The organism is Chitinophaga pendula (assembly GCF_020386615.1).
Classification (GTDB): Bacteria; Bacteroidota; Bacteroidia; order Chitinophagales; family Chitinophagaceae; genus Chitinophaga; species Chitinophaga pendula.
The window spans coordinates 3344945-4267690 of sequence record NZ_CP077769.1 but is presented as its reverse complement, the minus strand read 5'-3'; the positions used below and the strand labels follow the sequence as shown (position 1 = coordinate 4267690).

General features: G+C 46.9%; 675 protein-coding genes, 7 tRNA genes, 2 pseudogenes and 1 riboswitch (2 of these 685 only partly in view). Of the genes and pseudogenes, 391 read left to right on the top strand and 293 right to left on the bottom strand.

All coding sequences use genetic code 11. From position 1 onward, the window contains the following. The 6 genes from KTO58_RS14985 to KTO58_RS14960 all read left to right on the top strand — a co-directional run. Nucleotides 1-302 carry the 3' portion of an RNA polymerase sigma factor gene (locus tag KTO58_RS14985; protein WP_095838590.1) on the top strand. It extends 307 nt beyond the left edge of the window, so 302 of the gene's 609 nt are visible here — the last part of the coding sequence; the start codon falls outside the window, past its left edge; its stop codon occupies nucleotides 300-302. Between the two features lie 71 nt (nucleotides 303-373). Beyond that, nucleotides 374-1570: a FecR family protein gene (locus KTO58_RS14980; protein ID WP_095838591.1), complete on the top strand. Its 1197-nt coding sequence runs from the start codon at nucleotides 374-376 to the stop codon at nucleotides 1568-1570. A gap of 131 nt (nucleotides 1571-1701) precedes the next feature. After that, the gene (locus KTO58_RS14975) at nucleotides 1702-5283 is read left to right on the top strand and encodes a SusC/RagA family TonB-linked outer membrane protein (RefSeq protein ID WP_225859762.1); all 3582 of its coding nucleotides are present in this window, start codon (nucleotides 1702-1704) and stop codon (nucleotides 5281-5283) included. An 11-nt stretch (nucleotides 5284-5294) separates the two neighbouring features. Further along, entirely contained in the window at nucleotides 5295-6761 is a 1467-nt protein-coding gene (locus KTO58_RS14970) for a RagB/SusD family nutrient uptake outer membrane protein (RefSeq protein WP_095838593.1), read from the top strand. A gap of 24 nt (nucleotides 6762-6785) precedes the next feature. Beyond that, nucleotides 6786-7949: a TlpA disulfide reductase family protein gene (locus KTO58_RS14965; protein WP_095838594.1), complete on the top strand. Its 1164-nt coding sequence runs from the start codon at nucleotides 6786-6788 to the stop codon at nucleotides 7947-7949. A 518-nt stretch (nucleotides 7950-8467) separates the two neighbouring features. Further along, nucleotides 8468-10003, top strand: a complete 1536-nt coding sequence (locus KTO58_RS14960; RefSeq protein WP_095838596.1) for a sulfatase — start codon at nucleotides 8468-8470, stop codon at nucleotides 10001-10003. Nucleotides 10004-10027: 24 nt separating this feature from the next. On the opposite strand, the gene KTO58_RS14955 is transcribed toward KTO58_RS14960, so the two are convergent. From KTO58_RS14955 to KTO58_RS14945, 3 genes are all read right to left on the bottom strand, one after another. Continuing rightward, nucleotides 10028-10633, bottom strand: a complete 606-nt coding sequence (locus KTO58_RS14955; protein ID WP_198315237.1) for a hypothetical protein — start codon at nucleotides 10631-10633, stop codon at nucleotides 10028-10030. Continuing rightward, a complete protein-coding gene (locus tag KTO58_RS14950; RefSeq protein ID WP_225860257.1) occupies nucleotides 10633-11142 on the bottom strand; it encodes an RNA polymerase sigma factor in 510 nt (169 codons plus the stop codon). Before KTO58_RS14950 ends, KTO58_RS14955 begins: the two co-directional genes overlap by 1 nt. An 86-nt stretch (nucleotides 11143-11228) precedes the next feature. Continuing rightward, complete coding sequence (locus tag KTO58_RS14945; protein ID WP_157752933.1) at nucleotides 11229-11918, bottom strand: hypothetical protein; 690 nt, start codon at nucleotides 11916-11918, stop codon at nucleotides 11229-11231. A 334-nt stretch (nucleotides 11919-12252) separates the two neighbouring features. On the opposite strand from KTO58_RS14945, the gene KTO58_RS14940 reads away from it, so the two are divergent. After that, the gene (locus KTO58_RS14940; RefSeq protein WP_157752934.1) at nucleotides 12253-12687 is read left to right on the top strand and encodes a lipocalin family protein; all 435 of its coding nucleotides are present in this window, start codon (nucleotides 12253-12255) and stop codon (nucleotides 12685-12687) included. Between the two features lie 398 nt (nucleotides 12688-13085). Here the strand turns inward: KTO58_RS14940 and KTO58_RS14935 are convergent. Further along, nucleotides 13086-13169 (bottom strand) — tRNA-Leu (locus tag KTO58_RS14935). A 110-nt stretch (nucleotides 13170-13279) separates the two neighbouring features. Beyond that, nucleotides 13280-14092 (bottom strand): 2,3,4,5-tetrahydropyridine-2,6-dicarboxylate N-succinyltransferase, encoded by an 813-nt coding sequence (locus KTO58_RS14930; protein ID WP_225859761.1) that lies wholly within the window; start codon nucleotides 14090-14092, stop codon nucleotides 13280-13282. 162 nt (nucleotides 14093-14254) lie between these two features. Here KTO58_RS14930 and KTO58_RS14925 point away from each other — a divergent pair, with 162 nt between their 5' ends. From KTO58_RS14925 to miaA, 5 genes are all read left to right on the top strand, one after another. Then, nucleotides 14255-15394, top strand: coding sequence for a glycosyltransferase family 4 protein (locus tag KTO58_RS14925; RefSeq protein ID WP_095838601.1), 1140 nt, complete (start codon nucleotides 14255-14257; stop codon nucleotides 15392-15394). A 4-nt stretch (nucleotides 15395-15398) separates the two neighbouring features. Then, nucleotides 15399-15983: an L-threonylcarbamoyladenylate synthase gene (locus tag KTO58_RS14920; protein ID WP_225859760.1), complete on the top strand. Its 585-nt coding sequence runs from the start codon at nucleotides 15399-15401 to the stop codon at nucleotides 15981-15983. A 110-nt stretch (nucleotides 15984-16093) separates the two neighbouring features. Continuing rightward, entirely contained in the window at nucleotides 16094-17530 is a 1437-nt protein-coding gene (locus tag KTO58_RS14915) for a CCA tRNA nucleotidyltransferase (RefSeq protein WP_095838602.1), read from the top strand. A 115-nt stretch (nucleotides 17531-17645) separates the two neighbouring features. Then, a complete protein-coding gene (locus KTO58_RS14910) occupies nucleotides 17646-18221 on the top strand; it encodes an IS1096 element passenger TnpR family protein (protein WP_095838603.1) in 576 nt (191 codons plus the stop codon). A gap of 82 nt (nucleotides 18222-18303) precedes the next feature. Then, nucleotides 18304-19212: a tRNA (adenosine(37)-N6)-dimethylallyltransferase MiaA gene (gene miaA, locus KTO58_RS14905; protein WP_095838604.1), complete on the top strand. Its 909-nt coding sequence runs from the start codon at nucleotides 18304-18306 to the stop codon at nucleotides 19210-19212. 192 nt (nucleotides 19213-19404) lie between these two features. Here the strand turns inward: miaA and KTO58_RS14900 are convergent, their stop codons facing one another. The 3 genes from KTO58_RS14900 to KTO58_RS14890 all read right to left on the bottom strand — a co-directional run bounded on the left by KTO58_RS14900 (nucleotide 19405) and on the right by KTO58_RS14890 (nucleotide 23097). Continuing rightward, a complete protein-coding gene (locus KTO58_RS14900) occupies nucleotides 19405-20289 on the bottom strand; it encodes an aldo/keto reductase (RefSeq protein WP_095838605.1) in 885 nt (294 codons plus the stop codon). 113 nt (nucleotides 20290-20402) lie between these two features. Next, nucleotides 20403-21947, bottom strand: coding sequence for an OmpP1/FadL family transporter (locus tag KTO58_RS14895; protein WP_157752935.1), 1545 nt, complete (start codon nucleotides 21945-21947; stop codon nucleotides 20403-20405). A gap of 112 nt (nucleotides 21948-22059) precedes the next feature. Further along, nucleotides 22060-23097 carry a hypothetical protein gene (locus KTO58_RS14890; protein ID WP_095838607.1) on the bottom strand — a complete coding sequence of 346 codons (1038 nt, stop codon included), beginning with the start codon at nucleotides 23095-23097 and terminating at the stop codon, nucleotides 22060-22062. A gap of 365 nt (nucleotides 23098-23462) precedes the next feature. Here KTO58_RS14890 and proS point away from each other — a divergent pair, with 365 nt between their 5' ends. The 3 genes from proS to KTO58_RS14875 all read left to right on the top strand — a co-directional run bounded on the left by proS (nucleotide 23463) and on the right by KTO58_RS14875 (nucleotide 28873). Then, the gene (gene proS / locus KTO58_RS14885) at nucleotides 23463-24938 is read left to right on the top strand and encodes a proline--tRNA ligase (protein ID WP_095841554.1); all 1476 of its coding nucleotides are present in this window, start codon (nucleotides 23463-23465) and stop codon (nucleotides 24936-24938) included. A gap of 237 nt (nucleotides 24939-25175) precedes the next feature. Further along, nucleotides 25176-28115 carry a sensor histidine kinase gene (locus tag KTO58_RS14880; RefSeq protein WP_095838608.1) on the top strand — a complete coding sequence of 980 codons (2940 nt, stop codon included), beginning with the start codon at nucleotides 25176-25178 and terminating at the stop codon, nucleotides 28113-28115. After that, nucleotides 28112-28873, top strand: coding sequence for a LytR/AlgR family response regulator transcription factor (locus KTO58_RS14875; protein ID WP_095838609.1), 762 nt, complete (start codon nucleotides 28112-28114; stop codon nucleotides 28871-28873). Before KTO58_RS14880 ends, KTO58_RS14875 begins: the two co-directional genes overlap by 4 nt. A 401-nt stretch (nucleotides 28874-29274) precedes the next feature. On the opposite strand, the gene KTO58_RS14870 is transcribed toward KTO58_RS14875, so the two are convergent. Together KTO58_RS14870 and KTO58_RS14865 are read right to left on the bottom strand one after the other, a co-directional pair. Further along, the gene (locus KTO58_RS14870; RefSeq protein WP_095838610.1) at nucleotides 29275-30825 is read right to left on the bottom strand and encodes a trypsin-like peptidase domain-containing protein; all 1551 of its coding nucleotides are present in this window, start codon (nucleotides 30823-30825) and stop codon (nucleotides 29275-29277) included. 320 nt (nucleotides 30826-31145) lie between these two features. Next, nucleotides 31146-32141, bottom strand: a complete 996-nt coding sequence (locus tag KTO58_RS14865) for an aldehyde dehydrogenase family protein (protein ID WP_095838611.1) — start codon at nucleotides 32139-32141, stop codon at nucleotides 31146-31148. Nucleotides 32142-32236: 95 nt separating this feature from the next. On the opposite strand from KTO58_RS14865, the gene KTO58_RS14860 reads away from it, so the two are divergent. Beyond that, on the top strand, nucleotides 32237-32584 hold the full coding sequence (locus KTO58_RS14860; RefSeq protein WP_095838612.1) for a 4Fe-4S dicluster domain-containing protein: 348 nt from the start codon (nucleotides 32237-32239) through the stop codon (nucleotides 32582-32584). 173 nt (nucleotides 32585-32757) lie between these two features. Here the strand turns inward: KTO58_RS14860 and KTO58_RS14855 are convergent, their stop codons facing one another. The 5 genes from KTO58_RS14855 to KTO58_RS14835 form a co-directional block, all read right to left on the bottom strand. Further along, nucleotides 32758-33894, bottom strand: a complete 1137-nt coding sequence (locus KTO58_RS14855) for a FecR family protein (protein WP_095838613.1) — start codon at nucleotides 33892-33894, stop codon at nucleotides 32758-32760. A gap of 41 nt (nucleotides 33895-33935) precedes the next feature. Next, nucleotides 33936-34475 (bottom strand): RNA polymerase sigma factor, encoded by a 540-nt coding sequence (locus KTO58_RS14850; RefSeq protein ID WP_095838614.1) that lies wholly within the window; start codon nucleotides 34473-34475, stop codon nucleotides 33936-33938. Between the two features lie 481 nt (nucleotides 34476-34956). Further along, nucleotides 34957-35976 (bottom strand): helix-turn-helix domain-containing protein, encoded by a 1020-nt coding sequence (locus tag KTO58_RS14845; RefSeq protein ID WP_225859759.1) that lies wholly within the window; start codon nucleotides 35974-35976, stop codon nucleotides 34957-34959. Between the two features lie 478 nt (nucleotides 35977-36454). Beyond that, nucleotides 36455-36889, bottom strand: coding sequence for a MauE/DoxX family redox-associated membrane protein (locus KTO58_RS14840; RefSeq protein ID WP_157752936.1), 435 nt, complete (start codon nucleotides 36887-36889; stop codon nucleotides 36455-36457). 95 nt (nucleotides 36890-36984) lie between these two features. After that, nucleotides 36985-37959 (bottom strand): helix-turn-helix domain-containing protein, encoded by a 975-nt coding sequence (locus KTO58_RS14835; protein WP_095838617.1) that lies wholly within the window; start codon nucleotides 37957-37959, stop codon nucleotides 36985-36987. A 668-nt stretch (nucleotides 37960-38627) separates the two neighbouring features. Here KTO58_RS14835 and KTO58_RS14830 point away from each other — a divergent pair. From KTO58_RS14830 to KTO58_RS14820, 3 genes are read left to right on the top strand one after another with little or no spacing between them, the layout of a single operon-like run. Further along, nucleotides 38628-39614 (top strand): D-alanine--D-alanine ligase, encoded by a 987-nt coding sequence (locus tag KTO58_RS14830; RefSeq protein ID WP_095838618.1) that lies wholly within the window; start codon nucleotides 38628-38630, stop codon nucleotides 39612-39614. 60 nt (nucleotides 39615-39674) lie between these two features. After that, a complete protein-coding gene (locus KTO58_RS14825) occupies nucleotides 39675-40493 on the top strand; it encodes a PASTA domain-containing protein (RefSeq protein ID WP_157752937.1) in 819 nt (272 codons plus the stop codon). A 29-nt stretch (nucleotides 40494-40522) separates the two neighbouring features. Further along, nucleotides 40523-40831: a rhodanese-like domain-containing protein gene (locus KTO58_RS14820; protein WP_095838620.1), complete on the top strand. Its 309-nt coding sequence runs from the start codon at nucleotides 40523-40525 to the stop codon at nucleotides 40829-40831. 63 nt (nucleotides 40832-40894) lie between these two features. Here the strand turns inward: KTO58_RS14820 and KTO58_RS14815 are convergent, their stop codons facing one another. The 6 genes from KTO58_RS14815 to KTO58_RS14790 form a co-directional block, all read right to left on the bottom strand. After that, complete coding sequence (locus KTO58_RS14815; RefSeq protein ID WP_095838621.1) at nucleotides 40895-41290, bottom strand: RidA family protein; 396 nt, start codon at nucleotides 41288-41290, stop codon at nucleotides 40895-40897. A gap of 3 nt (nucleotides 41291-41293) precedes the next feature. Continuing rightward, nucleotides 41294-42496, bottom strand: a complete 1203-nt coding sequence (locus KTO58_RS14810) for a hypothetical protein (protein WP_095838622.1) — start codon at nucleotides 42494-42496, stop codon at nucleotides 41294-41296. Nucleotides 42497-42529: 33 nt separating this feature from the next. Beyond that, nucleotides 42530-43372 carry a type 1 glutamine amidotransferase gene (locus KTO58_RS14805; RefSeq protein ID WP_095838623.1) on the bottom strand — a complete coding sequence of 281 codons (843 nt, stop codon included), beginning with the start codon at nucleotides 43370-43372 and terminating at the stop codon, nucleotides 42530-42532. 71 nt (nucleotides 43373-43443) lie between these two features. Next, nucleotides 43444-44544, bottom strand: a complete 1101-nt coding sequence (locus KTO58_RS14800; RefSeq protein ID WP_095841555.1) for a carboxylate-amine ligase — start codon at nucleotides 44542-44544, stop codon at nucleotides 43444-43446. 100 nt (nucleotides 44545-44644) lie between these two features. Continuing rightward, on the bottom strand, nucleotides 44645-45724 hold the full coding sequence (locus tag KTO58_RS14795) for an ATP-grasp domain-containing protein (protein WP_095838624.1): 1080 nt from the start codon (nucleotides 45722-45724) through the stop codon (nucleotides 44645-44647). A gap of 61 nt (nucleotides 45725-45785) precedes the next feature. Further along, nucleotides 45786-46397 (bottom strand): alpha/beta fold hydrolase, encoded by a 612-nt coding sequence (locus KTO58_RS14790; protein WP_225859758.1) that lies wholly within the window; start codon nucleotides 46395-46397, stop codon nucleotides 45786-45788. A 165-nt stretch (nucleotides 46398-46562) separates the two neighbouring features. On the opposite strand from KTO58_RS14790, the gene KTO58_RS14785 reads away from it, so the two are divergent. Continuing rightward, nucleotides 46563-47351 carry an alpha/beta hydrolase gene (locus tag KTO58_RS14785; RefSeq protein ID WP_095838626.1) on the top strand — a complete coding sequence of 263 codons (789 nt, stop codon included), beginning with the start codon at nucleotides 46563-46565 and terminating at the stop codon, nucleotides 47349-47351. 77 nt (nucleotides 47352-47428) lie between these two features. On the opposite strand, the gene KTO58_RS14780 is transcribed toward KTO58_RS14785, so the two are convergent. Further along, nucleotides 47429-50749, bottom strand: a complete 3321-nt coding sequence (locus tag KTO58_RS14780; RefSeq protein ID WP_095838627.1) for a TonB-dependent receptor — start codon at nucleotides 50747-50749, stop codon at nucleotides 47429-47431. Between the two features lie 356 nt (nucleotides 50750-51105). Here KTO58_RS14780 and KTO58_RS14775 point away from each other — a divergent pair, with 356 nt between their 5' ends. The 13 genes from KTO58_RS14775 (at nucleotide 51106) to KTO58_RS14715 (ending at nucleotide 60043) form a co-directional block, all read left to right on the top strand. Beyond that, complete coding sequence (locus tag KTO58_RS14775) at nucleotides 51106-52308, top strand: bifunctional 3,4-dihydroxy-2-butanone-4-phosphate synthase/GTP cyclohydrolase II (RefSeq protein WP_095838628.1); 1203 nt, start codon at nucleotides 51106-51108, stop codon at nucleotides 52306-52308. 784 nt (nucleotides 52309-53092) lie between these two features. Then, nucleotides 53093-54739: a cysteine peptidase family C39 domain-containing protein gene (locus tag KTO58_RS14770; protein WP_095838630.1), complete on the top strand. Its 1647-nt coding sequence runs from the start codon at nucleotides 53093-53095 to the stop codon at nucleotides 54737-54739. A gap of 81 nt (nucleotides 54740-54820) precedes the next feature. Further along, nucleotides 54821-55045 (top strand): hypothetical protein, encoded by a 225-nt coding sequence (locus KTO58_RS14765; RefSeq protein ID WP_157752938.1) that lies wholly within the window; start codon nucleotides 54821-54823, stop codon nucleotides 55043-55045. Between the two features lie 42 nt (nucleotides 55046-55087). Next, nucleotides 55088-55303 (top strand): hypothetical protein, encoded by a 216-nt coding sequence (locus KTO58_RS14760; protein ID WP_095838631.1) that lies wholly within the window; start codon nucleotides 55088-55090, stop codon nucleotides 55301-55303. A 34-nt stretch (nucleotides 55304-55337) separates the two neighbouring features. Beyond that, the gene (locus KTO58_RS14755) at nucleotides 55338-55535 is read left to right on the top strand and encodes a hypothetical protein (RefSeq protein WP_157752939.1); all 198 of its coding nucleotides are present in this window, start codon (nucleotides 55338-55340) and stop codon (nucleotides 55533-55535) included. Between the two features lie 63 nt (nucleotides 55536-55598). Next, a complete protein-coding gene (locus tag KTO58_RS14750) occupies nucleotides 55599-55787 on the top strand; it encodes a hypothetical protein (RefSeq protein WP_095838632.1) in 189 nt (62 codons plus the stop codon). Nucleotides 55788-55865: 78 nt separating this feature from the next. Beyond that, nucleotides 55866-56045: a ComC/BlpC family leader-containing pheromone/bacteriocin gene (locus KTO58_RS28925; protein ID WP_095838633.1), complete on the top strand. Its 180-nt coding sequence runs from the start codon at nucleotides 55866-55868 to the stop codon at nucleotides 56043-56045. 181 nt (nucleotides 56046-56226) lie between these two features. After that, the gene (locus KTO58_RS14740) at nucleotides 56227-56406 is read left to right on the top strand and encodes a hypothetical protein (RefSeq protein WP_157752940.1); all 180 of its coding nucleotides are present in this window, start codon (nucleotides 56227-56229) and stop codon (nucleotides 56404-56406) included. Between the two features lie 148 nt (nucleotides 56407-56554). After that, nucleotides 56555-56758, top strand: a complete 204-nt coding sequence (locus KTO58_RS14735) for a hypothetical protein (protein WP_157752941.1) — start codon at nucleotides 56555-56557, stop codon at nucleotides 56756-56758. A 26-nt stretch (nucleotides 56759-56784) separates the two neighbouring features. After that, nucleotides 56785-56988 carry a hypothetical protein gene (locus tag KTO58_RS14730; protein ID WP_157752942.1) on the top strand — a complete coding sequence of 68 codons (204 nt, stop codon included), beginning with the start codon at nucleotides 56785-56787 and terminating at the stop codon, nucleotides 56986-56988. Between the two features lie 28 nt (nucleotides 56989-57016). Further along, nucleotides 57017-57229, top strand: a complete 213-nt coding sequence (locus KTO58_RS14725; protein ID WP_157752943.1) for a hypothetical protein — start codon at nucleotides 57017-57019, stop codon at nucleotides 57227-57229. A gap of 83 nt (nucleotides 57230-57312) precedes the next feature. Beyond that, entirely contained in the window at nucleotides 57313-59514 is a 2202-nt protein-coding gene (locus KTO58_RS14720; RefSeq protein ID WP_095838635.1) for a peptidase domain-containing ABC transporter, read from the top strand. Nucleotides 59515-59527: 13 nt separating this feature from the next. After that, complete coding sequence (locus KTO58_RS14715) at nucleotides 59528-60043, top strand: beta-barrel domain-containing protein (RefSeq protein ID WP_095838636.1); 516 nt, start codon at nucleotides 59528-59530, stop codon at nucleotides 60041-60043. A gap of 60 nt (nucleotides 60044-60103) precedes the next feature. On the opposite strand, the gene KTO58_RS14710 is transcribed toward KTO58_RS14715, so the two are convergent. Both KTO58_RS14710 and KTO58_RS14705 read right to left on the bottom strand, forming a co-directional pair. Beyond that, the gene (locus KTO58_RS14710; protein WP_095838637.1) at nucleotides 60104-61912 is read right to left on the bottom strand and encodes a DUF4153 domain-containing protein; all 1809 of its coding nucleotides are present in this window, start codon (nucleotides 61910-61912) and stop codon (nucleotides 60104-60106) included. 28 nt (nucleotides 61913-61940) lie between these two features. Next, the gene (locus KTO58_RS14705; protein ID WP_095838638.1) at nucleotides 61941-66791 is read right to left on the bottom strand and encodes a translocation/assembly module TamB domain-containing protein; all 4851 of its coding nucleotides are present in this window, start codon (nucleotides 66789-66791) and stop codon (nucleotides 61941-61943) included. 158 nt (nucleotides 66792-66949) lie between these two features. Here KTO58_RS14705 and KTO58_RS14700 point away from each other — a divergent pair, with 158 nt between their 5' ends. The 11 genes from KTO58_RS14700 (at nucleotide 66950) to KTO58_RS14650 (ending at nucleotide 83622) form a co-directional block, all read left to right on the top strand. Beyond that, nucleotides 66950-68038: an isoaspartyl peptidase/L-asparaginase family protein gene (locus tag KTO58_RS14700; RefSeq protein ID WP_225859757.1), complete on the top strand. Its 1089-nt coding sequence runs from the start codon at nucleotides 66950-66952 to the stop codon at nucleotides 68036-68038. Between the two features lie 660 nt (nucleotides 68039-68698). After that, nucleotides 68699-71848 (top strand): SusC/RagA family TonB-linked outer membrane protein, encoded by a 3150-nt coding sequence (locus KTO58_RS14695; protein WP_095838640.1) that lies wholly within the window; start codon nucleotides 68699-68701, stop codon nucleotides 71846-71848. 19 nt (nucleotides 71849-71867) lie between these two features. Beyond that, the gene (locus tag KTO58_RS14690) at nucleotides 71868-73403 is read left to right on the top strand and encodes a RagB/SusD family nutrient uptake outer membrane protein (protein WP_095838641.1); all 1536 of its coding nucleotides are present in this window, start codon (nucleotides 71868-71870) and stop codon (nucleotides 73401-73403) included. Nucleotides 73404-73421: 18 nt separating this feature from the next. After that, nucleotides 73422-74081 (top strand): fasciclin domain-containing protein, encoded by a 660-nt coding sequence (locus KTO58_RS14685; protein ID WP_095838642.1) that lies wholly within the window; start codon nucleotides 73422-73424, stop codon nucleotides 74079-74081. Nucleotides 74082-74105: 24 nt separating this feature from the next. Continuing rightward, nucleotides 74106-75095 carry a DUF5007 domain-containing protein gene (locus KTO58_RS14680; protein ID WP_095838643.1) on the top strand — a complete coding sequence of 330 codons (990 nt, stop codon included), beginning with the start codon at nucleotides 74106-74108 and terminating at the stop codon, nucleotides 75093-75095. A gap of 129 nt (nucleotides 75096-75224) precedes the next feature. Next, nucleotides 75225-75620: a nuclease A inhibitor family protein gene (locus KTO58_RS14675; RefSeq protein ID WP_095838644.1), complete on the top strand. Its 396-nt coding sequence runs from the start codon at nucleotides 75225-75227 to the stop codon at nucleotides 75618-75620. Between the two features lie 112 nt (nucleotides 75621-75732). Beyond that, complete coding sequence (locus KTO58_RS14670) at nucleotides 75733-76326, top strand: RNA polymerase sigma factor (protein WP_095838645.1); 594 nt, start codon at nucleotides 75733-75735, stop codon at nucleotides 76324-76326. A gap of 87 nt (nucleotides 76327-76413) precedes the next feature. Continuing rightward, entirely contained in the window at nucleotides 76414-77568 is a 1155-nt protein-coding gene (locus KTO58_RS14665) for a FecR family protein (RefSeq protein ID WP_095838646.1), read from the top strand. A 132-nt stretch (nucleotides 77569-77700) separates the two neighbouring features. Then, complete coding sequence (locus KTO58_RS14660) at nucleotides 77701-81111, top strand: SusC/RagA family TonB-linked outer membrane protein (RefSeq protein ID WP_095838647.1); 3411 nt, start codon at nucleotides 77701-77703, stop codon at nucleotides 81109-81111. A gap of 23 nt (nucleotides 81112-81134) precedes the next feature. Next, a complete protein-coding gene (locus KTO58_RS14655; protein ID WP_095838648.1) occupies nucleotides 81135-82517 on the top strand; it encodes a RagB/SusD family nutrient uptake outer membrane protein in 1383 nt (460 codons plus the stop codon). Beyond that, nucleotides 82510-83622: a TlpA disulfide reductase family protein gene (locus tag KTO58_RS14650; protein WP_198315238.1), complete on the top strand. Its 1113-nt coding sequence runs from the start codon at nucleotides 82510-82512 to the stop codon at nucleotides 83620-83622. The genes KTO58_RS14655 and KTO58_RS14650 overlap by 8 nt, the downstream gene beginning before the upstream one ends. A gap of 305 nt (nucleotides 83623-83927) precedes the next feature. Here KTO58_RS14650 and KTO58_RS14645 read toward each other — a convergent pair whose 3' ends face one another. The 5 genes from KTO58_RS14645 to ggt all read right to left on the bottom strand — a co-directional run bounded on the left by KTO58_RS14645 (nucleotide 83928) and on the right by ggt (nucleotide 89213). After that, nucleotides 83928-85283, bottom strand: coding sequence for a DNA/RNA non-specific endonuclease (locus KTO58_RS14645; protein ID WP_095838650.1), 1356 nt, complete (start codon nucleotides 85281-85283; stop codon nucleotides 83928-83930). A gap of 179 nt (nucleotides 85284-85462) precedes the next feature. Continuing rightward, the gene (locus tag KTO58_RS14640; protein ID WP_095838651.1) at nucleotides 85463-86518 is read right to left on the bottom strand and encodes an aminotransferase class I/II-fold pyridoxal phosphate-dependent enzyme; all 1056 of its coding nucleotides are present in this window, start codon (nucleotides 86516-86518) and stop codon (nucleotides 85463-85465) included. A 1-nt stretch (nucleotide 86519) separates the two neighbouring features. Next, nucleotides 86520-86948, bottom strand: coding sequence for a hypothetical protein (locus KTO58_RS14635; protein ID WP_095838652.1), 429 nt, complete (start codon nucleotides 86946-86948; stop codon nucleotides 86520-86522). 6 nt (nucleotides 86949-86954) lie between these two features. Continuing rightward, nucleotides 86955-87482, bottom strand: coding sequence for a DUF1572 family protein (locus KTO58_RS14630; protein ID WP_095838653.1), 528 nt, complete (start codon nucleotides 87480-87482; stop codon nucleotides 86955-86957). A gap of 30 nt (nucleotides 87483-87512) precedes the next feature. Continuing rightward, nucleotides 87513-89213 carry a gamma-glutamyltransferase gene (gene ggt, locus KTO58_RS14625; RefSeq protein ID WP_095838654.1) on the bottom strand — a complete coding sequence of 567 codons (1701 nt, stop codon included), beginning with the start codon at nucleotides 89211-89213 and terminating at the stop codon, nucleotides 87513-87515. 118 nt (nucleotides 89214-89331) lie between these two features. Between ggt and KTO58_RS14620 the strand changes: the two genes are divergently transcribed. The 3 genes from KTO58_RS14620 (at nucleotide 89332) to KTO58_RS14610 (ending at nucleotide 95559) form a co-directional block, all read left to right on the top strand. Then, nucleotides 89332-92100 carry a TonB-dependent receptor gene (locus KTO58_RS14620; RefSeq protein WP_095838655.1) on the top strand — a complete coding sequence of 923 codons (2769 nt, stop codon included), beginning with the start codon at nucleotides 89332-89334 and terminating at the stop codon, nucleotides 92098-92100. Nucleotides 92101-92363: 263 nt separating this feature from the next. Continuing rightward, the gene (locus tag KTO58_RS14615) at nucleotides 92364-92954 is read left to right on the top strand and encodes a hypothetical protein (protein WP_095838656.1); all 591 of its coding nucleotides are present in this window, start codon (nucleotides 92364-92366) and stop codon (nucleotides 92952-92954) included. A gap of 82 nt (nucleotides 92955-93036) precedes the next feature. Continuing rightward, nucleotides 93037-95559, top strand: a complete 2523-nt coding sequence (locus tag KTO58_RS14610) for a M14 metallopeptidase family protein (RefSeq protein ID WP_095838657.1) — start codon at nucleotides 93037-93039, stop codon at nucleotides 95557-95559. 78 nt (nucleotides 95560-95637) lie between these two features. Here KTO58_RS14610 and KTO58_RS14605 read toward each other — a convergent pair whose 3' ends face one another. From KTO58_RS14605 to miaB, 8 genes are all read right to left on the bottom strand, one after another. Next, nucleotides 95638-96270 (bottom strand): redoxin family protein, encoded by a 633-nt coding sequence (locus KTO58_RS14605; RefSeq protein WP_225859756.1) that lies wholly within the window; start codon nucleotides 96268-96270, stop codon nucleotides 95638-95640. A gap of 123 nt (nucleotides 96271-96393) precedes the next feature. Continuing rightward, nucleotides 96394-97362: a YihY/virulence factor BrkB family protein gene (locus KTO58_RS14600; protein ID WP_095838658.1), complete on the bottom strand. Its 969-nt coding sequence runs from the start codon at nucleotides 97360-97362 to the stop codon at nucleotides 96394-96396. A 40-nt stretch (nucleotides 97363-97402) separates the two neighbouring features. After that, on the bottom strand, nucleotides 97403-98467 hold the full coding sequence (gene mltG / locus KTO58_RS14595; protein ID WP_095838659.1) for an endolytic transglycosylase MltG: 1065 nt from the start codon (nucleotides 98465-98467) through the stop codon (nucleotides 97403-97405). 135 nt (nucleotides 98468-98602) lie between these two features. Continuing rightward, the gene (secG, locus tag KTO58_RS14590) at nucleotides 98603-98959 is read right to left on the bottom strand and encodes a preprotein translocase subunit SecG (RefSeq protein WP_095838660.1); all 357 of its coding nucleotides are present in this window, start codon (nucleotides 98957-98959) and stop codon (nucleotides 98603-98605) included. Nucleotides 98960-98970: 11 nt separating this feature from the next. Then, complete coding sequence (locus KTO58_RS14585) at nucleotides 98971-100215, bottom strand: DUF8458 domain-containing protein (protein WP_095838661.1); 1245 nt, start codon at nucleotides 100213-100215, stop codon at nucleotides 98971-98973. 104 nt (nucleotides 100216-100319) lie between these two features. Then, entirely contained in the window at nucleotides 100320-100835 is a 516-nt protein-coding gene (gene lptE / locus KTO58_RS14580) for an LPS assembly lipoprotein LptE (protein ID WP_157752944.1), read from the bottom strand. Nucleotides 100836-100857: 22 nt separating this feature from the next. After that, a complete protein-coding gene (locus KTO58_RS14575) occupies nucleotides 100858-102096 on the bottom strand; it encodes a sigma-54 interaction domain-containing protein (protein ID WP_095838663.1) in 1239 nt (412 codons plus the stop codon). 93 nt (nucleotides 102097-102189) lie between these two features. Next, nucleotides 102190-103620: a tRNA (N6-isopentenyl adenosine(37)-C2)-methylthiotransferase MiaB gene (gene miaB / locus KTO58_RS14570; protein WP_095838664.1), complete on the bottom strand. Its 1431-nt coding sequence runs from the start codon at nucleotides 103618-103620 to the stop codon at nucleotides 102190-102192. Between the two features lie 395 nt (nucleotides 103621-104015). Between miaB and KTO58_RS14565 the strand changes: the two genes are divergently transcribed. After that, nucleotides 104016-104204 carry a hypothetical protein gene (locus KTO58_RS14565; protein WP_157752945.1) on the top strand — a complete coding sequence of 63 codons (189 nt, stop codon included), beginning with the start codon at nucleotides 104016-104018 and terminating at the stop codon, nucleotides 104202-104204. 229 nt (nucleotides 104205-104433) lie between these two features. Here KTO58_RS14565 and KTO58_RS14560 read toward each other — a convergent pair whose 3' ends face one another. Continuing rightward, nucleotides 104434-105258 (bottom strand): M12 family metallopeptidase, encoded by an 825-nt coding sequence (locus KTO58_RS14560; RefSeq protein WP_095838666.1) that lies wholly within the window; start codon nucleotides 105256-105258, stop codon nucleotides 104434-104436. 187 nt (nucleotides 105259-105445) lie between these two features. Here KTO58_RS14560 and KTO58_RS14555 point away from each other — a divergent pair, with 187 nt between their 5' ends. Next, on the top strand, nucleotides 105446-105850 hold the full coding sequence (locus tag KTO58_RS14555; protein WP_095838667.1) for a hypothetical protein: 405 nt from the start codon (nucleotides 105446-105448) through the stop codon (nucleotides 105848-105850). Nucleotides 105851-106199: 349 nt separating this feature from the next. Here KTO58_RS14555 and KTO58_RS14550 read toward each other — a convergent pair whose 3' ends face one another. The 6 genes from KTO58_RS14550 to KTO58_RS14525 form a co-directional block, all read right to left on the bottom strand. After that, nucleotides 106200-106802 (bottom strand): hypothetical protein, encoded by a 603-nt coding sequence (locus KTO58_RS14550; RefSeq protein ID WP_095838668.1) that lies wholly within the window; start codon nucleotides 106800-106802, stop codon nucleotides 106200-106202. 327 nt (nucleotides 106803-107129) lie between these two features. Next, entirely contained in the window at nucleotides 107130-108086 is a 957-nt protein-coding gene (locus tag KTO58_RS14545) for a terpene synthase family protein (RefSeq protein WP_095838669.1), read from the bottom strand. Nucleotides 108087-108572: 486 nt separating this feature from the next. Then, nucleotides 108573-108645 (bottom strand) — tRNA-Gly (locus tag KTO58_RS14540). A 43-nt stretch (nucleotides 108646-108688) separates the two neighbouring features. Then, nucleotides 108689-109189: a hypothetical protein gene (locus KTO58_RS14535; protein WP_095838670.1), complete on the bottom strand. Its 501-nt coding sequence runs from the start codon at nucleotides 109187-109189 to the stop codon at nucleotides 108689-108691. Between the two features lie 44 nt (nucleotides 109190-109233). Beyond that, nucleotides 109234-110022, bottom strand: coding sequence for a (Fe-S)-binding protein (locus KTO58_RS14530; protein WP_095838671.1), 789 nt, complete (start codon nucleotides 110020-110022; stop codon nucleotides 109234-109236). Between the two features lie 35 nt (nucleotides 110023-110057). Next, complete coding sequence (locus KTO58_RS14525; protein WP_095838672.1) at nucleotides 110058-111374, bottom strand: 4Fe-4S dicluster domain-containing protein; 1317 nt, start codon at nucleotides 111372-111374, stop codon at nucleotides 110058-110060. Nucleotides 111375-111508: 134 nt separating this feature from the next. On the opposite strand from KTO58_RS14525, the gene KTO58_RS14520 reads away from it, so the two are divergent. After that, a complete protein-coding gene (locus KTO58_RS14520; RefSeq protein ID WP_095838673.1) occupies nucleotides 111509-112006 on the top strand; it encodes a phosphoribosyltransferase family protein in 498 nt (165 codons plus the stop codon). On the opposite strand, the gene KTO58_RS14515 is transcribed toward KTO58_RS14520, so the two are convergent. Further along, nucleotides 112007-112942 carry a DUF2279 domain-containing protein gene (locus tag KTO58_RS14515; protein WP_095838674.1) on the bottom strand — a complete coding sequence of 312 codons (936 nt, stop codon included), beginning with the start codon at nucleotides 112940-112942 and terminating at the stop codon, nucleotides 112007-112009. It lies immediately after the preceding gene. 132 nt (nucleotides 112943-113074) lie between these two features. Beyond that, on the bottom strand, nucleotides 113075-114796 hold the full coding sequence (locus KTO58_RS14510; protein WP_095841557.1) for a phospho-sugar mutase: 1722 nt from the start codon (nucleotides 114794-114796) through the stop codon (nucleotides 113075-113077). 186 nt (nucleotides 114797-114982) lie between these two features. Between KTO58_RS14510 and KTO58_RS14505 the strand changes: the two genes are divergently transcribed. The 3 genes from KTO58_RS14505 to KTO58_RS14495 all read left to right on the top strand — a co-directional run bounded on the left by KTO58_RS14505 (nucleotide 114983) and on the right by KTO58_RS14495 (nucleotide 117175). After that, on the top strand, nucleotides 114983-115639 hold the full coding sequence (locus tag KTO58_RS14505) for a protein-L-isoaspartate(D-aspartate) O-methyltransferase (protein WP_095838675.1): 657 nt from the start codon (nucleotides 114983-114985) through the stop codon (nucleotides 115637-115639). Nucleotides 115640-115661: 22 nt separating this feature from the next. Further along, the gene (locus tag KTO58_RS14500; protein ID WP_095838676.1) at nucleotides 115662-116231 is read left to right on the top strand and encodes a Crp/Fnr family transcriptional regulator; all 570 of its coding nucleotides are present in this window, start codon (nucleotides 115662-115664) and stop codon (nucleotides 116229-116231) included. A gap of 80 nt (nucleotides 116232-116311) precedes the next feature. Then, complete coding sequence (locus KTO58_RS14495; RefSeq protein ID WP_157752946.1) at nucleotides 116312-117175, top strand: acyl-CoA thioester hydrolase/BAAT C-terminal domain-containing protein; 864 nt, start codon at nucleotides 116312-116314, stop codon at nucleotides 117173-117175. A gap of 52 nt (nucleotides 117176-117227) precedes the next feature. On the opposite strand, the gene KTO58_RS14490 is transcribed toward KTO58_RS14495, so the two are convergent. The 3 genes from KTO58_RS14490 to KTO58_RS14480 form a co-directional block, all read right to left on the bottom strand. Continuing rightward, on the bottom strand, nucleotides 117228-119759 hold the full coding sequence (locus tag KTO58_RS14490; protein ID WP_095838678.1) for an outer membrane beta-barrel protein: 2532 nt from the start codon (nucleotides 119757-119759) through the stop codon (nucleotides 117228-117230). 75 nt (nucleotides 119760-119834) lie between these two features. Next, a complete protein-coding gene (locus tag KTO58_RS14485; protein WP_095838679.1) occupies nucleotides 119835-122408 on the bottom strand; it encodes a TonB-dependent receptor in 2574 nt (857 codons plus the stop codon). Nucleotides 122409-122590: 182 nt separating this feature from the next. Next, on the bottom strand, nucleotides 122591-123181 hold the full coding sequence (locus tag KTO58_RS14480; protein WP_095838680.1) for a DUF445 domain-containing protein: 591 nt from the start codon (nucleotides 123179-123181) through the stop codon (nucleotides 122591-122593). 317 nt (nucleotides 123182-123498) lie between these two features. Here KTO58_RS14480 and KTO58_RS14475 point away from each other — a divergent pair, with 317 nt between their 5' ends. After that, nucleotides 123499-123780 carry a ubiquitin-like protein gene (locus KTO58_RS14475; RefSeq protein ID WP_198315239.1) on the top strand — a complete coding sequence of 94 codons (282 nt, stop codon included), beginning with the start codon at nucleotides 123499-123501 and terminating at the stop codon, nucleotides 123778-123780. A gap of 46 nt (nucleotides 123781-123826) precedes the next feature. On the opposite strand, the gene KTO58_RS14470 is transcribed toward KTO58_RS14475, so the two are convergent. Then, a tRNA-His gene (locus tag KTO58_RS14470) sits at nucleotides 123827-123900 on the bottom strand. A 383-nt stretch (nucleotides 123901-124283) separates the two neighbouring features. Here KTO58_RS14470 and KTO58_RS14465 point away from each other — a divergent pair. The 7 genes from KTO58_RS14465 (at nucleotide 124284) to KTO58_RS14435 (ending at nucleotide 129259) form a co-directional block, all read left to right on the top strand. Further along, complete coding sequence (locus tag KTO58_RS14465; protein WP_157752948.1) at nucleotides 124284-124463, top strand: hypothetical protein; 180 nt, start codon at nucleotides 124284-124286, stop codon at nucleotides 124461-124463. Between the two features lie 160 nt (nucleotides 124464-124623). After that, nucleotides 124624-124803, top strand: coding sequence for a ComC/BlpC family leader-containing pheromone/bacteriocin (locus tag KTO58_RS14460; protein WP_095838681.1), 180 nt, complete (start codon nucleotides 124624-124626; stop codon nucleotides 124801-124803). A gap of 88 nt (nucleotides 124804-124891) precedes the next feature. Beyond that, a complete protein-coding gene (locus KTO58_RS14455) occupies nucleotides 124892-125065 on the top strand; it encodes a hypothetical protein (RefSeq protein ID WP_157752949.1) in 174 nt (57 codons plus the stop codon). A 452-nt stretch (nucleotides 125066-125517) separates the two neighbouring features. Beyond that, nucleotides 125518-126726, top strand: a complete 1209-nt coding sequence (locus KTO58_RS14450; RefSeq protein ID WP_095838682.1) for a hypothetical protein — start codon at nucleotides 125518-125520, stop codon at nucleotides 126724-126726. Between the two features lie 142 nt (nucleotides 126727-126868). Then, a complete protein-coding gene (locus KTO58_RS14445; RefSeq protein WP_095838683.1) occupies nucleotides 126869-127204 on the top strand; it encodes a sigma factor in 336 nt (111 codons plus the stop codon). Between the two features lie 13 nt (nucleotides 127205-127217). Further along, nucleotides 127218-127535: an alkaline phosphatase family protein gene (locus KTO58_RS14440; RefSeq protein ID WP_095838684.1), complete on the top strand. Its 318-nt coding sequence runs from the start codon at nucleotides 127218-127220 to the stop codon at nucleotides 127533-127535. Nucleotides 127536-127681: 146 nt separating this feature from the next. Further along, the gene (locus tag KTO58_RS14435) at nucleotides 127682-129259 is read left to right on the top strand and encodes a DUF255 domain-containing protein (protein ID WP_095838685.1); all 1578 of its coding nucleotides are present in this window, start codon (nucleotides 127682-127684) and stop codon (nucleotides 129257-129259) included. 80 nt (nucleotides 129260-129339) lie between these two features. Here the strand turns inward: KTO58_RS14435 and KTO58_RS14430 are convergent, their stop codons facing one another. Next, nucleotides 129340-130680, bottom strand: a complete 1341-nt coding sequence (locus KTO58_RS14430) for an O-acetylhomoserine aminocarboxypropyltransferase/cysteine synthase family protein (RefSeq protein WP_225859755.1) — start codon at nucleotides 130678-130680, stop codon at nucleotides 129340-129342. A 199-nt stretch (nucleotides 130681-130879) separates the two neighbouring features. After that, the gene (locus KTO58_RS14425; RefSeq protein ID WP_095838687.1) at nucleotides 130880-131980 is read right to left on the bottom strand and encodes a lipase family protein; all 1101 of its coding nucleotides are present in this window, start codon (nucleotides 131978-131980) and stop codon (nucleotides 130880-130882) included. A 128-nt stretch (nucleotides 131981-132108) separates the two neighbouring features. On the opposite strand from KTO58_RS14425, the gene KTO58_RS14420 reads away from it, so the two are divergent. Continuing rightward, complete coding sequence (locus KTO58_RS14420) at nucleotides 132109-132609, top strand: VOC family protein (RefSeq protein WP_095838688.1); 501 nt, start codon at nucleotides 132109-132111, stop codon at nucleotides 132607-132609. Between the two features lie 61 nt (nucleotides 132610-132670). On the opposite strand, the gene KTO58_RS14415 is transcribed toward KTO58_RS14420, so the two are convergent. Together KTO58_RS14415 and KTO58_RS14410 are read right to left on the bottom strand one after the other, a co-directional pair. Then, on the bottom strand, nucleotides 132671-133207 hold the full coding sequence (locus KTO58_RS14415; protein ID WP_198315240.1) for a 5' nucleotidase, NT5C type: 537 nt from the start codon (nucleotides 133205-133207) through the stop codon (nucleotides 132671-132673). Nucleotides 133208-133224: 17 nt separating this feature from the next. Continuing rightward, nucleotides 133225-135681 (bottom strand): MG2 domain-containing protein, encoded by a 2457-nt coding sequence (locus tag KTO58_RS14410; RefSeq protein WP_095838689.1) that lies wholly within the window; start codon nucleotides 135679-135681, stop codon nucleotides 133225-133227. 214 nt (nucleotides 135682-135895) lie between these two features. On the opposite strand from KTO58_RS14410, the gene KTO58_RS14405 reads away from it, so the two are divergent. After that, nucleotides 135896-137128: a BaiN/RdsA family NAD(P)/FAD-dependent oxidoreductase gene (locus KTO58_RS14405; protein ID WP_095838690.1), complete on the top strand. Its 1233-nt coding sequence runs from the start codon at nucleotides 135896-135898 to the stop codon at nucleotides 137126-137128. A gap of 60 nt (nucleotides 137129-137188) precedes the next feature. On the opposite strand, the gene KTO58_RS14400 is transcribed toward KTO58_RS14405, so the two are convergent. The 3 genes from KTO58_RS14400 to folK form a co-directional block, all read right to left on the bottom strand. Beyond that, nucleotides 137189-138679, bottom strand: coding sequence for a catalase (locus KTO58_RS14400; RefSeq protein ID WP_304441924.1), 1491 nt, complete (start codon nucleotides 138677-138679; stop codon nucleotides 137189-137191). Between the two features lie 162 nt (nucleotides 138680-138841). Continuing rightward, on the bottom strand, nucleotides 138842-139480 hold the full coding sequence (locus tag KTO58_RS14395) for a deoxynucleoside kinase (protein ID WP_095838692.1): 639 nt from the start codon (nucleotides 139478-139480) through the stop codon (nucleotides 138842-138844). Between the two features lie 100 nt (nucleotides 139481-139580). Beyond that, nucleotides 139581-140075: a 2-amino-4-hydroxy-6-hydroxymethyldihydropteridine diphosphokinase gene (gene folK, locus KTO58_RS14390; protein ID WP_095838693.1), complete on the bottom strand. Its 495-nt coding sequence runs from the start codon at nucleotides 140073-140075 to the stop codon at nucleotides 139581-139583. Between the two features lie 134 nt (nucleotides 140076-140209). Between folK and sppA the strand changes: the two genes are divergently transcribed. From sppA to KTO58_RS14365, 5 genes are all read left to right on the top strand, one after another. Beyond that, complete coding sequence (gene sppA, locus KTO58_RS14385; RefSeq protein ID WP_095838694.1) at nucleotides 140210-141982, top strand: signal peptide peptidase SppA; 1773 nt, start codon at nucleotides 140210-140212, stop codon at nucleotides 141980-141982. A 140-nt stretch (nucleotides 141983-142122) separates the two neighbouring features. Next, on the top strand, nucleotides 142123-143229 hold the full coding sequence (locus KTO58_RS14380) for an ABC transporter permease (RefSeq protein WP_095838695.1): 1107 nt from the start codon (nucleotides 142123-142125) through the stop codon (nucleotides 143227-143229). Nucleotides 143230-143333: 104 nt separating this feature from the next. Continuing rightward, nucleotides 143334-143870 carry an SRPBCC family protein gene (locus tag KTO58_RS14375; protein ID WP_095838696.1) on the top strand — a complete coding sequence of 179 codons (537 nt, stop codon included), beginning with the start codon at nucleotides 143334-143336 and terminating at the stop codon, nucleotides 143868-143870. A gap of 62 nt (nucleotides 143871-143932) precedes the next feature. Next, nucleotides 143933-144472 (top strand): SRPBCC family protein, encoded by a 540-nt coding sequence (locus KTO58_RS14370; RefSeq protein WP_095838697.1) that lies wholly within the window; start codon nucleotides 143933-143935, stop codon nucleotides 144470-144472. A gap of 101 nt (nucleotides 144473-144573) precedes the next feature. Next, nucleotides 144574-145065: a DUF2911 domain-containing protein gene (locus KTO58_RS14365; RefSeq protein WP_095838698.1), complete on the top strand. Its 492-nt coding sequence runs from the start codon at nucleotides 144574-144576 to the stop codon at nucleotides 145063-145065. Nucleotides 145066-145165: 100 nt separating this feature from the next. On the opposite strand, the gene KTO58_RS14360 is transcribed toward KTO58_RS14365, so the two are convergent. Further along, nucleotides 145166-148066, bottom strand: coding sequence for an ATP-binding protein (locus tag KTO58_RS14360; RefSeq protein ID WP_095838699.1), 2901 nt, complete (start codon nucleotides 148064-148066; stop codon nucleotides 145166-145168). 244 nt (nucleotides 148067-148310) lie between these two features. Between KTO58_RS14360 and KTO58_RS14355 the strand changes: the two genes are divergently transcribed. From KTO58_RS14355 to KTO58_RS14340, 4 genes are all read left to right on the top strand, one after another. Continuing rightward, nucleotides 148311-148384 (top strand) — tRNA-Pro (locus tag KTO58_RS14355). Between the two features lie 287 nt (nucleotides 148385-148671). Then, entirely contained in the window at nucleotides 148672-149415 is a 744-nt protein-coding gene (locus tag KTO58_RS14350) for a phage integrase SAM-like domain and Arm DNA-binding domain-containing protein (protein WP_157752950.1), read from the top strand. 49 nt (nucleotides 149416-149464) lie between these two features. Beyond that, complete coding sequence (locus tag KTO58_RS14345) at nucleotides 149465-149800, top strand: hypothetical protein (protein WP_095838701.1); 336 nt, start codon at nucleotides 149465-149467, stop codon at nucleotides 149798-149800. Nucleotides 149801-149839: 39 nt separating this feature from the next. After that, nucleotides 149840-149998, top strand: a complete 159-nt coding sequence (locus KTO58_RS14340; RefSeq protein WP_157752951.1) for a hypothetical protein — start codon at nucleotides 149840-149842, stop codon at nucleotides 149996-149998. On the opposite strand, the gene KTO58_RS14335 is transcribed toward KTO58_RS14340, so the two are convergent. Next, entirely contained in the window at nucleotides 149995-150222 is a 228-nt protein-coding gene (locus KTO58_RS14335) for a hypothetical protein (protein WP_157752952.1), read from the bottom strand. The genes KTO58_RS14340 and KTO58_RS14335 overlap by 4 nt on opposite strands. A 578-nt stretch (nucleotides 150223-150800) precedes the next feature. On the opposite strand from KTO58_RS14335, the gene KTO58_RS14330 reads away from it, so the two are divergent. The 3 genes from KTO58_RS14330 (at nucleotide 150801) to KTO58_RS14320 (ending at nucleotide 153220) form a co-directional block, all read left to right on the top strand. Next, entirely contained in the window at nucleotides 150801-151910 is a 1110-nt protein-coding gene (locus KTO58_RS14330) for a hypothetical protein (RefSeq protein ID WP_225859754.1), read from the top strand. Between the two features lie 78 nt (nucleotides 151911-151988). Next, on the top strand, nucleotides 151989-152627 hold the full coding sequence (locus KTO58_RS14325; RefSeq protein ID WP_095838705.1) for a hypothetical protein: 639 nt from the start codon (nucleotides 151989-151991) through the stop codon (nucleotides 152625-152627). 23 nt (nucleotides 152628-152650) lie between these two features. After that, a complete protein-coding gene (locus KTO58_RS14320) occupies nucleotides 152651-153220 on the top strand; it encodes a hypothetical protein (RefSeq protein ID WP_095838706.1) in 570 nt (189 codons plus the stop codon). A gap of 1255 nt (nucleotides 153221-154475) precedes the next feature. Here KTO58_RS14320 and KTO58_RS14315 read toward each other — a convergent pair. From KTO58_RS14315 to KTO58_RS14260, 12 genes are all read right to left on the bottom strand, one after another. Next, nucleotides 154476-154928, bottom strand: coding sequence for a hypothetical protein (locus KTO58_RS14315; RefSeq protein ID WP_095838708.1), 453 nt, complete (start codon nucleotides 154926-154928; stop codon nucleotides 154476-154478). A 29-nt stretch (nucleotides 154929-154957) separates the two neighbouring features. Next, nucleotides 154958-156130 (bottom strand): hypothetical protein, encoded by a 1173-nt coding sequence (locus tag KTO58_RS14310; RefSeq protein WP_095838709.1) that lies wholly within the window; start codon nucleotides 156128-156130, stop codon nucleotides 154958-154960. Between the two features lie 1326 nt (nucleotides 156131-157456). Further along, nucleotides 157457-158170, bottom strand: a complete 714-nt coding sequence (locus KTO58_RS14305; RefSeq protein WP_095838711.1) for a hypothetical protein — start codon at nucleotides 158168-158170, stop codon at nucleotides 157457-157459. Nucleotides 158171-158720: 550 nt separating this feature from the next. Further along, nucleotides 158721-159437: a hypothetical protein gene (locus KTO58_RS14300; RefSeq protein ID WP_095838712.1), complete on the bottom strand. Its 717-nt coding sequence runs from the start codon at nucleotides 159435-159437 to the stop codon at nucleotides 158721-158723. 49 nt (nucleotides 159438-159486) lie between these two features. Beyond that, a complete protein-coding gene (locus KTO58_RS14295; RefSeq protein ID WP_095838713.1) occupies nucleotides 159487-160104 on the bottom strand; it encodes a hypothetical protein in 618 nt (205 codons plus the stop codon). A gap of 1852 nt (nucleotides 160105-161956) precedes the next feature. Further along, nucleotides 161957-162958, bottom strand: a complete 1002-nt coding sequence (locus KTO58_RS14290; RefSeq protein ID WP_095838715.1) for a helix-turn-helix domain-containing protein — start codon at nucleotides 162956-162958, stop codon at nucleotides 161957-161959. Nucleotides 162959-164045: 1087 nt separating this feature from the next. After that, nucleotides 164046-164375: a hypothetical protein gene (locus KTO58_RS14285; RefSeq protein WP_095838716.1), complete on the bottom strand. Its 330-nt coding sequence runs from the start codon at nucleotides 164373-164375 to the stop codon at nucleotides 164046-164048. 96 nt (nucleotides 164376-164471) lie between these two features. Continuing rightward, on the bottom strand, nucleotides 164472-165338 hold the full coding sequence (locus tag KTO58_RS14280) for a sugar phosphate isomerase/epimerase family protein (protein ID WP_095838717.1): 867 nt from the start codon (nucleotides 165336-165338) through the stop codon (nucleotides 164472-164474). Nucleotides 165339-165400: 62 nt separating this feature from the next. Continuing rightward, complete coding sequence (locus KTO58_RS14275) at nucleotides 165401-167113, bottom strand: IlvD/Edd family dehydratase (RefSeq protein WP_095838718.1); 1713 nt, start codon at nucleotides 167111-167113, stop codon at nucleotides 165401-165403. A 233-nt stretch (nucleotides 167114-167346) separates the two neighbouring features. Next, nucleotides 167347-169416 (bottom strand): outer membrane protein assembly factor BamB family protein, encoded by a 2070-nt coding sequence (locus KTO58_RS14270; RefSeq protein ID WP_198315241.1) that lies wholly within the window; start codon nucleotides 169414-169416, stop codon nucleotides 167347-167349. 223 nt (nucleotides 169417-169639) lie between these two features. Beyond that, nucleotides 169640-170527 carry a helix-turn-helix domain-containing protein gene (locus KTO58_RS14265; RefSeq protein WP_095838720.1) on the bottom strand — a complete coding sequence of 296 codons (888 nt, stop codon included), beginning with the start codon at nucleotides 170525-170527 and terminating at the stop codon, nucleotides 169640-169642. 232 nt (nucleotides 170528-170759) lie between these two features. Beyond that, a complete protein-coding gene (locus KTO58_RS14260) occupies nucleotides 170760-171518 on the bottom strand; it encodes an SDR family NAD(P)-dependent oxidoreductase (protein ID WP_095841560.1) in 759 nt (252 codons plus the stop codon). Nucleotides 171519-171680: 162 nt separating this feature from the next. Here KTO58_RS14260 and KTO58_RS14255 point away from each other — a divergent pair, with 162 nt between their 5' ends. Continuing rightward, a complete protein-coding gene (locus KTO58_RS14255) occupies nucleotides 171681-172646 on the top strand; it encodes an AraC family transcriptional regulator (RefSeq protein WP_095838721.1) in 966 nt (321 codons plus the stop codon). Between the two features lie 331 nt (nucleotides 172647-172977). On the opposite strand, the gene KTO58_RS14250 is transcribed toward KTO58_RS14255, so the two are convergent. The 3 genes from KTO58_RS14250 to KTO58_RS14240 form a co-directional block, all read right to left on the bottom strand. Further along, a complete protein-coding gene (locus KTO58_RS14250) occupies nucleotides 172978-173955 on the bottom strand; it encodes a quinone oxidoreductase family protein (protein ID WP_095838722.1) in 978 nt (325 codons plus the stop codon). A 106-nt stretch (nucleotides 173956-174061) separates the two neighbouring features. Then, a complete protein-coding gene (locus KTO58_RS14245; protein ID WP_225859753.1) occupies nucleotides 174062-174649 on the bottom strand; it encodes a Crp/Fnr family transcriptional regulator in 588 nt (195 codons plus the stop codon). Nucleotides 174650-174790: 141 nt separating this feature from the next. Further along, entirely contained in the window at nucleotides 174791-175444 is a 654-nt protein-coding gene (locus tag KTO58_RS14240; RefSeq protein ID WP_157752954.1) for a helix-turn-helix domain-containing protein, read from the bottom strand. 126 nt (nucleotides 175445-175570) lie between these two features. Here KTO58_RS14240 and crtID point away from each other — a divergent pair, with 126 nt between their 5' ends. The 10 genes from crtID (at nucleotide 175571) to KTO58_RS14190 (ending at nucleotide 185116) form a co-directional block, all read left to right on the top strand. Continuing rightward, on the top strand, nucleotides 175571-177073 hold the full coding sequence (gene crtID, locus KTO58_RS14235) for a bifunctional phytoene desaturase/3,4-desaturase (RefSeq protein WP_095838725.1): 1503 nt from the start codon (nucleotides 175571-175573) through the stop codon (nucleotides 177071-177073). Beyond that, nucleotides 177070-177933, top strand: a complete 864-nt coding sequence (locus KTO58_RS14230) for a phytoene/squalene synthase family protein (protein ID WP_095838726.1) — start codon at nucleotides 177070-177072, stop codon at nucleotides 177931-177933. Before crtID ends, KTO58_RS14230 begins: the two co-directional genes overlap by 4 nt. Nucleotides 177934-177942: 9 nt before the next feature. Next, nucleotides 177943-178431: a sterol desaturase family protein gene (locus KTO58_RS14225; protein ID WP_225859752.1), complete on the top strand. Its 489-nt coding sequence runs from the start codon at nucleotides 177943-177945 to the stop codon at nucleotides 178429-178431. Beyond that, on the top strand, nucleotides 178403-179578 hold the full coding sequence (locus KTO58_RS14220) for a lycopene cyclase family protein (protein WP_095838727.1): 1176 nt from the start codon (nucleotides 178403-178405) through the stop codon (nucleotides 179576-179578). The genes KTO58_RS14225 and KTO58_RS14220 overlap by 29 nt, the downstream gene beginning before the upstream one ends. Nucleotides 179579-179831: 253 nt before the next feature. Next, on the top strand, nucleotides 179832-180554 hold the full coding sequence (locus KTO58_RS14215) for a hypothetical protein (RefSeq protein ID WP_157752955.1): 723 nt from the start codon (nucleotides 179832-179834) through the stop codon (nucleotides 180552-180554). Between the two features lie 101 nt (nucleotides 180555-180655). Continuing rightward, nucleotides 180656-180988, top strand: coding sequence for a hypothetical protein (locus KTO58_RS14210; protein ID WP_198315242.1), 333 nt, complete (start codon nucleotides 180656-180658; stop codon nucleotides 180986-180988). A gap of 56 nt (nucleotides 180989-181044) precedes the next feature. Continuing rightward, on the top strand, nucleotides 181045-182346 hold the full coding sequence (locus tag KTO58_RS14205; protein ID WP_198315243.1) for an arsenic transporter: 1302 nt from the start codon (nucleotides 181045-181047) through the stop codon (nucleotides 182344-182346). A gap of 30 nt (nucleotides 182347-182376) precedes the next feature. After that, complete coding sequence (locus tag KTO58_RS14200; RefSeq protein ID WP_095838730.1) at nucleotides 182377-183099, top strand: hypothetical protein; 723 nt, start codon at nucleotides 182377-182379, stop codon at nucleotides 183097-183099. Next, the gene (locus tag KTO58_RS14195) at nucleotides 183096-183776 is read left to right on the top strand and encodes a response regulator transcription factor (protein WP_225859751.1); all 681 of its coding nucleotides are present in this window, start codon (nucleotides 183096-183098) and stop codon (nucleotides 183774-183776) included. Before KTO58_RS14200 ends, KTO58_RS14195 begins: the two co-directional genes overlap by 4 nt. Next, nucleotides 183773-185116 carry a sensor histidine kinase gene (locus KTO58_RS14190; protein WP_095838731.1) on the top strand — a complete coding sequence of 448 codons (1344 nt, stop codon included), beginning with the start codon at nucleotides 183773-183775 and terminating at the stop codon, nucleotides 185114-185116. The genes KTO58_RS14195 and KTO58_RS14190 overlap by 4 nt, the downstream gene beginning before the upstream one ends. Before the next feature lie 81 nt (nucleotides 185117-185197). On the opposite strand, the gene KTO58_RS14185 is transcribed toward KTO58_RS14190, so the two are convergent. Continuing rightward, the gene (locus KTO58_RS14185) at nucleotides 185198-185557 is read right to left on the bottom strand and encodes a response regulator transcription factor (RefSeq protein ID WP_095838732.1); all 360 of its coding nucleotides are present in this window, start codon (nucleotides 185555-185557) and stop codon (nucleotides 185198-185200) included. A gap of 977 nt (nucleotides 185558-186534) precedes the next feature. Between KTO58_RS14185 and KTO58_RS14180 the strand changes: the two genes are divergently transcribed. The 5 genes from KTO58_RS14180 to KTO58_RS14160 all read left to right on the top strand — a co-directional run bounded on the left by KTO58_RS14180 (nucleotide 186535) and on the right by KTO58_RS14160 (nucleotide 193584). Then, a complete protein-coding gene (locus KTO58_RS14180; RefSeq protein ID WP_198315246.1) occupies nucleotides 186535-187467 on the top strand; it encodes a helix-turn-helix domain-containing protein in 933 nt (310 codons plus the stop codon). Between the two features lie 39 nt (nucleotides 187468-187506). Continuing rightward, complete coding sequence (locus KTO58_RS14175; protein ID WP_198315247.1) at nucleotides 187507-188766, top strand: MFS transporter; 1260 nt, start codon at nucleotides 187507-187509, stop codon at nucleotides 188764-188766. Between the two features lie 170 nt (nucleotides 188767-188936). After that, nucleotides 188937-189299, top strand: a complete 363-nt coding sequence (locus KTO58_RS14170; protein WP_095838734.1) for a hypothetical protein — start codon at nucleotides 188937-188939, stop codon at nucleotides 189297-189299. Nucleotides 189300-189589: 290 nt separating this feature from the next. Then, entirely contained in the window at nucleotides 189590-192205 is a 2616-nt protein-coding gene (locus KTO58_RS14165) for an ROK family protein (RefSeq protein ID WP_095838735.1), read from the top strand. A gap of 17 nt (nucleotides 192206-192222) precedes the next feature. Continuing rightward, on the top strand, nucleotides 192223-193584 hold the full coding sequence (locus KTO58_RS14160; protein WP_095838736.1) for a sugar porter family MFS transporter: 1362 nt from the start codon (nucleotides 192223-192225) through the stop codon (nucleotides 193582-193584). Between the two features lie 7 nt (nucleotides 193585-193591). Here the strand turns inward: KTO58_RS14160 and KTO58_RS14155 are convergent, their stop codons facing one another. Genes KTO58_RS14155 through KTO58_RS14145 form a run of 3 tightly spaced genes read right to left on the bottom strand, consistent with a single transcriptional unit; the run spans nucleotide 193592 to nucleotide 197574 of the window. Then, the gene (locus tag KTO58_RS14155; protein ID WP_095838737.1) at nucleotides 193592-195184 is read right to left on the bottom strand and encodes an MFS transporter; all 1593 of its coding nucleotides are present in this window, start codon (nucleotides 195182-195184) and stop codon (nucleotides 193592-193594) included. A 4-nt stretch (nucleotides 195185-195188) separates the two neighbouring features. Beyond that, on the bottom strand, nucleotides 195189-196235 hold the full coding sequence (locus KTO58_RS14150) for an HlyD family secretion protein (protein ID WP_095838738.1): 1047 nt from the start codon (nucleotides 196233-196235) through the stop codon (nucleotides 195189-195191). Between the two features lie 10 nt (nucleotides 196236-196245). After that, nucleotides 196246-197574: a TolC family protein gene (locus tag KTO58_RS14145; RefSeq protein ID WP_225859750.1), complete on the bottom strand. Its 1329-nt coding sequence runs from the start codon at nucleotides 197572-197574 to the stop codon at nucleotides 196246-196248. Between the two features lie 198 nt (nucleotides 197575-197772). Between KTO58_RS14145 and KTO58_RS14140 the strand changes: the two genes are divergently transcribed. Further along, the gene (locus tag KTO58_RS14140) at nucleotides 197773-198561 is read left to right on the top strand and encodes an AraC family transcriptional regulator (protein ID WP_095838740.1); all 789 of its coding nucleotides are present in this window, start codon (nucleotides 197773-197775) and stop codon (nucleotides 198559-198561) included. 316 nt (nucleotides 198562-198877) lie between these two features. On the opposite strand, the gene KTO58_RS14135 is transcribed toward KTO58_RS14140, so the two are convergent. Continuing rightward, complete coding sequence (locus KTO58_RS14135; protein ID WP_095838741.1) at nucleotides 198878-201286, bottom strand: TonB-dependent receptor; 2409 nt, start codon at nucleotides 201284-201286, stop codon at nucleotides 198878-198880. A gap of 424 nt (nucleotides 201287-201710) precedes the next feature. Between KTO58_RS14135 and KTO58_RS14130 the strand changes: the two genes are divergently transcribed. The 4 genes from KTO58_RS14130 to KTO58_RS14115 all read left to right on the top strand — a co-directional run bounded on the left by KTO58_RS14130 (nucleotide 201711) and on the right by KTO58_RS14115 (nucleotide 205733). Continuing rightward, on the top strand, nucleotides 201711-202466 hold the full coding sequence (locus tag KTO58_RS14130) for a LytR/AlgR family response regulator transcription factor (protein WP_095838742.1): 756 nt from the start codon (nucleotides 201711-201713) through the stop codon (nucleotides 202464-202466). A gap of 594 nt (nucleotides 202467-203060) precedes the next feature. Then, complete coding sequence (locus tag KTO58_RS14125; RefSeq protein WP_095838743.1) at nucleotides 203061-203783, top strand: hypothetical protein; 723 nt, start codon at nucleotides 203061-203063, stop codon at nucleotides 203781-203783. Nucleotides 203784-203917: 134 nt separating this feature from the next. After that, entirely contained in the window at nucleotides 203918-204802 is an 885-nt protein-coding gene (locus KTO58_RS14120; protein ID WP_095838744.1) for an NmrA family NAD(P)-binding protein, read from the top strand. A 13-nt stretch (nucleotides 204803-204815) separates the two neighbouring features. Then, the gene (locus tag KTO58_RS14115) at nucleotides 204816-205733 is read left to right on the top strand and encodes a helix-turn-helix domain-containing protein (RefSeq protein ID WP_095838745.1); all 918 of its coding nucleotides are present in this window, start codon (nucleotides 204816-204818) and stop codon (nucleotides 205731-205733) included. A 14-nt stretch (nucleotides 205734-205747) separates the two neighbouring features. Here the strand turns inward: KTO58_RS14115 and KTO58_RS14110 are convergent, their stop codons facing one another. Next, nucleotides 205748-206095, bottom strand: coding sequence for a thioredoxin domain-containing protein (locus KTO58_RS14110; RefSeq protein WP_157752956.1), 348 nt, complete (start codon nucleotides 206093-206095; stop codon nucleotides 205748-205750). A 136-nt stretch (nucleotides 206096-206231) separates the two neighbouring features. Continuing rightward, on the bottom strand, nucleotides 206232-207530 hold the full coding sequence (locus KTO58_RS14105) for a spondin domain-containing protein (protein ID WP_095838747.1): 1299 nt from the start codon (nucleotides 207528-207530) through the stop codon (nucleotides 206232-206234). Nucleotides 207531-207652: 122 nt separating this feature from the next. On the opposite strand from KTO58_RS14105, the gene KTO58_RS14100 reads away from it, so the two are divergent. The 8 genes from KTO58_RS14100 (at nucleotide 207653) to KTO58_RS14065 (ending at nucleotide 218115) form a co-directional block, all read left to right on the top strand. Continuing rightward, nucleotides 207653-208366, top strand: coding sequence for a response regulator transcription factor (locus tag KTO58_RS14100; RefSeq protein WP_225859749.1), 714 nt, complete (start codon nucleotides 207653-207655; stop codon nucleotides 208364-208366). Further along, a complete protein-coding gene (locus KTO58_RS14095; protein WP_095838748.1) occupies nucleotides 208366-209835 on the top strand; it encodes a sensor histidine kinase in 1470 nt (489 codons plus the stop codon). Before KTO58_RS14100 ends, KTO58_RS14095 begins: the two co-directional genes overlap by 1 nt. 162 nt (nucleotides 209836-209997) lie before the next feature. Beyond that, nucleotides 209998-210609 (top strand): RNA polymerase sigma factor, encoded by a 612-nt coding sequence (locus KTO58_RS14090; RefSeq protein ID WP_095838749.1) that lies wholly within the window; start codon nucleotides 209998-210000, stop codon nucleotides 210607-210609. 80 nt (nucleotides 210610-210689) lie between these two features. Next, nucleotides 210690-211664, top strand: a complete 975-nt coding sequence (locus tag KTO58_RS14085) for a FecR family protein (RefSeq protein ID WP_095838750.1) — start codon at nucleotides 210690-210692, stop codon at nucleotides 211662-211664. 134 nt (nucleotides 211665-211798) lie between these two features. Next, complete coding sequence (locus tag KTO58_RS14080; RefSeq protein WP_095838751.1) at nucleotides 211799-215164, top strand: TonB-dependent receptor; 3366 nt, start codon at nucleotides 211799-211801, stop codon at nucleotides 215162-215164. 20 nt (nucleotides 215165-215184) lie between these two features. Continuing rightward, nucleotides 215185-216684: a RagB/SusD family nutrient uptake outer membrane protein gene (locus KTO58_RS14075; protein ID WP_095838752.1), complete on the top strand. Its 1500-nt coding sequence runs from the start codon at nucleotides 215185-215187 to the stop codon at nucleotides 216682-216684. A gap of 34 nt (nucleotides 216685-216718) precedes the next feature. Then, nucleotides 216719-217777 carry an alkaline phosphatase gene (locus KTO58_RS14070; RefSeq protein ID WP_095838753.1) on the top strand — a complete coding sequence of 353 codons (1059 nt, stop codon included), beginning with the start codon at nucleotides 216719-216721 and terminating at the stop codon, nucleotides 217775-217777. Between the two features lie 167 nt (nucleotides 217778-217944). Continuing rightward, complete coding sequence (locus KTO58_RS14065; protein ID WP_157752957.1) at nucleotides 217945-218115, top strand: hypothetical protein; 171 nt, start codon at nucleotides 217945-217947, stop codon at nucleotides 218113-218115. 104 nt (nucleotides 218116-218219) lie between these two features. Here KTO58_RS14065 and KTO58_RS14060 read toward each other — a convergent pair whose 3' ends face one another. Further along, nucleotides 218220-219077: a LysR substrate-binding domain-containing protein gene (locus KTO58_RS14060; protein ID WP_095838754.1), complete on the bottom strand. Its 858-nt coding sequence runs from the start codon at nucleotides 219075-219077 to the stop codon at nucleotides 218220-218222. Between the two features lie 109 nt (nucleotides 219078-219186). Between KTO58_RS14060 and KTO58_RS14055 the strand changes: the two genes are divergently transcribed. The 22 genes from KTO58_RS14055 to KTO58_RS13950 all read left to right on the top strand — a co-directional run bounded on the left by KTO58_RS14055 (nucleotide 219187) and on the right by KTO58_RS13950 (nucleotide 285924). Beyond that, entirely contained in the window at nucleotides 219187-219708 is a 522-nt protein-coding gene (locus tag KTO58_RS14055; protein WP_095838755.1) for a GNAT family N-acetyltransferase, read from the top strand. 69 nt (nucleotides 219709-219777) lie between these two features. After that, complete coding sequence (locus tag KTO58_RS14050; protein WP_095838756.1) at nucleotides 219778-220659, top strand: DMT family transporter; 882 nt, start codon at nucleotides 219778-219780, stop codon at nucleotides 220657-220659. 604 nt (nucleotides 220660-221263) lie between these two features. After that, entirely contained in the window at nucleotides 221264-222844 is a 1581-nt protein-coding gene (locus KTO58_RS14045) for a Na+/H+ antiporter (RefSeq protein WP_095841564.1), read from the top strand. Between the two features lie 126 nt (nucleotides 222845-222970). Continuing rightward, complete coding sequence (locus KTO58_RS14040; RefSeq protein ID WP_095838757.1) at nucleotides 222971-223549, top strand: RNA polymerase sigma factor; 579 nt, start codon at nucleotides 222971-222973, stop codon at nucleotides 223547-223549. Nucleotides 223550-223633: 84 nt separating this feature from the next. After that, the gene (locus KTO58_RS14035) at nucleotides 223634-224581 is read left to right on the top strand and encodes a FecR family protein (RefSeq protein WP_095838758.1); all 948 of its coding nucleotides are present in this window, start codon (nucleotides 223634-223636) and stop codon (nucleotides 224579-224581) included. Between the two features lie 106 nt (nucleotides 224582-224687). Next, nucleotides 224688-228116, top strand: a complete 3429-nt coding sequence (locus KTO58_RS14030; protein ID WP_225859748.1) for a TonB-dependent receptor — start codon at nucleotides 224688-224690, stop codon at nucleotides 228114-228116. 5 nt (nucleotides 228117-228121) lie between these two features. Next, complete coding sequence (locus KTO58_RS14025) at nucleotides 228122-229918, top strand: hypothetical protein (protein ID WP_157752960.1); 1797 nt, start codon at nucleotides 228122-228124, stop codon at nucleotides 229916-229918. Beyond that, nucleotides 229918-231150, top strand: coding sequence for a hypothetical protein (locus KTO58_RS14020; protein WP_095838762.1), 1233 nt, complete (start codon nucleotides 229918-229920; stop codon nucleotides 231148-231150). The genes KTO58_RS14025 and KTO58_RS14020 overlap by 1 nt, the downstream gene beginning before the upstream one ends. A 3-nt stretch (nucleotides 231151-231153) precedes the next feature. Continuing rightward, a complete protein-coding gene (locus tag KTO58_RS14015) occupies nucleotides 231154-232194 on the top strand; it encodes a fasciclin domain-containing protein (protein WP_095838763.1) in 1041 nt (346 codons plus the stop codon). A gap of 20 nt (nucleotides 232195-232214) precedes the next feature. Continuing rightward, nucleotides 232215-233444: a fasciclin domain-containing protein gene (locus tag KTO58_RS14010; protein WP_095838764.1), complete on the top strand. Its 1230-nt coding sequence runs from the start codon at nucleotides 232215-232217 to the stop codon at nucleotides 233442-233444. A 77-nt stretch (nucleotides 233445-233521) separates the two neighbouring features. Then, the gene (locus tag KTO58_RS14005) at nucleotides 233522-234457 is read left to right on the top strand and encodes a fasciclin domain-containing protein (protein ID WP_157752961.1); all 936 of its coding nucleotides are present in this window, start codon (nucleotides 233522-233524) and stop codon (nucleotides 234455-234457) included. A 5-nt stretch (nucleotides 234458-234462) separates the two neighbouring features. Beyond that, on the top strand, nucleotides 234463-235461 hold the full coding sequence (locus tag KTO58_RS14000; RefSeq protein ID WP_095838766.1) for a fasciclin domain-containing protein: 999 nt from the start codon (nucleotides 234463-234465) through the stop codon (nucleotides 235459-235461). An 11-nt stretch (nucleotides 235462-235472) separates the two neighbouring features. Further along, on the top strand, nucleotides 235473-238784 hold the full coding sequence (locus KTO58_RS13995; RefSeq protein ID WP_095838767.1) for a TonB-dependent receptor: 3312 nt from the start codon (nucleotides 235473-235475) through the stop codon (nucleotides 238782-238784). A gap of 19 nt (nucleotides 238785-238803) precedes the next feature. Beyond that, entirely contained in the window at nucleotides 238804-239760 is a 957-nt protein-coding gene (locus tag KTO58_RS13990) for a hypothetical protein (RefSeq protein WP_157752962.1), read from the top strand. A gap of 278 nt (nucleotides 239761-240038) precedes the next feature. Then, entirely contained in the window at nucleotides 240039-240683 is a 645-nt protein-coding gene (locus tag KTO58_RS13985) for a GNAT family N-acetyltransferase (RefSeq protein ID WP_095838769.1), read from the top strand. Nucleotides 240684-241078: 395 nt separating this feature from the next. After that, the gene (locus tag KTO58_RS13980; RefSeq protein WP_225859747.1) at nucleotides 241079-245686 is read left to right on the top strand and encodes a non-ribosomal peptide synthetase; all 4608 of its coding nucleotides are present in this window, start codon (nucleotides 241079-241081) and stop codon (nucleotides 245684-245686) included. 17 nt (nucleotides 245687-245703) lie between these two features. Beyond that, nucleotides 245704-253737 (top strand): non-ribosomal peptide synthetase, encoded by an 8034-nt coding sequence (locus KTO58_RS13975; RefSeq protein ID WP_225859746.1) that lies wholly within the window; start codon nucleotides 245704-245706, stop codon nucleotides 253735-253737. A gap of 30 nt (nucleotides 253738-253767) precedes the next feature. Further along, on the top strand, nucleotides 253768-255507 hold the full coding sequence (locus KTO58_RS13970; RefSeq protein ID WP_095838776.1) for a carbamoyltransferase N-terminal domain-containing protein: 1740 nt from the start codon (nucleotides 253768-253770) through the stop codon (nucleotides 255505-255507). Continuing rightward, nucleotides 255464-272983 (top strand): non-ribosomal peptide synthase/polyketide synthase, encoded by a 17520-nt coding sequence (locus KTO58_RS13965; protein ID WP_225859745.1) that lies wholly within the window; start codon nucleotides 255464-255466, stop codon nucleotides 272981-272983. The genes KTO58_RS13970 and KTO58_RS13965 overlap by 44 nt, the downstream gene beginning before the upstream one ends. Nucleotides 272984-273025: 42 nt before the next feature. Further along, nucleotides 273026-283339 carry a non-ribosomal peptide synthetase gene (locus KTO58_RS13960; protein ID WP_198315250.1) on the top strand — a complete coding sequence of 3438 codons (10314 nt, stop codon included), beginning with the start codon at nucleotides 273026-273028 and terminating at the stop codon, nucleotides 283337-283339. Nucleotides 283340-283365: 26 nt separating this feature from the next. Further along, on the top strand, nucleotides 283366-284988 hold the full coding sequence (locus KTO58_RS13955; protein WP_095838785.1) for an MBL fold metallo-hydrolase: 1623 nt from the start codon (nucleotides 283366-283368) through the stop codon (nucleotides 284986-284988). 3 nt (nucleotides 284989-284991) lie between these two features. Beyond that, complete coding sequence (locus KTO58_RS13950; protein ID WP_095838786.1) at nucleotides 284992-285924, top strand: aminoglycoside 6-adenylyltransferase; 933 nt, start codon at nucleotides 284992-284994, stop codon at nucleotides 285922-285924. Here the strand turns inward: KTO58_RS13950 and KTO58_RS13945 are convergent. Genes KTO58_RS13945 through KTO58_RS13930 form a run of 4 tightly spaced genes read right to left on the bottom strand, consistent with a single transcriptional unit; the run spans nucleotide 285921 to nucleotide 289429 of the window. Next, a complete protein-coding gene (locus tag KTO58_RS13945; RefSeq protein ID WP_095838787.1) occupies nucleotides 285921-286598 on the bottom strand; it encodes a 4'-phosphopantetheinyl transferase superfamily protein in 678 nt (225 codons plus the stop codon). The genes KTO58_RS13950 and KTO58_RS13945 overlap by 4 nt on opposite strands. Before the next feature lie 5 nt (nucleotides 286599-286603). After that, a complete protein-coding gene (locus KTO58_RS13940; RefSeq protein WP_095838788.1) occupies nucleotides 286604-287872 on the bottom strand; it encodes a beta-ketoacyl-[acyl-carrier-protein] synthase family protein in 1269 nt (422 codons plus the stop codon). Further along, the gene (locus KTO58_RS13935; protein WP_225859744.1) at nucleotides 287869-288129 is read right to left on the bottom strand and encodes an acyl carrier protein; all 261 of its coding nucleotides are present in this window, start codon (nucleotides 288127-288129) and stop codon (nucleotides 287869-287871) included. The genes KTO58_RS13940 and KTO58_RS13935 overlap by 4 nt, the downstream gene beginning before the upstream one ends. A gap of 13 nt (nucleotides 288130-288142) precedes the next feature. Continuing rightward, on the bottom strand, nucleotides 288143-289429 hold the full coding sequence (locus tag KTO58_RS13930; protein ID WP_095838790.1) for a beta-ketoacyl-[acyl-carrier-protein] synthase family protein: 1287 nt from the start codon (nucleotides 289427-289429) through the stop codon (nucleotides 288143-288145). 1087 nt (nucleotides 289430-290516) lie between these two features. Here KTO58_RS13930 and KTO58_RS13925 point away from each other — a divergent pair. The 15 genes from KTO58_RS13925 (at nucleotide 290517) to KTO58_RS13855 (ending at nucleotide 351176) form a co-directional block, all read left to right on the top strand. Continuing rightward, nucleotides 290517-290966 carry an SRPBCC family protein gene (locus KTO58_RS13925; RefSeq protein ID WP_095838791.1) on the top strand — a complete coding sequence of 150 codons (450 nt, stop codon included), beginning with the start codon at nucleotides 290517-290519 and terminating at the stop codon, nucleotides 290964-290966. A 545-nt stretch (nucleotides 290967-291511) separates the two neighbouring features. Beyond that, on the top strand, nucleotides 291512-292531 hold the full coding sequence (locus KTO58_RS13920) for an SDR family oxidoreductase (RefSeq protein ID WP_225859743.1): 1020 nt from the start codon (nucleotides 291512-291514) through the stop codon (nucleotides 292529-292531). A 243-nt stretch (nucleotides 292532-292774) separates the two neighbouring features. Then, on the top strand, nucleotides 292775-295336 hold the full coding sequence (locus KTO58_RS13915) for a TonB-dependent receptor (protein ID WP_095838792.1): 2562 nt from the start codon (nucleotides 292775-292777) through the stop codon (nucleotides 295334-295336). Nucleotides 295337-295709: 373 nt separating this feature from the next. After that, nucleotides 295710-296564 carry an aldo/keto reductase gene (locus tag KTO58_RS13910; RefSeq protein ID WP_198315251.1) on the top strand — a complete coding sequence of 285 codons (855 nt, stop codon included), beginning with the start codon at nucleotides 295710-295712 and terminating at the stop codon, nucleotides 296562-296564. 90 nt (nucleotides 296565-296654) lie between these two features. Then, nucleotides 296655-296933 (top strand): VOC family protein, encoded by a 279-nt coding sequence (locus KTO58_RS13905; RefSeq protein ID WP_095838793.1) that lies wholly within the window; start codon nucleotides 296655-296657, stop codon nucleotides 296931-296933. 147 nt (nucleotides 296934-297080) lie between these two features. After that, nucleotides 297081-297809: an eCIS core domain-containing protein gene (locus tag KTO58_RS13900; protein ID WP_225859742.1), complete on the top strand. Its 729-nt coding sequence runs from the start codon at nucleotides 297081-297083 to the stop codon at nucleotides 297807-297809. Nucleotides 297810-298647: 838 nt separating this feature from the next. Next, nucleotides 298648-301734, top strand: a complete 3087-nt coding sequence (locus KTO58_RS13895; RefSeq protein ID WP_198315252.1) for a non-ribosomal peptide synthetase — start codon at nucleotides 298648-298650, stop codon at nucleotides 301732-301734. A 46-nt stretch (nucleotides 301735-301780) separates the two neighbouring features. Next, nucleotides 301781-303421, top strand: a complete 1641-nt coding sequence (locus tag KTO58_RS13890; protein ID WP_157752966.1) for an ATP-binding cassette domain-containing protein — start codon at nucleotides 301781-301783, stop codon at nucleotides 303419-303421. Continuing rightward, nucleotides 303418-304140, top strand: coding sequence for a thioesterase II family protein (locus KTO58_RS13885; RefSeq protein WP_095838795.1), 723 nt, complete (start codon nucleotides 303418-303420; stop codon nucleotides 304138-304140). Before KTO58_RS13890 ends, KTO58_RS13885 begins: the two co-directional genes overlap by 4 nt. Further along, nucleotides 304137-305747 carry an MBL fold metallo-hydrolase gene (locus KTO58_RS13880; protein ID WP_095838796.1) on the top strand — a complete coding sequence of 537 codons (1611 nt, stop codon included), beginning with the start codon at nucleotides 304137-304139 and terminating at the stop codon, nucleotides 305745-305747. Before KTO58_RS13885 ends, KTO58_RS13880 begins: the two co-directional genes overlap by 4 nt. Nucleotides 305748-305816: 69 nt before the next feature. Further along, a complete protein-coding gene (locus tag KTO58_RS13875) occupies nucleotides 305817-328859 on the top strand; it encodes a non-ribosomal peptide synthetase (RefSeq protein ID WP_095838797.1) in 23043 nt (7680 codons plus the stop codon). 17 nt (nucleotides 328860-328876) lie between these two features. Next, a complete protein-coding gene (locus tag KTO58_RS13870) occupies nucleotides 328877-336856 on the top strand; it encodes a non-ribosomal peptide synthetase (protein ID WP_095838798.1) in 7980 nt (2659 codons plus the stop codon). 19 nt (nucleotides 336857-336875) lie between these two features. After that, the gene (locus KTO58_RS13865) at nucleotides 336876-338093 is read left to right on the top strand and encodes a Fe(II)-2OG oxygenase family protein (protein WP_157752967.1); all 1218 of its coding nucleotides are present in this window, start codon (nucleotides 336876-336878) and stop codon (nucleotides 338091-338093) included. 29 nt (nucleotides 338094-338122) lie between these two features. Next, nucleotides 338123-348652 carry a non-ribosomal peptide synthetase gene (locus KTO58_RS13860; protein WP_225859741.1) on the top strand — a complete coding sequence of 3510 codons (10530 nt, stop codon included), beginning with the start codon at nucleotides 338123-338125 and terminating at the stop codon, nucleotides 348650-348652. 58 nt (nucleotides 348653-348710) lie between these two features. Beyond that, nucleotides 348711-351176 (top strand): TonB-dependent receptor, encoded by a 2466-nt coding sequence (locus KTO58_RS13855; RefSeq protein WP_198315254.1) that lies wholly within the window; start codon nucleotides 348711-348713, stop codon nucleotides 351174-351176. Between the two features lie 19 nt (nucleotides 351177-351195). Here the strand turns inward: KTO58_RS13855 and KTO58_RS13850 are convergent, their stop codons facing one another. The 3 genes from KTO58_RS13850 to KTO58_RS13840 all read right to left on the bottom strand — a co-directional run bounded on the left by KTO58_RS13850 (nucleotide 351196) and on the right by KTO58_RS13840 (nucleotide 355120). Continuing rightward, nucleotides 351196-351735, bottom strand: a complete 540-nt coding sequence (locus KTO58_RS13850) for a GNAT family N-acetyltransferase (protein WP_095838805.1) — start codon at nucleotides 351733-351735, stop codon at nucleotides 351196-351198. Between the two features lie 177 nt (nucleotides 351736-351912). Next, nucleotides 351913-354408 carry a YfhO family protein gene (locus tag KTO58_RS13845; protein WP_095838806.1) on the bottom strand — a complete coding sequence of 832 codons (2496 nt, stop codon included), beginning with the start codon at nucleotides 354406-354408 and terminating at the stop codon, nucleotides 351913-351915. A 418-nt stretch (nucleotides 354409-354826) separates the two neighbouring features. Then, the gene (locus tag KTO58_RS13840) at nucleotides 354827-355120 is read right to left on the bottom strand and encodes a hypothetical protein (RefSeq protein WP_095838807.1); all 294 of its coding nucleotides are present in this window, start codon (nucleotides 355118-355120) and stop codon (nucleotides 354827-354829) included. A 414-nt stretch (nucleotides 355121-355534) separates the two neighbouring features. On the opposite strand from KTO58_RS13840, the gene KTO58_RS13835 reads away from it, so the two are divergent. Beyond that, nucleotides 355535-355912: a hypothetical protein gene (locus tag KTO58_RS13835; protein ID WP_095838808.1), complete on the top strand. Its 378-nt coding sequence runs from the start codon at nucleotides 355535-355537 to the stop codon at nucleotides 355910-355912. A 73-nt stretch (nucleotides 355913-355985) separates the two neighbouring features. On the opposite strand, the gene KTO58_RS13830 is transcribed toward KTO58_RS13835, so the two are convergent. Together KTO58_RS13830 and KTO58_RS13825 are read right to left on the bottom strand one after the other, a co-directional pair. Further along, on the bottom strand, nucleotides 355986-356669 hold the full coding sequence (locus KTO58_RS13830) for a response regulator (RefSeq protein ID WP_198315255.1): 684 nt from the start codon (nucleotides 356667-356669) through the stop codon (nucleotides 355986-355988). Between the two features lie 16 nt (nucleotides 356670-356685). Further along, nucleotides 356686-358668, bottom strand: coding sequence for a sensor histidine kinase (locus KTO58_RS13825; protein ID WP_198315256.1), 1983 nt, complete (start codon nucleotides 358666-358668; stop codon nucleotides 356686-356688). A 194-nt stretch (nucleotides 358669-358862) separates the two neighbouring features. On the opposite strand from KTO58_RS13825, the gene KTO58_RS13820 reads away from it, so the two are divergent. After that, complete coding sequence (locus KTO58_RS13820; RefSeq protein WP_157752969.1) at nucleotides 358863-359099, top strand: hypothetical protein; 237 nt, start codon at nucleotides 358863-358865, stop codon at nucleotides 359097-359099. Nucleotides 359100-359184: 85 nt separating this feature from the next. Here the strand turns inward: KTO58_RS13820 and KTO58_RS13815 are convergent, their stop codons facing one another. The 10 genes from KTO58_RS13815 to KTO58_RS13770 all read right to left on the bottom strand — a co-directional run bounded on the left by KTO58_RS13815 (nucleotide 359185) and on the right by KTO58_RS13770 (nucleotide 372015). Beyond that, the gene (locus KTO58_RS13815) at nucleotides 359185-360414 is read right to left on the bottom strand and encodes a peroxiredoxin family protein (RefSeq protein WP_095838810.1); all 1230 of its coding nucleotides are present in this window, start codon (nucleotides 360412-360414) and stop codon (nucleotides 359185-359187) included. A gap of 15 nt (nucleotides 360415-360429) precedes the next feature. Then, nucleotides 360430-362127 carry a protein-disulfide reductase DsbD family protein gene (locus KTO58_RS13810; protein WP_225859740.1) on the bottom strand — a complete coding sequence of 566 codons (1698 nt, stop codon included), beginning with the start codon at nucleotides 362125-362127 and terminating at the stop codon, nucleotides 360430-360432. A 34-nt stretch (nucleotides 362128-362161) separates the two neighbouring features. Then, complete coding sequence (locus KTO58_RS13805; RefSeq protein WP_095838811.1) at nucleotides 362162-362935, bottom strand: DUF1223 domain-containing protein; 774 nt, start codon at nucleotides 362933-362935, stop codon at nucleotides 362162-362164. 18 nt (nucleotides 362936-362953) lie between these two features. Beyond that, nucleotides 362954-363400, bottom strand: a complete 447-nt coding sequence (locus tag KTO58_RS13800; RefSeq protein WP_095838812.1) for a protein-disulfide reductase DsbD N-terminal domain-containing protein — start codon at nucleotides 363398-363400, stop codon at nucleotides 362954-362956. Between the two features lie 29 nt (nucleotides 363401-363429). Continuing rightward, nucleotides 363430-364347: a DUF2911 domain-containing protein gene (locus tag KTO58_RS13795; RefSeq protein WP_095838813.1), complete on the bottom strand. Its 918-nt coding sequence runs from the start codon at nucleotides 364345-364347 to the stop codon at nucleotides 363430-363432. Between the two features lie 218 nt (nucleotides 364348-364565). Continuing rightward, nucleotides 364566-365330 (bottom strand): LytR/AlgR family response regulator transcription factor, encoded by a 765-nt coding sequence (locus KTO58_RS13790; RefSeq protein WP_225859739.1) that lies wholly within the window; start codon nucleotides 365328-365330, stop codon nucleotides 364566-364568. Beyond that, nucleotides 365311-366333, bottom strand: coding sequence for a sensor histidine kinase (locus tag KTO58_RS13785; RefSeq protein ID WP_095838815.1), 1023 nt, complete (start codon nucleotides 366331-366333; stop codon nucleotides 365311-365313). Before KTO58_RS13785 ends, KTO58_RS13790 begins: the two co-directional genes overlap by 20 nt. A gap of 133 nt (nucleotides 366334-366466) precedes the next feature. After that, nucleotides 366467-366907, bottom strand: coding sequence for a hypothetical protein (locus tag KTO58_RS13780; RefSeq protein ID WP_157752970.1), 441 nt, complete (start codon nucleotides 366905-366907; stop codon nucleotides 366467-366469). Nucleotides 366908-366931: 24 nt separating this feature from the next. Next, complete coding sequence (locus tag KTO58_RS13775; protein WP_095838817.1) at nucleotides 366932-367900, bottom strand: heme-binding domain-containing protein; 969 nt, start codon at nucleotides 367898-367900, stop codon at nucleotides 366932-366934. A gap of 134 nt (nucleotides 367901-368034) precedes the next feature. Further along, entirely contained in the window at nucleotides 368035-372015 is a 3981-nt protein-coding gene (locus KTO58_RS13770; RefSeq protein ID WP_198315259.1) for a Pls/PosA family non-ribosomal peptide synthetase, read from the bottom strand. 308 nt (nucleotides 372016-372323) lie between these two features. Here KTO58_RS13770 and KTO58_RS13765 point away from each other — a divergent pair, with 308 nt between their 5' ends. From KTO58_RS13765 to KTO58_RS13750, 4 genes are all read left to right on the top strand, one after another. Beyond that, entirely contained in the window at nucleotides 372324-373463 is a 1140-nt protein-coding gene (locus KTO58_RS13765) for a putative sensor domain DACNV-containing protein (protein ID WP_095838819.1), read from the top strand. A 13-nt stretch (nucleotides 373464-373476) separates the two neighbouring features. Further along, complete coding sequence (locus KTO58_RS13760; RefSeq protein WP_095838820.1) at nucleotides 373477-374265, top strand: helix-turn-helix domain-containing protein; 789 nt, start codon at nucleotides 373477-373479, stop codon at nucleotides 374263-374265. Between the two features lie 92 nt (nucleotides 374266-374357). After that, nucleotides 374358-374912: a dihydrofolate reductase family protein gene (locus tag KTO58_RS13755; protein ID WP_095838821.1), complete on the top strand. Its 555-nt coding sequence runs from the start codon at nucleotides 374358-374360 to the stop codon at nucleotides 374910-374912. A gap of 147 nt (nucleotides 374913-375059) precedes the next feature. Further along, entirely contained in the window at nucleotides 375060-376880 is a 1821-nt protein-coding gene (locus tag KTO58_RS13750; RefSeq protein ID WP_095838822.1) for an AMP-dependent synthetase/ligase, read from the top strand. Here the strand turns inward: KTO58_RS13750 and KTO58_RS13745 are convergent. Continuing rightward, nucleotides 376877-377710: a siderophore-interacting protein gene (locus KTO58_RS13745; protein ID WP_095838823.1), complete on the bottom strand. Its 834-nt coding sequence runs from the start codon at nucleotides 377708-377710 to the stop codon at nucleotides 376877-376879. The two genes, KTO58_RS13750 and KTO58_RS13745, sit on opposite strands and share 4 nt — an antisense overlap. A gap of 136 nt (nucleotides 377711-377846) precedes the next feature. On the opposite strand from KTO58_RS13745, the gene KTO58_RS13740 reads away from it, so the two are divergent. Then, nucleotides 377847-378206 (top strand): DUF488 domain-containing protein, encoded by a 360-nt coding sequence (locus KTO58_RS13740; protein ID WP_095838824.1) that lies wholly within the window; start codon nucleotides 377847-377849, stop codon nucleotides 378204-378206. Between the two features lie 224 nt (nucleotides 378207-378430). Here KTO58_RS13740 and KTO58_RS13735 read toward each other — a convergent pair whose 3' ends face one another. After that, the gene (locus KTO58_RS13735) at nucleotides 378431-378787 is read right to left on the bottom strand and encodes a cupin domain-containing protein (protein WP_095838825.1); all 357 of its coding nucleotides are present in this window, start codon (nucleotides 378785-378787) and stop codon (nucleotides 378431-378433) included. A 122-nt stretch (nucleotides 378788-378909) separates the two neighbouring features. On the opposite strand from KTO58_RS13735, the gene KTO58_RS13730 reads away from it, so the two are divergent. Both KTO58_RS13730 and KTO58_RS13725 read left to right on the top strand, forming a co-directional pair. Next, entirely contained in the window at nucleotides 378910-379887 is a 978-nt protein-coding gene (locus KTO58_RS13730) for a 3-keto-disaccharide hydrolase (protein ID WP_095838826.1), read from the top strand. Nucleotides 379888-380278: 391 nt separating this feature from the next. Next, nucleotides 380279-381076: a M57 family metalloprotease gene (locus KTO58_RS13725; protein WP_157752971.1), complete on the top strand. Its 798-nt coding sequence runs from the start codon at nucleotides 380279-380281 to the stop codon at nucleotides 381074-381076. Between the two features lie 100 nt (nucleotides 381077-381176). Here KTO58_RS13725 and KTO58_RS13720 read toward each other — a convergent pair whose 3' ends face one another. The 12 genes from KTO58_RS13720 to KTO58_RS13665 form a co-directional block, all read right to left on the bottom strand. Then, complete coding sequence (locus KTO58_RS13720) at nucleotides 381177-381560, bottom strand: YybH family protein (RefSeq protein ID WP_095838828.1); 384 nt, start codon at nucleotides 381558-381560, stop codon at nucleotides 381177-381179. An 89-nt stretch (nucleotides 381561-381649) separates the two neighbouring features. After that, nucleotides 381650-382303 (bottom strand): hypothetical protein, encoded by a 654-nt coding sequence (locus tag KTO58_RS13715; protein ID WP_095838829.1) that lies wholly within the window; start codon nucleotides 382301-382303, stop codon nucleotides 381650-381652. 5 nt (nucleotides 382304-382308) lie between these two features. Continuing rightward, nucleotides 382309-382818 carry an RNA polymerase sigma factor gene (locus tag KTO58_RS13710; protein WP_095838830.1) on the bottom strand — a complete coding sequence of 170 codons (510 nt, stop codon included), beginning with the start codon at nucleotides 382816-382818 and terminating at the stop codon, nucleotides 382309-382311. Nucleotides 382819-382821: 3 nt separating this feature from the next. Continuing rightward, nucleotides 382822-383883 (bottom strand): alpha/beta hydrolase, encoded by a 1062-nt coding sequence (locus KTO58_RS13705; RefSeq protein ID WP_095838831.1) that lies wholly within the window; start codon nucleotides 383881-383883, stop codon nucleotides 382822-382824. Nucleotides 383884-383978: 95 nt separating this feature from the next. Continuing rightward, nucleotides 383979-385373 (bottom strand): serine hydrolase, encoded by a 1395-nt coding sequence (locus KTO58_RS13700; protein WP_095838832.1) that lies wholly within the window; start codon nucleotides 385371-385373, stop codon nucleotides 383979-383981. Between the two features lie 81 nt (nucleotides 385374-385454). Continuing rightward, nucleotides 385455-386213, bottom strand: a complete 759-nt coding sequence (locus KTO58_RS13695; protein WP_095838833.1) for a LytR/AlgR family response regulator transcription factor — start codon at nucleotides 386211-386213, stop codon at nucleotides 385455-385457. A 10-nt stretch (nucleotides 386214-386223) separates the two neighbouring features. Beyond that, the gene (locus KTO58_RS13690) at nucleotides 386224-387327 is read right to left on the bottom strand and encodes a sensor histidine kinase (protein WP_095838834.1); all 1104 of its coding nucleotides are present in this window, start codon (nucleotides 387325-387327) and stop codon (nucleotides 386224-386226) included. Nucleotides 387328-387393: 66 nt separating this feature from the next. Beyond that, entirely contained in the window at nucleotides 387394-388812 is a 1419-nt protein-coding gene (locus KTO58_RS13685) for an efflux transporter outer membrane subunit (RefSeq protein ID WP_095838835.1), read from the bottom strand. A gap of 27 nt (nucleotides 388813-388839) precedes the next feature. Beyond that, on the bottom strand, nucleotides 388840-392031 hold the full coding sequence (locus KTO58_RS13680; protein ID WP_095838836.1) for an efflux RND transporter permease subunit: 3192 nt from the start codon (nucleotides 392029-392031) through the stop codon (nucleotides 388840-388842). 32 nt (nucleotides 392032-392063) lie between these two features. Beyond that, nucleotides 392064-393251 carry an efflux RND transporter periplasmic adaptor subunit gene (locus KTO58_RS13675; RefSeq protein ID WP_095841569.1) on the bottom strand — a complete coding sequence of 396 codons (1188 nt, stop codon included), beginning with the start codon at nucleotides 393249-393251 and terminating at the stop codon, nucleotides 392064-392066. A 352-nt stretch (nucleotides 393252-393603) separates the two neighbouring features. After that, on the bottom strand, nucleotides 393604-393816 hold the full coding sequence (locus tag KTO58_RS13670; RefSeq protein ID WP_095838837.1) for a hypothetical protein: 213 nt from the start codon (nucleotides 393814-393816) through the stop codon (nucleotides 393604-393606). 288 nt (nucleotides 393817-394104) lie between these two features. Beyond that, nucleotides 394105-397296, bottom strand: coding sequence for a TonB-dependent receptor (locus KTO58_RS13665; RefSeq protein ID WP_225859738.1), 3192 nt, complete (start codon nucleotides 397294-397296; stop codon nucleotides 394105-394107). 217 nt (nucleotides 397297-397513) lie between these two features. On the opposite strand from KTO58_RS13665, the gene KTO58_RS13660 reads away from it, so the two are divergent. Together KTO58_RS13660 and KTO58_RS13655 are read left to right on the top strand one after the other, a co-directional pair. Next, on the top strand, nucleotides 397514-398101 hold the full coding sequence (locus tag KTO58_RS13660; protein ID WP_095838839.1) for a TetR/AcrR family transcriptional regulator: 588 nt from the start codon (nucleotides 397514-397516) through the stop codon (nucleotides 398099-398101). A 165-nt stretch (nucleotides 398102-398266) separates the two neighbouring features. Beyond that, nucleotides 398267-399820, top strand: coding sequence for a DHA2 family efflux MFS transporter permease subunit (locus KTO58_RS13655; protein ID WP_095841570.1), 1554 nt, complete (start codon nucleotides 398267-398269; stop codon nucleotides 399818-399820). Between the two features lie 554 nt (nucleotides 399821-400374). On the opposite strand, the gene KTO58_RS13650 is transcribed toward KTO58_RS13655, so the two are convergent. Both KTO58_RS13650 and KTO58_RS13645 read right to left on the bottom strand, forming a co-directional pair. Next, nucleotides 400375-400956 carry an NADPH-dependent FMN reductase gene (locus KTO58_RS13650; protein ID WP_095838840.1) on the bottom strand — a complete coding sequence of 194 codons (582 nt, stop codon included), beginning with the start codon at nucleotides 400954-400956 and terminating at the stop codon, nucleotides 400375-400377. Between the two features lie 95 nt (nucleotides 400957-401051). Next, nucleotides 401052-401828, bottom strand: coding sequence for a glycoside hydrolase family 16 protein (locus tag KTO58_RS13645; protein ID WP_095838841.1), 777 nt, complete (start codon nucleotides 401826-401828; stop codon nucleotides 401052-401054). A gap of 317 nt (nucleotides 401829-402145) precedes the next feature. Between KTO58_RS13645 and KTO58_RS13640 the strand changes: the two genes are divergently transcribed. The 6 genes from KTO58_RS13640 (at nucleotide 402146) to KTO58_RS13615 (ending at nucleotide 412427) form a co-directional block, all read left to right on the top strand. Further along, nucleotides 402146-402697, top strand: a complete 552-nt coding sequence (locus KTO58_RS13640) for an RNA polymerase sigma factor (protein ID WP_095838842.1) — start codon at nucleotides 402146-402148, stop codon at nucleotides 402695-402697. A gap of 51 nt (nucleotides 402698-402748) precedes the next feature. Then, on the top strand, nucleotides 402749-403741 hold the full coding sequence (locus tag KTO58_RS13635) for a FecR family protein (RefSeq protein WP_095838843.1): 993 nt from the start codon (nucleotides 402749-402751) through the stop codon (nucleotides 403739-403741). A gap of 39 nt (nucleotides 403742-403780) precedes the next feature. Next, nucleotides 403781-407218 (top strand): SusC/RagA family TonB-linked outer membrane protein, encoded by a 3438-nt coding sequence (locus KTO58_RS13630; RefSeq protein WP_095838844.1) that lies wholly within the window; start codon nucleotides 403781-403783, stop codon nucleotides 407216-407218. 12 nt (nucleotides 407219-407230) lie between these two features. Beyond that, complete coding sequence (locus KTO58_RS13625) at nucleotides 407231-408763, top strand: SusD/RagB family nutrient-binding outer membrane lipoprotein (protein WP_095838845.1); 1533 nt, start codon at nucleotides 407231-407233, stop codon at nucleotides 408761-408763. A gap of 73 nt (nucleotides 408764-408836) precedes the next feature. Continuing rightward, nucleotides 408837-409754: a helix-turn-helix domain-containing protein gene (locus tag KTO58_RS13620; protein WP_095838846.1), complete on the top strand. Its 918-nt coding sequence runs from the start codon at nucleotides 408837-408839 to the stop codon at nucleotides 409752-409754. A gap of 234 nt (nucleotides 409755-409988) precedes the next feature. After that, a complete protein-coding gene (locus KTO58_RS13615) occupies nucleotides 409989-412427 on the top strand; it encodes an RICIN domain-containing protein (RefSeq protein ID WP_157752972.1) in 2439 nt (812 codons plus the stop codon). A 213-nt stretch (nucleotides 412428-412640) separates the two neighbouring features. Here the strand turns inward: KTO58_RS13615 and KTO58_RS13610 are convergent, their stop codons facing one another. Continuing rightward, nucleotides 412641-413012, bottom strand: a complete 372-nt coding sequence (locus tag KTO58_RS13610) for a c-type cytochrome (protein WP_095838847.1) — start codon at nucleotides 413010-413012, stop codon at nucleotides 412641-412643. Between the two features lie 137 nt (nucleotides 413013-413149). Between KTO58_RS13610 and KTO58_RS13605 the strand changes: the two genes are divergently transcribed. From KTO58_RS13605 to KTO58_RS13555, 11 genes are all read left to right on the top strand, one after another. Further along, complete coding sequence (locus KTO58_RS13605; RefSeq protein ID WP_225859737.1) at nucleotides 413150-417322, top strand: hybrid sensor histidine kinase/response regulator transcription factor; 4173 nt, start codon at nucleotides 413150-413152, stop codon at nucleotides 417320-417322. A 53-nt stretch (nucleotides 417323-417375) separates the two neighbouring features. After that, nucleotides 417376-418074, top strand: coding sequence for a 3-keto-disaccharide hydrolase (locus KTO58_RS13600; RefSeq protein WP_095838850.1), 699 nt, complete (start codon nucleotides 417376-417378; stop codon nucleotides 418072-418074). A gap of 655 nt (nucleotides 418075-418729) precedes the next feature. After that, nucleotides 418730-421510, top strand: coding sequence for a SusC/RagA family TonB-linked outer membrane protein (locus tag KTO58_RS13595; protein WP_157752973.1), 2781 nt, complete (start codon nucleotides 418730-418732; stop codon nucleotides 421508-421510). Between the two features lie 19 nt (nucleotides 421511-421529). Next, nucleotides 421530-423176, top strand: a complete 1647-nt coding sequence (locus tag KTO58_RS13590; protein ID WP_198315260.1) for a RagB/SusD family nutrient uptake outer membrane protein — start codon at nucleotides 421530-421532, stop codon at nucleotides 423174-423176. Nucleotides 423177-423191: 15 nt separating this feature from the next. Beyond that, nucleotides 423192-426302, top strand: a complete 3111-nt coding sequence (locus KTO58_RS13585) for a SusC/RagA family TonB-linked outer membrane protein (RefSeq protein WP_225859736.1) — start codon at nucleotides 423192-423194, stop codon at nucleotides 426300-426302. Between the two features lie 7 nt (nucleotides 426303-426309). After that, nucleotides 426310-428061 (top strand): RagB/SusD family nutrient uptake outer membrane protein, encoded by a 1752-nt coding sequence (locus KTO58_RS13580; RefSeq protein ID WP_095838854.1) that lies wholly within the window; start codon nucleotides 426310-426312, stop codon nucleotides 428059-428061. A 143-nt stretch (nucleotides 428062-428204) separates the two neighbouring features. Beyond that, a complete protein-coding gene (locus KTO58_RS13575) occupies nucleotides 428205-429539 on the top strand; it encodes a M60 family metallopeptidase (RefSeq protein ID WP_095838855.1) in 1335 nt (444 codons plus the stop codon). 68 nt (nucleotides 429540-429607) lie between these two features. Then, the gene (locus KTO58_RS13570; RefSeq protein WP_095838856.1) at nucleotides 429608-431644 is read left to right on the top strand and encodes a glycoside hydrolase family 2 protein; all 2037 of its coding nucleotides are present in this window, start codon (nucleotides 429608-429610) and stop codon (nucleotides 431642-431644) included. Nucleotides 431645-431655: 11 nt separating this feature from the next. After that, nucleotides 431656-433098 carry an alpha-L-fucosidase gene (locus KTO58_RS13565; protein ID WP_095838857.1) on the top strand — a complete coding sequence of 481 codons (1443 nt, stop codon included), beginning with the start codon at nucleotides 431656-431658 and terminating at the stop codon, nucleotides 433096-433098. A gap of 215 nt (nucleotides 433099-433313) precedes the next feature. Beyond that, nucleotides 433314-434534, top strand: coding sequence for a TCR/Tet family MFS transporter (locus KTO58_RS13560; protein WP_095838858.1), 1221 nt, complete (start codon nucleotides 433314-433316; stop codon nucleotides 434532-434534). A 64-nt stretch (nucleotides 434535-434598) separates the two neighbouring features. Next, nucleotides 434599-435840, top strand: a complete 1242-nt coding sequence (locus tag KTO58_RS13555; protein WP_095838859.1) for a DEAD/DEAH box helicase — start codon at nucleotides 434599-434601, stop codon at nucleotides 435838-435840. Nucleotides 435841-435963: 123 nt separating this feature from the next. On the opposite strand, the gene KTO58_RS13550 is transcribed toward KTO58_RS13555, so the two are convergent. The 7 genes from KTO58_RS13550 to KTO58_RS13520 form a co-directional block, all read right to left on the bottom strand. Then, nucleotides 435964-437397 (bottom strand): BT_3987 domain-containing protein, encoded by a 1434-nt coding sequence (locus KTO58_RS13550; RefSeq protein WP_095838860.1) that lies wholly within the window; start codon nucleotides 437395-437397, stop codon nucleotides 435964-435966. Between the two features lie 42 nt (nucleotides 437398-437439). Continuing rightward, nucleotides 437440-438561, bottom strand: a complete 1122-nt coding sequence (locus KTO58_RS13545; protein WP_095838861.1) for a DUF1735 and LamG domain-containing protein — start codon at nucleotides 438559-438561, stop codon at nucleotides 437440-437442. A 25-nt stretch (nucleotides 438562-438586) separates the two neighbouring features. After that, nucleotides 438587-439549, bottom strand: a complete 963-nt coding sequence (locus tag KTO58_RS13540) for a glycoside hydrolase family 18 (protein ID WP_095838862.1) — start codon at nucleotides 439547-439549, stop codon at nucleotides 438587-438589. A 37-nt stretch (nucleotides 439550-439586) separates the two neighbouring features. Next, a complete protein-coding gene (locus KTO58_RS13535; RefSeq protein ID WP_095841571.1) occupies nucleotides 439587-441209 on the bottom strand; it encodes a RagB/SusD family nutrient uptake outer membrane protein in 1623 nt (540 codons plus the stop codon). A gap of 34 nt (nucleotides 441210-441243) precedes the next feature. Beyond that, nucleotides 441244-444591 (bottom strand): SusC/RagA family TonB-linked outer membrane protein, encoded by a 3348-nt coding sequence (locus KTO58_RS13530; protein ID WP_198314909.1) that lies wholly within the window; start codon nucleotides 444589-444591, stop codon nucleotides 441244-441246. Between the two features lie 204 nt (nucleotides 444592-444795). Further along, the gene (locus KTO58_RS13525; protein ID WP_198314910.1) at nucleotides 444796-445980 is read right to left on the bottom strand and encodes a FecR family protein; all 1185 of its coding nucleotides are present in this window, start codon (nucleotides 445978-445980) and stop codon (nucleotides 444796-444798) included. 63 nt (nucleotides 445981-446043) lie between these two features. Next, entirely contained in the window at nucleotides 446044-446634 is a 591-nt protein-coding gene (locus KTO58_RS13520) for an RNA polymerase sigma factor (RefSeq protein ID WP_157752974.1), read from the bottom strand. A 451-nt stretch (nucleotides 446635-447085) separates the two neighbouring features. On the opposite strand from KTO58_RS13520, the gene KTO58_RS13515 reads away from it, so the two are divergent. The 3 genes from KTO58_RS13515 to KTO58_RS13505 all read left to right on the top strand — a co-directional run bounded on the left by KTO58_RS13515 (nucleotide 447086) and on the right by KTO58_RS13505 (nucleotide 450405). Then, nucleotides 447086-447682 carry a TetR/AcrR family transcriptional regulator gene (locus tag KTO58_RS13515; protein WP_095838866.1) on the top strand — a complete coding sequence of 199 codons (597 nt, stop codon included), beginning with the start codon at nucleotides 447086-447088 and terminating at the stop codon, nucleotides 447680-447682. A gap of 405 nt (nucleotides 447683-448087) precedes the next feature. Continuing rightward, entirely contained in the window at nucleotides 448088-448492 is a 405-nt protein-coding gene (locus tag KTO58_RS13510; protein ID WP_157752975.1) for a peptidase associated/transthyretin-like domain-containing protein, read from the top strand. Nucleotides 448493-448641: 149 nt separating this feature from the next. Then, nucleotides 448642-450405 carry an ATP-binding response regulator gene (locus KTO58_RS13505; protein ID WP_198314911.1) on the top strand — a complete coding sequence of 588 codons (1764 nt, stop codon included), beginning with the start codon at nucleotides 448642-448644 and terminating at the stop codon, nucleotides 450403-450405. Here KTO58_RS13505 and KTO58_RS13500 read toward each other — a convergent pair. Then, nucleotides 450398-451303, bottom strand: coding sequence for a UbiA family prenyltransferase (locus tag KTO58_RS13500; protein ID WP_095838869.1), 906 nt, complete (start codon nucleotides 451301-451303; stop codon nucleotides 450398-450400). The genes KTO58_RS13505 and KTO58_RS13500 overlap by 8 nt on opposite strands. A 216-nt stretch (nucleotides 451304-451519) precedes the next feature. Here KTO58_RS13500 and KTO58_RS13495 point away from each other — a divergent pair, with 216 nt between their 5' ends. The 8 genes from KTO58_RS13495 to KTO58_RS13460 all read left to right on the top strand — a co-directional run bounded on the left by KTO58_RS13495 (nucleotide 451520) and on the right by KTO58_RS13460 (nucleotide 461839). Then, a complete protein-coding gene (locus KTO58_RS13495; RefSeq protein ID WP_095838870.1) occupies nucleotides 451520-452152 on the top strand; it encodes a TetR/AcrR family transcriptional regulator in 633 nt (210 codons plus the stop codon). A gap of 59 nt (nucleotides 452153-452211) precedes the next feature. Beyond that, complete coding sequence (locus KTO58_RS13490) at nucleotides 452212-454587, top strand: 3-hydroxyacyl-CoA dehydrogenase/enoyl-CoA hydratase family protein (RefSeq protein WP_095838871.1); 2376 nt, start codon at nucleotides 452212-452214, stop codon at nucleotides 454585-454587. Between the two features lie 17 nt (nucleotides 454588-454604). Further along, the gene (locus KTO58_RS13485; protein WP_095838872.1) at nucleotides 454605-455783 is read left to right on the top strand and encodes an acetyl-CoA C-acyltransferase; all 1179 of its coding nucleotides are present in this window, start codon (nucleotides 454605-454607) and stop codon (nucleotides 455781-455783) included. A gap of 21 nt (nucleotides 455784-455804) precedes the next feature. Next, nucleotides 455805-457610 carry an acyl-CoA dehydrogenase FadE gene (locus KTO58_RS13480; RefSeq protein WP_095838873.1) on the top strand — a complete coding sequence of 602 codons (1806 nt, stop codon included), beginning with the start codon at nucleotides 455805-455807 and terminating at the stop codon, nucleotides 457608-457610. A gap of 127 nt (nucleotides 457611-457737) precedes the next feature. After that, complete coding sequence (locus KTO58_RS13475; protein ID WP_095838874.1) at nucleotides 457738-459525, top strand: AMP-dependent synthetase/ligase; 1788 nt, start codon at nucleotides 457738-457740, stop codon at nucleotides 459523-459525. A gap of 52 nt (nucleotides 459526-459577) precedes the next feature. After that, a complete protein-coding gene (locus KTO58_RS13470) occupies nucleotides 459578-460321 on the top strand; it encodes an electron transfer flavoprotein subunit beta/FixA family protein (protein ID WP_095838875.1) in 744 nt (247 codons plus the stop codon). 27 nt (nucleotides 460322-460348) lie between these two features. After that, nucleotides 460349-461326, top strand: a complete 978-nt coding sequence (locus tag KTO58_RS13465; protein WP_095841572.1) for an electron transfer flavoprotein subunit alpha/FixB family protein — start codon at nucleotides 460349-460351, stop codon at nucleotides 461324-461326. A 75-nt stretch (nucleotides 461327-461401) separates the two neighbouring features. Then, nucleotides 461402-461839, top strand: a complete 438-nt coding sequence (locus KTO58_RS13460) for an acyl-CoA thioesterase (RefSeq protein ID WP_198314912.1) — start codon at nucleotides 461402-461404, stop codon at nucleotides 461837-461839. 36 nt (nucleotides 461840-461875) lie between these two features. Here KTO58_RS13460 and KTO58_RS13455 read toward each other — a convergent pair whose 3' ends face one another. The 3 genes from KTO58_RS13455 to aceB all read right to left on the bottom strand — a co-directional run bounded on the left by KTO58_RS13455 (nucleotide 461876) and on the right by aceB (nucleotide 466199). Continuing rightward, entirely contained in the window at nucleotides 461876-463111 is a 1236-nt protein-coding gene (locus KTO58_RS13455) for a DUF6051 family protein (protein WP_095838876.1), read from the bottom strand. A 165-nt stretch (nucleotides 463112-463276) separates the two neighbouring features. Next, nucleotides 463277-464548, bottom strand: a complete 1272-nt coding sequence (aceA, locus tag KTO58_RS13450; protein WP_095838877.1) for an isocitrate lyase — start codon at nucleotides 464546-464548, stop codon at nucleotides 463277-463279. A 43-nt stretch (nucleotides 464549-464591) separates the two neighbouring features. Further along, complete coding sequence (aceB, locus tag KTO58_RS13445) at nucleotides 464592-466199, bottom strand: malate synthase A (protein ID WP_095838878.1); 1608 nt, start codon at nucleotides 466197-466199, stop codon at nucleotides 464592-464594. A gap of 99 nt (nucleotides 466200-466298) precedes the next feature. Between aceB and KTO58_RS13440 the strand changes: the two genes are divergently transcribed. Next, nucleotides 466299-467786, top strand: coding sequence for a helix-turn-helix transcriptional regulator (locus tag KTO58_RS13440; protein ID WP_198314913.1), 1488 nt, complete (start codon nucleotides 466299-466301; stop codon nucleotides 467784-467786). Here KTO58_RS13440 and KTO58_RS13435 read toward each other — a convergent pair whose 3' ends face one another. The 3 genes from KTO58_RS13435 to KTO58_RS13425 form a co-directional block, all read right to left on the bottom strand. Continuing rightward, nucleotides 467787-469085 carry an RNA polymerase sigma factor gene (locus KTO58_RS13435; RefSeq protein WP_157752976.1) on the bottom strand — a complete coding sequence of 433 codons (1299 nt, stop codon included), beginning with the start codon at nucleotides 469083-469085 and terminating at the stop codon, nucleotides 467787-467789. After that, on the bottom strand, nucleotides 469082-469423 hold the full coding sequence (locus KTO58_RS13430; protein WP_095838881.1) for a YciI family protein: 342 nt from the start codon (nucleotides 469421-469423) through the stop codon (nucleotides 469082-469084). The genes KTO58_RS13435 and KTO58_RS13430 overlap by 4 nt, the downstream gene beginning before the upstream one ends. A 111-nt stretch (nucleotides 469424-469534) precedes the next feature. Further along, entirely contained in the window at nucleotides 469535-471565 is a 2031-nt protein-coding gene (locus tag KTO58_RS13425) for a glycosyl hydrolase family 18 protein (RefSeq protein WP_157752977.1), read from the bottom strand. A 224-nt stretch (nucleotides 471566-471789) separates the two neighbouring features. Here KTO58_RS13425 and KTO58_RS13420 point away from each other — a divergent pair, with 224 nt between their 5' ends. The 15 genes from KTO58_RS13420 to KTO58_RS13350 all read left to right on the top strand — a co-directional run bounded on the left by KTO58_RS13420 (nucleotide 471790) and on the right by KTO58_RS13350 (nucleotide 492387). Next, nucleotides 471790-472368, top strand: a complete 579-nt coding sequence (locus tag KTO58_RS13420) for a Pvc16 family protein (protein ID WP_095838883.1) — start codon at nucleotides 471790-471792, stop codon at nucleotides 472366-472368. Between the two features lie 144 nt (nucleotides 472369-472512). Further along, nucleotides 472513-473328 (top strand): hypothetical protein, encoded by an 816-nt coding sequence (locus KTO58_RS13415; protein WP_095838884.1) that lies wholly within the window; start codon nucleotides 472513-472515, stop codon nucleotides 473326-473328. Between the two features lie 18 nt (nucleotides 473329-473346). Beyond that, on the top strand, nucleotides 473347-474849 hold the full coding sequence (locus KTO58_RS13410) for a phage tail sheath family protein (RefSeq protein ID WP_095838885.1): 1503 nt from the start codon (nucleotides 473347-473349) through the stop codon (nucleotides 474847-474849). Nucleotides 474850-474882: 33 nt separating this feature from the next. Then, nucleotides 474883-475359 carry a phage tail protein gene (locus KTO58_RS13405; protein ID WP_095838886.1) on the top strand — a complete coding sequence of 159 codons (477 nt, stop codon included), beginning with the start codon at nucleotides 474883-474885 and terminating at the stop codon, nucleotides 475357-475359. A gap of 80 nt (nucleotides 475360-475439) precedes the next feature. Beyond that, nucleotides 475440-475898, top strand: a complete 459-nt coding sequence (locus KTO58_RS13400) for a phage tail protein (RefSeq protein WP_198314915.1) — start codon at nucleotides 475440-475442, stop codon at nucleotides 475896-475898. A gap of 3 nt (nucleotides 475899-475901) precedes the next feature. Continuing rightward, a complete protein-coding gene (locus KTO58_RS13395; RefSeq protein ID WP_157752978.1) occupies nucleotides 475902-476069 on the top strand; it encodes a DUF5908 family protein in 168 nt (55 codons plus the stop codon). Then, entirely contained in the window at nucleotides 476066-476743 is a 678-nt protein-coding gene (locus tag KTO58_RS13390) for a CIS tube protein (RefSeq protein ID WP_095838887.1), read from the top strand. The genes KTO58_RS13395 and KTO58_RS13390 overlap by 4 nt, the downstream gene beginning before the upstream one ends. 3 nt (nucleotides 476744-476746) lie before the next feature. Continuing rightward, on the top strand, nucleotides 476747-478576 hold the full coding sequence (vgrG, locus tag KTO58_RS13385) for a type VI secretion system tip protein VgrG (RefSeq protein ID WP_095838888.1): 1830 nt from the start codon (nucleotides 476747-476749) through the stop codon (nucleotides 478574-478576). Between the two features lie 19 nt (nucleotides 478577-478595). Next, complete coding sequence (locus KTO58_RS13380; RefSeq protein ID WP_095838889.1) at nucleotides 478596-478886, top strand: PAAR domain-containing protein; 291 nt, start codon at nucleotides 478596-478598, stop codon at nucleotides 478884-478886. Between the two features lie 3 nt (nucleotides 478887-478889). Then, on the top strand, nucleotides 478890-479315 hold the full coding sequence (locus KTO58_RS13375; protein ID WP_095838890.1) for a GPW/gp25 family protein: 426 nt from the start codon (nucleotides 478890-478892) through the stop codon (nucleotides 479313-479315). A 54-nt stretch (nucleotides 479316-479369) separates the two neighbouring features. Beyond that, nucleotides 479370-483194 (top strand): baseplate J/gp47 family protein, encoded by a 3825-nt coding sequence (locus KTO58_RS13370; RefSeq protein ID WP_095838891.1) that lies wholly within the window; start codon nucleotides 479370-479372, stop codon nucleotides 483192-483194. Between the two features lie 40 nt (nucleotides 483195-483234). Continuing rightward, a complete protein-coding gene (locus tag KTO58_RS13365) occupies nucleotides 483235-484023 on the top strand; it encodes a hypothetical protein (protein WP_095838892.1) in 789 nt (262 codons plus the stop codon). A gap of 28 nt (nucleotides 484024-484051) precedes the next feature. Further along, a complete protein-coding gene (locus KTO58_RS13360; protein ID WP_095838893.1) occupies nucleotides 484052-486916 on the top strand; it encodes a baseplate wedge protein in 2865 nt (954 codons plus the stop codon). Between the two features lie 3 nt (nucleotides 486917-486919). After that, a complete protein-coding gene (locus KTO58_RS13355; protein ID WP_095838894.1) occupies nucleotides 486920-491065 on the top strand; it encodes a contractile injection system tape measure protein in 4146 nt (1381 codons plus the stop codon). 2 nt (nucleotides 491066-491067) lie between these two features. Beyond that, nucleotides 491068-492387, top strand: a complete 1320-nt coding sequence (locus tag KTO58_RS13350) for an ATP-binding protein (protein WP_225860245.1) — start codon at nucleotides 491068-491070, stop codon at nucleotides 492385-492387. Between the two features lie 33 nt (nucleotides 492388-492420). On the opposite strand, the gene KTO58_RS13345 is transcribed toward KTO58_RS13350, so the two are convergent. The 10 genes from KTO58_RS13345 to KTO58_RS13300 form a co-directional block, all read right to left on the bottom strand. Then, nucleotides 492421-494109, bottom strand: coding sequence for a RagB/SusD family nutrient uptake outer membrane protein (locus tag KTO58_RS13345; RefSeq protein ID WP_095841575.1), 1689 nt, complete (start codon nucleotides 494107-494109; stop codon nucleotides 492421-492423). 23 nt (nucleotides 494110-494132) lie between these two features. Continuing rightward, nucleotides 494133-497507: a SusC/RagA family TonB-linked outer membrane protein gene (locus tag KTO58_RS13340; RefSeq protein WP_095838896.1), complete on the bottom strand. Its 3375-nt coding sequence runs from the start codon at nucleotides 497505-497507 to the stop codon at nucleotides 494133-494135. A 180-nt stretch (nucleotides 497508-497687) separates the two neighbouring features. Further along, nucleotides 497688-498758, bottom strand: coding sequence for a FecR family protein (locus tag KTO58_RS13335; RefSeq protein WP_095838897.1), 1071 nt, complete (start codon nucleotides 498756-498758; stop codon nucleotides 497688-497690). Nucleotides 498759-498830: 72 nt separating this feature from the next. Further along, complete coding sequence (locus tag KTO58_RS13330) at nucleotides 498831-499388, bottom strand: RNA polymerase sigma factor (protein ID WP_095838898.1); 558 nt, start codon at nucleotides 499386-499388, stop codon at nucleotides 498831-498833. Between the two features lie 105 nt (nucleotides 499389-499493). Then, a complete protein-coding gene (locus tag KTO58_RS13325; RefSeq protein WP_225860244.1) occupies nucleotides 499494-499967 on the bottom strand; it encodes a DUF1203 domain-containing protein in 474 nt (157 codons plus the stop codon). Between the two features lie 432 nt (nucleotides 499968-500399). Next, the gene (locus KTO58_RS13320; protein ID WP_095838900.1) at nucleotides 500400-501338 is read right to left on the bottom strand and encodes a glycerophosphodiester phosphodiesterase family protein; all 939 of its coding nucleotides are present in this window, start codon (nucleotides 501336-501338) and stop codon (nucleotides 500400-500402) included. Nucleotides 501339-501355: 17 nt separating this feature from the next. Then, the gene (locus KTO58_RS13315) at nucleotides 501356-502765 is read right to left on the bottom strand and encodes a RagB/SusD family nutrient uptake outer membrane protein (protein ID WP_095838901.1); all 1410 of its coding nucleotides are present in this window, start codon (nucleotides 502763-502765) and stop codon (nucleotides 501356-501358) included. 18 nt (nucleotides 502766-502783) lie between these two features. Then, a complete protein-coding gene (locus tag KTO58_RS13310) occupies nucleotides 502784-505969 on the bottom strand; it encodes a SusC/RagA family TonB-linked outer membrane protein (RefSeq protein ID WP_157752979.1) in 3186 nt (1061 codons plus the stop codon). A 72-nt stretch (nucleotides 505970-506041) separates the two neighbouring features. Further along, on the bottom strand, nucleotides 506042-507070 hold the full coding sequence (locus KTO58_RS13305) for a FecR family protein (protein ID WP_095838903.1): 1029 nt from the start codon (nucleotides 507068-507070) through the stop codon (nucleotides 506042-506044). 69 nt (nucleotides 507071-507139) lie between these two features. Then, complete coding sequence (locus tag KTO58_RS13300; protein WP_095838904.1) at nucleotides 507140-507745, bottom strand: RNA polymerase sigma factor; 606 nt, start codon at nucleotides 507743-507745, stop codon at nucleotides 507140-507142. 103 nt (nucleotides 507746-507848) lie between these two features. Between KTO58_RS13300 and KTO58_RS13295 the strand changes: the two genes are divergently transcribed. Beyond that, a complete protein-coding gene (locus KTO58_RS13295) occupies nucleotides 507849-508217 on the top strand; it encodes a glyoxalase superfamily protein (protein ID WP_095838905.1) in 369 nt (122 codons plus the stop codon). A 19-nt stretch (nucleotides 508218-508236) separates the two neighbouring features. Further along, the gene (locus tag KTO58_RS13290; protein ID WP_095838906.1) at nucleotides 508237-508611 is read left to right on the top strand and encodes a hypothetical protein; all 375 of its coding nucleotides are present in this window, start codon (nucleotides 508237-508239) and stop codon (nucleotides 508609-508611) included. A gap of 56 nt (nucleotides 508612-508667) precedes the next feature. Here KTO58_RS13290 and KTO58_RS13285 read toward each other — a convergent pair whose 3' ends face one another. Together KTO58_RS13285 and KTO58_RS13280 are read right to left on the bottom strand one after the other, a co-directional pair. After that, nucleotides 508668-509384 (bottom strand): 3-ketoacyl-ACP reductase, encoded by a 717-nt coding sequence (locus KTO58_RS13285; protein ID WP_095838907.1) that lies wholly within the window; start codon nucleotides 509382-509384, stop codon nucleotides 508668-508670. Nucleotides 509385-509437: 53 nt separating this feature from the next. Beyond that, entirely contained in the window at nucleotides 509438-510790 is a 1353-nt protein-coding gene (locus KTO58_RS13280; RefSeq protein WP_095838908.1) for a DUF3472 domain-containing protein, read from the bottom strand. A gap of 226 nt (nucleotides 510791-511016) precedes the next feature. Here KTO58_RS13280 and KTO58_RS13275 point away from each other — a divergent pair, with 226 nt between their 5' ends. Beyond that, nucleotides 511017-511886: an aldose 1-epimerase family protein gene (locus KTO58_RS13275; RefSeq protein WP_095838909.1), complete on the top strand. Its 870-nt coding sequence runs from the start codon at nucleotides 511017-511019 to the stop codon at nucleotides 511884-511886. A 99-nt stretch (nucleotides 511887-511985) separates the two neighbouring features. Here the strand turns inward: KTO58_RS13275 and KTO58_RS13270 are convergent, their stop codons facing one another. The 4 genes from KTO58_RS13270 to KTO58_RS13255 all read right to left on the bottom strand — a co-directional run bounded on the left by KTO58_RS13270 (nucleotide 511986) and on the right by KTO58_RS13255 (nucleotide 513709). After that, a complete protein-coding gene (locus KTO58_RS13270) occupies nucleotides 511986-512207 on the bottom strand; it encodes a helix-hairpin-helix domain-containing protein (RefSeq protein WP_095838910.1) in 222 nt (73 codons plus the stop codon). Between the two features lie 12 nt (nucleotides 512208-512219). Further along, the gene (locus KTO58_RS13265; protein ID WP_095838911.1) at nucleotides 512220-512720 is read right to left on the bottom strand and encodes a DinB family protein; all 501 of its coding nucleotides are present in this window, start codon (nucleotides 512718-512720) and stop codon (nucleotides 512220-512222) included. Between the two features lie 14 nt (nucleotides 512721-512734). Next, complete coding sequence (locus tag KTO58_RS13260) at nucleotides 512735-513247, bottom strand: DinB family protein (protein ID WP_095838912.1); 513 nt, start codon at nucleotides 513245-513247, stop codon at nucleotides 512735-512737. A 111-nt stretch (nucleotides 513248-513358) separates the two neighbouring features. After that, nucleotides 513359-513709 (bottom strand): hypothetical protein, encoded by a 351-nt coding sequence (locus KTO58_RS13255; protein ID WP_225860243.1) that lies wholly within the window; start codon nucleotides 513707-513709, stop codon nucleotides 513359-513361. A gap of 47 nt (nucleotides 513710-513756) precedes the next feature. Here KTO58_RS13255 and KTO58_RS13250 point away from each other — a divergent pair, with 47 nt between their 5' ends. Together KTO58_RS13250 and KTO58_RS13245 are read left to right on the top strand one after the other, a co-directional pair. After that, nucleotides 513757-514635: an SDR family oxidoreductase gene (locus KTO58_RS13250; RefSeq protein WP_095838913.1), complete on the top strand. Its 879-nt coding sequence runs from the start codon at nucleotides 513757-513759 to the stop codon at nucleotides 514633-514635. A 66-nt stretch (nucleotides 514636-514701) separates the two neighbouring features. Continuing rightward, nucleotides 514702-516153: an amidohydrolase family protein gene (locus tag KTO58_RS13245; protein ID WP_095838914.1), complete on the top strand. Its 1452-nt coding sequence runs from the start codon at nucleotides 514702-514704 to the stop codon at nucleotides 516151-516153. Between the two features lie 325 nt (nucleotides 516154-516478). Here KTO58_RS13245 and KTO58_RS13240 read toward each other — a convergent pair whose 3' ends face one another. The 4 genes from KTO58_RS13240 to KTO58_RS13225 all read right to left on the bottom strand — a co-directional run bounded on the left by KTO58_RS13240 (nucleotide 516479) and on the right by KTO58_RS13225 (nucleotide 520242). Further along, the gene (locus tag KTO58_RS13240) at nucleotides 516479-517330 is read right to left on the bottom strand and encodes a helix-turn-helix domain-containing protein (protein ID WP_095838915.1); all 852 of its coding nucleotides are present in this window, start codon (nucleotides 517328-517330) and stop codon (nucleotides 516479-516481) included. A 94-nt stretch (nucleotides 517331-517424) separates the two neighbouring features. After that, on the bottom strand, nucleotides 517425-518369 hold the full coding sequence (locus KTO58_RS13235) for a hypothetical protein (RefSeq protein WP_225860242.1): 945 nt from the start codon (nucleotides 518367-518369) through the stop codon (nucleotides 517425-517427). Nucleotides 518370-518533: 164 nt separating this feature from the next. After that, on the bottom strand, nucleotides 518534-519283 hold the full coding sequence (locus tag KTO58_RS13230; RefSeq protein ID WP_095838916.1) for a basic secretory protein-like protein: 750 nt from the start codon (nucleotides 519281-519283) through the stop codon (nucleotides 518534-518536). A 179-nt stretch (nucleotides 519284-519462) separates the two neighbouring features. Continuing rightward, a complete protein-coding gene (locus KTO58_RS13225; RefSeq protein WP_095838917.1) occupies nucleotides 519463-520242 on the bottom strand; it encodes a DNA-formamidopyrimidine glycosylase family protein in 780 nt (259 codons plus the stop codon). Nucleotides 520243-520441: 199 nt separating this feature from the next. Between KTO58_RS13225 and KTO58_RS13220 the strand changes: the two genes are divergently transcribed. Continuing rightward, nucleotides 520442-521413 carry a phosphatidylinositol-specific phospholipase C gene (locus KTO58_RS13220; RefSeq protein WP_095838918.1) on the top strand — a complete coding sequence of 324 codons (972 nt, stop codon included), beginning with the start codon at nucleotides 520442-520444 and terminating at the stop codon, nucleotides 521411-521413. 315 nt (nucleotides 521414-521728) lie between these two features. Here the strand turns inward: KTO58_RS13220 and KTO58_RS13215 are convergent, their stop codons facing one another. Together KTO58_RS13215 and KTO58_RS13210 are read right to left on the bottom strand one after the other, a co-directional pair. Then, nucleotides 521729-524626 (bottom strand): reprolysin-like metallopeptidase, encoded by a 2898-nt coding sequence (locus KTO58_RS13215; RefSeq protein WP_225860241.1) that lies wholly within the window; start codon nucleotides 524624-524626, stop codon nucleotides 521729-521731. A 344-nt stretch (nucleotides 524627-524970) separates the two neighbouring features. After that, nucleotides 524971-525282 carry a winged helix-turn-helix transcriptional regulator gene (locus KTO58_RS13210; protein WP_095838920.1) on the bottom strand — a complete coding sequence of 104 codons (312 nt, stop codon included), beginning with the start codon at nucleotides 525280-525282 and terminating at the stop codon, nucleotides 524971-524973. On the opposite strand from KTO58_RS13210, the gene KTO58_RS13205 reads away from it, so the two are divergent. Continuing rightward, a complete protein-coding gene (locus KTO58_RS13205; RefSeq protein ID WP_198314917.1) occupies nucleotides 525255-525542 on the top strand; it encodes an MDR/zinc-dependent alcohol dehydrogenase-like family protein in 288 nt (95 codons plus the stop codon). The two genes, KTO58_RS13210 and KTO58_RS13205, sit on opposite strands and share 28 nt — an antisense overlap. Before the next feature lie 74 nt (nucleotides 525543-525616). Here the strand turns inward: KTO58_RS13205 and KTO58_RS13200 are convergent, their stop codons facing one another. Beyond that, the gene (locus KTO58_RS13200; RefSeq protein WP_225860240.1) at nucleotides 525617-527992 is read right to left on the bottom strand and encodes an ABC transporter permease; all 2376 of its coding nucleotides are present in this window, start codon (nucleotides 527990-527992) and stop codon (nucleotides 525617-525619) included. Nucleotides 527993-528178: 186 nt separating this feature from the next. Here KTO58_RS13200 and KTO58_RS13195 point away from each other — a divergent pair, with 186 nt between their 5' ends. Then, a complete protein-coding gene (locus KTO58_RS13195) occupies nucleotides 528179-529006 on the top strand; it encodes a sigma-70 family RNA polymerase sigma factor (RefSeq protein WP_095838923.1) in 828 nt (275 codons plus the stop codon). A gap of 67 nt (nucleotides 529007-529073) precedes the next feature. Further along, nucleotides 529074-529544, top strand: coding sequence for a carboxymuconolactone decarboxylase family protein (locus KTO58_RS13190; RefSeq protein ID WP_095838924.1), 471 nt, complete (start codon nucleotides 529074-529076; stop codon nucleotides 529542-529544). A 73-nt stretch (nucleotides 529545-529617) separates the two neighbouring features. On the opposite strand, the gene KTO58_RS13185 is transcribed toward KTO58_RS13190, so the two are convergent. The 4 genes from KTO58_RS13185 to KTO58_RS13170 form a co-directional block, all read right to left on the bottom strand. Continuing rightward, the gene (locus tag KTO58_RS13185; protein ID WP_095838925.1) at nucleotides 529618-529800 is read right to left on the bottom strand and encodes a ComC/BlpC family leader-containing pheromone/bacteriocin; all 183 of its coding nucleotides are present in this window, start codon (nucleotides 529798-529800) and stop codon (nucleotides 529618-529620) included. A 44-nt stretch (nucleotides 529801-529844) separates the two neighbouring features. Further along, nucleotides 529845-530036, bottom strand: coding sequence for a hypothetical protein (locus KTO58_RS13180; protein WP_157752980.1), 192 nt, complete (start codon nucleotides 530034-530036; stop codon nucleotides 529845-529847). 62 nt (nucleotides 530037-530098) lie between these two features. Next, nucleotides 530099-530290, bottom strand: a complete 192-nt coding sequence (locus KTO58_RS13175; protein WP_157752981.1) for a ComC/BlpC family leader-containing pheromone/bacteriocin — start codon at nucleotides 530288-530290, stop codon at nucleotides 530099-530101. 236 nt (nucleotides 530291-530526) lie between these two features. Further along, on the bottom strand, nucleotides 530527-530919 hold the full coding sequence (locus KTO58_RS13170; protein ID WP_095841578.1) for a nuclear transport factor 2 family protein: 393 nt from the start codon (nucleotides 530917-530919) through the stop codon (nucleotides 530527-530529). Between the two features lie 276 nt (nucleotides 530920-531195). Here KTO58_RS13170 and KTO58_RS13165 point away from each other — a divergent pair, with 276 nt between their 5' ends. Next, on the top strand, nucleotides 531196-532548 hold the full coding sequence (locus KTO58_RS13165; protein ID WP_095838926.1) for an esterase/lipase family protein: 1353 nt from the start codon (nucleotides 531196-531198) through the stop codon (nucleotides 532546-532548). Nucleotides 532549-532608: 60 nt separating this feature from the next. On the opposite strand, the gene KTO58_RS13160 is transcribed toward KTO58_RS13165, so the two are convergent. Continuing rightward, a complete protein-coding gene (locus KTO58_RS13160) occupies nucleotides 532609-534042 on the bottom strand; it encodes a phytoene desaturase family protein (protein WP_095838927.1) in 1434 nt (477 codons plus the stop codon). 111 nt (nucleotides 534043-534153) lie between these two features. Between KTO58_RS13160 and KTO58_RS13155 the strand changes: the two genes are divergently transcribed. Both KTO58_RS13155 and KTO58_RS13150 read left to right on the top strand, forming a co-directional pair. Further along, nucleotides 534154-534993, top strand: coding sequence for an MBL fold metallo-hydrolase (locus tag KTO58_RS13155; protein WP_095838928.1), 840 nt, complete (start codon nucleotides 534154-534156; stop codon nucleotides 534991-534993). A 156-nt stretch (nucleotides 534994-535149) separates the two neighbouring features. After that, nucleotides 535150-536664, top strand: a complete 1515-nt coding sequence (locus KTO58_RS13150; RefSeq protein WP_095838929.1) for a DUF4394 domain-containing protein — start codon at nucleotides 535150-535152, stop codon at nucleotides 536662-536664. Between the two features lie 91 nt (nucleotides 536665-536755). Here KTO58_RS13150 and KTO58_RS13145 read toward each other — a convergent pair whose 3' ends face one another. Next, a complete protein-coding gene (locus KTO58_RS13145; protein WP_095838930.1) occupies nucleotides 536756-537961 on the bottom strand; it encodes a glycosyltransferase family 2 protein in 1206 nt (401 codons plus the stop codon). A gap of 507 nt (nucleotides 537962-538468) precedes the next feature. On the opposite strand from KTO58_RS13145, the gene KTO58_RS13140 reads away from it, so the two are divergent. The 10 genes from KTO58_RS13140 to KTO58_RS13095 all read left to right on the top strand — a co-directional run bounded on the left by KTO58_RS13140 (nucleotide 538469) and on the right by KTO58_RS13095 (nucleotide 552620). Continuing rightward, nucleotides 538469-539611 carry a Fe(II)-2OG oxygenase family protein gene (locus KTO58_RS13140; protein WP_225860239.1) on the top strand — a complete coding sequence of 381 codons (1143 nt, stop codon included), beginning with the start codon at nucleotides 538469-538471 and terminating at the stop codon, nucleotides 539609-539611. Between the two features lie 204 nt (nucleotides 539612-539815). After that, nucleotides 539816-540973, top strand: coding sequence for a GNAT family N-acetyltransferase (locus KTO58_RS13135; protein ID WP_198314918.1), 1158 nt, complete (start codon nucleotides 539816-539818; stop codon nucleotides 540971-540973). Nucleotides 540974-541016: 43 nt separating this feature from the next. Continuing rightward, nucleotides 541017-542558: a pyridoxal phosphate-dependent decarboxylase family protein gene (locus KTO58_RS13130; protein ID WP_095838931.1), complete on the top strand. Its 1542-nt coding sequence runs from the start codon at nucleotides 541017-541019 to the stop codon at nucleotides 542556-542558. 51 nt (nucleotides 542559-542609) lie between these two features. Further along, nucleotides 542610-544460, top strand: coding sequence for an IucA/IucC family protein (locus KTO58_RS13125; RefSeq protein WP_095838932.1), 1851 nt, complete (start codon nucleotides 542610-542612; stop codon nucleotides 544458-544460). A 30-nt stretch (nucleotides 544461-544490) separates the two neighbouring features. Further along, a complete protein-coding gene (locus KTO58_RS13120; RefSeq protein ID WP_095838933.1) occupies nucleotides 544491-546293 on the top strand; it encodes an IucA/IucC family protein in 1803 nt (600 codons plus the stop codon). Between the two features lie 11 nt (nucleotides 546294-546304). Further along, nucleotides 546305-548470 (top strand): prolyl oligopeptidase family serine peptidase, encoded by a 2166-nt coding sequence (locus tag KTO58_RS13115; protein WP_225860238.1) that lies wholly within the window; start codon nucleotides 546305-546307, stop codon nucleotides 548468-548470. Between the two features lie 73 nt (nucleotides 548471-548543). Continuing rightward, nucleotides 548544-549863 carry a lysine N(6)-hydroxylase/L-ornithine N(5)-oxygenase family protein gene (locus KTO58_RS13110; RefSeq protein WP_095838934.1) on the top strand — a complete coding sequence of 440 codons (1320 nt, stop codon included), beginning with the start codon at nucleotides 548544-548546 and terminating at the stop codon, nucleotides 549861-549863. Between the two features lie 51 nt (nucleotides 549864-549914). Then, on the top strand, nucleotides 549915-551321 hold the full coding sequence (locus KTO58_RS13105; protein ID WP_095838935.1) for an MATE family efflux transporter: 1407 nt from the start codon (nucleotides 549915-549917) through the stop codon (nucleotides 551319-551321). Between the two features lie 182 nt (nucleotides 551322-551503). After that, nucleotides 551504-551674: a hypothetical protein gene (locus KTO58_RS13100; protein ID WP_198314919.1), complete on the top strand. Its 171-nt coding sequence runs from the start codon at nucleotides 551504-551506 to the stop codon at nucleotides 551672-551674. 4 nt (nucleotides 551675-551678) lie between these two features. Then, the gene (locus tag KTO58_RS13095) at nucleotides 551679-552620 is read left to right on the top strand and encodes a sterol desaturase family protein (protein WP_095838936.1); all 942 of its coding nucleotides are present in this window, start codon (nucleotides 551679-551681) and stop codon (nucleotides 552618-552620) included. 65 nt (nucleotides 552621-552685) lie between these two features. Here KTO58_RS13095 and KTO58_RS13090 read toward each other — a convergent pair whose 3' ends face one another. Next, nucleotides 552686-555844 carry a TonB-dependent receptor gene (locus KTO58_RS13090; RefSeq protein ID WP_095838937.1) on the bottom strand — a complete coding sequence of 1053 codons (3159 nt, stop codon included), beginning with the start codon at nucleotides 555842-555844 and terminating at the stop codon, nucleotides 552686-552688. 681 nt (nucleotides 555845-556525) lie between these two features. Between KTO58_RS13090 and KTO58_RS13085 the strand changes: the two genes are divergently transcribed. Genes KTO58_RS13085 through KTO58_RS13070 form a run of 4 tightly spaced genes read left to right on the top strand, consistent with a single transcriptional unit; the run spans nucleotide 556526 to nucleotide 563358 of the window. Beyond that, on the top strand, nucleotides 556526-559309 hold the full coding sequence (locus KTO58_RS13085) for a TonB-dependent receptor (RefSeq protein WP_157752982.1): 2784 nt from the start codon (nucleotides 556526-556528) through the stop codon (nucleotides 559307-559309). 9 nt (nucleotides 559310-559318) lie between these two features. Continuing rightward, nucleotides 559319-560650, top strand: a complete 1332-nt coding sequence (locus KTO58_RS13080; protein ID WP_095838939.1) for a DUF4876 domain-containing protein — start codon at nucleotides 559319-559321, stop codon at nucleotides 560648-560650. A gap of 3 nt (nucleotides 560651-560653) precedes the next feature. Then, nucleotides 560654-562213: a DUF6850 family outer membrane beta-barrel protein gene (locus KTO58_RS13075; protein ID WP_157752983.1), complete on the top strand. Its 1560-nt coding sequence runs from the start codon at nucleotides 560654-560656 to the stop codon at nucleotides 562211-562213. Nucleotides 562214-562215: 2 nt separating this feature from the next. Continuing rightward, complete coding sequence (locus KTO58_RS13070) at nucleotides 562216-563358, top strand: cytochrome-c peroxidase (protein WP_095838941.1); 1143 nt, start codon at nucleotides 562216-562218, stop codon at nucleotides 563356-563358. 6 nt (nucleotides 563359-563364) lie between these two features. Here KTO58_RS13070 and KTO58_RS13065 read toward each other — a convergent pair whose 3' ends face one another. Continuing rightward, a complete protein-coding gene (locus tag KTO58_RS13065; RefSeq protein WP_095838942.1) occupies nucleotides 563365-564135 on the bottom strand; it encodes a hypothetical protein in 771 nt (256 codons plus the stop codon). A gap of 132 nt (nucleotides 564136-564267) precedes the next feature. Here KTO58_RS13065 and KTO58_RS13060 point away from each other — a divergent pair, with 132 nt between their 5' ends. Next, nucleotides 564268-567015, top strand: coding sequence for a hypothetical protein (locus KTO58_RS13060; RefSeq protein ID WP_095838943.1), 2748 nt, complete (start codon nucleotides 564268-564270; stop codon nucleotides 567013-567015). Between the two features lie 71 nt (nucleotides 567016-567086). Here KTO58_RS13060 and KTO58_RS13055 read toward each other — a convergent pair whose 3' ends face one another. From KTO58_RS13055 to KTO58_RS13040, 4 genes are all read right to left on the bottom strand, one after another. Next, a complete protein-coding gene (locus KTO58_RS13055; RefSeq protein ID WP_095838944.1) occupies nucleotides 567087-568115 on the bottom strand; it encodes an endo alpha-1,4 polygalactosaminidase in 1029 nt (342 codons plus the stop codon). Between the two features lie 250 nt (nucleotides 568116-568365). Further along, on the bottom strand, nucleotides 568366-569898 hold the full coding sequence (locus KTO58_RS13050) for a reverse transcriptase domain-containing protein (protein WP_095838945.1): 1533 nt from the start codon (nucleotides 569896-569898) through the stop codon (nucleotides 568366-568368). Between the two features lie 430 nt (nucleotides 569899-570328). Next, nucleotides 570329-571969, bottom strand: coding sequence for a hypothetical protein (locus KTO58_RS13045; protein WP_095838946.1), 1641 nt, complete (start codon nucleotides 571967-571969; stop codon nucleotides 570329-570331). A gap of 45 nt (nucleotides 571970-572014) precedes the next feature. After that, entirely contained in the window at nucleotides 572015-575284 is a 3270-nt protein-coding gene (locus KTO58_RS13040; RefSeq protein ID WP_095838947.1) for a HEAT repeat domain-containing protein, read from the bottom strand. Nucleotides 575285-575532: 248 nt separating this feature from the next. On the opposite strand from KTO58_RS13040, the gene KTO58_RS13035 reads away from it, so the two are divergent. Together KTO58_RS13035 and KTO58_RS13030 are read left to right on the top strand one after the other, a co-directional pair. Beyond that, complete coding sequence (locus KTO58_RS13035) at nucleotides 575533-576030, top strand: DinB family protein (RefSeq protein WP_095838948.1); 498 nt, start codon at nucleotides 575533-575535, stop codon at nucleotides 576028-576030. Nucleotides 576031-576236: 206 nt separating this feature from the next. Then, a complete protein-coding gene (locus tag KTO58_RS13030) occupies nucleotides 576237-577181 on the top strand; it encodes a helix-turn-helix domain-containing protein (RefSeq protein ID WP_095838949.1) in 945 nt (314 codons plus the stop codon). A gap of 79 nt (nucleotides 577182-577260) precedes the next feature. Here the strand turns inward: KTO58_RS13030 and KTO58_RS13025 are convergent, their stop codons facing one another. The 3 genes from KTO58_RS13025 to KTO58_RS13015 form a co-directional block, all read right to left on the bottom strand. Beyond that, nucleotides 577261-577704, bottom strand: a complete 444-nt coding sequence (locus KTO58_RS13025) for a T9SS type A sorting domain-containing protein (protein ID WP_095838950.1) — start codon at nucleotides 577702-577704, stop codon at nucleotides 577261-577263. Between the two features lie 160 nt (nucleotides 577705-577864). After that, complete coding sequence (locus KTO58_RS13020; RefSeq protein ID WP_095838951.1) at nucleotides 577865-578386, bottom strand: DinB family protein; 522 nt, start codon at nucleotides 578384-578386, stop codon at nucleotides 577865-577867. A gap of 31 nt (nucleotides 578387-578417) precedes the next feature. Further along, on the bottom strand, nucleotides 578418-579002 hold the full coding sequence (locus KTO58_RS13015) for a pentapeptide repeat-containing protein (protein ID WP_095838952.1): 585 nt from the start codon (nucleotides 579000-579002) through the stop codon (nucleotides 578418-578420). 307 nt (nucleotides 579003-579309) lie between these two features. On the opposite strand from KTO58_RS13015, the gene KTO58_RS13010 reads away from it, so the two are divergent. Next, a complete protein-coding gene (locus tag KTO58_RS13010; protein ID WP_225860237.1) occupies nucleotides 579310-580257 on the top strand; it encodes an EndoS/ChiA family endoglycosidase in 948 nt (315 codons plus the stop codon). Here KTO58_RS13010 and KTO58_RS13005 read toward each other — a convergent pair whose 3' ends face one another. From KTO58_RS13005 to dinB, 3 genes are all read right to left on the bottom strand, one after another. Further along, nucleotides 580258-580650, bottom strand: a complete 393-nt coding sequence (locus tag KTO58_RS13005; RefSeq protein ID WP_095838954.1) for a DUF3592 domain-containing protein — start codon at nucleotides 580648-580650, stop codon at nucleotides 580258-580260. 145 nt (nucleotides 580651-580795) lie between these two features. Next, a complete protein-coding gene (gene endOF3 / locus KTO58_RS13000; RefSeq protein ID WP_157752985.1) occupies nucleotides 580796-581803 on the bottom strand; it encodes an endo-beta-N-acetylglucosaminidase F3 in 1008 nt (335 codons plus the stop codon). 213 nt (nucleotides 581804-582016) lie between these two features. Then, a complete protein-coding gene (dinB, locus tag KTO58_RS12995; protein WP_095838956.1) occupies nucleotides 582017-583120 on the bottom strand; it encodes a DNA polymerase IV in 1104 nt (367 codons plus the stop codon). A gap of 153 nt (nucleotides 583121-583273) precedes the next feature. Here dinB and KTO58_RS12990 point away from each other — a divergent pair, with 153 nt between their 5' ends. Then, nucleotides 583274-585310, top strand: coding sequence for a M13 family metallopeptidase (locus KTO58_RS12990; protein WP_095838957.1), 2037 nt, complete (start codon nucleotides 583274-583276; stop codon nucleotides 585308-585310). Between the two features lie 103 nt (nucleotides 585311-585413). Here the strand turns inward: KTO58_RS12990 and KTO58_RS12985 are convergent, their stop codons facing one another. Further along, on the bottom strand, nucleotides 585414-586331 hold the full coding sequence (locus tag KTO58_RS12985; protein WP_095838958.1) for an alpha/beta fold hydrolase: 918 nt from the start codon (nucleotides 586329-586331) through the stop codon (nucleotides 585414-585416). Nucleotides 586332-586448: 117 nt separating this feature from the next. Between KTO58_RS12985 and KTO58_RS12980 the strand changes: the two genes are divergently transcribed. From KTO58_RS12980 to KTO58_RS12960, 5 genes are all read left to right on the top strand, one after another. Further along, nucleotides 586449-586829, top strand: a complete 381-nt coding sequence (locus tag KTO58_RS12980) for a serine hydrolase domain-containing protein (RefSeq protein ID WP_157752986.1) — start codon at nucleotides 586449-586451, stop codon at nucleotides 586827-586829. A gap of 70 nt (nucleotides 586830-586899) precedes the next feature. Continuing rightward, nucleotides 586900-587451, top strand: a complete 552-nt coding sequence (locus KTO58_RS12975; RefSeq protein ID WP_095838960.1) for a DUF1697 domain-containing protein — start codon at nucleotides 586900-586902, stop codon at nucleotides 587449-587451. Nucleotides 587452-587755: 304 nt separating this feature from the next. Beyond that, nucleotides 587756-589858 carry a chondroitinase-B domain-containing protein gene (locus KTO58_RS12970; protein WP_157752987.1) on the top strand — a complete coding sequence of 701 codons (2103 nt, stop codon included), beginning with the start codon at nucleotides 587756-587758 and terminating at the stop codon, nucleotides 589856-589858. Nucleotides 589859-590030: 172 nt separating this feature from the next. Continuing rightward, a complete protein-coding gene (locus KTO58_RS12965; protein WP_225860236.1) occupies nucleotides 590031-590261 on the top strand; it encodes a DUF3820 family protein in 231 nt (76 codons plus the stop codon). A 108-nt stretch (nucleotides 590262-590369) separates the two neighbouring features. Further along, nucleotides 590370-591740: a DUF418 domain-containing protein gene (locus KTO58_RS12960; protein ID WP_095838962.1), complete on the top strand. Its 1371-nt coding sequence runs from the start codon at nucleotides 590370-590372 to the stop codon at nucleotides 591738-591740. A 53-nt stretch (nucleotides 591741-591793) separates the two neighbouring features. On the opposite strand, the gene KTO58_RS12955 is transcribed toward KTO58_RS12960, so the two are convergent. The 9 genes from KTO58_RS12955 to KTO58_RS12925 all read right to left on the bottom strand — a co-directional run bounded on the left by KTO58_RS12955 (nucleotide 591794) and on the right by KTO58_RS12925 (nucleotide 595493). Continuing rightward, nucleotides 591794-592786 (bottom strand): MvdC/MvdD family ATP grasp protein, encoded by a 993-nt coding sequence (locus KTO58_RS12955; protein ID WP_095838963.1) that lies wholly within the window; start codon nucleotides 592784-592786, stop codon nucleotides 591794-591796. Further along, nucleotides 592743-593756, bottom strand: a complete 1014-nt coding sequence (locus KTO58_RS12950; protein ID WP_095838964.1) for an MvdC/MvdD family ATP grasp protein — start codon at nucleotides 593754-593756, stop codon at nucleotides 592743-592745. Before KTO58_RS12950 ends, KTO58_RS12955 begins: the two co-directional genes overlap by 44 nt. Before the next feature lie 115 nt (nucleotides 593757-593871). Further along, nucleotides 593872-594048 (bottom strand): microviridin/marinostatin family tricyclic proteinase inhibitor, encoded by a 177-nt coding sequence (locus KTO58_RS12945; protein ID WP_095838965.1) that lies wholly within the window; start codon nucleotides 594046-594048, stop codon nucleotides 593872-593874. Nucleotides 594049-594091: 43 nt separating this feature from the next. Next, a complete protein-coding gene (locus tag KTO58_RS12940) occupies nucleotides 594092-594274 on the bottom strand; it encodes a microviridin/marinostatin family tricyclic proteinase inhibitor (protein WP_095838966.1) in 183 nt (60 codons plus the stop codon). A gap of 54 nt (nucleotides 594275-594328) precedes the next feature. Continuing rightward, a complete protein-coding gene (locus tag KTO58_RS12935) occupies nucleotides 594329-594505 on the bottom strand; it encodes a microviridin/marinostatin family tricyclic proteinase inhibitor (RefSeq protein ID WP_095838967.1) in 177 nt (58 codons plus the stop codon). Nucleotides 594506-594536: 31 nt separating this feature from the next. Beyond that, nucleotides 594537-594710, bottom strand: a complete 174-nt coding sequence (locus KTO58_RS12930; RefSeq protein ID WP_095838968.1) for a microviridin/marinostatin family tricyclic proteinase inhibitor — start codon at nucleotides 594708-594710, stop codon at nucleotides 594537-594539. Nucleotides 594711-594783: 73 nt separating this feature from the next. After that, the gene (locus tag KTO58_RS28805; protein WP_255408009.1) at nucleotides 594784-594909 is read right to left on the bottom strand and encodes a hypothetical protein; all 126 of its coding nucleotides are present in this window, start codon (nucleotides 594907-594909) and stop codon (nucleotides 594784-594786) included. 60 nt (nucleotides 594910-594969) lie between these two features. Further along, on the bottom strand, nucleotides 594970-595098 hold the full coding sequence (locus tag KTO58_RS28800; RefSeq protein WP_255408010.1) for a hypothetical protein: 129 nt from the start codon (nucleotides 595096-595098) through the stop codon (nucleotides 594970-594972). 212 nt (nucleotides 595099-595310) lie between these two features. Further along, nucleotides 595311-595493, bottom strand: coding sequence for a microviridin/marinostatin family tricyclic proteinase inhibitor (locus tag KTO58_RS12925; protein ID WP_095838969.1), 183 nt, complete (start codon nucleotides 595491-595493; stop codon nucleotides 595311-595313). A gap of 701 nt (nucleotides 595494-596194) precedes the next feature. Here KTO58_RS12925 and KTO58_RS12920 point away from each other — a divergent pair. From KTO58_RS12920 to KTO58_RS12905, 4 genes are all read left to right on the top strand, one after another. Next, nucleotides 596195-597034: a bifunctional transcriptional activator/DNA repair enzyme AdaA gene (locus tag KTO58_RS12920; RefSeq protein ID WP_095838970.1), complete on the top strand. Its 840-nt coding sequence runs from the start codon at nucleotides 596195-596197 to the stop codon at nucleotides 597032-597034. Between the two features lie 29 nt (nucleotides 597035-597063). After that, nucleotides 597064-597774: a 2OG-Fe(II) oxygenase gene (locus KTO58_RS12915; RefSeq protein WP_095838971.1), complete on the top strand. Its 711-nt coding sequence runs from the start codon at nucleotides 597064-597066 to the stop codon at nucleotides 597772-597774. Next, a complete protein-coding gene (locus tag KTO58_RS12910; protein ID WP_095838972.1) occupies nucleotides 597771-598034 on the top strand; it encodes an Ada metal-binding domain-containing protein in 264 nt (87 codons plus the stop codon). The genes KTO58_RS12915 and KTO58_RS12910 overlap by 4 nt, the downstream gene beginning before the upstream one ends. Nucleotides 598035-598353: 319 nt before the next feature. Continuing rightward, nucleotides 598354-600354: a LamG-like jellyroll fold domain-containing protein gene (locus KTO58_RS12905; protein WP_095838973.1), complete on the top strand. Its 2001-nt coding sequence runs from the start codon at nucleotides 598354-598356 to the stop codon at nucleotides 600352-600354. Nucleotides 600355-600702: 348 nt separating this feature from the next. On the opposite strand, the gene KTO58_RS12900 is transcribed toward KTO58_RS12905, so the two are convergent. Further along, entirely contained in the window at nucleotides 600703-600831 is a 129-nt protein-coding gene (locus KTO58_RS12900) for a dodecin domain-containing protein (RefSeq protein ID WP_225860235.1), read from the bottom strand. 142 nt (nucleotides 600832-600973) lie between these two features. Between KTO58_RS12900 and KTO58_RS12895 the strand changes: the two genes are divergently transcribed. Both KTO58_RS12895 and KTO58_RS12890 read left to right on the top strand, forming a co-directional pair. Then, entirely contained in the window at nucleotides 600974-601687 is a 714-nt protein-coding gene (locus KTO58_RS12895; RefSeq protein ID WP_095841583.1) for a DNA alkylation repair protein, read from the top strand. Nucleotides 601688-601749: 62 nt separating this feature from the next. Then, nucleotides 601750-602058, top strand: coding sequence for a hypothetical protein (locus KTO58_RS12890; RefSeq protein ID WP_157752988.1), 309 nt, complete (start codon nucleotides 601750-601752; stop codon nucleotides 602056-602058). A 3-nt stretch (nucleotides 602059-602061) separates the two neighbouring features. Here the strand turns inward: KTO58_RS12890 and KTO58_RS12885 are convergent, their stop codons facing one another. Continuing rightward, the gene (locus tag KTO58_RS12885) at nucleotides 602062-602484 is read right to left on the bottom strand and encodes a carbohydrate-binding protein (RefSeq protein ID WP_157752989.1); all 423 of its coding nucleotides are present in this window, start codon (nucleotides 602482-602484) and stop codon (nucleotides 602062-602064) included. Nucleotides 602485-602767: 283 nt separating this feature from the next. Here KTO58_RS12885 and KTO58_RS12880 point away from each other — a divergent pair, with 283 nt between their 5' ends. The 4 genes from KTO58_RS12880 to KTO58_RS12865 all read left to right on the top strand — a co-directional run bounded on the left by KTO58_RS12880 (nucleotide 602768) and on the right by KTO58_RS12865 (nucleotide 605809). Then, complete coding sequence (locus KTO58_RS12880; protein WP_095838976.1) at nucleotides 602768-603610, top strand: endonuclease/exonuclease/phosphatase family protein; 843 nt, start codon at nucleotides 602768-602770, stop codon at nucleotides 603608-603610. Nucleotides 603611-603617: 7 nt separating this feature from the next. Next, nucleotides 603618-604085 (top strand): hypothetical protein, encoded by a 468-nt coding sequence (locus KTO58_RS12875; protein WP_095838977.1) that lies wholly within the window; start codon nucleotides 603618-603620, stop codon nucleotides 604083-604085. Nucleotides 604086-604194: 109 nt separating this feature from the next. After that, the gene (locus tag KTO58_RS12870; protein WP_157752990.1) at nucleotides 604195-604593 is read left to right on the top strand and encodes a response regulator; all 399 of its coding nucleotides are present in this window, start codon (nucleotides 604195-604197) and stop codon (nucleotides 604591-604593) included. A gap of 28 nt (nucleotides 604594-604621) precedes the next feature. Next, complete coding sequence (locus KTO58_RS12865) at nucleotides 604622-605809, top strand: aminotransferase class V-fold PLP-dependent enzyme (RefSeq protein ID WP_095838979.1); 1188 nt, start codon at nucleotides 604622-604624, stop codon at nucleotides 605807-605809. Here KTO58_RS12865 and egtD read toward each other — a convergent pair whose 3' ends face one another. From egtD to KTO58_RS12835, 6 genes are all read right to left on the bottom strand, one after another. Further along, on the bottom strand, nucleotides 605810-606796 hold the full coding sequence (gene egtD, locus KTO58_RS12860; RefSeq protein ID WP_225860234.1) for an L-histidine N(alpha)-methyltransferase: 987 nt from the start codon (nucleotides 606794-606796) through the stop codon (nucleotides 605810-605812). Nucleotides 606797-606849: 53 nt separating this feature from the next. Beyond that, the gene (egtB, locus tag KTO58_RS12855) at nucleotides 606850-607998 is read right to left on the bottom strand and encodes an ergothioneine biosynthesis protein EgtB (protein ID WP_095838980.1); all 1149 of its coding nucleotides are present in this window, start codon (nucleotides 607996-607998) and stop codon (nucleotides 606850-606852) included. Between the two features lie 13 nt (nucleotides 607999-608011). Then, nucleotides 608012-609583, bottom strand: a complete 1572-nt coding sequence (locus KTO58_RS12850; RefSeq protein ID WP_095838981.1) for an ABC transporter permease/substrate-binding protein — start codon at nucleotides 609581-609583, stop codon at nucleotides 608012-608014. A gap of 3 nt (nucleotides 609584-609586) precedes the next feature. Next, nucleotides 609587-610543: an ABC transporter ATP-binding protein gene (locus KTO58_RS12845; protein WP_095838982.1), complete on the bottom strand. Its 957-nt coding sequence runs from the start codon at nucleotides 610541-610543 to the stop codon at nucleotides 609587-609589. 74 nt (nucleotides 610544-610617) lie between these two features. Further along, nucleotides 610618-611994, bottom strand: a complete 1377-nt coding sequence (locus KTO58_RS12840; RefSeq protein WP_095838983.1) for a mercuric reductase — start codon at nucleotides 611992-611994, stop codon at nucleotides 610618-610620. Between the two features lie 145 nt (nucleotides 611995-612139). Further along, nucleotides 612140-612763 (bottom strand): hypothetical protein, encoded by a 624-nt coding sequence (locus KTO58_RS12835; protein ID WP_157752991.1) that lies wholly within the window; start codon nucleotides 612761-612763, stop codon nucleotides 612140-612142. Nucleotides 612764-613168: 405 nt separating this feature from the next. Between KTO58_RS12835 and KTO58_RS12830 the strand changes: the two genes are divergently transcribed. The 3 genes from KTO58_RS12830 (at nucleotide 613169) to KTO58_RS12820 (ending at nucleotide 620420) form a co-directional block, all read left to right on the top strand. Further along, nucleotides 613169-615769, top strand: coding sequence for a M1 family metallopeptidase (locus tag KTO58_RS12830; RefSeq protein WP_198314920.1), 2601 nt, complete (start codon nucleotides 613169-613171; stop codon nucleotides 615767-615769). A gap of 177 nt (nucleotides 615770-615946) precedes the next feature. Then, on the top strand, nucleotides 615947-619540 hold the full coding sequence (locus KTO58_RS12825; protein ID WP_095838985.1) for a response regulator: 3594 nt from the start codon (nucleotides 615947-615949) through the stop codon (nucleotides 619538-619540). Between the two features lie 76 nt (nucleotides 619541-619616). Further along, nucleotides 619617-620420, top strand: coding sequence for a lysophospholipid acyltransferase family protein (locus KTO58_RS12820; RefSeq protein WP_095838986.1), 804 nt, complete (start codon nucleotides 619617-619619; stop codon nucleotides 620418-620420). 34 nt (nucleotides 620421-620454) lie between these two features. On the opposite strand, the gene KTO58_RS12815 is transcribed toward KTO58_RS12820, so the two are convergent. The 4 genes from KTO58_RS12815 to KTO58_RS12800 all read right to left on the bottom strand — a co-directional run bounded on the left by KTO58_RS12815 (nucleotide 620455) and on the right by KTO58_RS12800 (nucleotide 625095). Then, nucleotides 620455-622947, bottom strand: a complete 2493-nt coding sequence (locus KTO58_RS12815; RefSeq protein ID WP_225860233.1) for a heavy metal translocating P-type ATPase — start codon at nucleotides 622945-622947, stop codon at nucleotides 620455-620457. 103 nt (nucleotides 622948-623050) lie between these two features. Then, nucleotides 623051-623467, bottom strand: a complete 417-nt coding sequence (locus tag KTO58_RS12810) for a Fur family transcriptional regulator (protein ID WP_095838987.1) — start codon at nucleotides 623465-623467, stop codon at nucleotides 623051-623053. 29 nt (nucleotides 623468-623496) lie between these two features. Continuing rightward, entirely contained in the window at nucleotides 623497-623988 is a 492-nt protein-coding gene (locus KTO58_RS12805) for a GNAT family N-acetyltransferase (RefSeq protein WP_198314921.1), read from the bottom strand. A gap of 78 nt (nucleotides 623989-624066) precedes the next feature. Then, complete coding sequence (locus tag KTO58_RS12800; protein WP_095838988.1) at nucleotides 624067-625095, bottom strand: helix-turn-helix transcriptional regulator; 1029 nt, start codon at nucleotides 625093-625095, stop codon at nucleotides 624067-624069. 954 nt (nucleotides 625096-626049) lie between these two features. On the opposite strand from KTO58_RS12800, the gene KTO58_RS12795 reads away from it, so the two are divergent. Further along, nucleotides 626050-626301 (top strand): GlsB/YeaQ/YmgE family stress response membrane protein, encoded by a 252-nt coding sequence (locus KTO58_RS12795; protein ID WP_095838989.1) that lies wholly within the window; start codon nucleotides 626050-626052, stop codon nucleotides 626299-626301. Between the two features lie 212 nt (nucleotides 626302-626513). On the opposite strand, the gene KTO58_RS12790 is transcribed toward KTO58_RS12795, so the two are convergent. The 4 genes from KTO58_RS12790 to KTO58_RS12775 form a co-directional block, all read right to left on the bottom strand. Next, on the bottom strand, nucleotides 626514-627323 hold the full coding sequence (locus KTO58_RS12790) for a phytanoyl-CoA dioxygenase family protein (protein ID WP_095838990.1): 810 nt from the start codon (nucleotides 627321-627323) through the stop codon (nucleotides 626514-626516). A gap of 263 nt (nucleotides 627324-627586) precedes the next feature. Then, nucleotides 627587-628366 (bottom strand): SDR family NAD(P)-dependent oxidoreductase, encoded by a 780-nt coding sequence (locus tag KTO58_RS12785; RefSeq protein WP_095838991.1) that lies wholly within the window; start codon nucleotides 628364-628366, stop codon nucleotides 627587-627589. Nucleotides 628367-628511: 145 nt separating this feature from the next. Beyond that, nucleotides 628512-629171 (bottom strand): redoxin domain-containing protein, encoded by a 660-nt coding sequence (locus KTO58_RS12780; RefSeq protein ID WP_095838992.1) that lies wholly within the window; start codon nucleotides 629169-629171, stop codon nucleotides 628512-628514. Between the two features lie 540 nt (nucleotides 629172-629711). Further along, nucleotides 629712-630758, bottom strand: a complete 1047-nt coding sequence (locus tag KTO58_RS12775; protein ID WP_095838993.1) for a helix-turn-helix transcriptional regulator — start codon at nucleotides 630756-630758, stop codon at nucleotides 629712-629714. Between the two features lie 603 nt (nucleotides 630759-631361). Here KTO58_RS12775 and KTO58_RS28795 point away from each other — a divergent pair. The 22 genes from KTO58_RS28795 (at nucleotide 631362) to KTO58_RS12655 (ending at nucleotide 657515) form a co-directional block, all read left to right on the top strand. After that, on the top strand, nucleotides 631362-633578 hold the full coding sequence (locus tag KTO58_RS28795; protein ID WP_095838994.1) for a helix-turn-helix domain-containing protein: 2217 nt from the start codon (nucleotides 631362-631364) through the stop codon (nucleotides 633576-633578). A 52-nt stretch (nucleotides 633579-633630) separates the two neighbouring features. Then, the gene (locus tag KTO58_RS12755; protein ID WP_095838995.1) at nucleotides 633631-634341 is read left to right on the top strand and encodes a pirin family protein; all 711 of its coding nucleotides are present in this window, start codon (nucleotides 633631-633633) and stop codon (nucleotides 634339-634341) included. Between the two features lie 7 nt (nucleotides 634342-634348). Beyond that, complete coding sequence (locus KTO58_RS12750) at nucleotides 634349-634984, top strand: alpha/beta hydrolase (protein ID WP_095838996.1); 636 nt, start codon at nucleotides 634349-634351, stop codon at nucleotides 634982-634984. Nucleotides 634985-635235: 251 nt separating this feature from the next. Then, entirely contained in the window at nucleotides 635236-635796 is a 561-nt protein-coding gene (locus KTO58_RS12745) for a hypothetical protein (protein ID WP_157752992.1), read from the top strand. A 124-nt stretch (nucleotides 635797-635920) separates the two neighbouring features. Beyond that, on the top strand, nucleotides 635921-636655 hold the full coding sequence (locus tag KTO58_RS12740; protein WP_095838998.1) for a (Fe-S)-binding protein: 735 nt from the start codon (nucleotides 635921-635923) through the stop codon (nucleotides 636653-636655). A gap of 11 nt (nucleotides 636656-636666) precedes the next feature. Continuing rightward, nucleotides 636667-638049: a lactate utilization protein B gene (locus KTO58_RS12735; protein WP_095838999.1), complete on the top strand. Its 1383-nt coding sequence runs from the start codon at nucleotides 636667-636669 to the stop codon at nucleotides 638047-638049. 23 nt (nucleotides 638050-638072) lie between these two features. Then, complete coding sequence (locus tag KTO58_RS12730) at nucleotides 638073-638705, top strand: LutC/YkgG family protein (protein ID WP_157752993.1); 633 nt, start codon at nucleotides 638073-638075, stop codon at nucleotides 638703-638705. A 1179-nt stretch (nucleotides 638706-639884) separates the two neighbouring features. Beyond that, the gene (locus tag KTO58_RS12725) at nucleotides 639885-641810 is read left to right on the top strand and encodes a polysaccharide biosynthesis protein (protein WP_095839001.1); all 1926 of its coding nucleotides are present in this window, start codon (nucleotides 639885-639887) and stop codon (nucleotides 641808-641810) included. 86 nt (nucleotides 641811-641896) lie between these two features. Next, on the top strand, nucleotides 641897-642727 hold the full coding sequence (locus tag KTO58_RS12720; protein ID WP_095839002.1) for a polysaccharide biosynthesis/export family protein: 831 nt from the start codon (nucleotides 641897-641899) through the stop codon (nucleotides 642725-642727). 18 nt (nucleotides 642728-642745) lie between these two features. After that, nucleotides 642746-645178: a GumC family protein gene (locus KTO58_RS12715; RefSeq protein ID WP_095839003.1), complete on the top strand. Its 2433-nt coding sequence runs from the start codon at nucleotides 642746-642748 to the stop codon at nucleotides 645176-645178. Nucleotides 645179-645223: 45 nt separating this feature from the next. Beyond that, nucleotides 645224-646513 (top strand): nucleotide sugar dehydrogenase, encoded by a 1290-nt coding sequence (locus KTO58_RS12710; RefSeq protein WP_095839004.1) that lies wholly within the window; start codon nucleotides 645224-645226, stop codon nucleotides 646511-646513. 32 nt (nucleotides 646514-646545) lie between these two features. Beyond that, entirely contained in the window at nucleotides 646546-647589 is a 1044-nt protein-coding gene (locus tag KTO58_RS12705; RefSeq protein WP_225860232.1) for an SDR family oxidoreductase, read from the top strand. Continuing rightward, on the top strand, nucleotides 647567-648838 hold the full coding sequence (locus KTO58_RS12700) for a lipopolysaccharide biosynthesis protein (protein ID WP_095839005.1): 1272 nt from the start codon (nucleotides 647567-647569) through the stop codon (nucleotides 648836-648838). Before KTO58_RS12705 ends, KTO58_RS12700 begins: the two co-directional genes overlap by 23 nt. Continuing rightward, nucleotides 648835-649407 carry an acyltransferase gene (locus tag KTO58_RS12695; RefSeq protein WP_095839006.1) on the top strand — a complete coding sequence of 191 codons (573 nt, stop codon included), beginning with the start codon at nucleotides 648835-648837 and terminating at the stop codon, nucleotides 649405-649407. Before KTO58_RS12700 ends, KTO58_RS12695 begins: the two co-directional genes overlap by 4 nt. After that, nucleotides 649397-650722, top strand: a complete 1326-nt coding sequence (locus tag KTO58_RS12690; protein WP_095839007.1) for a right-handed parallel beta-helix repeat-containing protein — start codon at nucleotides 649397-649399, stop codon at nucleotides 650720-650722. The genes KTO58_RS12695 and KTO58_RS12690 overlap by 11 nt, the downstream gene beginning before the upstream one ends. Nucleotides 650723-650761: 39 nt before the next feature. Next, on the top strand, nucleotides 650762-652198 hold the full coding sequence (locus KTO58_RS12685) for a glycosyltransferase family 39 protein (protein ID WP_095839008.1): 1437 nt from the start codon (nucleotides 650762-650764) through the stop codon (nucleotides 652196-652198). 3 nt (nucleotides 652199-652201) lie between these two features. Further along, entirely contained in the window at nucleotides 652202-653347 is a 1146-nt protein-coding gene (locus KTO58_RS12680; RefSeq protein WP_095839009.1) for a glycosyltransferase, read from the top strand. 36 nt (nucleotides 653348-653383) lie between these two features. Beyond that, nucleotides 653384-653854, top strand: a complete 471-nt coding sequence (locus KTO58_RS12675) for an acyltransferase (protein ID WP_157752994.1) — start codon at nucleotides 653384-653386, stop codon at nucleotides 653852-653854. After that, entirely contained in the window at nucleotides 653851-655080 is a 1230-nt protein-coding gene (locus KTO58_RS12670) for a glycosyltransferase family 4 protein (RefSeq protein WP_095839011.1), read from the top strand. Before KTO58_RS12675 ends, KTO58_RS12670 begins: the two co-directional genes overlap by 4 nt. Further along, entirely contained in the window at nucleotides 655070-655702 is a 633-nt protein-coding gene (locus KTO58_RS12665; protein ID WP_304441906.1) for a sugar transferase, read from the top strand. Before KTO58_RS12670 ends, KTO58_RS12665 begins: the two co-directional genes overlap by 11 nt. 28 nt (nucleotides 655703-655730) lie before the next feature. Further along, entirely contained in the window at nucleotides 655731-656336 is a 606-nt protein-coding gene (locus tag KTO58_RS12660) for an acetyltransferase (protein ID WP_095839012.1), read from the top strand. A gap of 42 nt (nucleotides 656337-656378) precedes the next feature. Beyond that, on the top strand, nucleotides 656379-657515 hold the full coding sequence (locus KTO58_RS12655) for a DegT/DnrJ/EryC1/StrS family aminotransferase (protein WP_095839013.1): 1137 nt from the start codon (nucleotides 656379-656381) through the stop codon (nucleotides 657513-657515). Nucleotides 657516-657605: 90 nt separating this feature from the next. On the opposite strand, the gene KTO58_RS12650 is transcribed toward KTO58_RS12655, so the two are convergent. Next, the gene (locus tag KTO58_RS12650; RefSeq protein WP_157752995.1) at nucleotides 657606-658385 is read right to left on the bottom strand and encodes a tyrosine-protein phosphatase; all 780 of its coding nucleotides are present in this window, start codon (nucleotides 658383-658385) and stop codon (nucleotides 657606-657608) included. 612 nt (nucleotides 658386-658997) lie between these two features. On the opposite strand from KTO58_RS12650, the gene KTO58_RS12645 reads away from it, so the two are divergent. Next, a complete protein-coding gene (locus KTO58_RS12645; RefSeq protein ID WP_198314922.1) occupies nucleotides 658998-660572 on the top strand; it encodes a T9SS type B sorting domain-containing protein in 1575 nt (524 codons plus the stop codon). On the opposite strand, the gene msrC is transcribed toward KTO58_RS12645, so the two are convergent. Continuing rightward, nucleotides 660569-661057, bottom strand: coding sequence for a free L-methionine (R)-S-oxide reductase MsrC (gene msrC, locus KTO58_RS12640; RefSeq protein WP_095839016.1), 489 nt, complete (start codon nucleotides 661055-661057; stop codon nucleotides 660569-660571). The two genes, KTO58_RS12645 and msrC, sit on opposite strands and share 4 nt — an antisense overlap. Before the next feature lie 474 nt (nucleotides 661058-661531). Here msrC and idi point away from each other — a divergent pair, with 474 nt between their 5' ends. Together idi and KTO58_RS12630 are read left to right on the top strand one after the other, a co-directional pair. Beyond that, nucleotides 661532-662074: an isopentenyl-diphosphate Delta-isomerase gene (gene idi, locus KTO58_RS12635; RefSeq protein ID WP_095839018.1), complete on the top strand. Its 543-nt coding sequence runs from the start codon at nucleotides 661532-661534 to the stop codon at nucleotides 662072-662074. Nucleotides 662075-662389: 315 nt separating this feature from the next. Further along, complete coding sequence (locus tag KTO58_RS12630; RefSeq protein WP_095839019.1) at nucleotides 662390-663373, top strand: terpene synthase family protein; 984 nt, start codon at nucleotides 662390-662392, stop codon at nucleotides 663371-663373. A gap of 59 nt (nucleotides 663374-663432) precedes the next feature. Here the strand turns inward: KTO58_RS12630 and KTO58_RS12625 are convergent, their stop codons facing one another. Together KTO58_RS12625 and KTO58_RS12620 are read right to left on the bottom strand one after the other, a co-directional pair. Beyond that, nucleotides 663433-664485, bottom strand: coding sequence for a hypothetical protein (locus KTO58_RS12625; RefSeq protein ID WP_095839020.1), 1053 nt, complete (start codon nucleotides 664483-664485; stop codon nucleotides 663433-663435). A gap of 109 nt (nucleotides 664486-664594) precedes the next feature. Beyond that, a complete protein-coding gene (locus KTO58_RS12620) occupies nucleotides 664595-665284 on the bottom strand; it encodes a TMEM175 family protein (protein ID WP_095839021.1) in 690 nt (229 codons plus the stop codon). Between the two features lie 207 nt (nucleotides 665285-665491). On the opposite strand from KTO58_RS12620, the gene KTO58_RS12615 reads away from it, so the two are divergent. From KTO58_RS12615 to KTO58_RS12600, 4 genes are all read left to right on the top strand, one after another. Continuing rightward, entirely contained in the window at nucleotides 665492-666838 is a 1347-nt protein-coding gene (locus KTO58_RS12615) for a TolC family protein (RefSeq protein ID WP_198314923.1), read from the top strand. A 14-nt stretch (nucleotides 666839-666852) separates the two neighbouring features. Then, nucleotides 666853-667956, top strand: a complete 1104-nt coding sequence (locus KTO58_RS12610) for an efflux RND transporter periplasmic adaptor subunit (RefSeq protein ID WP_095839023.1) — start codon at nucleotides 666853-666855, stop codon at nucleotides 667954-667956. A 12-nt stretch (nucleotides 667957-667968) separates the two neighbouring features. Then, nucleotides 667969-671151, top strand: coding sequence for an efflux RND transporter permease subunit (locus KTO58_RS12605; RefSeq protein ID WP_095839024.1), 3183 nt, complete (start codon nucleotides 667969-667971; stop codon nucleotides 671149-671151). Nucleotides 671152-671281: 130 nt separating this feature from the next. Beyond that, nucleotides 671282-672328: a FimB/Mfa2 family fimbrial subunit gene (locus KTO58_RS12600; protein WP_095839025.1), complete on the top strand. Its 1047-nt coding sequence runs from the start codon at nucleotides 671282-671284 to the stop codon at nucleotides 672326-672328. A 16-nt stretch (nucleotides 672329-672344) separates the two neighbouring features. Here KTO58_RS12600 and xth read toward each other — a convergent pair whose 3' ends face one another. After that, a complete protein-coding gene (gene xth, locus KTO58_RS12595; protein ID WP_095839026.1) occupies nucleotides 672345-673118 on the bottom strand; it encodes an exodeoxyribonuclease III in 774 nt (257 codons plus the stop codon). A gap of 179 nt (nucleotides 673119-673297) precedes the next feature. Between xth and KTO58_RS12590 the strand changes: the two genes are divergently transcribed. Both KTO58_RS12590 and KTO58_RS12585 read left to right on the top strand, forming a co-directional pair. Beyond that, on the top strand, nucleotides 673298-673543 hold the full coding sequence (locus tag KTO58_RS12590) for a hypothetical protein (RefSeq protein ID WP_157752996.1): 246 nt from the start codon (nucleotides 673298-673300) through the stop codon (nucleotides 673541-673543). Nucleotides 673544-673563: 20 nt separating this feature from the next. Continuing rightward, nucleotides 673564-673881: a hypothetical protein gene (locus KTO58_RS12585; protein ID WP_157752997.1), complete on the top strand. Its 318-nt coding sequence runs from the start codon at nucleotides 673564-673566 to the stop codon at nucleotides 673879-673881. A gap of 600 nt (nucleotides 673882-674481) precedes the next feature. Here the strand turns inward: KTO58_RS12585 and KTO58_RS12580 are convergent. Continuing rightward, complete coding sequence (locus tag KTO58_RS12580; protein WP_095839029.1) at nucleotides 674482-674700, bottom strand: hypothetical protein; 219 nt, start codon at nucleotides 674698-674700, stop codon at nucleotides 674482-674484. Between the two features lie 327 nt (nucleotides 674701-675027). Here KTO58_RS12580 and KTO58_RS12575 point away from each other — a divergent pair, with 327 nt between their 5' ends. The 4 genes from KTO58_RS12575 (at nucleotide 675028) to KTO58_RS12560 (ending at nucleotide 680346) form a co-directional block, all read left to right on the top strand. Next, entirely contained in the window at nucleotides 675028-675225 is a 198-nt protein-coding gene (locus KTO58_RS12575) for a helix-turn-helix domain-containing protein (protein ID WP_157752998.1), read from the top strand. A gap of 204 nt (nucleotides 675226-675429) precedes the next feature. Then, nucleotides 675430-677457, top strand: a complete 2028-nt coding sequence (locus tag KTO58_RS12570; RefSeq protein ID WP_225860230.1) for an eCIS core domain-containing protein — start codon at nucleotides 675430-675432, stop codon at nucleotides 677455-677457. A gap of 201 nt (nucleotides 677458-677658) precedes the next feature. After that, nucleotides 677659-679290, top strand: coding sequence for a sodium/sugar symporter (locus KTO58_RS12565; protein WP_095839032.1), 1632 nt, complete (start codon nucleotides 677659-677661; stop codon nucleotides 679288-679290). Between the two features lie 174 nt (nucleotides 679291-679464). Next, nucleotides 679465-680346, top strand: a complete 882-nt coding sequence (locus KTO58_RS12560; protein WP_095839033.1) for an inositol oxygenase family protein — start codon at nucleotides 679465-679467, stop codon at nucleotides 680344-680346. A gap of 73 nt (nucleotides 680347-680419) precedes the next feature. On the opposite strand, the gene KTO58_RS12555 is transcribed toward KTO58_RS12560, so the two are convergent. Together KTO58_RS12555 and KTO58_RS12550 are read right to left on the bottom strand one after the other, a co-directional pair. After that, nucleotides 680420-681205 (bottom strand): prohibitin family protein, encoded by a 786-nt coding sequence (locus tag KTO58_RS12555; protein WP_157752999.1) that lies wholly within the window; start codon nucleotides 681203-681205, stop codon nucleotides 680420-680422. Between the two features lie 40 nt (nucleotides 681206-681245). Continuing rightward, the gene (locus KTO58_RS12550) at nucleotides 681246-684185 is read right to left on the bottom strand and encodes an FAD-binding and (Fe-S)-binding domain-containing protein (protein WP_225860228.1); all 2940 of its coding nucleotides are present in this window, start codon (nucleotides 684183-684185) and stop codon (nucleotides 681246-681248) included. A gap of 157 nt (nucleotides 684186-684342) precedes the next feature. On the opposite strand from KTO58_RS12550, the gene KTO58_RS12545 reads away from it, so the two are divergent. Continuing rightward, the gene (locus tag KTO58_RS12545) at nucleotides 684343-687036 is read left to right on the top strand and encodes an alpha-L-rhamnosidase (RefSeq protein ID WP_095839035.1); all 2694 of its coding nucleotides are present in this window, start codon (nucleotides 684343-684345) and stop codon (nucleotides 687034-687036) included. Here KTO58_RS12545 and KTO58_RS12540 read toward each other — a convergent pair. Continuing rightward, the gene (locus KTO58_RS12540; RefSeq protein ID WP_095839036.1) at nucleotides 687029-687919 is read right to left on the bottom strand and encodes a DUF72 domain-containing protein; all 891 of its coding nucleotides are present in this window, start codon (nucleotides 687917-687919) and stop codon (nucleotides 687029-687031) included. The two genes, KTO58_RS12545 and KTO58_RS12540, sit on opposite strands and share 8 nt — an antisense overlap. 273 nt (nucleotides 687920-688192) lie before the next feature. On the opposite strand from KTO58_RS12540, the gene KTO58_RS12535 reads away from it, so the two are divergent. The 4 genes from KTO58_RS12535 to KTO58_RS12520 all read left to right on the top strand — a co-directional run bounded on the left by KTO58_RS12535 (nucleotide 688193) and on the right by KTO58_RS12520 (nucleotide 693490). Then, nucleotides 688193-689608, top strand: coding sequence for a glycogen synthase (locus KTO58_RS12535; protein ID WP_095839037.1), 1416 nt, complete (start codon nucleotides 688193-688195; stop codon nucleotides 689606-689608). A 170-nt stretch (nucleotides 689609-689778) separates the two neighbouring features. Then, complete coding sequence (locus KTO58_RS12530; RefSeq protein ID WP_095839038.1) at nucleotides 689779-691050, top strand: glucose-1-phosphate adenylyltransferase; 1272 nt, start codon at nucleotides 689779-689781, stop codon at nucleotides 691048-691050. 104 nt (nucleotides 691051-691154) lie between these two features. Beyond that, complete coding sequence (locus tag KTO58_RS12525; RefSeq protein WP_095839039.1) at nucleotides 691155-692621, top strand: glycoside hydrolase family 130 protein; 1467 nt, start codon at nucleotides 691155-691157, stop codon at nucleotides 692619-692621. Between the two features lie 74 nt (nucleotides 692622-692695). Next, entirely contained in the window at nucleotides 692696-693490 is a 795-nt protein-coding gene (locus KTO58_RS12520) for a helix-turn-helix domain-containing protein (protein WP_157753000.1), read from the top strand. A 1-nt stretch (nucleotide 693491) separates the two neighbouring features. Here KTO58_RS12520 and KTO58_RS12515 read toward each other — a convergent pair whose 3' ends face one another. Then, entirely contained in the window at nucleotides 693492-694499 is a 1008-nt protein-coding gene (locus KTO58_RS12515; RefSeq protein WP_095839041.1) for a glycosyltransferase family 4 protein, read from the bottom strand. Nucleotides 694500-694614: 115 nt separating this feature from the next. On the opposite strand from KTO58_RS12515, the gene bshC reads away from it, so the two are divergent. Then, nucleotides 694615-696210 (top strand): bacillithiol biosynthesis cysteine-adding enzyme BshC, encoded by a 1596-nt coding sequence (gene bshC / locus KTO58_RS12510; protein WP_157753001.1) that lies wholly within the window; start codon nucleotides 694615-694617, stop codon nucleotides 696208-696210. A gap of 39 nt (nucleotides 696211-696249) precedes the next feature. Here the strand turns inward: bshC and KTO58_RS12505 are convergent, their stop codons facing one another. Both KTO58_RS12505 and KTO58_RS12500 read right to left on the bottom strand, forming a co-directional pair. Then, the gene (locus tag KTO58_RS12505) at nucleotides 696250-698475 is read right to left on the bottom strand and encodes an FUSC family protein (RefSeq protein ID WP_095839043.1); all 2226 of its coding nucleotides are present in this window, start codon (nucleotides 698473-698475) and stop codon (nucleotides 696250-696252) included. 380 nt (nucleotides 698476-698855) lie between these two features. Beyond that, complete coding sequence (locus KTO58_RS12500) at nucleotides 698856-701312, bottom strand: TonB-dependent receptor domain-containing protein (RefSeq protein ID WP_095839044.1); 2457 nt, start codon at nucleotides 701310-701312, stop codon at nucleotides 698856-698858. A gap of 481 nt (nucleotides 701313-701793) precedes the next feature. Here KTO58_RS12500 and smc point away from each other — a divergent pair, with 481 nt between their 5' ends. The 11 genes from smc to KTO58_RS12445 all read left to right on the top strand — a co-directional run bounded on the left by smc (nucleotide 701794) and on the right by KTO58_RS12445 (nucleotide 719533). Then, nucleotides 701794-705324: a chromosome segregation protein SMC gene (smc, locus tag KTO58_RS12495; protein WP_095839045.1), complete on the top strand. Its 3531-nt coding sequence runs from the start codon at nucleotides 701794-701796 to the stop codon at nucleotides 705322-705324. A 205-nt stretch (nucleotides 705325-705529) separates the two neighbouring features. Then, a complete protein-coding gene (locus tag KTO58_RS12490) occupies nucleotides 705530-705925 on the top strand; it encodes a DUF4259 domain-containing protein (RefSeq protein WP_095839046.1) in 396 nt (131 codons plus the stop codon). A gap of 659 nt (nucleotides 705926-706584) precedes the next feature. Continuing rightward, a complete protein-coding gene (locus tag KTO58_RS12485) occupies nucleotides 706585-707325 on the top strand; it encodes a LytR/AlgR family response regulator transcription factor (protein WP_095839047.1) in 741 nt (246 codons plus the stop codon). Nucleotides 707326-707336: 11 nt separating this feature from the next. Then, complete coding sequence (locus tag KTO58_RS12480) at nucleotides 707337-709301, top strand: histidine kinase (protein ID WP_095839048.1); 1965 nt, start codon at nucleotides 707337-707339, stop codon at nucleotides 709299-709301. Nucleotides 709302-709583: 282 nt separating this feature from the next. Further along, nucleotides 709584-710723 (top strand): thiol-activated cytolysin family protein, encoded by a 1140-nt coding sequence (locus KTO58_RS12475; protein WP_095839049.1) that lies wholly within the window; start codon nucleotides 709584-709586, stop codon nucleotides 710721-710723. Nucleotides 710724-710866: 143 nt separating this feature from the next. Further along, nucleotides 710867-711985: a thiol-activated cytolysin family protein gene (locus KTO58_RS12470; RefSeq protein ID WP_157753002.1), complete on the top strand. Its 1119-nt coding sequence runs from the start codon at nucleotides 710867-710869 to the stop codon at nucleotides 711983-711985. A 22-nt stretch (nucleotides 711986-712007) separates the two neighbouring features. Beyond that, a complete protein-coding gene (locus KTO58_RS12465) occupies nucleotides 712008-713573 on the top strand; it encodes a S41 family peptidase (RefSeq protein WP_095839051.1) in 1566 nt (521 codons plus the stop codon). Nucleotides 713574-713591: 18 nt separating this feature from the next. Continuing rightward, a complete protein-coding gene (locus tag KTO58_RS12460; protein ID WP_095839052.1) occupies nucleotides 713592-715199 on the top strand; it encodes a thiol-activated cytolysin family protein in 1608 nt (535 codons plus the stop codon). 148 nt (nucleotides 715200-715347) lie between these two features. Beyond that, complete coding sequence (locus KTO58_RS12455) at nucleotides 715348-717633, top strand: DUF7133 domain-containing protein (protein WP_225860227.1); 2286 nt, start codon at nucleotides 715348-715350, stop codon at nucleotides 717631-717633. Between the two features lie 635 nt (nucleotides 717634-718268). Continuing rightward, nucleotides 718269-718649, top strand: coding sequence for a nucleoside diphosphate kinase regulator (gene rnk, locus KTO58_RS12450; protein ID WP_095839054.1), 381 nt, complete (start codon nucleotides 718269-718271; stop codon nucleotides 718647-718649). A gap of 161 nt (nucleotides 718650-718810) precedes the next feature. Next, nucleotides 718811-719533, top strand: coding sequence for a thioesterase II family protein (locus KTO58_RS12445; protein WP_095839055.1), 723 nt, complete (start codon nucleotides 718811-718813; stop codon nucleotides 719531-719533). 6 nt (nucleotides 719534-719539) lie between these two features. On the opposite strand, the gene KTO58_RS12440 is transcribed toward KTO58_RS12445, so the two are convergent. The 4 genes from KTO58_RS12440 to KTO58_RS12425 all read right to left on the bottom strand — a co-directional run bounded on the left by KTO58_RS12440 (nucleotide 719540) and on the right by KTO58_RS12425 (nucleotide 725415). Next, nucleotides 719540-720097 carry a DUF192 domain-containing protein gene (locus KTO58_RS12440; protein ID WP_225860226.1) on the bottom strand — a complete coding sequence of 186 codons (558 nt, stop codon included), beginning with the start codon at nucleotides 720095-720097 and terminating at the stop codon, nucleotides 719540-719542. Nucleotides 720098-720208: 111 nt separating this feature from the next. After that, on the bottom strand, nucleotides 720209-721390 hold the full coding sequence (mqnE, locus tag KTO58_RS12435; protein WP_225860225.1) for an aminofutalosine synthase MqnE: 1182 nt from the start codon (nucleotides 721388-721390) through the stop codon (nucleotides 720209-720211). 2 nt (nucleotides 721391-721392) lie between these two features. Continuing rightward, entirely contained in the window at nucleotides 721393-723528 is a 2136-nt protein-coding gene (locus KTO58_RS12430; RefSeq protein WP_157753003.1) for a M43 family zinc metalloprotease, read from the bottom strand. A 207-nt stretch (nucleotides 723529-723735) separates the two neighbouring features. Beyond that, nucleotides 723736-725415 carry a nucleoside transporter C-terminal domain-containing protein gene (locus tag KTO58_RS12425; protein ID WP_198314924.1) on the bottom strand — a complete coding sequence of 560 codons (1680 nt, stop codon included), beginning with the start codon at nucleotides 725413-725415 and terminating at the stop codon, nucleotides 723736-723738. Between the two features lie 279 nt (nucleotides 725416-725694). On the opposite strand from KTO58_RS12425, the gene KTO58_RS12420 reads away from it, so the two are divergent. Beyond that, nucleotides 725695-727254 (top strand): discoidin domain-containing protein, encoded by a 1560-nt coding sequence (locus tag KTO58_RS12420; protein ID WP_095839059.1) that lies wholly within the window; start codon nucleotides 725695-725697, stop codon nucleotides 727252-727254. Between the two features lie 162 nt (nucleotides 727255-727416). Next, nucleotides 727417-728580 (top strand): cytochrome P450, encoded by a 1164-nt coding sequence (locus tag KTO58_RS12415; protein ID WP_095839060.1) that lies wholly within the window; start codon nucleotides 727417-727419, stop codon nucleotides 728578-728580. Between the two features lie 73 nt (nucleotides 728581-728653). Here KTO58_RS12415 and trxA read toward each other — a convergent pair whose 3' ends face one another. Together trxA and dnaE are read right to left on the bottom strand one after the other, a co-directional pair. Next, the gene (trxA, locus tag KTO58_RS12410) at nucleotides 728654-728971 is read right to left on the bottom strand and encodes a thioredoxin (RefSeq protein WP_095839061.1); all 318 of its coding nucleotides are present in this window, start codon (nucleotides 728969-728971) and stop codon (nucleotides 728654-728656) included. A gap of 195 nt (nucleotides 728972-729166) precedes the next feature. Then, complete coding sequence (gene dnaE / locus KTO58_RS12405; RefSeq protein ID WP_095839062.1) at nucleotides 729167-732805, bottom strand: DNA polymerase III subunit alpha; 3639 nt, start codon at nucleotides 732803-732805, stop codon at nucleotides 729167-729169. Between the two features lie 317 nt (nucleotides 732806-733122). On the opposite strand from dnaE, the gene KTO58_RS12400 reads away from it, so the two are divergent. Continuing rightward, nucleotides 733123-733824 (top strand): C40 family peptidase, encoded by a 702-nt coding sequence (locus tag KTO58_RS12400; RefSeq protein WP_157753004.1) that lies wholly within the window; start codon nucleotides 733123-733125, stop codon nucleotides 733822-733824. 45 nt (nucleotides 733825-733869) lie between these two features. Here the strand turns inward: KTO58_RS12400 and KTO58_RS12395 are convergent, their stop codons facing one another. Continuing rightward, the gene (locus tag KTO58_RS12395; protein ID WP_225860224.1) at nucleotides 733870-735225 is read right to left on the bottom strand and encodes a lipopolysaccharide biosynthesis protein; all 1356 of its coding nucleotides are present in this window, start codon (nucleotides 735223-735225) and stop codon (nucleotides 733870-733872) included. Nucleotides 735226-735500: 275 nt separating this feature from the next. Between KTO58_RS12395 and KTO58_RS12390 the strand changes: the two genes are divergently transcribed. The 3 genes from KTO58_RS12390 (at nucleotide 735501) to KTO58_RS12380 (ending at nucleotide 737637) form a co-directional block, all read left to right on the top strand. Then, nucleotides 735501-736505 (top strand): glycosyltransferase family 2 protein, encoded by a 1005-nt coding sequence (locus KTO58_RS12390; protein ID WP_095839065.1) that lies wholly within the window; start codon nucleotides 735501-735503, stop codon nucleotides 736503-736505. Nucleotides 736506-736582: 77 nt separating this feature from the next. Then, nucleotides 736583-736858, top strand: coding sequence for a hypothetical protein (locus tag KTO58_RS12385; RefSeq protein WP_095839066.1), 276 nt, complete (start codon nucleotides 736583-736585; stop codon nucleotides 736856-736858). Beyond that, on the top strand, nucleotides 736855-737637 hold the full coding sequence (locus KTO58_RS12380; protein ID WP_095839067.1) for a queuosine precursor transporter: 783 nt from the start codon (nucleotides 736855-736857) through the stop codon (nucleotides 737635-737637). Before KTO58_RS12385 ends, KTO58_RS12380 begins: the two co-directional genes overlap by 4 nt. Before the next feature lie 7 nt (nucleotides 737638-737644). Here KTO58_RS12380 and KTO58_RS12375 read toward each other — a convergent pair whose 3' ends face one another. From KTO58_RS12375 to KTO58_RS12360, 4 genes are all read right to left on the bottom strand, one after another. Then, nucleotides 737645-738097 (bottom strand): NUDIX domain-containing protein, encoded by a 453-nt coding sequence (locus tag KTO58_RS12375; RefSeq protein WP_095839068.1) that lies wholly within the window; start codon nucleotides 738095-738097, stop codon nucleotides 737645-737647. A gap of 35 nt (nucleotides 738098-738132) precedes the next feature. Then, a complete protein-coding gene (locus KTO58_RS12370) occupies nucleotides 738133-739071 on the bottom strand; it encodes a magnesium transporter CorA family protein (RefSeq protein WP_095839069.1) in 939 nt (312 codons plus the stop codon). A gap of 65 nt (nucleotides 739072-739136) precedes the next feature. Further along, nucleotides 739137-739922 (bottom strand): diaminopimelate epimerase, encoded by a 786-nt coding sequence (gene dapF, locus KTO58_RS12365; protein ID WP_095839070.1) that lies wholly within the window; start codon nucleotides 739920-739922, stop codon nucleotides 739137-739139. 121 nt (nucleotides 739923-740043) lie between these two features. Beyond that, nucleotides 740044-740919, bottom strand: coding sequence for a nucleoside phosphorylase (locus KTO58_RS12360; RefSeq protein ID WP_095841589.1), 876 nt, complete (start codon nucleotides 740917-740919; stop codon nucleotides 740044-740046). A 230-nt stretch (nucleotides 740920-741149) separates the two neighbouring features. Between KTO58_RS12360 and KTO58_RS12355 the strand changes: the two genes are divergently transcribed. After that, nucleotides 741150-741220 (top strand) — tRNA-Cys (locus KTO58_RS12355). A gap of 643 nt (nucleotides 741221-741863) precedes the next feature. Beyond that, nucleotides 741864-742346: a GNAT family N-acetyltransferase gene (locus tag KTO58_RS12350; protein ID WP_095839071.1), complete on the top strand. Its 483-nt coding sequence runs from the start codon at nucleotides 741864-741866 to the stop codon at nucleotides 742344-742346. Nucleotides 742347-742575: 229 nt separating this feature from the next. Here the strand turns inward: KTO58_RS12350 and KTO58_RS12345 are convergent, their stop codons facing one another. Both KTO58_RS12345 and KTO58_RS12340 read right to left on the bottom strand, forming a co-directional pair. Further along, a complete protein-coding gene (locus KTO58_RS12345; protein ID WP_225860223.1) occupies nucleotides 742576-744084 on the bottom strand; it encodes a magnesium chelatase ATPase subunit I in 1509 nt (502 codons plus the stop codon). A gap of 116 nt (nucleotides 744085-744200) precedes the next feature. Further along, a complete protein-coding gene (locus KTO58_RS12340) occupies nucleotides 744201-745295 on the bottom strand; it encodes a vWA domain-containing protein (RefSeq protein WP_095839072.1) in 1095 nt (364 codons plus the stop codon). Between the two features lie 126 nt (nucleotides 745296-745421). Between KTO58_RS12340 and KTO58_RS12335 the strand changes: the two genes are divergently transcribed. After that, the gene (locus tag KTO58_RS12335; protein WP_198314925.1) at nucleotides 745422-746294 is read left to right on the top strand and encodes a sugar phosphate isomerase/epimerase family protein; all 873 of its coding nucleotides are present in this window, start codon (nucleotides 745422-745424) and stop codon (nucleotides 746292-746294) included. Between the two features lie 239 nt (nucleotides 746295-746533). On the opposite strand, the gene KTO58_RS12330 is transcribed toward KTO58_RS12335, so the two are convergent. From KTO58_RS12330 to KTO58_RS12315, 4 genes are all read right to left on the bottom strand, one after another. Continuing rightward, on the bottom strand, nucleotides 746534-749761 hold the full coding sequence (locus KTO58_RS12330; protein ID WP_095839073.1) for a glycosyltransferase family 117 protein: 3228 nt from the start codon (nucleotides 749759-749761) through the stop codon (nucleotides 746534-746536). A gap of 142 nt (nucleotides 749762-749903) precedes the next feature. Continuing rightward, nucleotides 749904-750200, bottom strand: a complete 297-nt coding sequence (locus KTO58_RS12325; protein ID WP_095839074.1) for a putative quinol monooxygenase — start codon at nucleotides 750198-750200, stop codon at nucleotides 749904-749906. Nucleotides 750201-750262: 62 nt separating this feature from the next. Further along, nucleotides 750263-751090 (bottom strand): SAM hydrolase/SAM-dependent halogenase family protein, encoded by an 828-nt coding sequence (locus KTO58_RS12320; protein WP_095839075.1) that lies wholly within the window; start codon nucleotides 751088-751090, stop codon nucleotides 750263-750265. A 333-nt stretch (nucleotides 751091-751423) separates the two neighbouring features. Beyond that, the gene (locus KTO58_RS12315) at nucleotides 751424-752236 is read right to left on the bottom strand and encodes an SDR family oxidoreductase (protein ID WP_095841591.1); all 813 of its coding nucleotides are present in this window, start codon (nucleotides 752234-752236) and stop codon (nucleotides 751424-751426) included. Nucleotides 752237-752448: 212 nt separating this feature from the next. On the opposite strand from KTO58_RS12315, the gene KTO58_RS12310 reads away from it, so the two are divergent. Then, nucleotides 752449-752521 (top strand) — tRNA-Lys (locus KTO58_RS12310). A gap of 976 nt (nucleotides 752522-753497) precedes the next feature. On the opposite strand, the gene KTO58_RS12305 is transcribed toward KTO58_RS12310, so the two are convergent. From KTO58_RS12305 to KTO58_RS12250, 12 genes are all read right to left on the bottom strand, one after another. Next, complete coding sequence (locus KTO58_RS12305) at nucleotides 753498-754919, bottom strand: DUF5689 domain-containing protein (RefSeq protein ID WP_157753005.1); 1422 nt, start codon at nucleotides 754917-754919, stop codon at nucleotides 753498-753500. Nucleotides 754920-754960: 41 nt separating this feature from the next. Continuing rightward, nucleotides 754961-755875 carry a DUF4397 domain-containing protein gene (locus tag KTO58_RS12300; RefSeq protein ID WP_095839078.1) on the bottom strand — a complete coding sequence of 305 codons (915 nt, stop codon included), beginning with the start codon at nucleotides 755873-755875 and terminating at the stop codon, nucleotides 754961-754963. Between the two features lie 31 nt (nucleotides 755876-755906). Next, nucleotides 755907-757424, bottom strand: a complete 1518-nt coding sequence (locus KTO58_RS12295) for a hypothetical protein (RefSeq protein ID WP_095839079.1) — start codon at nucleotides 757422-757424, stop codon at nucleotides 755907-755909. 17 nt (nucleotides 757425-757441) lie between these two features. Then, nucleotides 757442-760924: a TonB-dependent receptor gene (locus KTO58_RS12290; RefSeq protein WP_198314926.1), complete on the bottom strand. Its 3483-nt coding sequence runs from the start codon at nucleotides 760922-760924 to the stop codon at nucleotides 757442-757444. Nucleotides 760925-761083: 159 nt separating this feature from the next. Continuing rightward, a complete protein-coding gene (locus KTO58_RS12285) occupies nucleotides 761084-762097 on the bottom strand; it encodes a FecR family protein (protein ID WP_095839081.1) in 1014 nt (337 codons plus the stop codon). A gap of 118 nt (nucleotides 762098-762215) precedes the next feature. Then, nucleotides 762216-762770, bottom strand: coding sequence for an RNA polymerase sigma-70 factor (locus KTO58_RS12280; RefSeq protein ID WP_157753006.1), 555 nt, complete (start codon nucleotides 762768-762770; stop codon nucleotides 762216-762218). A 263-nt stretch (nucleotides 762771-763033) separates the two neighbouring features. Further along, complete coding sequence (locus tag KTO58_RS12275; RefSeq protein WP_095839084.1) at nucleotides 763034-763915, bottom strand: alpha/beta hydrolase; 882 nt, start codon at nucleotides 763913-763915, stop codon at nucleotides 763034-763036. A gap of 427 nt (nucleotides 763916-764342) precedes the next feature. After that, nucleotides 764343-765146 carry a helix-turn-helix domain-containing protein gene (locus tag KTO58_RS12270; RefSeq protein WP_225860222.1) on the bottom strand — a complete coding sequence of 268 codons (804 nt, stop codon included), beginning with the start codon at nucleotides 765144-765146 and terminating at the stop codon, nucleotides 764343-764345. Nucleotides 765147-765335: 189 nt separating this feature from the next. Next, nucleotides 765336-766250 carry an NAD(P)H-binding protein gene (locus tag KTO58_RS12265; protein ID WP_095841592.1) on the bottom strand — a complete coding sequence of 305 codons (915 nt, stop codon included), beginning with the start codon at nucleotides 766248-766250 and terminating at the stop codon, nucleotides 765336-765338. A 149-nt stretch (nucleotides 766251-766399) separates the two neighbouring features. Beyond that, complete coding sequence (locus tag KTO58_RS12260; RefSeq protein WP_095839086.1) at nucleotides 766400-768415, bottom strand: serine hydrolase; 2016 nt, start codon at nucleotides 768413-768415, stop codon at nucleotides 766400-766402. A gap of 128 nt (nucleotides 768416-768543) precedes the next feature. After that, complete coding sequence (locus KTO58_RS12255; protein ID WP_225860221.1) at nucleotides 768544-769026, bottom strand: GNAT family N-acetyltransferase; 483 nt, start codon at nucleotides 769024-769026, stop codon at nucleotides 768544-768546. Nucleotides 769027-769146: 120 nt separating this feature from the next. Beyond that, entirely contained in the window at nucleotides 769147-771486 is a 2340-nt protein-coding gene (locus KTO58_RS12250) for a TonB-dependent receptor (RefSeq protein WP_198314927.1), read from the bottom strand. Between the two features lie 199 nt (nucleotides 771487-771685). Here KTO58_RS12250 and KTO58_RS12245 point away from each other — a divergent pair, with 199 nt between their 5' ends. Both KTO58_RS12245 and KTO58_RS12240 read left to right on the top strand, forming a co-directional pair. After that, the gene (locus tag KTO58_RS12245) at nucleotides 771686-772762 is read left to right on the top strand and encodes a sensor histidine kinase (RefSeq protein ID WP_095839088.1); all 1077 of its coding nucleotides are present in this window, start codon (nucleotides 771686-771688) and stop codon (nucleotides 772760-772762) included. Continuing rightward, a complete protein-coding gene (locus tag KTO58_RS12240) occupies nucleotides 772759-773475 on the top strand; it encodes a LytR/AlgR family response regulator transcription factor (RefSeq protein ID WP_095839089.1) in 717 nt (238 codons plus the stop codon). Before KTO58_RS12245 ends, KTO58_RS12240 begins: the two co-directional genes overlap by 4 nt. A gap of 56 nt (nucleotides 773476-773531) precedes the next feature. Here KTO58_RS12240 and KTO58_RS12235 read toward each other — a convergent pair whose 3' ends face one another. Together KTO58_RS12235 and KTO58_RS12230 are read right to left on the bottom strand one after the other, a co-directional pair. Continuing rightward, a complete protein-coding gene (locus KTO58_RS12235) occupies nucleotides 773532-773720 on the bottom strand; it encodes a hypothetical protein (protein WP_157753007.1) in 189 nt (62 codons plus the stop codon). 360 nt (nucleotides 773721-774080) lie between these two features. Continuing rightward, nucleotides 774081-774461: a Fur family transcriptional regulator gene (locus KTO58_RS12230; protein ID WP_095839090.1), complete on the bottom strand. Its 381-nt coding sequence runs from the start codon at nucleotides 774459-774461 to the stop codon at nucleotides 774081-774083. Nucleotides 774462-774528: 67 nt separating this feature from the next. Here KTO58_RS12230 and KTO58_RS12225 point away from each other — a divergent pair, with 67 nt between their 5' ends. The 5 genes from KTO58_RS12225 (at nucleotide 774529) to KTO58_RS12205 (ending at nucleotide 777969) form a co-directional block, all read left to right on the top strand. After that, a complete protein-coding gene (locus KTO58_RS12225) occupies nucleotides 774529-775053 on the top strand; it encodes a RidA family protein (RefSeq protein WP_095839091.1) in 525 nt (174 codons plus the stop codon). A 6-nt stretch (nucleotides 775054-775059) separates the two neighbouring features. Further along, nucleotides 775060-775515, top strand: coding sequence for a DinB family protein (locus KTO58_RS12220; protein ID WP_198314928.1), 456 nt, complete (start codon nucleotides 775060-775062; stop codon nucleotides 775513-775515). Nucleotides 775516-775606: 91 nt separating this feature from the next. Further along, nucleotides 775607-776578 carry an aldo/keto reductase gene (locus KTO58_RS12215; RefSeq protein WP_095839092.1) on the top strand — a complete coding sequence of 324 codons (972 nt, stop codon included), beginning with the start codon at nucleotides 775607-775609 and terminating at the stop codon, nucleotides 776576-776578. Nucleotides 776579-776621: 43 nt separating this feature from the next. Continuing rightward, entirely contained in the window at nucleotides 776622-777434 is an 813-nt protein-coding gene (locus KTO58_RS12210; protein WP_095839093.1) for a helix-turn-helix domain-containing protein, read from the top strand. Between the two features lie 133 nt (nucleotides 777435-777567). Continuing rightward, entirely contained in the window at nucleotides 777568-777969 is a 402-nt protein-coding gene (locus KTO58_RS12205) for a GNAT family N-acetyltransferase (protein ID WP_095839094.1), read from the top strand. 4 nt (nucleotides 777970-777973) lie between these two features. Here KTO58_RS12205 and KTO58_RS12200 read toward each other — a convergent pair whose 3' ends face one another. The 3 genes from KTO58_RS12200 to KTO58_RS12190 all read right to left on the bottom strand — a co-directional run bounded on the left by KTO58_RS12200 (nucleotide 777974) and on the right by KTO58_RS12190 (nucleotide 780373). Next, entirely contained in the window at nucleotides 777974-778549 is a 576-nt protein-coding gene (locus tag KTO58_RS12200) for an SRPBCC family protein (protein WP_095839095.1), read from the bottom strand. 103 nt (nucleotides 778550-778652) lie between these two features. Next, complete coding sequence (locus KTO58_RS12195) at nucleotides 778653-779351, bottom strand: LytR/AlgR family response regulator transcription factor (RefSeq protein ID WP_095839096.1); 699 nt, start codon at nucleotides 779349-779351, stop codon at nucleotides 778653-778655. Next, nucleotides 779348-780373 carry a sensor histidine kinase gene (locus KTO58_RS12190; RefSeq protein WP_095839097.1) on the bottom strand — a complete coding sequence of 342 codons (1026 nt, stop codon included), beginning with the start codon at nucleotides 780371-780373 and terminating at the stop codon, nucleotides 779348-779350. Before KTO58_RS12190 ends, KTO58_RS12195 begins: the two co-directional genes overlap by 4 nt. A 137-nt stretch (nucleotides 780374-780510) precedes the next feature. Between KTO58_RS12190 and KTO58_RS12185 the strand changes: the two genes are divergently transcribed. Next, nucleotides 780511-782898, top strand: a complete 2388-nt coding sequence (locus tag KTO58_RS12185) for a TonB-dependent receptor (protein WP_225860220.1) — start codon at nucleotides 780511-780513, stop codon at nucleotides 782896-782898. 75 nt (nucleotides 782899-782973) lie between these two features. Further along, nucleotides 782974-783735: a hypothetical protein gene (locus KTO58_RS12180; RefSeq protein ID WP_095839099.1), complete on the top strand. Its 762-nt coding sequence runs from the start codon at nucleotides 782974-782976 to the stop codon at nucleotides 783733-783735. Nucleotides 783736-784658: 923 nt separating this feature from the next. On the opposite strand, the gene KTO58_RS29000 is transcribed toward KTO58_RS12180, so the two are convergent. Continuing rightward, nucleotides 784659-784847, bottom strand: a complete 189-nt coding sequence (locus KTO58_RS29000) for a bacteriocin-like protein (protein ID WP_443092837.1) — start codon at nucleotides 784845-784847, stop codon at nucleotides 784659-784661. A 191-nt stretch (nucleotides 784848-785038) separates the two neighbouring features. Here KTO58_RS29000 and KTO58_RS12175 point away from each other — a divergent pair, with 191 nt between their 5' ends. Continuing rightward, entirely contained in the window at nucleotides 785039-785896 is an 858-nt protein-coding gene (locus tag KTO58_RS12175) for an AraC family transcriptional regulator (protein WP_095839101.1), read from the top strand. A gap of 77 nt (nucleotides 785897-785973) precedes the next feature. Then, entirely contained in the window at nucleotides 785974-787158 is a 1185-nt protein-coding gene (locus tag KTO58_RS12170; RefSeq protein ID WP_095839102.1) for an FAD-dependent oxidoreductase, read from the top strand. Nucleotides 787159-787191: 33 nt separating this feature from the next. On the opposite strand, the gene KTO58_RS12165 is transcribed toward KTO58_RS12170, so the two are convergent. Further along, a complete protein-coding gene (locus KTO58_RS12165) occupies nucleotides 787192-788901 on the bottom strand; it encodes an amidohydrolase family protein (protein WP_225860219.1) in 1710 nt (569 codons plus the stop codon). A 143-nt stretch (nucleotides 788902-789044) separates the two neighbouring features. Here KTO58_RS12165 and KTO58_RS12160 point away from each other — a divergent pair, with 143 nt between their 5' ends. After that, nucleotides 789045-789557 carry a GNAT family N-acetyltransferase gene (locus KTO58_RS12160; protein ID WP_095839104.1) on the top strand — a complete coding sequence of 171 codons (513 nt, stop codon included), beginning with the start codon at nucleotides 789045-789047 and terminating at the stop codon, nucleotides 789555-789557. Nucleotides 789558-789586: 29 nt separating this feature from the next. Here the strand turns inward: KTO58_RS12160 and KTO58_RS12155 are convergent, their stop codons facing one another. After that, nucleotides 789587-790165 carry a hypothetical protein gene (locus KTO58_RS12155; protein WP_095839105.1) on the bottom strand — a complete coding sequence of 193 codons (579 nt, stop codon included), beginning with the start codon at nucleotides 790163-790165 and terminating at the stop codon, nucleotides 789587-789589. A 151-nt stretch (nucleotides 790166-790316) separates the two neighbouring features. On the opposite strand from KTO58_RS12155, the gene KTO58_RS12150 reads away from it, so the two are divergent. The 5 genes from KTO58_RS12150 (at nucleotide 790317) to KTO58_RS12130 (ending at nucleotide 800814) form a co-directional block, all read left to right on the top strand. Then, on the top strand, nucleotides 790317-790901 hold the full coding sequence (locus KTO58_RS12150) for an RNA polymerase sigma factor (RefSeq protein ID WP_095839106.1): 585 nt from the start codon (nucleotides 790317-790319) through the stop codon (nucleotides 790899-790901). Between the two features lie 124 nt (nucleotides 790902-791025). Further along, nucleotides 791026-792246 (top strand): FecR family protein, encoded by a 1221-nt coding sequence (locus KTO58_RS12145; protein WP_095839107.1) that lies wholly within the window; start codon nucleotides 791026-791028, stop codon nucleotides 792244-792246. 260 nt (nucleotides 792247-792506) lie between these two features. Continuing rightward, nucleotides 792507-795785 (top strand): TonB-dependent receptor, encoded by a 3279-nt coding sequence (locus KTO58_RS12140; RefSeq protein WP_198314929.1) that lies wholly within the window; start codon nucleotides 792507-792509, stop codon nucleotides 795783-795785. Nucleotides 795786-795796: 11 nt separating this feature from the next. Next, nucleotides 795797-797266 carry a RagB/SusD family nutrient uptake outer membrane protein gene (locus KTO58_RS12135; protein WP_095839109.1) on the top strand — a complete coding sequence of 490 codons (1470 nt, stop codon included), beginning with the start codon at nucleotides 795797-795799 and terminating at the stop codon, nucleotides 797264-797266. An 89-nt stretch (nucleotides 797267-797355) separates the two neighbouring features. After that, nucleotides 797356-800814: a carbohydrate-binding protein gene (locus KTO58_RS12130; RefSeq protein ID WP_095839110.1), complete on the top strand. Its 3459-nt coding sequence runs from the start codon at nucleotides 797356-797358 to the stop codon at nucleotides 800812-800814. 118 nt (nucleotides 800815-800932) lie between these two features. On the opposite strand, the gene KTO58_RS12125 is transcribed toward KTO58_RS12130, so the two are convergent. Then, entirely contained in the window at nucleotides 800933-801112 is a 180-nt protein-coding gene (locus KTO58_RS12125; protein ID WP_157753008.1) for a hypothetical protein, read from the bottom strand. A 278-nt stretch (nucleotides 801113-801390) separates the two neighbouring features. On the opposite strand from KTO58_RS12125, the gene KTO58_RS12120 reads away from it, so the two are divergent. The 3 genes from KTO58_RS12120 (at nucleotide 801391) to KTO58_RS12110 (ending at nucleotide 803838) form a co-directional block, all read left to right on the top strand. Next, a complete protein-coding gene (locus KTO58_RS12120; RefSeq protein WP_198314930.1) occupies nucleotides 801391-801927 on the top strand; it encodes a DinB family protein in 537 nt (178 codons plus the stop codon). Between the two features lie 311 nt (nucleotides 801928-802238). Next, nucleotides 802239-803303 (top strand): hypothetical protein, encoded by a 1065-nt coding sequence (locus KTO58_RS12115; RefSeq protein WP_095839111.1) that lies wholly within the window; start codon nucleotides 802239-802241, stop codon nucleotides 803301-803303. Between the two features lie 10 nt (nucleotides 803304-803313). Beyond that, entirely contained in the window at nucleotides 803314-803838 is a 525-nt protein-coding gene (locus KTO58_RS12110; RefSeq protein ID WP_157753009.1) for a DNA-deoxyinosine glycosylase, read from the top strand. A gap of 158 nt (nucleotides 803839-803996) precedes the next feature. On the opposite strand, the gene KTO58_RS12105 is transcribed toward KTO58_RS12110, so the two are convergent. Beyond that, complete coding sequence (locus KTO58_RS12105) at nucleotides 803997-804200, bottom strand: hypothetical protein (RefSeq protein WP_157753010.1); 204 nt, start codon at nucleotides 804198-804200, stop codon at nucleotides 803997-803999. 206 nt (nucleotides 804201-804406) lie between these two features. Between KTO58_RS12105 and KTO58_RS12100 the strand changes: the two genes are divergently transcribed. Beyond that, nucleotides 804407-804640, top strand: coding sequence for a hypothetical protein (locus tag KTO58_RS12100; protein ID WP_157753011.1), 234 nt, complete (start codon nucleotides 804407-804409; stop codon nucleotides 804638-804640). A 30-nt stretch (nucleotides 804641-804670) separates the two neighbouring features. Here KTO58_RS12100 and KTO58_RS12095 read toward each other — a convergent pair whose 3' ends face one another. Beyond that, the gene (locus KTO58_RS12095; protein WP_095839114.1) at nucleotides 804671-806326 is read right to left on the bottom strand and encodes an FAD-dependent oxidoreductase; all 1656 of its coding nucleotides are present in this window, start codon (nucleotides 806324-806326) and stop codon (nucleotides 804671-804673) included. A gap of 60 nt (nucleotides 806327-806386) precedes the next feature. After that, the gene (locus KTO58_RS12090; protein WP_095839115.1) at nucleotides 806387-806770 is read right to left on the bottom strand and encodes a winged helix-turn-helix transcriptional regulator; all 384 of its coding nucleotides are present in this window, start codon (nucleotides 806768-806770) and stop codon (nucleotides 806387-806389) included. 131 nt (nucleotides 806771-806901) lie between these two features. On the opposite strand from KTO58_RS12090, the gene KTO58_RS12085 reads away from it, so the two are divergent. Next, a complete protein-coding gene (locus tag KTO58_RS12085) occupies nucleotides 806902-807576 on the top strand; it encodes a DUF2306 domain-containing protein (protein WP_095839116.1) in 675 nt (224 codons plus the stop codon). 104 nt (nucleotides 807577-807680) lie between these two features. Here the strand turns inward: KTO58_RS12085 and KTO58_RS12080 are convergent, their stop codons facing one another. From KTO58_RS12080 to KTO58_RS12070, 3 genes are all read right to left on the bottom strand, one after another. Then, nucleotides 807681-807941, bottom strand: coding sequence for a hypothetical protein (locus KTO58_RS12080; protein WP_157753012.1), 261 nt, complete (start codon nucleotides 807939-807941; stop codon nucleotides 807681-807683). 79 nt (nucleotides 807942-808020) lie between these two features. Continuing rightward, nucleotides 808021-809544 carry an aminotransferase class V-fold PLP-dependent enzyme gene (locus KTO58_RS12075; RefSeq protein WP_095839117.1) on the bottom strand — a complete coding sequence of 508 codons (1524 nt, stop codon included), beginning with the start codon at nucleotides 809542-809544 and terminating at the stop codon, nucleotides 808021-808023. Nucleotides 809545-809546: 2 nt separating this feature from the next. Then, nucleotides 809547-810209, bottom strand: a complete 663-nt coding sequence (locus tag KTO58_RS12070) for a DUF4395 domain-containing protein (protein WP_095839118.1) — start codon at nucleotides 810207-810209, stop codon at nucleotides 809547-809549. Nucleotides 810210-810398: 189 nt separating this feature from the next. On the opposite strand from KTO58_RS12070, the gene KTO58_RS12065 reads away from it, so the two are divergent. The 14 genes from KTO58_RS12065 (at nucleotide 810399) to KTO58_RS12000 (ending at nucleotide 826835) form a co-directional block, all read left to right on the top strand. Then, entirely contained in the window at nucleotides 810399-811442 is a 1044-nt protein-coding gene (locus tag KTO58_RS12065) for a sensor histidine kinase (protein WP_095839119.1), read from the top strand. Next, the gene (locus tag KTO58_RS12060) at nucleotides 811429-812106 is read left to right on the top strand and encodes a LytR/AlgR family response regulator transcription factor (protein WP_095839120.1); all 678 of its coding nucleotides are present in this window, start codon (nucleotides 811429-811431) and stop codon (nucleotides 812104-812106) included. The genes KTO58_RS12065 and KTO58_RS12060 overlap by 14 nt, the downstream gene beginning before the upstream one ends. Before the next feature lie 596 nt (nucleotides 812107-812702). Then, the gene (locus tag KTO58_RS12055; protein WP_095839121.1) at nucleotides 812703-815171 is read left to right on the top strand and encodes a TonB-dependent receptor; all 2469 of its coding nucleotides are present in this window, start codon (nucleotides 812703-812705) and stop codon (nucleotides 815169-815171) included. 169 nt (nucleotides 815172-815340) lie between these two features. Beyond that, the gene (locus KTO58_RS12050) at nucleotides 815341-815565 is read left to right on the top strand and encodes a hypothetical protein (protein ID WP_095839122.1); all 225 of its coding nucleotides are present in this window, start codon (nucleotides 815341-815343) and stop codon (nucleotides 815563-815565) included. Nucleotides 815566-815643: 78 nt separating this feature from the next. Continuing rightward, nucleotides 815644-817026: a radical SAM/SPASM domain-containing protein gene (locus KTO58_RS12045; protein ID WP_198314931.1), complete on the top strand. Its 1383-nt coding sequence runs from the start codon at nucleotides 815644-815646 to the stop codon at nucleotides 817024-817026. A gap of 4 nt (nucleotides 817027-817030) precedes the next feature. Continuing rightward, nucleotides 817031-819298 (top strand): peptidase domain-containing ABC transporter, encoded by a 2268-nt coding sequence (locus tag KTO58_RS12040; RefSeq protein ID WP_225860218.1) that lies wholly within the window; start codon nucleotides 817031-817033, stop codon nucleotides 819296-819298. Between the two features lie 7 nt (nucleotides 819299-819305). Continuing rightward, nucleotides 819306-819794: a hypothetical protein gene (locus tag KTO58_RS12035; protein ID WP_095839125.1), complete on the top strand. Its 489-nt coding sequence runs from the start codon at nucleotides 819306-819308 to the stop codon at nucleotides 819792-819794. Beyond that, a complete protein-coding gene (locus KTO58_RS12030; protein WP_095839126.1) occupies nucleotides 819791-820675 on the top strand; it encodes a beta-1,6-N-acetylglucosaminyltransferase in 885 nt (294 codons plus the stop codon). Before KTO58_RS12035 ends, KTO58_RS12030 begins: the two co-directional genes overlap by 4 nt. A 2-nt stretch (nucleotides 820676-820677) precedes the next feature. Further along, on the top strand, nucleotides 820678-822402 hold the full coding sequence (locus tag KTO58_RS12025; protein ID WP_095839127.1) for a galactosyltransferase-related protein: 1725 nt from the start codon (nucleotides 820678-820680) through the stop codon (nucleotides 822400-822402). Nucleotides 822403-822436: 34 nt separating this feature from the next. After that, nucleotides 822437-823552: a glycoside hydrolase family protein gene (locus KTO58_RS12020; RefSeq protein WP_095839128.1), complete on the top strand. Its 1116-nt coding sequence runs from the start codon at nucleotides 822437-822439 to the stop codon at nucleotides 823550-823552. A gap of 135 nt (nucleotides 823553-823687) precedes the next feature. Then, nucleotides 823688-824011 (top strand): ArsR/SmtB family transcription factor, encoded by a 324-nt coding sequence (locus KTO58_RS12015; RefSeq protein WP_095839129.1) that lies wholly within the window; start codon nucleotides 823688-823690, stop codon nucleotides 824009-824011. 6 nt (nucleotides 824012-824017) lie between these two features. Further along, on the top strand, nucleotides 824018-824401 hold the full coding sequence (locus tag KTO58_RS12010; RefSeq protein WP_095839130.1) for a DoxX family protein: 384 nt from the start codon (nucleotides 824018-824020) through the stop codon (nucleotides 824399-824401). A gap of 144 nt (nucleotides 824402-824545) precedes the next feature. Then, nucleotides 824546-825838 carry an amidohydrolase family protein gene (locus KTO58_RS12005; RefSeq protein ID WP_225860216.1) on the top strand — a complete coding sequence of 431 codons (1293 nt, stop codon included), beginning with the start codon at nucleotides 824546-824548 and terminating at the stop codon, nucleotides 825836-825838. A 136-nt stretch (nucleotides 825839-825974) separates the two neighbouring features. Next, on the top strand, nucleotides 825975-826835 hold the full coding sequence (locus tag KTO58_RS12000; protein WP_095839131.1) for a helix-turn-helix domain-containing protein: 861 nt from the start codon (nucleotides 825975-825977) through the stop codon (nucleotides 826833-826835). A gap of 12 nt (nucleotides 826836-826847) precedes the next feature. Here KTO58_RS12000 and KTO58_RS11995 read toward each other — a convergent pair. Together KTO58_RS11995 and KTO58_RS11990 are read right to left on the bottom strand one after the other, a co-directional pair. Next, a pseudogene (locus KTO58_RS11995) lies at nucleotides 826848-827198 on the bottom strand (SRPBCC family protein); the annotation flags it as partial. Between the two features lie 89 nt (nucleotides 827199-827287). Beyond that, nucleotides 827288-828127, bottom strand: a complete 840-nt coding sequence (locus KTO58_RS11990; RefSeq protein WP_095839133.1) for an FkbM family methyltransferase — start codon at nucleotides 828125-828127, stop codon at nucleotides 827288-827290. 320 nt (nucleotides 828128-828447) lie between these two features. On the opposite strand from KTO58_RS11990, the gene KTO58_RS11985 reads away from it, so the two are divergent. Then, a complete protein-coding gene (locus KTO58_RS11985; RefSeq protein WP_095839134.1) occupies nucleotides 828448-829236 on the top strand; it encodes a carbon-nitrogen hydrolase family protein in 789 nt (262 codons plus the stop codon). Between the two features lie 63 nt (nucleotides 829237-829299). Here KTO58_RS11985 and KTO58_RS11980 read toward each other — a convergent pair whose 3' ends face one another. Next, on the bottom strand, nucleotides 829300-830067 hold the full coding sequence (locus KTO58_RS11980) for a methyltransferase domain-containing protein (protein WP_095841595.1): 768 nt from the start codon (nucleotides 830065-830067) through the stop codon (nucleotides 829300-829302). A 151-nt stretch (nucleotides 830068-830218) separates the two neighbouring features. Here KTO58_RS11980 and KTO58_RS11975 point away from each other — a divergent pair, with 151 nt between their 5' ends. The 4 genes from KTO58_RS11975 (at nucleotide 830219) to KTO58_RS11960 (ending at nucleotide 835186) form a co-directional block, all read left to right on the top strand. Beyond that, a complete protein-coding gene (locus KTO58_RS11975) occupies nucleotides 830219-830884 on the top strand; it encodes a FadR/GntR family transcriptional regulator (protein ID WP_198314932.1) in 666 nt (221 codons plus the stop codon). After that, nucleotides 830885-831718, top strand: coding sequence for a sulfite exporter TauE/SafE family protein (locus tag KTO58_RS11970; RefSeq protein WP_095839136.1), 834 nt, complete (start codon nucleotides 830885-830887; stop codon nucleotides 831716-831718). 21 nt (nucleotides 831719-831739) lie between these two features. Beyond that, nucleotides 831740-832120 (top strand): DUF1634 domain-containing protein, encoded by a 381-nt coding sequence (locus KTO58_RS11965; protein WP_095839137.1) that lies wholly within the window; start codon nucleotides 831740-831742, stop codon nucleotides 832118-832120. A 288-nt stretch (nucleotides 832121-832408) separates the two neighbouring features. Next, nucleotides 832409-835186, top strand: coding sequence for a TonB-dependent receptor (locus tag KTO58_RS11960; RefSeq protein ID WP_095839138.1), 2778 nt, complete (start codon nucleotides 832409-832411; stop codon nucleotides 835184-835186). Between the two features lie 56 nt (nucleotides 835187-835242). On the opposite strand, the gene KTO58_RS11955 is transcribed toward KTO58_RS11960, so the two are convergent. Further along, nucleotides 835243-836790, bottom strand: a complete 1548-nt coding sequence (locus KTO58_RS11955) for a hypothetical protein (protein ID WP_225860214.1) — start codon at nucleotides 836788-836790, stop codon at nucleotides 835243-835245. Between the two features lie 541 nt (nucleotides 836791-837331). Beyond that, complete coding sequence (locus KTO58_RS11950; RefSeq protein WP_095839140.1) at nucleotides 837332-838360, bottom strand: LacI family DNA-binding transcriptional regulator; 1029 nt, start codon at nucleotides 838358-838360, stop codon at nucleotides 837332-837334. Nucleotides 838361-838775: 415 nt separating this feature from the next. On the opposite strand from KTO58_RS11950, the gene KTO58_RS11945 reads away from it, so the two are divergent. Beyond that, a complete protein-coding gene (locus KTO58_RS11945; RefSeq protein WP_095839141.1) occupies nucleotides 838776-840668 on the top strand; it encodes an outer membrane protein assembly factor BamB family protein in 1893 nt (630 codons plus the stop codon). Nucleotides 840669-840885: 217 nt separating this feature from the next. Next, nucleotides 840886-841137, top strand: coding sequence for a hypothetical protein (locus tag KTO58_RS11940; RefSeq protein ID WP_157753013.1), 252 nt, complete (start codon nucleotides 840886-840888; stop codon nucleotides 841135-841137). A 69-nt stretch (nucleotides 841138-841206) separates the two neighbouring features. On the opposite strand, the gene KTO58_RS11935 is transcribed toward KTO58_RS11940, so the two are convergent. Beyond that, nucleotides 841207-841836, bottom strand: coding sequence for a TetR/AcrR family transcriptional regulator (locus KTO58_RS11935; protein ID WP_095839143.1), 630 nt, complete (start codon nucleotides 841834-841836; stop codon nucleotides 841207-841209). Between the two features lie 529 nt (nucleotides 841837-842365). Here KTO58_RS11935 and KTO58_RS11930 point away from each other — a divergent pair. The 6 genes from KTO58_RS11930 (at nucleotide 842366) to KTO58_RS11905 (ending at nucleotide 850456) form a co-directional block, all read left to right on the top strand. After that, entirely contained in the window at nucleotides 842366-842779 is a 414-nt protein-coding gene (locus KTO58_RS11930) for a hypothetical protein (protein ID WP_095839144.1), read from the top strand. Nucleotides 842780-842949: 170 nt separating this feature from the next. After that, complete coding sequence (locus KTO58_RS11925) at nucleotides 842950-844032, top strand: efflux RND transporter periplasmic adaptor subunit (protein ID WP_095839145.1); 1083 nt, start codon at nucleotides 842950-842952, stop codon at nucleotides 844030-844032. Between the two features lie 84 nt (nucleotides 844033-844116). Then, nucleotides 844117-847227, top strand: coding sequence for an efflux RND transporter permease subunit (locus KTO58_RS11920; RefSeq protein WP_371878182.1), 3111 nt, complete (start codon nucleotides 844117-844119; stop codon nucleotides 847225-847227). After that, a complete protein-coding gene (locus KTO58_RS11915; RefSeq protein WP_095839147.1) occupies nucleotides 847220-848650 on the top strand; it encodes a TolC family protein in 1431 nt (476 codons plus the stop codon). The genes KTO58_RS11920 and KTO58_RS11915 overlap by 8 nt, the downstream gene beginning before the upstream one ends. A gap of 149 nt (nucleotides 848651-848799) precedes the next feature. Beyond that, a complete protein-coding gene (locus KTO58_RS11910) occupies nucleotides 848800-849600 on the top strand; it encodes an alpha/beta fold hydrolase (RefSeq protein ID WP_095839148.1) in 801 nt (266 codons plus the stop codon). A 22-nt stretch (nucleotides 849601-849622) separates the two neighbouring features. After that, nucleotides 849623-850456 (top strand): hypothetical protein, encoded by an 834-nt coding sequence (locus KTO58_RS11905; protein WP_095839149.1) that lies wholly within the window; start codon nucleotides 849623-849625, stop codon nucleotides 850454-850456. Between the two features lie 7 nt (nucleotides 850457-850463). On the opposite strand, the gene KTO58_RS11900 is transcribed toward KTO58_RS11905, so the two are convergent. The 4 genes from KTO58_RS11900 to KTO58_RS11885 are packed head-to-tail and all read right to left on the bottom strand — an operon-like array spanning nucleotide 850464 to nucleotide 856377. Then, a complete protein-coding gene (locus KTO58_RS11900; protein WP_095839150.1) occupies nucleotides 850464-851564 on the bottom strand; it encodes a hybrid sensor histidine kinase/response regulator in 1101 nt (366 codons plus the stop codon). A 3-nt stretch (nucleotides 851565-851567) separates the two neighbouring features. Further along, nucleotides 851568-852125: a chemotaxis protein CheB gene (locus KTO58_RS11895; RefSeq protein ID WP_225860212.1), complete on the bottom strand. Its 558-nt coding sequence runs from the start codon at nucleotides 852123-852125 to the stop codon at nucleotides 851568-851570. Nucleotides 852126-852152: 27 nt separating this feature from the next. Continuing rightward, nucleotides 852153-852974, bottom strand: a complete 822-nt coding sequence (locus tag KTO58_RS11890) for a CheR family methyltransferase (protein WP_095839151.1) — start codon at nucleotides 852972-852974, stop codon at nucleotides 852153-852155. A 10-nt stretch (nucleotides 852975-852984) separates the two neighbouring features. Next, on the bottom strand, nucleotides 852985-856377 hold the full coding sequence (locus tag KTO58_RS11885; protein WP_095839152.1) for a response regulator: 3393 nt from the start codon (nucleotides 856375-856377) through the stop codon (nucleotides 852985-852987). A 280-nt stretch (nucleotides 856378-856657) separates the two neighbouring features. On the opposite strand from KTO58_RS11885, the gene KTO58_RS11880 reads away from it, so the two are divergent. The 6 genes from KTO58_RS11880 to KTO58_RS11855 are packed head-to-tail and all read left to right on the top strand — an operon-like array spanning nucleotide 856658 to nucleotide 866248. Further along, nucleotides 856658-857029 (top strand): response regulator transcription factor, encoded by a 372-nt coding sequence (locus tag KTO58_RS11880; RefSeq protein WP_157753014.1) that lies wholly within the window; start codon nucleotides 856658-856660, stop codon nucleotides 857027-857029. 3 nt (nucleotides 857030-857032) lie between these two features. Continuing rightward, nucleotides 857033-858187, top strand: a complete 1155-nt coding sequence (locus tag KTO58_RS11875; RefSeq protein ID WP_095839154.1) for a HEAT repeat domain-containing protein — start codon at nucleotides 857033-857035, stop codon at nucleotides 858185-858187. Continuing rightward, the gene (locus tag KTO58_RS11870; RefSeq protein ID WP_095839155.1) at nucleotides 858187-859617 is read left to right on the top strand and encodes a glycosyltransferase family 2 protein; all 1431 of its coding nucleotides are present in this window, start codon (nucleotides 858187-858189) and stop codon (nucleotides 859615-859617) included. The genes KTO58_RS11875 and KTO58_RS11870 overlap by 1 nt, the downstream gene beginning before the upstream one ends. Before the next feature lie 15 nt (nucleotides 859618-859632). Next, complete coding sequence (locus KTO58_RS11865; RefSeq protein ID WP_225860211.1) at nucleotides 859633-861111, top strand: glycosyltransferase family 2 protein; 1479 nt, start codon at nucleotides 859633-859635, stop codon at nucleotides 861109-861111. A gap of 24 nt (nucleotides 861112-861135) precedes the next feature. After that, nucleotides 861136-863997 carry a tetratricopeptide repeat protein gene (locus KTO58_RS11860; RefSeq protein WP_095839157.1) on the top strand — a complete coding sequence of 954 codons (2862 nt, stop codon included), beginning with the start codon at nucleotides 861136-861138 and terminating at the stop codon, nucleotides 863995-863997. A gap of 10 nt (nucleotides 863998-864007) precedes the next feature. Continuing rightward, nucleotides 864008-866248, top strand: a complete 2241-nt coding sequence (locus tag KTO58_RS11855; RefSeq protein WP_095839158.1) for a DUF4838 domain-containing protein — start codon at nucleotides 864008-864010, stop codon at nucleotides 866246-866248. Nucleotides 866249-866859: 611 nt separating this feature from the next. Here the strand turns inward: KTO58_RS11855 and KTO58_RS11850 are convergent. Beyond that, the gene (locus KTO58_RS11850; RefSeq protein WP_095839159.1) at nucleotides 866860-867384 is read right to left on the bottom strand and encodes a YciE/YciF ferroxidase family protein; all 525 of its coding nucleotides are present in this window, start codon (nucleotides 867382-867384) and stop codon (nucleotides 866860-866862) included. Nucleotides 867385-867431: 47 nt separating this feature from the next. Next, nucleotides 867432-867902 carry a DUF4142 domain-containing protein gene (locus KTO58_RS11845; protein ID WP_157753015.1) on the bottom strand — a complete coding sequence of 157 codons (471 nt, stop codon included), beginning with the start codon at nucleotides 867900-867902 and terminating at the stop codon, nucleotides 867432-867434. Between the two features lie 327 nt (nucleotides 867903-868229). Between KTO58_RS11845 and KTO58_RS11840 the strand changes: the two genes are divergently transcribed. From KTO58_RS11840 to KTO58_RS11830, 3 genes are all read left to right on the top strand, one after another. After that, a complete protein-coding gene (locus tag KTO58_RS11840) occupies nucleotides 868230-869189 on the top strand; it encodes a manganese catalase family protein (RefSeq protein ID WP_095839161.1) in 960 nt (319 codons plus the stop codon). Nucleotides 869190-869208: 19 nt separating this feature from the next. Then, nucleotides 869209-869901, top strand: coding sequence for a DsbA family protein (locus KTO58_RS11835; protein WP_095839162.1), 693 nt, complete (start codon nucleotides 869209-869211; stop codon nucleotides 869899-869901). Nucleotides 869902-870142: 241 nt separating this feature from the next. Then, entirely contained in the window at nucleotides 870143-870526 is a 384-nt protein-coding gene (locus KTO58_RS11830) for a hypothetical protein (RefSeq protein WP_157753016.1), read from the top strand. Between the two features lie 59 nt (nucleotides 870527-870585). On the opposite strand, the gene KTO58_RS11825 is transcribed toward KTO58_RS11830, so the two are convergent. Further along, on the bottom strand, nucleotides 870586-871710 hold the full coding sequence (locus tag KTO58_RS11825) for a glycosyltransferase (protein WP_095839164.1): 1125 nt from the start codon (nucleotides 871708-871710) through the stop codon (nucleotides 870586-870588). A 219-nt stretch (nucleotides 871711-871929) separates the two neighbouring features. On the opposite strand from KTO58_RS11825, the gene KTO58_RS11820 reads away from it, so the two are divergent. Beyond that, the gene (locus KTO58_RS11820; protein ID WP_095839165.1) at nucleotides 871930-872769 is read left to right on the top strand and encodes a glycosyltransferase; all 840 of its coding nucleotides are present in this window, start codon (nucleotides 871930-871932) and stop codon (nucleotides 872767-872769) included. Here the strand turns inward: KTO58_RS11820 and KTO58_RS11815 are convergent. Both KTO58_RS11815 and KTO58_RS11810 read right to left on the bottom strand, forming a co-directional pair. Next, nucleotides 872764-873483, bottom strand: coding sequence for a class I SAM-dependent methyltransferase (locus tag KTO58_RS11815; protein ID WP_095839166.1), 720 nt, complete (start codon nucleotides 873481-873483; stop codon nucleotides 872764-872766). The genes KTO58_RS11820 and KTO58_RS11815 overlap by 6 nt on opposite strands. Nucleotides 873484-873556: 73 nt before the next feature. Further along, nucleotides 873557-874399, bottom strand: a complete 843-nt coding sequence (locus KTO58_RS11810) for a glycosyltransferase family 2 protein (protein ID WP_095839167.1) — start codon at nucleotides 874397-874399, stop codon at nucleotides 873557-873559. Nucleotides 874400-874595: 196 nt separating this feature from the next. On the opposite strand from KTO58_RS11810, the gene KTO58_RS11805 reads away from it, so the two are divergent. Beyond that, nucleotides 874596-874668 (top strand) — tRNA-Lys (locus KTO58_RS11805). A 634-nt stretch (nucleotides 874669-875302) separates the two neighbouring features. Beyond that, nucleotides 875303-876337, top strand: coding sequence for a S66 family peptidase (locus KTO58_RS11800; RefSeq protein ID WP_095839169.1), 1035 nt, complete (start codon nucleotides 875303-875305; stop codon nucleotides 876335-876337). Between the two features lie 238 nt (nucleotides 876338-876575). Here KTO58_RS11800 and KTO58_RS11795 read toward each other — a convergent pair whose 3' ends face one another. From KTO58_RS11795 to KTO58_RS11785, 3 genes are all read right to left on the bottom strand, one after another. After that, nucleotides 876576-877634: a hypothetical protein gene (locus tag KTO58_RS11795; RefSeq protein WP_095839170.1), complete on the bottom strand. Its 1059-nt coding sequence runs from the start codon at nucleotides 877632-877634 to the stop codon at nucleotides 876576-876578. 301 nt (nucleotides 877635-877935) lie between these two features. Next, entirely contained in the window at nucleotides 877936-880437 is a 2502-nt protein-coding gene (locus KTO58_RS11790; protein WP_095839171.1) for a DUF5686 family protein, read from the bottom strand. A 268-nt stretch (nucleotides 880438-880705) separates the two neighbouring features. Continuing rightward, nucleotides 880706-882145 carry an MAC/perforin domain-containing protein gene (locus tag KTO58_RS11785; protein WP_095839172.1) on the bottom strand — a complete coding sequence of 480 codons (1440 nt, stop codon included), beginning with the start codon at nucleotides 882143-882145 and terminating at the stop codon, nucleotides 880706-880708. Nucleotides 882146-883220: 1075 nt separating this feature from the next. Between KTO58_RS11785 and KTO58_RS11780 the strand changes: the two genes are divergently transcribed. The 3 genes from KTO58_RS11780 to KTO58_RS11770 all read left to right on the top strand — a co-directional run bounded on the left by KTO58_RS11780 (nucleotide 883221) and on the right by KTO58_RS11770 (nucleotide 884771). Beyond that, complete coding sequence (locus tag KTO58_RS11780; protein ID WP_095839174.1) at nucleotides 883221-883568, top strand: nuclear transport factor 2 family protein; 348 nt, start codon at nucleotides 883221-883223, stop codon at nucleotides 883566-883568. 62 nt (nucleotides 883569-883630) lie between these two features. Further along, the gene (locus KTO58_RS11775; RefSeq protein WP_095839175.1) at nucleotides 883631-884242 is read left to right on the top strand and encodes a serine hydrolase; all 612 of its coding nucleotides are present in this window, start codon (nucleotides 883631-883633) and stop codon (nucleotides 884240-884242) included. 31 nt (nucleotides 884243-884273) lie between these two features. Continuing rightward, entirely contained in the window at nucleotides 884274-884771 is a 498-nt protein-coding gene (locus tag KTO58_RS11770) for an SRPBCC family protein (protein ID WP_095839176.1), read from the top strand. 30 nt (nucleotides 884772-884801) lie between these two features. Here KTO58_RS11770 and KTO58_RS11765 read toward each other — a convergent pair whose 3' ends face one another. From KTO58_RS11765 to KTO58_RS11755, 3 genes are all read right to left on the bottom strand, one after another. Further along, a complete protein-coding gene (locus tag KTO58_RS11765; RefSeq protein WP_157753017.1) occupies nucleotides 884802-885623 on the bottom strand; it encodes a helix-turn-helix domain-containing protein in 822 nt (273 codons plus the stop codon). A 434-nt stretch (nucleotides 885624-886057) separates the two neighbouring features. Beyond that, nucleotides 886058-886636 (bottom strand): hypothetical protein, encoded by a 579-nt coding sequence (locus KTO58_RS11760; protein ID WP_157753018.1) that lies wholly within the window; start codon nucleotides 886634-886636, stop codon nucleotides 886058-886060. Between the two features lie 8 nt (nucleotides 886637-886644). After that, the gene (locus KTO58_RS11755) at nucleotides 886645-887445 is read right to left on the bottom strand and encodes an alpha/beta hydrolase (RefSeq protein WP_095839179.1); all 801 of its coding nucleotides are present in this window, start codon (nucleotides 887443-887445) and stop codon (nucleotides 886645-886647) included. Nucleotides 887446-887721: 276 nt separating this feature from the next. Here KTO58_RS11755 and KTO58_RS11750 point away from each other — a divergent pair, with 276 nt between their 5' ends. Next, entirely contained in the window at nucleotides 887722-887910 is a 189-nt protein-coding gene (locus KTO58_RS11750) for a glycoside hydrolase family 3 C-terminal domain-containing protein (protein ID WP_225860210.1), read from the top strand. 33 nt (nucleotides 887911-887943) lie between these two features. On the opposite strand, the gene KTO58_RS11745 is transcribed toward KTO58_RS11750, so the two are convergent. After that, nucleotides 887944-888519 (bottom strand): Crp/Fnr family transcriptional regulator, encoded by a 576-nt coding sequence (locus KTO58_RS11745; protein ID WP_095839180.1) that lies wholly within the window; start codon nucleotides 888517-888519, stop codon nucleotides 887944-887946. Nucleotides 888520-888706: 187 nt separating this feature from the next. Here KTO58_RS11745 and KTO58_RS11740 point away from each other — a divergent pair, with 187 nt between their 5' ends. After that, a complete protein-coding gene (locus KTO58_RS11740; protein ID WP_095839181.1) occupies nucleotides 888707-889414 on the top strand; it encodes a nitroreductase family protein in 708 nt (235 codons plus the stop codon). A 53-nt stretch (nucleotides 889415-889467) separates the two neighbouring features. Here KTO58_RS11740 and KTO58_RS11735 read toward each other — a convergent pair whose 3' ends face one another. The 7 genes from KTO58_RS11735 to KTO58_RS11705 all read right to left on the bottom strand — a co-directional run bounded on the left by KTO58_RS11735 (nucleotide 889468) and on the right by KTO58_RS11705 (nucleotide 899158). Next, a complete protein-coding gene (locus KTO58_RS11735) occupies nucleotides 889468-891069 on the bottom strand; it encodes a RagB/SusD family nutrient uptake outer membrane protein (RefSeq protein ID WP_095841597.1) in 1602 nt (533 codons plus the stop codon). Nucleotides 891070-891125: 56 nt separating this feature from the next. After that, nucleotides 891126-894281: a SusC/RagA family TonB-linked outer membrane protein gene (locus tag KTO58_RS11730; protein WP_198314933.1), complete on the bottom strand. Its 3156-nt coding sequence runs from the start codon at nucleotides 894279-894281 to the stop codon at nucleotides 891126-891128. 124 nt (nucleotides 894282-894405) lie between these two features. Next, entirely contained in the window at nucleotides 894406-895587 is a 1182-nt protein-coding gene (locus KTO58_RS11725; RefSeq protein ID WP_095839183.1) for a FecR family protein, read from the bottom strand. Nucleotides 895588-895669: 82 nt separating this feature from the next. Continuing rightward, nucleotides 895670-896260, bottom strand: coding sequence for an RNA polymerase sigma factor (locus KTO58_RS11720; RefSeq protein ID WP_095839184.1), 591 nt, complete (start codon nucleotides 896258-896260; stop codon nucleotides 895670-895672). A gap of 139 nt (nucleotides 896261-896399) precedes the next feature. After that, nucleotides 896400-897209: an alpha/beta fold hydrolase gene (locus tag KTO58_RS11715; protein ID WP_095839185.1), complete on the bottom strand. Its 810-nt coding sequence runs from the start codon at nucleotides 897207-897209 to the stop codon at nucleotides 896400-896402. 213 nt (nucleotides 897210-897422) lie between these two features. Beyond that, entirely contained in the window at nucleotides 897423-898277 is an 855-nt protein-coding gene (locus KTO58_RS11710; RefSeq protein WP_095839186.1) for an endo alpha-1,4 polygalactosaminidase, read from the bottom strand. 419 nt (nucleotides 898278-898696) lie between these two features. Continuing rightward, nucleotides 898697-899158 (bottom strand): Lrp/AsnC family transcriptional regulator, encoded by a 462-nt coding sequence (locus tag KTO58_RS11705; protein ID WP_095839187.1) that lies wholly within the window; start codon nucleotides 899156-899158, stop codon nucleotides 898697-898699. Between the two features lie 153 nt (nucleotides 899159-899311). Continuing rightward, a riboswitch (cobalamin riboswitch) is annotated at nucleotides 899312-899503 on the top strand. 151 nt (nucleotides 899504-899654) lie between these two features. Here KTO58_RS11705 and metE point away from each other — a divergent pair. From metE to KTO58_RS11665, 8 genes are all read left to right on the top strand, one after another. After that, nucleotides 899655-901961: a 5-methyltetrahydropteroyltriglutamate--homocysteine S-methyltransferase gene (gene metE, locus KTO58_RS11700; RefSeq protein ID WP_095839188.1), complete on the top strand. Its 2307-nt coding sequence runs from the start codon at nucleotides 899655-899657 to the stop codon at nucleotides 901959-901961. Nucleotides 901962-902054: 93 nt separating this feature from the next. Then, nucleotides 902055-902474 carry a 6-pyruvoyl trahydropterin synthase family protein gene (locus tag KTO58_RS11695; RefSeq protein ID WP_225860209.1) on the top strand — a complete coding sequence of 140 codons (420 nt, stop codon included), beginning with the start codon at nucleotides 902055-902057 and terminating at the stop codon, nucleotides 902472-902474. A 69-nt stretch (nucleotides 902475-902543) separates the two neighbouring features. Then, nucleotides 902544-903497 carry a methylenetetrahydrofolate reductase gene (locus KTO58_RS11690; RefSeq protein WP_095839189.1) on the top strand — a complete coding sequence of 318 codons (954 nt, stop codon included), beginning with the start codon at nucleotides 902544-902546 and terminating at the stop codon, nucleotides 903495-903497. Nucleotides 903498-903616: 119 nt separating this feature from the next. Next, on the top strand, nucleotides 903617-903859 hold the full coding sequence (locus tag KTO58_RS11685) for an epoxyqueuosine reductase QueH (protein WP_198315299.1): 243 nt from the start codon (nucleotides 903617-903619) through the stop codon (nucleotides 903857-903859). A 74-nt stretch (nucleotides 903860-903933) separates the two neighbouring features. Beyond that, on the top strand, nucleotides 903934-904266 hold the full coding sequence (locus KTO58_RS11680) for an ArsR/SmtB family transcription factor (RefSeq protein WP_095839190.1): 333 nt from the start codon (nucleotides 903934-903936) through the stop codon (nucleotides 904264-904266). Between the two features lie 74 nt (nucleotides 904267-904340). Beyond that, nucleotides 904341-904757, top strand: a complete 417-nt coding sequence (locus tag KTO58_RS11675; protein WP_095839191.1) for an arsenate reductase ArsC — start codon at nucleotides 904341-904343, stop codon at nucleotides 904755-904757. Between the two features lies 1 nt (nucleotide 904758). Continuing rightward, complete coding sequence (gene arsB / locus KTO58_RS11670) at nucleotides 904759-905820, top strand: ACR3 family arsenite efflux transporter (protein WP_095839192.1); 1062 nt, start codon at nucleotides 904759-904761, stop codon at nucleotides 905818-905820. Nucleotides 905821-905842: 22 nt separating this feature from the next. Then, on the top strand, nucleotides 905843-906451 hold the full coding sequence (locus KTO58_RS11665; RefSeq protein ID WP_095841599.1) for a class I SAM-dependent methyltransferase: 609 nt from the start codon (nucleotides 905843-905845) through the stop codon (nucleotides 906449-906451). Here the strand turns inward: KTO58_RS11665 and KTO58_RS28920 are convergent. Beyond that, nucleotides 906391-906651, bottom strand: a pseudogene (locus KTO58_RS28920) (YnfA family protein); the annotation flags it as partial. The gene KTO58_RS11665 and the pseudogene KTO58_RS28920 overlap by 61 nt on opposite strands. Nucleotides 906652-906703: 52 nt before the next feature. On the opposite strand from KTO58_RS28920, the gene KTO58_RS11655 reads away from it, so the two are divergent. Together KTO58_RS11655 and KTO58_RS11650 are read left to right on the top strand one after the other, a co-directional pair. Continuing rightward, nucleotides 906704-907528, top strand: a complete 825-nt coding sequence (locus KTO58_RS11655; RefSeq protein ID WP_095839193.1) for a helix-turn-helix domain-containing protein — start codon at nucleotides 906704-906706, stop codon at nucleotides 907526-907528. 41 nt (nucleotides 907529-907569) lie between these two features. Then, nucleotides 907570-909135 carry an FAD-dependent monooxygenase gene (locus tag KTO58_RS11650; protein ID WP_095839194.1) on the top strand — a complete coding sequence of 522 codons (1566 nt, stop codon included), beginning with the start codon at nucleotides 907570-907572 and terminating at the stop codon, nucleotides 909133-909135. Between the two features lie 29 nt (nucleotides 909136-909164). Here the strand turns inward: KTO58_RS11650 and hmpA are convergent, their stop codons facing one another. Both hmpA and KTO58_RS11640 read right to left on the bottom strand, forming a co-directional pair. Next, a complete protein-coding gene (gene hmpA, locus KTO58_RS11645; RefSeq protein ID WP_095839195.1) occupies nucleotides 909165-910364 on the bottom strand; it encodes an NO-inducible flavohemoprotein in 1200 nt (399 codons plus the stop codon). Nucleotides 910365-910419: 55 nt separating this feature from the next. Beyond that, a complete protein-coding gene (locus KTO58_RS11640) occupies nucleotides 910420-910857 on the bottom strand; it encodes an RrF2 family transcriptional regulator (protein WP_095839196.1) in 438 nt (145 codons plus the stop codon). A gap of 170 nt (nucleotides 910858-911027) precedes the next feature. Between KTO58_RS11640 and KTO58_RS11635 the strand changes: the two genes are divergently transcribed. Beyond that, the gene (locus KTO58_RS11635; RefSeq protein ID WP_095839197.1) at nucleotides 911028-911927 is read left to right on the top strand and encodes a helix-turn-helix domain-containing protein; all 900 of its coding nucleotides are present in this window, start codon (nucleotides 911028-911030) and stop codon (nucleotides 911925-911927) included. Nucleotides 911928-912015: 88 nt separating this feature from the next. Beyond that, complete coding sequence (locus tag KTO58_RS11630; RefSeq protein ID WP_095839198.1) at nucleotides 912016-912921, top strand: aromatic alcohol reductase; 906 nt, start codon at nucleotides 912016-912018, stop codon at nucleotides 912919-912921. Nucleotides 912922-913065: 144 nt separating this feature from the next. Here the strand turns inward: KTO58_RS11630 and KTO58_RS11625 are convergent, their stop codons facing one another. The 3 genes from KTO58_RS11625 to KTO58_RS11615 form a co-directional block, all read right to left on the bottom strand. Continuing rightward, complete coding sequence (locus tag KTO58_RS11625; protein WP_095839199.1) at nucleotides 913066-913836, bottom strand: PoNe immunity protein domain-containing protein; 771 nt, start codon at nucleotides 913834-913836, stop codon at nucleotides 913066-913068. A 35-nt stretch (nucleotides 913837-913871) separates the two neighbouring features. After that, a complete protein-coding gene (locus KTO58_RS11620) occupies nucleotides 913872-914477 on the bottom strand; it encodes a hypothetical protein (protein ID WP_095839200.1) in 606 nt (201 codons plus the stop codon). A 162-nt stretch (nucleotides 914478-914639) separates the two neighbouring features. Then, on the bottom strand, nucleotides 914640-915413 hold the full coding sequence (locus KTO58_RS11615) for a hypothetical protein (RefSeq protein WP_095839201.1): 774 nt from the start codon (nucleotides 915411-915413) through the stop codon (nucleotides 914640-914642). Nucleotides 915414-915695: 282 nt separating this feature from the next. Here KTO58_RS11615 and KTO58_RS11610 point away from each other — a divergent pair, with 282 nt between their 5' ends. The 3 genes from KTO58_RS11610 to KTO58_RS11600 all read left to right on the top strand — a co-directional run bounded on the left by KTO58_RS11610 (nucleotide 915696) and on the right by KTO58_RS11600 (nucleotide 917969). After that, nucleotides 915696-916796: a sensor histidine kinase gene (locus KTO58_RS11610; protein ID WP_157753019.1), complete on the top strand. Its 1101-nt coding sequence runs from the start codon at nucleotides 915696-915698 to the stop codon at nucleotides 916794-916796. Further along, nucleotides 916793-917560 carry a LytR/AlgR family response regulator transcription factor gene (locus tag KTO58_RS11605; protein WP_095839203.1) on the top strand — a complete coding sequence of 256 codons (768 nt, stop codon included), beginning with the start codon at nucleotides 916793-916795 and terminating at the stop codon, nucleotides 917558-917560. The genes KTO58_RS11610 and KTO58_RS11605 overlap by 4 nt, the downstream gene beginning before the upstream one ends. 175 nt (nucleotides 917561-917735) lie before the next feature. Beyond that, nucleotides 917736-917969, top strand: a complete 234-nt coding sequence (locus tag KTO58_RS11600; RefSeq protein WP_225860208.1) for a hypothetical protein — start codon at nucleotides 917736-917738, stop codon at nucleotides 917967-917969. A gap of 126 nt (nucleotides 917970-918095) precedes the next feature. Here the strand turns inward: KTO58_RS11600 and KTO58_RS11595 are convergent, their stop codons facing one another. Further along, nucleotides 918096-919094 (bottom strand): GlxA family transcriptional regulator, encoded by a 999-nt coding sequence (locus tag KTO58_RS11595; protein ID WP_095839204.1) that lies wholly within the window; start codon nucleotides 919092-919094, stop codon nucleotides 918096-918098. A gap of 117 nt (nucleotides 919095-919211) precedes the next feature. Here KTO58_RS11595 and KTO58_RS11590 point away from each other — a divergent pair, with 117 nt between their 5' ends. Continuing rightward, nucleotides 919212-919625, top strand: coding sequence for a VOC family protein (locus tag KTO58_RS11590; RefSeq protein WP_095839205.1), 414 nt, complete (start codon nucleotides 919212-919214; stop codon nucleotides 919623-919625). 32 nt (nucleotides 919626-919657) lie between these two features. Next, on the top strand, nucleotides 919658-920233 hold the full coding sequence (locus KTO58_RS11585) for a dihydrofolate reductase family protein (RefSeq protein ID WP_095839206.1): 576 nt from the start codon (nucleotides 919658-919660) through the stop codon (nucleotides 920231-920233). A gap of 178 nt (nucleotides 920234-920411) precedes the next feature. Here KTO58_RS11585 and KTO58_RS11580 read toward each other — a convergent pair whose 3' ends face one another. Together KTO58_RS11580 and katG are read right to left on the bottom strand one after the other, a co-directional pair. Continuing rightward, a complete protein-coding gene (locus tag KTO58_RS11580) occupies nucleotides 920412-920543 on the bottom strand; it encodes an alanyl-tRNA synthetase (protein ID WP_095839207.1) in 132 nt (43 codons plus the stop codon). Between the two features lie 146 nt (nucleotides 920544-920689). Next, nucleotides 920690-922746: the 3' portion of a catalase/peroxidase HPI gene (katG, locus tag KTO58_RS11575; RefSeq protein WP_095839208.1), read on the bottom strand. 220 nt of this gene lie beyond the right edge of the window; 2057 of the gene's 2277 nt are visible here — the last part of the coding sequence; the start codon falls outside the window, past its right edge; the stop codon is at nucleotides 920690-920692.

Here is a 922746-nt window from a genome sequence, read left to right as displayed (position 1 = left end):
TCGCCAGGCAGATGGAAGAAAACCTATATGTGGAAGATACCGCCGATAAACTGTTGGATCACGAAGCCCGTGAACTCCTGCAGGAAGCTATCCGGCAGCTTTCTCCGCAGCGCAAACTGGTGTTTTCCCTGAGCCGGGAACATGGATTGACCCATGAACAGATCGCCCTTCAGCTAAATCTGTCAACCCAGACAGTGAAAAAAACAATGTCCAATGCCCTCCATACCATCCGGGAATTCCTCCATAAAAGAGGGATCGAAGGATCACTCATCCTGTTTTATTTCCTGGAAACCAGGAAATAATTTTTTTTCCCTCCGATACCTCCTACCCCTTTTTCCTGCGTCTATTTATTATTAAAGCCATCTAATTACTCATGTCGCAACGCTTACAGGTTCTATTTGACAAATATGCCAGCGGACAGGCAACTTCGGAAGAGTTGCAGGAATTCTGGCAACTGGTAGCTGCGACAGACGATGATGATGAGGTCTTGTCCGGGAACCTGAAAATCTGGTGGGATAACTATGAAGAAAAGTATAACCTTTCTGCCGGCGTAGACGGGGCTAAAACATTGAAGAGGATACTGGCGGCCGACAATCAGAAACAAATAGATTATAGCGGGATACATCACCGGCCCGTACGAAGACTCCGGCAAATATGGGCTGCCGCCGTCATACTATTACTGATCGGCACTGCATCCTGGTACTATATCCAACAACATAGCAATGAGCCGCCGCTAGCGAAGCGCTCCAATACGGTATACAAAAATGATATACTACCAGGTGCAACAGGCGCAGTACTTACGTTGGCAGATGGAAGCCAGGTACAACTCGACAGCGCAGGAAAGGACCTGCAACTTACACAGGGGAACGCAAAAATATCAGCAAGCAACGGTACCGTGATCTACTCCGGACAAGGTATCGATACACATACAACTTATAATACACTAACAACATACAAAGGCCAGCAATACCCGCTACGCCTCTCCGATGGCTCATTGGTAATGCTGGATGCCGGCTCTTCCATCACTTACCCGGTTATTTTTACAGGGGGCAAACGGGAGGTGCTGATTCAGGGACAGGTCTGGTTCGAAATAGCAAAAGATAGCAGCCAGCCTTTTATTGTAAAATACAATAACAAACAAGTGCAGGTATACGGTACCCATTTCAATATAAAAGCCTACGATGACGAACCCGATCTTCGGGTAACCTTGGCGGAAGGTAGTATTAAAGTGACCAGCGGTACAGTCAGCCAAATGCTGATCCCGGGACAACAGGCTATTTTATCACGAAATGACAACGGTATCAGGATCGATACCCATGCCGATATACAAGAAACCATTGCATGGAAAAACGGTCAGTTTGAATATAAAAGCAAAGACCTTACTTATGTCATGCGGGATATCGCACGATGGTATAATATAGAGGTAGTATACGACGGCCCTAAACCTGCAGATACCTTTACCGGGGGATTTAGCCGATCCGTCACATTAACCGAATTACTAACAATACTGGAAATAAGCAGGGTACACTTTAAACTGGAGGGACGAAAATTAACGGTGCTGTCACGCTGATCAAAGGCACCAGGAATATTGACCAAAATTTTATCATCGCAAGTCTAAAACCAACCAAAATTATGCAGCCATCTGCTAAGGGGATCTCTTATCCTCATAAATCGCGAAAGTCGGCAAGAAAGTTTGTCAGCATGTTATCTAACGTAAAAACAGTAACCCTGGTATCATTTCTCATACTTATGCTCGCTGCAAAAGTAACAGTGGCGCAATCAATCAGTTTGTCTGCAAAACAGATACCCTTGTCCAAGTTGCTGCCGGAACTGAAAAAACAGAGCGGGTACCAGTTCTTTTACAATGATGCCATGCTGGCAAAGGCATCGCCGGTATCACTGGACATACGGGATATGCCGCTACAGGATGTGTTAAGGATGGTTTTTCGTAATCAGCCTTTAACTTACGCCATCGTCGCTAAGACAGTAGTAGTAAAAGATACGGCGATCACCACCGAGATCGATGTGGTTGGATACTTGCGGGACGAAACCGGAAGACCGGCCCCAGGTATTAGCGTACAGGAGAAGGGCCAGTCGAAAGGAACCTTCTCCAATGCCCAGGGACTCTTTGTGATCAAAGACGTAGATGCGGCTGCTACTTTGTTGTTTTCAGGACTGAACGTGGAAACTTATGAAACCAAAGTGAACGGTCATGGCGACTTGGGAACCATTACACTGAAAACAAAGATCACGGCGCTCAATGAAATCAATGTAGCCGTCTCCACCGGTTATCAGACCATTTCCAAGGAACGCAGCGCCGGTTCCTTTTCCAAACCTGATATGGCTGTGGTAGCCGACCGCTCTTCCAGTATGAATATCCTCCAGCGTTTGGATGGCCAGATACCAGGATTAGTAATTAACAACTCGCCAAGCGCTGCCAGAGACGGAAATACTTTCCTGGTCCGTGGCCTGAATACGATCAATGCCAGCAGAAACCCACTGGTAGTGGTAGATGGAATGGCCGTCGATGTAAGCAGGATATCTACTATTAACCCACAGGATGTAGCCGACATTACAGTGTTGAAAGATGCTACCGCAGCATCCATATGGGGCGCTAAAGCATCCAATGGCGTAATTGTTATCACGACCAAGAAAGGGAAAGCAGGTAAAATGAAAGTCGCTTATGATGGCTTCGTCAACTTTCAGGGGAAACCACAATACAACTACTTCCCAATGATGAATAGTGACCAGTATATCCGGTCAATGAGAGAAACATTCGACTCCATCGCAGTATATATGCCGTATCAGCGCGCGACCACCTACGATCCGCTCAACTCCGTATACGGACTATCACCTTCCAATCAGATACTCTATGATATGAAGAATGGGACCATCTCACAGGCTACTGGTAATGCAAAATTAGATAGCCTCGCCCGGATTGATAACAGAGCACAGATAGGAGATGTCTGGTATCGCCCGGCTATGCTGGTGAATCATACCATCGCTATCAGCGGAGGCTCCGAAAAACACACCTACTACAACTCTTTCTCATACACCGATAACAGGTCGTATACTCCCGGTTCCAGCGATAAGACCTTTAAACTGAATACCAGGCAGGACTTTAACTTTAACCGTATACTGAAAGTATTTGTGAGCGCTGACCTGACCAATAATTCAACTACAGATGGCAGAGCAGTAAATATAGATAACAGGTACCTCCCATATCAATTGTTCAAAGACCCAAACGGTAACGCTATCAATATGCCCTATATGGGCTACCTGAGTGAAAGAGAACGGCCGAATATTGAAAAAATGGGTAAGATCAGTATGGATTATAACCCCATTGATAACATGAATACAGGCTATACAAAGAGCAATACATTCAGCGGAAGATTCAATACAGGCATAACGGTTGATATCTATAAGGGATTAAAATTTGAAGGCAGGTACGGTTATATAAAAGAATCCGGGAAAACAACCATATACGATGATGTAAGCAATTATCAGCAACGGGCTTATATCATGAATTTTGCAGTGGCTAACAATGATGGGACTGTAACCTACAACCTGCCGACAAAAGGAGGTCGTTATACCGTTTATAATTCTTCACTGGATAACTGGGTAGTAAGGAATCAGTTACATTTCGATAGGAACTGGAATAATGGAAGACACCAGTTGACAGCATTGGCGGGAGCAGAGGCGCAGGAACAAAGAACGGTTGTCAACAGAAGTACAGTGTACGGATATGATCAGGACCTGCAAACCTACCCGATGTTAGATTACAAATTACTTTCCACCGTTGGTATTGTAGGACCCATACTACCAACAGGTATCGATCGTAAATCATCTAAACTGCCCACTGATAACACCGAATCCGGATCTTATTTCGGCGAATCAGAATCCGTACCTCGCTCCAGGTTTACATCTTACTATGGGAATGTAGCCTATATGTTCCTGCGAAAATATAATATCAATGCCAGCTGGCGTAACGACCAGAGCAATCTGTTTGGACTGAACAGATCCGCACAGCGTAAACCAGTATGGAGCCTCGGCCTGAAATGGAACCTCACCAATGAGGCTTTCATAAACCATATTGCCTGGATCGATGCACTGGCAATAAGAGCGACCTACGGATTAACAGGCATTTCTCCTGTCGCCGGACAGGCAGCTTCGTATGATATCTTTAAGCCTGCTACCGTCAGGTATGCACCGGGGGGCCAGGCTTTAAATATCTCTACGTTGAGTAACTCCGACTTAACTTGGGAAAGCACAAAAACATACAACATCGGTATCGACTTCGGGATACTTCGCAACAGGATAAGCGGATCTATAGACATCTACCTGAAGAATACAGACAACCTCCTGGGCCAAATGCCCGTAAACCCTCTATCCGGCGCCAACTCCATCTATGGGAATGTCGGAGCACTGACGAACAGGGGATTTGATATCGCCATCAACTCACTAAACATAGACGCTGGTAAATTCTCCTGGAGTACGATCTTGAATATTTCCTATAATAAGAACAAGATTACTAAACTTGGCCTGCTTGCACAGCCCATTACCCGAGGCGACCAGCTGATCGGGAATAATTATGTGGCCAATTATCCTGCTTTCGCCGTATTCTCATATAAATATGCAGGATTGGATGCTAACGGTGATCCGCAGATCCGGCTGGCAGATGGAAAACTAACAAAGGCACTCAATGCAAGCAAAATTGAAGACATCGTATTCAAAGGGGTATACCAACCGGTATGGAGTGGCGGCCTTACCAATACATTCCGGTACAAAGCCTTTTCACTCGCCGTGAATACAATCTTTAATATGGGTAATGTAATGTACCGTAGCATGAATACCCGCTACTCCGGCATGTTCAACGTCGGCTATATGGATTTCAGATCAGGTAATATCAACGTAGAATTCCTCGACCGCTGGAAACAACCCGGTGATGAACAGAAAACAGACATACCAAGATTCATAGCCAATCCTACTACCAGCGCACTGCGTAATACCCGCTATTACACCAGCGGCGATGTCAATGTCGTCGATGCCTCTTATATAAAGATCCGGGACATCACATTGGCATACCAGCTACCACCGCAACTGTTGAACAAATTAAGGATAGAAGGGCTGTCCCTGCGTGCACAGCTGTCTAACCTGATGCTCTGGAAAGCAAACCGCTACGGCCTGGACCCGGAGTTTTCTAATAGTACCGCAGCGAATGCAACCAGCGTGATGCCTTTCAATCAAAAGACGGTGACCATCGGCGCGCATTTAACACTCTAAAAATGAAATGAATGAGAAAAGTTGCAAATCATATAATACTACTTTATACACTTGCTACCATTGGTGTTGTCCAGTCTGGTTGTAAAAAATCGTTCCTGGAAATAACACCCCAGGGAGTGTTAATCGCACAGAAGACCACCGATTATGACCTGATGCTGAATGCAGGAGCCTTGCATCAGTTCAATATATTCTCTCCGATAGCCATGGGCGACGATGTTGCCGGTAGTAGCAGCTTTAATGTACTCGGATTCGGCGCCTTTTCAATGTCAGACCAGGAAGCATTCAAATGGTCCGCCGATCTTTTTCTGCCTAACAATACGGAATCGGAGATCAACGTGTTGGTAAAACAGATCTATATCTATAATAAAGTGATCGCCGAAGTGATGAGATCGACAGGTGGCACCGATGCACAAAAAAATATGCTCAGAGCAGAAGCACTGACCGGACGCGCCTGGATCAATTTTTTATTGGTAAACTGTTATGGTAAACCATACAACGCATCCACAGCGGTAACTGATCCCGCATCACCCTTGTTCATGATTGCAGATGTAACCCAGACTACCTTCACACGAGCCACCGTAAAACAGATGTATGACCAGATCATTGCAGATCTCAAAGAAGCGATTCCACTATTGCCAGAAACGATCACCAACAGATCCAGAGCATCAAAACCGGCAGCACAGGCATTATTAGGTAAAGTATATGTATTCATGCAACAATGGGAAATGGCCCTGCCACTGCTGCAAAGTTTTATCAGCTCCATATCCCAGTCATCAATAGCAGTAGGACTATACGATTATCACAAGGAATTCGGTGCAAATGGGGCATTTCTACCCATTGACCCGGTGAATGGACCGAACCGGCTTTACGCTGATATGGACAAGGAGGTCGCCTATATGCGTACCACATCCCGTATGTATGGCGCCGGCCTGGACGGGATCATCATAAACCCAAAAACTGTTGCACTCTTCAGCAGTAGCGACGAACGGCTCAAGTTCTTTAGTGCCCAAACCTGGTTAACAGGTAAGAGCTACCCCTTGGGAATGAGAAGGGCCTGGGGACAGTCCTATACTAACCTCGGTGTAACAGTGCCGGATATCGTGCTGCTGATCGCAGAATGTAAAGCACGGACAGGACAATTGACAGCAGCTGCAGAAGATATAAAGAATTTTCGGGCGACCCGTGTAGCCTCGCAGGAGGCCCCGGTGCCACAAATAATTGTAAATGATAAGGTGGCGTTGGTCAAATACATCCTCGAAGAAAGAACACGTGAAATGGCCTTGACGGGAAACCGCTGGCTCGATATGCGCCGCATATCTCTTGAACCGGAATATGCAGGTACATTCAATACCACACACCAGGTGTATGATGAATCCGGAAACGTTACGGCCACCTACACCCTGAAACCAGAAAGGCTTACCATGCGCTTTTCTACTTACGTAATGGAAGCAAATCCGAATCTGACAAATAACCCGTAAAAGCATAAACCAACCGTTAATATTATGAAGAAGTATGCCACACTCTTATGTAGCTTCCTGATCGCCTCAGCTGGTTACGCCCAACAGGGATATACCCTGAAAATAAAACTCAGTAATTTCAAAACCTATAAACCAAGGCTGTCCTATGTCACAAATGGAACGATTAGCGTAGACTCCGTGTATACAATGGAAAAGGGCTGGATGATCATGAAGGGTAATATAAAAGATGCACAGATAGCCAGCTTTACAGTTAAAGGTAATCCTGCCCTGGAAATAGGGACCGGTAGTCAAAACTTGACAGCGCCAGCCTTGAGATTTTTCCTTACTAATGACGTGATCACCATTAAAGGAGATGCCGATAAAGTATATGCAGCGGAAGTGAAAGGAGGTACTGCCAACGCAGACTGGGAAACCGTAAGAGCGAAAGCAGGCAAAGTGGATCATGAAAACTGGCTGGCAGCCAGAAAGGTGGCCGATAGCTGTAAAACCTGCGATAACACAACACTGATGCGGGCCATTAGTAAAACCAATAATACAAGGAATAAAGAGATGCAGGATACGGAAAACAGTTTTTATAATAGCCATCCCAACTCTCCTTACAGCATGTATATGCTGTACAGAAGACAGGCGATAATGGACCTCGATTCCCTAAAAGCAGACTATAACAAAATGGGAAGCACCGCAAAGAACAACATTTACGCAAAGATGTTGGGAGAGCGGGTCGCTAGCCTGGAGGCCACCGCTATCGGCCGCCCGGCTATTCCATTACAGAAGAAAGATATGAACGGCCAGGAAGTAAGTCTCGCAATACTGAAAGGAAAATATGTATTACTCGATTTCTGGGGAAGCTGGTGTCACCCTTGCCGGGCTTCCCATCCGCACCTGAAAGAAATATATAATAAATATAAATCCCAGGGATTCGAAATAGTAGGTATAGCTGCCGAAATGGGACGCGACCCCGAAAAGAACCGTAAAACATGGCTGGATGCTATTAAAACAGATGGCATCAATTGGGTGAATGTGTTGAACAACGAAGGTGCCGAACAGTTTGATGCCGTAAATGCATATGGTGTTTCTGCATTCCCTACCAAACTATTACTGGATAAAGAAGGTAAGATCATCGGTAGATGGATAGGAGGGGAGGCTAAAGAACTGGACGCCAAATTGCTGGAGGTATTTGGGAATTAATTGTTGGGATAAAAAGGGGATTTTTCCCTACCGGTACAGGTTTTTTCACCTGAGTTCATTTAGGACCTTCGATGTGCAAAATTATTTTTTACCAAAACATACCTATTATGGCACATCGGGTTTTAAATGAAGACTGGTCCGACTATGATAACAAAAAGAAGAAAAAGGAAGATCGACTGTTCTTTTCCTGTGAAGAGTCATGGGAAGTAGATTATCTGGTTAGGAAGTTAAGGAAATACTATCCTGGAAAGACAGAGGCACAAATCACCAGTGCGATTCGGTCTTGCTGTACGGTCATAAGAGCGCCAAGACCAAGGGCACAGTTTGTAGCATGCGTAATAGAAAGGTTAGACTCCTGATAATTGTTATCCTTAAAGGATGACCTCGGAGAATTACAAGTAAGGAAATGCCGGACAGCGCTCAGGCATTTCCTTTTTATGCGCAATGATAGTTAGAAATAGGAAGAGATTTGTTTTACAGGCAGTACATCTTTATTTTGCCGGGGAAAATGCTGAACAATGAACAAACTATTTAGCAGTCTGCCTGTCGCTGCCTTGCTTTGCTATAGCCCTCAGATCCAAGCACAAAAAAATCAACCTCCTAACATCATTTTTTTCCTTGTCGACGATATGGGATGGCAGGATACCGCTGTGCCTTTCTGGGATAGCGTAACGTTGGCGAATCAAAAATTCCGCACACCTAATATGGTCCGGCTGGCCAGCACAGGTATGAAATTCACAAACGCGTACGCTACCTCGGTTTGCACTCCTTCAAGGGTGAGTCTGCTTTCTGGTATGAATGCTGCCCGGCACCGCGTTACTAATTGGACCAGCTTACGCAACAAAAGTACCGATGCAAAAGATACACTGCTGCAGGCACCTGCCTGGAACCTGAACGGTCTCTCTCCAGATGCCTCCCAGGAACGTAGCGCATACGCTACACCTTTACCGCAGGTGCTGAAAGACAATGGCTATTATACCATTATGTGTGGTAAGGCGCACTTCGGCGCAGATCAAAGTGCCGGGAAAGATCCGCTGAAGCTCGGATTTGTGAAAAATATCGCAGGCAGCGCCGCCGGACATCCTGCCTCCTATTATGGAGAAAAGAACTATGGCCATAACCCGGAAAAATATATCGTTCAGGCAGATTTACCGGGACTTGAAAAATACTGGGGCACCAAAACCTTCCTGACTGATGCCTTGACACGTGAAGCCATCCTTGCAATGGATACCGCACGTCTTAAAAAACAGCCTTTCTTTTTATACATGGCACACTATGCCGTGCACTTGCCATTCCATGAAGATGAACGGTTCCTGCAAAAATATCTCGATGCAGGTCTCTCGAGGCCGGAAGCCGCATATGCTACCCTGATAGAAGGAATGGACCATAGCCTGGGACAACTTATGGACTACCTGGACAAGAATGGCCTGGCAGAAAATACCGTGGTCATTTTTATGTCAGACAATGGCGGTTATTCCCATCCCCCTAGGGAAGGAGACCACAACACCCAGAATTATCCACTCAAAGGTGGTAAAGGCGCTTTGTATGAAGGCGGGATCCGCGAACCGATGATCGTGCGTTGGAATGGCGTAACCCGACCAGGTAGCGTGAGCGATCAATACATGATCATGGAAGATTTCTACCCTACCATCCTCGAAATGGCAGGTATCAAAAAGTATAAAACAATACAAACGATCGATGGACGTAGTATCATACCTTATCTGCGCAACAGCCACCTGAAAGAAGAGGATCGCGTCCTGATCTGGAATTACCCGCATAGCTGGGCAGGTGGCTCACTCGGTGACGACAATGCCTTCATCACCGCTATAAGGCAAGGCAGCTGGAAACTGATCTATTGGGAAAAACAAGGCCGCTTGGAACTATACAACCTGGATACCGATATCAAAGAAGAACATAATCTCGCAACTAAAGAACCAGCAAAGAAAACAGCATTGGCCAAACTATTAACCACTATGTTGAAACAATACAATGCGCAACTACCCACATACATACAGACAGGGCAATCCATCCCATATCCAGATGAATTGCCATAAATCCCGGAAAAAGAACAATTGCTACTATGGTCTTTCCACAGACGTATCCCTTTTTGTTGAAATTTTATAATCTTCATTGCTGATACCTTTCACTCCTTTGGGTTTTTTAACCGGGGTAGGAGGCGTGAAATGATATCCTGAATCAATGACAGGCGCCGGTAAGGATGGCTCCTGGTGTAAGCTGTCGGGCTGCTCAGGGGAAAGCGTAGGCGCCGCTGTTGATTCGCCGGCCGCGCTGTGCTGTGGAGGGCCTTTTAATAAAGAAGAATCCACGTTAAGCTTAAGTGGACGAGTGGGGGACAAAACTTCTTTTACACTGTCTGTAGAAACAAGTGTATCTATAGCCGTAACCGTATTTTGTACAGCAGGCACTGACTTTTCAGGAATTGCTTGTTTCGATGGATGCCTGTATACAAAATAAAATATCATTACCGATGCGGTGATACATGCACCGGCAGAAACGAAGAAACCCTTGCCCTTAAATTGGGGCATACGGGTTTTCTGAGGTGATTGGACCATTCCATCGAGCTGTGCTTCAATGCCGCCCCAGATCGCGTCGGACATATCCGGCACAGGTATCTCGTTCAGCTTTGCTGCTATCATTTTTTCATATGGAGTAGTCTTATTCACTAGGCTGATATAGCGGCTATTTTTTGTTGAAGAATTTTTCTTGCCTCACTTAAATGCCATTTGCTGGTCCCTTCACTAATACCTAACTGACTGGCAATTTCCTTATGAGAGTATCCATCAATAGCATACAATACAAAAACTGCATGCGTAGCCCTTGGCAGCTGCCTGATCAATTGAAGAATCGCAGCCGCATCGGTCTTTTCAATAATCTCATTGTTAATACTTGGTTCTTCTACGGTATCTGTTTCCAGGCTCGCAAAACGATTCCGCTTTTTTATGTGATCCAGCGATTCGTTGATAATAATCTTTTTTAACCAACCATGAAAGTTGCCTTTCGATGCATCAAAAGTATGGATGCTACGGAACATCTTGGCAAAAGCACAGCTGAGAATATCGGCAGCTTCATTTTCGTCAACAGCATAGCGCATAGCAATCGTCATGGCAAAACCATAGCAATGCCGGTACAGCTGTTCCTGTGCTTTTCTGACGCCTTGTTGGCAATCGGTGATAATATTACGTAGATCCAGTTCCAGTTTTTCGATAATTTACAATGCGCTGCCAGTGCTAATATTATTAAAGCAATTATCCTAAGCTATTACCAACCATGATCGTGAATCCTTCTCGCGAATATAGCCGTCGAAATAGCACTTACTGCCAGCCGCTCTGAAGCATCCAGTTCATTATAAAACCATAAGTCCTTACTTATTAAATCCACTACCGCAATCACCCCTCCCGAAGTACTAAGCTCGTATCCTGCCAATAATTTAAACAGCAATTTTTTAGTCTTTCCGTCATTGGATATTTTTTGCTTTACGTCGAGCGGCTTTATATAAATAGTATCTGTTCCATTAGTGGCCATTCCCTTATCTCCCGAATCAATGAAGGTAAACGGATTTTTATCTCCGCTTGCCTTTCTGTTGTAAACATTGGTCAGTATCAGCTCCCAGTCTTTTCCGACTTTAGAAGCGTCTCCGCTAATAATGGCGGAGAATATATACTTATAATGCTCCAACTGACTGAAATTGTTTAAAATGGAATTACTGTTAAGAAGCGTGTATTCCGTTTCCTCCTTAACAGACATTTCATGAGCGTACACTTCCAGGGTATTATTCCCATCAGATATACTATAATGGAACTTACCTTTCTGATTTTCTACGACACCGCTTTTACTAATACCCAACTGGTTCAACCAGAGGTTTTGCAGGAAATATGCATGTCCCCATCCGGGATAAGTAACGCCTATCCCTCGTTTTATTTTCGATGTCTTAAATTGGCTGAATGACATCTTTTTACCCTTTGCTCCCTTAACATGCTGTATAGTGGCCTGCCGCTGAAATGAATCGGGTACAGCCAATTTCAGGTTGGCACAACTGGCAGCGAGACAAATCACACTGATTAAAATTATATACTTTCTCATAGGTCTTTTGAACAGATCAGTTTTTATGGGATAAGGACTTTGCTGCTTATCTAAACAGCCTCGTTTTATCCTTCCACGCTATAATACCTCCATTTTCTCCCAAAGGTTGGGTAAAAAAAATATTTTTTTTCTACCCAACCTCCTAAGCATTGGAAAAGGTACTACTATCAAACAAAATTATCGCCGTTTCAATTTAAAATATATGAAAAAGACCAAACTGACCTTCGCATTGATGGCCGCTTGCACCCTCCTGTTTGCCTGTAAGAAAAATAAAGAAGAAAGTAAACCCGTTGACTGCCCTTTGACCGTAGAAAGTATAGCTGGTTCTTACCGCTTTGCCACTATAGAATACAAGGAAAGCCCTGATGCTGTAGCCGTAGATTGGATGGCTACGATGAATGACTGTGAAAAACAAAATACCTTTTTATTAAATAGTAATGGAACGTATGTCTATAGGGATGGGTGTGAAGCCTCTGAGTCATCCCGCGGTGGCTGGCGGGTAAAAAATAATACGATTACGATGGATGAACTGTTAAGTGCTACCATCTCCGCATATGATTGTAAGAAACTTACTTACTATGTATCCAATACCCTCCTCGATGGAGACCGGATGACTGTCACACTGGTTAAACAATAAGTAAAATGGGTACACTGAGAAAGAAGACCATAGGAGCTATGTTCCGAAGGTCTTCTTTAGTTTAACTAGGTATTGGCGAAAGCAGGAACAGATATACATATGTGGATTACTGCGTTCGTAAATTAGGAGAAATTAATCAGCGCAAAATGATGGGAGAGGATATCGGGAAAGAAATGTGAGAAAAATATATAAAGGGTGAATAAAGTGGCAAGAACGGACAAGGGGTTTGAACAAGCTTATCATTCAGTAAACTTTTTGAGGCAAAAACAAACATTTCACCATGGCAGTTCAGACAATCATTCAATTAGCAGGCCATCAATAACAATGGGTAAAAGATAAGCCTGGTGAAAATAAAAAAGGTTTTAAGTACAAAATAACTTAAAACCTTTCTTTTCAGGTGCCCAGAACTGGATTCGAACCAGCACATCCTTGCGGACGCTGCGACCTGAACACAGTGCGTCTACCAATTTCGCCATCTGGGCATCCGTGTTAAGGGATTGCAAAGGTAAATACTTTTTTGAAAATTCCAAATTCTTGTAAAGAAAATGGCAACTTTTTTTATGTCAGTATCCCTTTAGCCATCCCTTTACACTTATACAGCTACGTTGAATTCACGCAAGGTATCGTTCAGACTGGTCTTCAGGTCAGTAGATGCTTTACGCTGACCAATGATCAGAGCACAAGATACGTTATACTCGCCGGCAGGGAATTTTTTGGCATAAGTACCAGGAATTACCACGCTGCGGGCTGGCACACGGCCTTTGTACTCTACAGGCTCAGGACCACTTACATCAATGATCTTGGTAGACTGTGTCAGCACGACATTAGCACCTAATACGGCCTCTTTCTCTACAATCACACCTTCTACAACAATACAACGGGAACCGATAAAACAACCATCTTCAATGATCACCGGGCTGGCCTGCAAGGGCTCCAATACACCGCCGATACCTACACCACCACTCAGGTGCACATGTTTGCCGATCTGCGCACAGGAACCTACCGTTGCCCAGGTATCTACCATAGTACCCTCATCTACATAAGCGCCGATGTTTACATAAGAAGGCATCAGAATAGAACCCTTGGCGATATAAGCACCATAACGGGCAATCGCATGCGGCACTACGCGAACACCCAGGTCCTTATAGTTATTCTTCAGCTTCATTTTGTCATAAAACTCAAATGGAGATAGAGAGATCGTCTCCATCGGTTGTATCGTGAAGTACATCAGGATCGCCTGCTTTACCCACTCATTTACTTTCCAGCCATCGGCTGTAGGCTCAGCTACCCTTAAGTGTCCTTTATCCACCGCTTCGATCACAGCTTTTACAGCGTCGGAATATTGCGTCTCCTGCAACAGGTTGCGGTCGCTCCATGCGGTCTGTATTTGTTGTTGTAAATCCATTTTGTAGTTTTTTTGCAAACTTAATACCTATTCGTCAATTGTTATATAGTTATCTTGCGTCTTAAAAGCTGTGTAAAATGATATTGAAGGTGCCTCCTAACTGTTACACACATGCGGCCTCCGCACAGTGTTACCATACTATTCAACCATCTGCGAACTAATATGAGAATTGCCTTCGATGCAAAACGTGCCTTTCAGAACACTACCGGGCTAGGTAACTATAGCCGGTCGCTGATCAGCGCCTTGGCTAACCGCTATCCGGAACATACCTACTACCTGTTCACACCTAGGCAAACAACACGCTACAAACCGGAAGATCACTATAACATGCACGTCGTGCTTCCCCGCGAACAGCTGCACAAATGGCTGCGTAGCGCCTGGAGAAGCAAATATGCCGTGAAAGATTTGCAACGACAACAGGTCGACCTCTACCACGGCCTCAGTCATGAAATACCTTTCGGTATACAACATAGCGGCGTCAAAAGTGTCGTAACTATGCACGATCTGATCTTTGAAAGATACCCACGCCAATATAATCCTATTGACGTGCGCACTTATCGCAGTAAGGCAATATACGCTTGCCGTCATGCAGATCAGATCATCGCTATCAGCCAACAGACCAAAGAAGATTTGATCACATTTTATAAGACACCGGCCGAAAAAATAACCGTCGCCTACCAAAGCTGCGACCCGGTATTCAGCATCCATCACAGTCAGGATGAGATCGCCGGCTTCCGCACCCGCTTCCACCTGCCCGCTACCTACTTCCTGTATGTCGGCTCCGTGATAGAACGGAAGAACCTCCTGGGCATCGTCCACGCCATGCAACAGCTCAAAGGAAAGGTGGATGTCCCGCTCGTAGTACTGGGCGATGGAAAACAGTATAAAAAGAAAGTTAAGACAGCCATCACAGAAGCAGGTCTTCAACAACACGTCATATGGCTCAACGAACAAACACGGCTGCCACAGGCAGCCCTGCCATTACTGTATCAGGGCGCGCAGGCATTGTTATACCCTTCCATATTCGAGGGGTTTGGCATTCCCATTCTCGAAGCACTCTGGAGCCGTACGCCGGTTATTACCTCACAGGGCTCCTGCTTCGGAGAGACCGCTGGCGACGCTGCCATATACATAGATCCACTACGTCCAGAGACCCTGGCCGCCGCCATGCAGCAGTTACTCCAGGATCAGCAGCTGGTGACCGGCATGAAAGAAAAAGGCTGGATACATGCACATCAGTTCACACCAGAACGTTGTGCAGAAGGAGTGATGGCCGTATACCAGTCCGTAATGAACCAATAAAGTAATGATCAATTTGGAAATGGAATTTGAAGCGGATATCACCGCCAGCCTGCAGATACTACGCAACGGAGGACTAATACTCTATCCCACAGATACTATCTGGGGCATCGGATGCGATGCCACCAATCCCGCTGCAGTAGAAAAGGTCTTCGCCCTGAAAAAACGCCACGAAAGTAAAAGCCTGGTCATACTCCTCGCCGAAGCCAGAGACCTCGTGAAATATACCTCCCAGCCAGATCCGGCCATCGCTGATATTATCGATAGCTTCGACCGGCCTACTACCATCATCTACGAAGGAGCACTGGGCATGGCGCCCAATGTCATCGCCACCGATGGCAGCGTTGCCATCCGCATCGTGAAAGACACTTTCTGCCGCCATCTTATCAAAAGATTACGCGTACCATTGGTATCCACCTCCGCTAATATCAGTGGAGAACCCTCCCCGGCTAACTTTAAAGAGGTCAGCCTTGCGATAAGGACAGGGGTGGACTATATCGTACAACACCGGCAAAATGATCTGCAACCCGCCACAGCTTCCCGTATCGTCCGGATCAGAAAAGATGGTTCAATGGAAATAATTAGAGACTGACAACACCATCATGACGGCCAAAAAAGCCGCGTATGACCACTTTTCAGCAATGGAGCCTTTTGACTTTAGCGTAGAAGCCTTACTTTTGCGGTTTTACTCATTTTCGGAATATGATCAGCAGAAAGCCTATAGACATACCCTGCACCCTTCAGGAGCGTAAAATACTGGAACAGATCGCACTGTCAGCACAAGAGCTGGGAGTACCCTGTTACCTGATAGGGGGCTTCGTACGCGATAAGCTGATCAATAGACGCACCAAAGACATGGATGTAGTCTGCGTAGGAGATGGCATCGCATTGGCCCACCGGGTAGCAGCTGCCTTCGGCGAAGAGGTACCCGTCAGCTTCTTTAAAACCTACGGCACCGCCCAAGTGAAGTGGAATGGCTTGGAAATTGAATTCGTCGGTGCCCGCAAAGAAAGCTACCGTGAAAACTCCCGAAACCCGGCAGTGGAAAATGGTACCCTGGAAGATGACCAGCTACGCCGAGATTTTACCATCAACGCCATGGCTATCAGCCTCAACGATGCCGACTATGGTGCTCTCGTAGACCCCTTCGATGGCCTCGGCGATCTCGAACGTAAGCTCATCCGTACCCCCCTGCAACCGGATCAGACTTTTAGCGACGATCCCCTGCGCATGATGAGAGCCATCCGGTTCGCCTGCCAACTGCAGTTCAACATCAGCGATGCCGCATTCGAAGCCATCCGCCAGAATGCCGCTCGTATCAAGATAGTGTCCCAGGAACGTATTACCGACGAACTGAACAAAATTATGCTCTCTCCTGTACCGTCTGTAGGCCTCGACCTGCTTTATAAAGCCGGGCTCCTGAAGATCATCTTCCCACAAATGGTAGACCTGGTAGGCGTAGAAACACAGGATGGAAAAGGTCATAAAGACAATTTTTATCATACCCTGCAGGTAATAGACAATATATCAAAGAATACCCACGACCTCTGGCTGCGATGGGCTGCATTATTGCACGATATTGGTAAGCCGGCAACCAAACGGTTTGAACAAGGCCATGGGTGGACATTCCATGGACACGATGCAGTAGGAGGGAAGATGGTGCCACGCATATTCGCCCGCCTGAAACTACCGCAGCATGAAAAAATGAAATTTGTAAAAAAACTGGTAGAACTGCACCTGCGTCCTATCAGCCTTACAAAAGAAAATATCACCGACTCAGCGATCCGTCGCCTCCTGTTCGACGCAGGCGATGATATCGATAGCCTCATGTTACTTTGTGAAGCCGATATAACCTCGAAGAATAAGGCCAAAGTAAAACGTTACCTGGAAAATTTCGAACTGGTAAGACAGCGCCTCAAAGAAGTAGAAGAAAACGATCGTATACGCAACTGGCAGCCACCCGTTACCGGCGAAATCATCATGGAAACGTTCGGACTGGCGCCAGGCAGAGCCGTCGGCGACCTCAAAAATGCAATCCGGGAAGCAATCCTGGATGGTATCATCGCAAATAGCCCCGACGCCGCTTACGCCTACATGTTGGAAAAGGCTAAAGAAATGGGATTCAATCCCGTTAAATAAAAATCGGTAATTTTATAATATTGAATAGCTTAGCAGTCAGGACCAGTTAGATAGAGAGGAGGGTGCCTGGTAAGTGAAATCGTAAATTATTTAGCATTAAAATAACTTTTTTGTCATGCCAGTCTTGAAATTCAGAGTTTACTGGGAAGAGGATGAAAGTGTCTATAGGGATATCGCCATTAAACCTAACCAGACTTTTCTTCTATTTCATCAAGCCATCTTGCAATCATTTGAATTCGACAATAAACATAAAGCCACCTTTTTCCGTAGCAACGACAACTGGCAACGGGGCCGCGAGATCATACTAGAAAAAGACGGACAAGTACGCAAAGCCGAACCGCTGCTCATGGGAGAAACAGCCATCGCTGCCGCGGTGAAAGACCCCAATCAGAAATTTATCTACCTCTACGACTTTGCCAAAAACTGGACATTCCTCGTAGAACTGATCGGTGTATCTAAAGACGAGAACGCCAAATTAACCTACCCGCTCTGCGCACGCAAAGAAGGACTGGCCCCCAGCCAATATGGTACCAAAGGGCTCGTGGCCGACAAACTCGTCGAAATGGAAGAGAAATATGATCTCAATAAAGAAGGAATGGACGAGGACGGATTCGGAGAAGAAGGCGAAGAAGGAAGCAGCAGCGATGAAGGAGGAGAAGATACCGGCGCTGACGACGATAGCATGTACTAAAATTTCCAGCTTAATAATGACCCCGCAAAAGGTCTGGGAAAGAGAAAAGGAAACACTTTTCTCTTTCTTCATTTAGAAGAATATGCAGAAAACTGTGATCATCCTGGCAGGCCCTACTGCCTCCGGCAAAACCGCACTGGCCATCAAACTGGCGCAGCTGTTCAATACCGCCGTGATCTCCGCAGACTCCCGGCAATGCTACCGGGAGATCAGTATCGGCACCGCCAAACCTGCTCCGGAAGAGCTACAGGCAGCTAAACATTACTTCATCAACTCTCATTCCATTCAGGAAGAGATCAATGCAGGTATATACGAAAAACTAGCCTTGCAATACACGGCCGAAATATTCGCCAGCCACAATGTAGCTATCATGTGCGGTGGCACTGGCCTATATATCAAAGCTTTTACAGAAGGAATGGACGATATGCCCGCTGTCCCTCCGGGTATCAGAGAAGCTATCAACATACAATATAATGAACTTGGAATTGGCTGGCTGCAACAACAATTGCAACAGCGGGACCCACAGTTCTACAACATCGCAGAAACACAGAATCCTCAACGCCTCATACGGGCACTGGAAATACTCGAAGCTACCGGCCAGTCCATCACCACCTTCCGCAAAGCCAGCCCCAGAGATAGGGATTTCCGTATCATTAAGATCGGTATCACATTACCTAAAGAATTACTGCATCAAAACATCCATCATCGTGTAGACCTCATGATAAACGCCGGCCTGGTCGACGAAGTACGCAACGTATTACCATTCCGCTCCCACAACGCCCTGCAGACCGTAGGATATCAGGAGATATTCAGCTACCTCGATGGCAATTCTACGCTTGAACAGGCCGTCACAGATATAAAGACCCATACCCGTCAATATGCAAAGAGACAACTGACCTGGTTCCGCAAAGACCCCGCCATACAATGGTTTGATGCGAGAGAAACACAGCAGATACTCCATAGGGTACAAGATATGATCAATAACGGTTAAGTATATATAAAGTATAGCGACCGCTGCCGGGACAATAGCCACCGGTTTAATTTGCCAGCCAATTAACCCTTTATTTTTGAACACCAAGAGTTTTACCCTGGGCTTACTCCTACAACGAACTGACCACAGCGTCCTGGATAGGTAACTTCATCGGCGGTGGCGTAGGTGGCAGTCGCTCGCTGATCGGTCACATTAAGGAATATCCTCACCGGCAGCAGCTACCCACAGGGTAAACCATTCCTCACGTGTCAGCGTAATAGATAACGCCGCTGCTGCCGCTTGTATACGGGCCGGTTGAGCGGTGCCCAATACCGGGATAAGCCGGGATGGGTGTTTTAACAGCCAGGCCAGCAGCAGTTGATCCAGGCTCACCTGGTATTGCTCACACAACGGCTGCGCTGCTGCATGTATACGCAGCACCTGCGGATCATCCGGAGCAGTGAATATGCGCCCGCTTCCCAGTGGAGACCATACCATCGGCTGTATACGATGTGTAATGCATTGGTCGAAAGTACCATCCAGGAAAGGTTCCCGCCGTAACAGCGATGCTTCGACCTGGTTGGTAACCAGCGGTGTACGTGATTGCAACAGCGTAAACTGGGAAGGTGTAAAATTTGATACGCCAAAGTGTTTGACCTTCCCCTGCTGACGTAATGCATCAAATGCTTCAGCTATCTCATCCGGGTCCATCAAAGGATCCGGACGATGTATCAGCAAAAGATCTAGTACATCCGTATGAAGATTACGTAGCGACGTTTCCGCCGATTGAACGATATGTTCCCGGCTGGTATTGTAACTATGTACTTTATGTGACGGGCGGTTAGGCGTTACCAACTGTATGCCACACTTGGTCACCAGTTGCATTTGCTGACGTAAGGAGGGCTGTCGGGCCAACACCACACCAAAGGCTGCTTCGTCAGTGTAGTGTCCATAAATGTCAGCATGGTCAAAGCTGGTAATGCCCACACCTATACTTACTTCTATCAGTTCCTGTATCTGCGCAGTCGACAAACGGTGCCCCCATTCCCCCCATTTCCACACACCGGCCGCTATCCGCGAAAAGTTATATGATTCCATCGTTTGAATATATATAAGCTCCTCAAGGTATTTATTTATTAGACGGGATACAAGGCAAAAAAAAGCTCCGGAATTATTTCCCGGAGCTATCAATAGATATGTTTATAAGATACTTAAAACTTAAATCCGACAGTTAGTGCAGCGCTGGTGTTATTCACCTTTAGGGTAGCAGGTGCCGGTGACTGAATATTCTGCGGATTACTTTCAACTATATACGGTTGATCCAGACGGTCGTTATTGCTGAAAGTTACTGCCAGGTCCACAAAGACTCCTTTATTACGGTATCCCAGACCGCCGCTGTAGTAATTACGGCTGCTTCCCAGTGATTTCTCTTTAAAGGGATTACCATAGTTAGCGAACCCTGCACGGATAGCAAATACATTCAACTTAAGCTCAGCACCCACACGGAAGTTGGACGCAGTTGTATACGTATTTTTAATAGCCTGGTTCCTGGTGTCACTTTGAGGTTTATCATCACTACCGCCATTCCGGATGCGCATTTTCATACTGGAGTAGTTCACAAACTCATAGTCAGCAGTCAGGAAACCCGTAGGTTTTGACGGATCTCCGGTTGGATTGCCAAATATGTAAGTAGCACTTGCACCGCCTTTCCAGGGAGTCGTGATATTGTATTTGGACTCGTCTGCAACACCATTGGCAAATTCAGTAGAAGAAGCGATCTGTACACCTTTGGTCGTAGTAGAAGTGGTAATAGTAGTAGTATAGGTATCTGTAAAAGATATCCAGGAAGGCGTCTGCACATTCACCCCTAAACGTAAAGGTGCAACGGGTTTGAAAATAGCACCTATCTTGGCATTGAACCCAAATCCTTCTGTACGCAGGTTTTCCTTTGCTTCAAAGTAATTGAGCGGACTGCCAGGTTGGTTAATGTTTGTCTCCCGGAAGGAACGTACACTTTCATATTTAATGATAGGAGTATTTAAGCTACCTCCTAAATAAAACTTATCACTAAAATTCCCCCCTAAGGCAAAAGACAATTCATCACTACCTCCACGGGTAGAGATCGTATTTTCCTGGCGGATACCATTATCTACTGGTACAATACTTTCCCATAATCCGTTTGGATTACCGGCACCGTCAACCTGAGGATTGAGCAGATAGGTAAAGTAAGCCTCCTGTGGTCCATGCCTGAACTCTCCGTTTTGCTGTTGTTGTTGGCTTTCCAGGTAAGAAGGAAGTATTTTCTCTTTGGATAGCTGGATAATGTAGTTATCCGAATACGAAGATTTATTGTTCACACCCTGGTAGTAAACATTCTGGTTGTAGTTGGCAGTACGATTGATACCTAATCCATAAGACACCTTATTGCCGCCAAATATGAGTGCACCACTGTTGATAAATAAGCGACCCTTATTATCACTCCCGGAAGACCCTAGGTAGTTGCTCTTCACATCGCTGTTGCGGAAACCAAAAGTTACCGCTGCTTCACTGGTTTTGAAAAAGGCCACACCGGCCGGATTGACAAACATGCTGGAATATTCTCCTCCCAACGAACCTAAAGCGCCACCGATCGCCTGAGCGCGGGCAGAACCCCCCGGTTCCTGTTGGCTGTACCGGAGTGCGTCTCCTATGTTTTGGGCATTTGCTGCAATGCATGTTCCCGTTATTGCAATCGTAAATGCAATTTTCCTGATCATCGTAACAGTCATTTAAAATTAGATAGTGGAATCATCCGCTCGAAACAAAAAAATATAGGACTAAAAAATACCCTGGTGTGATGCCAGGGTATCTTTTGATAAAAGCATGTGTTTATCCGCGAGTTCTGCCGGCTCCTCCTCTGGAACCACCACCACCACCACCACCTGATGACGGGCTGGGAGAGTAGGAGGGTGAATAACTTCTTTGTGGTTGCTGCATTTGAGGCTGTGGTCTGCTAGTCTCCTGAAACACCCTTCTTGGCTGGAATCCGCCATTGTTACTTGGCTGATTGCCGATCACAGGGCGCTCGCTGGGCGCAGAATTGAATACTCTTCTCGGTTGGTATCCGTTGTTACCAGGCGTATAAGTACGGCCACCAGGATTGTTAACACCGCCGCCATTCTCTTCTGCAAATACTCTGCGGGGACGGTAACCACCATTATTGCCACCATTGCCGATAGGACCACTATCTCCAAAGCTCCTGCGGGGAGCGGGATAATCATTACCACTGTAAGAGCCGCGGGTACGTCTGGGCGGTGTGTTCACGATATAAACAGGACCACCATGCCAGCCACCCCATCCGGGGTAACCCCAACCGCCGCCACCCCAGGCGTGTGGATACCAGGGACTCCCCCAGCCACCACCATACCAGCCACCGCCGTACCACGGATCATACCAGGGACGGTAAAAACCACTACCCCAACCCCAGTTGAACCCTAAGCTGATAGAAGGACCCCAGCTATTATACCAAGGAGACCCCCAGCCACTGCCCCAACCGAAGCCAAGGCCTAAACCACTGCCACCGAAACCTGAACCATAATAATTGTTCATGTAAATATTCGGAGAACCAGCATAGCCATCATCATAATAGGAACCGTTATATGGATTCCTGAAACGCTCAATACGACGAGCATAGTCTCCCTTCTCTCCATCATCATAGGTCACATAATTACTGTCGTCATCTGTGCCCTGCACGACACGGCCATCCTGTTGATAGTAATTTCCGTCCCTGTTATTGTTGGAGGCATAGGTGCGCTCGGAACGCGGAGAGTAATACACATCATCCGGCGTCCTGGCGGTCTGATAGGCAGTAGTACAGCTGCTGAAAATCAGCAAAGCAGCCACTGCGGTATATAATGTTGATTTCATTTGATAGGTATTTTATGCCTGAAATTCTGTAGTAAATTTACTATTTTTTAACGTCAAATCTGCGATAATGTTACAATATCACAAGGATTAGCACTGTTAAACACTGTTAAAAAGATGAACGGTCATATACTATCCAGAACGTTCACCTGAGTCAACCTGGCAATAACTTCCATTTTTTTTGCTGATAGTACCAATTTATTTAACGGCGATAGGGACCCATATATTTTCACAAAGTATTTGTCCGTTCCTGATTTTCGTGTAGGTTTGTAGCATTTTTCCTTTTAATATTAACACAAAAATTAAGCCAATTATTATACTAAAGGTGGTGGGCAATGGCACTGCTGACCTCCAAACATCGCAGTTTTATGAGTAAAGAAATTACAGCCCGTTCAGATGACTATTCAAAATGGTATAATGACCTGATCCTCAAAGGTGGCCTGGCAGACTACTCCGCCGTTAAAGGCTGTATGGTGATCAAACCCTACGGATTCGGGCTATGGGAAGGGATGCGCGACGTACTGGACCGCAAATTCAAAGAAACCGGTCATCAGAATGCCTACTTCCCGTTATTCATCCCCAAAAGTTTCCTCAGCAAAGAAGCCGCTCACGTAGAAGGCTTCGCCAAAGAATGCGCCGTAGTCACACACTACCGCCTCAAAAATGATCCTGGTGGCGCCGGCGTCGTAGTAGACCCGGAAGCCAAACTGGAAGAAGAACTTATCGTTCGCCCTACCTCCGAAACCATTATCTGGAATACATATAAGGACTGGATACAATCTTATCGGGACCTGCCGTTGCTCATCAACCAATGGGCCAACGTAGTAAGATGGGAAATGCGTACTCGTCTCTTTCTCCGTACAGCAGAATTCCTCTGGCAGGAAGGTCATACCGCCCATGCCACCGCAGATGAAGCAATCGCAGAAACCAAACAAATGCTGGACGTATATGCCGATTTCGCCGAAAACTATATGGCCCTGCCCGTAGTTAAAGGGGTGAAATCCGCATCTGAGCGTTTTGCAGGTGCAGTAGATACTTACTGTATCGAAGCGCTCATGCAGGATGGTAAAGCTTTACAGGCAGGTACCTCCCACTTCCTCGGACAAAACTTCGCTAAAGCTTTTGATGTACAGTTCTCCAACAAAGAAAACAAACTGGAATATGTATGGGCTACCTCCTGGGGCGTATCTACCCGCCTCATCGGCGCGCTCGTAATGGCACACAGCGACGATGAAGGCCTCGTACTACCTCCCCGCATCGCCCCCCTCCAGGTGGTGATCGTGCCTATCTTTAAAGGAGAAGAACAAAAAGCAAAACTCGACGACCGTATCCACTCCATCATAAAAGAACTGAAAGCCCTCGGCATCAGCGTAAAATACGATGACAGCGATAATAACCGCCCAGGGTGGAAATTTGCAGAGTATGAAATGAAAGGGGTACCCGTTCGCATCGCCATCGGCGCCCGCGATCTGGAAAACAATGTGGCAGAAGTAGCCCGCCGCGATACCAAAGAAAAACAAAGCTTTTCACTGGATAACCTGGCCAACAGTATCAAAGACCTCCTCGAAGAAATACAACAAAATATGTTCAATAAGGCTAAAACCTTCCGCGATGAACATATTACCAAAGTAGATTCCTTCGAAGAATTTGTAAAAGTACTGGACGGAAAAAGTGGCTTCGTTTCCGCTCACTGGGATGGTACTGCCGAAACAGAAGCGGAGATCAAAGAACGTACAAAAGCCACCATCCGCTGTATCCCGCTGGACAACCCGCTGGAAGATGGTGTTTGTATCCTGACCGGAAAACATTCCAAACAAAGAGTACTGTTTGCACGCGCATACTAATACAACCATCGCCGCTCAAACATCGACCAACGAATAAATCGGCCGGCTTTTTGCCCTGGAAGCCCCAGGGTAAGGCGCCGGCCGTTACTTTTTATATCTAACGGTGCTCAATGCCGGATCAAACAACCAATGCATAGAGGAGAGACTTACAGTGATGAAAATGAAAAACGTTTATCCCGCCTGGCCCAACATGAATTATTAAATTGCTCATTCTTAATTATTAACTAAATTTAGCTGATGCACAGCGCCCGCTACATATTGTTATGTATCCTGTCTCTGCTTTGTATACACCATGCCGTATCCGGCCAGGGATTGATGATACATAACTATAATGTGAAAGACGGGCTGGCCAACGCGACCGTCTACTCGGCCGTACAAGACAAAAACGGCTTTATCTGGTTCTCAACCCCCACCGGTGTAAGCAAATTCGATGGTAAACGCTTTCGCAACTTTAGTAAACGGGATGGACTCACCGATAACGATGTTATCAAACTCGCCGCCGACTCAAAAGGCCGTATCTGGTTCTTTACGCTCAATGGTAAACCGTCTTTCTACAACAACTTCATCATCCACACAGAAGAAAACGATACCACCCTGCAATATAACAGTCGCGGCCAATACTTTCAACTGGCATTCGAAGACCTCGCAGGATCTACCTGGTTCCTCAATACAGATAGCCGCGTCATTCAGTACAATGGGAAAAAAATTTTCTACGACAAACTACGTAACATGCCGGGCGACGTATATTACTTCCTCCGGAATGAACATATCTTCCGCCGCCTCCAGGCCAGCTTTGTTGTAAATACCCTGCGGGATGGCAATAACCCCGAACAACGCATCTTCCCCGAATGCCCCTATCACCTGGATGATGAAGCCTTCGGCGCCCGCGTCAAACAAAATCCTATCCTCATACTCAAAAACAGTCTGTACTCCTACACCGTAAGCGATATGGTCTGTTTCTTTAATGGCAGGGACTTCGGCATCACCGAAGAAATAGGCACCGTCTGCATAGAAAACGATAATCTCTGGTTGGGTACACAACGCGGACTCTATTACGTAAAAGACTACTTCCGGGGAGAACGGAAAGTGATGAAACTACTCGAGAACCACTATATCACCTCCCTGCTCAAAGACAAAGATGGTAATATATGGATCACGACCTTCGGAGATGGCGTATATAACATCCCCTTCAAAAATTTTTACTTCAGCTATCTCGATAATACCAACGGACTGTATTCCCACTCCATCTTCAGTATCGCTAAAGACCTCTCAACAGGCCTCCTGCTAATAGGACAAAGCGCCGGCGTACTTAATACAATGGACTCTGAAGGCAGGATACGCCAGTATGACCTCGATACCAGCAGTGGCCGCAATAGCATACTCAGTATACTTCCCTATAAAGAGAATGAATTATTGATCGGGGCAGATAATGGCCTCTATGTCTATAATACAATACAGCAAAAAGTCCGGCTCCTGCAGGCAATGCGAACGTTAAAAGACGTATCCCTGACGCCGGGTGGTAAAATCAGAGTCGCTACCAAAGACCAGGTATGGCTGCTTGATGATAAGAACAGCTACACTATAGGCGACCTGGAGCCACTGATCACTTCCATCGCTACAGTCGACGATAGCACCTACTACGTAGGTACCAACATCGGACTATTCCATGGTACCGATGGCAATCGCCAGCTATTCCCTAAAGGTACAGATCCCAGACTCCGGCAAAGTATTAAAGATCTTAAATGGATAGATGGATACCTCTGGATCGGTACCAGCGATCAGGGTATCTACCTGGTACGCAACAACGAAGTAGTCAAACACATCGGCTCAGCCGCCAATCTGGCCAGCGATATCTGCCAACAACTTTATTACGACGGGATTGGACACCTGTACGTAGCTACAAACAAAGGTGTTTCCATCATCAACGTAAAAGACCAGACCATACAACGCAATATCACCTCCAACGATGGGCTGATGTCGGACGATATCCGTAGCATCTACTATCAGCGTGGTATGCTTTATATCGCTACCTCCAACGGACTATGTTACTTCCGGGATAATAACATTCCCGTAGATACCATACCGCCCGCAGTATATCTCAACACCATCAGGTATGGCGACAGCACCTACCTGCCACTGCGCCAGTACTCCCTGCTCTATAAACGGAAGGCTTCCTTTGAAGTAGAATTCGGCGCTATCGCTTTCGACCTGCCCGACCTGGTCGAATACCAGTATAACTTTTCCAGCGATACCACCAGCGGCTGGCAGATCACCCGCAGCAATATCATCCCCTTCCCGGATCTACAACCAGGTAGCTATAAACTCCTCATCAGAGCCCGTAAATACAAAAGCGACTGGAGTAAGCCCGTCAGCATTACCGTCAACATATTACCGCAATGGTACCAGGAATGGTGGGCCAGGGGCATATTGATCGTTATCGTATTGCTGGCTATACTAGCCATATTGCGCTATATCGTCCGCCGCATAAAACAGGGAGAAAAGAGAAAAACAGAATATAACAGACGTATCGCAGAGCTGGAAGCAAAAGCGCTGACCAACCAGATGAATCCGCACTTTATCTTCAATTCTTTGAATTCCGTGCAACACCTCATCCTGGAAAAAGAAGAAAAACAAGCACTCAACTTCCTGGCCGACTTTGCCACGCTCATGAGACAAATGCTCAATAATTCCCGGAAATCGTACATATCTTTGGAGGAAGAGATTGCATTCCTGACACGATACCTGGAATTGGAAAAGATTCGTTTTGCACATTCCTTTACTTACCACTTCGCACTGGAAGATGCGATAAAGGATTATACGATCTATATTCCCCCAATGATCATTCAACCGATCGTGGAAAATGCTATCAAACACGGCCTGGCGCCTAAAACAAGTGCCGGCCATCTGGAAATAAGACTGGAAATGGCGGGCGATTTATTATATTGTTCCGTCGATGACGATGGCATAGGCTGGGAACGTTCCAATAGCCTTAAAAGTGGCCGCCTCATCAAACATGAATCCACCGCACTGAGCGTCATTAAAGAAAGATTGCAGATTATAAAATCTTTTAATGGTAGTGTTGGAAAGTTAGAAATTATTGATAAATTTAATTCTGGTTTCGGAAACAAGGAAGGTACACTTGTCGAAATCCTGATTCCCATTGTTAAGATGTTATGAGTAATATTAAAGCTGCGATTGTAGACGATGAAGTCCGCAACATCCATATTTTGCGAAATATCCTCGAGAACTATTGTAAAGACGTTACAGTAGTTGGCGAGGCGCAGAATATCCATGAGGCGGCGGAGATGATCAAAAACAACCCCATCGACGTGCTGTTTTTGGATATCGAAATGCCTCCACACAATGGATTTCAGCTCTTGGAAATGTTTCCGGTACTGAACTTTGAAGTGATCTTCATCACCGCTTTCCAGGAATACGCCCTACAGGCAATTAAATTTGCCGCTTTAGATTACCTGCTCAAACCGATCAAGGTAAGCGAAGTAGAAGACGCACTGGAAAAAGTAAAGAAAAGTAAGAAAGGCAGGCTCAATGAACTAGCCTCCATTCTTAAAGACTATGTAAAGAACAATGATAACGCATTCTCTAAAATTGTAATACCTGTCAACGACGGCTATAATGTGATCGACCTCAAGGATATCATCTACTGCGAGGCCTTCGATAGTTATACCAAAATCCAGCTAATCAATAACGTATCCCATCTCATCTCCAAATCATTGAAGGAATACGAAGAAATGCTGTCTGACAAAGGTTTCTATAGAGTACATAAGTCATTCCTGATCAATATTCACCATATCGTCAAGATCATCAAAGGCCTCGGTACCGCCGTTGTCATGACCGATCAGAAGAATATTCCCATCTCTTCCCGCAAGAAAGATGAATTCTTCGCCCAACTTAAAGGTGTGATCAACTTATAAACAAAACCTTTCTCGCTTACACAGTGACAATTTTCCCGGCTATGAAACCCGGGCTCACCCCTGTATTGCCCATTCCCAGCACATTTGCCCAAAGCTATTAACGCCCTAATAGCTTAGATTGCATTGATATAATGCAATTTATAAGTAAAATATTGTCTAAAATTGAGAATCCGTATCATACGTATAACCGCGGAAATGATGCGTTCGCTGGGTTTTTATCAGCATTGACAAACTTTTATCCCCTCATTCAATTACTTGGTCTATTTTAATGCGGGTTTTCATAGATATGACATTACAGGCCTAGTCTCACTTAACTGTATTTGTCGCAACAAAAAAGCCCCCACCATCTGTGGGGGCTTTTTATCCTAACCTATAAAACCTATATAAAACAATGTTTTTTCTTAGAAAGCTACCTCATTACTCAGGTCAACATTATAGTAATACACATTACTATAGCCGTTATTCCTGAGATAAATACCTTCCAGCTGCACCTTCTTCTGTTTCTCTAATGTCTTTTTCAATTCATCTACAGAATTCACTGCCTGATCTCCCGCCTTCAAGATGACAAACCCTTTCTGCATGTTAGTTTGCTTTTTCAATGCACCACTACCAATGCTATTTACGTACACCCCGCCTTTTAATCCAAAACGGCCTACATCTTCACGGGTTAACGTCACCAGATCAGCACCCAACGCATCCAATACGCTGCTTTTTACAATGTCCGTATTACCATCAATATTCTTCAGCGTCGTCGTTACAGTATACTCCTTGTTATCACGGAGGTAGCTGATACTGATCTTATCACCGGGTTTGTAACGGGCGATCTGTTCTGTCATCTCAGGAATAGAAGAAGTCGTGATACCATTTACCTTGGTGATCAGGTCTCCTTTGCGGATACCTGCCGCTGCCGCTGCACCTTTAGCCGGAACATCGGCTACCGCTACACCATTCACATCCCTTCTTATACCGAGCTTGCCCAATTCTTCCTCTGAATACATACTGGGATCTACATAGTTTATACCCAGGTAAGCGCGCTGCACATTACCATATTTCATCAGATCATTGACTACTTTCTTTACCAGGTTCACCGGGATGGCATAAGAATAACCCGCATAAGCTCCTGTAGGAGAAGCGATCGCTGAATTGATACCTATCAGCTCACCAGCCGTGTTAATCAATGCTCCACCACTGTTACCCTGGTTGACTGCGGCGTCAGTTTGTATAAAAGATTCAATAGCAGAACGGCTGTTTCGTTTGTTGATACCGATAGTACGGGATTTAGCACTCACAATACCCGCCGTCACCGTAGTCTCCAGGTTAAGCGGATATCCTACTGCCAACACCCATTGGCCTACCTGTACATTATCTGAATTGCCATACAATAGATAAGGAAGGCCCCTCGCCTCGATTTTGATTACAGCCAGATCAGTATTGGGATCAACCCCAATCACCTTGGCTTTATAAGTCTTGTTATTGTTCAACGTCACACTGATCTCATCTGCCTGGTCTACTACGTGATTATTAGTTACGATATAACCGTCGTCGGAGATAACCACACCAGAACCGGAAGCCATCTGGCCGGGAACATAATATTTCCTGCCACCGCCATCGCCGTTGAACTCATCGCCGAAAAATTCATCGCCAAAGAGATCTTGTAAGATGCTACGGCGTCCCTGCAGATTATTACTTACCTGCCTTGGATTGATCTTAGTTTTAATATGCACCACTCCCGGCGTGGCAATGCTCGCCGCTTGCTGAAAATCAGTAGGAGGGGTGGCGTTACGCACTTCGGTACCAGGCATATAACTGGCATAGTTTACAGGGATATCCTTGGACCCGTTTTGATAAAAACCTGCCTGCCGGGGTTGTACATATTTGCTGTAAACAAATACGCTGGCAAAGGCAGTGGCAGCACTAATAAGTACGGTTGCCGCTATTTGTCGGAATTTCATATAAATAGTGGATTTAAGTTTTTTAAATGAATAAGTCGATACGATAAAGTCATCAATTTACATGCCTTTGATACAAATTTAATAGTGCTGTTTAATGATTGTATGACCTCTATATTCACTTTAACACATTTTTATACCATTCGTTAACAGCACCTTAAAGCCCGAAAAGGTGGCTGCCAGCTAGTCGCATCTCTCCTGACAGAATAACAAATTAAACAGACAAAATGTTAGTAGTTGACTGCTAGCCATCCCCCCAACTAAAAACATCCCGCTGCAGGTACTGCCTGCGGCGGGATGACCATAGCTGCGTACCAATCTCCTTACAAAGCCCGTAAGAACCGCATGGTATCAATACCGTCAGCATAGTCGGCCAGTGTCGGATGCTGCGCCGAACCAAACGGGATCAGGGAATCCCCTACCAGACATTGCACATCCTGGCTTTCACGCAACTCCTGCCGCAAACTGTCAGCATGCTCATAAAAAGCATAATGAAGCACACTGATAGGAGAGAAGAGGGAAGACGATTCATGGAGTAACAAACTGCTATTGGTCATATAATAGCTGTTGTTCAACAGCAACAACGCCAGGTTGTAATCATAGTTATTCTTGTACTTATGATGGTCTACCAGGTAGTCATAACGTTTGAAAGCCTCCAGTAAGGGTACGAAATCATATCCCACTGGCACATAGATCTTGGTTACGTTCCGGCAGCCTAACCCAAAATACAGCATCACATCATCTGCCAGTGCAGACAGCTGTGCCGCCGTTTCCCCCCCGGTCAATATAGCCACCGAAGTACGATTTCGGCGAATGATATGCGGATACTTGGCAAAGTAATATTCGAAATATCGTGCAGAATTATTACTGCCGGTAGCAATATAGGCATCGCAATCCTTCAGCATGTCCTGTACCACCGTTTGGCCCTCGCAGGCGGGGTACCATTCTTCCATCTTCGCCAGTACATGTTTCATTAGTACCTCGTCCTTTGATGACAGCTTCAGCTTTACCTGGTGCCCGCTGACAAAGCCGCAAAGCCAGTCATGGAACCCTACCATTGGAATATTACCGGCAGCCACAATACCCACTGATTTTGGACCCGTGCCAGCCACCTGCTGGTAACTTTCGAGCCAACTGGTTAACGATGCCTCCTGCAGGTATCCCGCTGTGAGCGATTGGATCGCCTTGTCCATAAACGCTGGCGTGAACCAGCCATTAGCCTGCTCGGCTCGCTCTTTGACAAGTTGCAATGCCGGCTCATCACTGGTTAGATACTGTCCCAAACGCACCAGGGCCGCTATTTTTTCTGTACTATTCATGAAAACGATATAAATAAATTAAACTTTTTAGACCGAGATATTCTATTTTTGTTAACAAAATTAATGGCTTACTACTTAAACAAAAAGTTTACATTATGGCAATCAAGATAACTGATGAGTGTATTAATTGTGGCGCTTGCGAGCCCGAGTGCCCTAACAATGCAATATATGAAGGGGGAGTGGAATGGGCAATGGTAGACGGAACCACTGTTACTGGCTCATTTAAACTGATGGACGGCTCTTCTATTGATGCCGAACAACGTAATGCACCTATCAGCGTAGATACTTACTATATAGTTCCAAATAAATGTACCGAATGTCAAGGCTTTCACGAAGAGCCGCAATGCGCCGCTGTTTGCCCGGTAGACTGCTGTGTACCTGATGAAATGTACCAGGAAACCGTTGAAGAACTCCTGGCCAAGAAAGAGCAATTACATATCTAAGATATTATCCCCAAGGTTAACAATTAAGGACGCTAAGCTTATAAGGAAACTACATCCGAAGCACTTTAAAGGGCTGTTTCATCGACGAAGCAGCCTTTTTTATGCCATATTCCTCAAAAAAAGGGGGATCGCACCATACGATACGATCCCCCGACACCCCAATTTTTAATTATTTATTTAAAGTGTAATACCCCTTTTTCAAAGTAATATTCCGCGCCGATACTCATTTTAACCTGTTCCAGGAATTCCTTCAGGGGCCTGTCCCGCTGCAATACCCCACTGATCCGCCGTGTAGCAGCCTTATCACTGTCTAGTACCACCTCCACACCATGCCACCTGGGAATGATCAGCGCGATTTCGGAGAGGGGAGCATTGTCAAAATAATAAATGCCCTGCCGCCAGCTCAGTACCGCATCGGCATCAAAATGCGCTGCCGTCTGCATTTTGCCATCCTTCAGTTCCACTTCATACCCCGGCTGCAGCAATACACTCTCATGCCGGGTATTCATTTTAACAGCCCCCTCCAGTAACGAGACTTTTATATGGGTGGAATCGTAAGTGTTGATATTGAAGGAAGTACCCAATACATTGACAGTACTGTGTGGAAGATGTACAATAAAGGGCTTATTCGCCTGTTTTTTGATCTGTAGGAAGGCCTCACCCCGGATGCTGATCTCCCGTGTGTCTCCTGTGAAGTTGAAAGGGAAATGTAAAGTACTGGAAGCATTCAACCATACGATGCTGCCATCTGAAAGTTCCAGCTTATAGTCTGTACCCGGTGGTACTGTCAGGGTACTCCAGTTATCCCGTGGGTTCGTATTAGCCTCGTAGGTCAGCATACGATTACTGTTAGTAAGCGCAATACCATCTACCGTTACAGAACCATCTCCACTGGATAGATCTACTAACTTGCCACTGGATACTTTCAACACCACCTTGGGCTTGCCGTCAATACCGGTGCTGACCAGCTCGCCCGGCCACCTGCCCGAGCCCCGCTTAAATACCAACCATATCCCGGCAGCAGCCAGTACGACTGCAGCTATAGCCACCAATTTACGTATCCTGGTACGACGTCGCTGCTTACCGAAAAGACGATCTTCCAGCGACAATAAGGCAACGTTGGCATCCAGCTTATCCCATTTTTCCTTTATAACGGGCCGCTGCGTGTGACTTCTCGTTTCTTCCCAAATACGTTGTGCATCTTTATCCAGGGTAATGGCCTCATGAAGAGCTATCCTGTCTTCCTCACTAATGATACCTGCCATCTCTTCCGTTGTCCAATCCCTGATCTTATTAAGTCTCTCGCTCATTGTAGATGTTGAAAATTAATGAATACGACCGGCGCCTTGGGTTAACGACTACCGGCCAGTTTTTTCCTTAACGTCTTAAGGGTCGTATGTATCTGGTTCCTGAGCGTTTGTATACTAATACCGAGTTCTTCCGCGACATCCTTCTGCTGCAATTGCTCCACATATACCATCTTGAATACGCGGGACGATTTTTCCGGAATATCATTGATCGCATTGGCAATCTGATGCCCCAGTTCACTATTTACCATATGGTCAAAGGACTCCCCCTCTGACTGCGTAATAGAATAATTTTGCAGCTTCTTCTGTTTATTACGGTGTTTAATGTTCTCATTAATACACCGGTAACGCAAAGACTGAAGCAAATATAACTTTAAAGAAATGCGAACCGTCGACAGTGCCTTGTTCTCCCACCACCGCACAAACATATCCTGCACAATGTCATCCGCAATGGTCACATCCTTTAACAGAAAAGATGCCTCCAGCCAGAGAAACTTGTAGTACTTTTTAAAAATTTCCGTAAATGCGCTATCATCACCACTCCTCAATCTCTCCAATAACAATTCATCTTCTTGTTGCAGCATGCATTGAAATTTACCTGTGATGTAAAACAGTTATACCAGGACGTACAAAAGAGGCTTTCAATATTATCCATGAAGCGGCCTCCCACCAGATTTTTGCTACAGTAGAGCACCAGGAATAGTAAAAGGATAATCATCCACCTACACCCCATCCGTGTACTCCGGCTGAAGACGACCAGTAACTTCCCGAAAAACCAGCCCCCTCGGCCAGTAATGAAAAAAAATATGTATTATTGCTAGATAGTCAACGACAATCAATGCCTGCCTTCTTGTAAAGTTCATTTGGTTGTGCTATGGGGCAACACCTTATCAACTTTATACCTACGGTAATTTAAGGCGGGTGGATTTTGGATGAACGATAAGCGCCGTCAAAAAAGCAGCCTCTTCCTGTATCAATATTTGAGAACATAAAGTAACTCACTTAACTCCGTTATCTGTAATTTATTGGATCACTAGCCCCTAATTCAGGATAGATAGCGCCCTGCTAATGACGCTTTTCCTGCAAAGGACAACAACCATAATACTGCCTGAATGCCCGCGAAAACTCCTCCACATCCCGGTAACCCACCATATTCGCAATAATAGACACATTCAGCCTCGTCGTCTTTATCAACTCCATAGACCGGATCATACGCTGCTCCTTCAGAAACATCGCCATCTTCCGGTAAAACATCCGTGGAAAACCATAACGCAACTTATCCGCCGCAATACCAAACCGGTCCGCCAACTCATCAAACGTAAACTGCAAATGCAAATGCTGCAGAATATACGCCCGGACACCATAAATGGCCGCCGTATCCTTATCTGTCAATTCATACCTCGGCTCCTCCGGAGAAGGCGTGATATCCGTAAAATCCTCCAGGAAATGCATAAACAAATCCTCACACCGCGTGTATAAGAACGACCGCCCCTCCTGTCCGGATAACTTACACTCAATGATCTCCTCTATACAACGACGTACCCCACTGTCAATCCAATAAGGCTCCTCATTAATAGTACCCCCGTTATTCGCTTCCATCATCCGCAATAAATACATCAACAAGGGCAACTCCGATTCTACCCGTTGCAATAAATGAGGCGGAAGATCAATATGAAAACAAACATACACGCCCGGATCAAAATAAGCATCATGTTGTATCGGCGGTACAAAAAACATATTATACTCCCCCTCCCCCTCCCGTAATTCCACCTGCCCATGATGCTGCAACTTCGCCATCACCCGGTTCTGCAACATATAATGCAATGTGAAGATCGCCTTCGAAGGCGTCGGATGCAGGATCGTCTGCACCTCCTTCGCCTCCATCCGCTTATTGACAGTGATCACATGCAACCAAATCACATATTCACGCACACGTATACGCTGCGTGAATACCTCTCCTTTATCTCCTTCCAACGTATACAAATACTTGAAAGAAATGGGGATATCAAACGCATGGTAAGCTTCCGGAGTAGTCGGTAGTTTCATTACGTGGTCCAGTTTTGGCTTGTCGGAAGTAAATTTCATGGATGTTTTTTTTGGGTGGAATTATAAATAAAGGAAGATCGATCAGTTGGGCAAACGTCCGGGCTTTCTAAGGGCATATAAGTGGTGTTTTATTGCATAACCTGCACTTTTAATGCCTATAAGTCCCGAGGGGAGGTAGGACATACTATGGAACAATGAAAAAAAATTATAATACCCACACACAATCGTATAAAATATCATTCCCCGCCGCAGATACACCGCAGCCAATAGAAAATGATAAACATAGTATAACAGAAAAGAATAACTGACTAGAAGATTGTCAAAATGATATTACGTTGTCGTCTATATGCCGTCCGCCAAAACGCTGCCCCCACCAGCAGCCCAATAATAACCATACCCCGGTACCAATAACAACCAGCCCAAAACACAAAAAAGGAATAATAACCCCATCAACAGCTGACCGGTAACACTTAACCCCGTCCAGGCTGTCTTCCTGCAGAGAAGACAGCCTTTTCTTTTATATCTTAACGCTCTTAACACCCGCCCCATAACACCATATCCCCACTATTCCCAATAACATAAATCCTACATTCAACCACAAATGCTGCGGCCACGTCAACCTGCTGATCACCCCCCCGCAAGTACAGGGTAATGCCACCCCCAACCACAACATCCACCCTATATAACCCGTAAAGACCCCCATCAATACCAACGAAACAACTAATCCACACAATCGCGTCCGCTTCATAACCAACAACAAGACAGTCAGTAACTCAGTTACCGGCACCGCCACCCCTATAAAAACCGCATAAGGCTGCAACGCCGGCAGAAACCCCGCCCTGATTTTAATAGCATCAAATCCCATCAGCTTACTCATAGCCGTATACACAAATAAGAAGATAAATATCGCGGCAATGATATCCGCTAATTGCTTACGTGACATAGATAACATAGGTACTGCCGTTAACAAAAAAATACATCAGACAGTCATCTATACCGTCTGATGTATTCAATGTAAACATTATTTCACGTAGCTGCAAATAACAACTACCCCGCAGGTGCCAGCTTCTTCTCCCGACGCGGAGGATGACCGTAATACTTACGGAAACTGCGCGTAAAACTGGACGCCTCCTGATAACCCACCGCCAACGCAACCTCCCCGATACTCATATTCGTCTCGTGCAGCAACTTACGGGCTTTCTCCATCCGCTGCCGGATAATATACATCCAGATAGGCGCATTGAAATAAGTCTTGAAATCATATTTCAACTTGGAAGGACTGATATGGTAAGAACTGGCCAGCGAAGGTATACTCAATTGCTTGTCCAGGTTAGTAATAATAAAAGAACGGATAGCCTCAAATAATTGCTGGTCCCGTTCAAACGCCATCGTACTGGATTGCTGACGCTCCTCCAGCACAAATACCAGCAGGTCCGTCAACTTCGCATACAAGCGCAGGTCTTTCAACGCACCGGCAATCGTACATTCCCGGATCTCCTGTATCAACTGCACCAAAGGAACCTGTAAGATCCCCGGCTTATGCGATAAGACCGGATTCCCCCGCTCTGCCCGTACCAGCATACCTCGTACCGATTCAAAGTGTGGCGCCATACGCAGCAGGATATCCTTCGAAAGATCTATATGGAAAGATTCATAAATACCTGGTCGCATACGGGCCTCATGCATCATATTCGGTACATGGAATAAATCAAATTGCCCCTGGTACAATCGCACCGGCCCGAAATTTTTTAAAGTACAATCTAACGTCCCCTGCAACATACAGTGTAAAGTAGCTATAGGCTCATCCACATGTGGATGTAATAATAACTCCTTCTCTGTAATGAACACATAATGACAAATATTACATCCCTCCACTAATAATTCCTGGCTGATGATCGTCACCCCGGGAGCTTGCGTAATAAATGCCTTGGTAAATGGATAAACATATTTTTTATACTTCTCCGGTATAAAAGTAGTTCGTTTGATGAGGTGCTGCGGTACACCACCCAATAAAAATTTCATGTTGGCTAATTTGTGGTTTCACAATAACACAATGCATGATCCCCGCCGCCCGGAAATGGTTTGCCGGCTCGATCACACGTCATACGGCATTTGCCGGTAGAATAAATACTCAGGTGCTGAGCTTAGTTGTGCTTATAGTGGCAATGATCTCCTGCATCTGTCGTCCCATACACTTCCGAAGAAATGCGCTGAATTGCTCCGCTTTGATTAGGATAGTATACACAGGATAGTTAAATAAAAAAGGCTACTGTTATAGGTGAAATAAGGTCATATTCCCGGACCCCGTAAATGTATGAAAGAGCGTAGTGGAATCCTGTTGACGGCAGTTAAACAATTACTGAACATATAAATACTATTTTGAGGGTTCATTTTTGACAAGCTGTTCTTTGCGGATTTACCTGATGGTGCAATGACTGCCTTATCATAAGGTTTGCGCTCCCAAGATACGGGCTAATACTGCAAATGAGCCACAGCCGCCGCTATACAGGAAAACCCTCCCGCCCCAACAGGTTAAATAATGTTAAACAATATACCCCGGCACCGCCCGCCACGTTATAATTACTCCCGCTACCCGCAGATCCGGTAAATAACTATCCGGACTCCGCATAGGGGAGTATGGACAATTAACAAATAACATTTAACTTTACCCGCTTATAGCAAAGTCATTTATGAAAAAGAACATCGCTTTAGTGGCCGGAGGTTATTCCGGTGAGTATGTGATCTCCGTACAGAGTGCAGCCGTAATAGAAAAACACCTGGACAACGAGCTATATAATGTCTATAAAGTATTGATTACCAAAGAAGGGTGGCACTATACCGCCCCGGATGGACACCTAACTGATATTGACAAAAATGACTTCTCTCTTCCCCTGTCTTCCGGAAAAGTGAAATTTGATGCCGTATTCATCGGTATCCACGGCACCCCGGGCGAAGATGGCCGCCTGCAAGGCTACTTCGAAATGCTGGGTATCCCGTACACCAGCTGTGGCATGGTCACCTCCGCCATCACCTTCAACAAAAGCTATTGCAATAAGATCGTAGCCGCACTCAACGTCGTAAACGTGGCTAAATCAGTACATATATTTAAAGACCGGCCCTTCAGTACTGCTGATATCCTCACCCAACTCCGGCTACCCGTATTCGTTAAACCGGCAGAAGGTGGTAGCAGCATCGGAATGTCCAAAGTATCCGATGCCGCCCAATTACCAGCCGCCATCGAAAAAGCCTTCCAGGAAGACAACCAGGTCCTCATCGAAGAATTCGTACAAGGTAGAGAGATCACCTGCGGCCTCTATCGCATCAATGGCGAAATGACCGTACTTCCCGTCACAGAGATCATCAGCAGCAAAGAATTTTTTGACTACGAAGCTAAATATACCGCCGGCGTAGCCCGCGAAGTAACACCCGCAGAAGCACCGGCAGAAATAGTCAACAGGATACAGCAAACCGCGGCAGAACTATACGATCGCCTCAACTGCAAAGGTATAGTTCGCATCGACTTTATCTGGGAAGAAGCAACAGACAAAATATTCTTCCTCGAAGCCAACACAATGCCCGGACAATCAGAGAATAGCATCGTACCGCAACAAGTCAGAGCCGCCGGCAAAACGTTACGCGAATTCTATGGCGCACTCATCGAATCCTGCTTAAGTTAATTAACTACACCGGGTGCGTCACACCACCCCGTGTTTGTCTTATTAAAAATATACAACATCGTGTTTGAATCTATTACCAAACGATCCTTCGGATTTAACTTATTAGTAGTCATCGGCCTGTTCATTGTCCTGGGAATACTGTTCTTCACCATGCTGGGAGGACTTACCCGCCACGGTCAAACCCTTACCGTCCCCGACGTAAGAGGTAAGAACATTCAGGAAGCCACCAAAGTATTGGAAGACCTGGGCTTTGAAGTAGATGTAAGAGATTCTATCTATGTCGATACCCTGAAGGCATTAGCGGTATGGGAACAAACTCCTGCAAGAGGTACCATCGTCAAAGTACACCGTACCATCTACCTCACCGTCAACAAAGTAGTACCGCCAATGGTAGCCATGCCGGATCTCGAAGGCCTCACCTTCCGCAGTGCCGAAATGACCTTGCATAGCCGCCGCCTCAACGTCGGCGATACCATCTACAAGCCGGACTTCGCCACCAACACCGTCCTGCAGCAGCTCCTCAATGGCAAACCCGTCAAACCTGGCAAAATGGTCGCCGAAGGTAGCTACATCGCTCTCGTACTTAGCAGTGGTACCGGCAGCACCGAAAACCCCGTCCCAGACCTCGTCGGCATGACCTACATCGAAGCCCGCGAAACCCTTAGCGCCAGCAACCTGAATCTGGGAACCGTACTCATTGACGCCGCCGTCACTGACACCGCCAACGCATACATACAAAAACAAATACCTGCCCGGAAAAATGACCTCCAGGAACTTAATATGGTAAGAGCTGGCGAAAGTATCGATATCTGGCTGGGACCTAACAAACCCGTCAAAGACAGTACCCCACCGGCTGCCCCTGTACAACAGAACCAATAACCAATATCACTATCACTAAACAATAAATCATGGAAAATATAACAGCAGCAGAACTGAAACAACGTATCGATAACGGAGAAAATCTCAATATCGTAGACGTACGCGAACCCCATGAGCACCAGGAATTCAATATCGGTGGTAAATTAATACCACTGGGCGAAATACGCGCCATGGCGATCGATGAAATAGAAAACCTGAAAGACGAAGAAGTAATACTTTACTGCCGTAGCGGCAACCGCAGCGGTCAGGCAGCAATGCTCCTGGAAACAATGGGCTTTTCTAATGTGAAAAATCTGGTGGGAGGAATGATGAACTGGGAAGAACAGTTCGGTCGCTAATCATCATCAAACTATTGTAAATAAATCATCAACGCTAAATGTAGGACATACACATGCCTGCATTTAGCGTTCGTCATTTTGTACCACCGCACTCGCTTCAATCTCCACCAGGTAACGCGGATCGATCAACCTACTGACCTCCACCATCGTCGTCACCGGCTTGATACTTTGAAAAAACTCTCCATGAGCCCGCCCTACCTCTTCCCAACGGGAAATATCTGTAACGAATATACGGGTGCGGATCACATCATGCAGAGATGCCCCCGCCGCTACCAATACAGCTTCTATCTTGGCAAGTATATACTTGGCCTGCTCATAAGCATTATCTTCCCCTATCACCTTATCTCCATCCGCCGCTACTGTTCCGGATACCTCCAGCACATTCCCGATTTTAACAGCCCGGGAATAACCTACCTTGTTCTCCCAGACGGCGCCTGAAGAATAATTGGTGCGTTTCATATATTAAGATTGTTTTTGCTCAAAAAATGCACAACTGCCGCCTACCCACGTATCCCGGTTGTTGAAATTTACGCCGATCATTTTACTCTTGCTGATACGTGCCAGATTATGTACCAACATCGGCCGCGCCGCCCCTTCCTGCCAGATATACATCATACGTAACTCACAATAAGCCGGCCCGCCGGGAGTTTCAATAACAGGTGCATACTGTACCTTGTGCTGCAATATCCAATGCTCCGGATCTTTGATCGCATCGATATCCGCCTGAGTAACATCGATCACCACCCCTTGTCCGGCAAAAGAGAACAAAGGCTTAAGCACATAGTTCTCCAGGTCAGCAGGAAGTACCGGCAGCGTATGCAGGAACCAGCTTTTGGGAACAAACTCACTGTGAATAAAGGGTAAAGTATATTTACTGATACGGTAAAACCAGTTGGGATGAGTGATCCATTCCACATCCAGGTGCTGGAACAGGTTCACATGCGGAGGAAGCGTCTGTTGCTGACGATGCAGATCATCAAAAATAACCCGGTTGAATATACGCCGGATACGTATCTGTTCTCCTTCATAACGATAGTACAGCTGCTTGCCTTCCTGTATCAACTCCGTTACACATACAGGTCGTATGCCTAACTTCAGCTCTGTACAGTAAAAGTCTACCCGCGTTTTCTGCGCACCAGGATTAACTTCCAGCAATACCACCTCTTCCGGGCGATAAGGCCCTATCAGTAATTCCCGTAACTGCGCATAGTAAGTCTCCGAGGTAAGCCCGGAAAAGAAATTATTCACCGTATCCGGGATCGTAAACTGCTCCCGGAAATGTCGCGCCATAACTTCCTGGAATGCCAGCAGCGAAGGAAACCCTTGCATTTCTATCAGCTGTGGCTGTAATTGACCTTCCGTATCCCGGCACACCGCAAAATCTATTACCAGGAAATGAGGATGAGGCGACTCATCCGGCACGTTCAGGGTAGGAGGGATGGCATCCCGGGTGAGCGCTTTGAAGTCCGGCTGTACGATCACATCAATGATCTCCTCACAAGCCCGGACCAGCTTCACCGTCAGATCGGCAGGTACAAATACAGGTGTTTCAGCTACCCGGAAAGCCGGTGCTTCTCCCGCTTCTACCGCCAGACTATGTAAAAAAGCCTGGTACTTCGCAGGAGTGAACTGTTGGTTATAGGATTGGCGTAACGCTGAAATCATAATAAGGTGTACATAATGTGATGATCGCTTAGCCTAGACAGTTATACGCTCCCGTACATCACTGTAGACCGCCTGATCCAAAAAAGCCGGTATAAACCGGTCATGTGTCAGCATGATCTTGTCGGGGTCGGTCAGCTGCTCAAGCATACTATAGTATTTTTCCGCACCGTGTGTATTGATAACCTGGTGCTTCTTCTCTTCCTGCATCAGGTACATCCGCATACCCGTCGCATCCGCCTCGGGATGAAACTGCGTACCGATAAACTGATGGTTGAAACGGATGGCCATCGTCGCCCGCTCCAGTGGCACATGTGGCCGCTCTTTCTCGATAGCCAGCACCTGCGCACCCATCTTATCCAGCTGCCCCTGGTTCAACTCTATCACCTGCCAGTTACGGCTATCCACAATATAAAAAGGATCAGTTAAGCCCTGTAATACCGGCTCCGACATCGCCTGATCAGTAATATGCACAGGAAACACACCAAATGCCGTCGACTTACGCTGACAGACGTTTCCCAACTCAAAATACCGGCACATCAACTGATAAGAATGACAGATAAATAAAACATGCTTTTTGGGACCTGCTCCCTGGTTCCAGTCTAGCAACTGGTGAATAAGGTCAAAGTAGGCATTTTCCCAGTCACTGCCAGCACTCGCCACCGGACTACCAGGACCACCAGTAGAAATGTAAATATCGTAGGAAAGATCAGGAACCTCCTGACGGAGACGTACTTCAAATTCGTCAAATTGTAATCTTATCCCGCGTGCTGTAGCATACTGCGCCAATATTTCCCGGATACAGCGCATGCCTTCGTTGGGCACTCCTTCATACATATCCAGCACGGCTACTCTCCAATTTTGCTTTATAGAAGACATGCCCCAAAGTTAGGAAAATTATATTTTATGCTCCCCGAGCCCGTCGCACAGGCCCGGATAACAGACGTCCATCAGGTATTATGCAAAAACTGGCCGGCAATGAAATCCGCTACTGCCCCCAGGTCCTGACTCTCCTCATACACCCGTAACTGCTTGTCCGCACCGGTTCCCTCCTCAAGTATCACCCGGGTGCGGTCCACATAATGCCGGCAGCCAATATCATCCACCACATCATCCACAAAGTCCAGCAACTCATAGATCAGCGCACGGGTATTAACCTCCATCTCCTTCCCGAAATCTATTAGGTTACCGTCCAATCCATAACGACTCGCCCGCCACTTATTCTCATTCACCAAAGCCCGGTTATATATAATGAAGTTCAGGTTCTGCATACGCAACTTATAGATCTTCGCACAGACAGACTGGAACAACGCCGCAATTGTACAGGTCTCATCCACCGTCAACGGCACATCACAGATGCGGAATTCTACCGTATCGAAAAACGGATGCACCCGTATATCCCACCATATCTTCTTAGCATTATCAATACAGTTGGTCTTCACCAACAGTTTGATATAGTTGTCATACTCCTCAATACTGGCAAAATAATCAGGTATACCCGTACGCGGAAACTTGTCAAATACTTTGGTACGGAAGGATTTAAACCCCGTATTACGCCCCTCCCAGAAAGGACTGTTCGTACTCAGGGCAAAAATATGTGGCAGGAAATAACGCGCCGAATTGGCAATATGTAAGGCCATCTCCCGGTTCTCCATCCCTACATGTACATGCAAACCAAATATCAGGTTGGAACGCGCCGCATCCTGCATCTCATTCACGATCTCAAAATACCTGGGATGATCCGTGATCAGCTGCTTTTCCCACTTGGAAAAAGGATGCGTACCCGCCGCCCCCATGGAAAAATCAAGGTCCCCCGCGATCTGCGCGATCGTCTTACGTAACAGCGTTACATCCTCCCTGGCTTCATCAATGTTGGCACATATCTGCGTGCCTACCTCTACGACCGCCTGGTGGAACTCCGCTTTTACCTTGTCCTTGATCACCTTATGGGCGTGCTCTACGATCTTCTGTTCGTGTGAGCGTAACTCCCGGGTGACAGGGTCCATCACCATGTATTCTTCTTCGATGCCGAGTGTGAAGTATTTTAGCATAAGTTCTGTTGTAGGCACAACGACCCGCATATATCAGGTACGCAGCAACGCCGTCTGCAAATGTAGTATTTGCCCGCATCTTTTTGATGCGGGCCGTCATTTATGCTTCTTTCTTTTTGCCTTTAGGCTCCTTGGGCTTGTCCGCTTTCGCTTTCTCTGTCGCCTTTTTAGCAGGAGCTGCCTTATCCGTCTTTTTGGGCGCCGCCGCCTTTTTCCTAGGCGCCGCGGCTACCACACCGCCGGTACCCACTGCCCCTTGTAAATAGCCTCCCCAGGTAAGGTTGTCCTGCCCTGGTACCTGCGCCAACGCCCGCTCGATCGCATAGTCAGCAGCCGTATTCACCACCCACTCAAAATTTTCCGCTCCCACAGAATGAATATCCGCATCCGGAGCCGGATTACAGAAATCAATCGCATAAGGGATACCATCCCGTACCGCCATCTCCACTGTGTTGAAATCATACCCCAGATACTGGTTCAGCCGGATCACCTGCTCCCGTATCGTCTCCAGCAATGCCGGATTATCAGGATAAGAGGCCTCATAACGCTGATGATGCGGCAGCCGGGGATCATAAGGCATAATATGTACATGTTTACCGCCAATACAATAACAACGGTAATAACTGTCAAAAACAATCTCCTCCTGCAATAACATCACCAACTGCCCTGTCGTCGCATGCTGCTCAAAGAACTGCTCCGAACTCTCCAGGCGATACACATGCCGCCAGCCCCCACCCGCAAATGGTTTCATATACGCAGGAAAACGAACATGATCAAATATATAAGGCCAGTCCAACGGATACAACAGGTTACGGAACGAATTGTCCGCCGTATTATCTGGCAATTCCCGCGAGGGCAATAATACCGTCCTGGGCACCGCCACGCCGATCTTCGCCGCCAGCTCGTTATTCACAAACTTCTCATCCGCACTCCACCAGAACGGATTGTTGATCACCGCCGTTCCACCAATAGCAGCATGTTTCAACCACGAACGATAAAAAGGAACATCCTGCGAAATGCGGTCAATGATCACCGAATAATCTGAGGCATTACCCTGAATAACCTTATCGATCGTTACAAACTCTGCACTGATGCCGGGGACGTTTCGCTGTCTCACCCGTTCTACAAATGCCTGTGGAAAGGTGTTCTCCTGTCCGAAAAGCAAGCCTATCTTTTTCATGGATGCTGAATTTTTTATGCGCAATGCCGGTTAGCAATAATGTGTAATGTTGATCAGTTGGTCACGAAGTGGGGAGTAAAGACAAATAGTGAGGCAGCATTTCCCGCCACACCGGCCAGTCATGTACCGCATTAGGTCGTACATCCAGCCAGTGCTGGATCTGCTTACCGTTCAGCAGCGCCGACATCTCCTCATTCTGGGTCCGCGTGATATCGTGCTCCGCTACCCCAAGAATAATGCCCATTCGCCATAGGTCCGCATGCTGGTTGTCCGGCATATAGGACACAGGATTGTTATAATAAATATTATCGTCGTCATGACGCCCATCTACCCGGTCACCTATATCGAAAGTACCGCTCAAACTAAAAAGATAAGATACCCGCTCCGGATGCCGGAAAGCAAAATTAGCCGCATGATAGCCACCAAAGCTACACCCTGCAGCCACCACCCGATCATGCCCCGTCTCCTGCAACGCCCTTTCCACCACCTCATGCAACAATACCTTGTCATAACAACTGTGATTGTAAGCACGATCAGCAGCAGGGATGCGCCGGTTATACCAGCTGCTGGCATCTATACTGTCCGGACAATAGATCTTGACCAGGCCCTGGTCCACAAACCAACGCACACTTTCTATAAGGCCAAAATCCTTACTCTCGTAATATCGTCCCATTGAGGTCGGAAAAAGAATGAGCGGAACACCTCGTTCTCCATAGACCAGCATTTCGAACTCTCGACCTAGGTGCGGCGAAAGCCATTTATAGTAGTTTTCTGTCACCAGATAGCATTTCTATAAATTTAAAAGTAAAATGGCAATTTTCCCACTTAAATTGCGGACATGAAGGGAGCTATCAAAATCACTTATTCACAACACTCGGAATGGCTGCAGCGAACCGTCACCTTCGATGGGTACCGCCCCGATACCGACTGCCGCGAAATGGACCTCCTCCTCGTAAATGATGGCCAGGATATGGACACCCTCCAACTTCCCTCCTTGCTTGATACCCTCTATCAGCAGGAATCCATCACACCACTGCTGGTTGTCTGCATACATGCCGGCCCCCAACGCAAACAGGAATATGGCACCGCCGCCGTCATCGACGCGGGCGGCAGAGGCGCTCGCGCCGAACTATACACCCGATTCGTTATCAAAGAATTGCTTCCCTTTCTTCGTCAACAATACGTAGACCTCCGGTTTACCCGCCTGGCATTTGCCGGCTACTCCCTCGGTGGCCTCTCCGCCCTCGACATCGTTTGGCGGCATCCCGACATCTTCCAGCTGGCAGGCGTATTCTCCGGCTCGCTCTGGTGGCGAAGCCGCGAACGCAACAACGGCTACAACGAAACCACCGACCGTATCATGCATCGCCTCATCCGCAATGGCACCTACATACCGGGGATGCGCTTTTTCTTCGAGTGTGGTACCGACGACGAAACCAGCGATCGCAATAATAATGGTATCATCGATAGCATCGACGATACCAAAGACCTCATCGGCGAGCTCATAGCCAAAGGTTATCAGCCCGACACCGACATACATTATATGGAAATACCCGGAGGCCGCCATGATATCCCTACCTGGACCACCGCCATGGAAGCATTCCTCCGTTGGGGATGGAGTAAATAGAAGATTATATGTATCATTATATAAAACAAAAAAGCCGGACCACCAGGTCCGGCTTTTTATAGGTAAGTGGATTACAATTAGAAGATGTATCTAACACCCAGCTGCATGCTCCACAGGTTTCTTACATCGAACCAGTTACGGAACGGCGTCTCTGGCATGATAGTTTTACCAGAAACCGGATCAACTATAGTAGCCATGTTGAAAGTAGGAACACCTTGTGCAGAAACGTTTGTTACGTTCAGCAGAGAGTATTGGTAGAAAGAACCGTTGTTCAGCTCCTTACCTACACCCCAGTTAGAGTTCAGCAGGTTACCGAAGTTCAGGATGTCCACGCTTAACTGCAGGGTATGACGACGCTTGCTGCCGAAGTTAGTGAACAGATCTTGCAGTACTCTTACATCAAAACGATGTTGCCAAGGCAGCAGACCGTTGTTACGCTCTACATAACCACCTCTCGCATCTTTCAGCTGTTTGCTGTTGTTTACGAACTTGTCGAAAGCAGCACGTTGCTCATCAGGAGTAGCGGCCAGCAGCACGTTACCGGCTTTATCTTTTACAGACAAAGCAGCAAAGTTGATCTCAGATGAGTTAGCAGGTACATACAGCAGATCCAGGCTCACACCATCGCGGTTGATATCGCCACCGTAAGTGTAAGCGAAACGCCCACGGCTGGTTCCTTGATAGAACACAGATACAGTAGTCGCAAAGTGTTTACCATACTCGATACGGTAAGAAGCACTACCAGATACACGGTGAGGAACAGCAAACTGAGAATAACCCAGCAGCAGCTCATTCGGATCATTGATAGAGTAGTTGTTAGACCAGGCAGAGTTAGCAGCAGAACCAGGGTTACCGGTAATGTCTTTCGCACGGGTGTAAGTGTAGTTCACGTTACCGGAGAAACCATGGTAAGAAGGCACAGACAGACCAAAGCTGGCAGCCAGTGAATTACCTTTATTGGTATTGCTCAGTACAGGTACTACGTCACCGGTAGCATTGTTGTACTTAGCATTGGCAGAACCATTCCAGAAATCACGGGTATCACTACCATTCTGCAGTTTCTGGGTAGCAGCCTTTCTGTTAGCATTGTACTGGTATACAGCATTGATATCCTTGCTGTAGATCACATCCAAAGTAGCGACGAGTGGAGTAGAAGGGATCTTGTAGTCAACACCCAGGTTCGTTCTCCAGATCTGAGGCATTTTGAAGTTAGGATCTACCAGAGCGACAGTTCCGGGAGCTTTGGTAGAAGGACCGGAAGGGAAGCTGTTAGGCAGCTGTTTTACCCAGTAGTAAGGATCAGGATTGAAGTTGGTGATCTGCGCCAGAGTGGCAGCATTCACAGGCTCCAAAGTATTCTGGATCACACCGGAGTTGGTCGGCATGTTGGTAAACCATACGAAGGGGATCAGACCAGTAAAGATACCGGTTCCACCACGGATCTGCAGGCTGCGGTCGCCAAACACATCGTAGTTCACACCAATACGGGGAGAGAACAGCGGTTTGGAGTTAGGCCATTTGTCAGAACGGAAGGTAGTAGGCTGACCATTTTTACCGAGCAATTGCAACGTATCCACAGTGGGGTTACGCAGCGCGTCGTTCAAGAACAACGGCAGATCCACACGCAAACCTACAGTTACATTCAGTTGATCATTCACAGTGATCTTATCTTGGATATAAGCACCCGCCATACCAAACTTCACTTTCGCCATAATATCAGCACCTGCATAAGGGTAAGTGATGGCAAAAGAAGAAGGTTTACCGTTGTTCAGGAAGTCCTGAACACTGTTGAAACGATAGTAGGATGTTCCCTCACGCATATAGCTGTTACCAAAACTCTGGGTCTCAAAGCTCAAACCGGCAGTAATAGTATGTTTACCAGTCAGGTAAGTAACGTTGTCAATGAAGGAGAAGTTGTTGTTGATCACCTCGTTGTTGAAAGAGAACAACTCAGTACCAAAACTCATATAGTTGTTGATACCGGCAGTGGTAGCGTTACCATCCCAGATATCAACAAATGGGAAAATGCTTCCGGGAGCCTCACGCTTCTTCTGGATACGGCTATAGGTAGCCAGGAACTGGTTGGAGAACTTCGGAGTGATGATGCTGTTCAACTCAGCAGTCAAAGATTTGATCTTGTGCTTGTCTGAGTAGTTGGCATTCTCAAAAGAGATGGAGTTGTTGCTGATACGACCAGTACCGGAACGTGTGTTAGGACCAGAGCTGGCATTGGTCAGCTGTGGCTCAGTACCTTCCATCTGGTTGTAACGAACAGTAAACTTGTTCTTATCGTTGATGTTCCAGTCTAAACGTACCAGGAACTTCTCGTTTTTGTTCTTGTATTCGTTAGCATAGTTCTCATATCTTCCTGGATCGTATCCGTAATCCTTGATCAACTTGGCGCGAACAGCTTCCAGGTCGTCAGCAGTAGTACGGGCCACGTTCGGACCAGTCAGACCAGGACGGGAAGCTACCCAGGTATTACCAGGGAAGATATTCTCCTCCTTCTCATAGTTAGCGAAGAAGAACAGTTTGTTCTTAATGATCGCACCACCAAGACGGGCACCGAAGATTTTGTTGGAAGATTTAGCAGCTGGAGGCAGCTTAATGCCGGCTACTTTAGAACCGTTGAAATTCTCATTACGGTACAGTCCGTATACAGATCCTGAGAAATCGTTGGTACCGCTGCGGGTTACTGCGTTGATACCTGCGCCGGTAAATCCAGTCTGGCGCACGTCATAAGGAGCTACGTTTACCTGTACCTCTTCGATCGCATCCAGAGAGATAGGCTGAGCCTTACCGCCTGGCAACAGATCCTGGTCAAGTCCGAAACCATTATTCAGCACAGCACCATCAATCTTTACACTGTTAAAACGACCATCACGACCGGCAAAGTTAGTACCGTTCGCCTGAGGCGTCAAACGCGTAAAGTCAGTGATACTACGGCTGATAGTAGGCAATGAACTCAACTGACGGGAGTTAACGTTGGTAGATGCACCCGTTCTTTCGCTGTTCAGAATCGGACTCTTGCCGCCAACGATACGTACCTCGTTCAGCGTCTGGCCGCTCTCTCCCAGCTTCTGGTTGACAACATAAGCGTCACCCAGCAACAGGCTGATGTTTTCTAATACTTTGGTTTCATAACCAATGTAACTGATCTCTACTTTGTAAGGACCGCCTACACGCATACCTTGTATCGCGAAGCTTCCTTTGTTTTGGGTGGCAGTACCATAAACAGTACCGGATGGAAGGTGGGTGGCTTTTACAGTCGCACCGATTAAGCCTTCTCCTTTTTCATCCTTAATGGTCCCGGTCATACTACTGGTGGTAACCTGGGCGAACGAGACAATGACACTCATCAAAAAGGTAAGGGTGAGGAGTAATTTTCTAAATCCCATATGTGAAAACTGGTTTGATTTACGCTGCAAAGTTGCTAAATAATCTCCTCAAAATTTTAACAGGAAGTTAACAAATTGTTAAGCCAACTTCCGTTCTATGAAATCCCTCCTTTGTTTGAAAATAATCATGTGGAATCCCAGCAGGGCATTGAAAATTTTAAAGAGAAACTTAAATAATTCGCTAACTTCAAATTAGTAATATTTATATGTACTTTTTATGTGGATAACTGCCCCATCGGCTGGAAGTTTGCCCCTGCTCACATTCCCTCCCTTAACACCTCCCCCCAATTGACCTAATCGCCACTTTCTCTTCTATTTTCCCCTAACTTTGCAACATAATTTCAAGAAAGTATACTATGTTAGATTCAATAGAAGCAGCATTAGAAGATATAAGGCAGGGAAAACTGGTAATCGTTGTAGATGACGAGGATCGTGAAAATGAAGGCGATTTCATCACGGCAGCAAGAAACGTCACGCCGGAAATCATTAACTTTATGAGCACGCATGGCCGCGGCCTCATCTGCGCCCCGCTTGTCGAAGAGCGTTGCGAAGAACTAGGCCTCGACCTCATGGTTAGAGATAACACCGCCCTCCACCAGACCCCCTTCACCGTATCAGTAGACCTCCTCGGTCATGGCTGCACCACAGGCATCTCCGCCCATGATCGCGCCAAAACCGTACAGGCACTGATCAACCCGGATACCAAACCCGAAGAACTGGGTAAACCCGGCCATATATTTCCGCTTAAAGCCAAAAGCGGTGGCGTACTGCGCCGCGCAGGCCACACAGAAGCCACCATCGACCTCGCCAGACTGGCAGGTTTCGAACCAGCCGGCGTACTGGTAGAGATCATGAACGAAGATGGAAGCATGGCACGACTCCCCGAACTACGCGAGATCGCTAAAAAATTCGATCTTAAACTCATCTCCATCAAAGATCTTATCGAGTACCGCCTCTGCCAGGAAACACTCATCCAGGAAGATGTCCGGGTACAAATGCCTACCAAATACGGCAACTTCGAACTCATCGCTTTCAAACAACTCAATACCGGAGATATGCACATGGCCCTTAAAAAAGGCGATTGGCAACAAGGAGATCCCGTTCTTCTCCGCGTACATTCCTCCTGCTTTACCGGCGATATCCTCCACTCCCTGCGCTGCGACTGTGGCGAACAGCTGCAAGCCGCCATGCAAATGGTAGAAAAAGAGGGAAAAGGGCTCATCCTCTACATGAACCAGGAGGGGAGAGGAATAGGACTGCTTAATAAACTCAAAGCCTATAAACTCCAAGAACAAGGCCTCGATACCGTACAGGCCAACCTCGAACTGGGCTTCAAAATGGATGAACGTGACTATGGCATCGGCGCCCAAATACTCCGACACCTCAACATCACCAAGATCCGCCTCATCACCAACAACCCGCGCAAAAGAGCCGGCCTCAGCGGATATGGCCTAGAAATAGTCGAAAATGTACCCATCGAAATACATCCCAACCCACACAACGAGTTTTATCTCAAAACAAAACGGGATAAACTGGGCCACGAAATACTAAAAGGCTGATCCCATCAGCCTCCTCACATACGCAAAGGGGCAGACCAGCCATGCCGTCATAAGCATAGCTGGCCCGCCCCTTCGCCTTTTACTATCCCCGCCTTCTATAGCTCACCTCCACCTTTTCTATAGCTTAGGTATAACATTCCTATAGCTCACCTCCACCTTTTCCATAGCTTAGGTATAACATTCCTATAGCTCACCTCCACCTTTTCCATAGCTTAGATATAGCATTCCTATAACGTTTCCCTGCTTTTCAACTTCCATACTGCACCCTCGCATCACACCCGCTGAAACTTTTGCCCGGAAATTTTCATTATCTTATTTTTTTTAAATAAAAAGTTTTTTCCCTATTTTTAGGATGAGAGGAAATAGTGAAAAGATAGTTACCCGATCAGTTAAACCTTGAAAAGCAGTTACGATAGCCCTGGACCCGGCAAACATCCTATGCAATTGTATGGTACTAGTCCATGCGCCAGTTACGAAGTAGATTTTTGCATTTTTTACAACGATCGCTCCGACATGTGCCGTAAAGAGTACTAGATCCGGGAACCCGTCCCATAGACCATCCCCCGATCCCGTTGGTGACACAGTTATGAGACACAGCATTGCCGTATTAGTTAACCAGCAGTACTTCGAAAACGATCATCAATAACATATTTGATGTTTGGCTATGCCCGACAGCTATGCCCCTTGAGCCTGTACCCGTTTGCCTGTAATGCACATGACCAAATGTTGCTTGACCTTTTTGACACAATCATTTTCTATTAAATAAACCTGACAATTCTCACGTATGTCTTCTTTAGCCAAATTATTAAACATCCCTGAGCAAAATTGCGTGGATGCCGTCTTCAGTTTAGTAAAACGGCTGAAAGTACCTGCCAATGAAGCCACTATTAAGGATGAACTGACCACCCACCCCGAGTACCCCACTTTGTTAAGCGTAAGCGATGTACTCAACAACCTGAAGGTCAGAAATGTGACGATCAAGGCTACCCCGGACAAACTCTCAGAACTGCCCCTGCCCTTTATCGCACAGATAGCAGTAGATAATAAAGAATTCTTCTCCACCGTACACGAGGTGACCCACAATAAAGTCTCCTGTACACACGAAGTAACCGGCAAACTCCGATCCATCTCCCTGGACGAGTTCAGTAAGATGTGGACAGGCGTCGCCATGCTCGTCGAACCCGCCGAACAGGCTGGAGAACGCGAATACGAAAAAGTACGCAAAGAACGTGGCCTCAATACTGCCGGACTCATTGGCGTCGCCGTTATCATCCTCGGCCTCTGGCTCGCCACCGGCGTCAACCACTTCCTGCAAGGCGGTACCTCCGCCTTATTCCCCTTCCTCCTCCTGAGCGCCAAACTGGGTGGCCTCGTCATCGCACTATTACTCCTCGGCCATGACATCGACGCCCACAACCCCCTCATGGAAAAAGTATGTAAAGCCTCCGCTACCGTCAACTGTAACGCCGTACTAGGCTCCAACGCAGCCAAAATAGGAGGCCTCTTCAGCTGGAGCGAAGCAGGATTCGCCTACTTCGCGGGCGGATTCCTCGTAGCACTCATGAGCGGCCTCCAGCCCAGCGTCATGAGCGTACTGGCCTGGCTCAACCTCCTCGCACTTCCCTACGTATTCTTCTCCGTTTACTACCAGTGGAGAATAGTAAAACAATGGTGCGTACTCTGCCTCGCTACCCAGGGAATATTCGTGCTCGAATTCATCGTATCCTATTTCGGCGACCTCTATAACGTAAGTGCCCTCCAATCCCTCACCGGCTTCGAAGTGGCTAAGTGGTTACTCACCGCACTACTCCCCATCGCCGGATGGTTCCTGGTAAAACGTTACCTGCTCCTGCCCAAAGAAATAGCTACTTTCAAATACACCCTCGCCCGCTTCAAAAATGATCCTTATATCTTCGAATCCATGCTGGCCAAACAAAGAACCATCACCGCCAGCACTGATGGCCTGGGCGTAACCCTCGGTAACCCCGACGCTCCCCGAAAGATCGTTAAAGTATGTAACCTCTACTGCGGACCCTGCTCCGGTACTCACCCCGATCTCGAAGATATCATGACAATGAACGACGACGTACAACTCCAAATACTCTTCGCAGTATCCGAAGCCGAAGGAGACTCTCGCGTGCCCGCCGCCCGCCACCTCCTCGCCATCGCCGAACATAAACCGTACGATGTCCTCATACAAGCCCTGCACGACTGGTACTCCATGCCCAAAAAAGATTACGAAGCCTTCGCTGCCAAATACCCCATGAACGGAGAACTGGCCAAACAACAAGATAAAATAGCCGCCCTCTATTCATGGTACCTCAAAATGGATATCCAGCATACCCCCACCTTCTTCTATAAAGGCCACGAATTGCCCGCTACATACGGCATCGGCGACCTTAAATATTTACTGTCAACCGACGCTGTCTGAGACAGCCCGGCCTTATAACGCCCGCTGACATTGCCGATAGTGCCAGGTCGTAAAGACACCGCTGTTTCAACCAAATTTTTTATGAGCAAACAATCATCTGCCAAGCACTTTCAAATGATCCACCGGGATCAACTGTCCACCATCACCGGCGGCGGCCATCATAACAGATATCCCGTATGTCCGGCAATGTTCTGCGTAATGTCGCAAACAGGAGGAGAACCCTCCCGGTGTGAAGGCTTCTCCGCTTGCCGGTGCGAACCCATCGATCCAATGGGCACATCCGGCATCTGCGTCGGAGAAGCATAAGGTAATACCGCAACCTATTGTTCACTAATCAATAATAGCCGTATGAAAAAACAGGATCGCTTCCAAAACCTGACACACCTCTCCCGTTCAGACATGAAAACAATCAACGGAGGTGGCAACTTACGCAACATACCCGGATGCCCGGTTAAAACCTGCCTGCTGGTATCCGTACAACGCAGCTCCTGCGGAACATTCACCTGCAGCTGCGTACCGACTTCACCAGGTGCCATCACCGGCCTCTGTGTAAGCCGCGCGTAACACAACACTTCTGTTGACCATTAATACCGTCTGTATGAAAAAGCAACATCTCCTACCATACGCCAACACCCTGTCAAGGTCCCATATGAAGACCATCAACGGTGGTGGCTCCGCCAACACCAAACGCCTCTGCAACAGTACCTGCATCGTCGGCATACCGCGCAGCTGCGGTAGCCCCGAATGCACCTGCCGCTCCGTCAATGGCTTCAATGGCGTATGCATAATATTGTAAAATCACTATGGGATATCTACGGATATCCCATAGCTTATTTCACATCCCATAAATCCCAAAGCTATGTCTAAAGGTTTTTTAACCATCACTATAACACCGCTCTCCCGTCAGTCCCTGGCAGATATCAAAGGGGGCGGTTCTAACGTAGCCAGAGATCGCTGCCCAGAAGTAGAATGCACCTTCTCCTGCCAACTGAACTACTGCGTATGCGATACCTTTAACTTCTTCCCGGGCATGTGCGTAAACAGGTAATGAGCGGATACATCTTATACACAATCGATATACTAACCGCCATTGGTATCAAATCTTTCTTCACCAAAAAACAATATCATGAAAAAGAAAAATTTGATTAACAAGTTTGACACACTCAAGCGTGCAGCTTTACAACAAATCAATGGTGGCGGTAACAACAGCAACCTCAGACCCCGCTGCCTAATTGCCATCTGCGACGACTCGCCCGAAAGCTGCCCAAGCCCTTGCGCTTGCATCAATGGCCTTTGTCGCGGTTGATCCATTTAACCATCAATCACCAGATATAGCTGGCTTATCGGACAATATTCCCGGCAGCACGCAACAGCTGCCGGGATAAATACCGCCAAAGCTCGTGCCGTAGCCACTCAATTCATATTCATTGTGCACTTGAATATCTATGAGCATTTTTATCACTAATCACTAATTAAACTTGTAATTCATGAAAAAGAAAATTGCAATTAAGAGCTTTGACGTCATGGCACGTACGCAACTTAAAAAAGTAAACGGCGGCGGCAGAAGCACTGCCAGACCTTTCTGTGAAGCCATCTCCTGTAATAACCAGGATGAAAAATGCCCTACCCGCTTCTGCGTTTGCGGCGGAGATACTTGCTTCGGTTGATAGCCCATCCTTGTTAGACGAAAAAAACATCTCAAAAGCAGAGGCAACGAAAGTTACCTCTGCTATATATTTTCCAGGGCAATCCTGCATCTTACAAACACCCTGAACATCATTGTGAAATCTTCGCTCATATCTAAAATAGAACCGAATGAAAAAACAATCCTGGATGAAAAACATCGAACCACTCAACCGTAGCCAACTATCCCGTCTCAAAGGTGGTGGCCAAAATACCGCTTTGCCCTTCTGCTTCCGGTATGATTGCATACATAGCGACACCTGCTCCGGCCGGTTCTGTCACTGTGATGAACTGGCTCGCTGCGCCCAGGGCCCCGGAGTACCCATCGATCTGTAATCCTTTCACCCAATAATCTTGTTTGTATGAAAAAGACTTCCTTATCAGCACACTTCGAGATCTTACATCGTGGTCAACTCAATCACATCATCGGCGGTGGTCACAATACCGCATTGCCATTTTGTAAAGGCAAAAGCTGCGACCTCAGCATCTGCCGACCCGATGCATGCCATTGCGATTTCCAGCTGGGATATTGTGTAAATGGTAGCATCATCGATCCACGTAGCTAATCACCTTGTCCGCTAAAATTTTGTATGTATGAAAAAATCATCGTTGTCAGCACGTTTCGAAACTTTAGGCCGCGATCAGCTTACCCGCATCACAGGCGGAGGCCAAAGCGCCGCCATCCCGGCATGCAGACTGGCTCCTTGCGCAGGAGCAGCATCATGCCCTCCCCGTTGGTGCCACTGCTCCAATGATACCGGCCTCTGTACACAAGGCCCCGCTATCATAGACCCCGTGCTCCAATAACAGAGAAAAGAAATACAGATGGCAGCGGTCATCCAAAGACCGCTGCCATACATTCAATAGCATAATTTATCGCCAGTAGCATAATGATAAGATTAAAGAAACGGTTTCCTGTTTATCGCCAGCTCGATGCCATGGACTGCGGCCCCACCTGCCTGCGAATGATCGCTAAGCACTATGGCAAAAATTTTACCCTCCAGACCCTCAGAGCCCAAAGCCAATACGGAAAAGAAGGCGTCAGCTTCCTGGGTATCACAGAAGCAGCTGAATATATCGGCTTCAGAGTAGTAGGCGCCCGTATATCCTACGAACAACTCAGAGACGAAGCCCCGCTACCTTGTATCATCCACTGGGACCAAAACCACTTCGTGGTCGTATATAAGATCACCAAAAAGTTCATCTATATCGCCGACCCCGAACGGGGAGAAATCAAATATACCCCCGAAGAATTCATGCCCCACTGGATCAGCACACAGTCCGAGGGCATCGGCAAAGGAATGGTCCTCCTCATGGAACCTACCCGCGACTTCTACAAACAAAAAGGAGAAGCCGGCGGCGCCATAGGATTCGGTATCCTGTTCGACTACATCAAACCGTTCAAAAAACTTATCTTCCAGGTAGTACTCGGCCTCGTTATCGGTACACTGGTGCAACTGGTATTCCCCGTACTCACTCAAAGTATCGTCGATGTCGGCATACAAGGCCGAAACATCAACTTCATATACCTCATCCTCGCCGGACAACTCATGCTCCTCATCGGTAAAACCAGCATCGAATTCGTCCGCAACTGGATACTCCTGCACATCAGCACCCGCGTCAACGTCTCTATCCTGAGCGACTTCCTCATCAAATTGATGAAACTACCCATCCCGTTCTTCGATACCAAAATGACCGGCGATATCATGCAACGCATGAACGACCAACATCGTATCGAACAATTCCTGACCGGCTCTACACTCAACATACTATTCTCATTACTCAACCTGGTAGCTTTTACCATCCTGCTGGCATGGTACAGCCTGCCCATCTGCGGTATATTCCTCGCAGGCAGCGCCATTTACTTCGTCTGGATCAAAATATTCCTCGCCAAACGCCGCCGCATTGACTACCTCAAATTTGAAATCTCCGCCAAAAACCAAAGCAAGATCATCCAGCTGATCCATGGCATGCAGGAGATCAAACTCAATAACGTAGAAAAACAAAAACGCTGGGAATGGGAAAAGATACAGGCCAAACTCTTTAAAGCAAACGTTAAAAGCCTGTCCCTCAGCCAAAACCAACAGGCTGGCGCATTCTTTATCAACGAAGGAAAAAATATACTCATCACCGTATTCGCTGCCAGCAGCGTGATCAATGGGCATATATCACTGGGCGTCATGCTCGCCATCCAATACATCATCGGACAACTCAACGGGCCCATCGAACAGCTGATACAGTTCGTTCAGACCACCCAGGATGCCCGCATCAGCATGGAACGCCTCAACGAAATCCATACCTTGCAAGACGAAGAACCCAAAGAATACAACTTCCAGTACGAACTACCCGAAGAAAAAAGCCTCTCCCTCCACCAGGTCAACTTTACCTATCCCGGAGCCGGCAACGAACCCGTACTGAAAAATATCAACCTCGAGATACCCTTCGGCAAGATCACCGCTATCGTTGGCATGAGCGGCAGCGGTAAAACAACCTTACTCAAACTACTCCTCAAATTTTATGAACCCGATGATGGCATCATCGGCGTCGGCACACTCCCCCTCAGCGATATCAGCCACACCGTATGGCGCAGCAAATGCGGAGTCGTAATGCAGGAAGGTTTCATCTTCTCCGATACTATCGCCAGCAACATCACCGTCGTAGATGATAATACAGATATAGACCGCCTCAACCACGCCATACACGTAGCCAATATACAAGACCTCGTCGATACACTACCCATGGGCATGAATACTAAGATCGGACCCGAAGGCCACGGCATCAGCCAGGGACAAAAACAAAGGGTCCTCATCGCCCGTAGCGTATACAAAGATCCCGAGTTCATCTTCTTCGATGAAGCCACCAACTCCCTCGACGCAACCAACGAAAGCGTCATCATGCACAACCTCGACAAATTCTTCAAAGGAAGAACCGTCGTGATCGTCGCACATCGCCTCAGTACCGTAAAAAACGCCGATAACATCGTCGTACTCGACAAAGGAGAGATCATCGAGCAAGGTACGCACTACGAACTGGCCGCCATGAAAGGTGCCTACTATACCCTGGTAAAAAATCAACTGGAACTGGACGCTTAAACAGAGAGATACTATGGAAGAAACAGTCGTAACAAAAAACGAACTAATGGATAAGACCGGCGAAATGCAGGAGATACTCTCCCGCGTGCCGGGTAGGATCGTCAGGTATGGCACCGTAGTCGCCGTCGCCGTTATCCTCAGCATCATATCCCTCACCTGGTTTATACAATACCCGGAATATAGTGAGAACAATATCCTGCTGGAAAAAACACCCGATGGCAACTTCATCGCCGTCATGCAGGTAGGACAATACGACATCGGCAAGCTCTCCAAAGGACAAGCCGTTATGATAGCGCTCAACAGCTTCCCCTATCAGGAATATGGATACCTCCGGGGAAATATATCCACCATCGCAGACGAAGCCAATCCTACTAACGGACAGTTCCGCGTACAGTCATCTGTCCCGCTCGACGCACACACCATGAACAACAAAGCACTAACCCTCAAAGCAGGAATGACCGGCACCGCCCGCATCATCATCCGCGAACAGAAACTGATAGAACGAATCATCAACGCCAACAAATATTAAATAACGGCCCACCATAAAAAAAACGGCCGGTCACTTCGACCGGCCGCCTTTTTTATACGCTTATCGGATACGTTTCAACCCGATCATACACCTGATATTCCCTCGCTCTGCCGTCCGCGAACTATCGTCGCCAGGCGTCTGACAACTCGTTTCCGTGATCATCAGCGTAATATCATAGCTACCGTTACTTTTATTGAATCGCATGCGCTCCTCAGGATAATAGTAAGTCTGACGGCCGATATCCTCCGCCTTTAACTGCCGGTTGCCATACGACTTAAAGATCTCCTGGTAAAAAGAATGCAGATCAAAAGACACTTCTGCTGTATTATCCACCCTCACCGTAACATGGCTCTCATCAGATCTGATCGCCACGGTCACCTCCGTATTACGGATCGTATCACTTTGCACATACTGATACCGCATATCCGGTACCACCAGATAATCATACGCTTTCGCATTAACAATACCCTTGTTGGTGCTGTGCAGGGTAATATATTCCCCGGAGGTACCGCTGTATTTCGGTACCTGGAAAATGGCAAGCGCCGTATCCATCTGATTATAATAACCGTAATACCGGTAGTGCTCCTCCTGGGAAAGACGGTCTGCAATAGGCTGTAGCCGCTGCTCTGTCAATGGCTGCAAGGACACCAATCCGTGCGTACGTAACATATACAAAATGATCGAACGTTTCTCCTCCTGGTCTTTCGCCTGCTTACTGCTCAACAATGCCTTCAACCTGCCCAGCTGCGAACGCTTAGATACCGATACCATCGACTGTGGCCCGAATGTCCCCAACAGCGTAATCACAAACAGGCTGATAGGGATCACCTTGATAGCCGCCTGCCTGTTGACCAGGAAATATATCGTAATACCACTCAGCCAAAAAGCCATCAGGATAAGGATATACCGCGATTCTGTAATGCCATACAATCCCACCCGCTTCCAGATGGCCAGTACCAGCAATACCAGCAACGGGATCATCAGGAAATAAAACAACCGCGAAAAGATCACGATCCAGCGATTACCACTTTGTTCACGGATAGGATATATAAGCAACAACGACAGGATGCCAAACACCGCATAGCCGGTAATAAGATTCGATACCGTCCCTTTAGGCAGCCGCCACTCCAACGCGATCTTTACTTCATACAACAACAGGATGCCGAGGTATATAGTGATCAGGGGGATCAGTACATACTGTGTAAATATCTTCAAACCCTTAGGGTAGGAGTGGTCTTCGTTCAAGGCAACAAAATCTTTCGGTACACCAGCCAGGAAAAAGATAGTGTTAAAGGCCGTACCGATCACGGCGAACAACCGTAAATAAATATGACTCCTGATCTCTACATTGAATAACGCATCGATGGCCGCCAACGCTATACACAGCCCGCCGATCAGTACACCGGAGTACAATGCCGACGTCAGGAACCGCAGGAACAGTGTCTTGTTATATTGCCAGAACCCATTGGTGTCGTTCTTGCCGATAAACGGCGCGAAGGCCACCAGCAGGTGAAAGGAAAATGCCAGCAGACACATACGGAATACATCCGCCTGCAATCGTATGGGGTCTAGCGCAAACTCCAGCAAAGCAGCGATTGCCAACGAACCCAGTCGCAAGGCCCATCGCCGGCCGGTACCGAATGACTGCCTTTCGGAAAAAAGGTCGCCGGCCAATGTCAGCGTCAAAGCCAGGTTACACACCGCCATCAGTTGTAACAAAGGTTCGGTGAACTTGGCTTGGTAACTGGTCTGTGCAGCTGTATAGCCCAACCCCGCTGCTACCAGCGCCAGGATACAGGCCGTAGGAAATCGCGCAAAGACACGCAGCGCACCTTCCCATAAAGAACTAAAAGAGGGGAATCGCATCATACAGGTATTTAAGAATAAAGGTATATACTTAGTTACCACCAGGACGGATGGTATCAGGTTTTACAGTACTGCTGTCCGGTATCTCCCGCCGGATAGCCTCCGGCCGCCGTAAAGAATCTGCCTGCCGCGTAGGCCGCCGGCTGCTCTGGAACAACTCGATGAACCGGTTGTACTCCCGCACATACGAAATACCCAGACCTGCCTTATTACGGTTCACCAGGTTGTACACATCGTAGTCCGTCTTACTGAACGCATTGATACGCACCCGCCCGTCCGGCGTCAGCAGGTACTCCACCCGGAAGTCGCCGGCAAACCGGTTCGCACTGGCAGACGTAGCCGTCTTACCCCAGTCATAGTCACCACCTACGTACAGCCGTATACGATTGTTGAAAAGATTACTGGTAATACCTGCACTTACCTGGTTACGGTCCATAGAGGCATTATCCTGGTTACCCACGTTATAGGCACGATAGTTCAGGTTAATACCAATACCACTGTTCTTCAGTAAAGTGCCGGTCAGGTTATTTAAGATAGCAGAAGCCTGTGCAGATAATGCCTGCCCCACACTGTTTTTACCAGTTGTCGCTACGTTAGCGCCACCACCCGTAGTAGCATCGTCAGGCAGGAACTGGTTGAACAACAGCAGCCCGTACATCTGCAACAATGCCTTGTTCTGATCATTGTTGATCTCCTTCAGCTTCGCCGCCACGCCGCTCTCATAAGAGATACTACCTACCTCCGGCAGATTGATCTCATACCCAATATCCGGTTTCATCAGCTCACCACGCAGGTTCAGCAGGATGTCCACCTTCTCCTGACGCGTAGCCAGCTGGTCATTCCGGCTGGTACCCGCCGGACCGGCCAGGTTGTACAAACTCACCTTAGGCAGGGAATACTTCGCCGTAATGTTCATCTTCGCCTCACGGGGATCACCATTCCAGCTGATCGTACTGTTCTTCGCAATGTCAAACTTCCAGCTCGTCAGCCGTTGAAACGTAAAGTTGTAAGATCCATTATTGATCTCATAGTTGCCAAACATGCTGAAGTCACCTTCCGTATTCACATTGATCTGTAGATTACCGTTACCATTCGCGGAGATCACATCCCCCGTAGAAGCATCCAGTATCACATCAATCTGCGCATCCGGGTTGGCCGCAATGTCCAGCTTCACATTCAGCTTATTGTTTTTCTTCTTCTTCACCTCCTTGATCTCCGTACCGTACGTCTTAAAGGTGATATAGTCATATTTACCAATGTCCTTACTGTCTGTTATAGGCAGGTAGAAGTGTGTACCTTTCGTAGGCCGCGCCAGCACCCGCAATTGCATATCCTCCAAAGGCCCGGAGAAATACACCCGGCCGTCGGCAATCACATCCCCGTAAAACAAATCACTGTCAGCAGAAGAGGTATTCAGGAACATGAACTTACGGGCCGAAACCTCAAAGTCAAAGTTTAGCTTGTCAAAATGATCGTGAGAAATATAACCACTCGCACTGGCCTTATTGTTGAACTTGTCTATCAGCGAGAAGTTACCAAACTCTATCAGGTTATCATCCAGGCTCACATTCAACTTAGGGATCTTATAACTCGTACCCAGATACACAATACGCATCCCCACCGTATCCATCTGCACCTTCCCACTCACCGACGGTCGGCTCGTAGTACCGCCCACAGTGATACGCCCCGTAGCAGTACCGCTAAGGTCCATGACATAGTCAGAAAGATACTTCTCCGCCAGGCCGATCGACATCCCATTCAGATCAATGGTAGCTTCCAGCTTGTTATGCTCCTGGGTAAGACCCGCTACACCGTCCACCAGAAAACTCTTCCCGGGGTTATCCGACTTTACGGTGAAGTTAACATCGTTCGTACGTTGATGATAGCCGCCTTGTATAGTCACCAGCCCCAGCGAATCATTATCGAGTCGCAGCGAACTGGCACTGATATCTGCTGCCACATCCAGGTTATGCGTCGGATCGGAAATGTTGATCGTACCGTTCACCTGACCCTCTATTCGCATATCCACCAACCGGCTCGGTATCACATCCGCCAGGTTCAGGTTACGCAAGGTCACAATAAACCGGCTCTCGTCAGGATTGAATTCATTCGTCTCTACCGTGATGCTTTGATCATTGCGGTTGATACGCAGGTTGTGTACCGTCAGGAAATCCTTACTCCAGTATATCTCATTGCCGGCCGCCACATTCCATTGCCGCTCATTCACCGTAAAAGAACTGTTCAGGAAATTTACCTTCACCCCGTCAGATACCGTCACCACCTTCGCATAGAAACCATCCAGTGAACTGGTGTCCTGTGCCTGCAGATCTACCTTGATATAAGAAGTATCCCGGCTCGAATTAGCCAGTATCAAAGGGTTCTCCAGCCAGATATTCTCGCCCGACATCAACCGGCCTATGCTGGTACTTACATCTATCTTGTCGAAGTTACCCTTACCCTTGATCTCAATATTGTGCAGCTTGAATTGCTGATACGCCGCATTCGGAATAGTCGCATACAACGACACATTACCTTGTGCCGTATTCAATGCGCCTTCCACCTCCGTATCGTTAAAGCCACCGACCTTATCCGTAAAAGCACGGATCAGCTTGTCCACCTGCCCCAGCTGGAAAGCAAATACAAAGTCCTGCTGCGTCTTGGCAGGAGGGGGGGCAGCAAAAAAACTGGGGTAATACTTATTCAGGAACAACTGGAACGCATTGGGCAACTCCATGAAACTATACGTCCCCTTTACATACCCCGTGATCTCACTACCCGCAAACCCCAGCATCTTGACATTATTCTCCATACGGGTGCCGATCGTCAGTGAGTCAAACTCCACCCGGCTCTTATTTTTGAAAAGAGATACCTCGTATATCCGCGCCGTCCCGTCAAAGTTATCGATGTTGTCACCGGCAAAGTTAAGGTCCACACGTGCCTGCAACGTAATGCTGTCCTCCGTAAGCCGCAACGCCTTTAAATCACTCTTCCTGATCTCACTGTTGAACTTGAACACCGGCAGCTGCTCGTTGAAATCAATAGTCCCCGCAAAGTCCATATCCAGGTTAGGATCATTCACCGTCAGCGAACCGTTGAAGAACTTCCGGTTCATCTCACCTTGCGTCTTTACATTGGTATAAGTATAGTTGTAAAGGGTGATCTCCTGTACATCCGCATCTACTGATGCCTTCAGCGTCCGGAAGTTAAAACCGGCCCCATTTACCCGCGCATTCAGCGATACCGTCGACAATTGCTGGTTGCCAAGCAAACTCCCCAGATTGAATCGGTTCGTAGTAATACTACCAGAATACACGGGCACATCACTGCTGGTCTTGAAGTTAATATCCGAATCCAGGTTTCCCAGGTTGGTCTGGAACTTACCATAAGCCACAAAGTCATTCACAAAGCCCGTAAAACTACCGGCAAACCGCAGGTTGGTCAGCCGGTCCAGCTGTATCGGGTCTATATTCCGGGTGTCCGGAATAAATCGCTGTATATCCGCTCCCGTAGTCACCAGCTCCTCCGCATGGAAATCAATAAAGGTCTCGTCAATCTCCGGCAACCCACGCATCTCCACACCTCCCTTCAGCCGGGTATTACCTGCCTGCAACACCACATTGCTCGCATCCAGGTTACTCACCGGCCCCTTCACCTCCCCACTCAACGTGATCTCCTTCTTCCAACTCGCCAGCGGCGGAGCAAAAAATGCTATGTCATCCGAAGACAATTGGCTGTTAGTGAAATTAGCTTTCATAAACACCAGGTCCACAAAATCACTCATATCGTCAATACTCGAATACTGCATCGTAAAGTAGTCCCGCAAATGACTCCTGTTCGTCTCCAGGTCCAGGTGCGAAAACTCCATCTCCACCGGCGACATCTTAAACCGGCTCGTCAGCCGCTTCACCTCAAATCCACTGCGCTCCTTCGTACTGAACACCAGATCCCCAAATATACTGTCCTGCCGCAACCCCGTATTACTCAACACCAGGTTGATATCCTTAAAACGGATACGGTTATTGGCAAAATAACCGGGCACCGCTTTGGTACTGTCCTCCAGGTTGTCCACCCCGAGTATACCGTTTTTGATAGCGATCTCCTTCACCAGCAATCGCCAGTCATCATTGTTCCATCGCAACTCCGGTGGCTTGCCGCCTGCCGTATCCATCACAATGGCAGACGCCGCCGCAGACGTACCCGGCGTACGCTTCTTACGCAATGGAGAAGATTTATATTCAGTAATGATAAATACCGGCTCATCCAGCGTCAGCTCCTGGATATCGATATTGTGCTGCTGCAAGTCAATGTTTTTCGCATCCAGGTATATACGTTTCGCTGATACCCGCATATCCTCACCCACCCAGGCGTCTACCTGGTTGAAATGCACATTGCGTAAATTGATCTTGTTCAGATCCAGTGAAATACCGCCTTGCTTTTTCTTCTTCGTAGGCGTTTTCGATGGAGGCGCAAATTCATCAATGATAAACTGATAGTTCCACAACGAATCATTACGGTGACGGGTAAGGTTCACATAAGCATCCTCCAGTCCTATATATTTTAAGATAGGCTTGTCCTGGAAAAAGAACCAGTCCGTTATCCGTACCTGCAGCACCCCGGCATACAACAGCGTATCCTTATGATGATCCTCTACCAACGTACCTTCCAGCCGCATACTGTTGAATAGCCGCAAACTCACATGTTTGATCTCCACCCGCGTCTTCAGCTGCGCAGACAACCGGCTGGTAACTTCACCTACCAGGAAATTCTGCACCACCGGGATGTTTACCAATATGCCAATGAGAATAATGAGGCCCAGCAAACTTAAAAGGACGATCGATAATATTTTGCGTACTTTTTTCAGTGTCTGTAGTTTATCCGGCAAAAATAACTAAATCAGGCTTCCGATACGAAATTGATCGATAATTCAGGCGTCCCGAACACAGGATGACTGCCCCATTCACACCAGGTATCCTACATAGATCGGCAATACCAGTGGGATTATTATCAGAGATCATTACTTTTATGAAAAGTTTATCATTTATGCGTAATTCCCTGATGGCGGCAGCCTTCGCCTGTATCACAGGCCTGTGCTATACTAAAGCCACCGCGACAGACCTGTCCCACCAACCAAAAGATTCCGCGATGACCAAAACAAAATATGTACTCGTCATCCACGGCGGCGCCGGTACCATCCTCCGCGAACAAATGACGCCGCAAAAAGAACAGGCCTATAAAGCCGCACTGCAACTGTCCCTCCAGCAAGGATACGATATCCTCCGCAAAGGTGGCAGCAGCCTCGATGCAGTAGAAGCTGCCGTTCGCGTCATGGAAGACTCCCCCTTGTTCAATGCCGGCAAAGGAGCCGTATTCACCAACGAAGGCAAAAACGAAATGGATGCCGCCATCATGAATGGTAAAACACTCGAAGCCGGATCCGTAGCCGGTGTCACCGTCATCCGCAACCCCATCACCGCCGCCCGCGCCGTAATGGAAAAAACACAACATGTCATGCTAATAGGACCCGGCGCCGAAAAATTCGCTAAAGAAGCCGGCCTCGAAATAGTACCGCCTTCCTACTTCTACACCGAAGAACGCTGGCAAGGCCTCCAGAAAGTCAAAGCCATGGACTCCACTAAAACACAACTCGACCACGATGCCCCTGCCTCCCCCCACCCTAAATCCGGCGCCAAACTGGGCATCGAAAATAAAGACCATAAGTTCGGCACCGTCGGCGCAGTCGCCCTCGACAAACAAGGCAACCTCGCCGCCGCCACCTCCACCGGTGGCATGACCAACAAAAAATATGGCAGGGTAGGAGATGCCCCCATCATCGGCGCCGGCACCTACGCCAACAACGCCACCTGCGCCATCTCCTGCACCGGATGGGGCGAATACTTCATACGACTCAGCGTAGCCAAGACCGTTAGCGACCTCGTCGAATACAAAGGCTGGACCCTGGAAAAAGCCGCCAACGAACTAATAGCCAAACAAGTACCCGCCCTCGGCGGCGACGGCGGCCTCATCGCCATCGACAAAAATGGCAACATCGCCATGCCATTCAATACCGCCGGTATGTACCGCGGCGCCGTCACCGAAGATGGAAAAATCACCGTCGAAATATATAAATAACCACTACCACGCTTACACTACAATCGCCGTCATTTAACCAAAATGATGGCGATTTTAATTTTTAACGTGTTGATAGCGAATGTTTTAAACACTCTCGTCCACGTCTCGTATAACATTCCTATACCTCTCCTATAACATTCCTATAAGCAAACCCTATTGAATGTTACGATTGTCATTGTAACGTCATGCATTGTCCGGCACACTAATGCTATCTTGATAAATTAACCACCCTGATCAGCACATTTACTACCATTGCTAAATATTTACACCTTCTAAATAATTGAATATTAATGCTAATTAAGGGAAATGTGATCATTCCCCCATTCGCAGCCCCTTTTGTAATCAAACTCTCACAATTCAGTACCGACACTTTTATAAAATAATTAACAATTCTACTTTTCTGCTATAGAATTATCAGCCAAAGTCATTTAACTAGAAATTTTTATCAACCAGACAACAGTAAGAACAATGAGAGCATACCCGGCAACGCCTGGCGTATACAAGTGAACAATCGAAACAATAACAAAACCATCTATCTATCAAACAACTGCCTGATTAAACATCGCATTTCCGGATAGGAACCCGGCCGTCTATGACGTCTACCCGGCTGGCCTACTGTCCTGTATCACCACGTATTTACCATTTATCAATCCAAGAGCTATGCAAAAAAGATTGCTTGCGCTTCTGCTGCTGGCGGGCCTTCCCATGTACCTATGGGCCCAGCAACGGCAGATATCAGGCGCAGTGAACGATGAAAAAGGCCAGGCCCTGCCCGGCGTATCCATCAGAGAAGCAGGTACCAGCAACGGTACCACCACTTCCAACCAGGGTAAATTCACCCTCCGTCTAAAAAATGATAAAGCAAAACTCGTCGTCTCCTTTATCGGATACCTCACACAAACCATCACCGCCGACGAAAAAGACCAGTATACTATTATCCTGAAAACCGATGCCCAAAGCCTCAAAGATGTCGTAGTCATCGGATACCAGGAAGTAAAACGCAAAACCACCACCGCCGCCGTCGCCAGCGTCAAAGGAAAAGATATCGAAAACCTGCCCTCGCCAAGTTTCGATCAGCTCCTGCAAGGCCGCGTCGCCGGCCTCAATGTACAGAACTTTACCGGTGAACCGGGCGTCAGAGGCTCCTTCGTCATCCGCGGTAATACCTCCATCTCCCGCAACATCGACCGCGCTCAGGCCCTCAGCTCACCCTTGTTCGTCATAGATGGTATCCCCGTATCACTCGACGATGCCGCCTCCTTCGACAACACCGGTACCAACTACATCGCCGGCATCAACCCTAACGATATAGAAAGCATCGACGTACTCAAAGATGCTTCCGCCGCCGCCATCTACGGCTCCCGCGGTGCCAATGGCGTCGTAATCATCAAAACAAAAAGAGGGAAACCTGGCCGCCCGCAGATCAACTTCTCCACCTACGCCGGGATCTCCGAAAAACCAAAATTCGAACACTTCATCACCGGCACAGAAGAACGTCGCATGAAACTCGAATACCTGCTGGCCCGCGCTCCCTACGACAGAGCCGCCAACCTACCTCGCATACTCACCGACAGCCTCAACCCGGCCTTCAACGCCGCCACCGACTGGCAAGACCTCTTCTATCGCACCGCAATGGTACAAAATGCGGACATCTCCGTATCCGGCGCCAGCGATAATATCAACTACCGCGTCAGTGGCAACTACTTCAACGAACAGGGCGTACTCAAAGGCACCGGCTTCAAACGATATACCGTATCCACCGCCATCGGCATGAAAATGTCCCCTAAAGTCAGCGTCGATGCTTTATTCCGCCTCAGCAGGGGAGACCGCTCCCGCGGAAGAGGACAACTCCCTTGGGAAAACGCCATCCCACTGCGCAACGGTCAATTCCTGTCCTCCCTCTTCCAGCTGTCAGAAATAGACAGGATGAACTACGTAGGCGCGTTGGAGTCCGGCCGCGATAAAAATATCAACGATGATATCACCGGCAGCATCACCTTCAACTACGACTTCAATAAACACTTGCGCTTTTCCTCCATCGGCTCCATCCAGGCGTCCGTCAACTCCCGCGATATCTTCCGCCCGGGAATACTGGCAGCCACCGGCATGTCATACGCCCAAAGCAGCAAAAGCATCTACCAGAACCTGAACCTGGATAACACCCTCAGCTATACGACAAACGTCGCGAACGACAATCACCACCTCAACGTCCTCCTCGGTCATACCATCAACAGCATCAAAAATGAATATACCGGCGTAGGTGGTGGCGCTATCAGCAATGATAATGTCAAAGTAGTACAAGGCATCGATCCTAACTTCTACGTTCTCCGCGATCCATATGGCTCCCTCATCACAGGCTCCGACTTCAAATCCAGCGGCCTCCTGTCCTTCTTCGCTAGGATCAACTATGACTATAAAGAAAGATACCTCTTCTCCGTCGCCTGGCGTGCCGACGCCTCCTCCCGGTTCGGAAAAGACAGCCGCTGGGGATACTTCCCTTCCGTATCCGCCGGATGGAACATCATGGACGAACCCTTCGCCGAAGGGCTCAAAAGATTCGCCGATGCATTTAAAATAAGAGGTAGCTACGGCATCACCGGTACCCTGCCTTCCGGATACTACCTGCCGTTTAATACCTACTCCATCAACCAGGGCGGCTATGGCGGCTCTCAGGCCATCACCTACAATGGCGTCAACGCCGTAACACCCAACTTCAGCGGCGGCGTAGCACAAAATGGACTCACCTGGGAACAATCCATCCAAAGCAACCTGGGTATCGATGCCGCATTCTTCGAAAATCGCCTCGTCATAACAGCCGATGTCTATAATCGGGGTAAATCCAAAATACTATTCGACCTTAAACTCCCCTCCACCGGTGGCTATGATAAAGTCAACACCAACGCCGTAAGCGTACGCAACACCGGCTGGGAAGTCAACATATTCGGCCGCCTCATGAATAGCAAAAATCCGTTCCAGTGGAATACACGCATCATCATGTCGGCCAACAAAAACCAGATCGTCGCATTGCCAAATGGTAACCGGGACCTCGTCGTAGAAGATCCCAACACCGGGATGATCTACCTCCTCACCAAAGGTCGCCCCATCTATGAGTTCTACCTCATGCAAAGCAAAGGCGTATACAGCAACGACAAAGACATCCCCTTCAATCCCCTCACAGGCGATAAACTCACCTACTGGGGCGGCAGCCATACCGTACAACCGGGCGACTACATCTGGGTCGATCAAAACAACGACTTCGACGTTTGGGACTGGAACGACCGCGTACGCTCCGGCAACCCCAATCCCCGCATCACCGGCGGCTTCACCAATACTTTCATGTACAAAGGGTTCTCCCTCGAAGTCTTCATGACCTTCCTCCTCGGTCGCGATATCTTCAATAAATATGTCAGCGACCGCCTCCAGGGCTTCCAGAGCAACCTCTCCACCATCGCCCTCATCGACCCAAACAGATTGCAGACCTGGCAGAAACAGGGCGACCTGGCCAAATATGCCGAGCTGAACCCCTATGGCGCCAACTATTACCAGTTCCTGCCGTTCTCCTCAGCTTATATCGAGAATGGTAACTACGCTCGCATCAAGTACATCAACTTGTCGTATACACTGCCACGACGACTCCTGGATCGACTCAAACTGCGTAACCTCCAGATCTATAGCGTGATCGACAACCTGTACACCTTCCAGAAATCATCCGTGCCCGACGCAGAAGCCGTCAACGAACTGGGCGTATACTCCGGCACAGGATACCCGATACCACGCAAGTTCACCTTAGGCATCAACGTAGGTTTCTAATCTTTAAAAGCAAGTGATCATGAATAGTGCAAAATATCTGCTGATAATGTCGCTCACCCTCTCCTGGCTGACGACACTCACTGGTTGTAAAAAATTACTCGACCAGGACCCTATCAACTCACCATACAACGACGTGTTCTGGAAAGATGAAAAAGACGCGCTCCAAAGCCTCGCCGGCGGATACGCCCTGCTACGCCGCGCCATGACCACCAACACGGACTTCGGAGGCTATATGTCCCATTTCTCCTACGGAGACCTCACCGCCAACGAATTCAGCAGCTTCGAACAATACGACCTCGACTTCCTCGTCAAAGGTGGAAAAGGATTCAGCATGGCTTCCTTCATCGGCGACTACCTGGGCAACTACCAGGACTGGACTCCCTACTACAAAGTCATCACCCAGTCCAATATCATCCTGCACAACGTACCCGCCATACCAGATAATAAGTTCAAAAACGATCCGCAGCAGACAAGGAATAAAATAATGGGAGAAGCCCTCTTCCTCCGGGCCTACAGCTATTTCTACATGGTACGCCTCTGGGGAGATGTACCACTGGTCACCGCCTACGACGAAGACCCGGCCAAAGCACAGCCCATCCCGCGCACCAGCGAAAAGATCATACTCGATAGCTGCATCCGCGACCTGCAACGGGCCATCCCTCTACTCACCTGGGACTATAAAGATGGAGCAGAGAAAAATGTAAGAGCCAACCGCGGCGCCGCTTACGCCCTCATGGCCCATGTCTATATGTGGAAAGACTTCCTCAATAAAGGCACCGTCCGCACCGACCTGACAAATGCCATCAACGCCGTCAACGAAGTGCAGAACAGCGCCAAATACCGCCTCATCGATACCTCCCGGTTCGCTACCCTCTTCCAGGGCAAATCCGATGAAGGCATCTTTGAAATCAATATGCAGGTAGCACAAAATGAACAACAAACAGAATCAGGATTCTACTACAAATGCCTCATGGAACCCTACATCAAAGGCAAAACCAGCATGAACGGCCGCCTCAACCGCGACCTCATCACCGATATCTATAAAGACAAATCCGACTTCCGCTATCGGTACTTCTTCGACTTCACATTGGAAGCCAATCCCATCCTTACCAAATACGCAGGCCGCAACAGCGAGAACATCTTCTACAAAGACCTGTCTAACTACACACAGGCCGCCGTCAACGCCAATATTATCGTCTTCCGATATGCCGACTTACTCCTGCTGCGCGCAGAAGCCAACGCCAAACTACAAGACTTCGGCATGGCTCGCAACGACCTCAACGAAGTCCGCAAACGCTCCGGCCTCTCCGCCTATGCCGGCAACGACGCCGACCTGTATACCGAAGTGTTCCGCGAACGCAGCCGCGAACTCTATTGCGAAGCTAGCCGCTGGTACGACCTCGTCAGAACCGGTTTCCTAAAAACAGAAAAAGATGGCTCCTTCGGCACAGACCGGTACAACCAGGAGGGCTGGAAATGGCCCATCGGAAGATCCCTCTTCCTGAACAACTACGTACTGAAACAAAACAAATTCTGGGAAGGAAAAGTCAACTGATCGCTAAAAACGAAGACCATGAAACATTACTTATTACATATCGTCATCACACTGGCATTCGTAAGTATAGTCGCCTGCAAAAAAGGAGACTACCTCAGCGGTGGCAACCTCGCCAACCCGAAAGTCGAAATGACCACCTACGATTATCTCAAACGAAACCCGCTGTTCGATACCCTCGTACTGCTCGTCGATCGCGCCGGCATGAAAGAACAACTCAACAGCAATATCACCTTCTTCGCTCCAACAGACTACTCCATCCGCCTGCTCATGCTCACCCGCACAGCAGAGATACAGAAGAAGTATAACAACGAAAATATCAAATACACCGTCGACAGCTTCCCCGTACCAGAACTGAGGGACTCCATTAAAGCATACATGTTCGGACAGCCCATCCGCCGCGAACAACTGTCCCTCAGCCACCAGGTATTTAAAAACCTGCTGGGACAGGAATACTCCGTCAAACTGGTAGAATCCGATGAATACGATGGTATCCTCAGCCAGCGCCCTCGCTTCGTACATATCATCCGTATCATCAAAGGACTCGATCCGGAACCGCTGCCCAAAGACTATCCCGATACCCTGAAGGATAAGAACGAACAGACACAGACATCCGGTATCATCACCCAAACAGGTACCCTGCATGTCATCAATAACCAACACACCTTCTACTGGAGATAGTGTATTCATCTAAATCAGTATATCATGTCAGCATTATATAAACTTACCCGTCAGCTGCTGCAATTCACCGCAGTCATCTGCCTCAGCGCCGCCGCATGCAAGAAGATACCCGAAGGGTTCCTCAGCGAAGGCGTATACGTACCCGATAGCCCCATCCGCCTCGAGCGGGGCAATCCATTCCTCAAGACCGCCTCCTTACAACTCGATGGTACCACCGCTCCAGCTACTGTCGAACTACTCGATATCAGAAAGGTAGGTACCAACACCAGGGCCGAAGAGTTCTATCGCGAATACCCGGTATACGTATACAAAGAAGCCGTCGATCCGGAAAAGGATACCACCATCGCACAGGTCAATAAAAAAAGAGAACTGAAGAAATTACCGCCTTTCCAATTCCTGAAAAGCGGACAGTTCATCTTCAACGCCGCCACCGACAGCCTCCCCGTAGATACCGACTACGAATACGATATCCGCGTCACCAACGTAGCAGGTACCAGGGAATACAAAAAGATCGGCCTGATACATACATTCGACGCACCGCGTTATGAGATCATCTCTAAAGCCAACTCCTGGTTCCAGGACTTCAGCGATAAAAGCGGCGCCGCCCCCGATCCGGCAATGACCATCACCGCCATAGCAGATACCGGCAATATCGTCATCCTCAAGATCACCGACGAAGTGGGAAACCCCTTCAATCCTGCCAAAGGAGAGATATTGGTAAGAGGCGATCGCCCCAGCTTCGAAAGCTTCTCCCGCTTCAACCCGCTCAAGTTCACAGACACCGCCATGGTCTGCAACTTCGAGATCGCTCCCTTCCCGATCAAACCGTCCAAACAATACAACAACTATCTCATATACTACCGCATCCCAAGCGCATTCGTCACCATGGACCCCAGCCTCGGCCTGGACCCGAAGTTCACCTACAGCACCAACCCCCGATTCGCATTCCGGCTCAAAAAATCGGGCACATACGTCGTAGAGATCCGCCTGGGAAAAGTGAGAAGAAAAACATAAGACAACAGAATACGCGGTGAAAAATAAATACAATCAGCAACCACCCCTGCCTTATAGCAGGGGTGCTCATTTTACAAATACTTAACGTCCCTGCAATGGCAGGATCACATAGGTAGGTTATCTTTAAGTATGAGCAATACAACTTTCACCGAAGAACTGTCCCACCTCATCGAGGGACTGCTGTACATCAGCGAATCGGAATATCCTGTCGAACTCCTCAACTGGCCAGACGTACACGATACCGCCTCCCTGAAAAAACAAATAGCCAGCTATGCAGGTACAGACGCATTGCAGGAGCAACCCCTGGCAACATTCTTTGATAGCGTACAGCAACAGGCCGACCCCAACGATCCACCCATGCAGGAACTCACAGCCCGCTACCAACAACTGAGAAAACACCTGGAACAACACCTCTCCAACACCTCCGTAATACGGGCCGGTGCCACCCAGGTACACATCTTCATCACCGGCTTCACCGCCGAAAAAACAGCCGTAGTACTACACACCGTCTCCATCGAAACCTGATCCCTGCCCCCTATAGGCGATCCTCAGATATCCTCCCGTAAAATGCGGACTTCTTTTTTTATTTTTATCCCCGATTACGCATTTACGTCTATCAGGACTGGGGGTCCCTATCATGCACGAAGAAAGGAATACGCAACAGCAATGGCTCCAGCAATTGGCTAGGGGAGAAGATATGGCATTCAGGCAGCTGTTTGATCTTTATCATGCCTTTATCTTTTCCTTCGCCTACAAAATGACAGCCTCCGAACAGATCGCTAAAGACATCGTACAGGAAGTCATGATCAAAGTATGGATAAACCGCCACACCTTGACAGAAATAGAAAATCTCCCCGCCTATATCAACAGGATCACCCGCAACCTCGTACTCAATGGCCTGAAACGCCGCGCCCACGAATCCCTGCTCCTCCGCGAAATTATCCCCGCCAACCCCGCCCGCAACAGCACAGAAGAAACCACCCTGCACCGCGAACTGGAACACCTGCTCCATAAAGCCCTCACCCAATTACCCCCACAACAACAACGTGTATATCGCATGAGCCGCATAGAAGGCCTCCACCATGAAGAAATCGCCTCGAAACTGAACATCTCCAAAGAAACCGTCAAAAAACATATGATGGCCGCCCTGCGTACCCTGAAAGACCACCTCCGGCAACATGGCAGCACCATCACCATACTCGCCATATGCCTGCTGGATACCTGGCAATAATTTTTTTTTCGCCGGCTACCCCTTCCTTCACCCTCGTTTGTCAATACAATAAATAGCACCTCTTAATCTGACTAACCACCACCAAGCATGCAAAGAGCAAGATGGGAATATTTACTGAACCAATTGTATGATAAAAGAATAACACCGGCCGAAGAAGAAGAACTCACGCAGGCCTTAGTGCTCGATACCTCCGGAACGCCGGTAGAAGAGATATTGGAAACACTGATCAATAAACATGTAGCCTCCGATTTCCTGGCGCCGGCCGACATAGAGGAACTATACTCACAAATAAAACAACAGCGGCCCGCCCGCATAATAAAAACAACGTCACGCCTGCAACGCTGGTGGTGGACCGCCGCCGCAATGCTGCTTTTGGTAGCAGGAAGCACCGTATGGCTCACCCGCCACCATACACCTCCCCGCATAATACAGCAGATAGATGTAGCACCGGGCACCAGCAAAGCGCAACTTACCCTGGCCGATGGTACACAGATACCACTGGATAGCAATGGCAGACAACTCATCCTCCAGGGACATACCAGCATCAGCCAGCAAAATGGAGAACTACGGTACCAAAATAACCAGGACAATGGCCCCGTTGCCTTCAACACCCTGACCACCCCCAAAGGTGGACAATTCAAATTGATCCTGCCGGACAACTCCGTCGTTTGGCTGAACGCCGCTTCATCTATCCGTTATCCCACCGCCTTCAATAGCACCGAAAGAACAGTGACCATAACAGGAGAAGCCTTCTTCGAAATAGCACAACAATCAACACAACCGTTCAGGGTCAACCTTCCCTCCGGAACCTCCCTGCTCGTACTGGGCACCAGCTTCAACGTCAATACCTACGAAGATGAATCGCAGATACAAACAACATTGGTCAGCGGAAAACTACAAGTTACGCAGGGCAACGAAAAGTCCATACTCACACCCGGACAACAGGCCCGCATAGACAATACAAATAATATTAATATCACCACATTGCCGCCAGCAGCCGTATCTCAAGCGATCGCCTGGAAAAATGGCATATTCGACTTCGAACAAATGGACCTGCCAGCCGTCATGCGCCAGATAGCACGCTGGTATAACGTAGAAGTTATTTATAAGAACAAAGTGCCGAAACGCACCTTTGGCGGAGAACTGTCAAGAAACCTCCGCCTCTCAGAAATACTCGAAGTAATGCACCTGATGAAAGTAAACGCAACAATAGAAGAGGGAAACAAACTAGTGGTACAATAACATAAAAAAAACAATTACCGTCATAACAAAAACCGCCCCGGCAGCAACCGGAGCGGTAAGTTCATGATCAACTAAATAAATAACGTCCTCGCAAGACATCACTATTTATCAACCATTAACTCGTACGAAAGTATGCAAATCTACGCGCTTTGTAAGGGCCTTTCCATGCCTGGCCCGCTCGAACAACCAAAATTCACCTGCCGGTACCACCACCTGTTCCGGTCCAAAATCATCAGAGCTATGCGATTTACCGCTTATCTGCTCCTCGCTTGCTGTCTGCACATATCCGCAAAGGTATCCTCCCAGACCATCACCTTGAACGGGAATAACCTCTCAATGAAAGAAGTATTCAAAGAGATCCGCTACCAAACCGGATTACTGGTATTCTATGACCTGGAATCCATACGCGCCGAAAAACCAGTCACCGTCACCGTAAAGAACGTATCCGTAGAAACACTGCTACAACAGGTACTGAAAGATCGTTCGCTTACCTACACCATCCGCAACAACAATATCATCATCCTGGAAAAAGTAACCGCCGCCATCACAACCGCAGAAACACCTCCGCCAACTGATATCGGTGGATTCGTACTGGCCGCCGATGGCTCCCCCCTACCAGGGGCCACCATCCGCATCAAAGGCGCCCAGACCCTCGTCAACACAGATGCCAGCGGACATTTTAATATTAAAGCCAATACCGGCGATATATTAGTGGTCTCCTTCATCGGCTTCCAGACCAGAGAAATAAATGCCTTGCCAATAACAAACATGAGAATTGTAATGGAGGTCGCCGTCAGCGCACTGGACGAAAAAGTAGTCCAAGCATATGGCATCACCTCCCGCCGCCTCAGTACCAGCAACATCACCAAAATAGAAGGCCGCGAGATCAACCGGGCCCCCGTATCAAACGTACTGGCAGCCTTGCAAGGACTGACACCGGGAGTAGTCATCAACCAGACATCCGGCGTGCCGGGCGCCGCCTTCAAAGTAGAGATCAGAGGCCGCACACAGGTCGACCAATATAAAGGGGCTAATAACGAACCGCTCTTTCTCCTCGATGGAATACCCCTCGCCGCCGGCAACGCCAATATCAACCTCCTGTCATCCGCTATATCCGGCTACAGCAGCTCCGGACTAAGCCCGCTCAATAGTATCAACATGGCAGATATAGAAAGCATTGAGATACTCAAAGATGCCGACGCCACCGCCATATACGGCAGCCGCGGCGCCAACGGCGTCATCCTCATCACCACCCGCCGGGGTAAAGCGGGTGCCACCCGCTTCAATATCGATATCAACACCGGCGGTAGCCGCGCAAAGATCCCCCAAATGCTCAGTACCAAACAGTATGTCGCCATGAGGAACGAAGCCTTCGCCAACGATAACAAAACAAAAACAAACGCCAACGCATACGACCTCCTCGTCTGGGATACCACCCGCGACAACAACCTCCCTCGCCAACTCATCGGGGGCACCGCCAGCATCACCAACGCGCAGGCTTCCATGTCCGGTGGATCACAGCTCGTACAGTTCCGTATCAATGGCGGTTACTACCGGGAAACCAGCGTATACCCCGGCACATTCCCCAACTCCAGAGCATCCGGGCAACTCAGCCTCAACACCAGCACAGCCGATCATAAATTCAATGCCAACTTCGATATCAATTATTCCGCAAACAAAAACACCTCCACCGCCGCCGACCTGGCTAGCTATATCATCCTGCCCCCAAATCAGGCACTGTATGACTCCGTCGGCGGCCTCGTATGGAATGAAAAAGGTATCAGCACAGATAACCCACTCGCATACCTGTATAACAAATACACCTCCAATGCAGCCAACTTCCTCTCCAATGCCTTGCTGTCATATAACCTGCTGCCTGGCCTCTCCATCCGCAGCAGCATCGGATACAACAGCATCACCGTCAATGAACAACGACTCACACCCAAAACAGCACAAAACCCGAATACACAAGACCTCACCGGCATGGCCCAGTTCGGCAACAACCGCTTCGCCAGCTGGATAGTCGAACCACAGATACAATACAACCGCGCTTTCAACAAATCTAAACTAGACATACTCGCAGGGGCAACCTACCAAAGCCAGGCCAATAAAGGCTACAGCTTTACCGTAAAAGGATACACCAGCGACGAATTCCTGGGTTCCTTCTCCGGTATCCCCGCCAACGCCTTCATTAGCCCCAACAGCATACAGAACGAATACAAATACCAGGCTTTCTTCGGTAGGATCAATTATAACTACGATGATAAATATATCGTCAACCTCTCCGGCCGCCGAGATGGCTCCAGCCGCTTCGGCCCCAATTACCGATTCTCTAACTTCGGCGCCATAGGAGCAGCATGGCTGTTCTCAAGCGAAAACTTTATGAAAGCATTCCCCTTCATGAGCTATGGTAAAATACGTGCCAGCTACGGTATCACCGGCAATGATAAAATAGGGGACTATAAATACCTCGATGCATACACGTCTTATCTCTTTTACCCAACCTACAACAACCAAACCGCATTTACGCCTTCCGCGTTGTTCAAACCCGATCTACACTGGGAGAAAAACCTCAAACTCGAAATAGCCGTCGAAACAGGCTTCTTCAAAGACCGCTTCCTCTTTAGCGCCGCCTGGTACAGAAACCGCTCCAGCGATCCCCTGGTAGAATACCCGCTCCCCGATATGACCGGCTTCCCCACCATCACCGCCAACCTCAAAGGCGTATTGGTAGAAAACAGAGGCATCGAATTCATATTCACCAGCAATAACATCAAACAAAAGAATTTCGACTGGACCACCCGCTTCAACCTCACCCTGCCTCGCAACCGCCTCCTGCGCTTCGATGGCCTGGACCAAACCTCCTACGCACAGCGCTACCAAATAGGACGATCCCTCAACCTCGTATATGTCGCAAAATATACTGGCATCGATCCTAACACCGGCCTGTATACCATAGAAGATGTCAATAAGAACGGCACCTTCCAGGGCTCCGCCAGCACCGCCGGCGGCGACCTGCAACCCGCATTCGATACCGATCCAAAATACTATGGCGGTATGACCAACACCATCAGGTATAAAAGACTACAACTCGATTTCCTCCTCCAGTTCACCCGCCAGCAGGGCGTCAATTGGATGGGATATCTGATAGGAGGCCTCTCCCCGCTACCCGCAGGGGCCATGCAAAACCTGCCGGTCGATGCCCTCGATACCTGGAAACACCCGGGCGATAATGCCAAATACCAGAAACTGGTCACCGCCAACACCGGCCCCTCCAACGCAATCACCGGCTGGAACGCCGCCTTCTTCTCCGACCTCAGATATAGCGACGCCTCCTTCCTGCGCCTCAAAAACATATCCATATCCTACAACCTGCCCGGACAGTGGACCAAAAAAGTCCGCTTCAGCAACGCCAGAATATACGCCCTCGCAGAAAATCTACTCACCTTCTCAAAAATGAAAGTGACAGACCCGGAAACAGGCTTCATCAACCGCCTCTCACCACTACGTACCATCACCGCCGGCCTGCAGGTAGGCTTTTGATCACCGCTTAACTATCAGCAATTATGATAAAGAAATTTCCTTACCAACAGCTACTATACGCAACACTCCTCGCTGCTGCCATGACAGCTTGCAACAAGTTTGTCGACGTACCACTGCCTAACAACCAGATCACCACCGCCGCCGCATTCGGCGATGATGGAAAGGCCAACTCCAGCATGCGGGGAATATACGCCAGCACACAAAACGTTTGGTCTCAGGGGCCCCTCAGCGGCCTCCTCTCTACCAGCTTCGGACTGGCGTCCGACGAACTCGTCCGCCTTTCCTACTCCGCAGACCAGCAGAATTTCCTCGACAACAACCTCACTGCCACCTCCGAAGGAGCAGCTTCCATCTGGAGCGGTTTCTATAACATGCTCTACCAGATCAACGTGCTGCTCGAAAACGTACAGAAATCTCCGGGTATCTCTGCCCCCGTCAAACAACAGCTGACGGGCGAAGCCTGCTTCCTCCGCGCATATTGCTACTTCTATATGGTCAATACCTTCGGCGATGTACCTCTCTCACTTACCTCCGACTATAGAGTAAACGCAATATTGGGTCGCACACCGGCAGATAAAGTGTACGAACAGATACTCACCGACCTCGCCAGCGCCCAGGCCCAGGCCGGCGACCAATACACTACTGCCGGCAACAGACTCAGAGCCAATAAATGGGCCGCCACCGCAATGCTGGCAAGGGTACAACTATACAGGAAGAACTGGACAGAGGCCGAAAAACAGGCAGGAAACGTAATCCAGTCAGGCCTGTACCAGCTCGACTCACTCAACAACGTATTCCTCATATCCTCTAAAGAAGCCATCCTCCAGATCGCCAACCCAGGCACCAACAAATACACCATGGAAATCAACCGCCTCACCGGCAACGCCACCAACCCATCCTGCCGCTTCTCCCATTACCTAAGCGCCGCATTCGAAAAAGATGACCAACGTATCACCCGCTGGACACTCAAAGCCAGCAACGGCGATACCGCCTACTACAAATACCAGGTCAACGACAATAACAACCCCAAAACAGAAGCACTCACCTTGCTCCGCCTCGCAGAACAATACCTCATCCGCGCCGAAGCAAGAGCCTGGCAAGGCAAATTACAGGAAGCCATCGCAGACCTCGACGTCGTGAGAAAACGCGCCGGAATAACACTCTTGGCAAACACCTCCCCGGGCATCTCAAAAGAAGAACTCCTCCAGGCCATCGCCAAAGAAAGAATGACAGAATTGTTCGGCGAACAGGGCCATCGCTGGTTCGATGTCAAACGCAGCGGCCTCGCCGATGCCTTATACAGTATCCGCAAACCCAACTGGAACAAAAATGCCATACTGCTGCCCATCCCTCGTAACGAAAGATTAAAAAATCCAAACCTGACACAAAATGAAGGCTATGAATAAAATAAGCTTTGGCCTGCTGCTCCTGCCAGTCCTCACCTCCGCACAGCAGGCATACCGCCTCAAAGGAACCGTACAAAACTGGAACGGACAAGACACCGTTATCATGCTGCGATTCGAAAAAAATAAGCAGATCCAGGACACCACCATCGCCGTAAATGGCCGCTTCGAATTCAAGGGGCATCTGGCAGAACCACGGCAAGTATTCGTATACCGCCTCGACAACCTCCACCACGACCGCGTTCGCGATGGCAATAGCTGTTACATAGAACCAGGTATCGTCACCATACAGGCTAAAGACTCCCTGCGGAAAGGCACCGTCACATCCCGATACGTGAATAAAGACCACCGGGAAATAACCGCCCTCGTACAACCTTTCCTGGATAAAATACTCGTGCTGCGCAACAAGGCCATGACACTACCCGAAGAGCAACGTAAAGGTGCCGAAGGACAAGCACTGGACAAAGAATATCGCATATGGATAGATAGCATCACCGCCATACGCTCCCGCTTCATCAGATCCCATCCCGCTTCCTTTATATCCCTCGAAACACTGAATAACATGGCCGGTGTCAACATGCAGTACCATATCACCGCGCCTCTGTTCAAGCTGCTCACTAAAGAAATAAAACAAACACCACTGGGTAAAGACTTCTCCGCCCGCCTGGAAACAGCCGCCCGCATAGTACCTGGCGCCCTAATGCCATTATTTGCCGCGCTGGATACCACCCGCCGGGAAGTAAAACTGAACGATGTCCTGAAGAATGCCAAAGTCGTCCTCGTAGATTTCTGGGCCAGCTGGTGCAAACCCTGCCGTGCCGAAAATCCCAACATAGTAAAAGCATTCAACGCTTTTCATGAAAAAGGATTCGATATCATCAGCATCTCCCTCGATGACAACATCGACCGCTGGAAAAATGCAATCATCAAAGATGGCATGCCATGGCACCACGTATCCGGCCTGAAGAAATGGGACGAACCTGTCGCAAAACAACTGGGCATCAGCGCCGTCCCCGACAATTTCCTGCTGGACGCTCAGGGAAAAGTAATCGCCAGAGGCATACGTGGAGAAGACTTGTACAATAAGATCAAAGAAATATTGCAATAGCGTTGTTTTCCATATCCTGTTATACCGTGAATGAAAAAGGGCTGTCTCAGTAAATGAGATAGCCCTTCGCTATAATACAATATCGCAGGTTATTTATTCGGAGAACTATAAGTATACACCAGCTTCCCGTCTTTGTAAGTATTTAATACTTTAATATGCCGCTGATCATCCGTACTATCGCTTAATCACTGGATGTTTAATTACTTCGGCCGGCCTGTTCAGCAGGTACCGTAATTGTCTCCGCTTACCCGCAAAAACAATATCCCCGTTCCTGACTAATACAGCTTCCACACAGACAATAAAGATCAGGAAGTAGGACCATTGTCTACCTGAGCTTCAATAACTGCTTGTATGTTCGCAGGTACGTTAGTCAGGAAGTTATGTCCCGTAGCTTGCTCGATAGCATCTACAGTAGTACGGTAGTAACCCCATGGTTGTGTATTCACCGTCTGTGTGTTCGGCATATCCACCGCAATCACACGGGTAGAAGTGCTCACCCGGCTGGCATCATTAGTACCGATAGGCAATACTACAATGATCTTCCATACACGGGATGGTACCGTCACCTTACCTCCGGCGATCGTGTTGGCAGTACCTTTTGTGCCCTCTCCACCAATACCATAGTTACCTGCAATGATATACAGCTCATAACCATTGTTGGTCAACGTACGGCTGTACTCCTCCAGGCGGGCCCAGGTCTGTTGGTTGTTATTAGGCGCTTGCGGCATCATGTTGGTCATCAGGAAAGTAGCAGCATTGTCCGTAGCATTCGCATTACGGTCAGCAGAAGGACACAGATGACCACGGTCAAAACCACCGCCGGTGTAGTCAGAAGTCGTCACCATGTAAAAGTTGGAGGGCAACGTGTTGTCGCCGGAAAAACAATCACAACGGGATTGACTGCCAGTCCAGGCTGTGCTCAAATGCCAGCTGGTCCAGTTGGAAGTACCACGGCTGTTGTTGTAAGACAATGCATACTGTGTCTTCACCATCAGGTAGTTGTCAGGATCGCTGGTACTTGCATTGCTGGGATTACCCATACCCATGTTGTCATCACGGGTAGCCGTACCACCAGGATTACCGCCGGGACCATTGTCACCAACAGTAAAATCATCAATGTTCAGACGTCCGCCGCCTAATTTACGGATCTCAAAGCGAACAGCACCTGTCGCTCCGATCGTAAAGGTAGCTACACTCAGGCTCGTAGAATTCGTCGTGATAGTGCTGCCGGCTTTAGTCCAGCTGCTACCACCATTGGTAGAATACCAGAGTTCCCACGTACTCGATGCGTCAGAACCAAAACTGCCGTGTGACACACTCACCTGGTCAGCTCCAGCGCTAAGATCAAATTTCATAGTGATCTTACCGGTGTTCTGCATACGTACCGCCTTAGCGCCATTCTTACGGTCAGTAGCCAGGTTGCCGATCAGGGCATTGTCCATGTTCCAGGTGCCGCTGCCAAGCGTAACATCTCCCGCTGCATAGGCCCCTTTAGTGCCAGACTCAAATCCTTCAGGAAATCCAGGGTAAGTAGTTTCCGCACTTACAGTACGGTGATCATGCGCCTCAGGACGCTGGGGGTCATTAATTGCTTCTTTTCGACAGGAAATAGCAAATAGGGCAATAAAGCCGGTTAACAACAGAAGTGCTCTTGTTTTCATGGGTTATGAGGTTTATATCCCATAATAATAAAAAGCTGCTGTTATTGCAATGTTAAAGCCATATTATTTATTCATTAAACATCGGTCCGTGCCTTAAAATAAACTACCGTATTAGTGTACAGGCACTACCGTATACCCGTCGGCCCGTAATACGTAATAATGGTATCCGGGATACATGGTTAACAGGACACCTGGTAATGCCGGATGATACGCGACAATAGCTCCAGGTCCTCCGAAGTATGTAAGGCCGACAACACAACCCGGTTGATCAGCGCTCCGCTGGGGTCCGGATACGCAAAAGAAGAAATAAGAATGTCATGCTGCTGTAGAAAATCCGCAATATCCGCATGGCCCTCCAGGATAAACATCGGCAGCCGCTGCGGTTGATGAATAAAGGAGATACCGGCGATCAGCTGCGCAAAATGATCTATCTTCAGTTGCAACGATTGCCGCTGCCTGTCAAACAATGACCTGCTCTCCAGGTAAGCATGCGCATAAGGTGGCGCTACCCCCGTACTGGCAGTATAACAGGGTAGCTTACGCAACGTGGCTATATCACTGGCATGTCCGGCGATCATACCGCCCTCCACACTATGCGCTTTAGCCAAAGAGGCCACTATCAGGTAACGCAACGACCCATGAACAGGCAACATACCGGCAATACCATTGCCCTCCCTACCAATCACCCCAAACCCGTGCGAATCGTCAATAACCACCAACACCTTACGCTCCAGCTGTTGCAGCCAGCTGAAATCATAGATCGTACCCGTCAGCGGATTCACCGCATCCGCCAGTATCACATAGTGATGATCCCCGCCGGCATTGACCTGCTCGATCGTATGTGCGATCCATTCCTCCCGTGGTACATGGGGAATACTCACCTTACTGATCTGCAAAGCAGGATGTGTCTGCGGAGCATATAACAAAGCGCCTTGCGTCTGTGCATAAGTAGCCGCCGCCTGCGAAGCCAGGTACCCGGATGAAAACGTCACCGCCGCCTGCTGGCCCGTCTTGATAGCCAGCGCATGCTCCAGCTCCTCATACAACCGTAACCGCAAGTTGGCAACCCGCGAAGAGGGAAAGATCGCGCCATAACGCAATAACCCTTCCGATAACGCTTGTATAAAAGCAGGCAACACATGCATACCCAGGTAAGAGAAACCCGAAAAGAACAAATACTCCCGCTCCTCTATAAAAGTCGTCCTGCCAGCCTGTGCCGATGTTTGTAGTATCACGTTATTCCGCTTTCGTCATCAATATAAAATGATAATCGCCGGAAAGTACCTTCATATCAAAATGAGTGTCATCCAGCCGCGTAATGGTTACCAGGTGCTCCGAACTACGCCCCCCGTTGGCCGCCGTCACAGAGATCACTTCCCCGTTACTCAGCAGCTCGTAACGCCCCGAATCCGCTTTGCCAGCTACCGTCGCAATGAACAGGTTGTTTTCCAGAAACTGATAATAAGCATCGCTGTAATAACCTCGCTTCAATTCAGTAGCCTGGTTCACCTGCGTAATGTTATAGCCGTCTTCCTTCGGCACCTGTACATCATACACCTTCCACTTTTTGTGCATCAAATGTTTATTGGCCTTCCCGGAATTACAGGCACTCATCACCGTTACCGCCAATACACACAGCAATACCACCGTCTCTTTTATACGCATATCCGTTTATTTTCCAAACTTGGTTTTGTTAAAATCTTCCGACTTCCCCTTCGGAATAGACAGGCTTTCCCAACGATCCCCGGCCAGCATCTTACCGGCATAGATGATCTGCCCCACATGATAGGGGATATGTGCCAGCTGCCGGTTAATAGCGTCCAGCGCCGAATGCTCCTCGTTGCGTATCAGCACGATCCGCTCCAGGTCCCCCGGCGACAACGCACCAATAGCATCCAGCATACATTTCCAGCCTTTCTCCCATATCGCTATCACCTCCTCCTTCGTGGCCTCCTCCTCCTCAAATTCAAGATCCCGCTGGCGATTCGGCTTCTCCCCATCACTGTACAGAAAATCCGTCCATCGCGACAACATATTCCCACTCACATGTTTGACGATTAGATAAATACTGTTGGAATTACTGTCCGGCGACCAATGTAACTGCTCCGCTGACAATAAAAACAACGTCTTGTCACCTAGCGATTTATAATATTGAAGACGCTTCAATACACTATCCAGGTAAATAGTTGCAACTGACATATCAATAGATTTGAGTTGGTGTACGTTTGATTAATAGCCCGCTGCACTGTCATCCCCCCGGTGATCACCCACCGCCTCCAGCTCCCCCTTACCATTCCGCCGGATCACCTCCGTACGGCCTATAGCTGCACGCGACTTCATCTTATATCCCATCTTCTCCAATGCCGCTACCGGCTCCGCAGGAAAAGATGGCTCTATATACACCTCATCCGGCAACCATTGATGGTGAAACTTCGGACTGTTCACCGCCTCATCCGTACTCAACCCGAAGTCCAGCAAATTCACTACCGTCTGAAACACAGAGGTAATGATAGTAGACCCACCTGGCGTCCCCGCCACGATAACAGGCTGCTTACCCTTCAACACAATAGTCGGCGTCATAGAACTCAGCATACGTTTACCGGGCGCAATAGCATTGGCTTCCGCACCCACCAGACCGTACATATTAGGTACACCTGGTTTAATACTGAAATCATCCATCTCGTTATTAAGAATAAATCCAGCCTTACCAACCACCACCCGGCTGCCATACACACCATTCAGCGTTGTCGTCACAGATACCGCATTACCTTCCGCATCCATCACCGACAGGTGAGTCGTCTCCTCACTCTCCGGCCACGTACCAGCCTTCACCTGCTCACTCGATCCCGCCTTGTCAGGCGTATAATCCTTCATCCGGTTGCTGATATACGCAGGGTTCGTCAACGCCTTAACAGGTACCTTCACAAAATCAGCATCCCCCATATACTCCGCACGGTCCGCATAAGCCCGGCGTTCCGCTTCTATCATCAGCTGCATAGCCGCCGGCGAATGAAACCCCCATTTGGCAAGCGGATACTTTTCCACCATGCCGAGTAATTGCCGCAATAAGATGCCCCCACTGGAGGGCAATGGCATCGTGACAATCGTATATCCCCTATAAGGGAAAGTCATCGCTTTTCTTTCCTTCGCCCGGTATTGCCGCAGATCTTGCGCAGTAATAATACCGTGTCCACGTTGCATCTCCGCTACAATCAGCGACGCCGTCTCCCCTTCGTAAAAACCTGCCATCCCCTTATCCGCAATACGTTGTAACGTACGCGCCAAATCCGGCTGCACCAGCGTATCCCCGGCCTTCCAGGGCCGATCCCGCACAAAAGCAGTAGGCATCGTATTCAATTTTAAAAACGATTCCCGGTACCGGTTCAGATTATCCGCTTCCAGCTGCGTGATCACAAAACCCTTCTCCGCCAGCGCAATAGCGGGCGCAATCAACTGTCCCATCTTCAGCTTACCATAACGTAAAGAGGCATACAACCCGGCTACCGTCCCCGGTATACCGGCAGCAAGATGCCCGTCCTGACTTAAAGTAGTAATAGCATTCCCACTACTGTCCAGGTACATATTACGGCTGGCCGCCGCAGGTGCCGCCTCCCGGTAGTCTATCGCCAACTGCTGACCATTCTTCAGATGACCCACCAGGAATCCACCACCCCCCAGGTTACCGGCCAAGGGAAATACCACCGCCAATGCCAACTGCGTAGAGATCGCCGCATCCACCGCATTGCCGCCGGCCCGCAACATTTGCAAACCTGCCGCACTGGCCAACGGATGGGCCGAGACCACCGCCCCGTGCCGCACATTTAACTGCTTCTGTATCGTATAATGATAAGGGTTATCGGTGGGTGTCGTCTGCGCATTGACCTGTTGTACACATAGCAACAACGCCAAAGGGAAAATCCGGGTATACATAGCCTCTTTCGTTTGCGCCTAAATTAGCATATCTCCGACAACTGTTGAAAAATAATTGACAAATCACTATATTACGCATAACCAAAATCTAAATTAGATAACCCAAATCTGCATTCCTATGTATAACCCACTCCATGCCCCCTCCAGGCAGCTATGGACCCTTTTGTTATGCCTGATATATGGCGTATCCTCCGCTCAGACAGCCGTCATCACCGGCCGGATCACCGATGGAAAAACACCATTACAGGGTGCCACCGTCCAGGTAGAAAGCACCAACAAAGGAGCGTATACGAACCACACCGGTAGCTTTACCCTCCAAATCATCCCGGGTAGCTACACCTTGTCCGCCAGCTTCGTAGGCTACGCCTCCCAGAAAAAAGAAATCACCGTCGCCGCCGGCCAACGCCTCGAAATCGACTTCGTACTGACCACCACCACCGTCATGAATGAACTCGTCGTACTGGGCTCCCGTAACCTCCCGCGTACACAAACAGAAACGCCCGTACCCGTCGATGTGATAGATGTCAAACGTATCGTCAGCGACGCTCCCCAGGTGTCCGTCAATCAGATACTCAACTATATCGCTCCCTCCTTCAGCTCAGGTACTCAAACAGTCGCCGATGGCACCGACCATATCGACCCGGCCTCCCTCAGAGGGCTCGGCCCCGATCAGGTACTCGTGCTCATCAACGGCAAACGCCGGCATAATACCGCCCTCGTAAATGTAAATGGCTCCTTCGGACGAGGCGCCGTCGGCACCGATATGAACGCCATCCCCACCTCCGCTATCGATCGCATAGAAATACTGCGCGATGGCGCCGCCGCACAATATGGCTCCGATGCCATCGCAGGCGTGATCAATATCGTCCTGAAAAATACCGTCAACCGCCTTAACGTAAACGTCACCACCGGCGCCAATGTCACCCCTCAGGCCGATAATAATATGGATGGCCAGACCGTACAAACCGCCGTGAACTACGGCATCCCACTCGGTACCAAAGGTGGATTCGTCAACCTGGGTGGCTCCTACGACTATCGTAACTATACCAACCGCTCCGGACCCTGGGTAGGCCCCATATACCGCCGGTTCCCGGGCAATGTCGATCGCACCGATTCATTCCTGCTGGCCAATAATAAAACCCGCAACGACTTCCGCATGCGCGCAGGTCAGTCCAAAATACGCAGCAGCCAGCTGTTCTTCAATGCCTCCTTACCAGTAGAAAATGCAGAAGTATACATATTCGGTGGCATGGGATATCGCAATGGCCAGGCTGGTGGCGTATTCCGCCTGCCATCAGACTCCCGCAACATCATCGACATCTATCCCTTTGGATACCTCCCCGAAATACATTCCGACATATACGACCGCTCACTGGCCTTCGGCATAAAAGGCAAAATAGGAGAGTGGAAGGTCGACTTCAGCAACACCTACGGCCGCAACCAGTTCATATTCCGTGTCGAAAACTCCCTCAACGCCTCCCTGGAAAAAGCATCCCCCACCACCTTCAACTCCGGTGGACCCGTCTTTACCCAAAATACCACCAACCTCGACTTCTCCCGCCGCCTCCACATATGGGAAGGACTCGATATCGCCTTCGGTGGCGAACATCGCTTCGAAAACTATCAACTGGTCGCCGGCGAGGAAAACGCCTATACCAACTACGGCACCGCCACCAAAATAGGCGTAGATGCCAATGGCAGAGATATCCTCGTCCCCGATCCCAAAGGGGCCATCAATACCAAATTCGGCCCCGATGGCTCCCCGCGTCCGGGTGGCGCACAGGTATTCCCAGGATTCCGCCCCGAAAATGCCGTCAACGCCAGCCGTAGCGCCATCGCCGCCTACGTCGACGCAGAAGCCAACTTCACCCACAACTTCCTCCTAGGCGCCGCCGCCCGCTTCGAAAACTATAACGACTTCGGATCTACGATCAACGGCAAACTCACAGCCCGATACAAAATCAGTAAAAAAGCCGCCTTCCGCGCCTCCGCCAGCACCGGCTTCCGAGCTCCCTCTCTACACCAGCGATACTATTCCACCACCTCCACACTATTCATCGATGGCGTCCCCTACGAAATAGGCACCTTCACCAACAACAGCCGGCCCGCCGAACTATTAGGCATCCCCAAACTCAAACCCGAAAGATCAAAAAGCGTCAGCGCCGGATTCACTGCCTCCTTCGGCAAATTCAACCTCACCGTCGATGGATATTTCACCCGCATCGACGATCGTATCGTATATACAGATCCATTCAAAGGCGCCGACAGCGCCAACGCCTCACCTGCCGATAAAGAACTGTATCGCCTGCTCGCACTGGCCAACGCCAACTCAGCAGCATTCTTCGCCAATGCCATCAACTCCGAAACCAAAGGCGTAGACCTCGTACTCACCTACAGCACCCGCATCGCAACAGGTAGCTTCCGCGCCGACCTCGCAGCTACCTACTCCGCCACACAAAGAGTAGGCCCCATCCATTCCTCCCCCAAACTCGCCGATAAAGAAAATAGCTACTTCAGCCGCGCCAGCAGAATATACCTCGAACGCAGCGTGCCAAAAGAGAAAATAAACCTGACTTTGAACTATAGCATTAAAAAATTTAATATATTCCTCCGAAATGTGTATTTTGGTAGTGTAGAAGAAGCAACGGTAGATCCCCGCTTCTATCAGGTATACGATCCACGGATAGTAACTGATATATCCCTCGGATACCGCATTGCCAAACCACTCAAAATAACCGTTGGTAGCAACAACGTATTCGATATCTATCCGGAATTGGTAGCCAACCCGGATAATACCACCAATAACCAGTTCAGATACTCCCGCAGAGCCACACAGTTCGGCTATAACGGCCGCTTCCTGTTCGCCAGACTGGAACTGAACCTCTAAAATAACCACCACCGCAACTGAAAGCCCACCGTGCATCGGGCTTTCAGTTGCACACACAGGCAGGATCATACAGGCTGAGTGATCATGAACGCCTGCCACTTAGAAAAAAAGGGCTGTTAGTGTCGAGAGCTTTTGACTGGCGGATACCCCCGCCTTAATCATCGATCTATTGAGAAAAACACGTTTGAACATACCAGGTAGGAATACCCGGGTAAGTCAGAATGCAATTGGCTGATTTGTCATATACTATTAATACAATCCCTATGCGCACGGTAGAGCTAATGCTGGCCGGTATTTTTATTATGGTGCTACAAGTAGATGTAGTACGGAAAATATATGCCAGGAGACAATCCCCCTTCCAAATAAGCGAGGCTGATAATGAACTGATCATTACCAAAAACAAAGGCCTCAAACATTTCCGATTCTGGTGGGTATTCGTCCTTATCACCTTTTATGTCGCCTACTTCCATTACGCAGTCAGTATATCCCTGCACGATAGTACCTCCCGGGAACCCTATCTGGTATCTATGCTGCTCCTGTGGTGTGCCGCCCTGTTTTTTGTAGGCCTCCACTACATCCGCTTCCGGCGTAATGTCGATATCATCATACAACGCAGCGAACATCACGAAGTATGGGTCAATGGCAAACATCAATTTATTCCCGGCTGCGGAGATGGCATATACGTCAATATCAGGGGCACCATCCGTGGCCTGCCGCTCTACAGCGTTACCCTACGCACCGGAAGAGATGAAATGCTGATAGCAGAAGGACTGTCCGAACAGGAAATGATAGAACTACGCACCAGGGTACGCAGCTTCTTAAGCGCCATCCCCATCCCATCCATCAACGCCTGATACCTTCCCCCCAAATAGCCGGAAGAAGAGCGATTTGCTGAACTAAAATGTTTATTTTTAGCAGTCTAATCTTCATACCGGCATGCTAAAAAAAATTATTGCAGCAAGCATTATCTGCTGCCTATTTCTCTCTACCCGTGCACAACAACTGCAAAGCCCGGAACAATTCCTGGGCTACCAACTGGGACAACAGTTCACACCGCACTATAAAGTAATAGAATACTTTAAGGCGGTAGCCGCAGCTACCCCCAACATGCAACTACAGACCTATGGCTCCACCTACGAAGGTCGGCCGCTTATCACCGCTACCATCACTGCTCCGGCCAACTTCAGCCGCCTCGACGAAATACGCCGCCGCAACCTCAGCCTCACCACCGCCGATGGCAACCCCGCCGACCTCCCCGTCATCGTCTGGCTAAGCTATAACGTTCATGGTAACGAAGCCGTATCCACCGAGGCTGCCATGCGTACCATCTACCTGCTCGCAGATAAAAATAATACCACCACCCAGCAATGGCTGCAAAATACCATAGTGATCATCGATCCCTGCCTCAACCCCGATGGCCGCGAAAGATATGTCAGCTTCTATAACCAGACCCGTAGCCTCCTCGCAGATCCAGCCAGATACGCTAGAGAACATTGGGAACCCTGGCCCGGCGGCAGATCCAATCACTACTACTTCGATCTCAACCGGGACTGGGCCTGGCAAACACAAACCGAATCCCGCCAACGCGTCGCCACCTATAACCAATGGATGCCTCATGTACATGTCGACTTCCACGAACAGGAAATAGAAGCTCCCTATTACTTCGCTCCGGCAGCAGAACCCATCCATGAAGTCATCACCCCCTGGCAAAGAGAACTGCAAACACTCATCGGCAAAAACAACGCGAAATACTTCGATGAAAAAGGTTGGCTTTACTTTACCAAAGAACGATTCGACCTGTTCTATCCCAGCTATGGAGATACCTACCCCACCTACAACGGCGCCGTAGGAATGACCTACGAACAGGGAGGAAGCGGCCGTGCCGGTATTGCCGTGCTCAAACGCGATGGCGATACACTCACCCTCACCGATCGTATAGCTCACCACGTTACCACCGGCCTGTCCACACTCGAAGTATCCTCCCAACAGGCCACCAGGATCATGAAAGCATTCACCGCCTACTTCACAGATGCTAAACGCAACCCCATCGGTAACTACAAAACCTACGTGGTAAAAGCAGCAGGCAATGAAGAAAAACTGGCATCCCTCGCCGACCTCTTGAAAAAGAACCAGATCCGCTTCGGATACGGCGCAACACAGGATAAAGCAAATGGATTCAGCTACGCAACAGGCCGCAGCGAATCCTTCTCCATAGCTAAAGAAGATATGGTCATCAATGCCTTTCAGACACAATCTAACATGCTGAAAGTATTGTTCGAACCCGTATCCAGGTTATCCGATTCCGTTACCTATGATATCACCGCCTGGGCATTACCTTACGCCTATGGCCTCCCCGCTTATGCCGTACCGCAATCCATACAACCTGCACAGGAAAACCTGCCGGCTATCAACAATACCACATTGGCGGCCAACCGCCCATACGCCTACCTGGCTAAATGGAATAGCGTAAAAGATGTGAAATTCCTCTCCGCCATATTGCGCAAAGGCATCAAAGTGAGATACGCCGAAACACCATTTTCAGCAACAGGTAGAAAATATCCTGCAGGTACACTTATCATCACCAGATCCGGCAACGAGACCATCCCCGCATTCGACGATACCATCACCTCCCTGGCTAATACCTTCAAAACAACACTAGATGCAGTCTCCACCGGCTTTGTCGAAAAAGGAATGGACTTCGGCTCCGATAAAGTACATTATATCCGCCCCCTGAAAGTAGCCATGATCATAGGAGAAGAAACATCCTCCCTGGCAGCAGGCGAAATATGGCATTTCTTCGAACAACAGATACAATACCCACTCACCATCATCAACGAAATAGATATAGATGATGTAGATTGGAAAAATATCGATGTACTCATCCTCCCCAATGGCGATTATTCCCTGCTGCGGGAAAAAGAAAAGGTCGAAAAACTCAAAGCATGGATCAATGCAGGCGGCCGCCTCGTCGCACTTCAACATGCAGTAAAACAACTGGCAGCAGGAGAGTGGGGCATCAAAGAAAAGAAAGAAGATGACGAAAAAGAAAAGGATAAAGAAAAATCCCGCGATAACTACGCCTTGCTGAAGCCTTACGGCAACAGAGAAAGAGACTATATCAAACAAATGATCCCCGGCGCCGTTTATAAAGTACAAATGGATAACACCCATCCGCTGGCCTTCGGCTATCCGGACTACTACTACACACTCAAACAAGACGCCAGCCTCTATGAATTCATGGAAAATGGCTGGAATGTAGGCGTCCTGAAAAAAGATAATTACATGGCTGGTTTTGTCGGTACAGACACCCGCGCCAAACTGAAAGATGGTTGGCTGTTCGGCGCCCGGGAAAATGGAAATGGCACCATCGTTATGCTGGCCGATGATCCACTGTTCCGGAGCTTCTGGGAAAACGGAAAACTCCTGTTCAGCAATGCCGTCTTCCTCGTAGGCGAATAATCATACAAGAAAACATACAAAACGAGCGGGCGACCTGTTATTACAGGTCGCCCGCTCGTTTATTAAAAAGATCAATGATCAGAATCGTTTAATATTGCAACCCATAGATGGGGCACTGCTAACCTGGGCTGCCTTGCCTGCCAGCATATCGTTGATCGCATTATGCAAATGCCGGATCTTTACCGCTTCCGCATTGCCGGGATTATCATCTATCGCCCCCTTATACACCAACATACCCGAACGGTCAAAAAGAAAACACTCCGGCGTATGACGCGCATCGAAAGCATCCGCCAACTCCGATTTCCTGTCGATCACATAATGCCACTCAAACTGCTGCGCAGCCGCATAAGATTTCATAGCTGCAGGAGAATCCTCCCCACTACGCATCGCCTCATTCGAATTCACTAACACCACACCCAACTGACGTTGCTTCGCATACTGACAGATCGTTTTGGTCCTGGCCTGATTACGGATCACATAAGGACAGCTGTTAGCCGAAAATATCACCAATAACCCATTAGGCCCCTTCGCCTTACCAAGACTGATCTGTTGCCCGGAAACATCCGTTAACAGCACATCCGCCTTTGGCAACGGAGCACCAATGTCTAGTGTACCTTCTTCAATAGGAAGAAAAGAACAAAGAGTGATAATAGAGATAATAAAGTAGCAGTAGGTATTACGCATAAAGCGGACAGTTTTATCGGCTGCCATGCAGATAACGTTATTTCAAGGTATAAAAGTGCACACAGTTTGGCAGGGCAGCCAATAAGTAAGGTAAGTAAAAAAGAGGAGAATACAAAGGTATTAACCATAGCGGAGCTAACTACCTGCATATCAGGCATTGGACGGTGCCGGCAAGCCATTGGCAACTTCTCTTGTTTTGCTGCGGGCCTTCAAAGCCTGGATACCCACATTTAATTCAAATCCAACCAACAGTATAAAGGAATTGAAAAATACCCACAACATCAGGATCAATATCGTTCCTACCGATCCGTAAATTTTATTGTAGTTGCCAAAATTGTTCACAAAGAAAGAAAAACCAAGCGTCGCCAGGATCATTAACACCGTCGCCAACGTAGATCCGGGCGTAATAAATTTCCAACGCTTAGGCGTCGCCGGTGCAAACCGGTAGATCACCGCAATAATGGAAAAGAACAATAATACGATCAACGCCCATCTCACAGCATCTATACTCGAACGAATAAACGCATTCTGAATATGAAGGGCATCAAAGATCGCTCCCAGTATTTTACCCTGCACAACAATCAACACCACCGCGATGATCAGCAAAAAACTCAACAATGCCGTCAGTTGCAATGCCAGCAACCGCCGTTGCCACCACTTCCGCTGACGGAACCCACGCTGTACCTTATTAAACGATCGCATAATCCCCATCACCGCATTGGAAGAATAAAAGTAACCAGTCAGAAAAGCAATGGACAACAACCCGTTACGATGCGTATACAGGAAATCATGGATCATATCCCGCACAATAATATAGGTGTTATAGTTAGGCGTGAGCGACTCCGCTAACTCATACAACGTAGGCTCTATATTCTTCATCGGAATAAAGGGCACTAACGTAAACAGGAAAATGAAGAAAGGAGGGATCGCCAGCAGAAAATTAAAAGAAATAGCCGCCGCACGCTCAGCTAGGCTGATATTTTTGATCTCCCGCCTGAAAAAAGTAATCACATCGTACAATACAATACCCTCAAATCCGGGCAGCACCAACCGCTTGCTGATATTTACCAGCTTACGGGCAGGACCTGATTGCAGTATACTTTTTTCGAGATTGACCATTTAGCAGCTAACACCTAAACAACAAAGGTACAACGGATTGTTAATATCCCATGTTATTCAACGCAGTTTGATACAATCTCGCATTGATCATATGTGCTGCATAAGTAGCCGCAAAAGCATGATAGCCGGAAAAATCCGCTCGCGCACAGAAATAAATATAATCCGTATCCGGTGTATTCAATACCGCATCAAGCGACTTGACAGATGGCGTACAAATCGGACCGGGAGGCATACCGGCATAACGATAAGTATTATAAGGAGAGTCAAATAACGTATGGTGCTGACGGATACGCTTCAAACCGAAATCCTGCAAAGCAAACTTTACCGTCGGATCTGCCTGTAAACGCATCCCTTTTTTTAAACGATTCAGGTACACACTCGAGATCAAAGGCTTCTCGTCATTTTTGTTAGTCTCCTCCTCCACAATAGATGCAATGATAGTCACCTGGTTCTTGCTCAGACCCAACCGCCGCGCTTTCTCCTTCCGCACATCCGTCCAAAAATCATCCCGCGCATGCTCCAGTTTCTTGAACACACTTTCTGCCGATGTATTCCAATAGTACTCGTAAGTATTAGGAACCACCGCACACATCACCGTATTGGAATCCAATCCAAACTGACGCAAATATACCTGGTCCGCCATCAATGCACGCAATGCCGTAGAATCCGCTTCCAGGTTCAGACTGATCTTTCGTACAAAATCATCCTTGGTCCGCAACCGGTTGATCACCAGCTTCACAGGTGTCTGCCTGCCAGATCGTAACAGCTTTACGATCTCGAAATTACTCATCCCGCGATCTATCTTATAACGCCCCGCCTTCACCCGCGAAGGATAATCCAACTCCCGCGCCACCCAATCAAAACTCTTGCGGTTACGTATCACCTCCTGCTCTTCCAGCCCGGCTAGCACATCATTATAAGTACTGCCCGTACGAATATAAAAGTACTTGTCATCCTTGATAGCCCTCGTATTCGGTCCAAATACCCGATACGAAAGATAAACCGCCACGCCGGCGATCAGTGCGCAAAGAACAACCAGGATACGTTTGATCCATAAGGATCGCTGAGATTGTGTTTTCTTCTTAGATCGGTTATTGGTGGCCATATAGTGAAATTCCGCCGTTTCAGATTTTCCCCCGTACCCCGGGGAAGGGCGCCGGCAAAAGCCAGCCGCAGATAGGTAAACTCAATAAAAAACCCCGCTTTATAGGCGAGGTTTCTAAATAACTGAAAGTCAATATTATTTACCAGGAGCCGCAGGCTTTTGCTGTGGCGCAGGTGTGTTAACCGGTGCAGCTGGAACAGCAGCAGGCGCACTCTGACCAGCAGCTTGCTCCATAATAGTCTTACGTTGTGCAGGTACCGCCCCCTTATCAATAAAGAAAGAAGAGGTCAGACATAATACAGCGATCAGCGTCGCCAGTATCCAGGTGCCTTTCTCCAGTACATCCGTCGTTTGACGAACACCCATCACCTGGTTACCAAAACCACCAAAAGAACCGGACAGGCCGCCTCCTTTAGGATTCTGGATCAATACAAAAAAGCCCAGTAACACACAAGCCAGGACGATAAGTACACCAAAGATTATTAATAACATAGATATTACTATTATTTTTTGTCTGTTTTTAACTGAAGTTCTTTTATCTTTTGCGCAAAATAAGCGTTTTTGTCGGGATTAAGCAAACTTAATTTTTGATATATCTGTATCGCCGTATGATACTGCTGCTGCTTTGCCCAGATCTCCGCCAGCGTCTCAGATACAATGTCTTCATTCAGCGTGATCGATGACATCGCCATCCGCTCCACCGTCTCAGAAACCTCCGGATCCTCATCCTCATAAATACGATGCAGCTGCGAATGATACCAGTCCTTGGATGCCTTCACGGCAAAACTGTCCTTCATGTCGCGCAGCCAGTCAGTAAAACTTCTCATCTCCGCCATACCTTTCTCATTTAGGTCATCGGCAATATCCGGACTTTTAAGTCGTTTGTAGGCAAAATAATCCTCCGTATATAACGGCTGAAAGGTCAATGTATCTGCTGTTGTTGCTGGTATTTCCAGGGGATATATTTTAATAGGTCCTTCTTCTTCCGTGTCGGGTGCCACCGCTGCCGCCTCCTCGGAAGATCTAATATTAGCAGCCGTAGCCACCATTTCCGCTTCATGGTCAATATCATCTGCCGGCACCAGCTCATCCTTTTCGATCAGCTTCATCTCCTGATCAGGTGCCAGGCCCAGATCGTCTGCCAACACGACGTCCTTCGCCGTCCATACCTGCCGCTCCTCCGCCGGGATCTCCTCCTCCTCTTCTTCTTCCTTAACAGCCTCCTCCGTAACAGGTACCACTACCTGCTGCTCAGAAATGGCCGTTCCAAATACTTCGTCCGCAGACGTCTCATGCCGGTTGCCATCCGCAGTAACACCCGCAGGCGCCCCCGTCGTACTACCCGCATGCTCGTCTTCCGGCAGGATCAGATCATCATCCGGCCAATCCTCCTCACTATCCGTCACCGTTTTAACAACAGGCGAAGATAATGGCGCCGCTACCGGTGGGGTAGGAGCGCCGGCCGACACCTCCTCAATTACCGTATCCGCCGTTTCCGGCCCGGCAACAGTAGGCAGGGCGCCCGCAATGAACTGGTAAAAATAATGAGGATTATTACTGTACAACTGCGCTTTTTTGATCACAGCCGCATGTAGATTGTTATAACTGTTGTAGTGCTTTTTTGCTTGCAAAAGCCGCGCTGCGGTAAAAAAAGGATAATCAGCAACCAACTGCTCCAACGCTGCCTCGTCGACCCGCGTCAGATCCGGTTGATTAAAGATATGTTGAACGATCCGGTTTGCCGTCATAAGCTGCTAAAGTATGAAAAAAAATTATATACGGGAGCATGCACTACCGTTTCATAGCCTGCCTGCATAATGCGGAAATATGCGTGCTATACCAAAACCCACGCCTACCAGTTGGCAAACGCCCGGTTAAAGATATCATCCGTGATCTGGGGAATGATCGTATTATCCAACAATCCATTCTCTACAGCGCTGGGCAACTGGCTGGCACTGAAATCTGCCGACCGCGAAAAAGATTGGGTAAACCCTTTCTTGTCACCAACACGCTTAACAAAAGTAATATTAATAGTCACCGTCAGACGCGAAGTAGCCGCCTGATCCACATTCGTTACCGCCGCATTCGAAAAGGAATACCCGGTAATCGCTCCCTTAAACTCATAATCCGCCCCATCATCATTCGTCTGCACCAGCTTGGTCTGCGCCTGTACCTTATTCCGCAATTTCTCCGATACCCGGTTACTCAACGTAGGGTTGTTAATAGGCGCCCGGTTCTCAATAAACCGCACATTCACCGTCTTCGCCTCCTGGTCAATACTAGCACCAGAAGCAGAGTACTTAACACTGCAACCGCCCGTAATAAGGATCAGCGCAGCAGCAATAACACCTTGTAATAATTTTGGCATGGCTGGAATAGACATCGCTTTATCAATCATTAATATTGTATTCTTTCAGTTTACGGTACAAAGTACGCTCAGATATACCCAGGTCCAGCGCCGCATCTTTACGTTTCCCCTTGTGTTTACGCAGCGCTTTCACAATCAGCTCCTTCTCCTTGTCCGCAATCGCAAGCGTTTCCTCTACCTCTTCATGGTGGTCAATCTTGTTATCATGGATCAATATCGGCTGATTCGCTGCCAGCGCCGGCGCCGTCACCACCTCCGCAGGTGCATGGTAATTACCACCCCCTACAATATGATGCTCCTGGAAATGATCACTGTTCACCAGATTAGGATTCTGCAATATATCGAAGAACATCTTTTTTAACTCCGTCACATCCTTTTTCATGTCAAAAAATAACTTGTAAAGAATGTCCCGCTCCGAAGCAAAATCACCCGCCGGCTGCCCCTGTGGCGCCGCTAGCATCGGCAACCGGTTCACTTCCGGTATCTCCGGCAGAAAACGCCGCAACTCCTGCGCATTCACCTGCTTATCATGCGCCAGCACAGAGATCTGCTCCGCCATATTTTTTAATTCACGCACATTACCCCTCCAAGGATAATTGATGAGCATATTACGCGCCTCATCGTCCAATTGTATAGATGGCGTCTTGTAACGCTCCGAAAAATCAACACAGAATTTCCTGAACAATAAAGGAATATCCTCCTTACGATCCCGCAAAGAAGGCACCCGTATTGGCACCGTGTTCAAACGGTAATAAAGATCCTCCCGGAATTTACCCGTCTGCGTCTGCTCCAGCAAATCACGGTTGGTCGCTGCTATCACCCGCACATCCGTCTTCTGCACCTTCGACGATCCTACTCTGATATATTCCCCCGTCTCCAGCACACGCAATAACCTCGCCTGCGTTCCCAACGGCATCTCACCTATCTCATCCAAAAAGATCGTTCCCCCATTCACCGTCTCGAAATAACCTTTACGACTATCCACCGCACCGGTAAAGGAACCCTTCTCATGCCCGAACAACTCAGAGTCTATAGTCCCCTCCGGGATCGCTCCACAGTTCACCGCAATGAAAGGATTATGTTTACGCGCACTTAACGCATGTATGATCTGTGAAAATACCTCCTTACCTACACCACTCTCCCCAACGATCAACACCGTAAGGTCCGTATTCGCCACCTGGGCGGCTACCTGCAATGCATAGTTCAATGCAGGCGAATTACCTATAATGCCAAATCTGTTTTTTATGGATTGTATCTCCATGAGCCTTTCTCCTGTTTGATGGTTAAAAAATTTTACATCCTTATATACACACCAGCCGCCACCAGGAAGTCATATCGCAACAACCCGACAGCCCTATGCCGCCGGCTCCGTTACCCGGCCCCTCAGCGTAGCTGCCGTACAATCTTCGATCGTCACCCACACATAATCCCCTTTCTGGTATTGCCCCTTCGGAAATATCACCACCTTGTTCTGGTCGTTCCTGCCGAATAACTCATCAACAGAACGTTTGGATACCCCTTCCACCAATACCTTGAACGTCTTGCCCAGATCCCGCTGCATACTGGCCAGCGCCTGGTTACGATGTACCTCTACCACTTCCGCCAACCGGCGCTTCTTTACCTCCTCCGGTACATCATCCTGGTAACGACGGGCCGCCAGCGTACCCGGCCGCTCCGAATAAAAGAACATATACGCCAGATCATACTGCGCATATTCCATCATACTCAACGTCTCCTGGTGATCCTCCTCCGTCTCTGTACAGAACCCCGTAATGATATCCGTAGATAGTCCGCAGTCCGGCAATATCTCCCGGATACGCGCCACCTTTTTCATATACCACTCCCGGGTATAAGTACGGTTCATCAATTGAAGGATACGCGTACTGCCACTCTGTACCGGCAGATGTATATAGTTACAAATGTTTTCGTACTTGGCCATCGTATACAACACCTCATCCGTAATGTCTTTCGGATGACTGGTGCTGAACCGAACCCGCAACAATGGACTGATCTGCGCTACCATCTCCAGCAACGCCGCAAACGTAACAGGCTCCGTACCTTGCTCCGCCGTAGCAGGCGTCCAGTAATAACTGTCCACATTCTGCCCCAGTAACGTCACCTCCCGGTAACCGCGTTCAAAAAGATCAAACGCCTCCCGCACCACTGAAGTAGCCTCCCGGCTGCGCTCCCGCCCACGCGTAAAGGGTACCACACAGAATGAACACATATTGTTACATCCCCGCATGATAGACACAAAACCAGTCACCCCATTACTATCCAACCGCACCGGACTAATATCCGCATACGTCTCCTCCCGGCTCAACAACACATTCACCGCCTTCTGACCCGTATGAGCCTCCTCGATCAATGCCGGCAACGTCCGGTATGCATCAGGCCCCACTACCAGGTCCACCAGCTTTTCCTCCTCCAGCAACTGTGCCTTCAAACGCTCCGCCATGCACCCCAGCACACCTACCAGCATACCCGGCGTACGCTGCTTTATCTTACGGAATTCTGTTAATCGCTTACGTACCGTCTGCTCCGCCTTCTCCCGGATAGAACAGGTATTCAGCAAGATCAACTGCGCCTCTTCAAAATTGCGCGTCGCCCCGAATCCCTCCTGCTGAAGAATAGATGCTACGATCTCACTATCATTGAAGTTCATCTGGCAACCGTAACTCTCTATATAGAATTTTTTGGTATAAGCACCACTGTCAACCGCCGTAGCAACATATGCTTCTCCCTGGCGACTTTCATCATGCACTTTGGTAACCTGTTCCAACATCCTGGTCTGTATTTTTTAGGTTGGCAAAAATAAACAATTATCTCCAATAATGACAGAATGTCAGGATAATAGTTTGCCGCCCCCAACCCCGATTCCCCACTGACGCAGCATCGCGTCAACATATGCTAAATTTTAGGTAAAATCCACCATTATGAACTACAATAACCTTTCGGTTTTTCAACCGCTCCCGCGCACCAGCCTCCGTGAGATCAAAGGAGGTGGTAATGCTTCACAGGCCCGCCTCTGCGCCGGTAACTGTATAATAACTTGCCGGCACTCAGAGATATTCTGCCAGTGTATAAGCGGCTTCTGTATCTCACGCTGACAGCCGGTTCGGTAGCAGCCACGCCATCGCATTTTTCCAATCAATCATCAACAATAAAAATTTCCCAGTTATGAAGATGAAATTCCAACCGGTCCCCCGCACATCCCTGCGGGAGATCAAAGGCGGAGGAACCGCACGACTGGCCATCGTCTGCAGAGGCACCTGCGTAAGATTCTGCCTGAGCACACCCGAAATCTTCTGCGAATGCGTAAATGGTAACTGCATGCAAAGTGAATGGCCGGGAGGTGGCCCCAATTGACCACCAAAAAAAGCCCCGGTCCTGTAAGGACCGGGGCTATAACACGCGCATCATCGCGCCGTGTATATCATGAGCATTGACAACTATTGTAATTACTCTCCCGCCAGCGCCTCACACCTACACGCGCACATTTTAACCAGGCCTCCTCCGTCGCACATGGCGTACCCACCATGTGATACAGCCGCCCACCGCCTACCGGACTGCTCTATATATCATTAGCCCACACCTCCTATGGATACATTGTGTTCAAAGCACTGATATCACCGGCTGTAAGACCACCGCGATTATAAGTGAAAGTACTGCCATTAGCCCTTACAATAGTAGGCTGCCCATTGGCAGAATAGGAGGTAGGCCAGTACATCATCACAGAATTGAAATCAAAGGTACCATAGTCCGTCCCGGAATTATAAATGTTGAAATTATAAGACTGACCCGATTGAATATTGTTCCACAATATCCGGATGTACTGATCCCGGTCACGACGGGTATGCTCGTGATAAAGCCCCGCCGCATGCCCCATCTCATGGATCACACTCCCCAATGAGATAAAAGCATCCAGACTGATATTCTGTAAACCTCCCCACATGCCGATCGCAGCCCAGCCGTCCGCACCATTGGACGCACCGGGAATAAATACCACGTAGTTGGACTCATTCGTACGGGGGATCCAGCGGATACGCGTATTTTGATTGTAATGGTTGATGGCATCCGTGATCTTCTGCCGGTTAGCCGTATACATGTTACTGGCTATCGTGTAATAAATACGGGCCTGCGGCCAGCGGTCTACCGCCAGCACCCCCGCGCCTTCCGACTGCATGCCCCCACTGCTCAACTTTAATTGTTGGTCTGATAGGGCAATATCACCCTCGAAAATGTTCAAACCTCCCTTGCGGGCATAAGTAAGCTCCTGGGTACCTATCTGCACCGTCCTGACCTCAATGGGCTCAGTCTCCGGAATAGATACAGCATCAGTGGATGGTTTGTTACAGGCAGCAAAGGATAGTAATGCAGCAATGGCTACAGCGCCAGCCGCAAAATGGGTTTTCCTGTTCATAAAGTGGTGGTTGTTTTGAAATGAGAAATTGGGTTTACTAAACTGATTACGGTCGATATCCCAAAATATAACTTTTCAACCGTATTCTATACGTTCGTGTAAGTATGACACATGTTCACTCGTGAGGCCTCACCGCATCCCGGGTATGTGCGATATACACTATCATTGCAGAATAAATGAGTATACTATGATAACGGAAATAGATATCCGGATCGGTAACCTGTTAAGCTACTATAACCTCTACATGGCAGAAGAAGCCTTCCGCGTCGAAGGCATAGCGGATGGCTGCGTCTACAACAGCGGCCTGCCACGTAGTAAACTACCCTTCAGTAAAGTCAACCCGCTGGACCTCGACGCCGGCCACCTGGCCCAATTCGGATTCGTACAGGGAGAAAAAGCCTATGGAGAAGATGAAAATATATATTCTTTCCGATATGATCACCAGCATAGCATCTATATCAGGGATGAAGGATATACCTTCCAGCTAGTCATAAGCGCCGGCACCAAATGGATCGCATACGGACGCCCCATCATACATGTCCATCAATTGCAAAACGTCTGCTACGACCTCACCGGCGAAGACCTGGCCTGAACCACAAAAAAAAGACCACCAGGAAACCCGGTGGTCCTGACGCCTAGCGTCAACAGATATTTTGATGGAGAAACCCGGTTAGGCGATACCAACCGATGGTGTCCATGTATATGCTGTAGATTCCATGAATACCTCCTTTTCTTTGGTGAGACATGAAATTACACCAAAAAACTATCTTTTACAAGACCTCGGAAAATATTTATCCTTTCCTTAAGAAATATGGCCGTCGGCTGCAGAGCCCGCTCAGACCACCTCTCCGGCAATACCCGCCCACTTAACACCATCCCGGATAAGGAGAGACATACCATGCTACTGGCAACTTTTACCAGACCCCGCACCTGGCGTACGATTAGAAAATAACAGCCAACACCTTATACCCCTTACCAAAATTGGCAGGATCATGTACTACCCGCAATCTGGCATTCAACAGGTCTTTCCAGTGCGTAGGATCAGCAGGACTAGGCCTTTTATCAAAGGCTGTCTGTAGCCCCGTCGCGACCGCCGCATCCGCTGGCGCTAACAAATACTTACCGTAATAAAATTTATCACCTTCCTTTCTCAGGGAAAAAATAGCATCCATCAAGCCCATTTCCAGCAACGGTAATTGGAACGTAGCCGGATCTGTATATTTATCCTTACGCACGGTACGCAGGTAAACAAACCAATAACCGGGTCCGTCCATCAATGGTTGGGATGGTCTAACCACCTTCGCCTTCACCACATAGGTGTATCCAGCCTCTCTTTCCTCAAAATTTTCAATATAGGACTGCGGAATATTTTCTCTCCCCGGCATATTCAAATAAACACCCGCCCGGATCCCGGTCGTATAATGATCCAGGCGTAATTCAACCTCCTGCCCGTTCCGAAGATTATCAGGGTCGATCTTATTCTTGGAGCAGGCTGTAAAAAAGATGATAGTCAGCAATAATAGGTAAGCGTACAGTTGTTTCATAATGTAAGAATTGTTAGGATAAAAATGTAATTCGTTACCACTTAAACGTAGTAAGTGCAATAAGGTTACAGTATGGTCATGTAAACTAACGGTAAAGGCAACACTTGCATCTTGCCTTTACTCATTTTCTTATTTTATCTATTATACGTTGTATGCAAACCGGATACGATCCCTTATGAAATCAACAGCCTGGTCAGTGGACCATATCTTACGCTCAATGCAATTTTTCGTATCACTCGATGCCTTGATACTCGCCGGCTATTGCTTATGCCTACTGGAGCATTTTCCCGTTTTTAAACAGATTGTTAGTTACTGCTGTAGCTGTAACTACTTCATTTCTCCAGCACCCGGTGAACCACCTAATTTATATCGCTGGGTATCTACTTCATACCAGGTAGATTGACCCTGGATCATAATACCCAAGTAATCCGCAAATAGCGCTTCCTGCGGGTCCTTCATCGACCCGCAGAGCTGAATGAATTCCCTCAGATCCTCGTCGTGGAGCGCCATTGCCTCATTACATGCTTCCTCCAATGACAGCTGCCTTTCATGCTGTAACACGAACACCAGGTTTAACGGCTCCCGCCCGAGGTCCTTTTCAAGCGAAAAGAAATCGTTGCACCATGCAAATAGCCGTGCTGATAGGCTATACAACCTTTTCATTCTTTCACTGCACATACTATCATCACTCATTACTGATCCGATTTCAATATCTATCAGATCATGAAAGGCCTGGCAACCGATGGTAAGTTCTCGGAGCTGTAAGAAATCTTTTAAAGGAGGCGGTGTAAAGTCGACCTGGTCTTTGAAGGGAACCTCCAATTGCATACTGGCACAATATGCTATCACATGAGAGGAAAAACGGGAAAACCAGGCAGCAGGCATGAATGATAGCAATTCGTCCCGGATGATGACCAGGAGGTGGAAGAAAGGATGTTCCTCCGGATCGGGTTGGTCGCCTGATAGGATGGCTTCCAGGCGCCTGGTGATCACTTTAAGCTCATCTTCACTTTTGTATTCAAAGTAATCGTCAAATAAAGTACCCCATAACATGAACCTGGCTGCTGGCCGTAAATGGGATAGCTCTCTTATATGTGGCAGGCAACGGGCCGTTATGTAACCAAAATTAGAGCGCTTGTAAACCTGTCGCAATTTTTGAGGCAAAAACTCATAGTCGACATCAAGCCAATGGTCCGTTTCCACTTTTATACGCTCAGCATGAGGACTGATCAGCGACGGGAAAGGATAATAGGGTTTGGGCAATACACAGGGTGAAGCTAACATGGGGAATTAAATTTTGAGAAATAAATTGGATTGCAGAATCAGGCTTTATAATGGTATTGGTATATATACAGTTCCTACTTAGCGGGGACATTCGAAAAAGTATATGGTACAAGAACACAATAGTTACGCTTGTTTTTAATCTCAGGGAATATATTTTCGAACCTTACGTTGGATAAGTATGATACATGTGGATGTATATTTTGTAGGGTATTAACATTTTTCGCCTTTCTTGCCGATCCTATGGTCCTTATTTATATTTAATATATCGCAGGTCTTACAAGTGCTAGCGTTAAGCTGCTCTTTATGTATTAGCCTCTGCCAACATAAGATATTGCCAAGACCTCTCCAAAGTGCCCGTCGTCGATCAGGAGCAGTTTAACGTAGTTGATACCTTGTGTGGGAAGTGTTGGCACTCGCCGGTGATGGGGTGAGTATACCGGAAGTTAACATATCAATGCCTATCAGTATTGAGTTTTACAAACAAAGAGCGGAAAACGGGACTCGAACCCGCCACCTACAGCTTGGGAAGCTGTCGCTCTACCAGATGAGCTATTTCCGCTTATATGCTCCCCGGAAGGAGCATTTCCAAATATAATAAATTATCAGGCACTTTGCAGCCGCTTCATCAGCCAGCTGTCCTTCAGCGGCACCAGCCATTGCTCATCCAGCTCCTGTTTCGTCAGTACGGTGTTGTTCAGGTACAGGGTATCTGTCGTGATGTACCCCTTTTCTAGGGCATAACTTACCTGGGATAAAGGCAACAGCTGTACTTTATCTTTCACGATAAAACCAGTCAGCAGCCGGTCAAAAAGATTGGCATTATACTGACGCTCGATACTTTTGATCACCCGCACAGAACTGTCGGTACTGCAACCGCTCACAGCCGTATTAGTCTCATCAGCGATCATAACGATCACCTGGCCGAACAGCAGCTTGCCCCAACCCTTTACAGGCGCTCCATGTGCTTGCCATTGAGCCGTAAAATGCTCCAGCTGCTCGTTGATCTCCAACTCCTCCTGCTCCGAAAACGGACGGTTGCTCTGATATATCCAAACCCTGCTTTCAGGGGCGAAATCTTGTGGTAATAATTGTTTAATATCCATGGCACAAAGTTACTCTTTTCTCCAATATCGATACCTGACCGGCATCAGTTACCCTGCGCCAGATCCCGGGCGATCATCTCGGCAATGTCCAGCACCTGCACACTGTCCTCCTTACCCTGCTCTTTCACCCCGTCTGTCAGCATCGTCATACAAAACGGACAGTTGGAAGCGATCACAGACGCACCGGTAGCCACCGCCTCCGCTCCACGGTCGAAGTTAACACGGGTAGTACCCTTCTCTTCTTCCTTGAACATTTGCGCTCCGCCGGCACCACAACACAGTCCCTTACTGCGGCAACGTTTCATCTCCACCAGCTCAGAATCCAACGCCTCCAGCACCTTCCGCGGCGCCTCATAAATGTTGTTCGCCCTGCCCAGGTAACAAGAATCATGATACGTGATCTTTTTCCCCTTAAAACTACCGCCTTCCTTCATACGCACCTTCCCCTCATCGATCAGCTGCTGCAGGTAAGTAGCATGGTGGATCACCTCATAATGTCCTCCCAGCTCAGGATATTCGTTTTTAATAGTATTAAAACAATGCGGACACGCCGTCACGATCTTTTTAATACCATAAGCATTTAACAGCTGTATATTATTCTGGGCCATCATCTGGAAGATGAACTCATTACCCGCCCGACGGGCAGGATCACCCGTACAGCTCTCCTCCTTACCCAATATAGCAAATTGTATTCCCGCCGCATCCAGGATAGTGGCAAATGCCTTCGTGATCTTCTGCGCCCGCTGATCAAAACTGCCGGCACATCCCACCCAGAAAAGTATCTCCGGTGATTCTCCGCTCGCGGCATAATCTGCCATAGTTCTTATATGCATGCTCCTTGATTTATAATATTAATAGTCCCGGTTGATTAACTTTCTGTAGCCCATCTGTCACGGTCGTCAGGGCTGAACTTCCACGGCGCCATATTGTTCTCAATATTGCTGAACATCATATTCCACTCCTGCGGCGCACTGGATTCCTCCATCACCAGGTGACGACGCAACTGCAGGATAATATGCAACGGATTAATACTTACCGGACACTCCTCCACACAAGCATTACAACTCGTACAGGCCCGCAACTCCTCCTCACTGATGTAATCACGCAACAATGCCTTCCCGTCATCCTGAAAACTACCGTTCTTTTTAATGTTCAACCCCACTTCCTCCGCCCTGTCACGCGTATCCATCATAATCTTACGGGGAGATAACAACTTACCCGTAATATTAGCCGGACATGCCGCCGTACAACGGCCACACTCCGTACAACTATATGCATCCAACAGGTTCTTCCACGTCAGATCCGTAATATCTTTCGCCCCAAACTTCGGCATCGCCGCATCCGCAGGAGCATTCGCTGCCAACTCCGGCTGCAGCATCATCGCTACCTCGTGCTGTACAGCAGGCATATTCTCCATCTTACCCTTCGGACGCAAATCACTGAAATAAGCATTCGGGAACGCCAGTACAATATGCAGGTGCTTCGAATAAGGCAAATAGTTAAGGAACGCCAGTATACCAAGTATATGCAACCACCAGCACGCCCGCTCTATCGCGATCAGCGTACCGTCAGATAAACCGCTCAATAGAAAAGTAAACTGACCCGTCACCCAGAAAGAGCCCGTCACCGTATAATGCTCCACTCCCCTCGATTGTAACACCTGGTCCGCAGTATTCATCGTCAGGAATAACAACATCAGCACAATCTCCGTGATCAGGATATAGTTCGCATCAGAACGCGGCCACCCTTCCAGATCCTTACTCACGAAGCGTTTTAACTTCAATATATTCCTGCGTATCAGAAACACCGCACAACCCAGGATCACCGTCACCGCCAGCAACTCAAAACATCCGATCAACACACCATATAAGCTGCCTATAACAGGAGCGAATAAACGATGCTTGCCGAATATCCCATCCAGTACGATTTCCAGTATCTCAATATTGATAATAAGAAAACCCGCATATACGAAAAAATGCAGCACTGCTACCAGCGGATTCCGGAACATCTTCTTCTGACCAAACGCCAGCAACAACAGATTACGAAAACGCTTACCCGGCTCATCGTTCAACGCAACATCCCTGCCCAACGAGATATTCCGCCATATCTGGCGCGCTTTCCCGGTAAACAGATAGATGCCTGCCCCTAAGGCAATTACAAATAACAGCTCCTGTACTATATTCATATTTCAGATTTGACGGCCTAATTTACGCTTATTGGCAATCTAAATAAAATTTTCATACCATCGTACCACCAAACCCCGCACCCCCATTGAGGAACGACATTAAATCCGTACTTTAGCCGCTCGTAAACCGTTATATGGAAACAAAAAATATCATACTCACAAAAGATATTATCAACAAAAAGATCACCCGTATCGCACACGAGATCTACGAACATAACACCGACGAACAGGAGATCATCCTCGCCGGAATATGGGACCGCGGAGCCATACTCGCCCAGAAGATCGCTGCAATACTCAAAGAGATCGCCCCCTTCCGTATCAGTATCATCCAACTGACTCTCGACAAACAACGTCCCGAAGACGTCTCCCTCTCCCAACAACAAGACTTCAATAATAAAGTCATCATACTCATCGATGATGTGGCCAACTCCGGCCGCACCATGCTGTACGCCCTCAAACCCTTCCTGGATTACCTGCCCAAAAAAATACAAACCGCCGTACTCGTAGATCGCCAGCACAAATCATTTCCCATGTCCGTAGACTTTGTCGGCCATTCACTGGCGACCACCTTGCAGGATATGGTAATGGTAGATGTAGCAGGAGAGGAGATCGTATGCGCTTACCTGGTATGATTAGAATTTTATGGCCTTCACCCGGAAACGCCCGTTAGAAGTAAGCTCCAGCGCAGGAGCCGGTAATTTTACCATATTCAATACGTGGAATAATACCTTCAAACCCTTACTCCGCGTAGGAATACGGGTGAAGTCAATATCAGGAGAAAGATAAAACTGCCGGTAACGGTGTATGTTCTCATAACCCGGCATAGGATGCGCCTCCGTAGGCCAACTCTCCGGCCGCGCACCATACATGTCATCCGCACCATAACCGATCGCAATATTCAACCAACGTGGCAACCGGCTCTCAGGCATAAAAGAAGAAAGATTCACCGACAGCCAGTAAGTCTGCGAATTATAATCCTTCAGCATCCGCCCCATAAAACTATCGCCGAATACCTGCCGGCTCCGCTCTTCCAACACCGGGTCAGGATAACGTCGCGGAAAATAAGAAAACTTCAACTGTATACGCTGCTGATCCCACAACAACTCCTGGCTGATCACCAACCCCGAACCAATCGCATTCGCACCCATATCCCCCCACGAAAATCCCCAGTCCCGCGAATAGCCGTCCAGGATCTCTATCACCGACTGATAAGCAAACCCACTCATCCCGCCGATCCATATCTGCTGCTTCCTCGGCAACCCCGTCCATCGCCACAACTCCCGGCTGTATTTACTCTCCAGGTAAGCACTGAACACATGACCGAACTTATCCATCTGCAACCACTCCCGGTTATCATTAATAAAATGAAAGGAAGATTTCGGATAATCCCGGTACCAAGCCCGGTTAAGCGCCAGCAACGTACCGCCATACAAAGCAGCATTGGCAACACCCATCATCCATACACGCCCCCGTATCGTAGTATCCGGTATATCGAACAACGCCCGCCGCTGACCGGCAACGGTCAGTAAATGAAAAGATAAAAGGAGTGATAATAACATCCTTTTCATAGCTCGCAGGCATGATCAATAAAAAAAGGAAAAACAATGCAGGAAGTCGACAACCGGTCACTACCAGCATCGGCTTGCTGCACCGCCTTTCCTTTTCTCGTGAATAGATAATAATATAAAATCAGTATGACCCTAATTCAGTTTTAGACCGCTGATAATACCTTGTATACGCTGATCCAGCTGTCCATTTACAATATCGAAATGAGCAGCACTATCCAATGGCTGGTGCACACTGAAGTAAAACTTGATCTTAGGCTCCGTTCCGGAAGGACGGGCAGAGATCTTACTACCGTCCGCCAGCACAAACTGTAATACATTCGACTTCGGCAACGCTATCGCTTTCGTCTCGCCGCTCTTCAGATCCTTGATCTGCTGCAACTGGTAATCATACACCGCCACCACCGCAGCTCCGTTGATCTCCGTAGGCGGATTTTCACGGTAACCACGCATCATCTCCGCAATCTCCTCTGCTCCCTTCATACCCTTGCGCGTAATAGAGATCAGGTGCTCCTTGTAGAAACCATATTTTACATAGATATCAATCAGCTGCTCATATAAAGAACGCCCCTGGCTACGCGCAAATGCAGCCATCTCACAGATCATCGCCACAGATGCCACCGCATCCTTGTCACGCACCCTATCTCCAATCATATAACCGTAAGACTCCTCACCACCACAGATGAACTGCTCCTTGCCTTCCTTCTCACGGATCAGCTCAGCAATCCATTTAAACCCAGTCAGCACATTATAACAGGCTACCCCGTTCTTTGCCGCAAATACATCGATAAGATCAGAGGTCACTACCGTCTTACATACATAATCATTCGGTTGCGCCAACCCCTTCTGCTTACGTCCTTCAATAATGTAGTTAAATAACAATACCGCCGTCTGGTTACCATTCAACAGTATCCACTCGCCCTGCAGATCCTTTACCGCAATACCCACCCGGTCAGCATCCGGGTCAGTACCCAACAGGATCGCCGCATCCAGCTCCTTCGCCTTTTTCAGACCCATACTCATCGCTTCCGCTTCCTCCGGATTCGGATATACTACCGTAGGGAAGTTACCGTCAGGAGTAGCCTGCTCCTCCACCACATGCACGTTGGTAAACCCGAAACGTTGCAGTATCTCCGGCACCAGCGTAATACCCGTACCGTGTATAGGTGTGTAGACAATTTTTAGATCATGTTGCGAAGCAATAACATCCGGATGAATGGATAATCCCTTCAAAACCTGCAGGTAAGCCTCATCTTCTGCCTTCCCGATCGACGTGATATTCGCCTCGCCACCACTCCATTTCACCTCATCCACAGAAGAGATCTGCTCTACCTCCCGGATCACATTTTTGTCGTGCGGCGGTATCAACTGCGCCCCGTCATTCCAATAGGCCTTGTAACCATTGTACTCCCGGGGATTATGAGAGGCGGTAAGCACTATACCTCCCTGGCACTGATGATGACGGATAGTAAATGAAAGCTCCGGCGTAGGACGCAAACTTTCAAACAACAACACCTTAATACCATTGGCAGCCATCACATTAGCAGCCACCTCCGCAAAATAACGGCTGTTATTACGGCTGTCATGCGCGATCGCTATCTTCACTTCCCCGTCAAATGCCTGACGCAGGTAGTTAGCAAACCCCTGGGTTGCCATACCCACCGTATACTTATTCATACGGTTAGTACCCACACCCATAATCCCCCGCAAACCTCCAGTACCAAATTCAAGATTACGGTAAAAGGCATCAGCCAGCTCTTCGGGGCGTTGTTGCAGGTCTTTTACAGCAGCGACAGTGTCAGCGTCAAATTGCCCGCTCAACCACTGCGCTACTTTGCTTTCAATATTAATATCCATAATGATTAGTATGTTTATCAGTCCCTTGAATCTAAAAGGAGCTGTAAAGTAATAACAAAATTGCAAATGTCTGAAATCCACTAAAATTATACCATATACCGCATTAGCCCCCTCCCGGCCTCCGTGTGAATAAATCAAGTATTCCACAATAGCGGTAAAATCAAGGGTATTGGTTATTTTTGCTACATGAGGCGGTATGAAGACAGCTATAAGCAAAAAGGTTTACGTAAACAACTGGTAGACACTATCCGGCAAAAAGGCATCACGGACGAACAAGTTTTGGCCGCCATCGGCAATATCCCCCGCCACTACTTCCTCGATACCGCCTTCGATGGCATCGCCTACGAAGACCGCGCCTTCCCAATAGGAGAAGGCCAAACCATCTCACAACCTTATACCGTCGCCTATCAAACACAACTGCTGGAAATCAAACCCTTCGAAAAAGTACTCGAAATAGGTACCGGCAGCGCCTACCAGGCCTGCGTACTGGCAGAACTGAAAGCCAACGTCTTCACCATCGAAAGACAAAAGAAACTCTTCGAAACAGTCCGCCAGTTCCCCTTCAAATCAAGGTACCCCACCATCCGGTTCTTCTACGGCGATGGCTACGAAGGACTGCCCACTTACGCCCCCTTCGATAAAGTACTCGTCACCGCAGCAGCCCCGCAGATACCGGAAAAACTCCTCCAACAACTCAAAATAGGAGGAAAAATGGTCATCCCCGTCGGCGGCCAGGACGTACAACGCATGCTACGCATCATCAAAGTAGGCGAAAATGAATTCGACCAGGAAATGTTCGACAACTTCTCCTTCGTCCCCATGCTCGCCGGCAAAAGCAGCTAATCACCTCATACCACCCCCGATTATGGACCAGTCCCTCATCAGGCACTTCGAATCCTATATCAAACTCAACGACAACCTACTCGATGCACTCGAGGCCCGACTGCATATCCGCACCTTCAAAAAAAAGGAGATCGTTCACCACGCCGATAACATCTGTACCAAAAGCTATTTCATCCTCCAGGGCCTCATGAGGACCTACTTCCTCAAAGATGGCAAAGAAATAACCGAATATTTCCTCGCAGAACACGAATGGGTCAACTCCCCCCGCAGCATGATCCAACGTACCACCGACATCTATTATATAGATACCATCGAACCCACCACCGTCGCCTGCCTGCAAGTCGATGACCTCGGATACCTCTTCGACAACTTCCCCGAAATGGAAAAATATGCCCGCCTATCCATGGGCAGCGTATTCGGACACCTCATGGAACGCATCACCTCCATCCGGTTCACCTCCGCCCGCGAAAGATATGACCACTTCTGCCGCATCTACCACGACGTATACCACCGCATCCCCCTCGGCATGATCGCCTCCTACCTCGGCATCAGCCAGGAAACACTCAGCCGCATCCGCGCCGGCAAAGAATAATAACCCTCCCCCCGCATTATTTGATCCAGGTCAAAAATATTCCTCCCCATTCATACCACCTTTACAGTAAATAAATGGATATGAATACCAACTATCGTCTTTACCCGTACCTGATTGCCTGCCTCCTCCTGATCTGCTGCTCCCTTACTGCCACCGCCCAGATCATACTGAATACCCCCTATACCGATACCCGCCTGTACCTCGGCGATGGCAACAAACAACCCCTGATCGTCGGCCTCGGTGGATCCGAAGGAGGCAACGCCTGGACCAGCAACCACTGGCGCACCGTCAGAGAACAATTTCTGCAGAAAGGATACGCCTTCCTGGCCATCGGCTACTTCCGGGCGAAAAATGCACCCGATACCCTCGACCAGGTATCCATAAACGCCGTACACAATGCCATCCTCACCGCCACAAAAGATCCGCATATCGATGCTTCCCGCATCGCCGTCATCGGTGGCTCCAGAGGAGGAGACCTCGCCTTACTCCTCGCTAGCTATTTTAAAGATATCCACTGCGTAGTCGCCGTCGTCGCCAGCAGCGTCGTATTCCCCGGACATACCAGCCACTTCACTACCCCGGCATGGTCATATAATAACCAGCCATTACCCTTCGTCCCCGTCAACGAAGCCGCCGTACCCTTCCTCATGAAAGGCAACCTCCGCGAAACATTCCGCACCATGCTCACCGATACCGCCGCCGCCACAAAAGCGGCCATAAAAGTCGAACAGATCAATGGCCCCGTCCTCTTCCTCTCCGCCACCAACGACGAATTCTGCCCTTCCACCCCCATGGCCGAAAGTATGATGGCCCGCCTCGACTCCCATCACTTCCCCCATCCCCACCAGCACATCCCGGTAGAAGGCCGGCATGCCGCCCCCCTACAACAGTTCGATCAAGTATTCACCTTCCTGCAACAACATTTCCCGGCCGTCTCACAGTAAACAACTCATTATCAGACAACAAAAAAGCAGGCACTCCGCCTGCTTCACTTACTTATAACCTGCCATGACCTTGCCCCTTTGGCGCCTCCTCCGGTTCCTTCTCTTTCTCCTTGTCATCCTCCTCCACCGTATGCTTTTTCCGCTTGAAAAGGTTAGGATCCATCTTCCCGAAACGATACCGCACATTGAATCGTATAAAACGTGTCGTCCGCTTACGGTCGTAATCCTGTATAAAAGTAGGCGTCACATAATGCGAATTATACTGCTGCGTATTAAACACATCCGAAATATTCAGGGAAAGCGCCAACGCATTATTTTTTAGCAGCTCCTTCCGGATGCCCATATCCACCCCGTTCATCGCCTTAAAAGTACCTTGCGGCTGCACCCGCGGCGAACGGTAATGCCCGTTCACCTGCAGACTGAAACGTGCCGGTAGCCGCACCTGGCTGTTCAACGTCAACCCATACCCGAAATTCTCATTACTGATATTGGCAGCACCAGTCAGCCGGCTATACTCCAGGTTCAGATTCGCCGTCACATTCCATCCCTTTATCACCCGCATCCGGTACATCAGGTTCGCCCCCCAGTCTTTGTCCGTACTCAGGTTCATCGGCCGGGTGGTCGTCACCCCCGTCGTCGTATCCAACACACTGATACGGTCTATATCGCCATTCGTCTGCGAATAATATACCCCCGCATTCAGGAAATTACTACGCTTCGGATAATACCGCGAATAGTTCAACTCAAACTTATGCGTCAGCGCAGGCCGCAACTCCGGATTGCCCGTACGAATATTCTGCGGGTCCGAGTTGTTGATATAAGGTAATAACTGGTCAAAGTTCGGCCGGTCTACCCGCGTTGCATAATTTAATACCAGGCTCTGGTTTTGGTTGTTAGGCAGATTGTACTTTAAGAACACACTGGGAAATACATTGAAGAACCGGTTGTTTACAGACGTATCCCGGGTAAAGGAATATCCCTTCAGATAGGCTTGCTCTACCCGCACCCCCACCTGGTATCCCAATTGGCCGATCGCATTGGCAACATTCGCATACGCCCCGTACACTCGCTCCTTGTATGAATAGGTATTGGACAGTCGCAAACTCTTTTCATACTGCCCCAGATCCCAGTTGTATAAAGAAGCATGGTAGTCATTATCATTGGTGCGCGCCGTCATCTTCATCCCGGTTTCAAACTTCCCCTTTTTACCGAAAGGCGTCGTATAGTCCGCCTGCCCATTCCAAAAACGGTTACCGCTGATACCCCGGTTCTGTTGCTGGTTCGGCCGGTCCTGCTGGCTGCCGTCCGCCCGAAAATACTGCGTATGATACTCACTGCGGTTATCGCCGCTGTTATCACTGTAGCTCACATACGCCGTCAACTCCTCGTTCGCACGGTCCGTCGTATGACGAAAATTCAAACTGGTATTATAGTTCCAGCTTCCATTATCACCGCTGTTCTCCCGGTTGCCGGATCGTAACCTGCTGTATTTAGCATCCCGGTAGTCCAGTAATATCTCATCCGTATTGTCGCTGATGTTCCGGTTAATGCCTTGCGACAAGGTGATCGTATTATAGTCATCCAGGAAATAATCAAACCCCAGCCGCCCTCCATGACTCTGGCTGCTGTTCCGGTTACGGCTATCCTGCGAAAAGAAATAAGTAGCTGCCGTATCCGCTACCAGGTTCTGCCGCTGACTATACCCGTTACCGCGTACATCCCCGTATCGCCCGTTGTAATTCCCGAAAATGTTGATCCGCTTCAATCGCAGGTTCGCATTCGCACCCCCGCTCAACTGCCCCGGAGCCGCCGCCCCGGCATTGAACATCACATTGTAACCGATCGCCTTATCCTTCTTCAGCACGATATTGATAATACCTCCGCCACCTTGCGCCTCGAACTTGGCAGATGGATTGGTGATCACCTCCACCCGGTCTATACTCTCCGCAGGTATCATCTGCAACGCCGTACGGGCGTCCCCGAAAGGAGAGGGCTTACCGTCTACATAAATGGTTACCCCCTTCCCTCGCAATGAAATATTATCATCAATGTCCACCTCCACACTGGGAATGTTTTTCATGACATCCGCCGCCGTCCCGCCGTCCGCCGTCAGCATCGCACCGGCATCAAATACCTGCCGGTCTATCTGCATAGAAAAGGCGGGCTTTTCTCCCTTCACCTCCACCGCTTCCAGCGTCTTACCACTGGCCTGCAGCCGTAAAGTACCCATATACGCCACCGCCTTACCTGCCACCACCTTCACCGCCCGGTCCAGCCGGTCATAACCCATAAAGGTCACCCGCGCCACATAAGTGCCGGGACCAATACCGTTGAAACGAAAATTACCGTCAGAAGGAGTATACATACCTTTTATAATAGCCGAATCAGCACCGAGTAATACCACCGATGCATATTCAATGGGTTTACCACTGGCATCATCGACCACCTTACCATTCACCTGCAAAGTAGTCCGCATAGCGGGGATCGTATCCGTTGAAAAAGTGCCGGCACGCACGCCGGATTGAGACATGCCTGGTATGCACAGGCATAAAATACCGCTGGTCAGCAATAGGATGGACCGCATCACGTGGAAAGATTTTGGTTGCGCATATAGTGGAAAAAAAACGGCAGCCCTGGGAAGGAGCTGCCGGCTGCTATCTTAGAAGCCTTGTCCGCCTTCCATACTGTTCTGCATCCCCTCTCGCTCCGCCTTCAGGTTCTTACGTTTGAAGATCTGCGCATCAAACTTCCCGAAACGATAACTGAAGTTCAACCGCACAATACGGGACTCACGCTTACGGATATAATCTTGTGCAAACTGCGGCGTAGTCTGATCCAGCTGTATCTGACGCGTATTAAATACGTCAGACAACGCCAGCGTCAGCGATGCCGCCTTGTTTTTCAGGAAATCCTTGCGAACAGCCATATCCACCGTACTGAATCCTTTAATAGTACCTTGCGCAGTAGTAGGTACCATATTGAATCCACCACCACGACCACCTCCCTGGCTACCTGCCGGCAAAGCGATCGCCGGCGCCTGGTAAGTGCCGTTCACCTGGATCGTAAAGTTGGCAGGCAGCTTCACCTCAGAGTTCAACTTCGCCATCCAGGAAAAACCGTTATTCTTAAAATCACCTTCATTACTCTTCACCGTCAGGTTGGTCTGGTAAAGATTCACATTGGAGGTCAGATCCCATCCCTTCACAATCGTATTTTTCAACGTCAGCTCCGCACCATAGGAATTGTTCTTGTCCGCATTCACAAACGTAGACAACAGCGTATCCTTACCAATCGGCGTACTAAGCGTAGAAATCAGGTTGTTGGTATTACGGTAGTAAATAGACGCCAGAAAATTACCGGCTTTAAAGTTCTTCGCATAAGAAAACTCCAGACTGTTCGTATACTCCGGCTTAAGATTAGGATTACCTTCCCGCTGGTTCTGCGGATCACTGTAGTCCCGGTAAGGAATCAGCTGGAAGAAGTTAGGCCGCGTTACTCGACGGGAATAGTTCAACTGCAACTCCTGGTCCTTCTTCAACTTCTGAGACAAATACACACTGGGGAAGAAACCTGGCGCTGCCTTCGTCGGCTTGAAGGTCTTACCTTCACTGGGGATCTCCCCGGAATAAATATATTGCTCCACACGCAAACCTGCCTGGTAACCAAAACTTCCCATCGTATTGGCAAAGTTGGCATAACCGGCATAGATCTGCTCCTTGTATTTATAATCGTTAGACAACAGGTTGTTAAACACAAATCCACCCGTATTGTCCTGGTCATATACATTGAAGTTACTGGTGTAATCACGGATAGTCGCCTTAGCGCCGGCTTCCAGCTTACCATTCTTACCAATTGGGTTCACATAGTCCGTCTGCGCCGTCAGAAAAGTAGTCTTACCGTCCCCATTGTTATTCTGCAGAATAGGATTGCCGATCGGCTGCTGCTGCGAATTTTTATTCTGGGTCACGTAATTCCCGTCACGGTCATTACTACTGCGGTTATAACTGAAATCTGCCGTCCACTCCTGGTTAGGTTTCGCAAAAGTATGTTTGAAGCCCACCTGCGTAGTATAGTTCCTGAATTTGAAATCCCCGTTGTTGACACGGTCATTCGCCGTCTGCAATTGCTTGCTGCTGTTTAGGAACTCACTACCCAGATCCTCGAATACACTAAACTTACCAGCCACAATGTTCTGCGACACAGAAAGCGTATTACGGTTATCCAGGTAATAGTCCAACCCAAATCGGCCAAACTGGAACTGCGCTCCGTTACGGCTCTCACTCACCTGACGCAGATAGTTCGTATCCGTAGGTACACCGTTCACCCGGTTAAAATTACTGCGGTTAGTAGTACCGTCACCCCAGAAACGGGACGCATTGAAGTTGTAATTCGCAAATACATTGAACTTACCTTGCCGTACATTAATATTACCGCCGGCATTGTACTTGTCATTATTACCAACACCTCCCATGATCATACCGTTGATACCGGCACGTTTGTTCTTCTTTAACACAATATTCAGAATACCTGCCATCCCCTCCGCATCATACTTGGCAGATGGATTCGTGATCAACTCCACACTCTCGATCGCATCCGCCGGTATCTGATCCAACGTAAGGGTAGAGGGCTTACCGTCCACAAACACAGTAGGAGAGGCGTTACGTACCTTGATATTACCGTCTATATCCACATTCACCGCCGGGATATTTTTTAATATATCCGTAGCAGTACCCCCAGCACTTACCAAATTACGCTCTACATTAAACACCTTCTTATCAATACCCATAGTAAATGCACTCTTCTGACCGGTTACTTCCACCGCAGACAGGTTAGATACATTCGCCTGTAATTTAATATTACCCAGGTCCTGGTCATAAGCCTGAGGTGTAATGGTCACCCGCTTGATGACCGTCTTATAACCCATGAAATTAATACGCATAATCATCGGACCAAATGGCAGGTGCTCAATACTGAAATCACCATTGCTCTTACTGAGCATACCGCCGATAACACTGGAATCTTTTAAACGGAGTAAGGCAACCGATGCATACTCCACCGGCTTACCAGTGCTCGCATCTATCAGTTTACCAAACACATGACCTATTTGTGGGATACTTTGGGGCTTGGCAGCTCCTGGCTTCGCTCCCCCCGGAGGTATAACAGGGACTTGCGCAAACGCGTAATTACAGCATGCCAGCAACGCGGACGCCAGCAATACATAGCATTTTCTCATCAGAAAGAATTTTGGACCATTCTATTTAGGGTACAAATCTATTACATAGATATACGCTCGGCCGCTTTTTATGATGAAAGGGCCTAAATTCCTTAGGAAACCGGCAAAATAACCGGTAAAAGGTCTTAACAGTAATTAACAATCCCTTACCAGACTTGTTTAAAAAGGGACACAACAGGGAATTAACGCGTCATCAGCAACTGTATCAAACCAATCACAAAACCTAACACACCGCCAATGATCTCCACAAAACGGAACTCCTTCGACATAATACCTTGCAGTATCTGCTCCAGCTTGTCAGAAGAAAAATTACTTACCTTTTCTGTTACAATACGCTCCAGGTCCAGCTCACTCTGCGTATTCTGCAAATACTGATCGATCATCTTAGGGAAAAGACTATCCAACTCCGCCACCAATACCGTCTTGATCTGGTTGATCGTACTGTCACCAATAAACATCGCCAACACCGGCATCGCCTGTGGCAGCTTGTTACGCAGGAAATGATCCAGGTGCTCCTCCACCATCGGAATGATGTTTTTGACCTTCTCCGGATCAGTCAGCTTAACACGGATATCTTCAAAAGACAACAACTCGTCCGCCACCAGCTTCCCCAATTTCTCCGCAAACTGCCGCTGCCGCTTCGGGAAAATACCCTGCAACACAAATGGACCGATCTTCACCGGCAACTTCGGATGAAACAACATCTTGATGGCAATCCAGTTAGTAAACCAACCAATAAAAGCAGAAATAAAAGGAATCAGATATACAGACATCGCACCTGGCTTTGTATCAACAAAAAAAGAAGCGCAAAGAAACACCAAAAAACTGAATGTCGCAACGATAACCATCCCCCAGGATTGTAGTACTCGCCAGCACAAACAACAAATGGAAGTCATAGCAAACACTTTTATTAGCGCCTATACTCTCAAAAATAAGATTTTAATTAGTTGATTATTAATAAATTAATCTTTTTTGAAAGATCGTCCTGTTGGTTTGCAAGACACCTAAGATCACATCGCTCCCGTAGCAATCTGAACAGCTATTGCAGTAAGTATACCTTATTTTGTCACTCACCAAGTAACCCCTTATTATGAAAATTAAAGCTATTGTAGCCTTGACATTCCTCTGCCTGTTAAGCCTTCAGACATTCGCTATGCAGATCTATGTGAAAATACTTAAAGGAAAAACAATTACGCTGGAAGTATCAATAAGCGATACTATTGACACCGTTAAGATGAAAATCAAAGACGTAGAAGGTATTGACCCTTCTAACCAACTATTGATCTTCGCAGGTAAGCAATTGGAGGATGGCCGCACTTTAAGCGACTACAATATCCAGGCCGGTAGCACAATACAGCTGGTAACACGATGAGGACAATGAAAAAAGGCTTCCTTGCAGAAGCCTTTTTATTTCCCTGGGTGATTGAGGGGTTTCGAACCCCCGACCCTCAGAACCACAATCTGATGCTCTAACCAACTGAGCTACAACCACCGTATTCGTTTGTTGGGAGTGCAAAGTTAACATAAATCATTTTCAATTTCCAAATGTCTTTTAATATTTTTTTAAAAAAAGTTCGGCAACCAGCTTAATGCCATCTCTTTACATCTCATCTTATATCTCATCCGGCAATTAATAATACCTCCTTTCCCATAGTTGAGGTATATCATCCCTATACTTTAAGTCACTTTTCCCCCACAGTAATACAACTGCGGCTAGATTGCACACCGCCTTACTATTTTCACAACGCAAAATCTACCTCGAAACCGGCAAATTATAAGTCCAGGTAGTACACGCTATCCCGCCAGATAACCCAAAGCCCGCCAGCTCGTATATCACCCTGCTTTTATTTTAAACCATAACCAAAACGTTCCATTATGAAAAAGATGACAGGAAATTTCCACTCGCTGGCGCGGACAGATCTTAAAGCCATCAAAGGTGGCGGTATCGCAAAAGCAGCAGAATTCTGCAACGGCCTTAGATGTACTCCTGGCAACGAACAACATTGCATTCGCCGAGGTTGCTCCTGCATAGGCACCTCCTGCAGATTCGTGTAACTGTCACCGCTGGCAAACACCGGCATCACAACCGGCAAACTGACCAGCACTTTCAGGAAACGGGAAAGAAACCGCCACTTCCCGTTATCCCCTCCCCAGACAATACATCAACAACTAGTACACATCTTGTCTCAATATTTAATAACCGCAAAACCGCTACATGAAAAAGAAAACCCAATTTGAAAAAATCACCCGTACCCAACTCAAAAAAATCAAAGGTGGAGGTACCGTCATGAAAACAATGCGCTCCTGCGGCCCCAGCTGCACAACCGCAGAAAACGTCCTGTTTTGTTTCGAACAGGGCTGCGGTTGCTACGGCACCTACTGTGCATTTAACTAAAACCAGGAAAATATACCGGCTTATCTCCCCGTATCAATTCCTGCCCCTTCTTTTATAACCCCCTTTTTAACCTCCCAAAACAATAAGTATGAAAAAAATATCCACATTCAAATCCTTGTCCCGCAAGGACCTCACTGCTATTAAAGGTGGCGGTAACATCATGAAACTGAGAAGCTCCTGCGGCCCCAACTGTAAGAATTCCAACAAATGCAGCAATATGGAAGGCTGTTTCTGCGACGGCGAATTCTGCGGATTTCTCTAACCTCATCCCTCATTGGCATACCGGCTACACCCGGTATGCCTTCTCCCATATTAAAGCCCCCCTTAGTCATAAGATCATCATAAACCCGGCTTTAACGAAATTTTTATACCCACCCCTCCAACCACGGATCACCCCTGCCTCCATGATAACCAATACGCCGGGTATAGCTACTTATGCTAATGTATCCCCGGCACGCCTAACGCTCCCCAAACGCTTGGATGGCTCAAAGAAAAGGGGTATCTTTGCACACTCTCCCATTAAATTCCCAATTTCATAAGTTATTGAAAATCAGCATGCATTTAGGCAGGCTGAGCGCCTATGCTTATACAGTTACCGGTCACCCACGCCCGCTCATTAGTAAAGCGGAAAAATACGGCAGACAGGACCATAAGAATGATCAAAAGCGCAATTAATCTTAGGTTAATATATTCTAATAATTAATAATTAAACACATGGACCGGCTAAAACTGAAACTACAGGAATATTATCAGCGGCGCCAGCAAGTGGAGCTGCGGGAAAAGACCAGCAGAGGAAATACTGCGCAGGAGGAAGTGCTGGATATGGAAAATGATATACTCTCCCAGTTTGGATTACCAGCCTCCAAGCGGTTTGTACAGATCCTCCATGATTTTGTCAACCACAGCCAGGTCAATGATCAACTGCTAGACTATGTCAGCAAAAAATTGCGCGCTGCTGCACGCAAATACCTGCTGTCACCCGTCGTATCAGATGTAGACCTGCTCAACCAGGCAGTAGAAACAAAACGTAGCCCGTACGACCTGCTCCCCGAACTGGGATACAACGTACACGAATACGCCGTCTTCCTCGTAGGTGAACTGCTCTATAAAAGAAATATGAGCGCCTCCGATATCCTCGACGAACTGAAAAAAGCACAACACTTTAACAGCTGGGACGATATCACCGTCATCAATGGCATACATAACTATACCACCCACGAACTATACGCCCAGCTCAAAAAACAGGAACTGCGTTTCGTAGACGACTTCGTCCAATTCAACCACCGCCAGCAAAACACGAAAGTCACCAACAAACGCACCATCCCGGCCATCGAAGGATATCAACCAAACTACAAGACCATCACCAAAGTACAGGTCGAAGATATCATGTTCGATGACCAAACAACACCTAGCCTCATCGGTAAAGTCAGAACCAATGGACGCCTCACCCGTATCACCATCGGCCTCGAATTCTCCGAACTCAATCAGATACTTATGAGCAGCGGCGAACTGGGAATAGAGATCAGCAACAATATCAAAAAACGACTGACCAAACAGCCCTCCGCCACCGCTCCAACAGTCATCGATATACGTAGCGAATACGGACAGGTGCTCAAACTCGACAACGTATACCTCGAAGTATACAAACCTCAACACAGAGAAGGACAGAAATGGGTGGAAGACAAAGACAACTTCTACTTCGTAGATAAAATATTGTCTAAAAAAGAATTCGACAAAAAAAGCAAAGAAGAAGAAGTAAAACAGAAAATACAGGAATGCCTCGAACTCATAGGTGGCTCCTTCGTATACTACCAACGCCTCAGACGCCTCGGTATCACCGACGAAGAAGCTAAACTTCGCGCAGGCCTCCAGGATGAACTGCTGTTCAAATTGTCCGGATTCCTCAATAAACTAAAAGACTAACATTTTTCCCGCTCTGAACATCAAGGGCGGCTTCCATCTCAAAACGGAAGCCGCCCTTTCCTTTTACATCGCCCCAATTTAATAATGGCTTAACATCACCACCCTATCTTTGCCCTCACGCTGGGGATAGCAACAATACCTGATGGAAGATTTTTCTCACCTCGATATACTGATCACTAAATGGCTGAATGAGGGCGACCTGCATTTCAAAGCCGTATTCGATCATTGTTACCCTCGCATACTCCAATATGCCACAGCATTCATCTCCGATCAACTACTACGCGAAGAACTAGCCATGAACGTCCTCCTCAAAATATGGCGCCTCAAAGAAAAGATCAATCACCTCGATGACCTCAACAACTACTTCTTCATCATGATGCGCAATGAAGTGATCAGCCACCTCCGCAAAAAGAAACATGATACCATACCCACACTCCCCGATAACGTATCAAACACTATATCCCATCAGCAGCTATAAAGAAAGTGGCGACATGAAATTATCCTTCGCAGCTTCGCTGAATGAAAAAATACAGGCACAGTTCTGTATCGCTAATGCTATCAGCACAGATCAGAAAGCACAGATATATCTGAACAGACCTGCCATCACCGCCGCAAAAGGAGAGGAGATCGCCATCGAACGTTTTATCATCCGCGAACTGCGCAACTATCCGCATATCGCCGATGCCATCAGCGTACAACAAGGCCAGCTGGCAACACTGCCTGCTCCTTTTAATAAAATGTTCATCAATGGCTGCAACGGCAAACGTAGCGGAGATATATTCATCATCACCGCACCTACCTCCCCGTAGCGATCACAGACATCGCACCCACCTTAGCCGCATTCCCGCAAATACAAATGCCCTCCGGCAGCATCGGACAACCCATCACAGAGGTATTAACGAATCATTGACAGGCATACCCAATCCATAGGGAGAAAAGCGCCGTATATGATGATATGCGAGCGTTACGTACGATCATATACTTGTTAAGTGCTGCCAGTTGGGGAATCGCTCATCACGCCGCCGCCCAGTCTATTGACTGGCAACAATTTGATGCCACCGCTTTCAACAAAGCTCGCCAGGAGAACAAACCAGTCATACTAGACCTGGGTGCCTCCTGGTGCCACTGGTGCCACGTAATGGATGAAAAAACATACGGCAACACTACCGTCATCAACTACCTCGCCGATCATTACATCACCATACGTTCCAATCAGGACAAACGTCCGGACCTCTACGCCCGCTATAAAGACTATGGCTGGCCCGCTACCATCATCTTCAACAGCAATGGAGAAGAACTGACCAAAGAAGCCGGATACATGGAGCCAGATACATTCCTCACATTGCTAAAACGCTACAACGGCAATAGCAAACCTGCCATCCGCGCAGACCATTCGCCCGTAACCGCGCAAAAAGGAGTGTGGTCACCCCAGATAGCCCAGTACATCCGCAACGACTTCTTCGAATACCTCGACAAAGAACTCGGCGGCTATGACATGGAACAAAAATTCCTCGATTACGATGGTATCGCATTCGCCCTCACACAAAGGAATACCGACCCGACACTCAAAAAATGGCTGGATCGCTCCATCAAAGCATCCTACCAGCTAAACGATCCCGTTTGGGGCGGCGTTTGCCAGTACTCCAGCAACTACGACTGGCAACATCCGCACTACGAAAAGATATTAGGCATTCAAGCACGGTATATCAAAATATATAGCCGGTATTATCTCGCCACCGGCGATACCTCCGCACGCCGGCATGCACAGCGTATCATCGCCTACCTGGACACTTTCTTTAAAAGTAAAAATGCACTCTATTACAATTCACAAGATGCCGACCTCATAGCTGGCATACACGCCGGAGAATACTTCGCATTAAATGACCAGCAAAGACGGGCACAAGGTATACCTCGTATAGACAGCGCCTGCTACACCCGCGAAAATGCACAGGTAGCCGAAGCCATGGTATACTATTGGGCAGCAACCGGCGAACAACAATACCTCGACCGCGCGCAACAGATATTGCAAACCATCGTTCAGCAATATCGCCAGGCTGATAGCAGCTATTCACACGACCTGTTCCCCGCCGGAGCTCCGGCACTAGCAGATCAACTCTACCTCTGTCAGGCACTGCTGCAACACTATAATGCCAGCGGCAACACCGCCAACCTGCAAATAGCAAAGGATATCATGCAGTATATCCTCCGCCATTTCAAACGACCCGCAGGTGGCTACAACAGCTTCGCCGGCAACGACCCGCTACTCAAAGCAATACCCGTACTGAGCGAAAATATCGATCTGTGCCGGCTGCTCAACAAGCTGTCATACTATGGAGAACCGTCATTCAAAATAGCCGCCGGCAACATATTGGCATACATCATATCACCAACCGTACTAAAAGGAATTATAGCGGAACCAGGCATTCTAATGGCACAAACTGAACTCCGTCTGCCACCAAAACAAAACAAGATGGCCATACGTACTGCGTGGGCACAGCCGGCTGACTACTTCGTAGTTACATGGGACAAATAGCCGGCTGTAATAGGGGGACAAATAAAAACCCGGAAGTAACAACTTCCGGGTTCATTTTTTATAGCAGACAACAACGGTACTTAATTAGCCAAAGCAGGATCATTCAACTCCTTCACCGGCGACAACGCCTTCTCAATAGCCTGCTGCAAATCCGCTTTGATATCGTCTATATGCTCCAGCCCCAGCGAAATACGCAACAACCCGGGCTCTACACCCGCCGCCCGCTGCTCCGCCTCCGACAACTGCTGATGGGTAGTCGTCGCAGGATGGATGATCAGCGTACGCGCATCTCCCACATTAGCCAGGTGATATAACAACTCCAGCGAAGCGATAAGACGGTCAGCCACTTCCTTACCCCCCTTCACCTTAAACGATAACACACCACCAAAACCATGCTGCAGATAACGCTTCGCCAACGCATGATAACGGTTGTCCGGCAAACCGGGATAGTTCACATACTCAATCTCCGGATGCTGCTGCAACCACTGCGCTAACGCCAACGCATTGTCCGTAGTACGCTGCACCCGCAGCGATAACGTCTCCAGCCCCTGTAAGAACAGGAACGCATTCTGCGGCCCCAGCGCCGGCCCTATACTGCGTAAACCCGTCACCCTCGCCCGGATAATATAAGCGATATTGCCAAATGGACTGGCTGCGCCGAAAGTCTCCCAGAAATTCAACCCGTGATAAGCTTCATCCGGCTCAGAGAACTGCGAAAACTTACCATTCCCCCAGTTATAATTACCACCGTCCACAATCACCCCGCCAATACTGGTGCCATGACCGCCTATCCACTTGGTAGCAGCCTCCACCACCACATTGGCACCGTGCTCAATAGGACGCGCCAAATAACCGGCAGCCCCGAATGTATTATCCACCACCAACGGCAGATCATGCTTACGCGCAATCGCCGACAACTTCTCAAAATCAGGGATTGCAAATCCCGGATTGCCGATCGTCTCCACATACAACGCCTTCGTATTGGCGTCTATCAACCGCTCAAAACTCTCCGGCTCATCCAGGTTGGCAAACCTCGCCTCTACGCCTATACGTTTAAAACTAACCTTGAACTGATTATAAGTCCCCCCATACAGATATGAGGAGGTCACAAAATTGTCGCCTGGCAGCAAAATGTTATGCAACGCAATAAACTGCGCCGCCTGCCCGCTGGCCACCGCCAACGCTCCCACACCGCCTTCCAGCGCCGCAACCCGTTTCTCAAACACATCCGTAGTAGGATTCATAATACGGGTGTAAATATTCCCGAACTGCTTAAGCTGGAACAGGTCCGCTGCATGCTCCGCACTGTCAAACGTATACGACGTAGTCTGATAAATAGGCACCGCAGCAGACTTAGTCACCGGATCCGGCTGATAACCGGCATGTACTTGCAAAGTTTCGAACTTCCATTGTTTAGACATAAATAGCAGTTTTTTATGGTTTGAGAAAACAATTTGATCCTCCCGTACCCACACTGTCACACACACACAATCCCCCTCCGCGTCAGCCGGAAATGGAATACAACAGGTGCAAATGATGGTGGGAATACTTGATAGTTAATACCCTACAAATATAGTAGGGTATTTAGTAATTCCAAAAAAAGAATGCCTGCGGATAGTATTATTTTATAGAATAGATGTGCTCCAGTAAGTATTGATAGGGGGCATACATATGATGTATAAAGATATTTTTACCGTCAAATGGATAACGCTCATGATAGCCGGCTACCGGGTAAAGGATCACCGGTGTACCAGCCGTCGCATAATGATGACTGCTCACAAATGGCGGCATCTCATATTGTGGTATCACCTTTTTCACACGCTTATACAGCATCTTACCCAGGTATTTCTGCATACGGCGGCTAGCACGCTTACTCGACCGGTCCAGGTTACCGTAAACATGCCCCAATACCAGCCGTACAAAGAATGGCTGCGCACGCAACATCCCCTTTACATTCATAAAGGCATTGATATGATTGAAATCCCGCGTCGTCTGTATCGAAAATGGCGTCTCCGGTACCCAATCCCGTGCATTCACCACCCGAAAAGCCCAGCCCTCCCTCGTCAGGTAATCAAAGTCATTGGCATAATACTGATTACCTGGCTTCGGAGCAGCACTGCAATAAGTCTTAAATACAATATCCTTCGGAAAAGATGGATCATCAATATAAGCCAGGTAAGAGCGTAATAAATAACTGATCGCCCCTCCCTGACTGTGACCGGTGATAATAAACGCCCGGCTCCCTCGCCGGTAACAGTCCTTGATATGCTGCACGATATCAGTAGCCATACTCGCCAGCCCTAACACCCACCCCGCATGCACATAAGCACTGCTATCCTGTGCCAGCCGGTAACGGAAACTGCTGCTGTCACCAAATACAAGCGTACCACTGGCAGGAATCATACCGGCATAAAAATTCTCCATCCACGAATTAGCTTGACCTACCGTACCGCGCACACTGATGATCACCACCCCGTCCTCCCGTGTCCACAGATCCCAACGGTTGAACATAGGCGTAGCCTTAGACCGGTAAAGTAATCGATAGCCCGCCGGAGGTGGCGCAATCTTAGCCGTCCAGGGCGTATCAGCATGCAAAAATGCCAACTTCAGCACATCCTGGTATTCCAAAGGATCAAATCCGGCCTTCAGCGGCTGCGACAAAACAGGAGAGGTGCTCAGCAGAAATAATGGGAGTAAAAAAGCAAATAGGATCTTATTCATAGCACCTTAAAAATAATGAAATACTCGTATGATATCCATAGCTGAACAGATTGCAAGGGATATTGTTTATTTTCGATCATACAAACGTTATGGTAAAACCCCCATTTCAAACATCAAAACAACCACCAATGTCAGCATACAGTATACCACCACAGACACGCATCGGCCATGTACACCTGAAAGTAGCAGACCTCCAGCGATCCCTCGACTTCTATTGCGGACTCCTGGGCTTTGAGATCATCCAGCATTATGGTGCCGACGCCGCATTTATCTCCGCAGGGGGCTATCACCACCACATCGGCCTGAACACCTGGCAGAGCAAAGGCGCCGCCCCCGCACCCACACATGCACCGGGCCTCTATCATACCGCCATCGTATACCCCTCCAGGAAAGACCTGGCACTCATCTATAAAAGATTACGCAACGCAGCATATCCTTTCACCGGGTTTGCAGACCATGGCGTCTCCGAAGCACTCTACCTCGACGATCCCGATGGCAATGGCGTAGAACTATATTGGGACCGCCCCCGTGAACAATGGCCGCTGGATGCTGATGGCAAAATCACCATGTACACCCGCCGACTCAATATCACCGAACTACTACAGGAACTCGACCCTGTAACAGAATAAATAAAAAAAAGCCCGGTCCTAAAGACCGGGCTTCGTGTACACAGCACTGTGATTTTCCTGATTACAATAACTTCGCTGCCGCATCCTCCCAATGCAACACCCGCTCATAGCCTTCAATATGCACGTTATGATGACCCGTGTACAATAAAGGCCGACCCTTGAAATGCGCAAAGTTACGGGTCAGATCGTCTATCATAATATCCGTCTGCACCACACTCTTATCCCCGCAAAGACAATATTGACGCCATTCCAGGAAAGGAAAAAACTCCTGCAACCAATCATACTTATCCCGCAGGGAATTTGGAAACTCCATAGCTGCAGATACAATAAATACCTTGTACTTCTGGTTCAACTCCTTGATCACCCGCTGGGCATTAGGAAAAATAGCCAGGTCCCGGAAAAATCCCGGGGTGTTGAGATAACCCCTGATCACACCCTTCTGGTCCACAGGAAGGGCATCCTCCAAAGTCCTTCCATGCAACTCATCCTCGGAAAACAGTCGCCCGTAATCCCGGTAATACCACTCCCGTGCCTTGGTGATAGGATCTGCGATAGTCTCGTCCATGTCTATGGCAATAGACAGCTTTTGATCTTTCATTGCTCGGATTATTTAGATTAATACGTTGCTTCCACATGCCCTACACTACCGCCGGCAGTCATACCCTCTGCTACCACCCGGAAGTGTTTGGAGAAATCATTGTTGTAGAACTGTATCTTGGCCGTGTTAGTAATAGTATCGATCTGCACATGCGCATTCCAATACAGCGTAAGACGCTTGTCAGGTAATGCATGTACCTCTTTCCGTACCGCATAGTCAGGAGAATAAAACTCCTTGGCCAGGGCATAACCGGCCTTCTTATAAAGCTCAAAACCACGGATCGTAGCATCGCCGCCTTCTCCGCCTCGCTTAGTATACACCGCGATCGCACCATTAGCGCCTCCACCAAAACCTCCCATAAAAGGCGGACGGAATACCTTGATCATCGCCACATCAGATACCGGAATAGTACTCAACATATCCGTCTCTACCCGCATCTCATTCAGGTACAACGTAGGCGCACCCCCCCGCCAGCTAAGATTAGGACTGCTCAGGTTACCCGTAATGTTCAGACCGGCCACCTTGGATTGCAGGTACTGGAAGATGTTGAAAGCAGTAGGATTCTCCTTCGTCAGGTCAAAAGTATAACCATCACCGCCGGAAAACAACCCGCTGGTATATTTCTTATCAATACTTTCTGCTGGCTTAGGCTTACGGTCAATAATATTCACCTCCTTCAGGAATACCGTACGGCTGTTGATCGCACGGTTCACCCGGTTACCATCTGATACCGCCGTTAGGAAAGACTTCAGCAGACTGGCATCCACCGGCGGCGGTACCCGCATAGGGTAGGGGAGCTTCACCGGCGCCCGGTTGTCGAAAAAGTGCGCATTGAACTTTACACTCACATCCTTCCAGCGCTTATCCTTGTCATTACCCTGGTAATAGATCAACGCCGTATCTACAAACGCCAGGTTGGGAATATTGAAATCCCCCGCCACATCAGTAGGTGCAGACGCAAAGGTAGTAGAGCTGTCGATCGGCTGCTTGATCAGCAGATCTACCTTACCATTCGCCAGCGGATACCGCCCGTTGTTGGTAAAAGCAGTCCCCTTCAACACAATCCCCTGCTCGTAAGAAAATGGCAACCCCGGATAGTCGTTCGCCAATATCTTCTTCCAACTGAATCGTCTCCACCCATTGGTCAGCATCACCAGGTCCAACGCATTCGAACGGGCCGCCGCCGAATCCCCGAAATACCACGCCGGATTATGCACATACCCCTTGATGTCAGAGGTCAGCAACAGGCTGGAAACAATATTGTTCTGGTTCTGTATATTCTTCGGCACCTGGTCCGCATCCGTAACGGATACGGATACACTCGCACGCATACTGTCCGGCAGCTGCAGCGTCACTATGTTTTTCGCACGTTCCTCATTGTCGATCTGCTGAGCCTCCAGCGTCATAGTAAGCAGATCATTCTGCCGCACAAATGCCAACCGCTCAGACAACGGCAACCCATTGCTGCCAAACAGCGTGATCTGTAAAATACCCGAAGGCAGCATATTCGTAGGAATAAAACCACTGATCTTCCCCTCAGATGCATTCAACCTCGCCTTATACACCAGCTGATTGGTCATCTGCGCAACGATCAGCAGGTTATTGTTGGCAGTATCTTCCGGATGAGCCATCACAGCCTGGTAGAAGATACGGCTACCCTTGTTGTATACTTTCAAGCTAGCACCCGTCGTCATAACCGCCGGCAACGGCACCGTCTTACGACCGCCATTAGCTGCCTGTACAATAGCCTGGTAGGTCTCACCAGGCGCCGGCGTAAACTCCAGGCTGCCCATACCGTCATGCAGCGTGATCAGCTTGCCAATCTGTTTACCCTTACTGCTCTCTACCACACCGGCGATATCCACCGGATAACCGTCGGGTGCCGTCGCTTTAAAGGCCACCACATTACCAGCATCAGCGATCAACTGACCCCCCTCCGGGAAAAACTGTATAGCAAAGTCTTTATGCTGCGCCGTATCCACCGGCGTTGCAGCCGCATTCTTTTTCGTCTGATCCAATATCTCGATATCCCGGTAGTAAAGATACTCCGGGTCAAAATTCAGCATCCATGATGTATAGGCACGCAAACGATATACACCTGCCTTCAGCGTTTCCGGTATCTCAAAATCACCGGCAGATGTACCGGCATACACATCCGTCATCTTTTTCTGTACAATATTGCCGCTCTTATCCAGCAACTCCACATACATCGTACGCGCCTGCAACGCCATAAGGTTATCCAGCGTCACATAGCCCTTGAACCAGATCGTCTCACCGGCAGCATAATAATCCTTGTCTAGGTGCAGATACACCTTCTCCTGGGGATACTTCTTACCAAATTGTTCCAGTGCTTTTACAATCTTATCTGTCCAGTCTTCTACAGGAGCGTAAGAGAAAGCCCCTGTCAATACAAGTAGGAGGGAAGGGATGAGCCATTGCAGGCGTTTTCTGTTGAGCAATCGTTGCTGAGGCATGCAATAATTTTTTACAATAATAAGATCAAAATCCGTGCTTTACAATTCTGAACCTGTAAGGATACGCTATGTTAGGGACTAATCCGGCGCCCCTCGCAGGTTTTAAGAAAAATTTAAGACTCCGCCAGAAAGGTTTTAATAGAAATTATGTCGCTATTTCGTGGTACAATGCAAAGGATGTCTTTCTTTTGCAGCAGCAACTAAATCAATAACATTGTCGAAAAAGCGATTAGTGATAGCAGGTGGCGGCGCAGCAGGTTTCTTCTGTGCCGTCAATGCGGCCAGGCTCAGCCCCGGCCTCGAAGTGATCATCCTGGAGAAAACAGGTAAACTGCTCTCCAAAGTAAAAGTGTCCGGCGGCGGACGGTGTAATGTCACCCACGCCGCCCCCAATATACCCTATATGCTGAAACGGTATCCCCGTGGACAAAACTTCCTCAAAAAAGCATTCGGACACTTCTTCGTACCAGATACCATCGCCTGGTTCGCAGAAAGAGGTGTGACACTCAAAGCAGAAGACGATGGCCGCATGTTCCCCGTTACCGACAACTCACAGACCATCATCGATTGCCTGCTGCGCGAAGCCGATAAATACCGCGTACGCATAGAAACCCAACAGGAAGTAGAGAGCATTACCCGCCAGGATAATCGCTGGCGTATCACCTTACAACAGGGCAAAACCCTGCATGCCGACTTCGCCTGCATCGCCGCTGGCGGATACGCCCAGGCCGCCAAATTCGACTGGCTCAAAGCCGTAGGACACAGCATCGCCTCACCAGTACCGTCCCTGTTCACCTTCAATATACCCAAACATCCCATCACCAGCCTCATGGGCGTAAGCGTCCCCGATGCACAGGTGAAGATAGCGGGCACTAAACTGATGGAACAGGGCCCCGTACTCATCACCCACTGGGGACTCAGCGGCCCGGCCGTACTACGCCTGTCCGCCTGGGGCGCCCGCCAGCTGCACGACATACAATACCGCTTTCAGGTACAGGTCAATTGGATACCTTCCTATAACGAAAACTCCCTGCGCGAAGAGATACAACAACTGCGTTTCGCCTTAGGCGGACAAAAAATCCATCACCGAAATCCCTTCTCCCTCCCACAACGCCTCTGGACATTCCTCCTCCAACAAGCCGGCATAGGAGAAGAACTACGCTGGGCAGATCTCCCGGCCAAAGAACAAAACCTCCTCATCCGCCAACTGGCAGCCATGGAACTGTCCGTCAGCGGAAAAACCACCTTCAAGGAAGAGTTTGTAACCAGCGGTGGCATCCAACTCACCGAAATAGAACCCAATACCATGGAAAGCAGGATCGCCACAGACTTATTCTTCGCGGGCGAAGTAATGGATGTCGATGGCGTCACCGGTGGCTTCAACTTCCAGCATGCCTGGACCAGCGGCTGGATCGCCGCCAACACCATCGCCGGCCGCTGCCAATAAAAATGCCGGCTCGATCAACGGCCGGCACTTAAATATACATGAACATTTACCTGGAAACAGCTATCTAGTATGCCCCTGCACACCGTGCGACGGCATATCGATCGCCACGCCCAAACCTTGCGCCACACCCATTCCGAGTTGTATGTCGGCACGGAAGAAATGACATAACTGACGCTGGATGATCTGATCCTGCTTAGGTCCCGTAATACCACGCATAGAAGCAACGATATTGTGGATCGTATGCTGCTTATCCTCCGGTGTCAACAGTCGGAACAGGTTGCCTGGCTGCGTATAGTGATCATCCTCCCCGGCAGCATTACGGTCGTACCAGTCAGCATACAGGCCGTCCAGCGCTTGCCCGGGTGCCTGGTAAGCAATATCAGGTGTAATATCACCAAAGCTGTTCGGGAAATAATTAGGCTGATCCTCACCGTTATCATCTAACCGCATAGCCCCGTCCCGCTCATAATTATTAACTGCATACGGACACCTGTTCACCGGCAGCTGCTCATAATTCACCCCCAACCGGTAACGGTGCGCATCCGGATAGGAGAGCAGACGCCCTTGCAACATCTTGTCCGGAGAATAACCAATACCGGCCACCACATGCGAGGGCGCAAAAGCAGACTGTTCCACATGCGCAAAGTAATTCCGCGGAATCTCATTCAACTCCAGTACACCTACATCGATCAATGGATAATCAGCATGCGGCCACACCTTCGTCAGGTCAAACGGATTCCAGCGATAGGTCTTCGCCTCCGCTTCCGGCATGATCTGCACACGCATCGCCCAACGTGGGAATTCACCGTTGTCAATCGCTTCCACCAAATCGCGTTGCGCATGATCCAGGTCCTGCGACTTCATCGCCGCCGCCTCCGCATCCGTGAAGTTCTTAATGCCTTGTAAAGTCTTGAAATGAAACTTTACATAGAAACGCTCATTTTTGTCGTTGATAAATGAAAATGTATGACTGCCAAATCCGTGCATATGCCGGTAACTGGCAGGTGTACCTCGATCAGTCATCAATAGCACCACCTGGTGCAGACTCTCCGGGTTCAGACTCCAGAAATCCCATACCATCGTCGGACTCTTCGTATTCGTACGTGGATCACGCTTCTGCGTGTGAATAAAATCACTGAACTTCTTCGGATCCTTGATAAAGAAAATAGGCGTATTGTTTCCCACCAGGTCCCAGTTACCGTCTTCCGTATAAAACTTAACCGCAAACCCCCGTGGGTCACGCTCACTGTCAGCAGAACCCTTCTCGCCGCCTACCGTCGAAAAACGCAGAAACACCCTCGTCTGCTTACCAATAGTATCAAATATTTTCGCTTTAGTGTAGGAACTGATATCATGCGTAACAGTAAAAGTACCATAGGCGCCAGAGCCCTTGGCGTGCACAACCCGCTCAGGAATACGCTCCCGGTTGAAGTGGGCCATCTTTTCATGAAGAATGACATCCTGTAACAGAATAGGTCCCCTTGGCCCGGCCGTCATAGAGTTTTCATGCTCAAAGTAAGGAATGCCGGATGCCGTGGTCAGTTTTTTCATTTCAGCCATAAGATCTTTTTAAAGGAGTGAAAAAAGTTGCGTATACTAAAACACCGGTGCACACAGTGTCTCGTTGGCAGCTATTTGTTACCTCAAAAGTAGCGACCTTATGGATATAGATCGAAACAATAATTTTTATAACGACATAGATAATATTTATGATCAGCTATCAAGTAGCTGCAGATAATGGATACCGGGTTCGTACTCCTCCTCCAAAGCATCCAGCAGCCGCTGAAAATGAGTAGGTTCATTGAGAAAGTCCACTTTCGTAGTGTCTACCATCAGCGTACGCACCGGGTGTTGCCGGATATACTGCATATACATCTCGTGCACAGTACCCAGGTACTTGTCCTCTATCTTCTGCTCATAACTACGGTTACGCTTACGGATATTTTCCTGCAAACGACTCACCGGTGCATTCAGGAAGATCAGCAGATCCGGCTGTAACAATTGAGGGTTGATAATGTCAAATAACTTCTGATACAGCGAGTATTCATCAGCTGCCAGGTTCATCTTGGCAAAAAGAAGACTCTTCACAAAGAGATAGTCCGAAATGACCAGCTCCCGGAACAGGTCCTGGGTCTGCAACATATCTTTGAGCTGCTTGTACCGCTCCGCCATGAAGAACAGTTCTACCGGGAATGCATATTGTTTGGGCTTGGCATAGAATTTCGCCAGGAAAGGGTTGTCCGCAAACTCTTCCAGTATCAGCCTGGCATTGAAATGACCCGCCAGCCGGTTGGCTAGGGTCGTCTTACCAGCACCTATGTTCCCTTCTATCGTAATGAACTTATACTTCATGAATGTCCTTTTAATGTACTGCAATGGCAAAAGCCCCGCCTGGTATAGTGGATGCAGCGGCAGGATGCCAGGTAGTCAACAAATTGTTTTGAGTAATGATCTAATGTGCCTGTATATCCAGTTTTTTGGCGGGCAGCTCATCAGGACACTGCGCCAGCAAAGTGGTGATATCCTCCTGTAGTACCGGGTGTACCCAATGTGGTATGATCTCCTGTAAAGGCACCAGTACAAACTGGCGTGCCGCCATCCTCGGATGAGGGACCTTCAGCTCCGGCAGATCAATCACCTCCTGGTTGAAAAATATCATATCAATGTCGATCACCCGGGCCCCCCACTTCTGACGACGGATGCGGCCGATTTCGGTTTCTATTTCCAATAACGTGCGTAACAGAGGCAAAGCATCCAGTGAGGTCTCCACCTCCAGGGCCTGGTTGAGATAGTCGGGCTGCTGTACATTGCCCCAGGGAGCCGTCTCATACAGGGCAGAAGTTTTCACTACCTTACCCGCTATGCGGTCTATCCGCGATACCGCCTCCTGTAAGTTGGCGACACGATCGCCCAGGTTGCCACCTATAAGTAATATTGCTGTGTTCATGTATATTAGCCCCGCAAAAGTAGCCATATTCCTTATTTTTGACTATAGCATTAACAGCATTATTTTTGCAGACGGTACCATCCTCAAGCCTGGCACCTATTTTGAATCGGATTTAGTAATCATCAATAATCATTATGCGCAGTTTTTTTAAGATCTTTTTTGCGTCATTACTCGCATTCATTGTTTTTATGGTCATCGGTGTACTCGTTATCGGCGGTATTATCGCAGGTATGGTCGGCAAAGCCCTGGCCCCAGAAACCGTCACCGTTTCCCCCAATAGCGTATTGGTAATAGAAACCGGACAGTATTATAACGAACAAGCTACCCAAGACCCCGTAGCTGCCCTCACCAAACGTGGACCGGTATCAACACCCGGACTGCATGATGTGGTAGAACTGATACGGCAGGCCGCCAAAGATGATAATATTAAAGGTATCTATATAAAAGGTAGCGATAACCCCAACGGCTTCGCTACCACCGAAGAAGTACGCAACGCCCTGATCAACTTCAAACGCTCCGGCAAATTCATCTACGGCTACGCCGAATACATGAGCCAGAAAGGCTACTACCTAGCCTCCGCAGCCGATAAGATATATCTGCACCCCAAAGGAGGACTGGATTTCAACGGCTTCGCCATGAACATGATGTACCTCAAAGGTGCATTGGAAAAACTGGAAATAGAACCGCAGGTCATCTTCGATGGTAAATTTAAAAGCGCCACCGAACCCCTGCGCGAAAAACAAATGACTGATGCCAACCGCGTACAAACCACCCAATTCCTCTCCGAACTCTATGGCATATTCCTCGAACAAATAGGCCGCAACCGTAAGATCGATACCGCCTCCTTGCATCGATACGCCAACGAAGGCCTCATCCAGCAACCGGAAGATGCCCTGAAATATAAACTGGTAGATGGCCTTAAATACGATGACCAGGTAATGGACGAACTACGTACCCGCCTCGGCCTCAAAAAAGAAGATAACATCAACTTCATCACCATGGGCCAGTACGGCAGCGCCGAAAGCCCCTACAAAGAAGTCGATGGTAACAATAAAATAGCCGTAGTATACGCTGCCGGCAACATAGTAGGCGGCGACAGCGAAGCAGACAACGTCATCAGCGGTGAAGCCTTCCTCAAACATATCCGTAAAGTACGCCTGGACAAATCAGTAAAAGCCATCGTCTTCCGCGTCAACTCCGGCGGCGGTAGCGCCCTCGCTTCCGAAACCATCTGGCGCGAACTCGAACTGGCTAAAAAAGATAAACCAGTAGTAGTATCCATGGGAGACTACGCCGCTTCCGGCGGATACTATATCTCCTGCATGGCAGATTCCGTATTCGCACAACCCAACACCCTGACCGGCTCCATCGGCGTATTCGCCGTACTGCCCAACTTCCAGGGTTTCCTCAATAATAAACTGGGCATCACCTTTGATGGCGTGAAAACTGCACAATACGCAGATATGGGCAACGTAACCCGGCCACTCACACCGGCCGAACGCCAGATGATTCAAGCCTCCATCGATAGCACCTACGCTACCTTCAAATCCAGAGTGGTAGCAGGGCGCAAACTGTCTCCGGATGTAGTAGACAGCATCGCACAAGGTCGCGTATGGAGCGGCGTACAGGCAAAACGCCTCGGATTGGTAGACCGCATCGGTGGCCTCGACGATGCCATCACCAGCGCCGCCAAACTCGCCGGCATCAAAGACTACCGCCTGCGCCAATACCCCGAAGCACAAAACCCGATCAACAAGCTGATGAAAACCGTTAGCGGCGACGCCAGCACCAGCCTGATCAAACGCGAACTCGGACAGAACTTCACCATCTACCAACAGCTTAAACGCCTCCGGGAGATGACAGGTTCCGTGCAAGCCGCCCTTCCTTTTGATATGCAGATTAGATAAAAGAAACGTATCTTCCATGACCGTTTGACTTTATATCTTCCACCTCTTTTTTAACAACCCGCTGACATTCAGCGGGTTTTTTTATTATGGAAATGCCCAAAACGTTAGTAGCTTTACGCCAATTTTTTTAAAGGACGAGTATGTCAGATGTGCGATACAGCCAGTGGAAGGCAATGATGTCAATCACCAAAGCCAGCCTGCAGGCAATGTTCCGTAGCCCTTCGGCAGTAGTTTTCAGCCTGGGATTTCCATTAGTATTCATTTTAGTATTCGGATTTGTAGGCGACAGAGGACTGTCCCTGCGCGTAGGCGTAGATGCCAGCGCCGACACCGCTAACTATATCTACCAGGGCCTGAGCCATATCAAAGGCGTGAAGATGATAAAAGGCCAGACCCCCGCCGAAATGGACGAAGCTCTCATGAAAGGCAACCTGACAGCCGTACTCCGTATCACACCAAGAAAAGATACCAGCTACACCCAAAGCTATGATATCTTCCTGCGCACCTCCAAAGCTGCCGTCGACAAGATCGGCGTCCTGCAATCCATGCTCAGCGAAGTAGTACATCGTGTCGACGATCAGTTTCACCCAAGAACGTCCGTCGCCACCATCCACACACCCGACGTATTGCCCGGCAGGGTATATCGTACCATCGACTTTATACTGCCCGGCCAACTGGGATTCTCCCTGCTGAGCGCAGCCGTCTTCGGTACCGCCTTCCTATTCTTCAGCCTCCGGCAGACACTGGTGCTGAAACGTTTCTTCGCCACCCCCGTAAAACGTAGCTATATCATCCTCGGTGAAGCACTCAGTCGCCTCGTATTCCAGCTGTTCGGCTCCATCGTGATCATCGGCCTCGGACACTTCGCCTTCGGCTTCACACTGATACATGGCCTCGCTACCTTCGCCGAAATGCTGGTACTATGCCTCTTCGGACTGATCGTTTTCATGGGCTTCGGATTCGTCGTAAGCGGCATCGCCAAAAATGAAAGCACCATACCTCCCATCGCCAACATCGTTACCTTGCCACAATTCCTCCTGGCAGGTACCTTCTTCTCTATAGATGTATTCCCCGAATGGCTGCAACCATTCTGCCGCATCCTCCCGCTTACCTATCTCAACGATGCCCTGCGGAAGATCGCCTTCGAAGGACTGCATATATGGAACGTAGGACTGGAACTGGGCGTACTCGCACTGTGGGGGGTAGTCATCTATGCCGTCGCCGTAAAACTTTTCCGCTGGGAATAACCCCCCCCCCCGCCAGCACGTCGCCGCACATCGGAACATAAAAACGGATATGTCATTTTAAATGCCTAAATTATATCCGTGCTTGTTCCCTTAAAATTGCCGGTATGCAAATCTTCCTGTTACTGTTAGGCGCTTTAATAGTATTGTTACTGGGATTGTTCATTTATTCCATGTATCTGCCGGCAGCAGTCAAGGTAGAACGTGTACGGCAACTGTCCGCTACGCCCGAAACCGTTTTCGCCGAATTAGATAATCTCCGCAACTGGCAGCATTGGGAACCCTGGGCCAGCCGCGATCCCCGCGTATCCATCGTCTATGGCGAAAAAGACAGCGGCGAAGGCGCCGGCTACACCTGGAGCAGCCGAAAACCCGGCATGGGAAAAGGAAGCCTCCTCATCACCAGCTCCCGCCCCTACGAATACCTCTCCGTCGACATGCACACCACCCCTCAGGGACTTTCCAAAGTCAGCTTCCGGCTCGAACCAGCCGCCGGCGGTACCCGCGTCACCTGGACCATGATACTCTTCGTCGGTAAAAATCCCGTCTCCCGCCTCATGGGCAGACGATTCGACAAATGGGTAGGCCGAGACTTCGAAAAAGGACTGCAACGCCTTGATACCGCCGTCACCCACCAAGGTTAATCACCCCTCCTCACGTCAATGCCTTATTTATTACCTTTGCCCCTATTTGGAACCATAAGCTCATGCGTATAATAAAACTGTTTTTCATTAGTGCGTTCGTATTCGGAGCACTGATCTTCGGACTATCCCTTCTATTTCCCTCTACCGCAGTAGTAGAACGGGCAGGCACTATTGAAGCCCCCGTAGACTCTGTTTTTGCTGTCATCAACAACCTGCGTACCTGGGAACGCTGGAATCCTTGGCTGGCACCCGATGCCGCCCAACAAGTACAGTATGCACCCAATCCCGCCGGTAAAGATGCCTGGTATACCTGGTCCAATCCACAATACCCCGGCTCACTGGGCAAAACAACCATCATAGAAAGCAACCCGCAAAAAGGAGTATACTACCGCCTGGATTATAAAGGCATGAAAACAACCATCGGTGGCCTGGAGATCAGAGGCACAGAAGATCGCAAAGGCACCGCCATCCGCTGGTACCTCAAAACAGAATTGGGACTCACGCCCTGGTGGAAACTCAGAGGCTTCATGGCAGATCGCATAATGGGCCCACAAATAGAACAAGGTCTCACCAAGCTGAAACAAACCTGCGAAGGACATTAGCAAACAAATAGTCCAAAATGCTAATATTGATGAACGGTAAAGTACGATAGCAAGAATCACTGTAATTTTCTGCGGGGAAAACCCTTAAAAACGAAAACTATATGAAAAAACTCCTGTTCATGCTCACCATGCTGCTGACCACCGGTAGCCTGGCATTTTCTCAGGCGGTAAAAAGCCCTGAAGTAACTGTTGAAGGTAAAAATGTAAAAGTTGTTTACGGACAACCTTCCAAAAGAGGCCGTGTTATCTTCGGCGAACTGGTACCTTATGGCCAGGTGTGGCGCACTGGTGCTAACAAAGCCACGGAGATCACCTTTGCCAAAGACGCTACCTTCGGCGGTAAACCAGTGAAAGCGGGTACCTATTCCCTGTTCACCATTCCTGAAAAAGAAGAGTGGACGATTATCCTCAACAGCGCACTGAAACAATGGGGTGCCTACGATTACGAAAAGATCAAGGATAAAAACGTGCTGGAAGTAAAAGTACCAGCTGCTGCCACTAAAGCAGAAGTAGAGAAATTCACCATCACCCTGCCAGCTAATCAACTGGTACTGGAGTGGGATAAAACCAAAGTAAGCGTACCGGTGAAATAAGTCGCATCGATACCCTTAAATGAAATGTGCTAATGGAGGATGTATCATTCCTGCATTAGCACATTTCATTTAAGGCAGGTGTTAAAATCTGCCTTACCAGCTAGTCGATCAGCCTGTAGAGCGTTTCGTACAACACGTTCGCGTTATACGGTTTGTGTATCAGTTCCGTTACCTCCAGCACCTGTAATCTCTCTTTCACCTCAGGCATCACATCTGCAGTCAGTACTACGATAAAAGCCTGTGGTTGCAGCGATTTGATATAAGGAATGGTGGCATAACCATCCATCTCCGGCATATGCAGGTCCAGGATGATGCCGTCAAAAGGTTGCTGCTCCATCAACACCACAGCCTCCCGACCATTAGCGGCAGTCATAGTATGAGCACCGGTACGTTGTAATTGCTGTACCAGCACCATCGCGTTGATCTGGTTATCTTCCACGATCAGGATACACTGGCCACGCAGCCGCTCTTCCGGCGTATCCGAACGGGTAGGTGCCTGGCTGGATAACGTCGGCTCCGGCAGCGGAAAACGGATGGTAAAGCTGAACGCCGACCCCTTGCCCGGTTCACTTTCTACCTCGATCGTACTGTTATGCAACGCGACCAGTTTTTTGGTGATAGCCAGTCCCAGCCCGGTACCATCATGACGACGGTTACGTTTACCATGTACCTGCACAAAGCTCTCAAATATTTTCTCCTGCATCTCCTTGTCAATACCATCACCGGTATCCTGCACCCGGAAATTGATCGCAGCCTCCTGGTGCAACAGCTCCTGCAAATGTACATCAATGAAAACACCACCTTTTTTGGTGAACTTAATGGCGTTGTTGATCAGGTTACTCATGATCTGGTTCAGACGTACAGGATCGCCGATGATCACCTCCGGCAGATCAGGATCCAACGAAGTATAAAGCCTGATCTGTTTGGCTTTCGCCAATGTCAGGTAATTGCTTTCTATATCTTTTACCAGGTCTTTCAATTGAAAAGGATGATGCTCCAGTTCTATCTTGCCCGCCTCTATCTTACTAAAATCCAGGATGTCGTTGATCAGGCTGAGTAAATGCCCGGCAGCAAACTGCAGGCTATGTACCAATCCCGCATGCTCCGTATCCTCCTCCAGAAGATTGGCAATACCAATGATGCCATTCAGTGGTGTACGGATCTCATGGCTCATCGTAGAAAGGAACTCGCTGCGGGAGCTGGCCGCTTTTTCGGCTGCTTCCTTGGCATGCAACAGCTCCAACTGGGCGATCTTCTGATCAGTAATGTCCATGACGATACCCCGAATATGGGTCAGCTCTTCCTCATGCAATACCGGTTCCCCTATCGTCCTTACCCAGCTTTGTTTACCCTGAAAGGAGATATGTCGCACTTCCAGGTCGAAAGAGCACCGCTCCTGTAAAGTCCTCTCCAGTGCCGCCAGCAGCCGCGGACGATCGTCCGGATGGTAAAACTCAAAGCAGGCATCCAGTGATACCCGATAATCCAAAGGCACTTCCCGTAGTTCATACACCTGTCGGGTCCAGTACATCTCCCCACTTTTTACATTGTATTCCCATCCGCCTATCTTACCGATATTCTGGCTCACCTGCAACAGCTGGTTACTTCTTTCCAGCTCTGCCTTGGTATTTAGTAGCTGCTGCTCATTAAGTTTGCGGAAACTGATATCCTTTATCAGTACCGCCAGACGACGGCTCGTCTCGCCATGTATGAGGCTGGCTTTTAAACGGTACCACCTGTCCGGCTGCCGCATATCAGGATATTCTATCTCCTGTGCAACCCCACTATCCAGTACTTTATCTAACAATTCATTAAAGGTTGGGCCCATCTTGGGTAGGAGAGACAGCACACTTTTCCCCAGTATATCCTTTTTAGGGAAGAATAATACCTCCTCATTCCTGCACCATACTCCCGTAAAGACCTTCTGTTCGTCCAGTTCAAATACGATGTCATCCAGTGACGATACCAGCGCCTCCATATGCATCGCCAGCTGCTCTTGTTGCTGCTCCATACGGGTGCGCTGTTGTTCAAGGCGGTAGGCCGTGATCAGCGAACCATAAGTGGTGAGCAGTGGCGCAAGGAAGTCGGCCAGATCCTGGTCATATCCCCCAGGCCGGTTGGCAATACCCACCATGCCGACCAACTGCTGGTTATAGCGTACCGGCAGCCCCAGAAAACATTTGATTGGTGGTTGACCGGGAGGGATATGCCGGCGGCGGCGCTGACTGGGGTGATTGTTGATGACCGGCTTGTCCTTGCGAAGTACATATCCGAAGAGAGAATCTACGCTGGACAAGATAAAGCGATGATGCTCCTGCTGGTATTGCTGCATGGTCGCATCATTCCAGGAGCGGTTGATCAGGGCATGAGTATGCAGGAAAGGCCTGCCGTTGTCATGGATCTTCACTTCGCCGATAAATCCATATTCACTATCCGTAAGCGCCAGTATCTTGGTCAGGAAGTCGAGAAACACACGATCCGTGCCTTTATAGAGGTTGAAATCTTCGTGCACCTTACACAACACTTCCAACAGGCGGTTCTGACGGATCAGCTGTTGCCGGGTATGTACATCGTCTGTCATATCATAAATGGAGCCGATGACATAGGACGGGATATTATCCGCATCCTTCACCGGTTGTATATGTAATCTTACATGGCAGATGCCCAGTGGGGCAGGCCGGTGTAAGGAAAGATCATGTTGTATGGCCGCATTGCCCTGCGCACACCGGCGTATGACTTCCAGGAAAGTAGTCACCTGATTTGCCGGTAATAGCTGCAACCATCCCTGTTCCAGAGAGTCGGCGGCAGTAAGGCCGGTAAACTGTTCCCAGGCACTATTGACGAAGAAACAATCGCCGGAAAGCTCCGTTTGGAAAACGGCAATGGAAGCCTGCTGCAGTAATACCTTCAGTATGGGGTTATTTTTCTCGTAGGGAACTACGGTGTCAGTAGGTATGATGCTCATGCGACTCTTAGTGATGGGTTGTCCATTTTTGATCATGGAAATGGATTTTAGATGAGGGGAAAAGTAAGCCAGTCCTTACCCGGGGGCCTACATCCATCTGATATCAATGGATAACCGTTGTTTTAAATTTACTGAAATATCGACTACTGTCCCGGCAATAGTGCACAAATGTGCATATCTTTTGCGATATCAGGAGTGCTGAGAATAAAAAAGTTATAAAAGTTGATAAGATTTCAAAAAGGTTCTTAAATTTGCCCACCCCGAAAACCGGCATTCCCCTCGGGATGTAGCGCAGCCCGGTAGCGCGCTTCGTTCGGGACGAAGAGGCCGCTGGTTCGAATCCAGTCATCCCGACAAATCTGCGTTCATCCGAATGCAAAAGCTCGTAAATATCACTATTTACGGGCTTTTTTTATTTTTCTCCTATCAAATTATAACATGTTGTAGCAATTATTCTGAGAACAGATCATTGAACAGTTTAGATTTTTAAGTTTGTTCTTAAAGCTGACGTAATAAATTGATTTACAATCAATGATGTTAGTGAGGCTTGATCTGATCTGGTCCTGTTTAGCATTCAAATTCTGTGCTCATTAAATCATCAGGTACCAAATCAAACTATTCACCTTTAAAATTTAATGAGTATGAGAAACACAGAAACGTACGGATTGCATTTCTTCCTTCGAACAGGAAGAGGAAAAGTCGGCCAAGCGGCCATCTATGCTAAGATCACGGTTAACGGTAAGTCGTCTGAAGTATCCTTAAAGAAACAGATTAGTCCCGCTGACTGGATTCCCAAGGCCGGTCGCGCTAAGCCCCGGACTATAGCACTGAAGCAATTAAATATGTGGTTAGACGAACAACGGGGGAATATTCATGGACATTACGATGATTTAAAAAAGCACAAAAAAGTGGTCTCTTCCGAAATGCTGAAGTTGGCTTATCTCGGGATTACAGGAAAGGAAGAAACACTGCTTAATTTATTTAAGTTTCACAATGATGAAATGAAAAGCGAATTATCTGAAGGTACGCTCAAAAATTACAGAACAACCCAAAGTTATGTTACCGCTTTCCTTAAAGAAAAGTTCAAAAGAGAGGACATTTTTTTAGTGGAACTTAACTATGCTTTTATAAAGCTGTTTCACGTATTCCTACAGAATTTTAAGCCGCCACGAGACTACAAAATGCTCCATAATAACGGAATTATGAAGCACCTGGAGCGACTCAGGAAAATAGGTAAACTAGCTCATAAAATGGAATTTGTGGAAAGGCATCCCTTTGAGCTATTCGAATTGAATCTTCATGAGTTCGACCGGGGCTTCCTGGATGATGTAGAGCTTTATCGTTTGGAAAATACATCTCTAAAAGTTCTGTTTTTTGATTTTTGATTCATGATGTAGTTTGTTTTATCCTTCTTATCTCCCTATTGTAGGTATAATGGAATTACAAGTACGCGGGGCTTTTTCAGGCCCCGCTTTTTTGAATGGCATTTTGGATAGTACTGGCTTTGATGTAAGCATGCATTTAAATTCAGCAAATTTAGGAGAACCAATTATCGATTGTATGCCTAATAAAATCACGATCGAGCAAGCTGGAAAACCACCGTTATTGCTGGTTACGGAAAGCGAAGCATTGCACCCTGCAGATATCTTGAAGAGCATTGCCCGGAAGCTCGGTATCCTAAGACAGGAGACGCTATCGCTTTCCAGCTATTCGGAGGCTTTGGCGTACCCTGCATTATCGATGATGCTCAGTTCGTGGATTATGCGCTGAAGAATAAAAAAAAATGCTGGTACTGAATTCACTCAAGACATGATGGCCGCCCTTGCCGCAGACCTTGCAGAGCTGGCGATTACCGAAGCGTTGAAGAAGGCCGGTGTAGCAACCGTAAAGCTGGGCAATGCCCTTACATTCATCGGCATATTGCTTTCCAGCTCTGATATTGCCGACGTACGCTATCTCCGGAATTAAAACCCGTTATTACACCCCAAAACAACCAGGATGACAAAGGCGGAGCAAAAGGCACTCATGGAGTGGGCGGTGATGATCCCAAGATGGGTGGCGCCAAGTATGAGGGTGGTATGCCTGGAGGGATTGTGGGCAGCGGGGCAGGCGGCGATAGCGGCGTGGATGGCGAAAAGGCTCCTGGTAGCAGTCATGGTGATGGCGGAGGCCCCATCATCTTTGGAGATCATGAGGGATTGGCAATAAATGTTCCACCTGGTGGCTGTGGAATGGGGGAGGAAGTAGCAATGGACCTAAAAAGGATAAGCAGATACCTGAAGATCCCAAGTGATATAAGGCGGTGTTACACGCTCTTTTGTAAATCTCATTTACATTTTACTGCACAACCTAATATGCTTACCGTTGAGTACGCAAGAAACATTTGCGTGTTTGACGGTATTTTTCATTCTGCCATTTTCCGGTAGCAGGATTTACTATCTTTCATTGTGTAAATCGTGTGATACACGGTTGTGTTGACGGTATTACAGGGAATGCTAACTAAACTCCATACTGAAAATTTATCCCGCTACGCCCAGGGTAAATAATCAAATTTCAGGTATCTCTTGCTAAGACGTAGTTGTAACCTATTACAGCGTTCATCTGTATCGGAAAGTGCTTTTTGGGTAAACGGTCTTCATGATCGTTAAGCCGCCCCATTTTATACCATGCACCGATCCGGTAATATCCCGGTAAGTTGCATTGTACTGTAATACTATGCTTATATATCATATCAGCAGGTATCCCTTTTATCTAAACTTAAACCACTATCATGAAAAAAAATTTCATCTTCGCTGTGCTGGCACTTTTGTTCTCCTCGTTATTGTATTTGTCCTGTAGCAAATCAGATCTAAAGACCGATACCGGCAAATCGGAATTAGTTGCTGAAGCTAAACAATGGTGGGACAAGACTAACCATGCGGACCTGCCTGTAAACTGGCAGTATGCGTATAAAACCGGGGTTGGATCAGCTGAACAACCGGTTTTGATGGTACCTATTCGCTGGGATATAAGAATTGTAGGAATTAGTGCCCGGACATACAAGGAATTATTGGTGTATCGATCTGCCAATGGCGCATTCAGTGCAAAGATCCAGGAAGTAATTCAGAAAAATATGTCCACAGATGCCTCCCAGAAATTTACGGGCTATGTACGCTTTTTTGACCTGGACAGTAAACTCTTGTCTGCTGGGTACTTTATGGATGGCCAGGCAAAGGAAAAAATCAAAGTAGAGCAGTATCCATCTGTCGAGGCTTTCAACAGAGCTCCCAGGACCGAAGGATGTACGACCTACCAGGTGGGCTATTTCGATGACCAGCACGTTTTTAACGTTGTGCTGACCACGGTTTGCACCGTAGACGGTCCTTTCCTGCCAGGTGGAGATCCCAATGCTCCCCAGGAGCCGATCGATCATAAGCCGGACCATGGCGGCGGCGGTGGGTTCGATCCGAATATCGGCAATCCAACTTTCGAGATCGCTGTGGACAAAGGGCATATTTGCGGTCACTATAATTTTGTCTCGGTTGGCAATAGCTATACTGCCACGGTAACCGGAGTAGGCGTAATGTTTAGCCATGCGACCAAGGGCGCATTCAATTTTGAGATGGGAGAATATTGTGTAGAAATTCCGGAATATGGCTTGGATGCAATCCAGGCTTCCAATGCATGGATCAAGATATGGAATCGTGCCGTTGACGAAACCAAAGAAGATCTAGATGCAATTCTCGGCCCGGTATTACCTGGTGTTATTCAGCAAATTTTTTCAAGAAAATTGCAATCAGTAATGAATACCTTACGGCCAGGAGGAAAGGTCGCCAAAGGCATATGTCTGGGTAAAGGAGCGAATATCCCTGAATCTCCAATGAAATATGATTGTAAATAATTTATTACATTGTAAGCCGGCGTTATATCAGGAAGGAATTTTCCCGGTATAACGCCCATCAAATTTGAATATACCCTTATGAATACAGAAGAAGTATCTTATTTACTAAGCCAGATCCATAAATTTTATCCCATTGGACTGCCTGGCCTCACTGGCTTTCCCGGTGAGGAAGAATATCGGGCCATTGGCAGTAATAAGATCGACAAGGTTATTAGTAAGGAATCAACTCCCTGGACTTCTTTAATAGCAAAACTTCAAATGGGATGCTCCTTCCGGATCAGGGATCTAGCGCATCGGCAATTCCCTTCCTATTCAATGGAAATTATTTTCGGCGAGCAGGAAGAAAGAGGGATCGAAATATTCCAAAAATTAATCCTTAACGTATCCTTGCTGTGTGCCCGTTTTACGCTGTTTTTTGAGGATGAGCATCGATTTAAGAATTATAATACCGGAGCAGGAACTATCCCAATTTATACGGTTCTGTCCATGGAACAAAATCCACTATTTGAAAGGCAACAGCAGTTTATTCATACTATAAAGAAAGTTGTACCGGAATATTTCCCTGACTACACTTTCCTGCCGCATCGATCGTTGTTCGCAACCGATATTCAAGGTGGACTGCCTTATCCAGCTCTTTACCAGGATAATTTCCCGTTCTACACGTATCTGTTCGATGGCGCTTTCACGCGGTCGGAAAGTATTCATATTCTTAAATAGTATAGGGCGCAATCTTCATTAAAATGAATTTGAGAAAGATATTTACAATATTGTACCTGTTGGCTAACTGCATTACCTCCCAGGTATTGGCACAGGTTAACCCTATCGATCAGCAGCTGGAAAAGGATACGACTGCCTTTGGACTAAAAATCGGTTCATTTAATCTGCGCACTTTAAAGTGGTTCCAGCCCAATGACGAAAGTGTTGATTTTCTTAATCCTAAATGCAGTTACCTGGCCGAGCAGGTTGGTGATGCTGCATTTACCTTCCTAGGAATTAAGGCACAACGGCTTTTTTGGGCATTGGATACCGATTCCACTATCATTGGATATTATGCCGTATTGCCGTACAGCACTGGCTTGGCCAATAAAATTGTTTCGATCTATGGAAACGACTATTGGGCATCATTCAATGGTAGCCAAAGCGGAACGCCCGATCTATCCTCGTCAGGCAGTATCTCCTGGCGATACAATGAATATCGCATTGGCCTTAACACACAGCGGAATCAGTTAAGCAGCGGAGATTATGATGATACAATGGTGGTTCGTTTCTTAAAGATTAAGCCAGTTGCTCGCGTTATTCAATCAATTTGATCGTGCTTCAGAATTGCCAATCTTATATGAAGAATACATTAGATCAAACATGTGTTCAAATGTAGCTAAATGGGTCTATCTTTATGGAGAAATAATGAGAACAGAGTATTGAACCGGCTATTTAGATTGCTTATAACAATATGATATTCAGGAGTTTTTTGTAGGGTGGATTCGTCCAGTCATCCCGACGTGAACAGGGCAAGCTAGAATAATGCTCGCTTGCCCTGTTTTTATCTTGGATAGGAACCTTCTTATTCGTTGACCCTGAAGAATACGTTCATTTTTTTTCATTTATTTATCTTTTGCAGCACCCTTTCCGCACAACAGCTTGCTATTATTGGACATTTAAAAGGCTAAGGGAGGGGAAGAAGATTTAGTTGAGAGTAATTTCCGTTTTGTTAATGCCATATGGATAATGGACCCTGCAAGGGTATATCAACCACTCCGGCCAGCCAAGTTCATACCAGATTTTAACTTGTGTGGTTTTAGGCTTATCTGCAGTAGGACAATGATATATACCGGGCTTGAAATGTCTGTTGCGGAGTGCCACAAAGATCACAGATACACGTCTGGCAATGACCAGCTTCTACACCATTGATTTCGCGACAGGTTATGTGTTATTCTATGTAGGGCACAAGGTGTTGGGGTATAATTATAATGCCAACGAAACAGTAGAGCTCATGGAGTTGGGAAATGAAGCTGTAAATGCAATGAAATTTCAAAACATGTTGCAGTATTCCTGTTTTCAAAGGCTTGACATTTAACGCATTGGCAGCAGGTTGTTAAGCTTTCGACAGTATAGATAGAGAAGGGTTTAATTGAATAAGCATAGTTAGGCAACGCCATTGTTGTCGATTATGATTATAGGGGAGCAGCCGGATTTTCTATTTTGGCTGCATTTTATTAAGCTTAACGGATATTTAGTGAACCGGTCATACCTGTCCTAGATTTAAGTGTCTTCAGGGTTCGTACTGTAACCCAGACTTATAGGATCAACAGCTGGGATCTATACAGACTGCTGTTTTCTTTAAAATATCGTGATCGACTAATTGGTTGTCAGCAGAATAATTGGAGTTGCAAATTTACTATTGTTACAAACAGACTGGATTGAAAATGAAAATCTATAAAGCAAAAAACCAAAGCAAAAACATTTTTGCTTTGGTTTAATTAAGTATGCTAGCCTATAATCTGTATGTGATTTTTGGGACTTATCAATAGTTTGATAAAGACACCTGATCATAGGCTCATCTTTGGCCTATTTATCATTAGGATCTTTTGCCTTGGGTTTATCATTCCATCCATCTGGTTTCTCATTCCTAGGTTTAGGTGGAGGAGTAATTGATGTATGAGAAGCAGGAGTATCATCCTTAACCTTATCAGAAGTTTCTCTGGCTTTCCCCATAGTTCCTGCAGCTGGATCGGTTACTGATGAAGGATTATTCATTGATTGCTCTACTTGATCACTGGATTGTTTGACATCAGATGTCACCGATTTTATGAACTCGAATACAATATTGGACTGTGGCGACGTTTCTCTCACAATTTTCGGATCTTGTCGAACCGGTACATCAGGTTTAAACGGATCGTGAGGAGGAATGCTGATTGATTCATTTTCTTCTTTTGGTATGAATCCAGAAATTTCCCCTTCTGCTTTGCTTCCTCCTGCAGACAGACTGCGGGCAAAATTGAATATATCTTGAAATGCCATATTATTGGTTTTAAATAAGTTAATTTCTTTTATAGATTATGAGGCCGCTCAGTTCCAAATTTTTGATTTTGATCTCTATTAAGTGGCTTGGTATCGAAAATAGTATGGTTTACATCCAGCGCTGATACTGTTTCTGCTATTCCTTTTGGCCTGTATAATTTGTTTTTCTCTACAAGCTCTAAGAAAGATATACTAGCAGGAATTACTTTAGCAGGAGGAGCGGTAGCCGGGAGCGGTCCATTCGCATCCGCAATAGGAATTACTAAATCGTCATAATTCAATGCAATGAAGCCATCAAACGTAATGGGTACTTCGTAAGTAAATTGTTTTACCTGACGTCTTTGGGTTGCTAAGGTCTCAACACGGGAATTGGCAGGAATATTTCCTGAAACATTAGAATTTGATTTCCATGATGTTGTTACTGTACCGGAAATCGTACCCGTTAAAGAAAGACCCAGTTCTGCATATAACTCTCCACGACCAATAGCAGTACCTGTCCCTGTGAAACTTAGCCTACTTGAATTGGTGAAAGTAAAACTAGTTGTTTGTGTTGTGGCTGATTGATTCGCAACAGAAGATACATTTTCGGTACCTATATCGTCTTTATGATTATGTGCATGATGGGTTTGCGTGTTGGTATTGCTATCATATTTTGCTAAACTATTAGACAAACTTTCCATTAAAATCGTCTCTATAGTTTTAGATATTTGTCCTTGCAATTCTCCTGCAATTTTACCCCCAAAATTCTCGCTGCCCGTCCCTGATAAAGTCCAATTGATGGTATTTCCTACAGTAAATTCAATAGTGTCAGAAAACTGGCGTATTTCAGCCGATCTGTTTTCATAGGTTCTGGTAGATATGATATCCGCAATTGGTTGAATGATATTTGACCTTTCTTCAAACAAGGGGGCTCCAATTTCAAAAAAAGCCATCCATCCCCGTTGTGCAGCGTTTGGGTCGGGAAAGTTCCCGAATTTTTTATCGTTTATAGATACTCCTACAGGCCATAACGGAATTTGTTGATTTTTACTATCCAGAATAGGTTTTCCTTTTTCATCGACTTTAACCCTTTTTAATTCAGGTATTTTTTTATCCAAAAAATCCTGAATTAATTCATCTGTTATTCCCAACTCTTCCATGTTTCTAATTGTGAGAATGCGACGTTTCGCAGGGTCAACTGTATAGGTTCTTATTTGTGGCATATTTTAAAATGTTTATTTGGGGTATTATATTGCTTTCTTACAACAGCAATTAATTTTTAATGGTTTATTTTTTGCCATATACGATCGGCATAGAGGTTCAAAATCAATATTTTCATATTTATTCTATACTGCGCACATACAGAATATAACATTTATCTATTGACTGATTTTTAAATAAGAATAACTACCTAGGGTTTTCTCTATTTAATTAAATATACAAAAAATACAAGCGGGTAGCGACAAACTCGTCATGGTAAAAAAATAAAAAATTGGATTTTTAAAATAGAGTTATTGCTGATCATTACTAAGAATAGGAGAATTTGAAAAAGAAAGAGCTTCTAAAGCAGACAGGATATCCAATTTTTAAACCATCTTTCTCATAATTCCACTCACCATTTTTAATTGTGATTATAATTTTTACTCACATTTCGAAACCGCCGTTTTTATGAAATTAGGAACAGGTGCCTCGCTATGCAAAGGACAGTGTGACATGGATACTCCCTGCGAATAATTAGCGCGGAAAAGCAGCGTTGGCCTGCAGAATGTAACGCCAAAGTCCTGTTTCTCTACAACTGCTACAACGAGGGATGGTCGTAATCTTTCAAAAAGTATTCCCACCATTCAAAATCCTTAAAGGTGTATTTAAGTACATTATAAACCCGGATAGCCTTGGGTTCACCGCACCAGCTAATCACGCAATCAGGGTCCTTATTACTCTTTTAGCAGAAAGGGAAGTGTCTATTTCGATAGCCAGTGCCTTCCGATTGCAATCGTCCGTAATATTAAGTGTTCTGAATTTCCTGCCATTTACAAGCGTGTCACTCCTGAAGTAAATAGACCAACTTTCATTAATTTGAAGTGGTCGATGCAACGGTTGTTTCATTCGCTGTGGCAAGCGCCTTTTCACCTTTCTACGCTTATTCATATTTAGTTGACGATAAACGCTATACACCTTTTTATGGTTCCAGGAGTCGCCTGAGCGCCTTAAATAGGCAAATAGCTTCCGCAAGCCATGGCTTGGATGATTTTCTGCTAATGCCTAAAGTGCTTCTATTAGATCAGTATCATCCTTCACGCTGTAATAGTAATATTGCGATCTGGCTATTCGCCTAAGTTTGCGGGCCCTGCTAGCGGGTAACTCATAACCCGCTACTATCTCCTCCGTCAGCGCTCTTTGCCGGCAGGACTCCAAACTTTTTTTGTGATTACATCCTTGAGTATATTATGAGTCAGGCTTATTTCAGCATACTAGTTTAAATTTTACCAATTAGAGAGGATGTTTAATAGCAAACTAATGTTTATAAGACCTGAAATTTTATATAAAAATTAGTTACTATCTGGTAACACTTTTATTTTTAGTTCATCATTGGAAAGAATGTTGAAGCCTACTTCTACTATATATTTTTTACATGAATGAGTAGTAGTTAAATAGAAATGCCTTGAAAGCACAGCCTTCTCCAGTTCGTCAGTTTTAAAGTTTTTCAATGGTTGACCTCCGATTTCTATCTCACCATTTATATCCAACGCGTAGAATGAGCTTAAATTTGAGAAGGTTTTAAAAACGTCGGCGTTGTAAAAAATGGAAGCACCTTTATAAATGAATTTTTTATTTGACGGATTTTGTATTTTGGTCTTCCCTGTGTAGTTAACCTTTACTGGGTCTATGTTTCCTATGATTATATCATCTACCGGAATAGATACATTATAAATCTTTCCTGCACTATCTTTTAAGGATATATGTAGTGAATCTGGAAGAGTCTCAAAATTCCACAGTTTTGTAGATGCTAAAAATGATCCTTTCTGGGAATTTATTTTATCCACAAGACTCTTTTTTTCTACGCTTATTTGTAAACGTTTTGCATTTGAATAGACAGTAAAGCGCCCTGCGTCAATTGAAATACTATCCTTTTTTATCTCAGCGAGCTGATTACTTTGAGCAGGATTAACTTCTTGCATTTCCTTTTTACGGCAGCCGTTACTTAATAAAGCTATTATACTGATAGCGGCTATTAATATCATTTGAACATTAATTTTTTTCATAAAACTATCTTTAAAATATTAATTTTAATCTTTCTGAATACAAAATAACATCATCCTATACTAAATGATTAGTCAGTTTGGCTAAAAAAATAACCCTATATGTTATTCGATAATGTATGAATGAATTTAAGAGTAAGCATTAGAAAATAATCAATCAATAGATACAATAGAAGGAAATAATTAATATTTCTGTCGTTAAAATGGCAAGAGGTTAAGGTTATGTGACTGTATATATAGGCCATTCTGATAAAAATTAAAGTAAGGAGGGCTAATTAGTATTTTAAATTTTTTAACGTGTAAACATTGTAAATTTAGGACCTAAATAAGCATCCGTCTCACCTTTTAACATCTTTTTCAATCCCTCTCTTCTGTATTTAGCCAGGGAGTCATTTAACTGCTTCGCAGTCTTAAATTGCTTTAAAAATCACCTTACAAGAAATTCTGCTGTGTTTGTTATACTGCGTATATTTAAAAAAAAACGGTATAGTAAACCCCGGTTCTATTTACACAGTTCTTAAGATAGTGTCATGCATTTTTTAAATACGATTATTTAAATTAGGTCATCCAATTTGATGGTTTCCGATGCTATAAGAACTCCTTCGATCTCTGTATTTGAGATGTTTTTATTTATAATATTCCATTTAATCTTTCTTTGCAAAGCAACAAAGCATTTTTCTCCTTTTAGGATAGAAATTGGAATATCTTTTATTATGTTGTCATTCGTGTTTCCTTCGAATAGCTGGATTGGAAAAGACCCTCTTGTATTATGGAACAACTTATAATAGACATCCCCCATTGCATCATTTAGTTCAATATTTAGCTTATTATCTCGTATGTACTTTCTTTTAACTGATAATTCAGGTAGCAGATGTGGTTCAACTTTATTTTCAATCGTATTGCCTTTAAAATCTGTATATGAAATGTTTATTGATTTTGTATCTAGATCAAATGTTTTCACTTTTTCTTCATAGTTTAAGTAAGGTTCGCCTACATCACTCTCACGACTATTATTGGGTTTTTCATTATTAATCTTAATATTTGTGTGCAATTTAAAGGGAGAATTTACCTTGTCTTCCGTCAATCTACAATCAACGAATCTAACGAGCACATTAATTTTTTTATTCTCTTTTTTGACTGTATAAATTTGACGGAAGTCGATTTTCTGATACCTATTTATTTTAGTATCTACCAATTCTGCTTTTTTGTTACAAGAGGTAAACACAATAGCAACAAGTATTAGGACCGAAAAAAAGATATTGGTATTCATATTGTATATTTAATTATTACTGATTATTTGATAAAACATACATACTTTTCTAAAAACGCCAGTAGGTCCCTGCTGAAATAATACCTTTATCTCCAAAGCCAACCTCTGTAAAGCCACCAATTTTTTTACCAAATTTGACCCCAATACCAGTTATATGAAACGATACTCTCACATCATTTTGCTTTCGTAAATTTTGTATTGTGGATTTTTCAGAGGTAAGTTGTGCGCCTATACCAATGCCAGAGTACAATTTTAGTGCTGTCTTACTCAGGTAACATATTCTACCATTTATAAGTGCCGTGAAATGATTAACACTAGCTATCTTCTGTTCTTTTCCTTTGCTAATCTCATTTATCCTACCGGAACTGTAAGCAAGGGTTCCACCGATATCAAATGTTCTATTTATCTCTTGCATGTAAGAAATATGGGCTACTCCAATATTTGAATAACTTTGTCCTCCAAAGCTTCCAAGCACTGTAGCAAAATTTAGCCATGTAAGATTTATATCACCATATCCATATCCAATGCTGATTTCCGATGTATATGCTGCTTTTTTTTTCTTTGGCAAATTTTGTCCAATGGATTCTCCAAAACAGAACAAAACTAAAGAAATACCAGAAAGTAAAATTCTAATGTTTTTAATGTTAGCTAATTGATTAAACGTCATTTTGGTTCTTTTTAAGATTTTGAATACTCATAAGTTTGATAAATCTGTGTTAATAACAAACATTACAAAACTAGAATCTTTCGGTTAGAAGAGCTTACCAGAAAAGGTCTAAATATGACCCTAAAAGACAAAAAAGTATCAATATCTTATAAGAACCATTAGAAGAAATACTAGGAGAAATAAAGCAGACATTTTAGACTGTCAAATGTAGGTTAACTTGAATGTACATAGTTATTGCGAAGATAAATACTAAAATTAGAAAGCGAGGGGATCCTCGCCTTCGTTATTCTAATCAAATTGAGAACCAAAATCAGAGCTGAGCCAATTGAAGATTCGTGTAATAATCATTACCTGCTTTTATTAGAAAATTTTTTGACCTTAAATTTGAGCATCATTTTCTTTTCGCAAGCTATTACTTGAAGGTATAGTTCTTGTACCGAAATTATTAGTTCTATAAGCCTAAAGAATAATTTTATAAGCTATAAAGGACCATGTCCATTAGAAATTCGGCATGATCCTGAACCTGTTTTTTAAAAGTATAGATTGAAGGCAAGTTTCGAAAAACAACTTAAGCGGTAGAAATAGAATATCCTGTGGAAATAAGATAACCAGAGCAATTACACTCAGTTGCATAAATATTGTCCAATTTAAGTTGGAAATAAGAGGGGGCAATGTTAGCATTGCCCTCGTTAGTTTAAATGGAAAAAAAGAAACCCATAATCCCGCTACAGAAATAACTTAAAAGCCCTTTAATATTGTTTATTTATTTTCAAATTTTTTATCTCATTTCACAATATAAAAGTAAATGCATTCTACCTTGATAAGTAGTCATTATAGACATAAAAACCACCTTATAAGCTATATTGTTGAATGTTATCCACATTTGCCGAGAGGATTTTGGCTTATACGGATCTTAGGAAAGATATATAAAAAAAACAATTGGCTTTACTAAAGTACTATTATCCTGACAGATTTTACATCTGCTTCGGAGACCTTGACATTGAAAACCTTATTATGTTTATCTCTGATCTTAAAATTTGGCAGCATCAGTCAATATTCATTACATATCTCAATACTACACACATACACACTACTGGTCTTGTCCACGTACATAGCTTTAACCTAATATTCGCTTTGATGCGGAATTTTGAATTCTGCAATTGAAGAGTATATTTTGTAAAATGACCTATGGGACATCGTCATTAATATACTTCGTCCAAGGCCCTCCTACATATTTTTTATGATTTTTTTCATTCAATTATATTAGAAGACCATCGGAAATAGAGAGAAGTATCATCGCATATTTTGTATTGAGCTCGTCAATCCTCCTGCTACCATACTGAATATAATTGAAAAATTACTGGACGGTAATTATGATCAATTAAAGGAAAATATCCAGCATGTTAATCTATGTATACCTCTTGTAATATTAAAAGAAAATCAATTCTTCTACATTAATAAGCTAACCACTTTTGGTGAAGCATCAATGTGGATACCGATGAAGCAGTATTGAAATCTGAATACCTGTTCGTTGGAAAATCTTCAAAAAATGGACCATGGCTTCTTACCCCTTTACCCAATATCGAACACGTTAATTATGATGTGCAAAAAAGGAAGTATTACATCAGACGCCAGGTTGTAATTAGTCCTTTAAGGTTATTTAATTACTATTTACGATGTAATTCAAGATTATTTTTAGAAGATATTTGTGAACTGTAAATGCCTTCTTGTTATTTTTTAATAATAATGCTTATCAGTCTGTAAATATTTTTTAGTGTGTGACAGCAACCATATCTTCTGATGTTTAAGTCCCCCTTTTTAGGGGGATTGTTTTATATGGAGTTTTTTTTATTTAAAAGGATATTGCTCTGTACTCTTTTGGTATAACACCAAACTGTTTTTTAAATTGCCTGGTAAAAGAACTGGGATTTACGTATCCAAGTTCTGTTACTACTTGAGCAATTGTATATCTATTTTTTACAATTAGTTGTCGTGCAAATTCCATTCTTTTTAATATAAAGTATCTTTGTGGAGATATTCCATGTATTTTAACAAACAAGCTTTTAAATTTAGATGGCGACATTAATGAAATTGAACTTAACTTGTGTATACCTGGAAACTTTTCATCAATATGTTCATGCAAAAATGCAACTGCTTTATCCATCGCAGAAATGTCCTGCTTTTCAATTTTTCGAATGAATACTTTTTTTCGAAGCCTTACTACTTGCTGAAAATTCGCTAACAAACGGTATCCAATGCTTGCCAGATGTAAGCCAAATGAAGGGTCTTCCATCGGTATGGTACCTAACTCATTAATTGCTGCGTGATTTTGGTCATCTAAATCATACTGAAGGAAAATACTATTCTTAGCAGTATCAAATAACAGTTCTTTAAACCTTGAACCCAGCAGGTCTTTGGCTAATTCTTTAGCAAAAGATTTATCCATAATTATTCTAACAAACTCAGCATGACTATCAGTTGCATAGTATTCGTCGAGTAGTGATATGTCGGCTAGTGTGACGCCCCTGTTCAGTAATCTAACCTGTTCATTAGCATGATTTTTGTAACTAAGGTAGTCGATTTTTGAAAAGTTTAGTGTGTAAAATTCACCAGGATTAGAGATTATTTTTGTGTGCCAATGGTTATTATCGCTTGCGTTAACATAAAGAATGGATAATCCTTTAGTTAACTCGATTAAATATGATCCGCCAATTCCTTCATGGGATATTCTACTCCTAAATGAACGCATTCCACAAACAATAAAACTTTCCGAATGCCAATTATATTGATTGAAATATTCCTCAAACCAGTCTAACGAATCGTTCAAATTAAGAATATATGGTTTGTGTAACATAAGCCAAAAATCTTTTAAGTAACACTTCTTAGATAAATAATTTTACTAGCCAATATTAGAAATATTATAATAATACAAAAAGCTAATTTCGGAACCTTTAAATTTGTATTTCTTATTCTAATTAATGAAAGTTGTATCAATCCACAGTTAACAATATTCATATATCTCTAACAATTAGGTTTATAATTAATAATATAAATCTATTTTGAGGCCTAATATATTAGGTTAATTGTAGGAATGATGCGTCAATAAAGATTGTGTATTAAAAGCACCGGCGAGGTTCTAAATGGTCGTACTTTAAATTAATAGTCCTCTTAGCCAATAACCTCTCCAGCTGCAAATTATATTCGTCTCAAAGCTTGTTGAAATCTTTATGGCTTACGGAAAGTATATGACATTAATTGATAATGCTGTTCCGTACGGATGTAATACATCAGTGACCTTAGTGATAATCAATTCTGGTGTTATTACTAACGCAGCATTCTGCATTTTTCGAAATTATCTTTATTGATTGTACAGCTATTATCAGCAATTTTATAATTCTCGGATCTTCCTTAAGATCCATTGCTTTCTCGATCTCATTTTTTATCTACTCGACATCCTCTACCAATTATGTATAAATGCTTACAGTAAAATTCTGATTCAGAAGTATTGCTAAATTAGAGTAATTGGAGGATTTGAATATAAAATATAATTTAGTATGGCTTTTGAGCAGCTCAAACACCTGATACAAAAAGGATAAATCGCACAGTTCTTATAACATAGCCAAAGTTTTCAAATCGTGCAAAAAGCGGTTCGACAATTGTACAGTCATTCCGAATTTACTAGATAAGAAAGATTTTTTCTCGCTTGTTAAGTTTGATTTTACCTATACATTCCTCGAGGTATGCTATGAAAGGACGGCAGGACACGCCGTTTTTGCTGTTTTATTTTTCTGTAACTATCCTATTTGCTGGATAGGGTTGCTGAGTTCTACTATGCTGCATATCAAGATCAGCAAGATGTTTTCGCTATCAACATATGTGTGCGCTTTGCCCTATATTACGTTACTTCGATTGGGCCTGACATGGACTATACCCATGAAGGACTATAGCCAGTGGTGGCTACTGGCAGCTTCTTCTATTTTATCACTGGTTTTCCTATTTATAGGACGCCGCAATTTCAAACGGTGCCGGTATACACTACTGGCCAAACTCGCATAATTTATGGAATCAAATATCACTTTTACGATATCCGCTATGGATGACCTCCTTTGTGTCCGTAAAGGGCTGTTCTTCCTGAAAGTTGTCCTTTCTTCGCTGGCTTCAGCTATTACGTTAACCTCTGTTTTGCCACCCAGCAGATCCTGGCTTATAACTACGGAGAACAGCTCACTGTTGAGTAGATCGATACAATGCTGGAGAAAGCCAAACGGCACTAATTCATTGTAATAATTTGAACGGCGCTTGGACCTGCTGGATTGGTTTTCGTTTTATTCATTCAATTATTTATAGGTTAAACCGGCCGCCGGATATCATTTATCATTGTTGCTTACGTTATTAAAGTGTTCAATGGCGGCCTTTACATCAGGTACGTTGTTTTCCCAGTTATGCTCACATTCCACATACACATAACCGGCAAACTTTTGTCTTTTCAATTCCTTGATCACCGCTGCAAAATCTATTACTCCCCTACCAGGGACGACATCGTGCGCCCTTGTACTCCCTTTTTCGTCAACATCTTTTAGATGAATACCTAATATATGTCCTTTCAGTTTGTTCAAACATTCAGCGGGATCAAGACCACTGCGAACCCAATGGCCAAGGTCTGCACAGGCGCCGAAGTTTTTATGCTCTTTTATGGCTGCCAATACAGAATCCGGATGCCAGTAGGGGCTGGCTCCTTTGGCATGCTCATGTATCGCTATTTTTATTTTATATCTTCCTGCTAGCCTGTCTAACATATCCCAGTGCTCCCTTCGGGGTTCACAAGTAATAAATTTAAGGTGTAGTGCAGCAGCAATTTCGAACATCCGCTGCCACTCTTTTTCGTCCTTTCCGTCAGCATACATAGACGTCATGATTATTCCCTGCTGCTCCATCAGCGTTTTCAAACGGCTGATCCCAGCTGCATCAAGATGAGCCATGGTATTGTTATTAAACCCCGGACCAAGCTGGTAAAAAGAAAAACCTTCTACGTACTTCACTTCGCACGCCCGGACCATCTCCACTGATTTTTCCACCGGGTGACGATTAAAGGAATACAAGGCAACACCCATTTTCCAGTCATACCGGTCGCCCTTTATTTCAGGTAGTAGAGTACAGCCGACCATCGCTCCGCTATACAAAAGCAAAAGCGTTGAAACAACCAGGGCAGTCAGTAATAAAAAGATGCGTTTCATGCTTTATACAATTTTTTAGGTGAATAGGTTATTAGGTGATAAGTATACAATAAATTGTTCTTTTAGTGTGAATCAGCAGGTATAGCACTACCGGATGAACCTTTCAGAAAGTCAAAGTCAACACCGAGGTGTGCCTGCTCCACATGTTCAACAAACAACTGCCTGTATCCTCTTTCGAAAGGGTTTATAGGTGGGATCAACGCTGTTCGCCGTTTCGAGAGTTCCTTTTCGTCCACAAGTAGGTCTAACCTTCGACCGGTCACATCCAGGCGGATCATATCACCATCTTTCACTAAACTAATAACTCCTCCGGCAGCGGCTTCAGGAGATACATGCAATACGACCGTACCGAAACCGGTACCGCTCATCCGGCCATCAGAAATGCGTATCATATCTGTAATACCTTTTTCTAGTAGTTTTTTGGGCAAGCCTATATTACCGACTTCCGGCATTCCGGGATAGCCTTTAGGCCCTACATTTTTCAGTACCAGTATACACGTTTCATCCACATCAAGTCTCGGATCATCTATCCGTAGTTTATAGTCTTCGATATTCTCAAATGCGACTGCTCTCCCGGTATGTTGTGTCAGGTGTGGGGAGGCGGCTGAAGGTTTTAATATTGCCCCTTCTTCGCAAAGATTGCCTTTTAACACCACCAAACCAGACTGTTTGGAAAATGGGCTTTCAACATTGGCGATCACCTCAGAATTATGATTGACAGCATTTTTTACATTATCCCGGATGGACTTCCCATTTACTGTCATACACGAGCCATCTAGGTAATCCAGCATTTCATTCATCAAGGCTGGCAGCCCGCCTGCATAATAAAGATCCTCCATAAAATAACTTCCTGAGGGCTGCAGGTTGGCGATGAGGGGGACTTGCGCGGATAGGTGGTCGAATTCATCTATCGTCAGCGGTACACCTATCCTTCCTGCAATTGCCAATAAGTGCAATACAAAATTGGTGGAACCACCAATAGCCGCATTTACCCGGATAGCATTTTCCAAAGCCGCTTTTACAAGGATATCTGAAGGTTTCACATCTTCATTTACCATTTGGACAACGCGGCGGCCGGTCATCTGTGCTAATACCTTCCTTGCTGTGTCTGCTGCGGGTATGGCAGCATTACCGGGAAGTGAAAGGCCCAGCGATTCCACCATACAAGCCATAGAAGAGGCAGTCCCCATCACCGCGCAGTGGCCTATGCTCCGGCACATTCCGGCTTCAGCAATGGCGAGCTCTCCCTCCGTCATAGCGCCAGACCTAAAATTCTCTGAAAAACGCCACAGATCACTAGTGCCTATATTACGTCCTTGATACTTCCCCGTCAGCATACTGCCTCCGGATAAAACAATCGCAGGAATATTTACACTGCAGGCCCCCATCACCAGTGCCGGCGTCGTCTTGTCGCATCCACACATTAATACCACTCCATCTAAAGGATTCGCTCTGATAGACTCTTCCACTTCCATACTTAGAAGATTTCTGTAAAGCATCGCGGTTGGTCTGATCAATGTTTCTCCAAGTGACATCACCGGGAACTCGAGGGGAAGCCCTCCCGCTTCGAGAATACCTTTCTTTACCGATGCTGCCAGATCGCGAAAATGTGCATTGCAAGGCGTAAGCTCCGACCATGTGTTACAGATACCGATCACTGGCTTGCCTCTGAACGCATCGTCAGGGATACCCTGGCTTTTCATCCAGGCCCTGTAGATAAATCCGTCTTTACCTTGCCGCCCAAACCATGCCTGGCTTCTTAACGTACTTTTCATATCATTGCTGGATTACTGGTCATTTATCATACATGGATACCAGTCAGTATCCTGAATGCTGTTTTAATGTCGGAACACCGTCCCTATTACGCTGAGTGATTGTATACTGAAGAATAAGGCCGGCACTCAAACCCGGGCGTCCCTTTCCTGCAATTGCACTACAACATCCGGAGAAGAAGTAGCCATGAGGTCCGGCAGTAAAAACATCCTTCACGCCAACTACAGCGTGGTGTTTAGGGTAAGGCATAAGCCACATAGGCATCACTCGATTTTCCTCCCCATTTTGAGCCGCCACAGGCAATCACTATATATTGTTTGCCATTTACGGCATATACTGCAGGTGTCGCCAATCCGGGAGCAGGCAGCTTCGTTTGCCAAAGGAGCTGCCCACTACGTTTATTATAGGCCCGGAAATAGCCATCTTCAGATGCCGCGATGAAAAGCAACCCGCCTGCCGTAACAACAGATCCACCATAATTCTCCCTGCCGGTAGTAGGAATACCTTGCGCCTTCAACTCCTCAAATTCACCAAAAGGTATTTTCCATTCGTATTCACCAGTATTCAGGTTAATAGCGCTGAGCGTCCCCCATGGTGGCTGAATAGCTGGGTATTTTTCTTTTGTCAGAAACTTGTTGTATCCTGTAAATGAATACGGCGACCCAGAATAAGGTGCATCTTCTTTCATCGGTCCCACATATTTTTGGGCCTGCTCCCCGGGCAAATTCAAAATAAAGGCTGCCAAAGCATCTTTTTCCTCTTTGCAGAGGTTATTAAATCCTGGCATCATGCGCCGGCCTGTAGACAGCAACTCCGTAAATTTGTCATGTGTATACTTCTTCTCTACGCCAATGATGGAGGGATAATCACCTCCGCCCTGGCGCTCTGGCCCATGGCATCCCATACAATAGCGGTTGTAAAGCAGCACACCCGCCTGCAATTTGGTCTTATCTTTTTTTACATCAGGTGTGGCATCTACCATTGTCAGTACCCATGCCATTTCGTTCGCATTCACGTACAGGATATTCGTCTCCGGGTCTACAGTGGGGCCTCCCCATTCACCGCCACCATCATAACCCGGGAAAACGATCGTTCCCTCTTTGGACGGTGGCGTAAACCGCTGTCCGTAATGATATCCTGACAATCGTTTTTTGATATCCTGATAAGAGGAATCTGGTACCAGATCATTTAACTCTTCGGCAGTAAATCCTTGTCTCGCAAATGGTACTGGCTTTACCGGAAATGGTTGTGTGGGCCACAGCTTTTCGCCAGTCAACGATGTATTAGTGGGTACGGGACGTTCTTCGATGGGAAACAGTGGTTTACCCGTTTCCCGATCGAACACGAAAATATAACCTGTTTTAGTGGTTTGTGCTACGGCGTCTATCTTTTTACCATCGCGTTCCACCGTCACCAGCGCTGGTGGCGTAGGTAGATCGTAGTCCCATACGTCATGATGAACGGTCTGAAAATGCCAGATACGTTTGCCCGTTGCCGCATCCAATGCGATGAGGCAATTGCCATATAATCCCGCTCCTCGCCGTTGACCGCCGTAGAAGTCCATCGTGGGATTACCGGTGGGCGCAAATACAATCCCTCTTTTCTCATCGAGGCTAAATCCCGACCAGGCATTAGTGGAGCCTTGATATTTGTAGGCATCTTTGTTTTCCCATGTTTCATAACCGGGTTCCCCCGGATAAGGGATAGTATGGAAGATCCATCGTTGTTTTCCCGTCCGCACATCAAATGCCCGGATATGCCCGGGTGTAAAATCACCTCCCATTCCACTCAGGATGAACAGATTTTTATAAATGGCAGCAGGAGATGTCGGCGAAATTGATACCTCATTCTCATCACGGTCCAGTCCCTTTCGAAGATCTACGCCACCGGCCTCACCGAAAGACGGAATTAGTTTACCGGTAACTGCATTCAACGCGAAAGCGATGGGGCCTACAGTAAATATAATTCGCTTGTCATCCTTCTGCTCATCGTCTTCCCAATAGGCCACCCCTCTGTTCATATTTACGCTTTTCCGGTACCATTTTCTGTTTGTAATGGAATCTGCAGGATCGAAGGCCCAGATCTCCCTACCTGTAGCAGCGTCCACCGCAAACAGTTTCATCCTCGGACTAACACCATAAAGTACATTGTTGACCACAATTGGGTTACACTGCATAGGACCATATTTCGTACTGTCCTTCTTTTCGGAATAATATGTCCAGGCCACTTGAAGCTGACGAACGTTTACAGTATCGATATGTCGAAGTGACGAATAACGCATGTTTTCATTGGTTCCTCCTTTCACTCTCCAATCGCTGTATTTTTTGTCTGGAAGCAGGGAACAACCTACCGTTAATGTTAATATCGCTAAAACGAGCCATTTTATATGTACTTTGATTATCATAACCTGTGGAAGAAAGTGTGCTGGGAAATATTAATCATCTTATACGAAGATAGCAGGTACTACATTATAGCAGTAGCAAATACTTACCAAAAAATCTGACTTTATTGGCATCAAGGCTCCGTATTTATTTTCCGGACATAATATCATTTTTAAACTGGCAGGGGGTAAGTCCCGTATGTTTTTTGAAAACTTTGCCGAAATGAGAACTGGAGTTGTAACCACAGTCGTCCGCAATAGCGGCAACCGGTTTATCATCCTCAATCAGCATTTTTTTTGCCCGGGAGATCCGTAGTTCTTCAATATAGCTGGAAAACCGCTTCTTTGTCCTCCTTTTAAAAAAACGGCAAAATGAATGCTCCGCCATACAGGCTATTTCTGCTACGCAGGCAAGCGTAAGGCGCCGATGCAGATTATCTTCGATATATCTCAATACGTCAATGAGTTTATCGGAGTGAACGGAAAAAAACACATCCTGCTCATTTGTTATAATGTTCCGCTTATTAGGCGAAATCGAAATAAGATACAGTATCCGAAGCAAGCCTTCTATTTTTTCGTATCCCTGCTTACCGGAAAGTGCTTGCAACCGTCCTGCGATTTCCTTCCGATCGTCCCCTAAAATACAAATGCCCCCCGACACCTTCTGTATCATCTGGTAAATATCGTTCAGTGCTTTTACCGATTGGAAGAAGGGTTGAAAGATGTCTTGATTAAAATAAGCTACAATCGCCTTCGAACGAAGCGTAGCAGTAGTATCGTAGTACACCGGATCACTTAACCATACATGAGGCGCATTCGAACCAATAAACACCATGTCACCGGGCTCAAATGGTTCTATCACATTTCCAATGATCCGTTTACCATGACCTTCGAGGATATAGACTAACTCGAGTTCAGGGTGAGCGTGAAATATCGGTTGAGCAAAAAAGGGAGAACTAAGGAACGATTGCTCACGCAGTTCAATTGAAACTGCATCTTTAATGAAAGGAGTAATTTCAGTGTGCACAAGTCTCATGGCTACGTTAATTTAAAGCGTCAAAAATCTCAGTCGGCACGCTGAGTACTTTCATTACGAGGTGTAGGAATTTAGTGTACCTGGTTATACGAAAATCTCTTCGCCGGCAGTCCCGAATAACCATGTCCTTTCCAGACAAGTACAACGCTCTTTGTAATGGTAAATGCAACGTAAGCCGTTTTTACCAGTCGTGTATCCCATCGTGCTCCCATAATAAACTGATTACGGTCGATTAAGGATTGATGCCAACACTGGTCCAGCCCCCGTCTACCACTATATGCTGCCCCGTGATATGCCTGGCGCTCTCGCTAACGAGAAATAGTACAGCGGTTGCCACATCAGCGACCTTTCCCACTTGTCCGTTGGGTGTAATGCCGCGCCAAGTGGTCTCGTATACATCATCCAACATCGTACGCTCCGTCAAAGTTGCACCAGGCGCAACCGTGTTAATATTGATGCCGTATTCAGAAAGCTCCACTACAAGATTACGCGCCAGACATTCCAGCGCTCCTTTAGTCATACCATACGCCACCAAGTCTCGGTGTGCCAAATGTGCCGTCACAGATGACATAAACAGCAGGGATCCTCCGTGCCCCTGCTGTCTCATTTGCCCAGCAGCGGCTTGTGCGAGGAAAAATGCCCCCCCAATGTTCACATCCAAAATGCTGGCAAACGCCTCGCGTGAAAAAGTAAGAAATGGTCCAAATAAAGTAATCCCAGCATTTGCAATGGCCACATCAAGTCTTCCGAACTTGCTCACCGCACCATTAACCAACGATTGGATAACGGTCATATCCCGACAATCCCCAGGAATACTCACAGAAAACATCCCAAACGTGGCATTCAGTCTCATCACTGCCTCATGTGCCAACTCCGGATCAACATCATTTAACACCACATAGGCTTCCTGTTTTACTAGCTGTCGGCAGATCTCTAATCCAATTCCCCGCGCCGCGCCGGTTACAATAACTACTTTTCCTTTAAATGACATAACACTTATACTTTTATATATCACAGAAACATAGAGATAATACCATTAAGACAATATTACTGCCTAAAAAATGGCTTACTACTGATCGGCTGTATTAGTATTGTTGTTCATATAGGCTTTCCTGGAAATAAAACCCCTAATACCGGCAAACTTAGGCCAGCCATGGATGTCAGAAAAATACAATGTTTGCGAGTTTTTTATACAATATTTACAAATAATAAGGCAAATCACTTATTTTATCATGTTATTTGTATAATAATATCTGATATGAAAACAGTGTTTCAGCGACTTCAGATCCCTGCAGATGCCAGTTTTGTAGTAAAAACTTACTACCAGCCGTCTTTCTTAGCGCCGATTCATTTTCACGCTGCATACGAGATTATCTACATTGGCCATGGCTATGGTAAACTTTACAGTGGCAGCGGCGTGACCAATTTCACAGCCGGCGATGTTTATCTTTTTGGACCCGGTTTCGAACATTGCTTCTACAATGACCCGGTGTTCCTGCAATCGGGGGAAATGGCGCATGCGATTGTTATTCAGTTTACAAGGGATTTTGCAGGCGAATCTTTTTTTGAAACACCTGAGCTGCGGCAGGTAAGATCATTGCTGGACAATTCCTCTTATGGCTGCCGGTTGCTAGCAGCAGATAGCACTAAAAAACTGTTTTTTCAGTTTGAACATAAACCATTGCCAGATTTTATACTGCTTCTTCGCTTATTGCATGAACTATCCGGGTTGAAAAGTACAAGCATTTTTCGCCTGGCCAGCGATCTCACTTCCTTTAACAATCTTAAGGATTATGAACGAATGGAGCCTGTCCTTAAATATATTCTGGAAAACTTTACCGATGAGGTTAAAAGCTCAGTGGCAGCAACACTTGCACATTTAAACGTGGCGGCATTTTGCCGGTACTTCAAACGACGAACCGGTAAAACTTTCTCGCAATTTGTGAATGACGTACGGATAACGCACGCCTGCAAAATGCTGCAGGATGGCAAAGAAAGTATTGCGCATATTTGCTTTGAATGTGGTTATGGAAATGTATCCTACTTTAACAGGCAATTCAAGCTGGCTAAAGGCATGACGCCATTGGCTTACAGAAACGCTTTCAAAAGTACTGCCTGATAGAAAAAATTAATTTATCATTACAGTACCGTTTTATTGTCATTTTTGATCTTCACAACTTAGATGGTCATCAAATCGGCTTAGTAAGGACGGAATTTCTTCAGTCATCATTTCTATTAGGTACACCCCTGAACAACCATAATAAATTAATTGTAATCCTATTCATGGGGGGGCGGAATGGCGCCAATTGTTGCACAGCAGCTCTCGAAAACATCAATCTGGAAGAAATAGCTGGTTGTAGTTTGCTTATCGTGCTGTCCGGGAAAGAAGCAGCAACAATTTGCTATAGTACATGCATTCGAATATATTATCTATCCCGTTGACCACCCTTCTATGATATCATTACGACGATTCGCTTGCCTCCGTCCACATCCATATCCCATACCGTTTCAATATCTTTCAAATCTACAGGAACGGTTGCTATTTTTAATTTCCCATCCGCAGCCAGCTGAAACATATCGGGAAGAATTTCTGCAATCAATGATTTTATTTCCGCCCGTGTCCAGCTCCCTAAACCAGAACCGTAAATCTGAATATCAGTTCCTCTTAAAATTGAAGAAGATAGCGTAATCGTATCACTCATCATACCACCGACAGTGACATACCTTGTACGGTGTGAAAAATCGCCATTCCCTTTTATGGCCGACAAAATTAATTCTGCACTATGCCCCCATAAATAATCAATTACAATATCAATGGGATGCTCTTCATGAGTAGCTTTTATTTGGGCAACAAAACGCTTGTCGTCCTGTTTTAATGAAATAATTTCGTCAGCTCCCAATAACAATAACGCTTGAAGTGAGGCTTCATTTCTGCCAGTTGCAATTACCCTTTTTGCACCGTAAAACTTGGCAACTTGCACCGCAAGTTTGCCCGTTACACCTGTCGCTCCATTTATTAGTACCGTTTCATTTTTTTCTAAACATGCCCTGAAACGAAGTGCCATAGCAGAACCCACTACAGCGTTGGGGAGAGCGGCGGCTGACGCATTGTCAATTCCTGCAGGCAGTTTTACTATCCGGTCTTTCTCAACTATCGCTTTTTCGGCAAGCATACCACTTGTCCCAATGCCATAAACCCTTGTTCCATCTGCTAATATGCCTACACCATCACCACCAGGAATTCTAGCGGTATGCGGTTCGTTTTCCATGGAATAATGTTTTCCGCTTGCACGTGTCTTGTCAAGATTTTTTACGGCAGCCGCTTTTACAGAAATTATTAATTCATTTTCATTCTGGACGATGGGTACTGCAAAATCTTCGACAAATGTTGGTATGCCAGTACTTTGATATACTACTGCAGCTCTCATTTTAAGTACGGTTTAAATGGTGATAACTAATCATTTTGTCTTAAATGCAAAACAAAATTACACCGTAGTTAAGGTAGGGGCGATAACATTTGTTATCAAATGTAGTTTAATGTGCTTGGGCCAATTTGTTTTTTATACGGCTCAGGTGAACGGTAGAGATTCCAAGGTAGGAAGCGATATAATGCTGTGGAATACGCTTGATGACTTGTGGTCGTTCTTTCATCAGATTAAGATAGCGTTGCTGTGGTGTATCTTTGATGGTCGTAATGAAGTATTTCATATAATCAAAGGTGCGCTCAAATATTTTGTTGATGAACATATCCCTCAAATGTGGGATTTCCTTGATTTCTGAAAGTATTATATCCAAATCATCCTTATGTATCCACCAAAGTATACTTGGCTCAATAGTTTCGATATTTGTGGGACTTGGGATGTTTTTCATAAAACTTTCAATAGAACCCACTGTTTCATTCTCAAAAAAGAATTGAGAGGTAATTTCTTTTCCATCGTTATTAAACCATACGCGGATGCAGCCTTTTTCAATCAGGTACATCTTTTTTGAAGTTTCATTTTCTTTTAAAAGTATGGTTTTGGTAGGAACCTGAATTTTATGAAAGCAGGCTGTATAATGGTTCCATTTTTCATCACTGAGCTCGAAGTTATTTCTGAACTGTTCAAACATTCCCTTTTGCATTTATTGCAATACAAATTTAATGTTTAAAAAATGCTGCCGGCGTCAATACAGCAGACCTAATTCCTATGCTACAATTAACCGCTGAAACGAAAGTTATAAAGCGCGCTGCTATTTTTTGCTGCATGATGCTATCTTAATTTTTTAACTCGAAAGAGGATGATTAAAATATGCCTGCAAATAATCAAGTGTAATTTTTTTACTTTCATTAAAGATTTGCCGGTGAGGAGTATCCAGCCGCTGAAGTAATTGTAGCAGTAATAATTTTTCTTCCTCATTGAGTGGAGACATCATCAGGTCCGTCACCAGGTTTATTTTTGTTAATGAAGTATGAAACGAGGCTCTTCCCGATGGGGTTACACTTAAAATTTTACTTCTCCGATCGTTTTCTCCGGCGGATTGTATTATCAATTTCTTCTTTATTAGTCGTTTTATTATTTCTACTCCGGTAGGTTTAAGTTGAATATGCTTTTCTATCAGTGCCGTTTGTGTACAAGGCCCGATGAAAACAAGGCTCAGGACAAATGCAAATTCATCATAAGTCTCAAAAGGAGATCCCTCTAGTGCTAATTTGACATAATTGTTCTTATACCTGCTAATGGCAGTTAATAAATTGGAGGCAGTAAAATGAGCTTTTCCTCCCTTTCCCTGGCCATGCCATTTTAGTGGACTTGTATAAGTAGGCTGTTTTTCACTTTGTTCTTTGTTGGCATATAACCATTGAGAAAATTTGTTCAAGTCTAATTCTTCCCCTTCATGTTCTTTCTCAAAACGATCTATTTCTGGTAAGATCTTCATTATCAATGAAGTATTAGCCATTATGTGTGTTTTAATACCAAAATAAATGTAAAATATAGAATTTTGCAAGTAGAATGTATATTTTAATACTTTTTGACTTAATTTACGTATTAAAACATACAATTTATGCATGTTTCCATTATTGGAGCAGGAATAGCAGGTATGGTGAGTGCCTGTTATTTAAGAAAGGAAGGATACAACGTTACCGTAATTGATAAGAACGATTTGCCTGGTGGGAGGGCCAGGTCTTTTTCAGCAGCGGGATTTCAGTTCGATATGGGACCAAGCTGGTATTGGATGCCAGACGTTTTTGAAAACTTTTTTGCCGATTTCGGTAGGAAGTCTTCAGATTATTACAATTTGATACGTTTGGATCCTTCTTACCAGGTCTACTTCGATAATAAATCTATTAAAGTACCTGCTGGAGCTGAAGCTGTTGCTGATCTGTTTGAACAGATGGAGGAGGGAGCTGGCAGAAGGCTTGAAAGGTTTCTTTCAGATGCAAAAACCAAATATGACATTGGAATGAATCGATTCGCAAACAGGCCTTCGCTTAATTTTAGTGAATATCTGTCAACTGACACGATGTCCGCAATAAGCAAACTGCAGCTGTTGAGGTCGATGAAAGGACATGTAAGCCGGTATTTTCGCCATCCGCTGTTAAGACAGATTATGCAGTTCCCGGTGATCTTTTTGGGTGCGATGCCTAGTCATATACCTGCCATGTATAGTTTGATGAATCATGCCGATACAGGTTTAGGCACATGGTATCCCAATGGAGGGATGTATAAGATTGTAGAAGCCGTTTTTGAGCTTGCCACACTGCTGGGTGTACAGTTTAAATTCGGAGAGGATGCAACCAGCATCAGGGTTGAGGGCAAGCTGGCTACAGGTGTGGCTACCACCAATAATTTCTACGAAACTGACCTGGTGGTAGGTGCGGGAGACTATCATTATATGGAGCAATTACTGCCAGAAGCGTCAAGGCAATATTCTCAGACGTATTGGGCAAGTCGCCAAATGGCACCCTCCTGTTTATTATACTATGTCGGTGTAAAAAAGAAACTACCATTAGCGCATCATTCCCTATTTTTTGATACTTCATTTGAGGCCCATGCAAGCGCATTGTATGATCACCCTTGTTGGCCCGAGCATCCATTATTTTATGTGTGCGCGCCCTCAGTAACAGATCATTCGGTTGCGCCGGAAGGATGCGAAAATTTGTTTATCCTGATTCCGGTTGCAGCGGGAATGCAAGGAGATAACCAGCAACTGCGTGATGATTATTTCAATCAGACAATGCGAAGGCTGGAGCAAGCAACGGGAGTATCGATAGCTGATCATATTATTTACCGGAAAAGTTACGGCATTACAGATTTTAGTCACGATTATCATGCGTACAAAGGGAATGCATATGGCCTTGCCAATACCTTGCGCCAAACGGCATTCGGAAAACCACGCCTCAAAAGCCGTAAAGTAAATAACCTCATTTTTGCAGGCCAATTGACCGTACCTGGCCCTGGTTTACCGCCTGCCTTTCTTTCCGGAAAAATGGCTGCATTGACCGCAATAAAACATATGCAGCAGGTATCCGCATCCTTCCCATCCTCAAAATTGTTGAAAGCATGAATACAGTCAATATTTACGGACAAGTAAGTTATGGTTGCAGCCGCCTCATCACGTCAACTTATAGCAGTTCGTTTTCATCTGCCATCCGCTTACTGCACGCTGACCTAAGGGCACAGATATATGGAATTTATGGATTTGTACGGGTAGCGGATGAGATCGTCGATTCTTTCCATGACTATGATAAAAGGGCATTGCTAACGCAGTTTAAAGCCGATACCTATCGTGCGATAGAAGAGGGAATCAGTACAAATCCGATCCTTCATAGCTTTCAACAGGTAGTTAATCGATACCATATAGGCCATCATTTGATCGATGCTTTTTTTGACAGTATGTTTACGGATCTTGATAAAGTAAAGTGGGAGAATGAAAAGCAATTAAGTGAGTATATCTACGGATCAGCAGAAGTGGTAGGATTGATGTGTCTGCAGGTCTTTTGCGATGGAAACTACTATTTGGTAGAAAAATTGCGGGATGCAGCTACAGCATTAGGAGCTGCATTCCAGAAAGTTAACTTTTTAAGGGACTTGCAAGATGATATAAACGGTCTCGGCAGACAGTATTTTCCGGGTATTGATTTCAATAATTTTACGACAGCCCAAAAGAAGCTTGTGGAAGCCGATATACTGGCGGATTTCGAAAGGGCTGCAAAGGGAATTCATTCGCTTCCGGAGAAGGCACGATTCGGTGTACTGATCGCATATCAGTACTACATCTGTCTTTTTCAGAAAATAACTAAAATTCACCCTCACCGGCTTTTGTCAAGGCGGGTAAGCGTGCCAAAAATTAAAAAGATAGCGCTCGTATTACAACTGCTGATGTCAAGATTATTAAAGATTAACCGTTGGCAATTAAGCCATTAAAAAATTCCTATGTTGTTATATCTAGCTTATTTATTGGTCAGTTTAGGGGTTTTTGCCTTCATGGAAGTTATTGCGTGGGCCTCACATCGGTATATTATGCATGGTTTTTTGTGGAGCCTGCATCGTGATCATCACCAGCCACACCATGGAACATTAGAAAAAAACGATTGGTTTGCTGTCATTTTTTCCATACCCTGCATACTCTTATTTTGGGCAGGAATGTATTATAATAATAATTGGCTTAATGCAGTCGCTGCGGGAATATTGCTGTATGGAATGGCGTATTTTTTTGTTCATGATATTATAGTTCATCAGCGAATTAAAATTTTTTCCAGATCACGAAACAAATACGTAAGAGCAATCAGATGGGCGCATAAAATGCATCATCGTCATATAGGTGCGACTCAAGGTGAGTCTTTTGGTTTCTTATATGTTGAGAAAAAATACAGGAATAAAATAAAGCAGGACGATGAATTACAAAGAAAAAAAACACTTTGAAATTATTATCGTAGGTGCGGGCCTCTCCGGTATAATGCTTATTTGGGAAATACTTAATCGTAAAGAACTCAGAGATAAAAAAATCCTGTTACTTGACAAATATCAAAAGGAGCAGGCGCCACGCACCTGGTGCTTTTGGGAAAAAGGGCCATCCTCATTTGATGACATCATTACTAAGCAGTGGAGAATAGCAGAGTTGTTTGCGGGGTCCTCTCATCTCACAACTGATATGTATCCCTATAGTTATCAAATGTTAAGTTCGGAGCGTTTTTTTAATCGTGCATTTTCCATAATAAATAGGTATTCAAATATCACTTTTAAGCAGGCAGCGGTAGAAGAGGTAATAGATAACGAAAGTAAGGTCACAGTTGTAACGCCGGATGACGTATTTTCTGCTGACATGGTGTTTGATAGCCGTTTGCCACAATCAACTATTGACAACTATGATGGGCCGTTATTGTATCAGCAATTTGCAGGACGGTTTGTCAAATCTCAGAAACCGGTTTTTAATGCAACAAATATCCGGTTGATGGATTTCAGAATGATGCAAGATAAAAAGGTAGCATTTTGTTATTTATTACCGTTTTCTTCCACAGAAGCACTTTTGGAATATACCATTTTTACAGATCAAATATACCCGCCGACAGTGTTAGAAAAAGGTGTGGATGATTATGTGTTGGAGCATTTTGACGATACGACAATGGTGACTACAAGTAAGGAGTATGGTGTTATCCCAATGGGTAATTTTCCGTCAGGAGAAAAAAATAAACGCATTATCCCTATCGGCACTGCCGGAGGGTGCAGTAAGGCGTCGTCGGGTTATACATTTTCTTTTGTGCGATTACACACGTTGCACATAATAGATTCACTTATAGCAAATGAACTGCCAACGTCCTACTCTTTCTTTATTCCCCGAAGGTTCTCTTTTTATGATAGTGTATTATTGCGTGTTCTGAAAAAGCATCCGGAAAAAGGACAGCAGATTTTTTTTCAACTTTTTAAAAAGAATAGCATAGAAGTGGTTATAAGATTTTTGCATAACCGGTCAACTATTCGTGAAGAGATATCGATTTTTTTAAATTTACCAGTTTTACCTTTTCTAAAGGCTGCGTTTGCAGAATTTTTTTTCCGATGTAAGCTATTTTAGTAAGGACGTAAAACAAAAGCACGAGCATAGTGAACTTGTTGGGTTTAGTGTATACATGTAGCACTATAACTCTTTTAATTCCCTTGCATCAGACTACTCCTGTATGGAGTTATACTCTCCCCCAAGATCTACACATCCGGGATGATTCGTGAAAATAATAGTATGAAGAAAAATTAATTTCTATTTCATACCATTTTCAGCTTCTGGGCTGAATTTTGGATTATTAAATAATTCAAAATAAAGAAAAGTGAGTATGAAAAATGCAACAAAAACTTCGACCCTTTTAGCGGTTGTGCTACTTTCGGGATTGTGGTGTAAGGCCCAGCAGATAAACGGTACGCCTCCGCCGCCAGCACCTGGTAATGAATTGGCAGGAACCCTGTCTCACCGCCCGCCGGGAAGACCAGCGCCCCTGGCTCAACTTACAACAGTCAGCGGTACGATTGTAGAGTATATTGCTAACGACCGTCATGAATTTGATGCTTTCCGGTTGCAAACTGGGGGTAAAAACCTGATCGTGAAATTTCCGCCTCACCTGGGAGCCCAACTGATGAAAATGGCAGGTAAAGGAAATACCGTAACTGTAGAAGGTACGTTGGATACAAAACCCGATGTGGACAGCGATGTTTTCAGCTTCTATAGTCTGAAGTCGGGCGGTAATTTGATCATTGATACGCCAGCGCCATTAATGCAGCCCCCTGGCAGCGAACAGCTGATCAACTTTTCCGGTAAGATATCGGACTTAAACCATAATCATCGGGGAATGATCAGTGGTATCGTACTTAACGGAAAAATGGTGGTTTCTTTGCCACCGCCAGCAGTAGAGCAATTAGCTCAATACCTGAAAATAAACACCGAGCTTGCCGGTACAGGTATCAAAAGACCCGTTCCAGCTGGGGTCGTGGTTGAAAATAATATGGGACTTTTAGACGCAAGGACCTTGTCCATCGGTGGCCAGACTTACCTGGTTCGATAACTGTTAAGCTTTTTTCAAACGCTATTTATGAATACCTTGGCAGTTACCGCCAAACCACCAAAAAAGTATAGTGTGTGCGCTTAAATCGCTAAATTTTTTCCATGGCCGACATGCAGGTAGGAATAGGCCCTTTTTTAGGTGTTTTTCTGCTTGCAAAAGGCTGGTATAGCGGACCTATCGGTACGGTAACGACAATTGGAAGCGTGGCGGGAATATTAATGACCGCGCCGGCCGGCGCGGTCATCGATGCAACTACTCATAAACGTAGATATGTGATCTTATCACAGATAGCTACGGCCATTGCCGGTAGCAGTGATAATAAAGCAAGCGGAATGCAAGTACTTTTTAGCTGCAGATCTTTGCTCATCCTTGCCACCGTACTGGCTTGCTTCCACTTGGATAATGGTGCCTTATGTCAATTGGGCTTTGGTTAACCTATCATAAAACACTCAAAAAAGACTATGATCCACGAACTGTTTAATGAATCGTAATGATGACTACAAAACAACAAACACTATTATATGCTCATATTGGAGATTTGCATATGCCGTCTTGTTTTTTTGTCTATGCAATTGTGATCTTGGCTACAGCTGGTGTAATTATCAGACCCTTTAAACTGCCGGAATTCGTATGGGCAGTAGGCGGTGCTATCTTATTGGTTGTTTCCGGATTGATCAACCCTTCAACTGCATGGTTAGGTGTTACAAAAGGTATCGATGTATACCTGTTTCTAACAGGAATGATGTTACTTGCCGAATCTGCAAGGGAAGAGGGGCTGTTTGACTGGCTTGCTTGCCATGCCACGAAAGTTTCCCATGGTTCAGGCATAAAACTTTTCATCCTCGTTTATATAGTTGGCTTAGTGATCACTGCTTTCATGTCTAATGACGCCACTGCAGTCGTATTGACCCCTGCAGTAGCGGCTGCAATGCAAAGGGCGAAAGTTAGAGCGCCTTTACCATATTTATACATTTGCGCATTCGTTGCAAATGCCGCATCCTTCATTTTACCCATTTCTAATCCTGCAAACCTGGTTATTTATGGTAGGCACATGCCCCCGCTATTGGCTTGGCTAAAGCTCTATGCATTACCATCATTATGCGCGGTAATATTGACGTTTGTGATACTTTTTTTAACACAAAAGAAAGCAATACGGCAACCAGTAGCTGATAATATCCGGGAATTGCCGCTGTCAAAAGGAGCTAGGATCGCATTTGCGGGTATTATTGGAACCATCGTTGTTTTGCTTTTGGCATCTTTGAAGGATTGGCAATTAGGACTACCTACTGCCTCGGCAGGTATTGTCACCGCATCTATTGTCATGATAACAGGGAAAAAAAGCCCGTTTAAACTGATCGGTAATATTTCCTGGGCTATACTACCCTTAGTTGCGGGGTTATTCGTGCTGGTAGAAGCGCTCAGTCAAATGGGATTCGTAGAAGGAATTAGTCATTTATTGCAGGCGTATGCACAGCGCAGCCCAGCTGTCACTGGATGGGTGAGTGGAACAACGATAGCTATCGGGAGTAATCTGGTCAATAATCTTCCTGCAGGATTGATAGCCGGTAGCGCAGTAGCAACTAATCATCTGCCAGCAATTGTAAAGGCGTGTGTGCTGATAGGTATTGATCTTGGCCCCAACCTTTCTGTGACGGGTTCATTGGCCACTATTCTTTGGTTAACGGAACTACGGCGGTGTGGCCTGAAAGTAAGTGCGTGGCAATTTTTGAAATTAGGAGTACTGGTCATGCTTCCGGCGCTGTTCGCGGCGCTGGCGGCATTATGGATTTAGTTGTAAATTTATTGATCAAGAGGAATAATTATGTCCCATAATGCAGATAAAGGTTTCTCCGTGCTGACCATCGCCCTGGTGATTGTAGTCGGGATTTTATTGGTAGTGATTGGGCTGTTGATCAATCGGATCGGTCCACTACCGCCAGGCCCGCCCGCCCCCTTGCCGGAAGTGGAACCTCCTGCGCACGCCGGTGATCTTAAGAAAATCCGGGGTACCGTGACCGGTTATCAACACAATCAGCATCTAGATATCAATAGTGTGCAGATCCAAAAGGATGGTGATGGCCTCCTGAGTTTCGAATTTCGTCCGCATACGGCTAGCCTTGTCTTATCCATAGCCCAAATCGGCAACGAGGTGGAAATAGGATATAATACACGCCCTAATGATGAAGCCATAGGATATCATCTGCATACCGTTAGAGATATTAGATCAGGCAAACAGGTAAACGTTGACCAGCTACCGCCACCGCCAAGAATTCCCCCGGGAAAGCTGGCCCAGACATTTACAGTAATTAAACCAGAAGTGATTAAAGACAGTTATGGAGGCATAGATGGTCTTCAATCCAATGGTAAATTGTTCCATTTCAAACCCGAACAGGTCGAAGATATTCAGGCATTGATCAAAAATGGCCATAATTTTAGTTTACTGGCAATAAATAGAGGTGATCAGGGATTTATTAATATTCATAACGATGAGGTATACCTTGTTATCAGTATCACCATTGACAATAAAACCTTCATGATACGATGAAAATACTGGTAGTTGAAGATGAACCAAAGTTATGCACTTTCGTTTGTGCAGGCTTATCACAGGCTGGCCATATTTGTGATCAGGCAGCTGATGGTGCAAAAGGATTGGAGGCTGCACTGATGAATGATTATGACCTGATATTACTCGATCTGATGCTGCCTTCGATGAATGGTTTCGAAGTTTTAAAAAACCTCCAGGATTTCGGAAAAATGGTACCAGTAATTATTTTCAGCGCCCTTTCAGACACAGAAAATGTGATCAGGGGCCTGGATTACGGAGCTATCGATTACCTACGCAAACCGTTCGAATTAGACGAACTATTAGCAAGAGTACGTACAGTAAGACGCCGAGCCTTGGGCCAATCCGCTACGAAATTGCAATTTGAGGACGTTGAAATCGATCTTTTAAGCCGCGAGGTTTCACGTGCAGGAAAAAGCATCCCTTTGAGCAATAGAGAGTTTGCCTTGTTGGAGTACCTGATCAGCAACGCTAACCGGGTAGTGACCAAAACCCAGATATTAGAGAAAGTTTGGGATATGAATTTTGATCCGGGCAGTAATGTGATAGAGGTACATCTTTCCCAATTACGCAAAAAGATTGACCGTGATTTCGACGTTCCTTTGATCCAAACAGTGGTTGGTAGAGGATATACCATCAAAGGAAAGCGATTAAAATGATGAAATTTAGCAGATATCCAGGTATCAGACTTAAAATAACACTGGCATTCGGACTGGTGTTCACTGTGTTGAGCACGATCCTTAATATCTATAGCTATCAGCGTATCCAGGCACTGATCATCGCCGACAACAATAATTATCTTTTATCACGTGCGAAATCACTGCTTGATAAGACGGAAGTCAGCCCTGTGATCATACCATTGCCAGAAAAAAATACAGAACTGAAAATTTACGCCAGAAGTTATGACGGGATCAAAACATTACTCTTTCAATCTCCGGGAATTATCAGTCAAATAGGGCTACCTCAGCGACAAGGCGTTTTTGATACGTTGGGATTAAGGATAGCATATGTGGCCAGCAGTAGCGAGGATAACCCTGCCGAACTTATGCTGGCGATCAGCAGCGCACCCTTGCAGTCAACATTGAGAGACTTGCTGTTACTATTACTGCTATCAACGCTGGCTAGCGTAATTATCGCCGGCTTAGTTTCTTATTGGTTAGCGCGTTTTTTCTTATTGCCGGTGCAGCGGATCATCAACACTAGTAAAAAAATTAATACCGGTCAGCTACTGGAACGGGTACCTGTAAAAGAAACGAATGATGAACTCCAGGAACTCTCAGAAACCATTAATGCAATGCTTGGCCGTATCGATCTTTCCTTAAAGCAACAGCGCAACTTCTTCGCCTCCGCATCACATGAACTGAAAACGCCACTTGCTATCCTGCGTGCAGAAGTGGAGGTCAATCTCCAAAAAGCAGGTTTGGGTAAAGAATTTAAAGACTTATTGAAAAGCCAGCTCGAGGAAATTAACAGGCTCCAAAATGTCGTTCAGGAATTTTTAGTGATCAGCGAGATCAAGGACAACAAACTAAAGCTACGCATTGAGGACATCGATATTTCAGAACTTATACTGAAGACATGCCGGCAATTACAGCCTTTAGCAGATGCCCGGAAAATTTCCTTGGATATTCATTTTGATGAAGAATCCGAAAATTTGAATGCTAAAGCAGATAAGGATAAACTGCGGATTGTTTTACTCAATTTACTTGAAAATGCCATTAAATACAGTTTACCTAACACTCAGATAAAATGTTCTGTCGTAACAAGGAATGATCCCGCTTATATTTCCGTTTGCCTAATAAATACAATACATGCCGAAAGGATTGATCTCGCTCAATTGACCAATGCATTTTACCGGGGTGATTTACTGCAGCCCGGTTCTGGTATGGGTCTTTGGCTGTCTAATGAAATAATAACAGCCCATCAGGGGAAATTGACGTTTACAAGCTACAACTACACGTTTAAAGCACTTCTTATTATTCCGTACATTTACAATTAGATTTACATTGTATTTTTTTAACATTATTATGAATGGATAATTGGACACTCCGTTCTAAATCCCATAAAAAATTCCCTGAGATCAACATTGCTTTAGGAAGTCCGATATTGTTTCCCGCAATTCCTTCAATGAAAAGGGTTTAGTCAATACGCCATCTGCTCCTGCATTTTTTGCTAATATCTCAATATCAGGATTGGCGGAAGACATAATAACTGGTACGCCTTTATACCGCTCGCTTTTTTTAATAAACCTGCATAGTTCAAGACCGTCTGTACCAGCGATCTGTTTATCAAGTATGAACAGATCAGGAACCTCAATCTCGCTATTCATAATGACATTTCCATTTTCAAATGCCATAATATCGTAGGTACCAGCCTTAAATGAGAGCAAATAAATGTCTCTGATGGATTCGTCGTCCTCTACCAATACAATACTCTTCATTGGATTTTTGAATTATAGGATAAAGTAAATGAGAAAATGGAGCCAGGTGGCAATCAGTAGCTTTAACTTCTACGTTTCTTAAAAACGTTGCTCCATATCCCTGATCCATATCATGAATCAGTTTTTGATATCTTCCTTCCGAATCATTCTTTAAATGTTCAGCTCGATACATAGCAGTTGTTATGTTATAAAAGCGTGAATAACGCCATGTGGAAATAATCAGCTAATTACTGATAATTGCCTCCACAACTTTTAAGCCATAGAAAACATGTATATACATTTGTTGTTTATATTTTACACAGTCCTTCTTGCAATATAGAACCAATCAGGTATGAGCATACCATCTATATAGCCAATGATGTGTTTGGTGCGCTCAAACCACTTCCAGGATAACAACAGATGACAGTTGCTTTTCTGTAATAACCCCTAAAAACATAGAAAAGGTAAAAGTAAGTTTGATATCTACTATCCGTTAAATAAGTTCTTTCTGCAAGATATCAGGTGTTTTCATGTCAAGTATATGTTGTATTTCACGGCTAATTCATTAAGTGGGATAAATAAGGAGATTCTTTCTGCATTTGGCGGACATTCCGTTAACTGTATAGTAAGGGCTTACCTTTTAAAGGATAGGTCCAGAAGTTATTTGTATTTGAATATTGAAAGCGGAAGAAGAGAATGGCGTATATTTTAGTTATTAAAGAATCAGATTTTTATCGATGTATCAAAAGCGAAGTATCTTAATACTGCTACCTGAATCTGAAAATTATGCTCCTTTTCGGTCTGATAAAGATAACAACGCCCTGATGGGCATTTGACAGTGTACTGCTGATCAAAGCGGTCATCGCTACCAATGATCAAGCTGAAAAAGTCATTAGGTATTTCAAAACTGCCATACGATGATACCGACCGGCAGAAGCAAGACCTGCCGATTAGTATCCTTTTTCGCATTCCTGTAGTAACTTTGGAATAAGGAAACTATGTTAAACGGTTATCTTAATGGCAGTATGATTAGAAAAGAGACTATACAAGACTATTATATAAATAAATGCCGGGAACAGGAAAAACAGCTTTTATTGGATCACACTGAAGTGTCTGCCCTCAAGGTGTTTCCTCGTAGTGCGTATTCAGGATATTCCCCATTTCGCAGGCGCGATTTCTACAAGATATCTCTTATAATTGGAACCGGATATTTCCGTTATGCACAGACTAGGCTGGCATTGACGAAGCCGGCATTACTTTTCTTCAACCCCAGGATCGCTTATTCCTGGGAGGCCCAATCTAAGGTACAAAGTGGATGGCATTGTTTGTTTACAGATACTTTTTTACAAGCAAACCGCATAGGCTTCTGGCAATTTTCGAGGTTATTCCAAACGGGCGATCTCCCTGTTTTTTATCTGAATAAGGAACAGCAGAAGACCCTGTCATATCTTTTTGAGAAATTGAGGGAAGAGGTTAACTCGGCATATGCCTATAAGTTTGATGTATTGACGAGCTATCTCCATTTGATCTTGCATGAGGCGTTAAAGGTCCAGCCGGCATCCGTCCAGAAAGGCAAAATAGATGCCTCGGCTGAAATAGCCCGGCTGTTTGTGGAATTGTTGGAAAAGCAATTCCCTGTTTATACGCCTGAAGAACCGGTTACTTTACGTACACCGGCTGATTTTGCAAGGGAACTGTCTATCCATACGAACCATCTTAATCGCGTATTGAAAAGTGTTACAGGCAAAACTAGTACTGCACTTATTGCGGCCCGGTTCATTAACGAGGCGATCGCATTACTGAATTATTCCAATCTAAATATTTCTGAAATTGCCTATGCACTCGGCTTTGAACATCCTTCTAATTTCAATAGCTTCTTTAAAAGACATACCGGAACCTCTCCTTTGAAGATAAGGGATAACATTGTTTGATTTGCATAAGGATTCGTTTGGACCCAATAACTCCAACAGGTGGCCCTTGAGCTATTTTTGACGTACATAATTTTACATATGGCGTCTATAATAGCAAACTTTATTTCCTCCCGCAAAAAGGTCAAAAAACAATACAGGGATATATCAAAGATACTTGCCTTTTCGCTGCTGCCGCTTTCAGGGTTTACAACAGATATATATGTCCCCTCCCTTCCAGATATGGCTGCTGCTTTACACACGGGCAATCTGCAGGTACAGCTTACCCTCACACTTTTCTTAGTTAGTTACGGAGTTGGCCAGCTGCTCATCGGTGGTATTATGGATAGTTATGGACGATATTGGATCAGTCTTGTATCGCTGATCATTTATGCACTATCAAGTCTCGCAATTGCGCTTAGTAATAATATTTACTTTATAGATGTTATGCGTGTAATACAAGGCCTGACAGTTAGTGCGATTATCATAGGAAAGAGGGCATTTTTTGTAGATTTGTATACAGGAGAAAAACTACGGCATTACTTAAGCCTGTTTTCCATTATCTGGTCGCTGGGACCCATTTTGGCTCCATTTATAGGAGGTTATCTTCAAATGGCTTTTAATTGGTCGGCTAACTTCTATGTCTTGGCTATTACCGCAACAATAATGGTCGTACTGGAATTGATCTTCAGTGGCGAAACCCTCAAGAAACCCAAGGTATTCGACCTTTCAAAAGTAACGAAAGCCTATGGCAGCATGCTTCGCTCACCACCATTTACCTTCGGAGTATTAATAGTCGGGACTGCTTATTCGATCACCATGATTTACAACATGACAGGTCCATTTATCATTGAACATCATTTCGGCCTGAGTGCAGTCACTGCCGGGTATGCCTCGCTGGTATTGGGTTTTGCATGGCTCTGCGGAGGACTGGCCGGCAGAATAACGAGGGAGATGCCCTTTCGGTCAAAACTGACCTGGAGCAATAACCTGCAGTTATTGCTGGTAACCTTTATGATCTTTACAACCGTTCTCTTGGATAACTCATATTTCCTTTTATGCTTTGCTTTCCTGATACAGGTCTGTGCAGGGTACATCTTTAACAACTTGCTGACCCATTGTATGGGAATGTTCCCGGAAAACGCAGGTATAGCCATTGGCCTTGCTGGAGGTTTAAACCTGATCACAGTTTCCATATTAAGTTATGGGGTGGTGGAACTACTACCTGCAAGAGATGGATTGAACCTTGGATTAAGTTACCTGGTATTTGCCGCCATCTCTTTGATGGCAAGGTGGTGCATCAAAGACAACCGGAACAAATAATTTTACTGTCATAAAATCACCGATGGCCCTTATCTAATTGGTAAGAACCAGTGAAAGGTAGTATGGAATGCAAAATGACAGCAGACTTCGTCCGATTTGATCAATAAGGTACGTCTGAAAAGATAAAAGACTATATATAAAGCCGGTTATTTTTCAGAAAACACTTAGTTATGAAACGTAAATATTTTTTATTCGCATTATTACTACTCAGTTTTGGTTTTCTCAGCAGTACTTTGTCCGCTCAAAATCAGCCATCGGAAAAGAAATATGTATGGTTCAGGGTGAATTGGCAGGGCGTCAACTTTTCGGGCTATTATACAGAAGCAGAAGCGCGCGCCATTTTCGCAAACGAGCCTATCGGTTTAGTGGCACAAGGTTATGACCCGGATAGGCGCGGTGGACGTTATGATCCTTTTTTTTCTATCACGCTTTTACCCAGTTTGGAGGTGATCGATGCGAAGTTATTTACTTACAATGGACAACTCACCGGTATGTCTATTTACCCCAATATATATTTACATAATTTAAACTAATACAGTTTTTAAAACCGTATTTTTCAATTGTCTTTTAAGGATAACTATTGGAAAAAATAAAAAAGGGAAATGAGATACCTCGTTTCCCTTTTCGTTTTTGAAAGCCATTTAGAGCCTTTATAACCTTTATACCCTGTTTTATGGATAACCTGTTGAGTTGTCAGGTTTCAGCTACAGGGGACAAATATTGTCTAGCGAGTGAATTGCGGCATCATTAATACTTTAAATTTTTCTTATTCGTGAAAAAGTAATATGTTCGCACATATGAACAAAATAACTTTGTGGCAATAATGAGTAAATTTAGCATCGGAATGGACGTAGGCGGGAGCCATATCAGCGCAGCATTGACAGGCATCAATGGGCATACAGTGACAAGACCCGTCGATAGCTATGCAGATGCCACTACCATCTTATCCGCCATGAAATCCTGTATTGACGACCTAATAATACCGGAATACCCGGTGTACGGTGTAGGTATTGCCTTTCCTGGCCCATTTAATTACAAAAAAGGGGTAAGTACCATCAGCGGGGTAGGGAACAAATTTGAAAAATTTTTCGGACTGCACCTGAAAGCAGCATTACAGGAAGCTTTCAATAACCGCCTCTCCATAGACTTCGCCAACGATGCACACTGCTTCGCTATAGGCTGTCATGCAGCCATGGCCCTCGGCAACGAGCACTATATATTCCTGACACTGGGAACCGGATTCGGATCTGCATTCTATAGCAATGGACAGCTGCTACACTCACATCCGGATATACCCGCACAGGCGGCATTTTATTGCGAAACGTTTAAGGAAGGCATCGCGGATGATTATTTTTCTACCCGCTGGTTCCTGCAAGCATTTGAAGGGTTGACGGGAGAAAAAGTGACCTCCGTGAAAGAACTAGTAACGGCATATCCGCAAGAAGCCGCACAATTGTTTGATACATTCGCTCTCAACCTATGCATATTCCTGCAGCCATGGATACAACGATTCCGCTGTCATGCACTGGTGATCGGTGGCAGCATCGCAAAAGCACAATATCTGTTCGCTTCACAGCTGCAACAGGGGCTGAACACACAAATAATTTTTACACACGATACAGAACAGCTGATCATAAACGGCGCAGGCATGATACCAACAGAACAGACCACGCAACAAAAGGACTTTAGAAAATCAAATCAACCCTTGCTGCCGGTTTACCAGCCGGCTGTAACAGGCTATAATATATTCCCCTCCTTTCATACACACATGACCATCTATAGCGGATTCGATGCCTTAGCAGCACAGGTCGCTCGGGAGAAATGCCTGGTGATAGATGGATATGGTGGTGTTCTATGGGAACAGTTCCGCACACAACTCGGCGCTGCCATAAAACGGCTGGGCCTTACCGCCTATTGGTATGATGTCAGTGCCTGCCTCAAACCAGCTGCCAGCATAGAGGATATGCTGCAAACCACGTTGAATGGCAATGACCCTGTCTTTGGGAAGAAATTTACCGGTACGCTCCGGGATTTTTTTGATACGGCTAAACTGGAAATGTTACAGCCGGATAAAAAAGCAGACATCAATATCGTTTATGGTACAGGTGCTGCACTGAGTGGGTGGCAAGGACTGCTGATCTATCTTGATATACCCAAAAACGAAATACAATACCGCATGCGTGCCGGTAGTATCAACAACCTGGGTGCTACTGATACCCTTGAACCGGTACAGATGTATAAGCGATTTTACTTCGCCGACTGGCCCGTACTCAATACACACAAAGCATACCTGCTGCCCCGAATAGCCATCATCGTAGATGAGCAACGGGTACATGATATCACCTGGACTACGGGCACTTCTTTTCGCGAATCGCTGGATGCCATGTTGCATCGGCCTTTCCGGGCACGGCCCTGGTTCGAAACTGGTGTATGGGGAGGACAATGGATGAAACAACATCTCGCTGGTCTCGACCCTCATTCCCCCAATTATGCCTGGTCATTCGAACTGATCACTCCTGAAAACGGTATCGTGCTGGAACACAACGGCTTACTGATGGAAGCGTCATTCGATTTCCTGTTGTACCACGACCATAAAAAGATACTGGGCAAAGCCGCGGCCCGCTTCGGTCAAGATTTCCCCATTCGTTTCGACTTCCTCGACACCTTCGATGGAGGAAACCTTTCCATACAATGCCATCCTCGTACAGCATACATCCGCGAACATTTCGGGGAGACCTTCACACAAGACGAAACTTATTACATCCTCGACTGTGAACCAGGGGCAGAAGTGTATCTCGGATTCCAGGAAAATATCGATCCGCAGCAGTTCAAGCAAGCATTGGAAAATGCACAGGAGCATAATATTCCACTACCAGTAGCGCAATATATACAGGTGCATGAAGCACATAAACATGATCTTTTCCTTATTCCAAATGGTACCGTACATGCCTCCGGAAAGAATAACCTGGTATTGGAGATCAGCAGCACGCCATATATTTTTACCTTTAAAATGTATGACTGGCTAAGACCTGGACTCGATGGTAAGCCTCGTCCCATCAATATCGCACATGCCTTCAATAACCTGTATTTCGACCGGAGAGGAGAGAAAGTAAAACAGGAACTGATATCCACCCCTCAAATAGTGACTTCCTGGGAGCACGGGCGTAAAGTCGAGTTACCAACGCACCAGGTTCACTTTTATACGGTAGACCGTTATGAATTTACCGGCAACGTAGAGATCTCTACCAATGGCCACTGCCACATCTGTATGTTGGTAGAAGGTGATGAAATATCTGTATACACGCCGACATCCAATGAAATATTCCACTATGCAGAAACATTCGTCGTGCCTGCATCGGTGCCTACATACAACGTACACTACAAGGGGGCCGGAAAAGCCTTCCTGGTAGTCGCCTACGTGAAAGACGAATGCTGCTGATATGAAAAACTGAATATATGATACCATCTCCCCACAACACCCGGTACTTATTGTTACTAACGTTCACTGCTACATTGGGAGGTTTCCTTTTTGGCTTTGATACGGCTGTTATCTCCGGTGTGATTCCCTATGTAAGAGTATTGTACCACATGGATGCCTTACTTGAAGGTTCTTTCGTAGGATCAGCCCTGGCAGGTTGTATTCTTGGCGTATCTGTGAGTGGCTGGATGGGTAACCGTTTGGGGCGGCGGCCGGTGATGCTGCTGTCCGCGTTATTATTTGCGCTGTCAGCCATCGGCTGTACCTTCGCAGGTAATGCTTACAGCCTTATCTTTTTTCGGCTGATAGGAGGCATTGGTATCGGCGCCGCCTCCGTGATATCGCCGATGTATATATCAGAACTGGCGCCGTCTAACCTGCGCGGCAGGATGGTGACTTACTATCAGCTGGCCATCACAATCGGTATACTCGCAGCCTATTTTTCCAATGCGATAATACAACCATGGCGGGATAGCACGCACAATTTCTTATTTAGAGAGGAGATATGGAGATATATGTTTGCTGTTAGTGCAATACCGGCAATACTTTTCATCGTGATGAGTGGAATGATCCCTGAAAGCCCTCGCTGGCTGGCGATGCGTGGAAAATATGCCGCAGCGCAGGCCATTACCGAAAAGATCTCGGGGCCAGAAGCTGCCGTTCGCGAGATGGCTATGATCCGCAGCGCCCTTTCGGTAACACAGGTAAAACTGAAAGATATGTTCAAGAGCCATTATCGGCAGGCATTGCTTATCGGCATATTGTTGGCCGCCCTATCACAGTTCAGCGGTATCAATGCCGTGATCTACTACGGCCCTTCATTACTGGAACAGGCGGGCTTTGGTTGGGGGCAGGCACTGGGCGGACAGGTAACCATTGGCATCGTGAATATGCTCTTCACCTTGGTGGCAACCTATAGTATCGATCGCTATGGCCGCAGACCTTTATTGCTCTGGGGAATAGGCGGCGCTGTGCTCTCACTAATGGCTACGGCCTGGTTGTTCAGTACCCACCTCACCAGCGGCTGGCTATTACTCTTGCCCATCATGCTGTTCATCGCCTGCTTCGCATTTTCATTTGGCCCCGTTACCTGGGTGATCATCAATGAAATATTCCCGGTAACAGTACGTAGCAGTGCCATCGCCCTGGCTACCATGAGCCTCTGGATCGCTAACTGGATCGTAGGACAATTCTTCCCGCTATTGCTCCTACATGCCGGCCCCGCACTTACCTTCCTGATATTTGCCGTATGCAGTGCCTCTGCCTTCTGGCTGACATGGAAAAAAATACCTGAAACCAAAGGAATGTCACTCGAAGAAATCAATGGAGTAGTATCATAAGACTAACTTACACGGGTGTACTACCCCTTCGAAAGCTGAGCACCACATTCGTCATACACGGTAATAAGAACAGTAAGAAGATCAGAATAACACACGCGATCAACATGTAATCAAAATAGTCCCTTACTGACCTGGCAAAGATTTGTTGGGCCAGTAGCTTGTTAAGATGAGCAGATGCCCCGGCACTTTCATGTAAAGCATCATTACCTGCATAGGCATAGGCTTTCTCAAGACCATTTACAGTACGGGATAACTGCGGGTTGATCACCGTTACAAACTCCCGGACCTTTTCCCTCACAGCAGACTTAGTGTACAGCTGCAGATAATTGTTGATGGATATACTCGCGCAGAACCCGATGAATCTTGAAAAGATGCCGAGCAAAGATGCGTTGAAAGCCATCGCTGGTGGTACAGAAGATAACGTAAATACCACTAGCGGAACAAACAAAATGCCTGTACTGATGCCATAGGCGAATAATGGGAATATAAAAGAAGTCGTTTCTCCGGTAGTAGAGATAGTACGCAGCATGTATAAATAAAAGAGAGCCAGTAAGAAAAAGCCCGATAGAATAAGATGAAGTAATGATTTTCCTTCCAGGATGAACCTGGAAGTAATGAACATACCCACACCTATACCCAGGATGTTCGCCCCCCAAATAGGGATAAAATGCAGGGGGGCAACGCCTAGTACATTCTCAAGATATTGGTAAAGAATCCCGGTCGTACCCTTTAAAATATAGAAAGTGGCCAATAATAACAGTCCAATTGTAAAGTGTTTGATGGTGAATAGTCGTAGATTGATAAGAGGACGCTTTAGCCGCATTTCTCGCAGGACAAATGTCACTAATAATAACGAACCGGCAATGCAACCGCAGCTGATCAATGGGTGCCCAAACCAATTGAGCTTTTGACCATACACCAGCACAAATCCTATATCCAGGCAAAGCAAAGTATATAGGACATAACCGATCCAGTCAACCTGATAGAGTGGAAGTCGCTTATGAAACCGCGCTTTGGCATTCATCGTCACTAATACCAATAATACTACCGGCAGCATAACCACATTTAGGCCATAAAAAAGCCAATTGAAATCTACAATATCCACTACGAGCGTGCAATAAATGGCACATAACGGGATGGACATTTGCAGACCAAAGTAAAATATCGTATAACCGATCACCCTTGAACGGCTCGGATGCAACCGCGGAAATATCAAATGCAGGACTATACTGCACAATAATGCGCAAGCAACGCCTTGTAGAAACCGGCATATCATAAACAAATCCCAGTTCTTAGTATAAAAACAAACCAGGTAAGTCGCTGCATTGGCTATCAGGCCTGCTAACAGGTATTTCCGAGCTGTGATATACTTAATGATCCGGAAGTCCAGCGCCAGAAAGGCGACAGCTGCGGCATACATAAGTACAATAGAATATTGGACGTCTGTAGGCTCAATTCCATAGTAACCCATTGCAGATGCAGCATTGCTGGAATATAATGCAAAGCTGAACAGAGAGGTCAGCAAAATAGCAAATATAGTGATCGCAGCCAGCCAGTGGGGAACCCAGTCTTTGAATAGGGGGATTTTATTTGCAGACATATGATCAATTTTTTTCGATGGATACATTGGCATTCATACCCGCCGACAGCTTTGATAACCTGTCCCCCGATTCCGTGAGTTTGATCCTTACCGGTATTCGCTGGATCACCTTCACAAAATTGCCGGTAGCATTATCAGGTGGTAAAAGAGAATACCTGGAACCGGTAGTTGGCGAAAAAGATTCGATCACACCGGAAAAATGCTCACCTGGAAAAGCATCCAATACTATTTTCGCTTGCTGCCCCACCTGGAATTTGGCAATTTGCGTTTCCTTGAAATTGGCCACGATCCATTTTGCTTCCTTTTCGTTGGTGAGAAAGACCAACGTTTGACCTGCCTGAACAAGCTGCCCTTCCTGGATAGTCTTTCTACCGACTTCTCCATCGAAGGGAGCACTGATCACCGTATAGGCAATATCCAGTTGCTGCCGCTGGAATAGGGCCTCCTTGATTTTAATGTCGGCGGCTATAGCAGCCTTCTCCGCATACAGGTCGTCTAATTTTGAAACCGCCACTTTAAGCGCCGCAGTGGCTTCCTGGTAGTCTGATTGGTTGACCAGCAACGCCGCCTGTACATGCTCGAACTTTTGCCGGGTAGTAGCTTCCTCTTTTAGTAAGTTTTGATAGCGCTCGTAATCCAACTCCTGATGATGTAATTTAGCCTGTACACCTGATAGGTGTGCATGGATGACCTCTATATTCCTTTTTTGCGTTTCCTCATTGGCTTGCAAAACACCGAGCTTGGCACGTACACTGAGCAACTCCGCCGCCGCCGCGTCTGCTTTCAGCTGAAACTCATCTGTTGCTATGAGTACAAGCGTATCCCCGCGGTGCACCCTTTGATTATCCTGGAAGTATATCTTTTTGATATAACCTCCCACCTTTACGTTAACAGGTGAAAGATAGGCATCCACCTGTGCATCGTTGGTCTGCTCATAACGGAATATATCTATAGCATAAAATACGCTCCATACAATGAGGCCCAGCACAAACACCATTCCTACCCACTGGGTCGAGATAACTACAATACGGTCAAATCTGTTTTTGTTCATGTCATGTTGTTTAAAGTATCCCTGTTTTTACTAAGAGCCCGATGTAATCTAATCTCACATCCACCTCAGCAGCAACTAGGTTGAAATTGGCTTCCAGCAGTGCGCTTTCTGCATCCAACAGGTCCGTCAGCAATGATTCCTGGTTTAAATAACTGCTGCGGATCACCCGCACACTTTCTGTATGCTGTTTGATCTGTGCTGTTGCTGTTTTTACGCTTTCCAAGGCCTGTTCGTAACGTAGATAGGCCTCCCGGATGTCCATGGTGATCTCATCCCTCTTTATACGCACCTTCTCCGCCTCCTGCCGGTTTATGAGCATCGCCTTTGCAGATAAATGCCTGTTCTTGTAGAAACTATCAAGGGAAAGGGCCACCTTTATCCCGGCCTGGGTAAAGCCCCAGGGATCATTGGAATAAGGATAGAAACTGGTTTGCGGATACGTAAGCAAATAGTTGGAAAAGAACGAAACCCTGGGCAGCAATTCAGCTTTGATCTGTTGGATATTCAGCTCACTGATCTTTAAATTATCCATCGAAAGCTTATAATCCGGAGACCGATTAAGGGCAATGGCTACATAGTCGCCATAATCCGCATAAAGTAGGGGCGCTGCCGATTCCAGAATTTCCGGGGGCGTGATAGTGAGCAGCTCCTCGTCTCCACGCCCCATGAGCATATTCAGGCGCTGCCGGGCCACCATAATACTCTTTTCGACGTCGGATAAGGTCAACTCCAGCTGAGATATCTTTACCTCACTTCTTAGTACATCGCTTTTTAACACGATGCCATTGCGATAAAAGCTCTCAATCGTTGCCAGCTGTTTTTTTTCAGTGGCAATCTCATTGGATAAAAAGGACCGGAATTGCAAGAACTTATACAGATTGTAATATGCCGTCGCAACAGTATAACGGAGATTGTTTCGTCTTAATGCATTTTCGTTTTCCTGGCGCAATGCTTCCTTTTTTTTAATCTCGATATAGCGCCTGTCTTTCCCCCCATTGTAAAGATTGAAATCCAGGTTGTAGCCAAATCGGTATCCTAACCTGGAAATAGGTATGATATCCGGCTTTGACAGTAACCCTTTTGTATAGATCGGCATATTTGTCCGTATAGCCAGGTCTCCAGCTACAGCAAGCTGAGGAAGGAGCTTATCCCTGGATATCCTCACATCCATGGCACTTTCCGCTTTCTCCAGGTCGGCAAGCTTCAATTGTCTGTTGGCAGTATCAGTGATCAGCCAGATCTTTTCCAATGTCATCGGCTCGTCTGCAACCCGTTGCGCATGAAGGATTGCTGGCAAAGAGAAAAAGGAGAGGGGAATTAAGTATTTATATAGTTGCATATTTTAAGTACTATAGAATTCATTGGTGATACAATTAAAATGATTAAACCAGCTGAGCAACTGGTTTAATCATTTTCTTCCTAACTATTGTATCATTCATTCTTCTGTCGTTTTTGTATGAATCAGTAACACAAAACTATTTGCGTTTTGAAGCATTGGTTTTATATAAATAGCCTAATATTTGCTAATTTTGGCCAAATGAATAATGTCGATACGCTGATAAGAATAGTGGATGAGCATCCCACGTCGATCGTTGTGATGCGACAACAAACGGAGCAACGGCTACCGTCCCATCAGCATGATAAAGGACAGCTTTTATTGGTGTTTGGAGGAATTGCTTATTTACAGACTGCAGAGCGGGATTTTTATATTCCTTCCAGCCACTACATTTGGATACCGGGGCAATATGCACACAACTTGGTATTTAATACCCAAGACTTATTTATTATCAATATCTATTTCCCCAATGAAACAAAAAAGGCTCATGCTTTTTATGATGAGCTGGGTATTTATTCTGTTAGTCGCTTACTGTCAGAAATGTTGGCCTTCTGCGAAAGCTGGCAGGGCAATTTTTTCGCTAACTCCTGGGAATATGAGTTCCTGATCACCCTCAAACACCTGCTGCCAAAAGAAAACCTGGAAAGATTTTCCATTCAGTTACCCACAACGGACGATCAGCGGCTGAACCAAATTACGGACTATTTAAGGGGCGCATTAGGAGACCCTGTTACACTGGAAAATACGGCCAGTAGATTTGGCTTCAGCGTACGTAGCTTGACGAGGCTTTTTCAAAGCAGGTTAAATACTTCCTTTACACAGTACCTGAAAATGTTACGTATCATTCGCGCCATGGAATTACTAAAGGATACGGAACTCAGCATTAGTGAGATTGCTTACGAGGTAGGATATTCCGGTATTTCTTTGTTCAGTAATAACTTTATACAACTTACAAATATGCGTCCTTCAGCTTTCAGGGCGATGCTTTAAGTATGGTAAGACGGTATAGCCGTCAGCTTATCATCATGCGTTAAACAATAGTCCGGAAGGTGAGGGCGCTATCTTTTCTTTCATGTTACCTTATTGCCATCCGTTGGGATACAACAGTCATCTTACACCTCAGCCCCCGTACAATTATCGGCTTATAGGCAGTAACTCTCACAAAAACAAAAATAATAGACAGTCTTTTTATTTATAATGTATGAATTTTTTCTATAGGAATAACCGGAATATATTAACGCAAAAAAGAAGAAGGCGCTAGCCTTCTTCTTTTTTTTTCTGGTATTGGTGTTAGTGGAATGCAGGTCTAGAATTTATAACTGTAACCCAACCGTATTACCTGCGTTTCGTAATAATCATCACTCGTATATCTGAACCCTGTACCTTGGATTGCTCTCTTTATAATCATAGTGTTGAATAGATCTGTTGCATTAACAAAGACTTCACCTTTACCTTTCTGAATAGCCTTCTTCACACCAAGATCTACTGAAAACCTGGTTAATATCTTTCCCTGTGGGAGAATGTCCGGCGCTAAATACACAGCTGTTAGTTGTGCGTCCAGGCCATTTGAAAAGTGAAAGGTATTATTCAGCTTCACATTCCCCGAGATAGCATGCTGTTGGTCCGCAGAAAAAGTATTAGGTGTTGGATACAGATTGTGTACAGTAAATGCGTTGATCTGGTTCCGGTAAAGATTTCCATTCAGGTTGAAGGAATATATCGGAGAGATCTTCTGATTCCAGACTGCTTCCAGCCCTGTATTGTAGCTTTTTCCGGCATTCTGGAATATAGCATATACGAGCGTACTGCCGGGAACGATGCTTGATATGCGGGTGATCGTACCGTCCGAAAAGCGATGGTATAACGCGGAATAAAAATAGCCGGTATGCCAGCTGGTTTTATAGGCTAGCTCCAATGAATTAGTAAATTGCGGACGCAAGGCCGGGTTACCCACTTTTATTATTTCTGCGTCATCGTATTTAGGGAAAATGCGGATATCAACCTCATTAGGACGGTCAACCCGGCGGTTATAGAAAAGGGATATCTTATTGTTATCATCGAATTTATAGGCAAGTCGCAGATTGGGAAATGGCTGGGTATAATTATAACCGTCGCTTTTGTAGGTCTTGTGGTTGGGATTTACATCATATTGTATCCTCACATACTCTATGCGTAAGCCTACTTCAGCCTCCCATTTGGCATTCTCGAAAACATAGTTCCCATATACCGCGGGAATCAGCTCTTTATAAGTAGCCCATCCACCGGCAGTTGTATCTAGTACAGAATTAGTGCCGGGCCTGAAATCCATGTTCGTAGGAATAGATCGGTTCCGGAGTTTAATCCCTGTTTCAATACGTCCATACTTCAAAGGTTTCACATAATCAATGTTCAGATCGTACACCTGTTCATCAGATAACAGCTTAAACGCGTCTGTACCCTTGGAAGATATTAAGAAGTTGTCATAGAAATACTTTTCATCCTCGCGGTGAAAGGTATAGTTTAAACCTACATTCAATAGGTGACCTGCCTCCTTGAACTTATGCTGGTAGGCAGCAGTGGCCATCGCTGTGGTCTTCAGTTCGTCCTCAAGAAACTGCCAGAGGCGACGACGCTGAGACAGGTCTCCATTGAAAAATGGCTGATCGCCGTGGTCGATGATCTTTTCACTACCATACAATCCCGAAACAGTAAGCGTATTGCTATTATCAATTGTCCAGTCTACCCCGGCCTTTGTTGTGAGGAAGTTTGTGTTCCTGTTCCTTTTCAACTGAGAACGGATCACAGTGCCGTCGTCGTACGTCCGCGTTACAAATTCATTCTTGTTTAACGTCTTGGTATACAAATTATCCGCCTGTAAAAATAGGTTGACCTTATTTTTACGATAATTTATTGCAATTGAAGGATTGATCTTCGGTGTGAACTTATATTGAGGCCGTATGGTCGGAAGGTTATCCTGCCTTACCCAAAGTGAGCCAAGTCCTGCAGAAAACCCTACTTTACCGTTCCAGCCGCTTTGTTTGTTTTTCTTCATGATAATATTGATAATACCTGCATTGCCGTTGGCATCATATTTCGAAGAAGGGTTATTGATGACTTCGATCTTGTCAATCGCTGAGGCAGGGATATTATCCAACCCATACTGGCTACCAAAACCAGTCAGCGCCGTCTGTTTCCCGTCAATCAAAACGGTTACTTTATCATTTCCGCGTAACTGTACTTTCCCATCCTGTACAGAAATGCCGGGAAGATTTTGCATGGTCTGTAACACCGACCCCCCACTTTGACTAATATTGTCTGCGACAGCATAGGTCTTTTTATCAAGTTTGTTACTGAGTTCAGGAGCCTCGGCGGTAACGGATACGGTTTTTAGCGTGGTAGAAGCTTCCGTCAATTCGATAGGGGGAATGTCCAGGAAGGCAGACAGGCTGCCAATAAATAACGGTTGAAGGATACTTTCATATCCTATATAGGAAATAACCAGGTTATAGCTGCCCGGATTAATATTGGCAATGGTGAAGCGGCCTTCCTCATTGGTAATGGTTCCAGCAACAAATGATGAATCCTTAACATGTTTTATGATCACATTTACATATGGCATCGCGGATTTATCAGACCGGCCTTTCACAATACCCGAAATCGTTACACTGGTAACCTGCGCAATTGCCGAAAATCCAAAGAGCATTGGAATAATAAACAGAAGTAACCGAGCTTTCATTATAAATAACCTTTTACGTTCGAAGATTTGTTAAACCTGCCAGGAATACAGGTAGCCGATCCGTACCCGTATCCCAGATTTGGTTAGTATACGGTAGCAAAGGTGCAACCCGATTTAGAAGAAATCCTGAACCCGTAAAATCTGTCATGTCAGATCTCCCAGATCGGGATTGGTTATTCAAAACCGGACAACCCAGTATTCAAACGTTTGCTCCGTTTTATCTCTCCCTTTGTCTCCTGTCCGGATCGGGCGAAATTGAATATATCCGCTTTCGCTTCAGTAGGTAATTTTGCCGTTTCAGCCCTCAATAAATAGGATTGATACTAAAAGTCCGTTGCTCAAATAAATAAGATGCCAACTTTGGAGCAGGACGCGTAACAATACTGCTTATTTATTGGCAGTTCCACAATTCCACTGATCAAATATGATTGAAACACTACTGATTATTGAAAACGAAAGGCTCAATGCGGATAGGTTAGTTCGGCTGATTAATATATTACGTCCGGAGATTGAAATCGTCGGAGTGATTGAAAGTATAGAAGGTAGTATGGAATGGTTTAGCAAAAATCTTCCGCCTGATGTCATACTAATGGATGTACAACTATCTGATGGTTCAACATTTGAGTTACTTGATAGGGTCAAGGTGTCATCCCAAGTAATATTTATTACGGCTTTTGATAGGCATGCCATAAAAGCATTTAAATATAACAGTGTAGACTACTTATTAAAGCCTATCGATCAAAGGGAACTACAGGTAGCGTTAAATAAGGTAGATAACATACTGGAAGAGCCGGCCAGACTGTCACATGAAATGCTGATGCACTACCTCCGGCCTAAAGACTACCGTACCCGGTTTTTATTGCCATATAAGAATGGCTATAAAACAATTTTGATAGAGCATATCATCTGTTTCTGCTCCGAACTGAAAATAACTTACGCAAAACAGTGGGATGGTTCCGTTGAAACGATACCACAGACGCTCGAAGAATTAGAACGACAATTAAATCCCAGGTTTTTCTTCCGGGCAAATCGCCAATATATTGTTCATATTGATGCCATCAGCCATGTAAGTAATGATGTGAACGGGAAATTAAAGATCTATCTGAAAGGTGGAACGGGAACAGATATTATTGTTAGTCGTGATAAATCCGCTCAATTTAAAGATTGGTTAGATTACTAAACAAAAAAGGACAAAATATCCTTTCCAATTAGCGGCTGGCGAACAAGTCAGCCGATTATAAAAATGCCTGATAGTCTTACCGGGCATTCATTTTTTAAATAGCTGTCTCCGGAATATTTCATCGTATTTAATATCAAATACAATTGGGTGATACAGATTGCTGTTTCGGCATTTGATTTTTCCGGTTTGTGCAGATAGGTGAAAAGCGCAAGGAAAACAGTGAATAATACTCCCTGTTTTGGCTAAATTCAGTTTTGGACCTGACTATCTGAATGCTGGTCCGTCAATAGGCCTTTTAGTAGGACAGCGCAATAAACTAAAGGCAGCTTATGGTGGTCTGCGAAAAATAGATATTGAGGTACAAATGGTACTCGGATTGGTAGTTCCTTATAGTTCCGGTAATGAAACGAGCTCATTTGATTAAATACCAATCCCTTTTTGTCAAGGGACCGTATATAAATGTATCGCGTGGAGACAATACAATATCCATGGAATTCCAACGTATTGCTACCATAACAACATTGAGCAGTGGAATGCGATCACTACAGGGGCGTTATCTTTTTACTTTTATCTTAATTGCTTAACCTCAATACCATGAAAAAAATTACCGGTTCTTTCATCCTGCTGTTCCTACCCTCAGCGTGCTTGCTGGCGCAGTCTAATATTGATACCACACATCACGTCACTACCACAAAAATTTCGCTGGATCTCGACGGAGCCAGAACAGCCTATCATCCGAATAATGAAGGCTGCGATTATAATGAAAATGGAGGGATTAATAAGGAGGAAGCGACACAGAATAGATTTAGTAAGAAACGTGGTTACGGTATTGCAAAAAAGCGCTCAGAAGATGGTAAATATTACATTGGCTTTATCCAGCCCAGCGGACATTTCGTTTCCCAGACAACTGTCTACAATAGGCATAAAGCAGAAAGTGATCCGGATCGATATGCAGATGCGGAGATGATACCATACATCGCACTTACACCTAACTGGCAAAAAAGAGGCATAAAGAATTGCGATATTGCTTATGTGAAAAACCTGGATAATAGCAGGGAAAGTGCAGCGATATTTGCTGATTTTAGTAAAAATACAGATGAGAGTAAGTCGGAGATATCCTTGGCGTTGGCAAATACCTTAGATATCGCCGTAAGTAAAAAAAATGTGTCATCGTATGATGGGAAAAAGAAGGTGAAGAAATATACTGGTATTGCCAATAACACACTCAAGATCTATTATTTCGTGCATAGCGGTGATGGCAACGGTAAAACACCTGAAGAGATCCGTTCAATAGCTAGGAGGCTAATGGGTAAATAAGGATGATACATTGAATCCCTTCTCCGTCCCCTCTCGCCCAACCTTGAATCTTAATTTTGGCTACACCAAAAGCGGATTTGCCTAAATAAGGGCAACTACTATTATTGAATTTTGTATCATCAAAATTTAAGAAAATGAATATAGTAGTTACAGGGTCCTTGGGCAACATAGGACAACCACTCACAGAAACGCTTATTAAGGACGGCCATAGTGTCAAAGTAATAAGTAGCCATCTCGAAAGAAAAGAAAGTATTGAGCGATTAGGGGCAACAGCCGCAATAGGTAATTTGGCTGATGTTGATTTTTTAGCCAACGCGTTCAAGGGAGCTGACAGCGCATTCTGTATGATCCCACCCGACTATACAAATCCAGATCAGCTTGGTTATTACGAAACCATAGCCAGGTCGTATGAACAGGCTGTCAAAGCCTCCGCGATCGGTCGGGTAGTATTTCTTAGTAGCTATGGCGCTGATCTGCCAGCAGGCACGGGATTTATTACCGGTTCTTATAAGTCAGAACAAATACTCAATAGTATTACTAATATAGCCCTGACACATATCCGTCCCTCCTTTTTCTATTATAACCTGCTGGCATTTATAGGCATGATAAGATCGGCAGGCTTCATAGGCAGTGTATATGGTGGAGAAGACAGGTTAACCATGGTTGCTCCAAAGGACATCGCTGTGGCCGTTGCCGAAGAGCTGACTAAAACCGATAACATCAAACACATTCGATATGTAGCCAGTGATGATCGTACTTGCAGAGAAATCGCGGCTGTATTGGGAGAGGCCATTGGGATACCAGGCCTGAAATGGCTGGTGCTACCTAAAGAGGAAGTATTGAGAGCATTGAAAAACAATGGAATGCCGGAAGAGTTCGCCAATAAATATGTAGAATTAGGCGAAGCTATTCATACCGGAAAGCTAAGAGCGGACTATGACAAACATACCCCGGCATTGGGAACGGTAACTCTGGAAGCGTACGCCGTCGAATTTGCTAAAGTGTTTGCTGATAAATAATTAATTTCAATAAATGAAGCATCAGACGCCAAGACGGATAAACAGCATCAGCGATTTTCACAAATTCAGGAACTTGCCGATGCCTGAACATCCCTTAATTAGTGTGGTGGATTATGCCTTGATCAAACCTGGCACCGAAGATGAGTCCCAGGGGTTTATATTTGATTTTTATTCGATTTCACTAAAGAGGACGACCAATGCGAAATTGATTTATGGTCAGCAGGAATACGATTTCGACTCGGGCGTCCTTTTCTTTTTGGCGCCTAACCAGGCGTTCAATGTTAAACATAGCAGAAAAACAACACCAGCACACACAGGATGGCTATTGTTGATTCATCCGGATTTTCTATGGAATACATCGCTGTCTGCCGGCATAAAGAAGTACGAATTTTTCGATTACGCGGTTAATGAAGCGCTATTCCTTTCTGAAAGAGAAGAGATATTGATCAATAATATCATCGAAAATATCGAGCAGGAATACCGGTCACACATAGACAAATTCAGCCAGAACATTATTATTGCACAGATAGAAACTTTGCTGAACTACTCGGAGCGGTTTTACCAAAGGCAATTTGTCACGCGTAAGATTACCAACCACCAGGTATTGCAACGGTTGGAAGAAATACTCGATACCCACTTTGCAGATACCGACAACGGCCTGCCAACCGTCCGGCATATCGCCCGGGAATTAAATGTCTCCCCCGGCTACCTGGGGGCCTTGTTGAAATCCCTGACGGGAATGAACACGCAGCAGCACATTCATGAAAAACTGATTGCCAGGGCTAAAGAAGAATTGTGTACTACCCATCTGTCAGTCAGCGAGATCGCTTATAAACTGGGGTTCGAACATCTACAATCCTTCAGCAAATTATTCAAGAACAAAACAGGTGTCACCCCGCAGGAATTTCGACAGTCATTTAAAAATAATTAAGGGTGATGGGCTGCTTAGTGAGCAGATACCAGTTCTTCATACAGCGCACCCGCTGCCGCTAGTAACAAGGAAGCACTGATACGCTGCTTAAAATCAGGATTTATGTATTCAAACCGGATCACACCTTTTTTATCCAGGATAAATACGGCAGGTACCGGAAGCAGGAGGTCATTATTTTTTCCACTACTGCTTTTCGGAAGTATTGTTGCATATTGCCCGGATGCCCGATAGGCAATCCCTAATTGTTTAGATACAGCGAGATCGGCATCTGAAAGTAGGACGTAGCCCAGCTTTTCTAGCGGGCTGATATCCTCCGGCATCGCCGGAGAATAATAGGTAGATAACGATTTTGTCTGGGCCATCGCACTGAATTGCATACACAATTAGACCAGTAAAAAGAGAATAAAACGAGTGTCAAATGAACGATGGGAAACTGTTTGCGGCATATCCTGAATACTTGACGGTAGAATAAATGAGTACACGGTTGGTTTTTGGTTTTTACTGCAATGTTACCTTGATGATATTGGCAACTGTAGGTAATGTGTTGAATGCATTGGGATTGGGAACCGTCTGGATGGGTTTACTTTCTGTCAGTGGTGTGCCGGCTAAGTTGGCCTGCGTAACTCCCGCACCGGGGTATTGATCCACAGCGGTACCGTTATCAAATAAACCTATCGATCCGGTCACGTCCCCTTTTTGGTTACCCGCAATATCATTTCCAGTAGTAGCGAAGAACCAGTCGTTGGAAAAGCCGTACATTGTAGCGATGGCAATCTTATCGCCTGGCTGTAGCGATAACAGCTGAGAGACCTTACCGCCCGCAGCATTATTTATAGCTGGAAGTAACACGGTATTGGTAGGATCTTTCAGTACATAAACACTTTTTACACCGGGCTTACTTTTAAGAGCAGCTGCCAGTATATCCGCATTCCCTTTCTGAGCCAGATCTTTTAATCCTTCTCCACGATCTTTTTCACCTGTCTTGTAGAAGGGGTTTTCAGTGCCATTATATACCACTACCAGTACAGGAGATAATGGGGTGAAAATGCCGGTATTTTGAGTGAGATAGCTACCAAGCATGGTCACGTCGCCCATTTCAGCAATGTTGGTAAGACCATTAGCTGTGGGTTTGCCGGCCGAATAGATTGGTTCAGGCAACAACAGTTTATTGCCCGCGACATATGAAATGGCCCATACGCCCGGACTGAAAGGAGTTGCATTAGCAGTGCCTCCCGAAGTGTTTTTTATGGTGATCGTAAATTTGGAATCACCGTCATAAGCTAACGATACATTCATCAGTTGAGAAGCAGCTACATAGCTGTTTCCATAATCATCCATTCCATTCACCTCCTTAATACTTTTCTGAGTAGCTTCCGCCGTGCCTGGATGCATTACATTGGCTCCCGGTACCTGGTTCACCCGCGTTCCGTTATCCCAGAGTTTTATCTGCGCAGATACATCACCTGTTATTGGACTGCCATCATCGTTATATAATTTAATACCGGGATTAGCGGGTGCAAAGAACAGATCATTACTCCAGCCATACATAGATGCAAACGTGAGACGCTGGTTCTTGGCAGCATAAAAGGAAAATGACACCTGCTGCCCGGGAAGTATTACCGGCGCAGTACCGGTGCCTTTGAATGTGCCGGATTCAACCAATGGTTTACTGGCAAGGACATTTTCGATCGTAATAGTGTTGGACTGCACAGGAGGCATATCATCTCCCTTACTGCAGGATGCCAGAAAACTGGCAATCGACAAAATTGTAACTGACTTCAGGATATTCTTTTGCATGGTGTTTCCTTTTTGAATACAAAAGAACGAGGTCGATATTACAAAGGCATAACAGAGTTATAACAAAAGTATCACAACCGCTTTTTGACGTGTTTTTTACTGAAATTTGCAGTATCCAGCTAATGAACACCATGCAAAAAGTACTCATCATTGAAGATGACCGGGAAATAATAGAACTGCTGGAGATCCATTTGAAGGATCTCGGGGGTGAAGTGTATGCGGTCGAAGACGGGCAGGAGGGCCTGACGGTAGCCAGAGACAATAAGTTCGATCTCATCATATTGGACCTGATGTTACCTGGCCTGAATGGTATGGAAATATGTAGGAAGATCCGGCAAACCGATCGTTATACACCTATCCTGATGCTGACGGCCCGGTCGGAAGAAATTGATAAAGTCATCGGATTGGAAACCGGTGCAGACGATTACCTGACCAAACCGTTTAGTGTAAGAGAGTTTATAGCGCGCGTAAAAGTCATTTTCAGGAGAAACGAACAAAATGTGTCTCCCGGACCTATCCGGGATAATGCCACCTTAATACAGTACGATGGGTTGACAATAGATTTGGACAAAAGGAAAGTCGCTTTACATGAACTACGGATAGATCTTTCACCCAAGGAGTTTGAATTATTAGCTTTACTCGCATCCAGACCGGGAAAAAGCTATACCCGCAAACAATTACTCAACCTGGTGTGGGGCTACGATTTTGAGGGGTATGAACATACCGTCAACAGTCATATCAATCGTTTGAGAGGAAAGATAGAAGCAGATGTCTCAACCCCGAAATATATTCTAACTACCTGGGGCGTAGGTTACAGGTTTAACGAGGAATTATAATGGAAAAACGTACAGCCTTAAAAGGCAACTTGCTTTTCTGGAAAATTGCAGCTGTATTTACGATAGTATTGGTTGTCCTGGGATTGGTATTTGGAGTAATCGCTTCGACCTTCTCCCGGTCTTATTATACGGCCGCCCACCAGCAATTGTTTGGCGATATTGCACATCACCTGGCTACCTTTACACAACCTATCCGGGATGGTAAGCCCGATACCGCAGTAACACATGATATTATACATTCCACAATGGTGGCAAATCCCAGTGTCGAAGTCTATTTACTCGATACTGACGGCAACATAATAGATTTTGTAGTGCCGGATACAACGGTACAAATACGTCGTGTCGATATTGCAGTCGTCAAAAAATGGCTGACAGCAAAGGAGCGGGAACGCCCCATGGGGGATAATCCCAAACTTCCGCATGAACCAGCTATTTTTTCTGCCGCACCCGTCTATGAAAACAGCCGGTTATCCGGTTATGTATACGCTGTCCTGGCCAGCCAAAAACAAAGAGAAGTACTTGCGACGGTAAACAATCATTTATACCTCCAGCTGGGGGTATACATTTTCTTTGTGACGTTGATAGTTGCCTTTATCGTAGGTATTGCCACTTTCCTTTTACTGACCAATAGCATCAGAAAGATAGCAAACGTTGTAAAACGCTTTAAAGAGGGAGATTATTCAGCCCGCATTGAAGGGAATACCAAAGGTGACCTGGGATTACTAACAACTACCTTTAATGGAATGGCAGATGTGATAGTAAGTAATATCGATAGGATAACCGCCACAGATAAATTCAGGCAGGAATTAATTGCCAATGTATCCCACGATCTTCGTACCCCGCTATCCATTATGCAGGGATATGTGGAGACATTAATGATCAAAAAAGATAAGCTATCGGAAAAAGAACAGGAGCGATATCTCACCATTGTTCACGCCAGCTCCCAAAGGCTATCTGGATTAGTAGAACAACTTTTTCAATATGCCAAGCTTGAAGCGAATCTGGTGATTCCGGAGAAAGAGCGCTTTTTGATAAATGAATTGGCCTCAGATATTTTGATGTCCTATCAGCTCAAAGCAGCGGCGCGGTCGATCCGGCTGGATCTTGATGCCACAACTGATCTCCCTGCCATCTTTGCCGACATTGCACTTACCGAACGCGTGCTACAGAATCTGCTGGACAATGCCTTTAAATTTACACCAGATGGTGGACATATCAGCATTATCCTTTCGAAAGAAATAAATGGTGTAAAAGTGCAGGTAGCTGATACCGGTGTAGGTATCACCACTGAAGACCAGCAGTATATTTTTGAACGCTATAAGCAGCTGGATAAAGAGTCATCCGCCAAAAAGGGAATGGGTATCGGACTGGCAATTGTCAAAAAAATACTGGAATTACACCATTCCACAATTGACGTTGTTAGTGAAAGAGGAAAAGGCACAACCTTTAAGTTTACAATGCCGGCTTAAAAATTCATTGAGTACGTTTAAATAGCATGCAAGCGGGTGAATATTGTTTCATTTTATCCCCAACAGAAGTGTTTATTTACATTAAATTATTGTGAACAGCTATTTCTTTGTGATTCAAAGCGGAGTTTTGCGTCGCATTATAAACACCTAACTGCAAGCAGGATGCTCGGATCAGATAGCAAAACAGGCAATGGCGAACCAAACAGACAGCAAAGCCGCCCTCATTTTGATGAAATCTACGAACTGTACTGGAAAGAATTATATGAAGTAGCCTATCGACGCCTACCAATGGCGGCAGATGCCGAAGACATGCTGCAAGACCTGTTCTTGTCGCTGCTTAAAAACCCTTCCGTGATAGCAAAAGAAGGGTCTATCCGCGCTTATTTACATAAAGCCCTTAAAGGGAGAGTGATCGATTTTTACAGAAAAAGCCTGTTGAAAGAAACTTTTGAAAGCTATTCCGCCCTCTCTGCTGCGGGTCATACTAATCATCCCGATACCTATCTGATGCATAAAGAGCTGGAGACACTATTGGAAAAGGAAATCGGTGGTATGCCAGAACGTATGCAAACCGTTTTCCTGATGAGCAGAAAAGGAATGCTATCCAATGAGGAAATCGCCCATGAACTCAATATCTCACATCAAACCGTACGCAATCAGATCAGCGCAGCCATCAAAAGGATACGGAAAGCACTTTATCAGTATAATCTAGCTCATGACGCTGGTACACGTATGATCCTGGCTGTCACCGCGGTACTGTTAACCCCGCGCTGACCAATGTTACCTTAATGTTAAGCTGGAGAATAGACCGGTACATTAGGTCTGGTTGTTCGAGTATGTTATAAAGACCGTAGGTGAACAAACGCGACTTACTACAATTACTGCAGAAAGAAGCCAAAGGCAACTGTACCCCCGAGGAAATGGCACAGTTGGATGCTTGGTATGTTTCCTTCGATGCTAAGTCTACGCCTGTATTCAGAGATAAAGTAGAAGAAGAACAGGTACGTACCCGGCTGCGTAATCGTATCTATAAACAGCTGACCACAGACATGCCAGATCTGCCAAGGCCGGTACAAAAACAGAAAACCTGGGTCTTCTTCCGGATGGCTGCCACAGTATTAGTGCTGATAGGTCTATCTTGTGCTACCTATTTTTTTCGGCCCGGACAGGTAGCAAGGCAACAGGAATTAGCATGGCTCCACAGCGTTACCCCTGCCGGTAAGATGTCAAAAGTAACACTGACTGATGGGAGCGAAGTCTGGCTGAATGCGGGAAGCACTCTTCGCTATCCTGCTAGTTTCAAGAGCCGATACCGCGATGTATATTTACAGGGGGAAGCTTTCTTTAACGTCGCGTCGCTACCAGAACAACCATTCGTAGTGCATACGGATACAATTGCCACAGTAGTATTGGGCACGACTTTTAACATTAAAGCATATCCCGAATTGGGCAACATCCGTATCAATGTCGCATCGGGTAAAGTAGGGGTTATCGTCGGAACAAATACACTGACTACCTTACTGCCGGATCAGCAACTGACCTATAACAAACAAGATCATACCTATAGTACAGAAACAAAAGAGGCAGGTGCTACCAATGCCTGGAGACAAGGCAATATTAACCTGGATGGCGTATCATTTGATGAACTGCGAGCTGTATTGGAGCACAATTTTAACTATCACCTGCAAACGAAGCGGACAGATATTAGAAAAGTTCGGTTTTCTATGAATATTATCATCAATAATAAAATTGAGGACGTAATGCATATCATATGCAGTATTACGCAGACACATTATCGTATTCACGGAACGATCATCAATATCTATTAAATCATATTGAAACATAAAAAACGGAAGCTGCTGGAAACAACTTCCGTCATTGATCAGCGCGGTATCAGTCCCGGGAAGGTCTGTGAATACCGCTGTATTTAAATAGTTCATCACCATTTAAACAAGTCGAAATTATGAAAAAAAACCTTTCGGGGTCCATCAAACATTTTATGAGAGTTGCTGTATTCCTTTTGAGTATGGTGTTTGCCGGAACACTCTGCTTGCAGGCTCGTACCGGTACGGCCCAGGATCTTGGCCATATCAGGCTACATATCCGGTTGAAGGGTAAGACACTCGCTGCAGCTATGTCGGAGCTATCAATGGCTAGCAAACTAGCCTTTGCATTCGACAAAGCTGCACTGAGCGAAAAAACAATCGCTGAAAATAATTTTAATAATGTGCCACTCAGCGACATCCTGCAGCGCCTGCTACAAAATAGCGGTTATCGCTATGAGATCATCAACCACACCATTGTGATCGTAAAAGATGTTAAACCGGCTAAAATTAGTCCTGGTAAAATAATAGGAAAGGTAACAGATGAAAAAGGTAATGTACTCCCAGGCGCCAGTATCCGGATCACGGAACTGAACAAAAGCACCGTAAGCGAAAGCGATGGCTCTTTTAGCCTGATAGTACCCCCGGGAGAATATACACTCGAGGTGAGATTCATCTCGTTCGCCCCTCAGCGAATTACCAAAATACAGGTAGAGGAAGGAAAGAGCCTGGAAGTATCCGTTGTAATGAAACAATCCTCCAGTGCCTTAGGCGAAGTATTGGTAATCGGTTATGGTACACAGGAGAAAAAAGATATCACCGGGGCAGTAGGCTCCGTCGCCGGTGACCAGATAAACAACAGAACAGCAGCTAGCCTGGATCAGACACTGGTAGGAAAGGTTGCAGGGCTGAGCGTGTCTAATAATTCCGGTGCTCCTGGCACGGGAATGATGATTCGTATCCGCGGAGTAGGTACCATCAATAACAGCGATCCGCTGTATGTAATAGATGGCAACCCCTTTGGTAACATTAACAACCTGGATCCCGAAGATATCCAATCCGTAGAAATACTGAAAAGTGCATCTGCTGCCGCTATTTATGGCTCCCGTGGTGCTAACGGCGTAGTCCTGGTAACTACCAAAAAAGGAAGTGCCGGTCCGATGAAGGTTGACTTCCACACATTTACCGGTATGCAACAGGTATATAAAAAACTCAAACTGACAACCGCCGCTACCTACGCCAACTACTACAATACCGCATTGGCATCTGGTGGATTACCTCCTGTATTTAACAACCCTGATAGCTATGGACAAGGCACTGACTGGCAGGACGCAATCTTCAGAACAGCACCCATCAGCAAATATGAAGTGGCCTTCTCCGGTGGAAAGGAGGGTGCTGTATATCGTATGAGCGCCAGCTACCTGTCACAGAAAGGTACCGTAATAGGAACAGACTATACTAAGACTGGCGTATCGATGAACAGTACACACCAGCTGAAACGCTGGCTGAAATTCGGAGAGAACCTGAACTTTACTTATACAACACGAAATAGTATTTCTGACTATGATAGCGATGCCAGAGGTATCATCAGTACCGCTATCCAAATGGCGCCCACCGTGCCCGTAAAGAATCCGGACGGAAGCTATGGCGTATCGCCTTTTGCTAACACCTACAATCCTGTTGCCGCTGTTGAAAATATTCAACGCCTGAATAAAGCTTGGATGCTGATGGGCTCTTTTTACGCTCAGGCCGACCTCCTGGCAGGGCTCAATTTCAAATCACAGTTTAATATCAACGTAGGAAATAGCCGACACCGTTCCTATATCCCGGTATATTTTGTCAGTAATTCACAGAAGGAAGATGTTAGCAGCCTAGAAGAGGAAGCCTCCAACGGAACTGACTGGTCATGGGAAAATACATTGAATTATAGCCGTACTTTCGGTAAGCACCGGGTCGATGGATTAGTGGGCATCACCGCTCAGCATTCCTATGATGCCTACATCCGTGCTTATGGGCGAAACCTGCCAGCAGATGCCAGCCTTACCCGCTCACTGCAATACCTGGACCTCGCTTCGTCCGGTATGGTCGTTGGTGGAGGAGGGGATGAATGGGGTATGTTATCCTATTTCGGCCGCATAAACTACAGCTATCGCAACACCTACCTGGCCACCGTAAATATACGCCGTGACGGATCTTCCAAATTTGGCGCCAACAACCGGTTCGGCACTTTCCCTTCCTTCTCCCTGGGATGGCGACTGTCCAATGAACCCTTCCTGCGTAATGTGAAATTTATTAATGATCTTAAAATACGTGGCGGCTGGGGTGCGCTGGGTAATGAAAGCTCACTGTCTACCAGCGCTACCGTTTCCACACTTAGAGTGAACATACCCTATCCCTTCGGAAGTGGCAAAGGACAAGAGGTACAATTAGGCGCAACGCCTTCCAGCATCGGTAACATGAATCTGAGATGGGAGGCTACAAGAGAAACAGATCTGGGTATCGATGCAACCTTATTAGATAATCATATTACCCTGGGGGCAGATTATTATCACCGTGCTACTTCCGGCATCCTGGTGAGACTGCCCATCCTCGCTACTGTAGGCGTATCTGAAGCTCCTTATGTAAATGGTGGCAACGTGGTAAATAAAGGTGTTGAATTTACCCTGGGTTTCCACAGCAATCGTAAAAATACTTTCGGTTATGATATCTCCTTGAACTATGCTATCAATCGCAATGAAGTGACCAGTCTGACAAACAATGGAGCCGCCTTCTACGCAGGTGAGATCACCAGTGGGGTAAGGGTAAGTAAAACAATGGCAGGACATCCTATAGGCGGTTTCTTCGGCTATGTGACAGATGGCATCTTCCAGAACCAGAAAGAAGTAGACGCCGCAGCAAAACAACCTGGCGCCGCTCCTGGTGATATCCGTTATAAAGACTTGAATGGCGACTATGTCATCGACGATAAAGACCAGACCTATATCGGCAGTCCTTGGCCTACCCGGATTTATGGACTTTCCGCTACTTTCTGGTACAAAGGTTTTGATCTCAACCTGACCATCAGCGGCCGTGGTGGAAACCAGATATATACCGGTTGGAAACACTATACTAACTCATCCGGTATTTCCAACTACTTCGCTCCGGATAAAGAGCAGGTATGGACCGGAGAAGGCTCCTCAAATAAAGAACCGCGCATAACCATGCTGGACCCGAATAATAACATGCGCCCTTCAGACCGCTGGATCCAGAATGGTAGTTTCCTCCGCCTCAATAGCCTGCAACTAGGTTATTCATTCCCGCAGTCACTGCTAAAAAGATGGGGAATCGCTAAAGTCAGAGTATATGCAGGTGGAGAGAACCTGTTTACCATCACGAAATACGATGGCTTTGATCCCGAAGTAGGTATGCGCGATGGCAATGACGGTGATCCGCTGGATGTAGGGATCGACCGCGCTTACTACCCCCGTCCCCGTACGCTCTCCCTTGGCCTGAATGTAAACTTCTAATACCGAAACTATTTGATATCATGATGAAGAATCGATTTTTCATAACAATACTGCTCCTGATCGCTGGCGTTTTTGCCGGCTGTAATAAACTACTGGAAATAGAACCACATGGCAGGCAAACTACCGCCACATTTTTTACGACACCGGCTACTGCCAGACAAGGATTAATCGCTGCCTACAAAGCACTACAATCAAATTATCGCACTAACTATCCGGGATATGTAAGATGGGTCTTCGGAGATGTCTGCTCAGATGATGCCAGGGCCAATGGTGGTGATAACCCCGATATGATACAGGTGGAATTTTTTACTGCCAACGCAACTAACCCATTCTACGAAAATGCCTGGTCTACCTTGTACCAGGGTATACACGCCGCCAATATCGTGATTGAAAAAGCACCTGGCGTAAAAGGCATGGAAGAAGGAACAAAAAAGATATACGTGGCTGAAGGGAAATTTCTCCGGGCATATTATTATTTCAACTTGGTGCAGATCTTCGGCGGAGTGCCACTGATGCTGCAGGAAATGCTGACCAATTACAATATTCCCCGGAATACAAGGGAGGAAATTTACCGGCAGATAGAAACGGATCTGCTGGATGCAGAAGCTATACTGCCTAACAAAAGCGATCAGGAAAAATCTGATTATGGCCGTGCCACCAAAGGTGCTGCACAGGCCTTACTGTCCCGCGTATATCTCATGCAGTCGAAGTTTATCGAAACGGAAATATGGACCAGGAAGATTATGGATTCACGACAGTATAGCCTGGACCCTGTATACTATCATAATTTCACAATCGATGGGGAATATGGCGTAGAACCCATCTTTGAGATCAACTTTCAATATGATGCCCGCTTCTATGATGAAGAGGGGTCCGGCGATGGAGACGGCAGAACCCGTGGGCCACTATCCTACGGCTGGTGCTATGATAACCCCACCCAGGACTTGGTAGATGCTTTTGAACCAGGTGATCCCCGTAAGAAAGCTACCGTATATAAAACTGGCGACATACTGCCTGACGGTACCATCGGCAATACGGGTACCAGTGCTACAGGATACCTATGCACGAAATATCTTATCCTGAAAAATGAAATGCCCGACCAACCTAAAAGCTCCGCCAAAGATCAGATCGTTTTCCGTTTGGGACATATTCTGTTGTGGTATGCAGAAGCCGCTAACGAAAATGGGCATACACAGGAAGCACTCCAGGCGCTAAACCAGGTAAGAGCACGCGCAAGGGAAGGCAACCAACAGATCCTGCCCGATGTAACAGCCACAAACAAAGAAACACTCCGCCAGGCTATCTGGCAGGAACAAAGGGTAGAATATGCCACCGAAGTATTTCGCTTTTTTGACCTGGTACGTACCAAAAGAGCAGCAAAAGTGCTCAACGAATTTGCAAGAAAATATAACAGCCAGAAAGGGGCATCATTTAAGGCGGGTGTGAATGAACTATTTCCTATACCCCAGTCGCAGGTTAGCCTGAGTCAGGGCGTATTGCTACAGAATCCTGGATTTTAAAGACAGACTTTACATATCAGACTAAAAAGACGATATGAAAAAATATATTATCACAACACTCATTTTTTCTACATACACCATGTCCTGCATGGAATCCAGACACCCATTGCCTAAAATAAAAAGCATCATATTTATGATAGGAGATGGAATGGGTACTACACAGATTTATGCAGGCCTAACAGCCAACAAAGGCACACTGAGTCTGGAACGCTTCAGATGTATCGGTTTTTCCAAGACTAATGCTGTCGATAACTATATCACCGAATCTGCGGCAGGCGCTACAGCGTTTGCTATCGGACAAAAAACTTACAATGGTGCTATCGGCGTGGACAGTGCCGGTAACCCGCAGCCAACAATACTGGAAATCGCAAAGCGGCATGGGTTGTCAACGGGTATCGTCGTTACCACTGATCTTACCGATGCGACACCTGCCGCATTTGCTACCCATCAGAAGACCCGCGAAATGCAACCCCAAATAGCTGCCGACTACGTCAACGCCAACATAGATGTATTAATAGGTGCCGGCCGCGAACATTTTGATCAGCGCATGGATGGACGTAATCTCCTCTCCGAGTTCACCAGTAAAGGTTACCAGGTGAAATACACAACGGATGAGGTCACACAAGTGAAACAGGGCAAACTGGTCGGGATAATAAAGGAAGAACGCGTAGCGGGAAGGGGCGAACGGCTGATGCGCACCACAAATGCTGCTCTTCGACTACTGCAGCAAAATAAGAAAGGCTTTTTCCTGGTAGTAGAAGGTGCTAAGATCGACGATGGCGGCCATACTAATGACCTGCAATATGTAACCGAAGAAGTGATCGATTTCGATAAAGCGATCAAAGCTGCATTGGATTTTGCAGACAAGAATGGCGAAACACTGGTAATCGTTACTGCTGACCATGAAACAGGTGGGCTCACGATTGCTGAAGGGGATATTAAAACAGGAAAGATCACCGGTAAATTTTCTACCGATGACCACACAGGTGTAATGGTGCCGGTATTTGCGTATGGTCCTGGAGCAGAAGCATTCATGGGCATTTATCATAATAATTCCATCTTCGGGAAATTTATGCAAGCCCTGAACTTCTAATGACCGCCTTCGCTTAAAATGTAACCCTCCGGAAAATCAACTGCATTCCGGAGGGTTTACTTTTAAATAAGGGGCATTAATTAATATTCAAATCAACAGCGTTTACGAATCGGTATGCTGAGATATTATAGCAGGTGTTGTGAATATCTTAGGTTAAAATTCCTGCTATGAAAAAAGAAAACCAATTTGATCTTATTTCCCGTTCCGGTTTAATTGAAATTAAAGGTGGTGGTGCCAACGCTGCGCCTGCACTCTATTGTGAAAGCGATAAGGATTGTCCACCCGATCAGATATGTTGGGTAGCAAGAAATCGCTGCGTTTATATCATCCCTGAGTAATAGACCACCCACATTCATGGACAGGCAAAAGGCTGTAAACATTACTGATTTACAGCCTTTTGTATGCTACAGGATGATGTCAGCCCTTACAGGTAATATACCAGCTATATTAATGGCAGGATATTCCTGATCACTGTATTGTCCTCTTCTTTTCGCCAGTGCACATACAAGGGCACTTCAAAAGGCATGGTGACAAAACGAACACCAGGATATTGAGCATATGAATACGACAAAGGCATAATAGATATGCCGAGACCTCGCTGCACAAGACTCAATAACACCGAACCAAAATCAGATTCAAAACTGACATTAGGAACAATACCATATTGTGTAAAGATCTCTCCCAGCTTCATTTGATAAGTCTCCCCATCTGTTAAGGTAGATAGGATAAAACGTTCATTTTCCAAAGTCGCCGTGCTGATGTCAGTTACCTGAACTATCGGATGAGCCTCCGGCACTACGAGCGCAAGTTTATCATGTCGTACTAATTTTGACGTCAACAGCTCATCAATGTATTGATGCCGGCTATAACAAAGGTCCACCTGAAAGGCCTTCATCAATTCAATTTCCTGTGTATGTTTCAGCTGTACCAGCTCAACTTTTATCTCCGGGAAAAGCGAGGATATGCGACCAAGTAGTGCCGGTAAAAGATCGTAGCTCACAGACCCGGGGTGATTAATAACAATACTTCCGCCTTCTCCCGCATGGATCTTTCTGGCATAGCGGGTAGCAGCGTTCAGCTGTTCTATCACTGGTTTCCACTTTTGTTGCAGGAACTTACCTGCAGGCGTCAACTCAACTTTTCGGTTGGAGCGCTTGAAAAGTTCAATCTCTAACTCGTCTTCCAAAGCCTTTATTTGCCGGCTAAGCGCAGACTGCGTAATATTCACTTTATAAGAAGTACGCCAATAATGGAGTTCCTCAGATAATTGCAGAAAGTATTCGATTTGCTGTGTGGTCATATCTGTTATTGATGCGATTTTTGCATCAATTTATTCAAATTTAGCATTTTTAATGCATCAAAGTAGTGGTAGATTTGCCTAATACAGGTAAATAAAACCACGCATATACATGGAAGATATCCACATTACCAGTGTAGGAGTGACAGAAATAGAAGAACTGCAAAGGATTAGTATACAAACCTTTGTCGATACCTTCGCTTCCCATAATGCCGAAAGGGATATGGCACAATACTTAGAAGAGAGTTTTTCGCAGGAGAAGTTAATGGCCGAGCTTGGTGATGCCGGATCTGCATTTTATTTTGCGAGATCGGGGGAGCAGGTGATCGGTTATGTGAAAATCAACACAGGAGCGGCTCAAACAGAAGTGCTGGGTGACAGGGCGCTGGAAATCGAACGTATCTACGTTCGGAAAGAATATCATGGGAAGAACATAGGGCAATTACTCTATGAACAGGCCTTCCGGATTGCCCGCGAAAAGGATATGGATTTTGTCTGGCTGGGCGTCTGGGAAAAGAATGCAAGAGCACTTCGCTTTTATGAGAAGAATGGATTTTCACCGTTCGGACAGCATATTTTCAGATTAGGTGGGGATGATCAGATCGATATCCTCGTAAAAAAGACATTGAAATAATACTTAAATCGCTGCCTCTCCAATGATCATTGGATATCGGCAGTGCTAATAAATAGATGGAAGAAAAAGATGAACAAGAAATACCTCCTTATTTTCTTACTTGTACTAGGGACTGCTTTTTGGGGAATATCATTTCCCGTTACCAAAATGGCAGTAGAGGGCGTTTCCCAATCGACATTTTTACTATACCGCTTCCTGTTAGCAACCGTCGTATTGGCACTAGTCTTACACCGGCAGCTAAATAAAATAACAAAAAAACATATTTTCGATAGCATATCTCTGGCCATACCACTATTAATCGGTATCAACTTCCAGACGCTGGGTCTCAAACATTCCACTGCTTCTCAATGCGCCTTTGTCGCCGGTACCAGTGTTGTTGTAATTCCTATCATAAAACTGCTTGTTTACAGAAGCAGGATTGACGGGAGGATCTGGCTCGCGGCTATCATCGCGCTGCTGGGGCTAGCCGTTATATCCATTAAAGATAATCTTTCGGTTAGTATAGGAGACCTATATACGATTATCGGAACTTTCGGCTTTGCAGCCTATTTGATCAGGGTGGAACAATTATCCGCGGAAGGTAATATCGTCCCGACAATTGTCCCTATGTTCCTGGCTTGCACCTTGGTGATGCTTTGTGTAGCCGGTGTTGATCCTGCTGCTACTTGGTTTCCACAGGGGCGCGGTTTCTGGACTGGTATAATCTATTGCGCGCTATTTTCAACAGCGTATATGTACACTATTTCAAATATCGCCCAACAATACATCAGCGCAGAAAAGGTAGCGATCATTTATTTGTTCGAACCTGTTTTTGCTGCTGTAGCAGCTATATTACTACTGGGAGAGGGCCTTTCCTGGCGCTTGTTAATCGGTGGTATATTGATCCTTATAGGAACGCTGGTGTCCGAGATCAAATTCAAACGTCAGCCGTCTGGCGTACTGGAAAGGTAAGATGAGCATAATTTTACATTACCTATTTACACAGGCTCCTCTGGCATTACATACACATGCACTGCTGGTCGTGCCGGGACAACGATCGGGGTCTATACACTTGACAACAGGACAAACTGCAACCACAGCAACACCGCCGCCTTTCACTTTTTTCATGTCAGATCGGGAAATGAGTGGGAATGAATGGGTAGATTTCATAATGACAGTCTTTAATGTTTAATATATAGTTTTCGAAATAGATGCCATATCAAATTAAAACAGATCGCTGAAATAGTAACGCAGCGAAGGGCGGTGCTACTCGCCCTGATCTTGCTGTATGCGGCATTTCGCCTCCATCGTGAATGCTTTCTAAGGTGTCTCATTGTACCAGTTGAAAAATGTTTAATCTTTTTCATAATGATGGATTTTTGGAGTGAAGGAAAAGCAGGTTGGGTATTAAAACTTTTTATATAAATAGGCAGGATACGGCCAGATAGGATAGTTATAAACGTAACGTACATAATAAAGTCACGGAAATTATATCTTATCCGATATCCACAATCGTTTGCCCAATAAGGCTGCCGCAGATTTGCAGTGTCATTTTTTTGATGTATTTTATTGGCATATGCATCAACATCTACCTTTTTTATTGGCACTTATCGGCATCATCGTACTTATCGAAATGTTAGCTACCAGGTTACGGGTGGCTTATCCGGTATTACTGGTCGTAGCAGGTCTCCTGATCAGTTTTGTGCCAGGTCTGCCCAGTGTACAGGTTGATCCGAATATGATCTTTTTCATCTTTTTGCCACCGCTTTTATTTGACGCCGCCTGGGGCATTTCCTTTAAAGAAATGAAAAAATGGTGGCGCATCATTGGCAGTTTTGCATTTCTTGTTGTGCTTTTTTCTGCACTGACAGTCGCCTTGCTGACTAACTACTTTATCCCGGGATTTACATTGGCATTAGGATTTTTGTTGGGTGGTATTGTATCTCCACCCGATGCCGTGAGTACCGGTGCAATTATGAAGTTCGTGAAAGTGCCCAGATCTACCGCTTCGATACTCGAAGGAGAAAGTTTACTCAATGACGCGTCCTCTCTCATCATTTTCAGATTTGCATTGGTGACTATCGGCACTGGACAATTCATCTTCCAGGACGCAGCCCTACAGTTTTCATGGATGGTCATGGGCGGCATTGGTATAGGATTAATTTTTGGGTGGCTCTTTATGCAGGCACACAAATTATTACCTACTGACGCTCCTTCGGATATAGTGTTTTCATTGATTGAACCCTACTTCCTTTATTGGATAGCAGAAGAAATGCATAGTTCCGGCGTATTGGCGGTAGTGGTCGGAGGCCTATTCCTGGCCAACAGGCGCTTTCAATATCTATCCAGCTCCAGCCGGGTTAAAGGTTCCAGCTTCTGGGAAGCCCTGATCTTTATATTAAATGGCGTCGTCTTCATGTTGATTGGCTTGGAATTGCCGGAAGTAGTGGCTGGTCTCCGTGCCGACGGCATACCATTACGTGAAGCGATTGGATATGGGGCGCTGGTAACTGCCATTTTGATTGTCGCCAGGATCATCAGTTCCTATGCTGCACTGATAGCTACACTCATATTCAGGCCGGGAGTAGCACCTAATGCAGGCAGCCCACGCAGAATGTGGCGAATGCCCATACTATTAGGCTGGACGGGAATGAGAGGCGTAGTGTCGCTGGCTGCAGCATTAGCGATCCCGGTAACTCTCCAATCAGGCGTCCCCTTCCCATACAGAAACCTGATACTGTTTATAACATTTGTCGTTATCCTGCTCACGCTGCTGATCCAGGGCCTCACACTTCCCTATATCATCAGAAGATCAAGAATTACAGAATTTTCCAGCGAACTGCCGGAGGAAGAAATGAAAATAAAGGTAAAAGACAGCCTAGTAAGAGAGACCGTACGGATTTTGAAAGAGCAACAGGAAATGGGCTTGCTCAAAGACCCACACCTTCAGCGAATGATCGAACAATGGGAACATAAAATAAAACAGCCCGATAACCTGAGAATGAGTAAAGAGTCAAAACAAAATTATCTGGAATTACTCGAAAGGCAAAGAAGTTTTCTCACAACAATGAGTCAGGATCCGGAGCTACATGATGAAATTATTCGCCGGCAGATCTTCCAGATTGACCTGGAAGAAGAACGTATTAGGTTGTTATAATAAAGGCCGATCGAAGAAAACTACTGGTTTTCCGGTAGTACCTCTCGGTACTTCTTAACGTAAAGTTAAATCCCGCTTCTGTGCTTGTTGGCTAACTTGCAGGTCAACTCTTGCCCTTAGATCCGGATGAAGTATTCGCAATTAGACAGTGATGCGCTCCTGCTCAATGTTCGTTCCGGGAACGCCGCCGCCTTCAGCGAGCTGTATGGCCGCTTTTGGGAGCCTTTTTATCTTTTCGTTTATCGCCGCCTTAGAAATGAAGACGACGCCAAAGACGTGGTGCAGAACGTATTTGTGAACATCTGGCTCCGACGGGAACAAATGATGGTAAACAACGCTGCAGAACCTTATCTCTATACCATGCTCCGCAATGAAATGCTAAAAGGGATATCCCGTAGTATTAAGGACCGTAGCCGTCAACAGGAAATGGAAACACTATTACAACCAGAACTGGAGCAATTGTTAACCCCCATGCAAAAAGAGATCATTTTTAACCATATCGATGGCCTTGTGAATGACTTGCCAGATCGTATGCAGCAAGTATACCGGCTTAGTCATGAGGAACAACTTGGCGTCAGGGAGATCGCTTCCAGGTTGGAACTGTCTGAACAAACCGTACGAAACCACCTCAACGCCGCCTTGAAAAAGTTGCGCTTCGGGCTGAAAGAAGCATTATTACTTATCCTCTTAGCCGATTTGGTCTGACTTTAAGACGCTTAACAATTTCGTAACACAGATAGACTGGTTAAACCTTCCAATAGCTACTCATATAGGCAGCAAGAAAGGACTATGAATATTCAGGACTTCAGTAACATAATCGACCGCTACCTGGAAGGAAATGCCAGTCCGGAAGAAATCGCATTCATACAGAAATGGGTGATGTTGCAGCGTAATGAAGAAATTATGCTTAACGATACCGACCGCCGCCGTATCAAAGGAGATATGTGGGCTTTCGTTGGCCATGAAACAGGTACGGTTGCTCCCCGCCGTCTTCGTATTACATACCTTTTACTGCGTTGTGCCGCTATATTGGTGGCGGTAGTAGCTGGCGTAGCGCTCTTTATGCTCGTGCAGCATTCCCGCCGTCAGGCCAATATGATCCAAATGGCCGACCGGCGTGTAGAGACACCACCCGGTGTGATGAAGAAAGTAAGGTTGATCGATGGTTCCATCGTATACCTGTTCCCGGGGTCTGCCGTACAGATACCAGCAGATTACGACGAAAAACAGCGTCTCGTAAGAGTAACCGGGCGTGCTTTCTTTGAAGTAGAGGGCAACTCCACGAAGGCATTCCGGGTGGAGACGGGACAACTGAGTACCACCGTATTAGGTACTTCTTTCGAAGTACAACAGCAAGGTCCTAATGCGGTAGTGGCAGTACGAACGGGTAAAGTACGTGTCCAATATGGTAGTCGTCACCTGTCGGATGTAGAAGCAGGGGGACGACTGATATATGATACCGTAAAAGCCGACTTGCGAAGCGAAAAAATTTCCGGTATAGAAAGTTTCAACTGGACAAGTGGTACATTATCCTTTCATCAGGTACCCTTATCCGAAGTATGTAAAATGATCAGCGATTGGTTCAATATAAAGATTGTCATCCGCCAGCAACAACTCGTAGGAAGAAAAGTAACGATCAACCTTAGCGGGCAGTCTATGGAAACAGCCATGCAGATACTAACCCAGACGGTGGGGTGCAGTTACCAGAAAGAAGGGGAATACATTATCATATACTAACCGGCGGCCCGTATGTGAACGGGTGCATACTATGATCGGCAGTATATCCGCGAAACACGGAAATACTGTTGAAGGGGAATTGCTATGCCATCGAAAATCAAAATTTATGAAGAAACGGTTACACCGTCATGTGAGAAAAAAAATATTGTACACTGTTATCCTGGCAGTATTCGTGTACCCCGTTATAGGTTACGCGCAGCAGAGTAGAACATTCAATCCTGGCCGTACACGGCTAAAGGTCGCCGATCTTATCAGCTTACTGGAAAAGGAAACTCATGTTCGCATTTCCTATAGCGATGCTATCGCCGGTAAATTGCAACAAACGGTACAGTTACCTGCTGGGAATATCAATCTGCAGACTGCGTTAGATGCTATGAAAAGCAATGCCGGACTGGATTATAGCATGAACCAGGGCTTCGTTGTACTAAAAGATAACCGGCAGGGGGAAACGATCATCCGTGGTAAAGTAACAGATGCAAAGGGGGGAACACCACTGCCCGGAGTGACCATCAAGATCAAAGGTACCGGTAATGGTGTACTTTCCGGACCAGATGGATCATTCGTTATCAAAACTCCAGCGGGTGCAGTTACCCTTACGGTGTCGTATATTGGTTACCTGTCCCGCGAAGTAAAAGTAACCGGTGGCAGCACTGGTATTAACATCAGCCTTTGGGAAAGCCAGACTCAACTCGGCGAGGTGCAGGTGACAGCTAGCCGTAAAGTAAACAACGAGGTAGCCACTCTCAACGAAAGGAGGAATGCCGGCATCGTCCAGGACGCGATATCCGCCGCACAGATGACCAAAAGCGGCAGCATCACCACCACACAGGCGTTACAGCGTGTAACAGGAGTAACCATCACAGATGATAAATACGTCGCGATCCGTGGGCTGGGGGATCGTAGTGTGATCGCCCAGCTGAACGGCGCCAGACTTTCCTCCGCAGATCCGGACAGAAGCGTTGTACCATTAGATATCATACCGGCCGGTTTACTCGATAACGTGACTATTTATAAAACGCTTTCGCCAGACAGACCGGCGGATGCCTCCGCAGGTATCGTCGAATTGAAAACACGCTCTATTCCAGATTCACTGACACTCGAATTTACCACACAGGCAGGCTTCAATTCTACTATCGGACTCAACGGTAAATACAATGGATTTTACAACAACCGCCTGGGATTCTGGGGGCAACGCGTCAAAGTACATAACCTGTCTGCCGATTTTCAGGCGCTGAAACAACAATACCCGGGCGGATTGGTACAGATACAGGAGATGTTCATACAAAGCCGCCAAAATCCTGCGTTGGCAGCAGAAGCACAACGTATTAGCAATATCATGCAACGCTTCGAACCAGTGCTTACTACTTCATATCAAAAGGCAGATCCCAATCAGGTATATAACATATCGTTCGGCAATACTTTTAAATTACGTAATGCACACAAGTTGGGAATAATACTGAATGGAAATTATTACACTCGCACAGAAGATATCCACAACGGTGTTCGTAATAACTATAGCCTCTTTCAGGGAGTAGTGACGGGGGATTACAGGATATTCAACCAGCTGACTATCCCGAACTTTATCACACCTGCCTATCCACGCCTCGGCAGCTATTTATCCTATATTGAGAATACCGGCAAAAAAACCTTGAACTATGGCGCGCTGGCCGGTATCACCTACCGGTTTAGCGAACGCCATATCATCCAGGCTCAGTTCGTTGGCAGCCGTGGTGCTGAATCTGTGGGGAGTAACCTCAAAGGTGCCTGGCAGAACACGGGGCTTACCGCACCGGTATACAATACCATCAACCAGCTGAAACTATCCTACCGTGCTTTTGATACTTACAATCTGCAGGGCGACCACAAACTCCTTACCATGTGGTGGTCACCAAGGGTAAGCTACAATATCAGTTCCTCCAGGAGCACACAAAATGATCCCGACTTCCGTTCCACTAACCTGGCTAACCTGTATAGCGTGCGATATGGCAATCCGGGTGGGGTGTCTGTGGGAAAAAACGAATATGCCTTCGTCGCCGGCCTGGTACATGGAGTCGGAAATGATTATTCCAGCATTATGGTCGCAGATCCTAATGGCCGCCAGTTCCGTTACCTTAAAGAAAAGAACTACAATGTCAAAGTAGACATCACACAGCCTTTTAAGATCACCGGAAAAGAACAGTTGTTAAAGTTCGGTGTTAACTTCCTTCGGCGTGATCGGGATTTCACAACCCATATTCTTGGATTACCAGGTACCAGTGTAGGCGGTGGTGGCCAGCTGTTGCTGAACCAGGTAAATGGAAACATCAATGAACTGGTGTCGTCAAAATATGTAGGACTAAAGGATCCGGGTACCTACGATGAAGAAGGAAAGCCAAGAGTAGGCGGATTCCTGTACCAGATCCGCAAATCTCCGAACAATTACACCGGCTCCTACGAAACGCGCGCATTTTATGGCATGGTGGATGCCAAGATTACTGACGCGTTGCGCTTTGTGGGTGGGGTGAGGTTTGAGTCCACCGATATCAAAACACATGTAGACACGAACCAGGTACATGTGCCGGGAGATCTGTCAACGCGGACCGGCGTATCTACGGGTTCCTTACGCTATAGCACCCTTCAACCTGATAACCGATACTACACAGACTATAAACCCTTCTACGCGTTTAACCTTATCTATACCTGGCGACAGGATATGAACTTTAGGATGGCCTATAGTACCTCACTCGCTCGTCCGGAGATCCGTGAGCTGATCAGTATTTATGAATATGACCCATTCCAGTTTGCCGTAATTGGTGGCAACCCCAACTTGCAGAACCAGCTTACAAAAAGTATGGACTTCCGTTGGGAGTGGTTTACCGCACCGGGAGAAGTATTGTCTGCATCCGTATTCGGAAAAACTATTGAGAAACAATTGCAACGCGTGTTCTTTTACAAGTCTCAGGGTAATCTCTCTACAGCACCCGAATTCCCGCTGATTGTTTTTCAGAATGATCCTAATGAAGGACGTGTATATGGCGTAGAACTGGAGATTCGTCATCGCCTGGGTCGCTACTGGCGACCAATAAGGGATGTTTATTTTGGGACTAATGTGATGATGGCCGCCAGTACCATCAATAAAAATCCGGAACGACTCGATGCCGCTCGCACAATAGACCGCCGTTCACCCGCCACCAGCCCAGTGTTTGAACAGGCGCCTTATTCCGTAAATGCTTACATCGATTATGAGAACAGGAAAAGCGGAAGCAGCGCTATGGTGAGCTTCAATATAGTAGGAGCGAGGCTTATACAAGTACAAATGGATGGTACCCCTGATCTCTATGACCGCCCGGCACCCTCCCTGGACCTGACATTCAGCCAGTCGCTCGGTAAACGTTGGCTCGTACGCGGATTCCTGAAAAATATCCTGGATCCCGAATATAAGCAGGTATATACTAATGCTGGTAATAACGGCAAATATCATGGCAATACATATATCTATCGCCAATACAAAAAAGGCACCGAAGTGTCTCTGGGTATCACTTATAAACTTTTCTGACCGTCATGTATCAATGTATTATCATCCGGAAACGCAACCTTTTAATGGCAGCTTGTATATTATTGCTAAGCAGTTGCCTGAAGGAAAAAAAAGATATGGATGACTTCAGACCAGATGTTTCCATCCGATCGCAATCTTCTATCCGCCTATTTAATTTTTATATAGCAAGCCCGCTGAATGTAATGGTCAATAACGTACCATTAACATCATTCGGATCTCAGGGAGGAACGCCTATAGGTCTTTCTCTGTTTCCGAAAGGCGCCTGGTCCACCTCGGAAAATGGTAGCCCATTCGTTATACCCATGTCGCTGCTTGATAAAAACGGCCGGGCGCGTGTGCAGCTGAAAACAGCTTTTAAAGACTTGTTGGATACCGTACTAGAACATAGCTATTCGAAACCAATAGACTTTTATGTAACCAGTGATGGTGCCCTGCGTATACTTCCCCGGCAGAATACACCACCGGCCAGCCCGGACCATTTCCGGTTACGTATCATTCACCTGGGGCAGGCGAACGATCCTTTCGGATTAGGAAGGCCAATGACCCTTACATATGCTGATGGTAGTTTGGTACACAATGCACTGACAGGCATCGCAGCCGGAACAAATTCCGAATACATAGAAATTCCTTACGGTGCTTATCAGTTTAAATTGTTTTCAGGAGGTGGCACTTCGCCGGATTTTGAAAAGCAACTGGCCGAATATCCCATGGTGCCGCTTTACGACGGCTGTGCGCCTGGCGTAATACAACCACAACAAGGCATCTCTCCAAAGTTACGCACGTTCAAACCCGGTGGTGTTTACTGTATCATAGTGACAGACGCCTACCAAGGATATTGGGATTGCTCTCGCTTTAATCCCGTATCATTCCGTTTAAACAGTTATCGGGTTGTCACAGAATATGATCCTGGCGTCAACTACTCCTATGCCCGTATGCACGCAGTAAACGCACTGCCTGGTAAGAGTATACATGTGAAAGTAGACGGTACTGAATTAGGAAGTGAATTACCATACGTAGGTAGCCAATTTACCGGAAAACCCATACTAGCAGATTATCGAATTTTTGTACAAGGGGAGCATCATGTGGAGGCTTCCGATGATAAGGGACGGGTATTGGCTGCTGCTACTATCAAATTATATCCTTATGATAACCATACGATCTGGGTACATGAAAAGCCAGATGGGACCACCGGTTTGTTATTTGCTGCAAACGATATGACCGGCTCCATCTATATGGATGAGTACCTGCCAAACCCGGACAACTCTCGTCCTGGACCGGATGACGGTACCAATGGTCTAGGCAGATTGGCTACCATCCCATATGTATCGCAATCGAGATTCCTGAACCTCAGCCCTGATCTGCCGTATGCAACGTTTATGGGGGATCATAACATGCTTCCAAACCATCAGCCTGAGACTTCAATCTATGGAGCAACCGTCAACCTGGCATCAGGCTTGCTACCTGAGAAAAACCCTTACATACTGTACCTGGGAGTAAAGTTTGCCAGTTTTTCTGCAACCAATTTTTTCTATCCGGTAGTGCCGGGAGCCAGATTAGTACCTGATCAGATACGCGTATATCGTTCCTCGCTATCGCCAGTTGGTGTACCCGGTGAATTATTACCCCAGGTGGTGCCTCTGCAGGTGCGACGGGCATATACTGCCAACCCCCGGATGTATTTGGAAAACACAGCGCCCATAATGGAAAATGGGGTGTATAGCGTGGCGCTGGTAGGAAGGACCTATCGTGCTGGCACACAGCAAGAAAAAGCACGTATCATCATCATCAAACACAACAACTAATGATCATGTATAGAGTTTGTTTTTTTATACTGGCGGGGTTTATCATACTGAGTGGATGCAAGAAATATGAAGAAGCACCACTATTGGGAAATCCTGCTTACATACGTGTATTCAATAGCATACCTTATGCAGCAGATGCACTACATACGGGCGGAGTTGTACCCTTTATTACATTTTTGATGGATCCCGAAACAGATGCCGATGGTTTGCCGGTAAATGCAAAAGTGGTAGGAGATTTTATGGCAACACGGCAACTTTTTAGCTTGTCATATCCTATTAATGCTGCTAATAGTAGTTTCAACAGTCTTATCCAGGATGGCAGAGGAAGCGAATCCCTACTGGGACCAGTGAATTATGAATACCCGGGAAACGCGCATGTGCTGACAGCACCCGCCATCAATGGGTTCGATCTCTCCGCATGGGCACAGGTACCTTCTGGCAGACATCGTCTTGTATTTGTATTCCGCCCGAGGAACAATGTAAATTTTAAAGACTTGTCTGCCACTATTCGTGGCAATATACTGATCGACACTACCATCGATCTTTCAGCCGGAGAGGTATACACTATTGAAGCCCTCGCCCGCGACGTGGAGAAAAAACTATTCGGACTGTACGTACGCAAAGAACAATTTATCCATCAAGCTTTTGATCCTGCAAAACTCTATGTCGGATTCGTAAACCTATCAGGAGAGAAACCATCCTTTACACAGATTGGAATGGGGGCAATGCTTCCCGAAAAGCCGATTATTACCTATTCGACCTACCTGCCAAATGACGTCACAATTCCGGTAGGGACGCCTCCTATTTATCATACCACTTTGCAGAAAAGAATGGATACGGACATCGACTACCTTGCCCTGCCTATCCCTCCAAGGTCTGATTTTTTTGTCGATGATACATTACGAAGTTATGCTTCAGATAAAGTAGTTGGCGCTGCGGGGCGGCTGGACGGATACCCCGGTGGGGGCTTACCCTGTTATGTATTCCGGTATCAGGATATCGATAACCCTGCCGTAAAATTTAGTACCTATAGCTCCGCCAATCCCCGCACCTTCAATAGCCTGAAAATTGCAGGTACATTGGCAAAGTATTATACACCTAATCTACACCTGATCGTAAACGCTAACAATGACTATCACATTTATGGAACAATCAATATAATGGAGATAGTATACGACCGGGTATATCTCATGCAGATACAGCGCGGATTTAATGAGGTACCTCAAAAATAAAAAATGAAAAAGATTATCTATATCTCAATGCTGCTGCTATGGTTGTCAGCATGTATAAAAAAGGATGCACCCTCTCCTGCAGCACAGAAAGAAGCCCGGTCAATCAGCATATTGCTTGGTAATAACTACGCCTTTAGCCTGTTCAGGAATGCAATAAAAAAAGCAGGACTGGATTCTCTCACTACCGGCGAAACACCTTATACCTGGCTGATCCCTGATAACAGCGCTTTTGAGCGCGCAGGTATTTCATCGGATAGCCTGGAGCGTATGCCAGCTGCTACCTTAAAAAACTGGGTATTGTACCATATCCTCCGTGGTAAGATCAAAGGTATAGACATACCGCAAACACTGGTATTCAGAATGAATACCTTGGAAGGAAGGGCTGTCTATACATCTACACCATTGCCGGGGCAAGCCATTTATAATGTTGAGCCAGGAAAGGTATACCTGCACATCAACGGTGTAAACGTGGATAAACCAGACCTCCCGGCAGGAAATGGGCATATGCATGTACTGAACAAACCGTTGAGCTTACCGAAACCTACCGTCAAGGATATAATAATGACCCGGCCGGAATATAGCCAGTTCACAGCCGCGTTGAAAAAATTTGGTTTGCTGGATCAACTGGCAGGCCCCGGGCCTGTCACCATACTGGCATTATCCAATACGCAAATGAATGCATTCGGATTTGATGAGGCAGCCATGGAGCATATCGGGCCGGAAACACACCAGCGCTTCTTGTTCAGCTGTTATATCCTGAAAGACAGCATGTTCTTTCTTTCTGATATACAGGATGCCTATCCTGGTAAAGATGGGACTTTTTTTCCAGGGGTTATTGTGCAGGAAGACGTATTGTTCTTTCTTGATGGCGGGGGGCTGATGGTGAGACACAAACGTTTTCAGGAAGGTTATCCGTACGACTTACAATACGGCAATGGATATGCCCAATTGTTCACCGGAGTAAGCGATTTGCTGGCACTAAACGGTGTAGTACATCGCATTGACAGACCTATGGTAGTCCCGGAAAAAGCACTTATTCGCTAATTATCATTGATTATTCTGAAATGAAACGCACATCATATAAACGAGTCCTCATCGTCTTAGCTGCTATTGTAGCGATGACCGGCGCCTGTTTGAAACCATCAGATTCAGACCTGCTTGTTAGCCATACAAAACCGGTCACAACAGAAGAAATAGTTAAAACATTGGCGGGCAGAAGTGAATTATCACTCTATAACAAAGCATTCATCAGGGTAGGAACCAACGGTAAACTACCCCCTAATAAAGGTGCGACGATCTTTGCGCCGACTAATGAAGCCATGCAGGCGGCGGGATATACGGAAGCACGTATTAATAGCATGGCGCTTGCTGAATTAGCTCGAATGGTAAACTATCATATTGTACCAGTTGCGATGACTCCGCAGGGTATTATTAGCAAGACCTTGACTGCAATTGTCGAAACCCTGCGACAAGATACCATTTACAAGCCAGGCACCGGTAACCGCATAATAGCGCCGCTGCTTTATGTCTCCGGACAAAATAAATTGTTCATCAACGATGTGGAGACGGGCGATCTTACAAAGAACATTGTCACTTCAAATGGCTATATCTATCCGATTGATAGAATATTGCAACCGGTACCCAAGAGGAACCTGATAGAGATATTGGATAACAATCCTGATTTCAGCCTTTTTAGGTCCGCGCTGAAGATTGCAGATAGCATAAGACAGGATGCAATCTTGCAATGGGATATGTATTACGAAGAAGCAAGTTCGGATAGTTGGATGCTTTCAAGGAATATTGATCGTTCCATTGGTGACTTCACAGGAGGACTTCCTACCGTAATAGCACCGACAAATAAGGCCTTCGAAGCAGCTGGCTTGCATTCAGAAAATGACCTCCGTGACCTGGCGAATAAAAATCCACTCAGAATAGATGCCGATTGGGAAGCAGGGGCTTACCTGGTGTTTCATTCTTCACTGGACTCGATAGTACGTATGCATTTGTTTCTCGGTGGCCTTTTTTCGCCCTTCTTTTACCACGATATGCAACAACCTCTGTTGAATAACAAATGGTATAATGATTATAACCGGGACGTGAATGGATGGGGCGCGCAAACCCAGCTGAAATTCCCCTTTCGCCCGGTGTTTTCCTGGCAGAATAACCAGGCATTCGCACAGTGGAAGAACGACCCGGCTGCAAAGGCCCTCGTGCAAAAATACCCTGGTGACGGTAGCATTACCGACAATGGGAACATCTACTTTACCGACCAGCTTTTTTATACACCGAGATAAGCCGTTATATGAAATCAAAATATTTCTTTTTAATTGTTCTTGCACTAACTGTTGCATTATTCAATGCATGTAGTAAAATGCCTGATACGCCAGCACAGCCAACAGGATATGGGAATAGGATATTATTCCTGCTGAAAGATAATTTTAGCCTGGGAAATATATATCAGATCGTACAGGAAGCAAGAATGGGCGATACCTTACAGGCAGAGCGACCGGTAACATTCATGGCTATTCCAAATCAAGCTATCATCAGTTGGTATTGGTTGTCCTATGCCGAAAAACGACGTTGGATGCAATACTTGATCATACCTGGTGCGCCTGCCTTCCGCCAGCTTCCTTTGACAGAGAACCGCGCTATGCTTACAACAGCCGCCTCCAATATATACATTACACGTTTTATGCGGGGAAACGATACGGTCACGACCGTGAATGGAGTAGAATTGCTGGCAGTAGATAATCCGGCCGGCAATGGATTTTTACAAGTGCTTGGCGAAAATATCAATGTAGAGAACGAACCTACCGTAATGCATGCCATACATAATGATTCTACCGTTGTACTGTTTGCTGCCGCCTTACAACGTGCAGGCCTTACAGACTCTCTGGCTGACGCCCGGAAAACTTGGACCGTACTGGCTCCTGTAAATACGGCTTTCATCTGGTCGGCCAGCCAGCTGGAAGGCCTGGATCTGTCTTCCCTGGACAAGATACTCAGCGCAGACCCGGAGAGACTGAAAGCAGTACTGCGATACCATCTGGCAGAAGGAAGGCTCTTTACCGGCAGCTTATATCGCATGGCAGCAGCCAACAATGGTACTATCACTATGCGTGATGGCTCGAGGGTGAGTATAAGTGGCAACCAGGCCATCTTTAATAATATTACGTTCCGTGGTAAGCATAATAGTAATGTCGCACAGATCGCTAAATATCCCAACTATGGCGCTGATCCTAATTACGCTAACATTCCGTGTGAAAATGGAGTATTACATAAAATCACCAGCATATTAATTCCTTGAAACACATGAAAAAGATCATATTGGGTTGTGTGATGTTGATTTGTATGATGACAGGCTGTACAAAAGAAGAAGCGGCACCTGCCAGCAGTCCTCTGCCAACTTTGGTAGCGTACATTAACAACGACAAGCAACTTACACTTTTCAAAGAGGCTTTTTATCGGTCCGGACTCGATAAAGATGCTGTCATACTCAATGGAGGCCCGTTCTCCGTATTCGCACCGATAGATTCTGCCTTCGAAGCTGCCGGTTTGGATCTGAATGCCATACGGAATACGGAACCAGCCAGACTGTCTGCCATCCTGCGATATCATATACTACCAGGTCGTATCAACGGAGAAACAATGATCGGCTTCTTTTCGATCGATCTCACCTCTCTTCACGCTACTGCAAAGCCACGGGTTTGCAGAAACTACGAAGGTCTCTTTATCGATGGCATGCCGGTAGCAGTGGCAAATGTAGCAATAGGAGATGGTGTACTGCATAAAATAAAAGGTGTTTGCCATGTACCTGATCGTACGTTACTGGAACTGATCCGCAGCCGTTCGGATTTGTCCATGTTGGCACATTGCCTGAAAAAATTTCCGGAAATGGAAACATTGCTGGCAGACCCTGACTATCAAGATACTTGGCAATTCGTGTTGGGACGTGGAATGACGCTTTTCGCACCTGACAATATAGCTTTTGCAGCCAACGGGTTTCCGGAGGAGGCAGATTTTGATGCATTGGAATCCGACATGCAAAAAAGTGTGTTATCAAGGCTGCTAATTGGGGGAAAACGATTCCTGCCAGATATGATAGGAGGCCTCGTTATCGGTATCCATATCGGACCTGAGCAGGCCGTTCCCAACCTGGTAAGACCGGGTGCAAGACCCAGCTACATTCTGGAAAAAGGTGCACGCAAATTCCGGACCACCGGCAATCTGATAGCACCACGCATAAAGCAACCTAATATTGGTGGTGTTAATGGCGTCATACATATCATCGACCAGATCATTCTTCCTTAACACTTATTACGATGCGAGCATATTTAATACCTATTGTCCTTCTTGTTTTTAACTTGCTTATCAACGCTGTAGTACCAGTAATGGCGCAGGAAACCAGCAGCAGCCTGCAAGGACGGGTGACCGATGCTTCTGGACAACCATTGCCGGGTGCTATTGTAACCGCTTTACACCAACCTTCCGGCACCAGATATGGCGTAGCCGCACTGCCAGATGGTCGATTCCTGCTCACTGGATTGCGTATAGGAGGTCCTTATATAGTAGAAGCAAAGTTCATGGGCATGAATCCTGAAGTAAGAAACATCCCTAAGGTCTCCTTGGGAGAAGCGCTTACACTGAACCTGAGCCTGACCGAGAGTAGCAAGCTACTGCAGGAGCTGGTGGTAAAGGGTACCAAAACAACTAAAATAAATACCTACGGTACCGGAAAAAGCATCAGCCAGCAGCAAATACAACAGGTGCCCACCATCTCCCGCAGCATTACAGACATCACACGCACCGTACCACAGGGCTCCCGGGACAATAGCTTTGCCGGTACCAACTTTCGCTATAATAACGTAACAATAGACGGTGCTGTCAACAACGATGCTATCGGCTTTAGTCCTTCTACCGGCGGACAAACAGGCACTTCTAATATGCCGGGTAGTTCTACCCGTACCAATCCGATCTCCCTGGATGCCATCGAAGACATGCAGGTATACCTGGCTCCATATGACGTGAAGATTGGTAATTTCACCGGAGGAAGTATCAATGCCGTGACGCGCTCCGGCACAAATGAAATACATGGATCTGTATATGCATATGGAAGGAATGCTTCCATGATAGGACCAGATCGGACCGGCACAGAAAAGCAAAAAAAGATGCCAGCTTCCTTTCATGAGATACAAACAGGTTTCCGCGTCGGTCTCCCGCTGGTCAAAAACAAATTGTTCTTCTTTACGAATGCAGAAGTAACACGGAGACAGGACCCCGCACAGCAAGTAGCCGGAAGTATCGCAGCGTCGGGTATACTCAGTAAAGCAGATGCTGATGCAATCCGCAATCATACCATCAACAGGTACAACTTCGACCCGGGTACCGATGGCCTGTACAATGCAACTGCGAAGAGTGAGAAATTCTTTAACCGCCTCGATTGGAATATAAATGACCGCAACCAGCTGGTACTTCGTAATAATACGATCCGCTCCAGTGCATTACACCTCGAACGCGATCAATTCAGTTTCCGCTTCGGCAGCATCGCTTATCGGCAAATGAACAATCAGTCATCTACGGTGGCCGAACTTAAGACGCGGTTCAGTAACCGGTTCACCAACAGCCTCATGCTGGGTTATACCCATATTCATGATTATCGTACACCACAAAGCGATCCGGCTTTCCCTCAGGTACAGATCGTGGGTAGAACACCGGGATCTACCATTTTCTTTGGTACGGACCGGGAAGCATCCATATTCAACCTTAAACAACGCACGTTCGAACTTACGGATAATATGACGCTGAGCCTAGGCAAACATACATTGAGCTTCGGTACCCACAACGAATTCTATAATATCGACTACGGCTTTGTGAATGGATGGAACGGCAGAGTTACCTATCAGCGCATAGAAGATTTTCTGGTAAACAAACCTCAACGGGTACAAGGTAATTTCAACTATACCAATAATAGCAGGGTATACCTGTTCAACCACCCTGCTGCACGTTTCCGCATCAATTTCCTGAGCGTATACGTGCAGGATGAGATCCGTATCTCAGAGCGCTTTCGCATTACACCCGGCCTGCGTATAGACTATACACACGTACCGGATAAACAGGTGTTGAGCGAAAGAGCTGCTAATGCTGTCACAGATGCAGATTTTGGGACTACTTATACCTATACACCGTTGCGAATGATCTCACAAAACTATCTCGACAGACCTCAAATATCACCCCGGTTGGGCTTTCGTGCAGACCTGACAGGTGATCAGCGATGGGTGTTGCGGGGAGGCGCTGGGCTCTTTACCGGTCGTATACCATTGGCATGGCTGGGTTACGCTTATTATAATAACGGACGCACCTTCGGCGCGATCGACCTGCGTACCGATGGCAACCCACCATCACCCTATCGGCCAGGTACCGACCCGCTAAGGCCTTCCGCTGGTAATCCTTACCCAGGTATAGCGGGCTTTGCCTGGGAACAGGGACGAGTAGTAAATGATGCAAATGCAGGCCAAACACAGATAGATGTGGTCGACAACGACTTTGTAATGCCATCAGTATTGCGTGGTAGCCTCGCGATAGAATATAATGCCAGTAATGGATTTAAATATTCGGTAGAAGCCATGTATACCAAAACAATTAAAGATGTAATGTTCCGCCAGATCAACTTGAGAGATGTTCCTTACTACTATATTTATGATACAGCAGCATCACTACGTAAACAACCCGTATTCAACGGGAGTGTAGATGCTCGTATTGCTAATGCATATGAACTGACCAATACCGGCAAGGGTTACCGTTACAGTATTACCGGGCAGGTAAGCAATAGCTTTGCGAATGGATTGTCGTTTTCAGCAGCTTACACTTACGGTATGTCCAAAGATGTATCTAATGGTATCCGTAATTCCATGGAGTCCAATTGGCAGCTGAACCAGGCATTAAACCCTAACAATCCTGGCCTGGCCTATAGCAATTTCGATACCAGGCATCGTATCGTGGCCACAGTGTCCTATCGTAAAGAATGGTCAAAAGCGCTATCCACCCAGATATCTTTACTGGTAACAGCGCAATCCGGTAGCCCTTTTACTTACGGTTTCGTGAATTTCACACCGCAGGGTACACCACAGCAGGTGGCATTGGCTTATATCCCTGCAGCAGGAGAAGCTGTCCGCTTCTTTGCACCGATAGTCGGCGACGATGGCCATACGGTGCTCGTCACACCGAGTGAACAAGCAGCAGCATTCGACCACTTCGTCGACAATAACGCCTACCTCCGTTCCCGGCGTGGTAACTTTACCGAACGTAATGCAGGCCGCACACCCTGGAATAATAATGCAGACCTGCGTATAGCACAGGATATTCATTGGGGCAAAGCAAATAAACAGCAACATACGATCACCCTTTCCCTCGATGTGATCAATCTCACTAACCTGATCTCGAAAGACTGGGGGACTGTTTATTTCGCACCTAATACTTACAACTCCACCGCGAGCGTTGGCCTTCAGCCATACATCCCGGCACGTAGTTCAGAAGGCTATCCCTTGTATAAATTCACTGACCCGGGAAAACCATATTCAATAGATCCCATCGCTTCCCGCTGGCAATTACAGGCAGGAGCACGATATTCCTTTTAAATCTTAAACATTATATCTCATGAGAATTACTGCATGCATTCTTTCAGGCATGTTGCTGGTAGCGGCATCCTGTAAAAAGAACAACCTTCCGGCAGAAAAGATTCAACCGGAAACAGAAAACGCCAGGACTGGCAAAACCGAGAGAGGTATCCCATTGCCGGATACTTACACCTCAGATAGCTATAAACTAGCAGAAATATTCATTAAAACAGAAGATTTAGTGCCGCTTTGGTACGATAGGACTAATACTTTGCAATATACTTATGATGCATCTGGTCGGTTAAGCTTGGTTACTGATCATTTCAAAGGGAAAAGGAGAAATAGCGGCGGCGCTAGCCTACCTCTGGTAGATGTTGATTTTATAAGAGAATACCGATTCACCTACGTGGCAAGTTCAACAAGGATACAATCCGTTGAACGCTGGATGAGATCGACGCCATCTGCCAATGCCTACCTGCAGGAAAGGACGGTTGCACTTTATAATAGTGATGGACTTATCCGTGGAAAGAACAAGTATAGTTATAACGAAGCGGGAGCTAACGAGAGTAGGACAGAAGAAGTTTATTCCTACAATAGTGTTTCAGCTAACTATATCTCCGGACGTACAGAGAGGACATATGAGGGAAACAATACGTACGAAAAACGCTGGCGCGTAGATGCAGAAACCGGCAACTTTCTGTTGAATCAGCAGTATTATCCTACCGATGCTTATTTACCAGATTCTATCAGCATCGCCTACCATACAGGGAAGCCGGGTCAGCCCGGTGATCCTGAATACCTGAAAGAACAAATGGAAAACGGCTTGCCTATATTTAAAGCACTGAACCTCCCGGTGGAGCGTAGAGAAGGGGCGGTAAGCATACTTGGCTATGAGTATGAATTTGATACAAAAGGCCGCGTAGCATCACACAAAACGATCAACCGTAAAATTGGTAAACTACTTAAGACCACTACTTTAAAATACGTCAATAATTAATCCGTCTTACTGAAAACTGGAACTCATAAGCCCCGGAACGTATTTGTTGCCGGGGCTTTTCGCTACAACCCCTATTTTTACTGTCACTTTTTCTGGCAGTTTATTGCATTATCATGGTGTTACTAAAACCACTTATTACTTTCGCTTCGTCGGTATTTCCGGGATATGGTATTTTGTTAAAATAGCCTGCCAGGTAAAATAACCGGGTGCTCGTGACTAACACCCTTGGTAGTGTAGATTCGTTGATTTATTTGTAATTTACCCTATATATATGATATATGGCAGATCCGGTTATAGTAGAAAAATGGCTGAAAGGGTGGGCCTTGTCCCGTAATTTACGTGCACCGGTCAAAAATGGCAGCGGGTTCAGGGTAGACGTAGGCTGGCTACAGCAGAAAGCTCGTTATGTATTCCCCAATGTTACCGATGAATGGATGGAACTCGCAAACACGATCGTTGAACCATGGATTTTTCTGAAGCTATGTGCAGCTCCGGAAATAGTGAAAGATATCCTGCCTTCACGCTGGGTCATACAACCGCTTGGTTTTATGATGACTTGCAGGCAACCGATGTCTCCCGCTAAGGCAAACCTAATGGCAGAATATATAATGGAAATTAAAGATGAAATGCCCGTAGCTGTTGTCAGGATACTGACAACTAAAGGGGACATTGCCGCCATTGGACGTTTGGTCTTCGTGGAAGACATCGTAGTATATGATCGTATAGAAACTCATATAGACCATCGCCGGAAGGGGCTGGCAACAATTGTTTTGAAAACACTTGAAAAGATCGCTGTGGCCAGAAACCCCCAAAATAGTGTATTAGTAGCAACGGCAGCCGGAAAGGCATTGTATGAAACCCTTGGGTGGAGCACCTATTCCTTATATACTTCCATAGTAATTCCCGCAAACCCTCCTGTTTAGTCGCCATCTTTTAGCTGGCAACAGATCTTACATAAGATGGGGTAACTGTCTTATGGTAAAAAAGTATATGTATTGTTTGCAAAACAGATACTATCGTAATACCTGTACTGTTGTGACCCTTTATGGTAGCAGAACTTGTGGCTGACCAGTCTGCTAATGGACGGAAAGTCAGATCACAATAAAATATACTATAAGTGATAATTTGAAAAGTATTAAGAAACTGTTATTTTACTTTCAGGAAAAATTTACGGAATATTGCGGCCCTATGTCATGTAGAGGACCAAAACTTATTCTTGTACCATTTTCAGATGACCTTTATGCCCAGCTGTTATTGACCAGGTAATAGAATCCAGCATTCACGTTTAATGAAATGACAACAACTTTTTAGGAGACCTATGGAGAACGATGATGTATCCCGTGCCGATGGCAGGAGCCCATTGCATCCGGCGCAAAGTGCCGTTTATTATGACCAGATTACAGATATTGAGAGCCCTCATAATAATCTTGGCGGATACCTGGTATTGAAAGGTCGGTTGGATCTTAAAATATTCAACGATGTGCTAGGTACCATCCCCACTGTATTTGATGTATTCAGGATACAGTTCGATCTTGATAAGGAGGAACCAGGTTGCTGGTTGAGTGAAGAGGCAAGCCCTCTTACTTTGAATGTACTTGACCTTAGCCATACTGCCGATCCCAGACATACAGCGTTGGAGTGGATGCAGGAGCATTTTGACCGGGCCTTTGATCTGAGCAAACAACCTTTATTTGAGCAGACACTCCTCATAATTGCTGAAGAAGAGTACTGGTGGTATAACCGTTATCATCACCTGCTGACGGATGGATATGGGTTTTCCATCTGTGCAAAATATATCGCGGATACCTATACAACCCTCGTCAGACAACAGGAAACATTGACTACAGCGGAATATCCTTCCTATTTTGCGGAGATCATACAGGCTAATCAATACCTGGCATCAGATACCTATAAAAAGGACGAGGCCTATTGGAAAGAGCAGTTTACCCAACTGCCGGAGCGGCTGATCCAGAGAAGGTATACTTTCCAGCAAAACGAAATCCAGCAAACCGGCACCTTTACCGCCGTAATTCCTGCTGAAAAGCGGAAAGAATGGGAGGTGATCGAAAAAGAGACCAATACCAGTCTCCAACAGCTGACGTTGGCTGCCATGATCATCTATTTTGCAAATATTACCGGACAGGAAGAACTGGTGTTCGGATTGCCTGTATATAACCGCAGGAAGCAACAATGGCAGGTAATGGGCATGTTCACCGGTACTATCCCATTTAAAGGATATTTCAAAAAAGAACAACAGGTGGCAGACCTGCTCCGGGAAATAAAACGACAACAGCTGAGCGATTATCGCCGGCAGGCATATCCTGTCAGCCATCTGAACAGGCACCTGAAACTGTTGAAATATGGACAACGGCAGCTGTTTGATGTAATTGTAAACTATTCCCTCCTCGACTTCGAACTGGGATTTGAAGGACTGTCCTGTTATACCTATGAATTAATGAGCCGATTTGAAAGTAGCCCCCTACATTTTTACTGGCGTGATCATGGCAAACAACAACCTCTGCAGATAAGAGTAGATTTTCAGTATGAGTATTTTACCAAAGAAGAAATACAACTGTTTGTAGATAGAATACTTTTCATCTTTGATCAGTTCGTACAGGATATATACCAACCAGTCGGTGACATAAGGTTGATACCATCCGGAGAGTTACAGCTGTTATCGGATAATAGTAAAGGCTCATCCGTACGCTATGAACAGGGAACCGTGCTGGACTTATTCAGTGCACAGGTCTTGCTTACGCCAGATGCCCCTGCTGTCGTTTATGAAGAGCAGATGCTGAGCTACCGGGAGCTGGATGCGCGCAGCAACCAACTGGCTCATTACCTGCGTCAGCAGGGAGTTGACCGGGACGTATTGGTGCCCCTCTGTATAACACGTAGCCCGGAGATGCTGATAGGTATCCTTGGGATACTGAAGGCTGGTGGTGCTTATGTACCACTGGACCCCGCCTATCCGCAGGAACGTTTACGGTATATGCTGGAAGACACCGGTGCCTCGTTGGTATTAAGCAGCCGTGGCGTTAGCCAGTCATTACCTGCTGAGTGCCGCCTGCTACTACTGGACGAAGCAGCCTGGTTAGAGGGTATTTCCGCTGATGCTGTGGACCATATGGTTTCCCCAAAGGATCTGGCATATGTGATCTATACGTCCGGTTCTACAGGTCATCCTAAAGGTGTGATGAATGAACATGGGGGTTTACTAAACCGTTTGCGCTGGGCCCAGGATACATACCGGCTGGACAGTACCGATGCGGTGTTACAGAAGACGAGTTTCAGTTTTGATGTATCGGTATGGGAACTGTTATGGCCTTTGTTATATGGTGCTAAAGTGGTGTTTGCGTCAGCAGACCGGCATAAGGATAGTGGCTATCTGCGGGCGCTGATCGGTCGTGCCGGTATTAGTTTATTACATTTTGTACCGTCCATGCTGGAGGTGTTTTTACAGGACCTGGAGGAGGGTGATTGTTCTGGCGTACGTGATATCCTGTGCAGCGGCGAGGCTTTGAAGGCATCACAGGTGTCCTTGTTTAAGACACGTTTACCACATGTCCGTTTGCATAATTTATACGGACCAACAGAGGCGGCGATAGATGTTACTTATTGGGAGGTACCTTCTGATTGGAATGGCAGCATCGTACCGATCGGTCGTGCGATCTCCAATACGAATATCTATATCACCGATAGCACTCAACGGTTATTGCCGGTAGGTGTACCTGGTGAGTTGTGTATTGGTGGTGTACAGGTAGCGCGTGGTTACCTGAAGCGTGCGGCACTGAGCGCAGAGAAGTTCCTGCCTGATCCTTATGTCGAAGGTGGCCGCTTGTACCGGACGGGAGACCTTTGCCGCTGGCTGCCGGATGGGACCATCGAATACCTGGGTCGTATAGACGACCAGGTTAAGATCCGTGGTTACCGTATAGAGCTGGGAGAGATCGAACATGCGTTGTACGAGAGTGGTCAGGTTAGCCAGTGTGTAGTACTGGCACGTGCTTTAGCTCAAGGTCATTCCCAACTGGTCTGTTACCTGGTGCCGGCCGCATCTTATGATAAGGAAGCGCTGCTATCCTGGCTACGGAGTAAGTTACCTGAATACATGGTGCCGGGTGTTATACAAGAGTTATCTAGTCTTCCGCTGACGCCGAACGGTAAAGTAGACCGCAAACAATTACTGTCCTTGTCCTTAGTAGAAGGTACTGGAAATGCATATGTCGCTCCTGCAACGGAGCTGGAAACGGTATTGTCTGGTATCTGGTCGGCCTTACTTGGCGTAAGCCAGGTAGGGACCGGAGATAACTTTTTTGAGCTGGGAGGTGATTCAATCATCACGATCCAGGTGGTTAGCCGCTTACGCCGTTTAGGGTATGCTCTTCAACCGCGAGATATCTTCCAGCACCAGACGATCGGGAGTTTATCAAAGTTACTGGTTAGTCGTCAGGGTCAATCCGTAGCGTCTGGCGAACAGGGTTACCTGGAGGGAGCGAGTGGGCTGCTGCCGATCCAGTCGTGGTATTTTGAACATGCCGGCTCAGCGGTGTCTCATTTTAATCAGAGTATATTATTAACTATATCCAAACAGGTAAGCAGTACCCGATTAACGGCAGCTATCCAGGAACTAGTGCGTCATCACGACGCGTTACGGTTCCGTTACGAGGAGACGGAAACGGGTTGGTTACAGTATTATGGAGATCACGAAGCAACATTAGCAATAGAAGACCTGCGTTCGATATCGCCATCCGGGTTGGGAGATCATATCACGGATTTGTGTAACCGTTACCAGCGTAGTCTTGATATCCGGAAAGGGGAGTTGTTACGGGTGGTATTGATGGAGACACCGTTCTCAGTGGGAGATAACCGCTTGCTGCTTGTATTTCATCACCTGGGAATAGATGGGGTATCGTGGCGTATCCTGTTGGAAGACCTGTCCCAGTTATTGTCATTTGAAGTGATCCGGTCCGGGGTGCTGGGTGGTAAGACGAGCTCTTACCGGGAGTGGCAAAGCCGCCTGAGAGCTTATGGCTCTTCATCAGAGCTATCGGCGACAGCGGGATACTGGTCGGGTCTTCATACGGGTTACCGTCCGCTGGAGGTGGATCTAGCCTCCGCAGGAGCTGTGTGCCATGGAGATATGGAAGAGGTATCCGTCTTGCTGGGAGCTGTGGAGACACGTCAGTTACTACAGGAAGCAGGTAAGGCCTATCATACGGAGATCAACGACCTGCTGCTGGCGGGTCTTGGTCTGGCACTACGAGATTGGACGGGGGAAGAGGTTTTACAGATCGGTCTGGAAGGTCATGGACGAGAGTTACAGGGTGGAGGTATGGACCTGAGCCGTACGGTAGGATGGTTTACGAGCCTGTACCCAGTACACCTTTGGCTAGGTAAGGATGCGGGTGCGGCTGCCCTGATCAAGGGGGTGAAGGAGCAGTTAAGAAAGGTCCCAGGCAAGGGTTTAGGTTATGGTGTATTACGTTACCAATGTGGTAATGGACGATTATCAGGCACTTTACCCTGGGATATCTTATTCAACTACCTGGGTCAGTTGGACAACGCGGTGTCTGGAGATGGTTTACTGGGAGTAGCGTCAGAATCGGTAGGAGATAGCGTGAGCAGTACGCACCGTTATAGCGAGAAGATACAGATCAATTGTAAGGTACAGGGAGGTAGGCTGCATATCGACATCCGATACAGTGGTCTTCACTACCGTCGTGAAAGTATATTATCCTTATCGGCACTTTACCTGTCAGGTCTGAACACGCTGATCAGCCACTGTCTCATACAAGGACAGCAAGGCACGGCATATACCCCATCCGACTATGGACTGGAGAAAGAGATCAGCCATGAAGAGCTAGACCGTTTTCTGAAAGAAAAAAAGAAAACAAGCAATACAAAAAATATTATGAGATTCTAAAAAAGGTAGTGTACACGATGGATATCCCGGCATTTTTAACCTCACTAAAGGCTTTACAGCTTACTCTCGTAGCAGAAAATGGATACCTTTTTCTCAGAGGTAGCGCAGATACTTTGACGGATGAAGAGATCAGGTCTATTGAAGAAAACGAAGAGATTATTGACTATATACGAACGTACAAAAACGACTTGATCGAATACATTTCGAATACACCCACAGAAGTAAATACGGAACGGTCTGACAATGTATCGTCTATGTATCGTTTAAGCGGCTTGCAGCAGGGGATGTTATTCCATGGCCTGTATAATGTAAAAACAGGTGCTTATATAGAACAGTTATCCTGCGATCTGTCAGGGCTGGATATCTCCTTGTTCGGAAAATCATGGGAGATTTTATTAGAGCGTCACAGTATTCTACGCAGCGGATTTTATTATGATGTATTTAATATCCCTGTCCAGTGTGTATATAAAGAAGTGAGTCTTCCCTTATCGATACACGACTACCGTTCGAAAGATAAAGCAACGATCGCTGCCTATGAAGTGGCGGAACGGGAGCGGGGGTTTGATTTTAGTAAAGCGCCGCTAATGCGGATTGGATTATTGCAACTGGAAGAAGATCGATATCGTATGGTATGGACTTCTCATCATATCCTGTTTGATGGTTGGTCCATGCAGATAGTGATGGAAGAACTGCTGATAACCTATGAAGCTTTGGTGAATGGTACCAGTATATTATCACAAGGAGAAGATCGCTATGAGGATTATATCCGTTACCTGGAAAACAGAGACCAGGAGACTGCGTCTTCTTTCTGGCGTAACTATCTGTCCGGTCTGACAAGTGCTACCCTGTTACCCTTTATCAACTCATCCCGTGAACGGACCAAAGGGGTAGGCGATTATGGTAAAGAACTGCTGACACTTGATCAGGCTCTTACGGCCCAGTTGATCCGCTATTCCCGTCGGCATCATATTACCGTTAATACGCTGATGCAGGGAGTATGGTCCTACTTGCTGCATCAATATACGGGGAACAGGAATGTAGTGTATGGGGTGACTGTATCCGGCCGGCCGGAAGAAATGGAGGGTATAGAAAAGCGCGTTGGCCTTTATATTAACGCATTGCCCTTACATTCTGTTTATAGGCAAGAAGATAAGATTGCTGACTGGTTACAGGCGTTACAAATGGACCAGATCAGTGCTCGCGAATACCAATACAATTCATTAAGCGAGATACAAGGATGGACAGGACTCACAGGCGACTTATTTGATACCTTACTTGTATTTGAAAACTATCCTATATCAGACCTGGTAGCTACCAGGAAGTGGCAACTGAGGGTATCAGATATCCATGTCCATGAGCAAACGAATTATCCGCTAAGCCTCATGATCATCGCTGAAGAAGAAACACAGATATATTTTACCTATAATCTTTCTATCCTCGATACAGCATACGTAAAAACCATTGCCGGACATTTTGCACATGTCGTAGAACAAATTGTAGACAAAGATGAATCGCGCTTACAGGATATTACCTTACTGACAGAAGAAGAACGCCAGCAATTATTGCAGACTTTTAATGGAGCAGTCGTTCCATATCCCGTGGAGAAGACAGTACTGGACCTTTTCCGGGAACAAGTAGCTCTTACTCCGGATGAAATAGCACTGATTTATAAAGATATACAGCTGAACTATCGTGAACTGGATGAACGTAGTAATCAGCTCGCACACTACCTGCAACAAAAGGGTATTGGTCCGGAGGTACTGGTGCCAGTATGCATAGAAAGATGCGCGGAGATGCTGATAGGTATATTGGCTATATTAAAGGCCGGAGGAGCCTATGTACCGATGGATCCCGCTTATCCGGAAGATAGGTTAAGATATATGCTGGAAGATACCCGGGCCTCTTTGGTATTAAGCAATCGTAATTGCAGGCATGTTTTACCGGTTACCTGCGAGATTTTATCGCTGGATGAGGATAGCCTGTTGTTTTCTTCCGGATCGGCAGCACCCCTAATCCAACAGGTACTGCCAGCGCAGCTGGCTTATATAATATATACCTCCGGCTCTACAGGTACACCTAAGGGAGTAATGATCGAACATGCCAGTCTGCTGAATTACTTATTGAATAGCCGCTCGCTATATATGCCGGCAGCCAGCACCTCTGCGGGCAGTTGGGTTCATTTGCCATTTACCTTCGATGCTGCGGTTACCGGCCTATTTACCCCACTCATTACCGGTTTACCGGTTGTTATCAGTGCAGCACCTTCTTCACTGGAGACTTTTGAAGAGCCTGCATTTGCAGCAAATGCGGACTATGCATTTATAAAACTGACGCCTGCTCATACTGGTTTGCTGGAAAAAGCTATTAGCCGGCTGTCGGGGAGGACCTTGTCAGGACGCCTGGTTATTGGTGGTGAAGCATTGCAACCGCAACATATCCAACCGCTGGCGGAGTGTGGAGCTGATGTCATCATATTTAATGAATATGGACCTACAGAAGCCACTGTCGGTAGTACCGTATATACGTTGGATACCCGCTCATTCGATATGCAGCAGGAAAATAGTATCCCGATCGGAAAGCCAATGGACAATGTAAGGATTTACATTACTGATGCACAACAACGTTTGTTGCCGGTAGGTGTGCCGGGAGAGATTTGTATAGGAGGGGTGCAGGTAGCGAGGGGGTATTTACATAGAGAAGAATTGACCGCACAGCGCTTTTTGTCTGACCCTTTTCAGGAGAACATTATTGCACGATTGTATCGCACAGGCGACCTGGGACGCTGGTTGCCGGATGGAAATATTGAATACCTGGGTCGTTTGGACGACCAGGTCAAAATACGTGGTTATCGCATAGAACCTGCAGAGATCGAACAGGCTATCGTACAAAGTGGATATGCAAAACAGGCTGTAGTAGTTGCCAGGGCAAGTGCACAGGGTCATCAGCAGCTGCTAGCGTATGTGGTGCCGGTAGATATCTTCGATAAAGAACAATTGTTGGCCTATCTGAGGTCCCAGCTACCGGAATATATGCTGCCGGCAATACTGATCCCGTTAGCAGATTTACCGCTTACAGCGAACGGAAAGGTTGACAGAAAAGCGTTACCGTCACCGGAGCATATTGAACAGCCAACAGAAAGTTATACTGCTCCAGTTACAGATACGGAAATATTACTGGCAGAAATATGGGCAGAGTTGCTGGGGGTAGAGCAGGTGGGTATCCACGACAATTTTTTTGAACTGGGAGGCGATTCGATCATTGCGATACAACTGGTAAGTAGGGCCCGGCGTGGTGGCTGCCCACTGGAGGTAGGAGATGTCTTCGAACACCCAACCATATCTAAACTATCATCATTGCAAGCCGGTCGGTCAGGGGACAAAGAAGTACCAGCGGTTGCAGCACCCGTAACTGTCGCTGATTATGGACTGGGTAATGAGATCAGCCCTGAAGAGCTGGATCGTTTTCTGGATGAGGTAAGCAATGGGGTACGGCGTAGGGATAATATTTCCGGCCTTTACCGCCTGAGTGGCTTGCAACAGGGGATGTTGTTCCATAGCCTGTATAATGGGAATGCCCATGCCTATATAGAGCAATTGTGCTGTGACCTGATAGACGTAGACGAAATGGTATTTGCCGGCAGTTGGAAAGCCATATTGGACCGCCATAGTATACTGCGTAGTGGTTTTTACTACGATGTATTCAATATACCCGTCCAGTGTGTGTATGAGCAGGTGCATTTACCGTTGTTATGCTATGACTACCGGTCTCAGGATATGTCGGCGGTATCTGCCTATACATTGTCAGACCGTGAGCAAGGTTTTGACTTTGGATCTGCTCCGTTGATGCGTATTAGCCTGTTACGTCTTGATACTCATCGTTACCGGATGATCTGGACCTCACATCATATTTTGTTTGATGGTTGGTCCATGCAGATATTACTGGAAGAATTTTTGACGACATACGAAATTTTATCCTCTGGAGGAGAGCTGTCAGCGCAGGAAGAAGATCGTTACGAAGATTATATCCGTTTCCTAGAGGGCCAGGATGTATCACTGGCAGCTGCTTATTGGAAAAGTTATCTGTCAGGTCTGGAAGATGGCCGTTTATTACCTTTTGTCCGGGAGGGCGCCTCTCGAACGAAAGGAGAGGGGCATTATGTTCAGGAGGAGTTGGAGTTGGATGCTACTTTGACAACAGCTTTAACCAGTTATAGCCGTCGTCACCATATTACGGTCAATACTTTGATGCAGGGTGTTTGGGCTTACCTGTTACATAGTTACACGGGCAAATCAGATGTAGTTTATGGAGTAACGGTGTCTGGCCGTCCGGAGCATCTGGCTGGGATAGAACAGCGTGTAGGTCTGTATATCAATTCGCTGCCCCTGCGTAGTCAATATACCGGGATGTCAGATATAGAGAAGTGGTTGCAGGGTTTACAATCAGACCAGTTGAATAGTCGCGTATATCAATACAGTGGCTTGAATGAGATCCAGGGATGGGCCGGATTAAGTGGCGATCTTTTTGACAGTATCCTGGTTTTTGAGAACTACCCCTTATCGGAGGTAGCTGCCTCCCGTTCCTGGCGTTTACAGGTAGAAGCAGTAGAGGTACATGAGCAAACCAACTATCCGCTTAGCATTATCATCCTGCCTGGTAAAACAGCAACGAAGCTCCGCTTTAGTTATAACAGCCATCTATTGGCAAGAGAGTATGTGAAAACTATTGCGGGTCACTTTGCCCATGTGCTGGAACAGATCGTATCAGGACAGGTGCGACAGTTAAGTGACATTACGCTGTTAACAGCACAGGAGCAAACACAGTTATTACGGGAATTTAATGGCCCATTTGTACCCTATCCATTGGATCGTTCGATCGTTGAGCTTTTCAGGGAGCAGGCTACCTATAATCCGGGAGCTACTGCCGTAACATACGAAGGGGCAATCCTGAACTACCGTGATTTGGACATCCGCAGTAACCAGTTAGCGCATTACCTCCGTAAACAGGGGGTTACGCAGGAAACATTGGTACCCTTATGTATAGAACGAGGGCTGGAAATGATTATCGGTATACTGGGTGTATTAAAAGCCGGTGGAGCGTATGTACCACTGGATCCCGCATATCCGCAGGAACGTCTGGACCATATGCTGGCTGACACGGGTGCCGCTCTGGTATTAAGTAGCCGACGAAGCAAACATATGTTACCGGCAAATGTCTGCCTGTTTTCACTTGATGAAGAAGTAACGACGCTCTCTCTGGAGCCGGAACATCCGGTAGAACACACTGTTCATCCCAATGATCTGGCTTACGTGATCTATACTTCGGGATCTACTGGAGTTCCAAAGGGTGTAATGATAGAACATCGCGGCGTAGTAAACCTGGTCTGTAGTCAGGTGAGCCCACTGGATCTAAAGGTGGGGACCAGGATGTTCCAGTTTGCCTCTTTCAGTTTTGATGGTTCTTGTTATGAGATATTCTGCACTTTACTCAATGGAGGACATTTATTACTTGCACCTGCTGAGGTCCTGATGGAGCCGGCTGCATTACGTAAACTGTTGAGTGAGCAACAAGCAGCGGTAGTCGCTTTACCGCCAAGTTATCAATCTGTACTCGCTGATGGACTGGATGGTCTGGAAACCGTCATCTCCGCTGGAGAAATGCTGAATGTGCAGTTGGCCAGGAAGATACAATCTAATCATATTAAACTGATCAATACATACGGACCTACAGAAAATACAGTCAGTGCTACCTTGTCCTTGTCACCGATAGACGCTAATGGCCAGGTTACGATTGGCAAACCACTTGATAATGTAAAGATTTATATCACCGATAGCACTCAACGGTTATTGCCGGTAGGTGTACCTGGTGAGTTGTGTATTGGTGGTGTACAGGTAGCGCGTGGTTACCTGAAGCGTGCGGCACTGAGCGCAGAGAAGTTCCTGCCTGATCCTTATGCCGAAGGTGGCCGCTTGTACCGGACGGGAGACCTTTGCCGCTGGCTGCCGGATGGGACCATCGAATACCTGGGTCGTATAGACGACCAGGTTAAGATCCGTGGTTACCGTATAGAGCTGGGAGAGATCGAACATGCGTTGTACGAGAGTGGTCAGGTTAGCCAGTGTGTAGTACTGGCACGTGCTTTAGCTCAAGGTCATTCCCAACTGGTCTGTTACCTGGTGCCGGCCGCATCTTATGATAAGGAAGCGCTGCTATCCTGGCTACGGAGTAAGTTACCTGAATACATGGTGCCGGGTGTTATACAAGAGTTATCTAGTCTTCCGCTGACGCCGAACGGTAAAGTAGACCGCAAACAATTACTGTCCTTGTCCTTAGTAGAAGGTACTGGAAATGCATATATCGCTCCTGCAACGGAGCTGGAAACGGTATTGTCTGGTATCTGGTCGGCCTTACTTGGCGTAAGCCAGGTAGGGACCGGAGATAACTTTTTTGAGCTGGGAGGTGATTCAATCATCACGATCCAGGTGGTTAGCCGCTTACGCCGTTTAGGGTATGCTCTTCAACCGCGAGATATCTTCCAGCACCAGACGATCGGGAGTTTATCAAAGTTACTGGTTAGTCGTCAGGGTCAATCCGTAGCGTCTGGCGAACAGGGTTACCTGGAGGGAGCGAGTGGGCTGCTGCCGATCCAGTCGTGGTATTTTGAACATGCCGGCTCAGCGGTGTCTCATTTTAATCAGAGTATATTATTAACTATATCCAAACAGGTAAGCAGTACCCGATTAACGGCAGCTATCCAGGAACTAGTGCGTCATCACGACGCGTTACGGTTCCGTTACGAGGAGACGGAAACGGGTTGGTTACAGTATTATGGAGATCACGAAGCAACATTAGCAATAGAAGACCTGCGTTCGATATCGCCATCCGGGTTGGGAGATCATATCACGGATTTGTGTAACCGTTACCAGCGTAGTCTTGATATCCGGAAAGGGGAGTTGTTACGGGTGGTATTGATGGAGACACCGTTCTCAGTGGGAGATAACCGCTTGCTGCTTGTATTTCATCACCTGGGAATAGATGGGGTATCGTGGCGTATCCTGTTGGAAGACCTGTCCCAGTTATTGTCATTTGAAGTGATCCGGTCCGGGGTGCTGGGTGGTAAGACGAGCTCTTACCGGGAGTGGCAAAGCCGCCTGAGAGCTTATGGCTCTTCATCAGAGCTATCGGCGACAGCGGGATACTGGTCGGGTCTTCATACGGGTTACCGTCCGCTGGAGGTGGATCTAGCCTCCGCAGGAGCTGTGTGCCATGGAGATATGGAAGAGGTATCCGTCTTGCTGGGAGCTGTGGAGACACGTCAGTTACTACAGGAAGCAGGTAAGGCCTATCATACGGAGATCAACGACCTGCTGCTGGCGGGTCTTGGTCTGGCACTACGAGATTGGACGGGGGAAGAGGTTTTACAGATCGGTCTGGAAGGTCATGGACGAGAGTTACAGGGTGGAGGTATGGACCTGAGCCGTACGGTAGGATGGTTTACGAGCCTGTACCCAGTACACCTTTGGCTAGGTAAGGATGCGGGTGCGGCTGCCCTGATCAAGGGGGTGAAGGAGCAGTTAAGAAAGGTCCCAGGCAAGGGTTTAGGTTATGGTGTATTACGTTACCAATGTGGTAATGGACGATTATCAGGCACTTTACCCTGGGATATCTTATTCAACTACCTGGGTCAGTTGGACAACGCGGTGTCTGGAGATGGTTTACTGGGAGTAGCGTCAGAATCGGTAGGAGATAGCGTGAGCAGTACGCACCGTTATAGCGAGAAGATACAGATCAATTGTAAGGTACAGGGAGGTAGGCTGCATATCGACATCCGATACAGTGGTCTTCACTACCGTCGTGAAAGTATATTATCCTTATCGGCACTTTACCTGTCAGGTCTGAACACGCTGATCAGCCACTGTCTCATACAAGGACAGCAAGGCACGGCATATACCCCTTCCGACTATGGACTGGGGGAAGAGGTCAGTTACCAGGAATTAGATCAGTTCCTGGAGGAAGATGGCGCTGATGATCTGAGCAATATCATGGATTTTTAAAAAAGCTATTCATATTATAACCCTTACCAAATGATTATTTGTGGTCTTAAGCTTACGCACGATGGCGGCGTTGCCCTGATTGATAACGGGGAATTGAAGTTCAGCATAGAGATTGAAAAGATTAACAACAATCCCAGATACAGTGCAATAAAAGATTTATCTGTTATTCAGGAGATACTGGAAGATAATCATTACAGTATTGATCAGGTCGACCAGTTTGTGATTGACGGGTGGCATGGTTCCGGACTTTTCTGGAAAGGAGTGCCGATGCTCCCTGTAGTAGATGAGGGGAAGGACTTGTCCCTCGAAGTAGCGCCCTATAACGAGAGCAACCTGAAAGAAAATGTACTCACACGCTATGAATTCAAACAGGCCTTACCTATAAGAGGTAAACTATATGACTATGCCAGTTACATGCATGTAGCCGGGCATATAACCAGTGCTTATTGTACCAGTCCATTTGCTGCGCGTAATGAAAGTAGTTATATACTCACCTGGGACGGTGGGCAATATCCCAGGTTATACTATTTTGACGTGCGTACACGTGAGGTAAGGAACCTGGGCCATTTATTCCTCTTTCTGGGAGGTATTTACAGCACGTTTGCACAGTACTTTGGACCCTACAAAAAAACGGTAGCAGAGCTGGAAGATGACCGTAAGAAAAAAGAAATAGAAGGTTTTTTTGGTGGGTATTCCGTTGCGGGAAAGATCATGTCTTATATTGCATTGGGTACCGTAAGAGAAGAGCTATTGAGCGTTTTTGAAAAAGTCCGTAAAGAGACTATAGAGATCTCTAATGAATTCTCCCATATATTTTCCAGCAAGATCCGTAACATCATTTCCCCGGAGATATATCCGGATGAAGATGTACTGGCTACCTTGCATGTTTACCTGGAAAGACTATTACTCGAGCATCTGAGAAAGAAAATAGAGAAATATCCTTATCCTGAAAAGAATCTCTGTTTTTCGGGTGGCTGTGCCCTGAATATTAAATGGAACAGCGCAATCCGTAACAGCGGTATGTTTAACGAAGTGTACGTCCCACCTTTCCCCAATGATTCTGGTAGTGCAATAGGTGCCGCCTGTTCCGAATTTCTGATTAGAACAACGCAAAACGCGGTGGCCTGGAATGTGTATAGCGGACCGGTAGTTCGGTCAAATGAACCCGTAGAAGGTTGGGTGCAGTCACCTTGTTCTGTGAAGCAGTTAGCTCATAATTTATATGAATCCGGTGAACCGGTTGTACTCCTGAATGGCGCAGCAGAACTAGGACCTAGAGCATTGGGCAACCGTAGTATCATCGCATCGCCGGTACACCCCCGTATGAAAGATGTACTGAACAGGGTCAAGAAAAGAGAACCTTTCCGTCCGGTGGCTCCCATTTGTCTTGAAGAAGAAGCCTCTGCTATCTTTGATCCCGGTTGCGAAGATCCCTATATGTTATTCGATCATCAAGTGAGAACAACCTGGAAAGAACGTGTACCGGCTATTTGTCACCTGGATGGTACCGCAAGATTACAGACCGTGAATGCACAGAATAATTCTCTCATATATGAATTATTGCAGGCTTTTAAGGCAGTAAGCGGGTTGCCATTACTCTGTAATACAAGCGCCAACCTGAATGGGTCCGGCTTTTTCCCGGATGTGGCAAGTGCAACATTATGGGGACAGGTCAACTACGTATGGTGCAATAATATTTTATACACAAAAGTAACCCGTAATCAATTTGGAGAAATACTGGCAGACCAGGTATCAGACGTTGCAAAATAAACAGGAGCAAATGGAAATCGCTGCATTTATCGAAAACCTCAAGAGGTCACACTTTGCGTTAGCTGTAGAGAACGGAAAACTCGTATTGAAAGGAGATAAACAGAAGTTGAGTGAAGAAGACATTCAGTTGATCAGACAGAATCATGAGATCATTAATTATATCAAAGAAAACAAGTCGTCATTGATCGAATATATCTCAGCTCGTAAACGGTCTGAGAATATAACGGCGATCTATAAGCTGAGTGGCCTTCAGCAGGGAATGTTGTTTCACAGCCTATATGATGGTGCAGTAAAAGCTTTCATTCAGCAATTTTGCTGTGATCTCCTATTTCTGCAGCCGGATATATTTAAACAGAGCTGGCAACATCTGCTGGAAAAACATAGCGTACTGCGAAGCGGATTTTATTATGATGCGTTTCAGGTACCTGTGCAATGTGTATACAAACATATACCACTCGATATCCAGCTGAAAGACCTGCGTCATCTTAGCGGGGATGTCTTGACAAATACAGTTAGTGCTTATGAGATAAACGATCGGGAGCAGGGATTTGATCTTAAACAATCCCCGCTGATGCGCATTACGTTGTTGAGAACGGAAGAGGCTCGCTACAGAATGCTGCTAACCGCCCATCATATTCTGTTTGATGGTTGGTCCATGCAAATATTGATCGAAGAATTCCTGCAGACTTACCATGCTATCATTTCCGGGGAAAGCATAGCCGAGTGGACGGAAGATCGGTTTGAGGATTATATACGTTATATCGGTCTGCAGGACAAAACAAAAGAAGAGTCTTACTGGCGTAATTATATGACTGGCCTGACAACAGCCAGCTTGCTTCCATTTGTCGCAACGTCTGCAGACCGGACCAAAGGAGTGGGTATCTACCAGGAGAAGGTATTGTTACTCGATAACCACACGACTGCTGAGATACAAGCATTCGCGCGCCTGCACCGGGTCACGGTCAATACCATATTACAAGGTGTATGGTCGTTGTTGTTACACCGCTATACCGGTAATGCCAATGCAGTATACGGACTGACGGTATCCGGCCGGCCGGAAGACCTGCCGGAGGTAGAAAAAAGGGTAGGCATGTATATTAATGTTTTGCCACTGCATACCATATATGAGGTAGGGCAGGAGGTGAGCACCTGGTTGCAAGGGATCCAGCAGGAGCAGCTCATGGCAAGAGAATACCAATACACACCATTGAGCAGTATCCAGGAGTGGACTGGCCTCAGCGGTGATTTGTTTGATACCCTGCTCGTATTTGACAACTATCCCGTTTCCCAGGTCGTAGCAGCTATGCCTGCTGGGTTAGCGGTGGAAGCCGTAAGTATACACGAACAGTCCAATTATCCATTGACGATCAGGATCAGTACCGGTAGTAGTACCAGACTTTCTTTTAGCTATAATGCTTCTGTACTGGAAGAAACATATGCGGTGAATATCATAGGGCATTTCGAACAGGTGCTGACACAGATACTGGAAGATGGTAGCCGTACACTCGATAGCATCACATTACTACCGGCACAGGAGCAGCATCAGGTAATTGCGTCTTTCAATGCAATCGATATAGATTATCCCAGGGATAAAACCATTGTAGACCTTCTTCGCCAGCAAGCCGATCGTACACCCGATGCAACGGCTGTCATCTGCGAAGGCAACCATATCAGTTACAGAGAGCTGGATCTGCGCAGCAACCAGCTGGGGCATTACCTGAAAAAAAATGGTGTAGGCGCAGATGTGCTGGTGCCCATCTGCATAGAAAGGAGTATAGAGATGATCATTGGGATATTAGGTATCCTGAAAGCTGGCGGGGCGTATGTTCCAATGGACCCGGATTATCCTGTAGATCGATTGCGATATATGCTGGACGATACGGCTGCCACATTAGTAGTGAGCTGCAGTCGAAGCCGGCAAGTATTGCCGTTCAGCAATGGCTTGGATGTAATCGTACTTGACGAGAAGAATGCTCCATTTCTATCCGAACCATCTACTCTTCCTGCAAATAATCTGCAGCCAGATCACCTGGCCTATGTAATTTATACTTCGGGATCCACCGGCATGCCAAAGGGTGTTTTCATTGAACATAGGAACGTGGTAAGGCTCTTTGAAACAGATCGGCCGCTATACGATTTTCATGAGCAGGATGTATGGACCATGTTTCATTCATTTTGTTTTGATTTTTCCGTTTGGGAAATGTACGGTGCACTGTTTTATGGAGGAAGGTTAGTTGTGGTACCCAGGCAGGTGGCTAAAGATAATATCGCTTTCGGGAAGTTATTGATAGAACAGAGGGTAACCGTCCTGAATCAAACTCCGTCTGCGTTTTATCTGCTACAGGATCACATGACGGCAAAAAAATATGAGCTATCGGTCAGGTATGTCATCTTTGGGGGAGAAGCACTAAATCCTGGTAAATTAGCACCATGGAAACAGGCATACCCCAGTTGCCGTTTGATCAATATGTACGGTATTACCGAGACTACAGTACACGTAACTTATCAGGAAATAGGAGAAATACATCTGCATAATGGTACCAGCGTAATAGGTAAACCCATCCCTACGTTAAGTGCTTATATACTGGATACCCGGCAACAATTGGTTCCTATCGGTATAACAGGAGAACTTTACATTGGCGGAGCAGGCCTGGGGAGAGGATACCTGAACCGGCCTGATCTGACAGCGGAACGTTTTATCGCAGACCGTTTTAGCAAAGAGTCGGATGCACGTTTGTACCGTACCGGTGATCTGGGCCGTTGGTTACCCGATGGTACAATAGAATACCTTGGACGTATAGATGACCAGGTGAAAATACGTGGCTATCGTATTGAATTGGGAGAGATAGAATATGTGTTACAGCAAAGCGGACTGGTAAAACAAGCGGTCGTGATAGCCAGACGTGGCGCACAGGGAGACCAGCAACTGGCTGGTTATATAGTACCGGCAGATGTATTTGACCGGGAGCGATTGCTGGATCATCTCCGGCGTAAACTCCCAGACCACATGGTACCGGCGTTTTTGATACCACTGGGCAGTCTGCCGTTAACAACCAATGGTAAAATTGACCGTAAATTATTGCCTGCCGCCGAAAGCCAGGAACAACAGCAACAAGGTGATTATGCTGCGCCACGTACGGAAGTGGAAACCTTACTGGCGGAAACATGGGCTGCCTTGCTGGAAGTGGATCGAGTGGGTATACACGATGACTTTTTTGAACTGGGGGGGCAATCACTGCTGGCGATGAGGTTGGTAGCCGCGATCAACAGGAAATTGGATGTCGATGTATCGATCAGCGATATCTTTGAGTATCCTACTATCGCAGAACTGGCAACGCAATTGGCTGAACAACCCACTGGTCATCCTACTATAGTTATTACGCCTCAATCCCGGCCGGCACAGATACCATTGTCCTTCAGCCAGGAACGCCTCTGGGTTATAGACCAGCTCGAAGGCAGCAAAGCTTATCATATTCCAATTGTATTAAGGCTAAAAGGCAATGTTAATGTAATCGCCCTGGAAAAGGCCATAAAAAGTGTAGTGGATAGGCATGAAATACTGCGTACCGTAATTCATGAAACAGCAGGAAAAGCCTACCAAAAAATACAACCAGCCGATAATTGGCATTTGGCCGTAACTAAAATGAATGACCTGCAGGATGAGGGTGCTATTGCTGATCATATTCAGTTATTGATCGGCCAGCCATTTGACCTCTCCACAGACTTTATGTTACGTGGACATTTGTTACCTATATCTGCATCAGCGTGCATACTCGTATTGACGTTGCATCATATAGCGGCGGATGGATGGTCTATGCCGATTATTGTCAAAGAACTGGCCGCGTTATATGCGGCTAATACGGGAAACGGTCTGCCGGATTTACCAGCGCTCCAGTTACAGTATGCTGACTATGCAATTTGGCAGCGTACACATTTAGCCGGACAGGCCTATGAAGATGCGCTGTCCTATTGGAAAGAATACTTGTCGGGACTTGCTCCGCTGGACCTGCCGGCAGACTATGCTCGCCCGGCCATACCGAGTGGCGAAGGTGCATCTTATGAAATATTACTCGATACCGGTTTGCAAAAACGCTTGCAACAATTATCGCAGGCTGAAGGAGTGACTTTATTCATGACCCTCCTGGCAGCTTTCCAGGTATTGTTATATCGCTACAGTGGCGAAGAAGATGTGAGTGTGGGTAGCCCTATTGCCAACCGTCCTTACCATGAGCTGAAAGGGCTGGTCGGCTTTTTTGTAAATACACTGGTATTACGTGGTGATCTGAGTGGTAATCCCACATTCAGGAACTTGTTGAACCAGGTAAAGGAACGTACCTTATTGGCTTATGAACACCAGTCTGTACCCCTTGAAAAAGTGATTGAGGCCGTTGTAAAGGAACGGGATATGAGCCGTAATCCTTTATTCCAGGTGTTATTTGTATTGCAAAACACGGAAGCGGCAACACTCCCTGCTGCCGTAGCCGGAGAGGTAGCTTTGAGTGTAGAACCGTTCATACACCAGACCTCCAAATTTGACCTGACCTTTTCTGCAGAAGAAACCAGCTATGGCCTGCAACTTAGTGTAGAATATAATACGGATCTGTATAGGAAGGATACCATTGAAAGAATGGTATCTCACTACGAACGAATCTTATACCAAATCATTACTGCACCACAAGAACGGATAAATACTTTTTCATTATTGCAGCCGGATGAAGCTCGCTTGTTATTAGAACAACATACTGGTCCGGCTGTACGCTATGAACAGGGAACCGTGCTGGACTTATTCAGTGCACAGGTCTTGCTTACGCCAGATGCCCCTGCTGTCGTTTATGAAGAGCAGATGCTGAGTTACCGGGAGCTGGATGCGCGCAGCAACCAACTGGCTCATTACCTGCGTCAGCAGGGAGTTGACCGGGACGTATTGGTGCCCCTCTGTATAACACGTAGCCCGGAGATGCTGATAGGTATCCTTGGGATACTGAAGGCTGGTGGTGCTTATGTACCACTGGACCCCGCCTATCCGCAGGAACGTTTACGGTATATGCTGGAAGACACCGGTGCCTCGTTGGTATTAAGCAGCCGTGGCGTTAGCCAGTCATTACCTGCTGAGTGCCGCCTGCTACTACTGGACGAAGCAGCCTGGTTAGAGGGTATTTCCGCTGATGCTGTGGACCATATGGTTGCCCCAAAGGATCTGGCATATGTGATCTATACGTCCGGTTCTACAGGTCATCCTAAAGGTGTGATGAATGAACATGGGGGTTTACTAAACCGTTTGCGCTGGGCCCAGGATACATACCGGCTAGACAGTACCGATGCGGTGTTACAGAAGACGAGTTTCAGTTTTGATGTATCGGTATGGGAACTGTTATGGCCTTTGTTATATGGTGCTAAAGTGGTGTTTGCGTCAGCAGACCGGCATAAGGATAGTGGCTATCTGCGGGCGCTGATCGGTCGTGCTGGTATTAGTTTATTACATTTTGTACCGTCCATGCTGGAGGTGTTTTTACAGGACCTGGAGGAGGGTGATTGTTCTGGCGTACGTGATATCCTGTGCAGCGGCGAGGCTTTGAAGGCATCACAGGTGTCCTTGTTTAAGACACGTTTACCACATGTCCGTTTGCATAATTTATACGGACCAACAGAGGCGGCGATAGATGTTACTTATTGGGAGGTACCTTCTGATTGGAATGGCAGCATCGTACCGATCGGTCGTGCGATCTCCAATACGAATATCTATATCACCGATAGCACTCAACGGTTATTGCCGGTAGGTGTACCTGGTGAGTTGTGTATTGGCGGTGTACAGGTAGCGCGTGGTTACCTGAAGCGTGCGGCACTGAGCGCAGAGAAGTTCCTGCCTGATCCTTATGCCGAAGGTGGCCGCTTGTACCGGACGGGAGACCTTTGCCGCTGGCTGCCGGATGGGACCATCGAATACCTGGGTCGTATAGACGACCAGGTTAAGATCCGTGGTTACCGTATAGAGCTGGGAGAGATCGAACATGCGTTGTACGAGAGTGGTCAGGTTAGCCAGTGTGTAGTACTGGCACGTGCTTTAGCTCAAGGTCATTCCCAACTGGTCTGTTACCTGGTGCCGGCCGCATCTTATGATAAGGAAGCGCTGCTATCCTGGCTACGGAGTAAGTTACCTGAATACATGGTGCCGGGTGTTATACAAGAGTTATCTAGTCTTCCGCTGACGCCGAACGGTAAAGTAGACCGCAAACAATTACTGTCCTTGTCCTTAGTAGAAGGTACTGGAAATGCATATGTCGCTCCTGCAACGGAGCTGGAAACGGTATTGTCTGGTATCTGGTCGGCCTTACTTGGCGTAAGCCAGGTAGGGACCGGAGATAACTTTTTTGAGCTGGGAGGTGATTCAATCATCACGATCCAGGTGGTTAGCCGCTTACGCCGTTTAGGGTATGCTCTTCAACCGCGAGATATCTTCCAGCACCAGACGATCGGGAGTTTATCAAAGTTACTGGTTAGTCGTCAGGGTCAATCCGTAGCGTCTGGCGAACAGGGTTACCTGGAGGGAGCGAGTGGGCTGCTGCCGATCCAGTCGTGGTATTTTGAACATGCCGGCTCAGCGGTGTCTCATTTTAATCAGAGTATATTATTAACTATATCCAAACAGGTAAGCAGTACCCGATTAACGGCAGCTATCCAGGAACTAGTGCGTCATCACGACGCGTTACGGTTCCGTTACGAGGAGACGGAAACGGGTTGGTTACAGTATTATGGAGATCACGAAGCAACATTAGCAATAGAAGACCTGCGTTCGATATCGCCATCCGGGTTGGGAGATCATATCACGGATTTGTGTAACCGTTACCAGCGTAGTCTTGATATCCGGAAAGGGGAGTTGTTACGGGTGGTATTGATGGAGACACCGTTCTCAGTGGGAGATAACCGCTTGCTGCTTGTATTTCATCACCTGGGAATAGATGGGGTATCGTGGCGTATCCTGTTGGAAGACCTGTCCCAGTTATTGTCATTTGAAGTGATCCGGTCTGGGGTGCTGGGTGGTAAGACGAGCTCTTACCGGGAGTGGCAAAGCCGCCTGAGAGCTTATGGCTCTTCATCAGAGCTATCGGCGACAGCGGGATACTGGTCGGGTCTTCATGCGGGTTACCGTCCGCTGGAGGTGGATCTAGCCTCCGCAGGAGCTGTGTGCCATGGAGATATGGAAGAGGTATCCGTCTTGCTGGGAGCTGTGGAGACACGTCAGTTACTACAGGAAGCAGGTAAGGCCTATCATACGGAGATCAACGACCTGCTGCTGGCGGGTCTTGGTCTGGCACTACGAGATTGGACGGGGGAAGAGGTTTTACAGATCGGTCTGGAAGGTCATGGACGAGAGTTACAGGGTGGAGGTATGGACCTGAGCCGTACGGTAGGATGGTTTACGAGCCTGTACCCAGTACACCTTTGGCTAGGTAAGGATGCGGGTGCGGCTGCCCTGATCAAGGGGGTGAAGGAGCAGTTAAGAAAGGTCCCAGGCAAGGGTTTAGGTTATGGTGTATTACGTTACCAATGTGGTGATGGACGATTATCAGGCACTTTACCCTGGGATATCTTATTCAACTACCTAGGTCAGTTGGACAACGCGGTGTCTGGAGATGGTTTACTGGGAGTAGCGTCAGAATCGGTAGGAGATAGCGTGAGCAGTACGCACCGTTATAGCGAGAAGATACAGATCAATTGTAAGGTACAGGGAGGTAGGCTGCATATCGACATCCGATACAGTGGTCTTCACTACCGTCGTGAAAGTATATTATCCTTATCGGCACTTTACCTGTCAGGTCTGAACACGTTGATCAGCCACTGTCTCATACAAGGACAGCAAGGCACGGCATATACCCCTTCCGACTATGGACTGGAGAAAGAGATCAGCCATGAAGAGCTGGATATTTTCCTGGATGAGGTAAGCAATGGGGTACGGCGTAGGGATAATATTTCCGGTCTTTATCGCCTGAGTGGCTTGCAACAGGGGATGTTGTTCCATAGCCTGTATAATGGGAATGCCCATGCCTATATAGAGCAATTGTGCTGTGACCTGATAGACGTAGACGAAATGGTATTTGCCGACAGTTGGAAAGCCATATTGGACCGCCATAGTATATTGCGTAGTGGTTTTTACTACGATGTATTCAATATACCCGTCCAGTGTGTGTATGAGCAGGTGCATTTACCGTTGTTATGCTATGACTACCAGTCTCAGGATATGTCGGCGGTATCTGCCTATACATTGTCAGACCGTGAGCAAGGTTTTGACTTTGGATCTGCTCCGTTGATGCGTATTAGCCTGTTACGTCTTGATGCTCATCGTTACCGGATGATCTGGACCTCACATCATATTTTGTTTGATGGTTGGTCCATGCAGATATTACTGGAAGAATTTTTGACGACATACGAAACTTTATCCTCTGGAGGATTGCTGTCAGGGCAGGAAGAAGATCGTTACGAAGATTATATCCGTTTCCTGGAGGGCCAGGATGTATCACTGGCAGCTGCTTATTGGAAAAGTTATCTGTCAGGTCTGGAAGATGGCCGTTTATTACCTTTTGTCCGGGAGGGCGCCTCGCGAACGAAAGGAGAGGGGCATTATGTTCAGGAGGAGTTGGAGTTGGATGCTACTTTGACAACAGCTTTAACCAGTTATAGCCGTCGTCACCATATTACGGTCAATACTTTGATGCAGGGTGTTTGGGCTTACCTGTTACATAGTTACACGGGCAAATCAGATGTAGTTTATGGAGTAACGGTGTCTGGCCGTCCGGAGCATCTGGCTGGGATAGAACAGCGTGTAGGTCTGTATATCAATTCGCTGCCCCTGCGTAGTCAATATACCGGGATAGCAGATATAGAGAAGTGGTTGCAGGGTTTACAATCAGACCAGTTGAATAGTCGCGTATATCAATACAGTGGCTTGAATGAGATCCAGGGATGGGCCGGATTAAGTGGCGATCTTTTTGACAGTATCCTAGTTTTTGAGAACTACCCCTTATCGGAGGTAGCTGCCTCCCGTTCCTGGCGTTTACAGGTAGAAGCAGTAGAGGTACATGAGCAAACCAACTATCCGCTTAGCATTAATATTATAGCTACTGCTACATGTACCATCATTCGCTTTCATTATAATAGTAGCTTGCTGGCAAGGGATTATGTGACAATGATCTCTGCTCATTTTGCACATGTATTAAAGCAGATCATATCCCAGGATGTAAAACAGCTGGACGATATTATCCTCCTTACAACAGAGGAGCGTGTCCGGTTGGATACTTTACAGGGTACCAAAGTACGCTATGAACAGGGAACCGTGCTGGACTTATTCAGTGCACAGGTCTTGCTTATGCCAGATGCCCCTGCTGTCGTGTATGAAGAGCAGATGCTGAGCTACCGGGAGCTGGATGCGCGCAGCAACCAACTGGCTCATTACCTGCGTCAGCAGGGAGTTGACCGGGACGTATTGGTGCCTCTCTGTATAACACGTAGCCCGGAGATGCTGATAGGTATCCTTGGGATACTGAAGGCTGGTGGTGCTTATGTACCACTGGACCCCGCCTATCCGCAGGAACGTTTACGGTATATGCTGGAAGACACCGGTGCCTCGTTGGTATTAAGCAGCCGTGGCGTTAGCCAGTCATTACCTGCTGAGTGCCGCCTGCTACTACTGGACGAAGCAGCCTGGTTAGAGGGTATTTCCGCTGATGCTGTGGACCATATGGTTGCCCCAAAGGATCTGGCATATGTGATCTATACGTCCGGTTCTACAGGTCATCCTAAAGGTGTGATGAATGAACATGGAGGTTTACTGAACCGTTTGCGCTGGGCCCAGGATACATACCGGCTAGACAGTACCGATGCGGTGTTACAGAAGACGAGTTTCAGTTTTGATGTATCGGTATGGGAACTGTTATGGCCTTTGTTATATGGTGCTAAAGTGGTGTTTGCGTCAGCAGACCGGCATAAGGATAGTGGCTATCTGCGGGCGCTGATCGGTCGTGCTGGTATTAGTTTATTACATTTTGTACCGTCCATGCTGGAGGTGTTTTTACAGGACCTGGAGGAGGGTGATTGTTCTGGCGTACGTGATATCCTGTGCAGCGGCGAGGCTTTGAAGGCATCACAGGTGTCCTTGTTTAAGACACGTTTACCACATGTCCGTTTGCATAATTTATACGGACCAACAGAGGCGGCGATAGATGTTACTTATTGGGAGGTACCTTCTGATTGGAATGGCAGCATCGTACCGATCGGTCGTGCGGTTTCCAATACGAATATCTATATCACCGATAGCACTCAACGGTTATTGCCGGTAGGTGTACCTGGTGAGTTGTGTATTGGCGGTGTACAGGTAGCGCGTGGTTACCTGAAGCGTGCGGCACTGAGCGCAGAGAAGTTCCTGCCTGATCCTTATGTCGAAGGTGGCCGCTTGTACCGGACGGGAGACCTTTGCCGCTGGCTGCCGGATGGGACCATCGAATACCTGGGTCGTATAGACGACCAGGTTAAGATCCGTGGTTACCGTATAGAGCTGGGAGAGATCGAACATGCGTTGTACGAGAGTGGTCAGGTTAGCCAGTGTGTAGTACTGGCACGTGCTTTAGCTCAAGGTCATTCCCAACTGGTCTGTTACCTGGTGCCGGCCGCATCTTATGATAAGGAAGCGCTGCTATCCTGGCTACGGAGTAAGTTACCTGAATACATGGTGCCGGGTGTTATACAAGAGTTATCTAGTCTTCCGCTGACGCCGAACGGTAAAGTAGACCGCAAACAATTACTGTCCTTATCTCCAGTAGAATGTACGGATAATGATTATGTTGCTCCTGTAACGACCTCAGAAATACTATTATCGGGTGTTTGGTCGGAGCTGCTCGAATGGGGACCTATTGGTTTGGAAGACAATTTCTTTGAATCAGGAGGAGATTCCATAAAGGTAATCAGCCTTGTCAGCAGACTACGTAAGGCATCCGGTAAGGAGATCAAGATATTTGACGTATATCAGCATCCAACGATCCGGCAATTAGCTGATTTTATAGATCATACGGAGATAGGCCTGTCCAATCAGCAGCAACTATTGGTAAGAGAGGAGCTGTCTGATTTATATGAAGAAATGTTGCCGGTAATGATGGCGCCGGAAAATATCGGTGATATTTATCCGATGAGTGATATCCAGAGCGGAATGGTATATGCATCATTGGTAAACCCGGCGCTTGCGGTATATCATGATCAGTTCATATACCAGTTGTCCGAACGCGTTGATGTACATATTTTCAAACAGGCCTTATCGTTGTTGACACAAAAACATGAAATACTACGAACCGCCTTTAAGCTGGATCTGCATAACACTGGCATGCAGATCGTTTATAAAAGTGTATCTATAGCGGTAGATACTGCTGATATTACCCATATTACAGAAGAAGAGGCACGTGAGTATGTTAAAACATACCTGGAAGAAGAACGTAAACGACCATTTGATGTTCACAACCCTCCATTATGGAAGTTCACCATTTTCCATGTACAGCATAATCAGACCGTACTTTTATTACAATTCCATCATGCGATACTGGATGGATGGAGTATGGCAACTTTCAGTACAGAGTTGAATAATCTTTACTGGGACCTCCAGAAAAATCAGGCACCGGCAGCACTGAGGCCACTGAAATGTACATATAAGGACTTTGTAGTGGAAAGTATAGTGGAGAAGAAAAACGGAAAGAACAAGGAGTTCTGGAAACAAGAGATGGCAGGCTATAAGCGCTTGGATATCTTCTCAGGAGACGCGGAGCAGCAGCAACTGGAAAAGACTTATCCGGCAGCTTATCTTAAACAAATACAACAACGGACTAAAGAGGATAATCTTTCCCTGAATGGATTGTTTTTCGGGGCCTACCTGTATGTATTAAGTATGTTGACGCATGAAGAAGAATTGACCGTAGGACTGGTAACCAACAACCGGCCAGCTATGGAAGATGGGGAAAAACTATTGGGTTGTTTTCTCAATACGATTCCATTCAGGTTCTGTGTGGAAGGAAATGCTCCCCTTACCTGGAAAACATATTTTAGAAAAGTACAGCAAAAACTGATCACGCTAAAAGATAAGGGGGCAACCTCATTACTGGACATCACCAGGATAACGGATGAAAGATTCTCTGATAAGAATCCATTCTTTGATACGCTTTTCAGCTTTATCAATTTCCATGTGTACGATCAACTGGAGATGGGAGTAACGGCAGGTCAACAGCTCGATACCATCGGTGATGGAGCATTGAACTATGAATCTACTAATACCTACCTGGACCATACGGTCAATATCACGGGGGATAAGTTGTCAGTTAGTTATTCAATACGTAAGAAACTGTCATCAGGTAAATCTTTGACAGATCTTTTGCATTATACTGAAGCGGTTATTTCATGTTACCTAGATCATTATGAGGAAGAGATAAACAGGGAGCATATTATTACTGCGCAGGAACGGGAGCTATTGTTATCCTTCAATGCGACAGTAGCGGCGTATCCTGCTGATAAAAGCATACTCAATCTTTTTGTGAAGCAGGTAATAGCGAATCCTGATGCTCCGGCATTGATTTACGAAGATCAGCAACTCAGCTATCGGGAACTGCATGAAGAAAGTGACCGCGTGGCGGTTTACCTGCAACAGTTGGGAATGCAGCCAGGTACGTTGGTACCGATTTGCACAGGTCGCCAAGCTGCTATGCTGACTGGCATCTTGGGTATATTGAAAGCGGGAGGAGCTTACGTCCCACTGGATCCTGCCTATCCGCAGGACCGTCTGGAATATATGTTGACCGATACAGGAGCATCTGTGGTATTAAGTGATAGTCAGAGCCGCCCATATTTACCACCCATAGATGGATTGCATATCATCGTATTGGAAGAAATAGCAGCCGGTGAGTCAACGGTACCATGTGAGATGGCTCTATATAATATACATCCACATGACCTGGCTTATGTGATCTACACTTCTGGTTCTACGGGAAAGCCTAAGGGAGTGATGATCGAACACCACTCCTTGTTCAATTTTCTATTATCCATGCAGCAGCATTTGCAGATCGATGAATACTGCCGCTGGTTGGCTGTTACCACCTTTAGTTTTGATATTGCCTACCTGGAATTATTCCTGCCGCTGATATCTGGTGGTACAGTGATCCTGACAGGGCGGGATAAAGCAATGGATGCTTTCCTGCTGATGGAACAGCTGTCGATACATGTGCCTACGCATATGCAGGCTACCCCCGCAACCTGGCAGATGCTAACGGATAGCGGCTGGACCAATACTACGGGTATGACCATCCTGGCGGGAGGTGAAGCTATAGCCCCCGAACTGAAAGCCCAGCTTACCCGTACAGCTGCCGCTGTATGGAATGTATATGGTCCTACAGAAACGACGATCTGGGCTACGATACAACGATTACATCAGCAAGAGCCGGTGAAGATCGGCAGGCCTTTGCATAATACCCAGGTATATATCCTGGACAAATACGCACGTTCATATCCTGTCGGGGTGGCGGGCGAAATATGTATAGGCGGCACCCAACTGGCGAGAGGATATCTGCATCGTCCTGATCTTACAGCAGAAAAATTTATACAGGCTCCTCATCTTACTGATGCCCGCCTGTATCGTACTGGAGATCTCGGACGTTGGTTGGCAGATGGTACAGTAGAATACCTGGGCCGACTGGATGATCAGTTAAAGGTACGAGGCTACCGTATTGAGCCAGGAGAGATAGAACAGGTGCTATGCCAGAGTGGCTACGTCAGGCAGGCTGTCGTAACGGTAAGGACAGTAACTGGTGGACATAAACAACTGGTAGGATATATTATACCACAAGGAAGCCCGGACCGCGAAAAAATCAATGCTTACCTGCGGAACACGTTACCTGCGTATATGGTACCAAACATCCTTGTGGAAATGGATGCTTTCCCCCTAACTGCCAATGGAAAGATTGATCGTAAAGCGCTGCCTTCTCCGGAGGCGGCTGAACAACCAGGAAAAGATTTCGAAGCACCGGTAACTGCCGCAGAACGCCTGTTGGCAAGAATATGGGAACAGCTGCTGGGCGTAGCTCAAGTAGGTACCCTTGATGATTTCTTCGTATTGGGGGGAGACTCTCTGTTAGCGATGAGGGTTATTGCTATCCTTCGGCACCAATATCAAATACCGCTGATGATCAAGGATATCTTCAGCTACCCTGTCCTCACACAACTGGCTAAATACCTGGAGACAATGGATAAAAGCACTTTGCCATTGTACTTAGAGACCCGGGAAAGACCTACTTATATACCTTTATCATTCAGCCAGGAACGCCTTTGGTTCATCGATCGGCTGGAAGGCAGCCAGGCCTATCATATTCCTATTGTACTTCGTTTGAGAGGCCGTGTGAACCTGGCGGCACTGGAATCTTCGCTGCAACAGATCATCCAGCGTCATGAAGTACTGCGCACCGTCATACATGAAGAGGAGGGATCGGCCTATCAACATATACAGTCAGGTGAAGACTGGCAGCTAGAAGTGATAAAGGATCCGATATTGCAGGAAGAGACTTCTTTGTCTGCGTATATCGATGCATTGACTGCAAAAGTATTCGATCTGAGTACAGATTATATGTTGCGCGGATCATTACTGGAACTGTCGCCAACAGATCATATACTGGTACTGACACTGCATCATATTGCATCTGATGGCTGGTCCATGCAGATTATCGTTCGAGAATTAGTTATACTATATGGTCATTATGGACAGCAGCAGTCTCTGCCAGCGTTGCCCTTGCAATATGCAGATTATTCACTATGGCAGCGTACACACGCAGCAGCGGTAGTGTCTGAAAGCTCCTTGTCATACTGGCAACAACAGTTGCGGGATATAACGCCATTGGATCTTCCGACGGATCATGTCCGACCTGCTACGCTGAGTGTAGCAGGTGCCTCTTACGTTCATACGCTGGATATAACATTACAACAAGGACTACAACAGCTGTCACAGTCGAATGGGGCTACTATGTTTATGACGCTGCTGGCTGGTTTCCAGGTATTGTTACATCGCTACAGTGGTCAGTCTGATATCAGTGTCGGCAGCCCTATCGCCAATCGTCCTTATCATGAGCTGGAAGGACTGGTAGGTTTTTTTGTGAATACACTGGTATTACGTAGTGACCTGAGTGGGAATCCTACATTCAGGCGTTTACTGGAGCAGGTAAGAGGACGTACCCTGGAAGCATATGAACATCAATCGGTACCCTTCGAGAAAGTAGTAGAATCGGTGGTAAAAGAGCGTGATATGAGCCGTCGTCCATTGTTCCAGGTATTATTTGTATTACAGAACATGGGTCAGTCGTCGATAGGAGGCGAAGTCCTTGGCGACGTTGAAATCAGCTGGGCTGGGTATACGCACCGGACCTCCAAATTTGACCTGACGTTTATGTTGGAAGAGCGTCCGACAGGTTTGCATCTACAGGTGGAGTACAGTACAGAATTGTATGAGCAGGAAACGATCGTTCGGATGGTAGGCCATTATGAACAGTTGCTACGTAGTGCTCTGGCAGATATTGATAAAGAGATCGGGTGCTTGCCGATGTTGTTGGCTGGGGAAATGTCCACATTGCAACATTTTAATAGCGGAGAGGTAAATTATCCTAAAGACAAGACGATCCTGGATCTTTTCCGGGAACAGGTATTGCGAACGCCAGATGCGACGGCGTTAGTATATGAAGGCACGACGCTGAGTTACCGTGAGCTGGATGAACGGAGTAACCAGTTAGGGTATTACCTGCGTCATCAGGGCATCCGGGAAGATAGTCTGGTGCCTATCTGTGTAGACCGCAGTTTAGAGATGATCATTGGGATAATGGGCATACTGAAGGCCGGCGGCGCCTACGTGCCACTAGAGTCAGCTTATCCTGGTGAACGGCTACGTTATATGTTGGAAGACACCCATGCTAAGATATGTATTGTCAATCCCCAGGTCAGAGAGAAGTTAACATCCCTGGAATCACATATTAGCTTCATCAGCCTGAAGGAGGACTGGCCTGTCATTGAGGCTGCTCCGGCAGTTGTCGCAGATCGCCATGCTGGAGTGAAGGATCTTGTATACATTATTTATACCTCAGGTTCCACCGGTTATCCGAAGGGGGTAATGATAGAACATCTCGCATTGACAGACCACGTATACGGGATGATAGAAAGTGCATCGTTGCATACCTGTAACTCTTTTGCGCTGTTTGCTTCATTAAGTGCAGACGCAGGCCATTCCATACTATTCTCCTCCCTGATCATGGGCCGGACTTTACATATCCTGTCTGAAGAACTGTTACTCCACAAAGATAGACTGGTGCAATACATGCAAGATAATACCATTGATTGTATGAAGATAGTTCCATCTCTGTGGCTGTCTTATGCGGAAGAAGGTGTTCTCCCCTTACCCCGGAAAGTGATCGTATTTGGTGGCGAATCTTTCTCATTAAGTGTGTTGGAACAACTATCTGCCGCGGGATATCGTGGCCTCGTATTCAACCATTACGGCCCCACGGAGGCAACTATCGGTAAGTGTATACATCGTGTGGATCTGGATCATCAGTATCATACCGTACCGATAGGCATCCCGTTTTCAAATACCCAGATATATATTACTGATTCATTTCTGCAACCTGTACCACTTGGTGTACCAGGAGAAATCTACATAGGCGGGGATGGAATAGCGCGTGGCTATCTGAACCGGGAAGAGCTGACAGCAGAGAAATTCATACCAGATCCTTTCAGTAAAAGATCAGGCGACCGTTTATACCGCACGGGAGATATGGGACGATGGTTGCGGGATGGTAGTATTGAATACCTGGGCCGTATGGATGACCAGGTAAAAGTAAGAGGATATCGTATAGAATTGGGTGAAATAGAAAGCACATTGCAGCAGCACGAATTAGTGAGCCAGGCGGTCGTAATAGCCCGGCCTGATCAACAGGGTAGCAACCGGTTGATAGCCTATGTAGTGCCTGAAGGTATCTTTGATCGTAGTCGCATTATGAGCTATCTGAGAGCCTGCTTACCAGAACATATGATACCTGCTGCGCTGGTCTCTCTGGACTACCTACCCTTAACGCCAATTGGAAAGATTAACAAAAAGGCCCTGCCCGAACCGGACGAGACAGTACAGCGGAGTATCAGTTATGAGGCTCCACGTACAGCAACGGAAGTTATCCTGGCAGACATCTGGCAAAACTTACTGAATATAAAACAGGTAGGTATATATGATGACTTTTTTGAGTTGGGTGGTCATTCCTTACTGATCATGAAAGCTGTTATCCATATTCAGCGTGCATTACATGTAAATATTCCTATAAGAATGTTATTCCAGTTCAAATGTATCGCAGAACTGGCAGCATATATCGACGCTTTATCCGTGAACAATACTCCTGCATCTGAAGAGGAGTTTGATGTTTTTGAATTATAAGAGCGCCATTGACTATCAACACAAACGAATACGATGTCTATTATGAGTGTGGCAATAAATGAGGTTATCAGGATTATTAATAATGCTAAAAAGCAGGATATCATACTCTTTCTTGAAGAGGGAAAGCTAAAAGTTAAGGTCGCGAAGAACAAAACGATCGATCCTGCATTGATGCAGGAGATCAAACAATATAGTAACGATATTCGCTTGTTCTTACATAACAATACAATATCTAATGATCCACTGCATCAAAAGCTGATGGCCCTTAAGCGGGACCCGCACAGCCGGATACCGTTGTCGTTTAACCAGGAACGCCTTTGGTTCATCGACCGGCTGGAAGGCAGCCAGGCCTATCATATTCCTATTGTACTTCGTTTGAGAGGCCGTGTGAACCTGGCGGCACTGGAATCTTCGCTACAACAGATCATCCAGCGTCATGAAGTACTGCGCACCGTCATACATGAAGAGGAGGGATCGGCCTATCAACATATACAGTCAGGTGAAGACTGGCAGCTAGAAGTGATAAAGGATCCGATATTGCAGGAAGAGACTTCTTTGTCTGCGTATATCGATGCATTGACTGCAAAAGCATTCGATCTGAGTACAGATTATATGTTGCGCGGATCATTATTGGAACTGTCGCCAATAGATCATATACTGGTACTGACATTGCATCATATTGCATCTGATGGCTGGTCCATGCCGGTGATCGTTCGGGAATTGGTTATACTATATGGTCATTATGGACAGCAGCAGTCTCTGCCAGCGTTGCCCTTGCAATATGCAGATTATTCACTATGGCAGCGTACACACGCAGCAGCGGTAGTGTCTGAAAGCTCCTTGTCATACTGGCAACAACAGTTGCGGGATATAACGCCATTGGAGCTTCCAACGGATCATGCACGTCCCGCGATAGTGAGTGTAGCAGGTGCCTCTTACGTTCATACGCTGGATATAACATTACAACAAGGACTACAACAGCTGTCACAGTCGAATGGGGCTACTATGTTTATGACGCTGCTGGCTGGTTTCCAGGTATTGTTACATCGTTACAGTGGTCAGTCTGATATCAGTGTCGGCAGCCCTATCGCCAATCGTCCTTATCATGAGCTGGAAGGACTGGTAGGTTTTTTTGTGAATACACTGGTATTACGTAGTGACCTGAGTGGGAATCCTACATTCAGGCGTTTACTGGAGCAGGTAAGAGGACGTACCCTGGAAGCATATGAACATCAATCGGTACCCTTCGAGAAAGTAGTAGAATCGGTGGTAAAAGAGCGTGATATGAGCCGTCGTCCATTGTTCCAGGTATTATTTGTATTACAGAACATGGGTCAGTCGTCGATAGGAGGCGAAGTCCTTGGCGACGTTGAAATCAGCTGGGCTGGGTATACGCACCGGACCTCCAAATTTGACCTGACGTTTATGTTGGAAGAGCGTCCGACAGGTTTGCATCTACAGGTGGAGTACAGTACAGAATTGTATGAGCAGGAAACGATCGTTCGGATGGTAGGCCATTATGAACAGTTGCTACGTAGTGCTCTGGCAGATATTGATAAAGAGATCGGGTGCTTGCCGATGTTGTTGGCTGGGGAAATGTCCACATTGCAACATTTTAATAGCGGAGAGGTAAATTATCCTAAAGACAAGACGATCCTGGATCTTTTCCGGGAACAGGTATTGCGAACGCCAGATGCGACGGCGTTAGTATATGAAGGCACGACGCTGAGTTACCGTGAGCTGGATGAACGGAGTAACCAGTTAGGGTATTACCTGCGTCATCAGGGCATCCGGGAAGATAGTCTGGTGCCTATCTGTGTAGACCGCAGTTTAGAGATGATCATTGGAATAATGGGCATACTGAAGGCCGGCGGCGCCTATGTACCGATGGATCCTGCCTATCCGGCAGAGCGCCTGGATTATATACTGAAAGATACAGGTGCTGAATGGGTAGTAAGCAGCCGGGACTGCCATCATATGTTGCCTGTCTTATCAGGAGTAAACATTTTGCTATTGGATGATGCAGAAGCCACAATATGGCGATCTCCTGCCGGACAGGTGGAAAATACAGTGTATCCACATCACCTGGCATATGTGATCTACACGTCCGGTTCTACCGGCATGCCAAAAGGGGTGTTTATCGAACACAGCAATGTTGTTCGTTTATTCAAGACGGATAAACCGTTGTTTGATTTTAATAGTAGCGACGTCTGGACCTTATTTCATTCCTTTTGTTTTGACTTCTCCGTATGGGAAATATATGGTGCATTGTTCAACGGTGGCCGGCTCGTTATTGTTCCACAACATATCGCCCGGGATACCGATGCATTTGCCCATTTGTTGAATGAGCAGGGCGTTACGGTGCTGAATCAGACCCCTTCAGCGTTTTATGTACTACAGGATCATGTCACTACCAATGTAAAATACCCATTGTTAGTCCGGTATGTGATTTTTGGAGGTGAAGCGCTGGACCCGGCCAGGCTGAAGCCTTGGAAAAAATTGTATAGGACTTGCCGTCTGATCAACATGTACGGTATAACAGAAACTACGGTACATGTTACCTTTCAGGAACTTGGTTGGTCGCATCTGGAAAGCCATAGTAGTATCATTGGCCAGCCTATACCTACGCTCAGTGTACATATTCTTGATCCGTGGCAGCAATTGGTACCGTTGGGTGTACCTGGAGAGTTATATATCGGAGGAGCAGGTGTAGCCAGAGGTTATCTGAACCGTCCGGAACTGACAGCAGAACGTTTCGTATCCAATCCTCACGGTGATGGGCGTTTGTACCGGACGGGCGACCTGGGGCGTTGGCTGCCGGATGGTAATATTGAATATATCGGTCGAATAGACGACCAGGTAAAGATCCGCGGTTACCGGATAGAGTTGGGAGAGATAGAGAGTGCCTTGTACCAGAGCGGTCTGGTACACCAGGGAGTAGTAGTAGCCCGGTCAACTACCCATGGCCATCAGCAGCTGGTAGGATATGTGATACCGGAGGGAAGTTTTGACCGGGAAGGTATCCATAGTTACTTGCGTAGTAAGCTGCCTGATTATATGGTACCTGGTATCCTGGTGGAGATGAGCATTTTTCCGCTGACATTGAATGGTAAGATCGACCGTAAGTCTTTACCCTCTCCGCAGGAAGATATAGCGGAACGTGCGTATGAAGCGCCCCGCACTGCGACAGAACAGTTGCTGGCCGGTATCTGGGAGGAGCTGTTAGGAGTACCACGTGTGGGCATCCATGATAACTTTTTTGAGTTGGGAGGAGATTCGATTATTACGATCCAGGTAGTGAGCCGGGCTCGTCGTCATGGCTGCATGATCCAGCCTCGGGATATTTTTCAGCACCAGACCCTTTCCCGATTATCAGCGATGTTATCGACGCAGGAAGGTCTATCAGGCATACTGGGTGAACAGGGGTACTTAAGCGGTGTCAGTGGTATGTTGCCGATCCAGCAATGGTATTTTGAACATGCGGGCCCAGTTGTATCTCATTTTAACCAGAGCGTGTTGCTGGGAGTACCGAAAACGTTGTCCGTTGGTTTGCTGGATGCAGCTGTCAGAGAGCTGCTGTCTCATCATGATGCCTTACGTTTCGTATACACGCATGGAGCCACTGGTTGGGAACAGCATTACGGGAGTTATGAAGGATGCCTGATAGTAGAAGCGCTTGGTGAGGTAGCTGCCCCGGAGTTAGGTACCTTGATCCGTACCCGGGGAGACCATTACCAACGGAGTCTGGATATAACGAAGGGGGAGTTGGTGCGGGTTGTTTTGTTAGAGACACCATCTTATGAATCTTATAACCGTTTGCTGATCGTGATCCATCACTTGTCCGTAGATGGAGTGTCGTGGCGTATCCTGCTGGAAGACCTGGAAGAGCTACTTGGAGGAGTGGGTAGCCTTGGCGACAAGGGCAGCTCTTACCGTGAATGGTATGACCGGCTGGCGCATTACAGTAAAGAACCAGCACTTCTGTCACAGGCCGATCACTGGACAGGTGTAACCCAACGTTATCAACCCTTACCAGTCGATCGGACTTATAACGATATGGTCAGCCGGCGGGAAATAGGACACCATGTTGTTCATTTGGAAGCCGCATATACGCAACAGTTGTTGCAGGAGGTACCACGTGTTTATCAGACCGAGGTCAATGATCTTTTACTCGCAAGTCTGGCGTGGACGTTGTGTGCCTGGAGTGGTAGAGAAGAGGTGACTATCGGTCTGGAAGGTCATGGGCGAGAGCAACTGGGAGAAGGAATAGACCTGAGCCGTACGGTAGGTTGGTTCACCAACCTATATCCGGTGTTATTAGCGATACCTCTTCAGAATGCAGAGGATGTGATCAAGGGAGTGAAGGAGCAATTACGACAGATACCAGGTAAGGGACTAGGATATGGCGTGCTGAAATATATACACCGGCTACCCGGATTGTCAGGTAGTGCCCCTTGGGACGTGGTGTTCAATTACTTGGGCCAGTTGGATAATGTGCTAAACAACCAGGGTCTGTTTGCTGCAGTGCCTGAGCAGACAGGAGAAAATAGCAGCCAGTATCATGTACAGACAGAAAAGCTGGTAATTAACGGATGGATACAAGGGGGCCAGTTACACCTGGACTGGCGCTACAGCGCTCGGCATTATGAGCATAACACCGTAGAAAAATTAAGCCAGTCATTTATAAAATATCTTTCAACACTGATTACGGATTGTATCAGCCGGGAAAAGCACCAAGTTTTTTACACACCGTCGGACTTTGGCCTGGGAAAAGAGCTCAGTTATACCGAGCTGGATCGTTTCCTGGATGAGCCGGATATAGCCGGAGTACCGCGTAGAAAGTCATTAACCAGTATGTACCGCCTAAGTGGACTACAGCAGGGAATGTTATTCCATGGGCTGTATGGCAACAGGGGAGGAGCATACATAGAGCAGGTCAGCTGTGACCTATCCGGGTTAGATCAGGAATTGCTGAGTAAAAGTTGGTCTGTGGTATTACAACGTCATAGCATTCTACGGAGCGGTTTTTATTATGATGTATTCAATATACCAGTGCAATGCGTATATCAAACGGCAAACCTGCCACTGACTATACATGATTTCCGATCGATGGATGTAGTGTCGCAAGGTTTGGCAGTGAGTGCATTTGAACGGGCTGACCAGGAGCAAGGGTTTGATTTCAAAGCAGTACCACTTATGCGCGTTAATCTGCTGCGGTTAAGTGATACCCGCTACCGGATGATATGGACGGCACACCATATCTTATTCGATGGCTGGTCTATGCAGATACTCATGGAAGCGTTCCTGGAATGCTATGAACAACTGGCCGCCGGGCAGCAGCCTGATATTACAGTAGAAGACCGCTTCGAAGATTATATCAGGTATATCGAGAAGAAAGACAAACAACAGGAGGCAGATCATTGGAAGCGGTATTTGTCAGGAGTAAGCAGCGGTAGCTTGTTGCCATTTGTAAGGCCAGGTATTGAACGGACAAAGGGAGCAGGTAGCTACGGGAAAAAACGTCTTGTATTGGATGCGGCATTTACTGCATTGCTGGCAAAATATGCACGGCAGCATCATATTACTATCAACACCGTCATGCAGGGTGTATGGAGCTATTTGCTGCATTACTATACTGGTCAGAAAGATATCGTTTTTGGTGTTACGGTATCTGGTCGGCCGGAGGATATGGAAGGTGTGGAAAAGCGTGTGGGTATGTATATCAATGCGCTCCCTTTGCATGCCGTGTATGATCCCGAACAACATATAACAGCCTGGTTGCAGGATATACAGACGGGACAGATCAGCGCAAGGGAATACCAGTATAGTGCACTAAATGATATCCAAAATTGGACCGGTTTAGGAGGAGACCTGTTCGATAGTCTGCTGATATTTGAGAATTATCCCTTGTCGGAAGTTGTCGCTAACCGGCAATGGCAGCTGGAAGTAGCTAATGTACAAGTACAGGAACAAACTAATTACCCCCTGAGTATCATTATAATGTCTGCTGCAGAGACGGTTATCTCATTCAGTTATAACGCTTCCATACTGGATGACATCTATGTTGATGCCATTGCCGGACATTTTGAATACCTGTTACGTCAACTGCCGGATAATCCTGGAGCAAAGCTGAAAGACCTGGTACTGCTAACTCCGGTAGAATGGGAATATCTGCAGGGTTTCAATGCGACGACGGTACCTTACCCCTCTGATAAGACAATATTAGACCTGTTCGCGGAACAAGTTAGCAAGATGCCGGATGCAAGTGCCCTTATATTTGAGGGGGTAGCGATGAGCTATAATGAACTGGATATTCGTAGTAATCAATTGGCTCATTATCTGCGTAAACAAGGTGTCAGGGAGGAGCAGCTGGTACCCGTGTGTATAGAGCGACGCCTGGAGCTGGTCATTGGTATATTGGGTATTTTGAAGGCCGGAGCAGCATATGTGCCGGTAGATCCCACCTATCCGCGGGACAGGCTAGTTTATATGTTGGAGGATACCGGTGCAAACCTGGTATTATGCAGTTCCGATAGCCGGAGTGCCATTCCGTCAATATCAGGGATCACAATGATAGCATTGGATGAAAGAACCGAGATATTCAGGCAGGAGCCGGAGCACGATGTGACGAATGAGCTGCAATCATCCAATCTGGCCTATGTGATCTATACTTCAGGGTCAACCGGTAAGCCTAAAGGAGTAATGATTGAACATCATAACCTGGTCAATTTTTCAGGTGGAATGTGTAAGGCATTACCACTGACCTCCGGGGATCACCTATTGGCTATTACTTCTGTTTCGTTCGATATCTCGATACTGGAAATACTTTGGACCATCTGTAACGGAATTAAAGTCACCTTGCGGGGAAATAGTCGGCAGCTGGATACCTTTGACCAATATTTGCCAGGAAAAGGAGCTGCGACAATGGACTTTAGCCTTTTTTACTTTTCCAGTGTAGATGATGCTGACCGGCAAGGGAAATACGACTTCCTGCTGCAATCCGCAAAATTTGGTGATGATCATGATTTTGCCGGTATATGGATCCCGGAACGGCATTTTCATGAATTTGGTGGTTTGTTCCCTAATCCGGCTGTAGTGGCGGCAGGAATAGCAACTGTCACCAAAAAGATAGATATACGATCAGGTAGCCTGGTATTACCATTACATGATGTGGTCCGGGCTGCCGAAGAATGGGCTGTAGTGGACAACTTGTCTAATGGCCGCGTATCTCTGGCTATTGCTTCCGGCTGGCATGCAGATGATTTTATACTGATGCCTGCCAACTATAAAGAGCGACATGTCAATATGTATCGGCAGATCGAAGAATTAAGGGAATTATGGAAAGGAGGAAGTATACAGCGGATAAACGGGCTTGACAAAGAGATCGATGTGAAAATATTCCCCCGGCCTACCCGTCCTGCGGTACCATTATGGATCACCTCCAGCGGAAATCCTGAAACCTTCAGAAGTGCGGGGAAAATAGGGGCTGATATACTGACACATCTTTTAGGACAGAAGACAGAAGACCTGGAACGTAACATCCGGCTATACAAACAAACTTTGCAGGAGTACGGGCACCCCGTCGAAAAAGCCCGTATTGCCCTGATGCTGCATACGTATATAGGAGCAGACTACGATACAGTAAAAGCAGAATCAAGAGAACCGTTTAAGGCTTATCTCAGGTCTAACTTGAGCCTGTTAAAAAATCTGGCACAGAGTGCAGATATACATTTTGATGATATAGACGAAAGCACGTTGCAGGATCTATTAGACCTGGTGTTTGAAAGATATTGGAATACCTCAGCTTTACTTGGGACTAAAGAAAGCTGCAGCACTTTAATAGAAACACTTGCAGCGATCGGAGTTACCGAAATAGCTTGTCTGATGGACTTTGGTATAGCGACCGAAAAAGTACTGAATAGCCTGCACCATCTAAATGAGCTGAGACAACTATTCGTTAAGACAGATAAAAAAGAGGACATCACTGGGGTACCTGTTACAGCGCTGCAGATAACACCTTCCTATTTAAAGGCTTTACTGGAAGACCGGCAATCGTATCGCTTTTTAAGAGCACTGAAACATCTGATTATAGGCGGAGAGAATCTGCCGGATGAACTTATAGAACAGCTGTTGCAGAAAACCAGTGCTACTATCACAAACGTATATGGCCCGACTGAAACAACTATCTGGTCTACCACTAAAAGGATCACGACTGTTGACAAAGTGAATATTGGGAAGCCTATAGATAATACCGTCGTTTACTTATTGGATAGGGAAGGTCGGCCCGTACCGTTGGGTGTACCTGGAGAGTTATATATCGGAGGAGCAGGTGTAGCCAGAGGTTATCTGAACCGTCCGGAACTGACAGCAGAACGTTTCGTATCCAATCCTTACGGTGATGGGCGTTTGTACCGGACGGGCGACCTGGGGCGTTGGCTGCCGGATGGTAATATTGAATATATCGGTCGAATAGACGACCAGGTAAAGATCCGCGGTTACCGGATAGAGTTGGGAGAGATAGAGAGTGCCTTGTACCAGAGCGGTCTGGTACACCAGGGAGTAGTAGTAGCCCGGTCAACTACCCATGGCCATCAGCAGCTGGTAGGATATGTGATACCGGAGGGAAGTTTTGACCGGGAAGGTATCCATAGTTACTTGCGTAGTAAGCTGCCTGATTATATGGTACCTGGTATCCTGGTGGAGATGAGCATTTTTCCGCTGACATTGAATGGTAAGATCGACCGTAAGTCTTTACCCTCTCCGCAGGAAGATATAGCGGAACGTGCGTATGAAGCGCCCCGCACTGCGACAGAACAGTTGCTGGCCGGTATCTGGGAGGAGCTGTTAGGAGTACCACGTGTGGGCATCCATGATAACTTTTTTGAGTTGGGAGGAGATTCGATTATTACGATCCAGGTAGTGAGCCGGGCTCGTCGTCATGGCTGCATGATCCAGCCTCGGGATATTTTTCAGCACCAGACCCTTTCCCGATTATCAGCGATGTTGTCGACGCAGGAAGGTCTATCAGGCATACTGGGTGAACAGGGGTACTTAAGCGGTGTCAGTGGTATGTTGCCGATCCAGCAATGGTATTTTGAACATGCGGGCCCAGTTGTATCTCATTTTAACCAGAGCGTGTTGCTGGGAGTACCGAAAACGTTGTCCGTTGGTTTGCTGGATGCAGCTGTCAGAGAGCTGCTGTCTCATCATGATGCCTTACGTTTCGTATACACGCATGGAGCCACTGGTTGGGAACAGCATTACGGGAGTTATGAAGGATGCCTGATAGTAGAAGCGCTTGGTGAGGTAGCTGCCCCGGAGTTAGGTACCTTGATCCGTACCCGGGGAGACCATTACCAACGGAGTTTGGATATAATGAAGGGGGAGTTGGTGCGGGTTGTTTTGTTAGAGACACCATCTTATGAATCTTATAACCGTTTGCTGATCGTGATCCATCACTTGTCCGTAGATGGAGTGTCGTGGCGTATCCTGCTGGAAGACCTGGAAGAGCTACTTGGAGGAGTGGGTAGCCTTGGCGATAAGGGCAGCTCTTACCGTGAATGGTATGACCGGCTGGCGCATTACAGTAAAGAACCAGCACTTCTGTCACAGGCCGATTACTGGACAGGTGTAACCCAACGTTATCAACCCTTACCAGTCGATCAGGAATATGCATTCCCTGTACTCCGCCGTGATATGCAGCTGATATCTGTTGTACTAGAAGAAACCTTCACACAACAGCTGCTGCAGGAGGTCCCACGTGTTTACCAGACAGAGATCAATGATCTTTTGCTGACGGCCCTGGCGTGGACGTTGTGTGCCTGGAGTGGTAGAGAAGAGGTGACTATCGGTCTGGAAGGCCACGGCCGCGAGCAGTTGAGTGACGATATCGATCTGAGCCGTACAGTAGGATGGTTTGCCACTTTGTATCCCGTATTATTGGCGGCTCCGGAAGGAGAGATAAGCGAAATGATCAAAAACATAAAGGAACAGTTACGACAAACTCCGGGCAAAGGACTGGGGTACGGAGTATTGAAATATCTGCATCAGTTACCGGCATTGTCTGGTACTGCTCCCTGGGATATCGTTTTTAACTATATAGGACAGCTGGATAATGTGTTTAATGAAGATAGCATTTTTACCCGTGCAACAGAATCCTCGGGCGATCGTTTGACAGAAGAACATATCATTAGCGACAAGATCACCATTAACATCATCGTACAGCGGGGAACATTGATCTTCGACTGGACATTTAGCAGCAGGCATTACAACAACAAAACTATCCGGCAGCTGGCAACAGCTTATCTGGCTAACCTTCGCCTGGTTATTCAACATTGTCTGCTGGCCAAACAATAATAAAGTGTTTAAAAAACTGTCATTACATGGATGAAGAAAAAGTGTATCTGAAACCTAATGTTGTTTTCGAACCATTAGTTGACCGGTGGTATGCCTGGAGCCATCTGATCTCTCCAGCTACTGCTGCTATGAATATTGTAGGCAGGCATATGACGATCATGGAATCGTATATCTCTGCCCCCGGTCTTCATGCGGAAGCCGTATTAAATCCAAAAATGCGGGGAGGACCCTTTATGGACCTGGAAGGCGACAGGACAACATCTGTAAAAGACCTGCTGGATAATACGCATGAAAAACATGCACATATCATCGGTTTTGCGCAAGCGATCCGGGAGTTGGACAAACTACTATTGGCAGAAGGGAAAGGGTTTGGATTGGAAGAACTGTATAAAAAAGTTCCCCCCTTACTTAAAGGATATGTAGAGTTATATTATGATCGCAATAACAATCCTGGTTTTAGGTTTTTCGAATCCCTGTTATATAAAAGTAAATATTATGATACCACGATGCAAAGTATAGCATTGTGGATAACGGATAACGACCACCGCCCATTTTGCCTCAGTACACCTCGTTTAAATGAAGAAAAGGTGTTGCAGCTGGCTATTCGGTTCGATCATCCCGGTATAGACGAGCTGGCAAAAATGAAAAGAGTACCGCAGACAAAGGCATACATCAAAGAGCAACTAGATATTACTTCTCATCAGGAAGCCCTTTTTGATACCTTTTTTACTACCGTTGCTCCACCCGCCTATAATAGATATACAGGAGATAAGATCAGAATGCGATATTTTGGCCATGCTTGTATCCTGGTAGAAACCAAAGATGTCAGTATACTGATTGATCCGCTGATTAGTTATTATGGATATCATTCTGATTTGGATCATTTTTCGGATGTAGATCTGCCTGATAGGATCGACTATGTATTGATCACACACAATCACCAGGACCATATCTTGTTTGAGACATTACTACCATTACGGCATAAAATAAAAAACATCATTGTACCGCGCACCTGTAGTGGTAAACTGGAGGATCCAGACCTGAAGCTGATGTTTAATCATATAGGATTTAAAAATGTGACTGCCATTGATGAAATGGAGACGATGAGTTTTGGGGATATTACGCTCACCGGTTTACCATTTATGGGTGAACACAGTGATTTGAATATATTAACAAAAGCTTGTTTTCATGTGCAGATAGGGCAATTTAAGCTCATGTTCCTGGCAGATTCCAGGATATCAGAACCCGCTTTGTACCAGCACATTTATGAACAGACCGGAGATGTGGATGTCATGTTCTTGGGTATGGAATGTGACGGTGCTCCGTTGACATGGCTTTATGGCCCGCTGATGACAAAAAAGCTGACACGTGAACAGGATAGTAGTCGCAGATTGGCCGGTTCAGATTGTGAAAGAGGGTTGTCGTTGGTAAATATCTTTAACCCCAAAGAAGTGTATGTATACGCTATGGGGCAGGAGCCTTGGGTTGAATTTATCAGCAGCGTCAAATATACAGCGGCTTCCAATCCAATTATTCAGTCGGATCGACTGGTGAAAAATTGCGAAGCCGAGGGGCGTGTCGCCGAACGTCTGTATGGGGAGAAAGAACTTTTATACGAAAAACAGGAAATGATCATAGATAAATATTAAGATATGGCAAGTAACCAGGAGCAGATCATTAACAGTATACGGGAGTGGGCTGTCAGAAATAAGGATATCGATTTTATACTCATTACCGGCTCTAATGGTAATGATGGGAGACTGCCGGATGCCTATTCCGATATCGACGTTATTGTGTTTTGTAAACGTTCCCCGTACTACAGGACCAATAGTGAATGGTTGTCAGAAATAGCGGAACCGGTGTCTTACTTTCACTGGCCGGCGACAAGGAACCTGTCCAAGATATATTTCGCCAATGGCGTATGCCTGGATATAGGATTTATCAGCACGCACCATCTTGCCTGGGGAAAACGTTATGCATTTATTAGGAAGTATAAACCGCTTTACCGGTTAATACCTCGTATTGTACGGGGAAAAGTGGAGGCGTTATTTAACGAATTTTCCTATCAGATACATCGGGGATATTATCCGCTGATAGACAAAGGCGATCACGAATCAAAAATGAAATATGCCCGCGAAGTATTCGCTTATAAGAAGGCTAAATCCTTTGAGATCGAGCGATTACATCAATCTGTGAACCAGTTCTGGCAGTATGCCTTACAAATGGCGGTCAAATTGCAGCGAAAAGAGTTCTTTACGGCCAAGTTTGAGTGTGATCATATCATGAAAAAGGAGTTGCTGTATATCATCGAAATGTATACGAAAAGTATACAAGGAGAAGCATTTGAGACCTGGCATAAAGGCAGGTATATAGAACAATGGGCGGCCCCTTTTATCACAGCGCAATTGCCGGGTGTTTATGGCCGTTATGAAGAAGAAGACGCCTGGAAAAGCCTGATGGCCATGATTGAACTATTTAGCGAGCTTAGCCACTCGTTGATAACGCAATATCCGGAAGCAGGATGCCAGAACCCCGAAAGATATTTCCGGGAATGGATAGCTGATGTCAGGAAAAATGCCGTTTAGCTATTAGTGTCCGATAACATGGCATACCCTATGAAAGAATGATCATGGGTAAAAGAAATAAGTGAATCGTGTCTGCTGTCGTTAATATAGAGTTCGGGATATTGGGCCGTATTTTTTGAGAAATAGAATGTGGCATCCCGGGGAATGGAACCCTGCTGCAACATATGGTCGGACAGGAATTTCCTGACCATAGCAGATTGTGTGAAGTGATCTGTGCCTGCGATATTTTTAACGCCCCAGCTTACATTGTCGAATGCGTGATCATCTTTACAGGCCACGCTGAATACATATTCACTAGTGAAAATGGACCGTGTGGCCAGTAAAGAGAACGGGGTCCGGACCCTCGCATGCAGTACTGGCAGGGTATCAAAACCATTTCCTTGTAGCAGGGGCAGCATATCGCTTGGCAACAAAAGCGAAGGATGCGGAGCAATAAAGCCGTCCACTGAAAACTTCAATGGAGAAAACTGCAATGTCGGATGCAATCGCTTACAATATTTGTAAGCAGCTTCTTTTAACGACCACAGGAACCATAGGAAAGTATGTTTGTCGTCTATGGAAGCGATCAGGGAAATCTCTTCAGCAGTTAGCACCTTTTGTACGAAGCGAACTTCCTTGTAACGGTCAATACTTCGCTCGTCAGATAAGTAAACAATATCGTTCCCTATTGACATGCCATCTATTGCTGATAGTTGTTGAATACGATACAGGAATTAACATCACCAAACCCAAAGCTAGCTTTCATCACCGTATTGACTGCAGAAGGTTTTTCTTTGTCCGGTATACGGGAAGGGTCTATAAGGGAAGCTATTTCAGGATGCAGGTCTTCACAGTTAATACTGGGATGAACGAACTGATGATGTAATTGCAGAATGGCTGCGATTGATTCGATGGAGCCGGCTCCCCCCAGACAGTGACCGATCATAGACTTCAATGAGTTGATATAAGGAAAATCCTTGCCGCTCCTGTTTAATACCTCTGCCCAGTTGCGTACTTCCAGTTTATCTGCGAAGGTGGAGGTCAGGTGTCCGCAGATCAGGTCTACTGAAGACGGCGTGATGTGGCTGTTGGAAAGTGCATCCGCGATACAACGCTGTACTCCTGCTATATTGGAAGCGGTCATCGTGCCGCCATTCCGCTGTCCTCCGCAGGTAACGGCCCCGCCGCTGATTTCTGCATAGATCTTGGCACCTCTCTGGAGGGCTGTATCCAGGTCTTCAATGATCAGCGCGCCGCCACCACCGGCAGGAATAAACCCTCCCGCGGTAGCACTCATTGGACGTGAGGCGGCCTCAGGGCGATGATTGAATTTACGGTTCAGCACTCCCATTGCATCAAATGTTCCCCATATGTGAGGACTGGAAGCTTCACAGCTCCCAACCACCATCCGTTTGGCATAACCAAACCGGATCCGCTCATATCCTAGTAGAATAGCTTCTGTTCCTGTTGAGCAGGCAGAACAGTTAGAAGATACCTGGTTACCCAATCCCAGCAGGCCACCTACGTATGCGCTGACACCGCTGAACATTGTCTGTTCTGTAAACCGGGAGCCGAGTTTCCTGTATTCCAACGCGTCGATCCGGCCCAGCATCTCCCGTACTACTCCCAGATCACTGGAGGCGGTACCAAAAATGCAACCGGTATCCCAGTCTGGTTGTTCGTTGCCAACAACCAGTCCGGCATCCAGCCACGCCTCTATCGCCGCTACACAACCATATTTAATAGACGTACTTTTTAAGGCCCGGGTAGTGTTCTCCGTAAAATACTGCGATAGTATACTGTCATCAAATGCTGGTATACCGGCTACCTGACATCCCTGATGCCATTCCTCGAGCTGGGGAATCTGCCGGATACCAGATTTGCCATTGCGGATGGCCTGCGTGAACGCAGGCAACCCGCAACCGTTCGGAGCAATGACGCCCATTCCGGTTATTACAACTCTTTTCATTGAAGTTTTTCTGCTGTTTTTTCTATGATCAGGTCGATACACGAACCTACGGTAGTTATTTTTTCGAAAGACGCGTCATCTATCAGAATATCAAATGCGTTCTCTACATCCAGTACGACATCTATTACGTGTGCTGAATTAATATGAAGATCATTGGTCAGGTGGGTTTGTTCATCAAAATCTTCCAGCACTTCTTTATCTGTAACATAAGGGCGTAAAAGAGTTTTGAACTCATTCAGGAGCTCATTGCGTTCCATGGAAAAATATGTTTTAATATTTAGAAAATACAATACAGGAATTAACGTCCCCGAAACCAAAACTGGCTTTCATAACGGTATTGACCGCGTGGTCCAGTTTTTTTACAGGTATAAGGGAAGGATCGATCAATGCCGTTATTTCGGGATGAGGATCTTCGCAGTTAATGCTCGGGTGTATAAATTGATGATGTAATTGTAATATCGCCGCGATGGATTCCACAGATCCTGCTCCTCCCATACAGTGGCCGGTCATTGACTTCAGCGAGTTGATATATGGAAATGACGAGCCTTTTCTGCCTAATGCTTCTACCCAACTGCCTATCTCCACTTTATCTGCAAAGGTGGATGTCAGGTGTCCGCAGATAAGGTCTACTGAATTCGGGTCTATCTGGCTGGCGGTAATAGCATCAGATATGCAGCGTTGTACCCCCTGCATATTGGGAGCCGTCATGGTACCGCCGTTCCTTTGACCGCCGGATGTAATGGCACCACCTTTGATCTCTGCATAGATACGGGCGCCGCGTTGCAAGGCTGTTTCCAGCTCTTCAAGGATCAGTGCCCCCCCGCCGGCAGCTGGAATGAATCCTGATGCTGTTGCGCTCATCGGACGGGATGCCGCTTCTGGCTTATCGTTGGATTTACGACCCAGCACGCCCATTGCATCAGCAGCAGCCCACATATAAGGGCTGGCAGACTCGCTGCTTCCGGCTACCATCCTTTTGGCATAGCCATGTTTTATGCGATTGTAAGACATGACAATAGCTTCCAGACCTGTTGAGCACGCGGACGAATTGGAAGACACCATATTACCGACGCCCAGCAAACCAGCGATGTAAGCGCTGGTACCGCTAAACATGATCTGCTCAATAAAACGGGTACCCATCTTACGGTATTCATGTGCTTCTATACGTTGTATCAGCTCGCGGATAACGTTCAAATCACTGGCCATGGTACCAAAGATGCATCCGGTGTCCCAATCCATCGTTTCCTTACTGATTGTTAAACCAGCGTCTGCCCAGGCTTCGACCGCGGCAGCACAGCCATATTTAATAGAGCTGCTGTTGAGGTGTCTTAAAGCATTCTCGGTGAAAAAAGGTGTAAGTACAGTATCATCAAACTCGGGCATTCCTGCTACCTGACAACCTTGTTTCCATTCTTGCAACTGAGGGATGAGCCGCACACCGGAAGTGCCAGCGGCTATACCTTCTGCGAATGCATTCAGCCCGCATCCATTGGGTGCAACCACTCCCATCCCTGTTATTACAACCCGTGTTGTTGGCAGGTCCTCTATTATGGGCATAATAGTTTATTATTTAATTGAATTCTTAAATGATTTACGTGGACAGATCAGTATAAGTTAACTTTTGCTATCTATGCATCGTATTTATCAGGGACATATTGGGCTTTATTTGCATCTAATTTGTGACATTAACAGGTTGAAATTACTTGTAACATGACCTCTAAAGTTCGCTCAAAAGGTTTTCTCGATACAGGATTAGACTAAATGCTGGCATCATTACATAAGTACCGGGTATTATACCTTACCATCTGCATATGTTTTTGATCGTCGTCTACCGCAAGAATATATTATTTGCTTTCCGCTTTCGGACTACTTCAGCTGGCTTACTTAATTTGAACGGCGTTCTTATAATCCTATCCTATCGACACTCGTCTTAACAGGGACATTACTATTAATTTTTTGTTCTATATATAGCGGTGAAAATAATAATTTATATGATATCATAGGCCTTAATCTTGATAGTATATGCTTTATTCGGGAATCAGATAACTGATTAAACTAAAGTACCAGGCCGCCAGGAGGCATAAGGACTTCGGGCTGTAAGATCGTGTATTGTGGACATTTTGCAAAGAATTTTCTCCTCGTAATCCGTGTTTGAAGCTATTTTAGGAGAGTTGCCATCCCAAAAAAAAGGATCTTTACTACTTATCCTGTAGCAGACTTTTATTACCCGTCTTGCGACAGCGGGACCGAAATAGGGAATAGCATTAATGAAAAGTAACATGGCTTTTGTTGGGATAAAAGGATTACTGTAAGGTACCACTCGCCCAAGTGTGCATGATCTGCTGCAACCTAATTGTGCCCATTATTTATTACGCTATGGTGGTCCTGAATTGCTTGCGGTAAGCAGATGGACTCATATTGGTGACGGTGTTGGTTTTCCGATGGTCTTTAAGTCGGTTGAGTGGATAATGGGTGTCTTTTTTGATGCCGGGACAAATGGTCGCAATTGACCCCTTAGATTGTCTTATCTAACCTCTGCGAAGTGAAAAAATGCGGCCATCTTTGTGCTATCAGTGGAGCAGTTACCACTACAAAAACGGGCGGAACCGAAAAGCCAGATGAGTAGGATTTTAAACTTCATGTTATGTCAAATAATAGTGTTTCATTGCACAGAGTGCTTAAAACGTCACCGGAGAAAGTATACCGTGCCTTTACAGAAGCGTTGGCGATTGCTGCGTGGTTGCCACCGTATGGTTTTCTTTGTACGGTTCATGAAATGGAGGTAAAGGTGGGAGGCACCTTTAAGATGTCATTCACCAACTTTACCACGGGTAATGGTCATTCATTCGGCGGTAAATATGTAGCGCTCAAGCCTAATGAGTTTTTGAAGTATACAGATATTTTCGATGATCCTAATTTGCCAGGTGAGATGATCACTACGGTATCGTTGCGTAAGACGATTGCTGGTACTGAAATTAAGGTGACCCAGGAAGGTATTCCTGCGGCTATCCCTGTAGAGATGTGTTATTTGGGTTGGCAGGATTCTTTGGATAAATTAACGAGACTGGTAGAGCCTGAGATCCCGGATGCCTGATCCAGGTAGGGTAGTCTACCTACGAACGCCCCCGATAGCAAGCTGATCTTTGCTTTCGGGGGCTTTTTGTTGAAGCAGACAAGTTGTTATTATCGCCGGCTATCAGGAGAGTCATTCTATTTGAGCTTGCCCTGGTCGTCATATGTTCCCCATCTTTTCTGTGTGTCCTCCTTATTGAACTCTTCATATAATCCTATGGAGTGGTTAGGCGCAGTGTTATTGTTTAATTTGTTATAATCGAGTGGTGTAGCTGTTCCTTAGGGGCACTGTTATTATCCTGGTTCTCTTTATAATTCATATGGCACTAATCCCGGTTGGATCAGGAGCGTAACAGGATGCTGTTGTGCTTTATAGGAGGGAAATGCAGCCTGAGCTATATATGTAATCTGCGCATTATCGTCTACAACATTCCTCGTTTTGCTGTTGCCAGCGCCTCTTTTTTTACAGGCTTATACTCTTATTATTAGCCTGCACGGCTTTTGATAGCATTTACAGAAGAATGTATGCTATTGCGGCAGCTATTTACCTGAATTAAAAAGAGCGATATGAACACACTCAGTAATGCTAAAAGTGTCATGGACCGGCGATCTGCGATCACGGGGATCTGCGCCAGTATGGCCATGGTGGCGATCGGGCCGATTGCGGTCGGGCAGAATGGCCGTCCTGCTGCGGCAGGGGATTATGCGGGGCCGGAAGATCCTGCTGCTAAATATCCTGCGCCACCTTTTGAGGAGCAGTCGCAGCCTTGGCCGGGGTTGGCGGGTAAGATGCATCCTCAACCGGATCACGGGGAAAAGTCGTATAAGGGCAGTGGGCGTTTGAAAGGCAGGAAGGCGTTGATCACGGGAGGAGACTCCGGTATGGGGAGGGCGGCTGCGATTGCATATGCGCGCGAGGGAGCAGATGTGGCCATCAACTATTATCCTACGGAGGAGCCGGATGCGCGTGAGGTGATTGCGCTTATCAAAGCAGAAGGCCGGAAGGCGGTGGCAATACCCGGAGATTTGCGGAATGAGCAGTTCTGTCAGCAATTGGTGGCGCAGGCGGTGGAAGAGCTGGGAGGGTTGGATATTCTTGTCAGCAATGCGGCACGGCAGCAGACGAAGGCTTCCCTGTTGGATATCACTACCGAGGAGTTTGATGCGACGATGAAGACAAATATCTATGCGCCTTTTTGGATTATAAAAGCGGCGTTGCCGCATTTGCGGCCAGGTGCTGTTATAATAGGTACGGCATCTGAGCAGGCATATGATCCTTCTCCTGATCTGTATGATTATGCGCAGACCAAAGCTGCGACGATGAACTATGTGAAGTCGCTTGCCAAGCAGCTGGCTCCTAAGGGTATACGTGTAAATGGGGTGGCGCCGGGTCCGATCTGGACACCTTTGCAGGTGAGTGGGGGTGCTACCCAGCAGAAATTGAAAGGATTCGGCGGGAATACGCCATTGGGCCGGCCTGGGCAGCCGGTGGAGCTGGCTTCTATATATGTACAGCTGGCAGCTAGTGATGCCAGTTATACGACCGGTCATATTTATGGTGCTGCAGGTGGTGGTGGCCAACCATAACCTTTTGTATGCATGATATACTTCACGGGATCAGGTTACTGCTTTTGTACTCAAGGGAAGGCGGTAATCTGATCCTTTTTTTCTTTATGGGCTTATGTTTCCGGCGATAGGTTTGCTTTTTGACAGATAAATAATAAGGTACAGATTAAAAAAAAGTTAAAAAAGTAAAACCAGCGAACTATATTTGTCTATAAGTTTGATAGACTATATGAACTAATAAAAAGCAACCTATACAAAACTATCATGAGAAAAGTTATACCTCTATTGTTCTTTACGATGCTATTAGTAAACATCGCCTATGCACAGAAAGTGATCACGGGTGTTGTGAGAGGGGAGAAGGGGGCACCGTTACCGGGTGCTACTATTAGCCTTAAGGGTTCCACGAATCATGCTGTTGCTGATGACAGGGGCCAGTTTAGTTTACGTACTTATGCGCCGTTCCCGATTTCGCTGGCGGTTACTTCTATTGGTTTTACGACTCAGGAGGTGGAGGTGACGGAGCAGAACCAGCATGTGTTGGAGGTTACGTTGGTGATCGATAACCGTCAGTTGAACGAGGTATCTGTTACGGCGCGTCGCCGTAATGAGAAGATACAGCATGTGCCTATTGCCATTTCGGTTGTGCGGGGTAGTGTTATTGAGGATGCCGGTGCTTTTAACGTGAACCGGGTGAAGGAGTTGATACCTTCGGTGCAGTTGTATTCGTCGAATCCGCGGAATACGACGTTGAATATCCGTGGGTTGGGATCTACTTTTGGTCTTACTAATGACGGTATTGATCCTGGTGTGGGGTTTTACCTGGACGGGGTTTATTATGCCCGTCCGGCGGCTACGACATTTGACTTTGTGGATGTGGAGCAGGTGGAGGTATTGCGGGGGCCGCAGGGGACATTGTTTGGCAAGAATACGACGGCTGGGGCGTTGAACATTACTACGCGGAAGCCTTCATTTACGCCAGGCGCCAGTGCGGAGGTGAGTTATGGTAATTACGGGTATTTGCAGGCGAAGGCATCTGTTACCGGTAAGCTTGCTAATAAGCTGGCCGGTAAGGTAGCGTTTTCCGGGACGCAGCGTGACGGTACTTTGTATAATGTTGTTTCGCAGCGGCATGTGAATGATCTGAATAACATTGGCGGCCGTGTGCAGTTGTTGTATACGGCATCGGACAAGGTTAGTTTGACGTTGATAGGGGATGCTTCCAGGCAGCGTCCGGAGGGGTATGCGCAGGTGATAGCCGGGGTGGTAAAGACGCAACGTCCGGCCTACCGGCAATTTGACAATATCATTGCGGACCTTAAGTATGAGTTACCCAGTCGTAATCCATTTGACCGTTTGATCGATCATAATACGACCTGGCGTTCTGATAATGATCAGGGAGGGGTATCGTTGAATGTGGATGCGAAGATAGGCGGAGGTACTTTGACGGCTACATCAGCCTGGCGTTATTGGAACTGGGATCCATCTAATGACCGTGACTTTACGGGGTTGCCGGTATTGACTTTATCGCAGGCGACGTCCAAGCATCAGCAATGGTCGCAGGAGGTGCGGTATGCCGGTAATTTCTCTTCTCGGTTGAGTGGGGTGATCGGTGTATTTGTGATCGGGCAGGATCTTAAGACGGCGCCCGTGCATATTGAGGAATCGGGATCAGCGCAATGGCGTTTTTCGCAGAGTACGACCAGTGAGTTGTGGAAGACGCCCGGGTTGTTGGATGGGTTTGGTATCCGGACTTCATCGAGATTGAAGACGTTCAGCGGGGCGGTATTCGGGCAGCTGGACTGGGCTATCACGGATAAGTTGCATGTATTGCCTGGTTTACGATACAATTACGATTACAAGAAGATTGATTTTGACCGTAAGACATACGGGGGATTGCAGACTACGGACCCGGCGTTACTGGCGTTAAAGAGCATCGTATATACGGATCAGGCGTTCAATACCAATACGGATAATACGAACCTTTCCGGGCAGCTGACGGTTTCTTTCAGGCCCAGTGGCGCTATCAATACTTATGCTACTTATTCAACGAACTATAAGCCGGTGGGGCTCAACCTGGGAGGTCTTCCTACTGCCAACGGGAAGCCAATGCTGGAGTTGGCGGTGATCAAGCCGGAATATGTGCAGCATTTTGAGGTAGGTATTAAAACATCACCTTCTGCTTCTTCTACTTTGAACCTGGCTGTGTATAACACTGATATCAAGGATTTCCAGACGCAGGTACAGACTGCTGAACTAGGTGTGAACCGTGGGTACCTGGCCAATGCGGAGAAGGTGCGGGTGCGTGGTGCTGAGTTGGACGGTAATATCCGGTTTGGGAACCAGCTGTCGTTGTTTGGTGCGGTATCTTATACGGACGGTAAATATAAATCCTTTAAGAATGCGCCGGTGCCTTTGGAGGAAACGGGTGGAGCCAGTGCCTTCAAGGATATATCCGGTAGCAGACTGCCTGGTATATCCAAGTGGACGGCCTCGCTGGGAGGCGAGGTATCTACGGGAGGCCGGTTACTCGGACAAGGCGGTCGTTTCTTCCTGGCGCTGGATGGTTTTTACCGCTCTGAGTTTTCTTCCAGTCCGTCACCTTCTCCTTATCTGAATGTGGACGGTTATGTGTTGGTGAATGGAAGGGTCGGTTTCCGGGCGGCGAAAGGAGTGTCATTATTTGTATGGGGGCGTAACCTGTTTAACAAAAACTATTTTGAGCAGTTGTTGGTTGCTGCCGGGAATGCAGGGCAATATGCGGCGGTGTTGGGTGATCCCAGGACCTATGGTATAACGCTTCGTTATAATTTTAACCCAGGTAACTGATAGCTGTTTTTGATCGTTATTCCGAAGCTCCTGCTCGTGATGGGCAGGAGCTTGTTTTTTTGGGTTCCTGCGACATTACCAGCACTGAGACGGGGCATTTTTTCCCTTTTCATGTATTGTATTTTATAAAATTATTATGTGATTATCTTTTTGATAATCAATTTGTTGCAATTTTGTTGCATATAGGTTGTATAAGCTTTGTATAAGTATTGTATATGCAACTATATGCCTCGCTTATACAATGACTATACGAATGCTATAGGAATGGTACAGGAGAGCTATAGGAACGGAACACATTTTGATCAGGAAATAGTTGTCCAAGATAAGTTCAAGGAACAAGTAAATTATCGAATATATTATAAAAAAAAACATCATGAGTAATAACAATAACATTTCACTCACGTATCAGTTAGGTGGTGAGTTGTCTATTAACAGGTTAGGATACGGCGGCATGCAATTAACGGGTCCGGGGGTATGGGGTGATGCGCCAGATCGGGAGCAGGCTATTGCGTTGTTGCAATCGGCTGTAAAAAGCGGGGTTAATTTCTTTGATACGGCGGATGCGTATGGGCCATATACGAACGAGGTATTGTTTGAGGAGGCTTTGCACGGTGCTTATGATGAGATCGTAATCGCAACGAAGGGAGGTTTTCAGCGTAGTGGGCCTGGCAAATGGGAGGCGAACGGGGATCCGGTGTATATTGCTGCTACTATTGAGGATAGTCTGAAGCGGTTGAAAACGGATCAACTGACGTTATGGCAACTGCACCGGGTGGATCCCAGGTTCCCGGTGGAGGAGACGTTGGCGCCGGTGGTGGATGCGGTAAAAAGTGGGAAGATCAAGTATGTAGGGTTATCGGAGGTGGATATCAAGACGATCGAGCGTGCCCGTAAGGTATTGCCGATTGTGTCTGTGCAGAACAAGTATAATTTGTCTGAGCGGTCGTGGGAGGGTGTGCTGGATTATACCATAGAAAATGATATTGCTTTTATACCCTGGTATCCGCTGGCATCGGGGCCGCAGAAGATGCAGGAGGGGATACAGGCGATCGCTGACAAGTACCAGGCTACCACTGCGCAGATTGCGTTAGCCTGGTTATTGAAGCGTGCTGATAATATCCTGTTAATACCGGGTACGAAATCGCTGTCGCATTTGCAGGAGAATATGGAGTCGGTGCGTATTCAGCTGACGGAGGAGGAGTTTGCGTTGTTGTCGGGTGCGTTCTAAGTAGCTGTAAAATAGGAATAGGAACAGGCAGGGGGGATGCTCCTGCCTTTTTTTTTGGAATATCTTATTAACTTAAAGGTTAAATCTGTTATGCTGACTACTATTCATCCCAAACTTCCCATGCGGAATAAGGAAATAACCAGGGACTACTATGTGAACAGCTTAGGTTTCCGGGATATGGGGACGACTGATTATGAGGGGTACCTGATGCTGGGCACAGATGATATTGACACGCTTTATCAATCGTTGCTGGAGAAGGGGGTTGCTATTCATCCTGCGGGCGCGTTGGCTCGAAAGCCCTGGGGACAGCAGGAGTTTGCCTTGCTGGACCCTGACAACAATTTACTGACCTTCGGGCAGTCTGTATGACAGGTGTCGCGGGGGCCAGGGATCGTAAGACCCCGGGCAAAATGTCAATAATTATTTGTATATTTCAATAGAAAGCGCGGCTTGAAGAAGTGCAGATTGTTGTGAAAGGCTCGTATCCCATACTATTACTTAACCAGACCCCATACCATGTCATTCCTAGGTAAACATTTCCAACCGACCTTCCATCATTACAGGGCTATATCGGATCATCCCGGTACTACGGGTGTATCGCGGCCAGCTTATGCGCCGGTGCAACGTGTAGCAGGAGGGGCATCTGCGTTGTTGGAAGAAGAACAGCCGGTGCAGCGAATGGCTGAAGAAGAGGAACCGGTGCAACGTGTAGCAGGAGGGGCATCTGCGTTGTTGGAAGAAGAACAGCCGGTGCAGCGAATGGCTGAAGAAGAGGAACCGGTGCAACGTGTAGCAGGAGGGGCATCTGCGTTGTTGGAAGAAGAACAGCCGGTGCAGCGAATGGCTGAAGAAGAGGAACCGGTGCAACGTGTAGCAGGAGGGGCATCTGCGTTGCTGGAAGAAGAACAGCCGGTGCAGCGAAAAGCGAATGATACGGGATTACCGGATCAGCTGAAGACGGGGATAGCGCATTTGTCGGGATTTTCGATGGATGATGTGAAGGTGCATTATAATTCTGACAAGCCGGGGCAGATGCAGGCGTTGGCGTATGCCCAGGGGACGGATATACATGTGGCAAGTGGGCAAGAACGGCATTTGCCGCATGAGGCCTGGCATGTGGTGCAGCAGAAGCAGGGGCGAGTACAGGCGACCCGGCAGTTAAAGGGAAAAGTCAACATTAATGATGACAGGGGTCTGGAAAGCGAGGCGGATGCTATGGGGGCGAAACTGGTGACCGGCGGGTAGCGGCAGATCCCGATATATTGCGGTTTGAAGCAGGACTGCTGCGTATATATAGCTTGACAAGAGAGATTCCGACAATAAATGCAGGAATGACACCTATTGCGCTAGTTAATTAAGCGAAGCGTATACATGCAGGCTTTAATGAATGGATTACAACTGTAAGTAACAATTGGATAAATAGCCAGCATATGGATTATCCAGGCAATCTGAACAATCAGTAACGAGAAGCTAAGCATCCTTCTCTACAGCATCGTTATGATCAACCGGAAAGCTCAAATTGCAGCTGGCAGGGCTGGCTGCGATGCACGGACCAGCACTTAATGCTGAGAACAAAGCTAACGTCAAATAGAACACAATCGTTCCAATGAAATGCACTATGCTGCACAACAGAATGTAGGGACTTTAGGTGTATGGAAGATCGGACAGAAGCATGTGGATGATATAAAAAGTGATTTTAGGGGGGACTTGCAGCCTTGTTATAAACTGATGACGGAAGAGTTGCAAGTAAGAAATGATAAGCACAGATATAAATAGTTAGTAAATGAAATAATGTGGTGATACGTTAATGCCAATTATATCGTTCACATTTTTTTAAGAAATTTTTCAGAGGAGGTATAAGAATATTTTTTACATTTGGTCAGTTGTCGTATGAGTAGTGACTACCTATGTCCGTTAGAGTTAATAGCCTAGATAAGCCAGTACTATTTAAACTCACAGACGTTGCCGGCATTCTGTAGCATATGCTATCATTTTATTTGAAAGATGGTGTATGAGATCCATGTTGTGAATTTAAATTAGTTGTTTGATGCCCAGGAGTTGTAAGCCCACTTTAACCCAGCGATTGATATGGTTAGATCATGTAATATCTGCCTATCCGTCGAAATACAATATTGGTGGTTATGTCACCCTGACAGGCCATCCGGATCACCGGTTATTAAGCGAAGCATTTAAGGTAGTTGTAGACTCACAGGAAGTGTATGGGTCCCTGTTTTCAGTGGTTGACAATGAGCTGACCTGTACGATAGGGGATGTAGTGACGGGATTTGAGCTGGCGCTGATCGACCTGAGTGGTGCTGAGGATCCGGTGCAGACGGCTATGCGATGGATGGAGGATGATTTTCTGCGTCCATTTGTGATTGAGGGGAATTACCTGTTCCGGATGAAATTGCTGAAGGTGGCAGCTGATCGGTATTACTACTATGCGGTGGTGCATCATCTTATTGGCGACGGTTGGTCTTTTATGTTGTTGTTGAACCAGGCGGCGGCGGCTTACCAGGCGAAATTGTCCGGCGAAATATATACGTATGAGCGCTATGCTTATAGTGAGTATTGTATTGATGATGAGCAGTATCTAAACAGTAACAAGTACCAGGAGGATAAAAATTTCTGGTTATCCCAATATGCGACTTTACCGGCTGATCTGTTCCCACGGCGTGTTGTGGAGAAGCGGACTACTTCTCATTGTGGTAGTTATTCCCTGCATATTGATGGGGATGTAAAGCGACAGCTGGAGCAGGTGGCGGCCACTTATAAGGCGTCGGTATTCCAGATATTGATCAGCTTATTGCTGGTGTACCTGGGGCGTACGCAGCAGCAGGATATTGTGCCTATTGCCATGCCGGTATTGAACCGGCCCAAGAAGCGTTATAAGGCTACGGCAGGTGTGTTTATGAACCTGGTATGTATGCCTTTTGTTTTTGATCCGCTTGCTACGCTGGCGGATATCATTCGTTATACCGGTAAGACGATGTACCAGGTATTACGGCATCAGCAATACCAGTATGGTAATCTTGTAGGCGATCTGCATTTGCACCAGTTGGACAAGCGTTTGTATCACGTGCGGGTGTCATATGAGGATTTTCCTTATGTCTCTCAGTTGGGTGATCTGTTGGCGGATGTGACGGCATTGTCGAATACGATGGAGATAGATCCATTGTCGGTGTATATACGGGATTATCATGGGCGGGGAATGGATCTCCGTTTCATTTATCATTATGATTATTTGCAGGAGGAGATGATCGCTGCTTTGTCTGCCGGTCTTACTACCTTGATCCATGCGGTGATTGGGACGCCGGAGATGGCAGCGGGTCGCGCGCCATTGCTGCCTGAGCGTGAACAATCGGCTCTGCTTGGGTATTCAGCTGGTGTAAGGCGTAGTTGGCCGCAATCATCTTTTGCGGCTATGTGGGGGGAAGCTGTTACACGTTATCCGGATAGGGTGGCCATTACTACCGCTGTTGCCAGTTTTACCTATGTTGCTATACATGAGCAGGCTATACGCATGGCGGCTTTGCTACGACGTTCCGGTATCAGGGAGCAGTCGGTTGTAGCGTTGGTATTGCCCAGGGATGAAGGGATGGTCAGTGCGATGATCGGATGTATGCTTGCGGGTATGACTTATATGCCTGTTGATCCGGATGAGCCGGATGACAGGATCATGGCTTTGCTGGAGGAGATGTCGTGTGATGCTTTGTGTACCAGTGAGCTATTGAACAAGTCGATTACACATGCGGTGTGTATCCTGACGGAGGGTATCGCGTCAGTGGAAGTGTCATCGGAGGTATCAGCAGCGGTAATGGCGGATCATGGAGCGGTTTCGCCGGCGGCGGTCTGTTATATCCTGTGTACATCGGGTACTACGGGACGTCCTAAGGGGGTTGCTATTACGCATGCGGCGATGAGTAATTACGTTTCACATTTCCATACTTATTTCGGGTTGACGGCGGCCGATGTGGTATTGCAGCAGGCATCCGTGAGTTTTGATACGTCGGTAGAGGAGATTTTTCCTGTGCTGGCTGTTGGAGGGCGATTACATATTGTGAAGGAGCGGCGGGATTTGTCGGCGATGAGTGATATGATCGCTGCGGAGGGGGTGACGGTTGTGAGCGCTACGCCTTTGGTGTTGCAATATCTGCCGGCGGCGGACACTTTACGGGTAGTGATCAGTGGTGGGGATGTGTTGAGGAAGGAACATATACAACATTATCGGGATGCGGGTATCCCGGTATATAATACGTACGGGCCTACGGAGACGACGGTGTGTGCTACCTATCATGAAGTGAAGGGGGCAGATGCGCTGATCCCGGTAGGGCAGCCTATTTCCAACTGCAGTATTTATGTGTTGGATGCGCAGCTTGAGTTGTTACCTGTTGGGACGGAAGGGGAAATATATATAGGCGGTGCTGGTTTGGCGGTAGCCTATCTGAATGATCCGTTGTTGTATGCGCAACGATTTATTGATCATCCGTTTGTGGCCGGTGAAAAGCTGTACCGTACGGGCGATAGTGGTAAGTGGGTGACGGGAGGGGAGCTGGTATTTACGGGACGGCGGGATGAGCAGGTCAAGATAAGAGGTATCCGTGTGGAGCCGGGAGAAACGGAGGGAATGTTGAAGGCATTGCCAGGGGTACGGGATGCGGTAGTGACTGGTAATGGGAAGACGGGTTGGGAAGCGGCATTGGTTGCTTTTGTGGTCATAGCTAATACGGAGACGGATATAGCCGATATACAGGCGGCGCTTCGGGGCTGTTTGCCCGATCACCTGTTGCCACAGCAGGTACTGGTTGTGGATGAGCTACCGTTGACGATGCGGGGCAAAGTTGACAAGCGGCAGCTGTATGCCTTGCTGGCGGTGGATGCCGCTGTGGTGTCACAGCGGGAACTGGTGCCTCCTGTATCCCGTTATGAAGTGTTGCTGGTGGAGATATGGCAGCAGGTATTGGAAAGAGAAGATATAGGTATTACAGATAATTTTTTTGAATTGGGAGGGCATTCGTTGAATGCCAATATGGTGATCAACAAGATCTACCAGGCGTGTATGGTGCATATAAAACTTACCGCCATTTTTACCTATCCGACTATCAGAGCGTTAGGGGCTTTGATTGCCCTGGAGGAGGATAAGACATACGACTATATAGAGCTCTGTTAACCATAGCCATGAATTTTTATTGTTAACCGATATGGAAGCCGCCGGCATGAATGTATTTAAGCTATTTCAGAACAGGTCGAAGTTATTTTACGTTGCTATTTTTTTGTTGAGCCTTATCAGCAGCGTCACCAATGTCGGCATCCTGATATTGATCAATACCACGTTGAAACACCTGTCGCAGCAGGGCGGGATTGACATGACGGCCGTATTTAGTTTTATAGGGCTTATCCTGCTGTCTTTTATTGCATCGAGTTATTTCCAGCAGTATATGGTGACATTGACGAATGAGATCATGTGTGATATTGAGTTGTCGATTATCGGGAAGGTCCGGCATGCGTCGTACGGTTCTTTTGAGCAACTGGGATCGGAGAAGATCTATGCGGCTATTAGTGATGCGCGGATATTGAGTCGTATTCCTGGTGTCTTCATTACGCTGATCAATGCGACGGTGACGATCATTTGCGGGTTGGCTTACCTGTTTTATACATCATTTGTGAGCGGGGCGGTGTTGTTGTCTATCATGGCGATTCTTTTAACCATATATGTATACCGGGATCGTCAGATCGAAAAGGATCTGAATGTGGTGAGGGATTTGCAGGATGTATATTATGATCATTTGCGGGAGTTACTGCATGGATTTAAGCAGATCAAGATATCGGCCAAGCGGAGTAATAACCTGTTTGATAAACATATTTATGTGAACCGGCATGAGAGTAAAACACTCAATACCAAGGCTGCCAAGCGCTATGCTGTGAATGAGCTGTCGGGTATTTACAGCTGGTATGTTGTGTTGGGGATCATTCTTTTTTTATTGCCCGTGTTGATGAAGATAGATGTGATAAAAGTGACGGCGTTTATCACGACGGTATTATTTATGATGGCGCCGTTATCGCAGGTGATCCTGTTTCTGCCGGCATATACTTCTTTCCGGATTGCTATCAGGAGGATCAACCGCATCGATCAGCAGTTGGAGGCTGATGCCTTGTCCGATACGGGATGGCAGCAGGTGCGGGCATTTGAGACGATCCGCTTTGAGGATATTGTATACCGATATGGGGATGGGGCGGCATCTTTTACGCTGGAGATACCATCGCTGACGCTTTCGAAAGGGGAGATCGTTTTCATCACCGGTGGTAATGGCAGTGGCAAAACGACTTTTATCAATCTGCTGACGGGACTATACCGGCCTGACAGCGGGCGTGTATATATCGATGATGAGCTGGTGGATTGGCCTTCATTTTCTGTTTTTGGTAATAATATGTCGGTTGTGTATACGAACCATCATCTTTTCAAATCCAACTATGATGAGCATGATCTGGGGGATGACAACCGGCAGTTACATCGTTATACGGAGCAATTCAATCTTACGGGCATATTAAAAGTCGATCCTGTACGTAAGCAGGTGGATGTCAATTTGTCCAAGGGGCAGCAGAAGCGCCTTGCTTTGGTGTTGAGCTTGTTAGAAGATAAGCCGTTGATCATCCTGGATGAGTGGGCGGCGGAGCAGGATCCGCAGAACAGGAGTACGTTTTACCATACATGGCTCCAGCAGATACGGGATAGTGGTAAAACGATCCTGGCGGTGACACATGACGACGATTTTTTCGACCTGGCAGACAGGACGATCAAGTTTAATGCGGGGAGGATTGTGCATGATCATTATAATAAAATTGTAAATCAGTCATGAAGCGGATCAATATGCTATGCCTGCCTTTTTCGGGTGGCAATAAGTATTCTTACCGTCCTTTCCAGGACGTGTTACCCCCTGTGTTGCAGTTGGTACCTGTTGAGTATCCTGGGCGGGGTACGCGGATCAAGGAGCCCTTGTTGCGGGATCTTACTGCGTTATCACTGGATGTGTTTGAGCAGGTGAAGGCGGTGACGGCGGAGGGGGATTATGTGATATATGGTCATAGTATGGGTGCGACGGTGGGATTTGAGTTGATGCATCATATTACGAATGCGGGTTTACGGCCACCCTTGCATTTTTTTGCGACGGGCAGGTCGGGGCCGGCTACTCAGAAGCGGGTGGCGGGGCGCTGGCATGAGTTGTCGCCTGCGGGATTTGTGGCTAAGCTGAAGGAGTTGGATGGTTGTCCGGAGGCATTTTTTGCGGATGCGGAGTTGATGGCGTTCCTGGAGCCTATTATCCGGGCTGATTTTGAGGCGGTGGAGACATACCGGTATGAGCGACGGGCGCCGTTGCGAGTCGGTATGACGGTGGTGATGGGAACGGAGGAGCAGATCCCGGAGGAGAGTGTACAGCTCTGGCAGCAGGAATGTGCATTTAAGGTTGATTTCAGGATGATGAAGGGGCGGCATTTTTTCATTTTCGATACGCCCCGGGAATTGCTGCAACTGATTGTTGAAAAAACTAACATTTCTTATAAACTAAATTATCTATGATGGAAAGCAAAGTTTATCTCAAGCCTAATGTGGTATTTGAAGCGTTGGTAGATAAATGGTATGCCTGGAGCCATTTGATCTCTCCTGCTACTGCAGCTATGAATATTGTGGGCCGGCATCTGAAGATCATTGATTCTTACATTCAGGCACCTGAGCTACATGCTGAAGCGGTACGTAACCCATTGTTATTGGGCGGACCTTTCATGGATATACCCGGTGGCCGGATCGAGGATGTGAAATTGCTCCGGGAGGAGACGGTTGCCAAGCGTGCGAAGATGATCGCCTTTTACGAAGCGGTGAAGCAGCTGGATGAGCTGTTGGAGGTGCATGCGAAAGGATTTGGATTGGAGGAGTTGTATGCGAAGGTGCCGGAGTTGTTGCAGGGGTATGTAGAGTTGCATTATGACCGTAACGGCAATGCGGGATTCCGTTTCTTTGAGTCTTTGCTTTATTCCAGTGAATTCTATGATAAGAGTGCGCAGTCCCTGGCGTTATGGATCACGGATAATGACCACCGGCCTTTCTGTTTGAGTACGCCCCGGTTGAGTGACATGAACATTCTGCAACTGGATATTCCTTTTGATCATGCTGGTATTGACGCGCTGGCGAAGATGAAGCGTAACCCGCAGACATTGTCTTACATCAAGGAGCTGCTGAATATTACGCCGGCGCAGGCGCCTTTGTTTGAGACGTTCTTTACAGAGACGCCGCATCCTACTTACGATAAATATACCGGTGACAAGATCCGCATGCGTTATTTCGGGCATGCGTGTATCCTGATAGAGACCAAGGATGTGAGCATACTGGTAGATCCTTTGATCAGTTACTATGGTTATCATTCAGATATTGAGCATTTTTCTGATGCCGACCTGCCGGATGTGATCGATTATGTGATCATTACTCATAATCACCAGGACCACATCTTGTTTGAGACGTTATTGCCGTTGCGTCATAAGATCAAAAATATTGTGGTACCACGTGCCAAGGGAGGGAAGCTGGAAGATCCGGATCTGAAGATGATGTTCAACCATGTGGGTTTTCAGCAAGTGATAGAGCTGGACGAGATGGAGACGGTGACATTTACGGATGCGGCGATCACGGGTGTTCCTTTTACGGGGGAGCATAGCGATATGAATATCCTATGTAAGTTATGTTATTTGATCAAGATCGGTGAGTTTAGTTTGATGTTCATGGCGGATTCGCGGATACTGGAGCCGAAGCTTTATGAGCATATTTATAAGCGGATCGGTGAGGTTGATGTGATCTTCCTGGGTATGGAATGTCACGGTGCGCCGTTGACATGGCTGTATGGGCCTTTACTTACCAAAAAGATCACACGGGATCAGGATAATACCAGGCGGCTGTCGGGATCTGATTGCAGCCGGGGGATGTCGCTGGTCAATATTTTCCATCCTAAAGAGATCTATGTATATGCGATGGGGCAGGAGCCATGGATCGAGTTTATCACCAGTACCAAGTACACTTCGGAGTCTGACCCAATTGTACAATCTGATCAGCTGGTGAATGAATGTACGGCCAGAGGTATTATTGCGGAACGCCTTTATGGTGAGAAAGAATTGCTGTATGAGCGGGAGATCGTTTTTTAATTGAGCCGATCTACGATAGCTTGTTTTTAATCCAAACACCCAACATCAAACTCCAAACTTATTACTCCTATGAGTGCTAGTATTGTTAACCGTATCCTGGAAGAAGCCAAACAGAGTGGTATTAGTTTCTTTCTGGAAGAAGATAAATTGAAACTGAGGGTACCTAAGCATGATAAAGTAGCGCCGGCCCTATGGCAATTGATTGATGAGTGGAAAGAGTCCATTAAGTCCTTCTTGTTATTACACCGTGATACTATGCAGCGCGGTCATCAGCAGATCGAGCCTGTTAAGAGAAATGGATCGGACCACCTGCCTTTGTCGTTTGCGCAGGAACGTTTATGGTTTATAGACCGTATGCAGGGCAGTGTGCCTTATCATTTGTCTTGGGTATTCCGGTTACAGGGGGCATTGGATGTTGCGATACTGGAGGCTGCTTTTAAGGAGATCGTACAACGGCATGAAGTGTTACGTACGGTGATCGGAGAAGAGGATGGGGTGGGATACCAGGCTATTAAGGCCGGAACGGACTGGCGGTTGCATCTGCTGACGGAAGAGGCATTGACGGCCGGTGGGCAGACTATTCCCGCATATATTTCGGCTGTTGTATCGCAGCCGTATGACCTGTCTGTGGACCAGATGTTGAAGGTAAGCCTGATCCGGGTGCAGCCTGATGAGCATATATTATTGGTGCTGGTGCATCATATTGCTTTCGATGGTTGGTCTGTATCTGTGCTGGTGCGGGAGTTAAAGACCCTGTATCTGCGGTATGCGGGACAGTCATCCGACCAGTTGTTGCCCTTGGATATCCAATATGCTGATTATGCTTTGTGGCAGCGCAATTATTTGTCGGGTAATCTTGTGCATGAGGAGCAAGCCTATTGGAGGCGGCAGTTGAAGGAGGTAACGCCTTTGGAACTGCCTACTACTTATCCACGTCCGGCTATACAAAGCAACGAGGGCGCGATCGTCCAGTATCAGTTGCCGGCGGTGCTGCATGAGGGTTTACTGGCGCTTTCCCAGGAGGAAGGTGTTACTTACTTTATGACTTTGCTGGCGGCGTTTAAAGCGCTGTTGTTCCGTTATACCAATCAGCAGGATATCTGTATTGGTACGCCGGTGGCAGGCCGGCGGCAACAGGAGACGGAGTCGCTGATCGGTTTTTTTGTCAATACGTTGGCATTGCGTAGTCAGGTAGCTGCTACCGATACTTTCAGCACGCTGTTGCAAGCTGTGAAAACGACTACGTTGGCAGCTTATGAGCACCAGGATATTCCATTTGAGAAGGTTGTAGAGCTATTGCGTGTGGAGCGGGATATGAGTCGCAATCCTATCTTCCAGGTACTTTTTGTATTGCAGAATATGCCGGAAGCGGCGGTGCACGAGCTGGGTGATATCCGGCTGACGGCGCTGGCGCATACGCAGGTATATGCCAAATTCGATATAGAGCTTAGTGCTACGGTACTTCAGGAAGGAGGAGTGCAACTGAGTCTAACCTATTGCCGGGATCTTTTCGACGAGGCGACTATGACGCGTATGTTGCAACATTACGGTCAGTTGCTGGAGGCTATTGTGAAGAACCGGCAGGCGCCGGTGGGGGCTTTGCCGGTATTACTGCCGGAAGAGCATTCCTTATTGCTAGGTACCTTTAATGATACGGCTGTCGCTTACCCTGCCACACAGACCCTGGTGGGTTTATTTGAGGCGCAGGTGTTGCGTACGCCGGGACAGGTGGCTACTGTCTTTGAAGGCCAAACTTATACTTACCAGGCGTTAAATGAACATGCCAACCGGCTGGCGCATTATCTGAGAGGCAAAGGTGTAGGAGAAGATGTGCTGGTGCCGTTGTGTGTGGACCGGTCGCTGGAGATGATCGTGGCTATACTGGGTGTGTTGAAGGCCGGCGGGGCTTATGTGCCGATAGATCCTGCATACCCGGCGGAGCGTATCCGCTTTATATTGGAGGACACTGGTGCTGCTATTGTACTAAGTGGTACCGCCTATTGTGATATGCTGTCGGCGATCGCTCCATCGCTGGAGGTGACCGACGTGGCTGCTATCCAGGAATGGCCGGCGGAGTCTGTCACAGATCCTGGGGTAGCGATATTACCCGATCATCTTGCTTATGTTATTTATACATCTGGTTCTACCGGTCATCCGAAAGGGGTAATGGTGGAGCATGCCGGCATTGTGAACCGGCTGCTGTGGGCGCAGGATTACTTCCGGTTGACGGCAGGGGATGCGGTATTGCAGAAGACCACGTATTGTTTTGATGTATCGGTATGGGAGTTGATATGGCCGTTACTGGCCGGTGCGAAGCTGGTATTTGCGGGCCGGGAGGGACAGCGGGACACTGCTTACCTGCGTACGTTGATTGACCGGCATGGTATAACGATGATCCACTTTGTGCCCTCTATGCTGGAGGTGTTCCTGGATAGTGTGGAGGCAGGTGACTGTTCTTCTCTCCGGGAGGTGTTATGTAGCGGGGAGGCGTTGAAGCCCGGGCATATTACCTTATTTAGAGAGAAGCTGCCCGGTGCTGCGTTGTACAACCTGTATGGGCCTACGGAGGCATCCATTGACGTCAGCTGCTGGCAGGTGCCAGTTGATGCCGGTGAGGTGGCAGTATCTATCGGTAAACCTATTTCTAATACGCAATTGTATATTCTGGATGCTAACAAAGAGTTGGTATCTATTGGTGTGGCCGGGGAGTTATACATAGGCGGTGTTTCGCTGGCGAGGGGATACCTGAACCGGGAGACGCTCACTGCGGAGCGATTTGTTGCCAATCCATTCGGTGCGGGCAGACTTTACCGTACTGGTGATATGGCCTGCTGGCAGGCTGACGGTAATATCAGCTACCTGGGCCGCACGGATGACCAGGTAAAGATCAGGGGATACCGGGTAGAGCTGGGAGAAGTGGAGAATGCGTTACAGCAGGCACCTGGAGTAAAGCAGGCTGCTGTGGTTACCAGTGAAGATACCCTGGGTAACAAACGATTGACCGGGTATGTGGTGCCATCGGGAGACTTTGACCAGGCGGCAGTGGTACAGTACCTGCAGCGTAACTTACCAGCCTATATGGTACCGGCGTTCCTGCTACCTGTGGATGCGATACCGCTGACATCGAATGGAAAAGCAGACAAGAAACAATTGCTGGCGATAGCGCCAACGGGCCCTTTACAAACTACTTATGCTGCGCCCCGTAATGAGGTGGAAATACAGCTGGCGGATATCTGGGGACCTATCCTGGGCGTAGAAAAGGTCGGCATATACGATAACTTCTTTGATATGGGCGGTCATTCTCTCCTGGTGATGAGAGTGATTGCTGCTATACGTAAGAGACTACAATGGGAGCTGGGTGTCAGGGAGCTCTTTTTGCGCCCGACGATCGCAGCTATCAGTGCGAGCCGGGATGCAAATGCCAACGAGTTGCTGCCACCTATCAGTCTGCGGCCCCGTAATGTTCCTTTGCCCTTATCTTTTGCTCAGGAGCGGCTCTGGTTCATCGATAAATTACAAGGTAGCTTACAGTATCATATGCCCTGGATATTCCAGGTACAGGGTAGGCTGGATATCCCGGCGCTGGAAGCGGCATTCCGGGATATTATCCAACGTCATGAGGTACTACGGACGGTCATTACAGAGAAGGACGGTATTGGTTACCAGCAGGTATTGTCTGGTGACAACTGGCAACTACAATCTGCGACGGCAGCGGAAGCCGGTGTTATCGCAGACTATATTGCGGAGATCATCAACCGGCCCTATGATCTGTCTGGTGATAGTATGTTGCAAGTACACCTTGTACAGGAATCGGAGCGCAGCTATGTACTGTTGATACTGGTACATCATATTGCATTTGACGGTTGGTCGGTATCGGTACTGGCCAGGGAGTTGGAGGCTTTATATGGGCAGCATGCTTACGGACAGCAAGCGGCGGTAGCGTCATTGCCGGTACAATATGCCGACTATGCCTGCTGGCAAAGGGAATATCTGCAAGGCCCCTTACTGGAGCGGCAGTTGGCATACTGGAAGACGACCTTACAGGAAGTAACACCGCTTTCGCTTTCCCTCGATCATGCCCGACCTGCGATACAGAGTACGCAGGGGGCTGCTATACATTACCGTCTTAATGGTGCGTTGCGCGCTTCGTTGGTTACGTTGGCCCGTGAGGAAGGCGTAACGCTGTTTATGACTTTGCTGTCGGCATTTAAGACGTTATTATACCGGTATACCGGGCAAGAAGATATTTGTGTAGGTACGCCGGTAGCGGGGCGTCATCAGCAGGAGACGGAGTCGCTGATCGGTTTCTTTGTGAATACGCTGGCATTGCGCAGCAAGGTGAATGGCCATCTGCATTTCCGAGAGTTGTTGCAGGAAGTGAAGGCGACCACGCTGGCGGCCTACGAGCACCAGGAGGTGCCTTTTGAGAAGGTGGTGGAAGCATTGGGTGGAGAGCGAGATATGAGCCGTAACCCTATCTTCCAGGTGCTGTTTGTATTACAGGATATGCCGGAGGCTACGCAAGAGTGGGGAGATGTACTGCTTACCCCCCTTGACAACAAGGTGCTGCATACCCGGTTTGACCTAGAGTTGAGTGCTACGTTGCACCCGGAAGACGTGGAGCTGACGCTTACTTACTGCCGGGACCTGTTTGACGAGCGGACAATGGCCAACATGTTGCAACATTATGAGCGACTGCTGGAAAGTGTTGTTGCAGACCGTCAGTTGCCCCTGTCGCAACTCCCTATGTTGTTAACGGAGGAGCAAAGCCACCTGTTATATGACTTTAACGAATATGTTGCTTATCCGGCGGATCAGACGATACTTTCTTTGTTCGAAGCCCAGGTAAACCGGGTGCCGGATCATATCGCGCTCACTTTTGAAGGGGTTTCACTTACTTACCGCGAGCTTAATGAGCAGGCAGAACGGCTGGCTCATTACCTTGATGAGAAAGGTGTGCGAGAGGGCGTGATGGTGCCTGTTTGTGCGCATCCTTCCCTTGATATGATCAAGGGTATCTTTGGTATCCTGAAGGCTGGCGGCGTTTATGTGCCGATAGACCCAGAATACCCTGCGGATCGGATACAATACATATTGCAGGATACGGGGGCGCAGCTATTAGTCGCTACAGCTGCCTGCAAACCTATGCTGCATGCTGTAGATGCTACTGTTGAGATAGTGGATATAGCGGAGCGTTGCGCGACAGCTGCAGATGTGTACCATCCTGTTACAGTACCGGTTTCCAGCCTGGCATATGTTATCTATACATCCGGTTCCACTGGTCAGCCGAAAGGGGTGATGATCTCTCATGAAAATGTTATCAGCCTGTTACAGCCGGAGCGGCCGTTATTTGATTTCAATGACCAGGATGTGTGGACATTGGCACATTCTTTCAGCTTTGACTTTTCTGTATGGGAGATCTTCGGCGCTTTATGTTTTGGTGGCAGGCTGGTGATTGCCAGCCGGGAAACGGTACGGGATGTGGTTGCATTTGGTAACCTGATCCAGCAGGAAGGGGTGACGGTACTGAACCAGACACCAGCCGCCTTCTATATGTTGCAAGAGCAGTTGCTGCAGACATTGCCGCCATTAGCGCTCCGCTATGTGATACTTGGTGGTGATGCTTTGTCGCCCTCCCGGCTTAAAAGCTGGCCGCAACATTATCCTGCCTGCAGCCTGATCAACATGTACGGTATTACGGAGACGACAGTGCATGTGACCTATAAAAAGCTGGAGTTGCAAGACTTGCATAAGCAGATCAGTAATGTTGGCAAGCCGATACCGACGCTTGGTTGTTATGTGCTGGACGGTGATGGAATGTTAGTGCCGGCAGGGGTAGTAGGTGAGTTGTATGTAGGTGGCGCTGGTGTGGCCCGGGGATATCTGAACCAGCCAGGGTTGAGCAGCCGGAGATTTATGCCTAACCCCTATAGAGCCGGCGAACGCTGGTACCGGTCTGGGGATATGGTGAGACGGTTACCCAATGGGGACCTGGAGTACCTGGGCCGTGCAGACGACCAGGTGAAGATCAGGGGGCACCGGATAGAGTTAGGAGAGGTCACTTCTGTGTTGTCCAAAGCACCCGGTGTAAAACAAGCGGTGGTGATTGCAGACAAGGATGCCAGCGGCAACGGCCGGTTGGTGGGGTATGTAGTACCTGCTGCAGTCTACGCGGCTGATATGGTATCAGCATATCTGAAAGAGAAGCTGCCTGCTTATATGGTGCCTGGGTTTATCATTTCCCTTAACAGTATCCCGCTTACGAGCAATGGGAAAGTAAATAAAAAGCAGTTGCCTGTGATCGCCAATACGGCGATACGGCAGGCGGCCTACGTTGCGCCCCGCAATGATCTGGAGGCGAAGCTGGTGGATATCTGGCAGCGGATATTAGGGATACCTACTATTGGTGTATATGATAATTTCTTTGAACTGGGCGGGCATTCCTTATTGGTTACCCGCGTAGTGGCTGCTATCCGGAAGGAGTTGCAATGGGAGCTGACGGTTAAATATATTTTCCTGCACGGTACGGTAGCTGCTATTGCTACGCATTTGCAGACAGCGGGTAACAGCAGTCTTTTGCCAGCTATCGCGCCACGTAAGGATAGTGGCCGACTGCCCTTGTCTTTTGCGCAGGAGCGTTTATGGTTTATCGACAAACTGGAAGGCAGTCTGCAATATCATATGCCATGGGTATTCCGGTTAAAGGGCCAAGTAGCTGTTACTGCATTGGAATCGGCATTCCGGGCGATCCTTCAAAGGCATGAGGTATTACGTACGGTCATCCGGGAGGAAAACGGTATTGCTTATCAGCAGGTCAACGATGTGGCGTCCTGGAAGATGGTAATAACGGAGAGTGAGGGGCAGCAGGAGGAGATAACCGCATTGATCCATCAGCCATTTGATCTATCTGCGGATTACATGTTGCGGATTACGTTATTGCAGTTGCCGGATGCGTCGTATGTCATGGTGATAGTGATACATCATATTGCTGCTGATGGATGGTCTTTGCCATTGATCGTGCAGGAATTACTCGCATTATACAATAGCTCTCAGCGAGGATTGCCTGCTGACGTACCGGTACTGGCGGTGCAGTATGCTGATTATGCGATCTGGCAGCGTCAGTACCTGGAAGGCGCCATGATGGACCGGCAGCTGCAATATTGGAAGACGCAGTTGCAAGGTGCGGTGCCTTTAAAGCTTATGACGGATCATCCACGGCCCTTGATCCAAAGCAGCAAGGGTGCGATCATCAATTATCTGTTTAATAAGGAGCTGAGCAATGCTTTATTGCAGTTGTCACAACGGGAGGGCGTGACGTTGTTCATGACCCTGTTGTCGGCATTTAAAATATTAATGCACCGTTATACCGGGCAGGAAGATATCTGTGTGGGGATACCTATAGCGGGACGGCGTCAGGCAGAGTTGGCCGGGCTTATCGGATTCTTTGTAAATACGCTGGCGTTGCGTAGTGAAGTATCGGGTAGCGAGACATTCCGGGATATACTGCATAAGGTGCAACATATTACACTGGATGCTTATGAACACCAGGATGCGCCCTTCGAGAAAGTGGTGGAGACTATAGCCGGCAAACGTGACATGCATACGAATCCTTTGTTCAATGTGATGTTTGCCTTTCAGAATACGCCGGAGCTGCCGGCATTGGAGCTGGAAGGAATGACATTATCCAGCGACTATTACGATGATAATACGGCTGTTTTCGATTTTGTATTTGAGCTAAAAGAAACGGCAGAAGGGCTGGCGTTGCGATTCCGGTATGCGACAGATCTTTTTGAAGCGGTTACTATCCATCGTTTTATTGCGCATTATGAGGCCTTGCTGAAAGCGGTATTACAGGACGAGGATCGTCCGGTGGGGGCATTACCACTCCTGTCTGCTACGGAGCACGCTGCTTTGTTGCGAGATTATGCAGGTCCGGTATCTGACTACCCTGCTGATAAATGCATTATCGAACTATTTGAAACACAGGTAGCAGCTACACCGGATCGTATTGCGCTGTCGTTTGAAGGTAAGCAGCTGACTTACCGGGAGCTGAATGAACGGGCCAATCGTTTTGGGCACTTCCTGCAATCCAAGGGAATCGGTGTGGAGGTGATGGTGCCCTTGTGTATTGATCGTTCGCTGGATATGCTGATAGGTATTGTAGGTATCCTGAAGGCTGGTGGCGTATATGTGCCGGTCGATCCGGATTACCCGGAAGACCGTATCCGGCATATGCTGCAGGATACACAGGCGCCGCTGGCATTGAGTAGCCGGGCACATAAAGACCTTGTCGGTGCGGCGGCGGGAGACGTGGAAGTGATCGTGGTGGATACACTGGATCTTTCGTCTTATCCGGCTACTAACCCGGCGATCATCAATGTGCCCAAACATGTAGCCTATGTGATGTATACATCTGGCTCTACCGGCAGGCCTAAAGGGGTACTGATGACACATCGTAACCTGGTGAGCCTTGTAAAGGGAGTGTCCTATAATACTTTTGTGCCGACGGATATCATGTTGTCTACCAGTTCGCCCTCTTTTGACGTAGCTGCTTTTGAATGCTGGGGCACCTTATTGAATGGTGCGCACCTGGTATTGGCGCCGCGGGAGAAGCTGCTGGTGAACGAACAATTGAAGGCACTGATTATCGACCACAAGGTGAATAAACTGTGGTTGACGACCAGCTGGTTCAACCAGGTGGCAGATACGGATATTACCATCTTTGCTACCATCGAAACTGTGCTTACAGGGGGAGAGAAACTTTCTGAGGAGCACATAGGCCGGGTGATGAGGAAGTATCCTGCGTTAACGATCATCAACGGTTACGGACCAACAGAGAACACCACTTTTTCATTGACCTGGCGGCTGGACAGCAATTATCACCTGAAAATGATCCCCATCGGTCAGCCATTGGAGAACAGGACGGCTTATGTGCTGGATATGGACCGTCAGCTGGTGCCGATAGGAGTGACCGGAGAAATATATGTTGGAGGCGCTGGTGTGGCGAGTGGCTATTTGAATCAGCCGGTATTGACAGCGGAGCGGTTCAGGCCGGATCCCTTCAGCGAGGATGTTGATGCCAGGTTGTATAAGACCGGTGACCTCGGCAGAAGGCTGCCGGATGGCAATTTTGAATACCTGGGCAGAGCAGACCAACAGGTTAAGATCCGTGGTTTCCGGGTAGAGCCAGGGGAGGTGGAGAATATCATGAACGCATTGCCTGTAGTGGCTGCAAACTGTGTAGTGACGCGCCGAGATATGATGGGTGTGAATAGCCTGGTCTGCTACTATGTGCCTGATACCGGTACTGTCCGGTCAACGGAGCAGGCATTGTGTTTGCAAAGGGTTGCCAGCTGGAAAGATCTGTATGAATCTGAATACGGTAAAACGGAGCAGGTGACAGCCGAAGATGAAGAATTCAATATCATCGGCTGGAATGATAGTTTTACGGGTCAACCGATTCCTGTGACACAGATGCGGGAATGGCTGGATGATATTGTGGAGGTGATCCTGGCGCAGCAGCCTGGGCATGTATTGGAGATTGGTTGTGGAACAGGTTTGATCTACTATGCATTGTGCGACAAGATCCGCGAATATACGGGGACGGATTTCTCGTCGTCTTCCATTCACCAGATACGTAACCGGATTGCAAAGGGGAGGAGAGACTATTGTCCTACTACCTTACAGATCTGTGCGGCGCATGAGGTGTCGGTACCGGTTGGTACAGTGGTGGATACGATCCTGCTGAACTCTATCAGTCAGTATTTCCCGGCTGAACAGTACCTAACGGATGTGATAGGGAAAAGTATCAGTATGCTCCCGGGTAAGGGACGTATCATTATCGGTGACGTCAGGGATCATCGTTCGTTGAGGTGGTTTAAAGGCAGGCTGCAGTTGAATAAGATGTCGCCAGATGCCAGCCTGAAAGATTTTAAATGGGAGATGGAGCAGGGAGCTATGACAGAGGAAGAGCTCTGTTTTACCCCTGAGTATTTCTATCATTTATCAGCACGCTATCCGGAGATCTCTCATGTGGATATTCGCTGGAAGCAGGGAACGGCCATCAATGAGTTATCGTTGTACCGGTATACGGTTATCCTGCACATCGGGGAGGCTCCTGATATGCTACAGCCGGAATGGGCGAGCTGGAATCAGCCAGGTGGCCGACCTGCAGATATAATAACTGCTCTGGAAGCTGGCGAGTCGCTGATAGCTATACAGGATGTACCTAATTTCCGGCTGGCGAAGGAGCGTTTGCTGGAGGCGGGGCTTAAGCAGAAAACCATTGCGACCGTCAATGCTTTGCAGGCATATATATCGCAGAATGATCCGGAAATAGGCGCTGTCGGTGAGATCATGGCAGTAGCGGCAGCGAAGGGATATCAATACCGTTTGTTGCTGGACGAAGACGCGCTGAAGGTCAATTTGCTATTCTCACTATCTGATATAGATAATTTTGTATCGCCTGTATACGGTAACAATAGCAGTCATATCCCTACTACCAATATCCCGCTGTTTGCCGAGATAGCAGCGTTGCTGCAGAAGGATGTGCGTAATCTGTTATTGCAACGTCTGCCGGATTATATGGTACCGGCCGACTTTATCGCACTGCAATATTTGCCCCTAACAGATAATGGTAAGGCCGACTATCGCTTCCTAAGTGAGCGGGCTACCTTACATGTCAAGACCATCTCTAATTACCGGGCACCTGAAACGCCATTGGAGCAGCAGGTAGCTGTTATATGGCGATCATTGCTGGGTGTGGAGCGGATAGGAGTACATGACGATTTCTTTGAGCTCGGAGGTCACTCTCTGCTGGTGACCCGGCTGGTATCGGCTATACGGAAAGAATTACAGATCGAGATAGGGGTGAGGGATGTATTTACTTCGCCTACTATTGCCAGTTTATCCGCCCATTTGCTGAACCGGCAGCATTCCCTGTCATTGCCGGCCATCACTCCGCAATCAGGAGAGGAGCGGCTGCCACTGTCTTTTGCGCAGGAGCGCTTATGGTTCATCGACCGTTTGCAGGGTAGTGTACAATATCATATGCCCTGGGTATTCCGTTTGCAGGGAACACCTGATATGGCCGCTTTATCGGCAGCATTCCGGGGAGCCATCACCCGCCATGAGGTACTACGTGCTGTGCTGAAACAGGAAAATGGCACGCCTTACCAGGAGATCATTCCGGCAGATAACTGGCAGCTGGAATACAAGGAAGATGTGGGCCTGACTGATCCCGATAAGTTTGACCGGTATGTCCATGAGTGGATGATCCGGCCATTTGATCTATCAGCGGATTATATGCTGCGGGCGCAGCTGATAAAACTGGAGGAGGCATCTTATGCACTGATCGTGGTTTTCCATCATATTGCTTTTGATGGTTGGTCCGTGTCTCTTATGGTCAACGAACTGGTGACCTTGTATAATGCTTATCAAACCGGTCAGCCGGCAGTATTGCCAGAATTACCGGTGCAGTATACTGATTATGCTATATGGCAACACCGGTATCTCAAGGATATATTAGACGAGCAGTTGCAGTACTGGCAACATCGACTGCGGGATATTACGCCACTTTATCTGCCGACAGATTATCCACGTACAGCTATTCCCAGTACGAGGGGTGGCACTATTTACTTTTACCTGGATCAGGCATTAAGTAATGATCTTCAGCAGCTGTCACGCAGGGAAGGTGTTACCCTGTTTATGACCATGTTGTCCGTATTCAAGGTATTGTTATATAGATATACGCGGCAGGAAGATGTGTGCGTGGGTATTGCTATTGCCAATCGTACGCGTAAGGAGACAGAATCACTTATCGGCTTCTTTGTGAATGCATTAGCGTTGCGTAGTCAGATAGACGGCAGCGTAGCATTTGGAGAGCTGTTGCAGCAGGTGAAGAGTACCACGCTGGAAGGGTATACCTATCAGGATGTGCCTTTTGAGAAAGTGATAGAGGCGGTAGCGGGAAAAAGGGATACGGCGGCTAATCCGTTGATACAGGTGATGTTCGTTTTACAGAACACCCCGGATATTCCTGCCCTGGCGTTAGGTGATCTCGCGTTGTCGGGTGAGCTTTATAAGAATGTGACGTCTAAGTTTGACCTCACCTTTGACCTCCGGGAGAAGGAAGAAGGTATTGAGTTCCGTGTAGAATATTGTGCGGATCTGTTTAAGCAGGAAACGATAGAACGTCTTTTTCATCATTATGAGCAGTTGTTACGTGCTATTGTAGCGGATATACAGACGGCTGTGGATCGGCTGGATATGTTGGCGCCGTCAGAGAAGCATCAGGTATTATCGGCATTTAATCATACGGTTATAGTGCCCAGGAAGGATAGAACGGTGATTGATTCTTTCGAAGAGCAAGCATTGCTTACGCCAGATGAAACGGCGGTTATACAGGACGATAGTCGTCTTTCTTTCCGGGAATTACATGAAAGGGCTAACCAATTGGCGAATCAGTTGCGGGTGCTCGGTATTAAAGCGGGGGAGCAGATACCTATTTGCATAGACCGGTCGCCGGAAATGATTGTTGGTATACTAGGCATCCTGAAAGCGGGAGCCGCATTTGTACCCGTTGATCCGGCGTGGCCAGCAGCGCGTATCGCTTATCTGTTACAGGATACTGAAGCTCACATTGCATTGGCGAGCAGTACCTGTGCGCCTATATTGGAATCGGTCGCAAAGCTGTCTGTCATTATCCAATTGGATAAAATAAGCTTTACGACAAGCGATGAGGTAAAAGGGTTGTCTGTAGTACAACCATCTGCACAGCAGCTGGCATATATTATCTATACTTCTGGATCTACGGGAGTACCTAAAGGCGTGATGGTAACACATGGTAACCTGTTTAATTACCTGCAGTATTGCCAGCATCATTACCTGGATAGCAATAATAAGGAGGCCGGTAGTTATCTGCACCTGTCTTTCACTTTTGATGCGGCTATTACCGCGTTGTTTGTGCCTATGCTGGCAGGGAAGTCGCTGGTGCTGGCCAGTTCATCCGGTGTGGACGTATTCAGATCACCAGCATTCAGGAAGTATGCTCCTTATGACTTTATCAAGCTGACGCCTGCACACCTGCAATTGCTGGAAGAAGAGGTACAGGCATACCCTGAGCAGTTATTGGCAACCAGGTTAGTGATCGGAGGAGAGGCGCTGCAACAGGCACATATCCGTTTTCTTACCGGCAGGAACATGGTGCGGGAGATCGTGAATGAATATGGCCCTACGGAAGCAACGGTAGGCTGTAGTACTTATGTACTCGCTACTAATGACGATACGGTAGACTTACAGCAAGGTGTACCGATAGGTAAGCCATTGGATAATGTAGTGTTATATATTTTAGATGCCGCGCAAGGTGTATTGCCTGTAGGAGTGCCCGGTGAATTGTATATAGGTGGCGCCGGTGTCGCTAATGGATATCTGCATCAGGCACAACTGACGGCAGAGCGGTTCATAATGGACCCGTTCAGTGATATACCCGGTGCAATGATGTACAGCACAGGCGATCTCGCAAAATGGTTGCCGGATGGGAATATACTTTATCTCGGTCGTATTGATGACCAGGTCAAGATAAGGGGGTATCGTATAGAACCCGGTGAGGTGGAAAATGTGCTGAATGAGCTGGGGCCGGTTGCTGTCAATTGTGTAGTGACCAGGAAGGATGCAATGGATATCAATCAGCTTGTAAGCTATTATGTACCTGCGAGGGATGTGATAGCAGCAAAGGAGCGTGCTTTATATGTACAGCAGGTAGAGAGTTGGAAGGAATTATATCAAAACCAATATAGCCAGACAGAAACGGCGGAAAATGTGGAAGCAGAGTTCAACCTGGTAGGGTGGAATGACAGCTTCACGGGTAAGGAGATCCCTGCTGTTCAGATGAGATCGTGGCTGGATGATATTACCCGGGTGATCCTATCAGAACAGCCTTCACGTGTGCTGGAGATAGGATGTGGCATGGGCCTGATCTACTTTGCTTTGTCGGGGCAGATAGACAAATACTTTGGAACAGATTTCTCACAATCTTCTATTAACCAGATCCGGAACAGGGTTGCCAAAGGGCTCAAAACGTATACGCCTGTTGAATTACAGGTTTGTCCCGCACATGAAGTAAAATTGCCGGACGGGGAGAAAGTAGATACGGTTGTGATCAACTCCGTAATACAATATTTTCCGGGAGCGTCTTATCTGACGGATGTGATCGGCAATAGTATCAGCATGCTTGACAATAATGGCCGTATCATCATTGGTGATGTCAGGGACCTTCGTTTGTTACGGATGTTCAAAGGGCGGCTTCATCTTAACCAGGTACAGCAGCATCTATCTCTACGGGAATTTAACTGGCAGCTGGATCAGGAAATGTTGCTAGAGGAAGAACTTTGTCTGACGCCGGATTATTTCTACGGGTTGACTACCTGTTTCCCGCAGATCAAACATGTAGATATCCAATGGAAGCAAGGTACTTATGAAAATGAGCTGTCGTTGTACCGGTATACGGTGATATTGCATGTGGGAGAGACCGTGTCATTAGCGGAACCCGTTTGGACGGAGTGGATGGGTATCGCTGGCTCGCATGCCGCACAGAACCTGTTGGAGAGCATGCCGCAGCTACTTGCGATAAAAGATGTGCCTAATCCCCGTTTATATAAGGAAAGAAAGTTGGAACGTGCATTGGCGCAACAGGATATATTGACAGTAGGCGCGTTACAAAGTGATCTGGATACGGAAGATGCAGAAAGTAAGGAAGTCAATGAATTACTTGCTGCTGCCACCGCTGCCGGCTACCAGGCGAAATTCCTGCTAGATGAGGACGCGCTGAAATTCAACCTGGTGTTATCGCAGGTACCGGTATCCAACTTTATATTGCCGGTTTACGGTAGTATTGACAGTACGAAGCCTGTAGCAAACCAACCATTGTTTGCCGAGATAACGACGCTTTTGCAACAGGATATTAAAGCTGCTTTATTGCAGCGCTTACCGGAGTATATGATGCCGGCAGATCTTATTGCCATACCTTATTTACCACTGACTAATAATGGTAAGGTGGACCGGCAGTTTTTGAGTGAAATGGGGAAACTTGCGGTCCGGAGCGGAGGGGCTAAAGAACAAGCACCAGGTACTCCTTTGGAGCAGGATCTGGCGGCTATCTGGCAGGAATTGCTCAAATTGGAACGGGTGGGTGTTCACGATGACTTCTTTGAATTGGGAGGTCACTCACTGCTCGTAGTAAGAGTGGTGTCTGCTATCAGGAAGCAGCTGCAGATAGAAGTGGATCTGCAGGATCTGTTTATTTATCCGACAATTTCGTCACTCGCTGCACATATTGCTGCGCAGCGTCAGAAAGATTTGTTGCCTACGATTAAACCGAAGGCTCGGGAAGGAATGATCCCACTGTCATTTGCGCAGGAACGTCTATGGTTCATTGACAAATTGCAGGGAAGTGTACAATATAATATGCCATGGGTGTTCCGCTTAAAAGGTAAGTTGAATACCCGTGCGCTGGAGGCCTCTTTCCGGGAGATCGTTCGCCGACATGAGATACTACGTACGGTGATCGCCGATAATAACGGTGTAGGGTACCAGGAGGTAAAACCAGTGGACAGGTGGAAGATGAAGCAGATAAGCGTACTGGAATTGATGGGTAGCGGCAGCGATATGCAGGAATATATTGCCTCAGAGATGCAGCATCGTTATGATCTCTCAAAAGAGATGATGTTACGGGTACATCTGATCAAGGTTTCTGCCAGTGAACATGTGCTGATGGTGATGTTGCACCATATCGCATTTGACGGGTGGTCAGTGGCCGTATTGGTAAAAGAGTTTACGGAATTATACCAGTCCTTCCTTACGCAGCGTCCTGCCCGTTTACCAATGATGACCTTACAATATGCCGATTTTGCGATGTGGCAACGATCTTACCTGGATGGAGAGGTCTTGGATCAGAAATTGTCTTATTGGAAGCAAAAGCTGGCGGACGTAGCACCGCTTGATCTACCGAAAGATTTTCCGCGGCTGCCGTACCAGAGTGTCAGAGGCAGCAGTATATCGGGTCGGTTGGATAAACAGCTGCATCAACAGTTGTTGGCGTTGAGCCATCGTGCAGGAACTACTTTGTTTATGACCATGTTGGCGGTATACAAGGTATTGCTGTTCCGGTATTCCGGTCAGGAAGATATTTGTGTGGGTACACCGGTGGCAGGCCGCCAGCAGCAGGAGTTGGAGAATATGATCGGCTTCTTTGTGAATACGGTAGCCCTTCGTAGTGAAGTGGTGGGAGACATGCTATTCTCTGCGTTGTTACAACAGGTTAAAACTACTACGCTTGAGGCATACGCTCACCAGGAAGCGCCGTTTGAGAAGATAGTCGAGGTATTGGGATTGGAAAGGGATATGAGCCGCAGCGCCATTTTCCAGGTACAGTTTGCTATGCAAAATACCCCTGAACATGCAGAACTGGATATGGGAGGTGTACTGCTGAGTGCAGAGGATATAGCAGCCATCAGTACGCGCTTTGATGTGATCATGAATGTGTCTGAACAGGAAGATGGAATAGCTGTGAGCATTTCTTACTGTACGGATATGTTCAAACAAGCAACGATAGAACGACTGTTTGAGCATTATACCAACCTGTTGCAGGCAGTAGTAGCCGATGCGGCTGTACCGGTTGGGAAACTGAATATCCTGTCTCCACAAGAGGTAAATCAATTGTTGTTCGAGTTTAATGATACGGCAGTGCCTTATCCGTCGGACAAAACACTCATTCATCTTTTTGAAGAGCAGGTTGCTCGTACGCCAGATAATGTAGCATTGGTATTTGAAGATATTTCGCTTACCTATTTAACGCTTAATGAAAGGGCCAATCAGTTGGCGCACTATTTAAAAGCACGTGGTGTAAAAGCAGAGGTGCCCGTACCGATCTGTTTTGACCGTTCGCCTGAAATGATCATCAGTATATTAGGCGTATTGAAGGCAGGAGGAGGATATGTACCTATAGATCCCACTTATCCGGCAGACCGTATTGCTTACATCTTGGAAGATACTACTGCATTTATAGGGCTAAGTAGTGCGGATTGCAGTCACCTATTGGGAGATAGGCAGATATTGACCAGAGTGATAGCAGTGGACCGTGAATGGTTTGCTATCGACAAAGGGCCTAAAGATAATTTGGATAGCGAATTACGGCCTGATCAGTTGATGTATATTATTTATACTTCCGGTTCAACTGGCCGGCCAAAGGGGGTACTGATGGAGCATCACTCCCTGGTCAATTTTGTGTTACATCAGACAAGGGTATTTAATATTGATCACCAAGATCGTGTATTACAGTTCTATAACTACTGTTTTGATCCTTCTGTAGAACAGATCTTCCTGCCGCTGATCAATGGGGCGGCCTGTGTGCTCATTCCTGATGAGGTCAGGAGAGATGCGCAACAATTTGAGACATTCCTGACGCAAAAAAGGATTACTCATCTACAAGCTACCCCTGGCTTTTTGAATAACCTCCGTGCGGATATCTATGGTGGATTGCGTCGTGTGGTAGCTGGTGGAGAGATATGTAGTATTGCCCTGTTCGAAAGGTGGAGGCCTATTTGCAGATTCTATAATAAGTACGGTCCGACGGAGACGGCTATCACTGCTACGGAGTATCCCTGTGCGCCAGACCTGTCTATTCAGGGAATGACTTCGTTGCCTATAGGTAAGCCGGTAGCTAATACCCGACTTTATGTAATGGACGCTGGTGGCATGCTGGTGCCGGTAGGTGTGAAAGGAGAACTGCATATTGGTGGTGTGCAGGTAGCAAGGGGGTATTTGAATCAGCCAGCGCTGACAGCAGACAAATTTATCCCCGATACCTATAGCGGGAAAGAAGGCGACCGGTTGTATAGAACCGGTGATACGGCCAGATGGCTGCCGGATGGTAATATCGAATACATAGGACGGGTAGATGACCAGATAAAGATACGCGGTTTCCGGGTAGAGCCGGGAGAGGTGGAGAATATATTGCAACAGGCATCTTTTGTTACCCGTTGTGTAGTAATAGGAAACGAGGATAAGACGGGCAATAAACGTCTGATTGCCTATGTAGTACCTGCTGCAGGTTACAGCCGCGAAAAAGCGCAGGAATACCTGGCAGGCATACTACCGGATTATATGGTGCCTGGCTTCTTTATGGAGATTGAGTCTATGCCGCTTACAGCAACAGGAAAGGTGAATAAAAAGGCATTGCCTGAATTCGATGCCAGTGAGCAGATCAATACCACATTTGCTACGCCGCGCACTCCATTGGAGGAACACCTGGTGAATATCTGGAAGGAGTTACTGGAGGTAGACAGGGTCGGTATCCAGGATGATTTCTTCCAGCTGGGAGGACATTCGCTCCTGGTGACCCGAGTAGTGTCTGTTATCCGTAAACAGTTGCAGGTAGAGTTAAGTATCAACGACTTTTTCCTGTATCCTACGGTGGAAGCATTGGCAGCGCAGCTGGAAAGCCAGGAGGAAAAAGAGCTATTGCCACCGGTAACTGTACAGGTAAGAACGGCTCATATTCCGTTGTCATTTGCACAGGAGAGACTATGGTTTATCGATAAACTGCAGGGAAGTCTGCAATATCATATGCCTTGGGTATTCCGTATGCAGGGCAAGCCGGATGTACGGTTTGTAGAAGCTTCCTTCCGCGAGATCGTAAGGCGGCATGAAGTTTTGCGTACGCAAGTATTGGAACGTGAAGGGGTAGGGTATCAGACTGTCAGATCTGCTGAAGATTGGCAGTTACAATACCTGACATTGGCGGATTTGCTGGCACAAGGCAGCGATATACGTACTTATCTTACTACCGCGGTACAACAGCCGTACGACCTCAGTAGTGATATGATGTTGCGGGTGCACATGATCAGTGTGTCTGATACGGAACACGTACTGCTTGTAATGTTGCATCATATTGCTTTCGACGGTTGGTCGATCTCTTTGTTAGTAAAGGAATTACAGGAGCTATATAGCGCATTTGAATCCCGGCGTCCTGCACGTTTGCCACTGTTATCATTGCAATATGCGGACTATGCTATCTGGCAGCGTGGTTATCTGGAAGGAAAAGTACTGGAGAAAAAACTGGCTTACTGGACAACGCAGTTAAAGGGAGTATCTCCTCTGGATATGCCTGCGGATTTTCCCAGACAGCCCAGACAGAGTATAAAGGGGAACGTTGTGGTAAGGACGCTGAACAGTTCTCTGGGTGAGCAGTTGTTACAATTCAGCCATCAACAGGGAACGACGCTGTTCATGACCATGCTTTCAGCATTTAAGGTGTTGTTGTATCGCTATACAGGGCAGCATGATATCTGTATAGGCACACCAATTGCAGGGCGGCAACAGGAAGAATTGGAGGGATTGATCGGTTTCTTCGTGAATACATTGCCACTGCGCAGCCAGGTTGTGGGTGATATGCCATTTGCTGACCTTTTGCAACGGGTGAAACGCACGGCACTGGATGCTTTTGAACACCAGGAGGTTCCTTTTGAGAAGATAGTTGAGGGAATGGATCTTGACCGGGATATGAGCCGCAATGCCATATTCCAGGTACTGTTTGCTATGCAGAATGCCCCTGAGGCAACGGTTTTGAATCTGGGTCATGTAACATTAGCTCCGGAGGACAATGGCGTGATTACAGCTATGTTTGATATTGAGCTCAGTGTGAGAGAAACGAAAGAGGGTTTGGAACTGTGGGCTAACTACTGTAGTGAGCTATTCCTGCCATATCGTATAGAAGGTTTATTACATCATTATGAACATCTGCTTACAGCCATAGTGCAAAATAGCGGACAGCTAATAGACAGTATACCGCTGATCGGTGAAACCGAGATGACGGATGTATTACAGCGGTATAGCGTACCAGCAGTGACAAAACCAGTAGATAGCAATTTCGTTTCGCTATTTGAAATGCAGGCTGCACTTAACCCAGAACATATTGCCCTGGTATTTGAAGATACAATACTTACTTACCAGCAATTGAATGAACGAGCCAATCAGCTTGCACATTTCCTTCGAAAGAACGGGGTTGACAGGGAGACATGGGTGCCTGTATGTATGCCGCGTTCTTCGGATATGATAGTAGCCATATTGGGTATTATGAAAGCAGGAGGTGTTTATGTTCCAATAGATACAGCTACACCAGGGGAGCGTATTGCGTACATATTGAATGATACGGGTGCCAAGGTAATCCTTACCTCAGACAGTATAGCATTAACGGATGCTGCTGTACAAGGCTGTATAATAGCATTGAGTAGAGCCTGGTCAAAGGTCATGGAAGAGCCCACCTATGATCCTGACCCTATATCCAAGCCGGAGGATCTGGCATATGTCATCTACACATCGGGATCTACGGGCCTACCTAAAGGTGTGATGATCAGTCATGCCGCCTTCCGTAATTACGTCAGTACATTCCGGGAACATTTTACACTGACTGACCAAGATGTGATGATACAACAGGCATCCATAGCTTTTGACACTGCTGTAGAGGAAATATTTCCTATTCTCACTGTAGCAGGTAAGTTGATCGTTGTAAAAGATAATAAGGACTTCCCCCGTATAGCCACGCTATTACATAACGAGTCTGTTACGGTATTGAGCACGAATCCGTCTTTTGTAAGGTATTATAATGATACCGGAAATCTGGCCCGCTCGCTAAGAGCTATCATCAGTGGGGGAGATGTTCTGAAGGGATCTGATATTGATCAATTATATGATAGGGTGGCGGTATACAATACCTACGGCCCTACGGAGGCAACTGTCTGTGCTACCTATTACCAGGTGAAGGCGTTAGCAGACATGATACCAATTGGTAAACCGGTGCCTAATACCCATGTTTACATACTTGATAAGGCATTACATGTATTACCCGTAGGTGTCACCGGGGAAATATGTATCAGTGGGGTACAATTGGCAAATGGTTACTTCAACAATGCCGCATTAACGAGCCAACAATTCATTCCTCATCCTTTTAATCCTGAAGAGCGACTATATAAAACGGGCGATCTCGGCAGCTGGTTGCCAGATGGAAATATTACCTATCATGGCAGAGTGGATGACCAGATCAAGGTGAGAGGATACCGGATCGAGCCCGGCGAAATTGAAACCGTGATGAACAGGCTGCCGGCAATTAGTGCTGCAGCCGTAGTCGTCAAGGACGATCCGCAAGGAAATAAGCGCCTGGTATGCTTCTATGTATCAGCAATCGGCCAGGACAAAGAGCAGTTAATAGATCATGCATCAGCATATCTGCCTGGGTATATGATCCCTTCAGTTTTCATTGCGGTGGATAATATACCATTAACTGTCAATGGTAAAACAGATCGTCAGCTATTACTGCAAACAGACATATCGCCCTATATACAACATGCACCGTACGAAGCTCCCCGTGATGAGATGGAGGAACAATTGGTAAGTATCTGGCAGGAGCTACTAAATGTACCTCGTATTGGTATTCATGACAACTTCTTCGAATTGGGAGGAAACTCAATCATAACGATACAGGTGGTGAGCAGAGCCCGTCTGCTAGGACATGAGCTGGAGGTAGGGGATATATTTATATATCAGAGTATTACGCGCATTTCTGCAGCATTAAGGGAGCGTACCGATGCGTTAATGCAGGATGAACCCGATGTGCCTGGAATGGAGTATGTGTTGTTACCGGGACAAAAGCAGTACTTCGCATCAGCTGGCGCTGGTGTATCTGCCGCCAGCCACACGTTGCACTTATCGTTAAATAAAGTGGTGACTGAAGGCCAATTACAGGATGTAGTGCAGCAATTGGCTAAAGAATATGTTAGTCTTCAATTGGCATTCAAACAGCGGGAAGATGGTTCCTGGGTACAATATGATAGCGGGCATCATCCTGTAATTACCACGTTGGATCTTGCTGACGTAAAAATGGATGAATGGCAGGTAGCTATAACAGCAGCCTGTGATGAACAACGCCGTCAGCTGGATGTCTTGGTAGGTAGCGTTTTTCGCTTATTGCTTATCAAACAACCTGTACAAGATACAAATGACCAGCTTGTGCTGTTCGCCCATCCATTGGTGGTGGATCATGCGTCCTGGCAATTTATTACCGAAGTGCTGGAAGCAGGATTAACGACCAGAGCTGCCGGTGCTGCTAATATAACATCTCATCGACAACGCTCTTACTTCGGCGCGCTGAAAGCATTGCAGCGATACAGTTCAGGTAGTGTATTACAACAGCAATTGCCTTATTGGAAGAAACAGTTAGCTGGCGTACGGTCACTGCCAGTGGATAATAATACGAAAGTTACGTTAGCAGGGCATGGGCAGTATTCGTCACATGTCAGCGATCTTGAGTTGGGTCAAGTCAGCCAGCTATTGCAGGATATTAATAATGTCTACAATACGACTATTGCGGATCTGTTGATAGCAGCTTTAACGAGAACATTATGTGAATGGTCGCAACATCCGGAAGTTGTAATCGGAATGGTGGGCGATAGCAGGTGTAAGACAGAAGATAAAGAGGACGAAGTACGACAAGTAGGTCATTTTAGGTCGAGCTATCCGGTGCAACTAACATATGCTAAAGAGTGGGGAATGTCAGCCTGGATCCGACATGTAAAAGAGTCACTACGCCAGACGCCAGATGGAGGTGTGGGATATGAATATTTAAAAGATAATACAGCACTCAAAGATGTTGATCAGCGGCAGTGGGATATTGTCTTTTCCTATGAGGAGCCGTTGCATCTTTCTCAAAGTCTGCATTCGGCTGTGATATTATTCGAAGAACATTTACCAGCGGGATATCAGGTCCGCGAAAAGATACATGTTGTTGGAACATGGGTGGATAATCAGCTTCGCATGAAATGGACCTATAGTACGCTGCATTATAGTTTGGCCACGATAACACAGTTATCTGCTACCTGTCAGGCCTGGCTACAATCAATAATCGCTCACTGCCAGGAGCAACACGGGTTGGGTGTCAGAGTACTCACTCCTTCGGACTATGGTCTTTCTGAAGATATCACCTATGAAGAACTGGACTCATTCCTTAAGAAGGATAATCCGGGATCAGACAATACACCAGATGATGATGTGATGATTTTTTAACCACCCAAATTGCCTATATGGAGATCAAAGAGTTTATAGAAAACCTTAGACAACATCATTTCTCTTTAACGGTAGACGGGGTTAAATTGATCCTGAAGGCCAATAAGAGTAAGCTAACAACGGACGAAGTAAACGCAATAAAAAATAATCAGGAGATCATCGCTTTTATTAAAAGTAATAAAGAGCAGCTCATTGCATATATATCCGAAGAAAAAGGACGAACAGACAATGTATCTGCTATTTACCGGCTTAGTGCCTTACAAGCTGGGATGTTGTTCCATAATTTATATGATGAAGAGGCGGGGGCTTACCGGACGCAACTAAAGTGTGACCTGATCGGCCTGGATCTGGTTGCCTTCGCAGAAAGTTGGCAATATGTGCTTAAGAATCATAGCATTTTGCGAAGCAGTTTTCAGGACGTGACTTTTAAAATACCGGTGCAGTGTGTACATACAGAAGTAACTATGCCAATAGAGGTGTTAGATTTTCGACATATGGGGAAAGAGGAGCAGGCTGAGGCGATATGCACATATGAAGAGCAGGATAGCCGGAGAGGTTTTGATCTTACGGTGGCTCCATTGATGCGTATCGTATTATTACAGCTGAGTGACGACCGCTACCGGATGTTGTGGACAACTCACCATTTGCTTACGGATGGATGGTCTACACCGGTATTATTGGAAGAGTTCCTGTCAGCGTATGATACATTGGTAAAAGGAGGAGTCCCTGCAGAACGACCGGAGGATAATTATGAAGATTACATCCGTTATCTGTCCCGGCAGAATAAAGAAGAGGAAGAAAAATACTGGCGTCGTTACCTGGATGGGATTGAAAGTGCAACGTTGCTACCTTTTATCGCTGCCAAAGCAGAACGGTCGAAAGGGGTAGGCGCTTTTTGTGAAGAGAAGCTTCATTGGGATAAACAGCTGACAACGCGTATCAATAGTTATGCGAAGGAACATCGTATTACGGTAAACACCTTGATGCAAGGAACATGGGCGTGGCTGTTACACCAGTATACAGGTGCAGAACATGTGAATTTTGGAGTTGTCGTATCTGGCAGGCCGGAGGACCTGCCAGGAGTAGAGCGTAGGGTCGGGATGTATATTAATACCTTACCACTGCATGCTGCCTTACATGAAGAAGAGAGCATCACGCAGTGGTTACAGCATATACAATATCAACAGGGTTTATCCAGTAAGTATCAATATACCTCTCTTAGTGATATACAACGTTGGTCCGGTGTGCAGGGAGACCTGTTCGATAGCATCATGGTATTTCAGAACTATCCTGTTTCTAAAATCGTAGCCACCCAGCAATGGCAGCTAAAGGTAGAAAATCTCGCGGGATATGAACCAACCTCTAACTATCCTTTACTGATCCGGTTTTCTGTAGATGAAACTATTACTGTTCAATTTATTTATAAAGATGAATTCCTGGACGTACAATATGTGCACCAGATCAAAAGGGATTTTGAACACGTATTGTTGCAATTATTGGGTAAAGCTGGCAGCCAGCTTGCGGATGTTGAGCTGTTGGCAGGGGAGGAACGGGAACGGCAATTACATGCTTATAATGAAACAGGAGTTGATTTTTTGCAGGGCGAGACATTAGTCTCCCTATTTGAAAAACAAGTGATCGATAACCCGGGCAATATTGCCTTGGTTTTTGATGGAGGCGAATGGTCGTATGCGGAATTGAACCAGCGTGTAGATAATCTTGCTGGTCAATTACGGGCATTCGGGATACAGCCAGATGTACCGGTACCTATATTTTGTCGCCGGTCTCCCTATATGATCACGGCGATACTCGGCATTTTAAAAGCAGGGGGGGCTTACGTACCTGTCGATCCGGACTATCCGCAAGAGCGTATAGATTATATACTGAATGATACTGGGGCTACCGTATTGGTTAGCAGTGACAATAGCCTTCTAACTATAACCTATGACGAACAAAAGATAAAAACCGTCGAGGTAGAAAATATATCTCCTGTATTGACAGCTGAAGAGGGACTCAGCAATGTAGCTACCGCTGGAAATCTGGCTTATATTATCTATACCTCAGGCTCTACAGGACGTCCGAAGGGGGTGATGGTAGAACACCGCAATATTATCAACTTCTTACAGCACCAGAGTACGGTATTTAAAATAACAAAAGAAGAGCGCATATTACAATTTACCAATTATTGCTTTGACGCCTCGGTAGAGCAGATATTTCTGCCACTGATCAACGGCGCTGCATTGGTGCTCGTACCGGAGCATGTACGGTTGGACAAGTATGCATTTGAAACATATTTGTCAGAACAGCAGATTACGCATCTCCATACTACGCCGGCATTTTTACAGACAATTAATCCGGGTAGTTATGGAGGTTTGAAAAGGGTAATATCGGCCGGCGAAATATGTAAAAAGGATCTGGCGGACAGATGGGCGCCAATATGTGATTTCTACAATAAGTATGGTCCTACAGAGGCTGCGATTTCTGTGGCCATGTACTTGTACAGACCAACCGGTAAATGGAAAGATATCAGCTCTGTGCCTATCGGCAAGCCGGTAGCCAATACTCAGTTATATGTTTTAGATAAAAAAAATAATCCTGTTCCGCCAGGTGTGCCCGGTGAGTTATGCGTTGGTGGCATGCAGGTAGCCAGGGGGTATTTGAATAATGAAGCACTAACGGTGCAGAAATTTGTTCCTGATCCGTTTAATGGACAGGGACATATGTACCGGACTGGAGACATGGTGCGTCGCCTGCCAGATGGTAACATTGAATTTATAGGGCGCATGGATGAGCAGGTGAAAATCAGGGGATACCGGATAGAACTTGGAGAAATAGAGCATGTATTGCAACAGGCGCCGGGTGTAACCGCGGGAGTAGTGATCGTAACAGAAGACGAGCATCAGCATAAACGGATGGTAGGATATGTGGTCGTAAATCAGTTATTTGATCAGGCTGCTATCCTGAAGTATATGAAAGGGCGGTTACCTGAGTACATGATACCAGGTTTTATAGTAGAATTGAAGAGTATTCCGCTGCGATCCAGTGGGAAAATAGATAAGAAAGCATTGATGGCTATTGATAGCCGAACATTGCTAACTGCTTCATATGTGGCACCAAGGGACCAGATGGAGGCAGATCTGTCGGGGATTTGGCAGGACCTGCTCGCGTCGGAGCAGGTAGGTATTATGGATAACTTCTTTGAACTGGGGGGGGATTCTATTGTCAGTATCCAGGTAGTGAGCAGGGCACGGCATTTGGGATATGAGCTACAAGTGGGAGATTTGTTCACGCTGCAAACTATCGGACAAATTGCGACCGCCTTAAAGACACGACAACTGATGAAACAAGAAGGGACGCAGTTGTCTGTTACTGGTGAATGCGGCCTGTTACCTGCACAACAGCTTTATTTTGAAGGGATTGGGCGGCAGCCGTCTGGATATAGCTATACTATTTCGATACCAATACATAAGGCAGTCTCACCAGCATTGCTTGCGGAAACAGTCAGTCAGTTGCCTCAATATCATGACAGTTTACGTTTCGTTTACCGACGGGCAGCGAACGGTACCTGGACCCAACACTATGGCGACAGGAAGTTGGAGCTAATGCAAACCGATTTTTCTAAGGTAGCTAGTACACAGTTTCCAGCTGCCGTCATACAATTAGGTACTGAACAAAGTTCGCTGCTGGATATAGAAAGAGGAATAGTGAGTTGTTTTACCTGGATAAAAACGGCAGATGAGCAACCTTACCACCAGTTGTTAGTATCGATACATTATCTGATTGCGGATACAATTTCCCGTAATATCCTTTTGCAAACATTAGAGGGGCTATTGGCTGCAAAAATAGAGATGACCCCGGTTCCATTTCAGCATACACATATTTCGAACCTGCAGTGGTACGAAAGTCTGCAAAGATATGCCGCGAGTGAACGTTTACAACAACACACTTCCTACTGGCAAGGCATCATGTCAGTGATGGAGGCATTTCCGGCAGACCATACGAGCCAGGGTGATTTGTTACCCCATAAGGTATTTGCTTCACTCGAATTACAACTGGAAAAATCACAGACAACGGCATTGGAACAGGAGGCCGTACGCGTGTATCACATTAATGTGGATGAGTTATTGCTCGCAGCACTTGGGAGGGTGTTATGTAACTGGACCGGAAGCACTGATGTCGTAATAGAACGGCAAGGTCATGGCAGGGCAGGGGATATCTTACCGGAGGTTTCCTGCCTGGTCGGAAGACTCGCTAGCAGATATCCTATAATGCTGAGCTACGCAGCAGGCATGAGCAATAGCGACTGGATCCGGCAGATAAAAGAACAACTCCGGCAAACACCAGATGGAGGTCTCGGTTTCGATGTGACGCAATATATGACGCCAGAGAAGAATAGGGCGTGGGCAACAATATTGTTTTGTTACGAAGGGGACCATTTGACTGCTGGTCAATATTGGGGGGTACCTGTTGAGACTACCCGGATTCCTGATGACTTTGGCGTAAGGGAACGTATTCGCATTATTAGCCGTATAGAGCATGGTTGCCTGCGGACGAAGTGGGAGTATAGTACATTACATTATAATGTTGAGACCATCAAAGCCTTGGCTACCGAATATCAACGTTTGCTGGAGGTAATATGTGCTGATTGCAGGGAGAAAGATGTACACCATATTGTTGAATATAGTCCGGCAGATTTCGGTTTATCTGGCGATGTGGATTATAAAGAGCTTGACCGTTTCCTGGATGCTCCGCTGGGCGATACCGGGATCAGTAAAAGATTATCCATAGAACGTTGTTACCGCTTGAGCGCTTTACAGACCGGGATGCTATTTCACAGCCTTTATGACAAGGACGCTACCAGTTATCGTAATCAGCTGAAATGTGACCTGCGGGATGTGGATCTTGAGGCTTTTGCATCAAGTTGGCAACAGCTGATGAGGCAACACACCATTTTACGTACCTGTATATATCACAATGTATTTAATATCCCGGTGCAATGTGTACTTAGGGATGTACAAATGCCAATAGAAATAGTAGACTACAGGCACCTTAATGCAGCAGAACAGGAAACGGCAGTACTGCAATATGAGCTCGCTGACCGGCAGCGTGGATTTGATTTTGAAACGGCTCCTTTGATGCGGGTGGTATTACTGCAACTAGGCGACAATCACTATAGGATGTTGTGGACCTCTCACCATATATTACATGATGGTTGGTCTATTCCTGTATTAATGGAAGAATTTTTGACGGCGTATGACTCGCTGGTAACAGGTCAGGTGCCGATACTTCAACCAGAAGATCGTTATGAAGATTATATCCGTTATATAAACCGGCAGGACAAGGAACAGGCAGCGGCTTACTGGCGGCAATACCTCGAGGGGTTAGATAAAGGTACTTTGTTGCCGTTTATTTTACCATCTGATAAGCGAACCAAAGGAATGGGGAGCTACCAGGAAGATGTGATTAAACTGGGAGCAGCATTTACATCTCAGGTAGTTGCTTATGCCAGGGAGCGACGGATTACTGTCAATACAATCATGCAAGGAATATGGGCCTACCTGTTGCATCAATACACGGGCAAGACAAATGTGACATTTGGTGTAGTTTCTTCAGGTAGGCCGGAAGACCTGCCGGGAGTGGAAAGAAGGGTAGGTATGTATATCAATACGCTGCCTCTCCATGCGATATTTCAGAAGGAACAATCTATAGGTCAATGGTTACAGGGAATATTCCAGGACCAGTTGCGATCCAGGGAATATCAACATACTGCCCTGACGGACATACAACGCTGGACAGCTATACCGGGCGACCTCTTTGACAGTATTATGGTATTCCAGAATTATCCGGTTTCAGAGATCGTGGATGCACACGAATGGCAACTGAAAGTGGAACATGTTAGCATTGAAGAGCAGGCTAACTATCCGTTTTACATTACGATAGGTACATATGATCATATAGATATCCATTTTTATTATAATACTGCCTTGCTGGATCAACAATATGTACAGCAAATAAAAACACATTTTGAGCAAGCCCTGTTGCAGATCGTTTCAAAACCAGCAGGCCATATTCGTGATATTACCTTGCTGAGTGAGGCCCATAGCGAAGAAGTTCTGCACCTATTTAATAATACGGACATTGTTACTCCGGAACATATGGTAGGTAACTGGATCCGGTTATTTGAAATGCAGGTACTACTGACACCGGATCAACCTGCATTAGTATACGAGGGCGGATACATTAGTTATCGGGAATTGAATGAACGAGCAAATCAATTGGCATACCAGTTAAAAGATCAAGGGGTAAAAACTGGTACGCTTATTCCGCTATGTACGGGGCGCTGTAAGGAAATGCTGATAGGCATAATCGGTATCCAGAAATCAGGAGCGGCTTACGTGCCGGTAGACGCTGCCTGGCCTGCGGAACGTATTGCCTATTTGCTTAGTGACACCGGCTCGGCAATAGTGGTATGTACGGAAGAACAAGAGGACCTGATCGCAACAAGTAGTGAAGAGGTAATCGTGATGAGGATAGGCCAACAGCTTAATATTACAGACGATAGAGGTAATCTGCCGGCTGTGGCTCCGGGTGATCTGGCGTATGTACTTTATACCTCTGGCTCTACAGGGAAGCCTAAAGGGGTCATGATTGAACACCATAGCCTGCTCAATTATTTGTTGTTCAGCAGGAAGCAATATACGGACTGTTATACGACAGCAGGTAGCTTTATACACCTGAATTATACTTTTGACGCATCTCTGACCGCCTTATTGGTGCCGCTAATTACAGGTAAGTACGTAGTAATATCTTCCAGCGTAGCGACCGAAATTTTTAATGATGATCTGCTGTATGAACATGCTCCCTATGATTTTATCAAACTGACGCCGGCGCATATGCCCCTATTGCTGGCAGCGATTGAGCAGCATGATACTTTACTGACTAAGAGACTTGTAATAGGAGGAGAAGCACTATATACACATCATATCCGTGAGTTGACGGCTAAAGGAAAGGATATCTGTGTGATCAATGAATATGGCCCGACGGAAGCTACTGTAGGATGTTGTGTATATACCTACTTCCCGGAGATTAATGATGCGACAGCAAGTAGTATTCCTATCCCTATAGGAAAGCCACTTGACAATATGGAGCTATATATCCTGGATGACCAGCTGCAGCCGGTAGTAACAGGTGTTGCCGGAGAGCTATATATAGGAGGGGCACAATTGGCTAGAGGATATCTCAATCAGCCGCATCTGACAGCAGACAGGTTTATTGATCATCCGTTTAATAAGGAGGCGCGCTTATACCGTTCCGGGGACCTGGCCCGCCGGCATCCGGATGGCAATATCGAATACATTGGACGTAAAGATGAACAGGTAAAGATCAGAGGATATAGGGTAGAACCGGAAGAAGTAGTGCAGGCATTGCAACAACTCCGTGATGTCCGGGTAGCGACTGTATTGCCGGCAGAAAAAGAGAGCGGACATCTTCAACTGTATGCTTATATACAGCTGAATGATAGCTTACTATTGGATGCGGACTATCACGGGCGACAGGAGCTTGTGCACAAGATGAGGAGTGAATTACAACAGCTACTGCCGGAATATATGATCCCCAGTCATATCTTTTTACTGAAGGAGTTCCCGCTTACGGCCAATGGCAAGATCGATAAACGGGCATTATTGGCTACTTCGGCCGATGTTGCAACAGGAGAACGTATGGCTCCGCAGAATGAGACGGAAGAAAAATTAGTAGCTATATGGAAAGAACTGCTGGAGCTGGATGAAGTGGGTGTCAATGAAGACTTCTTTCACATAGGAGGAGATTCTTTACTGGCCATTAGGTTTATTTCATCTATTCGCAAGGAATTGAATATGGAAGTTTCCATTGGTACTTTCTTTGATCTGAAGACGATTGAAGGATTATCTGCGTATCTGAAATTGAACCGGGAGCCGGACCCTGTTGAAGGGGGACAATATGAGACTATTAAACTGTAGAACCCTAAAGCAATTAAGTATGAATCACTGGATCGATTACCGTAGTGCAAGGCCCTGTCAATTTTTGAGAGATAATATAGCAATGTTCCCTGAGAGTGCCGTGTTGAAGCTGTCAGCTACAGAACACCAGAGACTACGTGAACAGTCTTTGGCAATAGTTGCTAATCCGTATAGAAATGATGAGCAGGAAGCATTTATCATTGCAGCAAGGCAATTAACGGAGTGCTTTACTCCGACATCAAGGAATTTTGTTCAGCAACAACTGGAAAACGGCTTTGGTGCTGTGTTAATAAGAGGATTGCCAATTGATAGCGTATTACCGGTCACACCTTCCACAGGAGGGTCGCTACCGCCTACTTATAAGCATACATTTGTATCAGAGGCCATGTTAATGGCATTAGGAGGGTTGACAAATGCAGAACCTTTTAATTTTCGACAGGAAGGCCGTGGTACTGCTCCCCTGATTGATAATATTGTGCCTATTCCAAGTTTAAAAACACAAAGAGGCGCAGGTGGCTTTGCCAATAATTTCCCTTTTCATTGTGAAAGTGCCTGGCATAGGAAACGACCAGACTATTTGATATTACTTGGTATCAGGGAAGCTCCTGATGCCAGGACCCTGGTTTTTTCTACTCAGATGTTTGAAAATAGCAAATGGCAGGAATGTAGCAGCGATATAAAGGAGTGGTTCCGACTTAAAGCTCCTGACTTGTATACACAAATGGAACATGCTGGCATCCCTATGGGTACCGGAAAGTATTCCTTTGAACCTCCTATTGCTGCTATTGACGGGAAGATGACGCTAAATATTAACTTCAATGGTACAGAATGTATTCATGAAGAAGCTGTACAATGGTTATCGGAGCTAGAGGATTTTATTGAAAGTAAAACGGTAGGTGCTGTTATCGCTGAAGGAAATGCATTGATATTGAATAACTACCTGACATGCCATACCCGCACGGGATATACTCCTTCCTTCAACGGACTTGACCGTTGGTTCCTGCGTGGCTATTTCAAAAGGGATCTTTGGGCGAAAGGGATACAACCTGACGCCCAAGAAGCTATTTATCGTGATTTAGTACAGGAGGGTTGGATTACAGAAGAAGGACAACTTACATCTTCGTTTTTGAAGTATGTGTACCTGCCTGAAGAAACAAAGAAATTGACAGGTAAACAAGCTACACTGGCATCGCTGGCATTTCACTATACGCCAGTAACAGGTTCCCGGATCGTTTAGCAGCGTCGTTTTATTTATTCATGGATGTTATGACAACATTGAGTCTTATTAGTATAGTTAAGTTGTTGGAAAGAGCAAATGATGCAGGCATCATTGTATCTTTTTCTAATGATGAATTGGCATTGAGTGTGAGAAAGGGAATGCATATCAACCAGCAAATACTGGAGGAACTGAGGCAGCATAAACCATCTTTGATCCAATATTTTCAGCAACATAAGGTAAAAGAGAATAGTATAACGGATGCCCCGCACAAGATGGATAGGGATAAACAGCGCCGGTTGCCGTTGTCTTTTGCGCAGGAACGACTATGGTTCATTGATAAACTGCAGGGCAGCATACAATATCACATGCCTTGGGTATTCAACCTGGAGGGCAGATTAGACCGGTTAGCAATGGAGAGTGCATTCCGCATGGTGATAGTACGGCATGAAGTATTAAGGACCGTCATTTTGGAAGATGACGGAGTAGGGTATCAGGATATTAAGCCGGCAGATGAATGGCATATGACTTATGTGACAGAGGATGCTATTCACCAGTCTGGTCATAGCGTTAGCTCCTATATAACGCATATAACTTCGTTGCCTTACGATCTGTCTGCTGATTGGATGTTGAAGGTAACGTTGATAGAAAGGGAGACGAACCTATATACCTTGTGTATACTGCTTCATCATATTGCTTTTGATGGCTGGTCCGTATCGATACTCGTCAGGGAACTGACGGCGCTTTATCTTAGTTATGCCAAGGGAGTAAAACCAGTTTTACCACCGCTTGCCCTGCAGTATGCTGATTATGCAATTTGGCAACGGCAATATTTGAGCGGGAACAGGCTTGAAAAAAAAATAGCGTATTGGTTAAAGCAGCTCAAAGACGTTCAACCGTTGGCATTTCCTACCGATTATCCCCGTCCGAAAGAGCAAATAATGAGTGGACGGGAAGCTAGTTTGGTTTGCAATGACATATTGAAGAATGCATTGGTGACTCTTAGCCAGGAGGAAGGTGCCACCTTGTATATGACTTTACTGTCCGCATTTAATGCACTGCTATATAGATATGTGTCGCAAAACGATATCTGTATCGGTAGCCCAGTCGCAGGCAGGCAACAGCAACAGTTGGAAAGTCTGATCGGTTTTTTTGTTAATACACTGGCTATCAGAAGTCATATAACAGGCGAGATGCCCTTTTCTGCTTTACTACAACAGGTAAGGCAGACGACATTAGAAGCCTATGAACATCAGGATGTACCCTTTGAGAAAATAGTCGAATCACTGGGAATAGAGAGGGATATGAGCCGTAGTGCCGTATTCCAGGTGATGTTTGCCTTGCAGAACACGCCGTCGGTTACCGAACCGGATTTAGGGGAGATCCGGCTAACAGGTGAAAATAATGACACTGCTACTTCCCGCTTTGACATCAGTTTGACAATCACGTTGCTGGATTCTGGTATGCAGATCAGGATAGTCTACAATGATAGGTTGTACAGCGAGTTGCGCATGGAGAAGTTGTTGGGGCATTATCGCAATTTGCTGGAATCGATCGTTGCAGACAAGCATACAACTATTGGTGAATTAGGTATGCTGGGATCGGATGAGCTGCAGCAACTGCTGCATGATTTTCGTAGTCCTGCCCCAGTGATACCAGCGGAGGAGAAGACCCTTCCGGCATTATTCCGAGCGGCAGCAGCACGTACACCTGCAGCTACCGCATTACTTTTTGAAGATACTACGATGAGTTACGCTACGCTGGACGCTTATAGCGACCGGCTGGGAGTAGCGCTGCAATCTAAAGGTGTGAAGGCGGGTACCCTGGTACCGTTGTGTATAGATCGTTCTATGGAGATGATCGTTGGTATACTTGGTATTTTGAAGGCCGGAGGTGCCTATGTACCGATAGATCCGGGTTATCCACTTTCTCGGATCACTTATATGCTGGAAGATACGAGCGCACAGGTAGTGGTCAGTAACCAACGCCGTAAGGGATTATTATCGGATGGTACGTCCTTGGCTATTTTGGTGGTAGAAGAAGTATTATCTGGCGAGGAAGCTCATCCGGATGTTTTACCGCAGGCTTTAGCAGGCGGTGATGATCCTGCTTATGTGATCTATACTTCCGGATCAACAGGGCGTCCTAAAGGCGTGATGGTATCTCAACGTTCAGTTGTTAGTTTGATCCATACGCAAAGAGCGCTGTTCAATATTGAGGCTGGCGAACGGATCTTACAGTTTTCCAATTATAGTTTTGATGCATCTGTAGAACAGTTATTTCTGGCGTTGCTGCACGGTGCTACCCTGGTACTTTTCCGGGAAGGGCTGCAGCTGGAGACTGGTCTGTTTGAGCGGTTCCTGGTATCCAGTGGTGTAACTCACTTACATGCGACGCCAGGCTTTTTAGAGACCTTGACACCATTTAGTAACGGCCGCCTTCGTCGGGTGATTGCGGGAGGAGAGGCATGTAGTAAATCTCTGGCTGCGCGTTGGCAAAAGGTGGCTGCTTTTTATAATGAGTATGGTCCTACAGAGACGACTGTGACAGCGACTATCTACCGTTATGATGAGGAGCATGCTGCCAGGTTGTCTACTTTGCCGATTGGTAAACCGTTGGCTGGTGTGTCGGCTTACATATTGGATGTACAAGGTAATCCGGTACCTGTAGGTGTAACCGGAGAGCTTTATCTGGGGGGCGTGCAGGTAGCGATAGGATATCTGCATCTGCCGGACCAGACAGCTAGTCGTTTTGTTGCGGACCGGTGGAGTGACTTGCGGGATGGTCGTTTGTATCGTACCGGAGATCTTGTTCGCTGGCTACCTGATGGGAATATCGAATATCATGGTCGTATAGATGAGCAGGTGAAGGTACGCGGTTACCGTATAGAGCCCAGCGAGATCGCATCGGTCCTGGAAGAGTGTTCCTCTGTACAGCAGGCGGTGGTGGTGGTAGCTCAGCATCGTTTGGTGGCTTATGTGGTAGGTAAGGATATTGAAGCGGTAAAGCTCCTGGATTACCTACGTGGTCGTCTGCCCGAATATATGCATCCATCGTTGGTGATCCCGCTGGATGCCCTGCCGCTGACTGCCAATGGAAAAATAGACAAACGAGCGTTACCGGATCCCATGAGCCATCTGGATCGCACAGCAGATTATATTGCTCCCCGCACATTAATGGAGTGTTCGTTGGCCAGGATCTGGTCCACTATGTTGGGTGTAGAGCGGATAGGTTTATCGGACAATTTTTTTGTTTTGGGAGGTCATTCGCTGTTGGTGACGCGGCTGGTGTCAGCGATCCGCAAGGAGCTGTCATTGGAGGTAAGTGTTAAAGATATTTTTATCTACCCGACGATATCAGCATTGTCTGGTCACCTGGAGGCGGGCCAGTTATCTTCTTTATTGCCTGCTATCAGCGCACATCCTGCTAGGGATCGTGTTCCCTTATCTTTTGCGCAGGAGCGTTTATGGTTTATCGACCGTTTGCAGGGAAGCATTCCTTATCATATGCCCTGGGTCTTCCGGATGAGTGGCTTTTTGAATATATCAGCGCTGAGGTCTGCTTTCCGGGAGATTGTCCGTCGACATGAGATATTACGTACGGTGATCCGGGAGGACGCAGGTATAGGTTATCAGCATATTTTACCCTGGTCAGACTGGGAGTTGGAATATCAGCCGGCGTCAGTGTTATTGGCCACACATGAGAGTATTGCTGCTTATCTGTCGGCAGCAGGCGCGATCCCTTTTGACTTGTCGTCAGACTATATGCTGCGGGTTACGGTAATAGGGCATAGTCCCGGAGAACATACGCTGTTTGTATTATTGCATCATATTGCTTTTGACGGGTGGTCTGTTTCTATTCTGACCACTGAACTGATGACACTGTATCGTAGTTATGTAAAGGGAGAAGATGTGGTTTTACCTTCACTGCCTGTACAATATGCCGACTATGCCTGGTGGCAGCGTCAATACATACAGGGAGCGTTGCTGGACGGAGAGCTTTCCTACTGGCGATCGCGTTTGTCAGGAGTGACGCCATTGGCACTACCAGTAGACTATGCTCGGCCGGCGATCCAAAGCATGGAGGGCGACAGTGTATCTACCACTTTACCTGTATGTCTGAGTGATAAATTGTTGGATTTGTCGCGTCAGGAAGGAACGACGCTGTTCATGACGTTACTGGCTGCCTTCAAGGTATTATTGTATCGCTATACAGGACAATCGGATATCTGTGTAGGTACAGGTGTAGCCAACCGTAATCACCAGGAGATAGAAGGTTTGATTGGTTTTTTTGTCAATGCATTGGCGTTGCGGAGTGAGGTCTCCGGAGAGGGATCTTTTATCAGCTTTTTACAACAGGTGAAACAGGAGACCTTATCCGCTTATGAACACCAGGAGGTTCCCTTTGAGAAGGTGGTGGAGGCGCTGGGAGTGGAGCGAGATATGAGTCGTACCCCGGTATTCCAGGTCATGTTCATATTACAGAATACACCGGATGCCATCGAGACAGAACTATATGGACTTTCTCTGCAGGATCAACGGTTTTCGCATATTACCTCAAAGTTTGATTTTTCCTTTAGCCTCCGCGAAACAAGATTAGGTATTAAACTGCATATCGAATATGCTACCGCTTTATATGCCCGGAATACGATTGAACGGTTATTAATACATTATCGCAATTTGCTGGAATCGATCGTTGCAGACAAGCATACAACTATTGGTGAATTAGGTATGCTGGGATCGGATGAGCTGCAGCAACTGCTGCATGATTTTCGTAGTCCTGCCCCAGTGATACCAGCGGAGGAGAAGACCCTTCCGGCATTATTCCGAGCGGCAGCAGCACGTACACCTGCAGCTACCGCATTACTTTTTGAAGATACTACGATGAGTTACGCTACGCTGGACGCTTATAGCGACCGGCTGGGAGTAGCGCTGCAATCTAAAGGTGTGAAGGCGGGTAGCCTGGTACCATTGTGTATAGATCGTTCTATGGAGATGATCGTTGGTATACTCGGTATTTTGAAGGCCGGAGGTGCCTATGTACCGATAGATCCGGGTTATCCACTTTCTCGGATCACTTATATGCTGGAAGATACGAGCGCACAGGTAGTGGTCAGTAACCAACGCTGCAAGGGATTATTATCGGATGGTACGTCCTTGGCTATTTTGGTGGTAGAAGAAGTATTATCTGGCGAGGAAGCTCATCCGGATGTTTTACCGCAGGCTTTAGCAGGCGGTGATGATCCTGCTTATGTGATCTATACTTCCGGATCAACAGGGCGTCCTAAAGGCGTGATGGTATCTCAACGTTCAGTTGTTAGTTTGATCCATACGCAAAGAGCGCTGTTCAATATTGAGGCTGGCGAACGGATCTTACAGTTTTCCAATTATAGTTTTGATGCATCTGTAGAACAGTTATTTCTGGCGTTGCTGCACGGTGCTACCCTGGTACTTTTCCGGGAAGGGCTGCAGCTGGAGACTGGTCTGTTTGAGCGGTTCCTGGTATCCAGTGGTGTAACTCACTTACATGCGACGCCAGGCTTTTTAGAGACCTTGACACCATTTAGTAACGGCCGCCTTCGTCGGGTGATTGCGGGAGGAGAGGCATGTAGTAAATCTCTGGCTGCGCGTTGGCAAAAGGTGGCTGCTTTTTATAATGAGTATGGTCCTACAGAGACGACTGTGACAGCGACTATCTACCGTTATGATGAGGAGCATGCTGCCAGGTTGTCTACTTTGCCGATTGGTAAACCGTTGGCTGGTGTGTCGGCTTACATATTGGATGTACAAGGTAACCCGGTACCTGTAGGTGTAACCGGAGAGCTTTATCTGGGGGGCGTGCAGGTAGCGATAGGATATCTGCATCTGCCGGACCAGACAGCTAGTCGTTTTGTTGCGGACCGGTGGAGTGACTTGCGGGATGGTCGTTTGTATCGTACCGGAGATCTTGTTCGCTGGCTACCTGATGGGAATATCGAATATCATGGTCGTATAGATGAGCAGGTGAAGGTACGCGGTTACCGTATAGAGCCCAGCGAGATCGCATCGGTCCTGGAAGAGTGTTCCTCTGTACAGCAGGCGGTGGTGGTGGTAGCTCAGCATCGTTTGGTGGCTTATGTGGTAGGTAAGGATATTGAAGCGGTAAAGCTCCTGGATTACCTACGTGGTCGTCTGCCCGAATATATGCATCCATCGTTGGTGATCCCGCTGGATGCCCTGCCGCTGACTGCCAATGGAAAAATAGACAAACGAGCGTTACCGGATCCCATGAGCCATCTGGATCGCACAGCAGATTATATTGCTCCCCGCACATTAATGGAGTGTTCGTTGGCCAGGATCTGGTCCACTATGTTGGGTGTAGAGCGGATAGGTTTATCGGACAATTTTTTTGTTTTGGGAGGTCATTCGCTGTTGGTGACGCGACTGGTGTCAGCGATCCGCAAGGAGCTGTCATTGGAGGTAAGTGTTAAAGATATTTTTATCTACCCGACGATATCAGCATTGTCTGGTCACCTGGAGGCGGGCCAGTTATCTTCTTTATTGCCTGCTATCAGCGCACATCCTGCTAGGGATCGTGTTCCCTTATCTTTTGCGCAGGAACGTTTATGGTTTATCGACCGTTTGCAGGGAAGCATTCCTTATCATATGCCCTGGGTCTTCCGGATGAGTGGCTTTTTGAATATATCAGCGCTGAGGTCTGCTTTCCGGGAGATTGTCCGTCGACATGAGATATTACGTACGGTGATCCGGGAGGACGCAGGTATAGGTTATCAGCATATTTTACCCTGGTCAGACTGGGAGTTGGAATATCAGCCGGCGTCAGTGTTATTGGCCACACATGAGAGTATTGCTGCTTATCTGTCGGCAGCAGGCGCGATCCCTTTTGACTTGTCGTCAGACTATATGCTGCGGGTTACGGTAATAGGGCATAGTCCCGGAGAACATACGCTGTTTGTATTATTGCATCATATTGCTTTTGACGGGTGGTCTGTTTCTATTCTGACCACTGAACTGATGACACTGTATCGTAGTTATGTAAAGGGAGAAGATGTGGTTTTACCTTCACTGCCTGTACAATATGCCGACTATGCCTGGTGGCAGCGTCAATACATACAGGGAGCGTTGCTGGACGGAGAGCTTTCCTACTGGCGATCGCGTTTGTCAGGAGTGACGCCATTGGCACTACCAGTAGACTATGCTCGGCCGGCGATCCAAAGCATGGAGGGCGACAGTGTATCTACCACTTTACCTATATGTCTGAGTGATAAATTGTTGGATTTGTCGCGTCAGGAAGGAACGACGCTGTTCATGACGTTACTGGCTGCCTTCAAGGTATTATTGTATCGCTATACAGGACAATCGGATATCTGTGTAGGTACAGGTGTAGCCAACCGTAATCACCAGGAGATAGAAGGTTTGATTGGTTTTTTTGTCAATGCATTGGCGTTGCGGAGTGAGGTCTCCGGAGAGGGATCTTTTATCAGCTTTTTACAACAGGTGAAACAGGAGACCTTATCCGCTTATGAACACCAGGAGGTTCCCTTTGAGAAGGTGGTGGAGGCGCTGGGAGTGGAGCGGGATATGAGTCGTACCCCGGTATTCCAGGTCATGTTCACATTTCAGAATACACCGGTAGCTACTGATACGGAGTTGTATGAACTGATACTCACTCCTGTTGCATATGCACATGTTACAGCAAAATATGATTTCAGTGTTAGCGTCCGGGAAACCTCTCAAGGTATAAGTATTTATGTGGAATATAGTACGGCTTTGTATCGTAGAGAAACCGTACAAAGGTTGATGGAACATTATCAATGCTTATTGGATGGAATTGTATCCAATCCTCATGAGGTGACTGGAAAAATTCCCCTACTTGGTGAAGCGGAGAGAAGGCAATTACTATTTGAATTTAATGATACTAACGTCGAATATCCGGATACTACATTTGTGGCACTGTTTGATCGCCAGGTTAAAGCAACACCTGATAACATTGCAGTGAAGGACAATAGCAGGCAGTTAAGTTACCGGGAGTTGCAAGACCAAGCAACACAATTGGCAAATTTGTTGACGGAAAGAGGTGTAGGAAAGGAGGCATTGGTACCGGTTTTTATGCGCCGTTCCGTTGATATGTTAATAGCGATCATTGGAATTTTAAAGGCTGGAGGCGCTTATGTGCCTGTCGATCCGGATGCTCCGGCAGCCAGGATTGTTTATTTGCTGGAGGATATGGCTGCCCAGGTAGTATTGAGTGATGCAGCGGCTATGAGAGCACTACCTGACGTGGGGATACCGGTCCTTAATATACAGGATGAAAGTATATATGCTGATTTACCTGTATCAGAGGGGGTGTTGCCGGAGATCATACCGCAACAACTGGCGTATGTAATCTATACGTCCGGCTCTACGGGAATGCCCAAAGGTGTCATGATAGCGCACGACAGCCTGGTAAATTACCTGTTGAACAGTCAGAAAAGATATATAAGTGAAGGTGTTGGTATTGGCAGCCTTTCTCATCTGTCCTATACATTTGACGCTTCTCTGACGGCCTTATTTGTGCCGTTGCTTGCCGGTAAATGTGTGGTGTTCGCAAGCGGAGTGGGGTTGGAAACCATCAACGACGAAGATCTTTTGGTGCAGGGTAACTATGATTTCATCAAACTGACCCCTGCTCACATGGTATTATTGGAACCTTACATTGCCCGCTATGAGAAAGGATTTGCGGACAGGATCATATTAGGAGGAGAGGCATTGTATGCAGGCCATGTCCAGTCACTGACCAGCAGAAAGCTGCCAGTTGATATAGTGAATGAATACGGTCCTACGGAAGCAACTGTTGGTGCTACCGTATACACTTGTAAAGCTAATAGTGAGCAGCACCTACCAACAGGATATTATCCAATCGGCAAACCATTGGATAATGTGCATATCTATATAGTGAATGAGCATTACGAGCCTGCACCGATAGGTGTGATGGGGGAATTGCTCATAGGTGGTGTGCAGGTTGCAAGAGGGTATTTAAATCAACCAGCGTTAACGGCGCGGCAATTTATCAACAGCCCTTTCATAACGGGAGAGCGCGTATATAAAACCGGAGATCTTGCCCGTTGGTTGCCGGATGGGAATATTGAATATATAGGACGTCGGGATGAACAGGTGAAGATAAGGGGGTATCGCATGGAGCCAGGTGAAGTGGAAACAGTACTTCATGAACTGGAGGTGTTGGCCGCAAATTGTGTTGTCGTAAAAAAAGATACAACGGGTAATAATAAATTAGTAGCCTATTATGTACCTAAGGCGGATGTTTTTCATCAGTTTGAAGGGAATGTGGAACAGTTACAGCGACACATACGGATAGGATTAAAAGAGCGGCTGCCAGATTACATGATCCCGCAGGACCTGATACTGATGGAACAGCTGCCGCTTACTACTAATGGTAAGATGGACCGGCTTGCTCTTTCGGTCAGGGATGATATACATCTAGGTACTTCAGGATATATAGCCCCGGTAACGGATATTGAGAAGATGCTGGCGCAGATATGGCAGGAATTGCTGGAGGTAGAAAAGGTGGGATTACAGGATAATTTTTTTGACCTGGGTGGGCATTCTCTGCTGGCAGTACAGTTACTACATCGGCTAGCTGGTGAGCATCTATCGCTTGATCAGTTGTTTGAGTGCCAGGATATCAGGTCTCAGGCTGCATTGATCGAAAAAGGGCGAGTCTTACAGGAAATAACCCGGCAGAAAAGGGAAACAGTGCAGCCTCATCTGACGTTGCTAAGGGCAGGAACGGCAGAACGTTCGCTGTTTATTTTACCAGGGTCCAAAGGTGTAAGTAATGCTTATGAAGCACTGGCAATGGGGATAGACACACCTTATCAGATCTATGGCATACAAATGCAGGGCTCCTTTGAAGGAGAAGAGCCGTTACAGCAACTGGCGGATATTGCCAGACAACAGGTTGCCTGGATACGGGAGATACAACCGCATGGGCCATATCAGCTTATCGGGCATTCATTTGGTGGTTGTATTGCATATGAAATGGCCAGTATACTGGAAGAACAGGGAGCACAGGTGGCTATGGTTGGCATTATTGATGTAGCGGCAGGAGACACTATACATACCTCAGAACAAGAAATTAATAAGGCTTCATTGCTGACGAAGATCGCCGCTGGCATTTTTGAACAATATGGTGTGATCAGATTCCCTTACCCACGTTGGGTGAGCGAACTCGAGCGCAATATGCAGAAGGAACATACGGTGAAGGGGATGAAACAGCTGTTAATGAAAACTGTTGATCAGCAGATTAGTATCAAACCGGCAGGTTTATCTGCCATGATGCAATTGTTCGAATTACAGGCTACCAATGAAATGATGTCTCGTCAGCTAAGCGGTAGAAAGCTGGATATACCGCTGGTACTTATAAAAGGAAGAGATACACCATGGTACAACATAGCAGAGGGCCTGGGGTGGAAACAGTACTTCACAAAAGTAGAAGTCTACACAGTGCCGGGTAATCATGATACGATGTTACAGCAGAGTATTGCGTTGATTGGAGAACATTTGACAGCAAAAATAAAATGAGCTGTCAAATGGAAATAAATTCATAATGCTTTATTATTGTATTTCAATTGAATACCCTATGATGAGATGGACCCCATTATATTTCCTGCTATTTTTTACTTGGCTTTCAAAAGATGCTCACGCGCAAACGAATGTACAAGGAACTATAACGGGACATATTATCCAGCAAGGAACGACCGCAAATATCGAGGGCGCAACCATCTTTCTTAAAAAGCAAAAAGATACCCTGTTTTATCGTACGACGATCAGTGATAAAACAGGTAATTTTTCTTTTGTAGGGCTGGATAGTGGTGAATATGGGCTGGAGGTCAGTCATCTCGTATTTAAAAAATATAGTGCTCCTCCCATTACCATTGACCAATATCATCGTATTGTCGAACTGCCGGTAATAGCATTAGAGATTAGTGACAATCGTAATCTCAAAGAGGTGGTTGTACAGTCTGAACAAAAGCCACTGGTTGAGCAGCAACTGGACCGACAGGTAGTGAATGTGAATACACTTATTGCCAATGCGGGTGCCAATGCACTGGATATCTTAGGAAATTCCCCTGGGATCAGTGTCTCTGAAGAAGGTGGAATTAGCCTGAGAGGGCGTGCAGGCGTCAAGATCTTCGTAGATGATAGGCCGGCACATATTTCCGGAAAGGATCTGTCCAACTATTTAAAGTCTTTCCCGGCTGGTACAATAGACAAGATCGAGATCATGCCTAATCCGCCAGCAAAATACGACGCAAGTGGAACCGCGGGGATTATCAATATCAGGACCAAAAAGATCAAAACAAAGGGATTCAATAGTAATCTTACACTTAGTTACGGTCAAGGCAGCTATGCAAGGACTAATAATTCCCTGAATTTTAATTACAGGAATAATAAAGTGAATATTTATGGTAATGCCAGCTATTCCGTATTGAATAACTATTTTGATTCTTACCGGGACAGGAAGTATGATTATCCGGGAGGAATAGATAATTACACGTTAGCACAGCACTATTATGAAGCCAGCAGTAAAAAAAGCACCAATTATAAGATAGGGATTGATTATGATATCCGTCCGCAGACAAGTATTGGTATTGCCTATAGTGGATTTTATAGTCCCTATAAGGAGAGAGGTAGTTACAAAAATGTATTTAGCCAGGTTCCCGGAACACCGGATTCTACGATGTATGTAAAAAGCAACCTGACGGATAATGCTAGGAATAATGCGGTAAGCCTGTACTTGCGTAATCAATTTGACAATCCTGAGCAAGAGCTGAATCTCTCGCTGGACTACCTTGATTTTAAAGATAAAACCAATCAACTGTCGGAGAACGATACTTACCTTTCGAATAATACGTTTGATAACAGGTATGTGTTGATCTCCAATACACCCTTTACCGCGAAGATCTATAGTGCCAGGACCGACTATGACAGCCGCATATGGGGAGATATCAAAATGTCCGCTGGGGCACAGATTACCTATTCCAGGAGGAACAGTGAAGGAATCTACTTCAATAAACGGGGGGAGGAGATAGTTCCGAATGAAAGTCTTAATAACCGGTTTGAGTATAAAGAGAATATTAATGCTTTCTACCTGAGTTTGCGAAGAGAATTGAACAGGGTCTCCATACAGGCAGGGCTGAGAGTGGAGAATACCTATGGCCGGGCATCCAGGTATGATTTTGTTAATAAGCGGGATTCCTCTTTCAGGTTGAACTATACAGATCTGTTCCCTACCTTATTTGTGTCCTACAAACTGGACAGTATCCATGATCAGCAGCTGACCTTTTCGGCCGGAAGAAGAATTACTCGGCCAACCTACCAGGACCTGAATCCTTCTATATTTTTCTATGACAGATATACTTCGATCACCGGTAATCCTGTGTTGCAACCGGAATATTCGTCTAATGTTGAACTAGCCTACAGCTATGGTGATAAGATCAGGTTAGGGCTGGTCTACAACCTGACGCAGGATAATATTACACAGGTCTACGAGCAGGTAGATAAGGCCTTTATCGGCGGAACAGTTAATATAGACAAAGTAAGAGGGATAGGTATAAATGCTAATGGCACGGTGCCGCTTTATAAATGGTGGACGATCAACTTGTATGGGGAATTGATGAATACTTACTATAAAGGAGCATTCTTTAAGGATGGATATCTTGATAGGGATCTTACAACGGTCCGAATGACAGGAAGCAGTCAATTCCGGTTTAATAAGGGATGGGGAATGGAACTCAGCGGTTTTTACCGGAGTAGTATGATATTAGGTCCTGCTATATTGCAACCTGTATGGCAGGTGCACTTCGCCACCCAAAAGAAGATCTTAGGGGATAACGGTATGATAAGCCTTACGGTCCGCGATATCTTCAAAAGCTGGAATGTCAAACGTACGATAGAGATCACACATGCTAATGTTTCTTTCTCGAATACTTTCGATACCCGCCTGGTCAACCTGACATTTACCTATAAGTTTGGCAAGATGGGAAGCAGTCGGGTGAGGAAGACGGGTATTCAGAGTGAAGAAAGCCGGATCGGTGGTAAATAATTTCTTGTCTTTACCAGTATTATAACTGTCTGTTTTGCCATTCGTCTTTTGATAGTGCGTAAACGAAGTTGAATTTGGGAGGTTCTCCGTAATAGGTCATTTCCTGTTCAGCTATTTTTCGGGCACCCAGACGACCGACTGCAATTTGTGAACGGATATTGTCAGCACCAACTTGAAAAATGGCTGTTGAGACGAATTGGAAGATATAGTCCAGCATTAGCTTTTTAACCGTCGGATTAATACCTTTTCCCCAATATCGGGTGGCATAGAAGGTGTATCCAATCAGGATGCTGTTGTCAGATGAGTTATAGTCATAAAACCGTGTACTGCCAGCTACTTCGCCGGTGAGTTTATCTATTATTTTAAAAGCACCTTTACTTTTAATAGCCCCTTCAAAGAATACCTGAAATACCTCTCTTTTCCAACGATCCTTATTAGGATGTTGTTCCCATACCTTCGGATCTGCGGCAACGGTGTATAGTGCTTCAAAATCGTCTTCCTCCAAAGGGTAAAGTGCGATGATCTCATTTTCTAAAACCGGTTGTATGTCAAATGTCATTGGTACTCAGTTTGAATGAATAGGTGATATACAAAGGTAAATACGGATAAGATGATATGTATGGTCCAAAATAAATAAAAGTAGATAGTCCACTTTTGTGCTGATAACTATTTGCAAAAAAAAGGCCGGAGAGATGATATCATCTCTCCGGCCTTTTTAAATATGATTACGGATATTTTATGCTGTTACCGGCTCTTTTTTACGTCGGAAGGCCATGCCAATGCCTGCTGCTATCAAAAGCAATGTCGCGATATAGCTGAATAAGGAGATCTTGATCCCTTTGTAATAAGAAGCGGGTTCAAAGCGGAATGCTATTTCATGTTTACCGGCTGGGACCATAAGACCACGCAGGGCATAGTTTACGCGTGCATAAGGCACCTCTTTACCATCTATGTAGGCATGCCAGCCAGCCTTATAGTAGATCTCCGAGAACACCGCAAATTGAGGCTTAGTGGAGCTGGCCGTATAAGAGATACTGTTGAGGTCATTTTTCTTCAGCTGAATGGTCGCTGATGAGTCGAATACCGGTTGGGTAGTTACCTGGGATTTAAAGCGTTGATCTATCACTACGCTATCCCGGGTATTCATATGATCCAATGTCTGCATTTCTGCGTCGGCATTCGCTGCCCATACGATACCTTTAACAAACCAGGCGTTACCCAATGCTTCCGGATTACGCTGTGCTACCGGTTGTCCGTCTTGTCCGGCCTGGATAACATACTTGGTATTTAACATGTTTAATACCTGTATGTTGTTTTTAGCAATTTGGCGTTCTATGAGATCCTGGTATAATTGCAGCTTGGCTGCATGATAGCCACCAATGGATTTATGGAAGTAGGAAGTCATCGCATCATTGAATGGATCGCCTGCCAGATTGTACACCCGGTAATAGGGATCTTTGTCTTGTAGTATCTGCTGATCTGCAGGAGATGGCTGAAACATCGCCCTATAGTTGCTCTGCTCCACAAAATTACTATCATCCACAAAGCGGCGATCGATCTGTAGGAGGTCAAACAACACTAAAACAGCCAGTCCTCCCGTCATCACTTTACCATTGACCTTTCCTTTGAGGAACAGCCACAATAGTAAAAATGCCAGTCCGACCAACACTGCTGAGCGTATTACATCGGAGCGGTACAATGACGCACGGTCTTCCCTGAGTGCACGCATCATCGTATCTACCACAGTAGTATTACCCTGAGACATTTGTACCAATTGCGCTTTGAAGCGATCATCCCCTCTTGGATGTTCAGGGTCATTGGAGATATTAGTAAAAGACAGGCTGGTAGACATGATCAGCAGCAGGACCAACAGGCCGCCGGTGATCATACCTGCGAGTTTTAAATTTTTGAACAGTTCCTTTTTATCGGATTGGGCTGTTATTAATTCATTGAGCCCCATTACTGCCAGCAATGCAAATGTTAGCTGAGGTAATACAACAATAATAGAAGGCGCTCTGAATTTGTTATAGAAAGGTAGGTGATCAAAGAGGAAATAGTTGAAAGACGCCAGATTATCGCCCCACATCATCAATATCGAAAGTATGGTGATCGCCAGTATCCACCATCTGTGCCAGGATTTAGTTAAAATGAATCCAAGCACCGCCAGAAAACAAATAATTGCCCCGAGGTAGGTAGCAGATGTCCAAGGCTGATTACCCCAGTACATCGGCCATTGCTGGATCATACGTTCAGCTTCTACTGGAGGGATACCCAGCGTAGTAAGCTCTTTATAGGTATTGGAAGAGGTTGTCAGTTTTACGTCGCTGCTTCCCATCAGGTTGGGTACAAGGAAGGTGAAAGTCTCCAGCTGTCCCACACTGTAGCGGAATGCATAGGTTTTATCCAGACCTCCTGTTGTAGTAAGCCCCTTCTGTTCTGCTAATGGCGAGAGCTCCGATTGTCCTCCACGTATACTTTCATGAGAATACTCATAGGTAGTCCACATCAGCATTAGGTTGCTGGCGACACCCAGCATCGCGGCAAGAGCGATCAATGCTCCGCTGATCAGCAGGTGTTTAACCTGTTTTTCCCGGATACAATATACCGCATATGCGATACCGAGCATGCCCAGTAGTAAAAAGAAATAATAGGTGATCTGCAGGTGGTTGGCCCCTATCAGGTAAATCATGAATAGCGCTGTAAGCCCCGTGCCCAAAAAATACTTCTTCCGTAGTATCAGTAGTACACCGGCTAATACCGCCGGCATGTAGCACATCGCCAGCATCTTAGTATCGTGCCCCGCTGCTATTATTATCACGTTATAGCTGGCATAGGCGTACGCGATGGCGCCTATAAAAGCAATCCATGGTCTTACTCTTAAGACAATACATAAAAGATAAAAGCCAACGGCTGCCAGAAATAAGAAGTTGATAGGTATGGGTAGGCCCAGGGATAATATCTTAGGGATAATTTCTCCAATGTGATAAGGAGACTCAACGGCTATCTGGTAGGTGGGCATGCCGCCGAACATGCTGACAGTCCATAATGGTGGAATACCATGTTGTTCCTTATATTGTAAGGCTTCATGAGCCATTCCTTGCCATTGGATGGAATCGTGCTGGCTCAGTACTTTCCCATCGAGTACGGGTTTGCAGTATAGAATAGCAATCAGCAGGAAAATGATTACTACGACCAGGTGTGGCAAAACAGCATTCAGCCGGTTGTTTTTCATAATTGTATGATCTGCTTTTTATAACGGATAAGTAGCAAATATACTATAAACAAACCCGAAAGTCGATGCCCTACACTCGAAAATATGCCTTGATTAATTGGTTTATTATTAATTAATAGAACCATAACAAATAAAACAAGCTAACAGCACCCCATATCCTAATAAGGCAGTAAAAACTGCTTTATTTATCATTATTTAGTATTTAATTATTGTTATTCGATAAATACTGCGGAAGTATTCGTCACACTTAACAGGCTTTTGGGGACTGTAATCATAACTTTGGATAGGTGGCGGCTATTGTGAAAGACTTGGGAGAAGATGGGTTGCTGCCTGATATGATGAAGGTTTACGGCGTAGTTCATCGTATGAGCTGTAAGAAAGGAAACCTATGACCGATTCCGAGTTAGCCCCCGATAGGTTATTTGCTGGCAAAATATTTCTGGATCAACTCACCGGCGTATCCATTTAACTGCTGCAAGTGGCGGAAGTCTTTGAGGTCGATAATGGCATTGATCCATTTTTCTTCATTCTGGTATTCCGTTAGTACCTGAACGGTTATGTCATCATATTGCCCGGAAGTACCTGCAAAATAACTAACTACAAAGTCGCGGAGGCTTGCTGCGTCAATATCCTGGCCCCGGTAAGGCGCTGTTCCTTGTTTTGTCTGCCCGTTATGATAACGTACGCTATATTGAAATGTACAATATTTCATTTTAATGATTTATACGTAAAAGTAATAAATATTAACGCTTTCTAATATCTAATTGAATTGCTACTGCTTGAATACCTATTTGCTGGAGTATTACTGCATAAGTATTAGTTTCATCTTGATTGGTGTGGTAGTTAATAATGATATCGGTGCACAGGCTATAGGGCAATATTTAACCCTTTCTGCTTTTTCTTCATACATTTCACTGTAGTGTGGAAAATTATCATAATGACCCTTATTAACTGCTGCGTTGGCTCCATAAGGATGAGTTGTGCATAGCTAATATTGAGCTAATTATAATGCGCCAACCTATATCGCAATGGTGTAGTATATACGTGTCTGTTAACGGAATCAAAAAATTCTGGTATGCTGTTTGTCTCACGGGTAATTACTATTTGTTAATCAAAAACCAGTTTTATGAAATCAATGTTCAGAGCATTAAGCCTACTGCTACTTACTGTTTTTCTATTTGCCGCTTGTAGTAAAAACACTGATCCTGCTAATACAGATATTTTCGCGGGGACTTTTAGAGGAAAGATAGGATATACTGATGCTGAAAAGAACGTTAAACAGGACAATGGAAGTATCTTCGTTACGAAAGTGGATACAAGATATGACTTTAAATTCTCTGACAACATTCCTGCTTTAACTGACGTACAATTCGAGCGGAAAGATGACAATACCATGGTTAGTATTGGTTCTTCCGGAACTGGATTGATTACTATCAATAAAGATAAACTGGTTATTAGTTTTACCCGCGATGGTAGAACATGGTCGGCTGATTGTAACAGGTAAAAACAACGATCAGATATTTACATACAACAAGCTACTCTTCAGGGGTGGCTTGTTGTATGTAATACCGTAACAGTTATATCCATTTGTGTTGATGTACAAGGCTAATAACTTCTGCTTTGGATCGTATATGAAGTTTGCTATAAATATTGTTAATATGTTTACGGGCTGTCAGTGTGCTGATCCCCAAGGCCACTCCAATGCGTTTGGCATCCCAACCTTTGATCAGGTGTTGTAATACCTCTCTTTCCCTGGCGGTGATGATGGCCGGTATGCCTGCGCTGTTAGTACTTTCAACTGTATCGATCGTTGACCTGGAAAGTAACTGTAACGCTTTCCGGGCAATACCGGGGCTCATTGGAGCTCCTCCTTCCATTACCTGCTTCATGGCAGCCGCGATCGCTGCCGCGGACTCATGTTTTAGCAGATATCCCACTGCCCCCGCTTTGATAGCATCAAATACCTTATCATCATCCTCAAAGACGGTGAGTACGATGAACTGGATAGAGGGATAGAGGGTGCGCGCAATGGCAATAACCTGTATTCCGCTGAGTTGTGGCATTTCCAGGTCTACAAAGATGATGTCCGGCAACTGTTGTAATGGGCATCCCTTTAATTCCTCCAGGCATTGTGCCCCACTGTTCGCTGTAAATAATACGCTACATCCTTTGATTTCACGTACTTTTTGCAGGAAAGTAGATATGCAGATAGCGTTGTCATCTGCAAAAGCTATGATAAGATGTTCGTTTGAATGACGCATATGGAAAGGTGAGGAGTTACTCAGTAACAAAAAATACACAGTTTGGGGTAGGCGAGATGTGTATCCTCGTGCCCTTAGTGTTTTGCCAGTGTATATACCAGCCACATATACTGGCACGGGACCGGATATGCCGTAATCCATTGCCGTCAGTTTGCAAGTTATCTGTAAGTAGAGAGCCGCAGCCATTATCTGTAATAATCATTTCCCAGTCGTTTTCAGATCTTATGACGATCACCAGCTGATCTGCCCCGCTATGTTTGATAGTATTGGTAATAGCTTCTTTAACGATCTGGAACAGGTGGAAAGCGTGTGCGGCCGGTAGCTCTACGTCAGTCATTATATCTTCCTGCACCTCCATGTCTATATGTGGATGGCTTGTTGAAAGGCGTAACAGGAACGTCTTTATACGGTCGCTGATAGCGGTTAACCGAAGTCTTTCTTTTTTTAATATCCATATCGTGTCGTTTAGCTCCAGTATCATATTATGGGAGTTGTTTTTAAGTTGCTGAAGGAGGTGCTCATGCGCAAAAGGAACATGTTGTGAAAGCTGGCTGACATTGGATGCAATGGAAGCTGCATATACACCCAGGTTATCATGCAGATCGGTAGCTATCCTTTTTCGCTCTTTTTCTGCAGCATCCAAGACGGCTACAGCGGCCTGCCGTTGTTCCTGCTCCTGTATTTGCTGTAGGCGATATTTTTGCCGGCGCCTGCTATCTCTGAAGAGCAGGTAAACGATAAATGCACCCAAAAACACCACCAGCAACACTCCGGTCAGTACGTAGTTTCGTTGTACAATAACCCAGTGTTGCTGGCGGATAATGTTTTCTTTTTGTTGCAACTGGTATTGTGTCTCCAATTCAGCAATGGCTTTCGCACTATTATGTTTGTAAAGACTATCTTTAACAGACACTAATGTGGCAAGCGATGCTGCGTATCGAGCCGGATCGTTAAGCGCTTTATAACTACGGGCCATTCCCTCATAAAAATATTGCAGCAGTTCATAGTTGATCTTGCTGTTAGTAATATCTCCACGTCGTATCAAACCGAGCATACTGTCGACCGGCGCCTTGAAAACATCCAGCGCTTTTAAGTACATTTTTTCATTCAGATACAGGTTGCCCAATGCCAGCTGCAGGTTGGAGAAGCCGGACAATACTCCTTCGGTTTTTTTCCGGATGGAGAGCGTCAGCTGCATATATTGAACTGCTTTTGCTGGCTGGCCTGTCCATTTGTAAAGATTGGCCTGCACCGCATAGGCATTGGCTAGAAAGGATAAGTGTTGTGTTTTTTTACTGAGGATAATAGCCTTGTCGAGATAGTATTGGGCAGAATCATTTTTATCCCCGCCGATCCAGGCATAGTTGTTTGCCAAGTTAGTGTATAAAGCTGCTTTTATCTTATCGTATTTGGGAGCTTCATGGCAGAATGCCAGTCCTTGAAGAGATCTGTCGATGGCATCAGGTAGCCTGTCGCGATTATAAGCCATCACTCCCAACGTATTCAGGTTGATGGCCAAGGCTAAAGAGTCATGATATATAGTAGCCTCTTTTAGGATGGTAATAAGCTGTGCCATAGCCGACCGGTAGTCAGCACGTACCAATGAGCAACCTGCATTGAGCGCTGATAACTGGAAATAAGCTGCACGGGTATTACTATCCTTTACAGTTAACAGTGGACGTATCTTTTTAATAATAGCTTCGCAGCTGTCTACCTCATCCCATCTGAATAGTGCATGCGCAGTACAGATAGCTGCAGCTATTTTATACCTCAGCAGTGGTTGGTGAGCTGCATGAATGGATAGCAAGCGTAAATATTGCCTGATGCTATCACGGGGCATGTTCTCGTATTGCTCACATATCGCTACGAGAGAAGATAATTGTGCGGTTTCAGATGCCGCAGTTACTACATTTTTTTTCAGGCTGTCAAGTAGCGGGGTTTGACCCTGTAAGCGAACGAGGGGCATCAGGCATATGATGAGAAGCAACAAACATTTCATAGCGATGGGGACCATTTAGTGGGACAGGTTCCTCCCAAATGTAACTATTATCTGTTTGTTTTTTCGGAATGCCGCCTACTCCAAATTGAGTATTGTTTACCGCAAACAATTGTGTCATTTTCGCTTTGTCAATGATTGGAGTTATCGTCTCATTCACCGTACTATCAGCATCTTAACCCTTATAATCCAATATCATGAAAACAAGTATGTTATCCGCTTATTGCCTTTCCAGAGAAGAAATGAAAAGTATTGCCGGTGGCGGTAGCCAGGCAGGAAATCGTGCCGCAACCTGCAGGGTGAATACCCCTTGCTCCGGTTTTGATCCTTTTTCCGGCTACTTCTTCTCCGGAACGTGCACGAGCAGAGCTGTTTGTGGCTGTCTGGATGCCAATAACCGCAACTGGGTAATAGGCAATCCCTGCAGTAACTGATTGCACAATTGTTGGCACAACTTCACCGGAGATGGGTATAGTACCCGCTCCGGTGAAACGCCTTTAGTTATTTTATCAAATAGGATTACCGTGGCGATAATAAACGTTGGATCGTCTCCTCAAAATGAGAGATATATTGCTGGTGATAAGCGGGAGCTCCGGGACCCCAAAAACCGGCACTGACATCTTGTACGATACCATTACGGTCCAGTATAATAGTGGTTGGAAAAACCTTGATCTCTGAGAGCTGAGGAAATGTTTTTGCCGTACGTAGCGGATCGCTGGCGGTAACACCGGTATTCACCATCGCATAAGCTACCTGGAATTGCTTCCTGAACTGCTGCAGACTTGCTACAGACCTTACGCTATCGGTGCTAAGCTCATATCCCAGGGCGATGATCTCCAGCCCCTGCTCCTTATGCTGACGGTAGTATTTACTCAGGAATGCCGTCTCATCCATACAGTTAGGACACCAGGACCCCATTAGCTGCAAGACAATGACTTTATTTTTGTATCGCTCGTCCTGTAACGACAATGGCTGCCCATCTATATCCCTGAAATGAAAGTTAAGGAGTAGCTGATCTCCTTCTTTTATCGTGGTCTTTACGCGTGGTAACGTCGCCTGTTCATCTCTTACAGCGGACCATGTTTCTTTGGCGGTAGCTCCCGCATAGAAGGTACCCTGGAGGCGATCCTGGTAGATAGCGGCTGTCAGTAAAAATGCATGCGCACCGTCGAAGGTAGATAGCAACAGGGAATCTCCCGATACTACGCCGTCCAGATAACGATAGTCGCCCGAAGGTGTTAAGACAGATCCGCTGAGCCGGTCACCTCGCTGTTTGAACGCTCCAATGGCTGGTCGTTTGGTCTGATTCTGCCGGGTGAATTCAATACGCCATTTGCCGGTGATCGGCAGGGTGGAGGCGGTAGCCGCAGCAGGAAAACGCCTGCTTCCGTATTTAATAGTGACAGGAAGAACGGTATAATTGCTATCTCCGTGGCTTACCCATACCCCTTCGATGCTATCGGTACTGACGATCTTCAGTTTAAACCAGGACTCAAACACGGGCATGCGGATAGTCAGCGAGTCTCCGGTACGTTGTACATAGGTACTGATACGTTCCTCCCTGTTCAGAATGTCCAGGATTATCTTGCCGGCGTGATCCTTTCGTATATCTGCCTCAAAAGGGATCTGGTGGCCATCCTTCCGATGCAGGAGCGCATGCCAGCGACCGTTCGTGATCTGTTGTTGTGCAAATAAATGGGAAGAAAACAATAACAGTCCTATAATTAATAAGTGATACTTTCTTTTCATAACGGTTACTTCTGACTATTTTAATTTTTTGAATGCCTGTAGTCCTGTACTCAGATACCCGGCGTAGGAGGTCGGATGGTAATCTGCACCTTGTGGCGAGACTAACGGTTGCTCTGTATCCGGATGCAGCAATACATAAAACGGTTGTGCGTTGGTATTGAACCGGGAGGCTTGTATGTCGCTGTTGAGCGCTCCGATAGTGGTGATCTTCCGGTTGCTGAATGGGCTGATATATTGCTCCTCCACCGGCAACATTGTCTTGTCGTCTACATATAGTTGGATCAATACATAATCGTTGCTGAGTAACCCTAACACGTTAGGGTCCGGCCATACGGCTGCCTCCATCTTACGGCAGTTTACACAGGCATGACCGGTGAAGTCGATGATGACAGGTTTATGCACTTTCCGGGCATAGGCTACCCCTTCTTCATAGTCAAAGAATGGCCGTAATCCCAAGGGGCTATCAAAGAGATTTTCATATCTCCTGGTAGTCACGTCAGCTGGCAGGCTGGTAGTACTCTTGCTGGCAGTCCGCAGGGTAGGTGTATAGAGATCGAAATCCTGGCTGGCCTGTGGTGGCAGGAAGGCGGAGATCGATTTCAAAGGAGCGCCCCATAAGCCCGGAACCATAAATAATGAGAAAGAAAACACAAGGATAGCCAGGAATAACCTGGGTACGGAGACATGGTCTACCGGACTGTCATGGGTGAACCGTAGTTTGCCCAACAGGTACAACCCCAGTAGTGCGGCCAGTACGATCCAAAGTACCAGGAATACTTCGCGGTCAAATAAATGCCAGTGATAGGTCAGATCGACGTTACTCAGGAACTTAAGAGAAAATCCCAGTTCCACAAAACCAAGGCATACTTTGACACTGTTAAGCCAGCCGCCGGATTTAGGCAGGCTTTTTAACCAGGATGGGAATAGCGCGAATAATACAAACGGAAACGCCAGGGCGATAGAAAATCCTAACATGCCTGCAGCAGGACCTGACCTGGCTCCAGAAGTGGCAGCCTGAACTAATAATGTACCTATGATAGGTCCCGTACAACTGAAGGATACCAGGGACAAAGCAGCCGCCATAAAGAATATGCCTGTAAAGCCTTTTCTACTAGTGTTACTTTCTGCTTTATTCACCCACTTATAAGGCAGCTCTATCTCAAATGCCCCGAAGAAGGAGGCTGCAAATACAACCAGCAACAGGAAGAACAGGAAATTAAATACGCCGTTTGTAGAGAGGGTATTCAATGCATCGGCACCAAAAAGAACGGTGATCAGCATACCTAATCCTACATAGATCAGTATGATCGACAATCCGTATATCACCGCATCCCGGATGCCTTTTTTCCTGTCCTGGTGCCGTTTGGTGAAAAAGCCGACGGTCAGTGGCAACATCGGAAATATACAGGGTAGTAGCAACGCTGCCAGCCCGCCGATAAATCCGGATATGAAAATGGTAACCAGGCTTAAGGTAGGTACTGTTTCCGGAGTTACGCTGGCTGGTTGAGTGGTAGCAGGGGCAGCGGACAATAGGGGCTGTTGACTGGTAATGGTGTCTGCAATAACAGTGGTATCCGGAATATCGGTAAATGTAAGTTCCTGCCTGAATACCGTGTCTGCCCCGGAAAATGCAGACACGGCGGGTGTTACGATGACTAACAGGAAGAATAGCAGGACGCAATGTTTTATTCTTCTGTTGATATATCTGTTCATGTTAATGGCCTTTTATATACTTATTGAGGAATTGTCAGAGTGGGGATCTGGCGGCGCGGGTGATGAGGCCATTCCCTTTATGCTGAAGAAAACCTATCACTTCCCACTGGTATTGCCTGAAATCGGATGGTAGCGTAAAAGTCACCTCATGGTTGCCGGCAGGAACTACCTGCAACTGCTGAACGATTTGTACATGCGACAGGTGTCTCCCTGTATTTTCTCCTGCCTCTACATCGCTGGCTCCGTTTTTGCGAACTACTGCCAGCACCAGCTCTTCTTTTTTATCCTGTCCGGGAGCTTGATAGCCGACCTGTAATTTACTGCCCTGTACCTGAGTATTCAATGACAGCTGTCCCATACCTGGCTTGGATAAACCGGCTGCGATGGCACGAAGTATCAGCTGTTGATCGCTTCCCACATACTCGGTTGCACCGTTTATCACCACCTGGGGCGTATACAGGGAGCCAAGCCGCAACCATTCTGCATAACGTTGCTGACGCGCCGTATAGGCAGGATTACTGAAGGGGTCTTTCCATCCCTGGTGATCCCAGTAGTCCACATGAAAAGCAAGGATGTATATCTGTTTATTCTTGTTTTCCTTTTCTATTCTTTCCATCAGCGCATCGGCAGGAGGACAGCTGGAACAACCTTCGGAAGTGAATAACTCCACTACCGCAAATCCCTGGGTACTGTCTGCCAGTTGTTTGCCGCCGATAGCAGGGGTACGTTTCATGTCGATATAGGCGGCGGTGGCCGTAAGTACTATTATTAATGCTGCAAATAGCAGTAAGACTGGTTTCGTATTCATTGTCTGGATCTTTAATGGTCATTTAATAGGAATAGAGAACTTCACGGTCTCCGGTGGTAAACATTGGCGGTCGCTACAAACCATATATTCAAGCGACCCTTGTATAATGGTGGTAGGTACCTTCAGTGATAACCGCTGCTCAAATACAACACTTTTCTCAAAGTAGGTGACCGGCATATTGAAGGCTTCTTCAAACTTTTTAAGTGGCGTAGGCTCGGCGATGCCCCCCGCCAGCTCAAATGCGGCAGAAGGGGTAAGGGTAAAAGATGTTTTGATAGGTCCGCCTGCTGCTACCTGACTGGAATATATGTGCCATCCTTTTTCAATGGTGGCTTTGAAATACAAGGTTGCCGTAGTAGCACTGGTCTTTCGGGCTGCATAACTCCACTTGACCGGCTTGAGTATCTGGCTGCTGGCAGATAAGGCTGCCAGCAGGATCAGAGAACAGATAAGTAACTTTTTCATGTCTTCTTTTTTGTGGGTGAGAATAGCGATTAATGGGAGGCTTGTTTAAGTACTGCTTTAAGCAGAGGGATCCGGTCCGCGCCATCATTTTCCGTAGCAACCTTAATCCCTTCCTGCACCGCTTGCTGCACACCTTCTTTGTCGCCTTTTCTCAACAGAAAACGGGCTTCAAATAACTGGTAGGAAGCATTCTTCGGGAAGTCTTTTTTGGCTTTGCTGATCCATTGCAGTGCTTTTTCTGTATCCTTTTCATGCAGGTAGTAGTACTGTATGGCATTGAAGTATGCCAGGTTGGAAATACTGGGAGCCTGCATCAGTTCTTCTATCGTAGCCATGATACGGTCGTCATCATTAACGGTGATATGTACCGGCACGGTGGTATGTTCCCACAACAGGCGCAGGTCTACGGCCTGCGTAGTAGCATTGTCAAACAATATGGTGAATGTCTCCTGTTTTTCTTTCAGGGACGCTGCTTTCACTTTGAAGCGTAGCAGATCCTCTGCCTGCTTGTAGGTAAATGCTCCCCAGACATTAACCGCTTTATTCAGGATGATCGTCCACTCGTTTTTACCTGGAATGCTGAATAGCGAGTAAGTACCTGCCGGGATCTTATTGCCCGCTATCGTCACATCCCCCGAGAAGGTGATTTTGGTAGCGGTATTAGCACCGGTCCTCCATACTGCATCGTAAGGAACGAGATCGCCAAATACCTTCCTGCCATTTACACTTGGCCGGGAGTAGGCTACTTCTACTTTACCTAGTCCCAATTCCTGGGTAATCGTCTGGCTGGGGCTGCTGTTGGGTAGTCCGGGTACCTGCGCATAGCTTTGCTGGCTGATGCCCATCAGGGATACCATTGCCAGGGTACAGATACCTTTACCGGAGAAGATATTACTCAGGCGGTCGGCAGAGAAATAACGGGAGATCGTGGTGTTTACTGTATGCATAGTGATCGCGTTTTGAATAGATGTTTAATGATGTACCAAAAGTATTTCGTTGCAGAACGGGTATCAAGGTGTACGTTGGCTAAGGAGACAAAGTAGGAGGGGAAGTGGACAAACGGGCGGCTCAAAAAATAAGGAGGTGCCGGCAGATGTATAGCTACATAAAAAAAGCCCGGCCATCTGGCCGGGCGGTATTGTGGGTCGTACAAGAAAAGAAATGTCTAGCGGTTCTCCAACCAATTCAGGAAAGTATGTACCTTCTCCTTATTGATCAGCAGCTTCTCCGGTGTGGGAATGGTCAGCTGTACCAACAGCTTACGCTGAAAATAGTGTTCTACCTCTTTTACCGCATTAAAATTGATCAGGAACTGCCTGTTCAACCGGAAAAACTGCTCCGGCGACAACATGCTGGCCACCTGGTCTAATGACTGGTTAATGGAATATTCCTGCTGGTCAAAACATCTGATAATGGTAGCCTCAAATTTGATGTAAAAGAATGCAATAGTATCCGTAGGTACGTTCACGTACTTCTGATTTTTGAATACCAGAAAGTTCTTTTTAGTCGCCGCCGGCGGTATGATCTTAGACAGCAGGTTATTCAGATCGGGACCCGAATCCTGCTGGAAAAAACTCTTGAACTCATCCACCTTTTTCAGCGCTGCAGCAATATCGTCTTTCGAAAATGGCTTGAGTACGTAGTCAATCCCATTCGATTTGAATGCTTCCAGCGAATACTCGTCAAAAGCAGTACAGAAAATGATCGGACAAGTGATCTTCACCGACTTCAGGATCTCGAAACAGAGTCCGTCAGAAAGCTGGATATCCATAAATACCAGGTCAGGATGCGGATTTTCAGAGAAGAACAAAACAGAACGCTCTATACTTTGCAACTTCGCAATGATATTAGCTTCCGGCTTGATAGCAGTGATATGATTTTCAAGCGAACGGGCCGTTTTTATTTCATCCTCAATGATGATAATATTCATGAATGACAGGCAATTTTACTTTGAATGTTTCTTTAGTACTGATGATTTCTATCTGTTTATCCAGCAGGTGAACATACCGCAGATTGATGTTTTTTAAGCCCACTCCCAATGACGTCTCCTCTTCTATCCTCTTCAGCTGCACCGGGTTTTCTATCACAATAGCATCTTCTTCTGAATACAGATGGATATGTAAGGGCCGCTCCAGCGAAACGATATTGTGTTTGATACAATTCTCGATCAGCAGCTGTAGTGTAAATGGAGGGATCAGCGTATTAAGATGGGCGGGCGAAATGGTATTGGTACAGATAAATCCGTCTTCAAACCTTTCTTTCAACAGGAAAAGATAAGCATCTACGATCTCCATTTCATTGGATACCTGTATAAGGTCCAGCTTACGGCTTTCCAGCGTAAAACGGTAAAAATCCGCCAGCTTGAGGATGAACTCCACCGTGTTTTTATCGCTGGTCTCCACCATGGCCTTCAGTGTATTGAGGCTGTTAAAAAGAAAATGCGGGTTGATCTGCTGCTTCAGTAACTCATACTGAGCCCCGAGATTATTAGCTTTCGTCCGTTCCAGCTCCAGGCTCACCTGTTGATTCTTATAGTTCTGGAACAGCAGGTGTATCAGTAAATAGAATACCAGGTTGATCAGGATACCTCTTACCTCTACCATCAGCATTACAGCGCCAAAGTGGAGATGCGACAATATATATTGCTGCGCGATCGCCAGGCCAAACATGACGAAGATACCGATCACCAGGCTGGTGATAAGTTTGGTATAAGAAAAGCCTCCGGGACTTTTCCGGGAACTGTTGCGCGGAAGGGTATAGATATTATAATACCATACAAACAACGAAAATAGGCACGTGATGGTCGAATTCACTAATGCATCGAGCGTGTTAAAGCGGTGTTCCGCAATATGGGGTACTGAAGCCAGCAGACCCAGGAAAATAGAACTAACCCATATGATAATAGGAGAGATCCTGAAATTAATGTTTTTCATGCCTTTGTAAGATGGTAAGACTAGTATCGTTTTACCGGTTGTTGATGTATAAACGATGCCCGTTCCGGATGACGAAGATACACAGGATGCCGCGAAATCGATCGGTGTACATCCGGAAAAGGGGAGGTGCCGGCTAAGGGAAGATTAATGGTTGTTGCGCCAATATCCACTTGATCCTGTCCGGGACGTTAGATTCGGGACCGCTGACCTTACCTTTTACCAGCTGATACAAAGGGGTGACAGTGCCGTCTGTATTGGCTTGTACATGTACCTTTTCTACAGAACGGATATCTCCGTTGATGTAACTGCCATACCAGTATCGGTTACTTGCCTCTTCCCAGGTCACGAGCGTATAGGCTGCGCCGGCCATAGGTACGCTATCCGCCTCCAGGGCGCTCTTACGGGCAGTTGCATTACCATAAAGGATAGCCAGGAAATGTTGGGCTCTGTTGGACCTCGTGGTAATCACCTCCTGGCCTTGCGCATCGTATACTTCCCGCGCACCGGGGGCAGGAGCCTTACCGCAGGCCGTCGCCAGCAAAAAAATGGGTATAATGAGCATCGAAAGTTTCATGTCTGTTGATTTTATGGGTGACGGTTATCGTTGTGATGCCTTGGTTACCGGGATGTCAAATACATAACCATAATCTTTCGCAATCTTATGACAGGTAAAGCAGTCATTACCCAACTGAGCGGTTTTACCATAATTGGTGAGATGAACCCCGTTGAACCTGGCAAATCCCCAGCCTTTAGTTTCCGGGAACCGCTTGTTGTCTTTGATCATGATCTGCACGTTATTGAAGGTACCGGGGCGTACATCGCCTTTACCGTCTTCCAGGTTATTCCAGACCACTTTGACGATGGTGCTGCCCTCCGGCCATGGGTTAAGATGATTTTCCCGGATAGCCTTTACGGCAATGTCATTACCATATACGACACGGGTCGTGTTATTATCAAATCGGCTGGTGGTCACCAGTACCTGCCATTGCTGAAAGTCGGGGATATATTTGATGCCGTTGAGCGAGGTAGGTAAGGTCTTGGCCGTATCCTGGCGCTTTTTGTAGTCGTCCCGCTCCGCCTGCACGGCCTGCCGCTTGCTGGAGTCCGTAAGTATAGGTGTCGCCAGCGAACGCACATACGCTTTCAACACGCCGATATCCTGTGCAGACACCTTAGCCTCCGGATGTATGGCCGCATAGGAGGGCAGCGGCATTTTACCTTGCTCCGCCATATTGACCATCTCCCATAGTTTTACCTGCTGGTCCGCAGCAGACAGACTATCCCATGACGAGAAATTGAAACGGGACCTGCCTTTTTGAATATGTTCGTTCACTAACCAGGAGAAAGGAGCTACCTGGTCATACCACTTTAGCCGCGTCTCGTTGGAGTGACAGTCGTAACAGGCTCTTTTAAGTATTTGTGTCACCGAGTCCGGCGCCTGAAAAGCGCTGGTGATAGGTGGGTGAGTGATGCGGGGGGCGAAACCCTGTATAGCCAACGCCACTATCGCCAGCAATCCGGCTAACAGGTATATCTTTTTGTTGAGGGTACGGTTGGATTCTTTCATAACTCCGTTGTTTAAAACGAAGGTAGCGCCGCTGACCTGGGATGACCAGCGGTAGATCCGTTAACCGGACATATAAGGTGCCGAAATGGACGCTTCGGACCCCGAAAAATCGGGTAAAGAAGAGCAATACCCCCTCAAAGAGGCCTGACAGGGCTTCCCGTCCAGGAGCTGCCGGTTACCAGGTTTTCACCTTTCATCACCAGGGATAAAGGCTCCACATGTACATCATCGCCAATGGTAGAATCGTAAAGAATGATCGTACGGGCGCCGATACTGCAGCGGCTGCCGATCACCACCGAACCCACTTTCATCACCCGGTCCTCAAACAGGTGCGTCTGAGGGCCGCAGTCTTCATTCAACGCCGTATCATCTCCGATGGTCACCATATCGTGTTCCGTAATATCTGTCGTATTAAGCCATACCCGCTCGCCAGTCTTTACCCCCAACAACCGGAGCAAAGAGGGTAAGAAAGGAGTGCCCTTCATATATTCCAGCAGGAAAGGCACCGCCAGCGCTTCATAAGTGGTAGTGATCGCCTCACTCCGCCATACTTTATGCGTCCACATAGGCTGCTGCTCCTTCTTATAACGGCCGGCTACTATCCATTTAAGTACCACCGTAATCAGGAAAGCAGGCATGCCCATATAATAAAGGTAGTAAAGGGGGAATTTAGGCAACTGCGCCGCTATCTGCAAGAACTTACGGTCTTTGATCAGGTCATGACAATAGGCAATAAATAAAGCACTGCAGCAGATAATAATAGTCTGCGGAAGGATGATACGAAGCGCCTCAATGATGCCTCGGGCCAGCTTCCGACCCCAGGAGGGACGCGTAGTCAGCGATGCCGGATACTCCCCGCTGTTCTGCCGGGCTGGCAAGGATATCGCAGGCGAACCGAACCAGTCCCCTCCCTTCACCTCGGCTAGCTGCGCTGCCGTCGGTGGCACAGAAAGTACCCCGATCAGCATATTGTCACCGAGCTGATAGCCCTGTGGGATCAGGGCGCTGTTACCGACGAAACTTTTATTGCCGATCACCGTCTTCTCCAGTATCAGCCGCTGTCCGCGTATATCTTCTTCCCCTAAAGAAACAGCATCCGCGATAAACGACTCCGTACCTATCTCCAGCATCGTATGCGTAACGTTACTGGCAGTAGAGATCTCTGTGTTCTTGCCAATCTTGGCGCCGAGCAGCTTGAAGAACCCCGATACATATATCGTCGCATAAATGGGATGCAACACGATCAGAGACACCGATATCAGCTGGTCAGACAACCACTTCCTGATATAGGCCGCACTATATACCGGGTATACGCCGGGTTTTATACCCCATAACAACAGCCGGGATAATAAGACCGTCTCAAACAGGTACGTCAATACATATACGATCGTCACCAGTGGCACGTGAATAAAATAGCTGAAATCGTAATCGCTGGCATTCGTATCGAGGTAATTGAGTATTTCTATCACCGGCAGCAGTGGCAGCAGGATGATGACAGGGAAAATGATCAGCAGCAATGAATATAATAACCCGTAAGACTTCCGCTTGAAAAGCCCTACCGACAATGGTGCTGGGATATCTCCGGGACCCTTCTGTGCGATCTTTTCCGCGGGACTGCCTTTCCATACCTCATAAGGCTGGATCGTTTGATCAGCAGGTAGGTAACTCAGGTCCTGCAGCTCACCCCAATCCCCGACAGTACTACCTCCGGCCAGTACGGCACTACCACCAATATAGGCATGGGCGCCAATCCTTATCTTCCGGAGTTTCATCAGTCCATTTTCCACCGTCATATTATTCAGCACCACCTGCGAACTGAGGCTCGCATCCGTACCTATTTCCACCAGGTCATGCGCACCGATGGTCAGCGAACTGAGTTGTGCATCCGGCGCAATCTTCGCACCTAGCATCCGCAAATAGAAAGGATAAAGCGGCGTTCCGTTCAGAAACTGCGATGGCACCAGTCGCATGATATTGGTGACCAGCCAGTAACGGAAATAATAACTACCCCACAACGGATAATCACCTTCCTTGGCCTTCCCGAGGATCAGCCATTTGCAGATAATACTGAAGAAAGAAAAGAAGGGCGGGATCACACAAAACATACCTATCGCTACCAGCAGCGCCCAGCCCCTGGCTGCCGTCAGAGATTCTGTTTCCGCGATCACATAATAATAACCGAGGTAAGGAATGAATATCTGGATGGCAAACAGACCATATATCACTAACAGCGACAGCGCCTGCATAACTCCGCAAAGGAAATAACGTAACCGTGGCACCTTGTGGAACATCGTCTGCTCCCTGACTCCCTTCTGCGCCGTCTGCTCCCAGGCTTCGATCAGGTTTTTAATAGGACGGTGCGTATAAATATCTTTTAGAGAAGCATAAGAAATGCCGGCCTCATTCCTCAGCCAGGAAGAAAACGTAGCCGCCAGCAAAGAGTGACCGCCCAGGTCAGTGAAAAAGTCCGACTCCGGTGTAATATCCCGCTCCGGGAATACATACTCCAACCCGGCCATGACCTTCACCGCCAACGGGTCATCAGGATTTACCTTTACAGGTGCCTGCTCCCGCACCTGCAAAAGCGCGTCCGGTACCGGCAATGACTTTCGGTCTATCTTACCGCTCGAAAGACGGGGCATCTGGTCCAGCGTCACTATCACCAGCGGTATCATATAAGGTGGCAGCACCTTGGTGAGCGCCGCCCGCATATCATGCTCGGGGATGCTGCTCCCCGCCTTCAACGTTACATAACCCACCAACTGATCCTGCATGGCACTGTCTTTTTTGACAGCCACAGCCGCCGCCGCCACCTCCGGTAATGCATGCAGCTTTACTTCGATCTCGCCCAGCTCGATCCGGTAACCCCGCACCTTAACCTGGTCATCCAGCCGGCCACGGAAATCTATTGACCCGTCTTCCTGCATGATCACCGCATCCCCACTCAGATAGATACGGTCACCAGGCAACTGTGCCAGGCCCGCCGGCTTATCCAGGAACTTCTCCCGGGTCAGCTCCGGCCGGTTGATATATCCGTCACAAACGCCGGGACCAGATATGATAAGCTGCCCCTGTTGACCACAGGGCACGATATTAAATTGTTCATCTACCACCGCCAGGTTATAATTAGGCAGCGGATGACCGATACTGATAGCATCGCCGGGATGCAATGGCGCCATCGTAGCCGTAACCGTAGTCTCCGTCGGCCCGTAGCTGTTATAGAAGATATTCTGCCCGGGCTTGCTCCATCGGTTCAATACTGCCGTAGTACAAGCCTCACCTCCGGCATTGATGATACGCAACGTAGGGATATTGTCATCCATAATCGCCAGCAGGCTGGGAACCGCGTGTAAGATGGTCACCCGCTGCCTGCGGAGTATATCGCTGATCTCATCAATCGACTTGGCCGAGATCGCATCGGCCACCCACAGCGTAGCACCGGCAGAAAGACTGATCCACGTCTCCTCACACCACATATCAAAAGAAACAGAAAACCCCTGGTATACAATATCATCCGCACGAACACCCAATACCTCCTGCTCAGATCGGATAAGATGACAGATATGACGTTGTTTGATCGGAATACCCTTGGGCTTACCAGTACTCCCCGAAGTATAAAGCACATAAGCCCGGTCATCAGGCCCCGGCCCCGCCGGCACCGGCAGAGATGGATAACTGTCCCGCCGCTCCGGTACCGTAAACACCGGACAGGATACCTGCGGCGCCCCGTCACTAAAACAAGCCACAGCGCCCACTTCCTGCAATACCACCTGTACCCGCTCTTCCGGCATCTCCCGGTCCAATGGCACATAAGTAGCACCCGACTTTACAATGCCGAGTATCACCGCATGCAACGATAGCCCGCGCGTATGCCATACCCCCACCGGCGCATCAGGTCGAATGCCCTTCGAAGCAATAAATGCAGCAATATGATCACTCCACGCATCCAGCTGCCGGTAACTTAATGACTGATCACCAAAAATAAGAGCGGTTTTATCCTCGTATAGGGCGGCGGCTTGTCTGAAGATGTCTGCGATAGTCTCTTCTCTGATAAATTCAGGATGGTGTGCGCCTGTTAAAATGCTGTCCTTAATCATCCCAAGGGTTTGTGCCATAAAATTATTACCGTTATACCTAATCTATATCGGTATAAGGAATTCGTTTTAAAATGCTAAGATGGGTAAAAAAAATAATAAGTGTACAGATGTCTTTTATATCACCTGCTGTCTATAGCGTAACAAATGACAGGACATTTGGTTTATCAACACACACCCGTATCCGCATCTGATGAATTTGTCCTATTTTTCCGGCCGATATAACCTGCTTTTAACAGCAAACAACACGTTACAGGCATTTCATTTGCGTCATAAATAAAGACAGACGAACCGACACGCCCGGATCGTACTGATGTAAAAAAGGATCGATGAACGAAGCAACTTACCGGGCAGCTAAGGCCGTAGCCGGTACCATTGAAGCTCATTTTGTAAAACATATAGCAACAGCCACGGAAAACGGAGAACGTAACCTGGCAGTAGCACCGGCAGCCCACTTCATGGAGCGCATCATCGATGTCGCCTTCTGGGCCAGCCTCCAACGGGAAGAAGGAATCGATACCAGAATATCTCTCGCATTCCTGCCGCCCTCACAGGCCGGCAAACCCCTCTTATTCCAGCAACACCTCCCTCTCACCGCCCGCCTGCTAGGCAAACTATCCCCGGGCGTAGAACGGGCCGGCCTATACGTAGGCATATGGCACGAAGAGGGAGAACTCTACATATGGGGTACCACCAACAAACTCCCCCATTTCTGCTTCGTACTCGATGTCTCAGAACCAGGACTGCTCGTAGTCAAACACCGCCATATAGTAGGACTAGGCAAATTCACCAACGTCGCTATGCTGCGCGGCGACCAGGTAAAACTGGTAGACGAATCCTGCGGCCAGCTACCCGATAGCCCGGCTATCGTGACCTCCCTGCTGGGTCTCAGCTATTCCACCGTATGGAATAACCCCGTCAACGTACTGATACAGATTGCCGTCACCATGCGCGCTCATAAACGGGGAGGCACCTTATTGGTAACACCCAAAGGTAGCGAACGTTGGCGCGCCTCCATCGTACATCCCCTGCAATATCCCGTCTTCCCGGCATTTGCCGGCGTCGCCGACCTCGTTCGTAAAGACAATAGCGTCCTCAGCGACCTCTATTGGCAAAACGCCCTCCGGAGAGAAGTAGAGAATATGGCAGGGCTGACAGCCATCGATGGCGCCACCCTCATCAATGACCATCACGAACTGCTGGCATTCGGCGCCAAGATCAGCCGCGCACACGAAGCCTTGCCCATAGAACGCCTGCTTTATATAGAACCGGTAATCGGTGGCGAACCAGTCGTTATCCATCCTTCCAGCCTCGGAGGTACCCGCCACCTCTCCGCCGCTCAGTTCGTACAAGACCAACCCGATAGCATCGCACTGGTCGCCTCACAAGATGGATACTTCACCGTATTCTCCTGGGCCGCCAGCGAAGCAATAGTACAAGCCCATCGCATCGACATCCTTTTATTGTAGTATATTTATACATATGAAGGTACAGACTGTCACGCCGCCACCACAACTGGCGGGCATCGTTAGTCATATAGTTGTATTGGAGAACAATAGCATGTTCTTCGAAGCCGTACTACCGCTCATCGCCAATGGCTACCCAAGCATCACCTTCCAGCTCACAGACCCCGCCAGGATACTACACACAGATAAAAGAAGAGACCAGCTGGTCCTGTACGGACAAAATACCTTTCCCATACAGCTACACACCGCCGGAGAGATCATGGTCATCGCCTTCTTCCTGCATCCCTTCCTGTTACAACCCCTCTTCGGTTTTGCTGCCAAAGAACTGACAGATCAATGCATCGACCTCAGCACCACCAGGATCGCCAGGGAAAATAACCTCAGAGAACAGTTGTTAAACGCTCCTTCCCTCACAGCCCGCCTCAACCTGCTGTCCTGTTACATAACGCAGTTGGCCAGGTCTGCAAAAGAAACAGATGACCGCATCGCATTCGCCGCTCAACTCATCCGCAAAAATAATGGCGCCATTCTACTCATGGACCTGCAAAAACAACTGTACGTCACCGAAAGAACCTTACAGCGCCTATTCGAACAACAGATCGGACTGACACCCAAAGCCTTCAGCAGGATATGCCAGTTCCAGGCCGCCCTTCAGCGATTGAATAACAACAACTTCACCAATATGATCGACGTCGCCCTGGAATGCGGCTACGCAGATCAAAGCCACCTGATCCGTGCCTTCAAAGAATTCACCACCCACTCCCCGTTAGAATACAGCAGACAAGCCAACGACTTCCCTGGCTGACCTCCTTTTGTCGGTTTTCTTCTATCCATTGGCCGACCACTGCCGTTACTTTGTATCCGTAAACAAACAACATCAAACAAAAACAAACAGTCATGAGAAAGCTCGTCATCTCCGAATGGATCACCCTCGATGGTATCTTTGATGCCGAAACAATGGCAGAATGGTTCATACCCTACGATAGCGAAGCCCGCCAAACACTGATCAGAGAGGGTATCCTGGCCTGCGATGCATTGCTGCTGGGCCGCAAAACCTACGAAATGCTCGCCCCATACTGGTCCCAACTCAAAAATGATGAAATGGGCATCGCCAACAAACTTAACAGCGTAGCCAAATATGTTGTCTCCTCCTCACTCGAAAATGCAGATTGGCAACACACCACCATCATCCGCGATAATATAACCGACACCATCCGCCAGCTAAAACAGGAAAAAGGAACAGAAATACAGGTGGAAGGCAGCGCAGAATTAGTAAAGACCTTACTCGATGCCGACCTGGTAGATGAATGCGTCTTTTTTGTCCATCCCGTCGTAATGGGCAAAGGCCAACGCTTTTTCCACGAAGGCAAACAACCGCTGGGTTTTACCCTCGCCGATTCCAAAGTGCTGGACAAAGGAGTGATCGTACTTACCTATCGCCGCGGCAAGTAAAGATACTCTTACCGGTAAAAGTCCCATAGACGCCGTCGTCCATGGGACTTCTGTATATAGCACTCCCACGCACACCCACTGTCGCGCGTTGAAAATATTTCTGTATATTTAATACGCTATATATATAATAATCTCACGTTATACCATATGAATACGCATCCAAAAAAGAGACTTTTTGACGCAGTGGGCTGGCAATTAACCCAATTCCCTAAAGACAACATGTTGGCAGCTAAAGAGAATGGCACCTGGAAAACATATGCCACCGCCACCGTTAACGAAATTGTTAACCGTTTCAGTGCAGGACTGATCCAACTGGGCGTAAGCGGCAATGACTTCACCCCCGAAGGTGCCGACAAAATAGCGATCATCAGCAATAATCGCCCCGAATGGATATTTACGGACCTGGCTGTACAACAGACCGGCGCTATATTAGTACCGATCTACCCTACGACCAGCCCGGTAGAGCTGCAGTTCATCTTACAGGATGCCGCAGTAAAGTTCATATTCGTCAGCAGCAAAGAACTCCTCGAAAAGGTCCTGAGCATTCGCAGCGAAGTACCTTCTCTCAAAGACATATATACCTTCGATAAATTGGATGGAGCAAAACATTGGTCGGAAGTTCCCGAACAGGCTACCCCCGAACTACTCCAACAGGTAGAACAGCTAAAAGCAGACATCGATCCGGAACACCTCGCTACCATCATCTATACCTCCGGTACCACCGGCAAACCCAAAGGAGTCATGCTCACGCATAACAACATTGTCTCCAATGCCATGTATGCAAAAGAGAGCTTCCCCTTTGAAGATGCACCCAATTCCAAAGTACTCAGCTTCCTGCCGCTCAATCACATCTTTGAGAAATGTGTCACCTACATCTACCTGTTCAGTGGCATCAGCATCTACTACGCGGAAAGTATGGAGACGATCGGCGACAACCTTAAAGAAGTACAACCCGATGGCTTTACCACCGTACCTCGCCTCCTCGAGAAAGTGTTTGAAAAGATCATGGCCACCGGTAGCAGCCTCACCGGGATTAAAAAGTCCTTATTCTTCTGGGCAGTATCCCTGGCCGGCAGATATGACAACCTCAACAGCGGCGGCTGGTGGTACGACTTCCAGCTGAAGATCGCTAACAAACTGGTATTCAGTAAATGGCGGCAGGCATTAGGGAATAATGTCAGCTATATCGTAACAGGTGGCGCCGCCTGCCAGGAGAAACTGCTGCGCATCTTTAACGCTGCCGGCATCCCCGTATATGAAGGATACGGCCCTACCGAAAACAGCCCCGTGATCAGCGTCAACCGCAAAGAAGCAGGGGGTACCAAGTTTGGTACCGTAGGCCCGCCTATAAAAGGTGTAGATGTGAAACTGGCAGAAGATGGAGAAATATGTGTAAGCGGTACCTCCGTAATGAAAGGATATTACAAACGCCCCGACCTTACCGCCGAAACCGTAATAGATGGCTGGCTTCACACTGGCGATATCGGCGTATGGGTAGATAACAAATTCCTCAAGATCACCGATCGTAAAAAAGAACTCTTTAAAACAAGTGGTGGTAAATACGTCGCCCCGCAACCTATAGAAAACAAATTCAAAGAAAGCCCATTCATCGAGCAGATCATGGTAGTAGGAGCAGGGGAGAAGTTCACCGGTGCACTTATCGTACCTAGCTTCTCACACCTGCAACGCTGGATGACACAACAGCAAATACCGTTTAAAGATAATGCTGCCGCCATCAAAGAACCTAAAGTACTGGAAATGTATAACCAGGTGGTCAACGATTATAACCAGTACTTCAATCATGTCGAGCAGATCAAACGGTTTGAACTGCTTCCCGAAGAATGGAGCATCGCCGGTGGCGAAATGACACCTAAACTTAGCTTAAAACGTAAAGTAGTATTGGAAAAATATAAAGATACCATCGCAAAGATCTATAACGTACCGGCAGAACATCCGCAAGGTGCCTAATCACGCGATTCCTGGTGCCGCTCTACCGAAGATCGATCTTCTGAAACACCATATTTCCAATAAGCATAGGCATCCAGTTCCTGGCTGTCTACATCCTGCTCCTTACGCAGATAGTGCCGGATCGCTTTAATGCTGGCTGTTTCAGCAGCAGCATAAATAAAGCGGCTTTGCTGTGTCTTGTCTGGCAGCAACACCTGCTGTACCATGTCAGCTAGTAATGTACCGGTGCCGGGATGCGGATTGTGCAGCCAGGAAATGATCATATCATTGGCTTGCGTACGTATCTCCTGCTCTTCCGCTCGCCCAGGTACCTCTATCAGGGCGATCCCTTTCGCATGCGCCGGCAACGTCTCCAATATCACACTGATCACCGGCAACGCCGTCTGATCGCCAACCAGCAAATACCAGTCCGCCTCCGGGTATAATGGCGCCGTCTTCGCCTTCATAGCCACCCCAAGTATATCCCCGGGTACCGCCCGGATTGCCCAGGCCGACGCAGGCCCGCTATCCCCGTGCACGACGAACTCCAGGTGCATCTCCCCCTTCTCCAGGTCCAGTGCACGAAGCGTATACGTACGGATGTCCGGCTTTGCCTTGCCTGCCGGATATACCCAGGCCCCATGCTCAAATGATGGAAAATAAATAGTATCCGCGCCAACAGGCGGAATATAAATCTTGTTGTTAATGCCGGTCTGCACGCCTTCGAAATTCGATACACCGTCTCCGCCTAATACAATACGTAACATACCAGGGGTAACATAATACTTCCTTACTACCGTAAGCGTCTCCTGGATAATAGCGGGGAATGTCTTTGGTGCTGCTGTTTCCATAATCCTTGTTTTGTGGTCAGAAAATGAGGCTCCTGCAAAAATCGCCCCCCATGCCGGCATTAGCTTCCGAAATGGGAAAAAAGATTTACGCGATCGGGAAATACCTAATTTTATAACGCTATCAACTACATTGGATATGAAAAAACTCTGTGTAAAAAGGATATATGAAACCCCGGCCACAGCAGATGGATACCGGGTACTGGTGGATCGCGTCTGGCCACGTGGCATGAAACGCGAAAAAGCCGGCGTAGATGCCTGGCTCAAAGAAATAGCTCCGTCCACCGCACTAAGGAAATGGTTCGATCACGACCCCGCAAAATGGGCCCCCTTCTGCGAAAAATACTTCGAAGAACTAACAAACAACCCCGCGCTCGAACAACTATACAAATACCTGCACAGCCATCACCAGCTAACCTTGCTCTATAGCGCCAAAGACGAACAACACAACCAGGCAATCGCTTTATTGGAATACCTGCGACTGCATCCGGACAAATAAATGCCTTACCGGATCAATCCCTCCAGCGCCAACCGCACGATCTCCAGATCACTTGCACTGATAAAACCACCAAACCCTACCGCTCAAACTCACCAGTAGGCATCCCCCGTGATCCATAACCTGGCTCCCTTCTGCCACGCCAACCGGTAACGCTCCCGCGCCATGATACGGTCCTCACCAAATAACTTACCGCTACAAAACTGGCTATTGCAGAATGTTCCATATCATAAAGGAGTGGGTAAAAAATCTTCCCGGTGCGGACTGAATACATCCAATAACACACCGGCTTCCAGACATACACAGTCATGATCCGTATTCGCGGGTATAAAACAACCATCCCCGGCACGGATCACCTTCGTCTCGTCCCCAATGCTGAACGCAAAAACCCCGCTTTCTACATAGGTCACCTGCGTATGTGGATGCTGATGGCGCGTACCCACCGCATCCTGCTCAAACTTTACCTTCACCATCATCACCCGGTCGTCATAACCATAGATCTGACGGCTGATACCTGGCGCAGCATGCTCCCAGGCCAACGCCTGCCCATCCTGGTACAGATCACTCTGAACGTCGTTACTCATAACTAAGATATTACAGCGCAAAGTACGGACATTTGACCGGGAGTAAATTATTATTATCTTGTCTGTGTTTTATAACAGCGGGAAAGCCTGCAGTAAACAATGATCCAAAATAACTAGCTCGTATGCGTAAATCATTCCTTGTATTCGGCGCAAGTTGCCTGCTCCTCATGGGCATGGCCGGCACCTCTAAAGCCATAACCGGAAAACCGGCGCCCTCCGCCTCCATATATGCTGCTGATCCAAAAGCATTAATAGGTCGTTGGGACATCACCGTAGAGGAAGAGGGTAAAAAAGCCCCGTCCTGGCTCGAAGTGAAACTGTCCGGTACCCGCACACTGGTAGGATACTTTGTAGGTACTTCCGGTAGCGCCCGCCCGGTAGCAAAAGTGAACTTCGACAATGGAAAATTCAGCTTCACCATCCCGCCACAATGGGAACGGGGCGATAAAGACTTCGTCATAGAAGGAGAATTGACCGCAAATGGCATCAAAGGTACCATCACCACCAGCGAAGGCAAACAATACAACTGGGAAGGCGTAAAAGCCCCCGAACTGAGACGCGCCAACGCACCGGCTTGGGGCAAACCCATCGCCTTGTTCAATGGCAAAGACCTCACCAACTGGAAAGTATTACCCAATAACCAATGGGAAGTGAAAAATGGAATACTCACCAGCGCTAAATCCGGCGTTAACCTGATATCAGAACAGTCATTCAACGACTTCAAACTGCATGTCGAATTCAAATACCAGAAAGGTAGCAACAGCGGCGTATACCTGCGCGGCCGATATGAAGTACAAATAGAAGATAGCCCTAAAGGCGCTCACCCGTCCGCCGTACTGTACAGCGGCGTATACGGATTCCTCGTACCTAGCGAGATCACCGCTTTAGGCCCCGATCAATGGCAATCTTACGATATCACCCTCATCGGTCGCATGGTCACCATCGTAGCCAATGGCAAAACAGTCATCAGCAACCAGGAAATCCCGGGTATCACCGGCGGCGCCATCGATAGCAACGAAGGCGAACCCGGCCCCATCTACATCCAGGGAGACCATGGCCCGGTCGAATTCAGAAAAATCGTCCTCACACCGGCTAAATAATTATTCCAGGTGTTGTGTCACAATGGCACAACACCTCTCTTCATCTCCCGTCAATTCCACTCCATTCCGTTTTCATTTCCCTTTATTCCCCTTCAACACCCCTCCCGATTCCCCCCTTTCCCCTTCACCTTTCCTATAGCTCTCCTGTATCATTCCTATAGCATTCGTATAGTCATTGTATAAGCTAGGCATATAGTTGCATATACAATGCTTATACAACGCTTATACACCCTATATGCAACAAAATTGCAACTGGCTGATAGCCATTAGGTTAGATTTATATCAATATTTAATCATGTGAATGCTACACCATGCTCCTGCCGATGCAGTGCCACTGTCTATTTTGTCAGCGATACTTTCCATTGTTCAACATGCAAAAAACCGTAATAGCATGCACACCAAAATCTTGCGCTATCCATTGGCCGCCGCCCTGTTAGTTTTAATGCTCCCGGCACTCATCACCTCCTGCCGGAAAGATAATGTCTGCGAAAACCCCGCCCCCAAACAAGAACAGAACGAGATCGTCGACCTGAAAAACTTCATCGCGAAAGTAGTACAGGACGAACCCGGACACATCCAGTTCGACCAACAGAAAAAGGCATTCGTAATCGCAGGCGATGTCGTAATGCCGCTCGACGAAGCCCGCCTCCATTTTCAGAAAAGTAAAACACTCCCCACAGAAGAAGTAGTAAACGAAAAACCGGCACAACGCCGCTACACTTATGTGATGAGCCCCTCCGCAGCAGCTAACATATGGCTGTATGTAGATGGCACCGTACCTGCCGACTGGGTAACAGCCATCAACCAGGCCATCGGCAACTGGAACGCCGCCGGCAGCCGCATCCGCATTCAGGGCATCCGCAGCAGCGGCGCTAACATCTCTTTCAGTACCTACTACGAAAGCGGCAACACCATCGCCTTCGCCAGCTTCCCCAGCGCAGGTGGCACCCCAGGCTCTACAGTCACCATCAACACCAAATTCAATACCCTGAGCGCCAGCCAGAAACAGTTCGCCATCACACACGAACTGGGCCACTGCTTCGGATTCACACACACTAACCAAAGCTTCGGCGCCGTAATACCTGGTACTCCCGTAACAGACCCTAACTCAGTAATGAACTCTACCGTGCTGAACTGGAACGGCTTTACCCAATATGACCTGATCGCCTTTAGGACCGTTTATCCATAACCAATAACAATAAAGGGATCGCCTCATGGCGATCCCTTTCGACAGCGGAAGGAGAAACAACCCGGTGCTCTACTACCTGGTCGTTATCTATGGAAAACCACTATGGGGCCACCATATGCACCTCCGCGCCAAACGCATGGTCGATAACGATCTTCCAACTACCGTCCGCCTGCTGCTTCATCACCTCAATACCCTTGGCGCATACCTTCACCTCATCACCGTCCGTGATATTCCACTCAGAACGACCCACCGCTATATTGCCCGTCTGCAGACAATACACCGTTTTGATCTCCATAGTCCCCTTAATAGATAAGATGGATTTGATAGCAGCCTCGAATTGATCTGTACCGGAAACAGGCTTCTCCGGCTCGGGAACGATAATACCCGTAGTATCATACATACTCATAACAGTGGCAACATCCCCAGTATTAAATGCCGCCGCCAAAGTAGCGTGCGCATCTTCTGCTCTTTTAGGTAGGTTCATGGTGTTGTATTTTACAAGTCAATTGTTATAATGACATCACAAAAATACCTCGCCACCTCGCCCTGGGATTGTATAAAACGGAACTGGAGTTATTTTTTTTGCTCCTGATAGGTAGTCACCTCCTCCAGCAAAGCCATCGACTTTAATATAGGTGTCCACTCTTCACCGGAAAAGAGTACACGAAACCAACGCCGGTCCCGGCGTTCATACCGGATATTGAAAAATAACCACAACGCCATGCCGGTAAATAATAACGTCACCACCGCCTGCACGATCAGCATCACCAAGCTGGCTTGCTGCAACATAGCAGCCGATAAATAAAAGGTCGTCCACACCGGCAACTGTAAAAAAAGTAAGCGCGTCACCCATAAGGTAGAGGCCCGCAACCGCGCCAGCCGATCCTGTGTCGCTAATATAGGAGCACTAATATCCACCTGCTGTATCAGCGCTAATTGATAAATGTAAATGCCGATGGCCAGCTTCGTCAGCAAAACCTGTACGATCGCAGAAACCAGGAAGTATATACTGGCCTTCGGCCATACCATCACAATAAACGTATCCACTAATAACACCCACAGTATACCCACCGCCAGCGCAAATAACTTGACAGGTCGCATAGACCCGAGTAAAGATTGTACCTTAAGTTGCGTAAGGTCCACCGCCTGCCTTTGATTAAAAGATAACTGAGTGGCCAGTTGCTGGTCAAAAGACCGCCATAGTGTAAGAATATCTTGCTCTTCCATCTGTATTACTTTTGCAGCGCTGAGAATTTTTGTTGTAGTTGCTGTTTGATCCTGCCTACCTTGGTCGACACATTCGTAGCACTGATACCGAGTATATGCCCGATCTCCTGCTGACTATTGCCATCCAGGTACAACAGGAGCACCGCCCGGTCTATCTCCCTCAACTCCCGGATAAATTGTTGCAGATACTGAAGGTCCGCATGCCGTTCCGTATGAGTAGCATCCTCATGGAAAATGAGCAGCTGCTCCGGCAACGGTTGATTGACAACATGCCGCCGGCGCTCCTTACTGTAAAAGGAGATCGCCACATTCAGCGCTATCTTGTACATCCAGGTCGTCCACCTGAATGTCTCGTCATACCTGGGAAAGGAAAGCCATAGCTGTAAGATGATCTCCTGGATGAGATCCTTTTTACCTTCTTCATCCTTACAATAGGAGTGAGCTATTTTATAAATGATCCCCTTGTTGGAGTCAATATAAGTGAGAAAGGTGGCTGCGTCTCTTGTTACATCCATCGCTCATATTTGATGGTGGATAGCCCATTGTTTGATCCGCTCCATAGCCGTAGAATCATGCCGTACACTATTATGGGTAGCGCCTTCGATCACAAAGGTAACCCCCTGACTGCTATTCTTGACAGCGGGCTCAAAAGCAGCGGGCACAAAAGCCTCATCCCGGCTCCCTACCAGTACCAGCAAAGGCTGCCGTATGGCAGCAAAAGCCGCTTTATAATCCGCCGGACACATACTCTCGTTCGCCCGGTAACTGTAACTGCTGATCCGGCTGCCATCCGGCACATGAAAGAACAATACCCGCAAACTATCATACTGATGCTGCCCGATGGTGTTCAGCATCTTCAATCCGAAAATACGCGACAAATGGATCTTCAGAAATGGCTCCTCTCCCTGACGCATAGGAGGAGCCGTCATCCGGATAGTAGGTGCCGTAGGCCCCAGCAACGGGGCAAATAACAGGTAAGCGGCCACCGGCGGTACACCGGTCTTCAACGCATATCGCAAGGCAATACCTCCGCCCATAGAATGCCCGGCGAGTATAATTTTATGATGGGGATAACGCCGCCGCAACTGCCCTATTATATCCGCAATATCATCTTCATACTGCCCCGTATAACTCACATCCCCGGGCTGCCCGCCGGATCGCCCATGCCCCCGGTGATCCATTGCATACACATCCGAATTCAACGTCGCCCGTAACAACCCCGCCGTATAGTTTAGCTTATCCGCACTGGATAACACCCCGTGCAATAACAACACAATGGTCTTACTGCCCTTCTGCGGAAAATGATAGGTGAAAAGCGCATTCCCGTCCCTCGCCGTAAATACCCGGGACCGATAAGGAAAACCGGGATAGGTAACGCTGTCTTTCCGCTCCACAGCGGGCGTCCGGAACACCGGTTCCGGCTTGTGTATCAGCTGCAAACCCTGTTGCTCCAGCTTACTGCTGTCAGGTGCCTTACCCGCAGCAGATTGCCCGTGTACATAGCAAGGCGCCACATACAATACCAGGCTGCATAACGCATAAAGTAATAGACCTAACCCTTGTCTGCCTGTTTTTCTCATAATGAAATAACTGTTTCCTAATGATTCTCTCAAGCAGCTAAAATATCACAGTCCGACAGGAAGTTTTTTCTAAAATATTAGTAATAGGGTGGAAATCAATTTTCTAAAGATGCGACGATCTTTCGGGCCGCGGGGTTGTTGGGGTCCAGCGCAAGAGAGTGCTTATAGTGTAGTAATGCATTTTTCTTATCCCCCTTCTTATAGTAAGCCTCCCCCAGACTGTCAAATACATTACCCGACATAGGATACAACCGGGTATTATACGTAAATACAGTAATAGCATCGTCCACCCGGTCCTTACGCAACAGGTAATACCCGATCCCATTCAGCAACGACTCCGCGTCAAAATTATATTGCACACCGTGCGATTTCTTCAAAGCATGATAGCGGGCAAAAAACTGCGGGATGGTCTGCTGATCTATATCTTTCAGCAACAATGGCTCCGCAGACTTCTTGGGTTGCACATAGGGCTTACCATCCAGGATGTTTTGAATCGCAAGATTGAAATCATAGATATTGTCCTGCCGGTTGTTCACCATCAGGATCACCGTCCTGCCTTTCAATGGCTCACTCACCAGCAACGCCTGGTAATAACCGGCACTACCATCATGACTATGCAGACTGATCTGATCGCCTTCCATACTGCCTCTACCCAATCCCGCCTGCCGGCTCGTACCCGTAGTGTTGTTAAGGATCACCCGCGTAGCCGCTGGACTCAGTAACCGGAACCGGTTCAGCCCCTCCGACCATTTATAGAAATCGTCCAGCGTCACCGCCGTCCACCCGCTGATCGGATACTGAATACGATCCTGCCGCCCCTCGTTATTAAAACCTCGCGCCATCAGCGTATCCCGCTCCGTAGGGTCTATAATAGCATGCTGCATACCCAAAGGCCGCAACAACTGCTGCTCCACAAACGTATTAAAAGGAACACCACTGATCTGCTCTATGATCCGGCGCTGCAGGAAAACATTGTTATTGTTGTAACCATAATTAGTACCTGGCTCAAATTGCAGGCGCGGCAAACGCCGCAGATCCGCCATATTATCCTGGTCAGATTGTATCGTATGCCAGTTCACATCCGGCAACCCACTGGTATATTGCAGCAAGTCCAGGATACTTATTTTCTCTGCCCAGTCCGGCAACCCGGGCAAATAACGGGCAACTTTATCCGTTACCTGCAACTTACCCTGCTCCGCCAGCAACATGATCGCCACCGCATTAAATTCCTTCGCAATAGAGCCAATATGGAACCGGTACTGATCCGTAAGCAGTTGACGATGCGTAGCGTCCGCAAAACCAACAGACCGGCGGTATATGACTTTATCATGATCAATGACCAACACATTGCCATTGAAAACACCTAGGCGGAAAGCCCGCTGTATCATCGTATCAATAAGAGTAGCTGGAGATGGCTGCCCATAAGCAATAGAGGCAATAAACAAGCATAGACACATGCTGATCGACAAACGTGGATATAATTTGCTCATAGTATACTTATTACTATAAATATACCGGCAATTACATACATATACAATACCTCCAAACCTAACGGGAGTAATAATTACGGACTACTTATCGAGCCATTGCTTAAACACCGGTACCTTCTCCTTGCTGATCAATACCTCCCGGGCAAGGTCCCGCTTTAACAGGATCTTCAGCTTACCACTAAATGAATGCTGGATATTATCTATACTACCCAGGCTAATAATATGCTGACGGTTCGCCCGGAAAAAACGATCCGGGTCCAGTTGCTCCTCCAATTCGTCCATCGTCTGGGTTACAGGCACCTGCGTACCGTCCTTCAATACCAGGTGCGTAATATTGAACGAATAAAATACAAAGTCCACATCCTCCACCAGCACCGTACGGTAACCGTCACGATAAGGCAACATAAACCGGGACCGGTAAGAGATCTCCTTCCGTTTGAAAAACTCCAGCAGCTGATGTACCATATCCGTCGGCAACTGCTGCTGCTGAGGAGTGTGTACCTTGTCCAGCGCCGTCCGCAAGTCATCCCGCTCCACAGGTTTCAATAGGTAATCCAGGCTGTTCACCTTAAAAGCACGGATCGCATACTCATCATAAGCCGTCGTGAAAATAACAGGACAACGCAAAGACACCTGCGGAAATATATCGAAAGAAAGACCGTCGCCCAGCCTGATATCCATCAACGCAACATCCGGATGAGGATGCGACCGGAACCATGCCACACTCGCACTCACCGTATCCAGTATCGCCTCGATAACGATATCCGGACGCATATCCAATAACATATTTTTTAGCCTCGTGGCATTCGGTTTCTCGTCTTCAATGATCACTATTCTCATCTGAAAAAAATTAAAGTTCAAGTAATGGCAACTTTACCATAAACTGCGCATGATCTTCACTGACAGCTACCGGAAGATCAGAAAGCAGCCGGTAACGGTTTTTGATATTTTCCAATCCCAGCTTAGTAGAAGGCAGCGGCGTAGCCAGCCGCTGTATATTGTTACTGATGATCAGCTCATCAGGTCGCTCTTGGAAAATATGTATCCGCAATGGCTGATCCGGTGATGCCACATTGTGTTTAATAGCATTCTCCATCAACAACTGTAACGTAATAGGAGGAATGCCCATCATAGTCGCTTCCTCAGGCACGTCAATATGGATATCTACATTATCCCCATAACGGATCTTCATCAGGTAGATATAGGCTTGTATGAACCGGATCTCATCACGCAGGCTGATCAGGTCATTGCTCAGGTTAAGGATCATATAGCGATATACACGCGACAGGTTCTCCAGGAACAGTAACGCCGTCTGCTTATCCTCTTCGATAAGTGCAGACAACGTACTGAAGTTGTTAAACATAAAGTGAGGATCCAGCTGCAACTTTAACGATTGTAACTGAGCCTGCATCGCGATCTGCTGCAATTCAGAGGTCTTTAGCTTCAGCTCCGCCGCCTCCAACATAGAGGTCTTCCAACGACGTAAAAAGAAATTACCGGTATGCACCGCGCTGATCAGAATAGACATCATCAGGCACACAAAGATGAACTGCCAGCGATCCAGCTCCTCCGCCGCCGTAGCCGGCTTGTCCAGGTTAACCCCAAACACAAATACCACTATAGGAAATATCAGATTCAATGCCAGGAATACAGATAATACCTGGCAGATCAGCTGCACAATGAACCGCCTTATCGGCCACTGGTCCCACGGGACCAGCCTATCCATCCATCGCGCAGAGATCAGGCTGAACTCCGTGATCATCCCGCATATCGCCATCATGATCAGCCCCTCCAATGCCAGGTCTGTCCACTTACGTGTACTCAGCTCCGCCCACGAAGCATGAAAGGGGTTAATTAGGTAAGACAACAGGTAATACAGACCAAATATCATCGGAATGACAAATATCCTGTAATACCTGTTGAATAGCCGCTCTTGCGTTGTTTTGTTCTCCATATCCGTTACCCGGGGATCTCCCCGCAGCCAAAATTAACTAAATAAGTATGACAGTGCCCGCTCCGCTTATTTCCAACCTCCACCCAGCGAACGGTATAGGGTGATGATAGCATCCAACCTCTCACGTTGCAAAGTCGCCAGGTCCAGCTCACTCTGCAACACATTACTTTGCGCCGTGATCACCTCCAGGTAGGTAGCCATACCATTTTGAAACAGCAGGCCGGCATTCCTGGTAGCACTTCGCAGTTTACCAACACGCACCAGCGTAATGTCCTGTTGCGCCTTCAGCTTGTCGATCTGTACCAGCGCATCAGACACTTCTCCCACCGCCATAAGTACAGACTGCTGAAAGTCAAGTACCGATTTCTCCCAGTCTACCTTAGCCGTTTGCCATTCTGTCTTTAATTTCCCTCGTTGGAAGATAGGGGCCGTAATGCTGCCGCCTACTGTTTCAAAAAGACTACCAGGCAGGCTGAACCACTTATCCGCCTTAAAAGCATTCAAACCCGCACTGGCAGTTATATTTAACGCCGGGTACATATTCGCCCGGGCAATACCCACTTTCGCATTCGCTACCTGTACCGCCAGCTCCGCCGCATGTACATCCGGACGCTGCGTCAGCAGCGTAGCAGGCACACCAGCCGTCAGCTGCTCGTCCAGCTGCACCGCCTGCAAACGCTCCGCCCTCGCGATAGCAGAGGGCAACGCGCCGGTAAGTATCCGCAACGCATTCTCCTGTATCGCAATCTGCTGATCCGCCTTCGGGATCAACGCCGCTGCCACCTCCCGCTGCGCCTCCGCCTGCTCAATAGCCAGGTTGTTCACCTGCCCGGAACTATATTGCAACCGCATCATATGCAGCGTACTGTCATTCAACGCCAGGTTCTTCACCGCAATCTCCCGCTGATAGTCCAGCATCAAAAGATTGTAATAACCCATCGCTACCTCCGCAACAATACGTGTCTGCACCGCCTTGGCCGCCTCCGCACTTTGCAGGTAAGTAGCCAACGCCGCTTCCTTCATCCGGCTGATCTTACCCCAGGCAATCACCTCCCACGACAACGACGCATTGGCATTGTAATCATCCATATAACGGGTACCAATAAACTGCTCCGACAAAGAACCGTTAAGACTGTTCTTCGATGGCCAGTTACGATTAGCCTGCACCTGCACATGCAACTCAGGTAAAAAACCCAGCCTCGCCTGCCTGGCAGCCAGCCCCGCCGACTGCACCTGCTGCAATGCCACCCGCACATCAAAATTCCGGGTAATGGCACTGTCGATCAAGCGCTGTAATACCGGGTCCTTGAAAAATACCTTCCAGGACAATCCGCCTATATTCGTAGTATCTGTGCCGGCAGGTGCATGCCGGTAACTCGCCGGCAATGACGTACCGGGCCTGCTGAAATCTTTGCCCACCCGGCAGCCCGTAGCCACGCCGATAACCAGCAATACAGTAGCCAGAATGGATATATATCTGTTCATAGTCGTTCCGTTTTAAATAAATGGCAATTATGCGTGCGCAGGAGCTACCGCTTCTTTAGAAGACCGCGGCTTACCACCAGACACCTTCTCCTGCAGAAACTGGCAAATGATGAACAACACCGGGATGATGAATACACCGAGTACCACTCCCGACAACATCCCGCCGGCAGTACCGATACTGATACTATGGTTACCCATAGCAGAGGCTCCCTTCACCGTCATCAGGGGTATCAACCCCGCCACAAATGCCAGAGAGGTCATGATGATAGGACGTAGCCGCAGCTTTGCCGCCTCCAGGGCTGACGACAGCAACGTGCTGCCGGCCCTGCGCCGCTGTACAGCAAATTCCACAATAAGGATCGCATTCTTGGCAAGCAATCCTATCAGCATGATCAACCCTACCTGCACATAGATATTATTGTCCATACCCGCCAGCGTTACCGCAATAAATACCCCCACAATCCCCGTCGGAATAGATAATAATACCGCCAATGGCAGGATATAACTCTCGTATTGCGCCGCCAGCAGGAAGTATACGAACACCAGCGCCAGCGCAAAAATGAGCGTCATCTGGCTACCCGATGCCTTCTCCTCCTTACTGAGCCCCGTCCACTCATAACTGAATCCCGCAGGCAACTTCGACGCCGCTACTTCCTCCACCGCTTTCATCGCATCACCGGTACTAAAACCAGGCTTAGGCACCGCATTGATAGCAATAGAATTAAACAGGTTGTATCGGTTCATCATCTCCGGCCCGTATATCTTCTTCAACGTAATGATACTGTTCACCGGCACCATCTGTCCCTGGTCATTCTTTACGAAAATACCTTCCAGGCTCCCTGGTGTATTACGGGCCGATGGATCCGCCTGCACCATCACACGGTAGTATTTACCAAATCGGTTGAAATCAGAGGCCTGGTTACTACCGTAGTAAGTTTGCAAAGTGCCCATCAGGTTACTGACACTCACACCAAGCTGCTTCGCCTTGATAGCATCCACCAACACCTCATACTGTGGGAAGTCCGCACGGAACATCGTAAACGCATAACCGATCTCAGGCCGTTGCATCAACTCTCCAATGAACTGGTTCGCCGTACCGCTGAACTTATCCACCGCACCGCCCGTACGGTCCTGCAACACCAGCTCCAACCCGTTGAATGTACCAAACCCGGGAACAGTAGGGAAGGTGAACACACTGAATGTACCTTCCTTAATAGCCGACAACCGCTCATTCACCACCGCTACCACATCGTCGATCTGCTGTATCTCTCCGCGCTCCTTGATAGGCTTCAGCTTCATAAAGCCCATCGCATACGCCGGACTCGCACCGTTACTCAGGATATTATACCCGGAAATACTGGTAGCAGACTGCATCATCGGTAACTGCTTCAAAATGCTATCCGCCTTCTCCAGCACCTTCGTCGTTCGGTCAAGTCCCGCACCTGCCGGCAGCGACAGGGAATACGCTACAAAGCTGCCGTCCTCATTAGGAATAAACCCTTTTGGTGTACTGCGCATCAGCAATACCGTCGCCACCATGATCAGCGCCAATCCTCCCATACTGATCCATTTATGATGGATCAGCCATTTTACCCCGCGCGTATACTTATTGGTCATCGCCTGGAACGCCGTATTGAACGCAGTAAAGAAACGTTTCCCAAATCCTTGTTTACCGGCAACAGGTCCTTTGTGAGTAGTAGTGCCATGGCCTTCGCCCGAATGCGTGTTCTTCAGAAACAATGCACAGAGCGCCGGACTAAGCGTCAACGCATTTAAGGCAGAGATCAGGATCGCAATCGCCAGCGTAAAGGCAAACTGACGGTAGAACACCCCCGTAGGCCCTTCCATAAAGCCCACCGGAAGGAACACCGCCGCCATCACCAGCGTAATAGACACGATCGCTCCCGTGATCTCACTCATCGCCGACAACGTCGCCGCCTTCGCCGGCATATGCGAACGCTCCATCTTACTGTGCACCGCCTCTACCACCACGATCGCATCATCCACCACTATGCCGATCGCCAGCACCAGCGCAAACAGTGTCAACATGTTGATAGAAAAGCCCAGCAACTGCAGGAAAAAGAAAGTACCGATCAGCGACACCGGCACCGCAATAGCAGGTATCAACGTCGAACGGAAATCCTGCAGGAACAAAAATACGATCACGAACACCAGCACAAAAGCCTCTATCAGCGTATGCTTTACCTGAGAGATAGACTCATCCAGCTGCTCCTTCGTACTCATCGTCACCTGGTATTTGATACCCTTCGGAAATGTCCTGGAGGCATTATCCATCACGGTCTTGATCGTCGTCTGTATCTCGTTGGCATTGGAACCGTTCGTCTGGAAAATAGCCATCGTCACCGCATCCTTCCCGTTCACCCGGTTGTCCGTACTATAACTGGCCGATCCCAGCTCAACACGGGCCACATCTTTCAGGAACAACACCGATCCGTCCGTACCCGCACGCACCACTATATTTTCAAATTGTTCGGGTGTATTGAACTTACCCTTGTAGTTGATCACATAAGACAAGGCTTCCTTCGTCCCTTCTCCAAACTTACCGGGCGCCGCTTCCAGGCTCTGATCCCGGATCGCCGCCATCACCTCGTCAGTAGTCACATTATAGGCAGCCAACTGCGCCGGCTTCAGCCACACCCGCATAGAGTAGTCCTTCGCACCGAAGATCTGCGCCTGACCCACACCAGGGATACGTTTGATCTCCGGGATCACATTGATCTTCGCAAAGTTCTGCAGAAAGGCTTCGTCATATTTTTTATCATCCTCACTGAAAATATCCAGGATCATGATCATCCCGCTCTGCTGCTTCGTCGTCGTAATACCGGCCTGCACCACCTCCACTGGCAACTGGCTCGTCACCTGCGCCACCCGGTTCTGCACATTCACCGCCGCCTGGTCCGGGTCCGTACCGAGCTTGAAAAAGACAGTCACCGATGCCGTACCGTCATTACCGGCATTGGATTGTATATAGGTCATATGCTCTACCCCGTTGATCGCCTCCTCCAGGGGTGTCACCACCGCCCTGAGTACCGTCGCAGCATTACCGCCGGGAAAAGAGGCACTCACCACCACACTGGGGGGCGCAATGTCGGGAAACTGTGTAACCGGCAACCGGCTCAGCCCCACAATACCCAGGATCACCAGGATCACCGATATCACAGTTGCCAGCACCGGCCTTTGTATGATTTTATTCAACATGATTTTTCTCTTTTAAATAGGCGTTCATTCATTTATTTCGTAGGGGCTGCAATCGTATCCTTCGGCTGTCCCGATTGTGGCTTCACCGGTGTGCCCTCCACTAAGGTTTCAATACCTGCCGCCACGATCTTATCTCCTGGCCGCACACCTTCCCGCACAATGAACCGGTTGTTATTGCTGCCTAAAGGCCGGATCACCTGCCGCTTCACAATATTGCTGTCACCCACAGCATACACGAATAACTTGTCCTGCATCTCCAGTGTAGCCGATTGCGGTACCAGTATCACCCCTCGGTGCTGCTGGGTAATGCTCACCTTACCCGTATTACCGGACCGCAATACCGCGCCGGGATTGGGGAACGTCGCCCGTAAGCTGATAGCCGCCGTCGTCCTGTTGAACTGACCGTCCACCATCTCTATACGCCCGGCCTCCGGATACGTCGTGCCGTTAGATAATACCAGCGCTACAGGAGGCATCTGACGCAGCCGCTGCTCCAAAGTTTTACCGTCCGCACCTTGGCTGAAATTCATAAAATCGTTCTCACTCATCGAGAAATAAGCATAGATGTCGCTGATATCAGACAGCGTCGTTAATGGCGCAGCATCCGCCTTGCCTACCAGGTTACCCACCCGCTTCGGGATACGACCGATATAACCACTCACCGGCGCTTTCACCAGCGAAAACCCCACATTGATACGGGATGCCGCTACCGCCGCCTGGGCCTGCTCCACATTCGCCTTCGCCGTCTGCAAATTGGCCAGCGCCGTCTTTAACTGCATCTCCGCCACTACCTTACTCTCCACCAGCGGCCGGATCTTGTCCGCCTCCAGCTGCGCCGCCGCCAACGCCGACTCCATCGCATGCAGGTTCGCTACGTCCTTATTCAACTGCTCCCGGTAAGGGCGGTCGTTGATCTGGAACAATGGCTGCCCAGCTTTCACATAACTGCCCTCATCCACATATATCTTGTCCAGATAACCGTCCACCTGCGGACGGATGTCTACATTCACCTTGCCCTCCAGCAAAGCCGAATAATCCTGGGTAGTGCTTGCACTCGTAGTATCCAGCGAAATAACCGGCAGCTCCGGTGGTGGCATAGCGCCCGCATTGGCACTGACATCAGCACCGGAACCACAACCAAAGCCCGCATAGGATAACGCGCCCGCTACCAACAGGGCATAGCGTAAATGGTGCCGGGTATAAATGTTATTCGTGTTCATCCGCATGTTTTTTGCATAATTGAGCACAAATATCACCGCAGACGCCCGCGCCGGAATCCTAAATCAAGACGAAGCAGAAAAAGAAGGAAATGAACCGGAAAATGAAAGGAATGAAATATTTGAAGCGTCATATAGTATACTGACAATATGTTTACTGCCAATAAATCCATCCATATGAATACACAAAGTACCCGCCAGCAGATCGTAACACAGCCTCAAAGCAGGAAAGATCATTCAAATGCCGGACAGAGCCGTTTTAACCTTTAAAGAGGATAAATCGCCGCAATCCGAAATGAAAACTAATAATAGTGATAAATGGTAGCCTATGAGACCTTAATGGATAAACAGAAGATCAATAGGCCTTCCCTTTTGAAGTACGTTTGTGCTGCTCCGTATCCGTATTTTCCAGCCGCTCATCCAGCTGCTTGTCACTAAGCTCCCGGTAAGCCTCCTCTGTAGGATACTCCGTCTCCTCAAAGGCACCGCCGGAACCGGTGTGAATGATCTGCTCTTTTTCGGTAGTCTTACTCTCTTTATGTGGGTTGTCAATGTTTGCCTGGCGCATGAAATGGGGATTGTAAATGGTTAAGATCTGTTGTTGGTAAACGTTTGGCCAATAACAAGGTAGTCGGGAGGATCTCGTCCGCTAATAATGCACGGCTATACCTGGTCGTCATACTCCTGTAGTTGTGAGCATACCGCCGGCATGCACCGCCGGTATCCCTGGCTTTAATTGCTAATATAGTACTTATTGGGAAAGTTGCCACCAGCCCATCCCTCCCCGGAAATACCCCCAAAAATGAAAGCTGGCCCGCATGCAGACCAGCTTTCACGTAAAAAGAAGAATATACTACTAGAAAATATAACGCAAACCTAACTGTAGCTGCCACCGAGAAGGAAGATCAGGGCTGGTAATGAAAGTAGCCCGCTGAGAAGGATCGAACTGATAAGTAGCTACCCCGCTGCCGTCCTTACCGGCATAAGTCACCGGCTGATAATATCCCGTCGTACTGGCGTACTTGCGAAGCCCCCAGCGACTATTGATCAGATTACCCAGGTTCACAAAGTCCAGGCTCACCTGGATAGTGCTCACCCGTTCCTTCGACTTGAAATTGAAGTCCTGTAAGATACGCAGGTCCAGCTGGCTGAACCAGGGCGTCTCCCCGGCATATTTACCAGTGTATTCACCACGGTGACCGCGTAAGTATTTATCCTGCTGTATAAAGGCTTCAAAAGCAGCCCCCTGCGCCGCCGCATTCTGCACATTGCCACTCGCATCCGTAAAAGGAACGAAATTCATCTTGCTGATCTCTCCCTGCGTCGGCACATAAAGCAGATCATTAGCGCCAGAACCGTCATTGTTCAGGTCCCCGCCGTATACATAAGAAAACCGGTTGCCGCTGGTCCAGCTACTAAAAAAGGAAACAGTAGTGGCAAACCGCCCCTTCCCGTACTCAAACTTCTTGATACCTGCCAGCGTAAAGCGATGCGTATTCCCGTACAAAGATGTCGACTCCACCGCCTTATTCGCATTACCCAACACCGGGTTGCGGTCAAAAGCATCACCGGAGATCTCCGCAGAAATAGAACTGGCATCCTTCGCTATCTGGTAGTTATACCCGATCATCAGGTTATAACCCTTACCAAAGTTCTGCTGCGCCTGGATAGTCGTATTGAAGGAATAACCCACATTGGCATTCGTAAATACATAAGTACCTGTATTACCCTTGTCAGCAGGCAGATACACACTGCGCGTATCGCCGGTACCTGCATTTAGCCTGCCGGTAGGGGTACCCAGCCCGTAGTCACGCACCATCATAGAATGAACGTCTTTCGTATAAGCCACATCCGCTGTAAGGATAGTACCCTTGCCTAATTTATAATCGATCCCGATGTTCGAACGCCATATCTGCGGCCACTTAAAATCACGGGATGTCACATTGTAATACCCGGTAAACGGATTGCCAATAGCATTACCTACCCACACAAACGGGAAACGCCCGGTGAACAGGCCCGTCCCACCTCGCAACTGCGCCGTCTTATCACCTTTGATATCCCAGTTGAAACCCAGCCGGGGAGAGATCAGTATCTTACCGCTCGGCATACGTGTATTGTCAATATCCTGCCCCGCGCCGTTTTTAACAGCATGCCCGTTCTCATCAAACAATACCAGATTATCCCGGTTAGGCACCGTCGGGCTGCCGGTCACAAAAGTACCGGCAAAAGTGCCGTCCGCATTGATATTAGGACTACGGTAGCTGGCCTTGTCAGAGAAATACAAGGCCTTGTCCGCCCTCACTCCCAAAGTCACCTTAAACCGCTCCGTAGCATTCCACTCATCTTGTACATAGGCCGACGCCTGACCCACCGTGAGATAATACCAGGTCCACTCATTCGTAGCTGACCGGTTCTTCGCATACGCTACACTGCCGTCGTATGCACCGGCAGCAGCCGTAGTGAGAAACGTGTTGATATCCACGCCGGAAAATAATCCAAAGCCAAATGCCGTCAGGTTGAACGAGTTGCCAAACTTAAACTGCTCATACGAAGCACCCACCGTGATCGTATGTTTGGGCAGGATAATGTTGAAGTTGTTCGTCAGCTGCAAGGCATCCTGGTTCAATACATTGTTGACAGAAAATGGCTCATACCCGGCCACAATATATGGCACGTTGAACTTCGTAATGTTCAGCACCGGAAACGGCGTAGAGAAAGGATGACGCTTGTCCCGGAAAATAGTATATACCGCCCGGAACTTGTTGGCGTAAGTCTCACTGAAGTTCGATTTAAGCTCCAGACCAAAAGAATGCAGCTTGTTCACCATCTCATACCCCGAATTACGGAACTGTAAAGTGATGGCATCCGGCCCGCGGCGGTTGATCGCATTGGGATGCGCCAGCTTCTCCTGCGAAGCATCCATCCCGTTATACGTAAAGGCCAGCGAGTGCTGCGGACTGATCACCCAGTCTATCTTACCTAGCCACTTGTAGTTTTTACGCTGCAGGTCAAACTGCTGGTATGGACCCGTATTATAACCGAAACGACGTTGTAATAACTGGCTCACCGCCTTCAGATCATCCTCCAGCACACGCGATGTCGTAATGTCGCCGGCATTATTTCCATTGTTGGCCACATAAGCACTGGCCTCATCCTTACGCTGCTCCGACTCGAAATTGATAAAGTAGAACAGCTTGTTCTTCTTAATCGCCCCTCCGAGCGAAAACCCAGCCTGAAAACTATTCAGCGTAGGCACCTTGAATTTCTGCCCGTCGATCTTACTCCCCGACAACGCATCATTCCGGTAAAAAGCATACACCGTACCCGTAAAACGATTACTGCCGCTTTTAGTCACCGTATTCACACCCGCACCCGTAAAACCGGATTGCGTCACGTCATACGGCGCCAGGTTCACCTGTATCTGTTCAATCGCGTCCAGCGAAATAGGCTGCGAATTCGTCTGCCCGCCAGGCGTAGGAGCATCCAGGCCAAATGGATTATTAAACACCGCCCCGTCTAGCGAGAAATTGTTGTACTGCCCATTCCTGCCGGCAAAAGAAATACCGTTGTAAGTAGGAGAAGCCGACGGACTGATACGGAGATAGTCGTCAATAGAACGCGACACCGTAGGCAACTGTCGGAGCTGACTGGCACTGATGTTCGTCGACGCTCCCGTACGCTGATCATTGAATACCGGAGAACGACCGCCGATCACAACCTCGTTCAACTGACCCACAGCAGCCGATAATCGCAGATCCAACGCCGTATTCTGCCCCAATACCAGGAAAATGTTACTGGCCGTCTTCGTAGCAAAACCAGTAAAAGTAACACTGACCGTGTAAGGCCCGCCCACCCGGAGGTTCGGTACCTGAAAACTACCATCTGATTTCGTCACCAGCCCCTTGTTAATACCCGCATCGTCATAACGCACGATCACCGTCGCCCCGGGCAACGCCTGCCCGCTCTCATCCTTCACCACACCACTCAAAGTAGCCGTAGTGACCTGGGCATACACGCCGGAAATGGTGAAACAAAAGCATAGCAGCATCAATAAAGATTTGGTTAGATTTGGTTGATACATCTTTGTTTGAATTGTGTGATAAATATGGAACTACTTTAACAAACCTGGGGTAAACCCGAAAAGGCGGCTAATATAACAAATATTGACATGTGTACCGCTATTTTAACAATCTCAACCCCCGATAACTATCCCAAAATAAAAAAGATTTGGCGGTAAGACCGATCGGTTTTAACTTTGTGCCGTCATGAAAGGAGAAAGTACAACCAGACAAATGATTATCGAGAAAGCAGCACTTGTCATCAACCAGAAAGGAATGGCAGGTACCGCAATCTCCGATATCATGGCAGCTACCAAACTGGCCAAAGGTGGTATATACGGCAATTTCGAAAGCAAAGAAGAGATCTGCCAGGAAGTATTCAAGTACCTTACCCAACGCCTGACCAGTGCCATCGACAACGCCTTGCGCGATAAGCCAACCGCCAAAGCTAAACTGAAAGCACTCCTCGAATTCTATCGCGATGTGCTGCCCGCTCACAACGGCGGCGGTTGCCCCCTGCTCAACTTCGGCGTCGAAGCCGACGATACAAACCCCATCATCCGGGGTAGAGTAGGCGAAGCCATCCAGGCCGCAGAATCCCGCATCACCAACCTGGTAACCGCCGGTATCCAGGCAGGCGAATTCGATCCGTCCGTAAATGCCCGGCACTTTGCAGTTAAAATGTTCACCATGATAGAAGGAGCTATATTGGTCACCCGCGTATTAGGCAATCCACAACAAATGAAAATTGTAACAGACATCCTGGCCGCTGAAATAGATGCCTTCAGTCTATAAATTTTTTTGCCTGTGTAGAGACCGATCGGTTTTGTGTGCGCCGCGCTTCCACACCGCCTGCCTTTCATAGACAGGCCAAAAACCATCACGCCTCTTCACACATCCTGAGCGCTACAAATATTCTTTTCACCTGAAATGTACCCACCGGTATGTAATGGCACCGCTATGCAAAGTTTAAAACGACAGATCCTCATCATCACCGTAATATGCGCTGCCATCATGGAGCTCATAGATACCTCCATCGTCAACGTGGCATTATCCCATATGAGCGGTAACCTCGGCGCCACCCTGGAAGATACCAGCTGGGTCATCACCTCCTACGCCATCGCCAACGTGATCGTTATCCCCATTACCAGCTTCCTCACCGCTAAGCTGGGCCGCCGTAACTATTATATAGGTTCCGTAATCCTGTTTACCGCCTGTTCCTTTTTCTGCGGGAACGCCACCAATATCTGGGAACTGGTATTCTTCCGCTTCCTTCAGGGAATAGGTGGAGGATCACTGCTGTCCGTATCCCAAACAGTCATGTTTGAACAGTTCCCCCGCGAAAAGCAAAGCATCGCCAGCGCTATGTTCGGCGTAGGCGTATTCGTCGGCCCCACAATAGGTCCCACCCTCGGTGGATGGATCACCGAATACTATTCCTGGCCTTGGATATTTTATGTCAACATCCCCCTGGGCATCGCCGTCACCATCTCCTGCTACTGGCTGCTGCAGGAACCCAAAGAACGGATGATCATCAAAAAGATCGACTGGACAGGTATCGCCCTCCTGATCGTAGGGGTCAGTACCTTACAGACCGTCCTCGAAAGAGGCGAAACAGAAGATTGGTTTGCCACCGGGTACATCACCGCATTTACCATCATAGCGATAATAGCCCTCACCGCATTCGTACTATGGGAACTACGGGTACAAACACCGGTCGTCAACCTGCGGGTGCTAAAAAGCCGCTCCCTCGCAGTAGCAGCCGTACTGACGTTTGTCACCGGTATGGGATTGTTCACCTCCGTATTCCTTACCCCCGTATTTGCACAACGACTGCTCAACTTTACACCTACCGAAACAGGATTGCTCCTCTTGCCAGGAGCCATCATCGCCATCTTAGCATTAATACTATCCGGCCAGGCATTACAAAAAGGTGTCCCACCCATCGTCATCATCACCACCGGATACCTGCTGTTCATTTTCTTCAGCTGGAAAATGTACCAGATAGATCTCGATATCACCGCTACACAACTAAGTGTATACCTGATATTCCGCGCGTTAGGCATTGCGCTGCTTACAGTACCGCTTACCATGCTGGCGGTATCTTCCCTCGAACCCAAAGACATGCCGCAAGGGGCGTCCTTGAATAATATGATGCGCCAGCTGGGAGGCTCCTTCGGCATCTCCATCGTCAACACCTACATAGCACGACGAATGGCCAGCCATCGGTTGGACCTGGTCTCCCATGTCACCCCCGATAACCCGATCACCGCACAGCGCCTCGCCGCCTATACACAACGCTTCGAACAGGCAGGTGCCACAACAGCACTGGCCAGGCAAAAAGCCATCGCCCTGCTCGACCAGGTCGTGATCAAACAGTCCGCTACATTAAGTTATCTGGATGCTTATCTTTTTATCGGGATGATCTTCGTATTGGCATTGCCATTACTGCTACTCGTAATAGGACGGCGCCCCGCCAAAAAGATGCCGGCGCCCATACTGGCCGATCATTAATAGGAAAGAGGTATAATATAAGTCCACCTTTTGTATAGCTGAGGTATAACATTCGTGTAGCTCCCGTCCACCTCTTGTATAACTAACCCGTATTCCTGGCTTATATAAATTACGCCAGCCCGACAGCTGGTTAAACCGCCGGGTTGGCGTACTAAGATCATGGGAAACAGGTCCTTGTCACACAAGGGATCTCAATAGAAACCTCACAATTCAAGCGGCTGCAATAAAAAGTCTCAGGAGCACGCCCGTCACGGGAAGTACTACCATTCAAAGGACCAATTTTGATCTTTTCAAGGAGCAGTTTTTTACTGGGAACTTTTTTCATAACTAAAGGTTTTTTTTATGGGTGAAAAAAAGAGGATATGCCCTTAGAGGTGGACTGTTAACATATTGGTTTCCGTAAAATAAACATGGTTGACAAAGCAAAAACGACTAAACAAGGTTTCCTTTATGTGATCAGTTATCGTTGGCTACTTTAATGTAGAGAATTTTCGGGAAATAAATGAAAAATATTATACACGGGTGAAAGCCTGCACAAGCAGACGAATACAACACTAATGTACTGGCGGAGCGGGCAGATAATCGAGCTGATTGCCCTCAACATCCGCGATGATCGCATAAAGCCCTGCTAATAAGGCTGCTACCTGCTCTTTTGCCGCCGTATCAATAATACCGGCACCTTCCCGCACCTTCGTTTGTATAGCTGGTAATAATAACTGGGTGGACGCCGTGATCCGGCTCTCAATGATCAGCAAAGTACCCAGCAACGACTGATGGGCCATCCTCCCCGCTGTAGAACCGGTAATGAGCGCTACCGGCTTCCGGGAAAATGTCATAGACGAAACCGTCCAGTCAATCGCATTCTTAAGCACCCCGGGTACCCCACCGGCATATTCCGGCGTAGAGATCAAAACCGCATCCGCCGCCGCAATCGCCGCCCGCAAAGCTGCTACCGCCACAGGAGCATCCGCAGTATCCAGATCCGGACTGAAAGGGGGAAGCATCATCAATTCCGTATATAACCGCACGTCCGCCTCTCCGGCACTCATCGCCGTAATAGCATGGATAAGATGTAAATTGGCAGATCGCTGCTTCGTGCTCCCGCAGATAGCTAAGATGGAAAATGAACGTGGCATGGTCTACTCCGCTGATAATAACCCGAATATACAAAAAGCCCGTAAATGATAACATCTACGGGCCCCACGCTAAATAAACAGGCTGCTCCGGATAACTACTGCGGAGTATAAGTGAAGGAATGAACGATCAGCTCCACCTCCTGTCCGTTAGCCGGCGCCTGCCCCTGGAATAACCAAAGATTAAGATGCACCGGCAATGCCTCTGTACTTACAGGAAAACCCGCCCGGGTCGTCCAGGCGTAAAAAGCATTCGACTCATTCTCCGTATGCCCGTGGAAACTCTTGTAAGCCACCCGCGTACTGTTACGGTTGAACCGGTAAGTACTGTAAGTACCGTTCAACGCCAGCTCATATGTCTGGAAATCACGCGTAGCCGGATCACCATAAGCTGGATACACCGTGTAATTGAAATTATGCGAGGCATCATTACCCCAACGGGCAAACTCTACGTCCACCTCGTGATGCCCGTCATCACCAGATTTGTAGTTGAACAACCCGAACACAATGTTCCGGTCCAGCTTGTCTACCCGGCCTTCCACCTTCCATACATAAGATCCATAACCAAAAGTGCGGGTAGAATAGATCTCCGCACAGGTCCAGCGACCACTTGGCTCCCTTTTGATCTTTAAATGCAACCGGCCTTGCGCATCCACCCACACATTGTCAGGACTCCAGTAATTATTACCAGGACCACTGGTGCCCGAAGGCTGCTTCACATTCCAGGTATAACCACTCCAGTTGATCGTTAGCGCTTCCGTCTTCGCCGGCGGGCGATTGTTGGCAGTGGCATCCCCGGGAGCATCAGGTTGCACATCCTTGCTGCAGGAGATCAAAGCAGCAGCCAGTAAAAGAGTTGTCATGAACTTGTACATGTGTTGGAATTTTAGCATTAACAAAAAGATCATAAAGCCAATGTTACGCATCGGCACATTTAATAGACGATTATTATTATGACAATCCTGCATGACAGAACTTTGATAACCTTTGTAGATTTTTTTTGCTGATTTATTTATAAATTTATTAGACATCAAGCAGACAGGCGACAGCGAGTGTTGTGGAATCTGTTGCCTGCTTACAAGCGTTATGATCGACCTGTCAGCCAACCCGCTGCTACAGATTATCACTTTTGATGAAGTCAATGACAAACCAAAGTCTATTTATTTAGCCATTTTTTACGTTGCCCTTATAAATGACTGATACATTCAGATACTCTTCAGAACAACTGCTGACAGGTTTGCGCCGCCATGATAAAAACATGTTCAAAGAATTGTACATGGCCTTCAGCGACGAACTATTCCTGCTCGCATATCGCTGGGTCAGAGATCATGGCGTAGCTAGAGACCTCGTACACAACCTGTTCGTGATCCTGTGGGACCGCGCCGACCGTATCAACATCAACGGCCCAGTACGCAATTACCTCTACCGCTCCATCACCAACATGGCCCTCAACGAACTCAAACGAAGCGCCCGGCATATCAGCGACGACATATTGCAATATGCCTCCGATGAAAATGCCTTCTCCAAAACCGCCGACTACCTGCTACTACAGCAGGAAATTATACACCACCTAAATAACCTGCCCCCAAGATGCAGGGAAATATTTATCCTCAGTCGTATACATGGACTATCCCCACAGGAGATAGCCGCCAAATTCAATATCACATTAAATACAGTATACTATCAGCTGGCAACAGCCCTGAAAGAACTACGCACTCAAATACTGGAAACCGAAAAAAAATAACATAAAGTATCAAAGTATACAGCTATTGGATTGTATATACTATATATTATCATGAAACGAGAGGATATCACTGAATTCATCATCGAATGCCTGTCTCATCCCGAAGATGCCAACAGACAAACGCAACTCAGCGAATGGCTGGCAGCATCCCCGGATAACCAGGAAACCTATACCCGCATCAGACAACTCTGGAATACCGCCGCCGATATACCCGGACAGCCATTCCCCGCCCACAACGTTTGGGAGGAGCTGGAAGAACATATCCGTACCAATACCCCCCGACAACACCCATCCCCGCCGGTATGGACCACCGCCCGCAAATGCCGCGTCGCCGCCGCTATACTACTGCCTGCCCTGCTCGCCGTATACTTCTGGCAACAATATATCGGCGCTCAGGAATGGGAATTCATCCGCGCTCATGCCAACATCATCGATAGCGTACACCTGCCCGATGGCTCCAAAGTATACCTGAAACCCGGCACCGGCATCTCTTTTAATAGCGACATGAGAACCCGGCGCGTCGTTCGCCTCATGAAAGGTGAAGCCTTCTTCGTGGTCGCAAAAGATGAACATCGCAAATTTATCGTCGAAGGCCAGAATACAACCATACGCGTATTAGGCACCTCCTTCAACCTCTACACCGCCGACACCGCCACCATCATCTCCGTAAAAGAGGGAAGCATCCGCGTCAACGGCCTCAGCAAAGACCAGTCAATCGTCCTGCAATCCAATGAAGAAGTATACGTACCCTTTCAGGGTGAACAACTCAACAAACGGAACATAATGGGAGATACCCCCGGCAATTGGACACGACAGTCCTTCCACTTCGATGACCAGCCACTGTGCGAAGTCATCCGCCAACTCTCCGCGTATTATCATGTCCGGATCACCATCACCGACAACATCCTCCTGGATAAACGCGTAACCGTACACTTCCGCAAAGAATCGCTGGCAGAAATGCTCAACATACTGGCAGAAATGCTCAACGCCAAAGTAACAACAGGACATGGGATCAGCTACGAGCTATCGCCGCAAAGCCCCTGACAGGGGCCGTATTCAACCAGGACCTAAATCCAGCGCTGTATGCACCACAGCCGTATCCTATGCTTACTTTGCCTCCTCTGTATAAGAGGACTCACACTTAATGCCCGCCAACAACCGTCCCCCTTACACGAAAAGGTGTCACTGGAGGTCGACAACCAACCTTTGCTCCGCATCATCCACCTGCTCGAACAACAGACCAGCGCCTCTTTCGCATACCCCAACGATATACTGCTCAACAGACCCCCCTGCTCCATACATCGCCGCCACGTACCCCTGCACGAAATACTGCAACTGCTGTTCCCTCCGCAGACATACACCCTCCGCGTAATAGGCCGGCAGATCATCATCAAACAGGTAACTCCCCAGCCGGCAGCTGCCTCCCAGGTAAATGGAACAGTCAGAGATGCCTCCTCCGGCCTCCCACTCCCCGGCGCCACCATTTCCGCCGGCAATATCGCCGCCACAGTCACCGATACCCTGGGCATGTTCTCCCTCCGCGTACCGCTGGGTACGCCCGTCTCCTGTGCCTATATCGGCTACCACACCGCCACCCGTAATGCCACCCAGGAACCTTTGTTGTTCGAAATGTCACCTGGCGTACAACCTATGAACACCGTCGTAGTCACCGCCCTGGGCCTCAACAGATCACAACGCTCACTGGGGTACGCACTGGCAGATATCGATGGCCGCGATATCACCACCGCCCGGGAGGTCAACCCCCTCAACAACCTCTCCGCCCAGGTAGCTGGACTGGATATATACAGGGTGAACAGCGGCGTCGGAGGCGCCACCAAAGTGACACTGAGAGGCCCCAAAATAATCGGGGGGAATAATCAACCACTGTTCGTCATAGATGGAGTACCCATCGATAATTCATCACCAGGACAAGCTGCCAAATTCGGTGGCTACGACCTCGGCGATGGCAGCGCCGCCATCAACCCCGATGAAATAGCCACCATCTCCGTATTAAAAGGAGGTGCCGCCGCCGCTCTCTACGGCAGCCGCGCCAGCAACGGCGTCATACTGATCACCACCAAAAAAGGAAGCAGCCAGGGCCTCCAGGTTACACTCTCCGCCAATACCGTCGTTGAACAGCTTAATAACAACGATGACTTCCAGGAAGAATATGGTAGCGGCCGCGATGGTATACTCCCCCGTGATGTAGCCATCGCACGGGATGCCTCCCAGACCAGCTGGGGCCCTCGACTCCATCCCGACAGTCTCGTATGGCTCTGGAATGGCCGCAAAGTACCCTACCGCAAAGCACAAAAGACCTCCCGCCACTTCTTCCGCCAGGGACTCACCACCACTAACGCCGTCACCGCCGCTGCTGGCAACCAACATCTGCAAACAAGACTGACATACACCCATATCAACAACAAAGACATCATCCCACGTAGCAACCAGCAAAGACACAACATATCCGTCCGGACTACCGCCCAACCCAATAAACACTGGCTCGCAGACATACGCATGGGCTACGCCAACGAACAGGTCGTCAACCGCCCCGCACTCTCCGATTACTCTAACAACATCGGCTATGTACTCAGCACCGTCGCCCCCAACATCGACCTCGACTGGCTTAAATCCTACAAAGATCCCGTCACCGGCAACTATATCAACTGGAACGACAACGTCTACCAGGTCAATCCATACTGGGCCATCAACGAACAACCCAACGATAGCAAACAAGATCGCATCACTGGATTTGTACTGCTCAAACACCAATGGACGCCCGACCTCTACCTGCAGGGAAGGATCGGCATAGACTACACACAATTCCACTTCCGCGAATTCATGGAATACTCCACTCCATTCAACCCCTCCGGCATGCTCACCTTAAAGAATCGCCGCCTGCGGGAAATAAATAACGAACTCCTCCTGCACTATGGAAAACAGATCGGACATTGGCAACTAACAGCCAACGCTGGCCTCAACCGCATGGACTACATCGAAAATGTCCTCAACACCACCGGCCGCGACATCAACATCCGTGGCATCAAAAGCCTGTACAACTTCAAAACAGTACTCAGCCAGGAACTGCTGTCCAGAAAACGTATCAACTCCGCCTACGCCGCCTTCAATATCTCCTATCAGAACTGGCTTTTCCTGGATATCACCGGCCGCAAAGATTGGTCCTCCTCCTTGACAAAAGGACACCGGGGCTATTTTTACCCCTCCGCCTCCGTCAGCTTCGTATTCTCCGACCTGCTCCCCGCCAGCAACGTATTGTCTTTCGGCAAATGGAGATGCTCCCTCGCACAAACAGGCACCGATGCCATAGACCCTTACCAACTCACCCTCTCCTATGGCAACGACCCCGAACTCCCGGGCGTCGGTGGTTTTATCATTGGTGGGGTCGCCGTCGATAAAATACCGGCCACTGACCTTCGTCCAGGCACCAGCAGGTCCATAGAAGCAGGACTACAGCTCAATTTTTGGAAAGATCGTATCAGCCTCGACCTCAGTTACTATCATACCAATACCATCGACCAGGTATTGAATGTGGTCGTATCCCCGGCAAGTGGTTATACCACCGCCGTCATCAACGCCGGAAAAGTAGAGAATAGGGGAGTAGAAGCATACCTCTCGCTGAAACCAGTGGCTACACCAAATTTTAAATGGGAACTCCGCCTGAATGCAGCGCAGAATCGTAATAGAGTGAATGCACTCAACTCGTTATTGTCCGGTTATCATATGCTCTCCGGCGCTCGCTGGGGCAACGCTTCCATCGTAGCAAAAGAAGGTGCCGCATATGGCATGATCATGGGCCGCAAACTACTCCGCGATCCACAGGGCCGCCTCATTCTAGATGCCGCCGGACTACCGGGCTTCGAAAATGCCGATACACCGCTGGGTAATGGATATTACAACTGGACCGCAGGCATCACCAACCAGCTGACCTACAAAAACCTCTCCCTGAGCATATTGCTGGATATCAAACAGGGAGGCAATATCTACTCCATGACTAACTTCATCGCCCATGCACGTGGCCGCGCTAAAGGCACCGTACCAGGTCGTGATGGCTGGGCTAATTCAGAAAAAGAACGCATCGCAGCAGGCAAGTCCCCGGCTGAATGGATACCCACAGGTGGACTACAGGTAAAGGGCGTCCGGCAGACAGGCGTAGACGCAAATGGTAAACCCGTATACAACTCCTTCAGCACCTTCGTCAATCCGCAAACCTACTGGCAGCGCATCACCGACAATATCCCCGAACCGTTTGTATACGATGCCTCCTTCGTGAAGATACGCCAGCTCACACTCGACTACCACTGCCCGCCTGCCATCTGCCGCCAACTGGCGCTCAAAGAATTGACCGTCTCACTCATAGCGCGCAACCCGTTCACCTTATACAAAGCCGTTCCCAATATAGATCCGGAATCCAGTTATAATAATGGCGACGGCCAGGGCCTGGAATATGGCTCGCTGCCCACCCGCCGGTCTTATGGTATTAACCTCTGTGTGAAATTCTAAAAATTGCTGCCCATGCACCGATATCGTCACCTCCTGCTCCTATGCTGCCTGTATAATGCCAGCTGCACCAAAAACTTCGATCGCATCAACACCGATCCGCTCAGAAGTAAAGACATCACCCCGGGAGCACAACTGTCCGCCGCTGCTTACTATATCACAGGCGGCCGCGATATGGCATATGCCAATCTCTACATGCTGCTGCCCGTCGTACAATACATCAATGGCGCCTGGGGAATGCGCATCGGCACCAAATACGTCGTAGATGACGACTTCTACCTCGACCGCCTCTGGGAAATAACATACAGCAAAAGCCTGAAACAACTGGTCGACCTCATCGAACGACATAAAACAGATTCCTCCAAAACAAATTATATCGCCGCCGCACGCATCCTCAAAGTATACATCTTCTCCATATTGACAGATGCCTACGGCGATATTCCCTACTCAGAAGCAGGCCTGGGATACTATCAGCAACTATACACGCCGCAGTACGACCGCCAGCAAGATATCTACCACCATTTCTTTGAAGAACTCAATGCCGCCGCCGCACTACTCGATCCTGCCAAAACACCCCTCACCAATGATATCGTATACAATGGCGACCTCCAGAAATGGAAATGCCTCGCAGCCTCCCTGCGACTAAGACTGGGTATGCGCCTATCCGCCGTCGACGAACAAAAAGCACGTACCGAAGTACAAGCCGCCGTCCAAATGGGTGTCATGCAATCCCGCGCAGATAACTTCCGCATGATACATGAAGCATTCGCATTCCCCGATCTCCGGGGAAATGGCCTCTCACAAGCCCTGCAAGAAGCACAGTCCTTCCGCCGCACCGTCGGTTGCAATACCTTCGTCAACTTCCTCAAACAGGAACAAGACCCCCGACTCCCCGCCTTCTTCATCAGCCAGGACGAACAGGGCAGAGACATCACACACCTTACCAACTATATCTCCATCAAACCAGGCCTCTACTGGTGGGACGAATGGCAAGACTTCACCGCCGCCGATGGCACCGTCATCCCCCAAGCCAGCAAGTATTGTTTTATCAATAAACCTTTCTGCGAACTGGCAGCCCCTTTCCTCCACATGGGATACGCAGAAATATGCCTGCTCCTCGCCGAAGCAATCTCCCGTGGCTGGATCACCGGCAATGCCGACAGCTGGTACCAACAGGGCATCCGAACCGCTATGGAACAGTTGGAAATGTACCCGGGTATGCCGCCCATCCCTCAACAACAAGTCAACGCCTTCCTCCATACACATCACCTCACACCTGGCAACACACTCCGCCAAATCCTCATGCAACAATGGGTCGCCCTCTTCCCAAATGGATATGAAGCATATGCGTTACAACGTAGAACTGGCTTCCCCGTTCTGGAAAAGATCACCGACGAAAAAAGCGAATCCGCCACCGCCGGCATCCCACCACGCCGCCTGTTCTACCCGCGCACAGAAGCTTTCAGCAACAACCGCCACTACCAGGATGCCCTCGATCGCATCGGTGGAAAGAACGATTGGCTGCAACCCGTATGGTGGGATAAATAAATAGAAAATGAGAATTAAATCTTATTTTGAACCCGATTAGCAACCAGTTAAATGTTAGTCATATAACAATCCCATGATCAGCATTCAAGATAATTGGGCCCGTCACGATGAACCAGTTAAATATCCCAACCTACATCGGTGTTTCTACAACGGATACTCGGTATTTTATGGCAAAGCCGTAAAGCCGCTTTACGATAAACATACAGATGCTCCCTTTACATTCAAAACTACCATAAGCGGTACCGAAACCTACCACTACCAACAGCAGAAAACCGCCGTACTGCCAGGCCAATACCTGCTGCTCAACGCCTCCCGCGAATACAGCTGCGCCGTGCAGAATCCAGATGAAGTAGTTTCACTCGCCGTCTTCTTCGGTACCAAGGTCATGCAGGAAGTATACAACACCCTCTACGTTAAAGAAGAAATACTACTCGATAACACCGGCCACCAGTTCCTGTCACCACCGCAGTTCTTCGAGAAATTATATCACTACACACCTCAGGCACAACAAATACAATCCGGCATATTGACACAACTCGCCCTTCAGCAACATAATCAACTCCTGCTGGAAGACCTGTGCATGTCACTCCTCACCGAACTGTATCAACAGGCAGAACGCGACCGCGCTTTACTCAACCGGATCAATGTAAAAAAAACATCCACCCGGGAAGAATGCCACCGCCGCATCTCCACCGCCGTAGACTACCTCTACGCCAACTATAAACGCACCGATATCGATCTCGATACCCTGTCGGGAATAGCCTTGCTGTCGCCACCCCACTTCAGCAAATTGTTCAAAGAAATGTTCAACGTGAGCCCCTACCAGTACCTCAAAAATATGCGCCTCGAAAAAGCCTGCGAACTGCTCAAACGCACCGGCCTCTCCGTACAGGAAGTCGCCTGGTCCGTCGGCTACGAAGACTGCAGCGCTTTTATACGCAGCTTCAAACGCAAATACCAGCAAACTCCCGAAGGCTTCCGCTACCGGTAAAAAAATAATAAAAACGGCACACGTACCTATTACCTTCTCTGAATACTTTAGTGGTGAATCATTATAGCGCCGCTTCGTCTTTTATTCGTGTTGTTGACTGTTACCATAATTCACCCTACGATCAGATCCAATACAAAAACCCTTATCAGCCAGTACCAGTATAAACCATATAGCCCTTTATTGACCACATATGCGCTTTGTTATACCCGTTTTATCACCACAAAATCAATTTGTATGAGGAAACCTCTACTCATCATCATCACCTGTCTCTCGTGTTGTTTTACCCCTGCCCTTGCTCAAAACGACCAACGCAACATCGGCGCAGCCGATAAATGGTTCGCAGATGCCTACCGCCAATATCCCGGTATCCCCAAAGGCCTGCTCGAAGCCACCGCCTACGCAGCCTCCCGTATGATCAATCTCTCCCCACACAACGGAGACGACCATCACAATTGCACCGGCATGCCCGAAAAATATGGCCTCTTCGCCCTCGTAGAAGATGGAAAAGGCTACTTCAGGAACAACCTCCTCGAAGTATGCCGCCTCAGCAACATCACCGCAGCACAGTTCAAACAAGACCCTGCCCTCCAGGTATTAGCCGTCGCCCGCTATCTCCAACAACAGGCCGGCAACGCCCGCCTCGCATCATCCGCCTCCGCAGAACAGTATGCCGCCGTCCTCGAACAACTATCAGAACTGCCAGCAGACCCTTCCAAAGTCGCCCGCTACACCCGGTCGCTGTACTCCTACGATATCTATTACTTCCTGCAGACAGGCTTCGAAACGCCTGCCCTCAAAAGAGCGCCGGCCAACATACAATGGCAACGCATCTACCCGCAGGAAACCTTACAACTGTTACAATCACCGGGCATAAAAGTAGATTACGACAATGATCGTGTCGCCGCCCCGGGCGTACCCGCTACGCCAACAGTGAACAATGGCGTAAGTGGCGCACCGGCTGCCAGAAGCGCAGAATATCCGCCTGCTATCTTCGACCCAGCTAACACTGCCAACTATCAGGTAGGTAGAGGGGGCAGCCGGCCCACCAACGTTACCGTGCACACCACCCAGGGTAGCTACGCCGGCACCATCTCCTGGTTCAAAAATCCCAGCTCCTCCGTATCCGCCCACTACGTCATCCGCTCCTCCGATGGTCAGGTCACGCAAATGGTCAGCGAAAACAATACCGCCTGGCACGTAAGAAGTAATAACAGCTATACCATCGGCATCGAACACGAAGGCTTCGTCGACGATGGCCCTCGCTGGTACACAGATGCCATGTACCGCTCGTCCGCAGCCCTCGTAAAAGATATCTGCGATAGCTGGGGCATAGATAAAAGCGCCTGCTTCCGCGGTCCGGCCACAACGGGAGTTAACTTCCTCCCCATCACCGTACGTATCAAAGGACACCAGCATTACACCGGCAACACCCACACCGACCCGGGCGTCCACTGGAACTGGAACAAATACGCAGACCTTATCAAACCTACCGCTATCATTATCGCCAATGGCGTCTACCGCGTACTCAACCACAACAGCGGCAAATCATTAGATGCCCGCGGCTGCGTCGGTGGCAACAGCGTGCAGATGAACCAGTGGGACTGGTGGGGCGGCGACTGCCAACGCTGGCGCTTCGACCATGTCGGCGATGGCTGGTACCGCATCACAGGTATCATGGGGGGCAAAGTACTGGACGTACCTTCCTGCAGCGGCGCCGATGGCACCGTCATCCAATACTGGGATTGGCTGGACAACGACTGCCAGCGCTGGCGCCTGGAAGATGCCGGCGATGGCCTGCTGCGCATCGTCAACAAAGCGAGTGGCAAAGTACTGGAAGTAGGAGGGGCCTCCACCGCCAATGGTGGCGCCGTCATGCAATATAGCTGGAACGGTGGCAACTGGCAGAAATGGCGCCTCAACCTGGTAAGTACCAACTACATCGCCCCCGGCTCCTATACCCTCACCACCGCCAGCAATGGTAAAGCCCTGCAAGCCCAGGATTGCAGCACCGCCTGGGGCGCCGGCATCAGCCAGTGGGACAACAATGGCTCCGACTGCCAGCAATGGAAAATAGAGGCCACCGCCGATGGCTTCTACCGCCTGGTATCCGCCAAAACAGGCCTGGTACTCGACGTGGCCAGCTGCAACCAGCAACAGGGCGGAAGCCTCATCCAGTGGGAATGGCTGGACAACGACTGCCAGCGTTGGAACTTCGAACACCTAGGCAACAATCGCTATAAGATCATCGCCTACACCAGTGGTAAAGTACTCGACGCCAGCGACACCAGCAATGGCGCTAAAGTCTACCAATGGGAATGGTGGGGTGGCGCCAACCAGCAATGGGTGCTCAATGCTCCTGCCGCAAGGATAGCGACTGTCAAACAGGCGTTGACACAACATCAAATACTCCGCCTCGCCCCCAACCCCGTACCAGCAGGTACTCCCGCACAGCTGTCCTATCTGTTGGATAATACTGAAACAGGCGCCGCCGGTACCTTGCTGGTAGCCGACCAGCAAGGACGCATCCTGCAACGCCAAACCCTCTCCCTCGTACCGGGTACCAACCGCATCTCCATACCTACTACCGGCATACCCCCGGGTATCTACTATGTCAATATCCGCAACCACCATTCCGGCAAAACGGTACAGGCAAGACTGGCAGTCGTACCATGATCCCAAACATAAGGGCGTCTCCCTGGCCCGCTTCATAAATAAAAGAGGCTGCCTCATACAGATGGGACAGCCTCTTTTATTCTTTTATCGTAAAAGAGGATCAGCATGCAGTGGCTCATCCTCCAGGCAATACAAGACAGGACAATTTATAACACCACCAGCCGGAAAAAAAGGGAGCAGCGCCCTGATGGCCCGCCCCCTCACCGTGTATGCTCACATCGGTTTCCGTAAACGCTTGATATAATCGGCAATAGACTGTATCTCCTCCATGCTCATCCGCTTCCGGAATGCTGGCATCGGACCTCCGCCCCGCATGATCTGCTCCAAGATAGCAGCATCACCCAACTGGCTCCGCTGTAAATTCCGCGCCCCCCACATTCCTTTCGTCCCGTCCTCCCCATGACAACGCGTACAGTACCTACGATACAAAGCCGCACCGCCTTCCGGCTCCGCAACAGATGTCGTAGACGCGCCCCGCCCATATATACCCTTTTTCGGTATACAGAAAGCCGGCCGCAGCAGCAACACCAGCAACAACAATGGAATAACACATATCGCCCGGGAAAAAGAAAACCATTTATACATACCCGTAATTTTACAGGCAAATTAGAAACACCCCCGCCGGAAAAATAGAACAAAACCGACAGGCACTGGAATTGCCAAAAAGAACTGTATATTTAGCATACCAACGATAGTATTATCAACCAAATAGAAAGTCGGGCATGAGTGAACAAGGGATAAGCCGCCGTATGCCGGGCGGATTCCTAGTTATTTTATTACTGCTTTGCTGCCACATCGCCTCCCGGGCACAGGTCAATAACCTGCATTTCAAACACCTGGGTATCGCAGATGGCCTCTCGCAAAGCTCCGTGTACTGCCTCTACCAGGATACCAAAGGCTTCATCTGGATAGGTACCACCGATGGCCTCAGTCGCTACGATGGCTACTCATTCCGCCATTTTAAATATGACCAGCAGGATTCCTGCAGCATCGGCAGCAACGAGCTACTGTCTATCAACGAAGATGATAATGGCAACCTGCTCATCGGTACCTCCGTCGGCATGGATTGGTATGATTGCAAAACAGAAAAATGCTACCGCGTCCGCCTCCGCAATGGCGGCGCTAACGACTTCGGTTACGCCAAGACCATCCGCAAAGACAGCCGCGGTAACTACTGGGTAGGTACCTTCAAAGGGCTGATGAAATACGATCCCGTCACACATACCCTGCATCCTGTCGACCTGGGCCCCGAAGCCAACCGCCGCAGCGTCTATGCCATCGCAGAAGATAAAGAACATATCCTCTGGATCGGAGCCGGCTCCCGTATCGTTCGATATAATCCCGCTACACGCCGCGTACAGCCCGCCCCCGAAGCATTTACCCAACAACCCACATTCGGCAAAAGCGCCGTTCATGTCATCAAACACGACAGCAGCGGACATGTCTGGGTAGGCACCGAAAGAAATGGCCTCTTCCTCTGGAACCGACTAACACAACAATGCTTGAACTTCGATGCCAACAGCCAACCCAATCCCATGAGCAGCGACATGGTACGCGCCATCCACTTCCATAACAACGATGCCTGGATCGGTACCCGCAACGGCCTCTATGTCATTAACAAAGATCATAGGATCACCCGCTACTACGGCGTCGACAAACATGACCCGGCATCCCTCTCCGGCAACTCCGTACTGTGCTTCCTGCAAGACAATGCCGGCAGCACCTGGATAGGCACTTTCGCAGGTGGCATCAGTATCGAACATCCGGGAAATAACAACTTCAGCTACATCGGAGAACGTATCGGCAACCAACCTGGCCTCAACTTCAAAGTCATCAGCCGCATACTCGAAGACGAACAACGTAACCTCTGGATCGCCACAGAAGGGGGGGGCGTCAACTATTACAACAGGTCCAACCAGACCTTCAGATACATCCATGTCAACCCGGCCTCCCAACACCTCATCAACCAGGAAACCATCAAAGCCATCCAGCTCGATACACAACAAAACCTCTGGATCGGTACCCTGGAAGGCCTGTTCCGATACAACCGTACCAACAATACCATCACACCGGTACCCCTCAAAGAAAAACCGAATAACATGTCGGATGAACTGGTGTACGGGCTGATACAAGATACTTCCGGACTCTGGATCGGCACCAAAGGAGGCCTCTTCCACCGCAACCTGCAAGGCCGGATCACCCGCTACCGCCATAACAACAACGATAGCTCCAGCATCATCTCCAACGATATCAACGCCCTCTACCAGGATCACCGCGGTGGCATCTGGATCGGTACCGAATTGGGACTGTCCTACCTGCCCAAAGGCCAGCAACGTTTTGTCAACTACCTCAACGAATACGCCCGCGTATTTAATAAAAATGCCATCCTCTGCATCTTCGAAGACAACAACTACAACATCTGGATCGGCACCCGCGGCGGTGGCCTCAAACTCTTCGACCCCCAACGGAAAAATAGCTACACCCTCGACACCCGCATGGGCCTGTCAGGAAATATCATACATGGCATCGTACAGGATCAACAAGGCAACCTCTGGATCAGCTTCAACCAAAGCATAGGTCGCATATCCCTGCGTCGCCCCCATCCTCCCTTTAAACCGGAAGATGTCACCGTCACCAACTACTCCGTCAACAATGGACTGGGTAGCAACGAATTCCTGGCAGCCGCCTGCCGCACCCGCGATGGAGAGATCATGTTCGGTGGCGTCAATGGCATCGTCGCCTTCCACCCCGACAGATTGGTCAACAACACCGTCCGCCCACCGGTAGCTCTCACCGGCCTCCTCATCAAAAATAATCCGGTAGATATCGGCGCCCCGGGATCCCCACTAAAACAATCCATCAGCTACGTCGATGAAATCACACTCTCCCACGACCAGGCTTTCTTCACCCTCCAGTTCGCAGCACTCAACTATATCAACTCCCGTACTAACCAGTACGCCTATCGCCTCGAAGGCCTTAAAGGAGATACCCAATGGCATTACGTCGGCAACCAGCAATCCGCTACCTACACCAACCTCGATGCCGGAGAATATATATTCAAAGTAAAAGCAGCCAATAATGATGGCTACTGGAATGAAACATATACCAGCCTCCGTGTCAAAGTCCTCCCCCCATTCTGGAAGACCTGGTACGCCTATCTCTGCTATGCCACCATCATCATCGGCTTACTATACCTGTTCTATTCCTACTCCATGAAGACCAGCCGCCTCCGGCACGAACTGCAACTGCAACAGCTTAGCCAGGAAAAAGACCGCGAACTCACACAGCGCAAACTGAGCTTCTTCACCAACATCTCCCATGAGATCAAAACACCACTTACGCTCATACTCGCACCGATAGAAAAACTGATCTCCCTCCAGCAGGAGCAGGGCAACAATAAAGCACTCAATCAGCTCATGCTCATGCAGCGCAATGGAGAACGCCTCCTGCGCCTCACAGATCAACTCCTCGACTTCCGTAAGTTCGAAGCGGGTAATATGAACCTCCGCGTCAGCGAAGGCGATCTCATACACTTCCTCAAAGAAATACTGCTCTCATTCGATGCCTTCGTTAGGCATCGTAATATCCGCCTGTCACTCGATACCTCCCACAACTCCCTGACCGCCTGGTTCGATCAGGATAAATTCGAAAAGATCCTGTACAACCTCCTCTCCAACGCCCTCAAATTCACCCACCCGGGTGGAAAAGTCATCGTATCAGTCACCGAGCAACAGACCGCCACCAACCGGAGCATCCTCCTCAGCGTCACCGACAATGGCGTCGGTATCGCACCGCAAAACCTGGAAAAGATATTTTTCCCCTTCCATCACTATAACGATACCGGCCTACCCATCGCAGGAACCGGCATCGGACTGGCATTCACAAAAGGATTGGTCACCTTGCATCGGGGTAATATCACCGTAGAGAGTACCCTCGCCACCTCCAACCGCCCCGGACATACCTGCTTTACCATCACCTTCCCGGCAGATAAAGAGCACTATACACCGGAAGAGCGTTTGCCGTACCACCAACCCGAACGGATCAACGATAGGCCGCTGCACGATACACCCTTATCCACCACCGCCGACAGAAAGGGCCTGGATACAGCAGGAGAGGAGCAGGAGATGGACGAACAGCGCCCCGTCATGCTCATCGTAGAAGACAATCCCGAAATGCGCACCTTCATCAGCAACCATTTCGAAGACCAGTATGCCGTCCACACCGCCACAGATGGCAAACAGGGATGGAACATCGCCACCGCCTTACTACCCGATATCATCATCAGCGATATCATGATGCCGGAAATGAATGGTACAGAACTATGCCGCCTGCTGAAAAAAGATACCCGTACCAGCCACATCCCGGTAATACTGCTGACAGCCCGCACACCGCTCATATTCCGAATGGAAGGTTTCGAAACTGGCGCAGACGACTACATCACCAAACCTTTCAGCCTCGCTTTGCTACAGGTCAGGGTACAAAACCTGCTCAACTCCAGAAATATCCTCCGCGAACGCTATAGCAAAGACATCACCCTCCAGCCGCGCAATATCGCCATCACCGGCGCCGATGAGATCTTCCTCGAACAGGTCATGCAGTTCATCGAAAACAATATCCTCGAACCATCCCTCAACGTCGAGCAAATGGCCAGAGAAGTCAACATGAGCCGCATCACCCTATACCGCAAGATCAAAGCACTCACCAACCAGTCCACCATAGAATTTATCCGCAGCGTCAGGTTGAAAAGAGCCGCCCAGCTACTCCAGCGCAATGAATTCACCGTCAACGAAGTCGCCTATATGGTCGGCTTCTCCGATGTCGACTACTTCCGTAAATGGTTCAAAAAAGAATTCAGTAGCACGCCCAAAGAATATGCTGCCACCCACAAACAATAGGAAAGAAGGAAAATCAACAATTATTCACTAATTTTTCAGGACTAATCATCCTTATGAAGACAAACATCACCGCAACATGGCTGCTGGCAATCATCTTATTGGGAACAACAGGTTTCCTCAAAGCCCAGACCCGCAGCCTCATGAACTTCAAAGACCTCAAAGGCTGGCATATAGACGTGCCAGCTATGGACAAAGACACCACCGTTAAAAGCCCGTTCATTTTACGCAACGGCGTCTTCGTCAGCCTCGCCTCCCCCCAGGGACACATCATCACAGATGAAAGCTATCAGAACTACCGCCTGAAAGTAGAATACAGGTTCCCCGGCAAACCAGGCAACTGCGGCGTATTGGTACATGCCTCTACCCCGCGTATATTGTATGATATGTTCCCTAAATCCCTGGAAGTGCAGATGATGCATAAAAATGCCGGCGATTTCTGGTGCATCAGCGAAGACATCACCGTCCCCGACATGGAAAAACGCCGCGGTCCTAAAAGCGAATGGGGCGTCGTCGATGGTAAAAAACGTAGGATACAAAACCTCGTCGACGATGCAGAAAAACCATTAGGTGAATGGAATACCATGGTGGTCGAATGCCTGAATGATACCATCAAAGTTTGGGTAAATGGTAAACTAGCCAACTATGGTACCAACTGCACCGCACAAAAAGGACAGATCGCCCTGCAGGCAGAAGGTGCCGAAGTGGAATTCCGTAAAGTGGAATTAACTCCCATCACCTCCCTGACTAAATAAAGACATACTAATAGTACCACACCGGCCTCCGTCAACTGACGGAGGCCATTTTTATGCAGACGGCCCGTTTGTATACCTTAGGTCCACCTTTCCCGTAGTTAGGGTATATCATTCGTATACCTTAGGTCCACCTTTCCTGTAGTTAGGGTATATCATTCGTATACCTTAGGTCCACCCTTCCGCTGACAAATCGACAATGCAGTCGCCCCTTTTTGCCCCAGCAACCCTTCCTCGCTGAAACAACCAGGATTACTTCGTGCTGTCTTTACAACGTTAGTGTGATAATTCACACTGATAGCGGGTACGACCGGTTTTGATACTCCACAAATGATACATTTCACCCGTATTTAAGCAGCAATTGACGGGTAATATCTTCCCCACACCCCCCTAAATTTGACCCAGATACAACAACCACGTAATGAGAAAAAGAGATGCATAAAAGATGGACAAATTGTCACCGGTAACTTTTATCATAGACCAAAATCAAAGTGTGAGCCACTAGCAGTATCCAATCATTCAATCACAATTAATCTGGTGCAGTAACAAGTAAACACTGCACCCCGGACAACAATTGCCGCTGAAAAGCGGTGGGGGACATATTATCCATATACTTCACATGATCTGCCCGAAAACGGCAGCAAAAAGGAAAAGCGATATGATCAGAAAATACGCTGCACAACTATTCCTTGGACTATTAGGTCCAGCTATGACTTTACCAACGTACGCATCGCCTCCCCGGCAGGACACCATCCCCGTACAACGCATACAAAACCGCGACTCCGTTCCGGTACTGTTCGGGATACAATCCGCCGCCACCTTACTACAGGCACAGGGAAGCATAGGATATGGAGATATCCGCGGTATACCCGTCACACAACTGGAAAACAGCCTCTATGGCAAACTGGCAGGGCTATACCTATTCCAGTTCAATCACGCACCAGGATTCGATGCCGCCGCTATGTCCGTCAGAGGACAAGCACCGCTCGTCGTAATAGATGGCGTACCAAGGTCCGCTCTCTCCATCGATCCCGAACAGATAGCTTCCGTTACCGTACTGAAAGATGCACTCGCCACCGCCATGTACGGCATGAGAGGCAGCGGAGGGGTGGTCATGGTCAATACCAAACATGGCTACAGTGGCAAAAAACGGATATCTTTCACCGCCCAGTCCGCCATCCAGCAACAACTTAAAACACCGCGTTTCCTTAAAGCATACGACTATGCACGCCTGTACAACGAGGCCCTGCAGAATGATGGTAAACAACCCATCTACTCCGCAACAGACCTCGCCGCCTGGCAAAATGGCTCCGACCCCTTCGGACATCCCGACGTCGACTGGTACAACACCGCCATCAAAGACCAGGCTGCCATGCAACGGTATAATCTTAACATCGCCGGCGGTAACCGCATCTCCCGCTACTTCGTCGATCTCGATTATCTCAACCAACAGGGATACTTCGTCACCGACCCGAATAATAAATACCCAACCAATAACTTCTACAAACGATACATCTTCCGTAGTAACCTCGACGTAGACCTCACCCGCACCACACTCATGACCTTGAGCCTGTTCGGTCGCATCCGCAACGGCAACGAACCGGGTGCCACCACCGCCGGCGTATACTCCAGCATCCTCGGCACTCCCAACAATGCCTATCCGGTATTCAACAATAATGGCAGCCTGGGAGGCAACAACGACTACAGCAATAATATATATGGACAAATAGTCCGCTCCGGATACCGCCCTTCCTACAACCGCAACCTGATGGTAGATCTCAGCCTCCGGCAAAAACTGGATACCTGGCTGCCAGGACTATATGTGAAAGGAACCGCCTCCTTCAACAGCTACTATGAAGAAGCAATAGATCGTAAAAAATCCTTCGCCGTCTACAACGTCAAAACCAACCCGGTCACCGGCGAAACAAATACCAGCATCATCGGCTCAGATGGCGCCCAGTCAAACGGCAGCAGCATCACCGCCCAAAACAGACAGGCCTACACTGAACTGTCCCTGGGCTATGACAGCACTTTCGGACAACACCACCTCGGAGCCACCTTGCTATGGTACCGCGATAGCTATACCAATGGCAACGTACTCCCCCTCATCAATAGCGCCCTCTCCGCCAGGATAAAATACGACTACGCACAGCGATACCTGCTCGAACTGGCCATGTCCTATAGCGCCAACAACATGTATCGCAAAGACAAACGCAAAGGGTATTTCCCCGCTATCGGCCTGGGCTGGAACATCGCTAAAGAAAACTGGTGGATCGGCAGCCCCCTCGCCGGTATCAGCACCCTGAAGCTCAGAGCCTCCTATGGCCGCACCGGCAATACCGCCAACGCAGGATACTATAATTATTTGCAGTTTTATGCAACCGATGGCAATTACCCGCTGGGCAACCCGCCCACTAGTATCACCGCCATCCGCGAAGCTGCCTTGGCCAACCCGTACATCACCTGGGAAAAAGCCGGTAAACTGAACATCGGACTCGATATCGCCTTCGCTAAAGAACGATTCCATATCACCGTCGACCACTTCCGCGACCAGTATAAAGACCTCCTCATGCAGCGAGGTATCAATGCCAGCAGTATCATCGGCAACGACCTCCCCAGGGAGAACATCGGTGCCACCTCCTATCGCGGTTGGGAAGCCTCCGCCGCCTGGCGTACCCGGACCGGCGACTTGTCGTATTTCATACAGGCCAATGGTAGCGTCCTCAAAAGCAGGACAGACGATATACAAGAGGTCATCCGCCCGGGCCAGGCACAAAAACGTACTGGTATGCCCGTAGGACAGCTCTTCGGCCTCGTAGCCGATGGCTTCTACGCATCCGCAGAAGATATACAGACACATGCCCGCCCAGATGCATACTCCCCCGTACCGGGAGATATCAAATATGTAGACCAGAATGGAGATGGCATCATCGACCTCCGCGACGAAACCGCCATCGGTAGCACCAAACCGCTTATATACTATGGCGCCACCATAGGCCTCACCTGGAAAGGAATAGACCTCAGCATGGTATGGCAGGGCGTTAAAAATCGAGATATCGTACTCAATGGCAGCAACACCTGGGAATTCCAAAACGGTGGCAGAGGCCAGGCCATGGAACATCACCTCGATCGATGGACACCTGCTACCGCCGCCACCGCCTCCTATCCACGACTCGCCGTAGGCGCCAATCCTAACAACCAACGCCTGTCCTCCTTCTGGGTAAAAGATGGCAGCTACCTGCGCCTCAAAAATCTCGAATTAGGATACACCCTCCCGGCACATTGGATCAAATTCGCCCGCTTACAAACAGTCCGCGCATTCGCCAACGGATACAACCTCCTCACCTTCACCGGCCTGGATAGAGTCGATCCCGAATCCTACCAAGGAGGATATCCCAACCAACGGGTATTCAACATAGGCGTCAACGTGCAACTCTAAACTATTAATTCCGTACAGTATGAAAAGATATTGGATAATGCTGCTCTTCACCACCCTCGCACTGGCTCAGGACAGCTGCCGGCGTACCCTCGAAACAGAGCCGCAAGACCGCCTCACCGACGATCTCGTTTTCGATCAGATAGATAAGAATGCAGATAACGCCAGGGCATTCCTCATGAGCGTCTATCAGCAACTGCCAGATGGATACAACCGCATCGATAATGCATTCCTCGACTGCGCCACCGACGATGCCGTCGCCTCCCGCGATGGTAACCTCACCGACGACTTCCGCAAAGGCCGCATCAGCCCTCAGAATGTCATCGACAACGCCTGGGAACGCAACTACAACGGCATCCGCCGCGCTAACATCTTCCTCTCTAGGATCGATAAAGTGCCCACCACCACAGAAAATAAACAGTACTGGAAAGCAGAAGCCCGCTTCCTCCGCGCTTTCTTTTACTTCGAACTACTCAAACGCTGGGGCGGCGTACCACTAATGGCCGATACCGTACTCACCATCAACGATCGCCTTAACTACAGCCGCAACACCATCACAGAAACAGTACAGCACATACTGGCAGAACTCAATACCGTCCAGGACCTCCTCCTGCCGCCAACCCTCGCCGATGCCGACTACGGCCGCGCTACCAAAGGAGCCGCCATGGCCTTGAAAGCTCGCCTGCTGCTATACTGGGCCAGCCCCCTCTATAATACCAACAACGATCCCGCTCGCTGGGCCAACGCCGCCACCGCAGCCGCAGACATCGTACGCCTCAATAACTATAACCTGGCAACCGACTTCATCGGCTTGTTCATCAGTACTAAAAACACAGAGTTTATCTTCAATCGCCAGCGTACTCCCGACCAGTCCGTTGAACAGAACAATGGCCCCGTCGGATACCTCAACGCCGCCGCAGGTAAAGGATATACCAGCCCCTCTCAGGAACTCGTAGATGCCTTCCCCATGATCAATGGACTACCGATCACAGATACACGATCAGAATACGATGCCGCACGCCCTTACGATAAAAGAGATCCCCGCCTCGCCGCCACCGTCTTTTACAATGGCAGCAAATGGCTCAACCGACTCGTCGAAACATTCGATGGCGGCCTCGATAAACCTGGTGGCATCATCACCCAAACCAAAACAGGATACTACCTGCGCAAGTTCATGGGCAAGTTCGAATCCGCCTCCGCCTACAGCAACCAGCAACACCATGTCATCCTCCTCCGGTACGCAGAAGTGCTGCTCAACCTCGCAGAAGCCAGGAACGAAGAACAAGGCCCGGTAAAAGAAGCCGTAGATGCCCTCATCGCCTTACGTAAAAGAGCCGGCATCCTCCCCGGCACAGATAATCGATATGGCATTCCAGCCGCCGTCTCACAAGCACAACTGCGCACCATCATACAAAATGAAAGACGCATAGAACTGGCCTTCGAAGAACATCGCCACTGGGACCTCCGCCGCTGGAAACTGGCGGGCACAGTATTAAACAAACCTGTCACCGGCATGCGCATCACCCCACAACAGGGTGGTACGTTCACCTATACACGCTTCGAAGTAACACCGGCATCATTCGCCGAACGCCTCTACTGGTACCCGATCCCCTACAGCGAGATCGAAACCAACCCTAACATGAGGCAGAATAACGGCTGGAACTTCTAAACCGCCGGATTGAAAATGAATAAACTATCAGCCAGCATGAAACGTATCGTATCTATCATATGCCTGCTCTCCTGGTGCCTCACCGCACTGGCACAGGAACGCAGGATCAAAGGGACCGTCTCCGACGCCAACGGCCCCGTACCTTTCGCCACCGTCAAAGCGTCCAACGATCCTAAAAATGTCGCCATCTGCGATGATAAAGGAGCATTCACCATCACCTTGAAAAATAATGGACTGGAACTCACCGTCAGCTCCGTAGGCTATAGCCCGAAATCCATTAACGTAGCAGTCAAAACGACCGTCAACATCGTCCTCAGCGACGCCGTAACAGGCCTGGGTGAGATCGTCACCGTCGGCTTCGCCAAACAAAAGAAAATGACCAGCACCGGCGCCGTCAGCATGATAGGAGGGAAGGAACTTCGCCAAAGCCCGGCAGCCAGCATCCAAAACTCACTGGTAGGCCGACTCCCCGGCCTCTTCCAGCAACAAACAAGCGGCCAGCCGGGTAAAGATGGAGCCAACTTCTTTATCAGGGGTAACAGCTCCTACAACACCGGCTCCCCAAACCCTAACAACCCGCTCATCATCGTCGACGATATCGAATATAGCTACGACATGGTCAGCCAGATCGATCCCAACGAAGTCGAAAGTGTGGCCATCCTCAAAGATGCCTCCACCACCGCTATATATGGTATAAAAGGCGCCAATGGCGTACTCGTGATCACCACCCGTAGAGGTAAACAAGGCCCGCCTAAGATCACATTCCGCTCCGAAACAGGCCTCCAGCAACCTACCGTATATCGCAAACCACTACCTGCATACCAGGCCATCCCTCTGCTGGTAGAACAGTATAAAAACTCCAACCAGGACCCGGAACTGTTCCTCCCCGGCATGACCAGCCCGGAAGCCATCGAACATTTCAGGAAAGGAGACGATCCATTCAAATATCCAAACGTCAACTGGTACGATGAGGTCATGAAAAAAAATACCCTCCAGCAAAGAAATAACCTCGATATCAGCGGCGGCTCAGAAGCCGTTCGCTACTTCGTATCCCTAGGTTACATCTTTCAGAATGGTATCCTCAAAGACCTGCCAAAAGAAGAAGACTTTAATAATAACTACTACCTCAAACGGTATAACTTCCGCTCCAACCTCGACGTGGATGTCACACGCGACCTCAGCCTCCGCCTCGACCTGTCCGCTCGTTTCTCCGAAACCAACGAACCTAACCTGCCAGATGTAGTACCAGGTGGCGCATGGCCCTTCTGGCGCCGCATCACCAGCGGACTTCTCTCACCTTGGATATACCCGGTATACAATCCCGATGGCTCCTTCGGTGGCAGAAAAAGCGCTACCCTCAATCCCGTAGGCATACTCAAATACGCAGGCTATAAAAGACAGTACGACAACGACCTTAACCTGAACCTCACCGCCACACATAAACTGGACTTCATTGCTAAAGGTTTGTCCGCAAAAGGTACCATCGCCTACACCAACGATTTCCAATACCGCCGCAGCGTCACCCGTGGCCGGTTCCCGGTATATGAATACATCGCAGCAGCAGATAGGTACGAGTCCGTATTCCCCGACTTATACCGCATGCCAGTACTGGGTGCCGATGCCGACTTCCAGAATGGTACCGGCAAGCCTATACGTAAACTCAATATGCAGGCCATCCTCGACTACCGCAACACCTTCGGCGACCATACCGTATACGCACTGGGCCTCTTCAACCAGATCAGCAATATCAATGGCGCCAACGTACCAGACAACTTCAGAGGATACTCCGCCCGCGTCGGATACGACTTCCGCTCTAAATATCTCATAGAGTTCAATATGGGCTACAACGGTACCGACCGCTTTAAAGCCAGCAAACGCTATGGCTTCTTCCCAGCAATATCCGGTGGCTGGAACGTAAGCGAAGAACCGTTCTTTAAACGCAACATCCGGTTCATCGACTACCTCAAACTCAGAGCCTCCTACGGAGAAGTAGGTAGCGATAACATCGGTGGCGCCTTTAAATATGTATATGAAGAGGTCTACAACAGACCCGACCAGAACTACAACTTCGGAGAAACGCCCAACACCTTCCCCGTCATCACACCAGGGGCACTGGCCAACGAAGATGTCCGCTGGGAACGCGAACGCAAACTCGACCTGGGCATGGAAATGCACTTGTTCAAAGGCAAACTGGAACTGGTAGTAGACTATTTCGACAACTATCGCTACGATATCCTCACCCAAAGAGGTAGCGTACCTAACTTCACAGGGATCAGTCTACCGCCGGTGAATGTCGGCCGCGTAAGTAACAAAGGCCTCGAAATAGAAGCCACACACCGCAATAAAATAAACCAGTCACTCAGCTACTTCGTCAAAGGCAACCTCTCCGTCGCAAAAAATAAAGTGCGCTATAGAGACGAACCACTCAACGCCGCCAACCCGATGCTGGCACAAACAGGCCGTCCCATCGGACAGATATATGGATACACCTTCGATGGCTTCTACTATGATGATGACGACATCGCTAAAAGCCCGCCCGTAATAGGCAAGACCGTAAAGCCGGGCGATATCCGCTTCAAGGATATGAATGGCGATGGCAAGATAGATCAGGGCGATATCGGCCCCATCGGCTATCCTAACCTGCCACAGGTAACATATGGTATCAGCGCCGGTTTCAGCTACAAAGGCCTCGATGCCTCCGTACTCCTGCAGGGCGCTACCCGCGGTAGCCTCGATGCCTCCACATTATTGCAGATAGGCAACTCCAACGGTATCCCCTCCGCTATCCACCTCAAACGCTGGACACCCGAGACAAGAGACATAGCCGAATACCCGCGCCTCGGTGGCGTCAACTTCGACATGTCCACCTTCTGGCTCAGATCCGCCGACTACCTCCGTATCAAAAACGTAGAAATAGGTTACCAGCTGCCCAAACGTATCGTCAACGCACTTCGCCTCGAAAATGTACGCCTCTACGCCAATGGCCTCAACCTCATGACATGGTTCAACCTTAAGATATACGACGTAGACCCGGAATCCGCCCGCGGAAGCCAGGGCTCAGAAGCCTACAGCAACTACCCGCAGCAGAAAGTATACAACTTCGGTATTCAGGTATCCTTTAAATAGCATCGCGATGAAGACTAAACAGATTCTATATACATTACTACTCGCCGCCGCCACAACAAGCGCCTGCAAAAAAGTCACCGGCGACGACTTCCTGGATAAAACAGACACCGGCACCATCGATCGCCAGAAAACCTTCGCAGACAGTGCCCTCACCATGCAGTTCCTCAATGGTGTATACCGGCAACTGTCATTCACCTACTTCATAGATAATGGCCTCTTCGGTGGCGGCATCTGGAGCTTCTCCGATGCCACCGACGACTCCGAAATACGCTGGTCAGGCAACACCGCCCAGACCGCACAGGCATACAATGGCGCCCAGTTCGCTGGCGTAGCCGACTTCTCCCGCATGCGCGCCGACCACTGGAACATCCCCTACGACTGCATCCGCCGCGCCAACATATTCCTCTCCAGCGTAGACAACGGCCCGCTGTCCGCCAGCCGCAAAGCCATGGCCAAAGCAGAAATACGCTTCCTCAGAGCATACTTCTACTTCCACCTCCTTCGCACCCACGGCGGCATCCCCCTCATCGGCGATCGCCTCTATGGCCTCGAAGATAAGTTCGACCAGCCGCGCGCCAGCTTCGAAGAATGCGTACAATACATCACCAAAGAACTCGACGACGCAGCTGCCATACTGCCGGTAGAACATACACCGGACAACTACGGCAGACCCACCAAAGGTGCCGCCATGGCAGTAAAAGCAAAATTGCTGCTCATGGCCGCCAGCCCCTTGTTCAATGGTGGCAACCTCGGCGCCTCCGGCGACCAGCAAAAACTACTGGGCTATAGCAACTTTGGCAACGAACGTTGGAAAACAGCCGCCGATGCCATGAAAGCAGTCATCGACATGGGCGCTTACGACCTCGTGGAAGATAATACCTCCCGCAAAGGAAATGGCTTCTATCTCACCTTCCTCCAACGCAAAAACCGCGAACATATATTCCAGGTAATGCAGGGGGCCAACCGCACCTTCGAAAACCTCCTGCTGCCCGCCTCCCGCGCCGGACAGACCTACTCCTTCCCTACACAACAACTCGTAGATGCATTCCCGATGGCCAATGGTAAACAACCGGATCAACAGGGTTCCGGCTACAATGAAGCTCAACCCTACCAGAACAGGGATCCGCGCTTCTACTTCACCGTCCTGTATAATGGCGCCTCCTGGCTCATGAGAGCCAGCAACCGCCAGGAACCCGTATGGTTGTACCAGTTCGCACCTCAGGATGGACTCAACACTAACAGCAACGCCACCCGCACCGGCTACCTGTGGCGCAAAATGATGGACGAAAATGCAGGGGGCAACTACGGTGTCGAACCCACTCGATGCCTCCCCGTCATCCGCTTCGCCGAAATATTACTGGGCTTCGCAGAAGCCGCCAATGAATACGAAGGCCCGACACCCGCAGTATATGATGCAGTAGAAAGAATACGCCGCCGCGCCGGATTGTCACCCTACCAGCTGCCAACAGGACTCAGCAAAGAACAAATGCGCGATGCCATCCGAAACGAAAGAAGAGTAGAACTGGCTTTCGAAGAAGGACATCGCTTCTTCGACCTCCTCCGCTGGAAAATGTTCGATAAACTCGTCAATGGCGATATGTATGGCATGCGCTGGACCAAAGTCAACGAAACCACCTTCACACCGCAACGATTCGTATTCGAAACACGCGTATTCAAAAGCCCGCAAATGTATTTCATGCCCATACCTCAAGCAGAAATTAACAAAGCACCCATGCTGACCCAAAACCCGGGCTGGTAAAGTCCGCATGGTCAACCGGTTTTATGCCGGAAAAGCAGCAATCGTTTGGTAGATAAAAGTTGATATGTCGCCCCGGTATTCATATCGGGGCCTCTCTTAAAAACTATAATACGTCCATTATATCATTCTAAAATGAAACCCATATGAAACATCTCATCTTCCAAAACGCCATGACCGGCGTATTAGCATTAAGCCTCCTCGCTTGCCAGAAAAATGTCAAAGAAGATGCGTTGTCCCCCAACGCCAGGATCGCCAGCAATGAACAATTACCGCCAGCACAAACAGAATGGACCCTCACAGAACGACCCACAGGACAGGCAGAGGCCAGCCGCCTCATCTTCTCACTCCGGACTGCCGACTTCGACCCGGTAGGCCTCCGCGCCACCGCCAATCAACCACTGCTGGTCAACGTCACACAGATCAGCGGTACTAACCTGCCACAGCTCATCGTCGGCAGCTACGACCGCGAAACCGTTACCACCTACAACCTGCAGCTAGGTACCAATACCATCAATAACACCAATGGCGGCGACCTCTATCTGCGATACGCCTCCGCAACACCCAACACCGCCAATAGGGTGAAAGTGACCTTCCAGAGTGGCTTCAAAACCATCCCGTTCTACGTACAGGGTACCACCACCCACCAGCAATGGATCGATATGCTCAGCGCCGATACCTCCTCACCTAATGCCATCCTCGTATCACAGCGTGCATTCATCACCGTATCGCAGGCCAAAGCCGAACAATATCAGTCCGAAAACCAGGATACCATACTCGCCTACATCGACCGCTCCCTCAAAGCTGAGGGCGATATCAGCGGCCTCGATAACAGCAGCCCTGTTCATGCCCCCCTGGATAATAAACTGATGATCGTAGAACGCAACAGCGGATACATGGATGCCACACACGAAGGCCGCGTTCGTATCGTCGGCACTTCCTTCAACCGCGTACTCGTCCCCGCACAGATCAGCGGCAACGGATGGGGCCTCTGGCACGAAATGGGACACCACCACCAAATGTGGAACTGGACCTTCGGCGCAGTAGGAGAAGTCAATCCAAACATCTATACCCTCGCCGCCAAAAGAATATTCCAGCCGGGCGCCAAAGGATTGAGCGCCTCCGACTGGACCGGCATCAAAAACTTCCTCGCACGCCCCGACAGCACCCGCGACTACACCGCTTCCAACGTCGCACTATATGTCCGCCTCGGCATCTATCAGCAACTATGGATGGCATTCGGGGACACCTTCTTTCATAACCTGCATAAACTCGTACGCGAAGAAAGACCGCAACCTGTCGGCAACGCCGAAGAAGAAATGAGAGTACTCATGTTATACGCCTGCCGCGCCAGCGGAAAAGACCTGGGCCAGTTCTTCAAAGACTGGGGCTTCAAAGTCAATACGTCTATCTATAACGAGATCACCGCCTTGCAACTTCCCGCACCGGCAGTGAACCCGTCCTCCTTAAGCGAATATTAACAAAATGACCGTGGCCAGCCACTAATAACGGCTGGCCACCTCCTTTACCAGCGGAAACCAATGAATCAATGAAATATATCTTTCTCTGGATCACCGGCATCCTCACACTCAGCACCGGCAGCAACACAATAGCGCAGTCCCGGCAAACAATGGCTTTCAACGATGACTGGCAATTCAGAAAAACCGCCGGCAACGACACCTCCTGGCACCTAGTCCACCTGCCGCATACCTGGAACAACATCGATATGCAGACTACCAAAGACTTCTACCAGGGCGAAGGCGTCTACCGCAAACAACTGCCGCCCAACCCAACCTGGAAGCACAAACGCATATTCCTCCGATTCGAAGGCGCCGGCAGCGTCGCACAGGTTTTCCTGAACGGACAAATGATCGGCTCCCACAAAGGTGCCTATGGCGCATTCGCGTGTGAACTGACCCACTCCCTCAAAGACTCCGCCGTAAATGAACTGCTGGTCAAAACCAACAACACCGCCCGACCCGATGTCATCCCCATCAATCACAACCTGTTCGGCGTATACGGCGGCCTCTATCGCCCCGTATCATTGATAGTAACAGCACCGCTGTCATTCGCCGTCAACGACTACGCAGCGCCGGGTGTCTTTATCCGCCAGCAGAACGTATCCGCAGCATCAGCAGATATTACCGTCACCGCCAAAGTCGACAACAAATATCCTCACAGCCGCCAGGCTATATTACAGACCGCCCTCTGCGATGCCGATGGCAACATCGTCAAAACAGTCGACTCCTCCATACAAATACTCCCGCAGGGAATGCAGGTCTTCCACCAACAGTTCCAACTCAACACCCCGCATCTCTGGAATGGCCTCAAAGACCCATACCTGTACAAAGTCATCGTCCGCATCCTCGAACATGGCCAGGTCATCGATGAAGTCCTCCGCCCCCTCGGAATACGGCACTTCGAGATCATCCCGGGAAAAGGCCTCTTCCTTAATCGACAACAACTACCTCTCAAAGGCGTCTGCCGCCACCAGGACTGGTGGGAGAGTGGCAGCGCCCTCACCAACGAACAACATGCCGCCGACCTCAATATCATCCGCGAAATGGGAGCCAACGCCGTCCGCCTCGCGCACTACCAACAGTCAGAATACCTCTATAGCAAAGCCGATAGCATCGGCCTCGTCATCTGGGCCGAAATACCTTTCGTCAATGCCGTCAGCGGCCAGGAAACTGACAACGCCAAACAACAACTAACAGAACTCATCCGCCAGAATTATCACCACCCGTCCATCTATGTCTGGGGGCTTCATAACGAAGTCTATGACCGAAATCCTGGTGGATTCGTCAATACCCTCACCGCCGCATTACACAACCTCGCCAAATCAGAAGACCCCGACCGATACACCGTCAGCGTCAACGGATATGGCAAAATGGAACGTTTCGAAAACAGGAACGCGGACATACAGGGCATGAACCGCTACTACGGCTGGTACGAAGGCAAAACAACCGACCTCGAACAGTGGATCACCGGCCTCAAAAGTAACTTCCCCGAATACAACGTCATCCTCTCAGAATACGGCGCCGAAGGCAACATCTTCCAGCAGACAGAAACACCGCCGGCAACATTCAATCCTGTCAATGGTCAGTATTTCCCCGAACAACTGGAAACCCGCTTCCACGAAACACAATGGGGCATCCTCGCCAAACATCCATACCTGCTGGGCAGCTACCTGTGGAACATGTTCGACTTCGCCGTACCCCTATGGAACCGCGGTGGCATCCCCGCCCGCAACCTCAAAGGTCTCGTTACCTTCGATCGCAAAGTGAAAAAAGATGCCTTCTACTGGTATAAAGCCAACTGGAGCGATACCCCCGTACTCTATATCAGCGATCGCAGACTGACACAACGCACAGCACCACAAACAGACATCACCGTCTATAGCAACATCGGTCAGCCACATCTCACCATCAACGGCCGCCGCATCACCGATTTCAAACAAGGAACCACCGCCGTGCATTATATATTCACACAGGCTTCCTTACGCAAAGGACAAAATAAAGTACAGGTCAAAGTAATACACAACGGAAAAGAATACACGGACAACGTAATTTGGACATTGCAATAAAATTGTAGGATATGTATAGATATGGTAAATGGTTGATCATAGGGGCAATTTCACTGGCCACCACAGTCAAAGTACATGCCCAGCAACAAGAACACAAAGAGTTAAAATACGGCGCGCAATACACCGGCAAACGCCAGGATGCCGCCATGGACCGGTTCCGCTATAATCGCTTCGGACAGTTCATACATTGGGGCCTGTATGCCATCCCCGGTGGCGTATGGCAGGGGAAAACATACGCCTACGCCGCCGAATTCCTGAAATCTAGCGCAAAAATACCCTCCGCCACCTGGGACTCCCTCATGTATCAGTTCAACCCCCGCCGGTTCGATCCGAAAACCTGGGCCCGCATGGCCCGGCAAATGGGCGTGAAATACATGACCATCACCACTAAACACCACGAAGGATTCTGCCTCTGGCCGTCTCAATACACCAGCTTCAATATCAGCAACGCGCCGTATAAAAAAGATATCCTCAAAGAAATAGTGGATGCCTACACCGCCGAAGGTATCGACGTACACTTCTACTATTCCGTCCTCGACTGGCATCATCCCGACTGGCGCTACGACATCAAAAGCAATGCCGATAGCGTAGCCTTTCGCCGCTACCTGGACTTCGCCTACAACCAGCTCAAAGAACTCGCTACCAACTACCCGGCCGTTAAATGTTTCTGGTTCGATGGTACCTGGGACAACAGCGTGAAGAAAAATGGCTGGTGGACACTCGAAGTAGAAAAAATGCTCAAACAAGTAAGACCAGGCATGATCGTCAACAGCCGCCTGCGGGCAGATGACAATGGCAACCGCCATAAAGATGCCAACGGCAACATGATGGGCGACTATGCCTCCGGATACGAACGCCGGCTGCCAGATCCCATCAGGGATACCGACGTACTCAAAACAGATTGGGAAGCCTGCATGACCATCCCCGAAAACCAATGGGGATACCACCGCGATTGGAGCCTCAGTTACGTCAAAACACCGGCCGAACTACTGGAAATGTTAGCCAGCGCTACCTCCATGAGTGGCAACTTCCTGCTCAACTTCGGCCCGCAGGGAGATGGCGCCATCCGTCCCGAAGAACAACGCATCGCCACTACCATCGGCAACTGGATGAAAATAAATGGAGAAGCCATATACGGTGGCTACCACGCCAACAGCTGGAAAAAACAAGATTGGGGATACTACATCGCACACGATAACAACAAACTGTATCTCGTAGTGTGTAACCAACCACTTTCCGGATTGCTGAAAATACAAACACCACCAAAGACAAACATCAAAAAAGCCTACCTGCTCTCACATCCCTCCCGGCAGCTACGCATCACAGAAACACAAAAAAACCAGTATAATATAAGTACCGGCAACCCCCGTCCCGGCCTCCCGTACGTGATCATACTGGAACTGTCCGATGACGCAGGGAACAACAGCCGCCAGTACCAGGAAGCGAAAACATAAAGCACAAATTCCCCTTTTCATCCCCCTCAAAACGGACAACCCGGTTTCATCAAATATTTAACCGCATTCGGCCGATTCCTCCCTCTCCTTTAATATACCTACTGTAACTTGCCCTTGCAAGCGGAAAAAAGATAAAGGCGCCGGCACCAACACCGGCGCCTTTTAGTGATAAGGAACCACTTCCCACCGCATAACACTGAAGTAATTTTGACAGTATGGAAACGTCTGCTAAGGCCCGCGGCGCGCTGGGCTTTATATTTATTACCCTCTTCCTCGATGTAATGGGCCTCGGCATCATTATCCCGGTATTCCCCAAATTGATCGAACGGCTCATTCATGGCGATCTGAGCGCTGCCTCCCGCTGGTCAGGCCTGCTCATCTTCGTATATGCAATAGCACAGTTCATCTTTGCGCCCGTCCTGGGCAACCTCAGCGACCGCTATGGCCGCCGGCCCGTATTACTTTGCTCCCTGCTGGGCTTCGGACTGGACTATATCTTCATGGCCTTCGCACCTACCATCGGCTGGCTCTTCGTGAGCCGCCTGCTGGCAGGTATCACCGGCGCCAGCTTTACCACCGCTTCCGCCTATATCGCCGATATAAGCACCCCCGAAAAAAGAGCGCAGAACTTCGGACTCATCGGTGCCGCCTTCGGCCTCGGCTTCATCTTCGGCCCCGTCATCGGCGGCGTATTGGTACAGTTCGGAGATAAAGTCCCCTTCCTCACCGCCGCCAGCCTCACCTTGCTCAACGTGCTGTACGGATTTTTTATCCTACCCGAATCACTGCCCCTCACCAATAGAAGAGCCTTCGACTGGAAACGCGCTAACCCCGTTGGCGCCCTCATGCAGCTGAAGAAATACCCGGCCGTTTATGGCCTCCTGATCACCCTCATCACCTTCTATATGGCCAGCACCGGCATACAAAGCACCTGGACCTACTACTGCATGGCCAAATTCAATTGGAACGAAACATGGGTAGGCTACTCCCTCGGCTTCAGCGGCCTCATGACCGCATTCGTACAGCTGGTAGTGATCCGGATCGCCCTGCCCAAACTAGGACAGGAAAAAAGCGTATACCTGGGACTAACCATCATTTCTATCGGCCTCTTCCTCCTCGGAATGGCAGCAGAAGGCTGGATGATGTTCGCCATCCTCGTACCATACGCCTTCGGTAACATCGCCGGCCCCGCACTCTCCAGCTTCATCACCGGACAAGTCCCTCCCAACGAACAGGGCGAACTCCAGGGTGCCCTCACCAGCCTGATGAGCGCCACCGGCATCATATCCCCGCTCATCATGACCAACCTGTTCGCCTACTTCACACAAAAAGGAGCGCCCGTACACTTCCCCGGAGCTCCCTTCGTACTCTGTAGTATACTCGTAGCAATAGGTCTCCTTTTCGCCAGAAGAAGTATGGGCCGCGTAAATGCTTGACGACAAAAAGCCGCACTGTCCGCCCTTTTGTCTACCTTTGCGGTTTGATGTTCAAAGCGCACGCATGAAATTCGAGCAATACCATATATCTCCGGAAATTAAAAGAAGCCTGGAAGATCTGGGATTCAAACGGCCTACAGATATACAATTCAAAGCCATCCCGTCTATCCTCAAAGGCGATGACGTAATGGCCATCGCACAAACAGGGACCGGCAAAACAGCCGCTTTCGCCATCCCCGTACTCCACATACTGCAGCGCCTGCATCCCAAAAAAACAAAAGGAGAGGTGAGATGCCTCGTCATGGTACCCACCCGCGAACTGGCTATCCAGATAGCCGAAGTGTTCTCCACCCTCGCCAAATATACCCGCCTTAGCATACTAGGCCTCCATGGCGGCGTCGAACAGGAACCCCAGATACAACAACTGCGCAAAGGCGTCGATGTCCTCATCGCCACCCCAGGCAGAATGTTCGACCTCGTCAGCCAACAACATATAGACCTCAGCCAGACCGGTATCCTCATCCTCGATGAAGCCGACCACATGCTCGACCTGGGATTTATCAAAGATATCCGCGACGTACTCAGACACCTGCCCAGACAACACCAGACCTTGTTCTTCTCCGCGACCATCGATACAGATATCAAAGACCTGGCCTACTCCGTAGTGAGAAATCCAATACGTATCCAGATATCCCCCCAGGATCCCGTATCCAAAAATGTCAGCCACGCCGTAGCCTTCGTCGAAATGGATGACAAACGTTTCTTCCTCGAACGCCTCGTCCGCGAATTCCCGGAAAATAAAATATTGGTGTTCGTCCGCACCAAAGTCCGCGCAGAAAGAGTGCACGCCGCCATGCAAAGGGTAGGGGTTCCCACCATCACCATGCACGGCGGTAAAGAACAGAACGACCGCCTCCAGGTCATGGAACAGTTCAAAACAGGTGCCGTCAAAATACTCATCGCAACAGATGTCAGCGCCCGCGGGATCGACATCCCCAACGTCGACTATGTAGTCAACTATGACCTGCCCGACGTGGAAGAAAATTACGTACACCGCGTAGGCCGCACCGGCCGCGGCGTGCAGAAAGGACAGGCCGTCTCCTTCTGCAGCAAAGAAGAAGAACCCATCCTCAAAGCCATCGAAACTTATATCGGCAAACCCATCACCGAAATGAAGATCGATAAAAATGACTACCGCGAAACCATCGCCTTCTCAGAAGATATTCCCAACGATAACTGGCAACTCCTCATCGACCAGCACGAAGCTTCCCTCAAAGAAGCCAAAAAGAAAAAAAAGAAGAAATAAAACACCAACCTCCCGGAATTAATACAATCGGAAAATATAGCGCCCGCTGCCAGATCATCCTATCTTCACATACCTCATCGGCATATCTATAGCTGACAGCGGGCGCACCGCAAATCCAACCCTTTATTCAATAGCGTGTAGCTCTGCCATGCCGGCATAACCACCGGCGCTGGTCTTAATAATGTTAAACTTGAAATAGGAGGCCGTCACCGGCGACAAAAATCGAACATACTTGACGTCTGGTGAAGATGCAGAAGAACGGTTTGATGTGCGGGTACCAGAATAGCGGCCCTCCAGCTTCCATTCCTTGCCATCATTGCTGGAAAATATTTCCATATTGATAAAATCACCAGGCAAGTATTGATAACTGGGAACGATCGAAAACCCTTTAATGGTACTTACATGCCCCATATTTAATACCACCCAGGCCGGCAGATTAATGTCTGAATGCCACGAAGTGGCATTATTATCATCAAGTATCCGGGTAACATCATAACCACCCAAACTGGCGCCAGCACTAACTTGCCAACTGGAACGGTTTGCTGTAATTCCGGTTGGGCGGGCATTTGTGGGGTCTATATTGTTAACGAATACACCTAATGTTACATACACGACCCTGCCTGCACTATCTGCCGGTGGAGTATCTGGCTGATTGTCAGCCGCTAGCTCCAATGGAAGCAAATAATTCGCTCCAGGAGTGAACTTCGACAAATCAGTAAGTTCAAGTTGGATACTGTCAGATGATATGGCTTGGCCAGCCGGAATATTGAACGAGGCCTTTGCAAGCTGGTATGATCCTGAGGGAAAAACCTGGTACCTCGTACCATTCACTTCATTATAGGAAGACACTAAGGCTCCATTCGCCTGTACATTGGCCGTTAATGCCCGGTTAATAGCCAGGTTAAGCCTGCCTTGAAGATACACCATGCTGGCTCCGCTAGTAACACCATTGACGCTTTGCAACAGGATACTCACAACATTTTTGCCCGCCAGACTTGTTATACTGGTCGCAACACTACTCACAGGTATCTTCACAAACATTATCTGACGTGTGCCGCTTACAAGAATGCCATCGCTGGCAGTAGTCAGCACTACCGGTACCACGTAATTATTTGTACCAGCCTTCAATTTAGTTGGATCAGCTAATTGCACAAGAACAGAATCCCCCGATTGCGTTTGCCCAGTTTTGATGGTCACCTTTCCATTGTTCACAATCCTGAAGGTCCCCGGCGATAACACCGGAGATGGCACCGCCGGTTTATAAATACTATCGTATTGCGCAACCAGCGATGCATCTATACGGGCCGTCACCTCCACATTCCTTTCAAATGCACGGGACAATAATACAGGGAAACCAGCGTCTTTTGCTGCCAGAATCGTACTGCGCAGAACCTTTATGCTGTCAACAGCAAGAATGTTATAGGCGCTGTTGCCCGCAGGAACGTATGCCAGCAGATCCTTGGTGTTTAAATGGTCATTTTTACGACAGCTGGCGATAAGTATAGGGATAAAAAGATAGGTTAGATAAAGATGATGTATGGATAAATTGAACTTCATGTTTTTTCATTTGAGTTTTTTAAAAGCTAATGCCCCGCAATGCTAGTTGCATCTTACGTTAGTCACCCAAGTAACATTCCGCTGAGCAACAGCATCATGCTTATTGCCGCTGAGATCAAAGGCGGTGTTCCCGGTACCTTCATTCAACTTCCAGTAAGCGACTAATCCGGGACTAGCAGGATTCACACCACACATACCGTCTTGTATCTCCGCTTGTGTCAGCGCTTTGGACCACACACGACATTCGCTGATAAGCCCATCGAGTAACCTTCCATCCGCAGAATAGCCTAAATGAAATCCCCCTGCCCATGTGTTCGTTAGGTCTATCGTCCTGCTGACGCTCTCCTGTACAGCAAGTACACCATCGACATAAATCCGCTGCACTGAACCATCGTATGTCGACGCAATATGATACCATCGGCCCGTAGCAAAAGAGGTAGGTACCGTAAGTGGTTTTCCTCCTGCTTGCTGAAGTTGGTCCTTACTTATAGTCACATCACCAAAGCGTAATAAATAAGTTTCCTCAATACCCATAAGAGAACTGATGAAAGGACTGTGGTCATCAAAATTGTTGACCAGTACTCTCGCCTCGTAGCTAATAGCCCGCATATTTTTAAGCTGATCATTGTTCTTGGAAAAATCACATTTGAAGTAATTCTCCGTAATACTCGCTACCGTAGAACGGATCACTTTATTAATTATAATAAAGATAGTTTTCGATGATGCCAGCACTTTTTCTCCTCCGGAAACATGCGAGATCGTAACCGGGACCATATAAGATACACCCTCCTGCAAACCCTGGTTTGAGCGCATCGTAAAGGCTACAGCATCGGATATATGCGTACCGCTTTTGATAATTACGGTACCTTTCGAAAGACTGTATAGATCTGAGGGCGGTGCTTTGTAATTCTTTCGGTTGGCCTGATTGTATGCCGCAATCAATGTAGTATCTATAGCAAGTTGTACCGTAATGTCATTACTTGCCAACCCGGATGACGTAATGCTGATCGCTGTGCTCGATGCCGATTGGTCTACAGTTAATGCCGTGGATGAGTTAGTTTCTGTACCGGTAATGAATAACGCATCGCTATACGTTTCCTTCTTGCAGGAAAATATCCCGGTAGCCAGCAACAGCATAATTACAATAGGAATAATCTGTTTCATACTATGTCGGATTAGGTAAGTGGAATTATTTCGCGGCCGGATTCATGATCTGGATGGCCTGTCTCATGTACATATAAGGCATCGACGGATTGGAATATTCATATTCAAGATGATAAGCCGCTATACCTCCTTTTCGCCCGGTCGGAGGTTGCCACCTTGCAAAGGCTGCCAGTAAGCCTCCATCTCTCCATAAAGACTCAAAGTTTTCACCTATAATACATTGCTCTATGGGCATGCCAGGTACCTGTCGCTTCAAACGATTCAGCGCGCCGGTAGCCGTTCCGCCTTGTGGAGAATAGTTCTGTAACACGTAATAACTAAGCAGCGGGATAGACCTGGAATCAAGTGTCTCAACAAAGGAGTCTACAATTAATAGCTTGTCAGTACCCGATTTCGGCCCCAGATATTTTGATACGGCCAGCAGAAACAAATGAAATTTTGCGGGATCCGTCAGATATCCGGATGGTTCAAAATCAAAATCAAAACCATCCAAACTATACTTCTCAACAGAATCTGCCACCGCTTTCGCAGCTAGTTCCATTCCGCGCATCAAAAGGGCTTCGTCCCCCTTCGTATATTTCTCTATAAAATCTTTGTCCACATTGGTAAGAAAATGATCGCCTACAATAGAACAAGTCACTACTCTCGTACCTTTGTTTTTCTGCATGTTCCGCATAGCTTCCATATGTGGCGTTCCCAGCTGAGGCGGACCTCCCCAACAACTAATAATATCTATGCTGTCCGGCAGGCTTTCCCACCGGTTCATCATCATAGCCGTTTTCCCGTCGCCACCACTCCCTCCAAACCATCCGTACGATAACTGATGACTGCTCTTCTTATATGCCCTTAAGTTAGATAAGTATTCCGCTGTAGGAACAACGGGATGCTGCAAAGGGATCGGGCCGGGTTCATTTTGTTTCTTACAAGCCGAGCCGGGTATTAACACCGCAAATAGGATAAATACGAAAAGAGGTATGATTGCTTTCATGTAATGTTTTTTTAGTAATCAATGTCAACAAGGAGCATTAGCGCCTTCTATCCCACCAAAGAGGCGTACCTCCATTATCAGGGCCACCCAGCAACGATACACCGGCTGACACGTTAGTAGAATTATTCCGGTATTCACTTTGAGGAAAAGGACTTCGCCTTACCTGCAAGGATGTGCTAATCTGACCATTACTCAGGTTATTGGCAGCCGGAATAGGAATGACCTTCGGGTAGCCCGTCCTTCTGAATTCACTCCAGGCTTCCAGCCCGTCCGGATACAGCGAGATCCATTTCTGTGTGATGATCCTCTCCAGGTTTTCCTCAAAACTAGCTGCACTATTCCACCTGATCGTAATAGTAGAAGGAGCAGCTGCATTATTCCCGCTGTTCAAAGGGTCCACATAGGGAGCTGGCGTGCTGACGCCGTCACTTAGATAAGCGCTGGCATCTCCCGCTGCACGCTGAGTTCCTCCCAACGGTTGACCAAAGGCCAGTCTTACCCCTTGCTCATATAGACTCCCGGCCATACCGCCCATATTCCATCCCCGCAATGCACCTTCTGCCCGCAGGAAATACACCTCTCCCGCTCCCATCCATTGTATAGGCGTTGCTGCCGTAACATTGAGCGTGGAAAAAGGACTGTATGCCTGCCCGTTAAAACGACTACCATTTCTGATGCCATGATAATCACCAGATAAACTACCCGTACCTTGATTGAAAAGAAGACCTATCCGTGGATCCTTATACCCTTTCAAATAAGACTCCATCGTCGCTCCCATACGCGTGTCGTTATAAGAATAACATATCATGTATAGAGGATTGATAGTGCTGTTACCATCCGTCAGCAAACGCGCATTGTCATCATTACTATCCAGTACGCCTCCACTCACAGCCTGCTCCGCATACAATCTCGCTTTACCGGCATCAGCTCTCACAATACGCATGGCCAGCCTCAACTTGAGCGAATTGCCAAATTTCACCCAGCGGGAAAGATTGCCCCGATAGATCAGATCGTACGGTGCCAGCGATGGAGATGACTGTTGCTGCGTAATCTGAATAGTTTTATTCAAAGTCGCTATAGCACTGTCAAGCTCCGCAAAAAAAGAGGCATAGATCACTTCCTGCGAATTGTAAGGAACCGATGTCGCAGGGACAAAGTTGAGATAAGGCAACGGCCCATATATGTCTGAAAGACGATGCATAGCCAGCACCTTCATTATCTGTGCAACCGCATAAGTACTATTCGCACCTGCTCCGACTTTAGCAGCGCTTTGTTTAATATTGTACCATGGCGCCATCTCATTCTGAAATGTATAGGCGAAAGCCGAACCGTACCACTCCGGAGTCATCGAATAAGTCGTATTGTTAACGCCATTATTACCAAACGCATTGGAAGCCCCCTGATGACCAGAATAAATATCTCCCATAAGACTGTGCATCAATTGATACGCATTCACATCTGCATTCTCTGCCAGGTTCTGCGAAGGAATCATCTTTACCTGCATCTGGGAGATAAGACTTCCAAGCCGGAGATTATCGTAATTGAGATCACCATCCGTAGCTCCATTACGGTCGGTATTGTACAACTCGTAGTTTTTTGTACACGAAGTGTTATGCAGTAGGCTGATACCACAAAAAATATATAAAATGAATCTTTTCATAACCAGTTTTTTGAATTGTTCCAATACCAGGGCATTACAGACTGGCTTTTACGCTAAAGCCAAAACTTCTCAGGCTGGGTGCCATAAAATAATCAATGCCTTGGAAGTAAGTACCTGTAGAGGCCGTGTTCTCCGGATCAAAAGGCGCTTTGTTGTAAAACATAAACAGATTACGGCCTATCAGCGAAAGGGTCAGTTCCCTTAGCTTATGCTTGAAAATGACAGTCGGCAAACTATAACTCAGCGAGGCCTCCCGCAATCTGGCATTCGTCGCACTATATACATATTGCGACAATACCCCTGTCCCAAGACCCACCGTTTGGTAATACCTCTTAGCATCTACACTATAACCGTTGATCAGCACACTTTGATTGTCTCTGGCATCCGCACTGGCCTTCGAAACACCATATCCGTCCATAATCGCCTGCGTAGACGAAACCACCCGGCCCCCGATACGCCAATCGATCAGAAAATTGAATTGGAAATTACCATAACTGATCCCGTTCCGGAAAGACACTTTGTACAATGGATTCGGATTGCCTGCATAAATAAGCTGTTTGTTATTGACCTGTACCATCCCACCGGTAGTATTATTGATAAGGATGTAGCCGTGAGGATCCGTCATCAGACTGTTCACATAAATATCACCAATAGCACTTCCTAATACTGCGGCAGAAGATGCCGAGCCTATCCCCGCCATATACATAGTGTCCGAAGTCTCAAGCAATCTCCCCGTAAAAGGATTGACAGCGTTGCCTGCTAATTCCAATATCCTGTTCCTGTTCATCGTAAAGGTTACACCGGAATTAAACCTGACCACACCTACAGCGCCATTGTAGCTCAGTGAAGCTTCTATGCCTTTATTCTGTACATTCCCCGCATTAATGAAATAATTGGCGAATCCACTCCCGCCGGGCGCAGTAAACGTAAATATCTGGTTAAAAGTATTAGCCTTGTAAACTGTAACATCCAGACTAAGCTTGTTAGCCAGGAAATTAGCAGTGATACCTGCCTCATAGGACTTCGTCCTTTCAGGTAACAGATTAAAGGGAAGATCCCTGTTTAAACTGGGGCCCGAAACACTTACCTCATATGGCGGATTGGCCATGAAAAGTAACGGTGGATTGCCCACCTCGCTATAGGATCCTCTTATCTTTAGAAATGAAAATATATTTTTGGGTAACTGCAATAGGTCACTGGCAATCACCGATAAACCGGCAGAAGGATAAAAAAGAGACCGCTTGTTACCGCTATTGTTCGCCAGCTGCGAAGGCCATTCATTACGCGCAGAAAGGTTCAGGTAAACTAGCTGCTTATAATCCGTCTGCGCCGTCGCATACACTGATTGAGTTTGCGTAATATCTGGCTGGCTGCCGGGCTGGGGCTGCGGAATAATATTAGTAGAACTGAATAAGTTAGGCACTTTAGACAACGGCGCTCCATCCCCTCCAAGCGCATTGCCGCTAAGTCGAAACCTGTTATCAAGTAAACTGGCTCCTGCATTTGCCGTTAATCCAACATTACCAAAAGACTTTTCAATGCTAACCAGCATGTCCGCATACGTATTCCGCGTAGTGGCAGTTAGATCGAGATAAGATCCGTTGAGGGAATTCGCAGTAAGTAATGGTAATGTAGAAGCATAGTTCTTTACTTCATTACGGTTAGCACTATGATCCGCTCTAACCCTCGCCATTAACGTCAACCAGCTAAGCGCCCGGTAGGTAAGGTTGGCGCCAAGAATATACCGCTCCTTATCGATCGTACTGAAATCTCGGTTAATCGTCCAGTATGGATTCTGCATCGCCATATTCTGAGTGCCGTAGGAAGCAGGCCAGAACTGCGTCTTGAAATTCCTGTCAGGATTATACCGCTCGAAAACCTTATATTTCTCAATATCATCACCGCGCGGAAAAAGATAAATAGGTACCAGCGGATTAAGATACTGCCCCTGAGACCGCATGTTCTGATTTTTGGACCGCACGTACATCGCAGTAATATCCAGTGTCAGTTTGTTGTCGAGATAATAAGTGGTATTGCGGAGCGTCAGATTATAACGGTCAAATGTATTGTTAGGAATAATACCCTTTGCATTGGACGTTGCCGCCGAAAGATAAGTCTGGTTTTTGGCATTGCCGGTCGCCAAACTTATACTGTTGGAAACATTCATGCCTGTCTCAAAAAAATCTGCCGGATCATAACTACTGGGAATCGCCAGCTTCTGACCCCAGCTGTCAAAACTCCCCGGAGCAGATGTACCATAGGTATTTTGGAACGCAGGTAGTACAAAAGGCTTGTAGAAATTAGTAGCATTGGAAAAGCTAATACGCGTACCAGTACTACTCCCTTTTTTGGTATTGATCAGCAAAGCACCATTGGCCGCCATGCCGCCGTACAATGCAGCTGAAGCAGCTCCCGTCAGCACGGACATACTGGCAATATCTTCAGCGTTAAAATCAGAAATACCTTCGCCTCCATCTTTCCCCCCATATACACCATTCGTCGTTACACTCGATGAAGAGAACAGGTTAGGAAGAGGAATACCATCCAGTACATAAAGCGCATTATTATTCCCTGTAGCACTGAGAGACTTATCGCCTCGCATTACAACCCTGGTAGAACCACCAATACCGGATGCACTGCTGTTGATCGTAATGCCAGCTACCTTTCCGGCTAACGCGTTCACAAAACTGGCATCAGGCACACGGCTGATCTCCTCGCCTTTTACCTCCTGTACATGATAGGTAAGCGCTTTGGTTGTTTTACGGATACCGAGCGCAGTAACCACCACTTGTTCCATAACATTACTGGCAGCACTCAGCATAATATCCAGCGGTGCTTCCGACGTAATCGTCACTTCTTTCCGTATATAACCGACAAAGGAAATAACCAATACATCGCCAATAGCTGCATTGATGGTAAAGGCACCAGTAGCATTTGTTACAACCCCCTTTCGGAGCGTGCCGTCGCTGTTCTTGATCGCCACTGAAGCACCAGGCAATGGTATACCCGAAGAATCCTTTACAATACCCTTAATAACAGCTAATCGTAAATACGAAGCGCCTTCAGAAGAAATAGGAGTCCGCTGCACCGCCTTCTGGGTAATAGAAATCGTAGTACCCTGTACCTGGAAATCAAATGGCTGGCCGGAAAGAACCTGTTCCAGCGCTTGCTCCAGCGGCAGATGCTTAACGTCTACCGTTACAGGAACACTATTCGCAATCTCCCGGTTGTCGTAAAAAAAGAAGTAGCCGGTTTGCTTCTTGAACTCCCTGAAGACTTGCTTTAAATTCACAGACGTAGCTGCATAGGTAACCCTTTGAGAATAGGCTGCAGCAGAGACCTGCAACGTGATTGCTAATAGTGAAATCGAAAATAACTTCATAATTAACAATGTTTTAAATGTTTGTTTTTTGATAATCCAACGTGGATGTGGAAACTTGTGGCAATGAACAGTAAAACGCATATTTTTGCATTGTTCGGGTGGAATAAGCAATACCTGTTTAGACCTGAACATCAATGAAAACCGGGTAGGCTTCGAATCTCGCCCGGTTTTTCATTAGTAGTAGGCCCGTATGTTGTGTTGATGTTATGGAACTATAGTGATCAGTTTCTCATGTTCGATCCTGTAATTGATCCTGTTCTTAGTTAATAGCTGTAACACCTGATCAAGGCTCAGGTTTCGGCCTATTTCACCGGTAAACTCTCGGACGGGAATATCTCCTTCGTATCTTACTTCTATATCATACCATCTCGCCAGCTGACGCATAACCGCAGGAACATCTGCATTGACAAATGAAAAGGCTCCAGCCTTCCATGCCATTACCTGTGAAAGGTCTATATCTTTTTTTATACGCAGCGAGGCGCCACGGACTTGGGCCTGCTGGCCAGGCGCCAGCAGATATGCCTGGCCATTGTTCACTATTCTTACAGAGCCCTCCAGCAAAGTAGTCTGGATATCCGCTTCGTTAGCATATGCATTGATGTTAAAATGTGTACCCAGCACTTGTATCTCCATCATCTCATTTATCTTTATGCGGAAAGGTGCCTGCCCATTCTGAGCAACTTCGAAATAAGCCTCTCCACTTACTTCTACTAACCGTTCCTTATTAGTAAACATGACAGGATATCTGAGGCTGCTGGCCGCATTGAGCCATACTTTTGTGCCGTCCGGAAGGATCAGCTGGTACTGTCGGCCGTTAGGTGTCTTGGTCGTATTATATAACAACGCGACATTTTCGTCAGCTGCCTGCAGATCATAGGCTAGTTGACCGTGACTAAGCCGTATAGCCGTATTACCCTGCATCGCTACAGTCCCGTCACCAAGGCTGTCAAGCATCACTTCCCGGCCGTCTGATAAGGTAAGAATAGCCCCATTGTGTCCGGGCATTACCTCCCTGGAAAATCTTCGGATATCCGTAGTAGCCCGGGGCGTATCAGCCCTATTTAGCCACCATGCCATGCCACCGCCTGCAAGAAACAATAAAAATGCTGCAGCATATCGTAACCAACGCCTCCGTTGCCGGATTTTGACCGGCCCTAAAACCGGCGCCTCCGGAACGTCGGCAGATAGAATTGCTCTCAATACATCCTCCGGCGCCTGCCTTTGTAAATGAGGTGGAATAGGAAAGGATTTCAGCTCATCTCTAAAAATTGTCCCGTTCTCCTGATCATTCGAAGTATCCTCAATGTAACGGAACAACTCCGCTACCTCTGCTAGTGTAGCAGTTTCAGCTATATATTGCCGCCATAGGTATTTTATACGATCAGACATCATAAGCGTGTAAAGTAAAGACGCCGGCCTTATCAAAATGTACCAATGGAATTTTGATTTTTTTTAAAAAAAGATGATCAGGCAGATCAGTATATATATATCATCTTGTGACAGTATATAGGAACGGATATCGCTAACAGCAAGTGTAAGGTGATTCCTGACAGTATTCTTCGTTAAATCAAGCATTTCAGCAATCTGGTGGTAACTCAGCCCGTCCTTGTACCGGAGCTGGTAAATACGCCGCCTTTGTTGCGGAAGATGATTCACCGCTTCTTCCAGTAATTGGTGTAAGCGTTCTTTCTGATTGACTTCAGTGGTGGCATCGCTCTCTGATAGCAATTCCTGCTGCAATAGATATTGCGCTTTTGATTCCCTTTCGTGTCTGCGTATCCTGTCAAGACATCTGTTAGCGACAAGACGGTAAAGATAGTCAGTCGGTGAAATTACACCTTTCAAATTCGCACGCTGAGTCCAGATGCTGAGAAAAACACCCTGAACGATTTCCTCTGCCCAAAATTCAGACTTCAGAAACTTATAAGCATTCCAGAACATTTCAGGATAATACTTCTTGAAAAAGATAGTAAATGCTGCCTCATCTCCCGCTGAAATGTCGGCAAACAGTTGTTGGTTGATATATTTTGCATTTGCGCTCACCCGAATTGATAGTGCCCCGATGAAAGTAAGAAATAAGTACCCCGAAAGTAAAAGTAATAAATTAGTATTAATTTTAAATCAATGAATATTCCGTCTGACGGGTGATGAAATACCTTGTTTATATCTCTGCGCGAAGTTGGCCGCAAAAAAACACCAACTTCCCGGAATTAATACAATTTATTCCGTGAAATTTATAAGATACATCAACAACAGACCCCGTACCTTTGTCAGAACATAGGTAAACATTTGTTGGAACTTACGTGGATATAAAACGATGCGGACCACCCGGCAACACAAATCCTCGATACATACACTACTTTTGCCACAGGATCAATCAATGCCACTTGAACCTTACAGCAAAATTGGACTTTTAAAACATTTCGTTCGAAAAAAAGAAATTATTCTGCCGGGAATGTCTATTTTTGTGGCGACGTGAACGTACTCCACCGCAATGACAATTACCAAAGACGAAATCATAAAGTCGGAGATCGTAGCAGAAGCAGGTAAACTGTTCCGCCACTACGGCCTCAGCAAAACGACCATGGAAGATATCGCCAATGCCGTTGGTAAAGGGAAAAGTACGCTATACTACTACTACCGCAATAAAGAAGATATCTTCGACGCCGTCATCAGACACGAAAAAGATATCGTCTTCCGCAATATCCAGGAAGAAGTAGCAAACGCCGGCTCCGCCTCGGAAAAACTCGAAGCATTCGCCAAAACCCGCATGCGGGAACTGAAAAAAATGACCAACCTCTATAAGGTCGTACTCAGAGAAATGGCCGTCTGTAACGAACTGGAAAAAAACATCCGCCAACGATATGCCCACCTGGAAGCAGAATTGCTCAAAAGCATCCTCCAATACGGCATCGTCACCGGAGAGTTCAAAAACATTCCACCCTCCGATATGGATACCCTCGTATTCCTCCTGGCAAGTGCCCAGCATGGCGTAGAAATAGCGCTTATTGTCAATGATAAAGTAGACGAGATGTCAGAAAAAATGGACTACCTCATCGATCTGTATCTAAACGGGATCAAAAAAAAGTGATCACCACGCCGTTGGCAATAAAACGCTCTTTTTTTATACCTCATTTTAGACTAAAAAACGAAATTGTTCTAATTTTTAAAGAAAACAAAACAATCGTCTGACAATATTGAAGTTATGTTATACTAACAGTGTAACAGTTGTAGGTTTAGGTAAACAGCCGGAGTATTTCTATTCCGGCTTTTTTTTCCCATCACACCCCATATCCCTCAGCAATAACTGCATCCTTCCGCAAAAAAATCCCTGCTATCATCGGTTAAAATAACGTAGAAATACTTATGGTTAATCAATACACACACAATAACTTAGCAGCCGGAGCAGCAGTCGGCTGGCAATCGTAACTGTCCCTTTCAAACGGCCCCCGCATAGGCCCCCAAAACAAACTGTTGATGCTATAAACCTATCTCAATGTTAACCAATAGTAATAGTATCTTACCAAAGGTTGCTTTGCTGTTATTGTCGCTACCGCTTATACTGATACCTGCTTGCAACTCCTACATCATACGCCCCCGTATCGATGGTGTCGTCCTCGATGCAGATACCCGCAAACCCATCCCCGCCGCCAACGTCCGAAATCGCTATAACGACCCAGTGGCCACCGCAGACGACAGCGGCCGATTCTCCGTACCCCTCATCACAGAAGGCCACCTCACCTGGCCCCGCAAAAAAGCCGTCATCCACCCCAATGAAAACATCCTCATCATCTCCTCCAACGGATTCATCAACGACACCATAGACTATAAACAAGATACCCTCCACGCTAGCTGGGCCCTCGTAAAACTCGATACCATCCTCCTCAAAAGAAGATCATAATCCCCCTCGTAAACCAAATTGATTATCGCAGTGTTAATCGCTGAGACGATCTCCCCGTTAACAGCCGGTGCCGGCAAATGCAACCGGAACAACAGTTAACGCCTGTATCTTTACATCGATCAACCCAAAAAAACCATATCACCCCAGAAATGAAAACAGCTGATAGGAATATCCGGGAAAAGAACTACATCGTCCGGACCTTCGAAACCATTAAAAATATCGGTACCAGCGAAATAAAAGATGAAGCCCTCGCCGCCAATGTCATGATGACAAACACCCTCAGCTTCACATTCGGCGCCCTGCTCCTTATCCTCGCTCCCGTCGTAATACTCCTCACACAAAAAGCTTCCGTATTCATCGCCCTCTCCGTCGAATTCATCGTCAACGCACTCGTACTGGTACTCAACCACCACCGCCGGCACACACTCGCCAGCCTCGTACTATACTTCCTGCAAACCATCGTTATCATCTACTTCGGCATACTGTTCGGCAAACAGGTCCAACTCCTGTTCATGCTCACATTCCTTATATTTATCAACTACCTCATCTTCTCCAACCGGTGGATCAGGTGGATAGGCTTCCTCTTCGCCCTCGCCACCCTCTGCCTCCTCCGCATCGCATACGCAGCAGAATGGTTCACCCCCATCCCACTTACACACACCATCGCCGGCATCATAGAAACACTCATCATCGTCGTCGTCCTCGTCGTAGCCATCGTATGCGTCAGCAAACCCTATGAAGAAAATATCCGCAATAACCTCGTCCTCAAAAGAGCCAACGAATTCAAACGGATCTTCGTCTCCCAGGTCACCCACGAAATACGAACCCCACTCTCCAGCATATACGCCATCGCACAACTGCTCAAAAAAGAGTGTAAACAAAACCCCCATCTCAATGAAGCCGAATCCCTCATCAACCAGCAACTGGTCGCCTGCAACAATGCACGCATCATCATCAACAACGTACTCGACTTCGCCCTCATAGAATCCGGACACATGGAAACCCCCGATGAAGAAAATATCATCTTGCAGGAATTCATGGAAAAAGTAATAGCCGTCAATAAAGTCATCGCCCACACCAGGAACATCAACCTGCAACTATCCATAGAACACATGCCCGAGATCATCAAAACCGATCCCCTCAAACTCTCCCAGATCCTCACCAACCTGCTGGTCAATGCCATCAAATATGGAGAAAAAGAAAGCACCGTCACCGTCAGCATACTGGGTAGCTTCGATCATTGGCTCATCCAGGTATCCAACCAGGGCCCCGATATCCCCCCGGAAAAACAACAGGCCATCTTCGAACCCTATGTCACCGACAAGGGTAAATACGTAGAAGGCACCGGCCTCGGCCTCTCCATCGTGAAAAGTAAGGTAGAAACCCTCAGCGGCCAGGTCTCCGTCGAAAGTCGCGACCACCTCACCACCTTCACCGTCATACTCCCCCTCGAAGAAGGACGCCTGCAAGACGTAGTCAGGGAAGAAACACCGGCATCAAACACCGCCGTCCTCAACGGCCTGCACATCCTGCTGGCAGAAGATAACGAACTGTACGCCAAACTGGTCGCCCGCTTCCTCCGCAAAATAGGCTGCCTCGTCACCATCGCCGCCAACGGCGCCGAAGCCATCCGCCAAATGACCATCCGTACTCCCGACATCATCCTCATGGACGCACAAATGCCGGAAATGGACGGCCTCGAAGCACTGACCCATATCAGAGCCTCCTCACAATACCAGCACATACCAGTCATCATCGCCAGCGCCAATACCTTCACTAACGCACAGGATGCCTTTATGAACGCCGGCGCCGATGCCTTTATCGAAAAACCAGTCAACTTCGCCGAACTACAACAACTATTGCACCGCTACGCCAGCCAGGATATCTCACCAACCGCCCGCAACGTCAGATAAAAGCAATGATCAAAAGGTTGAAACATGCCAGCCACGTAAATACCTGGTATGTCTTGTGATCCGCCGCCGGATGCCGGTACCACCATATCCGGAAGGCAACCAGCCAGTTTAACAACAACTCCGCCACCAGGATGCACATCCCCGTCACGCTGCCCGATAACTCATGCAAAGAAGCATTGGTATACATTACCAGCAGGAATAGGAGAGGAGAGAACAAACAAAAATGAATACCCAGCATCAACCGCGCCGCCGGATCGCCCACCACTATCGGCAACGTCCTGCGATGCAACAGCCGGTCCCCTTCCTGGTCCCGCAGATCCTGCACCTGGAAAGAAATCCCCTGCCAGATACAAAACGTAGCAATATAAAGCCATACAGGAGACGACAACCGCTGCACGATCTGCCACTGCGCACAGTCCAGCACAAATGCCCCCAGACTCATCCCCAACAGGTTCTTCGTCGCCCAGTGCTGGCTCCAACCCATATTATTTAGACAATACGTGATCACCTGCCACGCTATCGTAAACCACAATACCCCCAATACTACACCCACCAACAAATACAGCAGGTTACCCACCACCTGCCGCCGGTACATCCCCCGCACACAGATCAACCCCGATGGCAAAGGCCGGTCTGGCTTGTTTAACCGGTCCTCCTCCACAGAATGAACCTGGTTCGACAAACAAAAAGTATACAACGACAACCCCATATGGAGCAGCGTACCACATAAATACAAAGGCAACAAGGCCAACGACCGGCCGCTGTCCTGCCACGACAACAATACCAGTACAAGCCCGGGTAATAACGTCGTGGAAAGATCCCGGTAAATAAATAACCAGGTTAACTGTACCTCTCTCTGCAAATAGTACAGCCATGGAGTGCGGATAGACTGTGACATGACTTTAGGGGTTGATAGGTAAAACAAACAACTAAGCGCCAGGCAATGAAGGTGGTCGTCCTGCTCAAAAATACGCGCGTCCGGTCGATTCGGTTGTAAAAGCTAAATTGGACAAGCCGGTATGAAAATAAGTAGCAGTCCCCCCTCATCCCCCCCAAATCTTAAAAAAAACATAAATTGGTATGAACGTTCATTCATTTTCCTTAATTTAGAAGCATGAACAAAAAGGAAGCGATTTTAAAAAGTGTACTGAAACTGGTGAACCGCGGTGGCTTCTATCATCTTAATATGAAAAATATCGCCCAGGAAGCCGACGTAGCTGCTGGCACCATATATGTTCATTTCAAAGGAAAAGAAGAACTCATTAACGCTTTATACCAAATGGTCGTATCCGACTTCAACGCACATGTACTCAAAGGATATAACCCGGAACGAGCCTTCCGCGAAAATTTCTTCGAGATGATGAACAACGCCGTCGGATTCTATCTCGACGACCCTGATGGCTTTAGCTTCATCGAACAGTATACTTACTCACCCTTAATATTTAAAGAAACACAACAGGAAAATTTTATCATCCTGGAACCCATCTACCAAATGGTCCGCGACGCAATCAGACTGAAAGAGGTAAAAGACCTCCCCGAAGCATTACTCGTAGCAATGGTATACGGTCCCCTCGAAATGATGATGAAATTCCACCTCGCACGCAAAACTGACCTGACCAAACACACCAATAGGCAACAACTGGTCAATACCTGCTGGGAAAACATCGCACTCAACCCCGCAGCACCCCCGCCCACACCGGCAGGAAAAAAGATCCGCCGGAAATCAGCGGTCAAAACAAATGACTAAACATAGCAATCAACGTATCATATTAAGCATATAATTAAAAACATTGACCTGATCAAGTTATGAAAAGAACCATCAAAAAGGTAGCCGTACTCGGTTCGGGTGTAATGGGCAGTCGCATCGCTTGCCACTTTGCCAACATTGGCGTGGAAGTACTACTGCTCGATATCGTACCGAAAGATGCTCCTGCAGGAGATAAAAAAGCCAGGAACAAGATCGTAAATGATGCGCTGGCCTTCGCATTGAAATCCAACCCTTCCCCCATCTACCTCAAATCCTTCGCCAGGCTGATCACCACCGGCAACTTCGAAGATGATCTGCCCGCCATCGCTTCCTGCGACTGGGTAATTGAAGTAGTAGTGGAACGCCTGGATATCAAACAGCAGGTATTCGAAAAAGTAGAACAATTCCGCAAACCAGGTACCCTCATCACCTCCAACACCTCCGGTATCCCCATCCACCTCATGAGCGAGGGCAGAAGCGAAGACTTCCGCAAACATTTCTGCGGTACCCACTTCTTCAACCCTCCTCGGTACCTCCGGCTCCTGGAGATCATCAGTACCAAAGAAACCGATCCCGAAGTGATCGACTTCCTCATGCACTACGGAGAAAAATACCTGGGCAAAACAACCGTACTCGCCAAAGATACCCCCGCCTTCATCGGCAACCGTATCGGCGTGTTCAGCATCATGCAACTCCTCCACTTCGTGGATAAAAATAATTATACCGTAGAAGAAGTAGATAAACTGACCGGTCCCGTGATCGGCCACCCCAAATCTGCTACCTTCCGCACCAACGATGTCGTAGGCCTCGATACAATGGTACACGTAGCCAATGGCGTAGCCGAAAACGCACCCGCTGACGAAGCTCGCGACCTCTTCCAGATACCCAGCTTCGTTAATAAAATGGTAGAAAACAAATGGCTGGGTAGCAAAACAGAACAGGGCTTCTACAAAAAAGTAAAAGTCGATGGCAAAAATGAATTCCATGCCCTCGACCTAAAAACACTGGAATACAAACCTTCCCAGAAAGTAAAATTTGCCGCCCTCGAAGCGACCAAACCGATCAGTAACCTCCCCGAACGCCTTCGCATGCTCATCGCAGCAAACGATCGCGCCGGCGAATTCTATCGCGCTACCTTCTTCCCGCTATTCGCATACGCCAGCAACCGTATCCCCGAAATCGCAGATGAACTGTATAAAATCGATGCCGCCATCACCGCCGGCTTCGGTTGGGAACTGGGGCCCTTCGAATCCTGGGACGCCCTCGGCGTAGAAAAAACCGTAAAAGCCATGGAAGAAGCAGGCAACAAACCTGCCCAATGGGTATACGACATGCTCGAAAGCGGCGCCACCTCCTTCTATAAAGTAGAAGATGGCCACCGACGCTACTACGACATAAAGGAGAAAACCTACAAGATCATCCCAGGAACCGAATCCTTCATCCTCCTCGATAATATCCGCCCGACACATACCGTATGGAAAAACAGCGGCACCACCATCACCGACCTCGGAGATGGTATCCTTAACCTCGAATTCCATACTAAAATGAACGCCATCGGCGGCGAAGTCATCGAAGGCATCAACAAAGCCATCGACCTCGCCGAGAAAAACTACCGCGGCCTCGTAATATCAAACGAAGCAGCTAACTTCTCCGCAGGCGCCAACGTAGGCATGATCCTCATGATGGCAATCGAACAGGAATACGATGAACTTAACATGGTCATCCGCGCATTCCAGAACACCATGATGCGCATCCGCTACTCCGCCATCCCCGTAGTAGCCGCCCCTCACGGCATGGCCCTCGGCGGTGGCTGCGAACTGTGTATGCATGCCGACAAAGTAGTCGCTCATGCAGAACTGTATATGGGACTGGTAGAATTCGGCGTAGGCCTCATCCCCGGCGGCGGCGGCTCCAAAGAATTCGCCTTGCGCCTCTCTGACGAACTCAACGAAGGCGATATCGAATTGAATAAGTTCCGCGAACGTTTCCTCACCATCGGCCAAGCCAAAGTATCCACCTCCGCCTACGAAGCACTCGAATACGGATACCTCCGCAAAGGAAAAGACCTGGTAGTAATTTCTCGCAACCGCCTCCTCGCAGAAGCAAAAGAACAATGCCTCCTGCTGGCAGATGCCGGATATACCAAACCAGTACAACGTACCGACATCCGCGTCCTGGGCAAACAGGCGCTTGGCCTCGGATATATCGGTGCTAACACCATGTTCAGCGGCCACTATATCAGCGAACATGACGTGAAGATCTCCCAGAAACTAGCTTTCGTCCTCGCCGGCGGAGACCTCTCCCAACCAACACAGGTCAGCGAACAATACCTGCTCGACCTCGAACGCGAAGCCTTCCTTTCCCTCACCATGGAAAGAAAAAGCATGGAACGCATGCAGTCGATACTGACCGGAGGAAAAGTATTAAGGAACTAATAAAAAAGAAAAAGATCATGAATGCATATATAGTAGCTGCCTATCGTAGCGCCATCGGTAAAGCCCCTCGTGGTGGCTTTCGATTCACCCGCCCCGATACATTATCAGCAGATGTCATAAAACATCTCATGGCATCCGTCCCTCAGGTAGATAAAGACCAGATAGACGATGTGATCGTAGGAAACGCCACTCCCGAAGCCGAACAAGGCCTCAATATCGGCCGCCTGATCTCCCTCATCGCCCTCGATACCGACAAGGTACCAGGCATGACCGTCAACAGATACTGCGCTTCCGGCCTCGAAACCATCGCCATCGCCGCCTCCAAAATACATGCCGGCATCAGCAATTGTATCATCGCCGGTGGCGTAGAAAACATGAGCATGATCCCCATGGGGGGCTGGCGAATCGTACCCAACGCCGACATCGCACTCACCAACCCCGATTACTACTGGGGAATGGGCCTCACCGCCGAAGCTGTCGCCAGGGAATATAACGTAAGCCGCGAAGACCAGGACCAATTCGCCTTTAACTCCCATCAGAAAGCACTCGCCGCCATCAAAGAAGGCCGCTTCAAAGATGATATCGTACCCGTAACCGTCACAGAAACATACATCGACGGAAATGGTAAACGGAAAAAAAGAGAGTTCATCGTAGATACCGACGAAGGCCCCAGAGCCGATACCTCCCTCGAAGCACTGGCCAAACTAAAACCCGTATTCGACGCCAAAGGAGTAGTAACCGCCGGTAACTCCTCCCAAACCAGCGATGGAGCCGCATTCGTAATGGTCGTTAGCGAAGAATTCCTCAAAGCCAACAACCTCACACCCATCGCCCGGTTCGTTAGCTACGCCGCCGCAGGCGTACCACCGCGCATCATGGGCATTGGCCCCATCGTAGCCATCCCTAAAGCACTAAAACTCGCAGGCCTCAAACAAGAAGATATCGACCTCATAGAACTCAACGAAGCATTCGCTTCCCAGTCACTCGCCGTAATACGCGAACTCAAACTCAACACCGATATCATCAACGTTAATGGCGGTGCCATCGCCCTCGGACACCCACTGGGATGCTCCGGCGCCAAACTTTCCGTACAGATACTCAACGAACTCAAAAGACGGAATAAAAAATATGGTATGGTCACCATGTGCGTAGGAAACGGACAAGGGGCCGCAGGCATCTTCGAACTATTATCTTAAGCGTTAAAAAATATTACTGATATGACCACGGCAAATACAAATACAAAAACCCAAAGCATCAAAGGCGGAGAATTCCTCATCAGAGATACCGCAGCACAAGACATCTTCATCCCCGAAGAATGGAATGAAGAACAGATCATGATCGCTGAAACTTGTACTAACTTCCTCCAGCAACATATATTCCCCAATACAGATCGTATCGATAACCAGGAAGAGGGCCTCGTACCCAGCCTCATGGAAAAAGCAGGCGAACTGGGCCTACTCGGAATCTCCATCCCAGAAGAATATGGCGGCTTCGGTAAAGACTTTACCACCTCCATGCTCGTAACAGAAAAAATTGGCGCCGCCGGATCATTCGCCGTTGCCTTCTCCGCACACACCGGCATCGGCACTCTACCCATCCTCTACTACGGCAACGAAGAACAAAAAGCTAAATATATCCCTAAACTGGCCTCCGGAGAATGGAAAGGCGCTTACTGCCTCACCGAACCGGGCGCCGGCTCCGACGCTAACTCCGGTAAAACAAAAGCCAAACTGTCCGAAGATGGAAAACACTACCTCCTCAATGGACAGAAAATGTGGATCACAAACGCCGGATTCGCAGACGTATTTACCGTATTCGCCAAAATAGATGACGACGAAAACCTTAGCGCTTTCATCGTCGAAAAAGGCTTCGAAGGCCTCTCCCTCAATACCGAAGAACATAAAATGGGAATCAAAGGTAGCTCCACCCGCCAAGTGTTCTTCAATGATTGCAAAGTGCCGGTAGAAAACCTCCTGTCCGATCGCCAGAATGGTTTCAAAATCGCCGTAAACATCCTCAACCTCGGTCGTATCAAACTGGGGGGGGCTACCTTCGGCGCCTCCAAAGAAATCATCACCAAATCCGTTAACTACGCTAACGAACGCGAACAGTTCGGCCGCCCTATCAGCAAATATGGCGCAATCCGCTATAAACTGGCAGAACAGGCCATCCGCACCTACGTGACAGAAGCTGCCACTTATCGCGCCAGCCAAAATATCGAAGATGCTACCCACGCATTTATCGAATCCGGAATGGACGCCGCTAAAGCTAAACTCAAAGGCACCGAACAATTCGCCATCGAAGCTGCCATCATCAAAGTACATGCTTCAGAAGTACTCGACTATGTAGTAGACGAAGGCGTACAGATATATGGTGGTATGGGGTATAGCGCAGAAGCTCCCATGGACCGCGCCTACCGCGATGCCCGTATCAACCGCATCTTCGAAGGTACCAATGAGATCAATCGCATGCTCACCGTCGACATGATGCTCAAACGTGCCATGAAAGGGGAACTCGACCTAATGGGCCCCGCACAAAAAGTAATGGGGGACCTCATGGCTATACCAGACTTCGGCGCACCGGGCGAAGAAGAACTGTTCGCCGCAGAGAAAAAATATATCGCTAACTTCAAAAAAGCCATCCTCATGACTGCCGGCGCTGCCGTACAAAAACTGATGATGGAACTCAGCAAAGAACAGGAAGTACTCACCTGCCTCGCAGATATGCTCATCGAACTCTATGCCTCAGAATCCGTACTGCTCCGCGTCGAAAAATTAGTAGGCATCAAAGGCGAAGCCGCCTGCAGCCACCAGCTCGATATCATGCGAGTATACATCAACGATGCCGCAGAACGTATCTTCATCTCCGGCAAAAATGCCATCAACACCTTCGGAGAAGGCGACGAAAGAAGAATGATGCTCATGGGCCTCAAACGATACACTAAAACAGCAGATATCAATACCACCGCTGCTCGCAGAAACATCGCTGCCAAACTGATCGAAGAAAACAAATACTGCTTCTGATCCGTAACGTAGCTCCTGAAATAAATGCCGTATCCGGATGTACACACCAAATAAGTGTACATCCGGACCGGTATAAGATCATCCGCTTTTTGCACCAAAACAACCTTGTGTTCCGCTTTAGACAGTTATGAAATCACCAGAAAGATTATTCGATTGTATTGGCATACAAGCGGCCCACCCACAGACAGATCTGCTGGTAGGCAAGGAGAAAGGAACCTGGCGCAAATATGCTACCACCGAAACACACGACCTGATCGCAAGACTGGCAGCAGGATTACTGGACAAAGGTGTCGGCCCCGGGGATGGTTCCCTCGCAGCAGGAGATAAAATAGCCCTCATCAGCTACGGTCGCCCCGAATGGCTCATCACCGATCTCGCCGTCCAACAGACTGGCGCCATTCTGGTACCCGTCTATCCCAATACCAGCATAAAAGAACTGGAAGACATATTCAACGAAGCAAAAGTAAAATACCTGTTCGTCGGCAGCGAAGCCTTATACCACACCGTAAAAGAACTGCCCAAACAGGTACCCAGCCTCCTGGATATCATCACCTACGACGAAGTACCAGGCGTCACCAACTGGTCCGCAATACTGGCATCGTCCACAACAAACTACCACGAAAAAGTAGCAGCCCACGCCGCAAAAGTGAAAGGCGAAGATATCGCTACCATCATCTATACCTCAGGTACCACCGGAAAACCAAAAGGGGTAATGCTGAGCCATCGCAACATATTGAGCAACGTATTGTCCGCCACAGATGTACTGGCCGAAATACCAACACCAGAAAGAAGAGCCCTGAGCTTCCTGCCGCTCAATCATGTATTCGAAAAAATGGTCACTTACATATACCTCTTCAATCACTTCTCCATCTACTATGCAGAAAGCATAGAAGCAATCGCACAAAACCTGCGGGAAGTAAAACCCTATGTGTTTACCTCCGTACCAAGATTGCTGGAGAAAGTATACGAAAGGATCATGGAAACAGGCCGGCAACTCAAAGGTCTCAAACGCCGCATATTCTTTTGGTCCGTATCGCTGGCCGAACAGTATGAGATCAATAAACCACGTAGCTGGAGCTATAAAATACAAATGGCATTGGCAGATAAACTGGTGTTCAGCAAGTGGAGAGCCGCCATCGGAGGCAACGTACAGGCCATCGTAGTAGGAGGCGCCGCCTGTCAGGTCAAACTGGCCCGCATATTCAGCGCCGCAAAGATCACCATCATGGAAGGATATGGCCTCACCGAAACGTCCCCCGTCATAGCCGTCAATGGCTACCTGGAAAAAAATCGCTGCTTCGGCACCGTAGGCCCCCTGCTTCCTGGCGTCAACGTCCGGATAGCAGAAGATGGAGAGATATGCTGCAAAGGAGATACCGTCATGGTTGGATACTACCAGCAACCTGACCTCACCGCCGAAGTGATCAAAGATGGCTGGTTCCATACCGGCGATATAGGAGCCTTCGTCGATGACCGATTCCTCAAGATCACCGATCGCAAAAAAGAAGTATTCAAAACCTCCGGCGGTAAATACGTTGCACCAGCACCGGTAGAAAACAAACTGAAAGAAAATAACCTGGTAGAACAGGTCATCATAGTAGGACCCGAACGTAAATTCACCGCCGCACTCATCGTACCCGCATTCCCTCAGCTCGAAACATGGTGCCGGCAACACAACGTCAGCTTCACCAGCCAGCAGGATATCGTCAGGCAACCGCAAGTGATCCGATGCTATCAGGAGATCATCGATGGCTTCAATCCAGAATTCAGCCATATCGAACAGGTAAAACGGTTTACATTAGTGCCGTCCGTCTGGACAACAGAAAGCGGCGAATTGACCCCCACCGGTAAGATCAAACGCCGCATCATCATGGAACGGTATAAAGACATCATAGACCAGCTATATGCGGACTAAATAATATAAAAAAAGAAGTAGCAAATTTTATTCTAATAAAAAGGAACAAAGTATGAGAATATTAGTTTGTATCAGCCAGGTGCCTGATACCACTACCAAGATCGCATTCAGCGATAACAACACACACTTCAACACACAGGGCGTAACGATGATCGTAAACCCGTATGATGAATGGTATGCATTGGTAAGAGCCCTTGAACTGAAAGAGAGTGGCGCCGCCTCCGCCGTACACCTTATCACCGTAGGAAAGGCAGATGCAGAACCGGTGATCCGTAAAGCATTGGCCATCGGCGGAGATGAAGCCGTAAGAATAGATACCGACAGCACAGACCCATACATCGTGGCAGCAGAAATAGCCGCATATGCCAAAGCAGAAAATTATGACCTCGTACTCTGTGGTAAAGAATCCATCGACTACAATAACGCTGCTGTAGGCGCCATGGTGGCTGGCCTCCTCGATATGGACTACATAGGCCTGGCCACCAAGATCGAAATCAGCAACAACACCGCGGAAGTATCCCGCGAGATCGAAGGGGGAGAAGAAGTGGACATCGCACCACTCCCGCTGGTCATCGCCTGCCAGAAAGGAGTAGCCGAAGCCCGCATCCCTAACATGAGAGGGATCATGGCCGCTCGTACCAAACCACTGAAAGTGATCGCTCCCGCAGGTACCTCCGCACTGAGCAATATCGTCTCGTATGAATTGCCGCCTGCAAAAACAGCAGTAAAACTGTTTACTACCGAACAGGTAGACGAACTCATCGCCGCATTACACAACGATGCGAAAGTAATCTGATTGCAAAAACACGGAAAGAAATTTATTATGTCTGTTATAGTATTAGCTGAACACACACAGGGTTCATTCAAAAAGAAAGTATTCGAACAGGTACAATATGCCGCAGCCATCGCAAAGGCATTAAATACCTCGCTCACCGCCGTAGTACCTGGCAACGCCTCCGCCGAAGCTATGCAGGGCCTTGGCGCTTATGGCGCACAGAAAGTATTGCAGGTAGCCGACGCACGCCTCGACAATCTCAGCGCTAAAGCATATACCAAAGTGCTCATCGCCGCAGCGGAAAAAGAAAGCGCAAAGGTAATCATAGCCGGACACGATGTGATCGGCAAAGCAGTCGCCCCACGACTCGCAGCCGTACTCAAAGCAGGCCTCGTAGCAGGCGCCATCTCTTTACCCGACCTGTCCAACGGATTCGTGGTGAAAAAGAACGTTTTCTCCGGTAAAGCCTTCGCATTCGTTAACATCAGCAGCGATGTGAAGATCGTTACCCTCATGCCCAATAGCTTCCAGGTTAAACCGGCAGAAGGCACCGCCACAGTAGAACCTCTCAGCGTTACCTTCGACGACCGCGACTTCGCCATACAGGTCAAAGCCGTTAATAAAGTGACCGGCGCCGTTCCCCTCAGCGAAGCAGAACTCGTAGTAAGCGGTGGCCGCGGACTCAAAGGTCCCGAAAACTGGGGCATACTCGAATCACTGGCTGGTAGCCTCGGCGCCGTACTCGCCTGCTCCCGCCCCGTAGCCGACGCCCACTGGCGCCCGCACCACGAACACGTAGGCCAGACAGGCGGAACCATCCGCCCGAATCTGTATATTGCAGTGGGTATATCCGGCGCCATCCAACACCTCGCAGGAGTAAATGGCTCCAAAACCATCGTAGTGATCAACAAAGATCCCGAAGCACCTTTCTTCAAAGCCGCCGACTATGGTATCGTAGGAGATGCACTCGAAATAGTACCCAAACTAACCGCCGCCGTTGAGAAATTCAAAGCGTCGCAAAACTAATATACCAGCATCCGGACCTGCACCGCAGGTCCGGATAACTGATCACACAATCGTCATGTAGAAAATCCAGTGTAGATGAACATATTTTATGAAGGACAGGTACTGTGGGCACAAATAGATGTCAATGGACACATGAGACATTCCGCCTACGCAGACTACGCCGCACAGGGCAGGCTCGCACTACTCGCCTCCGTAGGCCTCAACCCGAAAACATTCCTCGAGTTGAAAGTCGGCCCCGTCCTGTTTAAAGAAGAATCAGTATACCTCCGCGAAGTCAGCCTCAACGAAACAATCAAAGTATCAGCAGAACTCATACGCTACAGACCCAATGGATCCCGCTGGACCATCCGGAATGAAATATTTCGTAGCGATGGCGTGAAAGCTGCCGTCATCACCGTAGAAGGAGCATGGCTCGATACCGAACGCCGTAAAATAATAACACTGCCGCCAGACCTGAACAACCTGTTCATGGCAGTACCCAAAAGCGAAGATTTTACAATAGAAGAAAAATAAAGAACACCCCGTCAGCAACGATGGGGTGTTGAAATATTATAAGCTGCCAAGGAAATGGGCCGCCTTCTGCATCACCTCATGAAAAGCAGTATCCACCAGCCCATGATGCTTACGGCCCAACGGAAATGGATTCACATGCGAATAAGGATACTTGAAATCCATAATCTCTACCGGGATGGGAATATTCCGGAAATCCCCTTGCAATAAATTAATCACCTCCACAGGAGGAATAATACTGTCCTGCTTTAACGGAATAGCATAAATACGGTCCGACAACGTTGCCAGCCGCTGCTCCCGCGTCTCCTTGTAATGATTGTACTGCAACATCGTCTTAAAGCTGCTTTCCTCCCCGTGCGCATCACTCAGATAATGCGCCAGCCGCCGCTCTCCCCGGAAATCATTGTTCATCTGCTCCGCAAAATAACTCTGCAAGGCTACCGACGACCGCGTATCCAGTATATACCTGCTGGCAGGATACATCCGGTCCAACGTAGTACCACCACAGAATAGGAATAACTTACTCCGCGATAACATGGCGTGCGGATTCGCCATAAGTAATATGATCGAAAAGAAAGCACCGATAGAATAACCGAAAAGATCCACCGTCGCATCAGCCCCTATATGAGAATGAGCACCCTTCTTCAGCTGCAGCAGAAAATCAGCTACATCCTTATAAGTCTGCAACCCCGACCAGAACAAACGCTGCGGATTCTCCTCCAGCCGCGTGCTGATCGCAGCATTCACAAACGAAATATGAGAATTATGCTGATGATGCTGCGCCCGGATATGTGCCACCTGCTGCATCAACTTCGCATTCGACCAGGCCTCCGGAGACCGGTTCATATGAAAAGCAATAGGAAATAATATCACCGACTTACCCGTCAGCTTCATCAACTGATACGCCCAAGGAAGATACTTATCCCAGGACTTCTCATTAAGCCCGTGAAACAACAGGATAACTCCCTTCGACAACGCCTCCTCAGCAGGTTGCATCATCAGGTAATGAAATATCTCGTTACAATGGATCGCACTATCATGCGTATCCAGTAATGATCGCTCCGGAGAATAGGAACCTCCGGTAGCAAGCTCCTGCCCGTTAAACTCCATACCGTGCTCTGCACAGTTGTAGGAATGAGCTCCGGGTAAAAATGGGACGCCTCTGGAACAGAATTTAAATCGAAGCAATTTTACATGTAGTGCAGGGATTACTTGCTCAGCTTGTTGTTCATCATGTGCAGTTCGAAGGTGTTGATACAATTCATTGTATGTCATTCACACAGTTTATTTTAGTTCGCTCCTGTAATTTACGCTTTATCAATGGCTTCATCAAAGACGAAAGCGGAAAAAAAAGGGAGACGGCAGGCACACCTCCGCTCCCCGTATTGGTGTATGACTATAACGATAAAATCAATACCGTATTTTATGACAATAGAATCATCAATGGAATTGTGCCGCCTCCGTGCTGTCCTTCATCGCCACCGTAGAAGAACTGCCTTGCTGTACCGCATGCTGCACATAGTCGAAATAACCTGTCCCTACAAAATGCTGGTGTTTGATAGCCCGGAATCCCTGCTCCTGTAACTGAAACTCACGTTGCTGTAACTGCGAGAAACCGGCCATCCCCCTCGTCTTATAAGCACAGGATAGTTCAAACATAGAACTGTTCAATGCATGAAACCCAGCTAACGTAATGAACTGAAAACAATAACCCAGCTCCGCCAGCTCCTCCCGGAACCGCTCCATCTCCGCCTCACCAAGATGACGCGCCCAATTGAAAGATGGCGAACAGTTATATGCCAGTAACTTACCGGGATAACGATCATGGATCGCCTGCGCAAAATCACGGGCCATAGCAAGATCAGGATGAGAGGTCTCCATCCAAAGCATATCCGAATAAGGCGCATAAGAAAGTCCGCGGGAAATACAGGCCTCCAACCCGTTACGCACCTGGAAAAAACCTTCACTCGTACGTTCTCCCGTTAAGAACCGCCGGTCCCGCTCGTCAATATCACTGGTGATAAGTGTCGCCGCCTCCGCATCCGTCCTGGCAATCAGGATCGTCGGAGTGCCCATCACATCCGCCGCCAGTCTCGCTGATACAAGCTTGTGGATCGCCTCCTGTGTAGATACCAGCACCTTCCCGCCCAAATGACCGCACTTCTTCGCCGATGACAACTGATCCTCAAAATGAACCCCGGCAGCTCCGGCCACTATCATCTCCTTCATCAGCTCAAAGGCATTCAGGTTACCACCAAAACCAGCTTCCGCATCTGCTACGATCGGCACCACCCAGTCCCGTTCATTAACACCGTTAACAGAGTCTATCTGCTCACATCGCAACAACGCATTGTTAATCCGCTTCACCACCTCAGGTACTGAATTCGCCGGATACAACGACTGATCAGGATACATATGCCCGGCAAGATTAGCGTCCGCCGCCACCTGCCACCCGCTGAGATAAATTGCATCCAGCCCCGCCGACACCGCCTGCACTGCCTGGTTGCCGCTCATCGCTCCCAACGCCGTAACCGGAGGTTGCATATGGAGCTGATGCCATAACTTTTCCGCTCCCATCGCCGCTAATGAATGGGCAACAGTTACCTTACCCCGCAGGCGCAACACCTGCTCGGCCGTATAAGGCCGCTTAATACCTGCCCATCGGGACTGCGTCGCCCAATTTGTAGTAAGCTCGTTGATCTTGTTTTGCATGTTACTTGGGTTTTAAAGTGGAGAATGAAAGGACAAAAAAGGATCAGTCAATAAGTGTATAAGCAGGTATAGTCAGAAAGTCTTCACAGACCGCAGCCGTCACCAACTGCTCAAACAACCGGATAGCAGCGTCAAACTGCCCGCCGGCATAGGCTGCTGACCCCACCAACACGCGTATCTTACCTACCTCATCCGCCAGCAACTCCTGGTAATACCCGTACGTCAGCGTCCGTCCGTCATCTAACCTTACCTGCGCCCGTAGCCATTGCCATACCTGGATACGGGAGATCTCAGCAGTAGCCGCATCCTCCATAAGATAGTGAATAGCTACCGCTCCGTTACCTCGCAGCCAGCTCTCCAGGTAAAGGATGCCAACCTGGATATTCAAACGTACCCCCCTCACCGTAATACTGCCTTCCGGCAACGCCAGCAACGCTTCCGCCGTAGTATGAAAATCACTTCTTTTTTCATGGAGCTGATGTGGCGTAGGCATATGCTCATCAAAGATCGCCTTAGCCACCGGTACCAATCCCGGATGAGCCACCCACGTACCGTCATGCCCGTCTATTACCTCCCGCAACTTGTCCGCCCGCACCCGCTCCATTGCCAGCGCATTCGCACGCTCATCATCCCGGATAGGTATCTGCGCCGCCATCCCGCCAATCGCATGTATACCCCGCCGGTGACAGGTCTTCACCACCAACTGCGTATAAGCACGCATACAGGGCACCGTCATCGTGATCTGAGACCGGTCCGGAAATAAATAACCGGGAATATCCTTGTGCTTTTTGATAAATGAAAAGATGTAATCCCATCGTCCACAGTTAAGCCCCACCGACCGTGTACGCAACTCCCATAATATCTCGTGCATCTGAAAAACCGCAGGTATCGTCTCTATCAACACCGTCGCCTTCGTACAACCTTCCGGTAATTGCAGATATCGCTCCGCAAAATCAAATACCTCGTTCCATAACCGTGCCTCCAGGTAACTCTCCAGCTTAGGCAGATAAAAATATGGCCCGCTGCCCCGGTTCAACAACTCCTCCGCATTATGGAAAAAATACAAACCAAAGTCAAACAAACTGGCACTCATAGCTTCCGCACCAATACGTAAATGCCGCTCCGTCAAATGCCATCCCCTCGGCCGCACCATCAGCGTAGCCACCTGCATCCCCAATACATACTGTTTGCCTTGCTCATTGGTATAACTGATCGTCCGCCGAACCGCATCCTGCAAATTGATCTGCCCTTGCAACACATTATCCCAGCTGGGAGTATGACTGTCCTCCAGATCTGCCATGAACACATTCGCACCCGAATTCAAGGCGTTGATCATCATCTTCCGGTCCACAGGTCCCGTAATCTCTACCCGCCTGTCCTGCAGATCAGCCGGTGGCGCCGAAACCTCCCAATATCCGACCCGGATATCCGCCGTCGCCGGATCAAAATCCAGCCACTTACCCTGCTCAATACGCGCCTGCACCGCCGCCCGCTCTGATAACAACCGGAGCCGGGTCGCATTAAAATGATGATGCAGCTCAGAGAGAAATACCAGGGCTTCCTCCGTTAATACCTGCGGATAAGCCGTCCGGGCAGGGGCATGTATGCTGGCCCTGCGCCTCGTCGATGTTGTCGGGATGGGCGTAATCATAATCATGGATTTCTCCAAATGTATGTATTTTCTTTAAAAGAGAAAATTTCTCTAAAAAATATATTTTCGTATCAAGCCGATTTTTTTATAGCTTGCCGTATGATCTCAGAAAATGATAGCGTAAAACTCATATTCGGCCTTAAACTACGCAGCCTCCGGCAACAAAAAGGATTGTCATATCAACAACTATCCGATGCCACCAAACTCGCCATCTCCTATCTCCACGATATCGAAAATGGCCGCAAATACCCGAAAGCAGACAAGATCATGGCCCTGACAAAAGCCCTCGGCGTAGAATACGATTACCTCGTATCCCTCAACGGAGGCAAAAAACTCCAACCTATCATCGACCTCATCAGCTCCGAATTCATCAACGTCATCCCATGGGAACATTTCGGCCTCTCACCTGCCAGCCTACTCGAACTCTTCTCCAACACCCCCGATAAAGTAACCGCCTTCATCAGCACACTGATCAAAATATCACGGGCATACCAGATGTCCACAGAAAATTTCTATACCACCGCCCTCCGCTCTTACCAAGACCTCCACGATAACTACTTTGAAGACCTCGAAGCCTCCGCCCTCCGCTTCAGACAGGAACATAACCTCGAAGAAAACATCCCCCTGCAACCAGATACGCTCAGCGCCATCCTCGAAAATCATTACAACATTCAGATCGATCGGAAAAAAATGGGCACCGTCTCAGCCCTCAATGGCCTCAGGTCCTACTTCGCCGCAGAGAAAAAAGTATTGTACATCAACAAACAACTCAACCCGGCACAGGAAGCATTCCTGCTCTCAAGAGAACTGGCCTTTCAATACCTGCACATCACAGAGCGCTCCTATGAAACCATCATCCGGCACCCGGCATCATTCGACGTATTATTGCACAATTTCAGAGCTTCCTACTTCGCTGCAGCCCTGCTCATACCAGAAGACAATATCGCAGCCGACATGCGATCCCTTATAAGACAGGAAAAATGGGAAGCAGCCGCCTGGCTGCAACTCCTTGATAAATACAGCGTCACACCCGAAATGCTGATGCAACGCCTTACCAATATCCTGCCGCATCATTTCGGTATCGATCAACTGTTCTTCCTCCGCATGACCGGCAATATCACCCGCTCTCACTACGAGATCACCAAAGAACTACACCTCTCACAATTGCACAACCCACACGCAAATGCCATCAGCGAACACTATTGCCGCAGATGGCTGGCCATCGGTATGATGCAACAAACTGCCGTACAGGTAGCCAAAAAGAAATACAAACAACCGATCGTCGGCATACAGGTATCTCACTACCACCAGACACATAATCGCTATCTCGCCATCACCTTCGCCAAACCTCGTCAGAAAAGTAGCGATGAAATGGTCAGCGTAACACTGGGCCTCATGATGGACAAACAACTGCTGCAAAACATGCGCTTCGTTCACGATACCTCATTACCCGAAAAGATCGTCAACACCGCCTGCGAACGTTGCTCCATTATGGATTGCCAGGAAAGAGGCGCCCCGCCAACAGTTATACTTGAAAAGGAAAAACAGGAAGAAATAAATATAGCGCTGCAATCATTGGAGAAATGATCAGGATAGCTTCGCTAACTTTTCATCAAGCAAGGCGCGTTCCGCCTCCGCTCTCGTTTGCCGCATCGCCCGCTGGAAATAATGACGGGCCTCTGCCACATGCCCCAGTCGGGCATGTAACTCACCTAATAAACTATTGTATAGGTAAAAGGAACTTAACTTCTTCTCAATATCAGCTACCGCTAATGCTTTTAAAGCAGTCTCCGCACCATACAATTGAAGGATGATCACTGCCTTATTCATCATAGTAATAGGAGAGGGGTATAAAGTATTCAACAGGTCATAATAGGTTAGCAACTGCTGCCAGTTCGTGTGGGCATAACTATCCGCAGCACAGTGCTCGTAAGCAATAGCAGCTTCCAGGTGATAACGGCTGAGATACTCGCCGCCTGCTGCTTGGTTTAAATAAGCATTGCCTTGGCGTATCAATCCCTGATCCCACTTACGCCGGTCCTGGTCCGGCAGCAATATGATCTGCCCCGCAGCAGTTAACCGGCTGTCCGTACGTGACGCATGAAAACACATCAACGCCATCAACGCATACACTGAAGGCAGCTGCGTCTGCGGATGTTCCGTCAGCAACTTACACAACATCATCGCTTCTTCCAGCAAATCCCGCCGGATCAACTCCGCTGCATGCGTAGAATTATAACCTTCATTGAATAACAGGTAGATCACATTCAACACCGCATCTATACGAACCGCTAACGCAGCAGGAGATGGAAAAGCTGGCTTTAATCGCTGCTCCCGGAAAAATTCTTTCGTCCGGTAAAGTCGCTTGGAGATAGTATCTTCCGTCGTAACAAAAGCCTTCGCAATCTCCGCCGTACTAAAACCACAGAGCGTCTTCAGAATGATCGTTACCTGGTGATCCTCCGAAATACCTGGATCACAACAGGCAAACATCATACGCAACATATCATCCTTCATCGAACCTTCCTGCCAGAAATCATCCATAGTAGCTGCCATCGAATAACCAGAATTCAACAACACGTGCTCATTGTCACTGAAATCAAAACTGACAGCGTGTTTGTTCCGCCGGATAATATCGATCGCTTTGTTTTTCGCTACCCGGAATAACCAGGCCGCCGGCTGATCAGGAATACCTTTATCCACCCACACCTGTAATGCGTGCAACAGCGTATCCTGCACCACATCCTCACATAACTCCAGGTGCTCCGTACCGAATATCTTGGTCAATACAGCAACCATCTTCCCCGCCTCCCGGCGGAAAAGATGGTCCGTTAACTGATGTATTTGTTTGGAAGAATCCACTACATGAGATAAAAAGGTGGTCAATAGGCAATCTCGCGTATCTCTACACTGCCGTCAGCATGCCCGAAAAGTGGACACCCCTCCGTCAGAGAGACCGCTTCCTCCATATCCCGGGCCTTGATGATCAGGTAACCAGCCACGATCTCCTTGCCTTCCGCAAATGGACCGTCCGTGATCTGTCGCCGCTGATCCTTTAAAACCGTACCGGTGTTACCGATCAGCCGCTGCCCGCCAATATAATGCCCGTTCTGGACCATCCGCTCCATCCACTGTTTCCATTCGGGAGAGATAGGCACCTGTGAGCCGTCAGTGGTGGGGATATATTGTGGTCCACCCCGGAATAATAACAAGTAGTCTTTCATGTCGTTACTTTTTTGATGATGAATAGATAACCATTACACCCGAATGACGAATGAAAAACTCAAATTTGGACAAATTTTAGGGGAATCAAGAAAAAAAAATAAAAAGGAAGATCAAGGTACATCATCCTTCCGCACAAAGGGCAAAAGCAAAAACCGCATGATCAGCACACCGATCACCGCCCCCGTAGAGAAAATAATAAGGATACTGCTGAGTGGAACACTGTTACAACGGCTGGGATCATCCGTAATACCCAACCAGGGAATATTCTTATTCAGGAAAAATGACATGACAATACTAAAGAATAATAGCAGTACCAGCACGACGATCACAACGATCGTTAGCTTCCGGCCCTCCCACGTGTCACCGGTAACTCGCATATTATGCAAATAATAGAAACCTGCTCCTAAACAAAGCAGGAATAATATCACCGATATATATATAAAGTAAGTGTCCCCTTCATACTCCGTCTCCGATACACTGCAGGGGTCTCTGAACAGCTTGACATAAGCAGAAAATTCCTGCTTGACACGCTCCCAGAAAGTGACTTTCACCGGCGCCGGAGGGATCAATACCACCGTATCTGCATACACCGTATCCACTTTCACCAGCTTACTCATCAACTCATCCCACAACTCCCCGTAACCGTCATCCGCACCAAGCGAATGAAGCACCACCCCACCAAGCCCGGCATTCAATACATAATCATACTTTTCTCCCAATGTACTGGCATCGTCAAACCATAACACCTGCTTAATAACGCCTTCCCTATCAGGCAACTCCAGGTAAGCAGCGATCCGGCTCATATCATATAAGGTACCGGTATCCGCACCATACTTTCGCTGGATATGGCTAAAGCTGACATACTCTTTAAAAACAGGCTTGCCCTCACCGGTATTCCAAAGCGTACCATAATAAGATAACAGTAACAGGAACTTGGTAGGCAATATCTGCTGTTGAAAATACAACGATACCGCCGCATCTATGGAACCGCTTCCCTTCAGCGGCGCCAGCGGACCTGGCTGCTGACCCGTAACTTGTGTAAAGTCAATCAAGAAAAATGCTACAAAAGGATTAAGCGCCCGCAGATCATAGGCCTGCTCCTTATCAAAAGAGGGTAAGATCACATTCACCCGCAGGCTGGTATCATATATATGCAACTGCGTCGACAGTTGCGTGATAAAACCTGTAAAACTGTTACGCTGCCCTTTCTTTAATCCCGCAATGCCAATAGTGACAGTACTAGCTTTCTCTCGTAATAATAACTTCGCAAGCGAATCAGTAAACAAGACCTGCACCCGCTGATCCTGCAACAACCGCTGGATGGCAGCCGCTCCATGCACCCGAACAGTCAATCCTATATTACAACCATTCATACGTGCAGTTTCCATCACCACATCAGGAGACTCGAACCGGGACATAATATGCCCGTTGTCACTATTAAGCGTATAGCCGTCCGCATAAAAACTGGTGAGCGCATTGTAATTGTAAAGTTGATAATTGGCGCCCGTACCGGGTAGGTAAGATCCGGCCACCTGTACCTGCTGAGCTAGTTTCAGTGTATAACGTATTCCCAGGCTGTCATTCAACCGTAAAGTATCATAAACACTCCCGGTCCGCCCATATACAGATCTGATCACCTGCAACTTCTGCAATCGTTGCTTTTCCTCCGCTGACTCATCCTTTTGTTGCAAAATGGGAACGATCTTGTCTACAAGATTATTCAGATCATTATCCGGTACCTTATCCGGCACGGGGGGCGTCACCGGCGTAGTATGCGTGGTGTCAGCAGCCGTCACCGGGGTCGGTTTTATACAAAGCGACTCCAGTAACGATTTCAAAGAATCATAATGTTGATTCTCCTGCTTGGACAATGCCTGCGTAATGCGTTGGATATCCCTGGCAGTAGCCACCATCGAATCCGCAAAGGTCTCGTTGATCGCCTGCATGATGCGGCGTCGCTCCCGCAGGTGCGCATTTTTAGTAAACTTTAGCGCATTGAGTATACGCTGGATCAGTTTAGCACGTACTGCCGTATCCTTCGGAACCGGCTGTATATGGATAACGTTAACGTATGTATGAAAATTTCTCCCGTAAGTAGTTGCATGGATCGATTGCCCTGCGATAGCAAAGAGAAGCAACATGACACATATGACAGCGTGGGGTTTCATAGGGAATAAAAGGGACTATAACTATAAAGGTAGAGAATAATTAAGTATAAAATAGAGAATTATTATTTAAATAAAAAATTGGATTATTTTTTAGGACCTATTATCTTGTGGGTGATTTAGTAAGTTGACATAACTTTCGGATTCCCTTAACCAATGATTTATAGATTGTATAATGCCCCCGTGTAAAAGCTAATGGAATGATCTATGAAACCTTAAGCTGCATCACAGAAGAGATCAACAACTATTTTAAGAGGAAGTTGCAAATTAATGAGGATAAGGTCATCCTGTCTGGTATCGTGAACCAGGACGGTAGCATCGCTGTACAAGGAGAAAACAAGATCATTGCAACTTTGATCAACATTGAACGCGAGACAGTGGTCCAGAGACCTGGAACCGCCGCAGGTAGAAGCTTTGGTACTCCTGTAGGTCCACCAGCAAGCATCAATTTATATGTCATGTTCTCAGCCTACTTCAGTAGCAATAACTATGCAGAAGCCCTGAGATTCACCTCGTTTATCATCGCTTATTTTCAATCTAAGCCTGTCTTTGACACTACCAATACACCAGGGTTGGATACCATAATAGGAAAAGTAATTTTTGAAATGGAAAGTCTGGCCGCCGATAAGCTCAACAATGTATGGACTACCTTAGGCGCCAAATACATGCCCTCAGTAGTGTACAAAGTCAGAATGCTCACATTTAATGATGCGATCATACGCGAATTCAGACCTGCAGTGGCTGATATCGCCGCCGATAGCAGCGCTACCTCAAAGTAACATGATAAAGACACATTAACACTAACTATGAAAGAGGCTGCCAGAGTACAGCCGTTTTATCCTTTACCAGACAATAATAGGACAACAACTTGTGGCCTAACTAACCAGCAAGCATCCAATTAAGCTTAGGAATGTCATCTTCAAATGAGACAAACGTTTGAGATATTAACTGCTGTTCACTACAGGCATACCTACTTTCTTAATGGCCTGTTTACCGCCCTGAAAGTAAGCATCCCTGCCTGGTCCGCCGCTCAAATGCAACGGAACGGACTCCTGCTGAAACCACTGCTCAATGGTTTTCAGATATTGCGTGAACGACGGACAGGACAAAAAAGAAGCCGCGATGCACTGACAGACGACCTCGCCGCCATCAGAATCCATCTCGACTTACACGATCCCTTGTTCTATAACTATACCGCCGGCAACTATTCATCAATAAGAGATCACGTTTTCTACTTCAGTAACGAAAACTCCTTCCCCCCCGGACTGCTACATCCGGATGAGGTGGTAAATGAACAGGACCTCATGCCTGTAAACATTTTCCCACATCCATTTTTTGTCAAACCTTTCGGCGTAATTGTACTGCAATTACACCAGGATATACAACCCGATTATATCATCCAGTTCAGCGCACGTGCCCTGCACTGGAGATACGTGCTCATGAGCGACTCACTCAAAAAACTCATCGCACCGGGTATCATAGACATCAATGGCCAAGTGGCATTCACCGGGCCAGAGGAAATGTTATTGCCTGATAATAGCGCGGCACAAACGTTCACCTCCGAACAGCCTGTAAGCCTGCAGCAAAACACTTCCCACAAATTTCAATTGATAGACAAACCAACGCCAGACAAAAAAAAGATCATCATACCTGTACTGCCTGGCGCAGCCGCCGCTGATATCTCAGCTGGCACCAACAGCATAGATACAGCAGAATACAAAGAAATATTTTTATACTAATCTCAAAAACAATATCACATGTCAGAACTAATGACCCCCGGGGTGTACATCAGGGAACAAAATGCATTCCCAAGCTCCATCGTCGCGGTGGCTACCGCCGTCCCCGTGTTCATCGGCTACACCGAAAAAGCGGAGCGATTCGGTAAATCTTTGGTCAATAAACCAACCCGGATCACCTCTTACGCAGAGTACCTGGAAAACTTTGGCGCAGGCATCAAACAAACATTCACATTGGCAGACCCCGATCCTAAAGCCAAACAGGATACCATCATCGTAAATGGTAAACATGTGGTACTGACTCCCAATGATAAGTTCCGGGCTTATCTCTATAACAGCATACGCCTATTCTATGCAAATGGTGGTAGCATCTGTTATATCCTCTCCGTAGATACCTATGGAGATAAAACAGCGGGCTTTGATATCAAAGCAGAAGATTTTATAGGAAGCAAAGACAAAGAAAGCCCTCTCAAAATCCTCGAAAAAGAAACAGAACCGACCCTCATCCTAATGCCCGACGTGACCGTATTAGATGCCGATACCGTATACAAAACCATCTATCCAGAAGTACTCGCACATTGTGCCAACATGATGAGCTGCTTCGCCCTCCTGGATGTCATAGAAGCACAGCCAACCGACACCACCAGCACACAGATACAGGCATTCCGTGATGGGATAGGCACCAGCTTCCTCAACTATGGCGCTGCCTACTACCCCTGGCTCCAAACCGGTGTCGTACAGCCGTCAGAAGTAACCTTCGAAAACCTGGACGCCGCTATCGACCTCACCGCCACACTACCCGAGCCCGCTGTTAAAAGCATCACCAGCAAATATAAAGAGGCGGGTAAAACAGATAAAGCAACCAACAAAAACTACCACCAATCCTTACTTGCAGCTAGCCCCACCTATGTGGGTATCATGGACCAGCTAAGGGCCGAACTGAATAAACTTCCCCCCAGCGGCGCCATCGCAGGTATATATACCCTGGTAGACAATAACAAAGGTGTTTGGAAAGCCCCCGCCAACGTATCCCTGGCTATGGTCAACAAACCCCTCATCAACATCTCCAGCGAACAACAGGAAACACTGAACATAGATGTGATCTCCGGAAAATCTGTTAACGTAATCCGGCCCTTCCCCGGCGTAGGCACACTCGTATGGGGCGCCAGAACACTGGATGGTAACAGCCAGGACTGGAGATACATCAACGTGAGAAGAACACTGATCATGCTCGAACAGTCCATTAAACTAGCCACCCGCTCCTACGTGTTCGAACCTAACAACGCGTCCACCTGGGTGACCGTACAGGGCATGATAGAGAACTTCCTCAACAACCTCTGGAAAGGCGGCGGCCTCGCAGGCGCTAAACCGGAAGATGCTTACCAGGTACAGGTAGGACTGGGCGCCACCATGACACCACAGGATATATTAGATGGAAGAATGCTGATATCCGTAAAAGTAGCATTGCTCAGACCTGCAGAATTCATCGTCATCACATTCCAGCAACTGATGCAACAATCTTAACCTTATTACTTATCTCATTAAAAACTTACTACTATGTCTGATAATGGTGCAGCACAATCAGCCGCCACCTGGCCAATGGTTAAATTCTCGTTCCAGGTGAAATGGGATGACGCAGAGATCATCTTCCAGGAAGTATCCGGCCTCACTTCCGAAACACAGGTCATCGAATACCGCGGCGGCAGCAGCAAAATATACTCTACCGTTAAAATGCCGGGTATACAGAAATTCAATAACGTCACCTTTAAAAAAGGTACGTTCAAAGGCGATAAGACCTTGTGGACCAAATACGCAGGCATCGCCATGAACACCTACAAAAGATCCACCATACTGATCAGCTTACTCGACGAGAAAAATGAAGTCGCCATGAGCTGGACCCTCAAAAACGCATTCCCCGTTAAGATCACCGTAACAGATATGAAATCAGATGCAAACGAAGCCGCGATCGAAACCATGGAAGTAGCACACGAAGGGTTGTCCATGACCAATCCTAAAGTATCCTCCGAAGGATAATACCTCTCCTGATAATTGAACCTGCTGCCGCTGTCCTTTAAGACAGCAGCAGCAGGTACTTGTTCATTAAAACCAATTGTATGCCGGCAAACCAAATGGCAGATTATTATCCCCCCGTAGGCTTTTACTTTAAAGTCATGGTACAGGGGTTTACCGGCGACAACGAAGGTAGCTTCCAGGAAGTCAGCGGCCTTTCCGTAAAAATGACACCACTTGAAGTAACAGAAGGAGGGGAGAACCGATTCGTCCGTCGCCTCCCCACACCGCCGAAATATGAAAACCTTATGCTCAAAAGAGGCATGCTGCAGGGATCACCGCTCATAAGCTGGGCACAAGACACATTTCAGCTGTTCAAATTCACGCCCAAAGTGGTCACGGTATATCTCATGTCACCGGGTAGCACTTCACCAATATCCGTCTGGCAATTGGTCAACGCCTACCCAGTAGCTCTCAATGTATCACCGTTTAAAGCAGAACAAAACAACTTGGTAATAGAAACATTGGAACTCACCTACGATTACTTTACCAAAACATCCTAACGTATGCCGATAGAAATAAGAGAACTGGTGGTAAAGGTCACCGTTGAAGATAAAAAACCACAACAACGCGAATCCCTTCCCCCGCAGGAACTGGATACGTTGAAAGAACAGATCATCGACGAATGCCTGCAGAAATTATGGAAAGGTCTTAACCGCAATATGGAAAGATGACAGGCTCAGGTTCATTACAAAAACTCGAAATAACCGGCTATTCCGACCCTTCCGCCGAAAGTGGATTGGTAGGCTCCATCCAGGCCGTGATCAATCCTAAATCGTATAGCATCAATTATACCGCCAGGTATAAAAAGACGGGAGAAAGCGGCGCCAGCGCACCTACACAGGTGTTCTCCAGCATGGAGTCCGGTTCCATCGACCTCGAACTACTGGTAGATGGTACTGGTATTGTCAAACTGGATGGAGGAACCGTAGAAGCCTATATAGAAAAGCTCAAAGGGGTAGTCTATGATTACCAGGGAACAGAACATCGCCCTAACTATCTAAAGATCAGCTGGGGCGGCACTGCACCCATATTCATCGGGGTATGCTCAAGCATCAAAATAGAATATACCTTGTTCAATCCCGATGGATCACCATTGCGTGCGATCGTTAGACTAAGCGTCCTCGAATCAGTGGCCTTCAGCGAAAAACTGATGAAGTCCAAAAAGAGCTCCCCCGACCTGACACATGTCCGCACCGTCAAAGCAGGAGATACACTGCCCCTGATGGCATTCCGCATCTATGGTCACGCTTCCTGGTATATGGAAGTAGCCAGGATCAACGGACTGAACAGCATTCACGATATTCAACCGGGAGACGAGATATATTTTCCTCCGCTAAAGAAATAGCGCATGTTAGCATCACCGATAGATATTACAGATCCTACGCTCCGATTCACCGTTACAGCCAATGGGACAACTATGCAGGACCTATACCCGGTCATTGCCATCACCATACACCATGAAGTGAATAGAATATCCTACGCGGAAATACTACTCTCTGATGGCTCCGTATCAGAAGATAGCACCGCCTCCGTTAGCCAGGATGGCGTAGTACCCGACTTCCCTGCCAGCGACAGCGAGTACTTTATACCTGGTGCCATCATAAAGATCACAGCAGGGTATGGTAACTCCGCAGAAGCCCTACTCTTCAGCGGAATAGTAGTGAAACAGGCCATACAGGTCATGACAGATGGCAGCTTCAGATTACAGGTAACCTGCAAACATAAAGCCGTAAAACTGACCCTGGGCCGAAAAGATGCCGTGTTCGCAGACGAACTCGATAGTAACATCATCAGCACCTTGATATCTGACGCCGGACTGTCCGCCTCCGTAAAAGCAACCTCCGGAATAAATGAAATCACCTTCCAGAAATTTGCCACAGACTGGGACTTCCTCCTGGCAAGAGCCGAATTCAATGGTTATATCATTACCCAGGCGCCGGAAGATATCGTGGTCGGTCCCCCGGCAGTGTCCTCCAGCGCCATATTGAGGGTCGCATTCGGAGAATCCATTATCTCCTTTCATGCAGAACTGAATGCCGAAAAACAACCGCCTTCCCTCTCCGCTGCGGCCTGGGATCCCCGCCAACAAACATTGGTCAACTCCCAGGCAACAGAACCTACCATCAACAAACAGGGTAACATGGCAATGAATACGCTGGCAGGTACACTCGGACAACCGGCACAACAGCTCACCTCCAATACTCCCATGTTGCAAAACGAATTGCAGACATGGGCCAATAGTACCCTGCTACGCGCACGCCTGCAGGCTGCCCGCGGAAACGTATCCTTCATGGGAAATGCCACCGTACTACCCAACACCCTCATCGAACTGCAGGGCGTAGGCACCCGCTTCAGCGGCGACGCCTACGTATCAGCAGTCACCCATACACTGGAAGATGGTAAATGGACAACCGACGTCCGATTCGGCCTGGAAAGCAAGGCGATCTATGAAAAAGAATACTTCTCCGGATATCCCGCCAACGGACAACTACCTGCCATCAACGGCCTGCAGCTGGCTACAGTAGTAGCCATCTCAGAAGATCCGGGCGCAGAATACCGCGTTCAGGTGAAATTAGCCTCCATGGCTGAAGGCCAGACAGGCACTTGGGCCAGATTAGCCAACTTTTACGCTACTTCCAACGCCGGCGCTTTCTTCTACCCAGAGGTCGGAGATGAAGTAGTGATAGGTTTCCTCGAAAGCGATCCCAGATACCCCATCATATTGGGATGCCTGTACAGCCAACAGAAAACACCGCCTTTCACACCGGCAGATAATATGAACTATACCAAAGCACTAGTCACTAAAGCCCAACTGAAAGTCACCTTCGACGATGAGAAAAAAGTGATCACCCTGATTACGCCGGGTAATAACACCATCGTACTGAGCGATATGGATATGGGAATTAAGATCACAGATCAGAATGGCAATAATATCACTACAGCGGCTTCCGGTATCACCATCACCAGCGTGGCCAATCTCGATATAAAAGCGTCTGGCAAAATAAGCGTCAACGGCGACCTGGGTATCACCTTGTCATCACCGATGGACGTTGCCATATCCGGACTCAATGTCAATAATACCGCTCAGATGGCCTTTACCGGCAGCGGTAACCTGTCCGCTCAGGTGTCCGCATCAGGTACTACCATCATCCAGGGCGCAATCGTAATGATCAATTAAATCACTAAAAAAATAACTTATGGGACAACCGGCCGCAAGACTCACTGATATGCATACATGCCCCCTGGTAACCGTACTGGTACCGCATGTAGGTGGCCCCATCGCAGGCCCCGGAACTCCAACCGTGTTGATCGGAGGCCTCCCCGCGGCCTGCGCCGGAGATACCGCCGTATGCGTCGGCCCTCCGGATATGATCGTCATGGGGTCCTTCACCGTATTGATCGGTGGCAGACCAGCCGCCCGCATGGGCGACCTCACCGCTCATGGAGGGACCATCGTCCTCGGATTTCCCACCGTATTAATAGGTTAACATATGCTGCCAGAAGTAAGATCATTCCTCGGAACAGGCTGGAGCTTCCCTCCCGCCTTCGATAAAACAGCGGGTACCGTACTAATGGTATCCGATATAGCAGACATCGAAGAAAGCATCCGTATCATCCTCGGTACCATACGTGGAGAACGTATCATGCAACCCGAATTCGGCTGCAACCTGCATAAACTGGTGTTTGAAGTCGCCGACTCCAGACTCATCAGCGAACTCAATCACATTATCTATCACGCATTACTCAACTATGAACCAAGGATCAACTTCATCAATGCTACCGTAGAAGATCGCACTTTCCAACAGGGTGCCCTATATATACAATTACACTTTACCATCATCGCCACCAATACCCGGCATAACATGGTATACCCATTCTACCTCATAGAAGGAACTAACCTGCCGGAAGAAGAATAAAATTCCCCGGCATATTCCGCAGCTATACTATTAACGATATGTGGAGCAGGACTTATGGATAATTTTTTTGTACATATACAGGATGGCATTAGCCAGGCAGAAAGGCAACTCGAAACGTTGATGCCTGAATATGTTAAAGTGGATGATAGGTCCTCTCAGGAACTGATCAGGTACCTCTCTCACCTGTCCACCCAGTTTACCTATTACAACTTTAACAATATACCGGAAGGAGACTGGCGGGAATTCTTTTCCTCCGATCTCATCATCCTCATGATCTCTGCCGGTGCCCTGGATTTTACCGCTTATGAAGAGCAATACCTGCGCATACGCGAAACCATGCAAAGCACCGGCTACAGCGAAATCGCATTCCATGCTACCAAAGCATTTTTTGAACTGCTGTACGACATCGGATTGCTGCTGATGAACTTCCTCAGCCAACTGCAACATGCCGACCGGACCTATCATATCTGGTCCTACCTGCAGGCCGTAATGGTCAGTGTAGAACAAGATATGACCAGGCTGCTGCATTGCGAAGAAACCGTGCAGCAACTATTCCCCCGCGAAGCCAAAGAACATCCGGGTGGCTTTCGTACATTAAGCGTACAGACAGCTTTACAGCAGCTCTTCCCGCATGCAGTCAAAACCCGCCAGGATACCGCCTTCTCATTCGAAGGATATGCCACACTGGAAGAAATATACAATAACTACCGCGCGATCTTCTACCAGCTGACAAAATCTGCACAGGACTACCTTAACGCACCAAGAGAAGCCCCCGTACACCACCCGCATACCGGTCTCTTATTTACTTTCACAGACCTGTATCAATACCTGCAGCAACATATCAATCAGCTGCCCCTACGGCACCTCAATCTATACTACCGGAATATATTAGGAATAACACAAAGAAACCCGGCCCCCGATCAGGTGCATGTATGTTTTGAGCCGGCACCTAATGCAAGAACAATCGTCATTCCCGTAGGCGAACAGCTCATAGCCACCTTACAGCCAGATGCCCCGGCATTGACCTATAAGATGCTTGAACCACTCAAAGTACAGCCAGTACAGATACAGGCACTACATACCTTGTTCGAAAGCGACTACCTGCAGGTAAGCGCCCAGTCCGTGAAAAATCAGGATATACGCGAAGCACAACATTTTGCCGATACGCCTAATATACTACCTCCCGTCACATTCACAACAGAACATCCTAACATAAACACCTGGCCCCTGATGGGAGAAGACCAGCATGACCGCTCCCCGGCACAGCGTACCATGAGCGATACCGATATCGGGTTCATCATCGGATCGCCTGTCCTGTTCCTGCCGGAAGGCCGCCGAAGCATACACCTGTCCCTGTATTTCGATATGCTCACGTTTCAACAACTACTGGCATATGTACACAACTATGCTGCAGTGGTCGGAAGAAGGGTCGACATCGTCATGGGAGAATTATTAGCTGGTGCATTCCAGATAAGCTATACATCAGCCGCCGGCTGGCGACAGGTAGAACGTTATAGCGCACAATGCTGGATGAATAAATCAAATGCCCGCAGCCTCGAGATCAGCTTCATACTGGAAACAGCAGAGCCCCCGGTAGTCGTATATAACCCGGTCATACATGGCGGACAATACAGCGCCGCTAACCCATTGTTACGCCTGCTGCTCAACAATGCCAGCGCACATCATCCCTATTCATTCCTCCGGCATCTCTTACTCGAAAGGGTCGCCGTAAATGCTAAAGTCGTCGGCTTCCGTTCACTAAAACTCTATGGCATGACGGGCGAACTCAACGCCGCCAACCCTTTTTATCTGTTCGGTACACAGCCCGCCGTCGGCGCTTTCCTCGATATTCGCAGCACCAACGTATTCAATAAGTATACCCGGAACTTCAATATCAGGATCAACTGGCTGAACCTCCCTAGAGAAAAAGATGGCTTTGACAGTTACTATGCAGCCTATCGCGCCGGAATGACAAATAATGCATTCCAGGTAGGCATCAGCGGCCTCAATGATGGAATGTACCTGCCTAAACCAGACGACCAGCAACTCTTTCACTTGTTCGAAACCACTCGCGATAACGAAGGTAATATCCACCTGTCCGATACCACCCGCATACGTGGTATAGACTTCCGGAAGATCACCTTCCCGGAAGGAATGCTGCTGTCCGCAGACGCAGACACACTCAAAAACTTCTACAACAACGGCGTGGTACGCCTGGAATTAGCCCGGCCTTCCGAAGGATTTGGACATAACCTGTTCGCTCAGATATTTCCGTCCGCAGTGATGGAAAATGCCAAAAAGAAACGGAAAGGCCCGTTACCCAACGCCCCTTACGCCCCCATGGCTAAATCCATCAGCATTAACTATGAACTGGAACATGCTGAAATACTGATCGGCGTTAACGGTTCTAAAAAAGAAATAGAAACAGAAGTATTCCATGTCTGCCCCTTCGGATGCCAGCAGGTATATCCCAGAAGCGGAGGAAACATCTTCCCACTACTACCCGATTTCGAAAACCAGGCTAACTTATACATCGGCTTCAACGATCTCATCCCGCAGGAAGAACTCAGCCTGCTCTTCCAGTTGAAAGAAGAACACTACAGCAGCACCGTCCTGGATGCCCCGCTCATAGAATGGAGCTACCTCGACGAACAGGGATGGAAGCCTTTCACACAGGAACACATACTCTCCGATAGTACCCGCCATCTCTCCGGTACCGGTATCATCAAACTAAAAATACCGGCTGGCATAAAAAAAGGAAATCCCCTGATGGACCCTTCCCTGTACTGGCTGAGAGTAGCACAGAAAAAAGCAGGTATCATCCACCCCAGAGTAATAGGCATATTCCCCAATGCAGGCATAGCCGAAAGGATCATCGATGAAGAGGGAAGTAGCCTGGAACAACAACTGTGGATACCTGGCAACGCTATCAAAAAACTAAAATCAGACTTGAAGACCATACAGAAAATATGGCAGCTGTTCCCTTCGTTCGGTGGCAGAAAACGAGAGTCTGACAAAGAATACTATACCCGCGTCAGCGAAAGATTACGCCATAAACAACGCGCACTCACCAGCATCGATATAGCACAGGTAATGCTGCAGACATTTCCGGAAGTAGGAATCGTAAAAGTATTCTCCGCCACAGAAGCCGAACAGTACGAGTTTAATACCGATGCAGACATTCGTATGGTCGTCGTCCCGCGGCAATCAGATAATGGGAAATTCCTCTCCGCAGAACCCAAAGTAGCACTAACAACGTTGTTCCGTATCAACCGCTTCGTACAACAAACATTATTTCCTTCCCTGAAAGTAGAAATCAGAAACCCCGTATACGAGAAGGTTAAGGTCGTCTGTCAGATCAAATTCGAAAAAAGCAACGTCCATAACAATAGTTACTACCTGACCAGGCTCACAGAGGATATTCGCCAGTATATCTGCCCCTGGCTGTTTGACGAAGCCTCCAGTTTGAAAATAGGCAGTAATCTGTACCGCTCCGAACTGATGAATTATATACATAAACTACCCTATGTGGAATATGTTACCGCATTCTCATTGGTACATGTCTATATGACCACACATCCTTTCAACGGACGGAAAATCGGCCATGTAATAGATACCGCCCAGGGCGATATCCCATTCATCCGGCCCTCCGTAGCAGAGGGGGTGTTGATCCCTTCCGACCAACACCTCATCACCGTATTGGGCGATAAATATGAATACCAGGAACAACAACCACTAGGTATAGGTATGTTACAGATCCATGATGAACTCCTGATCGGTAAAGCTAAACAAGCCTCGCCACCACCAGAGATCATTCCCCGTGAAATATTGGATCAGGAAGAAATGCTCACCATCACCATCAGTAGTGCCGGCAGATAACAAGTAAATAACACTGGCCCCTTTATAAAAATATACGCATATGGACGATATAAAGAACAATAAAATATACAGAAGAGAAGAACTCAAACAGTACTTCAAAAATGGCGTAATGCCTAACGAAAATCACTTCGCCTACCTGATCGATTCCACGATCAATAAGCATGAAGATGGATTTCTAAAGGACGAACAGAATGGCCTCCTCATATCTACATTAGGACAATCCAGACGCCTGATCTCTTTCTATCGCACCACCGACGACCTCGATCCCTTTTTCCTGATCGAAAAGGAAGAAGGACAACAACCCGGCTTGCGCATGCAACCCTTCGACACAGGCAGACAAGAAACCGGACAAGATGAAAAAAGCTTTTTCTTCCACCTCGATGGTAGCTTAGGCATAGGCAAAAAAGCTAGCCCGGATGTTAAAGTAGATATCAACGGGTTCGTTGCCATGCAAGGACGTACAGGCACCTTCAAAACCGGAAAGATCGCCGCCAATGGCAAATGGCAAACCATCCTGGCCGACCTGGACAATTGTCAGGCTTTTGAAGTGATCGCCCGGACCGGCAAAAAAGGTACCGGCCGCTTCGCCATGATGCATGCCTATGCTGTCAGCGCCTTCGGCGGACGACATAATAAAGTCCGCCAAAGCTGTGCCTTCTTCGGATTCTGCTGGAATAAAATAAAACTACGTTGGAAAAAAGGTCATACACATAATTATGAGCTGCAACTGCGCACCAATAGCAACTATGGCGCTGGCATAGATGTATACTACCAGATAGCCAGACTATGGAGCGATGAACAATTCCTGCCGGATGAATATTACTACTAAACAGGAACTATCCGAAAAATGATACGTTATGACAGCTATTAAACCTGTACAACTGGAACGTATACCCGGACCTCCCTCTACAGACTATGCCTTCCTGCGTAAAAAGGCTATAGAAAAAGTACAGGAACTATCCGGCAGAATATGGACAGATTACAATATCCATGACCCGGGGATCACCATCCTCGAACACCTGTGTTATGCCATCACAGACCTGGGTTACAAAACAGATTTTCCAATAGAAGATATCCTGGCCGACAAACATGGAAAGATAGATGGAAAACTCCATAGCTTCTTTACTAAAGCAGATATCCTGACTTCCGGACCAGTCACCGCCAACGATTATCGCAAACTGGTGCTGGATGAAATTGATCAGATAGAAAATATATGGATAGAACAACCAACTGCCAATAACACCAGGGCAGGTTGTGATAAAGGACTGTTCAAGGTTTTTGTACAGGCAGAAGATGAAACCGCCGTGCGGCTGCAGGAAAATCCCTCTGCTGCAGAAGCCGTTATCAATTTGGTTAAAGAATGCCTGCATACACATCGTAATATAGCACATGACTTCGAAACACCCAGGCTCCTCATCCCGCAGGATATCTATATTAAAGCAGAGGTAATGGTAGACTGGCGAAAAGACGCCCAGGCCATCACCGCCAAGATCTGCAATGCATTCGAATTTACTATACACCCTCCCGTACGGTTCTTTACAGAAACAGAACTATTACACATGGGAGTATCCATAGAACATATATATACCGGCCCGCTGCTGCGAAAAGGATTTGTAATCGATACCGACCTCAAACCGCGTATAAAAAGAGTAGATCCCGCAGAATTGATCAAAGCCGTATCAATGGTAGATGGCGTTATTAAAGTGAAATCGCTGCTCATCGCCGGCGAAGATGGACAATACACCAGCAGACCAATCGATGTAAAAGAACAACATTATCCCTTTATTCGAATATCCTCTGAAATGCATGATATCCGGATATTTAGCGATAAATATGAAGAACGGAGTAAAGATGCTGCATTCTGGAATACTTATCAACAGGTGAAGATCGTGGCAAAACGTAACTTTGTAGGCCAGCGAACCGGCAACCTGCTACTGTCCCTGAATGGACAATATCGCGATATCGGTACCTATCATTCCATACAACACCTGTTCCCACACATCTATCACACCGGCGAATATAACCGCTTGCCCAAAGATGCACCGCTGCCAGAACAGGCACAGGCCAGACAATTGAAAGCATACCTGCTCTTCTTCGAACAACTGATGGCAAACTACCTCGCTCAGCTGCAACAGATAGGAGACTTCTTCGCACCCGTTACCGATGATCTGTACCCCGCTACCTATGCCGTTCAACCGCTCTACGATGTGCCTTATATAAATGAACTATTGCAGGCCTTTAACAATAAAGGTACAGATAAGACAAGCACAGGATGGGAATCATTTATGGCAGATAAGAATAACGAATACGTCAGAGCATTAAAACAGGGGTTGGAATCAGATCTCACCTACCGTCAACGCAAACACAAAATACTCGACCACCTGCTCGCTCGCTTTAATATCCAGCTGCATAAATATTTTGTAGTATTATACGAACAATTCTATATCACCAGAACCGGCAGCAAAAGGATCAATGCTGCGCTGAAATGGAAATCCGATATACTGACTCACGTAACCGGATTGACCAGCAAACGCGTACAATCATATAACTATCTCCGGTATGATGGAAGAGAACCCCTGCCAGGATACGATACACTGCTGTATAAACTATTACACATCACCAGCGATAAACAACAACCGCTGACAGCCGTATTTGATACCCCAGCCTGGAAAGTCGCAGTAGTCGGCCGTACAACAGATACACCCGCTATCTGGTCAGAACGCATCTATCAACAAAAAGAAGAAGATATCAGGGTGCTGGTGCCCGAACATAGGCATGCAGACCGCCGCTACGATTATGGACAACAACCGCTATCTTTCCTCAGGATGGGCCTTGACCTGGCAAACTATCGTATTATATCTGACGAAGAAAACAAAGAATACCTGGTGATCTATAAACAGGAAAAACAACCAGTATGGACCGCCGTCATCAGAGAACGCAATAAAGATCAGGCAACAAAGGCACTCAAACACATGATCCGGCAACTGCAACAGATCAGTGTTAGCTCAGAAGGATTCTACGTCGTAGAACACCTGTTGCTACGCCCACATCTCGATGATAAGGCATTTGGATTCAGAATATTGAATAAAGATGGGAGACGTTTAATGACACAGGTGGAATGGATGTCATTCGAAAAAAGAGAGGAGCTGGTGCAGCAGCTTATAGCCCAATTTCCCGCACAGACAGAAGATACCGCCGTAGAAATATTCGACCGCTGGAGCGATCGTTGTAAAATATATATGAGAGTAGGTAATCACTCAATCGTTATCACCCGCGGACATTTTCAGGACGAAGAACTACGTCACATAGCCATTAATACAATAGAAGAATTGTTGTTTAACCTGACAGAACTTAATCAACATCCGGAGCATCAAAGACAGATACAGTACTATGTAAAACATGATGATCGGAATATCCTGAATGAAGACTTCTTCAAATTCAGAATGTCGATGTTGTTCCCCGCTTGGCCGGCAAGATTCCAGGTACCCGAATTCAGAGTGGCTGCACAGGAACTCATAAAGGAAAACACGCCGGCACAAATAAAATTGACATACAAATGGCTGGGAGTAGCCGCTATGCACGAATTCGAATCCTACTACTTCCCATGGAGAGAAGCAATGCAACAACAGGAGGAGGACACCGCATCATTTAGATATCAACTGACAAAAACAGCCTTGATACGTTACCTGGCAGATGAAAAATACCTGGCTCCCGCATTTTGACGTATGAATGAGCAACACAAACATATTATCCGTGAGTTTAAAATGGATGCACGCTACCTGTCAGGTAATATGGGATATGCAATGCAGGAACGACTTAGCAATCTGTTTCATCATCACCTGGCTGCCGTTACAGAAAGGGCGTTTAATATGATGACGCCTGAAGACCAGGTGTACGCCATCGGACAACTGGAGGTCGACCTCGGCACAGTAGCCGAAGAAGACCTGGAAGCGCTGTTGCCGGAAAGATTGCTGCAGGCACTGCAGGACGCACTGAAAAATCTGTTGTCAGAAAAAGAATATGCATCAACCACGCAGATAGAGGCCGTAGTAGCCAGCAAAAAAACAGTCGACAGGAGATACGAACTGCTGGAATATTATCTGCTTACCGGAGCGGTACCCTGGTGGGCTAATGCATCAGAACGGCAACATCCCGATACATTGATCCGGCAATTACTCCAGGAAGATACCGGAAGGATGCCTGCTTTCCTGTTGGATATTGCAAAACGATCACAGGCACGTAAACGAATGGTATACCAGTTCTCCGAAGAAACCATCAGGGATATCATCAACTTGCTGGCACCGGCAGAAAGCGCCTTTATATTTGAATACAGCGTAGGGATCGTAAAAGTGCAGCAAAAGAAACAGGTGATACAAACGGAAAGCGATGAACTGCAGAAAGCTGTATGGCTTTTTATTCTCCGCTATCTCGCAGAAGAACATGGCAACGAATTCAATCGCCGCCAATTTCTCCGAAGTAACCTGACAGCACTGGCCAGGCACTTTAATACTTCTTATCAGCAACTATTGCAATTGTTCTACGACGGATTGCAAAACTATCAACATACCATTGCGCCAACCGGCTTGATCTATTTTATTACACAGCTATATAAAGAAGATAACATCGCCGGTCCGGACAAAGAAGAAGATCCGTCCAGTACCATAACAGACAATATAGACGATCCGGTAACACAGTGGTCAGTACTGCAATACTACGTTCAGCATGGCTCCCTGCCTCATTGGGCAAAGCATTATACACGCAATGAATTAAAAGAGATGGCGGACACCCTTGCCTCAAAACAAATATACCGACTGGCAGAATGGTGGATGTCCGCCCTGCCATACCAGGAGTGGAGAGAACGGATGAAAGATATCTTCTCCGCCACCTTACAGCGTACATTACTGGTCTGGGCTTACAGCGATCAGTCCGCATTGTTGGAATACCACCTGGAACAATTACAGGAATGGTACGCCAGCGCCCTGGTGGCCTCCTCTCAACAACACAAGCTGGTACAAGAGCTGTGGGACGAAATCGCCATTACACCACAGTCATCACCAACTACCTGGCTAGCCCGGCATTTGCATAATATGTTACGCAAGTATCCGCAACAGACACGTCTGGCTATAGACAAACAACGCCAATCATCACCATACCTTGTTTCATCGGAAATAGCGCAACAATGGAGTCAGTGGGTAGCAGATAACATGCCTGGCGAAGAAGTAAATAATGACCTCGCCGTAAACAAGTCCCCAGCACGATCAGGGGAATACATATATACCGGCCTGCTGAAAGACCTGTTATTATACCAGCTGACAACAGGTGCCATACCCTGGTGGGGAAAACAGTATGCACATTACGCGATTGATAGCCTGATCCAACAGCTGCTCGAACAATCCCCCGGAGATGTACTTACCATAATGAGGTATATAGGCAACAACCACACGATCGTATCGCGTATATTATCACAGGTCAGGATAGATACCTTGTTTAAGATCATCGCGGTCACAGATACACAGGCAGTAGCCGCACGCAGTTATGAAATACTATATAACGCTATCCTCAATAATGTATCACTATTCCGGATAACCCCCGCCCAATGGAAAACCTCCCTGGTACTGGCAATATGGCAATCCTGGTTGCAGACCGGAGATGCACCGCTGCAAGCCCATACAATACTACAGGCAACCCTGAGAAGACTATCCGTAGAAGCAGGCATCGATTTACCCGCTATCTACTATGTCTGGAAACAAGCATTGAGAAGTATACAGCTGCAGGATACATTAATAAGTGATTACTTCATATGGCTGGATAAATGGAGCAAAGCAGAAGAACTGGTGGAAGAACAGGTAAGAGAACTTACCAGGAGTTGGGAGATGGAAATACTGAAGGAACCGCAGTGGCTCTGGAGCATGGTATTGTCCGGTTATACACAACAACAGGATAGGAGAGATAATGCAGCGGCCAGGCCCGCATTGGAGTGGCTGGAATACTACCTGCTGTATGGACAACTTCCTTCCGAAGCAGGTTCCTACTCCGGATCAGTTACCACCTGGCTGACAGGTCGGTTGCTGGGCTGGTTACAGGCCTTTTTCCCAGGCCTGCTACGCGAACGGAAAATGAATTGGAATATACAACCCGCCGTACCTCACCACCTGCTGAAATTGTTATCTGTACCAGATACACAGGTAAAGATCCTGGTAGAAAGCTGGCTTTCAGACCTGCTGGATTTATCATGGATAACGCTAGCTACAGAAGAAGAAAAAAATAGAAATGAACGTAGCCGCCTTGCTACAACAGTGATCGGCGCTGGCCCCAATCTGCTGCGTAAGCTCCGGCAATTTGATACCCTCAATACAATAACAGAACAACATGACCTGCTGGCCGAAATAAAAAACCTGCTGCAGCATTTCCTGCAAACAGGCAACGGACCGGAAGGATGGTCAACTTGGCCTTTGGCACTTAGAAATGAAATGCTATGGCTGGCCCTCCGGTTATGGTATCAGCAACAACCATCACAGGTGCAGGACCTGCTCGAAACTCCCGGCCAGCAGCTGGAAGCCAGGTTACAACTATTCGCATTGTTCACAACACCTGGCAGCCACAACCTGCCTGCCGCATGGCTCCAACAACTGACAGCATATGAGCAGGTTGACCAATTGAAATGGTGGGCAACATTGCAATCGCCTGCTGCAGTAAAAAACGAACAGCTCAGTGACCTGATCTCACTCGTAAAGGAAACGTGTAGCAAAAACTTGCAGGAACGACGACGTATCTATAGCAGCTTGTTACAACAACATAGTATGATCCGGCTACTGGCCACCGGATTGGACGACGTGGCATTTCATAATATCCTGTCAGATACGGATACATATGGCAGTTATAACCTGTCAGCCGCTTATACCACCTGGCACACCTATTTCGCCGGCATCATAACAGATAGCTATGAAAGAGAACGCTTGCAGATACTATTCCGTGAATACAATCTTGGACTACTAAATAGGGAATATCATATCGCCGGATCAAAAGAGTATTTACAACAATTCCTGCAATGGTTATCTGGTCGCGAAATGCGGACGAGCCGATATCTCCTGGATAAGCTGCTGGAAGCATATGAAGAGGGCGAAAACAATGATACAGCAGCCTACCAAGCATCCGCATCCGTAACAATGCACAAAGTGATTACAGCGATGTACTCCGAAATACTGGCCGCAAAACGTCAGTTGATACAACAGGACGAGAGCTGGCAAGACCTGCATAAAAAGTCCGCACCGCAAACAGAGATAACATCTCCCGCTGGCAATAAAGCGCCGGAAGAACAGACATTAATCACCGGGCAACAGCCCGCTTCCCTTGATATCAGAGACGATAAACTATATGTCAACAACGCCGGCTTGATCCTCCTGCATCCGTTCCTGCCGTTTTGTTTTACACAACTGGGCTGGCTGCATGACGGACAGTTTGTAGATCAAGCCGCACAGCAACGAGCCATCCATTTGCTGCAGTATATGGCTTGTGGACAAGAAGGCCATGCAGAACATCTGCTCACCCTCAACAAGATCATGTGTAATTATCCACTGGAAGAAACATTACCCTATGAAGTAGCACTCACAGGTGCTGAAAAAGCAATGGCAGACCAACTGATAACAGTAGTGATGACTAACTGGGATAAAATGAAAAACGCTTCTATAGATGGTTTCAGAGGCTCCTTCCTGATACGGGACGGCGCATTATGGAAAGAAGAAGAAGATTGGTGGCTGAGAGTAGAACCCAGGGGATATGACATACTTTTGCAATCATTACCTTGGGGAATAGGCATGATCAGGAATGCCTGGATGCCCAACTACATATATACAGAATGGACATACAATTAACTATGCAAAATGTAGCCGTACTGGAAACAGAACTGGAATGGCTCCGCGAAGTGATTTCTATCCGCATGAAAAATTACTTCGATGGCGCCGGCGAGGAAATACCAGCTCCTCCTGGATTGCAGGATGGGTCAGTATATGCTCAGATAGTGGATTACTATAAAATGACCTCAGAAGAAAGGCTATTACTTTTGTTGACATTAACGCCCCACATACGCCCCCAGTTGCTGGATATATTTTTCGTAAGGAATGCAACATACGATAGAGGATTCACTGAATTCGGAGGGATTAAAGGACAACAACATGGAGGCTTTCTGCCAACAGGAGAAACCGCCGCATTCCTGCTGGGGGCCACAGACCTGTCAGCACGTCTCCGCCTGATGACGATGTTCGCTGCGGATCACTTTTTCACCCGCCATCACATATTACGCATTCATCCGCCGACAACAGGCGAACCAATGTTAAGTGGCGCACTGAACCTTTATCCAGATTATATCAACTATTTCACATTGGGAATACCCCATCAGCCCGATGACGATCCGCTATTCCCGGCAAAAAGGATCCAAACTGCACTAGACTGGTCCGATCTCGTATTGGAAGAACAAACCATGGATGAAGTGGAGGAAATACAAGCCTGGATTGCACACGGAGACCAGCTGATGAACGACTGGGGTATGGCCCGTAAGATCAAACCGGGATACCGGGCCCTCTTTTATGGCCCCCCGGGTACAGGTAAATCACTCACCGCCTGCCTGCTGGGAAAAGCAAACGGACACGATGTATATCGCATAGACCTATCCATGATCGTTTCCAAATACATTGGAGAAACGGAAAAAAACCTGGCTCATGTATTTGATAAGGCCGTCTACAAACACTGGATACTCTTTTTCGACGAGGCAGATGCCTTGTTCGGCAAACGCACTAATACCAGTAGCTCCAACGATAGATATGCTAATCAGGAAGTAGCTTACCTCCTGCAACGTATAGAAGACTTTCCGGGTATGGTGATCCTCGCGACCAACCTGCGTGCAAATATCGACGAAGCTTTCGGACGCCGCTTCCAGTCCATGGTGCAATTCTCCATGCCCGGCCCCGAACAACGGCTGCGCCTGTGGAAACAATCCTTCCCCGACAAAATAGGACTCGATCCGCAGCTGAACCTGGAAGATATAGCCGATAAATATGAAATCGCCGGCGGCGCCATCATCAACGTAACCCGCTATGCCGCCCTCATGGCACTTAAACATCAAACACCTTTCATTCGGTTGATAGATGTGATGACAGGTATTCGCCGGGAATTCGGCAAAGAAGGAAAAACAGTATAGTGTAAGACCTATGCCTTACACTATAAAAACAGATTACCAACCGGGATTTTGAGGTTGCAACTTCGGATTCAGCGTGAGCTCTTCTACCGGAATAGGGTACAGGTTAAATTTATTATTCCAGGTACGGCTCGTAATATCCGTATATACCCGTATATAACCATTAGCATCAACTACAATATCTTTTACCTGGTTCTGATTAGGATATTGTGCCTTAATAGCAGGTAACAGCTTCATCCCTAAGATAGCTTCCGGTTTCGCCGTTTGACTACCGGCATTCCAGCGCAACAGGTCGTCAAACCGGAATCCCTCCGCAGCCAACTCTATGCGCCGCTCCCGCCGTATCTCATCCAACAGCACATCCAAGTCAGGAAAATCCGATTGCGGATCTTTTACCAATGTCGCAATACGCATCGGTGTCATACCCACCCGGCTACGTAACTTATTAATGGTCCTGTCTAACACATCTTGATCACAGGCGCCCAACTCTGCTTTAGCTTCCGCATACACCAGCAACACCTCCGCATAACGGAAAATAAACAGATCCAGAACAGACTGGTTGGCGTTCCATTCTACCAGGCTGGGAGAGCGCCCTTTGACCCGCTGATAACCAGTACTGGTCACACTGGTACCAATACGTGGTAACGTAATGATATCACTGACACCATTGGCATTGACCTGGAAAACGAAGCCCGATGTTGCAATGAGTTGCGTAAAACGAGGATCACGGTTAGCACGCTCCGCATTGAGCGAGTCGTCTCCTTTATAAAGTGGACTTAACGCTGCCGGAAGACCGTCCGTACACAAGAACGAACGCACAAAATTTTTACTGAAACCGGTATTGTTTTCACCCAGCTGCCGCGTTAGATTATGCATGAATACATCTTTCAGGAACCGCTTGGGTAAAATAGCTTCCTTGTTCCCTTGTAATTCATCCTGGATGAAAAGATTATAATAGTCCGTCAATGGATGCCCGGTAGACCAGATATCATATTGACCACTTCCGATGATCAATGCTGCAGCACTCGCCGCCTCATTGAGCATCATGACATCATCCCCCGACTGATGATATCGGCGATAAGTACCTTCCCATAAACATATTCGTGCCTTCAATGCCGCAGCCGCATATTTATGTAACCGGCCTCTTTCAGCACTGCCTGGCAATGGTAGCTTATCCACCGCATAATTCAGATCCTTCAATACAGAATCCATTACCGCCTTACGTGCCGTCCTGGGCAAATAAAGCTCCGGCGACTTTTCATTGAGATCCGCACTGAACCAGGGTACATCTCCATACCGCTTCACCTTTTGCCAGAAATAAAGCGCGCGGAAAAAACGCGCTTCCGCTGCATACTTTTCCTTTATCGCTGCACTGGCCGCCGCCCGCTCATAACGCTGCAGGAAGAAGTTCACATTACGCTCATCCTTCCAGCTCCACTCATTATTATTATCATCTTTTACAATAGGTACAATATACTGCCCGGAAAGAAACCTGTCTTTATCCCGGGGTACCATATTGTCAGAGTTGTTATCCGATCCGGCATCCATTACAGGTAGCGTACCGTAGAAACTGTTACAGTACAATTTAAGGTCCGTCTCATTTTTGAAATAAGTAGGATCGCTCAGCGCATCTTCCGGTGTAAGATTAAGGAATTGATCCCTTTTGCAGGCACTGCCCGCAAGCAGACACCAGCCGACTAGATATATGATCGATGTTTTTTTCATGATTGATTTGTTTAAATACATGATTACAATCCCAGCTGTAAACCAAAAGAGATCGCCCTGTTCAAGGGGTAGTTTTTCGCATCAAATATTTCAGGATCAAAAGCACGGTGCAGTTGGGTCACCTCAAACAGATTCTGGGCAGACACATAAACACGTAACTGCTGTAGCTTGATCTGACGGAATATGGCAGCTGGCAACGTATACCCGATGGAGATATTTTTCATACGCGCATAAGCCGCATTCTGCAGGTATTTCGTCTGTGCCTGGAAATTACCACCGCCACCAAATCGTAACCGGGGATAATAAGCATCGGGATGGTCCGGTGTCCAGTAATCTAGCTGGTAGATCATCGGTACATCCCATTCGCTCTTGAATCCCCAGAATGCATTGCCGTCCAGCATGATGTCCCGCTTGCCTATGCCTTGTATCAACATACTAAAGTCAAAATGTTTATACTGCAACGAAAGATTAAGCCCAAACTGGTATCTCGGAGTACGGTTACCAATAACCCTGCGGTCTCCCGGATCATTAATCGTATTATTACCACTGGTAATCTTTTTATCGCCGTTGATATCCCGGAATCGGATATCCCCGGCCAGCCAGGTGCCATTCCAGAGATTAGACTGGTTGGCGGCAACCGCCGACTCATCCGTAGGGAAAAACCCGTCCGTCACATATCCCCATATCTCATCCAGCCGCTGCCCCGCATAATAAGTGCTAAGCGACTTATTGGGGTTCAGATCATATCGGGTAATGGTGGCCGAATAATCGGAAAGCGCAAAATTTAATTCATAGGATAGATCATCACTCAACTGATCCTTCCAGTTGATACCTAATTCCCATCCACGGGTACGCATCTCCCCGGTATTGACTTTAGGAGCGGGGGTTCCCAGTATATTAGGTAGTGGATATCCGTTCATCAGCATATCTTTCGTGTCACGAATATACCAGTCAAAATTCACTGAAAGCCGGTTTTTTAACAGGGTAATATCAATTCCGAAGTTACGCGTAGCTACCTTTTCCCAGGTAAAACCCTGACTTACCAATCCGGGAGAACTGACATACACCCCCCGCTGGTCATCAAAAATATAATCAACCCTGCCGGTAGGCATCGTAGGTATATAAGGATAGATATCCAGATTGTCATTGTTGTTGGCCGACAATACCTGGTTGCCCAGCATGCCATAAGAGGTTCGTAACTTCAGATCGTTGATCACCTCATGCAATGGTTGGAAAAAAGATTCTTCCGATATCCGCCAGCCCGCAGATATAGAGGGCAGGAATACATAACGGTGACTGGCAGGGAAACGGGACGTACCGTCATAACGGCCGTTTAATTCCAGCAGGTATCTTTTGTCATAGTCATAGTTGAACCGGAAGAACGATCCCGCCAATGCCCAGCTATAACGACGACCGCCTACAATAGGATTGATATCGTTGTTCAGGTTGATAGCAGGGAATGTCTGATCTATCAGGTTACGTGCCGTCACATCAAATCCCCTTACCATTTTTTTCTCCTGGTTGTATCCCACCATCAATTTACCATAGTGCTGACCAAATTGCCTTTCATATTCTGCATAAGCATTCAGGGAAGTGTAATAGTCGTTATTGTTAGCCTCCCTTACACTACTGGGCCTGGACCAGGGAAAAGTACCCAGCACAACACCGTTCGCACCATACTCCTGGTATTCTTTAATATGTCTTTGATTATTCAGATTATAACTATTCCACGTATAGTCGGCCACGATACGGAAATGCTGAAAAGGCTTAAGCACAATACCTCCCGTAAGCCACAGGTCATTAGCCGTTTCTTTGGTACGACCATTTAATTTTGCTAACGCAACAGTATTGGTAAAAGATCCCTGCCCCGAAAAATGACCGTCCGGATGATAGACCGGCATGATAGGACGCAGGTCGCCGGAGATCCATCCCTCTGACAAGCCGCCATGTGTAGGCGGCGTCGGCTTATCACTTTCTGTACGGTTCAATGCCATCTTCATATTCAGATCCAGCCAGCTGGCAGCCGAAGTACTTAGCTTAAGACTGGCATTATACCGGGAAAACTGCTCCTCTGCCACCTTCAACAACCCTTTCTGGTTGAAATAACCGACGGACGCCACATAAGAGGTCTTGCCCTGCGCACCGGAAATAGATACATTATGATCCATCATCGGCGCCCAGCCGGGATATAATTCCCTGATCCAATCCGTATTACCGACATAACGGTATTTGGATGGATTAGATGGATCAATATATACAGACTGGTTATTAACCGGGTCATGGAAAAAAGCAGCTGCCCGCGTGGAATCCTCCAGCGTAAATGGTTCGGTAGCCGTACTGCCGCCCGAAAGCTGCCCGGTACGGTCTGCTTCACGGTGCATACGGATGTAGTCCACCGAATTAAGATAACGGGGCATACGGGTAGGACGTGTAATAGTATAGGAAGTTGCATAATTCACCCTCAACGGCACATCCTTACGGGGACTTTTGGTGGTGATCAGGATCACTCCATATGCGCCGCGTACCCCATAAATGGCCGCAGATGCTGCGTCCTTAAGTACAGTAACATTCGCTACATCCGCCGGGTTGATCAGATTAGGATCCATCTGTACACCATCCACCAATACCAACGGACCGCCACCATTGATAGACGTATTCCCGCGTATGTTAAAAGTAGCGCCCTTACCGGGTGCTCCATTGTTCAGGTTGATATTCAGATTGGGCACCATACCTTGTAACCCCTGCGCCAGGTTCACCAATGGCCGGCTCTCCAGCTTCTTACCATCCAGCACCGCCACTGCACCCGTAAGGTTACCCTTTCGTTGCGTACCATATCCTACCACTACCACCTCATTTAATCCCGTCATATCTTCCTGCATCACAATATTAATAACGCTTCGTCCCTGCACGGGTATCGTCTGTTGAATATGACCTATGAAAGTGACCACCAGATTGGCATCCTCGGCAATATTTAACACATACTCTCCATTAGCATTGGAAACAGTACCCGTACTACCTCCACCTACCTTTACAGTAGCACCGGGTATAGGCTCCCCCTTTGCATTGGTAATGCGGCCTCTGACAGTACGGGGTTGCCCCTCATCCGGCTTTATCAATACAATGAGATTACTATCCACGATCTTATAGGATAACAGGCCGGAAGGCAACATCCTCGATAAGATCTCCGGGATAGTAGCCTGTGTAACGTCTAATGACACCGGGCCGATATCTTGTATATCATTGTTCTTATAAAAGAAACGGAAATCAGACTGGCGCTCCAGTGCTGTCAATGCCTGGTGGAAAGGAATAGATCGGAACCGGATATCAATTCGGCGCTGAGAGTATACGCCTGCCGTAACATGTATCGCCAGCAATAGGAACAACGTGATGAATTTCATAATCAGGAAAAAATGTAAAACCCTTGACCGGCCGGCCGGGGGACGCGACTTAACGAAAATTTTCATACCTTGTTTTGGTTGAGTGTGAACAATAGGAAACCGGGAAGCCTGCCAGCTGAGGTTTCCTGTTACTTGACAAACGGGGAATGTGACCGCATTTCCCGTTTTTTATATCATTAGCTAATAAATGAACACTTGTTTATCCGCTATCTCATACTCGAAATATTGTGTCTGCTGCAGTAGTCTCAACAGCCGTTCCAGCGATTCCTGCTTTACATTGCCGGTAAAAGAAGAAGCAAGCAATGCCTTATTACGACATACTATTGTAATGCCATACCATCGTTCAATACGTTTCATCAATAACGGGAATTTTTCATTGTTATATACTAACCTGTTGTCCATCCAGGCGGTCTCCTGTATTGTATGATCTTGCTGATCAGCTACCAAAGGCGCCAGCATAACAGCAGTACTATCTGCTTCGTCATCATCACGGTCCGTGAACTGATGATCATCCACTGGAAGCGTATTACGCACAAATACCTTCTGATGTGGTCGTAAGGTGATGGAAGTGTCCTTCTTACCAGTAGGAATAACCACCACCTTGCCGCTGAGTAAGGCGGTCTCTGTTTGCTGATCACCCGGATATGCCCGTATATTAAAAGTGGTACCTAATACACGCACTTCCATCGCCCGTGTATAGATCACAAAAGGGACACCCGCAGCCTTCGCTACATTAAAAAAACCTTCCCCGCTCAATCGCAATTCCCGCTTGGTACGGTTGAACCTTTCCGGATAAGATAAAGTACTACCCGCATTCAAGACCACCAGCGTACCATCCGGTAAGGTCAGCCGGGAGATAGACCCCGCCGGCGTCACAATAGTATGCCACGCTGACTGCCGGACCATCTTGCTGGACCACGCAAAGTAGCCCCATATACTACCGGCAAATACACAGAGCACTATACCTGTAACAAGAACGAGTTTGGACTTACGGGAGGCGACCGGTATCGGCTGCTGCTCGATCTGAGCAGCCTCATAGATACGGCCCATAATATCATCCAGCAACTGTTCCTTGTTGTCGTCACGCAGGACAGTATCGCTTTTTATAAACAGCTGCCCCAGTAGATGTTGTTGTTCAGCCACCATTGGATCGTTGGCCAGCAACAATTGTAGCTCCGATTGCTCTGCAGGGAGCAGCGCGCCTGATTGTTGCTTCGCCAACAACTCCCATAGCCTGTCATTCTTTTCCATTGCTATTGAAAATTGAACCTGCTATATAAGACAGTACAAACTTGTATTTACTGTGAAGCGGGAGAAAAAAAATTAACGGAACCAGTCCGAGTGGGGTTGGGATGCAATAACTGCGGATAATTTCTTGAGGGCAGCAGCCATTTGCGTGTTAACAGTATTGATAGATATGTCCAGGATATCGGCTACCTCCCGGTACTTCAAACCGTCTTCTTTTACCAACCGAAAGATCAGTTTACAACGGGGGGGAAGTGCATTGATGGCTTGAGTAATGCGTTGCAGGTTCTCTTTGCTGATAAGGGCTTCCTCTGGTGTAATGGCAGCGGTATGTAACAATACCTGTATATATTCACCTTCGAGTATCTGAAGATTCTCGCCGCTACGCTGCCGGTAATTGTAGGCGGTGTTACGTACTGCCCTGTATAAATAGGCATTCAGGTGCTGAATGCCTGCCAGTTGCTCCCGCTGTTGCCATAACTTAACGAAAACATCAGATACCACTTCTTCCGCTTCCTCCCGCGAGGGAACCAATGCGGCAGCAAATCCGATCAGCCGGTCACAGTAAGTCATAAATAACTGCCGGAAGGCTAGTTGATCATTGTTCCTGGAGATTTTGGTCAGCAATACCTGCATGCAACTTTGGTTGTCAATCGTCAGTTGTCTAAAGGTATTGGCTATTTATATGCAGTAGTATTGAGAAATTCTCTTATGCTGGTAGTATATTAACGGCTGTCGTGGTCAGGACCGTACTATCTTACAGATATAACAACAAGCCTTCGCACTCCTGGCATGTAAATATGCCACCGCCGGCCGCTGTGCAAATATTTCTTCTATCAGCTCATCGACATCCCGATCGCCCACCAGCGTCGTATATACCATCATCTGCTCCGTATCATAACCGATCAGTGTAAGCTGAAAATGTTCCTTGTCTGCTTTGATCTCCGGTGGAAAACGGTGAACATCTGCATACGGCGCTACCTCCCCGGCATGAATGAAAATAGGGCCAGGCTGATTATAGGCATTGTCAATTTCAAATGGAGAATGTTTTAGTAATAATCGCCTGTCTTCTCCCGGACGGAAGGGAAGCAATGATACCCGGCAGGGACCGCGTCCCGTCGCGATCCGCTCCGTTACCGGCAACCCGAAATCGTCAACACGCGTAACCCGCACACGGTCCGCAAATGATGCATCCAAAGGAACAATGCTGAACATAAGCATACAATTTTATATACCACAAAGTTCAATCCGCAACCAATAATTAAAAACCCGGAAATTGCGGAAAAATAGATCATTAACGAAGAGTTAACGAGGATTTAAAAAAGAAGTAATAATTTTGTTGTAAAGAAAAAAGCCCGAAAAGAAAAGTAATCAAATAAGAGGAGAGAATACCGAATCCACGTATGGCATCGCCAATTTACAGTAAGATATTTGATCACTAACCCGGCCCGATCTTTTTAAACGTTGCTATTGACATTTTACTACTTTCATATAAACAGGAACTGCTACGATTCCACAATTTCGGCCATTAGGTACTACTAGGGGGACTAAGTACTTGCCATATAGTTATTTTCAAGGGTGGACAAACAGAGGGCAAAATGCCGGCGCAACACGCCGGCATTTCTCATTATAACTTATTCAGTATCCCTACTCATGCAACCCCTTCTTCCTCAAATATGCCAACAACTCCACCGGACGATCCGTCTGTATCACATTCGCCCCATGACGGATCACCCATCCCCAGTTAGCCTCCGGATCATCGATCGCCGCCTCATCAGAATGACCCGCACACAACGCATCCCACAACGTATTTACCCACACCGTTTTCTTATATCCCCTGATAGCCGGAATAGCTTGCTCCAACACCGGACTGCTCTCCTTATTATAATTCACCTCAAATCCGATCGGCACATATTGCTGCGCAAACTCCCGCACATATTCCATAGGCTGCTTGGCAGTAGCCCCGTAAATATTATAATCCATAGACCATACCATCGGCATATAATGAATACTATCCATAATGCCACCATGTAGCTGACGCAACGTCTCCAATGTCTGATTACCTTTGAAAATACCTTGCCCCACCGTCCCCGTCTTCCTCAATACCGCATAAGTCTCCTCCAGCCAATCCCAGGACTTGTCAAGATTTAGTAACACCGGTTTGCCTTTAATAAACAACAATACCTCTTCCAAGGTAGGTACCCGCTCCGGCACCGGCACACCATTGCCCTGCCTTAACTGCACCTTTCGTATACTGTCAAGCGTACAGTCAGCTACCTTACCCTTACCGGTAGTCGTACGGTCTATCGTTTCGTCGTGCATCAATATCAACTGACCATCCTTTGTTCTTCTGACGTCGATCTCCACAATGTCTATCCCCATTTCAATACAACGGGCGATCGCGTTAAGCGAATTTTCCGGCGCATTACGCCAGTCACCCCGATGCGCAACCGCCAGTACGTGAGTAGGCGAGGGGCGCTGCATCCGCTCAATAAGCTGCTGGTAAGTTTTGACAGCTGCCGGCTTCTTCTGCCCTACTACTGGCAATATCGCCACTAGCAGACAATAACATAATAAGTGTCTCATATGTAAGATGGATGTTTTTAGTTGTAACCAGGATTTTGTTTAATAGCAGCGTCTGTATCTACCTGCCGCTGGGGGATAGGCATCAGCAGATGGTGAACATCGATTTGTAAAAGGATACCGTTATCCTTGAACCATTTATTCATCACATCAATCGCCATACCGGTCCGTAACAGATCAAACCAACGGTGTCCTTCCCCGATCAATTCCAGCTGACGCTCCAATGCAATAGCGGCCCTCATGCTTACCTGGTCGCCAGCGCTGGTGTCGTCAAGCCCCGCCCTGCTGCGGATAGCATTCAGATATGGCTTGGCCGCATCGGTATGGCCGAGTTCATTTTCTGCCTCCGCCAGCATGAGCAATACATCCGCATAACGTAACACAACAACATCACTGCCACCATCCGTGATCACATTCGTAGGCTTACTGAGCTTCTTACTGTAAGGGATACTATTGGCCGTTACGTCAATATAAACACCTCTGCGCTTATCCGTATTGCTGTACAGCTTGTAAAGGCTTTTATTAGGCAGGTTATGCCCTTTGGCGCCGGTTTGCGTACCGGAAGGACTGAATTGCTGGAACATGATACTGCCTTCGTTATTACCGTTGATGTTGGATGCAAACTGTACGGCAAAGATGATCTCGGCATTGTTCTCATTATTGATATCAAATACCTGCCCGGGCTGATCCATCAACCGGTGCCTGCCCGCCGTAGTTACTGCCAGCAATAACGTACGCGCATTGGCGTAATCCTGCTGCGTCAGGTATACTTTCGCCAGTAAGGTCTGGGCAGCCGTACGTACAACGCGACCAGGCTGAGTACTGCTAACCGGCAATAAAGAGATAGCATCCGTCAGGTCTTTACGGATCTGTTCATATACCTGTGCTGCCGGCGTCCTGCCCTGACCGAAATAAACATTCGGATCTTTCGTCTCCTGCGTTACTAACGGAACATCACCGAATAAACGGACCAGGTTGAAATAAAGCAATGCTCGGATAAACAACATCTCGCCTTTACGTGCAGCCTTCGTAGCCGCATTGGCATACCCGATAGGGTCGATCCGGTTTAATACCACATTTGCCTTCTGTATCCCTTTATATGAATCCTGCCATACATTGTCAATAATCTGGTTACCGGGAATAACAGAGAAAAGATCCAGCTGACCATATATGCCGTTGTCATTGGCAGGTACCTCATCATAAGTATTATCAGAGGGTATCTCGGCAATAGCTGGCATATACAGCCCGTAGAGGCCATTAAACTGGAGATTGCCGTATACCGCATTGATGTATTCCTCTACCTCCGTTTCATTACTAAGGAAACGTCCGGTCTCCTTCTCCGTTTGCGGCGATTGAAAGAGCTCTTTAGTACACCCGTTCAGCAACAAGCTCCCTCCGAGTAACACTGATAGTATAAACTTGTTTTTCATGTCAGATCATTGTACAGATTAGAAATTGGCGTGTATCCCGGCTACAAAAGAGCGGGCCACCGGGTAATTAGCAATAGACAGACCGTTGGTCAGTACATTGTCAACAGAGGTAGCATCCGGGTTGAAGCCGCGGAAACTGGTAAAAGTGATCAGGTTGTTGGCACTTACATAAATGTTGGCACCACTCATCCTCAAACGGCTGATCCAAGTCGCAGGCAACGTATAGGATAATTGCACATTCCGGATACGCAGGTAACTGCCGTCTTTGTAAAACATATTGGATGCCCTGATCGTCTTACGGGCACTGGAAAAATTACCCATGTTCGGCTGTGCCAGGAATCCATTGGGATTGTCGATAGGATGATAACGGTGATCAAAGTAATACTGACTGGGTACGGAGAATCCTTCTCCTGACTCGTCAGAGTTAGCCAGCTGCTGGTCAAAGATCGTCCTCCCTTGCACGCCATTCAAGGCCATACTAAGCTCAAATCCGCGGTAAGCAAAACTGGTGGAGAATCCATAAGTGAACTTAGGGTTGTAAGTCCCGTAACCGATCCGGTCGTCATCGTTGATCTTACCGTCTTTATTTACGTCTTCCACGATATAATCACCGGGTACCGTACCTTGTAAATGCGGCGTATTGTCTATATCTTCCTGCGTTTTATATACCCCGGTCACCTTATAACCGATCAACTCCGCCACCGGCCCTCCGACACGGGTCCGGAAATTACTGGCAGGCCCCGTAATGATCTGTTGCTGCCCGGGCGTCAGTGCCAACACCGTATTACGGTTCGTCGCAACATTCGCACTCCAGCTCCATGTCACCGCACCTAAAGGAATATTATTGCCGGAAAGCTCCACTTCTAGCCCGCTGTTCTTGACCTTACCGATGTTCTGTATAGAAGTACTGTAGCCGGATTGATCAGGCACAGGTACATTCAGCAGCAGATCGCGGGTAACAGAACTGTAATAGTCTGCCGTCAGATTGAATCGCCGCAGAAAGGTCAAGTCAAGACCCACATTCGTAGAGGTCTTGGTCTCCCAGGAAAGACGATCGTTGGCCGTAGTATTGGCGGCAAACCCGGGCGCCAGCGTATTACCAAACACATAGTTGCCCGGTTTTACCAACGCAGCAGCACTATAATTACCGATCTGGTTATTGCCAGACTGTCCCCAGGTCGCCCTCACCTTGACAAAAGAAAACAGATCAGAAGTAGGGAAGAAAGATTCCTTACTGAGCACCCAACCGGCCGTAAAAGAGGGGAAATTACCCCACTTGCGGTTGTTCCCGAAACGGGAAGAGCCATCCCGCCGAACCGTCGCGGAAAACAGGTACTTGTCACGATAACTGTATTGCGCCCTGGCCAGATAGGAGATCTGCACCCAGGTATAACGTTTGGTCTCCACACTGAAAGAACTACCTCCCGCTGTATTGGGGATGTTGTCATCCGGAATATTACTGGCAGTCACCGCCGTACTGTTGCCCATCTCCTTCTGGAAAGTATAACCGCCAAGCAGGTCCACGCTATGATGACCGAAATTGTGATTATAAGTAAGCGTATTCTCCCAGAGGTAATTGACAATAAGCCCCTTGTTCTCAATAGCGATAGCTGGCTTGGGCGCCGCCCCGCGATATTGTCCTACATCAGATGGATTGTAAAAATCGAAATAAGTACTGATCACATCACCGCCGGCCAGTGTCTTGAACTTTAAACCTTTCAATAACTCCAGCGAGAGGTAACCGTTACCGAACGTCCGGAAAGTATTCCGTTTGTTTTTTATCTTTTCAGCGAGCGCTACCGCATTCTCTCCTAAAGCACCGTCCTCAGGGGTATTGGCTTTGATCTGGTTGCTGATCGCCAGCGACCCGTCAGGATTGTAAGGACTGAAAAAAGGATACATGATGTAGATACCAGAGATCGGATCATTGGACGAATTCGCATTGTTGTCAAAGTAATCCTGTGTATTATAGGAAGGACTGATGCTGACGCCAATCTCCACCTTGTCCGATGGCCGGCTGTCGATCTTGATAGTACCACTATACCGCTTTAATCCGTTATTGAGAACGATACCTTCCTGGTCGAAGTAATTGCCGGAAATATAATAGTTCGTTTTGGCAGATCCCCCGGTAATAGACAAATTGTAACTGCTGAGTTTCCCCTTACGGAATACTTCATCTAGCCAGTTAGTATTGGTAAGACCTGGTGTTCTGTCCAGGTATGGCTGGAGATAGTTCAGGCGCAGCTCACGCAGACTGGCGCCTTTTGATAAACGTGTAGCCCTGTCATCATGGATACTCCGGCCTGCAGGATTTTTGGAAACATAACCCCCATCCCTGGCCTCCGTAAAATAGGTGGCGGCATCATAGGCGTCCACATATTTTACCCGGTCAGCACGCTCCTGTATCCCGCTGTATACATCCAGGGAAACATGAAACTGATCCTGCTTACCCCTCTTAGTGGTAACAAGTATCACACCGTTGGCGGCCCTGGAACCATAAATGGCTGCAGAAGCAGGGTCCTTCAGGATATTCAGCGTCTCTATGTCCTGAGGATTAATACTATTGAAAGACGTACCTTCTGATAAAGGAAATCCGTCCACTACGATCAACGGATTACGACCGGCCGTTAAAGTACCTATACCGCGGATCACAATCTGCGGATCCGTACCGGGTTGTGCAGAGGCGTCATTGATGACAACACCGGCAGCCTTACCGGCCAGCTGCTGTGCAAAACTGGCACCGCTATAACGGCTCAGCTCCTTCGACCGCACCTGGGAAATAGCACCCGTAACACGGCTTTTGGATTGCTGCCCGTAACCGATCACCACAACGTCGTTCAGCGCCTTTGAAGATGGCTTCATACGTATCAGCAAAGAGTTGTTGTCCGCTGCATTGATCAGATAATCACTGACCATCTGTTTCTCATAACCAACAGCACTGAAAAGAAAATCATATCGGCTGCCTGCCTTCAGATTTTCGAACTGGAAGATTCCTTTTTCATTTGTAACCGCGCCGCGGCTGGCTTTCGCCCCGGCTTCATTGAGCTGTATAGTAACCCCTGGTAAAGAAGTGCCCTTATCATCCAATACCATCCCTTTTATCCGGGATGATTGCTGGGCAAATACCCACTGGCCGGATAATAACAGACAGCCGGTAGCCCATAGCGAAAGTCGCCGCAAAGAATGACGTAATTGTGTTTGCATGTGTGATAGTTTTTGACAATAGTTGCCTCGTACCGCCCCGGGACGGTAACTGAATGGCATATCGGAAATGTTTTAATTGGATTTGCGGACAGTAATACCCTCCGGTCCTTTACTGAATGTCAGGTCATTCATATTACATATCACCTGCAACACATTGTCGACAGGTTCACTGCTTATAAATGTACCCGTGAACGAAAGACCGGATATAGCGGCCGTATCAGCCTTGATCTGTATATGGTAGTGCCGGGCCACCTGCTGCAACACATCTGCCACTGATACCTTGTTAAAGGCCAGTACAGGGCTAGCTCCACCGGTATCAGCTATATGCTGCTCGTCTTTGAAGGATTGTACCCGGAATATTTTGGATGTCTTGTTGACAATTAACTCCTGCCCGGGCGTCAGGTGAGTGAGCGGCATCGAGAAATTACTGCCGCTGGCAGCTTGCACAGAGACCTTGCCGCTGAGCAATTGTACAGACAAACGGGCATCGTCACGTTGATCTACACGAAACACCGTACCCAACGCCGTGATCGTGAAACCGCCAGCACTCACACGAAACGGATGACTTGCATCTGTTGCTACATCAAATAAGGCCGCCCCTTCCAGTTGTATATGCCGGTAAGCACTGTCTGTAGAAGATATCGCATAGTGGATCGTACTCCCAGACTGCAAAGATACCATCGTTTGATCCGGAAGGTACTTGCTGACAGCTTGTGCAGTGTTGTTATGGAAATGTGCGAGCGTAGTAACCGGTAATCCCTGCGCAGTGATGGGCCGCATTCGCAAATGAGTGAAATAAGTATAGGTCCCCCAACCGGCAAATAATAATAACACCGCTGCCACAGACACCCTTTTTAGTATCGTTCGGTAACGGATTACCCTACCGGACCGCAGCTGTACATGTAATTGCTGCAATACCTTCTCCGATGAACTTTCACTCAGCACAGCAGTGGCATCAACATCGCCGCTTTCATATTGCTCGCGAAGGGTAAGCATCCACGCCGCATCATGCTCCTCTAGCAACCGGAATAATTCCTCCTGCTCCGCCTGAGTAATAGTACCAGCCCAATATTTCGAGATGAGTAAATTGATCATTTCCATACTTCGAGCATAAATACTCCCGTAGGGCACAAAAGGGGATAACTTTAATGTTACGAAATTGTTAAGCTGCTACAGCTGGTCTAATACCAAAGCTAACAAAGCCACAGCAGTTAGAGGTGTGGAAGAATACTCACTATGAATATAATGTTTGATAAGACGGGTAGACTGTTTCAGATAATCCTTTACAGAAGGTACTGACAAATGTAGGGTGGCTGCCACCTCCTCATAACTTTTACCTTCCAGCTTACAAAGACGGAATACAGCTTGTTTCCTGGCTGGTAAACGGTCTATCGCCGCCTCTATCACTGCCAGCTGCACCTGGTATAACTCATCAGGCTCCTGCTCTTCTGCTGGTAAAGTCTGCGCAAGCGCTTCCGTAGGTACATGCACCACCCCCGCACGTAACTGTTGCTTTAGATAACTGGCGGCTTTATTGTAACTAACTACAAACAACCAGCCGCTCACAGATCGCTCGGCATCCAACCGGTGACGATGCTGCCACAACGCAATAAACACCTCCTGCAGCAGATCCTCTGCCGCCTCTGATTGCCGTACCATCTTGTAAATGTTGGCATACACAGCTTGCTTGTAACGATGGTAAAAAGTATCAAAAGCGGCCATACTCCCATCTGCAAGCGATCGCAGTAACATGATGTCATGACTGTTTCCTTCCATTGGCTGGCATTTTTCTTAAAAAGCGGAGTGAGCAAAATTAGCAATAACCCTAGCGGTCCCCGATTATGAAATTGTTAAGCCAGAAATAGGCTATATTGCAAATATGGAAGTATCACAAGTCATACCCGTTTTGCGCATGTTCGACCATACCAAAATGAAAGAATTCTATATAGACTTTCTGGGATTCTCCGTCGACTGGGAACATCGCTTTGAAGAAAATTTTCCATTATATACACAGCTAAGCCTCGGGAATATCGTATTGCATCTGTCGCAACACCATGGCGATGCGTGCCCGGGAGCAAGAGTGTTTGTAGAATGTACCGGCCTGAAAGCATATCATGCAAGCCTGCTGGAAAAACAATATAAGTATAGCCGGCCAGGCCTCGAAGATGCCCACTGGGGTGCAATCACCATGGAAGTGCCAGACCCCTTCGGTAACAAGATCATGTTCAATGAAAGACAGACAGATTAAAAATGTGTAGCTTCACATCATGATGAACTGGTTTTCAAGGAAGAAAAAGCAGCCAACGTTAGCGGCTGTACCGGCGGAAGAAGCCCTGGAACAGGCAGCGGCACTGGTACCTGCTTATTTCACTAATAACAGCTACTACGTCGCCTTTGTAAAGAACAGGGCACAGCAGAAAACACGCGAAGCCTTTATGAACCTGCTCACCATGGAAGATACTTCCGGACACTTATTCTCCGTAGATTTCTGGAATAGCATGGAACAGTGCGCAACAGCCTTCAATATGAAAGATATAGTAGAGATCTGCAGAGAGAAAAGACAACAAACAATAACGAGTAAACAAAACATACCTGCCGGAGAAGCGATCAAAATCACGCCCGACGCCCCGGAACAGGTATAAAAAAACCTCTCCTGACCCATAGAAAGGAGAGGAGAGGCCTAATAATATAAATGTCCTTACGGATTGGTAGACCACAGTCCGGCAGACTTAATCACGATCCGGGAATGCAATTTCAACTGCGCGATTACAAATTCCGCAATATCCTCAGGTTGCATTACCTTTTCAGGATTGCCGTCCGTCAGCTTCAGGTCTTTTGCCATATCTGTAGCAACCGTACTCGGAGTTAATGCACTTACCCGGATATTGTGTTTACGTACCTCCAGCATCAGCGACTCCGTCAATCCTAACAAACCAAACTTAGAGGCACTGTACGCACTGGTAAGCGGCGCACCCCGCTGTCCAGCCGTAGAGGAAATATTGATGATATCCCCGCTCTTACGCTCAATCATCCCCGGTAATACCGCCCGCGTGACATAATAAACACCCAGCAAGTTCACCTGTATGATCTGCTCAAAAGTAGCCGGCTCAAGCTCCAGGAAACCACCAAAAGTGGAAATGCCCGCATTATTGATCAGGATATCTACAACACCCAGCTGTTCTGTAAGCACGCTGATAGCAGCATTTACCTCATCCATATTCCCCACGTCGGCTGTAGCATAAAATGCCTGTGCGCCGGTCGCTTTTATTGCTGCTGCCACCTGTTCCAGGGAATTTTCAGAACGTCCCAGTAAGCCTACCGTGACGCCTTCTGCCGCCAGCGCTAATGCCAGCGCTCGGCCGATACCTTTTCCTGCACCTGTGATCAGTGCTTTTTTTCCTGCTAATGATACCATATAGTTCAGCTTTTATTTATAATGCTAGATGGCAAATATAAACCGTTCTGGAATTATGGTAAGTTGTTGAAGTTGATATTGGGCTGCTGACCACCGGCAGGCCGCGTGAAACTTTGACTGATAGGTACATACTGACCGAAAAACCCACAGTTGCGCAGATAGAACGTACTACCAGATACACCACCGGCAAAATCCAGCCTGGCCTGGTTGGATGCCGTAGCATCACCGGTAAAGCGAGCCGTCGTCAGCTCATACCAGTTACCAGATATATCCCGGACCCACTGGTTACCATAGTTCGCCCGTCTGCCGATATAACCCTTTTCCGGATTAAAACTTTCCAGGAATGAATGCAGCCCCGTCAGATAAGTATTCGTTTTCGGCCGTTTAAAGCTGGCGATCAGTTGCCAGTTCGTTGCCCCGGGAGGATAGAACCAGGAAGTGTAAATAGTATTACCTTGCCCGTCAGGATACGCCTGCGTCAGGAACTTGTAGGTTTTTCCCGCCTGCCAGTTGTAAACCAGGTAACTTTGTCCACCAGACCCCTCGTTACCAAACTCTCCTGTAACAACACCCGGACCCTTTTTCAATAACTTGATCTTCATAGAATCCGGTATCGCATTCGGATCATCCGTACTAAAAGGACTCCAGATAGAAAATAATACCCGCCGCTCCGTCGCACTATTCACCTGTATACCAAAATACCCTTGCCCAAAACCATTCGCCATGTAATAAGAGCCAATCGGATCCTGTCCCTGCGGAACCGTGATCTCGTTATAAAAATAGGTAATATCCGCCGATGGCTTCGTATAGCCCAAGTGCACGGAGGGACCCCTGCGACTCCAATAAACATCCGCATTATTAGGCACAAAGACCACCTTACCGGTAGTAGCCGCACCATTGATGATCATATCCGATACATCCGCAAAATATCCGCCGGTCTTACTCACACCTTGCAGGTCTACCTTAATATAGCCCGTATCCGTCAACGTGAAATTGCCGGCGGCCACCGTATGATAACCGCTGCCGGTCGCCGTGATAGTGTTCGATTGTCCACCCACCGTTACTTTTATCTTGCTACTGCCACTGGGTACCTTCAACCGAAGCGATACCTGCAGCGCACCGGTCGTATTCGTCCGGAAATACGCACTGAATACGGCGTTGGCATTCGTCCAGTTGGCAGGCCCGGCTGCTGTCACCGTTTCGCCAGAGCCAGCCACACTTTGTGTCAGCCATGCATTGGCCCCCAGGGCAATAGAAATATCCCCGGCCTGCTCCGTACCGGCCGTCACAGATTTATCCCCGGGCCCTTCCTCCCGGTTGCCACTCGCAAGATTGTTTTTTGAACAGGCACAGAACGCACCTAGCGCCAATGATAGCGCACTGCATAAGAGAAACGTCGATTTCATGCAATAGAAGATTTTGGCTCCTTTTCAGAGGAATTACGAAAGATTACATTGTTCACTGCCAGAAAAATAAGATAATCCCGCCGCGCTGAAAAAAATCCCGGCACTGTATGACAATCCCGTGACGCCCGCCACCCCAGATAATACATGAATAACCATAGTATAGGTACGGATTTTGATAACTACTTTTGAAAGCATTCATTCACTGTTAAGTATATATTCGAAACATATGGCTGAACTATCCAATGACAAACTACAGGTTGTCATCGCTGACAAAGGAGCAGAATTACAAAGCATTATCCGCAAAGACCTCGACATAGAATACCTATGGAGCGGAGATCCCGCTTTCTGGGCAAAGAAAAGTCCAGTATTATTTCCGGTAGTAGGTGGTCTTAAAGGAAATAAATACGAATACGATGGACATAGCTATACATTAGGTAGACATGGCTTCGCCAGGGAACAGGTATTTGAGATCGTGGAGCATTCTCCCGAACATCTTACCTTCCGGCTTACCGACAATGAAGAAACCCGGAAGGTATACCCGTTCCGCTTTATCTTCGATATCCGCTATTTTATCAGTGGAGAACAACTGAAAGTAACCTACGAAATAAAAAACACCGGTAAAGATGCCTTGTTCTTTTCTGTAGGAGCACACCCCGCATTCCGCTTACCACTGGTGGCAGGCACCACCTATGAAGACTACTACCTGCATTTCAACAAACCTGAAAATGCAGATCGCTGGATACTATCCCCCGAAGGCCAGATAGCAGATGCACCGGTGCCTTACCTGGATGAGACACAACAGCTACCGCTGAATAAATCGCTATTCTACAACGATGCGCTGGTGTTCAAACAACTGCAGTCTTCGGCAGTATCCATCCTAAGTGAAGCCACTCCACATGGCCTGGAGATAAATATAGAAGGATTTCCATACCTGGGCATATGGGCAGCAAAAGATGCAGATTTCGTATGTATTGAGCCTTGGTGCGGCATCGCTGATCATGTCAGCGCAACAGGTAAATTGGAAGAAAAAGAGGGCATCATCCGCCTGCCGGCAGGAGATAGTTTTGAAAGACACTGGACCGCTACCTTCTTCTAAAGGAGAATACCCTTCAATAAACAAGGGGCTGGCCGTCAATGGTCAGCCCCTTGTCCGTTTGTACCATTAGCACCGGCAGTGATATAGCCGGTGTCGTCTTTATTCTTCTTTGGCGAAGGAGAGTCCGTGTAGTTTAAAAGCCTCTTCCAGGATGCGGATGGCCTTAGGACCAATACCGTGCATGGCGAGCAACTGCCGGGAAGTAGTTCCCGATACTTGCTCCAGTGTGTAATACCCGGCGGCATTTAATGCCCGCGTAGCCGGCTGGCCGATCTTGGGAAGAGGAGTGCTTCCGGGAACATGATCTTTAATGGTAGCCATAACCCTCAAGTATTATTCATCATATCGTAATGCCTCATATCCCAGCAAACGACGCCACAAAGCAAGCTGACCGATACAAGTAGCCTCCCGGTAGATCTGGAAGGAAATATAGTCAAATACAGAGGCCTCATAGCCGGGCATCATCTCGAAATGCGTATCCAATTGCTCGTCATCCGCTTTCAGCAAAGCATCCCGCAATAATGGCGAAATATGTGCCCAATCCTTGAGATAAGCGGCCACTGAAGGGTATCGGAGATCCGCCTGTATGCCCTTGTGATCCTGGAACAAAGCATATCCTGCATGTTGCTCCTTTAACCCCAGCATCGCTGCCAGTTCATAACGCTCATGCAATGCACTCCCGGCAATCCATGCCATATGATTAGCCACAGTATCCAGGCGTTGATGAGCATCATCATCAGAAATACCCTTTAATGCACGGGGATAGAACTTCGTATGCATATCAAACAAGATCAAAAAACCGTATAAACGGCTGCTCTCAGGTCGTATGTCCATAATATTTATTTTTATTAGTGTATAATAGCTGCATAAATATTGTTTAGCTGGTGGGTATGCCGGCGGGTATGGTAGATGCTGAAACGGATCCACTCTTCCCGGCTGAGTTGTCCGAAACCGGGCAGCTCGGAAGAGGTGCAGAGCGCCGTAAGATCCAATAACTCACTGGCATTCATCAGCTGCGCAGTAATATCCTCCAGGTCAGATAGTAACTCTTCTTTGTCCAGCTGTGCATTGGTAGGTAATATGAAATCCGGTGACTGAAAACGGGTGGTAAAATCCATGAACAGATCCCGGATAGGCCCTACTTTCTCATCAGCAGGCCGCTCACCAACTGCTGTCGGCCCCTCCAGTAATCCGGGTACACCAACCATCGCTTTCCGGATATGATCCGCTACCTGGGCCGCTGTCCAGCTACCCTCAAAAGGGATCCTGTTAAAGATCTCCGGTGGGAACGCCGCGATCGCCTGCATAAACGCATGTGTGGCCTTATCAATGTCAGTGGTGATACTTTTAGTCATAAGCATAATTGATGGGTTGAATAGTTAACAAGTATTATGATCATAAAGGTAGGACCACCAATATTAAAGGAACGGGGGGGAACACGACAGATGATGGGTGTATTAGGACATATTGTATTAACTGCCGGCCTTCCGCCACCATTTCTTCAATAAATGCCCTTTCCACATCCAGAAACCACTCAACACCACCACCGGCAAAAAAACATACTTGATAGCATATACCGCGTATGGTTGAGTAGCCACCGGCCCATAAAAGTAGCCGATCAAGGGTACACTCAGGATAATATGGACCCAACGCATGATCTTACGGATAGTACCTGCTTTCATACTTGCTCTTTTCCATAAAGGTAAAAGACGCAAATAACGCCGGCAGAAAGATGCGATCAAACCTTCCTTCATCGCGATAAAAGCAAAAGATGTAGAGACAGCCACCAGTAGTTTCGTTTTCTTACAATTTTTAAAACGCATGACCTGGTAATTTTGAGTCATCAATAACAACAAAAAAATAATTGACCATGACAAACAATAAGCAACCCAGGATACTTATTACAGGCGCTACCGGCAACATCGGAACCGTACTATCCCAACAGCTTGCTACATGGGGTATCCCTTTCACCGCAATGGTGAGATCTGCTGAAGATAGCTCCCGCTTTGATGCCATCCCCGGTGCCTCCACCGTTGTCGGTGACTTTGACAAGCCGGAGCAGCTGAAAACAATATTGACCGGATTCGACAAAGCCTTCCTGCTCACCAACTCCTCCGAAAAAGCAGAACAACAACAAAAGCAATTCGTGCAGGCTGCCATCGTAGCGGGGATAAAACATATCGTCAAACTGTCACAGTGGGAAGCCGATATAAACTCCCCCGTACGTTTCCTCCGTTACCACGCCGCCGTCGAAGCGGCCATCCGCCAGTCCGGAATCAGCTATACCTTCCTGCGCCCCAACCTTTTCATGCAAGGATTGTTAGGATTCAGAGACCTGATCATCCATCAACAACAGTTCTTCGCCTCCCTGGGAGATGCACCGGTAAGCTTGATCGATATCCGCGACATTGCCGCCGTAGCCGCCGCCGCACTGACACAGGAGGGCCACACCAATAAGACCTACTCCCTCACCGGCCCCGAAGCACTCTCTCATCAGCAAATGGCCGAAATACTATCTGAAGAGACAGGCAAAACCATCCAGTTCCACAACGTACCCGGAGCAACCCTCAAAGGTGCATTGTTATCCGCAGGATTCCCCGAGTGGCAGGCAGAAGGACTGATAGAAGACTATGATCACTATGGCAGACGGGAAGCCGAACAAGTAACCAACGACATCCAACAAGTGACCGGTCAGCCTCCCCGCACTTTCCGCCAGTTCGTACACGAACATAAAAACCTGTTCAGTTGAGCTGGCTTTCCCCTACATTTGTGGCTGCTGTAATGATATAGCATTCAACATTGAATCAAGCCACTTATGATCCGATTTGCAATAGCCGCACTCCTCTTATGGAGCATCAACACCTCCGCCCAGTCCATGAACGATTACCTGGACCAAATCAGGGACAACCCGGCAAAACTGACAGCATTCTTTTCACAAATGCCCAAAGGAGGAGACCTGCACCATCACTATAGCGGATCAGTATATGCAGAAAGTTATCTCAGCTACGCAGTCGAAAAAGACTTTTTCGTCAATAAAGAATCATTAAGAATTACAGTAGATACAACAGGCAAAGGGGCCGGATGGACAAGACTCAGCGAACTCGCAAAGAATGGCCTGCTAGATGTCTATAAGGCAAAACTGATACAGAGATGGTCCGTAAAAGATTATAATCATGTCAGCTATCCGGCCGATAAACAGTTCTTTGAATCCTTCTCCTATTTCGGCCCCTCCAGCAAACATAGCGTAGATGCCGGCCTGCTGGAGCTGAAAAGACGTGCCGTCAGCGAACATGTAAGCTATATTGAGACCCAGTACGATAATGTCCCCTGCAAGGATGGCAAGGCAGCAGCAATAAGCCGGCAGTATGATTCCCGCCTGGCCACCATACAAACGCAAAGAAATGAAAAAGCCTGCCAGTCATTACTTGATAGTATATATTCCAAACTCATAGGACCGGAGATTGTCAGTTGTGCAATAGCGTTCAATGCCGACGAAATCGACAAACGACACCACAGCCTCCACCTGGATGATGCCGACTTTATCCTGCGTTACCAGAATGTCGTGGTAAGGAACATGGAACCCACCGCCTTATTCAATAGCCTGATATTAGCTTTCGAATCGGCGGAAAGAGACTCCCTGATCGTCGGCGTCAATATACTTTCCCCCGAAGATAATGAAGTGTCCATGCGCGACTATTGGCTGCATATGCAAATGTTTAAATACTGCCACCAGAAATATCCACAGATTAAATATGCCATGCACGCTGGTGAACTTACCCTTGGATTAGTGAAGCCGGAAGAACTAACCTGGCACATCAACGCTGCCGTATTCGATGCAGGTGCCTTCCGCATAGGACATGGCGTAGACATGGCCTATGAAAAAGATAGCTATCGCCTCCTGCAATACATGAAAGAAAAAGAGATACCGGTGGAGATCAACCTGTTCAGTAATGAATTTATCCTCAAGGTCAAAGACCGCCGGCATCCCATCACCTTGTACAAACAGTTTGGCGTACCCATCGTCATCAGTACCGACGATGCAGGTGTTTTGAGAAGTAACCTTACAGAGCAATATGTACTGCTGGCAAATCGCTATCCGGAATTCTCCTACACAGAGATCAAAAAGATCGTCTATAATAGCATCCGTTACGCCTTTATTAAAGGACCTGGGGTGAAACAACAACTGATCGCCAAGCTGGATAAGGATTTTGAGCGCTTCGAACAACTCATTCGCAACACACTAACCCGATCACCCGCTACTCGTTGATATAACACTTAATTTACAAGAGAGGATAGGGGCTGTGCGGTGAGAGCTTCGCCTCAATAACCTCCCCAGAAAAATATTCACTACCCTGATTAACCCGGCTGAGTGAATAAGTTCTTTCCCGTTTGAATAGAACATATTTTACAAACCCATTCTGAAAATCGATGTGGTAGATAGTTTGAAGTTCTGCATCATCAAACCCCCTCTATACTTTATAGAAAGGAGGATCTTATCCGCTATGATAAGTCACCTGCTGCGCGGGCAACAGGATGATAGGTGAACCGTCCGCTGTTTTATACAGCGTTCTCTCCATATCTTGAATAGTAAATCAGGAATAATGCGAGCCTGGTCGCGTCACACAAAAACCCTGCTCCCGCAATTTTTTGATGAATTGCTGTGGCGTAGTACCCAGGTACTGTTTGAAGTCCTTAATTAAATGACTTTGATCATGATATCCGAATTCATGGATGTATTCAAACCAGTCTACGTCCTGCGCAGGTGACAACTGTAACAAGTGTTGGATCACTTCCTTGAAACGCAGAAAACGCAATAACTCCTTCGGAGAATAACCTACGTACTTTTTAAATCGCAACTGAATCGTTCGCTCACTGGTGCCAGCGTCCGCTGCCAACGCCTTCACCGGAGCCACAGTACTATCCTGGAAATAATGAACAACATCCTGCAGGGACAGATTATTGGTATCAGGACCCTGCACAAAAGAACCTATATAATCATGTGCCATCTGTACGCGCTCCTCAGGAGAACTGCTTTTACGCATAACCTGCCACAACTGATGACAACAGGCTTCGGGCAATAATATATCCGGATCATTCAGCACGGAATCGTCCAGGTGATCAACCGGCTGTTGAAATAAACGGTAAAAACCATTCAGATGAAACACCGCAATCAACAGATCTGTATCCGGCAACACTTCGTAGTTCAGCATCTTCCTTAATGGTCCCAATAGCCCGGTCTGCTCCAATGTGAACTGCCCCACAGGGGCCTGTGCAAAAGAAAGCCTTAACGGAACCCCGAAATTAAACACGATCATCACCTCAAAATTAGGAGCCAGGTGCTGTACGGTGCGCTCAAAATCCGCCGGTGTACGGATATAGTAGAAGTGTTTAATCACTTCCGACAAAGCGGCGGGGGGCTGAAAATGGATACCTGTCTGTGCCATATGCAATGAGTGACTACTGCAAAGATAGGTATACCAGGACTAATTAAAAGGGTGCCTCCTGGTAGGAAGCACCCTCGGTTGGTTGAGGTAATGATTAGTAAGTGATGCCGGGGAAGTCCCGCCGGGCGTTGTTGAACTGTATTTCATACGTGCTGTTCCAGCCAAAAGCTGTCGTAGCCTGTGCCTTCAGGTTACGCCCAACAGCACCGCTCCAGAAATGAATGAACTCTCCCATATTAAGGTTCCGTGAATAAGCATTTCCGCTTTTAGGGAAATGAGTAGCCAGTAACTGGAAATAGTTATTAAGGCCGGTAGTACCCCTTATCTGATAAATAGGGTAAAACCAGTCACGGAACCAACGCGTACCGGCACGAGGAAAATTATCAGTGGCATTGTTCACAATATTATACCAGCGGGTGGCGTCTGCACTACGGTTCAGCCCCAGATATACATCATAAATGAATATCTCCGCCCACTTGCTGTCTCCCCAGATACCAAAAGCCGGCGAGTTTTTGATGCCCTTGGACGCTCCCTCCACAATATGTGCTACCTCATGTGTCGTAATATCAAGATCATTACCACTACCAGATGTCCATGCATTGCTGGCATTGGAACCCAGGTCTATCACATTCCGGAAATCATGACTACCGTCAAAATAAGTAGAAGGATGACCGCCGGAATATTTACCGGTATGAAAGATCGCAAATAGCGTAGGGTCACTACCAAAACTGCCATACACCCTTTTGGTATAACGCCATACATCACCGACAAATGAATTCGGCCAGGTAATACTCCGGCTTACGTCATTATCAAAATATATCGCAACATCATTATCGTAAAATACCCGGCTTACCACCTGGTTATGCTCAAACCAGTGTTCCTGCCAGGTAGCAGGAGGTGTCGCACGCTCCGTCTGCACCTGCTCCTGCGTGGCGCCGGTAGATGTTAGAGGTGCACTGTCTTTCTTACAGGCGCCAAGTAGTAGCATCGGTACCACCAGGTAAGGTAGCACATATTGATGTAACATAGTCATTTTCATAGCAATTGATTGAAAAGATGAGTAATGGTCACACGGTATTGCGCCGGGACCCGAGTTCACGTGGAGAATAATAGACAAGGCAATAACCATCTGCAGACAGACCGGTAATTAATCTCCTCCTGGTGAGCGTATGTATGTGATGGTTATGCCGTCCGTATCAGGGATTATAAAGCTGGATTACGACCATAGTCAGCCCATAACTGATCTACTGACTTACCCGTAAGCTGATTCCAGGTATTGGCAGTGTAGGTCTGGTTACGCAAAGCCGTGTTAAGCTGGTTCACGATCGTATTGCTGACACGTAATTCCAGCCAAGCCAGGAACCTGGCTGTGATACGGTAACTGTTCGTGTAGTGTTGGGAAGAAGAATAAGCGGGTAAAGACCATCCGGCTGCCGCATTGTTTACACCATATTTATAGCGGACAAAATCGGCAATCCCTTCTGTCAGCCACCCGGGCGCACCGCCAGGATAAGCCTGTACTACGTGCATGATCTCATGCGTGACTACATCTACATCCTGAGGATTGCTGCGGAACCAACCAGGATTGTAAGTGATCCTGCCGCCCGAAGTAGCGGCAACACCTGTATAAGCAGGATCAACAATAAAAGTAACTGACTTGCTGGCGCCCGTGTTAAAACGGCTCAACAGCTGTGGATACACCTGGAAAAAGATGTCTACAAACCGCTGGCGGATAGCATCGTCAAATCCAGCATCCTTATTGGTGAACGTAAGCGTATAACCATTACTGGTATATACTACCGTTCCTACCGGGGTTGCTGCGCGTTCCGTAGCTACTTGGGGCGTTTGGTTGGTTGCAATGTCTGGAGACACCAGGGAAGATTTGGTACATGCATTAATTGTCAGAAGCAAAGTGCTGCTTGCAATGAGTAGATGAGCTTTTGTTGTTCTCATTGGAAAGTGGGTTTACATTAGGAGAAGACTAATACCGGTCTTTTACTGGTAACTTAAATCAATGGAAACACTATGGATTTCTGTCGCTGCGATCTGTGCCTACGTGGAATGGGCTTTTCAACAAAAAAATTACGAAACTTTTTGCATTCGGCAATAGCTAAATAATAGCTAAAATATCACTACTCAAAAAGAACTTGCTCATCCGTATAATATGTTTTACGGGAATTAACCACCTTATGATGAATGTCCGCCCCTGTCGGACTTTGCGCTTTTTTGGAATGATGCACCGCCATAAAATCCCTGACCTCCCCGCTAATAATATCCGGATGCGATGCCAGTATCTTTTTCTCCGCCGCCGCCAACACCTTTTTAATTGACTTCGCCAATTGCGATATTTTATCCGCGGGTAACTTATTACAAATAGAAAAAGGAGAGATACGCGCATCCCATAATATCTCATCCGCATAGGCATTGCCTATGCCCCGGATCAGCTGCTGATCCAGCAGAAAGTTCTTAATATGGATACGCTTCTGCGGTAGCTGTGCCTTCAGGTATTTGACGCCTCCCGCCTCCGACAAGGCATCGGGAGCATCAGGTTCCTCCGGATCAAGCGTAGGCTTCGCCATACTACTATAATCCGTAAGGGTCAATGCCGTATCATCCACAAATACCAGCTCCAGCACCGTATGCTTATGCCCCCCGCCAGCAGCCCCATACAAGAGCTTGCCGTGAAGCATCAGGTGCATCGCAAGCACATGTTGCTTACCGATAGCAAAATATAACTCCTTACCTTCCCGGTATACAGATTGTACAGCCTGCCCTGCCAACGCCTGCTCTAACTGTTTGGCACTGACATTAAGCTTTTTAGCCTTCACTACTTGTACCCCACTTATCTTTTTCCCCTTAACTAGCTTTTGCAGGTTATGACTAAACACCTGAAGGTCTGGTAATTCTGGCATCGTATATAGTTTTAAGACATTGCCGCCATTATTATGCCATGATCCGACACTGGCAGTAATGAAGCAAGTTACTGCATAAAAACGATCCCTTTCGCGTCTATATGATGTAATTGTTAACACTTTAAAGCCACTGGTTATTACACTTCGCTATCGTGTCTTGACAGTGACATCATCATTAACCTTCAAAAAGTCTACTACCATGAAAACACAACGTATGCTGATCGCCACAATGGCATTTGTTACCCTAGGTGCCATGAACGCTTGCCAGAAAGACGTACAGGACCTCACGCCCGGCGCACTGACAAAAGAAAAAAAACAAGCCGTAACCACAGAACAGGTATGGTCCCTCAATAACTGGATGACCAGCTTACCCGACAACAACAACCTGGCTAAATTGTCCATACCTGGTACGCACGATTCCGGCGCCAGACACGAACCACTAGGCGGCACCGCCAAAACACAGACATTGAGCATCCGCGAACAACTGGATGCTGGCGTACGTTTCCTGGATGTAAGATGCCGCCACATCGATAATGCCTTCGCTATCCACCATGGCGCTATCTACCAGCAACTTAACTTCGATGATGTGCTCAACGCCACCATCAGCTTCCTGAACGCTAACCCCAAAGAATGTGTCGTAATGAGCATAAAAGAAGAACATACGCCTTCCAACAACAACCGCTCCTTCGAAGAAACATTCAACACCTACGTACAAAAGAACCCGTCCAAATGGTACCTCGGAGAAACCATCCCTACACTGGGCACCGCCAGAGGTAAGATCGTACTCGTAAGAAGATTCGGCGCCAGCAACGTAAAAGGCATCGACGTCACCAACTGGGCCGACAAAGCTACTTTCTCCATCAACAACGGAAACGCCAGCCTACGTGTACAGGACCAGTACGAAGTAAAGAATAACGACAATAAATGGAATGCCATCACCGGCCTGCTCTCTGAAGCTAAATCCGGCAGCGACACAGTAATGTACCTCAACTTCACCAGCGGATATGCACCAATGATATTCGGTATCCCCAACATTACCAAAGTATCCGATGACATGAATGGTCGTCTTAACAACTATTTCACAGCGGGTACAAAAGGTCGGTTCGGTATCGTTATTATGGACTTCGCCACCGGCGACAGAGCAGGTAAGATCATCTCCACTAACTTCTGATAATACAAAGATTGTTTGTTTAGAAGGCCGCCAGTAATGCAGTTATCTCTAACCAAACTACAGGAGCATTCGTACAAGCCGATCAGAACGCAGAAGTCGTAATCCGTGTAAGCGTTGGCAACATACTGAGGTCAAGCTACGTTACCGGACCGGGCGCATTTTGGGCAGGTGGATATGTATTGGATGCACAAAGCATTGCCAATGGTATCATTGAGATCAAACTCTTAAAACAGTAACCGTCCACATAGCAAACCGCAAAAAAACAAAGGCCGGATGTATCACATCCGGCCTTTGTTTGTAGTAGTGGCTGACCAACTACTCTTTGATAAACTTGATGCTTTGAGATACCTGGCCACGTTCCTGTACCTGTAAAATGTAAGTACCGGATGGTAACGCACTAATATCTATCGGCTGTTGAGGAGACACTGCAGATGACTGTTTTACCAGCTTGCCTTGTACATTGAATACCTGTATACCTACCAGCGCTGTTTTGCCGGCAACGCCTTGCAGACGGATCTCGTGGCGGGCAGGATTAGGATAAACAGTATAACGGCTTGCTGCAGCTGTTGCATTCCCTATGTTTGGAGTAGCTACCGTTACTGCACCATTCCTGAGCGTAGTAGCAGTCGTTACCGTCAGATGATAACATACACCAGGACCAGCACCATTCACCCGGTCAGCGGGCGCAATCGCCACATGATACAAACCGGTTGTAGGCACCGTATAACTGATCTCTTCCGCTACAAGCCCGCTCCGATAAGACTGTTTGATCAGCTTACCGTCCTTATCACGCAAACTGAGGTTATAGTCCGCCGGCAAATTATCCAGCTTCACTACCACTACCTCGCCGGCTTGCAACTGGAACCGGTAGTAATCCACATCGTCTGCCGGGTCGATAGCACCACGGATCAGCGTATTCAACGGAATATCCACCGCCCTCCGCCAGCTGTCATTCTGGTCAGTATCGTAAATGCTCTTGCAGACCTTCACCTTCTCCGTACGGAAAGTAGTATAGGCATAATCGCTGGAATCCCAGGGCAACCAGCTGCGTACCCGCCACTCGTAAGTAGTGTCGGATCGCAGGTTGCTCAACTGCGCCGTCGTATCCCAGGTGCCGTCTGCAGCAATCGTCCACAGCGTATCACGCAACAAACGATATTGTGCCTCATAGCTGTAAGCACCAGCGAGCGTATGCCATAGCAGAGTGGCACTGCTGGCAGTGATATTGATCGTATTCAACCCGCTGGGCAACGGACTGATCTTGATATTACGGTTGGAAATATCAAAGAAAATATTACCGATCGCTTCTACCTTGATACGTGCCCGGGTTGTAGTGATATTCGGTACCGTAATCACCTCGCTGCCGTCGTTAGGAGTGATCACCGACAGTGTATCCCGGAAAGAATAGCCGCCGTCTGTAGACAACAGGATGCGTACATTACGACAGTTTACCGGCGCCAGGTTACTACGCGCCACATTCCAGGTCACCGTTTTTTTAGTACCAGCACCCCAGACTAAAGACGTATCAGGATAAGTCACTTTGAAAGGACCTGCTCCGTCAGCGATCGTTACCCGCGCATCCGCACTGGCATTAGCACCGCCACCGGTGCGGTTATCCTTCACCGTCAACCGGAAAGTCAATGTACGCGCTACCGCTGGTAATACCTCCCACTTAGAGCCGTTTAACCCGGACAAAATATCCGGCAGGCGGGGGAACATCCGGGACGGGTTCAACACAGGCTTGAATGAGCGGAACAATGGCCCGCGATTCGAATTAGCATCCGGTATCGAACTGAAGCCAGAACCACTGGCCCCTCTGTCATCCACTTGCTCCCAACAATAGGTCAGTACGTCCCCGGCATCCAGGTCTTGTGCCAGCCCCGTCAACATAAATGGAGTCGAACGGGGAATGACATAATCACGGCCGGCATTGACAATAGGGACATTGTTGCCCGTAGGTACCACCACCGCACAATTGGCGCCGGCTGCACCAAAGTTGATGTAGTCCGTTACCTGCCGTATACTGTAGGTATGAAAATAATCGTCAGAGTTAGGCTGTACATCCGTAAGCCCGGTGATACCGGCATAGCCCATGATAGTACTGCCGCTGCCAGGTTCCATATTGGCACCGGTTCCTTCCGTCCGCATGGAGAAAGTATGATTGGCGCCAAACATATGGCCCAACTCATGCGCCACATAATCAATAGTAAATGGATCACCTACCGGCGCAGCAGTAGAAGTATAACCGGTACCTTTCACCCCGCGCAGACATACCGCCCCAATACCTCCGGCAACACCTCCACTACCTCCCTGACTTACCACATGCCCTACATCGTAGTTGTCATTACCGATCAGCGAATCGCATACATACTGCGTACGGTAATACAAATCACCAGTCCAGGGATCTTTTGCCGGATCAAAAAAAGCAATCTTGTCGCTGTTGGCCACCATCAGCATACGCACACCAAAATCACGTTCATAGATACCATTCATACGGGTCACCATCGTATGTAGTGCCGTCATCACCTTCAGCTTGCGCTCCTGGTCAGTAGTCTCCGTACCGTCCAGGAAAAAAAGACCATACTCCCCGGTAGCAGCCAACGCCAGCCGGAACGTCCGCAACTGCCCGTCATTACTGTTAGGCAGCGCCCCACGCCGGTTATCGCCGATAGGCACCGCAACAGACGAATCTTTCGTAAGACAACGGAAAGCATCCACCGGCCTGGCATCCTGGCGGGAGAAAATAATGTAATACTGGTTCGTAGCATCCACCTCATTAATGTAAAGGGTTTGCTGCCCACCGGATAAAATAATGGCATTGAACCCGGCAGGAGAAACATCAAAACGGATAGTCGACGTAGGGTCATCTATCCCTTTCCCCGAATAAGACCGTAACCCGGGATAACGCGCAGCTAATGCTGGCTCCATCACGCTGGCCTCCGTTACTGCAAATCGCTCCGGCTGACCTTCCGCATTGGGAAATGTAAATACCGCCGGCGTAGCGCCCTTACGCGCAGTAGCGCCGGTAAGCGCCTGCCGGAATGCACCATACTCCAGCTTGTACATCTTGTACGAACTGGGCTTGTACTGCTTACGGAAAATATCCTGTCTTAACTGCCCTTCACTGACAGGCGTCCAATAGGAGGGGGGCGTCTGCGCAGAAAGCGGCAAGCCCGCCATCAACAACAGACAGAAACATAGAAGTGTTCTCATAGTGCTTCATTTTGGTTAAAAAACAATCATCATTGGTTATACTTTAAATGGGGTACATATGATCGGGTAGTTCGTAAAAAAATAGGGCAACACCGGGTCCAAACACAAACGGAAAAATGACCTTGCTCACTATTCAATAGCTACAGCTGGTCTTCGTCAAAAAAGATGGTTCTCACGGATATTTACTGCCGCGACAATACAGAATAACGCACAAAATAGATATCTTATTACAAATCAGATGGTGTACTGGATAAAATCCCTAAAGGAAGGCGTTGATAATTATTTCGTTATCGATCAAGTCCACCTATCCCTTAACATTCGTATAGTCCTCCTGTATCATTTGTTTAAGTAAGCGATACTTTCAAAGGCGACTCCTCGCACACCTTCAAATGCTCTTCCGAAAAAGCAATGATACTATCCAGGATAGGAATAGCTTTATACCCGATAGCCGTCAACTCATATTCCACCCGCGGAGGTATCTCCGGGTAAGCCCGCTTCTCTACGATACCATTGGCAACCAACTCCTTTAACTCATGGATCAGCATCTTCTCGCTGATATCCGGCAGCAATCGCTTTAACTCCCCATAGCGCACTGAAAGACGTAAAAGGGCATACGCTGGGAGAAGAGGTGGTAGGGTATACGCCGGATGGCGCATTCGCTGACTATGTTGCCGTATCGCCCGCTCTTATCGTACCCAAGCCGGCTAACCTGTCCTTTATGGATGCCGCCGCAGTACCGGTAGCCGCACAGACCGCCTGGCAGGCATCGTTCACACATGCAAAACTCCGCAAAGGCCAATCCGTACTGATACATGGCGCCGCTGGTGCCATCGGCGCCTATGCCGTACAACTGGCCCACCAGGCAGGCGCAAAAGTGATAGTCACCGCCTATCATAGACCGCATCAGCGAAGGTAAACTGAAAGTAGATGTAGCCAGGGTATACCCGCTGGAACAGGCCGGCCAGGCCATTTAGCCTGGCTAAATAACCATCATTCCGACCGTAGGCTCCTGGTTGGGTTTGTTAACGCAGCACGCACCGTCTGAATACTGATTGCCAGCAAAGCAATACCAGCCATCAGCACTGCAGCTACCAGATAAGTATCCACACCAACTCGTACATGATACGCAAACCGCTCCAGCCATTTGTCCATAATATACCAGGCCAGCGGCAGTGCCAGGCAGATCGCTATTATTACCGACCGGAGAAAATCTTTGGATAAAGCGTGTATCAGCTGCCCGGCAGTAGCACCGAGTACCTTCCGGATACCGATTTCCTTACGCCTTTTCTCTGCACTGAACGCCGCCAGCCCCGATAACCCCAGACAGGAGATCAGCACCGCCAGCCCGGCAAAATAACGCGATAACACAGCCACGCGCTGCTCCGACACATACTGCGCCTGATAAGCCGCATCCAGGAACTGGTACGAAAAGGCAAAACCGGGATTGTATCGCTGGTAGAACTGCCGGATATCCGCCAACGCCTGCTCCGTCTCTCCGGCTTTCAATCGTACCATGATCGTACTCGGCAGCGGATCCGCCTGGAAGAAAACAGGTTTCACCGCTTCATGCAAAGACTCAAAATGAAAGTCTTTCGCCACACCGATCACCTCCCGGTACTGACTACCCCAAAGAATACGCTGACCCACCGGCTGCGTCAGGCCAAGCACCTTCACCGCGGTCTCATTCAGTATGATCTTTGTACTGTCAGCAGCAACGTTACCGGAAAAACCTTGTCCCTCCTTCAAGGGAATACCTAATGTCGATAATAAAGTAGGACTGACTAAAAAGGGTTTAAAAAGTAACGTCGTCTCTCCTTGGGCCGTTTTCCAAGGTATGCCGATAGAAGGTCCTCCGCCGATAATATTACCTACCATGGCGCCGGCATCCCCGACACCGCCTATCTCTTTCAGCGAAGCGATAAAAGCAGACATATGGGCCGGCACCTTACCTTCCGATTCAAAATAGATGACGTGCTCCTTATCATATCCGGCCCGCTGCGATTGTACGTATTCGATCTGCTGATATACCACCAGCACCGCCACAATAAATACCACAGACATAGTGAATTGTAATACCACCAGCCCCTTTCTTAACCACAAAGCTCCGGTAGCAGCGTGTACTTTACTTTTCAATATCGATAACGGTTGGAAACGCGAAAGATACAAGGCCGGATAACTGCCCGCGATCAACCCCGTCAACAAGGCTATCAAGGGAAAGGCCAGCAATATATGCGGGCTGCCACTCAACGTCAATTGCTTTCCTGTAATATGATTGAACGCCGGTAGTAATAATACGACCAACACCGTAGCGATCAGCAATGCTAACAATGACATCAATACCGCACCGGTCATATATTGCCATACAATACTGTGCCGCCGGGCACCTATCGTTTTACGTATACCAATGTCCTTCATATTGCTCGTTGCCCTCGCTGTCGACAGGTTCATGAAGTTGATACAGGCAATCAACAGAATGATCGCTGCGATCAGGCTGAATAAACGCACATATTTGATACGCCCCCCACTCAAGACTCCGTTCTCGTAATCACTATACAGGTAATTATCAGCATAAGGCCGCACAAACAACTGTCGCTGCCGCCCATTGTTATATTCCTGTATAAAGGCATTAAGTCGTTTGTTAAATGCAGGAATATCCGTACCCTTTTTCATCAGCAGATAAGTGAAAAAAGGTCCGAAACTATTTTGGTTGTCCAACACTCCCGAAATATTCATCAGCGCCTTAAAGGCTTCAAAAGGCAATACTACGTCTGCCTGTACAGACGATTGCGCCGGCATTGTTTCGAATACACCGCTGATCGTAGCATACCGAATTTCCGTAGCGATCTGCCATCGGATCGTTTTCCCCAATACATTAGACACATGAGGAAACAGCGAAGCCGCCAGCCGTGACGAAATAACCACTGACTGCCGGTCTGCTAATACCTGCTGCGCATGACCTTGCAATAAAGGATAGGAGAAGAGATTAAAGTAATCCTTACCGGCAAAGATAGCGGGCGCCTTCATCGGTAGCTTACCTGCTACAATGGTCATCTGTCCAAACCAGGAAGGAGGAGTGACAGGCACCGCATAACTTACCTCCGGCATCGTTCGTACTATGGCCTCTCCCAGCAAGGGCGCCGTCTCCCCACTGGTACGTATCGTCCCCTCATAAGGCCGGTGCTCCATCACCTGGTAAAGCTGACCGTCCTGCGCATGAAAATGATCAAAACGGAACTCATCATAAGCCCATAGATAGATCAGCAACGAACAGGCTAATCCGGTCGATAACCCCGCTAGATTGAATATAGTAAAATGACCTTCCTTGAACAACTGGCGCCAGGCGCTCTTCAAATAGTGTCGGAACATAAACAGTAACTTGTTACAACCGATTCCACTAACAAAATGCCAGATCATCAGTAGTATATGAACGAATAATATACAGTTTATTTTTTATAATATGTGTCCGCTTTCAGTACATCCCTTGTTCATTCAGGCACAACCGTTATAATAAAACAACCTAATTTTGCGCCCAATTGCTATATAAACAACTGAATGGAAACACTACGTCCCCTATTAATGACTTACGCATATAATATCTGCGGCTCCTTCGACGATGCCGGAGATATCGTACAGGATGCCTATCTCAAATACTTACAAGTCGAAAAAGAACATATCCGGGACGAAAAAGCCTACCTCGTCCGAATGGTCATCAACCTTTCCATCAACCGTAAGAAACAACAACAGTCAGAAAGACATACCTACTTCGGGGAATGGCTTCCCGAACCCGTAGCCACCGAACTGGCCGATGGTAACATCCGCCGCAAAGAGATATTGTCCTACTCCCTGATGATACTGCTCGAAAAACTAAACCCTCAGCAAAGAGCCGTATTTATACTGAAAGAAGCCTTTAACTACGAACATACAGAGATCGCCGCCGTACTGGATATCACGGCCGAACACTCCCGGCAGCTCTTCAGCCGGGCCAAAAAACAACTGGCAGAAGACGAAAATAAAAAGAAGAAAACATCGCCCGCCGCATCCCTCCACAACTACCTGGAAATGGTCCATAGCGGAGACATCTCTCGCCTGGAATCTTTCCTCCACGACGAAGTGGCCTTGTACGCAGATGGCGGCGGAAAAGTTACCGCGATCAAACACCCGATGTTTGGACGCAAACCCGTATTGGCATTACTCACCGCTATTCATGGGAAATATTTCACACAGGCACAGACCAAGGCCGTTACTGTCAACCATTATCCTGCTATCCAGTTCTTTGACGAGGGAACAATAATTGCCTGCGTCATATTTGAGATGGATGATACCGGACTGATTAACAATGTGTTCGTTATCAGAAATCCCGATAAGCTAAAAAATTTATAAAAAAAATGCCCTTTCTGTCACGTTTCGGTGTTGTGCTTTGTCATTATAGCAAATAAAACGTTTCAAAATGGAAAGGATCGCTTTTAGAGAATGGCCTGAAGGTTTCATGCAGGCCATATTACAACTCGAGAAATTTGTAGCCACCGGCGGACTGGAAGAGCAACTGATGGAATTGGTAAGAGCAAGGGTGTCACAGATCAATCGCTGTGCTTTTTGCCTGGATATGCACTTTAAAGAGGGAGTACACAATGGAGAAACTCCATTGCGCATGTTTGGATTGTCCGCCTGGAGGGAAATGCCGTTCTATTCAGATAAAGAACGCGCCGCACTCGAATTCGCCGAAAAAATGACTTTGCTGCCTGCAGATGTAGATACAGATGAAAACCTGCATGCAGAACTGAACAAACACTTCAGCAAGCAGGAAATCGCCTTCCTCACACTGGGTATCGCACAGATCAATACCTGGAACCGCATCAACAAATCCTTCGGCTCCGCAGCAGGGCATTATAAAGTTGGGATGCTCGCAGGGGTGAAATAGTAATCACGGCAGGTAGTTATAAAAAAAGCACCTTGCACCGGCCTGCAGCGGCTGGTGCAAGGTGCTTTGATCGTTACCTCCGGTAACACACATTATTCAGACACTCACAATAAGCTGTAGGTCCGCAGTTGAGACCTTCCTCCGTACGCCGGCAAAAAGCCAGACAGGCCGGAAGTGCATGTCTGCTGCCTCCTCCGTTGATCTGTTGCAGATCATGACGGGAAATTACTTCGAATTGGGAAATAGTCTTTTTCATACTATAATTGGATTTTAGAATAAGCAGAAGAATAGCCAGTCCGCTTAACCTACCGAACACCAGCCGGAATCACAGGAACATCGACCTGGAGGACCACAAACTACGCCGCCATCGGGAGATAGCTCGCATAAATAAAAACAAAAATCCATGTCCCTTTGAACGCCGCCGCCATGAATATCTTGCAGCGCCGCACGCGATAACATCTCAAAAACTTGTAGGTTGATTGTCTTTTTCATAACTGAATAAAATTTAGATGTGAAAAGAAAGACAGGTGGGGTAGAGATACCTGTCGAAGAAGTTAAACCATGGAGCAATAACCAAACTGGCAGGAACAACGCCCAGTCGGGCCACAGCTCAGCCAGCCCTCTGGAGACGATACGCAGAAATAAATACAGAAATCATCTCTTCTGTACACTCCACCACCATGAATATCTTGCAGGTCGGTACGGGATAATGTCTCAAAAGCGTGCAAATGCAATGTCTTTTTCATAACTGAATGGATTTATTGAATAACAATTATATGCACGGAAATAAAGCCGCTGTTGACAGGTGAATGACATGGGAACAGGGGACGCAATTTTGGGGGACAAAGCTCTTGGCGGTGGGTTAAGTCCGTGATAAAAATAATGAATTTTTTTTATTCCCTCCTCTTTTTGAATAAGCTAAAAAGGGTATGTGCTATTCATACACATACCCTTTACCGTTATAATCCACTTATGGAGGGAATTAATGCCTGGAGCCCAGATCCCTGTCCGTAGCATCCCCACTGATCAGATGGGTCAACTCATCACAATAATATACCTTGCCGTCCCGTACCCGGAACTCCGCGATCACTTGCGACCTGCTGCTCGAACCGTCCTTCTTTTCCGCAATTACCTCATGATTGGTAAACACCGTGTCTCCTTCCTCCGCCAGCGCTTTGAAAGTGACTTTCAGCTGCTGCGTCGCTGCCTTTAGCGCCTGCATATGCGCCACAAATGTCGCATAGTCCAATACCTTCCCATCCACATGCTGTACATAGTCGGTCGAAAAATAACGTTGTATGATCTTCTCCTCATGTACCGGTCCTTCGATAACCGCTTCAAATAAATTCTTGATCAGTGTTTTAAGATCCTGCATAATGTTTGTTTTATGCATACAAAGGTCCATGACAGCCGCCTCTCACAGCAGTACAAAAACCGGATTACATAGTACATATCACGGACCATACCCCCGCAGACAACCATTCCCACCCGCAATTGTTATCATAACAGTAACCCGGTGCATGCACTATGCAGAAGGATAAGGGATCTTCATAGTCAGACAGGCCTTCTTTCCGCACATATTTATCAACCCGTATTAACGTATCCACAGGTGTCCACGTCGCCTGCTTTGTCCACCCAAATTTCACTAGTTATGAAAACACTACACCTCCTACTGCTAGGCAGCATAAGCCTGCTTTTCGCCTTCTCCGCCTGTAAAAAAGAAGAAAAAGCCCAGCCACAAACGACACCCGCGTCCTCCGGCGAACCCGTCATCCCAACAAATGTCACCCCACTAGACTCCCCCCTCATATTGCCTACCGGAAAAACAATGACCAGCCGGTCCGCCAGCGGTACCGTCCCTATTATCCTTGTACATGGATTGTTCGGCTGGGGGCCTGATGAACTGCTGGGCTTCAACTACTGGGGGGGCGTAGACAATATCCCCAAGTTTCTCAATGATAACGGTTTCCCTACCTATGTTACCTCCGTAGGCCCCGTTAGCAGCAATTGGGATCGCGCCATCGAATTGTATTACTATATCAAAGGTGGATACGTCGACTATGGAAAGGCCCATAGCAGCAAATTCGGACACCTGCAAAACACATCCCGCTACTACCCTGGCGTATACCCGCAGTGGGATGCCCAACATCCCATACATCTCCTCGGACATAGCATGGGAGGCACCACCGTTCGAAAGCTGGTCGCCCTCCTGGAAAAAGGAGATATCACGGAGAAAACACAACCAGGCCACGCGCCGCTCTTTGATGGAGGCAAAACGGGATGGGTCCGCTCCGTTACCACCGTCAGCACCCCTCATAGGGGCGCTACACTCGCATATATACTGATGGACCGCTTTGCGCCATTCGTACGCGATATGCTGACCAGCATCGCAGCCCTCGGCGGGCTCGTACCGGGTGTCTCCGATGTTTACGACTTTCATCTCGAACAATGGGGCCTCTCCAGAACACCGGGAGAATCCTTCCAGGCATACTCCGACAGGGTATACAACAGCAAGATCTGGCATACCAACGACTACGCCGGCTACGATCTCGCCCCAGATCCGTCCCTGGAAATCAGTAAAACAGATATCACCGCTCCGGATATATACTATTTCTCCGTATCCACCAGGGCCAGTAACACCGGCATCATCACCGGATGGGAATATCCCCGCCTCGATATGTTCCCCATATTCATACCGCTGGCTTTCCCCGTCCCCGTATTGATGGGGATCGGTAACCTCGAAAGGAATGAGCCGGGAAAAGTGATCTTTGATGCCAAATGGTGGCCAAATGATGGCGTCGCAAATACTTACGGACAAGAAGGCCCGGACAATGCCGTGATCAGGACCTATGATCCTGCTAAACCCTTACAGAAAGGCGTATGGAATCACCTGGGACTGTACAATGGTTACGACCATATCGATGTGATCGGAATAGGTACCAGCACCGATGTACGGCCTTTCTATCTTAAAATAGCGCGCTTGCTGCAAACCGTGAACGATTAAGAAAGATGGACTAACAGACCTCGCCCGGAAGAGCGATCTTCCGGGCGACCGTTACAGACACTATAAACGGTGTTTGAAAATATCCTGAAGGACCCGTCGGGCAGCGTGATAACCACTCAGGCCATGAACACCCCCACCCGGTGGCGTAGAACAGGAACAGATATAAATGCCCTTCGCCGATGTACGATAAGGCGACCATCGTAAGGCAGGTCTCGCAAACAACTGCCGGATATCGATCGTCCCCCCGTTAATATCTCCGCCGATATAATTCGGATTGTACAACTCCATCTCGCCGGTATGCATCGTATGCCGCGCCAGTATCCGATCCCGGAAACCAGGAGCAAATCGCTCCACCTGCCGCTCGATCGCAGCAGTCATATCCCGGGTAGAACCGTTCGGAACATGACAGTAAGCCCACACACTCTGTTTGCCGGCCGGCGCCCGGCTGGGATCAATAACGCTGGGCTGCGATAACAATACAAAAGGCTGCTCCGGATGTTTCCCATTCCATACCGCCTGCTCATTTTGTGCCACCTCGGCGATCGTATTGCCCAGATGCACCGTCCCCGCCTCCAGGCAACCGGCCGCCCGGAAGGGGACCGCACCGTCCAACGCCCAGTCTATCTTAAAAACCCCCATCCCATACCGGTACCTCCGTAACTGCCACCGGTACAATGCAGAAAAAGCAGGCCCCGCGATCTCCAGCAACTGCCGGGGTGTTACATCAAACAATAAAGCATCCGCAACCGGCAACTCCCGTAATGACCGTACAAACCTTCCTGTCTCAATAATACCGCCCAATGACCGGAAATATGCTGCCAGCCCATCCGCCATCTGCTGCGTCCCACCTCGCGGAATAGGCCAGCCATACAGATGCCCGGCCACAGTCAGTACCAACCCGATCGCGGCCGTCGTCAACTTGGATAATGGTTGCATGGAATGAGCCACCATACCTGCCCAAAGCCCCTGCGCCTCCCGGGTCCGGAAATGCCTTGACAGCGAAATGCCCGACTGCAATGCCTTCATACCAAAACCCGCCATATCAAAAGGCTGCCGGGGCAGCCGTAAAGGGCCAAGCACATCCGCAGCAATACCCGGCCAGCGCGCTATCAACGGACGGAATAATCGCTCGTACGAAGCACCGTCCTCACCCAACCCCGCCGCCGTAGCAGCAAGATCACGGTACAACAACGCCACCCGGCCATCGTCAAAAGGATGTGCCGCCAACACCCGTGGATGTAAAAAATTGACACCGTATCCCTCCGGTGGCAAGCCCTGGAAAAAAGGAGATGCCATCGCCATCGGATGTACAGCAGAACAGACATCATGTATAAAACCAGGTAATGTAAGCGCCGCAGAACGCATACCACCACCTAACGTATCTTTCCCTTCGATCAGTAATACCGACAAACCTGCGCGTTGCAGCGTAATACCGGCCGCCAGACCGTTAGGCCCCGACCCAACTATTACCGCATCGTATTCCCGTGTAGCCATGTATGCTAAAATGTATTAGTCTATCAATATAAGAAATTTTACTATGGATCAACACCACTGCGAAATGCATTTGGGTTATTTGTACAAAAACTGGTTTCTTTGCAGTAGGATATGTCAATTTTTATCGCTTCTCTTAACTCTGGCAGCAACGGAAACTGTTACTATATAGGTAATAATGACCATGCCGTACTCATAGATGCAGGGATCTCCTGCCGGGAGACGGAACGACGCATGACCCGGCTCGGGCTGTCCATGAATAAAGTAAAAGCAGTCTTCATCTCCCACGAACATACCGATCACATCCGCGGCATATCCGTTCTCGCCAGGAAATACCAACTCCCGGTCTATATCACGCCGGATACCATGTCCCATGGAAGAATAGAACTACCGCCCCTACTGATACACACCTTCGTTGCTGATACGCCCGTCACCATCGGCAACCTCCAGGTCACCGCTTTCATCAAACTACATGATGCCGTCGAACCCCATAGCTTCATCGTCTCAGATGGTCGCACACAGGTCGGCATATTTACCGATATCGGCCTGCCTTGCGAACGCCTCACCCAACACTTCAGTCAATGCCATGCCGCCTTCCTGGAAGCTAACTACGACGAAGAAATGCTGGAAAAAGGCCGTTATCCCTACTACCTCAAAAAAAGGATACGTGGCGGCAAAGGACACCTCTCCAACACACAGGCGCTGAACGTTTTCCTCAAATACCGCCCCGTATTCATGACACACCTCCTGCTATCCCACCTCTCACAGGATAACAACGATCCCCTGCTCGTACAACAATTATTCGATACCCATGCCGGCCCAACCAGGATCATCGTCGCTTCCAGACACCAGGAAAGTGCCGTATACCATATCAACGCAACACCGGCAAACAACAACATCCACCCAACACTCCCAAACCCTCCCGTCGCCATACAAACACTACTCTTCCCCTGATGCCTTTATATCACTACACCTCATACCCGAAGATGTAATACGTACACATTGTAGTCTTGTTTTGATAATAGTATGTGCAAATAGATTGCAGGACTTATATAGCAACACCAAAATGTTTAAATGCTGACAAAGTAATTCGATTCCAAAAATTCTGTTATGAAAAAAACTATGCCGCTACAATGGCTAATATTGTGTGTGTTGTTATTACCTGTAGTATGCCCGTCTTGTAAACGCGATAAAACAGTAACGCCGCCAGCGCCCGAGTATTTCACCTACTATGGGCTGACGAACGATAACAAACTGGTACGATGCAACGAAAATGGTAACGTCGATACCAAGATCTCTATCCAGACAATTGGTAATAATGAACAATTGCTGGAAATGGATTTCCGCCCCGCTACCGGACAGCTATATGCTATCAGTAATGCCAATCTCCTGTATACCATTAACCACCTGGATGGCACCACTGTACTGATCAGTAAAACGCCTTTTAACGTGGAGGGTAATATTATTGGTTTTGACTTCAATCCGGTAACAGATAGAATAAGGATATTGACAGATAAAGGACACACCATCCGGCTAAACCCTGAAACAGGTAACATAGAAACAACAGACCCCGCTGTTAATACCGGCAATACAACCGTAAAAGCCATCGCCCATACAGACAATTGGGCCGGCACCACCACAACCACCTTGTATGACATCGATACCAGGGAGAGTAAATTATACCAGCATGAAACCGCTACCGGTAAACTGCTCCTGGTCGGTCCACTGACCATTGCAGCAACCGCTGTCAGCGGATTCGACATATCACCGGATGGAAAATACGCCGCCGCCATACTGACCGTCAATAATAAAATGGCCTTGTATCGCATTGATCTGCATACTGCAAAAGCAGTAGCACTCGCCGACACCCATATACCTGTATGGAAAGACATCGCTATACCCACTAACCCCGTCGCCTACGCTGTAGATAAAGATAATAACCTGCTGATCTTTAATCCCGAACACCCGGTTATCACCTCCATCAGGATCAGTGGTCTGGCGAATGATGAAAATATCTGTGGTATCGACTTCCGGCCTTCCACCGGACAGCTGTACGCTTTAAGCAACAAGGCCCGGTTATATACACTTAATATCGCCACCGCCAACGCCACAATAGTAGGGGTACTTCCTGTGCTGGGACTACAGATCAGCCAGACAGCAGATGCTGGCTTCAACTTCAATCCGTCGACAGACAGGATCAGGGTGATCAATAGCGATGGGCAGAATATGCGCCTGCACCCGGCCACCGGCAACTTGCTGAAATCAGATATCCGCCTTTCCAATAAAATAAGGATCGCAGCAGTAGCCTATGCCGCCAATCATACCGACAACAAACCACCCGTATTATACGATGTCGGAAAAGACAAATTATACCGGCAGGTACCGGAAGAAGAGGGTAAACTCGTAGAGGTCGGACCACTCGGAATCACATTGGGCACTGGCAACGGATTTGATATCGGTACTACCACCGGCAAAGCTTATGGTATATTTAACGCCACTACCGGCGACTATAGCGGTAACACATTTTCAAAGATATATACTGTTAACCTCAACACCGGCGCGGTAACTGCCATCGCCGATTTTCCTGGATCCATTCGCGGATTTGCGCTGGGACTTGGCTTCTAGCTAAACGCCTTGCCGTGATCATGCTTTCTAAAAAAGGGCAGCTTATCATCTGATGAGCTGCCCTTCGTAATGAATGAAACACGTCGTCAAACTAACTTTCTGTAAACGTTTTGGAAGTATGCAGAAACTCCCGTCTACCTGCTCTCATTTTAAGTATCGCTCGTAACATCGAGATCGCCAACCCGGGAATATGAAAAATTGCCAGCAACGTCCGCTGGTTGTAAAACCGCCCCGGAACCGCCAGCAACAGCGTGAGGAAGTATATGCCCACCAGGGAAAGCCAGAGGACAGTAGCCGGAAATAATAACCGGATATCCACCAGCTCCTGCGTCAGCAATAGTAACAATATACCGCCGCACAGGGAGATATAAAGCAACCGGGGTAATAATAAACATTGGAAAAGTTTATGCAGGTACACCCGGGTAAAACGAAGCGCACGCAACTCAGGAGAGAAGAACCGTCGTATATGCATAGCCTGTGCCTCCAACCAACGCACCCGCTGCTTTTCAAACACCGTCTGGCTCGATACCTTCTCATCATATACCTGCGCAGCGGTAATATACGCGACATCAATACGGCGCCGTAACAACTGTATATCTATCTCCCGGTCTTCTCCGGGGTTAGAAAGTATACCGGGCGTGTCAAGTATTTCCATCAGTAGCGCATATCGGAAAGCAATGCCTGATCCTATCAGCGCTGCCGGCAAACCCAATGCCCGCTGTCCCGTACGAAAAATATGATTGTTGATCTCCTCGCTGATGCCGTCTAGTAAAGCAACGGCAGTCTGCCTGTTCTTAGCCGTACGATGACACTGAATAACAGCATGCCCCTGCTGAAACGCACCGTTGATCAATTCCAGGCTGCCGGCTCCCATCACATTGTCTGCATCCAGTACGACCGCCATATCAAATCCCTGCTGCGCAAATTGATGTAGCCCCGCATGCAGCGATCTCGATTTCATACTGGTCTCAAAAGAAACAACAACGACAGCCACCGGTATCTGTCGCAACTGATCAACCGTTGCCGCCTGCAACTGATCCGCAATGACCACCACCTGGAAATGGTCTGCCGGATAATCATGCGCCGCTGCCTTCCGCGCAGTGGATACAATAATATGATCCTCCTTATAGGAAGGGATCAATACCAGGATACGCTTTTTGTTCGCAACAGGAGAATAGGAACGGAGCGGGATTAAACGACCGGCTACAGATAATACGAATAAATAACATACACTGATGCCGAAATAAATAAAAAGCAGGGTAGAGCATGCCTGAATAAAAAGTTGCACAAAATACATGGTCGATAACTATTTATAGGATTATATGGGATTAATGCTGTCGTAAGATACTAACTAATAAGGGCTGCCAACAGTAAGATGACAATAAATATAACACTAGATGCTTTCATAGCAGTTCGCTGAAATAAAATTGCATTGAACCATGTGTGAAAAAATGTTTTTCTTATTGCGTAAATTAATTTCCCAATTCGATTATCCGACCCTTACCTTTTACAATAGCTTTGCACCTGTTCAAACAACCCCTTCCCCTTTGATCCGCCCAAATGGGAAAGTTGAACGACGCTCATGCATCAAAGACGAAAAAAACGTACCCCGTGCATGTAACAAAAGCAAAAAAGTAAAAACCATTTTCCCGAGAAAAGAAGACCCGTTTCTCTCAGGAAAGCACCGCTCCGTATAGCATCCGCAGCTGTACAAGGACATCATATGCCAATTTGTCCCAAGTCCGAATCTTAATGGTCCATAGTGGATCAGGAGTCTACCGTTCATCATACTAAATCACTATCAATGAAAACACAGATAGCGCCCACAGCCCAAATGAGCACCACTATAAAAAAGAACACAGGCACCACCAATACGCTGCTTCCTCCTCCTTTGGCGCCGCAAATCGTTACCGTTACCAAAGAAGAACAGGTGCAGCTCACCACCATCGGAAAAGCATTGAAATTGGCGTATCGTAGCTATGAGAACCCGGAATTTATTTCGATGCTACACCTTAATGCCTTTAAGATATTACCGGAACGTATCGCCAGATTACTCAGCCAACTGGGATCAGATTTTTCCTCACAACAATATGGCGCCATCGTATTCAAAGGCCTGGTCGCCGTAGACCACGATGCACTCGGGCCTACACCCTCCAATTGGCAAACAGCCGATATGGAAAAACTACAGGAATACGGATTCATATCCGCACTAATGCATGGCGCAGTGCCTTCCAAACCGGTGGAATTTTACGCACAACGTAAAGGTGGTGGGCTGATGCATGCCATCATCCCCGATGAAAAAATGGCTTACTCCCAAACAGGATCCGGATCAAAGACGGACCTGTTCGTACATACGGAAGATGCCTTCCTTTTCAACGCAGCTGACTTCCTGAGCTTCTTGTATCTGCGCAATGAAGAACAGGTGCCTTCTATGTTATATTCTATCCGTTCTCATGGTGGCACCAATGATGTCATGCAGCCATTATTCCGCCCCATCTATAAATGCCCGAAAGATGCCAATTACGAAGATCAGGAGGCTGCCGGAGAGGGTACCGCCACCACCGTATTATATGGTAATCCCAACACCCCGTTTATCCGGTTTGATGCGGCAGAACAGATATATAACAGCAACGCCGGCCAGTCTCCCGAAGCCATGCAACACCTCGTACGCTTCTGGGAACAAGCACAGCCGCTCATCTATAACGAATTCATCCCCGACTCCGGTGATCTCGTTTTTGTTAACAACCACTTATGCGCACACGGCCGTAACGCTTTTATGGCCGGATTCAGAGAAGAGAATGGCCAGATGGTTAAATGCGAACGTAGACTGATGCTGCGCATGATGAGCAAAACAAGCCTGATAAACATTCAGTCCGTCGCTCACCCGGCCAATCCATATATGGTAATGGAAGAACATTATGGAAGCGTCTATACGGCCGCAAAGTGATAAAACCATGAATGAGCAACACAACATATTGTATTCCCCCGGCACCGGATGTCAGGATACAGGAGATATCATTACCCGAATCATCCGCAGCTGGCGCAGAAATGCAGAACAGCAGCTGCAGCAAAAGTTAGCTGGATAGGCTGATTACGCCGCTTATAACCTTTACTAATAACAACAATAGTTGCTACTCATAAAAAGTAAGTGATGGGCGAAACAACATTTATAAAAGAACAAACTCGCAGTGCGCCATTTACCCTACGCCCGCTGCTAATGGACGAAGATATTCCGGTTATTCATAACTGGGTCAACCGCGATTATGCCCGCTATTGGCAGATGCAGGATACCTCCCTGGAAGATGTAAGAGCGGCTTATACCACCATCACCCAGGCCAAAGATGCCAAAGTATACATGGGCTTCTACAATAATGAACCCGCTTTCCTCCTGGAATGTTACTGGGTAATGAATGACCCCCTGGGCGCTTATTACGAAGTGCGCCCGGGAGATCATGGCTTCCATATACTCGTAGCGCCACCAGATAAACGGATTCCCAACTTCACCTGGAATATTTTTACGACCATCATCGATTTTATGCTTTCCAACCCAAAAGTAGAAAGACTCGTCGTAGAACCGGATGTACGTAATGACAAAATACATGCACTCAACAAACGCGCAGGATTCGAATACCAAAAAGTGATTGACCTGCCACACAAACAAGCCTATCTGGCATTCTGTACCAGAGATCAGTATGCCGCCGCTAAAGCATTGGATAAAAACGGCTATATATACCAGCAGGAAATACCTGGCCTGGGCCGCTTCGCATTTCGACCCCTGGAAGTGTCAAAAGATATCGACTGGGTCCACGACTGGGTGAACCGCCCCTATGCCCAATACTGGCAGATGCAACATACCTCCCCGGAACAGGTAAGGGCAGCATATACCACCATCACACAGGCGGCTCACTCACATGCCTATATGGGGTTTTATAACGATCAACCCGCTTTCCTCTGGGAAAGCTACTGGGCGGTAAAAGATCCTATCGGTAAATACTATGACGTGCAGCATGGTGACTATGGCCTGCACCTGCTGGTAGCACCCGTAGAAAAAACCATCCATCGCTTTACCTATCATATACTGCGTACCATCATAGATTATATGCTCACAGACACAGCTGTAACTAGGATCGTCGTGGAACCGGATGTACGGAATGATAAAATGCACGTACTCACCAAACGCGTCGGGTTCGAATACCAGCGGGAAATACAGCTGCCACAAAAAACAGCCTACCTCGCTTTCTGTACACGCGAACAATACGCCGGACACACAGATAGCATAGCAGCAAAAGAACTCATCCATCAATACTAAAAAGAACACCTTATTAATATACCAGCATACAAATACATCAGATATGTACATCGACCCGATCATTGCTGAAAATAACAGCGTTGTAATAAGCCCGGCAAGCCGTTTCAAAGACATCTTCCATGAAGGTGCCGTCAATGAATACAATGATGCCATTGAAACAGCCCGGCAATTGGTGAACTCCTTTCTGAGTAATAACCGCACCCCTTTCAGTGGCATCAGGCCAGAGGAACTGCGCAACCTGTTTAGTGAAATAGAATTCGATACACCACTCCCTGATTACGAGAGCTTATTCCGGGAAGTTGAAACATTGTATGTGAATCATGCTACAGCATTCCATCTCCCTCGATATATTGCCCACCTGAACTGCCCGGTCGTAATACCCGCTCTCGCTGCAGAAGTATTGATCGCCGCGATCAATTCATCCCAGGATACCTGGGACCAGAGCGCCGGCGGCACCTTGATGGAACAGCAACTGATCAGCTGGACCTGTAAAGAACTGGGATTCCCTGAAGAGGCTGATGGCGTATTTACTGCAGGAGGTTCCCAAAGTAACCTGATGGGACTGCTGCTGGCCAGAGATAACTATGCTAAAACAATCCTGCATCATAATATCCGCAAGGACGGATTACCCGCCGAAGCCGCCAGGTTCCGCATCTTCGTATCGGAAATGACTCACTTCAGTATACAGAATACCGTGTCATTGATGGGATTGGGTGAACGCTCCCTGGTAAAAGTAAAAACCGACAACGGATACCGTATCGATCCGCAACAACTGGAACTGGCTATACAACTGGAGATCGCTCAGGGAAATATCCCCATCGCCGTAGTAGCCACAGCAGGAACTACCGACTTCGGAAATATAGACCCCCTGACTGCCATCGGTGAAATAGCCACCCGGTTCAACCTGTGGTTCCATGTAGATGCTGCCTATGGCTGCGGATTGTTGCTAACAGAGAAATATAGACATCGCCTGAATGGCATCCACCTCGCTAACTCAGTGACAACCGATTACCATAAGGCGTTCTTTCAGCCAATCAGTAGCAGCTCCCTCCTGGTAAGAGATCGCCGCTATCTGGAACTGATCACCCATCACGCAGATTACCTGAACCCCCAGGAAAACGACTTTGAAGGACTCAATCAGATCAATAAGACCATCACACAAAGTACACGTCGATTTGATGCCCTGAAACTTTGGTGTACACTACGCCTCCTGGGTAAACAACAACTGGGAGACTATACCGATACCATCATAGAGACGACCGACATGGCGGCCGACCTGATAACAGCCGATCCTGACTTCGAACTACTCACACGTTCCGATATAAGCGCCTTGGTATTTCGGTACGCACCGGCTAATGTACAAGGCACGCTCATCCTGGACAGACTTAATCAATATATCAAAAAGGAAATGTTCCAGGAGGGAAAGGCCATCGTTGCCGGCACCCGCGTACACGACGCCTTCTACCTGAAGTTCACTTTACTCAACCCGTTGACAACAGTAACGGATATACAGGAGATCCTGGATATCATCAAACATCATGGAATAATTTGTATCCAACGTAATCATGCATACGCCAGCAACTGACATCGCGGCCGTATATACCCGGAACAAAATCTTGTATTTAAACTACCAATAATGAAACCTCCTATAAACGTTACCCCGGCACAATCTGTCGCACACCTGTATCCTGAAGTATGGAGCAGGGTGAACCGGTTACATATCCGTAAGATACTGTGTGAATTTGCACATGAACTGATCATACATCCCCAGTTACAATATACTTCCGACGGATGGGAGTATTACATCCTGCGGGCAGATCAGCCTGATGTTACCTATCACTTCCGTGCAAAAATACTTAGTTTGGATCATTGGTACATAGATACAAACTCTATTGCAAAATATGTCGGAGAAGAAAGTGCGCCCCTGGAATCGCTTAGCTTTATTATTGAATTCCGCGAAACGATGGGCCTTAGTGATACCGTGATCCCGGTATACCTGGAAGAGATCAATAGTACACTCTGTGGCAGCGCGTATATGCATGTCTACAACAAAATAAGTGCGGCTGATCTGGCCGTAAGCGACTACCAGGTAATAGAACAGGCAATGATGGCCGGACATCCGTGCTTCGTTGCCAATAACGGACGTATCGGATTCGATGCCGGCGAATACCGGCAGTATGCACCCGAAGCAGCAGATGCATTTGCATTGATCTGGTTAGCCGCTCATGTCAGCCGCTCCGGTTACGCTGGCGTGACAGACCTCGATTATAATACACTCATCACCGACGAACTGGGGCCAGAAGTACTGGCTGCATTCAAACAGACATTAACAGATAAAGGTCTGCATCCCGATGACTACTTCTTTATACCCGTACATCCCTGGCAGTGGTTTAATAAACTGGCAATTATATTCGCCGCCGATATCGCTGAAAACCAGTTGGTATACCTGGGATATGGCAAGGACAAATATCTTCCGCAGCAATCCATTCGTACTTTCTACAATGTGACTTCCCCGCATCGACGCTATACGAAGACCTCCTTGTCTATACTCAACATGGGATTCATGAGAGGGCTGCATGCCAGCTTTGTAGTCACCTCACCTCCGATCAGCGAATGGGTCAATGGCGTAGTAGAGGCAGACGACTACCTCCGGGAAAAAGGTTTCGTACTGTTGCAGGAAGTAGCCGCCGTAGGATATACCAATCCACATTACGCCGCTATTATCAAAGATGACAACTCCTCCTACAACGGGATGCTGTCTGCTTTGTGGCGCGAAAGTCCGGTAGGCAAACTACGCCCAGGACAACGCCTCATGACAATGGCAGCGCTGTTACATGTTGATAGCTTTGGGAATGCATTGTTACCTGCTTTGATACAGGCTTCCGGCCTGACAATCTCTGCATGGATAGAGCGTTACCTGGATTGTTACCTCAGCCCCCTCCTGCATTGCTACTACTATCACGATATGCGCTTCATGCCACATGGCGAAAACCTGATCCTCATACTCGAAAATCATATGCCCGCAGGCGCAATTATGAAAGATATAGGAGAAGAGATCGCTGTACTGAATGAGGAAATACCAATGCCGGATAACGTGAAACAGATATACATGAAAGTGGCCCCCGAACTACGCATACTTTCCATATTCACCCAGGCTTTCGATTGCTTCTTCCGCTTCCTCTCTCATATATTGGTAGAACATGCCGACTTCCCGGAAGAAATGTTTTGGCAATTGGTCGCAACATGTATAAAGAACTATCAGCAAAGCCATCCGCAATTACAGGACAAATTTGACAGAATAGACCTGTTTGCAGCAGAGATCACAAAGACCTGCCTGAATCGCTTACAAATACGTAATAACCGGAAAATGGTAGATCTGATGTATAACCCCTTCAAAAGCCAGCAGTTCGCAGGTACATTGAAGAATCCAATGGCGGCCTACAAACCGCAACAAACACCGGCAGCAACATTAGTAGAAGAGGTGTAATACATTTTTGAACTGTACAACAACAAACAAATGGAAACAACCCGAAATATATTTGAACCGCAGGCGATACAGCATATTAATACCGCTACGTGGCAAAAGATCACCCGCTTGTTCATCAGGAAAATAATTGCCGAACTAGCTCACGAAGGAGTGCTACAGCCAGCCCTCGAATCACAGCAGGACGATAAAGGCGTCTATACACTGACCGCTGGTAATGGCAACATCACCTATCGCTTTACCGCCCGCATACTTCGCATGAATCACTGGTGTGTAGAAACGGATTCTATCAGGAAAGTAGTAAATGGCCAGCTAGCCACACTCGAAGCGATCAGTTTTATTACAGATCTCAATGACCAGATAGGGATCGCCGCCGATGCTTTGCCCGATTACATGGAAGAAGTAGCAGGTACGCTATATGGCAGCGCTTACATACATACACATAATACCCAATCCGCCGAACAGCTGGCCGTTGCAGACTATCAGGAAATCGAACGGTCCATGACAGGACATCCGCGATTCATCACCAACAATGGACGGGTAGGATTTGACATGACAGACTACCGGCAATATGCACCTGAGGCCGCTGTTCCTTTTTCATTGCTATGGCTCGCCGGACATAAAAGCCGTACGGAATTTTCTACCATAGAAACACTCAGCTGGCAACAATTGCTGGAACAAGAGCTCAGCACCGAAGATCAGCATGCTTTTAAAGAAGTACTAACCGGAAAAGGACTGGACCCGGAAGAATATTATTTCATTCCGGTACATCCCTGGCAATGGTACAATAAACTGCTCAACGTCTTTGCGCCTGATATCGCCGTCAACCGGTTGGTATGCCTCGGGTATAGTACAGACAAATACCTTCCGCAACAGTCTATCCGCACGTTCTTTAATCATAGCCAGGCCGAAAAGTGTTATGTGAAAACAGCCTTGGCCATCCTGAACATGGGATACGTTCGGATACTCTCTCCTTATTTCATGCGTACAACACCGGCTATCAACCAGTGGGTATACGAGGTAGTAACAAAAGACCCTTATCTGCAGAAACATGGATTTACCATATTGCGGGAATTCGCCGCAGTAGGCTATACCAACCAATATTATGAAACCGCATTACAGATAGATAGTCCGTATAAAAAAATGCTGGCTTCCCTCTGGAGAGAAAGCCCGGTCGCCCGCCTGCAGCAAGGCCAGCGCCTTATGACGATGGCTGCATTACTGCATATTGATACGGACGGCAAAGGCTTGCTACCGGCCTTGATCCGCGCTTCAAGTCTACCCGCCGGTAAATGGATACAAGAATATCTCTACTGCTATCTGCAACCACTCTTACATTGCTTCTATCAATATGATATGGTATTCATGCCACATGGAGAGAATATCGTACTGGTACTGGAAAACCACGTGCCGGTAAGTGCCATCATGAAAGATATTGGTGAAGAAGTAACGTTGATGGATACGACGGTACAACTACCTGAGTTGGCAAAACGTATTCAGGTCGATGTGCCGGTATCATTCCGTACAAAACCGATATTCACCCAGCTGTTTGATGGTATATTCCGTTTTATAGCGGCCATCCTGGTAGAAGAAAATTTACTGGATGAACAGCAGTTCTGGCAGCTGGTAGCAACTGCAATACAGAATTATCAGGAGCAACATCCCGCCCTGAAGGACAAATTCGCGCAATACGACTTCTTCACAACAGTCATTGCCCCGGATGCATTGAACAGAATGCAGATACTGAATAGCCGTAAACTGAGAGATAGAGCTAACCCTTTTGACGTTCCGTCTATTGGCGAGATTAGAAACCCCATGGCAGCATACCCTGCATAAATACAATGTACATGCGAATAGTAAGTAGCATAATAATAGCTGTTTATCTGTGCACTGCAATAAGCGGTGCACAGGCACAATTGGCGCTGCCGGAAAGAACAGCTTTATCTTATCCGAAAACAGACAAGGTAAATGTCACAGACAACTACTTCGGTATAGAGATCGCTGACCCCTATCGCTGGATGGAAAATGATACCTCCGGCAATCTATCCCGCTGGATATCGGCACAACGTTCGCTGACGAATGATTACCTCAGCAGCTTGCCTTACCGACAGCAAATGAAGGATTACCTGTCAGCTACCTGGAACTATGCCAAAGAAACCCAGCCGGTAAGAGTAGGAGATCATTATTTCTTTACCCGTAACGATGGCATCCAGGATCAGTCCGTCTGGTATTTGAAAAAAGGCATCAACGGAAAGGAAATGCTCCTGCTCGACCCTAATAAATTATCGGGTAATGGAACTGCCGCTGCTACGATGCTGGGCTTTTCAAAAAATGGACGCTACCTCGCATATGCAGTAGCGACAGCAGGTTCCGACTGGAATACGATTCATGTGATGGATATTAATACCCGACAGGTATTGAGCGATCAGCTGCAGTGGGTCAAATTTCCCCGCGCCGCCTGGAGAGGAGAGGGGTTCTACTATAGCCGCTATCCCGCTACCCAGGAAAGCGCAGTAGGCTCCGCTATGAATACACTCAATCAATTGTACTATCATCGCATAGGAACGCCTCAAAGCCAGGATAGCCTCGTGTTCGAAGACCGGAGTAACCCCCAATTAAGTGTAGGCGCTTTGGTGACCGCAGATGAACGGTTCCTCATTATCTCCACCTTGCCAGGCTCATTCCTGGGATTTAAATTGACCACCTCCACCGGTAATGCTTTGCACTATCAGGACCTTTCCATCTCAGGTAGTAGGATCATGCCCCTTGTGAAAGGATATGACCATCATAACATGCTCATAGGCAATATTGGTGACAAATTGCTGTTACAGACAGACCGGAATGCACCTAATAATAAGATAGTGCTGGTAGATCCCGCATATCCGGGAGAAGAACACTGGGAATCATTCATCGCCGAACAGCCGGAGTCACTGGAAAATGTCGATATGGGTGGTGGCTGTCTTTGGGCGGCCTATCTGAAAGATGCCCAGACCTTGATAAGGCAGTATGATTACCAGGGCCGCGCTATCAGGGATATCAAACTACCGGCTATCGGTGCGGCCAGCAACTTCAGCGCCGGCCCATATGATAAAGAGATCTACTATTTGTTTACCAATTTTACCACTCCGATCACAGTTTACCGCTTAGATATTGCCAGCGGTAAGTCCCGCTTGTATCGAAAACCGGCATTTAAAGGTAAGGCAGTTGACTATGAAACCCGGCAGGTATTCGTGACCTCCAAAGATGGCACTCGGGTACCCATGTTCATCGTTCATAAAAAAGGTATCCGCCTGGATGGCAATAATCCCTTGTTCATGCAGGGACATGGAGGATTCAAACGTAATCTCATTCCCTTTTTTAGTGTAGCAAGAATGATGTTCCTGGAACATGGGGGCATATATGCACAACCAAATTTAAGAGGAGGGAACGAATACGGAGAAGCCTGGCATAAAGGAGGCATGCAAGCAAATAAGCAGCATGTATTTGATGATTTTATCGCCGCCACACAGTTCCTGGTCAAAGAAGGATATAGTAATCCATCCAGGATAGCCATTACGGGAGTATCTACCGGTGCTATTATGGTCGCCGCCTGTATCAACCAGCATCCGGAATTATTTCGCGTGGCTGTTCCCGTAGTGGGTGCAATGGACATGCTTCGATATCATAAGTTCACTATTGGTAGCACATGGGCGGAAGAATATGGTACCAGCGACAAAGCAGATCAATTCGCTTATCTTATAAAATATTCACCGCTGCACAATATTAAAGATGGTACACAGTACCCTGCTACCCTAATACTCACGGCAGATCATGACGATACTGTCGTGCCGGCCCATTCATTCAAGTATGCCGCTACATTACAGGAAAAACAAACAGGCGATCATCCAATTCTGATCAGGATAGATAAAGATGCCGGACATGGTCCGGGTAAATCTACATCCAAGATGATCTCAGAAGCAGCAGATGTATGGAGTTTCGTATTCGAGCAGTTGCAGATAAATTGGTCGAGATAGCCGGAAGAACACTATAACCCGGCATCGCAGACGTGAAAAATAGCATAAAGTTTTAACGGAATAAATCGAAAAAATGGATACCAAACAAGTATATACGATTATTGGGATAGGTATAGGGCCTTTTAACCTCGGGCTCGCCGCATTATTACAACCAGTAAAAGAGATATCCGCATTATTCTTTGATAAGACAGATGAGTTCAATTGGCATGCAGGATTAATGCTGAACAATACGACTTTGCAAGATCCCTTTATGGGCACAGACTTGGTAACGATGGCAGATCCTACCAGTGAATACAGTTTTCTTAACTTCCTGAAACAAACAGGGCGGTTGTATCGGTTTTTTATCCGGCATGACTTCTATATGCTTCGCCGGGAGTATAACGTCTATTGTCAGTGGGTGGCCAGGCAACTCAACAGCTGCCGCTTTTCTCATGAAGTAACAGCTGTTAATTACAACGATGGACTATATGAGATAGCGGTACTGAATAAACGTAGCAGGGAAACAACAACTTATTACGCAGAAAAAATCGTATTAGGAACTGGAACACAGCCATCTCTCCCCGGTTTTGTAAATAAGGCCGATATGCCTGGTCTGATCCATTCGTCTGAATACCTGACCCACAAAGAAGGAATATTGAGAAAAGGAGAGTTGACAATAGTTGGCTCTGGCCAAAGTGCAGCGGAAATTTTTTATGACTTGTTGCCGGAAACCCAAAGTGGGTTCCGGTTAAACTGGTTTACCCGTTCAGACCGGTTTTTTCCGATGGAACATTCAAAACTAACATTGGAGATCAGCTCGCATAATTATGTAGAATATTTCTATAACCTGGCACCGCAACAGCGGGCCAAAATACTCAAGACACAAGCATCGCTCTCAAAAGGAATCAACTACAGCCTGATCGACCAGATCTATGATATGTTGTATGAAATGACAGTAGGAGGGGAGCGTGTGAATGTGCTATTACGCGCAAACTGTGAGCTGAGGGCTATCACTGCTGCGATGGAAGCAGAGCGTTATACACTGGATTTTATGCACGTACAACAGCAACAGGAATTTACACATGAAGCCGGTCCGCTGTTGTTGGCAACAGGTTATCGATACAACGAACCGGTCTGCTTAAGTGGAATTGCGCATCGTATCGATCGTAATGAAGATGGTTCGTTTAATACCCATCGGAACTACACCATAGATGTTAATCACAACGAAATCTTTATACAAAACGCAGAAACCCAGACACATGGATTTACTGCACCAGATCTTAGTTTGGGTGCATACCGCAATTCCTGGATCATTAATGCGCTCAGCGGCCGGGAAATTTATAAACTGGAAAAAGAAGTGGCGTATCAGCACTTCGGTAATGCTGCCGTAGCATTGGAATCAGTTACTTACTGATAATATCCGGATAACATTCATCTATGACATTAAAAAGATACATAAGGTATTATGAATTCCCTGCTCGTAAGAACACGTTCCGTCTTTAACTTATTCAAGATCGCACTGCTGGGTACAGAGAAAAATTTTACTACCAGTAGCGTCACCCGGGCTGCTTTCCTCTTATCGCTCCCCGCTATGATAGAGCTCCTCATAGAGTCGATGTTTGTCGTGGTGGATCTTTTGTATGTTAGCCGGCTGGGAGATAGTGCGATCACAATAGCAGGCATGATCGGTACCGTAATACTGGTGATCTATTCTATCCCCGTCGGCCTGAATATAGCAGCGAGTTCACTCATCGCCCGCAGGATCGGTGAACGAAAGCCAAGAGCCGCTGGCTTAACGGCCGTACAATCTATCTACACCGGACTCATTGCTGCAATATTGTTTGGCGGACTGGCCATCCTTTTTAATAAACAGATTTTTTTGGGGATAGGAGCATCTGAACAGTTGGCCGCTGAGGGAGACCTCTATTCAAAGATCCGTTTCGGCTGTATCATATTTTTAACCTTACGTGTCTTAATGAACGGTATCTTCAGGGGCTCAGGCGATGCCGCCATGGCAATGCGCGCTTTCTTGCTGGCATTTCTCATCAATACGATAGCCGGGGGCATCTTTATATTCGGATTTGGACCTATCCCTGCTATGGGGTTAGTCGGTGCGGCAATTGGCAATGGAATTGGTAACATGACAGCTGTATGTTATCAGTTTTGGTACCTCAGCAGAAAACGTAACGCATTGGTGATCGGACGTAATCAACTGATGATCGTGCCATCCATCATGAAGCGGCTCCTTCAGCTTGGTGCCGCAGGTACATTGCAATATCTGATACCGGCTTCCAGCTGGCTACTGATGATAACGATCGTCTCAAAGCTGGGCGAGGCAACGCTGACCGGCTATATCATTGCCGATAGGATCATTATTTGTGCTACATTACCAGCTTGGGGAATTGCGAACGCCGCAGGTGTACTGACCGGCCAGAACCTGGGGGCAGGCCGACCCGACCGTGCCGAACAGTCCGTCTGGAAGACAGGCCTGTTCAATATGTGTTTCCTCGGTTTTATCTCATTAATGTTAATGCTCTTTACCCCGGAAATAACCGGAATATTTACCAGCGATCCCGCTGTACAGGAGCAGGCAATACTTTACCTGCGTTGCATGACTGTCGCCTTCTTTTTTTTTGGATATACGATGGTGATCTCACGTTCCCTAAATGCGGCCGGGCTGGTATACGTTGTTACATTGATGTATGTATTAATGTTTTACATAGTACAGCTCCCCCTGGCATACTTCCTGGGAGTCAAAATGGAAATGGGGTCAAAAGGTATTTTCGGTGCCATACTACTTTCTGAAATAGTACTGGCTGCAGGATGCGTCATCATTTTCCGCAGCGGAAAATGGAAAACTATCCGTATATAATCACTTCTTCATTCAAAACTGGTGATATGTCTTTTACAGATGTGCTGACACTCCTGAAGAAACTGGTGATCGGATTATTACTGGTGCTGATACCTTTCTTCATTTTTTTTGCAGGACTATGGATATTAAGCCGGTATGGCTGAACCACCATTTACCTGTATCAATCATCAAAAAATGTGTATATGAAATTAGAGAAATCGGTCGCCGCAAAGTTGATCCGGGATGGTATTATTTCCCTCTTCCTCTATGCCCTACCAATAGCCCTCATGTTCCTGTATTTCTATATAAGGGGAGAACGTCCATGGAAAGCACAGAAAAGAGGGCAGCAGATTACTGTTAACCAACAAAAATAAAATTATGATAAAACTGTTGGAAATCGTATTTCAGCACCTGAATACCTGGGGATTGCCGGTCTTGTTGTTCGCGGTAGGTATTATCGAGTTCCTGTTGGGTCTATACAACAGGCCGGCAGACCGGAATGAATTTATACTGGACCTGCTGAGTTTTGCAATACCCAAGATTGTTTTCCGGCCGATATTGGCCTATTTCAGCTTGCAATTATTGCCCGTGTTGTTGCCAGGGTTACAAAATACTTTTTCCTGGGTCCCTTTTTTCTGGGGAGTGATCATTATCGCTGTGGCGGATGATCTCACACAATACTGGAACCACCGTTTACACCACCAGGTCCCTTTCCTTTGGCGCTTTCATCGTACACATCACTCCGCGCCTTATATGGGAGTGGCCGTTTATTTCCGGAATAACCTGATACATGTGTTGCTGTTTTCACAGGTATACCTGGTGGTAACATTAGTATACCTGGGACTGGGATATCCGGCATTATTTGTAGCGGGCTTGAAGTCCCTGATCGTATCCGCAGCACATTCCAGTATATTATGGGACAAACCACTGTATCAAAAGAAATGGTTACATCCGCTGGCCTGGGTATTGGAGCGTTTTATCTCAACGCCGGCCACTCATCACGCACACCATGCTGTGACTTCGGACGATGGCGTGGGTTATTATAAAGGCAATTTCGGTAACATGTTCTTTATCTGGGATATTATATTCGGAACAGGAAGGATTACCCGTAAATATCCCAGTGAATATGGTATCTCACACTATGAACGCGATGAATGGTATGCGCAGTTCCTATGGCCACTCGTTAAATCGAAGGTGCCCAACAGCGAATTGTCTGCCGGTGGACCTATGGTCCGTATGGATGATGAACCGGTACCAGACAAGGAGGATTTGTCCATGATAGAAGACAAACCCGTACGATCGAAGGTGATCGTGGAGTAAATAAAAAAAAGCGAGCCTGGAGATATCTCCGGGCTCGCCTTTTTTATTTACTTGCTGATTACAGCTTAGAAGCTATATCTAACGCCCATCTGCCATTGGAATGGATCGCCGGATGGTATTACTTCACCAGCCGTATTCACACTGTAGTTAAAGCGTACGTTGGCAGCATCAAAGCCTTTGTTACCATAAAGGGCCTGTGTACCCAGGTTTTTGTAAGTACCCCATTTCTTATTCAGGAAGTTAGCAGCATTGAACAGGTCGGCAGAGATTTCCAGACCATGTTTTTTGGTCTTGCCGAAAGAGAAGCGTTTAGCAGCACGGAAATCGAAAATACCGTAGAAACCATTCACACCACCATTTCTTTCAGCAATTCTACCCGCGTATTTCTGGATATAATCCTTAATGCTCTGGCTGGCTGCAGGGTTATTCAGTATGCCCTGTATACCGTCGCGGATATTTTGTGGTACGTTCGTGTTTTTAGGATCAAATACAAATGCTAGGTCGTTCTGCCCGGCCACAAAGTCTGCATTGCTGTTCACGCCCGATAACAGGCTGTAGCGGGTACCGCCGATACCGGAATAACGGATGCCAAAGCTAAAACCTTTCCAGGTAGGAGATACGGCATAAAATACGATCTTATGTCTGAACTGGTTGTCAGAATAAGTCATTTTGCTCAGATCTCTCGGATCATCTTTTACCGGCAGTGACAAGGTCGCAGAGTTAGCTACGTTACCGTTAAAGGATGCATTGTCTTTGGCATCATTCCAGGTATAGCTGAAAGAGATTTCACCGTCTTTGTAGTATTGATAAGATGCATCCAATACCACCGCCATCTGGTTTACTTTACCATTGCTGTTGAGCTCAAGTACACGTCCCAGCTTATTACTGATACGGCCTTTCTGCCAGTCGCCATTACCATTCGCAGGCATAGACTCCAATGGTACATATACACCACGGTTACCTTCCTCCTTCAGGGTGAAGAAAGGTTCTTTCGCCATGTTTTTGTCTATGTAGAAGTAGTTGTTTCTGCCCAGCGTCAGATAACCGGTAATACCTACTCTCAGTCGCTCAGTTATGAAACGGGTATAAGAGATATTAGCCTTATATACTACCGGGATTTTTACGTCCGGACCATTGGTGTTGATCGTAGAGATCTGGTAAGCAGCTAAGGTAGGCGTAGTAGAAGGATTGGCACGGTAGCTCAGGAAGTCGGCTGCGGGGACGTTCGGGGTTCTCACATCTACAGTTCCCAGGTGTTTACCATCAAATACCAGGTTGTTGATCAACATGTAGTTGTTAATGTCGGAAGCAAATACACCGGCACCCAGACGGATATAATCACGATGTTTTTCGTTCACATCCCAGGTCAGCTGAAAACGTGGCTGGATGATGAAGGAGCGCAGCTTGTTGTCAGTGCGCAGCCCCAGTTCATCAAATACCAGCTGGTTAAAAGGAGAAGAAGGATAGTGTGCGTAGTCTCCACGTAAACCTGCTGTGATCTCCATGCCAGTCGCTACTTTGGTTTGTAACTGACCATAGAATCCGAGGTTAAAGATGCTCGATTTAACACTGGGGTCGCTTACTAAAGGTACCTCGCGATAGAAACGATATGGTTTATTGTCGATAAAGTCTTGTACGTTATTGTAGTGGAAACGGCCATTTACCTCACTGCCATAGATAGAACGGGAGTGAGTATACATGAAGTCGATACCAAAAGTATAACGTATGTTGTTGGTATTATAGTAAAGATTATCTACGATCTGGAACACATTGTTACGGAAAGATTCCTGTGCAAAACGGTGACCACCGAACTGAATGTTGGTAGTACGGGTAGCGCCGCTTTGTAATACAGACGGAATATTCTCGATGATCGCACGGGGAATGTTTTGCTTAGGTAGCTGATCGCCGGCCTCGCTGCTCTGACGGGTGTACAAATGCTGTACTTTCAGTTCGTTGGTCAGTTTCGGGTTCAGAGAAGAACGCAAGGTTACCAGGAAACTGTTATCAAAGTTGAAATCATTACCTGCAGATTCGCGCAGGTTGATGGCTGTATTGTCTATCAGACCCAGTTTATTCACGTCGTTGGTCATGTTATCGCGGATCGTCAGGAGGTTATTCTTGTTGATCTGCCAGTCTAAACGAAGGAATGCTGCGTCTGATGTGCGGCCTTTATTAAACGAACCGTACTGTGGAGATTTAGAAAGGCCATATTTGTCACGGCCGATCTTAATAATAGAATCCAGCATCAGCCGGTTAATGTTGAAGCGGGTTTCATCAGCAGCAGATTGAACATCTGCAATAACCAGCGAACGTTGATCCTGCTGGCGGTCCCAGGTCACAAAGAAGTGCAATTTATCTTTAATGATCGGACCTCCCAGGGAGAAACCATACTGATACGTAGAGTAATTATTGGTTCTTCTGTTACCCCTGATATCATAACGGCTAGTCAGCCAGTTGGTACGCCCATAACCAAATACAGACCCGGTCAGGGTGTTGGTACCAGACTTGGTCACCGCACTTACCGTACCACCGCCTGCACGGCCATAGGTAACATCGTATTGGTTGGTAACTACTTTAAACTCACGCACTGCTTCAATAGAAATAGAGTAGGGTGCGCCACTTCTGCTGGTAGTTGGACCCGCCGAAGTAGGATTCTTGGCAGTCATACCGTCAATGGTGAAATTAGTGGAAGAACCCAGCTGGCCAGAGATATTACCGCCTCTGCTCAGAGGAGACAGATCAGTAAGGTTGGCAAAGTTACGGCCGTTGATAGGCATCCTGCTCATCAGCTTAGGGGTAACGGCAGTAGCCGCGCCCAGGTTCTCCACCTTACCTTTCGCATTACCGACACCCGTGATGGTAACACCTGCGATCTCCTTTACATTGGTGCCCATAGTAAAGTTTACAGACAGTACATCGCCCTGGTTGAGGGTAAATCCAGATTTGCGTTGCTCTGTAAAGCCCATGAAGGTCACCTGTATGTAATAAGGGCCTCCTAATGGTAGTTCTTTAAATACGTATTCTCCTTTGGTGTTAGTTACAGTGGATGCGGCAAATCCTGTGGATTGGTTTTTTACTACAACGCTGGCACCAGGTAATGGAGCGTTGGATACGTCTAATACCTTCCCGTTAAAGGAAGCTTGCGTGGTCTGAGCAAACGCTCCTCCTGCACAGCAGAATAGTAATAGGATGATGTGACAGATGAATAAGGACTTTGGTCGCATTTTTTCGCTTTTTTTTCGGCGGCAAAGATAATTTTCCAGTATTATGCGAATGTTAAATAAATATCAATGCGACATTTTTTCCGTAGGAAAACTATGCTACATAAGCGTTTGGGAGAAAATATTTGATATTATTTAAACAGGTGAACGGCTTTTGGGAGAAGCTTCTTCAGGTAGAAGACCGGCAGCGGATATGTAGAAATGATCTGATATTAATAATATGTTATTATATATGGTTCTTCTCAACCCAGCCTGCTGGTATGTCATCCACCAGTTCTGAGGAGGGGGTAGCCCATCGTTCTCCATTGTGCCCTGCAATAACATTAAGATATCCATCAGCAGCGATGAAATTTTATACAGGAACAATCAGCTTCAATTATGTCATAAGCAGACACTGTATCTATGACAATAGTTACCAAATTATAACCTAATCGAATCCGGAATTTATTTAGTATATAAAATAACGATAATCATATATAGAGGCCATTCGCCGATTCTAACTGATTCGATACGATGAAATATGGTTGCTGCATATGGAAAAGCTACAAAAAAGGTGGTCTTTTAAATTCCCGATCTGATTAACAATTTGATAATACTAGCATCTACCTTTGCGCCTTTCCCTCAGTATTTATTTATCCCGCAAGGATATATGGGGACCAGATCCTTGCCGAAAAAGTATTTAGAGTGTATCAACAAACGGTGACGATGCTCAGAGGTACATTAGCTACCTTTCTGATCCTGATCGTTAACCTCCTATATGCGCAACAGCCAGTTACTCTGATAAAAGGGAGGGTGAACGACCAAATACAGCAACCATTATTCCTGGTCAGCATTAAAGTGTTAGAAACAGGACAGATGACCATGACAGATAAGTCTGGTACATTTATATTGCCAGTCAGTGGAGAAACATTGACGATCGAATTTACCTGTATCGGTAAACAAAAGCTTACGCAGAAAATCAAGACCGCAGAATACATTGGCAGAATATGGGAGCTCCAAATGAGAGAATTGAACCTGGGATTAAAAGAGATCACTGTATCGGCAGAACGAAAATATGATGGCAGTTCAAACTCCTCTGTAGTAATCGATAGAGATGTCATTGAGCAGGTATCCGCACTAAGCGTAAACGATTTACTGAACCAACTGCCTAACCGTAAAATTACGCCGCCTTCATTACAAAGTGTACAAAATATTCAATTGAGGTCGACATTCGCAGATGTACAAAAAGGCTTTCGGGATCCCTTTGCACTCAGTAACGCTTTTGGAATCGCTGTTGTAATGGATGGAGTGCCTATCAGTAATAATGCAAATATGCAAAGCCGCAATCCTGGCATCACGGGCCTGGAAAAGGCATTGATCCATTCCGCTGGTAGCTATGGGTTAGATGGAAAGAGAGATCAAAGCTATTCAGGGGATTACGCATTCGGAGGAACAGATTTACGACAAATACCAGTAGAAAATATCGAGCGCGTAGAGGTAATTGCCGGTGTGCCGTCTGTAAAGTATGGTGACCTGACCGATGGCGTAGTAATTATCGATCGCCAGGCAGGTAGATCTCCTTTGTATGTAAAAACACAACTAAGGGATAATGCAACCGCTTATAGTCTTTCTAAAGGCTTTTATGTTGATAAATATTGGGGATCGTTTAATATCAGTACTAACTATACCACATCTTTTGCGGACAACAGGGACAAATTGAAAGCCTACAAACGGTTGAACGCAAACCTGATGTGGAGCCGGTCATTTGGCCAACGGGACCAAGTACGCAATACCCTGTCTCTTGACTATGGAAAGAACGTGGATGGTATACGTAGTGACCCGGACGATCCTGCCAGCCGTAGAACCAGCTTCGACAACTGGAACGCCAGTATTAGCAATCGCACTAATATATCGTTTAATAACAGATTCTTAAAAAGTATCTCTGTAAACTTACGCTATAGCACAGGATTTCAGCAGACTTATTGGGAAGAAAATGCTAATAATGGAATAACTGTTTATACAGATGAAACTAAACCGGGTATCACAGAAGGAAAATTCGCTCCTGGCAACTATACAGCTATCTCGTTAATAGAAGGTAAACCGATTACCCTTTCCGGTAATATTAACACAAATACGGAGTTCGGAACCGGCAACCTTAGACATTTCTTGTCCGCAGGTAGTAACCTGAACTATTCAGCTAATAAAGGCAGAGGGCAGGTATTCGACCCCTCAAGGCCGCGTGCACAGACTGCTGTCAGGCTAGATGGAAAACTGTCAGAACGTTACTATGACTATAGCCTGATCGCACCACAGATAGATATGGGGTTTTATATCGAAGACCAGTTTAGCTTCCGGCTATTACAACACGACATGAATGTACGCGCTGGTGTTAGATGGGATATCCAGAACGGATTCGTTTCCGTGACACCCAGAACGAATATCAGCTACCAGGTAACAGACAAATGGAGGATCGGATTTGCATACGGCAGAGCTTCTAAAGCCCCGGGATTAGGACACCGGTTTCCGGGACCTGTATTCAATGATATTCCCTTGCTGATCAGTTACAATGGAAAGGTAGCAGAAAGCTTCTATCTGCTTTACATAGACCGTTTCGACCCTTCCGGCCAAAATCTGAAAGCATCACGTAGTGAGACATTTGAATTCACTTCCCTGTATGAGGCAGGGAAGTACCGTGTCTCTTTATCTATGTTTAGTAAATCTAACAGAGATGGTATATCGACGATCCAGCAATGGAATCAATTGGTATTACCTGTATATGATACCGTTCCCCGATCAGGATTAAAGCCTGAATATATACAAGTAGGTACGCAACGGGTACCCTCAGCGAGAAACGTATTTTCAAATGTATTGTCTGCCGATAATCAGGGAATCGACCTCATGGCGTCATCACCGGTCTTTAGGTCAATCAGTACCTCTTTTAATCTGAGCGGAGGCATATACCATACCCGGTACTTTGTGGATGCATGGAGGTATGTAAAAGCGGAGAATATTCCTAACACGAGAGATGAAACGGCAGTCATGGGGGTTTATTTGCCTGATAAACGTTCTTCCTGGTATAGCAGCGGACGACTGACCTCCGTTACACATATCCCGAAGATCAGTCTCATGCTGAGTTTTACCGCCGAGTTCGATTTCTTCAGGAGAACTTACATGGAAAAGAACCTTTCCGTTCCCATCGCCTACTATACAGCGGGGGGGAAGTATGTAGAGATCAAACAGTATGATCCTCAAAATCCGGATTATAAACACCTGAAAACATACGACGAATCATTGGATGTCAGCCAGAACCAGGAACGTATCCATCCAAACTTTCACCTAAGCCTTAGCAAGGAACTGAGGAAAAAACTGAAGTTCTCTTTTAACGTATTTAATGTCTTTAATTATCAACCACGCTACCTGAAAAATGGTACCGTCGTTACACCTAATTATCCGCCAACATTTGGTGCAGAGATTTCATTAAAACTATAAATCAACTATATGAGAAAAGGTACACTGATACTTGTATCCGGTATTTCACTGCTGGGTGCCTGTAAAAAAAATGATGCCCCCGATATTAAACCTGCTAATGTTAGCCTGCAGATTTCCTACGCAGTGGCAAATGATAAATTGCCTTTGAGTGAAGCCGTCGTAAAGCTCAAAAATACAAATACCGGCAGCGATATACAGCTGAAAGCGGATGCAAGCGGGAAAGTACTTTTCACCGCAGTACCGGCGGGTAGCTATGATGTAGATGTGAGTGCAATCATAGATGCGGTAACTTACAATGCAGCAACAGGCGACAATGTCGCCAAACCGATCGTCTTCAATGCCTCCCGTAAAAACTGGCGGATTGTATCCGGTGAAAGCCCGATGCTCACGTTACAATTAGTAACCGGTGTCATCGGCCCATGGGTGATCAAACAGGTATATTACGCCGGTTCTCACCGCCAGGAGGGAGCTATTACCAGAGATCAGTTCATCGAGATATATAATAATTCGAATGAAGTACAATACGCAGACAGCATTTACTTTGGCCGGGGCTGGGGCCGCCAGGAACCAGATTCCAAAGGATATCACGAACAGCCGGTTACCAGGCAGATGGACTGGACGAAATCGATTGGCATGCCTGCTAATATCAGTGCAAATGCAGACTACGTATACCTGCGTGATCTTTATATGATACCCGGTACCGGTAAACAATACCCGGTGCGCCCCGGAGAAAGCATCGTTATTGCACAGACAGCCTTGAATCATAAAACACCATTTGTTGACAGCGATGGAAAATCTGTAAGTGTGAAAAATCCTGCGCTGACAGTAGACCTAAGCAAAGCCGACTTTGAAGCCTACCTGGTAGAAGAACGTAAGAAAAGAGGAGATAGGCCCGCCGCTACGGATCTGGATAACCCTTCCGTACCTAATCTGAGAGTATTGCAGTATGCTGCCAATGACATGATATTAGACAATCCTGGTCGCGACTCCTACGTAATATTCAAAATGAAACAAGGTGCTGATGCAATGACATTACCGCAATACGCAGAGCCGCTCATCGCTCCCGCCAAAGAGCCTAAGTTGTTCTTCCAGGTACCGATATCACTGGTAATCGATGGGGTAGAAGTACAACCACATATCCCCTCAGATAGAATACCTAAAAAATTGGCTGCCGCTGTAGATGCCGGATACACCTTCGTACCCAAAGGCGCCTACACATCCCAGTCAATTATCAGGAAGACAGTAGGAGAAGAAAATGGCCGCCGTATCCTGAAGGATACTAACAACTCCAGTGAGGATTTTGATGTTGTTGATATCGCCACACCAAAAGGATTCAAATAACCCATGTGGAAACATATTTTACATCTATGTGTGATATCCTGTGCCTGCTTGCCATTACAGGCACAGGACTCCACATTGGTAGATGGAAATCCCAGCGTAAGACTACGTGCAGACTCTGTAAAATGGCAACAATACACCTTTGGCCGGCAATCCCCTTTTTGGCTCGGTACGCATATGCCTGTCCGGTACAGCCAGGTGATACTTGACTTCAATTATGACAAGGGAAAATTGACGCCTATTCAGGGTAGTACTAAAATAAGGGCACTTACTTTCAGTACGGAAGGTACCACGCAATTAAAGGGCATAAAACTATTCGGTGCCTTCAGCCATAGCAGAACTTACGAAGACAGTACACGATGGGCACATCAAAGCCGTAATAACCCTTCCGTACCGGTGTATTATGGTGCAATAGCGCCCGTAGCATACGAACGTATCCTATATCTTTTTAAAGCCTATGGACAGAAAAATTTACTGCGTAATAACTTACCCCTGTCTATAGGATTGGATTACCGCATAGGAGAGCACTATGGCACTAATGATCCGAGAGGCTATATCCGGGATTTTCAGTTTGATGGAATTATATCCACCGGCTGGACGTTTAACGCGGTGACCATCGGTGCCGGATACCGCGCGGGATATGGTAGAGAGGAAGTAGCGATAGGCTATAAAAATAAGGCCTACTACGAATCTGTCGCTTTCCCCGATTATGTCAACTGGGAAATGAATGGATATGGGCAACAGGAACAAAGCCCGATGAGACGATTATACCAGAATGACTTCCGCCGTACAGGCCCGGAATTTTATATCTATAGCAAATCCGCTATAGGTGAGATCAGCGGAACTGTTAAACTCATCAACGAACAACAGGATATCTTCCAATTCCTAAAGATATCAACCGGGAAGTCTTATCTTAACGAATATTCCCTGAATACAAGAGATATTCAACTGCGATGGCAGAAAGATACCAGAAAAGGCAGATTGGCACTTGATATTGCTGCTTTTATGCAATATGGAAGAGACTTCAATACTGCTTTGCAGGGAAAGAACTATTTATACGATTACAGCAGCTACTTGGTGAAACTGATACATACCCGGGATAGGGGAGACGTACTGCGTAATATATTCCTTAGCGGCAGATTGGTGAACGAATTACGACAGGATGGAAGTTATACCAACAAAGTAGGATACGACCAGCTGATACTAACCGCAGGATGGGGACTTAACAGATTCTTAAAACAGCAGATATCATGGGGTATAGATGGATACATGGGATACCAGCATACATTATCACAGCAGTTTATCGTAAAGGAAAGTAATAAGTACATATTTGCGCCATACGTCATCTACCATGATTACTTATATAATGGCACTGACCGGTTACTATGCCATCTTTCTGCGGCTTACAGCATGCCGCTCCTGCTACATCTGCAAGCTGCGCTTAAACTAAGCGCCGGTTACGAAAGAAGCGTCAAAGATGGCGCCCTACCTGCCGGACGCATCCCTTTGTCCATACCTGGCAACGACCGGTTCACAGGTAAATTGTCTATCGGACTTTATTTTTAACTATGCGACTGACCAACTCTATACGACTGACTATACTAGCCGCTACCGGCTTGCTCATTATCTCTTTTCGTACCTACCAGGATACTACTTACCGGGAAATTCCGGTAGATTCCTTGCGCGCCATCTATTCCCAATCACCGGATATGTGGCCTGCACCTCATCTCGACGCAGGCGTGAAGCTGATTGAACTGGGTATACTGCCCCCGTCTCCGTTAGAGGCAAAAAAAGACTCCCTCAAAGCGATGATCGCGCTGGGAAAGACCTTGTTTTTTGACCCTCGTTTATCCGGATCCAATCAATTGTCTTGTTCCAGTTGCCATGCGCCTGACCTGAACTGGGCTGATGGGAGAGAAGTGTCTGTCGGGCATGACCACGCTGCTAACAAACGTAATGCCCCTTCCCTGGAAAATGTCTGGTTCTTCAAAAAACTTTTCTGGGATGGACGCTCCAATAGCCTTGAAGACCAGGCCATGTCGCCGATCAGTTCACCGGTCGAAATGCACCAGGACCTGAACGAGTTACCGGCAGAACTAAGGGCTATACCAGGATACCACCTGCTGTTTGCTGCCGCTTTCGGCGACAAAAAGGTTACCACCGCACGCATCATGAGCGCACTAGCTACTTACCAGCGGACGATCACCAGCCGTAAGACTGATTTTGATTATTTCCTCAGTGGGAAAAAAAATAAACTGACCGACCAGCAACTACTAGGCTTGCACCTGTTCCGCACAAAGGCCCGCTGTATCAATTGCCACAATGGTCCATTATTTACAGATGGAGAATTTCATAACGTCGGATTGACCTATTACGGCCGCGAGCGCGAAGACCTGGGAAGATATAACATTACAAAAGATCCCGCCGATGTAGGGAAGTTCAAAACACCAGGATTACGAAACGTACTGCGTACCCGCCCCTGGTTCCATAATGGCATCTTCGACAATATCGAAGGGCTCCTCAATATGTACAATGCCGGTATGCCTCAACCCCGGCGGAAACCTGGTCAGGAAAAAGATCTGCTATACCCGGTAAAGTCTCCCCACCTGCAACCCTTGCAGCTAACTACCGCCGAAAGAGATGCCGTCATCGCATTTCTGGGAGCGATCACCACGGAGCCCTGGAAAGAACGCGCACCCGTATTACCCTAACGGTGCTTAGTGGTGAAGTATAGTGTCCATGGCTTTCAGCCGGGATCTGCCGTCTTGTACCGTCCATTCAAAATAGGTCCGGAGAAACTTTTGTAATGGCTTGGTATCAATATAAATACTGCCAGCATCTGTCAGCGGCACGATCATATAGCTGGTATCAACAGGGTGTATAACGGTCCGTCCGGTCGCAAATTCTGTCTCCATCAGCTTAAGATCAGACAGTTTTGCCAGGCCCCGTACGACACTGCGCCCATCTGGCGACAAACCGAAGAAATCAGCATGAATATACGGTGAAGCACTATCAGGAGCAGGCAGGTCATACACCTTCAGAGTCCTTCTGTCCAGCAATTTGTTCCCGGTCAGCAGCAAAGTACTGCCTACTTCCTGGATAGCCCGGGGCATACCGTAATAATCCGTATTCCTGTGCAGTGTCACAAAATGCGGATGGCCGGATTTTTCCGATAGTAATACCAGCTCCCGCTCGTTGTTGTAATGTTTGACCAGCGACAGCAGCAACGCCGGTGGATGTGTATTGACAATGATAGGGGTGTCAAAAGGTACCGGGTTGAGAATAAAGTCTCCCAAAGGAATTTTATCGCCATTGTATAAGATCGTAAACTGGTAATCCGTATCAAGAAACCCCGCCGGACGGGCATCCGAAACAATGGTAAAAGGACCGCAATCCCGGGTGTGATGATAACGTTTACCCTTACAGGCACAAAACAAGGTGATTATCAGGATTAATACATACAGGGGTATAAATTTTCGGTAATTCATCTTGTAAACATACGTAAATAGCTGTAATTAACGTAGATGCAACAGGAGTGCTTGTAGTTCTGCGGTGAAAATAGCTATCTTGTGTCATGTAAAAAGGTTCCTCAGCTTTATGCCTAACCTCAATACCGTCAAATGAAAAAATTTTACTGGTTACTGTCACTATGGATACTGGCCATATGCCCTGCTATGACCATAAACGCCACCCCTCTGAAAGATACCTTGTTGCTACGCAATGCCTACGAAGTAGCCAGGGCATTTAACAAACTCAAAAGGGCACCAGAGACCATCTCACTGACCCAGCAATCCCAGCTATTGGGAAGCCTTATCTGGTACGCTAATCTGCAAGACAGAGAATCGGACGAACTGGTGGAATTATTGGGCCGTACCCTGCGCACAAGATATCCGTCACTATATGACGGATTGAAACGACTGATCAGGTCCAGCGTAAAGTCTTACGATACCTTGTTTACCCAGGAATACCTCACCCGGCATGAGCTGGATTTCAGGAGACCGGCGGAAAAGGCATTATTGGATACACTCAAAAGTTACCAACTGCAATTACAGGATCTCAAAAACAAACAAGCAACGCAACAGGCCTTGTTAAGATCCGTTGATAGTTTGACCAGGGTGATAGCACCCATTAAAGATACCGTCAATAAACTGGCGCTGGAAGACACCACCTATATCAAATATCAGTTGGACGCTACCTGGTTGTCTTCCAAGAGTAAAGAACTACAGGCGTTGGATCTGGAGATAGACCAACGGGAAACCAGGTTGACGAATACCAAAATTAAGACCATAAAATACATCGACGTCAATATCATGGACCTCCAAGGTGCGCTGAAGTCCATCATTGAGGCGCCTGACTACAGGATACCCAAAGAGATCTTTGACGAGGCTAAAAAGGAACTTTACAGTCAGGCTGCAGTACAGGCCCGCCTCAATCAGGACAACCTGCTACAAACGAATACCTGGAAATTACCTACCCAAAGTGAAATGATTGATGCACTGGCGATCTATATCGCCAAACGCGTGAAGCAGGAGTCCGTGATGTGGTTCTTCGAAACCATCACCAAAAATGCCAACAGATATGAACTGGTCAGCACATTCTTCCCTGCAACCATACGGTTGCTGCAAGCCAATGAAATATATGAAATACCGAACATGGGCGCCCAATGGCAGTATGCATTGTCCAAAGACTTTGCCCAGATGCCACGCAACGTTCTCAGCAGCAACTGGCTTACACAACGCCTGCCCTGGATGGATACCGCATACCGCCCTTATCTGATCGCCGCCTGTGATATGGCAGATATGCTCATGAAACGTTACTCCTATCGCGACATGATCAAAACCATCTACCTCTCGAATGCGGCGGTAAGGTCCAATGACAGAGGATTCGGCGATTTCATCAACTTACTGTATGGCGTTAACAACGAGCTGTTCCTGCCCGATACGGCTGGTGGATACCGCCTGCTGAAATATGAAGACTACCGGTTGTTAAGCCGGGATGAACTGGAGATGATGTTAAGCTTATTGGACCTGAAGTATAATCACTCCATCAGCAGGATTGTCCGCATCGGCAACAGCCCGGTATTTCCCTTCGAAGGTAGTGGTATCAGTGCCGAACAGGTCAGGCAGTTTCTAGGCAAAGTAGAAGCAGCCATCGGGCAGGTCGATAAGATACGGGAAGAATTTGTTCGCAAACAGGACCAGCTGGAAGCTGCCGGACAGAAAGACTGGGCGTATAATGCCTATAATGTATGGTCTGCTGTATACCAGCTTACTTCTATCTTGGATATACAACCAGGTACCCCCGATATCTTTACTTCCCGGGTAGCAGAGATGAGCCGGGCACTGCACTATACCGGAGAAGTATACGAGATCTATAATCTGATCTCCAAAAAGAACTTTGCGGGCGCAGTATACCAGACCATTTCACTCATCGATACATTGCTGTATACCAGCAAAAGTAAAAGCCAGCTAAAACTCTCCCTGGCACAACTGTCAGCGTTGGATAAAGACCCCTCTACCTTATTCTCACATATTAAAGGGAGCCTGGAAAAAGAGATCGCGGCCAATAAAAAAGATTATACAATGGCCGCGAAATATAACTTTAAAGTACAGGGAGCAGATACCATCCTGTTCGCTAAAACCAGTAAACTGGCTGCCGTTGTATTTGAAAAGGACCGCCATGCCCTGCAGCTCATCCGTAAATTAAGCGGCTTTCTGAATGATGCCGCGCTGGCACAAAACGATAAACAATTAGCCAGGGTGGTAGAATCTTATGCATTGCCTCCCGGATCTTATAAAAGAAAACGAAACACCTGGTGGTCAGTAGATCTCAATGCTTTTGTAGGTCCCTACATCGGCCATGAAATCGTTGATCCCAGCATTCGTAACAAACAATCAGGTAAAGAACCGGGAGCCGTATATGGGCTGTCCGTACCCATCGGTATCTCTGTTAGTAAAACCTTTGGAAAAAAGATTCCCGCAGCAGACACACTTACCTACGATCAGATCATGAATCCCGACAAAATTAAACTCAAACGGGATAACATCCGCAAAAGGAAAGACCTGACCATGACCTTTACCTTGAGCATCATTGACCCAGCTGCAGTAGTATCCTACCGGCTGCAGAACGGAGCAGATACCGTATTGCCACAGCAGGTGAACTGGGAACAGATTATTAGCCCTGGTGCTCATCTGGCAGTAGCTATACCTGGCACTCCACTGGTCGCATCTACTGGCATACAGTATACACCTAAGTTGCGCAACTTTAGTAAAGATCAGCCGCAATACAATGCCTTCCGACTTTACTTCGGCATATTCTTCGACCTGCCGCTCTTTAATATCTGGGAACGCAGGCGTATCGTAAAATAATATAATCGCAATAAATCAATATGGCCTGTTGTGAATAACAGCAGGCCATATCGATTTATACAGTGCAACGGTTATTTAGATGGATTTTCATAATGATCGTAAGCGTCAATAATGTCGAGGTAAGCACCGTCAAAATGGGCATCCAGTATCTTTTTCAGATAGGAGTCATCTTTTCCGTAGATAATAGATTGCCAGTCGGCATTCCAGTACTGGCAATACAAATTACCTTTCCAGTGAGGGTCTACCGGTCCTACAAATACCGGGTTACCCGTTTTCCAGTTTGGCTGCCAGTAATAACGATATTTCTCTACCTGGCCAATAGACAGATAACAGATCACCAGTCGCTTACCGCCATTGGCCTTGTGCTTTAACTGGTCGATCTCTGCTGCTGTAAAGGCGATATGCTTATCGTTGAAGTAAAGATCCATCAGCAACACGTCGTAATTAGTACGTGATATCTCCGAAATGAAGGCTTGTTTATTAGTATACTTTTCCGGATTGATAAGATATAGGAAGTTTTTAGCCTGCATCAGGGTATTGATGTTCGCATTATTCTCTGCATATGGTTTGGCTGGATAAGCAGGTATCTTATCCATTTCCCGGGTAGGAGATGCAAAAGAAATGTATCCTTTCCGGTTGTTCTGTACATAGGAGCTGTCCACGTTTTTCGGTGTATGACAATAATCGGTTACCAACACTTTTTTGGTGGCTTTGACCCGGTCGCAGAAAGCCTGCATATACAGTATATCCTCTTCGGGGGTACGCACATCATTCTTATAGTCATAGCCATAAAGCAGATTTTCGCGTCCAATGCCATCGATCGCTGCAATATAGGCAGTGGCCAATGGTCCGTCTTCCTGCCCGTCAGTAGTGAGCAGCTCCGGTCCATTCTGCGGAATGATCGCAAAACCAGGTGAAATACCTTTAGCATACTTGCTGATACCGATCACGAAATTCCGCATTTCCTGCCGGTAGTTGATCGCTTCTGTTTGTGGGTTTCTGTCTGTAGAGGTCGGTAATTGATCCTGATTCGTTTTGGCGCAGGAATAAAGACACAGTGCTAACGGCAATGCCGAAAGATAGGTTTTCATGAACTTCATAAGGAGCGGTTTTTAAATAATAGTTGGGTTAAAAAATGCAGAACTAGGATACAGCACTAAAATAAAAAAACTGTTCACTGAACCGTCGTAAATAACGGACAAGCAAATAACGGATAATTATGGCTTATTGTTGCATGCTGTCGGGTAAAAACAGAATGTTAACAGTATAATAATGATAAACGTATTTCTTCATTCGGAGAGGAAGGTTACCGATAAAAGAAGGGCCTTTACAAGGCCCTTTAACAAGTTGTTACAATACATCCCACCAGGGCTTATCACCGGCAGGAGGTGGCGTTTCCTCCTTAGCAGGAGATGCTGTAGGAGTAGGTGCAGGTATAGGAACCGGAGAAACAGGTGTACCTGTCCACATAGCCCTGGCCGCTTGTTTGATATCATCCCTGGCCAGCAGGTTGGCAAGTGTTTGTTTAAACTGTGCCCCTAAGGCTGGTTTCACCATAGCGACATAATTGGCGTAACCTTCCATGCTGCTAATGATGTTGCCTTTACCCCAGCTTTTATTAGCCAGGCCGGTTTGGGATATCTGGTGCAGCAATGCCCGGAATTTACGAAGTGTGGCACGATCAAGGCTCAGCTGCTCGTTCACTACGATCCCTGTTACTGCACGCTGGTCGCCTTTACGCATCACCTTCAATTTATCCGGGTGTATGGTAAAGCCTTCTTCCTTAACCACTTGTTTGACAGACCATATCAGCTGCCCTGGCTTTTCAGCCGCCGCTCCTTTGGTAGAAAAGGTCATGTCATCGGCATATCGGGTATAGGTATAACCCAGCCTGGCTGCTAATCCTTCAAACCGGCGGTCCAGTTTAAAACATATCAGGTTAGTGATAGCAGGACTGGTAGGTGCCCCCTGCGGCAAATGACGGGCTGTTTTGGCTACATAATAGGTCCGGTTATCCAGCGATACCTCATCCACTTCAGGTTCCGTACAGAGTAAGCCTAAAATAGTAGCTACCTGCTCTGAATAACCCAACTTACAGAATAAACCTTTGACACGTTTGTAGGCGATAGAAGGGAAGAAATCCTTCAGGTCGATATTGATCACAATATCTTGCCCTACGTGAGGAGCTGCGTTGGTAACAATAGACCGTTCCGGTACAAAACCATGTGCAGCAGGGCTGTGGGGTACCTTGTAGAGTATATGTTCGAGTATCCAGTGTTGTGCCGCTTTTAACTGAGGCATCGGAGCAGAGATAGTCCTGTGCCCGCCGGACTTTTTGGGTAGTTTGAAACGTTTATAATGAGAGATATACCCTACGTTACGGTTGAACGCTAGGAAACGTAACGTGCCGAGGCTGACGCCCATGGCGGTGGCTAATGCTTCGCCATTGTGAAACAGTGGTAAGCCATATTTGGCGAGTTGTACCGTATCCGACACCGCTTTATTCAACCCCGCAGAAACATCTTCCCCAAGATATACTACGCTGTGCGCTTTCTGTAAGGTCCATGCTGCAGCCCTGGACTGCCGCTCCTCTTCCCGGCGTTGTTTGGTAGCCGCTCGTTTTTGTTTGGCAGCTTCCATACGTTGCTTACGCATCTCTGCTAATAAACGTTCCTTATCGCGGTACTTCTGTTTTTCCGCCAGGAGATCTCCCAGCTCTTTACGCAATTCCCGCTCCCGGTTTAATATCGATTCCGGAAGGGTAGGAGTGGCTGTCTGATGCGCCCAGAAACCAAGGCGGACCATTTCGTTCAGGATGTATTCCTCTTTGGAAGAGGAACGAATGCGGTCGTAAAGTTGTTGACGCGTCAAACCTTCGGCCATAGTGTCGGCTATTTTCTTACTGAAAAATAAGGTGAAAAATGTGGCGAAGTGCAAACTACAGTGGAGTAATGTTGGCCCCAGGCTGTAGTGAGATTTGCCTGATTGCCGGGTCGGAAAAACAATGTAGTGTAAAGAGGAAAAAAGGCCTTCGTGCTAGCCATTGACTAAATCAATCAACTCCAGGGAGGGGCGTACCTATGCATAATTTGCGCCCCGGGGGCGTGAACCGTAAATTGTGCATAGGTACGCCCCTCCCAAAGTAAAGATTGCATTTAGTGAAGCATGTATAGTCATGTTACCTGAGTGACGAAACATCACTCTTCCCTATAAAAGGGCGCAAGTGCAATCATTTTTCCTCCTTACAAAGAACATCGTTATTAAGAACCAGCAAGATAAAAAATAATACGATAGGTGAAAAGTATTACCGCAATTATTTTTTTACATAAGCTATACGCAATGCCAGCATATGTTCGCATGGTCCTTTGTATAGCTTATTTGTCGTATAGTGATAACAGTCACAATGTGCTTCACTCATCCGTTCATCAGCATCTATTACGATTACCGGATGATACTTGCGCTGTGCACCTTTGATCTCTCCGCTCAACTGCAACCCTATACCGGGGATATCCTGTGCCTGTACCGTTATTTTTTGCTGCTCCACCAGTTTGTTGGCGGCAGCTTCCTGCTCATTGGCAAATCGTAATGACTCTAACGGTAACGGCTCTCTGCTTAACTCACGCAGGCGATAAAGCCCGGTATGCAGATCAAAGATTACTTTCCCGGCCTGCGTATAGATACCTAATGCTCCCAATACCGTCGCACGGTCCAAGCCTGTTGCGCTGGCCAGCGCATCAGGAGTAGACATCCACCGGCTCTTCAAAGCAGCATATACCTTCAGCTTCGCCTCATCTCCCACCTGTGCCCGGGGAGCCATCAGATCAAACTGACCTGCTCTCGACCAGTCATTCGTCGTCCAGCCGGATAAACCCAGCGTAAATTGCATATCCCCCAGATCTGCTACATAAAAAGACGGTAATCCGTTGCCGGTCAGATGTACGGTAAATTTTTTAGCGATCGGGATCAGCCGCTCCAGTATCAGCAACCGTCTACGGCCCCAGATACGGATCTCGCGACGTTGAGCGCCGGTGTATAATGAACGCGCACATACGATCTCATGATTCCAAGGCTCAAATATCGCCCGCACCGGCTTGCCTGGTTCCAGAATAAACCGGATAGATCGTGGCCCCTTCTTCTCTTTGAATCGCCTTAACCACAGACAGAAATTATATACATCCATCGGATGCAGGTCAAATCTCGCGGCAGGCAACGTCATCGCAGAACTCACCTGCAAAAAGCCCCGAACCCAACTGTCAGGCAGATCGATCTTCACTTCATGATACAGTTCCTCCTGGGAGGTCTGTACAGAGAAGCCCGCCGGCTCTATCTTAAAGTCGGTTTCCTTATAGTCCCTGATTTTCTGGAACTCATTGTATAAAGCGGCTGAATAGTCAATATTCGTAGTACCACACTCAAACTCATTCACCTCCTTGAACACATTATAATTCGCACTCAGCTTACCATAGGTAGACTCATCCTGGCTGAAACATTCAAAGAATATCTCATCAGGATGTACGCTGATCACCGGGTCCAGTACAAACCATGCATCTCTTTCTTTTTGATATAAGTAATCAAAATAGGTCTTGCGGGCTTTGTAAAATGGCCCCATCACCTTATCCCGCTCTGTACCGATCTGGCTTAATTCAGATCGTATATGATCAATGCGCTGGTCGGCTGCCGCCGCATCATATTGACCCATATACTCCGCCAGCCATATCGATTCCTGTTCCGCCGCCCATTCCTTATAGGCAGTCTTGTCCTTCGGTTTGAAACGCAGGTCTGATACTACGACATCATGTAACGCTGAGATAGCCTCCCGGAAAGCGATCTTCTTATGCAGCTTACCTACAAAAAAGGTCGGATCCCGGTGCGTGTCCGGCGCAAAAGAGACAGCAGTGGAACTGGCATTGCTATACACCTGTGAATGACCGCTATATCTGTAATTAAATAACATAAACGAATTTGCTGTTTTCCAATAACTGAATCAGTAATAGACCGATCAATAAGTAACCACCTTGATCGGTAAAGGAATATCAGGATAGCGGGTATGTATATCCCGCATGATCGTAATACAGGTAGCCTTATCGCCTATGGATACTGTAGCAGATACCGTTGTAATGATCTCGCTGATATAGACTGCCGCTTCCTCGGACCGCAGTGCCTCCTGATGAAGGAAGCTGAAGATCCGTTCTTTGGCCACCCGTGCTTTGTTTACTCGCGATAATACCGAGCGGAAGTAGTGCTCCAGCTGCTGCATGTAAACCAGGTTGTCCTGAGCATAACTGGCCAGGTAGCCTGTGGCAAACAGCTGCATACTCACACTGGGATGCTGGCTTAGCTGCAACAAGTAGGATGGACCGTCCTCTGTACGGAAGAACTTCAGTAACAAATCCCGGCCGAAAGCCTGTATATCCGGACGCACACTATCGGCAATCGCTACCAGCGTCTCGGGTGTCCAGTCCTGGTCGCTGAATTTTGTCCGGAAGAAATCTTTGGCAAAACCACGGGTGTCATCCCACTTGGCATCTAATATTGTGATCGCAGCTTCCCTTTCATAGCGTATACGGGCCAACTGTTGCTCATAAAAACGCCAGCACCATTCCCTTACTGCCCGTAACTCGTGGCTGCCTGCAGCGATCACCTGCCGCAACGTAAGCGCTGCAGGCGGAATATACCGGTCCAGCACCACCACGCCAAACTCCTGTGCCGGGCGGTAGTTGGAATACACTAACCGTAACGCCGTAGCTGTATCTACATCCTGCAGATAGTCCACCAGGTCATTGCTGAGTATATGACCTATATCCTGGTGAAGACCTTCGGAAGTTTCTTTTCGCATTAATCGGGGCACCAGCTCGTTGGCCAGCCATACCCCTAAACGCCTGTCCGCCTGCGCCAGCTTTTTTACCAATGTGCCGGTCTCCATCCGGGTGTCGCTATAGGCAGATAAACATGCCCTTAACAGCAATTCCGGACGAGCGATCAGGCTATCACTACGCATGCCGCCTAATATAGCAAGACCGGCAGCCCGCACAGGGGCATACCCATTGTGCAACAGGTTTTCCAGCAGTTCATCCGGCAAAGTGTCGTAATCAAAAGCGCCCTGCTTCAATAACAGCAGCCTTGCAGCAAGTGCATGTGCAGCCGGGATAGGACTTTGCAACAGATCCTGGATGATCGTTGTGCTGATATTGCGTAAGGCGTTTGCATAATGTTGTTCCAGGATACCACAGCCTTCATTCAGGGCATCGTTGCCGGCCGGTGTAGCACCAGGCAGTGTCAATATCCAGGAAATGGCTTTACCGCACAGCACCTGTGCCTGCTCCTGTGATAGCAACACCCCACCCATTTCGGCACGGGCAAAAGCACGCACATTATTCCATGCACTGAAGACCACCTGTATCACAAAATCAGCATCTCCGAAACATAACGGCAGATGCTGCCGGATATATTGCATGCCGGTCTCACGGGCAATATCCAGCGGACTATGCACCAGTGCCAGGAATAGGGGCAAAGAAGGCTGCGCGGGATTATAATGCTCCTGCGCCAGCTCTAAACCAAAATGTTGAGGGATATGAAATTCGCTGGCCAGCAACCCGCGTATCGCGGGTACATCCATCTTTTGTTTTAATGCCGTGTACTCCGGATGTGCCTTCAGCTGCTCCATCGCGAAAAGATGAATATCATTCATCCGGGCAGATACCAGTAGTTGTAGAAAAGCCATCGGTAGCTGCTGCCACAGATGTAAAAAAGGCACATTACTCACCGGAGATGCAGGCGTTGCAGCAGGGGGAGGAGGGGTGTTACCAGCCTTTTGCTTGTCGGAACTTACCCAGCTGAATAAACGACCGATTAGGCTTTTGGGCTGTTCTGCTGCAGGCGCTGTCGTTTTACCGGCATCCGGTTGCGAGCGGCTAAAATACCAGCGACTACCAGACTTATCCAGTTTAATATCAGGCGCATTCCCTTGTAATATGTAGTGCAGGTATACACAGTGCTCATGTGCTGGATGCTGATGTTGCACCACCTCATACCTGCCATTGATGTATTGATATTGTTGTGTATGATAGGCTTGCCTGCCATCCCGGGCCTCGTCATATTGTAATAACAGCGCAGTGGCCAGCCTTACATACATGATGTTCTCCTGTTCTCCATATTCTCTCAGCGTACGTACCGTCCGCCGGCGTAAATAACCTTTGGTAAGGTTGGAGAAGGCGATCCGGCTGTTGGATTTCTTTAATTCCTTTTCTGCCTTTAACGCCTGTGCCAGTTCTGCAACATACACCGATGGCGTATAGTCTTCATAGCCACGGTTGCTGATATTGAACATCGGTGGCTCCCGGTCAAACCTGCCGGCCAGTATAGCTATTATCTGCAGGTCTTCCCGCAATTCTGCCTGCTTGAAGATGTGACGCAGGTGCTGGAAGTAATTGGGCCGTAATGGCAATTCCGGCAACAATGTGACCAGGGCTTGTTTTACGGGGACAGAAGTGGAGGAGACAATATACAGCTCTTCCAGCACTGGATACTGAGGTTGTACCTGCAGCTGTACCCTTTCGCGCAACAACTGCAAAAGGGCCATAGCATTACCCGATTGTATCGCAGCCTGTAATGGCTCCGGTAACCCCTGCACGAAGTATTGGATATGCTGGGCTTTTTCTGCTTCCGGTAATACCAGCAGCAATGCATTGGCTGCCAGCATCCGCAGGTGATACGGATAAGAGCTGTTCTCAAAGTAAGCCCGTAGTACCGGAACCGCTGCCGCATCTCCGCAACGGCCCAGCGCCCATAAGGCGGAATAACGCTGCATCGCATTGCCACGATCCACCAGCTTGATGATATACGGGACCGCAGCAGCCAGCTTATACTGTCCTGCTTTCCAGATCACCCTAGAAACACGGCGGTTAGTCTTATAGCTGTTACTGTTGTTGATAGCATCCTGTAAACGCTGCAGGATCGCCCGATGGGCAGGATGAGTGACGGCAGACAGGTCCGCCGGCTCTACAGATAATTCCTGTACCGATACCGATTCCTGCTCACCCAGGTATCCCTTGTTACGCTTTTCCTTTTCCAATGCGTCAAACAGCGTTGTCGCCGTTGCCAGGGACACCGGTGCTACCGTTTTAGTACCTTCTTTTAAAGGACCATTACGTTTTCCGTATCGGAAGTTGACAAGGTAGAGATCAGGGCCGGTTTCGCAAAGGTCTATCTCATATGTTTTATCGGAGTTGCCCTCCTTGAAGAAGAGCTTCACATTTCTGACAAGTCGCATGTACAAACGTTGATATCGCTACAATCAAAAAACGGCTACAAACTAATAAAATTCAACTGTACACAGATATAGTTTTTTAAATACTTTATTTGTTTACTGCATTTATACCTGATTTCCGGGATGGCATCAGTCGGAAAACCAATAGGTTAGCAAAAGCAACGAACATTTAAAAAAAGTTTTCAACACTGCTGACATAACGCTGTCACTACGCCAGCTTTATTTTACATTACAATCAAATATTTACCACTATGTCTTTGATTCAAATCCTCCGTAAAGAACTGGACCAGGAAGCGCCGGTGACAAGAAAAATGCTCTCGCTGGTACCTTTGGAAAAGTTCGACTGGAAACCCCACGAAAAAAGCATGACTGTAAAAAGACTGGCGACCCATATCGCAGAGCTACCTGATTGGATCAACATGGCTATCAATACAGATGAGATCGATTTTAAGGATAAACCCTACGAACTTCCCGATGTTAAAAACACGGAAGAATTGCTGGCCTTCTTTGACAGCTCTCTGCAACATGCTAGAGAGGCACTGGATGTCGCGAAGGACGAAAGCCTCTCCGAAGACTGGACCATGCGTGTAGGCGATCGCATTGTCTCCACCCGTAGCAGGGCAGAAGTGATCCGCATGTCGCTCAACCAGGTCGTACATCACCGTGCGCAGTTAGGAGTGTTCTTCCGCCTCCTCGATATTCCACTGCCAGGCACCTACGGCCCCAGCGCCGATGAACCGGCCTTTTAAATATCGGCGGCACAGGATACCTTTATCCCGCGGGAATAGCGGTATCCTGTGCACCTATCTTGAAGGGAGCAACGGCTATCCCAAACGGAGTAATCGCTTGCCAGGGATTCATCCCTGCCGGCGGAACGGAAACTTTTGCTACTTTTGGCACGGCTTGCCGAAGGCAGGACCACCCATCAGGTCTGATTTTCAACACATCAAGTTTTATGAGTAACTACTGCAACCATGCGGGCTTACCTGTCCGGCAAGAGCCGTTCATTGACCAGGAACTGCGATATGTCAATGAACATGGCGCACAAGTGTCCTGTACAGCATTCAACGGCGGTTACATTTTTTCCAGCTACAGCCGGCAGGAAAGAGAGGTGAAATATGAAGAATCGCAGGATATACCGACCCTCACGCTATACTTCTCCCTGGAAGGCAGTTCGGCGATGCGATCCGATAAAGGCACCCGGCCATATATCCTGCGCGACAATCAGCATAGTGTCCACTTCACTCCTTCCTTCAATGGCTATTACATCGTCAACAGCCCGGAAGTCCGCAATTTTGGCATCGGTCTGCATGAATCGTTCTATGTCCGTTTGGTTGCCTCCGATCTGGACTGCCTGCGTCGCTTTTGGGACAAAGCCCTGACGGGACAATCTGTTGACTTGGCTCCTTATCCGTTGCCGGTTACACAACGGCAGAAGCTGCTCATATATGACCTGCAACAATGCCGTTATACCGGATATATGAAATACCTGTATTTTGAATCCCGTATCATCGAGCTTTTCCTCATGCAGGCAGATCAGGCTGATAAACACCTGCGGCAAAAGCTATCGCCGGTCCGTCATTATGATCTCGACAAATTACACGCTGCCCGGGAATTCGTCAAGTCCCATATGCTGGAGCCGATCTCCTTGCAGCAAGTGGCGAGGGCAGCGGGTATTAATGATTTTAAACTGAAAAGAGGCTTTAAAGAGCTGTTCGGAAATACCGTCTTTGGTTATCTTGTCGAGCTGAAAATGGATCACGCCAGGACCTTGCTGCGTGATACCGGTGCCACTGTAGCACAGGTAGCCAGCGAACTGGGGTACAGTGAACCCCAGAATTTTACCAAGGCCTTCGTACGCTACCATGGGTACCCTCCCAGTCACCTGAAAGCTGGCTGACCTGAGGTAACGAAAAAGGGCTGTGAACCATCACTGGTACAGCCCCCCCTGTTCAAAGTGTTGTAAAAAATCGCCCGTACTATTTTTCCAGTGTCACTTTACCCTCATACAATTTACCTCCTGGTGTAGTTACCTGAATCACATAATCCCCCGAAGGAAGCATGTCTGGCAACGTCATCGTGTTTGTTTCCAGCATTGTGTAATACACCACCTCCTTGTTCTCATTGTTAATGATAGCTCTGCTGCCTGTCAGGATCTGCTTGCTGCGGATCGTTATGAAACCGGTGGTAGGATTTGGGTAGATCTCTACCGGCTGGCCTTCTCTGGGAGCTTGCTGCCCAATCGTCAGAAAAGAAGGAATTTCTTCAGGGCTAAGGGAGTTATCCGCGGCACGAAAGGGTGGTTTAACCGGTTCCTGGCCTGGTTGATGAGCCTTAGTGACAACCGGAAGTGCTAATGATCCCATCATAAACAGGCATAAAAAGTGGGATTTTGCAGTGAAAGAGTGCAAACATGTCTTCATACTTAGTCGATTTTAGCGTTGAGAGAATAAAAAGATGAATAGCAATATGATGCATACTAATAGCCAGGTCCCCTTACAGATAGGTAAGGAAAGTAGAATAGTTAAAATAATAGCCCGCAAATTTTCACATGACTGACCAGTGAAGATAATAATTAGCTTTTTATCCGGCAATACCCGCCCCCAATACGTTGACCGTCACCAGCAACTGCCCGGTATGACGCATCGTATGCTCTGCCGCGTGAAATAATAGCCCCAATGTGGTCGAAGGCAATCCTTTCCTGCCAACCAACCGCTCTTGTGTCAATGTCGTCTCGTTTGTACGTTGTAGCTGCCCCAGCGAGCGGTCTACCTGCTGCTGGAAACGAGCTAACAGCAGGGATACAGTGACAGCGTCATCCCGCTGTCCTTCTTTGCCCAGATAGGTTAACTGCTCATCCGAAAGCGGCTGCCCGGCAGCATAGGTGAACAGGCGGTCCAATACGCCGCTCAGGTGTTGCAGGTGAAAAGCCACCGCCGCAGTACCTCCTGGCCGCTCCCATAGCAGCGCATCCGGAAAGCCGGATAGCAGGGCTTCCAACTCTTCCCGCGACTGTAACAGTGCATGCGCCACCGGCTGAAGTAGGGCGGGTATGCCCGCTATCGGCCCGCGTAACCATACCTCAGGCAATTGTACTGATGCCATATCGAAGAATTAAATAGTAAATACAAAGTACTTAGTCAACAAGCCGGATGTCCAACGCCTGTAAAAAAGACAAGGCGGCCGGCAAACTGAACTTCGCCTTTTTGATCTTATTCCGCAATGGATCAATAAAATAATTCATCGCGCCGGAAAGATCAGCCTGCGTAAGGTCGGTTTGTTCAAAACGCGCCTGTTGCAGATCAGTACCGGTGAATACTGCTTTGGTCAGATTGCAACCACTGAAATCCACTTCCTCCGCTACACAGTTTATAAAACGGTTCTGCTTCAGATTTTTCCCGGCAAAACAGGAATGACTGATCTTTGAATCCTCAAAATTAATATTAATAGGGCCCTTCGCTTCATGCCACCATATACCGATGGCCTTGCTGTGCAGTATCGAGACCTTATGTACCCCCGTATTTTTCAGTTTGATCAGAGAAAGATCACAGGACTCAAACACACAATTATCAAAACGGCAGTTCTCAAATACACAACCACCGATATTGGAATGCATGAACTTGCAATGATCAAAATGCCTGTTCACAATATGTTTGTTCGCGTAATCGATCAGGTTAAATTCCTTCTCAAAATGAAGTATGATATCGTCTTGTTCTTTCATGGTTGGTAAGCTTCCGGATGGGTCGAAAATAGTAAAACTTTAGGTCCCCTGAACGGATAGCTAAAGTAGAGATATTCTATAAATATTCTATCAGCTATTGCGAATATAATATGCAGACCGTGTAAAGGATTTTGCTACTTTAGAGATAACGTGAACAAGACGAAGTGAACAATGACCCAACGTCGGTGCATGGTCCGCAACAAGCAACGGCGCTAACCCCACGCTGTTATTATTCATTAAAACCATAATCATGTTTCAGGCAATGATTCCACGAACTGCTTGCAGAAAATGCGGTATTCCTGCTCTTATGGCTTTGCTCGCCCTCAGCAGCAGCTGTAAAAAAGAACAACCCGCCACTATCGGGCAAACGAAAGCTGTTACACAGGTCAGCACGGAAAAAGACTATCTTTCTCAGCTAAAAACTTACAAGGCATCCAAACATGAACTCATGGCGGGGTATTTCAGGACCTGGCGGGATAAGGCTACGAGCACCGGTAATGCTACCACGATGAAAGACCTGCCGGATAGCCTGGATATTGCCGACGTATTCCCTGATTATACCCCTCCGGGTAATCCTTTTTGGGATAGTCTGCGGCTGTCATACATTCCCTATTTGCATGCCAGGGGGACGAAAGTAGTGACCGCCGGCACCGGGCTGGGCGGCTTTGACAGCAAGTATTCCAACAACGCTGCCGGGTACGCCGCTTACGCTAAAGACCTGGCCGATACCATCAGCTATTACAACATGGACGGTGTCGACTTCGATATCGAACATGTACCTACCGGCGCCGAACTAACAAAGTTAACCGGTATCTTCACTGCTGTATCCAAATACTTCGGCCCTAAGTCAGGCACTGGTAAATTATTGATCTATGATACTAACCAGGGGGCGAACAGCGATTTCTTCCGCACTATTGCACCACTGATAGATTATGTATTTCTCCAGGCTTATGGCCGCAGCACATCCAACCTTACTACTAACCTGAACGCTTACACACAATATATCCGCGCCGATCAATTTCTGCCTGGCTTTTCTTTTTATGAAGAGAGAGGGGCTAACTGGGGAGACGTGACTTACCCCGACAACGGTACCAGCCGTGCGTATCAGTATGCTAAGTGGAAAGCAGGAGTGAAGGGAGGATTGTTCGCTTACGCGATCGATCGGGATATACCCAGGAAAACAGATGATATCATTACGCCGGATTATGCGGTAACCAAAAAACTCATCGGTACCATGAACCCGCCAAAGCCGTGATTAGTAACGACGGCGGAAAGACCGGAGACCGGTTGCCGTGAAGACCCCGCCCAGCAGGAACAGTCCCATGGTACAGTCCCATAAAGCGATGTTGTTGCTGATAGAAGCGGTACTTCTGGGGCGTGCAGGATCATACAGTACGGTTACTTCCTGTCCGTGATTGAGGTAGATGAGCCCGTTCTGAGGATAATTTACGACCTGGCCTGCGGCCGTTGTGAATTGGATCTCTACATGCGAAGGACCGGCATTCTGCCGCACCACCATCCCGGGTGCCCGCTGTGCCTTATGGATAAACCGCATCGTCGCAATGGCACTACCAGTACCGGCAACCAGTAATACAATGCCAGCGATCAGGCAAAGCAGGTATTTGAGTTGGTATTCGATGTTGTTCATTCGTTTGTGTTGTTGACAGCACTACCAGGTAGTACTGTCGCAAATGTAAACCAATAGATGAAAATCAGGACACTACACTGAGTATTATAAGCAAAAAAAGGGAGCAGTTATCTGCTCCCTCTTCATATACAGTGATGTAGGTGGTTTATTGCTTTACAGCGCGTTTTACCGCTTCCGCATAAGCGACGTTTGAATTGTAAGTATAGATCATCATCCCACCCTTGGGGCCTTGTGTGGGTACCCAGCGCGCCAGCGCAGTAGCATTATTGAGGTCGCGGCCTCCTTCTGCATAGGCGCCAAATACCATCTTGTAGGCCGGTATACGGTTAGTTTGTACAGCATAGTTCATGGCCAGCTGTGCGCGGGTTGTATTCCAGCCACTGTAGGTCTGCAGTTGGAAATAGTCGAAGTCATCCCGGAAATTATCAACGATAGGATTCCAGGCGTATACATCCAGGCCGGAGGCGATGTGTAGCTGGGCGCCCAGCCCGGCCCTAGGGCCAAAATAGCGGGTCAGGGCTTTCACGCAGGCGAGGTAACTGGCATTGGCCGCCATACTGGCGCTATACCATCCGTAGTAACCAGTAGAGTCATATCCGGGGAATCGTGGAACCGGAGAGGGCTTTGCCCCGCTATGCTCCACATCCAGGCTGATACCATTCAGCTCCAGCCGCCCCAGCAATAGCTCCCGCAATGCGGCGGCCCACACTTCCGGTGAAGAATAGTTGTCAGGCGTACCCTGTTGCCAGCTTTTGTCATCATCTACATTCTGCAGGACCAACACCCCTCTTCGCTGTAAGGCCCGGATATCGGCAAAATAAGCGGCATAAGAAGAATAGGTAGACATCATCCCCGTACCCGCCGGATATTTCAGCGTGTCCAGGTAATGATAGTACTTCACGCCGAACAATACCACCATATCCACACTATCGGGTATATCCCGCAGTTTGAACCCCGGGTTACGACCGTCCGTAATGAAATAGGCAATACATTTATTAGTATTGTTCCCTGTCATAAATGAACGGGCGGCGGCATCCAATTGGCCACCATTTAACATCCGCTCTTCGGGGGTTAAACGAGTATATTTTTTACATTGATTGAATAAAAGACAGATCAGAATGAGGAACAGGCACCTCTGTAATAGTGTTTTCATAAAAGTGGTTTTACAGCCAGGGGCGTATCAATAGTGACAGTTAGTTTTTAAGGTCTTACACAAATATGGTGTTCATGCGAAGGCGCAGTAGATAACATTGTTCAATTAGCTCATCATTGTTAAAAGATCTTAACGGGCGCACAAACAAATAAAAAATTTGAGGGGTCCGTGCTTACTAAAGATAAGACTTCTGTTGATAATAGCAATACCTGCTCAGAACAACTCGAGCTGGTAAACATCCTGTGGCTTACGGGGGGCGTCGCCGAAATTGGAGAGTGAAATACCCAGCAACCGGACTTTCACGTCTGTGGGGTCTGTTTTCAATAACAATTGTTTGGCGGTATCTGCAATTGTATCGAGGTCGCCTACTGCATAGGGGAAAGATTGGTTTCTCGTGATCTGCCGGAAATCACTGTACTTGATCTTTAAGGTGATCGTCCGTCCTTTCAGCTGGTATCGCTGCAACCGGTCGTAGACCAGCTTGGCAATTTTATCCAATTCCGCATTCATTTCCGCTACTGTTGTCAGGTCATAGGGGAAGGTATCTTCTGCACCAAGCGATTTAGTTTCCCGGTGGGGTTGTACTTCCCGGTCGTCCTGTCCACGTACGATCTTGTAATAGAACCGGCCTACCTTCCCGAAATGGCGGATCAGTTCATCTTCCGTTAGTTTTTTCAGGTCAGCGCCGGTGAACAGGTGCATACGTTTCATTTTATCGGCCGTTACTTTGCCGACGCCGAAAAACTTCTCTACCGGCAGCCGTTCCATAAAGGCTTCGATCTCTGCAGGTCCTATAAACGTTAATCCGTCCGGCTTGTTCATATCGGAGGCTATCTTGGCGACGAACTTACTCACTGATACGCCTGCACTGGCGGTGAGGTGCAGTTCCTCTTTAATAGCTTGTTTGATCTCCTGAGCGATCACGATGGCGGAGCGCACATTCCGTTTGTCCTGTGTTACATCCAGGAATGCTTCGTCTAATGACAGTGGTTCTATCAGGTCGGTATAGCGGGCGAAGATGGACCGGACATGTGTGGATACTTCTTTGTAGATGGCAAATCGGGGCCGTACAAATATCAGTTCCGGACATAACTGCAATGCGCGTTTGGAAGGCATGGCAGAACGTACGCCGAACTTGCGCGCTTCATAACTGGCTGTTGCCACTACGCCACCCCGCCCTTCCGGCGAACCGCCTACCGCGATAGCTTTACCGCGGTACTCGGGAAAATCCCGTTGCTCCACAGAGGCATAAAATGCATCCATGTCGATATGTATAATCTTCCTGAGGGTCGTATGTGGCGCTGCTTCGTTGGTCATGATATGCTGTAAAATTAGCTAATTCCTCAGGAATGTACCGGGCATACTTCTGTTCCCGGCAAACTGCCATTTGGATAAACGGTGAACGACAACAAGCGAAAATGATTTACCTTCCGGCGCAAATAAAAGAGAATACTGAAAATCTGCTTATTTATGAAATGGAACCTACTACCTGTATTGGGTGCCGCCAGCATCACCCTGATGCTGTCATGCAACCAGCAAGGAGAGCACAAAACAGCATCGCCTGATATGCTGGCCGCTAATCTGGACACTACAGTCGCCCCGGGCGATGACTTCTTCAGCTATGCCAATGGTGGCTGGATCAAAAAGAATCCTATCCCCGACGAATACAGCAGCTGGGGTATCGGACAGCTTGTGCAGGAAGAGCTCTATACCCGTCTGCTCACTATCAACGAGCATGCGGTGAAGGATCCGAAAGATCCTGTTGCTAAAAAGATCGCTGCTTTCTGGAAGAGCGGGATGGACTCTGCCACCCAGCAACGCGACGGTATGAAACCGCTCACGGAAGATCTGAGTGCGATAGATGCAGCTACCACGCTCCCGCAGATCATAGATCTGATGGGCCGTAACTACGTGCAGAACTCCGTATTCTTCGGTGCTTACATCGGTCAGGATAGCAAGAACAGCGAACAAATGGCCTATCATCTGTATCAGGGAGGTCTCGGTCTGCCCGATCGCGATTATTATTTCAATACCGACGCCCGCACGCGTAAAATAAGAGAGGCATACCCGGGGCATATCGCCCGCATGTTGCAGTTTGCCGGCCTGGATACCGCTGCTGCTACCAAAGCCGCTACCGATATCATCAAGCTGGAAACCAAACTAGCCCAGGTGAGCCGCAAACTGGAAGCGCTTCGCGATCCTGAAGCCAACTACAACAAAATGTCCGTGGACGGTCTTTCCAAATTGTCTGCAACCATCAATTGGGCTACCTTCCTGCAGCAACAGGGGGTCTCTAAAATAGACAGTGTTATCGTAGGGCAACCGGAGTTTTTTACGGCGCTTAATAAAGTGCTGACATCCGAAAGTATCGCTACGCTGAAACTATATATGAAATGGAACCTTATCAGTGCCAATGCCAACGTGCTGGGAGATACGATCGCTCTCGAAAGTTTCCGTTTCTATGGACAGCTGCTAAGAGGTAGTAAAGTACGCCAGCCGCGCTGGAAACGGGTGCTCAATGCTGAAGAAGGGGTAATGGGAGAAGCGCTCGGACAGTTGTTCGTGAAAGAATACTTCAATGAAAAAGCCAAACAGCGCTATATCAAACTGGTGGATGCAATCCGAGAGGCACTTAAAAACCGCATCACGAAACTAACCTGGATGGGTGATAGCACAAGGGAAAAGGCATTGCATAAGCTCTCTACCATGACAGCTAAAGTAGGATATCCTGACAAATGGAAAGACTTCTCTTCCATGGACATCAAAGAGCAGTCCTACTATGCTAATATGAAAGAAGCTAACCGCTGGTGGCATCAGTACGAGGTGAACAAACTGGGTAAACCGGTAGATCGCACCGAGTGGGAAATGACACCGCAGACTTACAATGCCTATTATAATCCCAGCAATAACGAGATCGTACTTCCGGCAGGTATCTTTACCGTACCTGGCAAACGTGATGAAGAACTCGATGATGCACTGGTATACGGTTATGCCGGCGCTTCTACGATCGGCCACGAGATCACGCATGGATTTGACGACAGCGGCCGCCAGTTTGATGCTCAGGGTAACCTGAAAAGCTGGTGGACCAAACAAGACGAACAACGTTTCAACGACAGGGCGGCTGTCATGGTTAAACAGTTCGATGGCTACCGCGTGGTAGATAGCCTGCACATCAATGGAAAGGCTACCCTGGGAGAGAATATTGCCGACCTGGGTGGTATCCTGCTCGGTTGGGATGCCTTTGTCCTCACCGAACAATATAAAAAGAACGAAAATATCTCCGGCCTCAATCCGGGGCAGCGTTACTTCCTGGGTTATGCCCTGGGATGGCTGAGCCATACCCGCGACGAGTCGCTGGCGCAGCGTGTAATGACCGACGTACACTCTCCTGCTAAATTCCGGGTAAACGGTCCCTTCTCTGATGTAGATGCTTTCTACCAAGTATGGGGTATCAAACCGGGACAGCCGATGTATATCGCGGACAGTGCCCGTGTACGCATCTGGTAAACGGGCAATTTTTGTATACTTCGCATAAAAAAGGAACGCTTGTCAGGCGTTCCTTTTTTATTGACTTGCCATTTGCATACCTGTGCAAATGGATATGACCGGATCAGTGTGTTTGCAGGACGTTGTCCAGTTCCTGCAGGAAAGCCACCGGTTGTTCGAACATGGGGAAGTGGCCAGAGCGTTCTATCCAGTGCAGGCGCATGGACGGTTGTATCACTTTAAACTCATAAGTATAGAAGGCCAGGGCATCCTGTGCACCGGAGATGACGTCGATGCGGCCTTTATACTTTGGCAGGGTCTTGCTCAGGTCGTAGCCTACCCGGCCCAGGTCTTTTACGATCAGCCCCTGTGTTACCAAGTTGGGTTTGCCAGTGTTGATCTGTGCGAACAAGGTATCTATGCGGCTTTTGTCATAAATGTAGCCTAACCGGCTGGTGCGGGCATACAAGGTAGAATCGGCCGCATTGGCTTTTCCGGTGCTGATCTTTTTTTCCAAAGCATCGAACAGTGCCAGGTCGGACACGCTCATGCGCACCCGTAAGTTGTTGACATGCCGGGTCAGCAATGTTGTGGATAATGTGTAGTATCCCGGGCATGCCAGCACGAGCGCTTTCACCCGTTCCGGATGTTTGGTGGCATAACTCAGGGCCAGCATGGCTCCCCAGGAATGCCCGTAGATCACACTCTTTTTGATCTTTAAATGATCCATCAGGAGGGTGATGTCATCTTCTGCGGCTTTCAGGTTGATCGTGGTGGAATCCAGCGGCGTGGGAATGGATAATCCTGTGCCTCGCTGTTCCAACAGGATGGCCAGGTACTTTTTGCCTAATGCTTCGGCAACGGTGGCTTGTTGCTGGCAGGCGTTGCCGGGGCCGCCGGAAAGCAGGATCACGGGCGTGCCCTTCCCGTAAATGTGGTAGTAGAGTTTTCCGTACGCGTAAGGGATGGAGTCGAGTTGCTGCGAATGGGCAGACAAAGCGCAGAACAATAAAAGCGCGAGCAGGTGGGTAACTTTTTGCATCACCAAATATAACGAAATGGAGATTTGCAAATAACCGACTTATCCATAAAGAGATTTACATTATATTGCCTGTATAGCCAATACATTTTTAGCTACCTTACCTAAATGCAAACACGCATGAAAAAAATTGTTCTCGTACTGCTGCTACACCTGGTTTATTGTACCTCTTTCTCACAGCTGCGTACTTCCTTTCTGAAAGATAGCTTCGACAATTATGTGAATGAAGCTCTTAAGAAATGGCAGGTCCCGGGCGCTGCCATTTGTGTTATACAGCAGGGAAAGATCGTGGTGATGAAAACCTATGGTGTACGGGAGATGAACAAACCGGAACGGGTAGATGAAAACACCCTGTTTATGATAGGATCGAATACGAAGGCATTTACGAGTACAGCCCTGGCTACGCTGCAGGAGGAAAAGAAGCTACAGCTGGATGATCATGTACAGCAATGGCTGCCGGATTTCCGGCTTCGTAGAGTTCACCTCGTACGATTTCTATAAGCAATAAACTTTTTACGGAATAACTGGTTACAAAAGCACAGGCATCCCTGTGCTTTTGTAGTTTTGTGATATGACCAGGTATATTGCATTTCTCAGAGGTATTAACGTGAGCGGACAAAAGCTGATCCGCATGGAGCATCTCCGGACTGTCTTCACAGACATGAAATTCCGGCATGTACAGACCTATATACAAAGCGGCAACGTCATCTTCGATGCTACTACTGCCACGACACCGGAAGCGCTGCAGCAAAAGATAGAAAAGCAACTGCTGCAAACCTATGGTTTCGAAGTGACCACCATTGTCAGAACGCTTTCACAAATACAGGAGATTGTAGCTAATAACCCATTTGCTGCTCAGATGGGAGAGGAGCATACCATGCTCTATGTCGCTATATTACCTGTTATTCCGGATACGACCCTGGTCAATACCCTGGTTGCATTAAGTACGCCATTGGATACCTACCATGTCCGTGACAGGGAGGTATATGTCTTCTGCCGTAAGAACATCGGCAAAAACCTGTTCTCCACTATGCTGATAGAAAAGAAGCTAAAGCTACCTGCTACCGTACGTAACTGGGCTACTATGAATAAACTGCTGACTTATCCGTCGCCAGAGCAATAAAGACAGTCTCTCTGTTCTTACGCTATTTTCGCTAATCTGTGTACAAATTTGCAAACGTTTGCAATTGTGCGGAAGGTTTGTTATTTTTAGTATACAAGCTTAAAGCGATCCCGTTATGAATAACACCGTGTAATATGCGATGGAAGCTATTCCTGTCGTATTACCTGCTAACAACCACACTAATATATAACAGCCCGGATGAACCCTTGACCACCCGCCAGGAGCATTATGTCTTGCAAGTTTTTTCTTACCACTAAATTTTTTATCTGTAAATCCATTTCTACCACTATCTAAACCAATTTTCATGAATCAGAATCAATACCTGCTTCGCGCAAGCAGGCTGACAGGTCATCTCCGTACCTGCCTGGTCTTGCTATGTCTGTGTTTTACCATTCATGGCCACCTGATGGCTGCTACTATCAATGTCAGCTCTTTATCGGCTTTACAATCTGCCATTAACAATGCGAATCCCGGCGACGTCATCGTGCTGGCCAACGGCGTCTATACTGCCAGTACGGATATTACGATCAACAAGCAGGGTACTGCTTCGCAGCCGATTACTATAACGGCGCAGAGCATACTGGGTGCGGAGATCAAAGGGACTGCAGGGTTTAGCATCGTCAGCCCGGCGAAGTACATTATCATCAAAGGGTTCAAATTCACCCACAATGCATCCCAGGCTACGATGGCCAGTGGTACCAGTTTCTGCCGCTGGACCCGCAACCTTTTCCAGACACCTGGTGCAGGCGAGAACCTGCTTCTCAATGGTAATGATCATGAGGTGGACTACAATACTTTCCAGCACAAAAATGCGATGGGTCGTTTCATTGCCATCAGGGGTTCCGGTAGCCAGATCGCGCAACGGTTGTATATACATCACAACTATTTCTACGATCATAATAAGCAAACCGAAAACGGTGCAGAATCCGTACAGTTCGGACTAAGCGGTTTAAGCCTTTCTTCGAGCAACAGCATCATGGAGTATAACCTCTTTGAAGAGTGTGAAGGCGAGAACGAGATGGTATCTATCAAGACATCTGCGGTGACCTTCCGGTATAATACCGTACGTAACTGTCCGGCTCACGTTACTTTACGGCATGGTAACAAGAACGATGTATACGGTAACTACTTCCTGAACACGCCGGGGGTCCGTATTTTCGGCGATGATCACAAGATCTACAGCAATCATTTCGAAAACTGTACGCCAGCTATCAACATCGGGAACGGCGATGGAGAAGTAGCGAACGGCGCGCCGCTCACCTCGCATGATCGTCCTGACAGGGTACTGATTGCTTTCAACACGCTGGTAAATAATCCACAGAACATCATTATGCAGGGACGTACCAATGGGCTGGGAGCTACTGCTATTACTATTGCCAACAATATCATACAAGGCGGAGGTGCTGCCGCCAGCCTGTCGGGATCTATCAGTAGCCCGGTATGGTCCGGCAATCTCCTTTACAATACTAACGGGGCCGGTTCTATGCCATCATCGGGTTATACGACAGCGAATCCTTTGCTGGCTAGGGATGCTACCGGTACTTTCCATCTGCAGGCAGGAAGCCCGGCTATTGACAATGCTACCGGTTCTTATCCATCGGTGACTACCGATATGGATGGACAAGCCCGTACGGCGCCGTTGGACAAAGGTGCGGACGAAGTATCCGGAGCGGCTGTAACGGCCCGTATCCTGACGCCGGATATGGTAGGACCTACTGCCGGAGACGACCCAAATCCTCCGGGCTGCCAGCCGGTATCTGCCAGTGGTGATGACGGCAATGTGGCTGCCAATGTACTGGACAATGACCTCAACACCCGTTGGTCTGCCAGTGGCGACGGCCAGTGGATACAGTTCTGCCTAGGTGATCCTGCTTCCGTATCTGGTGTACAGATCGCCTTTTACAACGGCAACTCCCGTACTTCCCGTTTCGACATCCTCACCGGCGATGACGGACAGAATTGGAATACTGCCGCTTCCAACCTGGTGAGCAGCGGTAGCTCCAACAGCCTGGAGTCATTTACTTTCTCTGCCCGTACGGCCAAGTATGTACGCATTGTAGGGCATGGTAACAGTGTGAACGCCTGGAACAGCTATACCGAGGTGAAGCTTACCACCGGTACGGCTGCGGCCCGTGTTGCACCTGTACAAAGGGAAGCCGCACTCAATGTGTATCCTAATCCGTTCAACGAGCAGGCCACGGTCACTTTCCAGCTGGATAATGCTGCACAGACGATCTTGTCCGTACATGATATGAATGGTAAAGTGGTGAAGGTGCTTGTCAACGGGATGTTGAACAAGGGCACACATCATGTAAAGACCATCGGTACCGGTATTCCTTCGGGTATGTATATCCTGCGGCTGCAATCGGGGACTACTATACTGACGAAGAAGTTACAGAGACTATAGGAAGATTATTACGCTGACAAAGAAACTACAGAGACTAAAGCGTGATCCCTTCCTATCCAAAGGCCCTTCCTTTCTGCAGGCGGAAAGGGGGGCCTTCCTGTATTACGATCTATCCTGTGTTAGCACCTGTGCCGGGAGGTGTACATGTAAATAAAATGGATATATTTGCCAGATGATGGAAGCTGCACAACCCGACCCGGAAATACTTCGACAATTGGTAGTGATGAAAATGCCGTTCGGCAAATATAAGGATACAGTGCTTTGTGATCTGCCGGTATCTTACCTGGAATGGTTTCAGCGGGAAGGCTTTCCTAAGGGGAAGCTGGGCATGTTGCTAGAGACGATCTATGTGATCAAGGTCAATGGATTGACCGGGTTGCTGACACCACTCCGGCAAAAATAAGCCATCTTCCTGTAGCTGATATATGGCGATTGTTGTGCCCCTTACCTGTGAGAACAGCTCACCTTGCCCGTTTGTTATTCGTGAATAGTCAACCAAAGATAACATACCATGCTACAGCCACGTTTCTTCTCTCCATCCGCCGATGGCGGTAACGGCCACGCGCAAGCGAACCCCTTAGCCCAATCTGAAAGAGTCAGTATTATCGATGCCATCCGTGGTATTGCCCTGTTGGGTATCCTGCTGATGAACATTCCTTTTATGGCCTTGCCGTATCAGCTGGATTTCAATATCAGCTTACGTAATGAATTATCGGGGCCTAATTATTATACCTGGTGGGTCGTCAACGGATTATTTGAAGGCACCATGCGGGGCCTGTTCTCCCTGTTGTTTGGCGCTGGTACTATCCTGTTGCTACGGCGACTGGAAAAGAAGCAGATGCCGGACTTGCTGACGCCGGCGGATATCTATTACCGCCGTATGATCTGGCTGCTCCTATTCGGCCTGATAGATGCTTTTCTGTTCATCTGGGTGGGTGACATCCTTTATTCCTATGCACTCTGCGGATTGTTCCTTTATCCCTGCCGTAATATGAAGCCTAAACACCTGTTGTGGCTGGCGTTGTTCATGTGTCTGTTGTCTACTATCAGACAGTCGTACACCCGCTACCAGAGTATCGATATGAAAAAGGAAGGGATGTATGCGCAGCAGCTGGAAAGTAAACATATCAAGCTGACCGACGAACAGAAGGAGCAGAAGGAGAAGTGGGAGAAATACCAGCGTAATCATCATCCTGACACGTTGCGGAAAGCGGCGGATAAGCAGGTGGCAAAGGTATTGAAAGCGAACTATTTCAAACTGATCGCCATTACGGCGGAGGAGAATGTACATCAGCAGACGCTGACCTTCTACCTGGTGCTGATATGGGATGTGCTGGCTTTCTTTTTCCTGGGTATGGCTTTATTCAAGTGGGGGGTACTGACGGGTGAACGTTCGCTATCCTTTTACTGGGGTATTACTATTGTGGGATATGTGATCGGGCTGAGTGTCAACTACTACCTGCTGAGCAGTATGCTGGCGGCTAAGTTTGACGGAGTGGCTGTTGCGGAGCGGATGCCGGTAGACCTGTACCAGTTGAAGCGGGTGTTTATGACTTTCGGGCATCTCGGCGCGATCATGTTGTTGTACAAGTACAAGCTGGCGAAGCGATTCCTGTCGCTGATGGCCAGTGTAGGGCAGATGGCCTTTACGAACTACCTGTTACAGGGTATTATCGGGGGCATTATCTTCAACGGATATGGCTTCGGGTGGTATGGACAGCTGGAACGTTACCAGGTGTATTATGTAGCCGGTGCGATCTGGCTGTTCGAGATCATTCTCAGCAGGCTATGGCTGCGTTATTTCCTGTTCGGTCCTTTTGAGTGGGCGTGGCGCAGTTTGACTTACTGGAAGGTGCAGCCTTTCAGGAGGAGTATCTTATAAAAACTACAGCAGCGGGATAGTGGAAGGTTATCCCGCTGCTGTTATGATATTGTTTAGCGTCGTGCTGTCTTCCCGAGCAGTACGGCAGCAATTTGTGCGGATATCGCATTGTCACATAACATATCGAGCCAGAAATATTCTCCTGCTGCGTTTACTTCGAGGAAGAAGTATTCACCTTCGGGGGAGAGGATGACGTCGATAGCCCCATAGTTCAATCCTGTATATTGCATGAAGGTGAGCAGCTGTTGCTGGAGGGTATCCGGCAGGGTGTACGGTTGCCAGTCGTTGATCAGTGCTACGCCTTCTTTGCGCCAGTCTACTTTAGAATTTTCCAGTTTTGAGGAGTCGATGCTGAAAGCAAATATTTTATTGCCGACGATGGTGATACGCAGTTCGAGCTGTTTGGCTATTTTCTGCTGGAAGACCATGGGGCAGTACTGTATGCTATCGAGTTGTTGTAGGTTTTGCGAGGTGATTTCGTTGGTGAACACGACATGTTCTACGCCTTCGCGGTAGATGGCGAAGGAGCTTTGCATTTTGGCGATCACGGGTGTCTGGAGGGTGTTGATGAAGTCGGCGACTACCTGTGCATCGTTGCTGATGCAGGTGGGAGGTATTTGCAGGCCGGCTTTGACGGCTAGGCGTAGTTGTTCTTCTTTGCTATCGAGGCGGCGGTAAACGCTGCTACGTTCGAGGTGGAAGGCATCGAGGCCTTCCAGCATGCCGAAGAGGGTGCGTTGTACTTCGCCTTTGGCGGCGCTGAGGAACTCTTTGTCCAATACGGTATCGAGGCCTTTGCCGATGTTGTAGCCTCTGCGGAACCATACGGCGGAGACATCGTCGAGGCGGTATTGGCCATCGGCGGTGTGTAGGTGTACCAGGTGTTGATTATTGACGAAGGTGGTGCTCAGGCGTACGGACAGCGGGTAGGTGTCTACGTTGAAGCGGATGGCTTCGCCACCCAGTGCTGCGATTTGATCGCTGACGGTGTTGATGGAAATATTATCGCCCGTGTGGGTGATGATCAGGACTTTTTGTGTAGCCATTTTTTATCTTATTAACCAGTTTTTCTGCTATTGTTTCGCTGATAGGGTAATCCAAATATTTTTGCAGCATGCCCCATTCTCCTTGAGGATTGACTTCGAGGAAGACGTATTGTCCATCTGGTTGGCGGATCATGTCGATGGCGCCGAAGGAGAGGTCGAGGGCTTGCATGCATTGATGCAGTTTGTCTGCAATATCCGGGGGCAGCTGGTAATGCTGCCAGATGGCGCCACCGCCGGAAATGCGCCAGTCGTGTTCTCCGGTGCTTCCGCTGGCATCTATTTTACCGGCGAAACATTCTCCTGCTATGTAGGCGATGCGTAGTTCGTAGGCTTTTTCGATATAGGCCTGGAATATCATCGGGCAGTAGGAGAGGCTGTGCAGGAGTGGCAAGGTATGTGATTCCAGCCGGGTGGTGGGAAAGAATGGTGCCTGACCGCTCATGCTGCGGGACAGGGCGCCATGTAGTTTCATGGCCACTTGTTCCTGTTGTTGGGAATAAAATTTTTTTACGCTTTCTCCATCATTGGTCATGACAGTAGCAGGGATACTGAGCCCGCAGGTTTGTGCTACCTGTAGCTGTTGTAGTTTATTTTCTGCGATGGCGTGATCGGTATACATTTTATTGATCCAGGGTACGTGGGAGAGTGCCCGGAAGAAGATATGCAGGTAGGTGTGATATTCCTGGCGATAGATGCCGCTGTAGTCGGTATCCAGTCCGGGAGGTACCTGGAAGCTCCATAGTTTGCGATACCATACGGCTTCGATATCGGCGGTGGCGATGACGGTATCGTCGATGGTCAGTTCGCATCCTGGACGTTGGCCATTGATCCCAACGGTATACCTGAAGTGGTACCGGAGTGGGAATTCGTCGGTATTGAGGCGGTGTGTGGCATAGCCCAGTTTGTGCAGGTGTTGTTGCACACCGTCTATTGTGTAATAGTCTTGAGAGTGAGTGATGCAGAGTATCATGCCCGGGAGTGATAAAGGGGCCGGCAACGGCGTGGGTGCTGTTGCCGGCTATAAAAGGGAACAGGTGTATCGGTCTGGTACAGCTGTTAGTTGTAAAAAGGAATGGAGCTATTGCTTACACATTACTTTCGTCTCCATCGGAGGGATATTTGAGTGTATGCAGTGGCTCGTCGAGGAATTTGTTGGTGATAGACAGTTGTGCGGCTTGTTGCAGTTGTTCTTCGTTTTTATGCTCTTGTGTTTCGAGGAACTGGGCGAAGAATGGCTTTTCAATTTGAACTTGCGTCTTCATCGTAGTTTGGTTGAATGATTTAAAAAATGATGATGAGATGGGATTAATCTACGCCAACGCCATCGTCTCCATCGGAGGGGTATTTGTGTGTTTGCAGGGGTTCGTCGAGGAATTTGTTGGTTCCCCAGGCTTGTGCTGCCTGTTGCATTCTTTCTTCGTTCTCGCTTTTTTGTGTTTCGAGGAACTGGGCGAAGAAAGGCGTCTCAATTGGAAGTTTAGTTTTCATCGTTGATGAAGGTTTGGATTAAGTGACAAAAAAAATGATGTTTTTGGGGGAAGACTATTCTACGCCGTCGTCGCCATCGGAGGGATACTTGTCGGTGGTAGCGGGCCAGTCGAGGAATTTGTTGGTCCCCCATGATTCGGCTGCCTGGCGTTGTTTGTCTTCGTTCTGTTGTTGTTGTGCTTCGAGGAACTGAGCGAAGAACGGGCGCTCGATGTGTTTTTCTGTTTTCATGTATAGTTGGGTTTAGGTGTGAAGTAAAACCTTAAGACAGGGGACCGCCTTCGTCGCTGTCGGAAGGATATTTCATTGTTTCGTAGCCACCGTCCAGCAGGCGGGTGGTAAGGGATGATGCGCCGGGCATGTTGACGCGGTTTTCTGTTTGTTGAGCTTCGAGGAATTGCGCGAAAAACGGGCGCTCATTGTTTGTTGGTTGCATAGCTACTACGCTTTATGTGGGTGAGGGTTTATTAAAAATCCTGTGCAGCCTTTTGCTGCACAGGTGTGAATGACTATTCTGTGATGGGAATGTCTATCCAGGGCCAGGTGATCAGTTTAGCTGTTTCCTGATTGGAGTTAGACTTAGCTTCCAGCAGTTGTGCGAAGAAGGGTTGAACGGTTTCTTGGTTTTGTTGCATACATGTAGGTTTTTAAATGAAAGAATGAACATGGTATCGTTGATAATCACGATGGGGTGATTAGCTTACGATGGGGTTGTCGATCCAGGGCCAGGTGATGGTATTGGCAACAGCATCGTTGGTAGCTACTGATTTAGCTTCGAGCAGCTGAGCGAAGAAGGGTTGAACGGTTTCATTTTTTTGTTGCATACGTCTTGCGTTTATAATGAGAGAATAAAAGGATGAAGGGCCGGTCGGCGTGCTGCCGCAGCGATAGGATCACACACACCGTGCGTGTTCGTTACCGCATGGAATGGCAGCGTCAGGCTAAAAGGTGTATCAATAGTGTGTGCCCGGCAGCGGGCACTATGGGTTTACAACTACACCATCGTATGTTCAATGGTTATTCTTTTTTGAGGGTATTAGATCTCTACACCATCATCTCCATCAGAAGGATATTTTTGTGTTACGGCACCATCTTTTAACGGATGTGTGGGGATTGCGCCTAATAACTTTTCGTTGTTGGCAACTGATGAATGAGCTGGGGTAGCGGCTTCCAGAAACAATGCGAAAAAGGGTTGTACTAAAGAGGCATTTGTTTTCATGGCTTAACATTTTTTATTGGTGAACAAAAATAGGGAGTATTAAATAGATCAATAATAAGCTGTTAACGGATCAGGAAACGCATTCTCCGGCTATGACACGCACTGGTTAATTATCAAATTGGAATGATCCTGAAGGGTGCTTGGTTGGCATAGCAGGTCAATATTCCACGGATAAAGCAAAAACGACAGTCTGTAATAGAACAGGATGTATGAATTTAAGAGAAAATGTTGAACCGTCAAAGAGAATTGATGGGTTTCCTTTCAGAGCGGTCCTTTAGTCGGGTGGGGTTGGGATCTGTGGGCCCATCCTGCCCTTTATAAACAACACTACGCGTAAAAGCTAACGGAATAACGGATCATCACTGGCAGGGTTCCGTTGTTTAAAGTCCAACCTCTTCATCACTGACATCGTTGGTTTAATTCCTTTTTAATGGTATTGCAATATATGTTTTGTTCTGTTGAGAACAAAAAAAATGGATGAACGGCGTATGGCCGAACGGGTGATATGTGGTACCATTTGCCTGTTTTTTTATGGATGAGTATAAGAACAAAGAATTGTATTTCAGGGTTATAAGCGGCGGGGTAGGTGAGGGCGGGGGGTATATGCTAAAGCATTGTTAAAGTGTAGTGGATAATGCGCAAGTTCCGGGTTTTGTGCGGGAGAGGATCGCTGTACATTTGTGTTATAAAAAGAGGTTGATATGAACAATTATGATAAGATAGCCCATGCTATCGGATACATTAAGACACATTTCAAGGAGCAGCCGGACCTGGACGAGATAGCGGAGAGTGTGTACCTCAGTCCATTTCATTTTCAGCGGATGTTCAAAGAGTGGGCGGGCGTTACGCCGAAGAAGTTTTTGCAATACCTGACGATCGGGCATGCGAAGAAAATGTTGAAGGCGCAGCAGGCCTCTTTGTCGGATGCGGCTTTTGAGACGGGGTTGTCGGGGACGAGTCGTCTGCATGATTTATTTGTGACGATAGAGGGGATGACGCCTGGCGAGTATAAGCAAGGGGGGAGGGCGCTGGTGATCAATTACAGTTTTGCGGAGAGTCCGTTTGGTAATATCCTGGTAGCGGCTACGGAGAAGGGGATCTGTCATATGGCATTTGCGGATGATCCGGTAGCGGCGTTATTGATCCTGCAGCGGGAGTTTCCGCAGGCGAGTTATGTGCAGATGGTGGATACGATACAGCAGCATGCGTTGTACATTTTCACGCAGGACTGGAGCCGGTTGGGAGAGATCAAACTGCATCTGAAGGGGACGCCGTTTCAGCTGAAGGTATGGGAGGCATTGTTAAGGATACCTATGGGCGGGCTGGCTACCTATGGGGATATAGCGGGGGTGATACAGCATCCTGGCGCCAGCAGGGCGGTAGGTACGGCGGTGGGAGACAACCCGGTGGCGTTCCTGATCCCTTGTCACCGTATCATCAAATCTACCGGTGTGTTGGGGAATTATCATTGGGGTGATGCGCGTAAGCAGGCCATCATCGGTTGGGAGGCTGCCCGTACGGATACGGAGGTGGAAGCCTGATATTTTCTTCACTTTTAATCTCACTTTACATGGATACTATAGCAGCGCGTCTGGGGCGGCTGGACTGGGAGGCGGCGGCTGCCAGCCTGCACGGTCATGGCTATGCGATATTGCCAGGTGTATTGAAAGACGCGGAATGTGCCGATTTGCAGGCGGATTATACGACTGCTGGTCATTACCGGAAGACGATCACGATGGAGCGATATCGTTTTGGGGCGGGGGAGTATAAGTACTATCGTTATCCGTTGCCGGATATTTTGCAGCAGTTGCGGACGCATATTTATCCGCAGCTGGCGCCGGTGGCCAATACCTGGATGCAGGTGTTGGAGCAGGAAACCCGTTATCCGGCGGAGCTGGCGGAATGGCAGGCCCGTTGTGCGGCGGCGGGGCAGACGCAGCCGACGGTGCTGATCCTGCAATATGGGAAAGGCGGGTATAATACGCTGCACCAGGATCTGTACGGGGATCTTTTCTTTCCGATACAGGCGGTATTGTTCCTGAACGACCCTGAAGAGGCGTATAGCGGTGGGGAGTTTGTGTTGTTGGAGCAGCGGCCGCGGGCGCAGTCGAGGGCATATGTATTGCGGCCCGGTAAGGGGGACCTGTTGTTGTTTACGACGAATTTCCGGCCGGTAAAGGGGAGTAGGGGGTATTACCGGGTGAATATGAAACACGGTGTCAGCGAGGTGCAGGAAGGGCGGCGGTATACGGTAGGGATCATTTTTCACGATGCGGTATGATCCGGCATGTGTCATTGGGGGACGGGCCTTTTGCGCGGGCACGGCGGTTGAAGGCGTTGGTGGATGCGGGTGCGATCGTGCTGGCAGGTAACCGGCGGCTGAAGATATATGGCCGGTTGGACTGTGTGTCGGGCCGGCAGATGAAAGCGGAGAACCGGGTGTTTTTTGCCGGAGCCGGGGAGGCGGCTGCGGCGGGTTACCGGCCATGCGGGCATTGTATGCCGGCGGCTTACCGGCGGTGGAGGGAACGACCTTTGTAAGCAGTGCTACCCCAGGGGGTGTCACTGCTTGTTTTATTGGTTGTGTCAGGGTTTAATTGGGTGGCGTTGCCAGGGAGTGACTGCTTTTTTGGCATTAAATTTTATAAAAAAGCTACACTGCGTATTGTCTTCATTTCATGCATGATACCTTTGCTGTAATGCATGTAAGGGCGGCCCGGACCGATAGCAATATCCCAGCCAGTGAGCCGAGTCCATTGTTCTAATATTCCATGATCATTTTGTTACTATAGCCATTGTACCCCCCGGACATCAAATGTTTGTCATTCATTAACCCAAAAAACCCAAAACTATCCTCTTTATGAAGACATCTACACATTCGCTGACGCGATCCAGCATGTTATGTATGCTGTTAATGCCATTTTTTCTTTTTCTCTTTAGTGTACAGGTGCATGCCCAGAAGGTGTTTGCCAGTTCGCAGGTGAATCAGGTGAATGGCATTTGTCTTTTTTGTGGTGTTACGGACCCTAACAATGCGGTAGGGCCTAACATTGACGATTTTTCCACGTTTAACATCAGCCTAGGTCTTGCCGGTGTTAGTGTGGAGCAGACACTTATTTTTCCTGCTCCCAGTAATACGGGATGTGATTCCTTGTTCATTGGTGTCGGCAGCGGCAATTCTGTGTTGTCGCTGAGCTTGTTTGGTGCGGTGACGGTACAGACTTTTAACGGGTCTACGCCTAACAATGATTCCCGTGTATTATCTGCCGACATTGTACGTTTGTTGCAGAACAATACCCGTGCGGAGGTGCATATAAGGCCTACCAAACAGTTCGACCGGGTGAAGGTGACGCTGAGCGGTGGTTTGCTCGGATTGTTGCAAAATTTCCGTTTGTATTATGCGAACCGGGAGACGGTGACCTTGCCGGCGCCGGTGATCACGCCTAATGCCAGCAGCATTTGTAGCGGTGACAGTGTGACGTTGTCAGTACCGGTGGATACGGGTGCTACGGTGATCTGGTATTCCAGCACTACGGGTGTTACCGGTATCCACAGTGGCAATACGTTCAAGGTGTCGCCCAGTGTGAGTACTACTTATGCGGCATTGTATGTAAGAGGGGGTTGCAGCAGTGCTCTTGGTTTTGCGACGGTGGTGGTAAGCCAGCGACCGGACTTCCCGGTAGTGGCAGCGGATACGATTCCTATCTTCTTCAAGGATATTGCTACGCTGACGGCGCTGAATGCAGGTATCAATACGGTGTACTGGTACGATTCGCCGGTAGGAGGTACGTTGCTGTACATTGGTAATAACTTCCAGGTGAGTCCAGCGACGACCAGTACTTACTATGTTGATTTTGCCTCTTCCAATGGTTGTGTGACTGCCCGTAAAGGGGTGACGGTGAAGGTAACTCCGCAGACACCATGTGGTACGGCGCCTGCTAATCCATTGGCGCATTATCCATTGAATGGTAATGGCGACGATGTGACACCGAATGGTAACAATGGTGCGGTGGACGGTGTGACATTTGCCCCTGACCTGATCTGTCAGCAGTCTGGCGCCTTTGGTGGTGGCAGCAATAAGGTATCGCTGCCTGCGACCGCGTTCCCGACACCGGAAGTATCTGTATCTACCTGGTTTACGGTGAATTCTGTGAGTGTAGTGAACCCATTGGTGAACGGAGGGTATTCTGTACTCGGCGACCGTCGTGGCTGGATACTGGAAGTAATAGCCAACAAGCTGATCTTTATTGTAACGGCTAATAATACCCAGGCAGTTGCGATCTCTACGACTAACCTGGCAGCCTTTACCTGGTATCATGCGACGGCTACTTATGACGGTACGAACATCAAGTTGTATCTGAATGGAGAGCTGGTGGCTACGGAGCCATTCTCTGGTACGATCATTTATCCGCCGACTGCGGATCACTTTACGCTTGGACAGCTGGATGGGGGGCTGACGGCTAACCTGGACGGTAAACTGGATGAGGTGTATATCTACAACCGTGCATTGTCTGCACAGGAGGCGCACAACTTCTTCCGCAGTTATACGTTCAGCCTGACGACTACCCGTGAAAGCGGTGCACGTACGATGGTAAGTCCGTCTGTGGCGCCGGCATCGAAGATAGAAGCGCTGCAGGTATATCCGAACCCATCTACCGGATTGATCATTATCAGCGGTGAGAAAGCCCTGAAAGGTGGCGTTGTTACGGTAACTGATCTGCAAGGCAGACAGGTATACCGTCAGGCGCTGCAATCTAACAGTATACAATTGCCAGCTGGCATTCCTGGTGGTACTTACCTGATACAGGTACATACTGCCGACAAGCGTCGTCTGGCTACTAAGATTATCCTGAACAGGTAAGCTACGGCCTGTTGTTTTAGAGGCTGCTCCTTCAGGAGCAGCCTTTTTTGTTTTAAGGAGCTGATAGCCAAGGGGTTGTAGCGCTAATATGTTTTAGCATATTGACAGTCAGTGGATTGCATATTTGTTGCATATAGGAGGTATAAGCGTTGTATAGTGATTGTATATGCAACTATATGCCTAGCTTATACAATGACTATACGAATGCTATAGGAATGATACAGGAATGTTATAGGAAGGAGCCGGAAAGGTTATCGAGTGAGGGAGAGAGGGGGTGGAAAAAAGGCTGACCACGATGGTCAGCCTACCAGTGTTTATGAAAGAAAAAATGTGACCTATATCCGCCGGTTATTGCCGGCCGTCGACGCGGAAGGAGACATTACAGGTGACGCCATGGGAACTTACTTCACCATGCTGTACATGTACCTTGAAGTCATTTACATATACGGAACCGATGTTGTGAATGGTTTTAGCCACTTCTGTCACGGTTTACGGGATAGCGTTGTCGAATATAAAAAACTATGCCGTGGGTGGGGTGGCGGCATGTGGAAAATCTTATATTAGTGGATACCGCGGCAGGGTGATCTGCTGGTATGATGATAGAAGCAATGTAAAATTTATGGACGTACAAACGATTCTCCGGGAGCTGGAAAAGCTGGGTACGGAGCAAACCAGGAAAATATTCCGCAATCATGGGGCGACGGGGCCTATGTATGGTGTGAAGGTGGGGGATCTGAAGGCGTTGCAGCAGCGGTTGAAGCTGAAGCACGAGCATGAGTTGTCGCTGGCGTTGTATGATACGGGGAATAGTGATGCGATGTACCTGGCGGGTTTGATCTCGGCTCCTCAGCAGATGAGCAAGGAGGAGTTGCATGCGTGGGCGGTGAAGGCCAATTGGTATATGTTGTCTGAATATACGGTAGCGTGGACGGCTTCAGAGAGCCGGTATGGGCGGGAATTGGCGATGGAGTGGATGGACAGTGCGGCGGAGCAGTTGCAGGCGGCGGGGTGGAGTACTTACAGCAACCTGTTGTCTATTACGGCGGATGAGCAGCTGGATATGGCGGAGATCCGGTGGTTGTTGCATCGGGTGGAGCGGGAGGTGCATGGGGCGGCTAACCGGACGCGGTATACGATGAATGGGTTTGTGATAGCGGCGGGTAGTTTTGTGCCCGCGTTGCTGGAGGAGGCTCGTCGGGTGGCGGCGAAGATAGGTGTTGTGGAGGTGGAGCTGGGGGGGACGGCGTGTAAGGTGCCGTTGGCGACGACGTATATTGAGAAGGTGGTGGATGCGGGGCGTGTGGGTAAAAAGAAAAAGACGGCATTTTGCTAAGCAGATCATTAGTGGCAATAAACTTGCAGGCATACCGTTAAGAACGTATAACGGAGGGTCATATGAATGCAAGGAAACCTGTTTACCCATCTTTATGGACGCCTGTGGTGGCGTTAATGCTTTTACAAGTGGGATGTGCCCCTAAATCGGCTCCGGCGATTGGAGCGGAGCGGGTATTTGAGCAAAAGTTAAAACCTGACAGGCATCCCCAGCAATTATTTAATAAGAAGGAGCGGAAGGAGATGCGGCGTATGGGTATGTTGCCGTCGGATGATGGGCATCGAGGTGCGACGGCGGCGCCTGTTGCGGCGCCATCGAAGGCGCCGGCCGGTGTGCCGGTGAAGGATACGAGTACGACGATCCGGCTATAGGTATCAGAAGAGGAAGAGGGCGTCCCAGCGGCTGAAGGTGAAGGAGTGGATGGTGAAGAGATTGCTGCCGGAGCCTCTGGCGACGAGGTAGAGATCATGTATGCCCCAGGCATGCTGCGGGATGCCGGAGAAGCGGAACATGCGGGTGGTATCGCCGGTGTAGGTGATTTTGAGAGCGCCGATAAGTTTTCCTTTGGGGGTATCTGCGCGGAATTCGATGCGGGTATTCTTCTGTTGTGTTTTGCACTGTACTTCTACTATAAATCCATATTCGCCCTGGCCGAGGTTGACCTGTGCGAATGCGAGGATGGTTTTATCGTTCATGGGGAATGTTTTTCCTTTTTCCTTCTCTTTGGCAGCTGGCATGGCCTGGCATAGTGCAGGAATTACCGGCAGCAGTAAAAGGAGGAATAGGATACATTTCATAAGGTCAAGGGTGTGCGCATGTTTGTTTGCTGTCTTGCTGGTGGGCGGGACGGCATACATATAACGAAAAAATCAAAAATAATCTTTTTCGTTGATATATATCGTAATTATTTAATTTAATAACAATGAGTTGTTATTAACGGTGATGGGGGGCGGCAGTGTTAGTGCTGTAGTGTGATGGCAGTGGGCCAGGGAGTGGGAATAAGGTGGGAAGTACGGCTTTTTTGGACCATGTTTATTGGTTATCTTTAAGAGAGGAAGCCCCTGTTATCTTCATCCTACTATGCCAATATTGAATTGTTTGTTTTGGAATATCAACGAGCGGCCTACATTCGAAAGTGTGATCAGGGATATCAGCACTGACGTGGACATTTTGTTGTTGGCAGAGGCGACAGGGATTGATGATGCGATGTTGGAGCGGTTGACGGGATTGCGGCGGGTGTGTTCTGTATTTCCGGGTGATCACGGTCATTATACGCCTAAATTCTTTTCACGTGAGGCGGGGTTTACGCTGTCGCATGTATCGGTAAGTCCGACGGGTCGTTTGGTGCATGCGGTATTGCATGTGCCGGGTTTTGAGGAGATCATGGTGAGCGGGCTTCATTTTCCCAGTAAGTTGTATTATCAGGGGGCGACGCAGTCGGATCTGGCGAACATCTATGCTAACTATCTTACGGAGATGGAGGTGCAGCGGGGACATAAGCGTACGATCGTTATTGGTGATTTCAATATGAATCCTTTTGAGCACGGGATGATATCGCCGCACGGGTTCAATGCGACGTTGTCGCGGGTGATTGCGCAGCGGTCTGCGAGGACCTTCCATTACAATAAATATGATTACTTTTACAATCCGATGTGGAGTTTTTTAGGGGATCATGAGATGGCATCGGGCCAACTGAAACAACCGGGCAGTTTTTACTACCATACGACGACGGATTCTGAAGCTATTTACTGGAATGTATTCGATATTGTGTTGTTACGGGCCGCGGTCATTGATCACCTGGTAATGGGCTCCATCAGGTATCTTACAGCGAAGAACGGTCATACTTTTGTTAACGCCGGCGGGGAGCCTGATGATGTGGGATATTCTGATCATCTGCCTCTTTCCTTTCACCTTAAATTCTAATTGCGTTATGCTGGATATCAAGCAAGTATTGCCTAATGTTTCTGAAAAGAAAATTGACGATCATAAGGGTAATACACCTTATGGGATATTGATAGAGTTGTCGAAGGCGGTGAATGAGAAGTATAACAAAAAGTTGTTTGCCAACGTGGTGGAGTCTTACAAGCTGAAGAAGGATGGGAAGGGAGGGGACCGGGAGAACTTGGTATTTGCTTTTTACTTTATTGCGCCGATTGCGAAGGGGTATTTATACCGGTTGCTGGAGATAGAGCAGATAGCGGGGAGTGTGTATCCGGTGAAGCTGACGGTGTATGAGAACAACCCGGTGAGTAAGGGGATATTCAAGCAATTTGACGGGTTCCTGGAGGCGTTGACTGATTTTATGCAGTCCGCTTTTGTAGAGACGTTGATCATTAACCTGATGACCCAGGTAGAGTTATATGAAGAATCCCGTACTTTGAAATATCCATTTGAGTAGTTGTCATTGAACAGTTTGTTTAGTTGCTTATTAGAGGGCCTGTTGAGATTTTTCCAAATTAACGATACGAGTACTGTAGCGCGATACAAAAATGTATTTACTTTACAATATGAAGCAACCTTCGATTACCTGTCTTTTGGTAGATGATGATGTGGATGAGCACGAGATTTTTCATTTGGCATTACATGCCCTGACGAGCGATGCGGAATTGCGATCTGCGATGGATGCGCAGGCGGCGATGCAGCAGTTGCATGGGAGTGGTTTGCGGTTACCGGATTATATTTTCCTGGATCTGAACATGCCGCGGCTGGACGGGATGGAGTTATTGCGTATGATCAAGCAGGAGGCGTCGGCGGTGCAGGCTATTCCTGTGATCATGTATTCTACTTCTTCGAGCCAGCGTGATATTGACCGGTGTCTGGCGGCGGGAGCGGATCGGTTTGTAACGAAACCCGGTACTTTAACGGAGTTAAAAGAAATATTGAACAATATTTTCGGAAGGCTGTAATTAACGGAGTGAAAAGATCAATTTAAACATGATAAACCTGGAACAAGTTCGGAGAGAAACGCCCGGATGTAAGACTAAAGCGCATTTTAATAACGCAGGATCTTCGTTGATGGCGCAGCCGGTTATTGAAGCTATCAATCGTTATATGACTTTGGAGATCGCCAATGGTGGTTATGAGGCGGAGGCGATGATGGATAAGGAGCTGAAGGGATTTTACGATGCGGCGGCGGCGTTGGTGAAGGGGCAGCCCCGTAATATGGCATTTACCTCGAGTGCGACGAATTCCTTTGCCAAGGCATTGTCTGCGGTACCGTTGGGAGCGGGGGATGTGGTGATCATTGCGGAAGATGATTATTCTTCCAACCAGATATTTTTTCTGTCGTTGCAGCAGCGGATGGGCATCCGGTTAGTACGAGCGGCATCGTTGCCGGAGGGGGGTGTCGATGTGTCGGATGTGGAGCGGTTGGTATTGCAGCATCGTCCGAAGCTGATATCGTTGACGCATGTACCCAGTCATACTGGGTTGGTGCAGCCGGTAGCGGAGGTGGGACGTATTTGCCGGCGGGAGGGCATTTTGTACCTGGTAGATGCTTGTCAGTCGGTGGGGCAGTTGCCGTTGGATGTGGCGGAGATAGGCTGTGATTTTCTTTGTGCGACGATGCGTAAGTTCCTGCGCGGGCCTCGCGGTACGGGCTTTCTGTATGTATCGGATGCGGTGTTGGAGCGGCAGTTATCTCCTTTGTTTATTGATATGCACGGTGCGACATGGAGTTCGCAGAATATATTTGAGCCGAATGCGCAGGCGACGCGTTTTGAGGACTGGGAGCAGCCTTATGCGCTGATGCTGGGTACCAAGGTCGCCTTAGAATATGCCAACGATCTGGACATGAAGGAGGTGGCTGCTTATAATCACCAGCTTTGCGAGCAGGTGCGGGAGGGTATACGAGGGATAGACGGGATGCACTTGTTGGATAAGGGGAAGGAGCTGAGTAGTATTATTACGGTAGCGATCCCTGGTAAGGCAGGTCAGGAGGTAGTGGATCATCTGCGGTCATTGGATATTAACACCAGTGTGAGCACGCGTAAGGGCGGTGCTGTGATTGACTTTGAGCATAAGCGGGTGGACTGGGCTTTGCGTATTTCTCCTCACTATTACAATACGGCGGAAGAGGTAACGCGCCTGTTAGACGCGTTACGCACGTTATCAATGAAATAATTATTTGCATACCCATAGGGTATCCATGAACCAGGACCGGGAGTCGGTGAACCTGGTAGCCGGGTAGAAACCTGCTTCGGCTGCCAGGTTTTCTATTTCCGGTATGCTGTATTTCTGGGATATCTCCATGTAGATGGGTTCTCCTTCGCGGAAGTGGATGACTACTTCGCCGATATGTACCTGCTGATCGGTGCGGCTGACGAGGTAGCTTTTGCAGGCGCCGGTCTGCGGATCGTATGTGGGGTAATGTTCGAACTGGTTGAGGTCGAAGTCGGCACCCAGTTCGCGGTTAATACGTCTTAACAGGTTGAGGTTGAAATCGCGGGTGTATCCTTGTCGGTCGTTATAAGCATCGAGGATGAGCTGCGGATGTTTTTTGAGGTCGAATCCGGTGAGCAGCAGGTCGCCCGGTTGCAGTTCGCGGCGGATGGTCTTGCAGAAGGAGAGAGCTTCCGTGCGGGTGAAGTTGCCGATATTGGCGCCCATGAACAGTACCACCTTATTGCGATGGGAGCGTGTGCCTGCTTCCCGCAACATGTCGAAATATTCTCCATTGAGGCCTTGTACTTGTGTACCCGGTAACTGTGGCGGGAGGTCTCTTTCGAGCGAGCTGATCACGTTAGCGGAGATATCTATCGGGAAGTAGGTGTAGCTGAGTTGTTGTCTTCTCAGTTGCCGGAGGAGGTGGATAGATTTGGTGGCATCTCCGGCGCCCAGTTCTACGACATCGAATTCGCGGCTATGGCGCAGGATGGCCTGTACGATATCTGCTGACTGGCGGCTGAGTATTTCCATTTCGCAGCGGGTGGGATAGTATTCCGGGCATTGCATGATCTGCTGGAAGAGGTGATCGCCTGCTGCGTCGTAGAAGTATTTGGCATCCAGTTTTTTCTCCGGGGATCGTAGTCCCATGATGACATCTTTGTAGAAAGCGGAGGTTTGTTGCCCGATGGCACCTGAGCGCGTGGAGGTGGTTATGATGCTCATACACATGATTTACAGGTTTACAAAAAAATCGGGTAGGGGGATATTGGATCGGACTATTCTGCCAGCCGGATGCCGGTAAACTGCCAGCGTAGCGGTGCATGAAAGAAGTTGCGATAAGAGATGCGGCTATGTCCGGGGCTGGTCACTTCGGAGGCACCTCTCAGTACCATTTGGTTGACCATGAACTTGCCGTTGTATTCGCCGATGGCGCCTGGTGCTTTGATGAAACCCGGGTAGGGGAGGTAGGCGCTTTCTGTCCATTCCCAGCGTTGTCCCCAGTGGAATTGGGTGGCAGCGACTTCCCATTCTGCTTCTGTGGGCAATCTTTTTCCTGCCCAGGAGGCGTAGGCGGCGGCCTCGTAATAACTCACATGACATACGGGGTCTTCGAGGGGCAGTGGTTGCAGTCCTTGCCAGGCGTAGTGCATCCATTGTCCATTTACCTGGTGCCAGTACATGGGGGCGTTGACCTGTTGCGTTTTCACCCAGTCCCATCCCTCTGCGTGCCAGTGGCGGAAGTCCCGGTATCCGCCGGCGTTGACAAACTCCAGGTATTGTGCATTGGTGACGAGCTGGCTGCTGACCTGGTAATCCTGCAGGTATACTTTGTGTCTGCCCAGCTCATTATCGAAGCAGAAGCCATTGCCGGCGAAACCGATCTCGTAGATGCCTGCGGGTATTTGTATCAGCTGCCGGGGTTCCGGCGTGGGGGATGGCGGTTGCGGAGAGGGGCCGTATCCCGGTAGCAGCGGGTTATGGCCCAGGATATATTTGATATCGGTATATAGTAGTTCCTGGTGTTGTTCTTCATGATTGAGTCCGAGCAGTACGAGGTCCTGCAAGGAGGGAGGTAATTCGGTGTCCAGCCAATTTTGCATGGCTTCATCTACATAAGCGCGGTAGCGCATTACTTCTTCTACACCCGGGCGGCTCAGGTTACCTCTGTCGGTGCGGATGACCCTGGCGCCTACGGATTCGTAGTAGCTGTTGAATACAAAGTTGTAGTCAGCATCGAATTCGGTGTATCCTTTGGCATAGGGTTTCAGCAGGAAGGTTTCGAAGAACCAGGTGGTGTGTCCCATATGCCATTTTGGAGGGCTGACATCTACGACCGGCTGCACGACGAAGTCTTCGGTGTGTAGCGGTTTGCAGATCTGCATGGATCTTTCTCTTACGATGCGATATTGTTCTGATAGTTGCATAAGCAGTTGGTGGTTACCTATGAGACTTTAAATATTGCTGCAGGTCGGATATGGACCGGATATGGAGATCATGGGCCTGTTGTTTCCGCATCATGAGAGCGTAAGTGTTGTTGAAGCCGATGGGTTTCATCCATGTGATCGCATATTGTTGCAGGAATTGTTGTCTTACATAATTGTATACACGGTCGGGGTCCTGCCGGAGGGAATCTACTACGGCAGGTGTTGCCTGGAGGATGGCCAGCAGGCCGGTGCCGCTATATTCGGGGTACATATCGATCTGCGCGTTACGCAAGGCATCGAAGCATATTTTGGTGCCGCCGAGGCCGGTTTTGGTAGCTACGCGCAGGTCGGTATGACCTTCTATCAGCAGTTTGTACATATTTGCCAGTATATATCCATCGCCGAATATCTTGGAGCCGATGACGATGGTGCCTGCCTGTCCGCCCCTGCCAGGTTGCAGTAATCCTTTGTCCTGCAAGAAATCCCGAGCTACTTTCTCCGGGCTTTGTTTCAGATGATCCACCCGGTAGTTAAGTGCTGTCATAATGCTATCATTAATAGTGCCAGACAGCAGGTTGATCGCAGGTGCGAGTGTGGGATATTGTTGTAGTGTGGCGGTGCGTACGATGGGGGCGGCGTAGTAAGGTGGAAATATATGTTTATCGTCGTCCAGTACGAGCAGGTCGAAGGCTTTGACCCTGCCGTCGGTGCTGCTGCCACTGATGACGTCCAGTCTTTTCTCTGCTGCTGCTTTGTACATGATCATATCGTTGATGACCACTGTGCGGATTTGCAGGTTATATATTTTTTTTAGGCCGAGGTAGCCATCCATTCGGCCCATGAATTCGGGGGTGAATCCTGCTACCAGTTTGCTGCCATAGGCTCTGGGGAGGAGGTAAAAGGAGGACAGGAGCAGTAACAGGACGGGGAGGCTCCAGGTGGCGGCGCGTGTGCGTCGCCACTGCATATGTTGCAGGCGGGAGAGGGCCCAGTCGAAGGCGACAGCTAGCAAAGCGGCCGGGATGGCCCCTGCCAGCATCATATTCATATTATTGAGGGCGATGCCACCGAAGATGAATTCTCCCAGTCCGCCGGCGGCGATATAGGCGGCGAGGGTGGCGACGCCGACATTGATGACGGTGGCGGTGCGGATGCCGGCGAGGAGTACGGGCATTGCGAGAGGCAGTTGTACTTTGCGTAATATCTGCCGTTCGCTCATTCCCATGCCTCTGGCGGCTTCGATTACGGAAGGAGACACGCCCATAATGCCTGTGTAGGTATTACGGATGATAGGTAGCAAAGCATAAAGGAATAAGGCGACGATGGCGGGGCGGGGGCCGATGCCCAGCAAGGGGATCATGAAGCCCAATAGGGCGATGCTGGGAATGGTTTGCAATACGCCGGCGATGCCCAGTATGATGCCCGCCAGTTTTTGTTTACGGGTGATGAGTATACCTAATAGTACGCCTAAGGCTACTGCGAATAGTAAGGAGATGCAGGTAAGGCCGATATGTTCGAGGGTTTGTTCCAGTAGTTTGCCGGACTGCTGAGAGAGGAATGTCCAGAAGCTGGGTGGTTGCTCCATGCGCTATTGTTTTTTAAAGGCCCTGAATGCGGTTAGAAGTTGTTGGCTATCCAGTGAACGGACGGCTTGCTGGTGTTGTACATATATCCTGCCATCGGGGGCCTGGCTGATTTGCTCCATGGCTTGCCAGTAGGTGATGGCTGCATCGGCGGGAGGCTGTGTGGATACCGGGTGTGCCTGATCGGGGAGCAAATGCCATATATCGCTGATCTTTAGCACATTGAATTCCAATTGTAGTCTTTGTTCGTCGAAGAAAGAGCGGACAAATGCGTTAGCAGGGCGGAAGAGCAGGTCTGCCGGTGCGCCTGTCTGTTGTATCCTGCCCTGGTGCATGAGGCAGATGCGATCTGCCAGTTCAAAGGCTTCCGGAATATCGTGTGTGACCATGACGATGGTTTTTTGGACCAATTCGTCGAGGGCCATGAAGTCGCGTCTTACATGTCCTCTTGTGACGGGGTCGAGGGCGCCGAAAGGTTCGTCCATGAGTAGTATGGGGGGATCGGCTGCCAGTGCCCTGGCGAGGCCTACGCGTTGCTGTTGTCCGCCGCTCAGCTGAGGAGGGTAGGCTTGCAGGTATTGACCCGGATCGAGGTGTAGTTTTTCGAGTAAGGTGTTGGTACGTGACCGGATGCGGGAGGGTTCCCATCGTAGCAGTCGGGGGACGATGGCAATGTTTTCCTCGACGGTATAATGGGGGAACAGTCCATTGTCCTGCAGCACATATCCTATGCTGCGTCTGAGCTGGGTGACTGGCTGGGCATCTATGGGGTGGCCATCGATGGAGATGGTGCCGGCACCCGGCGCGATCAATCTGTTGAGCATACGCAGCGTAGTAGTCTTACCGCAACCGCTGGTACCGAGGAGGATCATGGTCTCGCCGGTAGCTACTTCGAAGGATACATCATCTACTGCTTTAATACCGGCATCAAAAGATTTAGAGACATGGGATACATGGATCATGCGGCGTGAATTTGTATGACAACCGTACATAGCGCCGGCTGGGGAAATAAGTACTCAGATTGTATATGCGTCGTTTATGCATCCAATGTCATAAACAGGTTGTTAAGTGATTCTGCCAGCAGTGGGTGTGCGAACATTTGTTCGCGGATCTCCTCGTAGGTGATGTTACCTTTCATGGCTATCTGCAATATGGACATGATCTCTCCGCCATTGGGGCCGAGAATGGCGGCACCCAGTATTTTTTTAGTTGATGCGTCCACGACTGCTTTCATCAGTCCTGTTGTCTGGCCTGTTTCTATCGCGCGGGCAGTGCTGCTCATAGGCAGGCAGGCCACTTTGATGGACAATCCCTGTTGACGGGCTTCCTGTTCGGTTATGCCTACGCGTCCCAGTTGCGGATCGGTGAACATGCAATAAGGAAACACCCGATCTTTAATACTTGTTGGCTGGTTATCCAAAATTTGTTTGACCAGCACGAGGTGATCATTGTAGGCGATGTGTGTGAAGGCTGGTCCACCTTTTACATCACCGAGTGCATAGATACCTTTTACGTTAGTCTCCAGGTATTCATTCACTTTGACAAATCCTTTGTTGTCCAGCTCAATGCCGCTGGCACGCGGTTGCAGCCGGTCTGTCTGCGGGGTTCTGCCTGCAGCGACAAGCAAGTGAGAGCCATTCAGGCGGGTGCCATTGTCAAGTGTCACGCTGATACCATCTGCGGCGGCTTCCACCTGGCTGACTTTAGCTGGTAAGTGGAAAGTGATTTGTTCTTCTTCGAGGAAAGAGCGGATTGCTTTGCTTACATCTTCATCTTCTTTGGGGAGTAGCCGTTCTGCTGTTTCGATAATGGATACTTCACTACCCAGGCGGCGGAACAGTTGTCCCAGTTCGAGTCCAATATATCCGGCTCCCAGTATGATCAGGTGTGCTGGGATGACTGTTATATCCAACAAAGAAGTGGAAGTGAGATAAGGTATTTTATGTAATCCCGGGATGTCGGGTATTTGTGTACGTGTGCCGGTGTTGATGAATATTTTATCGGCGGAGCAGTCGAGGCTATTTCCATCGTTACAGGTGATATGTAGTTGTTTGTTGCCAGTAAATACCGCTTCTCCATAGATCATTTCCAGGCCATTTGTTTCTTCTATTCCTTTTTCCGTGCCCCGGCGGAAGCGGTATACCACTTCATTTTTGCGATGGATGATCTCCTGTATATTTATTTGTGGTTGTCCGTGGATATGAACTCCATGCTTGTCTGCATTACGAACGATATGTGCGACGGCGGCATCTGCTATCATGGTTTTAGTAGGGGTACAGCCATCGTTTACACAGGTACCGCCGGCATATCTTTTTTCTATTAAGGCAGTATGGAATCCGGCTTTGGCTAGTTTTTTCGCCAGTGGTGTACCTCCCTGGCCGGATCCTATCACAATAGCGTCGTAATGTTTCATGAGCGGTGGTGTTTCGTGATGGTGAGATAGTGAAGCCGTTCAAATATTATACCACCGGTGTTAGGGTAAGGGCAATAAAAAAAGTGGAACGGCTGCTCGTCCGTTCCACTTTTTTTATATTCCTCCATCTAAGGCGTCAGTAATGTTACTGTACTTTAGAGGAGTCAGCTTTTGCTTTGTGTGCTTTATGTTTTGCAACGGGTTTTTTACCGCTGGTGTCAACAGCTGTGCGGCTGGTGTCTTTTTTAATGATAGCAGAATCGCTTTTGTTTACTACTACATTTTTAGCAGCGGAAGAGTCGCGTGCAACGAGGATTGCTGCGCTATCTTTTACTATGGTGGTAGCAGTATCTCTGGTGATAACAGCTGCGCTATCTTTCAGGATACGTGCGGAGTCGCCACGGAAGTGGAAGGCAGCGCTGTCATTTGCGAAGGCAGCGGTGTCTTTTACCAGAGAGGAGTCACCCAATCTAAAAGTGGCGCTGTCAGTTTTTACGGCAGCAGAGTCCAATATCTCAATTGCTGCGCTATCTGTGATGTGCATGGCGCTGTCGTTGAAAGAAATGGCAGCGGAATCACCTAATTGAAAGAATGCGGAGTCATTCATGGCAGCAGAGTCTGCGAAAACAGCTGCGCTATCGGCGGCCAATGTCATGCTGCTGTCTACTGCTTTGCTATCAAAGGCGAAAGCTTTCTGAACATTACCTTGTGTGAGCATAAATGCTCCGATACCGGCCATTAATCCAAGTCTGAGAAGTTGCTTTTTCATGGTCATTCAATTTATATGATTAACGATTAGATGATGATGGAAATGTGCTAACATCTCCGTTTCAAGCATTGTATACCATGTTACCAAAACCTTGCTATTTTTTCATTGCTCCATGTTAAATAATCCTTAAAGCAAGCGTTAACAGGTGTTGATCATGGCGCTCAATTATATTACACAATCCAACAAATGTTTACCATTAGTCTTAGTCGTGAAAAAAATGTTAAAGAGCGTTAAATGCTTTATGGTAGAGAGTTGTGTTGGTAAAAAAAAATAGTGGGCTATGTAATTGGGATAATGGGACGGCACCGTTCATCCCTGGAAATAGGGGAATTATATGTTTCCAGGTAGAAATGAAGCAGGATGTCGCTATATTTATACATCCAGATCTAATAATTCAGAAGGAACATGAAAGCAAACAAAATCTATTTAGCTGCCTTATTGCTGGCCGGGAGTTTTTCTCAGGTCAGTGTGGCGCAAACTGCCGGAAATTATGATCATCATGAGGCATTTGCACCACTTTTTTATCCTAGTGCCGGAAATGAGTATCGTGGAGCTGCGGGGAATCCCGGCCCCAAATATTGGCAAAATGCCGCGGACTACACAATCAATGTATCCTTGGATACTGCCACACACAGATTGAGCGGTGCTACGGTGATCACTTACAAAAATAACAGTCCGGATGCGCTGCCTTTTTTGTGGTTACAACTGGATCAGAACATCTACCGGCAAGATTCCCGTGCGGAAGCGACGACGGTAGTAAGCGGTGGCCGTTATGCCAACCGCAACTTCACACAAGGGTATGAACTGAAGTCCGTACACATCGTTGTGAATGGCAAATCTCAGCCAGCCAACTACCTGGTAACGGATACGCGTATGCAAATTAAGTTACCACAATCTATGAAACAGGGCACATCCCTGCAGATCAAAGTAGAATATGCTTTCACTATTCCTGAATATGGTACCGACCGTATGGGTAGATTAAAGACCCGTAACGGCTGGATGTATGAGTTGGCGCAATGGTATCCCCGTATGGCGGTATATGATGATGTACTTGGTTGGAATACCTTGCCTTATTTAGGCGCTGGCGAGTTCTACCTGGAGTATGGTAACTTCGACTATACTGTTACCGCGCCGGCAGGTGTGGTAGTTGCCGGTTCCGGAGAGCTGACCAATCCTGCGCAGGTACTTACGGCAACAGAAACTGCCCGTCTGGCCAAAGCGCGTAACAGCGATGCGACTGTGATGATCCGTGATAGTGCGGATGTAGTGAAGCCGGAAGCGCGCAAAGGTAATCTGACCTGGCATTTTGTATGCAAAAATGCACGCGATGTAGCCTTTACAGCATCGAAAGCATACATATGGGACGCTGCCAGAATGAACCTGCCTGATGGGAAAAAAGCACTGGCACAATCCGTATATCCGGTAGAGAGCGCTGGCGATGGTGCCTGGGGTCGTTCTACGGAATATACCAAAGCCTGTATCGAACATTATTCAGAGAAATGGTTCCCCTACACTTATCCGGTAGCTACCAACGTAGCCGGTATAACAGGAGGGATGGAATATCCTGGTATTGTATTTTGTCATTGGAGAAGTACCAAAGGCGGCCTATGGGGTGTTACCAACCATGAGTTCGGACACAACTGGTTTCCGATGATCGTAGGTTCTAATGAACGTAAATATGCCTGGATGGATGAAGGGTTTAATACTTTCATCAATGACTTCGCTACCGTAGACTTTAACAAAGGAGAATACAGCCGTAAACAATCCGTTCAGTCCGCTGCCAAATATCTCTTTGGTAAAACGGCCGAGCCTATCATGCATATTCCCGATGTTATACAAAACAATAACCTGGGCGCTGAAGCTTATTACAAGCCGGCACTGGGATTGAAACTGTTACGTAACCAGATATTAGGCCCGGAACGTTTTGACTATGCCTTCAGGACGTATATCGACCGTTGGGCATTTAAACATCCGACACCCTGGGATTTCTTCCGCACGATGGAGAACGTAGCTGGCGAAGACCTGAGCTGGTTTTGGAAAGGATGGTTCTTTAACAGCTGGAAGCTGGATCAGGCCGTAAAAGAAGTAAAATATGTAAAAGGAGATCCTGCGAATGGCGCGCTTATCACCATCGAAAACAAAGAGCAGCTGCCTATGCCGGTAGTGGTATTTGTAAGAGAAAGTAACGGGAAAAGCGATACCGTGCGTTTACCGGTAGAGGTATGGCAGCGTGGTGGGACCTGGACATTCCAATATCCATCCACTTCCAATGTCACAGATGTGGTAATCGATCCGAATGGAGACTTCCCCGATATCGATCCTTCCAATAATACACTGAAAACCAGTAGTACCAAGCCATTACCCGCAGGTAGTACGGTGACATCCGTATTGAATAAATATATAGATGCCATCGGTGGTGCAGATAAAGTGAAGGCTATAAAAGATGTAACGACGATAGAAAAAGCAGAAGTAGAAGGCGCAGAAGTGATACTCACTTCAAAGGCTAAACGACCTGGGCAGTTTTATATGGATATAGTCGTGCCTGCTATGAACAATATGCTGATTACAAAAGTGATCATCAATGGCAGCGATATCAAACTGACGGCGATGAACCAGGCGGTGCCTGATCTCAACGATGCCAGGAAACAGGCGCTGAAAGAAACAGTAGCGTTATTTCCTGAGCTCGACTATAGCAATTCCGGTAATCAGGTGGTATTAGATCCGTCGCTGACTACCGTAAATGGAGAAGATGCTTATTTAGTGACCGTTACTACACCAGCTAAAGTGGTGATCAAAAACTATTACAGCGTGGCGACCGGTCTTAAATTACAGCAGACCATCCATGCCAGTGACGATGAAGCATCTACCAACTATTCGGATTACAAGGAAGTGAATGGTGTGAAGTTCCCGCATACGAGGAGTGCCAAGATGCAGGGGCATGAGCTGTCATTTAAAAACGCTTCCCTGAAAGTGAACAGCGGATTAAAAGACCAGGATTTCAAATAGAAGATATTCTCTGTTTAATAGGGCCTGTTCCTCTTCGGGGAGCAGGCCTTTTCGTTTACATCTGACCGATAGTAATATTGTATTTTCCTGCTATTACCTATACGATCTCAGCTATTCCCGCTTGGAATGTAATAAATCCGGAAATCAGCCATTATATTTGTCCACTCAAATTTACTCATGAACACTACGTTTAAGCGTAACCTAATAATAGGTTTTGGCGTTTCCCTATTATTGCTGATAATCAGCTCAGTAGCTTCATTTACAAGTATTAAGGACCTCAATGAGAGTGCAAGATGGGTAGATCATACGGCGGAGGTGATACAGCGTCTGGAGGAGATCAACTCCCGGATGAAGGATGCCGAAACCGGGCAAAGAGGGTATCTGCTGACGGGAGAGGAAGTGTTTTTGGACCCCTACAGAAGCGCCAGCGACAGTGTAGCCCGTACGCTGGAATCCGTAAAGCGGCTGACAGCGGATAATCCGATGCAACAACAGTCCTGCGATGATTTGGAATTACTGATAGGAAAGGTGTTCACGGTATTAAATCAGACAATAACGAAAGGCCGTGCCGGTACCCGTAGTAGTCTGGATACCCTGTTGCTCGGCAAACAGTATATGGACCAGGCCCGGGTACTGATAGGAACCATGGAAGCCCGGGAGCGTCAGTTGATGATACAACGTACGGAAGCAAGAGGAGAACGTACCAACTTTACGCTGATACTGATCGTCATTGCCGCTGTGCTGGCCTTGTTGATCACCAGTGTCTTCTATATGCGGGTGAAGAAGGACGTTGAAGAGCGGGAGCGGTTGCAGGGAGTATTACAGGATAAAGATGAGGATATTACCCGGCGGATCGGCATTATACGGCAGGTCGCAGAGCAGATCTCCAGCGGAGACTACACGGTCCGGGTAAATGATGGAGGAGCCGATGGACTGGGAAATGTGGCCATCTCCCTTAACAGGATGGCCGGATCACTGGAAGCCTCCTTTACCCAACTGGAAGAGCGGGAATGGCTGCAAGCCAGTATGGCGCAGTTGAATGACCGGATGGTGGGGGAGAAAGATACGATCACGCTTTGTAAACATATTGTAGAGACTGTTGCCGACCTCACTCATAGTCAGGTAGGAGCGCTATACCTTTGTCAGGACCAGGAACTGGTATACACGGCAGGTTATGCATTTGCGGCAGGAACCGAGCAACGTGTCATCCCATTCGGTGAAGGGCTTGCGGGGCAGAGTGCTTTAAGTGGGAAGCTGATGTTGTTGCCTGGTATGCAGGAAGATCATATCAGCATCTCTTATGCCACCGGAAAGGCGCGACCGGTCGAAGTAGTGGCGATTCCTGTATTCTATAACGGCCTAATCAAAGCGGTGATCGAACTGGGATCCTTGCAGGCATATTCAGAAAAGGAACTCCGTTTCCTAAGTAACAGTACCCACAACGTAGGCATTGCTATTATTACGGCAGAAAACCGCCGCCGTATGCAGGAGTTGCTGGAAGAGACACAATCCCAATCGGAGGAATTGCAGGCGCAACATTCCGAACTGGAGAATATAAATGCTGAGCTGGAAGCACAGACGGAGAAATTACAGACATCAGAAGAGGAGTTACGCGTTCAGCAGGAAGAGTTGCAACAAGCCAATGCAGAGCAGGAAGAAAGAGCACGATTGCTGGAAGAGCGTAACCTGCTGATCATAGAGAAAAATGCGGAGATACAGCAGAAGGCGGAAGAGCTGGAACAAAGCACCCGCTACAAATCTGAGTTCCTGGCTAATATGTCGCATGAATTGCGGACGCCATTGAATTCTATTCTTTTATTATCCCGCCTGTTATCGGAGAACGTAGAGCAGAACCTTACTTTAGACCAGGTAGAGTCTGCTACTGTGATCCAAAGTTCAGGTAAAGGACTGTTGAACCTGATCGATGAGATACTGGATCTCTCGAAGATAGAGGCTGGTAAGATGGACCTGGAATATGGTACCATAAGTATCAACGACATTGCAGCGGCTATACATGCTTTGTTTGCGCCGGTTGCTGCCGATAAACAACTCGGTTTCCGGATACAGCTGGAGGCCGGTTTGCCGGAGCATATCGAGACAGACAGGATGCGGCTGGAACAGATCATCAGGAACCTGTTGTCCAATGCGCTTAAGTTCACTGCAACAGGAGAGGTGTCGCTTGAGATCAGCCGGTCTGCCATCAAGCAGGGATATATTGACTTTACCGTAAAGGACACAGGTATCGGCATCCCGGAAGACAAACAACGTATCATATTTGAAGCCTTCCAGCAGGCAGATGGGTCTACCCGCCGTAAGTACGGAGGTACGGGGCTGGGATTATCCATCAGCCGCCAGCTGGCCTGGCTGTTGGGTGGTGAGATCCGCCTGGCCAGCGAAGCGGAGAAGGGTAGTGCGTTTACGATCTCTATTCCTGCGCACCGTGAGATGAACCATGTTACGGAGTTGGTTAATACATATACCACCTTGACGCCAGCGGTGACGCCGGTAATAGATCAGCCTACGAACGGACATTTTGTGGCGCCAGAGATACCCGCGGAAATTCCTGATGACCGGCAAGACTGTGTACCAGGAGAACCTGTGATCCTGATCATTGAAGATGATACCCGGTTTGCCAACACCTTGTTGAGTTTTACACGTAACAGGGGCTATAAAGGGCTCGTCGCTGTACAAGGAGATCAAGGTATAGAGATGGCCCGTCAATATTTGCCGTTGGCGATCTTACTAGATCTGCGTTTGCCTGTAATGGATGGATGGCAGGTGATGGATGCGCTCAAACGCGATGCTGTTACCCGGCATATCCCGGTGCATATCATGTCTTCTACGGAGGCACGTAAAGAGAGCCTGTTGAAGGGAGCTGTGGACTTTATCAACAAACCACTGGCGATAGAAGATATGTCTTCCATCTTCACCCGCCTGGAAAATGCGCTTAGTCGTAATCCCCGTAAGGTATTGATCGTAGAAGAGAATATCCGTCATGCTAAAGCGCTGGCATATTACCTGCAGACCTACAATGTACAGACAGAGATCTCTACTACGGTAAATGACAGTATCACGGCCCTACAGCGGGAGCATGTCAACTGTGTGATCCTGGATATGGGAGTGCCCGACCGGCAGGCCTATGAAATGCTGGAGTCCATTAAGTCTAATCCCGGACTGGAAGACCTGCCTATCATTATCTTCACCGGTAAACATTTGTCGCGGGCAGAAGAAGTACGGATCCGGCAATATGCGGACTCTATCGTTGTTAAGACTGCACATTCCTATCAAAGAATGCTGGATGAAGTGGCCTTATTCCTGCATCTCATAGAGGAGGACAAGAAAAGCCCCAATGCAAGACAGCTGCAGAAGTCCGATAAGCTCAAGAGTGTATTACAAGGTAAGACGGTGTTGATTGCAGATGATGATGCGCGTAACATATTCTCCCTGATTAAAGCGTTGGAACAGCATCAGATGAATATCATCTCTGCGACAGATGGTAAGGAAGCTATACAGCAGCTGGAAAGTCATCCTAAAATAGACATCGTATTGATGGACATGATGATGCCGGAGATGGATGGATATGAAACGATCCGCCGGATCAGGGAAAAGCCAGTGTATAGAGAGTTACCGATTCTTGCCGTTACTGCTAAAACGATGGTAGGCGACAGGGAGAAGTGTATACAGGCGGGGGCTTCCGATTATATCTCCAAGCCTGTAGATATCGATCAGCTGGTGTCGCTGCTGCGCGTATGGCTATACGACCGGCTATAGTGACAAATCCTTACCTTTGAGTACCGGCTACCGGTAGCGGACAGGCCGGCCGTTACTTCCACCATATGAAAAAGCGATGCGAAAATTTTTAGGTTATATATTCACGCCGATACATTATTTGTTTTTCGGTCTGTTGCTGGGAATATTTCATCCCATACAATGGATATGTTTGAAGTTAGGCGGCTACTCCGCGCACAAGCGTTCGGTGGATATCCTGAATGGATTGCTTATCCTTACCTATCCGCTGGCAGGCGCTACGGTACGCTTCCGTAATCCTTACCGTTTGCCGGCAGACCGCTCTATCATTTTCGTTTGTAATCACCAGAGCATGTATGATATTCCGCCACTGATCTGGTTCCTGCGTAAGCACCATGCCAAATTCATATCCAAAATAGAGCTGTCCAAGGGGATACCCAGCATATCTTTTAACCAGCGTCATTCCGGAGGGGCTAATATTGACCGTAAGGATTCCAAGCAGGCAATTGCTGAGATCATCAAACTAACGGAACGGATGCGGGTGAATACCTGGTCGGTAATTATTTATCCGGAAGGTACCCGTGCCCGCGATGGGAAGCTGAAGCCATTTGCCATCGGCGGATTGGCGACCTTGTTACGGGAAGTGCCGGGAGCGCTGGTTGTGCCATTGGCGATCAACAATAGTTGGCGGTTGTTCCGCTATGGCGGTTTCCCTTTAAGCTTCGGAGAACGATGCTCCTGGACGGTACTTGAGCCGATAGAGCCGGCGGACAAATCAGCCGTAGATATATTGCATGCCGCAGAAGCTGCCATACATATTTCATTAGGGCAAGTGCCTTTTACACCTTCGCCTATCCCCCCACAGGAGCCATTAAAACAAGACGAGCACCCACCTGTCATTTAATCAGCAGTAAGTGATAGGTTAATAAGGCAAGCGGTTATCGTTGCTTATATGCAAGCAGTCTTAATGCATTCATCACCACCAGTAAGGTAGAGCCTTCGTGTATCATCACAGCAGGCCCAATGCTGGCCACTCCGGCAATCGTCAGTGGTATCAGCAGGGCTACGATGCCAAGGCTGACCCATAGGTTCTGAAGGATAATGCCTTTGGCTTTCCTGCTCAGGCCGATCGCGAAAGGCAGGTTTTCCAGTTTGTCTGCCATCAGTGCCACATCGGCTGTTTCCAGGGCTACATCAGAACCTGCCGCTCCCATGGCAATACCGACCGTACTATTGGCCATCGCCGGTGCATCGTTGACACCGTCGCCTACCATGGCTACCTGGGAGGCTTGTTCCCGCAGCTTTTTAACAGCAGCCACCTTTTCTTCCGGTAGCAGGCTTCCCCAGGCTTCCGTTAGACCCAGGTGGCCAGCTACGGCGTCGGCTACCCGCTGATTATCGCCGGTAAGCATGATCATCCTTTTAATACCGATCTCTTTTAGTTGCTCCAGTGTCGCTTTCGCCTCTTGGCGAGGTACATCCATCAGGGTGATCAGGCCTGTATAGGTATCATCCTCCCGTACAATCATCGTGGTATGGCCCTCTGACTCCAGGGCAGTGGCCTGTTCCAGCAGTGCGGCAGGAGGAGCGGCATTGTCCAGCTCCTCGAATAATGCCCGGTTGCCAATGTAGACTGTTTTACCGGTCACGGTTGCTTTGATACCTTTGCCGAGTACGGCGGCAGCATCCTGTGCTACCGGTATCTCCTGGCCATTCAGCCGTGTTTTTCCATCCCGTACCAGCGCTTTTGCCAGTGGGTGATCACTCTGTGCTTCTACTGCTACTACCGTCTGCAGCAGCTTTTCTTCTGTTACACCATTGTATGGGATCACATTGGTAAGCGCCGGTCTGCCTTGTGTAAGAGTACCTGTTTTATCGAATGCCAGTGCGGTCAATGTGCCCAGGTCTTCAAGGGGACGTCCTCCCTTTATCAGCACGCCGGCTTTCGCCGCGCGGGCAATGCCGCTCAGCACTGCGCTGGGGGTGGATATAGCCAGTGCACAAGGGCTGGCAGCCACCAGTACTGCCATTGCCCGGTAAAAGCTGGCGCTGAATGGCTCATCGATTACGACGAAGGCAAAACACAGTAACACTACCAGTACCAATACCGCCGGTACGAATATCCGCTCGAAGCGGTCCGTGAAGCGCTGGGTGGGGGATTTCTGTGTCTGGGCTTCATTTACCAGCTTTACCAGGCGGGATAATGTAGAGTCTTGCGCCAGCCGGCGTACACTAATCTCGAGAGCGCCATTTCCATTGATGCTGCCGGCAAATACGCTGTGTGCAGGATCTTTTTCGCCGGTATTGGATGGGTCCGTCGCCGGCGACTTGTCTACCGGCACACTTTCGCCGGTAATAGGCGCCTGGTTAACGCTGCTGTTGCCACTGGTGACAATACCATCTGCCGGTATCTTGCTATTCGGTTTTACCACGATGATATCATCCAGGGCCAGTTCGCTGATAGGGACTTCGGTCACCTGACCGCCTTTTTTCAGTAAGGCTGTTTTGGGTGCCAGGGTAGCTAATGCCGCAATGGACTTTTTAGCTTTGTTCATCGCATAGTGTTCAAGTGAATGCCCCAGGCTGAAGAGGAAAAGCAATAAGGCGCCTTCCGCCCATTCTCCCAATATGGCAGCACCGATAGCGGCTACCAGCATCAGGAAATCTATTTCAAAACCACCTTTGCGGATCGTGCTGATAGCCTCGGTCAGGGTAAAATATCCGCCAAATAGGTAGGCGCCGATATAACATACCAGGCTAACCCAGCTGGGTAAACCGCTGACGAAAGATAACCCGTAGCCGATACCAAGTAAAGCGCCACAAAGCAGGCTGAAGATCAACTCAGAATTTTTGCCCAAGGGTCCTCCATGGTCATGATCGTGTCCGTCGCCTTCGCTGTGTTTTTCTTGTGCGTGATCGTGATCATGGGATTCCCCTGGCTGGTGTACATGTCCATCAGCAGTAGCAGGCGTAGTATCCTGGCTGTTGATCTGCAGCCCCTGTTGACGTATCTGCCGGTCTATTTCCTGGGTGGACAATTGCTCCCTGTCATATTCCAGCCGGATAGTGCCTGTTGCCGATACGGCGGCCTCCATGATACCAGGTATGGCTTTCAGGTTATTTTCAATGATCCTGGCATGGCGTACGTGCCGGATGCCAGTAACCTGTATCAGGGTATGTCCGAACTGACGGGTCAGGGTGGCGCCGGCTTGTTGCGCAAGCACCTGTATACGATCTACGCCGATGATATCCGGGTCGTAGTGAAAACACAGTTTAGGCGTAGCCGTTCCTGTATCCGTAATATGTACCTTATCTATACCTTCCCTTCCTTGTAGTAGTTGAATGATCCGCTCCACACAACGGTCCTGCTCATCGGGAATGCCCGGGAGCAATAGCGGTATCTCGATCTTTAGTTTCTGGATAGCTGCCATATCTGGTAAATTAAAAGCTCGTTTAATAAGCATTAGTAGTTACAGCTGATACTATAACTTTCACTGCAAATCTACCCGGTAATCGCGTGCAATGCCATTGCATTTATGCGCGACATCGCTCACATTGGCCCTTTACCAGCAAGCTGGCTTCATCGGCTATATATCCTGGGGGAAGGCGTAGATCAGGTATTTTATAAGAGGGGAGACAATAGGTTTGCCTACAGGAGTGACAGTAAAAATGAACGTGGAGGTCCCGGTGATAAGAGGAAACACAATCATCCTGGCAAAGCGCATATTTAGGCGCGCCGCTGCCATCGTCAATGCTATGTACCAGGCCTTTCTCTTCGAAGGTCTTAAGCGTACGGTAAAGGGTGATACGGTCAGAGCGTTCGAATCCATTTTCCAGGTCCGTGAGGCTGATGGCGCTGTCCCGGTTGTCCAGGAACTCCAGCACCAGCAACCGCATGGCGGTCGGACGTATTGATTTCTGTTGTAGTCGCTCTTCCAATTGCTTTAACATATGCTATGGCTTTAATGATCTGCAGGTGATCAGGATAACTCCATACGAAGCCGGATCAGATCCCGGCATACAATACCGTTTTCAATGATCGGCTCGGGGTAGTGACGTGTGAAATGGTCCGGTTCGATAGCTACCATCCGGAACCCACATTGCTGATAAAGTCGCAACTGATATATGCTGGAATTACCGGTGCATATTTCCAGTGCCTCCAGTTGCTGTGCCCTAGCAACACTGACGGCATGACGCAGTAGTATACGGCCTACACCTCGTCCCTGCCAGGATATATGAACAGCGATATTTTTGATCTCCGCCACCCGGTCTCCTGTGTCTAACAAAACATATACCCCTGTTGTTTCATTATTTTTTACAGACATATAGACTTGCCCTTCATCCAGATAACGGTCTACCATTTCCTGGGAAGGATCTGCCAGTAAAAGCAGGGCATAGGGTGGTGACTCATGCTCCCCCAGCTGGCGTACCAGGGTATGATGATCGGTATGGATAGATTGGGAATACGGCACTTTTCATGGCTATTTATAGAACAAAAGTATTATAAAAGAAATGATTGGCGCTATAAACTGTACAGATATGCGGTATCCTTAGTCGTTAAAAGGGAGGGAAGCCCGCCACTCCTGCGGGGTAAGACCATAATGTTTGCGGAAGGTGGTAGCAAAATACTGGCTGGAAGAAAATCCGCACTTATAAGCAATATCACTGATACTAAGCGGCGGTTCGGTCTGCAATAAGCGGATAGCTTCCTGTAACCGTACGTTCCGCAGAAATTGCATAGGGGTCATGTTCGTCAGCTGCCGGCAATAATAGACAAACCGTGTAACGCCAAGTCCGCAGGCAGCAGCCATAGACTCCAGTGTCCAGGGGTCCTGCAGCGAACGGGGAAGCGATTGTAAAAAATTATTGGCAGAAAGCAGCGTAGGAGAGAAGTCCGTTTGCCTTCCCATATCTCCCTTACGCAGTAACTCCAGCAAACGTATCAACAGCTCGTTAATATATACTTTCAAAGGAGATTCACTCGAAGCGTTGGTGTCAGATTTGATATAGACGGCCAACTGATGGAAGATACGTCTCAACTCCGCATCGGTAGGCCATATCTGTTGTCCGCTGCTGCGCAGCAGGCCCGTCAGCTCGTCCTGGTCTTTGGCCGATAAGACGATCCAGTCCGGCCATCGCCATCTTTCAGTCACCACCGGGTAACCCACATCTATCATAATCCAGGTGAATTTAGCAATATGGAAAAAGGGATCGCCTAACTTATTCGGCTGAGAAGGACGGTTGATCAGCAACTGACCGGGTTTAAGCAGGTGTTCCGATACCTTCTGATCACCATCTTGCAGATATAATGGCATCTCCCCGGATTCCAGGAAAAGAAAACCCAGCGCGTCATTACTAAACCAGTCCACACCGGCTAGGTTATTCTGTAAAATACTAAGACATCCTATCGTAAGGATACCTTCCAATACACCGTCAGGTAGCTGGGGACCCTCAAAATTTCCGCGGGAAAGGCTGAAAGACTCAAGTTTACCACCGGAAGTAATCGCTTCCAGGTTAATCAATTTCTCTTGTCCTTCCTGTTCATAGTTGAAGTGTAACGTTGGTATAGTTTTTTTCATTAGCCAGTTTTCAAAAGTCGCACAGTAATATTGCAGAGGGAAAAAAACGCGGAGAAAATAATAATTCAATAAATATGCCAGACTTATGTAATCCGCTACAGTACAGCATGTATGGAGGAAATATACCCAAGATTGGGTATGTCGTCAAACATACAATTAATAAATATTTATATAAGATTTATCTTCTAATGGACACAAAATAATACTGTTTATTATACTTCACTGAAGGATTCAGCACAGCTATATGATTTACAAATAATACTTTTATTCCAAGAGTATGACCATTATAGCATATTGAAGTGTTTGCAGTGAACAGTTGAAGAGAATCAGACTGGTTTGTTTATCGCCTTATAGAATACTAACAAATACTAATAATAGAAAAACAAGCTTCCATTTTTGCAATAATCATCAACATTAAGTCCAGGTACACTTAATGAATTGATGTGGAGTATTGAAGGTACCGGATATTCATATCCGGTAAACTTATTTGATCCAAATTTATGGGCACAATATGCAGCACACAGGTACATCGAACTTTTTTTCGGGTTCCACGTTATATTCCACAAGTGTTAAATACTGGCCGGGTATTCCTGCCCGGTGACTTGTTTATAACATGCGTACTACGATCTATAACCAACATTAAAAAATTAAAGACATGAGTAAATTTTCCGGATCTTATCAGGTCCCGCCAACACGACGATAATACTGTCATGATCATTGTTGTTACACACGTTACATTATGCACAATACTTACATCACGTACATGTTACTGTTCAAAGTGCTTCAGTGAACGAATCGGCACAATTTTTTTCAAACAGCACAATAATTTAGTCTATACACGAAGGCTCGGTGATGATAGCCTTTCGTCCATTGCATGCAACCGGATGCCTACTACTGGTAGCACATGTCGTTGAAATAAAATTTTTTCCTGCACAATCGAAAAACCTTAAGAACATGGTAGCATTGGTATGGACCCTTTTAGGGCTTATTATTGGAGTGATCGCAAAGAGCCTGCATCATGAGAAAGACCCCGGAGGATGGCTCATTATATTGTTTGTAAGTGTACTCGGCGCCTTCTTCGGAGGCTGGATAGGATGTGAGGTCGGATATGGCAGCGTACACGAACTGAATACATTTAATCTTATACTCGCCGTAGCCGGAGATCTTTTATTACTGCGGTTTTATAGGTTCGAAATGTCACGGTGATCAATATCACACTACATACTGTTACATCATTTCATTGGGGAGAATGTCCCTTTTTATTTTCACTAGTTGTTTGTTTTAAGCACCGGGTAATCTTGCCTGGTGCCCTTTTTCAGGAATTGGTAATGACAGGCGCCCGCATAACTCCCGGCGTTAAACAACGGGTATATGCTGGCGCCTGTCTTGCATTCCGGAAGGAGCGTGAAGTGAGCAGGTCAATTAATGATCCCTGCAAATCGTTGATACAATAACGTTGGACTATGCTCATTCTTGGGTGCATATTTACCGGCAACGATAGGAATATAGATCACTCTTCTCCTGCTGGCTTCTCCTGTTACCGAAGACTTGGCAACCCGATGCCATAACCGGCCGTCATGTACCGTCAGATCTCCCGCTGATGGGATGATAGCAATCTCCTCCGGGTCAGCACGATGATCAAGAAAATATCGCTTACGGAAAAGCATATTGAACAAATGTTGCTTGTGTGTACCCGGAAGGATACGCAGTCCGCCATTCTCCGGTGTTAAGGTACTCAAGTGTAAACCTATATTCAACATAGGCGCCAGCCGAGTACCATAAAATATATCCCTTAACCCGTCTGTATGCCAGCCTAACTGACTGAATTTACTACCAGGCCCATTTACATAGTGATTGAAGACCATCCCGTCCTTTTCGTCTATCCCCAGCCTCGCACCAGGACCTACCAGCGCCAACAGGGACTGCAAACGGTCATCACGTAAAAATGAGCCTAACAATGGTGCATGCTGATTGATGAAAGCAAAACGTTGAACGATCGTCTTACCATTCAGGTCTTTACCGTACTTGATAGGTACGCCATTTATTTTCTTTACATCATGTGAGATCCAGCGGGCCTCCACTTCTGCAGAGGCATCAATGATCTCCTGTACCAGCGTAGGCGGAATGAAATGTTTGAAGTGAATAAATCCGTGTGTATCAAAAAAATCTTGTTGTTCCTGGGTCAATGCGCCCGACAGTGTGTAGGTTGGATAATTAATGGCAGACATAAAAGAAAGCGTTGTCGTGATGAAAAATGGTTGGATATGACGTGCAGTACGGACAAGGTCCGCAGCAATGAATGGGCTGTGATGTAAGGGAAGGAATATGACTAACAGCAACAACAATACAGGCTGGTAGTACCGGGGGAAGGTAAGGCCTGACAGTGGTGGAGTGAATATGTTGTTGCGTTGTTCATGATAGGTACACTATAATACTTGTTGAATAAATGGCTGACGCTAATGACCAGCAGTATCTCCAATATATCTCATTACTATTTTGTTTTGTATAAACCGGCAGCAATACGTTCTATCAATGCTTTGGGTAATAAACGATTCGAAAAGACAGCCAACCGGTTCAGCCATCCGGGTATGATCTCAGCTTTGGATCGGAACATCCCTTTTACCGCAATGGCTGCTACCTTGTCCGGCGTCATCGAATACTTCGCAGTCAGCTCTTTCAGCGGCCCCATACCAGCCCGGTCTATAAATCCGGTATCTACCGGACCTGGCGACAAACAACTTACCGATATAGCGCTGTCCTTCAGTTCATACCTTAAACCCCGCGTAAAACTCACAATAAACGCTTTGGAGGCTGCATATAAACTTACTTCCGGAACAGCCTGGTAAGCCGCTGTACTGGCTACATTCAGCAGGTATGCCTTTGGCTGCTGGTGCAGTAGTGGTAATAACCGATGGCTTAAAGCTACCACCGCCTGCATGTTCAGCTGCAGCATATTCAACTGCAATGGCAGCTCCAGCTTATCAAACGAACCCCAAATACCATATCCGGCATTGTTAACCAATACCGACAGCGGATACGCGTGATCCGTGACCCACTGCCACACCCGGTCCGCTGCATCCGGCAAGGTAAGATCCAATGCCAGGTACGCAACCGGTACATGATAAGTGTCCGTCAGCGAACGGGCCAGCAATTGCAACGCCTGCTCCGAACGGGCTACCAGCAACAACGGATATTGCCGCCTGGCAAGCGAATGCGCGATAGACTTACCAATGCCATTGCTGGCGCCGGTGATCAGTGCATAAGAGGACATACTGAAATTTACTAAATAAACGGATAAACTGGAACGAAACGAATGACCCTTATGCTACACGCCGGAAAAAATAAAGAACGTCAGATCAGGGACATAACCGGTGCCCGCTATGTGATCGCATAACGGGCCGGTCATGCTATGGCTATTATGCAGTATGTTTAATATCTTCCAGCAACACACCGGCTACCGGTGTCGCCGCCCGGTGATCATACACGGCCGACAGCAAGTCCCTGGTTGAAAAATGTTGCTCAAAATAATGATCTACAAAACTATACACGATCTCCTGCGTAGGTGAGATCACATATATCGCCGGAATAGGTACATGCGCGTCAATCCCCGATACCCTGTTCCATACCGGGTCCGCTTCATCAAAGATGCCCACCTTCTTGGCTATCGCATGATCCTTGTCCTGCACAATGCCAAAAGAAAACGCATGCGCATCCAGTAGATCCTGCAACTGTGCCTTGTCCTCGGTAGATAACACCAGCAACCGCCCTCCCATAATACGAATGTCCTCCTGTATATCCTGCAGGTCCAGCAACAACCGCGTACCATACTCATTCCAGTGAATAGAATGGAATGCCAGCACCAACGGCTTATCCAACAACCGGCAAATAGATGTCGGTCCACTCAGATCCTTAAGCGCAGGCGCGGTTACAATACTGTTGTTGTTATGCAGGAAAATAGGGGGCAACGTCGTGCCATTCTGCGCCGGACTGATCTTGCTCTTATAAGCTACAGGGCGCGCAAACTGCTCGGGAAGCTGATAGGTGAGATAGTCTGCAAATCGGTTAATGGCTGGCATCTTAAAAAGATTTAACTGAAAAAATAATGGTTGATAAAACGGACCACGATACAAAAATAGGGAAATATTTTTAATAACCTACAAAATTAGTAGACTAATAAGAAATCTTTTCTCTGCACCCCCTCCGCAGCTGCTCATCCCATATCCGGATAATAGGGTTACTTAGTGCTATATTGTTTACCCCTCACCGGATGGGCTGTAGAAAGTACACGAAAGATGGGCAGGTATGGATAAACAAACACCGTGGGCAGCCAAAGTACTACAGGCTATTGCCCGGCACCCCGAAGTACGGGCCGCCTGGGTGAAAAAACAACCCTGAAAATGTCCTTTTGCACTGTTTTTGTGTCTAAAATAGCCATAGTGGCCACTTTGCATATAGTATTTTTGTAGAACAATTGACAGGCTATCAGAATGGTATGGAACATTATTAATCGATGTTGAATGCAAGCCCATATCACCTTTTCAGATAGTTTAATTGTTACAGGTTAAAACAAGAAAGTGCAAGGATAATTCTTTATCCTTGTTTTTTTGCCCCGTACCTTACGCACAACGGTACTTCACATAATCCCGGGGTAGCTCTCCAAAGGACTTCTTGAAAGAACGCGTGAAGTTGGCCGTATTCTCAAATCCCGTGAGATAGGCGATCTCTTTGATTGAATGCTGCTTGCCACAGAGCAGGTCCCGCGCATACTGCATGCGCTGCGACTGGTAATACTGATAACAGCTCATACCAAATACTGACTTGAATACGATCTTGAATTTGGTCAGACTCATATTACACTTGCGTGCCAGCGTCTCGATAGTAGGAGGGGGGGCTTCAAAATTGCTGACATATTCATCCTTCACCTTCATCAGGTCATTAATGTTGACATGCTGGCTTGCGTCTCCGGGCATCTTGTCCATCTCATACTCCTGGATAAACCACTTGCTGATAAAGTTGTAAGCAGCGCTCAGGCACATAAAACGTTTCACAAAGTCCGGATAAGGTTTATGTACCAAGTCTTCAAATACGGCATTCACCGTATTGAGCAACGGAGGATGGAGGGCAGAAGTGAAACATAGTGCTTCATTTCTCACGAAATGTAACATGAATGGATGACTCAGCATTTTAGTGGCGTGACTCATTTCACTAAGCAGGAAAGAACGGCTCATCACCAGGGAAAAGCTGCGGGTACGTTTGCCGGGTTCATACATGAACATCGCTTTTGACTGTGTACTGTACATAAAGAAACCGTCTCCTTTGATGTCGTGTATCTCGTGGTCTCCCGGTGTCGCCGGCATCAACACATGGGTCTGTGAATGCCCGTAAGCACAGCCGGCTACATAGTTCACCTGTTCTTCACTCACCCGCCGTTCTATAAAGGCGGGCACATGATACACAATGTCCGAAAGTATGCAGGTTAACCCTTCCAGCAGCGGAATACAGATCACATAACCATCGCCTAGCGAACCGGGAACATTAACCCGGTTATTGCTGATCGCTACGACGGTTTTGCTTTCCCTGGCATATACAGTTGCCAGTTGCTCCAGGACACTGTTCGTGGTATCCAGCGTCATGCTGAACTTTAGAATGTTAGACTCCTTCATTGGCCGAAACACTTTTTTATGCAATACAATCCCGTTGGCCTCACCTCGGGGTGGGCGGCAACACGACGTACGGCAGCGCTTTTTCGCTCCTGTTAATAAATAAAGATGATAGGTTAGTCTAAAGAAATGGTTGGGTTGCGTGATAAATACGCCTCTTGCTAGCGTACAATTGACAGTTTAATTGTTCACTTTGCGCTTGTATTCAAAAAAATCGTGCCAAATAATTTTTCAAATACAGGCAACAGCGGTCCTTTTTGCGCTTTTTTTCGCCGACGAATGTCTTTTTGCACTGTTTTTCTGCCCGATAGGATGCAGCCGTAATTAGCTGCTGGCCTATCTTTGCTCCATGAGCATTGGGGTGATAAACTCCTAAATTTGCCCGTTACGCAGGTTAAAATCAAATGCGGAGGATTTTAGCCGGTAGCGGGTATTTTTTTTAATTGTCGCCTTGATATTTATAGCCCCTCCCACGCCCGGCATATCCCATATCCCACTTCACTAACAATCGATCATAAGCCCGCCAGACCCGCATATCCCAACGCCTACCGCTGGAAACTGTCAACTATTTGGCTATCTTCGCGCTCTTAGCGCAATAAATACTATATGCCCCCACCAGATAATACAAACAGGGTGTTTCACATGGCGGCAGATTTCATCAATCAGACCAACCGCCATATCTTCCTGACCGGTAAAGCCGGCACAGGTAAGACCACCTTCCTAAAATACATCCGCGAACACACCCGTAAAAATACAGTAGTGATCGCACCTACCGGCGTCGCCGCTATCAACGCCGGCGGCGTTACCATGCACTCCTTCTTCCAACTGCCTTTCGGACCTTATATCCCCGGCAGCAAAAGAGGATTCGGCGCCGATAATATTTCCACCGACAAGCACACCCTCTTCCGCAATATTCGATTCAATAATGATAAAAAACTATTACTCCAGGAGATGGAGTTGCTGATCATCGACGAGGTCAGTATGGTGCGCTGCGATATGCTCGATGCCATGGATCAGATCCTCCGGCACTACCGCAACCGTCCCTTATTGCCTTTCGGTGGCGTACAGGTATTGTACATCGGCGACCTGTTCCAGCTCCCGCCGGTAATGCCCGAACAGGAATGGCAACTGCTATCACAATACTACGAGAGCCCATTCTTCTTCCATGCAAAGGTCATTGAACAGCAACCTCCTTTATATATCGAGTTGAAGAAAATATACCGGCAGAATGAACAGACTTTTATAGATGTACTCAACCGCGTACGCAATAACCAGGTAGAAGAATATGACCTCTCCCTACTCAACGATCGCTATGACCCTTCCTTCGTAGGACGCGATGGTGAATACATCGTACTCACCACACACAACCGCAAAGCTGATGATATCAACAATGCCCGGCTGTCTGCCATGCCAGGAAAAGTATGGCGCTTCGAAGGCAAGATAGAAGGTGACTTCAGCGACAAAGCATTGCCGACCGACCTCGAACTGCAACTCAAACCTGGCGCACAGGTCATGTTCCTCAAAAATGATATCGCCGAACCCCGCCGCTATTATAATGGCAAGATCGCCGTCGTAAAAGAGATCGCCGCAGATGAGATCATCGTTACCCTCTCCGGCAGCGAAGAAGAAGTAAAAGTAGAAAAAGAAACCTGGCGTAATATCCGCTACACCTTCAATCGCGAACTCGATAGCATCGAAGAAGAAGAGCTGGGCAGCTTCACACAATATCCCCTGCGGTTGGCCTGGGCTATCACCATCCATAAAAGCCAGGGCCTCACCTTCGAAAAAGCAATCATCGATGCAGGATACTCCTTCGCCGCCGGACAGGTATATGTCGCCCTCAGCCGATGTACCTCCCTCGAAGGACTCGTATTGCGCTCCCGCATCAACTACGGTAGCATCCGAACCGACGAACAGGTACTGGCCTTCGCCGATAAAGAAAATGAAGCCAATGAACTGGCCCTCGTACTCGAAATAGAACGTAAAATCTTCTGGTCTAACACCCTCCAGCAGGTATTCGACTGGCAGAAGATGATGATCCTCTTCCGCGCTCACATGGCCTGGCTGCAGGCAGATAAAAAAGTGCCGGAAATGACCGTTCCCCTCGAACTCGCACGCACCCTCATGGCTAAAGCAGGCCATCAGCAGGAAGTAGCCATCAAATTCGTACAGCAACTACGCAGCCTCCTCGATACCGTGGTGCAAACCGGCGAAACCGCACAACTCGAACAGCGGGTCACCAAAGCAGTAGGGTTCTTTACGCAGGCAATACATGATGAACTGATACAGCCGCTAAAAGCCCATATCGCCACGCTGAAAGGAAAAGACTGGCGTAAGTACGTAGTAGAACTACAGGGCCTCGAAGCCGACCTCTGGGGCCGCCTTACCCATATATGGGAAGCCCGGTACGGCGACCTGCGATTCAACAACGGATTGAAAAACTACCTGGCTTCCAAACAACAACAGGCTGCCACTACCGCCACTACTGCCGCGGGCCCCGGTAAGAAACGACCAGAAGTAGGCAGCAGCCGCAAAGGTACCCTGGAACTGTTCCTGGGTGGTAAATCCATCGCCGAAATAGCCACACTACGCCAGCTCGCACTCAGCACCATCGAAAGCCATCTCGTACAGTGCATCAGCCATGGAGAACTGCCCATCGAAAGCTTCATGCCCAAAGCCAAAATAGATAAGATACTCCCGCATGTGAAAGAACTGGGGGTGGCCGCCTCAGGAGCACTCAAAGAACGGTTAGGCAACGATGTATCCTATGCAGAGATACGCGCCGTACAACACTATTTCAAACAACAGACAGACCCCAGCTGATTGGCGCAGGAAAACAGTATCTTAGCAACTATATCGCATAAACCTTAGTCACATGGAATATCTCATCATCAGAAAAGACGAACGAGGCCTCAAACAGCTGGAATGGCTACAAAGCAATTTCCTGTTCAGCTTCTCCAGTTACTACAACCCCGCCAGGAGCGGACTGGGACTGCTGCGCGTATTCAATGACGATTATGTAAAACCAGGACAAGGGTTCGGCCTGCATCCCCATGTGAACATGGAGATCATCTCCATCATGCTGCAAGGCAATATGAACCACAAAGACAGCATGGGCTACAGCGAAGTAGTATCCAAAGACTGGGTACAGATCATGAGCGCCGGCACCGGCCTGCGCCACGAAGAATATAATGTCGGAGAAGAAGAGGTCAACTTCCTCCAGATATGGATAGAACCCAAACTGCAAAATATCACACCGCGCTACCAACGTCGCCAGTTCCCCGAAGAACAACGGCATAACCGACTCGTGACCGTCGTGAGCAACGAAGAAGGACAGGGACACTGCTGGATCAACCAGAACGCACGTATCAAACTGGGCTACTTCGATGCCGGCAATATCGTGGAATATGCCTTCCAGCATACTAACAAATGCCTCCTCATCTATGTCATTAGCGGCAGCCTGGAAATTGCAGGACAACAACTGCAAGAACGCGACGCCATGGGCATCTGGAATACCGGCGGTATCAATATCACCTGCACCAGCACCGCACGCTTCGCCATCGTAGAATCACCCATCAACCACTAGGCTATCTATGGATTATCAACCGCTGAAATATATCTACCGGCCAGTGCCGGGGGAGTCGTACACCCTCTTGTTACTACATGGCACCGGTGGCGACGAACAGGACCTGCTATCCTTAGCACATTACTTCGGGAATAACATGAACCTGCTTAGCTTACGTGGCAACGTACTGGAACATGGAATGCCGCGTTTCTTCCGGCGTATCAGCATGGGGGTCTTCGATGAAGATGACCTCCGCTTCCGCACCGGCGAAATGGCCGCCTGCATACAGGGACTATCCAAACAGGAAGGATTCGACCCCAACAAGATCATCGCATTAGGCTATTCCAATGGCGCCAATATCGCCGCCGCTTCATTACTGTTATACCCCTCGCTGCTAGCCGGCGCTATCCTCTTCCGCCCCATGCGCCCCTTCCGCGAAGAGGTGACCCCGCCCGGTTTCCATACCGCCGTACCCGTATTCATGAGCTCCGGCGCCCAAGACCCCACCGTCGCCGAAGGCGCCAGCGAAGCCTACGCCACCTGGATGCAGACGCTGGGCTTCCAGGTACAACATGAGGTACTGCCCGCCGGTCACCAGCTCACCCATCGCGATATCGAACTGGCCGCCACCTGGTGCCGTGAACATTTCCCCGCTGCCTTTTAATACCATCCCTCGCTCACCATACCAACTACTTTGGATGCAAAAAGCTGCAATAATGTGCATGGATGTGCAAAAATGCCTCGTAATTAACTGACAATGAGAAGATTAAGTCCTCAGGTCCACCTCTCCCTTAACATTCGTATAGTCATCCTGTATCATTCGTATAAGTAAAGCCTGCTCGAAGCCTATCCACCATTGTTTAATATATGATAGATAAGTATATTTTATATCTTTACCGTATATAAAGAATGCCTATGAAAAAGATCTTCCTCGCCAGCACGCTCCTGGCAGCCTCCTTCGCTTGCAAAAAAGACAGCGACAGCACCCGGCCAGATACTAAAGCCACACCAAAAGATAGCCTCGTTACCTATACCGGTGTCGCCCTCTATGCCAAACCCAATGACCCTGTCAATGGCCGCCTCTTCTCCACCTTATCAGGTAAAATATATACTGACAATGCCATCCCCGATACGATCGGCCAGCATATCGATATTGCCTTTAACAACTTCGGCGCCTACTCCCTGTTCTTCACCAGCCCTACCGACGAAGCGACATTGGGCTTTAAAATACCGGGGGCCAGGACTTCCTTCGTGCTCAATATGCCCGACGCACAGGTATTCTCCTCCGCCTGGTTCGATACCCTCCGCCATGCCAGCGCCCTGGATACCCTAAAGATCACCACCGACCAGGAAAGTTTCGAAGCGGCCAACACCCCGCATGTTGTATTGTTCCGCAATGCCGCAGGAAAACGGGGCGCTATCAAAGTCAAATCCTTTAACCAGCAACTGCTGATCGACGTTAAAGTACAGTACTGATCTCCGCAACACCGCCTTTTTAATCGTTTATTCACAATTCATAACTGGAAATTCATACTTTGTTGTATCGTATCAGCCGAACCAGTATTTTAACGATTCGATTATATTTTTAACTGATACGAAGATGAAGGTTGGATTGTTTATTCCTTGTTATATAGACCAGTTCTATCCACAGGTAGGTATCGCCACGCTGCAATTGCTCAGAAAACTAGGTTGTGAAGTAGAATACCCGCAGGGACAAACCTGCTGCGGTCAGCCTATGGCCAACTCCGGGTACGAACACCTGACCACCGGTTGTAATAAGAACTTCACCCGGCAGTTCAGGGGGTATGATTATATCGTAGGCCCCTCCGGTAGCTGCGTATTACATATCAAAGAGCACCTCCACTTACCCGGCGAAGAAGAGGCCGCCACTCACATCCGGCACCATATATATGAACTGGTAGAATTCCTGACCGATGTGTTGCAGATCACACAGCTCGATGCCCGATTCCCCCATAAAGTAGGCATACACCAGAGCTGCCATGGACAACGCGGCCTGGGCCTCTCGCAAATGAGCGAGCTGGTAGCGCCGGCCTACTCCAAACCATTACAGTTATTACAACTGGTCAAAGACCTCGAACTGATCTCACTCAAACGTACCGACGAATGCTGCGGCTTCGGAGGCACCTTCTGCGTCACCGAAGAAGCCGTGTCCGTGAAAATGGGAAAAGACCGTATCGCCGACCATATACAACATGGCGCCGAATATATCACCGGCCTGGATGTTAGCTGCCTCATGCACATGGACGGTATCCTGCGCAGGCAACAAAGCCCGGTCAAAGTATTACACATCGCCGAAATACTCAATCATAGCTGATACCAATTACCATGAAGGAAACGATGAAGGGACAGGAACATGCCGCACTTGCAGAACAGTTCAATAAGAACGAAGCCAGGGTCGACTGGCACGATGAGACCTTATGGTGGGTACGCCAGAAAAGAGACCGTATGGCCTGGAGCGTACCCGAATGGGAACAGCTGCGCGAAGCGGCCTCACAGATCAAACACAACGTACTGGGTAATCTGCATAACTACCTGGTCGACTTCGAATCAAAAGCCATCGCCAATGGCGCCACTATCCACTGGGCCGCCAATGCCGAAGAACATAACCAGATCGTATTGCAACTATTGCAACAGCAGCAAGTGCAACGTATCGTGAAGAGTAAATCCATGCTCACCGAAGAGTGCCACCTGAATCCCTTCCTGGCAGCACATGGCATCGATGTGATCGATACCGACCTGGGAGAACGCATCGTACAGCTCGCCGAAGAACCGCCCAGCCACATCGTATTACCTTGTATACATAAAAAGAAAGAAGAGATCGGCGAACTCTTTCATGAACACCTCGGTACGCCCGCCGGTAATGCAGACCCGCAATTCCTCACCGCCGCCGCCCGCGCACACCTCCGGCAGGAATTCATCCGCTCCCGCGTAGCGATCACCGGCGTCAATTTCGCTATCGCAGAAACAGGTGAGCTGGTCATCTGCACAAATGAAGGTAACGCCGACATGGGCGCCCATCTCGCCGATGTACATATCGCTTGCATGGGCATCGAAAAGATCATCCCCCGCCGCGAACACCTGGGCGTCTTCCTCCGGCTACTGGCACGCAGCGCCACCGGACAACCCATTACCACCTACTCCAGCCACTTCCGGCGCCCGCAACCCGGACAACAACTGCATATTATTATCGTAGATAATGGCCGTACCCGCCAACTGGGTCGAGAAGATTTTCGCAACTCACTCAAATGTATACGCTGTGCCGCTTGTATGAACACCTGCCCCGTATACCGGCGTAGTGGCGGGCACAGCTATCATACCGCCGTCGCCGGTCCCATCGGTTCCATCCTGGCGCCTAACCTCGACATGAAAGACTTCGCCGACCTGCCGTTCGCATCCACCCTCTGCGGCTCCTGCTCCAATGTATGCCCGGTGAAGATCGACATCCACCAGCAGTTGTATAAATGGAGACAGGTCATCGTTCAGGAAGGATACAGCCCTAACAGCAAAACCGCCGGCATGAAAGTCATGAATACCGTACTGTCACGGCCCGGCCTGTACCGCCGCGCCGGCGCCTTCGCCCGTAAGATCATGCGCTGGTGGCCCGCCCTTACCGCCAACCGCCTCAATCCCTGGCACAAACAACGGGAAATGCCGGCACCCCCACGCCAGTCCTTCGCCGATTGGTACAAAGAACAAACACATAAATAATCTCGTCAGTTATATATTATATGATGAACAGCAGAGAACGGATACTGGCCGCAGTTAAAACTAACCAACCCGCATACACGGAATTACCATCACTCGCAGCCTTTCAGTCAACAAACAGCGGCAGCCTCGACAGCTTCCGCACATCGCTGGACAACCTCGGTGCCAGGTCCTATCTCATCCACAATACCAGCGAGATCGAAGACATCATCCGGGCCGAACATCCGGCACTAGGTACCGTGATCGCTACCGAACCGGGTTTCTACTCCGGACCCGCCTGGTCCTGGCAGGGAGGAGATGGCCGCCAGTTGGAACACGTAGACATGGCCATCATCCGCGCTTCCCTCGGCGTAGCCGAAAACGGCGCGGTATGGATTCCCGAATCCCAGCTGCAAGCCCGCGTACTCCCATTTATCACACAACATCTATCGGTAGTACTCTCTGCCGCCCACATCGTGCCAACCCTGCATGATGCCTATACCCGGTTAGGAGCCCCGGAAGATGGCTTCGGGGTCTTCCTGGCGGGACCTTCCAAAACAGCCGATATAGAACAATCCCTGGTACTGGGCGCCCATGGCGCCAAAAGCCTTATGGTCTTCATCCTGCTCCCCGACCCACATACGGATAGCCATCACCGTGAGCTGCTAAATAAAAAATAGGATAACGTGGAGGCTGCTGACTGTTTGGCACAGGTTGATGAGAAAGTAGGGGAGGGGATTCTACAAGGTAGCGGTCGCTTACCCCGCCCAATACTCTTTTTGCTCTAAACGATGTTGAACAAACAGTTGAGTCCTCCTGCCACAAGTTGTGAACGAACCGGAAATTGTAATACCGGTAAATAACGGACCATATGATGTGTGATTATACATCTTTCTGCCTCCTGGAAAATGCCGGTTAGGCAGCTTGTCTCTTGTATAATGTCAAACAATCCTGTTTATTTTCATTCCCTCATAAAACCGCATTACCACCATAAAAAAAGTATGCTGCAAGCCACGTAAAACGCCTGTCATGCTGGGCGTAGCCGTTTTGTAAATTATGTAACAATATTACCTTAATATTAAATGATGTATAAGACAGGGGCTTGATTGTTGAGAAAAACAAAAACTGGTATAGTGTTTGCGTCTCCTACGCTCGTTAATTGAGATGTTCGAATTCAACGATACACCAAGAATGGATAATTAACAACAACCGATACATCTTTATTGCAATCAGCTACCAACTTTAGAGTCATGCAATACTTGACAAATTATGCGAACTACATTTGTAAAGGCTTGTGCCAGATTGAAAAGACAGCAGGTGTCCACGTTGCACCTTGCCTTCCCAAATTGTCATACCGACAAAATGTCTACAAAAAATATGCATCGTGTTGCGTAATAACGAACTGAAATACGGGAGTTAACGTATAACCTCCGCCGTTATTATGCCGGTGTGTAAAAAAAGTGAAATGATGCAAAAGAGACAGACGTCTTATTGCACACCTCGCTAAAATCATCACAGGCAAGCCTTTTACTTGAACTATCAGTATTTAAGTTCTTTAATATTACAGATATTTAATATTATAATTTTAAAATTATAGTAATCTTCATTTTTTCTTAATGAAAGTATAAGCATTAAATATCTATTTTGTGAACGATTTGAAACAAACCGACTTGAACTATTAACGCCCCGCGACTTGAACCGAGATGCAACTAGTGTAGGCAAATAGTCAACCAGCGAGTATATTAAAAAGAACCATATTGAAGTAACCAAGTTTGAGAATTTCAATTTGCCAACCATGTGATGCATTGAAGTGATTATACTTGAACTATAGTTTTAACCTTATCTTTATTATTAGACCAATGATTAAAAAATCATGGATAACCCCCTCATGGCTAATTCTTACATTAGACCTTGGGTGCGCCACAGTAGCAATCTGCCTTGCCTTTCTTTTAAGGCTGAATTTTGATCTGGATACTTTCGAAAAATATCCAATCACTAACATAATCACCCTGGTAGTTGGTGTCAATCTGCTGTTATCACTGTTACTTAGATCATACTCAGGTATCGTAAGACACACCAGTCTCGCCGATATCGGTCGTATATCCTTCGTTAACGTCATCAGCGCCATCGCATATTGCACCATCGATGCCACCGAAGCACTCGGCACCGGCGCTCACGTATTCCCCGTGTCCGTCATCCTCATCAACTTCTTTATTAATACCTTCTTCCAACTCTCTTACCGGCTCATCGTGAAATGGCTGTTTAAATATTATAACAGCTTCCGCGCTATCTCCAGCACCAAAGCAGCTGTATTCAACTCCAGCCACTCCGGTCTCGTAGTACGCAGAGCCATCGCCGAAGATCCCAACGCCAGCTTGCGCGTAGTGGCATTCCTCGATGAAAAACGCCGCTCCGGTAAACGCCTCGAAGGATTACCCATATACGCCGCTACAAAGGCCTCCCTCGAAAAACTGGCCCGCGAAAGCAAAGTGAAATTGTTGATCATCGCAGAAGAAAACATCGCCCCGGGTTTACTCAACGAACTCGTAGAACATTGTATTCTCCTCGATATCCGCGTACAGAAAGTACTGCCCGCCGATAAATGGATCAACGAAGGATGGAGTGACACACAACTAAAAGATATCAATATTGAAGACCTGCTGGAGCGCTCTGTGATAGAGATCAAAAACGAACAAGTGAGCCGCGAGCTGAAAGGGAAAGCGGTACTGGTAACGGGCGCTGCCGGCTCTATCGGTAGCGAACTGGTTAGACAACTCGCAAAACTCGAACCCTCCGCTATCATCCTCTGCGATAAAGCAGAATCCCCCCTCCATGAACTGGAGATGGAAATGCTCGAAAAAGCTCCCGAAACCACCATCGTACCCTACATCGCCAACATCTGCGATCGCGTACGCATGCAACAACTGTTCGAAGTATACGAACCCGCTATCGTTTACCACGCCGCCGCTTACAAACACGTACCCATGATGGAAAAAAATCCTTCCATCGCCGTACTCAATAATGTAATGGGCACCAAAATAATAGCAGAACTGGCCGTAGAATTCGGCGCCGAAAAATTCGTAATGGTATCCACCGATAAAGCCGTGAATCCCACCAACGTAATGGGCGCCTCCAAACGTATCGCCGAAATATTCGCACAGGCATATAACAATCACCTCACCGAACAATATAATAAACTGGGTAAAAAATACGGCCCTCCAACACGATTCATTACCACCCGCTTCGGTAACGTATTAGGATCAAATGGCTCCGTAATACCCCGCTTCAAAAAACAATTGGAAAAAGGTGGCCCACTCACCGTAACACATCCCGAAATCACCCGCTACTTCATGACCATCCCCGAAGCATGCCAGCTCGTACTCGAAGCCGGCGCCATGGGAAAAGGCGGAGAGATCTTCGTGTTCGATATGGGACAACCCGTGAAGATCGCGGACTTGGCCACTAAAATGATCCGCATGAGCGGCAAAGAACCAGGACGCGATATCAAAGTAGTGTTCACCGGCCTCCGCCCTGGAGAAAAACTCTACGAAGAATTGCTCAACAATGCGGAAAATACAATGCCTACCTATCACGAGAAGATCATGATCGCCACCGTGCGTACCTACGACTTCACAGAAGTGAACGAAGGCATCGATAACCTGATCACCGCCGCACATAAACACTATATCACACCTACAGTAGTCCTTATGAAACAATTGGTGCCGGAATTTATAAGCAAGAATTCAGCCTACGAGCAATTAGATAAGGATAAGATTAAAATGTAGTAATACTACTTGCATAGAGTATATATCCAGGCATAACGTACATGCCTGCTGACTGAGTATTTTTTAAAAACTGATAGTGACATACCATGAACTTGTTTTTCAAAAGTCGATTTAAGCTACTTTTAAAAATGGGGGCAGCAGCCATTGCCTGCCTCTACCTCGCATCCTGTTCCTCCCCGAAGAATATCGCGTATTTCAAAGACATCCCGGATTCTGTAAAATACAGATCCGTCAGCCAGGTATCTTTTAATACCCCCGTGGTACAAACCGATGATATTCTACAGGTGTCCATACAAACACTCGATCCCAACGCCACCGTACTGCTCAATCAGCAAAATACCGCTCAATGGTCCGTAAGCGGCACCGGTGGCTCCGGCTCCAATCCCAACCTCCCCAGCGGTATCACCGGATACCTCGTCGACAACGAGGGCAATATCGTACTGCCGCTCATCGGGAAGATCAACGTCGCCGGAAAAACTACCTCCGCCGTAAGAGACGAAATCCGTAACAAAGCCGCTGCCTATTATAAAGATCCCGTTGTGAATGTGCGTTTCGCCAATTTCAAAATAACCGTACTGGGAGAAGTCGCCAGACCGTCCACCTACGTCATGCCTAACGAGAAAGTAACACTCCTCGACGCCTTAGGCATGGCCGGCGACCTCACCATCTACGGCAAACGCGAAAACGTCATGCTCATTCGCGAAACCAATGGCAAAAAGGAATTCATCAGATTTAACCTGAACGATAGCCAGGTGTTCAACTCCCCCTACTACTTCCTCCACCAGGGAGACGTCGTATACGTTGAACCTAATAAAGCTAAAGTAGCTTCCACCGATATGGCACAGGTGAAAAGGATCTCCATCATGGCATCCGTACTCACCCTCCTCATCGTGATCGCTTCCAGGGTTAATTTCTAATGCTCAAAACATCCGATTATGTCGCATAACAACTACATACAAAACGGAGCGCCGCTTAATGGCAATGGTAATGGCAACGGCGTCTACAATGGCGTAACGCCCACACCTCCCGCCGAAGAGCGCAGCAGCTTCAGCCTCCGGAAAATGGTAGACCGGTTCACCAGCTACTGGTACCTCTTCGCCATCTGCGTGGTCGTAATGATCGCCTGCGCATTCGTCTATCTCCGCTACACCAAACCCACCTACAAGATCACCGCCAAAGTACTGGTGAAAGATGAAAAGAAAGGAGCTAACCTCCCAGGTGGCGAAATACTGGATCAACTCGAAATGTTCTCCAGCCAAAGCAATGTAGACAACGAAGCCGAAATACTCAAATCACGCTCCCTCATGGAGAAAGTGGTTAAAGATGATCAGCTTAACGTTAAAGTATTCGTTGAAGGTCGCGTCGCCGAAACAGAACAATTCGACAAACTGCCCTTCAACGTACGCTGGATCTATCTCAAAGATACCCTCGCTCAGGTGAACTATACACTTAAACCCGCCGCCGGCAACCAGTTCACACTGTCACGTACCAACCTGGAAAAGAAAGCTTCCTGGAATGATACCATCAACCTGCCCGAAGGCTTGCTCACCATCATCCGCAAGCCAGGATATGCCGTCGATAAACCTTACTACCTCATCAATGTCGCATCTATCGACGCTACCGTAGCAGACTACCAGCGCCGCCTGAACGTCAACATACCCACCAAACAGGTAAGTACCATCGACCTCAGCATATCCGAACAAATACCGGAGAAAGGAGAGAAGATACTCAACGATCTTATCGAAGCCTACCTCAGAGCCAGCGTAGAAGATAAGAACCGTATCGCCGATAGCACCATCGAATTCATCGACAAACGCCTCGTACTCGTAAGTAAAGAACTCACCGGCGTCGAAAAAGAAATACAACAGTTCAAACAGGAAAACCAACTGGCAGACCTCAGCGAACAATCCAAACAACTGGTCGTTGGCAACAGCGAAATGACCAAACAGATCGTAGGCGAACAAGTCAAACTCAGCGTGGCCGAATCACTCGAAGCGTACCTCCGCGACAACGGAAAAAGGGTAGTGCCCTCTTCTCTCGTCGTACAGGACCCCACCTTCGTAGGGCTGGTAGAAAAATATAATACCCTCCAGCTCGAAAGAGAACGCCTGCTACTGGCCAGCACAGAAGCTAACCCAGTCGTGCAGAACATCGACCGCCAACTGGGCGGACTGCGTGGCGATATCCAGCAGAACCTCGCCACCTTCCGCAGAGGTATCCAGGCCGGTATCGGCGAACTGCAACGCAACTCCGGCGCCATGAACCGCCAGATACAACAGGTACCAGGCAAAGAACGCATCTTCCTCGACTACTCCCGCCAACAGGCCATCAAACAGGAACTATACCTGTTCCTCCTCAAGAAGAGAGAAGAATCCGCCATCTCCAAATCCTCTAACCTCGCCGTAGCACGCATCATAGATCCCGCCAAAAGCGATGCCCTGCCCTTCAAACCCAAACGCCCCGTAGTATACGTACTGGCATTTGTAATGGGCCTTATCATCCCGGCCGGCTTCCTGCGTATCCGCGAACTGCTCAACACCCGCATCATGAGCAAAGACGATATCACAGAGGGCACCCCCGTACCCGTACTGGCCGAGATCGGCCATGCCGATACCAAAGACCTCATCATCGTCAAAAAAGATGCAGTAACACCACTGGTAGAACAATTCCGCGCCATGCGTACCAACTTACAGTTCGTACTCTCCGGCCGCAACGATAAGGTCATCCTGCTCACCTCCAGCATGAGCGGTGAAGGTAAATCCTTCATCGCCGCCAACCTGGCCATCATACTGGCCCTGTCCGGCAAAAAAGTAGTGCTCATGGAAATGGACCTCCGCAAACCCAAAATATCGGATAAGCTGGGCCTCAGCAACCATATAGGATTCAGCACCTACGCCATCCGCCAGTCACCGATGGAAGCCATCATCAAGCCCTCCGGCCTGCATGAAAACTGCTTCGTCATCTCCTCCGGTCCCGTACCGCCTAACCCGGCAGAACTCCTGCTCACAGAAGAAACAGATGCCCTGTTTGCCTACCTGCGGGAAGAATTCGACTATATCATCGTAGATACAGCGCCCGTAGGCCTCGTAACAGATGCGCAACTGCTCGCCAAACACGCAGATGCCTCCCTCTACCTCGTACGCCATGGATACACCTTCCGTCAACAGCTCCAATTGTCCAAGGATTTGTACCTTAACAAGAAAATGAGGAAAATGAGCCTGGTCATCAATGACGTGAAAGCCTCCCCCGGATATGGCTATGGCTACGGATATGGTTACGGATATGGTGGATATGGCGCTTATGGTATGGAAGCCGAACGAAAAGGCTTCTTTAAACGCATATCAAAGCTCTTGACAAAACAATCATAACATAACTACAACACTAAAATTAAATACAGAAAAATAGCCGTTTATATGAAACAGGATGCAAGAATTGCAATTATCGGCCTTGGATATGTAGGACTGCCACTGGCCGTGGAATTCGCAAAGAAATTTAAGGTAATAGGTTTTGACATCAACGCTGCAAGAATCAGTGAACTGATGAGCGGACATGACCATACCCTGGAAGTGGCCGATGAAGACCTTAAAGCAGTATTAACGCCAGACTGTAGCACCGAAATAGGCTTGTTCTGTTCAAACGAACTGGAAAACATCCGCTCCTGCAATTACTTTATCGTAACGGTACCCACACCGGTAGATAAGAACAACCGCCCTGATCTTACACCGTTGTACAAAGCCAGCGAAACAGTAGGAAAGGTGCTGAAAAAAGGCGATATCGTAGTATACGAATCTACCGTATATCCCGGCGTAACAGAAGACGAGTGCGTACCCGTACTCGAAAAAATATCCGGCCTGAAATTCAACGAAGACTTCTTCGCGGGCTATTCCCCCGAACGTATCAACCCGGGCGATAAAGAACATACCGTTGCCAAAATATTGAAAGTAACCTCCGGCTCTACCCCCGAAGTGGCAGAGAAGGTAGATACATTATACCGCACCGTGATCACCGCCGGCACCCACAAAGCTGCTTCTATCAGAGTAGCAGAAGCTGCCAAAGTGATCGAAAATGCACAACGCGATATCAACATCGCCTTCGTGAATGAACTGGCCAAGATCTTCAACCGCCTCGACATCGATACCGACGATGTACTCCAGGCCGCCGGTACCAAATGGAACTTCCTCAAGTTCAGACCCGGACTGGTAGGTGGTCACTGTATCGGCGTAGATCCATACTACCTGGCCCAGAAAGCACAGGAAGCCGGATACCACCCCGAGATCATCCTCGCCGGCCGCCGCCTCAACGATGGCATGGGCGAATATATCGCACATGAAGTGATCCGCCGCATGATCAGGAAAGACATTCCCGTAAAACAATCCAATGTGCTCGTACTGGGGGTCACCTTCAAGGAGAACTGTCCCGATGTTCGTAACACCCGCGTCATAGATATCCTTAACACCCTGAAAGGATACGATATGAATATTACAGTATACGATCCTTGGGCTACTCCAGCTGAAGTAAAACACGAATATGGCTGGGATTCCATACAAGAACTGAACACTGTTTGCGATTACGATGCCATTATCCTCGCCGTAGCACACGAAGAGTTCAAACAACTCGATATCAATAAGCTCTGTAAAAACAGAGCCGTAGTATACGATGTGAAGGGTATCCTGCCAAAAGAACTGGTAGATGCCCGCCTGTAACGATTAACTAAATAAATAAGCAGCTGATGTATATGGGTGCGATCGCACTCATATACGCAGCTCACAAGGAGAAAAATACCATGTACGATAAACCATATCATCAACAGGACCTGACTAACCTTTCCTTCCTGGTAACTGGCGGCGCCGGATTCATCGGCTCTAACCTCGTCAGATACCTGCTCAAATACGGCGCCGGCAAGGTAAGAGTGTTGGATAACTTCGCTACCGGTTCCCGCGAGAACCTGGCCCCCTTCATCGACAATCCCGCTTTCGAACTGATAGAAGGCGATATCCGCCAGCTGGAAGATTGTATCCGGGCCGTAGAAGGCATCGACTACGTATCCCACCAGGCCGCACTGGGCTCCGTACCCCGCTCTATCAACGACCCGATCACCAGCAACGAAGTCAATATCAGTGGTTTCCTCAATATGCTCTTAGCAGCCCGCGATGCCAAAGTAAAACACATGGTATACGCCGCCAGCTCCAGTACCTACGGCGACCACCCCGGCCTTCCCAAACAGGAAGACCTCATCGGTAACCCATTATCACCCTACGCAGTCACCAAGTATGTCAACGAACTATACGCCGGCGTATTCTCCCGCGTATACCAGTTCCATACCACCGGTCTCCGCTACTTCAACATATTCGGCCCCCGGCAGAATCCCAGAGGCCCCTACGCCGCCGTAATACCATTGTTCATGGAAGCAGCCATCGAACGCAAACAACCGGTGATCAACGGCGATGGCGAAACCTCCCGCGACTTTACCTACGTGGAAAATGCCATCCAGGCCAATATCAAATCACTGATGGCAGGCCCACAAGCCACCACGCACGAGGTCATCAACATCGCTTGCGGCGATAAGACCTCCCTGAATGAACTATGGCAGCTGATCTCATCCATCGCCGGAATAGACATGCAACCGGCCTACAAACCAGAACGCGCCGGAGATGTAAGACATAGCCTGGCAGATATCTCCAAGGCCAAACAACTCGTAGGATACGAACCTGCCTTCCAGATCAAGGACGGACTGAGCGAAACTTTTAAATACTACTATGATCAAAGCATTAAAGGGTAGTTCTTTTAAGAACTACTCTTACTCATTTGTGGGCAATTTTTTGAGTTCCTTTAGCCAATGGGTGATATTCTCCCTCATTGCCAAAAAATACGGAACAGGCAGCATGGGCGTGTTCTCACTCGCACAGGCCTGGATATTGCCGCTGTTTGCCTTCTTTACCTTTCAGCTACGCAATATGCACGTATCCGATCAGGAAGATCAATACGGGCTGCCTGTCATGTTCACCACCCGCATCATCGGTGATGCCCTCTTCCTGCTCATAGTCATATTCATCGGATTGTTCTTCTACCAATCCAGCGTCGGTATATTCGTTTCCCTCGGCGTCGCCAAGTTCTTCGAAATGATCAGCGATATCATCCACGCCGAATTCCAGAAACAAAAGAAACACTTCATCTACGGCCGCCGCCTCACCGTTCGATCCATACTCTCCATCGCCCTGGCTGCACTGTCATTCCAGTTCATACAGTCATTCGAACTGGCCCTGCTGTCGCTGCCACTGGCCTATTTCATCAGCCTGGTGATGGATTTCTACTACCTGAAAAAAGAGATCGGTCACCTGGACATCTTCTCCGGCAACAAAACATTGCTGCGGCAGATGCTCATCACCGGCGGTATCACCGGCCTCTCCCTACTGCTGGTATACCTGCTGCCCAATATCCCGCGCTTCCTGCTGGAAAAATATGCCGGCAGCCACGAATTGGGCCTGTTCGCCGGTTACTTCTACCTGATCATCTTCTCCCGCATCTTCATCCAGTCCATCGTACAGAATAGCCTGCCCTCCCTGGCCGCCTACCTCAGCAAAGGCGAAAAAGGTAAATTCATGCGCCTCGTCAGAAAAGAACTGCTGTTCGTACTCGTACTGGGACTGATGCAATTCATCCTTGTACCCATCAGCGACTTCGTATTCCCCTTACTCTATAATAAAGATTTTACGGGCAACAAAACGTTGCTGACCATCATTTTCGCAGGCTCCGTATTCTCCTTCCTCGCCTTCTCACTCAATAATGTGCTGAATGCAATGAAATATTTCCGCATGCAATTCCCCGTATACCTGGCACTGGTATTGTTCTGCCTGGGTTGCGGATACTTGCTCATCAGCCGCAGTGGCGTAGAAGGGGCCGCTTATACTTTCCTGCTTACCAGCATCATGCAATGCATACTGCTGCTCATCCCCATCTACTTCGGCCTCAAGCGGACCCGGCCAGTGAAGGAAGCAGCTATTAAAGAACCTGTTTTAGTGGAACAATGAACACGATCATCAACATCATAGTAAGCATACTCAAAGTCCTGCCAGCAGGATTGTCTGTCTTCTTTTACGATTGCATAAAACCCTATTCCCAGAAGCCGTTTCTGCTATTCCGGTATTGTATTTGTAAAAGACTCTTAGGCAGCCTGGGACAGCAGGTGATTATCGGCCCCAATGTCACCATCAAACATTGGAAAAGTATCCATATCGGCACAGGCGTAAGCATTCACGACTACTCCTATATGGACGGATATGGTACCATCAGGATCGGTAACGATGTTTCCATCGCTCACAATTGCACACTGATCAGCTCCAGTCATACCTGGAACAATCAGTCCCTTCCCATTCGCAAAAATCCGGTAGCCAGACAGGCCATCACGATCGAACCCAACGTATGGCTGGGATGTGATGTAAGGGTTATGGGAGGCGTGACGATCAGTAAAGACGTGATTGTAGGCGCAGGTAGCGTAGTCACCAAATCCCTCGATACCAACGGTATCTTCTTCGGATCTCCGGCTGCTTTCTACAAACCGCTTTATTCACGCGTAAACCAAGAATACCATGAAGCCTAGATCATCATCCAGCATTATGACATGTATGGCGGCCGGCATAATAGGCCTGTTCTCCGCCCAGATCACCTATGCGGCTTCTATTAAACTGTCTGCCCGGGGATACTCCGGTACAGACGATACCCGTGTCTTTCAGCAAGTGCTGAACGATCCTAAATACGATACCGTATACGTAGATCGCCAGAACGGACCCTGGGTGATCGCACCCGTGACCATCACCCGCGATAACCTTACCGTCGTATTCGAAAAAGGAGCAGTCGTACAAGCCAAACGGGGCGCCTTCCCAGGCAAATATGATGGCCTCTTCCTCTTCGATGGAGTTAAAAACCTCAAACTCATCGGCAATGGCGCGACCCTCAAAATGAACAGGGAAGAATATACTGATGGCCAATGGCGTATGAACATCAAACTCATGGACGTCAGAAAAGCCCTCATCGATAACCTCGTTCTCGATGGCAGTGGCGGCGATGGCGTATATGTCGGTACAAACAACAAAGCAGATAACTACTGCTCCGATATCAAAATACAACGCTGCACCATCCGCAACCAGAAACGGCAGGGCATCAGCGTCATCTCCGTAAAAGGATTGCTGATAAAAGATTGTACCATCACCGGCACCGCGGGCGCACCGCCGTCAGCAGGCATCGACTTCGAACCCAATTCCTCCAATCAATACCTGGATAATTGTGTAATAGAAAACTGTGTCATCAAAGGCAACCGCGGCCCGGGTATCTCGATCTCCCCGCTCAACCTGAAAGACCACAGCGCCACCGTAGGTATCACCGTACGCAACTCCGATATCTCCGGCAACCGCTCCGCCGGTATCTCCTTCAACAACCGGGAAGGCAACAAGGTAATGGGTAACGTGCTGGTAGAAAACAGCAAGATCCAGGACAACCAGAAAGAAGGTGTCATCTACCGCGAAGTAGCCGGCTATCAGACCACCTTCCGCAAAGTAGACTTCATCGACAATGCCAAAGAAAAAAATGTAACCTCTTCCGTACTCTTCCGCAGCGATCGTAAAGGAGGAAGTGCCGCCGCTACCCGTGCCGGCGCTGCCGCCACCCGCAATGCCTTCTCCAGCGCATCGACTGCTGACAGGAAAGCTACCGCGGGCAATACCCGCCTGTCATTTGAAGGTTGTTCCATCAAAAACAGCAATGGCAAAAATGCTTTCCGGGTACAAGGCCAGATCGATGACCTCGATGTAGATGGAGATGTAAAAGTACAGGGCGCCGGCGCCGCAGCCGCCACCCGCATAAGTACCACAGCAAAAGACAACAACGGCGGTATCATCAAGGTAAAATATAATCAATAACAATAAACCAGCGGCCCGCAGGCCCGTGTATCATCGATAATGAATCTTGCCATCAGTAAATATAACAGGGTGTTCATCACGTTCAACGTGCTGGTCTACCTGTTCCCCATCTTCTTTTTGCAGTTCCCGACGTCCTTTCACTTCGGAGGCACCATCTACCTGGCATATTCGTTATTTATGTCAGTATTGGCTTTCCGGGTATTTGAACATACCGACGAATTCGCCTACGAAAGAAACCTGCTGCTGTTTGGTATACTCAACAAAATACTCTTCGTATTCATCTTCGCGCACTTCCTGGAAGAAAAACTAGGCGTGCCCTTCCTTTCTTTTAAAGATGACTATATGTATGATAAAGCCAGCCGTAATATCTATGGCAGCTGGCAATATCATCCGATCAACGTAAACCCGGCAGTAGCTTTCTCAAGGGGCTTCTACTCCGGCTTTCCCAATATCAGCGCCTTCCTGATGCTGATATTCGGCGATGGCTGGTGGGTACCTCGTATCGCCAACGCTTTCGCCAGCGGTTTCACTGTGATCATCGTATACCGTATGGCCAAGCTGATATACGGAAGTAATCAATACACCCGCTTCTTCGGCAGCCTGCTGTGTTTTTCGCCAGTACTGGTCACCTTTTCTTCCCTGCAGCTGAAAGATACCTTCCTGCTACTGTTTATGGTAACAGGCGCTTACCTGCTGCTACTATCCATCTACCGGCAGAAATACCTGCTGTATACCATACTAGCCACCGTCGTACTGATGCCGCTGGTATTCTTCCGGCCCGTCGTGATATTGGCCGTACTGGGCGGATATGCCGCTTATCGTATCTTCTTCCCGGCAAAAGTGGAACGGAAAACATATATCATCAAAGTAGCCGTCGGCGTCTGTATCGCCTTGGTCATATTTTTTGCCGTATGGCACTATTTCAGCGAACTCGGACTACTGGAAGATGACTTGTTCACCTACATCGACTCCCGCGCCAACAGCCGCGATGGAGAAGCCGCCACCTTACCCGAAAAGTTCAGCAATAACTCGGCCATGGGGATCGTCGGCCTGCTGGGCGCACCGCTCTACTTCGTCGCCGCATTCTTTACCCCCATCATCACCATCGTCGATATCGACTCAGAAGTGCTGAACTACGCCTACGCACCGCTGCTCTGGATGATGGTCATGAAATATTTCATCTTCATCTTCCTAATAGGCAATAAGTTCAAAGCCTTAAAACAATACTATAAGCCGCTGTTCTTTCCCTTGTTTATCTACGCCATGTACAAGGGGATACAGGCGACTTCCATATCTATTTTCGACTTACGGCAGTCACTGCCGGCCGAGGTAATGCTGCTATTGGCATTCCCGGGATATTTTATACTGCGGCCTACCCGTAAAGAGGAGGTCCTGAACACGATCTATCTGGGCGTTATGCTGCTCTGTATAGGCGTATTTACCTATGTAAGGTTAACATCTAGAGGATTAATATAAACTATGGCCAGGATTTTAGTACATGCTTGGGTCGTGCACAAAATGGGTGCAGCTTATTACCTGCCCTACACGCACTGGGTATACCTGCGGGAGATCGTAAAATACTACGAGGAAGTATGCCTGCTGTCGCCCGTGAAAGTGAGTACCAGTATGACAGAGAACGGACTGATGCCCCTCGAGGGTTTCAAAAATGTAACAGTAAAGGAACTGCCTTACTCCGGTAGCTATATGTCGGCAGTACCCCATCTGCGTGCTTATATCAATGCATATAAAACATTACACGGCAGGTACGACGAAGTATATGCCCGGTACCCGGTACCCTTTGGCTGGTTGGGAAAACTGTATTTCAAAAACAAAAAAAGGATCATCCACTTTGTCGGCGATCCCGTGGATGCCGCAAAGACTAATCCCAACTTCAGCACCTGGCGTAAGATGGCACTGATATCCGGCTTTATGCCCGAGCATAAAGCCTATCTCTGGGCCTGCAAAGGCGCCAACGTCTTCACCAACGGCTTCCACCTGAAAGAGAAACTGGCAGGCAAGGGGATCCCCGCCAACGCCGTGATCTCCACCACACTCAATGAAGACGACTTCTACCTGGATGATACCAAACAGATAGATATGGTGGCGCCACGCCTGCTATACGTAGGATACCTGCGTAAAGCCAAAGGCGTAGAGACCGTGATACGTGCCTTCCACCGGATCGCACAGCAATACCCGCAGGCCCGCCTCACCATCGTCGGCAGCGGCGAATTCGAAAAAGAACTGAAAGACATCGCCGCACAGCTCAATATAGCAGCCGCAGTCGTATTTACCGGTCATGTCGATAAGCGCGAAACGTTGAACGAATACCTTCGCTCTCACGACATATTCGTATTCGCCAGCCTCTCCGAAGGCTCCCCACGTGTAATACTCGAAGCCATGGCCAACGGTATCAACGTAGTAAGCACACCGGTAGGTTCATTGCCGGGTATGTTCAAAGATGATGAAGACATCGTATTCGCCGGCTTTAACGACGATGCCGCCTTCTCAGAGAAGATCATCGCCCTGACCAGAGAGCCGCAAAGGGCAGTAAAACTCCGGCACCAGGCTTATGGCAAAGTGAAACAAGTAACGATTCAGCAGTTCATCAAAAAGATATTTCAATAGATAATGGTACGTATATCGATTATATATTCCTGGTTTGTGCGTACGATCACGCTGCTGCTGCCCAATATGCCCATTTTCATGCGCTTCCGGGGATTCCTGTATTCGCTGATGATGAAAAAATGCGGCAGCAACTTCCAGCCCTCGGCTACCGTAATCTTTAACTCACTGTCAGGTCTTAGCGTAGGAAACAACGTATACATCGCACATAATGTAGTAGTAATAGGTACCGATATCACTATAGAAGATGAAGTGCTCGTAGGACCCAATTGCGTGATCTCCGGTGGTAACCACACCTTCAGTAATGGCTCTTACCGCTTCGGCAAATCACAGATGATACCGGTAGTGATCAAAAAGGGCTCCTGGATAGCCGGCAACTGTACCGTAACCGGTGGCAGCATACTACCTGCACAGTCCGTACTGGCAGCAGGTGCCGTACTGAACAAACCCATGGAGCAGGAGCGGAGCTTATATGCAGGTACGCCTGCCAAATTAATCAAGGCCTTATGAAGATAATATACTTACATCAGTACTTTACATTGCCCACACAGGCAGGAGGAACGCGCTCCTACGATCTTTCCAAACGGTTCATCGACGCCGGAAAGGAAGTCGTAGTCGTAACCAGCAGCGCCTACCTGCAAGGACTAGGCCCCTTCGAAGAGAAGTGGACCGTAAAGCAATATGAAGGTATTGAACTGCATATCCTGAAACTGGACTACGATAATAAATTAGGTTTCATGAAGCGCATACAGGTGTTCATCAGTTTCCTGCGGGAAGCCTCCAAACGCCTCCTGAAACTAAATGGCAACGTGGTACTGGCGACTTCTACCCCCCTCACCATCGCCGTACCGGCTATCGTGAAACGCTGGCGCCATAAAACACCTTACATATTCGAAGTAAGGGACGTATGGCCGGAAGTACCGATCGCGATGGGCATCATCCGCAACAAGGTGGCTATCCGTGCACTGGAATCCTTCGAACGGTATATATACCGGAAAGCCGCTCACGTCGTAGCCCTGTCCGATGATATGAAACGCTCCGTACTCAGACGTACCAAACTGCCCGAAGAGCGTATCACCGTCATCCCCAATATCGCCGAAGTAAACCGCTTCAGGGATTATAAGGAAGATGATCACCTCATCAGCAGCATGATCGGCTTCAAGCCACAACGGGTACTGCTATACGCAGGCACCTTCGGGGAAGTGAACGGATTGGACTACCTCGTACAGCTGGCAGCCCTCACCCAACACATAGACCCGGAGTTGAAATACCTGTTACTCGGCGATGGTAAACAAAAAGAAGCCGTCGTGAAAATGGCCGCCGACCAGGGATTGCTGGACCGTACCGTATTCTTCGCCAAACCGGTCCCCAAATCCCGGTTGCCACAGCTGTATCACGAATGTACGGCCGCTTCCTCTTTTGTCATCCCTATCAAAGAGCTATGGGCGAATTCCGCCAACAAGTTCTTCGATTGCCTCGCCGCCGGGAAACCGGTCGTGATCAACCACCTGGGATGGCAGGCCGATGTGATCCGCAAAAGGAACGTAGGGCATGTACTCAACTTTGAGCGTGCACCCGATCATATGGAACGCACCGCCGCCGCCTTCTGCGATTATATGAACAATACCGCCTTGCTGGAAGAACAGGGCCGGAATGCGCAGGCCGTAGCCAGGGAACAATATTCCCTGGAAGTTGCGGCAGATAAATACCTAAAAACTATTAGCAGTGCTGTATAAGAATTTTTTCAAAAGGGTATTGGACTTGGTGGTGGCTTTCACCGCCTTCACCATCCTGTCGCCCATATTCCTGTTGGCCACCTTATTTCTGACGTTTGCCAACGGCGGAAAAGCATTCTTTTTGCAATCCCGGCCCGGCCGTAATAACAGCGTGTTCCGGGTGATCAAGTTCAAGACCATGAACGATAAAAAAGATGCCAACGGCCAATTGCTCCCCGACGATCAGCGACTCACAGCCATCGGTAGTTTTATCCGCAAGACTTCGCTCGATGAGATACCGCAGCTGCTAAACGTTATTAAAGGAGACATGAGCCTGGTAGGTCCGCGCCCCTTACTGGTAGATTACCTGCCACTCTATAACGCTACACAGCGCCGCCGGCATGACGTAAGGCCCGGCATCACCGGATGGGCACAGGTCAATGGCAGGAACGCCATCAGCTGGAAACAGAAATTTGAATACGACGTATGGTACGTAGACAATATTAGTTTTGGACTGGATATTAGAATTATGATACGTACCCTGCTCAAAGTGGTACAATCAGAAGGTATCAATGCCTCGGCCGCCGTAACAATGGAGCGTTTTACCGGGGAGGAACAGCCGTCCGTAGAGCGAGTAAACTGATCATCATTCATCATTAAAACCATATCTCATGTATCTTTTGGGGGCCAGCGGTCACGCTAAGGTGATACTGGAAATATTGGAAGCCGCGCAGATCACAGTGGATGGATTATTCGACGATAATCCGGAAGTACTCCGTATGTGGAACTATACGGTCAGCCGTTATCCGGGACACTTTAACACCGCACAGGACGAATTAATTATTTCCATAGGCAGCAATGCGATCCGTAAGCGCCTGGCCGAACAACTGGGTGTCAACTACGGAAAGGCCTTACACCCGGCCAGCAACCTCTCTCCCCGTGCCATGCTGGGAGCCGGCACCGTAGTAATGGCAGGCGTAACCATCAACGCCGACGTAGTGATCGGCGAACATGTGATCGTCAACACCAATGCTTCCATCGATCACGATTGCACCTTAGAAGACTATGTGCACATTTCCCCTAACGCTACACTTTGTGGCAATGTATACGTAGGGGAGGGGACACATGTAGGCGCAGGTGCCGTGATCATCCCCGGCATTACTGTCGGTAAATGGGCCGTAATAGGGGCCGGCAGCGTGGTCATACGCGACGTACCCGACGGGGCCACCGTCGTAGGCAACCCGGGGAAAGTGATCCGTGAAGCCGTAACACGATAACGATTCTTGAAAAATTTAATTATATAAAAGAAAGACCAAGCTATGAACACTAAGATCTGGCTATCCTCTCCGCATATCGGGGAAATGGAATTCGAGTATGTGAAAGAAGCGTTTGACACCAACTGGATAGCACCCGTAGGCCCGCATGTAGGGGCTTTTGAAAAGTCACTGGAAGCATACCTCGGAGAGGATGTGCACGTAGCCGTGCTCAGCAGCGGCACTGCCGCCATACACCTGGGACTGATATTACTGGGCATCAAAGCCGGTGATGAAGTGATCTGCCAGAGCTTCACCTTTTCAGGTACCGTCAACCCGGTGAGTTATCTCGGCGCTACCCCTGTATTTATAGACAGTGAACGCGATTCCTGGAACATGTGCCCGGTATCCCTCGAAAAGGCCATCAAAGAACGCCTGGAACTTGGTAAAAAACCAGGAGCTATCATCCCCGTACACCTGTACGGTATGCCAGCCAACATGGATGCCATCCGCGAAGTAGCCGCCCGCTATGATATACCGGTGCTGGAAGATGCAGCAGAAGCATTAGGCGCTACCTACAACGGCAAAAAATGCGGTACCCTCGGCGATATCAGCATTTTGTCTTTCAATGGTAACAAGATCATCACTACCTCCGGCGGCGGTGCCCTGGTATCTAAAAATAAAGAGTGGGTAGAAAAAGCCCGCTTCCTCTCTACACAGGCACGCGATCCGTTCCCACACTACGAACATACCCATATCGGTTACAACTACCGGTTGAGCAACGTATCGGCTGGTATAGGCCTGGGACAGATGAAAGTACTCGATACCCGCGTACAGCAACGCCGTAGTAATTACAACTATTATTATGATCAGCTGAATGAATTAAATGGAGTAAGTTTTCTGGCAGAACCTGCCGGCTGCTTCAGTAATCGCTGGCTGAGTACCATCCTGATCGATCCGGCCCAAAGCAATGGTATTACCCGGGAAACGGTACGACTGACGTTGGAAGCATTGAATATCGAATCCCGTCCTTTGTGGAAACCTATGCATCTGCAACCGGTTTTTGCCGGCGCACCTACTTACACAAACGGGGTATCTGAACAACTGTTTGATATAGGGCTCTGTCTGCCAAGCGGATCTAACTTGACCCAGGAAGCCCTGGATGCAACAATCTCTACCATTAAGGGATTGTGGAAGAAGTAACGAATCAATCGGTCACTTCAGTTTTTATTATACTCAATGCTCGCCGGTGGTGTTTTTACACTACCGGCTTTTCTATGCAAAGGTATATACCTATCCTCCGCTAGCAGGTGTATGCTGATTAACAGCCGGCAACAGTGACGCATTTTTAAAAGGATATTTCTCCAGCACCTTTCGCACTTTTTTATTGCCTGCAATCTTACGGATCGCCTCCAGGTGCTTGTCGTGATGCAGGTCCGTCCCGATATAATCAATCATATTATTATTGATCAGGTACTGCGCTGCCTTTTGTACATGCCTGCCATAATAACCTGTCAGTGACAACAGGTTAAGCTGGAAAAGACAGCCTCTTCTTTTCAGCGTGTCGTACTCCTCTTCATGCTGCTGGTAGTAGATATATCGCTCCGGATGTGCCAGTAAAGGCGTATACCCCCCCGTCTCTAGGTCGAATAGCCACTGTGGCAAATGCAAGGGAGGGGACACAAAAGATACTTCCACCAATACCATGCTGCCATTGAGCGTGAGCATAGGCGTCGCCATGGTGGTCGACAGGTGCTCATCCAGGTAATACTCAGCTGCATAAGATACCGGTACAGGTAACTTCTCCTGCCGGAGCCGTTGCTGCAATGCCTCAAATGGTGGATCAATGGTCTGTTTGGAATTATCATAACGGTCCGTCATGATATGCGGGGTGGTAATAATACGCTGAATACCCCAGTCGGCCAGTTGCCGGATAAAACGTATCGAAGTATCCGCGTCCTGTACTCCATCGTCTATACCAGGAACGAGATGAGAATGTAGATCTGTGCCTATAAACGATAAAAAATCCTTCTCTGATTCTTCCTTTGATCTTTTGCTACCGAATAAAAACATAAGCAAAACGGTGGTTTTTAATGATACAGCCATGCTTCATAACAATGAGGCATTTTTTCCTAAGGGTGTTAACTGGGTTCTTCATGATCACGGGCGAGAAGGTCATGGTCCAAATATAGTGAGTATCTGGCAGGATTGCAGATGTATTGTGGCGACCTCTCTGTACATCATTTCCCTTTCGTTGCTGCAACTCTTGTTGACATAATCGGATATACGAAGGACACGAACAACAAAATCCATTCCTGAAATCAGCGGGATATTTTTGTGTTGAATATATAACACTTAGTTAACACATTAGTATGAATTATGATTTTTCATGAAATGTTTCCGTTTTTTATATGTATTTTTGTTATCAAGAGTTATTTATTTATCCGCTACAAAACAATTCCTATGAGATTTTTGTTCCTATACCTGTGTACGCAGGTGAATGTTAAGTTGCGTCAGTGATGTCCTGAATGCGAAAACCCACTGTTCTATCTATCACCAGAGAAGAATAAAGAAAAGAAATAACCATATCCGTGAACCCTCAGCAGCTGTGATCCAGGTGTAGGTACCACCTGTGCCATACATCCACCATACATGGATACAGACTGCATAACCGCAACAGTAGTTATGATCGGCAAATTAGTACGACAGTCAATCCTATGGGCTGTGCTGACCTGTACTTGCAATATGCAGGCATTCGCACAACACGATAGAGATATCCCTATTATCAATCCTTCCCTGGAGGGTACCCCTAATATCGGCGTACCACCATTACCGTGGTTTAAGATCGGGAAGACACCAGATATACAACCGGGTATATTCGAGATCAAACTGCCCGCTTCCGATGGGAAGACGTATATCGGCGCCCTCACCAGCCGCGCCTGGGAAGAAGCATTTGGCCAGCAGTTACAGACCCCTATGAAAGCGGGTAAGACCTACAAGGTATCCTTAGACCTGGCATACGCCCCCACCTATTTTTTTACACCGATCTGTTATGGCTCGATGATCATATATGGGTCCAACTCGCCCACAGAAAGGGGCGACATACTGTGGAAATCAGGAGAATATATGCACCAGAACTGGCAGCGTTATACCGCCACACTGCGGCCACAGAAAGATTATGCCTACCTGGTGTTCGGTCCTTACTACGAAAAAAAATGTACGGACAAAGTTTACACCGGCGCTTTGATCGATAATATCTCCCAGCAACTGGCTATCGTACCCGAAGTAACCGTTACCAGCACCAATGCGTGTAAAGGCGTGGCGAACGGGACCGCTAAGGTAAATGTACAGGCCGGTCAGCCTCCCTATACCTATCGCTGGATGCCCGGCAATTATACCAATGCAGAAGAAAAACATCTGCGGGCGGGTCAGTACGAAGTGACGGTAACCAGTGCCAACGGCAACAGTGCGGTGGCCACGGTGACAATAGGAGAGCAGGAAGTAAAGGCCAGTGTCGTCACGGAGGCTTCGAGGTGTTACGGCGATGAGCAGAACAGTATATTGCTGAGTGCCGCCGGTGGTACACCGCCCTACCGGTATGCTTTGGGAGTAGCGCATCCGCATTTTTACGATAGCCCGGTATTCCGGCGGCTGCCTTCCGGCGAATACCAGGCCGTAGTAGTAGATGTGGTAGGATGTGCGGACACCTTACGTAAGATCGTGCTGGCAGACCCTCCGCCGCTGGAGTGGGTACAGGCCAACATCAAACCTACCAGCTGCGGGGAATCAAAGGATGGACGTATCAGCCTGCAGGTAAAAGGAGGGGTGGCGCCTTATGAGTATATGGTAACGGGGAATGGCGCCCAATGGCAGTCAGACCCCGTGTTGAGACAACTGGGCCCCGGCAGCTATACCTACCAGGTAAGAGACGCCAATGGTTGTTTGAAGCAAGGAAATGCCACCATCACCACTCCCTGGAAAAATTGCCTGGTCGTGATACCCACTGCTTTCAGTCCTAACGGTGATGGACAGAATGACCTGTTCCGTCCCAAAGTCTACGACGACATCCGCAATTACCGTATGACCGTATACAATCGATGGGGAGTATTGGTATTTCAATCCAACGATCCTGAGAACGGCTGGGATGGCACCATGAAAGGAAGCCGCCTGCCCGCGCAGACGTTCGTATACGTCTGTACTTTTGACAATCGCAATAACGAACGCCAGGAAATGAGAGGATCGCTGTTACTAGTACACTAGTAACCTGTGGAGGGGAATTCGATCATATCGATGATGGCTTCCAGGAAGCGTTGATCTGTTTCATCAAATTGCTGCAGCGCTTCGCTGTCTACATCCAATACACCGACAACAACATTATTCCGTATAATAGGCACGACTATTTCCGACTGAGAGAGGCTGCTGCAGGCAATATGTCCGGGGAATTGCGCTACGTCGGGAACGATCAGGGTACGTGCTTCTGCCCAACTGCTGCCACATACCCCTTTGCCTTTGCGGATACGCGTACAAGCTACCGGTCCCTGGAAAGGACCTAATACCAGCTCCTCCTGCTTTACCAGGTAAAAACCCACCCAGAGCCAGCCAAACTGTTCTTTCAGGGCGCCCGCTATATTCGCCAGGTTGGCGATAAGATCGGGTTCTCCCGTTATCAGCCCTTGTATCTGCGGAAGTAAAGATTCATATTGTGCTGCCTTACTACCGCTTACTATATTCAGATCTTCTGCCATCCCGCTAAGTTAAGTATTTACCCGGAGATGCCTGCCGTCTGCCCGTACACCCAAGCAGGCTGGTAAAAGGGCCGCCGTTGTTGCGATTGTTAAAAATCCTGCACCCTTGTATAAATTTAACCAGGATTCTTTAGTATATTTATAAGTGCCGGATGCCAAGAGGGAATGCCGGGTGATCTGTGAGTAAATCCTGCTTCCTGCCTGGTGTTTTTTATGCCGGCTTTGTACCGGAACATCCACTATTTAAATGCAATAAGGACAGTCTACAGGTGTCAACAGCCTGGTTTAACCCCATCAGCGTATTACCTGATACCAGCAATACCATTGCAAACCATCGGACAGTATTTGAACGGCCAGCAAGTGGATTGTATCCGTGTAGGGCGTATTACAGACAATATAATATAGCGATGTCCGTTATTACCGCGTACTGGCAAATTGGCAAAGAGGACTAACAGTTGATATCAAAAAATTATGATGAACGAATTATCTCAGGTTGTATTGGTGAACGAAAAGGATGAAGCTTGCGGTGTAATGGAAAAACTGGAAGCGCACCTTCAGGGCGTACTTCACCGGGCTTTTTCCGTTTTTATTGTAAATGAGAGCGGAGAGATGTTATTACAACAACGGGCCTTTGGCAAGTATCACTCGGGCGGGTTATGGACCAATGCCTGCTGCAGTCACCCTTTGCCGGGGGAGGAGGTGGAAGCGGCCGCTCACCGGCGCCTGCGGGAAGAGATGGGGATGGATAGCTCCCTGCTAAAGTTATTTGATTTTGTATATCGTACAGCGTTTGATAATGGCCTCATAGAGTATGAATACGACCATGTGTTTTTAGGCGTTTATAACGGCGTAGTGGTACCTGACAGTAATGAAGTGAATGACTACAGGTGGTTATCTGCGAACGAGATCACCGCCTGGTTGCAACGGGAGCCCGCAATATTCACCAGCTGGTTCCACCTGGCTTTTCCCCGGGTGCTTGCTCATCTAAATCAGGTTTCTACGACGCCCGGTGTCTGAATGTTGTTATCGCTGCTGCTCCCCAAACCAGTATCGTTAACGTTGTTTTATTGTTAACTACCCATTGCTTCTTCCCGTATAGTCGGTTGTGCCCCGATGTTACCCTTTCTGAGCGCCTATACGGCTTATCACTACTTACATCTTGCTGCAGTATCCAACTTTACGGTATTGATACCTACGTGTTGAAGACCATTTTATTACCATTTACCTGACAGTATTTCATAACCATTGACCAAGTTTTTAGCGACACAATAACCATTTATTTCAGTAACCATTTATTACCGTTTTTTTTAAGAACCATTAAATCCCGAGTTTATGAAAACTATTCAGTTTCCACGGATCATGTATCCGTTCCCTTCCGCTATTAACCAGTATGCCGCCGCGGCCCATGAGCAGAATATTGCCTGGGTGCAGACCTTTCGCCTGGTCAATACCGACGTGGCAATGGCGAAATTTAAAAAGGCCCGCTTTGCCTGGCTGGCGGCCCGGGCATTCCCCAATGCAGCCTTTGAGGAGCTGTGTATCATCGCGAACTTTAACACCTGGCTGTTCATGTTGGACGACCAGTGTGATGAAGCAAGCCTGGGTAAGCGGGAGGAATACCTGAAACGTATGACGGCATCACTGCTGGATGTGCTGAAGAGCAATCGCGTGGTGAGCATGGAAGAAGGAGGCATACTGGCGGCTTCCCTGTCGGATATCTGGGTCCGGATGCGGCAGATCAGCCGGCCACCCTGGCGTCTTCGCTTTATACGCAGTATGGAAGATTACTTTGAATCCTGCCACTGGGAGGCCGTGAACCGCGCGATGGCACAGACGCCGGCAGTAGCTGAATATGTGGCCATGCGTCCTTACACCGGCGCTTTATTTGCCGATGTGGTAGCCATCGAGATCATAGAGAAAGTATATCTGCCGGATACCGTGCTGCAGCATCCGCTAGTACAGCGGTTGGTGCTGGCCTGCAACAATATCGTTTGCTGGGCCAATGACCTGTTCTCCTGCGATAAGGAGTCGCAGCAGGGCGACGTGCACAACCTGGTGCTGGTGATACAGGAAGAAGAAAAGCTGGGTTTGCAGGAGGCTGTGGATGCCGCTGCCAGGATGCATGATGACGAAGTGAGGCTATTCTGCCGCCTGGAAAAGCGGTTGCCGCAATACGATGAAGCGACTAACGCCGAATTGCTGCGTTATGTAGCCGTGTTGAAATCATGGATTACCGGTAACTACGACTGGAGTTTCCAGGATACCGGTCGTTATAAGGTGAGTGTGGGCATACCGGAAGCGGAACTGGAGTCATAGTGATAATCCGGATATCTTTCGCCGGGCTGCTTTCTTCGCGGAAGGCAGCCCGGTCTTTTTCAGGAGGTGGCAGCGGGTGGTGGAGGTAACTTCGATTTTGCCTTCCGCTTTTCTATCCACTTGCCTAGCCACCAAAAGGAAATGGCAAGGATAAAAAAGAAGATCCCTTTATTGGTACGGTCCCAGAGATATTCAAAGTAACGGGTATACCCATCCAGGAGGAGGAAGATGACACTCAGGTCACGTATGAAGTTATCGCGGGTACTAATGCCTAGCCATAAGGTAGCGGCACAGAGCACGGTAAAGCTACCTACCCACCAGAGCAGTTGCACCTGCCTTACCTGCTGCCACTGGTCCCAGGTGGCTGTATTGCCGAATATAGATACCAGCCATGCAGACAGGAAGAGTAACAGCCATCCGCCTACCCAGGTGATATCTTTGACGGGGCGGTAAGCCGGGATGTTCCGTGCCAACCAGTGGATGCCCAATATAATAATGGCCAGCGGTACCATCCGGAAGGGGAGGTTCATACCCAGGAAATAAGAGTCGCCGGTAAAATGGTAAGTGCTGACCACATATCCAGGTATCAGGCAGAGGAGCATGGAGATCCATAGCAGCCGGGAGGAGATAATAGCGCCGATAATACCAAATGCCAGTGCCGCAATGAGCCAGAATAACCCGAAGTTGCCCTGGAGATATTGAACACTTTTACCGAGATAGACCACTGACACGCCTATACTGAGAATAGGTAGTAACCAGAACAGTTCACGGTTGAACGAAAAGACCGGTTGCCGCTGCCGGCGGCGGTATCCCTGTATACAGAGCAAAAGGGAAAGTGCGGTAAATATAATAGCGATGATGCCATCGGTGAGTGATAGCCGTTTGCGGATGACTTCAATCCATTTCTCATCCAGTACCAGGGCGCCGAAGGCCATGAGTGCACTGGATATGGCAGCAATAAAAATATACAGGGTGATGGTTTGCCAGTCGGTAGTGCGCAGTTGATAACTGTTACGCAGGCGCTGGGCCTGTTCGTTGGTGATCAGGTTTGCTGACTCCCATTCTTTGATGGCTTGTTGCAGCAGCCAGGCTTCTTTTTTGTCTACTTCCATAGCGACCGGATATAAGGGGTGATAGTTAATCGTTCACAAGATACCGACAAAAATGGTATCTGCGATTATACCTGGCCGTAAGCAGCAAACGAGACAGTTAAAAGCAGGATCAGAGTACCGGACGCAACTGGTTACGGCGGAACTTTTTCATACGGCTACGGGCAATGATTAGCAAGGGCAGGGGTACCAGGTAACTAAATTGCTGATATACCGGGTTTTTCGGGAAATAAGTATACACGAAAACGATGGTCAGGAACGTCAGGGACAGCACCATAAAACTGTACTTGCTGCGCTGGTACAACCACTCCTTGTCGGTCACATGACCGGTTATGGTGAGCCCTGGCTTTTTACGGAACATATAATAGCTAAGCCAATATAAGGCGGCTGTGCAGCAGGTGATGTTGCCCAGGTAGATATATACCGGCAGTAAAAAAGAACTGTTGGCCCTGGATGCCATCGCTGAGGTGGCAAAGGGAAAGGTCACGATAAAGAACAGGAACAAAAGGTTGCTGGCAATGATACCGTCATCATATTGTTGCAGGTAACGACAAAGTTTTACGTGCCGGGCCCAGAATACACCTATTAATATAAAGCTGGCAGTAAAGGCCGCCAATTCATTAATAAAAGGGAGGAAGACCTGCCAGAGCGTGCCGGCAGCAAATGCCTGGGAAAAGACCGGTAATCTCACTTCCAGTATCAGCAGCGCGATAGAAATAGCAAATACGGCATCGCTGAAATGTATCATTCGCTCTACTTCAAGTTCACGGTGTACCGCGTTGTTAGCTCTTGCTGTTATCATATTCCGGTGCTTGTTTTTTGATCAATAAAGACAACAAATTAGAAAAATCGAGATATCACGGGCTGTTGGCCGTTGATGTATTCACAAATTAGCAAATTTTACAGGCTTTGCGGGCCTAAACCTGTAATTGGAAGCGGGTACTGCAACTTTTTCGGACTCCTGTTGTTATCTCCTGTTGGGTATCACCCGGTTAAAAGCCAAAATCGTATGCGAGGTCTCATCAGTACGTTTTCCATTACTTTTTGTCTTGGTATGCATGGTGTACAGGCGCAGGTGGATACGACGCGTTCCGGTATCTATGCTTATAGCCTGGAAGCCTGTGTGCAATATGCCTTGCAGCATCAGCGGGATGTGGTGAATGCCAGGCTGGATGTGCAATATGCGCAAGAGCAGGTCCGGGAGAACACCGGTAAATTGTTGCCGCATGCGACCATCACCGGCAACTTTACTGATAACCTCAAATTGCAAACTTCCCTTATTCCGAATATTTTTCAAGGTCGTCCTGACGAAAAGATACCGGTGCAGTTTGGCACTAAGTTCAGCTCTGTTATAACGGGGGAAGTACGGCAAACGATATTTAACAGTGATTATTTCCTGGGATTGAAAGCGGCAAAGGTCTATACCGATCTTTCCGCCCGTAACCTGAAGCGCACTGCGATCGATACCCGGGTGGCAGTGATGCAGGCCTACTATACGGTACTGGTAAATGAAGAGAACATACGGTTGGCATCGGCCAACGAAGAGCAGTTGAAAAAGAACCTGCGGGATACGCGCTCCCGTTATGATGCTGGTGTAGCCGAACGGGTAGATGTAGACCGGATCGCCGTGTCCTATAACAATATTGTCACGCAGATCGACAATGCAACACGGCTGCGGGCCTATAGCCTGGAATTGCTGAAATTCCAGATGGGGATGCCGGATACAGACTCCCTGCAGCTAACACAGACCGTACAGGATTTTTCGCCTGCCAAAGAGCTGGCAGACACTTTAAACTACCTCGTCCAGGACCGGGTAGAATATGGCGCACAATTGACACAGATCGAGCTCAATAAACTGGGTCTGAAAAGTAAGCGGTTGAGTTTCCTGCCGCAATTGTCTGCATTTATTAACTATGGCTTTAATTACTTCTCTGCTGCTTTCAGCGATCTGTATAAAACCGGCTTTGGTGCATCGGCAGTAGGGCTGTCGCTTAATTTCCCCTTATTTACCGGTACGGAGCGTATACACCAAGTGAATGAACAGCAGATCACCTTGCAGAAATCGGTCAATGACCTCGATTATCTCTCTCAGCAGATACGCATACAGGTAAAGGATGCCTTTACACAATATCAGAATAACAGTGCCCTGTTGGCTACGCAACAGCAGAACCTGGAACTGACGCAGGGGATATATGACCGGATTGTATTGAAATACAACCAGGGGGTAGCGTCCAGCCTGGATGTGATCTCGGCAGAAAGTGAACTGAAGCAGGCAAGGGCTGACTACATCAACGCCCTGTTGAATGTACTGATCAGCAAAGTGGCGCTGGATAAGGCAATGGGTAAACTAAGATAAAAACACCATAGACCATGGACTATCGTCTATTTATTGTGAGTGCCTGTGGGCTGCTGATGTGTATCGCTTGTGGTGGCGGTAAACAGCCAGGTGCTGCCGGAGGCCCTCCACGAATGAAGGCTACGGTGGTAGCAGCTATCATTCAGCCATCTACCTATACGGTAACCGAAGAGTTTCCGGCTACTTTAACGGCCAATAACATCGTGGAATTACGCACGGATGTTACCGGGTATCTGGAAGCAATCCGTGCGAAGGATGGTAGTACGGTCACCAAGGGGCAGCCGCTGTATGAGATTGACAAAAGCCGGTATGCCGCTACCTATGGGCAGCAACAGGCATCCCTGCAGCAAGTTCAGGCGGACCTGGCACAAAAGCAGCGTGACCTGGAACGTTACCAGAAGCTGCTGGAAAATGACGCCATTTCCCGGCAAACGGTAGAGCAGGCAGGTACGGCCGCAAAAACCGCCGAAGCCAATGTAGCCGCGGCAAAGGCTGCTTTACAGAAGGCCGGCACAGATGTCAACCATGCGGTGTTGAGGGCACCGGTAAGTGGCAAGATCGGTATTGCCCAGCTTAGGGTGGGAGATATCGTCAATGCCGGGCAGACATTGATCAACACCATTGTAAATGAAGATCCCATGTTCGTGGACTTTGATGTACCACAACGCCGCTTCCGGGACTTCACGAGTGCCACGGATAAGGAACGGTTTTTTTTACTACGTTTTTCCGACGGCACGCAGTACAGTGAAGCCGGGAAGGTGCTGACCATCAATAATACTGTAGATCCGCAGACGGGGACGATACGGGTACGTTTGCAGTTCCCCAATGCACGCGGTGAATTAAAGTCTGGTATGACGGCCGTGGTAATGGTCAAAAATGCTTCTGCTGCGGATGCGTTGGCAGTACCTGCCAAGTCCGTAATGGAAACATTATCAGAGAAGAATGTATTTGTAGTGGGACAGGGGGATGTGATCCAGTTGCGCGCGGTAGAGCCGGGGGCTACAACAGATACTTTGGTGATTATCCGGAATGGCCTGAAAGGAGGAGAAAAGGTAGTGGTAGAGGGGCTGCAGAAAGTAAAACCCGGAGATACCGTCAATGTCAAAATGCTTAACTAATCACAGTCACGCATGATCTCCAAGACCTTCATAGAACGTAAGAATACAACGATCGTAATCGCCATCATCATCGTGATCGTGGGATTGATCTGTATGTTCTCGCTGCCTATTGCACAATTGCCGGATATTTCCCCGCCGGTAGTGGATGTGAAGGCTATCTACATAGGCGCCAACTCACAGACAGTGGAAGAGACGGTGACGACTCCTACGGAGAACCAGATCAATGGTACCCCCGGTGCCATGTATATACAATCGGTGAGTGCCAACGACGGGTCCAGCAGTATTACCGTTACTTTTAATATCGGCGTAGATGCCGATATCGCGGCGCTGGATGTACAAAACCGTGTAAGCCTGGCATTACCTACTATACCAGATGATGTAAGACGTACAGGGGTGACGACGAAGAAACGCTCGAATGACATGTTGATGGTAGTCGCATTGAACTCTCCCAATGGTACGCATGACAGGGGATTTCTGGACAACTATCTGAATATTTACCTCAAGCCGGAATTGTTACGTGTAGAGGGTATCGGTGATGTGAATGCTTTTGCGCAGGACTACAGTATGCGTATCTGGCTGAAGCCGGATAAGATGGCTGCTTTAGGCATTACTACTGCCCAGGTAGCCAACGCGGTCCGCGAGCAGAACCAGCAGGTACCTGCTGGTATTGTCGGGGCTCCGCCGGCATACAGTGATCAGGCCTTTGAATATAATGTAAAGGTGAAGGGCAGGCTGGTAACACCAGAGGAGTTCAATAACATCATTGTAGCGACCAATAACCAGGATGGTTCGCTTGTACGGCTGAAAGATATCGCGACCATTAATCTCGGCACCTTTTCCTATGCAGTAGATATCAAAGCAGACGGTGTGATCGGTACCGGGATGGCGCTCTACTTATCGCCCGGCGCCAATGCGCTGGATGTAGCAGATCGCGTGGATAAGAAGCTGGCGGAGATGGCCAAAACATTCCCACCCGACATACAATGGATCGTGCCGTTTGAAACCACCTCGTTCGTTCGTATCTCTATTGATGAAGTGATCGAGACATTCGTGATCGCGCTGGTGCTGGTAACATTTGTAGTATTTATCTTCCTGGAAGAATGGAGGGCCACGCTGATACCCGTGCTGGTCATTCCGGTATCCATTATCGGTACTTTCCTCTTTTTCAAACTGCTGGGATTCTCCATCAATACGTTAACATTATTCGGTTTTGTACTAGCTATCGGTATTGTGGTGGATGATGCGATCGTGGTCGTGGAAGCGGTCCAGCATCATATCGATACGGATCGTATGTCGCCCAGGGATGCCACCTACAAGGCGATGAGTGAAGTACAGGCGCCGGTGATTGCCATTGCACTTATACTGGCAGCGGTATTCGTACCGGTGGCATTTATACCCGGTGTGAGCGGCCGGCTGTATCAGCAATTTGCGCTGACCATTGCTTTTTCTGTATTGTTATCTGCATTTTTTGCCCTGACGCTTACGCCCGCCTTGTGTGTGATGTTGTTGCGGGAGAGTCATGTCACAAAAAAGTCGACCGGTATCAATAAGTTGTTCTACCGGTTCAACCAGTGGTTTGGCCGTACGACGGAACGTTATGGCCGGATGGTAAGAAGGGCTATTCATGCGACGCCGTTGGTGTTGATAGGTCTGGCCATCATTTTCACCATTGCTTTTTTCCTGTTCCGTATGGTGCCTACCACCTTTATTCCACAGGAAGATATGGGCTCTTTCCTGATTGCAGTGGAGTTACCGGAAGCCTCTTCCACCGGGCGTACCAAAGCCGTAGTGGACCAGATCAACCAGGTATTATCAAAAGACAAGGCGGTACAACACTATATGGGTGTAACCGGTATCAACTTTGTTGCCAATGCGATCAAGCCCAATTCCGCCACCTATTTTGTGAACCTGCAGCCCTGGGACCAGCGGTATAAAAAAGGTGCACATGATGATATGAATGCTGTGATAGGAAGGGTACAGGGACAGTTGATGCAGATACCCAGCGCGACCATTTTTTGTATTCCTTCGCCTACATTGCGGGGATTTGGTACGAGTTCGGGTTTCTCTTTTATATTAGAACAAAAGACTGGAACAGATGTGCAGGAGTTCAATCAGGTATTGGGTCGTTTCCTGGCAGCTGCCAATAAACGGAAAGAGATCATGCGGGCTTATACCTTCTTCAGTGCCGCTACGCCGGAATACAATGTGTCAGTAGACCGTGATAAATGCAAACAGATGGGGGTGGCTGTCGGCGACGTCTTTAGTACGTTACAAACTTATCTCGGCGGGTTGTATGTTAATGATTTTACCCGGTTCAGTCGTAGTTTCCGGGTGGTGATGCAGGCGGATACGGCTTACCGCAGGAGTATCGATAACCTGAACACTTATTATGTAAAGAACCAGCGTGGTAACATGGTGCCGTTGAGTGCTGTGATCACTGCTACGAAAGAAGGAAGTGCGCCCGTGCTAAACCACTATAACCTGTATCGTTCTGTAGAGATAGATGGGGTCAACAATTTCGGATATAGTAGCGGCGATGCTATTAAGGCATTGGAAGAAGTGGCAGCAGAGGTGCTGCCTAATAACTATGGTTATGAGTGGGCGAATATTTCTAAACAGGAGATAGAAGCAGGTAATAAGAGTACGATGATCTTCATGTTGTCTATCCTGTTTGTGTTCCTGTTGCTGACGGCATTGTACGAAAGCTGGTCCGTGCCGTTGGCGGTATTGCTGGCGGTGCCTATCGCTTTGTTCGGCTCCATAGTGGCATTGTTCCTTGCCAAGCAGCAAAATAGTGTGTATTCACAGATCGGCTTGATCACGCTGATCGGTCTGGCAGCAAAAAATGCTATTTTGATCGTAGAGTTTTGTAAGGAGCGGGTGGATGGCGGTATGCCATTGATCCCGGCGACACTGGAGGCGGTAAAGTTGCGTTTCCGTCCTATATTAATGACATCCTTTGCATTTATACTCGGGGTACTGCCTTTATGTCTGGCTAAAGGAGCGGGTGCCGCTGCTCGGTTGAATATTGGTTTTACGGTGGTAGGGGGGATGCTGGCGGCTACCTTGTTGGCTATTTTCAGCGTACCGGTGTTGTATGTATTGATCACCCGGCTGGCCTATGGCAAGAAGAAACTGGCCGAGCTGGAGGCTGCGGGAGAGGAGCGAAGGAAACCTGGCCGTCTCGGGGAGTAAACAATATTACCCGTCGCGGGGGGATTTTTTCCGATACTGTTACCGGTGGTCAGTGGAGACTATTTATTAATACAGGTACATAAGAATAGGGTAGTATTTATCGTTATTTTTGTATAAATCCCCTATTGGTATGCCATCATTTTCCATTCACCGTATGCTCTTGCTGGCGCTCATCGCCTGCATGTGCTTTATTTCCTGCAAGGATAAGGAGGATTTGGTGGGGCAGGAGCCGGGGATGGAAGGTCCTCTTTATACGGTGCAACTGGAGGTCGGGCATGGCGACAGCGTATCTGCCCCAGGAGACATTGGTACTGACAGCAGCAAACAACTACAGCAGCAGATCAAACAATTGTATTTTCTTGTCTATAATGCCAGGGGCGTAAGGGTACGCACTGTTAGCCAGCGGCATGATCAGGATAGTTTCGGGCGGGTGGCGCTGCAATTGCCGGTAGGCGACTACACCGTTGTGGTGACGGGGGAGCAGTTCCTGCATAACAGGAACGCTTATATAGACGGGGACCGTTACGAGACGGAGCAACGGTTGCCTTTGCCGACGGCCTATATCAGCACAGAGAACATGACCACTGAATTGACGACTACGGAGCTGTTTTTCCGGAAGTTCCCGCTATCAGTAAGAGTGGGGATGGTATCGCAGCCGGTACCGGTGCCGCTGAGACGGATCGTGGGCCGATTGGAGGTGAACGTGACGGACCTACCCCGCAAGGGTGTCTTTAGTATTGCGGTAAGCCGTGATCTCGGGCGGTTTAATTTTGCTACGGAGCAGGTAGACTCCGCTGCTACAGGAGCTGCTGCGACAGAGCAGGGTGCTGGTATCCGTGCGGGTGAAAAAATCGGGTATGTATATGTATTGAATACGGCGGCTCCTTTTAACGTGACAATATCCGGCATGGATACCTCCCGGTTACCCTGGGTAGCGTATACGAAAACGATACGTAATGTGAGATGTTATCCCAATCAGCGCACTATCCTCAGCGGCAAAGTATTTACCCGTCCGGACAATATCGTGTTGCTGGAAGAAGTCGGTAACAGCAATAAAGAATATGCCGCTGTGCTGCGCCAGGAAGAACAGGTGCTGGTATCCGGTCAGCCGGTTGGTGCGGGTAGCCTCCGTGTTTCGGAAGGCTGGTCCCGCGATAGTATTATGATCCGCTTTTAGTATTACTTAGTTAGTATTACTTAGATAGTTCAATCCATACCGGTGCATGGTCACTGGTCTTTTCCCATCCACGGACATGTTTGTCCACTCCCGCTTTTTTTAATCGTTTATCCAGGTGCGGACTTAACAGGAAATGATCGATGCGTAGTCCTGCATCGCGGCCGTAAGCATTCCGGAAGTAATCCCAGAAGGTATAGATCTTTTCGTCGGGATGCAGCTTCCGGATGGCATCTGTCCAGCCCTGTTCCATCAGCTGATGGAAGGCTGCTCTGGTTTCCGGGCGGAAGAGGGCATCATCTACCCATTTCTCGGGTTTATAGACGTCCAGTTCTGTCGGCATTACGTTGAAGTCGCCGATAAGGGCTACCGGCACATCGGCAGACCATAGTTCCTTCGCATGTAATTGTAATCTTTTGAACCAGGCCAGTTTATAATCGAATTTCGGACCAGGTGCCGGGTTGCCGTTAGGCAGATAGAGACAGCAGATACGTATGCCATTGCAGGTGGCTTCGAGATAGCGGCTATGCAGGTCTTCTTCATCGCCTGGCAGTCCGCGTCGTGATTCTGTCAGGTCGTCTTTGCGGGAAAGGATGGCGACGCCATTCCAGCTTTTCTGTCCATGCCAGATAGCATGATAGCCTGCTTCCCTGATCGCCTGCTCGGGAAATTTTTCCTGGGGAGCTTTTAATTCCTGGAGACATACTACATCGGGGGCGGTTTCTTCCAGCCAGCGGAGCAATACGGGCAGGCGCCCGTTTACTCCATTCACATTGTAAGTTGCAATTCTCATGATCAGCGCTTGATTATACTCAATTTAGCCATAAAAAAGGGGAAAAATCCCGTACCGGTACAGGTTTTTTCCCAATGGCCCACCTGCTACCTTTGTTAAGGAAATAACGCCCCATAAATATGAATATCAAAATCAGCCGTCTTATCGATCCCTGTATCTATCATTTACCTCAAACGTTTATGACACGTAATTTTCTGGCGGTATTACTGACCTTATTGGCGGTAAGCTGCGGCAAGGGTAGCGACAAGGTAGTCCCTCATCCCACACCTACATCAGCATCTGCACCTACGCCTACATCCGGCGCCGGCACTGATTGCGGATATCACAATGAAAAAAGGCTATACCTGGGACCTCAAGGTGGATGTTTTTACTACAACAGTAATGGTAACAAAACTTATGTAGCTCGTTCAGAATGCAAATGTTAACAACAAAAAATACCTATTACATGAAATCAATGGTAACAATTTGGTTGCTGCTGGCCAGCTTTACGGGCATGGCACAGCAAAAAATTGGCGAAGCACAGGTGAATAACCGTATTGTGCACCTCTACAGTGACTACACCTGGAAATATGCAGACAATGTGTCGTCAGGTGGCACCAAGCCCCAGAAGGCAGTGCGGGTCAACATAGCGCCCGTTGCTGCATCCTCTTCGTACGCTAGTTCCTCCGCTTCCTCTTCAGTTGGCTATTGCGGAGCCCTTACTAAAAAGGGAACGCCCTGCCGGCGTAAAGTGAGAGGTGGAGGGAGGTGCTGGCAGCACTAGTGTTGTTTTTTCTGTTTTTTGTATTGGTTGCACGGGATAGGATTTTTCCTATCCCGTTTTCATGCAGGTACCATCGGCCATTTGCAGGTTGGCCGCTGAGTGTGATGACCGTACTGGTGACCATCGCGACCGTTTTACCTGTGCGACCTGTGATATGGCAGCGGTAAACAGTGATTGTTTTCCCCGCCGTGATCAGCTGTTGTAGCCTTTGTTTGGCTACCTTACCTTGCCTGACGAGCCAATCATTTTTTCGGATGTATAAGGTTTGGGCAGTGCCTGGAAACCAGCCGGGAAATCTGCGAGGAGTTGTAGTTTTTGGGCTATTTTTTTGAACTTATCTATATGCACAGCAGGAACTTTACAGGTAATAGTAAGGATAAAAACACAGCTGCTGTGTATTGTGTGCACATCATTTTGTATACGTATGATGGGGCGGTAGACACCGCCCCTTTAGTTTGATTCGATCTCCCTACCCGGTTACGGGTAAGTGTTGTATAATCCCCATGTACCATTTGGCCGGACTCATTGGATGTAGTACCCGGTTGGACGCCGGGTACTTACTGAAGCATTGGCATGTCCTCCTAATGGGTGATGGAAGGTTTATAAGTCTCTGGAACGTTTGGGTGGTTTGGCAAAGTAGTTTTCGATAATTTCTATAGCCCTTTTTTGTGTCAGCGGATCTGATAGCGGTTGGGTAAATCGCTGGCGATCCCTGTCATAATAATATTTTTGCTGCTCGTCTACAGTTACTTCGAGTGCATTTAGGGTTCGGACTTTAAAAGACTGTCCTTCTACAGTTATGTTTATTATTTGGCTCATCGGCGCTGATTTGGGTAAACAGGCGCCGCGCAACGAAAAGCGCGGAACTCTTTCTTCGGCGCACCAGGAGGCGTAGGAAGCCAGGAGCACGCACAAAGAAGAGCCCGCGCTAATTACGCAGGCTTACTCCTCCGTTACACGTGGCTCCATTAGATTCCTACTTCCCTGGACACGCAACGATTAGAGCAGCAACCAATACTTTATGGGGCTGCAAATTGAAGCGAATATAAAACAAATTTGCATATTGCGGGCCGATCGGCCCGCAATATTTTTTAAGAATAAGGCGAGGTTAGTGGGATGATAAATGAGCAGGAAATTTTGCTACGGTTGGGGCAACGGCTTAAGCAGTTGCGGGAAGAAAAAGGTTATTCGTTGCGGGAGCTGGAAGCGCACAGTCATATTGATAATTCGGATCTGAGTAAGATTGAAAGAGGGCAACAAAAGCTGACTTTTATTACGCTTTGTAAGATTGCTCAAGGTCTTGAGATCCCCTTTACGACACTTTTGGACGGTTTTGATCTGTAGATAAGTTACCAGTAGTCAGCCTGTTATCTTACTACTGTTTTTTCCTGGCTCCTGTTGTTTGCATAGGTATTGTACAGTGCCGTACAACACAACTTATATTTTTTATTATCTTTAGTATTACAGCTATCCCTAACTATTGTCCCTATGTTTCAAGCTACGGTTGATTCCTCCGTTCATTCCAGAATAAATCATGCTAATGCTGATATGCCTGTTCGGGCAATTGGCCTGTCCTTACCCGCTATAGATAAACGGCCGGTGCAGCGTGTGGCTTCACTAAGTGAGGAGGAGTCTGCACCCGTGCAACAGAAGGCTAACAGGACGGGATTACCGGATCAATTAAAACAGGGAGTGGAGCAACTATCCGGGTATTCGATGGATGATGTGAAGGTGCATTATAATTCGGATAAGCCCGCAGCTATGCAGGCCCATGCTTATGCACAGGGCAGCGATATCCACGTGGCGCCGGGGCAGGAGCGGCATATCCCGCATGAAGCTTGGCATGTGGTACAGCAGAAACAGGGGCGGGTGGTGCCTACGATGCAGCTGAAAGGAAAAGTGAATGTGAATGATGATACCGGATTGGAACAGGAGGCGGATATAATGGGAGATAAGGCGATGCAGTTGAAGTCGGATGATATGGAAGATAGATCGTTGATACTCGCAGGGCAAAGCGGGATGGTGGCACAGCGTATTCCTATTAAGGTATTAGGAGATAGTTACTATCCGGAAAATCATCCTACAGGTACCACGGTGGAGAGCGATGAGCTTTCTAACGATGAACGAAGAAAGGCGTTGGCTACGCTGCCGAAGGCTACCGCTGATTCAGTAAAGGATGGATGGAGGGCTGCCAGTAAGAATGAAGATTATATCGTTGCTGCTTTCGACGACAAGAAATTCAGGGATACGGGGTTGAGAGCAACGGCTAGCCGTCTTTATAAGGCTTCTCAGGATACTGATGGTACATTGGGAGCTATATTGGAGGCGCAGCGGTCCTGGCAGGATTTCTTGCATGAAAACGGACTGCCTATGGAGAAGATTATGTCTTTCCATCGGAGTTTTGGATTAGAGAATGAATTTGCGACCTGGGAGAAGGCGCCTCGTGTTACGAAGGATGTGCCTTCTCATACTGTCGTAGGGGAATCGGATGCTTTCAGCAATCTGTTTAATGTGAAGTTTGCACTAGAGACGGATGCTCAGGAGGAACTGGAGTTGGTGGCACCGCCGCTGTTGGCAGGTCAGATCAATGGTGGTATCAACAAAGCCTTTATGAGAGCTGTAAAAGATAAGCTTGTGACCTTCCTACGAGATTTCAGGAATGATAATATCGGTACGAAAGCCAGTGATTTACCTTTCGTAGCTGGCGGAATTGGTCAGAGATGGGATTGGAAAGCGGAAGCGGCGTTGATCCAAATAGCAGCTACCCGTAAGAAATGGACGACTGGAGATCAGGTGGCCTATCAACTAAATGTGGCACTGAAACCCGGTGAGATTGGCAGCTATTTATCGACAGCAAGTAATGCCTCTCATGTACCGGAACAGGGGCAAATATATGCGAAGATCCTGAATCGTTTTGAGGATTCTAATATTTATAAAGGTCTGCCGGCCGACAGGCGACAAGCCGTATATAATTCCCTCTTAGTCCTGTCTAAGGGATTGGCCAATGCGATTGCTATACCGACCTTAACTTTGGTCGCCAAGCTCAGACAACCATGGACAACAGGTGATTTGCATTCGCATGTAAAAGATCTCCACGGTATATGGATCAAGGATAGTGTGCCTAACATAACCCTCGCGGCGCTCGGAGATAATGTGCAGGCCAAGGCGGATCTGCTTAATATTATCGAGAATTTGAAAGGCGGCATAGATATAGTTGCAAGAGATGTGCAGACAGGGGTCCCCTCTTACACGCAGGCAGAAACTATCACTACTGAAAAAGCCGAAAAAGAACGGGTATTGCTGCGGGCGCACGATAAGGCGAAAAAAAGCACTACTCAACTAAGGCTAGCGGCTGAGGCAGAAGCGAAAGCTTGCCTGGTAGAGGTTATGCGGCGCCTGCAGTTAGGAGGTATACAACCGCAGGAAAACGCCAGCGTTAAATTCCTCGCGGAAACATTTGGCAGCGGCGATGGCGTACGTAAAGATACTTATGCCAATATAGGACGTTCAGCTACCAGCACCCTGCATCTGGCAGAGTTACGATCTGTTGCCAGCACGAATGCTTTCCTGGCTTAACAGCCGAAATACTTGCATAAGTCAAACCTTTTTATTAAGTTAACCCTGCTGATTATCCTAGTTCGTGATGATCGGCCTGTTATTCCACGTTATTTTATACTGATCTATGTTTAATGACCACGTTATGCCTACTATAAACAAGGCGACTACACACCACTGTACATTTTTCCACTCCTTATTATCTGCTCAAAACTACCTTTCATGAATCACTTGCATTGGACCGACTACCTGGTATTCTTAGTTTATTTTGTGGGGGTAGTGACTTATGGTTATTATATCTACAAGCGTAAGCGTGCTATTGAGACCAGTACCAAAGATTTTTTCCTGGCAGAGGGATCACTTACCTGGTGGGCGATAGGCGCTTCTCTGATTGCTTCCAATATCTCTGCCGAACACTTTATCGGGATGTCGGGCTCGGGTTTTGCATTAGGCCTGGCTATTTCTACCTATGAATGGATGGCAGCAGCTACACTGATCATCGTGGCGGTATTTTTTATCCCGGTATACCTGAAGAACAGGATATATACGATGCCACAGTTCCTGCGTGAGCGTTATAGTCCTACTGTGAGTACCATCATGGCGGTATTCTGGTTGCTGGTATATGTTTTTGTTAACCTGACTTCCATCATATACCTGGGAGCCTTGGCGATCTCCGCGATCTCGGGGATCAGTTTTACGGCATGTATCATCGGGCTGGCGGTCTTTTCTGTAGTGGTGACGTTAGGAGGCATGAAAGTGATCGGCTATACGGATGTCGTGCAGGTGTTTGTGCTGATATTAGGAGGACTGGTCACTACTTACCTGGCTTTGAACCTGCTGTCGGAGCATTTCGGCATGGGGCGTGACGCATGGCAGGGGCTGAAGCTGGTACGCGAAAAAGCGGATGCTCATTTTCATATGATCTTTTCTTCGGATCATCCTTATTATAAGGACTTGCCCGGGTTGTCAGTATTGATAGGCGGTATGTGGATCAACAACCTGAACTACTGGGGATGTAACCAATATATTACGCAACGGGCGTTAGGTGCCGATCTGAAGACGGCCCGCAACGGTATCCTCTTTGCCGCATTCCTGAAACTGCTGATACCGGTGATTGCTGTGTTGCCGGGGATTACGGCGTATGTGTTGTACAAGAATGGATTGTTTGCAGCGGAGATGACGGATGCGGTAGGGAACGTGCACCCGGACAATGCGTACCCGACGCTGCTCAACCTGTTGCCTCCGGGGTTAAAAGGACTGGCTTTTGCAGCCCTGACAGCGGCTATTGTTGCCTCGCTGGCGGGAAAGGCGAATAGTATCTCTACGATCTTTTCGCTGGATATCTATCATAAGTATTTTCATAAATCGGCTTCTGAACGGGAGCTGGTACGAGCCGGACGGTGGACGGTGATCATCTCTATGGCGATTGCCTGCCTGGTGGCGCCTGCATTGCGGCAGCTGGATCAGGCTTATCAGTTCATCCAGGAATATGTGGGCTTTATTTCTCCGGGTGTGTTGATCATTTTCCTATTGGGTTTTTTCTGGAAGCGCGCTACGTCTGCTGCGGCCCTGACTGCTGCATTGCTGACGATCCCGTTGAGTACGATATTGAAATTCCTGCCGCAGTGGACGGCCGGCCGTTTTCCCGACTATCCCTTCCTGGATCGCATGTCCATCGTATTTGGCATCCTGGCGGTGCTGATGGTATTGATCTCCTTACTGGATAAACGCAGTAAGGAACAGCCGCGTATCATCCAGGTGGACACTACTATGTTCCGCTGTCCACCTGCATTTGTGGTGGGAGCTGTCATTATTATGGGGATTCTGACCGCACTGTATACGGTGTTCTGGTAGCGCCACCTGTAAAATAAAATCGGATATGCCGTCAGAAAAACGTAAATTCCGTGTAATTCCACGAGGCAAATTCCAAACCATATAGCTACCGGTTGCCACCAGTGGCAGGTAGCTAAAGTCCTTTCCCTTATCAGACGATCAACAAAATTATTACCAGGTACTCAAATGCATTTTATGAAACAGGCAAACAACTTTTCGCAGGAAGAAATCAATCCATTGCAAAGCATAGAACAATGGGAAGACGATGTATTGGCGCGTTATCCGGAGCAGGATAGTCCTGCCAAGAGTAAAGAAGAGTTCCGCAACTACGATAATCCTGGCCGGGATACGGTACGTGAGTTTTACCGGCTGAACCATCAATATCAGACTTATGACTTTGTGCAGGAGAAAAAGCGGGCGTTTTTACAATTCAACCGGAAAGACCTGCCGGTATGGGAGGCGATGGAATTCCTGAACACCCTGGTGGATGATTCCGACCCCGACATAGAACTGGATCAACTGCAACACCTGTTGCAAACGGCGGAATCCATTCGTGCGGATGGCCATCCGGACTGGTTCGTACTAACCGGCTTTATCCATGATATGGGAAAGGTGCTTTGCCTGTTTGGCGAGCCTCAGTGGGCCGTGGTTGGGGATACTTTCCCGGTAGGATGTAAATTCTCTGACAAGATCGTATATCCGGAATTCTTTGCATTGAATCCCGATAGCCGTGATGAACGTTATAATACAGAGTATGGCATCTATTCTCCTCATTGCGGACTGGATAAAGTGCAGATGTCGTGGGGACATGATGAATACCTGTATCAGATCACGAAAGATTATCTGCCGGAACCGGCTTTGTATATGATCCGTTATCATTCATTCTATTCACAGCACCGGGAGCATGCTTATAATCACCTGATGAGTGAGCATGACCATCAAATGTTTGAATGGGTCAAGAAATTTAATCCTTATGATCTCTATTCCAAAAGTCCCAAGCCGCCTGTAGTATCAGAGCTGAGGTCTTATTATGAAGACCTGATCGCGAAGTACCTGCCGGCGACTGTGCAGTTGTAGTAATAATTGTTCATAACAAAGAGGGAGAGATGTTGCATTACATCTCTCCCTCTTTGTTATATGTATTAACCACTTACGGTGCGTTCTTAAAGAAAATGGGGGAGCTGCCATAGAGTGGTGTTTTTCCATCCCATTTTTCGATGAACTGTTGTTGGATCAGCAGTGGTGTGAGTGATTGCTGGCGTAGCTGGTTGGCCTTTGCTTCGGCTTCGGCCTGTACGATCATTTTTTTGGCGTTGGCTTCTGTTACGCGGAGCTCATTTTCCATTTGGATAGCTCTTTGTACTGCTGTGTTTTTCGCATTGATCGCTTCTGTGATGCTTTGTGGGTAGCTGATGCCGGAGGTGAGTTGTTCGAGTTCGAAACCTTCCCGGGTCAGTTCGTTGTTGAGCTGTTGCTGTACGGCATTTTCAAAGCTTTCGCGATTGCTGATCATGCTGTCGGTGGTGTATTTATTGAACTGTATGCGGAAGGCGTCGCGTACGTAGTTGTATAGTGTTGTGCTGGTGATGGAGTTGATGTTCTTCCGGTATTTGCGGAAGATCTCCGGGCTTTTTCCGGGGCGTACCCGGAAGGTGATGGTAGGGTCTACAGAGAAGAGACTTCCATCGCGGGCATTGACAGAGAACGGTTCATAGTCGGCAGTCTGAACGAACGTAGGGAATTCGTACACGGACTCTGTGAGTGGGTTGAAGAACACGCGGCCGGTGACCAGGGAGATGTCTTGTACCCCTTTGCCGGAGCCGTATAGTTTTACGAGTATACCTTCATGACCGGCGTCGATGCGGGTGCTACAAGTGAGATACAGTATAATGAGCGCAAGAAATACTGCTACGCCAATGAGGAGTTTTTTTATCATGGTCAATGTAATGGTTTCAGACAAATGGGCAGGTGTAAGGCTACTGTTCAGACAATGCATCCAGCAGTATCTCTACCGGATGTAAAGCATGACGGCCGGTGCCATCTTTTACCTGGTGACGGCAGCTGGTGCCGGGGGCAGCGATGATCGTGTCGTCAGCAGCGGCCCTTACGGCGGGGAACAATACTAATTCACCAATCTGCATGGAGATGTCGTAGTGTTCTTTTTCATAGCCGAATGAGCCTGCCATTCCACAGCATCCGGATGCGATCACTTCTACGGTATAGTTTTTAGGCAGGGATAATATCTTTTTGCTGTGTAATGCGGAAGATAGTGCTTTTTGCTGGCAATGCCCGTGTAATTTGATATGTCGTGTTGCTGAGCTGAACTGATCTTGTTGGATGTATCCTTTTTCTGCTGCTATGGACAGGTATTCATCTATCAGGTATACATTACGCGCCAGCTGTTGGGCCGATGTGCGTAGATCTTCTCTTACCAGGTCGGGATATTCGTCGCGGAAGCTCAGGATGGCGGAGGGTTCTACGCCCAGGAGGGGTACTTCTTCGCTGACCAGCTGACTGAAGATGCGTACGTTTTCTTCTGCATAGTTGCGGGCTTTACGCAGCAATCCTTTAGACATATAGGCGCGGGCGCTCTCCGGATGTGCTACCATTTTAACTTCGAATCCCAGTCGATGCAGCAGTCGTACTGCTTTGATGCCTATCTCGGTATCGTTATAGTTGGTGAACTCATCGCAGAAGAGGTATACGGGTTTACTATCCTTTGATACCGGGCCGCGTTCTTTAGGCCATTGCTTCTGGAACCATTGCCGTAGTGTTGTTTTGTACAGATGTGGCATGGAGCGATTTAGTGCGAAGCCGGAGATCTTTTTGATCAGGTTGGCGGTGGCGGGCGTATCTACGAGCCAATTGTATAAGCCGGGTGTGATAGATGCGAGCCCGGACATTTTGGAGAAGTTGCTGATGAGGTGTGCACGGAAAGGTACACCGTTCGCGTCGTGGTAGTGCTGCAGGAATTCCATTTTGAGCTTGGCCATATCGACATTGGAGGGGCATTCGGACTTACAGCCTTTACAGGCCAGGCAGAGATCCAGCACGTCATAGATCTCCTGATGATCGAAGCGATTCTCTTTATGGCTGTTGGTCAGGAATTCGCGGAGGATATTGGCCCTGGCGCGTGTGGTATCTTTTTCACTGCGGGTGGCCATATAGCTGGGACACATGGTACCGCCGCTCAGCTGTGTTTTACGGCAATCGCCGGAGCCATTACATTGTTCGGCATGCTGTAAGATGGTTTGTTCCGGGAAGTGGAAGATGGTGTTGATCTTCGGTGCTTGTTTACCCGGTTCATAACGCAACATGCTGTTCATGGACGGGGTGTCTACGATCTTGTTGGGATTGAAGATACCTTTCGGGTCCCAGGTGTATTTAAGTTGCCGGAGTAGTTCGTAGTTTTTGTCGCCTACCATCTGGCGGATGAATTCTCCGCGAAGGCGGCCATCGCCATGTTCACCGCTGAGAGAGCCCTGGTATTTTTTAACGAGGGTCGCTATTTCTTCTGCGATGGAGCGGAAGAGTGCATTGCCTTCGTTGGTTTTCAGGTTGATAATAGGACGGAGATGGATCTCTCCGCTGCCGGCATGGGCGTAGTGTACGGAATATAATCCATATTTCTTGAGTATATCGTTGAAATCCCGGATATATGCCGGGAGGTCTTCTACTGTTACGGCGGTGTCTTCGATAACGGGTACGGCTTTTTCGTCGCCGGGGAGGTTGCTGAGGAGGCCGAGGCCGGCTTTGCGCAGTGCCCATATCTTTTTGGTGTCTTCACCGAATAGTAGGGGAAAATGGTATCCCAGGCCGGCATTGCGGAGCTCTTGTTCGAGGCGGCCGGCGATTTCGGAGATAGCATCGCGGTTATCGCGGCAGAATTCTATGACTAGGATAGCGCCCGGATCTCCCTGAACGAAGAAGCGGTTTTTACGCTGTTCGATATTATCTTTTGTACACTCCAATATATAATGATCTATCAGCTCACTTGCACTAGGCAGGTACTGCATGGCGATCACGTTGGCACGGAGGGATTCGTCGATACTGTTAAAGTGTATGCAGAGCAGGCCTGTTTCTTTGGGTGGTAAGGGAGATACGTTGAGCTTGATCTCTGTGATGAAGGCCAGGGTGCCTTCTGAGCCGGCGATCAGTTTACAGAAGTTGAAGTTGTCGCCACCTGCTGTAAAGGGCGCTGTTTCCAGCAGCAGATCGACGGCGTACCCGGTATTGCGGCGGTTGATGGTGGGTTTGGGAAATTCGCGGCGTATCTCCTCCTGGTTGGTATGCAGGCTGAGGGTACTGCGTATATGCCGGTATAACTGTGTCTCCAAGCTGTCGTCGTTTTTTTCGCAGCGACGGTGGAACTCTTCGGTATCGATACTGTTGAAGGTAACGGCCGCGCCGTCGCTCAGGAATCCTTTTACTTCGAGCAGGTGTTCGCGGGTGCTGCCATATACTACGGAGTTGGAGCCGCAGGAGTTATTGCCTACCATGCCACCGATCATGGCGCGGTTGGCAGTGGAGGTTTCAGGACCGAAGTAGTAACCATATGGTTTGAGGAACATATTGAGTTCGTCGCGTATTACGCCTGGTTGTACGCGTACCCAATGTTCGTCGGTATTGATCTCCAGTATTTTGGTAAAGGCTTTGGATACGTCTACTACGATACCATTTCCTACTACCTGTCCGGCAAGGGAGGTACCTGCGGTACGTGGGATCAGCGAGGTATTGTTTTCGTCTGCAAAACGGATCAGCAATCTGATATCTTCTTCCGTTTGCGGGATGGCCACTGCCAGGGGCATTTCACGATAGGCAGATGCATCGGTGGCGTACAGGGTACGCATGGTATCATCTGTATAGAGAGTGCCTGTTAAATTCCTGGCCAGCTGACTTAACTTTTCGCGTATCATATGGATCAATAATCTATTGAGGTGGTGCGCGAAATTAACATTTAATAGCCGTAAGTCATAGCAAAAGCGCCTGTTAGGCGTCCCGCGGGCTTCTGGTGTGTTTACCTGATGTGTAATAGCGGTTGTAAGTATGCAGGCTGGTCATTAACTTGTGCGGATGAGACCACGTTTGCATCTAGTTCATATTCCTTTTATTTTATGCTTGTTGTATCTCTCGGCTTTGCGCGCCTCCGGTCAGCAGCTGCAGCCTGTGCGGTTGCGATGTGAGCAGCTGACGGATCCGCTGGGGATCGACGCTGAACATCCCCGTTTGTCGTGGCAGCTGTCGGATGACAGGAATGGCGCTCTGCAGCAGGCTTATTCGATTGTGGTGGGTATTGATACGGTGGCGGTGGCCGGCGGTCATGGCGACCATTGGGAGAGCGGCCGGGTGGAAGGGGCTGCACAGCTGGTGACTTATGCCGGTAAGGCATTGGCACCTTTTACCCGGTATTACTGGCGGGTAGCTGTATGGGATAAGGACGGTCATCCTGGTACCGCCAGGATGGGGCATTTCGAAACTGGTATGATGGGTAGCCATCATTGGAAGGGGGCCTGGATCAGTGATGGGAATGATATCCAGCTGCGCCCGGCGCCTTATTTCCGGAACACTTTTGCTGCGCGGAAGGCGATAAAATCGGCACGGGCTTACATCGCTGTAGGCGGACTCTATGAGCTGTATATTAACGGGCAGCGTATCGGCGATCACCGCCTGGACCCTATGTATACCCGGTATGACCGGCGGGTGCTATACCTGACACATGATGTGACCGCGGCGCTGCAAGCCGGCGATAATGCGATAGGCGTGTTATTGGGTAATGGCTGGTACAATCACCAGTCGACGGCAGTATGGTATTTTCACCGGGCACCCTGGCGTAATCGCCCCGTCTTTTGTATGGACCTGCGCATCACCTATATGGACGGCAGTGTGGAGACCCTCTCTACAAACGAGCATTGGAAGACGTCATTGAGTCCTGTCATATTTAACAGTATTTATACCGGCGAGCATTATGATGCCCGCAAGGAGCAGGAGGGTTGGAGTACTGCTGGCTTCAATGACAGCAGCTGGCGGCCGTCTATGGTGAGGGCGGCGCCAGCCCAGCAGATCGTATCGCAGGCGATGACACCTATACGGGAAATAGCACGGATACCCAGTGTGAGGATGCAGGCGCTGAATGATACCACTTATCTGTTTGACCTGGGCCGGAATATTGCCGGTGTGAGCCACCTGCGGGTGTCGGGGCCTGCTGGTACGGTGGTCCGGCTGAAACACGGAGAGCGGTTGCGTAAAGACGGGCATGTAGATCAGTCGAATATTGATGCACATTACCGGCCTACGGATCAGTCAGATCCTTTTCAAACCGACCTGTTCATCTTACGAGGTAAGGGAGAGGAGGAATTTATGCCCCGTTTTAACTATAAAGGTTTTCAGTATGTGGAGGTGAGTGCCTCGCATCCTTTGCGGTTGACCCGGGAAAGTCTGGAGGGCAGGGAATGGCACAGCGATGTGGGGGTTAGTGGCTATATCTCCAGTTCGAATCCTGTCATCAATAAGATATGGGCAGCTACTAACAACAGCTATCTGGCTAACTTGTTCGGCTATCCGACGGATTGTCCGCAGCGGGAGAAGAACGGCTGGACGGGAGATGCACATATAGCGGTGGAGACGGGCTTGTATGGCTTTGATGCTATTACGGTGTATGAGAAATGGCTGGCGGACCATCGAGATGAGCAGCAGGCGAATGGAGTATTGCCCGCTATTATCCCCACCAGTGGCTGGGGGTATCAGTGGGCTAATGGACCTGACTGGACCAGTACGATCGCTTTGATCCCCTGGAATGTGTACCTGTTTTACGGAGATACCACCTTGCTGGCAGCCTGTTATGATCATATCAAACGGTATGTGGATCATATTACGGACCTCAGTCCTGCCGGGTTGACTGCTTGGGGATTAGGGGACTGGGTACCGGTAAAATCGGTGTCTCCGGTGGAGCTGACTTCTTCCTCCTATTATTTTGCAGACACCAGGGTGTTGGCCCTGGCGGCAGAATTACTGGGTAAGAGTGCGGATGCGGTGAAATACCAGGCGCTCAGTGAGAAAATCAGGGATGCTATTAACCGGAAGTATTTAGATACGGCTACAGGGAGATATGGTAAGGGATGGCAGACGGAGTTAAGTGTGCCCTTGTTTTGGGGGATCGTGCCTGCGGCCCTGAAGGCGAAAACGGCTGCTTTGCTGGCCAGCCGGGTGGCAGCTGACAGTTTTCACCTGGATGTGGGGATACTCGGAGCGAGGGCGGTACTGAATGCGCTAAGTGAGAATGGTTATGCGGATATCGCCTATCAGGTAGCTGCACAACGTACTTATCCCTCGTGGGGATGGTGGATAGAGAATGGTGCTACCACGTTGTATGAGAACTGGAATATTGCTGCTATGCAGGATATATCGCTGAACCATATTATGTTCGGAGATATCAATGCCTGGTTGTACAAGGGTATTGGCGGGATACTACCCGATAGTGCGGCGCCAGGTTTCCGGCATGTGTTGCTGAAACCTCATTTTGTGAAGGGGCTTGCACACTTTGAAGCCAGGCATATGGGGCCTTATGGAGAGATCCGATCTACTTGGAAGCGGCAGGGGCAACGTATAATATATGAAGTGAGTGTGCCGGCGGGTAGCTATGCAACTGTGTATTTCCCGGCGGGCAAGGTATCTCTGGCGGGCAAGGGGATTGCAACGGATAAGGATCACCGTTATACTATACCGGCCGGGCGTTACCAGTTCGAAGTGCGTGAAGGAGGTGTTATTTGACGAACTGCGGACGTTGCAATTCGATATCGCAAACGCTTTTCATTTTATCGGTGAAATATACGGTGAGTTCAGGGGAGAAAGCTTCATCGTGCATATGCATAAAGAAATAGATTTCTTTCATGCCTTGTTGCAGCCAGGTATGGATACGATGTACCCAGTCGTCGATGCGTTTGTAGTCGGTAGGGTGTAGGCTGTTGCCGACGAAGCGGATAAAGGTGGACGGTGTGGTCAGGTGCATATGGGCGCAGTCGCGGCGGCCGGCGGTGTCGGTAATAACGGCGCCTATTTTCAGCTGGCGCAGCGTGCTGAAATATTCTTTGGATATGACGGGGTCGCTGAACCAGGCGGGGTGTCTTACTTCGGTGAAGAAGGTGAGGTCTTTGGGGAGGGATTCCAGGTATTTATACAGGTTATCGCGGCGGTTAGGGGAGAAGCGGTCGCTGAGTTGGAGGAAGATAGGACCTAGCTGGGGGCCGAAAGCGAGGACACCTTCGAGGAAGGCGGTGGTTTTGGCGCCGGCGTTGATCAGGGAGCTGTAGTGACTGATAGACTGAGCGATTTTGGGGCAGAAGCGAAAGTCTTTGCGCGGTACTTTTTCAGCCCATTTGCGGATGGTGTCGGGGCCATATATCTGGTAGTGGGTAGCGTTTAATTCTATGCTGTTATAGTGCCGTCCATATTCTTCGAGGAAGTCGGCTTCTTTGATCCCTTTAGGATATATTTTACCAATCCATTCTTTGCGGCCCCATTTGGCGCAGCCCAGGTAGATACGCGGTTTTTTGAGCGGTTTACCTTTCAGCACCTTTTTATTATCAGGTGGATCGGAAGGTAATTGCAGTTTCAGTTTACTCAATGTTTTTGGGTCGACGGCTCCGAAGTCCATAAGAAAAAGTATTTAACGATGTAACAATAACAGGTGTTGTGCCGGAAAGTTGTGTTGACAGGGATGTTGCTTTTACGCCTCAACTGGCGCATGTGTTCCCCAAGCTGTCGGCTGGGAGGAAGGTTATTTTTTCCTTTCACGAACCTTTAACTAAAATTATTTTTGGCAGACGCTTTGTTTTGTTAGATTTCCAAGGTAATTTAATAAAGTAAACGATTGTATATCAGTTGTGTCATTCGCCTTCGGGCATAAGCAAGCGACAAATCAATTAGCATGGAGATATTACACGTCAGCGCCGAGTGCTATCCGATAGCCAAGGTAGGCGGATTAGGGGATGTAGTGGGTGCATTGCCCAAGTATCAATACCAGGAAGGTGCGATCGCCAAGGTAGTGATGCCGGCATATAAGACCCGGTATTTTGAGACACACGAGTTTGACATTGTGCATCAGGCGGGGATGTGGATGGGGCATGACTGGTATCACTTCAATATCTGGAAGGAGCAGGAGAATACGTTGGGTTTTGATCTTTACCTGGTGGATATCCCCGGATTGCTGGATAAGGAAGGCGTTTATGGTCACTTTAATGATACGGAGCGTTTTTTAGCGTTCCAGATAGCGGTATTGGATTGGGTAAATGAGTGGCAGCACCAGCCTGATGTGATACATTGTCATGATCACCAGACGGGTTTAATACCATTTCTGCTTAGTTATGGATATAAATATCAGCGATTACAATCTGTAGCTTCTGTCATCACTATACATAATGCGCAATACCAGGGACAGTTCGGCTGGGACAAGCTGTACCTGTTACCGGGATTTGATCTGTGGAAGTCGGGCATGCTGGACTGGAATGGTGCGATCAATCCGCTGGCGGCGGCGATCAAATGTGCCTGGAAGGTGACAACGGTATCGCCAAGTTATATGGAGGAGTTATATACTGCTGCTAATGGGCTGGAATCGTTGTTAAGTGCGGAGCGGGGGAAAGCGGTAGGCATTTTGAACGGTATTGATTCTAAGATATGGGACCCCGGTACCGATCCTATGATCCCGGTGCATTATTCACTAAAGAACTTCGAGCAAGGCAAGCTGGAGAATAAGCTACGCCTATGTGAAACGTTTGGTTTTAATCCGCAGTTACCCCTCATTTCATTTATAGGCCGACTGGTAGGGGAAAAAGGAGCCGATCTGCTACCTGAGATCATCGGGCGTTCGTTGTACGAGCAGCGTCATCGGTTGAACTTCCTGGTACTGGGAAGCGGCGATCAGCAGACGGAGTGGGCGTTACAACAGACCCGTTATTATAACAAGGAACATTTTAATGTACAGATCGGGTATAATGAGGCCTTATCTCACCAGATATACGCCGGCAGTGATTTTCTGCTGATGCCATCGCGGGTGGAGCCATGCGGGCTCAACCAGTTATATGCATTGCGTTATGGTACTATACCGATGGTTCGTAGTGTAGGAGGACTGAAAGATACGGTGATTGATTTTGGAGATGAAGACGGTACTGGTATCCGGTTCGTACATGCTTCGGTTCCGGATGCTTGTCATGCAGTGAGCAGGGCGCTGGAATTATATCAGGATCCGGAGCAACTGCAAGGTATCCGACGTTATGCGATGGGGCTGGATCATTCCTGGGATGTGTCTGCTGCCCAATACTTGGCCTTATACCGGTCGATGCATTAAACAACTTATCTGATTTATGGTTTAATTGTTGGACGGAGATTGTTGACCCGCAATACAGCAATCACTATCCGGGCCGACTGTTCATTCTGAATTAAGCAGCTGCTGTATTGCTGACGCAAGACGGCATCCGGCAGTGTAGCAATACAACACCTTAGAAAAAACGATACAACATGTCTAACGCAGTAATTTCCATTATCCTGGGCGGAGGCGCTGGTACCAGGCTTCATCCCCTTACCAGCCGCCGGTCTAAGCCAGCAGTACCCGTAGGCGGTAAATACAGATTGGTAGACATTCCTATTTCCAACTGTCTGAATGCAGATGTGACGAGGATATTTGTGCTGACACAATATAACTCGGCTTCGCTGAACCGGCATATCAAAAACACCTATCACTTCAGCCATTTCAGCAAAGCATTTGTAGATATCCTGGCTGCGGAACAAACACCGGAGAACCCGACCTGGTATCAGGGTACAGCGGATGCGGTACGTCAGTGTCTGCATCATGTCGACAATTTCGACTTTGAGTACCTGTTGATCCTGTCTGGCGACCAGCTGTATAAGATGGACTTCCGCCAGATGTTGCAATCACATATCGAGCGTGGTGCAGAGGTATCCATCGCAACCATACCGGTGAATGCAAAAGACGCGTCAGATTTTGGTATCCTGAAGACGGATGGTGAAGGGATGATCACTTCGTTTACGGAGAAGCCTAAACAGGATGTATTGTCTCCGTGGGCATCGCCGGTGAGTGAGGAGATGGAGCGGGAAGGCCGTATCTACCTGGCCAGCATGGGTATCTACATCTTCAACAAACAGACCTTGTACGACCTGTTGCAAGGACAGGATACTTCTCATGATTTTGGTAAGGAGATCATACCGTATGCGATCAATGCAGACATACGGGTGGCCAGCTACCAATATGAAGGTTACTGGACAGATATCGGTAACATTCCTTCTTTCTTTGAAGCCAATCTGGGATTAACGGATGACATTCCGAAGTTCAACCTGTTTGATGAGTCCAATACGATCTACTCCCGTGCGCGTATGCTGCCGCCTGCCAAGATATCCGGTACGCTGCGCAAGACGATGATCGCAGATGGTACGATCGTACTGGACAGTGAGTTGGAACGTTGTGTGGTGGGGATACGTACCCGTATCGGTTCAGGATGTAAGATCACCAATACCTACATTATGGGTAGCGATCATTACCAGACGCTGGATGATATTGATAAATCCCGTTCGAAAGGGATGCCGCCCATCGGAATAGGAGATAACTGTGTGATCAATAATGCAATCATAGATAAGAACTGCCGTATCGGTAATAACGTACATATAAATGGGGGCAAACATTTGCCGGACGGCGACCACGAAAAATATACTGTTAAAGAGGGTATTGTGGTGGTGAAGAAAGGCGCAGTATTACCAGACGGTTTTCAATTGTAGCGTAGGAGAGGCATTGTATTTGTGAAGCTTGTGGAATTTATCAGGCGTATTATAGCCCTGTTGGGAGCGATATAATAATGGCCAGTAACTAAACACACTATACTATGCGATTAACCATAGAACGGCAGACGACTAAAATCAATCCGGACCTGAAGCGGGTGGTGGCCCGGTTTTTCTTTAACGGGGAAGCCCGTGCCAAGTCGATCATTCAGCGGGTTGCGGGCATGACGGACGCGGAAGTGGATGTGACCATTACACCTATACTGCGGGAGTTCTCCAAACGACACCGGAATATCACCAGGATATTTGAGCGGCATTGTGAACGATTGAAGCACCTGTTTTCTTCTTTGCAGCTGGATTATGATAAGATGGAGTACAAAAAGCGGTTGCTGATCGGTTCGTATTCTACGAATGAGTATTCGATCGAGTCAGCGGCATTTTTTAATCCATCTCTGATAGAAGATGTGGACCAGAGCGGGCTGGAAGAAGGGGAGAAGCGGGTGATCCTGAGTTTTCGGGCAGTAGGAGAAGGGCATATTTCCTCTATCGCTTTCCGGAGAGGGCTAATCAACAGGAACAATGAGATCTCGCTGGTACCGGCGGGCAACTATGTGGATGAAGCAGCTATCATCCGCAATTCCACCTATGAGAAAAGGAGTTTTTTCCAGAATGCCGTGTCTATTAAGTTGCCAGACCCTGTCATGCAGGAGGTACAAGGGAGTCTTGGAGACTCTTTTGAATACCTGGCGTTGAAGAAGGTGATCCGAGAGATGCAGCAACGCTACCAGGTGGACCATCTGTTGAAGAAGGCATTAGAGCGGTTATTATGGTTAGCAGATTCTTATTACGAGCTTAACTTTTCCCTGGATACCGATATTTCCGACCGGGTGATCTTTCCTTATTCCGAAGCGGAAAGCCGGGGGATAGAAGACGCCCGGTTCGTAAAATACAGTGACGAGAATGGTGATATCACTTACTATGCTACTTATACAGCCTTTGACGGCATCACTATACAGCCGAAATTACTGCAGACAAAAGATTTCTATAATTTCAAGGTATTGCCATTATATGGAGAGGGTGCCCAGAATAAGAACCTGGCATTGTTCCCGCGTAAGATAGATGGCAAATATGTAATGATTTCCCGGATAGATGGTATCAATAATTACATCATGTATTCGGACAAGATCAACATATGGGAAGATCCACAGATATTGCAGACGCCGAAATACCCCTGGGAGTTTGTGCAGATCGGCAATTGCGGCTCTCCGATTGAGACCGCAGAAGGTTGGTTGCTCATCACACATGGTGTAGGACCGATGCGGACCTATTGCCTGGGCGCCAGCCTTTTCGACCTGGACAATCCCCAGGTGGAGATCGGGCGACTTAGAGAGCCTTTGCTGATACCGAACAAGGACGAGCGCGAAGGATATGTACCTAACGTACTGTACTCCTGCGGGTCAATGATCCATAACGAGGAGCTGATCATCCCTTACGGATTATCTGATTATGCGTCTTCATTTGCTACGGTGTCGCTGGAGAAGCTGTTGAAGCGGATCAAAGAGGACGGTTGACGCGAAAAAGTATTTGTTATATTTGTCATGCCATGGTGATCCACCATGGCATGATTTGTTTTATACCCGGCACCATGAGTGAAGTTGCGCCTGCCATTTTTTTCTCCTGTACCCAGGAGCAATATGTATCTAACGAACACCTGATCAAAGAGCATACGCTCTGTTATGTATATGAAGGGGAGATGAATGTGAGCGAACATCAGTCGCGCACTGTTGTTCATCGGGGAGACCTGGCTTTCCTGGCGAAGAACCGTTTGTTGCGGGTTACCAAGAACGCTAGCACGGACCGGCCGGTCAAGTCAGTGGTGGTATTTTTCCCGCAGGATTTCCTGCAGCAATATTATTCCCGGCATGCGCCGGTGTTAGAAGTGCCGTGGTCTCTGGAGACGGCAATATTGCCCCCGCATGTGTTATGGGAAAATTATTTCAGGTCTTTGCAACCCTATATGGACCCACAGCAGGTATTGCCAGCCGACCTGGTTTCCTTAAAAAGAACGGAAGCTTTATCTATATTCCGTACGTTACATCCGGGGATAGATCGCGTACTCAGTAATTTTGCCGTACCTGGAAAGATAGACCTGGCGGGATTCATTCAGCACCATTATACCTTTAACCTCTCACTGTCGCAGCTGGCTTACCTGACGGGCCGCAGTCTGTCGACCTTTAAACGTGATTTTCAGAAGATATTTCTCACGACTCCTCAGCGATGGCTGACAGGGAAGCGGCTGGAGTTTGCCTATCACCTGATACGGGATAAGCAATTAAAGCCATCGGATGTTTACCTGGAATCAGGATTTGAGAACTTCTCCCATTTCTCCCGCGCTTTTAAGAGCCAGTATGGTTTTCCTCCTTCCCAGCTGAAACAATAGACTAAGTCAAAAGGCGCTCGTAGAGGCGGATGTAATCAGCGACCATTTTTTCCTGACTGAAATGGGTGGATGCATGATGATGGCAATCCTCCCGGCGGAGCTGAGGGATATCCTTTACCGCCTGTATTGCTGCTTCGGCATCTGCTGCCAGGAAGCCGGTGTGGCCATGCCGGATCAGTTCGGGCATGCTGCCCCTGTTGTAAGCGATGACGGGGGTGCCGCAATGCATAGCTTCGGCTACGCTGAGGCCGAATGGTTCGTCGAAGTAGATGGGATGGAGGAGTGCTTTGGCCTGACCGAGGAGGCGGCTTCGGTCGGCACCACCGACAGCGCCGATATAGGATACCTGGTCTTCATCGATATAGGGGGCGATAGCGGTGTCGAAGTAATTACGGTCCTGTATGATGCCTGCCATGAGGAGGCGATGGCCGGTGTCGCGGGCGATGCGGATCGCATCATGTGCACCTTTGTGCGGATGGAAACGGCCGAAGAACAACAGGTAGTCGGAGGGTTGGGCGCAAAACGGGAAATCCTCACTTTGTATACCATTATATATAGTAGCGGCATAGCGTAGCCGGGAGCTGCGGTCGGCATGACTGATAGATACGTAGTGTCCGATATCATTATACCGTTCGTACACTGGGAGGATCTTTTCCGAAGAAAAGCCATGGATGGTAGTGACCATGGGTGTGGAGATAAGCCTCGACCAGGTAAGCGGCAGGAAGTCGAAATGGTTGTGCAGCAGGTGGAAGTCAGCCGCCTGCTCCATTAAATGGCTGATGTGCAGGCATTCCTGCACTTTGGCATCGAGGGAACGATCTTCTTCGTAGCCGGCAGGGCAGACGGCTTTCAATGTACCAGCGGTAATGGAATCGGCGGTAGCGAAGAGGGTGACATTCAGGCCCTTTTGGAGCAGTCCTTCGGCAAGATTGGAAGCCATCTGCTCCCAGGGGCCGTAGTGGCGGGGTGGTGTGCGCCAGGCTACGGGCGACAATATGGCGATTTTCATAAGAAGAAAGGGGCAAATCAGGGACCAATTTTGCTCCGCTGAAATTGTAAGAGCGGAAAGGGCTTCTTTGGAAATTGTTCTACCTTCGTGCCTTCTAAATTTCATCAGCGGTAGTATGGACCAAGCTCATTGTCACATTCCATTTGCTAAAACAGGCTTTTTTAATCAGCTGGTACTGGATTTTTTGGCAGAACATCCGCAATTAAGATCGTTTTATCAATACTCGCCTGTACGACCTGATTTCCACGAGGCCATAAAGGCCAAACAGTTACAACCTATCCAGCGAGACGTGCTGGTACAGGCATTACAGGAACAATATGCAACATTGGCACCCGTAGCAGCGGTGCAGGAGAACATCGCCAGCCTGTTGCGTCCTGAGACTTTTACAGTGTGCACTGCGCATCAGCCTAATATCTTCACCGGTTATCTCTACTTCGTATATAAGATACTGCAGACCATTCGCCTGGCAGCTGACCTGAAAGCTGCGTATCCGGGCCGCCATTTTGTACCGGTGTATTATATGGGTAGTGAAGATGCTGACCTGGAGGAGTTGGGTAGCATCTTTATCAACGGCAAGGTCCTGACCTGGCAGACCAAGCAATCGGGCGCCGTGGGGCGTATGCAGCCGGAAGGATTTGAGGAGCTGATTACGCAGGTAAAGGATACATTGGGATACGGACAATATGCCGATGAGCTGATCGCTTTATTGCGGGAGGCTTACCTGGGGCATGATAATATCCAGCATGCGACGCAATACCTGGTGCATGCTTTGTTTGGACGTTATGGATTGGTAGTGTTGATCCCTGACGATGCGTCACTGAAACGGCTGTATATCCCGGTGATGCGCGAAGAGTTGCACCAGCATAGTAGTTTTAAACTCGTCACTGCTACCATTGAAGCGTTGTCGCAGCATTATAAAGTACAAGCCAATCCAAGGGAGATCAACTTATTTTACCTAATGGCGGGCGCTCGTGAGCGTATTGTCAAAGAAGGCGGAAGCTGGAAGGTGCTCAACAGTGATATCTCTTTTACCTCTACGGAGCTGGAAGCGGAATTACAGGCACATCCGGAGCGATTCAGCCCTAATGTGATACTGCGCGGTTTATTCCAGGAGACGATACTGCCCAATGTCGCCTTTATCGGTGGTGGGGGAGAGATCGCCTACTGGCTGGAGCTTCAGTCGTTATTTGCTCATTATGGTGTTCCTTTCCCGGTGCTGCTGCTGCGTAACTCGTTGCTGCTGACCAACGAACCAGCAGAGACACGCCGGCAGAAACTGGGGCTGAGTGTAGCAGACCTGTTCCAGGATGCGCAGGTGCTGATCAACCGGTTTGTACAGACACATACGAATGCTTCCCTGGTATTAAAGGAAGAATATAATGCGATAGAGCAGCTCTTCGATCAGCTGGAAGCGAAGGCGCAGAAAATAGATGTGACGCTGGTGGCGTCTGCGGCAGCGGAACGTTTGAAAGCGATCAAGTCGATCGGTAAGCTGGAGCATAAGTTCCTGCGTGCAGAGAAGAAAAAATTTGCCTGGCAGACGGAGCAGATCCGTCAGTTGAAGTTACAATTGTTCCCATTGGGTTCCCTGCAGGAACGTAAAGAGAACTTTATGCCCTGGTATATACATCAGGGGCCGGCCTTGTTTGATACGCTGCTGGCGGCGTTGACGCCAGTGACAGACCAATTTATTGTATTGCGGATCGGTTAAGATCTTTTTGGAAGAGGGGCCAGATGGCCGCTCTTCTTTTTACAGGTCAGTGAGTGCTTTCCTGATATCTTTGAGCAGCGCATGTATGGCGTGCAGCTGATCCCTTACCTGTTTAGTCTCCAGCATTTCTTCACGGAGCGGTGTGAAACCTTGTCCTTCATTTATTTCCGATTGCCGGCGATGCATGAGTCCTTCTACCTGGACGTCCAGGGTTTCGAAGGCTTCTATGGTAGCGGGTATTTCTTCGGATCGTTCCTTTCGCTCGCTCATATCGATGATATAATCCATGTATTGCAAAAGGTAGCGGCTGATAAGCTGATATTCCGGGCGGATGAAGTGTACGCCATGGTTGATGGCATATCCTGACAGAGAGGCGATGCGGGACGTGAGTGTATGGTTAAGCACGACGAAGTGGTAGACGCCGGAGGCGCTTTTTTGTTTGCTTTTAGGCTCAGAAAGCATACGCTGGAAGGCTGACATGAGGTTGCCCATATTAACGTAGGTCTCTTTGCGGGCCAGCTTATAATCGACGGTAGAGAATGGCTGTGCGGTGTAAGGACGCATCGCCTGGTCGAAATAAAGTTTGTTGGCCGTCAGCATTTTTTGCATATAGGAGGGGAGATAGTTATGTTCCCAGCTGGGCCATAGTATCTGGTTGGCGACAAATGCCAGGGAGCCGCCGATGAAGGTATCGAGTACCCGGAGGGCAACGTGCTGGAGGTCGGCAGGATGCAGGAAGTGCAGCAAAAATATAATGAAAGGTGTTGTAAAGAATACGCTGACAGTGTACTGATAGGTCATAAAGCTGTAGGCACCCAGGATACAGAGCAGCATGACGATAAAGATGATAGTGCCGTTGGTGGTAAGGAATAGTAGGCCAGCGGCGAAGAGGGCGCCAATAACGGTGCCGATGAGACGCTGATAGCTGCGGGATTTGGTGAGACCAAAGCCGGGTTTGAGTATTACGACGATAGTAAGCAATATCCAGTATACCCGGTCTATGTGCAGGGCCCATCCCAGCAGGTAACCAGCGACGGTAGCCAGGCTGACACGGATGGCGTGCCGGAATATATGGGACTCAAAGGTGAGGTTATTGCGGAAAGTCTCGAAATCGTACCGGTTCCGGGTGGTAAATTTAGAGAGTTCCAGGGAGGGATCTATCGGTGTATCTTTTACTCTCTCCAGCCTGGTGAGGCGGTGGAGGTTGTAAATACGTTGTGCCATATCCTGCAGGTTGTGAAGGATATTGTTCAGCATGATAATCCGGGTACGTTCCTGCAGGGTGGGGAGGGTCTTGCGTATTTCGGCGATGGCGTGCTGCACCTTATCCATTTCATATTTGAGATTGGCTTTGGGCAGAGAGCGCTGGCCAGAAATGACGGCCAGGCCGATATTATTCAGTTCGGCGACAAATTCCAGGATGAGGTGGTGGAATTTGTCGAGTATATCAAGGTCTTTAAATGTTTGTTGCAGCGCTTTATAATCGGTTTGAGTGGCCATGATCTGTTCCTGCAGATCTACCAGGTCGAGGAAGATGAGCACCATACTTTTGCTGATGCTGGTAGTACCTTGCTGGGCGGAGCGGCGTTTGAGCAGGAGTTCGCGGATGGCTTCCTGTTTTTCGTTTACTTGTACTTGTTGGGCCAATACTTCTTTATATACTTCTTCGATATTGGCATTACGGATGTAAAACCCGGCGCGCAGCTCGAGGTACTTGGCGGTTTGCAGGATACAGTCTCCCAACGTCTGTTGTACGGTGAGGTAGGGGCGTATCTGCCAGAGTAATAGTGCCAGCAGGGCGTACCATATGCTGCCAGCGAGTACGGCGAACGCGTATACGAGGGCCATCCAGGCGGAATGGGAGGACTCTCCCAGTACGGACACCATGATGAGCAGGCAGCCGATGCCGATGTTACCACCGCGGTTGCCGTACACCAAGAGCATCCCATATACAAAACAACAACCCATGATCCAGGGGATCATCAGCCAGTGGTAAGGAGATAAAAGGCCGGTACCCAGGGCGGTGAGGAATATCAGGCCGGTGCTGACGATCAGGCCGTTGCGTTTATGAATAATAGTACCCGGTACATCTGACAGGGCCGTACAGAGTGCACCCAGGGAGACTGCGATGCCCAGTTGTAGTTCGCCGATGAGGTAACATACAACGGACGGTATTACCACACTGATGGTAGTACGTAGTCCATTGCTAAAATGGTAGCTATAAATAAAACTTTTGACTTCTTTGATCCAATCCCGGGTTTGCAATGCCTATAATTTATTACCTGCAACGAATTACGGATTTAATTCTTTAAAATACAAGGGATAGTTATACCCAAGCAGCAGGTATGGTGGACTACAAAGGTACGGAGCGCCGACGATTGTAATAAATGCCGAAAGGAGACAATAAATTTCAGGTCGGAAAGGCTTACCTATAGCGATAAGGCCAGGAATGATACAGGAGAACAAAGAGATAGGTGGACTTGAGGTGGACTTGAAGAAATTAGAGGTTGATTTATAGTTAGTTAGAAGAGGGTATATGGTTGTGAAATTTGAACATTTGTTATAAATATCGGGTAAAAAAATGATCCCTGCGCGTTGCCGGAGGCATTGTGCAGGGATCAGGTAAATATTGTTATATAGTGGTGTTATTGGCCGCCGCCACCGGTACCGCCACTGCCTTGTTTGAGGTCGTCATTGCTGACGCCTTTTTTGCGGGACACAGGTTCTTTCAGCTTGCCGAAGTTCCAGCGGACGCCGACGCGCAGGGCACGGGCAGGATTGTAATACGCACTGTAGCGGAGAAAGCTTTCGTCCTTAACGGTGCTTTTCCATACTCTTTCTTTCTGGAATGGCTGGTCGAGGCCGAGGCTAAGGGTCATTTTCTTATTGAAAAGTTCCTTGCGAAGTGCGACGCTGTTGGCATAGTAGCCGGCATTACGGCCTTGCAGGGTAGGTCTGGAGGTACTGAAGAACACGGATAGCTCGCCTTTGAAGCCTTTACCAAAGTCGTAATCGGTGCTGGCATAGCCATTACCGCTCCAGCCATCATTGCGGAGGTTGCCCAGGTTGTTATTATTATTCAGGACAGTATACTCGGCCCGCAGGTTAGTATTCAGGTTCCACTTTTTAGTGATGGGTATGTTGGTGTTGAAGTTAATACCTGTAGAAGAACGTTTACCGATATTGGCGAAAGTAAAGGAGGTCACTCCTTTGGCTTCGTCGATAGTGGCATACTGTTCGATCGCGTTATTGGTGAAGGTGTGATTGGCGCCTGTATTGATCCGTAGTTTTTTGAAGACCATGCCGCTGTAGTTCAGACCGAAAGAGTGGTTGAATTCCGGGTTGAGGTTAGGATTACCATAGCGGATGTTATTAGGGTCATTGTCGTCTACGAAAGGATTGAGGTTCCATACCCAGGGACGCTGTAGGCGGCGGCTATACGAAAAGGTAACCATGTTGCCCGGATTTTTGAAAGGCAGCATAATATTGACCGTAGGTATAAAATTGGTGTAATTAGATCGGATGGAGGTATCGCTGGAGATAAAGCGGCCATATATCCGGGTGTTTTCCACCCTAGCACCCAGGCGTACACTTAATTTCTTTTTGATCTTGAACCGGTAGGTGGCGTAATAAGCCAGTACGTCCTGTTCATATTTAAATACGTTGGAGCGTCTGGGATTGGGAACATACTTGCCCTCTTCGTCCCTGGTAGACTGCTCGTAGTCGCTTTCTATATTACGGAAGATGGCTTTGGCCCCGGTTTCCAGCTTCATTTCTTTAGGAAGGGGAAGGCTATAGTCGAGTTGGAAAGTGGTTTCTGTGTTCTTCTCGTCATTGATATTACGGTAATAGTTGTCTACTCCCGGATCGTTTATCTGGGAGTTATTGGTATTACCACCGCTTTTATCATTGTTGAAATTGGTGGAGAAGGTCAGTTCATGTTCCGGCTTTTTGAACTTCTTCTGATAATCGAGCCCGAGGTCGTAGCTGGTCCAGCTGTTTTTGGATTCCATCAGGTAGTTACCGGTTCGGATGAGTTGGCGGTTTTCGTCGAATGTATGATTGAGTTCAGGTCTTGTATTGCGGTAGTCGTTGCCATTGAGGTTACCGTATACGCTGATGCTGCTGGAACTGTCGAGATCGTAGCTGAGTTCCAGGTTGGCATAGCCGTATTTGCCGTTGAACTTACCTTCGGAAGACTGTTCCAGGGTAGTACGGAAGCCTGGGATATAATTTTCTGTACGGCCTTCCATGCGGTTCTTGTTGCCGAAGAAGCTGGCGCCCAGGTAGCTGGAGATGCCGAATTTCCCGAATTTGGCGTTGATGGATCCACCGCCATAGCCCTGGTTGAGGGTGTTGTAGTTGGCGGACAGGCTGCCGTTGTATCCCGAGAATTTCTTTTTGGTGATGATATTGATGATACCCGCGGCACCATCTGCATCATATTTAGCGGAGGGTTCTGAGATGACCTCAATGCTTTTGATGATGTTGGCCGGGAATGACTTCAGGGCTTCTTTGGGACTTTTGGCGACCACGCTGGTGCTTTTGCCGTTGAGGTATACTTTGAAGTTATCACTGCCTTTGAGTTTGATATTACCATCCATATCTACCGTGACCATAGGTACACGACGCAGCATCTCGGAGGCAGTCAGGTTATCTTTATTGATATCATTCTCAACATTGTACACGAGTTTGTCATCCTTCATTTCCAGTAGTGGTTTCTGTGCAGTCACTTCCACGCCTTTAAGTTGCTGGGAGGTTTTAACCAGCTGCCGGGGATCCAGTTTGACGGTACGATGGAGCGAGTCGAGCACGATGGTTTCGGAAAGGGCAGCAGTATATCCGACTACGCTATATCCTATTTTATATTGGCCATAAGGGAGGGCATGAAAGCTGAATTTCCCTTTCTCATCAGAAAGCGAGTTGTTGACCGGTTTCATGTCGACGGCACGTAATAAAGTGACGGTAGCATAGCTGATCTCTTTTCCGTTGGCACTATCGACTACTTGACCGGTAATAGCGGTGGCAGATTTCTGTTGTGCATGGGCCATTTGAAAGCATAGGTGTAGCGCTAGTAGCAGAAAGGTAAAGCCTCTGATCATAGATGGGTAATACAATTTAACAGATGATTAGTGAACGTTGGTGTTTGGTACTTGAGCAGACAGCCGGACATCGGGCAGCACTAGGGAACAAAGGATTCCTTTCAGCCATGGGTGTCTAACGTGCAATTACGGATCGCATGTTTCAGTTGATCGCGACACTAAAATAGACGCTTTCCTGTTAATATTTCCATAAAACTAGTTTTTTAGTTCATAAAAGCGAGGCAAAGAAGGGTAAAGTTCTCTTGATGGGAAAGGAACGAGGGATACGCTACTGCGGAGATAATACCCGGGCGTGAAGTGAGGGGATAGGAGGATGCGCGGAGGGATTTAATATGATAATTATCAAGTTGTTCACCGCGTGTAGCAGTATTTTATGCACAATTGTGTATAAATAAATACATAATATTATGTGTTCTCGTTTAATTTACTCTTTGATTCGGGTAAAATTATATCTTTGACGGCTTAAAAAACTGGAGTATTTGTGCGTTTAAAAACATTAGAAATTAAAGGTTTCAAGAGTTTTGCTGACAAGACCGTGCTGCAGTTTGATGAAGGTATTACCGGGGTGATAGGACCGAACGGTTGTGGGAAGAGCAATATTATTGATTCTATCCGGTGGGTGATCGGGGAGCATAAGATCAGCAATCTTCGGTCTGAAAATCAGGCGGGGTTGGTGTTTAATGGATCGAAGACCCGGTCGGCCAGTGGGATGGCCGAGGTGAGCCTGACGTTTGAGAATACTAAAAATGTGTTACCTACGGAGTTTACGACGGTGACTATCACGCGTAAGTTCTATAAAAACGGTGACAGTGAGTACCGTTTGAACGATGTAGCCTGCCGTCTGAAGGATATCCATAATCTTTTTATGGATACAGGGGTGAGTACCGACTCTTATGCCATCATCGAATTAGGGATGGTGGACGACATCATTAAGGATAAGGAGAACAGCCGTCGCCGCATGTTAGAACAAGCGGCGGGCATTTCTATTTATAAAACCCGTAAAAAAGAAGCGAAGTCCAAGTTAGATGCGACTGAAGGGGATCTGAACCGTATCGAGGACCTGTTGTTCGAGATCAACAACAACTTGAAGACATTGGAGAGCCAGGCGCGTAAGGCGGAGCGTTTTTACGAGGTAAAGAAAGAATACCGGGATATCAGCATTGAGCTGGCGAAGGCGTCCCTGGAGGGGTTTAATATCACCTTCCGGGAGTTGTCGGAGCAGCAACAGACGGAAGCGGATAAGAAGTTGGCCATGGAGGCTGATATTGCCAAAGATGAGGCAGCCGTGGAACAGGATAAGTTACATTTTGTCGCAAAAGAGCGGGAATTGCAGTCGTTGCAGAAGTCATTTAACGAACTCGTCGCTACAATACGTACGCGTGAGAATGACCGTAACTTGGCCAATCAGCAGTTGACCTATCTGCGGGAGCGGGAAAAGAACTTGACCGACTTCCTCAACGGAGCCGAGGGGCAATTGCAGGGATTGACCGATTCTATCGCCTTCACTGAAACCCAGGTTAGTGACGAGCAGGAGATATTTGAGAGTATGCAGGACCAGTTGGAGGGATTGCATGAGATGGTAGATGAAAAGAAAGAACATTTCCATCAGAAGAAGCAGGCCCTGGAACAACTGCGGCAGGATCAGCAGCAATGGCAGCGTCAACAGTTCGAGGCAGAGAAAAAGGTGGCCGTAGCAGATACCTCGGTACAGAACCTGCAGCGTAGTATACAGCAACTGCAGGAAGAAAAAACCAGTCGGCAGGAGCAGATCGCACAGCTGGAACAGGAGAAGCAAACACTCCAGGATAACTTGCAGGAAGGTAAAGCCAACCTGGAAGAAATGATCCGTTTCCAGGAAGAGACCAAAAATAAGATACTGGCTACCCAGGCCGATATAGAAGGATTACGTGATTCACTGGTGGATGAGAATCGTAAGCTGGATGCCAAAAAGAATGAATACGACCTGCTAAAATCATTGGTGGACAGCCTGGAGGGGTACCCTGATAGTATCAAATTCCTCAAAAAGAACCCTGAATGGAATAACCAGGCACCTATCTTAAGTGACATTTTCTTTTGCCGGGAGGACTACCGGACCTGTATCGAGAACTTACTCGAACCTTACCTAAACTATTATGTGGTGAACAACGCGGCAGAAGCCATTGCCGCGATACAGCTGCTGGACCTTCACAAAAAGGGGAAAGCAAACTTTTTCATACTGGATCAATTCAACCATCACGCCGGTACATTGTTTACCCCACCGGGTACAACGCCGGCTTTAGACGTTGTCGAAATAGAGGAAAAATATAAAGGGCTGGGAAATTACCTGCTTGGTAAGGTATTTGTTTCCCAGGATGCGCAGGCGGTAGATTTTAGTCTGCTGGCTGATCCCGATTTGATGATCGTAGAACAGAGCGGACGGATGCACCGGGGAAAATATCATGTGACAGGAGGGTCGGTAGGGCTGTTTGAAGGTAAAAAGTTAGGACGTGCGAAGAACCTGGAGAAGCTGGAAGCCGAGATCAAAGAGCTGGAGGGCGTAGTAAGTGTGCTTCGTCAGCAGTTGCAGGAGAAACATAATGAGGTACTGGGATATAATAGCCAGCTGAACGAAAATAATATCAATACGGCACGGGAGCGGATCAACCAGTTGAACAACCAGGTATTTGGTCTGCAGAACCGGATAGAGAACTTCCATCACCTGATCGAATCGGGAGATAAACGGCTGGCAGAGATGCAGCAGTCACTGGAAGCCAATCATGAAAGTATTGCTGGGGTACGTCAGGAACTGGATGAGTTGAATGACAAGGTACAGGAGCTGTATGAGCGGATTGCGCAGGCCGACAGAGCTGCACAGGAAGCGGAGCAGCAATTCAACCAGGCCAACGTGCAATATAATAACCAGAACCTGCAACATACCAGGCAACAGAGTAAGGTACAGGCTCTGCGGCAGGAGTTGGAGTTCAAGCGTAAACAATTGACAGACTTGCATGCGCAGATCACCAGTAATAAGACCCAGCTGGAGGATGCAGTAGCCAATATCGCTGCAGCCCAAGACCGCTTAAGTCTGGCAGAGGATGGATTGGTGGACCTGTTCCGCCGTAGGGAGGAGGAGGAGAAAGCGGTGAATGAGAAGGACCAGGAATATTACAACTTCCGTAACCATCTGCAGGAGCTGGAGACCAGTTTGCGTACCCGCCAGCGGGCCCGTGAACAGATGGATCAGTTACTGAATTCGATCAAGGACAAAGTGAATGAATTGAAGTTGCAGCTAACGTCGATGAAGGAACGACTGAGCGTGGAGTTCAAGGTGAACCTCGACGAGATCCTGGATGAGAACCGGAGTTCTACGCTTTCGGTGGATGAGCTGCAAGGTAGTGCCGAGCGGTTAAAGAAGCGGCTGGAGAATATGGGAGAGATCAACCCGACAGCGATAGAAGCGTTCCAGGAGATGAAAAAACGTTATGAGTTCATCCTGGAGCAGAAAAATGACCTGGTATCAGCAAAGGAGTCGCTGATGGCTACGATACAAGAGGTAGAGTCTACGGCGAACCAAAAGTTCCTGGATACGTTTAATCAGGTAAAAGAGAACTTCATACGCGTATTCAAGGCATTATTCACCGAAGAGGATCAATGTGATATGATATTAAATGATCCGGAGAATCTGGCTGACACGGGTATCGAGATCATCGCGAAGCCGAAGGGTAAACGTCCGGCGGCTATCACCCAGCTATCAGGAGGAGAGAAGACATTGACGGCTACGGCCTTGCTGTTTGCGATCTACCTGATCAAGCCGGCACCTTTCTGTATTTTGGATGAGGTGGACGCGCCCCTTGATGATGCTAACGTAGGTAAATTTACAAATATGATCCGCAAGTTCTCCGATAATTCCCAGTTTATCATCGTAACGCATAACAAACAGACGATGGCAGCGGTGGATGTAATATATGGGGTCACGATGCAGGAGCCAGGGGTCAGTAAACTAGTTCCGGTGGATTTCAGGAGTCTTAATTAATAGCAGGTGTGGCCTATTAGCTTGTTATTTATATGCTGCTTTTGATGAATGCTATTGTCATTTTCAGTGGCATCATTTATTTTGCAACCGCAAAAGTCATCTCGTTAGGTCTTAAGAGACAACAGAATGTATGGCTGAGTAAGGAGTGAAATGAGGTAAAAAGATTTCCTTCATTATTTAGATAACCAAAAAAAACATAACTATCATGGCAGCATGGGGCACCAGGAATTTTGAAAATGACGAATCACAGGACTGGGTATTCGATCTGATTGATAATAAGGATGGCGGTTTAGTGGCGGATACCCTGCAGCATATCATTAACAGAGAGGAGTACCTGATCTTATCAGATTGTACGGAAGCATTAGCCGCAGCAGAGGTAGTAGCAGCGCTTACTGGTAAGCCCAGTGAAGATTTCCCGGAGAAGCCCCTGGACAGACTGGATAGTCTGGATCTGCTGGCTACGAAGGCATTGCGCCAGCTGGCAGTGAATGCGGTGCAAAAGATTGTAGCTACTTCTGGGGCGAAAGATCAGTGGACAGAAAGCAATGATCTGGAAAGTTGGTTGAGTGTGCAGGAAGATCTGTTGAAACGTTTACAATAAGATATTTGACAATAGCCCTTTGACCGTATCTCTACGGCGAAGGGCTGTTTGCTATGTTATATCCCTTACCGAGCTTGTAGATCCTATCTGCTTACAAGCATTTTCTTCGTATCTATTTTCTTTTCGTCAATTATAAGTGAAAATACTACCCGGTTATGGGCAGCTGTTTAAGGAGAGGTGTTGTTCGCCTTGGCCACAGGAATAGGCTGTGCTTACCGCTTGCCTCACGCGTTTTTTAATTGATTTGTTATGCCTAGATTGGATCATGAAAAGGGTTGACATCCTATTCAGCAAGGTTATCAATACATTGATATACAATAGGTTTGCTATGAAGTAGTATTATAGTAGGTGTTTGTAATTTATTTATAATCAGTATGTTGTATTGTGAGATTAAAGCTGGATGTTAGATGCTGTATCGCAGGTATTAAATATCGGAAGTGTTATTTTATTAAGCGTAAATAAAATATTGATTATTAATATTTTACATTACTTAAATGGAATTTTAAATAAAGTTATTTATGTATTTCGATACATCAGGTCGAAATATATTATTTTAAATAACTTATTGAGTATTCGTATATTCGATTCAACGACGTTGTAGCACCATATATCCCGTTTGTCAGAAAAAACAGCCTTTGTCGGGAGACAACCCTAATCGCATGATCAAGACCGTGATAATTGACGACGTACCCATGTTGCGCAGGGATTTATTAGAGATGATGGCCCGTTACAATGATTTTATAGTGATAGCAGAATGCGGCAGTATCAAAGACGCTATTCCTGTTTTACGGGCGACTCAGCCGCAATTGTTATTGCTGGATATTGCATTGGATGATGGAGATGCTTTTGAGTTGTTAGCTCATTTCAGACCGTTACCTTTCCATGTCATCTTTGTAACAGCTTATGCGCAACATGCCATACAGGCTATTCGCCTGGGAGCATTGGATTATTTACTGAAGCCTGTACAAGAGGATGAATTACGGAATGCACTGGAGCGGGTACGCCAGGAGACCTTACCTGCTCCTACCTTACCCATGCAACTGGATATCGCAGGTACCTCTTTACGGAAGCAGTTTCCTAATGATCGCATCGTGTTACGAACACAGGAGGCATTAAAGCTGGTATTATTTGAAGAGATTACCTACTGCCAGGGAAATGCAGGATATACTCATTTTCTGCTAACGGGAAATCGGAAAATAGTGGTCTCGGGTAACATTAAAGAGTATGAAGAGCTGTTGCCTTCGCACCTTTTTATTAGATGCCACCAGTCTTACCTTGTCAACTACCACTATGTCGACAGTTTTAAGAAAGAAGGGCTGCTGGTGCTAAAGACCGGCGAAACCATCCCTGTTTCAAATAGAAAGAAAGACCTGGTCGTACAGTTTCTGACCGGGCAATAATCCTATTGCAAATGAACAGATTGATCATGCATCCAGGCATTATGGCCTGGTGGATGTTGTTATTAATGACCCTGCCCGCATGCCGGCAGTCGGCAAGAGCGCCACAAAAAGCTAGTCAGGAAAGTTATGTACTGTCGCCGGAGATTAGGATATTGGAAACGCGTATAGCCAGGCGGCAATGGAATGACCGCGATAGTCTGGCCCGGGCAATTACTCATTTGCTTGATACCAGGTATACTTATGATAAGGATTCCTTCACGCATGCTACTTTGGCTTTGTTACGGGCACGTGTATATCAGACGGAAGAGGACGATAGCCTGTTGTATTACCTAACAGACGCGGACTATTTTTTCTCCCGGCACCCTTTCCGTTTCCGGGAGCGGGTTATATTATACAGCCGGTTAACGGACTATTATATGAGCGTATTAGGGCAGCAGATACCCACTAATTTTTACTTCAGTAGAGTCGGTATAGAGTTGCGGCAGGCGCCGGAAGACTCATTTAGTAGGACTGAGCGTGCCGTGCGTTACACGGAAATAGCCTCTTCCAACCGATCGGCTCAGTTGTATAAGGAAGCTGGCTTCTATATACAGCTGGCATTAAAGTATGGTAAGTCCTTACAAGAGGAACAACCAGTCTTAGTAGGAAGGATTTATCAGGAAGCGATTACTACCTATGGGGAGCAGGAAGAAAAAGATAGCTCCCGGCATTACCTGACACTATTGGATGAACTGATGCGGCGTTATCCTGATAAGTTCGATCAGCATGCGTTGGACTATCTGAACCTGAAAGCCAGCTATTACTATGGTCGCCAGCAATTCGATTCTGCTTTAGTCTATTGTTATAAAATAATCGCCCTTAAGGATGCAGATCCCGGGAAGTTATCGCCAAAAGAACTGGCGCCGGAGTATTTTAATATAGGAGAAGTGCTTACAAGGTTGGGCCGTTACCGGGAAGCAAGAGGTTACCTGAACCGGGCATCAGATATCCTGTTGCCCGATACAACTGCATGGCTGACTGATATCATGATGTTGCGGGAAAACCGGCTTCGTTATTATATACGTGCAGGAGATCTTCGCAAGGCAGCGGATGAACTCGAGGCCTACAACAAGAAAGTCAAGGAGTTCTATAATCAGGAACGACTCCGTGTAATGGAAGAGCTGGAAACTCAGTACCAGGTCAAGGACAGGGAAAAGCATATCTACCAGTTAAATCTTGAGAAAAAACAGGTATCCGACCAACTGGAACGGAAGAACCTGCTGTTATTGTCCAGTATCCTGGTCATGTTATTGGCAGGTGCGCTGTTGGTGATACTGATCGTATCATTACGGCAGCGTCGGATATTAGCTGCTAATGAAAAGATCATATTGGAGCAGCAATTGTTGCGTAGTCAGATGGAACCGCATTTCATTTTTAATACCTTATCCGTACTGCAGCATATGATCCGCCAAAAAGAGACTGACTTGGCCAATCGCTACCTGGGTGCTTTCGCCGGGTTGTTACGCCGCTCACTGGAGAATTCCCGGGAGAGCCTGGTCAGCCTGGAGGATGAAGTGAGAGCACTGGAGGATTATCTGGTGTTACAGCAGTTGCGGTTTGAACGCAAATTCACCTACAAACTGACGATATATAATGGATATGAGGAAGAAGAATTAATGATCCCACCGATGTTGCTCCAACCATTCATAGAAAATGCTATTGAGCATGGCTTTCGGGGAATGGAAAGCGGAGGCATCATAAAGATCAATATTCAAAAACAAGGAACCGTGTTGGAATGTGTCATTGCAGATAATGGAAGGGGGATGGCAGACTCACCTATAGTACAGGGTAAGCGCTCACTGGCAGGCACCATCACCCGGGAACGACTGGCTATTCTTGAAAAAAAGACCCGGCAGCCCGCCGGGTTGACAATTATCGATAAGCATACGCAAGGAAGTAGAGGGGTGCTTGTCCGAATTGTAATTCCTTATCAATAATCAAAGCCTCTTTTACGGATATAAAAAAAGTACCGGCACTTTTGAACAATAGCGCACCGGATTTCTATTGTATCACGGACATATAATGAAGGGAAGATATCTTTGTATAGATAATAATTAACCACATATCAATCAGTTGCCGACTGTATGTAGCATATCTATTATATCAGATACCATTGTACTATCATCATATATGGAATCCGGGAATTGTACGATCGATTATTCATTTATCGCTTAATAACCTATTGACATACTGTTAATCTTAGCCACTAAAATCAATTTATGAAAAGACCATTAATCGTACTACTAAGTGGTGCGTCCCTGTTACTGTACGCCTGTAAAAAGGACCATGATGCCAAGCCGGACCAGAAACCCGCCGGAAGAGACAATATTACTTACCAATTCGCGGACTTTAAACAGTTCAGCAGCCAGTCGATACGTATTCCTATGAGGAATACTGATCATATGAATGAGATACTGAGCCAATTCAAAAAGAATACAGTAAGTATCGACGGTGTAGTGCCCGGACCTGGTGGTAAAACATTGAAGATTTCATCTGATGAAATCCCGGTTATGAATGCTGCTATCAGAACTACAGCATATATCGGAGCGCTTTATTACGCGACCAGTGTAGATGATCTGTCGCTGCAACTCATTCCTAACACGCTTATCTCACAACGACCTATTTCCGTATATGCGGATTTTCCTACCGATTTTATACAGGATTCCATAGCAGTACCGTCTCCTTCCGCCCAGGCAAGGTTTGTACGGAATGCGCTTAAACAGGGTACCGGCGAGCAGATAGCCTCCTTTACCTATGATATGCAGAGGTTTTATCGCTTCGATGAATTGAAGTTATCATTTGGTGCTAACATTAACGTGGGTGGTATTTTTACTTTTGACCTGCTGGATTCCCTGCATTCCGAAAGCAAGAAAACCCGTATACGGGCCATGTTTGTGCAGAAGAATTTTACCATTAATATGGAGCCGCCAGCTGATGGAATGGTAGTTAACGGACCGATTAACCCGGCACTGTATGGTGGCTATGCTCCTTTGATAGTGACCAATGTGAACTATGGCCGTATGGGAGTAATTACGATAGAGTCTGACTCTTCCTATGAGGCGGTGAATTATGCGGTTAGGGCTACGCTGAAAATCGGCGATGTTATTGGAGGGGGCGTACACCTCACCGAAGAGCAGAAAAGACTCTTGGATAAAGCCAAGATCAAGGCGTATGTAATTGGAAGTGATGGTGCTGACGCTGTAAAAACGGTGTATGGTTTTGAAGGTTTCCGTGACCTGATTGTAAATGGAGGCAAATTTTCTGCTGCTAAGCCAGGAGTACCTATTTCTATTAACCTGCGGCACGCCAATAATTTCTCTCCTTACAGTACCAAGTTCGAACTTTATCTACCCAATTAAATTATAGACCTATCTGTCAGATAGCATAGCGGCTATCGTATCCGGTAAAACGGATACGAAGCTGCTATTAGATTCTCTGATGTCCATAAGTTATCAACCCGTATAATATGTACCTAGCCAGAAAATTATATCCAGTCCTGCTTTTGCCTTTACTACTTTTCTACGCTTGCTCGAAAAAAACGATCCGGGAAGAACTGCTGACAGGCATACAGCAACAAGACGCTCCTTATTCATTCAGCCAGTTAAAAAAATATGGCGATACCATTGTCGGTATCAATGTCGGTTCCATTAAAGACTACCTTGAACAGAAAAAACTGAATGTCACGGATTTTCTGGGGGATAGTCTCTGGCCTAATTCGACCGGCTATAGCAAGATCTACACCACAGATGAAGTGACGGTAATACCTGATAATGAATCCTTTATATATCCAGGCTCTCTATTGAAGGGAAATTCCGTTAGTACCTCCAGTTATGTACCCGTGCCTATACGCAACTACAAGCGATATCCAATCAAGGTAAGCGTGAGTTTTCCCTCCGACTTAGCCGTAGGAACAATAGATACTCCGTCTTTGTCCCGGACCAGGGTCTTCTTGCGAAAAGCGTTGCTAGCTCCCGGCTTTTCCACCTCTCCGATGGAAGAGTTCCTCTACGAATCCTTCAATTTCTGGTATTATGATGAGATCAAATGGGCTTACGGCAGCAATGTAAATGTCAAAGGGTTATTTTCTTCCTCCAGTATCTCAACAGATGTGTCGGTAGTACGCACCCAGTTCCCTACTGCCTTTGTAGCCAGGTTCACCATGAGAAATTTCTCAATGGAGCTGGAAGAACCTGCCAATGGCAAACTGGTAGACGAAAATAATGTAGACCTGGGAGTGCTATATGGCTATTCACCGGTATACGTCAATAAAGTCACCTATGGGAGAATGGGTATTATCGTTATAGAAAGTAATGATATGTCTTATCAGCTAAAAACGATCTATGAAAAGATTGTCAGGAAGTTGTTTAAACGAAGCAACGAGACCATATCAGAGTACGAAAAGACATTGGTGAACACTTCTAAAATCAATATATACCTGATTGGAGGCTCCAGCAACGTACAAGGACAGGCCGTTACAGGCTATGACGGATTTGTTAACTACATCGCGCATAGCGGAGAGTTTTCTGCCAGCGACCCGGGGGTACCTATTCTGTTCAAGATGCGTTACCTGAGTGATAATTCCCCAGTTAAGACCACCTTTAAAGTAAACTTCCCTAGATAAATAATCTGCAAGCAGGATACCTATGAATAAACGTCGTTTATTACCGTTGATTGCTATTATTAGTATAGCCGCTTGTAAAAAAGAGAATATAGGCCAGCCGGTACCACCTGCAGAAAACCGGCAATTGTTGCTGACAGTATTGGATTCCGTATATCTATATGCCAGGCAACTGTATTATTGGAATGAGCAATTGCCGGACATAAATAAGTTTAGCCCTAGGAGTTATGCGAACCAAACAGGTGCCAGTGACCTGGCCATCGTCCGAAAGGAGTTGTTCGATCTGAGCCACTACGCCGTAAACCCCTCCACAGGACATCCATATGAACAACATCCGGAAAGAAGAGACCTACCCAAATACTCCACAGTGATAGTGCCCGGAGATCCCGCTAGTTATCATGCAGGCGAGTTAACACCTATCGCAGCATTGAAAGCTGGTAGTAGCAGCTATGGGTTATCCATGGTGGCAGTGGCCCCGGGTGATATCAGGATACTGATGGCCAGCAAAGGAAGTGCCTCAGGGGCAGCTGGATTGAAAAGGGGAGATCGTTTACTGGCGATAAATGATAGGGGGGTAGCTACCACAGAGGATTTCTATCGTTACGCTGCGGAGGCGATGGAAGGAAGCCGGTTAAGGTTGAAGGTCCGGGATGGAAAGAGCGGAGAGGAGCGCCCAGTGACTTTGGTAAATATCGCCTATGCACAGAATCCCTTATTAAGAGAGCAGGTGTTTGTCGCCGGGACAAGGGTAGTAGGGTATCTGGCTTATGAGCGATTTACAGAAGAACGTAATACGCGTACCTACCTGGAGTCAGTATTCAGCCGGTTTGCCCAACAGGGAGTACATACATTGATTGTCGACCTGCGTTACAATGGCGGTGGCTTTCAGAATACCTGCAAATACCTCGCTAATATGATAGCTCCTGCCGATGCTGACGGGCGTATAATGTTTAGGGAGTATTACAATAACCTGATGCAGTCCGGGCAGGCCTCCTTGTTGAAAATGCAGCCTATATTGGATGAAAATGGTACGCCCGTCATGCTGGGCGGAAGGCCCGCCACCTTATTTGATATTGACTATAGCGTAGCGGCCAATACTACCCGGTTTGAAAAAACAGGTGGACTGCTGGCAGTCAACCAGGTCTATTTCATTGTCAGCGATCAAACCGCTTCCGCCAGCGAATTGCTCATCAACAGTTTGCGTCCATACCTGGATGTAAAGCTGATCGGCGTTTCTTTACAGGGATCGACTGTTAAAACATACGGAAAACCTATCGGATTCTTTGATATCTACATCAACAGATACAAGCTTTATTTATCCCTGTACCAAACGAAAAATGCAAGGGAAGAAGGAGACTACTTTTCAGGTATGCCAGCCGATATCTCCCTGCAGGATGACCCGAGGTACGACTTTGGAGATATCAGGGATCCGGCGATATACTATATTCTACATAACATAGCCCCCCGGGAATACCCGGTGGTGACCGACAATAAGCGCATACTTACCGGATTTCCGCTCAAGACCCTTGATAAAGGGATACAGGTGCAGTATGGGTTGATCAAACAGATCAGTGATCTTCATTTTAAATGACCTACTAAAACCCAAATCATGTTTGCCATCAAACGCCTATTTATTTTTGCTGTAGTACTAGCCTTGCTATCCGCGTGTAGAAAACCTAAAGCGGACGTTATCGGAGAGCAGCAGGACCGATATTCCTTCTCGCAGTTGCCTCGTTATCACTTAACTCCTTTTAAAGTAAAAGGTAAACTACCGGATAGCCTGCACCCCTTTTTGGATGCTGCCGCAGTATTGGCGGCACATAAAGCAGCCGGTAACCCTGAAATACCGGGAGGAGGCATCAGCGTAACTCCTCACGGACCCTCCTTCACAGATGTGTTGAATGGTGCCACCTATAACTATGCGGAATTATTTGATGCAAATGAGTTTGTCGTTACTACCGGTAATACCAATGTAATATACCCAGGCTCTATCATCAAAGGTAGTAGTATAGAGGATTTTGGACTTATTCCCATACTGGGATATGGAAGGCCGGTCACAGTTTCTGTCTCTATCCCCACCTCTCCTTTAAAAGTATCCAAAACGTTACCGATAGCAACACCATCAGGCATGCGACAAGTAGTAAGAGATGCATTAACAACAGATTTTGCCGGGTCAGCAGGTTTTTCCAGATTCAATTATCAGATGAAGGCCTTTACATATTATCAGGAACTGAAAACCCTTTATGGATACAATACGAAAAATAATCTGTTGTTTGTTACCAATTCCACGCACATTGATAAAAACCTGGCCCAGATATCCGGGAAGTCAGGCATCATGGTAAAGTTCATACAACAAAACTTTAGTATCGATATGGACATTCCTGAAGCGGGGCAATTGATAGATCCGAATGTAGATCCATCCGTGTATGGAGGCTATCAGCCTATATATATTAGTAGCGTGATCTATGGACGCATGGGTATTATGACCATAGAGAGCAAAGCAGAGCAATCCAAAGCAGAAGCAACTTTCCGTAAGGCTTTCAACGTATTGGGAATAATAAATGGAGGAAACTCCCTCACATCTGAAGAAACGGCACTGATCGATTCCGCAGAGATAAAAGTTTCCGTGGCTGGCGTAAGCGGAGAAGAAGCGGTACGACTTGTGGGCGGTGTGCAGGGACTGACAGCCCTGCTGGCTAAAGGAATGACATACGACGCAGCATCACCTGGTGTGCCTATCGCCTTCAAAATGAAAGATATTGCCACAGATAGCCTTATTGCAGCGCCATTCCAGGTGGACTACGGTATATATGATAAAGTATATGCCAGCCTTGAAATAGAGAATCGTTATCAGGTGGGTACCGGTGGTGCTGGAGCTACTTATGAATATGGTGATCTATATTTGGCCTTTTACCAGTGGCCCAATAAAATACAACCAGTTGCTGCTCCGAATTTCGTTCCATTTAACTATCTGATCAATACGGTGACCGAAAACCGGCAGTACGGCCCGAACGGATATCATAACAGATCTGAAAAAAACGAAGATGTGAAAGTCCGTAACTCGTTGAAAAATACCCGTCAGTTGCTCCAAAAAGATGCCCGGTTACGTTACCTGGTCAAATATTATGATCCAAATCAGCCCAATAATGGTAATCAATCTGAATCCATCTATACCTACCGGTTGAAACCTGGTCCGGGATACATTGTACAGCCCTGATTACACAAGAATTATTTAGCGAAAGGCTGGCCGAAAGGTCAGCCTTTCGCACCTATGAACGCCCGCCGCCGTTCCCCCCAAAAAATTATTATTTCTCAAGGCGCTGTAGTACTTTAGTTTTTTGCAATCGATTAACCTTGGGTATAGTATGAAATACGGCAATCATTTGCTAGGGGTATTCCTGTTTTTTTTACTGGCTTGCCAACAACACGCTGCGGGTGTAAAAAACAAGTCCGGTGACTCATTGACCATCAGACAACAATATGCGGAATCTGCCGTACTCGACGGCAAGGCCGCCATAGCAAAGATGGTAGTTGACCCAGGTATGGAAGTGCAACTGGTCGCTGCAGAACCCCTGGTATTCGTACCGGTAGCGATGACCTTCGACCACCTGGGGCGTATGTGGGTAGTGGAAATGACCGGTTATATGCCGGACACATTGGGTACAGGAGAAGAAGTGGCCAACGGGAAGATCGTCATCCTGGAGGATACCAATAAAGATGGAGTAGTCGACAGCCGCAAGATATTTCTGGACTCACTGGTATTACCAAGGGCCATCTGTCTGGTAGAGAATGGATTGCTAGTCGCAGAACCCCCGCGCCTATGGTATGTCACGATAGAAGAGGGCGACCGGGCAGGGAAAAAGACCCTGGTAGATGATCAATATGCGGCGGGAGGAAATGTCGAACACCAGCCTAATGGACTGTTGCGCGCCATGGACAATTGGATCTACAGTGCCAAATCAGATGTGCGGTACCGGAAAGCAGGCAATAAATGGCTGAAGGAACCCACCCATTTCCGGGGCCAGTGGGGGATCAGCCAGGATGATATGGGGCGACTATTTTATAATAACAACTCTGAAAACCTGATCGGGGATTATTTCAGCCCCGGATTAGGACATGCAAACACACAACAACGCAGGGTAAGCGGATATGATGAGAATATCGTTCCTGACAACCGGGTGTACCCCATTCGGCCAACCCCGGGCGTAAACCGGGGATATATTAAAGGCATACTGGATGACAGCTTGCGGTTGGTCAACTTCACCGCCGCCTGCGGACCACTCGTCTACAGGGGAAACCTCCTCGGCAAAACGTACACAGGGAATGCTTTCGTAGCCGAGCCTTCCGCCAATCTGATAAAAAGGAATATATTAAAAGATAGCGGGTACCTCGTAACTGGACGGCAGGCATACCAAGGGCGTGAATTCCTGGCAAGTAAGGATGAACGTTTCCGGCCCGTCAGCATGTATAATGGCCCCGATGGTGCTTTATATATACTCGATATGTACAGGGGGATCATACAGCACAAAACCTACCTGACCGGTTACCTGAAAAATGAAATAAAAGATCGGCAGCTGACCACGCCGCTTAACTGCGGTCGCATATATCGTATCGTACCCAAAGGTAACAGCCCGCGTATCCTGCCAATTCCCATTGTTCCGGAGAAACTAATGGCCCTGCTGGATCATCCAGATGGCGCTATCAGTGATATGGCGCAGCAACTGATTATAGATCATCATTTTACTATTTTGGTGCCGTCCTTAAAAGAAAGACTGCGTCATACAGACCATCTTACCGGCCTGATACATACCTTATGGACATTGGAAGGGTTGGGGGCTTTACAGGCAGAAGATCTGCTACCGCTGCTACATATGCAACTGCCAGCTATAAAACAGGTGGCCCTATGGACAATTCCTTCTATTGCGACACCGGAGAATATCGGGCGCATCACTGCTGAGTTACTACCGATGGTAAAAGATACTGATGTAGCTCCTTCCCTCGCATTGTTGTTACCCGTAATATCAAAATTACAACCTGCTACTGGCAAACAACTGGAAGAACTGCTGGTGCATTCATATGCCCAAAACCGTTATGTCGCGGATGCCGCTATTAATAATGCACAAGGAAGAGAACAGGCGCTACTTACTTCCATCCGCCGCTGGAACAACGATTCGACATTAGTGATCAGAAAACGTCTCGATAAAATACTAAAGGATATTTCCAGCCGTCGTCAGTCAAAAATGGACGAAGCATTGTTCAAACAGTACCCTCGTGGAAGCATGTTGTTCAAGACAATCTGCCAGACCTGCCACGGAGCTGATGGGGAAGGTATTCAATCATTGGCGCCGCCGCTGAATCAAAGCCAGCTGGTAACAGGCCCCAAAGAACGATTGATCAAAATCATTCTGTATGGACTGACCGGCCCCGTTGAGGTAAATGGTAAAGTATACAAGTCTCCAGAGATTAACGGAGACATGCCGGGCATCGCGAGCAACGATGAATTTTCCGATGCTGACATCGCACAGGCCATCAGTTTTATACGTAGTGCCTGGAGCAACCGGGCAGAAAAGGTAACAGAAAAAGATGTGCAACAAGTGCGGGCACAATATAAAACCAGGCTAAAACCATTTACAGCGGCAGAGCTGAAATAACGCCTTTTATTAGCTAAAATACGTATAGCCGTCTGGGTCTGATAGCAGTACCGGGCGGCTTTTTATTTATATACTGGAGAAAGCGTTCTCCTCATTTGTAGACGTTTTGTAGTAATCTTTTTGTTCGCTATGTAGTACTCCTGTAGTTGTGTAAAATACTGATAATCATATATCAATGCTTAATTTTACATTGTTGTTGATCCCATAAAATATGTGATCATGTATTTATTGAAAGACCTCTGGTTTGTTATCCCTTGTGCTGGTATATCCTCACCGGATTGGATGAAACTGTAGCCTTCCGATCCAACCTGGGTGTATCAGCACTTCTTTTAATTGCTTATATTTGTAGATATCAGGACTTCATATTTCTTGAATCAGGCAACATACATATTACCTCTTTCCGGCTGTCAATGTATCTTTTCTACATTGCGTACCCACCTGTTGCCATTTTTCTCCTGTCCAAAAGACTTCAATAAATAAGCCCGGACAACTTTACCTGTTACTGCCAGTTGCTCCGGGACAAGTGCCAGTCTGCACGTTCGTATGTGCCGGATGATGCATACCCGTTATGCCGCTATACGTCCTACCTGGCAGTAACATAAATCCCTTCTTTTCATCATATAGACTTTATCACAATGAAACAACATCATATTATAGTATCTGATCATGATTATCAGATATTGAAGAGTATTTGTATGCAAGTAGCTGGTAGTGAACCATTAAAGGCAGAATTGGAGCGAGCAGTAATACGTAAGAAAGAGCGAATGCCGGCAGATGTCGTAAAACTGCATTCTAAAGTGGAGTTCAGGGACGAACGCAGTGGTCGGGTCCGGCAGGTAGAGTTGGTATTACCCGGACAGGCAAATATCCAATCTGGCAAAATGTCGATCTTATCACCTATTGGTACCGCCCTATTGGGATACCGGGAAGGAGATGTTGTGCTATGGGAGGTGCCCGCAGGTAAGACGAGTCTGCAGATATTAAAAGTAGAGCCCATCGAAAAAACAGACGCATAACCATACCGCTGGCCGGATATAACAAGCTCCGGCCAGCTATAGAATAGCATGATGTTTATGTTAATCCCCCCTGTCACTGTTACATTATGACAAAAAGCAGTAAATTAGAGTGCCTTAAATGGGCGTTTGAACATTAGCGAGAACCCGATTAATACTATATCATGAAGAAAGTTAACCTGTTTTGTCTTCCCTTCGCAGGAGGAAGTAGATACTCCTACAGGGATTACCAACAGAAGGCCCCATCTTTCCTGAACCTTTTACCCCTGGAGTACCCGGGCCGCGGGTCAAGAATGGGCGAAGAGCTGCTGACCGACATGGAAGTGCTATTAGAGGATCTTTATCAACAGGTAAAACCTCACCTGGAAGAACGTCCCTATGCGATTTATGGTCATAGCTTGGGAGGACTGATCACTCACCTGCTTACCAGGAAAATTCTCAGTAAAGGGCATCCGGCACCTTTGCACATTTTTGTGACCGGCACTACCGGACCTTCTGCTCCTTCGCGTAAAGAAAAGAAACGTCACCTATTGCCCAAGAAAGAATTTATTGAGGAGATCCGCCGGTTGGACGGTAGTCCTGAAGAAATATTACAGAACGAGGACCTGCTGGAATATATTGAGCCTATCCTCCGGGCAGACTTTCACCTGAACGAAACGTACGCCTATGAGAGTAAAGGACCGTTAGATCTGCCATTTACCGTTATCACCGGTACAGAGGAAGATATGACAATGGAGGATATTAAGTTATGGCAATTGGAAAGCAGCCGCCCGATTGATTTCAGGAGAATGAAAGGAAAACACTTCTTTATATTCGAGCATGCTCGCGAGATCATGGACATTATTGCCCGTAAGATCATCGTGCAGACCGAACAGATTGGCGTCTAAACACTATCACTGTTTAATAAAGGAGATACGATCACCGTAAGCAATGTGGTATTTGTCGCAGAAACCCGCATTTACCTCGACTACATACATCGCTTTCTTATAGGAAGGGAGACTCTCTTCAGATAACGGAGTAGCATATTTTTGAACGGATACGATCTCCAACTGTTCGTTGACATAGATAATATCGAGAGAGATATAAGTGTTTTTCATCCAGAATGATTGCTCTTCAGCTGCCGGAAACACAAAAAGCATACCTTGATCATCACTCATGGATTTGCGGTTCATCAGCCCGTTAGCACGTTCTTCATCTGTGGTAGCCAACTCTATGTCAATCTTACGGATCGTATCGTTCTTAGCTTTACCGATGAAAAACAGTTCCCCTTCTTTTTTAAAGGCAGGACCATTGTCAGGAGCTGTAGCTGGGGGCGCGGGAGTCGCAGCAGGTGTGGAGGTAGTACTACCGCTATTATTGTTACCTTTATTCTGACATCCTGTGATATAAAGGCACAGGGCAATATTGAATATCCATTTAGTAGTCACAAGCATAAATTGTGCAATTCTCATAGGATGAAGGTAGTAAAGTTTTACGTCATTTGATTTACCCAAGAATATTCAATAAAAGGCAAAAGGAGCTCATAGAACTCCTTTTGCCTTTTATAATTATAAGAATGTTTATCAATTATCTGCCGGAGACAGTTCTGCTTCAGAAAACGCCTCATCTGTGTAGTCTTTGATCTCGTTGTATACGGTATCTCTTTCTACCGGACGACGGCCAGCTTGTCTGATCAGCATTGCAAGTTGGGCTGTACTCATGGAAGGTGTCTGTTCTTCTGCTCCGGCCATGGAATAGATCTTAGTCGTATCATCGATGGTACCATCCAGGTCATTTACTCCAAAGGAGAGGGTGAGCTGGGCGGTATTTCTTCCCAGCATAGGCCAGTAGGCTTTCAGGTGTGGGAAGTTGTCCAGGTACAAACGCGCGATAGCATACATACGCAGGTCTTCTACGATACTGCTTTCAGCCACATTCGCCATATCATTCCCTTTGTTTCGGAATTTCAATGGGATAAAAGTGTTGAATCCATGTGTCCGGTCCTGAAGGGAGCGTAGCCTTTCCATATGATCGATGCGATGCCAGAATTCTTCCACATGACCGTAAAGCATGGTAGCATTGGTATGCATACCCAGCTCATGAGCAGTCTGGTGAATGTTTAACCACCCATCTGCATCTACTTTATCATGGCATATCCGGGAGCGTATGTCGGGATGGAAGATCTCAGCTCCACCACCAGGCATTGACTGTAGACCGGCATCATACAGCTTCTGCATGCCTTCTTTAACGCTCAGTTTGGCCTTCCGGAACATATAATCCAGCTCTACTGCTGTAAATCCTTTTAAATGCAGATCTGGTCGATGTGCCCTTATTTTACTCAGCAATTCGCAGAAGAAATCCAGGTTCATCTTAGGATGCACCCCTCCTACAATATGCACTTCTGTAACAGGTTGACCGTCATAGCCTTTTACGATGTCTAGCATCTGGTCTATACTCAGTTCCCAACCATCTTCCTTATTCTTATATAAACGGGAATAGGAACAGAAGTGGCAAGTAAAAATGCAGACATTCGTCGGCTCAATATGAAAGTTACGGTTGAAATACGTTTTATCGCCATGGCGGCGTTCGCGCTCATAGTTGGCTAATGCTCCTACAAATCCTACTTCTCCTTTTTCGAATAAAGTAATGCCTTCCTCTTGTGTCAGTCTCTCCTGTGCCAGCACCTTTTCAGCGATCTTCTTCAGTGCAGCATCCAGTGAAGACTGCTGCAATAGCGTTTGAACAGGCAGAAAATCTTGTCTCATCGTCATCTTACTTTTGATATTTTAATGGTCTGCGCCCGGTTCTTGTAAATTAATTTTACAAAATAAACACCATTTGGCTCATTTACCAAATCAAAGGTAAGACGATTGTTGTTAAGAGCAGTAGCTGGTTGTTGGGCGATCAGTTGCCCCATTGCATTGTAGATATTGACGGCTTCTAGGTCTGTTGGACGCTCATAGAAGGAAACGAGCACCAGGTCGCTGGTCGGATTGGGCGTCACCAGCACCCCTTTTTCACGCAGCTTGCTATTGACTTTTTTAGCCGTCAGATTGATATTATCCAGGTAGATGTTATTCTCGTAGTTGGAATAATTACGGAAAATAATCCTGAATTTACCCTGTTTGATATAGGGAGTCAGGTTAATAGAGTCCCGGCGCCATTCATTGTTGCCAGGAACAAACTCGGTCAATACCGGCGTTTTCCGGGTTACAAAATCAGGGCCACCACGTTTATAAAGACTTTTAAGCGTTTTACCACAGTCTGTAGTGATCAGGACCTCCAGGCTATCCCATAGATTATTGGAAGAAGGATCTGATTGCAGTGCAGCCGCGACATCAAACAATAGGAATACGGAATCTTCCTGGCGACCATCAAATACGGGAGACACCAGGTCATCGATCTGACCATTTGTAGCATATCCGAGATTACGCATCACCACAGACGCACTACCGCTACGGGCTGCATCCCGGGTCTTTTCCCAGGTGAAGCTGTTGTCAGGATTAAATATTTCCCATGAAGCAGGAGGGAACGTATTACCTTCGAAACCCTCCGAAAAAGGAAACGGAGGACTGTTATCATACCGGAAACCAGCTTTTGCAGTATCATTGGCGGTATTCTGGTCAACGACCCCATTAGGTAAGGTACTATAGGCCGTAATAGTATGGATGCCCGCACTACTTGTACTGGAAGGCAATACAACCTCTGTCTGCTGCAGGCTGGCCAGGTTACCAGTCCAGTTAAAGGATAGTGGTGTTCCGTTATCGATCCTGTACTGTATCTGTACATTGGTAATAGCCCGGCTGCCCCTGTTTCTCAGCAATACCCTGGGGACAATATCCTCGCTGCATTGTTGTCCGATGGGGGACAATACAGTCTGAATACTGGCATCCTGTTCTGCCAGGTTCACAGGCGTACAGCCATCCGAAGTAAGCAGGTAAGGACGTACAGCCGTTAATGTATTGCGCATACGTTCTGACTGACCGGCAGAAAACAGGTACATGCAGGCATCATCCACATAGTCCATAAAGTTCATGAACATAATGCCGGGTACAGCAGGAGAACAATTATCAGTGAACGGAAAAGTTGGACAATTGAAGTTTCTTTTCCCCTGGAGTGGTGTATCATCTACACCATCATCCACGGTACAGCGGGCGGTACCATCCGCATCATCGTCTCCCCATATATGTCGCAGGCCGAAATAGTGCCCGATCTCGTGCGTTACCGTACGGCCCAGGTTGAAGGGGGCCTTGGCAGTACCTTCCGTGCCAAAACCAGTATAGAGGATTACAACACCATCTTCATCATCCGGGAACATGGAAGGAGAGGTGGCAACCCCCAGGGTACTACCTTCAATCTGACATACCCATATATTAAGATATTTTCTCGGATCCCACGCATTGGATCCACCGGTATTGGCATGCTTCACATCCGGCACCGCATTCAGCGGGTTGCTGAAAGAGGCTTTGGTAGTGGCAACCCGGATGATCCCGTTGGAGGGGTCTCCATTAGGTGTACGTTGGGCCAGGCAAAACTGGTATTGTGTATTACCGATAATGGATTTCCATACCGCAGGCACCTTGCTGATATCCGTATTTGTGGCTGTATAATCCCGATTTAAAACAGCAATCTGGGAAAATACCTGTGCATCAGTTATCTGGGCTGGATTTTGTAGTACAATGTGCACTACTACTGGAATGCTGACAGGTTGAGCCGCTTCCCGTTGGTTGCTCTTCATCTGCCGGAGCTGTAGGAGTTGCTGTTCGATTTGCTGCTGTTTGTTCAGCAGGTAGGGGCTTTTTTTGATCCTTTCCTGGAGCGCGTCGGCAGAGGCACATGTACGCTGTCCCTGGGCTTGTTGGGTCAGCATATATAGGAAGAACAATAGAGTAAAAGTGCGCAATAGTATAGAGTTTAAAGGTTGTGGTTTTCCTGGAGCGGGGGGCCGCTATAGCAAGATAATACAAAACAAATATTCATCCCTCACAATTTCTATCGGCGGCCGCTGCATGTCGATGAACTTGTTTTCTACTACGTCAGACCCAAAAAAAAGAGTCTTGTAGTATAAACTACAAGACTCCGCAATTTCGTATATAGTGACCTGATCTTCTTAAGAAAGTGCACCAGCAATACAGCCACACATCAGGCAGGCAATGGTCCCACCAATAAGTGCTTTTACACCCAGTTCTGTCAGATTCTTACGCTGATTAGGCGCCAATTGGCTGATACCACCGATCTGAATACCGATGGATGCAAAATTAGCAAAACCGCAGAGCGCATACGTCGCGATCAATATTGACTTAGGATCCTGGATCACATTATTGGCTTTCATCTGGCCCAGTGATATATATGCGATGAATTCATTTAGGATCGTTTTTTCTCCCAATAACTGCCCGATAGAAACCATATCTTCTTTGGCGACTCCTATCATCCAAGCCACCGGAGCAAAGATATAACCCAATATCATTTGTAAAGAGAGCTCCTCATATCGCCCACCGGTAGCTGTAACGATGTAATGATTCAGATCTGTGATACCACCGAACCAACCAAGCAAAGCGTTACCGACGTACATCATTGCCGTAAATACAATCAGCATAGCTCCCACATTCACAGCCAACTTCAGACCGTCTGTTGTCCCCAGCGAAAGAGCGTCAAGGAAGTTATCGCCCAGTTTCTCTTTGGGAACATGCAGGTTTTTGGACAATAATTCACCGTGTGCCTGGGGGAAAAGTATTTTTGAACAAACAATTGCTGCCGGAGCACTCATAATCGATTGACTTAACATATGCAGCGCGAAATAATTCTGCTGCGCAGGATCAGCACCTCCAAGCATACCAACATAGGCTGCCATTACACTACCCGCCGTATTAGCCATACCACCGACCATGATACAAAGTATCTCGGTTCTGGTCATTTTCTCCAGGTAAGGACGTATCATCAGCGGCGCCTCCGTTTGTCCCAGGAATATATTTGCTGCTGTTGACACGCTCTCTGCGCCGGAGATGTTCAGTTTGTTGAGCAGATAGGCAAATACATATACCACCTTCTGCAGAATACCCATATAATATAATATAGAGGAAAGAGCAGCGAAAAAAATAATGTTAGGCAATACCTGTACACCAAAAATATAAGCCCAGTTGCCCGTAGGGTCTGCCAGTTTGCCAAAAATAAACTCGGTACCCTTATGGCTGATATTGATCAGTTCCACAAAAGACGAAGATACTGACTCCAGCACCATACGAAATATCGAGGGGGGACAAAGTTGGGTATATACCGCTATACAAAGTAGCAAACAAGCACCCAGTATCGCCCATTTTATAGTTTCGATGCTGTTGCGTTTGTATTGTATCCAGATCAGTAGCCAAAGTATACCGATAGTGATCGTGATTGACAATTTAGGCAGCGCAAAGGCACTACTGCGGATAATACCAAAAAAGAAAACAGCGAGGGAAAGTACGGCCAGTAAAATACTGATCACGTCGGGTGAAAGGGATACAGGGGTAGGGGAGGCGTCAGGGGGGATGGTTACCGGTACTGCAGTCGATAATTTTTTTTGTACCCTCTTGCCGGCTACGTAAATTACAATGATACCAAACACCAGCCAAAATACCGGCTGACTAGCAAATTGCGTATTCAGTACCCCCATCGCAAACATAACCTGCGCAAAGATGCCCATTAGCACCAGCTTCCAATCTATCGCCCGGCGGTTGTTGCTCAATAAATAGCAAACAGCAACCAGGAACAGCATGCCAAGACCTCCACGCATCAGGTTGTACAATTGAGACGACATAGTTGTTAGTTACAGTTTAAAATTGATTTGAAGGAGCAAATAAAACGGAAAATCTGCTTTCCAGCAATTAATTGTAAAGATTCTGTTAATATTTTATTATTATAAATTTCATATCTTGGTTATGTAACCAAAATCCGATTTAAGAACCATTTCTTTTTCTAAGAATCAAACAGTGAACATAATTGCTTATTCCTTCGCAAGGGAATAAGGTAACCCTTTGCATATCAACCAATTCCATGTCTGCTTGACAATCATTTACTATTTATAAAAACAAGAACAATGAAAAAAGTACCACTATCCTTGTTGGCCACATTCCTGCTATGGGCAACTGTATCGGCTTGCAAACGCGACGTCAGTCAACCATCCGGAAGTCCTTCTCCCCATGGCGAACAATTAAATCTCAGCAATAGCGCCTATCACCTGAATATCGTTTATTTTGTACCGTCCGACATGGATACCCTGATCAAATACAGAGAACGTATCAGTGGGATTATGCTCCAGGGACAACGATTCTATGGAAAATGGATGCAACACTATGGTTATGGTAATCGCAGCTTCGGCCTATTACCCGATAGTACCGGTAAAGGAATCAAGATCATAGTTGTGAAGGGAAAACAAACCAAGGACAAATACCCTTATGAGGGTGGTGGTAATATAGCAATAGGTGAACTGAATAGCTACTTCGCCGCTAACCCGGCCCAAAAGACTAGTGAACACACCCTGGTGATCATGCCGGCCTCAACCTATGCGGCAGACGGCGATCCCGGTGGAGTACCGTTCTACGGCTTAGGACGATGGTGTTTTGCGCTGGACTATAAAGAAATGGATACAAGTTATCTCGGCACGGGTGGTGTATTGGGAAACAGAGCCACAAAATGGATAGGAGGCCTGATGCATGAGTTAGGTCATGGCTTGAACCTTCCTCACAATAAAGAAAAGGTATCCGAAGCGGCAGACACGTCCAAAGGGACTGCACTAATGGGAAGTGGTAATTACACTTACGGCAAGTCCCCCACGTTTCTGACCGCCGCCAGCACCGCTATATTAAACAATAGTCAGACTTTTCGCACGACAACTGTAACCGACCTGTACGGCAGTGTCAGTGTTAGTATGAAAAGTATAAAGGCGCAATACCTGTCGGGAAACATCGAGATTAAAGCAAAATTCACTAATAATAAACCTGTCAATAATGTGATCCTATATAATGATCCCGAAGGCGGAAATGACTATGATGCAGTGCCGTGGGTGGTAAAGCCGGTGGGTGACAGCTTTAATATAAGTATGCCCATAAACGAATTGCACAAGAAAGAAGGTAATTACAGCCTGCGTATCCGCTTCCTGTTTGAAAATGGCTCATTAAAAGAACTGTCGTACCCGTATAGTTTTGTTAACAATGTACCGGTAATAGATATCAGTACAAAAGATGAACTGGACAAGTCCACCTGGAAGATCGTATCAGTGAATAGTGAAGAAGATGATGGAAAGGCTGTCAATCTCCTGGATAATAATCCACAAACGGTATGGCACACGCAATGGAAACAGGTACAACCAGCACATCCCCATCACGTGGTAGTGGATATGCAAGCGATCCGGAATATCTCAGGAATCTCCTTCTTACAGAGAGAGAACCTAAGTGGTGCGCTTAAAGATATTAGTATCTATACAAGTGCTGACAACACAAATTGGGCGCTGGAGGGCAACTACATCTTAAAAAATGTAAATACCATACAATACATTACGCTGAATAATCCTAAGTCGGTACGTTACTTTAAGATCGTGACCGCTTCCAACTATTATAATGACCACTATGCTGTACTGGCTGAGTGCGGTGCCTTTTAGGAAATCTACAGATTGTCGGCTCTGATCATGATCAGAGCCGACCTATTTTTGCAGGGATTGTCAGTGGTTCATTTCGCTGTATTTCATGTGTTTGCAGGTACTGCTGAATAGGTCGCTGCAAAAATACTTCATACTGAGGGTGTTAGCTTTACCAAAAAAGCCATGCTAACTTTATCTATGCTTGATCCTGGCCCCTGGTACCAGGAAATGCGACGGACAGCCCCTGTGTACTATGATCCGCATTTTTCTTTTTTCTTTGGAGCCGTAGGCGGCTGGCAGCTTTTCCGGTATGATGATGTAAAGAGAGCATTCATCGATTATGAAACATTCTCCAGTGCCTATCTTCCTCCTACAGGAGATGATATACTGGCAGACAGTCTGATGACTTCCGATCCACCTAGACATAGAGATCTCCGATCACTCGTCAATAAAGCTTTTTCTCCTGCTACTATTACCCGCCTGGAACCATGGCTGTATAAGACCTGTGAAATGCTGATACAGTCGAAAATGCAGGAAGGAGAGATGGATTTCGTACCACATATTGCAACCCCATTACCCAATCTGGTGTTGGCCAGGCTACTGGGAGTACCAGGGATGCAAGCTCACCAGGTAAGCCGTTGGACAAAAGCTATCACTGGGGATCCGACCGTAATGGGAATGGAGGTATACCAGCAAAACATGGATGAAATGATCGCGTTTTTGCTGGAATTGTTGGAAGACCGCCGGTCAGTACCCAAACAGGATCTTATCAGTGATCTATTGATGGCAGAAATAGATGGCATACGACTGACAAGCAAGGAAGTGATCGCTTTTTGTATCACGATATTAGGCGCAGGGACAGAGACGACGGAAGCATGGCTGATGATAGCCATGCAGCTGCTGATGGAGTATCCGGGTTTGCAACAGCATCTCAGCTCCCATCCGGAAAGTATTCCGGGTGCACTACAGGAAATATTACGATTCAGGACACCTATTATGGGATTACCACGGATCGCTGCCAAAGATGTAGAGATAGGAGGTCAGCAAATACGGAAAGGAGATTTTGTTAACCTGGTCATAGCAGCCGCCAATCGCGATCCAGAGGTATTCAACCGCCCGGACGAACTGGACATCACCCGCGACACCGGTAAACAATTAGGCTTTGGCTATGGGATACATTATTGTATAGGGAATATGCTGGCCAAAATGGAAGGCCGGATCCTATTTGAAACACTGTTAAAGCTGGGTAAAAATTATAGGTTGCCTGCCAGTACGACGATCGAGCGACACCCCAGTACCTTTGTATACAGCTTTCCCTCATTACCTGTCCGGTTTGAAATGCGGTAAGTAACAGGAAACAACAAAAAAGCGGCAAAAGATATATCCTTTGCCGCTTTTGAATATGAATAAGCGCTATTGCTTAGAGGTTCGCCTGGATTTTTTTCTCCAATACAGCTTTAGGTACTGCACCTACTTGTTTATCCACCACGTTACCTCCTTTGATGAAAAGGATAGCAGGGATACTGGTGATACCGTAATCAATAGACAGCTGAGGGTTATGATCCACATTCACTTTACCAATATTAACTTTACCAGCGTAGTCTTTAGACAACTCTTCAATGATTGGCCCGATTGCACGGCAAGGACCACACCATTCAGCCCAAAAATCTACAATAGACAGTTTATCGGAATCAAGAACTTCCGTTTGGAAGTTGGAATCTGTGAATTCTAAAGCCATATAGTTATATTTTTAGTTTTATGATATTTTAATACGATTATAAACTTCTCTTTTTCAATTTATTACTTCAAACTATCGATCTAGTCAACAATTTTTGATCCACATGCAAATTACTGCATTTTTGGCACCCTAGTTATTGATTATTTCTATGTTCGTATATACAATGACCATCCTAACCCTGGATGCTATGATTCGCTATTGTTTGGTTTCAATGTATACTTCAATATTAGGCTCTTTTGTGAGATAATGTGCCAATTCGTCATTCATCTCAATATGTTTGTTAAAAGTATGCAACTTTACCGTCAGATTATCATCCAGGTCCTTTAGTTGTACAGACAGCTGGCTGTTACCCGGATGCCGAGAAAAATTGTCACACAGGAAGTCTACGAATTCACGCGTAATAAACTTTGGTCTGGTAGCCAGGTAGACCTGCTTCGTATGCGTTTTCTTTACTTCCTGTAATAGCTGTATGCTATTTACTTTGAACTCGTATTCATTGTCATTGAATCGTTTGGACTTAAAGCCTCCATTTACATACAAACACAACCCGGCTTTGAGATAAGGCCCAAATCGGATAAAGTCCTCACTCCATAGTGCAAACTCAAACTTACCGGAATAATCTTCAATTGACATGATACCAAACTGTCGGTTATTTCGGGATATCCGTTCCTGGGCACCGGAAACATATACTGCCAGCCGGAAATTACGCTCGCGCGATTTCCCGCCAGTACTACCAGGAGTGGATATTTCTGCCTGATATTCAACAAGTTCTTGCACAGAGTTCATGTTATAGAACCGCTGCTCAAAACGGTAGTCATCCAGTGGATGTCCGGAAATATAGATACCAGTTACCTCCCGTTCATTGTTCAGCTTCTGGATCAATGGCCATAGGTCACAAGGTGGGATCTTCGGTGGCTCCACCTCCGGTAATTCATCAAAGCCAAATAAGCCACCTGCCGTCGGCGAGCCTGCAGATACCTGCTGCCCAAACTTCACGATCTTGTCAAGGCCGTTTGTGTTGTCATTATCGGGCTTATGGAAGTATTGCGCACGGTGTAACTCTGGGAAACAGTCGAAAGCACCCGACATCACCAGTGCTTCCAGCGATTTTTTGTTAACTGCCCGCTGATTTACCCGCTTGATGAAATCAAATATGTTCTTATAGAGTCCGTCTTTCTGACGTTCTTCCAGTAAATTTTCGATCGCCGCTTCACCCACACCCTTAAGACCCGCTAACCCAAAACGGATTTGCCCCTGCTTATTCACCGCAAAACCTTTGAAAGATTCATTTACATCGGGAGGAAGCACGTCTATACCCATACGTTTGGCTTCCTCCATAAAGAAGGTGATCTTCTCAATATTACTGGCGTTGTTCAATACCGCTGCCATATATTCAGCAGGGTAGTGGGCTTTAAGATAAGCCGTTTGGTATGCCACAAATGCATAACAGGTAGAGTGCGACTTGTTGAACGCGTAGGATGCAAATGCCTCCCAGTCCGTCCATACTTTGTCGCATACCTTCAGGTCATGCCCGTTCACCGCACACCCGTCCATGAACTGCTTCTTCATCTTATCCAGTACGGCCTTCTGCTTTTTCCCCATTGCTTTACGCAATACGTCCGCATCACCTTTGGAGAAGTTCGCCAGCTTCTGGCTCAGCAACATCACCTGCTCCTGGTATACTGTGATACCATAGGTATCATTCAGGTATTCCTCCATTTCTGCCAGGTCATATTGTACAGGCTCCAGCCCATGCTTACGACGGATAAACAAAGGAATATACTCCAGTGGCCCCGGACGGTACAAGGCGTTCATGGCGATAAGATCGTCAAAACGGTCGGGCTTCAGCTCCCGGAGGTATTTCTGCATACCGGGCGACTCAAACTGGAATGTACCGTTGGTTTCTCCCTTCTGATAGAGTTCATAGGTCTTTTCATCGTCCAGCGGTATCTCGTCAATATCGATTTCACGGTCATGGTTCTGCTTGATCATCTGCAGTGCACCTTTAATGATGGTAAGGGTCTTCAGACCCAAAAAGTCCATCTTGATTACACCGGCATTTTCGATGATACTACCCTCAAACTGCGTTACTAACAAGTCAGAATCCTTGGCTGTAGACACCGGAATCAGATCATACAGGTCTTTAGGAGCAATGATGATACCCGCAGCGTGAATACCTGTATTACGAACAGAGCCTTCCAGTACGCAAGCCTCCCGTAATACTTCACCCTGCAGGTCCTGTCCTTTGATCAGCTCTCTTAAGCGCTTAACATTTTCCAGGTCTTCTCCCATCAGTCCTTCTTTCTCAGAAAGACTTTTCTCACCATCCAGCGGGGCATTGAAGATACGGTCCAGCTGGATGCCGGGTTTTTCCGGTACCAGTTTCGCCAGCGCATTACTGTCCTGCAGTGGCAGGTCCATTACCCGCGCGACGTCTTTGATACTCATCTTCGCAGCCATTGTACCATAGGTGATGATCTGCGCAACCTGGTTACGGCCGTATTTCTGCACTACGTAGTCAATCACTTTCTGACGGCCTTCATCATCAAAGTCCGTATCAATATCGGGCATGCTCTTACGCTCCGGGTTAAGGAAACGCTCAAACAGCAAATTGTATTTGATGGGGTCTATATTAGTGATACCAATACAGTATGCTACCGCAGAACCGGCTGCTGAACCACGACCCGGACCAATGAACACTCCCAGGTCCCGCCCTGCCTTAATAAAGTCAGATACGATCAGGAAGTAACCGGCGAATCCCATGTTCTCGATAGTCTGCAACTCGAAATTGAGACGCTCTTCTATCTCCGGGGTCATTTCTGTATATCGTAAACGCGCCCCCTCCATCGTCAGGTGGCGCAGATATTGATCCTGCGTGATGAACTCCTTGGGTATCGGGAAGTTAGGTAGCAATATGTCACGCTTGAGATCCAATAACTGGATCTTATCAACGATCTCATTGGTATTATCGATTGCCTGAGGAAGGTCATGGAAGAGCTGGCTCATCTCTTCCGTCGTCTTAAAATAGAATTGGTCGTTATAAAAGGCAAAACGACGATTCTTCACGGATACATCATCATCTGCGAATTCTTTCATCGTCGGCGTGGCTTTCTTTTCGCCGGTGTTAATACATAGCAGGATGTCATGGGCATTGGCATCTGCCTGATCAACGTAGTGAGAGTCGTTGCTGGCAATAATCTTAACATTGTATTTGGCAGCAAAACGCAACAACACCTCATTCACTTTCTCCTGTTCAGGGATACCGTGGCGTTGCATTTCCACATAGAAATCCTCTCCAAAGATATCCAGCCACCACTTGAACTCTTTCTCTCCGGCTTCTTCGCCATGACGCAGGATCGTTTTAGGAACAGATGCCCCCAGACAGCAGGTAGTAGCAATCAAACCCTTATTATACTGCAGGATCAATTCCTTATCAATACGGGGGTATTTACCATACAGCCCCTCAATATATCCCAGTGAACACAACTTGATCAGGTTCCGATAGCCCTCATCATCCTTTGCTAATAACACCTGGTGATACCGGATATCCTTTTCCTCCCGCGTGAACGCCCGCTTAAAACGGTTCTCCACCAGATAAAATTCGCAACCTACAATAGGTTTAACTTTTAGGCGTTTATCCTTCGGATCTTCAGGATTGAGCTTATAATTATAGGCTTCCGCTACAAACTGAAATACACCAAACATATTACCATGGTCCGTAATAGCCAGCGCAGGCTGGTTGGATGCCATGGCCTTTTTATATAGCGATTTGATATCCGCAGCCCCGTCGAGCAGCGAATATTGCGTATGTACGTGCAGGTGGGAAAATTTCATTGACACAAATGCTTTGCTTTAAATTCCTGAATCCGTTTCCGTATGCCAGAATGAAAAATAAGCTACTTATTGTTCATTTCAGCAAGCAGCAAAAATACCGAATATTTAACCAGGTTTACAAGGACGTTTATCAACAACATGTGCATTACTAAACAATAACATCATCACACTGCAATAACCTTTCATTTTCAGAGATGAATAGAAGTTAATATGTCATAAATGTGCTATTAACAATAATGACTTCTTGTATATCAATGAAATAAGCAGACTTAAAGTGAGAAAAAATACTATATTTGTGTAATTTTAACCGGATGCTTATGACAGTTAGGAAGGGATTTTTTTTACTTAAATCTTCATTGTGCGTACTCGCACTCAGTTCCTGCTCCTCCCTTAAAAAACCTGCTGCCAAACCCACCACTTATCGCGATAACACCTATGAACGCAAAGTACAGTTCCTGGATGATATCAGCCTGAAAAGAGGAGCCAGTAAATCGGAACATCGTTATAATGGCCGCAGCGCCAATATCAGCCGTGACGTTAACAGGAGTAGCGCCATACTGGAAAATGCCAGCTCCTGGCAATTCAAATATGCGCAACTACTAGACGTTCCTGTCGAAGATGTCAATAATTTCCGGCTCTATGGCTTTATCGAAGAATGGTACGGTACCCCCTACCGTCTTGGTGGTCGTGATAGAGCGGGCATCGACTGTTCCAACTTCGTAAATACCTTGATGGCTGCTGTATTCCAGATCAGCAGTATAGGTAACTCTGTACAGCTATTCGAAAAAGTAACTAAATTACGTTCCCGGGACGAACTCCACGAAGGAGACCTCGTTTTCTTCCGCATTAATCGCCATCGCATCTCTCACGTAGGTATATACCTCGGCAATGATCGTTTCGTACATGCATCCACCAGTAATGGTGTGATGATCAGCGATCTCAACGAAGCTTATTGGAAAAGGTATTATGCTGGTGCCGGCCGTCTTGACAATGACTCCTATATAGGATATAAGCCCTAATACGAACTAATATTTGATCGCTGATAACTTACCGCTTGTTACAGATTAATGGCGACCTGTCATACGTTTGACCTTGTCTAAAAACGTGTGATATACTTGATTCATATCCTCCGATATATGGAGCCGGATGACTGCAATGGTAGCAATACCAGTAAATAGCATGGAACGAATGAACATATTGATCAGCGGGTGATCAACATGGATAAGGTAAGCAATAGGAAAATAAATGGCCAATGGTAAAAGAATAGCCAACGCGTTGCTCCTGTCAAATGGTTGAAGACCATAATGTTTCCACAGATAAGCAAAACGTATGACATTGAAAACACTGATCGATATCAGATTGGCAATACCCGCGCCTACTAAGCCAAAGTGTTTGATAAGTAAATAGTTAAGGGGAACAGCCAGAAACAGTAACACCATATTGGATTGCAACTCAAATCTCCATCTGGGAGAAGTGGCAATGATCTGGGAATTCACTCCAGTGCCTAATTCCACAATTTTAGCCAGCCCAAGCCAAAGAATTAGTGGCTTCCCTTCACGATAGATAGGGTCCAGGTGCAGAAAATCAAAGGCATCATCTAGGTTAAGCCATATCAGCGTAAACAGGAAAGATGAAATAACCAGCAAGTTAAGCGATGTCTTACGATATACATCTGCAATTTTATTAATATGCTTGTCCTTCCACGCTTGTGCCAGAATAGGCACCGCTATGCTGATCACGCTGCGCTGAGGTACTTCCAATACAGAACTGACATAGCTAGAGATCGCAAAAACCGCAGCATATTCCAATCCCTGTACGCTCGAAATAACCAGGCCGTCAATAGTCCTGGCCGCAATAGTAATGACATTACCACCTACCATAAACAGGGCATAAGGCAACATCTTATCCCACATTCTACGTGTAACGCGGCTGGGTGGCATGGCAAGTGGCAGCTCTTTCTTATAAATAAAGATCATGATCAAACTTGCAAACATGACCGCATATATGCAGCTATATAGCGTAATAAAGGTGAAAAAATGCATGACTCCCAGCATGAACGCCACGATAAGTATAAAATTCAGGCCGCGGAAGATCAACTCCTTGAATAAGTTAGTTAACACCGGCCTTTGCATATGCCAGGCATGTATTTCCAATATCTGGAACATCACCATGAAAAAGGTAAAAGGATAAACCAGATAAAAATAATCTATCAGCAAAGGAGACTTGCCGGAGAATTTACGAATAATCACAGGCTCAAATAAAGAAATACCTACACATAGCAGTATAAAACCGATAATGCCGTTGATAAAGGCTAAGCTCAGTATATCTATCTTTTTGAAAGGCAGATGCCCCTTGTAATAGGGGAAAAAACGGCCCAGTACCGCAGGTCCACCCAGGCAGGCAATACTGGTCAACAGCATAGACAGATCCAGTAACACACGAGTTAATCCAAATTCGGCAGGCTGAAAATACTTTGAGAAAAGAAAAGTATTAATGGCACCAAAAACAAAACCTATGTATATATATATTGATGTGACTACACTCTTTTTCCGGGCCTGACTCATACAGGTGTGCTTCTTTTTAGGGCGTAAAGGTATCCATATTTTGCCATTTTGTCTGAAAACTGTCTGTCCCGGGCCTGAAGCTATCGTAAGTAGCTTGGAGTCCTCCCCGCATTTTGTTTACTTTGCTTATTATGGAGTTATCGGTTATTATCGTCAATTATCGTAGTGCTAGGCTCATTAAAGACTGCATAGATACCATACTGACACAAACGAAAGAAGTATCTTATGAGATCATCGTAGTCGATAACAACTCCACAGATGATAGCGAACAGCAACTGAAAGCCCACTATCCAATGTTACATTGGATACAGATGGGGTATAACGCAGGCTTCGCCCGGGCAAACAATGCTGGTATACGTATCGCTTCGGGTAATATTGTGCTGTTGCTGAATCCGGACACCCTCGTGCTCGACGGCGCATTAGATAAATGCGTAGCCCGTTTCCGCTCCTCCAACTATAGTGCCTGTGGCGTGCAATTGCTGAACCCGGATGGATCACCTCAGATCACCGGTAACTATTTTATGAAAGGTGGCCTCAACCACTTGCTTCCATTACCTTATTGGGGTGCCTTTCTTCGTTGGCTCGGATATGCACTTAAAACGAAGGTGCCCAATATTCGGGAAGCAACCGGTGAACAACAGGTAGATTGGATCAATGGCGCTTTTCTGATGGTAAAACAAAGTGCCATTCATCAGGTAGGTATGCTCGATGAGGATTTCTTTTTATATGCAGAAGAAGCTGAATGGTGTAGCCGCCTGCTAAAGGCAGGACCTATGGCGGTATATGGAGATCTACGAGTGGTGCATCTCCAGGGTGAAACAGCTAATGTAACCTTTGAATCGGAAGACAAGGGATATTATGGTCTTTATAATCGAAAAGGCCTGCAGATCATGTTATCCAATCATGTCAGGGTCAGAAAACATTACGGGGTAGGATGGTTCCTGTTTATGTTGCTGAACTATACCTTTACCATCCCCATATTTTTCATTTTCAGTTTTTTTCATAACCTGGTACTATTTAGAAATCCTTTCCGTTATTGGAAAAATGCAGCCGGCCTCACAAAGAATGTATGGCAATTATGGGTGTTGGTACCGGCGATCATTCGCAATAAACCTCATTTTTATAAGGTGCTTTAGCGATTCTTCCAGGAATGCCCCTTTCCGAGTATGATTGCAAATGATAAAATATCTTATCTTGCGACAATTTTTGCGCCATGCGGTTAGCTAAGTTTTTACTGCGCTTCGTTTTTATCTGTAACCTCTGCTATCTGGCAGGGTACCTGCTCCGCATCACCGAAGATCCCGACAGATTCGCCTGGATTACCAAACACATCATCGTGCTGGGCTATATTGTGGCGCTTCCCGCTAATATATTGACCAGTATTTATACAATTATAATACTGATATCCGGGAAAACGAAGTGGAAAGAAATTCCATATATTGTCTTTATACTTAATCTGCTCATACTGCTTATTCAGATATTCCAATGATTACTAAAATACTAAATGATAAACCCACCCGGCTCTTTATCATCTTTACCAGTTTCTTCGTCGCCAACGCGCTGATCGCAGAATGTATAGGAGGGAAGATATTTTCCCTGGAGCGCTTACTCGGGCTCCCCGTACATACATTTACTATTTTTGGGCAGAGCGGTCTTTCTTTTAACCTTACTTGTGGTGTGCTGCTATGGCCACTGGAATTTGTAATGACGGATATCGTCAATGAATACTACGGCCCAAAAGCAGTCCGTCGGATCTCTTATACTGCTGTTGCGCTAATCTTGTATGCATTTGTGATGTTTTATGTAGCTATCCATGTCCCTTCGGCCGACTTCTGGCTGGGAAGCAGTGCCCAGGATGGCGTGCCGGACATGCAATTGGCCTTTACCAGTATTTTCGGACAGGGGATGTGGATCATCTTTGGAAGCCTGGTTGCTTTCCTGGTAAGCCAGATCGTTGACGTGACCGTTTTTCATCGCATTAAGAAGCAAACAGGAGAAAAACATATCTGGTTGCGTGCCACCGGATCTACCATAGTATCGCAACTCGTAGACAGTTTCATCGTATTATTTATTGCCTTTTACATGGGGAAAGGTTGGAGTATACAAACCGTATTAGCCATCTGCCTGGTAAATTATGCCTATAAATTTACAGTCGCCATATTACTCACTCCGGTAATATACTTCCTGGAAGGACGTATTGAACGCTATCTGGGCAAAGAAACAACCGCCCGTATGAAGGCTGCTGCCATGGGGAAAGAAGAAGCCTGATAAAGTATTATTGATACTTGGCCTTAACTAGATCAGCCACTACTTTGTCGATCGGCAAGGTCACACTTTCCGAGGAGAAGGTATCCCAGTCTACCCACCTTACACCTTCTACTTCTGTAATGCCCTCAGGGATAATAAAATCGAAGGGTTTGTTTAACAAAGGTGCCGTAAATGGTGAGGTCTGGCGCACCAGGTAATAAATGGAGATGATCTGGGAATGATTGTCAAATGCAGATATCTGGAAAAAATCAGTGGTGTAAATATGTTCTATTACCTCTACATTCTGGGCTAATTCCTCCTGCCATTCCCGCTGTATACATTCCAGCGTTCCTTCTCCAAACTCTAAACCACCACCCGGGAATTTGGTATAGTATCCCCCACGTATATACTCGTCACTAACCAGTACCTGCCGCTGCTCATTGATCATAATACCATACACACGTACGTTAAATACGCTCATTGGAAACCGGATTTAGATAATTGAATATAATAAGACTAAAACCATTTCTTTTTCATGAAGTACCAGCTCATGATAACGGAAATGACTATTGAGAGAATAACCGGAATATAAAAGGCATGGCGTGAATGCTGATACGGAATATCGACGTTCATGCCATAAATACTAGCTACCAATACGGGAAAGGTGAGTACAATTGTAATGGAAGTCAGGCGTTTCATCACCAGGTTCAGGTTATTGGAGATAATACTGGCGAAGGCATCCATGGTACTGCTAAGTATGTTGGTATAAACGTTAGCCATTTCCAGTGCCTGAGAAGTATCTACGATCAGGTCATTCAAAAACTCCTTCTCATCATCGTTCAACCCAAGGAAATTAGTACGTTCCAATTTCATCAACAACAACTCGTTGCTACGTAGGGCAGTCACGAAATATACCAGGCTTTTCTGGATACGCATGATATATAATAACTCTTCATTCCGGTTGGAATCATACAGACGTTGCTCGAGTAGATTGCGACGCTGGTTGATCTCTTTCAGATATTCAAGGAAGTTCATCGTTACTTTCTCAAATACCTTTAACACCATCATATTCCGTTTCTCCGGATGACGGTTGTGAAAAGTATTCAGGAACTTCTTGATTGCCGCGTTGTCGAAGGAATTTACGGTGAGTATCTGGTTGTGGGTTAGAATGATCACAATAGGTATCGTGATATAATAAGCATCACTCTCATTGATGGAATTATTTTCCGTCGGTGTTTTAATAACGATCAACTTAACGTTATCCTCCAGTTCAAAACGGGATTTCTCATCAATATCCAAAGAGTCCGTCAGGAAGTCCAGTGGAATATCAAGTTCTTCAGACAAACGTTCAAATTCTGCCTGTTTCAGCGGGGGCGTAATATTTACCCAGGCACCGTTCTCGGCACGATCTATTTCTACTGTACGGGCGTCGATATTTTTAAAGTACTGGATCATCCGGGCGCAAAGGTATTACAATTAATAATTACAACGTCAGTGGGTGTATAGCCCGGTGTTAATTCTTAATTAACATCGACCTGTCCCTCAAATACCAACTTGGCAGGCCCACATAACCAGATATTACTGAAGGACCGCTCCCCGGTTTTTTCGAATTTTACCTCTAGCTGTCCACCTAATGTCTGTACCGGTATCACATAGGACTGTAAAGTTTCTCCGGCAAATGTTAAGGCGGCTGCCGTAACACCCGTTCCGCAGGAGTAGGTCTCATCCTCTACACCACGTTCATAGGTGCGAACATAAATACCTTTTTCTGTAGGCTGTACAAAGTTTACATTGGTACCCTCTGCCGCAAAACGGTCGTTATACCTGATCTGCCGGCCTTCGCTATATACATCCAGCGTTTCCAGATTGTTCACATATTTAACAAAATGTGGGGAGCCTGTATTCAAATAGTAGTAGGCAGGTCCTTGCTCCACATAGTCTACATCCTGCATTTTAAGATTCACCCATTCCGTACCGGCTATACTGGCATCGTGAGGGCCGTCGACCGCCAGGAAACGTAAGGTTTCCTTGTCAATACCCATCTTCTTGGCAAAGGCTACCAGACAACGCCCTCCATTACCGCACATGCTACCTTCATTACCGTCCGCATTGTAATATTTCATGCCGAAATCATACCCTTCCTGCGCATTCAGCAACATAAGCCCATCCGCTCCAATCCCAAACCGTCGGTCGCACAACTGATGTACCTGTGCATTGGTAAGTCCATCATACTGGCCATTCCTGTTGTCCAGTATAACAAAATCGTTACCGGTCCCTTGATATTTATAAAACTGCAACTGCTTCATTTCCTGCAAAGGTAATCATTATAGATTCCCGTAATAGCTTTTAGTACGCTACACACGGCTGTCAGAGAGTAATGATAGGCACCCGGACCGTCGGTATTTAGCCAGACCGGGTGCCAGACCGTTAAATACCGGCAATAATATCTAGGGATTGCTCAATCATATTGGCAACGGATTTCGCACTGTCCTTGCTGAATTCCTGACGGATACGATTAGCCACTATTGTACTGATCGACAAACAATTATGTCCTAATACACGTCCTAAACCATATATACCGGCAGTTTCCATCTCGAAGTTAGTTACACGATGCCCTTCATAACTAAAGGCGCTGAGTTGCTCAAGTAGTTGAGGGTGAGAGAGAGGACCTCTAAGTGCCCGCCCCTGTGGTGCATAGAAGCCCGGACAGGTTACTGTAATACCTGCGTGATAGCCGTTTCTAAAATGTTGAGCCACACTGCCTGCTTCCAGCAGGTAAGGGTGAGCACTGCCAGCAGCCAGCTTCACCTGCTCCCGGAATGCACCTAATAATTGTTGCTCTGTCGTTGTATTTTCATACGTATACCAGGGTAACAGATTATCTAACCCGATGCCATGAGAAGATACCACAAAAGCATCTACGGGAATACCTTCCTGTAAAGCACCGGAGGTACCTAAGCGTATGATCTGTAATTGGGTATGTTCTTCCTTGATCGTACGGCTTTGCAGGTCGATATTTACCAACGCATCCAGCTCGTTCAGCACGATATCGATGTTATCAGTACCAATACCGGTGGATACTACGGAAATGCGTTTGCTCCCTATCCAACCAGTATGAGTAACAAATTCCCGGTGTTGCCACTGACCTTCTATCTTATCAAAGTGTTTACTCACCTCCTGTACCCGGTCAGGATCTCCTACCGTAATAATCGTCGTCGCCAGTTCCTCTGGCCGCAGGTTCAAATGATACACCGCATTGCGGCTATTAAGGATCATTTCTGATGCTGCTATTCGTGTAGCCATAAGTGTTGTTCTTTTATGTTTCAGTGTCTGATACGCTGTAACTATGGTAAACAGGGCACAAAAGAACGCTTTCTCCCGCATTTCCCCAGCAGTTACGGACAAGATTTTATTTTATTTTCAAATAATATTTGGCAAATATCGAAAAATTACTACTTTTGCAGTCCTACAAAATTAAACAATTGCGTAGGACGCTGATAAAAAGAGTTTTACTCCTTTAAAAGCATCAAAATGGTTTCGTGGCCGAGTGGCTAGGCAGAGGTCTGCAAAACCTTTTACAGCGGTTCGAATCCGCTCGAAACCTCCCTTAGAGAGCTGCTTTTGGCAGCTCTTTTTTTATATGCCTATACCTGGCGGCCAGTTAACTGTTATCCCCTCTCAACTGGATGTAATGCAGACGCAGCGAGTTGTACCGCCTTCCCCTAAACTAATGGTATGAAATCGAAATTCTCCAATGAAACACTCGCACGTGCGTAACTGCAGCACATCAAAGGTGGAGGTCAGGCACAACAAGCTTTTTGTGAAAATCAGATCTGCGCAGGCAGGCATGGGCTCGTTTGCACACTGGAATGTTCCTGTGTGTATCAAAGTTAAGCACCTCGCGCTGACGGGAATTGTATATGGATGGGCTTAAAGTCAATGCTCACTGCATTGTTGGCTCGTTTTTTCGGGAAAATATCCGGTGTGAAATAAAAATTAATAACCTATTGCTTTTGTCGTTTTAAAAGGTTATATTGCATCCCCTGCAAATCGGCCGAAAGGATAGATTGAAGGCTCAATGTTTTACCATTGTGTTACCATACATAACAGAATTGTAGAGATATTTAAAATATCAATAAGCGCCAGGCCGTGGCCAACAAAACAACCAAATGCCCGGCGTCTTCGGATAGAGCCTTCTGAATTTCAGGAGGCTCTTTGCGTTTTATATATCTTAAATAAATTGTGGTATGCTGGAAATTATTAACGTGACTGCAACTGATAAAGAAGCCATAGAACAAGTGAAAGGATTATTCCGCGAATATGCCTCCTGGCTAAGCGTAGATCTGAGCTTTCAGCAGTTCGAAGAGGAGCTGGCCACATTACCTGGTCCCTATGTTACTCCACATGGTGCGCTTTTTCTCGCTAAAGTAGATGGACAACCCGCCGGCTGTGTCGCCGTACGCTCCTTTGATGATACTAACTCGACCTGCGAAATGAAACGCCTCTTCGTAAGAGACGCCTTCAAAGGCCATGGTGTTGGAAAAGCATTGGCTGCTCAGGCCATCTCGGCTGGTAGAGAGCTTGGCTATAAGAGAATGTTACTCGATACCCTCGCTCACATGAAACAGGCCATCGATCTGTACACCGCCCTGGGCTTTCAACCTATCGCGGCTTACTACGATAACCCTATCAGCAACGCGGTGTACCTCTCTATGGTGTTAGAAGAATAATAGCAACCTGCTGGCAAATAGTAAGTATAACCATGCCTGCAGCCTGTCACGGCTGTTAGTAAAATGGTTTTGTGCATATCAACACTGCGATGAATGAATCGCCATGTTGTCATAAACTCGCGTAGTGCAACTCTAAAAAACGATTTCCAGGTATCTTGTCAACGTTATAATACATTGATGACAAAATACCTGGAAATCTATTTATCTGCCCTCCGGCAGAATGCCTCCATTAAAAATTACTATCCTCTTCACTTTCATCTCCACCCATGTTGAAGTTCATCATGGTACCCAACAGATCACTGAAACGTGTCTCGTTTTCTACCACCTTCTTGCTGATTAGCGAATACGCAGACAATCCGTGCAGCACAAACTCCATCAGCAGTAACTGCTCCTTACCATTGGCATGAGGAAAACGACCCTGTACAAGTTCTTTCAAACCTTCTACCTTCTGAAGGCTGGTAGCATACTGCTTGTCGCTTATATCCTGCAATAACTGAACCGCATTACCTTTATCGAACCATTGTATTACCTGGCGATAAGGATTCTCAGATGGTGCCACTTGTTTACGTTTCTTAAAAGAATCCGGATTCGGGAAGTAGGTAGCAAAGAGTGTCCGGATAGCCTTGTCCAATAAATTAAATGCTACCTGCAAAGGACCTTCCTGCTCGCCTTCATAAACCAATTCAATCTTACCCGTAATCGCTGGGATAATGCCTTGCAGGTCGGCTATGCGCACATGCGTTTCTTTCTCCTTATTTATAATAGCTCTCCGCTCACCGGCACTCACCGCATTCTCATATGCAGCAATGGTCAGACGTGCAGATACACCACTTTTCTTATCCACGTATTCACTGTTACGGGCCTCAAACGCTACTTGCTCTATCAGCCTTTTGATCATGTCCGTCATATGGATACGGCCTTCCTGTTCCTCATGTAAATTGGCTTCCTGCTCAGTGATCAACAGAGAATTCTCAATGTTTTTCGGATAGTGAGTAATAATCTGGCTTTCTATGCGGTCCTTTAAAGGAGTTACAATCGCGCCGCGATTAGTATAGTCTTCCGGATTAGCAGTAAATATAAAAAGGATGTCCAGTGGCATACGGACCTTAAAGCCCCTAATTTGAATATCTCCTTCCTGCAAGATATTAAATAATGCAACTTGTATGCGAGCTTGCAGGTCTGGTAACTCGTTAATTACAAAGATCCCCCTGTTAGACCTAGGGATGATACCAAAGTGGATCACCCGCTCATCTGCATAGCTAAGTTTCAAATTAGCAGCTTTGATCGGATCAATATCCCCGATAAGATCTGCTACTGATACATCGGGTGTAGCGAGCTTCTCACCGTAACGCTCTTCCCGGGATAACCAGGTAATAGGTGTTTCATCCCCCAACTCAGCTACCAGGTCCCGCCCATAACGGGATAAGGGCGCAAATGGATTGTCATTGACTTCTGAGCCCGCAATCACCGGCACATACTCGTCCAACAGATCAATCATCTGTCGTGCCATTCTCGTTTTTGCCTGACCTCGAAGACCAAGGAACAAAATATTATGCCGGGAAAGTAACGCTCGCTCCGTATCTGGGATTACGGTATCGTCATAACCAATGATACCAGGAAATGTTTGCTCTTTTTGCTTGAGTTTTTTTATTAAATTAAGTCTGATCTCCTCTTTAACCGATTTATGTTTGTAACCGCTTTTCTTCAGTTGGCCCAAAGTACTGATGCTCGTGTTCATGAATATTCCCTGTTTATAGAATGAAAAAGATAACCAAAATGCAGTGTTTCCTTTAGGGAAACTTATTCTGCATTATCCAAGTTGTTTGCTGCCTCGCTGAAAGGCTGTACTAAACGCTAATAAAATTTCCGTTTTCCGCTTTCGAAGTCATGAAACAGGAATTGACCCAGTTTGTCCGTACCGGAAAAGAAGGCTTTACCATTGTTGGTTTCAGTGAACTCCTGAACAAACTGCTGTAGCCAGGGGTCCGTTGCAACCATAAATGTTGTAATAGGTATTTTCAGTTTCTTACACTGGGCCGCCAGATTAAGTGTCCGATTCAATATCTTCCGGTCCAGTCCGAAACTGTTTTTGTAATACTGTTTACCATTCTTCAGGCAGGTAGGTTTCCCGTCAGTAATCATGAAGATCTGCTTGTTTGGATTTCGCCTGCGTCGAAGTAAGTCCATTGCCAATTCCAATCCCGCTACGGTATTGGTATGATAAGGGCCTACCTGTAGATAGGGGAGATCTTTGATCTCGATCTGCCAGGCATCATTGCCAAAAACAATAATATCCAAAGTATCTTTTGGATAGCGGGTGGTGATGAGCTCGCTCAGTGCCATCGCCACTTTTTTGGCTGGTGTAATGCGATCTTCACCATACAAGATCATCGAATGGGAGATATCGATCATAAGTGCCGTCGACGTCTGCGCCTTAAAATCCGTTTCTTTCACTTCCAGGTCATCCTGCTGGATCGAAAAACTGTCAATGCCATGGTTGATCTGGGCATTGCGGATAGAAGCGGTCACATCGATCTGATCTAACCCATCTCCAAATTGAAATGGCCTTGTTTCTGCATTCCATTCATCTCCCTGACCAGGCCGGCGGGTATTATGGTCTCCCGTACTCGACTTTTTCAATTTCCCAAAGATCTCTTCCAATGCCTTTTTACGGATAGTTTGCTCCGTACGGGAAGTGATCGAAAACTGTCCGTCTTCCTCATTTTCACGTAGGAAACCCTTGTCCTTCAGGTCCTGTATGAAGTCGCCTATGCCATAATCCTCGTTGGTAAGTTGATATTCTTTATCTAATTCGGTAAGCCATTGTAATGCCTCCGATACATCGCCGCTGGTGTAGGTAAGTAGCTGGGTGAACAAGTCCAGTAGCTTCTCAAAGGGCGGTTGTGCATTATCCTCAGGATTAAACCTGACAAATTTTACTCCTCTCATAGCTCAAAAATCTAAACCTAAATTACGAAATGTTTTCGTGTATACTCCAACAACGGTATCAGCTATGCATTCTCAACATTATTCACTACTTTTCAGCGTCTTTAGCATTTAATCAAATAGGCGAATATGAAAAAACTGACAAATGTATTACTATTGGCGGCCAGCATCATGGCCACCACTTGGGCGATCCAACCTGCTCAGGCTCAGAAGAAAGCCGCAAAAGAGAAAGAAGGAAAAGCAGAAAAACTGGGCTGGATGCTGGGCGCTCAGGCTTATACATTCAACCGTTTTACCCTGGCTCAGGCCCTGGACAAAATGGACAGTTGCGGCATTCACTATGTAGAGTGCTACCAAGGGCAAACACTAGGTGGCGATCTGGAGGGAAAAATGGATTACAACATGGATGCTGCCAAACGCGAAAAATTGCTGCTGATGTTTAACCAAAAGAATAAAAAGCTGGTAGCATTTGGCGTAGTATCCCCACAAGATGAAGCCGATTGGAGAAAAGTGTTCGATTTCGCCAAAGCTATGCAAATCCAGGTAATCACCGCAGAACCCAAAAAAGAACACCTCGACTTGGTTTCTACCCTTTGCGATCAATACCAGATCAAAGTAGCGATCCATGACCACCCCAACCCCAGCCCTTACTGGCATCCGGATACTGTACTGGCTGCTATTGAAGGCCGTAGCAGGTTACTGGGCGCCTGCGCCGATATCGGCCATTGGGTACGCTCTGGTCTGGATCCGGTAGAATGTATTCAAAAGCTCAAAGGTCATGTCATGAGCCTGCATGTGAAAGATATGAATGAAAAGTCTCCCAAAGCGCATGATGTAATTTGGGGCAAGGGATACAGCAATATCCCGGGTGTGTTGGAAACATTGAAAGCTCAAGGCTTTAAAGGGTTATTCTCCGCAGAATATGAATACAACTGGCTCAATAGTGTTCCAGATGTAAAAGCAAGCGCAGCATTCTGGAGAGAAACAGTCAACAAGTTATAACTTACGAATAATCTAAAATAGAAGAGGAGGCCACCTGGTCTCCTCTTTTTTATTGGTTATAACCCTGGAATCTTTATCGGGCCATTCACGCACATTATTTAATGGGTATCCCTTCCTGCCGGCCATTTCTCCATCTCCCATGTCTCTCCACAGGGGCAAACATGTATTTATTGCGCATACACAAAAAAGAAGGGTGGAACAATTGTTCCACCCTTACTGAGGTCATAATATTAACCGGATTATTTCCCGCTATCTTTTTGAGTAGCCGGGGAATCCTGAGTAGCATTTATTTGTGTATGCTCTTCTGTATTGGCAGGTGCGCCGCCACCGAAGTCGGCCTTCATCCGCTGTAGCAATTGAATGAATTGCTCCGCTAATTGACCGTCATGCTGCAGGTCGCCTCCGAGTTTTGAAGGAGGCAGAGAACGATAATATTGCAACTGCTGTGTACAGTCTTTGATAATCTTTTGAGCGATCTCGTCACCTTTCTTCACATCTCCTGCGAGATAGTAACCATATACAGTCTGCAGAGAACTATAGTTATGCATGTTGTTCGGAGATGTCATGGCATATGGGAAGTTATCTTCCAACAGCATAGTATCTGCTCTGTTTAACACTTTTAAAGCTTCCGCCTTTTTGTTCTCCTGCGCCATAGAGATACCCAGCTTCGTGAATGCATTACGCAGGTATTGCAGCAACTTACGGTTAGGCTCATCAAAATAGGTGCCTTTGTTTTCTGCACCGCCAAATGAGAACTTCGTCATAAGGTTGTTATACATCACTGGAATATTCACGTTATTATCCACTCCTAAAGGATCGTTGTTAGACTCCTTACGCATCGGTATCAGATGGTAGGTCAGACCATCAGTACGCAGGTAGTCGTTGATACCCAGGTCGGTTGGACTTGTAAAGTAAATAGGACGCTTCCAGTTGTTGGCTGCAATAATATCATATACCGCCAGGTCATTCTTCAGGAGATAGCTCTTGCTGATCTGGAAAGGTAACTGCGGTAATATTTTAGCGCTGTCTTTAATATCTACTACACCATTTTTGATAGCGGCTGCCACATCTACAGGGATGAACAGCTTTTGACTTGGCAGGAAGTTTTCCTTACCACCGTCAGTAGTAGACAATTTGGCACGGTCATCATCAGATCCCATGAACTGCATGATCTCAGCCAGGTTTACGAATTTATCCTGGGGTACGATGCCTGCATCGTAGAAACGGATATAGTTGCGCGTTTCACCGCGGTACTTATCAGGAGTCCAGCTCATCGGAACCGGAGCACTCTCATTCACTTTCTGGCGCTGCTGATCAATATACCAGTCTACACCCAGCAAGCTGAGGTTGATCACGCGTATATCCGGACGTATACCTTCCACCTCTTGCGCATACCACAACGGATAGGTATCATTATCTCCAACCGTGAATAAGATCGCATTAGGCGCACAGGATTCGAGGTAATCTTTAGCAATATCACGACCCAGCGTCTTGGGAGAACGGTCATGGTCATCCCATTCCTGGAAGCCCATCAGCACGGGAACGGCTAGCAGACATACTGCAGTTGCCAGCGGAGCAGCAAAACTTACTTTGCTCTTCCGCTTAATGAACTCGTATACAGATAATACGCCCAGTCCTATCCACACGGCGAAGGCATAAAAAGAGCCCACATAGGCATAGTCTCGTTCACGTGGCTGGTTACCAGCCTGGTTCAGGTATAATACAATCGCCACCCCCGTAAAGAAGAACAGTAAGCCTACGACCAGGGTATCCCGGCGATGTCTTGCATAGTGGAAGAAGAAACCAGCAACACCCAGCAGGAAGGGGAGGAGGAATAGACGGTTATGCGCCTTATTATTTTTCAGACTGTCAGGCATGGTAGACTGATCACCATACATGAAGTTGTCGAGGAAGGATATCCCGCTGATCCAGTTACCATCACGTACGTTGCCATAACCCTGTGTGTCATTTTGTTTGCCGGCAAAGTTCCACATGAAGTAACGGATATACATGAAGTTAAGCTGGTAGCCGAAGAAGAACTTTACGTTGTCTCCAAAACTAGGTTTTTGACCCTGCTGTAGACCAAGATAGCTCCGGTAATAGTCCGCATGCCCCTGGTCGTTACTCGCATCCCATACACGGGGGAATAACATTTTATCTTCTGCGGCATACACAGGTTCCATCTTCTTGCCGGCTATTTCATACTTGTCTTTGCTTCTTGCGTATACATTACCTGTCTCCTTATATTCGGTCGGACGGGCGGTAAATACCTGGCCATAGATCAGGGGGAAGTCTCCATATTGCTCACGGCCCAGATAACCTACCAGGGAGATCGGGTTATCTACATTATACATGTCCACGGAAGGATTGGCCGTAGAACGTATCATAGTGGTGATATAAGTAGAATATCCTAATAACAGGAAAAGGATACAGGAGACCGTAAGTTTTACAGAATGTGCCACCCCTTCAGTATTGAGTTTTACACCAAATGTCTTCAGCAGGTAAGGGATCAGCAGGAAGGCAGCTGCAACGATGAGTTTCAGGAAGATCATACCCGCGCCCGCTCCGTCATTAAAAGCAGGAACAATGATCACAGACGCGATCAGGATCAGCGGAGCATAAACACCGAATTTAGTATTGCGATAACCGTACAACAATACGGCTGTTAATGCGGCAAAGTAAAAGATAAAGCCGGAGAAGAACGGCAAAGACAGGCTGTTTACAAAAAACACATCCATGTAACCGGAGGTTTTGATCGTATCCTGGATGATGAACTTTTGTACCAGGCCTGTGATCGCACAACCAACAATAAATGCCCAGAAAGTACCCGAAGCCGTTACCTTGTAACGCTTGAAGTAGTACACCATTACGATGGCTGGAATAGTCAGGAGGTTCAACAGGTGCACACCAATGGAAAGTCCCATCAGGTAAGCGATCAAGATGATCCAACGATCAGCATATGGCTGTTCGGACTCATGTTCCCATTTCAGGATAGCCCAGAATACTATGGCCGTAAAAAATGAGGACATGGCGTATACTTCACCTTCCACAGCAGAAAACCAGAACGAGTCGGAAAATGTGTAAGCCAATGCTCCAACAGTACCGGCGCCCATGATAGCAATCATTTTTTCTCCGGAAATCACCTCGTTATCTTTTACCATCAGACGACGGGCAAAGTGAGTAATTGTCCAGAACAGGAATAGGATTGTGAAGCCACTGGCTAAAGCGGACATCGTGTTCATCCCAAGGGCTGCCTGTGAAGGCTTCAGGAACATAGTAAACAATCTTCCCAGCAGCACGAACAAAGGAGCACCTGGCGGGTGTGGTACCTGTACCTTGTAAGCACTGGAAATAAACTCACCACAGTCCCACAAGCTGCCGGAAGCCTCCATTGTCATGATGTAAACAGTGCAAGCTATGATGCAGATCACCCAGCCCACAATGTTATTCGTCCTTTTAAAATTCATACGGTTGTTTTAAGGTCCGACAAAAATAGAAAAAGTAGCAAATTATGATAATTCGCCGAACAGTTTTAACTTTTTGTCAATATCTTTTTAAATAATAAATAATTAATAGCGTAGCTGTTAGGTCATTTTTAAGACATTGATTTTAGTCACAGACCACCTGTTGTGTTACGCTCCATGCATGGGGTTTCCCCTGGAACAATATTTTGGTGGCTGCCCAGGTCTCGCGGAATAGGGTAGAGGCCCTGTATGTTTCTAAAGCCTCCGGCCCATCCCAATGACTGTAGGTGAAATAAATGCTGCTGCCGGCAGCCTCCCGCCACAACTCCAGGTGTCTGCAGCCGGGAAACTGCCGGATTTGGTTACGCTGCCGCTCGAAAAGCGCCTCGAAGGTCCCGGTATGCTCCGGGGCAAAGTCCATTTTTACAATACGAATGATCATATGATATTACGAAGGTTCGTCCGTTCGCGAATATCATATATAATAGGTGATAAGTAAAACGATTATTGGAAAAGTATACGTACGGTCTGGTAAAAGGAAAGCTGGTGAAAGGCCGTAGACTGTATCAGCTGCTCCCGGCGGAAGCCCTGTAACCCAAAAAGGCCAGCCGCATTTCCTTTGTTGATGGCAATCTCCAGGTACCCGGCAGCATTAAAAAGCGCTAATTTTTGCCCTTCCGGTACATCGGCATAGGTCTCGCTGATCTGGTTGATCACCTCATCACGCCGGAAAAAGATCTGGAATTTCCTGTTTTGACGCTGTTGCTCAAACTGTTGCCGGGTAATATTAACCACGACATTTTCAAAGTTATCAATGTGAATGATTTGCCCTTCTATATAATCCTGTCCCGTCAACGGCTGCAGGTTGTTCTTTACGTGAATATCCGTAGCGGGAATGCCCACATCTTCCAGCGGCTTACCATTTTTCAGGTCACGGGCTGCGGCAGCCAAGCGTTGGATAATGGTGAAGGTATCCTTCGGCAGACTCTTGTCCAAGGGTAATTTTACCATTCGGGCAGGTTTCCCTCCTGCTATCATAGTAAGCAAACCATTGTCAGCACAACCTATATATTGCCGGTTATGCTCCGCCAGCAGGACATGATCGGATTTTCTGTCAAATAGATTGATAAGCACCATATGAAAGGTGCCAGGGGGATAGTAGCCAAAAGCGCTTTTACATATATAAGTAGCCTGAGGTAAGTTGAACGGGGAGATATGGTGCGTAATATCCAATATATGACATCCTGGACAATGCTGCCACAGTTGACCCTTTATGGCACCTACCATATAGTCCTGCAAACCGATGTCGGATGTTAGTGTAATAATGGACATGAATAGCTATAAACCCCTCCCGGCTTTACCAGGAGCCTATCTGTATCTGTTATTTAATATTTCTGATCCCCGACCGGCAAGTCGTTGGGAAAAGGGATTGATTCGGTTTTTCATTACTGACGGGTCATGAAAATACGGTCCAATTCTACCCCAAAATAGTGCCAGACGGGCCTGCCGGAAAAAATATTCTGCAATTAACACAAAAAAAATGAGCTTTCGCAAATAGTACAGTTTGCTAAAATGCCGCTTCAGGCCACCCCGCTGCGATATATCGTCAATGCTTATACTACCGCTTATTAAGGAAGATGCTTACGCAGACAGTTAATATCAGCCTCAGGATAAGGGAGATCCGGGTTCTTTCTTAAAGTGATTGAACACTAGTTTATCTGCCATGCCAGGTATCAGCCTGCTTAGTAATACGGTTAATTTGCCTTGCGAGGTAAGTACAAGGGTGCGTTTTCGTTGGTAGATCGCCTTTAACATAGCGGCAGCTACCGTCGCTGCACTCATTAATTTACCTTCATCCAGCGGCGTTTCCTGCTGTGCCTGTCCATGCAGATTTAACGCCGTGTTCCGTATATTCGATGCCGTAAAGCCGGGACATGCCCACATCACGTTCACCCCTGTATGGAGATGTTCTGTACGTAATGCCTCCAGGAATCCCTGCATAGCAAACTTTGACGCCGAATATCCGGTGCGCCCCGGCAAACCACGATAACCCGCTATGGATGAAACACCTACCACAGTACCTTTGTTCGCCAGTATAGACGGGAACGCATACTTGGTGCAATATACCGTTCCCCAGAAATTGATGTCCATAAGCTGCTTCAGTACATCTACAGATACGTCTTTAAACAAGGCTCTCATCGAGATACCTGCGTTGTTAACGAGTATATCTATCTTCCCGAACTGTGTAATTGTAGCTTCGATGAATGCCTGGCAATCAGCTTCTTTACTTACATCCGCAACTTTGGTATACAGTGCCGGAGAAGAGAACTCTTCCCGCAGGACTTTCAATGAGTCCCCTTTACGGCCGCATACAGATACCTGTGCACCTGCTTGTAGAAAAGCAGCAACCAAAGCTTTGCCTATTCCCGACGATCCTCCCGTGATCACCACCACTTTATTTTGAAAGCTATACTGCATCCACATTTTTTTTGCTATACAAAAATAGGTGAGATGTTTATACATACACGAAAATACTTATTCACGCCGGTAGATTGTGAATAACTCTTTAGCCTTACTATAGAGGCTTTCAAGTATTAAGTTCAAAAAAAGGAATAGTTTTTTTTAAAAAAAGTTGTTCAAAATGAAATAATTACTATTTTTGCACCCGCTTACAACGAAAAACGTAATGCGATTCCGTAGCTCAGTTGGTAGAGCAATACACTTTTAATGTATGGGTCCTGGGTTCGAGTCCCAGCGGGATCACAAGCAACTTACAAAACCTGCGACCAGCGCAGGTTTTGTTTTTTTAGTCGAGCGTTTAGTTCCTTTTGCCTAATCCCGATTTCTTTCCCGTACCTTATATAGGTTAATCAGCTTTTACCACGATACAAAATATATGTGTTGGAATTTACAGGTTCAACGATGTCATGCGAATATTAAAGATCTATTCTGATTAAACATTATTTGTAGAATCCAGACAATAGAGTTGAAACGCAGTTTTGCTTTTTAATGAAGTTAGTTTTAATCTTGTCATCATGTATTCCATAAGTTGTTCCCGGTCTAAAGCTTGTCTTTTCGGCAAATAGATTTAGTATATATTTTATTATCCAGGATACACACATTGACTATTTCGCCGAAAATTATTGTTGGCAGTAACATGCTTTCGGATGCAGATACTCCAATCGATGGGATATGCAAACCTTATTCGGTGACGATAGGTAGGAGAGAGGAACGGAAAATAAACGCACTTTTGGAGCAAAAAGGAATATCGTTGATGGAGAAGCAGCCTAGTATGTGTCTGCACCCTTTTTGGGGACAATGCGCTCCCATCAGGAAAAGGATCTTCCAAACTATTAGTTTATGACCAGACAAATGGACGTTTCCTTAACTTCGATCATAGAGTTACAGCTTTTAAATGGGATGTGGGTCATGATAATACCTTTTCCAATGTAATGCCTGGCCGTAACCAGGTGGATCTCAGTAAACTCTGAGTTGAAAGCCATACAAGTACGGAATTTAGCGGGACAGGAAATTGAAGTACTTAAATGCTGTCTACCTAAATTATAAAAAAGAACAGGGTGTATCAAAAGTAATCTGAAGGGTCTGAGATTGCGTAAATGAAAATTCTCGCTATCAAGTATCCGAATAATTCGGGGGAAAAATTACTTTTAATACACCCTCTCTGTTTTCCAGGGGATCTGGTGGGTTAACTTACTATATAGACATAGCTACACCTGAATCAAAACGCATATTCTATTTTTGTAATTACCACCGGGGCATATCCCTCATACCAGGAGTTGGGATCGGTATCAGTCCGCGTAGAAAAATTAGTAATATTGAATCCAGGAGCTGCCAACCAATTGCTAACACTGACCGCATAATTAGGATCGTCAATGGGAGCATATTTCATCATCTCATGCCTGGTAGGGATACGAAATACCGCCGTATAGATTTTGCCGGTCTGTTTGTAGGCAATTGAATATTGACTGGCTGCTGGTCCCAGATTAACCAAATAACCATTGTTGGTAAATTCAAGATACAACCGAAAGCTATCCACGGCAGGATTAAACGGCCTCACCGTTATCGTATCTGCCTCTGAGGAGCCAAGGACACCGGTAACAGCGCTGCCAATAAAACTAACCCGTAACTCCTTCAACCCTTGCAGGCTACCTTGATTTTCGATATTACACTGGCTTCTGCTACTGTAGTATTCCGGAGGGGCGTAGTTTAACAGGTGGAGATAAGAACGACCGGGCGATAATATTCCTGCATCCGCAGAATAGGGTTGGGTATAGGCAGTCTGTCCATTTGTTGTGTAACGGAAATCAGTTGTTTCAAATTTCCCGCCGTCGTATAAATAAGGTTGCTCCCAATAATATCTGCCATATCTTGTTATGCCCAAGCCAATCATATTATCTGTTACTATGCGCGTAATAGTAGAACTGGTAACGTCTGCTGCTGTCCTGATCTGGACGAAATGATCCTTTCCATTTGTTCTGAATATTCCGGTGATGGTGTTGATCCCTTCCGGATAGGCAGTATGTTCAAATTCCGCACCGGAAAGTATGGTAGATTTGATAACCTGCGTGCTGTCCGTTTCTTTGAAAGTAAGCGTACCATCATATTTGCCATTACCATTTATAAATGCACCATCATACAAAGTAACCAATGTTCCATTCCATTTATCCGCATTTTTTACCAGGTCGTTTGCAGTGGTGGAATACATTTTAATATAACCTTTTCCCATGTACTGTACCTGGCTCAGCGGTACTTTGGATACCAATATTTCGCCTTGCTGGTTCACCAGTTGTTGTCCAGAAACATTGATGGATAGGCGGTCCCCTAGTGTAAATGGCGCAATGCTGTCGAAATTTATGACAATACCTGCAGTATCTGTACCCTCACTTTGTAACACAATCGTGTTGGGGTCAATATTTTTTCCGGTTTTATCAGATATCACCACGCCGACAATTTGTTTGCCATCTGTACCGTCGGGTATTTTTACTGTCTGTCCAGTACTTAAAGCTTTTAATTGGGCGATGCTGACAACTTTTGTACCGAAGCGGACAGGTGACAGGTCAGGGGCGGTCGTTTTATTACAGGCTGCGGATAACAGCGTCATTAACACTATCGATGTTAGACTATATTTCCTTGTTTTCATTTTTACCGGTTTTAAAAAAATTATCATCAATAATATTTCTCTTACCGCACTTGCCTCATGTCTGCACGTAGGTTAGCCGAAATAGTTTTAATGCCGTAGAGCAATGTTTTTTTATCATTGTTTACAGACAGCGGAATGGTGAAATTTCTTTCCATCGCAAATCCTCTTACAGATATGATGTAGGCATGTCCGGCATTTGCAGGAACAGCGGTATTAACCAGTTCTGTTCCGGAATTGCTGTTATATATCCGTAATCCTATCAGCCCATTTGAGGCTTCTTTGGGGCTTAGTTTTATATAATCGGTATATTGTCCGTATTGGAGTTGCTGTGGTAAATTTTCTATGGTAAAGCTGCCATCGGGTTTTACCCGTTTGCATAACAAAGGGCCGGCATCCGGACTGGTATTGACAATGCATAACTGCACCGTGTTACTGTCTTCAGGAAGTGGCTGTGCTACGGGAACGGCAATCAATGTGAATCCCAGTCGTTGCTGGTTTTTTACACCAGGTTTATCTGCCAGGTACATTAATGTGTTGGTGCTGCTTTTCAGTATAAAAGTGGTATCAACCAGCAGGGTGTCTGGTAAAACACCAAATACGGCCCCGGCAATAGTAGTGTCCGGGACCATATAATGGGTCCGGAAGCGATGTGACCCGCTCCCATAGTTCATATATACAATGCTCTTTATGGTATTGTTTACTATAGGATATTCCAACTTCGGAGGAGAAGCTGACAAATCGAAGAAAGGAAGCCTTACACTCGCCCGGTTGGCCAGCGTATCCACAAAAATACCCAGTCCGCCGATGGTATATTTCGATAATACATCTGAACTATTGTAGTAGTTTATTTTGATCAGGTTGCCATTTTCGGGTAATACCGGATCGATGTTTTTCTGACAGGATATGAACCAAACACTGCAACACAGCAGCCCGTAGAGATAGGCGCTTATTTTCATTATCTAATTTTTTAAGGTGAAATGCCGTTGATTATTTTAAAATCGTTTTGACTATCTTCTTGCATCCATTGGCGGTGCTATACAAATGCCCTGCTTCATCATAATTCAGCAACTGGTCGCTAAAAGCACTGGCCGGTTTATTGAAAGTCTGATAAGGTTCAAATGAATATCCGATGAGGTCTGCCATAGGAGCATACTGGTAACTCCTGTTTTCGGAAAAGTCAAACACCATCCATTTGGGGCCACCGATTTGTGCTGTGATATTCGCTGTTTGGTTGCCATATGTAGTCAGGTATTGATAAAGTAGCACCACCAGCTTTTTGCCGGGTTTAGGTAAAAAACCGAAGGCGGCAGCCGGGTCAGCGTTATTACCGAAACCGCCGTTTATATTTATCCGTAGTAAATCAAATGGACCAGTATAGGTTTTAGGAAGTACACCCTCTTTTTCAGGTTGGACCTTATAATGGCTGATCATCACACGGCTTTGAATATCAAAAACACGCAGCTCTGAGTTAATGGATACATATAGGGTAGATTCATCTGGTAGCATATTAAATTTCACAAAATCCCCTAAATCTACCCCCGGGATTTCCTGAGGGGCACCCAGGGTACGAAAAAGATAATCAAGTGTACCGTCGTTACTGTTGTACCGTGCTATGGATGCCTGCGGAAGATAATTTCCATATAGGTTACCTGGTGTTACCAGATAAACATCTCCTTTACTATCCGGGTAAATACCTCCGGTAATGTACAGATTGACTTTGCCTATAGTACCCGTAAACGGAAATACATATGCGGAGGTTTGATTCAATAGTTTGGCTGACTTTGCTACAAGATCCGCTTCTATAAAAGCATAACCGGTATTTGTTTCCAGAGAAATCCATGCTTTTGTGCCCTGCGGGTTAACACCACCCGTTACAAAGGATTTTACCACAAATCCTTTATTGTTGAGTTCAGCAGCTCCCAATACAAGTTCAGTAGAACCGTCTTTTTTTATATGTTGTATATTTCCGGTATTTACTTCATAAAAATAGATATCGCCTTTGCCATTTAAACAGTGCAGAAAGATATTATGCGGATCAGCTATGCCGGCATGGTCAGCCAGGCCAAGCGGACGCTGAAAGCTTTCCTTGTTATATTGGGAGAATATGGTAATAGTGGCGGAATTCATACTGAAGTTTCCGGATGTAATAACCACGGGAATATTATTACCGGATCCCATGTCTTCAGTAATTAATACCTTTACCCAGTCCATTATTTTTTCTTCATTACTGGCAAAAAATGGTTTGTAACGGATCGTATCAGCGGCGACTATGTTGGCATTAACGGAGCCGATATGAATTTGGAAATTGTTATTGAGCTGCAGCCTTCCGGTGATGGTCATAGTATCACCCACGATATAACTGGATTTGTATTTGTACTCAGGTTGGTAATTCACCTGCGGCAGCCCATCCAGCTCATTCTTGAAGTTGCTGGCTTTATAACAGGACGATAACAGGCAACAATTCAGAATAATCAATACTGCGCGATATATTTTTATATGTGTCATAACTATTTTCTGTTGATTTAAAAAGAGTACATAAAGGACAATATGAAATGCCTGTCTGTCTTATATTCAGTGCTGATGATATCCCCATTAGTGTCGGCCGAGTTGACCGTGGTGTTGGACTGGGTACGGTGCGCTTTTTCATATTTGTAAGTATAATTTTCATCCTCGGCCATCCGGATGGGTTGGTTCAAGATGTTTTGCGCGCTGAATTTCAGCTGAAGACTTTTGATGATACGTTGTGTTAAGGCAAAATCAAGTGTATGGCGTTGTAACTCTATAATACTTCCCTGGTCTCCTTGTACCACTACTGGTACATTGCCGTCATAACTGAGATTAAAGGGCTTTCCATTGGCTGCGGCGTAAATACGGGGGCCTATCAGGTTCCAGGTGACTGCCACTTTTGTTCCGGATCCGGCATTGTCGTAATATAGGCCCAGGTTAGCGATATAAGGCGCCTGTCCCTGAAGTTGCCTGGTGTAATGAGGGTTAATGCCAGGGTCGGGATTTTTTAAAACAGAGGTGTCCAGTCTTTTTTCCACTTCACTTTTAATCAGGGTGAGGTTACCGATGAGAGAAAGATTGTTGAAAAAGTTAGCCGGAATAAAACCCAGATTCTTGCGTACTTCGAACTCCAATCCCTTTACCACTGCCTTATCTGCATTAGCAAAACTGATTATGGCCGGTCCTCCGAAGTAAAGGTCCCGGTAGATAGTTCTTTCAATCGGGCTTATCAAATTTTTGTAAAAACCTCCAATACTGAATGTTTCCGCGTTTTTATTATCTTTTGGATACCATTCTATTCGGACGTCATAATTGCTGGCTGTAGCCGGTTTCAGAAAATTGTTACCCTGAATGGTTTGGTTATTCAGGTAATCCAGCTCGCTGTAGGGAGAAAGTTCGCGGAATTCCGGTCTGTTGACCGTTTTACCATATGCAGCGCGGATGACCAGTTGTTCAACAGGTTTGTAGCTGATATTGAGTGAAGGGAGGAAGTCTGTTGATTTATTATCTACCAGTACCGGCTGATTAATATCACCCTCCTTGTAACCAGGTATAGCACCAGCTACCTGTTGCCGGTTGTATTCCACCCGTAGTCCGCCATAGATATCCAATTTTTCATTAAATGGAAGCAGGGAGACAGCAACGTATCCGGCATTCAGTTGTTCGGTGGCTATATAGGCATCACTACCGCTGGTACGGTCAAAAACCTTCAGTGCACTGCCGTCATCCTTTAGGTAGTCTCTGCTCCATACCTTGCCCAGGTCTTGCTCAGTATATAGGACTTTATTGAAGTCCATATATTTCCCGTTAGATCCGATAGGCGCCATTCGGTCGTCCGGAAAACCGGCACTGTTAAGGTCTCCCTCATTGAGCGTATACACTCTGCGGAAAAGCACCCTGGATTTCCACTGTTGATAGGTGCCAGCCTTAAATGTAATCCAGGGTTTTATTTTAATCGTATAGTCAGCTGACCCGTTATACACGCGCTCATTATTCTGTGACCAGGTACGTGATATCATACCACGTTGCAAGCTATTGTCTCTTTTGGAGTAATTATCAATGCTGGGGATATAACGATAGGCCGCCATCCATCCTAACTCCGATTTTCCGGATAACCACGATGTTCCACCATCCTGTCTGTTCTGATTAAAGCGAATAACCCGCTGGTCGGGAATTACCTGGTGACTGAAGGTATATCCCAGGTTCCAGTCAAGCTGATGTTTACCTTTACTGAAATAATGTTCCCCGCCGATATTACCAGAGTATAAAAACCGTTGTGTATAGCTAAGAATAATGTTACGTTCATATACATCATATCCCGGATTGCGGTCCCTCCACTGCAGTTTACTAAGTGTAGAGAGATCGGTGGTGGAATCTCCCACTATATATTGATCGTTTTTGTTATTACGTATTACAGTGGCGCTTTGGCCCTGCTGAAGAAAATAGTTTTTGAGGAAAAGTGTGCTACTGTCTTTCAGTTTATAGGTGAAGTTTTGCAACAGGTTTACCTGAACAGTTTCATTACTTTGTGTTTCCTTCACTACAGTATGTGTCCGTTGGTCGTTACCCCCCCAAAAACTGCTGGACCGGTCTACATCGTATTGCTGTTGTTCTCTTTTATAGCTAAGAGAGCTTAACATGCCCAGTCTTTTTCCACCTATTTTAAACGAGTTGTAGTAGTTGGCAGTTATCTGGATCATGGGGAGGGCCATTTTTTTCCCGTATTGCAGGTAGGGCTTAAACTGCGATGCATAGTCCTGTTGTGTGATATTGGCCTGAGTGAAGTTGCCGTAACCAGGAACAACAGAAGGAAGCTTACGGGTGCCGTCGTCAAAACCAAGGAAGTCGGTTTTGCCCCCCTGGTAAGTCAAAAACTGATTGTTAAATGTGGTGTTCGGACGATTTCCCAATTGCAGTTCTACATCGAAGTGTTTTACTTCGCGGGCATCTTTGGTAAATATTTTTACAGCGCCTCCTGTCATATCTCCCATGAGATCGGGAGCCGGAGATTTATAAACCAGTATTTTATCAATAATTCTGCTGGGAAGCAAGTCCAGGGAGAAGGCACGGGAATATAATTCGGTAGAAGGAGCAACGTTGTTATTCAGGTATGTCAGATTATAACGCTCATTCATACCACGGATAATGATAAATTTGTCATCATTGATCGTAACGCCGGCGATTTTTTTGACTACTTCCGCCACATTACGGTCAGCGCTTATTGCAATCTGTTGCGAAGATATGCCGGAAACTACCGACCGGGCGTTTTTAAGTAACTCCAGTACTTGCTTGTCTGAAGTGTGTGCCACCGGCGCACGTCTTGAAATACCGCCGGTGACTACAACTTCATTCAGCCGGCTTGCTCCTTGTAGTCTTACATCATATACCTGGCCTCTACCTTTTTTTATATCCAGCTGAACTCGTTCTGTGTTGTATCCTATATAAGATACCTGTAAGGTAATCCTGCCTTCCGGCAGGTCTGTAAACAAGTAGTTCCCAGCTTTGTCTGACACCATTCCACGTTTTAATGCTGGAATTGTTACAGAGGCACCTGGCAGTGGTTCGGAGCTCTCAAAATCAACGATTCTACCTCTGATAATACCATTTTCCGCTTGGTCGGTCGTTATTTCGATGTCGTTTTTTTTCGTTGTTTTTTCGCTGATGACAATACGATCTTTCATGGCTACAAACTGTAGTCGCGTATTTCTCAATAGTATTTCTGTAATTTTCTCGACAGACATGTCTTTTTCAGAACATGTAATCGGTATTGCTTCGTATTTTTGGATGTCATGATCAAATATAAAGTGAACACCGCTTTGGTTTTGTAGTGCAGAAAATGCTTCCTTCAGCGTGGCGTTTTTCAGAACAAGCGTGACCTTATGTTGGGTAAGGTCCTGCTGGGCGGACAGCTGCAGGGTGAGGCAGCAGTACAAGAGGATACTTGTCAGTATTGGTAGTCGTTTGAATCTTACCAAAACGTGCAGTATAGTTTTTTTCATATGTTTAATAAATAATTGTAAATGGGTTGTTGAATAATTGGTGGAAAAACCTTTGTTATTGGACATGACAAAGCCTGCACCGGCGCTTACTGCGCAGTTTGGCGACTGTTTTTATATGTGATAATTTTCGGGCCTAACGACTGTTTTTAACCGCTGGTGTTATCTGGTTCTATACAGGTGGAAGATAGTATCCGCTTGCTGTTGATAGCGAAATTTTCCCATGACGCTGAGCGTATAAAGAATATCATTTGCATTGTCAGTAGTTGCAAACGATCCTGACACCTTGTAACTAGCCATTTCGGCATCGGGCATAATGATTTTAACCCCAAAACGTCTTTGTAATGCGTTGACAACGGACTTCAATGGTTGGTCATCAAAAACCACTTCTCCTGACTTCCATTGTAGCAGTTTATCTGTAGCAGTTATTTTCTGCTTTAATTCGTTCTTTGCAACGTCATAGTCTACTGCTGATCCAGGGGTTAGTATGACTTTTTCCGTCGGAGTATTGACCCTGACCTTACCTGTAGCTACTACTATTTCAAACGGTTCGTCAGCAAAGGCCTGAATTTTAAAAGAGGTACCCAGTACACGGGTATTTATAGCGCCGGTATGAACAATAAATGGATGTTCCTGATTTTGCGCGACCTCAAAGAATGCTTCTCCTGTTAATTCCAGTTCCCTTCCGTTACTTGGAAAGTTCGGTGAATAACGCAGTTCGCTGCAGGCTGCCAGGTATACAACGCTGCTATCGGGTAATATACAGCGTAGCGGAGGCCCAATTTTATTTCTTTGTTTTACAGAGAAAAGACTACCCTGGACCGGAGTAGTTTTTTTAAATTGATAGAACAAGGCAGTTCCTGTCAGGACAATGCCGGTTAATACAGCGGCTATTTTAAGCAGGTTTCGCCGTACAATTTTATTTTGTTCTGTACGGCCGGTGACGGCTATTCGTTTGTGTATCCGCTGCTTCAAGTGCTGTACCCGTACCTGGGATCGCATTTGATCGGCTTCCCCCGATCCATCTTCTGCTTGACTATCTATGTCGGCCAGCTTTTTGTATAAGATAGCCCTGCCTTCTGCGGTATCGAGAAGTGCTTTTACTGTCTGCAGTTCTGCCTCGGTGCAAGTTTTTAGAAGAAATTTCTCTAATAACTGGTGTTTTGTGAAGTCCACTTTTTTTAGATCCTCCTACCTTTAATAACACCAGAAAATAGGGGACACCCCCTAGATGGATACTTTTTTTAAGAAATTTTCTTAGATTTTAAGAAATATTGTAGGCGGAGGGGAGCAATCAGTATTTTTTTCTTGTTTCACGAAGTGTGGCTAACGCGGCATTCATGTAGTTTTCAACAGTCTTTTTGGACAGGTTCATTTCGCGGGCGATTTGGGTGTAACTCATATTTTCTTCGCGGTGCAGCATGAAAATTTTACGGCGTTGCGGACTGAGGGCATCCAGGTAGTGCTGATAAATATATGCCATATCCTTCGCCATTAAAGTATGGTCAGCGTAGCTGCCTTCGATTAGCATATCATCTTGCAGTAATGCTGTAGAAACGGTGCCCGGAATGTTTTTTCGTAAATAATTGATGACACGGTTGCGCATAGCGTAAGTAAGATACCCTATAAGATTATGGCCTGCGTTGGGGCTTAGTTGTTCCCGCTTTTTCCAGATATTAAAAAATAAGTCCATTGTTAATTCCTCTGCATCCATCGAATTTTTTACGTGCCGTAGTGCCTGGCGGTACATCAAATCAGCATAGCGGTTAAATAACTCATTGTATGCCTTGATGTCGCTCTTCTGGTAGAATAACCATAGCTCTGTATCGGAAGCCCCTTGATAGTCCATTGACATTATTATATTACATGACATAAAATCAGCCGATACAAAATTCGTAGTTTCAATGACAGCCGGATATTAAGTTTTGGTAAAGAAATGTTTCCGGAGGAGGTGAGATCCTTTTCTATATATAATGCATAAACTAAGTTTGCGACTTGTTTGCTTCCCCGGTTATTCTCGGCATGATCCTTATTTATTGCATTCAAGTCGAAGGTGAATGGTAACATAAAAGTTTGTTCAGGCGATGCTTGCATTGACTGTGTCTTTTATTGTCAGGCATCTACAAAGAATGGTAGTAGTTGCTCCAGTAAAAGTTGTGGCTGTTCCTCCGCGATATAATGTCCAGAATTTGCGATGACACCACCTTTACAGTCTTCACATACCATTTTCCAGGATTCATAAGGTAGCATCCCAAAGCTTAAAGCACCACCCAACGCTAATACAGGTATTTTCAGTTTTATTTTGGCTTGCTCAGCATTAAGTTCAAAGTCTACAAGCAGAGATCGGTAATAATCGAACCCAGCTTTCATACCTCCAGGGGAGGCATAGCAGCGTACATATTCTTTAAGTGCTGCTTCATCAATAGCGTCTTTATTAAATGTAGTTTGTTGATAAAACCAATTTAAGTAAATCTCTTCGCGGCCTTTAACCAATAGTTCAGGCAATTCAGGAACCATATGAAAAGGAAACCACCAAAGTGATTTACTGTTACGAGGTAATAGAGGCCTATTAGCTAGTTGTTCCCCAAGCAGACCAACATCCAGAAAAGCCAGTTTACTTACTTCATCACGGTGTGAAGCCGCATAGGCATAGGCTACGTTGGCACCAAAGTCATGCCCCAACAGACGAATACTTTTATAGCCCAGCTGTTGAATCAATAGATAAATATCATCTGCAACTGTGTAAATATCATATCCCGATGCTGGTTTGTCCGAATCACCCAAGCCGCGAAGATCAGGAACGATCACCTTAAAATGTTTGGCCAATTCTGGCATAATGTGACGATAAGCGTACCATGTTTGTGGATAACCATGCAGCAGCACAATCGGCTCGCCTTCTCCTCCTGTTACGTAATGAATATTGATGTCATTGACGTTTGCCCACTTCTGAGTAAAAATTTCATTAAACTCCTGACCTAAATAATGGTAGTTCATAGTTCAACCTTTAGGGGAGCAATTTAAGATTAAGACTACCTTTACACAAATACCTACCTTTTAGTAAGTAACAAACGTAAAAGGAAAAATAAATGATTATCAAATACTTGTGGAGTAATAAAAATGAAAAAATATGAAAATAATAAGGAAAGTTCTGTCTATAGGCTAGGTAGCAGGACGTTTGACTGTCCAATTGGATTGACTGGCACAGCGATTATAACTGTAGAGGCTATTAGGTAGTATCAAAATGATTCCGTTAATCCAAAAAAATTGTTACGAAATATAGAGGAGCCGATCCCCCAATTTTATAGGAGAAATTATGAAATACGCACACGTATGTGCTTTGTTCTCCATGTCCGTTTTTCACAGCTTTTTCCAATAAAAAGTGTTGTAAGCGGTTTTGCTGTTTAAAATTCTTTCTTATTAACTAAGAGTTAAAAGATTTCTTGAACTCAACTGGAGAAACATTTGTTTTTGTTTTAAATAAACGGCTGAAAGACTGCGGATAATCAAACCCTAGTTGATAAGCTACCTCTGCAATTGATGAATTTGAAGTTGATAATATCTCTTTTGCCTTTTCAACAAGTTTATGATGTATAAGATATTGCGCATTATAACCAGTTAACGATCGCAACAGGTCGCTTAAATAGCTTGGCGACAGATTTATTTGATCTGCCAGATATTGAACAGTTGGTATACCTTGTTTGATGGGCATATCTCTATCATAATAATTATCCAGGATTTCTTCTAGTTGTTGTAGCAAATTATTATTGATGGCCTTCCGGGTAATGAACTGTCGCTTATAAAAACGATTGCTGTAAGTCAGCAAAAGGTCAATCTGAGATATCATGACATCCTGACTGAAATCGTCTATCCTGTTATTTAATTCATCCTCGATGCCCTTAAATAAGGCGATGATCACTTCCCTTTCTTTCTCCGACAAGTGTAGTGCTTCATTAGCTGCGTAGGAAAAGAAACCATATTGCTTGATTTTTTTGGATAATGGATAAGATAGAAGAAAATCGGGATGAATAAGTAATAGATAACCTTGGTTGCTGTTGCCATCTGGACGCTCAAATACCTGGTTGGGTGCCGTAAATACCAAACCGCCTTCACCGAAGTCATAAAAATGTTGACCATACTTCGCCTTTCCACAAAGATTTGTTTTATAGGCAATCTTAAAAAAATTCAGGATAATGGAATCAGGCAAGTCACGCAGGTCGTATTTCATGTCCCTGATCTTAATAAAACTCACCAACGGATGTAAGGGCTTGGGAAGCCCAAAAGTACTGTGAAATGCTGTCAATGAATTGAATGTACAAGATGTAACCTGAGTTTTAGTCATTCGAAATATCTCCCTTTTACAAATTTACAACAAATGCTTATGGAACTGATATCACCCCAATGTTCTTTTTTGTGTCTATTGTTTCGCGGAATTGTTATAAGCAATGGCGAATTCTTTTGCGAATTCCGCTAATTTTACTTTACCTAATGCCGGTTTGTTAAGATAAAAATCTTCATAAAGAGTAGCATTTCTTTGCGCTGCCTGCATCTCAACAAAACCTTTAGCTATCCATTCATTCATGCCTGCTGCCAGCATGCCACTGTACATGTCTTCTTCGGGAACAACTTTCCATTGAAGATCTGGCATACCTATCGCATTGCCGATTATCTTCGCTATTTCATTGGGGGATACTTCATCGCTGGCCACGTAATGTACGGTTCTGTCGTGAAAAGGCTTTTCCATTTCGTCAGCAATGGTAGAAGCTATGTCCAAAGGCGACACCCAAGGCTCTTTTCTGTCACCTCCATAAGTTTGTATGATGGCGCCTTTGGTTTTGATAGTTTGGATATGCCTGAATAGATTGGTAAAAAAGCCAACGGGTCTCATAAACTTTATCGATACATCGGTAGGCAGCGTGTTAAGTATCGCCTCTACTGTATTGTGCAGATAAAGACTACCATTGCCTTTATCCGTATGGGCGCCTACACTGCTCAAGTGTACAATACGCTTTACCCCAGACCGCTCCACTGCCTTTTTGTAATTGTTGCCAATGATACCAAACGCGGCGACAAAGTCCATCTCTTTATCAAATAGACTTCCAATGCCTTCCCAGGCCTCCATTAGATAAACGATATCAGCACCTCTGAAGGTATCAGTTAAAAAGTCAACATCACGGAATGAACCAATGGCAGGGGTCGCTCCCAATAATTCGATGGCAGCGCTCCTTTCCACTTTACTACTGATGACAGTAACAGCATGTCCCTTCTGTACTAATTGCTTGGTAAGCGGTTTACCTATATTCCCTAGTGAACCTGTAATTACTATTTGCATAATCATATTTTTGATACTGCAAAGGTGAATCAGGTAAGAAAAATGGGCTTAACCTGTTTGAGGGTTTTCATAACAAAAATGAGTATCCAAAAAAAAAGGCTTCAAAATGTTGATTTTGAAGCCTTTTTTTTTGGAAGATGTCCAATACATTACAATGCTTTATCTTTCCCTTCCACTAGAAACTTGTTAAGGTTTTCCAATAATGGACTAGAGGTATTGGAATTCGTAAAAATAACATATCCCATTTTTAAGTCTTTATAGACTTCAAATCTGCAAGTGAAATCACCATTATTGCCACCATGGCCGAATGTCTTACCAAAAGGAGTTTCTCTGATCTCAAGACTCATACCCATATACGTAGGAACTTTGGGTTTATGCACTTCATCAGCGAAAGGATATTCTGAATGCTTAGAGAGTATTGTATCATACGTTGCTGGTTTCAGCCCTTTTTGTTCTAACAGATACAGCATGAATCTGGTGAAAATTTTAGCCTCCGTATGCATAGAATATGCCATGCCTGGACTTTCAGGAAGATCGTTTTTGCTTGGCCGTTTATCATAATGTCCATACGCCACCATCCGCTGTAGAGAATCATTTTTTGAAAAGAAAGTATGGTACAGTCCGATTGGTTGAATCACTTCCTCCTGTAATACCTGTTCCACTTTTTTACTGGTAATTTTTTCTACCACTAGTTTCAAATATTCGAAACCTTCACCTGAGTAGTTAAATGCGGTACCTGGGGTGAATTTCAGGTTCAGTTTTCCATCATCATTCATCCATCGCCAATTTGGAAAGCCAGTTCGGTGGGTTAACACATGTCTTGCAGTCATCAGCTTATATCGTTCATCGTATTCGATATCTTTATATGGTAGATACTCGTACAGTGGCCGATCGAGGTTGATAACTCCTCGTTCTGCCAATCGCTCGACAGCGAAGGCAAATACAGGTTTGGTAATAGACGCCGCCTCAAATAATGTATTGTCATTTACTTTGTCCCCGGTCATCGTATTACTAACGCCATATGTTTTATGATAAACCAGTTTCCCATCTTTGATTAGGGCGAGTGAAACACCTGGTATACCATAGTAATTGCGATAAGTTTCAATGAAATTATCTATTCTGCTGGCGCTGGATGTCGTAAAATCTAACAGAACGCCCTTATTGGGGATCAGGTCAGGTAGGGGAGTCGACGAGATAACAAGCGCAGGTGAAACAACCTTTTGTCCAGATCTGACCACAATCGTAATTGGTCCTTCCTGGTTGGCAGCATAAGGTCCATCTGCAGAGGAAAAATACGTCTCAGACAATGCGAGCTTATATTTCCCGGAAGGTATCATTACAGCATAATTACCCAGGCTGTCTACTTCGGCTGTAACCCAAAGTTTAGGATTATCTAATGAGATAACACGAACGCTGCCTGGAAGTTTTGTTGTCTGTGGCTTGTTCCAGCTCAATTTTCCAATAACAGCGGACAATTTTCTATCCGCAGGCATAAAGACAATGTCGCCAAGGCTGTTGGTATTCATATACTTAGCTTCTCCCTTCCCCCACGCAGACCAGGAAAAACTTCCATCGCGGTCCTTGTCAAATACATGAAAATCGAATCCGACCGACTTACCTACTGTCAGCTCGTTACCCAACTGAATCCGCCATTCATAGATACGGGTGTTGCCACGATGTATAACGGCAACTTCCATGATATCCCAGGTTGCTTTGCTGGCAAATGGATCATAGAAAGCATTGTTCGTGTTACGCAGCTTCTTACTGTACATAAATGATGCAACCCCGGAACCCGCCAGCAAATGACGTGCATCTATACTGACCTCCAGTCCATCTTGCGTATTCCATTGTACGTATTTGGACGTATCCTCAACGAAATCATTGTCTGTTATAGTAAAGGCTACATATAAGGACTGATTGGCAAGGCTATACCCTAGTTGGAAAAAACCGGAAAAGTCGGATTCATTTTGAGGCTTCGTATCCGAGGGATGTACGGCAATCTTATACCTCACGGCATCTTTGGGCCAATCAGTAAGATCGCCGTCAACTTTGATCTCACCAAGTGGATAGGCATAAGCAATACTTCCATTGTGAGCAGATAGATACTCACAGGACAGCAAGCATAATATAAATATGCAAAGCGCTTTAACAGATGAAACTGACATATTTAATAATTCGGTTCAGGTGGTTTCAAATGGATTAATATTCGTATGTAAAGACGGTGCTGATGTCCAAAAGTTGCATGGATAATATGCCGTTAGTACAGCTGAAAAATTAGACCTCCGATCAAATATTATAACAGCTTATAAATAAATTCTTCTACCTCTGTTTGTCGCGCATTTGCAAAGCCTTTATCCGTACCCGTTTTTACAAAACCACACTTTTCCAAAACTCTTTGGGAGCCAAAATTGTCAAACGCTACCCGTCCAAAAATAGGCCTTGTGCTTTCCAGTGTAAGGAAGTTATCAAGTGCTGTTGTTGTAATCCCTTGTCCCCAAAATTTTTTGTCGATCCAGTAGGTGATTTCAGTATCTCCTCTCATTTCAAATTTTGCAATACTCCCTACGATAATTCCGTCAACGAGAATTGTCTGCATATTTATTGTCGGATCCTCAAGATGTTTGGCAAATTTTTCCAGGTAGGCTGCTTTGTTCGTAGGGTCCTTGGGCGTAAATGCCGCTAAATGATTAGCTTCTTTGTCAAGTTGGAATTCAAACAGGAATTCTAAATCGGGTATTACTGTTCTTCTGAGTGTTACTTGTCCGTGGTGTATCATGATTACATTATTTAAGAATATGTGCTGTAATGCAAAATATACACATTTTAGACGGGAAACGCTCGCTATTCTTTCATTATATCCCAAATATTGGCACAATGCATGTGTTACATGCAGCAACTACTTCTCCGCCGGCAAACGATCCGACTGGCTCTTCCTTCGGTTCAGCCGGTATACTACGTTAGCATTATAAACCACTCCCTTTTGCTGCGAACGGCTGTAAAGAGAGTAAGTAGGAATGTCCATTTCCTCTACGTAAATATTGGAGTCGAAAATATTGTTCACACTAAAGGAAAGCGTTAATTGGTCCTTGAACAGGTCTTTGGAGAATCCTATATTGGCACGATATTGATCGGATACGGTTACCTGTACTTCCTGTCGCTTACCACGGTAGGTGAAACTACCGTCTATATTCACAATCTTAGGAAATCGCATGCTGGAGCGGGCGGTCGTAAACCAGGTCGTATTGTCGGCACTATATGTTTTACCTGCATACTCGCCCCGCTGCGAGAAAGAGTAGTAGTTTATATCCCAGGAGAGCCGCCACCAGGTATACGGGTTATAGGTAGTAGTCATGTCGAAACCATAACGATTTTCCGTACCCATGTTGGCCCACGTTCGCACTAAATTGCCATCGCCCTGTACGGCGATCACTGCACCAAAGTAATTAGTCGTATACTGATAGTAGATACCCGGATTTATACTCAATTTTCCCGTTTTCTTCAATAATGATAATTCCATAGCATTCGTATACATAGGATCTATATCTGGATTACCTCGCTGTAAGAAACGCTGATCAGATAAGCCGGCAAAGGTGTTCAGCTGCCAGAATTTAGGACGGTTGATCCTGCGGCTATAACTTGCCTGTAGCGTCCATTCATTTTGAAAGCCATACTGCAAATGAAGGGTAGGGAAAAGGTCTGTATATTGTTTGCTTTTATTGATGGTTTGTTCGCGATCCCTGATATGGATACTGGACAGCTCGCTACGTAATCCCAATTGAGCATCCAGGCGTTTCCACTTCTTATTATATTGAGCGTAGGCGGCATAGATATTCTCATCATAAAAGAGTTTATTGTTATTACCGTTCAATAACTTCCCATCCTGATCGGCAGAATATTCGCTCCGGATGGCTCGCCACTGGCTACGGATACCCATCTCCAGCTGTCCTGATTTTAACGGTAATTTATAATCACTTTGTAAGTAAATGTCTTTACTGCTCTCGATATCACGCGTGGTAATATTTGTCTGCTTGGTACTGGACTGGTCATTGAACTGCCGGATATTTTGATTTTCATCATCATTCCAGAAATCATATTGTACATAGGTGGTCCACTTTTTTCCCGGCTGCCGAAAGGTTTTGGTATAATTTACTTCCAGCTCGTTGAATAGCTGTGGTTCACGGTATTGCTCGAAACGACTGATACTGCTATCCAGTGCACCGTGTTCATTGAAATAGTTGTAGAAGAAGCTATTAGCGTCGTTATTACCTACTTTGGTGCGGTAATAACTCGCCGTCAAGGTATTGCTTTCATTGAGGTAAATATCTGTTCCCAGGTAAAGGTTTAGATTGTCGAAGTGTAACTGGGAACGGTTGGCTTGCCGAAGCTGGTTATAGGGCGCCTTATTGATACGTATTATATCGTCTATGAACAATAAAGACTGGTCCCGGTATCCAATATTAGTGAATACATTAAATCTTTGCGTTTTGTAACTGGCATTGAGATTAATACTATTGTTCTTCGGACTGGCAAGTCCTGCCTGTAACGATGCATTAAATCCAAGGGAGGCATTTTTCTTCAGTATTATATTGATGATACCTGCACTACCCTGCGCCTCATAGGCAGACGAGGGGTTGCTGATCACTTCGATCTTTTCAATGTTCGCCGCCGGGATTTGTGATAGACCATTGTTCTGCGTTTGCATGGACGGTTTCCCGTTTATCAGTATCCGAACATTCTGATTATCCCGTAGCGATACATTACCCTGTATGTCTACATTGACCGACGGCACATTATTTAGGATGTCATTCGCACTGCCTCCCTTCGATAGGATATCTTTTCCCACGTTGAATACCTTTTTGTCAGTTTTTAATTCCAATGTCGATTTTTCACCTTGTACCTGTATGGCAGATAGCTGCTGTACATGATCAACCAGGCTGATTAAACCAAGGTCGGTGTTTCTCTCTAAGACTATTGCTACCGAATAGCCAAGGAAATTAAAGGCCCGAACCAGCAAGGTGTACGCCCCGCCTGCTGCCTCCATATGGAACTCGCCGTTGTGGCCGGTGATGGTAGGATATTGTTTTAATGAATCTGTTTGTAACCGCAATAATATGGTTGCTCCAATAACAGGCTCCTTAGTAGAGGTAGATATGACATGTCCCTTCAAAGTATATCGTTGGCTAAATACGGGTATTACTGTCGCAAGACAAGATAGAATTAGAAGTATTTGCTTCATTTCATGGGCATTTACCCAAAAGTGAAACATTCCGGCAGTCAATTTAAAGCAGATCGACCAACACCCATTTGATAGTGACAGATAACGGATTATTTGTAAATACCGGATCCGGCTGCGCAAAACCTATTTTCATATGCGGAACGGGCAAATTCGTCGACGGCATATTTAATATGACCTAAAGTTTGGTACTTTTATCATCATGCCTTTGATTGAGAAATTCATACAATTCACCGGCAAATACCGGTTTCTTGCCCACTTTACCTACTGGCTGGGTACTTACGTGCTGACCATGGCACGTTATAAAAGTAATATCATTCAAAGATATACGTTCAGCCAGGAACTTATCAATAGCTTGTTTTTCGTTGGATTCGCCGCCATTACCTCCTATTTTCTGGCTTATTTCGTACTCCCGCGATTGCTGGCGGGCAGACACTATATTCGTACTTTAATCATATCAATTATTGCGCTGTATTTCATCATGGCACTATCCAGGGTGAGTGTTATCTACTTTATGGAGCCTATGATCCGCCCAAGACCCTTCGAACAGGAATCTCCACTGGAGATATTTACGGACCTGGAATACCTGTTTTGGAACTATTTCATTCATGCTTTCTCATTCGCATTCGTTTTTATTTTTATGAAGCTCCTGAAAGATCAGTATGTCGTGAATAAAAGAGCAATGATCCTGGAAAAACAAAAAGCAGATATTGAGCTGACAGCGCTAAAAGCCCAACTGAACCCCCATTTCCTTTTTAATACGCTGAATAACATCTATTCTCTATCTGTCCTGCAGTCTCCCAGAACTTCGTCAGCAATAGCACGCCTATCGGAAATACTGGATACATTGTTATACCGGTCCGACAAAATGTTTGTACCTGTTTCACAGGAGATCACTTTGCTGCAAAACTATATTGAACTGGAACGACTTCGATATGATGAACGCCTGAAGATATCATTCCAACATCAGATAGAAAGAGATATTGAAATCGCTCCTTTGATATTGCTATCACTCGTCGAAAATGCCTTCAAACATGGAGCCGGAGAAGATGCAGGCTGCCCGGAGATCGTGATCAGGTTAAACCAGAAACAGGAACTGCTCTCCTTCGGGATCAGTAATACCTTCAAAGCTAAAGGCGACCAGCAATGGGGGATCGGGCTCGAAAATATCCGTAAACAACTAGCCTTACTTTATCCGGAAACGCATACTTTTGAAACAACTATCATACAACATGTCTTTACCGCAAAACTGGAACTACGTTTAAACCAGCCGGAGTGAAAATTAAATGCCTTATTACAGACGACGAACCACTGGCAATAGCTTTGCTACAGAATCATATCAGCCAGCTACCTACACTGGAAGTAGTAGGTACATGTGCCAATGCGCTGCAGGCAGCACAGGAACTGCGAACTAAACAGGTAGACTTACTTTTTCTGGATATAAAGATGCCGCAGATCACGGGTATCGAATTCCTCAAGACACTAAGACAACCGCCGGCAGTCATCTTTACGACCGCCTATCGCGAGTATGCATTGGAAGGATATGAACTCGATATAGTAGATTATCTGCTGAAGCCCATTACCTTCGAACGTTTCTTCAAGGCAGTAGAGCGCTACTATTCGCGGTTCTCACTCACGAAGACACAGATCATCCTACCCCCGGCTATCCCAACGGAAGAATACATCTTTATAAAGACCGGCAATAAGTACAATAAGATCCCTGCCAGCGATATATGTTATATGGAAAGCGTAAAAGATTATATGGTAATACACCGCACCGATGGTTCCACTTTCATGGCTAAATATAAGATCAGCGATATGGAAGAAGAAGTCAGGAATAAAAGATTCCTGCGTATCCACAGATCGTTTATTGTCAACCTTGATAGGGTAACTGCTTTCACATTACAAGATGTCGAGATAGCAGGAAAGGAACTGCCTGTAGGCAATAGTTATCGGGAATTCGTTTTTAAAATACTGAAAGAAGGCTTGTAATCCCTTCACGCACCATAAAAGTACGGCTGTTGGCACCTGCCAACAGCCGTAAGAGATTATCCTTTAGGCCAGCATCTGTTAGCCTTGCGCACACAATAACAACCATCGCCACAAGCCGCATCGCCAAAGCAGAATGGAATGTCTATACAAGAAGCGGCGGCAAATACTTTAGTACCACCAGAGACACGTTTTAATGATTCACGGGAAAGTGTTTCGGTGCCTTTTAAAAATGCATACTTTTTCATAAAGAGTAATTAATGGTTAACGGGTAATGCCTACTTTTTTATGAAGGTTTTCGGCGCTTCCTTTGCTATTGCGCAATAACGAGATAATTAATATGGACAGTGGTTGGCAAATCAGACCCTCGCATATGCATGTTTGCAATACACAATAAAGACCCGCTGAATTTGGTGAGCTGCTTAACTAGTCGATAAATTATTACAGGGGGTTTTCGCTTTTCTAAACGCAATTTGCATTTCTTTATTGGATACTATTGAAAAAAACTTATAGCAATGTGCAAATTGTTAAAAAATAGTTCGATGATAATGTTTTTTATTCAAAGATGACGACCATAACATATACCCGTTGGGTTTATTTGGACATTCTTAAGAACACTTGCTACAATAACCCGAAATTAACCCGTTGAAATCCTTTATCACATACCCCTCCGGCAACGGTACCCGCACCTTATTCTGAAGACACTCCACCGCCCCACATTTCAAACACTTAAAGTGAAAATGATTATGTTGATGCCTATTGTTAGGCTTATCACAACCGGCACAATAAGCAAAATATTGCTTCCCCTCATCATCCACTACTTTATGCACCAGACCGTCCTCACAAAACCTATTCAACACCCGGTAAATAGTAGCCCTGTCAACCGACGCATCCAGCTCAGCTTGTATCATCTCATGACTCAAAGCGCCCCCAGCCGTTTTTAACAATTCTAAAATTTCAGTTTGCGATGCAGTACTTCTTCTTTTCATTTTTTATTATTGCGACTTAGTTGCAATAATAATAGTTTTTACTATCATTGCAAAAAATACCAAACATATGCACCAACCTCTTCACATACCCGGTAAATTCCTGGTAATAGCAATGATCGCTTTAATCCCCTTCACGATATCCAGCTGTGAACAACAACCCTCCAAAACAGAAGGCGCCAGCACAAAAGGCGCTAAATCAGAAAAACCGGAATATTTCCTGCTGCGAGCCGAACTGGAAAAAAAGTATGGTTACACACAGGCCGTCAAAGTCGGCAATATCGTCAAAGTGGGAGGAGTCATAAGTATAGATGACAACGGCAGTCCAATGGCAAAGAATGACTATCAGCAACAGATGAAAAATTGCTACGCCAGTCTCGAAAAGGTACTGAAACACTATGGTGCCGGTTTCGATGACGTAATCCTCGAAAATATATATACGACAAGCATGGCCGAATTACAGAAGAATGCCTCATACCGGCAGCAGATCTATACCCGTCATTTCCCAACCGGCAGCTGGATCGGCGTAAAAGAACTCGGAATGCCGGAGACGATGATCGAGATAGAAATAGAAGCACTGATCCCAAATGAATAACACCAAATGATGAAGCACTTCTTTAAACAGCTATTCGAATACAATCACTATTCGAACCAGCAATTGGCAGATGCCATCTATACAAATGGAGAGAAGATATCGGAGAAGACGTTAAGCCTCTTTAGTCATATCCTGAACGCCCATCACATATGGAACAGCAGGATCGAAGCTATAACTCCCGCTGTAGGAATTTGGGAAATGTATAACGTACAGGATTTCCGCTATATCGATCAGGCAAACTTTGAACAAACCTTATCAGTAATAGATAACATTGACCTGCAGGCTACACTTGATCACCTGAAGATCAAAGGAAAGCCTGCTGGTAAGAATGTCGGCGAAATATTATTCCACGTCATTAACCATTCTACCTATCATAGAGCACAGATTGCTACTGAATTCAGGCAAAGCGGTATCCCCCCTTTAGTAACAGATTATATCTTCTATGAAAGGAAAAAGGCGTGAGCCGCCAGGACAAGTAAAATGAGCCATTGGAGAAAGTCCCGGAGGGAGCCTATAGCTGATCTTTGTATTATTAATCAACAAAGTAACAGTAATGGCAACAATAACAAAGATACCCTTGGGTAATAATGGTCCACTTGTCTCTAAGCTCGGTTTAGGTTGTATGCGCATGTCTTCCGTATGGGGCAGCCCGGTAAAAGATGAGAACGAAAGTATCGCCACTATTAACGAAGCATTGGACAATGGCATTAACTTTTTAAATACAGGCGACTTCTACGGAGCAGGACACAATGAACTGCTTGTGGGCAAAGCGATCAAAGGTAGGAGAGACGATGCCTTTATCAGCGTGAAGTTCGGTGCGGTCTTCTACAATCATCAGTGGATAGGAATGGACTTGCGGCCTATGGCTATTAAGAACTTTATCAACTTTTCCCTCACACGGTTAGGCGTAGATACTATTGACCTCTATCAACCGAGCAGACTCGACAACAGCGTGCCGCTGGAAGATGTGATCGGTACTGTATCCGACATGATCAAAGAGGGTAAGGTGCGCTATCTGGGTGTTTCTGAAGTAACAGGCGACCAGCTACGTCAGGCAAATGCTATTCATCCCGTAGCAGCACTGGAGTTGGGATACTCATTAGCAGATCGTCAGTTGGAAAATGGAGTACTGGCTACAGCCAAAGAATTGGGTATTGGTGTCGTGGCGTTTGCCAATACAGCAGAAGGTTTGCTCACCGGCGAAATGAAAGCGCCGCTCCCTGCCAATAGCATGCACCTGCTTTTCTCCCGTTTTCAGGGCGATAATCTCGTAAAGAACCTGGAAAAGGTCGAGTTGTTAAAGCAAATGGCAAAAGACAAAGGGTATACGCCAGCTCAATTGGCAATCGCCTGGGTGAACGCGCAGGGCGATCATATTATGCCGTTGGTAAGTATGAGCAAGAGATCTCGCCTCCCGGAAAATATGGAGGCAATGGGAATCAAATTCACACCCGACGAAATGAACTTGCTGAATACACATTTTTCACCTGGTGCAATACTCGGCAGTACCTACTTGCAGAGATAAGTAAGGCTATTCACATGCCTCACCGGTTTCGTATCTTTATATAATGATAAATCCAAAGGAAGTAATCCCGGGATTGCTCTTTTTCGCTTATCTCTCAACAGTAAGGAAGGAAAAAGTAGCATTCCTGCAACATAACACTTTGATAATGCAAGTGTCCGGCCGTTTTACACTGGAGACGGCCGACCAGACTATTTCAATGGTAAAAGGACAGATGTTGCTGGTACAAAAGAACCGCCTGGGCGAGATCACCAAGTCGCCGGTAGGTGATGAACCGTATCAAACCATTATCATCAGCTTGCAGGAAGACTTGCTCAGAAGGATCGCGCTGGAAGAACAAATTGAGACCAACCAGAAATATGCCGGCCCTCCCAGCATCCTCATCCCCGGAAACGACTTCTTACATGCATTCTTTCAATCCTTGCTGCCATATGTCCATCACCCCGAAGATCAGGTAACAAGCGCCGTAGGTATGTTGAAAGTAAAGGAGGCAGTATACCTGCTACTGAATACCATGCCCGAACTCAAAGCATTCTTATTCGACTTCTCTGAACCGTATAAGATAGACTTGGAAAAGTTCATGCGCAGAAATTTCCATTACAACATTCCCGTCGAAAAGTTCGCACGCCTCACAGGACGAAGCCTTGCAGCATTCAAACGGGACTTCCAGAAGATATTTGGCATGGCGCCCAGACAATGGCTGTTAGAGACGAGACTGGCAGAAGCCCGGCATCTCATCGAGAAAAAGAACAAAAAACCATCCGGGATCTACCTGGACCTTGGCTTCGAAAGCCTATCCCATTTCTCACATGCTTTTAAAAAGAAATTTGGTAAAGCACCCACAGACTGGGCCGTATAGTATATAGATACTTTAGCGCTCCTATCCAATCCTGCATTCTCCCTGCTATAGCTATTTCTCATTCTCCGGAATACACCGCCGGTAACAGCCATTGCCGTATCTTTATCTTCATTAATACTTAACGGCATATCTTATGGTCACTATATCCAACGAACAAATACCCGCTAAAGTCTACCAGGAACTAAGACGAATCACCGGACTGTCGCCGAAAAGCGACAAAGCCACCGAGATAGGACTAAAACACACTTTGCATTCAGTATTGCTAAAAGAAGAGGACCAGTATATTGGAATGGGCAGGATCATCGGAGACGGTGGTTGTTTCTGCCAGGTAGTAGATATATGTGTGCATCCGGAATGGCAGGGTAGGGGGCTGGGTCGCTTAATAATGGAAGACCTGATGAAGTACATTCAATCAGATCTTCCCGATTCTTGCTATATAAGTTTAATTGCAGATGGCGAAGCGTACCACTTATATGAGAAATTTGGCTTCTCTGACACGCTGCCTGAATCAAAAGGCATGTTCTTCCTGAAATAAAAACTCATGGCAGCCCTTCCACGATGGACTCTACCAGGCTGGCCACCGCTTTATTTCGCTTTTCGGAGGTAGCCTTTAAGGTATCCAGCCAGTAGAGGAGCGAAGCTTTGTTCACGGACTGGAACTTGTTTTGCATCAAGGCTACCAGCCAGCCCTCCATGCTCTCCTCTACTTTTACTACGGTACGATTCCCCTGCCGGATGAAATGCCAATTATGGATCGCAAAGGCCCCAAAAGAAGGACCAGACCACCCGATCGTCTTATTGGTATCTATCGTATGGAAGGTAGAAGTAATGGTCAGCCCATGGGTTTTCCAGTCGAAAGAAGAACCCTCTTTGAAAGGACCACTCAGCTTGCTGCTCGGGATCTCCTTTTGCCACTGCGGCCAGCTGTCTACATCGGCAAATACCGCCCACACTACCTCTACCGGTGCATTGATAACGATCTCTTCCCTCGTCACGACCGGCGCATCCGTATGGATGGTTTTGGTTACTTTATACGAGCTGGTCATCTGCAATACAGCTACGGTCAATGCCAGCACTGCGATAACTACTATTACTATTTTGATAAGACGTTTCATGGTTGCTTGTTTTTTGATTGATTTGATAAAGCAAAACTAAAGCCACCAACCGGCTCAAAATTGTAAGAATCCGAAATAACGGACCTCTCCGGTGTATCCGGCGCTACTTCCGCTCTACCCACTCACTCACCAGCTTACGGTAAGTCTCCCCGATAGGCAGTAAGGTGCCGTCGGTCAGCTGTATCTGGTTGCCTTCGATCACCTTGATCTTACTAAGGGGGATAATGTAAGAGCGATGTATCCGCACAAACTGCCGCTGCGGTAGTTTCTCCAGGATGTCCTTCATATTCTCCAATACCATGATCTTTTCGCTGTTGGTATGGATACGTATGTAATCTTTCAGTCCCTCTATATACAGAATGGAATCAGGCGCGATCTTGTAATGTTTCCGGTCCGCTTTGACAAACAGGGTGTCATCGGTCTCCTCACTGTGAAAGGACTGCTGCCAGCGGGTATATTTCTCGATACTCTGGTAAAAGCGGTTAAAGGTGATCGGTTTCAGCAGATAGTCCACCACATGAAACTGGTAGGCTTCTAACGCATACTCCGGGTAGGCCGAGGTAATAATGAAATTGTGTTTTTGATTAAAAAGCTGCATCAGCTCGATACCCGTCAGCTGCGGCATCTGTATATCCAGGAATACCAGGTCTACTTCCTCACTTTTTAATACCTCCATTGCTTTATATACATCAGTGTCTGCATATAGCAGGTGCAGCTGCGGCACTTTGGAGGCATAGTCTGCCAGCAGTCTTACAGCAAATGGCTCGTCGTCCAGTATGATACAGTTAATTCTTTTCCTCATGCTATTTTGATTGACAGCTCAGCGATAAACCGGTTATGCTCCGTCTTTAATTGTAGTTGGTGACAGCCAGGATAATAGATCTCAAGCCGCTTTTTTAGATTGTCCAGGCCAATTCCGCCCAACTTATCCTTTTTCTGTACACCCATTTCATTGTCAACACGAAAGCGCAATTGCTCCCCGTCTGTGTCGAGCCACATATTAATAGAAGCTTCAGCTGATAATATCCCATGTTTCAGCGCATTTTCTACCAGTGGAGACAGTATATAGGGAGGCACTTCCATATAGTCGTTTTCAACGCCTGAAGTGAAGTTGACCGTACCCCCTTCAGGATGCCGCAGCTGCTCCAGCTCTATATAAGCTTTAATATAGTTGACCTCATCCTGCAATTTTATCCGCTCCTTTTGGGACTCATACGTGCTGAACCGCATGATCTGGCTGAGCTTTTCAACCGCCAGCAATGATTTATCCGATTGAAAATAGATCATCGCATAGATGTTATTGAGAGTATTGAAAATGAAATGAGGATTGATCTGTGCCTTCAGGAACTTGATCTCTGTATTTTTATTTTCCTCCAGGATAGCCTTATTGTATTCCAGGAGCCGCACCGAATAGATGCCAAACCAGAGAAAAGAACTAAACAGGATAGGCATACTGCTATAATGCATGTTGTCGAGCATATAGTTCAGAAACGTCGTCTCCGTGTAGTTCACCCTGTTAAACAACCAGTCCGTAATTACCTGCTCCGTCAGCCAGCGCAAACCGGTAAAGAACAGGTAAGAGATGAATAGGCCCGCCAGCAATCTACTCCACGCGAACCTCCGGAACACCTGTTTCATCACCAGTAGATAATGGAAATAAAAGGTACCCATGAACACAACGACATAGGTCGTATAAAACAGATCCGGTACAAACAACTGCGCATGGAAGGGATTCTTCACAAAGGTAAAGTACGCTGCCAGCAGCCAGAATAGCAGATGTATGATCAGTTCCTTCTTCCTCGATAAAGTCCCCTGGTATAGCATCAGATCGTTTTTTACAAAACTATCATTTTTAAGAAGATATGAATCCGGGTTCGTAGAAAAACGGCAGGGGTTTGTCGATAAAAGTAGTTAAACGCGCCTATTCCATATTGTTTTGTGCAACATTTAATTGACAACGCATGAAGCACCTTTTACTTTTACTGGCTACACTCCTATCCCATATCGGCCTGTCCGCCCAGCAGTTTTCCATCAAAGGAACGGTGAGGAACCAACGTAACACACCCGTAGAATTTTTATATATCGGACTATTCAAAGGCGAAACAGGCCCGTTGCAGCAGACCGTATCAGACAGCCTGGGACATTTCTTGTTAAAAGCCCCCGCCGGTAACTACCGGATGCGTGTTTCCCACTTCGGAAAAGAGGTAGTCTACAAAGAAATCGTGTTGTCCGCAGACCTGGACCTCGGCACTATAGAGATACAGGAAGCTACCGACCTGCAAGGGATCACCGTCACTGCCGGCAAAAGGCTGGTAGAGCAGAAGGTTGACCGCCTCGTCTTTAACGTAGAAAACGCGATCGTGCCGACCGGTGGCACCGCTATGGACGCTCTCAAAGCGACCCCCGGAGTAAGGGTACAGAATGATAATGTCTCCATCGTAGGCAAAGGGGAAGTGCTGGTGATGGTAGACGGCCGGTTGCAAAGGATGTCCCAGGACGACCTCACTACCTTCCTGAAGTCCATCCCGGCAGATAACATCAAAAGCATAGAAGTCATAGCGACCCCTCCGTCACAATACCAAGCAGAAGGCAACAACGGGTTGATCAATATCAATCTCAAGAAGGCCAGGCCCAACGCCTGGAATGCCAATATCGGGGGCACATACACCCAAAAGACCTACAGCGGGTTTAACGGACAAGCGCAGTTCGGCTTCAACTACGGGGCACTCTCACTACAGGCATCCCTGAGTAAAGGACAACAACAGTTACGCACCACCTCCGTCGAACAGATATTTTATCCGCAGGAACGTTGGAGACAAGCAATCACTAACAGATCAAAAAGCGACGTGCTGAGTGCCAGCCTGGGTATCGACTATAAGCTGACCAGTAAATGGACGACAGGTGTGAAATACCTCGGCAGCTTCACCGACCGCACCTCGGCCAATAATCCGCTGACTACCCGCATAGATAATAACTCTCAGGCAGACAAAGGCTATATCATGACCGACGTCAACGCTGCCAACAAACCGCAGATGAACTCCCTCAACTGGTACCACACGCTTACCCTGGACTCCACCGGCAAAAGCATTGCTATAGACGTCGACTTTTTCAGCTATCGCAAGCAGGATTATAGGTTCTTTGCCGGTAATGAAGCCGGTACACAGAAGGCCGTTATCCCGGGTACATTCTTTTCTGCTACCAATACCAACAGGAACAGGATTGACAACTACTCCGCTAAAGCCGATGTAACCCTCCCATATAAATGGGCAAACCTGACCGTTGGTGGCAGGGTTTCCTATACCAATACCGGCAACGATCTTACCGTATACGATCATAAGTCCGGCAACCCTGTATTCAACAAGGACCAGTCCAATGTCTTTAACTACAAGGAATACAACCAGGCAGCATACCTGTCCGCCAGTAAGAAGATAAACAGCCATTGGGAAACACAACTGGGTATACGCATGGAAGCTACCCAAACGAATGGTTATTCCCAAAACCTGGACCAGACTAACGTTAATAACTATATCCGCTTGTTCCCGACTGCCTATATTACCTACCTGCCGGATGATAACAACACTTTCTCCCTCAATTACAGCCGCCGTATTCGCAGGCCGGATTTTGACTATCTCAATCCCTTCGTCATCCGTACCAGCCCATATTTCTATTCAGAAGGCAATCCCTTTCTAAAGCCCTCTTATATAGATAATGTAGAACTGTCCTATGTCAAAGATCAAAAATGGGCCAGTAACCTTTACTATTCCAGGGTCACCAATTTTGGCCAGGAGCTGTCTATCATCGATAGTACCACTAACATCACACGGCAAACCCCCGTTAACTATGCTAATACCTACCAGCTGGGATGCTCCACTTATTACAACTTCAATAGCCTGTCCTGGTGGAATAGTTTTACCGGCTTTAATGTAAACTATCAGGGCGTGAAGTCCCGCAGCCGCTATATCCAATCCATCAGGGGCTACAACGCCTACGTCTATAGTAATAACGACTTTACTGTAAACAAAACAAAGTCGCTATTCTTCAGCGTCAACTATGCCGTACAGCTGCCTGGCCGGTACCAGCTTTTCCATATTTCTAACATGCACATGCTGGACGTCGCGGTGAAGTTCCTGTTGGCAAATAAAAAGCTGACGCTGACAATTACCGGCGAAGACCTGCTGAACGCACAACGTCCCACCATCGCTTATCATTCCAATGGGGTTAAAAACAGCGTACGTAGTTATGGTGATACGCGCGGTTTCAGGATCTCGGTAAGCTATAAACTGGGCAATAATAGTAACGCCAGACAAAGGACAGCAGGAAATGAAGAGGAGAGGACCAGGGTCAATTAATCTAGCTGTGATAAAGGGGTGCCAGTCATGTTTGGTGTCCCTTTTTAGGTTAACTTTAGTGAAATACCCCACCCCATGGCTACCCAAACGAGTAAACTCACCTTCACTGGCCGGCTGAATGATGTCATCGGTTACCGCCGTCACGGCGTGTACTATTTCCGCAGCAGACCCGCCGCTGTCAGGCAGACTACGGCTACCAAGGCTGCCGCTCGTCGTTTTGGTGTGGCCAGCCGCAGCGGCCGGCTGATCCGTCAGGCCTATGCTCCACTGTTGAATATCCGTTTCGAAGGTAGCCTGGTCAACCGCCTCAATAAGGCGCTGGTATTGGCCAGTAGCCAACCGGAGGGCATCGCCTGCTTCCGCTTCAACCAGCATACCGGCCTGGATCGTTTCTTCCAGGTATTACCATTTACGGCTGCGGGCGGAGAGGTCCGCATCCCGATGCAGGTCTTACCCGCCATAAAGAAAGCCACTCGCCTGGAGGTCAAGCTCATGGCCGTACGGATCGACTTCGCCACTCAGCGCATTACCGGTACCAGTACCACCACTCAATCCATCGATCTGGAACAGCCATTCATGGGGATATCCCTGCAAGCCGATTTGCCTGGTAAGGGCACGCTGATCCTCACTCTACAGGTACGTGCGGTAGGAAAAGGGCTCCCGGGAGGAGAAAAGGCCAACATAGCTGCTGATATCATCAGCATCACAAAGCCCACAACCCCCAAGCGCAAATCCTTTAAAAAGAAACACCGCTCCCCGCTGGCTTGTCTATTACCTTACACGCCCTTACCCACCCAGCGGCATACCGTAGTTTCCTATGCGCTCTTAAAAGAATGAACCCGCTATACTCCCAGCTCGCTCTTCCCTTAGTAAAATGATTGAAAGCCGCTCGCTTACGGTATCCATATGCGCATACCCCTCAAATACCTGTCTTGTACGCCCTTTCCCACCTCACTTTTTATAAAAAGAGTATTCCACTCCTCTGAAGAATTCAAAAATCAGTCTCTCCATTGACTGTTTCGGACGCTAACGTCGTTGATCAGGTCTTCATCAATCAAGTCCACCTCCCCAGCACCTATCTCGTAGTCCTTGTATAAGCTACCTATAGCTTACCTATATCCGCGGCTTGGCCCTCAACCGTTTCTCCTGGCGGCATTACAGGGGGGAAACCTTCTCTGAGTGCTCTTACATTTATCAGGTGGACGACGGCTATCAGCTTTAGGAGCAGGCGGTAAATACGGATGATCTCTATATAAGTACTACTACTATAATAGCCGTATACATGAAGGTCGGAACATCAAACGCTTCCGGGAAATGTTGAACATCACAAAGGTGGCAAATTTTAAAACTGCCTGGAACCAAAAATGAGCAAATTGGCTATATCGCATATTTCCACCTTATGCGCTGGATGAATAAAGATATAAATGAAAAACTTCATAAGTCACCATTTGTTAATTGTAAGACAGCTAAACCGATATTACCGGTGGAAGGCGATGACGTGATGAGTGTAAGGGCTACTCATGGTAGGATATCCTTTAAACAACGATTAAGTAAAGATTATCATAGAAGGGTAGAAAGCGAAAATGAGATCATTTTCGAAGATAAATCCTATGAGGTTTGTTGAAGATGTGGATGTTTTAGGCGGTCCTGTATATTTCGAAGCCATCACAAATAAGGTCTAAATAGAAGCCAAAGCAATAAAAGAATAAATAGGAAAGAAGAGCCAAGAGGCTCTTCTTTCTCCAAAAAAAACCTGAATACTACCCCTCTATTCCACACTCACACCAGTTATCATTTCGATAAATACAGATGCCGATGCCGCCGCCTTCCATAAAGCACCTGCCATTGCAACTCACTTCACAAAAAGACGAGTGACTGTTACCACCGTGAACATTCTTCATTTCTGACCGGCTTAATTTTTTCACATCAAATAAATTGAAACTTTTCATAGCGTAATGAATTTTAGGTTGATTGATAATAAGTGTTCGCAAATAAAGTCTAAGTAAGAATTAGCAGAAATGCGCTTAAATTGAAGTTAAACATCAGTGATGCGGAAATGCCTCAGAGACTTTATAAAGAAGATTTTAGATAGCTTTGTGTAAATACTGCTATTACAGGGACTACTGTCCTGGCGTATACCATGAGCTCAAAAACCAAACATATCCATGTAAACACATTACCGGCAGGTACCCGGGAGGGGATCGTAATTATAAAAATAAACCACCACGGTAGCCCCAAATTTGAAGAGGTAGAACGGCCACACCGCGACAATGGACATGTATTCATCTTACAGGAGAAAGGCACTACCCATATCGAAATAGACTTCCAGCAGTATCGTATAGAGGCCCCCGCTATTATCTATATACATCCTGATCAGATCCATCGCGTGATAGGTTTTGAAAAGGCGGCACTCACCAGCTGGATCGTGACCAATGAAAACCTGCTGCCCGATAACCTCCGACTCCTGGCAGACCTCAACCCCGTGAAGACATTGACCTTGGATAAGGAGACATATGCGATTATTTCAGCCACTGCTAACCTCTGCCTGCAATTTACGGAGCGGAAACACGAAAGGCTCTATAACGTTATCCTGAAGGAAAGCTGTAATACTCTGGTTGCATTGGTCATATCTCAGTATGTAGCACAGGCGAAGGTCGCAGATAGTCATTCCCGCTTCGAGCTGGTAGCCAAGTCATTTAAGTCGATGCTCGAACATAGCTTTACGACAGTAAAAAGCCCGGGTCAGTATGCAAAGGCCCTTAATATATCTACTGCCTACCTCAATGAATGTGTCAGAACAGCCACCGGTTATCCCGTTTCGCAGCATATCCAGCAGCGGGTTATTTTGGAAGCAAAACGTCTGCTTTTTCACTCCACTAAGTCTGTCAAGGAGATCGCAGGAGAATTAGGTTACGATGATTACTCCTACTTTACCCGCCTGTTTGTGAAGGTGGTCGGCATAACCCCGGTAGTATTCCGTACCAAAAACCTCGAATAGTCCTATACTCACTCCGTATCAGCATTGTCCCGGCCAGGTAGTAGGTGTTCCTTTGTATCTCATAAAAAGAGATAAAAATGCAAATAGTAAAAGATAGGCAATTAATACAGGATAAAGCGATTGCTATCATAGGGGGAGGGCCTGGAGGGTTAACGCTGGCACGGCTGTTACAGCTAAAAGGTGCCAATGTGAAGGTGTATGAGCGCGATTATAACCAGTCAGCCCGTGTACAGGGGGCCATCGTCGACCTGCACTTCGATTCTGGCCTGAAAGTAATGGCAGCAGCAGCGCTGATGGACGCTTTCAAAACACATTACATGCCTGGAGCAGACAAATACCGGCTACTCGATAAAGATGGCAATATATGTATGGATGAAGTCGGACAGTTATCAGAAGTCACCTTCGGAGATGAACAATTCAGACCCGAGATTGACAGGGGCGCTCTAAGGGATATGCTGATCGACGCCCTGCAACCTGGTACGGTAATATGGGACAGCCAGTTTATAAGTATGGTCCGCTTAAACGGCCGCTGGGAACTCACCTTTAAAAATGGTACAATCGCCACCGCAGATATCGTGATCGGCGCAGATGGCTATCGTTCAAAGATCCGCCCCTATCTGACACCCATTACAGCAAAGTATTCCGGCGCTACCATTATCCAGGGCGAAGTAGATAACCCGCAAACCGAATGTCCGGAGATATATGCCTTGTTAGCCAATGCCAACCTGATGGCCATGGGAGATGGAAAAACCATCGCAGCACAACCTAGAGGCGACGGTGGACTCACATTCTACGCTGCCTCCCTGTATCCCGAGGATTGGGTCGACACCTGCGGGATAGATTTTGACGATAGCCAGGCAGTGGCGGCCTACCTGAAAGAGGCCCACGCACAATGGAGCCCGGTATTCTTTACATTGTTTGATGCATCCCGCCAATTCGTACCCAGACCCCTGAACTATTTCCCTTTAAATCAGCAGTGGGAAGCACAGCCTGATCTGACACTGCTGGGCGATGCAGCACATCTGATGCCTCCCTCAGGAGAAGGCGTGAATACCGCTATGCTGGACGCGTTGGATTTGAGCGAGTGCCTCACCAGTGGCGAATACCAGGACCTGCAAACCGCTATCGCAGCTTACGAAAAACAAATGTTGGCAAGAGCCGCGTTATTAGGAAAGGAAGCCATCGAAGGGATCAAGGATTTTGCCGCTCCCACAGACGAATCAGTGCAGCAATTCAAAGCCCTGCTTAGCCCCAACGAATGAGGCAAGTGTAATGATGCACCACAGGCACCAAGCTCAATCAATAAAATATACCTTACTGATCTTGCCGTTTTCTATCTGGTAAATGGCGGTGCCGCCGCGCCTACCATGGTCATCTAGGATATGCTCTTCGTCGATCACAACATTTCCTGTTACGATCCGCTTTACAATGCGGCAGTGCAGTAAATGCGCCTTGCCGAAGAAGTGATATACTTTCCGCATCTCTTCTTTTCCCCGGCGAATGAGCTTATCCGGGAAGTCAAATAACGCTATATTTTCATCATAGACCGACAGAAAGGCTTCCATGTTGCGGCTATTATAAGCATTAAGCTGCTGCTGTACCAATGCCACAGGGCTGGATACAGACACCGTATCCGGAGTAATGACCTTCCCGTTCTGGATCACGAGATCGAGATGCTCCAGTTCACGGAGATCATCAGCCGGGTTACCTTGTAGTAATAGCATATTGGCAGGCTGTCCGACAGCAATATTACCCGTATAACCGGGAAGACGCAGGATACTCGCCGGATGAATAGTAGCCGCCTGTAATACCTGCCAGTTACTCATACCGCTCTGCTGCATTTGCATCAGCTCTGGCAACAAACTTACCGCATGTAAGGTGCCAATGTTCCCGGCATCCGAACCACTGACGATCAACACGCCGGCATCACTAAGCTTTTTGAGGTTCTCCCGGCTGACGCGGTTTACCGCCGCCGTCCTGTCCACATGTGCATGTGCTTTTATCTTATATTGATTAGCAACAGCAGTATCCGCCAGCTGTTTCAGATCATACAGGCTACCAAGCGCAAATGGGTCGGCAGATGCCAACTCATACGTAGTAAATAAACGGGATTGATCAAATACATGCAGATAACCAGTTTCTACCGACAGGGTAGGACAAAGCACAACCTTTTTATCTTTAAGCAGTTGCACAAACGCATCATCTACCACTTCGTCTTCTACACTATGCACCAGGAAATCAGCTCCTGCTTCCACCGCCAACTGCGCCGTAATACGTTCTGTGGCGTGCACAGCCACTCGCAATCCATGAGAATGCGCCTGCGCGATCACCGCCCGGACGATGGGCATATATTCCACAGGAGCCTTCCCATTAGCAGAAAATAAGAGTTTGATAAAGTCCGGATGATAAACCAATTGTTCTTGTACCAACCGGCGCCCCTCCGCAGCATTCGAGGCCAATACAAAAGGCGCATCCTCCTTTAAATGATCGTATTCAGCAACAGCCACTGTGGTGATAATAGGGCCGGACATGTACACCTGTGGTCTGATAGCCCAATCCCCAAATGTTTTTTTCCGGGCTAGCAAACGATAGGTCGTACCGACATCAAAAACAGTAGTGATACCATTGCGTACATACCTCCGCAGCTGCTGTTCAAGCCCTGCATGGACTTCTTTGATCTCTTCTTCATAAGGCCGGATCTTGCGCAGGTCGATAATGTCCGGGCGCGTATATAAGCCGCCGCTCTGGAAAAAGTGTACATGCGCATCCGTTAATCCCGGCATAAGGTATTTGCCACCGGCATCGATAGAGACAACATCCGCTGGCGCCTTTCTTTTGTGAATACCCACAATAAGATGATCCTTGAAGACCACGGTCATACCAGTTTGTATAGTCTTTTTCGCAGGATCAATAAGCTGTGCATTTGTAATCCAGGTTTCTTGCTGAGCAAAAGCAATATTCAGTTGCAGACAGGTAATGGCGGCTAAAACAGTTTGTAACTTCATATATGTTAAAAGTACCCCCAACTAAGTAACTGGACTTTGCAAAAATGCTCAATTTCCTTAAAGGTTTCTCCGCATTCTACCCCGGGTAGAATTTCTTCATATACCATTAGAAGAGAATTTGAGTACCTTGCATCTCATCATTTATGGAAAACACGCAATCACAATCCGGAAAAGATACCTATAATATCCGCCCGCTTCATGACCATGAAGCCCATCTCTACAAATCCATACGTTTAGAAGCAATCCACACAGAACCGGCCATGTTTCGGTGTAGCACGCCCGCAGAAGCAGAACTTACAGATGCAGAATGGCAGGAACGGGTCAAATACCCCAGAACCGTTTTTGGCCTCTTTCTAAATGATGAATTAATCGGCATGACCAGCATACTACTGCTGAATGAAGAAGAAGGATACCTCGGGCAGTCTTATATTAAAAAGGAACACAGAGGAGTAGGACTGGCCGCACTCCTTTATAAAGTAAGAATGGAATGGGCATCGAAATTACACCTGAAAAGACTGAGCGTAAGCCACCGGGAAAGCAACCTCATTTCCAAGGCAGCCAACCAACGCTCCGGATTCAAATATAGCCATCGGGAGACAGCCGACTGGCTGGATGGCACAAGAGAAGATGTATTATACTATGTATTGGAATTGTAACGCTGTCAACATAGATATATACAAGCCTATCAGAGATTCGCCTTTCGCAATATCTCGATAAGGTCCTGATCCAGCTCCAGCCAATACCGGAGTTTTGTATCAATGATCTGCATCACTCCAGGACTGTCTTTATAAAATTCCTTCACCTGACTTCTAAAGTTATTGTTTAGAATATTTTTCAGAAAGAGATACGTATTACCAGGCTTTTCAAAAGTATAAAATACCTGCTTCGAAGCATAAGCCCCCCCGGTAGTAACAAGGCCATGCAGGTAAAGACTAGACTTAGATCCTATATATAAAACAGACAGAAATTTCCGCTTACCGTTTTTTATTGGTTTTGACGCAAAGATGTACCTACGCCCTTTATAGGTGAACCCATAACCATTTATATCTTCAGGCAAATACTTGACGGCGCCTTTTATACTGTCGATAATTTCTACCTCATCAATAAAATCATTGGTCGATTGCCCAAACGCACCTTTCTTGATCTTAATTTGCGCAGTAACCGTATCACGCGTTGGCGTAATATAATAACCAGGTGCAAAGGACTGGGCATTAGCATAATAGAGGAAAAAAGATAAAATAAATCCTAACAATATCGGTTTCATTTTATAGGGATATTTTTAATGGAATGGGATAAAGACTCCGGCAAATTATAAATTTTATGGGAAATCTTCACGACGTCCTCATAACATTCCCCTAGTATACGCAGGAACAACTATCAATTATTTTGCTACTTTAGTAGGAAGGCTGTCCGGCATGCAGGCATACACACATGATAATAAAGAACTTTTCCAATTGATCTCCGAAGGCGATGAAATGGCCTTCCGGCAGCTTTTTCACCTGTATGCACCGCAATTTCGGGCCTTGGCACTACATATTACTAAAACAGCCGCCGTTACTGAAGATATTATTCAGGAAACATTTCTTCGTTTATGGATCAGCCGTGATAAACTAAAAGAAATAGAACAACCCCGCTCCTGGATGCTGCGCATCGTTTTCTATCAATGTTTTACCTATCTGCGCAAGCAAGCAGTCCATCACAAGGCAATCGCCGCGATGATGCCGGAAGAACCGGTCTTTAGCGCCGAAGAAGATATCGCCTACGCCTTTATGAGAAAACAGGTAGGCATCGCCGTACAACAACTCCCCCCTAAAGCACGACATATTTATCTGTTGAGCCGCGAACAAGGACTGAAAATACCAGAGATCGCCGCCCAGCTCTCTATATCTCCTAATACCGTCAAAAATTCACTGGTCAGATCTTTACAGGCCATCAGAAAGCATCTCGAAGAACCAGGAATGCTATTCCCGCTACTCATACTATGCCTATTGAAGGTCTGAAATTTTTTTTTCACCCGATAGGTCCTAAATGCCAACTTACGCGTCTGTTATCATAAGGGTTATATTTCACGTTTGAAAAATGGGGCTAAAAGTATCCCGTTAGAACTGTCAAAACGATCATAGAGTGTCAATACAAGACCGCCTTACTTACCTGCTGGAACAGGCTTTAAAACATACTGCCACAGAACCGGAATTACAGGAGCTATCCGAACTGATCCGGCAGGATGATAGCGGGAATAATACCCGGCACATAGAAGCATTGCTGCAACAACAACTGCCTGACAACGCCACAGCTGCCTACGACTTAGCCTACTGGGATGAAATGGTAGACAAAATACTGTCTGCCGACAAGCCACCCAATACCGCCGTCATCCCATTACACCCCCGTAAACGCCTGCGCTGGATACCAGCCGCAGCAGCTATATTATTACTACTGTCCGCTGGCATATACTGGTTCCTGCAGCCAGATCCCCACAGAACATCCACCATAGCTGTTACACCGCCACCTAAACAGGTGGTGCCGGGAGGAAACAACGCCATGCTGATACTGGCAGATGGTACAGCGTTACCGCTCGATAGCGCAGGCAACGGCGCCCTCGCACAACAGGGCAATACCAGAATCTCACAGGCAACAGGAGGACAACTACTATATACCTTCCCGACAGAGCAACCACCAACGGCAACAGTCTTACAGTATAATACCTTACGCACGCCCAAAGGCGGACAATTTCAGGTCACACTCGCAGATGGCACCAAAGTATGGCTGAACGCTGCCAGCTCACTCAAATATCCAGTGGCCTTTAATGGTGCATACAGACAAGTAGAGCTCACAGGCGAAGCCTATTTTGATGTCGCCACAAATGCCGCTATGCCTTTCAAAGTCGCCGTACATACCGGCCAGCAAAGCGACAGCCTGGAAGTAGTCGTGCTAGGAACCCAATTCAATATCATGGCCTATACCGATGAAAGCCTGGTAAAGACCACCCTCCTGGAAGGCGCCGTAAAAGTGAACCATAATGGTAATAGCAGACAATTAAGACATGGACAGGGAGCACAGCTGGATAAACAAAAAGGACTGCTTTCCTTCCAGCAGCTGGCAAATACAGAAGAAGCAATAGCCTGGAAAAATGGTCTTATTCAACTGGAAGGCAATGACATCGGGTCCGTCATGCGCATGATAGCACGCTGGTACAACGTAGAGATAGTTTTCACAGCACCGGTACCGGCACACTTCCGCGGTAGCATACCCCGGAACCTACCATTAGCACAGGTACTTAAAATACTCGAAATGACAGGAGAAGTACATTTTCAGACCAAAGACAGGCAAATCATCGTATCTCCTTGAGATTCCAACAAAACTGATAAATATAAATAATGAGTCCTTAATTTCCACGTATCCCTTTACCCATACTGACCATAAAAAACCGGAAGCGTTGGTACCGCTTCCGGCGAAATAAAGGGTCTGTACGTAAATCGCTTGCGACAATTATTCATTACTTACCCTAACCATACAAATGTATGCAATTGATGCTTTTTTCCCAAGGCAGGCAACGTCTTGCCCGCAGGGATAGGGAAATTCCACTATTATCGAAAAAAATACTACTGATGATGAAATTAACGGTACTCCTGATGACCGTTGCCTTGCTGAATGTACACGCAGCAGGGTATTCTCAAACAGTGACCCTCTCTCAGCGAAACATACCGCTCGATGAAGTCTTCCGGGAGTTCAGAAAACAGACAGGATTCAATTTCCTGTATACCGATGAGCAAATGCTACACGAACAGAAAGTCAATCTCCAACTGAAGAACACTCCCCTCACGGAAGCACTGGAGGCCTGTTTTAAAGGACAACCCTTCACCTACACCATATCGGAAAAAGTAGTCATCGTAAAACGGAAACCCGTTACAGATGAAAATGAAATACCCGCACCCGCCGAAATGGAAGTAAAGGGAAAGATCACCAACGAAAAAGGAGAACCGCTGCCAGGAGTAACCATACAGATAAAAGGAACCGCCAAAGGAGTAGTGACCAACGAAAAGGGAGAATATGTTATCACCGTCCCGGACGGAAATACCATCCTCCTAATATCGTCCCTGGGCTACAACAAAGTGGAGGTCCCGCTCAATGGAAAGAAAGAACTGTCCCTCACCTTGCAATTGGCTGCTTCTAATATCAACGAACTGGTAGTAGTAGGGTACGGTGAACAGAAAAAAAGTACCCTGACCAACGCCATCACCTCCATAACAGCCAAAGACTTCAAAGATGCCCCCGTCAACCGCCTCGACCAGGTATTACAAGGCCGCGCTACAGGTGTACAGGTCACCAACGCCGCAGGTGCTCCCGGCGGCAGCGTACGTATCCGTATCCGTGGCTCCAATTCTATCAACGGAAGCAATGACCCGCTATATGTAGTAGATGGTTTCGTAGGAGCCGAATTCTTCGCCATCAACCCCGATGACATCGCATCCATACAGGTATTGAAAGATGCCGCCGCCACTGCTATTTACGGCAGCCGGGGCGCCAATGGCGTTATTCTCATCACCACCAAAAAAGGTGGAAAAGGCGGCGTAAAACTCAATTTCACCACGCGCCTGTCTTCATCTACCGTCATGAAGAAACTGGATATGCTCTCTGCCGCCGACTTCGCAGAAACAGCCAACGCACACGCCATAGCCGTTGGTACTACCCCCAAGTTCACCAACGTACAGATAGCGGATTTCCGCGCCAAAGGGGGCACCAACTGGCAAAACGAGATATTCAGGACAGCACCCGCACAGGAATACCTGCTCAGCCTCTCCGGTGGCACAGATAAGAGCGGTTACTTTATCTCCGGTAACTACCTGAACCAGGATGGCGTGATCAATAACTCATTTTATAAACGATATACCTTACGCGCTAATATTAATGCTAACCTGACGAATAGCATCTCCACATTCCTGAATATCACCGGATCGTATAGCACCGCACAAAATGCCGATATACCGGCAGATGGCCCCAGTAGCCCGCTGGCACAAGCCATCACCTGGGCGCCCACAACACCGGTAAGGAATCCGGATGGCAGCTTCGTAGTCAGCGATCCAGTAGGCTCCCTGTTCTATAACCCCGTAGCACTAACCGTCAACAGGCTCGCCATCAGAGACAGAATGCTGGCCAACCTGATCGGTGGATTCAAATTTGAAATCATACCAGGCCTCACCTTCAATCTCCAGTATGGCGCTAACTTTCTCCAATACGAAGACAAGTCCTTCGGTGGTAAGATCACCAATAACAACGTATCCAGCGCTGGCATCAGATCCAATAAAGAAGTCGTTTTACAGAATACAAACACCCTCAACTATAGAAAAGTATTCAATAATGTACACAGCCTGGATGTAACAGCAGTAGCAGAGTACCAGCAGTCCACTTATAACTATTCTTCTTCAGGCGCCACTAACCTCACCTATGAGAACTTCCAGTGGAATAACCTCGGCCTGGGCACGCCTGGTACACCGTCCTCTGGCTACTCTAAATGGGCACTGTTTTCAATGGTAGGCCGGGTCAACTACGCCTACAATGATAAATACCTGCTCTCTGCCGCCCTGCGACGCGATGGCTCCTCCAAATTCCAGGGTAGTAACAAATACAGCTATTTCCCTTCCGTCTCCGCAGGGTGGGTAGTAAGTAACGAACCCTTTATGCAGCAGGTAAGCGGCATCAGCAACTTAAAACTACGGGGTAGCTGGGGCTTGACCGGAAACCAGGCCATCAGCCCCTACAGCACACTTTCATCTTACTCCAACATAGCGACCTCATTCAACAATAACAGCCATATAGTAGGATTGGTAATGGGCAACATCGGAAATCCCGCACTGAAATGGGAAACCACAGAACAAAAAGATATCGGTCTTGATATCGGACTGCTCAAAGGAAGGATAGCAGTGACCGCCGATTATTTCGTAAAAGATACCCGCGATCTGCTCCTGCAGGAAAACCTGCCCATGTACCTCGGCGGCAACGCCATCACCCGCAACGTAGGCGTAGTTCAAAACAAGGGCTGGGAGTTCTCCATAGAAGGAGAGGCGATCAACAGCGGCGCCGTCCATTGGAATACCGGCTTTAACGTGTCCTTCGTCAAAAACAAAGTGATCTCATTGGGCGAAGGCAAAACCCGCATCTTCGATCCTAATAACCGTAAAATAGGAGGGGGGATGTCCCCACAGTCAGAGTTTGTAGTGATGCCAGGTCAGGCCCTCGGCGCTATCTGGGGCCTCACCTACCTCGGTACCTGGAAACCTGGCGATCATCAGGCGGCCGCATATGGTGCCAAACCAGGAGATAGCCGTTATCTCGATCTGGACAACGATGGTACCATTGACGCCGACGACTACCATGTGATAGGTACAGGTATTCCCACTACCTCCATCGGTTGGAACAACACCGTGACCTACAAAAACTTCACACTCAATCTGCTGTTTCAGGGACTCTTCGGATTCGACCGGCTTAACTACAACAGGGCCGCTGCCATGTACTATGGCGGCGATGCCCGGGAAGCCACACTGGCAGAGATCAAAGACCGCTATATTCCCGGTGTCAATGAAACCTCGGATATACCAGCCTTCAGTACCACCAACCGCAATTTCACACAAAGCAGCCGCTTCCTCGAAAAAGGCAATTTCCTGCGCCTCAAAAACGTCAGCCTGGCCTATGATATACCAAAATCCAAACTGAAAAATACCGTAGGCATAAAGGTCTTCGTAAGTGCCACCAACCTCCTGACGCTCACCAAATACTCAGGTATCGATCCGGAAAGCAGCTCCTCCGCGGGCGATATCCGCCAGGGCATCGACTTCGGTACCTACCCAAATGCAAAGACCATCACAGGAGGAATAACGCTTAGCTTTTAAACATAACTGTTATGATCAAACGATACTACTTATTACACACCATATACCTGCTTTCTCTTCTAATATTAGCAGCAGGATGTAGCAAAGAGCTCACAGAAAACCCGAAAGGATTGGTCGCCGGCGATGACGCCATGAGCAGTCAGACCGGTCTCGAAACCGTACTGACCGGTGCCTATGGTAGCCTCATGGTACCCTGGACAAGCGGTTTTACAACCGTATCACAGATCGCAATGACCATGGGCGGCGATGATCTCACCACACATCCGGGTTCCAATAAAGAAGAATTCCGGGAGTTCGACCGCTTCAATGTATCATCGCTCAACAGCCGGATGAACCCCATTTGGCTGGGCTGCTACAAAACCATACAGGCCACCACCAATATCATCAATAACTACAACAAGGTACAGGGGGGCAACCAGGATACCATCCGCGCAATGGTCGCCGAAGCCAGCTACCTGCGGGCACTGTCATACTACTGGCTCACCCGCCTCTGGGGCGCCGTACCAATCATCCCGTCTGAAAAATATACCCCGGAATACCTTAACCTGAAAAAAAGCCCACCGGCAGAGATTTACCCACTGATAGAAACAGACCTCAAAAGAGCAGAAGAATGGATACCCAATGCCAGACGAAGCGGAGGCCGGCCCAACAAAGGCACCGTAAAGGCGTTGCTGGCCGACGTATACCTCACAGAAGCAGGCTGGCCGCTGAAAGATCAGTCGAAATATGCACTGGCGGCAGCCAAAGCAAAAGAAGTAATAGATGGCAAAGCCACCTATGGATTTGACTTGTACATGGGAGATTACCTGAAGATCTTCGCAGGTGGCACCGTGGAAGATGTCTTCTCCCTCTTCACCCGCGGTAACTGGATCACCTACAACTCGTTCTACGGATTATCCACCATGCCGGAAGATGAAGGGGGCTGGAGTGACTTCTTCCCCGAGCTCAACTTCTTTAACAACTTCCCCGCAGGACCCCGCAAAGATGCCACCTTCAGCACCCGGTTCACCTCGAGTGATGGTACCACCATTTCCTGGCAACAAACCACTACCAAACATCCCTACTATAAAAAATTTACCATACAGTCAGGACAAAAGACAGTATACATGTCTAATAACCCGGTGGTAATGATGCGATACGCCCACGTACTGCTGATCTATGCCGAAGCACAAGCCCGCTCGGCTGGCACGCCAAACGGCGATGCCTATACCGCTGTTAACGCCGTACGCCGGCGCGCCGGCCTGCTCGACCTGCCGGAAAACATGACAGGCCCCGCTTTCGCAGCAGCAGTAGTAGACGAACGTGCCTGGGAATTTGCCGGCGAATGGAATCGCTGGTTCGACCTCATAAGACTGGAACAAGTAGAAGCTGCCAATGCCAATAAAGCCGCCGGCGACCTCCAGCCGGCCGCCACTATCACTAAAGCGAACTATTGGATGCCCATCCCGGGCGCCGATGCAGTAGTGAACCCTAATTTATGATCAACAGATGAGCCTAAGACCATGATACTATAAGACCCCGGTCGGTGCAGCTTCCGACTGCACCGGCCTCTCCACAAAAATGAAACGTTATGAAAACGAGCAAACCAAAATCTGATGCTCGCCGGGGTATCCCCGTGCGCAGTAAATTACTAGTCCTGTTGCTGCTGCCCTGTTTGCTGTTAAGCAACCTGCTGCACGCACAATACCTCCTGGTCGATGATATGGAAGGCCATGGCCCCGGCTCCGGTAAATGGACCTATTACGCTGGTAACACCACCACCGGCAAAGTGGAATTCGGCGTCGCCAATCCCAACCCGTCAGGCCTGAATACCAGCCCGCTGGTCGCCAAATTTACCAAAGACACCTCCTGCTTTGAATACATGAGCGCCTCCTGTCAACTGAAAGATTCCTTCGATCTCGCCGCCAACAGCATCTTTAAAATGCTGGTGTACAGCTCCACCTTGGATGAGATCATGTTCAAACTACAGCCGGGCAATAACTATAGCAAAGCCGTCTTTTTTACCTTTAAACCTTCTCGGATAAATCGCTGGGAAGAAGCTACCTACAATTTTCAGAGCGTAAAAAATCGCACAGACTTTAATACGATCGTTATACAGTATATCGATGGTAAGAAAGCAAATGGCATCCTGTATTTCGACCTGGTACAAGCACCCAATCCTACCGCCATTGTCCTGAAAGATACCAGCATCGTGATGGGCCAGGAAAATGGAGCAAGATTGATCGCCGCAGTAAAAGGTGGCACACTCAAGCCCACCCTGATCCCTTCCAACTGGACAGCCGCCAATCTGCCACCGGGGGTCACTATCAGCAGCGTACAGCGGGTGAATGATACCACCGCGTATATTACACTTAACGGTAATTCTGCTGCCAACTATTCCCGTTCCTCCTTGAAGCTAATGGTCGCCGGTGCCGAACTAACCACCGCCAACGTTACCACCTATACTACCAAGGGCAACGTAGTGTTCGAAGGCAATCCTAACTGGACACTGGTGTTCGCAGACGAATTTAATACAGATGGTCAGCCCGACCGGACCAAATGGACCGTAGACCCACGCCCCAAAGGATGGATCAACGGAGAACAACAGGTATACACCGACACCACACACGACAATGCCCGTGTTAGAGAGGGCCGCCTGGTCATCACCGGGAAAAAAGATTTCCCTACCGGCAATACCACAGAACCCTGGTCCTCCGGTCGCCTGATCACACAGGGTAAATTCGATTTCCTCTATGGCAAAGTAGAAGTAAGGGCTAGATTACCTCGTGCACGTGGCTCATGGCCGGCCATCTGGGCAATGCCATCCACCAGTGCCTATGGCGGATGGCCGAAAAGCGGCGAACTGGACGTGATGGAACATGTCGGCAATAACTTCGGAACAGTACTATCTACCATCCATACCCAGAATCGTAACTGGACCAACGTCGGCGGTATCAGCGGCAACAGGAAATTAATGGATGCCGACACCGTCTATCACGTATATGCTATGGAGTGGTCACCGGATACCATCCGCTTTGCATATGATAATATACCCGTATTTTCATATGGTAATCCGCATACCGACTGGAAAGACTGGCCCTTTGATCAGAAATTCCACCTGATCCTGAACCTGGCTATCGGTGGCGGAATGGGCGGCGCCGTCGTAGAGGCCGACTGGCCCGACAGTATGCTCGTCGACTATGCCCGCATTTACCAGAAAGGACTGGGCACACCAGTACTGGATACGATGATCGTTACACCGGCAGACCTTTCCTTCCTGCCAGGAAAACAACAGCAATATACCGTCAAAGCCCTCGATCAGAACGGATATCCCATAAACATTACACCCGTTTGGAGCATCACCGGTACAGGCAATACGATTACACCTAATGGATTAGCTACGCTGAATAACTCCGGGCAGGTCACAGCTACAGCAACCATAGGTAACACCACCAAAACAGGCGCTGCCTCCGTCATCCGAAGACCTGCCAACTATAAACTCCTGCCGGTGAAAATACAGGCAGAGAACTTTGACAACAGTAATGTCACGAATACAGAGCCTTGTTCCGATATAGGTGGCGGACTCAATGTAAGCTACATCGGCATCGGCAGCTGGCTGGAATATGATATCGAAGCGCCACGCACCGATACCTATCGTATACAGTTCCGGGTGGCAGTGAATACTGCCTCCAGCCTGCGCATACAACGGGACACCACTACGCTGCAAACCGTGAACCTACCCGCCAGCGGTGGCTGGCAGAAATGGATCACCGTCACCTCAGCGCCGCTGCGATTAGAAAAAGGACAACAGACCATCCGGATCGTCGCCAATAAAGATGGCTGGAATTTCAACTGGCTCAATATCATTCCCGCCGATTCCATATCGCTGTCACGTATCTTGATCAAACCCGATAGCGCTACCATCAACACCAGCGAGACACTGCAGTTCGCCGCCACAGGATATGGCGCCGATAGCAGCCTGATACCCGTTACCCCGGTATGGTCTGGACAAGGGGCCAGCATCAACGCCAGTGGCTTATTTACAGCCAGTGCGGCGGGCAACTACCTGGTACGGGCAACAGTAGGCACAGTGAGCGATACCGCCGTTGTACGGGTAATCACTCCTCCGGTACTCACACGTATTGAGCTCACGCCTGCCTCAGCAACAGTACCGCTCAATGCTTCCCAGCAGTACCGCGCTAATGGCTACGACCAGCGGGATGCCCCCTTCATATTTAAACCAGTATGGAGCGTGACCGGTACCAGCAATACTATCGATACAAGTGGCGTTTTCACGGCCGGAACAACACCGGGCACCTATACTGTGACCGTAACAGGTGGCGCCAAAACCGCTGCCACGTCCGTAACAGTCGACTATACCTGCACCGTCAATGACAAGTATGAAGCCGAAAGCGCCTCCAACCGTGCCCCCGGCCCGGTACTGGAAACATCCACCGATGTAGGAGGTGGGCAGCATTTCACCAACCTCAAAGTGAATGACTGGTTCGCCTACAGCACACTGAATGTACCCGTTGCCGGTAGATATAATATCAGCTTCCGGGTACTGTCCACCACTCCGTCTAAAATATGGATAGGCCATAGCACCTTTAGATTCGATACGATCAGCATACCGTCTACAGGTGGCGTATGGAAAACAATTACAGATACTATCCGCTTACCCGCCCTCAGCTACACAGGCGTACACGTACTGTCGGGCAGCACATTGAAATTTAATTGGTTCAGCATCGATAACTGCGCGGTAAACGCACCTGCCCCTCGCATGGCATATAATACGCAGGTAAAAACAGATACACAAGCGCCTGTCCTTTATCCCAATCCTACTAACGGGATACTGAATATCGACCTGCGTGGACGATCTTACACACAGCTATTACTGCTGGACATGCATGGTAAGCCATTACGCCAATGGAGTATCCCGAAAGGAGAAAAACAGATCAGCAGGGATATCAGCACACTACCTGCCGGGAATTATCTCCTGAAATTACAGGGAGATCGCCAGACAGATACCTTCCAGATCATTAAGTTCTAAAAAGAGCAGCAGCCGTCCAAAACGTAGTTCGGACGGCTGCTGCTCTTTTGTACTAGGCGCTGGACAACATCTTAATAAAAAATAGTCGGTAGAGTTGCCAGCAAACAGCTGTCAGGTCTTATTGACATAAATAAAGACCTGGTGACTGGTAAGTACACCGGCAACCAACAGAGGTACAGGGTCGGCAGTTGCTTACATACTGGAAGCATACTGCGGCAGCATGTTGCTGACCACCACCGTTAATACGTTGCATGTCCTGGCGGCTCAGTTTTTTGCCAGGGATACGATTGTCTTTCATGACAAGAGATTTGCTGGTTAGGTAATAGTGTGCGTGTGTCCAGTCTGGGGAATTACAGATTGCGCGTGCAAAAAAGGCCGGTTGGTCAAATAAGTTACAGTTTTTCCGTGCAATACAATCGCAGCAAAGATGCCGAACCGGGCACAACAAAAGAATAAGTAAACGGGAAACGCCTGCATTCCATCATTCTGCATACGTAGTTGTCAAAATATTGTTTACATTCACACAAGCCTCCCCCTTATAACCTTCAGAAAAACATCCGTAACCATCGTGTCATAATGGACAATATGCTAAAAAATACGATCTGGCGAAACTTCGCAGCGGCAATTGATATGCTCAGTAGCATTATCCAAACTTGCCCGGACGAGTTATGGCAGAAGGACAAGCAATTTTTCTTTATGACTTTCCATGTCACAATATTCCTGGACTATTATCTTACAATTCCGGTAAATACATTCAAACCCCCATTAACGTATACGATCGGAGACTGGAATCAGCTACCCCCTGAAGCTATCGATGATGTATTGCCCGATGAGTTTTATTCAAAAGAACAATTGATCGCTTATTTGTCTGCTATAAGGGCAAAATGTAAAAAGTTAATACACAATACACCTGTTGAAGGTTTTACGGAACGCTGGATTGCCGGTGAAGACGTAGAGATGCATGGCCTGTGCCCCTCCCTTGTCATAAACTATAGCGTACTGGAGATACTCGTCTATAACCTGAGACATATTCAACATCATGTGGCGCAATTGAATTTATTACTCAGGCAAAAAGCAAACTTGGCAGTCGATTGGATTTCACAATCCGATTGATAACAAATAAGCATATACTCCTCATCAAGTATCCCTTTTCTTACCACATCCCTTTACTTTTCAAATACCGGATTTTTCCCCTTTTATGCAAACATGCATTTTCATGTTGGTAAATCTTCTAATTTAGCGTTGTACTCAATCAATAAGTCATGTACCCTCCCCACATTAATTCAAAGCATAAAGACGCAGTAATCACAGCAGGTACCTAACAGGGTATACAGTAACAACTAAGTATAAGCAATACATATTTCATATGAAGCAAAGTAAATGCTAATGTCCTCCCTATACCTTAACCTTTCAACCAATTAATTATGGAATGGAAATTTAGAAAAGAATTCCAGGTGATGCCCGGTGTTAAACTCCAATATGGAAAGAACGGTATAAAAACCGAATTCAAGGTAAATCATATCCAGGAAAACCAAGCTTTTCAGGCAGAAAAGCTAAAGCACCAGCTATTCAAACCATATGCGGCGGCCAACGAAATTAAAAGCGCTGCCGTTGGCACCTTAACATCCGATAGCCTCAAGGACTTGAAGATGCTTTTGTTAGCCGCTGATACAGCATTCGAAGAGACCAATAGCCGGTTGATAGATCGAAATGCAAAACTGACCAACACCACCCGTAAACTTAGGATGCTGGAAACTACTATATTCAGATTCCTGTTTAAGAAAAAAATCCAAAAGTATCATGACACTTCGGCTTTGTTACAGGAAGAAATAACAGAGTTACAGGAGCAGTTGACTTTGTCGACGGTTAGCCTGGAGATTGATTGCGATGATATTTACTTCGAGCTGTATAATAATATTAACAAGGCTTTTGAATTATTGACCTATTCAAAGAAGAAGTGGGACTTCACCAGTTCCAAACGTAATAATATGGTGGCAGATCGTACAGCTGCCAGCCAGTCGGTAACAAGGTCTGAAATATCAATTTCATATAGCAGTTTGCCTATCATAAAAAGCACGGAATCCGCTTTGTGTTTTCATAACATGAATGGAGGCGACCTATATTTTTATCCGGGTTTCCTGATCGTATATGAGTCAAAAGTAAGATTCGATCTTATTAACTATAGTGACCTTTTAGTAGAGTGTCGCGAGCAGCAATTTATTGAGTCTGAGAACGTTCCGGACGATGCACAGGTAGTTGATCATACCTGGCACAAGGTGAACAAGGACGGCTCACGTGATAAGCGATTTTCAGATAACTATCAGATCCCCGTCGCATTATATGGAAAACTGAAGATGACCACAAAAGGAGGACTGAATGAAGTATACTGCTTCAGTAATGTGGAGTATACCCAGCTATTTACAAAGGCATTGTCTGATTATATTTCCAGTTTGGCGACTGCCAACGCCCTCCTTAAAGCATTTAAATAACAATCAGATCATGAATTCCGGAAAAAAAAGAATAACATGTTTTGCTCCCTTGTTCGATCAGCATTCGAAGATTTTGGTATTGGGTACGATGCCAGGGAACGAATCATTGTATCAAGGAATGTATTACGCAAATACTAAAAACCTTTTTTGGGATTTTATGTATAGAATATTGGTACCAGACTATCCACCATATCAATTGTTGGACAAAGACACACCTAAGCAAGCGCGATATGAGTTACTAAAAGCCAATCATATCGCGCTGTGGGATATTGTGGCAGATTGTTTTCGTAGCGATAATAGGGATAGTAAGATCATTGATCCAAGATTTAATGATATTGCCGGTTTTGTAAAAAGTACTAATATAAAGGCCGTCATTTGTAATGGTGCAAAGTCGAATGAGTATCTGGAAATTGCAGGTCAGAAACCACAGATTGCTATTCCCGTACATATACTCGGATCCACAAGTACCTCTAATCAGACGAACCCTTTTAAGACATTTGGCCAATGGAGAGACACGTTTAACGCGCTCTCCTGATCTTTATCTGAATCAAATATTTGTGAAGTAAAACACCCATTAATTCATCGTTTTATCTATAACAGCCCCTCCACTTTCCCAAAATATCTTCTACCTTCGCACCGTCAAAACCTATATGTTAGATTTTTCACTTAGTCTCTATGCCTAAAAGTTTACTATTAGACTGCTGTTACGTCCTGGCTACGCTCTGTACTGTCGCATAGACCACCGAAAAAGACGCACCAGCTATCGAACGCAGTACACCTTTTGATGAACCGGAATCCGGTGCCAGCCGCCTGATACTGATGAAGAATGGTAATACGCTGTTTTTCTCCTTTACGCGCAAAAAAGGTATTGATGTCACCGTGTATACGCCTAAACATATGGTAAAAACGGTAGTTAATTCCCGTGTTACCTCCTGGAAGAACAAGAAGATGGGTGCAGCGCAACTCGAGAAGGAAGTAAAAACAACCTGTCCGGCTTCTTCTCTTATGACTACTTCAATGCCAACGAGAAGGAATATATCATCTATAATGACTACACCAGCAACACAGCGGGTGATAACGACGACTACCGCTCAAAAAGAAAGGTGAACTACGTCAGCAGAACTAACACCATCTGCGCGATATACGATGGTAAGGAGATCACAAAAACCTATCTGTATGGTGAGCCAAAGGGTAATGAATCCCGCTTTACACAGATGGAGATGATCTCTAAAGATGAAAGTGGAAAATCTTTCGCTACGATGATGATTGAAAGGAGTGGAGGTAGAAAGCAGGCCTATATCGTTTGGATAAATGTTTACGGTATCGCTTTCGTTTAGATGATGTTATTCTAAAGTTAATGTGATATCTCACTCCCCATACACATACTCCAGCCTTTGGTCATCTTCCAGTAGACGTTTGCGTAACTTCGTATAATCAACATCCTGTACTGCTACTTTATCCTTAATGGCTATCACAGCAGCAGTAGCGGCACTTTGTCCTAGTATCATAAACACAGGTTCCATCCGGATGGAGCCATACGCGATATGGGTGCTGGACAGGCATACCGGTACCAGCAGGTTTGCACACTCCGCCTTTTTCGGGACCAGTGAGCTATAGCTGATGCTGTAAGGTCTTTTCACATGTACCTCTATATCCCCCTCGTTCTGTACAAAGCCGTCCGGCTTTACATATCGTTGGGCATTATGTGAATCTAAAGTATAAGAGCCCATACCGACATGCTGCTTTACAGGGCGCGTACCCAATACATCGTGTTCGGTCATCACCTCCTGACCTATCATCCGCCGCGCTTCTCTTACATATAATTGATACGGCCAATAACCATTATCGGCGAATTCATCCTTAGCCAATCCCCATTGTTGCATCTCTTGTTTTATGGCTGTCGGCACCCGCGGATCATTCGCCAGGAAATACAGCAATCCCTGCTGATACTGAGTATGTTCGGCAACGATCTCTTTCCTGCGAGCATAGCTTGCTTCCGGATAATCATAGTTTTTACCGATGTAATCCATGCTAAAGGGACCATGGTTGTTAACGTCCGTTTTGAGGTTGGGAATAGGGTCAAATTTCTGGAACACCTCATTCCATCCGCTGGCCAACACGCGGGCAAGCAGTTCATATTGACCTGCATCATAACCTGCCGGCTTCGCTAGCGGTATGCGGTTAGCCGCATGTTTGGTGAGGCACAACCGGAAACAATACGCCTGTATCTTATCATCCCCGGCACCTTTTATACCTGGTGCTGCACCGGATACATTAGGCAGCAGTCCGCTACTACTGTCACCGGCTATACGATAAGGGCTGATATTGGTTTTGAAATGATGTCCATGGTGTAACACGCCTACCTGTACGCCGTTCCAGCTTTCGCCATATACGCTGTTGGCCTCCCTGCCTACATGATAGCGCACACCGGCAGCTGCCATCAGGTCACCCTCATAACTGGCATCTATAAACATTTTTCCGGTAAAGGTTTTATTGCTCAACGTGCGGATAGACACGATCCTTCCAGATTTCAGCTGTACCCCCTGCTCCCGGTCCAGCCATTCGTCGCGATATATGGTGATCTTGTGCTCCCGTATCCAGTCTTCGAATATCTGCTCCGCTACATGCGGCTCGAAGATCCACATGGTCCGCTCCTTACCATCTATGGCCGGCGTACCCTGACCTTTATTCCCATAAGACTCCTTGGATTGCCAGCGCCAGGTAGCAGCCTCTTGATAGTGTAAATATACCTGGTGATAGAAGGCCCGTGCCCACCCACCAATGACCGCTTTATTGCCAGTATCAGTAAATCCCAATCCGTTTGACGATAGCCCGCCTATATGTTGGTCTGGAGAAACGATGATGACGGTCTTACCCATCTGCTTCACCTGGAGCGCAGCCGTGATCGCAGCAGAAGTGCCACCATAAATGATCACGTCGGCTTGTAGCACGCGGGAAGAATACACAGGGAGCTGAAATGCAAGGATGCAAAGCAACAGGAAAATATAACGTGGATGTGTCATAGGGTCAGTTTTGCGTTAGGCGGTCAGTAAAATAGTAATAATTAGTAAGACCACATAACTCTACCGCAAACTACTAAGACATGGGTTTATTAGCTTGTTGCTGCTCTGCACGTTTTTGAGTACTGTTGCATGCGCCAGCCCCCATCGGTCTATCTGCGAGAGAATAGGTAATAAGGTACGGCCAAGGTCGGTAAGCTGGTATTCCGTCCGCTTGGGGTACACCTCTTCCGCACATTTATCGACAATACCATAAAAGAGTAATTCTGCCAGCTGTATCTCGATCACTCGCGTAGACGCTTCAGGAATATACCGGGCAATCTCACTTGGCCGCGTCACCCCCCTGTTGATAGCATCCAGGATACAGCATTTCCATTTACCACCCAGCACCTTCATCGCCAGCAGTAGGCCACAGTCCAGATCTTCTTCCATTTTTTTCGTATACATGCCTGATATCGTTTTGTCAGCTAAAATTACTCATTCCATCCCAAAACCTGCCCGCTATTCATACCGAATCTTTTTTCGGTTATTGTTACCCTCCCGGCAGCAAATGAAATTTGTACCCTAAATGAACCGAAATGCAGAAAGAACCAAAAATAAAAAGTCAATTCATGCCCGGCTGGATAGATGTAATTCCCTTGCTCATATGGATCGCCGTATTTTTCATGACCTGGCTGTTCATGCATGGCGCAGATCATTACCTGCAAATGACACCCGATGCCCTGGGACGATATTTCCCGCAACGCTGGTTCCTGATCGCGCATATCACCGCCGGGGGAGGAGCATTGATATCGGGTATCATACAGTTCTGGTCTAAACTCCGTAACTATAGCTGGAAATTACATCGCGTAATAGGATATATATACCTGTTGGCCATATTGGTCAGCAGCATTTGCGCATTGGTATTGGCCTCTACAACGGCATATGCCGTCAATTGGGCATACGCGTTCACATTGCAAGTTTGGGCCAGCGTCTGGATCAGCGCGACTTTCATTGCGTTCTATACAGCCGTACAGCAGCAATTCAAACTACATAAAGAATGGATGGTCAGAAGTTATATCATTACCGTCGCCTTCCTGATATCAGGATTCGCCTATAAGATCCCGTTTATACAGCAACTGGGGAGGTTTGAAGAAGTAACCGTACCATTGTTTTGGATGGGGTGGGCTGTGCCGCTCTATATCTACGAACTTACCCATAGCAGCCTGATCAAAAAGGGGAACAAACAAAATAAGGGGCGAACCCCTTCATAAATTCAGATTAATAACATAAACCAGGGCCAATAATAACAGGTTCTCATAAAAAAGGCAGGGCTGCCCGCTTTAATCAGCTTGGTAGCAGCCCTGCTCTAAAATGTTTAGTTACAAGGTCCTAACCATATCCAGGAAGGAGAACCGGTAGGCCATTGACCGGAAGAAGTACTAATTGCTTGATAAAGTTGATTGTTGAAAACAACCCGTTGGCCAGGGAAATAGGTGAATCCGAAAAAGAAGGGCTGCGCACCTACGCAGGAAACACGTGCAGCAACTCCGACAGGTAGTGCTTTAGGAGCAGCATTAACATTGGTAAGAAACAGGGAACCGCATAAAAGCAGCAGATAGGTTACTTTGATTTTCATGGAATTTATTTTTGATATACTCTAATTTATCCGGTTAGCGTGCTGCTGTCTTGCAGTTTGTTGAAAATCTTTCAGAAACTTACCTTGTAGTATATACTTGCCAGTTACCTGGTTCAAACCAACTCCCAATATGCTGTTCTTTCATATTAGGAGTTTTAAAATAGTATTCATTGGAATATGTATCATAGTAGTAATCTTCCTCCCAATCCTTAATATTGGCAACAATCTCCTCAATAGCATCTAGTATAAAATGAATCTCTGCATCCGTCATCGTCGGATGGATAGATAAACGTACCCATCCTGGCTTCTGCAATAAATCCCCCGAGCGGATAGCGTCCCATATAGCATAAGATTGTATCTGGCCTACATCGAGTAACAAATGCCCATAGGTCCCGGCACAGGAACAGCCCCCTCTCATTTGGATACCAAACCGGTCATTCAGTAATCGCACAAACAGGTTGTAATGTATTCCCGTCGTGAAAGAAACAACACCAAGGCGATCGGTCATGTTAGACTGAAGTACCTGCAGCTGAGGTATCCTGGACAACCTCGGAAAAATGATCGCTAATAACTCCCTTTCCCGTTGCAACATAGCCGGTACTCCCATGGCTTCTTTCAACCGTATACACATGCCTGCCTTGATCCCTTGCAGAAAAGGAGGGGTCCCGCCATCCTCCCGTTCCTCAATATCCGCAACGTATTCACGTCCCTGCCAGGGATTACTGTAATGTACAGTTCCACCGCCCGGATGATCTGGTACCCTGTTGCGGTAAAGATCTTTACTAAAAAGTAATACGCCGGGAGTCCCCGGACCTCCCAAAAACTTATGTGAAGAAAAATAAATCGCATCCAGGTGAGCATCGTATTCATCCGGATGCATATTAATATCGCAATAGGGCGCCGAACAGGCAAAATCGACAAAACATACACCTCCATACCGGTGAATAAGCTTCGCTATCTCATGGTAGGGCGTTACAATGCCAGTAACATTGGAACAGGCTGTTACTGCGGCGATCTTATTTGGACAATCCCTATATTCCTCCAGTAACACCGCAAAATGAGCCAGGTCTACCTGCCCATCCTGATCACAGCCAATAATGACCACCGTTGCAATAGTCTCCAGCCAACTAATATGATTACTATGATGCTCCATTGATGTTATGAAAACAACTGGTCGAAAGAACGCATCCCGCATCGAAAAATGCCCATAGTACCCGATACCGTCAGGTAGCCGTAACCCCAGTATCCGTTGCAATTTATTGACCGCACTAGTCATACCACTGCCACAGAAAAGTAATATATCATCCGCACCGGCATTGACATGTGCCTTCACAATCACTTTGGCCTCCGCATAAGCAGCAGACATGAGCGTACCGGTAATGGTCGTATGCGTGTGTGTATTACCTGCAAATGGAAGTATCTCTTGCTGTATATACATTTCAATAGGTCCATAGGCTCGCCCGCTAGCCGTCCAGTCGGCGTAGAGTAACTTTTGTTGACCGTAAGGTGTTTCGAAATATTGTCGCTGACCGATAATCTGCTTACGGTAAACAGAGAAATAATCGGCAGATGCGCTTTCGCATGATATAGGAACCGGAAACATAATTACCTGGATTTAGCCGTTGCAGATGATTTGAAAAGATCATGTGGTGGCTGGCTGAATCGCTCATGTAACCAGCGGGGCGCCAAAAAAAGTATACCTGCCAGTACCAGTAATATGGACAGTTGTACCAGCGATACCCGCTGAATAGGCTGCCGCTCTTTACGGTCACAAATCTCTCCCGGACAGTGCTGAATGGTATTCCTGAAAAACAATGGATAGACCAGGCACCCGAGGCAGATACCAAAAGCTGCTTCAAAAAATAGGAATAATAAACAGATAAGACATATTACCCCTGTGATCGGACTATATGCATTCTCAATAAGAAAGAAATAAGTCATCGTGGCAGACAATACAATCCCTATACTCCAGGCGAAACGCTTCTGCTTGGCCCCTACATATTCGGGTACCTGGTTACGGACCATCAACCGCCCGAGAATTATGGATGGTGAATACTTTGGATTGATAAATACCCGTATCAGCAGGTCAAGTAAAAAACTGGGAATGACATATTTGATAGGAATAAAATTGCTGTCAAAAAGGATGAATAACAGAGACGTATACGTCACTAAAAAAAGAATACCGGCGGAAGCCCTGATCTCTCTTTCATTAAGTACCGGGATTTCATACCCGGCTACCCGCTCGCCGAATTGTATAACGTTGTTCATGTTGATAAATGTTGTTGATGAATTATTTTGGTTGCCGGCAATGTAAAGGTAAATCCATAGCACTGTTCATATTGTCGCTGGTCAACAAACAACCGCTTTCAGTCCACAAACGGCAGCCAGTCGTCAAGCAAGAAGAGCAATTAGGAGATAGTAAAATATTTATCGACATTTATCCCATCAAATAACAGGATGAAAAGATTTTCAGACATAAGACGGTTTCAGTTATATGTATGGCTAATACCCGCCTTTTTTATACTAAACCTGCTGGGCAATATCGTTGAAGGCAAGGATAACCTGCCCCTGAGATCAGTAAACGAATGCTGGCTGGCTGTTTATTTATCAGTGACCAACTACCGATTACTGGAATATACTGTACCTAAGCTGAATTGGAAGAAGCCATTTTATGGTATAGCCATATTATTATGTTATGCCTTTGCCTATTCATTAGGTTTCTACATCTGGAGATTGGTAGGCATCAGCATACACATCTTTACCCCGTTGGGCACACCTGTACCTATACAAGAGAAAATAGGCGACCTAACCGGGTACAGTATAGGAGCCCTCTTATTTTTTGTCATCGTCAGACATGTTTTTAACTATATAAAACTGAAACAGTCGACACAACAACTGCGTATCGAAAGGCAACAGGCAGAATTGAATTTCCTGAAAGCACAGACCAACCCGCATTTCCTGTTTAATACCCTCAATAATATTTATGCACTGTCCAGGGAAAAATCAGATTTGGCACCCGAGTCTATCTTGCGCCTGTCCAAAATACTACGGCATATGCTGTATGATACAAGCGGCCCTTACATCGCTGTCGAACAAGATCTTAAGATCATAGAAGATTATATCGCATTGGAGAAACTTCGGTATGATGAGTCTCTCCACGTTAATTACAATTACGACCTCGAGGATGTTAAACAATCTCTGCCACCCTTACTACTGATTCCACTGGTCGAAAATGCATTTAAACATGGCGTATCCGAAACCAGGGAAATGCCTTTCATAGATATCCATCTGACTATAAAGAATCGGCAGCTGCTTTTTGTCGTAAAGAACTCGACCGGGGATGCTGCCAGCGATACGGAAATAAAAGGCAATATCGGACTCTCCAACCTTAGGCGACAGCTGGAACTATTGTATACTGACTACAGCCTGGAGGTGCAACAAAAAGAGTTTGTATTTACAGCCATCATGAAAATTAATCTCGCAAGCCATGTCCAAAATTAAATGTATCATAGTAGAAGATGAACCATTGGCCGCAAAAGTGCTAAGCGACTATATAGCAGCAGTTCCTTTCCTGGAACTGCTGAAAGTATGTAAAGATGCCATACTAGCAGCCGAATTCCTCCGACAGGAAAGTATAGATCTCATGTTCCTGGATATACATTTGCCCAAGTTGAAAGGCATGGCTTTCTTAAAGACCCTGGCAGATCCACCGGCAGTAATCATTACTACCGCATACCATCAATATGCGGTAGAAGGCTTCAATCTGAATGTAACAGACTATCTGTTGAAACCAATCGAGTTTGAAAGGTTTTTAACAGCTGTCAATAAAATAAGAATAGGGCAGGAGAAAACAACAAACGAAGCAAAGGATTTTATCTTTGTAAACGTACAGAAGAAAAAAGTGCGTATACCATTCTCAGAAATACTATACATCGAAAGCCAAAGGGAATACATCAAGATCGTTACCACAAAAGATACATACATCTCTAAAATGAGTACGAACGAGATCGAAGAAAGACTGCCCGTGGTTGCTTTTAAACGCGTACACCGGTCATTTATCGTTGCCGTAAATAAAATCGAATCTTACACAGCAGAGATCATAGAACTGAACGGGATCACTATTCCAATAGGAAGAGGATACAAAGATGTCATCGATGGCCTATAGACCCCAATGAGGTTATCCGGATCATCTCTTGTTGAATCCTGTTTAGAAAATTTATTAATAATTATTAAGAATATTTTTTTGTTTTTAAATTCCTTTTTCTATCTTCGATATACAAACAAGCGAGATTAGAACGACCAATTTAAACTCCCCCCTTGTTGACATCTGGAATACTTCTGTCTGTCAAATCCTTCGTTAACATTTAATCATAGTAAAGCCAGCGTAAAGCCCGAGACGCTAAATACTGTAATCCCAAAGCTGCGTTTTACAAAAAAAGCCAAAAGAAACATAAGTCATTTACACTGCCAACTCGAATGGAAGCTGCAGTAATACTATTATTGATACTTCAATAGTAGGTAATTTACTGTCATATTGGCAAACAGACGGCCTTATAAACCATAATAACACATATGAAAACGCTTGTCACAAAGAGTGTATATAGCTACACCCAAAGATCCCTGCTATAATACTGTCAGACATGGTATAGGAATACTCATACCTGTTAATTACCTGTATTCAAATACATACAGTCGTTGAAGGTGTTTATTAGTAAATAACGTTAAAGAATAAATAGTTTTTAACGTTAATAAGGAAAAGTCATGCCCGAAATGTTGATACGATATGTTATTTTATGTTTGATCTTTTTACTACCTGTGAACATTTCGGCACAGCAACATACCTCCGCGCCCATACCTTCTGCTACAACTGGTCGGGTCGATACAATAGGTACGTATGTATTGTCAGGGAAAATAGTCGATAAGGAAGGCAAAACGATACCAGATGCCTCTCTCTTACTTTTTCGTCTAGCAGACAGCACCCTCCTAAAAACAGCAATAAGTAATACGAATGGCGCTTTCCAATTCCCTGACCTGAAAAATGAAACATTGCTGCTAAAAATATCACACCTGGCCTATAAAGATACCGTAATGACTATCCATCACATCAGTAATGCCCAATACCTGCGTATCATATTAGATACACAACGATCTACTGAACTGAACGGTGTTACTGTTACCAGCCGTAAGCCTTTGATAGAAAGAAAAATAGATCGTACCGTCCTCAACGTTGAAAACAGCGTCTCGCTTGCAGGTAGCAGTGCTTTGGATGCATTGAAAAAAGCGCCTGGTGTGAGAGTAAGTGGAGAAACGAGTATTGATATTATAGGAAAAAGTAACGTACAGGTCATGATTAATAACCGGTTGATACAGGTGTCGGCAGCGGACCTGATGAACATCCTGAAAGCTATGCCGGCAAGTGACCTGGACAGGATAGAAGTGATAACGAATCCTCCTGCACAATATGATGCAGCCGGCAATGCGGGGTTGATCAACATCGTGACAAAAAAGAACCGCGTGGCTGGTGCAAGTGGCAGTATACAGGGTACCTACAGGCAAGCAGTATTCCCTTCTTTCGATGGTGGAGGCACATTTAATTATCTGCAAGGTAAATGGTCTATGATGGCTACTGCCAATGCTGGCAAACAATTAAATTACGGAGTAGGTGGAAATGACATATCCTATCCCACAGCAAGATGGAAGAATGAGGCAGATCATGTTACATCCTCTCGGCAATTCAATGGCTCCCTGTCTATAGATCGTGAGTTGAACAGTAGACAGCTGATAGGGATTAAGTATACCGCCACCAATGGATGGACCACGACAACGTCCGGTACAGATACCAGGATATTTAATGCAGGCAAATCGTCACCGGATTCACTTATAGCTACCAATAACTACACCCCGGTAGATACCCGGAGCCAAGATGTCAATTTCTACTTCGAACATAAATTTGATTCAACCGGAAAAAGACTGACAGCAGCAGCCGATTACTTTTTCTACGATAAAGGGCTTGATCAGACATTCACCAGCTACAATTACTTCCCGCAGGGAGTGAAGACCGGCGACTCTTCACTGGCACGTAGCCGTGCCGGACAGATTATACAGGTCTACACCGGACAGATAGACGTGGTACTACCCTTCAAGTGGATGGAAATGTCATTCGGCGGCAAAGCTACCTTTATCGACAATAGTAGCTATACGGACTATTATCAGGTGGCCAATGGCAACGCATACTACGACTCTTCCCGAAGTAATGCATTTGACTATACAGAAAAAACACAGGCACTATATTTCAGCACCAGCAAACGCTGGAACAAATGGGAATTTCAGGCTGGATTACGGGGAGAATTTACACAGACCAAAGGAATGTCCGTTACCTACCAGCAAACGACTAACAATAGCTATTTCAGGCTGTTTCCGACATTGTATATGCTGTACAGACAGCAGGAAGATCAGGTGTACGGCTTTTCTTATGGTCGCCGCATCAGCCGTCCCGGATATGCTAGGCTCAACCCTTTCCGCTGGTATGCAAGCCCCTTTTCATATGTAGAAGGTAATCCCTTCCTGCAGCCTGCTTATAGCAACAACTTTGAGCTGAAATATGATTATAAAGACCTGCTATCCTCACAACTGTACCTCAATATCCGGAACAACGGCTTTGACCAGATAGGGATACCAGATCCGATTACAAAGATTACAGGTGTTGTACAGCGGAATTTCCTCCAGGGATATAGTTACGGTATAATCGAATCCCTGAACCTGATGCCTGTAGATTGGTTGGAAAGCTATAACCAGGTGCAGGTATATCATAACCTTACCTTATCCTCAGATCCCAATACACAGTCCAGTATCGGTGGTTGGAGTGCATACCTGTCTTCAGACAACACGATTACGTGTAACAAACAAGGAACACTATTAGCCAATGTCAGCTGTTGGTATCAGTTCCCCGAAGTAGATGGCGTCGATAGGGTAGGGGCCTACTACAGCCTCGACCTGAGTGCAAGAATACTAATGTTCCGGAAACGGTTTACAGTGGCAGTACAGGCAACAGACTTGCTCAAAACGAATAAAGTCGTCATCCATAGCTGGACCAATGGAATGCCCCAGGTCTATGACAGCTACCCAGGCAATCGCACCATTAGAGTATCAATGGCGTATCGCTTCGGAAACAAAGGCAAAACGAGGAAGCAACACGAAAGTAATACAGAAGAAAAAAACAGGACCAACTGATAAATTTTTTACCGGTAAAAACAGGTAAACGACCCGAAGTGGCCATTTACGGTCGCCTTACCTGTACACATCAAACTATGCTTGATTCCCTAGGCATGGCGTTCCAGAAATGGCTCAATAACGTAAAACTTCAGCCAAAATTTTTTTAATCCCTTCAAAACTTAAAACAATGGGTAACAAAAATCTGCAAGAGTTACTGAAAAAAGTAATGATCGAAGAAAACCAAAAAGAAATCTCTTCCCTGGATGATTCTGCTGCTTATATGATCCGCGGTGGTAAAGAACTGGTATCAGGTATTGCCGTAGAAGGGTGCTCCAAAATCAAAGGTTGTGTGAAGTCAAAAGATGTACTGACCCCCACGTCACCTACTACTACAACTGCCAGCTTCTTTTAATATCTATTCGAGGGTGCAGGTATCATGACCTGCCCCTCGTTTATTGCCCGTTCTTCTCCACTCTTAAATCGCTTCCCTATGGACAAGCATAAAAAATCGTTCTACCTGGTACAATCCCGCGTACTCGACGAGGCCAACCCCGAACCCCAACAGGTAATATTTGCTACACGAACAGCTAGCATTATGGTCATCCGCAGCGAATACCTACAATATATGGAACAAAATGCCTTCGAACAGATACCGGCAGATATACTCAGCGATCTCGTTGCCATAGAAGCCATAGTGCCGGAAGAGCAGGACGAACTGTCCTATATATTGCAAGACAATCAGCAGGAGGTGGAAAAGGACGATACGCTGGACATAGTGATACAACCTGGAGCATCCTGTCAGCTGGGCTGCCATTACTGCGGTCAGAAACATAGCAACCATTACATGAGTAAGCCCCTGCAACAAAAAATGATCGACCGCATAATAGGTAAACTCAAAGAAAACAATATGAAGGAATTATCCATCACCTGGTATGGAGCAGAACCTTTAATGGCCGTCAGACAAATACGTGAAATGAGCGCTCCCTTACTGGAATATACTACTGCAATGGGCATCCGGTACTCCGCAAATATGGTCACCAATGGCCTCAGCCTCAAAGAAAACATATTCCGGGAAATGGTCGAACAATGGAAGGTCACCAATTTCCAGATCACCCTCGATGGTGTAGCCGCCTATCATGACAAAAACCGTTACACTAAACAAAACAAACCTACGTTCGATATCATCTTTAATAATATATTGAATATCGTCAACGCACCTTACTACAGGGCCTGCGGCGGTAGGCTCATGATCCGATGCAACGTGGATAAAAATAATGAACCCGGACTACAGGAATTTATCGCCCTCATGGCCGAACATAAACTACAAGAGAAAGTCGGATTTTATGTCATCCCTGTTCACAATTGGGGCGATAACCACGCTGGAGATGAAGTCGGAGTAGATAAAAGCGGATTCGCCATGGCCGAAATCGACTGGCTCCTGCAATTAATGCGATATGGATTTCAGGTAGATATCCTGCCAGAAAGATCAAAGATCGTTTGCAGCGCCGTAAAAAAACATTCAGAAGTATACGATGCGTTCGGTACCGTCTCGACCTGCTGGGAAGTACCTTATACACCACTATATACTAACACCGCTTACGAAATAGGCCATCTCAGCCTGCCATTTACAGAAGATGTAAGCAAAACACCTATGCGCGCCTGGAACACCGATCTTAAAGAAGGAAAAACATGGTGCGCAAAATGTAACCTGCTACCTGTATGCGGTGGTAGCTGCCCCATCCATTGGGAACATGGCATCCCCGCCTGCCCTTCCTTCAAATTCAATATCGAAGATCGTTTGATCTTAGCGTGGCTGGAAGATCGTCACCAAAGAAAAGTAAAAGTACTTCAGCATCAACAAGCGGAAAACTAAGCGCGTGTTCTATAAAAAGAAAATAGCCTTTCAACGTCAGTACGACGCCATGGACTGCGGGTCTACCTGCCTGAGCATGATCGCCAGATATTATGGCCGGTCATATGCCCTCGAACACCTGCGTAAATTGTCGTACATCGGCAAGGAAGGAGTGAACCTCCTTAATCTAAGCCACGCCGCTGAAAAGATAGGATTCAGGACCTTCCGCGCCAAACTGAATGCCCGCTCTCTGGCCGACGATTGCCCCTTGCCTTGTATCCTGCACTGGAATCAAAATCATTTTGTAGTGCTGTACGAGATCAAGCGCGATCTATTCGATCATAGCCGCGTCAGATATCGTATCGCCGACCCCGCTCACGGCATTGTAACAGTTGAAGAAAATACCTTCCTCAACGCCTGGGCCAGTACCGCTGACGAAAAGGGTATGGCACTACTCCTTGAACCAACCCCTGAATTCTATCAACAACAGGAAGTAAAACCCGAAAAAGGATTTTTCTTCATATTTAAATACCTGACCCCGCACAGGCAGTATATCACCCAGCTGTTTATCGGGATGCTCGCAGCCAGTATGATATCATTGGCATTTCCTTTCCTGACGCAACTCCTGATAGATCACGGCGTTCAGGCAAATAACCTTAACCTGATATACCTCATACTTATATCCCAACTATTCCTGTTTACTGGCAGCATGGCCATCGATATCCTGCAAAGCTGGCTGCTACTACATGTTAACATACGCATCAACCTGAATATTATATCAGATTTTCTTATTAAACTGATGCGCCTGCCAATTAAATATTTTGATACTAAAGCCATTGGAGACGTATTACAACGTATCAACGATCATCACCGCATAGAGACATTCCTTACAGGGATAACGTTAAGCACCCTGTTTTCATTTATAAACATCATCGTCTTTTCAATCATACTCGCATATTACAGCCTATTTATCCTCACCTTGTTTTTTACCTTCAGCACATTGGGGGTAGTCTGGATCTTCCTTTTTCAGAAAAAAAGAAAGCAGCTGGATTATAAAAGATTCGCCAGCAATAAAGAAAACCAGGACCGCCTGGTTGAGATGATCACAGGCATGCAGGAGATAAAACTGTATGGTAGTGAAAAAAGCAAACGATGGGGCTGGGAGCAACTGCAGGTGAAACTATTTAAACTCAACATTCGCAGCCTCGCATTGGAACAGTACCAGAAATCCGGATATGTTTTTCTCAACCAACTGAAAAATATATTGATCTCTTTTATCGCCGCCCGCGCAGTCATGCAGGGCGACTTGTCCCTGGGCGTACTACTGAGCATTTCCTATATCATAGGGCAGACCAATGGTCCGTTAGAACAACTGGTCGCCTTCGTACAGGCCGCACAGGATGCAAAAATCAGCATCGACAGGATGAACGAGATCCACGCCAAAGAAGAAGAGGAAGAAAGAGCTCTCGCCGCACAAAGTTTACCGGAACAGCTACCGGCCCTTTTACTGGACAATAAGGGAGTATTGACATTAGCAGATACGTTACAAGACCGCCAGGATATCATATTGGAAAATGTCTCTTTTCAATATGAAGGACCACATTCTCCCTATGTACTAAAAGACGTGACCTTGAAGATACCACAGGGTAAGATCACTGCCATCGTAGGCGATAGTGGAAGTGGAAAAACCACCTTGATGAAATTACTCTTGGGATATTACCTCCCTACAGATGGGCATATCTGGGTGGGGAACCGGCCATTGCATACCATATCCCCTAAATACTGGAGAACATGTTGCGGCACTGTCATGCAAGATGGATACATATTTTCTGACACCATCGCCAACAATATCGCGCTGGACGGAGAAGAAATAGATGATACCAGGATGCAACTGGCCGTAGAAACAGCCAACATCCGAACTTTCATCGAAAGCCGGCCACTGGGATACACCACGCGCATCGGGAATAATGGCACAGGTATCAGCGGGGGACAGCGCCAACGTATATTCATTGCCAGAGCAGTATACAAAGATCCACACTACCTGTTCATGGACGAAGCCACCAGTAGCCTGGATGCCAACAATGAACGCCTCATCATGAACAACCTCGATGCCTTCTTCGGAGGTAAGACCGTAGTGATCATCGCTCATAGACTCAGCACAGTAAAAAATGCTGACCAGATAATCGTCCTGCACAATGGCGCCATCGCAGAGCAGGGCAATCACCAGACACTCACACAACAAAGAGGATTTTATTACGAGCTGGTAAAAAATCAGCTGGAACTGGGAGATTAACATAATTATGCCCGAACAACATCGCCAAAATATATATGAACTGCGTAGCAGTGCCGTACAGGAGGTCCTTCGGAAGCCCCCCGCTTTCCTGATCGTCTGGGCCAACATCACTATTATCGTGATCATAGCGGTAGGATTCCTGCTGCTGTCAGTCATCACATTGCCGGCAGACGCTAATGCTGCCTATCAGCTCAAAGAGATTAACAGGAACACAGATAGCGCCGGTACAATACTGCTATCCACCTCCCTATCCACCAATGAACTGCAAACACTTCGCCTACCGGCCAAAGCATACTTGTACCCAGGAGGAGAAATGTTGAACAATAGCGGGGTATTTACCTGTAAGGTCGACACCGCATACCGGCATATGGGTAAAGTATACCTGCGTGCACAGACCCATACGCCTGCTGTCTTCGCTTTTCCAACTGGCAGGGTCCGGGTCGCCGGTCCGCCAGAAAGCTTGCTGCAAAGGTTCTTTAAAAAAATACACCTATGAAAATAGCGTACCTGATCACAGCATATCGCGATTTTGATCATCTCACCCGGCTGATCGATAACATACAGGGTGCCGATATAGATATATTCATACATATAGACCGCAAATGTCATTACACATTGCCGGATGACCTGCAACAAAAACTCATTAATCGTATACATCTGCTGGAAGATCGTTTCCTGGTAAGCTGGGGAGGATTCAACCTGACCCTTGCTTTTATCGCCTTAATGAACGCCTGCCGGGAACATGCCCATTATGATTGGATACTCCTGATCAGCGGTCAAGACTTTCCCATCGCCGGCAACGACGAAATAAAGGCATTCCTCGCCAGACACCATGGACAGGAATTCCTGGCCCATCACCCCTTGCCATTCGAAGGCTGGTATCATAGCAATGGTGGCCTCGATCGTTTCCAATATGAATGGCCGATCGACGAGATCGGATTTGTCGCGGCCCAAAAAATGGCAGAACAACAGCAGGCAACAGGTATACGAAGAGCGTTCCCGTTGCAACTGGCTCCCTATGGTGGCAGTTGCTGGCTCACGATCTCCTACGGCCTGATGGACTATATATGTAGCTACATAGAAGTAAACTTTTCCTGGATCTATCCATTCTTCAGAACTGTATTATTGGCTGACGAAATATTAATTCATTCCATCATCATGAATTCCCCTTATAGCACAAGGGTGGTAAACAACGACCTGCGTTATATTGACTGGCATACAGGGCCGGACTTTCCCCGCATTTTGACCATAGATGATGTCGATAGCATCGTAAATTCCGGCTGCCTGTTTGCCAGAAAATTTGATAGTCATATTGATAACATAGTCATCAACCAGCTCGAACAGCGCCGCCGCCGAATCATCCTAAATAAAATCTGATTATGATATACTTATCAGCACAGCCGGATAGCCTCTACATGAAATGGCAGCTGGAGGTACAGCTTTTCAACTTCAAGTCCCTGGGCATTCCAGCGGAAAATATACACGTGCTCATTGGTTACGATCCGGCAGAAGGATTGCAGTCCAAATTTGCAGAACTACTGCAAACACATCACGATTACGCATCTTTTTTCCTTTATGAAGATCGTCGCTTAGATCGCCAGTATTATCCTACTATACGTCCGCATATCATCAAACAGCATTTCCTGGCTTTTCCCGGCCTGGAAGATACCTGTGTTTTTTATCACGATGCTGATATCATATTTCGGGAAATACCTGAGTTCGATGTACTATGCCAACCGGGAGATAAATATTGGTATGTCTCCGATACCCGCTCTTATATCAACGCCGAGTGGATCAAACAAACCGGCCATATCGTACTGCAGGAAATGTGTATGGCAATAGATATGGACCAGCGCCTGGTCGAACAACATAACGAACATTCTGGTGGCGCCCAGTATCTCATGAAAGGAGCTAACTATCAATATTGGAATAAAGTAGAAGTGGATTCCCGGAAACTATATAAGCACCTATCCGGACAATACGACCGGTATGCAGCAATGTATACGGAGCAGACAGGAGAAGACGTAGGGGCGTACAAAGGAGTGCTACCCTGGTGCACCGATATGTGGACGGTTCTGTGGAATGCCATCGCGCTGGGACACCAGGTAAGGATACATCCCGTATTGGACTTCTGCTGGCCGGAAGACGACCTGCATCGTTGGGAAGAAACCCGGATATTGCATAATGCCGGCCTGGACAAAGAACATGCACATGAATATTTCTTTAAAAGCGATTTTAAAATACTACCACCGTATAATACCTCACTGGACTATGTCCGCAAAGACAAATGCACTTACAGATATGTAGAAGCCATACAGAAAAGTAAAGAAGCCTTTAAGATCGACCTGTCCGATGTCACTTTCCTGATCCCCGTGAGGATTGATTCCGACGATCGTTGGAATAATCTGAAAACAATCACCCACTATCTGCATAAATATTTCAAGACAAACATTATGATTTTGGAGGCAGATACTATCTCCAAAATAGATATTTCAATGCTGCCCCCTACCGTACAACACATATTTGTGAGGGATGAACAGTTCTGGTTCCATCGTACCAAGTATAATAATGAAATGATCCGGAGATGTAGTACCCCCTTTATCGCATTGTACGATACAGATGTAATCATAGACTATCATCAGCTCACCGAGGCAACATCGCTATTAAGGAGCGCCGCTTATCAGATTGTTTCTCCCTACGATGGCGCCTTCGTACGTGTAAACGAAAAAGACCAGAAGGAACTGTTCATGAAACAGCTGGACATAAGGATCATTAATAACGAGAATGCCGCCCACCGCGTAAAGTTTCATAAATCATGGGGAGGTGCTATCCTTCTCAACAAACAGGCATTCATAGAGAGTGGAATGGAAAACGAGGCATTCTATAAGTGGGGGCCGGAAGATATGGAACGTATAAGACGTATGGAGATCCTGGGATATAGCTTTACACGTGTCAAGGGACCACTCTTTCATATCGATCACGTGATCATGCACAATTCCGAATATTCTTCCTATGACGACTACTACGAATTGATGCAGTTGCAACTGAACATCATTAACATGGACGCTAAACAATTGAAAGAACATGTCGGAAGCTGGAGTTAAAATTTTGAATAGCAGTATAATAACAATAGAGGAAATGTATGCAAATACACTTCAGCAGTTGGCCGCGATACTGCAGACCAGGCATAACTTCACCGAAGAACCTGGCTTACTATATGGACATACCGGTATGTCCTTATTCCTCTTTTATTATGCCGCACAAACAGGTAATAAAACTGCTGGTGATACTGCCCAGGAGCTGCTCTTGTCCGCTTATAAAGAGGCTGTAAAAAAGGACAAACGAGATGTCAGACATGATATACCCGGCATCGGATGGTTCTTTTCACACCTGGTCCGCTATAGACTGATTGAGATAGACGCAGATGAACTACTGGACAGTGTAGATACTTTCGTTTTTGATGGGATACAACATCGCTTCAGTCATGTCTTAGGGGCTGGTGGCTTGCTGAGTAAAGGATCGTACCTGGTAGCGAGATACCATAGTACAACTTCCGGGTATAAAAAGGTTATGATCTCTGAAGTGATCGCATCAGTAGTAGACGAGATAAAGACTAAATTCCGCCAGGGCTGGCCAGACACGATAGGTAAAACCTACGACCGCTATTATAGTAATAGCCCGCTCGTTGCCTGGCAACATAAAACCAATAGTATCGCAGCTGTATTCTATTTCCTGACAACAGTAACTCCGCTGCAGATCTATCTGCCCATAGTTCGCCGGCTGATGGAAGAAACCGCAGGCTACCTGAGGAACCTCTGTCTCCGGGAATATCCCATCACCGCCGGGCAAGATGCAACAAGAAGCAGCTATACCTCATTGCTGAGGATATATCATGCACTTCATACAGGCGGAAATAATTACTTAGGAGATCTGGATGAAACTTTGATAACAAAGTTGGAACAACTACCGCCTGCTGACAAAAATACCGCGCCAGCACTAAAGGGTAGCTACCAGCCGGCCATGTTGTATAAATTGCTATCTATGATGGCGATACGGCAACCCGACAGTAATCAGTGGAAAGAGTTAGCAATCGCTGTACAGGAGCAACAACTGCTACAGATCCGGAAACAACTTCCGACTGTCCCCAATCTGGGTTTGCAGCAGGGCATCGCAGGAACCGGACTGGTACTACTGGAAGCCTTGACGGCACAACCTATCCCTTGGGAAGACGTACTACTGCTTCAGGGCGATTAATATTAAAATAGAAAAGCCGGCATTATGCCGGCTTTTCTATTTTAACCCCTCGCCAAACTCAATAAATGCCAATTCAAAGAAAAAATTTGCGTAGTTAAATAGCTACATGTATATTTGTAGTCAAATAGCTACGCAATGAATTTAAGACGAGATGTCTTCCAGGCCATAGCAGATCCGACCCGGAGAGCAATACTATTACTAGTCGCTTCACAATCAATGACAGCAGGAGCCATAGCCGCTAATTTCGATACGGCAAGACCTACCGTTTCCAAACATCTGCAAATATTAACTGAGTGCGAACTACTCAACCAGGAACAAAACGGCAGAGAAATCTATTATCACCTGAACCCCCAGAAAATAAAGGAGATAGCAGATTTTATTGAGCCCTTCCGCCAGTTATGGGAAGATAGATTTAATAAACTGGAGTCAATTATGAAAAACTACAAACCCAAAAAATAAGAGACGATGACAAAAAGAAACAAAATCATCTATTGGATCGCTACACTATGGCTCTCACTGGGAATGGTGTCAACCGGGATCGTACAGCTGTTAAAGGTGAAAGCAGAAGTAGAGGTCATTACACACCTAGGGTATCCCATTTATTTTCTTACAATATTAGGGATATGGAAACTGCTCGGTGCTATTGCAGTATTAATCCCTAGATTCCCGTTGCTGAAGGAATGGGCTTATGCGGGCTTCTTCTTTTCTATGTCAGGAGCAATACTCTCACATCTCGCATCGGGTGATCCTGTTGCGCAGATATTTCCTTCATTATTATTACTGTTACTGACTGTTACTTCCTGGTATTTCAGACCTGCAGCAAGAAAAATGGTAGCAACCCACGCATAGAAGAGAGCATATTTATAAATGCTACAGGGAATGTTATAAAGTATACCTATATCAGAAATAAGACAGGTTTATCTTTGAGGTGAAAGATAAACAGTCATGCCTCCAGTAAATATTTCCAGAAAAGATTTTATTAGAAATTCCTTTATGACCACGCTCGGCGTCGGTATTGCTCCCTCCTGGCTCATAGGTAAAGGAGGAGAAACTCCCGTGTCGCTTAAAGAACCGCTGACTATACTAAAAAGGCTGAAGTTGAAGAATGTACGGTTGGAGACCGGCTTCGAATACGATGGGGAGGAAGTAATAGCCACCAAAACAGACCTTTTTACCGTCGAAATTGTCGACGGCAAGTTCGCGGCTATTTTACCGAATGCGCCATCCGCAAGTGCCGTAGATGCAAAAGGACTGCTAATGCTACCTTCCTTCAGGGATATGCATATTCACCTTGACAAAACTTTTTATGGGGGCTCCTGGCAAGCGGTAAGGAAAAGAACGGGAGGCGTAAAAGGGATGATCGCATTGGAACAAAAGATCCTGCCCGAAATGCTGAAGACCTCTACAGAACGGGCAGAAAAATTGATAGCGCTACTACAGTCCTGCGGTTCTGGCTTCGCCAGAAGTCATGTGAATATCGAACCTACCTCCGGGCTGACTTCTTTAAAACACCTGCAGCAAGCACTGGAACGCAAAAAACAGGGTTTCGAAGCCGAACTGGTCGCGTTCCCCCAGCATGGTCTCTTTTATACAGATGCTGCACCGTGGATGAAAGAAGCCGCCCAAATGAATATCGATTTTATTGGAGGAGTAGATCCTTACACTGTTGACGGAGAGATCAAAAAACCAATGGACTTTATCATAAAGCTGGCATTGGATCATAACAAAGGCATTGATATCCACTTGCATGAATCCGGAGATTCAGGCCTGAAGACAGTAGAATATCTGATAGATAGAGTGAACGAAAACCCCGTATTAAAAGGGAAAACCTACCTGAGCCACTGTTTCGTGTTGGGAAGACTGGAGAAATCCAAACAGGAAGAAATGGCAGATAAGCTGGCACAGGCGCAGATCGGTATAATGTCGACCATTCCCTTCGGTGGACTGATCATGCCTATTCCCACCCTTTATAAATACGGCGTACAAGTAGGTACTGGCAACGATAGTATCATCGATCACTGGAATACCTGGGGAACCGGAAGTGTACTGCAAAAGGCTAATCTGATGGCACAATTGTATGGATACGGGACAGAATACCAGCTGTCCAGGAGCCTGAAGCTCGCTACCTACAACCTTGTACCACTGGATGATAAAGGCAAACAGCAATGGCCTGGGATAGGAGATGATGCTAATGTAGTATTAATAGACGCCAGCTGTTCCGCAGAGGCTGTATCCAGAATATCACCTGTCAGGTCACTTATTCACAAAGGAACGGTGGTATTTTGAGCCCGGCTGGCACAGGGCGCTGGGTATATTGCAGGCGGTCAGGAAGGCTAGATTATTTTTATTAATTTAGCCGGGAGGGACAATAGCCCGACAGATAAGTTTTATCTCGCCGTAGGCCGCTCCCTTGATGTAAACGATGCGGCATAAACAGGCGAAATATAAAGATCATTTCCCGGTACTAAATATTCAGGAATTCAGTAAGGATAATGCTGATGAGAGCGTGTTGTTTCATGAGCTTCATGGAGAACGAGCTATTGAGGAGCCGCATAAACACGATTTTTTTATCGCAGTATTATTTGGACAGGGGAGTGGTACGCATACGATTGATTTTGTAGAATATCCTATCGGCCGCTGGCAGTTACACCTGGTATTTCCAGGTCAGGTCCATCAGTGGCGGATGGAAAAGGAAACAATCGCCTGTCAGCTGATGATAGAAAATAGATCTTTTGAAGCATTAATGCCTGATCTGCGCTTCCCGGCTATTTTCTATCAGCAGCATCCCGTTATGGAGTTGAAGGAAGATATGTATAAGATGATATTATACGAATTCCTTTGCGTACAAAAAGAATTGAAAGAATCAGTAATATTCCCAGATTTGATACGGGCCCGTTGTGGAGTCTGTGGTTTATTGATCAGCAGAATAGCAGAAAAACGGTTTAAAGAAGCGGTTAATTACAACACACATCCTATCCTTACCCGTTTTGTCAACCTGATCGATAAACACTACAAGGAAGAGCATGCCGTAGCCTTCTATGCAAATGAGATTAATATTTCTCCAAACTACCTGAACATGGTCTGCCAGAAACAGCTAAATGTCGCTGCCTCTTCTCTGGTGCAGAGCCGTCTGGTACTCGAAGCAAAAAGATTGCTGAAAGCCTCCCGGATGACAGTCAAGGAAATTGTCTTTGATCTAGGGTTTTATGATCACGCGAGCTTCTCCAAATTTTTCAAATCCCATACAGGAATGACCCCTTCAGCTTTTAAAGAGTTGAAATAAATGCAGGGAATATTATACTTCCACCAACTGCTTCAGGCCATTTACTACTATTTCCCAGTTTCCAACCGAATGTTGGGCTTTTTCTTCGTTGTAATTGGATTGTGTGATCGTCAATTGCGTTGCTCCCGCTAAATCCCTTACTTCATAGGTAACCTGTAAGTAATTGGCTGGCTCGTCAGGCAAACCACTCCAACTGCTCAAGTAGGAGAAGGAGAGTAACTGCTCCGGCACGAATGTCAATACTATTCCCTTATCTACATAATTAGTACCCTCATATTCACCGGTCCAGGTAATAGGATGACCGACCTGCCAATCTGTTTTCTGCTGCGAACCAAAGAAATATTTTTTTACAAGTTCCGCCTTCGTAAGTGCCTCTCATACCTTTGCTACAGGAGCCTGGACCGTTGTTTGATAGGTAGAAATGAAATTTGTTTGCATAGTACTGCTGCTTGCTAAAGTGATGCTATCGGTTCAAATAGATAATCTATCTCGAGTACAAGTTTAACACGATAACCTAATTCAGTCATTAAAGGTAATATCTGTTCATTCAGCTCCTGCTTATTCATCACCTCTACCTGGATGATAGGTTTGAATCGCTGAATGATACCGCGGCCTCCCCTGATGACTTTCTCCTCAAAACCCTGCACGTCCATTTTGATAAAATCCAATCGGGTAAGACGTGACGACAACAGATTGTCTAAAGAATCGATCTCGAAACCTCCATCAGCATCTTCCTTTAAAAAAAGACCTCCATGATTTACTTGAGAGACGCTGTCCGTGATATTAACATCATCTCTGAAGTTAGAAGCCGCCCGTGTTTTATATTCACCTAAGCCACAGTTGAAAGCCATTACAGCCTGTGTCTTGTTATTCAAAGCAATGTTTTGTTGCAGAATATCAAAGATTTCTTTCTGTGGCTCAAAACAATATACCTCAGCCGCCTGACAGATCGTGGCGAAATAAATCGCATGATTACCAATATTAGACCCTGCGTCAATAACAACACCGTCTGCCGGTATAAACGAACGAATCCTTTCAAGATCGTGTATATCAAAAAAGGTCTGCTTCGCTACAATATTGTAAGAAATATAATCCCGGATATCCGGCACCCTAAATACGATCGGCGTACCCTGATAACTAAACTTAAAGATATTGTTGGCTGCATCAAACCCCGGTGCAATAGAAGCCTGTTTGATACGTTGATTGAATTTTGCGATTTCTACGCGGTCTTCAATAGACTTTTTTACTGGCCTTAACATCCGGGCAAATTTCACCGCTAATTTGCTGAGCATATAGTGTTTTCTCGTGTTTATGAAATTGTTTTATCTATAACCCCTACTTGCACTTCGCACAAGCAAAGATAATACCACATACCTGGTATATTGAATTTTAAGTGATAGGCATCGCTTGTAAATGATTGTCTTTTCCAGTTCACTTTAAGTCCTATGAGGTTATAAGGTGCTCAAGTTAGGTAATCTTTTAATATAATTATTGAAAAAATATCCATCCACTTGGTAAGTAGTCAGTGCCTCAACGAACAATGATTATGCCAGTGACAGAATAGAGGCTTTCAGTTATCTTTATGCCATCGAACCTAAATAACTTGTATATCATGAAAGTCGCGATAGCTTCACCTCCATTTCCCTCATCCATTAAGGATGGCCTGTATTGGCTCGAAAAATTAGTAAAGGAAGCCATCGTCGAAAATGCCGAAATTATCTGCTTCCCCGAATCTTTCCTGCCAGGTTATCCCGGAATGGGATATCCCGAAGCAGATCGATCTGCTGAAAGCCTAACAATAGCACTATCCAAAGTACAGGAGATTGCAGCCCTGCAGGCAATTACCATCATTATTCCAATGGACTGGCATCGCCCCGAGGGGATATTAAACCTGGCCTATGTCATATCAGCAACGGGAGAGATCATGGGCTACCAGACCAAAAATCAGCTCGATCCGTCAGAAGATCCCATCTGGATACCTGGAACCGAACGGACGGTCTTTGAAGTGAATGGTGTAAAATTTGGCATCACTATATGCCATGAAGGATTCCGCTATCCTGAATCCGTTAGATGGGCTGCAAGGCAGGGCGCAAAGATTGTCTTTCATCCGCATTTTGGAGGCAGTAATACAAATGGTGTTAAACTGGAAGAATGGGGTAACAAGAACAACCCATATTATGAGAAAGCAATGATGATGAGAGCGCTTGAGAACACAATATATTTTGCCAGCTCTAACTATGCATCCGCTTTTCCCGAATCAGCCAGTGCTGTCATCGCACCAGACGGTAACTGTCTAATACATGAAACCTATGGAAGAGTAGGGGTCATCGTGGCCGATATTGATCCGGAAAAGGCCACCGGCTTGCTGGCCATGAGATTTAAACCCAACCTGGTATGGTAGATGATCTCCGGTATAAACATACGATTATCGTATAGGTGCGGGCAATGGTAAGACGACCGTATATCAGGTCTTCCTACCATAGATGAGTAATCGCTTAAAAGCATAAATCGCCGGAAGTTTAGGAAACTGTTGAGCTATTCGCTCCTTGAAGCGCTCCAGGAACGGCACCTTTTCATGTAGGTCAAGACGCTCCACATAAGGCACCAACGCCGACCCCGATATGAAATTGAATAACGTGGCATGGTCTTCCGCAATAATAGGATATACCTTTTGGATCAAGTGAATGTCTTTCATGCCGTGATCAAAAAGAAGTTGGGCATACTGGTCCATAGATAGTACCGGAGAAACACGCTGCCATCCCTTCAGATAAGTGACAAAAGGCTCCTCGTTCACTAATACATGTAGCAGCTTATTAAGAAGATTTTCCGTCTGAACAGGCATCTGTACCGCAAATTGTCCGTTTTGATTTAATAACGCCAGCAACTTTGGAAATAAATACTCATGGTCATCAGACCACTGCAAAGCCGCATTGCTGAATAGTAGATCCCATTTTTTTTCGCGTGTCACAACGTCTTCCGTTGTTCCTAATTCAAAATGGAGTCGCTCGCTTTCGTAAGAAGCAGACTTCGACAACATCTCTCTTGATGAGTCTACTCCCGTGAAGTTGGCACCGGGAAAACGTTGGCTTAAAATGAACGTCTGCTCCCCGGTACCACAACCCAGGTCAATAGCTTCAAATGATGACTCCGGCGTGATCATATCCGCCAGATCGTAAAATGGACGATAACGAACGTCCCTGAATTGATTATACACAGTAGGATCCCAAGGCATGGTCATTCATTTTTGACAATAAAATTAACGCTATACAGCAATAAGCCCAGTACTAATTATCAGGGGCCTAAATACGGGCTTAAATTTAGATTAAAACATCTGATGTTTCATTTCTTTGCCTATCTTTGCCAAACATCAGATGTTTGCATGCATGGCCAGGCGCGAAAAATTAGCAGATATCGTAATCGAAAAATTACAGCAGCATATCTCGCTCGGAAAATGGAAGAAAGGAGACAAGATCCCCGCAGAACCTGAATTGATGACCCAGTTCAAAGTCGGCAGATCCACTATCAGGGAAGCGATTAAAACACTCTCACAAAATGGCGTATTACGGGTGCAACAGGGCGCTGGGACCTTCGTGAATGAGGTATCCTCTTCCCATGAATCCCTGGAGCAACGCCTGAGAAGAGCTGCCCAGGCCGAACTAAACCAGGTACGTATTTTACTGGAAAAGGAGATTATCCGGCTGGCAGTACTGCACCGTACGCAACAACATTCCAAAGACATGCAAAAGGCGCTCGAGCTGCGTAGCAAAGCCATCACAGCCGGAGACTACGATGCGGCCATAGATGCAGATATATTATTTCACAAACACCTGGCAATAGCAAGCAGAAATAGCGTGTTGGCCGATCTGTATGCCGGGTTTACAAATGTATTGCGGCAATCATTCGAAGAAAGAGATGCCGGAAGCTTAGCGCAGTTTACCAAGACACATATATTACATGAACAGCTGCTCCAGGCAATAATAGCCAGGAGAGAAAAAGACGCCATGGCTTGCCTGGAGGCGCTTTTACAGAATAACTATAATGCTTTTTAAATGACAGTACTAGCTTTTACAATCATACTTTTCGCAGGGGCTTATACCGCAGGATTGATCGGTTCTCTGACCGGCCTGGGGGGTGGTGTCGTCATCATTCCGCTATTGAGTGTATTTCTCGGAGTAGATATCCATTATGCTATCGGTGCTGCACTCGTATCCGTCATCGCTACCTCCTCCGGCTCAGCAGCAGCCTACGTGCGCGAAGGAATCACCAATATGCGCATCGGTATGTTTCTGGAAATAGCCACTACTTTGGGTGCCGTGTTCGGGGCATTGCTTGCAACAATAGCACCTACTCACGTCATTGCCGTACTGTTTGGCTGTATCCTCATTTTTTCCGCTATGAACTCACTTCGTAAAAAGGCCCTGCATGTATTGAACGAGTCCAGTCCGCTGGCTTATAAATTGAAACTTTACGGAAGTTATCCTACATCCACAGGGATTATACAATATGGCACCAAAAACGTATTGGGCGGGTTTGTAATGATGGTGGTCGCCGGCATACTGTCAGGGTTACTGGGTATAGGTTCCGGAGCATTAAAAGTAATTGCCATGGACAATATCATGCGTATCCCGTTCAAGGTATCTACCACCACCAGTAACTTTATGATGGGCGTTACCGCCATGGCCAGCGCAGTTGTCTATCTGCAACGGGGATATATTCAACCGGGTATCTGTATGCCTGTCGTTATAGGAGTGCTGCTGGGTGCACTTACAGGTGCCAGGATACTCATCCGCTCTTCCCCCGAAAAGTTGAAGATATTTTTCGCCGTAATAATTACGCTACTGGCCTTACAAATGATCTACAATGGTGTAACCGGTAAAATATAGTATGTCCTAATTAAATACACAATGGAAAAAGTTAAAGATAAAGACCTGCAATACGTGATCGGCAACCTGCTACGGTGGGGTGTATGGAGCTCCATGGCCATTGCTTTATTGGGGGGCGCTATATATTTATATAGACATGGACAGGAAATAGTAAACTATCCCAGATTCGAAGAGCAGGATCATGATATGCTGGCGATACTGAAAGATATATTCCATGGTATCGCAGCCGGGCATGGCAGATCCCTCATCATGCTTGGAATTATACTGCTCTTTGCAACACCCGTGATGCGCGTTGTGTTCTCTCTCATAGGCTTCGCCTTGGAAAAAGATAAGCTGTACGTAGTGATCACTCTTATCGTACTAACGATCATTTTTGTCAGTATACAAGGAGGACTGGGCTGATAAAACTTATCGTGTTGGGAGTGTTTGAAAATATTATCCTATTAATTTTATAGACTATTGTTTACCTCGCTACTGTTGCCTAATTTAGCGTCCTGAAATGATGGACGTCTGCTTTATAAGCCTCGGATTCCTGGTCAAAGTGATGTACAGGGCAATAATCAACCAATCATATACGGTCTGTAAAGGCTACAGGAAACATATGCCCCTGCATTATTGTTATAGATATTCGTCCCTATATCCGGGATGACGTCAACCTCTTGTTCAATTGCTCCAATAAAATGTAATCGTATGAAACCAAAACTCTACACCCTGCTCTGGTGCCTGCTTATCTCCTTTTCCGCCTATGCACAGTCTATTGAAGGAAGTGTTACGGATAATAATCAACCCCTTGTTGGTGCTACTGTCAAACTTGTCGGGCGTAATATCGGAACAACGACAGATGCGAAAGGCCATTATAAACTCAATGTACAACCCGGTCAGTATGTCCTGAATGTCAGCTATATCGGGTACCAGTCTGCGGAAAAAAGTGTGACAGTAACATCCGGACAGCAACAGACAATCGATTTTTCCCTGTCAGCAGCCGAAGGTTTGAATGAAGTAGTAGTGCTTGGATCAAGGAGTGCCCCCCGCAGTCAACTTTCGACGGCAGTCCCGGTCGACGTTGTGGATGTAAAACAGATCACCCAGTACGCTCCACAGGTCAGTATTAACCAGATACTTAATTATATAGCTCCTTCCTTTTCCGCTAATACACAAACCTTGTCAGATGGAACCGATCATATCGATCCTGCATCGCTGCGCGGACTGGGGCCAGATCAGGTCCTTGTATTGATCAATGGTAAAAGAAGGCATACCACCTCTCTTGTTAATATCAATGGTAGCTTCGGAAAAGGCTCCGTAGGTACCGATATGAACGCCATTCCCACGGCAGCAATAAAACGGATCGAAATATTGAGAGATGGAGCTGCTGCACAGTATGGCTCAGACGCTATCGCCGGCGTGATCAACATCATACTGAATGATGAGGTGAATAAATTGAATGTAAATGTATCTACAGGTGCTTACGTATCTAAACTGTCAGAGAATAATTTCGATGGACAGACCGTTCAGGCTAATATTAATTATGGCCTGCCATTAGGAAACAAAGGCGGGTTTATTAACCTTGCAGGATCCTACGACTATCGCAACTATACCAATCGCTCAGGTATATTCAATGGTACCATCTTTTCCGATTATAATGACCCTGCACTGGCAGATGTACCCGGATCACCTAAAGGGAAAGACATTACAGAACAGGAATTACAGAAAAGGGGGCTCAACCGAAAGGATTTTAGTTCCCGGATCGGTCAGTCAGCTAACCGTGGAGGTAGCTTGTTCTTAAATGCCTCCCTGCCGGTAAGTGACCATGCAGAAGTATACGCATTCGGTGGGCTGAATTATCGGCATGGAGAAGCTGCCGCTTTTTACAGAACGCCGTCACAACTGGTACAGACAAATGATACCATCTATCCCAATGGATTCCTTCCGCTGATCGTTACAGACAATAGAGATAAGTCACTGGCTACTGGAATAAGAGGAGACCTAGGAGAATGGAAGGTCGATTTTAGCAATACCTATGGCCAGAATGGTGTGGACTTTAGCGTAGATCAGACCTTAAATGCCTCCCTGCTCAAATCATCTCCTACACGATTCCAGGCAGGTGGGTATCGCTTCCAACAGAATACAACCAACCTTGATTTCAGCCGTTTTTTTGACCAGGCACTCAGCGGCATTAACCTGGCCTTTGGCGCAGAGCATAGATATGAAAACTACCGCATCCTACCAGGGGAAGCATCCTCGTACACTAACTACGGAAATGCGCTGAATATAGGTACCGATGGAGCAGGTAGACCTATCCTGATCCCCGATCCTAGAGGAAATGTGCCTACGCGTTTCGCTGCAAATGGAAGTCCCTTTGCCGGTGGCGCCCAAAGTTTCCCTGGCTTCAGCCCGGATAACGCCATTAATGCGACCCGTACCTCCGTAGCTACTTATGGCGATGTGGAACTCAATATCACAAAACAATTCCTGGTAGATGCTGCATTAAGGTTTGAGAACTATTCCGATTTCGGCTCCACACTGAACTGGAAAATAGCTAGCCGATACCAGTTTAGCCCCAAATTCTTATTAAGGGCAGCCGCCAGCACAGGGTTCCGGGCGCCTTCGTTACACCAACGATATTTTAGCGCTACTTCCAGCGTTTTCATTGATGGCGCCTTCGTAGAATCAGGTACCTTCACAAATGACAGCCGTGTAGCCGGCCTGCTCGGAATACCCAAATTGAAAGAAGAGACCTCTAATAGCTATAGTGTGGGCATCACCAGCAACCTTGGTCCCCTGAAATTGACGGTAGATGGATATTATATCCGCATCAACGATCGTATCGTATATACAGGCCAATTCTCTGGTAACAGGACCGGTACTCCTCAGGAACAGGAGATCTATAATATCCTCAGGTCCGCCAACGCGCAGACCGCCCGTTTTTTTGCGAATGCTATTAATACAGAGACCAGAGGAGTAGATGTAGTGATCACCTATGCAATACACCCCGGAAAAGGACATCTGAAAGTGGATCTTTCCGGCACATTTGCAAAAACAGCCCTGGTGGGACCCATAAATTCTTCTGCCTTACTCAAAGGAAAGGAAAGTACCTATTTCGACGACGCCAGCCGGATCTACCTGGAAAAGGCAGTGCCCCAGACAAAAGCAAACCTGTCGCTGAACTATGCTATTCACAAGTGGGGATTCTTTCTGAGAAATGTGTATTTCGGAGAGGTGCAGGAAGCTACTAATATTGTAGCTAACCAGGATGTATATAGTGGGAAAGTCGTGACAGACCTTAGTGTTAGTTATAACTTTATGCCGGCGTTACGGTTGACACTAGGTGCTAATAACCTGTTTGACATATATCCGGATAAACTCTCCGTGGGCAATCAAAGTTCCGGTCGTTTCCTCTACTCCAGAACTGCCCAACAGTTCGGATTCAACGGCCGCTTCCTGTTTGCCAGACTATCATTGAACCTTTAAAAACAGCCAAAAACCACCTGCGACCTGTAATCGCAGATCGCAGGTGGTCTTGTACATTATTTATTTTTACTTTTTTTTATCGTTTGCAACTCCGTTCTCATTCTGGTAAATAATGCCTTGTACCTGTCCAGCTTACTCGTGCTACCGCTATCCGCATAGTTATACGGGTCTGGTGCCAGAAAGAAGCTACTATCGGGAACAAGCAAAAAAGAAAGATCGGTACCATTTATAATTTGCGTTGCACCATGACAACCCTGGCAACCTCCTTGCGATACAACCCTATAACCTTGCGCTGTTTTTTGCCCGTTTTGCAATAACACGTTTACGCCACCGTCGAAAGGGTTTATTAAACTACTGCCCCTGAAATCGGATAGATTCTTATCTGATTCTATCACATAATTCGCCAGGAAGAAGCTGAAAGCAGTGGAATCATTGCTGGGTTGGGACTGAACACCTACCAAGCGGTAATTTTGCCAGATAGAGGTAGGATTCGTCTTGTTTAGTAGCCGGTGGGCATATGCCGTACTGGAATCGACAACTGCAGGAATGGGATGTCTACGCCTAAAGGTATCAGGTTGGGTGCCCGGAGTTATCTTACCATTCAACTCAATATACCCCATATGAGTCTTCTCTACATCCACGTGTTCAAAGGTGGTAAAAATAAAATCGGGATAATTACTGGTCTTGTGAATAATATGCATACCTATCAGCAAATAGGTCTTATTCATAGCGTACAATTGCTGGTTTCTTTTTTCATAAGTAATAACTGTACGCGTGAAGTACCGCTTTTTATCCTCTTCCGGATTTTGCGATTCCCGCCAGGCAGTCTTCACCTCCATAGCACCGGTAAACGGCTTTTTAGTAGATGGGTTAATAGCACCACCACAAGGTAAACATATAAGGTTGTAAGAAGGAGGACAGTTACAGCTGTTCTTAGCGCCCTTATAGTAAGCGGAATCAAGTGATATGGCCTTGCTTGTATTGGCTGCCGCCCTGTTTCGCGCAGTACTATTCTTGAAAGTATTGGCTATGTATTGGTACTCGTCGCGGTTTACCTTCGCCTGATAAAGTACCTGTTGTGTAGTGCCTGCTACATTCACATTGGCATAGAGATTACAGGAACCTATTTCATTGTTTTCATCCAGGTTATTAAGTAAGGTAATATCCGTATTCGGATCTTTCATAATCTGGGGCTTATATTTATATATAGGCACTTTATCGAATCGCAGTATGGTATCGTTGTAAGGCCGGAATTCTATACGGTGAGCGTAAGTCTCCCATACCAGCGGATTCAACGGATACGGATTAGTCTCCGTTGTATACGACCAATTCGGATCAGCATAACCCCTTCTCGGATTTTGGGGGGTATAAGTAGATTGCCAGTTCACGGCAAAGAACTGATTCCAGGCAAAAGATACCAACTGTTCAGGGGTGGCATTAGGCACAACGTCATTGGGAATGAGTGTATCGATCACAATGTCAAAATTGTATTGTTCAGCTGAAGACTCCTGCTTTGGTAGGGGAGTACTGTTTTTACTCTTACCGAAGAGCCAGATGCCTATTCCGACAATAACGATCAACAATACAGGGATTGCTTTTTTCATAGCATAAGCGTTTTGAATGGGGTGATGTAATGGTTATCTTGTTTTATTTGCTTCCTTAAGACATCAAATGTGGTCGTATTACCAGGTATTATCCAGTACAGGAGACTGGATCTACATGACAATGAAAATTTTTTATGAAATATGACTATCGCTGCTGGGGCTTACAATCACTATAGGGCTAGTTAAAGGGCATTCAATATAATTATATATGGTATACTGAATATTTACCATGTGAAGGTAAATAAATTAAAGAATACAACCAAAAAAAATTAGCATAACTATCTGATTATTATCGCAATAGAAGAACAGGTAGAACTACGGTATCAGCATTCGGAGAAATATAGTATAAAAGGATAAAAAAAGGCTACCCCAGGTAGCCTTTACTTTTTATTGTTCACTGATCAAACAGGTACATTTACCTGGAATATCTTTGGCAACGCATATAATGTTCATATCGTTACTGATAATGCAAACGTACTAAATATGATTGATGGTTTTTTGTGCAAACGGTTGAGTGATTTTACCACCATCCGATTCCCGGTCAAAGAGGCGGTTGCTCCAACACCAGTTCCGAATCGATCACAATGTTGTAAAAGGCTTTATTATTTGCCACCTGACGTTCTTTTTTGGAGAGTAGGTCTAATAATATATCAGTTGCCTTTTCCCCCTGCAAATATGGAAATTGCTCCACAGAGGCAATAGGTTTATAATCCATGTAATGAATGAGAGGCAGATTGGAATAGCTGATGAAAACCGGTAAAGCATCCTGTGCAAGGTGAAGTTGCCGGACGTGTTTGATGGCAAACAATGCGATATAATCATTAAACGTAACGATCGCTGTCACCTTGCGTTTATAGCTTAATAACTCCTTGAGAGCCGCCGCCGTACCTCCCTCTGTCAGGTCGCAATGTAATACCAGGGCAGGATCATATTTTAACCGGTTCTTGATCATCGACTTGATATATCCCTCCTTTCTTTCCTGGCTGGCCAACAATGTCTCCGGCCCGTTGATCATGCCAATGGTACGATGACCTTGCTGTAGCAGATAGTTTACCGCCGCAACAGTTCCGGTCTCAATATTACAGGATACCGAGTGGATATTCGGAATATCAGGTATCCGGTCCAGGAATACCACGGGTATCTGGTACTTTTTCAAACGCTCGAAATGCTCAAACGAAGAGGTGTCCTTCGCTAGAGAAACCAGCAGACCGTCCACCCGGTGACTTTTCATCTTCTCGATCAATTGCTTTTCCTTCTCCGGATCGTCATGCGATTGTGCCAGTAATACCGTGTAATTCTTCTTATATGCCGTTTCCTCGATAGCACTCACCAACGAAGAAAAAAAATATTCTGATAACTCGGGTAAGACCACACCTATCGTATTGGTCTTACCCTTTTGAAGAGATATAGCGGTCTGATTCGGCTCATAATTCAACTCAGCTGCCATTTTTTTTACCTTAATCCGGGTCACCAACCCGATACTGGGATGGTCATGCAATGCCCTGGATACCGTGGAAACTGATATATTCAGGGCAAGAGCAATCTGTTTAATAGTCGGCAGTTTTGACATATTAATAAAACTTGTTATTTAGTATATAATGGGGCTGAAAGACTAAGTTATAAAAAAAGGAAACGTTAGTGGGCATTTATATTTGAAATAGTTAGATGTTTAGAAAATATAACGCCATCCACATTGAACACACATAGCCTACCTCCTCGCAATTTAAATGAATTGATTCGCATATGGTATATTTTTAATACAAACGTTTGTGTAATCACTGCATAAATGGGGCTTTACTATGTAACAGCTATGATTATTAGAGCATTAAACCCAATAAGATAACACGACAATTGAACGACCAGCTAATCCACTATCGCCTATTTACCTAGATCAAACGTTTGTGTTTGCAAAAATGTTTGCGCGTAAATATTTAAGAATAATTTTATCTGTGTCGCTATAATCAATCCACATATTGAATAGATCTATGAAAAAATGCTTAGCAAAACCCATCATTGGGGCCACTATCATATGCCTTTTATCCTTTTTACCTGCTGTCCGCGCCCAGCAGGCAAATAAAAGTTTCCGCTTCGCCTGGCTAACAGACACACACGTAATGGACAGAAGTTCGAACACAGTGGCATTACAACAATCCGTAGAGGACATTAATAAAATAGACGATATACAGTTTACAATACTGACAGGCGACATCAGCGATTTCGGATTCGGAAATGACCTCCGGATAGCAAAGGCGATATTGGATAAACTAAAAAAACCTTACTATATAGTCCCTGGCAATCACGACACTAAATGGTCAGAATCCGGCAACACTGTATTCAAAGAAATATTCGGCCACCACAACATCAGCTTTTCCCATGGTAATATTCGCTTCATCGGTTTCCAGACAGGTCCTATATTACATAGAGGAGATGGATATATTTCACCACCCGACCTCAAATGGGTAACGGATGAAGTTAAAGCCGCAAAGTTGAAAGGTCAGGTAGTGATACCCTTCACACACTACCCCCTCAATGATGGCATGAGTAACTGGTATAAGCTTACCGGACTCTTCAAAGAAAATGGAGTACCGGTCGTTTTAGTGGGACATGGACATAGCAACAGGAAAATGAACTTCGACGGACTGCCGGGCGTCATGGCAAGAACTAATCCGGATAGTAAAGGGAGCCGGAGCCATCAGGAGGTAGGATACACCCTGGTCAGCCTCACTCCCGACAGTATCAGTTTCGCAGAATCCAATCCGGTATTAAATAAAGTGACATCATGGCTGCAATTATCTTTACAGCATCATGTCTATAGTAAAGACAAGCAGGTGCCTGATCTTTCCGTGAATCACAACTACCCACAAGTCATTATAAAATGGCGTATTAATGTGCCGGCTGGCATTTCTGCAGCTGCTACCTATGATGCAAACAGGATATATGTCGGCGATCGCGATGGAATAATGCATGCTTACGCATACGATAATGGTAAACAATTGTGGCAGTTCAAAACGGGGAAAAGCATTTTCTCAACTCCAGCAGTAGGAGAGGGGAAAGTAATTACCGGATCAGCAGATGGTAATATATATTGTCTGAATGCCCGCACCGGCAAATTGATCTGGCAATTCAAAGCGGACAAATGGGTGTTGGGAAGCCCTGTAATCGATAAAGGAATTGTATATATCGGTGCCAGCGATGGAAAGTTTCGCGCTATCGACTTACACACAGGAAAACTGAGGTGGGAATTCGAAGGGATCAAAGGGTGGATACAGACCAAACCGCTGATCTACCAGGAGAAGGTCTATTTTGGCGCATGGGATAATTATTTCTATGCATTGGATCAGCACAATGGACGCCTGCTGTGGAAATGGTCGCGCTCCTCCAAAGAATATTTCCCTTCCGCATATTATGCGCCTGCCGCCTGTTGGCCGGTAGCCGCCAATGGCCGGATATTTATAACAGGCCCCGACATGGTATTGACCGCTCTTGATGCCAATAAAGGCGATACCATATGGCGTATAGGCAAACCCAGACTGAATGAAGCAATCGGTATCTCCGGTGATGGCAGCAAAGTCTTCGTAAAATGTACATTCGATAGTACACTGTTGGCATACAGCACAACGGCAAATACACCTACTGTGATATGGAAGACCGCTGCCAGCTATGGTTTTGATGATAACGAATCCGCCATCCTGGAACAAGATGGAATCGCTATATTCCCGTTCCGGAATGGACTGGCTATTGCAATAGAGGTCGCCTCGGGTAAAGAACGGTGGAAGCATAAGTTAGGAGATGTCATGCTAAACCCGGCTACTATATGCCAAGCTAATTCTGTGCTACTTTCAGACGTAGACGGTAATCTTGTATTGCTGACATATTAATATTAAGTAGTGTGTGTCCAGGAAAGGACCCATGTTACAAGTTGAGTGCGTAAAATAATACGCACTTATGAAGAACTGAACAGATAATTGCGGGTATTATTATTCCCTCTTACCCTGCATGAAACGGTTTTGGTAAATGAATTCCTAATATCCCAAAAATGGTGTACGATTTGGATGTAGATAATAATATCATTTATTAACCACAAAAATGTTTGGTATGCTACAGACCCATGAACAACAAAAGAACGCTCCATCTAAAACACCGGGCGGTGGAACACAGGAGGAAAAGAAGAGATCGCAAACAGCGTCAGAGGAAGATGAGCTGGAAAAAGATGGACTAGAAGAAGACGAACTTGATGAAGATGACGATACGCCTACATTAGATGAAGAAGATTTGGAAGAAAACGACCTTACCGATGAAGAAGCAGAGGATGTGGAATGGGAAAATGAGTCGCAGGAGAAAAAGTAAGGAATTTAGTATCGCAGCGCAGCAACAGTTTAATAACGGCAGCGGAAGTATTAACAGCTGCCGTTATTTTTATCGACATTCGTTTTCAACAACACAATCCGTTAAAACAGGATGCAAAATATAACTACTCAATTCAGCTTTTAACATGCGTATAAGTCCTGTCATATACTTAACATTGCCGCTTACACGGGATATCATAATACCGCCTTCCAGCATGGCAAACATCTTCAAAGCGAAATCACATGCATTAATATCTGCAGAAAGCTCACCGGCATCAATCCCTTGTTGAATAACCGTTACAAGCTTTTGCTGAACTATTTCAATTACAAACTTTAGCTTCTCCTTCAAAACTGGATCAGTGTCGTCTGCCTCCACACTGAAATTTAAGATTGGACAACCTCCTTCTATAGCATAATGTACCGGATCCAACTGGTCATTCATGTAAGCTAATAATTTCCTCGTAGCAGAAATTTCCCTATCCATAACATCCGCCATCCTTCGTCTCACCTCTGCCAGCAAAAACTCGACAGCTGCTACGGCAAGCTCCTGGCGGTTTACAAATCGTCCATAGACACCACCCTTTGCCATGCCCGTTACAGACAATACATCATCTACAGTGGTGCCAGCAATTCCTTTCCTATTGAATACCGGAGCCGCCTTTTCAATTATATATCTTCTTGTTTCTGCTGCCTTACCCATAAATCAGATGAATGAAGACGCAAATGTACATATCGACCAAAAAGTCTAAGATTAAAATTTCTTTAAAACTTCGCAGAATGACTAAACATTCGTTCGAATACTTTGGAATTTGATGGATTTTAACCATTTTTGTGTATCGGTGTTCATTGTATACATTCGCCTGGATAGAAATAATTTCCTCCAAAGCCAGTAGGAGAGGGGAGATAGATAGATAGATAGATAGAAGCTTGTCTTATAGTTATGGAGGTTGCGATATTTTCAAGTCCCATAGGGACCACGTTATGGACAAGTCTTTGTTGACTTGTCCTATTTTTTTGATCGATCGCAGCAACTGTTTCTATTAGGTAATGATACAAATAAGCAATCATGCTCTATGACATCAGGTGCCAACTAAATGATACACCACATCGATATCTGCAGGAATCAGACCTTTCAACATGGTTGATTACCACTGGTCAGGCTGTTGACATTATTTAACATTTCACCGCTTGACCCGTTGGAACAACTTTATGTAATTTCGAAGTCAGAGATGAAGCTACTAATCAGATTTTTTTTATCGCTGTGTTTTTTGCTGTCGAGCGGATTTAGCCGTCTGTATACACATACGTATGCGGATCATGTATATACACCGCAGAACATCTTTGAAAGAACTGCACAGCTTGAGAAATCTGATATCGCAGATCCCGCCGGACAACTTTTCCTGACCAGCGCTAATGGCACGGAAAATCCAAAAGACGAACTGGAAGCCACCACCGACGAAAATGAAGATGACAAATGGTCTGCGTTCAGAAAATACCTCGAAAACAATACCCTCTTAGATATTTTTGCTAATACGCTGATCCCGGCTACATCCTGCCGGCACAACAAACAGCACTTGCCCCTGGATAATCCCTATTCAATTTCCCCCTATAGATATATTGTGCTCCGCGTTATCCGTGTATGATTGTCGCTGGCTGACAGGCAATCATAACTAGCCTGATCACTATCATCATTTTTACTCTCGGTCTCTTACAGCATATTACTCAGGTATGCACTAGGGCTATTTTATCATATACAACACTCCACCGAAGGAGTGTCAAGAGAATCGTTTTGCCTTAAAAAGACATAGTTATTATGAATAGAATGTTCATGCTTATGGGCTTGTCCGCCATATTGTGCTACACAAGCTGCAAATCAGAAAAGGAAACAAAGGAAGCCGAAACCAAGTACTTCGCGACCAGCCCCCTGAAAATGGATACGACGGTAACCAAAGAATATGTATCCCAGATAAGATCAATACGCAATATTGAGATCAGGGCCCAGGAAAAAGGATACCTCCAGAACATCTTTGTAGATGAAGGTCAGTTTGTGAGGGAAGGACAATTGCTGTTTAAGATAATGCCCAAAATTTACGAAGCTGAATTATTAAAAGCAGAAGCAGAAGCCAAAGCTGCGGAAATAGAAGTACAGAATACCAAACCGCTCGCAGATAAAAATGTAGTGTCCAAAAACGAGCTGGCTATGGCGAACGCCAAATTAGATAAGGCTAAAGCAGAACTCGCACTGGCAAAAGTACACCTGGCTTTCACCGAAATAAGAGCTCCTTTCGACGGTATCATCGATCGCTTGCCACTCAAATTAGGCAGCCTCATAGACGAAGGCGAACTGTTAACAAGTCTTTCTGATAACAGACAGATGTACGCTTATTTTAACGTATCAGAACCTGAATATCTCAATTATCAGGTAGGTACAAAAGCAAAAGATAAAATACAGGTCGGCCTGCTCATGGCCAATAACCAGCTGTTCCAACATAAAGGCGTTGTAGAGACCATCGAAGGAGAATTCAATAACGAAACAGGAAATATCGCCTTCAGGGCTTCCTTCCCCAATCCGGAAAGCCTGCTGAGACATGGAGAAACCGGTAAAGTACAAATGGTGACTCCCCTTAAAGATGCACTGTTGGTACCGCAGAAAGCTACCTACGAAGTACAGGACAAAAAGTACGTTTTCGTAATAGATAAAGACAACATCGTGAGATCAAGAGAGATCAATGTAGAGGCCGAAATGCCTGATCTCTATGTAGTGAACAACGGACTGGCTGGTAATGACAGAATATTGCTGGAAGGAGTACAAAAGGTGAAAGATAATGATAAGATCACCTACCAGTACAAAGATCCCCAGACAGTAATCAGCCACCTGAAATTGAAGGCGGAATAGCATCAACAAATTCCAAAAGCATCGTACATGTTTAGTAATCTGATTAAAAGGCCCGTCCTTTCTATAATAATATCTCTCTTTATAGTGTTTCTGGGGATATTGGGTATCACACAGCTCCCCGTAACACAGTTCCCGGCTATCTCGCCACCTACCGTAAAAGTAACGGCAGAGTATCCCGGGGCTAATGCCGAACTGTTGGTTAAAACAGTGATCATCCCTCTCGAAAGAGCTATCAATGGCGTCGCAGGTATGAAATACATGACCTCCGATGCGACCAACACCGGAGAGGCAAATATTCAGATCATATTTGACCTGGGAACCGATCCGAACCAGGCTTCCTTGAACGTACAAAACCGTATCGCCAAGGTGATCAATAAACTTCCCCCATTGGTAATACGTGAAGGTCTGCTGACCAGCCTCGAGCAACCGGCTATGCTGATGTACGTGAACCTGTACAGTAAGGATCCTCATACCGATGAACGATTCCTTTACAACTTCGCAGATATCAATATCCTGCCTGAATTGAACCGTCTGAAAGGGGTGGGTAACTCCCGTATATTAGGTACCAGGGAGTATTCCATGCGTATCTGGTTGAAACCAGATAGGATGATGGCGTACAAAATTTCTGCAGAAGAAGTAATGAAATCACTGAGCGATCAGAGTTTGGAAGCCTCGCCGGGTAAAACAGGAGAAAGCTCCGGTAAACGCTCGCAGGCATTCGAATACGTAATGAAATACACCGGCCGGTTTAGTACAAAAGAAGAATATGAAAATATCATTCTGCGGGCAAACCCCAATGCAGAATTCCTTCGCCTGAAGGACGTCGCAGACATCGAATTCGGGAGCCTGTTCTACGATATTTACTCTAACCTGAATGGAAAACCTTCCGCAGCAATCGTACTGAAACAGCTATATGGTAGTAACGCCAGCCAGGTGATAGAAGAGGTAAAGGCTAAACTGAAAGAGATCAAATCGACCTCATTCCCTCCAGGTATGGACTATGAGATCAGTTATGACGTTTCTAAATTCCTCGATGCCTCCATAGAGAAAGTATTACATACACTGGCAGAAGCATTCATCCTGGTAGGTATAGTCGTATTCCTATTCCTCGGTGACTGGCGGTCCACGCTGATCCCGGCACTCGCAGTACCAGTGTCATTGGTCGGAACATTCATTTTTATGCAGGTGTTTGGCCTCACCCTCAATCTCATCACCCTGTTTGCACTGGTACTAGCTATTGGGATCGTGGTTGACAACGCGATCGTCGTGATAGAGGCCGTCCATGCCAAAATGGAAGAAGAACACCTGTCACCTTACATGGCCACTAAAAAGGTAGTACATGAGATCGCCGGAGCGATAGTCGCCATCACCTTCATTATGGCGGCAGTATTTATCCCGGTGGCTTTCATGTCCGGCCCGGTTGGTATATTCTACCGCCAGTTTTCCATCACCATGGTGACAGCTATCGTACTCTCCGGTGTCGTAGCACTCTCTCTTACACCGGCACTCTGCGCTATGTTGTTGAAGAACACACATGGTAAGCCCAAAAAGAAAACGCCGATAAACCGATTCCTCGACGCATTTAATAGCCGGTTCGAGAAACTGACAGGTAGGTATACAGGTCTGTTGAAGGCTATCGTAGACAGGAGAATAGTCACCTTTGGTATGCTGATAGCATTTTGCGCCGGTACATGGGTACTAAGTAGCAATGTTCCTTCAGGCTTCATCCCTAATGAAGATCAGGGCATGATCTATGCCGTAATACAGGCCCCGCCTGGTTCATCACTGGAAAGGACCAATGAAATATCAGAAAGACTTCAGAAGATAGCTGAAGAGATTGAGGGTATCCAGTCTGTATCGGCTCTGGCAGGTTACGAGGTTCTGACGGAGGGGACAGGGTCCAACTCAGGTACCTGTCTGATCAACCTCAAAGATTGGACAGCACGCAAACACTCCTCCGAAGAGATCATCCGGGAATTAGAAGAAAAAGCCAAAGATATCCCGGGCGCTACCATCGAATTCTTCCAGCCGCCTGCAGTACCTGGTTATGGAGCTGCCGGTGGGTTTGACTTACGTCTCCTGGATAAGACCGGAAGCGGCGACTACAAGAAAATGGAAGCAGTCAACAAAGACTTCGTAGAGGCACTGAGTAAACGGAAGGAATTGACGGCATTGTTTTCATTTTATAGCGCCAGCTATCCACAATACATACTCAAGGTAGATAATGAGATTGCCATGCAGAAAGGGGTAACCATTGCCAATGTTATGCAGTCTATGTCTACGTTGTTTGGTAGTAACTATGAAACGTCATTTATCAGGTTCGGTCGTATGTACAAGGTAATGGTGCAGGCAGGCCCGCAATACCGCTCCAAACCGGAAGACATCCTGAAACTGTATGTTAAAAATGACCATGAAGAAATGGTGCCGGTTTCCGATTTTATGAAGATGGAAAAGGTATACGGCCTTAATGAGATCACCCGGTACAATATGTTCACTTCCTCCGCCATCAAAGGGTCTCCAGCCCCAGGGTACAGTAGCGGTGAGGCGCTTGAGGTAATCAAAGAGGTAGCCGCAAAGACATTACCTAGAGGCTATGGTATTGACTGGGGAGGAATGTCTAAGGATGAAGACGGACGTGGTAATGAAGCCGCTATTATATTCCTCATCTGTCTGGCATTCGTATACATGATCCTCGCAGCCCAGTATGAAAGTTTCATATTACCGTTGGCGGTAGTTTTGTCTCTTCCCGCAGGGATCTTTGGAGCATTCATGTTACTGAAGATCATGGGACTGGAAAACAATATTTACGCCCAGGTGGGGATGGTAATGCTGATAGGTCTGCTGGGCAAAAATGCCGTATTGATCGTGGAATTCGCCGTACAGAAACATCGGTCCGGAGATACCGTCATACAGGCGGCTATCGAAGGCGCAAAAGTACGTTTCCGCCCGATATTAATGACCTCCTTCGCTTTTGTTGCAGGTTTGATCCCGCTGGTCTTTGCCACAGGCCCCGGCGCAATTGGCAACCGGACCATTGGGGCCGCCTCAGCAGGTGGTATGCTTTTCGGAACAATATTCGGGGTGATCATCATCCCCGGTCTCTATTATCTCTTCGGGAAAATAGCCGAAAAAAGGAAACTTATCAGAGACGAAGAAGAAAATCCATTAACGGAAGAAATTGACCATAATGTCTAAAAGAAAAATATATATAAGCCTGGCTTGCATATCGTTGACATATGCAGCGTGTAAGGTGCCTGTTCTCACAGGAAAAACGGAAGATAAAACAGTACCTGCGAGTTTTAATAACTCGCAGGATACTTTCAGTATCGGCGCTGTCAAATGGAAAGAGTACTTTACAGACCCCTACCTGACAACGTTGATCGATACCGCCCTGAAAAATAACCAGGAGCTGAATATTACCTTACAGGAAATTGAGATCGCCCGCAATGAGATACGGGCCAGAAAAGGAGAGTATTTGCCTTTCGTAGGAATAAAAGGAGGCACCGGACTGGAAAAGGTAGGCCGGTTTACCAGCAGAGGTGCTGCTGAAGAGCAATTAGAAATAGCACCCGAAAAGAGAACACCAGACCCTTTACCGGACTACATGCTGTCATTATATGCTACCTGGGAGGTAGATATATGGCATAAGTTACATAATGCAAAAAAAGCAGCTGTAACCCGGTACCTGTCCACTGTTGAGGGAAAAAACTTTGTCATCACAAATCTTATCGCAGAAATTGCTAACTCCTACTATGAACTGCTGGCACTCGATAATCAACTGGATATCGTTAAGAAAAATATCGAGATTCAGAGCAATGCCCTCGAGATTGTAAGGTTACAAAAAGAAGCAACCAAAGTCACTGAACTGGCTGTAAGAAAATTTGAAGCGGAAGTACTTAAGACCAAAAGCCTTCAATACGATATTCAGCAACAGATCATAGAAATTGAAAATAGGATCAACTTCCTCGTAGGCAGATACCCACAGCCCATTCAGAGAAGTAACCTGGCATTCGATGCCATTGTACCAAATGTCATTCACGCTGGTATTCCGGCACAATTACTGGCTAATCGTCCCGACATCAGACAGGCAGAGCTCGAACTGACAGCCGCCAAGCTGGATGTAAAAGTGGCCAAGGCGCAGTTTTATCCTTCCGTTGGCATTTCTGCAGCAGTAGGCTATCAGGCATTTAATCCTTCCTACCTACTTAGAACACCGGCGTCCATCCTGTACTCCCTGGCGGGAGAACTGGTAGCACCACTGGTGAATAGAAATGCAATAAAAGCAACATACTACAGCGCTAACGCCAAACAGATACAGGCGGTATACAATTATGAACGCACCGTCCTGAGCGCATATACAGAGGTGATCAACCAGCTGGCCAAACTAGGGAATCTGGAAAAAAGTTACGATCTGAAAGCCCGTCAGGTACAAGCATTAACCCAGTCTATCGACATCTCGAACGATCTGTTCAGATCAGCAAGAGCCGATTACATGGAGGTCCTGCTCACCCAGCGCGACGCATTGGAATCAAAGTTTGAACTGATCGAAACCAAAAAACAGCAAATGAATGCCGTAGTAAATATCTACCAGGCACTCGGTGGTGGATGGAATCAATAAACAGGCCTTTAATCATATTAAAGGAGCGCCTTCAGGATACGGGACCCTGAAGGCGCTTTTATCTTCTGCCCTCTGAGGCGTAAAGACACACAAATAGTTATTATCTTTGAAAGATATAACCACACACCAAAAAAAGAACCGTATTGTTTATGGATATCATTCAGAAGAATAACATTCACATAATTGGTAATCCCGATGCAACCCAAACCTTGGTGTTTGGTCATGGATTTGGTATAGACCAACGGTCTTTTGCCCAAGTCACTCCGGCTTTCGAAAATGAGTATAAAATTGTTCTTTTTGACAATGTGGGAGGAGGTGCAGCCGATATAAACGCTTATAGCCCCAAACGATATGAGTCTATTAATGGCTATGTGGCAGATGTTGCCGATATCCTGCAACAACTCAACTTACAACATGTCACATTTGTTGGGCATTCTGTCAGCGGGATGATTGGTCTGTTGACAGCTGTACAACACACGGATAGTATAGAAAAACTTATATTACTGGGATCCAGCCCACGATACCTCAATGATCCGGAAAAAGGATATATAGGCGGTTTCGACCAGCCGACACTGGATAGTTTGTTTGAAACAATGGAAGGCAATTATCACGCCTGGGCCGCAGGATTTTCCGTACTTGCTATGAGGAATGATGACCGACCGGAACTGGCAGCCGCGTTTGCAGCATCCCTGCAAGCGATAAGACCCGATATCGCTATACAAGTAGCTAAAGCGATCTTCTACCTGGACTATCGCAACGAATTAGCCAAAGTGACACAACCGGCATTGATCATCCAAACCACCAATGACATCGCTGTCCCGGCTATAGTAAGCGAATATCTGGAGGCTAATATTCCTGGTAGCAAACGTGTGAGTGTACAAACACAAGGACATTTCCCCCAAATCAGCGCTCCTGAAGAGGTGATAGAGGCGATAAGGTCTTTTCTCTGATTTAAATACTTAACTCTGATTCGTGAATAATTGGGAACGAAAGGCACTTAACTTCATTAACCAAACCAGCCGTTGGGATAAGGAAAGAGATATTTCCTCCTTCCTTTCATTGAGCATTTCCTTTGTAAAGGAATTGACAAATGCAGATATTGCCCTCCAGATTGAATTGGAAGACAACGAAACGGCCAAAGTAAAAAACGCATTCCCAGGTTACCTGAATGATTTGGTGATGAACCCTGATCCAATCAGAAAGGCTATTTATACACTGGGTTTTAAGACGACCTATTGGAAGGAAATACCTGCAGGGAAGGATAACGCCTTCAATGAAGTACTGCAGGCATTATCTTCAGCAGTTATCATGCCGATGAATACCTCTCCAGGTACCAGTCTGTTGATAATGGGATGGAGTGAACCACAAGATTTTGGCAACGAATTCATCGAATGCATTGAGACCATACGCCTCCGGTTGAAGGAAATTATTGTTCAGTCACAACAACAACTGAACTTCCAGCGCCTGAATAGTCGTTTCACCGCCATACTACATACGATCCCGCACGCATTGGTTTTTATTAGTAATGATGGTTATTCCGGATGGGTAAACCAGAAGGCAGCTACATTATTAGAATTATCCAATGAAGGAGAACAATTGCCTGTCACGCTATCTGAGGCTATGACACAATTACGTAACCAGGCCACAAACCTGGAAGACATATACCAGGAAGCTGCACGATTGTTTCAATCTCCCGAAAACGCGATCTCTGATTGGAACTGGCAGCTGAATAAAAGAATACTAAAGGTGTCCTGCCTACCGGTTAGATCCCCGGGTGTCAGCGGCCGCCTTTGGATATTTGAATAATAACAGCCTAGTAGTGCTGCCGCCAGAGGAAATAGAAAGTACTGCCCTCACCTGGCACCGAATCAACCCATACCTTTCCTCCCTGTTCCTCTACCAGAAGTTTAAAAATATTCAAACCAATCCCCGTACCTTCCTCCTTCACGTCATTGTCAACGCGCTCGAATAAACGGAATATACGGTCCGTATCTCTCTTGGAAACACCAGGACCATTGTCTTTTACATAAAACTCAAAAAACTCATCCCGGTCAGTACCACCGATAGTAACAACTCCCTCAGCCTTATCATTATATTTGATAGCATTGGATATAAGGTTCTGAAATACCTGCTGCAGCTTTAGTTTGTTAGCTTGCAATACAGGCAGTTTGCCTTCTGTGACGATACGTATATGAGCTGGCGGGAATAATAAGGCGATAAGCTCTTTGATAAGCGCTTGCACATCTATCTTTTCTACCACTTGATCCGCCTTATTCTGACGGGTATAGTCAAGCATCGAGGTGATCATCTGGGTCAGATTATTAGTGGCGCCCATTACAATCTGCATATAGTCTTTCAGATCCGGCTCCTGCTGTATACGGGGATCATCATTGATCATAGACAGAAGGCTAATTGCACCAGACAGCGGCGATTTAAGATCATGTGCTACCATATACATAAACCGCTCCAGCTGCTTGTTCACCTGCTCTTTTTCAGCCATCGCCTCCTTCAGCTCATATTGGGACAGATATAACTTTTCAAATACCCGTACCTTCGCTCTTGTAATATTTACATCTAACGGCTTCGATAGATAATCAACGGCCCCTTCTTCAAATCCACGCATTACATATTGCTCCTCCTTATTGATCGCGGTGACAAAAATAATAGAGATGTTACTCGTCTTAGGGTTGATCTGTAACAACCGGGCTACCTCGTAACCGTCCATATCCGGCATCTGGACGTCTAGCATAATCAGCCCGATATCGCTATGTTTGAGGACGATTTTAAGTGCCTCATTTCCCGAGGTAGCTTTTAATATCTCCCTGTTGTCAGCCTCCAGCATATGTTCCAGCGACACAAGATTTTCCGGTTTGTCATCCACCAAAAGGATTGTAAATGTTTTCTGCTGCTTCATTTATCAACTTTTATATGCAACGCTTATTTTTTTAATAAGATCAATAATGCTAGTCACTGACATAGATAATATGCCGTTACAAGAGTCCAGGGCTGAGGCTGGCATAAACCGAAATAGTGCGCTGTCCGGCTCTTGTACAATACCGGTACCTCCCGCCGCTACAATATCACAAAGCCCTTCCGTCCCGTCTTTACTGGCTCCGCTTAGTAATATACCCAATGCTCCCTCGCCGAAGACAGCTGCCGCACTACTGAATGTTTGGTCAATAGAAGGCCGGCTAAAGTTGACCGGCTCCGAATAATCCAGGGAAAAAGTAACATCACTCTCTATTAATAGATGATAATTTTGCGGCGCAAGATAAATATGGCCGGGCAATAATGCCTCTTTATCTTCCGGTTCCAGCAATTTCCGATAGGACGATAAAATAGCCACAAGCTCACTAGGAACATTTTTTAATCGATGTAGTACAATTACCAATGGTATAGGAAAATGGGCAGGCCACTGTTTCAGTATCTCCTCCAGCACAGGCATACTACCAGCTGATCCTCCTATTAGAATCACACGATATGAATGGGGTATTATCAAATCTTATGATTTTCGCCTGAATATTTTATTAGCCGAGCTGATTGTTTCAAAATTTGTCCGCTCCTTATTATATAACATCGATTCCTTTATCCCCAGCGCAAGGTAACCTAAAGAAGCTAAGCTGTCATAAAATAATTTTACTACATGATCCTGTAGCTCCTTATTGAAGTATATGAAGACATTCCTGCAACAAATCAGCTGAAATTCATTAAATACCTGGTCTGTAACCAAGTTATGTTGGAAAAATATAATATTTCTAAGTAGCCATGGATCAAGAATCGCCTGCTGGTGCTTCACCGAATAATAATTGGAGAAATCTTCTATCCCGCCTGCCTGTATATAATTCTGTGTATATTCTTTCATTACCTTAAGCGGCATACATCCACTCTCCGCCTTTATTAAATTTGCTTCGTTGAGATCGGTTGCATAGATACGGCATCGATCCAGCAAACCCGCTTCTTCCAACAGAATGGCCATCGAATACACTTCTTCTCCGGTGGCACATCCGGCGTGCCAAATCTTAATAATAGGATAGGAGGCCAGCCGGGGAATGATCTGCTCCCGCAATTGCCTGTAAAAGCTAGGATCCCGGAACATTTCGGTTACATTCACCGTAATGAACTGCAACATTTCCAGGAAGAATCCCGATTCATATAGCAAACGATACCTTAATTCGGCCAGGCTTCTCGCATTGCAGTATGCCATAAACCGGATGATCCGTCTTTTTAGTGAGAAAGGCGAATACCCTGTAAAGTCGTAACCATATTGCTGCTGGACAATCTGCAGCAGCTCAGAAAAATCGTGTGGATGGATCTCCTGTACCATAAGGATGCTGTTAAGACAACCATACACTCAGCAGAGATAGCAGTTTAGCATTATCAATCGGTTTGGCAATATAATCGGAGGCCCCGGCCTCTATACATTTCTGCCGATCACCTGCCATAGCTTTTGCCGTAAGTGCGATCACCGGTAATTGCTGAAAACGGGCATCTGATCTTATTCGCCCAATCGCTTCGTAACCGTCCATTTCAGGCATCATGATGTCCATAAGTACTAAGTCAAGTTTAGGATATCTGTCTAATATTTCCAAAGCTTCTTTCCCATCTGCCGCCGTAAGTACATGTACCCCCTGCTCTTCCATTAATGCGCTGATCGAAAATACATTCCGCATATCATCATCTGCCAGTAATATGGTCTTGCCGGAAAGTGTACTATCTCCATCTTCTGCCTCTTTAGTACCTGTACTGATCTTTTTCTCCAGTTTATATAAGAACAACTCCAATTCATCGATAAGCCGGTCCCGCGCATGTACTGAATTACGTACGATAGCAGACGAATACCGCTTCAGTTGCTGTTCCTCCTGTGGCGTTATATCCTGATCCAGGTATACGATAAGCGGAGTATTACTGGAATCCGTCAGCTGACGCAACTTTTGCAGGCGGTTAATGATATCGCCGATAGGGGTATCCACCTCCAGAACAACCGCATCATAGGATTGCTCCCGTATAAAATGTTCCGCCTTATCAAGGCCGGTGATGTCATAGGCCATCGCCAGCTTGCGTTTGTTGCTGATGCTGCTCAAGGCAGCATCCTGCCCTAACGGCCCGGCGGATAATAATAATACTTTTTTATACCTGCCACTCAATAAGCGGCTGATGCTGGTAAACACCTGTTCCAGATCGTCCAATGCCAGCGGTTTCCGTGTATACCCGTGTATGTTATTGGTAGCAATACTCGCCTGTTCTGCACCTGTTACCACATGTACCAATATCTTGCTCAGCTCCTCATTGCTCTTAAGTATCTTCAGAATACTGTTTCCATCTATCACCGGCAGGTCCATATCCAATATAATAGCGGCCGGCAAATACCTGCGCGCATAGGCTAGACCATCCTGTCCGTTATGGGCTACGATGGTTTTGAACCCTTTTTCACGCGCAAAGTCCCTTAAAATATCAGCAAACCGCGTATCGTCCTCTATTATGAGGACTAACTTATCTTCATAACTTATGTTATTACGGTCATCATTGACAGTCACTGCGGTCTGCTGCTCTATGGCAGTAGTAGCGATAGGATGGAGGGCCGGTGTGGATATCGCTGGAATAGTAGTGTCAACTATTTCCCCTATCGGCACCAATATGCTGAATACGCTACCGGCAGAAGTACTGCTGTCAAGCCGTAATTCACCCTTTAGCAATTCCATGAGCTTTTTGCTGATGCTCAGCCCCAGACCGGTACCTCCATATTTACGGCTGATAGACCCGTCTCCCTGCTGAAAAGCACTGAAGATAAGCGTCTGCTGTTCGGTAGGTATACCTGGACCCGTGTCTGCTACGGTAATGCCAAGTACGTCGTCACCTGCCATATACCAGGAAAGCGAGATCTCTCCTCCGGAGGGCGTAAACTTGAATGCATTAGAGAGAAGATTCCTAATCACTTGACCCAACCTTAATTTATCCGTCTCGATAGCGTCCGGTACGTCACCCGTGATATGTCTGATAAAACGGATATTTTTCTCCTGTGATAATACATCAAACAAGTCTGCAACATCATTGTTCATCACAGCTACGGGGACAGTTTCGTAATTCAACTCTACCTTACCAGCTTCAATTTTTGATAGGTCCAGTACATCATTAATAAGATGTAACAGGTCAGACCCTGACTTATAAATAATACCAGCATATTCAATTTGCTTGGGGTGCAGGTTTTTTTCCTTGTTTTCCTGCAACATTTTCGCCAATATCAGTACGCTGTTCAATGGTGTTCTTAACTCATGCGACATGTTGGCCAGGAACTCAGACTTATATTGACTACTGGACTGCAGTTCATTTGCCTTCAGGGCAAGCGCACTCCTGGCTGCTTCCAATGCCTTATTCTTTTCCGTGATCTCTGCATTTACCTGTCTTAATTCTTCCTCCTGCACTTTCAGCTCCTCTTCAGATGCTTGTAATATCTCTGATTGACGGCTCAATTCTTCATTAGACTGTCTTAGCTCCTCCTGCTGGGCTATTAGTATCTCTCTTTGTTCTTGCACCTGTTGTAATAAGGACATCACCTTACTCCGGTCATTGGCGGCATTGACGGCTACCGTAATATCTTTAGACAGTACTTCCAGTAATTCCAGCTGTGCCTGAGTTACCTCCTGGAAGCAAGCCAGTTCGATCACCCCTAATAGCTCGTCACCTATCCAAAGTGGCACAAATACTAAGGAACCAGGTGTCATCTTCCCACTGGCAGAGCTAAGCTGCCAGTATCCCGGAGGGATATCCCGGATCACCTGCAATGCTTTCTGGGAAGCAGTGGTACCGATCAATCCCTCATTTAGGGCGATTTCGTGCTGCACATCGATGGGCATACCTGCCGTACCTGCAAGTACCAGCTTGTTACGATTCTCCTCATACCGGTACATGGCACCGGCAGGAAACCCGGCAAACCCTGTCAGCGTCCGAAGGAAAGTCGCTACCAAATTATCCCGGTTATTGATGCCCTGTAAGCTATCATTCATATTGTTCACCCCGGTTAGTAGCCAGTTTTGTTTGTTGGTTGCCTTATTCAACTCTACTACCTCATGTAACTTACTGTTAAGGGCCTTCTGTACTTTTAACCGCCGCTTGAATTCCGCATAGGTTACCCGCATTAATATAAAACCGACCAACAGGATGAAAAGGTTATTCAGCAATAGTGTTTTGATTGCTTTGGTAAAGGAACTGTTTTTTAACTCCTCCCGTTTAGCCAGGAGATGTCGTTCCGTTAAATTAACAGTATTGATCCGTGCCCTGACCTTGTCCATCAATAAGGTCTCCTGTTCCGTAATAGCTACATTCTGATCAAATCGTTGCTGGGTAGTCAAGTGATCCAGCTCATTCCAGAAACTCAGCAGGCTGTTGACCGCCCGCTCCAGTGAATCCGTATTTCGGAACTGGACAGGATTGTCTGATACCATGGTGCGAAGATCATTGATCGCCGGCGCTACCTTCGGTAGAGCGGTCTCATACGGCTCCAGGAATCGCTTGTTAAAAGTACTCCTAAAGCCCCGCCTGGACGCCTCCATATCGAAAAGTAACCTTTGTACCCTTTCCGAATTATTTAATACCCGGTAAGTATGCTGTACCCACCCGGCTTCCTCCGTCTGAGTGTTAAATGTCTGCCAGGTCAGATAACCACCCACCAGGATCAGCGATATCACTAACGCAAAACCCAGGTAAAGCCTGTTCACTAAAGAGAGCTTCATATATTTAATGACTTAAAACAGGATAAAAATACCTAAATGCATTCATATGCATATCTTTGTACAACAGAATAATACTTATAAAAAGTAACATAACTTTGACGCATAGTTAAAAACTTTTTATTGAATTTTGTAGTATATACCGAATAACACATAAACTAAGCATCAAGGATCAAATTGACCAATATCTTTGAAAAAACCGCTAACTGTGTCCGAAACCAATTAATAGAAGTGATTGTATCGCCGTTCTACCGGTGACTACATCATAAAAACGCTTGCCAAAATGAGTAAAATTTTGCTAGTCGAAGACGATGAGATAATGCCAAAAATTGTAGCCAGGATTCTCTCCTCTTCAGAATATCAGCTGGATCATGTATCCAATGGGAAAGAAGCATTCGAAAAACTGGAAGCCTCTGCTTATGGGTATGACCTGATCATTACAGATATTATGATGCCTTACGCCAATGGATTTGAAATATTGAGTAAGGTAAAAAGCCAGCCGAACCCTATTCCGGTTATTATTGTATCCAATGCAGGTAATGAAGATATGGTAATGGAAGGATTTAAACTGGGCGCAGATGACTTCCTGAAAAAACCAATCATACCTGCTGAACTACTCATTCGGGTAAAGCGATTGTTAATGAAGAATAAATAGTCGATGTTCGAAATCCAAGTACCATCCTTCCTGGAACCTATTTTTAATGTATTTCAAGGTGCTCCGTTGGCAATAAAACTGGCAATAGTATTTATTGTAGTCGCGGTAATAATCACCTTGCTGGCATATCTATCTATATTGCGTAGCCGTTTCAGAGGCTATAAACGCAACAAGCGACTGGCTGGTCTGCTACCTGAGATCGATAACCTGATAGTAGAACAGGTGCTGGCCAATCCGGCAATAGCGGCAGGAGAACCGGCCGATCACATTCAGATGGATCTGGAAGCTTTCCAGGAGCTACCTTTGGATAAAAAATGGGCCAGGCAGGCCGTCACCGACCGTATCATACACTTCCGGCGTAACGTCAGAGGCAATGCCGGGCATCTCCTGCGTAATCTCTATATCCAGCTCGACCTGAGCAAGGATACCCTCAAACAAATGAAGTCAAGGCATTGGGCCAGAAAAGTGCGGGCACTGACAGAATTCATGGAAATGGAAATCCCCGTAGCAGATGTAACCCTACTACCGCTGACCAATAGCCGTAACCGTGAACTCAGAGCCGCTGCCCGCCATGCCTATATAAAACTAAGCAAAAACGAACCCTTCAAATTCTTTGATGTCGTCACTGACCCCTTGCTGATGTGGGACCAGGTCGAGCTCTTCCGGATTATCACCACCACCGAAGATATCGCCATCCCTAACTTCGCCCGATGGGTAACCTATTCTAATAACAAAAGCGTAGTATCATTCTGCCTACTCCTCATCACACACTATAATCAGCTACCTGCTGTATCAGCCGTTATCAAATTGCTGGATACCAAAGACCACTACCTCCGGACAGATGCTATCAGGTGCCTGGGTAAACTAAGGGTACCAGATGTGGAAGACAGACTGGTATCAATGTACAGCAGTCAGCCTCTCCATTGCCAGATAGCCATCCTGAAAGCAGTAGGTCGTATTAGCAGCGGCCGGCATATCGATTTCCTCAAACAGGAATTCCTGCATTCTACCAATTTTGATCTCCGGAAGAATGCCGCCAAATCCCTGGTAAAAAATGAATGGATTGCCAGCCAGGTAATACAGGAGTTACTCGATACCGCAGACCCGGAAAGCTTACGTATCCTGAAGCATTGCATGAACCCATTAATAAAATACTAATGGAGGGCTTTTTTCTAACACTGGGCCGGATATATGAAAATGTCCTGTTTGTTTACGGCATCGTGCTGTTGGCCGTTTATGCCTTGCTGGCTATATTATCTATGCTGGCTATACGCTTTTATATTAATAATAATCGTAAATATCAACTGGATATACTTGCCAGCTCGCCACTGGCTCCCGGGATCACCATTCTGGCACCTGCCTTTAATGAGGGACTTACCATCATATCCAACGTACGATCCCTCCTGACACTGAATTACCCAAGATATGAGATCGTATTGATCAATGATGGTAGCACCGATAATACCATGGAACAACTCATTGCAGAGTTCAAACTGGTAGTGGTCGACTTCGCCTACACCACCAAGATTATGTCGCAGCCCATCCGGAAGATCTATAAATCTACCGACCCTGCCTATTCATCATTGTTAGTCATAGACAAAGTCAACGGGAAAAGTAAAGCAGATGCAGTAAATGCAGGGATTAATGTAGCTTCTTTCGATTATTTTGTGTGTACCGACGTAGACTGTATCCTGCATAAAGATACCTTACTGGAACTAATAGTACCAGTTATGCAGGAGCGGGGGAAAAGGGTTATCGCCACCGGTGCCACCCTTCGTATTGCTAACTCCTCCGAATTCGATGAAGGGGTAATGACTCGCATGCGCCCACCATCTCAGCTATTACCCAGGTTCCAGGAGGTAGAGTACATCCGCTCGTTTGTATTAGGGAAAATGGGTTGGAGCTACATCAACTGTGTTCCGAACGTATCCGGCGGGCTAGGATTGTTTGATAAAGAAGTGGCGATCCGCTGCGGTGGCTATGACCATAGCTCTTTCGGAGAAGATATGGAGCTGCTCACCCGCATGTGTCGTTATGCACACGAAAACCGCATCGATTACGCCGTAAGATATATACCGAGAACACTCTGCTGGACCGAAGCTCCGGCTACACTAAAAATATTCAGCCGGCAGCGTACCCGCTGGGCCAGAGGGCTTGCACAGCTGATTACCTCCCACTTTGGTATGTTCATGAATCCGAATTATGGTAGAATGGGATTGGTGGTGTTTCCTTTCAACTTTTTCTTCGAATTACTTGCGCCCATTATTGAGGCATCTGGTATCATTATATATATAATATTAGCACTCACAGGAAATATCAACTGGCCTTATGCACTATTATTACTGCTTTTCGTATATACTTATGCAGTAATGATCACCACCATCTCAATACTATGGGACCAACTCAGCTTCCGATACTACAAGACCTGGAAGGAGGTGGCCTATCTCTGCCTGACGCCCTTCCTGGAGTTTCTGCTATATCATCCCCTCATCGTATTCTTTTCGCTTCGTGGATATTATTATTTCCTTACAGGTAAGAAAAGTACCTGGGGCAATATGCAAAGACAAGGATTTGGAAAGAAAAAATAAAGAAAAGCAGCTGCTATGATCAGAACTTTATTTGAAGGTGGCGTATTTATATATGGTTGCGTACTGTTAATAATGTACGCAATATTAGCTTATCTGTCTTTTCGTGGTATCATCAAATTCCGCAAAAAAGCCAGTTTTACTAACTATGACCACCTGCTTAACTCCCCGCTGACACCAGGTATATCCGTAATAGCACCTGCTTTTAACGAAGGCGTGACGATCATCATGAACGTAAGATCCCTGCTTACACTTAACTATACTCGTTTTGAAGTGATCATTGTCAATGATGGGAGCACCGACGACACACTTGAAAAGCTGATCAGGGAATTTGAACTCGTTCCCATTGATTTTGCCTATAATGAACGCATTGTAACTAAACCAGTAAAACAACTGTATAAATCCACTAATATCGCTTATGATAAGCTGTTGGTCATTGACAAAATAAATGGAAAAAGTAAGGCAGATGCTTCCAATGCAGGTATTAACGCCGCCTCCTTCGATTACTTCCTTTGTACAGATGTAGACTGTATCATAGAAAAAGATACCCTCCTTAGAATGATTAAACCGTTCATGGATGAGGAACATAAAGAAACCAAAGAAGTAGGAGAGCCCTGCCCCCAATGTGGTTATGTACATGTCGTGGAAGATAGTCGACAGGTAATCGCCACTGGCGCTACCCTGAGACTAGCCAATTCCACTGAAGTAGATGAAGGCGTAATCACGAGGGTACGACCTCCCGAAAAACTATTGCCTCGCTTCCAGGAAATGGAGTACATAAGGGCATACGTACTGGGCAAAATGGGCTGGAGTAAGATGAATAGTGTACCTAATGTATCTGGTGGACTTGGTCTGTTCGACAAAGAAGTAGCTATCAAAGCAGGTGGATATGACCATTCTTCTTTTGCGGAGGATATGGATATTGTAACCCGCATGTGTGCCTACATGCTGGACAATAAAATGAAATATGCGATAAGATACATTCCTACTACACAATGTTGGACGGAAGGCCCTCCTAACATGAAAATATTTAGCCGGCAACGCACCCGATGGGGGCGCGGTCTGGCCGAAATAATGACATTACACAGAAAGATCATCTTCAATCCACGGTATAAGAAGCTGGGCCTGATCGTACTGCCATACAACCTCTTCTTTGAATTTTTGGCACCTATCATCGAATTTGTCGGCATATTATACTATATATACCTCATCTGCACAAACCAGGTGAACTGGCTTTATGCTGTCATCCTCCTCATCTTTGTCTACCTCTACTCCGTCATGATCACTACCTTGGCAATATGCTGGGACCAGCTGACTTATGGCTATTATAAAACCTGGCGCGAAGTAATAGGATTAGCCTTGATGGCATTTTTAGAACCATTGCTGTATCATCCGCTGATCGTATTTTTTGCCTTGCGCGGCTATTGGTTTTTCCTCATCGGAAAGAAAACCTCCTGGGGTAACATGCAAAGACAGGGATTCGGTAAGAAAAAATAATACTCTTAAATTAAGACTAAACTAATGACTGTATTAAAATATCTGTTATCCGGACTGTTGATATGCCTGATCTCCCAGGTACAAGCGCAGATTTTTAAACAGAAAAATAACGCTGAGGCCCTGTATGAACAGGCATTACAGGAAACCAAACAACAGCATTACGAAAAAGCGATTGCCTTGTCCAGGCAGGCACTGAAAGAACAACCAGATTTTATTGATCAGGAACTGCTGCTGGCCCGCTTATATATGCTCACCAAACAATACGATCTGTCCAGGCAATATATCAGAAAAGTATTGACCAAAAATCCCCGTTATCGCGATGCTTATTACTATGCTATTAATGTAGAGTTGACCACCAGCAAATTGGAAGAGGCAGCATGTTATGTAGATGAGGCACTGAGCGAGTTTCCAGGCAGTCAGGAATTCATGTTGAAAAAGCTGGGAATACTCAACCTGCAACATAAAATATATCAGGGCCATGAATTGGCTGAGTCTCTAATGGGTAAGTACCCGCAGGATACTACCGTCCGAAATGCATACATAGAACATTACCTGCTGAGTGGAAAATATTATCAGCAGCTCGGAAATAATAACATGGCACGCCAGAACTTCGACCGCGTATTACTCGCTGATCCCCGGAATCAAGACGCCAGGGAAGCAAGTCTGGGTTTGTCATTGAAGGGCAGTAATTATGGTGCCGCGCTGGATGTAGTCAACGAAGCATTAGCTGCTTCCCCCGGTAACTATGATTTGTTAATGAGAAAATTAGGTATCCTGCAGGAAATGCATGCCTATGCAGAAGCCATTATTACATTACAGGAGATAATACGTAGATACCCCACCAACGCAAAAGCCCGTTCCCTAGAGACATCACTCAGAATGGAGGCCGCCGCTTACTACACCAATAATGATCCTTATTCTCTGTATGCCAGTGTGCTTGAACGGGAACCAGGAAATAGAGAAGCCCTCGACAAACTGATCGGCTATAGCATGACCCGCGGAGCATACCGCGAAGCACTGGCTTGGATCAATCGTGGGCTGAAAAATAACCCTAACGATATCCGCCTGCTGACGCTGAAAATGGATGTCCTGGAAGGCGATCATAAATATGGCAGTGCAGCTGCGATCGCTGAATTATTGTATCGGCGTACACCTAGCCCCGCATTACAAGAGAGGCTTGTGACGCTGGAAACTGCTACAGGAAGAGAATATCTGGCCCAACAACAATATGACCTGGCATTGTCGTCCTTCACAACCGCACTGGAAGCAAGCCCAGCAGATACTATAATCCTTAACCTGCTGGCCAATACCTATATTTCTCAGAAAAATGCCACAGCAGCACTACAGGTATTGGATCAGGCATTAACCCAGTATCCGGACAATGCCTATTTCCTGATGAAAAAAGCAGGCGTTTTGTCAGATGCAGGCAGGTATGAAGAGGCCGCGGAAATAGCTGCTCAACTGAGCTCCCGTTATCCGCGTGATGACAGATATAACAATAATCTGGTAGATATGCGTCTGACGCAGGGACGTATATTCATGAAAGCAGAGGAATATGACCTGGCAAAACAGCAATTTGAACAAGTCCTGGCAGTAGCACCATCCAATCAGGAAGCACTGGAATACATGATCAACATGCAAAGTGCGACCGGAAACGCCGATAGCGCCTTGTATTTTGCCGATAAGGCAATTGGTTACTACCCGGATAATCGCGAATTTCTGTTAAAGAAAGCTGCTGTGTTGCAAGACCTGCATCGGTATGATGAGTCGGCTGCCATCAGCGCTGCCCTCATGAACAAGTATCCTTATACCCTGAAGTATAAGCAGGCCTATATCACCAGTCTGATGAGCCAAGGGCAAAGCTTCCAGCGTAACCAGCAACCAGACAGCGCTTTGGAGGTTTTTAGTAAGGTATTAACCTTGAATAATAAAGACTCCCTGGCACTTTTATACAGTATTAATATCCTCAATGGCCGGCAACAATATGATAGTGCGCTTATATACATCAGCCAGGGAATCAAATACTACCCAGGTAATGAGACCTTCCTCCTAAAACGTGCGATCACCCTGGAAAACAAAAAAGACTATGTGACAGCCGCATTAACGGCAGATTCAGTAGTAACGTTGCAGCATACAGCTGCGAATGCGGATTACCGGGACTACTTGCAAAGCAAAACATTGAAAAACCAATTCGGATTATACTTCCTCAATTCGAGTTATGACTATAATTCGGATAAATACAATATTGCAACGGTAGAATATCGCCGCTTTATGAAACGTGGCTCTTATGCTTTTCAGCTGAACTATGCCGGAAGGAAGACTGGTAATGGGCTGCAGGGGCTCGCTGAATTATATTATACACATAATAGCAAACTGTATTCGTACGGAATGGTGGCATATTCCAATAACTTAGTCTTTCCGCAGCTAAGAGCTGCCTATTCCATTTTTAAAACTTTTGGTAAAGAATTTGAAGTAGAGCTGGGTGGTCGTTACCTTAACCTGGACAGCACCAGTAATTTCTCTGGAGTATTGTCGGTGGCAAAACCTTTCGGCGATTTCTGGGTTAATCTTAGAGGATTTGCCATTAGCGAGGCGTCAGATTTTTATACGGCCTTTAACCTGACTACCCGTTATTACATGAATAGGCGACAGGATTACCTGCAACTAATAGCCGGTTTGGGTACCTCGCCGGATGATCGCAGCCGCCTGATCAACTTTCCAAATCTATCCGGTTTGCTAACGCACAGCATCGGCGCAGGTTATCAGAAAGTATTGCATTATCGTACGACCATCGGGTTATTCGGTACCTGGATTAATCAGAAGATCACCAATACAGGGTATCAAAATCAATACGATATTTATATAACGCTTCAGCGAAGGTTTTAACAGACTTACAATGCGGAGATTTATGTTTAGCTTCCTGTTTTCAATTACCGCCTACTTATTAACTGCCTGTGGGCAGAACAGTGCAGATATCTTACTGGTAGAGCAGGGGCGTAGTCTATACGTGATCGTTACACCCGCCGAACCTACTAAAGCAGAAAGTAAGGCTGCCAGCATCCTCCGGGACTATATACAACGGATATCTGGCGCAAAGTTGACGTTACTTACAGAAGACCAGTACAAAAAAGAAATCCCCGCAATATTTGTGGGTAACACTGAACATAAATCCGGGCCGGCAAACATCAAAGCAGAGGGCTATTACGTAGCTACTCACAACAATGCCCTGTATGTCAGAGGTGGAAGTGGACAAGGTGTTGTATATGGTATATACCACCTGTTACAAACATACCTGGGCTGCCGCAAAGATGATCAGGGGCCAGCCACCGTTCCCGCCTCTAAAAACATTCGACTGAAAGATAATATTGCCGACCTGCAGGAGCCTGCTTTTGTATATAGGGAAACCTACTACCCAGCTTCCTTTGACGCAGAATACCTGTCCTGGCATAAATTGCATCGTTTTGAAGATTTGTGGGGGCTATGGGGACATTCCTTTTTTAAACTGGTGCCTCCCAAAGATTATTTCAAAGGACATCCGGAATACTATTCCTTGGTCAACGGTAAACGACAGGCCCAACAGCTTTGCCTAAGCAACGAAAACGTGTATAATTTAGTCACAGCCTGGTTTAAAAAAGCTATTGCCGGGAATCCTGATGCTATGTATTGGTCTGTGGCACCAGAAGATGGGAACGGTGCCTGCACTTGTGATCTTTGCCGGCAGGTGGATAAAGAAGAGGGCGGGCCTCAGGGCTCGCTGATACGATTTGTTAATCGTGTGGCGAAACAATTCCCCGAGCAACGGTTTACTACATTGGCTTATGGGTATACGGCAAAGGCGCCGCTGAAAACAAGACCTGCAGCGAATGTCTATATCATGCTTAGTACTATAGATGCCTTTCGCCATCAACCATTAGAACAAGAACCTTCAGCTGCAGGTTTTCGTAAAAACCTGATAGATTGGGAAAAGGTAACGGAAAATATATTTATCTGGGATTATACCACTCAGTTTACCAATTATATAAGTCCTTTCCCCGATTATAATAACCTCCAACCTAATCTTCAGTATTTCTCTGCTCATCGTGTTAAAGGCGTGTTTTCGCAAGGTAGTGGAGAAACCCTGGGAGATATGGCCGCCTGGAATAGTTATGCGCAATCGTGCCTGTTGTGGAAACCAGATGCCGATATTGCGCAAGAAAAGGAAAACTTTTTGAAAGGCTATTACGGAGCCGCCGCTACTTATGTTGGTCAATATATCGAGGCACTCACCAATGCTGTTAAAAGTACACATAGCTCGCTGGATATATATGGCAATCCCTTTTTCAGCGCCGGTCAATATCTTTCTCCTGCCCTGATCGAACAATACAGCGCATTGCTGGATAAAGCCGCAGCTAGCGTCAATGATAAGGATATGCTGCAGCAAAGGGTCAATACACTTCGGCTCTCACTGGAATACGTGATACTGCAGCAATCCCGTTTCTATGGTACAGAAAAATATGGTTACCTGCAACCCGATGGGATGGTACAGCCTGGGTGGAAGCAACGGGTAAAACAGTTTGTAGCACAGTGTAAGAAAAATGGCGTAACCGAATTGTCAGAAGGAGGACTTTCGCCAGACGCATATGAAGCGGAATGGCAGGAGTGGCTGGCTCGCAAATGGTCACCCGGAATCGCTTTGGGAGCATCTGTTGCACTCGTGAATCCTTTTACACCAGAGTATACCCCCAAAAAGGAACGTACACTGACAGATGGCCTGACCGGAGGCAAAGACTTTAGCTATAACTGGCTGTTTACCTACGGTAAGGATATGATCGCAACAATCGATCTGGGCAGTACAAAAACAACGACCCAGATCGAAATGAATTTTTTACAGGATGCCAGGCATTATATTTTTAATCCATTATCGATTCTGATAGAGACGTCTGCAGATGGACAACACTTTACGAAAGTAGCACAGAAGGAGATTCCACTCCCTGATGAAGATTATTCCGTACAGATCAACCATTATACTTTTGCCACTGGTTCCTCTGCTGCCAGATATATCCGTGTTACCGCCCAATGTCCGCCAACACTGCCGATATGGAGGCTGGTAGGAGGTAAGAAGCCGGCTTTGTGCTGCGATGAGATACGTATCCAATAAACAGATTTTATCCCTATATCCCTATAAGGTATTGATCACAACGTAATAGCACATAAATAGATACTGCTTGGCGGCTGCCGCATTTTGTCTGTTAATCTCCCGATCAACCTACGCGGTTAGACCGACCCGCCGAAACAGCGCCTGGCGAAGGAGGCTAAAACGACGTCGCCGGAATTTATGCGTCGGTAATGCTGGAGGCATGGGAGCTGACAAAGGAAGAAAAATATATTGAGGAAGCTAAAAATGCAACCAGGTCTTTGCATCCTGCTTGCCGGAAGTCGCCATTTGTTAATTCCTTTTATTACCAATAAGTCCCCGTAATCAAAAGGAAAAGGTTTCATTTATACTAATACCTGATTTGGCGACGGAGCCGCAACTGGTTGTTCAGCAAATAATAGCCCTGAAATATTGGAATAATAGGGACGATGAATAGCAGAAATCTTCACGCTCATAAAAAATGATGTAAGCAGATGCTCTCCGCAGAAGGAATGTTTAACAAGCTTTCTGATAATATGCTGTCAAACATACTAAATAAAGGAGTGGCGAAAGCCAAATTAGAAAAGAAATGACCTCCGCCACCATGCACAACATACACCACAAATGAGCTGTTGTTATACTTTTTCTTCGCTGGCTTGTACGTTGATCTTACTTTCGGCAATGATCGTTAGGGTAGCATCTGTTTCTTTTTCTTCTGTCAATATTACTCTCAGCTCATCAACAACCTTCGTCAACCCCAGCGTAGCAGCGATGGTAACCAGGCTGCCATAACACGCTATTTCATAATGTTCTACTTTCTGGGCAGCTATGATCAGTGCGACATCCCTTTGAGATGTGCCAGCTTCTGTTTCATCAATCACCTGCCAACCCTCATCAAATAATCCCTGCAATCCAGCAGATGGCAAAGCTTCTGGTACTCTGTCCAGCATATTAAACACCCGCTCCACAATACGGACATGTTCCTCTGTCTGGCGCTTATGCAGATCAAAAGCTTGTATCAGCTCAGGATGAGTAGCCGATATTGTCATGGTTGATAGTACGTTTATCAGGTTTTGTTCTGACCAGTAAATTTCTTGTAACATTGTTATAAAAAATACTTCCAGCTTGGAATTGGCCGATGTGTCTGTTACTGTCTGCATAATGACTTATTTAAGTGATAAATAATGTTATGAATGCTTGATAACGATTAATTGTGTGAAATATCTCTATTGTTCATCTGTTTCCTGAAATCCTGTAATACAATATTTGCATCTGAGAGGCATGTTTCCATTACAGGTAAAGCCCGCATAGATAAGGTGCTAACGCTGTCTTCGTCCGAAGCGGAAGCAATATTTATTCTTTCAAGGAGCTTTCTGTGATTACTAATACTTTGTTTAATATATGCTTTATCAAAATCCGTATCGGTATTTAAGGTCTCCAGTCCTTTATGAGTATTAGGAGCAGGAAGCGTTACACCCGTTTGACTAGCAAGTGACTGTAACTCATTGTAGAAGTTGGTATGGTCTTCTACCGCTTTTTTAGCGTATTGTTTCGTTCGGAAGTTCCTGGCCTTTTTTATCGCAGCTTTACCGGTATTAATCTCTTCTTCCGTAATAACAGCCGCGTCTGTAATAAACGCGACCGTAGCAGTGCTGATATGGTCAAGATGCTCTTTCATAGATTTTGCGCTATCTCTCTGTATTTCACTATGGGAATGTTTGTGTCGGTTACAAGCATAGCATGACAGTATCGCAAGTACCAAAAGGTATGTTTGTTTCATAATTCTTTTTAATGCGGTCTCCCAAAAAAGAAGCCATTCTGTTACGTAGGGATAAGAATCCAAATGTGGGAAGTACAGCGTAAGACTTTACACACTTCTAGGGAAAGAATACCCCAATTTACTGGCGACCCCTTGTATATCAGCAATTACAGCGGGTTGGCGGCACGGACTTTGGCATCTGGTGTATAACTCCAGTAAAACAGTCATTCACCTAAAATTTTATTTATGTTTTATCATGTAAAAGAATTACAGTTCAATGCCAGAGTCAGTAAGACCGATCCGGCATTTGCCAGCCTTTTATTGGAACAATTTGGTGGGGCCAACGGAGAGCTGGCGGCTGCCATGAGGTACTTCATGCAAGCTTTCAGCGCAAGAAACCCATATCCGGACAAATATGATATGCTGATGGATATTGCTACCGAAGAATTCAGTCATCTTGAAATAGTAGGAGCAACTATACAGATGTTGTTACAGGGGATTAACGGAGATCTTAAAAATGCTGCTGAAAACTCAGAGATCATGCATTTACTTAATGGTAAGGCAGCAAAGGAGGATTTTATCCACCAGGCGATAATGAGCCCGCAATTTAAAGTTTCAACGGGAGGGGGACCCGCGTTAACAAATTCGGAGGGAGTACCTTGGACGGCCGCCTACATTAACGGAGATGCAAATGGAGATTTGACGGTAGATCTCCGCTCAGATATCGCCGCGGAATCCAGAGCCAAGATCACCTACGAATATTTATTGCAATTCACAAATGATCCCGATGTAAAGTCAACTTTACAATTTTTGATGACAAGAGAGATAGCACATTATCAGATGTTTGAAGCTGCTTTACAAACAATTCAGCCTGATTTTCCACCGGGCGTATTGCAAGGTGATCCCAGGTATAGTAATCTTTATTTCAATATGTCTAGTGGCTCCACTGTACGCGGACCCTGGAATGAGGGCATCAGTACTCAATTAGGAGAAACCTGGCAATATATTGATGACCCTGTCAGTCATATTTTACAAACAAACGGACTTCTTGATCAACAGGTAAATGGAACGGACAGAAGCATTAACACAAACGCCAGACTTGATAAAGAGATGAGTCAGATAAAAAGCGAAGAGGTCAGGTTGGCAACACCTCCGGGCCCTCAGCAATGGAGCGGAAATGCAGATGCAAGTAAAAATATGAAATAAGTAACCAATCGATAAACGAATGACTAACAAAACTGAAAAGGTAGATAATCAAATTCAGAATACCCCTCCGGTAGTAGAAGGGAAACTCGGTATCGTATACTATACAGATCCTTTGTGCTGCTGGAGTTGGGTATTTGAGCCGGTATGGGAGGCTCTGCAGACGATGCTGGCTGAGCAGGCAACCTTTCGGTATTGTATGGGCGGCCTTATTCCATCGTGGGAAGATTTTTATGACAACGTCAACGACGTAAGTAAACCAATACAAATGGGAGCTGTTTTTATGCAGGCTGCTCATCTGACCGGCCAGCAGATCAATAGCCATATCTGGTTTGATGATCCCCCAGCCTCTTCATATCCAGCCTGTTTAGCAGTAAAAGCCGCAGCGTTACAGTCAGAGCAGATAGCCGCACGTTACTTAAAAGAAGTGCGTCACACGCTGATGATAGATGGACTGAATATCGCTAGGAAAGAGGTACTTGTGAATATAGCAATGCAAATGAAAGACATTTTAAATACGGAAAGATTTCTGAATGATTTGTCAGGACAAGTAACGATCGCCAATTTCAAGAAAGATCTGGAAGAAATAATCGTAAAGAATATACGCCGTTTTCCATCCCTGGTGATTACAAATGCCCACGGACGAGGTGTGATAATGGTCGGCAACAGGCCGCTGGATGCAATCCTTTCTGGAATTGATCAATTGACAAGATAAAGAGATTATACTGTCACGCTCACTAAAGCATTGGCGAAAAATTAACACCGTCGTTAACGAATGATCAGGTAATTTCCCGGCGCAATTAAATGGTAACCCAACATCAGCTGTCGAATGAAAATGTATCTTAACCTTATGTCTGCCGTAGCAGCCGGACTCATTTTATGTAATCTTGCGTGCTCTAAAAAGAGTGATCCGTCTTTGCCTGTACCTGTGGGTCCGGGGCAATACTAGGCAAACGGTGCAGTACTATGCCCTCGATTCCCCGCAGGAAGTAGGAGATACTGCTATTCTGGAATTTCGTAAAGGCAAAGGCAAAAAAGAGCCGTTCATCAGCAATATAGTAAAGGACTCCTTGTTATATAGGAATAGTCCCAATGAAGCCGCTTCCTGGACTGGGTTTAAGAAGGATAACACGATAGCGCTTGTCTACACTTTTTACAAGATGGTAAAGGTGCTTAAGGGGGAGACCTACTTTAGCAAAAATGGAGGTGATAGAGGCACCTCGATATATAAACAATTTTTTAATACAACCAGACCATCTTTTACATCTCCTGATGCCATGACGAACCCATTAGATACCGTCATATGGTATAATGTGAAGTATGTATACAAGCGTAAGTAAGGAGATGATCTTTGCTAGGATAAACCGAAAATAGTGCTTACTGGTAAGTGATTCATCTATCAATGGACAAGCGATTGCATAACTGCTATTGCCGAACGGGCAATATTATCATTGCTATAGTATTCGAAATAAGCGGATGGTACTTCCATATCGATATCCCGTAGATCCAACATCAGGGCAATAAAATCTTCCCATTGATCATCACCCGCGATCTTCAGTTTAGATCCGCATACCGCCGTATGGATGCCAAGTGCACCACTGGCGGTGGAAACAACGGTTTTCTGCCACGCCAGCGCTTCGAGCACCTTCGTTTTCACTCCCCCGCCTTCGACAACAGGATTAATAAACATATCGGAGCCGGCCAAGTAATCTCCTATACTCGGCACAAAGCCAGTGTAGATGATTTTACCATTCGTTTGATTGATTTTCTCCACCACGTCAGCAGAAAGTCCCTTTCCACTGATGAGGATTACATATGGTCTGTTAGTCCGTTGTTCGAGTAAAGGATAGATCTTATCTGTGATCATCCTGACAGCTTGTTGATTGGGAAGGTATCCTAATGCGCCGTTGAACGTATAGATCACTACATCTGCGGGTAGCTGATGATCACGGATCAGTTGCTGCCGCAACATTTGTTTATCTGGTATAGTAACCGGAGGGGTGATACCATGTGTCGCTACACCAACTTTTTTGGGATCCAGGTTATATCTGCTGGTCGCCTCTTCGGCGTCATCCTGGCTGATAAAGAAACTAAAAGCGGCTTTCCGGTGCACCCATTTTTCATATGCCTGTAGCAGTAGCCACCATTTTTTCCCCATAGTCTTAAAACGCAGTCCTTCGATATTACGGGAGTGAATAACAAAGCTGCAACCGGTAAGTGCTTGCAGCCAAACTGCCATCCAACCCATGTACGGATGTTCTATCAGTAACAGGTCGATCTGTTGGTTACGTATTGCTTGTTTAAGTGGTCCGATATAAAAAGGATTGAGATAACGGAAACGGCTATCACGGAATAATTTCCATAATTGATAGGGAAGGGGACCCTCCGGCTTATTAGCCGTGACGGAAGCTACTGTCAGTTCACTGTAACGTCCCAGATATGTGGCAAAGTCAGCGATGCCGATCTCTCCCCCCGTGCGTGCAGGTAAATATTTATACGGTGCTATTTCAAGTATACGAATCAAATGTCAATGCTTTTGCCGTTCCGAATTTAGGTATCCATTTTACATACCCTTTATGGAAGAAACGGATACTACCTATGGGCGTTTATCAAGAAACGCACCAATAAAATTGCCTGAAAATTTGTATTTAAATGTAAATTGCCTGATTTTACTCATTCGTAAGAATCATCCTGGTAGTTCACAGTCCCGAAAATAAGTATTAAATTTATTATTTCTTATATAATGATACCCAATATTTTTCATTTTGTTTTTGGTATGTCTCCTGACTTCGGAGGCAAACCATTTTCTTTGGTCCATTACCTGGCGATAAAGTCAGCTATCGAGGTAAATAAGCCCGAGAAAGTTTTATTTCACTACCAATATGAACCGTCAGGAGAGTGGTGGGACAAGATAAAGCCTTATTTAACGCTTAATAAAATAGTAGCTCCGGAGGAAATTTTTGGCAATAAGTTATGCCATGTAGCGCATAAGGCAGATGTGATCAGATTACAGATGTTACAGGAATATGGAGGAATTTATCTGGATTGTGATGTGATCTGTATCAAACCCTTCCGGGATTTCTATACGCATGAATTTGTTATAGGACAGCAATACAAGCCTAAGTATGTATTTTATAATTCCTGGCTGCTCCGTATAGGAACAGCTATCCGTCGTATGAATCTCAAAGCCTTCAGGGAGGCAGAAATAGAAGGGCTTTGCAATGCTGTGATGATGAGTCAGCCACATAGTCGCTTTATCGATCTTTGGATCGATTCGTATCATACCTTTCGTTCCAAAGGCAAAGATGATATCTATTGGGGAGAGCATTCTGTTTTTGTCCCGCTGGCCTTGGCAGAGAAACATCCATCCTTTGTGCATATTACCAATGCACGTAGTTTCCATTTTCCACTATATAACAAACTTGGTTTGAAATACCTGTTTGAGAAAAAGGCCGTATTTCCCGAAGCTTATGCACATCATGTATGGGAATCACATTCCTGGAAAGATCTGCAGCAGCTGACACCCGAGTATATCAAGACAAAAGATACCACTTACAACCTGATTGCCCGGCGATTTTTATAGGCTTGGTTTTTTCCCGACGACCAGGAAGTTAAGTGTGGAGCTATGATCTGTATCATATTTCTCCAACATACCATAGAAGATATTGATCAGCCATTTTATACGGAACAGGATAAATCCTGCTTTAAGAATTTTACGGGTAAGTGATTTCTTTGAACCGTATAGGCTGCTCCGTATACTGTTTAGTAATGCCTGCCCGGTAAGTGCCCATTTGCCGCCATTCGGGATAATCTGTAATTCTGTGAAGCCTGCCTTTGTAAACAAATGCTCCATGCCATAACGGGTAAAGCGGAAGAAATCATAAGGCTCTTCATGGTGATGCCAGTACATTGGTGCGGTTAAAATAATATACCCGCCAGGGCGTACAATACGGTAAGCCTCCGATAACATCTTTTGGTGTTCTGCTACGTGCTCCATCACCTGCGTGGTAAAGATCGTGTCATAACTATTGTCTGCCAAGGGGATATCTGTACACGGACATAATATATCTACCTGATGTCCTGACGACTGAATAATATCACAGCCATCATACTTACTGCAATGAGTAAATAAGGGTGCATAAGGTTTATTACCACAGCCGATATCAAACACTTCCCCTTTTGCATACTCTTTCGTTGCAGCAATGATATCCCGGAAAAGGAATTTATAATGTAAATAGTATGGATCATTTAGATTGGTGGTAAAACCACTTAGTCTTTGAAGGTTCTCTTCTCGCATATGTTAAAATATTGGTAATGTGCAATGTTATAGCATTACACGTATGGACTGGGAGCGACTCCCTGGTCATTGATTAAAAATGCTTACGGACAAGTTTTTTCTTGTATAGGTAGTTATACCATCCGGGTAGGTAGGCTTTCAGGAATAGCTTGATAGAATATCCAATTGGATTTTTTTTGTACTGATCGATGATATATTCCTCCAGGGCTGCAGGATCAGTATATGGCCTGTTACTTTCCAATATTTGTTCCAATGTGGCATTGGACCAATTTTTCTGCCGATTGAGGGATCTGACCATTGATTGTTCAACAACTCTATATTCAAAACACACCTCGGGCAGATAGTAAAATTTCTTACCCTTAAAAGCCAGATTCAACCATAAGTTCCAATCTTCCCAACCATTCTCTTTTTTCGTGTATCCACCTACTTCAACGAGATCTTTTTTTCGTATTAGCGCACAAGCATCAATAAAATTACTTAACATGAGTCTTTGTAGATTCCAAGGCTGATTTTTCCAGAGACCGGTTTTTGAGCCAAAATAGGTAGCATCTCCATATACCACACTCACCTCAGGATGGTCTTTCATTATTTGTATACCCTTGGTGGGGTACATTTTTGTCAACTTATTGTCCGCATCCAAAGGAAGGATGTAGTCCGTAGTACTGGCACTAATGCCTGTATTCCGCGCAGCAGATAATCCCCCATTCTCCTGGTGAATAACCCGCCAGCCTCGAGCTTCTAGCTCTTTGAGTTTGGATATGGTATTGACATCTGTACTGCCATCATTAACAATGATCACCTCACTAATAGCAGTAAGACCATTTTCTTCCAGACTGCTAAGTGCGTCTTCAAGAAAGTGCCCATGATTATAACAGGGTATGATGATTGAAACCTCGGGATGCTGCGTTTGATCCATTTAATGCATTGTTGACTTAGATCGCAAATATAGTAAATTGAATATACCACCATTATTTATAATAATGCCACAGGCAAGCAGAAGTCCTTACTGGCAGGAATTACATCTCTAAGGAAACAGTTTTTTTGATTTAAGAGAGAAATTTTTGGCAAGTAAATATTTTTATTTACATTTGCACCCCGTTAAACAATGAAACGATTCCGTAGCTCAGTTGGTAGAGCAATACACTTTTAATGTATGGGTCCTGGGTTCGAGTCCCAGCGGGATCACCTGATGGGACAAGCCTAAAATTGACAGGCCTGTCCCATTTTATTTTTTATGTTAGCCTTTCCATATTATACCATATAGTAACAAGCGGCATACTAGGTTTACCATCAATTGCAATCTCATTGTAATAAAAGGGCAACGGTAAGTAATGATATAGTACAGACGTTTTGAGAAATTGTTGAAAGAATATTTTTCCAATGATTTGCTGATAAAAAACAGTTTTCCGGATGTGAAATACTTTGCCACTAAACTCAATCTTTCTGCTAATTACCTTTCGAACCTACTTAATAAATACACTGTTAAAACTACTCAGGAATATGTTCATTTACAGCTGGTAGATAAAGCAAAATCACTTTTATGGGGCTCCAAAATGTCCATTAGTGAGATTGCATGCAAATAGGATTTGACCACCCTCGCATTTTACCAAACTTTTCAAATCAAAGATTGGAAAACCTCCAAGAGCATTCTGAAATCTAAATTATAAGAAGTTGTTCATTTTATGTAGAAATATACCGAAGGTACAGCTGCTTTTTAAAGAAGTATGACAGAATCGTATTAAATTGGCGCAAAAGTAAGTAGGACGTTGAACAAGAGAATAACCAACTCCTTTCCATCTATTACTGACAACTGAGTTTTATGAAATTAATTGCGCCAAAAGGTCTACACGAGGGAGATAAAGTTGCCACTATTTCTATGTCTTGGGGAGGTGCTGGCGAATTACCACACCGATATCGAAAAGGAAAAGAACGACTGAATCAGGTTTTTAATCTTGAAGTCAGCGAAACCAAACATGCGTTGCAATCTGCTAAATGGCTCTACAACAATCCCGAAGCGAGGGCTAATGATTTGATGGATGCATTTTCAGATCCTTCTATTAAGGCTATTATTTCGAATATTGGAGGAGATGATAGTGTCCGGATACTCAAATATATTGATCTAAATGTTATTAAAGATAATCCGAAAATATTCTTGGGATTTTCTGATAGTACCGTTACTCACTTTATCTGCCTTAAAGCTGGGTTAGGTTCTTTTTACGGGACTTCTCTACTAGTAGGGTTTGCAGAAAATCATGCGATGCATGAATACCAGATAAATGATATCAGGAGAACCCTGTTTTCTTCCTCCATAATTGGACAGATACATCCAAACGAGGAAGGCTGGACAACAGAATTTCTGGATTGGTTTGACATTAGTTTGCAGAATATAGGAAGAACTTTGACCCCGGCTACCGGGTGGAACTTCCTAAGAGGAAATACTATTGTACAAGGCCGCTTGATTGGCGGTTGTTTCGAGGTGCTGGAAATGCTTAAAGGAACGGATTATTGGCCGGATTTGGAGGTTTGGAAAGACAGCATATTGTTTTTTGAGACCTCAGAAGACAAGCCGAAACCAGAATATATCAGATGGTGGTTAAGAAATTACGCAAGCAGGGGAATACTCAAAAATGCAAAAGGGATTATTTTTGGAAGACCCTATGATAATTTATATACGGAAGAATATGAATCTGAATTTTTAAAGGTACTGGATGAAGAAGAGCTATATGATTTACCTGTCATTACCCGCATGGATTTTGGTCATACCTGCCCTACCTTCACAATTCCATACGGAAGGTTAGCAGAGATCAATTGTATTGATAAAACTTTTTCAATACTGGAAAGTGGGGTCAGCTAGAGATTATTTACAGGAAACCGTGATTCACTATTGACAGAGAAGGCTTAGCCCATCATTTTATTAGTGATACCGGTATCCTGAGAGCTGTAATTTTTCGGATACATAAAAAGGGCAATTCAATCAGCAAAAGATACTGCACAAATATTGTCGTCCAATATCATCTTCAGTATAAACCATTGCTGATTGAGATTTACCTGCATAACAGTCTCCAAAATAGGAGATACTTTTATATATTTCCTCACACAGGCAGGTCATAACTGCGAAGCTGACCATCATTGGTTGTCAGTAACAGCTTGTTATGGACAATCATTACATTAATAATATTACTGCTGTAATCAAAGATATAATCTGGATTGGTCGTAGGGTTTCCGTCCAGTTTGTATGCTGTAAATTCGATACCCTCCGGCATTACCTCTGCTTTGCAGCGTAAGCTTGCTCTCTCCAGCAATAACAATCTTCCAAACTGGGACACAACCAGGATATTGTTATCATCTACAAAAATTACACTATAGTTGATATTGTCCGGTTCAGAGGCAGGAAAATCTTTACTGCCTTCGAAAATAGCTTCCTGATCTTGTTCTGCTACCTTAAGTATCTCAGGAAAGGAATAGATCTCTAATGGCCCATCATAATGAGGAGCAATAGTAAACTCCTTTCCTGATGGTGCAAAGTTGCCCATGATAACATCATTACATTGAGGAAGTTTGGTTAGGGAGATGCTTCCGTTGTCTAGATATAATTTCATCAGGATAGATTCTTCCTGGCCAGCAGCTGCTTCCAGCAGGATAATGTCGTTGTCAGGCGTAGCATGGAATGCATAGGTATATCGTTGGCTTTCCAGCAACGGATAAGATGCAATTACTTCAAAAGTGGCTGTATGCATTACCTGTAGCTCATCTGTTACATTTTCATCACCTGGCAATACATACCAGATAGTGGTATTATCCTTGGTAAAATAACAGGCAGCTCCCAGGAACCAGCTCCAGGAGCCATGCTCCACTGTATGTTGTATGGTAGCGGCATCCGTGTCGAGAATACGGATGTCGGTCATGCCCGCGATAGCAATCAACCTGCCATCAGAGGAGGCAGACAGTTTGCTACTGACATAGTTTGCATTCTGCCCCTGCATGATTTTTTCCCAAATAATTTCCAGATTAGCATTCAGTTTTGTGATCAACGGTTGACTCGCGAAGTTCATCAACATCTCTCCATTTGGTAATGGCACTACACTTACGGGGTTAGCGGTGAATGTCAGTTTGTTCCTTAATGGTAAATTAATATGTGGAAATTGACTCATGTGTTTAGTTTCTTCGGTGCAAAAATAATGCACAAATCACCTTTCTAACAAACTGTATCTTTTTCGATAGGCGCTCGCTATTGCCTGATGACATTTTATTAGTAGATATTACGAACACCAATAAAATGTAGATGACCCAAAGATATGACAGATAGTTACTATGGGCCTGATAGCTGATGAACTCATTAATGAGCCTGCTTCAGGGGATAAAGACTTGGGGTGCCTGTTATTGAGTGAGGGCCGTGGAAGAAGGAGATGGCCCTCCTGGCAAATGCTGGAATTGTTGAGTAGCGTGAGGATACTAAAATTGTAGTCTGAAACTCCCGAAAATGCCGAAATTGCTGGGTCGGGAAACTTTAGAACTGTTGGGATAAAAGCGCCAGACTGCATCCACCCGCAGGAACTTGAATATATTATCCAAGCCGGTGCCTAATTCTGTATAAGCATTGCCTCCCAAGGAGCGCATGCCATATTCTGCTTTATGAATGCGGTTATAAAGACGATTTGCTTCGGAAAGATCGCCCACCACTGTTTTTACATTCCAGAATTGGCGTATGCCCGTTCTGCGCATGAAAGGCAACAAGTTAAGAAGTTTGCCATCAAAATGATGTTCGATATTAATACCTGCATACCGATCGCTGAAGAACTCATATCTATTCATCAAGCTGAATGCTTCCTTATTATAATAATACGTTTCGTTACCCGGATGTACTTGCAGCAACATGAAAGGTAGCTGATTCCCGAAGTACTTTCCTCCATAGACCATATATTGTACCTGCCCCCAAGCTGGTATACGGAAACGATGACTCACGCTTACATCCAGTTTCTGATAGGTGTAATGACTACCTAATACGCCGGATGGCGCAAATGTATAGGCCATTTCCCATATAGGTTGATTGCTGCGCAAACGGCGTACCTTTCGGAAAGTACGTATTTCCCGCTCACCGGGCGCATATCGTAACTTCAATTCGAATGCTGTACTTACAACTGCATGCTGTGTTAGATTCTGGGGAACATAAAGTTTATGAGAAGGTAAGGGATCAAAAGTAGTGAAGGAGTTGTTAGAGGCAGTGCCTTGCACCGAAAAGCTACCGGCCAAACGGCGCATTACAGATAACTTGATCTCCCGTTCCCGGATAAATTTCTGTTGGATATCCGGACGGCGTATCAACTGACCGAAGATATTGTCAAGTGCTACTTCTTCTCCCTTAAAACCCCGCTGCCGGTTGTCAATGTCATCTTTAAAAGAAGACAGGAGTGACCAGTTACCATAATTATACGTGGCGGCGAGTTTGCCTTTCAAGGATTCGTCACGGGTACCATAGGCCAGGTAGCCAAACAGTCGCAATCTCCGGCTGAATTTAGGAGTAGTACCCAGGTCAAACCTAAAACGCATCCCTTCTACCTGGTTACGACTCACCCAGCGATACCAGGGACCGATCTCCACCTTTCCCAGTTTAATATATCCCTCGACTAGGAGGGTTGCATAGGTACTCAATTTTTTATAGGCAGGCATAGACTTCAGCGTATCTACTAAGGTAATGGCATTGAGCTCATTCCGGCCAAGTGGCTCCGGACGCTGCCGCAGCCAGTAGTCACTACTGGCAACTCCCGCACTGTCGGCAATTATCACCTCTTCTTTCTTATTGTTGACATCCAATTTACTGTCAATCTCAGGCTGATTGATAACCACCTTCCGGTAATGAGTAGTTTTACGGCCTATAAAAGAGGTACGCGTTTTGCCTAATGGACTCAACTCCACTATGAACTTATCTTTGGAAACATACCATTCCTTATCATTTAATCGCGAGAACTCCTGTATAAGATCCAGCCTTTTCACAAAGTTGATATTCACAGCCCCGTTCACCGTCATGCTGATCTTTTGCAATGCCCATGTCGAGCTATGTATCCAGCAATCACCTGAAAAAACATTCTCTCCCTCTCTTTTAGGGGTGAAACGAAGATGATAATAGTGTTCACCATGAAGGGAGACGGTATCCAACCCCTTATAATCATAATACCGGTCTCCTGCACGACAGACCGGACTTACAAACTCGCGCCCGAAGATGCTGATATAATCGTCATAAGTATTGATCTTTTGATTCATGCCTCCCAGGCATTCCATGACAGATTCATTTTTAATCCCGCTGGTTTGCAATGCTTTGATCTCCTCTCTGGCTCTTTTGGGACTGCCCCCACTATAGTAATCCGATATCGATTCACTGAGGAACACTGGAAGGAAAGGTTGTGACTCAGTCGTTGAATCGATCCGGTGAAGTAAGGGGGCAAATGGTTTCATCATACCAGAACGTAACCACTTGGAATTATTAAGATTCGAAAGGTCAACTTCCAGCTTATTATATAACTCTGCGTAGTAATGTGTGTAATGTGAGGGGGCGTTTTCCTCTTTATGAGCCACCACCTGTCGCCACCAAACCCAGCCCTTATTTAACTTGCTCTTTACCTCGACCCCCTCCTTCAGGAGCGTTTCCATCTCTATTAGTATTTCAGGCTGTAGCAATGCTTGTCCTGTAGTAAGACGAACATTATAACCCACATAACGGGTTAACAGTGTATCCTGCGTACGATGACTTTTCTTCAGGCGGAAAATACCTACGCTGTCTGTCATCACGCCAAAACCAGCCAGCTTCCAATAAACAGTAGCATAGGGGAGTGGTTCCCTCGTAAATTGACCTATCACCTTTCCGGTCAATAGGTCCTGGCCTATAACTCCCTGCGATGCAGCCAGCAGGACGATACACAGTAGCCATCTATATATAAAACAGTTGCAGGTATTTAGCATTAAATCTGATTATTGTGCTCAACTCACCTAAAAGGCTATAGCTACGGGTACCATTAACACAACTGCACAATATCCTTTCCCCCCATGTCGGAAGTGAAGATATTAATGTGTTATTTATAATGATATGATTATTAATTTATTATGATTAAAATTTTTTAAAGACAAATTGATAGGAATACACATAAACAAATAGGGAAGTGAGATTACTCACTTCCCTAAGCATATGGTATTGTTTGTTTATAAAAATATTCTATGAAGTCGGGCAATCTTATCTCTCTGTTGCAAATGCATAAAAAGCAGTGCCTTCTCTGTTGAAGACATAACCCGGCCATGTAAACTGTGGTACATTCATCGTATTCAGATAATGGGTGCTGGCGCTACTCAGATAACCGGCAATAGGAATTGCGCCAGATATATGAGATCCTTCAGCTGCATAAAAAAGTACGCCTGTATTAGCGTACGAATAGCCAGGTCCTGAAATGAACGGAGTATTGATCGTCGTGTAATACCAATCTTCCCTTGCTCCTTGCCGCAGGTAAACATATATCGGGATACTACCAGGTACCTGCTTGTCATATGCATAGAATATCCGCTCTATTCGCCTGTAAGAATATCCGTCACCACTTATTTCGGGAACGTTAAAGGGGGTATAATAATGTGCAATAGAGTTGTTACTGCAGTAAGAATAAATAGGAACTCGGCGGTAAAACAGTTTTATCTGGTTGTCTTCAATATATTTATCAACATAACTTTTTACCAAGGCCTTTTTCCCGGGATCTGTGATCAGATTATAGATGGGGATTAAACCATTACGGCCGAAATCTACTAATACTGCATTGGCAGTGGTAGCAGTGTTTTGCCATCCGCTGATAGTTATTTTGGGCGTTGTATTATCCAAATTGACCTCTCCGCGTAATCCTTGTGTCGGATCACCTCCTCTTGTAAAGTAGGAGAGTTTTTTGGCGAAGTTTTGACTGGCATTGGCCCGATCTACGTCATTATTGATATCAAGACCGAATACGTCTTTAACACCTGCTTTAATGCCAGACCTGGATGCTGTGCGGCGATCAGTATTATGTGTCTCCGCTTGATAGGCAATTTCCAGTTTGGCTCCTGTGTAAATATCAGCCAGCAAATGTGTACCATATGTCCTGACCAGTTGATCGGGTGTAGATGATTGTATGGCTGCCTTGAAATCAGGTGTAAGGTATTGTATGAGGATATCAAGGACAGCATTCAGTCTAAGCCTCTTTTGCTTGATTGTGAGATTGTAACTACCATAAATATATTTAGCGTCATTTACCTCAGATAATTGGAAGCTACTGCTGACAGAACCGGCGAATAAACTTATGAGCGCAGTCGCATCCACCTTGCGCGTAATCATGGCCGCATACTGCGCCGCATCTTCTCCATATTCTTCTGTATATTCCTGCGTTCTGGTATTCTCCACCAAAAGAAGAGATGGTTTTTCCACTTTTATCCTGGGAATGTCTAAAATTGCAAATCCTGCAGAAGCGGCGTTAGCATACTGGCCTGTTGCATCATAACCATATCCTAACAGGTCATATTCGCCATCACCTGCTGTACGTTGCTGTTCTTTAGTGGTAGCATTAACAAGGGTTTCCGGCAGTTCCTTTTTGGTACAGGATGATAGCAGCATGGTAAGCACAAATAGTGCTCCAAGGCTTAATTGAAATGGGGTTTTCATATATGTTTTTTTAGTGAGAAATGAAGCTTTTTCACGTATTAGTATGATCCAAATATGGAGATTTCATTGATATCGGGAGTTATGCATGATCACTTTGTTTGCTAATATATAGGCAAGGACTGTGTATAAGGCATACGGTACGTTTGCTACTGCATTATAGTGTTGTTACGGCACGCTTTCCTTAAGAAGTCAATGTCAAATCCGGCATAAGGATCAACAGGAATTTCGATAACTCTCAGATGAAGCACCCTTATCACTTCCAGTACTGAAAAAACGCTTAATACTGAACGCTCATTTTGGCATTTGATTTGGACGATTGGCATAGCTCTGAATACTTTAATTGTCAAGCAGTATGATCAGTTTTTCAGCATTTGATGCGGCAAACCCGATAATAAACACAAATTCACGGCGGATCTTACAGCAATAGTTTTGCAGGATATCGTTTATTTGTATACCGGGCACGACCAGGCATCGGTAGGGACAGCAAATTACGTGATGGAAGAATGGCTTTGTTTTTCCTCCCCTGATTTGATAAATTGGAGGGAACAGTCTCTTTAAGGGCGAAAGACTTTAAATGGTCTTCAGATGGTGCCTTTGCCACTAAGGTCGTTCATAACGAAGGACGTTTTTATTGGTATGTGTAAGTAAACCATGGGTAGGGTGGGGGGACGGCCATCGGAGTGGCCGTATCAACGGAACCAGCAGCTGGGTTTATAGATGCCAAAGGGGATGCACTTATTACGACGGCTATGCTTCCTGATTGGAGCGATAATGGAAAAAGTAAATCTTGACCCCGCAGTGTTTGTGGATGATGATGGTTCAGCTTACATTTTTTGGGGAAATCAGCAGTGTTATTATGCAGAATTCGATCATAATTTGATTAGTCTGAAAGGAACAATAAGCAAAGTTGATATCCCCCTGGGTTTGAAGAAGGATCACATGGTGGCACTCATCGTCGCTCGGTATATATAGATCCGCTATACTATAACGTTGATGATGCCATGCAAAAAGCAATTATGACTTCTGAGGGCGTTCACCAAATAGTTGGCATTAAAACATAAATTAAATATATCGCATGGATTTAAGTAATAAAGCAATACTGGAAAAAGCAAATGAAGCTGTGACGCAGGGAGACAATGAAGGATTTTTGTCTTACTGCACCGATGATACGGAATGGACATTTGTTGGTGATAGGGTGCTGCAAGGAAAACAAGCTGTTCGGGAATACATGGCAACAGCGTATGTGGAACCACCCAAGTTCAGGGTGGAAAACCTGATGGCTGATGGCGAATTTGTTATTGCAATCGGTGAAATAAGTATGAAGGACGAAAATGGGAAGATGATCGATTACACTTATTGCGACGTTTGGCGATTCCGCGATGGTAAGATGGCAGAATTAAAGGCTTTTGTCATAGTCAAATAGGTCCAGCTAAGAGTTGTGTTCAACAATCAACTTTCTATGCACAACGAAATATTACTCATAGGATGAAAAATACGTTCCTATTGTCCGTAGCTATCAGCTTATTTATGACTATCGGCTGCCAGGAACAGGCTCTGAGGGAATCGTCCGGGTTCACACCGCTTGATTCCCTGCAGCGTCAGATCGCTGGTTTTGCTGCTGAGTCAGGGGGAGAAGTGGGTGTTGCCGCTAAAAATTTTGCCACAGGACTGGAAGTACGCTACCGTGATTCCGCACGTTACCCCATGCAAAGCACCTTCAAGTTCCCGATTGCCATGGCTGTTCTCCATCAGGTGGATGAGGGCCGGTTACTATTGGAACAGCCCATATACCTGGATCGTAAATGGATGGTACCGAATACCTGGAGCCCTCTCCGTGATTCCTTTCCAAAGGGAAATGTAAACGTGCCGCTGTCAAAACTGCTGACGTTGATGGTGTCACAAAGTGACAATATTGCCTGCGATATCCTGATTGATCTCATTGGTAATGAAGCTATGATAAATGACTATATTCATAAGCTGGGTGTTAAAGATCTGGCGATCGTAGCTAACGAAGCCAAAATGCATGCTGGATGGGAAGTACAGTATTCTAACTGGTGCCATCATTGCGAAGATCAGCAAAGCGCTCTACGATTTTAACCTTCGTTCCAAAAACTGACAAATACTTATTATGCCTAATATCCGTCATTCATTGCTGATCGCAGCTTCACGAGAGTGTGTCTATGAGGCTATTACCAGTGCTAAGGGTCTTTCATCGTGGTGGACTCCGGGCACGGAGGCGATACCACAGGTAGGATCGGTCGCCAGTTTTCCATTTGGAGATGTCTATGTGAAGAAGATGAAAATTGTTGAACTATTACCTTCGGAGTTTGTCAAATGGAGTTGTATTCAGGGTGACCAGGAATGGATTGGAACAACCCTTAGTTTCAGATTGCTGGAACAAGATAATAAGACGATGGAAAAAATACACCCGGAGATAAAGGGACAGATAGAACAGAACACTGCTGACCGCTCAACATTAGTGCTTTTTCAACATGACGACTGGTCCGGATATACACCTACATTTGCCGAATGCAGTTATACCTGGGCGCAGTTCCTGAAAAGTCTTAAGTTACTTTGCGAAACAGGGAAAGGCAAACCTTGGCCTTTCCAGCATAGCGTGAACTAACAAATACCGGTCTATTGACATGCCATTTTCTTAATTCCCCTCTTGTATGCTAACATTTATTCCCTTAGCATAATTACTGGGTGAAAGCTGGGTGACTTTCTTGAAATTTCGGTTAAAGCTCGTTTTTGAATTAAAACCACACTCGAAAGCCAATGCCAACAGGGTATATTGCTGATTACTCGGCTGTGATAACAGCTGTTTAAAAGCTTCGACCCGGAGCACATTAATATAATCATAAAAATTCTTCCCTTCTCTTGAATTAATAACCTGAGAGAGGATGGCGGGATGTACATCCAACATTTTGGCCAGGTCTCCCAGCGTTAACTCTGGGTCTTTATAGCATTGTTGGTCCTGCATGATCATTCCAAGTGCAATGTGGATCCTCCGTGCTTCGGTATCAGTGAGCCCGCTTTTTTCATATTTTACTTTCTTATCACTTCTGGCTGCTATTATATCGGGTTCCTGTTTGTCCTCCACAGGTTGAATAACAGCAGGAAGATATACTTCATGTGCGGGGGGAGGATTGGAAAATATTCCGACTTGCCGGATGCCCAAATAACCGATAAAGAAAATAAACAATGCAACGACGATGTATAATGATTGTGCAGACAGGAAAAATATAACTACTATCCATATTACCCCCATTCCTCCAATTAAATAGCGGAGCCAGTTAAGGGTGATCTTATCCGTATTGGAAAACTGGAAGGCGACATTTTGGCTGTGTCGCCGAAGCAGTATAAAGGATAACACGACATACACGACTCCCGAAATAATAATACCCTTGACCATCCACTGGAATAAGGGATCAAATTCGCTGGGACCCAAAAGACCCATCTTCTGCTGTGCAGACATGGAGGTTAACACGGGAGCTAATATAATGGCTGTCAGGAGCGCCGGGATGAAGTGAATTATATTTTGCCACCCGCGGCGCTGCTGACCGGTAAGAAACAGAATGTACAGGTATAAGAATGGACCGTGTAAAAAGGGAAACGGTAGCTCCCAGCCTATAAGTGCCGGCATATTTCTCATCCCGTTCGATGCATACCAGCCTATCAACACCTGGTGAATTAAAGCAAAGAAGAGCCAGGCACTTAATATTTTATCCGCCGTATTTTTCTGCGATTTGCTGATGAGGATGACAAAGAGGAACATTGAGATAAAGACACCACCTATATATATAATACGCCAATCCAATAACATATAAATTGTTCGTGTAATGTAAGAAATGCCAAATATAAATACTTCCAGCCTGTATACGATGGCATTACTTACCTTAACGCACTTTTTTAGTATTTGAGTTTTATACCTAAGCCCATTTCCAAACTGATGTTTTGAAAAGTGCTGATAGGATACCCTTCAAATGGATAAAAAGGCAGATAAACCCGGGCATTAAAAGTATGGCGTCTCCTTCCGAGCGACCAGTCTAACAGTAATCCAACATCCGGCATGGTAATGGCAGATTGGGTAGAGATCTTTTCCAGACCTGGATGGTCCAGTGTTTCTTTGAATGCAATCCGCCGCAGGCCTCCCATGGCCAGCACGGTGAGCCGGATAAACTTCTTCGGGCCAGTTACGGAATAGCCGATACCCAATTTTTGAGAGAACTGTAGGCTATAATTTGTTTGGATATTATAAGTGTTTTTTGCTATGGCGCTTGCCAGCATCGTATGAGAGCCTGCTACCCAATTCCCTTTTATAGGATATTCCACCAGGACGGCAGCCAGTGCCTTAGCCGGCAGGCTCCATGGTAATATGCCAACGGCGGGTTTAATAGTGAGACGAGTTAATGGCGGAGTTGTGGGATCGTTTTGTCCGTATACACTGACTGTCAATAATATAAGGCAAATAAAAGATAGGTATCGCATACACTGTTTTAATTGTTTTCAAAGAAGAAAGTAAGTGCCTTTCGTATGTTCGTATTCTTAGAATCCAGGTGGCCCTTTCCAGGCGTTATGTAATCCCGCAGCGAATAATTAGGATAATTGTCCCGGAGTGCACTACGAAAACCTACAAAAGGTGGTCGCATCTTCTCTTCCAACTCACCTAGTGCCAGATAGAAGTTACCCTTCCCTTTTTTGTTTTGCTCCCGATGGAGCTGCTCATTCCTGAGTACAATGGCATCATCATACCAAAAAGAAGGGCTTAGACACAGATAATTTTCAAATACACGATTATGATTAGTAAAGCTATGTCCAACGAATAGCCCCCCGGCAGAGTGTCCCAGTATACCCCTGCCGGCGCGTGAAGGAGCGGCATGATAGGCTGATTCTATGAAGGGGATCAGTTCCGTCTCAATAAAGCCCATAAATTTATCGGCTCCCCCGCTACCAATGTCACTGACTGTAGGGGTATAGTCATCCAGACGGTTATGGCCCCAACCTATCCCTACCACCAGGATACCTTTTCGGTGTCGGTCCCGGGCTTGCCTCTCAGATTCTAATGCCGTAAAGTCAAAATCCAGCTTGCCATCTAGTACATAGAGTGTCTGATATTCATCGGAGGGTGAGTAGTGCTCCGGTAGCGCTACTTTAATATCATAACTTCCTCCATTGACCGTTGAGGTAATCGTAAATTCTTTTACACGGTCTTTCGCAATAGTTTCCTTCTTGCATGCTGAAAAAATTAGGACCAGGCCCAACCAGCCGGCTAAGTACCAGGTGTAGCACAGTTTCATCCATTCATGTTTTTAAGGTAAAAAATGTGGCCGAAGGTACGGCCGGTTCATGGGAGCAAAACTATCAAAGAGTCACTACCCAAGCGGTTCATCAGATAAGGTGGCACCTGTTCAGACAAGGATTTCCGGACTGAAAGGACGCGCTTAAGATTTTATAGAGAAGTTTGTATCTTGACTCCCTGGCAAAACAAGGATCAGTTCGAGGACAGTCGTTATTGGTGGAAGTGCGGTTGATTTGGGAGCTATCGATCCTTATGTTGATGCGATCCTGTTGGCATGGTATCCTGGCGAGCAGGGGGGCACGCACTGGCATACGTCCTGTTTGGTAGGTCGTCCCCAAGTGGTCGCCTGCCTGTAACATTCTATAAATCCTTTCCGACTTATCCGAACATACAGCATATGCTACGAAAGGATGTACTTATCGCTATTAAGCTCACTACCTCGCTGACCTTAAAAGGGCTATGAAAAGGCAGTGGGAGAGGGGACAGCGGTGTAACTTCAACGGTGTTTGTTATTCTTCACTCTACTCAAGGTCTCTCTCGTTATGCCAAGATAGGATGCCACCATGTGTAATGGCACCCGATTAAAAATATCGGGATAACGTTTTAGAAAATCATCATATTTCTGCGCTGCAGAAAAGCTAATATGGGAATACACCCGTTCCGCATTGGCATAAGAATTTCTGAACCAAAGGTAATCACGAAACTGCCTCCAGGCAGGTATTTTATCTATCAGTATTGAAAAGTGCTCCTTTGTCCAAAGTAGAACATAGCTGTCTTCCAGGGCTTCAATGTTCATCTTGGTAGGTAACTCATTATAATAACTTTCCATGTCAAGTGTCCACCAGTTTTCAGGTGCAAATGCAAGAACGTGCTCAACTCCTTCATCAGTGGTTCGGTAGGACCTGAATAATCCTTGTATCACAAAACACTTATGCCGGCAGATGTCACCTTCATTTAATAAAAACTGATGTCTTTTGAATTTCCTAACAATGGAATGAGATTTTATAAATAAAAGCTCCTCTTCCGTGAGTGATACCTTCCCGTTTAGATAGCTGATGAAGTATTCAAACATATCTGCAATATCGCGAATTAACAATAATTGTCAAATGATTGATAATATATTGATTATGAATTATTTATTGTGTTGCTTGTGATAAAAGTCACAGCAAGATTGGAATTTATGTCCTTGCTATACAGCCACCTTCTGAGAGAACTTTGTACTGTTATTCGAATGAACGGGTAACCTTAAATTAATAAAAATGAGTTTACTGGAAGCCTTACAATGGCGCTACGCCACAAAGAAAATGAATGGCGCCAAAGTGCCGCAGGAAAAACTGGATTATATACTGGAAGTTGCCCGTATGGCACCGTCTTCTTCCGGTTTGCAGCAGTACAAGGTCATTGTAATTTCTGATAGGGCATTGTTAGAGAAAATAAAAGGGATTGCTTATAATCAAAGCGTAATTACGGATTGTTCACATTTACTTGTTTTCGTAGCATGGGATAGCTATAGTGATAAACGGATCAGTACGGTCTTTGATTACATCATGGATGAACGTGGATTACCACATAGTACCATGGATAGTTATAAAAATACCATATTAGGCCTCTATGATACTTTGGGGCCGGAATGGCAGGCGCATCATGCATCAAAACAAAGTTATATCTCCTTTGCTATGACAATTGCTGCGGCGGCAGAACAGAAAGTGGATGCTACCCCTATAGAGGGGTTTATCCCCGAAAAGCTGGATGAGCTTTTGAAGTTAAGGGACAGTGGTTATAGAAGCACTGTGATACTGCCTTTGGGATATCGGGAAGAGGAGCATGATTGGTTAGTGAATATGAAGAAAGTACGTACGCCTAAAAAAGAATTTATCGTTGAAATGGATATTGAAGATGCTGCAGTAATAGCAGACCTCCCCATGGAACAGACTTTGGACGCTTTTGTTCAGAAATCGGCCTCTTAAAGGCCCAGCTTATTTTAAAGCTGGGCCTTTTGAGATATCTGGGATGTTTTTTTCTAGTAGCCTGGGTTCTGTGTCAAACCAGGTTCAATTTTCAAACTACCTGAATGAAATGGCCACAGGTAGTTGCGTGTCTGAAATGTACGATCCTCGATTTTCAGCGAAACGAGGCTGCCGTTTACCAACCGGGTATGACCAAGAGCGGGTTTATTCATCACCTGTTCGCCAATCTTCCATCTGAGGATATCATCATATCTTACACCTTCACCCGCCAGTTCTGTACGCCGCTCATTTCTGATTAAATCGATCCACTGCTGCCTTGAATATCCGGCGTATTTCGGAAGGGTGACGTCAGCCTCTTTCATATCGAGGCCTGCCCTGGTCCTGATCTGGTTAATACAGGACTTGGAGAGATTGTCGACATTGTTCATCATAATGCTGGCTTCTGCATATGTCAAAAGCACTTCAGCATACCTGAGTATCGGGAAATACATATTGCCGTTATCCCGGAAGGCATCTGTTTCATCCACAAATTTCCTGAACCAGTAACCGGAGCGGCTGGCGCGTTCTTTTTCGTAAAACATAGGACTATTTTGATCATATATGTTGATAGGCTCATTGACAAATATGTCTCCCTGCCCCATAATACTGGCAGTATATCTTGGGTCCCTGTTCAACTTGGGATTCAGTTCGTAGTCTTGTTTTGTATGGTAGGGACACTCATCAATTTTATTACCCTGTAACGTCCAGTAAGCATCGACCAGCGACTTTAAGGGAACTGCGTAGGACTGGCCTTTTCCCGTCCGGAAATGTGGTCCCAGGTGTTCAAAAGAATTGGTACCGCTGTTGCCGTGGCTCTGCATATCCATTTTTATGATAAACTCTTTGTTTGTCTTGTCGCCTTTGTAGTTGAACAGATCCCGGTAAACAGGATATAGAGCGTAATTGCCACTTTCCATAATCTCTTTGGCCATCCGGGCGGCCAGCTCATAACGGCCATTGAATAAGGCATAGCGCATGATCAGGGCCTTAAGGGAGTATTTGTTGAACATATAGGCATCCGAGTTATATTCCTTATCCGGAAGGGTATTAGCAGTAGCCTCCGCCATTGGAAAAAGCGTATTCAATATTTCCTCTTTGGATTTGGCAGGCTGTGTGACTTGTGAGATATCTACTGGCTCGAGATAAAATGGAAGATTACCCCAGCGGGATACCATTCTGAAATAATGCCAGCACCTGAGACCCTCTAAGATACCTTTATATTTTGTCCGGATAGCCTCATCTTCAACATAAGGGGTATTGATGCTTTTCAAGTAAGTATTCAAACGGCCGATATGTTTCATGTGTATGGTATAGTAATATTCAAAAGCCCTGGTGTTAGCATCAAAACTGCCGTTGGCAATACGCTGATGATTATCGCCTTCCACGCGGCTATAGACATCGTCTGATTTACTATCGTCCATATAAAAGAGTAGTCTTCTGTCACCCTGGTTGGTAAATACATCCAGGTAGGTGCTATATACAACACGACGCAAGTCCTCTTCTGTATTAAAAAATTCATTGAATTTGGTAGCGGTAGGATCCGGTTTGTCCAAAAACTTCTTGCAGGAAGTAAGGACAATGGATAACACTATAAGTAGGATAAATTTCGTTTTCATCTTATGCATATTTTGCAGTTGATTGAAATATATTTTTCTCTTGTCCATGGCTTTTATTAAAACAATGTAGCCCTGACACCTACACTGTAAACAGCCATTCTTGGATAATTGCCGTTACCACCATTGCGCTCGGGCTCTAGCCCTTCCCATCTTGTGAAAGTGATAGCGTCCTGCGCATTTACATATACCCGGACATTCCTGATTGTTTTACCCTGTAACGGAAAAGTATATCCCAGTTGCAATACTTTTATACGGAAGTAAGCGGCATTACTTAGCCAGATATCGCTGAGCTGGGCATTAGTGCTAGATCCGGTCCACACTCTAGGAAACCGGCTGTCCGGCGTCTGAGGTGTCCATCGGTTATCAGCATAGTATTGACTAGGACGTCCCAGTGCATTACTGCTACCGTCCACCAATATAGGATACCCTTCCATGCCATTCAGGCGGCCGGTCCTTTTGCCTACACCTTGCCCTAATAGGTTAAAGTCCCAGTTCTTATATTGTAAAGCCAGCGTAATGGAGTAGTTAAAGTGAGGAAAGGGATCGCCCAGGTCTATTCTGTCAAGATCATTGATAATTCCATCACCATTCTGATCTACATACTTGATATCACCGGGAAGCGTATTGGGCAGTTTAGCCCTCGTTGCATCTACATCTGCCTTATCGCGGAAAAAGCCATTGCTTTTATATCCATAGTAGTTGTCAATGGCGATTCCCCTATACCAGATCTTGTCATTATCATCTTTAAAAATTAATGTGTCTCCATTCCGATAACCAGCTTTAAGCACTTTATTCCTATTATCGAATAACATAGCGCCTATAGTATAGCCCAATTTGCCTACCTTATCCTGCCACTGTACGGAAATTTCATATCCGTTATTTTCTACTTCTCCAATATTGAAAGCTGCTTCTAGCGATTGTGATCCGGTGATCGGAGGTACCGGGAACCTGGAATAAATCAGGTCATAAGAGTTCTTTTTATAAGCTTCTGCTGTTATGCTAAATCTGTTGTCTAACAGCGTCAACTCCAGCCCGATATTCCCTTGTCTTTGTTTTTCCCAGGAGAAGTTCATATTAGGTACACGGATCAGCCATCCCCAATCGTTTACATTCTCTTGCCATAAATATGGATCTACATTCTCATTTCCTATCAGGCCATAAGATGCACGCAATTTCACGTTGTTTAAAATTCCGTTATTTACCAGGCCCTTCATGAATTGCTCATTGGTCATATTCCAGGCAACTGCACCGGCAGGAAAAAATCCCCACTGTTTACCGGGTGCAAATTTGCTGCTACCATCCCCGCGGGCGGTGAATTCCAATATATACCTGTTATCAAAAGAATAGTTCAACTTCCCGAAGAAAGATGCTTTGGAAATTTCCCGGTAATTGGTATAATTGAAAGTCATCACCTCTGCACCAGCAGTCAGATATATCTTGTCCGCCTGATGACGCAGGCTACCAGTATAGTTTAATAAACCACGAGCCGTCAACTGGCTTTGACTGACATCCTGGTCAGCACCGACTTCGTTTTTCCATATTTTTACCGGTTTGCCGTTGCCATCATAAAACTTAAATGTTGCCCGTTGGCGTTTATTGGCCGATTTACTGATCTGGTAGGATACATTCCCTTCCAAACTAAGGTGTTTATTGATATTATATTTAGGTCGGAGATTCACAGAGCTGAAATCATATAGATTATTTCGTGATCCACCCCGGTTGATAGAGGCTATAGGATTCATATCATTGTACAAAATATAATGCTCGGGAATGTCAGCGCCAGGATAATAAATCTGTTGGGCGGGATTCATCTTCCAGAGATTTTGATATAAACCGGTACCGTCATCATTTTCCTTCAATCGGTTAATTTGCAGACGGTGCGCATAGAAATCGGCGAGTAAAACAAATTTATCTGCGATGTTTACATTGGTGTTAAAGCGTGCAGAATATTTACCAGAGCCTTCATACGCATTGAGCCCATTTTCTTTCAGGTATCCCATCATAAGGTTGAAAGAGCCTATGCCCCCGCCACCGGAAACACTTATGGTAACATTCTGCGAACTGGCCCTTCGTTGCATTCCTTCTTTTATCCAGTCTACAGAAGGTGTTTCCCCGGATTGCATCTTGCGTATGTTTTCTTCAGTATAAAGTGGTGTCTGTCCTTGTAAGCTCCTGGCTTCGTTATTTAACCGCATGTAATCGACGCCATTGACAAATTTTGGAAGATCAATGGGTTGCTGTATAGCAGCCCAGGAGTTAACATCTACCTTAAACTTCCCCATCTGCCCGCGTTCCGTTTCTATGATGATTACTCCATTAGCGCCTCGGGAGCCATACATAGAGGCTGATGCAGCATCTTTTAATACGGTGATACTTTTCACTTGATTGGGATCTATATCATTTAAGCTTTGCTCCATTCCGTCGACGATGACAAGAGGGCTGGCATTCTGTAAAGTGCTGATTCCCCTGATCGTAATCTCAGGTACACTACCTGGCAAATTAGTAGTCTGTTGAACAGTAACACCCGGAACGGTACCGGTGAATGCCTCCTGTAGTTTGGCAATGGGCCTGGTCTTGGCTAGCTTGACATTCACCTGGGAAACTGAAGAGGCCACATGCCGTCGTTCTACTTCAGAAAATCCCATGACTACTACTTCAGAGAGACTCCGGGTACCCGTTTTTAAACGGATTTCCATGTTGACATACGCCTGGGCCGTTATTTCTGTAGACTGAAAGCCAACCGCGCTGATGATCAGTATGGCTGCCTCTTTAGGCGTTTTGAGTTCGAACCTGCCATCGTTGCTGGTGGCAGTACCTATATTAGTCCCCTTAATGAGTACACTGGCCCCAGGTATCGGTTCTCCTTTTTCATTGGTTACCCTGCCGCTGACTGTCAAGGAAGAATCAGCTACCTCGCGGGAACGGCTGTTAAGTAGGATGCGGCCATTGTTGAAAGTATAGCGCACTGGTTGATCACGAAGAGCGATTTCAAGCGCACGCTCCAAGGGGGCATTCCGGATATCGATAGTTACCGGTTTGGTGGCCGACATCAGGCTTTCACTATATGCCACCGATACCCCCGTCTGGGCAGCAATTTCTTTGAGTACTTTTTTTAGTGGCGCATTTTTTTCGGAGAGTGTAATCTGCTGGGATAAAGCGACAGCGCTACATTGCAGGCAGACCGCAAGCAGAAGGAAGACAGTAAATCGCATAACGTAGAACATTTTGGTTGAGCAAAAAGATTTCAAACCACAACCCGTTTGGTTATAGCCTTGTTTGATTTTAGCATTGTTGGTTTATAGCTATTATTCAAGAATGGTTGCGTAGGACTGATATTTATCGGATCAGTATTACTTTAATTATTTTTCCCTCCAGTTTAAGTTTTACTCGATCAGTTTCCAGCATAGGCAATACTTCCTGTAGTGGAAGGCTTCGGCTGATGTATCCTCCAAAACGGTTCCCATCCGGTACAGATTGATAATCCACCTCCACATCGTACCATCTCGATAATTGTTTGAGTATGCCGCCAAGGCTGGCATTTTCAAAGTTGAAGAAGCCTGCTTTCCAGGCGGTAGCTTCCCGCAGATCGGCCGTCTGTATGGAAAGTATACCTGTTGTATTGTTCACTAATGCTGCTTGTCCGGGCAGCAATTGGTTTTCATTATTCCCCGACTTAATTTTGACGGCTCCTTCTACCAGCGTGGTACGGACGGCAGGTTCGTCGGCATAGGCCATTACATCAAAGCTGGTACCTAATACCTGAACTTCCATGTTGTTAACTTTCACAATAAATGGTTGGCTTGGATTCGGTTTTATTTCAAAATAAGCCTGCCCTTGTATTTCTACCGTACGATGTCCGGAAGGAAATGCGGTGGGATAACGTAGACTGGATGAAGAGTTAATCCAGACCCGGCTCCCATCCGGCAAAACTATATTAAATATTCCCCCACGTGGAACTGACAATAGGTTATAACTAACAACTGGTGATGAGGCGGTGGCAAGCTGGTAGAGTAACTGCCCATTATGTTGCTGTACCTTCACATCACCCTGTGCAATGACCTGGTTACCCGTACTGTCCAAAGTAACTACAGACCCATCCGCTAATGTTAATAATGCCTTGCTGCCGCCTGGCCGGCCGACAGTAACCACGGACTGCTGTGCCAGTTTGGGTGTAATAGATGGGGGACGGGAAATAAGGAAAATACCGACCGTTGATATAAAAATAATAACTGCAGCGGCCGCTACCCAGTTTAGATAAGGGAAAGTATCCATGGGCATGACCTTTTTTTCACTGATCTTCCGTAGTAGCCTGGCTTCAATACGATCGCCAATAGCTTCCGGTACGGTATGTTTTTCGTTCATGGCGCGCTCAAACTCCTGTTTGACAGTATTCAACAGGTGGCGTCTGGAGCCGGCGGTATTAAGATAGGTGAACAAGGCCGCTAACTCTTCCCTATCGCACTCACCATTCAGGTATCGCTGTAATAGCTGCTCGTGGTAATTATCAGGTTGTGGCATATTACGATGGCCTATTGGAAACAACAGGTACTTATATAATATCCGAAAATAAAAAAAGAGGGTACCCCTTATAGCAGTTTTTTTAATAAAAAGTGGAAATTAGCCATATAGCCATCAATATGTCACCATGTCTGTACACATAGTCTTCTATAAAACGCATGCCCAGTACCATATGCTTTTTTACCGCATTACGGGAAATACCTAGTATGGCGGCAGCCTCGTCGTAGCTTTTTCCCTCCTGGCGGCAAAGGTGAAATACTTTCAATCGCTGCGTGGTCAGCTTTGAAAGTGCCTCCTGGAAAAGACGCTCATATTCCCTGGTCCGCACGAGCTCATCGGGTTGCTTCGGATCAATATCCGCAAGCTGTTGATATAATTGCGCGCGCATCTGACTGTCCGTAGCCAGTTTCGTGATAGTTTTAAATACGTGATTACGGGCGATCCGATAAAGATATCCACTGAAAGACAGTTGCGGGTTGATACGCCCCCTGAGCTCCCAAATTTTGAGAAAGACATCATGAACAAGGTCCTCTGCAAGAGAAGGGATCTTACAAAAACGCAACAGATACATATATAAGGAAGGATAATAATGCCGGTAGATGGCTGAAAAAGCCGACTCATCTCCCTCAATCATACGTAATAGTACTTCCTCTTCCATAGACATACGCTCCATACCTTTTGAAAATATTTTTTGATCGCTGGTTATTAATATAGCATGTAAGAGATAGGGAATTAATTGCTAATATGTCTGTAAAGATAGAAAACAGGCAAAGTAAATAAAAGCCGAAAGTATAGCATGAAGATGATATATTTTACAGCTCAGCTGCTGTCGTAACAGAGTCTAAGAATGTTTTGACGGCAGCAGAAAAACGTTCAGGCTGATCCATTTGGAGGCCATGGCCAGCCTCGCTGATTTGTGTAAACAAAAGCCTGGTATTAAGACGTAGCAAATCCTCGGTGACAGCAACTGAAACCACGCCCTTATCTCCAACTACCAGGAGACTTGGAATATCAATAGTACTGACCAATTGTTTATAATCCGGATTGGGTGGCCTAAGAATATCAAACGCAACCATACTGGTTTGAAGTCGCGCCCGGGCGAATAGCTCAATAACTTCCGCTGAACGTTTAGGATGTCTTTTACGGGCATCGGCTATCAACTCGTCCAGTGACATGGAAAGAAATTTACGGTGTTGATCGACAACATCACTATCATAAACTTCACGTTGAAAGTCGGGACTTAGAAACGTTGGATCGGCTAAGATCACTCCTCTTAGTAAATTGGGTTTACGACTTGCCACTAGGGCCGCAGTCATTCCTCCCATGGAGTGTCCTGCCAGAAACGTAGGGGAAAGCTCTAATTTTTCTATTAAACCGGTCACATCATTTGCGAGCTCTTCATATTGATACCCATTGTCAGGAGTACTGGATTTTCCATGCCCCCTGGCATCTGGCATGATCACGTCGTATTCACTTTCAAGAACACGTGCCAGATCAGCCCAGCACTCGCCATTGGCAGTTAGGCCATGAAGCAGGATTAAGGGTGGTTTATTACCTCCTGTTCTTGTATAGTGTATGTGGATATTGTTAGTCGTGCAGACAGCTGTTTGCCAGTTCATCATTTGTTATTTTTTTCTGGTATGCTCGCGACAAATATTTTGTTGAAAACCGCTTATATATGATCTAAGATAACAATAATTGCACTGGTGACTGTTAGCAATACAATTAATTGTGCCATGAAATCTCACTATAAATAAAAAGCCGGCGCTTATTCCAGGCGCGGGCTTTTATTTAACTTTTATGGATATGGCAATATCGCTAAAAAAATATGATATCTATTTACATTTGTCCACCCACGTATCCAGGTTTCGATGTTTAAGAATAGCAGTAAATCCTAATTTCGCAGCTTGCGGACAAAAAGTGGTTTCAAATTTTTGTTGACTGGTATTGTCGGTATATTCGACGGCGAACACGGGTTTGTTCAATCTTGCATATGGTGTCATACGTTCTTGCCAACCTTGTTGAAATGCATCTTCTGTTAATGCCCAATCGAATTTGGACGAATAGTCTGCACTCAGGTCTGCTACGTTCTTTTGTCCGATGGATAGGCCGTTTGCATGGGCTGTAGTGATCAGGTAGTCCATATATTTCCGTGCATCCGACTCTGTAAGTGAAAATCCTGTCACTGTTGCAAAGCCGTCCAGGTTGTCTGGCTCAATGCCATCAAACCCTTTCTGAATGATCATATTAAATCTTGAATTTAACCATGGTTTTAACTTATCGATCTGCCGGATGTCAAGCCATCTTTCTTTTGGCCACTGATCGTATCGTTTACCGATAACTTCCGCAGGAAGTAAGGACGCATCATTCCTGTCGTTTTCCAAGGTACCTACAGATAGATAAGCAATTACCTTATGTCCTTTGGCATGCAGGGAGGCTACCGTGGCAGGACTGGTTGTGAATGCATCAACATCCACCACAGTACCGGAAAAAGTATTATTAGAATTAACGTCATCTAATACCCAATCGAAACTTATGCCGGCAGTTGGCTTCCACCAGGTGGTTTTCCCTCCCGGAAGTGTTGTGCTATCAGTTGGATTAATAATTTCTTCGTTGTCTTGTCCTTTGCTACATGAGGCCGCAAGTACAGCTAGGCTGCATACTAATATCATCTTTTTCCTAACAATCATTATCTGAAATTTAATTACTGCTGATAAACGGAGGTGGCATTGGCATATTGTAAGTCAGTATTCATATGAGACTTATTTAACAACTTTATAACAAAGTCAATACTGGCTTGTAGGTATATCCCCCTAAATAGCACTATGAAAAAAGTGCTAAAATTTGAAAAGATCTTCCGCTCCGATTTAAAAATAGTAAACGGCGAAGGAAAGTCTGTTGTTCGAAGATGTGGAGGGAAATGCCGGGGAAGCTGCGTTGGTGGTTTCCTTATCCAGGGCACCTTATGTTTTTACGCATCTAGGATGATAACGGCTTTGGCTGATGTATGTAATAAAGTATTGAGTACATTCAAAATACAAGCAGCAGTCGTGCTAAAATCGACTGCTACTTGTATACCCTCTACGTTATTTGGGTCTGGAGTAACGTATCAAAGATTTATATTGTGCGTGTTTTTGTTTTCGCACATTACAAAAGTACTATGCGTGCTCCCGATGCTCTTTACTGACCCCAATTTATTGAATACAAAATCCTGGTAATGTTTCATGTCCCTGGCATAAACCTTCAATAAAAAGTCATAGTCGCCGGATATATTGTAACACTCAGTAACCTCCTGTAACCGCATAATGTCGGCAACAAACTGGCTTCCGATGCTTTTGTCATGATGTTTGAGGCGGATATTACAAAAAACGATTAATCCATAGCCGAGTTTTTCGGCATCAACCAAGGCTATATATTTTTTTATATACCCACCAGCTTCCAGCTTTTTTACCCGTTCGAATACTGGTGAAGCAGAAAGATTGACTTTTGCTGCCAACTCTTTGACGGTGATAGTAGAATTTTCACTGAGTAATTTAAGTAGATGTTTATCTGTATCATCTAATTGCTCCATAAAATAATTTTCTTTTTTGGCATAAAATACTCCACTTGGAAAGGTTTATTTCCTTTATTTTTTATAAAAGTAGTTTTTTATTCTGAATTTATGTCACTTTTTAGGATGAGAGGTGTTTATTTGTAGATTTGCTCCGATTTTAGTTCTTTTCATACTTTATCGACCAGAATAGGTTGCTGATGAGAATCAGTATTAAAAGGGAACCGTGTGAAAATCACGGACTGTCGCGCAACTGTAAGTAACGAAAAAGGTTTTTTCCATGTATGTCCACTGTTTGTCATTACAGATGGGAAGGACGGAGAAGATGTTACAAGTCAGGAGACCTGCCCATACTGGAAGGACGATGCTTTCGCGTAATGAAGCAAAGGTCTCATTTTGATGGTGTCTGTCGGCCACATATCTGTGCTCTGACAGGCTATCATATGCCTTTCCCCTGCAAAGCATTGTGAGGTTTGTAAAGACAACTGTAATTGTTTTAACTAAATTTTCAAGGAAAATGCTTACGCAAAACCTGGGCTATCCGCGGATTGGTAGCCAAAGACAACTTAAAAAAGCAAACGAACAGTATTGGGCAGGCAAGATTGACCTGAACGAATTAAAAGACTCTGCACGCAAGATTAGAGAGGAAAACTGGCAAACCCAACTCGATGCGGGTATCGACCTGATCCCCTGCAATGATTTCAGCTTTTATGACCAGGTACTGGACACCAGCCTGATGTTAGGTGTTATCCCTGAGCGCTACGCTCCCGTACTTTCCCAGGTAAAAGCCAACAGCCAAATCGATCTTTACTTTGCAATGGCACGTGGCTACCAGAAAGATGGTCTGGACATCACTGCAATGGAAATGACTAAATGGCTGGACACCAACTATCATTATATCGTACCAGAATTCAAGGCTAACCAGGAATTCCGAATTTTCAATGACAATATTTTTACCACATACCAAGACGCTAAAAAACAAGTGGGACAGAAGGCTAAACCTGTATTGGTAGGTCCGGTAAGTTATTTGCTGTTTGGAAAAGAAAAAGAACAAGGTTTTGAACGTATTGATCTGATCAAAAAAATCGTTCCGGTTTATGTCGCTATCATTAACCGCCTGAAAGAACAGGGCGCAGAATGGATACAGTTGGACGAGCCTAGCCTGGTGCTTGACCTTTCCAAAAAAGATAAAGAAGCATTTGAGTACGCATATCGTGAAATTGCTGCCCAGGTAAGTGGGGTTAAATTATTGGTAGCCACTTATTTCGATGCACTATTAGATAATACCCAACTGGCCGTTAGCCTTCCGGTTAATGCGCTGCATATAGATCTCGTACGTGCTCCTGAGCAACTGGAGGAATTACTGGTATTGATCCCGGGGGGCCTTCAGTTATCGCTCGGCGTTATTGACGGCCGTAATGTCTGGAAGAACGACTACGAAAAATCTTTAGGGTTTATCAATAAGGCAATTGAGCAACTTGGTGAGGATAGGGTGATCATTGCCCCTTCCTGTTCGTTGCTCCATAGCCCGATCGATCTCGACTTGGAGAATACTCTTGATGCTGAGATCAAGAACTGGATGGCTTTTGCAAAACAGAAGCTGACAGAGGTGAGCGAATTAAAACAAATTGTTACCGGAAATGCGGCTTTGCTTGATGCAAATAAAAAAGCTATCGGTAGCAGACGTTCATCTGGCAAGGTACACAAACAAGCAGTGAAAGATCGCGTAGCTGCTATTACTGCTGCCGATGCTTCCCGTAAAAGTGCATTCCCGGTTCGTCAGCAGCTGCACCGTGAGCGCTTCAACCTGCCGGCATTCCCCACTACAACCATCGGTTCATTCCCGCAAACAGACGATATCCGTCAACTTCGTGCTAAATTCAAAAAGGGAGATCTTACTACCGAACAATATGAAAAGGCTATCGAACAGGCGACTATCGACACCATTCGCTGGCAGGAAGAAATAGGTCTGGATGTACTGGTACACGGAGAATTCGAGCGCAATGACATGGTGGAGTACTTTGGAGAACAGTTGGATGGATTCCTGTTTACCAAAAATGGTTGGGTTCAAAGTTATGGTAGCCGCTGCGTAAAGCCTCCTGTTATATTTGGCGACGTTAGCCGTCCAAATGATATGACCGTACGTTGGAGCACTTTTGCCGCAGCGCAAACAGATAAGCCAATGAAAGGCATGCTGACTGGTCCCGTAACCATCCTACAGTGGTCTTTTGTACGTGATGACCAGCCACGTGAAGCAACTACCAAACAGATAGCGCTTGCTATCCGTGATGAAGTAGTTGCACTGGAAAAAGCAGGTATCGGTATTATTCAGATCGATGAAGCGGCGATTCGCGAAGGTTTACCTCTGCGCAAAGCAAAACGCCCGCATTACCTCGACTGGGCGGTAGGCTCATTCCGTATTACCGCCAGTGGAGTAGAAGACAAGACACAGATCCACACCCATATGTGCTACAGCGAGTTCAATGATATTATTGAACATATCGCAGCTATGGATGCCGATGTTATCACCATCGAAACATCCCGCTCGCAAATGGAACTTTTGCAGGCGTTTGCCCATTTCGAGTATCCGAACGAAATCGGACCAGGTGTTTACGATATCCACTCACCTCGTGTGCCTAGTACTGAAGAAATGGCTTCCCTGCTTGCAAAAGCAGCAGACCTGCTGCCCGCTCGTAACCTCTGGGTGAACCCTGACTGTGGGCTGAAGACACGTAAATGGCCAGAAACCAAAGCTGCTCTGGAAAATATGGTGGCTGCGGCTCAACAGGCACGTGAAGAGATCAGCACTGAAAGCCTCGTATAGAATAGCCTGTTTATAAACACAAACACCAGGCATCGGCAAATACCGTTGCCTGGTGTTTTTCAATCGACAAACGAAGAATTTAGCCTGGAATAAATGATAGTACATCTTACCCGCAGGGAAACATTCAACGCCGCACACAAGATGTACCGGGAGGAGTGGAGCCCGGAAAAAAATATGGAAGTGTTTGGAAAATGTGCCAATCCAAACTGGCATGGTCATAATTACAGCCTTTTTATAACCGTTAAGGGCAAAATAAATTACGAAACAGGATATCTGATTGATCTGAAACAACTTAAGGCGATCATAAACGACCACGTGATTGAAAAACTTGATCATAAGAACCTGAACCTGGACGTACCTTTTCTTAAAGGAAAGATGGCAACTACAGAATTGCTTTGCGTAGAAATATTCAATGAGCTGAAAGAGCCGATAGAAAGCAATGGTGGTGTTTTACTTCACTCGGTCAGGCTGCATGAAACAGAAAATAATTATGCGGAATATTTCGGAGAGTAGATATTCCGATAACATATATAAATAGTGAAGAAAGAAAACCCTTTGTATAAACAATAGTCACATCTGGTTATGTTCTTACATAAAATTAAAACCGGCCAATCTGGTATTTTAACTTACGGCATCACTCCACCTAAATCAGACACCAATGCTGAGCGGATTGCGCAGATCGCTGAGAAGACAGTGGCCAGGATCCTGCAACTAGAAATTGATGCACTCGTCGTGTACGATGTACAAGATGAATCTGCCCGTACTGTTGAAGAAAGACCATTTCCCTATCTGAACGCCCTTGATCCCTTTACCTTTGCCAGCGCGTATTTACAGGAATTGGACATCCCCAAGATTATATATCGGCCAGCAGGAAAATTTTCAGCAGAGGAATTGTCCACCTGGCTGGATGAACTCCAGCAACATCGGTTTTATCCGGTTTTTGTGGGCATTCCGTCACCGGATTTTCCCGTTAAAACCAGTTTACCGGAAGCTTATAGGATTTGGGGTAAACATAGTGAGTCCTCTGTTATAGGGGCAGTAACCATTCCCGAACGACATGAAATGCTAAAGGACGAAGATAGAAGGATCCTGGATAAGGCCAACAGTGGCGTATCTTATTTCATCTCCCAGTGCATTTTTAACTTTGCTTATGCAAAACAGGTAATAGAAGATCTAAGTACCACCTGCAAAATGGAGAACAGGCGTATACCTACGATTATATTTACACTCACCGCTTGTGGGTCTGCCAAAACACTGCAATTCCTGGAATGGCTGGGTATACACATCCCTAACGATCTTAAAGACGAACTGAATCAGACAGATAATATGTTGGACAGATCGGTAAATATTTGTCTGGACATCGCGGAAAAACTTGCTGTTTTCTGCGCAGAACGGGCAGTGCCCTTTGGTTTCAATATTGAAAGTGTGGCGATAAAAAAGGATGAAATAGAAGCATCGATCTATATGGTGACTAAAATCGCTGCTATGTTATCGGAAATGGGTATTCGGAAGGAGGTTTTACTAACAGCGCAATAGCGCTCAAATGGATTGGAATATGAGCTTTATCAGGGAGAAACTGGAAACTACCTAATGCTGGTCAGAAGCTGTTGCTACATTCTTGCTGCGCGCCGTGATCAGGGCAGGTAAGGGAGGCGATCATTGCTTCAGGCATAGATTTCACCCTCTTCTTTTATAATCCGAATATTCATCCTAAGAAGGAATATGAAATTCGAAAGGATGAAAATACCCGTTCTTCAGAAAAACATAATATTCCCTTTGTCGATAAATATTGTGGTTGTACCTATTCTCTACGAGATACTAATAAATGGCGTATAGAAAACGGCCGAGAGAAAATAAAGTTGGGTGAGAAATACTACGGCAGGGACTCCGAAGACTGATATCGGATAATTTTTTCAGCTTTCTTTTTGGTAATTGTATTTAATCATCGTAATATTGCGATATAATTATTCAGATGGGCACCACTAAAACAGATTTATTTACTAAAGAACAGAATGACATAGCCGCAATGGCTAAAGCAATAGCCCATCCCGCACGTATAGCAATCTTACAATATCTGGTAAAGGAAAACACTTGCATTACCAGTAATTTTGTAGAGGAATTAGGACTGGCACAAGCCACCGTATCTCAACATCTGAAAGAGCTGAAACTAGCGGGTATTATTCAGGGTACGATAGAGGGTGCCAGTGTGTGTTACTGTATTAATCCTAAAATATGGAAACAATATCAAATACTCTTTAATAGCTTCTTTAAAGATGTAAACTTAACTAATCAGGATTGCTGTTGATTTTTTTTGAGCATAATTATCGCAATATTACGATGATTGTACGATCGTAAACTATAACACAAATAAATAATTATATGAAAAAGATTTTGGTACTCTGTACTGGCAATAGTTGTCGCAGTCAGATGGCTGAAGGTTACCTGAGACATTTTGCAGGTGGCAATGCGGAAGTGTATAGTGCGGGGGTAGAAATACATGGCGTGAATTCCCGGGCTGTCAAAGTAATGGCAGAAGATGGTATTGATATATCTAGTCATACTTCCAACAACATAGATGAATATAAAGAGATTGATTTTGACTTTGTCATCACAGTATGCGATAATGCAAAAGAACGCTGCCCTTTCTTTCCCTCAGGAGCAAAGACGTTTCATGAAAACTTCTCCGATCCTGCAAAGGCGAAGGGAAGCGAAGACGAGATTATGGATCAGTTCAGAATAGTACGTGAGCAGATTAAGCGGTATAGCGGGAGATTTATTGAACAAAATATAGCCTAATATGAGTGTTAATAATAGCAATCCTGTGACAGAACGCAAACGGCTTGGTTTTATGGACAAGTATTTAACAGGATGGATTTTTATAGCGATGGCAGCTGGGATTGCATTGGGTTATTTTATACCGGCATCTGCTAACTGGATAAATAGCTATAGTAATGGAACGACTAATATAATATTGGCTGTTGGATTAGTGTTGATGATGTATCCACCACTTGCAAAAGTACGTTACCAGCATATTGGTAAGGTATTCCGTAATATAAAGATATTGGGTGTTTCTTTGTTGCTGAATTGGGTAATTGGACCGATATTCATGTTTGCGTTGGCGCTTTTATTCTTACATGGATACCCAGAATATATGACAGGATTGGTGTTAATTGGATTGGCCCGGTGCATTGCAATGGTCATTGTATGGAATGAATTGGCAGAGGGAAATAGAGAATACGCTGCTGGTTTGGTGGCACTCAACAGTATATTTCAAGTATTCCTTTATGGTGTCTATGCTTATTTATTTATTACTGTGCTTCCTCCTTTGTTTGGAGTCACAGGTATCAGCGTTAACATTACCATAACAGAGATTGCTGAAAGTGTTGGTATTTACCTGGGCATCCCCTTTGCCGCAGGTGTGATCAGCAGGTATGGGCTGGTTGCAATGAAGGGTGAAAAATGGTATGAGCAAAAGTTCATTCCTATGATATCGCCTATTACGTTGTATGCTTTATTGTTTACCATAGTGATTATGTTCAGTTTGAAAGGGGATTTGATCATGCGGCTTCCAATGGATGTAATACGCATCATGGTACCCCTGTTGATCTATTTTTTGCTGATGTTTGTGGTTAGTTTTTTTGCCGGAAAGAAAGCTGGTGCAGATTACTCGCAAAGCGCTTCTATTGCATTTACTGCTACAGGTAACAATTTTGAACTGGCGATTGCAGTCGCTATTGGCGTTTTCGGTATTAATAGTGGTCAGGCTTTTGTGGGAGTGATTGGGCCGCTTGTGGAAGTACCTGCATTGATTGCTCTTGTTAATCTGGCCGTTAAGTTCAGAAAAAAATATTTCATTTAACTTGACGATAAAAATGGTTCTGATGATAGCATCTAAAGAGCATTGGGAACATATTTACCAGACCAGACAACCTGATGATGTAAGCTGGACACAGGCAGTGCCTTCCATGTCACTGTCGCTTATCAAGCAATTAAATTTAGCAAAGGATGCCCGTATCATTGATATAGGAGGTGGAGATAGTATGCTTGTGGATTTTTTGCTTAACGAGGGATATACAAATCTGGCTGTCTTGGATATTTCTGCGCATTCACTTGAACGGGCGAAACAGCGACTGGGTAAGTCGGCGGATCTGATAACGTGGATTGAAGCTGATATTAACGATTTTAAGCCCGAGCACACTTATGATTTATGGCATGATCGCGCAGCATTTCATTTTCTCAGAGATCCCGACCAACAATATCGTTATGTTCAGACTGCGGCTATTGCCGCTACCAGTCATCTGATCATTGGAACATTTTCCATATCGGGACCAACAAAATGTAGCGGACTAGCTATTCAACAATATGATGAAAAAAGTATGGAGGATCGGTTTGCACCACTTTTTCGGAAAATAACCTGTTCGACGGAAGATCATAAAACACCCGCGGGCAAGCTACAGAATTTTATCTTTTGTACTTTTGAACGTACATAGAAGACAATTGTAAAGTTATTTATCTGTCTATTGAACAGACGTGGGAGCACGAAAGATAATACCACAACGATCAGTGCAATAAGGGCTACGATGATGTCGTAACGGTCCGGCCGAAAGCCATCTACTTTCCATGCCCATATTGAAGTAAGTACAGTAAAAATACCGCCATAAGTAGCATAATTACGAGCAAAGTTAGTAGTTTGCCAGGTAGGCGACTACCCCGTAAAGTATCAGGATAAAAGCTACGGTAATATGCAGCGTCAGCACAAAGAATTCGAAGCTCCTGAAGCGTTACAGGATTCCATTAGGTGCTTTTGGTATGAGAGACGGGATTTCGAAGAACAACAATCAAGTATTGAAGTACTTCCTGATGGTTATGCTGAAATCATTTTTCATTTTGGCAGTTCTTGTAGCATTTCTTATAACGGAAGTCTTCAACCTTTACCTTCACCGTTCATGATGGGATTGCTCAACCAACCTATTCATGTCTATACGGAAAGGCGGTTGGAGGTCATCGGCATCAGATGTTATCCGTGGATGGTATTTGATCTACTCGGTCTACCTTCCGATAAAAATAGTGTGCACATATTTGAACATCCTTTAGCCCGACTTCAATCCAAGTTGAATGAATTTGTTGAAGAGGGTAGGATCGAGTCTGCAATAGACCATGTGAAACAACACTTTTTGGATGCAAGGTCAAGGGTGGCTGTTGATAGCATGCTGTTCAAAGCGGGAGTTGCCATGAGAGCGGCAAATGGAGCTATACCTGTAAGTCAGGTTGCGGCAGCGGCTCATGCGACTGTCCGCACATTGGAAAGAAGTTTTAAGCAATCTTCCGGCTACACAGTTAAGGACGTATCCGGCCTGATACGTTTTGAGCAGGTAAGGAATAAACTATGGCTTTACCCTGATGCTAATATTGCAGGCTTGGCTCATGAAATGGGTTATACCGATCAGTCCCATTTGAGCAGGGAGTTTAAACGCTATAGTGGTACTACGCCTGCCGCATTTGCAAGAAAAATAAAAAAAAGGAAGCAGACTATAAGCGACGATTTTGTCGCGTTTATACAAGCCTAATAAAAGAAGGTTCCGGAATTTTGTGTTTCAATCATGTTATTATGAAAGGTACACTTGAAAACAACGGATACTTACAAGATCATGCTACTTATGATGTAGTCATAGCGGGCGCAGGGCCGGTTGGTCTATTCCTCGCCTGCGAACTGGCACTGCGCAAATGTGTCGTTCTGGTACTGGAAAGGGCAGAGGACCCACATTCCCCATTGAAAAAACGTCCTTTTGGTATCAGAGGGCTCTCGGCACCCACCATAGATGCACTTTATCGTCGGGACTTACTAAAGGATCTGGAGATACACAAACACCTTAAAAACCCGCATAGTGTAATAGCGCCACAACAGGGGCCACTTCCACGTCGTCAGGCAGGACATTTTGCCGGTATTCCATTTTACTTCGACAGTATTGACACTTCTCAATGGAAGATACGTTTACCAGGTCCTACGGATACTCATTTATTATCCGATATGGATGAACTCGAGACCATATTAGCGCACCGGGCAGAAACACTGGGCGTAGTGATCAAGCGCGGATGCGCAATTACTAGTTTTCAGCAATCTTCGGACTATGTAACTGTTCAATCAAGTGACCAATCATTTACAGGTAAATGGTTAGTTGGCTGTGATGGTAGCCGTAGTATCGTGCGTAAGGCGGGTGGTTTTGAGTTCGCGGGTACTGAACCCGAATTCACAGGTTATTCAGTGCAGGTGGATATTGCGGACCCTGAAAAGCTCAAACCCGGCCGGAACGCAACACCTACGGGAATGTACATACAATCACAGCCTGGTTATTTTGGAATACAGGATTTTGATGCGGGCGCTTTTCACAATGGGGAACAGCCTATTACACTTGAACATGTGCAGGAGGTATTACGCCGGGTTTCAGGTGCCGATGTTACACTTACAGTCTTACATATGGCAACCTCCTGGACAGACCGCGCACGGCAGGCCACTAGTTACAGGAATGGACGGGTGTTTTTAGCTGGGGATGCCGCGCATATTCATTCGCCGTTGGGTGGCCAGGGCCTTAACCTCGGATTGGGCGACGTCATGAATCTGGGTTGGAAGCTCGCGGCAACCGTCCATGACAACGCGCCAGACGGGCTACTGGACAGCTATTACATCGAACGTTATCCCATCGGCGCACAGGTGCTGGATTGGTCCCGTGCCCAGGTAGCAGTCATGCGCCTCGATCCCGGTACTCGCGCGCTAAATGCGATTATACGAGACCTGATCGATACCGAAGATGGCACTACCTATATTGCAGCAAGAGTACGGGGCATTCATACTCGTTACGATCTGGAAAGTGATCAACCACTGGTCGGTCTGAGTGTTCCCAACTTTGAGTTCGAAGAAGGTCTGCTCCTTGGAGAGCAAATGCACGATGGACAAGGTATACTGTTAGACTTTGAAGGCAATACTTCGCTCAAAATGTGGGTTGCGGATTATGGTGATCGGATCAGATATATGCCTGGTAGCGTAAAGGACTCGCTTGGATTAAAAGCCTTGCTTATACGTCCTGATGGAATCGTCGCTTGGGTGGCAGAGAATGCGCCTGATACCGATGAATTACAAAAGGCCGCTGCGCGTTGGTTTATAAGCAAAAGGAGGTAAAGCCCCCTTTTGCATACTTGTTTAGTTAACTAATTGCCTAATTGAAGGGAAGCTGGCCCAAATTCCTCAAAATGTATAGCACCAGTATTTACCCCATTTTCAACCAGGAAAGTATGGTGCCTGGTAATGAATGGTGCTGGTCCGCAGAGGTAATAATCGGCATTTTCCTGCAATATTTTTGCCTTGAGTACCGAAAGATCTACCCAGCCTTTATACTGGGCCGGTGCAGTAGGTTGATCATAGAAAATATGAGGATCGAGATTAGGATGTGCGCCAGCTAATTGTGTGAGCCGGTCTCTAAAAGCATGTACGGCTTCATTACGACATCCGTGTATCCAGGTAATAGAAACATCTGTCCGTTGGCTTGTCAGTGCCTCCAGCATGGCCATCAAGGGGGTTTGGCCAACTCCTCCACTGATAAACACCTTGGGTCTGGTCTTGTTGGGATTCAGCGTGAAAGTACCAGCAGGTGCTGACAGATCAACAACATCACCCTCCCTGATATGATCGTGTAGTCGATTGGAGATCATACCATCCGGATAAGTAGCTCCGGCTTCCCTTTTTACCGAAATACGATAGTATTCACCATTGGGAGCGCAGGAAATGCTGTACTGTCGAGGCTGTAGGAGTTGTAGCTCGGGTAAAAACAATCGTAGACTGATGTATTGCCCCGGAAGAAAATCTGCTACTGCACCACCATCAGCGGGATATAGATAAAAAGAAGTGATTTCTGCGGATTCTTCTACTTTCCGTTTTACAACAAAAGGCTTCCAGCCTGTCCATCCTGCATTCTTACTCACTTGCATCGCGTAGAGGTGCTGCTCATGGCCACTCATAATAGCTGCCAGCTTTTGATACGCCATTTTCCAGGCTTCCACTAACTCGGGTGTGGCTGCCTTTCCCAGTACTTCGGAGATAGAAGCCAACAGGTGTTTCCCAACCATGGCATAGTGTTCCGGGCGGACATTAAGACTGGTGTGTTTGTGTCCGATACTGTCTATCACAGGCATCAATGAGCATGGATTTTCTATATGTTCCGCATAAGCTAATACCGCCATGGCCAACGCCGTCTGTTGTTTCCCTTTCTGTTGATTCCCCATGTTGAATACATGCCTGAGTTCGGGATTATGGGTAAACATACGGTTATAGAAATGAGTGGTCAATAATACCCCGTGCTCTCTGAGCACTGGTACTGTCGCTGCTACAAGTCGCTTTTGTTCGTCTGTCATGTTGTATATTTTTAATAATAAAGGACTTTTTAGTCCTTTATTAGGGTAAAAAAAACTACTTGTTAAGTGTGAACTTTCCTTTGATCAGCCCAAGGTTGAATTTCCCAATAGTAGTATTATTCAGCATCTGCGTGATCTGGTTCCTGACTTTCTTAAAATCCTCGTGTAGTGGGCATGGATTGCTTTCCGAGCAATAGGTGAGCCCCAATCCACACCCGGTAAATATTTCACTGCCATCTACGGCTGTTACAATATCTGCCAGCGGTCTGTTCAGTGAAGCCGCATCAAAGTAGAAGCCGCCACTAGGCCCTTTAGCCGACTGGATCAATCCTTCCCGGCTAAGTTTTTGTAAGATCTTGGCCAGGAAAGGTTCCGGCGAGTTTATGTGTCCCGCGATTTCCTTTATGCCTACCTTATATCCCTCATGAGATCGCTGCGCAACGTAGAAAACCGCTCGCATGGCGTATTCACATGTTTTAGAAAAGATAGCCATATATCTGTTTTGTAATTTAGTTACGATACAAAGATAGTGGTATGATAATAAAAGACAAAAATATCTTTTATTATGGGAGTCGGTTTAGCCTGCAAAAGGGAGAGGGTGAATTTCGGGAAACATTTAAACGGTTGATTTAATTAGTAATTTTGCGGGTAAAGTATTCCATCGTGAAAAAAATTGTTGATGTAAGTGCCTTCTATGAAAATTACCTGGATGGGAAATCAATAGAGAAGAACAATTTCCTGGGATATTTTGATACTTTTTCATGGCAGCACTTTAAAGCCGATATCTCTGCTTGTGACAGGATCCAACGTAAGCCATTCTATAAAATTGCCTTGCTCACTGGCGAAGCGGTCTATCATTCCAATAATCAACATATACCTATAAAAGGCAATACAATCGTGTTCATTGACCCAATGACGCAGTGTCGTTTCAAAACTAATGATAAAAGATTCACCGGTAAATATTGTGTTTTCAGTGAGAGTTTTCTCAGAGGAACCAGTAAAATTATCCTTGCCAACTGGCCAGTTTTTAAAACGAAAGGCATATATACGAAGTCTCTGAATGACGAGGAATATAAAAAAATGATGAGTATATTTCAGGAAATAGAGACCGAATACCAAACAGCTTATACATTTAAAGAAGACTTGATCCGCAACCGTATTTTTGATATCATCCATTTTACACAAAAAATGGAACAGCAGGATACGAGCGCGATCAACAAACAAAATGAAAGCCTTGCTTCATTTTTTTTCAGCACTCTTGAAGCCGTCTTTCTACACATAAGTGTAGATAATCCGTTGCCAGATAAAACACCTGCATATTTTGCGCAGCTGCTTAATACAACAGTTGACAGGTTGAATAAGACACTCAAAAGATCCACAGGTAAAACTACGCAGGCACTTTTGCATGAACGTCTACTGCTGGAAGCAAATGTCTTACTGCGCCATACCGCCTATAGTATGAAGGAGATCGCCTGGTGTTTGCAATTCCAGGAAGTAGCCCATTTCCAGAATTTTTATAAGAAACATACCGGTCGCACGCCACTTCAGTATAGACTGGCATAGTTTATTTGCAATAGTTCGCCGTTTATTTGCAATGACGACGAGTTATGGTGATTTTACCTTTGTTTTAGAATAAATAATAGGTAAAGCAATGAAACAATCATTTTTAATTATTGGGATTGGCGAAGTAGGTTTGGCCATGTTGAACAGTTTGTACAATTATCGACAACGCCACGCTGCGCCAATAAGTATCGCTGTACTTGTACAACCTTCAACAGTATGCAGCAGCAAGGTGGTCCTGGAGCCCAAGTTCAAAGATATTATAATCGAGGCAGTAGATCTGAAGAACGATAGTATTGCCATGTTGGTGAATGTTTTCCGGAAATATGATACGATCATTTGTTGTAGTGGATTCTCTATAGGTGCCGGCATACAGGTCAAGATCACCCAAGCCGTAATCGCAGCTGGAGTGAAAAGATATGTACCGTGGCAATTTGGAGTAGATTATGATAAAATAGGGCGGGGGAGTGCGCAACCCACATTTGACGAGCAGCTAGATGTTCGGGATTTGCTAAGGGCGCAAGATCAAACTCATTGGATCATAGTCTCCACCGGTATGATCACCAGCTTTTTATTTCGGGAAGATTTTGGTGTAATCAGCCTGTCTGAGAGTATCGTGCATGGACTTGGCGATTGGCAGCATTCCCTTACGCTGACCGCTTGTGAAGATATTGGGGCATTGACCGTGGCTATTTTGTTCCACGAGCCAGGGATATTGGATCAGGTTGTTTTTGTTGCCGGAGATACGCTAACATTTGCAGATATTGCCCATAAAATGGAACATCTTTTCAATACGAAATTCGAACGCGTATTATGGAGTAATGATTATTTGCAAGATGAATTACAAAGGGATCCGGATAATCCATTTAAACGTTATCGCCTCGTATTTACAGAACCGGGGGTAGCCTGGCCGATGGCAGGAACATTCAATCAACAGCACAATATACCCACTACGGATGTCGTACAATGGGCAAAGCAAAATATCCTGGATATATAGCAGATCGTACTTCCTGATTATCTGCAGGTTGGCGCTGCCTACCTGCTGGGCATAGTGTCGGTTACAATGTCCGCTTTCCTGATCGGACTTATAATAGATACATTTTCCAATGCATAATAACGATTGGACCATCGACGCTTGCGCTCATGGCCCGGTCCAATGAACAAGCTCATATGGATAGTAGGGATTGTCTTTGAAAGAAGAATCGTCCAGTTGCATTATTTTAGCGACGGCGCCGGCTTCCCAGGCCCAATAGCCTTTGTAACACAACTCCTTTTTGTGGTTATCATACCAGGGATCCTGTGAATGTAGTTGATACCATTTGTCAAGGTAAGTCTTCATGGCTATTTCCGCCTGGGGCCGTTGCATCTTTGTTATTGCAAAGATATCCTGGGATATTTTAGGCCAGATAACGGATGTTGGCTTCGGCCCTCCGGGCATTCTGGCATTAATAATAAACCATAATACGCCGTCTGGTGTCCATTTAGGTTCGCTGGAATGCTGGTCTGCTTGCTGGACATACTGTACGATGTAGCCAAACTCTTGATCCGGTACCTGTAATAAGTAGCCAAGTGATACCATATCGAGCATATCTGGATATATTGAATCCGGATCCCATGATTTTTCATATAGTCGGGCTGCTGCTATAAAAAGGTCGTAACATTCAGTGATGGGCTTTCCCATGGAATAAATCAGGTATATTTTGCTGAGATAATCTACCGCCAACGCCCAATAGTTGTAAGAGGTCAGCTTACCGGCGGCGGTTAACTCCTCATTCGTGGCGCTCGTCCTTTGTAGGATCTTATCCTGTTTTGTAAGCATCGCCTCGAAATATTTAGCATTTTTAAGAGGAGCCCTTTGGTTAGGACATAATGTTTCCTCTGATCTGCGGAACAACTTCTTGAAAAATGTCATGATATAGATATTTTTTTAAGCTACAGGAACTAATACTATATTTTTGCTGGCCACTTCCCATAGTAGGCTAGCACTTTATAGTCCCCATTAATACGGCCAAATATAAACGAGAAGTAACTTTCACTATTATTACTTTCTACGGCATATTGAAAGTATATCTCGTATAGCATTGAGCCTTTATCGGTTTCAGCCCTTAGTAGATTGTAATAGTCTTCATCTGATTTTTCATCAATCTCTGTGATGTCTTCTTCACCCGCCAAAGGTAATAGTCGCTTTACATCGGCATGGAAGATATTAGAATAGTACTCCTTGAATTCGCTCGCGCTGACCTTGCCTGCTGACTTGTCTATTTGCATGTGTGAAAGGTCTTCATCAAACCATTTGGGAGCAGTTTGCAAGGGAAAGTGTATATATTTTGCGATGATCTCTGGGGTATCCGATTTTACGGCGTGTTGAAAGCTGGAAAGGGTAGTACGGAATTTTACATCATCCGCGATCTGCGCGCTGGGGGGATGTGCACTGTCAACAGCAGCGACCGGTGCCGGCGTTTCATAGGATGATCTATGGCTGTCACATGCAGTGAGTAAGCCGGTAAACAACAGCGTATACCACAGTACAATAGAGCGGGCTCTTCTTTTCATATAGGAATTTACTATAAGTAAATTTAACGATTCGCCGCAACCTATCCAATCTTACTTATCTGGAAAATTCCTTCCAAATGAAAAAGCCGCATAAGTATTAACCTATGCGACTTTGTTTGAGCAATAAAAAAATGGATGGTATCAATCAACACGGATGAGCAACTATTTTTTAGCAAAATTAGAATAGGCGGACGCAGTCTCTACATTTGCAGTCTGGCCTAAAAACTTAGCCTGCATATCGAGTGCTTCACTTACGGTGAAGTAACGTTTCGCCTCACTATTCCAGTTGTATTTTACCATGATCTCAAATTTTTCCGCCGTAAGCATTTTGATCTTCACGGGTTTTTCATTGAGTACCTGCGATTGTTCTGCTTTCTTGGTCTTCAGATTGATGGTCATATACATCCTGCAATCTTTCATAAAGCTAGCGTCTTTGGGAAGAGAAGTCGGATCCTGCTTATAACTGATCAACAGGTAATCTGCAGTCTCTTTGTCGATCTTGTAGGATGCGTCGTCTGCACGGCTGGAAGATGCAGGTTTAGCATGCTCTTTTCTAAAGGAATTAACTTCTCCGCGGGAGGGAGATTGTCCGTTCACAGACACTACGGTCCAACGCTCTTCTGCTGGTTTGGAGGGGTCGTATTGAGCCATGGTGACCGTTTGCTTACCAGCAGCCGTTGAAGTGGCCTTCAGGTCATAAGCATAGTCAGTAGGTTGTTGCAAAGTCGTAGGCTCCAAGAGGCTGGCATCAATGCCGTATTTGGAAAACGCATCTAATACAACGGATTTCTGGGCAGAAACGGTGAGCGTCGATGTGACCAAAAGGGAAAGAGCAACTACCTGCTTTATTCCGGGAACTTGTAATCTGTTCTTCATTTTGTCGATATTGTTAAAGTGTTTTTTTTGATCAGTTGGTGTTTTAGGTGCTACTATCATACTTGCATTTTTAATGTTAATTTCTTTTGTGGTGCCAAAATTAGGCGCAGCGGGGATGTACTCTTGTGAATTTCTGACTGAACTGACGAAATTCCCGGGTGAATGGTCGCCCTGCCCAGGTGAATTGACATACCCTTTTGTGTAGGCGTTAATTCCGCGGATTTCTTCACCAGCAAAGGAAAGTGACCCGCAACATTTATTCGAATATTAGTAGCTTTGCGGGGTGAAATGATACTCGCCGTAATATCATGAATGTTCAAAAGTTGATCTAAAAATAAATTTGTGGATAATCAGGAAGGAATATCTTACCCCAAGAAGAATAGCTGGAGAAAACGACTATGGCTGGTTACATTTGCTTTTGTAGGATCGTATATGATCGTATTTACGCTGCAGCCTTACGCTGAGTGGAAGAAAGCTTTCGAGGTGCCGGTTTACCAGATAATTATTGATGTTTTCGTTAACCTGATATTTAGCATATTCTTTTTAGAGTTGATATTTTTCATAGATAAGGTGTTAAATAGAATAATACCATGGACAACGCATCCCCTGATACGTTTGCTCATACAGTCGATCATTCAGATCGTTGGAGTATTAATAATTATAATTGTGCTGGGTATTATCTATTTGTATACGCTGGGTAACCCAAAGATGAAATTATCAGAGAGTAAAATAACGCAATCATGGTATTTAGTGATCGCTACGGTTTTGCTGGTGTTGATGATGGGAGCACTCAACACGGTACATTATCTGGTTACTAACTGGAAAAGGGCAGCCATGCAGGCCGCGGAGTATAAGATCAAAGCAGCCGAAAGCAGACAACTGGCTGCCGAAACAGAACTACAGGCACTTAAACTACAGGTAGATCCCCACTTTGTATTCAATAACCTGAGTGTACTTTCAGAGTTGATTTTGAAAGATCCGCTATTAGGACATGCGTATACCGAGAACTTTGCGAAAGTATATAAGTACCTGCTGGTTAATTCAAAAAACAAACTGATTACATTGCGGGAAGAACTTAAATTCCTCCATGCCTACCTTTTTTTGATTAAAAACCGGATAGGAGAGGGCGCTGTTTTTAACATCAATATAGCTAACGCAAAACTCAGCTTACAGATACCTCCCGCTACGTTGCAGCTATTTGTTGAAAATGCACTTAAATATAATAGTACAGAAAAAGGTAATCCACTGACCGTTGAAATATATTCGACCGAAGATGATGAACTGGTCGTCTCTAATGTCCTGTTACCGCTGCTTCAGCCGACACCCTCTACAGGCATAGGGTTACAGAATATTTTAGGCAGGTATGCATTATTATCCGATAGAAAACCTGTTGTGGAAGTAACAAAAGAAACTTTTACGGTAACAGTACCTCTTATCAAATGAAAGTGATTAAGAAAATATTGATCATGGAAGACGAAGAACCTAATGCAGAAAGGCTGCAAAGGTTCCTCTCTGAAATAAGGCCGGTCATTGAAGTATCGGCTATTTTGGATAGTGTAAAAAAAGCGGTGGAATGGCTCGCAAAAAACGATCCTCCAGATCTGATCATTATGGACATCCGCCTGGCAGATGGACTTTGCTTCCAGATATTTAACCTCGCCAATGTAAAAAGCCCGGTTATATTTACAACTGCGTATGATGAATATGCTATCAAAGCATTTAAGTATAACAGTTTAGACTATCTCCTGAAACCTATTGAAAGAGAAGAGCTGGAAACAGCAATCCTGAAATATGAAGACTTGATCAAACACACCTTCGAACAACATACGCTGATCGAAAACCTGCTTAATTACATACAACCCAAAGAGTACAGGACCCGCTTCCTGATTCCATACCGGGATGGCTATAAGAAAATTAATGTGGAAGATATTGCCTTCTTCTCCAGCCAGGTAGGTGGCAATTACGCGAATCTGTTCAATGGAGAAACAATGGTCATCCCCCAGACACTGGAGACCCTCGAACAACAACTGGACCCTGCACTGTTTTTTAGAGCAAACCGACAGTATATCGTACATATCGACTCCGTCGAAAAAGTATATAACCAATTCAATGGTAAGCTCAAAATCGAAATAAAGAATTACAGAGATACAGATATCATCGTCAGCAGATCAAAAGCTCCCTTGCTTAAAATGTGGCTGGATTACTAACGCACGCCGTCAGCCGTACCAATGTTCAAACCATGGATCAGCTGGCTTGCATTGTGGTAGCTACATGTATCTACCTCTTCATAGCACTCTTACTTGCTGCATCTGTGATGCCAGGTCCTGAACAACCTCATTGGCACGATTTTGTTTCCTGATTTAGGGAATTAAAACTTTTTATATGACGGAAAACAAAAAACCAGGAAAAGAGCTGGACAAAAAAGCCAACAACGAGAAAGAGAAAAATGATTCGCCTATCAAGCCTGATCCGGAAACCTTAGGCCCTGAACCGCAAGAGAAAATGGAAGGCCCCGTTTCATCAGTCATCAGAAAGATAGCCGAAAATGGGGATGAAGAAGACGTTGACCCGGAAGAACAAAAAAAGGATGCTATTGACAGATCGGAAGAAGAATAAACGTGCAACAATACATTAATGATGCCCATTACATCGGTTTTCGGGCATCATTAATTAATAATACCAGCCACGTCCTCAATAATACATAACTACTCCTTGGGTAAAAATGTCCACAAGTTATTGATGTTACATGGCTTTCTCCAATGCCGGTACCATGGATTCGCTATATTTATTTCTATATTCCACAGGTGTTAGACCCGTAAGTCGCTTAAATATCTCCCTGAAGGTCTGAGTGTCCGTATAGCCCACCTCGTACATTACTTCACTTACATTTTTTCGGGTGGTTTCGAGTGTACGTTTGGCCGCTTCCACTTTTACTCGCTGGATATACTCATTTACTGTGTTGCTGGTGGATCGTTGGAACCTTCTTTCAAAATTGCGTCGGCCAATAGCAAATTTATTCGCTAAGAAGTCTATCGTGATTTTTTCCGGGTAATTTTTCTCTATGAATTCCTGCGCCATCTTGATCTCTTCATCATCATGCGCTTTCTGCCCTTCGAATATAATGAATGGCGATTGGCTTCTGCGGTCTATATCTATGATAAATGCTTTTGCAATGGTAATCGCCATCGCTCTCCCTGCATACTTCTCGATCAGGTATACTAACAGGTTTAGATAGGCAAAAGCGCCGCCGCTGGTATAAATGCCTTCTTCATCGGTAATGATCTGTGAGGGCATCATCTTCACTTTGGGAAACAGGGCGGTGAACTGCCCGGCCAGTTGCCAGTGTGTAGTACAGGGCCGGTTATCTAATAAGCCGGTCGCAGCCAGGAAGAATGCGCCTATACAAAGACAGGCAATCTCCGCCCCCTGCCGCCGCTGCTCCAGTATCCAGGGTATAAATGCCTGGTTAAGCGCAATAGCTGCCTGCTGATCTCCTTGCAGCGATGGAATGATGATCAGGTCCGTTTTAACTATATCTTCGATCAATGCGTCCGGATTAATGGTAAACAGACCATTTCGTTGACTCGTATGATGAGCAAGCCCCACCAGCTGGATATGGAATAACGGTTCCTCCCCGCTGGCAGCACGTAGTATATTCACTTCCGAAAGTATTTGCAAACTCCCTTCAATATTTACCAGGCTGCTTTGGCCCTGAGGGATTAAAATGGAAATGTGTTTCATCTTGCCAGTAAATTATCTTGATATGGTTGTCACAATCCCCTGCGCTGATTGTCGCTAAACCCGGTCAATAGTATCGATCTGCCCCGGTAGCTTTGTAACACCATCAAAAATAGCGAAATGACGCAAATAAATACCTACCTCACCTTTACCGGCAATTGCCGGGAAGCAATGTGCTTTTATCAGGAATGCCTGGGAGGACAACTCACCTTTCAGACGGTAGGAGAGATGGCAGGTGCCGGACTATTACCGGCAATACTAACCGAGGCCATCGTACAGGCAACCTTGCAAAACAGGTACCTGTTCCTCGCCGGCTCCGATATGGTCGAAGAAGAAGGACTCGTAAAAGGAAACAATATATCCCTGCTGCTGTGCTGTGATACAGAACGGGAAGCCCAGGACTACTACTGGAAGCTGGTAGCCGGTGGCATCGCAACCTATCCCTTACAAAAGGGCCAGGAAGGAGCCCTCTGGGGTACACTTACCGACAAATATGGCCACCAATGGCTCCTCAGCACCAATCCCCACAAATGACAATACCTCTTAAAACAATAAAAACGGAAAATATGAGAAAAGTAGTTTTGCTGATGCATGTCTCCATCGACAATTACGTAGCAGATGTAAATGGTGGACTGGACTGGATGTCATACGATCACGAAATGGAGACGTATGCCGAAGAACTGGTAGAGACAGTAGGCATGCCCCTATACGGACGCGTTACCTATGGCATGATGGCTGGTTACTGGCCTACCGTGCTGGAAAACCCTGAAAAAGCTAGTGAACATAGTCTGAAGCATGCCAGATGGGTACAGGATATACCCAAGGTAGTCTTCTCCCGCACCATGGAGTCCGCAGATTGGAACAATACCCGGTTGATCAGGGAAAATATTGCAGCAGAAGTAAAGAAACTTAAAGAAGAGCCAGGAAAAGACCTCATGATCTTCGGCAGTCCGGGATTGGTGAAGACCTTTGTAGAATTGGATCTTATTGATGAATACCGGTTGACCATCCAGCCCATCGCACTTGGAGCAGGTATCCCGTTATTTAAAGACATGAAAGAACCGGTAAGATTAAAACTTATTAGTACAAAACAATTCAAGTCGGGTGTTATCGCTGCCCATTACACGGTGAACAAAAAGTAAGATACCCTTGGTTTATATGGCACGTAAACTATTATCGAGCGGGTACCCATCGCGGCACTGGCAGGCTGCTGCTAAAGAACGCTGAATCAGTGATAGCGGTTAATATTATAGAAAATCCTTATTATCGGGTTGCCACCTCCTCAAAGGGAGGATAGGGCCAGGAGAGGAGCCGCTACACTTATTTAGAGAAGACCCAATATCCCAGTGCCAGCCATAGCAGACCTTTTAACAGGAAAAAGATGAATCCCCAGAAGCCAATACGTTTTAGCCAGCGGATGATCTTTTCCTTTTTTTCTGGATTTATTTTCATGGTTCGCCAAGTTACACATTTTAGCGCTATCTCCCTGCCTTGGAACAAATGAAAGCACGGCAATAAACAGGAAGGATAACGAATAAAAGAGGCTGTCATCAGATCATCTTGAGACAGCCTCTTTCTCATTTATGCCTTATTTTATGTCAGACTAGATCAAATCGGTCCGCATGCATCACTTTATTCCACGCCGCTACAAAATCCTTTACAAACTTAGCTTGCCCGTCAGTACTGCCATACACCTCTGCCACAGCTCGTAATTCTGCATTGGAACCGAAGACGAGATCAGCACGGGTCGCTGTCCATTTGGTCTTTCCACTGGAACGGTCACTGCCGATATAGTGTTCTTTATCGTCAGAGGCCGCTTTCCAGGCCGTATTCATATCCAGCAGATGCACAAAGAAATCGTTGGTCAGCACACCCGGACGATCGGTAAATACACCATGTTTGGAACCGTCAAAGTTAGTACCCAATACACGCATACCGCCTACCAACACGGTCAACTCAGGTGCCGTCAGCCCCTGTAGCTGCGCCCTGTCTATCACCAATGCCTCCGTCGATACAGGTATGCCCGGCTTCCGGTAATTACGGACGCCATCTGCCAGCGGCTCCAGGTAACCCACCGATTCAATATCCGTGTTCTCCTGGGAAGCGTCCATCCGGCCGGGTGTAAAAGGAACCGTCACCGCCTGACCACCGTCTCTCGCTGCCTTCTCAATTGCTGCCGCGCCGGCCAATACGATCAGGTCCGCCAAAGAGACCTTTTTACCACCACTTAGCGTAGTATTAGCTTCCTGCTGAATAAGCGCTAAAGTATCCAATACCTTTTGCAACTGCACCGGATTATTTACCTGCCAGTCTTTCTGTGGAGCCAGACGTATACGGGCGCCATTAGCGCCTCCTCTCTTGTCAGACCTCCGGAAAGTAGCGGCAGATGCCCAGGCAGTAAATACCAGCTCAGATACACTGAGCCCTGATGCCAATACTTTCTCCTTCAACGTAGCAATATCCTTTTCATCTATCAGGGGATGGTCAACAGCAGGGATAGGATCTTGCCATAGCAACTCTTCTGCTGGTACATCAGGTCCCAGGTAACGCGCCCGCGGACCCATATCGCGATGCGTCAGCTTGAACCATGCCCGGGCAAAGGCATCTGCAAAAGCAGCTGGGTCTTCCAGGAAACGCCTGGATATCTTCTCATAAGCAGGATCAAATCTTAAAGACAAATCAGTGGTCAGCATCGTAGGCAGGTGCTTCTTAGCCCCGTCATAAGCATCAGGAATGATCTTATCCGCATCTTTAGCCACCCATTGGTGCGCACCGGCCGGACTTTTAGTCAATTCCCATTCAAATGCAAACAGGTTTTCGAAGAAGTTATTACTCCACTTCGTCGGCGTCGTCGTCCATATCACTTCAAGCCCACTGGTAATAGTGTCCGCACCTTTACCAGAACCATAACTGTTACTCCATCCAAGCCCCTGCTGCTCTATACCTGCCGCTTCCGGCTCTTTACCCACATGGCTCGAAGGAGCAGCACCGTGCGTTTTACCAAAACTATGCCCTCCAGCTATCAATGCCACCGTCTCCTCATCATTCATCGCCATACGGCCAAAAGTATCACGGATGTCTCTCGCTGCAGCTATAGGATCAGGATTACCGTCAGGCCCCTCCGGATTCACATAGATCAACCCCATCTGCACAGCACCAAGCGGTTTCTCCAGATTACGGGAATGAATATCACCATCCGCATCGTCATCAGACGATACTACACCGTGCTCCTTAGGTACACCTTCCGATCCGTGCGCATATCGCAAGTCCCCGCCCAACCAGGTCGTTTCTGATCCCCAATACACATCCTCACTGGGCTCCCAGGCATCTTCCCGGCCCCCGGCAAATCCAAACGTCTTAAAGCCCATCGACTCAAGCGCTATATTACCCGTCAGCACCAATAGGTCCGCCCAGGAAAGCTTACGGCCATATTTTTGTTTGATAGGCCAAAGCAACCGCCGCGCTTTATCAAGGCTTACATTGTCCGGCCAGCTATTAAGCGGCGCAAACCGTTGCTGACCCTGACCCGCACCACCACGACCGTCTCCCACACGATATGTACCCGCACTGTGCCAGGCCATACGGATAAACAATGGACCATAATGCCCAAAGTCAGCCGGCCACCAATCCTGTGAATCAGTCATAAGCGCATGCA

Coding starts and splice junctions, on each gene's coding strand:
- KTO58_RS14980 (WP_095838591.1), top strand. CDS start 374: ATGTCGCAACGCTTACAGGTTCTATTTGACAAATATGCCAGCGGACAG.
- KTO58_RS14975 (WP_225859762.1), top strand. CDS start 1,702: ATGTTATCTAACGTAAAAACAGTAACCCTGGTATCATTTCTCATACTT.
- KTO58_RS14970 (WP_095838593.1), top strand. CDS start 5,295: ATGAGAAAAGTTGCAAATCATATAATACTACTTTATACACTTGCTACC.
- KTO58_RS14965 (WP_095838594.1), top strand. CDS start 6,786: ATGAAGAAGTATGCCACACTCTTATGTAGCTTCCTGATCGCCTCAGCT.
- KTO58_RS14960 (WP_095838596.1), top strand. CDS start 8,468: ATGAACAAACTATTTAGCAGTCTGCCTGTCGCTGCCTTGCTTTGCTAT.
- KTO58_RS14945 (WP_157752933.1), bottom strand. CDS start 11,918: ATGTCATTCAGCCAATTTAAGACATCGAAAATAAAACGAGGGATAGGC.
- KTO58_RS14940 (WP_157752934.1), top strand. CDS start 12,253: ATGAAAAAGACCAAACTGACCTTCGCATTGATGGCCGCTTGCACCCTC.
- KTO58_RS14930 (WP_225859761.1), bottom strand. CDS start 14,092: ATGGATTTACAACAACAAATACAGACCGCATGGAGCGACCGCAACCTG.
- KTO58_RS14925 (WP_095838601.1), top strand. CDS start 14,255: ATGAGAATTGCCTTCGATGCAAAACGTGCCTTTCAGAACACTACCGGG.
- KTO58_RS14920 (WP_225859760.1), top strand. CDS start 15,399: ATGATCAATTTGGAAATGGAATTTGAAGCGGATATCACCGCCAGCCTG.
- KTO58_RS14915 (WP_095838602.1), top strand. CDS start 16,094: ATGATCAGCAGAAAGCCTATAGACATACCCTGCACCCTTCAGGAGCGT.
- KTO58_RS14910 (WP_095838603.1), top strand. CDS start 17,646: ATGCCAGTCTTGAAATTCAGAGTTTACTGGGAAGAGGATGAAAGTGTC.
- miaA (WP_095838604.1), top strand. CDS start 18,304: ATGCAGAAAACTGTGATCATCCTGGCAGGCCCTACTGCCTCCGGCAAA.
- KTO58_RS14900 (WP_095838605.1), bottom strand. CDS start 20,289: ATGGAATCATATAACTTTTCGCGGATAGCGGCCGGTGTGTGGAAATGG.
- KTO58_RS14895 (WP_157752935.1), bottom strand. CDS start 21,947: ATGATCAGGAAAATTGCATTTACGATTGCAATAACGGGAACATGCATT.
- KTO58_RS14890 (WP_095838607.1), bottom strand. CDS start 23,097: ATGAAATCAACATTATATACCGCAGTGGCTGCTTTGCTGATTTTCAGC.
- proS (WP_095841554.1), top strand. CDS start 23,463: ATGAGTAAAGAAATTACAGCCCGTTCAGATGACTATTCAAAATGGTAT.
- KTO58_RS14880 (WP_095838608.1), top strand. CDS start 25,176: ATGCACAGCGCCCGCTACATATTGTTATGTATCCTGTCTCTGCTTTGT.
- KTO58_RS14875 (WP_095838609.1), top strand. CDS start 28,112: ATGAGTAATATTAAAGCTGCGATTGTAGACGATGAAGTCCGCAACATC.
- KTO58_RS14870 (WP_095838610.1), bottom strand. CDS start 30,825: ATGAAATTCCGACAAATAGCGGCAACCGTACTTATTAGTGCTGCCACT.
- KTO58_RS14865 (WP_095838611.1), bottom strand. CDS start 32,141: ATGAATAGTACAGAAAAAATAGCGGCCCTGGTGCGTTTGGGACAGTAT.
- KTO58_RS14860 (WP_095838612.1), top strand. CDS start 32,237: ATGGCAATCAAGATAACTGATGAGTGTATTAATTGTGGCGCTTGCGAG.
- KTO58_RS14855 (WP_095838613.1), bottom strand. CDS start 33,894: ATGAGCGAGAGACTTAATAAGATCAGGGATTGGACAACGGAAGAGATG.
- KTO58_RS14850 (WP_095838614.1), bottom strand. CDS start 34,475: ATGCTGCAACAAGAAGATGAATTGTTATTGGAGAGATTGAGGAGTGGT.
- KTO58_RS14845 (WP_225859759.1), bottom strand. CDS start 35,976: ATGAAATTTACTTCCGACAAGCCAAAACTGGACCACGTAATGAAACTA.
- KTO58_RS14840 (WP_157752936.1), bottom strand. CDS start 36,889: ATGTTATCTATGTCACGTAAGCAATTAGCGGATATCATTGCCGCGATA.
- KTO58_RS14835 (WP_095838617.1), bottom strand. CDS start 37,959: ATGAAATTTTTATTGGGTGGTGTACCGCAGCACCTCATCAAACGAACT.
- KTO58_RS14830 (WP_095838618.1), top strand. CDS start 38,628: ATGAAAAAGAACATCGCTTTAGTGGCCGGAGGTTATTCCGGTGAGTAT.
- KTO58_RS14820 (WP_095838620.1), top strand. CDS start 40,523: ATGGAAAATATAACAGCAGCAGAACTGAAACAACGTATCGATAACGGA.
- KTO58_RS14815 (WP_095838621.1), bottom strand. CDS start 41,290: ATGAAACGCACCAATTATTCTTCAGGCGCCGTCTGGGAGAACAAGGTA.
- KTO58_RS14810 (WP_095838622.1), bottom strand. CDS start 42,496: ATGATTTCAGCGTTACGCCAATCCTATAACCAACAGTTCACTCCTGCG.
- KTO58_RS14805 (WP_095838623.1), bottom strand. CDS start 43,372: ATGTCTTCTATAAAGCAAAATTGGAGAGTAGCCGTGCTGGATATGTAT.
- KTO58_RS14800 (WP_095841555.1), bottom strand. CDS start 44,544: ATGCTAAAATACTTCACACTCGGCATCGAAGAAGAATACATGGTGATG.
- KTO58_RS14795 (WP_095838624.1), bottom strand. CDS start 45,724: ATGAAAAAGATAGGCTTGCTTTTCGGACAGGAGAACACCTTTCCACAG.
- KTO58_RS14790 (WP_225859758.1), bottom strand. CDS start 46,397: ATGGGACGATATTACGAGAGTAAGGATTTTGGCCTTATAGAAAGTGTG.
- KTO58_RS14785 (WP_095838626.1), top strand. CDS start 46,563: ATGAAGGGAGCTATCAAAATCACTTATTCACAACACTCGGAATGGCTG.
- KTO58_RS14780 (WP_095838627.1), bottom strand. CDS start 50,749: ATGGGATTTAGAAAATTACTCCTCACCCTTACCTTTTTGATGAGTGTC.
- KTO58_RS14775 (WP_095838628.1), top strand. CDS start 51,106: ATGTTAGATTCAATAGAAGCAGCATTAGAAGATATAAGGCAGGGAAAA.
- KTO58_RS14770 (WP_095838630.1), top strand. CDS start 53,093: ATGTCTTCTTTAGCCAAATTATTAAACATCCCTGAGCAAAATTGCGTG.
- KTO58_RS14765 (WP_157752938.1), top strand. CDS start 54,821: ATGAGCAAACAATCATCTGCCAAGCACTTTCAAATGATCCACCGGGAT.
- KTO58_RS14760 (WP_095838631.1), top strand. CDS start 55,088: ATGAAAAAACAGGATCGCTTCCAAAACCTGACACACCTCTCCCGTTCA.
- KTO58_RS14755 (WP_157752939.1), top strand. CDS start 55,338: ATGAAAAAGCAACATCTCCTACCATACGCCAACACCCTGTCAAGGTCC.
- KTO58_RS14750 (WP_095838632.1), top strand. CDS start 55,599: ATGTCTAAAGGTTTTTTAACCATCACTATAACACCGCTCTCCCGTCAG.
- KTO58_RS28925 (WP_095838633.1), top strand. CDS start 55,866: ATGAAAAAGAAAAATTTGATTAACAAGTTTGACACACTCAAGCGTGCA.
- KTO58_RS14740 (WP_157752940.1), top strand. CDS start 56,227: ATGAAAAAGAAAATTGCAATTAAGAGCTTTGACGTCATGGCACGTACG.
- KTO58_RS14735 (WP_157752941.1), top strand. CDS start 56,555: ATGAAAAAACAATCCTGGATGAAAAACATCGAACCACTCAACCGTAGC.
- KTO58_RS14730 (WP_157752942.1), top strand. CDS start 56,785: ATGAAAAAGACTTCCTTATCAGCACACTTCGAGATCTTACATCGTGGT.
- KTO58_RS14725 (WP_157752943.1), top strand. CDS start 57,017: ATGAAAAAATCATCGTTGTCAGCACGTTTCGAAACTTTAGGCCGCGAT.
- KTO58_RS14720 (WP_095838635.1), top strand. CDS start 57,313: ATGATAAGATTAAAGAAACGGTTTCCTGTTTATCGCCAGCTCGATGCC.
- KTO58_RS14715 (WP_095838636.1), top strand. CDS start 59,528: ATGGAAGAAACAGTCGTAACAAAAAACGAACTAATGGATAAGACCGGC.
- KTO58_RS14710 (WP_095838637.1), bottom strand. CDS start 61,912: ATGATGCGATTCCCCTCTTTTAGTTCTTTATGGGAAGGTGCGCTGCGT.
- KTO58_RS14700 (WP_225859757.1), top strand. CDS start 66,950: ATGCGTAATTCCCTGATGGCGGCAGCCTTCGCCTGTATCACAGGCCTG.
- KTO58_RS14695 (WP_095838640.1), top strand. CDS start 68,699: ATGCAAAAAAGATTGCTTGCGCTTCTGCTGCTGGCGGGCCTTCCCATG.
- KTO58_RS14690 (WP_095838641.1), top strand. CDS start 71,868: ATGAATAGTGCAAAATATCTGCTGATAATGTCGCTCACCCTCTCCTGG.
- KTO58_RS14685 (WP_095838642.1), top strand. CDS start 73,422: ATGAAACATTACTTATTACATATCGTCATCACACTGGCATTCGTAAGT.
- KTO58_RS14680 (WP_095838643.1), top strand. CDS start 74,106: ATGTCAGCATTATATAAACTTACCCGTCAGCTGCTGCAATTCACCGCA.
- KTO58_RS14675 (WP_095838644.1), top strand. CDS start 75,225: ATGAGCAATACAACTTTCACCGAAGAACTGTCCCACCTCATCGAGGGA.
- KTO58_RS14670 (WP_095838645.1), top strand. CDS start 75,733: ATGCACGAAGAAAGGAATACGCAACAGCAATGGCTCCAGCAATTGGCT.
- KTO58_RS14665 (WP_095838646.1), top strand. CDS start 76,414: ATGCAAAGAGCAAGATGGGAATATTTACTGAACCAATTGTATGATAAA.
- KTO58_RS14660 (WP_095838647.1), top strand. CDS start 77,701: ATGCAAATCTACGCGCTTTGTAAGGGCCTTTCCATGCCTGGCCCGCTC.
- KTO58_RS14655 (WP_095838648.1), top strand. CDS start 81,135: ATGATAAAGAAATTTCCTTACCAACAGCTACTATACGCAACACTCCTC.
- KTO58_RS14650 (WP_198315238.1), top strand. CDS start 82,510: ATGAATAAAATAAGCTTTGGCCTGCTGCTCCTGCCAGTCCTCACCTCC.
- KTO58_RS14645 (WP_095838650.1), bottom strand. CDS start 85,283: ATGAAAACAAGAGCACTTCTGTTGTTAACCGGCTTTATTGCCCTATTT.
- KTO58_RS14635 (WP_095838652.1), bottom strand. CDS start 86,948: ATGCGTATAAAAGAGACGGTGGTATTGCTGTGTGTATTGGCGGTAACG.
- KTO58_RS14630 (WP_095838653.1), bottom strand. CDS start 87,482: ATGTCAGTTGCAACTATTTACCTGGATAGTGTATTGAAGCGTCTTCAA.
- ggt (WP_095838654.1), bottom strand. CDS start 89,213: ATGTATACCCGGATTTTCCCTTTGGCGTTGTTGCTATGTGTACAACAG.
- KTO58_RS14620 (WP_095838655.1), top strand. CDS start 89,332: ATGTATAACCCACTCCATGCCCCCTCCAGGCAGCTATGGACCCTTTTG.
- KTO58_RS14615 (WP_095838656.1), top strand. CDS start 92,364: ATGCGCACGGTAGAGCTAATGCTGGCCGGTATTTTTATTATGGTGCTA.
- KTO58_RS14610 (WP_095838657.1), top strand. CDS start 93,037: ATGCTAAAAAAAATTATTGCAGCAAGCATTATCTGCTGCCTATTTCTC.
- KTO58_RS14605 (WP_225859756.1), bottom strand. CDS start 96,270: ATGGCAGCCGATAAAACTGTCCGCTTTATGCGTAATACCTACTGCTAC.
- KTO58_RS14600 (WP_095838658.1), bottom strand. CDS start 97,362: ATGGTCAATCTCGAAAAAAGTATACTGCAATCAGGTCCTGCCCGTAAG.
- mltG (WP_095838659.1), bottom strand. CDS start 98,467: ATGGCCACCAATAACCGATCTAAGAAGAAAACACAATCTCAGCGATCC.
- secG (WP_095838660.1), bottom strand. CDS start 98,959: ATGTTATTAATAATCTTTGGTGTACTTATCGTCCTGGCTTGTGTGTTA.
- KTO58_RS14585 (WP_095838661.1), bottom strand. CDS start 100,215: ATGACGGCAAACCGGATCGTTCAACATATCTTTAATCAACCGGATCTG.
- lptE (WP_157752944.1), bottom strand. CDS start 100,835: ATGCCAAAATTATTACAAGGTGTTATTGCTGCTGCGCTGATCCTTATT.
- KTO58_RS14575 (WP_095838663.1), bottom strand. CDS start 102,096: ATGGAGATACAATCCATAAAAAACAGATTTGGCATTATAGGTAATTCG.
- miaB (WP_095838664.1), bottom strand. CDS start 103,620: ATGTTGGAACAGGTTACCAAAGTGCATGATGAAAGTCGCCAGGGAGAA.
- KTO58_RS14565 (WP_157752945.1), top strand. CDS start 104,016: ATGAAGATGAAATTCCAACCGGTCCCCCGCACATCCCTGCGGGAGATC.
- KTO58_RS14560 (WP_095838666.1), bottom strand. CDS start 105,258: ATGAACAGGAAAACCCATTTTGCGGCTGGCGCTGTAGCCATTGCTGCA.
- KTO58_RS14555 (WP_095838667.1), top strand. CDS start 105,446: ATGATAACGGAAATAGATATCCGGATCGGTAACCTGTTAAGCTACTAT.
- KTO58_RS14550 (WP_095838668.1), bottom strand. CDS start 106,802: ATGAAACAACTGTACGCTTACCTATTATTGCTGACTATCATCTTTTTT.
- KTO58_RS14545 (WP_095838669.1), bottom strand. CDS start 108,086: ATGTTAGCTTCACCCTGTGTATTGCCCAAACCCTATTATCCTTTCCCG.
- KTO58_RS14535 (WP_095838670.1), bottom strand. CDS start 109,189: ATGGATATTAAACAATTATTACCACAAGATTTCGCCCCTGAAAGCAGG.
- KTO58_RS14530 (WP_095838671.1), bottom strand. CDS start 110,022: ATGCATATAAGAACTATGGCAGATTATGCCGCGAGCGGAGAATCACCG.
- KTO58_RS14525 (WP_095838672.1), bottom strand. CDS start 111,374: ATGAATATAGTACAGGAGCTGTTATTTGTAATTGCCTTAGGGGCAGGC.
- KTO58_RS14520 (WP_095838673.1), top strand. CDS start 111,509: ATGGAAACAAAAAATATCATACTCACAAAAGATATTATCAACAAAAAG.
- KTO58_RS14515 (WP_095838674.1), bottom strand. CDS start 112,942: ATGAAAAGGATGTTATTATCACTCCTTTTATCTTTTCATTTACTGACC.
- KTO58_RS14510 (WP_095841557.1), bottom strand. CDS start 114,796: ATGGATATTAATATTGAAAGCAAAGTAGCGCAGTGGTTGAGCGGGCAA.
- KTO58_RS14505 (WP_095838675.1), top strand. CDS start 114,983: ATGAGGCGGTATGAAGACAGCTATAAGCAAAAAGGTTTACGTAAACAA.
- KTO58_RS14500 (WP_095838676.1), top strand. CDS start 115,662: ATGGACCAGTCCCTCATCAGGCACTTCGAATCCTATATCAAACTCAAC.
- KTO58_RS14495 (WP_157752946.1), top strand. CDS start 116,312: ATGAATACCAACTATCGTCTTTACCCGTACCTGATTGCCTGCCTCCTC.
- KTO58_RS14490 (WP_095838678.1), bottom strand. CDS start 119,759: ATGCGGTCCATCCTATTGCTGACCAGCGGTATTTTATGCCTGTGCATA.
- KTO58_RS14485 (WP_095838679.1), bottom strand. CDS start 122,408: ATGAGAAAATGCTATGTATTGCTGGCGTCCGCGTTGCTGGCATGCTGT.
- KTO58_RS14480 (WP_095838680.1), bottom strand. CDS start 123,181: ATGTCTGTATATCTGATTCCTTTTATTTCTGCTTTTATTGGTTGGTTT.
- KTO58_RS14475 (WP_198315239.1), top strand. CDS start 123,499: ATGAAAATTAAAGCTATTGTAGCCTTGACATTCCTCTGCCTGTTAAGC.
- KTO58_RS14465 (WP_157752948.1), top strand. CDS start 124,284: ATGAAAAAGATGACAGGAAATTTCCACTCGCTGGCGCGGACAGATCTT.
- KTO58_RS14460 (WP_095838681.1), top strand. CDS start 124,624: ATGAAAAAGAAAACCCAATTTGAAAAAATCACCCGTACCCAACTCAAA.
- KTO58_RS14455 (WP_157752949.1), top strand. CDS start 124,892: ATGAAAAAAATATCCACATTCAAATCCTTGTCCCGCAAGGACCTCACT.
- KTO58_RS14450 (WP_095838682.1), top strand. CDS start 125,518: ATGGACCGGCTAAAACTGAAACTACAGGAATATTATCAGCGGCGCCAG.
- KTO58_RS14445 (WP_095838683.1), top strand. CDS start 126,869: ATGGAAGATTTTTCTCACCTCGATATACTGATCACTAAATGGCTGAAT.
- KTO58_RS14440 (WP_095838684.1), top strand. CDS start 127,218: ATGAAATTATCCTTCGCAGCTTCGCTGAATGAAAAAATACAGGCACAG.
- KTO58_RS14435 (WP_095838685.1), top strand. CDS start 127,682: ATGCGAGCGTTACGTACGATCATATACTTGTTAAGTGCTGCCAGTTGG.
- KTO58_RS14430 (WP_225859755.1), bottom strand. CDS start 130,680: ATGTCTAAACAATGGAAGTTCGAAACTTTGCAAGTACATGCCGGTTAT.
- KTO58_RS14425 (WP_095838687.1), bottom strand. CDS start 131,980: ATGAATAAGATCCTATTTGCTTTTTTACTCCCATTATTTCTGCTGAGC.
- KTO58_RS14420 (WP_095838688.1), top strand. CDS start 132,109: ATGTCAGCATACAGTATACCACCACAGACACGCATCGGCCATGTACAC.
- KTO58_RS14415 (WP_198315240.1), bottom strand. CDS start 133,207: ATGAAAGATCAAAAGCTGTCTATTGCCATAGACATGGACGAGACTATC.
- KTO58_RS14410 (WP_095838689.1), bottom strand. CDS start 135,681: ATGCCTCAGCAACGATTGCTCAACAGAAAACGCCTGCAATGGCTCATC.
- KTO58_RS14400 (WP_304441924.1), bottom strand. CDS start 138,679: ATGAAAAAACTGACCACGGCATCCGGCATTCCTTACTTTGAGCATGAA.
- KTO58_RS14395 (WP_095838692.1), bottom strand. CDS start 139,480: ATGAAGTATAAGTTCATTACGATAGAAGGGAACATAGGTGCTGGTAAG.
- folK (WP_095838693.1), bottom strand. CDS start 140,075: ATGAACACAGCAATATTACTTATAGGTGGCAACCTGGGCGATCGTGTC.
- sppA (WP_095838694.1), top strand. CDS start 140,210: ATGCGCAGTTTTTTTAAGATCTTTTTTGCGTCATTACTCGCATTCATT.
- KTO58_RS14380 (WP_095838695.1), top strand. CDS start 142,123: ATGTCAGATGTGCGATACAGCCAGTGGAAGGCAATGATGTCAATCACC.
- KTO58_RS14375 (WP_095838696.1), top strand. CDS start 143,334: ATGCAAATCTTCCTGTTACTGTTAGGCGCTTTAATAGTATTGTTACTG.
- KTO58_RS14370 (WP_095838697.1), top strand. CDS start 143,933: ATGCGTATAATAAAACTGTTTTTCATTAGTGCGTTCGTATTCGGAGCA.
- KTO58_RS14365 (WP_095838698.1), top strand. CDS start 144,574: ATGAAAAAACTCCTGTTCATGCTCACCATGCTGCTGACCACCGGTAGC.
- KTO58_RS14360 (WP_095838699.1), bottom strand. CDS start 148,066: ATGATCAAAAATGGACAACCCATCACTAAGAGTCGCATGAGCATCATA.
- KTO58_RS14350 (WP_157752950.1), top strand. CDS start 148,672: ATGAGAAACACAGAAACGTACGGATTGCATTTCTTCCTTCGAACAGGA.
- KTO58_RS14345 (WP_095838701.1), top strand. CDS start 149,465: ATGGAATTACAAGTACGCGGGGCTTTTTCAGGCCCCGCTTTTTTGAAT.
- KTO58_RS14340 (WP_157752951.1), top strand. CDS start 149,840: ATGATGGCCGCCCTTGCCGCAGACCTTGCAGAGCTGGCGATTACCGAA.
- KTO58_RS14335 (WP_157752952.1), bottom strand. CDS start 150,222: ATGATCTCCAAAGATGATGGGGCCTCCGCCATCACCATGACTGCTACC.
- KTO58_RS14330 (WP_225859754.1), top strand. CDS start 150,801: ATGAAAAAAAATTTCATCTTCGCTGTGCTGGCACTTTTGTTCTCCTCG.
- KTO58_RS14325 (WP_095838705.1), top strand. CDS start 151,989: ATGAATACAGAAGAAGTATCTTATTTACTAAGCCAGATCCATAAATTT.
- KTO58_RS14320 (WP_095838706.1), top strand. CDS start 152,651: ATGAATTTGAGAAAGATATTTACAATATTGTACCTGTTGGCTAACTGC.
- KTO58_RS14315 (WP_095838708.1), bottom strand. CDS start 154,928: ATGGCATTTCAAGATATATTCAATTTTGCCCGCAGTCTGTCTGCAGGA.
- KTO58_RS14310 (WP_095838709.1), bottom strand. CDS start 156,130: ATGCCACAAATAAGAACCTATACAGTTGACCCTGCGAAACGTCGCATT.
- KTO58_RS14305 (WP_095838711.1), bottom strand. CDS start 158,170: ATGAAAAAAATTAATGTTCAAATGATATTAATAGCCGCTATCAGTATA.
- KTO58_RS14300 (WP_095838712.1), bottom strand. CDS start 159,437: ATGAATACCAATATCTTTTTTTCGGTCCTAATACTTGTTGCTATTGTG.
- KTO58_RS14295 (WP_095838713.1), bottom strand. CDS start 160,104: ATGACGTTTAATCAATTAGCTAACATTAAAAACATTAGAATTTTACTT.
- KTO58_RS14290 (WP_095838715.1), bottom strand. CDS start 162,958: ATGTTACACAAACCATATATTCTTAATTTGAACGATTCGTTAGACTGG.
- KTO58_RS14280 (WP_095838717.1), bottom strand. CDS start 165,338: ATGAAACGCATCTTTTTATTACTGACTGCCCTGGTTGTTTCAACGCTT.
- KTO58_RS14275 (WP_095838718.1), bottom strand. CDS start 167,113: ATGAAAAGTACGTTAAGAAGCCAGGCATGGTTTGGGCGGCAAGGTAAA.
- KTO58_RS14265 (WP_095838720.1), bottom strand. CDS start 170,527: ATGAGACTTGTGCACACTGAAATTACTCCTTTCATTAAAGATGCAGTT.
- KTO58_RS14260 (WP_095841560.1), bottom strand. CDS start 171,518: ATGTCATTTAAAGGAAAAGTAGTTATTGTAACCGGCGCGGCGCGGGGA.
- KTO58_RS14255 (WP_095838721.1), top strand. CDS start 171,681: ATGGATGTCAGAAAAATACAATGTTTGCGAGTTTTTTATACAATATTT.
- KTO58_RS14250 (WP_095838722.1), bottom strand. CDS start 173,955: ATGAGAGCTGCAGTAGTATATCAAAGTACTGGCATACCAACATTTGTC.
- KTO58_RS14245 (WP_225859753.1), bottom strand. CDS start 174,649: ATGCAAAAGGGAATGTTTGAACAGTTCAGAAATAACTTCGAGCTCAGT.
- KTO58_RS14240 (WP_157752954.1), bottom strand. CDS start 175,444: ATGAAGATCTTACCAGAAATAGATCGTTTTGAGAAAGAACATGAAGGG.
- crtID (WP_095838725.1), top strand. CDS start 175,571: ATGCATGTTTCCATTATTGGAGCAGGAATAGCAGGTATGGTGAGTGCC.
- KTO58_RS14230 (WP_095838726.1), top strand. CDS start 177,070: ATGAATACAGTCAATATTTACGGACAAGTAAGTTATGGTTGCAGCCGC.
- KTO58_RS14225 (WP_225859752.1), top strand. CDS start 177,943: ATGTTGTTATATCTAGCTTATTTATTGGTCAGTTTAGGGGTTTTTGCC.
- KTO58_RS14220 (WP_095838727.1), top strand. CDS start 178,403: ATGAATTACAAAGAAAAAAAACACTTTGAAATTATTATCGTAGGTGCG.
- KTO58_RS14215 (WP_157752955.1), top strand. CDS start 179,832: ATGAAAAATGCAACAAAAACTTCGACCCTTTTAGCGGTTGTGCTACTT.
- KTO58_RS14210 (WP_198315242.1), top strand. CDS start 180,656: ATGGCCGACATGCAGGTAGGAATAGGCCCTTTTTTAGGTGTTTTTCTG.
- KTO58_RS14205 (WP_198315243.1), top strand. CDS start 181,045: ATGATGACTACAAAACAACAAACACTATTATATGCTCATATTGGAGAT.
- KTO58_RS14200 (WP_095838730.1), top strand. CDS start 182,377: ATGTCCCATAATGCAGATAAAGGTTTCTCCGTGCTGACCATCGCCCTG.
- KTO58_RS14195 (WP_225859751.1), top strand. CDS start 183,096: ATGAAAATACTGGTAGTTGAAGATGAACCAAAGTTATGCACTTTCGTT.
- KTO58_RS14190 (WP_095838731.1), top strand. CDS start 183,773: ATGATGAAATTTAGCAGATATCCAGGTATCAGACTTAAAATAACACTG.
- KTO58_RS14185 (WP_095838732.1), bottom strand. CDS start 185,557: ATGAAGAGTATTGTATTGGTAGAGGACGACGAATCCATCAGAGACATT.
- KTO58_RS14180 (WP_198315246.1), top strand. CDS start 186,535: ATGTTAAACGGTTATCTTAATGGCAGTATGATTAGAAAAGAGACTATA.
- KTO58_RS14170 (WP_095838734.1), top strand. CDS start 188,937: ATGAAACGTAAATATTTTTTATTCGCATTATTACTACTCAGTTTTGGT.
- KTO58_RS14165 (WP_095838735.1), top strand. CDS start 189,590: ATGAGTAAATTTAGCATCGGAATGGACGTAGGCGGGAGCCATATCAGC.
- KTO58_RS14160 (WP_095838736.1), top strand. CDS start 192,223: ATGATACCATCTCCCCACAACACCCGGTACTTATTGTTACTAACGTTC.
- KTO58_RS14155 (WP_095838737.1), bottom strand. CDS start 195,184: ATGTCTGCAAATAAAATCCCCCTATTCAAAGACTGGGTTCCCCACTGG.
- KTO58_RS14150 (WP_095838738.1), bottom strand. CDS start 196,235: ATGAACAAAAACAGATTTGACCGTATTGTAGTTATCTCGACCCAGTGG.
- KTO58_RS14145 (WP_225859750.1), bottom strand. CDS start 197,574: ATGCAACTATATAAATACTTAATTCCCCTCTCCTTTTTCTCTTTGCCA.
- KTO58_RS14140 (WP_095838740.1), top strand. CDS start 197,773: ATGAATAATGTCGATACGCTGATAAGAATAGTGGATGAGCATCCCACG.
- KTO58_RS14135 (WP_095838741.1), bottom strand. CDS start 201,286: ATGAAAGCTCGGTTACTTCTGTTTATTATTCCAATGCTCTTTGGATTT.
- KTO58_RS14130 (WP_095838742.1), top strand. CDS start 201,711: ATGATTGAAACACTACTGATTATTGAAAACGAAAGGCTCAATGCGGAT.
- KTO58_RS14125 (WP_095838743.1), top strand. CDS start 203,061: ATGAAAAAAATTACCGGTTCTTTCATCCTGCTGTTCCTACCCTCAGCG.
- KTO58_RS14120 (WP_095838744.1), top strand. CDS start 203,918: ATGAATATAGTAGTTACAGGGTCCTTGGGCAACATAGGACAACCACTC.
- KTO58_RS14115 (WP_095838745.1), top strand. CDS start 204,816: ATGAAGCATCAGACGCCAAGACGGATAAACAGCATCAGCGATTTTCAC.
- KTO58_RS14110 (WP_157752956.1), bottom strand. CDS start 206,095: ATGGCCCAGACAAAATCGTTATCTACCTATTATTCTCCGGCGATGCCG.
- KTO58_RS14105 (WP_095838747.1), bottom strand. CDS start 207,530: ATGCAAAAGAATATCCTGAAGTCAGTTACAATTTTGTCGATTGCCAGT.
- KTO58_RS14100 (WP_225859749.1), top strand. CDS start 207,653: ATGAACACCATGCAAAAAGTACTCATCATTGAAGATGACCGGGAAATA.
- KTO58_RS14095 (WP_095838748.1), top strand. CDS start 208,366: ATGGAAAAACGTACAGCCTTAAAAGGCAACTTGCTTTTCTGGAAAATT.
- KTO58_RS14090 (WP_095838749.1), top strand. CDS start 209,998: ATGCTCGGATCAGATAGCAAAACAGGCAATGGCGAACCAAACAGACAG.
- KTO58_RS14080 (WP_095838751.1), top strand. CDS start 211,799: ATGAAAAAAAACCTTTCGGGGTCCATCAAACATTTTATGAGAGTTGCT.
- KTO58_RS14075 (WP_095838752.1), top strand. CDS start 215,185: ATGATGAAGAATCGATTTTTCATAACAATACTGCTCCTGATCGCTGGC.
- KTO58_RS14070 (WP_095838753.1), top strand. CDS start 216,719: ATGAAAAAATATATTATCACAACACTCATTTTTTCTACATACACCATG.
- KTO58_RS14065 (WP_157752957.1), top strand. CDS start 217,945: ATGAAAAAAGAAAACCAATTTGATCTTATTTCCCGTTCCGGTTTAATT.
- KTO58_RS14060 (WP_095838754.1), bottom strand. CDS start 219,077: ATGACCACACAGCAAATCGAATACTTTCTGCAATTATCTGAGGAACTC.
- KTO58_RS14055 (WP_095838755.1), top strand. CDS start 219,187: ATGGAAGATATCCACATTACCAGTGTAGGAGTGACAGAAATAGAAGAA.
- KTO58_RS14050 (WP_095838756.1), top strand. CDS start 219,778: ATGAACAAGAAATACCTCCTTATTTTCTTACTTGTACTAGGGACTGCT.
- KTO58_RS14045 (WP_095841564.1), top strand. CDS start 221,264: ATGCATCAACATCTACCTTTTTTATTGGCACTTATCGGCATCATCGTA.
- KTO58_RS14040 (WP_095838757.1), top strand. CDS start 222,971: ATGAAGTATTCGCAATTAGACAGTGATGCGCTCCTGCTCAATGTTCGT.
- KTO58_RS14035 (WP_095838758.1), top strand. CDS start 223,634: ATGAATATTCAGGACTTCAGTAACATAATCGACCGCTACCTGGAAGGA.
- KTO58_RS14030 (WP_225859748.1), top strand. CDS start 224,688: ATGAAGAAACGGTTACACCGTCATGTGAGAAAAAAAATATTGTACACT.
- KTO58_RS14025 (WP_157752960.1), top strand. CDS start 228,122: ATGTATCAATGTATTATCATCCGGAAACGCAACCTTTTAATGGCAGCT.
- KTO58_RS14020 (WP_095838762.1), top strand. CDS start 229,918: ATGATCATGTATAGAGTTTGTTTTTTTATACTGGCGGGGTTTATCATA.
- KTO58_RS14015 (WP_095838763.1), top strand. CDS start 231,154: ATGAAAAAGATTATCTATATCTCAATGCTGCTGCTATGGTTGTCAGCA.
- KTO58_RS14010 (WP_095838764.1), top strand. CDS start 232,215: ATGAAACGCACATCATATAAACGAGTCCTCATCGTCTTAGCTGCTATT.
- KTO58_RS14005 (WP_157752961.1), top strand. CDS start 233,522: ATGCCTGATACGCCAGCACAGCCAACAGGATATGGGAATAGGATATTA.
- KTO58_RS14000 (WP_095838766.1), top strand. CDS start 234,463: ATGAAAAAGATCATATTGGGTTGTGTGATGTTGATTTGTATGATGACA.
- KTO58_RS13995 (WP_095838767.1), top strand. CDS start 235,473: ATGCGAGCATATTTAATACCTATTGTCCTTCTTGTTTTTAACTTGCTT.
- KTO58_RS13990 (WP_157752962.1), top strand. CDS start 238,804: ATGAGAATTACTGCATGCATTCTTTCAGGCATGTTGCTGGTAGCGGCA.
- KTO58_RS13985 (WP_095838769.1), top strand. CDS start 240,039: ATGGCAGATCCGGTTATAGTAGAAAAATGGCTGAAAGGGTGGGCCTTG.
- KTO58_RS13980 (WP_225859747.1), top strand. CDS start 241,079: ATGGAGAACGATGATGTATCCCGTGCCGATGGCAGGAGCCCATTGCAT.
- KTO58_RS13975 (WP_225859746.1), top strand. CDS start 245,704: ATGGATATCCCGGCATTTTTAACCTCACTAAAGGCTTTACAGCTTACT.
- KTO58_RS13970 (WP_095838776.1), top strand. CDS start 253,768: ATGATTATTTGTGGTCTTAAGCTTACGCACGATGGCGGCGTTGCCCTG.
- KTO58_RS13960 (WP_198315250.1), top strand. CDS start 273,026: ATGAGTGTGGCAATAAATGAGGTTATCAGGATTATTAATAATGCTAAA.
- KTO58_RS13955 (WP_095838785.1), top strand. CDS start 283,366: ATGGATGAAGAAAAAGTGTATCTGAAACCTAATGTTGTTTTCGAACCA.
- KTO58_RS13950 (WP_095838786.1), top strand. CDS start 284,992: ATGGCAAGTAACCAGGAGCAGATCATTAACAGTATACGGGAGTGGGCT.
- KTO58_RS13945 (WP_095838787.1), bottom strand. CDS start 286,598: ATGTCAATAGGGAACGATATTGTTTACTTATCTGACGAGCGAAGTATT.
- KTO58_RS13940 (WP_095838788.1), bottom strand. CDS start 287,872: ATGAAAAGAGTTGTAATAACCGGAATGGGCGTCATTGCTCCGAACGGT.
- KTO58_RS13935 (WP_225859744.1), bottom strand. CDS start 288,129: ATGGAACGCAATGAGCTCCTGAATGAGTTCAAAACTCTTTTACGCCCT.
- KTO58_RS13930 (WP_095838790.1), bottom strand. CDS start 289,429: ATGCCCATAATAGAGGACCTGCCAACAACACGGGTTGTAATAACAGGG.
- KTO58_RS13925 (WP_095838791.1), top strand. CDS start 290,517: ATGTCAAATAATAGTGTTTCATTGCACAGAGTGCTTAAAACGTCACCG.
- KTO58_RS13920 (WP_225859743.1), top strand. CDS start 291,512: ATGAACACACTCAGTAATGCTAAAAGTGTCATGGACCGGCGATCTGCG.
- KTO58_RS13915 (WP_095838792.1), top strand. CDS start 292,775: ATGAGAAAAGTTATACCTCTATTGTTCTTTACGATGCTATTAGTAAAC.
- KTO58_RS13910 (WP_198315251.1), top strand. CDS start 295,710: ATGAGTAATAACAATAACATTTCACTCACGTATCAGTTAGGTGGTGAG.
- KTO58_RS13905 (WP_095838793.1), top strand. CDS start 296,655: ATGCTGACTACTATTCATCCCAAACTTCCCATGCGGAATAAGGAAATA.
- KTO58_RS13900 (WP_225859742.1), top strand. CDS start 297,081: ATGTCATTCCTAGGTAAACATTTCCAACCGACCTTCCATCATTACAGG.
- KTO58_RS13890 (WP_157752966.1), top strand. CDS start 301,781: ATGAATGTATTTAAGCTATTTCAGAACAGGTCGAAGTTATTTTACGTT.
- KTO58_RS13885 (WP_095838795.1), top strand. CDS start 303,418: ATGAAGCGGATCAATATGCTATGCCTGCCTTTTTCGGGTGGCAATAAG.
- KTO58_RS13880 (WP_095838796.1), top strand. CDS start 304,137: ATGATGGAAAGCAAAGTTTATCTCAAGCCTAATGTGGTATTTGAAGCG.
- KTO58_RS13875 (WP_095838797.1), top strand. CDS start 305,817: ATGAGTGCTAGTATTGTTAACCGTATCCTGGAAGAAGCCAAACAGAGT.
- KTO58_RS13870 (WP_095838798.1), top strand. CDS start 328,877: ATGGAGATCAAAGAGTTTATAGAAAACCTTAGACAACATCATTTCTCT.
- KTO58_RS13865 (WP_157752967.1), top strand. CDS start 336,876: ATGAATCACTGGATCGATTACCGTAGTGCAAGGCCCTGTCAATTTTTG.
- KTO58_RS13860 (WP_225859741.1), top strand. CDS start 338,123: ATGACAACATTGAGTCTTATTAGTATAGTTAAGTTGTTGGAAAGAGCA.
- KTO58_RS13855 (WP_198315254.1), top strand. CDS start 348,711: ATGATGAGATGGACCCCATTATATTTCCTGCTATTTTTTACTTGGCTT.
- KTO58_RS13850 (WP_095838805.1), bottom strand. CDS start 351,735: ATGACATTTGACATACAACCGGTTTTAGAAAATGAGATCATCGCACTT.
- KTO58_RS13845 (WP_095838806.1), bottom strand. CDS start 354,408: ATGAAAAACAACCGGCTGAATGCTGTTTTGCCACACCTGGTCGTAGTA.
- KTO58_RS13840 (WP_095838807.1), bottom strand. CDS start 355,120: ATGAAATATTGTACATTTCAATATAGCGTACGTTATCATAACGGGCAG.
- KTO58_RS13835 (WP_095838808.1), top strand. CDS start 355,535: ATGAAATCAATGTTCAGAGCATTAAGCCTACTGCTACTTACTGTTTTT.
- KTO58_RS13830 (WP_198315255.1), bottom strand. CDS start 356,669: ATGCGTCATTCAAACGAACATCTTATCATAGCTTTTGCAGATGACAAC.
- KTO58_RS13825 (WP_198315256.1), bottom strand. CDS start 358,668: ATGAAATGTTTGTTGCTTCTCATCATATGCCTGATGCCCCTCGTTCGC.
- KTO58_RS13820 (WP_157752969.1), top strand. CDS start 358,863: ATGAAAACAAGTATGTTATCCGCTTATTGCCTTTCCAGAGAAGAAATG.
- KTO58_RS13815 (WP_095838810.1), bottom strand. CDS start 360,414: ATGAAAAGAAAGTATCACTTATTAATTATAGGACTGTTATTGTTTTCT.
- KTO58_RS13810 (WP_225859740.1), bottom strand. CDS start 362,127: ATGAACAGATATATCAACAGAAGAATAAAACATTGCGTCCTGCTATTC.
- KTO58_RS13805 (WP_095838811.1), bottom strand. CDS start 362,935: ATGAATACGAAACCAGTCTTACTGCTATTTGCAGCATTAATAATAGTA.
- KTO58_RS13800 (WP_095838812.1), bottom strand. CDS start 363,400: ATGAAAAAGTTACTTATCTGTTCTCTGATCCTGCTGGCAGCCTTATCT.
- KTO58_RS13795 (WP_095838813.1), bottom strand. CDS start 364,347: ATGCATACAGTAAACACCACGATCTCCCGTTATTTCTCTGCCGACCGC.
- KTO58_RS13790 (WP_225859739.1), bottom strand. CDS start 365,330: ATGAATATTATCATCATTGAGGATGAAATAAAAACGGCCCGTTCGCTT.
- KTO58_RS13785 (WP_095838815.1), bottom strand. CDS start 366,333: ATGAAAAACATTAATTTCAGGATCTCTCCTATTATCATATGGGTTAGT.
- KTO58_RS13780 (WP_157752970.1), bottom strand. CDS start 366,907: ATGAAACTTTCGATGCTCATTATACCCATTTTTTTGCTGGCGACGGCC.
- KTO58_RS13775 (WP_095838817.1), bottom strand. CDS start 367,900: ATGAAAGAATCCAACCGTACCCTCAACAAAAAGATATACCTGTTAGCC.
- KTO58_RS13770 (WP_198315259.1), bottom strand. CDS start 372,015: ATGGCACAAACCCTTGGGATGATTAAGGACAGCATTTTAACAGGCGCA.
- KTO58_RS13765 (WP_095838819.1), top strand. CDS start 372,324: ATGAACGAAGCAACTTACCGGGCAGCTAAGGCCGTAGCCGGTACCATT.
- KTO58_RS13760 (WP_095838820.1), top strand. CDS start 373,477: ATGAAGGTACAGACTGTCACGCCGCCACCACAACTGGCGGGCATCGTT.
- KTO58_RS13755 (WP_095838821.1), top strand. CDS start 374,358: ATGAGAAAGCTCGTCATCTCCGAATGGATCACCCTCGATGGTATCTTT.
- KTO58_RS13750 (WP_095838822.1), top strand. CDS start 375,060: ATGAATACGCATCCAAAAAAGAGACTTTTTGACGCAGTGGGCTGGCAA.
- KTO58_RS13745 (WP_095838823.1), bottom strand. CDS start 377,710: ATGGAAACAGCAGCACCAAAGACATTCCCCGCTATTATCCAGGAGACG.
- KTO58_RS13740 (WP_095838824.1), top strand. CDS start 377,847: ATGAAAAAACTCTGTGTAAAAAGGATATATGAAACCCCGGCCACAGCA.
- KTO58_RS13735 (WP_095838825.1), bottom strand. CDS start 378,787: ATGAGTAACGACGTTCAGAGTGATCTGTACCAGGATGGGCAGGCGTTG.
- KTO58_RS13730 (WP_095838826.1), top strand. CDS start 378,910: ATGCGTAAATCATTCCTTGTATTCGGCGCAAGTTGCCTGCTCCTCATG.
- KTO58_RS13725 (WP_157752971.1), top strand. CDS start 380,279: ATGCACACCAAAATCTTGCGCTATCCATTGGCCGCCGCCCTGTTAGTT.
- KTO58_RS13720 (WP_095838828.1), bottom strand. CDS start 381,560: ATGAACCTACCTAAAAGAGCAGAAGATGCGCACGCTACTTTGGCGGCG.
- KTO58_RS13715 (WP_095838829.1), bottom strand. CDS start 382,303: ATGGAAGAGCAAGATATTCTTACACTATGGCGGTCTTTTGACCAGCAA.
- KTO58_RS13710 (WP_095838830.1), bottom strand. CDS start 382,818: ATGGATGTAACAAGAGACGCAGCCACCTTTCTCACTTATATTGACTCC.
- KTO58_RS13705 (WP_095838831.1), bottom strand. CDS start 383,883: ATGAGAAAAACAGGCAGACAAGGGTTAGGTCTATTACTTTATGCGTTA.
- KTO58_RS13700 (WP_095838832.1), bottom strand. CDS start 385,373: ATGAGCAAATTATATCCACGTTTGTCGATCAGCATGTGTCTATGCTTG.
- KTO58_RS13695 (WP_095838833.1), bottom strand. CDS start 386,213: ATGAGAATAGTGATCATTGAAGACGAGAAACCGAATGCCACGAGGCTA.
- KTO58_RS13690 (WP_095838834.1), bottom strand. CDS start 387,327: ATGGAGAACAAAACAACGCAAGAGCGGCTATTCAACAGGTATTACAGG.
- KTO58_RS13685 (WP_095838835.1), bottom strand. CDS start 388,812: ATGAACAGATATATATCCATTCTGGCTACTGTATTGCTGGTTATCGGC.
- KTO58_RS13680 (WP_095838836.1), bottom strand. CDS start 392,031: ATGTTGAATAAAATCATACAAAGGCCGGTGCTGGCAACTGTGATATCG.
- KTO58_RS13675 (WP_095841569.1), bottom strand. CDS start 393,251: ATGAACACGAATAACATTTATACCCGGCACCATTTACGCTATGCCCTG.
- KTO58_RS13670 (WP_095838837.1), bottom strand. CDS start 393,816: ATGCGCCAGGCAAACATTGACAACCCACATAAAGAGAGTAAGACTACC.
- KTO58_RS13665 (WP_225859738.1), bottom strand. CDS start 397,296: ATGCTGCTATGCTTTTGTTTCACCATTTCCGGCGTGTATGCCCAGGTC.
- KTO58_RS13660 (WP_095838839.1), top strand. CDS start 397,514: ATGAAAGGAGAAAGTACAACCAGACAAATGATTATCGAGAAAGCAGCA.
- KTO58_RS13655 (WP_095841570.1), top strand. CDS start 398,267: ATGCAAAGTTTAAAACGACAGATCCTCATCATCACCGTAATATGCGCT.
- KTO58_RS13650 (WP_095838840.1), bottom strand. CDS start 400,956: ATGCCACGTTCATTTTCCATCTTAGCTATCTGCGGGAGCACGAAGCAG.
- KTO58_RS13645 (WP_095838841.1), bottom strand. CDS start 401,828: ATGTACAAGTTCATGACAACTCTTTTACTGGCTGCTGCTTTGATCTCC.
- KTO58_RS13640 (WP_095838842.1), top strand. CDS start 402,146: ATGACTGATACATTCAGATACTCTTCAGAACAACTGCTGACAGGTTTG.
- KTO58_RS13635 (WP_095838843.1), top strand. CDS start 402,749: ATGAAACGAGAGGATATCACTGAATTCATCATCGAATGCCTGTCTCAT.
- KTO58_RS13630 (WP_095838844.1), top strand. CDS start 403,781: ATGCACCACAGCCGTATCCTATGCTTACTTTGCCTCCTCTGTATAAGA.
- KTO58_RS13625 (WP_095838845.1), top strand. CDS start 407,231: ATGCACCGATATCGTCACCTCCTGCTCCTATGCTGCCTGTATAATGCC.
- KTO58_RS13620 (WP_095838846.1), top strand. CDS start 408,837: ATGATCAGCATTCAAGATAATTGGGCCCGTCACGATGAACCAGTTAAA.
- KTO58_RS13615 (WP_157752972.1), top strand. CDS start 409,989: ATGAGGAAACCTCTACTCATCATCATCACCTGTCTCTCGTGTTGTTTT.
- KTO58_RS13610 (WP_095838847.1), bottom strand. CDS start 413,012: ATGTATAAATGGTTTTCTTTTTCCCGGGCGATATGTGTTATTCCATTG.
- KTO58_RS13605 (WP_225859737.1), top strand. CDS start 413,150: ATGAGTGAACAAGGGATAAGCCGCCGTATGCCGGGCGGATTCCTAGTT.
- KTO58_RS13600 (WP_095838850.1), top strand. CDS start 417,376: ATGAAGACAAACATCACCGCAACATGGCTGCTGGCAATCATCTTATTG.
- KTO58_RS13595 (WP_157752973.1), top strand. CDS start 418,730: ATGATCAGAAAATACGCTGCACAACTATTCCTTGGACTATTAGGTCCA.
- KTO58_RS13590 (WP_198315260.1), top strand. CDS start 421,530: ATGAAAAGATATTGGATAATGCTGCTCTTCACCACCCTCGCACTGGCT.
- KTO58_RS13585 (WP_225859736.1), top strand. CDS start 423,192: ATGAATAAACTATCAGCCAGCATGAAACGTATCGTATCTATCATATGC.
- KTO58_RS13580 (WP_095838854.1), top strand. CDS start 426,310: ATGAAGACTAAACAGATTCTATATACATTACTACTCGCCGCCGCCACA.
- KTO58_RS13575 (WP_095838855.1), top strand. CDS start 428,205: ATGAAACATCTCATCTTCCAAAACGCCATGACCGGCGTATTAGCATTA.
- KTO58_RS13570 (WP_095838856.1), top strand. CDS start 429,608: ATGAAATATATCTTTCTCTGGATCACCGGCATCCTCACACTCAGCACC.
- KTO58_RS13565 (WP_095838857.1), top strand. CDS start 431,656: ATGTATAGATATGGTAAATGGTTGATCATAGGGGCAATTTCACTGGCC.
- KTO58_RS13560 (WP_095838858.1), top strand. CDS start 433,314: ATGGAAACGTCTGCTAAGGCCCGCGGCGCGCTGGGCTTTATATTTATT.
- KTO58_RS13555 (WP_095838859.1), top strand. CDS start 434,599: ATGAAATTCGAGCAATACCATATATCTCCGGAAATTAAAAGAAGCCTG.
- KTO58_RS13550 (WP_095838860.1), bottom strand. CDS start 437,397: ATGAAGTTCAATTTATCCATACATCATCTTTATCTAACCTATCTTTTT.
- KTO58_RS13545 (WP_095838861.1), bottom strand. CDS start 438,561: ATGAAACAGATTATTCCTATTGTAATTATGCTGTTGCTGGCTACCGGG.
- KTO58_RS13540 (WP_095838862.1), bottom strand. CDS start 439,549: ATGAAAGCAATCATACCTCTTTTCGTATTTATCCTATTTGCGGTGTTA.
- KTO58_RS13535 (WP_095841571.1), bottom strand. CDS start 441,209: ATGAAAAGATTCATTTTATATATTTTTTGTGGTATCAGCCTACTGCAT.
- KTO58_RS13530 (WP_198314909.1), bottom strand. CDS start 444,591: ATGAAGTTATTTTCGATTTCACTATTAGCAATCACGTTGCAGGTCTCT.
- KTO58_RS13525 (WP_198314910.1), bottom strand. CDS start 445,980: ATGTCTGATCGTATAAAATACCTATGGCGGCAATATATAGCTGAAACT.
- KTO58_RS13515 (WP_095838866.1), top strand. CDS start 447,086: ATGACAATTACCAAAGACGAAATCATAAAGTCGGAGATCGTAGCAGAA.
- KTO58_RS13510 (WP_157752975.1), top strand. CDS start 448,088: ATGTTAACCAATAGTAATAGTATCTTACCAAAGGTTGCTTTGCTGTTA.
- KTO58_RS13505 (WP_198314911.1), top strand. CDS start 448,642: ATGAAAACAGCTGATAGGAATATCCGGGAAAAGAACTACATCGTCCGG.
- KTO58_RS13500 (WP_095838869.1), bottom strand. CDS start 451,303: ATGTCACAGTCTATCCGCACTCCATGGCTGTACTATTTGCAGAGAGAG.
- KTO58_RS13495 (WP_095838870.1), top strand. CDS start 451,520: ATGAACAAAAAGGAAGCGATTTTAAAAAGTGTACTGAAACTGGTGAAC.
- KTO58_RS13490 (WP_095838871.1), top strand. CDS start 452,212: ATGAAAAGAACCATCAAAAAGGTAGCCGTACTCGGTTCGGGTGTAATG.
- KTO58_RS13485 (WP_095838872.1), top strand. CDS start 454,605: ATGAATGCATATATAGTAGCTGCCTATCGTAGCGCCATCGGTAAAGCC.
- KTO58_RS13480 (WP_095838873.1), top strand. CDS start 455,805: ATGACCACGGCAAATACAAATACAAAAACCCAAAGCATCAAAGGCGGA.
- KTO58_RS13475 (WP_095838874.1), top strand. CDS start 457,738: ATGAAATCACCAGAAAGATTATTCGATTGTATTGGCATACAAGCGGCC.
- KTO58_RS13470 (WP_095838875.1), top strand. CDS start 459,578: ATGAGAATATTAGTTTGTATCAGCCAGGTGCCTGATACCACTACCAAG.
- KTO58_RS13465 (WP_095841572.1), top strand. CDS start 460,349: ATGTCTGTTATAGTATTAGCTGAACACACACAGGGTTCATTCAAAAAG.
- KTO58_RS13460 (WP_198314912.1), top strand. CDS start 461,402: ATGAACATATTTTATGAAGGACAGGTACTGTGGGCACAAATAGATGTC.
- KTO58_RS13455 (WP_095838876.1), bottom strand. CDS start 463,111: ATGACATACAATGAATTGTATCAACACCTTCGAACTGCACATGATGAA.
- aceA (WP_095838877.1), bottom strand. CDS start 464,548: ATGCAAAACAAGATCAACGAGCTTACTACAAATTGGGCGACGCAGTCC.
- aceB (WP_095838878.1), bottom strand. CDS start 466,199: ATGATTACGCCCATCCCGACAACATCGACGAGGCGCAGGGCCAGCATA.
- KTO58_RS13440 (WP_198314913.1), top strand. CDS start 466,299: ATGATCTCAGAAAATGATAGCGTAAAACTCATATTCGGCCTTAAACTA.
- KTO58_RS13430 (WP_095838881.1), bottom strand. CDS start 469,423: ATGAAAGACTACTTGTTATTATTCCGGGGTGGACCACAATATATCCCC.
- KTO58_RS13425 (WP_157752977.1), bottom strand. CDS start 471,565: ATGTTGCTTCTCTTTGCTATCGCAGGGCAATCGATCCATGCAACTACT.
- KTO58_RS13420 (WP_095838883.1), top strand. CDS start 471,790: ATGATCTATGAAACCTTAAGCTGCATCACAGAAGAGATCAACAACTAT.
- KTO58_RS13415 (WP_095838884.1), top strand. CDS start 472,513: ATGAGACAAACGTTTGAGATATTAACTGCTGTTCACTACAGGCATACC.
- KTO58_RS13410 (WP_095838885.1), top strand. CDS start 473,347: ATGTCAGAACTAATGACCCCCGGGGTGTACATCAGGGAACAAAATGCA.
- KTO58_RS13405 (WP_095838886.1), top strand. CDS start 474,883: ATGTCTGATAATGGTGCAGCACAATCAGCCGCCACCTGGCCAATGGTT.
- KTO58_RS13400 (WP_198314915.1), top strand. CDS start 475,440: ATGCCGGCAAACCAAATGGCAGATTATTATCCCCCCGTAGGCTTTTAC.
- KTO58_RS13395 (WP_157752978.1), top strand. CDS start 475,902: ATGCCGATAGAAATAAGAGAACTGGTGGTAAAGGTCACCGTTGAAGAT.
- KTO58_RS13390 (WP_095838887.1), top strand. CDS start 476,066: ATGACAGGCTCAGGTTCATTACAAAAACTCGAAATAACCGGCTATTCC.
- vgrG (WP_095838888.1), top strand. CDS start 476,747: ATGTTAGCATCACCGATAGATATTACAGATCCTACGCTCCGATTCACC.
- KTO58_RS13380 (WP_095838889.1), top strand. CDS start 478,596: ATGGGACAACCGGCCGCAAGACTCACTGATATGCATACATGCCCCCTG.
- KTO58_RS13375 (WP_095838890.1), top strand. CDS start 478,890: ATGCTGCCAGAAGTAAGATCATTCCTCGGAACAGGCTGGAGCTTCCCT.
- KTO58_RS13370 (WP_095838891.1), top strand. CDS start 479,370: ATGGATAATTTTTTTGTACATATACAGGATGGCATTAGCCAGGCAGAA.
- KTO58_RS13365 (WP_095838892.1), top strand. CDS start 483,235: ATGGACGATATAAAGAACAATAAAATATACAGAAGAGAAGAACTCAAA.
- KTO58_RS13360 (WP_095838893.1), top strand. CDS start 484,052: ATGACAGCTATTAAACCTGTACAACTGGAACGTATACCCGGACCTCCC.
- KTO58_RS13355 (WP_095838894.1), top strand. CDS start 486,920: ATGAATGAGCAACACAAACATATTATCCGTGAGTTTAAAATGGATGCA.
- KTO58_RS13350 (WP_225860245.1), top strand. CDS start 491,068: ATGCAAAATGTAGCCGTACTGGAAACAGAACTGGAATGGCTCCGCGAA.
- KTO58_RS13345 (WP_095841575.1), bottom strand. CDS start 494,109: ATGAAAAAAACATCGATCATATATCTAGTCGGCTGGTGTCTGCTTGCG.
- KTO58_RS13340 (WP_095838896.1), bottom strand. CDS start 497,507: ATGAAATTCATCACGTTGTTCCTATTGCTGGCGATACATGTTACGGCA.
- KTO58_RS13335 (WP_095838897.1), bottom strand. CDS start 498,758: ATGGAAAAGAATGACAGGCTATGGGAGTTGTTGGCGAAGCAACAATCA.
- KTO58_RS13330 (WP_095838898.1), bottom strand. CDS start 499,388: ATGCAGGTATTGCTGACCAAAATCTCCAGGAACAATGATCAACTAGCC.
- KTO58_RS13325 (WP_225860244.1), bottom strand. CDS start 499,967: ATGTTCAGCATTGTTCCTTTGGATGCATCATTTGCGGACCGTGTGCGG.
- KTO58_RS13320 (WP_095838900.1), bottom strand. CDS start 501,338: ATGAGACACTTATTATGTTATTGTCTGCTAGTGGCGATATTGCCAGTA.
- KTO58_RS13315 (WP_095838901.1), bottom strand. CDS start 502,765: ATGAAAAACAAGTTTATACTATCAGTGTTACTCGGAGGGAGCTTGTTG.
- KTO58_RS13310 (WP_157752979.1), bottom strand. CDS start 505,969: ATGCAAACACAATTACGTCATTCTTTGCGGCGACTTTCGCTATGGGCT.
- KTO58_RS13305 (WP_095838903.1), bottom strand. CDS start 507,070: ATGGAAATGATCAATTTACTCATCTCGAAATATTGGGCTGGTACTATT.
- KTO58_RS13300 (WP_095838904.1), bottom strand. CDS start 507,745: ATGGAAGGAAACAGTCATGACATCATGTTACTGCGATCGCTTGCAGAT.
- KTO58_RS13295 (WP_095838905.1), top strand. CDS start 507,849: ATGGAAGTATCACAAGTCATACCCGTTTTGCGCATGTTCGACCATACC.
- KTO58_RS13290 (WP_095838906.1), top strand. CDS start 508,237: ATGATGAACTGGTTTTCAAGGAAGAAAAAGCAGCCAACGTTAGCGGCT.
- KTO58_RS13285 (WP_095838907.1), bottom strand. CDS start 509,384: ATGGTATCATTAGCAGGAAAAAAAGCACTGATCACAGGTGCAGGAAAA.
- KTO58_RS13280 (WP_095838908.1), bottom strand. CDS start 510,790: ATGAAATCGACGTTTCTCTTATGCAGTGCGCTATCATTGGCGCTAGGT.
- KTO58_RS13275 (WP_095838909.1), top strand. CDS start 511,017: ATGGCTGAACTATCCAATGACAAACTACAGGTTGTCATCGCTGACAAA.
- KTO58_RS13270 (WP_095838910.1), bottom strand. CDS start 512,207: ATGGCTACCATTAAAGATCATGTTCCCGGAAGCACTCCTCTTCCCAAG.
- KTO58_RS13265 (WP_095838911.1), bottom strand. CDS start 512,720: ATGGACATACGACCTGAGAGCAGCCGTTTATACGGTTTTTTGATCTTG.
- KTO58_RS13260 (WP_095838912.1), bottom strand. CDS start 513,247: ATGCTTATGACTAAAAGTATCACCACTGACATTGATAAGGCCACACAT.
- KTO58_RS13255 (WP_225860243.1), bottom strand. CDS start 513,709: ATGCGTTTTAAAAATTGTAAGAAAACGAAACTACTGGTGGCTGTCTCT.
- KTO58_RS13250 (WP_095838913.1), top strand. CDS start 513,757: ATGACAAACAATAAGCAACCCAGGATACTTATTACAGGCGCTACCGGC.
- KTO58_RS13245 (WP_095838914.1), top strand. CDS start 514,702: ATGATCCGATTTGCAATAGCCGCACTCCTCTTATGGAGCATCAACACC.
- KTO58_RS13240 (WP_095838915.1), bottom strand. CDS start 517,330: ATGGCACAGACAGGTATCCATTTTCAGCCCCCCGCCGCTTTGTCGGAA.
- KTO58_RS13235 (WP_225860242.1), bottom strand. CDS start 518,369: ATGAAAATGACTATGTTACATCAATATGTGCTACCTTACCTGGTGGTA.
- KTO58_RS13230 (WP_095838916.1), bottom strand. CDS start 519,283: ATGAGAACAACAAAAGCTCATCTACTCATTGCAAGCAGCACTTTGCTT.
- KTO58_RS13225 (WP_095838917.1), bottom strand. CDS start 520,242: ATGCCAGAATTACCAGACCTTCAGGTGTTTAGTCATAACCTGCAAAAG.
- KTO58_RS13220 (WP_095838918.1), top strand. CDS start 520,442: ATGAAAACACAACGTATGCTGATCGCCACAATGGCATTTGTTACCCTA.
- KTO58_RS13215 (WP_225860241.1), bottom strand. CDS start 524,626: ATGAGAACACTTCTATGTTTCTGTCTGTTGTTGATGGCGGGCTTGCCG.
- KTO58_RS13210 (WP_095838920.1), bottom strand. CDS start 525,282: ATGCGCCATCCGGCGTATACCCTACCACCTCTTCTCCCAGCGTATGCC.
- KTO58_RS13200 (WP_225860240.1), bottom strand. CDS start 527,992: ATGTTCCGACACTATTTGAAGAGCGCCTGGCGCCAGTTGTTCAAGGAA.
- KTO58_RS13195 (WP_095838923.1), top strand. CDS start 528,179: ATGGAAACACTACGTCCCCTATTAATGACTTACGCATATAATATCTGC.
- KTO58_RS13190 (WP_095838924.1), top strand. CDS start 529,074: ATGGAAAGGATCGCTTTTAGAGAATGGCCTGAAGGTTTCATGCAGGCC.
- KTO58_RS13185 (WP_095838925.1), bottom strand. CDS start 529,800: ATGAAAAAGACTATTTCCCAATTCGAAGTAATTTCCCGTCATGATCTG.
- KTO58_RS13180 (WP_157752980.1), bottom strand. CDS start 530,036: ATGAAAAAGACAATCAACCTACAAGTTTTTGAGATGTTATCGCGTGCG.
- KTO58_RS13175 (WP_157752981.1), bottom strand. CDS start 530,290: ATGAAAAAGACATTGCATTTGCACGCTTTTGAGACATTATCCCGTACC.
- KTO58_RS13170 (WP_095841578.1), bottom strand. CDS start 530,919: ATGCAGGATCTTAAAACACTGATCAAGAATTTATTTGAAGCGGTTATC.
- KTO58_RS13165 (WP_095838926.1), top strand. CDS start 531,196: ATGAAAACACTACACCTCCTACTGCTAGGCAGCATAAGCCTGCTTTTC.
- KTO58_RS13160 (WP_095838927.1), bottom strand. CDS start 534,042: ATGGCTACACGGGAATACGATGCGGTAATAGTTGGGTCGGGGCCTAAC.
- KTO58_RS13155 (WP_095838928.1), top strand. CDS start 534,154: ATGTCAATTTTTATCGCTTCTCTTAACTCTGGCAGCAACGGAAACTGT.
- KTO58_RS13150 (WP_095838929.1), top strand. CDS start 535,150: ATGAAAAAAACTATGCCGCTACAATGGCTAATATTGTGTGTGTTGTTA.
- KTO58_RS13145 (WP_095838930.1), bottom strand. CDS start 537,961: ATGTATTTTGTGCAACTTTTTATTCAGGCATGCTCTACCCTGCTTTTT.
- KTO58_RS13140 (WP_225860239.1), top strand. CDS start 538,469: ATGAAAACACAGATAGCGCCCACAGCCCAAATGAGCACCACTATAAAA.
- KTO58_RS13135 (WP_198314918.1), top strand. CDS start 539,816: ATGGGCGAAACAACATTTATAAAAGAACAAACTCGCAGTGCGCCATTT.
- KTO58_RS13130 (WP_095838931.1), top strand. CDS start 541,017: ATGTACATCGACCCGATCATTGCTGAAAATAACAGCGTTGTAATAAGC.
- KTO58_RS13125 (WP_095838932.1), top strand. CDS start 542,610: ATGAAACCTCCTATAAACGTTACCCCGGCACAATCTGTCGCACACCTG.
- KTO58_RS13120 (WP_095838933.1), top strand. CDS start 544,491: ATGGAAACAACCCGAAATATATTTGAACCGCAGGCGATACAGCATATT.
- KTO58_RS13115 (WP_225860238.1), top strand. CDS start 546,305: ATGCGAATAGTAAGTAGCATAATAATAGCTGTTTATCTGTGCACTGCA.
- KTO58_RS13110 (WP_095838934.1), top strand. CDS start 548,544: ATGGATACCAAACAAGTATATACGATTATTGGGATAGGTATAGGGCCT.
- KTO58_RS13105 (WP_095838935.1), top strand. CDS start 549,915: ATGAATTCCCTGCTCGTAAGAACACGTTCCGTCTTTAACTTATTCAAG.
- KTO58_RS13100 (WP_198314919.1), top strand. CDS start 551,504: ATGAAATTAGAGAAATCGGTCGCCGCAAAGTTGATCCGGGATGGTATT.
- KTO58_RS13095 (WP_095838936.1), top strand. CDS start 551,679: ATGATAAAACTGTTGGAAATCGTATTTCAGCACCTGAATACCTGGGGA.
- KTO58_RS13090 (WP_095838937.1), bottom strand. CDS start 555,844: ATGCGACCAAAGTCCTTATTCATCTGTCACATCATCCTATTACTATTC.
- KTO58_RS13080 (WP_095838939.1), top strand. CDS start 559,319: ATGAGAAAAGGTACACTGATACTTGTATCCGGTATTTCACTGCTGGGT.
- KTO58_RS13075 (WP_157752983.1), top strand. CDS start 560,654: ATGTGGAAACATATTTTACATCTATGTGTGATATCCTGTGCCTGCTTG.
- KTO58_RS13070 (WP_095838941.1), top strand. CDS start 562,216: ATGCGACTGACCAACTCTATACGACTGACTATACTAGCCGCTACCGGC.
- KTO58_RS13065 (WP_095838942.1), bottom strand. CDS start 564,135: ATGAATTACCGAAAATTTATACCCCTGTATGTATTAATCCTGATAATC.
- KTO58_RS13060 (WP_095838943.1), top strand. CDS start 564,268: ATGAAAAAATTTTACTGGTTACTGTCACTATGGATACTGGCCATATGC.
- KTO58_RS13055 (WP_095838944.1), bottom strand. CDS start 568,115: ATGAAGTTCATGAAAACCTATCTTTCGGCATTGCCGTTAGCACTGTGT.
- KTO58_RS13050 (WP_095838945.1), bottom strand. CDS start 569,898: ATGGCCGAAGGTTTGACGCGTCAACAACTTTACGACCGCATTCGTTCC.
- KTO58_RS13045 (WP_095838946.1), bottom strand. CDS start 571,969: ATGTTATTTAATTACAGATATAGCGGTCATTCACAGGTGTATAGCAAT.
- KTO58_RS13040 (WP_095838947.1), bottom strand. CDS start 575,284: ATGCGACTTGTCAGAAATGTGAAGCTCTTCTTCAAGGAGGGCAACTCC.
- KTO58_RS13035 (WP_095838948.1), top strand. CDS start 575,533: ATGTCTTTGATTCAAATCCTCCGTAAAGAACTGGACCAGGAAGCGCCG.
- KTO58_RS13030 (WP_095838949.1), top strand. CDS start 576,237: ATGAGTAACTACTGCAACCATGCGGGCTTACCTGTCCGGCAAGAGCCG.
- KTO58_RS13025 (WP_095838950.1), bottom strand. CDS start 577,704: ATGAAGACATGTTTGCACTCTTTCACTGCAAAATCCCACTTTTTATGC.
- KTO58_RS13020 (WP_095838951.1), bottom strand. CDS start 578,386: ATGGCATCAGTACAATTGCCTGAGGTATGGTTACGCGGGCCGATAGCG.
- KTO58_RS13015 (WP_095838952.1), bottom strand. CDS start 579,002: ATGAAAGAACAAGACGATATCATACTTCATTTTGAGAAGGAATTTAAC.
- KTO58_RS13010 (WP_225860237.1), top strand. CDS start 579,310: ATGGCTTTGCTCGCCCTCAGCAGCAGCTGTAAAAAAGAACAACCCGCC.
- KTO58_RS13005 (WP_095838954.1), bottom strand. CDS start 580,650: ATGAACAACATCGAATACCAACTCAAATACCTGCTTTGCCTGATCGCT.
- endOF3 (WP_157752985.1), bottom strand. CDS start 581,803: ATGAAAACACTATTACAGAGGTGCCTGTTCCTCATTCTGATCTGTCTT.
- dinB (WP_095838956.1), bottom strand. CDS start 583,120: ATGACCAACGAAGCAGCGCCACATACGACCCTCAGGAAGATTATACAT.
- KTO58_RS12990 (WP_095838957.1), top strand. CDS start 583,274: ATGAAATGGAACCTACTACCTGTATTGGGTGCCGCCAGCATCACCCTG.
- KTO58_RS12985 (WP_095838958.1), bottom strand. CDS start 586,331: ATGCAAAAAGTTACCCACCTGCTCGCGCTTTTATTGTTCTGCGCTTTG.
- KTO58_RS12980 (WP_157752986.1), top strand. CDS start 586,449: ATGAAAAAAATTGTTCTCGTACTGCTGCTACACCTGGTTTATTGTACC.
- KTO58_RS12975 (WP_095838960.1), top strand. CDS start 586,900: ATGACCAGGTATATTGCATTTCTCAGAGGTATTAACGTGAGCGGACAA.
- KTO58_RS12970 (WP_157752987.1), top strand. CDS start 587,756: ATGAATCAGAATCAATACCTGCTTCGCGCAAGCAGGCTGACAGGTCAT.
- KTO58_RS12965 (WP_225860236.1), top strand. CDS start 590,031: ATGATGGAAGCTGCACAACCCGACCCGGAAATACTTCGACAATTGGTA.
- KTO58_RS12960 (WP_095838962.1), top strand. CDS start 590,370: ATGCTACAGCCACGTTTCTTCTCTCCATCCGCCGATGGCGGTAACGGC.
- KTO58_RS12955 (WP_095838963.1), bottom strand. CDS start 592,786: ATGGCTACACAAAAAGTCCTGATCATCACCCACACGGGCGATAATATT.
- KTO58_RS12950 (WP_095838964.1), bottom strand. CDS start 593,756: ATGATACTCTGCATCACTCACTCTCAAGACTATTACACAATAGACGGT.
- KTO58_RS12945 (WP_095838965.1), bottom strand. CDS start 594,048: ATGAAGACGCAAGTTCAAATTGAAAAGCCATTCTTCGCCCAGTTCCTC.
- KTO58_RS12940 (WP_095838966.1), bottom strand. CDS start 594,274: ATGAAAACTAAACTTCCAATTGAGACGCCTTTCTTCGCCCAGTTCCTC.
- KTO58_RS12935 (WP_095838967.1), bottom strand. CDS start 594,505: ATGAAAACAGAAAAACACATCGAGCGCCCGTTCTTCGCTCAGTTCCTC.
- KTO58_RS12930 (WP_095838968.1), bottom strand. CDS start 594,710: ATGCAACCAACAAACAATGAGCGCCCGTTTTTCGCGCAATTCCTCGAA.
- KTO58_RS28805 (WP_255408009.1), bottom strand. CDS start 594,909: ATGCAACAAAACCAAGAAACCGTTCAACCCTTCTTCGCACAACTGCTG.
- KTO58_RS28800 (WP_255408010.1), bottom strand. CDS start 595,098: ATGCAACAAAAAAATGAAACCGTTCAACCCTTCTTCGCTCAGCTGCTC.
- KTO58_RS12925 (WP_095838969.1), bottom strand. CDS start 595,493: ATGAAAACAAATGCCTCTTTAGTACAACCCTTTTTCGCATTGTTTCTG.
- KTO58_RS12920 (WP_095838970.1), top strand. CDS start 596,195: ATGAACAATTATGATAAGATAGCCCATGCTATCGGATACATTAAGACA.
- KTO58_RS12915 (WP_095838971.1), top strand. CDS start 597,064: ATGGATACTATAGCAGCGCGTCTGGGGCGGCTGGACTGGGAGGCGGCG.
- KTO58_RS12910 (WP_095838972.1), top strand. CDS start 597,771: ATGATCCGGCATGTGTCATTGGGGGACGGGCCTTTTGCGCGGGCACGG.
- KTO58_RS12905 (WP_095838973.1), top strand. CDS start 598,354: ATGAAGACATCTACACATTCGCTGACGCGATCCAGCATGTTATGTATG.
- KTO58_RS12895 (WP_095841583.1), top strand. CDS start 600,974: ATGGACGTACAAACGATTCTCCGGGAGCTGGAAAAGCTGGGTACGGAG.
- KTO58_RS12890 (WP_157752988.1), top strand. CDS start 601,750: ATGAATGCAAGGAAACCTGTTTACCCATCTTTATGGACGCCTGTGGTG.
- KTO58_RS12885 (WP_157752989.1), bottom strand. CDS start 602,484: ATGAAATGTATCCTATTCCTCCTTTTACTGCTGCCGGTAATTCCTGCA.
- KTO58_RS12880 (WP_095838976.1), top strand. CDS start 602,768: ATGCCAATATTGAATTGTTTGTTTTGGAATATCAACGAGCGGCCTACA.
- KTO58_RS12875 (WP_095838977.1), top strand. CDS start 603,618: ATGCTGGATATCAAGCAAGTATTGCCTAATGTTTCTGAAAAGAAAATT.
- KTO58_RS12870 (WP_157752990.1), top strand. CDS start 604,195: ATGAAGCAACCTTCGATTACCTGTCTTTTGGTAGATGATGATGTGGAT.
- KTO58_RS12865 (WP_095838979.1), top strand. CDS start 604,622: ATGATAAACCTGGAACAAGTTCGGAGAGAAACGCCCGGATGTAAGACT.
- egtD (WP_225860234.1), bottom strand. CDS start 606,796: ATGAGCATCATAACCACCTCCACGCGCTCAGGTGCCATCGGGCAACAA.
- egtB (WP_095838980.1), bottom strand. CDS start 607,998: ATGCAACTATCAGAACAATATCGCATCGTAAGAGAAAGATCCATGCAG.
- KTO58_RS12850 (WP_095838981.1), bottom strand. CDS start 609,583: ATGGAGCAACCACCCAGCTTCTGGACATTCCTCTCTCAGCAGTCCGGC.
- KTO58_RS12845 (WP_095838982.1), bottom strand. CDS start 610,543: ATGATCCATGTATCCCATGTCTCTAAATCTTTTGATGCCGGTATTAAA.
- KTO58_RS12840 (WP_095838983.1), bottom strand. CDS start 611,994: ATGAAACATTACGACGCTATTGTGATAGGATCCGGCCAGGGAGGTACA.
- KTO58_RS12835 (WP_157752991.1), bottom strand. CDS start 612,763: ATGAAAAAGCAACTTCTCAGACTTGGATTAATGGCCGGTATCGGAGCA.
- KTO58_RS12830 (WP_198314920.1), top strand. CDS start 613,169: ATGAAAGCAAACAAAATCTATTTAGCTGCCTTATTGCTGGCCGGGAGT.
- KTO58_RS12825 (WP_095838985.1), top strand. CDS start 615,947: ATGAACACTACGTTTAAGCGTAACCTAATAATAGGTTTTGGCGTTTCC.
- KTO58_RS12820 (WP_095838986.1), top strand. CDS start 619,617: ATGCGAAAATTTTTAGGTTATATATTCACGCCGATACATTATTTGTTT.
- KTO58_RS12815 (WP_225860233.1), bottom strand. CDS start 622,947: ATGGCAGCTATCCAGAAACTAAAGATCGAGATACCGCTATTGCTCCCG.
- KTO58_RS12810 (WP_095838987.1), bottom strand. CDS start 623,467: ATGTTAAAGCAATTGGAAGAGCGACTACAACAGAAATCAATACGTCCG.
- KTO58_RS12800 (WP_095838988.1), bottom strand. CDS start 625,095: ATGAAAAAAACTATACCAACGTTACACTTCAACTATGAACAGGAAGGA.
- KTO58_RS12795 (WP_095838989.1), top strand. CDS start 626,050: ATGGTAGCATTGGTATGGACCCTTTTAGGGCTTATTATTGGAGTGATC.
- KTO58_RS12790 (WP_095838990.1), bottom strand. CDS start 627,323: ATGTCTGCCATTAATTATCCAACCTACACACTGTCGGGCGCATTGACC.
- KTO58_RS12785 (WP_095838991.1), bottom strand. CDS start 628,366: ATGTCCTCTTATGCACTGATCACCGGCGCCAGCAATGGCATTGGTAAG.
- KTO58_RS12780 (WP_095838992.1), bottom strand. CDS start 629,171: ATGCCAGCCATTAACCGATTTGCAGACTATCTCACCTATCAGCTTCCC.
- KTO58_RS12775 (WP_095838993.1), bottom strand. CDS start 630,758: ATGAAGGAGTCTAACATTCTAAAGTTCAGCATGACGCTGGATACCACG.
- KTO58_RS28795 (WP_095838994.1), top strand. CDS start 631,362: ATGCCCCCACCAGATAATACAAACAGGGTGTTTCACATGGCGGCAGAT.
- KTO58_RS12755 (WP_095838995.1), top strand. CDS start 633,631: ATGGAATATCTCATCATCAGAAAAGACGAACGAGGCCTCAAACAGCTG.
- KTO58_RS12750 (WP_095838996.1), top strand. CDS start 634,349: ATGGATTATCAACCGCTGAAATATATCTACCGGCCAGTGCCGGGGGAG.
- KTO58_RS12745 (WP_157752992.1), top strand. CDS start 635,236: ATGAAAAAGATCTTCCTCGCCAGCACGCTCCTGGCAGCCTCCTTCGCT.
- KTO58_RS12740 (WP_095838998.1), top strand. CDS start 635,921: ATGAAGGTTGGATTGTTTATTCCTTGTTATATAGACCAGTTCTATCCA.
- KTO58_RS12735 (WP_095838999.1), top strand. CDS start 636,667: ATGAAGGAAACGATGAAGGGACAGGAACATGCCGCACTTGCAGAACAG.
- KTO58_RS12730 (WP_157752993.1), top strand. CDS start 638,073: ATGAACAGCAGAGAACGGATACTGGCCGCAGTTAAAACTAACCAACCC.
- KTO58_RS12725 (WP_095839001.1), top strand. CDS start 639,885: ATGATTAAAAAATCATGGATAACCCCCTCATGGCTAATTCTTACATTA.
- KTO58_RS12720 (WP_095839002.1), top strand. CDS start 641,897: ATGAACTTGTTTTTCAAAAGTCGATTTAAGCTACTTTTAAAAATGGGG.
- KTO58_RS12715 (WP_095839003.1), top strand. CDS start 642,746: ATGTCGCATAACAACTACATACAAAACGGAGCGCCGCTTAATGGCAAT.
- KTO58_RS12710 (WP_095839004.1), top strand. CDS start 645,224: ATGAAACAGGATGCAAGAATTGCAATTATCGGCCTTGGATATGTAGGA.
- KTO58_RS12705 (WP_225860232.1), top strand. CDS start 646,546: ATGGGTGCGATCGCACTCATATACGCAGCTCACAAGGAGAAAAATACC.
- KTO58_RS12700 (WP_095839005.1), top strand. CDS start 647,567: ATGATCAAAGCATTAAAGGGTAGTTCTTTTAAGAACTACTCTTACTCA.
- KTO58_RS12695 (WP_095839006.1), top strand. CDS start 648,835: ATGAACACGATCATCAACATCATAGTAAGCATACTCAAAGTCCTGCCA.
- KTO58_RS12690 (WP_095839007.1), top strand. CDS start 649,397: ATGAAGCCTAGATCATCATCCAGCATTATGACATGTATGGCGGCCGGC.
- KTO58_RS12685 (WP_095839008.1), top strand. CDS start 650,762: ATGAATCTTGCCATCAGTAAATATAACAGGGTGTTCATCACGTTCAAC.
- KTO58_RS12680 (WP_095839009.1), top strand. CDS start 652,202: ATGGCCAGGATTTTAGTACATGCTTGGGTCGTGCACAAAATGGGTGCA.
- KTO58_RS12670 (WP_095839011.1), top strand. CDS start 653,851: ATGAAGATAATATACTTACATCAGTACTTTACATTGCCCACACAGGCA.
- KTO58_RS12660 (WP_095839012.1), top strand. CDS start 655,731: ATGTATCTTTTGGGGGCCAGCGGTCACGCTAAGGTGATACTGGAAATA.
- KTO58_RS12655 (WP_095839013.1), top strand. CDS start 656,379: ATGAACACTAAGATCTGGCTATCCTCTCCGCATATCGGGGAAATGGAA.
- KTO58_RS12650 (WP_157752995.1), bottom strand. CDS start 658,385: ATGTTTTTATTCGGTAGCAAAAGATCAAAGGAAGAATCAGAGAAGGAT.
- KTO58_RS12645 (WP_198314922.1), top strand. CDS start 658,998: ATGATCGGCAAATTAGTACGACAGTCAATCCTATGGGCTGTGCTGACC.
- msrC (WP_095839016.1), bottom strand. CDS start 661,057: ATGGCAGAAGATCTGAATATAGTAAGCGGTAGTAAGGCAGCACAATAT.
- idi (WP_095839018.1), top strand. CDS start 661,532: ATGAACGAATTATCTCAGGTTGTATTGGTGAACGAAAAGGATGAAGCT.
- KTO58_RS12630 (WP_095839019.1), top strand. CDS start 662,390: ATGAAAACTATTCAGTTTCCACGGATCATGTATCCGTTCCCTTCCGCT.
- KTO58_RS12625 (WP_095839020.1), bottom strand. CDS start 664,485: ATGGAAGTAGACAAAAAAGAAGCCTGGCTGCTGCAACAAGCCATCAAA.
- KTO58_RS12620 (WP_095839021.1), bottom strand. CDS start 665,284: ATGATAACAGCAAGAGCTAACAACGCGGTACACCGTGAACTTGAAGTA.
- KTO58_RS12615 (WP_198314923.1), top strand. CDS start 665,492: ATGCGAGGTCTCATCAGTACGTTTTCCATTACTTTTTGTCTTGGTATG.
- KTO58_RS12610 (WP_095839023.1), top strand. CDS start 666,853: ATGGACTATCGTCTATTTATTGTGAGTGCCTGTGGGCTGCTGATGTGT.
- KTO58_RS12605 (WP_095839024.1), top strand. CDS start 667,969: ATGATCTCCAAGACCTTCATAGAACGTAAGAATACAACGATCGTAATC.
- KTO58_RS12600 (WP_095839025.1), top strand. CDS start 671,282: ATGCCATCATTTTCCATTCACCGTATGCTCTTGCTGGCGCTCATCGCC.
- xth (WP_095839026.1), bottom strand. CDS start 673,118: ATGAGAATTGCAACTTACAATGTGAATGGAGTAAACGGGCGCCTGCCC.
- KTO58_RS12590 (WP_157752996.1), top strand. CDS start 673,298: ATGACACGTAATTTTCTGGCGGTATTACTGACCTTATTGGCGGTAAGC.
- KTO58_RS12585 (WP_157752997.1), top strand. CDS start 673,564: ATGAAATCAATGGTAACAATTTGGTTGCTGCTGGCCAGCTTTACGGGC.
- KTO58_RS12580 (WP_095839029.1), bottom strand. CDS start 674,700: ATGAGCCAAATAATAAACATAACTGTAGAAGGACAGTCTTTTAAAGTC.
- KTO58_RS12570 (WP_225860230.1), top strand. CDS start 675,430: ATGCCTGTTCGGGCAATTGGCCTGTCCTTACCCGCTATAGATAAACGG.
- KTO58_RS12565 (WP_095839032.1), top strand. CDS start 677,659: ATGAATCACTTGCATTGGACCGACTACCTGGTATTCTTAGTTTATTTT.
- KTO58_RS12560 (WP_095839033.1), top strand. CDS start 679,465: ATGAAACAGGCAAACAACTTTTCGCAGGAAGAAATCAATCCATTGCAA.
- KTO58_RS12555 (WP_157752999.1), bottom strand. CDS start 681,205: ATGATAAAAAAACTCCTCATTGGCGTAGCAGTATTTCTTGCGCTCATT.
- KTO58_RS12550 (WP_225860228.1), bottom strand. CDS start 684,185: ATGATACGCGAAAAGTTAAGTCAGCTGGCCAGGAATTTAACAGGCACT.
- KTO58_RS12545 (WP_095839035.1), top strand. CDS start 684,343: ATGAGACCACGTTTGCATCTAGTTCATATTCCTTTTATTTTATGCTTG.
- KTO58_RS12540 (WP_095839036.1), bottom strand. CDS start 687,919: ATGGACTTCGGAGCCGTCGACCCAAAAACATTGAGTAAACTGAAACTG.
- KTO58_RS12535 (WP_095839037.1), top strand. CDS start 688,193: ATGGAGATATTACACGTCAGCGCCGAGTGCTATCCGATAGCCAAGGTA.
- KTO58_RS12530 (WP_095839038.1), top strand. CDS start 689,779: ATGTCTAACGCAGTAATTTCCATTATCCTGGGCGGAGGCGCTGGTACC.
- KTO58_RS12525 (WP_095839039.1), top strand. CDS start 691,155: ATGCGATTAACCATAGAACGGCAGACGACTAAAATCAATCCGGACCTG.
- KTO58_RS12520 (WP_157753000.1), top strand. CDS start 692,696: ATGAGTGAAGTTGCGCCTGCCATTTTTTTCTCCTGTACCCAGGAGCAA.
- KTO58_RS12515 (WP_095839041.1), bottom strand. CDS start 694,499: ATGAAAATCGCCATATTGTCGCCCGTAGCCTGGCGCACACCACCCCGC.
- bshC (WP_157753001.1), top strand. CDS start 694,615: ATGGACCAAGCTCATTGTCACATTCCATTTGCTAAAACAGGCTTTTTT.
- KTO58_RS12500 (WP_095839044.1), bottom strand. CDS start 701,312: ATGATCAGAGGCTTTACCTTTCTGCTACTAGCGCTACACCTATGCTTT.
- KTO58_RS12490 (WP_095839046.1), top strand. CDS start 705,530: ATGGCAGCATGGGGCACCAGGAATTTTGAAAATGACGAATCACAGGAC.
- KTO58_RS12485 (WP_095839047.1), top strand. CDS start 706,585: ATGATCAAGACCGTGATAATTGACGACGTACCCATGTTGCGCAGGGAT.
- KTO58_RS12480 (WP_095839048.1), top strand. CDS start 707,337: ATGAACAGATTGATCATGCATCCAGGCATTATGGCCTGGTGGATGTTG.
- KTO58_RS12475 (WP_095839049.1), top strand. CDS start 709,584: ATGAAAAGACCATTAATCGTACTACTAAGTGGTGCGTCCCTGTTACTG.
- KTO58_RS12465 (WP_095839051.1), top strand. CDS start 712,008: ATGAATAAACGTCGTTTATTACCGTTGATTGCTATTATTAGTATAGCC.
- KTO58_RS12460 (WP_095839052.1), top strand. CDS start 713,592: ATGTTTGCCATCAAACGCCTATTTATTTTTGCTGTAGTACTAGCCTTG.
- KTO58_RS12455 (WP_225860227.1), top strand. CDS start 715,348: ATGAAATACGGCAATCATTTGCTAGGGGTATTCCTGTTTTTTTTACTG.
- rnk (WP_095839054.1), top strand. CDS start 718,269: ATGAAACAACATCATATTATAGTATCTGATCATGATTATCAGATATTG.
- KTO58_RS12445 (WP_095839055.1), top strand. CDS start 718,811: ATGAAGAAAGTTAACCTGTTTTGTCTTCCCTTCGCAGGAGGAAGTAGA.
- KTO58_RS12440 (WP_225860226.1), bottom strand. CDS start 720,097: ATGAGAATTGCACAATTTATGCTTGTGACTACTAAATGGATATTCAAT.
- mqnE (WP_225860225.1), bottom strand. CDS start 721,390: ATGAGACAAGATTTTCTGCCTGTTCAAACGCTATTGCAGCAGTCTTCA.
- KTO58_RS12425 (WP_198314924.1), bottom strand. CDS start 725,415: ATGTCGTCTCAATTGTACAACCTGATGCGTGGAGGTCTTGGCATGCTG.
- KTO58_RS12420 (WP_095839059.1), top strand. CDS start 725,695: ATGAAAAAAGTACCACTATCCTTGTTGGCCACATTCCTGCTATGGGCA.
- KTO58_RS12415 (WP_095839060.1), top strand. CDS start 727,417: ATGCTAACTTTATCTATGCTTGATCCTGGCCCCTGGTACCAGGAAATG.
- trxA (WP_095839061.1), bottom strand. CDS start 728,971: ATGGCTTTAGAATTCACAGATTCCAACTTCCAAACGGAAGTTCTTGAT.
- dnaE (WP_095839062.1), bottom strand. CDS start 732,805: ATGAAATTTTCCCACCTGCACGTACATACGCAATATTCGCTGCTCGAC.
- KTO58_RS12400 (WP_157753004.1), top strand. CDS start 733,123: ATGACAGTTAGGAAGGGATTTTTTTTACTTAAATCTTCATTGTGCGTA.
- KTO58_RS12395 (WP_225860224.1), bottom strand. CDS start 735,225: ATGCTGTTGACCAGTATTGCCTGCCTGGGTGGACCTGCGGTACTGGGC.
- KTO58_RS12390 (WP_095839065.1), top strand. CDS start 735,501: ATGGAGTTATCGGTTATTATCGTCAATTATCGTAGTGCTAGGCTCATT.
- KTO58_RS12385 (WP_095839066.1), top strand. CDS start 736,583: ATGCGGTTAGCTAAGTTTTTACTGCGCTTCGTTTTTATCTGTAACCTC.
- KTO58_RS12380 (WP_095839067.1), top strand. CDS start 736,855: ATGATTACTAAAATACTAAATGATAAACCCACCCGGCTCTTTATCATC.
- KTO58_RS12375 (WP_095839068.1), bottom strand. CDS start 738,097: ATGAGCGTATTTAACGTACGTGTGTATGGTATTATGATCAATGAGCAG.
- KTO58_RS12370 (WP_095839069.1), bottom strand. CDS start 739,071: ATGATCCAGTACTTTAAAAATATCGACGCCCGTACAGTAGAAATAGAT.
- dapF (WP_095839070.1), bottom strand. CDS start 739,922: ATGAAGCAGTTGCAGTTTTATAAATATCAAGGGACCGGTAACGATTTT.
- KTO58_RS12360 (WP_095841589.1), bottom strand. CDS start 740,919: ATGGCTACACGAATAGCAGCATCAGAAATGATCCTTAATAGCCGCAAT.
- KTO58_RS12350 (WP_095839071.1), top strand. CDS start 741,864: ATGCTGGAAATTATTAACGTGACTGCAACTGATAAAGAAGCCATAGAA.
- KTO58_RS12345 (WP_225860223.1), bottom strand. CDS start 744,084: ATGAACACGAGCATCAGTACTTTGGGCCAACTGAAGAAAAGCGGTTAC.
- KTO58_RS12340 (WP_095839072.1), bottom strand. CDS start 745,295: ATGAGAGGAGTAAAATTTGTCAGGTTTAATCCTGAGGATAATGCACAA.
- KTO58_RS12335 (WP_198314925.1), top strand. CDS start 745,422: ATGAAAAAACTGACAAATGTATTACTATTGGCGGCCAGCATCATGGCC.
- KTO58_RS12330 (WP_095839073.1), bottom strand. CDS start 749,761: ATGAATTTTAAAAGGACGAATAACATTGTGGGCTGGGTGATCTGCATC.
- KTO58_RS12325 (WP_095839074.1), bottom strand. CDS start 750,200: ATGATCATTCGTATTGTAAAAATGGACTTTGCCCCGGAGCATACCGGG.
- KTO58_RS12320 (WP_095839075.1), bottom strand. CDS start 751,090: ATGTCCATTATTACACTAACATCCGACATCGGTTTGCAGGACTATATG.
- KTO58_RS12315 (WP_095841591.1), bottom strand. CDS start 752,236: ATGCAGTATAGCTTTCAAAATAAAGTGGTGGTGATCACGGGAGGATCG.
- KTO58_RS12305 (WP_157753005.1), bottom strand. CDS start 754,919: ATGAAAACAAGGAAATATAGTCTAACATCGATAGTGTTAATGACGCTG.
- KTO58_RS12300 (WP_095839078.1), bottom strand. CDS start 755,875: ATGAAAATAAGCGCCTATCTCTACGGGCTGCTGTGTTGCAGTGTTTGG.
- KTO58_RS12295 (WP_095839079.1), bottom strand. CDS start 757,424: ATGACACATATAAAAATATATCGCGCAGTATTGATTATTCTGAATTGT.
- KTO58_RS12290 (WP_198314926.1), bottom strand. CDS start 760,924: ATGAAAAAAACTATACTGCACGTTTTGGTAAGATTCAAACGACTACCA.
- KTO58_RS12280 (WP_157753006.1), bottom strand. CDS start 762,770: ATGGACTATCAAGGGGCTTCCGATACAGAGCTATGGTTATTCTACCAG.
- KTO58_RS12275 (WP_095839084.1), bottom strand. CDS start 763,915: ATGAACTACCATTATTTAGGTCAGGAGTTTAATGAAATTTTTACTCAG.
- KTO58_RS12270 (WP_225860222.1), bottom strand. CDS start 765,146: ATGAAATACGACCTGCGTGACTTGCCTGATTCCATTATCCTGAATTTT.
- KTO58_RS12265 (WP_095841592.1), bottom strand. CDS start 766,250: ATGCAAATAGTAATTACAGGTTCACTAGGGAATATAGGTAAACCGCTT.
- KTO58_RS12260 (WP_095839086.1), bottom strand. CDS start 768,415: ATGTCAGTTTCATCTGTTAAAGCGCTTTGCATATTTATATTATGCTTG.
- KTO58_RS12255 (WP_225860221.1), bottom strand. CDS start 769,026: ATGATACACCACGGACAAGTAACACTCAGAAGAACAGTAATACCCGAT.
- KTO58_RS12250 (WP_198314927.1), bottom strand. CDS start 771,486: ATGAAGCAAATACTTCTAATTCTATCTTGTCTTGCGACAGTAATACCC.
- KTO58_RS12245 (WP_095839088.1), top strand. CDS start 771,686: ATGCCTTTGATTGAGAAATTCATACAATTCACCGGCAAATACCGGTTT.
- KTO58_RS12235 (WP_157753007.1), bottom strand. CDS start 773,720: ATGAAAAAGTATGCATTTTTAAAAGGCACCGAAACACTTTCCCGTGAA.
- KTO58_RS12230 (WP_095839090.1), bottom strand. CDS start 774,461: ATGAAAAGAAGAAGTACTGCATCGCAAACTGAAATTTTAGAATTGTTA.
- KTO58_RS12225 (WP_095839091.1), top strand. CDS start 774,529: ATGCACCAACCTCTTCACATACCCGGTAAATTCCTGGTAATAGCAATG.
- KTO58_RS12220 (WP_198314928.1), top strand. CDS start 775,060: ATGATGAAGCACTTCTTTAAACAGCTATTCGAATACAATCACTATTCG.
- KTO58_RS12215 (WP_095839092.1), top strand. CDS start 775,607: ATGGCAACAATAACAAAGATACCCTTGGGTAATAATGGTCCACTTGTC.
- KTO58_RS12210 (WP_095839093.1), top strand. CDS start 776,622: ATGATAAATCCAAAGGAAGTAATCCCGGGATTGCTCTTTTTCGCTTAT.
- KTO58_RS12205 (WP_095839094.1), top strand. CDS start 777,568: ATGGTCACTATATCCAACGAACAAATACCCGCTAAAGTCTACCAGGAA.
- KTO58_RS12200 (WP_095839095.1), bottom strand. CDS start 778,549: ATGAAACGTCTTATCAAAATAGTAATAGTAGTTATCGCAGTGCTGGCA.
- KTO58_RS12195 (WP_095839096.1), bottom strand. CDS start 779,351: ATGAGGAAAAGAATTAACTGTATCATACTGGACGACGAGCCATTTGCT.
- KTO58_RS12190 (WP_095839097.1), bottom strand. CDS start 780,373: ATGCTATACCAGGGGACTTTATCGAGGAAGAAGGAACTGATCATACAT.
- KTO58_RS12185 (WP_225860220.1), top strand. CDS start 780,511: ATGAAGCACCTTTTACTTTTACTGGCTACACTCCTATCCCATATCGGC.
- KTO58_RS12180 (WP_095839099.1), top strand. CDS start 782,974: ATGGCTACCCAAACGAGTAAACTCACCTTCACTGGCCGGCTGAATGAT.
- KTO58_RS29000 (WP_443092837.1), bottom strand. CDS start 784,847: ATGAAAAGTTTCAATTTATTTGATGTGAAAAAATTAAGCCGGTCAGAA.
- KTO58_RS12175 (WP_095839101.1), top strand. CDS start 785,039: ATGAGCTCAAAAACCAAACATATCCATGTAAACACATTACCGGCAGGT.
- KTO58_RS12170 (WP_095839102.1), top strand. CDS start 785,974: ATGCAAATAGTAAAAGATAGGCAATTAATACAGGATAAAGCGATTGCT.
- KTO58_RS12165 (WP_225860219.1), bottom strand. CDS start 788,901: ATGAAGTTACAAACTGTTTTAGCCGCCATTACCTGTCTGCAACTGAAT.
- KTO58_RS12160 (WP_095839104.1), top strand. CDS start 789,045: ATGGAAAACACGCAATCACAATCCGGAAAAGATACCTATAATATCCGC.
- KTO58_RS12155 (WP_095839105.1), bottom strand. CDS start 790,165: ATGAAACCGATATTGTTAGGATTTATTTTATCTTTTTTCCTCTATTAT.
- KTO58_RS12150 (WP_095839106.1), top strand. CDS start 790,317: ATGCAGGCATACACACATGATAATAAAGAACTTTTCCAATTGATCTCC.
- KTO58_RS12140 (WP_198314929.1), top strand. CDS start 792,507: ATGATGAAATTAACGGTACTCCTGATGACCGTTGCCTTGCTGAATGTA.
- KTO58_RS12135 (WP_095839109.1), top strand. CDS start 795,797: ATGATCAAACGATACTACTTATTACACACCATATACCTGCTTTCTCTT.
- KTO58_RS12130 (WP_095839110.1), top strand. CDS start 797,356: ATGAAAACGAGCAAACCAAAATCTGATGCTCGCCGGGGTATCCCCGTG.
- KTO58_RS12125 (WP_157753008.1), bottom strand. CDS start 801,112: ATGAAAGACAATCGTATCCCTGGCAAAAAACTGAGCCGCCAGGACATG.
- KTO58_RS12120 (WP_198314930.1), top strand. CDS start 801,391: ATGGACAATATGCTAAAAAATACGATCTGGCGAAACTTCGCAGCGGCA.
- KTO58_RS12115 (WP_095839111.1), top strand. CDS start 802,239: ATGGAATGGAAATTTAGAAAAGAATTCCAGGTGATGCCCGGTGTTAAA.
- KTO58_RS12110 (WP_157753009.1), top strand. CDS start 803,314: ATGAATTCCGGAAAAAAAAGAATAACATGTTTTGCTCCCTTGTTCGAT.
- KTO58_RS12105 (WP_157753010.1), bottom strand. CDS start 804,200: ATGTTTAGGCGTATACACGGTGACATCAATACCTTTTTTGCGCGTAAA.
- KTO58_RS12095 (WP_095839114.1), bottom strand. CDS start 806,326: ATGACACATCCACGTTATATTTTCCTGTTGCTTTGCATCCTTGCATTT.
- KTO58_RS12090 (WP_095839115.1), bottom strand. CDS start 806,770: ATGTATACGAAAAAAATGGAAGAAGATCTGGACTGTGGCCTACTGCTG.
- KTO58_RS12085 (WP_095839116.1), top strand. CDS start 806,902: ATGCAGAAAGAACCAAAAATAAAAAGTCAATTCATGCCCGGCTGGATA.
- KTO58_RS12080 (WP_157753012.1), bottom strand. CDS start 807,941: ATGAAAATCAAAGTAACCTATCTGCTGCTTTTATGCGGTTCCCTGTTT.
- KTO58_RS12075 (WP_095839117.1), bottom strand. CDS start 809,544: ATGTTTCCGGTTCCTATATCATGCGAAAGCGCATCTGCCGATTATTTC.
- KTO58_RS12070 (WP_095839118.1), bottom strand. CDS start 810,209: ATGAACAACGTTATACAATTCGGCGAGCGGGTAGCCGGGTATGAAATC.
- KTO58_RS12065 (WP_095839119.1), top strand. CDS start 810,399: ATGAAAAGATTTTCAGACATAAGACGGTTTCAGTTATATGTATGGCTA.
- KTO58_RS12060 (WP_095839120.1), top strand. CDS start 811,429: ATGTCCAAAATTAAATGTATCATAGTAGAAGATGAACCATTGGCCGCA.
- KTO58_RS12055 (WP_095839121.1), top strand. CDS start 812,703: ATGCCCGAAATGTTGATACGATATGTTATTTTATGTTTGATCTTTTTA.
- KTO58_RS12050 (WP_095839122.1), top strand. CDS start 815,341: ATGGGTAACAAAAATCTGCAAGAGTTACTGAAAAAAGTAATGATCGAA.
- KTO58_RS12045 (WP_198314931.1), top strand. CDS start 815,644: ATGGACAAGCATAAAAAATCGTTCTACCTGGTACAATCCCGCGTACTC.
- KTO58_RS12035 (WP_095839125.1), top strand. CDS start 819,306: ATGCCCGAACAACATCGCCAAAATATATATGAACTGCGTAGCAGTGCC.
- KTO58_RS12030 (WP_095839126.1), top strand. CDS start 819,791: ATGAAAATAGCGTACCTGATCACAGCATATCGCGATTTTGATCATCTC.
- KTO58_RS12025 (WP_095839127.1), top strand. CDS start 820,678: ATGATATACTTATCAGCACAGCCGGATAGCCTCTACATGAAATGGCAG.
- KTO58_RS12020 (WP_095839128.1), top strand. CDS start 822,437: ATGTATGCAAATACACTTCAGCAGTTGGCCGCGATACTGCAGACCAGG.
- KTO58_RS12015 (WP_095839129.1), top strand. CDS start 823,688: ATGAATTTAAGACGAGATGTCTTCCAGGCCATAGCAGATCCGACCCGG.
- KTO58_RS12010 (WP_095839130.1), top strand. CDS start 824,018: ATGACAAAAAGAAACAAAATCATCTATTGGATCGCTACACTATGGCTC.
- KTO58_RS12005 (WP_225860216.1), top strand. CDS start 824,546: ATGACCACGCTCGGCGTCGGTATTGCTCCCTCCTGGCTCATAGGTAAA.
- KTO58_RS12000 (WP_095839131.1), top strand. CDS start 825,975: ATGCGGCATAAACAGGCGAAATATAAAGATCATTTCCCGGTACTAAAT.
- KTO58_RS11990 (WP_095839133.1), bottom strand. CDS start 828,127: ATGCTCAGCAAATTAGCGGTGAAATTTGCCCGGATGTTAAGGCCAGTA.
- KTO58_RS11985 (WP_095839134.1), top strand. CDS start 828,448: ATGAAAGTCGCGATAGCTTCACCTCCATTTCCCTCATCCATTAAGGAT.
- KTO58_RS11980 (WP_095841595.1), bottom strand. CDS start 830,067: ATGCCTTGGGATCCTACTGTGTATAATCAATTCAGGGACGTTCGTTAT.
- KTO58_RS11975 (WP_198314932.1), top strand. CDS start 830,219: ATGGCCAGGCGCGAAAAATTAGCAGATATCGTAATCGAAAAATTACAG.
- KTO58_RS11970 (WP_095839136.1), top strand. CDS start 830,885: ATGACAGTACTAGCTTTTACAATCATACTTTTCGCAGGGGCTTATACC.
- KTO58_RS11965 (WP_095839137.1), top strand. CDS start 831,740: ATGGAAAAAGTTAAAGATAAAGACCTGCAATACGTGATCGGCAACCTG.
- KTO58_RS11960 (WP_095839138.1), top strand. CDS start 832,409: ATGAAACCAAAACTCTACACCCTGCTCTGGTGCCTGCTTATCTCCTTT.
- KTO58_RS11955 (WP_225860214.1), bottom strand. CDS start 836,790: ATGAAAAAAGCAATCCCTGTATTGTTGATCGTTATTGTCGGAATAGGC.
- KTO58_RS11950 (WP_095839140.1), bottom strand. CDS start 838,360: ATGTCAAAACTGCCGACTATTAAACAGATTGCTCTTGCCCTGAATATA.
- KTO58_RS11945 (WP_095839141.1), top strand. CDS start 838,776: ATGAAAAAATGCTTAGCAAAACCCATCATTGGGGCCACTATCATATGC.
- KTO58_RS11940 (WP_157753013.1), top strand. CDS start 840,886: ATGCTACAGACCCATGAACAACAAAAGAACGCTCCATCTAAAACACCG.
- KTO58_RS11935 (WP_095839143.1), bottom strand. CDS start 841,836: ATGGGTAAGGCAGCAGAAACAAGAAGATATATAATTGAAAAGGCGGCT.
- KTO58_RS11930 (WP_095839144.1), top strand. CDS start 842,366: ATGAAGCTACTAATCAGATTTTTTTTATCGCTGTGTTTTTTGCTGTCG.
- KTO58_RS11925 (WP_095839145.1), top strand. CDS start 842,950: ATGAATAGAATGTTCATGCTTATGGGCTTGTCCGCCATATTGTGCTAC.
- KTO58_RS11915 (WP_095839147.1), top strand. CDS start 847,220: ATGTCTAAAAGAAAAATATATATAAGCCTGGCTTGCATATCGTTGACA.
- KTO58_RS11910 (WP_095839148.1), top strand. CDS start 848,800: ATGGATATCATTCAGAAGAATAACATTCACATAATTGGTAATCCCGAT.
- KTO58_RS11900 (WP_095839150.1), bottom strand. CDS start 851,564: ATGAAGCAGCAGAAAACATTTACAATCCTTTTGGTGGATGACAAACCG.
- KTO58_RS11890 (WP_095839151.1), bottom strand. CDS start 852,974: ATGGTACAGGAGATCCATCCACACGATTTTTCTGAGCTGCTGCAGATT.
- KTO58_RS11885 (WP_095839152.1), bottom strand. CDS start 856,377: ATGAAGCTCTCTTTAGTGAACAGGCTTTACCTGGGTTTTGCGTTAGTG.
- KTO58_RS11880 (WP_157753014.1), top strand. CDS start 856,658: ATGAGTAAAATTTTGCTAGTCGAAGACGATGAGATAATGCCAAAAATT.
- KTO58_RS11875 (WP_095839154.1), top strand. CDS start 857,033: ATGTTCGAAATCCAAGTACCATCCTTCCTGGAACCTATTTTTAATGTA.
- KTO58_RS11870 (WP_095839155.1), top strand. CDS start 858,187: ATGGAGGGCTTTTTTCTAACACTGGGCCGGATATATGAAAATGTCCTG.
- KTO58_RS11865 (WP_225860211.1), top strand. CDS start 859,633: ATGATCAGAACTTTATTTGAAGGTGGCGTATTTATATATGGTTGCGTA.
- KTO58_RS11860 (WP_095839157.1), top strand. CDS start 861,136: ATGACTGTATTAAAATATCTGTTATCCGGACTGTTGATATGCCTGATC.
- KTO58_RS11855 (WP_095839158.1), top strand. CDS start 864,008: ATGCGGAGATTTATGTTTAGCTTCCTGTTTTCAATTACCGCCTACTTA.
- KTO58_RS11850 (WP_095839159.1), bottom strand. CDS start 867,384: ATGCAGACAGTAACAGACACATCGGCCAATTCCAAGCTGGAAGTATTT.
- KTO58_RS11845 (WP_157753015.1), bottom strand. CDS start 867,902: ATGAAAGAGCATCTTGACCATATCAGCACTGCTACGGTCGCGTTTATT.
- KTO58_RS11840 (WP_095839161.1), top strand. CDS start 868,230: ATGTTTTATCATGTAAAAGAATTACAGTTCAATGCCAGAGTCAGTAAG.
- KTO58_RS11835 (WP_095839162.1), top strand. CDS start 869,209: ATGACTAACAAAACTGAAAAGGTAGATAATCAAATTCAGAATACCCCT.
- KTO58_RS11820 (WP_095839165.1), top strand. CDS start 871,930: ATGATACCCAATATTTTTCATTTTGTTTTTGGTATGTCTCCTGACTTC.
- KTO58_RS11815 (WP_095839166.1), bottom strand. CDS start 873,483: ATGCGAGAAGAGAACCTTCAAAGACTAAGTGGTTTTACCACCAATCTA.
- KTO58_RS11810 (WP_095839167.1), bottom strand. CDS start 874,399: ATGGATCAAACGCAGCATCCCGAGGTTTCAATCATCATACCCTGTTAT.
- KTO58_RS11800 (WP_095839169.1), top strand. CDS start 875,303: ATGAAATTAATTGCGCCAAAAGGTCTACACGAGGGAGATAAAGTTGCC.
- KTO58_RS11795 (WP_095839170.1), bottom strand. CDS start 877,634: ATGAGTCAATTTCCACATATTAATTTACCATTAAGGAACAAACTGACA.
- KTO58_RS11790 (WP_095839171.1), bottom strand. CDS start 880,437: ATGCTAAATACCTGCAACTGTTTTATATATAGATGGCTACTGTGTATC.
- KTO58_RS11785 (WP_095839172.1), bottom strand. CDS start 882,145: ATGAAAACCCCATTTCAATTAAGCCTTGGAGCACTATTTGTGCTTACC.
- KTO58_RS11780 (WP_095839174.1), top strand. CDS start 883,221: ATGGATTTAAGTAATAAAGCAATACTGGAAAAAGCAAATGAAGCTGTG.
- KTO58_RS11775 (WP_095839175.1), top strand. CDS start 883,631: ATGAAAAATACGTTCCTATTGTCCGTAGCTATCAGCTTATTTATGACT.
- KTO58_RS11770 (WP_095839176.1), top strand. CDS start 884,274: ATGCCTAATATCCGTCATTCATTGCTGATCGCAGCTTCACGAGAGTGT.
- KTO58_RS11765 (WP_157753017.1), bottom strand. CDS start 885,623: ATGTCTGCACAGCAGAAGATGGGTCTTTTGGGTCCCAGCGAATTTGAT.
- KTO58_RS11760 (WP_157753018.1), bottom strand. CDS start 886,636: ATGCGATACCTATCTTTTATTTGCCTTATATTATTGACAGTCAGTGTA.
- KTO58_RS11755 (WP_095839179.1), bottom strand. CDS start 887,445: ATGAAACTGTGCTACACCTGGTACTTAGCCGGCTGGTTGGGCCTGGTC.
- KTO58_RS11750 (WP_225860210.1), top strand. CDS start 887,722: ATGGTATCCTGGCGAGCAGGGGGGCACGCACTGGCATACGTCCTGTTT.
- KTO58_RS11745 (WP_095839180.1), bottom strand. CDS start 888,519: ATGTTTGAATACTTCATCAGCTATCTAAACGGGAAGGTATCACTCACG.
- KTO58_RS11740 (WP_095839181.1), top strand. CDS start 888,707: ATGAGTTTACTGGAAGCCTTACAATGGCGCTACGCCACAAAGAAAATG.
- KTO58_RS11735 (WP_095841597.1), bottom strand. CDS start 891,069: ATGAAAACGAAATTTATCCTACTTATAGTGTTATCCATTGTCCTTACT.
- KTO58_RS11730 (WP_198314933.1), bottom strand. CDS start 894,281: ATGCGATTTACTGTCTTCCTTCTGCTTGCGGTCTGCCTGCAATGTAGC.
- KTO58_RS11725 (WP_095839183.1), bottom strand. CDS start 895,587: ATGCCACAACCTGATAATTACCACGAGCAGCTATTACAGCGATACCTG.
- KTO58_RS11720 (WP_095839184.1), bottom strand. CDS start 896,260: ATGGAGCGTATGTCTATGGAAGAGGAAGTACTATTACGTATGATTGAG.
- KTO58_RS11715 (WP_095839185.1), bottom strand. CDS start 897,209: ATGATGAACTGGCAAACAGCTGTCTGCACGACTAACAATATCCACATA.
- KTO58_RS11710 (WP_095839186.1), bottom strand. CDS start 898,277: ATGATTGTTAGGAAAAAGATGATATTAGTATGCAGCCTAGCTGTACTT.
- KTO58_RS11705 (WP_095839187.1), bottom strand. CDS start 899,158: ATGGAGCAATTAGATGATACAGATAAACATCTACTTAAATTACTCAGT.
- metE (WP_095839188.1), top strand. CDS start 899,655: ATGCTTACGCAAAACCTGGGCTATCCGCGGATTGGTAGCCAAAGACAA.
- KTO58_RS11695 (WP_225860209.1), top strand. CDS start 902,055: ATGATAGTACATCTTACCCGCAGGGAAACATTCAACGCCGCACACAAG.
- KTO58_RS11690 (WP_095839189.1), top strand. CDS start 902,544: ATGTTCTTACATAAAATTAAAACCGGCCAATCTGGTATTTTAACTTAC.
- KTO58_RS11680 (WP_095839190.1), top strand. CDS start 903,934: ATGGGCACCACTAAAACAGATTTATTTACTAAAGAACAGAATGACATA.
- KTO58_RS11675 (WP_095839191.1), top strand. CDS start 904,341: ATGAAAAAGATTTTGGTACTCTGTACTGGCAATAGTTGTCGCAGTCAG.
- arsB (WP_095839192.1), top strand. CDS start 904,759: ATGAGTGTTAATAATAGCAATCCTGTGACAGAACGCAAACGGCTTGGT.
- KTO58_RS11665 (WP_095841599.1), top strand. CDS start 905,843: ATGATAGCATCTAAAGAGCATTGGGAACATATTTACCAGACCAGACAA.
- KTO58_RS11655 (WP_095839193.1), top strand. CDS start 906,704: ATGCAGCGTCAGCACAAAGAATTCGAAGCTCCTGAAGCGTTACAGGAT.
- KTO58_RS11650 (WP_095839194.1), top strand. CDS start 907,570: ATGAAAGGTACACTTGAAAACAACGGATACTTACAAGATCATGCTACT.
- hmpA (WP_095839195.1), bottom strand. CDS start 910,364: ATGACAGACGAACAAAAGCGACTTGTAGCAGCGACAGTACCAGTGCTC.
- KTO58_RS11640 (WP_095839196.1), bottom strand. CDS start 910,857: ATGGCTATCTTTTCTAAAACATGTGAATACGCCATGCGAGCGGTTTTC.
- KTO58_RS11630 (WP_095839198.1), top strand. CDS start 912,016: ATGAAACAATCATTTTTAATTATTGGGATTGGCGAAGTAGGTTTGGCC.
- KTO58_RS11625 (WP_095839199.1), bottom strand. CDS start 913,836: ATGACATTTTTCAAGAAGTTGTTCCGCAGATCAGAGGAAACATTATGT.
- KTO58_RS11620 (WP_095839200.1), bottom strand. CDS start 914,477: ATGAAAAGAAGAGCCCGCTCTATTGTACTGTGGTATACGCTGTTGTTT.
- KTO58_RS11615 (WP_095839201.1), bottom strand. CDS start 915,413: ATGATAGTAGCACCTAAAACACCAACTGATCAAAAAAAACACTTTAAC.
- KTO58_RS11605 (WP_095839203.1), top strand. CDS start 916,793: ATGAAAGTGATTAAGAAAATATTGATCATGGAAGACGAAGAACCTAAT.
- KTO58_RS11600 (WP_225860208.1), top strand. CDS start 917,736: ATGACGGAAAACAAAAAACCAGGAAAAGAGCTGGACAAAAAAGCCAAC.
- KTO58_RS11595 (WP_095839204.1), bottom strand. CDS start 919,094: ATGAAACACATTTCCATTTTAATCCCTCAGGGCCAAAGCAGCCTGGTA.
- KTO58_RS11590 (WP_095839205.1), top strand. CDS start 919,212: ATGACGCAAATAAATACCTACCTCACCTTTACCGGCAATTGCCGGGAA.
- KTO58_RS11585 (WP_095839206.1), top strand. CDS start 919,658: ATGAGAAAAGTAGTTTTGCTGATGCATGTCTCCATCGACAATTACGTA.
- KTO58_RS11580 (WP_095839207.1), bottom strand. CDS start 920,543: ATGAAAATAAATCCAGAAAAAAAGGAAAAGATCATCCGCTGGCTAAAA.